Source organism: Acinetobacter sp. TR3 (assembly GCF_027105055.1).
Taxonomy (GTDB): domain Bacteria; phylum Pseudomonadota; class Gammaproteobacteria; order Pseudomonadales; family Moraxellaceae; genus Acinetobacter.
Map to the genome: position 1 here is coordinate 1,268,772 of NZ_CP114264.1, position 922,746 is coordinate 2,191,517.

At 37.9% G+C, this 922,746-nt stretch carries 862 protein-coding genes, 6 tRNA genes, 1 other RNA gene, 38 pseudogenes, 1 CRISPR repeat array, 2 riboswitches and 1 other annotated feature (2 of these 911 running past the window's edge); of the genes and pseudogenes, 463 read left to right on the top strand and 444 right to left on the bottom strand.

Annotation, left to right across the window (positions count from 1 at the left end; genetic code table 11):
* The 6 genes in view from O1449_RS05900 to O1449_RS05925 are tightly spaced (at most 37 nt apart) and all read left to right on the top strand, a layout consistent with a single transcriptional unit that may run on beyond the window.
* A protein-coding gene (locus O1449_RS05900) for an NAD(P)/FAD-dependent oxidoreductase (protein ID WP_269239432.1) crosses the window boundary here: on the top strand, nucleotides 1-1,072 show its 3' portion. Its footprint begins 203 nt before the window's first position; the window shows 1,072 of its 1,275 coding nt (coding positions 204-1,275); its start codon lies off the left edge, out of view; the stop codon is at nucleotides 1,070-1,072.
* Nucleotides 1,073-1,088: 16 nt separating this feature from the next.
* Nucleotides 1,089-1,904, top strand: a complete 816-nt coding sequence (locus O1449_RS05905) for a DUF1365 domain-containing protein (RefSeq protein ID WP_269239433.1) — start codon at nucleotides 1,089-1,091, stop codon at nucleotides 1,902-1,904.
* On the top strand, nucleotides 1,879-3,078 hold the full coding sequence (locus O1449_RS05910) for an SAM-dependent methyltransferase (protein ID WP_269228186.1): 1,200 nt from the start codon (nucleotides 1,879-1,881) through the stop codon (nucleotides 3,076-3,078). Before O1449_RS05905 ends, O1449_RS05910 begins: the two co-directional genes overlap by 26 nt.
* A 37-nt stretch (nucleotides 3,079-3,115) precedes the next feature.
* Nucleotides 3,116-3,895, top strand: a complete 780-nt coding sequence (locus tag O1449_RS05915) for a DUF1295 domain-containing protein (RefSeq protein WP_269239434.1) — start codon at nucleotides 3,116-3,118, stop codon at nucleotides 3,893-3,895.
* Nucleotides 3,896-3,904: 9 nt separating this feature from the next.
* Nucleotides 3,905-4,954, top strand: a complete 1,050-nt coding sequence (locus O1449_RS05920) for an SAM-dependent methyltransferase (RefSeq protein ID WP_269239435.1) — start codon at nucleotides 3,905-3,907, stop codon at nucleotides 4,952-4,954.
* 30 nt (nucleotides 4,955-4,984) lie between these two features.
* The gene (locus tag O1449_RS05925; protein ID WP_269239436.1) at nucleotides 4,985-6,313 is read left to right on the top strand and encodes a sensor histidine kinase; all 1,329 of its coding nucleotides are present in this window, start codon (nucleotides 4,985-4,987) and stop codon (nucleotides 6,311-6,313) included.
* Between the two features lie 5 nt (nucleotides 6,314-6,318).
* Here O1449_RS05925 and O1449_RS05930 read toward each other — a convergent pair whose 3' ends face one another.
* The 8 genes and pseudogenes from O1449_RS05930 to O1449_RS16300 all read right to left on the bottom strand — a co-directional run bounded on the left by O1449_RS05930 (nucleotide 6,319) and on the right by O1449_RS16300 (nucleotide 10,084).
* Nucleotides 6,319-7,005 carry a response regulator transcription factor gene (locus tag O1449_RS05930; RefSeq protein ID WP_005159494.1) on the bottom strand — a complete coding sequence of 229 codons (687 nt, stop codon included), beginning with the start codon at nucleotides 7,003-7,005 and terminating at the stop codon, nucleotides 6,319-6,321.
* 11 nt (nucleotides 7,006-7,016) lie between these two features.
* Nucleotides 7,017-7,517, bottom strand: a complete 501-nt coding sequence (locus tag O1449_RS05935; protein ID WP_269228182.1) for a chalcone isomerase family protein — start codon at nucleotides 7,515-7,517, stop codon at nucleotides 7,017-7,019.
* A 58-nt stretch (nucleotides 7,518-7,575) separates the two neighbouring features.
* Entirely contained in the window at nucleotides 7,576-7,944 is a 369-nt protein-coding gene (locus O1449_RS05940) for a roadblock/LC7 domain-containing protein (protein ID WP_269228181.1), read from the bottom strand.
* 48 nt (nucleotides 7,945-7,992) lie between these two features.
* Nucleotides 7,993-8,559, bottom strand: a complete 567-nt coding sequence (locus tag O1449_RS05945) for a nuclear transport factor 2 family protein (protein WP_269228180.1) — start codon at nucleotides 8,557-8,559, stop codon at nucleotides 7,993-7,995.
* 123 nt (nucleotides 8,560-8,682) lie between these two features.
* Nucleotides 8,683-9,060 (bottom strand): annotated as a pseudogene (locus O1449_RS05950) (IclR family transcriptional regulator domain-containing protein); the annotation flags it as partial.
* 112 nt (nucleotides 9,061-9,172) lie between these two features.
* On the bottom strand, nucleotides 9,173-9,310 hold the full coding sequence (locus tag O1449_RS16290; protein WP_331276181.1) for a hypothetical protein: 138 nt from the start codon (nucleotides 9,308-9,310) through the stop codon (nucleotides 9,173-9,175).
* Nucleotides 9,311-9,477: 167 nt separating this feature from the next.
* A pseudogene (locus O1449_RS16295) lies at nucleotides 9,478-9,920 on the bottom strand (IS5 family transposase).
* Entirely contained in the window at nucleotides 9,905-10,084 is a 180-nt protein-coding gene (locus O1449_RS16300; RefSeq protein WP_331276182.1) for a hypothetical protein, read from the bottom strand. Before O1449_RS16300 ends, O1449_RS16295 begins: the two are co-directional and overlap by 16 nt.
* A gap of 243 nt (nucleotides 10,085-10,327) precedes the next feature.
* On the opposite strand from O1449_RS16300, the gene hutC reads away from it, so the two are divergent.
* From hutC to O1449_RS05995, 8 genes are all read left to right on the top strand, one after another.
* Nucleotides 10,328-11,080 carry a histidine utilization repressor gene (gene hutC / locus O1449_RS05960; protein ID WP_269239437.1) on the top strand — a complete coding sequence of 251 codons (753 nt, stop codon included), beginning with the start codon at nucleotides 10,328-10,330 and terminating at the stop codon, nucleotides 11,078-11,080.
* Nucleotides 11,077-11,658: a HutD/Ves family protein gene (locus O1449_RS05965; RefSeq protein WP_269239438.1), complete on the top strand. Its 582-nt coding sequence runs from the start codon at nucleotides 11,077-11,079 to the stop codon at nucleotides 11,656-11,658. Before hutC ends, O1449_RS05965 begins: the two co-directional genes overlap by 4 nt.
* Nucleotides 11,659-11,906: 248 nt before the next feature.
* A complete protein-coding gene (gene hutU, locus O1449_RS05970) occupies nucleotides 11,907-13,574 on the top strand; it encodes a urocanate hydratase (RefSeq protein WP_100833768.1) in 1,668 nt (555 codons plus the stop codon).
* A gap of 84 nt (nucleotides 13,575-13,658) precedes the next feature.
* On the top strand, nucleotides 13,659-15,197 hold the full coding sequence (gene hutH, locus O1449_RS05975) for a histidine ammonia-lyase (protein WP_269239439.1): 1,539 nt from the start codon (nucleotides 13,659-13,661) through the stop codon (nucleotides 15,195-15,197).
* Between the two features lie 64 nt (nucleotides 15,198-15,261).
* Entirely contained in the window at nucleotides 15,262-16,674 is a 1,413-nt protein-coding gene (locus O1449_RS05980) for an amino acid permease (protein WP_269239440.1), read from the top strand.
* A gap of 51 nt (nucleotides 16,675-16,725) precedes the next feature.
* Nucleotides 16,726-17,931, top strand: coding sequence for an imidazolonepropionase (gene hutI, locus O1449_RS05985; protein WP_269239441.1), 1,206 nt, complete (start codon nucleotides 16,726-16,728; stop codon nucleotides 17,929-17,931).
* Between the two features lie 30 nt (nucleotides 17,932-17,961).
* Nucleotides 17,962-18,882 (top strand): formimidoylglutamase, encoded by a 921-nt coding sequence (hutG, locus tag O1449_RS05990; protein WP_269239442.1) that lies wholly within the window; start codon nucleotides 17,962-17,964, stop codon nucleotides 18,880-18,882.
* Between the two features lie 32 nt (nucleotides 18,883-18,914).
* Entirely contained in the window at nucleotides 18,915-20,189 is a 1,275-nt protein-coding gene (locus O1449_RS05995; protein ID WP_269239443.1) for a Glu/Leu/Phe/Val family dehydrogenase, read from the top strand.
* 70 nt (nucleotides 20,190-20,259) lie between these two features.
* Here the strand turns inward: O1449_RS05995 and O1449_RS06000 are convergent, their stop codons facing one another.
* Entirely contained in the window at nucleotides 20,260-21,087 is an 828-nt protein-coding gene (locus tag O1449_RS06000; protein ID WP_269239444.1) for an SDR family oxidoreductase, read from the bottom strand.
* A 37-nt stretch (nucleotides 21,088-21,124) separates the two neighbouring features.
* Nucleotides 21,125-21,841, bottom strand: a complete 717-nt coding sequence (locus O1449_RS06005; protein ID WP_269239445.1) for an enoyl-CoA hydratase/isomerase family protein — start codon at nucleotides 21,839-21,841, stop codon at nucleotides 21,125-21,127.
* A gap of 118 nt (nucleotides 21,842-21,959) precedes the next feature.
* Here O1449_RS06005 and O1449_RS06010 point away from each other — a divergent pair, with 118 nt between their 5' ends.
* The 3 genes and pseudogenes from O1449_RS06010 to O1449_RS16330 form a co-directional block, all read left to right on the top strand.
* Entirely contained in the window at nucleotides 21,960-23,024 is a 1,065-nt protein-coding gene (locus O1449_RS06010) for an AraC family transcriptional regulator (RefSeq protein ID WP_269239446.1), read from the top strand.
* Nucleotides 23,025-23,238: 214 nt separating this feature from the next.
* Nucleotides 23,239-23,628, top strand: a complete 390-nt coding sequence (locus O1449_RS06015) for a hypothetical protein (protein WP_269239447.1) — start codon at nucleotides 23,239-23,241, stop codon at nucleotides 23,626-23,628.
* 6 nt (nucleotides 23,629-23,634) lie between these two features.
* Nucleotides 23,635-23,719, top strand: a pseudogene (locus tag O1449_RS16330) (helix-turn-helix domain-containing protein); the annotation flags it as partial.
* Here the strand turns inward: O1449_RS16330 and O1449_RS06020 are convergent.
* The 4 genes from O1449_RS06020 to O1449_RS06035 all read right to left on the bottom strand — a co-directional run bounded on the left by O1449_RS06020 (nucleotide 23,716) and on the right by O1449_RS06035 (nucleotide 27,764).
* The gene (locus O1449_RS06020) at nucleotides 23,716-25,128 is read right to left on the bottom strand and encodes an aminotransferase-like domain-containing protein (protein ID WP_269239448.1); all 1,413 of its coding nucleotides are present in this window, start codon (nucleotides 25,126-25,128) and stop codon (nucleotides 23,716-23,718) included. The pseudogene O1449_RS16330 and the gene O1449_RS06020 sit on opposite strands and share 4 nt — an antisense overlap.
* Nucleotides 25,129-25,189: 61 nt before the next feature.
* Entirely contained in the window at nucleotides 25,190-25,312 is a 123-nt protein-coding gene (locus tag O1449_RS06025) for a hypothetical protein (protein WP_269239449.1), read from the bottom strand.
* A 9-nt stretch (nucleotides 25,313-25,321) separates the two neighbouring features.
* Nucleotides 25,322-26,326: a cytochrome d ubiquinol oxidase subunit II gene (cydB, locus tag O1449_RS06030; RefSeq protein WP_269239450.1), complete on the bottom strand. Its 1,005-nt coding sequence runs from the start codon at nucleotides 26,324-26,326 to the stop codon at nucleotides 25,322-25,324.
* Nucleotides 26,319-27,764 carry a cytochrome ubiquinol oxidase subunit I gene (locus O1449_RS06035; RefSeq protein ID WP_269239451.1) on the bottom strand — a complete coding sequence of 482 codons (1,446 nt, stop codon included), beginning with the start codon at nucleotides 27,762-27,764 and terminating at the stop codon, nucleotides 26,319-26,321. The genes cydB (O1449_RS06030) and O1449_RS06035 overlap by 8 nt, the downstream gene beginning before the upstream one ends.
* Nucleotides 27,765-28,124: 360 nt before the next feature.
* On the opposite strand from O1449_RS06035, the pseudogene O1449_RS06040 reads away from it, so the two are divergent.
* Nucleotides 28,125-28,628 (top strand): annotated as a pseudogene (locus tag O1449_RS06040) (hypothetical protein); the annotation flags it as partial.
* 1 nt (nucleotide 28,629) lies between these two features.
* On the opposite strand, the gene O1449_RS06045 reads toward O1449_RS06040, so the two are convergent.
* Nucleotides 28,630-29,431 (bottom strand): IS5 family transposase gene (locus O1449_RS06045; RefSeq protein WP_269238065.1). Its coding sequence is split into 2 segments (ribosomal slippage): nucleotides 28,630-29,166 and nucleotides 29,168-29,431, totalling 801 coding nucleotides; the frame shifts between segments, so codons are not numbered across the junction.
* A 122-nt stretch (nucleotides 29,432-29,553) separates the two neighbouring features.
* Between O1449_RS06045 and O1449_RS06050 the strand changes: the two genes are divergently transcribed.
* The 5 genes and pseudogenes from O1449_RS06050 to fdhD all read left to right on the top strand — a co-directional run bounded on the left by O1449_RS06050 (nucleotide 29,554) and on the right by fdhD (nucleotide 34,276).
* Entirely contained in the window at nucleotides 29,554-30,249 is a 696-nt protein-coding gene (locus O1449_RS06050; protein WP_269238066.1) for an IS1 family transposase, read from the top strand.
* 56 nt (nucleotides 30,250-30,305) lie between these two features.
* Nucleotides 30,306-30,632 (top strand): annotated as a pseudogene (locus O1449_RS06055) (hypothetical protein); the annotation flags it as partial.
* A 45-nt stretch (nucleotides 30,633-30,677) separates the two neighbouring features.
* Entirely contained in the window at nucleotides 30,678-30,860 is a 183-nt protein-coding gene (locus O1449_RS06060) for a hypothetical protein (protein WP_269239452.1), read from the top strand.
* A gap of 171 nt (nucleotides 30,861-31,031) precedes the next feature.
* On the top strand, nucleotides 31,032-33,440 hold the full coding sequence (locus O1449_RS06065) for an FdhF/YdeP family oxidoreductase (protein WP_269239453.1): 2,409 nt from the start codon (nucleotides 31,032-31,034) through the stop codon (nucleotides 33,438-33,440).
* 47 nt (nucleotides 33,441-33,487) lie between these two features.
* Nucleotides 33,488-34,276, top strand: a complete 789-nt coding sequence (gene fdhD, locus O1449_RS06070) for a formate dehydrogenase accessory sulfurtransferase FdhD (RefSeq protein ID WP_269239454.1) — start codon at nucleotides 33,488-33,490, stop codon at nucleotides 34,274-34,276.
* A gap of 226 nt (nucleotides 34,277-34,502) precedes the next feature.
* Here the strand turns inward: fdhD and O1449_RS06075 are convergent, their stop codons facing one another.
* The 4 genes from O1449_RS06075 to O1449_RS06090 all read right to left on the bottom strand — a co-directional run bounded on the left by O1449_RS06075 (nucleotide 34,503) and on the right by O1449_RS06090 (nucleotide 40,725).
* On the bottom strand, nucleotides 34,503-34,898 hold the full coding sequence (locus tag O1449_RS06075; protein WP_269228162.1) for an acyl-CoA thioesterase: 396 nt from the start codon (nucleotides 34,896-34,898) through the stop codon (nucleotides 34,503-34,505).
* A gap of 85 nt (nucleotides 34,899-34,983) precedes the next feature.
* Nucleotides 34,984-36,384, bottom strand: coding sequence for an AdeC/AdeK/OprM family multidrug efflux complex outer membrane factor (gene adeC, locus O1449_RS06080; RefSeq protein WP_269239455.1), 1,401 nt, complete (start codon nucleotides 36,382-36,384; stop codon nucleotides 34,984-34,986).
* A 79-nt stretch (nucleotides 36,385-36,463) separates the two neighbouring features.
* Nucleotides 36,464-39,580, bottom strand: coding sequence for an efflux RND transporter permease subunit (locus O1449_RS06085; protein WP_269239671.1), 3,117 nt, complete (start codon nucleotides 39,578-39,580; stop codon nucleotides 36,464-36,466).
* On the bottom strand, nucleotides 39,580-40,725 hold the full coding sequence (locus tag O1449_RS06090; protein WP_269239456.1) for an efflux RND transporter periplasmic adaptor subunit: 1,146 nt from the start codon (nucleotides 40,723-40,725) through the stop codon (nucleotides 39,580-39,582). The genes O1449_RS06085 and O1449_RS06090 overlap by 1 nt, the downstream gene beginning before the upstream one ends.
* Nucleotides 40,726-40,868: 143 nt before the next feature.
* Between O1449_RS06090 and adeR the strand changes: the two genes are divergently transcribed.
* The 9 genes from adeR (at nucleotide 40,869) to O1449_RS06135 (ending at nucleotide 63,206) form a co-directional block, all read left to right on the top strand.
* The gene (adeR, locus tag O1449_RS06095) at nucleotides 40,869-41,600 is read left to right on the top strand and encodes an efflux system response regulator transcription factor AdeR (protein WP_269239457.1); all 732 of its coding nucleotides are present in this window, start codon (nucleotides 40,869-40,871) and stop codon (nucleotides 41,598-41,600) included.
* A 43-nt stretch (nucleotides 41,601-41,643) separates the two neighbouring features.
* On the top strand, nucleotides 41,644-42,723 hold the full coding sequence (gene adeS / locus O1449_RS06100) for a two-component sensor histidine kinase AdeS (RefSeq protein WP_269228158.1): 1,080 nt from the start codon (nucleotides 41,644-41,646) through the stop codon (nucleotides 42,721-42,723).
* Nucleotides 42,724-43,003: 280 nt separating this feature from the next.
* On the top strand, nucleotides 43,004-45,664 hold the full coding sequence (locus O1449_RS06105) for a COG1470 family protein (protein ID WP_269228157.1): 2,661 nt from the start codon (nucleotides 43,004-43,006) through the stop codon (nucleotides 45,662-45,664).
* 19 nt (nucleotides 45,665-45,683) lie between these two features.
* Nucleotides 45,684-48,371: a hypothetical protein gene (locus O1449_RS06110; RefSeq protein WP_269228156.1), complete on the top strand. Its 2,688-nt coding sequence runs from the start codon at nucleotides 45,684-45,686 to the stop codon at nucleotides 48,369-48,371.
* Complete coding sequence (locus O1449_RS06115) at nucleotides 48,358-52,353, top strand: prealbumin-like fold domain-containing protein (RefSeq protein WP_269239458.1); 3,996 nt, start codon at nucleotides 48,358-48,360, stop codon at nucleotides 52,351-52,353. The genes O1449_RS06110 and O1449_RS06115 overlap by 14 nt, the downstream gene beginning before the upstream one ends.
* Nucleotides 52,354-52,577: 224 nt before the next feature.
* Nucleotides 52,578-53,072 carry a hypothetical protein gene (locus tag O1449_RS06120; protein ID WP_269228154.1) on the top strand — a complete coding sequence of 165 codons (495 nt, stop codon included), beginning with the start codon at nucleotides 52,578-52,580 and terminating at the stop codon, nucleotides 53,070-53,072.
* Between the two features lie 39 nt (nucleotides 53,073-53,111).
* The gene (locus tag O1449_RS06125) at nucleotides 53,112-55,793 is read left to right on the top strand and encodes a beta strand repeat-containing protein (protein ID WP_269239459.1); all 2,682 of its coding nucleotides are present in this window, start codon (nucleotides 53,112-53,114) and stop codon (nucleotides 55,791-55,793) included.
* A gap of 178 nt (nucleotides 55,794-55,971) precedes the next feature.
* Nucleotides 55,972-62,019: an SdrD B-like domain-containing protein gene (locus tag O1449_RS06130; protein ID WP_269239460.1), complete on the top strand. Its 6,048-nt coding sequence runs from the start codon at nucleotides 55,972-55,974 to the stop codon at nucleotides 62,017-62,019.
* A gap of 2 nt (nucleotides 62,020-62,021) precedes the next feature.
* Nucleotides 62,022-63,206: an OmpA family protein gene (locus tag O1449_RS06135; RefSeq protein ID WP_269228151.1), complete on the top strand. Its 1,185-nt coding sequence runs from the start codon at nucleotides 62,022-62,024 to the stop codon at nucleotides 63,204-63,206.
* A gap of 53 nt (nucleotides 63,207-63,259) precedes the next feature.
* On the opposite strand, the gene O1449_RS06140 is transcribed toward O1449_RS06135, so the two are convergent.
* Nucleotides 63,260-63,877: a TetR/AcrR family transcriptional regulator gene (locus O1449_RS06140; RefSeq protein ID WP_005216664.1), complete on the bottom strand. Its 618-nt coding sequence runs from the start codon at nucleotides 63,875-63,877 to the stop codon at nucleotides 63,260-63,262.
* 486 nt (nucleotides 63,878-64,363) lie between these two features.
* Here O1449_RS06140 and O1449_RS06145 point away from each other — a divergent pair, with 486 nt between their 5' ends.
* The 7 genes and pseudogenes from O1449_RS06145 to O1449_RS06175 form a co-directional block, all read left to right on the top strand.
* Nucleotides 64,364-65,323, top strand: coding sequence for a metal-dependent hydrolase (locus O1449_RS06145; RefSeq protein WP_420002233.1), 960 nt, complete (start codon nucleotides 64,364-64,366; stop codon nucleotides 65,321-65,323).
* Nucleotides 65,324-65,626: 303 nt separating this feature from the next.
* On the top strand, nucleotides 65,627-66,601 hold the full coding sequence (locus tag O1449_RS06150) for a metal-dependent hydrolase (RefSeq protein WP_269239461.1): 975 nt from the start codon (nucleotides 65,627-65,629) through the stop codon (nucleotides 66,599-66,601).
* A 38-nt stretch (nucleotides 66,602-66,639) separates the two neighbouring features.
* Nucleotides 66,640-67,464, top strand: a complete 825-nt coding sequence (locus O1449_RS06155; RefSeq protein WP_269228149.1) for an SDR family NAD(P)-dependent oxidoreductase — start codon at nucleotides 66,640-66,642, stop codon at nucleotides 67,462-67,464.
* 83 nt (nucleotides 67,465-67,547) lie between these two features.
* Nucleotides 67,548-69,068: a flavin-containing monooxygenase gene (locus tag O1449_RS06160; RefSeq protein WP_269239462.1), complete on the top strand. Its 1,521-nt coding sequence runs from the start codon at nucleotides 67,548-67,550 to the stop codon at nucleotides 69,066-69,068.
* 94 nt (nucleotides 69,069-69,162) lie between these two features.
* Nucleotides 69,163-70,038 carry a class I SAM-dependent methyltransferase gene (locus tag O1449_RS06165; RefSeq protein ID WP_269239463.1) on the top strand — a complete coding sequence of 292 codons (876 nt, stop codon included), beginning with the start codon at nucleotides 69,163-69,165 and terminating at the stop codon, nucleotides 70,036-70,038.
* A gap of 134 nt (nucleotides 70,039-70,172) precedes the next feature.
* Entirely contained in the window at nucleotides 70,173-70,874 is a 702-nt protein-coding gene (locus O1449_RS06170) for an IS1 family transposase (RefSeq protein ID WP_269239672.1), read from the top strand.
* Between the two features lie 27 nt (nucleotides 70,875-70,901).
* A pseudogene (locus tag O1449_RS06175) lies at nucleotides 70,902-71,359 on the top strand (DDE-type integrase/transposase/recombinase); the annotation flags it as partial.
* Nucleotides 71,360-71,387: 28 nt separating this feature from the next.
* Here O1449_RS06175 and O1449_RS06180 read toward each other — a convergent pair.
* The 8 genes and pseudogenes from O1449_RS06180 to O1449_RS06215 form a co-directional block, all read right to left on the bottom strand.
* Entirely contained in the window at nucleotides 71,388-72,542 is a 1,155-nt protein-coding gene (locus tag O1449_RS06180) for a catalase family protein (RefSeq protein ID WP_269239464.1), read from the bottom strand.
* Between the two features lie 248 nt (nucleotides 72,543-72,790).
* On the bottom strand, nucleotides 72,791-73,906 hold the full coding sequence (locus tag O1449_RS06185; protein ID WP_269239465.1) for a tryptophan 7-halogenase: 1,116 nt from the start codon (nucleotides 73,904-73,906) through the stop codon (nucleotides 72,791-72,793).
* Nucleotide 73,907: 1 nt separating this feature from the next.
* The gene (locus O1449_RS06190) at nucleotides 73,908-76,931 is read right to left on the bottom strand and encodes a LodA/GoxA family CTQ-dependent oxidase (RefSeq protein ID WP_269239466.1); all 3,024 of its coding nucleotides are present in this window, start codon (nucleotides 76,929-76,931) and stop codon (nucleotides 73,908-73,910) included.
* Nucleotides 76,932-77,349: 418 nt separating this feature from the next.
* A complete protein-coding gene (locus O1449_RS06195; protein WP_269239467.1) occupies nucleotides 77,350-77,643 on the bottom strand; it encodes a type 1 fimbrial protein in 294 nt (97 codons plus the stop codon).
* A 259-nt stretch (nucleotides 77,644-77,902) separates the two neighbouring features.
* The gene (locus tag O1449_RS06200) at nucleotides 77,903-78,919 is read right to left on the bottom strand and encodes a fimbrial protein (protein WP_269239468.1); all 1,017 of its coding nucleotides are present in this window, start codon (nucleotides 78,917-78,919) and stop codon (nucleotides 77,903-77,905) included.
* Nucleotides 78,916-81,471 carry a fimbria/pilus outer membrane usher protein gene (locus O1449_RS06205; RefSeq protein ID WP_442865316.1) on the bottom strand — a complete coding sequence of 852 codons (2,556 nt, stop codon included), beginning with the start codon at nucleotides 81,469-81,471 and terminating at the stop codon, nucleotides 78,916-78,918. Before O1449_RS06205 ends, O1449_RS06200 begins: the two co-directional genes overlap by 4 nt.
* Nucleotides 81,472-81,535: 64 nt before the next feature.
* The gene (locus O1449_RS06210) at nucleotides 81,536-82,270 is read right to left on the bottom strand and encodes a fimbrial biogenesis chaperone (RefSeq protein WP_269239469.1); all 735 of its coding nucleotides are present in this window, start codon (nucleotides 82,268-82,270) and stop codon (nucleotides 81,536-81,538) included.
* A gap of 85 nt (nucleotides 82,271-82,355) precedes the next feature.
* Nucleotides 82,356-82,888 (bottom strand): annotated as a pseudogene (locus O1449_RS06215) (fimbrial protein).
* 461 nt (nucleotides 82,889-83,349) lie between these two features.
* Between O1449_RS06215 and O1449_RS06220 the strand changes: the two are divergent.
* Both O1449_RS06220 and O1449_RS06225 read left to right on the top strand, forming a co-directional pair.
* Entirely contained in the window at nucleotides 83,350-83,697 is a 348-nt protein-coding gene (locus O1449_RS06220) for a hypothetical protein (RefSeq protein ID WP_269228139.1), read from the top strand.
* A gap of 129 nt (nucleotides 83,698-83,826) precedes the next feature.
* Nucleotides 83,827-84,039, top strand: coding sequence for a hypothetical protein (locus O1449_RS06225; RefSeq protein ID WP_004661803.1), 213 nt, complete (start codon nucleotides 83,827-83,829; stop codon nucleotides 84,037-84,039).
* A 44-nt stretch (nucleotides 84,040-84,083) separates the two neighbouring features.
* Here O1449_RS06225 and bioB read toward each other — a convergent pair whose 3' ends face one another.
* Together bioB and queG are read right to left on the bottom strand one after the other, a co-directional pair.
* Nucleotides 84,084-85,073 carry a biotin synthase BioB gene (gene bioB, locus O1449_RS06230; RefSeq protein WP_005159575.1) on the bottom strand — a complete coding sequence of 330 codons (990 nt, stop codon included), beginning with the start codon at nucleotides 85,071-85,073 and terminating at the stop codon, nucleotides 84,084-84,086.
* 87 nt (nucleotides 85,074-85,160) lie between these two features.
* A complete protein-coding gene (gene queG, locus O1449_RS06235; RefSeq protein ID WP_269239674.1) occupies nucleotides 85,161-86,276 on the bottom strand; it encodes a tRNA epoxyqueuosine(34) reductase QueG in 1,116 nt (371 codons plus the stop codon).
* Nucleotides 86,277-86,298: 22 nt separating this feature from the next.
* On the opposite strand from queG, the gene O1449_RS06240 reads away from it, so the two are divergent.
* The gene (locus tag O1449_RS06240; protein WP_269239470.1) at nucleotides 86,299-87,849 is read left to right on the top strand and encodes an NAD(P)H-hydrate dehydratase; all 1,551 of its coding nucleotides are present in this window, start codon (nucleotides 86,299-86,301) and stop codon (nucleotides 87,847-87,849) included.
* Between the two features lie 24 nt (nucleotides 87,850-87,873).
* Here the strand turns inward: O1449_RS06240 and O1449_RS06245 are convergent, their stop codons facing one another.
* Together O1449_RS06245 and ruvC are read right to left on the bottom strand one after the other, a co-directional pair.
* Entirely contained in the window at nucleotides 87,874-88,263 is a 390-nt protein-coding gene (locus O1449_RS06245; protein WP_269239471.1) for a hypothetical protein, read from the bottom strand.
* A 77-nt stretch (nucleotides 88,264-88,340) separates the two neighbouring features.
* Nucleotides 88,341-88,886: a crossover junction endodeoxyribonuclease RuvC gene (gene ruvC, locus O1449_RS06250; protein WP_005159580.1), complete on the bottom strand. Its 546-nt coding sequence runs from the start codon at nucleotides 88,884-88,886 to the stop codon at nucleotides 88,341-88,343.
* A 320-nt stretch (nucleotides 88,887-89,206) separates the two neighbouring features.
* Between ruvC and O1449_RS06255 the strand changes: the two genes are divergently transcribed.
* The 5 genes from O1449_RS06255 (at nucleotide 89,207) to O1449_RS06275 (ending at nucleotide 91,336) form a co-directional block, all read left to right on the top strand.
* A tRNA-Met gene (locus tag O1449_RS06255) sits at nucleotides 89,207-89,283 on the top strand.
* Between the two features lie 188 nt (nucleotides 89,284-89,471).
* Nucleotides 89,472-89,705, top strand: coding sequence for a transposase (locus O1449_RS06260; RefSeq protein WP_269239472.1), 234 nt, complete (start codon nucleotides 89,472-89,474; stop codon nucleotides 89,703-89,705).
* Between the two features lie 107 nt (nucleotides 89,706-89,812).
* On the top strand, nucleotides 89,813-90,022 hold the full coding sequence (locus tag O1449_RS06265) for a cold-shock protein (protein WP_004661816.1): 210 nt from the start codon (nucleotides 89,813-89,815) through the stop codon (nucleotides 90,020-90,022).
* 490 nt (nucleotides 90,023-90,512) lie between these two features.
* A complete protein-coding gene (locus tag O1449_RS06270; protein ID WP_004661817.1) occupies nucleotides 90,513-90,722 on the top strand; it encodes a cold-shock protein in 210 nt (69 codons plus the stop codon).
* Between the two features lie 395 nt (nucleotides 90,723-91,117).
* Entirely contained in the window at nucleotides 91,118-91,336 is a 219-nt protein-coding gene (locus O1449_RS06275) for a cold-shock protein (protein WP_004661818.1), read from the top strand.
* Nucleotides 91,337-91,713: 377 nt separating this feature from the next.
* Here O1449_RS06275 and O1449_RS06280 read toward each other — a convergent pair.
* The 3 genes and pseudogenes from O1449_RS06280 to O1449_RS06290 all read right to left on the bottom strand — a co-directional run.
* Nucleotides 91,714-92,042 (bottom strand): annotated as a pseudogene (locus tag O1449_RS06280) (transposase); the annotation flags it as partial.
* Nucleotides 92,043-92,055: 13 nt separating this feature from the next.
* Nucleotides 92,056-92,556: an IS630 family transposase gene (locus tag O1449_RS06285; RefSeq protein ID WP_331276186.1), complete on the bottom strand. Its 501-nt coding sequence runs from the start codon at nucleotides 92,554-92,556 to the stop codon at nucleotides 92,056-92,058.
* Nucleotides 92,537-93,338, bottom strand: a protein-coding gene (locus O1449_RS06290) for an IS5 family transposase (protein ID WP_269238065.1) whose coding sequence is annotated in 2 segments (ribosomal slippage) — nucleotides 92,537-93,073 and nucleotides 93,075-93,338 — 801 coding nt in all. Because the reading frame shifts where the segments join, the coding sequence is not laid out codon by codon here. The genes O1449_RS06285 and O1449_RS06290 overlap by 20 nt, the downstream gene beginning before the upstream one ends.
* 122 nt (nucleotides 93,339-93,460) lie before the next feature.
* Here O1449_RS06290 and O1449_RS06295 point away from each other — a divergent pair.
* Nucleotides 93,461-94,156, top strand: coding sequence for an IS1 family transposase (locus O1449_RS06295; protein WP_269238066.1), 696 nt, complete (start codon nucleotides 93,461-93,463; stop codon nucleotides 94,154-94,156).
* 121 nt (nucleotides 94,157-94,277) lie between these two features.
* On the opposite strand, the gene O1449_RS06300 is transcribed toward O1449_RS06295, so the two are convergent.
* Together O1449_RS06300 and O1449_RS06305 are read right to left on the bottom strand one after the other, a co-directional pair.
* Nucleotides 94,278-94,583, bottom strand: coding sequence for an IS630 transposase-related protein (locus O1449_RS06300; protein WP_269228194.1), 306 nt, complete (start codon nucleotides 94,581-94,583; stop codon nucleotides 94,278-94,280).
* A 90-nt stretch (nucleotides 94,584-94,673) separates the two neighbouring features.
* Nucleotides 94,674-95,480, bottom strand: a pseudogene (locus tag O1449_RS06305) (IS4 family transposase); the annotation flags it as partial.
* 187 nt (nucleotides 95,481-95,667) lie between these two features.
* On the opposite strand from O1449_RS06305, the pseudogene O1449_RS06310 reads away from it, so the two are divergent.
* The 4 genes and pseudogenes from O1449_RS06310 to O1449_RS06325 all read left to right on the top strand — a co-directional run.
* A pseudogene (locus O1449_RS06310) lies at nucleotides 95,668-95,772 on the top strand (helix-turn-helix domain-containing protein); the annotation flags it as partial.
* A gap of 140 nt (nucleotides 95,773-95,912) precedes the next feature.
* On the top strand, nucleotides 95,913-96,671 hold the full coding sequence (locus O1449_RS06315; protein WP_269239473.1) for a LamB/YcsF family protein: 759 nt from the start codon (nucleotides 95,913-95,915) through the stop codon (nucleotides 96,669-96,671).
* Between the two features lie 31 nt (nucleotides 96,672-96,702).
* Nucleotides 96,703-98,286: an urea amidolyase family protein gene (locus tag O1449_RS06320; protein ID WP_269239474.1), complete on the top strand. Its 1,584-nt coding sequence runs from the start codon at nucleotides 96,703-96,705 to the stop codon at nucleotides 98,284-98,286.
* Complete coding sequence (locus O1449_RS06325; RefSeq protein WP_269239475.1) at nucleotides 98,279-100,006, top strand: acetyl/propionyl/methylcrotonyl-CoA carboxylase subunit alpha; 1,728 nt, start codon at nucleotides 98,279-98,281, stop codon at nucleotides 100,004-100,006. Before O1449_RS06320 ends, O1449_RS06325 begins: the two co-directional genes overlap by 8 nt.
* Before the next feature lie 73 nt (nucleotides 100,007-100,079).
* Here O1449_RS06325 and O1449_RS06330 read toward each other — a convergent pair whose 3' ends face one another.
* Both O1449_RS06330 and crp read right to left on the bottom strand, forming a co-directional pair.
* Nucleotides 100,080-100,856 (bottom strand): M48 family metallopeptidase, encoded by a 777-nt coding sequence (locus O1449_RS06330; protein WP_004662605.1) that lies wholly within the window; start codon nucleotides 100,854-100,856, stop codon nucleotides 100,080-100,082.
* Between the two features lie 213 nt (nucleotides 100,857-101,069).
* The gene (gene crp, locus O1449_RS06335; RefSeq protein ID WP_269230142.1) at nucleotides 101,070-101,777 is read right to left on the bottom strand and encodes a cAMP-activated global transcriptional regulator CRP; all 708 of its coding nucleotides are present in this window, start codon (nucleotides 101,775-101,777) and stop codon (nucleotides 101,070-101,072) included.
* A 148-nt stretch (nucleotides 101,778-101,925) separates the two neighbouring features.
* On the opposite strand from crp, the gene O1449_RS06340 reads away from it, so the two are divergent.
* Nucleotides 101,926-102,348, top strand: coding sequence for an OsmC family protein (locus tag O1449_RS06340; RefSeq protein WP_269230143.1), 423 nt, complete (start codon nucleotides 101,926-101,928; stop codon nucleotides 102,346-102,348).
* 70 nt (nucleotides 102,349-102,418) lie between these two features.
* On the opposite strand, the gene O1449_RS06345 is transcribed toward O1449_RS06340, so the two are convergent.
* Nucleotides 102,419-103,219 (bottom strand): peptidoglycan DD-metalloendopeptidase family protein, encoded by an 801-nt coding sequence (locus tag O1449_RS06345; protein WP_442865317.1) that lies wholly within the window; start codon nucleotides 103,217-103,219, stop codon nucleotides 102,419-102,421.
* 262 nt (nucleotides 103,220-103,481) lie between these two features.
* On the opposite strand from O1449_RS06345, the gene clpB reads away from it, so the two are divergent.
* Together clpB and O1449_RS06355 are read left to right on the top strand one after the other, a co-directional pair.
* Nucleotides 103,482-106,061, top strand: coding sequence for an ATP-dependent chaperone ClpB (gene clpB / locus O1449_RS06350; RefSeq protein WP_269239477.1), 2,580 nt, complete (start codon nucleotides 103,482-103,484; stop codon nucleotides 106,059-106,061).
* 167 nt (nucleotides 106,062-106,228) lie between these two features.
* Complete coding sequence (locus O1449_RS06355; protein WP_269239478.1) at nucleotides 106,229-106,648, top strand: hypothetical protein; 420 nt, start codon at nucleotides 106,229-106,231, stop codon at nucleotides 106,646-106,648.
* 16 nt (nucleotides 106,649-106,664) lie between these two features.
* Here O1449_RS06355 and rlmKL read toward each other — a convergent pair whose 3' ends face one another.
* On the bottom strand, nucleotides 106,665-108,869 hold the full coding sequence (gene rlmKL / locus O1449_RS06360; RefSeq protein ID WP_269239479.1) for a bifunctional 23S rRNA (guanine(2069)-N(7))-methyltransferase RlmK/23S rRNA (guanine(2445)-N(2))-methyltransferase RlmL: 2,205 nt from the start codon (nucleotides 108,867-108,869) through the stop codon (nucleotides 106,665-106,667).
* Between the two features lie 439 nt (nucleotides 108,870-109,308).
* Between rlmKL and O1449_RS06365 the strand changes: the two genes are divergently transcribed.
* The 4 genes from O1449_RS06365 (at nucleotide 109,309) to O1449_RS06380 (ending at nucleotide 112,975) form a co-directional block, all read left to right on the top strand.
* Nucleotides 109,309-109,680 (top strand): hypothetical protein, encoded by a 372-nt coding sequence (locus O1449_RS06365; RefSeq protein WP_269230175.1) that lies wholly within the window; start codon nucleotides 109,309-109,311, stop codon nucleotides 109,678-109,680.
* A gap of 119 nt (nucleotides 109,681-109,799) precedes the next feature.
* The gene (locus O1449_RS06370) at nucleotides 109,800-110,816 is read left to right on the top strand and encodes an aspartate carbamoyltransferase catalytic subunit (protein WP_004662590.1); all 1,017 of its coding nucleotides are present in this window, start codon (nucleotides 109,800-109,802) and stop codon (nucleotides 110,814-110,816) included.
* Nucleotides 110,817-110,828: 12 nt separating this feature from the next.
* Nucleotides 110,829-112,061: a dihydroorotase gene (locus O1449_RS06375; protein ID WP_269239480.1), complete on the top strand. Its 1,233-nt coding sequence runs from the start codon at nucleotides 110,829-110,831 to the stop codon at nucleotides 112,059-112,061.
* A 131-nt stretch (nucleotides 112,062-112,192) separates the two neighbouring features.
* Complete coding sequence (locus O1449_RS06380) at nucleotides 112,193-112,975, top strand: Rossmann-like and DUF2520 domain-containing protein (protein ID WP_269239481.1); 783 nt, start codon at nucleotides 112,193-112,195, stop codon at nucleotides 112,973-112,975.
* Between the two features lie 185 nt (nucleotides 112,976-113,160).
* Here O1449_RS06380 and O1449_RS06385 read toward each other — a convergent pair whose 3' ends face one another.
* Nucleotides 113,161-113,520, bottom strand: coding sequence for a hypothetical protein (locus O1449_RS06385; protein WP_046738100.1), 360 nt, complete (start codon nucleotides 113,518-113,520; stop codon nucleotides 113,161-113,163).
* Nucleotides 113,521-113,885: 365 nt separating this feature from the next.
* Nucleotides 113,886-114,602, bottom strand: a complete 717-nt coding sequence (trmB, locus tag O1449_RS06390; protein ID WP_269230178.1) for a tRNA (guanosine(46)-N7)-methyltransferase TrmB — start codon at nucleotides 114,600-114,602, stop codon at nucleotides 113,886-113,888.
* A 184-nt stretch (nucleotides 114,603-114,786) separates the two neighbouring features.
* Between trmB and O1449_RS06395 the strand changes: the two genes are divergently transcribed.
* A complete protein-coding gene (locus O1449_RS06395; protein WP_269239482.1) occupies nucleotides 114,787-117,249 on the top strand; it encodes an ExeM/NucH family extracellular endonuclease in 2,463 nt (820 codons plus the stop codon).
* Between the two features lie 238 nt (nucleotides 117,250-117,487).
* Nucleotides 117,488-118,099 carry a glutathione binding-like protein gene (locus O1449_RS06400; protein ID WP_004662579.1) on the top strand — a complete coding sequence of 204 codons (612 nt, stop codon included), beginning with the start codon at nucleotides 117,488-117,490 and terminating at the stop codon, nucleotides 118,097-118,099.
* Between the two features lie 55 nt (nucleotides 118,100-118,154).
* Here the strand turns inward: O1449_RS06400 and O1449_RS06405 are convergent, their stop codons facing one another.
* Both O1449_RS06405 and ahpF (O1449_RS06410) read right to left on the bottom strand, forming a co-directional pair.
* Complete coding sequence (locus O1449_RS06405) at nucleotides 118,155-118,499, bottom strand: hypothetical protein (RefSeq protein ID WP_269230180.1); 345 nt, start codon at nucleotides 118,497-118,499, stop codon at nucleotides 118,155-118,157.
* Between the two features lie 159 nt (nucleotides 118,500-118,658).
* The gene (gene ahpF / locus O1449_RS06410) at nucleotides 118,659-120,224 is read right to left on the bottom strand and encodes an alkyl hydroperoxide reductase subunit F (RefSeq protein ID WP_269239483.1); all 1,566 of its coding nucleotides are present in this window, start codon (nucleotides 120,222-120,224) and stop codon (nucleotides 118,659-118,661) included.
* Nucleotides 120,225-120,455: 231 nt separating this feature from the next.
* Here ahpF (O1449_RS06410) and O1449_RS06415 point away from each other — a divergent pair, with 231 nt between their 5' ends.
* Complete coding sequence (locus O1449_RS06415) at nucleotides 120,456-120,674, top strand: DUF1653 domain-containing protein (protein ID WP_004662574.1); 219 nt, start codon at nucleotides 120,456-120,458, stop codon at nucleotides 120,672-120,674.
* Nucleotides 120,675-120,712: 38 nt separating this feature from the next.
* Nucleotides 120,713-121,300: an O-methyltransferase gene (locus tag O1449_RS06420; RefSeq protein ID WP_269239484.1), complete on the top strand. Its 588-nt coding sequence runs from the start codon at nucleotides 120,713-120,715 to the stop codon at nucleotides 121,298-121,300.
* Here O1449_RS06420 and O1449_RS06425 read toward each other — a convergent pair.
* Nucleotides 121,277-122,326, bottom strand: coding sequence for a helix-turn-helix domain-containing protein (locus tag O1449_RS06425; RefSeq protein ID WP_269239485.1), 1,050 nt, complete (start codon nucleotides 122,324-122,326; stop codon nucleotides 121,277-121,279). The two genes, O1449_RS06420 and O1449_RS06425, sit on opposite strands and share 24 nt — an antisense overlap.
* 122 nt (nucleotides 122,327-122,448) lie before the next feature.
* Here O1449_RS06425 and O1449_RS06430 point away from each other — a divergent pair, with 122 nt between their 5' ends.
* A complete protein-coding gene (locus tag O1449_RS06430; RefSeq protein ID WP_269239486.1) occupies nucleotides 122,449-123,648 on the top strand; it encodes an alkane 1-monooxygenase in 1,200 nt (399 codons plus the stop codon).
* Nucleotides 123,649-123,682: 34 nt separating this feature from the next.
* Here O1449_RS06430 and O1449_RS06435 read toward each other — a convergent pair whose 3' ends face one another.
* The 3 genes from O1449_RS06435 to ahpC form a co-directional block, all read right to left on the bottom strand.
* Nucleotides 123,683-124,384 (bottom strand): IS1-like element ISPa14 family transposase, encoded by a 702-nt coding sequence (locus tag O1449_RS06435; RefSeq protein ID WP_001223318.1) that lies wholly within the window; start codon nucleotides 124,382-124,384, stop codon nucleotides 123,683-123,685.
* 106 nt (nucleotides 124,385-124,490) lie between these two features.
* Entirely contained in the window at nucleotides 124,491-124,703 is a 213-nt protein-coding gene (locus O1449_RS06440) for a KTSC domain-containing protein (RefSeq protein WP_269230184.1), read from the bottom strand.
* Between the two features lie 253 nt (nucleotides 124,704-124,956).
* Nucleotides 124,957-125,520 (bottom strand): alkyl hydroperoxide reductase subunit C, encoded by a 564-nt coding sequence (gene ahpC, locus O1449_RS06445; protein ID WP_004662563.1) that lies wholly within the window; start codon nucleotides 125,518-125,520, stop codon nucleotides 124,957-124,959.
* A gap of 499 nt (nucleotides 125,521-126,019) precedes the next feature.
* On the opposite strand from ahpC, the gene O1449_RS06450 reads away from it, so the two are divergent.
* The 3 genes from O1449_RS06450 to O1449_RS06460 all read left to right on the top strand — a co-directional run bounded on the left by O1449_RS06450 (nucleotide 126,020) and on the right by O1449_RS06460 (nucleotide 132,301).
* Entirely contained in the window at nucleotides 126,020-127,180 is a 1,161-nt protein-coding gene (locus tag O1449_RS06450; protein ID WP_269230185.1) for a sterol desaturase family protein, read from the top strand.
* A 113-nt stretch (nucleotides 127,181-127,293) separates the two neighbouring features.
* The gene (gene hrpA / locus O1449_RS06455; RefSeq protein WP_269239487.1) at nucleotides 127,294-131,148 is read left to right on the top strand and encodes an ATP-dependent RNA helicase HrpA; all 3,855 of its coding nucleotides are present in this window, start codon (nucleotides 127,294-127,296) and stop codon (nucleotides 131,146-131,148) included.
* A gap of 46 nt (nucleotides 131,149-131,194) precedes the next feature.
* On the top strand, nucleotides 131,195-132,301 hold the full coding sequence (locus O1449_RS06460; protein WP_269239488.1) for a beta-ketoacyl-ACP synthase III: 1,107 nt from the start codon (nucleotides 131,195-131,197) through the stop codon (nucleotides 132,299-132,301).
* A gap of 67 nt (nucleotides 132,302-132,368) precedes the next feature.
* Here O1449_RS06460 and O1449_RS06465 read toward each other — a convergent pair whose 3' ends face one another.
* Together O1449_RS06465 and lipA are read right to left on the bottom strand one after the other, a co-directional pair.
* Nucleotides 132,369-134,072: a DUF4394 domain-containing protein gene (locus O1449_RS06465; protein ID WP_269239489.1), complete on the bottom strand. Its 1,704-nt coding sequence runs from the start codon at nucleotides 134,070-134,072 to the stop codon at nucleotides 132,369-132,371.
* A 381-nt stretch (nucleotides 134,073-134,453) separates the two neighbouring features.
* Nucleotides 134,454-135,467 carry a lipoyl synthase gene (gene lipA / locus O1449_RS06470; protein WP_269230189.1) on the bottom strand — a complete coding sequence of 338 codons (1,014 nt, stop codon included), beginning with the start codon at nucleotides 135,465-135,467 and terminating at the stop codon, nucleotides 134,454-134,456.
* A 191-nt stretch (nucleotides 135,468-135,658) separates the two neighbouring features.
* On the opposite strand from lipA, the gene sthA reads away from it, so the two are divergent.
* Nucleotides 135,659-137,074 carry a Si-specific NAD(P)(+) transhydrogenase gene (gene sthA, locus O1449_RS06475; protein WP_005159656.1) on the top strand — a complete coding sequence of 472 codons (1,416 nt, stop codon included), beginning with the start codon at nucleotides 135,659-135,661 and terminating at the stop codon, nucleotides 137,072-137,074.
* 87 nt (nucleotides 137,075-137,161) lie between these two features.
* A complete protein-coding gene (locus tag O1449_RS06480) occupies nucleotides 137,162-137,644 on the top strand; it encodes a DUF3465 domain-containing protein (RefSeq protein WP_241282447.1) in 483 nt (160 codons plus the stop codon).
* A gap of 40 nt (nucleotides 137,645-137,684) precedes the next feature.
* On the opposite strand, the gene O1449_RS06485 is transcribed toward O1449_RS06480, so the two are convergent.
* From O1449_RS06485 to O1449_RS06525, 9 genes and pseudogenes are all read right to left on the bottom strand, one after another.
* Entirely contained in the window at nucleotides 137,685-138,137 is a 453-nt protein-coding gene (locus tag O1449_RS06485; protein WP_050040117.1) for an Mpo1 family 2-hydroxy fatty acid dioxygenase, read from the bottom strand.
* Between the two features lie 181 nt (nucleotides 138,138-138,318).
* The gene (locus O1449_RS06490) at nucleotides 138,319-138,930 is read right to left on the bottom strand and encodes a septal ring lytic transglycosylase RlpA family protein (protein WP_269239490.1); all 612 of its coding nucleotides are present in this window, start codon (nucleotides 138,928-138,930) and stop codon (nucleotides 138,319-138,321) included.
* A gap of 287 nt (nucleotides 138,931-139,217) precedes the next feature.
* The gene (gene mltB / locus O1449_RS06495; RefSeq protein WP_269239491.1) at nucleotides 139,218-140,219 is read right to left on the bottom strand and encodes a lytic murein transglycosylase B; all 1,002 of its coding nucleotides are present in this window, start codon (nucleotides 140,217-140,219) and stop codon (nucleotides 139,218-139,220) included.
* A 19-nt stretch (nucleotides 140,220-140,238) separates the two neighbouring features.
* On the bottom strand, nucleotides 140,239-141,381 hold the full coding sequence (gene rodA, locus O1449_RS06500; protein ID WP_269230194.1) for a rod shape-determining protein RodA: 1,143 nt from the start codon (nucleotides 141,379-141,381) through the stop codon (nucleotides 140,239-140,241).
* Nucleotides 141,382-141,578: 197 nt separating this feature from the next.
* Nucleotides 141,579-142,238, bottom strand: coding sequence for a hypothetical protein (locus O1449_RS06505; RefSeq protein WP_269230195.1), 660 nt, complete (start codon nucleotides 142,236-142,238; stop codon nucleotides 141,579-141,581).
* Nucleotides 142,239-142,271: 33 nt separating this feature from the next.
* The gene (queF, locus tag O1449_RS06510; RefSeq protein WP_269239492.1) at nucleotides 142,272-143,090 is read right to left on the bottom strand and encodes an NADPH-dependent 7-cyano-7-deazaguanine reductase QueF; all 819 of its coding nucleotides are present in this window, start codon (nucleotides 143,088-143,090) and stop codon (nucleotides 142,272-142,274) included.
* A complete protein-coding gene (locus O1449_RS06515) occupies nucleotides 143,087-143,860 on the bottom strand; it encodes an ABC transporter permease (RefSeq protein ID WP_269239493.1) in 774 nt (257 codons plus the stop codon). Before O1449_RS06515 ends, queF begins: the two co-directional genes overlap by 4 nt.
* Nucleotides 143,857-144,792: an ABC transporter ATP-binding protein gene (locus tag O1449_RS06520; RefSeq protein ID WP_269239494.1), complete on the bottom strand. Its 936-nt coding sequence runs from the start codon at nucleotides 144,790-144,792 to the stop codon at nucleotides 143,857-143,859. The genes O1449_RS06515 and O1449_RS06520 overlap by 4 nt, the downstream gene beginning before the upstream one ends.
* Before the next feature lie 233 nt (nucleotides 144,793-145,025).
* Nucleotides 145,026-145,935: pseudogene (locus O1449_RS06525) on the bottom strand (DDE-type integrase/transposase/recombinase).
* 970 nt (nucleotides 145,936-146,905) lie between these two features.
* Between O1449_RS06525 and O1449_RS06535 the strand changes: the two are divergent.
* Both O1449_RS06535 and O1449_RS06540 read left to right on the top strand, forming a co-directional pair.
* Nucleotides 146,906-147,355, top strand: a complete 450-nt coding sequence (locus tag O1449_RS06535) for a BLUF domain-containing protein (RefSeq protein ID WP_269239496.1) — start codon at nucleotides 146,906-146,908, stop codon at nucleotides 147,353-147,355.
* Nucleotides 147,356-147,392: 37 nt separating this feature from the next.
* A complete protein-coding gene (locus tag O1449_RS06540) occupies nucleotides 147,393-147,860 on the top strand; it encodes a BLUF domain-containing protein (RefSeq protein ID WP_269239497.1) in 468 nt (155 codons plus the stop codon).
* A gap of 42 nt (nucleotides 147,861-147,902) precedes the next feature.
* Here O1449_RS06540 and O1449_RS06545 read toward each other — a convergent pair whose 3' ends face one another.
* The 6 genes and pseudogenes from O1449_RS06545 to O1449_RS06565 all read right to left on the bottom strand — a co-directional run bounded on the left by O1449_RS06545 (nucleotide 147,903) and on the right by O1449_RS06565 (nucleotide 150,747).
* On the bottom strand, nucleotides 147,903-148,391 hold the full coding sequence (locus O1449_RS06545) for a pyridoxamine 5'-phosphate oxidase family protein (RefSeq protein ID WP_269239498.1): 489 nt from the start codon (nucleotides 148,389-148,391) through the stop codon (nucleotides 147,903-147,905).
* Nucleotides 148,392-148,518: 127 nt separating this feature from the next.
* Complete coding sequence (locus tag O1449_RS06550) at nucleotides 148,519-148,779, bottom strand: hypothetical protein (protein ID WP_269239499.1); 261 nt, start codon at nucleotides 148,777-148,779, stop codon at nucleotides 148,519-148,521.
* A 355-nt stretch (nucleotides 148,780-149,134) separates the two neighbouring features.
* A tRNA-Arg gene (locus O1449_RS06555) sits at nucleotides 149,135-149,210 on the bottom strand.
* A gap of 122 nt (nucleotides 149,211-149,332) precedes the next feature.
* Nucleotides 149,333-149,587, bottom strand: a pseudogene (locus O1449_RS16335) (hypothetical protein); the annotation flags it as partial.
* Nucleotides 149,588-149,712: 125 nt separating this feature from the next.
* Nucleotides 149,713-149,914, bottom strand: a pseudogene (locus O1449_RS16340) (hypothetical protein); the annotation flags it as partial.
* A 140-nt stretch (nucleotides 149,915-150,054) separates the two neighbouring features.
* Nucleotides 150,055-150,747: a 3'-5' exonuclease gene (locus tag O1449_RS06565; protein ID WP_269239501.1), complete on the bottom strand. Its 693-nt coding sequence runs from the start codon at nucleotides 150,745-150,747 to the stop codon at nucleotides 150,055-150,057.
* A gap of 266 nt (nucleotides 150,748-151,013) precedes the next feature.
* On the opposite strand from O1449_RS06565, the gene O1449_RS06570 reads away from it, so the two are divergent.
* The 8 genes from O1449_RS06570 (at nucleotide 151,014) to O1449_RS06600 (ending at nucleotide 161,013) form a co-directional block, all read left to right on the top strand.
* Nucleotides 151,014-152,291, top strand: a complete 1,278-nt coding sequence (locus O1449_RS06570; protein ID WP_269239502.1) for an alpha/beta fold hydrolase — start codon at nucleotides 151,014-151,016, stop codon at nucleotides 152,289-152,291.
* A 240-nt stretch (nucleotides 152,292-152,531) separates the two neighbouring features.
* Nucleotides 152,532-153,788: a serine hydroxymethyltransferase gene (glyA, locus tag O1449_RS06575; protein ID WP_241282463.1), complete on the top strand. Its 1,257-nt coding sequence runs from the start codon at nucleotides 152,532-152,534 to the stop codon at nucleotides 153,786-153,788.
* 207 nt (nucleotides 153,789-153,995) lie between these two features.
* Nucleotides 153,996-154,091, top strand: a riboswitch (guanidine-I (ykkC/yxkD leader).
* Nucleotides 154,092-154,138: 47 nt separating this feature from the next.
* Nucleotides 154,139-154,876, top strand: coding sequence for an urea amidolyase associated protein UAAP1 (locus tag O1449_RS06580; protein WP_269239503.1), 738 nt, complete (start codon nucleotides 154,139-154,141; stop codon nucleotides 154,874-154,876).
* Nucleotides 154,877-154,892: 16 nt separating this feature from the next.
* On the top strand, nucleotides 154,893-155,537 hold the full coding sequence (locus tag O1449_RS06585) for an urea amidolyase associated protein UAAP2 (RefSeq protein ID WP_269239504.1): 645 nt from the start codon (nucleotides 154,893-154,895) through the stop codon (nucleotides 155,535-155,537).
* Nucleotides 155,538-155,547: 10 nt separating this feature from the next.
* Nucleotides 155,548-159,150 carry an urea carboxylase gene (uca, locus tag O1449_RS06590; RefSeq protein WP_269239505.1) on the top strand — a complete coding sequence of 1,201 codons (3,603 nt, stop codon included), beginning with the start codon at nucleotides 155,548-155,550 and terminating at the stop codon, nucleotides 159,148-159,150.
* 169 nt (nucleotides 159,151-159,319) lie between these two features.
* Nucleotides 159,320-159,436, top strand: coding sequence for a hypothetical protein (locus tag O1449_RS16345; protein WP_004662521.1), 117 nt, complete (start codon nucleotides 159,320-159,322; stop codon nucleotides 159,434-159,436).
* A 10-nt stretch (nucleotides 159,437-159,446) separates the two neighbouring features.
* On the top strand, nucleotides 159,447-159,884 hold the full coding sequence (locus O1449_RS06595; protein WP_269239506.1) for a CopG family ribbon-helix-helix protein: 438 nt from the start codon (nucleotides 159,447-159,449) through the stop codon (nucleotides 159,882-159,884).
* Between the two features lie 97 nt (nucleotides 159,885-159,981).
* Nucleotides 159,982-161,013 (top strand): ABC transporter substrate-binding protein, encoded by a 1,032-nt coding sequence (locus O1449_RS06600; RefSeq protein WP_269239507.1) that lies wholly within the window; start codon nucleotides 159,982-159,984, stop codon nucleotides 161,011-161,013.
* A 52-nt stretch (nucleotides 161,014-161,065) separates the two neighbouring features.
* Here the strand turns inward: O1449_RS06600 and O1449_RS06605 are convergent, their stop codons facing one another.
* From O1449_RS06605 to O1449_RS06640, 8 genes and pseudogenes are all read right to left on the bottom strand, one after another.
* Nucleotides 161,066-161,395, bottom strand: coding sequence for a DMT family transporter (locus O1449_RS06605; protein WP_269239508.1), 330 nt, complete (start codon nucleotides 161,393-161,395; stop codon nucleotides 161,066-161,068).
* Between the two features lie 17 nt (nucleotides 161,396-161,412).
* Nucleotides 161,413-162,288 carry a hypothetical protein gene (locus O1449_RS06610; RefSeq protein ID WP_269239509.1) on the bottom strand — a complete coding sequence of 292 codons (876 nt, stop codon included), beginning with the start codon at nucleotides 162,286-162,288 and terminating at the stop codon, nucleotides 161,413-161,415.
* The gene (locus tag O1449_RS06615; protein ID WP_269239510.1) at nucleotides 162,285-163,310 is read right to left on the bottom strand and encodes an isopenicillin N synthase family dioxygenase; all 1,026 of its coding nucleotides are present in this window, start codon (nucleotides 163,308-163,310) and stop codon (nucleotides 162,285-162,287) included. The genes O1449_RS06610 and O1449_RS06615 overlap by 4 nt, the downstream gene beginning before the upstream one ends.
* 60 nt (nucleotides 163,311-163,370) lie before the next feature.
* The gene (locus O1449_RS06620) at nucleotides 163,371-164,249 is read right to left on the bottom strand and encodes an ABC transporter ATP-binding protein (protein WP_269239511.1); all 879 of its coding nucleotides are present in this window, start codon (nucleotides 164,247-164,249) and stop codon (nucleotides 163,371-163,373) included.
* A complete protein-coding gene (locus O1449_RS06625) occupies nucleotides 164,246-165,181 on the bottom strand; it encodes an ABC transporter permease (RefSeq protein ID WP_269239512.1) in 936 nt (311 codons plus the stop codon). Before O1449_RS06625 ends, O1449_RS06620 begins: the two co-directional genes overlap by 4 nt.
* Before the next feature lie 160 nt (nucleotides 165,182-165,341).
* Nucleotides 165,342-165,596, bottom strand: coding sequence for a YfhL family 4Fe-4S dicluster ferredoxin (locus O1449_RS06630; protein ID WP_269239513.1), 255 nt, complete (start codon nucleotides 165,594-165,596; stop codon nucleotides 165,342-165,344).
* Between the two features lie 2 nt (nucleotides 165,597-165,598).
* Nucleotides 165,599-166,963: a prephenate-dependent tRNA uridine(34) hydroxylase TrhP gene (trhP, locus tag O1449_RS06635; protein ID WP_269239514.1), complete on the bottom strand. Its 1,365-nt coding sequence runs from the start codon at nucleotides 166,961-166,963 to the stop codon at nucleotides 165,599-165,601.
* Nucleotides 166,964-167,159: 196 nt separating this feature from the next.
* A pseudogene (locus O1449_RS06640) lies at nucleotides 167,160-167,752 on the bottom strand (transposase); the annotation flags it as partial.
* 188 nt (nucleotides 167,753-167,940) lie between these two features.
* On the opposite strand from O1449_RS06640, the gene O1449_RS06645 reads away from it, so the two are divergent.
* Together O1449_RS06645 and O1449_RS06650 are read left to right on the top strand one after the other, a co-directional pair.
* On the top strand, nucleotides 167,941-168,102 hold the full coding sequence (locus tag O1449_RS06645; protein ID WP_269239515.1) for a hypothetical protein: 162 nt from the start codon (nucleotides 167,941-167,943) through the stop codon (nucleotides 168,100-168,102).
* A gap of 24 nt (nucleotides 168,103-168,126) precedes the next feature.
* Nucleotides 168,127-168,402 carry a hypothetical protein gene (locus O1449_RS06650; protein WP_269239516.1) on the top strand — a complete coding sequence of 92 codons (276 nt, stop codon included), beginning with the start codon at nucleotides 168,127-168,129 and terminating at the stop codon, nucleotides 168,400-168,402.
* 69 nt (nucleotides 168,403-168,471) lie between these two features.
* Here O1449_RS06650 and O1449_RS06655 read toward each other — a convergent pair whose 3' ends face one another.
* The gene (locus O1449_RS06655) at nucleotides 168,472-169,167 is read right to left on the bottom strand and encodes an IS1 family transposase (RefSeq protein WP_269238066.1); all 696 of its coding nucleotides are present in this window, start codon (nucleotides 169,165-169,167) and stop codon (nucleotides 168,472-168,474) included.
* 122 nt (nucleotides 169,168-169,289) lie between these two features.
* Between O1449_RS06655 and O1449_RS06660 the strand changes: the two genes are divergently transcribed.
* The 3 genes from O1449_RS06660 to O1449_RS06670 all read left to right on the top strand — a co-directional run bounded on the left by O1449_RS06660 (nucleotide 169,290) and on the right by O1449_RS06670 (nucleotide 171,405).
* A protein-coding gene (locus tag O1449_RS06660; protein WP_269238065.1) for an IS5 family transposase occupies nucleotides 169,290-170,091 on the top strand; the annotation gives its coding sequence in 2 pieces (ribosomal slippage) (nucleotides 169,290-169,553 and nucleotides 169,555-170,091; 801 coding nt in all).
* A 118-nt stretch (nucleotides 170,092-170,209) separates the two neighbouring features.
* A complete protein-coding gene (locus O1449_RS06665) occupies nucleotides 170,210-170,644 on the top strand; it encodes a putative hemolysin (RefSeq protein WP_269239517.1) in 435 nt (144 codons plus the stop codon).
* Between the two features lie 200 nt (nucleotides 170,645-170,844).
* Complete coding sequence (locus O1449_RS06670; RefSeq protein WP_269239518.1) at nucleotides 170,845-171,405, top strand: FxsA family protein; 561 nt, start codon at nucleotides 170,845-170,847, stop codon at nucleotides 171,403-171,405.
* Between the two features lie 45 nt (nucleotides 171,406-171,450).
* On the opposite strand, the gene O1449_RS06675 is transcribed toward O1449_RS06670, so the two are convergent.
* Nucleotides 171,451-171,633, bottom strand: coding sequence for a hypothetical protein (locus tag O1449_RS06675; RefSeq protein WP_269239519.1), 183 nt, complete (start codon nucleotides 171,631-171,633; stop codon nucleotides 171,451-171,453).
* Between the two features lie 244 nt (nucleotides 171,634-171,877).
* On the opposite strand from O1449_RS06675, the gene O1449_RS06680 reads away from it, so the two are divergent.
* The gene (locus O1449_RS06680; protein ID WP_269230207.1) at nucleotides 171,878-172,135 is read left to right on the top strand and encodes a hypothetical protein; all 258 of its coding nucleotides are present in this window, start codon (nucleotides 171,878-171,880) and stop codon (nucleotides 172,133-172,135) included.
* 50 nt (nucleotides 172,136-172,185) lie between these two features.
* Here O1449_RS06680 and metK read toward each other — a convergent pair whose 3' ends face one another.
* Nucleotides 172,186-173,352: a methionine adenosyltransferase gene (metK, locus tag O1449_RS06685; RefSeq protein WP_269239520.1), complete on the bottom strand. Its 1,167-nt coding sequence runs from the start codon at nucleotides 173,350-173,352 to the stop codon at nucleotides 172,186-172,188.
* A gap of 385 nt (nucleotides 173,353-173,737) precedes the next feature.
* Between metK and tkt the strand changes: the two genes are divergently transcribed.
* The 3 genes from tkt to O1449_RS06700 all read left to right on the top strand — a co-directional run bounded on the left by tkt (nucleotide 173,738) and on the right by O1449_RS06700 (nucleotide 176,839).
* On the top strand, nucleotides 173,738-175,726 hold the full coding sequence (tkt, locus tag O1449_RS06690) for a transketolase (protein WP_269239521.1): 1,989 nt from the start codon (nucleotides 173,738-173,740) through the stop codon (nucleotides 175,724-175,726).
* Nucleotides 175,727-175,790: 64 nt separating this feature from the next.
* Entirely contained in the window at nucleotides 175,791-176,324 is a 534-nt protein-coding gene (locus O1449_RS06695; protein ID WP_269239522.1) for a DUF3916 domain-containing protein, read from the top strand.
* A 17-nt stretch (nucleotides 176,325-176,341) separates the two neighbouring features.
* Nucleotides 176,342-176,839: a hypothetical protein gene (locus O1449_RS06700; RefSeq protein WP_269239523.1), complete on the top strand. Its 498-nt coding sequence runs from the start codon at nucleotides 176,342-176,344 to the stop codon at nucleotides 176,837-176,839.
* Nucleotides 176,840-176,852: 13 nt separating this feature from the next.
* Here O1449_RS06700 and O1449_RS06705 read toward each other — a convergent pair whose 3' ends face one another.
* The gene (locus tag O1449_RS06705; protein WP_269230211.1) at nucleotides 176,853-177,263 is read right to left on the bottom strand and encodes an OsmC family protein; all 411 of its coding nucleotides are present in this window, start codon (nucleotides 177,261-177,263) and stop codon (nucleotides 176,853-176,855) included.
* 226 nt (nucleotides 177,264-177,489) lie between these two features.
* Here O1449_RS06705 and O1449_RS06710 point away from each other — a divergent pair, with 226 nt between their 5' ends.
* Nucleotides 177,490-178,068: a YceI family protein gene (locus tag O1449_RS06710; protein WP_269239524.1), complete on the top strand. Its 579-nt coding sequence runs from the start codon at nucleotides 177,490-177,492 to the stop codon at nucleotides 178,066-178,068.
* 99 nt (nucleotides 178,069-178,167) lie between these two features.
* Here O1449_RS06710 and O1449_RS06715 read toward each other — a convergent pair whose 3' ends face one another.
* The 3 genes and pseudogenes from O1449_RS06715 to O1449_RS06725 form a co-directional block, all read right to left on the bottom strand.
* The gene (locus tag O1449_RS06715; RefSeq protein WP_269239525.1) at nucleotides 178,168-178,674 is read right to left on the bottom strand and encodes a GNAT family N-acetyltransferase; all 507 of its coding nucleotides are present in this window, start codon (nucleotides 178,672-178,674) and stop codon (nucleotides 178,168-178,170) included.
* 81 nt (nucleotides 178,675-178,755) lie between these two features.
* Nucleotides 178,756-179,010, bottom strand: a pseudogene (locus O1449_RS06720) (YjhX family toxin).
* 123 nt (nucleotides 179,011-179,133) lie between these two features.
* Nucleotides 179,134-179,676: a lecithin retinol acyltransferase family protein gene (locus O1449_RS06725; protein ID WP_269239676.1), complete on the bottom strand. Its 543-nt coding sequence runs from the start codon at nucleotides 179,674-179,676 to the stop codon at nucleotides 179,134-179,136.
* Nucleotides 179,677-179,847: 171 nt separating this feature from the next.
* On the opposite strand from O1449_RS06725, the gene O1449_RS06730 reads away from it, so the two are divergent.
* Nucleotides 179,848-180,585: a phosphodiester glycosidase family protein gene (locus O1449_RS06730; protein ID WP_269239526.1), complete on the top strand. Its 738-nt coding sequence runs from the start codon at nucleotides 179,848-179,850 to the stop codon at nucleotides 180,583-180,585.
* Nucleotides 180,586-180,631: 46 nt separating this feature from the next.
* On the opposite strand, the gene O1449_RS06735 is transcribed toward O1449_RS06730, so the two are convergent.
* Both O1449_RS06735 and trmA read right to left on the bottom strand, forming a co-directional pair.
* Nucleotides 180,632-180,859: a hypothetical protein gene (locus O1449_RS06735; protein WP_004661846.1), complete on the bottom strand. Its 228-nt coding sequence runs from the start codon at nucleotides 180,857-180,859 to the stop codon at nucleotides 180,632-180,634.
* 249 nt (nucleotides 180,860-181,108) lie between these two features.
* Nucleotides 181,109-182,194: a tRNA (uridine(54)-C5)-methyltransferase TrmA gene (gene trmA / locus O1449_RS06740; RefSeq protein ID WP_269239527.1), complete on the bottom strand. Its 1,086-nt coding sequence runs from the start codon at nucleotides 182,192-182,194 to the stop codon at nucleotides 181,109-181,111.
* 335 nt (nucleotides 182,195-182,529) lie between these two features.
* On the opposite strand from trmA, the gene O1449_RS06745 reads away from it, so the two are divergent.
* Entirely contained in the window at nucleotides 182,530-182,889 is a 360-nt protein-coding gene (locus O1449_RS06745; RefSeq protein WP_269239528.1) for a hypothetical protein, read from the top strand.
* A 55-nt stretch (nucleotides 182,890-182,944) separates the two neighbouring features.
* On the opposite strand, the gene putA is transcribed toward O1449_RS06745, so the two are convergent.
* Entirely contained in the window at nucleotides 182,945-186,706 is a 3,762-nt protein-coding gene (putA, locus tag O1449_RS06750; RefSeq protein ID WP_269239529.1) for a trifunctional transcriptional regulator/proline dehydrogenase/L-glutamate gamma-semialdehyde dehydrogenase, read from the bottom strand.
* Between the two features lie 120 nt (nucleotides 186,707-186,826).
* Here putA and O1449_RS06755 point away from each other — a divergent pair, with 120 nt between their 5' ends.
* Entirely contained in the window at nucleotides 186,827-187,318 is a 492-nt protein-coding gene (locus O1449_RS06755; protein ID WP_004662457.1) for an Lrp/AsnC ligand binding domain-containing protein, read from the top strand.
* Between the two features lie 57 nt (nucleotides 187,319-187,375).
* Here O1449_RS06755 and putP read toward each other — a convergent pair whose 3' ends face one another.
* Entirely contained in the window at nucleotides 187,376-188,872 is a 1,497-nt protein-coding gene (gene putP, locus O1449_RS06760; RefSeq protein WP_269228122.1) for a sodium/proline symporter PutP, read from the bottom strand.
* 482 nt (nucleotides 188,873-189,354) lie between these two features.
* On the opposite strand from putP, the gene aspA reads away from it, so the two are divergent.
* Nucleotides 189,355-190,797, top strand: a complete 1,443-nt coding sequence (gene aspA / locus O1449_RS06765; protein WP_269239530.1) for an aspartate ammonia-lyase — start codon at nucleotides 189,355-189,357, stop codon at nucleotides 190,795-190,797.
* Nucleotides 190,798-190,863: 66 nt separating this feature from the next.
* On the opposite strand, the gene gcvH is transcribed toward aspA, so the two are convergent.
* The 5 genes from gcvH to O1449_RS06790 form a co-directional block, all read right to left on the bottom strand.
* Nucleotides 190,864-191,238, bottom strand: a complete 375-nt coding sequence (gene gcvH, locus O1449_RS06770) for a glycine cleavage system protein GcvH (protein ID WP_269239531.1) — start codon at nucleotides 191,236-191,238, stop codon at nucleotides 190,864-190,866.
* Between the two features lie 97 nt (nucleotides 191,239-191,335).
* On the bottom strand, nucleotides 191,336-192,361 hold the full coding sequence (locus O1449_RS06775) for an AraC family transcriptional regulator (protein WP_269239532.1): 1,026 nt from the start codon (nucleotides 192,359-192,361) through the stop codon (nucleotides 191,336-191,338).
* A gap of 127 nt (nucleotides 192,362-192,488) precedes the next feature.
* Nucleotides 192,489-192,929, bottom strand: a complete 441-nt coding sequence (locus O1449_RS06780) for a MaoC family dehydratase (protein WP_269228118.1) — start codon at nucleotides 192,927-192,929, stop codon at nucleotides 192,489-192,491.
* Entirely contained in the window at nucleotides 192,929-194,779 is a 1,851-nt protein-coding gene (locus O1449_RS06785) for an ABC transporter ATP-binding protein (RefSeq protein WP_269228117.1), read from the bottom strand. Before O1449_RS06785 ends, O1449_RS06780 begins: the two co-directional genes overlap by 1 nt.
* Before the next feature lie 245 nt (nucleotides 194,780-195,024).
* A complete protein-coding gene (locus O1449_RS06790) occupies nucleotides 195,025-195,555 on the bottom strand; it encodes a hypothetical protein (RefSeq protein ID WP_269228116.1) in 531 nt (176 codons plus the stop codon).
* 592 nt (nucleotides 195,556-196,147) lie between these two features.
* Between O1449_RS06790 and O1449_RS06795 the strand changes: the two genes are divergently transcribed.
* Both O1449_RS06795 and O1449_RS06800 read left to right on the top strand, forming a co-directional pair.
* Nucleotides 196,148-196,342 carry a hypothetical protein gene (locus O1449_RS06795; RefSeq protein WP_269239533.1) on the top strand — a complete coding sequence of 65 codons (195 nt, stop codon included), beginning with the start codon at nucleotides 196,148-196,150 and terminating at the stop codon, nucleotides 196,340-196,342.
* Between the two features lie 489 nt (nucleotides 196,343-196,831).
* Nucleotides 196,832-196,955 (top strand): annotated as a pseudogene (locus tag O1449_RS06800) (IS3 family transposase); the annotation flags it as partial.
* A gap of 201 nt (nucleotides 196,956-197,156) precedes the next feature.
* On the opposite strand, the gene O1449_RS06805 reads toward O1449_RS06800, so the two are convergent.
* The 10 genes from O1449_RS06805 to O1449_RS06850 all read right to left on the bottom strand — a co-directional run bounded on the left by O1449_RS06805 (nucleotide 197,157) and on the right by O1449_RS06850 (nucleotide 204,690).
* Nucleotides 197,157-198,407 carry a mechanosensitive ion channel family protein gene (locus O1449_RS06805; protein WP_269228115.1) on the bottom strand — a complete coding sequence of 417 codons (1,251 nt, stop codon included), beginning with the start codon at nucleotides 198,405-198,407 and terminating at the stop codon, nucleotides 197,157-197,159.
* A gap of 117 nt (nucleotides 198,408-198,524) precedes the next feature.
* On the bottom strand, nucleotides 198,525-199,064 hold the full coding sequence (locus O1449_RS06810; protein WP_269239534.1) for a DUF2058 domain-containing protein: 540 nt from the start codon (nucleotides 199,062-199,064) through the stop codon (nucleotides 198,525-198,527).
* A 3-nt stretch (nucleotides 199,065-199,067) separates the two neighbouring features.
* Nucleotides 199,068-199,748: a YoaK family protein gene (locus O1449_RS06815; RefSeq protein WP_004662424.1), complete on the bottom strand. Its 681-nt coding sequence runs from the start codon at nucleotides 199,746-199,748 to the stop codon at nucleotides 199,068-199,070.
* A 9-nt stretch (nucleotides 199,749-199,757) separates the two neighbouring features.
* Nucleotides 199,758-200,957 (bottom strand): serine/threonine transporter SstT, encoded by a 1,200-nt coding sequence (gene sstT, locus O1449_RS06820; protein ID WP_269239535.1) that lies wholly within the window; start codon nucleotides 200,955-200,957, stop codon nucleotides 199,758-199,760.
* A gap of 424 nt (nucleotides 200,958-201,381) precedes the next feature.
* Nucleotides 201,382-202,167, bottom strand: a complete 786-nt coding sequence (locus tag O1449_RS06825) for a thiazole synthase (protein WP_004639328.1) — start codon at nucleotides 202,165-202,167, stop codon at nucleotides 201,382-201,384.
* 23 nt (nucleotides 202,168-202,190) lie between these two features.
* Complete coding sequence (gene thiS, locus O1449_RS06830; RefSeq protein ID WP_005187915.1) at nucleotides 202,191-202,388, bottom strand: sulfur carrier protein ThiS; 198 nt, start codon at nucleotides 202,386-202,388, stop codon at nucleotides 202,191-202,193.
* Nucleotides 202,389-202,397: 9 nt separating this feature from the next.
* Complete coding sequence (locus O1449_RS06835) at nucleotides 202,398-202,763, bottom strand: DUF423 domain-containing protein (protein WP_269228112.1); 366 nt, start codon at nucleotides 202,761-202,763, stop codon at nucleotides 202,398-202,400.
* Nucleotides 202,764-202,858: 95 nt separating this feature from the next.
* On the bottom strand, nucleotides 202,859-203,344 hold the full coding sequence (locus O1449_RS06840) for a hypothetical protein (protein WP_269228111.1): 486 nt from the start codon (nucleotides 203,342-203,344) through the stop codon (nucleotides 202,859-202,861).
* Between the two features lie 105 nt (nucleotides 203,345-203,449).
* On the bottom strand, nucleotides 203,450-204,319 hold the full coding sequence (gene rpoH, locus O1449_RS06845; protein ID WP_004662417.1) for an RNA polymerase sigma factor RpoH: 870 nt from the start codon (nucleotides 204,317-204,319) through the stop codon (nucleotides 203,450-203,452).
* A gap of 131 nt (nucleotides 204,320-204,450) precedes the next feature.
* Nucleotides 204,451-204,690, bottom strand: a complete 240-nt coding sequence (locus tag O1449_RS06850) for a sulfurtransferase TusA family protein (protein WP_269228110.1) — start codon at nucleotides 204,688-204,690, stop codon at nucleotides 204,451-204,453.
* A gap of 646 nt (nucleotides 204,691-205,336) precedes the next feature.
* Between O1449_RS06850 and O1449_RS06855 the strand changes: the two genes are divergently transcribed.
* The 3 genes from O1449_RS06855 (at nucleotide 205,337) to fba (ending at nucleotide 208,039) form a co-directional block, all read left to right on the top strand.
* Nucleotides 205,337-205,549, top strand: a complete 213-nt coding sequence (locus O1449_RS06855) for a cold-shock protein (RefSeq protein ID WP_004653893.1) — start codon at nucleotides 205,337-205,339, stop codon at nucleotides 205,547-205,549.
* A 101-nt stretch (nucleotides 205,550-205,650) separates the two neighbouring features.
* Nucleotides 205,651-206,802, top strand: coding sequence for an ATP-dependent RNA helicase RhlB (rhlB, locus tag O1449_RS06860; RefSeq protein WP_269239536.1), 1,152 nt, complete (start codon nucleotides 205,651-205,653; stop codon nucleotides 206,800-206,802).
* A gap of 199 nt (nucleotides 206,803-207,001) precedes the next feature.
* Entirely contained in the window at nucleotides 207,002-208,039 is a 1,038-nt protein-coding gene (fba, locus tag O1449_RS06865; protein ID WP_004662410.1) for a class II fructose-bisphosphate aldolase, read from the top strand.
* A 236-nt stretch (nucleotides 208,040-208,275) separates the two neighbouring features.
* On the opposite strand, the gene O1449_RS06870 is transcribed toward fba, so the two are convergent.
* The 3 genes from O1449_RS06870 to O1449_RS06880 form a co-directional block, all read right to left on the bottom strand.
* Nucleotides 208,276-209,435 (bottom strand): IS3 family transposase gene (locus tag O1449_RS06870; protein WP_269238047.1). Its coding sequence is split into 2 segments (ribosomal slippage): nucleotides 208,276-209,201 and nucleotides 209,201-209,435, totalling 1,161 coding nucleotides; the frame shifts between segments, so codons are not numbered across the junction.
* A 264-nt stretch (nucleotides 209,436-209,699) separates the two neighbouring features.
* On the bottom strand, nucleotides 209,700-211,013 hold the full coding sequence (locus O1449_RS06875; protein ID WP_269239537.1) for a peptidylprolyl isomerase: 1,314 nt from the start codon (nucleotides 211,011-211,013) through the stop codon (nucleotides 209,700-209,702).
* The gene (locus tag O1449_RS06880) at nucleotides 211,013-213,478 is read right to left on the bottom strand and encodes an LPS-assembly protein LptD (protein ID WP_269239538.1); all 2,466 of its coding nucleotides are present in this window, start codon (nucleotides 213,476-213,478) and stop codon (nucleotides 211,013-211,015) included. The genes O1449_RS06875 and O1449_RS06880 overlap by 1 nt, the downstream gene beginning before the upstream one ends.
* Nucleotides 213,479-213,596: 118 nt before the next feature.
* On the opposite strand from O1449_RS06880, the gene O1449_RS06885 reads away from it, so the two are divergent.
* The 27 genes from O1449_RS06885 to O1449_RS07015 all read left to right on the top strand — a co-directional run bounded on the left by O1449_RS06885 (nucleotide 213,597) and on the right by O1449_RS07015 (nucleotide 234,988).
* On the top strand, nucleotides 213,597-214,610 hold the full coding sequence (locus tag O1449_RS06885) for an aminoglycoside phosphotransferase family protein (RefSeq protein WP_269239539.1): 1,014 nt from the start codon (nucleotides 213,597-213,599) through the stop codon (nucleotides 214,608-214,610).
* Complete coding sequence (gene murU, locus O1449_RS06890; RefSeq protein ID WP_269239540.1) at nucleotides 214,610-215,299, top strand: N-acetylmuramate alpha-1-phosphate uridylyltransferase MurU; 690 nt, start codon at nucleotides 214,610-214,612, stop codon at nucleotides 215,297-215,299. Before O1449_RS06885 ends, murU begins: the two co-directional genes overlap by 1 nt.
* A 175-nt stretch (nucleotides 215,300-215,474) precedes the next feature.
* Nucleotides 215,475-216,110 (top strand): 16S rRNA (guanine(527)-N(7))-methyltransferase RsmG, encoded by a 636-nt coding sequence (rsmG, locus tag O1449_RS06895; RefSeq protein ID WP_269228105.1) that lies wholly within the window; start codon nucleotides 215,475-215,477, stop codon nucleotides 216,108-216,110.
* An 18-nt stretch (nucleotides 216,111-216,128) separates the two neighbouring features.
* Complete coding sequence (locus O1449_RS06900; protein ID WP_005216479.1) at nucleotides 216,129-216,911, top strand: ParA family protein; 783 nt, start codon at nucleotides 216,129-216,131, stop codon at nucleotides 216,909-216,911.
* On the top strand, nucleotides 216,908-217,795 hold the full coding sequence (locus O1449_RS06905) for a ParB/RepB/Spo0J family partition protein (protein ID WP_269239541.1): 888 nt from the start codon (nucleotides 216,908-216,910) through the stop codon (nucleotides 217,793-217,795). The genes O1449_RS06900 and O1449_RS06905 overlap by 4 nt, the downstream gene beginning before the upstream one ends.
* Before the next feature lie 47 nt (nucleotides 217,796-217,842).
* Complete coding sequence (locus tag O1449_RS06910; RefSeq protein WP_050039989.1) at nucleotides 217,843-218,472, top strand: MotA/TolQ/ExbB proton channel family protein; 630 nt, start codon at nucleotides 217,843-217,845, stop codon at nucleotides 218,470-218,472.
* Nucleotides 218,473-218,486: 14 nt separating this feature from the next.
* Complete coding sequence (locus O1449_RS06915; RefSeq protein ID WP_005159883.1) at nucleotides 218,487-218,915, top strand: ExbD/TolR family protein; 429 nt, start codon at nucleotides 218,487-218,489, stop codon at nucleotides 218,913-218,915.
* The gene (msbA, locus tag O1449_RS06920; protein ID WP_269239542.1) at nucleotides 218,912-220,639 is read left to right on the top strand and encodes a lipid A export permease/ATP-binding protein MsbA; all 1,728 of its coding nucleotides are present in this window, start codon (nucleotides 218,912-218,914) and stop codon (nucleotides 220,637-220,639) included. The genes O1449_RS06915 and msbA overlap by 4 nt, the downstream gene beginning before the upstream one ends.
* Before the next feature lie 2 nt (nucleotides 220,640-220,641).
* Nucleotides 220,642-221,649, top strand: coding sequence for a tetraacyldisaccharide 4'-kinase (gene lpxK / locus O1449_RS06925; RefSeq protein WP_269239543.1), 1,008 nt, complete (start codon nucleotides 220,642-220,644; stop codon nucleotides 221,647-221,649).
* A 9-nt stretch (nucleotides 221,650-221,658) separates the two neighbouring features.
* The gene (kdsB, locus tag O1449_RS06930) at nucleotides 221,659-222,420 is read left to right on the top strand and encodes a 3-deoxy-manno-octulosonate cytidylyltransferase (RefSeq protein WP_269239544.1); all 762 of its coding nucleotides are present in this window, start codon (nucleotides 221,659-221,661) and stop codon (nucleotides 222,418-222,420) included.
* A gap of 2 nt (nucleotides 222,421-222,422) precedes the next feature.
* Nucleotides 222,423-223,406 carry a DNA polymerase III subunit delta' gene (locus tag O1449_RS06935; protein ID WP_269239545.1) on the top strand — a complete coding sequence of 328 codons (984 nt, stop codon included), beginning with the start codon at nucleotides 222,423-222,425 and terminating at the stop codon, nucleotides 223,404-223,406.
* 338 nt (nucleotides 223,407-223,744) lie between these two features.
* Nucleotides 223,745-224,089, top strand: coding sequence for a PilZ domain-containing protein (locus O1449_RS06940; RefSeq protein WP_004662384.1), 345 nt, complete (start codon nucleotides 223,745-223,747; stop codon nucleotides 224,087-224,089).
* 16 nt (nucleotides 224,090-224,105) lie between these two features.
* A complete protein-coding gene (locus O1449_RS06945) occupies nucleotides 224,106-224,879 on the top strand; it encodes a TatD family hydrolase (RefSeq protein WP_269239546.1) in 774 nt (257 codons plus the stop codon).
* Between the two features lie 40 nt (nucleotides 224,880-224,919).
* The gene (locus O1449_RS06950) at nucleotides 224,920-225,531 is read left to right on the top strand and encodes a TetR/AcrR family transcriptional regulator (RefSeq protein ID WP_269239677.1); all 612 of its coding nucleotides are present in this window, start codon (nucleotides 224,920-224,922) and stop codon (nucleotides 225,529-225,531) included.
* 8 nt (nucleotides 225,532-225,539) lie between these two features.
* On the top strand, nucleotides 225,540-226,091 hold the full coding sequence (locus O1449_RS06955; protein ID WP_269239547.1) for a prepilin-type N-terminal cleavage/methylation domain-containing protein: 552 nt from the start codon (nucleotides 225,540-225,542) through the stop codon (nucleotides 226,089-226,091).
* On the top strand, nucleotides 226,078-226,464 hold the full coding sequence (gene gspI, locus O1449_RS06960) for a type II secretion system minor pseudopilin GspI (protein WP_004662377.1): 387 nt from the start codon (nucleotides 226,078-226,080) through the stop codon (nucleotides 226,462-226,464). The genes O1449_RS06955 and gspI overlap by 14 nt, the downstream gene beginning before the upstream one ends.
* On the top strand, nucleotides 226,464-227,093 hold the full coding sequence (gene gspJ, locus O1449_RS06965) for a type II secretion system minor pseudopilin GspJ (protein WP_269239678.1): 630 nt from the start codon (nucleotides 226,464-226,466) through the stop codon (nucleotides 227,091-227,093). Before gspI ends, gspJ begins: the two co-directional genes overlap by 1 nt.
* Nucleotides 227,090-228,046, top strand: a complete 957-nt coding sequence (gene gspK / locus O1449_RS06970) for a type II secretion system minor pseudopilin GspK (RefSeq protein ID WP_046738845.1) — start codon at nucleotides 227,090-227,092, stop codon at nucleotides 228,044-228,046. Before gspJ ends, gspK begins: the two co-directional genes overlap by 4 nt.
* A gap of 110 nt (nucleotides 228,047-228,156) precedes the next feature.
* Nucleotides 228,157-228,753, top strand: coding sequence for a 6-pyruvoyl trahydropterin synthase family protein (locus O1449_RS06975; protein ID WP_046738846.1), 597 nt, complete (start codon nucleotides 228,157-228,159; stop codon nucleotides 228,751-228,753).
* A 45-nt stretch (nucleotides 228,754-228,798) separates the two neighbouring features.
* Nucleotides 228,799-229,512, top strand: coding sequence for a uracil-DNA glycosylase (gene ung, locus O1449_RS06980; protein ID WP_046738869.1), 714 nt, complete (start codon nucleotides 228,799-228,801; stop codon nucleotides 229,510-229,512).
* Entirely contained in the window at nucleotides 229,509-230,633 is a 1,125-nt protein-coding gene (locus O1449_RS06985; RefSeq protein ID WP_269239679.1) for an enoyl-CoA hydratase/isomerase family protein, read from the top strand. The genes ung and O1449_RS06985 overlap by 4 nt, the downstream gene beginning before the upstream one ends.
* Before the next feature lie 5 nt (nucleotides 230,634-230,638).
* Nucleotides 230,639-231,163 carry a tRNA adenosine(34) deaminase TadA gene (tadA, locus tag O1449_RS06990; protein WP_269239548.1) on the top strand — a complete coding sequence of 175 codons (525 nt, stop codon included), beginning with the start codon at nucleotides 230,639-230,641 and terminating at the stop codon, nucleotides 231,161-231,163.
* A gap of 66 nt (nucleotides 231,164-231,229) precedes the next feature.
* The gene (locus O1449_RS06995; RefSeq protein WP_269239549.1) at nucleotides 231,230-231,670 is read left to right on the top strand and encodes an SRPBCC family protein; all 441 of its coding nucleotides are present in this window, start codon (nucleotides 231,230-231,232) and stop codon (nucleotides 231,668-231,670) included.
* Between the two features lie 9 nt (nucleotides 231,671-231,679).
* Complete coding sequence (gene cmk, locus O1449_RS07000) at nucleotides 231,680-232,360, top strand: (d)CMP kinase (protein WP_269239550.1); 681 nt, start codon at nucleotides 231,680-231,682, stop codon at nucleotides 232,358-232,360.
* A gap of 114 nt (nucleotides 232,361-232,474) precedes the next feature.
* Complete coding sequence (gene rpsA, locus O1449_RS07005; RefSeq protein ID WP_005159935.1) at nucleotides 232,475-234,157, top strand: 30S ribosomal protein S1; 1,683 nt, start codon at nucleotides 232,475-232,477, stop codon at nucleotides 234,155-234,157.
* A 156-nt stretch (nucleotides 234,158-234,313) separates the two neighbouring features.
* Nucleotides 234,314-234,616: an integration host factor subunit beta gene (locus tag O1449_RS07010; protein ID WP_005216452.1), complete on the top strand. Its 303-nt coding sequence runs from the start codon at nucleotides 234,314-234,316 to the stop codon at nucleotides 234,614-234,616.
* A gap of 18 nt (nucleotides 234,617-234,634) precedes the next feature.
* Nucleotides 234,635-234,988, top strand: coding sequence for a lipopolysaccharide assembly protein LapA domain-containing protein (locus O1449_RS07015; protein WP_269228094.1), 354 nt, complete (start codon nucleotides 234,635-234,637; stop codon nucleotides 234,986-234,988).
* Between the two features lie 293 nt (nucleotides 234,989-235,281).
* Here O1449_RS07015 and O1449_RS07020 read toward each other — a convergent pair whose 3' ends face one another.
* Nucleotides 235,282-235,521, bottom strand: coding sequence for a hypothetical protein (locus tag O1449_RS07020; protein WP_269239551.1), 240 nt, complete (start codon nucleotides 235,519-235,521; stop codon nucleotides 235,282-235,284).
* A 318-nt stretch (nucleotides 235,522-235,839) separates the two neighbouring features.
* On the opposite strand from O1449_RS07020, the gene pyrF reads away from it, so the two are divergent.
* A complete protein-coding gene (gene pyrF / locus O1449_RS07025; protein ID WP_269239552.1) occupies nucleotides 235,840-236,520 on the top strand; it encodes an orotidine-5'-phosphate decarboxylase in 681 nt (226 codons plus the stop codon).
* Between the two features lie 22 nt (nucleotides 236,521-236,542).
* On the opposite strand, the gene O1449_RS07030 is transcribed toward pyrF, so the two are convergent.
* Together O1449_RS07030 and O1449_RS07035 are read right to left on the bottom strand one after the other, a co-directional pair.
* Nucleotides 236,543-237,460: a lysine exporter LysO family protein gene (locus O1449_RS07030; protein ID WP_269239553.1), complete on the bottom strand. Its 918-nt coding sequence runs from the start codon at nucleotides 237,458-237,460 to the stop codon at nucleotides 236,543-236,545.
* Nucleotides 237,461-237,507: 47 nt separating this feature from the next.
* Nucleotides 237,508-239,022 (bottom strand): flavin-containing monooxygenase, encoded by a 1,515-nt coding sequence (locus O1449_RS07035; protein ID WP_269239554.1) that lies wholly within the window; start codon nucleotides 239,020-239,022, stop codon nucleotides 237,508-237,510.
* 155 nt (nucleotides 239,023-239,177) lie between these two features.
* Here O1449_RS07035 and O1449_RS07040 point away from each other — a divergent pair, with 155 nt between their 5' ends.
* The 5 genes from O1449_RS07040 (at nucleotide 239,178) to O1449_RS07060 (ending at nucleotide 245,187) form a co-directional block, all read left to right on the top strand.
* Nucleotides 239,178-240,197, top strand: a complete 1,020-nt coding sequence (locus O1449_RS07040; protein WP_269239555.1) for a helix-turn-helix transcriptional regulator — start codon at nucleotides 239,178-239,180, stop codon at nucleotides 240,195-240,197.
* Nucleotides 240,198-240,316: 119 nt separating this feature from the next.
* Nucleotides 240,317-241,462: a cell division protein ZapE gene (gene zapE / locus O1449_RS07045; protein ID WP_269239556.1), complete on the top strand. Its 1,146-nt coding sequence runs from the start codon at nucleotides 240,317-240,319 to the stop codon at nucleotides 241,460-241,462.
* A gap of 287 nt (nucleotides 241,463-241,749) precedes the next feature.
* Nucleotides 241,750-243,912, top strand: coding sequence for a malate synthase G (locus O1449_RS07050; protein ID WP_269239557.1), 2,163 nt, complete (start codon nucleotides 241,750-241,752; stop codon nucleotides 243,910-243,912).
* A 77-nt stretch (nucleotides 243,913-243,989) separates the two neighbouring features.
* Nucleotides 243,990-244,484: a hypothetical protein gene (locus O1449_RS07055; RefSeq protein ID WP_269239558.1), complete on the top strand. Its 495-nt coding sequence runs from the start codon at nucleotides 243,990-243,992 to the stop codon at nucleotides 244,482-244,484.
* A 34-nt stretch (nucleotides 244,485-244,518) separates the two neighbouring features.
* Nucleotides 244,519-245,187, top strand: coding sequence for an SOS response-associated peptidase (locus O1449_RS07060; protein WP_269239559.1), 669 nt, complete (start codon nucleotides 244,519-244,521; stop codon nucleotides 245,185-245,187).
* 45 nt (nucleotides 245,188-245,232) lie between these two features.
* On the opposite strand, the gene O1449_RS07065 is transcribed toward O1449_RS07060, so the two are convergent.
* Both O1449_RS07065 and O1449_RS07070 read right to left on the bottom strand, forming a co-directional pair.
* On the bottom strand, nucleotides 245,233-245,697 hold the full coding sequence (locus O1449_RS07065; protein WP_269239560.1) for a MarR family winged helix-turn-helix transcriptional regulator: 465 nt from the start codon (nucleotides 245,695-245,697) through the stop codon (nucleotides 245,233-245,235).
* Between the two features lie 700 nt (nucleotides 245,698-246,397).
* Nucleotides 246,398-247,255: an alpha/beta hydrolase family protein gene (locus O1449_RS07070; protein ID WP_269239561.1), complete on the bottom strand. Its 858-nt coding sequence runs from the start codon at nucleotides 247,253-247,255 to the stop codon at nucleotides 246,398-246,400.
* A 133-nt stretch (nucleotides 247,256-247,388) separates the two neighbouring features.
* Here O1449_RS07070 and O1449_RS07075 point away from each other — a divergent pair, with 133 nt between their 5' ends.
* The gene (locus O1449_RS07075) at nucleotides 247,389-247,844 is read left to right on the top strand and encodes a hypothetical protein (protein ID WP_005216430.1); all 456 of its coding nucleotides are present in this window, start codon (nucleotides 247,389-247,391) and stop codon (nucleotides 247,842-247,844) included.
* Between the two features lie 32 nt (nucleotides 247,845-247,876).
* On the opposite strand, the gene O1449_RS07080 is transcribed toward O1449_RS07075, so the two are convergent.
* Together O1449_RS07080 and brnQ are read right to left on the bottom strand one after the other, a co-directional pair.
* The gene (locus tag O1449_RS07080) at nucleotides 247,877-248,119 is read right to left on the bottom strand and encodes a hypothetical protein (RefSeq protein WP_005159983.1); all 243 of its coding nucleotides are present in this window, start codon (nucleotides 248,117-248,119) and stop codon (nucleotides 247,877-247,879) included.
* Nucleotides 248,120-248,521: 402 nt separating this feature from the next.
* Complete coding sequence (gene brnQ / locus O1449_RS07085) at nucleotides 248,522-249,832, bottom strand: branched-chain amino acid transport system II carrier protein (protein WP_269228087.1); 1,311 nt, start codon at nucleotides 249,830-249,832, stop codon at nucleotides 248,522-248,524.
* A 351-nt stretch (nucleotides 249,833-250,183) separates the two neighbouring features.
* On the opposite strand from brnQ, the gene map (O1449_RS07090) reads away from it, so the two are divergent.
* The gene (gene map / locus O1449_RS07090) at nucleotides 250,184-250,978 is read left to right on the top strand and encodes a type I methionyl aminopeptidase (protein WP_005216427.1); all 795 of its coding nucleotides are present in this window, start codon (nucleotides 250,184-250,186) and stop codon (nucleotides 250,976-250,978) included.
* Nucleotides 250,979-251,004: 26 nt separating this feature from the next.
* On the opposite strand, the gene O1449_RS07095 is transcribed toward map (O1449_RS07090), so the two are convergent.
* Both O1449_RS07095 and O1449_RS07100 read right to left on the bottom strand, forming a co-directional pair.
* The gene (locus O1449_RS07095) at nucleotides 251,005-251,922 is read right to left on the bottom strand and encodes a LysR family transcriptional regulator (RefSeq protein WP_269239562.1); all 918 of its coding nucleotides are present in this window, start codon (nucleotides 251,920-251,922) and stop codon (nucleotides 251,005-251,007) included.
* 53 nt (nucleotides 251,923-251,975) lie between these two features.
* The gene (locus tag O1449_RS07100) at nucleotides 251,976-252,401 is read right to left on the bottom strand and encodes a guanosine-3',5'-bis(diphosphate) 3'-pyrophosphohydrolase (RefSeq protein WP_269239563.1); all 426 of its coding nucleotides are present in this window, start codon (nucleotides 252,399-252,401) and stop codon (nucleotides 251,976-251,978) included.
* A gap of 80 nt (nucleotides 252,402-252,481) precedes the next feature.
* Here O1449_RS07100 and O1449_RS07105 point away from each other — a divergent pair, with 80 nt between their 5' ends.
* Nucleotides 252,482-252,805 carry a hypothetical protein gene (locus O1449_RS07105; RefSeq protein WP_004662329.1) on the top strand — a complete coding sequence of 108 codons (324 nt, stop codon included), beginning with the start codon at nucleotides 252,482-252,484 and terminating at the stop codon, nucleotides 252,803-252,805.
* A 51-nt stretch (nucleotides 252,806-252,856) separates the two neighbouring features.
* Here O1449_RS07105 and grxD read toward each other — a convergent pair whose 3' ends face one another.
* Complete coding sequence (gene grxD / locus O1449_RS07110) at nucleotides 252,857-253,198, bottom strand: Grx4 family monothiol glutaredoxin (protein WP_004662328.1); 342 nt, start codon at nucleotides 253,196-253,198, stop codon at nucleotides 252,857-252,859.
* Nucleotides 253,199-253,362: 164 nt separating this feature from the next.
* Between grxD and O1449_RS07115 the strand changes: the two genes are divergently transcribed.
* Complete coding sequence (locus tag O1449_RS07115) at nucleotides 253,363-254,577, top strand: aspartate aminotransferase family protein (RefSeq protein ID WP_269228083.1); 1,215 nt, start codon at nucleotides 253,363-253,365, stop codon at nucleotides 254,575-254,577.
* 58 nt (nucleotides 254,578-254,635) lie between these two features.
* Here the strand turns inward: O1449_RS07115 and O1449_RS07120 are convergent, their stop codons facing one another.
* The 3 genes from O1449_RS07120 to O1449_RS07130 all read right to left on the bottom strand — a co-directional run bounded on the left by O1449_RS07120 (nucleotide 254,636) and on the right by O1449_RS07130 (nucleotide 256,111).
* Nucleotides 254,636-255,067 (bottom strand): CBS domain-containing protein, encoded by a 432-nt coding sequence (locus tag O1449_RS07120; RefSeq protein ID WP_004662324.1) that lies wholly within the window; start codon nucleotides 255,065-255,067, stop codon nucleotides 254,636-254,638.
* Between the two features lie 139 nt (nucleotides 255,068-255,206).
* Nucleotides 255,207-255,578, bottom strand: a complete 372-nt coding sequence (locus O1449_RS07125; protein ID WP_004662322.1) for a DUF2750 domain-containing protein — start codon at nucleotides 255,576-255,578, stop codon at nucleotides 255,207-255,209.
* Nucleotides 255,579-255,877: 299 nt separating this feature from the next.
* Nucleotides 255,878-256,111: a hypothetical protein gene (locus tag O1449_RS07130; protein ID WP_004662320.1), complete on the bottom strand. Its 234-nt coding sequence runs from the start codon at nucleotides 256,109-256,111 to the stop codon at nucleotides 255,878-255,880.
* A gap of 233 nt (nucleotides 256,112-256,344) precedes the next feature.
* Here O1449_RS07130 and O1449_RS07135 point away from each other — a divergent pair, with 233 nt between their 5' ends.
* The 7 genes from O1449_RS07135 to O1449_RS07165 all read left to right on the top strand — a co-directional run bounded on the left by O1449_RS07135 (nucleotide 256,345) and on the right by O1449_RS07165 (nucleotide 261,204).
* Nucleotides 256,345-256,704, top strand: coding sequence for a hypothetical protein (locus tag O1449_RS07135; RefSeq protein ID WP_269239564.1), 360 nt, complete (start codon nucleotides 256,345-256,347; stop codon nucleotides 256,702-256,704).
* A 107-nt stretch (nucleotides 256,705-256,811) separates the two neighbouring features.
* A complete protein-coding gene (locus O1449_RS07140; protein ID WP_269239565.1) occupies nucleotides 256,812-257,141 on the top strand; it encodes a hypothetical protein in 330 nt (109 codons plus the stop codon).
* 120 nt (nucleotides 257,142-257,261) lie between these two features.
* Nucleotides 257,262-258,380, top strand: coding sequence for a signal recognition particle-docking protein FtsY (ftsY, locus tag O1449_RS07145; RefSeq protein WP_269239566.1), 1,119 nt, complete (start codon nucleotides 257,262-257,264; stop codon nucleotides 258,378-258,380).
* A gap of 175 nt (nucleotides 258,381-258,555) precedes the next feature.
* Nucleotides 258,556-259,152, top strand: coding sequence for a nitroreductase family protein (locus tag O1449_RS07150; protein WP_004662314.1), 597 nt, complete (start codon nucleotides 258,556-258,558; stop codon nucleotides 259,150-259,152).
* A gap of 221 nt (nucleotides 259,153-259,373) precedes the next feature.
* Nucleotides 259,374-260,057: a YccT family protein gene (locus tag O1449_RS07155; RefSeq protein WP_269239567.1), complete on the top strand. Its 684-nt coding sequence runs from the start codon at nucleotides 259,374-259,376 to the stop codon at nucleotides 260,055-260,057.
* 64 nt (nucleotides 260,058-260,121) lie between these two features.
* Nucleotides 260,122-260,643 (top strand): GNAT family N-acetyltransferase, encoded by a 522-nt coding sequence (locus O1449_RS07160; protein WP_269239568.1) that lies wholly within the window; start codon nucleotides 260,122-260,124, stop codon nucleotides 260,641-260,643.
* Between the two features lie 144 nt (nucleotides 260,644-260,787).
* On the top strand, nucleotides 260,788-261,204 hold the full coding sequence (locus O1449_RS07165; protein ID WP_269239569.1) for a hypothetical protein: 417 nt from the start codon (nucleotides 260,788-260,790) through the stop codon (nucleotides 261,202-261,204).
* A 127-nt stretch (nucleotides 261,205-261,331) separates the two neighbouring features.
* Here O1449_RS07165 and O1449_RS07170 read toward each other — a convergent pair whose 3' ends face one another.
* The 8 genes from O1449_RS07170 to O1449_RS07205 all read right to left on the bottom strand — a co-directional run bounded on the left by O1449_RS07170 (nucleotide 261,332) and on the right by O1449_RS07205 (nucleotide 267,197).
* Nucleotides 261,332-261,628: a cyd operon YbgE family protein gene (locus O1449_RS07170; protein WP_005160016.1), complete on the bottom strand. Its 297-nt coding sequence runs from the start codon at nucleotides 261,626-261,628 to the stop codon at nucleotides 261,332-261,334.
* A 4-nt stretch (nucleotides 261,629-261,632) separates the two neighbouring features.
* A complete protein-coding gene (gene cydX / locus O1449_RS07175; protein ID WP_002120988.1) occupies nucleotides 261,633-261,734 on the bottom strand; it encodes a cytochrome bd-I oxidase subunit CydX in 102 nt (33 codons plus the stop codon).
* Between the two features lie 14 nt (nucleotides 261,735-261,748).
* Entirely contained in the window at nucleotides 261,749-262,894 is a 1,146-nt protein-coding gene (gene cydB / locus O1449_RS07180) for a cytochrome d ubiquinol oxidase subunit II (RefSeq protein ID WP_269239570.1), read from the bottom strand.
* Nucleotides 262,891-264,468: a cytochrome ubiquinol oxidase subunit I gene (locus O1449_RS07185; protein WP_269239571.1), complete on the bottom strand. Its 1,578-nt coding sequence runs from the start codon at nucleotides 264,466-264,468 to the stop codon at nucleotides 262,891-262,893. Before O1449_RS07185 ends, cydB (O1449_RS07180) begins: the two co-directional genes overlap by 4 nt.
* Nucleotides 264,468-264,659, bottom strand: a complete 192-nt coding sequence (cydP, locus tag O1449_RS07190; RefSeq protein ID WP_269239572.1) for a cytochrome oxidase putative small subunit CydP — start codon at nucleotides 264,657-264,659, stop codon at nucleotides 264,468-264,470. Before cydP ends, O1449_RS07185 begins: the two co-directional genes overlap by 1 nt.
* A 568-nt stretch (nucleotides 264,660-265,227) precedes the next feature.
* Nucleotides 265,228-265,839 carry an OB-fold-containig protein gene (locus tag O1449_RS07195; RefSeq protein ID WP_269239573.1) on the bottom strand — a complete coding sequence of 204 codons (612 nt, stop codon included), beginning with the start codon at nucleotides 265,837-265,839 and terminating at the stop codon, nucleotides 265,228-265,230.
* Between the two features lie 22 nt (nucleotides 265,840-265,861).
* The gene (locus tag O1449_RS07200) at nucleotides 265,862-266,167 is read right to left on the bottom strand and encodes a Rieske (2Fe-2S) protein (protein WP_269239574.1); all 306 of its coding nucleotides are present in this window, start codon (nucleotides 266,165-266,167) and stop codon (nucleotides 265,862-265,864) included.
* A 16-nt stretch (nucleotides 266,168-266,183) separates the two neighbouring features.
* Nucleotides 266,184-267,197, bottom strand: a complete 1,014-nt coding sequence (locus O1449_RS07205; protein WP_269239575.1) for an adenosine kinase — start codon at nucleotides 267,195-267,197, stop codon at nucleotides 266,184-266,186.
* Nucleotides 267,198-267,377: 180 nt separating this feature from the next.
* Between O1449_RS07205 and O1449_RS07210 the strand changes: the two genes are divergently transcribed.
* From O1449_RS07210 to O1449_RS07225, 4 genes are all read left to right on the top strand, one after another.
* Nucleotides 267,378-268,148 carry a COG4705 family protein gene (locus tag O1449_RS07210; RefSeq protein WP_269228071.1) on the top strand — a complete coding sequence of 257 codons (771 nt, stop codon included), beginning with the start codon at nucleotides 267,378-267,380 and terminating at the stop codon, nucleotides 268,146-268,148.
* A 172-nt stretch (nucleotides 268,149-268,320) separates the two neighbouring features.
* Nucleotides 268,321-271,260 carry an insulinase family protein gene (locus tag O1449_RS07215; RefSeq protein ID WP_269239576.1) on the top strand — a complete coding sequence of 980 codons (2,940 nt, stop codon included), beginning with the start codon at nucleotides 268,321-268,323 and terminating at the stop codon, nucleotides 271,258-271,260.
* A gap of 21 nt (nucleotides 271,261-271,281) precedes the next feature.
* Complete coding sequence (locus O1449_RS07220; RefSeq protein WP_269239577.1) at nucleotides 271,282-272,451, top strand: phospholipase A; 1,170 nt, start codon at nucleotides 271,282-271,284, stop codon at nucleotides 272,449-272,451.
* Nucleotides 272,452-272,979 carry a cysteine peptidase family C39 domain-containing protein gene (locus tag O1449_RS07225; RefSeq protein ID WP_269228068.1) on the top strand — a complete coding sequence of 176 codons (528 nt, stop codon included), beginning with the start codon at nucleotides 272,452-272,454 and terminating at the stop codon, nucleotides 272,977-272,979.
* On the opposite strand, the gene O1449_RS07230 is transcribed toward O1449_RS07225, so the two are convergent.
* Together O1449_RS07230 and O1449_RS07235 are read right to left on the bottom strand one after the other, a co-directional pair.
* Entirely contained in the window at nucleotides 272,967-274,304 is a 1,338-nt protein-coding gene (locus tag O1449_RS07230; protein ID WP_269239578.1) for a TrkH family potassium uptake protein, read from the bottom strand. The two genes, O1449_RS07225 and O1449_RS07230, sit on opposite strands and share 13 nt — an antisense overlap.
* A gap of 1 nt (nucleotide 274,305) precedes the next feature.
* Nucleotides 274,306-274,956 carry a potassium channel family protein gene (locus tag O1449_RS07235; RefSeq protein ID WP_269239579.1) on the bottom strand — a complete coding sequence of 217 codons (651 nt, stop codon included), beginning with the start codon at nucleotides 274,954-274,956 and terminating at the stop codon, nucleotides 274,306-274,308.
* A 269-nt stretch (nucleotides 274,957-275,225) separates the two neighbouring features.
* On the opposite strand from O1449_RS07235, the gene O1449_RS07240 reads away from it, so the two are divergent.
* Entirely contained in the window at nucleotides 275,226-275,699 is a 474-nt protein-coding gene (locus O1449_RS07240) for a hypothetical protein (RefSeq protein WP_269239580.1), read from the top strand.
* A 100-nt stretch (nucleotides 275,700-275,799) separates the two neighbouring features.
* Here O1449_RS07240 and O1449_RS16350 read toward each other — a convergent pair.
* The 4 genes and pseudogenes from O1449_RS16350 to ilvA form a co-directional block, all read right to left on the bottom strand.
* A pseudogene (locus O1449_RS16350) lies at nucleotides 275,800-275,886 on the bottom strand (hypothetical protein); the annotation flags it as partial.
* A gap of 90 nt (nucleotides 275,887-275,976) precedes the next feature.
* Nucleotides 275,977-276,381 carry an Imm48 family immunity protein gene (gene imm48 / locus O1449_RS07245; protein ID WP_269239581.1) on the bottom strand — a complete coding sequence of 135 codons (405 nt, stop codon included), beginning with the start codon at nucleotides 276,379-276,381 and terminating at the stop codon, nucleotides 275,977-275,979.
* 5 nt (nucleotides 276,382-276,386) lie between these two features.
* Nucleotides 276,387-276,881 (bottom strand): hypothetical protein, encoded by a 495-nt coding sequence (locus tag O1449_RS07250; RefSeq protein WP_269239582.1) that lies wholly within the window; start codon nucleotides 276,879-276,881, stop codon nucleotides 276,387-276,389.
* Between the two features lie 154 nt (nucleotides 276,882-277,035).
* Nucleotides 277,036-278,580 carry a threonine ammonia-lyase, biosynthetic gene (gene ilvA, locus O1449_RS07255; RefSeq protein ID WP_269239583.1) on the bottom strand — a complete coding sequence of 515 codons (1,545 nt, stop codon included), beginning with the start codon at nucleotides 278,578-278,580 and terminating at the stop codon, nucleotides 277,036-277,038.
* A 98-nt stretch (nucleotides 278,581-278,678) separates the two neighbouring features.
* Between ilvA and rpiA the strand changes: the two genes are divergently transcribed.
* Nucleotides 278,679-279,350 (top strand): ribose-5-phosphate isomerase RpiA, encoded by a 672-nt coding sequence (rpiA, locus tag O1449_RS07260; protein WP_269239584.1) that lies wholly within the window; start codon nucleotides 278,679-278,681, stop codon nucleotides 279,348-279,350.
* Nucleotides 279,350-280,039, top strand: coding sequence for a M48 family metallopeptidase (locus O1449_RS07265; protein WP_269239585.1), 690 nt, complete (start codon nucleotides 279,350-279,352; stop codon nucleotides 280,037-280,039). Before rpiA ends, O1449_RS07265 begins: the two co-directional genes overlap by 1 nt.
* Here O1449_RS07265 and O1449_RS07270 read toward each other — a convergent pair whose 3' ends face one another.
* On the bottom strand, nucleotides 280,040-281,578 hold the full coding sequence (locus O1449_RS07270) for a hypothetical protein (protein WP_269239586.1): 1,539 nt from the start codon (nucleotides 281,576-281,578) through the stop codon (nucleotides 280,040-280,042).
* Between the two features lie 363 nt (nucleotides 281,579-281,941).
* Here O1449_RS07270 and argC point away from each other — a divergent pair, with 363 nt between their 5' ends.
* The 6 genes and pseudogenes from argC to O1449_RS07300 all read left to right on the top strand — a co-directional run bounded on the left by argC (nucleotide 281,942) and on the right by O1449_RS07300 (nucleotide 287,570).
* A complete protein-coding gene (gene argC, locus O1449_RS07275; RefSeq protein ID WP_269239587.1) occupies nucleotides 281,942-282,991 on the top strand; it encodes an N-acetyl-gamma-glutamyl-phosphate reductase in 1,050 nt (349 codons plus the stop codon).
* Nucleotides 282,992-283,072: 81 nt separating this feature from the next.
* Nucleotides 283,073-283,822: a DUF6776 family protein gene (locus O1449_RS07280; protein WP_442865336.1), complete on the top strand. Its 750-nt coding sequence runs from the start codon at nucleotides 283,073-283,075 to the stop codon at nucleotides 283,820-283,822.
* A gap of 19 nt (nucleotides 283,823-283,841) precedes the next feature.
* A complete protein-coding gene (gene clpS / locus O1449_RS07285; protein WP_269228059.1) occupies nucleotides 283,842-284,255 on the top strand; it encodes an ATP-dependent Clp protease adapter ClpS in 414 nt (137 codons plus the stop codon).
* 467 nt (nucleotides 284,256-284,722) lie between these two features.
* A pseudogene (locus tag O1449_RS07290) lies at nucleotides 284,723-284,809 on the top strand (ATP-dependent Clp protease adapter ClpS); the annotation flags it as partial.
* Nucleotides 284,810-284,922: 113 nt separating this feature from the next.
* Nucleotides 284,923-287,208 carry an ATP-dependent Clp protease ATP-binding subunit ClpA gene (gene clpA, locus O1449_RS07295; RefSeq protein ID WP_269239589.1) on the top strand — a complete coding sequence of 762 codons (2,286 nt, stop codon included), beginning with the start codon at nucleotides 284,923-284,925 and terminating at the stop codon, nucleotides 287,206-287,208.
* Nucleotides 287,208-287,570: a YnfA family protein gene (locus tag O1449_RS07300; protein ID WP_269239590.1), complete on the top strand. Its 363-nt coding sequence runs from the start codon at nucleotides 287,208-287,210 to the stop codon at nucleotides 287,568-287,570. The genes clpA and O1449_RS07300 overlap by 1 nt, the downstream gene beginning before the upstream one ends.
* A gap of 54 nt (nucleotides 287,571-287,624) precedes the next feature.
* Here the strand turns inward: O1449_RS07300 and O1449_RS07305 are convergent.
* A pseudogene (locus O1449_RS07305) lies at nucleotides 287,625-289,198 on the bottom strand (ATP-binding cassette domain-containing protein).
* Between the two features lie 618 nt (nucleotides 289,199-289,816).
* On the opposite strand from O1449_RS07305, the gene O1449_RS07310 reads away from it, so the two are divergent.
* Nucleotides 289,817-290,854 carry a 3-deoxy-7-phosphoheptulonate synthase gene (locus O1449_RS07310; RefSeq protein ID WP_269239591.1) on the top strand — a complete coding sequence of 346 codons (1,038 nt, stop codon included), beginning with the start codon at nucleotides 289,817-289,819 and terminating at the stop codon, nucleotides 290,852-290,854.
* A gap of 53 nt (nucleotides 290,855-290,907) precedes the next feature.
* Here O1449_RS07310 and O1449_RS07315 read toward each other — a convergent pair whose 3' ends face one another.
* A complete protein-coding gene (locus O1449_RS07315; RefSeq protein ID WP_269239592.1) occupies nucleotides 290,908-291,828 on the bottom strand; it encodes an alpha/beta fold hydrolase in 921 nt (306 codons plus the stop codon).
* The gene (locus O1449_RS07320) at nucleotides 291,828-292,388 is read right to left on the bottom strand and encodes a PadR family transcriptional regulator (RefSeq protein ID WP_269230445.1); all 561 of its coding nucleotides are present in this window, start codon (nucleotides 292,386-292,388) and stop codon (nucleotides 291,828-291,830) included. The genes O1449_RS07315 and O1449_RS07320 overlap by 1 nt, the downstream gene beginning before the upstream one ends.
* Before the next feature lie 124 nt (nucleotides 292,389-292,512).
* Here O1449_RS07320 and O1449_RS07325 point away from each other — a divergent pair, with 124 nt between their 5' ends.
* The 4 genes from O1449_RS07325 (at nucleotide 292,513) to O1449_RS07340 (ending at nucleotide 296,884) form a co-directional block, all read left to right on the top strand.
* On the top strand, nucleotides 292,513-294,537 hold the full coding sequence (locus O1449_RS07325; RefSeq protein ID WP_269239593.1) for an NADPH-dependent 2,4-dienoyl-CoA reductase: 2,025 nt from the start codon (nucleotides 292,513-292,515) through the stop codon (nucleotides 294,535-294,537).
* Between the two features lie 72 nt (nucleotides 294,538-294,609).
* Nucleotides 294,610-295,026 (top strand): nuclear transport factor 2 family protein, encoded by a 417-nt coding sequence (locus tag O1449_RS07330; RefSeq protein WP_269228052.1) that lies wholly within the window; start codon nucleotides 294,610-294,612, stop codon nucleotides 295,024-295,026.
* A 30-nt stretch (nucleotides 295,027-295,056) separates the two neighbouring features.
* Entirely contained in the window at nucleotides 295,057-295,776 is a 720-nt protein-coding gene (locus O1449_RS07335; RefSeq protein WP_269228051.1) for an SGNH/GDSL hydrolase family protein, read from the top strand.
* A 19-nt stretch (nucleotides 295,777-295,795) separates the two neighbouring features.
* The gene (locus O1449_RS07340) at nucleotides 295,796-296,884 is read left to right on the top strand and encodes a YheT family hydrolase (protein ID WP_269230444.1); all 1,089 of its coding nucleotides are present in this window, start codon (nucleotides 295,796-295,798) and stop codon (nucleotides 296,882-296,884) included.
* 66 nt (nucleotides 296,885-296,950) lie between these two features.
* Here O1449_RS07340 and O1449_RS07345 read toward each other — a convergent pair whose 3' ends face one another.
* Nucleotides 296,951-297,397, bottom strand: coding sequence for an internalin (locus O1449_RS07345; RefSeq protein ID WP_269239594.1), 447 nt, complete (start codon nucleotides 297,395-297,397; stop codon nucleotides 296,951-296,953).
* 371 nt (nucleotides 297,398-297,768) lie between these two features.
* On the opposite strand from O1449_RS07345, the gene O1449_RS07350 reads away from it, so the two are divergent.
* The 10 genes from O1449_RS07350 to O1449_RS07395 all read left to right on the top strand — a co-directional run bounded on the left by O1449_RS07350 (nucleotide 297,769) and on the right by O1449_RS07395 (nucleotide 305,397).
* Nucleotides 297,769-299,400 carry a CTP synthase gene (locus O1449_RS07350; protein WP_005216362.1) on the top strand — a complete coding sequence of 544 codons (1,632 nt, stop codon included), beginning with the start codon at nucleotides 297,769-297,771 and terminating at the stop codon, nucleotides 299,398-299,400.
* Nucleotides 299,401-299,433: 33 nt separating this feature from the next.
* Nucleotides 299,434-300,291, top strand: a complete 858-nt coding sequence (gene kdsA / locus O1449_RS07355; RefSeq protein ID WP_004653722.1) for a 3-deoxy-8-phosphooctulonate synthase — start codon at nucleotides 299,434-299,436, stop codon at nucleotides 300,289-300,291.
* Between the two features lie 44 nt (nucleotides 300,292-300,335).
* Nucleotides 300,336-301,625: a phosphopyruvate hydratase gene (gene eno, locus O1449_RS07360; RefSeq protein WP_269228049.1), complete on the top strand. Its 1,290-nt coding sequence runs from the start codon at nucleotides 300,336-300,338 to the stop codon at nucleotides 301,623-301,625.
* Nucleotides 301,626-301,749: 124 nt separating this feature from the next.
* Nucleotides 301,750-302,121 (top strand): cell division protein FtsB, encoded by a 372-nt coding sequence (ftsB, locus tag O1449_RS07365; protein WP_004662248.1) that lies wholly within the window; start codon nucleotides 301,750-301,752, stop codon nucleotides 302,119-302,121.
* Nucleotides 302,105-302,809, top strand: coding sequence for a 2-C-methyl-D-erythritol 4-phosphate cytidylyltransferase (gene ispD, locus O1449_RS07370; RefSeq protein WP_269239595.1), 705 nt, complete (start codon nucleotides 302,105-302,107; stop codon nucleotides 302,807-302,809). The genes ftsB and ispD overlap by 17 nt, the downstream gene beginning before the upstream one ends.
* A gap of 113 nt (nucleotides 302,810-302,922) precedes the next feature.
* The gene (locus O1449_RS07375) at nucleotides 302,923-303,399 is read left to right on the top strand and encodes a DUF6438 domain-containing protein (RefSeq protein WP_269239596.1); all 477 of its coding nucleotides are present in this window, start codon (nucleotides 302,923-302,925) and stop codon (nucleotides 303,397-303,399) included.
* Nucleotides 303,400-303,477: 78 nt separating this feature from the next.
* Nucleotides 303,478-303,732, top strand: coding sequence for a hypothetical protein (locus O1449_RS07380; protein ID WP_269228046.1), 255 nt, complete (start codon nucleotides 303,478-303,480; stop codon nucleotides 303,730-303,732).
* A 4-nt stretch (nucleotides 303,733-303,736) separates the two neighbouring features.
* The gene (locus tag O1449_RS07385; protein ID WP_269239597.1) at nucleotides 303,737-304,489 is read left to right on the top strand and encodes a zeta toxin family protein; all 753 of its coding nucleotides are present in this window, start codon (nucleotides 303,737-303,739) and stop codon (nucleotides 304,487-304,489) included.
* Between the two features lie 81 nt (nucleotides 304,490-304,570).
* Complete coding sequence (locus tag O1449_RS07390) at nucleotides 304,571-304,990, top strand: YeeE/YedE family protein (protein ID WP_269239598.1); 420 nt, start codon at nucleotides 304,571-304,573, stop codon at nucleotides 304,988-304,990.
* Nucleotides 304,987-305,397 carry a DUF6691 family protein gene (locus O1449_RS07395; protein ID WP_269228043.1) on the top strand — a complete coding sequence of 137 codons (411 nt, stop codon included), beginning with the start codon at nucleotides 304,987-304,989 and terminating at the stop codon, nucleotides 305,395-305,397. The genes O1449_RS07390 and O1449_RS07395 overlap by 4 nt, the downstream gene beginning before the upstream one ends.
* Nucleotides 305,398-305,796: 399 nt before the next feature.
* On the opposite strand, the gene O1449_RS07400 is transcribed toward O1449_RS07395, so the two are convergent.
* Nucleotides 305,797-306,956 (bottom strand): IS3 family transposase gene (locus O1449_RS07400; protein WP_269239599.1). Its coding sequence is split into 2 segments (ribosomal slippage): nucleotides 305,797-306,722 and nucleotides 306,722-306,956, totalling 1,161 coding nucleotides; the frame shifts between segments, so codons are not numbered across the junction.
* A gap of 479 nt (nucleotides 306,957-307,435) precedes the next feature.
* Here O1449_RS07400 and O1449_RS07405 point away from each other — a divergent pair.
* Nucleotides 307,436-308,441: pseudogene (locus O1449_RS07405) on the top strand (helix-turn-helix domain-containing protein).
* A gap of 66 nt (nucleotides 308,442-308,507) precedes the next feature.
* On the opposite strand, the gene O1449_RS07410 reads toward O1449_RS07405, so the two are convergent.
* A complete protein-coding gene (locus O1449_RS07410; protein ID WP_269239600.1) occupies nucleotides 308,508-309,140 on the bottom strand; it encodes a glutathione S-transferase family protein in 633 nt (210 codons plus the stop codon).
* 396 nt (nucleotides 309,141-309,536) lie between these two features.
* Here O1449_RS07410 and O1449_RS07415 point away from each other — a divergent pair, with 396 nt between their 5' ends.
* A complete protein-coding gene (locus O1449_RS07415) occupies nucleotides 309,537-310,127 on the top strand; it encodes a uracil-DNA glycosylase family protein (RefSeq protein WP_269239601.1) in 591 nt (196 codons plus the stop codon).
* A gap of 24 nt (nucleotides 310,128-310,151) precedes the next feature.
* The gene (locus tag O1449_RS07420) at nucleotides 310,152-310,775 is read left to right on the top strand and encodes a class I SAM-dependent methyltransferase (protein ID WP_269239602.1); all 624 of its coding nucleotides are present in this window, start codon (nucleotides 310,152-310,154) and stop codon (nucleotides 310,773-310,775) included.
* Nucleotides 310,776-310,900: 125 nt separating this feature from the next.
* Here the strand turns inward: O1449_RS07420 and O1449_RS07425 are convergent, their stop codons facing one another.
* Nucleotides 310,901-312,412 carry a phospholipase D family protein gene (locus O1449_RS07425; protein WP_269239603.1) on the bottom strand — a complete coding sequence of 504 codons (1,512 nt, stop codon included), beginning with the start codon at nucleotides 312,410-312,412 and terminating at the stop codon, nucleotides 310,901-310,903.
* Nucleotides 312,413-312,578: 166 nt separating this feature from the next.
* On the opposite strand from O1449_RS07425, the gene O1449_RS07430 reads away from it, so the two are divergent.
* The 10 genes from O1449_RS07430 (at nucleotide 312,579) to O1449_RS07475 (ending at nucleotide 325,008) form a co-directional block, all read left to right on the top strand.
* The gene (locus O1449_RS07430; protein ID WP_269228032.1) at nucleotides 312,579-313,688 is read left to right on the top strand and encodes an S-(hydroxymethyl)glutathione dehydrogenase/class III alcohol dehydrogenase; all 1,110 of its coding nucleotides are present in this window, start codon (nucleotides 312,579-312,581) and stop codon (nucleotides 313,686-313,688) included.
* A gap of 59 nt (nucleotides 313,689-313,747) precedes the next feature.
* On the top strand, nucleotides 313,748-314,104 hold the full coding sequence (locus tag O1449_RS07435) for a winged helix-turn-helix domain-containing protein (protein WP_269239604.1): 357 nt from the start codon (nucleotides 313,748-313,750) through the stop codon (nucleotides 314,102-314,104).
* Nucleotides 314,105-314,340: 236 nt separating this feature from the next.
* Nucleotides 314,341-316,167, top strand: a complete 1,827-nt coding sequence (gene atzF, locus O1449_RS07440; protein WP_269239605.1) for an allophanate hydrolase — start codon at nucleotides 314,341-314,343, stop codon at nucleotides 316,165-316,167.
* A gap of 15 nt (nucleotides 316,168-316,182) precedes the next feature.
* Nucleotides 316,183-319,788, top strand: a complete 3,606-nt coding sequence (gene uca / locus O1449_RS07445) for an urea carboxylase (RefSeq protein WP_269239606.1) — start codon at nucleotides 316,183-316,185, stop codon at nucleotides 319,786-319,788.
* A gap of 11 nt (nucleotides 319,789-319,799) precedes the next feature.
* Nucleotides 319,800-320,495: a GntR family transcriptional regulator gene (locus O1449_RS07450; RefSeq protein ID WP_269228028.1), complete on the top strand. Its 696-nt coding sequence runs from the start codon at nucleotides 319,800-319,802 to the stop codon at nucleotides 320,493-320,495.
* Nucleotides 320,496-320,565: 70 nt separating this feature from the next.
* Complete coding sequence (locus O1449_RS07455) at nucleotides 320,566-320,880, top strand: hypothetical protein (protein WP_269239607.1); 315 nt, start codon at nucleotides 320,566-320,568, stop codon at nucleotides 320,878-320,880.
* A 106-nt stretch (nucleotides 320,881-320,986) separates the two neighbouring features.
* Nucleotides 320,987-321,862, top strand: coding sequence for an AraC family transcriptional regulator (locus O1449_RS07460; protein WP_269239608.1), 876 nt, complete (start codon nucleotides 320,987-320,989; stop codon nucleotides 321,860-321,862).
* Nucleotides 321,863-321,869: 7 nt separating this feature from the next.
* A complete protein-coding gene (locus O1449_RS07465; RefSeq protein ID WP_269239609.1) occupies nucleotides 321,870-322,874 on the top strand; it encodes an NAD(P)H-quinone oxidoreductase in 1,005 nt (334 codons plus the stop codon).
* A 106-nt stretch (nucleotides 322,875-322,980) separates the two neighbouring features.
* Entirely contained in the window at nucleotides 322,981-323,859 is an 879-nt protein-coding gene (gene hchA, locus O1449_RS07470) for a glyoxalase III HchA (protein ID WP_269239610.1), read from the top strand.
* 141 nt (nucleotides 323,860-324,000) lie between these two features.
* A complete protein-coding gene (locus O1449_RS07475; protein WP_269239611.1) occupies nucleotides 324,001-325,008 on the top strand; it encodes a 2-dehydropantoate 2-reductase in 1,008 nt (335 codons plus the stop codon).
* Between the two features lie 62 nt (nucleotides 325,009-325,070).
* Here the strand turns inward: O1449_RS07475 and O1449_RS07480 are convergent.
* Nucleotides 325,071-325,286, bottom strand: a pseudogene (locus O1449_RS07480) (bile acid:sodium symporter family protein); the annotation flags it as partial.
* Here O1449_RS07480 and O1449_RS07485 point away from each other — a divergent pair.
* From O1449_RS07485 to O1449_RS07505, 5 genes and pseudogenes are all read left to right on the top strand, one after another.
* A pseudogene (locus O1449_RS07485) lies at nucleotides 325,282-325,659 on the top strand (TolC family protein); the annotation flags it as partial. The pseudogenes O1449_RS07480 and O1449_RS07485 overlap by 5 nt on opposite strands.
* Nucleotides 325,640-326,000: pseudogene (locus O1449_RS07490) on the top strand (hypothetical protein); the annotation flags it as partial. The pseudogenes O1449_RS07485 and O1449_RS07490, both read left to right, overlap by 20 nt.
* 218 nt (nucleotides 326,001-326,218) lie before the next feature.
* The gene (locus tag O1449_RS07495) at nucleotides 326,219-328,423 is read left to right on the top strand and encodes an OsmC domain/YcaO domain-containing protein (RefSeq protein ID WP_269239612.1); all 2,205 of its coding nucleotides are present in this window, start codon (nucleotides 326,219-326,221) and stop codon (nucleotides 328,421-328,423) included.
* Nucleotides 328,424-328,700: 277 nt separating this feature from the next.
* Nucleotides 328,701-329,939, top strand: coding sequence for an NADH:flavin oxidoreductase/NADH oxidase family protein (locus O1449_RS07500; RefSeq protein WP_269239613.1), 1,239 nt, complete (start codon nucleotides 328,701-328,703; stop codon nucleotides 329,937-329,939).
* Between the two features lie 12 nt (nucleotides 329,940-329,951).
* Nucleotides 329,952-331,019 (top strand): saccharopine dehydrogenase family protein, encoded by a 1,068-nt coding sequence (locus tag O1449_RS07505; protein ID WP_269239614.1) that lies wholly within the window; start codon nucleotides 329,952-329,954, stop codon nucleotides 331,017-331,019.
* Between the two features lie 281 nt (nucleotides 331,020-331,300).
* Here the strand turns inward: O1449_RS07505 and O1449_RS07510 are convergent.
* Nucleotides 331,301-332,324, bottom strand: a pseudogene (locus O1449_RS07510) (acetoacetate decarboxylase family protein).
* A gap of 552 nt (nucleotides 332,325-332,876) precedes the next feature.
* Between O1449_RS07510 and O1449_RS07515 the strand changes: the two are divergent.
* Nucleotides 332,877-333,875, top strand: coding sequence for an AraC family transcriptional regulator (locus tag O1449_RS07515; RefSeq protein WP_269239680.1), 999 nt, complete (start codon nucleotides 332,877-332,879; stop codon nucleotides 333,873-333,875).
* Between the two features lie 7 nt (nucleotides 333,876-333,882).
* Here the strand turns inward: O1449_RS07515 and O1449_RS07520 are convergent, their stop codons facing one another.
* The 3 genes from O1449_RS07520 to O1449_RS07530 form a co-directional block, all read right to left on the bottom strand.
* Nucleotides 333,883-334,716: an SDR family NAD(P)-dependent oxidoreductase gene (locus tag O1449_RS07520; RefSeq protein ID WP_269239615.1), complete on the bottom strand. Its 834-nt coding sequence runs from the start codon at nucleotides 334,714-334,716 to the stop codon at nucleotides 333,883-333,885.
* Between the two features lie 13 nt (nucleotides 334,717-334,729).
* Nucleotides 334,730-335,638, bottom strand: a complete 909-nt coding sequence (locus O1449_RS07525; protein ID WP_269239616.1) for an alpha/beta hydrolase — start codon at nucleotides 335,636-335,638, stop codon at nucleotides 334,730-334,732.
* 133 nt (nucleotides 335,639-335,771) lie between these two features.
* Complete coding sequence (locus tag O1449_RS07530) at nucleotides 335,772-336,185, bottom strand: MerR family transcriptional regulator (protein ID WP_269239617.1); 414 nt, start codon at nucleotides 336,183-336,185, stop codon at nucleotides 335,772-335,774.
* Nucleotides 336,186-336,276: 91 nt separating this feature from the next.
* On the opposite strand from O1449_RS07530, the gene O1449_RS07535 reads away from it, so the two are divergent.
* From O1449_RS07535 to O1449_RS07560, 6 genes are all read left to right on the top strand, one after another.
* Entirely contained in the window at nucleotides 336,277-336,969 is a 693-nt protein-coding gene (locus tag O1449_RS07535; protein WP_269239618.1) for a type 1 glutamine amidotransferase domain-containing protein, read from the top strand.
* Nucleotides 336,970-337,153: 184 nt separating this feature from the next.
* Nucleotides 337,154-339,340: a TonB-dependent siderophore receptor gene (locus tag O1449_RS07540; protein WP_269239619.1), complete on the top strand. Its 2,187-nt coding sequence runs from the start codon at nucleotides 337,154-337,156 to the stop codon at nucleotides 339,338-339,340.
* A 477-nt stretch (nucleotides 339,341-339,817) separates the two neighbouring features.
* Nucleotides 339,818-340,810, top strand: a complete 993-nt coding sequence (locus O1449_RS07545; protein WP_269239620.1) for a DUF1852 domain-containing protein — start codon at nucleotides 339,818-339,820, stop codon at nucleotides 340,808-340,810.
* A 30-nt stretch (nucleotides 340,811-340,840) separates the two neighbouring features.
* Complete coding sequence (locus O1449_RS07550) at nucleotides 340,841-341,869, top strand: methionine synthase (protein ID WP_269239621.1); 1,029 nt, start codon at nucleotides 340,841-340,843, stop codon at nucleotides 341,867-341,869.
* Between the two features lie 151 nt (nucleotides 341,870-342,020).
* On the top strand, nucleotides 342,021-342,512 hold the full coding sequence (locus O1449_RS07555; protein ID WP_269239681.1) for a flavin reductase: 492 nt from the start codon (nucleotides 342,021-342,023) through the stop codon (nucleotides 342,510-342,512).
* A 51-nt stretch (nucleotides 342,513-342,563) separates the two neighbouring features.
* Nucleotides 342,564-343,364: a sulfite exporter TauE/SafE family protein gene (locus tag O1449_RS07560; protein WP_269239622.1), complete on the top strand. Its 801-nt coding sequence runs from the start codon at nucleotides 342,564-342,566 to the stop codon at nucleotides 343,362-343,364.
* Nucleotides 343,365-343,461: 97 nt separating this feature from the next.
* On the opposite strand, the gene O1449_RS07565 is transcribed toward O1449_RS07560, so the two are convergent.
* Nucleotides 343,462-344,160: a DUF1826 domain-containing protein gene (locus tag O1449_RS07565; RefSeq protein WP_269239623.1), complete on the bottom strand. Its 699-nt coding sequence runs from the start codon at nucleotides 344,158-344,160 to the stop codon at nucleotides 343,462-343,464.
* A 275-nt stretch (nucleotides 344,161-344,435) separates the two neighbouring features.
* Between O1449_RS07565 and O1449_RS07570 the strand changes: the two genes are divergently transcribed.
* On the top strand, nucleotides 344,436-345,767 hold the full coding sequence (locus O1449_RS07570; protein WP_269239624.1) for a type II toxin-antitoxin system HipA family toxin: 1,332 nt from the start codon (nucleotides 344,436-344,438) through the stop codon (nucleotides 345,765-345,767).
* A complete protein-coding gene (locus O1449_RS07575; protein WP_269239625.1) occupies nucleotides 345,764-346,072 on the top strand; it encodes a helix-turn-helix domain-containing protein in 309 nt (102 codons plus the stop codon). Before O1449_RS07570 ends, O1449_RS07575 begins: the two co-directional genes overlap by 4 nt.
* Before the next feature lie 77 nt (nucleotides 346,073-346,149).
* Here the strand turns inward: O1449_RS07575 and O1449_RS07580 are convergent, their stop codons facing one another.
* Nucleotides 346,150-346,386: a VF530 family protein gene (locus O1449_RS07580; RefSeq protein WP_269239626.1), complete on the bottom strand. Its 237-nt coding sequence runs from the start codon at nucleotides 346,384-346,386 to the stop codon at nucleotides 346,150-346,152.
* Nucleotides 346,387-346,824: 438 nt separating this feature from the next.
* Nucleotides 346,825-347,031, bottom strand: a complete 207-nt coding sequence (locus tag O1449_RS07585; protein ID WP_269239627.1) for a hypothetical protein — start codon at nucleotides 347,029-347,031, stop codon at nucleotides 346,825-346,827.
* A 108-nt stretch (nucleotides 347,032-347,139) separates the two neighbouring features.
* Here O1449_RS07585 and O1449_RS07590 point away from each other — a divergent pair, with 108 nt between their 5' ends.
* From O1449_RS07590 to O1449_RS07625, 8 genes and pseudogenes are all read left to right on the top strand, one after another.
* Entirely contained in the window at nucleotides 347,140-348,360 is a 1,221-nt protein-coding gene (locus O1449_RS07590) for a phage/plasmid replication protein, II/X family (protein WP_269239628.1), read from the top strand.
* Between the two features lie 11 nt (nucleotides 348,361-348,371).
* Nucleotides 348,372-348,728, top strand: a complete 357-nt coding sequence (locus O1449_RS07595; RefSeq protein ID WP_269239629.1) for a hypothetical protein — start codon at nucleotides 348,372-348,374, stop codon at nucleotides 348,726-348,728.
* Nucleotides 348,721-348,921, top strand: coding sequence for a hypothetical protein (locus O1449_RS07600; protein ID WP_269239630.1), 201 nt, complete (start codon nucleotides 348,721-348,723; stop codon nucleotides 348,919-348,921). Before O1449_RS07595 ends, O1449_RS07600 begins: the two co-directional genes overlap by 8 nt.
* Nucleotides 348,922-349,415: 494 nt before the next feature.
* The gene (locus tag O1449_RS07605; RefSeq protein ID WP_269239631.1) at nucleotides 349,416-349,592 is read left to right on the top strand and encodes a hypothetical protein; all 177 of its coding nucleotides are present in this window, start codon (nucleotides 349,416-349,418) and stop codon (nucleotides 349,590-349,592) included.
* Between the two features lie 149 nt (nucleotides 349,593-349,741).
* A complete protein-coding gene (locus O1449_RS07610; protein ID WP_269239632.1) occupies nucleotides 349,742-350,953 on the top strand; it encodes a hypothetical protein in 1,212 nt (403 codons plus the stop codon).
* A 35-nt stretch (nucleotides 350,954-350,988) separates the two neighbouring features.
* Nucleotides 350,989-351,273 carry a DUF2523 family protein gene (locus O1449_RS07615; RefSeq protein ID WP_269239633.1) on the top strand — a complete coding sequence of 95 codons (285 nt, stop codon included), beginning with the start codon at nucleotides 350,989-350,991 and terminating at the stop codon, nucleotides 351,271-351,273.
* 1 nt (nucleotide 351,274) lies between these two features.
* Entirely contained in the window at nucleotides 351,275-352,531 is a 1,257-nt protein-coding gene (locus O1449_RS07620) for a zonular occludens toxin domain-containing protein (RefSeq protein ID WP_269239634.1), read from the top strand.
* A 1,050-nt stretch (nucleotides 352,532-353,581) separates the two neighbouring features.
* Nucleotides 353,582-353,719: pseudogene (locus O1449_RS07625) on the top strand (NAD(P)H-dependent oxidoreductase); the annotation flags it as partial.
* 57 nt (nucleotides 353,720-353,776) lie between these two features.
* Here O1449_RS07625 and O1449_RS07630 read toward each other — a convergent pair.
* Nucleotides 353,777-354,523, bottom strand: coding sequence for a TenA family transcriptional regulator (locus O1449_RS07630; protein ID WP_269239635.1), 747 nt, complete (start codon nucleotides 354,521-354,523; stop codon nucleotides 353,777-353,779).
* A gap of 343 nt (nucleotides 354,524-354,866) precedes the next feature.
* Here O1449_RS07630 and O1449_RS07635 point away from each other — a divergent pair, with 343 nt between their 5' ends.
* Nucleotides 354,867-356,096, top strand: a complete 1,230-nt coding sequence (locus O1449_RS07635) for a GGDEF domain-containing protein (protein WP_269230368.1) — start codon at nucleotides 354,867-354,869, stop codon at nucleotides 356,094-356,096.
* Between the two features lie 67 nt (nucleotides 356,097-356,163).
* Here the strand turns inward: O1449_RS07635 and aroC are convergent, their stop codons facing one another.
* From aroC to O1449_RS07695, 12 genes and pseudogenes are all read right to left on the bottom strand, one after another.
* On the bottom strand, nucleotides 356,164-357,255 hold the full coding sequence (aroC, locus tag O1449_RS07640; protein WP_269239636.1) for a chorismate synthase: 1,092 nt from the start codon (nucleotides 357,253-357,255) through the stop codon (nucleotides 356,164-356,166).
* A 15-nt stretch (nucleotides 357,256-357,270) separates the two neighbouring features.
* Nucleotides 357,271-357,636, bottom strand: a complete 366-nt coding sequence (locus O1449_RS07645) for a hypothetical protein (protein ID WP_269230366.1) — start codon at nucleotides 357,634-357,636, stop codon at nucleotides 357,271-357,273.
* 11 nt (nucleotides 357,637-357,647) lie between these two features.
* Nucleotides 357,648-358,661: a 50S ribosomal protein L3 N(5)-glutamine methyltransferase gene (gene prmB / locus O1449_RS07650; protein ID WP_269239637.1), complete on the bottom strand. Its 1,014-nt coding sequence runs from the start codon at nucleotides 358,659-358,661 to the stop codon at nucleotides 357,648-357,650.
* Between the two features lie 144 nt (nucleotides 358,662-358,805).
* Nucleotides 358,806-358,922: pseudogene (locus tag O1449_RS07655) on the bottom strand (hypothetical protein); the annotation flags it as partial.
* A gap of 36 nt (nucleotides 358,923-358,958) precedes the next feature.
* A complete protein-coding gene (locus O1449_RS07660) occupies nucleotides 358,959-360,146 on the bottom strand; it encodes a vWA domain-containing protein (RefSeq protein WP_269230364.1) in 1,188 nt (395 codons plus the stop codon).
* Between the two features lie 12 nt (nucleotides 360,147-360,158).
* Complete coding sequence (locus O1449_RS07665) at nucleotides 360,159-361,010, bottom strand: AAA family ATPase (protein WP_269230363.1); 852 nt, start codon at nucleotides 361,008-361,010, stop codon at nucleotides 360,159-360,161.
* Between the two features lie 37 nt (nucleotides 361,011-361,047).
* Nucleotides 361,048-361,434 carry a hypothetical protein gene (locus O1449_RS07670; RefSeq protein ID WP_256415531.1) on the bottom strand — a complete coding sequence of 129 codons (387 nt, stop codon included), beginning with the start codon at nucleotides 361,432-361,434 and terminating at the stop codon, nucleotides 361,048-361,050.
* Nucleotides 361,427-361,687 (bottom strand): YcgL domain-containing protein, encoded by a 261-nt coding sequence (locus O1449_RS07675; protein WP_269230442.1) that lies wholly within the window; start codon nucleotides 361,685-361,687, stop codon nucleotides 361,427-361,429. The genes O1449_RS07670 and O1449_RS07675 overlap by 8 nt, the downstream gene beginning before the upstream one ends.
* Before the next feature lie 183 nt (nucleotides 361,688-361,870).
* A complete protein-coding gene (locus tag O1449_RS07680) occupies nucleotides 361,871-363,013 on the bottom strand; it encodes a ribonuclease D (RefSeq protein ID WP_269239638.1) in 1,143 nt (380 codons plus the stop codon).
* Nucleotides 363,014-363,287: 274 nt separating this feature from the next.
* On the bottom strand, nucleotides 363,288-363,884 hold the full coding sequence (recR, locus tag O1449_RS07685) for a recombination mediator RecR (RefSeq protein ID WP_005160191.1): 597 nt from the start codon (nucleotides 363,882-363,884) through the stop codon (nucleotides 363,288-363,290).
* Nucleotides 363,885-363,950: 66 nt separating this feature from the next.
* Entirely contained in the window at nucleotides 363,951-364,280 is a 330-nt protein-coding gene (locus O1449_RS07690) for a YbaB/EbfC family nucleoid-associated protein (RefSeq protein WP_087537101.1), read from the bottom strand.
* A gap of 11 nt (nucleotides 364,281-364,291) precedes the next feature.
* On the bottom strand, nucleotides 364,292-365,479 hold the full coding sequence (locus tag O1449_RS07695; protein ID WP_269239639.1) for an O-succinylhomoserine sulfhydrylase: 1,188 nt from the start codon (nucleotides 365,477-365,479) through the stop codon (nucleotides 364,292-364,294).
* A 134-nt stretch (nucleotides 365,480-365,613) separates the two neighbouring features.
* Between O1449_RS07695 and O1449_RS07700 the strand changes: the two genes are divergently transcribed.
* From O1449_RS07700 to O1449_RS07720, 5 genes are all read left to right on the top strand, one after another.
* Nucleotides 365,614-366,693: an alpha/beta fold hydrolase gene (locus O1449_RS07700; RefSeq protein WP_269239640.1), complete on the top strand. Its 1,080-nt coding sequence runs from the start codon at nucleotides 365,614-365,616 to the stop codon at nucleotides 366,691-366,693.
* A gap of 9 nt (nucleotides 366,694-366,702) precedes the next feature.
* The gene (locus O1449_RS07705; protein WP_269239641.1) at nucleotides 366,703-367,575 is read left to right on the top strand and encodes an NAD(P)-dependent oxidoreductase; all 873 of its coding nucleotides are present in this window, start codon (nucleotides 366,703-366,705) and stop codon (nucleotides 367,573-367,575) included.
* A gap of 685 nt (nucleotides 367,576-368,260) precedes the next feature.
* Nucleotides 368,261-368,530, top strand: coding sequence for a YARHG domain-containing protein (locus O1449_RS07710; protein WP_004662096.1), 270 nt, complete (start codon nucleotides 368,261-368,263; stop codon nucleotides 368,528-368,530).
* Between the two features lie 87 nt (nucleotides 368,531-368,617).
* A complete protein-coding gene (locus tag O1449_RS07715) occupies nucleotides 368,618-369,031 on the top strand; it encodes an HIT family protein (RefSeq protein ID WP_269239642.1) in 414 nt (137 codons plus the stop codon).
* A 251-nt stretch (nucleotides 369,032-369,282) separates the two neighbouring features.
* Nucleotides 369,283-370,449 carry a porin gene (locus O1449_RS07720; RefSeq protein ID WP_269237946.1) on the top strand — a complete coding sequence of 389 codons (1,167 nt, stop codon included), beginning with the start codon at nucleotides 369,283-369,285 and terminating at the stop codon, nucleotides 370,447-370,449.
* A gap of 59 nt (nucleotides 370,450-370,508) precedes the next feature.
* On the opposite strand, the gene O1449_RS07725 is transcribed toward O1449_RS07720, so the two are convergent.
* The gene (locus O1449_RS07725; protein WP_269237947.1) at nucleotides 370,509-371,135 is read right to left on the bottom strand and encodes a YidB family protein; all 627 of its coding nucleotides are present in this window, start codon (nucleotides 371,133-371,135) and stop codon (nucleotides 370,509-370,511) included.
* Nucleotides 371,136-371,293: 158 nt separating this feature from the next.
* Nucleotides 371,294-371,755, bottom strand: a complete 462-nt coding sequence (locus O1449_RS07730) for a DUF6231 family protein (protein ID WP_269237948.1) — start codon at nucleotides 371,753-371,755, stop codon at nucleotides 371,294-371,296.
* Between the two features lie 38 nt (nucleotides 371,756-371,793).
* Here O1449_RS07730 and O1449_RS07735 point away from each other — a divergent pair, with 38 nt between their 5' ends.
* Entirely contained in the window at nucleotides 371,794-372,663 is an 870-nt protein-coding gene (locus O1449_RS07735; protein ID WP_087537094.1) for a DUF2797 domain-containing protein, read from the top strand.
* 37 nt (nucleotides 372,664-372,700) lie between these two features.
* Here O1449_RS07735 and lpxB read toward each other — a convergent pair whose 3' ends face one another.
* Nucleotides 372,701-373,879 (bottom strand): lipid-A-disaccharide synthase, encoded by a 1,179-nt coding sequence (gene lpxB, locus O1449_RS07740; protein ID WP_171295023.1) that lies wholly within the window; start codon nucleotides 373,877-373,879, stop codon nucleotides 372,701-372,703.
* A 247-nt stretch (nucleotides 373,880-374,126) separates the two neighbouring features.
* Between lpxB and O1449_RS07745 the strand changes: the two genes are divergently transcribed.
* The 5 genes from O1449_RS07745 (at nucleotide 374,127) to O1449_RS07765 (ending at nucleotide 378,706) form a co-directional block, all read left to right on the top strand.
* On the top strand, nucleotides 374,127-374,420 hold the full coding sequence (locus tag O1449_RS07745; protein ID WP_269237949.1) for a hypothetical protein: 294 nt from the start codon (nucleotides 374,127-374,129) through the stop codon (nucleotides 374,418-374,420).
* A 2-nt stretch (nucleotides 374,421-374,422) separates the two neighbouring features.
* Entirely contained in the window at nucleotides 374,423-375,979 is a 1,557-nt protein-coding gene (locus tag O1449_RS07750) for a PepSY-associated TM helix domain-containing protein (RefSeq protein WP_269237950.1), read from the top strand.
* Nucleotides 375,976-376,263 (top strand): DUF1634 domain-containing protein, encoded by a 288-nt coding sequence (locus O1449_RS07755; protein WP_269237951.1) that lies wholly within the window; start codon nucleotides 375,976-375,978, stop codon nucleotides 376,261-376,263. Before O1449_RS07750 ends, O1449_RS07755 begins: the two co-directional genes overlap by 4 nt.
* Nucleotides 376,264-376,609: 346 nt before the next feature.
* Entirely contained in the window at nucleotides 376,610-377,497 is an 888-nt protein-coding gene (locus O1449_RS07760; RefSeq protein ID WP_050040232.1) for a sulfite exporter TauE/SafE family protein, read from the top strand.
* A 117-nt stretch (nucleotides 377,498-377,614) separates the two neighbouring features.
* The gene (locus tag O1449_RS07765; RefSeq protein WP_269237952.1) at nucleotides 377,615-378,706 is read left to right on the top strand and encodes a 3-deoxy-7-phosphoheptulonate synthase; all 1,092 of its coding nucleotides are present in this window, start codon (nucleotides 377,615-377,617) and stop codon (nucleotides 378,704-378,706) included.
* Nucleotides 378,707-378,732: 26 nt separating this feature from the next.
* Here O1449_RS07765 and O1449_RS07770 read toward each other — a convergent pair whose 3' ends face one another.
* Entirely contained in the window at nucleotides 378,733-378,933 is a 201-nt protein-coding gene (locus O1449_RS07770; RefSeq protein ID WP_269237953.1) for a hypothetical protein, read from the bottom strand.
* A 198-nt stretch (nucleotides 378,934-379,131) separates the two neighbouring features.
* On the opposite strand from O1449_RS07770, the gene O1449_RS07775 reads away from it, so the two are divergent.
* The 3 genes from O1449_RS07775 (at nucleotide 379,132) to O1449_RS07785 (ending at nucleotide 383,300) form a co-directional block, all read left to right on the top strand.
* Nucleotides 379,132-379,632 carry a hypothetical protein gene (locus O1449_RS07775; RefSeq protein ID WP_269237954.1) on the top strand — a complete coding sequence of 167 codons (501 nt, stop codon included), beginning with the start codon at nucleotides 379,132-379,134 and terminating at the stop codon, nucleotides 379,630-379,632.
* Nucleotides 379,633-379,706: 74 nt separating this feature from the next.
* A complete protein-coding gene (locus O1449_RS07780; protein ID WP_269237955.1) occupies nucleotides 379,707-381,830 on the top strand; it encodes a TonB-dependent receptor in 2,124 nt (707 codons plus the stop codon).
* A 3-nt stretch (nucleotides 381,831-381,833) separates the two neighbouring features.
* Nucleotides 381,834-383,300, top strand: a complete 1,467-nt coding sequence (locus O1449_RS07785; RefSeq protein WP_269237956.1) for a PepSY domain-containing protein — start codon at nucleotides 381,834-381,836, stop codon at nucleotides 383,298-383,300.
* 56 nt (nucleotides 383,301-383,356) lie between these two features.
* Here the strand turns inward: O1449_RS07785 and O1449_RS07790 are convergent, their stop codons facing one another.
* From O1449_RS07790 to ybaK, 16 genes are all read right to left on the bottom strand, one after another.
* Nucleotides 383,357-384,097, bottom strand: a complete 741-nt coding sequence (locus O1449_RS07790) for an adenosylcobinamide-GDP ribazoletransferase (RefSeq protein ID WP_269230345.1) — start codon at nucleotides 384,095-384,097, stop codon at nucleotides 383,357-383,359.
* A 102-nt stretch (nucleotides 384,098-384,199) separates the two neighbouring features.
* Nucleotides 384,200-385,783 (bottom strand): histidine-type phosphatase, encoded by a 1,584-nt coding sequence (locus tag O1449_RS07795; protein ID WP_269237957.1) that lies wholly within the window; start codon nucleotides 385,781-385,783, stop codon nucleotides 384,200-384,202.
* Nucleotides 385,784-385,900: 117 nt separating this feature from the next.
* Nucleotides 385,901-386,500 (bottom strand): histidine phosphatase family protein, encoded by a 600-nt coding sequence (locus O1449_RS07800; protein ID WP_269230440.1) that lies wholly within the window; start codon nucleotides 386,498-386,500, stop codon nucleotides 385,901-385,903.
* Nucleotides 386,490-387,560, bottom strand: a complete 1,071-nt coding sequence (gene cobT, locus O1449_RS07805; RefSeq protein WP_269237958.1) for a nicotinate-nucleotide--dimethylbenzimidazole phosphoribosyltransferase — start codon at nucleotides 387,558-387,560, stop codon at nucleotides 386,490-386,492. The genes O1449_RS07800 and cobT overlap by 11 nt, the downstream gene beginning before the upstream one ends.
* A 1-nt stretch (nucleotide 387,561) precedes the next feature.
* Nucleotides 387,562-388,080 carry a bifunctional adenosylcobinamide kinase/adenosylcobinamide-phosphate guanylyltransferase gene (gene cobU / locus O1449_RS07810; protein WP_269237959.1) on the bottom strand — a complete coding sequence of 173 codons (519 nt, stop codon included), beginning with the start codon at nucleotides 388,078-388,080 and terminating at the stop codon, nucleotides 387,562-387,564.
* Between the two features lie 2 nt (nucleotides 388,081-388,082).
* Nucleotides 388,083-388,706 (bottom strand): 2'-5' RNA ligase family protein, encoded by a 624-nt coding sequence (locus tag O1449_RS07815; RefSeq protein ID WP_269230341.1) that lies wholly within the window; start codon nucleotides 388,704-388,706, stop codon nucleotides 388,083-388,085.
* 79 nt (nucleotides 388,707-388,785) lie between these two features.
* A complete protein-coding gene (gene mtlD, locus O1449_RS07820; protein ID WP_269237960.1) occupies nucleotides 388,786-390,915 on the bottom strand; it encodes a bifunctional mannitol-1-phosphate dehydrogenase/phosphatase in 2,130 nt (709 codons plus the stop codon).
* Between the two features lie 222 nt (nucleotides 390,916-391,137).
* Nucleotides 391,138-392,358, bottom strand: coding sequence for an MFS transporter (locus O1449_RS07825; RefSeq protein WP_269237961.1), 1,221 nt, complete (start codon nucleotides 392,356-392,358; stop codon nucleotides 391,138-391,140).
* 53 nt (nucleotides 392,359-392,411) lie between these two features.
* The gene (locus O1449_RS07830; protein WP_269237962.1) at nucleotides 392,412-394,805 is read right to left on the bottom strand and encodes a TonB-dependent receptor; all 2,394 of its coding nucleotides are present in this window, start codon (nucleotides 394,803-394,805) and stop codon (nucleotides 392,412-392,414) included.
* 9 nt (nucleotides 394,806-394,814) lie between these two features.
* A complete protein-coding gene (locus O1449_RS07835) occupies nucleotides 394,815-396,065 on the bottom strand; it encodes an MFS transporter (RefSeq protein WP_269237963.1) in 1,251 nt (416 codons plus the stop codon).
* A complete protein-coding gene (locus O1449_RS07840; RefSeq protein ID WP_269237964.1) occupies nucleotides 396,062-396,433 on the bottom strand; it encodes a hypothetical protein in 372 nt (123 codons plus the stop codon). The genes O1449_RS07835 and O1449_RS07840 overlap by 4 nt, the downstream gene beginning before the upstream one ends.
* Complete coding sequence (locus O1449_RS07845; RefSeq protein WP_269237965.1) at nucleotides 396,430-397,077, bottom strand: GNAT family N-acetyltransferase; 648 nt, start codon at nucleotides 397,075-397,077, stop codon at nucleotides 396,430-396,432. Before O1449_RS07845 ends, O1449_RS07840 begins: the two co-directional genes overlap by 4 nt.
* 33 nt (nucleotides 397,078-397,110) lie before the next feature.
* On the bottom strand, nucleotides 397,111-398,928 hold the full coding sequence (locus tag O1449_RS07850) for an IucA/IucC family protein (RefSeq protein WP_269237966.1): 1,818 nt from the start codon (nucleotides 398,926-398,928) through the stop codon (nucleotides 397,111-397,113).
* Complete coding sequence (locus O1449_RS07855; protein WP_269237967.1) at nucleotides 398,925-400,406, bottom strand: lysine N(6)-hydroxylase/L-ornithine N(5)-oxygenase family protein; 1,482 nt, start codon at nucleotides 400,404-400,406, stop codon at nucleotides 398,925-398,927. Before O1449_RS07855 ends, O1449_RS07850 begins: the two co-directional genes overlap by 4 nt.
* On the bottom strand, nucleotides 400,399-402,183 hold the full coding sequence (locus tag O1449_RS07860; protein WP_269237968.1) for an IucA/IucC family protein: 1,785 nt from the start codon (nucleotides 402,181-402,183) through the stop codon (nucleotides 400,399-400,401). The genes O1449_RS07855 and O1449_RS07860 overlap by 8 nt, the downstream gene beginning before the upstream one ends.
* 320 nt (nucleotides 402,184-402,503) lie before the next feature.
* Complete coding sequence (gene ybaK, locus O1449_RS07865) at nucleotides 402,504-402,971, bottom strand: Cys-tRNA(Pro) deacylase (RefSeq protein ID WP_269237969.1); 468 nt, start codon at nucleotides 402,969-402,971, stop codon at nucleotides 402,504-402,506.
* A 163-nt stretch (nucleotides 402,972-403,134) separates the two neighbouring features.
* On the opposite strand from ybaK, the gene O1449_RS07870 reads away from it, so the two are divergent.
* The 4 genes from O1449_RS07870 (at nucleotide 403,135) to O1449_RS07885 (ending at nucleotide 407,745) form a co-directional block, all read left to right on the top strand.
* Nucleotides 403,135-403,440: a hypothetical protein gene (locus tag O1449_RS07870; protein WP_050039743.1), complete on the top strand. Its 306-nt coding sequence runs from the start codon at nucleotides 403,135-403,137 to the stop codon at nucleotides 403,438-403,440.
* Nucleotides 403,441-403,633: 193 nt separating this feature from the next.
* Nucleotides 403,634-405,007 carry an ABC1 kinase family protein gene (locus tag O1449_RS07875; RefSeq protein ID WP_269237970.1) on the top strand — a complete coding sequence of 458 codons (1,374 nt, stop codon included), beginning with the start codon at nucleotides 403,634-403,636 and terminating at the stop codon, nucleotides 405,005-405,007.
* A 236-nt stretch (nucleotides 405,008-405,243) separates the two neighbouring features.
* Entirely contained in the window at nucleotides 405,244-406,530 is a 1,287-nt protein-coding gene (locus O1449_RS07880) for an acyl-CoA dehydrogenase family protein (protein ID WP_269239682.1), read from the top strand.
* Nucleotides 406,531-406,545: 15 nt separating this feature from the next.
* On the top strand, nucleotides 406,546-407,745 hold the full coding sequence (locus O1449_RS07885; RefSeq protein WP_269230328.1) for an acyl-CoA dehydrogenase family protein: 1,200 nt from the start codon (nucleotides 406,546-406,548) through the stop codon (nucleotides 407,743-407,745).
* A gap of 66 nt (nucleotides 407,746-407,811) precedes the next feature.
* Here the strand turns inward: O1449_RS07885 and gorA are convergent, their stop codons facing one another.
* A complete protein-coding gene (gene gorA, locus O1449_RS07890) occupies nucleotides 407,812-409,164 on the bottom strand; it encodes a glutathione-disulfide reductase (protein WP_269237971.1) in 1,353 nt (450 codons plus the stop codon).
* A 155-nt stretch (nucleotides 409,165-409,319) separates the two neighbouring features.
* Nucleotides 409,320-410,564, bottom strand: coding sequence for an alkane 1-monooxygenase (locus O1449_RS07895; RefSeq protein WP_269239683.1), 1,245 nt, complete (start codon nucleotides 410,562-410,564; stop codon nucleotides 409,320-409,322).
* 190 nt (nucleotides 410,565-410,754) lie between these two features.
* Between O1449_RS07895 and O1449_RS07900 the strand changes: the two genes are divergently transcribed.
* Complete coding sequence (locus tag O1449_RS07900; protein ID WP_331276174.1) at nucleotides 410,755-411,687, top strand: AraC family transcriptional regulator; 933 nt, start codon at nucleotides 410,755-410,757, stop codon at nucleotides 411,685-411,687.
* Between the two features lie 46 nt (nucleotides 411,688-411,733).
* Here O1449_RS07900 and lpxA read toward each other — a convergent pair whose 3' ends face one another.
* The 12 genes from lpxA to rimO all read right to left on the bottom strand — a co-directional run bounded on the left by lpxA (nucleotide 411,734) and on the right by rimO (nucleotide 424,073).
* Nucleotides 411,734-412,522 (bottom strand): acyl-ACP--UDP-N-acetylglucosamine O-acyltransferase, encoded by a 789-nt coding sequence (gene lpxA / locus O1449_RS07905; protein WP_269230324.1) that lies wholly within the window; start codon nucleotides 412,520-412,522, stop codon nucleotides 411,734-411,736.
* On the bottom strand, nucleotides 412,519-413,004 hold the full coding sequence (gene fabZ, locus O1449_RS07910; protein WP_046739599.1) for a 3-hydroxyacyl-ACP dehydratase FabZ: 486 nt from the start codon (nucleotides 413,002-413,004) through the stop codon (nucleotides 412,519-412,521). The genes lpxA and fabZ overlap by 4 nt, the downstream gene beginning before the upstream one ends.
* Before the next feature lie 6 nt (nucleotides 413,005-413,010).
* Nucleotides 413,011-414,081 carry a UDP-3-O-(3-hydroxymyristoyl)glucosamine N-acyltransferase gene (lpxD, locus tag O1449_RS07915; protein ID WP_269237973.1) on the bottom strand — a complete coding sequence of 357 codons (1,071 nt, stop codon included), beginning with the start codon at nucleotides 414,079-414,081 and terminating at the stop codon, nucleotides 413,011-413,013.
* 3 nt (nucleotides 414,082-414,084) lie between these two features.
* Nucleotides 414,085-414,585, bottom strand: a complete 501-nt coding sequence (locus O1449_RS07920; protein WP_269230322.1) for an OmpH family outer membrane protein — start codon at nucleotides 414,583-414,585, stop codon at nucleotides 414,085-414,087.
* Between the two features lie 40 nt (nucleotides 414,586-414,625).
* Complete coding sequence (gene bamA, locus O1449_RS07925) at nucleotides 414,626-417,139, bottom strand: outer membrane protein assembly factor BamA (RefSeq protein ID WP_269237974.1); 2,514 nt, start codon at nucleotides 417,137-417,139, stop codon at nucleotides 414,626-414,628.
* Nucleotides 417,140-417,175: 36 nt separating this feature from the next.
* Nucleotides 417,176-418,531, bottom strand: coding sequence for an RIP metalloprotease RseP (gene rseP, locus O1449_RS07930; RefSeq protein ID WP_269230320.1), 1,356 nt, complete (start codon nucleotides 418,529-418,531; stop codon nucleotides 417,176-417,178).
* 5 nt (nucleotides 418,532-418,536) lie between these two features.
* Complete coding sequence (ispC, locus tag O1449_RS07935; RefSeq protein ID WP_269230319.1) at nucleotides 418,537-419,733, bottom strand: 1-deoxy-D-xylulose-5-phosphate reductoisomerase; 1,197 nt, start codon at nucleotides 419,731-419,733, stop codon at nucleotides 418,537-418,539.
* Nucleotides 419,734-420,561, bottom strand: coding sequence for a phosphatidate cytidylyltransferase (locus O1449_RS07940; RefSeq protein WP_269237975.1), 828 nt, complete (start codon nucleotides 420,559-420,561; stop codon nucleotides 419,734-419,736). It lies immediately after the preceding gene.
* Nucleotides 420,562-420,563: 2 nt separating this feature from the next.
* The gene (gene uppS, locus O1449_RS07945; RefSeq protein ID WP_269230317.1) at nucleotides 420,564-421,313 is read right to left on the bottom strand and encodes a polyprenyl diphosphate synthase; all 750 of its coding nucleotides are present in this window, start codon (nucleotides 421,311-421,313) and stop codon (nucleotides 420,564-420,566) included.
* Nucleotides 421,314-421,317: 4 nt separating this feature from the next.
* Nucleotides 421,318-421,872 carry a ribosome recycling factor gene (gene frr / locus O1449_RS07950; RefSeq protein WP_004662028.1) on the bottom strand — a complete coding sequence of 185 codons (555 nt, stop codon included), beginning with the start codon at nucleotides 421,870-421,872 and terminating at the stop codon, nucleotides 421,318-421,320.
* A 77-nt stretch (nucleotides 421,873-421,949) separates the two neighbouring features.
* A complete protein-coding gene (gene pyrH, locus O1449_RS07955) occupies nucleotides 421,950-422,678 on the bottom strand; it encodes a UMP kinase (RefSeq protein WP_004662027.1) in 729 nt (242 codons plus the stop codon).
* A 51-nt stretch (nucleotides 422,679-422,729) separates the two neighbouring features.
* A complete protein-coding gene (rimO, locus tag O1449_RS07960; RefSeq protein ID WP_269230316.1) occupies nucleotides 422,730-424,073 on the bottom strand; it encodes a 30S ribosomal protein S12 methylthiotransferase RimO in 1,344 nt (447 codons plus the stop codon).
* A 328-nt stretch (nucleotides 424,074-424,401) separates the two neighbouring features.
* Here rimO and glnL point away from each other — a divergent pair, with 328 nt between their 5' ends.
* The 5 genes from glnL (at nucleotide 424,402) to O1449_RS07985 (ending at nucleotide 429,482) form a co-directional block, all read left to right on the top strand.
* Entirely contained in the window at nucleotides 424,402-425,511 is a 1,110-nt protein-coding gene (gene glnL / locus O1449_RS07965) for a nitrogen regulation protein NR(II) (protein ID WP_269237976.1), read from the top strand.
* Nucleotides 425,498-426,985 carry a nitrogen regulation protein NR(I) gene (gene glnG / locus O1449_RS07970; protein ID WP_005216038.1) on the top strand — a complete coding sequence of 496 codons (1,488 nt, stop codon included), beginning with the start codon at nucleotides 425,498-425,500 and terminating at the stop codon, nucleotides 426,983-426,985. Before glnL ends, glnG begins: the two co-directional genes overlap by 14 nt.
* 147 nt (nucleotides 426,986-427,132) lie before the next feature.
* Complete coding sequence (locus O1449_RS07975) at nucleotides 427,133-427,774, top strand: TetR/AcrR family transcriptional regulator (RefSeq protein ID WP_004662020.1); 642 nt, start codon at nucleotides 427,133-427,135, stop codon at nucleotides 427,772-427,774.
* A 112-nt stretch (nucleotides 427,775-427,886) separates the two neighbouring features.
* The gene (argF, locus tag O1449_RS07980) at nucleotides 427,887-428,807 is read left to right on the top strand and encodes an ornithine carbamoyltransferase (RefSeq protein WP_004662017.1); all 921 of its coding nucleotides are present in this window, start codon (nucleotides 427,887-427,889) and stop codon (nucleotides 428,805-428,807) included.
* A gap of 150 nt (nucleotides 428,808-428,957) precedes the next feature.
* Nucleotides 428,958-429,482, top strand: coding sequence for a protein tyrosine phosphatase family protein (locus O1449_RS07985; RefSeq protein ID WP_004662015.1), 525 nt, complete (start codon nucleotides 428,958-428,960; stop codon nucleotides 429,480-429,482).
* Here the strand turns inward: O1449_RS07985 and ispF are convergent.
* Entirely contained in the window at nucleotides 429,470-429,961 is a 492-nt protein-coding gene (ispF, locus tag O1449_RS07990) for a 2-C-methyl-D-erythritol 2,4-cyclodiphosphate synthase (protein WP_269237977.1), read from the bottom strand. The genes O1449_RS07985 and ispF overlap by 13 nt on opposite strands.
* Nucleotides 429,962-430,059: 98 nt before the next feature.
* Between ispF and O1449_RS07995 the strand changes: the two genes are divergently transcribed.
* Nucleotides 430,060-430,707, top strand: a complete 648-nt coding sequence (locus O1449_RS07995; protein WP_269237978.1) for an A1S_1983 family putative colistin resistance protein — start codon at nucleotides 430,060-430,062, stop codon at nucleotides 430,705-430,707.
* 47 nt (nucleotides 430,708-430,754) lie between these two features.
* Here O1449_RS07995 and O1449_RS08000 read toward each other — a convergent pair whose 3' ends face one another.
* The 4 genes from O1449_RS08000 to galE all read right to left on the bottom strand — a co-directional run bounded on the left by O1449_RS08000 (nucleotide 430,755) and on the right by galE (nucleotide 435,535).
* A complete protein-coding gene (locus O1449_RS08000) occupies nucleotides 430,755-431,999 on the bottom strand; it encodes a D-amino acid dehydrogenase (RefSeq protein WP_269237979.1) in 1,245 nt (414 codons plus the stop codon).
* Nucleotides 432,000-432,180: 181 nt separating this feature from the next.
* Nucleotides 432,181-432,270: riboswitch (glycine riboswitch) on the bottom strand.
* A gap of 140 nt (nucleotides 432,271-432,410) precedes the next feature.
* Nucleotides 432,411-432,902, bottom strand: a complete 492-nt coding sequence (locus tag O1449_RS08005) for a hypothetical protein (protein WP_269230438.1) — start codon at nucleotides 432,900-432,902, stop codon at nucleotides 432,411-432,413.
* A 115-nt stretch (nucleotides 432,903-433,017) separates the two neighbouring features.
* The gene (gene fumC, locus O1449_RS08010; RefSeq protein WP_269237980.1) at nucleotides 433,018-434,412 is read right to left on the bottom strand and encodes a class II fumarate hydratase; all 1,395 of its coding nucleotides are present in this window, start codon (nucleotides 434,410-434,412) and stop codon (nucleotides 433,018-433,020) included.
* 115 nt (nucleotides 434,413-434,527) lie between these two features.
* Entirely contained in the window at nucleotides 434,528-435,535 is a 1,008-nt protein-coding gene (galE, locus tag O1449_RS08015) for a UDP-glucose 4-epimerase GalE (RefSeq protein WP_269237981.1), read from the bottom strand.
* Between the two features lie 64 nt (nucleotides 435,536-435,599).
* Between galE and tusD the strand changes: the two genes are divergently transcribed.
* The 4 genes from tusD to O1449_RS08035 are packed head-to-tail and all read left to right on the top strand — an operon-like array spanning nucleotide 435,600 to nucleotide 436,997.
* Nucleotides 435,600-435,968 (top strand): sulfurtransferase complex subunit TusD, encoded by a 369-nt coding sequence (gene tusD / locus O1449_RS08020; protein ID WP_005160335.1) that lies wholly within the window; start codon nucleotides 435,600-435,602, stop codon nucleotides 435,966-435,968.
* Between the two features lie 43 nt (nucleotides 435,969-436,011).
* Nucleotides 436,012-436,362 (top strand): hypothetical protein, encoded by a 351-nt coding sequence (locus O1449_RS08025; RefSeq protein ID WP_241339273.1) that lies wholly within the window; start codon nucleotides 436,012-436,014, stop codon nucleotides 436,360-436,362.
* Nucleotides 436,363-436,373: 11 nt separating this feature from the next.
* Nucleotides 436,374-436,658: a hypothetical protein gene (locus tag O1449_RS08030; protein WP_269237982.1), complete on the top strand. Its 285-nt coding sequence runs from the start codon at nucleotides 436,374-436,376 to the stop codon at nucleotides 436,656-436,658.
* Between the two features lie 27 nt (nucleotides 436,659-436,685).
* Nucleotides 436,686-436,997 (top strand): TusE/DsrC/DsvC family sulfur relay protein, encoded by a 312-nt coding sequence (locus O1449_RS08035; protein WP_269230307.1) that lies wholly within the window; start codon nucleotides 436,686-436,688, stop codon nucleotides 436,995-436,997.
* Nucleotides 436,998-437,007: 10 nt separating this feature from the next.
* Here O1449_RS08035 and O1449_RS08040 read toward each other — a convergent pair whose 3' ends face one another.
* A complete protein-coding gene (locus O1449_RS08040) occupies nucleotides 437,008-437,871 on the bottom strand; it encodes a DMT family transporter (RefSeq protein ID WP_269237983.1) in 864 nt (287 codons plus the stop codon).
* Nucleotides 437,872-437,992: 121 nt separating this feature from the next.
* Between O1449_RS08040 and O1449_RS08045 the strand changes: the two genes are divergently transcribed.
* Nucleotides 437,993-439,387, top strand: coding sequence for an aminotransferase-like domain-containing protein (locus tag O1449_RS08045; RefSeq protein ID WP_269237984.1), 1,395 nt, complete (start codon nucleotides 437,993-437,995; stop codon nucleotides 439,385-439,387).
* Between the two features lie 5 nt (nucleotides 439,388-439,392).
* Here O1449_RS08045 and O1449_RS08050 read toward each other — a convergent pair whose 3' ends face one another.
* The 13 genes from O1449_RS08050 to O1449_RS08110 all read right to left on the bottom strand — a co-directional run bounded on the left by O1449_RS08050 (nucleotide 439,393) and on the right by O1449_RS08110 (nucleotide 456,846).
* Nucleotides 439,393-439,875 carry a winged helix-turn-helix transcriptional regulator gene (locus O1449_RS08050; RefSeq protein ID WP_004661997.1) on the bottom strand — a complete coding sequence of 161 codons (483 nt, stop codon included), beginning with the start codon at nucleotides 439,873-439,875 and terminating at the stop codon, nucleotides 439,393-439,395.
* 179 nt (nucleotides 439,876-440,054) lie between these two features.
* Nucleotides 440,055-441,281 carry a molybdopterin molybdotransferase MoeA gene (locus O1449_RS08055; RefSeq protein WP_269237985.1) on the bottom strand — a complete coding sequence of 409 codons (1,227 nt, stop codon included), beginning with the start codon at nucleotides 441,279-441,281 and terminating at the stop codon, nucleotides 440,055-440,057.
* Entirely contained in the window at nucleotides 441,281-442,204 is a 924-nt protein-coding gene (gene moaCB / locus O1449_RS08060; RefSeq protein WP_269237986.1) for a bifunctional molybdenum cofactor biosynthesis protein MoaC/MoaB, read from the bottom strand. Before moaCB ends, O1449_RS08055 begins: the two co-directional genes overlap by 1 nt.
* Before the next feature lie 17 nt (nucleotides 442,205-442,221).
* On the bottom strand, nucleotides 442,222-442,740 hold the full coding sequence (locus tag O1449_RS08065; protein WP_269237987.1) for a molybdenum cofactor biosynthesis protein MoaE: 519 nt from the start codon (nucleotides 442,738-442,740) through the stop codon (nucleotides 442,222-442,224).
* A 2-nt stretch (nucleotides 442,741-442,742) separates the two neighbouring features.
* Nucleotides 442,743-442,994 (bottom strand): MoaD/ThiS family protein, encoded by a 252-nt coding sequence (locus O1449_RS08070; RefSeq protein ID WP_087536153.1) that lies wholly within the window; start codon nucleotides 442,992-442,994, stop codon nucleotides 442,743-442,745.
* A gap of 27 nt (nucleotides 442,995-443,021) precedes the next feature.
* Nucleotides 443,022-444,050, bottom strand: coding sequence for a GTP 3',8-cyclase MoaA (moaA, locus tag O1449_RS08075; protein ID WP_269237988.1), 1,029 nt, complete (start codon nucleotides 444,048-444,050; stop codon nucleotides 443,022-443,024).
* A gap of 272 nt (nucleotides 444,051-444,322) precedes the next feature.
* On the bottom strand, nucleotides 444,323-446,620 hold the full coding sequence (locus O1449_RS08080; protein WP_269237989.1) for a molybdopterin-dependent oxidoreductase: 2,298 nt from the start codon (nucleotides 446,618-446,620) through the stop codon (nucleotides 444,323-444,325).
* A gap of 20 nt (nucleotides 446,621-446,640) precedes the next feature.
* Nucleotides 446,641-447,516: a MaoC/PaaZ C-terminal domain-containing protein gene (locus O1449_RS08085; protein ID WP_269237990.1), complete on the bottom strand. Its 876-nt coding sequence runs from the start codon at nucleotides 447,514-447,516 to the stop codon at nucleotides 446,641-446,643.
* A gap of 172 nt (nucleotides 447,517-447,688) precedes the next feature.
* Nucleotides 447,689-448,318, bottom strand: coding sequence for a molybdenum cofactor guanylyltransferase (mobA, locus tag O1449_RS08090; RefSeq protein ID WP_269237991.1), 630 nt, complete (start codon nucleotides 448,316-448,318; stop codon nucleotides 447,689-447,691).
* Nucleotides 448,315-451,095, bottom strand: coding sequence for a nitrate reductase (locus O1449_RS08095; protein WP_269237992.1), 2,781 nt, complete (start codon nucleotides 451,093-451,095; stop codon nucleotides 448,315-448,317). Before O1449_RS08095 ends, mobA begins: the two co-directional genes overlap by 4 nt.
* Nucleotides 451,096-451,287: 192 nt before the next feature.
* On the bottom strand, nucleotides 451,288-452,907 hold the full coding sequence (gene nirD, locus O1449_RS08100) for a nitrite reductase small subunit NirD (protein ID WP_269237993.1): 1,620 nt from the start codon (nucleotides 452,905-452,907) through the stop codon (nucleotides 451,288-451,290).
* Between the two features lie 11 nt (nucleotides 452,908-452,918).
* The gene (nirB, locus tag O1449_RS08105) at nucleotides 452,919-455,465 is read right to left on the bottom strand and encodes a nitrite reductase large subunit NirB (RefSeq protein ID WP_269237994.1); all 2,547 of its coding nucleotides are present in this window, start codon (nucleotides 455,463-455,465) and stop codon (nucleotides 452,919-452,921) included.
* Nucleotides 455,466-455,493: 28 nt separating this feature from the next.
* Complete coding sequence (locus tag O1449_RS08110; protein WP_442865242.1) at nucleotides 455,494-456,846, bottom strand: MFS transporter; 1,353 nt, start codon at nucleotides 456,844-456,846, stop codon at nucleotides 455,494-455,496.
* A gap of 527 nt (nucleotides 456,847-457,373) precedes the next feature.
* Between O1449_RS08110 and O1449_RS08115 the strand changes: the two genes are divergently transcribed.
* From O1449_RS08115 to accC, 5 genes are all read left to right on the top strand, one after another.
* Nucleotides 457,374-457,964, top strand: a complete 591-nt coding sequence (locus O1449_RS08115; protein ID WP_004661975.1) for an ANTAR domain-containing response regulator — start codon at nucleotides 457,374-457,376, stop codon at nucleotides 457,962-457,964.
* On the top strand, nucleotides 457,965-458,975 hold the full coding sequence (locus O1449_RS08120) for an ABC transporter substrate-binding protein (RefSeq protein WP_269237996.1): 1,011 nt from the start codon (nucleotides 457,965-457,967) through the stop codon (nucleotides 458,973-458,975).
* Nucleotides 458,976-459,718: 743 nt separating this feature from the next.
* A complete protein-coding gene (gene aroQ / locus O1449_RS08125; RefSeq protein WP_269230293.1) occupies nucleotides 459,719-460,168 on the top strand; it encodes a type II 3-dehydroquinate dehydratase in 450 nt (149 codons plus the stop codon).
* A 26-nt stretch (nucleotides 460,169-460,194) separates the two neighbouring features.
* Entirely contained in the window at nucleotides 460,195-460,617 is a 423-nt protein-coding gene (gene accB, locus O1449_RS08130) for an acetyl-CoA carboxylase biotin carboxyl carrier protein (RefSeq protein WP_005160413.1), read from the top strand.
* 17 nt (nucleotides 460,618-460,634) lie between these two features.
* A complete protein-coding gene (gene accC, locus O1449_RS08135) occupies nucleotides 460,635-461,999 on the top strand; it encodes an acetyl-CoA carboxylase biotin carboxylase subunit (RefSeq protein WP_269237997.1) in 1,365 nt (454 codons plus the stop codon).
* Between the two features lie 46 nt (nucleotides 462,000-462,045).
* Here the strand turns inward: accC and O1449_RS08140 are convergent, their stop codons facing one another.
* Entirely contained in the window at nucleotides 462,046-462,522 is a 477-nt protein-coding gene (locus O1449_RS08140) for a hypothetical protein (protein ID WP_269237998.1), read from the bottom strand.
* A gap of 204 nt (nucleotides 462,523-462,726) precedes the next feature.
* Here O1449_RS08140 and O1449_RS08145 point away from each other — a divergent pair, with 204 nt between their 5' ends.
* The gene (locus O1449_RS08145) at nucleotides 462,727-464,217 is read left to right on the top strand and encodes an amidase (protein ID WP_269237999.1); all 1,491 of its coding nucleotides are present in this window, start codon (nucleotides 462,727-462,729) and stop codon (nucleotides 464,215-464,217) included.
* Nucleotide 464,218: 1 nt separating this feature from the next.
* Here O1449_RS08145 and O1449_RS08150 read toward each other — a convergent pair whose 3' ends face one another.
* Both O1449_RS08150 and O1449_RS08155 read right to left on the bottom strand, forming a co-directional pair.
* Nucleotides 464,219-465,391, bottom strand: a complete 1,173-nt coding sequence (locus O1449_RS08150) for an MFS transporter (protein WP_269238000.1) — start codon at nucleotides 465,389-465,391, stop codon at nucleotides 464,219-464,221.
* A 208-nt stretch (nucleotides 465,392-465,599) separates the two neighbouring features.
* Nucleotides 465,600-466,988, bottom strand: coding sequence for an amino acid permease (locus O1449_RS08155; protein WP_269238001.1), 1,389 nt, complete (start codon nucleotides 466,986-466,988; stop codon nucleotides 465,600-465,602).
* 355 nt (nucleotides 466,989-467,343) lie between these two features.
* Between O1449_RS08155 and fahA the strand changes: the two genes are divergently transcribed.
* The 6 genes from fahA (at nucleotide 467,344) to O1449_RS08185 (ending at nucleotide 472,245) form a co-directional block, all read left to right on the top strand.
* A complete protein-coding gene (fahA, locus tag O1449_RS08160) occupies nucleotides 467,344-468,651 on the top strand; it encodes a fumarylacetoacetase (RefSeq protein ID WP_269230287.1) in 1,308 nt (435 codons plus the stop codon).
* Entirely contained in the window at nucleotides 468,638-469,270 is a 633-nt protein-coding gene (gene maiA, locus O1449_RS08165) for a maleylacetoacetate isomerase (protein ID WP_269238002.1), read from the top strand. Before fahA ends, maiA begins: the two co-directional genes overlap by 14 nt.
* 16 nt (nucleotides 469,271-469,286) lie before the next feature.
* The gene (locus O1449_RS08170) at nucleotides 469,287-469,835 is read left to right on the top strand and encodes a VOC family protein (protein ID WP_050039682.1); all 549 of its coding nucleotides are present in this window, start codon (nucleotides 469,287-469,289) and stop codon (nucleotides 469,833-469,835) included.
* A 2-nt stretch (nucleotides 469,836-469,837) separates the two neighbouring features.
* The gene (locus O1449_RS08175) at nucleotides 469,838-470,542 is read left to right on the top strand and encodes a CoA transferase subunit A (protein ID WP_250748919.1); all 705 of its coding nucleotides are present in this window, start codon (nucleotides 469,838-469,840) and stop codon (nucleotides 470,540-470,542) included.
* A gap of 10 nt (nucleotides 470,543-470,552) precedes the next feature.
* A complete protein-coding gene (locus O1449_RS08180; protein WP_241307579.1) occupies nucleotides 470,553-471,194 on the top strand; it encodes a 3-oxoacid CoA-transferase subunit B in 642 nt (213 codons plus the stop codon).
* Nucleotides 471,195-471,465: 271 nt separating this feature from the next.
* Nucleotides 471,466-472,245: an IclR family transcriptional regulator gene (locus tag O1449_RS08185; RefSeq protein WP_269230284.1), complete on the top strand. Its 780-nt coding sequence runs from the start codon at nucleotides 471,466-471,468 to the stop codon at nucleotides 472,243-472,245.
* A 58-nt stretch (nucleotides 472,246-472,303) separates the two neighbouring features.
* On the opposite strand, the gene hppD is transcribed toward O1449_RS08185, so the two are convergent.
* A complete protein-coding gene (gene hppD, locus O1449_RS08190; protein ID WP_005215973.1) occupies nucleotides 472,304-473,359 on the bottom strand; it encodes a 4-hydroxyphenylpyruvate dioxygenase in 1,056 nt (351 codons plus the stop codon).
* 500 nt (nucleotides 473,360-473,859) lie between these two features.
* On the opposite strand from hppD, the gene O1449_RS08195 reads away from it, so the two are divergent.
* Nucleotides 473,860-475,530, top strand: a complete 1,671-nt coding sequence (locus O1449_RS08195) for an FMN-binding glutamate synthase family protein (protein WP_269238003.1) — start codon at nucleotides 473,860-473,862, stop codon at nucleotides 475,528-475,530.
* Nucleotides 475,531-475,563: 33 nt separating this feature from the next.
* Here O1449_RS08195 and O1449_RS08200 read toward each other — a convergent pair whose 3' ends face one another.
* The 4 genes from O1449_RS08200 to O1449_RS08215 are packed head-to-tail and all read right to left on the bottom strand — an operon-like array spanning nucleotide 475,564 to nucleotide 479,293.
* Complete coding sequence (locus O1449_RS08200) at nucleotides 475,564-476,592, bottom strand: alpha/beta hydrolase (RefSeq protein ID WP_269238004.1); 1,029 nt, start codon at nucleotides 476,590-476,592, stop codon at nucleotides 475,564-475,566.
* 1 nt (nucleotide 476,593) lies between these two features.
* A complete protein-coding gene (locus O1449_RS08205; RefSeq protein WP_269238005.1) occupies nucleotides 476,594-477,727 on the bottom strand; it encodes a YdcF family protein in 1,134 nt (377 codons plus the stop codon).
* Between the two features lie 8 nt (nucleotides 477,728-477,735).
* A complete protein-coding gene (gene murB, locus O1449_RS08210; protein WP_269238006.1) occupies nucleotides 477,736-478,770 on the bottom strand; it encodes a UDP-N-acetylmuramate dehydrogenase in 1,035 nt (344 codons plus the stop codon).
* 16 nt (nucleotides 478,771-478,786) lie between these two features.
* Nucleotides 478,787-479,293 (bottom strand): low molecular weight protein-tyrosine-phosphatase, encoded by a 507-nt coding sequence (locus O1449_RS08215; protein WP_269238007.1) that lies wholly within the window; start codon nucleotides 479,291-479,293, stop codon nucleotides 478,787-478,789.
* Nucleotides 479,294-479,509: 216 nt separating this feature from the next.
* On the opposite strand from O1449_RS08215, the pseudogene O1449_RS08220 reads away from it, so the two are divergent.
* The 3 genes and pseudogenes from O1449_RS08220 to O1449_RS08230 all read left to right on the top strand — a co-directional run.
* Nucleotides 479,510-479,613: pseudogene (locus tag O1449_RS08220) on the top strand (IS5/IS1182 family transposase); the annotation flags it as partial.
* Between the two features lie 150 nt (nucleotides 479,614-479,763).
* Nucleotides 479,764-480,924 carry an iron-containing alcohol dehydrogenase gene (locus O1449_RS08225; protein ID WP_269238008.1) on the top strand — a complete coding sequence of 387 codons (1,161 nt, stop codon included), beginning with the start codon at nucleotides 479,764-479,766 and terminating at the stop codon, nucleotides 480,922-480,924.
* The gene (locus tag O1449_RS08230; protein ID WP_269230277.1) at nucleotides 480,921-481,364 is read left to right on the top strand and encodes an acyl-CoA thioesterase; all 444 of its coding nucleotides are present in this window, start codon (nucleotides 480,921-480,923) and stop codon (nucleotides 481,362-481,364) included. Before O1449_RS08225 ends, O1449_RS08230 begins: the two co-directional genes overlap by 4 nt.
* A gap of 55 nt (nucleotides 481,365-481,419) precedes the next feature.
* Here the strand turns inward: O1449_RS08230 and O1449_RS08235 are convergent, their stop codons facing one another.
* The 19 genes and pseudogenes from O1449_RS08235 to dnaX all read right to left on the bottom strand — a co-directional run bounded on the left by O1449_RS08235 (nucleotide 481,420) and on the right by dnaX (nucleotide 501,538).
* Complete coding sequence (locus O1449_RS08235; protein ID WP_026315763.1) at nucleotides 481,420-482,001, bottom strand: TerD family protein; 582 nt, start codon at nucleotides 481,999-482,001, stop codon at nucleotides 481,420-481,422.
* Nucleotides 482,002-482,054: 53 nt separating this feature from the next.
* The gene (locus O1449_RS08240) at nucleotides 482,055-482,768 is read right to left on the bottom strand and encodes a TIGR00266 family protein (RefSeq protein ID WP_241336299.1); all 714 of its coding nucleotides are present in this window, start codon (nucleotides 482,766-482,768) and stop codon (nucleotides 482,055-482,057) included.
* 12 nt (nucleotides 482,769-482,780) lie between these two features.
* On the bottom strand, nucleotides 482,781-484,073 hold the full coding sequence (locus O1449_RS08245; protein ID WP_269238009.1) for a VWA domain-containing protein: 1,293 nt from the start codon (nucleotides 484,071-484,073) through the stop codon (nucleotides 482,781-482,783).
* 87 nt (nucleotides 484,074-484,160) lie between these two features.
* Nucleotides 484,161-484,736 carry a TerD family protein gene (locus O1449_RS08250; protein WP_018678204.1) on the bottom strand — a complete coding sequence of 192 codons (576 nt, stop codon included), beginning with the start codon at nucleotides 484,734-484,736 and terminating at the stop codon, nucleotides 484,161-484,163.
* Nucleotides 484,737-484,820: 84 nt separating this feature from the next.
* Nucleotides 484,821-485,903: a DUF475 domain-containing protein gene (locus tag O1449_RS08255; protein ID WP_269238010.1), complete on the bottom strand. Its 1,083-nt coding sequence runs from the start codon at nucleotides 485,901-485,903 to the stop codon at nucleotides 484,821-484,823.
* Between the two features lie 48 nt (nucleotides 485,904-485,951).
* Nucleotides 485,952-486,530: a TerD family protein gene (locus O1449_RS08260; protein ID WP_269238011.1), complete on the bottom strand. Its 579-nt coding sequence runs from the start codon at nucleotides 486,528-486,530 to the stop codon at nucleotides 485,952-485,954.
* A 114-nt stretch (nucleotides 486,531-486,644) separates the two neighbouring features.
* Nucleotides 486,645-487,829 carry a TerD family protein gene (locus O1449_RS08265; RefSeq protein WP_269238012.1) on the bottom strand — a complete coding sequence of 395 codons (1,185 nt, stop codon included), beginning with the start codon at nucleotides 487,827-487,829 and terminating at the stop codon, nucleotides 486,645-486,647.
* Between the two features lie 72 nt (nucleotides 487,830-487,901).
* A complete protein-coding gene (locus O1449_RS08270; protein ID WP_269238013.1) occupies nucleotides 487,902-488,786 on the bottom strand; it encodes an HpcH/HpaI aldolase/citrate lyase family protein in 885 nt (294 codons plus the stop codon).
* 1 nt (nucleotide 488,787) lies between these two features.
* Nucleotides 488,788-489,939: a cysteine protease StiP gene (gene stiP, locus O1449_RS08275; protein WP_269238014.1), complete on the bottom strand. Its 1,152-nt coding sequence runs from the start codon at nucleotides 489,937-489,939 to the stop codon at nucleotides 488,788-488,790.
* Nucleotides 489,923-490,741 (bottom strand): HAD hydrolase family protein, encoded by an 819-nt coding sequence (locus O1449_RS08280; RefSeq protein WP_269238015.1) that lies wholly within the window; start codon nucleotides 490,739-490,741, stop codon nucleotides 489,923-489,925. Before O1449_RS08280 ends, stiP begins: the two co-directional genes overlap by 17 nt.
* 12 nt (nucleotides 490,742-490,753) lie before the next feature.
* The gene (locus O1449_RS08285) at nucleotides 490,754-491,872 is read right to left on the bottom strand and encodes a phosphoribosyltransferase domain-containing protein (RefSeq protein WP_269238016.1); all 1,119 of its coding nucleotides are present in this window, start codon (nucleotides 491,870-491,872) and stop codon (nucleotides 490,754-490,756) included.
* Nucleotides 491,873-491,926: 54 nt separating this feature from the next.
* Nucleotides 491,927-492,988: an ATP-grasp domain-containing protein gene (locus O1449_RS08290; RefSeq protein ID WP_269238017.1), complete on the bottom strand. Its 1,062-nt coding sequence runs from the start codon at nucleotides 492,986-492,988 to the stop codon at nucleotides 491,927-491,929.
* Entirely contained in the window at nucleotides 492,985-494,517 is a 1,533-nt protein-coding gene (locus O1449_RS08295; protein WP_269238018.1) for a helix-hairpin-helix domain-containing protein, read from the bottom strand. Before O1449_RS08295 ends, O1449_RS08290 begins: the two co-directional genes overlap by 4 nt.
* Entirely contained in the window at nucleotides 494,510-496,321 is a 1,812-nt protein-coding gene (locus O1449_RS08300; RefSeq protein WP_269238019.1) for a PP2C family serine/threonine-protein phosphatase, read from the bottom strand. The genes O1449_RS08295 and O1449_RS08300 overlap by 8 nt, the downstream gene beginning before the upstream one ends.
* Before the next feature lie 21 nt (nucleotides 496,322-496,342).
* Complete coding sequence (locus tag O1449_RS08305) at nucleotides 496,343-497,401, bottom strand: TerY-C metal binding domain-containing protein (RefSeq protein ID WP_269238020.1); 1,059 nt, start codon at nucleotides 497,399-497,401, stop codon at nucleotides 496,343-496,345.
* Nucleotides 497,402-497,435: 34 nt separating this feature from the next.
* Nucleotides 497,436-498,071 (bottom strand): vWA domain-containing protein, encoded by a 636-nt coding sequence (locus O1449_RS08310; protein ID WP_269238021.1) that lies wholly within the window; start codon nucleotides 498,069-498,071, stop codon nucleotides 497,436-497,438.
* 37 nt (nucleotides 498,072-498,108) lie between these two features.
* The gene (locus O1449_RS08315; protein WP_269238022.1) at nucleotides 498,109-498,750 is read right to left on the bottom strand and encodes a TerD family protein; all 642 of its coding nucleotides are present in this window, start codon (nucleotides 498,748-498,750) and stop codon (nucleotides 498,109-498,111) included.
* 34 nt (nucleotides 498,751-498,784) lie between these two features.
* Nucleotides 498,785-499,421 (bottom strand): annotated as a pseudogene (locus tag O1449_RS08320) (vWA domain-containing protein).
* A gap of 110 nt (nucleotides 499,422-499,531) precedes the next feature.
* A complete protein-coding gene (gene dnaX, locus O1449_RS08325; protein WP_269238023.1) occupies nucleotides 499,532-501,538 on the bottom strand; it encodes a DNA polymerase III subunit gamma/tau in 2,007 nt (668 codons plus the stop codon).
* 203 nt (nucleotides 501,539-501,741) lie between these two features.
* On the opposite strand from dnaX, the gene O1449_RS08330 reads away from it, so the two are divergent.
* The 5 genes from O1449_RS08330 (at nucleotide 501,742) to O1449_RS08350 (ending at nucleotide 506,418) form a co-directional block, all read left to right on the top strand.
* A complete protein-coding gene (locus tag O1449_RS08330; RefSeq protein ID WP_269238024.1) occupies nucleotides 501,742-502,902 on the top strand; it encodes a cupin domain-containing protein in 1,161 nt (386 codons plus the stop codon).
* Nucleotides 502,903-503,099: 197 nt separating this feature from the next.
* On the top strand, nucleotides 503,100-504,155 hold the full coding sequence (locus O1449_RS08335) for a linear amide C-N hydrolase (RefSeq protein WP_269238025.1): 1,056 nt from the start codon (nucleotides 503,100-503,102) through the stop codon (nucleotides 504,153-504,155).
* 33 nt (nucleotides 504,156-504,188) lie between these two features.
* Nucleotides 504,189-504,695, top strand: a complete 507-nt coding sequence (locus tag O1449_RS08340) for a hypothetical protein (protein ID WP_269238026.1) — start codon at nucleotides 504,189-504,191, stop codon at nucleotides 504,693-504,695.
* A gap of 346 nt (nucleotides 504,696-505,041) precedes the next feature.
* A complete protein-coding gene (locus O1449_RS08345) occupies nucleotides 505,042-505,611 on the top strand; it encodes a TetR/AcrR family transcriptional regulator (RefSeq protein WP_269230258.1) in 570 nt (189 codons plus the stop codon).
* Nucleotides 505,612-506,100: 489 nt separating this feature from the next.
* A complete protein-coding gene (locus O1449_RS08350) occupies nucleotides 506,101-506,418 on the top strand; it encodes an ArsR/SmtB family transcription factor (protein WP_269238027.1) in 318 nt (105 codons plus the stop codon).
* Nucleotides 506,419-507,027: 609 nt separating this feature from the next.
* On the opposite strand, the gene O1449_RS08355 is transcribed toward O1449_RS08350, so the two are convergent.
* From O1449_RS08355 to yaaA, 4 genes are read right to left on the bottom strand one after another with little or no spacing between them, the layout of a single operon-like run.
* Complete coding sequence (locus O1449_RS08355; RefSeq protein WP_269238028.1) at nucleotides 507,028-507,423, bottom strand: hypothetical protein; 396 nt, start codon at nucleotides 507,421-507,423, stop codon at nucleotides 507,028-507,030.
* Nucleotides 507,413-508,036: an HD domain-containing protein gene (locus O1449_RS08360; RefSeq protein ID WP_269238029.1), complete on the bottom strand. Its 624-nt coding sequence runs from the start codon at nucleotides 508,034-508,036 to the stop codon at nucleotides 507,413-507,415. The genes O1449_RS08355 and O1449_RS08360 overlap by 11 nt, the downstream gene beginning before the upstream one ends.
* Nucleotides 508,037-508,045: 9 nt before the next feature.
* Nucleotides 508,046-508,309, bottom strand: a complete 264-nt coding sequence (locus O1449_RS08365; protein ID WP_269238030.1) for a hypothetical protein — start codon at nucleotides 508,307-508,309, stop codon at nucleotides 508,046-508,048.
* Nucleotides 508,310-508,330: 21 nt separating this feature from the next.
* Nucleotides 508,331-509,113 (bottom strand): peroxide stress protein YaaA, encoded by a 783-nt coding sequence (gene yaaA, locus O1449_RS08370; RefSeq protein ID WP_269238031.1) that lies wholly within the window; start codon nucleotides 509,111-509,113, stop codon nucleotides 508,331-508,333.
* 124 nt (nucleotides 509,114-509,237) lie between these two features.
* Between yaaA and O1449_RS08375 the strand changes: the two genes are divergently transcribed.
* On the top strand, nucleotides 509,238-509,867 hold the full coding sequence (locus O1449_RS08375; RefSeq protein ID WP_243484763.1) for an alpha/beta hydrolase: 630 nt from the start codon (nucleotides 509,238-509,240) through the stop codon (nucleotides 509,865-509,867).
* Between the two features lie 91 nt (nucleotides 509,868-509,958).
* Entirely contained in the window at nucleotides 509,959-511,029 is a 1,071-nt protein-coding gene (locus O1449_RS08380) for a DUF2157 domain-containing protein (protein ID WP_269238032.1), read from the top strand.
* Here the strand turns inward: O1449_RS08380 and rtcR are convergent, their stop codons facing one another.
* Nucleotides 511,030-512,631, bottom strand: a complete 1,602-nt coding sequence (gene rtcR / locus O1449_RS08385) for an RNA repair transcriptional activator RtcR (RefSeq protein WP_269238033.1) — start codon at nucleotides 512,629-512,631, stop codon at nucleotides 511,030-511,032.
* 67 nt (nucleotides 512,632-512,698) lie between these two features.
* Here rtcR and O1449_RS08390 point away from each other — a divergent pair, with 67 nt between their 5' ends.
* Complete coding sequence (locus O1449_RS08390; protein ID WP_269238034.1) at nucleotides 512,699-513,664, top strand: ribonuclease Z; 966 nt, start codon at nucleotides 512,699-512,701, stop codon at nucleotides 513,662-513,664.
* Nucleotides 513,665-513,917: 253 nt separating this feature from the next.
* Nucleotides 513,918-515,528, top strand: coding sequence for a TROVE domain-containing protein (locus O1449_RS08395; RefSeq protein ID WP_269238035.1), 1,611 nt, complete (start codon nucleotides 513,918-513,920; stop codon nucleotides 515,526-515,528).
* A 916-nt stretch (nucleotides 515,529-516,444) separates the two neighbouring features.
* Here the strand turns inward: O1449_RS08395 and O1449_RS08400 are convergent.
* Entirely contained in the window at nucleotides 516,445-516,738 is a 294-nt protein-coding gene (locus tag O1449_RS08400; protein ID WP_269238036.1) for a hypothetical protein, read from the bottom strand.
* Between the two features lie 108 nt (nucleotides 516,739-516,846).
* Here O1449_RS08400 and O1449_RS08405 point away from each other — a divergent pair, with 108 nt between their 5' ends.
* The 6 genes from O1449_RS08405 (at nucleotide 516,847) to O1449_RS08430 (ending at nucleotide 521,394) form a co-directional block, all read left to right on the top strand.
* A complete protein-coding gene (locus O1449_RS08405; RefSeq protein ID WP_269238037.1) occupies nucleotides 516,847-517,137 on the top strand; it encodes a hypothetical protein in 291 nt (96 codons plus the stop codon).
* 235 nt (nucleotides 517,138-517,372) lie between these two features.
* On the top strand, nucleotides 517,373-518,647 hold the full coding sequence (locus O1449_RS08410) for an RtcB family protein (RefSeq protein WP_269238038.1): 1,275 nt from the start codon (nucleotides 517,373-517,375) through the stop codon (nucleotides 518,645-518,647).
* 2 nt (nucleotides 518,648-518,649) lie between these two features.
* The gene (locus O1449_RS08415) at nucleotides 518,650-519,033 is read left to right on the top strand and encodes a DUF7684 family protein (protein WP_269238039.1); all 384 of its coding nucleotides are present in this window, start codon (nucleotides 518,650-518,652) and stop codon (nucleotides 519,031-519,033) included.
* Between the two features lie 12 nt (nucleotides 519,034-519,045).
* Entirely contained in the window at nucleotides 519,046-519,504 is a 459-nt protein-coding gene (locus O1449_RS08420; RefSeq protein ID WP_269238040.1) for a DIP1984 family protein, read from the top strand.
* Between the two features lie 258 nt (nucleotides 519,505-519,762).
* The gene (gene rtcA, locus O1449_RS08425) at nucleotides 519,763-520,812 is read left to right on the top strand and encodes an RNA 3'-terminal phosphate cyclase (RefSeq protein WP_269238041.1); all 1,050 of its coding nucleotides are present in this window, start codon (nucleotides 519,763-519,765) and stop codon (nucleotides 520,810-520,812) included.
* Between the two features lie 12 nt (nucleotides 520,813-520,824).
* Entirely contained in the window at nucleotides 520,825-521,394 is a 570-nt protein-coding gene (locus O1449_RS08430) for an RNA 2'-phosphotransferase (RefSeq protein ID WP_269238042.1), read from the top strand.
* 16 nt (nucleotides 521,395-521,410) lie between these two features.
* On the opposite strand, the gene O1449_RS08435 is transcribed toward O1449_RS08430, so the two are convergent.
* The 4 genes from O1449_RS08435 to pheA form a co-directional block, all read right to left on the bottom strand.
* A complete protein-coding gene (locus tag O1449_RS08435; protein WP_269238043.1) occupies nucleotides 521,411-522,871 on the bottom strand; it encodes an aminoacyl-histidine dipeptidase in 1,461 nt (486 codons plus the stop codon).
* Nucleotides 522,872-522,971: 100 nt separating this feature from the next.
* Nucleotides 522,972-523,355 (bottom strand): hypothetical protein, encoded by a 384-nt coding sequence (locus O1449_RS08440; protein WP_005215912.1) that lies wholly within the window; start codon nucleotides 523,353-523,355, stop codon nucleotides 522,972-522,974.
* Between the two features lie 280 nt (nucleotides 523,356-523,635).
* Complete coding sequence (locus O1449_RS08445; protein ID WP_269238044.1) at nucleotides 523,636-525,885, bottom strand: bifunctional prephenate dehydrogenase/3-phosphoshikimate 1-carboxyvinyltransferase; 2,250 nt, start codon at nucleotides 525,883-525,885, stop codon at nucleotides 523,636-523,638.
* A 127-nt stretch (nucleotides 525,886-526,012) separates the two neighbouring features.
* Nucleotides 526,013-527,122: a prephenate dehydratase gene (gene pheA, locus O1449_RS08450; protein ID WP_269230244.1), complete on the bottom strand. Its 1,110-nt coding sequence runs from the start codon at nucleotides 527,120-527,122 to the stop codon at nucleotides 526,013-526,015.
* Between the two features lie 191 nt (nucleotides 527,123-527,313).
* Here pheA and O1449_RS08455 point away from each other — a divergent pair, with 191 nt between their 5' ends.
* Nucleotides 527,314-528,258 carry an alpha/beta hydrolase gene (locus tag O1449_RS08455; RefSeq protein WP_269238045.1) on the top strand — a complete coding sequence of 315 codons (945 nt, stop codon included), beginning with the start codon at nucleotides 527,314-527,316 and terminating at the stop codon, nucleotides 528,256-528,258.
* Between the two features lie 90 nt (nucleotides 528,259-528,348).
* Here the strand turns inward: O1449_RS08455 and O1449_RS08460 are convergent, their stop codons facing one another.
* A complete protein-coding gene (locus O1449_RS08460; RefSeq protein ID WP_269239684.1) occupies nucleotides 528,349-529,494 on the bottom strand; it encodes an acyl-CoA dehydrogenase family protein in 1,146 nt (381 codons plus the stop codon).
* A gap of 248 nt (nucleotides 529,495-529,742) precedes the next feature.
* Here O1449_RS08460 and O1449_RS08465 point away from each other — a divergent pair, with 248 nt between their 5' ends.
* Nucleotides 529,743-530,738: a glycosyl transferase family protein gene (locus O1449_RS08465; protein ID WP_269238046.1), complete on the top strand. Its 996-nt coding sequence runs from the start codon at nucleotides 529,743-529,745 to the stop codon at nucleotides 530,736-530,738.
* Nucleotides 530,739-530,780: 42 nt separating this feature from the next.
* Here the strand turns inward: O1449_RS08465 and O1449_RS08470 are convergent.
* From O1449_RS08470 to O1449_RS08490, 5 genes are all read right to left on the bottom strand, one after another.
* A protein-coding gene (locus O1449_RS08470) for an IS3 family transposase (RefSeq protein WP_269238047.1) occupies nucleotides 530,781-531,940 on the bottom strand; the annotation gives its coding sequence in 2 pieces (ribosomal slippage) (nucleotides 530,781-531,706 and nucleotides 531,706-531,940; 1,161 coding nt in all).
* A 230-nt stretch (nucleotides 531,941-532,170) separates the two neighbouring features.
* Nucleotides 532,171-532,737, bottom strand: coding sequence for an IS630 family transposase (locus O1449_RS08475; RefSeq protein ID WP_331276187.1), 567 nt, complete (start codon nucleotides 532,735-532,737; stop codon nucleotides 532,171-532,173).
* Complete coding sequence (locus O1449_RS08480) at nucleotides 532,706-533,182, bottom strand: helix-turn-helix domain-containing protein (protein WP_269238048.1); 477 nt, start codon at nucleotides 533,180-533,182, stop codon at nucleotides 532,706-532,708. Before O1449_RS08480 ends, O1449_RS08475 begins: the two co-directional genes overlap by 32 nt.
* A 140-nt stretch (nucleotides 533,183-533,322) precedes the next feature.
* On the bottom strand, nucleotides 533,323-533,595 hold the full coding sequence (locus O1449_RS08485; RefSeq protein ID WP_005159772.1) for a YeaC family protein: 273 nt from the start codon (nucleotides 533,593-533,595) through the stop codon (nucleotides 533,323-533,325).
* Nucleotides 533,592-534,500 (bottom strand): NAD(+) kinase, encoded by a 909-nt coding sequence (locus O1449_RS08490; RefSeq protein ID WP_034601775.1) that lies wholly within the window; start codon nucleotides 534,498-534,500, stop codon nucleotides 533,592-533,594. The genes O1449_RS08485 and O1449_RS08490 overlap by 4 nt, the downstream gene beginning before the upstream one ends.
* A 234-nt stretch (nucleotides 534,501-534,734) precedes the next feature.
* Between O1449_RS08490 and mrcB the strand changes: the two genes are divergently transcribed.
* Both mrcB and O1449_RS08500 read left to right on the top strand, forming a co-directional pair.
* Nucleotides 534,735-537,143, top strand: coding sequence for a penicillin-binding protein 1B (gene mrcB / locus O1449_RS08495; RefSeq protein WP_269238049.1), 2,409 nt, complete (start codon nucleotides 534,735-534,737; stop codon nucleotides 537,141-537,143).
* Between the two features lie 19 nt (nucleotides 537,144-537,162).
* Complete coding sequence (locus O1449_RS08500) at nucleotides 537,163-537,735, top strand: tetratricopeptide repeat protein (RefSeq protein WP_269230238.1); 573 nt, start codon at nucleotides 537,163-537,165, stop codon at nucleotides 537,733-537,735.
* 7 nt (nucleotides 537,736-537,742) lie between these two features.
* Here O1449_RS08500 and O1449_RS08505 read toward each other — a convergent pair whose 3' ends face one another.
* Nucleotides 537,743-538,654 (bottom strand): thiamine phosphate synthase, encoded by a 912-nt coding sequence (locus tag O1449_RS08505; RefSeq protein ID WP_269238050.1) that lies wholly within the window; start codon nucleotides 538,652-538,654, stop codon nucleotides 537,743-537,745.
* Nucleotides 538,655-538,830: 176 nt separating this feature from the next.
* Between O1449_RS08505 and hemP the strand changes: the two genes are divergently transcribed.
* Nucleotides 538,831-539,001, top strand: a complete 171-nt coding sequence (gene hemP / locus O1449_RS08510) for a hemin uptake protein HemP (RefSeq protein WP_004661888.1) — start codon at nucleotides 538,831-538,833, stop codon at nucleotides 538,999-539,001.
* Between the two features lie 76 nt (nucleotides 539,002-539,077).
* Here hemP and O1449_RS08515 read toward each other — a convergent pair whose 3' ends face one another.
* The 5 genes from O1449_RS08515 to tsaA all read right to left on the bottom strand — a co-directional run bounded on the left by O1449_RS08515 (nucleotide 539,078) and on the right by tsaA (nucleotide 544,177).
* Complete coding sequence (locus tag O1449_RS08515) at nucleotides 539,078-540,412, bottom strand: sensor histidine kinase (protein ID WP_269230236.1); 1,335 nt, start codon at nucleotides 540,410-540,412, stop codon at nucleotides 539,078-539,080.
* Nucleotides 540,413-540,416: 4 nt separating this feature from the next.
* Nucleotides 540,417-541,076, bottom strand: a complete 660-nt coding sequence (locus O1449_RS08520) for a response regulator transcription factor (RefSeq protein ID WP_269230235.1) — start codon at nucleotides 541,074-541,076, stop codon at nucleotides 540,417-540,419.
* Nucleotides 541,077-541,173: 97 nt separating this feature from the next.
* Nucleotides 541,174-541,536, bottom strand: coding sequence for a NirD/YgiW/YdeI family stress tolerance protein (locus O1449_RS08525; protein WP_269239686.1), 363 nt, complete (start codon nucleotides 541,534-541,536; stop codon nucleotides 541,174-541,176).
* Between the two features lie 83 nt (nucleotides 541,537-541,619).
* Nucleotides 541,620-543,398: a GspE/PulE family protein gene (locus tag O1449_RS08530; RefSeq protein WP_269238051.1), complete on the bottom strand. Its 1,779-nt coding sequence runs from the start codon at nucleotides 543,396-543,398 to the stop codon at nucleotides 541,620-541,622.
* A 44-nt stretch (nucleotides 543,399-543,442) separates the two neighbouring features.
* Nucleotides 543,443-544,177, bottom strand: coding sequence for a tRNA (N6-threonylcarbamoyladenosine(37)-N6)-methyltransferase TrmO (tsaA, locus tag O1449_RS08535; protein ID WP_269238052.1), 735 nt, complete (start codon nucleotides 544,175-544,177; stop codon nucleotides 543,443-543,445).
* A 100-nt stretch (nucleotides 544,178-544,277) separates the two neighbouring features.
* On the opposite strand from tsaA, the gene O1449_RS08540 reads away from it, so the two are divergent.
* A complete protein-coding gene (locus tag O1449_RS08540) occupies nucleotides 544,278-545,057 on the top strand; it encodes a ferredoxin--NADP reductase (protein ID WP_241336150.1) in 780 nt (259 codons plus the stop codon).
* Between the two features lie 125 nt (nucleotides 545,058-545,182).
* Here the strand turns inward: O1449_RS08540 and O1449_RS08545 are convergent, their stop codons facing one another.
* Complete coding sequence (locus O1449_RS08545; protein ID WP_269230232.1) at nucleotides 545,183-545,743, bottom strand: TetR/AcrR family transcriptional regulator; 561 nt, start codon at nucleotides 545,741-545,743, stop codon at nucleotides 545,183-545,185.
* Nucleotides 545,744-546,185: 442 nt separating this feature from the next.
* Here O1449_RS08545 and O1449_RS08550 point away from each other — a divergent pair, with 442 nt between their 5' ends.
* Together O1449_RS08550 and O1449_RS08555 are read left to right on the top strand one after the other, a co-directional pair.
* Nucleotides 546,186-547,043: a hypothetical protein gene (locus O1449_RS08550; protein WP_269238053.1), complete on the top strand. Its 858-nt coding sequence runs from the start codon at nucleotides 546,186-546,188 to the stop codon at nucleotides 547,041-547,043.
* Nucleotides 547,044-547,210: 167 nt separating this feature from the next.
* Nucleotides 547,211-547,666 (top strand): DUF441 domain-containing protein, encoded by a 456-nt coding sequence (locus O1449_RS08555; protein WP_241336153.1) that lies wholly within the window; start codon nucleotides 547,211-547,213, stop codon nucleotides 547,664-547,666.
* 123 nt (nucleotides 547,667-547,789) lie between these two features.
* Here the strand turns inward: O1449_RS08555 and O1449_RS08560 are convergent, their stop codons facing one another.
* Nucleotides 547,790-548,710 (bottom strand): LysR family transcriptional regulator, encoded by a 921-nt coding sequence (locus tag O1449_RS08560; protein WP_269238054.1) that lies wholly within the window; start codon nucleotides 548,708-548,710, stop codon nucleotides 547,790-547,792.
* A 291-nt stretch (nucleotides 548,711-549,001) separates the two neighbouring features.
* Here O1449_RS08560 and O1449_RS08565 point away from each other — a divergent pair, with 291 nt between their 5' ends.
* Together O1449_RS08565 and O1449_RS08570 are read left to right on the top strand one after the other, a co-directional pair.
* On the top strand, nucleotides 549,002-549,241 hold the full coding sequence (locus tag O1449_RS08565) for a demethoxyubiquinone hydroxylase family protein (protein WP_269238055.1): 240 nt from the start codon (nucleotides 549,002-549,004) through the stop codon (nucleotides 549,239-549,241).
* Between the two features lie 11 nt (nucleotides 549,242-549,252).
* Nucleotides 549,253-549,564, top strand: coding sequence for a demethoxyubiquinone hydroxylase family protein (locus tag O1449_RS08570; protein ID WP_269238056.1), 312 nt, complete (start codon nucleotides 549,253-549,255; stop codon nucleotides 549,562-549,564).
* A 51-nt stretch (nucleotides 549,565-549,615) separates the two neighbouring features.
* On the opposite strand, the gene O1449_RS08575 is transcribed toward O1449_RS08570, so the two are convergent.
* On the bottom strand, nucleotides 549,616-550,407 hold the full coding sequence (locus O1449_RS08575; protein WP_269230226.1) for a DUF4198 domain-containing protein: 792 nt from the start codon (nucleotides 550,405-550,407) through the stop codon (nucleotides 549,616-549,618).
* Nucleotides 550,408-550,633: 226 nt separating this feature from the next.
* Here O1449_RS08575 and O1449_RS08580 point away from each other — a divergent pair, with 226 nt between their 5' ends.
* Nucleotides 550,634-551,842: an MFS transporter gene (locus tag O1449_RS08580; RefSeq protein WP_269238057.1), complete on the top strand. Its 1,209-nt coding sequence runs from the start codon at nucleotides 550,634-550,636 to the stop codon at nucleotides 551,840-551,842.
* Between the two features lie 22 nt (nucleotides 551,843-551,864).
* Here O1449_RS08580 and O1449_RS08585 read toward each other — a convergent pair whose 3' ends face one another.
* Nucleotides 551,865-552,479 carry a DUF2238 domain-containing protein gene (locus tag O1449_RS08585; RefSeq protein ID WP_269230224.1) on the bottom strand — a complete coding sequence of 205 codons (615 nt, stop codon included), beginning with the start codon at nucleotides 552,477-552,479 and terminating at the stop codon, nucleotides 551,865-551,867.
* 125 nt (nucleotides 552,480-552,604) lie between these two features.
* On the opposite strand from O1449_RS08585, the pseudogene O1449_RS08590 reads away from it, so the two are divergent.
* Nucleotides 552,605-554,002, top strand: a pseudogene (locus O1449_RS08590) (DASS family sodium-coupled anion symporter).
* Nucleotides 554,003-554,049: 47 nt separating this feature from the next.
* Here O1449_RS08590 and O1449_RS08595 read toward each other — a convergent pair.
* From O1449_RS08595 to O1449_RS08625, 7 genes are all read right to left on the bottom strand, one after another.
* A complete protein-coding gene (locus tag O1449_RS08595) occupies nucleotides 554,050-554,550 on the bottom strand; it encodes a hypothetical protein (RefSeq protein ID WP_269238058.1) in 501 nt (166 codons plus the stop codon).
* 10 nt (nucleotides 554,551-554,560) lie between these two features.
* Nucleotides 554,561-555,142 (bottom strand): hypothetical protein, encoded by a 582-nt coding sequence (locus O1449_RS08600; RefSeq protein ID WP_331276175.1) that lies wholly within the window; start codon nucleotides 555,140-555,142, stop codon nucleotides 554,561-554,563.
* A gap of 116 nt (nucleotides 555,143-555,258) precedes the next feature.
* Entirely contained in the window at nucleotides 555,259-557,898 is a 2,640-nt protein-coding gene (locus tag O1449_RS08605; RefSeq protein ID WP_004661858.1) for a bifunctional aconitate hydratase 2/2-methylisocitrate dehydratase, read from the bottom strand.
* A 259-nt stretch (nucleotides 557,899-558,157) separates the two neighbouring features.
* Entirely contained in the window at nucleotides 558,158-558,517 is a 360-nt protein-coding gene (locus tag O1449_RS08610; protein WP_269230434.1) for a hypothetical protein, read from the bottom strand.
* A 103-nt stretch (nucleotides 558,518-558,620) separates the two neighbouring features.
* A complete protein-coding gene (locus tag O1449_RS08615) occupies nucleotides 558,621-559,103 on the bottom strand; it encodes a DUF4124 domain-containing protein (RefSeq protein ID WP_269230221.1) in 483 nt (160 codons plus the stop codon).
* Nucleotides 559,104-559,234: 131 nt separating this feature from the next.
* Nucleotides 559,235-563,740 (bottom strand): translocation/assembly module TamB domain-containing protein, encoded by a 4,506-nt coding sequence (locus O1449_RS08620; RefSeq protein ID WP_269238060.1) that lies wholly within the window; start codon nucleotides 563,738-563,740, stop codon nucleotides 559,235-559,237.
* Between the two features lie 48 nt (nucleotides 563,741-563,788).
* Nucleotides 563,789-566,515, bottom strand: a complete 2,727-nt coding sequence (locus O1449_RS08625; RefSeq protein ID WP_269238061.1) for an autotransporter assembly complex protein TamA — start codon at nucleotides 566,513-566,515, stop codon at nucleotides 563,789-563,791.
* Nucleotides 566,516-566,678: 163 nt separating this feature from the next.
* On the opposite strand from O1449_RS08625, the gene O1449_RS08630 reads away from it, so the two are divergent.
* A complete protein-coding gene (locus tag O1449_RS08630) occupies nucleotides 566,679-567,998 on the top strand; it encodes an MFS transporter (RefSeq protein ID WP_004661852.1) in 1,320 nt (439 codons plus the stop codon).
* 3 nt (nucleotides 567,999-568,001) lie between these two features.
* Nucleotides 568,002-568,637 (top strand): 2-polyprenyl-3-methyl-6-methoxy-1,4-benzoquinone monooxygenase, encoded by a 636-nt coding sequence (coq7, locus tag O1449_RS08635; RefSeq protein WP_269238062.1) that lies wholly within the window; start codon nucleotides 568,002-568,004, stop codon nucleotides 568,635-568,637.
* 85 nt (nucleotides 568,638-568,722) lie between these two features.
* On the opposite strand, the gene O1449_RS08640 is transcribed toward coq7, so the two are convergent.
* The 8 genes from O1449_RS08640 to O1449_RS08675 all read right to left on the bottom strand — a co-directional run bounded on the left by O1449_RS08640 (nucleotide 568,723) and on the right by O1449_RS08675 (nucleotide 577,719).
* A complete protein-coding gene (locus O1449_RS08640; protein ID WP_269238063.1) occupies nucleotides 568,723-569,274 on the bottom strand; it encodes a DUF2799 domain-containing protein in 552 nt (183 codons plus the stop codon).
* Nucleotides 569,275-569,300: 26 nt separating this feature from the next.
* On the bottom strand, nucleotides 569,301-569,735 hold the full coding sequence (locus tag O1449_RS08645) for a 2-amino-4-hydroxy-6-hydroxymethyldihydropteridine diphosphokinase (RefSeq protein ID WP_269228125.1): 435 nt from the start codon (nucleotides 569,733-569,735) through the stop codon (nucleotides 569,301-569,303).
* The gene (gene folB / locus O1449_RS08650; RefSeq protein ID WP_046738689.1) at nucleotides 569,692-570,072 is read right to left on the bottom strand and encodes a dihydroneopterin aldolase; all 381 of its coding nucleotides are present in this window, start codon (nucleotides 570,070-570,072) and stop codon (nucleotides 569,692-569,694) included. Before folB ends, O1449_RS08645 begins: the two co-directional genes overlap by 44 nt.
* A gap of 26 nt (nucleotides 570,073-570,098) precedes the next feature.
* Nucleotides 570,099-571,397: an ABC1 kinase family protein gene (locus O1449_RS08655; protein ID WP_269238064.1), complete on the bottom strand. Its 1,299-nt coding sequence runs from the start codon at nucleotides 571,395-571,397 to the stop codon at nucleotides 570,099-570,101.
* Between the two features lie 56 nt (nucleotides 571,398-571,453).
* Complete coding sequence (locus O1449_RS08660; RefSeq protein ID WP_442865243.1) at nucleotides 571,454-572,260, bottom strand: HesA/MoeB/ThiF family protein; 807 nt, start codon at nucleotides 572,258-572,260, stop codon at nucleotides 571,454-571,456.
* A gap of 212 nt (nucleotides 572,261-572,472) precedes the next feature.
* Nucleotides 572,473-573,881: direct repeats of the CRISPR family, unit length 28 nt; unit sequence GTTCACTGCCGTATAGGCAGCTTAGAAA.
* Nucleotides 573,882-574,674, bottom strand: a protein-coding gene (locus O1449_RS08665; protein WP_442865337.1) for an IS5 family transposase whose coding sequence is annotated in 2 segments (ribosomal slippage) — nucleotides 573,882-574,412 and nucleotides 574,414-574,674 — 792 coding nt in all. Because the reading frame shifts where the segments join, the coding sequence is not laid out codon by codon here.
* A protein-coding gene (locus tag O1449_RS08670; protein WP_269238047.1) for an IS3 family transposase occupies nucleotides 574,629-575,788 on the bottom strand; the annotation gives its coding sequence in 2 pieces (ribosomal slippage) (nucleotides 574,629-575,554 and nucleotides 575,554-575,788; 1,161 coding nt in all). Before O1449_RS08670 ends, O1449_RS08665 begins: the two co-directional genes overlap by 46 nt.
* Before the next feature lie 1,129 nt (nucleotides 575,789-576,917).
* Nucleotides 576,918-577,719, bottom strand: a protein-coding gene (locus O1449_RS08675) for an IS5 family transposase (RefSeq protein WP_269238065.1) whose coding sequence is annotated in 2 segments (ribosomal slippage) — nucleotides 576,918-577,454 and nucleotides 577,456-577,719 — 801 coding nt in all. Because the reading frame shifts where the segments join, the coding sequence is not laid out codon by codon here.
* A 122-nt stretch (nucleotides 577,720-577,841) separates the two neighbouring features.
* Between O1449_RS08675 and O1449_RS08680 the strand changes: the two genes are divergently transcribed.
* From O1449_RS08680 to O1449_RS08695, 4 genes are all read left to right on the top strand, one after another.
* Entirely contained in the window at nucleotides 577,842-578,537 is a 696-nt protein-coding gene (locus O1449_RS08680; protein ID WP_269238066.1) for an IS1 family transposase, read from the top strand.
* 955 nt (nucleotides 578,538-579,492) lie between these two features.
* Nucleotides 579,493-581,100, top strand: a complete 1,608-nt coding sequence (locus tag O1449_RS08685) for an AAA family ATPase (protein WP_269238067.1) — start codon at nucleotides 579,493-579,495, stop codon at nucleotides 581,098-581,100.
* The gene (locus tag O1449_RS08690; RefSeq protein WP_269238068.1) at nucleotides 581,097-582,092 is read left to right on the top strand and encodes a hypothetical protein; all 996 of its coding nucleotides are present in this window, start codon (nucleotides 581,097-581,099) and stop codon (nucleotides 582,090-582,092) included. Before O1449_RS08685 ends, O1449_RS08690 begins: the two co-directional genes overlap by 4 nt.
* Before the next feature lie 10 nt (nucleotides 582,093-582,102).
* On the top strand, nucleotides 582,103-585,864 hold the full coding sequence (locus tag O1449_RS08695) for a hypothetical protein (protein WP_269238069.1): 3,762 nt from the start codon (nucleotides 582,103-582,105) through the stop codon (nucleotides 585,862-585,864).
* 335 nt (nucleotides 585,865-586,199) lie between these two features.
* On the opposite strand, the gene O1449_RS08700 is transcribed toward O1449_RS08695, so the two are convergent.
* From O1449_RS08700 to O1449_RS08745, 10 genes are all read right to left on the bottom strand, one after another.
* Entirely contained in the window at nucleotides 586,200-588,437 is a 2,238-nt protein-coding gene (locus O1449_RS08700) for a DEAD/DEAH box helicase (protein WP_269238070.1), read from the bottom strand.
* A 60-nt stretch (nucleotides 588,438-588,497) separates the two neighbouring features.
* Nucleotides 588,498-589,694, bottom strand: coding sequence for a site-specific integrase (locus O1449_RS08705; protein WP_269238071.1), 1,197 nt, complete (start codon nucleotides 589,692-589,694; stop codon nucleotides 588,498-588,500).
* 473 nt (nucleotides 589,695-590,167) lie between these two features.
* The gene (locus tag O1449_RS08710) at nucleotides 590,168-590,914 is read right to left on the bottom strand and encodes a hypothetical protein (RefSeq protein WP_269238073.1); all 747 of its coding nucleotides are present in this window, start codon (nucleotides 590,912-590,914) and stop codon (nucleotides 590,168-590,170) included.
* Between the two features lie 458 nt (nucleotides 590,915-591,372).
* Nucleotides 591,373-591,651 carry a hypothetical protein gene (locus O1449_RS08715; RefSeq protein ID WP_269238074.1) on the bottom strand — a complete coding sequence of 93 codons (279 nt, stop codon included), beginning with the start codon at nucleotides 591,649-591,651 and terminating at the stop codon, nucleotides 591,373-591,375.
* A gap of 54 nt (nucleotides 591,652-591,705) precedes the next feature.
* Nucleotides 591,706-592,053, bottom strand: a complete 348-nt coding sequence (locus O1449_RS08720) for a hypothetical protein (protein ID WP_269238075.1) — start codon at nucleotides 592,051-592,053, stop codon at nucleotides 591,706-591,708.
* Nucleotides 592,034-592,534, bottom strand: coding sequence for a hypothetical protein (locus tag O1449_RS08725; protein ID WP_269238076.1), 501 nt, complete (start codon nucleotides 592,532-592,534; stop codon nucleotides 592,034-592,036). The genes O1449_RS08720 and O1449_RS08725 overlap by 20 nt, the downstream gene beginning before the upstream one ends.
* A gap of 70 nt (nucleotides 592,535-592,604) precedes the next feature.
* The gene (locus O1449_RS08730) at nucleotides 592,605-592,772 is read right to left on the bottom strand and encodes a hypothetical protein (protein ID WP_269238077.1); all 168 of its coding nucleotides are present in this window, start codon (nucleotides 592,770-592,772) and stop codon (nucleotides 592,605-592,607) included.
* Nucleotides 592,773-592,857: 85 nt separating this feature from the next.
* Nucleotides 592,858-593,163 carry a hypothetical protein gene (locus tag O1449_RS08735; RefSeq protein WP_269238078.1) on the bottom strand — a complete coding sequence of 102 codons (306 nt, stop codon included), beginning with the start codon at nucleotides 593,161-593,163 and terminating at the stop codon, nucleotides 592,858-592,860.
* 31 nt (nucleotides 593,164-593,194) lie between these two features.
* Nucleotides 593,195-593,647, bottom strand: coding sequence for a hypothetical protein (locus O1449_RS08740; RefSeq protein ID WP_269238079.1), 453 nt, complete (start codon nucleotides 593,645-593,647; stop codon nucleotides 593,195-593,197).
* A gap of 142 nt (nucleotides 593,648-593,789) precedes the next feature.
* Nucleotides 593,790-594,263 carry a hypothetical protein gene (locus O1449_RS08745; protein WP_269238080.1) on the bottom strand — a complete coding sequence of 158 codons (474 nt, stop codon included), beginning with the start codon at nucleotides 594,261-594,263 and terminating at the stop codon, nucleotides 593,790-593,792.
* A gap of 111 nt (nucleotides 594,264-594,374) precedes the next feature.
* Here O1449_RS08745 and O1449_RS08750 point away from each other — a divergent pair, with 111 nt between their 5' ends.
* The gene (locus tag O1449_RS08750) at nucleotides 594,375-594,629 is read left to right on the top strand and encodes a helix-turn-helix domain-containing protein (RefSeq protein ID WP_269238081.1); all 255 of its coding nucleotides are present in this window, start codon (nucleotides 594,375-594,377) and stop codon (nucleotides 594,627-594,629) included.
* Here O1449_RS08750 and O1449_RS08755 read toward each other — a convergent pair.
* The 3 genes from O1449_RS08755 to O1449_RS08765 all read right to left on the bottom strand — a co-directional run bounded on the left by O1449_RS08755 (nucleotide 594,626) and on the right by O1449_RS08765 (nucleotide 595,682).
* Entirely contained in the window at nucleotides 594,626-594,850 is a 225-nt protein-coding gene (locus tag O1449_RS08755) for a helix-turn-helix domain-containing protein (RefSeq protein ID WP_269238082.1), read from the bottom strand. The genes O1449_RS08750 and O1449_RS08755 overlap by 4 nt on opposite strands.
* Before the next feature lie 292 nt (nucleotides 594,851-595,142).
* Nucleotides 595,143-595,421: a glycine zipper domain-containing protein gene (locus O1449_RS08760; RefSeq protein WP_269238083.1), complete on the bottom strand. Its 279-nt coding sequence runs from the start codon at nucleotides 595,419-595,421 to the stop codon at nucleotides 595,143-595,145.
* A gap of 54 nt (nucleotides 595,422-595,475) precedes the next feature.
* The gene (locus O1449_RS08765; protein ID WP_005215797.1) at nucleotides 595,476-595,682 is read right to left on the bottom strand and encodes a hypothetical protein; all 207 of its coding nucleotides are present in this window, start codon (nucleotides 595,680-595,682) and stop codon (nucleotides 595,476-595,478) included.
* Between the two features lie 334 nt (nucleotides 595,683-596,016).
* On the opposite strand from O1449_RS08765, the gene O1449_RS08770 reads away from it, so the two are divergent.
* Entirely contained in the window at nucleotides 596,017-596,916 is a 900-nt protein-coding gene (locus tag O1449_RS08770; protein WP_269238084.1) for a helix-turn-helix transcriptional regulator, read from the top strand.
* A gap of 400 nt (nucleotides 596,917-597,316) precedes the next feature.
* Here O1449_RS08770 and O1449_RS08775 read toward each other — a convergent pair.
* Nucleotides 597,317-597,393, bottom strand: a tRNA-Ile gene (locus tag O1449_RS08775).
* Between the two features lie 279 nt (nucleotides 597,394-597,672).
* Between O1449_RS08775 and O1449_RS08780 the strand changes: the two genes are divergently transcribed.
* Nucleotides 597,673-598,218, top strand: coding sequence for a 1-acyl-sn-glycerol-3-phosphate acyltransferase (locus O1449_RS08780; RefSeq protein WP_269230124.1), 546 nt, complete (start codon nucleotides 597,673-597,675; stop codon nucleotides 598,216-598,218).
* Nucleotides 598,219-598,360: 142 nt separating this feature from the next.
* Nucleotides 598,361-599,110 (top strand): YebC/PmpR family DNA-binding transcriptional regulator, encoded by a 750-nt coding sequence (locus O1449_RS08785; RefSeq protein ID WP_005054547.1) that lies wholly within the window; start codon nucleotides 598,361-598,363, stop codon nucleotides 599,108-599,110.
* Nucleotides 599,111-599,152: 42 nt separating this feature from the next.
* On the opposite strand, the gene O1449_RS08790 is transcribed toward O1449_RS08785, so the two are convergent.
* Both O1449_RS08790 and O1449_RS08795 read right to left on the bottom strand, forming a co-directional pair.
* Nucleotides 599,153-599,623 carry an Lrp/AsnC family transcriptional regulator gene (locus tag O1449_RS08790; protein ID WP_004911804.1) on the bottom strand — a complete coding sequence of 157 codons (471 nt, stop codon included), beginning with the start codon at nucleotides 599,621-599,623 and terminating at the stop codon, nucleotides 599,153-599,155.
* A 445-nt stretch (nucleotides 599,624-600,068) separates the two neighbouring features.
* A complete protein-coding gene (locus O1449_RS08795; protein ID WP_269230123.1) occupies nucleotides 600,069-600,839 on the bottom strand; it encodes a glutathione S-transferase family protein in 771 nt (256 codons plus the stop codon).
* Between the two features lie 358 nt (nucleotides 600,840-601,197).
* Between O1449_RS08795 and O1449_RS08800 the strand changes: the two genes are divergently transcribed.
* The 8 genes from O1449_RS08800 to O1449_RS08835 all read left to right on the top strand — a co-directional run bounded on the left by O1449_RS08800 (nucleotide 601,198) and on the right by O1449_RS08835 (nucleotide 609,696).
* Entirely contained in the window at nucleotides 601,198-602,409 is a 1,212-nt protein-coding gene (locus tag O1449_RS08800; protein ID WP_269238085.1) for an SfnB family sulfur acquisition oxidoreductase, read from the top strand.
* A gap of 13 nt (nucleotides 602,410-602,422) precedes the next feature.
* A complete protein-coding gene (locus O1449_RS08805; RefSeq protein WP_269238086.1) occupies nucleotides 602,423-603,646 on the top strand; it encodes an SfnB family sulfur acquisition oxidoreductase in 1,224 nt (407 codons plus the stop codon).
* Nucleotides 603,646-605,058 (top strand): LLM class flavin-dependent oxidoreductase, encoded by a 1,413-nt coding sequence (locus tag O1449_RS08810; protein WP_269238087.1) that lies wholly within the window; start codon nucleotides 603,646-603,648, stop codon nucleotides 605,056-605,058. The genes O1449_RS08805 and O1449_RS08810 overlap by 1 nt, the downstream gene beginning before the upstream one ends.
* A gap of 27 nt (nucleotides 605,059-605,085) precedes the next feature.
* Nucleotides 605,086-605,916, top strand: a complete 831-nt coding sequence (locus O1449_RS08815) for a MetQ/NlpA family ABC transporter substrate-binding protein (RefSeq protein WP_269238088.1) — start codon at nucleotides 605,086-605,088, stop codon at nucleotides 605,914-605,916.
* Between the two features lie 11 nt (nucleotides 605,917-605,927).
* Nucleotides 605,928-606,998, top strand: coding sequence for a methionine ABC transporter ATP-binding protein (locus O1449_RS08820; protein WP_269238089.1), 1,071 nt, complete (start codon nucleotides 605,928-605,930; stop codon nucleotides 606,996-606,998).
* Nucleotides 606,979-607,638, top strand: a complete 660-nt coding sequence (locus tag O1449_RS08825) for a methionine ABC transporter permease (RefSeq protein WP_269238090.1) — start codon at nucleotides 606,979-606,981, stop codon at nucleotides 607,636-607,638. Before O1449_RS08820 ends, O1449_RS08825 begins: the two co-directional genes overlap by 20 nt.
* A 99-nt stretch (nucleotides 607,639-607,737) precedes the next feature.
* Nucleotides 607,738-608,829 (top strand): redox-regulated ATPase YchF, encoded by a 1,092-nt coding sequence (ychF, locus tag O1449_RS08830; protein ID WP_250748766.1) that lies wholly within the window; start codon nucleotides 607,738-607,740, stop codon nucleotides 608,827-608,829.
* A 21-nt stretch (nucleotides 608,830-608,850) separates the two neighbouring features.
* A complete protein-coding gene (locus O1449_RS08835) occupies nucleotides 608,851-609,696 on the top strand; it encodes a GGDEF domain-containing protein (RefSeq protein WP_269238091.1) in 846 nt (281 codons plus the stop codon).
* Here O1449_RS08835 and O1449_RS08840 read toward each other — a convergent pair.
* Nucleotides 609,689-609,877, bottom strand: coding sequence for a helix-turn-helix domain-containing protein (locus O1449_RS08840; protein ID WP_269230116.1), 189 nt, complete (start codon nucleotides 609,875-609,877; stop codon nucleotides 609,689-609,691). The genes O1449_RS08835 and O1449_RS08840 overlap by 8 nt on opposite strands.
* A gap of 12 nt (nucleotides 609,878-609,889) precedes the next feature.
* Nucleotides 609,890-609,961 (bottom strand): annotated as a pseudogene (locus O1449_RS16355) (hypothetical protein); the annotation flags it as partial.
* Here O1449_RS16355 and O1449_RS08845 point away from each other — a divergent pair.
* Nucleotides 609,939-610,100: an alpha/beta fold hydrolase gene (locus O1449_RS08845; protein ID WP_269238092.1), complete on the top strand. Its 162-nt coding sequence runs from the start codon at nucleotides 609,939-609,941 to the stop codon at nucleotides 610,098-610,100. The pseudogene O1449_RS16355 and the gene O1449_RS08845 overlap by 23 nt on opposite strands.
* A 28-nt stretch (nucleotides 610,101-610,128) precedes the next feature.
* Here O1449_RS08845 and O1449_RS08850 read toward each other — a convergent pair whose 3' ends face one another.
* The gene (locus O1449_RS08850) at nucleotides 610,129-610,704 is read right to left on the bottom strand and encodes a hypothetical protein (RefSeq protein ID WP_269238093.1); all 576 of its coding nucleotides are present in this window, start codon (nucleotides 610,702-610,704) and stop codon (nucleotides 610,129-610,131) included.
* Between the two features lie 134 nt (nucleotides 610,705-610,838).
* The gene (locus tag O1449_RS08855) at nucleotides 610,839-611,372 is read right to left on the bottom strand and encodes an Mpo1 family 2-hydroxy fatty acid dioxygenase (RefSeq protein WP_269230113.1); all 534 of its coding nucleotides are present in this window, start codon (nucleotides 611,370-611,372) and stop codon (nucleotides 610,839-610,841) included.
* Between the two features lie 106 nt (nucleotides 611,373-611,478).
* Between O1449_RS08855 and O1449_RS08860 the strand changes: the two genes are divergently transcribed.
* Both O1449_RS08860 and O1449_RS08865 read left to right on the top strand, forming a co-directional pair.
* Nucleotides 611,479-612,183 (top strand): Crp/Fnr family transcriptional regulator, encoded by a 705-nt coding sequence (locus O1449_RS08860; RefSeq protein ID WP_269238094.1) that lies wholly within the window; start codon nucleotides 611,479-611,481, stop codon nucleotides 612,181-612,183.
* 211 nt (nucleotides 612,184-612,394) lie between these two features.
* The gene (locus tag O1449_RS08865) at nucleotides 612,395-612,679 is read left to right on the top strand and encodes a hypothetical protein (RefSeq protein WP_269238095.1); all 285 of its coding nucleotides are present in this window, start codon (nucleotides 612,395-612,397) and stop codon (nucleotides 612,677-612,679) included.
* A 55-nt stretch (nucleotides 612,680-612,734) separates the two neighbouring features.
* Here the strand turns inward: O1449_RS08865 and O1449_RS08870 are convergent, their stop codons facing one another.
* Nucleotides 612,735-613,199 carry a hypothetical protein gene (locus O1449_RS08870; RefSeq protein ID WP_269238096.1) on the bottom strand — a complete coding sequence of 155 codons (465 nt, stop codon included), beginning with the start codon at nucleotides 613,197-613,199 and terminating at the stop codon, nucleotides 612,735-612,737.
* 194 nt (nucleotides 613,200-613,393) lie between these two features.
* On the opposite strand from O1449_RS08870, the gene O1449_RS08875 reads away from it, so the two are divergent.
* The 4 genes from O1449_RS08875 (at nucleotide 613,394) to dapC (ending at nucleotide 619,060) form a co-directional block, all read left to right on the top strand.
* Entirely contained in the window at nucleotides 613,394-613,783 is a 390-nt protein-coding gene (locus tag O1449_RS08875) for a tautomerase family protein (RefSeq protein ID WP_050039576.1), read from the top strand.
* 120 nt (nucleotides 613,784-613,903) lie between these two features.
* On the top strand, nucleotides 613,904-615,121 hold the full coding sequence (gene purT / locus O1449_RS08880) for a formate-dependent phosphoribosylglycinamide formyltransferase (RefSeq protein ID WP_269239688.1): 1,218 nt from the start codon (nucleotides 613,904-613,906) through the stop codon (nucleotides 615,119-615,121).
* Nucleotides 615,122-615,145: 24 nt separating this feature from the next.
* Nucleotides 615,146-617,809, top strand: coding sequence for a [protein-PII] uridylyltransferase (gene glnD / locus O1449_RS08885; protein ID WP_269238097.1), 2,664 nt, complete (start codon nucleotides 615,146-615,148; stop codon nucleotides 617,807-617,809).
* An 81-nt stretch (nucleotides 617,810-617,890) separates the two neighbouring features.
* Nucleotides 617,891-619,060, top strand: a complete 1,170-nt coding sequence (dapC, locus tag O1449_RS08890; protein ID WP_269238098.1) for a succinyldiaminopimelate transaminase — start codon at nucleotides 617,891-617,893, stop codon at nucleotides 619,058-619,060.
* Nucleotides 619,061-619,110: 50 nt separating this feature from the next.
* Here the strand turns inward: dapC and O1449_RS08895 are convergent, their stop codons facing one another.
* The gene (locus tag O1449_RS08895) at nucleotides 619,111-619,731 is read right to left on the bottom strand and encodes a LysE family translocator (protein WP_269230106.1); all 621 of its coding nucleotides are present in this window, start codon (nucleotides 619,729-619,731) and stop codon (nucleotides 619,111-619,113) included.
* A gap of 134 nt (nucleotides 619,732-619,865) precedes the next feature.
* Between O1449_RS08895 and O1449_RS08900 the strand changes: the two genes are divergently transcribed.
* The 3 genes from O1449_RS08900 to O1449_RS08910 all read left to right on the top strand — a co-directional run bounded on the left by O1449_RS08900 (nucleotide 619,866) and on the right by O1449_RS08910 (nucleotide 624,821).
* Nucleotides 619,866-620,318 (top strand): Lrp/AsnC family transcriptional regulator, encoded by a 453-nt coding sequence (locus tag O1449_RS08900; protein WP_241283461.1) that lies wholly within the window; start codon nucleotides 619,866-619,868, stop codon nucleotides 620,316-620,318.
* 161 nt (nucleotides 620,319-620,479) lie between these two features.
* Nucleotides 620,480-621,670 (top strand): efflux RND transporter periplasmic adaptor subunit, encoded by a 1,191-nt coding sequence (locus O1449_RS08905; RefSeq protein WP_269238099.1) that lies wholly within the window; start codon nucleotides 620,480-620,482, stop codon nucleotides 621,668-621,670.
* A 1-nt stretch (nucleotide 621,671) separates the two neighbouring features.
* On the top strand, nucleotides 621,672-624,821 hold the full coding sequence (locus O1449_RS08910; RefSeq protein WP_269238100.1) for an efflux RND transporter permease subunit: 3,150 nt from the start codon (nucleotides 621,672-621,674) through the stop codon (nucleotides 624,819-624,821).
* Nucleotides 624,822-624,873: 52 nt separating this feature from the next.
* On the opposite strand, the gene O1449_RS08915 is transcribed toward O1449_RS08910, so the two are convergent.
* Both O1449_RS08915 and msrB read right to left on the bottom strand, forming a co-directional pair.
* A complete protein-coding gene (locus O1449_RS08915; RefSeq protein ID WP_087536210.1) occupies nucleotides 624,874-625,362 on the bottom strand; it encodes a glutathione peroxidase in 489 nt (162 codons plus the stop codon).
* Nucleotides 625,359-625,778 (bottom strand): peptide-methionine (R)-S-oxide reductase MsrB, encoded by a 420-nt coding sequence (gene msrB / locus O1449_RS08920; RefSeq protein ID WP_269230103.1) that lies wholly within the window; start codon nucleotides 625,776-625,778, stop codon nucleotides 625,359-625,361. Before msrB ends, O1449_RS08915 begins: the two co-directional genes overlap by 4 nt.
* A 238-nt stretch (nucleotides 625,779-626,016) precedes the next feature.
* On the opposite strand from msrB, the gene O1449_RS08925 reads away from it, so the two are divergent.
* From O1449_RS08925 to O1449_RS08935, 3 genes are all read left to right on the top strand, one after another.
* Nucleotides 626,017-627,447 carry a pyridoxal phosphate-dependent aminotransferase gene (locus tag O1449_RS08925; protein WP_269238101.1) on the top strand — a complete coding sequence of 477 codons (1,431 nt, stop codon included), beginning with the start codon at nucleotides 626,017-626,019 and terminating at the stop codon, nucleotides 627,445-627,447.
* A 120-nt stretch (nucleotides 627,448-627,567) separates the two neighbouring features.
* Nucleotides 627,568-627,873, top strand: coding sequence for an IS630 transposase-related protein (locus O1449_RS08930; RefSeq protein ID WP_269228194.1), 306 nt, complete (start codon nucleotides 627,568-627,570; stop codon nucleotides 627,871-627,873).
* 38 nt (nucleotides 627,874-627,911) lie between these two features.
* On the top strand, nucleotides 627,912-628,406 hold the full coding sequence (locus O1449_RS08935) for an IS630 family transposase (protein ID WP_269239689.1): 495 nt from the start codon (nucleotides 627,912-627,914) through the stop codon (nucleotides 628,404-628,406).
* A gap of 170 nt (nucleotides 628,407-628,576) precedes the next feature.
* On the opposite strand, the gene O1449_RS08940 is transcribed toward O1449_RS08935, so the two are convergent.
* Entirely contained in the window at nucleotides 628,577-629,347 is a 771-nt protein-coding gene (locus tag O1449_RS08940; protein ID WP_269238102.1) for an SDR family NAD(P)-dependent oxidoreductase, read from the bottom strand.
* Nucleotides 629,348-629,490: 143 nt separating this feature from the next.
* On the opposite strand from O1449_RS08940, the gene O1449_RS08945 reads away from it, so the two are divergent.
* Entirely contained in the window at nucleotides 629,491-630,543 is a 1,053-nt protein-coding gene (locus O1449_RS08945) for an AraC family transcriptional regulator (protein WP_269238103.1), read from the top strand.
* 251 nt (nucleotides 630,544-630,794) lie between these two features.
* Here O1449_RS08945 and O1449_RS08950 read toward each other — a convergent pair whose 3' ends face one another.
* Entirely contained in the window at nucleotides 630,795-631,253 is a 459-nt protein-coding gene (locus O1449_RS08950) for a hypothetical protein (RefSeq protein ID WP_269238104.1), read from the bottom strand.
* A 160-nt stretch (nucleotides 631,254-631,413) separates the two neighbouring features.
* On the opposite strand from O1449_RS08950, the gene O1449_RS08955 reads away from it, so the two are divergent.
* Nucleotides 631,414-632,046, top strand: a complete 633-nt coding sequence (locus tag O1449_RS08955; protein WP_269238105.1) for an FMN-binding negative transcriptional regulator — start codon at nucleotides 631,414-631,416, stop codon at nucleotides 632,044-632,046.
* Here the strand turns inward: O1449_RS08955 and prmC are convergent.
* The gene (prmC, locus tag O1449_RS08960; RefSeq protein ID WP_269238106.1) at nucleotides 632,043-632,861 is read right to left on the bottom strand and encodes a peptide chain release factor N(5)-glutamine methyltransferase; all 819 of its coding nucleotides are present in this window, start codon (nucleotides 632,859-632,861) and stop codon (nucleotides 632,043-632,045) included. The genes O1449_RS08955 and prmC overlap by 4 nt on opposite strands.
* On the bottom strand, nucleotides 632,861-633,949 hold the full coding sequence (gene prfA, locus O1449_RS08965) for a peptide chain release factor 1 (protein WP_004662494.1): 1,089 nt from the start codon (nucleotides 633,947-633,949) through the stop codon (nucleotides 632,861-632,863). The genes prmC and prfA overlap by 1 nt, the downstream gene beginning before the upstream one ends.
* A gap of 554 nt (nucleotides 633,950-634,503) precedes the next feature.
* On the opposite strand from prfA, the gene O1449_RS08970 reads away from it, so the two are divergent.
* From O1449_RS08970 to O1449_RS08980, 3 genes and pseudogenes are all read left to right on the top strand, one after another.
* Nucleotides 634,504-635,663, top strand: a protein-coding gene (locus tag O1449_RS08970; protein ID WP_269238047.1) for an IS3 family transposase whose coding sequence is annotated in 2 segments (ribosomal slippage) — nucleotides 634,504-634,738 and nucleotides 634,738-635,663 — 1,161 coding nt in all. Because the reading frame shifts where the segments join, the coding sequence is not laid out codon by codon here.
* Nucleotides 635,664-635,665: 2 nt separating this feature from the next.
* Nucleotides 635,666-636,780, top strand: a pseudogene (locus O1449_RS08975) (IS3 family transposase); the annotation flags it as partial.
* Nucleotides 635,836-635,952 (top strand) — a sequence feature (AL1L pseudoknot). (Overlaps the previous pseudogene by 117 nt.)
* A 29-nt stretch (nucleotides 636,781-636,809) precedes the next feature.
* Nucleotides 636,810-637,073, top strand: a pseudogene (locus tag O1449_RS08980) (IS4 family transposase); the annotation flags it as partial.
* A 295-nt stretch (nucleotides 637,074-637,368) separates the two neighbouring features.
* On the opposite strand, the gene O1449_RS08985 reads toward O1449_RS08980, so the two are convergent.
* The gene (locus O1449_RS08985) at nucleotides 637,369-638,262 is read right to left on the bottom strand and encodes an SEL1-like repeat protein (protein WP_269238107.1); all 894 of its coding nucleotides are present in this window, start codon (nucleotides 638,260-638,262) and stop codon (nucleotides 637,369-637,371) included.
* Nucleotides 638,263-638,477: 215 nt separating this feature from the next.
* On the opposite strand from O1449_RS08985, the gene dnaE reads away from it, so the two are divergent.
* The 5 genes from dnaE to O1449_RS09010 all read left to right on the top strand — a co-directional run bounded on the left by dnaE (nucleotide 638,478) and on the right by O1449_RS09010 (nucleotide 646,866).
* Nucleotides 638,478-642,041 (top strand): DNA polymerase III subunit alpha, encoded by a 3,564-nt coding sequence (gene dnaE / locus O1449_RS08990; protein ID WP_269238109.1) that lies wholly within the window; start codon nucleotides 638,478-638,480, stop codon nucleotides 642,039-642,041.
* Between the two features lie 13 nt (nucleotides 642,042-642,054).
* Nucleotides 642,055-642,909, top strand: a complete 855-nt coding sequence (locus O1449_RS08995; protein WP_269230171.1) for an RNA methyltransferase — start codon at nucleotides 642,055-642,057, stop codon at nucleotides 642,907-642,909.
* On the top strand, nucleotides 642,902-643,714 hold the full coding sequence (gene cysE, locus O1449_RS09000) for a serine O-acetyltransferase (RefSeq protein ID WP_005160644.1): 813 nt from the start codon (nucleotides 642,902-642,904) through the stop codon (nucleotides 643,712-643,714). Before O1449_RS08995 ends, cysE begins: the two co-directional genes overlap by 8 nt.
* A gap of 114 nt (nucleotides 643,715-643,828) precedes the next feature.
* Nucleotides 643,829-644,728: an ABUW_2363 family tetratricopeptide repeat lipoprotein gene (locus tag O1449_RS09005; protein ID WP_269238110.1), complete on the top strand. Its 900-nt coding sequence runs from the start codon at nucleotides 643,829-643,831 to the stop codon at nucleotides 644,726-644,728.
* 119 nt (nucleotides 644,729-644,847) lie between these two features.
* Nucleotides 644,848-646,866 carry an esterase/lipase family protein gene (locus O1449_RS09010; protein ID WP_269230169.1) on the top strand — a complete coding sequence of 673 codons (2,019 nt, stop codon included), beginning with the start codon at nucleotides 644,848-644,850 and terminating at the stop codon, nucleotides 646,864-646,866.
* A gap of 48 nt (nucleotides 646,867-646,914) precedes the next feature.
* On the opposite strand, the gene ahpF (O1449_RS09015) is transcribed toward O1449_RS09010, so the two are convergent.
* The 14 genes from ahpF (O1449_RS09015) to O1449_RS09080 all read right to left on the bottom strand — a co-directional run bounded on the left by ahpF (O1449_RS09015) (nucleotide 646,915) and on the right by O1449_RS09080 (nucleotide 666,892).
* Nucleotides 646,915-648,480: an alkyl hydroperoxide reductase subunit F gene (ahpF, locus tag O1449_RS09015; RefSeq protein ID WP_269238111.1), complete on the bottom strand. Its 1,566-nt coding sequence runs from the start codon at nucleotides 648,478-648,480 to the stop codon at nucleotides 646,915-646,917.
* Between the two features lie 130 nt (nucleotides 648,481-648,610).
* Nucleotides 648,611-649,525, bottom strand: coding sequence for a hypothetical protein (locus O1449_RS09020; protein WP_269230167.1), 915 nt, complete (start codon nucleotides 649,523-649,525; stop codon nucleotides 648,611-648,613).
* Between the two features lie 27 nt (nucleotides 649,526-649,552).
* A complete protein-coding gene (locus O1449_RS09025; protein ID WP_269230166.1) occupies nucleotides 649,553-650,677 on the bottom strand; it encodes a toxic anion resistance protein in 1,125 nt (374 codons plus the stop codon).
* A 12-nt stretch (nucleotides 650,678-650,689) separates the two neighbouring features.
* A complete protein-coding gene (locus O1449_RS09030) occupies nucleotides 650,690-651,466 on the bottom strand; it encodes a tellurium resistance protein (RefSeq protein WP_269230165.1) in 777 nt (258 codons plus the stop codon).
* A gap of 126 nt (nucleotides 651,467-651,592) precedes the next feature.
* A complete protein-coding gene (locus O1449_RS09035; protein WP_269238112.1) occupies nucleotides 651,593-652,006 on the bottom strand; it encodes a PaaI family thioesterase in 414 nt (137 codons plus the stop codon).
* A gap of 62 nt (nucleotides 652,007-652,068) precedes the next feature.
* A complete protein-coding gene (locus tag O1449_RS09040) occupies nucleotides 652,069-653,052 on the bottom strand; it encodes a fatty acid desaturase family protein (RefSeq protein WP_269238113.1) in 984 nt (327 codons plus the stop codon).
* 107 nt (nucleotides 653,053-653,159) lie between these two features.
* Nucleotides 653,160-653,957, bottom strand: coding sequence for a PaaX family transcriptional regulator C-terminal domain-containing protein (locus O1449_RS09045; RefSeq protein WP_269230162.1), 798 nt, complete (start codon nucleotides 653,955-653,957; stop codon nucleotides 653,160-653,162).
* Between the two features lie 105 nt (nucleotides 653,958-654,062).
* Nucleotides 654,063-654,863, bottom strand: a complete 801-nt coding sequence (locus tag O1449_RS09050; RefSeq protein ID WP_269238114.1) for an undecaprenyl-diphosphate phosphatase — start codon at nucleotides 654,861-654,863, stop codon at nucleotides 654,063-654,065.
* A gap of 129 nt (nucleotides 654,864-654,992) precedes the next feature.
* Entirely contained in the window at nucleotides 654,993-656,882 is a 1,890-nt protein-coding gene (locus O1449_RS09055; protein WP_269230160.1) for a M48 family metalloprotease, read from the bottom strand.
* A 103-nt stretch (nucleotides 656,883-656,985) separates the two neighbouring features.
* Complete coding sequence (purF, locus tag O1449_RS09060; RefSeq protein ID WP_269230159.1) at nucleotides 656,986-658,524, bottom strand: amidophosphoribosyltransferase; 1,539 nt, start codon at nucleotides 658,522-658,524, stop codon at nucleotides 656,986-656,988.
* A 40-nt stretch (nucleotides 658,525-658,564) separates the two neighbouring features.
* Nucleotides 658,565-659,158, bottom strand: coding sequence for a CvpA family protein (locus tag O1449_RS09065; RefSeq protein ID WP_005215519.1), 594 nt, complete (start codon nucleotides 659,156-659,158; stop codon nucleotides 658,565-658,567).
* Nucleotide 659,159: 1 nt separating this feature from the next.
* Nucleotides 659,160-660,167 carry a quinone-dependent dihydroorotate dehydrogenase gene (locus O1449_RS09070; RefSeq protein ID WP_269230158.1) on the bottom strand — a complete coding sequence of 336 codons (1,008 nt, stop codon included), beginning with the start codon at nucleotides 660,165-660,167 and terminating at the stop codon, nucleotides 659,160-659,162.
* 259 nt (nucleotides 660,168-660,426) lie between these two features.
* Nucleotides 660,427-666,303, bottom strand: coding sequence for an ESPR-type extended signal peptide-containing protein (locus tag O1449_RS09075; RefSeq protein WP_269238115.1), 5,877 nt, complete (start codon nucleotides 666,301-666,303; stop codon nucleotides 660,427-660,429).
* Nucleotides 666,304-666,658: 355 nt separating this feature from the next.
* Nucleotides 666,659-666,892, bottom strand: a complete 234-nt coding sequence (locus O1449_RS09080) for a helix-turn-helix domain-containing protein (protein ID WP_269238116.1) — start codon at nucleotides 666,890-666,892, stop codon at nucleotides 666,659-666,661.
* An 80-nt stretch (nucleotides 666,893-666,972) separates the two neighbouring features.
* Here O1449_RS09080 and O1449_RS09085 point away from each other — a divergent pair, with 80 nt between their 5' ends.
* The gene (locus tag O1449_RS09085) at nucleotides 666,973-667,458 is read left to right on the top strand and encodes a hypothetical protein (RefSeq protein ID WP_269238117.1); all 486 of its coding nucleotides are present in this window, start codon (nucleotides 666,973-666,975) and stop codon (nucleotides 667,456-667,458) included.
* A gap of 20 nt (nucleotides 667,459-667,478) precedes the next feature.
* Here the strand turns inward: O1449_RS09085 and O1449_RS09090 are convergent, their stop codons facing one another.
* Nucleotides 667,479-667,739, bottom strand: coding sequence for a hypothetical protein (locus O1449_RS09090; protein WP_269238118.1), 261 nt, complete (start codon nucleotides 667,737-667,739; stop codon nucleotides 667,479-667,481).
* Nucleotides 667,740-667,847: 108 nt separating this feature from the next.
* Nucleotides 667,848-669,007, bottom strand: a protein-coding gene (locus O1449_RS09095) for an IS3 family transposase (RefSeq protein ID WP_269238047.1) whose coding sequence is annotated in 2 segments (ribosomal slippage) — nucleotides 667,848-668,773 and nucleotides 668,773-669,007 — 1,161 coding nt in all. Because the reading frame shifts where the segments join, the coding sequence is not laid out codon by codon here.
* 31 nt (nucleotides 669,008-669,038) lie between these two features.
* On the opposite strand from O1449_RS09095, the gene O1449_RS09100 reads away from it, so the two are divergent.
* The 6 genes from O1449_RS09100 to O1449_RS09125 all read left to right on the top strand — a co-directional run bounded on the left by O1449_RS09100 (nucleotide 669,039) and on the right by O1449_RS09125 (nucleotide 673,264).
* Nucleotides 669,039-669,479, top strand: coding sequence for an ATP-binding protein (locus tag O1449_RS09100; RefSeq protein ID WP_269239690.1), 441 nt, complete (start codon nucleotides 669,039-669,041; stop codon nucleotides 669,477-669,479).
* A gap of 42 nt (nucleotides 669,480-669,521) precedes the next feature.
* Nucleotides 669,522-669,881: a LuxR C-terminal-related transcriptional regulator gene (locus O1449_RS09105; RefSeq protein ID WP_269239691.1), complete on the top strand. Its 360-nt coding sequence runs from the start codon at nucleotides 669,522-669,524 to the stop codon at nucleotides 669,879-669,881.
* A 49-nt stretch (nucleotides 669,882-669,930) separates the two neighbouring features.
* Nucleotides 669,931-670,530, top strand: coding sequence for a phage tail protein (locus tag O1449_RS09110; protein ID WP_269230155.1), 600 nt, complete (start codon nucleotides 669,931-669,933; stop codon nucleotides 670,528-670,530).
* A gap of 158 nt (nucleotides 670,531-670,688) precedes the next feature.
* The gene (locus O1449_RS09115) at nucleotides 670,689-671,072 is read left to right on the top strand and encodes a hypothetical protein (RefSeq protein WP_254730747.1); all 384 of its coding nucleotides are present in this window, start codon (nucleotides 670,689-670,691) and stop codon (nucleotides 671,070-671,072) included.
* A gap of 211 nt (nucleotides 671,073-671,283) precedes the next feature.
* Nucleotides 671,284-671,985 carry a response regulator gene (locus O1449_RS09120; RefSeq protein ID WP_269230154.1) on the top strand — a complete coding sequence of 234 codons (702 nt, stop codon included), beginning with the start codon at nucleotides 671,284-671,286 and terminating at the stop codon, nucleotides 671,983-671,985.
* A 682-nt stretch (nucleotides 671,986-672,667) separates the two neighbouring features.
* Nucleotides 672,668-673,264, top strand: a complete 597-nt coding sequence (locus tag O1449_RS09125; RefSeq protein WP_269230153.1) for a sensor histidine kinase — start codon at nucleotides 672,668-672,670, stop codon at nucleotides 673,262-673,264.
* 46 nt (nucleotides 673,265-673,310) lie between these two features.
* On the opposite strand, the gene gspM is transcribed toward O1449_RS09125, so the two are convergent.
* The 5 genes from gspM to O1449_RS09150 are packed head-to-tail and all read right to left on the bottom strand — an operon-like array spanning nucleotide 673,311 to nucleotide 677,180.
* The gene (gene gspM / locus O1449_RS09130) at nucleotides 673,311-673,790 is read right to left on the bottom strand and encodes a type II secretion system protein GspM (protein ID WP_269230152.1); all 480 of its coding nucleotides are present in this window, start codon (nucleotides 673,788-673,790) and stop codon (nucleotides 673,311-673,313) included.
* Nucleotides 673,790-674,929, bottom strand: a complete 1,140-nt coding sequence (gene gspL / locus O1449_RS09135; RefSeq protein ID WP_269238119.1) for a type II secretion system protein GspL — start codon at nucleotides 674,927-674,929, stop codon at nucleotides 673,790-673,792. Before gspL ends, gspM begins: the two co-directional genes overlap by 1 nt.
* Nucleotides 674,930-674,967: 38 nt before the next feature.
* Nucleotides 674,968-675,423 carry a phosphohistidine phosphatase SixA gene (sixA, locus tag O1449_RS09140; RefSeq protein ID WP_004661514.1) on the bottom strand — a complete coding sequence of 152 codons (456 nt, stop codon included), beginning with the start codon at nucleotides 675,421-675,423 and terminating at the stop codon, nucleotides 674,968-674,970.
* Between the two features lie 57 nt (nucleotides 675,424-675,480).
* On the bottom strand, nucleotides 675,481-676,554 hold the full coding sequence (locus tag O1449_RS09145; RefSeq protein WP_004661512.1) for an NAD(P)H-dependent glycerol-3-phosphate dehydrogenase: 1,074 nt from the start codon (nucleotides 676,552-676,554) through the stop codon (nucleotides 675,481-675,483).
* A gap of 47 nt (nucleotides 676,555-676,601) precedes the next feature.
* Complete coding sequence (locus tag O1449_RS09150; RefSeq protein WP_269238120.1) at nucleotides 676,602-677,180, bottom strand: nitroreductase family protein; 579 nt, start codon at nucleotides 677,178-677,180, stop codon at nucleotides 676,602-676,604.
* A gap of 195 nt (nucleotides 677,181-677,375) precedes the next feature.
* On the opposite strand from O1449_RS09150, the gene O1449_RS09155 reads away from it, so the two are divergent.
* On the top strand, nucleotides 677,376-677,759 hold the full coding sequence (locus tag O1449_RS09155; protein WP_269230147.1) for a hypothetical protein: 384 nt from the start codon (nucleotides 677,376-677,378) through the stop codon (nucleotides 677,757-677,759).
* A 49-nt stretch (nucleotides 677,760-677,808) separates the two neighbouring features.
* On the opposite strand, the gene O1449_RS09160 is transcribed toward O1449_RS09155, so the two are convergent.
* Together O1449_RS09160 and O1449_RS09165 are read right to left on the bottom strand one after the other, a co-directional pair.
* Complete coding sequence (locus O1449_RS09160; protein ID WP_269238122.1) at nucleotides 677,809-678,051, bottom strand: hypothetical protein; 243 nt, start codon at nucleotides 678,049-678,051, stop codon at nucleotides 677,809-677,811.
* A 138-nt stretch (nucleotides 678,052-678,189) separates the two neighbouring features.
* Complete coding sequence (locus O1449_RS09165) at nucleotides 678,190-679,377, bottom strand: phosphoglycerate kinase (protein WP_269238123.1); 1,188 nt, start codon at nucleotides 679,375-679,377, stop codon at nucleotides 678,190-678,192.
* Between the two features lie 138 nt (nucleotides 679,378-679,515).
* Here O1449_RS09165 and O1449_RS09170 point away from each other — a divergent pair, with 138 nt between their 5' ends.
* Together O1449_RS09170 and O1449_RS09175 are read left to right on the top strand one after the other, a co-directional pair.
* Entirely contained in the window at nucleotides 679,516-679,899 is a 384-nt protein-coding gene (locus tag O1449_RS09170) for a DUF2237 family protein (RefSeq protein WP_004680899.1), read from the top strand.
* A complete protein-coding gene (locus O1449_RS09175) occupies nucleotides 679,899-680,492 on the top strand; it encodes a Maf family protein (protein WP_269238124.1) in 594 nt (197 codons plus the stop codon). The genes O1449_RS09170 and O1449_RS09175 overlap by 1 nt, the downstream gene beginning before the upstream one ends.
* A gap of 79 nt (nucleotides 680,493-680,571) precedes the next feature.
* Here the strand turns inward: O1449_RS09175 and O1449_RS09180 are convergent, their stop codons facing one another.
* Nucleotides 680,572-680,949, bottom strand: a complete 378-nt coding sequence (locus tag O1449_RS09180; protein ID WP_269238125.1) for a hypothetical protein — start codon at nucleotides 680,947-680,949, stop codon at nucleotides 680,572-680,574.
* Between the two features lie 198 nt (nucleotides 680,950-681,147).
* Nucleotides 681,148-682,638: an MFS transporter gene (locus O1449_RS09185; protein ID WP_269238126.1), complete on the bottom strand. Its 1,491-nt coding sequence runs from the start codon at nucleotides 682,636-682,638 to the stop codon at nucleotides 681,148-681,150.
* Nucleotides 682,639-682,763: 125 nt separating this feature from the next.
* Between O1449_RS09185 and O1449_RS09190 the strand changes: the two genes are divergently transcribed.
* Both O1449_RS09190 and O1449_RS09195 read left to right on the top strand, forming a co-directional pair.
* Nucleotides 682,764-683,354 carry a TetR family transcriptional regulator gene (locus O1449_RS09190; RefSeq protein ID WP_269238127.1) on the top strand — a complete coding sequence of 197 codons (591 nt, stop codon included), beginning with the start codon at nucleotides 682,764-682,766 and terminating at the stop codon, nucleotides 683,352-683,354.
* 160 nt (nucleotides 683,355-683,514) lie between these two features.
* The gene (locus tag O1449_RS09195) at nucleotides 683,515-683,973 is read left to right on the top strand and encodes a GNAT family N-acetyltransferase (protein WP_442865246.1); all 459 of its coding nucleotides are present in this window, start codon (nucleotides 683,515-683,517) and stop codon (nucleotides 683,971-683,973) included.
* Here O1449_RS09195 and O1449_RS09200 read toward each other — a convergent pair.
* The 4 genes from O1449_RS09200 to O1449_RS09215 all read right to left on the bottom strand — a co-directional run bounded on the left by O1449_RS09200 (nucleotide 683,946) and on the right by O1449_RS09215 (nucleotide 688,168).
* On the bottom strand, nucleotides 683,946-684,482 hold the full coding sequence (locus O1449_RS09200) for an SMI1/KNR4 family protein (RefSeq protein WP_269238129.1): 537 nt from the start codon (nucleotides 684,480-684,482) through the stop codon (nucleotides 683,946-683,948). The two genes, O1449_RS09195 and O1449_RS09200, sit on opposite strands and share 28 nt — an antisense overlap.
* A gap of 37 nt (nucleotides 684,483-684,519) precedes the next feature.
* Nucleotides 684,520-685,773 carry a serine hydrolase domain-containing protein gene (locus tag O1449_RS09205; RefSeq protein WP_269238130.1) on the bottom strand — a complete coding sequence of 418 codons (1,254 nt, stop codon included), beginning with the start codon at nucleotides 685,771-685,773 and terminating at the stop codon, nucleotides 684,520-684,522.
* Between the two features lie 82 nt (nucleotides 685,774-685,855).
* Nucleotides 685,856-686,710 (bottom strand): MaoC family dehydratase, encoded by an 855-nt coding sequence (locus O1449_RS09210; RefSeq protein WP_004661494.1) that lies wholly within the window; start codon nucleotides 686,708-686,710, stop codon nucleotides 685,856-685,858.
* Between the two features lie 66 nt (nucleotides 686,711-686,776).
* Nucleotides 686,777-688,168, bottom strand: a complete 1,392-nt coding sequence (locus tag O1449_RS09215; RefSeq protein WP_269230091.1) for a 3-oxoacyl-ACP reductase — start codon at nucleotides 688,166-688,168, stop codon at nucleotides 686,777-686,779.
* Between the two features lie 224 nt (nucleotides 688,169-688,392).
* On the opposite strand from O1449_RS09215, the gene O1449_RS09220 reads away from it, so the two are divergent.
* Entirely contained in the window at nucleotides 688,393-689,919 is a 1,527-nt protein-coding gene (locus tag O1449_RS09220; RefSeq protein WP_269238131.1) for an acetyl-CoA C-acetyltransferase, read from the top strand.
* 82 nt (nucleotides 689,920-690,001) lie between these two features.
* Here the strand turns inward: O1449_RS09220 and O1449_RS09225 are convergent, their stop codons facing one another.
* The 4 genes from O1449_RS09225 to O1449_RS09240 all read right to left on the bottom strand — a co-directional run bounded on the left by O1449_RS09225 (nucleotide 690,002) and on the right by O1449_RS09240 (nucleotide 692,461).
* The gene (locus O1449_RS09225) at nucleotides 690,002-690,355 is read right to left on the bottom strand and encodes a hypothetical protein (protein WP_269238132.1); all 354 of its coding nucleotides are present in this window, start codon (nucleotides 690,353-690,355) and stop codon (nucleotides 690,002-690,004) included.
* 117 nt (nucleotides 690,356-690,472) lie between these two features.
* The gene (locus O1449_RS09230) at nucleotides 690,473-691,258 is read right to left on the bottom strand and encodes a glutathione S-transferase N-terminal domain-containing protein (RefSeq protein ID WP_269238133.1); all 786 of its coding nucleotides are present in this window, start codon (nucleotides 691,256-691,258) and stop codon (nucleotides 690,473-690,475) included.
* An 11-nt stretch (nucleotides 691,259-691,269) separates the two neighbouring features.
* Nucleotides 691,270-691,782 carry a ribonuclease E activity regulator RraA gene (rraA, locus tag O1449_RS09235; RefSeq protein WP_269238134.1) on the bottom strand — a complete coding sequence of 171 codons (513 nt, stop codon included), beginning with the start codon at nucleotides 691,780-691,782 and terminating at the stop codon, nucleotides 691,270-691,272.
* A gap of 13 nt (nucleotides 691,783-691,795) precedes the next feature.
* Nucleotides 691,796-692,461 carry an NAD(P)H-binding protein gene (locus tag O1449_RS09240; protein ID WP_269238135.1) on the bottom strand — a complete coding sequence of 222 codons (666 nt, stop codon included), beginning with the start codon at nucleotides 692,459-692,461 and terminating at the stop codon, nucleotides 691,796-691,798.
* 212 nt (nucleotides 692,462-692,673) lie between these two features.
* Here O1449_RS09240 and rpsT point away from each other — a divergent pair, with 212 nt between their 5' ends.
* A complete protein-coding gene (gene rpsT, locus O1449_RS09245; protein ID WP_004639414.1) occupies nucleotides 692,674-692,940 on the top strand; it encodes a 30S ribosomal protein S20 in 267 nt (88 codons plus the stop codon).
* A 118-nt stretch (nucleotides 692,941-693,058) separates the two neighbouring features.
* On the opposite strand, the gene O1449_RS09250 is transcribed toward rpsT, so the two are convergent.
* Nucleotides 693,059-693,790: a histidine phosphatase family protein gene (locus O1449_RS09250; protein ID WP_004661479.1), complete on the bottom strand. Its 732-nt coding sequence runs from the start codon at nucleotides 693,788-693,790 to the stop codon at nucleotides 693,059-693,061.
* 51 nt (nucleotides 693,791-693,841) lie between these two features.
* On the bottom strand, nucleotides 693,842-694,699 hold the full coding sequence (locus O1449_RS09255) for a 3'(2'),5'-bisphosphate nucleotidase CysQ family protein (protein WP_269238136.1): 858 nt from the start codon (nucleotides 694,697-694,699) through the stop codon (nucleotides 693,842-693,844).
* Between the two features lie 11 nt (nucleotides 694,700-694,710).
* Here O1449_RS09255 and O1449_RS09260 point away from each other — a divergent pair, with 11 nt between their 5' ends.
* The 4 genes from O1449_RS09260 to O1449_RS09275 all read left to right on the top strand — a co-directional run bounded on the left by O1449_RS09260 (nucleotide 694,711) and on the right by O1449_RS09275 (nucleotide 697,562).
* The gene (locus O1449_RS09260; RefSeq protein ID WP_269230084.1) at nucleotides 694,711-695,415 is read left to right on the top strand and encodes an HAD-IA family hydrolase; all 705 of its coding nucleotides are present in this window, start codon (nucleotides 694,711-694,713) and stop codon (nucleotides 695,413-695,415) included.
* Nucleotides 695,399-695,827 (top strand): RNA-binding S4 domain-containing protein, encoded by a 429-nt coding sequence (locus tag O1449_RS09265; protein ID WP_269238137.1) that lies wholly within the window; start codon nucleotides 695,399-695,401, stop codon nucleotides 695,825-695,827. The genes O1449_RS09260 and O1449_RS09265 overlap by 17 nt, the downstream gene beginning before the upstream one ends.
* A 159-nt stretch (nucleotides 695,828-695,986) precedes the next feature.
* Nucleotides 695,987-697,033, top strand: coding sequence for a recombinase RecA (recA, locus tag O1449_RS09270; protein WP_269230082.1), 1,047 nt, complete (start codon nucleotides 695,987-695,989; stop codon nucleotides 697,031-697,033).
* 46 nt (nucleotides 697,034-697,079) lie between these two features.
* The gene (locus O1449_RS09275) at nucleotides 697,080-697,562 is read left to right on the top strand and encodes a regulatory protein RecX (RefSeq protein WP_269238138.1); all 483 of its coding nucleotides are present in this window, start codon (nucleotides 697,080-697,082) and stop codon (nucleotides 697,560-697,562) included.
* A 10-nt stretch (nucleotides 697,563-697,572) separates the two neighbouring features.
* Here the strand turns inward: O1449_RS09275 and ffs are convergent.
* Nucleotides 697,573-697,669, bottom strand: an RNA gene (gene ffs, locus O1449_RS09280) — signal recognition particle sRNA small type.
* Between the two features lie 319 nt (nucleotides 697,670-697,988).
* On the opposite strand from ffs, the gene O1449_RS09285 reads away from it, so the two are divergent.
* Nucleotides 697,989-698,828, top strand: a complete 840-nt coding sequence (locus tag O1449_RS09285) for a YbgF trimerization domain-containing protein (RefSeq protein ID WP_269230080.1) — start codon at nucleotides 697,989-697,991, stop codon at nucleotides 698,826-698,828.
* A 68-nt stretch (nucleotides 698,829-698,896) separates the two neighbouring features.
* On the opposite strand, the gene O1449_RS09290 is transcribed toward O1449_RS09285, so the two are convergent.
* The 3 genes from O1449_RS09290 to O1449_RS09300 form a co-directional block, all read right to left on the bottom strand.
* Nucleotides 698,897-700,768 carry a SurA N-terminal domain-containing protein gene (locus O1449_RS09290; RefSeq protein ID WP_269238139.1) on the bottom strand — a complete coding sequence of 624 codons (1,872 nt, stop codon included), beginning with the start codon at nucleotides 700,766-700,768 and terminating at the stop codon, nucleotides 698,897-698,899.
* 128 nt (nucleotides 700,769-700,896) lie between these two features.
* Nucleotides 700,897-701,169 carry an HU family DNA-binding protein gene (locus O1449_RS09295; RefSeq protein WP_004661469.1) on the bottom strand — a complete coding sequence of 91 codons (273 nt, stop codon included), beginning with the start codon at nucleotides 701,167-701,169 and terminating at the stop codon, nucleotides 700,897-700,899.
* 166 nt (nucleotides 701,170-701,335) lie between these two features.
* Nucleotides 701,336-701,791, bottom strand: coding sequence for a phasin family protein (locus O1449_RS09300; RefSeq protein ID WP_004661467.1), 456 nt, complete (start codon nucleotides 701,789-701,791; stop codon nucleotides 701,336-701,338).
* 210 nt (nucleotides 701,792-702,001) lie between these two features.
* On the opposite strand from O1449_RS09300, the gene O1449_RS09305 reads away from it, so the two are divergent.
* The 8 genes from O1449_RS09305 (at nucleotide 702,002) to fdx (ending at nucleotide 708,133) form a co-directional block, all read left to right on the top strand.
* A complete protein-coding gene (locus O1449_RS09305) occupies nucleotides 702,002-702,649 on the top strand; it encodes a hypothetical protein (protein WP_269230078.1) in 648 nt (215 codons plus the stop codon).
* A gap of 108 nt (nucleotides 702,650-702,757) precedes the next feature.
* Nucleotides 702,758-703,231, top strand: coding sequence for an Rrf2 family transcriptional regulator (locus O1449_RS09310; protein ID WP_004661463.1), 474 nt, complete (start codon nucleotides 702,758-702,760; stop codon nucleotides 703,229-703,231).
* Between the two features lies 1 nt (nucleotide 703,232).
* Nucleotides 703,233-704,450, top strand: coding sequence for an IscS subfamily cysteine desulfurase (locus O1449_RS09315; RefSeq protein WP_005215456.1), 1,218 nt, complete (start codon nucleotides 703,233-703,235; stop codon nucleotides 704,448-704,450).
* 91 nt (nucleotides 704,451-704,541) lie between these two features.
* Nucleotides 704,542-704,931 carry a Fe-S cluster assembly scaffold IscU gene (gene iscU, locus O1449_RS09320; RefSeq protein WP_269238141.1) on the top strand — a complete coding sequence of 130 codons (390 nt, stop codon included), beginning with the start codon at nucleotides 704,542-704,544 and terminating at the stop codon, nucleotides 704,929-704,931.
* 25 nt (nucleotides 704,932-704,956) lie between these two features.
* On the top strand, nucleotides 704,957-705,277 hold the full coding sequence (iscA, locus tag O1449_RS09325) for an iron-sulfur cluster assembly protein IscA (RefSeq protein WP_004661460.1): 321 nt from the start codon (nucleotides 704,957-704,959) through the stop codon (nucleotides 705,275-705,277).
* Between the two features lie 83 nt (nucleotides 705,278-705,360).
* Complete coding sequence (hscB, locus tag O1449_RS09330; protein ID WP_004661458.1) at nucleotides 705,361-705,879, top strand: Fe-S protein assembly co-chaperone HscB; 519 nt, start codon at nucleotides 705,361-705,363, stop codon at nucleotides 705,877-705,879.
* A 38-nt stretch (nucleotides 705,880-705,917) separates the two neighbouring features.
* Entirely contained in the window at nucleotides 705,918-707,777 is a 1,860-nt protein-coding gene (gene hscA, locus O1449_RS09335; RefSeq protein ID WP_269238142.1) for a Fe-S protein assembly chaperone HscA, read from the top strand.
* 17 nt (nucleotides 707,778-707,794) lie between these two features.
* Nucleotides 707,795-708,133, top strand: coding sequence for an ISC system 2Fe-2S type ferredoxin (gene fdx / locus O1449_RS09340; protein WP_004661453.1), 339 nt, complete (start codon nucleotides 707,795-707,797; stop codon nucleotides 708,131-708,133).
* Between the two features lie 52 nt (nucleotides 708,134-708,185).
* On the opposite strand, the gene O1449_RS09345 is transcribed toward fdx, so the two are convergent.
* From O1449_RS09345 to mfd, 4 genes are all read right to left on the bottom strand, one after another.
* Nucleotides 708,186-708,956 (bottom strand): hypothetical protein, encoded by a 771-nt coding sequence (locus O1449_RS09345; RefSeq protein WP_269238143.1) that lies wholly within the window; start codon nucleotides 708,954-708,956, stop codon nucleotides 708,186-708,188.
* Nucleotides 708,957-708,989: 33 nt separating this feature from the next.
* On the bottom strand, nucleotides 708,990-710,426 hold the full coding sequence (locus O1449_RS09350; protein WP_269238144.1) for an adenylate/guanylate cyclase domain-containing protein: 1,437 nt from the start codon (nucleotides 710,424-710,426) through the stop codon (nucleotides 708,990-708,992).
* Between the two features lie 51 nt (nucleotides 710,427-710,477).
* Nucleotides 710,478-710,912: an HIT domain-containing protein gene (locus tag O1449_RS09355; protein WP_018678066.1), complete on the bottom strand. Its 435-nt coding sequence runs from the start codon at nucleotides 710,910-710,912 to the stop codon at nucleotides 710,478-710,480.
* Between the two features lie 196 nt (nucleotides 710,913-711,108).
* Nucleotides 711,109-714,570 carry a transcription-repair coupling factor gene (gene mfd / locus O1449_RS09360; RefSeq protein WP_269238145.1) on the bottom strand — a complete coding sequence of 1,154 codons (3,462 nt, stop codon included), beginning with the start codon at nucleotides 714,568-714,570 and terminating at the stop codon, nucleotides 711,109-711,111.
* A 241-nt stretch (nucleotides 714,571-714,811) separates the two neighbouring features.
* Here mfd and O1449_RS09365 point away from each other — a divergent pair, with 241 nt between their 5' ends.
* A complete protein-coding gene (locus O1449_RS09365) occupies nucleotides 714,812-715,378 on the top strand; it encodes a DUF4291 domain-containing protein (RefSeq protein WP_269238146.1) in 567 nt (188 codons plus the stop codon).
* 81 nt (nucleotides 715,379-715,459) lie between these two features.
* Here O1449_RS09365 and aceI read toward each other — a convergent pair whose 3' ends face one another.
* Nucleotides 715,460-715,888 carry a chlorhexidine efflux PACE transporter AceI gene (gene aceI, locus O1449_RS09370; protein ID WP_269238147.1) on the bottom strand — a complete coding sequence of 143 codons (429 nt, stop codon included), beginning with the start codon at nucleotides 715,886-715,888 and terminating at the stop codon, nucleotides 715,460-715,462.
* A gap of 87 nt (nucleotides 715,889-715,975) precedes the next feature.
* On the opposite strand from aceI, the gene O1449_RS09375 reads away from it, so the two are divergent.
* The 4 genes from O1449_RS09375 (at nucleotide 715,976) to O1449_RS09390 (ending at nucleotide 719,975) form a co-directional block, all read left to right on the top strand.
* Complete coding sequence (locus tag O1449_RS09375) at nucleotides 715,976-716,869, top strand: LysR family transcriptional regulator (protein WP_269238148.1); 894 nt, start codon at nucleotides 715,976-715,978, stop codon at nucleotides 716,867-716,869.
* 107 nt (nucleotides 716,870-716,976) lie between these two features.
* Complete coding sequence (tal, locus tag O1449_RS09380) at nucleotides 716,977-717,966, top strand: transaldolase (protein ID WP_269238149.1); 990 nt, start codon at nucleotides 716,977-716,979, stop codon at nucleotides 717,964-717,966.
* 72 nt (nucleotides 717,967-718,038) lie between these two features.
* Complete coding sequence (leuE, locus tag O1449_RS09385; RefSeq protein WP_269238150.1) at nucleotides 718,039-718,689, top strand: leucine efflux protein LeuE; 651 nt, start codon at nucleotides 718,039-718,041, stop codon at nucleotides 718,687-718,689.
* 107 nt (nucleotides 718,690-718,796) lie between these two features.
* The gene (locus tag O1449_RS09390; RefSeq protein ID WP_269238151.1) at nucleotides 718,797-719,975 is read left to right on the top strand and encodes a benzoate/H(+) symporter BenE family transporter; all 1,179 of its coding nucleotides are present in this window, start codon (nucleotides 718,797-718,799) and stop codon (nucleotides 719,973-719,975) included.
* A gap of 52 nt (nucleotides 719,976-720,027) precedes the next feature.
* Here the strand turns inward: O1449_RS09390 and O1449_RS09395 are convergent, their stop codons facing one another.
* From O1449_RS09395 to pepN, 6 genes and pseudogenes are all read right to left on the bottom strand, one after another.
* Entirely contained in the window at nucleotides 720,028-721,854 is a 1,827-nt protein-coding gene (locus O1449_RS09395; protein WP_269238152.1) for a monovalent cation:proton antiporter-2 (CPA2) family protein, read from the bottom strand.
* A gap of 116 nt (nucleotides 721,855-721,970) precedes the next feature.
* Nucleotides 721,971-722,636, bottom strand: a complete 666-nt coding sequence (locus O1449_RS09400) for an MgtC/SapB family protein (RefSeq protein WP_269239692.1) — start codon at nucleotides 722,634-722,636, stop codon at nucleotides 721,971-721,973.
* Nucleotides 722,632-722,937, bottom strand: a pseudogene (locus O1449_RS09405) (hypothetical protein); the annotation flags it as partial. The pseudogene O1449_RS09405 and the gene O1449_RS09400, both read right to left, overlap by 5 nt.
* 283 nt (nucleotides 722,938-723,220) lie before the next feature.
* Nucleotides 723,221-723,637, bottom strand: coding sequence for an RDD family protein (locus tag O1449_RS09410; RefSeq protein ID WP_269230065.1), 417 nt, complete (start codon nucleotides 723,635-723,637; stop codon nucleotides 723,221-723,223).
* A 67-nt stretch (nucleotides 723,638-723,704) separates the two neighbouring features.
* A complete protein-coding gene (locus O1449_RS09415; RefSeq protein WP_269238154.1) occupies nucleotides 723,705-724,391 on the bottom strand; it encodes a dienelactone hydrolase family protein in 687 nt (228 codons plus the stop codon).
* A 111-nt stretch (nucleotides 724,392-724,502) separates the two neighbouring features.
* Nucleotides 724,503-727,109 carry an aminopeptidase N gene (gene pepN / locus O1449_RS09420; RefSeq protein WP_269238155.1) on the bottom strand — a complete coding sequence of 869 codons (2,607 nt, stop codon included), beginning with the start codon at nucleotides 727,107-727,109 and terminating at the stop codon, nucleotides 724,503-724,505.
* Nucleotides 727,110-727,541: 432 nt separating this feature from the next.
* Between pepN and O1449_RS09425 the strand changes: the two genes are divergently transcribed.
* Nucleotides 727,542-727,799, top strand: a complete 258-nt coding sequence (locus tag O1449_RS09425) for a hypothetical protein (RefSeq protein WP_004652954.1) — start codon at nucleotides 727,542-727,544, stop codon at nucleotides 727,797-727,799.
* Nucleotides 727,800-727,854: 55 nt separating this feature from the next.
* Here the strand turns inward: O1449_RS09425 and O1449_RS09430 are convergent, their stop codons facing one another.
* The 4 genes from O1449_RS09430 to O1449_RS09445 all read right to left on the bottom strand — a co-directional run bounded on the left by O1449_RS09430 (nucleotide 727,855) and on the right by O1449_RS09445 (nucleotide 730,308).
* Nucleotides 727,855-728,328, bottom strand: coding sequence for a DUF2147 domain-containing protein (locus O1449_RS09430; RefSeq protein ID WP_269230062.1), 474 nt, complete (start codon nucleotides 728,326-728,328; stop codon nucleotides 727,855-727,857).
* A gap of 208 nt (nucleotides 728,329-728,536) precedes the next feature.
* The gene (locus O1449_RS09435; RefSeq protein ID WP_269230428.1) at nucleotides 728,537-728,974 is read right to left on the bottom strand and encodes a DUF2147 domain-containing protein; all 438 of its coding nucleotides are present in this window, start codon (nucleotides 728,972-728,974) and stop codon (nucleotides 728,537-728,539) included.
* 240 nt (nucleotides 728,975-729,214) lie between these two features.
* Nucleotides 729,215-729,691, bottom strand: coding sequence for a DUF2147 domain-containing protein (locus tag O1449_RS09440; RefSeq protein WP_269230061.1), 477 nt, complete (start codon nucleotides 729,689-729,691; stop codon nucleotides 729,215-729,217).
* 143 nt (nucleotides 729,692-729,834) lie between these two features.
* On the bottom strand, nucleotides 729,835-730,308 hold the full coding sequence (locus tag O1449_RS09445; RefSeq protein ID WP_269238156.1) for a DUF2147 domain-containing protein: 474 nt from the start codon (nucleotides 730,306-730,308) through the stop codon (nucleotides 729,835-729,837).
* Nucleotides 730,309-730,537: 229 nt separating this feature from the next.
* Between O1449_RS09445 and O1449_RS09450 the strand changes: the two genes are divergently transcribed.
* Together O1449_RS09450 and thiM are read left to right on the top strand one after the other, a co-directional pair.
* The gene (locus O1449_RS09450; protein WP_269238158.1) at nucleotides 730,538-731,698 is read left to right on the top strand and encodes a hypothetical protein; all 1,161 of its coding nucleotides are present in this window, start codon (nucleotides 730,538-730,540) and stop codon (nucleotides 731,696-731,698) included.
* A gap of 34 nt (nucleotides 731,699-731,732) precedes the next feature.
* Entirely contained in the window at nucleotides 731,733-732,548 is an 816-nt protein-coding gene (thiM, locus tag O1449_RS09455; protein WP_269238159.1) for a hydroxyethylthiazole kinase, read from the top strand.
* Nucleotides 732,549-732,579: 31 nt separating this feature from the next.
* Here the strand turns inward: thiM and O1449_RS09460 are convergent, their stop codons facing one another.
* The 3 genes from O1449_RS09460 to O1449_RS09470 all read right to left on the bottom strand — a co-directional run bounded on the left by O1449_RS09460 (nucleotide 732,580) and on the right by O1449_RS09470 (nucleotide 735,604).
* Nucleotides 732,580-733,431 (bottom strand): AraC family transcriptional regulator, encoded by an 852-nt coding sequence (locus tag O1449_RS09460; RefSeq protein WP_269238160.1) that lies wholly within the window; start codon nucleotides 733,429-733,431, stop codon nucleotides 732,580-732,582.
* Nucleotides 733,432-733,518: 87 nt separating this feature from the next.
* Nucleotides 733,519-733,881 (bottom strand): 5-carboxymethyl-2-hydroxymuconate Delta-isomerase, encoded by a 363-nt coding sequence (locus O1449_RS09465; RefSeq protein WP_269230056.1) that lies wholly within the window; start codon nucleotides 733,879-733,881, stop codon nucleotides 733,519-733,521.
* 10 nt (nucleotides 733,882-733,891) lie between these two features.
* Entirely contained in the window at nucleotides 733,892-735,604 is a 1,713-nt protein-coding gene (locus O1449_RS09470; RefSeq protein WP_269238161.1) for an AAA family ATPase, read from the bottom strand.
* Nucleotides 735,605-735,763: 159 nt separating this feature from the next.
* Here O1449_RS09470 and O1449_RS09475 point away from each other — a divergent pair, with 159 nt between their 5' ends.
* Entirely contained in the window at nucleotides 735,764-736,729 is a 966-nt protein-coding gene (locus tag O1449_RS09475) for an alpha/beta hydrolase (RefSeq protein WP_269238162.1), read from the top strand.
* A 31-nt stretch (nucleotides 736,730-736,760) separates the two neighbouring features.
* The gene (locus tag O1449_RS09480; RefSeq protein ID WP_269238163.1) at nucleotides 736,761-737,474 is read left to right on the top strand and encodes a glutamine amidotransferase; all 714 of its coding nucleotides are present in this window, start codon (nucleotides 736,761-736,763) and stop codon (nucleotides 737,472-737,474) included.
* Nucleotides 737,475-737,899: 425 nt separating this feature from the next.
* Here O1449_RS09480 and O1449_RS09485 read toward each other — a convergent pair whose 3' ends face one another.
* Complete coding sequence (locus tag O1449_RS09485) at nucleotides 737,900-739,627, bottom strand: glutamine--tRNA ligase/YqeY domain fusion protein (RefSeq protein WP_269238164.1); 1,728 nt, start codon at nucleotides 739,625-739,627, stop codon at nucleotides 737,900-737,902.
* 168 nt (nucleotides 739,628-739,795) lie between these two features.
* On the opposite strand from O1449_RS09485, the gene O1449_RS09490 reads away from it, so the two are divergent.
* The 3 genes from O1449_RS09490 (at nucleotide 739,796) to nfsB (ending at nucleotide 741,967) form a co-directional block, all read left to right on the top strand.
* Nucleotides 739,796-740,305: a peptidylprolyl isomerase gene (locus O1449_RS09490; protein WP_087547167.1), complete on the top strand. Its 510-nt coding sequence runs from the start codon at nucleotides 739,796-739,798 to the stop codon at nucleotides 740,303-740,305.
* 83 nt (nucleotides 740,306-740,388) lie between these two features.
* Entirely contained in the window at nucleotides 740,389-741,105 is a 717-nt protein-coding gene (locus O1449_RS09495; protein WP_269238165.1) for a UDP-2,3-diacylglucosamine diphosphatase, read from the top strand.
* 208 nt (nucleotides 741,106-741,313) lie between these two features.
* The gene (gene nfsB, locus O1449_RS09500) at nucleotides 741,314-741,967 is read left to right on the top strand and encodes an oxygen-insensitive NAD(P)H nitroreductase (protein ID WP_269238166.1); all 654 of its coding nucleotides are present in this window, start codon (nucleotides 741,314-741,316) and stop codon (nucleotides 741,965-741,967) included.
* A 44-nt stretch (nucleotides 741,968-742,011) separates the two neighbouring features.
* On the opposite strand, the gene O1449_RS09505 is transcribed toward nfsB, so the two are convergent.
* A complete protein-coding gene (locus O1449_RS09505; protein ID WP_269238167.1) occupies nucleotides 742,012-742,872 on the bottom strand; it encodes an EamA family transporter in 861 nt (286 codons plus the stop codon).
* 113 nt (nucleotides 742,873-742,985) lie between these two features.
* Nucleotides 742,986-743,681 (bottom strand): IS1 family transposase, encoded by a 696-nt coding sequence (locus O1449_RS09510; RefSeq protein WP_269238066.1) that lies wholly within the window; start codon nucleotides 743,679-743,681, stop codon nucleotides 742,986-742,988.
* Nucleotides 743,682-743,803: 122 nt separating this feature from the next.
* On the opposite strand from O1449_RS09510, the gene O1449_RS09515 reads away from it, so the two are divergent.
* Nucleotides 743,804-744,605, top strand: a protein-coding gene (locus O1449_RS09515) for an IS5 family transposase (protein WP_269238065.1) whose coding sequence is annotated in 2 segments (ribosomal slippage) — nucleotides 743,804-744,067 and nucleotides 744,069-744,605 — 801 coding nt in all. Because the reading frame shifts where the segments join, the coding sequence is not laid out codon by codon here.
* A 37-nt stretch (nucleotides 744,606-744,642) separates the two neighbouring features.
* On the opposite strand, the gene hfq is transcribed toward O1449_RS09515, so the two are convergent.
* The 4 genes from hfq to tsaE form a co-directional block, all read right to left on the bottom strand.
* Nucleotides 744,643-745,125, bottom strand: a complete 483-nt coding sequence (hfq, locus tag O1449_RS09520; protein WP_269238168.1) for an RNA chaperone Hfq — start codon at nucleotides 745,123-745,125, stop codon at nucleotides 744,643-744,645.
* 91 nt (nucleotides 745,126-745,216) lie between these two features.
* Complete coding sequence (gene miaA, locus O1449_RS09525) at nucleotides 745,217-746,161, bottom strand: tRNA (adenosine(37)-N6)-dimethylallyltransferase MiaA (protein WP_269238169.1); 945 nt, start codon at nucleotides 746,159-746,161, stop codon at nucleotides 745,217-745,219.
* Nucleotides 746,162-746,167: 6 nt separating this feature from the next.
* On the bottom strand, nucleotides 746,168-748,108 hold the full coding sequence (mutL, locus tag O1449_RS09530; RefSeq protein WP_269238170.1) for a DNA mismatch repair endonuclease MutL: 1,941 nt from the start codon (nucleotides 748,106-748,108) through the stop codon (nucleotides 746,168-746,170).
* On the bottom strand, nucleotides 748,098-748,574 hold the full coding sequence (gene tsaE / locus O1449_RS09535) for a tRNA (adenosine(37)-N6)-threonylcarbamoyltransferase complex ATPase subunit type 1 TsaE (protein ID WP_269238172.1): 477 nt from the start codon (nucleotides 748,572-748,574) through the stop codon (nucleotides 748,098-748,100). Before tsaE ends, mutL begins: the two co-directional genes overlap by 11 nt.
* A 114-nt stretch (nucleotides 748,575-748,688) precedes the next feature.
* Here tsaE and O1449_RS09540 point away from each other — a divergent pair, with 114 nt between their 5' ends.
* The 4 genes from O1449_RS09540 to O1449_RS09555 all read left to right on the top strand — a co-directional run bounded on the left by O1449_RS09540 (nucleotide 748,689) and on the right by O1449_RS09555 (nucleotide 751,157).
* Nucleotides 748,689-749,201, top strand: coding sequence for a hypothetical protein (locus O1449_RS09540; RefSeq protein WP_269238173.1), 513 nt, complete (start codon nucleotides 748,689-748,691; stop codon nucleotides 749,199-749,201).
* A 96-nt stretch (nucleotides 749,202-749,297) separates the two neighbouring features.
* Nucleotides 749,298-750,197, top strand: coding sequence for a pseudouridine synthase (locus tag O1449_RS09545; protein ID WP_269238174.1), 900 nt, complete (start codon nucleotides 749,298-749,300; stop codon nucleotides 750,195-750,197).
* Nucleotides 750,198-750,306: 109 nt separating this feature from the next.
* Entirely contained in the window at nucleotides 750,307-750,615 is a 309-nt protein-coding gene (locus tag O1449_RS09550; protein WP_269238175.1) for a type II toxin-antitoxin system RelB/DinJ family antitoxin, read from the top strand.
* A gap of 98 nt (nucleotides 750,616-750,713) precedes the next feature.
* Entirely contained in the window at nucleotides 750,714-751,157 is a 444-nt protein-coding gene (locus O1449_RS09555) for a GNAT family N-acetyltransferase (RefSeq protein ID WP_269238176.1), read from the top strand.
* On the opposite strand, the gene O1449_RS09560 is transcribed toward O1449_RS09555, so the two are convergent.
* Nucleotides 751,158-751,871, bottom strand: a complete 714-nt coding sequence (locus tag O1449_RS09560) for a pseudouridine synthase (protein ID WP_269238177.1) — start codon at nucleotides 751,869-751,871, stop codon at nucleotides 751,158-751,160. It lies immediately after the preceding gene.
* A gap of 246 nt (nucleotides 751,872-752,117) precedes the next feature.
* On the opposite strand from O1449_RS09560, the gene O1449_RS09565 reads away from it, so the two are divergent.
* Complete coding sequence (locus O1449_RS09565; RefSeq protein WP_269230042.1) at nucleotides 752,118-752,633, top strand: glycine zipper domain-containing protein; 516 nt, start codon at nucleotides 752,118-752,120, stop codon at nucleotides 752,631-752,633.
* 144 nt (nucleotides 752,634-752,777) lie between these two features.
* Entirely contained in the window at nucleotides 752,778-753,779 is a 1,002-nt protein-coding gene (locus O1449_RS09570; RefSeq protein ID WP_269238178.1) for an LLM class flavin-dependent oxidoreductase, read from the top strand.
* A 40-nt stretch (nucleotides 753,780-753,819) separates the two neighbouring features.
* Here the strand turns inward: O1449_RS09570 and O1449_RS09575 are convergent, their stop codons facing one another.
* Together O1449_RS09575 and ppsR are read right to left on the bottom strand one after the other, a co-directional pair.
* A complete protein-coding gene (locus tag O1449_RS09575; protein ID WP_269230040.1) occupies nucleotides 753,820-754,536 on the bottom strand; it encodes a hypothetical protein in 717 nt (238 codons plus the stop codon).
* Nucleotides 754,537-754,602: 66 nt separating this feature from the next.
* Entirely contained in the window at nucleotides 754,603-755,439 is an 837-nt protein-coding gene (ppsR, locus tag O1449_RS09580) for a posphoenolpyruvate synthetase regulatory kinase/phosphorylase PpsR (protein ID WP_269230039.1), read from the bottom strand.
* A 158-nt stretch (nucleotides 755,440-755,597) separates the two neighbouring features.
* On the opposite strand from ppsR, the gene ppsA reads away from it, so the two are divergent.
* The 14 genes from ppsA (at nucleotide 755,598) to alr (ending at nucleotide 770,904) form a co-directional block, all read left to right on the top strand.
* Nucleotides 755,598-757,976: a phosphoenolpyruvate synthase gene (gene ppsA, locus O1449_RS09585; protein WP_269230038.1), complete on the top strand. Its 2,379-nt coding sequence runs from the start codon at nucleotides 755,598-755,600 to the stop codon at nucleotides 757,974-757,976.
* A gap of 65 nt (nucleotides 757,977-758,041) precedes the next feature.
* Nucleotides 758,042-758,803, top strand: a complete 762-nt coding sequence (locus tag O1449_RS09590) for an RDD family protein (RefSeq protein ID WP_269238179.1) — start codon at nucleotides 758,042-758,044, stop codon at nucleotides 758,801-758,803.
* Nucleotides 758,804-759,102: 299 nt separating this feature from the next.
* Nucleotides 759,103-760,155: a ubiquinol oxidase subunit II gene (gene cyoA / locus O1449_RS09595; protein ID WP_269230036.1), complete on the top strand. Its 1,053-nt coding sequence runs from the start codon at nucleotides 759,103-759,105 to the stop codon at nucleotides 760,153-760,155.
* Nucleotides 760,156-760,158: 3 nt separating this feature from the next.
* Nucleotides 760,159-762,150: a cytochrome o ubiquinol oxidase subunit I gene (gene cyoB, locus O1449_RS09600; RefSeq protein ID WP_269230035.1), complete on the top strand. Its 1,992-nt coding sequence runs from the start codon at nucleotides 760,159-760,161 to the stop codon at nucleotides 762,148-762,150.
* Nucleotides 762,151-762,154: 4 nt separating this feature from the next.
* On the top strand, nucleotides 762,155-762,775 hold the full coding sequence (cyoC, locus tag O1449_RS09605; protein WP_018678116.1) for a cytochrome o ubiquinol oxidase subunit III: 621 nt from the start codon (nucleotides 762,155-762,157) through the stop codon (nucleotides 762,773-762,775).
* Nucleotides 762,775-763,104, top strand: a complete 330-nt coding sequence (locus tag O1449_RS09610; protein ID WP_004661369.1) for a cytochrome o ubiquinol oxidase subunit IV — start codon at nucleotides 762,775-762,777, stop codon at nucleotides 763,102-763,104. The genes cyoC and O1449_RS09610 overlap by 1 nt, the downstream gene beginning before the upstream one ends.
* Nucleotides 763,105-763,114: 10 nt before the next feature.
* On the top strand, nucleotides 763,115-763,993 hold the full coding sequence (gene cyoE / locus O1449_RS09615) for a heme o synthase (protein ID WP_269238180.1): 879 nt from the start codon (nucleotides 763,115-763,117) through the stop codon (nucleotides 763,991-763,993).
* Nucleotides 763,994-764,080: 87 nt separating this feature from the next.
* The gene (locus O1449_RS09620; RefSeq protein WP_269238181.1) at nucleotides 764,081-766,192 is read left to right on the top strand and encodes a hypothetical protein; all 2,112 of its coding nucleotides are present in this window, start codon (nucleotides 764,081-764,083) and stop codon (nucleotides 766,190-766,192) included.
* Nucleotides 766,193-766,198: 6 nt separating this feature from the next.
* Nucleotides 766,199-766,936 (top strand): DUF3142 domain-containing protein, encoded by a 738-nt coding sequence (locus O1449_RS09625; RefSeq protein ID WP_269238182.1) that lies wholly within the window; start codon nucleotides 766,199-766,201, stop codon nucleotides 766,934-766,936.
* A 128-nt stretch (nucleotides 766,937-767,064) separates the two neighbouring features.
* The gene (gene rpsF, locus O1449_RS09630; RefSeq protein ID WP_167248327.1) at nucleotides 767,065-767,448 is read left to right on the top strand and encodes a 30S ribosomal protein S6; all 384 of its coding nucleotides are present in this window, start codon (nucleotides 767,065-767,067) and stop codon (nucleotides 767,446-767,448) included.
* A gap of 11 nt (nucleotides 767,449-767,459) precedes the next feature.
* A complete protein-coding gene (gene rpsR / locus O1449_RS09635) occupies nucleotides 767,460-767,687 on the top strand; it encodes a 30S ribosomal protein S18 (protein WP_000090661.1) in 228 nt (75 codons plus the stop codon).
* A gap of 12 nt (nucleotides 767,688-767,699) precedes the next feature.
* Complete coding sequence (gene rplI, locus O1449_RS09640; protein WP_004661365.1) at nucleotides 767,700-768,146, top strand: 50S ribosomal protein L9; 447 nt, start codon at nucleotides 767,700-767,702, stop codon at nucleotides 768,144-768,146.
* A 182-nt stretch (nucleotides 768,147-768,328) separates the two neighbouring features.
* A complete protein-coding gene (gene dnaB, locus O1449_RS09645) occupies nucleotides 768,329-769,774 on the top strand; it encodes a replicative DNA helicase (RefSeq protein WP_004661364.1) in 1,446 nt (481 codons plus the stop codon).
* Nucleotides 769,775-769,833: 59 nt separating this feature from the next.
* Complete coding sequence (gene alr, locus O1449_RS09650) at nucleotides 769,834-770,904, top strand: alanine racemase (RefSeq protein WP_269238183.1); 1,071 nt, start codon at nucleotides 769,834-769,836, stop codon at nucleotides 770,902-770,904.
* A gap of 45 nt (nucleotides 770,905-770,949) precedes the next feature.
* On the opposite strand, the gene O1449_RS09655 is transcribed toward alr, so the two are convergent.
* From O1449_RS09655 to O1449_RS09670, 4 genes are all read right to left on the bottom strand, one after another.
* Entirely contained in the window at nucleotides 770,950-771,684 is a 735-nt protein-coding gene (locus O1449_RS09655) for a proteasome-type protease (protein ID WP_087536096.1), read from the bottom strand.
* A gap of 17 nt (nucleotides 771,685-771,701) precedes the next feature.
* Nucleotides 771,702-772,481 (bottom strand): transglutaminase family protein, encoded by a 780-nt coding sequence (locus O1449_RS09660; RefSeq protein ID WP_087536095.1) that lies wholly within the window; start codon nucleotides 772,479-772,481, stop codon nucleotides 771,702-771,704.
* Nucleotides 772,478-773,080, bottom strand: a complete 603-nt coding sequence (locus O1449_RS09665; protein WP_269238184.1) for an alpha-E domain-containing protein — start codon at nucleotides 773,078-773,080, stop codon at nucleotides 772,478-772,480. Before O1449_RS09665 ends, O1449_RS09660 begins: the two co-directional genes overlap by 4 nt.
* Before the next feature lie 85 nt (nucleotides 773,081-773,165).
* Complete coding sequence (locus O1449_RS09670; protein ID WP_269238185.1) at nucleotides 773,166-774,716, bottom strand: circularly permuted type 2 ATP-grasp protein; 1,551 nt, start codon at nucleotides 774,714-774,716, stop codon at nucleotides 773,166-773,168.
* Nucleotides 774,717-774,928: 212 nt separating this feature from the next.
* Here O1449_RS09670 and O1449_RS09675 point away from each other — a divergent pair, with 212 nt between their 5' ends.
* On the top strand, nucleotides 774,929-775,939 hold the full coding sequence (locus tag O1449_RS09675; protein WP_269230027.1) for a helix-turn-helix transcriptional regulator: 1,011 nt from the start codon (nucleotides 774,929-774,931) through the stop codon (nucleotides 775,937-775,939).
* A gap of 372 nt (nucleotides 775,940-776,311) precedes the next feature.
* Here O1449_RS09675 and O1449_RS09680 read toward each other — a convergent pair whose 3' ends face one another.
* From O1449_RS09680 to O1449_RS09700, 5 genes are all read right to left on the bottom strand, one after another.
* The gene (locus tag O1449_RS09680; protein ID WP_004661353.1) at nucleotides 776,312-777,631 is read right to left on the bottom strand and encodes an adenylosuccinate synthase; all 1,320 of its coding nucleotides are present in this window, start codon (nucleotides 777,629-777,631) and stop codon (nucleotides 776,312-776,314) included.
* 58 nt (nucleotides 777,632-777,689) lie between these two features.
* A complete protein-coding gene (locus O1449_RS09685; RefSeq protein WP_269238186.1) occupies nucleotides 777,690-778,856 on the bottom strand; it encodes an ATP phosphoribosyltransferase regulatory subunit in 1,167 nt (388 codons plus the stop codon).
* A gap of 198 nt (nucleotides 778,857-779,054) precedes the next feature.
* Nucleotides 779,055-780,092 (bottom strand): carboxypeptidase regulatory-like domain-containing protein, encoded by a 1,038-nt coding sequence (locus O1449_RS09690; RefSeq protein WP_269238187.1) that lies wholly within the window; start codon nucleotides 780,090-780,092, stop codon nucleotides 779,055-779,057.
* 266 nt (nucleotides 780,093-780,358) lie between these two features.
* Nucleotides 780,359-780,676 (bottom strand): hypothetical protein, encoded by a 318-nt coding sequence (locus tag O1449_RS09695; RefSeq protein WP_269238188.1) that lies wholly within the window; start codon nucleotides 780,674-780,676, stop codon nucleotides 780,359-780,361.
* 39 nt (nucleotides 780,677-780,715) lie between these two features.
* Nucleotides 780,716-781,741, bottom strand: coding sequence for a type I glyceraldehyde-3-phosphate dehydrogenase (locus O1449_RS09700; RefSeq protein ID WP_269238189.1), 1,026 nt, complete (start codon nucleotides 781,739-781,741; stop codon nucleotides 780,716-780,718).
* 182 nt (nucleotides 781,742-781,923) lie between these two features.
* On the opposite strand from O1449_RS09700, the gene alaS reads away from it, so the two are divergent.
* The 3 genes from alaS to csrA all read left to right on the top strand — a co-directional run bounded on the left by alaS (nucleotide 781,924) and on the right by csrA (nucleotide 786,465).
* Nucleotides 781,924-784,614, top strand: coding sequence for an alanine--tRNA ligase (gene alaS / locus O1449_RS09705; RefSeq protein ID WP_269238190.1), 2,691 nt, complete (start codon nucleotides 781,924-781,926; stop codon nucleotides 784,612-784,614).
* A gap of 66 nt (nucleotides 784,615-784,680) precedes the next feature.
* Entirely contained in the window at nucleotides 784,681-785,961 is a 1,281-nt protein-coding gene (locus tag O1449_RS09710; RefSeq protein WP_269230022.1) for an aspartate kinase, read from the top strand.
* A 240-nt stretch (nucleotides 785,962-786,201) separates the two neighbouring features.
* Complete coding sequence (csrA, locus tag O1449_RS09715) at nucleotides 786,202-786,465, top strand: carbon storage regulator CsrA (RefSeq protein ID WP_269238191.1); 264 nt, start codon at nucleotides 786,202-786,204, stop codon at nucleotides 786,463-786,465.
* A gap of 78 nt (nucleotides 786,466-786,543) precedes the next feature.
* Here csrA and rnhB read toward each other — a convergent pair whose 3' ends face one another.
* The 3 genes from rnhB to O1449_RS09730 all read right to left on the bottom strand — a co-directional run bounded on the left by rnhB (nucleotide 786,544) and on the right by O1449_RS09730 (nucleotide 788,058).
* Nucleotides 786,544-787,110 carry a ribonuclease HII gene (gene rnhB / locus O1449_RS09720; protein WP_269239693.1) on the bottom strand — a complete coding sequence of 189 codons (567 nt, stop codon included), beginning with the start codon at nucleotides 787,108-787,110 and terminating at the stop codon, nucleotides 786,544-786,546.
* Between the two features lie 60 nt (nucleotides 787,111-787,170).
* Nucleotides 787,171-787,446: a hypothetical protein gene (locus O1449_RS09725; RefSeq protein WP_269238192.1), complete on the bottom strand. Its 276-nt coding sequence runs from the start codon at nucleotides 787,444-787,446 to the stop codon at nucleotides 787,171-787,173.
* Between the two features lie 237 nt (nucleotides 787,447-787,683).
* The gene (locus O1449_RS09730) at nucleotides 787,684-788,058 is read right to left on the bottom strand and encodes a hypothetical protein (RefSeq protein WP_269230020.1); all 375 of its coding nucleotides are present in this window, start codon (nucleotides 788,056-788,058) and stop codon (nucleotides 787,684-787,686) included.
* Nucleotides 788,059-788,274: 216 nt separating this feature from the next.
* Between O1449_RS09730 and O1449_RS09735 the strand changes: the two genes are divergently transcribed.
* Complete coding sequence (locus O1449_RS09735; RefSeq protein ID WP_269230019.1) at nucleotides 788,275-788,829, top strand: cytochrome b; 555 nt, start codon at nucleotides 788,275-788,277, stop codon at nucleotides 788,827-788,829.
* 43 nt (nucleotides 788,830-788,872) lie between these two features.
* Here the strand turns inward: O1449_RS09735 and O1449_RS09740 are convergent, their stop codons facing one another.
* From O1449_RS09740 to O1449_RS09755, 4 genes are all read right to left on the bottom strand, one after another.
* Complete coding sequence (locus O1449_RS09740) at nucleotides 788,873-789,871, bottom strand: adenosine deaminase (protein ID WP_269238193.1); 999 nt, start codon at nucleotides 789,869-789,871, stop codon at nucleotides 788,873-788,875.
* 81 nt (nucleotides 789,872-789,952) lie between these two features.
* Nucleotides 789,953-791,272 (bottom strand): NCS2 family permease, encoded by a 1,320-nt coding sequence (locus O1449_RS09745; protein ID WP_269230017.1) that lies wholly within the window; start codon nucleotides 791,270-791,272, stop codon nucleotides 789,953-789,955.
* Between the two features lie 330 nt (nucleotides 791,273-791,602).
* A complete protein-coding gene (locus O1449_RS09750; RefSeq protein ID WP_269230016.1) occupies nucleotides 791,603-791,800 on the bottom strand; it encodes a hypothetical protein in 198 nt (65 codons plus the stop codon).
* A gap of 331 nt (nucleotides 791,801-792,131) precedes the next feature.
* On the bottom strand, nucleotides 792,132-794,336 hold the full coding sequence (locus tag O1449_RS09755) for a TonB-dependent receptor (RefSeq protein ID WP_269238194.1): 2,205 nt from the start codon (nucleotides 794,334-794,336) through the stop codon (nucleotides 792,132-792,134).
* Nucleotides 794,337-794,621: 285 nt separating this feature from the next.
* Between O1449_RS09755 and O1449_RS09760 the strand changes: the two genes are divergently transcribed.
* Together O1449_RS09760 and O1449_RS09765 are read left to right on the top strand one after the other, a co-directional pair.
* Complete coding sequence (locus tag O1449_RS09760; RefSeq protein WP_269238195.1) at nucleotides 794,622-796,685, top strand: TonB-dependent receptor plug domain-containing protein; 2,064 nt, start codon at nucleotides 794,622-794,624, stop codon at nucleotides 796,683-796,685.
* A gap of 164 nt (nucleotides 796,686-796,849) precedes the next feature.
* Nucleotides 796,850-797,071 (top strand): DUF6500 family protein, encoded by a 222-nt coding sequence (locus O1449_RS09765; protein WP_269238196.1) that lies wholly within the window; start codon nucleotides 796,850-796,852, stop codon nucleotides 797,069-797,071.
* A gap of 9 nt (nucleotides 797,072-797,080) precedes the next feature.
* Here O1449_RS09765 and O1449_RS09770 read toward each other — a convergent pair whose 3' ends face one another.
* The 3 genes from O1449_RS09770 to O1449_RS09780 are packed head-to-tail and all read right to left on the bottom strand — an operon-like array spanning nucleotide 797,081 to nucleotide 800,765.
* Nucleotides 797,081-798,553 carry a sulfite reductase subunit alpha gene (locus O1449_RS09770; protein WP_269238197.1) on the bottom strand — a complete coding sequence of 491 codons (1,473 nt, stop codon included), beginning with the start codon at nucleotides 798,551-798,553 and terminating at the stop codon, nucleotides 797,081-797,083.
* Nucleotides 798,554-798,562: 9 nt separating this feature from the next.
* A complete protein-coding gene (locus tag O1449_RS09775) occupies nucleotides 798,563-799,153 on the bottom strand; it encodes a PepSY-associated TM helix domain-containing protein (protein ID WP_269230012.1) in 591 nt (196 codons plus the stop codon).
* A 34-nt stretch (nucleotides 799,154-799,187) separates the two neighbouring features.
* Nucleotides 799,188-800,765, bottom strand: coding sequence for a DUF2271 domain-containing protein (locus O1449_RS09780; protein WP_269230011.1), 1,578 nt, complete (start codon nucleotides 800,763-800,765; stop codon nucleotides 799,188-799,190).
* A 322-nt stretch (nucleotides 800,766-801,087) separates the two neighbouring features.
* Here O1449_RS09780 and O1449_RS09785 point away from each other — a divergent pair, with 322 nt between their 5' ends.
* From O1449_RS09785 to O1449_RS09795, 3 genes and pseudogenes are all read left to right on the top strand, one after another.
* On the top strand, nucleotides 801,088-801,978 hold the full coding sequence (locus O1449_RS09785) for a DUF4198 domain-containing protein (RefSeq protein ID WP_269238198.1): 891 nt from the start codon (nucleotides 801,088-801,090) through the stop codon (nucleotides 801,976-801,978).
* A gap of 114 nt (nucleotides 801,979-802,092) precedes the next feature.
* Nucleotides 802,093-802,942 (top strand): annotated as a pseudogene (locus O1449_RS09790) (AraC family transcriptional regulator ligand-binding domain-containing protein); the annotation flags it as partial.
* A pseudogene (locus tag O1449_RS09795) lies at nucleotides 802,942-803,523 on the top strand (hypothetical protein); the annotation flags it as partial. The pseudogenes O1449_RS09790 and O1449_RS09795, both read left to right, overlap by 1 nt.
* A 60-nt stretch (nucleotides 803,524-803,583) precedes the next feature.
* On the opposite strand, the gene O1449_RS09800 reads toward O1449_RS09795, so the two are convergent.
* Together O1449_RS09800 and mnmG are read right to left on the bottom strand one after the other, a co-directional pair.
* Nucleotides 803,584-803,916, bottom strand: a complete 333-nt coding sequence (locus tag O1449_RS09800; protein WP_269230008.1) for a DMT family transporter — start codon at nucleotides 803,914-803,916, stop codon at nucleotides 803,584-803,586.
* Nucleotides 803,917-804,010: 94 nt separating this feature from the next.
* Nucleotides 804,011-805,891 carry a tRNA uridine-5-carboxymethylaminomethyl(34) synthesis enzyme MnmG gene (gene mnmG / locus O1449_RS09805; RefSeq protein WP_269238199.1) on the bottom strand — a complete coding sequence of 627 codons (1,881 nt, stop codon included), beginning with the start codon at nucleotides 805,889-805,891 and terminating at the stop codon, nucleotides 804,011-804,013.
* Nucleotides 805,892-806,142: 251 nt separating this feature from the next.
* Between mnmG and O1449_RS09810 the strand changes: the two genes are divergently transcribed.
* From O1449_RS09810 to O1449_RS09850, 9 genes are all read left to right on the top strand, one after another.
* A complete protein-coding gene (locus O1449_RS09810) occupies nucleotides 806,143-806,457 on the top strand; it encodes a hypothetical protein (RefSeq protein ID WP_269230006.1) in 315 nt (104 codons plus the stop codon).
* A gap of 200 nt (nucleotides 806,458-806,657) precedes the next feature.
* Nucleotides 806,658-807,563, top strand: a complete 906-nt coding sequence (gene prmA, locus O1449_RS09815) for a 50S ribosomal protein L11 methyltransferase (RefSeq protein ID WP_269238200.1) — start codon at nucleotides 806,658-806,660, stop codon at nucleotides 807,561-807,563.
* 14 nt (nucleotides 807,564-807,577) lie between these two features.
* Nucleotides 807,578-808,441 (top strand): DUF3426 domain-containing protein, encoded by an 864-nt coding sequence (locus O1449_RS09820; RefSeq protein WP_269230004.1) that lies wholly within the window; start codon nucleotides 807,578-807,580, stop codon nucleotides 808,439-808,441.
* 375 nt (nucleotides 808,442-808,816) lie between these two features.
* On the top strand, nucleotides 808,817-809,086 hold the full coding sequence (gene fis, locus O1449_RS09825; RefSeq protein ID WP_001086304.1) for a DNA-binding transcriptional regulator Fis: 270 nt from the start codon (nucleotides 808,817-808,819) through the stop codon (nucleotides 809,084-809,086).
* An 81-nt stretch (nucleotides 809,087-809,167) separates the two neighbouring features.
* Entirely contained in the window at nucleotides 809,168-810,742 is a 1,575-nt protein-coding gene (gene purH, locus O1449_RS09830; RefSeq protein WP_269238201.1) for a bifunctional phosphoribosylaminoimidazolecarboxamide formyltransferase/IMP cyclohydrolase, read from the top strand.
* A gap of 184 nt (nucleotides 810,743-810,926) precedes the next feature.
* Nucleotides 810,927-812,213 (top strand): phosphoribosylamine--glycine ligase, encoded by a 1,287-nt coding sequence (gene purD, locus O1449_RS09835; protein WP_269238202.1) that lies wholly within the window; start codon nucleotides 810,927-810,929, stop codon nucleotides 812,211-812,213.
* A 601-nt stretch (nucleotides 812,214-812,814) separates the two neighbouring features.
* Nucleotides 812,815-813,690, top strand: coding sequence for a MetQ/NlpA family ABC transporter substrate-binding protein (locus O1449_RS09840; protein WP_269230001.1), 876 nt, complete (start codon nucleotides 812,815-812,817; stop codon nucleotides 813,688-813,690).
* A 69-nt stretch (nucleotides 813,691-813,759) separates the two neighbouring features.
* Complete coding sequence (locus O1449_RS09845; protein WP_269238203.1) at nucleotides 813,760-814,785, top strand: methionine ABC transporter ATP-binding protein; 1,026 nt, start codon at nucleotides 813,760-813,762, stop codon at nucleotides 814,783-814,785.
* Nucleotides 814,782-815,477, top strand: a complete 696-nt coding sequence (locus O1449_RS09850; RefSeq protein ID WP_269238204.1) for a methionine ABC transporter permease — start codon at nucleotides 814,782-814,784, stop codon at nucleotides 815,475-815,477. The genes O1449_RS09845 and O1449_RS09850 overlap by 4 nt, the downstream gene beginning before the upstream one ends.
* 56 nt (nucleotides 815,478-815,533) lie before the next feature.
* On the opposite strand, the gene O1449_RS09855 is transcribed toward O1449_RS09850, so the two are convergent.
* Both O1449_RS09855 and O1449_RS09860 read right to left on the bottom strand, forming a co-directional pair.
* The gene (locus O1449_RS09855; protein WP_269238205.1) at nucleotides 815,534-816,400 is read right to left on the bottom strand and encodes a histone deacetylase; all 867 of its coding nucleotides are present in this window, start codon (nucleotides 816,398-816,400) and stop codon (nucleotides 815,534-815,536) included.
* Nucleotides 816,394-817,380 carry a hypothetical protein gene (locus O1449_RS09860; protein ID WP_269238206.1) on the bottom strand — a complete coding sequence of 329 codons (987 nt, stop codon included), beginning with the start codon at nucleotides 817,378-817,380 and terminating at the stop codon, nucleotides 816,394-816,396. The genes O1449_RS09855 and O1449_RS09860 overlap by 7 nt, the downstream gene beginning before the upstream one ends.
* A gap of 372 nt (nucleotides 817,381-817,752) precedes the next feature.
* On the opposite strand from O1449_RS09860, the gene gloB reads away from it, so the two are divergent.
* The 8 genes from gloB to O1449_RS09900 all read left to right on the top strand — a co-directional run bounded on the left by gloB (nucleotide 817,753) and on the right by O1449_RS09900 (nucleotide 829,093).
* Nucleotides 817,753-818,484 (top strand): hydroxyacylglutathione hydrolase, encoded by a 732-nt coding sequence (gene gloB, locus O1449_RS09865; protein ID WP_269238207.1) that lies wholly within the window; start codon nucleotides 817,753-817,755, stop codon nucleotides 818,482-818,484.
* Between the two features lie 286 nt (nucleotides 818,485-818,770).
* Complete coding sequence (locus O1449_RS09870; protein WP_004661287.1) at nucleotides 818,771-818,977, top strand: hypothetical protein; 207 nt, start codon at nucleotides 818,771-818,773, stop codon at nucleotides 818,975-818,977.
* A gap of 297 nt (nucleotides 818,978-819,274) precedes the next feature.
* Nucleotides 819,275-820,657 (top strand): adenosylhomocysteinase, encoded by a 1,383-nt coding sequence (gene ahcY / locus O1449_RS09875; protein ID WP_269229995.1) that lies wholly within the window; start codon nucleotides 819,275-819,277, stop codon nucleotides 820,655-820,657.
* Nucleotides 820,658-820,732: 75 nt separating this feature from the next.
* Nucleotides 820,733-821,569 carry a methylenetetrahydrofolate reductase [NAD(P)H] gene (metF, locus tag O1449_RS09880; protein WP_269229994.1) on the top strand — a complete coding sequence of 279 codons (837 nt, stop codon included), beginning with the start codon at nucleotides 820,733-820,735 and terminating at the stop codon, nucleotides 821,567-821,569.
* A gap of 21 nt (nucleotides 821,570-821,590) precedes the next feature.
* Complete coding sequence (locus O1449_RS09885) at nucleotides 821,591-822,313, top strand: 16S rRNA (uracil(1498)-N(3))-methyltransferase (RefSeq protein ID WP_269238208.1); 723 nt, start codon at nucleotides 821,591-821,593, stop codon at nucleotides 822,311-822,313.
* A 116-nt stretch (nucleotides 822,314-822,429) separates the two neighbouring features.
* A complete protein-coding gene (locus O1449_RS09890) occupies nucleotides 822,430-825,306 on the top strand; it encodes an EAL domain-containing protein (protein ID WP_269238209.1) in 2,877 nt (958 codons plus the stop codon).
* A 192-nt stretch (nucleotides 825,307-825,498) separates the two neighbouring features.
* Entirely contained in the window at nucleotides 825,499-827,769 is a 2,271-nt protein-coding gene (locus O1449_RS09895; RefSeq protein WP_269238210.1) for an NADP-dependent malic enzyme, read from the top strand.
* Between the two features lie 97 nt (nucleotides 827,770-827,866).
* Nucleotides 827,867-829,093: a multifunctional CCA addition/repair protein gene (locus tag O1449_RS09900; protein WP_269229990.1), complete on the top strand. Its 1,227-nt coding sequence runs from the start codon at nucleotides 827,867-827,869 to the stop codon at nucleotides 829,091-829,093.
* A gap of 74 nt (nucleotides 829,094-829,167) precedes the next feature.
* Here O1449_RS09900 and tsf read toward each other — a convergent pair whose 3' ends face one another.
* On the bottom strand, nucleotides 829,168-830,049 hold the full coding sequence (gene tsf, locus O1449_RS09905; RefSeq protein ID WP_136457768.1) for a translation elongation factor Ts: 882 nt from the start codon (nucleotides 830,047-830,049) through the stop codon (nucleotides 829,168-829,170).
* 137 nt (nucleotides 830,050-830,186) lie between these two features.
* Entirely contained in the window at nucleotides 830,187-830,939 is a 753-nt protein-coding gene (gene rpsB / locus O1449_RS09910; protein WP_004661273.1) for a 30S ribosomal protein S2, read from the bottom strand.
* Between the two features lie 222 nt (nucleotides 830,940-831,161).
* On the opposite strand from rpsB, the gene map (O1449_RS09915) reads away from it, so the two are divergent.
* From map (O1449_RS09915) to O1449_RS09930, 4 genes are all read left to right on the top strand, one after another.
* A complete protein-coding gene (gene map / locus O1449_RS09915) occupies nucleotides 831,162-831,986 on the top strand; it encodes a type I methionyl aminopeptidase (RefSeq protein WP_269238211.1) in 825 nt (274 codons plus the stop codon).
* 195 nt (nucleotides 831,987-832,181) lie between these two features.
* A complete protein-coding gene (locus O1449_RS09920; protein WP_269229989.1) occupies nucleotides 832,182-833,237 on the top strand; it encodes an OmpW/AlkL family protein in 1,056 nt (351 codons plus the stop codon).
* Between the two features lie 389 nt (nucleotides 833,238-833,626).
* A complete protein-coding gene (locus O1449_RS09925) occupies nucleotides 833,627-834,976 on the top strand; it encodes an MFS transporter (protein ID WP_004661267.1) in 1,350 nt (449 codons plus the stop codon).
* Between the two features lie 88 nt (nucleotides 834,977-835,064).
* Nucleotides 835,065-836,279 carry an alginate export family protein gene (locus tag O1449_RS09930; RefSeq protein ID WP_269238212.1) on the top strand — a complete coding sequence of 405 codons (1,215 nt, stop codon included), beginning with the start codon at nucleotides 835,065-835,067 and terminating at the stop codon, nucleotides 836,277-836,279.
* 195 nt (nucleotides 836,280-836,474) lie between these two features.
* On the opposite strand, the gene O1449_RS09935 is transcribed toward O1449_RS09930, so the two are convergent.
* Nucleotides 836,475-837,659 (bottom strand): S1C family serine protease, encoded by a 1,185-nt coding sequence (locus O1449_RS09935; protein ID WP_269229987.1) that lies wholly within the window; start codon nucleotides 837,657-837,659, stop codon nucleotides 836,475-836,477.
* A 195-nt stretch (nucleotides 837,660-837,854) separates the two neighbouring features.
* Between O1449_RS09935 and O1449_RS09940 the strand changes: the two genes are divergently transcribed.
* The 6 genes from O1449_RS09940 (at nucleotide 837,855) to O1449_RS09965 (ending at nucleotide 840,415) form a co-directional block, all read left to right on the top strand.
* Nucleotides 837,855-838,613 (top strand): Nif3-like dinuclear metal center hexameric protein, encoded by a 759-nt coding sequence (locus tag O1449_RS09940; RefSeq protein WP_269229986.1) that lies wholly within the window; start codon nucleotides 837,855-837,857, stop codon nucleotides 838,611-838,613.
* Between the two features lie 144 nt (nucleotides 838,614-838,757).
* Nucleotides 838,758-839,384, top strand: coding sequence for a superoxide dismutase (locus O1449_RS09945; RefSeq protein WP_004652711.1), 627 nt, complete (start codon nucleotides 838,758-838,760; stop codon nucleotides 839,382-839,384).
* 146 nt (nucleotides 839,385-839,530) lie between these two features.
* A tRNA-Asn gene (locus O1449_RS09950) sits at nucleotides 839,531-839,606 on the top strand.
* 9 nt (nucleotides 839,607-839,615) lie between these two features.
* Nucleotides 839,616-839,691 (top strand) — tRNA-Asn (locus O1449_RS09955).
* A 9-nt stretch (nucleotides 839,692-839,700) separates the two neighbouring features.
* Nucleotides 839,701-839,776, top strand: a tRNA-Asn gene (locus tag O1449_RS09960).
* Between the two features lie 84 nt (nucleotides 839,777-839,860).
* Complete coding sequence (locus tag O1449_RS09965) at nucleotides 839,861-840,415, top strand: peroxiredoxin family protein (protein ID WP_269238213.1); 555 nt, start codon at nucleotides 839,861-839,863, stop codon at nucleotides 840,413-840,415.
* 45 nt (nucleotides 840,416-840,460) lie between these two features.
* Here the strand turns inward: O1449_RS09965 and O1449_RS09970 are convergent, their stop codons facing one another.
* The 11 genes from O1449_RS09970 to O1449_RS10020 all read right to left on the bottom strand — a co-directional run bounded on the left by O1449_RS09970 (nucleotide 840,461) and on the right by O1449_RS10020 (nucleotide 849,784).
* Nucleotides 840,461-841,108, bottom strand: coding sequence for a tRNA-(ms[2]io[6]A)-hydroxylase (locus tag O1449_RS09970; RefSeq protein WP_269238214.1), 648 nt, complete (start codon nucleotides 841,106-841,108; stop codon nucleotides 840,461-840,463).
* 4 nt (nucleotides 841,109-841,112) lie between these two features.
* Entirely contained in the window at nucleotides 841,113-841,841 is a 729-nt protein-coding gene (gene pdxJ, locus O1449_RS09975; protein WP_269238215.1) for a pyridoxine 5'-phosphate synthase, read from the bottom strand.
* 55 nt (nucleotides 841,842-841,896) lie between these two features.
* A complete protein-coding gene (gene recO / locus O1449_RS09980; RefSeq protein WP_269229982.1) occupies nucleotides 841,897-842,604 on the bottom strand; it encodes a DNA repair protein RecO in 708 nt (235 codons plus the stop codon).
* Nucleotides 842,605-842,613: 9 nt separating this feature from the next.
* Entirely contained in the window at nucleotides 842,614-842,811 is a 198-nt protein-coding gene (locus tag O1449_RS09985; RefSeq protein WP_269229981.1) for an NF038104 family lipoprotein, read from the bottom strand.
* 26 nt (nucleotides 842,812-842,837) lie between these two features.
* On the bottom strand, nucleotides 842,838-843,863 hold the full coding sequence (gene era / locus O1449_RS09990; protein WP_269238216.1) for a GTPase Era: 1,026 nt from the start codon (nucleotides 843,861-843,863) through the stop codon (nucleotides 842,838-842,840).
* Nucleotides 843,864-843,867: 4 nt separating this feature from the next.
* Nucleotides 843,868-844,563 carry a ribonuclease III gene (gene rnc, locus O1449_RS09995; RefSeq protein ID WP_249569875.1) on the bottom strand — a complete coding sequence of 232 codons (696 nt, stop codon included), beginning with the start codon at nucleotides 844,561-844,563 and terminating at the stop codon, nucleotides 843,868-843,870.
* Nucleotides 844,532-844,909, bottom strand: coding sequence for a DUF4845 domain-containing protein (locus O1449_RS10000; RefSeq protein ID WP_269238217.1), 378 nt, complete (start codon nucleotides 844,907-844,909; stop codon nucleotides 844,532-844,534). Before O1449_RS10000 ends, rnc begins: the two co-directional genes overlap by 32 nt.
* 25 nt (nucleotides 844,910-844,934) lie before the next feature.
* Nucleotides 844,935-845,798, bottom strand: a complete 864-nt coding sequence (lepB, locus tag O1449_RS10005; RefSeq protein ID WP_004661246.1) for a signal peptidase I — start codon at nucleotides 845,796-845,798, stop codon at nucleotides 844,935-844,937.
* Nucleotides 845,799-845,867: 69 nt separating this feature from the next.
* Nucleotides 845,868-847,685 carry a translation elongation factor 4 gene (gene lepA, locus O1449_RS10010; protein WP_269229977.1) on the bottom strand — a complete coding sequence of 606 codons (1,818 nt, stop codon included), beginning with the start codon at nucleotides 847,683-847,685 and terminating at the stop codon, nucleotides 845,868-845,870.
* 157 nt (nucleotides 847,686-847,842) lie between these two features.
* Nucleotides 847,843-848,292 (bottom strand): acyl-CoA thioesterase, encoded by a 450-nt coding sequence (locus tag O1449_RS10015; RefSeq protein WP_269238218.1) that lies wholly within the window; start codon nucleotides 848,290-848,292, stop codon nucleotides 847,843-847,845.
* A 115-nt stretch (nucleotides 848,293-848,407) separates the two neighbouring features.
* Nucleotides 848,408-849,784, bottom strand: coding sequence for a Do family serine endopeptidase (locus O1449_RS10020; RefSeq protein WP_005215282.1), 1,377 nt, complete (start codon nucleotides 849,782-849,784; stop codon nucleotides 848,408-848,410).
* 372 nt (nucleotides 849,785-850,156) lie between these two features.
* Between O1449_RS10020 and nadB the strand changes: the two genes are divergently transcribed.
* Nucleotides 850,157-851,794 carry an L-aspartate oxidase gene (gene nadB, locus O1449_RS10025; RefSeq protein WP_269239694.1) on the top strand — a complete coding sequence of 546 codons (1,638 nt, stop codon included), beginning with the start codon at nucleotides 850,157-850,159 and terminating at the stop codon, nucleotides 851,792-851,794.
* A gap of 48 nt (nucleotides 851,795-851,842) precedes the next feature.
* Here nadB and O1449_RS10030 read toward each other — a convergent pair whose 3' ends face one another.
* Genes O1449_RS10030 through pabC form a run of 4 tightly spaced genes read right to left on the bottom strand, consistent with a single transcriptional unit; the run spans nucleotide 851,843 to nucleotide 854,624 of the window.
* A complete protein-coding gene (locus O1449_RS10030; protein ID WP_269229975.1) occupies nucleotides 851,843-852,121 on the bottom strand; it encodes a DUF7660 family protein in 279 nt (92 codons plus the stop codon).
* A 10-nt stretch (nucleotides 852,122-852,131) separates the two neighbouring features.
* Complete coding sequence (gene tmk, locus O1449_RS10035) at nucleotides 852,132-852,731, bottom strand: dTMP kinase (protein WP_269239695.1); 600 nt, start codon at nucleotides 852,729-852,731, stop codon at nucleotides 852,132-852,134.
* An 8-nt stretch (nucleotides 852,732-852,739) separates the two neighbouring features.
* Entirely contained in the window at nucleotides 852,740-853,810 is a 1,071-nt protein-coding gene (gene mltG, locus O1449_RS10040) for an endolytic transglycosylase MltG (protein ID WP_269238219.1), read from the bottom strand.
* A 1-nt stretch (nucleotide 853,811) separates the two neighbouring features.
* Entirely contained in the window at nucleotides 853,812-854,624 is an 813-nt protein-coding gene (gene pabC / locus O1449_RS10045) for an aminodeoxychorismate lyase (RefSeq protein WP_269239696.1), read from the bottom strand.
* Between the two features lie 404 nt (nucleotides 854,625-855,028).
* Here pabC and O1449_RS10050 point away from each other — a divergent pair, with 404 nt between their 5' ends.
* The 6 genes from O1449_RS10050 to O1449_RS10075 all read left to right on the top strand — a co-directional run bounded on the left by O1449_RS10050 (nucleotide 855,029) and on the right by O1449_RS10075 (nucleotide 860,630).
* Entirely contained in the window at nucleotides 855,029-856,036 is a 1,008-nt protein-coding gene (locus tag O1449_RS10050) for a sulfate ABC transporter substrate-binding protein (protein WP_269238220.1), read from the top strand.
* 115 nt (nucleotides 856,037-856,151) lie between these two features.
* The gene (locus O1449_RS10055; RefSeq protein WP_269238221.1) at nucleotides 856,152-856,754 is read left to right on the top strand and encodes an RBBP9/YdeN family alpha/beta hydrolase; all 603 of its coding nucleotides are present in this window, start codon (nucleotides 856,152-856,154) and stop codon (nucleotides 856,752-856,754) included.
* A gap of 90 nt (nucleotides 856,755-856,844) precedes the next feature.
* Nucleotides 856,845-857,678, top strand: coding sequence for a sulfate ABC transporter permease subunit CysT (gene cysT, locus O1449_RS10060; protein WP_269238222.1), 834 nt, complete (start codon nucleotides 856,845-856,847; stop codon nucleotides 857,676-857,678).
* A complete protein-coding gene (gene cysW, locus O1449_RS10065; RefSeq protein WP_269238223.1) occupies nucleotides 857,675-858,559 on the top strand; it encodes a sulfate ABC transporter permease subunit CysW in 885 nt (294 codons plus the stop codon). Before cysT ends, cysW begins: the two co-directional genes overlap by 4 nt.
* An 11-nt stretch (nucleotides 858,560-858,570) precedes the next feature.
* Nucleotides 858,571-859,641: a sulfate/molybdate ABC transporter ATP-binding protein gene (locus tag O1449_RS10070; protein ID WP_269238224.1), complete on the top strand. Its 1,071-nt coding sequence runs from the start codon at nucleotides 858,571-858,573 to the stop codon at nucleotides 859,639-859,641.
* Between the two features lie 65 nt (nucleotides 859,642-859,706).
* Nucleotides 859,707-860,630, top strand: coding sequence for a CysB family HTH-type transcriptional regulator (locus tag O1449_RS10075; RefSeq protein WP_269229969.1), 924 nt, complete (start codon nucleotides 859,707-859,709; stop codon nucleotides 860,628-860,630).
* Between the two features lie 104 nt (nucleotides 860,631-860,734).
* Here the strand turns inward: O1449_RS10075 and carO are convergent, their stop codons facing one another.
* Nucleotides 860,735-861,487, bottom strand: coding sequence for an ornithine uptake porin CarO (carO, locus tag O1449_RS10080; protein ID WP_269238225.1), 753 nt, complete (start codon nucleotides 861,485-861,487; stop codon nucleotides 860,735-860,737).
* Nucleotides 861,488-861,776: 289 nt separating this feature from the next.
* Here carO and dapD point away from each other — a divergent pair, with 289 nt between their 5' ends.
* The 8 genes from dapD (at nucleotide 861,777) to O1449_RS10120 (ending at nucleotide 866,956) form a co-directional block, all read left to right on the top strand.
* Nucleotides 861,777-862,598: a 2,3,4,5-tetrahydropyridine-2,6-dicarboxylate N-succinyltransferase gene (gene dapD, locus O1449_RS10085; protein WP_269229967.1), complete on the top strand. Its 822-nt coding sequence runs from the start codon at nucleotides 861,777-861,779 to the stop codon at nucleotides 862,596-862,598.
* Between the two features lie 116 nt (nucleotides 862,599-862,714).
* Nucleotides 862,715-863,425 carry a 7-carboxy-7-deazaguanine synthase QueE gene (queE, locus tag O1449_RS10090; RefSeq protein WP_004661217.1) on the top strand — a complete coding sequence of 237 codons (711 nt, stop codon included), beginning with the start codon at nucleotides 862,715-862,717 and terminating at the stop codon, nucleotides 863,423-863,425.
* Between the two features lie 78 nt (nucleotides 863,426-863,503).
* Entirely contained in the window at nucleotides 863,504-864,172 is a 669-nt protein-coding gene (queC, locus tag O1449_RS10095; RefSeq protein WP_269230425.1) for a 7-cyano-7-deazaguanine synthase QueC, read from the top strand.
* Nucleotides 864,173-864,202: 30 nt separating this feature from the next.
* Nucleotides 864,203-864,628: a hypothetical protein gene (locus O1449_RS10100; RefSeq protein ID WP_269238226.1), complete on the top strand. Its 426-nt coding sequence runs from the start codon at nucleotides 864,203-864,205 to the stop codon at nucleotides 864,626-864,628.
* Between the two features lie 93 nt (nucleotides 864,629-864,721).
* Entirely contained in the window at nucleotides 864,722-865,408 is a 687-nt protein-coding gene (locus tag O1449_RS10105; RefSeq protein WP_269239697.1) for a diphthine--ammonia ligase, read from the top strand.
* A gap of 19 nt (nucleotides 865,409-865,427) precedes the next feature.
* Nucleotides 865,428-865,892, top strand: coding sequence for a peroxiredoxin (locus O1449_RS10110; protein ID WP_269238227.1), 465 nt, complete (start codon nucleotides 865,428-865,430; stop codon nucleotides 865,890-865,892).
* Between the two features lie 113 nt (nucleotides 865,893-866,005).
* On the top strand, nucleotides 866,006-866,581 hold the full coding sequence (locus O1449_RS10115) for a CAP domain-containing protein (protein WP_269238228.1): 576 nt from the start codon (nucleotides 866,006-866,008) through the stop codon (nucleotides 866,579-866,581).
* Nucleotides 866,582-866,593: 12 nt separating this feature from the next.
* Complete coding sequence (locus O1449_RS10120) at nucleotides 866,594-866,956, top strand: glyoxalase superfamily protein (protein ID WP_269238229.1); 363 nt, start codon at nucleotides 866,594-866,596, stop codon at nucleotides 866,954-866,956.
* On the opposite strand, the gene O1449_RS10125 is transcribed toward O1449_RS10120, so the two are convergent.
* On the bottom strand, nucleotides 866,957-867,337 hold the full coding sequence (locus O1449_RS10125) for a nuclear transport factor 2 family protein (RefSeq protein WP_269238230.1): 381 nt from the start codon (nucleotides 867,335-867,337) through the stop codon (nucleotides 866,957-866,959).
* 20 nt (nucleotides 867,338-867,357) lie between these two features.
* On the opposite strand from O1449_RS10125, the pseudogene O1449_RS10130 reads away from it, so the two are divergent.
* Nucleotides 867,358-867,537: pseudogene (locus O1449_RS10130) on the top strand (LysR family transcriptional regulator); the annotation flags it as partial.
* Here the strand turns inward: O1449_RS10130 and O1449_RS10135 are convergent.
* Nucleotides 867,534-868,109 carry a nicotinate-nicotinamide nucleotide adenylyltransferase gene (locus tag O1449_RS10135; RefSeq protein ID WP_269239698.1) on the bottom strand — a complete coding sequence of 192 codons (576 nt, stop codon included), beginning with the start codon at nucleotides 868,107-868,109 and terminating at the stop codon, nucleotides 867,534-867,536. The pseudogene O1449_RS10130 and the gene O1449_RS10135 overlap by 4 nt on opposite strands.
* Nucleotides 868,110-868,216: 107 nt before the next feature.
* On the opposite strand from O1449_RS10135, the gene O1449_RS10140 reads away from it, so the two are divergent.
* Nucleotides 868,217-869,017: an enoyl-CoA hydratase-related protein gene (locus O1449_RS10140; protein WP_241335303.1), complete on the top strand. Its 801-nt coding sequence runs from the start codon at nucleotides 868,217-868,219 to the stop codon at nucleotides 869,015-869,017.
* A gap of 106 nt (nucleotides 869,018-869,123) precedes the next feature.
* On the top strand, nucleotides 869,124-869,885 hold the full coding sequence (locus O1449_RS10145) for a nitroreductase family protein (RefSeq protein ID WP_269229960.1): 762 nt from the start codon (nucleotides 869,124-869,126) through the stop codon (nucleotides 869,883-869,885).
* On the opposite strand, the gene O1449_RS10150 is transcribed toward O1449_RS10145, so the two are convergent.
* Nucleotides 869,886-870,200, bottom strand: coding sequence for an NGG1p interacting factor NIF3 (locus O1449_RS10150; protein WP_269238231.1), 315 nt, complete (start codon nucleotides 870,198-870,200; stop codon nucleotides 869,886-869,888).
* A gap of 96 nt (nucleotides 870,201-870,296) precedes the next feature.
* Here O1449_RS10150 and O1449_RS10155 point away from each other — a divergent pair.
* Nucleotides 870,297-871,118, top strand: a pseudogene (locus tag O1449_RS10155) (IS701 family transposase); the annotation flags it as partial.
* Between the two features lie 46 nt (nucleotides 871,119-871,164).
* On the opposite strand, the gene O1449_RS10160 reads toward O1449_RS10155, so the two are convergent.
* On the bottom strand, nucleotides 871,165-871,725 hold the full coding sequence (locus tag O1449_RS10160; protein WP_269238232.1) for an SMI1/KNR4 family protein: 561 nt from the start codon (nucleotides 871,723-871,725) through the stop codon (nucleotides 871,165-871,167).
* A gap of 83 nt (nucleotides 871,726-871,808) precedes the next feature.
* On the opposite strand from O1449_RS10160, the gene O1449_RS10165 reads away from it, so the two are divergent.
* The gene (locus O1449_RS10165; RefSeq protein WP_269238233.1) at nucleotides 871,809-872,504 is read left to right on the top strand and encodes an IS1 family transposase; all 696 of its coding nucleotides are present in this window, start codon (nucleotides 871,809-871,811) and stop codon (nucleotides 872,502-872,504) included.
* A gap of 97 nt (nucleotides 872,505-872,601) precedes the next feature.
* Here O1449_RS10165 and purL read toward each other — a convergent pair whose 3' ends face one another.
* Both purL and O1449_RS10175 read right to left on the bottom strand, forming a co-directional pair.
* Nucleotides 872,602-876,432, bottom strand: a complete 3,831-nt coding sequence (gene purL, locus O1449_RS10170; RefSeq protein WP_269238234.1) for a phosphoribosylformylglycinamidine synthase — start codon at nucleotides 876,430-876,432, stop codon at nucleotides 872,602-872,604.
* Nucleotides 876,433-876,834: 402 nt separating this feature from the next.
* The gene (locus O1449_RS10175) at nucleotides 876,835-877,056 is read right to left on the bottom strand and encodes a hypothetical protein (RefSeq protein ID WP_269238235.1); all 222 of its coding nucleotides are present in this window, start codon (nucleotides 877,054-877,056) and stop codon (nucleotides 876,835-876,837) included.
* 362 nt (nucleotides 877,057-877,418) lie between these two features.
* Here O1449_RS10175 and O1449_RS10180 point away from each other — a divergent pair, with 362 nt between their 5' ends.
* The 11 genes from O1449_RS10180 (at nucleotide 877,419) to pal (ending at nucleotide 886,366) form a co-directional block, all read left to right on the top strand.
* Nucleotides 877,419-878,759: a deoxyguanosinetriphosphate triphosphohydrolase gene (locus tag O1449_RS10180; RefSeq protein WP_269238236.1), complete on the top strand. Its 1,341-nt coding sequence runs from the start codon at nucleotides 877,419-877,421 to the stop codon at nucleotides 878,757-878,759.
* Nucleotides 878,760-878,820: 61 nt separating this feature from the next.
* Nucleotides 878,821-879,093, top strand: coding sequence for a type II toxin-antitoxin system TacA family antitoxin (locus tag O1449_RS10185; RefSeq protein ID WP_269238237.1), 273 nt, complete (start codon nucleotides 878,821-878,823; stop codon nucleotides 879,091-879,093).
* Nucleotides 879,090-879,587 (top strand): GNAT family N-acetyltransferase, encoded by a 498-nt coding sequence (locus O1449_RS10190; RefSeq protein WP_269229953.1) that lies wholly within the window; start codon nucleotides 879,090-879,092, stop codon nucleotides 879,585-879,587. Before O1449_RS10185 ends, O1449_RS10190 begins: the two co-directional genes overlap by 4 nt.
* Before the next feature lie 34 nt (nucleotides 879,588-879,621).
* A complete protein-coding gene (gene ruvA, locus O1449_RS10195) occupies nucleotides 879,622-880,224 on the top strand; it encodes a Holliday junction branch migration protein RuvA (RefSeq protein WP_269238238.1) in 603 nt (200 codons plus the stop codon).
* Between the two features lie 18 nt (nucleotides 880,225-880,242).
* A complete protein-coding gene (ruvB, locus tag O1449_RS10200) occupies nucleotides 880,243-881,238 on the top strand; it encodes a Holliday junction branch migration DNA helicase RuvB (RefSeq protein WP_269229951.1) in 996 nt (331 codons plus the stop codon).
* A 173-nt stretch (nucleotides 881,239-881,411) separates the two neighbouring features.
* Complete coding sequence (gene ybgC / locus O1449_RS10205) at nucleotides 881,412-881,819, top strand: tol-pal system-associated acyl-CoA thioesterase (RefSeq protein ID WP_004661168.1); 408 nt, start codon at nucleotides 881,412-881,414, stop codon at nucleotides 881,817-881,819.
* Between the two features lie 26 nt (nucleotides 881,820-881,845).
* Nucleotides 881,846-882,544 carry a protein TolQ gene (tolQ, locus tag O1449_RS10210; protein ID WP_269238239.1) on the top strand — a complete coding sequence of 233 codons (699 nt, stop codon included), beginning with the start codon at nucleotides 881,846-881,848 and terminating at the stop codon, nucleotides 882,542-882,544.
* Nucleotides 882,544-882,996, top strand: coding sequence for a protein TolR (tolR, locus tag O1449_RS10215; RefSeq protein ID WP_269229949.1), 453 nt, complete (start codon nucleotides 882,544-882,546; stop codon nucleotides 882,994-882,996). Before tolQ ends, tolR begins: the two co-directional genes overlap by 1 nt.
* Nucleotides 882,997-882,999: 3 nt before the next feature.
* Nucleotides 883,000-884,391, top strand: coding sequence for a cell envelope integrity protein TolA (tolA, locus tag O1449_RS10220; protein WP_269238240.1), 1,392 nt, complete (start codon nucleotides 883,000-883,002; stop codon nucleotides 884,389-884,391).
* Nucleotides 884,392-884,490: 99 nt separating this feature from the next.
* The gene (gene tolB / locus O1449_RS10225) at nucleotides 884,491-885,774 is read left to right on the top strand and encodes a Tol-Pal system beta propeller repeat protein TolB (protein ID WP_269238241.1); all 1,284 of its coding nucleotides are present in this window, start codon (nucleotides 884,491-884,493) and stop codon (nucleotides 885,772-885,774) included.
* Nucleotides 885,775-885,796: 22 nt separating this feature from the next.
* Complete coding sequence (gene pal / locus O1449_RS10230) at nucleotides 885,797-886,366, top strand: peptidoglycan-associated lipoprotein Pal (RefSeq protein WP_269238242.1); 570 nt, start codon at nucleotides 885,797-885,799, stop codon at nucleotides 886,364-886,366.
* 56 nt (nucleotides 886,367-886,422) lie between these two features.
* Here pal and O1449_RS10235 read toward each other — a convergent pair whose 3' ends face one another.
* Nucleotides 886,423-886,608 carry an NF038105 family protein gene (locus O1449_RS10235; protein ID WP_018677181.1) on the bottom strand — a complete coding sequence of 62 codons (186 nt, stop codon included), beginning with the start codon at nucleotides 886,606-886,608 and terminating at the stop codon, nucleotides 886,423-886,425.
* A 177-nt stretch (nucleotides 886,609-886,785) separates the two neighbouring features.
* On the opposite strand from O1449_RS10235, the gene O1449_RS10240 reads away from it, so the two are divergent.
* The 5 genes from O1449_RS10240 (at nucleotide 886,786) to O1449_RS10260 (ending at nucleotide 890,304) form a co-directional block, all read left to right on the top strand.
* Nucleotides 886,786-887,757, top strand: coding sequence for a class 1 fructose-bisphosphatase (locus tag O1449_RS10240; RefSeq protein ID WP_269238243.1), 972 nt, complete (start codon nucleotides 886,786-886,788; stop codon nucleotides 887,755-887,757).
* 306 nt (nucleotides 887,758-888,063) lie between these two features.
* Nucleotides 888,064-888,840 carry a TrmH family RNA methyltransferase gene (locus O1449_RS10245; RefSeq protein WP_241335284.1) on the top strand — a complete coding sequence of 259 codons (777 nt, stop codon included), beginning with the start codon at nucleotides 888,064-888,066 and terminating at the stop codon, nucleotides 888,838-888,840.
* Nucleotides 888,841-888,997: 157 nt separating this feature from the next.
* Nucleotides 888,998-889,609 carry an RNA polymerase sigma factor gene (locus O1449_RS10250; RefSeq protein ID WP_269239699.1) on the top strand — a complete coding sequence of 204 codons (612 nt, stop codon included), beginning with the start codon at nucleotides 888,998-889,000 and terminating at the stop codon, nucleotides 889,607-889,609.
* Nucleotides 889,602-889,925, top strand: a complete 324-nt coding sequence (locus O1449_RS10255; protein WP_004661146.1) for a hypothetical protein — start codon at nucleotides 889,602-889,604, stop codon at nucleotides 889,923-889,925. The genes O1449_RS10250 and O1449_RS10255 overlap by 8 nt, the downstream gene beginning before the upstream one ends.
* The gene (locus O1449_RS10260) at nucleotides 889,915-890,304 is read left to right on the top strand and encodes a DUF3106 domain-containing protein (RefSeq protein WP_269238244.1); all 390 of its coding nucleotides are present in this window, start codon (nucleotides 889,915-889,917) and stop codon (nucleotides 890,302-890,304) included. The genes O1449_RS10255 and O1449_RS10260 overlap by 11 nt, the downstream gene beginning before the upstream one ends.
* Before the next feature lie 95 nt (nucleotides 890,305-890,399).
* On the opposite strand, the gene O1449_RS10265 is transcribed toward O1449_RS10260, so the two are convergent.
* From O1449_RS10265 to cxpE, 4 genes are all read right to left on the bottom strand, one after another.
* The gene (locus O1449_RS10265) at nucleotides 890,400-892,886 is read right to left on the bottom strand and encodes a CSLREA domain-containing protein (RefSeq protein WP_269238245.1); all 2,487 of its coding nucleotides are present in this window, start codon (nucleotides 892,884-892,886) and stop codon (nucleotides 890,400-890,402) included.
* Nucleotides 892,887-892,904: 18 nt separating this feature from the next.
* Entirely contained in the window at nucleotides 892,905-894,752 is a 1,848-nt protein-coding gene (gene rbtA / locus O1449_RS10270; protein ID WP_269238246.1) for a rhombotarget A, read from the bottom strand.
* A 116-nt stretch (nucleotides 894,753-894,868) separates the two neighbouring features.
* A complete protein-coding gene (hda, locus tag O1449_RS10275; RefSeq protein ID WP_004661138.1) occupies nucleotides 894,869-895,564 on the bottom strand; it encodes a DnaA regulatory inactivator Hda in 696 nt (231 codons plus the stop codon).
* A gap of 20 nt (nucleotides 895,565-895,584) precedes the next feature.
* A complete protein-coding gene (gene cxpE / locus O1449_RS10280; RefSeq protein WP_004661136.1) occupies nucleotides 895,585-896,778 on the bottom strand; it encodes a chloramphenicol efflux transporter CxpE in 1,194 nt (397 codons plus the stop codon).
* Nucleotides 896,779-896,912: 134 nt separating this feature from the next.
* On the opposite strand from cxpE, the gene purM reads away from it, so the two are divergent.
* On the top strand, nucleotides 896,913-897,983 hold the full coding sequence (gene purM, locus O1449_RS10285; protein WP_269238247.1) for a phosphoribosylformylglycinamidine cyclo-ligase: 1,071 nt from the start codon (nucleotides 896,913-896,915) through the stop codon (nucleotides 897,981-897,983).
* Nucleotides 897,980-898,609, top strand: a complete 630-nt coding sequence (purN, locus tag O1449_RS10290; protein WP_269239700.1) for a phosphoribosylglycinamide formyltransferase — start codon at nucleotides 897,980-897,982, stop codon at nucleotides 898,607-898,609. Before purM ends, purN begins: the two co-directional genes overlap by 4 nt.
* A 28-nt stretch (nucleotides 898,610-898,637) precedes the next feature.
* Here the strand turns inward: purN and O1449_RS10295 are convergent, their stop codons facing one another.
* The 3 genes from O1449_RS10295 to sppA all read right to left on the bottom strand — a co-directional run bounded on the left by O1449_RS10295 (nucleotide 898,638) and on the right by sppA (nucleotide 901,051).
* Complete coding sequence (locus tag O1449_RS10295; RefSeq protein WP_269229940.1) at nucleotides 898,638-899,030, bottom strand: hypothetical protein; 393 nt, start codon at nucleotides 899,028-899,030, stop codon at nucleotides 898,638-898,640.
* Nucleotides 899,031-899,097: 67 nt separating this feature from the next.
* The gene (locus O1449_RS10300; protein ID WP_269238248.1) at nucleotides 899,098-899,892 is read right to left on the bottom strand and encodes an alpha/beta fold hydrolase; all 795 of its coding nucleotides are present in this window, start codon (nucleotides 899,890-899,892) and stop codon (nucleotides 899,098-899,100) included.
* A 136-nt stretch (nucleotides 899,893-900,028) separates the two neighbouring features.
* Entirely contained in the window at nucleotides 900,029-901,051 is a 1,023-nt protein-coding gene (gene sppA, locus O1449_RS10305; RefSeq protein ID WP_269229938.1) for a signal peptide peptidase SppA, read from the bottom strand.
* A 138-nt stretch (nucleotides 901,052-901,189) separates the two neighbouring features.
* Between sppA and O1449_RS10310 the strand changes: the two genes are divergently transcribed.
* Nucleotides 901,190-902,140 (top strand): lysophospholipid acyltransferase family protein, encoded by a 951-nt coding sequence (locus O1449_RS10310; protein ID WP_269238249.1) that lies wholly within the window; start codon nucleotides 901,190-901,192, stop codon nucleotides 902,138-902,140.
* 41 nt (nucleotides 902,141-902,181) lie between these two features.
* Here the strand turns inward: O1449_RS10310 and O1449_RS10315 are convergent, their stop codons facing one another.
* The 3 genes from O1449_RS10315 to O1449_RS10325 all read right to left on the bottom strand — a co-directional run bounded on the left by O1449_RS10315 (nucleotide 902,182) and on the right by O1449_RS10325 (nucleotide 906,610).
* Nucleotides 902,182-904,608, bottom strand: coding sequence for a DNA internalization-related competence protein ComEC/Rec2 (locus tag O1449_RS10315; protein WP_269238250.1), 2,427 nt, complete (start codon nucleotides 904,606-904,608; stop codon nucleotides 902,182-902,184).
* 87 nt (nucleotides 904,609-904,695) lie between these two features.
* Nucleotides 904,696-905,382 carry a lipoprotein-releasing ABC transporter ATP-binding protein LolD gene (lolD, locus tag O1449_RS10320; protein WP_269229935.1) on the bottom strand — a complete coding sequence of 229 codons (687 nt, stop codon included), beginning with the start codon at nucleotides 905,380-905,382 and terminating at the stop codon, nucleotides 904,696-904,698.
* A complete protein-coding gene (locus tag O1449_RS10325; RefSeq protein WP_256414632.1) occupies nucleotides 905,375-906,610 on the bottom strand; it encodes a lipoprotein-releasing ABC transporter permease subunit in 1,236 nt (411 codons plus the stop codon). Before O1449_RS10325 ends, lolD begins: the two co-directional genes overlap by 8 nt.
* Nucleotides 906,611-906,635: 25 nt before the next feature.
* Here O1449_RS10325 and O1449_RS10330 point away from each other — a divergent pair, with 25 nt between their 5' ends.
* A complete protein-coding gene (locus tag O1449_RS10330) occupies nucleotides 906,636-907,223 on the top strand; it encodes a PilZ domain-containing protein (protein WP_269238251.1) in 588 nt (195 codons plus the stop codon).
* A gap of 17 nt (nucleotides 907,224-907,240) precedes the next feature.
* On the opposite strand, the gene O1449_RS10335 is transcribed toward O1449_RS10330, so the two are convergent.
* From O1449_RS10335 to O1449_RS10345, 3 genes are all read right to left on the bottom strand, one after another.
* Entirely contained in the window at nucleotides 907,241-908,134 is an 894-nt protein-coding gene (locus tag O1449_RS10335) for a DMT family transporter (protein WP_269238252.1), read from the bottom strand.
* 7 nt (nucleotides 908,135-908,141) lie between these two features.
* On the bottom strand, nucleotides 908,142-908,612 hold the full coding sequence (locus O1449_RS10340) for a YaiI/YqxD family protein (RefSeq protein WP_004661117.1): 471 nt from the start codon (nucleotides 908,610-908,612) through the stop codon (nucleotides 908,142-908,144).
* Between the two features lie 95 nt (nucleotides 908,613-908,707).
* A complete protein-coding gene (locus tag O1449_RS10345) occupies nucleotides 908,708-909,136 on the bottom strand; it encodes a hypothetical protein (RefSeq protein WP_269238253.1) in 429 nt (142 codons plus the stop codon).
* Between the two features lie 172 nt (nucleotides 909,137-909,308).
* Here O1449_RS10345 and O1449_RS10350 point away from each other — a divergent pair, with 172 nt between their 5' ends.
* Nucleotides 909,309-910,247, top strand: coding sequence for a hypothetical protein (locus O1449_RS10350; RefSeq protein ID WP_269229932.1), 939 nt, complete (start codon nucleotides 909,309-909,311; stop codon nucleotides 910,245-910,247).
* A 248-nt stretch (nucleotides 910,248-910,495) separates the two neighbouring features.
* Here the strand turns inward: O1449_RS10350 and serC are convergent, their stop codons facing one another.
* The gene (gene serC, locus O1449_RS10355; protein ID WP_269238254.1) at nucleotides 910,496-911,575 is read right to left on the bottom strand and encodes a 3-phosphoserine/phosphohydroxythreonine transaminase; all 1,080 of its coding nucleotides are present in this window, start codon (nucleotides 911,573-911,575) and stop codon (nucleotides 910,496-910,498) included.
* A 325-nt stretch (nucleotides 911,576-911,900) separates the two neighbouring features.
* Between serC and O1449_RS10360 the strand changes: the two genes are divergently transcribed.
* Genes O1449_RS10360 through O1449_RS10375 form a run of 4 tightly spaced genes read left to right on the top strand, consistent with a single transcriptional unit; the run spans nucleotide 911,901 to nucleotide 916,816 of the window.
* Nucleotides 911,901-913,397 carry a TolC family protein gene (locus O1449_RS10360; protein ID WP_269239701.1) on the top strand — a complete coding sequence of 499 codons (1,497 nt, stop codon included), beginning with the start codon at nucleotides 911,901-911,903 and terminating at the stop codon, nucleotides 913,395-913,397.
* Nucleotides 913,398-913,409: 12 nt separating this feature from the next.
* Nucleotides 913,410-914,573 (top strand): HlyD family secretion protein, encoded by a 1,164-nt coding sequence (locus O1449_RS10365; protein ID WP_269238255.1) that lies wholly within the window; start codon nucleotides 913,410-913,412, stop codon nucleotides 914,571-914,573.
* 3 nt (nucleotides 914,574-914,576) lie between these two features.
* Nucleotides 914,577-915,707 carry an ABC transporter permease gene (locus O1449_RS10370; RefSeq protein WP_269238256.1) on the top strand — a complete coding sequence of 377 codons (1,131 nt, stop codon included), beginning with the start codon at nucleotides 914,577-914,579 and terminating at the stop codon, nucleotides 915,705-915,707.
* Nucleotides 915,704-916,816 (top strand): ABC transporter permease, encoded by a 1,113-nt coding sequence (locus O1449_RS10375; RefSeq protein ID WP_269229927.1) that lies wholly within the window; start codon nucleotides 915,704-915,706, stop codon nucleotides 916,814-916,816. Before O1449_RS10370 ends, O1449_RS10375 begins: the two co-directional genes overlap by 4 nt.
* Nucleotides 916,817-916,842: 26 nt before the next feature.
* Here O1449_RS10375 and gyrA read toward each other — a convergent pair whose 3' ends face one another.
* The 5 genes and pseudogenes from gyrA to O1449_RS10400 form a co-directional block, all read right to left on the bottom strand.
* Nucleotides 916,843-919,572 (bottom strand): DNA gyrase subunit A, encoded by a 2,730-nt coding sequence (gene gyrA / locus O1449_RS10380; protein ID WP_269229926.1) that lies wholly within the window; start codon nucleotides 919,570-919,572, stop codon nucleotides 916,843-916,845.
* Between the two features lie 296 nt (nucleotides 919,573-919,868).
* A pseudogene (locus tag O1449_RS16305) lies at nucleotides 919,869-920,315 on the bottom strand (DinB family protein).
* 82 nt (nucleotides 920,316-920,397) lie between these two features.
* Nucleotides 920,398-921,333 (bottom strand): electron transfer flavoprotein subunit alpha/FixB family protein, encoded by a 936-nt coding sequence (locus tag O1449_RS10390; protein ID WP_241335262.1) that lies wholly within the window; start codon nucleotides 921,331-921,333, stop codon nucleotides 920,398-920,400.
* Nucleotides 921,334-921,350: 17 nt separating this feature from the next.
* Nucleotides 921,351-922,100, bottom strand: a complete 750-nt coding sequence (locus O1449_RS10395) for an electron transfer flavoprotein subunit beta/FixA family protein (protein ID WP_004661090.1) — start codon at nucleotides 922,098-922,100, stop codon at nucleotides 921,351-921,353.
* Between the two features lie 472 nt (nucleotides 922,101-922,572).
* Nucleotides 922,573-922,746 carry the final stretch of a phosphohydrolase gene (locus O1449_RS10400; RefSeq protein WP_269238257.1) on the bottom strand. 408 nt of this gene lie beyond the right edge of the window, so 174 of the gene's 582 nt are visible here — the last part of the coding sequence; the start codon falls outside the window, past its right edge; it ends in the stop codon at nucleotides 922,573-922,575.

The window sequence follows — 922,746 nt, forward strand, 5'->3', positions numbered from 1 at the left end:
TGCCATGCTAGCTGCATTAGCTGTAGAAGCACAGAATAGTGACATGAGCTTTTCAGTCAACAACCGAGTGACAGGGCTTCAATATAATCCATCAAAAAAATGGTCACTATTAACGCGACCTCAGAATTTTTTAAATAAGAAATTTCGGATCATGCTGTCCGACTTGATTCGTTTTTATCAAGACAACAAAGATATTCAGTTAGATCAATGCAACGCTGAACTGAGTATCGAAGACTATCTGAATCAAAATGATTATTCAGAGGTATTTCGCCAAGAACATTTATACCCAATGTGTGGTGCATTGTGGTCAAGCCCAGTGGATCAAGTTGGAAATATTCCTTATAAGTTTGTCGTAAGTTTTTTTCAACATCATCGTATGTTGCAATTGGAAGACCGCCCTCAATGGCAGACGGTTAAAGGTGGTTCAGCTTCTTATATACGAGCGATTCAAAAAGCGTGTCCGTCGATTATTTGGAAAAAAGCGCAAGTACAACAAGTGCTACGTGAATCAGATAAGGTCACTGTTGTAACCGATCGAAATGAGGAAGTTTTTGATTGGGTTGTGTTTGCGAGTCATGCTGATGATACGTTAAAGCTGATTCAAGATCCTTCGGCAGCTGAGCGAGACGTATTAGGTTGTTTTGATTATCAAGATAACTTTATGGTGGTACATCATGATACTTCGATTATGCCGAGGCGTCAGTCTCAATGGGCGAGTTGGCATGTACATGTCACTGCTCAAGAGAAACCTCAAAAAAATAGCAAAGCTCATCAAGTACACTATGGATTTACTTACTGGATGAACAGCTTACAGAAGCTACCGTGTAAGACTCAGATCTTTTCTACACTCAATCCGAATATGCCGATCGCAAAAGAAAAGATTTATGTCGAACGTCGTTATCGACATCCTGTTTTTGATAAGAAAGCAATTGAATCACAAGCGCGTTGGGATTTGATCGATGGTCAAAACCGCAGTTCATTCTGTGGAGCATATTGGGGTTGGGGGTTTCATGAAGATGGAGCGAGAAGTGCTCAACGTGTAGTCGATAAACTATTAACATTGAATGACTAAATTTGGAGGTGATCACATGTTTGAAGATTCACTTTCCATAGCCAAAGCTCAGATTAGACATCGGCGCTTTTATCCTAAAGCACACGATTTTCAGTCTAGTTTGAGCTATTTATGTTTTGATCCAGATCGTATTGATCAGAACCTAGATCGTTCATGGCTTTGTTCTACTTCGCGTTGGAATATATTAAATCTCTATGAAAATGATTTTCTAAAAGGCTATACAGGTTCGATCAGAGAACGAATTAAGAAAATCCTTTTGCAGAAAGAAGATACGATTTTGTCGACACAATCAGAAATTCGTGTCCTTGCTTTACCAAGAACTTTAGGATTTAGTTTTAATTCAGTCATCTTTTATTTTGTACTCAATCCTCAAAAACAGCCTCTTTTCATATTGAGTGAAATTACCAATACCCCTTGGAATGAACGTGAAGTTTATGTGCATGACTGCCGTCAAAAATTAAAAGAGCACAGTCATTTTAAAAGTTATGAGTTCGAATTTGAAAAAAGTTTTCATGTTTCACCGTTTATGCCAATGGATATTCAGTACAAATGGCGATTTAACTTTTCAGATGAACAGAATGTGATTCATATGCAGCTTTATCAATCAGATAAATTGATCTTTGATGCAACCATGCATTTCACGTTAACCAGCATCACAGTTCCTTCACAACTGAATCGTTATGCTATTCATCATATCTTTGAACCTTTCAAGATGTTAGCTTCGATATACGTTCAAGCTTTTCATCTATGGCGAAAGAAAGTTCCATTTTATCGGCACCCAAAAAAAGATAAGGATTTAAAACAACATGATGAAAACGCTTATTTTCGGTGAACAAGATTCACTGCCTTTGGTTCTTCGAAGCTTGCTCAAACTTCGTCATGGACAAATTCATTTTCGTGGAGAATGGAATGGTACCGTGGGTGAGGTTTCTGATTTAGAAGCGACGATAGAGATTCATAATAAAGAATTGATCGATCTCATTTTTAAAAATGGTGTACTTGGTGCAGCTGAAGGTTATATTCGAGGCTATTGGAGCAGTAAACACCTCGTTGAGGTCATTCAAATTTTGGCGAGAAACCGTCATGTGCTCGATAAAATTAATCAAAATGTGATTTCTCAAGCCAGCCAACTTGTATTAAAAGCTTGGTATAAAACACGTAAAAATTCATTGTCAGGAAGTCGAAAAAATATTGCAGAGCATTACGACCTGAGCAATGATTTTTTCAAACTTTTTCTTGATTCTTCAATGATGTATTCAAGTGCTGTGTATAAGCACAAAGATATGACTTTGGAAGAAGCATCGGATTATAAAAAAGAACTGATTTGTCAGAAATTACAGCTCAAACCGATGGATCACTTGGTTGAGATCGGTAGTGGTTGGGGCGGATTTGCAATTTACGCTGCTCAGCATTATGGCTGCAAAGTGACCACGATTACCATTTCTCAAGCACAATACGATGAAGCAACTAAACGTATCGCCGATGTAGGTCTTAGTCATCGTGTCAGTGTTCAGCTTAAAGATTACCGATTATTAGAAGGAAAATTCGATAAGTTGGTTTCGATCGAAATGATTGAAGCTGTCGGTGAACAATATTTATCGACTTACTTTAATAAATGCCGATCTTTACTAAAACCGAACGGTTTGGGGTTGATTCAAGCTATCACGATTGAAGATGCACGTTATAAAAAAGCTTTGAATACAGTGGATTATATTAAACGCTATATTTTTCCAGGTAGTTTTATTCCGTGTATCAGCGTTTTAACTCAAGCTGCATCTGAACAACAGTTACGTTTAAAACATCTTGAAGATATTGGCTTGAGCTATGCAGAAACGATTCATCAATGGCGTGAGCGTTTCTTAAATGCTAAAGAACACGTTTTGGCTTTAGGATTTGATGAAAACTTTATTCGGATGTGGGATTTCTATCTCTGTTATTGCGAAGGAGGCTTTAAAGAAGGGGTGATCAGTGATGTGCATCTTCTATTTGAAGCAAGCCCTTATTAAAAAATCCATGATTTTTTAATGCATCAAGGAGGTGGTTATGTTGTGGCAATTATTTTTACTTGATGCCGTAGTAATGACGCTGTGTTGGTTGTGGGCAACCTCTAATCATCGAGCTGGTATTGTAGATGTCGCTTGGAGCTTTTGTATTTTTTTAAATATTGCTCTGACAGCATTACTTATTGATGTTGCACCATTTAGCGTCAGATTGTTTATTGGAATATTCAGTTCGATTTGGTTTTTACGATTGAGCTGGCACTTGTTTCGGCGTTATATGGCTGAACATGAGGAAGATAGACGATATGCCAATATGCGTAGGGCGATGGGAAAATATCAACATTTAGGTTTCTTTGCTTTTTTTATGTTTCAGGCAGGATTAGCCATTTTATTTAGCATTCCGATGTGGAGTTTGCTCAATGTGCCAAGTATGTCTTGGAGCATGGATACCAATGATTATTTGATTATTGCAGGTTTGATTATGTTTGTTGCATTCGTTGGCGAGACGGTTGCAGATCAACAATTATATCGGTTCAAGCAGAATCCCAATAATCATGGTAAAACAATGGATCAAGGTCTATGGAGATATTCACGTCATCCAAACTATTTCTTTGAATGGTTGCATTGGTTTGCTTATCCAACCATTGGGTTAGCAGCAGGATTATATAGCTTGTGGATATATCCAGTGTTGATGTGGTTGTTTTTGTACTACATCACAGGTATTCCATTTAGTGAACAACAAGCCTTAAAAAATCGCGGTCAAAATTATCTCGATTATCAAAAACGAACTTCAATGTTTATTCCGTGGAAACCCAAACAGTAGGTACTGCACATGGACTTTATAATTCAAAAATCTTTAAAACTCGTTGAAAGCGGTTTAGTTCCAGATCAAGCGATTCGTGCAGCCATCCGTGCATTGAGTAAAAAGCGTTTGATTCAAGAAGGGCGTTATGACCCTGAACAAGGTGCTCAGCGCTATATGGATGTGCTTAATATGTTAAAGCATAGCGAGATTGCGATCGAAACGGACAAAGCCAACGAGCAGCATTATGAATTACCTACAGCATTCTTTCAGGCGGTTCTAGGAAAACGTTTAAAATATAGTGCATGTTTCTTTCCCCATGATCGAACAAATTTGGATGAAGCTGAAGAATTTTCACTACAGATATATAGTGATCGCGCTCAATTACATGATGGTCAACAAATTTTAGAGCTAGGCTGTGGGTGGGGATCATTTACCTTATGGATGGCAGAGCGGTATCCAAATGCAAAAATTACTGGAGTGTCTAATTCAGCTACTCAACGCCAACATATTCTTGCAGAAGCTCAAAAGCGTGGTCTAAACAACGTAGAAATCTTAACCTGTGATGTTAATGTGCTTGAGTTAAAAGCAAATACTTTTGATCGTGTGGTTTCGGTTGAAATGTTTGAACATGTTCGAAACTATCAAAAACTTTTTGAGAAAATTCAGTCTTGGCTCAAAGCAGATGCAATGTTGTGGTGTCATATTTTTTGTCATCGTTTTTTACATTATCCATTTGAAATTAAAAGTGAATATGATTGGATGTCACGCTACTTCTTTACAGGTGGTTTGATGCCAGCCAGTTCAACATTTTTACATTTTCAAGAGCATTTAGAACTATCTAAACATTGGCAATGGTCGGGTACTCATTACGAGAAAACAGCGAATGCTTGGTTAGAAAATATGGATCGCAATGTAGAACAATTAAAACCACTTTTTGAACAGGTTTACGCTCAAGATGCAGAAGCATGGTGGCAACGTTGGCGTATTTTCTTTATGGCTTGTGCAGAATTATTTGGGTTTGAACAAGGGCAAGAGTGGGTTGTCGGTCACTTCCTGTTTAAAAAGAAAGCCGTATAATTAAAGATAACTCTGTAAGTAGATCAGCCAATGTTTAGATCGAAACAAAATGACGGAAATAATCATCCACTCGGTGAGATGTTTAATCGCTATTATTGGTTGCAGATCGGGCTGATCGCACTTTCAATTGTTATTGGTATTGCTTGTAGTGCATGGGTGATTAAAGGTTCATTACTCAAAACTGCGCTTGAACAAGAAATGGAACATTATTGGATACGTGTTGATCGAAATCCAAATGCTAATCTTCCAGACACTAAAAATTTATATGGTTATCGATGGTCATCAAACAAGCCTCCGCAACCATTTCGTGATTTGACTTTACAGCAAGGTGTGCATCGTATTTTTGTAGATGGCAAAGATCGTATGACTGTTTATGGCGAGCGAAATGGACAACATGTGTTGTTGGTGTTTGGTGAAAGTAACGTCAATAAAATTGTTTGGATGTTTGGTCTTGCGCCATTAATGTTTAGTTTGATCGTGCTGTATAGTATTTTATGGTGGTCAAATCGCCGTGCGAAACGTTATTTTTCACCGATTACCCGTCTTGCAAATGCGTTAGAACAAATAGACTGGGTTCATCAAAATAAAGAAGCTTCTCCATTTCAAGATATTAGTACCAATGGCAATTTGGAAGCAGAATATCTAAAACAGGCATTAGAAAAGTACCATGAAGTATTGAGTGAGTTTATTCATCGTGAACGCGAGTTTACGGGGGACGTTAGTCACGAATTACGTACGCCTTTGACGATTTTGAAAGGTAATGTCCAAATCTGCCAAGCAAGATATGGTAATGATAAATCATTGAACCGTATAGCAAATACCATTGAAGACATGCAATTACTTGTAGATACTTTACTTGCAATTGCACGTAACACGACCAATACCCTAAATGCCGATCAAACTCGATTATCAGTGATTATTAATGATCTCGTTCACGATTTAGATATGGTGAGCCAAAGCAAAGGGATGGAGATTTTGGTGCAGTATGATGATCCAGAATCAACACGCCTATTATATCCATCGATGACAAAAATGGTGTTGAGCAATATTTTGCGTAATGCGCTAAATTATTCTCAAGGCTCGAGTATTCATATTATTCAACAGAAAAATAGCATCATCATTGCTGATAACGGCATTGGAATTAGCCTACCAGATGAATTAAAAGTCCGAGAATTAAGTCGTACTCAGCTAAAACTCAATCCTAAAGGACATGGCATAGGTCTACAGTTAGTAGAAAAACTATGTATGCAACTGGGCTGGAGAGTTGAGTTGTTCGATCGTCAATATTATTTAAATACACATACTGAACTTGAACTGCCGAATACAACAGGATTAATTGTTGTTGTATATATGAATTAAAGCACTTAATCCTCAAGTGCGATTTTTAAACCAACACCAGAAATCGTATGAATGAGTTTTTGTTGAAAAGGTTTATCCACCATTTTACGTAAATTATAAATATGGCTACGTAAAGCATCGCTTTCAGGCTCTTCATCACCCCAAAGCTCAATAATAATTTCTTGTTTGGTTATTACTCTTGGTGAGTTTCTCATTAAAATTTTAAGTAATTTAAATTGAATCCGTGGTAATTCAATGTGTTGACCTGCACGAATAATGGTTTGTGTGGAGCTATCTAAAATTAAGTCATGAATTTGAATTTTATTTTTGGAAACTTCGCCTAATGAACGTTTAATTAGGGCACGAATACGCATGACTAATTCATTGAAATCAAAAGGTTTAACTAGATAATCATCTGTACCTGCAACAAAACCTTTCAATTTATCATCTAAGGTGTCACGAGCGGTAAGCATAAGCACGGGAATATCCATACCTTGTTCTGTTCTTAACCATTCACATAAATCGTAACCAGAGCCATCAGGTAAATTTATGTCTAATAAAAGCAGATGATAAGCCTGTGTTTTAAGAAAATTACGTGCAGCATCCAAGTTACGCGCATGATCAATTACAAAACCATGTTCCTCTAAAAACTCACATACAGTTGCCGCAAGTTCATAGTGGTCTTCAACCATCAGGATAAATTGATTGCTCATAATAATATCCACTATGGATTAAGTAATTGTTGTTTTAATTTAGCATTAAAAGGTGAATTTCCAAACCAAATTTTAAAATACTGATTTGCTTTTTGATCTGTAATCGCACCGAGAGTCTTCTGATTTAAAGATAATCTGAGTGTATTGCTATTGTGATTGTAGCTGAGGCTATAAAGATCACCTTTTTTTACAGAGTGATATAATTCTGTGATGTTATTCAGTGGTGAGTTATCTGAGAAGTCTGCAATATTTTTCTTAAGGAAATGAGTCGCTGCACGTTTAAATGCCCATTCAGGAATGTTTTGACGATAAGAAAAGTCTAGGCGTATGTTTTGGTTTTCCCAGTTTTTTTTACAGTCATCTGCAAAATATGTCACTGAACCAACAACTTTTCCCGTAACAATCAGTGGGGCATTCTGACAAGTTTGAACACTTGCATGCACTACATGAGTACCTACTATTAAGTTAATGGCACAAAATGAAAATATTTTCTTCATTAAATTTGAATTCATTTTAAGCTCCATTGTACAAAGAAATACTCAATTCAAAGCTTATCTAATAATATATATTTTAATAGGCATAAAAATTAAGATTTTTTTCAATACGTTCAATTTCGTAACGTGCATATGCAGGGTTTGTCAGAGTATGATCTAAAATTGCATATAAAAATAGGTTTTGATTACTTTCAAGAGGAGTAATCATATGATATTGATTGTGTAAACTGATAAATATACCTTCAATATAATCCAGTGGATCAAACTGATGTGTCAGTTTTATTTGCATGTTATATATATTGGTAACTTCAAGTATAGCACTATCTATATTTATATAATGATCTCCTATGGATTTTAATATAGCACCATCATAATTATCTATCACAGCAAGGAAGATTAAACCATCAATATGACTGAATTGATTTAATAAGAAATTATCGTTCATATATATCACCCTTGAATTATTATAAATTTATGATGGTCGAATTTTAAACTATTTTTTGAACGGTAAAATCAAAGAGTAGGCTCTTCCGATATAAGGTAATGAACGATATAAACCATTGGCAGGATCCCAATAGTCTTGTTGAAAAACAATTTGGCTAGAGGAGTTGATTTTGATTTCGCTTATGCCATACGATGCCATAGTTTTACTACGGCCAAACATTTTAAAATCATAAGCCATATACCAATGTATATAGGCTGAATCTTTTTGATAAGTGGCACTAATAAGTTTGACATTTACGTTACTCACATGCTCATTCATACCTGAAAAATGTTTTACCAAATCTTGTTTGTTCGAAAACTGGGATAAGGTGTCATTAATGTATAGGTCATTAGCATAAAGTTGGCTTGCATTTTTAATAAAACTTGGTGTTCCAAGTGTATTGAATGCTGAAGTAAAGCGCTTACCGATTTCAGCCGCTTGTTCTTGCGTCAAAGCAATGCCTGATATTTCTTTACTTGCTTTGGTATAGTCAGATGAATAGCTCGGTATACTTTTACACGAAGCTAAAGAGAATAAGGCTAATGTTGAAACGGCTAAAGTTCTGAGAAATGCCATTTTTTTACACTCATTTGATTTTATATACAGCATAAAAGTAAAAGTGTGAATCTGTTGTGAACTGATTATTAAACCTAATACGTTATTCATAGCCTAAGAAAATAATTTTTTGCTTTATTCTTATCAAATAACTTGACGCAAGTCGCCAGCAGTTTCAAGAAGTAAAGGTAAAATGTGAGTAATTAAATAATCTTTGGTTGTATGCATGGTTGGAGAAACAATATTTAACGCTGCAACAACATCTGCATTTGAGTCTTAAATTACACCTAGTTCATGTTCTTCACATGAGTAGCACCGATCCTGTTCTTTAATTTCATGTAATAGTGAAAGGAAAACTTCACTATCCGTATGCGTATATTTAATTAAACGTTTTAAAGGGTATTTTTCTAATCACTGTTTTTGTTCTTCAGCATTTAGATGTGCCAATAATATTTTACCTGCTGAAGTTGCATGTGCGGGAAGGCGATTACCTAAATGTAATCCATAAGGATTGACTCGATCTGGTCCAAAACATTCTAAAATACTTAAACCTTTAGCGATGCCCGCAATATAGTCTTCATGGGCTTTGTTGCACAAAGGTTTGAAAGACAATGCTACCGTAATTGAGCTAAATTCAAGTCACAACTTGGGTATGAGGTCGACCAAATACTGTGAATTTATTCAAAACTGCTACACGTGCATAAATCTCATTCACCTGACTAGGAAAACTCCTTGCTGTTAATTTATCACCTAATAATTTGATGCAATGCATTTTGGTTTCCACTAAACTTCGATGATGATAACCAGACCATTTTTTCCAAAGTGACCTACCTAGCCGTTTGACTGTTTTTAATAATTCATTCCTCTCTCTAAATATCTCAATTTCTTATCTTTCCAAAGCTTTACATTCTTCCTAGGTGGAATGACTGCATGTGCATCTCAATCTAAAATGACTTGTCGGCAGTGCTTTGTGTCATAAGCACCATCTGTATCGACTGAATCAATTCGTTCATCCAATGGAATTTGATCAAGCAAATCACCAAGCACCTGTGAATCACTCACATTGTTTGTTGTGAGCTGAAATGCTCGTATTTGATATGAAGTTTGCGCCATTGGCGACGATATTCAGTTTGATGTTTCTTACGCTTCCATTCGCCTTCACCTAAAAATTTTAATCCTGTAGAGTCAATAAGTAGGTGTAATCCATCATGACTTTTCTGAGAGCTTATCGCAATATCAATATGCTTTTGTCGTCTACAGAGGGTGGAGTAATCTGGTGCTGTCCAATTCAAACCACGGCGTTTAATCAGACTTTGAGCAAAGCCAGTGACCATACGTAAAGAAAGACGGAATAGAGATTTGATCATTAAACAGCATTGAATCGCTGTATCGGAATAAGTTTGATTTCGTCCATGCTTGCCTTGTGGCTGTGCATACCATTGGTCTTAGGATCAAACCAGATTGAAATATTTCCTCGCTTGATTAAAGCTTGGTTATACGAGGACCAATTGGTTGTACGGTAGATTTTAGGAACAGGCTTCTTCATCTGGAAATTATATTGCTGAAGAAGCCTTCAAGAATAGCTTTGTGCAACAAAGCCTATTTAGTATAATCATTTGATAAATATAAATTAATTTTGCTTATGAATCATTTAAATAATATTTGTTAATAACGATCTTTATATCACTTTATATAAAGTAAAACATGATTCGATTGTATAAGCTTGTATATACAAATTGGCGATAATCTATATACAATAGCTCAAAGTATTGTGTATGAGTTTTAGCCAATGTCAAGAACATCCAAGCAAACCGATTTGGATTTATCACTCGGGGAAGACAGTCCTGTACCTTTGTACTTGCGTGTGAAACAAATGATTTCACAGAAAATCTACGAAGGCACATGGACAGTCAATAAAAAGATTCCATCCGAGAGTGAATTAGTCAACTTGCTTGGTTGCAGTCGTATGACAGTCAACCGCGCTTTGCGTGAGTTGACCAGTGAGGGCTTGCTAGTACGCATACAAGGTGTAGGTTCATTTGTTGCAGAAGGACAAGGACGCACAGCTTTATTTCATGTGAATAATATTGCCGAAGAGATTATCGCTCGAAATCATAAACATCGTGCAGAAGTATTGGTGTTGGAACAAATTCAAGCAAACACAGAACAAAGCCTATTAATGCAGATGCGTGAAGGGCAAAAGCTATTTCATTCGATTATTGTGCATTATGAAAATGATGTGCCTGTACAAATAGAAGATCGTTTAGTTGATCCAGTGTTGATACCTGATTATTTAGCTCAAGACTTTACAGAGATTACGCCAAATGCTTATTTGATGTCAAAGGCACCTGTGACTGAGGGTGAGCATGTGGTTACGGCGATTTTAGCATCGGCTCAAGAATGTAAATGGTTGAAGATTAATAAGACAGAACCCTGCCTATTGATTCGCCGTCGTACATGGTCAAATAAACAACTGATTTCTAGTGCACGTTTGATTTATCCAGGTAGTCGTTATTATTTGGAAGGTAAATTTACGCAATGATTCAGCATCTAAGCTCAGCAGATTATAAATGCATGCTGTGGAAAAATGGTGCAGGCTATACAATTGAACTTGCTCGGAGTGAAGGGAGTAGCCTTGAGTTATTTGATTGGCGTATTTCCATGGCGGACGTCAAAACGTCTGGTTCGTTTTCCAAATTTGATGGTATGCAACGTTATTTGACGGTTTTGGAAGGTCAAGATATTTTGCTGAATATTGATCATCAAGTGAAGCATTTACAATATCTGGAATCGATAAAGTTCAGTGGAGACAGTCAGGTTAGTTGTGAATTGCCCAATGGAAAGATTCGAGACTTTAATCTGATATATGATGCTAAAAAATTTCATGCAGATTATGAATGGATGTTCGAGTCTACTGCTTCTGAATTAAAGAGTTCTGCTGATTTAATTTTTGTTTTTAATCAAAGTTTAGAACCTTTAGAAATTAAAATAAATGAATCTATTTTCTATCTGGAGCATCAAGAAAGTTTAATTATAAAAGATCGGGATTACTTGAAAAGTATTTCTTTTGGTAAGCAGGATAAAAAACAAGTTTGTGCGATTCGACTCACGAAAATTTAAATAATTAACACTTTTTTGAAACCCATACAATTTTTAGTTGTATGGGTTTTTTATGGTCTTAATAAAAATAAATCAATTTATTTCATATGTTTAAAATTTATTTTCATAAATGGAATGAAATGCATCTTTTCAAGATAAAAGATTTGTGTAGTATATAGATGTATATACAAGTTAATACATTGCTATACGTTAAAAGCAGTTTAATTTGCGGTTCAAATCTCAAAGGAAGGAGTCCGATTGTGACTACAATGACAACAAAATTTCGTGACGTAGAAATTCGCGCACCACGTGGTACACAACTGAATGCAAAAAGTTGGTTAACTGAAGCGCCGTTACGCATGCTGATGAATAATCTTGACCCTGATGTGGCAGAAAATCCAAAAGAACTCGTTGTTTATGGTGGGATCGGTCGTGCTGCACGTAACTGGGAATGCTTTGATAAAATTGTTGAAACTTTAAAAAACTTAGAAGCGGATGAAACCTTGTTGGTTCAATCAGGTAAACCTGTTGGTGTATTCAAAACCCATAAAGATGCGCCACGTGTTTTGATTGCAAACTCGAACTTAGTTCCACATTGGGCGAATTGGGAACACTTCAATGAGCTAGATGCAAAAGGTTTGGCAATGTACGGTCAAATGACAGCAGGTTCTTGGATCTACATTGGTAGCCAAGGCATTGTACAAGGTACATATGAAACTTTTGTTGAAGCAGGTCGTCAACATTACAACGGTGATTTAACAGGTCGTTGGGTACTGACTGCTGGCTTAGGTGGTATGGGCGGTGCTCAACCATTAGCAGCAACATTGGCTGGTGCATGTTCATTGAATATCGAATGCCAACAAACCAGTATCGATTTCCGTTTACGCACACGTTATGTTGATGAACAAGCGACTGATTTGGATGATGCATTAGCACGTATTGAAAAATACACCAAAGAAGGTAAAGCAGTTTCGATCGCTTTACATGGTAATGCAGCAGAAATTTTACCTGAATTAGTTCGTCGTGGTGTACGTCCTGATATGGTCACTGACCAAACCAGCGCACATGATCCACTTAATGGTTATTTGCCAGTGGGTTGGACATGGGAAGAATACCGTGAGCGTGCTAAAACTGAACCAGAAGTTGTGGTGAAAGCCGCTAAACAATCTATGGCAAAGCATGTTCAAGCGATGCTTGATTTCCAAAAAATGGGTGTGCCAACATTTGACTATGGCAACAACATTCGTCAAATGGCACAAGAAGAAGGTGTTGCGAACGCTTTTGATTTCCCAGGTTTCGTACCTGCTTATATTCGCCCATTGTTCTGTCGCGGTGTAGGACCATTCCGTTGGGTTGCACTTTCAGGTGATCCAGAAGATATCTATAAAACAGATGCAAAAGTAAAAGAATTAATCCCTGATGATGAACATTTACATCGTTGGTTAGATATGGCACGTGAACGGATTAGCTTCCAAGGCTTACCAGCACGTATTTGTTGGGTCGGTTTAGGTCTACGTGCCAAACTTGGTTTGGCTTTTAATGAAATGGTTCGTAGTGGTGAGCTTTCTGCACCGATTGTCATTGGTCGTGATCATTTAGATTCAGGTTCGGTATCAAGTCCAAATCGTGAAACAGAAGCAATGCAAGATGGTTCAGATGCAGTATCAGATTGGCCATTATTAAATGCGCTCTTGAATACAGCAGGTGGTGCAACTTGGGTTTCTTTACATCACGGTGGTGGTGTTGGTATGGGCTTCTCGCAACACTCAGGTGTCGTGATTGTATGTGATGGTACAGATGAAGCGGCAGCACGTATCGCTCGTGTATTGACCAATGACCCTGCAACAGGGGTGATGCGTCATGCCGATGCGGGCTATGACATTGCGATTGATTGTGCCAAAGAGCAAGGCTTGAACTTGCCGATGATCACACAATAAACAGACAAGGACATTACGATGCTTTTTGCAATTGTGTAAGCGGCATCGTAAGCGAACAATATAGTGCAAAACAGGACGCCAATAATGGAACTTCTAATTCAACCCGGCAAACTTAGCCTAGCAGATCTGCGCCACGCTTATTTAAATCCAATCCAAGTCAAACTCGATGAAAGTGCATCAGCAGGTATTAATGCCAGTGTTGCATGTGTCGAAAAAATAGTAAATGAAGGTCGTACTGCTTACGGGATTAATACAGGTTTTGGTTTGCTCGCTTCAACTAAAATTGCACCAGAAGATTTAGAACAATTACAACGTTCTTTGGTACTTTCACATGCCGCAGGTGTTGGTGAGCCATTAGATGATGCAATGGTGCGTTTAATCATGTTGCTCAAAGCAAACAGCTTGGCGCGTGGCTTCTCTGGTATTCGCCGTAAAGTGATTGATGCCATTCTTGCGTTGATCAACGCAGAAGTCTATCCACATATTCCACTGAAAGGTTCGGTGGGAGCTTCGGGTGACTTGGCACCACTTGCACATATGTCTTTAGTGTTATTGGGTGAAAGTAAAGCACGTTATAAAGGTGAATGGTTGCCAGCAGTAGAGGCGCTTAAAATCGCAGGTTTAGAGCCAATCTCTCTAGCAGCTAAAGAAGGTTTAGCACTGTTAAATGGTACGCAAGTTTCCACTGCATATGCTTTACGTGGTTTATTTGAAGCTGAAGATTTATTCGCTGCTGCAACGGTTTGCGGTGGTTTAAGCGTTGAGGCAATGTTAGGTTCTCGTGCACCATTTGATGCGCGTGTGCATGAAGTTCGTGGTCAACGTGGTCAAATTGATGTGGCTGCTGCATATCGTGACTTACTGACTGATTCAAGTGAAATTGCACATTCACATGAAGATTGCAGCAAGGTTCAAGACCCATACTCACTGCGTTGCCAACCTCAGGTGATGGGTGCTTGCTTGACTCAAATTCGTCAAGCAGCAGAAGTGTTGGAAATCGAATCAAATGCGGTATCCGATAACCCATTGGTATTTGCAGCGGAAGGCGATGTGATTTCAGGTGGTAATTTCCATGCTGAACCTGTTGCGATGGCGGCAGATAATTTGGCACTGGCAATTGCAGAAATCGGTTCACTCTCTGAACGCCGTATTTCGATGATGATGGATCGCCATATGTCACAACTTCCGCCATTTTTAGTTGCCAATGGTGGGGTCAATTCTGGATTTATGATCGCTCAAGTAACTGCCGCAGCTTTGGCAAGTGACAACAAAGCTTTAGCACATCCTGCAAGTATTGACAGTTTACCAACATCAGCAAACCAAGAAGACCATGTTTCTATGGCACCAAATGCGGGTAAGCGTTTGTGGTATATGGCTGATAACGTTCGTGGCATTCTTGCTGTGGAATGGTTAGGAGCATGTCAAGGTCTTGATTTCCGTGAAGGTTTAAAAAGCTCGCCAAAACTTGAACGTGCGCGTAAAGCATTGCGTGACCAAGTGCCGTATTACAGTGAAGATCGTTTCTTCGCTCCTGATATCGAACAAGCCAGTGAATTACTCGCAAGTGGTTGTTTGAATGAATTACTCATTCCAAATCTATTGCCAAGCCTATCTAACGCGTAATCAGGATAACGGTCACATGGAGTGACCGACTCTAACTATATTTCCTCAAGGATTGGAGATAATAATGTCACAACACTCCACTTTACAGCGGGGATTAAACACCCGTCACATCCGTTTCTTAGCATTAGGTTCAGCAATAGGAACGGGACTTTTTTACGGTTCAGCAACAGCCATTAAAATGGCAGGTCCATCAGTTTTGCTCGCATATATTGTTGCAGGGATTGCAATTTATATCGTGATGCGCGCATTAGGTGAGATGGCGGTTCAAAATCCAGTTTCAGGCTCTTTCAGTCACTACGCTTCACAGTACATTGGACCACTTGCTGGTTTTACCACAGGCTGGACCTACGTTTTTGAGATGATCATTGTTGCGTTGGCTGACGTAACTGCTTTTGGAATCTATATGGGATTTTGGTATCCCGATGTTCCTCGATGGATTTGGATTCTGTCACTGATCATGTTCTTAGGTGCAATTAACCTCATTCATGTCAAAGTTTTTGGCGAGCTAGAGTTCTGGCTTTCAATCGTAAAAGTGACCGCGATTGTTGCCATGATTTTGGGTGGCTTAGGGCTGATGATTTATGGTTTCAATGCCGATCAAGCAGGTTTCACAACAGGTATTCAAAACTTATGGATTCATGAAGGTTTTATGCCAAATGGTATTGCAGGTTTGATTGCTTGTTTATCTGTAGTTGTATTTGCTTTCGGTGGTATCGAGATTATCGGGATTACTGCGGGTGAATCTAAAGATCCAAAGACCTCTATTCCGAAGGCAATTAACGCTGTTCCAGTCCGTATTTTGCTCTTCTATGTCTTGACGATCTTTGTATTAATGTCGATTTTTCCTTGGAATCAGATTGGTAGTCAAGGTAGCCCATTTGTACAAATTTTTGAAAATCTAGGTATTGGTTCTGCTGCAACAGTTTTAAATATTGTGGTGATCACTGCGGCAGTTTCTGCGATTAATAGTGATGTATTTGGTGCAGGGCGTATGTTGTTTGGTATGTCGAGCCGTGGACAAGCACCGCAAGTGTTTCAAAAAATCTCTAAAAATGGTGTACCGTGGATGACAGTCGTGGTTATGGCTGGAGTCTTACTTATCGGTGTGGTTCTCAACTATTTAATTCCAGAAAATGTATTCCTTATCATTGCGTCAATTGCAACTTTTGCAACGGTTTGGGTATGGTTGATGATCTTACTTTCACAAGTTGCGATGCGACGTAAGTTGTCTAAAGAACAGATTAAAGCACTTGATTTTCCTGTGATCGGTTGGCCGTATGCTCCTGCATTTGCCATTGCATTCATGCTGTTTATTTTGGCAATGATGGGTTATTTCCCTGACTCAAGACCAGCACTGTATGTTGGTGTTGGATGGCTAGTTTTACTGTGTATTGCATACAATATTTGGGTTAAACCAAAACAAGATGCAATTAAGGTTGATGAGGATTTACCACAAAATTTCAAAATGGAAAGCTAATAACCCAACTGTTCAAGAGCGCATAGCTCTTGGACAGGGAGATGATCTGAAATGAAAAAGCTTTGGAAAAACTGTCATATCGCTACTATGCAGGATGGGAAATACAACAGTATTGAACATGCTGCTTTAGTGACATTTGGACAGCATATTCATTGGATTGGTCGTGAAAGTGATATTCCAAATGATAATTATGCTGAAACCATTGATTTGAATGGGGCATGGTTAACACCCGGTTTGATTGATTGCCATACGCATAGTGTGTTTGGTGGAAATCGTAGTGTTGAGTTTGAGCAACGTTTGCAGGGTGTCAGCTATGCAGAGATTGCAGCAAGTGGTGGCGGGATTGCCAGTACTGTGCGTGCTACCCGTGAAGCGAGTGAAGAACAATTACTCGCATCGGCTTTAAAACGTATTCGTTGTTTGCTTAAAGATGGTGTTACCACCATTGAAATTAAGTCTGGTTATGGTCTGGACTATGTCAATGAACGAAAAATGTTACGTGTGATTCGTCAAATTGCAAATATTTTGCCAATGACTGTACGCAGTACATGCTTAGCAGCGCATGCATTACCTCCTGAATATAAAGGTCAAAATGATGCCTATGTCGATCATATTTGTACAGAAATGTTGCCCAAATTGCATCAGGAAGGGTTAGTGGATGCGGTCGATGCATTTTGTGAGTATTTAGCATTTTCACCTGCGCAAGTTGAACGTATATTTAGAACAGCACATGCACTCAATCTCCCCGTTAAATTGCATGCAGAACAACTGTCTTCTCTAGGTGGTTCTAGTTTGGCTGCACGTTATTACGCTTTATCTGCTGATCATTTAGAATTTATGACTGAAGACGATGTCAAAGCAATGGCTAGCTCAGGAACAGTTGCAGTGTTATTACCTGGTGCATTCTATTTCTTGAGAGAGACTAAATATCCACCATTAGACAGTTTGCATCAACATGGTGTTCGGATTGCGTTGTCGAGTGACTTGAATCCAGGAACTTCTCCAGCATTGTCTTTACGTTTGATGATGAATATGGGAAGTACCTTATTTCGCTTAACACCCGAACAAACATTGGCAGGCGTAACCATTCACGCGGCACATGCTTTAGGGCTACAAGATTCACATGGCAGTTTAGAAGTAGGCAAAGTTGCTGACTTTATTGCTTGGGAAATTGAACATCCATCTGAGATTGTGTATTGGCTCGGTGGAGATTTACCTAAACGTATTATTCAGCATGGCAATGAAATTTTTGTGTAGTGCGAACAGTTTTAATTAGTGATATTGAATATGAATCATTCATTTAAATGGCAAGGGCGACAAGATGGTGAAGGTGAGCAACATCTACGTATCCATCAGGTGGTTAATACCAGTCAACATGCTGCTTTTGCTTTAATCGGTTTTAGTTCCGATGAAGGCGTAAAGCGTAATAAAGGGCGTTTAGGTGCAGCGGATGCACCCGATATGATTCGTGCTCAGTTGGCAAATTTACCTATTCATCAACCGATTTCGATTGCTGATTTGGGTACGGTAGTTTGTGATCATGGAAAATTGGAACAAGCTCAGGCTGAACTAGCAGAACAGGTTGAACGCAGCTTAAAACAAGGCATGAAACCGATTGTTTTAGGTGGCGGGCATGAAGTCGCATTTGGTAGTTTTTCTGGGTTATTTCAATATATCCAAAGCAACGATCTAAACCGTAAAATAGGCATCATTAATTTTGATGCGCATTTTGATCTTCGTGAAGCTGAACAGGTGACTTCAGGAACACCTTTTCTAAATGCAGCGCAATTGTCAGAACAGCATGATCAGGAATTTAATTATCTCTGTATCGGTGTGGCGAAGCATTCAAATACTAAAGTTTTGTTTGAAACAGCGGATCGTTTGAATTGTAGCTATATCTACGACCATCAATTACAACTGACCAATCTTGTAAATTTAATTTCGAAAATTAACGGTTTTATTGAAAAAGTTGACGACTTATACATCACAGTTGATTTGGATGTATTTAGCGCCAGCATCGCACCCGGTGTCAGTGCACCAGCAGTCAAAGGCATTGATTTATCCGTCTTTGACTCATTATTAGACGCCATTAAGAAAACTGGCAAAATTAAAGTTTTTGATGTGGCTGAATGCAACCCACGGTTTGATTTGGATAACAGAACTGCCAAATTAGCCGCTTATATCATTTTTAATTACCTATTTGATTGATGATTCAAACGAACTCATCAAAAGGATAAAACATGTCTAATTTATTATCTTATGTCTCTCAAAATGACGGTCCATGGGCAACTTATCTTAAACAGATTGAGCGTGTTGCTCCATATCTAGATGGTTTAGAAGACTATGTGGACACATTGAAGCGCCCAAAACGTGCTCTGATTGTCGATGTGCCAATTGTGATGGACGATGGCACAATTCGTCATTTTGAAGGTTATCGTGTACAACACAACTTGTCACGTGGTCCGGGTAAGGGCGGTATTCGCTATCACCCAGATGTAGATTTAAATGAAGTAATGGCACTTTCAGCATGGATGACCATTAAAACTGCGGTGGTGAATTTACCATTTGGCGGTGCAAAAGGTGGCATCCGTGTTGACCCGCGTCAACTTTCACCACGTGAATTAGAGCGTTTAACCCGTCGTTATACCAGTGAAATCAGCCATATCATTGGCCCACAAAAAGATATCCCTGCTCCAGACGTGGGTACTAATCCAAACGTGATGGGTTGGATCATGGATACTTATTCATCTGGTCAAGGTCATACAGTGACTGGTGTGGTAACGGGTAAACCGGTACATCTTGGTGGTTCTCTTGGCCGGATTAAAGCGACAGGTCGTGGAGTTTTCATCACAGGTCAACAAGTTGCTGAAAAAATCAAATTACCATTAGACGGCGCAAAAATCGCAGTTCAAGGGTTTGGTAACGTAGGTAGCGAAGCTGCATATTTGTTTGCTGATTCGAAATCGATCATTGTGACGATTCAAGATCACACTGGTACGATTTTCAATCCAGAAGGAATCGATCTTGCTGCATTAAAAACGCACATGGAAACTCATCAAGGTGTGGGTGGCTTTGAGGGCGCTCAAGCGATTAGTGATGAAGAGTTCTGGAATGTAGAGATGGATATTTTGATTCCTGCTGCATTGGAAAGTCAAATCACAGTTGAACGTGCGCAAAAGTTAACTGCGAAGTTAGTACTTGAAGGTGCGAACGGTCCAACATTCCCAGAAGCAGACGATGTATTGGTTCAACGTGGTATTACGGTTGTGCCTGACGTCATCTGTAACGCTGGCGGTGTAACCGTATCTTACTTTGAATGGGTTCAAGATATGTCGAGCTACTTCTGGTCTGAGGAAGAAATTAACGAAAGACTGGATAAGTTGATGATTCAAGCTATCAATGATGTATGGCATAAATCAAGCGAGAAAGAATGTACTTTACGTACAGCAGCCTTCATTTTAGGTTGTGAGCGTATTTTAAAAGCGCGTAAAGAGCGTGGTATTTTCCCTGGTTAATTTTATTTTTTAGCTTAACATTTAAAATGACCTTAAGACTGATGTTTTAAGGTCATTTTTTATGGTTGAATCAATCCAAAAAGAAATCTTTCTGTAGATTGGTATTTCCAGCGACACATGCATATTGAGAAAAGTCAGTGATGCCGACTCTTACTAGAGCTTGTTCATCGGTTAGGTTCTGTCCTGTCAGTTCACCTTTCGCCGTACTATAAATCGCATAAGCTGCATCAGCCATGATTTCAGGTTTACGACTCACATGTAAGGTATTTTCTTCGCCTAGATTCTTAGACACGGCTGCGGTTGCGATATAAGTTTCAGGCCACAAGGTATTACAAGAAATACCATATTGGCGAAATTCTTCTGCCATGCCCAAAGTCAAAATCGTCATACCATATTTAGATAAAGCATAAGGTGAAAGCATCCCGAGCCATTTCGGTGACATGTTTACAGGTGGTGATAAACTCAAAATATGTGGATTTTCAGATTGCTTTAAAAAGGGCAATGCAGCTTGGGCACAAATAAAGGTCGCACGGTGGTTAATGCTTTGGATCAAGTCATATTGTTTTAACGATGTGGATTCCACCCCCATCAATGCGATTGCACCTGCGTTATTAATCAGCACATCAATTCCACCAAATGCTTTGGCAGCTTGCTGAATAGCTGTATGGATTTGTTGTTCATCTCTAACATCAAGTAGTAGAGGCAATGCTTTGCCACCAGCAGCTTCAATTTCTTCGGCGACGCTATAAATCGTACCTGTTAATTTAGTGGTCTCGACTTCGGTTTTTGCTGCAATCACGACATTAGCACCTGCCTGAGCTGCTTTTAAAGCAATCGCTCTGCCAATACCTCGACTGCCGCCAGTGATAAAAACAGTTCTTCCTTGCATATTATTCATTGAGATATCCTAGATTTGAGTTGTTGTAAAAGGTGAACTAGATCATGAAAGGGTGTGCAAATTTTTCAGGATCATAGAGTTGGCGTTGCTTGGCAATCTCTACAATTCGATGGCGGAGCTGACGTTTGATCACGGCATAGGTCATACGGTGCTTTTGTGCCATATCTTCTGCAAATTTAAACACTTCAAAGTTTAATGTTTCGATTGGTTCAATTTGGTGAACGAGTTGGGATTGTAGACATTCAGTGCCTGTCATGGTTTTGCCTGTCAAAGACATTTCCCAAATTGCATGTTGATTGGGAAGTAGTTGTACAATTTCAGCAATGCTATCTGTAAAAGGAATGCCTAGATGGACTTCTGGAAAGCAAAAACGTCCTCGATCCGATCGCATAAATCGGAAGTCACAAGCAGATGCGAGAATTGCACCGCCTGCATAAGCATTACCACCGATTTCAACAACTACAGGTAAGTTGAGTAATGCTAAATGGAGCAACATATTTTCAAGTTGCAGGGTAAAGGCTTTTTTATCTTCCAACGATTGTTGCATTAACCAAGCAAGGTCTAAGCCATTACAAAAGGTTTTAGGATGATCACTTCGAATAATTAAACAGGCATTATTTTTATCACTTTCAATTTCATCAAAAATAGCAAAATATTCTTCTAATACCGCTTTATTTAAAGCATTTTCCTGATTGCCATTGGTTAAATTCAGCACATAGGTCGATTGCTGTTTATCGAGTGTCATGGTTGCCATTTCAGCAATTCCTCATTGTTTTAGTCATCAATCTTGAGGTTATTATTTCGAAGAAAATACTCGCTCAATAGGGGAGACTATGCCATATTAATGATCATTTTAGGACATAGGATGTGTCATGCGAGATCCTTTTGGATTGTTTCAAGAAACCATTTCTGTTTCTTATGCTCATGTATTATTAGAAATTGTCTATGAATATGGTATTGATGCACACGTCGTTTTGCATGGAACGGATTTGATCTTGACCGACATGAAACAAGCCGATGCCAAGATGAGTGCACATCAATGGTCAAAATTGGTGGTGAATGCCTTACGACTGACGAGGAATCCGCGTCTTGGGATTGAATATGGGTTTAGGTTACGTCCAACTTCGCATGGGGCTTTAGGTTTTGCATTTCTGAGTTGTGCGGATGTTGAAACGGCGTTAAGTCTTTGTCAGCAGTATTTTTGTACCCGAATCCAAAATTTTACCCCTGAATGGCATATTGATGAAACGTTTATCTATGTTTATCTAGATGATGTTCACCCAGTGAAATTAGGTGATGCAGAACAATCTGATCAGTTAAGGCATTTTCTGATCGAAAGTTTATTGTTTGGAGCGATTCATTTTCTCACGTTGTTTTCTGACAAAATTGCAGAAAGTTGTGAGGTGTTTGTGGATTGGGCAGATGCTCAGAATTATGACAAAATTGATTTATCCCAGATAAAGATTCATTTTAATCAACCACGTAATGGTTTTCGATTTTCTAAAAAATATTTACATTGTAAGAATTCGAATGCAGATCAAGTCGCGTTCCAGCAGGCTATTTTGTATTGTGAAAATGACAAGCTTAAACTCGTAAAAGAAAGTACTCGGGACTTACAAAAAAGTATTCGCTCTGAGTTGTTGTATCATTCCAGTCATGGTTATCCCTCACTTCGATTGATTGCGCAACGTTTAAATATGTCAGAACGAACGATTAAGCGGCATTTGCAAGCACAGGGCACTACATTTTTGCAAATCTTGGCTGAGGTTCGTTTTAATCAAGCGAAGAAATTACTGCAACAACAGCAATATAGTATTCAGGATATTGCTGGCTTGGTGGGGTATGAAGAAGCCACCAATTTTATTCGTGCCTTTAAAAAGATGTTTGGGGAAACACCAAGTCAATATCGGAAAAGCTATTTGAGCACAATGAATTGATGTTATTTTTGCCTCGTTGGGCCAAATGGTCAGCCATTAGGAAATGGTGAGTGGTCGTAACAAGAATGAAAAATTATCGAATTTCAACATCATGTAAATGGACATTTTTTAAGGATAAAAATGAGTATGAGTTACCTCATTATCATGGCTTAGATGGTGATATTTTAACTTATCTAACTGAATATGATAGAAAAATTGGAAAAAGGTTAATGAAATGACAATTGATAGAACAGAATTATATTGGTCTTCACTATGTAAGTTGATATCTAAATTGATTTGTTGGGTCCATATAGTTCGGAGGCAAGATTTTCAGGATGAGGACGATCGATGGGGACAACTTTTAACAATTTCTATAGAAGGCTATTTGGAAGGACCTGCTGGTTTTGTTTCTTTTAAAGATATAGATGCAGTAGAGATTTCAATATATCGTCTTAAGGGAGGAATGGCAAATCGACCATTGCAGATGATTGATATGAAAACTGAAATCTTAGAAGCTTTACAAGAGACTCAGCTCTGTTGGGAAATACGGGAAAGTACTTGGTCTGTTGATAGGCTTTTCGAAGAGGAGCCTGTAACAGTGATTGCTATTTTAAATCCATTCTGAATAGTTACCAATTTTATTCGTGCCTTTAAAAAAGATGTTTGGGGAAACACCAAGTCAGTATCGCAAGAATAATCTATCCAAACTGAATTAATTTGGTATTTGACGTTGAATCGTCGTGATGAATAACTCTAACGAATGCTGAATCTGTTCTGTCCATTCAAAAGAACAATTCATACGAATAAAATGTTGGTGTGAGGGCAACACATTAAATAAGGGGCTTGGCGCAACACCAATGTGATGCTGAATCAATTGCTCATAGATTTGCATACTGCTGACTTTGTCTGGCAGTTGAATCCATAGAAAATAACCGCTTGGATAGTTATACACCTTACAGTCTTGCGGCAAATGTTGTTTGAGATATTGAAAGAATTGCTTTTTATTCTTTTCTAAGGCACGTCGCAGAGTTCTTAAATGCTTTTCATAATGATGGTGAGAGAGGAATTCCACCAGTGCATTTTGGATCAAGGCGTTGGCAGAAATAGTACTCATCAATTGTAAATGTTGAATATGTTCAGAGAATTTACCTGCATAGACCCAGCCCATACGGAAACTTGAACCTAAGGTTTTAGAAAAAGAAGAGCAGTGTAATACCAGATTTTGCTGGTCAAAATACTTCATTGGCAATGGTTTTTGGCTGCCATAAAACATTTCTTCATAAACATCATCTTCGATTAAATGAATTTGATGTTCATGCAACAATTTAGCGATTTTATATTTGATGTCATCGCTGACAGTAAAGCCAATTGGATTATGCGCATTCAGCATAAACCAGCAAACTTTGATTGGATAATTTTTGATGACTTGTTCAAAAGCCTCGATATCAAAGCCATGCTGTGGATGTTCTGGGATGGTGATGACTTTTAAACCTAAACGTTCAGCAGCCTGCCAAGCGCCATAAAAAATTGTTTGTTGTAATAAAATATAATCACCAGGTTGCGTAATGGCTTGCAGTGAAAGATTTAATGCTTCTAGTCCTCCTGATGTAATGACAATGTCATCCGCATCGGTTGGGATGCCTTGCATACAATAACGCTGCGCAATCAGTTTTCTTAACGCTAAATTGCCGGGAGGTAAATTTGAAGTTTGGTCATAACTATGTCGATTGCGGGAAAGTTGCCCCATGATTTGAATCAACTTTGGGGGATACAACAACTGACTGTCTGGAAAGGCAGAACCTAATGGGCTGACATTGGAAGATTGAATCGACTTGAGATATTTAAAAACGAGTGAGTTAATTTCAATTTTCGGATTTAAAGACACCACTGAATAGGCTTGTGGAATCTGAATATGATTTTGCTCAGCCACAAAATAGCCTGACTTTTCTTTTGAATAAATCAGCCCTTGTGCTTCCAGTTCTTGGTAAGCATTCATCACGGTAATAAGACTGAAACCTGATCGTTGTACTTGCTCACGTAAAGAGGGTAACTTGGTGTGTGGCTGCCAAGAACCATTTTCAATAAGCAGTTTCAAGTTATGTGCTAATTGTTCTGATTTATACATAAAATAAAGTAAATCCGTGTTGATGGAATAGCCCTCATCTAAAAGCTATTCCACCCATTTTTTAATAAGCAAACATCAAGAGTAATCTAAATAGACCTGCAATGATGGTGAGTGCAAAAAATCCGACTAACCATAAGATTATAAACCATTGGGTTGGATTTAAATGCAGCGATTTTATTTTCATACAAAGCTCCTAGTGATAGCCTGCATCACCAATACGAACTTTATCCCGAAATACCCAGTACGACAGGATGGTATAGGCAATAATCACAGGAATTAAAATCACAGCACCGATTAAGGCAAATTTTTGACTTGAGTAGGGTGCTGCTGCTTCCCAAATCGTGACCGATGGCGGAATGATATTCGGCCAAAGGCTGATCACAAAACCTGTAAAGGCTAAAAATACTAAAGCTAAAGTATAGATAAAGGGTTTGAAATCTTGGCGTTGTTTACATGCCTTTAAAATAAGGAATGTAAATAATAAGACCAAGATGGGTACAGGACTAAAATAAAGCAGATTTGGCAAAGCAAACCAACGTGTTGCAATTTCAGGATGGGTAAGCGGCGTGTATAAACTGACACCCGCAAAGACCACAAATAAAACAATCATCAATTTAGGCATCAAATGATACATTTTGTCTTGTAGCTCATGATCTGTTTTCATGATCAACCAACCACAGCCCAAAGCAGCATACATGGCAACCACACCCAGTCCGGTAAATAAGGCGAAAGGTGTGAACCAATCCAAACCTGAACCTGAGAAAATACCATGAGTGGTTTGGATACCCTGAATATAAGCACCTAAAATTACCCCCTGTAGGAAACTAGATAGAATTGAACCCCAGATAAAGGCTTGATCCCACAGGTATTTGGTACGATTGGCTTTAAAGCGAAATTCAAAAGCAACTCCACGGAAAATCAATGCAGTTACCATTAGGATAATCGGCATATATAACGCAGACAGTACGGTTGAATAAACTAAAGGAAAGGCTGCAAATAACCCTGCGCCGCCCAGTACCATCCAAGTTTCATTGCCATCCCACACAGGTGCGACAGTATTCATCATCACATCACGTTCTTCGCTGCTTTTAATGAAGGGGAATAGAATCCCAATCCCGAGATCAAAACCATCCAAAATGACATAGATCAGGACACCAAGGCCGATAATGCCGACCCAAATCAGAGATAAATCAATCATGGTGTTTCTCCTTGTTTGAGTCTTGTTGATCAATGCTTTCATCGACTGCACTTAAAGGACGCATTGGGGTTTTGAAATGCCCATGACCTGCGGGTTCAAGATCAATCGCTTCAATAAATTCAGGACCTTTTTTCAGTAGTTTCAGCATGTAGTAAATACCGCTACCAAACACGATGGCATAGACCACCACGAAAATGATCAGACTGATACCAACTTGATCGGCAGTCACCGTATGCGACAAACCATCTTTGGTATGCATCACCCCATAAATTACCCAAGGTTGACGGCCAACTTCGGTGGTGACCCATCCCGCCAGTAAGGCGATATAGCCTGTAGGTCCCATGATAAAAGCGAATTTATGAAACCAAGATGAACCATAAAGCTTGCCTTTTTTACGCAACCATAAGGCAACGAAAGAGAGCAGCACCATTAACATGCCAAGCCCAACCATGACACGGAAACTCCAAAACACAATGCTAGCATTTGGGCGGTCTTCAGGGGCAAAGTCTTTTAAACCTATGACTTTACCATTCAGTGAATGAGTCAGAATCAAACTGCCAAGATGAGGAATTCCGACTTCATAGAGATTTTCTTCTTTATCCATGTTCGGAATGGCGAACAGCAGGAGTGGCATACCTTCATCGTGATTGGTTTCCCAGTGACCTTCGATCGCTGCTAATTTTGCAGGTTGATGTTTTAAGGTATTTAAACCGTGATGATCACCAATCACCACTTGTAAACATGAAGTGGCGAGTACCATCCAAAGCCCCATTGAAAAGGATTTTTTGATCAGTTCATCACGGCGACCTTTGATCAAATGCCATGCCGCAGTACCCACCACCAATAAGGATGAGACTAAAAATGCGGCAACCGCCATATGCGCAAAGCGATAAGGGAAGGAGGGATTAAATACGATCGCCCACCAATCGGTTGGAATGATAATGCCATTTTCTATGCTAAAGCCTTGAGGTGTCTGCATCCAACTGTTCGAAGATAGAATCCAGAACATGGAAATACAGGTGCCGATTGCAACCATGAGGGTAGCAAAAAAATGCGCTTTGGGGCTGACCCGTCCCCAACCAAAGAGCATGATGCCGAGGAAACCCGCTTCTAAAAAGAATGCACTTAAAACTTCATAGGTGAGTAATGGGCCTGTAACACTTCCTGCAACGCGGGAAAATTCGCTCCAGTTCGTGCCAAACTGGTAACTCATCACCACGCCAGACACGACACCCATTCCAAAGGCAACCGCAAAGATCTTGATCCAGAATTTGAACAGATCTTTATAAATGGGATTTTGAGAACGCAGCCATTTCCATTCTAGCAGAGCGAGGAAACAGGCTAAGCCGATTGAGGTGGCAGGAAAGATAATGTGAAATGAAACAGTAAATGCAAACTGTATTCGAGCTAATTCTAAAGCAGTGAGACCAAGATCCATATATCCTCTCCTATAACAGACGAGCAAAAGCAGTCGCTAGGAAAATGTGAAAGAATGGACTTAAATATTTGAAAATAAAAAGAGTGGCATGGATTGCTCAATCCTTATTTAAAATCTATTTAAGTTTTATTTATCATCCAATCTTCTGTTGTATATAAATAGGTACAATTTCTTCTTGTTTTTTTATAACAGATGAATGGGAATGAAATGATCTGTTATATTTTTTTAACTAAACTCTGTAGCTATGCAGTTCTATATGCTTCATCCAAAATGACAACATGAACTCAGCAGCCTATGCAATCTCAATAAGGCTGGTAGATTGTTCGAAACATAATGATTTTGACTGGATGGCATATGACAATGTTTGTGACCAAAGAACTTAATGCGATGACGCATCTGTTTCAAGACAGAGAGCCATCGCAATCGGTACAAGAACAACTACGTCTTGAGTATGTCAATCTAGAAGCGACTTTATTAAGAGGCAAGGTTTTAAGAGATTTTTCCAAAGATCGTGTTGCTTATATTGCACAGTCTTCGATTGGTGAAAATGATAATAATCTGGGGTATTTATTTGCGCCATTTATTATTGCCAATTTGAATCAGTCAGTGATTTATACAACGCCTGTCGTGTCATCAGTATTAGCAATTCTGAATTCCTATTTTCAGGCAGAAAAAAGTGTCAATCTCAAAATTGAACAAGTGCTGCATAGCCTAAAGCTATATATTGATCTGGTTGATTCCCAAAAGACTGAAGAGGATTTTCTGTTTCGTTGTCTAGTCAAGGCTTTGTGCCGAACTGATATCTTTCATATCTTTTTGGTCACAGATTTACCGATTGATCTGACACAGGTAAAGATCTTAGAACCTATCCAGAATATTTTCTATGCAAAAGTAGCCTTAAAAAGGCTAAATTAATGAACTGAAGGCTCGTATTTAGGTGCTTTTCACAGTTTTTCCAAAGCCTTCTACATTTTTCTAACCAAGCAAATGATCTTTCCACAACCCAGCGTTGTGGTATGACTGCAAATTTATGTAATTCACTTCGTTTAGCAACTTCAACTCGCGCTCTGATTAAATCATTAACAGCCAAAGAAAAGGGTTCGCCTGTATAACCACCATCAACAAGTACAACCTCTACATTTTGTAAGGTGTCTCTATGTAAAGTTATGGCATCTAATGCACCTTGACGATCTGTTTTATCTGCTGTCGTAATAAATATTCCATGAGGCAGACCTTGAGTATCAACAATGATATGTCTTTTAATCCCTGAAACTCTTTTACCAGCGTCATAGCCTTTATTACGTGCGGTATCTGTGTTTTTTACACTTTGTGAATCAATGATGATAAAGCTCGTTTGTTCTTTCCGTCCATTGTTGATACGGGCCTCGCCAACCACATTTTTTTAAAGCTTGCTCAAGTATGCTAGGTTCAGTTTCTGATGGTTTTCTATTCCAAATTGAGAAGTAATAATGCACAGTGCTTTTAGGTGGAAAGTCTCGAGGAAGCATACTCCATTGACATCCACTTTTTAGAATATAGAGCAAGGCGCAAAACACTTCATAGACATCAACGACTCTTGGACGTGTTTGTTTTCTTCCGCTCAATAGTAACGGTTTAATTTCTTTAAAGGCTTCTCGACTAATGTCGCTGGGATATGGTTTTCTCATGGGGGAGAATTTAACAAATTATTTTTCCAATTGCCAAAAAAGAATGAAATTAGGTGGTGTTCTAAAAAGTATGCTCATAAGAAAAGGAGGCAACGAGGAACAATTCAGCTATATTTAAATGTGTGAAAATCGAAATAGAACTTCATTGTCCTCGATGCCAGAGTACAAGTATAAAGAAGAATGGCATTAAACACGATGGTAAGCAAAACTATCGTTGTAAAGAATGTAATAGGCAGTTTGTGGGTGACCATAATTTGACGTATTTAGGCTGTCATTCAAAAGCGGTCAAATTGATTTTGCTTATGCTTGTGCGATGTTGTGGCATTCGGGATATTGCAAAGATTACGAGGTTTAGTATTGGCAAGATACTTAAAACGCTTACACAATCAAATCATGAAGTAATTCCTCAAAGAACTCATTATAAATGCTTGGAAGTTGATGAATTTTGGACATTTGTAGGCAACAAGAAAGATAAGCATTGGCTACAGTACGTCTATGATAGAAGTAGCGGAGAAATAGTGGCTTTTGTATGGGGAGGAAGAGATGCTCATACAGCACAAAGGCTAAAAAACCGTTTAGAAGAACTGGGTATTACTTATGATTGTATATCGAGTGATCATTGGGAAAGTTTCATCAAAATTTTTAAGCCGGACCAAGAAGGGAAATATTATACAGTCGGGATAGAAGGAAACAACTGCCAATTAAGACACCGCATAAGGCGAGCAGTAAGAAGAACATGCTGTTTTTCGAAGAAGGTATTGAATCATGTAAAAGCTTTTAATCTTGGATTCTTTTACATTAACCACAGTTTTGTATAGTGATGTTAAAATGATCAGCATACATTTTGAAACACCACCTGAAATTAATATTGGATAGGTTCTTAGAAGATTATTTTGAAATTAAAATTGATGTGATTCATGCCGATACAGCACCGCAAATGGTTCCTGATGAATTGTTGAATACTAGAAAATTGTTATTTAAAAACAAAGATGAATTACATAAAACGATCTGTACTTTGTTTTCGAATCTCAATGCCAAACTTATTGCACAAATTGGTCAATTTAGCCAAGCGCAAGCTGCGCATCTAATTGAAGATATGTTTTATTCAGAACATATTTTTGAGAAGTTATCGGTCTATGCCGAATACATGCAAACTCGCCTTCAAAATGGCGCGAGCTATAAGGTTTTGTCCACCATATAGAGATGAATGTATTGAGTTTTCATATTTAAAATAGGAGGAGACAGTATGTCTCAACAGCACTCAAAATTTCCGTATCTTGCCGTTGGAATTAGTATTTTATTAGGCTGCTTATTTTTAGGTTTCTTCTTCCTTGCTGTATCTCATCAGCCTGATTATATGCCATCACAACAGAAGCAAAATACAACTCAAATACCACAATCCATTCAGCCTAATCAGTCGTCTGAATAGTTAATTTAAGCATTAGGTTTTAGCTCTCTTACTGGCCATTTGAGCAATTGCCAGTAAGTTTTTTAATTTTAATCATTAGAATTAGACAAATCAAAAATAGAAAAGAATAAAAATTCATGTTAATTGTATCTTAGATTGAAACCAAAATAGCGCAATGATGTAGGCGATTAAATGGATAATTCAGAGCAAAGCAAATTTAAACAAGAAAATATAGGTTATGCCAGAATCGAGCCTTATACCCAACCCGCAGGAGGGTGGGGAGCATTACTGAGTGTTGCACGAAATCTCAAGCGCCAAGATATCTTAAAAAAAGGTTCAATTACTTTACTCAATATTAATCAACCGACAGGTTTTGACTGCCCAGGCTGTGCATGGCCTGAGAAAAAAGATACACATGCCTTTAACTTTTGTGAAAATGGTGCCAAAGCGGTGGCATTTGAAGCAACCAGTAAAACCGTAACACCTGAATTTTTTGCACAACATACGGTGAGTTTGTTGTCGGAACAGAGCGATTTTTATTTAGAAGATTTAGGGCGTTTAACTGACCCGATGCGTTATGACCCTGTGTCAGATAAATATGTCCCGATTTCTTGGGATGACGCTTTTCAGTTGATTGCTAAACATTTACAAGCACTCGATCATCCAGATCAAGCGGCATTTTATACCTCAGGTCGTGCCAGTAATGAGGCGGCGTTTCTCTACCAACTTTTTGTCCGAAGTTTTGGAACCAATAATTTCCCAGATTGTTCCAATATGTGCCATGAAACCACGAGTGTTGGTTTAAAAGATGCGATTGGTTTGGGCAAAGGAACCGTTATTTTAGAGGATTTTGATCAAGCGGATGCCATCTTCAGCTTTGGACATAATCCGGGGACCAATCATCCACGTATGTTGGCGACGCTCAGAGAAGTCTCTCGACGAGGAGGCAATATTGTTGCGATAAATCCAATTAAAGAACGTGGCTTAGAGCGTTTCCAAGACCCACAAGCAGCATTGGAGATGATGACTAATAGTAGTACGCCAATTAGTCGTTATTACTTCCAGCCTAAAATTGGCGGGGATTATGCGTTACTTTTTGGGGTACTAAAGCATTTATCAGAATGGGATAAAAAGGCACTTGCGAAAGGGAAACCAAGCGTTTTTGATCGTAGCTTCATTGAAATGAATACGATTGGCTTCGAGGAGATGTTATCTGAAATTGATCGAACAGATTGGGCGGAAATTCATCAATATACGGGGCTGTCAGCAGAACATTTAGAATCAATTGCACAAATGTTCCTTGATGCCAAAAAGGCAATTTTCTGTTGGGGCATGGGCATTACCCAACATCGTCATGGGACTGCCAATATTCATATGTTGGCTAACTTGATGCTATCACGCGGGCATATTGGTCGTCCGGGTGCAGGTCTATGTCCAGTACGTGGTCATAGTAATGTACAAGGCGACCGAACTATGGGTATTAATGAACACCCAAGTGATAAACTACTAGATAGTATTGATCGGGTATTTGGGATTAAATCGCCACGTAAACATGGATTTGGTGTGGTCGATACCATTAAAGCCATGTATGAACGAGAGGTAAAAGTTTTTATTGGTCTAGGAGGGAATTTTGCAGTCGCAACGCCTGATACTGCATATACCCAAGAAGGGTTACGCCGTTGTGATTTAACGGTACATATCACCACGAAATTGAATCGTAGCCATTTGGTCTGTGGTCAAGATGCTTTGATGCTACCTTGTTTGGGGCGCACTGAAGTTGATATGCAGATGCATGGTGCGCAAGCGATTTCAGTTGAAGATTCGATGAGTAATGTTCATCTTTCAGCAGGGCGTAATCCACCCATTTCAGACAATATTTTGTCCGAACCTGATATTGTCGCTCGTATGGCAGCAGCAGCTTTGCCAGACAGTAATGTGAAATGGCGTTGGTATATCGAAAACTATGATCGTATCCGTGACTCGATTGCTGATGTCTTTGATGAATTTCATGATTTTAATCAACGTGTTTATCAATCAGGTGGTTTCCATCTAGAGCATCCAGCCAATCAACATGTGTGGAATACGCCAAGTGGCAAAGCTCAGTTTTTGATTACACCGTTGGCAGAGGTCTACCAAGATAAAGAAAATCAATACGCAGCAGCATATACTGAGCAGCAGGTGTATACCTTGATGACTACACGCTCGCATGACCAATACAACACCACTTTATATGGTTTGGATGATCGCTACCGTGGTGTATTCGGGCAACGCCGTGTCCTGTTTATGAACCAAGCAGATATTGATGAGGCAGGGTTTGAAGCGGATCAATGGGTTGATATTGAGAGTGTGTTCTCGGATGGAGTTAAACGGGTTGTACACAGTTTCCGTATTGTCCCTTATAACATTCCGAAAGGCAGTTTGGCAGCTTATTATCCTGAAACCAATCCATTAGTTGCCTTAGGTAGTCATGACAAATATGCCAAAATCCCAGCATCAAAAAGTGTTCCTGTGATTCTGCATGCAGGGCAAGCACCTGAACATTTTAATCTTGCAGTTGCAGTCGATCCTGAACATGCCAATGAAAGGGTGAGTCGTACATAGCCTCTCGAAATTCAAAGTTCGATTAGGCAATGTGAATGAGGTAAAGTGTGGATACAAAAATTCGTGGCTATGAAACGGTGCAAGTGCATCGTTTCCATCGGGATATTTCAGAAAATGAGATGGACTATATTGTGCAGGAATATCCTGTTGCACTGATTTATAATGGGATTTCACATGCAGTGATGATGGCAACGCCTTCAGACCTTGAAGTATTTGCCAAAGGCTTTAGTCTGTCTGAAGGGATTTTACATAGTCTAAGTGAGCTATATTCACTTGAGATTCGTCACAATACATTAGGGGTTGAAGTCGATATGACGATTTCCTCTCGTGCATTTATGGCGCTCAAAGAGCATCGCCGTATGATGGTCGGGCGTACAGGTTGTGGCTTATGTGGTGTGGAAAGCCTAAAACAACTCTATGCGAATTTACCTGTCGTAAATACAAGCGTCTCTTCGATCTGGCTAAATCAAATTCCGAATGCGATTGCCCAACTCAAAGTCAGACAAAGAATTAGTGAACTCACTGGTGGCGCACATGCTGCGGCTTGGGTGGTGAAAGGTCAGATCGTGGCGTTATTTGAAGATGTTGGTCGGCACAATGCTTTGGATAAATTAATCGGTTACTTGGCTGAACAGAAAATGAATGTTGCAGAAGGTTTTGTGGTGATGACCAGTCGTGCCAGTTATGAGCTGATTCGCAAATGCGCACAATACAATATTGGACTATTGGCGACAATTTCTGCACCGACCAGTATGGCGATTGAGATGGCAAAACACTTAAATCTAACCTTGGCCAGTTTTTGCCGTGGTGATAGCTTTGTTTTATACACGCAATAATAGTAATAATTTATGATTTGGTTATTTGCACGCCATTACCAAAGACATGCTCGAAAATATATTCCTCAGCAAAGAAAATAAAAAGATAGATCAATAGCTTGATTTTAGTATCGTCGTTTTAGGTCATTTATGCTTTGGCTAACCTCTAATTCTCTCGAAAATTTGACTGAGTAAATCTAAGCAACTGCAAATAAAGACTTCATTTGCGGTTGCTAGAATATTGAGCTTATTGTGCAACCAAGTACTGCTGTAACTGTACGCGGAATTGATCTGGGATACGGCCTGATTTTTGTGTGCTGAAATCAAAATACACTTGAACCGCTTTGCCACGTGCAACGCAATGCTCATTTTGCCAAGCTTCATGTGCCACAATAAAAGAAGAATTGCCAATATGCTCAATCCATGTTTTGATTTCGATATCAGCGCCGTAATAGATTTGGGCAACAAAATCGACTTCCACTCGAGCCAGAATCAAAGGCAGATTTTTGATTTCCATACTTGGGTTAAATAGGCGAAAAACAGGTTCACGTGCTGTTTCAAACCAGCCAGTGATCACCGTATTGTTGATATGTCCAAAAGCATCGGTTTCATAGAATCTTGGTGTAATCGAAAGTGTAAACATGGATTCACTGTTATTTTCTGATTTAAACCTAAACACTATAAGGGCTGAGTCTGTAAAAATCAGCCCAAATAGTCGACTTAAGCGTTTACGAGGCTCGAGATAAACCACCACCGAGCGCTTTATACAATTCGATCTGATTATTTAACTTGCTTTGTTCTAGCATCAGTAAACCTTGCTGTGCCGCATAAGCAGAACGTTGTGCATCCAATACGGTCAGATAACTATCAATACCCGCTCTAAATCGAGCCGTGGATAATTTATAAGTGGTCTCAGTGGCAGAGACTAAACGACGTTGTGCTGCTAAACGCTCATCAATATGTGCATGTGCAGCAAGGGCATCGTTGACTTCACGAAAAGCGGATTGGATGGCTTTCTCATAATTAGAGAGTGCTATGTTCTGATCTATTTTTGAAATTTTAATATTGGCTTTACGTGTACCCCAATCGAAAATGGGGAGGTCGATACTTGGTCCAATTGACCAAGAGAAGCCACCAGATTTGAATAAATCTTTGAGATCTGCCGATGCATATCCTGCTGAACCTGTCAGGCTAATGGTAGGGAACATCCGTGCTTTGGCTGCACCAACATTTGCGCCAGCAGCCTGCAACTGATATTCAGCACCTTTTAAGTCTGGACGGTTATTCAGTAAATCGCTGCTTAATCCAGTTGCAAAGATTTTTTCTTGGGTAATATTCAAGATTGCGTGGTCAGGCAGTAAACTCTTAGGAATCGTTTGCCCCGCCAATAGATCCAGTAAGTTATGTGCTTGTGCCACTTGAGTTTTATAGGCGGCAACATCATTTCGGGCAGTTTCAACCGATATCTGTGCTTGACGCAGCGGAACTTCGCTATCAATTCCAACATCAAAACGTTTTTTATTCAGGTTGTAGAAATCGAGCTGTGCTTTTAAGGTCTGCTCAGCTAGATTTAAATTGGCTTTTGCATAGGCATAATCCAACCATGCTTGCGAAACTTGGCTGACTAAACTGATCTGCATGGCTTCTTGTGCGCTTTGCGTGGCAAAGTAATTATTCAACGCCACATCTTTTAAGCTTTTGACACGTCCCCAAAAATCCAGTTCATAAGCCGTCATTCCTAGACCGACTTGAAAAGTTGAATAAGGATTGTTTGGGTTCGCAGATGGATTCACCTGTCGAACAGCACTGCCATTTGCTCCAATAGTCGGTAACTGATCATTTTTGCTGATTTGATATTGTTGCTGTGCACGTTGGATATTCAGTGTTGCAGTGCGTAAATCACGGTTGCTATTTAAGCTGATTTCAATCACTTGCAATAAACGTGCGTTGGTAAAGAATTGTTGATAACCCTGATTGGCAATCGAAGTCCCAACTCTGGTTTGAGAAAAATTTTGTGGAATATCGGATTTAATCATAGGTTTTGGTGCCTGCATATTCATACACGCTGTCAAGGCAATTGAAAGCGTAGAGACAAGCAGGCCACGAGATAAGACAGCCGTTTTAGACATGGTCTTCTCCAAATAAGATGAGGATAAATACTGAGGAGGAGTCAGAGGAAATCATTTGATTCCCTCTGCTCAATGTCAGTTAAGATGGATTTTTTTGTTTCGAGGAAAACAGTTTTTCAACTGCACCCAGAATGAAAATGAAGAACACTGGAACAAAGAAGATTGCCAGAATCGTCGCTGAAATCATGCCGCCAAATACACCTGTACCTAAGGCATGCTGTGTTTCTGAACTTGCGCCTGAGGCGATAACCAATGGAATCACACCACAGGTAAAGGCTAACGAAGTCATCAGAATAGGGCGTAGACGGAGTTTTGCTGCTGCCACAGTGGCTTCGACTAAACTCATGCCTTCTTCTTTCAACATCTTGGCAAATTCAACAATCAGAATCGCGTTCTTGGCAGATAAACCAATAATGGTAATCAGACCAATTTTAAAGAATACATCGTTCATCAAGCCTCGAGACATAATTGCAACCACTGCACCAAAGATACCCAAAGGCACGACCAGCATCACTGAAAGTGGAATTGCCCAACTTTCATAAAGTGCAGCCAGAACAAGGAATACCACCAGCATAGAAAGGGCAAGTAAGAACGCCATCTGCGATTCTGATTGCTTTTCCTGCAAGGAAATACCTGTCCATTCATAACCGATGCCTTTTGGCAATTTAGCAATCAGGTGTTCCATTTCACGCATAGCATCGCCTGATGAGGTATCAAAGTTCGGGATACCTGCAATACTCAACGATGGACGACCGTTATAGCGATTGTATTGTTGTGGTGCTTTACTCCATTGCGGTGTCACCACTTCAGACAGAGAAACCAACTGCCCATTTGAACCCATCACTTTCAGATTCAAAATATCTTTTAATTGCATACGTGATTTGGCATCGACCTGTACGATCACTTGTTGCATGCGTCCCTGATTTGGGAAATCGTTGATATACATCGAACCCATTGACGTTGAAATGATGTCAGAAACGTCAGAGAATTTCACACCCAGAACATTCAATTTTGCACGATCAATTTTTAAAGAAATATTGTCGCCTTGCGGTAAGCCTTCATTCCAGACCATATAGAATTTTTTGTTCTTGGCAGCCATTTCCATGAGCTGGTCTTGGGCAGCTAAAAGTGCAGGCATACCTAAGTTGGCACGGTCTTGCAAGCGTAAGCTAAAGCCCGAAAATGTACCCAATTCATCAATGGCAGGAGGTAATACCGCCATTGTTGCACCTTCTTTACTGTGCGCCATCGTGGCATTAACCGCATTGGTCATTTCAGTTGCTGTTGCTGTTGAAGTACGGTCTTTAAAGTCAGTTAATGTGGTAAAAGCGACAGCCACGTTTTGACCTGAGCCACTAAAGCCCCAACCCATGATGGTTGTGTTACTTTTAACATTTGGATTGTCTTTTAGACTACTTTCAAATTGATTGATCACACCTCGCGTTCTTTCAGCAGTGGCATCTGATGGCAATTGGAATGAGGTCATAAACCAGCCTTGATCTTCCTCAGGCATAAAGGCTGTAGGCCAATACTTCATACCTGCAAAGGTAAGTCCTGTAATCACTACAAAGATCACCATCATCGGAATGCTATGTTTAATCACTTTAAGCAGGATCAATTCATACTTTTTAGTGACCTTATCGAAGCTGCGATCAAACCATGCAAAAAAGCCTTTCTTCTGATGATGGCCATCAATTGGTTTAAGAATCGTGGCGCACAATGCAGGCGTTAAGATTAATGCCAATAATGCTGAGAATAGAATTGAGACTGACATGGTTAAGGTAAATTGTTGATAGATAATCCCGATCGAACCACTGGCAAATGCCATCGGTAAGAACACCGCTGCCAAGACTAAGGTAATTCCAATAATCGGGCTGGTAATTTCCTTCATTGCCTTGGAAGTTGCTTCTTTTGGAGGAAGTCCTTCAGTCGCCATAATTCGTTCAACATTTTCGACCACCACAATCGCATCATCGACGATAATACCAATCGCAAGCACCATACCAAACATGGTGAGGACATTGATTGAGAAACCTGCCAGTAGCATCACCGCAAAAGTGCCCAGTAATGCAATCGGTGCAACAATCGCTGGAATCAGGGTATAGCGAACATTATGCAAGAATAAATACATGACAATGAAAACCAGTACCATGGCTTCAAGTAAGGTATGAATCACTTTTTCAATCGAAATTTTGACAAAAGGTGCGGTATCATAAGGAATACTAAATTGCATGCCATCAGGTAAATTCAGGTTTAATTCCTCAATTTTTGCTCTGACACCTTCCGCTGTTTTGACAGCATTGGCACCTGGGCTGAGCTGAATCGCAGCAGCCGTTGCAGGTTTGCCATCTTCTAAAATCGCAAAGTTATAGGCCTGTGAACCCATTTCAACTTCAGCCACATCAGAAAGTTTAATCACGCTACCGCTGGTTTTACTTTTGAGGCTGATATTTTTAAATTGTTCAACATCACCTAATTGACCTTGTGCCGATAATGGGATGGTAATCAATTGACCTTTAGGTGCGGGAAGATCACCGAGTCGACCTGGTGCGATCTCGACGTTATTTTCACGGATGGCATTATTAACGTCACTAATTGATAGACCATAAGACACCAATTTATTGGGATCAACCCAAATCCGCATGGCTTTTTCGGCACCGAAGGATTGAACTTTACCCACGCCTTCAACACGTTTCAGTTCTTCGACAACGTTACGGACCAGATAATCACTGAGATCAACTTCGGAATACTGCCCATTGGGTGAATTGATTCCAACCAGCATCAGGAAGCCCGAAGACGATGCCTCAACTTGCAAGCCTTGTTGACGAACCACTTGCGGTAAACGAGCTTCAATAGCTTTGATCTTGTTTTGTACATCGACCTGTGCCATTTCAACATCTGTACCCGGTTTAAACGTTGCAGAAATTTCTGCCGTACCCGAAGTATCCGTAGTTGAGCTGTAATAGAGCAGATTTTTTACACCCGATAATTCTCTTTCAATGAGCGTGACGACGCTATCATTGATAGTTTTTGCCGTCGCACCCGGATAAGTCGCGCTAATATTGACTTGTGGTGGTGCAACACTTGGAAAGCGGGCAATCGGCAGTTTGGGAATGCTCAGTAACCCGAACAAGATAATGAAAATCGCAATCACCCATGCGAAGACAGGACGGCGAATGAAGAATTGTGACATCATCATTGAGCTCCTTGTGTTTCAGGTATTTTCCAGTTGCTAATTTCAAGTTTTTGATTGGGCTGAATACGATCAACACCTTCCACAACGATTTTGTCACCTGTTTTAAGGCCTTTATTGGCAATGTAGAACTGATCATATTGTTGTCCCAGTTCAATCGGGCGAATATCTGCGGAACCTTTGGCATTGATCACATAAACTTGCGGGTCGCCATTGATATTGCGTTGAATTGCTTGGGCAGGGACTAGCAAAGCTTGAGGCACTGAAGCACGGTCGATATTCACTCGCACATACATGCCTGGAAGGAGTTTCCGTTCAGGATTCTGAACTTCGATACGAATGGTGACATCACCTGTTTCAGGGTCAACATTAATGTCTTCAAATAGCATTTTGGCGGTGACGTTATACGCTTGACCATGGCTATTAGAAATACGGACAGTTTTTTCATTATTGGCAGACAATTCACCGCTTTGTAGCGCAGCCTGCAAAGTCTCGTATTCACTAATCGACTGTTTTACATCCACATAAACCTTGTCGATCTGTTGTATGGTTGCCATTTTATTTGTATCGCCTTGGCTGACTAGGGCACCTTCTGTTACGAATGATTGCCCAATACGACCTGAAATTGGGGCGCGAACAGTGGCATATTGCAGATTTAGGTTTTGACGAGCTAATAAGGCTTTCATCTGAGCAACATCCGCCAAAGCCTGACGATACGCAGCTTGAGCATTACTAACTTCTTGCTTACTGATTGCATTACTTGGAAGTAATTGTTCAAAACGTTCCAATTGAATTTTTAAACGGGCGACTTCAGCTTCAGCTTTATTTAGAGAAGCACGATTACTATTCACATCAGCCTGAAAAGTTTCCGCGTTAATTTTATAAAGTGCTTGGCCTGCTTTAACTTCACTGCCTTGTCTGAATAATACCTTTTCAATAATACCGCCGACTTGAGGGCGAATCTCAGCAGTTCGGAAAGCCTGTACCCGTGCTGGTAAGTTTTCACTAAAGTTCACTAATTGCGGCTGAATATTTAAAACGCTCACTTTGGCAGTAGGTGTTTCTGCTGGCTTTGCCTCCTCAGAACCACAGCCTTGTAGCACGAGTCCGATAGATAAAAATAATGGAAGTAATAGATGCTTTTGCATTCTGTCCAAGCCTTGGGAGTTTCTGATGCTGACATTATTTTCCAGCTTTGTGTAACCAATATCGGGGAAGTGTGGAAAAAGTGTGGAGATAATCAGATAAATCAGCGTATGATGAATCGATTGTTTTATTGATCTTGATCGTTATGTTTGAGCATTCCTTTTCTTTCGATTGTCACGATAAACTTATTCTTGTGGTAGAGGATGAGTATGATATTGGAGACATTATCGAGCACTATCTCAAGCGTGAAGGGATGCGTGTCATTCGGGCAATGAATGGCAAACAGGCGATTGAAATCCATGCCGCACAAACAATTGATCTCATTGTGTTGGATATAAAATTGCCTGAACTGAATGGCTGGGACGTGCTGAGCAAAATTCGTCAAAAGGCGCAAACCCCTGTCATTATGCTTACGGCATTGGATCAGGAAATTGATAAGGTCATGGCATTAAGAATTGGTGCGGATGATTTTGTAGTCAAACCCTTTAATCCGAATGAAGTTGTGGCTCGCGTTCAAGCAGTGCTGCGACGAACACAGCAGAGTCAGCCGGTACTTAATAGAAATCTAAGTTATAAGAATATTGAAATTAATACCGAGATTCATAGTGTTTATATTCATCAGCAGCATAAAAAAGTGATGCTAAATTTAACCTTAACTGAATATAAAATCTTACTGCAAATGATTGATCATCCTCATAAAGTATTTACTCGTAGTGAGCTTTTAAATCATTGTCTGCCTGATGGTGATGCATTAGAACGTACAGTAGATAGTCATGTCAGTAAATTAAGAAAAAAATTAGAGGAGCATGGATTGCAGCAGATGTTGATTAACGTGCGTGGGGTCGGTTACCGACTCGATCATCCGCAGGAAATATAGTGTAGTCAAATGATCAACATGCAAGTTATCTGGAAAAAATGTTATGAAAAGTCACTCAGGAATCAGTAAACAGCTCTTTATTGCCTTAAGTATTGTGAACTTAAGTGTGACACTTTTTTCAGTTTTTCTGGGCTATTTCATTTATAACTATGCCATCGATGCGGGATGGATTACTTTAAGTTCATTACAAGAAGATTGGACGGAATTCCATTTTGTCGATTGGATTTGGCTATCTGCGGTGATTTTTTGTGGTGGTATCATTTCTATCATTATTGGAATGCATCTTGCCCAACGTTTTATTAAGCCGATCAATTTCTTGGCGGATGCAGCAAAAAAAATTAGTCAGGGCGATCTATCCGCGCGGGCTGATGACAGTCAAATTCATTCCACTGAAATAGCTGAGTTGATGCATAACTTTAATAGTATGGCGAAACAATTAGAAAGTTCTGTTAAAAAAGCCCAACTTTGGAATGCAGCAATTGCACATGAATTAAGAACACCAATCACAATTTTACAAGGACGTTTACAAGGTGTTTTAGATGGTGTTTTTAAACCTGATGAAATCTTATTTAAAAGTCTACTCAATCAAGTTGAGGGTTTGTCTCATCTTGTTGAAGATCTTCGTACAGTGAGCCTTGTTGAAAATCAACAACTACGATTAAATCATGAATGGGTCGATATTCAGGACAGCGTTGAAAAAGTATTAAAAATATTTGAACAAAGATTCACTACAGCAAATTTAACTGCTCAACTGCAATTAACGACGACTCTTATTTTTTGTGACCGACGACGTATCGAACAAATATTAATTGCTTTATTTGATAATGCTGTTCGATACGCCAATGCAGGGACAATTAGAATTTCTTCAAGTAGCACCGCTAAAGAATGGATTTTAAACATTGAAGATGAAGGGCCGGGCATTTCTCAAGAATATCAACAAGATTTATTCAATCCTTTTTTTAGATTGGAACAGTCAAGGAATAAAGAATTTGGTGATACAGGTTTGGGTTTAGCTGTTGTATATGCGATTGTAATTGCGCATAAAGGTTCAATTGAATATAGTAATCCGAATCAGAATAGTGTGTTTAGCATCAAATTACCGATACAAAAAGATCATATATAAACTTTTTGAAAGTTGAAAATTTAGGTTGTATTTAACTAAAACGTAAGTCTTTATAAATTATCCTTCTTAATTTCGATGGTTTAAATAAGAAATTCTAATTAAAATTTCATTTGCGAATATATTTTTATTCAAATATAACATTAGTAGTTCTACGATAATTCTTGTTGAAATTAAGTATACATATCTCAATTTTGTTAAATTATGTGTTCAATTTGATATTTTTGTAGTATTGTATGCACAGAATTTGAATAAATAACAACTTTTAGTGCAGGTTGAAAATATGATAAGCCGATTCAACAAAAGTGCTGTCTCAAAAACTTCATTTATCGCTTTATTTGGCTTATTTTTGGGATTTCATAGTTCTATTGCATTTGCTCAACCTAAAGCAGGAAGTAGTATCACGAATATTGCAAGTGGTGACTTCTATGATGAACAAGGCAATTTGCAAGTTATTAACTCAAATGCAGTTATTTTAACTGTTCAACCAATCTACTCTTTCGCTTTACAAAGTAATCAGCAAAATATCGGAAATATCGGAAGCAAAGTTAACTTCCCGCATGTTTTAACCAATACTGGTAACATCGTAGACGACTATAAATTAAGCCTTACTCAGTTAACGAATGATCAATTTAATTTAGATAATGTAGCCGTTTACATCGATCGGGATCAAAATGGCGAGCCTGATGATAATAATAATTTACTGAATTCGACGACAAGTTTTCGCTTAGAAGCTGGCGAGTTTGCCTCATTAGTTGTCGTTGGAAGTATTCCAACCAACGTAACTGCAAATAATGTTGCTAATTTTACTTTAACAGCTACAAGCCAGCATGATAATGCAATCGCTATGACCGTAAGTGATACAGTAAAAGTTGTGGATGATGCTGTAATTCAAGTGACGAAATCACAGAATATCAGCACAGGTAAAACTGGCACGGAAATTACTTATACTTTAGCTTATACAAATACGGGTACTGCAGCAGCAAGACTCGTATTAAGAGATATTTTAGCTACAGATGTAACATATAAATCGGGTAGCGGTAGTTGGGGGAATGGTTCAGGATTTTTAACTGATGCTGATGATGTTGAGACGGGTGCAAATGCACCAATAAAATATAAAGTGAGTAATGGGCAAGTAGATGTAGAGCTTGCAAGTGTAGCAGCTTTAAGTAAAGGCACAGTAAGTTTTAAAGTCACTGTGAATGCGAATGCTGCTGAAAAAGTTGCGAATACCGCTGATTATCAACAATACAATGCATCAAATGCTATTCTGAAAAACACGCTAACGAATACTGTAATTTTTAATGTTCAGCAAACCTTAGGTGTTGTACTTAACTATAGCCCAAGTAACGCGAATGATGATGGCGAGCCAAACGGTGGCTTGAATAACTTACAAACCCAAAACAATACTTTTGGGGGCATAGCAAAAGAAATCCAGTTTGATAATTATGTTTGGAATACAGGGCAGGCGACAGATACTTATAATTTAAGCTTCGTTAAAAGTAATGTGCCAAGTTGTGCTGTAGTTCGTTTATATCATGCAGATGGTCGGACATTGCTGACAGATACTAATGGTGATGGTGTCATTGATACAGGCGGATTGGCTTACGGCACTTCAAAAAGAATTAAATTAGGGGTTTATTTCCCATCAAATTGTACGTCTACAAGTACAATGGATTTCGATATTACCGCAACTTCCGTAACAGATACTAGCGTAAAAAATAGTACGCGTGATCGATTAGTTAATACAGTTGCTGTGGGCGAAAGCGATTTGTATAACAGTAACAATTCAGGTGTGGGAGTTGGAAACGTTACTGGTTCAGGTGGGCAAGCCTTATTGGTGAAAAATGCTATAAAAGGTGCAACAGCTGTTTTCCCACTTGTTATTCGAAATAATAGCACTGCCTCAAATAATTATAATTTGTATGCATCGAGTACAGCGATTGACATTAATAGTATCAATACGACATTACCAACAAATTGGGTCGTGAAGTTCTATAATGGTGATGCAACATGTCAAACCTTACAGGCTGAAATTACCAGTACTGGCAACATGGCGGCTGGAACAACTAAACAGTATTGTGCGGTTGTCACTGTTCCTGCGGACACGACTTTGACAAGTTTACCAATTTGGTTTGCTATGAAATCACCGATGAATGCTCAAGGTGACAGTATTAAAGATCAAGTTGATGTAGCTGTACGCAAGTTGACTTTAGCAAATGATCAACAAGGGCGGATTAATGTAGGTGGTACGGTTGTATATCTGCATACATTAAAAAATATGGGTACATTTGTTGAAGGTGATACAAGCGGAAAAGTAAGTCTTAGCGTAGTCCCTCAAAATATTAATGATGGTTTCACTTATACTTTGTATTACGATGCTAATAATAATGGTGTATTAGATACCACAGACCCGATTGCTACCGATTTGTCTATAACTGGTGGATTAAACCCACAAAGTTCAGTTCAGCTAATTTTAAAAGTTCAAGCTCCATTAACAGCAGCAAATGGTATTTCTAGTGCAGCGAATATCGTCGTCTCTGCTACGAATACAATCCAAGGTTTAACGCTGACAACAATTCAAAATACAGATTTAACAACAGTTGATCCTACGCAACTTCGTTTGACCAAAGAGCAGTCTAAAGATGAAGCATGTACACTTATGAATGTTGCCACCGCGACCTATGCGAGCAACCCATTGACGATTAAGCCAAATCAATGCGTTACCTATCGTTTAACAATTAAAAATGATGGTTCAACACTAGCAGCAAATGTCGTGATTAATGATGTTGTACCTGCTTATAGTATTTTGCGAAATGCATTGCCGCCGTCAGTGAGTAAGGGTTCTGTAGCTGTGAGTGGAGATCAAATATCTGGAAATATTGGAGCACTTGCGCCACAGGAGCAAGCAGCGTTGTATTTTTCTATTCAGGTTACACCTTAAGTTAGGCGGATGCTAGAAGATGAATATAATCAATAAATTAGAAAATTTCCGCAATAGCAAGATCACTTTTGGGATTTTGTTGGTTACGTTATTGGGAGTGCATCAGTCTAGCTCTGCTGCTGTTCCTACGCGCCAGATCATTAGTAATATGGCGATCGGTGAGTACACCGAAGAAGGCTCAACCGTTGTTCAAGTCAGCCGTTCTAATTTAGTTCAAACAACGATTCTTCCAGTTTATTCTGTTAATTTGACTGCCAATAATACTAAAAGTGTCGCAGCGGGTCAGACGGTATATTTCAATCATACTTTGACTAACACGGGTAATGAGGTCGACCAGTATACCTTTGTGGTGACAAATAATACTGGAGATAGTTATGACTACAGTAATCTATCTGTATTTTTAGATAAAGATAATGATGGCGTGCCTGATGGCGCAGCGATTACTTCTTATTCCTTAAGTGCAGGTGAGTCAGTTGGTCTTATTGTGGCGGCAAATGTACCGAGTAGTGCAACGGTTAATCAAAATGGATTATTAACATTAACTGTAAATTCTTTAAATAGTGCATCTGGAACAAAGACCAATGTCGATACAGCAACTGTTACCAATCAGTCTGCTTTAGTTGTTCGTAAAAAGTTTTCTCAAACAAGTGTGGCAAATGGAGACGTTGTTACCGTTCGTTTGGATTATGAAAACTTAGGTAGTACAGCGACAGGCTCTGTAACTTTAACAGATACACTCAATTCAAGTTTGGCTTATCAACTAAATGCTGGTGAGAATTGGAATGGTGCAACTGTAAATCCGAGTACTGGGAGTAACGATCCAGTAGGAATCAATTACAGTGTGACATCAAATACTGTAACTGCGGTCATTAGCTCAATACCAGCAAATGCAACTGGCTATATTGAATTTAAAGTTAAAGTAAATAAAGTAACTGCTGGACCAATTAATAATACCGTTAATTTTCAGTATGATCATGATAATAGTGCAGCAACTGCAAATATATCTGATCTCAGTAACATAGCTGTACTTAATGTCGCTTCAATTTATGCTGTCAAAATTAATGGTAGCGCAAGTGATGTAAACAATAGTGCTACGGTTATAGCTTCTGCCGCTTCTCAGGGTGGAGAGCTTACGTTTAATAACTATGTTTGGAATACAGGTAATAATACTGATGTATTTAATGTAACAATGACAGGTAGTACATTTCCTACAGGTAGCCAAATTGAATTTTATCGTGCAGATGGCGTAACACCATTATTAGATAGCAATGGAGATGGTATTCCTGATACAGGTTTATTATCAGCAGGCGTAAATTTACCAATCGTTGTTAAAGTGCGTTTACCTAGTAGTTATGCTGTAACGACTGATACGACATTCGAAGTTTCACCTCAAGCGCAGTCTTTAGGTGATATAAGCAAAACAAGTTTGATTAAAGATCAGGGTAATTTACTTGCCACAACGGTAGCACGTTTAGTTGATTTGACGAATAGTCCTGAAAATAATGGTTTGGGTAATGGAAATGTCGATAATGCTGGTAATCCGTGGAAAACCGTGATTGCATCAACAAGTATCAATCCTGTTGCGGGTGGGCAAGCAATATTTCCATTAAAAGTGAGTCATACTGGTATTGGAACTGAATATTTACTCAGTGCGAACTCAACAAGTGATTTTACAAGCTTAACATTACCTAATGGTGTAAACCGAGTTCGTTTTTATGTTTCTGGAAATGGTTCAAACTGTAGTGTCTTAGGTAGTGAAACAGGTAAAACCATCTATCTGAATAATGGTGAAAGTCAGTTAATCTGTGCTGTTGTTGAAGTGGATCAGTTGAATGGTAGTGTAACTACACCGATCTATTTCCGCGCTCTTTCTACAAGTTTTGTAAGTGGTAATAATAGTAGTAATCCTAGCCAAGATATTATTAAGGATGCGATTACCATTCAAAGTGTCAACTCTGTGGCTGAAGTTGAATTCACGCCAAATTCTCGTGGACAAGTCTCGCCATTAGGTACTGTCATTTATAGTCATCTTTTAACCAATAATACTGATGTTGATTATACAGGGAACTACAGTTTTCTCTCGAATAACGATCAGGTTGAGTTTAACAGCACTCTTTTCTATGACGTAAATGGAAATGGTGTTTTTGATGCTGGGGATTTGGTGATGAGAAGTTTAGCTGACTTGCCAGGTGGAAAATTAGCAGCACATACTCAAGTCAAATTATTGCTTCAGGTTAAAAATCTTGTAGCAAATAATATTGCCCAAGCGAATACCACCACGATTAATTTAACGAATAATGCTAATGGTCAAGTTGTGGCATCAATTACCGATGTAACCACAGTGAATCAGACACAATTGAAGCTGAGTAAGTTGCAAGCACGTGATTTTGATTGTAATGGCACAGCTGATGAGTCATATACAACAAATAGTCTAAATATCGGTAAACAAGCAAATGGCCAAGGTCAGTGTGTTTTGTACAAGGTAATCTTAACCAATACAAGTGCTACTGCTATGAGTAGTGCATTTACCTTTAGAGATATGACGCCTGCATATACAGTTTTATCTCAATCACCTATCTGCACATCGTGTAGTGGTATGACGGCTCCTACAGTTGGTAATGCTGGTGCGGTTTCAGGAACATTAAATAGTGTAGCTGCAAACCAAAGTTATGAATTTAATTTCGGGGTGCGCTATGTGGGTCAGTAAGCAAAAAATGAAAAAGAATATCTCTAATTACAGCATGATGAATCATAAAGTTAGTTATATATATACTTTGGTTTTGTTTATCTTAACTTGTTTGATGTGTAGTCAAGCTGTATTGGCTGCTCCACCAACTCTTGAGATTTATTCAACCTCTGGTACAGGGCAACAAGGACCAACAGCTAATACTACAGCACACACTTTTTTGCTAAATAGAAATAACCCATCTGATAATAATAATGAGACATACGCACCAACAACAACCGTTAGTTATGCGATTACGAATTCTGTTTTTAATGCAACTCCTTATTCTCCAAATAATAATCAGTTTAATAAGCCTAATTTTTTTATTGGCGGAGATATGGATGCTAATAGTGTCGTAATACCTGCAAATGTATTGCGTCCTATGAATGGTTTTGGTAGTCCTACTGACAATATGTTTGCTGCATCTTTACAGAATGCGCCAACAGGCTGTATTAATGGTGCCGCTTGTTTAAGTACAAATGGTGGGATCAGTGCAAGTATTAACCATGGTGTAGCTATGGAGCTTACATTAAGAGGGGTAAATAGCACATCTAACCCAACTAATTCTAGAGTGAAAATGGGGACAGTTGTCATAAGCTTTAACCGTGCAGTTACTAACCCTATATTACAAGCAAGTGCACTTGGTGGAGAATCCACAACAGGTTTAGGTTTTAGTGCTGAATTTACGCTAACGGGTAGTAATGTTCCTGTGGTAATGAGTCGTTTAGCGGGAAGTCAAGAGTTAACCGTTAGTGGAAATAATATTGTAAATAATGCCACTACAATTAGAGCAGCCAGTGGAAATGGTGGTGCGAGTGGAAGTGTTTATGTTAAGGGTAAGGGGATTACGCAGTTAACATTTGATGTATATGTTCGTGGTGATGGTAGGGCTGCTACATGGGGGGCTACTTCATCCGATGCTTTCTTCTTTGGTGTTTCTAGTATGGATGCTGATAGTGCAATTGCCCTTGTCAAGAGTCAACGTGTAGGCAACACAGGAAATTTTGTACAAACACAATTAAATAATGTACCTGTTAATTCATTGATGCAATATCAACTGGAAATTACCAATAATACGCCAACGGGTGCGACATTGGGCGGTACAGTCGTTAATCTGCCTTTTGATGATACATTACCTATAAGTTTAAAAAATGTTTCCGTTGTTTCAACAACACCCACAACACCTACTGGTGCCAACCCAACTACAGCATGTACTCCAACTTTAACAGGTAATAATACCGCAGGCTGGAAAATTTCAGGGTTATTTACGGGAGCAACAACTGCAACCTGTATAATCACGATTCAAGGTACAGCAACCGCGGCAGGTACGTTAACCAATACAGCAACAATAGAGTCAACCTCATCGAATACGCCTGTTAGTAGTTCAGTCAATGCGATCATTGTAGCCCCGACACCTGATCCAGCGGTTAAGGAAGCTCGTTTTACAATTACTCCTGATTTACCCACGATTGTACGAGGACGAGTTGGTACACAAACCATCAATATTAAAAATGAAGGGTCGAACGATGCAACCAATGCCATCGCAACCTATATTGCCGCACCGCAAACTGGTGTGACAGTAACGGGTGTAAGTGTTGTTGGTGGGGGGGTATGTGCCCAAAGTGGTAGCAACTGGACATGCCCTTTAGGGAGCGTGGCGAATGGAGCTATAAAACAATTATCTGTGAGTTACAGCACAACAGCGGCTTCCTCTTTGGGTACTGCTCAGCAAGCGACCGTTAAAGTTTCGAGTGATGAGTTTAACCCGGGTAGCGGCACAGGCGAAACACTGTATAAAGTTTGGGGTAGCAACCAGCAAAATGAGTCAAGAACCAATGGTGCCTTTTGGGTGGGATATACAGGTACAGGTGGAAGTACGCCTGTAGGCAGTAATGTAAATCAGGGAAGTTCACTTGCAGCAGCTTGGCCTCCAAGCCAAGCTAGCCCGACGGGTGCTTATCTTTCCTATGGTGGGCCAGCACTCGGCGACTCAGTTTATTTGGCATCCAGCAGCACCGCTGCACCCATGATCCAACGCATTATTGGCAATATGGGGGCAGCTGCTGAAAGAACGGTATCACTCCCTACAATGCAGACTGCTGATAACCGCCGTGCTTGGGAATTTACCACAGGGATTTATATTCCGAGTTCGCAAACATTAACAGTTTGTACTGGAAATACGAGTGTTGGCGTGGATGATGGCGCATATATTATGGTGGATGGTAATGTCGTGGCGAGCACAAACGGATGGGCAGCAGGTGGTGTAACTGTTACCACAGCTTCCGCCTTCAGTGCTGGTTATCATCGCATTAGCTATCGTATCGTCAATCGTAATACCTACAATTTATCAGGGTCGGATGCAGAAAACTCCGCAGGTGGTTATGGACCAATTGGTTTGTCTTTAAGTGGGAATTGTTCGACTGCAAACTATGACACAGTCACAGGTACAGGTGTTCCTGTCAGTATTAACATTATAGATGGTGCAAAAATTAAAATTGCTAAAAACTCTGTGAATGGGACGGGTACGTTTAACTATATTAATCTTAGCAATCTTGTAAATAGTACAACAGCAGTTACCACGGATTCTGTAACTACAGTCACAGCAGGAACCACAGCAACCTCTGCACAACAGCTTTGGGCGCAAACATTGAATACAGATGTTTCTTTTACAGAAAGTGCTTTAGCAGGATATGTTTTATCAGGTGTTAGCTGTGTAGATGCAAATAGCGGTGTAACAGGGAATACAGGTACTTTTTGGACGCTTGTAAATAATATTGTGACGATTCCCGCTGTTCGCATAAAAGAAGGTGCCAATATTACCTGTACTTTTACAAATACTAAGCTTGTTTACGTTGATATTACTGGACGAGTATTTGTTGATAATAGTGGAACAACGCTAGATGTGAGTAAAGCATATAATGGCATACAGGATGCAGGTGAAGTTGGGATTGCAAATAGTACAATTCGTTTGAATAACTGTAGTACTACACAATTAGCTTCAACAGTGACAAGAGCAAATGGTGATTATGCTTTCTCAATTGAACAAAGCTTATTACCATCATCATTTTGTATTGTTCAGCAGAATTTACCTGAATATATTTCTGTCAGTGGCACAACGGGCTACACTCGTTCAACAGATACTATTGCTTTAACCAAGACAAGTGCGACAAGCTATACAGCAAATAATTTTGGTGATGTGATTGTTAATGTTGTGTTGAATGAAGATGGACAGCATACAGCTATTGCTGGAGATGTCACTGACTATCCTCACCGTTTAAGCACACAAATCCCAGTTCAACTCACTCAGTTATTACAGACTCAGACTCAACAACCAAATGCTAGTGCTGATCAACCTTGGCAGGCATTGGTTTATCGAGATACGAACTGTAATGGTCAGGTAGATATGGGTGAAATTGTATTTAACCCAACTGCTGCAAGTACTGTTCTACTACAGCCAAGTGTTGATATTTGTTTAGTACAGCGAGTTCATGTACCAACTAATGTTACTGCTGGTGCACAACATATTGGAACTCTTCAAGCAAGTTACCAATTTGCTCTGACAAATCCGTCACAAACGATTTTAGGGCAAACGCTTAAACGTCAGGATGTGACACTTATTGGTAGTGCTGGTTTAACACTGACAAAAAAAGTTCGTGCAGTTGCAAGTTGTCCTTCAACATCTTCCGATACAAACGCATTTGTAACGACTAATCAGGCTGCTAAGCAAGATAATTTAGAGTATGAAATCACCTATAAAAATAACAGTACCAAGAAATTACAGAACGTAAAAGTGAAAGATAGTTTACCAATTGGTACTAATTTTGGCAGTATGAGTTGTAGACTTACACCAAGTGGAAATACTTGTAATACAAGCCGTTCTGGTGATTATCTTGAATGGAGCTTGACTGGGTTATTAAATCCTTCAGCTTCAGGCACTCTAAGGTTCTGTGTGTCGCAAAAGTAAATTATAGATAAAGTATGCCGAAAATATTATTGATTTGGCATGCTTTGTACAAGAAGTTGGTATGGAAGTTGCTATTATTTGAATTGATAGGTGAATTTTACAAAAAATGTGATTTTCAGCAACAAAAACACATAAAGTTGTTGTGTTTTACATCGAAGAGAAGTAATTTAGTTGTTAGATTAAACTAAATATAAGTCTATGTAACTCGGTTTGGAATAGATCAAATGCATTTAAAAGATAATTGGAAAAAAGGTTTACTTGGTGCAGCTAGTTTGATTTTGGCGGTTGGCGTTTCTGCTGAAACTAAAGTTGCAAAAGATCCTGTATCTGTAGAATTAAAAACCTATCTCATTAGTGTAAGCACTGATGGGAAGCCAGTAGCTAAGTTAGTGAATAAAGTAAAGCCAAACGATGTAATTGAGTATCGTGCAACGTATACAAATAATACATCTGGAAAAATTAAAAACTTAGCTGCTACGTTACCAATACCAGTTGAAACTTTATTTTTGGCGAAATCTGAGCCAGAAAACGCGCAAGCAAGTACAGATGGTAAAACTTTTGCCCCGATGCCTTTAAAACGCAAAGAGGGTAATCAAATGGTGAATGTTTCACTGAAAGATTATCGTGCATTACGTTGGACGATCGCAGAACTTCCTGCTGGGAAATCTGTAACCGTATCAGCACAAACGCGCATTAACAGTGACAAAACCAAAAATTAAGCAAACTGACATTGAATAATCAACAGGGGTAAGTTCCGAATGTCAAATCAAACTCAACGTTTAAAACTAACGCAATTAGCAGCTTCGATTGCATTTGTTGCAGGTGGTGCAGCTTTCCTTCCTTCAGCACACGCAGCAGCTCCTAGTGCGGGCACGAATATTAGTAACATTGCATCTGCAAGCTATACAGATAGCAACGGTTCTAATAAAACTGTGACATCAAACGTAGTTACTACGACTGTATTGCAAGTAGCAAGTTTCACGTTGATCGCTGATCAAACTAAAACTGCTAATGCGAATGGTCAAGTATCTTTATCTCACACATTAACAAATACAGGTAATGGTAGCGATACCTTTAACGTAGCTGTTGCCAATAATGATACACGTGATAACACAACTGATAATTTCGATTTCAGTGGTTTAAATGTTTATCTTGATGCCAACAAAGATGGTGTTCCAGATAGCCAAACTCCTGTAACAAGCATAACTTTAGCAGCAGGCGAATCTGTTAACTTAATCGTACAAGCAACAACAGCAAGCAACAACGTTACTGCTGGTGATCTTGGTAAGTTAACGGTTTCAGCAATCAGTGGTTTTGATACAAGTGTAACTGCTAAAAATGTTGATACTGTTCGAATTACCAATGGCGCTGTAATTAGTTTATTAAAATCTGCAAGTGTTAGTAATGTAGATGCAACTTTATCAAACCCTGCGGCACGTGAAGTTGAATATGCTTTAGCTTATCAGAACACTGGTAACACGACTGCAACTAACGTTACAATTACAGACGTACTTCCAGCTGGTTTAACCTATGTTGTTGGTTCTGCTACTGTAAATGGTACTGCTGTAAGTGATGCAGCTGATACTGATGGATATAACTTCACTTCAGGAACTGCTACATTAGTTATTCCTACAGTTGCTGCAAACAGTAGCGGTGTATTGAAATTCAAAGTTCGGGTAAACCAAAATACTCCAGCTGGTGTCATTACAAACATCGCTGAAGTGGATCCAGATGGTCCGGGTACAGAAGGCAAAACGCCATCTAACCCGAACGATGTAACAGTGTTAGGTGTTAAAAAAGGTACAATTAACGACAGTACAACTGATGCCTTTGCTGATGGACAAACTTCTACGGCTCCAGCTGATGACGTAATTACTAAGTCAACAACTCAAGGTACTCCAGTTACCTTTGGTGTTACTGCGGGTGGTGGTGAGCCAATCGTTATACATAACACTGGTAACGTTACAGAAGCATTCAACATCACTGTAAATAAAAACTCTTTACCAGCTGGTAGTATTGTTGAATTATTCAAATCTGATGGTGTAACGCCATTAACTGATACGAATGGTGATGGTGTTGCAGACACTGGTCCAATCGCAAGTGGCGCTACATACCAAGTTGTTGCTAAAGTAACTCTGCCTTCTGGTTATTCTTCTACGACGCCAATCAGCACGATCTTAACTTCAACACCTGTTACTAATTCTACTGGTACAGATACAATTACTTTAGTCATTGATAAAGTTGTTGCATCTACAGTTGACTTACACAATGGTGATGCAACAAATAGTACTGGTACTGTTGTTGGCGCGTCAGGTAAAGATACTGGTCAATTTATTGATACTAAATCAACTAAACCTGGTCAAGCAACTAACTTCCCATTAACTATTGATAATAATGGTGCAACTGGAGATAACTATAATTTATCTATATCACCTACATTACCAACAGGTTGGACGGTTCAATATTACTTAGCTGATGGTGCAGGTAATCCAACAGGTGCTCCAATCACGAATACAGGTAATATACCAAGTGGTGGTAGTGTTAAACTTGTTGCAGTTGTAACGCCTCCAGCAAATGCTCCAGCAGGTAACCAAGAAGTTATCTTTACAGTTTCTTCTCCAGCTACTGGCTTAACAGATGTAATGTCTGATCGTGTAACAGTTGAAACTAATCGTATCCTTAGCTTGCAAAATGACCGTACTGGACAAGTTGCACCAGGTGGTACGGTTGTTTACAAACATACCCTAACCAACAACGGTAACATTGTTGAAGGTGCTACAGCGGGTAGCTTACCGTTTACACTTACGAATGACCAAGCTGCAAATGGTTGGGTAACAAGCTTATTTGTTGACATAAACAATGATGGCGTGGCTGATGCAAATGAATTAGTTACAGGTAATGATCTTTCTGCGAAAACTGGAAGCATTGCTCGTGGCGCATCTGTTAACTTACTCATCAAAGTACAAGCTCCAACAAATGCAACTGCTGGAACACCAAGTGCAGTTGTATTGACGATCAAACCAACTGATGTTGGTAATCAGTCTGTTGCTGATCTAGTGAATACTGACTTAACGACTGTTACAAGTGGTCAAGTACGTTTAGTGAAAGAGCAATCTTTAGCAAACTGTTCAACAGGTGTTGCTGGTACTTATACTCAAAATACAGTTTCTGCTAAACCAGGCGAATGTGTGAAGTATAGAATTACTGCAACGAATGAAGGTAATGCTGACGTAACTAATGTTGTAATTAGCGATGCTACGCCTGCATATACAACCTTGAAAGTGATTGCAAGTGCATCTCCAGTAGCTACAAATGCGACATTGAGTACTTCAACTGCTGCATTAACTGATGGTTCAACAGGTACTATCGCTGCTGAGAAAACACCTCTTGTACCTAATACAAGTGCGGTATTAGAGTTTGTAATCAAAGTAAATAATTAATATTCATTAAGCAATTTCGATTGCTCAAAATGAATTGATTAAATATGTGGGCATTTGCGCAAAGCAGGTGTCCACAACAATAATTTTAAAGTTTTTTTATTTAGACTATTTAGTTGAAGGGTAGAGTACCGTGGCGCTACAACAGAAGCAAAATCGTGTAAGTCGAAACATATCTTTCATGTTATCAACGTTGACAATATCTATTCTGTCTGCGCAGTATGGCCACGCGTCGAATATTCCTAAAGTTGGTAGTAAAATCACAAACGTTGCTTACGCAACTTTTATACCAGCAAATGGTAAAGAACAACAATCAGTTTCTAACACAGTCGAAGTTAATGTTTCAGCATTGTATGCTATTACTTTAACTACCCCACCAGTACTCGATGTTGAACCTAGTGTGCGAGTAATATGGGCGAATACTTTATCGAATAATAGTAATGCACCTGTTAATGTTCAGCTAGAAGCATTAACAATTAATGAATTAAATAATATTAAAATTTACATAGATAGCAACAAAGATGGTCAATTTGATACGAATGATCAACAATTAACAACTAATGTGGCTCTACAAATTGGTCAAAGTGTCAATTTGTGGGTTGTTGCTACCACAAGTTCAAATTTAACAGAAGGTCAGCAATTTAATTTACCAATTAAAGCAACAGTTGTTGAAGATACAACAGCAATTGCAACCGCTACAGATAGTGCAATTAGCTATGGTGCAAAATTAGTTGCAACTAAAGACGTGCAACAAAAAACTTTTGAGCCTTCTGCAAGTGCAAATTATGACTTAAATTACACGCTCAACATTAGCAATGAAGGTAAGAAGACAGCCAGACCAACCGATGTCATGGTGGATGGTCAAATACAAAAAATGGTTTTGTTGGTTGATGATTTGCCGCCAAATACAACATTTAAATCTGCTTTAGTAAAGAATACTCAAGCCAAAATTTTATACAAGCTTGCAAATAATAGTTATAGCACTATTGCTCCTAGTGACATTACACAGATCAATCAGCTTGTTGTCGGTTTTCCACAAATTGCTGCAAATACATCTGAGCAAGTTAATCTTGTTGTTAGTATGAACCGCAATATTGCAAAAACCACAGTAAAAAATACTTATAAAGTTTCGTATGCTGTCACTGATACTCAGAAAGATGTGTTATCAAACGTTGCATCTACTTTAGTTAGCGGCTCAGCAGATATTACAAATAATTCAAGTGATTTTAAGAGTATTTTGGCAACTGGTAGTGTAAATAAGCCACTGAATATAGAAGCTAAGAATGCAAGTTGTAATGCGGATCGTTACACTCCTGATCGTGTGAAAATTCGAATTAAATCTACAAAAACAGATGATTTAGAAGAAGTTATTGGTATTGAAACTGGCCCAAATACTGGTGTATTTCGCTATACATTACCAACAACTCTTTCAGATAAAGGCATTCAATATGATGTAGTTTTGCAAACGCTTAAACGTGATAAAGTTGATATCAGTTTAACGGATTGTTTGGATGCTCAAGGTCAATCGACTGGAACGATTACCGACATTAATACAAGTGTGTTAATGGATCCTTATGGTACAGTATTTGATGCTAAAACGGGTTTACCTGTAGCCGGTGCTACAGTTACTTTATTGGATCAAAATGGCCAACCAATTGCTGATAATGTAGCATTTATAATTGATCCTCAAACAGGTAATTTAGTTTCTATACCTGCAAAACAAGTTACGAATAGTGCTGGTGAATTTATCTACCCATTAGTAAAAGCAGGTACATACAGTTTTATTGTAGATACAAACACTATTCCAGGTGAAAAACGTTATACTTTTATTAGTGATCGCAAGGTATATTCAAATTTTCCAGCAGATAAAGCGGTTGATTTAAAGTGGTCTTATGCAGGGCAATTCACATTAAATAATGGTGACCCTGCACTCAATATCGATATTCCAATTGACCCTGTGCTTCCACCTAGTAGTTCTACCTTATTTGTAACGAAAGTTGCCTCGAATAAAACTGCAGAGATTGGCGATTTCGAAGAATATACTGTCAAGGTTGCAAATCGTGGAACTGTAGATTTATCAAATGTTTCGATTACAGATAAACTTCCTCGAGGCTTTATTTATGTTCAAGGCTCAATGCGTGTTGATGGTAAAAAGGTAGAAGATCCATTAGGTGGTAAGGGACCTTATTTAACATTAGGATTAGGTACACTCACTCCAAGTACAGAACTTAAAGTAAATTATCGTGTTTATATTGGACCAAATGCACTGAATGGTGATGGTATCAACCGTGTACGCGCTAAAGATAAAAATGGTGTTGAGTCGAATGAAGCATCAGCAAAAGTAGAAGTTACGCCTGGTATGATGATGTCTGAGGGTTTTATCGTAGGTAAAATCTTCACCGACTGTAATCGGAATGGCATCCAAGATGCTGGTGAAATAGGTGTTCCTGGTGTTCGTATCTACCTTGAAGATGGTAGTTATGTTATTACGGATAGTGAAGGTAAGTATGATTTCTATGGAATTAGTGCAAAAACACATGTTTTAAAAGTCGATCGTACAAGTCTACCGATTGGTTCTGAATTAGTATTAATAAATAATCGTCAAGCAGGTGATCCAAATAGCCGTTTTGTCGATTTAAAACGTGGTGAATTGCATCGTGCCGATTTTGCGATAGCTGAAGGTGTTGGTCAATGTTCAGAATCTTTAATTGAACGTGTGCTAGAGCGTAAAAAGCGTATTGAACAAGATAATACAAATTTAGAGCAAATATTACGTTCTGATTTAACGGCTGATCCAATTTTTTCCAAAGTCACGGATGTTCGTGGACAGCCATCGAGTGGCTGTATTTCAGCCGTTGGAGTTCAGGCGAATTGTAATCTTGATTTTTCAAAAGAACAAATTAAAGAAATCAAGCAAATACAATTTGAACCCGAAAAGTCTGGTGTTCAAGCATCTAGCGCTTTACCAAGTTCTTCAACTCTTGCTCTGCCAAATGAAGAGTCTGTAGATACTGTTAATTCTGCCAAAATGATTAATCTTGAAGCAGCTTTAGAAACAGCTGTGAATAATCAACTAGAAATTTTAAATCTTAAAGATGGGCAAGTATTGCCTTATCCTCAGACCTCGATTCAAGTTAAAGGTGCAGCAGGCACTCAGCTTGAACTCTGGGTAAATGGAACTCGTGTTCCTGAAAAGCGGATTGGTAAACGTGCTGTATTGCCGAACATGCAGGTTTCAGGTTTAGACTTTATTGGTGTTGATTTAAGTACGGGGCAGAACACCATCGAAGTACGTCAAGTAGATATGATGGGCAATACTCGAGACATTAAACGTATTAATGTTATTGCACCTGATCAGTTAGACAAGTTGCAACTTGAGCCGAGTAAAACGATTCCACAGGCAAATGGACGCGATCGTTTTAATGTTAATTTAAAAATTGTCGATCGACATGGTACGCTTGTCTCGAACCGTACACCTATCACCTTAGATAGTTCAATCGGTAAGATTGACTTAGTAGACTTAGATCCAAAACAGCCAGGTATTCAAGTATTCGTTGAAGGTGGAACTTTACTTGTTCCAATTCAAGCGCCAATTGAAGCTGGTGAAGGAACATTATCGGTTGAAAGTGGTATCTTCCACTCAAGCACACCTGTTCGTTTCTTACCTGATTTAAGACCGATTATCGCTGTAGGTATACTTGAAGGTTCTTTTAATTTCAAAAAGTTTGACCCTAAAGAACTGAGTGGTATTAATTCAAATGATGGTTTTGAAGAAGAATTAAATGAGATTTCAGCTTCAAAAGATGGAAAGCGCAATTTAACGGGGCGAGCTGCATTATTTTTGAAAGGTAAGGTAAAAGGTGAATACCTGCTTACACTTGCATATGATTCAGATAAAGATAAAAACCAAAGATTATTCCGTGATATTCGTCCTGATGAATATTACCCAGTTTATGGTGACTCTGCTGCTAAAGGTTTTGATGCTCAATCTACTAGTAAATTGTATGTTCGTGTCGATAAAGGACGTTCATATGCAATGTATGGTGACTACGTAACACGTACTGAAAATGATGAGGGCTTATCTTTAGGTCAATACAATCGTTCATTGACAGGTATTCGTAGTACAGTAGAAGCTGATAAATATAAAGTTACTGCGTTTGCTGCACAGACAAATACACAACAAGTTGTGAATGAACAACGTGCTATGGGTATTTCAGGTCCTTATAGTTTAGGTAATGGTGTTAATGCGCAAGACGTGCGTGAAAACAGTGAAAAAGTAGAGGTTATTACGCGTGACCGTAATAATTCGGGTTTAATTATTGCACGTACAAGTTTGACTCGTTTTACTGATTATGAGATTGATACTTTCAGTAATAGTATTTATTTGAAAGATCCAGTTCCAAGTGTTGATGCTGACCTAAACCCAGTATATTTACGAATTACAGTTGAATCTGATCAAGGTGGTGAAGAATATACGGTTGGTGGTGTGTCTGGTTCTTTAAAAGCCACCGATAAAGTTAAAGTAGGTGGTTCTTATGTGAAGAGTAATAACCCACTAACTCAAGATCAGTTAGCAAGTGTGAATACTGTCGTTAAATTTGCCAATGATAAAGGTAAATTCATTGCTGAGTTTGCTCGTTCAGAGAATATTAATAATGACTTAAATTCATCGACGTCAGGTAATGTGAAACCAGATGCAACTGGTAAGTTATCGGGTGATGCTGCACGAGTTGAATTAAACTATTCTTATAAAGACTTGGAAATGAAAGTTTATCATAACCAAGCTGATAGAGAATTTTATAATACAGCTGCACCTATTACTGCTGGTCGTAAAGAAAGCGGCATTAAGGGACGTGTACAATTAAATAAAATCGGCTTAGCTAAGCTTGAAGCGATTCGCACAGAAGATCAGTTAAATGGCGTAAATCAAGGTGTATCAGCAAGTATTGAACGGGCAATTAACCGTATTTTAGCTGTAGAACTTGGTTTAAAATATTATGATGAGTCATCTAATCCAGCAACGCTAAATACAACACAAGTTGCACCATATCATGGTGTCACAGTTCGCTCTAAATTAATCAGTCAACTACCTTGGCAAGGTTCGAATGTCTTTGCTGAATATGAGCAAGATATTTCTGAAGCGGATCGTCGTATTTTCGCGTTGGGTGCAAATTATCAAATTAATTCCAAACTCCGTGCTTATGCTCGTCACGAATTGGTTTCAAGCATTGGTGGTCTTTATGATCTGAATAGTAATCAACGCCGCAATGTAACGGTATTCGGTCTTGATAGTAAATATAACAATAATGGAACAGCCTTCAGTGAATATCGTGTTCGGGATGGTATTAGTGCGAGAGAGGCTGAGGCAGCAATTGGTTTACGTAATCGTTGGGAAATTGAAAAAGGTTTTTATGCCAATACGAGTTTTGAGCAAACTAAATCATTATCAAATGCCAATAACTCAAATTCTGATAGCACAGCAGCATCTTTAGGTATTGAATATTTAAAGAACCCTAACTGGAAAGCTGTTGCGCGCATTGAAGCACGTTGGACAGATCAATCAGATACGATATTGAACAATTTAGGCGTTGCTTATAAATATTCGGATGATGTGACATTATTGGCAAAAAATGTTGTTAGCCTAACAGATAGCAAAAATGATAGTAGCGGTGATCGTTTAGTGGATCGCTTCCAATTAGGATTGGCTTATCGTGATACAGAACACAATCGTTTTGATGCACTAGCTAAAGTTGAATATCGTTATGATGATAATAAAACTGATTTAAATAATCCGTATCTTAAACATGTTTATATTTTCTCGAACCATTTAAATTATCATCCAACACGTGATTTTACCTTGTCGGGTCAATATGCGGTGAAAAATGTGCAGGCTACATTCTCTGGTTTAGAGTCTACAGGTATGACACACATGTTCAGTGCAAGAGCTATATATGACATCAATGAAAGATGGGATGCAGGAGTACACACAGGTGTATTATGGTCTGATATGAGTTCAGGGCGTCGAATTCTCCTGGGTGGTGAGGTTGGGTATCTCGTTGCAGCAAATTTATGGTTGTCAGGTGGCTATAACTTCTCAGGTTATAAAGATGATGATCTGGTAGATAGTGATACTACAATTCAGGGTGCTTATATTCGTTTTAGATTCAAGTTCGATGAGAATCTATTTGCTGTTAATAACGCTGGAATAAATGCTTCGAGAGAACCATAAACATGAAATATCTTCACAATAATTTATATAAAATGTGTTCTTATTTTTATATCGGGGCTTCTGTTGGTTTACTTGCAGTAAGTACTTGTATATTTGCTGAGTCTGCATCTGAGCAACTTATTGTTGGGGAGCAAACCAGTTCTTTGGTACAAGATGTCAATCAACAGAAACCTTATAATCCTAAAGATAAGCAAGTTGCGGCATTACAAACACGTCTGATACCTTATTTAAAACCATCTGAAAATATTGCATATTATCAAGCGATAAAAGCCTTAACATGGTTAAGTTACGCTGCCCACGAAGGAAGTGAAAAGAGTCTAAGTTCTGCGAGAACTGAAGCACTTCAACAAGCAAAATATATTATTGATGCTTTAGAACAAGGACAAATTGAAAAATTTACGCTGACAACAGCTATTCTTTCTGATTCAAGTGTCATGCGCAGAGACCTTTGGGCAAATGCTGAATTATTAAAGCAAACTGAAGGTTTTTCATGTGCTCAGGCTGAGATTGCTCAAGCAGAAGTGATGTTGGTTTGGGCAGCAGCAGAACATTGTGAACTTGGATGGAGACACTCAAGAGAACTGTTTCTATCCGCTCAAAGTTTAATTGATCAATCAAATCTCAAAGCATCGGCGTGTAAGTCTGCAACAGTATTAGAATTACCTAAAATTAATTATCCATCTTTACAAGAATTGAATGGTGATGCTAAAGGTTGTCATGGAGTGAAAGGCAAGTGGCCAATTTGGTCGCCTGAACAGAAAGTTATCGCTGAACCACCAGTAGCTAAAGTTCCATCAAATGTACCAAATGTAGTTCACTTCGCCTTAGATCAATCAAACTTGTCAAAAGAATCGATTGAAGTATTGAATCAAGTTGTAATGTTCCTAAAAGACAATCCAACCTACACCTTGACTCTGTACGGTTTTACTGATGCTCGTGCAAGCGAACAATATAATTTGAAACTTTCCATGAGACGAGCACAGAGTGTACTTGCATACCTTCAACAACAAGGGATTCATTTAGATCGAGTTGCTGCTGAGGCAAAAGGCAAAAAACAAACAATTAACGATGAAAATCAGAAGTTTGGTCATGCATTAAGTCGTAGAGTCGAATTAGTCTATGTTGATCCAGAAGGTAAAGAGGTATCAACTTTCAAGCAACGTCAGGATATTCAAGTAGAAAAATAACTCTCTATTGAACAATGAAAGTACGTTAAAAAGAGAGCTTTAAAGCTCTCTTTTTAACGTTCAGCTTTAGCTAACTCTGCATCAATATAGCTAATAATCATGGTGCTTAAGCCTTTGACCATTTCATCGAAACTAATTTGTGGATTAGGCAAAATGAGATGTCGTGCCACATTAAAAATACTACTATTGATACTGATATAGGCTGTAACACTCAAATTGCTCACTTTCAAATATTTAGGGTGGCGCATCATGTATTTCATCAGAACTTCCATCAATGCCATTTCAATTTGTCCAATATAGCGTTCATATTTAAGTTCAGTTGCATATCGTAGACAGATGAGATAACGATCATTATCACGGGTAAGTAAGTCACGGAAAGTATAGAAAATCATTTCAAATAATGGTTCTAACTCCATTTCGACAATAATAGGTGTCAGTTCTTTAACCATGTCTAGAACTTCTTTGACAAATGATTTTGCCATTGCATCGTAGATTTCTTCTTTATTTTTAAAATATTCGTATAAAGAGCCGACGCTGACGCCTGCAATATCGGCGATGTGACGTGTTGTGGTTCCACTCGTACCATTTGTTGCAACAGCGATAAAGCCTGCTTCAATAATCGTATCTACTGTTACTTTTGATCGAGTTTGACGTGGTTTTCGAGTAGCCATAAATATTGTTATATAAATCCGAACATGATGTCAGATTAGCATGCTCTACATGGAAGTAAAAGATCAGCCTACATAATCCGAACAAATAAAATTACATACTTTTGAATATCAAGTTATGCAATGTAATAAAAATAATAATTTCTTTTATATTAATAAAAAATATAGATGACTTAAAGTTTTTTAAATCAAATAAATAATTGATATATATTATATTATTTTTAATTTTTCCCATTTGAATTTTTAATTTTAAATAAAAATTTCTAACTTTTTATGTTGATCATTACTTCATTAAATTGATTGTTTTACCCGAATTGAATCCGAACATAAGATCGGTTTACATTGTTTCTAGTAGGAAATTAGGTTCACAAAAATCTCCCGAATGTTTTTTCGTAACTCAAAGAATATGTAGCTATACGAAAAGAGATGAACCTGATTCAAAGAATGTAAAGGGCAAGTGACGCTCAAGTAAAGTAGGTAGGTGTAGCCATGATTAGCAACACATTAATGAAAGGTTTAAGTTTATTTAAATCTAACCCGATAACTGAGCAAATTGATTTTGCAAGTAAAAAAAGTATTCCCATTCGACATTTGGCAATTGGCTTTGAAGGCAAACAGGTCGATTTATCATTTTATATGAACAATCAATTCGCGACTATTTTCTTTGCTACGCTATCTGTATTTTTGACCTATGGTGAAGACTTAGTGATTGAAACTGCACGTCACCATCGTGATTTATTAAAAGATCCTATTTTAAGGCAGCGTGTGACGTCATTGATTGGTCAGGAAGCGATTCACTCAAAACTTCATAATGAGTTTAATGATGCAATTGTTGAGCTTGGCTATCCAGTGAGACTGTATCGTTTCTTGGGCGAGCAATTTTTTGATCATATCTTCTTAAAATTTCCACAACCATTAAAACTTTCTTTAATGGCAGGGATTGAGCATTTTACGGCTGTATTAGCTGAATACATGATGGCACATGAGCAAAACTTCTATTTCTCTGATGACGCTAAAACACGTGCGCTTTGGATGTGGCATATGTTAGAGGAGTCTGAGCATAAAGATGTCGCTTATGATGTTTATCAAACATTAAATGGTAATTATGCACTTCGGATTTCTGGCTTCTTCCTCGCGTATTTTACCATTCTTGGCTTAATTCCATTTGCGACAACATTCGTTCCTGTTTTACGTAAGCCTCAAGAAATGTTGACTGCAAAATTCTGGAAAGATGCAAAGCGTGGAGTCAAACTCGTTTTTAGTCCTAAAGATGGCGTTTTTGGTAGCACTCAAAGCCGTATTTTTGATTATCTACGTACTGATTTTCATCCTAATGACCATGATGCATCTGCGTATTTTGAATATTACGAAAAGAAATTATTGTCTGAAGGTGGTGCATTACATCCTTTCTTTGTTAAGGAATTTACACCTAAAGTTCAAGCTGCTTAATTTTGTTGGATAACTGACTGGTGCACAGCACAATAGTGATGATATGAGTTGGCAAAAAAGCTCAGATTCTTATGAGCGATTTGGTTCTTGTTGCCCATATTTTGCTCGTGCACTATGCAAGCAAGTTTTTCAGGAAATATCAATTTAAAAATTTTCTGAGATAAAAAAAGAGTTTTCATTGAACTTAAGTGTTTAACAATTGAAGTGTTAAATGTTGCAGAAATAATTTTATAGACAACTTTACCGTTTTAATTGCTATGTAACTCTTTGATTTTTATTTACTCTCGTTATGGGGATCACGTTATGGTCGCTCAAGTTATTCGAAGTGTCTTTTCAGACAAACTAAGTACTAAATATCAGGGAATTATTCAGAACTTTGCGAATAAATCACCGATTCCCATTCGCCATTTTGATTTTAAATTTAACCCAAATGAGTTAGATGAAAAATTTTTCTTAAATAAAGAATTGGCTACATCTTATTTTCATGCTTTATCAATTTTTCTAACTTTTGGTGAAGATGTTGTAATTGAAACAGCGCGTCATCACCGTGACTTTATTCATGATCCAATTTTGAAGCAAAGACTTACTTCTTTGATTGGGCAGGAAGCGATTCATTCAAAAATTCATAATCAGTTCAATGATGAAGTTTTGAAAGAGAATGGTTATCCCGTTGAGCTGCTACGTGCAATTGCCGCAAAAGTTTTTGATTATGGTATTTACAAATTACCACAGTCATTACAACTGTCATTGATGGCAGGAATTGAACATTACACGGCAGTGCTTGCTGAATTTATGATGCAGCATGAAGACTATTTACTTGGCTCACAGGATGAAAGACAACGTGCTATGTGGATGTGGCACATGTTGGAAGAATCAGAGCACAAAGATATTGCTTATGACGTATTCCTTGAATTATCGGGGGATTATTGGCTCAGAATTACGGGTTTTCTTTTAGCTAGTTTGACAATTTTAGGTGGCGTATCACTTGGCGGTTATTTGATGCCATTCTTACGTAAGCCAAGCAATTTGTTCAATCCACGCTATATGAAAGATGTATTAGAAAGTACCGCATTATTGTTTGGTAGTGAGCGTGGCGTGTTTGGTAGTAGCTTTATGCATATCTTGGAATACTTACGTCCTAGCTTTCATCCAAATGACCACGATACTACTGCGTATATGGCGTATTACAAAGAGCGGTTACTTAATCCTGAAACGGGATTATTGTCACCATTTTTCCTTAAAGAATTTGTACCACCTGTACGTGCAACTCACGCATAACTTGGGCCAAGTAAATACGAAATTACTGGAAAACAAATATGAAATTATTTGGTAAAAAAGTCAAACCGAGCCAAAAAGCATTTGCTGTAGTGACTGGTGCGGGAAGTGGAATTGGTCGTAGTTTTGCACTTGAATTGGCAAAGCGTGGTGGCACAATTGTGTGTTCAGACATCAATCTTGATGCGGCAAAAGAAACAGTAGCTTTAGTTGAAGCGCTAGGTGCAAAAGCCTTTGCCGTGCAATGTGATGTTGCGAAAGAAGAACAGGTTAATCAATTGGCTGAGCAAGCTGAACAATTGATGCAGAGCCCTGTCACTTTGGTGATTAATAATGCAGGTATTGGTCTTGGTGGTAAGTTCGATGAAATGTCATCAGAAGACTGGAAATGGTGTATGGACATCAACCTATGGGGTGTCATCTATGGTTGTCGTGCTTTTGTACCGAAGTTCAAAAAATTAGGTCATGGTGCAATCATTAATGTTGCTTCAGCAGCATCCTTTACCGCAGCACCAGAGATGACTGTTTATAACGTTTCCAAAGCGGGTGTACGTGCATTATCTGAAACTCTGTCAGCAGAACTTAGAAAGTCGAACATTAAGGTCAATGTACTTTGCCCAACGTTGGTTCCGACCAATATCATCAAAAATGGCAAAGTACCACATAAGGGTCTTTTAGATTATGCCTTGACTAATCTTGCATTTACGACCAGCGATAAAGTCGCAAAGTTGACATTGGATCGTTTAGACAAAGGTGAGCTTTATACCATCCCACAAATTGATGCCAAATTATTTTGGTTGATGAAACGTACTGCACCAAATTTATATGCAAAATTTTTGGGCACATCGTACCGTTTGATGAAATAAACCCAATCGGGTAAAAGATTTTGATGACTGAAATAAGATTGAAGATACATTTATTTCAGCGCAATAGATGAAAGGATATTTAAATGACCGCTCAAGCAAAAAAATTAAATTCTGCTGACAAAAAAGCATTACCTCCACACATTTACGATACTTTTATCGTAGGTGCTGGTATTTCAGGTATTGCAACTGCAATCCGTCTTGATCAAGTGGGTTACACCAACTACAAGATTATTGAAAAAGCGACGCGTGTCGGCGGCACATGGCGTGAAAATACTTATCCTGGTTGTGGTTGTGATGTTCCATCAGCATTATATTCATACTCATTTGCACCAAGCGCTAAATGGAGTCATTTATTTGCTCGTCAGCCTGAGATCTTAAGTTATTTAGAAGAAGTTAGCGAAAAGTTCAATGTAAGTTCAAAAATTGAATTCGGTACTGAACTCACAAATGCTGCTTGGGATAAAGAGCGTAATTTATGGGTGATTGATACGAATAAAGGTCAATTCCTCTCTAAAACAGTTATTTTTGCGACGGGTCCAATCACTGAAGCTCAGATTCCAAAACTTGAAGGTTTAGAAACTTTTAAAGGCGAAATGTTCCACTCAGCAAAATGGAATCATGATTACGATCTTACAGGTAAGCGTATTGCTGTTATTGGTACAGGCGCTTCTGCGATTCAGTTCGTACCCCAGATTCAGCCTTTAGCAAAAGAGTTATATGTATATCAACGTACAGCACCTTGGGTTGTACCAAAACCTGATACTGACTTAGGTGAAGTTAGTAAAGCATTGATTGAAAAATTCCCGTTTATCCAAAAAGCTTGGCGTAAAACGGTAGCACAATCACTCAATGCGATTAATTTTGGTTTACGTAATCCAGCGGTATTAAAGCCTGTGGGTGAGTTGGCGAAACTGATTTTACGTTTCCAAATTGAAGATGCTGAGTTACGTAAAAATGTAACTCCTAACTTTACGATTGGCTGTAAGCGTTTATTGTTCGCTAACAACTATTATCCAGCATTACAACAAGCTAATACTAAACTGATTCCACATGGTTTGGTCAAAGTGGAAGGCAACACTGTTGTATCCGCAAATGGTGAGCGTCAAGAGGTTGATGTGATTATTTGGGGTACTGGTTTTGAAGTTTCACATCCACCTATTGGTAAACGTGTTTCAAATGAGAAAGGTGAATGCCTGAATGATTTATGGAAAAGTAGTTCTCCAGAAGCATATTTAGGTACAAGTATTGAAAATGTACCGAATGCCTTTTTAATTTTGGGTCCGAACGTATTAGTTTATGACTCATTTATTGGTTTAGCTGAAGCGCAATTGGACTATATTGTGGATGGTTTGCTTAAGATCAAAGAAAAAGGTATTAGCAAGCTAAATATCAAACCAGAAGTGATCAAGAAGCATAATGATTTGGTACAGCAACATTTGAAGACGACAGTATTCAATGCTGGTGGCTGTAAGAGTTATTATTTAGATGCAAATGGTCGTAACTTTGCAGCTTGGCCATGGTCATTAAAGCAGTTAAAACAGCGTTTAAAACGTATGGATTTGAACGATTATCAAGTAACTTATCAAACTGAAAAGACAAACTAATCATTAGATAAGTGATAAAAGGGCAGTAAATTTTATCTAAGGATAGAATTTACTGCTTATTTTTTGCATGATAGAAATAAATTAGGAAAGAAATATGAAAGAAGGACAATCTAGCCGAACGGCGGAAGCAGCAGCAGCATTGCGCGCGAATCACTTTCAAAATGCTGAAAATCCAGTATTTTCTGATCCTTATGCCTTTGAATTAACGAGCAAAGGCTGGAAAAAATTATTAACAACGCCTCTGACCGTAAAAGTGATGAATTCCTCTATATTTAATCGAACACTTGGTTTATTAACGGGTCAAGTGGTGGGTCGATCACGTTATGCAGAGGATTTATTGCAGCAGGCTATCGAAGCTGGTATCCAACAATATGTATTGGTTGGGGCAGGGCTAGATTCTTTTACACTGAGACAAGCAAAAAAACATCCTCATTTAAAAATTTTTGAAGTTGATCACCCTGACACTCAAGCAGAGAAACAAAAAAAGTTGACTCAGCTCGATCAGGTTCCAACCAATGTTGAGTTTGTTGCAATTGATTTTGAACAAGAGTCGATTGCTGAAGCATTAGCAAAGAGCAATTTTCAAGTAGAACAACCAGCCTTCTTTTCTTGGTTAGGTACAACCCATTATCTTGAGCCACAAACGACACTTCATACCTTAAAAAGTATTAGCAGTATTGCTGCTGCAAAAAGTGAGGTGGTTATGGATTATTCAATTGATTATCGTGAATTATCTGGCGTAGAACGTTTTGGAAGTATGTTCGTTTCCCAATTCACACGGTTTTTAAAAGAACCCTTAAAAGGGCAATTTAGACCTAGAGCTTTACACCAAGCTGTAAATCAAATGGGCTATCAAGTGGCTGAAGATCTGTCTGGAGATGGTTTAAGCGAACGATATTTTAAAAATCGGGCAGATCATATTCGTCATACCATAGCGACACATATGTTGCATTTACGTTTAAAGGTATAAGTTGGCATCTCAAACTGCTTTAGCATATTTACTAAAGCAGAGTTAGGTTATTGAAATTTGGTGGTGTTTCAAAAATGGTGGTGTTTCAAAAAGTATGCTGAAAAAAACAAGCTGAACTTTGATAAAATAAGGAAATACAAATCACCCTACAAATCAAATGTCCAGCCTGCCTGAGTAACCGTATAAAGAAAAATGGCAAAAAAGTGGATGGCAAACAAAATTACCAATGTAAAGATTGCAAACGTCAATTTATTGGTGACCATGCACTGAGCTATCAAGGTTGTCATTCAGGTATCACGACAAAGATACTCCACTTAATGGTAAGAGGTAGTGGTGTAAGAGATATTGCAGAGGTTGAACGTATCAGCATTGGCAAAGTATTACGTACTTTAAGTCAATCAGAATATCAGCTTCATGCTCAACAAAGTTATTACGAATGTCTTGAAGTAGATGAGTTTTGGACGTTTGTGGGTAATAAGCAAAATAAAGAATGGCTGATTTATGCTTACCATCGCGAATCTGGAGAAATTGTTGCTTATGTTTGGGGTAAGCGGGATTTAGCAATGGTTCAACGTCTTAAAGCTAGACTTAAAAAGCTTGGGGTTCAATATACTCGAATTGTGAGTGATCACAGGGATATTTTTATCACAGCATTTCAATGTTGCAAGCAAGTGATGGGTAAGTTTTTTACCGTCGGTATTGAAGGTAACAATTGTAGAATTCGTCATCGAATCAGGCGTGGATTTAGGAGAAGTTGCAACTTTTCTAAAAAGCTCGAAAATCATTTTAAAGCCTTTGATTTGACTTTCTTTTACATTAATAACGTATTTGTTTAACGCCAGCATACTTTTTGAAACACCACCGATTTATTTAGTCGTCGAATTGTTTGTTGGCAAACCAGCCATCAAATAGACCGTCAATTGGTGTGTGACACATTTAATTATGCGCTTGCACGTCAAGGCTATCCAACGAACATCATGGTTCATTCAGACCAAGGCAGTCAGTACTGTAGTCGTGATTTTAGAGCACTATTATTAACGAATAATTGTATTCAAAGCATGTCACGCAGCCTTGCACAGTACACTGCTCATGCTGGGATAATGCAGTAACAGAAAGTTTTTTTCATACATTAAAAGGACATGTGGTGCATGGGAGTCTGTTTGCTACTCGAAAAGAGGCTAATGCTGTCTTGTTTGACTGTATTGAGATTTATTACAATCGAATCAGAAGGAATTCTGCAAATGGTTGGTTAAGCCCTGAAGCTTTTGAGCAGAAATATTTTAAGAATTTAGAGGGATCGGTTTTTCACAATACTGTCTAGGATCACTAGGATCAAATAAAGCCGATTTCTATTTAGGCTCTTGTCTCTGAGCAGAATTCATTTCATGTCTGACGATACTTATATTTTCGTATATTACTTTACGTAATCTATTTATCGCACCTAATGGTCTATGTTCAGGTAGAGAATGCCAAGGCGTAAATGAAAGGTTTTCACAAAATTTATTCTGATCAGGCGTATTAAAAACCTGTTGAGGAATATGAATGGTTGCAACTTTATAAAAAGGGGCCTTGTCTTCTTTCCATTCATTCATCGAATTTTCTACAAGCATTTTATTTGATGTTCTTGGTTGTATAAGAAATTCCATACATACATCTTTCTTATTTAAGGTATCTTGTAGAGCTGCCCTCAAAAAGTTAGGATCTGATTGGTTAGGCATAGTATTCGCATTTAGGGAGCAAGGTCTTGCCGAATACTTTACTGCTTGACGATTAGCACCTAATCCTAATTGATAGGGAACCATCGACCAATAGCGAGCTTGAACTGGATTCGATATTTTTGAATTGCTTGCTCCTAATGCGTTGAGTGTTCCTTTAAAACCTAATGCGAAAGGGATATGCAATTTTTTTAAAGTACTTTTGCTATTTGTATCTTCTATAAAAGATAAATAACGTAAAGGTTCATCTACGAAAAATACAGGGTGGTTGATCATAATGAAATCTTGAGTCAGCGCTTGCTCATCATTTTCCAAGATTTTTTTACCTGGGACGCCTAACAATTTTATTGCCATACCACGCGCATCTTTTTTATCATCAGCTCTTGTGGCATCACCAGAAGCATTAGAAAAACGAATCCATGCTGAATAGGTTTTATCAGGAACAAAAATTCCTTGAGCTAAGTTTTTGGGTATAGATTTTGATACATGAAACTCTGCACGTACGCAGCCATGCGCTTTGGGGTGTGCATCTCTCAATGCATTGCCAGAGGAGTATTGACTTCGAATTGATTGAACAATTTGCTCTGTAATTTGATTCGCTATGATTTCTTCGTCAGGCTGTAATTTTTCACCGAGTTCTCCTTCAATAGTTGGATAGGGAAGTTGATGCATATTCGTTATGGTTTTTCTTTGCTGAAGATTGTTAGAACAACCGCTTATGTTTATCAAAATAGGAGTCATGGCAAATAACAACAAACTGAAACGTATCGATGGCATATAACTTGACATTTACTTGCTCCTTATCCCATCGCAGCTATTGTTGAGTGCGATGGATCGATACACTTTGTGATAAAAGATGTTGTTATCGGAATTATTGCTATCCTGTATTTTAGTACATCAAAACTTGAGTAAGAATACAAGCTGTTCTTAGTTATTGATTTTATATTTAACTTTTATCGAAATATGGGTGTTTATAGATTATGTTTATGTCTGACTTTTAAAATATGCGCATAAAATCTTCGTTCATAACCACATAATCAAGTTGTTTTTGCTACGGTTTGGTGTGCTTGCCAAAAAGGGTTCTCAGTCCACCTTTGTTCTTGCTTGTATAGGAGGTAACGACGATTTTCATAAGTATTGATAATTTTATTAATTTCAGTGGTGTAGTTTCTGTGATTATTTTCATTATGCTCAGCAGCTAAAATAGCTTCTGCGGCCTTCATACCTGTATAAAGAGCATTGAACAGACCCTGTCCAGCAATAGGATCAAATGCAAGTAATGCATCCCCACAAGCAACCCAACCGTTGCCTATTGGCTGTTCCAACCAACTACTACGTACATCATGAGAGAAAATATCTTTACCAAATTCTAAATTGCCCAATAAATCGTATAAACCAACATTCTTAGAAATCAGATGCTCCCATTGTTTATTGTCATGATGAAATTGAGTAGCTGTTTTGGGGGTTGTATGGTATCCAATGACCCACTGGTGATCATTGATTTTACCTGTGTATACCCATCCATTTTGGCTGGCAGAAATAATGGTTCTGTTCAGTTTTACATTTTTCTGGGGCGTACAGGTACGGTATAAAGCAACCAATGGAACTCCACGGTAACGTTCAACCCCAAGAAGTTTAATCAATTTTGCACTGCGACCTGTTGCATCGACAATCCATTTGGAACGGATTGTTTTTCCATCTTCAAGTCTGATTTTCCATACATCATTATGTTTTTCTAGGGCTACAACATCTGATGGATAGAATCTCGCTCCGCTTAAGAGCGCTTCTTTTCTGAGTAGTTCATCAAAATTTTTACGATTAATTCTTAATCCAAAGCCATAAGGGTCATGGATAGAATCTGTGGTTGATAAGATATTACTTCCCCAAAAAGTCATATTACCGCCAACATGCTCAGAGTAGGTGGTATTGCTAAATTGATTCTCGGTTTTTAATTTTGCGGTTAGAGAAATAAGCCCAAGTTTATTAAGTAGGCGAATTGCTGCACTGGGCAGAGTCTCTCCAAATTTATGTGTTTTGTGTGCAGGTCTATCAATTAGAGTAACTGATAAACCTACTTGCGCAAGCTGTCTGGCCACAATGGTGCCAGCAGGACCACTACCTGCTATGCACACATCGACATCAAAAATTTCCATCTTAACGTTTTTGTACACGAACTGAACGGAATGCCAATAGCTGTTCTTGATCTGCCCATCCAGCTTTTTCTAATTCGGTCAGAGGTCGAGCTATATTTCGCAATAATGTGGTTGCATTTTCTGCCGCAGTTTTGAGTTGTCCCGCGATTAATGTTTCTACATAGATATATTCAGGAAGATCTGGATCATCTTTGATACCAGGACGTACCTCAACAATACCCAACTCATTAAAATGGGCAATCATGCGTAGCATCACTTCTGCTGTATTTGCGTCTTTAATTGCACGAAGCCAATTCAGACGTTGATTAAATGCTGCAATTCGTTCTTCTCTTGGCAAATCTAGGTTCATTACTTTTTGATAATCTTGTTCAGTTAATACATGGTTTGGAACTCGTGCAGCCCAGAAAGTTGGTAAATATGGATCAAAGTCTGGATCATAGCCTGAACGGCAGAATGCAGTATCACCTTGCCATGGAATTGCCATCCATCTTGTTATGCTTCCAGCCGTTTGGGCATATAATGGTCCATCAACCTGTTGTACTTTAATCGGAGTCATGGTCGAACCATAATAAGGCTCTGGTTCTGAACTTGGACGTAATCGAATACGGAAAGGGGCACTGTACATACTCGCATGACGCATTGGCCAAGTCATTTCACAACCTGGGTGGAATGTATCTGCCAAACAATAATGTAAAGCGGCTTGATCGAGCATATTTGGTTGTTGTGCTAATGGTACTTGATCAATTGATGTTGGTACTGTAGGCGTTTCAGTTGTCCAATCATTGATAAATTTACCATTTACCCAATGTTGTAAGATTCCTTGTTGTAGGCCTGTCATGGTGAGCATGTTACCTGTACCATTTTCAGGGAAGCTACCAAAAGCATCACCATAAATCCAAGGCCAAATATGTGGCCACGTCACTGGTTCAGCAACTGACGGTTTTAATGGTCTGAAGCTATGAAGAATCGCACGACGTAATTCGCTATATGGGTCCGGATCAGTAGCTTGTTCAGGTTTAAATGACAACTTGGTTAACAAAGACGGATTAGTGAAATCCATTGGACAACCTTTACCGAAATAAGCTGCAAAGCCTTTGTTTACCCACTGTAAGCCACCTAGACGTTGTAACAGAGGTAAAATGTCTTTAGTAAATGAAGGCATTTCAGGCATACTCATCCAGCCAGCATTAACATAAACATCACACATCAGGTCATACATTGTTCTCCAACTTACAACATCGGGTGCGTAATTGGGTGGAGCTACAACAACCCAAGCGGATTCAACAGGAATACTAATTCCATTAATTGACACCGTTGCTGTTACTGGACCATCTGAAGTGTCATCATACCAGTCATTGGCGTTGTTAAAGCTTGGTGGGTTTTCTGGGTCATATACAGGTGCATCAGTTGGTGAAGCTGCTTTCCCGTGTCCCCCTAAGAAAATTAAACGACCATTTTCATCAGTTTGAATCTCTCCAAGAGGTACCGTAACGGGCTGATCAGCAGCAGCTTGAAACGTACCTGTATCAAAACGATGTTCAGCACCACCTGATACATTACGACCAAAAATACTGCGCGGTCCTGGATCAATTGCTAATTTTTTACGATCTTTTACGGTTGGATTACGTAATGTAAAAGCATTATCTGGAGCATTCACAGCTTCTGGAATATCAAGCGCATATTGGAATTGATACCATTCGGCTTTACGATTCGCAACGTGTACAGTCCAAACAATATCTGCATTATCAGGAGTTAATTCGCGTACCACTTCGCCTGCTGCGTTGTAACCATAAATGCGAAAACGGGCTGCCTGTCTTTTAATTGCACCTGTAGCATCACGATAAGAATTAGGTTGTTGATTTAAATCGGCTGGTGCATCGACAACTTCAGGTCCGATAAAAAACTCGTTTATGCTATCACCAACCCGTGCAATTCCAATAGCAGGATGAATTGCTGCACGAACAATATCCGTATCAACAGCATTTGCAGGTGATATTAATGGACGAGGTGTGTCTGGTTCACCTTGTGGCACACCATTAACATTACGACGTAATTCTGCAGAGGCTGCATAAACCACACGGCGCGCATCAGCAATAGAACCGACAGGAGCATGTTCTGCTGTCACACGCCAGATATTCATTGCTAGATTTTCGCCGTATTCTGCTTGACCACGTGCGCTGGTATCTTGAATAGGAATAATAATATCCGCAACATGGATAGGTGGACTCAGATCTTCCGGCCAGACTACAGTTGCTTCATCTAAAGGCATTCGTTCTGGAACAGTTCTTAGCTGAATCATGAATCGAAAATGAGCTTCTGAATTTTTTAATCTAGTATTCAGGTCCGTGGCGAGATATGAGGGATCATTCGGTGAGTGAGTAGGGGGATCTAAATAGAATGTCGGTTCAATTTTATATTTGACATATTGATCTTCTCCAAAACGGAAAGGTAAACCGCTCCAATAAGGTGATGCCAACACACTTGCGACTGGTTTTGCCATTGCATCAAGCAATTCAGACGTCTTTGGGTGTGCCTTAAGATATGGATCATAATCCCCATCAACAACGCCAGCCTTGGTGAATTCGCACATATCTTTAGCTGTATCAACAAAGAATGCATCAAAGTTTTGTAAGATGAAGTCGAAGGTATCGGCATGAGGATTACCGAGTAATTTTTCCCCATCAACATCAAATAATTTAATCCCGATACCCAGTGTGGATTTATAGTCTGTTCGTGTCGGTGTGGTATCTGATGAAAATCGAATCCATGTTGGATAACTTTTGCCTAAATTTGCAAATAGACCAACACGCAAATTTTCAGGGAGATCACTACGAACAACGAATTCTGCTGCTGCCACACCGTGGGGTTTCAGAAATACAGGACGCATAGCAGGGCATTGACCTTTGGCAATACGTCCAGCTTGTACCATATCTACGAACATTGCTTTTAGAGATTCAATTGGGTCAGTAGAACAGTCTACACAAGGTACATTCTCAGACGTAATTGATTTTATTAGATGGTCCATATTTATCCCTTATTATTTTTAAAATTATTTATAAAGTATATTTCCGATAAGAAATTACAGAAAAGGGTTTATATGGTCAATATATGTCCTATAAAAACAGTTCTGTATTTTTTAAAATATTGTTTTTATTGAAATTATTTATTTTTGATCGTTTTTTTAAATCTGATAAGTTTTATTAAATAAAGAATTGATAATGATAATTGATATTGTTGTTAGCGCTAATAAAATATAGATTTTTAATTGTGGCACTAAATATTTGAGCTAAAATATTTTTTGATTATTTAGATAATTTTAATTAATTATTGGTTTTGTGCTGTTTTCTATAAAATATAATGATGGGTTTAAAATTAATATTTATGAAATAAAAAAATAAAATGCAAATTGGATCACATTTTATTTTTTATTCTGATATTTATTTTTAGTAATAATTAGCAGTTATAACTGTACTTTTTTGGTCAGGTAATTGTTCAATACTAATCTCAGTTGTATAGTTTTTCTGTGATTTGTTCTTTAAATTTTGGATTAAACTTACTATTTCTTCATTTTTCTTGTTTGAAATGTTAGCCAATTCACAGTCTTTGTTACTTTGATTTAAAGAGCATGTATCTTCAACAATACTTCCACTGATTTGAATGGTATTTGCTGAATAAGCCATCGAATTAAATGCAATTAATGATGAACCCAATAGAATTTTATAAATATTTTTATACATGAATATTTCCTTTATATAATGTATTTATTATTAATTAACATGAAATTTATTATTAAGGCAATATTGAAATTAATTATGATAAAAATATTTATTTAAAATGTGATGTATGTTTAATTTTTCTTGGGTAGTGATAATTTTGGCGTGTTTTTAATTGTATATACAGTATCAATATTTTTTATTTAGTGTGATTTATTTCAAATAAATAAAAACCCCAAGGCCATGACTAGATTTGGGGTTGGGTGAATTTGGAATTAAAGTTTTAATCGTACTGAATGGTAACCGTTGCCATCGCTCGTACAGTTCCAGCAGTGACAGTTGTTGCTGTTTGATAGTAACGAGCAGCTAATGGAACATTGTATTGAATGACTTCATTTGATTTAACAGTACCCAGCGCAAGTTTGTCGCCACGAGCAATCACCTTATTGATGTTTTGGTAATTTGAGATCAATTGAACCCCAACACCATTCGCTTTCGTTGCAGTCGGTGCGGTATTGGTTAAAACTTGGTTATTACTGCCATCTTGGGTGTAATCGAAGCTTAAACTAACCTGAGTTTTTTCTTCGTAACCTGTTGGGTTGATACCGCCATTACATAAGATATTCAGATCAAATACTTGTTCACCTTGAGTCGAACCAACACCTTTAAAACCAGATTTCATTACCGTTGGAAGCTGAACTGTTTTATTGATGTTGCCTTGTAGCTCACAGGAAGAAGAAGCAATAGTAATGGCGTTACCATAAACAGTACTGGTTAAAAATGGACGACTGTTTTGTCCAGTCACGTAATAGGTACTATATCTACCCGGAACAAGGGCACCAGATCCAGTTTGTGATGCTGTTTTAACAATCTCAACAACAAAGTAGCCTTGTGCTAAATTGTAAAGTGTTCCTGGTGATAGACTGCGCGAGTAGGGATAATATCCAGAGAAATTGGTTGCATTTTCGGCTTCACGATATAGTCGAATACCGATTCCTGCAATATTGGTTGAATAAATACTATCGCCTAAAGGACTAATTGGATATCTTTGCGATAAATCTGCGTAAATTCGATCAGCACTTGAATTACATCTTAATGTTGAGCCATTGGGATTGATTGGAAACGTTGCTTTACGCAAAATAGTCCCAACAGGATCACTTGGGCGCACAACCACGCGACCTACAGCCATAGAAATATCAACTGTACTGAAGCCTGGGCTGAGTGTACAAAATGCATTGGCCGCCGTATTAAAACCAAAACCTGCCGTAAATAAAGCACCAGTAATTAGAATTTTCTTCATTTACAAATTGCCTCAGTCATGATCATATTTTGTTGATTTTTATCTAATTGAGAACGAACATCATAGCTTATCTGACATTGCTCAGACGCTTCATCACCCCAGTTAACGTAAAGCGTATCTTGAGGTAATTTTGTTCGAACATAAATTAGGCTTCCTTGTGCAACCATGCCCACAGCTTCTTTATCTTTGTTATAGACTTGAGCAGCAAAAGGTAAACTTTCTCCATTTGCCTGTTTGCTTTGGATATAGATTGCATAACCAGTTTTTGTTGAAAAATCTACTTTTGCAATTGCACCTGCAAAGGGGGCAATACGTTGGCTAGTTTCCTCTAGTTCAACATTTGTAGACATGTTTTGAGGGTCAAGGGTAATGTCATTTAAACGATATGGTGTAACATAAGGAATAACAGCATAGCCCGCTTTATTAATACTTAAACCAACGGTATTACCGACTTTTGCACCTGCAGCGTCTGGTGCATAGACTAGAACCATGGTTTGCCCTTGATCTGGTCCAAATAAGATGCCTTGAGAATGTGCAACAATACTACCGCTTAAACTTAACATTGCTTGTTGATAGTCTTCTGCATAACTATAAGATCCGCCGACTGTTGCAAAATTAGTTCTATAACGACTATTGACGTTAAAGCTAGGATCATTGCGATCTTGGTGAGACATACTCGCACCGTAGCTGAAACGATCACCCACCACGCCACTTACACCCACAGTACGATTATTATCTGCAATGGTGGTATTCACGTTCGCAGAGTTTTTCTTAAAGCTTAGCGGGAAGGAGATTGTCGCTAAATATTCAGTATCTTGGTCACTACGATTTGAGCCGTATTCTATTTGGCGATTTACAGCTGAAATACCGTACGTAATACTCTGATAATTATTACTATAACCAATTTGGTACTGCTTAGTCGATTCGCTACGATTCCAATAATCAATCCATGAACCAACAACATAGACATTCCCCCAACCTTCAGGTAGTCCTTGGTTCAGCGTAATTTGGAACTCACTACGTTGTTTACCAACGGCATAAGTATTTTCGCCTTTTTCTTCAAGGTCACGAATTAAAATTGCATCACGAAGGTTGTAATAGTTTTCTGTAGAGTAGCGATATGCTGCAAGAGTTAAATTCGTATCCGTTGGAGCAATTAATTTACTGTAACTTAAGCGAAAACTCTGACCAGATTGGGACTCTTGTTTTTTGAAATCTGCTTGTGAGTGTGTTACGTCTAGAGAAATTGCACCTATTGGTGTAGCAAAAGCAGCTCCGACGAGTGCAGACCCATAATCTTCTGCTAATTGGAAACCAGTATATGCTGTTAAGTAGTTATTAACACCGCGCTGATATTTACCTTGCGTTACCCACGGCGTTAAATCTATATCTCGGTCGCGAAATTCACCTGCTGTGAGCGAGTAACGGCTTAAACCGGGACGTAGCATTTGAACAACTGAGGCATAAGGCACAGCGAATTTTTGAATTTCACCGTTTGATTCAATAACTGAAACTTCGAGTTCGCCGCCAAATCCAGTCGGATATAAGTCATTAATTTCAAAACGTCCAGGAGCTACAGTGGTTTGATAAATCAATTGACCTTGTTGTCGAATCTCAACTTTTGCGTTAGTTTTTGCATTACCACGGATCTGAGGCGCATAACCAGTCATACTGTTTGGCAGCATCCGATCATCACTAGAAAAATCGACACCACGATACCCAAAAGAATCAAAAATTTCGCCGTTAGTAAAACTATCACCTAAAGTGAGAACGCCACGATAATTTGGAAAAGCACGTTGGGCATAGCTACTGACAGCTTCGTAATTTGAGTCTTTTTTTTCTGATTCTTTGTTATCTTGCCACTGCCATTGACCGCTATGTCTAAACTGCCAACCACCGATGTTGGCGCCTGTTGTTAGACCAATAAAAGCATTTGTCGTTTCTTGTTGACCAGAAGATTTGTTAAATGTTTTATAAGCACTTCCGTTATACGACAAAAAGCCAGCATTAATACCTCGATCCCAGACACTCGGATCGACATAACCCTGCGCATTTTTTTGTAATGCGATTTGTGGAATAGAAACATCAATTCGTAGGCGTGAGGTATCAAAATCGTAATAAGCATTTTCTACCCACTCTTCGATTTTATAACACGCATTTGAAACTGTCGTTTCGGTACGATTGACCAAAACTTCTTGTTTTACGCCATATTCAAGTAATGAATTGGCGGTAAAACATGTGTAAGCATTTTGATTTTGTTCAGTAGAGCGAAAAACCATCCGTTTTTTACCAAACCAGTTTCCGTTGATATAAACATCAACGCTATATTCACCTGGTAGAACTGGATTGCCATATTTAAAACGTGAAATATCAACTTTTTTAGCATCACCCATTAAGAAAATAGAGTCAAATTCTGCTTCCATTGGTGCTTGTTCTTTTGTTTGTTCTGCTGAGTAAACAGCCATAGGCATCGTAATTGTAATTATCCCAGAAGTAAGGTAATAACAAATACGACGTTTAAGGAACTTAGCAGAAGCTTTCTTATTTGACATAATTCTTTCGCCTATTCAACGATAGGTATTCAATAATTTATCGCTTGGTAAGTAAATATCTTTGTTATTGAAGCTTAATTTGGTGCTCAATACGACCGCCATAATCATTAATACTAATAAAGCTTAGTTTTTCAGTATTTGCAGTTTTTAACTGCACTTTATCTTCGCTAAAAGGCGATAGCATTAAGCCTTTAGGTAAGAGATCAACTGGCTGAGAACCATTAAGTTGATATACGGCAGTCATCGTAACGTGAAATGGGGTTGGATTTTTGACCGTTAAGGTCTGACCATTTCTAATCCATTGTAGTTTTTCAGCAGCTAAATTAGCGTCTTCTTTAATACCAGCAGGTCGGTAGAAAAATTTAATACGTGAACGGATTGCAAGTTGCAAAAAATTATCTGGAACAGCTTCTTTGCTATTTGCTGTTGGTCTTGGTGGAATATCTAATACATTTAACCAATATACCGTTTCTTTTTTCTGATCTAATTGTGTTGCGCTTGGAAGAGCTGCGATACGAAGAGATTGACTCTTAGTTGGATCGACACGAGAGATAGGAGGGGTAATCATAAATGGAACTTTAGATTGGTCTGGTGTACTTTTAGGGTCACCATCATCAATCCATGCTTGAACAAGCGATGGTTTTGAACCATTGTTACTTACTTGCAAAGTCACTTCACGAGCGTCAGACGGATACACAACGCGAGTACCATGTAAGATAATTTCTGCTTGAGCTGTGCTTACAGCAAAAACGGAAGATATCGCTAAACCAAGCAAAATATTGTAACTGTTCAATGTCATTTATACTTACTCTATTACCGCAATATATTTTTATAACAAACTGCGAATTTCTAAATTTTAGAAATTCGCAGAGATTATCAACAAATTATTGATAAATGATTGTGTACTGAACTGAAGTACTTACTTTACCAGCAGTAGAAGCGCCAGTTGCATAGTATTCAGCATAGTAGTTCAAGTCAGCGCTACCATTGTCTACAACGTCAACCCATTGAGAGTTCGCTTGAGCACCATTTGAACCTGTTGCAAGCACAGGAATAAATTGGTTGTTGCACCTAATAATTGAACTTTAACGTTATTTGCACCACCAACAGCTTGGTTATTTAAACGACCTGTAGAGAAGTCAACAGTTGCACCTGGTTCAAAATAAGTCGCAACTTTACCTTTTGAACATTGGTCAAGTTTGATTTGGAAAGGGGTGCGGCCAGCAACATCACCTGTAGCAGCTAATGTTTGTTTAGAAACTGTTGGAAGAGTAACAGTAAAATCTTTGCCTGCAGGAGTGACAATTTTACAAGTTTGGTCAGTAACTAAACCATTAATAGTAATCGTACCATCAGCGGCTTGAGCGTTAGCAATACCTACAACTGAAAGAGTAGCGATCAAAGCAAGTTTTTTCATAATAATTTCTCTAATACATCAGCTTAAAGTTTGAATTAGATTACTTTTTCAGTTAATGATTGCGCTGAATAAGTAATGTGCGAAATATATCATTTAAATTAAAAAATGCAAACAATATCACATTTTTATGTTTTTGCTTGATGCTAAAAATTTAGAAAAATAACTCATTGTTTATTTTATAGTTCTTTTTTAAAACGATTTTTTTTTGTGAATTTTAGATAAATTACATGAAATTTAGTGTCTTATTTTGTAAGTAATAATGCATTATTTGTTTATTTTTTATTCAAAATAGTCGTTTTTTATATTAATCTTTTATTAAATCTTCAAAATAACGAATGAAAAATGAGCACTAGAATTACATTCTTAACAAAAACGCCAAACTTTCTTTAAGAATTTTTTAAGGTTGAATCCTTAGTTTTTTAGTCATGATTAGATGAAAAATACATCGAAAGGAGCTACTCATGAATATGCTTTATACACATAAACCAAACTACTATTTCTTTGCCCATAAGTTCGTTCTCTTCTTGGAAAGTTATCTAAAAGCGCATCCTTTGGAACAGCAAACGAGTTTTAACTTACATACAATTTACGATTTGTTTAGTCATGATCGTGCATCGAGCACTACGAATTTAGAAGGTATTTTAAATATTGCTGATGAATATGTACTTGAAACTGATGAAGGTTCACAGCCATTGATTCGTAGCTATCATTTGCATTTGGATAATCATGTATTAACACTCGAATTTAATCCTAAAGCGGTTGAAAGCTTAAAGGCAGGTCAAATTATTGTGAGTCCTTTGGCAGCTTAATTAATCTATTATCATTTCCTCTTTTATACACTTAGCTATTAATCTTCTTTGGCTAAGTGTTTTTTACAAGCTGCATAAAAGCTATTGATTGTTTATGATAAATAGATCAAGCAAAGATATTTGAATAGTATGGATAAAGATTTTAAGTCAGAAACTTATAAGGTTGATGAAAGTACGACTGATACCATTTTATGGTTGATGCAGCATCAGGATATTTTTGATTCTTTCCATTTTGATGTACATACTCAAGAGTTGTCAGTCACACATGCAGCAGGTGTGGATATTATTCGTGTAGGAATGTTTTTAAATGCCAAATACGGCATTTTAGTGACATCAATTTAATATGATCGAAAAAAAGCCTTGTCAAATAACAAGGCTTTTTTTGTTTATGCACTCATAGCATCTACGGAGAGTTCAGCAACAGTTGGTTTCGGTTTTTCTGCTGTTAAACCTAATTTAGCAAATAGGATTTGGTCTTTACCTTCTCCAGCATTAGGCGTAGTCAATAACTTATCACCAGAGAAAAGCGAGTTTGCACCTGCCATGAATGCAAGCGCTTGATCTGAATCACTGAGTGATTCGCGTCCTGCCGATAATCGAATATAACTATGAGGCATAATAATGCGAGCAACAGCAATCGTACGAATCCATTCGGTCACATCTAACTTTTCAACTTCAGCAAGCGGTGTACCTTCTATTGGTACAAGCATATTGATTGGCACTGATTCAGGATGTACAGGCATAGTTGCAAGTTCTTGTAATAAACCAATTCGATCATTACGACTTTCACCTAAGCCAACGATACCACCACTACATACTTTCATACCCGCTTGACGTACATGATCTAATGTATCTAAACGATCATCAAAAGTACGCGTACTAATAATATGTGAATAGTATTCACGAGAGGTATCAAGGTTATGGTTGTAATAATCTAAACCAGCATCTTTTAAGCGTTCAGCTTGTGACTGATTGAGCATACCTAAAGTCATACAAGTTTCTAAACCGAGTGCTTTTACTTCACGAACCATTTCTAACACATAAGGCATATCTCGTTCGTGTGGATTGCGCCAAGCAGCGCCCATACAGAAACGTGAAGAACCAGAATCTTTTGCTGTTTGTGCTTCACGAATGACTTTATCTACTGCAATACGCTTTTCTGCTTCTAGTTTTGAGTCATAATGTGCAGATTGAGAACAATACTTACAATCTTCTGGGCATTTACCTGTTTTGATTGAAAGTAGTGTGCTGACTTGAATGGTATTTGGCTGAAAATGCTCACGATGAACACTTTGTGCTTTGAATACTAAGTCTAGAAAAGGTTGATCATATAAAGCTTGGATTTCATCACGAGTCCAGTCATTACGTAAAGTCATTGTTATATCCATGATGATTGATTACAAACATTGAGATTAATCATACAGAAATCGTGCCAAAGCCAAAGGGCAAAAAACATCATTTTTCTATTCAGGTGCGTTTATTTGCTGCAATTGTTGTTGAATTGCCCACTCAATATGTACATTGACAATCTCATCGTGTAGAGCTTTTGCTTCTTGCAATTGGCTCACGATTTCAGCCGAGTATGGAGCATTTCCTAAGCCGATTGCAATATTCCGTTTAAAGGATTGATAGCCTGTGCGACGAATTGGACTACCTTCTGTTTTTGCAAGAAAAGTTGCTTCATCCCATTGCCAGATCTCTAGTAAGCTAATGTTATCTAAACTATGTCTTGGGTCAAAGTCTGGAATTGACGCTGTTTTAGCAAAGCCATTCCACGGGCAAATCAGCTGACAATCATCACAACCGAAAATACGATTACCTATACCTGAACGTAACTCTTCAGGAATGATTCCTTTATATTCAATAGTTAAGTAAGCAATACATTTCCTTGCATCCAACATATAAGGCTCAACAATGGCTTGTGTTGGGCAAATGTCGATGCAAGCAGTACATGAGCCACAATGGGCTGTTGCGGGTTGATCAAAAGGGAGGTCAAGAGAAGTAAATAGCTCACCCAAAACGAAGAAAGAACCTGATTTTTTATGAATGAGTAAGGTATGTTTTCCTGTCCAACCCATACCTGCACTTTCAGCAAGTGATTTTTCAAAAATAGGTGCTGAGTCCGCAAACGGGCGTGATTCGAAATCGCCCACTTTTTCTTTAATACGAGTGGCTAAAGTTTTAAGTCGACCACGCATGACTTTATGATAGTCACGTCCACGCGCGTAGCGTGCAATAATGGCTGAATTTGGTTCAAATGGTACATAACGGGGCTTAGGTGATGCCACAAGATAATTCATTCGCACACAAATAATGCTTTTAGTCCCAGGCACAAGCAATTTTGGATCAGCACGTTTTTCTAAATTCTCTTCCAAATAGTGCATATCAGCATGGTAACCACGTTTTAAATATTCTTTAAAACGTGGCATTTGATCTTGAGCATCAGGTTTGGCAATGACACAATCAGAAAAGCCCAAGTCTAAAGCTTGAGTTTTTATCCATGTTTTAAGTTCTTGAGGATCAAGCTGCTGAAGCTCAATTTTATCAAGTGATTTTCCAGAGGATGTGGTTGAAGCCATAAACCAATAATTAGGGGATAACATGCAACGTTCAGTTTACCATAGCCAAAGCATTCAAGCATGGGAGCAGCGTTGGTTTGCGCAGCAAAATTCATCTTTAGGATTGATGCAACAAGCCGCTTGGACAATCTCACAACAGTTAATTGAACCATTTAATAAAAATAAAATTCAAAAGATCGCAATTTGGTGTGGACAAGGTAATAACGCAGGTGACGGTTACTATATCGCTGCTTTTCTAAAGCAAGCAGATTTTAAAGTCACGGTTTTTTCATCTGAAATGGGGGACTCTGCCGATTTAAAACGAGCTGTACAATATGCTCAAGCGTATCAAGTCGATATTCAACCACTTTTGCACCCCCCTCTAAATCTCCCCCCTGATAGGGAGGAGACTTGCACGTATTCAATACCTGATTTGGTTTGTGCTGTTCCTGTCCTTATTAAGGAGAGGCTAGGAGAGGTTGACTGTCATATTGATGCCCTGTTTGGCATTGGTCTCAATCGAATGCTGGATCAAAAATGGCAAGATATTATTCACTTGTTTAATATGCAAAGAGGTTTAAAAATTTCGATTGATATTCCGAGCGGACTACATGCCAATACTGGGCAAGCTTTACCATGTGCTGTACAAGCTGATCAGACCTTTACAATTTTGGGTTATAAAGCTGGTTTGTTTACAGGTCAAGGCAAGGAATATGTGGGAAAACTACATTTAGTCAGCTTGATCCCAATTGATGCAGAATTAAAGCCACTTGCATATCTATCCTCTGAAAAAATTGTATTACCGAAACGCCAAGCTTTTGGACATAAAGGAAGTTATGGGCATGTGCTTGTCGTTGGTGGTCATGCGGATATGGGCGGAGCGGTGATTATGTCTGCTGAAGCAGCGTTTCATGCTGGAGCAGGAAAAGTCAGTGTGGTCTGTCATGCTAAACATCATCAAGCTATTCTGGCGCGTTCACCGAATATTATGGTGCGAGATATTAATGCTTTAGATCAAAAATCGATCCAACACCTATTAACTCAAATTGATGCCGTCTGTTTCGGAATGGGCTTAGGGCGAGATGAGTGGGCAGAGCAGATTTATCAGCAATGGTTCGATTTACTCAACCAAAATTCGCATTTAGAAGTGGTATTGGATGCAGATGGGCTTTGGTTTTTAGCAAAGCATCCGAAAAAATTGAATCCTCATCTTTATGCAACGCCACATTCAGGTGAAGCAGCGACATTATTGGGTTGTTCAGCAGGTGATATTGAGCAAGATCGTATTGTTGCGATTCAAAATTTACAACAAAAATATGCGGGGCAATGGGTGCTTAAAGGTGCAGGTAGCTTGATTTTAGAAGATGAATTATTTATCTGTACTCAAGGCAATGCGGGTATGGGAACAGGAGGCATGGGTGATGTGTTAGCGGGTATGATTGCCAGTTTAAAAGCTCAATTTCATAGGCAAATTGCATTACATGAAATTGTAAGTTTACATGCGCAAGCAGGAGATTTACTGGCTGAAACTGGTATGAGAGGTTTGCAAGCACATGACATGGGGAAAGTGATTTATAACGTGGTGAATATGTAATACTCAACATTCATTCGCAAATAATTAATCCCATAAATGTTGGTAATAGGTTGAAAACAAGACTAAACCTTCATCAATTTTGATTTCATCTTCTATTGAGTGAGCCCCAGCTAGAACCAATTCGTAGGAGAGAATCATTTTATTTAAATAATCCAACCAAATTTGATTGAGTTGAGTATCAGTAAAATTATCACTATTTCCTTTACTAACCACCCAAGTTGGTAGTGACATATTTTTTCCTTTGAAAACCAACTTTTGATATGATCTCAATATAGGAAGTACTTTGTGCGCAATTTCTTTTTTAGGGTCAGCATAATATGAGGTTGGAATAAAACCATATCCTTTAGCTAAATTCTCTAATTTATCTCTCAAATTAAAATATGGCTCAGCTATTTTGTTGAATAATGTTTGCATAATCATACTATTTAAATATTATCTTATATTATTTGTGTTGCATGCCTTTAGATAATTTAATCTAATTTTTCAATTATTTAACGACGTCTACTACTCGAGCGACTTCGCCCACGAGCCATACCACCGAGCGCATTTAACACCGCCATTTTGCTCATACTGCCTGAAGCATGGGCATGACAGATTGCAGCAGCTAACGCATCGGCTGCATCAGCCTGTGGTTGAATGCTTAGGTTCAATAAACGCATCACCATCATTTGTACTTGCTCTTTTTCAGCAGCGCCGTAACCTACCACTGACTGTTTGATTTGACGAGCAGTATATTCCGCGACTTGTAGGTCTAAATTGACCAACGCCGCAATCGCAGCGCCACGGGCTTGTCCAAGTTTTAACGCAGAATCAGGGTTCTGCGCCATGAAAACTTGTTCAACGGCAGCCTCAGTAGGCCCGTGAAATTTAACAATACGTTCAACACCTGCAAAAATACGTTTTAGTCGTTCAGGCATTGCTTGAGTTTCAGTACGAATAGTTCCCGCATCGACAAAACGTAGTTTATTGCCATCTTTTTCGATAATTCCATAACCTGTTAAGCGTGAACCAGGATCAATACCAATAATTAATGACATGTCGAACTATAAAAATGAAAGATTGTTGATATTGTTACATAGCAGGCTTTTCGATGCATAATATTTTTGTAGGATTTTGAATTATAAAAAAATAGTGGATTTATTAAACAGAGTTAGTTTTATTGAGTACATATTCCAAAATTCGGTCTCTTTTCAACAGATCAACTAATAAGACTCATTTTGATTTGTTTTTGATCAATTTGTGTTTAATTTGAGCGTTAGGCAGTAAATTATGTGATTTTTCTAAAAAAAATTTGCATTGTGGGGGAGATGGGCGTATAAAGCATCTCATTGATCAAACATGTTGATCAAGATGTTGATGCGGGATGGAGCAGTCTGGTAGCTCGTCGGGCTCATAACCCGAAGGTCGTTGGTTCAAATCCAGCTCCCGCTACCACTTTAAAGTTAATTGAATATTAGCTCTGTGATTATTGAGTTGTTGTTATCTGAAAGATTAGACAGCAATTAAGTTAGCTGAAATAACCCTAAAGAAAGCTAAAAATTATTAGATTCTAGAATTGTAGTTTACCTCTCTCCATATATCTAGCGTTATAGTAAATCCAAATCGATCACTTGAGCTCAGAAATGAGTGATTTTGTGTTGAAAATTATTAATGAATGGCGTGTAGCCAAAGCCAGCAATGGCAATGAAATTTGTGTGCAAATTATCCCGATGAAACGTCAACAAAATACGTTGTATGGTTTCAAATGGGTAGAGGTTGGAAAGAAAATCCAGCTAGAGTCGGGTCGAGAAGTCGATTTTAATCTAGATGGGAAAAGCTTCTATACCGATGTTAATCAGCTTTATCGATTAATATAGATAATTTACGCACTTGAAGTATCTATTGGTTAAAGATAGATTGGGTTAAATCAATATTCATAATTTGATTTAATTCATAAATGAACAAAGTTTAAAGGTTTAAAAGTATGTCTGATACAGTTACTGGTACTGTTAAGTGGTTTAACGAAACTAAAGGTTTTGGTTTCATTCAAGCTGATTCTGGCCAAGATGTTTTTGCTCACTTCAGCGAAATCCAAAGCAATGGTTTCAAAGTATTAAACGAAGGCCAACGCGTTTCGTTTGTACTTGGTCAAGGTAAAAAAGGACCACAAGCAACTACAATTAAAGTTATCTAATAAGATTGCTTGAAAAAAAGCTCACTTTATGTGGGCTTTTTTTATATCTAAAAACTATCTTTTGATTTCTAGTTGTGCTTTGCATGAAATTCTAAGCTTTATAGAGGTTGATCTTCTGCCTAAAAGCCGAATTCTGTATAAGAAAGCAATCAGTAAATTTGTATATAAGAAAATCTTAAATGGGAAAGATAAAATATTTTTTATGATCTATTGTGAGTAAATCTTAAGTTTTATAGATTGTGTAACTACACCATCAAGGCTAATTTTTTGATTTAGCAAAGAATGTTGTTTTTATATGATTTGGTTTATTAAAGTTCAACTTCATTCATTCAAGAGATAAAACTTTCAATACTTTCATAGATCCACTATCTCGTATGACTTAAAATTTGCTATGCTTGCAGTATCTGTCAAATAAAGATAGATTAAGTTAAGTCAGAATGAAAATTTTGATTTAATTTATAAATGAACAAATTTTAAAAGGTTTAAAAGTATGTCTGATACAGTTACTGGTACTGTTAAGTGGTTTAACGAAACTAAAGGTTTTGGTTTCATTCAAGCTGATTCTGGCCAAGATGTTTTTGCTCACTTCAGCGAAATCCAAAGCAAGGGTTTTAAAGTATTACAAGAAGGCCAACGCGTTTCTTTCGTACTTGGTCAAGGTAAGAAAGGACCACAAGCAACTCTCATCACTGTTATCTAATTTTTAGACCAGTAAAAAAAGCTCACATATGTGGGCTTTTTTGATGTTTTTTATGTGCGAAAAAGCCATCAAAATAATTTTAAATATAATTATTTGATTGAAATAAATGAAATTTTACAATTTTTTAAATGTTGAAAACGATTGTTTTTTAATAGGATTTTTAAATAATACAACTATTCGATCCCAATTTTTCATCTAGAGTTAGATAATGTTTGTGCCGAAAAAGTAAAGTGGTGTATATTGAATAATAACTAGAAGAATAACACTGTTGATTCAGAAAATCTTTCATCTCGTAGTTTAGATAAACCTTTCGTGTTATCAGATTTAATCTCAGAGTTTATGATTCCAAGTTACTTGCTACTAAGCATTCCAAATATTTCTAATAGGTTAAGTATATGTCTAACACTGTGACTGGTACAGTTAAATGGTTCAATGAAACTAAAGGTTTTGGCTTTATTCATGCGGATTCTGGGCAAGATGTATTTGCTCATTTTAGTGAAATCCAAAGTAACGGTTTTAAGGTTTTACATGAAGGGCAACGTGTTTCATTCACTATTGCTGATGGTAAAAAAGGACCTCAAGCAACTGGTATTACAGTAATTGCTCAAAACTAAACATCTAATTAAAAAAGCTCACTATTGTGAGCTTTTTTAATTTTCGGATGGTATCTGTAAATTTTAATCATCATTATTTCTTGCAATGTACCTATTTTTGTCACAATTTAATCTATTGGTTAAAAAAATGCACTAGCATGTTATTAGACTTTTTGCTAATTTTAACTGGTGGATTATTTAGGCAAATTAACAATTGCCGTACATTAAATGAGCGCAAAGTTATGGAAAACTTAGAGCAATTGACTCAAGGTTTTGAGCAAGAAGTTCATGTACATTGTAAACGATCTATAGGTACGTTGTTGTTTAGTTTCGTAGTTTTGATCGCAACGAGCTTCTAGTGAAAAAAGCACCTTAGGGTCACTGCTGTCCCATAAATATCACAAGAAGAACCTCAGTTGAGGTTCTTCTTGCTTATTCCACTTTTTGTCAGGTAAAACAGAGCCTTCAATGGTTTCCTTTCAAATAAGTTCACCTGAATAATTCTTAATAATCTTTGAACACTCCATCCTTATTGTGCCATATGTTTCGCAAAACTCACCAGTAAATACGCGATTAGTGCAATCCATATTTGTGTTTGTATCGCATTGCGGCTACGACCTAGAAACGATTTCAATTTTAGGTTTTGCTTGATCGCTTTAAAAAATAGTTCTACTTTCCATCGATCTTTATAAATTGCAGCAATGGTAGATGCAGCTAAATGAAAGTTATAGTAAAACCGTTTAATTATTCATACATTTATTGAAAAATAACCGAAATAATTGATCAATTGAATCAACCAACCACTCTTTACGCTTGCGTTTAACCCATGCCCACATCTTTTCTATAGGATTTAAATCAGGACTGTATGCAGGAAGCCAAAGTATCTGATGCCCTTGTTGTTCCAATAACGCCTGAGTATCCGCTCTTTTATGAAATGTTGCATTATCCATAACCACACTACTATTCTTCGGTAATTCAGGGATCAGTAATCGCTCAACCCAAAAATGAAAAACATCAGCATTGATTTTGCAATCAAATAATCCTACTGCAAACAATTTCTGTTGATGAATTGCTCCAATTGCATTGGTCTGATTTTTTAACTGCCAATTATATTGTCCAAAGCATGGTTTTCCTCTTTGCGAATAACCATTAGGTCTATGATCATGTGACTTGAAGCCACTTTCATCAAGGTAGACAATAGGATGACTTTTTTCTAAGAACCTATCCAGAATATTTTCTATGCAAAAGTAGCCTTAAAAAGGCTAAATTAATGAACTGAAGGCTCGTATTTAGGTGCTTTTCACAGTTTTTCCAAAGCCTTCTACATTTTTCTAACCAAGCAAATGATCTTTCCACAACCCAGCGTTGTGGTATGACTGCAAATTTATGTAATTCACTTCGTTTAGCAACTTCAACTCGCGCTCTGATTAAATCATTAACAGCCAAAGAAAAGGGTTCGCCTGTATAACCACCATCAACAAGTACAACCTCTACATTTTGTAAGGTGTCTCTATGTAAAGTTATGGCATCTAATGCACCTTGACGATCTGTTTTATCTGCTGTCGTAATAAATATTCCATGAGGCAGACCTTGAGTATCAACAATGATATGTCTTTTAATCCCTGAAACTCTTTTACCAGCGTCATAGCCTTTATTACGTGCGGTATCTGTGTTTTTTACACTTTGTGAATCAATGATGATAAAGCTCGTTTGTTCTTTCCGTCCATTGTTGATACGGGCCTCGCCAACCACATTTTTTTAAAGCTTGCTCAAGTATGCTAGGTTCAGTTTCTGATGGTTTTCTATTCCAAATTGAGAAGTAATAATGCACAGTGCTTTTAGGTGGAAAGTCTCGAGGAAGCATACTCCATTGACATCCACTTTTTAGAATATAGAGCAAGGCGCAAAACACTTCATAGACATCAACGACTCTTGGACGTGTTTGTTTTCTTCCGCTCAATAGTAACGGTTTAATTTCTTTAAAGGCTTCTCGACTAATGTCGCTGGGATATGGTTTTCTCATGGGGGAGAATTTAACAAATTATTTTTCCAATTGCCAAAAAAGAATGAAATTAGGTGGTGTTCTAAAAAGTATGCTCATAAGAAAAGGAGGCAACGAGGAACAATTCAGCTATATTTAAATGTGTGAAAATCGAAATAGAACTTCATTGTCCTCGATGCCAGAGTACAAGTATAAAGAAGAATGGCATTAAACACGATGGTAAGCAAAACTATCGTTGTAAAGAATGTAATAGGCAGTTTGTGGGTGACCATAATTTGACGTATTTAGGCTGTCATTCAAAAGCGGTCAAATTGATTTTGCTTATGCTTGTGCGATGTTGTGGCATTCGGGATATTGCAAAGATTACGAGGTTTAGTATTGGCAAGATACTTAAAACGCTTACACAATCAAATCATGAAGTAATTCCTCAAAGAACTCATTATAAATGCTTGGAAGTTGATGAATTTTGGACATTTGTAGGCAACAAGAAAGATAAGCATTGGCTACAGTACGTCTATGATAGAAGTAGCGGAGAAATAGTGGCTTTTGTATGGGGAGGAAGAGATGCTCATACAGCACAAAGGCTAAAAAACCGTTTAGAAGAACTGGGTATTACTTATGATTGTATATCGAGTGATCATTGGGAAAGTTTCATCAAAATTTTTAAGCCGGACCAAGAAGGGAAATATTATACAGTCGGGATAGAAGGAAACAACTGCCAATTAAGACACCGCATAAGGCGAGCAGTAAGAAGAACATGCTGTTTTTCGAAGAAGGTATTGAATCATGTAAAAGCTTTTAATCTTGGATTCTTTTACATTAACCACAGTTTTGTATAGTGATGTTAAAATGATCAGCATACATTTTGAAACACCACCTGAAATTAATATTGGATAGGTTCTAATAACTCTATTTGTTCAATAAATCTTTCTCTAAGTTCTGAGTTAGCTTTTGGGTGACTTAGCGTCTTTTTTTTATTGTAATACCTAGGCGTTTTAAAGCATCACCAATAGATGAAGCTCCACATCCAAAACGTGCAGCCCGTTCATATTGATAGTCATCAGGATATTTTTCAACATCAGCACGTAAAGCATCATTATCGATTTTAGAAGGTTTACGTGGACGAGTTCTTTTGATCTCTATACGTTTCTTCCATTGGACAATCGTATTTTTATCAATTTCAAATTGAGCAGCAACAGCTCGAATAGAATATCCTTCTTCAAGCTTAGCTAATACTTTCTTTCTAAAATGTTCTGAATAACTCATTCCATGAGTGTATGCTATTTTTAACAGATTTACTATATTACTTAAAAACTCAAACGTTCTTTTCTTTTTTTCATAATAAAACTTTATACGTCTTAATCGCTTAGGTGCACCACGCTTTTTAGCATAATCACTACTCAACTCAATATATTCATCCGCAAGAATCCCCTTACTGGCTAACACATCTTGTTTTGATTTCACCTCATAAACTGTCTTTGGTCTCAGCCTAGTGACAAAGCTGACTTTTTGGTTGGTCATTTCTGCAAACCATTGATAATCAACATACCCTTTATCAAATACAACGATACTTCCAGACGGGAATTTGAGTCGTCGACCTTGTACCATGTCATTTTCAATACCATCACCAAGCGCAACAAACTCAGGAATAGTGTTGCTATGATTTAACCCAACTGTAAGTTTTATACTGGCTTTGGACTCATGTACTTTTGCCCATTCACACAATGACAGTGAAAGATCAATATGACTCGCATCAAGTGAATATAATGGATTTTTAAATCGAAATTTATGAGCAATCTTGGAATTTTCACAATGTTGAAGTAGTTGGATAAACAATTGTTGATACAAGCTAGCTGGTTGTTCTTCATTAATCCTTGCTAAGGTATTTCGTGCAATTCTTTTGGCACCAAGGTGATAAAGCTTTTCCTGTTGTGATTCGAGATTAGATTCAATGTCTCTTAAGCTTTGACGGTATGATAATTGAGACATCAAAATAACAATAAATTGATCCCATCGTGTTGCAGATCTTAATTTTTGTCCTTGATGGTGTTGTTTTGCAAGACGTTCAAAATCTTGTCTCAAAATGGGCTTGAGTAATTGATGAAATACCGTATTCTGATGTGACAAAATCTGAATCCTTGTAGTTGAAGTGTTTGTTCGCACTTATATTTTAACTACTTTGGACTCAGGTTTTTTATTTAAGTCTAACTATGGGACAGCAGTGCAGCATTCGCCTCTTTTCGAGTATCAAACAGACTCCCATGCACCACATGACCTTTCAATGTATGGGAGAAGCTCTCAGTCACTGCATTCACGAATCCATTTATCTAATGTTGAATAGCCGACGCCTATTGCTGAGCAATGTGGTTATCAATCTCAGTCTCGATTTACGGACCAGTTCAAACTGCTATTTGGCATGACACCAAGAGAACTTCGTAAAACAAAAAATATGTAATTTAAAATCATTTATTCAAGTATAGCTATGTATTAATCGAGAGTTATAAGCTGTTAAATTCGATAAAATATGTGATTTTCTAACCACTTCGAATATATTACTCAATTATCGGATCATAAAAATCAGCATTAGGTTTATATATGCATATTGATTTAAACAGCGACTTAGGCGAAAGCTATGGTGCTTGGAAAATGGGAAATGATGAGCAGATTCTTGCGATTGTGAGTAGTGCCAATATTGCATGTGGTTTTCATGCAGGCGATCCTGTTAATATGTTAAATACCTTAAAACAAGCTGCTGCTCAAAATGTCAGTGTGGGAGCGCATGTCTCATATCCAGATCGGGTTGGTTTTGGTCGCCGTAATATGGATGTATCTTATGATGAATTATACGCAGATGTGCTTTATCAGATCTCAGCTTTACAGGGATTAGCCCAAGTCGCTGGAACGAAAGTAACTTATGTTAAACCACATGGTGCCTTATATAACACCATTGCCACCAATTTAACTCAAGCTCAAGCAGTGATTGATGCAATACAGCATTCAGATAAAAAATTAGTTTTAGTTGCATTGGCGGGTTCACCATTAATTAATTTTGCTCGTGAGCAGGAACTTGGCATTATTTCTGAAGCGTTTGCTGATCGTGCATATCATCGTAATGGTGAACTAGTTTCACGCCGTTTAGAAGGTGCTGTTTTACATGATGCAGAAGTCGTAGCTCAACGTGTACTGAGCATGATTCAGAACGGTGGTATTGAGTCGATTGAAGGAGATTTCACAGCGATTCAGGCTGATACAATTTGTTTACATGGTGATACCTTTGGGGCAGTACAAATGGCAGAAAAGATTCGCCAAGTATTGTTAGAGAATAAAATTGAAGTTCGTGCTTTTTGTGCTTAAGTAAATTTTAAATGTTTTAAACGAGCTATTTATGCGATTTCTATCCGTTAATTTAGATTGTTTTTTGATTGAGCTTGAAAGTTTAGAAGAAACAATGGCGGTTCATTACTGCTTAAAACAAGCACAGCATCCTCATATAAAAGAACTTATTCCTGCGGCACGTAGCATACTGATTTATTTTGATTCATTATTGGTCGAGATGAATATACTGATTCGATGGATTTCAAGCCAAAAAATCAGTCAGGATACTTTGCTTCAAGGGAAGGAAATCGTTATCGGTGTGCGCTATAATGGTATTGATTTAAATAACGTTGCTGAATATTTAGGAATAAGTACTGACCAAGTCATTCGGAAACATACCAACTCTTATTGGCAAGTTGCATTTATTGGCTTTGCTCCCGGCTTTGCTTATCTAACCAATCCTGAGCAAGTATTTGGGAGTATTCCACGCTTAGCATCACCACGTAAAAAAGTTAGTGCAGGGGCTGTTGGTTTAGCAGGCGAATATAGCGGTATTTATCCTCAAGATAGTCCGGGTGGATGGCAGTTGATTGGACAGACTGATGAGATATTGTGGGATATTCATCGACAACAGCCAGCTTTATTAATGCCGAGCGATCATGTCATATTCAAGGATGATAGTCATAATCCAACCCAAATTAGTGTGCCTGCTCAGACATTTTCTCAAGAAAAATTGATTGAAAAACCTGCCGTGTTACGCGTTAAAAATGTTGGCTTACAAGTATTAATCCAAGATGAAGGGCGTAAAAATTTAGCTGAGCTAGGTGTGGGGCGAGCAGGAGCTATGGATCAAAAGGCATTTCGTCAGGCAAACTTAATTGTTGGTAATCCAAAGAATGCAGCCGTCATAGAAGTTTTAAATGGTGGAGTGCGATTACAAGTTTTGGAACCGACGGTTATGGCTGTGACAGGTGCTGAAACGGAAGTCTGGATTACTTATATTGGCGCGGATAAAGTTAAAGTGGCTTTGTATCAGCCGATTGCTTTAGATTATGGCGATGAAATTTATATTGCTGTACCTACCGCAGGCATTCGTAATTATATTGCGCTACGTGGCGGTATCGCCGTTAAGCAAGTACTAGAAAGTGCCAGTTATGACTCTTTGGCTGAATTGGGTACAAAACCAATTCAAGTCGGTGATGAGATTCATTCTGCCCAATTAAAAACGCAGCCTGTTAGCTTAAATGTAATACCGATTAAATTACCTAAACGAGGTGAGATTATTGAGATAGATCTCGTGTTAGGACCGCGTACAGATTGGTTTGCCGAAGAAAGCCTTGATTTATTGTTTAAACAAACTTGGTTAGTGAGTACAGAGACTAATCGAATTGGATTGAAGTTAGTGGGTGATCAGCCTTTAACGCGACAATTCGAGCAAGAATTACCGAGCGAAGGTTGTTGTACAGGTGCTTTGCAAATTCCTCCAAATGGTCAGCCTGTATTATTTATGAATGATCATCCCATTACAGGTGGTTATCCTGTGATCGCAGCAGTTGCCTTATATCATTTGGACTTAATTGCACAGATTCCAGCTGGTTGCCATATTCAATTTCGTAAAATTTCTGATTTCATGGATGTCAAAAAAGATGCATAAGCAACATAAGCTACTGATTGCGAATCGTGGAGAAATTGCTGTACGCATTATTCACGCATGTAAGGATATGGATATTACATCAGTGGCTATTTATGCAGATGATGATATTGCCAGTTTGCATGTTCAACTTGCAGACGAAGCTTGGGCATTATCAGGACAAACAGCACAGCAAACTTATTTAGATATCAATAAAATTATTGATATTGCGTATAAAGCCCAAGTGACCATGATTCATCCTGGTTATGGTTTTTTATCAGAACGTGCCGAATTTGCCCAAGCTGTGATGGATGCAGGGCTGATTTGGGTTGGACCATCTCCTGAAACTATCGACAAACTTGGTGACAAAATACAAGCGCGTAAGATTGCACAGTCGGTAAATGCACCTTTGGTTCATGGTACTGAACAACCACTTCAATCAGCTCAAGAAGCCTTGGATTTTGCGAAACAGTATGGTCTGCCGATTGCGATTAAAGCTGCTTATGGCGGTGGTGGACGTGGTTTAAAAGTTGCTTGGCAATTGAATGAAGTTGCCGATTTATATGAATCGGCTGTGCGAGAAGCATTCGCTGCTTTTGGTCGAGGAGAATGTTTTGTTGAACAATATCTAGATAAGCCTCGGCATTTGGAAGCACAAATTATTGCTGATCAACAGGGACATATTGTCGTGGTAGGAACGAGAGATTGTTCTTTACAACGCCGTAATCAAAAGCTAGTCGAGGAAGCCCCTGCGCCATTTATTAATGAGCATATTGAAGCTCAGTTAGTGCAATCTGCTATTGCAATTTGCCGCGCTGCAGATTACATCGGAGCAGGTACCGTCGAGTATTTACTTAGTCAAAATGGTCAACTTTCATTCTTAGAGGTTAATACACGTCTACAAGTTGAGCACACAGTGACTGAGCAAACTACGGGTCTAGACTTAGTTGTCGAACAAATTCGAATTGCTTTAGGTCAACCACTTTCGATTCAAGAAATGCCAGAACCAATAGGACATGCAATTGAATTCCGAATTAATGCGGAAGATCCAGCACGTGGTTTCATCCCAGCATTTGGACAGCTTACTCGTTTTCACCCACCATCAGGAATTGGTATTCGTCTTGATACAGGGGTCATGACTGGAAGTGTTGTTTCAAGTCATTTTGATTCTTTAATTGCGAAATTAATTGTGACTGGTGCAACTCGCGAGATTGCAATTCAAAGGGCTAAAAGGGCGCTTGCCCATTTTGAAATAGAGGGCATTGCTTCAGTATTGCCATTTCATCGTGCGATCTTGTCAGATGCTGACTTTATTGATGAATTTAAAGTACATACACGTTGGATTGAACAAGATAGTCGACATGATTATCCTCACTATTCACGCAGTAAACTGAGCTATCAAGCTGAATTACAACGTTATCCAATTGAAATAGATGGAAAGTTGCATCAGATTGGCTTACCAAATGAATTTTTTAGTTTATTCGGGACACAACTACCAAATCAGAAACCAAATGATTCTAATCATAACTCAAGTAGTAATAGTGTCTTAGCGCCGATTAGTGGTGTAATCACCATATGGAAAGTTCAAGAAAATGATCATGTAAACCAAGGTGAGGCAATTGCAATTATGGAAGCAATGAAAATGGAAGTCCCTGTTATTGCTCCGCAAACGGGGAAAATTCAAAAGCTGATAGGGATTAATCAGACTGTTGAAACGGATTCAAAAATTGCTGAGATAAATTAGAGTTTTTGTATATCAGACAGCTAAAGGATATGCCATTAAATCTCTAAAATGAGATCTAATGGCTTTGGCTAAATTAACGACGTTTATTATAAACTGCCAGAGCAGCAGGTAAATTTTTGCGCATATCACCAATACGTTGACTATTTGATGGGTGAGTAGATAAGAATGATGCACCACCAGCACCATCTAGACGATCCATTTTTTCCCAAAGACTAATTGCTGCATTTGGATTATATCCTGCTTTCGCCATCAGCATTAATCCACCAAAATCAGCACGACTTTCTAAATTACGAGAATATGGTAAACCAATACCAATTTGACTACCTAAAGCAATTGCCGCATTACCAGCTTCACCAATATTCGCACCCGCATAAGTCGTACCAATACCAATCGCTAAGTTTGTAAGTGCTTGCGCACCAATTTTACTTTTGGCATGTTCTTCTAAGGCATGGGTCATTTCGTGTCCCATAATTGCTGCTATTTCATCATTGGTCAAATTTAGCTTGTTCACAATACCCGTATAGAAAACGACTTTCCCACCTGGCGCTACATAGGCATTTACAGTATCTGATTTTAGTACTGCTAACTGCCAATCAAAACGCTGACCGGTTTGGTTCATTTGGTCAGCATACGGTTTTAAGCGCAAAAATACTGAGTTAATACGTTGATAAGTACTAGAACTCATATCCAATTGATTTTTGGCACGAGCTTCCTGTGTCATCTTTGCAAAGCTTTGAGCTGACTGAGCATTTAAAGTGGCACTGTCAGCACCTGCCATATCTGCAAATGATGCACAACCTGAAATCGTTATTACAGTCATTGCACAAAGGCTTAAAGCCAATTTTTTCATACTTATTTGCTCCAAATCAGTATCTTATAAATATACCCATGATTAACAAGAATTATAAAAAAAGTTCGCAAGGCTTTAAATTCTGATTATCTCTATAATCATAGTAATTATGTAAGCAGAATTAATGAAAAGCTAAATAGTTTAGCTTTATCTGAATAAAATTAAAGCCAGTGGTTTGCACTGGCTTTGAAATTAGCTTAAAGCTAGAGGGGATTAATCCTCATCATCAAATTCATCTTCAGAAAATGCGTTATCATCTAAAGAAGTATCAAAAATTAAAATTGCTTTACCATCAGTTTGAATCATGCCTTGATCTTCAAGTGTTTTTAAAACACGACCAACCATTTCACGTGAACAACCCACAATACGACCAATTTCTTGACGTGTAATACGAATCTGACGACCATTCGGTAGAATCATTGCCTCAGGTTGTGCAGATAAGTCAATTAGACAACGAGCAATACGACCAGATACGTCGATAAATGCTAAGTCAGTGACTTTACGCGTTGTATTCTTCAGGCGGCGAACAAGCTGAGCAAATACAGCATAGCTCAGGTCAGGATATTGCTTGCTGAGTTCGTGGAAATTTTCATATGAGATTTCTGCAATTTCGCAAATATCTCGAGTACGGACTTCAGCAGTACGTTGAGGGTTATTTTCAAACAACCCCATTTCACCAAAGAAATCACCTGGATTGAGGTATGCAACAACAATCTCACGCTCATCGTCTTCACGTAATATGATTGATACTGAACCTTTTAATATTAAGTACAGTGATTTTGATTCTGTTCCAGCGTCAACAATCGTGGTGCGTTTAGGGTATCTATTAATGTGAGCACGTTTTAGCAATGCTTTAACTGATTCAGGTAATTGACCTGGAGACAAAGCATCAGTGCTAAGATGTGAAAAATTTGAAGTCATGCTTAAAATTTCCGAATTTGGATAAAACCGATCGCACAGGCCCCATTAGAGCCTTTTCTACACAGAAGAGATGAAATTCCTTATCAACTCATTTTATGTTAGTGTACAAGAACTAGAGTAAATTTATAACGTTTTTCGGGTAGTTGCAATGCAAACAAGTGTACATTGGTTAGAGAATGTTGCTTTTGAAGCGAAATCAGAAAGTGGCCATAGTGTGGTGATGGATGGTTCTGCTGAGTATGGTGGGGAAAACCGTGGTCCACGTCCTATGGAATTGATTTTAATGGGACTTGGTGGGTGTGCTTCGTTTGATATTGTGACTATTTTAAAGAAATCACGCCAAGATGTGACCAATGTTGTGTGTCAGTTAAAGGCTGAAAGAGCTGATACGATCCCAGCGGTATTTACAAAAATTCACTTACATTTTGTTGTGACGGGAAAATCTGTTAAAGCCAAGCAAGTTGAAAAAGCTGTTGAGCTTTCGGCAGAAAAATATTGTTCAGCAAGCAAAATGTTGTCTGATGGTGGGGTAGAAATCACACATGACTTTGAAATTGTAGAAGCTGAATAATTTTTATTATTAAGTTTAACTAAAAAGTGGTCTAAGTGGTTAGATCACTTTTTTATTGCCTAAATAATTTTCATTTTATAAATAACTGGGGATCTACACGTGCATTATTTAGACTCATTCCCCAATGTAAATGTGGACCTGTCGCGCGACCTGTATTTCCAACTAAACCTAAAAGCTCACCTTGAGTAATGTGTTGTCCCTTTGAAACCTCAATTTTACTGAGATGGCAGAACATACTGATTAAACCTTGACCGTGATCAATCAAAACAGTCTTACCATTGAAAAAATAATCACCAGTTTGAACGACAATGCCATCTGCTGGCGCTACAACTTTTTGGCCAATTGGTGCTGGAATATCTAGACCTGAATGTGGGGCGCGTTCTTCATTATTAAAGAAACGTTTGCGTCCAAATGAGTTACTAAATTTCCCTGCTGTTGGTGGAATAAAAGTTGGAAATTCAGTCCAATCGCTTTGACTGAAAGAATTATAAATCTCATTTTGCTCTTTTGCTTCGGAAGCATATCGATCAAGTTGATTTTGATTCGGATTAACATAGTCTTGGTTTTTTACATTGAGGTGCTGTTCAGCATATTGATATGGCAGTATTTCAATCTGTATGGGCACAGTATTGGTTGATAGGCTTAACGTTCCCAACGGGGTAGAAAGAGGAATTCCAAAAATAGCGTATCGTTGAGTGCCTTCTTGTGCAATTAGAATCGGTTTTTTCTCATAGAAAACTTGGGTAGTCGATGATGAAAGTGGGATGACGGCTATACCACCTGCATGTCGTGAATTCTGTGGTAATTGAGCAATAGCTATCTGAATAGGGAAAAGGCAAATACTAGCTATTACAATTCTTCTTAAATGCATAACGATCATTTTTAAATGAAGTAAAGTCTTAAGTTAAAAGTTTCGCCGTAAAATAACAATATGGATATTGTTTAAATCAGAATAGATAGAAAATTATACAAAATATACTTGAAATAGATTGTTTATATACCCATATTATCACCAAGTTTTATAAAGTTTAATTTAAACAAAATATTGAAAAATATATAAATTTTATTTGAAATTTTAAAAAGTGTTCCCATCTTAGTGGTAAGTTAAAAATTTGTTGTGAGGAATAACAAGAATGCGTTTTGAAAAATTTACGAACCGTCTACAGCAAGCTCTTTCAGATGCACAATCATTGGCAATGGGTAAAGACCATACTTCTATTGCGGGTATTCATATTCTATCGACTTTGTTAGAAGAACCTGCCAATTTAAGTTTGTTGCAGCAATCAGGTGCTCGCTTGCCTGAGTTGAAACAAAAGTTAGAACAAGCGATAAGAAATGCACCGACTTTATCAAATCCAACAGGAGATATTAATCTTAATCCTGAAGCGGTAAAGATCTTAAATTTAGCTGATCGTTATGCGCAAAAAGCAGGCGATGAATTTTTATCAACAGATTGGGTGTTGTTAAGTTTAGCGGAAACAGGTGAAACCAAAACGATATTAAACAGCGTTGGGGTAACACCAGATAGTTTACGCAAAGTAATTGAAAATATTCGAGGAAATGACAAAGTCATGAGCAATAATCATGAAGATCAACGCGATTCATTGAATAAATATACCATTGATTTAACAGAACGTGCTTTGGCAGGTAAGCTTGATCCAGTTATTGGTCGTGATGATGAAATACGTCGCACAATACAGGTTTTATCACGCCGAACTAAAAATAACCCAGTCTTGATTGGTGAACCTGGCGTGGGTAAAACTGCGATTGTTGAAGGTCTAGCGCAACGAATTATTAATGGTGAAGTTCCTGAAAGTCTAAAAAGCAAACGGGTATTGTCTTTGGATCTAGGTTCGTTGCTTGCAGGTGCTAAATATCGCGGTGAGTTTGAGGAACGTTTGAAAGCCGTTCTGAATGATCTTGCAAAACAAGAAGGTGAAGTCATTCTATTTATTGATGAATTACATACACTTGTAGGCGCAGGAAAAGGCGATGGCGCAATGGATGCAGGTAATATGTTGAAACCTGCTTTAGCACGTGGTGAGTTGCGTTGTGTTGGAGCAACAACTTTAGATGAATATCGTCAATATATTGAGAAAGATGCTGCCCTAGAGCGTCGTTTCCAAAAAGTACTCGTTGATGAACCAAGCGTAGAAGATACCATTGCGATTTTGCGTGGTCTAAAGGAAAAATATGCAACGCATCATGGCGTTCAAATTTTAGACTCAGCAATTATTGCAGCTGCAAAAATGTCGCATCGTTATATCACGGATCGTCAATTGCCTGATAAAGCCATTGATTTAATTGATGAAGCTGCTTCACGTATTAAAATGGAGATCGATTCTAAACCAGAAGCTTTAGATAAACTTGATCGCCGTTTAATCCAATTGAAAATGCAATTAGAAGCAGTGAAGAAAGATGAAGATGCTGGCAGTAAAGCTGAAGTGAATCATCTTGAACAGCAAATTGCTGAAAAGCAAAAAGAATATAATGATCTAGAGGAAATTTGGAAAGCCGAGAAGACACTCGTTGAAGGTGATAAGAAAGCTCAGGTTGAATTGGATCAAGCACGTGTTGCTTTAGAAAAAGCAAAACGTGAAGGTGATTTGGCTGAAGCAGCACGCTTACAATATGGCGTGATTCCTGAGTTGCAAAAACGCTTGGAACAAGCGGAAGTCGCTGAGGAAAATGAAGAACCGAAGCTAATTCGTACCAAAGTGACTGAAAATGAAATTGCTGAAGTAGTGAGTGCGGCAACAGGCATTCCTGTGGCGAAAATGCTACAAGGTGAACGTGAAAAACTACTGAATATGGAAGAGTTTTTACATAATCGTGTAGTCGGGCAACATGAAGCTGTGGTTGCAGTTTCCAATGCAGTCCGTCGCTCACGTGCAGGTTTATCTGATCCGAATCGTCCGAGTGGATCATTCTTATTCCTTGGACCGACAGGTGTGGGTAAAACTGAGTTAACTAAAGCATTAGCAAACTTCTTGTTTGATAGTGATGATGCCATGATTCGTATCGATATGTCTGAATTTATGGAAAAGCATTCTGTCAGCCGTTTAGTGGGTGCTCCTCCGGGATATGTCGGTTATGAAGAAGGCGGAGTTTTAACAGAAGCTGTTCGTCGTAAGCCATATAGTGTGGTGTTATTTGACGAAGTGGAAAAAGCCCATCCAGATGTATTCAATATCCTGTTACAGGTATTGGATGATGGTCGCTTAACTGATTCTCAAGGTCGTGTTATCGATTTTAAAAATACGGTCATTGTGATGACATCTAACCTAGGTTCACAAGATGTTCGTGAATTAGGTGAAGGTGCAACTGATGAGGAAGTTCGAACAGTGGTCATGAGTGCTGTAACTCAACATTTCCGTCCTGAGTTCATTAACCGTATTGATGAATTAGTCATTTTCCATTCATTGAAGAAAGCTCAAATTCGTGGTATCGCGGATATTCAATTGAATCGTTTACGTTCACGTCTGAGCGAACGAGATATGGGTTTAACTGTGGATGATAGTGCATTTGATCTATTGATTGATGCTGGTTTTGATTCAATCTACGGTGCACGACCACTAAAACGTGCAATACAGCAACAAGTTGAAAATAACTTGGCTCAGAAAATCTTATCTGGTGAATTCCAGCCCGGAGATAATATTCTGATTAAAGGTGATAGTGGTCAGCTTGTGTTTGATAAAATGAAACTTAGCTAAATCTAATTTGAATGATTGGCTAAAAAGATGGTGATGAAAATCGCCATCTTTTTTTATATCAGTGCAATTTATCTGATTTCCTAAGGAATATTACCAATGACATTGCGATTTTATGAAAAGCTTGATAGTTTCGGAATAAATAAGAAAAAAATTCAGGATGAATTAAAATGGAGAATAAGCAGCATTATTACACTTATATTGGTGTAATTGTGTTCTTGACGGCTTTACCATTAATTGGTTCGGCTGCACAACCGATGACAGAGGGAACTTTAGCCTTGCAAACAGGTATGTTGAACAAGGCGCTGCCTAATATTATTGAGAAAGCACAGCGGGATGCGATGCAGCCGGAAGAGGAGCGTTGGCGTACGCAACGTGTTTTAAGCGATCGTAATTTACGTGAAATAAGAATTAGTATGCTTGGTGAAGGAGCTTTGTCGCCTTACGAAGAACAAAAGAAAACATCTCTAATGGATGTCCGTGAGAAAAAGAAAGTGAATTTGAAGCCCCATACTGAAGCTCCAGATCGTTTTATGATTTATGAATTTGACTCTCCTAATATTAAAAGAGCCAGAATCACTTTCAAATGATGAGATATGCTATTCCTTAGATTGCAGGGTGTTGGATTTTCCAAGCACGATGAATTTTCTGATTACGTTTAAAGTCTAGGCCTATCGTTTCAGAAGTAATTTCTTCAACTTGATACATTGCTTCGATTTCTTCATCTAACTCAAACCCACGATAGTTATTTGAGAAGTACAAAGTACCATCACTAGTTAAACGGTTCATTGCACGTTTAAGCAGAGAAACATGGTCGCGCTGTACATCAAATGTGCCATAAAACTTTTTCGAGTTAGAGAAAGTTGGAGGGTCAATGAAGATGAGATCGTATTGTTCATGGCCTTCTTTTAACCACTCAAAGCAATCGCTCGAAAAGAACATATGTTGTTCATCAGCATGATCTACAGTTAAACCATTCAATACAAAATTTTCTTTTGACCAATTCAAATAAGTATTTGATAGGTCGACACTCGTGGTACTTGCTGCACCGCCAAGTGCTGCATGTAAGCTAGCAGTTGAGGTATAGCTATAAAGATTAAGAAAATGTTTGCCACGTGCTTCTTTGGCAATTCTTAGACGAATTTGACGGTGATCTAAGAATAAACCAGTATCTAAATAGTCTGTTAAATTGACGAGAATTTTAGCTTTGCCTTCCTGCACAATAAAACGTTTAGACGCAGTGCTTTGTTTTTCATATTGATTGGTTCCCGTTTGCTTTGCACGAGTTTTGATAAAAATTGCGTCACGATTTAAGCCTGTTACTGCACGAATGGCAGCTAAACCCAAATTAAAACGTTTTTTTGCTTTTTCAGGATCAATTGTTTTTGGTGGTGCATATTCCTGAACATGCAAACGATCTCCATATAAATCGACGGCAATGTTAAAATCAGGTAGATCGGCATCATACAAACGTAAGCAAAATATATTTTCTTTCACAGCCCATTTCTTTAAGGCTTGCATATTTTTTTGCAAACGATTGGTAAAGTCTTCCGCACCTTCAATTTTTTCAAATTGCTGAGGTTGCCACGTCGCTAAGAATGGTTGAACTACGGCTGCAGGTTTTATTGTGCCGAAACGGATATAAATTGGAAGTTTACCATTCATCAAACGTAAAGTTTGAGGTTCGGTGATGGCTAGTACATCTGCTTGTTCAATTTGTGCTGCAATCACGGCAACAGGTTGATTTGGAAAATTCTTTTGTAATAATCCTGATAGACCTAAATAGAATGATCGACTAGAGGCTTTATCACCTAAACGTTCCCCATAAGGCGGGTTGGTGACAATAAAGGCTTTTTTACCTTCAGCGTGGAAATCATCCCAATCAGCTAAAGTACGTTCCTCAATTTGAATCTGATCGAGGATTTTTTCAAAACCTGCTGCAATGATGTTTTGGCGAGTAGCTTTAACTGCTTCCCAATCCGCATCGTAGGCATAAAACTTAGGCAGAGGTTGCTCTAAAGCCTTCGCATGACGTTCTGCTGCTTCTGCTTTAAGTGATAACCACAGTTCACGATCATGTCCATGCCAACCATTGAAGCCAAAGCGACGTACTAAACCTGGTGCACGATCAGTTAAAATCATTAATGATTCAATAATGAATGTGCCTGAACCACACATTGGGTCAAGAATTAAATCAGGTTGCAGTTGTTGTAGTTTTGCTTTTTGTAAGATTGCCGCTGCAAGGTTTTCTTTAATCGGTGCATCCGTCATAAAGTGACGATAGCCACGTTTATGTAAAGAATCACCTGATAAATCTAGGCAGTAAGTATGCTCGGTTTTACCAGCTAGTACATAAAGTGTAATTTCGGGCTGTTTAATATCAATACTTGGGCGTTTTCCAACCGCTTCCATAAATGAATCAACTACACTATCTTTAACTCGTAGAGTAGCGAATTGTGTATTGACTTTAATTTCGCGTTCTACATGTAGACGAACAGCAAAGGTACTTTGTGGTGCAAAAATTAGAGACCAGTCAAAGCTAATTGCACCTTCATAGAGCTCTTCTGCAACATCACGTGCATCATGCGTAAATTCAAGTTCATGGGTATGAATTGGTAACAACACACGAGAGGCAAGACGTGACCACATACAAACGCGATAGGCATTCTCTAGTGTGCCTTTAAATATTAAACGTCCAGCAAAACGTTGGATATTTTGAATGCCTAAATTCTCAAGTTCTTGTTGTAATAAGGTTTCAAGCCCGTCAGCACAGGTCACCCAATAGTCTGTTAGACGTGGTTTAGCGTTCATTCAAATTTCCAAAACATTTTTAGCAATCGGCTATTTTAACTGATTTTGGAGTATTGATGCGGTTGATATTTGCATCATTGGTAGGAATTTTAAAATTTATTTACATCAAACTGGACTCTCAAACCCCAAAATAAAGTGAATTGTTTTGTATAAATTTTTTAATTATTGCCTTTGTTCACAGAATTGGCAGCCTGCCGATCAATCGGATTAAAACTTTTGTGCTGTATTTGATGTGTCCGATTTTCTTTTCAAAGTGTATTCACAGCATAGGTATTGGATGTGAATCGTGGGAATGTTTATCTATTTTTTCTTATATAGACTCAGAGTATCATGATGTAAAGAAAATAATTTTTTGAATATATTTGAATAGTTGGTATATGTTTTGCTTCTCTCTAAGCGGATGATCAACAAGCACTTCTCCCAACGATGTGAGGACGTTATGAAAGCAAATATGAACCATGAACTTGTACTAAATGCCGAAGCTTTTTCTGTTGCAACTCAAATGTACGTGCGATTAAGACGAGTGTCTGGTCGAGTTATTGATGTTATGTATTTAGTCCACGATAAAGATTATGCAAAGTATGTCGTAGAAATCGCATTAGCAACTGAAGATACAGAGTTAGAACGTTATGCTGCACGCTTAGGTTCTTTAATTGATTTATACCCTGAGCCAATTTTGGCCCTTGATGAAGCTAAAGATGATTCAATCAATACGATGATTGATGATTTGGATACATATTCCTCAGAAGTAACTGATGAGGAAATTTACAAAGCGCAAGTTGCTCATCACTATATTGGTGCATTACGTTAATTCATTATGTTGCAACTCCCTAATTAATTGCAACATAATGGTGAAAAGTTGTTCTGCGAAAGTAGAGAAATTGGGCTACACTATGCAAGTTTTGGTGATTCGACCTATAGGAATCTTTTATGCATATTGCAGCCCTGCATCAACCAAGTCAGGTTCAATTGAATCAACAAGGAAATTTAAAGCACTTCTTAACCATTGAAGGTCTTTCTAAAGAAAGCCTGACCAAGATTTTAGATACCGCACAAAGTTTTTTAGACGACAATAATAATTTGATTAACCGTCCGTTATTAGAAGGGCTGACGGTAATGAATCTTTTCTTCGAAAACTCTACTCGAACTCGCACTACATTTGAGGCAGCTGCAAAACGGTTGTCTGCAAATGTTCTGAATATCGATATTGCACGTTCAAGTACCTCTAAAGGTGAAACTTTACGTGATACGCTTTGGAATTTGGAAGCGATGGCTGCGGATATTTTCGTAGTTCGTCATTCATCTTCTGGGGCAGCACATTTTATTGCTAAAGATGTTTGTCCTAAAGTGGCAATTATCAATGCAGGGGATGGACGCCACGCGCATCCGACTCAAGCAATGCTCGATATGTTGACGATCCGTCGGGAAACCAAAAAGCCATTTGAAGCGCTTAGTGTTGCCATTATTGGTGATATTAAGCATTCACGTGTAGCACGTTCCAATGTGGCTGCTTTACAAACTTTAGGTTGCAAAGATATTCGCGTGATTGCACCAAATACGTTATTACCAGTTGGTTTTAATGAATATGGCGAAAATGTACGCCTGTTTAATAAAATGGATGCAGGCGTGACAGACTGTGATGTGATTATTGCATTGCGAATTCAAAATGAGCGTATTGATTCACCTGCATTATCTTCACAATCTGAATTCTACAAAATGTATGGTCTAAACAAAGAACGCTTGGCGCTCGCTAAACCTGATTGTATCGTTATGCATCCTGGTCCAATGAACCGTGGTGTTGAAATTGATTCAAGTGTTGCGGATGGAGATCAATCGGTTATTTTGAAACAAGTCACCAACGGTATTGCAGTACGAATGGCGGTACTGGCACTTGCAATGCAAGGGCAGTTACAGGAACAAGGTTTAATTGAAGCGATTGCACTTTAAAGGATAGATCACATGAGTATTGTAAAAGTTGAAAATGTCCGTGTGCTCGATCCAATTCAAAAAACTGATCAAGTTCAAACGGTTTATATTAAGAATGGTAAATTGGTCGATAGCGCAGATCAAATTGATGAAACGATTGACGGTCAAGGTAAATGGTTAATGCCAACCATGGTTGACTTGTGTGCACGCTTACGTGAGCCAGGGCAACAACAACATGGGACATTAAAGTCAGAAGGTAAAGCTGCGCGTGCGAATGGTATTTTGCATGTCATTACTCCACCAGACTCAAAGCCAATCGTACAAGATAATGGCGCACTCATTCATGGTCTGATTGAAAAGGCACAACTAGATGGCGGTATTTATCTACATATTATTGGTGCACAAACTCAAGGCTTAAATGGGAAGCAACCAGCGAATATGGCAGGCTTAAAGAAAGGTGGTTGTACTGCCGTTTCCAATGCCAATGCCGCATTTGAAAATGATGATGTTGTGATTCGTACTCTTGAGTATGCTGCTGGTTTGGATTTGACCGTTGTCTTTTATGCCGAAGAGCCACAGCTTGCAAAAGATGGTTGTGCGCACGAAGGTTTTATCGCTTCTCGTCAAGGTTTACCAATGATTCCTGCACTTGCTGAAACAGTTGCCATTGCTAAATACCTTTTGATGATTGAAGCAACAGGTGTGAAAGCACATTTTGGTTTATTGTCTTGTGGTGCGTCAGTTGATTTGATTCGCGCAGCTAAAGCCAAAGGTTTGCCAGTCACTGCGGATGTTGCGATGCACCAATTACATTTGACTGAACAACTCACTGACGGTTTTAACTCACTTGCGCATGTTCGCCCACCATTACGTTCTGAGCAAGATAAAGCATTGTTACGTCAAGGTGTGAAAGAAGGCGTGATAGATGCAATTTGTACTCATCATGAACCATTAAGTAGTTCAGCAAAAATGGCGCCTTTTGCAGAAACGCAACCTGGAATAACGGCTTTTGATACTTATGTCGCTTTGGGTGTGCAACTGATTCAAGAAAGTCTGTTTGGACCATTAGAATGGGTTGAAAAAGTGACTTCAATTCCAGCGCAAGTTGCAAATATGACTGAACGTTGGCAGCAAGAAGCCGGTTGGGTATTGGTTGATCCAGAACTAGAGTGGGTAGTATCAAAAGAGACAATTTTATCTCAAGGTAAAAATACACCTTTGCTAGGCCAGACTTTGAAAGGTAAAGCAGTACAGACATTCATCTAAACTTTGTTGCTGAGCAGAATAGGTTTTGTGACTTATTCTGCTTAACTTTTTAGTAAGCTAATTCATTATTAGAAATTTTCCGTAAATAATTTAATAATGAATAGCTTTGCTTGTATATAGGTCGAATAAAAATGAGAATTACATTTATTGGTGCAGGGCGCGTTGCTTATCATTTAGCAAAAGTACTACATCCTGATCACCAGATTGTACAAGTTTTTAGTCGTGATTTAGAAAAAGCAAATCGTTTAGCATCTTTAGTTGAAGCCACTGGGATTAATCATTTTGATCAATTAAACTCCAATACTGATCTCGTTATTATTGCCATATCAGACCAATCCATACCTGATGTTATTCAGGAAATTAATCATTATTTGCAGCAAGCATTAATTGTTCATACCTCAGGAAGTACCAGTTTAGAGGTGCTTTCAACAGTATATGAGAGATCTGGCGTATTTTATCCCTTACAAACTTTTAGTCATGAGCGTGCGATTGATTGGGCCGAAACACCTATGTTTGTCGAGGCAGTTCGTTACAATGACTTGGAGTTGCTCGCTTCATTAGCGCATAGTCTGACTCCGAAGGTTTATCAATATAGTTCTCAACAACGCCAGACATTACACATGGCTGCTGTTTTTGCATGTAATTTTAGCAATTACTGTTATGATCTTTCTAAACAAATTGTTGATGAGCAACAGGTTGATTTTTCTTTACTTTATCCATTGATTTTAGAAACTGCTCAAAAAGCAACGATCAATAATCCTAAAGAAATGCAAACAGGTCCTGCAATGCGTGGTGATGAAAATATTTTAAAAATGCATCAACAATTATTAGAAAAGAATTCAGGAAGCGATCTTGTTGATGTTTATAAACTTTTAAGTGAAAGTATTATGAAACGACATTTACACGGAAAATAATGATAGGGAAACCATTTCATTTTATTTGTGATGGACAAAATTTGAATGATTTTTAATATCAAGAAATGTTAGAAAAGCATGTATTTGTATTCTAGAAAATCGAGCGATTATCTGTAAATACATTGAGCTGATACAATTTTTTTAAATATCAGCTTAGAAAGAATGTAAATATGCCTTAAGCTTAATCAATTTTTCTGTTTAAAACGATGTTTACATTTGAGGCAAAGATAGTCTTGGAAAATATTCTTGTCGATCGCCACACCTGCTTTTTTCCCAAAAATATTACCTACGATTCCTCCAGTAATACCGACACTAATTGCACCTACAAATGTTCCGATAGTCCCACCCACAATTACGCCTAATGGACCTGCTACAGTACCAATCGTGGCACCAACTGATGCACCTGTTGCAGCTCCACCCACTGTTCCTGCAGTAGTTCCAGCCGCAGTCATTAGAACTCCGCCTGTTGTTTTTAGTAATTTGTTATGATCACGTACTTCGATTTCTGTAGAACCACATTTAGGGCATTGCAGTGTTTTTTCCATAAAACCAACCTATCTTCATCATTGAGTTAAATCATTACAGTGAATAGTACTCATTGTTTATGAAACGATAATTTCTTAAAGGGATGTAAAAATTAACGATTTCTCATTTTAGCTAAATATGGGTAAAAAATATTTATAGATCATGTAAATAGAAGAGCTTAAATTTGATCAGATTTGATTTTATAAAGTGAGTTCGATAATAACGGTTTTAGAGATATCGTTTTTATCGTCTATGGACACCAGAGAGCATTCAGTTTTTTGTTCTTTTAAGATTTGAAAAAACTAATATGAGTAAGCCAATAAGAGATAAATAGCATTAAATAAATAATATTTAATGCTATTTGTATTTGAAATTTTACGAGTCACTACTTAATTTTTTTAAAAATAAAGTCATTGATCTTGTGACCAGATTCAAGTCCACGACGTTCGAATTTAGTTACTGGACGCCATTCAGGGCGAGGGTAGCTATTGCCTTTACCTGCTAGATTTTCTAGATTAGGACGATGATCTAAAACGTCAAGCATCCATTCTGCGTATGGCTCCCAATCAGTAGCAGCATGGAAAGTGCCTCCAAGCTCTAACTTTTGTTCAACCAGTTGCATACGCTCGTGAATCACAAAACGACGTTTAAAGTGACGTTTTTTCTGCCATGGGTCTGGGAAGTACAGTTGCACACAGTTAATGCTATTGTCTGGCATTTCACGTAGTACTTGGATCGCATCTGCATCGAGTACAAACAAGTTCTTTAAACCAGCCATACCGACTTCATACACACATTGTGCGATACCAGGAATATGCACTTCAATCCCGACAAAGTTACGCTCAGGATTTGCCTTTGCCATTAACATTAAAGAACGACCCATACCAAAGCCGATTTCGACTGTTAATGGGCGCTCAGGGTGTTCAAAGTGTTGACGTAAATCACCAACAGGATATTCCAAAATTAAATCACGATAATCTTCTAAAGCAGTACGTTGTGAAGTATTGAGCGGAGCTGAACGACGCATAAACGTCACAATTTCACGGTGCTCTGGCAAATTGTCGAGTTCCGTAATTTGCGTTTCTAACTGATCGTTTGACATGATTCTGGAGATATAAAGATAGAAATGCCGTATTTTAAGTGTTCAGGTGGTCAAGTCAAATGTTTAAATGACTTTATTTAAGGGTTCATTTTTTTGATTGCCTAAAACTTGTAAAAAAATCTTCATATCGTTGTCACACAGATTGAATAGCCTAATGTCGATTTGAACATTAAGTAAAAAATTTATGAAAAACTTTAAATTCCATTCGATTGCAGTTTGTTTAGGATTGTTGGGTGCATCTTCGATATTTTCTGTGGCACATGCGCAGCTTATGTTTAGCCAGTATATTGATGGCAATAGCAATAAAAAGGGATTAGAAATTTATAATCCAGATGCGACATCGGTTAACTTGGCTGATTATGAGATCCAACAGTTTAATAATGGCACGACGTTGAAGCCTTTAGTTTTTCCTTTGAATGGGAACCTGAAAAGTAAGGGGCGCTTTCTAGTTGGACATGCTGCATTACAAACTGAGCTAGGTGATAAGGTTAATCAAGTCGCTGGATTTACGTTTAATGGTGATGATGCAATATTATTAGTTTATAAAGGGAAAGTGATTGATCGTTTTGGACGATTAGGTGAACAACCTACGTCAGGCGGTTGGGGAACAACTACTATCAGTAAAGCGAATAGTTTTACTCGCTTGCAAACGGTCAATCCTGTAACTGAAATTGATCCAACCACAGCATTTGATTTAGATGGTTCATGGCGTACATGGAAGGATCGGAATGATTTTTCAAATATAACAGGTTCAACAACACCTCCTGTCAGTGAAACAGTGAGTTGCTCTAGTACGGACACAGCGATTGCAGATTTAAATAATAAAGCAACTCAAGGGCAAAACTATACGCTCCGCGGTGTGATCACTGCTGATTATCGTTATGAAAATGGTTTTTCTGGCTTCTATATTCAAACTGTTGATAGCAAAGCTAAACCAAACATGAGTAATGCGATTTTTGTTTATATTCCAGCGAGTAGCTCTGTTAAAGGTGGGCAAGTTGGGGATGAAGTGATCTTACGAGGACGTTTGACTGCGTATCAAAACCAATTACAGATTGATCAGTTACAGCAAAATATTTTGACCTGTAATAGCAATATGGCAAGCCAGGTACAGCCAAAAAGTGTTGATTTACCGTTTAATAGTTTGACTGAATTAACTGTAAATTCACCACAACTTTATCAAGGAATGTTGGTAAAACTACCACAAACTTTAACCATCAGTGAAAATTATAATTATGGTCGCTTTGGTGAGCTGTCACTGAGTAAGGAGCGATTATTTATTCCAACAAACTTATATCCACCTTTATCTGCTGAGGCAAAAGCATTAGCACAGAAAAACTTATTATCGAAGATTATTTTAGATGATGGTTATAACAATCAAAACAGAACGCCTTGGTTGCCGCAGAGCTTCAGTGCAACAAATAGTTTGCGCTCTGGTGATCAGCTTAAGAACATTGAAGGGATTTTAGAATATCGTTTTAATTGTTGGCGCATTCAGCCTATTCAGGGGCGTAATCTCCCAGAATTGGTCGCTAAAACACCATCAAGACCAAATGTCACCACTAAAGATACGCAGTTGATTCGTGCAGCAGCATTTAATGTCTTAAATTATGATAATGGTAAAACAGGATTTCCTACTGAGCGTGGTGCATCTAGTCAAGCTGAGTTTGATAAACAACATCGTAAAATTATCAAAGCATTAAAAGCAATTGATGCCGATGTATACGGTTTGATGGAAATTGCAAACAATGGCTATGATAAAAATAGTGCAATTGCATATTTAACCCAAGCTTTAGGCGCTGATTGGAAATATGTAGTTCCTGAAAATCAGGATCGTTTAGGAACAGATGTGATTGCTGTTGCCATTATTTATAACAGCAAACGTATAAAACCTGTGAACAAGCCAGTTGTACTTGATTTAGGTGATAAAAATAGATCGACGATTGCGCAAACTTTTCAACCGCTTTCTGGAAAGCAAATGTTCACGATTATTCCTAATCACTTGAAATCTAAAGGATGTACAGGTGTTGACACGAATACAACAGACGCTGATCAAAAAGATGGGCAAGGTTGTTGGAACCCGACACGTGTGAAAGCTGTTCAACAGCTCGTTCAATGGATGGCAAAAAATCCAACTCAAGTAGAAAAGCCAAACATCTTAGTTTTAGGGGATATGAATAGTTATGCCAAAGAAGATCCGATTCAGGTGTTTGAAAAGGCAAATTACAAAGTTCTATTAAATGACAAAGTTGTAGGGCAAGGTGAGCAGGCTTATAGCTATGTATTTGGTGTATCAAGTAATACGGAAGGCTATGGTGGCGCAGGCAATTTAGATCACGCAATTGCAGATGCAAATTTATATAGTAAAGTAAAAAAAGCATTTACTTGGCATATCAATGCAGATGAACCAACCGTTTTAGATTACAACGAAGAATATAAAACCGATGCACAAAAAGCATTATTTTTCTCAGAAGATGCTTATCGCTCTTCAGATCATGATCCTGTAATTGTTGATCTTGATATGAGTGATGTCGAGAATAAACCTTCACCGTCAAATACTTCATCGGGGAGTTTTGGATGGTTATCGATCTTAGGTCTTTTGGGTCTTGCAAGTTTTTCCAAGCGCTCAAGAAAAGATAAAGTGTGATCTATGCAAAAAGAGGAGGATAGAAGTAATCTATTCTCCTCAAAAAATGATCTATTTGAGCAGGATATATACGATGATAATAAAAAGTTGACATAAGACTACTTGCAAAATCATGTAATTTCACTAATAGTCAGATCATTCAGTATTTTTTACTTTTTTTGACAAATTTGTGGAAACACATTTTGCAAATTAAGGTAAAGCATTTTAGAACATAAGAGTTAGATAACAAGGATCAATTATGAAGTTGTATTATTCGCCTGGTGCTTGCTCATTGGCAGCACATATTATTTTAAATGAAATAAATGTAGATTTTGACTTAGAACGCGTTGACCTAAAAACACATAAAACCTCGAAAGGGGTAGATTATTATGAAATTAACCCGAAAGGTTATGTTCCAGCTTTAGAGATTAATCCTGGTTTAATCTTAACTGAGAATGTTGCCATCTTACCGTTTCTGGCACAACACGATCCTAAACAGGATTTAATTCCACCATCGGGCATGGGGCGTGCCAAAGTCCTTGAATGGTTAGGTTATTTAAATTCTGAGTTGCATGATGCTTATGCAGTTTTCTTTAGTGGTAAGTTAACTGATGATGAAAAAACCAAAGCGTATGCTGAAGTAGATCGTTTACTGAAATATATCGACAATTATTTAGCTGAATCAGAATATGATTATTTAGTGGATGATAATTTTGGTCCAGCAGATGCGTATTTATTTGTACTTACAAATTGGTCAAATCATATTGAACATGACTTAACACCTTATATTCATATTATCGCTTTGCGTAATAAAGTGGCCGAACGTCAGTCGGTACAAATTGCAATGCGTGATGAAGGATTACTCGGTTAGTTTTCTCTGCATTAAAAAAGCCTCTGTGATCAGAGGCTTTTTTATAATCAAAAGATTATTGTTGAGCTTTTTCTTTTACATCAGCAGCGCCGTTTTCAACTGCACCAGCAACTTTAGCAGTTGCATCACGTGCAGCGGCTTCAGTTTTTGCAGCAGCTTCAGCAGTTGCATTCGCAGTATGATCAGCAGCAGCATCAATTTGATCAGCAGCAGTATCTACCGCAGTAGCAACATTGCTCGCAGCAGAATCAGCAGCATTTTTTACATCAGCACTCGCTTGATCAGCGGCATGTTCTAAGTGTTCGCCAGTAGTTGCCCCAGTTTCAGGCGCTTTATCTTTATTACAGCCTACAAGTGCAACAGTAGCAGCGAGACCTAATGCAACAAGTAATTTATTCATTTTCATGTTTCCTTTTCTTTGTGGCATCCAATAGGTATGGATAGCGAAAATATAAACATAAACTGTATGAATAATAAAGTTGAAAATTTGTTGATAACTTGTAAAAACACGCACTTACATTTTTGAAATGTAAATGCGTGCACATGTTTTTAGATTATTTTAAACACCAGAACGGATCATATAATCAAAAGCTGATAGAGAAGCTTTAGCACCTTCACCTGTCGCAATAATGATTTGCTTGTATGGTACGGTGGTACAGTCACCCGCAGCAAATACACCTTTGACATTGGTTTCATTTCGATCATTGATCACAATCTCACCACGATTGCTGAGTTCAACCGCACTGTTCTTCAAGAAATCCGTGTTAGGTAATAAACCAATCTGCACAAAGATTCCTGCAAGCTCAACTGTATGTTCAACATCAGTCGCACGATCTTTATATTTCAACGCAGTGACTTGTGAACCATCACCGACCACTTCAGTACTGAGCGCATTTAAGATTACAGTGGTATTTGACAAGCTATTTAACTTGTCTTGCAACACTTGATCTGCACGAAGCTTGGTATCAAACTCCACCAACGTCACATGCTCAACAATGCCTGCAAGGTCAATCGCTGCTTCTACACCAGAGTTACCACCACCAATCACCGCAACACGCTTGCCTTTGAAGAGTGGGCCATCACAGTGCGGGCAGTACGCCACACCACGAGTACGGTATTCTGCTTCACCCGGTACATTCATTTCTCTCCAACGTGCGCCTGTTGAAAGAATAATGGTTTTAGATTCAAGCTTAGCCCCATTTTCCAATTCAACTTCAACCAGACCATTGGCCGTTTGATCTGCACCTGTGATCTTGCTGACACGTTGCAAATTCATGATGTCCACGCCATATTCACGAACATGCGCTTCCATATCTTGAGCAAACTTCGGACCTACCGTTTTTTGTACTGTCGTGAAGTTCTCAATGTCCATGGTATCCATGACCTGACCACCAAAACGTTCAGCCACGATACCTGTTTTGATGCCTTTACGTGCTGCGTAGATCGCCGCTGTACCACCTGCAGGACCACCACCAATCACCAATACATCAAAAGCCTCTTTCGCATTGAGAAGAGCTGCATCTTTCTCTGCTGAGTTAGTATCTAACTTCGCCACGATTTCTTCCAAAGTCATACGACCTTGTCCAATATGTTCATTGTCTTGGAACAGCATCGGTACAGCCAAGATTTTACGTTCCTCAACTTCTTCTTGGAAAAAACCACCATCAATCATGGTCGCAGTTGCATTCGGGTTATAGATTGCAATTAAATTTAAGGCTTGAACCACATCTGGACAGTTATGGCAGCTTAAAGATACAAACACATCAAAGTTTGATTTTAAGTTTAAACCTTTGATCTGAGTTAATACTTCATCAGAGACTTTAGGGGCATAGCCTGACACTTGTAATAAAGCCAAGATCAAAGAAGTAAACTCATGTCCCATCGGTAAACCAGCAAAGAACACACGTGGTTGTTCACCTGCTTTAGCCACACCGAAACTCGGACGGCGAGCGTTTGAACCGTCAAAACGTGCCGTGACTTGATCAGAAAGTTCTGCAATTTCAGTCACAAGTTCTTTGATCTTTGCGGCTTTGTCTGATTCATCTAAAGCTGCAACTAACTCGATTGGACTTTCTAAACGTTCTAAGTAAGCTTTTAATTGCGTTTTAATATTTTGATCTAACATGTATTTCTCCAAATTCTAAGCAGTTCAAATCAGCTAAATTCATTCAATGAAGCTATAGTACGCAAAATATATAAATAGGTAAAACAGTATGTTTTTATAAATTTAATCGGATTTTTGAATTTTAAAGTATATTTGTGGAACTTTTGTGCGTACATGAGCATAAAAATTTGAATCGAATCGAACTTGTTATATAACTGCAATCATTTCATGGCATATATAAGGAAGCAGAAAATGGTATTACAACGTGGTATTTATCAACACTACAAGGGTCAAATTTATCAGGTATTTAATGTTGCTCGACATAGCGAAACTGAGGAACAACTTGTTGTATATCAGTGTTTATATGGTGATTATTCAATGTGGGTGCGTCCATTATCAATGTTTGTTGAAACAGTTGAACTTGAAGATGGGCAAGTTATTCCACGTTTTAAATTAATACAAGCGACTTAAATTTGACCTTTTGCTTTTGAGCATTACGGAGACAAGACATGACGAGCACCGTTTTTTTACAACGTATTGCTGATTTATATGATGAATTTAAGCAACATGATGCTCGGCAGTCTGATCGTTTAAGACGTTACCGAAATATTGAAGCAGAATCTGCTAAGTTACTTGGGATGTTAGTACGTACTCAGCAATCAAAGCAGATTCTAGAAATTGGAACATCGACAGGATATTCAACCTTATGGTTGGCTGAAGCCGCAAAATCAGTTGGAGGTAAAGTTCAAACCTTAGAGATTAATGCTTTCCGTAGTGCTCAAGCCAAGAAATATGCTGAAGAATTTGGATTAGAGAGTTTTATTGATTTTTGGGTGGGCGATGCCTCAGATTATTTGGCACAAGCAACTGAATCCTATGATCTAATTTTATTAGATGCAGAGCGTGGCTGTTATGTGAGTTATTGGAATGATTTAAAACGTCTATTGCAGTTCTCGGGTAATACTTTAATCGTAGATAATGTGATTTCGCATGCTGCTGAGGTCAAAGATTTTCTTGAGTTGATCAAAGCAGATGAAAACTATATGAGTACCATTTTGCCTGTTGGTGCTGGTCTATGTATGGTCGTCCTGAAGTAAGGGCATCTGATTTTGATATTTTAGGCGATAGCTTTGTGGGCTACAACCAATAATTTTATTAAATGCACGGGTAAAGTTGGCAGGGTTCGAATAGCCTAATTCATAAGCAATATGGGTGATGGTAAACTTGGAATTCTTTAATAAATCAATGGCCCGCTCGGTGCTAATCTGCTGCTTTAAATTTTGAAATTCAACTCCTTGTTGCTGCAAATAACGTTGTAAAGTTTTGGTGGAAATATTTAGAACTTTAGCGCATTCGGTTAATGTTGGAATCTGATTGGCTTGTCTTAACATCATGCTGACCCATTCAACAATTTCACCTTGATGATAAATTTTCTGAATCTGTTCCTGACAACGTTGTTCAACCACTTTTAGGCTATGAGCATCCGCCAAAGGTAATGGCAGTGCCAGTTGTTGCTGATCAATAACAACGCGTATACCTGATATCCATGTGTAATTAAAATGAAAATTTGCTTTAACGAGATGTATATAGCGTTCAGCATAAACAGGCTCGGGTATACTTAAATAAATTTGGTAACGTTGTAATTGTTGTCCTGCAAGTTCTAATAAGCTGTAATAAAATCCAACGGCAATTGCTTCAATATGAAATGCTAAACATTGCTTATTCATTTGCAAGATGGGTTCAAGTAATAACTCAACCTTATGTTGATGAGTTGGAAATTGAATCGATAGCTTAAAGCTTGGCATAATTAGCCGAAAATATTGTGCGATTAATCTCAATGCATGTTCTAAATTTGGACTGGTCATTAATGCATATCCAACCAAACTATGCGAACTGAGTTTTAGATTTTTACCGAGTTCAAAAGCCAAATCTTCTGTATTAGGTAGGCTCAGGCCAAGTGCAATAAATTGTTCAATTTGTTGAATTGATAAAAGCTCAGTTTTAGAAAGTTCGTTATGAAATGCGTTTAATACCTCATTATCATATTGATGAGTACCAATCAGAATTTCGATCAACCGTAAATAATAACGAGACGGAATAACAGGGATTTGCTGTTTTTGCACAATAAAAATCCAGTAAAGTCTTAAAATGATAATATCAAGTCTTAAAATGATAATATAGAGTGGCTGCAAAAGAACACAATCAATTCAAGCAAAACATTTTGTGTTTGATTGAGGAATTTCTAATGAATATGCATACTCAACTGGATGTAGAGCAGGCAACAACAACTTTTAAAGATAAAAAACGTCATTTGTGGTTATTGGGTTTGGCTGTACCGACTATTGCAATGAGTGGTTTAGCGGGTTATCAATTTGGACCGAAAAAAACCAAAAAATTCTTTGCCTCTTTTGGCCCATTATTTATTCATGGTGTTATTCCTGCATTGGATAAGTTAATTGGCGAGGACACAGAAAATCCACCACTTGATGCGATTGCAGATTTAGAAGCTGATCCATATTATTCTCGAATTGTTAAACTTTTTATTCCATTGCAATATGCGACCAATATTTACGGCACTTACTTGGCAAGCCGTAAAGGTACATCACTTGCAGATCAAGCGTTATTGGGTACGTTGGTGGGGATGGTGAATGGTATTGCCATCAATACGGCGCATGAATTGAGCCATAAAGGCGGTCGTCTCGAACATTATTTATCACATTTGGCATTAGCTCCATCGGGCTATAATCATTTCCGTATTGAGCATCCATATGGTCATCACCGCCGTGTTGCGACGCCAGAAGATCCAGCCTCATCTCGACTTGGTGAAACTTTCTGGAAATTTTTACCGCGTACAGTGATTGGTAGTTTCAAATCAGCGATTGAAATTGAGAAAAATCGTTTAGAGCGTAAAAAATTACCATTCTTCTGTAAAGAAAATGAGTTGATTCATGGATGGGCGATGTCTGCCATATACCATGCAGCCATGTTTAGCAAATTTGGAGTGCGTTCAGTACCGTTCCAAGTGACTCAGGCTGCCTATGCGATTACTTTGTTTGAATCGGTAAATTATATTGAGCATTATGGTTTAAAACGTGAAAAGAAAGCCAATGGTCAATATGAGCGTACTTTACCTGAACATAGTTGGAACAATAACAATGTAGTGACTAACTTGTTCTTGTATCAATTACAGCGTCACTCAGATCATCATGCAAATCCAACACGTAGCTTCCAGACTTTACGTCATTTTGAAGATGCACCGCAATTACCAGCAGGTTATGGTGCGATGATTTTGCCAGCCTTTATTCCTTCATGGTGGTCAAAAATTATGGATGATCGAGTTGTAGAGCATTACAAAGGGAATATGGAGAAAATTAATATTCATCCAGACGCAAAAGAAAAAATATTAGAGAAGTATGCTGAACAAGCTGAAGTCGAAGCTGCTTAATAAATTTGGTGGTGTTTCAAAAAGTATGCTGACATTAAATGAAGCCATTATTGATGTAAAAAAAGGTTAAGTCGAAAGCTTTAAAATGGTTTTCAATCTTTTTTGAAAAATTACAACTCCTTCTAAAACCGCGCCTAATTCGATGCCTTATTTTGCAATTATTACCTTCAATACCTACAGTAAAAAATTTACCAATACTTTGCTTGCAGTTTTTAAAAGCAGTTATGAAACTGTCCCAATGATCACTTGCAATTCGGGTGTAGTGAATACCTAATTGTTTAAGCTTTGTCTTCAATCGTTGAACTGTAGCTAAGTCTCTTTTACCCCAAACATAAGCAACAATCTCACCTGTTTCTCGATGGTAGGCGTAAATAAGCCATTGTTTATTATTTTTATTTCCCACAAAAGTCCAAAACTCATCAACTTCAAGAGACTCATAATGACTTTGTTTAGGCTGAATTTGGTAGGTCGATTCGGTTAAAGTACGTAAAACTTTACCGATACTGATTCGCTCAACTTCAGCGATATCTCGTATACCACTACCTCTGACCATCAACTGTAATATTTTTCGAGTAATGCCTGAATTACATCCTAGATAGCTCAGAGCATGGTCACCAATAAACTGACGTTTACAGTCTTTGCACTGATAGTTTTGTTTCCCATCTACTTTGATGCCATTTTTCTTTATACTGTCACTGAGGCAGGTTGGACATTTGATTTCTAGAGTTATTCGCATTTCTCTATTTTATCAAAATTCAACCTGCTTTGTTTCAGCATACTTTTTGAAACACCACCATAAATTTAAATAAAAAAACCAGCCTTAATATAGGCTGGTTTTTTATTTATGAGGCTAAAAGATAAAGTCGTTTAAAGTGAAGATCAAACTCAAGGTATTTATGAACAAATGCGGTCTTATCCGAGGTGCGTAGTAAATTATTATAAATAAACTCTGGAACAGGGTGATAAAGCTCGGCAGTGCCATTGCTATAGAAAATTTTTAAATAACGTGAAGAAATATCATATTTCCAAGAGGTTACAACAACAGTTTTTTCCATATATTTGCCCCCATTTCAGTTTTATCATTTAGTACATACAAAAAACTCTTTATGTTTCATAATTTGACATTACTCCATGTAATGCAGGCTGACAATTGATAAATGAATTTCGCTATAAATTTATAAGTATAAGAATTGTAAAAAATTTAATATTGAATTGAGATCGACGTATCGTAAAAAGTGACCAAATGACAAATAAAAAGAAACCACTCTTTTTAGAGTGGTTTCTTTTCAACATTGTTAAATCTAAAAATTAGATTTTACCAACTAAGTCGATTGATGGAGCAAGCGTTGCTTCACCTTCTTTCCATTTTGCTGGGCAAACTTCGCCTGGGTGGCTTGCTACGAATTGAGCAGCTTTAAGTTTACGTAAAGTTTCTGATACATCACGCGCAATTGCATTGTCATGAATTTCAGCAGTTTTAATCACGCCTTCAGGATTGATGATGAACGTACCACGTAAAGCTAAACCAGCTTCTTCAATATGCACATCAAAAGCACGTGTTAATTGATGCGTAGGGTCGCCAACTAATGGGAATTGAGCTTTACCTACAGCAGGAGAAGTCTCGTGCCATACTTTATGAGAGAAGTGAGTGTCAGTTGTTACGATATAAACTTCTGCACCAGCTTTTTTGAATTCTTCGTAGTTCTCAGCAGCATCTTCAACTTCAGTTGGGCAGTTAAAAGTAAATGCAGCTGGCATGAAAATAAGAACAGACCATTTGCCTTTAAGATCAGCATCAGTTACTTGAATGAATTCACCGTTACGGAATGCATCAGCTTTAAATGGTTTAACTTCAGTATTAATTAAGCTCATCATTGTCTCCATGATTGAGGTTTTATTGAGAGGCTATGCCTTACTTGTTTACGAGGTCAAGAATAAATAATTTTTAGTTATTGGGGAAATAGTATTTTTACATGACTAAAATCGGAAAATTGAATGAATCAATATAAAACGATTTTCACCCTAAGATATAAGCCTATTTGACTCCAACAAGATGAAGCAAATATGACGAATACCTAAAACTAACTTGCATAACAACATGCAGTCGATAGTATTAAAATTCAAGGGTAAAATTGAAAAAATCTAAAAAATATAGAGAAAACCAAGATATAGATTTAAGCACACGATAATTGTAATACGATGTTTTTATCGAACTGAGAGCTTATATTGTTTGTTTTCTGAGCTTGTATTAAATATTTGATCACTTTAGAATCCGCTAAATTTGATGGATGCTCAAATTTTTTTATTTGAGAAAAACGAAAATTTTAGCTCGGAAATTTACATTCTCGGGTATACAGTGAAATCTATAAAAATGACTGATCAATTAAGACAAAAATTCGAAAATTTAGAGTTGAATGCAGGCTTAGGTAAAATTAGTGCTTTTATTTCAATGTCCTTGGGTTTGTTAGCTATTTTTGGGGCTTTGTGTTTTATGTTCCCGTCGGTACTGACTATGCCTGAACTACGTCCTATTTATGCCAAACATTATGATATTTTTTATTTCAGTTTGATGTTTGGTATTACGCTGAGTGCTGGTTTTGGGATTTTTAGTGCGTTATTTCGACAAAATCGTTATGGTTTTTATGGCTTATGTTTTGCTGTTGTGGCAGCAGTTTTAGGCTGTGGATTAATTAAAGCGCCAACCTTACCCAACCTACCTTTTTACGCAGGTATTGATTATTTCATTTTAACCCTAGTGCTCTTGGCTCTTATCTTCATTCCACTTGAGGGGTTCTTTGCTAAAAATCCTGATCAAAAAATCTTAAGGGTAGGTTGGGTGACGGATATGAAATATTTCATGTTGAGTCATATCGGAATTCAATTGTTCACCTTTTTGACAGTGATGCCGATTCAATACTGGATTACCCACTTACCCAATAATCCAATCGTACCTTTTGTGCAAGCTCAGCCAATTTGGTTGCAGTTTATTGAGTTATTGATTGTGGTTGATTTCGTCGTGTACTGGTTGCACCGAGCGATGCATGAAATAGATCTATTATGGCGTTTCCATGCGATACATCATTCCACCGAGTATATGGATTGGTTGGCATCTTCACGACTGCACATCGTAGAAGTACTAATGACGCGCTTTATTGCCACCTTACCTATTTTCCTACTGGGCTTTCATACATCGGCTGTGTTTGCTTATCTTGTTTTTATTTCGTTTCATGCCATTTTTATTCATTCAAATGTACGTTTTCGTTTTCCATATTTGCGTTGGTTAATTGCAACTCCTGAGTTTCATCATTGGCACCATTCTTCAGAGAAGCCTGCGATTGATAAAAACTATGCTGCTTTTATTCCAATCTATGATGTGATCTTTAAAAGTGTTTATATGCCAAATCATCTTGCGAGTGTTTACGGCACAGTTGGTTATAAGATACCGAATAGTTTTGTTAAACAATTCACATGGCCATTTAAAAAGTATATAAAGCGTTTGCGTCAACATTTTGATCATTCATCTAAATCATAAGCATAAAGACACAACTGCATGAATATTCTGAACAGATTGATGCAGTTTCTTTGCATAGCAACGTTTTAAGGCGTAAAATAGCTGATTATTTTTATTGTTAGGAAAGCTGTTCAGTGCAGAGTCATTTAAATGTAGATCAATGGGTTATGGCACGTGACCGTCACCGTTTAAATCGACTGCGCAAAGATAAAAAAACAGAAACAGCGGAAATAGAAAAACTTTTTCAACAGTCAAATGACAAAGTCAAACAACGCTTAGCGCGTATTCCCCAAATTAAGCTCAATCAAGATTTACCTGTTACTCAGTATGCAGATCGTTTGATTGCCGCAATACAAAAACATCAAGTGATTATTGTGGCGGGTGAAACTGGTTCGGGTAAAACCACGCAGTTACCACAAATTGCCATGCTTGCTGGTCGTGGTCTCACTGGGATGATTGGGCATACTCAGCCGCGACGTTTAGCTGCTCGAAGTGTCTCACAACGTATTGCAGAAGAGGTTGGGCAGAAACTGGGCGAGGCGATTGGCTTTAAAATCCGTTTTAATGAGCAGGGGTCACAAGATTCTATCGTGCGTTTGATGACGGATGGTATTTTGCTGGCTGAGCTGACGAACGACCGCTTCCTTTCAAAATACGATACTATCATTATTGATGAAGCCCATGAACGTTCACTGAATATTGATTTCATCATGGGTTATCTCAAACAGTTGTTACCAAAGCGTCCTGATTTAAAAGTAATCGTGACGTCGGCGACTTTAGATGTAAATCGTTTTAGCCAATACTTTAATGATGCACCGATTTTTGAAGTAGAAGGGCGTAGCTTCCCTGTTGAAGTACGTTATCGTCCAATTTCGGAACTCAGTATTATTGGTAGTGATGATGATGAGTTTGATGATTTTGAAGAGAACTTACCACGTGCTGTGGTACAAGCAGTTGAAGAGTGTTTTGCTGATGCAGAGGGTAAAGGGCATCCAGAACATGCGGATATTTTAATTTTTGCCAGCACAGAGCAGGAAATCCGTGAATTACAGGAAACGCTGCAAAAATATGGTCCTCGTCATACTGAAGTGTTGCCTTTGTATGCACGTTTGGCACTCGCCGAGCAGCAAAAGATTTTCAGTCCAAGCGGTAAAGGTCGCCGTATCATTATTGCAACCAACGTTGCTGAAACAGCATTAACCGTTCCTAATATTCGTTATGTGATCGATAGCGGTTTTGCCCGTATTTCACGTTATAACTACCGTTCACGTGTGCAGCGCTTACCGATTGAAGCGATTTCACAGGCAGCAGCCAATCAGCGTAAAGGTCGTTGTGGCCGTATTGCTGCGGGTGTTTGTATTCGTTTATACAGTGAAGAGGATTTTTTAAGTCGTCCTGAGTTTACTGAACCAGAGATCAAACGAACCAACTTAGCTTCTGTCATTTTACAAATGCAAAGTTTGGGTTTAGGTAGTTTAGAAGATTTTGACTTTATTGAGCCGCCTGATTTCCGTTTGGTGAATGATGGGCGCAAGCTTTTGATTGAGTTGGGTGCATTAAGCGAACGTAAAAATGATTTAACTAAAGTGGGTCAAATGATGGCACGCATGCCGATTGATCCACGATTAGCTCGTATGCTGATTGGTGGCGCTCATTTTGGTGTACTGAAAGAAACTTTAATTATTGTCAGTGCCTTGGCGATTCAAGATCCACGAGAACGACCTGCCGATAAACAAATGCAGGCTGATCAGAAGCATGCTTTATTCAAAGAAGCAGATTCAGACTTTTTATTCTATTTAAAACTTTGGAATACGCTGCAAACCAGTCCTGATACGCAGTCTGAAAACAAGCGCCGTCAATTTGCGCGTCAACATTTTTTAAGTTGGTTACGTTTACGGGAATGGAAGCAAACCCATCAACAATTAGTTGAGTTGGCTGAAGGATTAAAGCTGAGCTTTAATGAAAAGGCAGCCAATTATGAAAATTTACATCGTGCTTTGTTAACGGGTTTACTTTCATTTATCGCCAATAAAACCGATGAACGTAATACTTTTATGGCGGTACGTCAGCAGAAAGCCAAGGTATTTCCTGCCAGTACGCTGCATAAGACCAATACTGCTTGGGTAATGGCATTTGAGATGGTGGAAACTTCTCAAGTATACTTACGAACTTTGGCAAAAATTGATCCTGAATGGATTTTATTAGCTGCACGTGACCTATTGAAATATCACTATTTCGAACCACATTGGTCGAAAAAAGCAGGCATTGTGAATGCCTATGCGCAAATTTCATTGTTTGGTTTAATTATTGAACCAAAACGTATGGTGAATTTTGAAAAAGTGGATCAAGCCGCGGCACATGAAATCTTTTTACGGGATGCCTTAACGACTGGTAATTTGGGTATTACGCCACCGTTTTTAAAGCACAATTTATTGAAGCTTGAAGAAGTTGAGCGTGTTGAAGATAAATTGCGTCGTCGTGATTTAGTGGTCGATGAAGAAACTATTTATCAATTTTATGCTGAAAAAGTGCCAGAGGAAATTGCCAGCCGCAGTAGTTTTGAAGATTGGCGTGCAACAGTAGAGCCAGATCATCCGCGTTATCTTTTTGTAGAAGATGATGCCTTATGGATGAATGATCGGCCAACCACACAGCAATTCCCAGATTATTTACATAATGGACAATTGCGTTTAGCTGCGAGCTATCGTTTTGATCCAAGCCATGATGAAGATGGTGCAACGGTTAAAATTCCTGTGCAGGCTTTGCCACAAGTAGATGAAAAGCAATGGTCATGGGGGATTCCTGGGTGGCGTCAGGATTTAATTGAGGCTTTGCTCAAGGCGTTGCCTAAAGACAAACGTCGTAATTTAGTTCCGATTCCAGATACTGCGAAAAAACTGATGCAAGGTGTTGATGCAGTACATTTACGTGAGCACTTATTTAGTTATTTAGCTTTTGCTCTGCGTGGTGAGCAAATTACTGAAAAAGATTTTTCTTTTGAACGAATTGATCAATATCTCGTACCTTTTATTAAAGTTGTGGATGAAAAAGGCAAACTCATTGCGCAAGGACGTGATTTAGATGAACTCAAAGCACGTTGTCGTGTTGAAACTCATCGTCCTGTGAAGCAGCAAAAGGGTGAGTTCCACACTTTCCCTGAAAATTTTGTATTTGAAGCGTCTCAAAAAGTCACGGGTGTGGTCGTAAAGCAATATCAGGCTTTGGTTCCAAGTAAAGTTTTTGCTGAACTTGATGTTAAAGATGAGTCAGGCGTGGTGATTCAAACCTTTAATGATCAAGATGAAGCAATTAAGCAACATCGTGAAGGCGTGATTCGTCTTTTACACATGCAATTGGGGGATTTAATCCGTCAATTGAAAAAACAGATTTCCAAACCATTGGCTTTGGCATATTCACCTTTAGGTGATCGGGCGAAGTTGGAACAAATGCTGGTTTATGCAACCTTACAAGTTTCAATAAAAACCTTGCCTAAAGATACGGCGGAATTTAATCAGCTAATGGCTGATGTAAAAAAGCAATTCTTGGCAGATGGCCAAAAAGTTTTAATTGATATTACTGATATTTTTACTCAATGGCAGCAAATTCGTCGCGAGTTATTGGTTTTAGATCAGGATATCTTTGGTCGAAGTGTAGATGACATAGAAGACCAACTTGATTTAATGTCGTTGGCGAACTTTGTCTACAGTAAACCTGTTGAGATTTGGCAGGAATACCCACGGTTTTTAAAAGCATTACTATTGCGTTTGGATCGTTTGCCAAATAATCTACAACGTGACCTCGCTGCAATTAACGATGTCGATCCATGGATGGACAAAGTATTTAAATTTAAAAATGATCCTAAAATCAAAGAATTGTATTTGATGTTGGAAGAACTTAGAATTTCCTTGTTTTCTCAACCGATGAAAACAAAGATGCCAATTTCACCAACTAGATTGCAAAAACTATGGGATCGATTAGCAATCGGTTAAACTGAGCAATAATGAAAGTTAGAAGCATTCTTTACAGGAGTTTTACATGGGCATTCGTATAACAGGTACAGGGTTATTTCACCCAACCGAATCTATTTCTAATGAAGAGTTGGTTGAAAGTTTAAATGCTTATGTAGAACAATTTAATCAAGAAAATGCTGAGCAAATTGCTGCTGGCGAGATCGAAGCATTACGTGGCTCAAGCCCAGAATTTATTGAAAAAGCGTCTGGTATCCAGCGCCGTTATGTGGTCGAAAAATCGGGTATTCTTGATCCAAAGCGCTTGCGTCCACGTTTACAAGAGCGTAGTAATGATGAACTTTCACTTCAAGCGGAGTGGGGCGTCGTTGCCGCAAAACAAGCGATGGAAAATGCAGGTGTTACCGCAGAAGACATCGATGTTGTCATCTTAGCTTGTTCAAATATGCAACGTGCCTACCCAGCAGTTGCGATTGAAATCCAGTCTGCTTTGGGTATCCAAGGTTATGCTTATGACATGAACGTGGCATGTTCTGCTGCAACATTTGGTTTGAAGCAAGCCTATGATGCCGTGAAATGTGGCGCGCGCCGTGTGTTATTGCTCAATGTTGAAATTACATCGGGTCATTTAGATTACCGTACTCGTGATGCACACTTTATCTTTGGTGATGTTGCGACTGCATCAATTATTGAAGAAACTGAAACAAAATCAGGTTTTGAAATTTTAGATATTCATTTGTTTACTCAATTCTCAAATAATATCCGTAATAACTTCGGTTTCTTAAATCGCAGTGAAGATGCGGTTGTAGATGACAAACTGTTCCGTCAAGACGGTCGTAAAGTATTTAAAGAAGTTTGTCCGCTTGTTGCAAAAATCATTACTGCACAGTTAGAAAAACTTGAATTAACTCCTGAGCAAGTTAAGCGTTTCTGGTTGCATCAAGCCAATGCGAATATGAATGAACTCATTTTAAAACTTGTTGTGGGTAAAGAAGCTGATTTAGAACGTGCACCTATTATTTTAGATGAGTTTGCCAATACGTCTTCTGCGGGTGTAATTATTGCGATGCATCGTACAGGTGAGCAAGTGAATAATGGCGAATATGCTGTGATTTCATCATTTGGTGCGGGTTATTCTGTAGGTTCAATCATCGTACAAAAACATATTGCATAATAATTATCTCTATTTAAATAAAAACACCACAATCAAAGTTGTGGTGTTTTTTTATGTGCTCTAAGTTCTACTTAAATAAAATTGCTAAATCAATCACTTGAGGTGTGCTATTGGTTCCGATTGTAGACGCATTTAGATTAGGTGTTCCATCCACATTAATTGCTAAACGTGCTCTTGGAGTTGTAATTGTAGTATCACTATTTAAATCAATACGATATAACACAGAAGGTCCAGAAGCACCTGAGACTGCTGCTAAAGCTAAGCCATTATCTCCACCCGCAATATCAAAGCCATTATCAGTGCCAAGATTAATACCTAGACTTCCAATTAGGCTCAGGGTGCCGTTATTAGGTGGATTCTGTTTGGTTAATGTCTTATTGGTTTGATCTAGATCAAACAATTCGGTAGCAAGTGTAGCCACAGGAGTTTTAAAACTGTTGGTATAAGCGGCTGCTGTTACTTTTGCACCTGAGGCACCATTAATATCACCATCTTTAATGGTGTCACCTGTATCTACATTAATTCGTAGATTTTGGCCTGTATTACTGATGACACGTAATCGATCCGCAGTTGGATTGAAATCAACAGCAAAGCTGGTTCCATCCAATGCAGTAAAACTACTACCTGCTGCTGGTTTTAATGTGCTTACTAAGCTTGCTAAGCCAGATTCAGGATTAATCGTGTATAAATTCGCTTTATTTGTTAATCCGTAAAGTTTACCCGAATGATCAGTTGCTGTTCTCAAACGATAGTCAATTCCCACAAATCGTTCATCAACGAGCAGACCAGTTAGTGATTTTTCAGAAACTGAGTTTGGATTATTTAAAGCAAAATTTAATAATTTATTATTGGCCGTTAAACCAAAAGCTTGTGCAGTAGAGTCAGAAGCTCTTTTCAGAGCAATTCCACGAATTCCCATCGTATTAAAACTATTATTTAAATCACTAGAAGCAAACACGGCATCATTACTGGTTCCAACATTGGCAAGATTGAGTTGGAAGAATTTATATGCTCCAGAGGTGAGTTTAAGTACTGCGAATCCGACGTTGCTGACAGGATCAATGTCTAGGCCACCACCGCCATTCGTATTGATATCTGCACCTAATGCTGCTGAAGCTCCAAGAGTTCCAGCATTCGCATTTTGGATATAAATTCGATCACTATTTTGATCAATACTATAGAGTTTGGTTGATCCAGTTCCTGCAAATGCATTGGTATATGCACCAGCAACAATAGTAGGGTTGCTTTCTGTTAAATTGATCGCACCATCCGTAATCGTTGCGCCAGTATCCACATTAATTCGAAGGTTTTGCCCCGTATTTGTAATAACCCTCAAACGATCTGCAACTGGATTGAAGTTCACGGTAATCAGATTTGCATCGCCTAAAATCTTAGTAAATGCTGCATTTCCATCAGTCGTATCAGTAGGATCAGCCATTAATTTTTTTATAAAAGTGGCTGAACCGGTTGCAGGATTTAAAGTATAAATATTACCTAATAATCCCACCGCATAAAGTTTTCCATCTTTCGGGCGATAATCGATTCCAACGAGTTCATCATCTGTTTGTAGACCTGTAATTTTAAGATTTGACACGATTTTATTTGGCATCATTCGATCAATTGAACTGATCATACCGTTGTTTGTTAAGATTAAAGTGTCACCTGTATTAGTATTTGTAGTTTCTGTATCGTTGTTAGAGTCATTATTACAACCCAATAATATTAGGCTACTCAGGGTTGCTGCGGTTAAAGTTAATGATCGTTTATTCATAATCGTTTATCCTGATACATATTTAAGTTATAAGAAGCTTTTGAGAAGTATTCCCTGTTATTTATTAACTGCTAGCTTCTTGTTATTGGATTGCTGTAATGAGTCTAGCCTTAGAAAAGATATCGACTTTTATTTTTAAATAAATAATTTAAAAATCTTATATTTACTTTTCTTAGATTATGTAGGGTAAAGTCGAAAGTAAATTAGTATTTTTAAGTGATTTTTGTGTATTTGAGTTTTTATTTGTAATTGTTCACGCCAACTTCACGCTAGCTAAGAAAGTCTAAATTATTAAAGTAATTGTTGTGATAAAAATATAATGTTTAAAATCCCAAAAAATCGAGAGAATTTTAAAAACCCTCTCGATTTCGATATATTTATTTACGCTTCTACAGTTTGAACTGCAATTTTTTTCGCTGGATCGACTTTACGTCGTACTGCTGGGACAGGTTCGCCATGATATTGACGATCTGCGAAATAGCTAGAACGAACCATTGGCGCTGACCAAATATTTCTAAAACCTAATTTTCGACCATGTTCAGCGTAACGCTCAAATTCTTCTGGAGTCACAAAGCGATCAATCGGTGCATGTTGCTTAGAAGGCTGTAGATATTGACCAATGGTCACGTAATCTACGTCGTGCGCACGAAGGTCATCGAGTAAAGCAATCACTTCCTCTTCTGTTTCACCAATCCCAACCATCAAACCACATTTAGTTGGTACGTCAGGACAGTATTCTTTAAACATTTTTAAAAGATTTAAAGAATGTTGATAGTCAGAACCTGGACGCATTGCTTTGTATAAGCGAGGAACTGTCTCGATATTATGATTAAAAACATCGGGTGGACATTCGGTCATGATGCGTAAGGCAATATCCATACGCCCACGGAAATCTGGAACTAAAATTTCTAGTAAAGTTTTTGGACTGAGTGCGCGAGCTTCTTTAATACAATCCACAAAGTGTTGAGCACCACCATCTAATAGATCATCACGGTCTACAGAAGTAATCACTGCATACTTAAGACCTAAGTTGGAAATGGTTTCGGCCATGTGGCGTGGTTCATCTGCGTCGAGTGCATTTGGTCGGCCATGCGCCACGTCACAAAACGGGCAACGGCGAGTACAAATATCACCCATGATCATAAAAGTAGCAGTACCACCACCAAAACACTCAGGGAGGTTAGGACAGGCAGCTTCTTCACAAACAGTATGGAGTTTTTGCGAACGTAGAGTTGTTTTTATACGCTGAACCTCTTCAGGTGCAGTCATTTTGACGCGAATCCAGTCTGGTTTACGAGGCACTTCAACCGTAGGTATAACTTTTACAGGAATTCTTGCGACTTTTTCTGCGCCACGAAGTTTTAAGCCCTGTTCAGGTTTACGGTGTTCAGACATATTATTTTCTACAACCTATTGCTTGAGATATTCGATTATTATAGTCAAATTTATTGGTTTATAGGATGAATTAGGTATTCATTTTGAAAATGTGAATATATAAAATTATATGGTTGAGAAATACATCAAGCCATAGCATATTAGTTATCATATATATAGAAGTAAACAGCGAAGAGACAAAGGAGCTTTGAATGCCACGTAAGAAAGAGGTCGTTGGTGGGAATGTTGTAAAATTTGATGCAGTAATTCTCGGTTCTGGCCCAGCTGGTGAAGGCGCGGCAATGAAGCTAGCTAAAGCAGGTAGACGTGTAGCGATCGTTGATATACGTGATCAACTTGGTGGTAATTGTGCTCATGTAGGAACAATTCCCAGTAAAGCATTACGTCAAACAGTATCAAGTATTATTCGCTATCAACGTGACCCTATGTTTCAAAAAGTCGGTGAGTGGAAACAATTCACCATGAAACAAGTGCTACGTAATGCACATAAGGTAATTCAACAGCAAGTTGATACGCATACACGTTTCTATGATCGCAACAAAATTGATGTGTTTCATGGACGTGCTTATATCCAAGATAAAAATACGGTTTTGATTTTTGGTCAAGACGGAATCAAAGATACGATCATTTGCAAGCAAATAGTGATTGCAACGGGTAGTCGCCCTTATCAACCACAAGGTTTAGATTTCAATCATCCGCGTGTATTTGATTCAGATAAAATTCTTGATTTGGATTATTCAATTCAAAAAATCATTATTTATGGTGCTGGTGTGATCGGTTGCGAATATGCTTCGATTTTCATTGGTTTAGATCATAAAGTTGATTTGATTAATACCCAACAAAAGCTTTTAAGCTACCTTGATGATGAAATCGCAGATGCATTGTCTTATCACTTACGTGAACAAGGCGTATTGATTCGACATAATGAGCAAATTGATCGCTTAGAAACCTTTGATGATCATGTGGTTTTACATTTGCTGAGCGGTAAGAAGATTAAAGCTGATGCCATTTTATGGTGCAACGGTCGTTCTGGTAATACAGATGGTCTTGGTTTGGAAAATGTCGGTTTAACACCGAATAACCGTGGCCAGTTGATGGTCAATGATCAATACCAAACTGAAGTTGATAACATCTATGCTGCAGGGGATGTTATTGGTTGGCCATCACTTGCATCGGCTGCTTATGACCAAGGTCGTTGTGCAGGTGCAAATATGGTTGGTGAGAAAAATGTTAAGCCAATTAAAGATGTGCCAACAGGTATTTATACAATCCCAGAAATTTCTTCAATTGGTAAGAACGAGCAGCAATTAACTGAAGAAAAAGTACCTTATGAAGTAGGTCAGGCTTCATTCCGTCATCTAGCTCGTGCCCAAATTACGGGGGATACGGTTGGTGAATTAAAAATCTTGTTCCATCGCGATACTTTAGAAGTACTGGGTATTCACTGCTTTGGTAATAATGCGGCAGAGATTATTCACATTGGGCAAGTGGTGATGCATAGTCCAAACAATACGTTGAAGTACTTCGTTGAAACGACATTCAACTATCCAACGATGGCAGAAGCATATCGTGTAGCAGCTTTGAATGGTATGAATCGTTTGTTTTAAATGGCGATGGATTTAGTTCGACAAGCACCGAAATGCCAATCAATTTGATTGGCATTTTGTTATCTGGATTTAGTTAGGAAATTTGCGATGAAAACTAAAATAAATAATCTAATTCTTGTAGTAATCATTTTATTGCTTGCAGCCTATTTGGGTTTTGATTTTAAAGAAAAGCAAAATACTAGAATTACTAGCAGTAACACCCAAACTTCAGTTTCAAACACCAATATTTCTGTCGATGATCAAGACAAAATCATGCAGGCTTATCAACAGCAAAGAAGCAATATTCAAGTTCAAGCGCAGGGTATTGTGAAAGCAGTTTTGTCAGATGACAATCAAGGTTCAAAACATCAGAAAATGATTCTTAAACTTGAGAATGGTTTAACGGTTTTGATTGCACATAATATTGATTTAGCCCCAAGAATAGACGGGCTTAAAAAAGGTGATCAGCTTGAGTTTTTTGGTGAATATGAATATAGCCCAAAAGGTGGTGTGATTCATTGGACCCATCATGATCCACAAAGAAAACATATTGACGGATGGTTAAAATATAAAGGGAAAATATATCAATGATATTTTCCCTTTATCACTCATTCTATTTGTATGTTCTCAATCAGCTTGTAAGCGCTAATTTCTGACGAGATTTCCATTTAGGTAGGACTTTAGCTAAATAAGCGTCCATGCACCATACAGGGCCAATGAGGAGGAATTGTAAGTCTTTAAAGAAAGAAGGCTTTTTCCCTTCAACTTTGTGACCATAAAATTGGCCAATCCAAGCAATCACAAAGACACCAATATAGAATCCTACGCCTACAGGTAAAATAATAATGAGCCACGCCATAACGGCTAACAGTGCAGCCATTGCAACAGCTAGAACAATATCCAAACGAGCATAAAATACTAAAGTGAGTACAAGAAGCAAAGCGGTGAGTAGGGTGCTAAAATGAGCTAAAATACCAATAATTGAAAAAAGAATAGCTGGGACACAAACCCAATGAATTTTTTTATTCGTTTGATTTTGATGACTGTCACTATACTCATCAAACCATGCATCAATTGACTTCATATTAATTCCTTTGCTGTATTTATTTTACTTGCTCAATATACCGAATTGAATAAAAAGGGTCAAAATCATTCGCTGATATGATGTTGTTCTAAAAAGTAACTGTATTTTCTAAATTCTTTTGTCTCATAATAAAGAAAGCCATACTAGATGGCTTTTTCTTGGAGAGTGTAAAACTAAGTTATTAAGAACTAGGTCCATCAACTCGTTCGATGCTCACATTACCAGTACCAGAACCAGACATACCAAGTTGCTTTGCAGCACCATAAGATAAATCTAGCACTCGGTTGCCATGGAATGGACCACGATCATTTACTTTTACTACAACACTCTTGCCGTTCTCTTTATTTGTTACACGGATATAACAGTTTAAAGGAAGGCTACGGTGAGCTGCAGTTAATCCATTCATATCGAATGTTTCACCGCTTGCTGTTTTACGACCATGAAATTGACGTCCATACCAAGACGCAACGCCACTTTGGCTGAATTTACGAACTGTGTTCGAAGCAACAGTATTCAGTTTTTCAATCACTGAAGGCTCTTCTTCAGGAATATCGATTTTTGCAGCAATCGTCTGGCGACGGATTTGGTCACCTGAACTCTCAGTGATTGAAAGACTATTAACGTTTGAAAAACGCGAATTAAAATTTTGAGAATCTTTGCTTAGTACGCGGGCAGCTAAATTAGAACCCTCCACATCATTATTCATTGATGTCGATTGTACCATTTCCGCATGTAACGGGCTTAAACTTAAGCCTGCCGTCAGCGCTAGAATATATTTTAGCGAAAACTGCATTGTATAAACTCCTAGAGAACATGCTTTTCTATTTCAAAAAACAACTTTGAAATATAGTGCACATGTCTAATTATTCACTTTTGCAATTACTTTACTTGAGTGGATAATATTCATCGCTTACGAAGTGTGTCTAGTCTTTAACGATAAATAGTTACAAAAAGGGCAAAAACTTACAGTTTGCGGTTAAAAAATAATCAATATTGTAACAGAGTATATTTTTTGCTGAATATGCGATCTTTTTGCTTGATTTTTTTATTGACTTTTCAGAATGTTATAAAAAAGCTAGTCTATCGACTAGCTACTTCGGTGCCCAATAACCATACTGCTGTTGCATACATACGACTTTTATTATAGGTCGTAATCACTTGGAAATTTGGATAAGTAATATAGTAAATTGGACCAAATTGGTCTTGTAATTGAATGACATTCACTAAGTCTAAATCATCAATTTTTACCAAAGGGTCAACAGGGGAAACCCCTAATCTTTTCAATTCTCCATAGGGAATAGGTTGGGTTAAATCCTTGGAAATAATACTATCTGGGTTGTTGCCTAAGTAACGGGCTGGAAACCCAATTGGCCGATCGCGCTGCCAACCATGTTGAGCTAAATAGTTAGCAATAGAGCCAATAGCATCTGTTGCAGAATTTCTTAAATCAATGTGACCATTTCCATCATAATCTACGCCCAACTTTTGAATATTGCTTGGCATGAATTGCGGAAAACCAATAGCACCTGCATATGAACCGACGATACTATTTGTTGGATAACCTTCTTTATATGTCCAAGCGATCAAGGCCGCTAGTTCATCGCTAAAATAATCTGCTCGACGAGGATAACCGAAAGCGAGCGTCGCAAGCGCATCTCTAGTGACGAAAGAGCCCTTATTTGCACCATAACCTGTTTCTACACCTAAAATGCCCAGAATGACTGTTTTAGGTACGCCAAACTGCTGTTCAGCACGATTCAACGCGTCTTGATATTGATTTTTAAAGTTTGCCCCGCGTTGGATAGTGCCATCAACGAGAAACATTGAACGATATTCATACCAAGGTTTACTTTCGCCTGGGCGAGTCATGATATTGAGAATATTAGGTAAATCTTTAGCGCCACTCATGGCTGCATCAATTTGTTCACTCGTTAAATTATAAGTTGACATTGCTTTCTGCTTAAAAGCAAAGTAATTCGGATGTGTATAAAATTCATTTGCTTGAGCCCAATTACTGCTGACAAATAAACTGGCACTCAAACCAAGCAATTTAAAAATTTTATTTAAATTAGGAAGAAACATATGTTTATAAAATTCCTCATTATCGATGTGTATGAATAGACATAACCAGTCCAAAAGTAGACATCAGGGTAATAATTGCCGTCCCACCATAACTCATGAAGGGTAAAGGCACACCAACTACGGGTAAAATACCACTGACCATACCTGCATTTACAAATACATAAACAAAAAATGACAAACCAAATGCGCCTGCAACCAAGCGACCATAGTTATGGAAGCTCTGCAATCCAATTTGGAATGTTCTAAAGATAATTGCACAATAAAGAATAATAAGCAGTGTCACGCCAATTAAGCCAAATTCTTCAGAATAAGCGGCAATAATAAAGTCGGTATGACCTTCAGGTAAGAAATGTAGATGAGATTGGGTACCTTCTAAGAACCCTTTACCAGAGAATCCTCCTGAGCCAATCGCAGTTTTAGACTGAATAATGTTCCAACCTGTGCCTAGAGCATCTGCTTCAGGATCTAATAATGTAAGAACACGCTGACGTTGATAATCATGCAGTAAAAATTCCCAAGCAATTGGAATAATAATTGCAGCTAGACCTGCGGCTGCAGCGATGAGTCGCCAAGATAAACCACTTAAAAACAGTACGAAAATACCACTAGCCAGAATCAGTAGTGATGTACCTAAGTCAGGCTGTTCTGCAATAAGTAGAAAAGGTACGACAATCAACATCAATGACAGTACAACTTGTGAAAGGCTCGGAGGTAATGCTTTTCGTGATAGAAACCAAGCAATCATCATTGGCATGCCAATCTTCATAAATTCACTGGGTTGCACACTGCCGAAGCCTGGTATATCAATCCAACGTTGTGCTCCCATACGGACTTCACCAAAAATGACGACTGCTACTAATGAAAGTACACCAAATACATAAAAATAAGGTGAAAATGCCTGATATACCTTGGGGGGGATTTGAGCCAAACTACACATAACAACAAAGCCAATCCCAAAGCTCATTGCTTGCTTACTGACTAGTCCGACATCTTGGGCCGAAGCACTATATAAAACCGTGAGTCCAAGTAAGGCATTTAGAACCAAAAAAGAACAAAGCCAAGGATCGATATGCAATTGTTGCCAACGAGAGGGCTGTGCAGCTGTACTCAAGCCATCACGAGGTGCTTGACGTAAAAATTTGTATTGTGAGCTTGGAGACATGTGATTCTAAATCAGGTAAATCAAGGCTTCGCGAATGCTAACATAAACGTGATCAGGACCAAAGCAAGGCTTTGTGTATCGTGTAAAAAGCAAAATAATCTTACAATTTATACGGGATAGATTATCTTGCATTTGTTATCTACGCGCATAAAAAAAAGCGATGATTTTGCAATCATCGCTTTCTCGTTATCTCGAACTTATTTTTGTACCAATAACTGATCGAAATGTTTAGTAAACACTTCGAGTTCAACTTGGCTTAAGCTCGGGATTAATTTTTTAATAACGATATGAACAGCTGTCTCTACGCCACTTGTTGCAACGCTTGCAACACCACGTTTTACCATACCAAGACCTAAAGTCTTGTTGTATTCAGTCATAAAGTGATGAATGAGTGCATCAGCAAAAGATTTAAATTGATGTGTTAAAGCATCACGTTGTTCTTTGCCATTTCCAGCAGCGACTTCAGCAAAACTCTTTTTCATTTCAGAAACAAGTGCATCAGGTAGAGCAGTACCAATACGTTGTTTACCTTCATTATCAGTAAACAAGCTTTTTTCCATAAATGCCAATGATTCTAAAACTTGTTCATTAGAAGCTTTGCCTAATAATTGCTTCATTAATGTAGAAACAATACTACGAATCTTTTGTGCGAGTTCTTCAGTTGTATCTCGTTTATCACTTGGTGGAAATTGTTGAACCAAATGAACCAACATGGTGTCAATTAACTCATCAGTAAGCTGTAGAGAAATTTTGTCACGTAAAGGGTACTGTGGCTCTTTACTATCACGGTTGGCTTGTGCAAGTTGAATGTCCTGACTCAACGCTGCAGATGGAAGAATACCGAAATAACTGGTCATTGAAGAACGTCCTCTATATCAAATTTATTCGTTTTATTGTCGTGCCAAGCGAATTGGCTCTGGCATCCATGACAAATCTGATACTCGACATGGGTTAATATCCAAGCCCCCTCGACGAGTATAAGTTGCATAGACCATCAGTTTTTCTGGTTGAAGCAATTGCCAAATATCAGCAAATATTTGCTCGACACATTGCTCATGGAAACCATTGTGCTGACGGTACGAGATAATATAGGCTAATATGCTGCGATAACAAGGTTTTTTACCTTGAAAACGAATAAAAATCGTACCCCAATCTGGTTGTCCTGTGACTGGACAATTACTTCTTAAAAGATGAGAGTAAAGTTCAATTTCAACACTTTCTTCGGTCGTTGCAGGATCTAACTTTAATAGAGTTGAATCTGGATGTTCAGATAGACGCTCAGGGATGAGATCATCAATACAAATCCCTTGCGGTTTAGAAATTTCTAAATCATCAACTTGGAATAATTGTAGTTCAACTTTTCCACCTGCCGCATTGGATAAGTCAAGTTCAACCGTTTCGATAAAAGCTTGTTGAGACTCAAACTGAGTAAAGTTCATGCTATTGAAATAAAGTTTAAGTGACTTTGATTCAATTAGGTTGGGTGAGTTGGCGGGTAAAGTTAAACGACCAATTGCCACTTGTGGTAGCCCAAGACTATTTAACCACGAAATTTCAAAAACATGCCACCAATCTTTACCTTGTGTAATTCCTTCAACATGCAAATACTGTTGACGAGATTCAGCACGGGAAATTGGAAATAAAACATCGGGCTGATATTGAGTAGGGTATTGGGTATCTTTGCCCAATAAAGAATGTTCAACACTCATTCACGCATTCCTGAACCACGAGATAATAAATGATAAGCAACTGTATAGAGAGCAACGCAGCATACGGTAACGATACTCAATGAGAAAGTTACATTGACATCACTGTGTCCTAAAATGCCAAAGCGGAAAGCATTGACCATATATACAATTGGATTGACTAAAGATAAATTTTGCCAAAATGGGCTAAGTGCACTAATCGCATAAAAAACACCGCCTAAATAGGTGAGTGGCGTCAATACAAAAGTTGGGATAATTGAAATATCATCAAATGACTTTGCATAGACCGCATTGATGAAACCACCAAGCGAAAATAATAATGAAGTAATAATGACTGTATATATAGTCACGAAGAAATTATAAATTTCTAAGTGAGTAAAGAATAAACTCATAATGGTTACAATGAGACCAACCAAGACGCCGCGACTAACGCCGCCAATCACATAGCCCCAAAGAATTAGATGTAATGGTACGGGGCTCATAATGAGTTCTTCAATACTTTTCTGGAATTTAGCACTAAAGAAGCTTGAGGATACGTTGGCGTAGCTATTCGTGATCACCGCCATCATAATTAAGCCTGGCACAATAAATTGCATGTAGCTAAAGCCACCCATTTCACCGATACGAGAGCCAACTAAGTTGCCAAAAATCACAAAATATAGGCTCATTGTGATTGCCGGCGGTAACAAAGTTTGTGGCCAAATTCGCATAAAACGACGAATTTCTTTAACAACCAACGTCCAAAGTGCGGTTTTTAATTGACTGAAATTCATTGATTCGCTCCAGCAAGATTCTTCTCGACCATTTTCACGAACAATTCTTCCAAACGATTGGATTTATTACGCATACTGCTGACTTGGATATTTTTCGATTGTAGCAATAAGAACAGGTCATTCATGCTATGCGCTTTGTCCATAGTGATTTCTAAAGTCACAGGATCAATTAAATTAAACTTGAACCCAAGAATATCCAGTTGCAAATTTTCAATGGGTTCAGCGAGGTCACAGATGAATGATTCTTCATTCAGTTGATTAAGAAAGCCTTTCATGGTGGTATCTTCTTTAATCACACCACGATCAATAATCGCGATACGACGGCACAGCATTTCTGCTTCTTCTAAATAGTGAGTCGTTAGAATAATAGACGTACCGTTTTCATTCATTTCGGTGAGAAAATCCCACATTGAACGACGTAACTCAATGTCTACACCCGCAGTCGGCTCATCTAATATAAGCAACTTAGGTTCATGCATCATGGCACGTGCAATCATTAAACGACGCTTCATACCACCTGAAAGCATACGTGATTGAATATTACGTTTTTCCCATAAACCGAGTTTTTCTAAATAATATTCAGCACGTTGTTCAGCAAGTTTTTTGGGAATGCCGTAATAACCTGCTTGTGTCACTAAAATATCGAAAGTTTTTTCGAATTGACCGAAGTTAAACTCTTGAGGAACAACACCAAGACATTGTTTTGCGTGGGATGGATGGGTATCTAAGTTATGCCCAAAGATTTCCACTGTACCCGATGTTTTTTTGGTTAAGGAGCTAATGATACTGATCGTTGTCGATTTACCTGCACCATTAGGGCCTAATAATGCGTAAAATTCACCTTCAGGTACGGTTAAATCAATACCTTTTAACGCCTGAAAACCATTACGATAAGTTTTGGACAAATCGCTCAACACCAAAGCATCAGTCATGAACGTCTCACGTTGTTAAATAGAACGACTATTTTGAGTGATATAAAAAAATAAACCAAGTACAAAAATAGGTTTCTGGCGTTTTAGAAATGGAACGATTAATTCGATAATTTTGTAAAATGATCTACTTTCAAATTGTCAAATATTAAATTTTTTATTTAGTATCAAAATCTTAGAGTTTTAAGTATCGCATCAACTATAGGTAGGGTTATCAAAATAATCGTAAACTGATGCTAGACAGAATTGTAGGCAGTTGATCCATCTAAAGTTCTAAAATATTTTTGCTCAAAAGTTTCTGGACTTTACCAGCCATTTGCAGAGTGTCGCTTCGTTTGATTGTAGTAAATCTCAATATACTCGAAAATTGCCGCATTAGTTTCTTACCGTATAGCAAAGCTGTTGTTATGAATAATATGTCCTTTTAATATGTGAAAAAAGCTTTCGGTTACAGCATTATCCTAACATCAGCAGTGTACTGCGCAATGCTGCGAGACATGCTTTTAATACACTCATTCGTCAATAGTATCACTCTAAAATCACGACTAAAGTACTGCGATCCTTGTTTAGAATGCACCATAACACTCTTTGGGTAACCCTGACGAGCCAACGCATAATTCAACGTGCATCACACACCAATTGACTGTCTATTCTATGGCTAATTTGCCATCCTACCGTACGCTCACTCATACTATAGCCCAGATCATAATATGTCATAAACGAATGACTGTGCACCTAAACGAGCATGACGTTGCCAATACACCGTTTTGAGATCATAGTACTTCTGTTCGGTATGTACTTGTCGGCTGCACCAAGCATGGCAACCAGATGTGCTTACACCAAGACTTTTACAAGCAACAATAATACATGTACCTTTCAAACTTAAGTCCGATATTAACGTGTACTTCTTTTGGCTTGTTCGGCTGTCAGAAAGTAGACGTGTGCCTTTTTTAGAATGTCATTGGCTTCTTTGAGTTGCCTGTTTTCCTTATCGAGTTCAACAATACGTTGTTGTTCTTGCGTAATTTGTCATTTGCTAATACAACCCAGATTCGTTTCGCACATTCATTTGTCAAGCGTTCAATAACCCATACCTAACTTTCTGGCTATGGTCGCTAATGGTTTGTAGTTGGCCACATATCTCACCTATATTCTGTCATTTAAATTTAATGTACATCAAACTAAAAGTGACATTTGTATAGAAAAAATGATAATTCGTTAAGCTACTAAATCATTACTTATTGAGTTTAATTGAATAATTAGACTTTAAGGTCGAATTTTGCAATTTATCTTTCAATTGTGGCATAACTTGTTTAATTATATAGAAAGTACAAAGTGAAATTAAAAGCATTAGTAAAACTTCAAACGATTCACTGAGTGTAAAAAGGAATAGATAGAATGAAAATATGCAGAGTAAGCAATATAATTTTTTTTGAAAATATAGTGTTGTAAAAATTCCATATAACATAGCGGAAAATATTAAATTAAAGCTTTTATTCATTCCTAATTTATCTAAAATAATAATTACGATAGAAATGCATATAATTGAAGCAATGCAAACAAAAATATTTTTAATTAACATCATGTTATTTACTCCAATTTAATTTAAAAATCTTCTCCTTTGGTTTTATTTAAAGGAGAAGGTAAAAAGCACAATTGTTTTATTAGCCTTATATATTTTTCTTATTTTCTAAGAATTAAATTATAGGCTATACATTTTAAATACTCCTCCAGAAAGTATTTTTAAATGTTTGTGCATGAGGAAGTATATATAATGAAAAAATCATGGAAATAATCTTTAGCTTACATCAGTATGAGAAATTTCTTACATTAGGTTGTTTTTTGATCTAATTGTTAATTAATTAAATTAACTTAATACAATTTAATCAATGGTTTAATTTTAATTGATTAAAAATTAACAAAAATAATTAAATAAATTTTACATAAGTAATTATAAAATAACATTTTTTTACATTATAGATTTAACTGGCATTCACAGTCGAATATCTGTATTGTGTGACAAATACAGCTTCTAAGTTGTTAGTTCATAAGGCTTATTGAAAAATACTAAAGAGTTGGCCTTGATCAATTAATATTAATTTTGGATGTATTCACGATGGAATTCGTCAGACTGCTGTACGCAAGTAAAGTTGCTAATACATATCCTGAGCTAAAGCAAGATTTAATTGAAATCTTAAATTCAGCAGTAGATTTTAACTATCGTAATGAAATTACTGGTGTTCTTTACTATGGGCATGGATATTTTGTTCAATGTCTTGAGGGTAGGAGGAGCAAAGTAGATGATCTTTTGTATACTCGAATTTTGAAAGATCCAAGACACAAAAATTGTGAAATTCTATTTTATGAGAAATGTGATGTAGGCCTTTTTAAAAATTGGAACATGAAATTCGCACCAATTAATAAAAGGCTAGGGGATTTCTTTCTAGAAAATCATAGAGATGACTTTAATCCATTTTTACTATCAACTGAAACAATTCCAACTTTTATTGATCTTTTAGCATCGGAATATGCTATAGAACCATATTCATTCGAAATGAATGAATAATCCAAATTTTTACATAGCATTGTTATAGAGTAAAATAATGAATATACGATTATGCTATGCCAGTTCACGTCATGAGCTAATAGATGATTTGATTGAAGACTTAAGTGATATCCTCACAGTTGCAAGAGACTTTAATTCTAAAAATGATATTTTCGGGGTTTTATATTATGCAAATAATGCTTTTTTCCAATGTTTAGAGGGGGAAAAGGTAATTGTTCATGAGCTCTTTGATCGTATTAAAGCCGATTGTAGACACAATTCAATATTAGAATTCAATGTTGTAGAAATTGATAAATTCAGTTTTAAAAATTGGTCTATGAAGTATGTGCAAAAAAGCTCAAATGTCGATATTTTCTTTAATCAAATAGGATTTGGTCAGTTCATTCCAGCAGCTATAAATGAAGAGAATTTAAATCAATTTATAGACGTACTGTTAACTGAAAATCAGACAGAAGTAAAAAGAAAAATTGGTTTAAACAAACGTGGAACTCGTCCATACTTGTAAGACTAAAAAAGACGAGCTCTATTAGCCCGTCTTTTTTAATTCTTAAAGTGCAATACTCTTACTTGTTCCTAAATCTTCGGTTTCACCTGTTACTGCTGCCTTAGTAAGCTTATAGAGTGTGAATAGTGTGCCTGAACCTTTCCAATATTGAGCACCATTGCATACAACTCTAATGAGTTGAATGTCTGAATCGGATTTACCGTGTTGGAAGAAAGCCTCATAGGCAGGGGACCAGATTTCATCAAGTATGACTTCATCAATCACATTTTCTGCAACACCATTAATAGAGACATAATCATTATTTGAGGTATTACTATAACCCAAATTCACCTGAGGATTGATTGATATACTTTTTACTAATTCAGATTTTTTTGAACCTAAGAACCATACAATTCCATTGAATGTATTATTCTGAGTGGTCATAGGAGCAGAATGCAAATGACCTTCTTCAGTGACAAACGTTAACATTGCGAATCTAAAATGCTTAAGTAATTCGGTCAATTCTTCATAATTGCCATTAATATTTTCCATATTTATAATACTCAATTAGTAATTTGAATTAATACTATCTATTAAAAGAATATTAATAGAGGTTTATATTTGTATTCACAATGTTTAATAAAAATAAAAGATGAACGTTAGTGTAATTTTATGGTATTCAAGAGTATCTAACCTGACTATTTTTATTAATTTGTATGACTTTAAAGTAAGTATTTTTATAATGTATTACTTTGTTTAAATAAGCATTATCTAACTCCTCCCATATCTCAAAATTAAAGAACATAGATGATTCGTCATAAATCCACAACCAATTTGAAACATGCATTTTTTTAGCTGAGTCAAAGATTGTATCTTTAACTTTGATAAGCTTATGTAAATTCAATTTTTCGTCCTGAAGGACAATTTCGTCAATTTTCAAAAAAACACCATTAAGAAATTGAGTAGGTAAATCTACGCCTATTTTATTAGATTAGATACGGTTTAAAATTAAAAAAATGTAAAGCTATAAAATTTTTAATTTTTATCAATTGGTTAGACTTTTTATAAATATTGAGTAACATTTCAATTACCTTAAATTTTTTTATACTCATTTCATTTTGTTTTTTAAAAGAGATCTTACGCTTGATTTAGGAGTGTATACAATAATTTATATTTGGATTGCAATTACCATTTTGGTTTTTCAACCTTCCAAGTATTTTTTACTAATTCCGTCAAATTCCTGTCAGATAGACAAGCTTATTAAAATTATTTTAAATTTAACAATATATTATAAGTGGTGCGCTCAGCGGGACTCGAACCCACGCCACAGGCTTCGGAGACCTGTACTCTATCCAGTTGAGCTATGAGCGCATGCGTGCCACATCATAGGCAAAAAAATCATGTAGGTAAATATATACTGTGAAACAAAGATGTTTCTTGTTTATTAAAAGAACAATTTTGATTTAGATTCGGGTATGTTTTAAGCAAATATATTATAAATGTTGTACAGAGTAATTAATTAATTTCAGTGTCTGATTGAGTTGTGCACGAGGAATACGTGATTCTTGTAAGAATGTAATCCATTGCATTTGGCACGCTTTTAATTGCTGCAAGTTTTTGATCATCTGTATCTTTTGTATCAAAGGTCGAGCCATCAAACCACAATAAGTTGTTAGCGTTTGAATCATAACTTGTTGAATCTCGACAAAAGGAAGTTTTTCTAGAGCAATAACTTCAGGTTCAATACTTGGAGATGGCGTAGGAGCAACTTCAATAGGAGTTTCTGGAACTGGAGAGACTTCAATGGGCTGTGATACATTGCTTTCAGGAGGTTGAATGACCTCTTGTACTTCTTCGATTTCTATCGGTTCTAATGGTTGATGAGCTAATAAACCCATATCAATCAGTTGTTGCACTAATTCAGTCGGTGCAATCCTTTCTCTGTAACCATGATCAAGCTCTTGAAAATCTTCATGATCAATCAAAAGCAATAAACGACGCTGCCGTGCAGTTAAAGCACTATCACGTTGTTGCAGGGCATTTTGCCCGAGTTCCGTTTTGAAAAAATTAGACATTTCTTAATCCCCACAAGCACAAGATCTAGCATGAGGATTAAGATAAGGTTAAAAAATGACAATAATGTTAACAATTTATTAAATATCATTGTCTTGATTGGAATGACTGGAAAATAATTTAAAAAATTTTCTAAGAGGGCTTATCTAACTAATTTTGTTTCCAATGCCTTACGTAAATAGAGATCAAGATCGTCTTGGCGTAAAAGCCATTGAATATAATCTGCTGGAAGATCTTGAATCGCAGTACCTTTGTGTTTACCAAAAGTAATACTCTTCGGAATACGAGCTTCTTCTGAAGCTTTATAAAGCTGTTCAATATTTTCAATGTTTAATTGATGAATGATATGCATCAAAATATTAGCCGTTAAAATAATGTCAGCATCAGCTCTATGAGCACCTTTGAGCATTTCTCTAGCTTTATCACTCCCTTTGGAGATGAGATAAATTAAGGCTGAAATATTATGTGCTTCCGCATTTTCCCAAACACGACGCGCAAGTGCTAAGGTGCAAATTGGTTTAATTTTTGATGTATCTACGCCGCACTTTGCAATAGCTGTAATATCGTAATCAACGTTATGACCGATAATATATTGGGTATGTTCAGGCAGTTGAAACTCACTGTAAAAAGGTTGATCGGCTAGATCTGATTCTAATATGTGATGCACCGCCATCGCGGCATAAGAGATAGGTTGACCAACTTGATACAGCTGATCAAAAATCTTTTTCTTATCTAAGCTTAGCTTTCCATGCTCAATTTCAATTGGCGCGTAAGCAATTTCTATAGGCAAACCATTTAATGTATGTGTTTCCGTATCTAAAATAATGGCTTGCATAAAGTTGAACCTAATTGGGTAGGATAGTCTCTCAGACTTTTTATCTTACAAGAAATTTATGATGAGCTGTGCTTAATCATGCTTAAATTGATTGGATTTTAAATAAATTAGTAGTGTATTGCGCAAATAAAAAGCAAATATAAAAGGATATAAAAAAAATACTTGAAACAATTTTGTAATAGGCGTAATTCTTATGGGTGTAGTTGCCTTAGAAAAATAACATCTAAGGATAAAACCAAAAAAGAAGATAGTTAAGGAAAAACTAAATGAAAATTAAACTATTAACGGTTGCAATGCTGAGCACGACTTTGTTTTTGACAGCTTGTGGTGGTGGTGGTAATGGATCGACAGTATTTGTACCTAAACCTGAGATTCCTGAAAATAATATCAAAGACCCTGTTGTTGGAATTCCTAAAAACTTTGAACTGAATGGTATGGCTGCAGCGTCATCTGATAGCGTGATAATGACCTATAAAATGTTGGGAGTTAATGATAAAGAAGTATTGGCAACAGCGCTTGTCTTCACACCGCCGGCTTCAATTTTACCACCAGCAAATGGTTGGCCGATAGTCGTTTGGGCACATGGTACAACCGGGGTTGCGGATAAATGCGCGCCAAGTCTACAAGGTTTAGGAGGAAATGAATTTTTATTAAAAGCTTTGTTAGCATCTGGATATGTCGTTGTTGCTCCTGATTATGAAGGATTAGGTGAGTCAAGTGAAAAAGATGCTCATCCATTCTTAAATGTTAAAAGTGAAGCTTATTCAATTACTGATGCTGTGGTTGCTGCACGCGCTTATTTAACTAGTTTAAATAAGAAAACAAATGGTCAGTGGATGACAGTAGGGCATTCCCAAGGTGGTCAAGCGGCATTAGGTGCAGCTCAATATGCGAGTCGTGCAAAATTAGATTATAAAGGAACGGTTGCAGTTGCGCCGGCATCTAATCTAGCTTTAATTTTAGCTGGTGGAGAAAGTGAGGCAAATAAAGAACCAAATCCAATTAAGAAAATAAACATATTAGCTCCTTTAGATACATTCACTGCCTTAATTACTGCTGGTTTAAGAAATCAGTATCCAAGCTTAAAATTTAGTGATGTCTTTAATTCTCCAACAGATGAAATAGCAGCAACAGCTGAGACCTCTTTTGATAATTCAGTTTGTTATCAGGCATTAGGTCAGAATTTAGGTAATGCAATGGGGATTTATTTAGACAAAAATAAAACTCTTGAGGGTTACCCACGTACAAAAACTAACTTTATGTCAATTCCAAGTGTTACAAGTTTTTTAGCCACAGATTCTCAACCTTTGCAGAAGAAAGTGTCGACTCCAATTATTATTTATCAAGGGACATTAGACAAAACAGTACCTAAACCAGTGACTGATTTTTTGGTTAACTCAGCTAAATCTGTAGGAACTGCAATTCCTAGTTCTAATTACAGAGTCGGAGAATGGGATCATACAACAGCATATTCCACAAATATTGGAAAAATTGTCCAAGACGTTAATATCCTTTTACCATCTAACCAAATCGTCAAACAATAAGTAATAACATACAGCTCAACCCTATTTTTCAGGGTTTGAGCTGTGCGATTCTCAATAGAAATATTAAAATTAGATAAAAGGAATTAATTAACTCTAGGAGAATAAAATTATTAGTGGAATGTGAGTAAAATTCACGAATAATTAAATAAATATCAAGCTCTGTAACAGCAAACTTCATGCTATAATTCGCACCAATCTTTAGCACGGCTTAAAAGCCCTAATTTATAGGACCCTCCGCTAATGTTTGCCAATATCTCTATTGCTGAATTTGATCCAGAATTAGCTCAAGCGATTGCTTCTGAAGGCGACCGCCAAGAAGCTCACATCGAGTTAATTGCTTCTGAAAACTATTGCTCACCAGCTGTAATGGAAGCTCAAGGCTCAAAACTTACTAACAAATATGCAGAAGGCTATCCGGGCAAACGCTATTATGGCGGTTGTGAATATGTTGACGTTATCGAGCAACTTGCAATTGACCGTGCAAAAGAGTTGTTTGGTGCAGATTATGCAAACGTACAACCACATGCAGGCTCACAAGCAAACTCAGCAGTTTACTTAGCACTTCTTAATCCTGGTGATACAGTATTAGGCATGAGCTTGGCTCACGGTGGTCACTTGACTCACGGTGCTAAAGTTAGCTTCTCTGGTAAAACATATAATGCGATCCAGTACGGTTTGAACCCTGAAACAGGTGAAATCGATTATGAAGAAGTTGAGCGTTTAGCTTTAGAACACAAGCCACGTATGATCGTAGCAGGTTTCTCTGCTTATAGCCGTGTTGTAGATTGGCAACGTTTCCGTGATATCGCAGATAAAGTTGGTGCTTACCTTTTTGTTGATATGGCGCATGTTGCTGGTTTAGTTGCTGCTGGTGTGTATCCAAACCCAGTTCAAATTGCTGATGTAACGACAACGACTACACATAAAACACTTCGTGGTCCACGTTCTGGATTAATTCTTGCAAAAGCAAACGAAGAAATCGAGAAGAAACTTCAATCAGCTGTATTCCCAGGCAACCAAGGTGGTCCTTTAATGCACGCAATTGCTGCTAAAGCAATCTGTTTTAAAGAAGCTATGGCACCTGAATATAAAACTTACCAACAGCAAGTTGTTAAGAATGCTCAAGCAATGGCTGAAGTATTCATTGCACGTGGTTATGATGTTGTATCTGGTGGTACTGATAACCATTTATTCTTATTATCTTTAATTAAACAAGAAGATGTAACGGGTAAAGATGCTGATGCATGGTTAGGCGCTGCTCATATCACAGTAAATAAAAACGCTGTTCCAAATGACCCACGTTCTCCGTTCGTGACTTCTGGTATTCGTATTGGTACGCCAGCTGTAACAACTCGTGGTTTTGGTGAAGCTGAAGTTCGCGACCTTGCAGGTTGGATCGCTGACATTATCGATAGCAAAGGTGATGAAAAAGTTATCGCTGATGTTAAAGCTAAAGTTGAAACGGTTTGTGCTAAATTCCCTGTATATGCAAACTAATTTGTATATCTAAAAAAAGCGCCGTCAGGCGCTTTTTTTTATTCAAATTTTCTAAAATTCCGAACAAAGGGCTTTTTGCAAAGCATCATATTGGTGCTAATTCTTATCTATTGTCCTAAATCATCCCTAAAAATGATCAAATAAGTATTACGAATACTAAAAATCGTAATACTTATTTGGCATGTCTTTTGCTTCATCTAAATATAGTTAAAAGTTGTCTAGGGTTCCGATGTTGATCAACATGACTGGTCCGAGAGATAACGGTTCGACAGAACTACACGGAGGGATAAAAGCCCGGGAGATCAGGCATTTTGCCATTACGAGGTTAAATTATCCGCAAGAGGTGTGTTATGAATCAATCGTCTTATCACGACAATAAAATACTTTGGGATGAAAAATTACCGGGCGGACATCATTGGTCTGGTCGCATTCAAAGAGGGACTGTTTTACAAGTTGAAGCACTCAATGAAAATGCCAATCTTGCTTTGTTTTGCGTAAATGCAGCAGAAAAACTAGAACGTTTTAATATGCCAGACAGCTTAAAGGCACAGCACACTGCATTTTTGTCAACGGGACATGTTTTATATTCAGATTTAGGTCGGGTAATGGCATCTATTGTGAAAGATGATCATGGCTGGAATGATGTTTTTTGTGGCCCGAGCACAGCAGCACAGATTGAAAAAAAATATGGGAAGCAAAATTTCCAACAAGCACGTAATGACATGTTTCAAAATGGAGTCGACAGTTTATTGGTTGAGCTGACCAAATTTGGTTTAAGACAAGCTGATTTGACTGCAACAGTTAATCTATTTTCTAAGGTTCAACCTGATGATAATGGAAAATTAACTTATCTCAAAAATGATAATCGTCATCAAATAATAGAGTTACGCTTTGAGATGGATTGTTTGGTCTTTCTTTCTGCGGCACCACATCCTTTAGATCAAACAGAAACTTATCAACCTGCTGCTATTCAGCTTCGATTATTTAAAGCCAATCCTCTAACCGAAATTGATATTTGCAAAGACTCATGTCCGCAAAATCAACGTGGTTTCGCTAACAATAAACGCTATTACGCATTATCAAATTAAGGATTGGAGAACTAAGATGTCAGCATTACAAAAACTCGAAAAAGCAGTCCTTGATGAAGTATGCCCAGCAGGTGAAGCGTGGATGTGCGAGGTTAAAAAAGACCAGTATTTTAGAATTGTAGATTTAGAGGGTAATCAAGCTGTTGATACTTTATTTATCAGCGCAGAAAATCCAGATGAACGATACAGTGCCACAGACACACTAGCGCAAAATCAACAAATTTATCTCGAAAAAGGTACCGTGCTATTTAGTAATTATGCTCGTCCTATTGCAGTTATTGTAGATGATAACTGTGGTAGGCACGACACATTGGGGGGGGCGTGTTCTTGTGAAAGTAATACGGTGCGCTATGCACATGATAAGTATCCAATGCATAGTTGTCGTAATAATTTTATGTATGCCTTAGCTCAGCATCCAATTGCAAAAAAACATCAACTGAACGTCAGTCATATTGGCCCAAACATTAACTTCTTTATGAATGTTCCTGTAACCACCGAAGGACATTTAAAGTTTGAAGACGGCGTATCAGCAGCCGGTAAATATGTAGAGCTTCAGGCAGAGATGGATTTGATTGTTTTAATTTCGAATTGCCCACAATTGAATAATCCATGTAATGCCTACAACCCGACAAAAATTCAATTGATTGTTCGTGAAGCTTGAAGGGCGAATTATGTTTAATAAAGTATTAATTGCCAATCGTGGTGCTATCGCGTGTCGAGTCATCCGTACATTAAAAAAGTTAGGTATTCAATCTGTTGCAGTCTACTCGGAAGCGGATAGAGATTCTTTACATGTCACATTAGCAGATGAAGCGATTTTTATTGGTCCTTCACCTGCGCAAGAAAGCTATTTAAATATTGATAAGATTCTGGCTGCTGCAAAAGCATCAGGTGCTGAAGCCATTCATCCGGGTTATGGTTTTTTATCAGAAAATGCGGCTTTTAGTGAATTATGTGAGAAACATGGAATTGTTTTTATTGGACCAACTGCTCAGCAAATGCTTGATTTTGGTCTTAAACATACCGCTCGTGAATTAGCAATTCAAAATAATGTGCCTTTGTTACCTGGTAGTCAATTATTACTTGATCAAGCGGATGCTATTCAACAAGCAGATTTGATTGGTTATCCCGTCATGCTCAAGAGTACTGCGGGTGGTGGCGGTATTGGGATGCGTTTGGTTTGGAATGAAACCGAATTGAAAGATGCTTATCAAACAGTCTCCTATCTTGCACAAGCCAATTTCAAAGATGCAGGATTGTATTTAGAAAAATTTGTTCAGAATGCTCGTCATATCGAAGTTCAAATATTTGGTGATGGCAAAGGAAATGTCATTGCTCTCGGTGAGCGTGATTGTTCGGTTCAACGTCGTAATCAAAAGGTGATTGAAGAAACGCCAGCACCTCATTTAGATGATCAGCAACGTCAATATATTCAAAATGTTGCCATTCAACTGATGCAATCCGTGCAATATCGTTCAGCGGGTACAGTTGAATTTGTCATGGACACCGATAATCAAGAGTTCTATTTCTTGGAGGTTAATACACGCTTGCAAGTTGAGCATGGTGTAACTGAACAAGTGTATGGCGTTGATTTAGTGGAATGGATGGTGACCTTAGCAAGTGGCGATTGGGAAGCGCCCAAGCAAAAATTGCAATCATCAGGGCATTCTATTCAAGTCAGATTATATGCTGAAGATCCAATTAAAAATTTCCAACCGAGTGCAGGCTTGTTGACGAATGTTGCATTTGATCCAGCCGCTCGTGTGGAAACTTGGGTTGAAACGGGATCAAACGTTTCCTCTTTTTATGATCCAATGATCGCTAAAATTATTGTGACAGCTACAGACCGTGATCACGCAATATCGGCGATGAAAAATAGCCTAAGTATTACTGAGATTGCAGGGATTGAAACAAACCTAGAATACTTACAGGAAATTATTGATTCTGAGACCTTTAAACAAGGCACGCAAACAACACGTTTTTTAAATACTTTTGCGTGGAAAACGCAAAAAATAGAAGTGTTACAGGCAGGTATTCAAACAGCCATCCAAGATGTGACGGGACGATTAGGGTATTGGGATGTAGGTGTTCCACCTTCGGGAGCTATGGATGCATTAAGTTTGAACGTAGCCAATCAACTGCTTGGTAATGCATTTAACACGGCTGGTTTAGAGTGCACATTGCAAGGGCCGACGCTGAAATTTCATTGTAATAGCCAGATTGTATTGACAGGTGGCGACATGGAAGCCAGCTTAGATGGTCAAGCTATTCCAATGTGGTCAACGATTCATGTTTCAAAAGGACAAGTTTTAAAATGTGGTCGTGTCGTTACGGGTTGCCGAAGCTATATTGGAATAAAAGGGGGCTTTAATGTTCCTGAATATTTAGGCAGCTTAGCGACATTTACGTTAGGACAATTTGGAGGTCATGCAGGTAGAAATTTACTTATTGGGGATATGTTGCCAATATTTGCATCGGAGCAGACTGAATCAATCTCCTTAAACGCAGAGCAAATACCGACATTTCAAACAAACTGGGAAATTGCGGTGATGTATGGCCCACATGGGGCACCTGACTTTTTCACCAAAAATGATATTTCTATGTTTTTTGAGCAGGAATGGGAAATCCATTTCAACTCAAGTCGTACAGGCGTTCGCTTAATTGGACCTAAACCCGAATGGGCTCGTATTGATGGTGGAGAGGCAGGATTACATCCTTCGAATATCCATGATAATGCCTATGCAATCGGTGCAATTGATTTTACTGGGGATATGCCGATTATTTTAGGACCTGATGGCCCAAGTTTAGGCGGATTTGTGTGTCCTGCTGTGGTTATAAACTCTGAGTTATGGAAGCTCGGACAGTTAAAAGCAGGAGATAAAGTAAAGTTTATCCCTGTGAGTTACACGCAAGCACAATGCTTAGAACAGCGTTATCAAGCTTCAATGGCGAATGAAACCACAGCAAAGCTCAATTATCAGCCACAAATTGAAGCAGAAGAAATTACATTAGCAAATGCAGTCTTGGCGACCTTAGAGCAAGCTGATGATAAACCTAATGTAACGTATCGACCTGCTGGGAATCATTATTTATTAGTTGAATACGGAGAACTGGTTTTAGACTTAAATCTGAGATTCCGTATTCATGCTTTGATGCAGTGGGTTCAACAACAAAATATAAAAGGCATTATTGATCTGACACCGGGCATTCGATCTTTACAAATTCACTTTGATTCAACAGTTTTAGATCAGCTTGAATTATTGAAATTATTGCAGGCTGCCGAAAGTGAGTTACCTGACATAGAAAACATGCAAGTTGCATCGAGAACGGTATATTTGCCACTCGCTTGGGAAGATTCGCAAACTCAACTTGCCACTGAAAAATATACGCAACTGGTAAGACCTGATGCGCCGTGGTGTCCTGATAATATTGAGTTTATCCGCCGTATTAATGGTCTACAATCGAAGAAGGCAGTCAAAGATGTGGTTTATAACACATCATATCTTGTGATGGGGCTAGGTGATGTTTACCTTGGTGCGCCTGTAGCAACACCATTAGATCCTAGACATCGTTTGGTGACGACAAAATATAATCCAGCACGTACATGGACACCTGAAAATGCAGTCGCGATCGGCGGTGCATATATGTGTGTGTACGGCATGGAAGGACCAGGTGGTTATCAGTTTGTTGGGCGAACGACACAGGTTTGGAGCCGTTATCGCCAAAATCCTAATTTTGAACAAAATAAACCGTGGCTATTACGATTCTTTGATCAGATTCGATTCTATGAAGTATCTGAACAAGAACTGTTAGAAATGCGTGAATCATTTAAAGCGGGTCGTTTACAGTTACGCATTGAAGAAGGTGTTTTGAACCTTAAAGAATACAATGCATTTCTCAAAGAGAATGAACAAAGTATTGGAGCGTTCAAACAAGTTCAGCAATCTAATTTTGAAGCTGAAAGACAAAGATGGCATGAAGCGGGTCTAGCTGAATATGTCTCGGATCAGATCGATATTTTGATTGATGATACTGAAATTAGTATTCCAGATGGTGGGATGCTCGTGGAATCACACATGCCGGGATCAGTTTGGAAAATTGAGTGTTCAGTGGGTGATATCATCGAGGAGGGCGAGACTCTTGCTGTGATTGAAGCTATGAAAATTGAGATTCCAATTATCGCACCTGCAAAAATGAAAGTAGATACCATTTTAATTGATAAAGCACAAACGGTAAAAACAGGACAAGCTTTGTTTACTCTTGCGCCAGCATAAAATCAAAAAAGTATGATGCAGAAAAAGCCCTATGATGAAACTTAGGGCTTTTTTTATGTGCATTTTTTCATCTTTTTTAAATGATTTACCCATCAAAAACAGCGGAAAAACTGGCATGGATACTGCATTTAATATTACGAATCTTTAATTTAGTATTACTGGAGCGGTCATGAAAATCAAAAAAATTCTAGTTCAGTATTTTCACATTGCGACAAAAGTGTTGATTGAGTTGCTTTCTGTGAGAGCAGGTTTGTATGTAAAGCAAAATCAAATTCCTAAAAAATAGTAGCATGAGTATGAATGCAAAACCTAAGCTAACCCGTATTAGCATTACAGTCCCTGAAAAAACGGTTGAAGCTTTAGATCAAAAAATTGTTGAGGAACATTATGAAAGTCGTTCTCAAGCGATTGTTGACATGATCAATAAGCACCTGATCCATCAATACACCACCGAAAATTCAGTGATGGTGGGCACATTGACGCTGCTGTATCAACGTAGCTCAAGCAACATTCGTGTTCAGTTGAGTGATTTGCAACATCAGTTTTTAGAACAAGTGATCAGCTCTTTAAGTATTCAACTCGATCAGCAAAAGATTCTTGAAGTCATGCTTTTACAAGGGAGAAGTAATGATCTCAAACAAATAAGCCAGCAGTTCATTGCACTCAAAGGTGTGATCAAAGGACATTTAGAACTCATGGATGCTGTCATGCCACCTTTACAGCAAAATGAGTAGAAAACTCAATTGGCTACAAGCCAGATGAGTTGATTTGTACACAGATTTATCAATGGAAATTTAAAACTTTTCTGAACGTCAAATAGGGGGTTATACAATGAAGCGTACAATATCTTCTTTATCAGTTTCAATTCTTTTAGCAATGTCTGTGGTGGGATGTGACAATTCTGCCAAGGTACCAACGACAGATAAATCAACTGAAACAAAAAGTTCAAATACAGCCACACCGATTACGATTGGGTATAGTGATTGGCCGGGTTTTGTGGCATGGCAAGTCGCGATTGAAAAAGGTTGGTTAAAAGATGCAGGCTTAAATGTAGAGTTTAAATGGTTTGATTATTCGGCTTCGCTTTCCGCTTTTGCTGCAAATCAACTCGATGCCGTGTTAGTCACCAATGGTGATAATCTTGTCAATGCATCAGGTGGTACCAAAGGCATGATCATTATGGTGACGGATTATTCTGCGGGTAATGATGTGATTATTGCTAAAGAGGGCATTAATAGCATCAATGATTTAAAAGGAAAATCGGTTGCTACTGAAAAGGGTTTGGTTGATCATTTATTATTGGCAACAGCTTTAAATGATGCAAAAATTCCATCAACTGATGTGAAATTAGTAAATTCAGTGACCAATGAGTTACCTCAAGTTTTTGCGAGTAAAGATATAGCAGCAATTGCAGTTTGGCAGCCAGTGGCCAATCAAGCACTTAAAGCTGTCGCAGGTTCAAAAATTATTTATACCTCAAAAGATAAACCTGGTTTGATTTATGACACTTTAGCGGTCAATACCAGTCACTTGTCTATGCATAAAGATGAATGGACGAAACTCATTCAAGTTTGGGATAAAACCGTAAAATATATTCAAGACCCTGCTACACATGATGCTGCTGTAAAAATCATGGCAAATCGCGTTGGTGTTGATCCAAAACAATATGAGCAATTTATTGATGGTACTCATTTATTAGATGTTGCTGCCAATAAAAAGGTGTTTGTAAAAGGTGATGGTTTTGATTCAATTTATGGATCAACTTATTATGTCAATAAATTTAACGTCAGTAATGGTATTTATAAAAGCGAAGTGGATGTTGATGGTTTGATCTATCCTGCGCTGCTCAATGAACTGAAATAATAGATTTCGAAAATGCAAAAACCGTTCAAAAATGAACGGTTTTTTTAAGGTGTTAAATATGGGTGCTGTTGGAGAAAACGTTGATTACAATAATTCCAGCCAGCATCAGCCCAAGCCTAATGATTGCGGCTAAATCCAAATGTTGTTTAAAGAAAATCCAACCAATCGTTGAAATTAGCACAATACCTGCACCAGACCAAATCGCATAAGCGATACCAACAGGTATAGTTTTAAGTGTAAGTGATAAGAAAAATAAGGCGACTGCATAACCTAATATCGTAATTATAGAAGGCATCAACACGCTAAAACCTTGTGAAGCTTTCAAAGCTGAAGTCGCAATTACTTCAGCAATAATTGCAATGGCCAAAAAGAGATAGGACATAGATCGCCTATTTAAAGTTAGAGAACATGAATTGAAGTTTTCAACAAATGATCCTTCTCCTGATCGAACCATTGTTTTGACTCAGAAGTAGTTGAACTTGAGTGACTAAATTCAAAATGTGGTTGATAGACATCAATAGTGAAATAAAGTTGATATTCCTCACCATCAATCACTTTGAGCTGTGAAATGGTATTGCTATCCATTATTTCAAAATGATCCAATGCAATGAGCTGATCAATTTTGTCTGTCTGAGTACTAAAATGAATAGTTGCATTAGTTAAGGCAATTGAGACTTCATAGTTTTCAATGGAGCTGTTTGTATCCTGCAAATCATAGAGCGAAGCTACATTTCCAATCTGCTGCTGATGGTGTGGCAGACGAGATTGCGCATAGGCAATATGTTGATCTGTAATAATTAAACCACCATCCATCGTGATTATTTCTTGGCTTGCTAAATGTTGCATTTGAAATAATCTGAGTCCGAGAAATAAACCTTTTTTAGCTTGTTGACGCCAATCTTCGACATAAGCATTCGAGGGCGAAAATTCTAAAATGCTATTTCCAATCTGATAAAGTTTTGCGGGCTCTGGCCACTGCACATGATTTTGATAATTGTGTTTGATATGCCATGACAAAAGTTCAGTTTTCGCATCCCATATGGTGTCGCCAATCCATCCTTGACGTTGATATATAGAAGTATTGTTGCCATCAACCAGCCTTGAATCGATGCTAAAAGACTTGGACTGAAACCAATAAACAATGGTCTTTTCATCCGTCATCCCATTGAAAAAAGTAATACTTTTTCGTCTAAAACTTCCCATTAAGTATTGAGGTAATTCTATATCGCTTAAAGTAGTGGTTTGTAATTGTTCTAAAAGTTGCTCTAGATTCATTGTGTTTCTCCTTTTTCTTGCATACCGAAGGAGTAGAGTGGACGAGCATTTTCTAAAACAAGTTCACCTGTTTCGATTCTTTTTTTCAGATACATGAATGTTTGAGCAGTTTGATTAAACAAATGTTCACCACCTTTCATGGCGGAGTACTGAGGTGCTTCATTCTCTATGACTGGTTGAATGATGTAGTCGTAATCACATGAGAAGAATAAAGGAAAAGAATAACGTTCTTGTTGAACTCGTTTAACCCGATGTTTTGTTGCTAAATAACGGCCATTCGACAAAATTTCCATCATGTCACCGATATTCATCACCATGGTATTTTCTATCAGTGGAATATCAATCCATTTTCCTTGTTTATTGAGGACTTGCAGTCCTTCAGTAGTCGGAAAGAGCAGGGTGAAGCATTCATAATCTGTGTGTGCACCTATTCCAAATTGATCTTCTGCTGCTGGATTGTAGGGATAATGAATCAGTCTTAATTGGCTTGGCGCATGTTGTGTATGTTGTTCAAAAAAGTCTTCATCTCGCTCTAAGGCTAAAGCGAAAGCCTTAAATAACTGCTGACCTATTGTTCGAATATGCTGATAATAATTTAAAACTATAGCTTTAAACTGAGGGTGGTCAGGCCATAAAGTAGGACCTAATAATGGTCTTCTATCTGATGGATCTGAATAATCATAATTCACATCATAGGATTCTTTTAAATCGTAAACATTTGCCTTGAATTGTTCTTCACCGATAGGAACATAGCCACTATGATTCTTAGAAAGACCAATATAATGGCGCATTTTGGTTTCTTCATCTTGAGCAAAATAACTTTGTGCGATCTGTTTCAATTGATGGAATAATTCAGGTTGAAATTGATCTCCTCGAATATATAAGAAACCAATATCTTTACAGGCTTGATCAAGTGCTGTGACAACTTTGATTCGATCTTGTAAGCGATCACTTGCAAGCAGTGAAATATCAATCAGTGGCAGCGCATAAGCATCATGAGATTGACTCATAAGGTTCACCATAGGCTGGTCGTCCAACAATAAATGAAGCAAGTTGGGTCGTCCCAATTGCTATTTTTATTTCTATGTACTGATTTTGGTCATACGAGGAATTTTTGGCAGATCCTCTAAAGCAGGATCAATGTCTTCTTCTTGCGCATGGACGAGTTGATCTACTTGCTGACGTAATTGTTTAAATTCAGGGGAGTGAATTAAATCTAATGATCGTGGGCGTGGTAAATTCACTTCAATAATTTCTTTGATTTCACCTGGATTTGCTTTTAAAGCCACAATACGATCTGCCAATAAAATAGCTTCATCCATATCGTGTGTGACAAACATAATCGTGATGTCGATGTTTTGCCATAAATCCATCAGATGTGTTTGCATTTTTTGTCTGGTATAAGGGTCTAAAGCACCGAAGGGCTCATCCATTAATAAAATTTTCGGTTCATTGACCAAAGCTCTGGCAATTGCCACACGTTGCTTCATACCCCCAGATAGCTCATGCGGAAACTGATTTTCGTATTTTTCTAAACCAATAATATTGATCCATTCACGCGCCATTTCCTCAGAACGAGTCGGACTCACGCCTTTCATTAAAGGACCAAACATCACATTTTCTTTGACGGTTTTCCATGGGAAAAGGGTATAACCTTGGAACACCATGCCGCGTTCTGAACTCGGTCCTTGAATTTTTTGACCTTCAACCAGTACTTCACCACTGTGAAAATCATCCAAACCCGCTACGACACGACTTAAAGTTGATTTACCGCAACCTGACGGCCCGATGACACAAATAAATTCACGTTTGTGAATGCTTAAATTAATGTTATTTAAAACTACACGTTCAGTTTTTCCATGCTTAAAAATTTGGCTTAAATTTCTGGTTTCAAGCATGACAGGTCGAGCATATATAGTGTCGAAGTAGCTTTTTGAATCAAAAATTTCATCCATATTCATACTCCTTTTTTCCACTTAAATAGACGTGTGCCGAGTTTCATTAAAATCAAATCACAAATGATGCCAATCACCCCAATGATGAGAATTGCTGCATAGACGTTATCAAAGTTTTGATAGCGAGCTTGTTGAGTGATAAACCATGTGATTCCTGAAGTTGCACCAATTAATTCCGATACAATTAAATAAGTCCAAGCCCACCCAAGTAGAACACGCTGATCTCGATATATATCAGGAAGTGCTGCGGGGATAACCACATGGAATAAGCTTTTAACCTTATTGGTACCCAATGTATAACCGGCTTCTATGAGACCTCGATCCACCATTCGCGTTGTATTTGCGATAATTAAGATTTGTTGGAACAACGTACCAATTACGATAATGGCAATTTTAGGTGCATCATTGATACCTAATATAGCAACGGCCAATGCACCAAAGGCAGGTGCGGGTAAATAACGGAAGAACTCGACAAAAGGCTCTGTTAACCTTGAGATAGTCTTTGAAAAACCACATAAAATTCCAAGCGGTACACCCAGCAAAGACGATATAAAGAAAGCCGTAAATACAATTTTAATACTATGCCACAGGCTTTGATGTAACCACGGAGAGTCGGCCTGCTGTGGTGGTGTCGTGAATGAAGTAAACAGTGCTTTTGCGACTTCATGTGGTGCAGGTAAATAGATCGGATTGACTAAGATGCCTGTAGGAGGACTTTTCCCTTGATCAACGATATTTTGCGCTTCAGCATAATAAGCATCTTTTGCTAAGCGAGTTCCCACTTGTAAATAGGACACATCACCTGAATTTGTAATTTGTACTTGAGGATGCCAAATAAAAGGTAAATAACTGACACAGCTCCAAATCAGTAAAGGAATTAAAAAAGATCCTAAACTTAAGAAAAGCGTGTTCTTACTTGAAGCGGATGAATGGTGCATAGGCAAACACCTGTAGTAATACTATTTGTTAAAAACGTAATACTAATTAGCAATTTTAATGCCAGTGTTTTGCCTATGTCCGTAAATATTGCTTTCTTTTTAGAGATGATAATCGATGATTGATATGCGATTGAGTGATTCACTTATATTGTGTAAGCCTCTAATGACCTAATAAATTTAAGCTATTAAATTTAATTTGCAGTTGATCCTTGCTCTCTATATGTAAAGGATCAGGTTTAATACAATCAATAGGGCAAACTGCAATACATGTGGGTGCTTCGTAGAAACCGACACATTCAGTGCAACGTTGTGGGTCAATTTCGTAGATTTTTGCACCTTCATAAATCGCTTGATTAGGACATTCTGGCAAGCACATATCACAGTTGATACATGCTGTGGTAATGAATAGCGCCATATTTAATCTGCCGAATATGCAAGTGCATCAGTTTTTAACTGCGTTTTGGCGTGTGGAAGATTACGGATTAATAAGGCATAATCAATATCGATATCTGCTGAAAGTGGGATTTCCACAATATGTCCAGAACCTTTGGCATTTTCGATCGGATGACCTTTTAAATCACGCATTTCAGTCAGTGTGAAGACAAGATTACCTTTGGGAGTCATGAGCTCAAGTGTATCGCCAACTAAAAACCGATTTTTAACTTCGACTTGAACATAGTCTCCATTGCGCTCAATTATCTCACCACAAAACTGTTGATAGTCGAAATGTGATGAACCATCCTCATAATTTTGATAATCGCTATGCACATGGCGACGTAAAAATCCTTCTGTGTAACCGCGATTTGCCAGACCTTCAAGTTGATCCATTAGACTTGAGTCAAAAGGTTGACCTGAGAGCGCATCATCAATTGCTTTACGATAAATTTGAGCTGTTCGAGCACAGTAAAAATAGGATTTTGTTCGTCCTTCAATTTTAAGTGAGGCAATTCCCATATGAGTCAAACGATCAACATGTTGAATGGCACGTAAGTCCTTAGAGTTCATGAAATAAGTACCATGTTCATCTTCTTCAGCCGCAAACATTTCTTCATCATTACGTTGTACTAAAACACTTTGAACTAGGTCATCTTGAACTTTATTGGAACAGCATTGTTTGGATGATTCTATCTGCTGAACAGGAATCACGTCACCATTGGCATCTTCTTGTGCTTCATGAATTTTATATTCCCAACGACAAGCATTGGTACATGCACCTTGATTAGCATCACGTTTATTCATATATCCAGAAAGTAGGCATCGACCTGAATATGCCATGCATAATGCGCCGTGTACAAAAACTTCGAGTTCAATTTCTGGTACATTTTTCTGTATTTCTTCAATTTCTTCTAATGCGAGTTCACGAGAAAGAATGACTCTGCTTAAACCATAGTCTTTCCAGAATTTTACAGTTGCCCAATTAATCGCATTGGCTTGTACCGAAAGGTGGATAGGCATGTCAGGAAAATGTTCGCGAACCATCATAATTAAGCCTGGATCCGACATAATTAATGCATCAGGTTGCATCGCAATAATTGGCTCAATGTCACGAATAAAATTTTTAAGTTTGCTGTTATGTGGCTGAATATTTGCAACAATATAGAATTTTTTGCCTAATGCATGTGCTTCATCAATTCCAATTTTTAAATTTTCAAGATCAAATTCATTATTACGAACACGGAGACTGTAACGTGGTTGTCCTGCATAAACGGCATCTGAACCATAAGCAAAAGCATAACGCATATTTTTAAGTGAACCAGCAGGAGAGAGTAATTCAGTAATCATGATGCAAAAGGCATATAAAAAATAGGGAATTATTTTAAAAATATAATGACTCAGATTCAACCTAGTATTTTGCTCGGAATTATAGCTGTTTTTCTCTCATATAAAAAATAACTCTAGAATTACTGCAACTTTATAATTTATATTGGCTTTGTTGCACAAAGGTTTGAAAGACAATGCTACCGTAATTGAGCTAAATTCAAGTGACAACTTGGGTATGTGGTCGACCAAATACTGTGAATTTATTCAAAACTGCTACACGTGCATGAATCTGATTCACCTGACTAGGAAAACTCCTTGCTGTTAATTTATCACCTAATAATTTGATGCAATGCATTTTGGTTTCCACTAAACTTCGATGATGATAACCAGACCATTTTTTTCCAAAGAGACCTACCTAGCTGTTTGACTGTTGTTAATAATTCATTCCTCTCTAAAGATCTCAATTTCTTATCTTTCCAAGGCTTTACATTCTTCCTAGGTTGAATGACTGCATGTGCATCTCGATCTAAAATGACTTGTCTGCAGTGCATTGTGTCATAAGCACCTATCGCTGGGATATGGTTTTCTCATGGGGGAGAATTTAACAAATTATTTTTCCAATTGCCAAAAAAGAATGAAATTAATATTGGATAGGTTCTTACGCTTACGTTCGCCTTCACCTAAAAATTTTAACCCTGTAGAGTCGACGAGTAGGTGTAACCCATCACGACTTTTCTGATAGCTTATCGCAATATCAATATGCTTTTGTCGTCTACAGAGGGTGAAGTAATCTGGTGCTGTCCAATTTAAACATTAGTTGTACGGTAGGTTTTAGTCACAGGCTTCTTCATCTAGAAATTATATTGCTGAAGAAGCCTTCAAGAATAGCTTTGTGCAACAAAGCCTTCTGACAGCAATAAAAATGACTATTAAGATTGAGTTTTAAACTATATCTAAATATTCACTCTATGCTAGGCTTAAGAAAAAAGAGTAAGCCTATGGATGCCATTGAAATAAAAGATTTCTCAGCTCTGACTGGGTATACAAATGCCATTTTAGAAATCGATGAGTGGCTTGAACACAAACCTTATTTCTATGTGATTAAGGATCAGTATTTGATTGATGAGGCTATTCGTGTTGAATATATCATTATTCAATAATTTGGAATTTAGGGGAGCTTATAAGTGAAAAAAAATTTAGTTTTAATATTTTTAATGGTGGTTTGTAATACGGTTTTTGCTGGGGAAATTTACAAATGTACGATAAAAGGTGCTGTCACTTATCAAGCAAAACCTTGCAGTGGAACAGGAAGTAAGCTAAATATTCCGCAAGCCTATCGTTCAAATACATCTAAGGAAAGTATACAAGAGAAAACGAGTGATGCGAAAGAATCTGATGCTGCTAAAAAAGCTGGATTGGCGATTGCTCAGGAAGCCTATCAAATGACAAAAAACCGATAGTTTCTTAGAACCTATCCAATATTAATTTCAGGTGGTGTTTCAAAATGTATGCTGATCATTTTAACATCACTATACAAAACTGTGGTTAATGTAAAAGAATCCAAGATTAAAAGCTTTTACATGATTCAATACCTTCTTCGAAAAACAGCATGTTCTTCTTACTGCTCGCCTTATGCGGTGTCTTAATTGGCAGTTGTTTCCTTCTATCCCGACTGTATAATATTTCCCTTCTTGGTCCGGCTTAAAAATTTTGATGAAACTTTCCCAATGATCACTCGATATACAATCATAAGTAATACCCAGTTCTTCTAAACGGTTTTTTAGCCTTTGTGCTGTATGAGCATCTCTTCCTCCCCATACAAAAGCCACTATTTCTCCGCTACTTCTATCATAGACGTACTGTAGCCAATGCTTATCTTTCTTGTTGCCTACAAATGTCCAAAATTCATCAACTTCCAAGCATTTATAATGAGTTCTTTGAGGAATTACTTCATGATTTGATTGTGTAAGCGTTTTAAGTATCTTGCCAATACTAAACCTCGTAATCTTTGCAATATCCCGAATGCCACAACATCGCACAAGCATAAGCAAAATCAATTTGACCGCTTTTGAATGACAGCCTAAATACGTCAAATTATGGTCACCCACAAACTGCCTATTACATTCTTTACAACGATAGTTTTGCTTACCATCGTGTTTAATGCCATTCTTCTTTATACTTGTACTCTGGCATCGAGGACAATGAAGTTCTATTTCGATTTTCACACATTTAAATATAGCTGAATTGTTCCTCGTTGCCTCCTTTTCTTATGAGCATACTTTTTAGAACACCACCTAATTTCATTCTTTTTTGGCAATTGGAAAAATAATTTGTTAAATTCTCCCCCATGAGAAAACCATATCCCAGCGACATTAGTCGAGAAGCCTTTAAAGAAATTAAACCGTTACTATTGAGCGGAAGAAAACAAACACGTCCAAGAGTCGTTGATGTCTATGAAGTGTTTTGCGCCTTGCTCTATATTCTAAAAAGTGGATGTCAATGGAGTATGCTTCCTCGAGACTTTCCACCTAAAAGCACTGTGCATTATTACTTCTCAATTTGGAATAGAAAACCATCAGAAACTGAACCTAGCATACTTGAGCAAGCTTTAAAAAAATGTGGTTGGCGAGGCCCGTATCAACAATGGACGGAAAGAACAAACGAGCTTTATCATCATTGATTCACAAAGTGTAAAAAACACAGATACCGCACGTAATAAAGGCTATGACGCTGGTAAAAGAGTTTCAGGGATTAAAAGACATATCATTGTTGATACTCAAGGTCTGCCTCATGGAATATTTATTACGACAGCAGATAAAACAGATCGTCAAGGTGCATTAGATGCCATAACTTTACATAGAGACACCTTACAAAATGTAGAGGTTGTACTTGTTGATGGTGGTTATACAGGCGAACCCTTTTCTTTGGCTGTTAATGATTTAATCAGAGCGCGAGTTGAAGTTGCTAAACGAAGTGAATTACATAAATTTGCAGTCATACCACAACGCTGGGTTGTGGAAAGATCATTTGCTTGGTTAGAAAAATGTAGAAGGCTTTGGAAAAACTGTGAAAAGCACCTAAATACGAGCCTTCAGTTCATTAATTTAGCCTTTTTAAGGCTACTTTTGCATAGAAAATATTCTGGATAGGTTCTTATAGGCTCATCTATTATTTATTGTTGATCTGAGATTGGGGTTTGTGTTTCAAATAATAGACATAATATTTTGATTTATTTGTTATCTTTAAATTTTTGCAAGATTTCAAATTATGAAAAAAATTCTATTTTTAGCTTTAGCAATTACTTCATTAACAGCCTGTTCTTCAACACCCAGCAAAGATGTTACTCCACCTAAAATTGGTATGGCAAATCCTGCAAGCCAATACTGCGTTGAACAAGGAGGCCAGCTTGAGATTCGTAATGAGGCAAATGGTCAGGCTGGATATTGTAAATTACCTAATGGGCAAGTGATTGAGGAATGGGTATTTTTCCATGCAAATCAAAGTAAATGTGTTGCTGATGAAGCACAAAAACTTGTAGGGCAGACTGGTTTAACCGAACAGCAAATTAAGCAAAAAACCAAGTCCGAAATTGTGCGTAGTGTAGGACCAAATCAGCCAGTAACGATGGATTACCGTGAAAATCGAGTGACGGTAACGATTGATCCGCAATCTAAAAAAATTCTTAGCGCAAATTGTGGTTAATTGATGAAATAAGTTCTTGCTTTCAAGTTGGTATCTACCAATTTGAAAGCTTTTCTCATCTAAATGCAAGATAGGCCTTGATAAATCTACTTTTGTACCCATCAATTATAGTATTGCAGTAATATTCTTCGTTTTGGCTTTGACCAAAAGTATAATCACTGTATTTATTTTCTAATTTTTGAGATAGACGAAACTTTGACATGAATCTACTTCTTATCGTAGTGTTTGGCGCAATTGCTGAGATATTAGTATGGATCGGCGTGGGCGACCTTGTTGGGAGTATGTGGTACGTATTCTTTTGGTTTGTTATAACTTTTTTCGTGGGTTTGAATCTCGTTCGTTCTAGTACATCTAATATCATGCCGCAATTGCAACAAATGCAGATGACAGGCCAACTAGGAGCTGATCCTGCTGTTACTAAGAAATTAGCAATTGCAATGTCGGGTTTCTTATTAATGATTCCTGGTTTAATTTCTGATGTATTGGCTGTATTGGTTTTAATTCCTGCAGTTCAAACAGCGTTTAGAAATATGTTGATGAAAGCGATGGCAAAACGTCAGCAAGCGATGATGAATCAAATGATGGGCGGTATGGGTGGTGATGCCACAGGTCAGAATCCATTTGCTGATCTTATGCGTCAAATGCAAGATATGCAAAACCAACAAGGTGGTGGTCAATATCGTGACTCAACCATTATTGATGGCGAAGCGAGAGAAGTTCAACCTGATCAAAAGAAAATTGAATTCAAAGATGTCAATTAGTCATTGATACGCTTAAAAAGCACATCCTAGTAGGTGTGCTTTTTTTTATGTTTCATTTTTAGCACTTTGCTCTTGTTTAGATTCTGTTTTGTCTAGTGTTTGTTGTTCTTTGCTTTGAGGTTTATAGTGGGTAGAAGGGAGATTTGTTATTTCATTTTCAGATTGTTTATATGAACGACTTCGATTAGCACGTTCACGAAATCCACCTTTATTAATCAATTGAGTCATAATTATGTCATCTATGATTTGAAAAGATATATTTTAACAAATTATGTGAAAGATCAAAATAATACTGAGCGTTAGTTGAATCTAGCTTTGTATATCTCCTTTACAATGTATCTAAGAGAATTGTTAATTTGAATGAATTGTTTTTAAAACTAGATTGAATTCTCATTTTTTTTCTCATAGGATAAAAGTGCAACGAAAGAAATTGTTGTAAAAAGAAAATAAAAAATAGTAAGTGGAAGGAGGAATGATGTTATATCAATATCATTGCGCATGTTGTGACAAGGTAGTCGCTTCAACAGATAAGGAATGCCCTTATTGTGGTTCTCAGCATATTAGAAGTCCTTATGGTTTATGGATGTTCTGTGTGGCTGCGTGTTTTGTAGTTGTACTTGTAATTAAGATGGTACATGTATATTCATTAAATCATGAGGAAGATCAACCAACTCAGACAAGTTCTTTATTTGAAATTTTTAAACAAGACAGTGCTGAATTTAATAAATAATAACAAATAAAAAAGTTCGCAATGTGCGAACTTTTTTATGAGCGATAAACTTATAGTCCCGCAGCATCTTTTAGGATTTCAACTTTATCGGTTTTTTCCCATGTAAATGCAGAATCAGAACCTTCACGACCAAAGTGACCATAAGCAGCAGTCTGCTTATACATCGGTTGAATCAGATTCAACATACGGGTAATGCCGTATGGGCGTAAATCGAAGTGTTCACGAACAAGTTGAATAATCAACTCATCAGATACTTTGCCTGTGTTGAATGTATTAATCGAAATCGAAGTTGGCTCAGCAACACCAATTGCATAACTGACTTGGATTTCACATTTGTCTGCTAAGCCAGCTGCAACAATATTTTTTGCCACATAACGACCAGCGTACGCTGCTGAACGGTCAACTTTCGATGGATCTTTACCAGAGAAAGCACCACCACCGTGACGTGCCATACCACCATATGTATCTACGATGATTTTACGACCAGTTAAACCACAATCACCCACAGGTCCACCAATTACAAACATACCTGTTGGGTTGATGTGGAATTTAGTGCCCGCATGGAACATTTCGGCAGGAATAATCGGTTTTACGATTTCTTCAATGATTGCTTCTTTTAGCTGAGATTGAGAAATTTCAGGATCATGCTGAGTTGATAAAACAACTGCATCTAGACGAACTGGCATACCATTTTCATAAGCAAATGTTACTTGGCTTTTTGCATCAGGGCGCAACCAAGGTAAAGCACCTGAACGGCGTAATTCTGCTTGACGTTCCATTAAGCGATGCGCATAAGAAATAGGAGCAGGCATAAGAACATCGGTTTCACGGCTTGCATAACCGAACATTAAGCCTTGGTCGCCAGCACCTTGATCTTCAGGCTTTTGGCGATCAACACCTTGAGCAATCTCTGGAGATTGTTTACCGATCATATTGATGACGGCACAAGTTGATCCGTCGAAACCTAAATCAGAGTGATGGTAGCCAATACCATTTACGGTTTGACGCACAATTGCTTCAAAGTCGACATTTGCTGTCGTTGTAATTTCACCAGCAAGAACAACCGCACCTGTTTTTACTAATGTTTCACAAGCGACTCGCGCATACGGGTCTTCTTTTAGGATTGCATCTAAAATAGCATCACTAATTTGGTCAGCCATTTTGTCTGGATGACCTTCGCTTACAGATTCTGAAGTAAAAACAGCATACTCGCGCATGAACGTCCTATCATGGTTATTTTCAAAAAGACAGAGTATGTTACATCGACTTGGCGGATAGGACTAGCATAAGCTGACTAAAATGCATGAATTTATTTCATTTTCATTATGTTTTTATTGATATGTGTATCAGTAAAACTAATATTAATGCTTTAATTAATAAAGTTTTTCTGAATTGTAAATTTTTATATTGGAGTGAATGCATTTTAGTGGTTGTTTAGATGGTGAGCATTTATATAAAGAATTGTATTTGAATGATCAAAATATAAGAAATATCGTGTATTAGGCTTTACCCCATGTGTTTTTTTTAAGACAATAGACGCAGTTTTTGAAAGATGATTTCTCATCTTCTCTCATCTTATTTGATTTAATCGGATTCTGACTTATGACAACCCCTTTAAATGAACGTCGTATTGCAAATGCAATTCGTGTCTTGGCTATGGATGCTGTGCAACAAGCAAACTCAGGGCATCCTGGTGCTCCAATGGGGATGGCAGATATCGCTGATGTAGTTTGGCGTGAATTTTTAAATCATAATCCAGCAAACCCACAATGGGCAAACCGCGATCGTTTTGTATTGTCAAATGGTCATGGCTCAATGTTGCAATATGCTTTATTGCATTTGACTGGTTATGAATTATCGATTGAAGATTTAAAACAGTTCCGTCAATTACACTCTAAAACTCCAGGTCATCCAGAATTGGGTTATGCACCTGGTATCGAAACCACAACAGGTCCATTGGGTCAAGGTATTGCCAATGCTGTTGGTTTTGCTTTAGCTGAAAGAACTTTAGCTGCACAATTTAACAAAGATGGTTTAAACGTTGTTGATCACTTCACTTACTGTTTCTTAGGTGATGGCTGCCTGATGGAAGGTATTTCTCACGAAGTATGTTCACTTGCAGGTACTTTAGGTCTTGGTAAGCTGATTGCCTACTACGATGACAATGGCATTTCGATCGACGGTGAAGTAGAAGGTTGGTTCAGTGATGATACTGAACAACGTTTCAAAGCCTATGGTTGGCAAGTACTTCGCGTAGATGGTCATGATGCTGATGCGATTCGTCAAGCAACAGTTGAAGCGAAAGCTGAAAGCAATAAGCCAACAATTATTATCTGTAAAACGATTATTGGTTTAGGTTCACCAAACAAACAAGGTAAAGAAGATTGCCACGGTGCGCCGTTGGGTAAAGACGAAATCGCTTTAACACGTGAAGCATTGGGCTGGAAAGAAGACGCATTTGTTATTCCTGAAGATGTTTATGCAGCTTGGGATGCAAAAACAAAAGGTCAAAGCTCTGAAGCAGCTTGGAATGAATTGTTTGCTCAATACCAAGCAAAATATCCAACTGAAGCAGCTGAATTATTACGTCGTATCAATGGTGATTTACCTGCTGAATTTGCTGCACAAGCAGATGCATTTATTGCTGAAACCAATGCAAAAGCAGAAACGATTGCAACACGTAAAGCAAGCCAAAATACTTTACAGGCATTCGGTCCTTTACTTCCTGAATTATTAGGTGGTTCTGCTGACTTGGCTGGCTCTAACTTAACACTTTGGAAAGGTTGCCAAGGCGTACAAGAAAATCCAGCGGGTAACTACGTGTATTACGGTGTTCGTGAATTCGGTATGACTGCAATTGCCAATGGTGTTGCTTTACACGGTGGTTTTGTTCCTTACGTTGCAACATTCTTAATGTTTATGGAATATGCACGTAATGCTGTACGTATGTCTGCATTGATGAAGCAACGTGTGATTCATGTTTATACACATGATTCAATTGGTTTAGGTGAAGATGGTCCTACGCATCAACCAATCGAACAAATTGCATCGTTACGCGGTACACCAAACTTAAATACTTGGCGTCCATGCGATACAGTTGAAGCTGCAATTTCTTGGAAATCTGCGTTACAACGTAAAGATGGTCCAACCGCATTAATTTTCTCTCGTCAAAACTTGCCATTCCAAGCACGTAATGAAGCTCAAATTCAAAACGCTGCAAAAGGTGGTTATGTACTTGCAGAAGAAAAAGGTGAGTTGAAAGCAATCATTATTGCGACTGGTTCAGAAGTTTCATTGGCGATGGAAGCATATGCACAGCTTGAAGGTGTGCGTGTTGTGTCTATGCCATGTGCTGAAGAGTTTATGAAGCAAGATGCTGCATATCGTGAAGCTGTATTACCTGCACATATCCGTGCGCGTGTAGCGGTTGAAGCGGCTCATGTTGATTACTGGTGGAAGTTTGTTGGTTTAGATGGCAAAGTGATCGGTATGACCACTTATGGCGAATCTGCTCCAGCAAAAGACTTGTTCCAATTCTTCGGTATCACTACTGAAGCAGTTGTAACTGCGGTTAAAGAATTGAATGCTTAATCAAATTAAGTGGTATAAAAAAGCGCTCTGATTAAGGGCGCTTTTTTTTAAATTGGAATAAGAAATGAGAAGATTAGCTTTATCGAATAAGAAAGAACGAGGAATACCAAGGAAATTAAGAAATCTTAGATGCTGGAGTGAAAGTTTTAGAGGATATTTTCCTGATTTAAATGGATATGAAGATCGATACTATAATTGGAAAATACCTGTTCCGATAAACCTTGTTGAGGGTAAGCATGCAAGCCAAGAAATCAAAGCAGAATGTGCTCAATACCTAATCAATGCTTGTAAATATTTAATTGAAGCGAAACCTCAAGGACTAAAATTCTGTAAAGTAGTTTGTATGATTGAACAGCCAAATATGTTTGCTAGCGAGATTTGCTTATATCTAGATGAAGATTATTTTAATGCACATACATTATCAGCAGATAGATATGATTCTCAATATGTGTTGGCAGATGGGTTAAGTTTGGCTAAAAGTTGGAATCTGCAAATTCCTGAAAATATCTATGAACGAGGGATAAAGATTCGGTATATTGATCCAGAAGATGAAGCTGATAGTTATAGAGCTGATCAGTGGTACTTTATTGAAATTTAAGAGATTAAGATGTTGCGATGAAAAGTGAATTCGAACTTAGTGCTTTTGAAAAAATATTAAATAATGTCAAATCTTTATACTTTTTTAATTTGAACGTAGATAAAAGATTTTGGCAACATGCTGAATATGATTTTTTGATTCGTTTTCTCCACGAAAGTTCAAAGATAAAGGAGCATAAAAAGAGTGTTGATAACTATTCTTCTCGATTACATTCCTATTTTGATAAAGTAATTCAAAATAGGCTTAAGCTAGATATAAATAAATCATTATTAAAATTAGAAGGGAAAATTTTAGCTTTCAATGTTCATTTAACCATGTTTGATAGTTTGGGTGAGGGTGAAACAGGTGGCTTTATCGATGGTTGTGATACACCACCACCTGAATTTTGGATTCATTTTGATGGGGAAAATTTATATTCATTTATTCCTGCTGAATTTATCGAAATAGTAAATTCAGCAATAGAAGTTTCTATGGGTGAATCATTAGTATGGTATACAGATTTGATTGAAATTTAGTGTAATAGGTCTCTCATCCGATATTTAATTCACTCTGAATTGAAATATTTGACGTTAATAATTTATGCACAGGACAGCTTTCAGCTACTTTTAACAAGCGTTTATGTTGATCTTCGGTAAATTCACCTTTTAAGATAATTTTACGTTCAATATTGTTTTGACCTGCTTCAGGTTCAGCATTGGGATTTAAGGCTAAATCGACCTGAACATGATCAAGCTTAATTCCTTTATGATTCGCATACATCTCTAAAGTAATGGTTGTACATGCACCTAAAGCAGACAAGAGTAACTGAATTGGATTTGGTGCTGTATCTTGACCACCTTTATCTGCTGGTTCATCTGCATACCAAGTATGACCCGAAGAATCCGTCAACGAAACGCGATAAGGTGTAGATGTACTGAGTGCTTGTGCTGTATGTGTCATGTTTTACCTTGTTATTTATCTTTAAAAACTAGATGAAAATATACCAATTGATCATGTTACTTATAAAATCAATTGTCCACTACCTAATGGTCTTATGATAATTGTGTTTAATATGTGCTGTAACGCTTTTATTGTTGCACGGATGAAACATATCGTTTTATAAAGAATAATGAATAAAAATACTTGATCTATAAACTATTACGTATATCAAATAAGGATACGAAAAATGCAATTTAAAACATTAAGCCTCGGTTTAGCTGCTGCTATCGCAAGTTCTGTAACATTAGCTGCGCCAGTAGACTATAAAATCGATCCAACACATACAGCAACAGTATTTAGCTGGAATCACTTTGGTTTCTCTACACCGAGTGCAAATTTCACTGATATTCAAGGCACAATTAAAGTTGATAATGCAAAACCTGCAAATTCATCTGTAGAAGTGACGATCCCTTTAAGCAGTGTAAATACCAATGTTGTTGCTTTGGATAAAGAATTCCAAGAAGAAGCTTGGTTTAATGCTGCGAAATATCCAAACATTACTTTTAAAAGTACTAAAGTAGAAACTAAAGACAAGAAACACTTCAAAATTACAGGTAATTTAACCGTTAAAGGTGTGACTAAGCCTGTGGTATTGGATGCTATTCTGAATAAACAAGGCGAGCATCCAATGGCGAAAGTACCTGCGATTGGTTTTAATGCAACAACAAGCTTTAACCGCTCAGCATTTGGTATCGGTAATTACGTACCAAACGTAGGGGATAAGATCACTGTGAATATTACAACTGAAGCAACTGCTGCAAAGTAATATATAATAAATCAATTGTTTATTAAAAAATCTCACGCTATCTACGGCGTGAGATTTTAAATTTTTTAGGCGTAAATTAAATACGATTTTCTACAACTATTATGTTGTTGCATTAAATGCATCTGAATAGATGGCATAGCCACTTGGTACGTAGTCGGTAAAAACAAGAATTTGAAAATACTCTGCAGGAACACCTTCTAAGATCAATCTAGTATTAGCCTTAAACCCAAATTTTCCATAATAATTAGGATCACCGAGTAATACGCATCCTTTTGCATTCAATGCCTTGATCCTATTCAAACTTTCTTTCATAAGTTTAGAGCCTATACCTTTTTCTTGATATTCAGGAAGAACGAAAATAGAACCTAAGCCATACCAGTTTGTCGTACCATCGGAAATAGAGACAGGTGAAAATGCAATATGACCAATGACTTCCCCCTGAGTTTCAGCAACTAAAGAGAGATTAAGTTGTTTGGATTCACGAAGCGCATTGACGATAAATTGCTCTGTGTGGCTAGAATGTTCTACATCATTAAAAGCTTTTTGTGTTAAATCAAAAATTGCTTGGATGTCAGTGTTTTGTTCATCACGGATTTGAATATTCATTTTAATTGCCTATATGTTTTTAAATAACTGACGAAGCAAAATTATGTTGTTGCTTCATCAGATGAATGTTAAGGATGTTTATTAATTATCGAGTTGAGGTCGCACGTTTCTAAGCCCATTCAAATTGATTTGATAGGGTTGACCTTCCTATGATTTGATCAATCTTTTCTTTTTAAATTTTCGAAAAACATCGAATGTGCAATCAGATAATACAAAACCTTCACGGCTATAACATTCTACAGCGATGAGTTGTCCTGATTCATTTTTGAGTTTTACGATTTTTCCGCCTTTTGCTAAGACGTGTAAAGTCCTTTGTTCAGACTTGGATAGGTCCATGTTGGAATCCCAGATATAAGTAATCAAAAGCAAAGCTAGGCTTTTAGCCCGAAAATTCGCGTTGATAAATATGAACTATGGACAAAACAACAGATTGATTAAATCTATGAGCAAATTAGAACACTAAATACGCTTATTTTTATTGTATTTATCCTTCAATGATAAATAAGCAGGAACTGATTTTTTTGCCTGCCGACGTAGCATCATTTTGATATATAACACGAGGGCAAAACAAGCCGTCGCAATGGTTAACATGATGCTATTCATATAACTCATGATCGAACTAATATAACCAATCGTTGCTAAACGCCGTTGCATACGCTCAACCTGAATACTCGATTCAATTCCAGTGATTGCCCATGTACATAAATGTTCGCAATTATTGATAATCAAATGGTAATGATTTTCATGCATACGCGAGCGCATACGACGAACGATCGCTTTCGCCTTGTAACGAGGGGAATGATAATTTTTCGTATAAATCGGTTTTCCCCGAGCGAAGCGCTGAATTGAGGTCGTCTCAATTGGATGTTTTTTAAAAATATGTGCAAAACCTGAATAATGGATAACTCGTCCACGACCTGCATAAATACCATGATGACTATAACCAAAGTGTTTAACAATTAGGTGTGCACCGAGAGGGAAATGTCGCTGTGTTTGCTGCATACTCATACAAGACTATTGTATTTACAGATGTATTTTAATCAAAAAATATGAATCTATCGAGTGCATTTAAAGACTCATTTATACGATTATGTGTGGAGATTGTATCTATTCTTTTTATGTTGAAATACATTGTGGGACAATGAGGTTAGTCGATTTGAACAATATTAAATTATGCTAAAAAAATGGTTTATAGCCTCATTGGTCAGTATTTGTATGTCTCATGTTTATGCGATGCAGCATCAAATAATTAAAGTAGACAATATTTCATATGATGTAATTAAAGTAGACCATTTACAGCAACTCAGACTTTTCCTAAAAGATCCAAAGAATGCTCGTTATTATCAAAAAATTGCTCATATCCAAAAAGTGCTTCCAACATGTGAACATCTAAGTTTTGCTATGAATGCAGGTATGTATCACCCGGATTTTCAACCTGTCGGTTTATATGTTGAAGAAGGTAAAGAAATTATTGAACTCAATGAAGCGCAAGGATTTGGTAATTTTTTTATGCAACCAAATGGCGTGCTTGCATGGAATGATAAATATGCTGTAATTAAAACAACGACAGATTATAAATCCATGAGATTTAAGCCACGGTTTGCTACGCAGTCTGGACCAATGTTGGTTTATAAAGGCCAAGTAAATAGCCAATTTGTAGCAGATTCAAATTCTCTAAAAATAAGAAATGGAGTCGGTGTTAGAAATAATCAGTTGTACTTTGTAATTTCACAACAACGAGTCAATTTTTATCAGTTTGCGCAATTCTTTAAGCAAAATTTAAAAATTGATAATGCTTTATATTTGGATGGTTCAATTTCAAGTTTATATTCATCCCAAACTAAACGTCATGACAAGACTTTTAATTTAGGTCCAATCGTTGGTGAAATTGCTCAAGAGAATTGTAATTAATCAACTTCTCATCTTCTATGCATTAGAAGATGAGAAGCACTTATTTTTATTGAATTGGCGTCTTAATAAGTGCAAGAAGCTCTTTGCGGCTATAGCCTCGGGAAATGAGGACTTTCTTTATACCTTTAATCACATCTTCATCTGTCGCTTTGACTAAAGCATCCAGTAGTTGTTCATTTGATTTGCAAGAACAATCATTTTCAACGCAAGAGGTTTGGTTCTTGTGTTCATTATATTGCTGATCTGCATTAAACAATTTTTGCCAAAAACTCATAGAGCCTTCATATACAACCTAACATAGATCGAAATATAGTCACTTTAAAATAAAATACAAGTCATCTTAAGTGATAAAAGCAGCAGTTGAACTTCAGTTTTTTCGATGATTCTTTTTGTTTCTAACGAAATTATGACAGTTGAATGACTTGATCTTTGAAAAACATCATTTTTTTTAGTAAAAACTTTAAATAAAAATAGAGAGTTATGAAAACTCTCTATTTTTAATGGTTACTTTGCAATAATTTGTTTAAATCTTTTCGAGCAATACACCAGATTCCACATGATGAGTAAAAGGGAATTGATCGAACATAGCAAATTTTATAATGCGATGTGTTTGACTGAGTGTTTTTAAATTATCATGTAAGGTATCAGGGTTGCATGAAATATAAAGAATACGCTCAAAACCTTGTAATAATTTAAGTGTTTCGTCATCAATTCCTGCACGTGGCGGATCTACAAAAACCGTGTCAAAGTCGTAGCTTTGAATATCAATTTCTGCTTCTTGGAGTCGTCTAAACGCTCTTTCACCTTGATACGCCTGAGTAAACTCTTCGGCAGATAAACGCGCCACCTGAATATTCTCAATCTGGTTTTGCTCAATGTTCCATTGCGCTGCGTAGACTGAAGATTTAGCAAGTTCAGTTGCAAGGACACGTTTAAATTTCAAAGAGAGTGGTAGAGTAAAGTTACCATTACCACAGTACAATTCTAATAGGTCTTTCTCAGAGCTTTCAGCAGAATCACAAGCCCACTCCAACATATGTTGGCACACTTGTGCATTGGGTTGTGTAAAGCTACTTTCAATTTGTTTGTATTTAAAAGTACGACCATGAACATTGAGTTGTTCAACCACGTAGTCGTCACCAATAATCACTTTTTGGCCACGGCTACGCCCCATAATTTTAATCTTCAGCTTTTCTGCTAAAGCTTTCGCAGCGATTTCCCAATCTGCATCTAAACGGCGATGATAAATTAAAGTCACCAACATTTCTCCGCTCAATGTGGCGAGGAAATCAGCTTCAAAAATACGTTGCGATAAAATAGGAGTTGCTTTTAATTCTTCTAATAAACGTGGCATCAAATCATTGATGCTGCGATCTGCAATTGGAAACTCATCCACACGAATAACTTCTTTTTGTTTACCATCTTCAGCGCGTTCAAACATGGCATAGAACAAATCATCTTCTGTATGCCAGATACGAAACTCTGCGCGCATACGGAAATGTTGGTCAGGTGATTGAAACACTTCTAAAGTTGGGGGATTGAACGGAGCGAATTGTGTGGTAATGCGTTCAACTTTCTCTTGAAGTTGCTGTTGATAAGATACGGTCATAAAAAGAAAGCTACAGCTGAAATCTAAACGGGAATGGTATCAAAAAATAAGATGAGTGTGTGGTTAAAGTCATTATTTAGTGATGTTCAAATTGTGCCGGTAGTAATTATTCTATGCCTCATATAAAAATATGAGTAAATTGAGTTGTTGGATTTAAAAAATCGCTATTCTTTTTGCTAAATAGATGAGTTTTTATAATCTTAAGCAAGTTTTCAGCAATATTCGGACAATGTAATAATGTGCCAAAACTATAGCATTTGAATTAATAATTAGATTGAGCTTATCTATTTTTATACTTTAGATAGGTTTCGAACTTTAAAAGGATAAAGAAGAGTATGTTAATACGAGGTCAATCAACTCTAATAGATGTCGTGGATGATTTTATAGCATCATTAGATGGTCAAAAAATGGATTTATTTATGAGATATATTCCTAATCGTATGTGGATTCAGGTTTTAGATTTTTATGATTATTTAATTTCTCGATATGATTTTTATAACTCGGGTGCATGGATTGCAGAATTAATCTCGGAGAATGATCCAGTAGGAGCAACACTTTGCCAAAAATTCTCATCTAATGGGCAAAATACATTTGAGTGGGAAGCAGGAGTTATTATTGATCTTGCTATGGAAAAGCTTGGTATAACTTATGAATGGCAAAAGGAAAAATATGGGAATCCGAGTGATTCTTTTTAAATAAAAACCCGAACCATGTAAACATGATTCGGGCTGGGAGATTAGAAGACCTAAATTAGTCTTCAGATAAAGTCATTAAACTCGCATTACCACCGGCAGCAGCAGTATTTACGCTAATAGCGCGTTCAATGACTAGACGTTCTAAAGGAACCTGCTCATCTTTCTTGAGATGAGTAATGCCCACGATTGCTCCAGAACGGTTCGCAATTTTAGTTTGTAGTTCAGTCAATTGGTCAACGGAACCATGATGTAAAACAGCATCAAAAGCATCTTTTTCAATGTTTGATATTACTGTGATTGCAGATAAAACATCTTTTGGTAAAGATTTCTGATGTTTGGCGAAGAAAGCATTATCTTTAGTTACAGCAGCAGTACTGCTTACTGCGAAAATTGCAAGTAACTGTTGTAATTGGCTCGCTTCGTTATCTGCGATAGAAAGCACACAATGACGAGGCAAGATAATATATTGATTGCTTTCACCTGTTGGACCTTGCAACTCGTAGAACTTACCAACACCAAATGCTGGAATTGTCGGAACTGCGTGAGGCATATTTTGTTTAGCCCAAGTCAACAAGTTCTGGTAAGCAACATTTGATACAGCATCAAACTGAGAGATTTCAGCTTTAACCGCAAAAGGTGTTGCTAAAACTTTCTCTGAACAATGTTCCATTAAGCGGTACATATACAGTGGACCACCAGCTTTAGGACCAGTACCAGATAGGCCTTCGCCACCAAATGGTTGTACGCCTACAACAGCACCGACGATGTTGCGGTTGATATATAAGTTACCCACCTCAGCACGTTGGATCACTGTATTAATGGTTTCATCGATACGGGTGTGTAAACCCATCGTTAAGCCATAGCCTTTAGCATTGATACGGTCGATCAACTGCTCAAGCTCACCATACTTATAAGTGATGATGTGCAAGACAGGACCAAATACTTCACGCTCTAAATCATCAAGATTTGGTAATTCAATCGCTGTAGGTGGAACAAATGTACCTTGTGCAAGTGCTTGTTGACTTACTGCATCGTTAAACATCAACTGATGAACAGGGTAGCCCTTAGATTTCATCTTTTGAATATGCGTATCAATGGTTCCTTTAGCTTCAGTATCGATTACAGGGCCAATGTCAGTTTTTAAGATTGCAGGGTTGCCTACGATCAACTGTTGCATTGCACCTTTTAACATTTTGATGACTGTTGCAGCGCTATCTTCTTGCACACATAAGATACGAAGTGCAGAACAACGTTGACCCGCACTGTCAAATGCAGAACTGACGACATCGAGAACAACTTGTTCAGTAAGTGCAGAAGAATCGACGATCATCGCATTTTGACCACCCGTTTCCGCGATGAGCGGAATTGGTTGACCATTTGGAGATAAACGTTTTGCCACTGTTTTTTGCAAGATTTTTGCAACTTCAGTTGAACCCGTAAACATAATGCCTTGAATGCGATCATCTTGGCTAAGTTGAGCACCAACAGTTTCACCACGACCCGGAAGAAGTTGAACAACGCCGTGTGGAACACCAGCTTCCCAAAGCATTTGAACGGCTTGCGCTGCAATGAGCGGTGTTTGTTCTGCTGGTTTGGCAATTACACAGTTACCACTGACCAATGCAGCAGCAATTTGACCAGAGAAAATCGCAAGAGGAAAGTTCCATGGGCTAATACATAAGACTGTACCCAATGGTTTTACTTGCGCATTTGCAGGCAAGTTTTCGATTTGTGTCGCGTAGTAACGCAAGAAATCAACGGCTTCACGAACTTCTGCAATGGCATTAGCATAAGTTTTACCACTTTCACGGCAAAGTAATACCATTAATTCTTGGATGCGAGCTTCCATCAAATCTGCAGCACGTTTTAAGCAAGCTGCACGTTCAACTTTATCTGTTGCAGCCCAGCTTTGTTCAGCTTGTACAGCTGCTTCTAATGCCAGTTGTACATCCGCGCTAGTCGCTTCATTCACATGACCGACAATTTCACTATTTTGTGCAGGGTTTGTAATTGCAATCGCATTACTTTGATCGTGAACTGTTGATTCAAAACCAAGTAAAGGTGCACTTTTCCAAATATGGCTACGGAGTTTTTGTGCTGTTGTATCTAATGCAGCTAAAGGCTGATCGTTATTTAAATCAAAACCACTTGAGTTCGGACGTAATGGGTAAAGATCATGCGGAAGTGGAATCGCAGGATGCTTTAAGCCAATCTGACCTTCATCTCTCGCAGCAGTTTGAATATCTTTGATTGGAGACTGAATCAAGTCTTCAACTTTCAAGGTCTTATCAGCAATACGGTTTACGAATGAGGTATTTGCACCATTTTCAAGTAAACGACGAACTAAGTAAGCCAATAAAGTTTCATGGTTACCCACAGGCGCATATACGCGACACGGTACACCAAGTTTATTGTCTGCTTTTGAACCTACAACTTGCTCATACAAAGGTTCGCCCATACCGTGTAAGCATTGGAACTCGTATTGACCTGGATAATATTTGCTTGGGTCTGCAAGTGTATAAATCGTTGCAAGTGATTGTGCATTGTGCGTTGCAAATTGCGGGTACACTTGATCTGGTGCAGCAAGGAGCTTCTTCGCACAAGCAATGTATGACAAATCCGTGTGTACTTTACGGGTAAATACAGGGTAGTCAGTCATGCCGTCAATTTGTGCTTTCTTGATTTCGCTATCCCAATATGCACCTTTCACCAAACGGATCATGAGGCGTTTGTTACTGCGTTTTGCAAGATCAACGATATAATCAACTACGTAGAAGCAACGTTTTTGATAAGCCTGAATAACGAAACCAATGCCTTTCCAATTCGCAAGTTTTGGTTCGAAACATAAACGCTCAAGTAGTTCGAGTGAAATTTCTAAACGTTCAGATTCTTCAGCATCGATGTTTAAGCCGATGTCATATTGTTTTGCTAAGCATGCAAGTTCGAAAACTTTGTTGTAAAGCTCATGATGTACACGATCAATTTGCGCACGTTGGTAACGTGGGTGCAAAGCAGAGAGCTTAATCGAGATACCAGGGCCTTCATAAACACCACGCCCATTTGATGCTTTACCAATGGCATGAATCGCTTGAGTGTAATCGTTATAATAACGCTCAGCATCATGATCGGTTAGCGCAGCTTCACCCAACATATCGTATGAATAGCGGAAACCTTTGTGTTCAAATGGTTTTGCATGCTCAAGTGCTTCTTCGATAGTTTCACCCGTAACGAATTGCTCACCCATCATACGCATCGCGACATCAACCGCTTTACGAATGATGCCACGTCCACTGCGAGCGAGAAGACCTGTTAAAATACTTGATAAACTGGTTTGTTTAGGTGTTTCCATTAACTTGCCAGTAAGCATTAAACCCCAAGCAGCTGCATTTACGAACATTAGGTTACTTTGACCTAAATGCTCTTTCCAGTTGCCTTGGTTGATCTTGTCACGAATTAATAAATCACGTGTTGCTGTATCTGGAATACGAAGTAATGCTTCTGCCAAACACATCAATGCCACACCTTCTTGTGAAGAAAGTGAGAACTCTTGAAGTAAACCTTGAACAATACCTGCTTTTCCAGCCGAGCTTTTACGTTCACGTAAATTATGTGCAAGACTGAATGCTAATTCATAAATTTTTTGATCAAGATCAGGAGAAATATCTGCTGCTTCTGCAAGTTGTTTAACCGCTTCAGGCTCAGCACGTCGCCAAGCTGTATTAATGCGTTGCTCAAACTCACTTTTTTCTTTAAATTCGGTGATATAACCGTCTGTGTGAGCTGTGTCCATTTGTGCGGGAGTATCCAATGTATTCATACTAAATTCCAATAACAATCTCTAGAACTCATTGAGTAGAGAGGTTTAGATAATTTATGATTACAGAATAAAACCCGAGTAACTCACTATAATTTACCTATTTTTTAGAGGAAAATTCAGTTGAATGGCCCTATTTATACATTAGATCGTACCGATCTAAAAATTCTTGATATTCTTCAAACAGATGGAAGAATTTCCAATAGTAAATTGGCAGAATTAGTGAACCTTTCACCGACTGCTGTCATGGCCCGTGTCCAAAAGTTGACGAAGGATGAATTTATCTTGGGATATGAGGCAAAACTCAATCCGAATAAGTTAAATGCCAGTTTTCTTGTGTTTGTTGAGGTGCTTTTAGATAAAACGACCCCAAATGTGCTCGAGGATTTTATTGATGCAGTGACACAATATCCAGAGATCGTCGAGTGCCATATGGTGAGTGGTGGCTTTGACTTTTTGATCAAATTGCGTAGCGCAGGGATGGAGGAGTTTCGTCGTATTGCGGGGCAAATTTTATGGCAACTTCCTGGAGTGAAAGAAACGCGTAGTTATCCTGTGATGCAAGTTGTGAAAGACAGCTCTAAAATAAAAATTAAATCAAGAACCAAATTTTAATAAAAGATCAAATAAAACAAAGGGGCTCGAAAGCCCCCTAAATTTTACTCAGAAATCTTATTTCATTTCTCTCGTATAGATTTCATCTGCTTGTTCAAAACGACCAGTCACAGTTGCGTTAGGTGCTTTACCAAGTAAACTCACCACAACAATACTGATCAAGGCAAAAATGAAACCAGGAATAATTTCATAAATACCAGTACTAGCAAATAAATTTTTCCAAACAATCACTGTAACTGCACCGATCACCATACCCGCTAAAGCGCCGTTTAGCGTCATACGTTTCCAGAACAATGACATGATAATCAATGGACCGAAAGCAGCACCGAAGCCAGCCCAAGCATAAGAAACTAAGCCAAGTACTTTACTATCGGGGTTTTGAGCTAAAGCAAGCGCTAACATTGCAACAGCGAGTACCATTCCTCGACCAATCCAAACTAACTCTTTTTGAGTTGCATTTTTACGGATCAAACCTTTGTATAGATCTTCAGTTAATGCGCTTGAACATACCAATAACTGACAACTTAAGGTACTCATGACTGCTGATAAAATTGCAGCAAGGATCACACCAACAACCCAAGGGTTGAATAAAATTTTAGTGAGTTCCATGAATACTGTTTCAGGGTTAGCTGTCACAACCGCTGCAAATTCAGGATGTTGATGGAAATACGCAATCCCGATAAAACCAGAACCAACTGCACCTGCCAAGCATAAAATCATCCATGTCATACCGATACGACGAGCAGCAGGGATTGACTTAACAGAATCGGCAGCCATAAAACGAACTAGAATATGAGGCTGACCAAAATAACCCAAACCCCAAGCAGCTGCTGAAAGAATACCAACGATACTTAAATTTGAAACAAAATCATAAGCGTGTGGGCGCGCACTCTCAACAATTGCAGTAAATTCTTCGACACCTACACCTAAAGACATGTATGTGACGATAGGTAAAAGCAATAACGCAAAAATCATCAAACCAGCTTGGAATGTATCAGTCCAACTGATTGCCAAGAAGCCACCGATACAAACATATCCGATTGTTGCAAATGCACCAAGCCATAAAGCGGTTTGGTAAGGTAAGTGGAATAATGTTTCAAATAGACGTGCACCAGCTACCATGCCAGAAGCACAATAAATCGCGAAAAAGATGAGAATAATCAGTGCGGAAGTTACACGTAAGATCTTTTTCTGGTCATCAAAACGACCAGTGAAATAATCTGGTAACGTAAGCGCATTATTCTGAACCTCAGTATGAACGCGTAAACGTCCAGCCACAAGATACCAGTTGAGCCATGCACCAATGATTAAGCCAATTGCAATCCATGCTTCAGATAAGCCTGTCAAATAGATTGCCCCAGGTAAACCCATGAGTAGCCAGCCACTCATATCGGATGCACCCGCAGATAAAGCGGTAACGAAACTACCTAGGCTTCGTCCTCCAAGGATATAATCATCAAGGTTTTTGGTAGAAAAATAGGCGTATAAACCGATACCAAGCATGGCGATAATATACACCACGAACACAACAACAGTGGGATTCGAAAAATTCATAATGGATGCCTGTCCTTACTTATCCATAACTGTGCAATCCCATCTGAATAGACAAAAATGATTCACTATTCTAACAAGACTGATAAGGCCACAGATTCAAGCACGAATGATTTTTAAAATACTGTTTGTTTTTGTATTTTATTTGTATATTTTGTGTAATTTAAATTAAGTGTATGAATCTTAATTTTTTAAATCTAAAAAAGCTCACTTTTTTTTAAATAAAAGAAAGATATTTGTGGCTTAAAAATAGGCTATATGTTTCAAATTATTACCAAAGCAAAAAATTGATAGAAATAACAGGCATTTTTGAACATAAAAATAGAGTGAAATGACAACACATGTTGTTACAAAAGCAACAATGCAGAGAAGTTACATTATAAAAAGCTCGTAATGTTAAGCAATTCTGCTAATGAAAATTTATTTGAAATCTTCCATATTATTTCTTTGCACCATTAGGGTGCATTGTCTGAGAGAAATGGAAAGTGGACACGGTTCAAGCAGCAACCATAAGAATAGAGCATGATTTACTTGGCGCAAAAGAAGTGCCAATGGATTGTTATTACGGAATTCATACTTTACGCGCTATTGAAAATTTCAAAATTTCTTCGCAAAAAGTTGGACAAAATAGTCACTTCATTCGTGCGTTAGCACAAGTGAAGAAAGCATCTGCTCAAGCGAATCTAAGTTTTAATAAATTAACAGAAACTCAAAGCTTGGCGATTCAACGCGCTTGTGATGCTTTAATTCATGAAACTGAAAAATGGCAAGGCTCGTTTCCAATTGATGTTTATCAAGGTGGCGCGGGTACATCTATTAATATGAATACCAATGAAGTGATTGCCAATATTGCACTTGAATCATTAGGTCATCAAAAAGGTCAATATGATGTGATTCACCCAAATGATCATGTCAATAAATCACAATCAACGAATGATGTGTATCCTACCGCGATTCGTTTATCGACTTATTGTTCTCTAGATGCGTTATTCACACAAATGGATAAATTGATTACTTCATTTGAGAATAAAGCAATCGAGTTTCGCTATATTTTAAAAATGGGGCGTACTCAACTTCAAGATGCAGTGCCGATGACACTTGGGCAAGAATTTCATGCATTTGCAACTTTATTAAAAGAAGATGTTCGTCTGATTAAACGTACACGCGAGTTGCTGCTTGAAGTCAATTTAGGTGCAACTGCAATTGGTACTGGTGTAAACACACCTAAAGGCTATGCTGTAAAAGTAGTTTCGTGTTTGAAACAAATTACAGGTTTAAATTTAGTTGGCGCTGAAGACTATGTTGAAGCAACAAGTGATTGTGGTGTATTCATTATTTTATCAAGTGCCTTAAAACGTCTTGCATGTAAACTTTCAAAAATTAGTAATGACTTGCGTTTGTTGAGTTCAGGACCGCGGACGGGTTTTGGTGAAATTCAATTACCTGAATTACAAGCTGGCTCATCAATTATGCCTGCAAAAGTAAATCCAGTTATTCCAGAAGTTGTAAATCAGATTGCATTTAAGGTGATTGGTAACGATCTTACGATTACCTTTGCAGCAGAAGCAGGACAGTTACAGTTAAATGTCATGGAGCCTGTGATTGCAATTTCACTCAATGAATCAATTGAGCTATTAACCCATGCGATTCAAAGTTTGGATGAAAAATGTGTACGTGGAATCAAAGCACATGAACAAGCTTGCCATGATGCAGTGATGCGTAGTGTAGGGATTATTACTTTGCTCGATCCTTTATTAGGTCATGCTTTGTGCGATGAAATTGGTAAGCAATGTATTGCTGAAAATAAAACTATTCAAGAAGTGGTTTTAGAGCGTGGTTTACTCACACAGGCGCAACTTGATGAAATTTTCTCTTTTGAGAATTTGGTTTCAGAAGTAGATGGTATTCAGGTTGATTATGTTGCTTAATTAATTAAGCATAAATAAAAAGCCCAGTTCTTGACTGGGCTTTTTAATGTTTGAATTTATTTAAAATTACAAACCTGATTCATATTCACTATGTGAAAGGAGCTTTTCAACATCAGCCATATTGTCAGGTTTGATTTTATAGATCCAACCTTTGCCATACGGTTCTTCATTGACAAAATCAGGATCATCTTCAAGCGCTGCATTCACTTCAACGACAGTACCTGAAATAGGGGCATGGATGTCAGATGCAGTTTTAACAGATTCAACAACACCCGCTTGTTCTGTTGCAGTCACATGACTACCGACTTCTGGTGTTTCAACGTAAACTAAATCACCTAACTCCAACTGAGCATGGTCACTGATTCCAGTAACAACTAAATCACCTTCGATTCTTACCCATTCGTGTGTTCGTGCATATTTTAAATCTGCTGGATGATTCATGACAACTCCTTAAACAATCTGTCGTATCATTTTATTTGGCTTTATACAGGTTTTTTAGTTAAAACAAAAGTGTTTATAAATGAAGCACTTTGCAATATTACAAATAAGGGTCTTTACGCCAGTTACTCGGACTGCGTCCACTCCAGCGCTTAAATGCACGGCTAAAATTCGCTACATCAGAATACCCTAATTCATCAGCAATTTGTTCTAAACTATAATCTGTTCTGGAGAGTAAAGATGTTGCATGACGATAACGAACTTCGTCAACTAGGGTGGAGAAGGAAGTTCCTTCGGCGGCTAATTGACGTTTTAAAGTGCGATCAGACATATGCAAACGATCAGCAACACTTTCAATGCTTAAATAATGTTGTTCCGAATTGGTCAAAATATCACGAACACGCATTGCGAGACGACGACGTTCGCCCAAAGCTGATAATTCAGTTTCACATTGATTAATCGCAATTTGGCTCGCAATCGGATCTGCATTAACCATTTTCAAACCGAGGTATTTTTTATCAAAGCTTGAAATTAAATGTGGCTGATTAAAGCGCACCTTACTGGTTAGTTTGTCGCGGTATTTATCAAATCCAGCGGGCTCAGGAAAATCTAAATCAACTTCACCATTTAAATCTTCAATTCCTGTTAAGGCTTTTGCCATGGTCATAATACCAATCGTTAAACCTAAGATAATTTCAGTACGTAATGGTTCAACTTCAATATCACATTGCAGTTGTAAGGTGGCTTTAGGGCCAAAGGTAGAGAAATAGAGCTGTAGAAAAGGCAAGCGTAATTGAATAAAACGACTTGCAAGTGCAATTGCATCGGTAATGTCATGCGCAGTCATAATGGCATAACCAATAAAACCATGAATAGAAATACGCATTTGCGTACCTAGGTGAAATCCTAATGTACTTTCACCTGTTAAACGCAAAGAATGTTTAACTAATTCATTCGCAATAGGTGTAGGAATTCGATAATTTGGGTCAGCTAATTGCTCACTGGTTAAATGAAAAGGAGCAAATAAGGTTTCATCGCTATATCCCCAGCGAGAAACAACGTCTAATAGTAATAAGCCATAGACGCCTGGTATACCTTGATCTTGACGAGTTGAAGTTGTTTTCATGTGCTTTCCGTGGCGCTCATCAATTTTGCCAATATCTTTTAAACATTTAAGTCTGAAACATCTTTACACGAAATAAAATAATCAATCATAAAAATTGTTGGACAAAAGAGTCACCCAATCTCCAAAATTAAGCTGCTTTTCTAAAGACCATTATTTTGGTTGTTGATATTAATAGCACATCGCCATGTTGGTTCAAAGCTTGAGTAACGTAACTGACAATACCACGATCAGTTTTGGTTTTAGATGGCACAATCGCAGTAATCTCAATTTCGACATGAATTTTATCGCCAACACGAGTAGGGCGAGGCCAACGAAGGCTAGATTCAGAACCCAGTAATCCGCCTGCGATTGGAAAGCACTCTGTCCATAAACGCATGGTTACTGCTGAAGTATGCCAGCCACTTGCTGCTAAACCTTGAAAAATAGGATGTTGTTCAGCTGCGTGTTCATCTAAATGAAAGGGCTGAGGGTCGTATAGGCTCGCGAATTGTTTAACTTCTTCAAGTGTCATTTCATAGTCACGGCTGATGAAACGATCTCCAATATTTAAGTCTTCTAGATACAACATTATTCTGTGTCCTGAGCCACTACTCGCTGCTCAACTAAAAAACCACCTGTTTGGCGTTTCCATAATTGTGCATACAAGCCATCATTTGCAATAAGTTCCTCATGTGTACCTTGTTCTGCAATTTTGCCTTGATCAAGTACAATGAGACGATCCATTTGAGCAATAGTAGATAAACGGTGTGCAATTGCAATGACCGTTTTGCCAACCATTAAGTCATTTAAACTGCTTTGAATCGCGGCTTCAACTTCTGAGTCAAGAGCACTTGTTGCTTCGTCTAAAATAAGAATAGGTGCATCTTTCAAAAAAACTCTAGAAATCGCAATACGTTGACGTTGACCCCCAGAAAGTTTTACGCCACGTTCACCGACATAGGCATCAAATCCAATACGTCCTTTCTGATCAGTCAATTGAGGAATAAATTCTTCTGCTTTGGCTTTTTTGACAGCAAGTTGAATCTCTGCTTCAGTCGCATTAGGGCGACCATATTTGATATTTTCAGCTACCGTACGATGTAATAGAGAGGTATCTTGTGTGACTAGTGCAATATTGGCACGTAAGCTATCTTGTGTGACATCATGGATACTTTGACCATCAATCAAAATGCGACCCTGATTAATATCATAAAAATGTAAAAGTAACTGAATGAGAGTAGATTTACCTGCACCAGAACGACCAACGATACCTATTTTCTCGCCAGGTTTAATCGTAAGATTGAAATGATCAATTACATTTTTTTGATTATAAGCAAAACTAACATCTTCAAAACGAATTTCGCCCTGTTGAACTTTTAGTTCAGTTGCATCTTTTTTGTCTTGAATTTGAATTGGTTTACCTAGGGTTTTCATCCCATCCTGAATCGTACCAACATTTTCGAAAAGCATCGTAATGTGCCACATGATGAATTCGGCTAGGCTATCGAGCTTTAAAACCATCGCCGTGGTTGCTGCGATTACACCAATAGCAGCTTGCCCTTGTGTCCATAACCAAACAGAACTACCAATCACGCCTATAAAGAGAAAAGCACTGAGTAAACGAATGCTGATTTGGTATTTCACACCTAAGCGCATCTGTTTATAAACAGTGACCATAAATTCTTGCATGGACTCTTTTGCATACTGACTTTCACGACCAGCATGTGCAAACAATTTCACGGTTTGAATATTGGTATAAGCATCGGTAACACGTCCAGTCATAACAGCGCGTGCATCTGCCTGTTGTTGTGAAACTTTACCAAGACGAGGAATGAAATAACTGGCAATCGCGATAAATAAGATCAGCCATAAAAGTAGTGGGACGATCAAAACAGGCGAAATAGAACCTAATACAAAGCTAATCGTAATAAAGTAAATCAGTACATAAACCAACATGTCACCAAGGATCATCCAAAATTCACGAACTGCTAATGCAGTTTGCATAACTTTGGCAGACAAGCGACCAGCGAAGTCGGTATGGAAAAAATCTAATGATTGTTGCAATAATAAATTATGGAATAACCAGCGCATACGCATTGGAAAATTACTAAATAACACTTGGTGTTTGACAATAGATTGCAAACTTACGAAGAAAATATTTGCGAATAAAATACTTATGAGAATAGTTAAATTTTGATGATTCGTTTCTAAAAAGGTATTAGGCTGACTTTTAGTGAGCCAATCAACTAGTTTACCAATATAAGAAAAAAATAATGCCTCAAAGCACGCAGCAGCAGCTGTACAAGCAATAAGTAAAAAGAGGAATGGTCTGACTCCTTTCGTTGATTGCCAAACAAAAGCAAAAAAAGTAGTCGGTAATGGTTTGTTTAAATCTTTCGTTGGGTAAGGATCAACTAATTTTTCAAACCAACTCAGCATTACACTTATCCTCTGATGAAATTCTAATTCAGCTAGTTCAGTAGCATATCAGAAAATTAGCTTTATAGATGAAAAGAGCGAATGTGGCTTGGTTCGCAAAAGGATAATTAAATTTCCAATTTAATTTCGAAAATAGTTTGTTTCAAATAATATTTGTTATTAATTTTTTTCTTAACAAATAATATGGTAAATGAAATTTCTAACGAAATATTTCAATAGATCATTAGCAATCCAAGTGATTGATATTAACGAATGGTGTAAATGGTATCGAAGTTAACATCCACTGAACAAATAAGTAAATTACAAATTAAATTATTGTTTAGTAGATTTGAAATTTGATTACTTAGATTCATTTCAAATGCTGTTAATTCTCTCATGATTATTTGGCATGCACTATTAAATTCATGAATATTCCAGTCTTTATTAAATAAAAATTTTATAGCGTTTAAATTGTTTAACTCATACATCAAGGTGTGATGAAGTGAGAATCCTTTATCATCAATTATTTTTGAACTTTGGAAGAGAATTGGTTCCACTTGATTCGCTTTGATGAGCATTAATGAATCAATTATTTTATTTTTAAGCTCATTATTTAAGCTGTTAAAGAAACCAAAAGAAAATGTTGTAATGACCGCAGCATCCATCCAAAGTGTAGATTTATGGCTCATTTTTCCTAAATGAAGTTCTATAAATTCATATTGATTTCCGATATTCTCAGTTTGGGAGAAAAATGAGTAATCTTTTTCATTTTTGAATTTTATTGCTGAATGAGGCATCTTTTAACTCATTATTACATTACTTAACAATCTTGATACATAATGGTTTTTTTTAAATTAAAATTCAACAGATTTTATTAATATTTATTTCCTTTGATTGGTGATTGATCCCAATATGTTTATTTTATCAATCTTTCTATTTAAAAAGTTATAATAAGTTAACTATATTAAATTAATGTGAAAGGTGTTTAATAATATTTAAAACTTAGGGATATTATCTAATTTTTTATAGAAACTGAGAATGATATCTAATTTTTATATTAAAATAACAATCAGTAGGATAGAAAATTTCTGTTTTTTCGCTACAAGTATTTAGGATATAAAACTGATAGACATCTTAGATGTATGTTGGATGAGCTGGTTTTGATACAAAAGATGAGAAATCGAATCGATCAGTGAGCAGGCTACGGGTTGGTAATGGAGAGGAGTGTACTCACTTAAAGTTCTATTTGTCTCATAGGCGAAGAGTAAGACGCTAGACAATTATTTAAAAATTCATTTGAAATACAGCTTTTATAGTGAAAATTCAATGCATGCAACGTGATACAAGGCGTATACTCAAATTAACCATTACAATCACATAGGATTAGAAATGCTTCTTAAATTTGCGATTCGCTTTATGGCTGTCCTCCTTTCAGTACTTATATTGGTTGCTGTCGTTATTCAGTTCTTCTTCTCAAGCAAATTAACCACAGATTTGTGGATTATTGTGGTTCCTGTGATTTTAGGTATTCCAATTCTTACCTCAGTCGTAATTGCTAAAGACGATGAGTTAAGCATTCATTAATACATACATGAATAATTAAAGTCACTATTTAAAAAGCCCATGCCAATGGGCTTTTTTACTATTTTAAACAATCTAAGTCCTATTTGAGAATTTACATTGTTTGATGAACGGTCATAATCAAGCGATGGTTGGTGTTGGTAATAGTTATTAAAAAAATAGATAATTGTGATGAAATTCACAATTTGGATAAGAAATGTTTAAGATCATAGGGAATTTAATAGTTTGTATGCTGTTTATTACTGGTTTGGTATTTTTATTGATTGGAACTTCGTCAACGGATGCGCTTCTGATTGCTGTTTCATTCGCTTTGATGACGGCATCTTATCTACTTGCATCAGAATTTAATATAAATCTGTTGAATTGGAATAGATAAAAAAAATTTAGCTGAAGAATTTTTGTGGAAATTCTTCAGCAATTTGATCCTAGCCAAAATAATGGACAGCATGTCCCTCTAAAGATAATGTTACTCCAATCTTTGGGGGCAAAGAAATGGCTAAACGTTTTAGTCCTGAATTTAAACAGCAAGCAATTGATTATCTACTTTTCAAACTTCCACGAGCTTATAGCTGCAATCGCTCATAAATTGGGTGTGGCTTATTCAACCATAAATAAAGCGCATGTGTACTTTCTGATTCCTTATCTTAGTTTATTGCAAAAATTTTTTAGACACTCAACTGATAAGAATAAAACTGTATTATCTACACATTTTAGGATTTCATAGAAAATTTTGGGAAATTAGGTTTAAAGGTTTTTCTATTTAAATACTTTAAGGCTTTAGTATTAAAAAATGTAAAGCCTTAAAGCTTAGTTCGCATTAGATTTGAAAATCTTTAACAGACAAATAGGTTTTAAAATCATATCCTGATGGTGCTTGATAAATTCTCAAACCAAATTCAGGAATAATTGCAATAAAATGATCGAAGATATCAGATTGAATCGCTTCGTAAGATGCCCATGCTGTCGTATTTGTAAATGCATAAATTTCTAAAGGTAGACCTTCACTAGTGGGTTGTAGTTGACGAACTAAAATAGTTTGATTTTGTGCAATACCTTGATGCTGGCGTAAATAAAACTCTACATAAGCACGGAATGTTCCTACATTGGTTAAACGTCGTTGGTTGTATTCTGATTGATTACTTAGATGATCATTAAACTTATTAATTTCATCTTGCTTTGCATCAAGATAATGGTCTAAAAGTAAAAAATCTTTTAATTTTCGCTGTTCACTATCAGTCATAAAGTGAACACTACTTTGATCAAGAAATATCGAACGTTTAATACGACGGCAGCCAGAATTACTCATACCACGCCAGTTTCTAAATGTATCGGTGACAAGTTTGTTGGTTGGAATGGTGGTTAGTGTTTTATCGAAATTTTGTACAGTCACTGTATGCAGAGACATATCAATCACGTCGCCATCCGCATTTAAAGAGGGCATCTCAATCCAGTCTCCTATACGAACCATATCATAAGAGGCAATTTGTACACTTGCGACTAAAGACAAGATCGTATTTTGGAAGACTAGCATGAGAACTGCTGCCATTGCACCGAAGCCTGCGAGTAAAGTAAAGACATCTTTTTTAAGAAAAGTACCTAAAATCATAAGACCACAGACAACGAATAAAATCAGTTTGATCAGCTGTAAATAACCTTTGATTGGTTTATTTCTCGATTTTGGATTGCGTTGATACACTAAGTTAAAAATATTCAGTGCTTCACTAATTGATAAAGCGAGCGTGAGAAAAATAAATGCCTGTGTTCCCATTTGTATTAATGTAATTACTTTTAATGGAAGATGGGGAACTGCACTGATTCCATTCATGATGACTATCGCAGGAACGATATTTGCAAATCGACGTGTAACGCTGTGTTGGGCAAAAATTGATTGGTGGGGTGACTTAAGCTTAGTAATGATATGGCGGATACCACGGACAATAATTCTTTTGGCAATAAAATTTGCTAAAACCGCTAGAAAAATCAAAATTGCGAATGAAATGAGCATTTCTAACCAAGGGTATTGGCTTAATTCACTTCTAATTTCGCTAATAAAACTTAAATAATTCAAATCAAAACACCTTACAATTTTCACTTTATTAATTGTAAGGCGTTAAAAGTACTTATGATAAGTTGATCACATTTTGAATACGATCTGTAAGGTTGTATTACATTAATGAGGTGTGATTTACCACATTAAATCATCTGGAATGACATAAGCTGCGTATGGATCTTCTTCATCAGTTGCTTGATCATTTTTCTCAGTATTATTGTTAACCAAAATAAATCCTTGCATTTTTTGATCAATTTTTTCTGAAAGAGCTTTGGGGAGATAAGCATATTTATCTTGATCTTTAGCAATAACTAAAGAACCCGTCACTAACGCATTATAAACTTGTTGTGAAAGATAAACCTTTTTAATTTTCCCCTCATCAATGAATTGATAGGTAACATCACCCTCTGTTTGCAAAATTTTATGTTGCTTGATCATTTGAATAATTGAAGCTTTAAGCGCCTTTTCTTCTAAAACCTTTTGTTTTTCTAAATTCAGTGCCTGGTCTTTGGCTAATTTCTCTTGATTCACCCGATCGATTTCAGCTTTTAATGAGGTATCATCATGTTGTCCGGTGCGTTGTTCATGTTGCACCTGTTTGGTTAATTTTTTGGCTTTTTTATTGTCGACCAAACCCGCTTTGAGTAACTGAGCTTGTAATGCATTTTTAACCATAATTCAATCCGAATTCGAGTTTGATGAAGAGCGAAAGTAAATTACCCAGTAAGCTATACTCATAGTCAGACTTAAACTTGCTGGTATTAGGAAAGTTTGTAATTTTAAATAAGGATAAAGCAAACTCGCAATAAGCCCACCTATAAAAAATCCTAGAAAGATGAGCAAGTGTAAAAAAATACGCCTATTTTCAATTTTTAGACCACGAACTTTATAACCTAAGGTTAAACCAATATCCGTTAAAACACCTGATAAATGTGTTGTACGGATAATTGCACCTTTATAGTGACTTACCATCGCATTTTGTACGCCCATGGCGACACATGCCCACAACAAACCATAGCGCGGGAAGTAAGGTAACAAAAGCCAAGTTAAAAATAGAAATGCAGCAACTAAACTAAGTGGGAAACCGTAATGATGGCCAAAAGAGACATTGCTATCTCCAAGAATGAGACCGCTGTAAAACGATCCAATCACGAAGCATAAAACTACTAAACTGAGATAAATAAAATGCTCTGGTTGCCATTCTAGCAAACTCATTGCCAGCATGCTGACGTTGCCGGTCATGTGTGAAACTGATTGATGTAGAACAGTAAATAGCCCTAATACGTTAACCATACCAGCATTTAGTGCGAGTAAAAAAGCACCAAGTTGAATCCAGTTTGGTAAACGCTGTAAGGGCATAACAATCTACTAGTTTTTTCGGTTTCGGAAATCTACAGCAGCAGTAAATAAAACGTCAGTTGACGAGTTCAGCGCAGTTTCAGTCGAATCCTGTAATACACTGATAATCATACCAATCGCAACTACTTGCATCGCAATTTCAGATGATATACCAAATAAACTACAAGCAACAGGGATGAGCAGTAATGACCCACCTGCAACACCAGATGCACCGCATGCTGAAACGGTTGCAACGACTGAAAGAATAATCATTGTGCTTAGATCAACATGAATACCTAATGTATGAACAGTAGCAAGCGTTAATACGGTAATTGTAACCGCTGCACCCGCCATGTTGACTGTTGCTCCAAGAGGAATAGATACACTTGCGGTTGCTTCGTTTACACCTAAGCGTTGCGCTAAATCGAGATTAACAGGAATATTGGCAGCAGAACTACGTGTGAAAAATGCCGTAATTCCACTTTCTTTTAAACACTTAAACACTAATGGGTAAGGGTTTGCTCGCATCGTTAATGCGACTAAAATTGGATTTATCACTAATGCAACAAAAAGCATTGTTCCTATCAGTACAATTAACAAATGTGCATAGCTAGATAAAGTTGCTAAACCTGCATCTGCAAATGTGACTGCGACTAAGCCAAAAATTCCCACAGGGGCAAAACCAATCACGGTGTGAATAATTTGATTTACAGCATCAGCCACATCAGTAAGCACTTGTTTGGTAGTCTCAGAACTATGACGTAATGCTAAACCTAAGCCGATTGCCCAAGCCAAAATACCAATAAAGTTGGCTTCACTAATTGCTTGTACAGGATTGGCAATAAAGCTTAATAATAAGTTTTTTAAAATTTCTGCCAAACTACCAGGCGCTTGAAGAGCTGGTTGAGTTGATAAATTAAGAAATAGCTGACTTGGAAAAGCAATACTTGCTACAACAGCACTAAATGCTGCGAGTAGCATTCCAACCACATACAAAATCATAACAGGTTTTAAGTTTGAGTTTTGCCCAACTTTGAAATTTGCAATCGAAGCAAGCACTAAAACAAAAACAAGAATCGGGGCAACCGACTTTAATGCTTTAATAAACAATTCACCTAATAAACTCAAATAAGGTGTAAAGTTAGGAAAAAGCAAAGCTACGCCAATCCCTAAAAAAATAGCAATAATAATTTTGCTGACTAAGCTCAAGCGAGACAATACATTAAACATATAAAAGCCTTATAAACCTATATGTGGTTTAAGGTTAAACAAGCGCCGTATTCTATACCTAAGCACTGTATTTTTTTAAATTTTTTTGATGAACGAATTACTTTAAAAATACCATAAAAATTAAAATAATGTTTTTAAAAGTATTTTATTTAAAAATACAGAATCTTTTTGTGTAAAAAAAGAGCTTATCTTTATAGTTTTACTAAAAACTATAAGTGAAAAGGCAGTATTCTTCTAGCTGCTGTTTAAAATTTAGATTGATAACTTATTGATAATTCAAGGAACAATAAATCATTTTATCTCAAAAATTATTGTACAAATGAGTAGTTTTTAAAGAATTTGGTCTTATCCATATCATTATTGCATTAAGCAAATAGTGATTAATACAAATATAGAGTAGGGACTTATTAGTCCCTTCTTTCTCTTACTTAAAGAAATATCCAGTTTCTGGTGAACTTGCATTCGCCATACGTTTACGAGGCATACGACCTGCTAAGAATGCTTCACGACCTGCTTCAACCGCTTTTTTCATGGCAGAAGCCATCAAAATTGGATTTTGAGCAGCAGCAATTGCTGTATTCATTAATACGCCGTCACAACCGAGTTCCATTGCAATCGCCGCATCACTGGCAGTACCAACACCTGCATCGACTAACACAGGAACTTTGGCATTTTCTTTGATGATTGAAATGGTATGTGGATTCAAAATGCCAAGGCCAGAACCAATCAAACTACCCAAAGGCATGATCGCAACACAGCCCATACTTTCAAGTTCTTGGGCAACAATTGGGTCATCCGAGGTATAGACCATGATCTCAAAACCATCATCAATCAAGGTTTGCGCGGCTTTAAGCGTCGCGGTCACATTTGGATATAAAGTTTTTTCATCACCAAGTACTTCTAACTTCACCAGATTGTGACCATCAAGCAGTTCACGTGCCAGCATACAGGTACGAATCGCGCTATCGGCATCAAAACAACCTGCGGTATTTGGCAGAATCGTGTATTTCTCAGGTGGAATCACTGAAAGCAGATTTGGTTGATCGGCATGTTGTCCGATATTTACACGACGAATCGCAACAGTGACGATTTCTGCGCCACTGGCTTGAATAGCTAAATCAGTTTCATTGAGATCTTTATATTTACCAGTTCCGACCAATAAACGAGATTGGAAAGTACGTGAACCAATAATTAAAGGGGAATCTTGCATGGGCTTACTCCATTTTTAGCCGATTAGCCGCCACCAACAGCTTGAATAATTTCAATACGATCTTCAGGAGCAATAGCTGTTTGCTCAAGTCTACTTTTCGGAATAATCTGTTGGTTCTTTTCTACAGCGAAGCGTTTGCCTTCAAGCGCCAAGCTTTGAATCAATTGCTGTAGGTTTTCACAAGGCGTGTCGAGTGACTCGCCATTTAAATAGATGTGCATGATCAATCCTTATTTCGCATGCTTGATTGCTTGCCATGCGAGTAACAGCCAGCCCGCTATCATAAACGCACCGCCAATCGGTGTAATCGCACCTAAAATGCGCGGTAGGCCGAGCGCCATAATGTATAACGAACCGCAGAAAAATATGATACCAATTTGCATCAAAATAAAAGGAATTTTTATTGGGAAAGTAGGTGTGGTTTTATGCAGAACACCTAAAATTAGTAAGCCAAGCGCATGATAGAAAAAGTATTGGGTGGCTGTACCCCACCAAGCGAGTTGTTCTAGGGTTGCAAAAGATTTGAGTCCATGAGCACCGAAAGCACCCAACATAACTGCAATAGCAAGATTGATTGCAGCAATTCCAATCCACATGGCATCGTACCTGAATGAAATTAAAAAATTTTTGAAGATTGGAGTGCTATTTTTTCATAGTCGATCATATTATGCAAACTAACTTGGGGGAATGATTAAGTAATTTCTCCCTTGCTGATCCATCTATATTCAATATCGGATGCTTCAATTAACCATCGACTAGATTCATTGAGATCGTACCATTCTATTTCATGAATCAAATGTCCTTGATCATTGATACGCAATTCATCATATCTCCAATCTCTATGACCCTGAATTCCATGGTTGCAGTTAAGTTGATAATTAAATACTTGTGGGTATATCAATTCAATAAAACCATCATGATAAGCTCCAAGCAGTCGAATGGTAATCGTTATATAACGATTTTCTTGTCGATCTCCCGAGTTTCTTTCTTCAATTTTAATATTTTCTAACCAAGCATCATGTGGACAACGCGGGTCATTAAAATTGCCATACCACTCAGAAGTTGCAAGTGAATAGGCTTTTGATGGGAAAATATTTTTGTGCTGAGTTAAGTATGCTTTGTATTGTCCAAAGCATTCAGGATTATCCGATGTTCTTTCATTTGATAAAATAAACATAATTTGCTTTAAACCTTTAGATTGTCTCTGAGGTCTTATATTTTTTATTTAAAAATTTATGTGATCAGGCTCATTATATTTTTAGTCATAATGAGCCTGACTCAATTAACTCGCAGACATTGCTGTTTTGATTTTTTCCATTGCATTTTTTTCAAGCTGTCGAATACGTTCTGCTGAAACGTTATATTCTGCGGCCAATTCATGCAAAGTCGATTTATCATCATCTAACCACCGACGTTGCAAGATATTACGAGATCGATCATCAAGCTGTTCCATTGCCTCGTGTAAGGCAGAACTACTTTGTTCTTCATAATCTTCTTCTTCAATCAACCGAGCTGGGTCGTAGCGATTATCTTCAAGATAAAGTGCAGGAGCTGTATGTGGAGTATCGTCATCATCATCACCTTGAGCTTCAAAAGCAGCATCATAAGCGGTTAGGCGACCTTCCATTTCGAGCACTTGCTCTGGTGTGACATTCAAATCATTGGCAATTGATTTCGCTTCTTCCAACGTAAGTCGTTTGCTTGATTTTTTAAGACTACGTAAGTTAAAGAATAATTTACGTTGTGCTTTTGTCGTTGCGATTTTGACAATACGCCAGTTACGAATCACATATTCATGTATTTCGGCTTTAATCCAGTGCACTGCAAAAGAAACTAAGCGAACACCCATATTTGGATCGAAGCGTTTGACCGCTTTCATTAATCCAAGGTTACCTTCTTGAATAAGATCGCCTTGTGGCAATCCGTAACCTGCATAGCTACGTGCAATATGTACGACAAAACGTAGGTGTGACATTACCAATAGTTTGGCAGCATCAAGATCTTGGTCATAATAATAACGCTCAGCAAGTTCTTTTTCTTGCTCGGCCGTTAGAATTGGAATTTGATTGACAGTACTGATATATGCACCAAGGTTTACGCCTGGCGCAGACAATGACAGGGGCATCAATTGATTGCTGCTGTCAGTAGTCATGGAGTCTCCTTATAGGATGGTATTTAAGTCAACAATTTCATCTTAATGCGAATGTTCTTCATCACTAAGGAAATTTGAGTATAAAAATGTAAAGTTATCTAGTTTATCTTTAGCTAGAGTTTATCAAAGAATTACATAGATTCAATTAAATAGTGAAACTCATTCTCTGAAATTTTTTGTGTCTGGCATTGAAGTTGCTGAATTTGGCAATATCGTGTTACATCAATTTCACTATGAGGATCTGAGGATTTTAATAAATATTGTTTCGAACCTTCAGCTTTCTTTAAAGCACGCTTTAGCATGAGCAGTGGCATAGGACAAGGTTGTCCTAACGCATTAATAATTTCAGGAGAATTCGGTATCTGAGTCATAGTGATTTAAGCAGCTAAATTCAGAATTATTTTAACAAATTCTGTAGAAGGAAGGCTGACTATTATGAATTATTTTAGCTTGAGTGTTCTTAGAGGTGGTTTACTTTAGGGGATTGGTGAGTTAAATGCGAGTAATCTAAGTGTTTGTTAATTCTGGTTGTTCAAGAGTATTTTGGGTAGAGCGTTATAACCGATAATCATTATTATTAAGCTTGTTGTTGAAATGGTTTTAGATGGTATTCTTGGGAAAGGTGATTGCTAACATTGTTTGTTTTTTTGTGCATATTTTGGCTGGTTTTTATTAAAATTTCTGCTCAATTTTTAGATGTAGATTCTCTTATTTTTATAGTAAAAAAAATCATTAAAAAACCGCTAAATTATTGAAAAAAACGGATGAAGTTATTTGAAATAACTGAAAATAAACCTATTAATTATCATAAACCCATGTTAAGCTCGATGCGTTTTAGGATGTATGCTATACGATAAAATCGTTAAAAAACCTATAACAAATGGATGTAACCGGAAATTGTTGATAGTTTTACAGAATGATTACAAGCTTTGAAATTATAAATATTTTAAAACCTTGTTGGCTCTGCTGTTTGCAACACCGGAAGGTCCTTATCTTTCAATATCTGAGGATTGACTTATGACAGCTCGTGAACAAGGCGTAGTAAAGTGGTTTAATGACACTAAAGGCTTTGGTTTTATTCAACGTAATGGCGGTGATGACGTATTCGTTCATTTCCGCGCAATTATGGGTGACGGTCACCGTTCTTTACGTGACGGCCAACGCGTTGAATTCAGCGTAGTTCAAGGACAAAAAGGTTTCCAAGCTGAAAACGTTCAGCCTTTAGACTAATTTGTTGCTTTAACGCAATATAAAAACGCCCCAATGTTATTTGGGGCGTTTTTGTTTATAATGGCCACTTTCTTTTGATCATTGATGGTTCGAGAGCATATATGACATCTGGTTTTGAAACCTTAAATTTACATCCGCAGTTGAAGAAAGCAATTGATGCTTTGGGTTTTACACAAATGACCCCAATTCAACAAAAGGTTTTGAAATATACATTAGCAGGGCATGATGCCATTGGTCGAGCGCAAACTGGTACAGGTAAAACAGCAGCCTTTTTGATTAGTGTGATCAATGATCTATTAAATAATCCGCTACAAGAACAACGGTTTCGTGGCGAACCACGTGCGCTGATTCTGGCTCCTACACGTGAGTTAGCACTACAGATAGAGAGTGATGCTCAAGCTTTAACAAAATTTTCAAACTTACATCTTGTCACTCTACTTGGTGGTGTGGATTTTGATAAGCAAAAGAAAATGTTGGATAGTAATTTTGTTGATATTATCGTTGCAACGCCTGGTCGTTTAATTGATTTTGTCGAGCAAAAAGAAGTTTGGTTGGATAAGATCGAATTCCTTGTGATTGATGAAGCCGATCGTTTATTAGATATGGGTTTTATTCCATCGGTAAAACGGATTGTGCGTTACTCACCCTTCAAAGAACAACGTCAAACTTTAATGTTTTCTGCAACTTTTAGCTATGATGTACTTAATCTTGCTCGTCAGTGGCTATTTGAACCTGTAACGGTTGAGATTGAGCCTGAGCAAAAAACCAATAATGATGTGGAGCAGCGTGTTTATGTGGTTGCGAAACAAGATAAGTACAAATTATTGCAAGAAATTTTGCGTGATGAACCAATTGATAAAGTTATGATTTTCGCAAATCGTCGAGATCAAGTGCGTCGTTTATATGATTACTTAAAGCGTGATGGTTATAAAGTCGGTATGTTATCTGGTGAAATCGCTCAAGATAAACGATTGAAGATGCTCGACCAGTTCAAACAAGGTAAGCATAATATTATGATCGCAACAGACGTTGCTGGTCGTGGTATTCACGTTGACGGCGTGTCACATGTGGTGAATTTTACTTTGCCAGAGCAGTCTGATGATTATGTACATCGAATTGGTCGTACAGGTCGTGCTGGTGCTCAAGGTGTTAGTATTAGTTTCTTATCTGAAGATGATGCTTTCTATTTGCCAGAAATTGAAAAAGCGATTGGTAAAAAGTTACCTTTAACGCGTTTAGATGGATATTGTTAAGACTAAACAAGATTTTCTGATATTTAGATAATATTTAAAAAAGACTAAATTTTTCTTAATTTAGTCTTTTTTTATTTTTAAAGGCTTTCATTTGCTAAATTACACAAAAGATTCATGATTTTTGCGGAAATCCAGTGATTAGTTGCTGAATTGAAGTAAATCAACATGTAGAATATGGCGCATTACCTGGGAGGATATTATGGCACTCATCTCAATGCGCCAGCTCTTGGATCACGCTGCAGAACATAACTACGGCGTACCAGCGTTTAACGTAAACAATTTAGAACAAATGCGTGCAATTATGCTCGCTGCTGATGCAACGAATTCACCTGTTATTGTGCAAGCTTCGGCAGGTGCACGTAAATACGCAGGTGCACCTTTCTTACGTCATCTGATTTTGGCAGCTATTGAAGAATGGCCACATATTCCTGTGGTAATGCACCAAGATCACGGGACGAGTCCTGATGTTTGTCAACGTTCTATTCAATTGGGCTTTAGCTCAGTGATGATGGATGGTTCATTGGGTGCTGATGGTAAGACTCCAACATCATATGACTATAATGTTGATGTTACTCGTCGTGTTGTCGCAATGGCGCATGCGTGTGGTGTTTCAGTTGAAGGTGAGATTGGTTGCTTAGGTAGCCTTGAAACTGGTATGGCTGGTGAAGAAGATGGTGTCGGTGCAGAAGGCGTACTCGATCATTCTCAACTGCTTACTTCTGTTGAAGAAGCGACTCAATTCGTTGCTGATACGAATGTAGATGCTTTGGCGATTGCTGTAGGTACTTCACACGGTGCGTACAAGTTTACGCGTCCACCTACAGGCGATATCTTGGCAATTGACCGTATTAAAGAAATTCATGCTGCGTTACCAAATACGCATCTAGTAATGCATGGTTCAAGCTCTGTACCACAAGAATGGTTGGCAGTGATTAACCAATATGGTGGTGATATTAAAGAAACTTATGGTGTGCCTGTTGAGCAGCTTGTAGAAGCAATCAAACATGGTGTGCGTAAGATTAATATTGATACCGATTTGCGTTTGGCATCTACTGGTGCGATGCGTCGTATGATGGCTGAAAAACCAAGTGAATTTGATCCACGTAAATTCTTTGGTGAAACAGTTGAAGCAATGAAGCAAATCTGTGTAGATCGTTATAATTCATTTGGTACATCAGGTAATGCAGATAAGATCCGCCCAATTTCTTTAGAGAAAATGGTTGATCGTTACAAATAATTAATTTGTGATGAATAAAAAACAGCATCTTTTGATGCTGTTTTTTATTTCTTAGATTTTTGGATAAATTACAATGTAAATTAAAGTGCTTTAGGAGTTTTAAAATGTCTTTCAAAGAAAATTTACAGTTTTTAGCTGATAGGTTGCTTGCAATACATACATATAGTCCTGATCAATATCCAAGTTGGAGATTGGAATATTATAATAATGCCAAAGAAATTTTTGATGAGGTGATCCTAGACAGTATCGTGGACAACCGATCCCTCTAAATTCTTGAAATATTTCTGTTCAAAGGCTTCTGGACTTAACCAGCCATTTGCAGAATGCCTTCTGATTCGATTGTAGTAAACTTCAATATACTCAAACAAGATAGCATTTGCCTCTTTTCTCGTAGAAAATACACTGCCATGTACTACATGCCCCTTCAGGGTATGGAAGAAGCTTTCGGTCACTGCATTGTCCCAACAGTTTCCTCGTCTAGACATGCTTTGAATACAGTTATTCGTCAATAATAGCGCCCTAAAATCACGACTACAGTACTGACTACCTTGATCCGAATGCACCATGACACCCGTTGGATAACCCTGACGAGCCATTGCATAATTAAACGCATCACACACCAATTGGCGGTCTATTCGATGGCTGGTTTGCCAACCCACAATACGACGGCTGAATAGATCTAGCATCACACATAAATACAGCCAGCCTTCTTTAGTTCGGATATAGGTAATATCCGTTGTCCAAACTTTATTAGGCTGAGTAACTGTAAATTGGCGATCCAACAAATTTGATGCTGTAGACAAACGATGGTTTGAATCAGTCGTATGCTTGTATTTACGTGCAATCCTACTACGTAAACCAAGCTTTTTTAGCATCCTTCCAACGGTACGTTCGCTCATGCGATAACCTAAATCACGCATGTCATGTACCAATGACGGTGCACCCAAGCGCGCATGATGCTGCCAATATACAACTTTTAAATCATTGTATTTCTGCGCTGTATTGGTCTGGCGTTTTCGCCAGGCATAATAGCCTGAAGTGCTGACATCTAGGCATTTACAGACAGAAGACACAGTGACTTCATTTATATCCATATCTTGAATTACCGTGTACTTTTCTTGGCATGATCTGTCAGAAAGTACACATGCGCTTTTTTTAAGATGTCATTGGCTTCCTTGAGCTGTTTGACTTCTTTTTCTAATTCCAAGATCCGCTGTTGTTCAGGAGAAAGTTGACGTTTGCTTGAACCTACTGGATTGGCTTCACGAATCCATTTATCTAAGGTTGAATAACCCACACCTAATTTATGGGCGATTGCAGCTATAGGCTCGTGGGAGTTTGAAAGTGCATGATCAATTGCTTGCTGTTTAAATTCCGGACTAAAACGTTTAGCCATTTCTTGGATCTCCAAAGATTGAAGTTACGTTATCTTTAGAGGGACATGCTGTCCATTATTTTGGCTAGGATCAATGGAGTTTGTGGATAGAAAACTAAAAGAAATTCATGCTGCTTTTGAGGATGGTGATGGTGATACAGTAGGGCGCGCTGCTTTTGTAATTTGTGTGGTTGCGGATGTTAAAAATTTACGATAAATATTTCCAATTTTTATTTTTTGAATAAAAAATGCCAGCGATTTCGCTGGCATTTTAATGTAATGGGCTTATTTTTGCTGTGCTTTTGAATCTAAGCTTGTATCTTTAATTTCAACATAAGCATTAGCACGCAGCTCACGCATCCAACTGTCTACTTCGGTATCAAACAAACGTTCACCTAAAATTTGGCGAGCCATACGCTCTTGAACTTCTTTGGTCATATCTTGTTGGCGAGTATCAGTCACTTGTAAAATGTGCCAACCAAACTGACTTTGGAAAGGCTTACTGATTTGCCCAACCGGTGTTTCTTTCATGACTTGTTCAAACTCAGGCACCATAACACCAGGACTTACCCATCCTAAACTGCCACCATCACGTGCTGAACCTGTGTCATTTGAATAGGTTGCAGCTAAAGTTGCAAAATCTTCGCCTGCCTTCGCACGGTTATAAAGACTATCAATCATTTGTTTCGCACGATCTAAGCTGACAACTTCAGATGGTTGAATCAAAATATGTCGAGTTTTATATTGTGATACCAGTGCTTTTTGATCATTTTGTTTGCGTTCTAAAAGTTTTAAAACATGAATGCCATCGCGGACATTGATCAGTTCTGTGGTCTGACCAGTTTGTAATGGTGTTATGCGTGCTGCAAGTTCAGTAGGAATGTCTGATAGTGCTCTGAATCCCATATCAGCACCATCAACCTTGATTGCACTGGTTGCAAGCTTGGCACTAATCGCTTTAGGATCATCACTAGTTGCAAGTGCTTGTTTGACTTCTTGTGCAACTTTTTTAACTTCTTCGTTATTTTCACCAGAGATACGCATGTGAATCACATGGACTTGTGTGCCAAGTGCAGCTTGGCCTTCTGGTGAATTTAAAAAGTTTTCAACATCATGATCACTGATTTTAATACGAGACATGACTTGTTGTTGGCGTAAACGACCAATTGCTAAATCTTCAGCAATCCTATTTCGTAAATTTTCATAAGTATCTGGTGCAATGGTATCCAATTTTTGTTGGAATGCTTCTAGTGTATTAGCACCTGATTGATTTGCAATTTTTAAGACCGCAGCATTTAAACTTTTTTCATCAGCTTTAATGCCAAAACGTTTGACCTGTTCTAATTGGGCCTGACGGATAATGAGCTGATCAAGCACTTGCATTTGTAAATACTGTTGGGGTGGCACAGTTTTATTTTGTGCTTTTAACTGATGTTCTGTTTCTGCAATCCCTTGTTCTAAATCACTTTTAAGAATGACACTACTATCAACTATTGCAACAACCTCATCCGTAGGTTGCGCAAAGCTTTGTATTGAAGAAGAAATAAGTGTAGCGAGAACAGTCGCTTTAAAGATATGTTGGAAAGATTTTATCTTCATTAACGTTGTGTCCAAGATTGATTAATTTTGTTGAAACCTAAAACTCTATTTTCAAGAAGAGAGGCAAGCTTATTGTTGAGTGCACCTAAACCTTTAAGTGTTACCTCAGCCATAACAGTACGTTTTCTATGAACATCTGGTGAGTTTGGATCATCTAAATCATTGTAGTAAGATCTGCCATAAACTGAAATTGCCCAACAGCAGGATTCATAATTCACACCAAGTAAGTATTCTCGCATTAAACTATTATCTAAGTCATATTGAGCGTGACCCATAATACGCCAATTATCTTTTATTGGTTGTATAAACGATGCAACAGCTTGGTCGTATGAACTTTGACGATCTGGAATATTGCTACGATAGAAATAACCTATATTGTATAAGTTGCCTTTTTCTCCAGCATAGTAGGCTTGGAAGTCACGTTGAGCATTGTCGCCATTTGACATCCATGCAGAATTTGCAGCGATGGTAAAGTTTTGATTGAGTTGACTTGAAACACTTACAATTGGACCCGTACGGCGCTGTGTATCGAACTCATCTGGTTGTTGATTTAATGTTACACGTCGGTCACTAAAATAATAGCTTTGCCCAATACTTGCTTTAATACGTTCTAAGCCCTCTGTATCTAGTAGGCTATAAGTTACACCCAGAGACAAGAAGTTATTGTCATCTAAGCGGTCGTGTCCATAGAATCGATAAGGGTTGAAAAGTTGATCGTAATTAATTGATGCAGTGGTGGAATCAAAGTTAGGATGATCATCTTGTTTTTTATAAGGAGAATAGGCATAAAACGCACGAGGGGAAATACTCTGCAAATATTTACCTTCTTTTTCGAAAGTAATGCCTGTTGCAAAACTAAATTGAGGTACGGTAACAGATTTTTCTAAATCATCCGATATAGAAAGACCGCGACCTTCTTTAGAGTCTTGATCATAAAAAGTATTAATGCTTCTAACAGATATTTCTGGAATAGCATAAAACCAAGATGGGGTCAGATAGTTATAGCGAACGGCAAATTGGTTATAAATACGTGTACCACTTGACTCTAAGGCAGAGCCATCAGTGATTGATTTCTTAAAATAAGCAGTGTCATTATTAAACTCATATTGAAAGCCTTGAGGATTCCCGCCTACATAATTTAATAAAAACTGTGGAAGTCGTGCATAAGGCTTATCTGCATCTTTGATACTTTGATCTAGCGTTTGAAAGTCTTCAACCTTTAATTGAGCTTTAAGTCCAGGAATACCATTGCGATAATTAAGTTCCCATGCGCGACGTAAGTTAAGATCTGTTCGCGTGTTTGGGTTGTTGTTGAAGTCTGCGAAGTAATCTTTATCGGAGGCGTAGTTGTACTCTAAGTTGGTTGACCATTGGTTATTGATTTTCCAATCATGAAGAAAATGCAAATCACTTCGATCTTTATCTTCGTAATGGTTGTCGTTTGGTAAATATCCACCCCAAATACGTCCAGAACCAAAATTTTCAGTCATATAACGGAATTCGGCATCTAATTTTGCGCCGCGTTTGCTCATATAACTTGGTGTGAGTGTAAGATCATAATTTGGTGCAAGGTTAAGGTATACGGGTGCCGTCAGTTGGACGCCACCTTCGTTACTATAACCAAAATTTGGACTTAATAAACCAGTGGTACGACGGTCATCAATTGGAAAATTAAAATATGGCACAGCTAAAACAGGCACGTCTTTTACATACAGTTTTGTTCCGCGAGTCACGCCGCGACCAGTTGCTTGGTCAAGTTCAATTTGTTTAGCTTGGATTTTCCAAGCTGGTTTTTGTTCAGGAGGGCAAGCGGTATAACTTGCATCTTTTAAAACAACTAGATTTTCATTCTGTCGTTTAATCTGGCTTGCATGTCCGTGGGCATGTTGCTGTTCAGAAATATAAAAACTATTGTTCAAATCACCTGTTTGAGTTTTTAAATTATAATTTATTGCGTCACTTTGAGTGAGTAGACCTGATTGAGCAAGCTGTACTCGACCTTGAGCAGAGGCGTGCGTCTGGGTTGAATCAATCGTAACTTGATCTGCACGAATTGTGCGACCTTCTTGATCAATCACGACATTGCCTTGTAAAACAGAATCGCCAGTTGGGTTGTAATGCCCATAATCAGCTGTAATCACAGAAGTCGCTGTATTGGAATTGCTTGCCTTTGTTTCGGGATTAATTGGTGTGACCCATGTTCCCTGACAAAAAGAAGAGCTTAAATAACGATTGTCTCGTAATTGTGCTTCTGGTGCAGATTTGTCGACATAATATTGCTGAAAAAATTTTTCACCAGGATAACTGTCTTGATCTTGGTTTTTTTGGATAGTGGCTTTCAGCTGTTTATTGTCAAGCGTAGAGACAGCATCAGCTGGAGCTGCGAAACCTGATTGGATCGAGCCGCCACACAAGAGTGTCAAAATAGCTGTTGCTAAAGGATTAAATTTAAACTGATGTTTCATTGTCTCATTAACCAGTACGCTAATTCACAATTAATTATTGTCGCATCATAGAGAAAAAGTTGATAAGTGGCTACACTTAAGCTTTCAAAATCTCAGCTAGTTTTAGATTTTATTGCAAATGAATACACAACGCGAACAATTGATACAAACTTGGCTTCAAGCTACTCTCCAAACCGATCAATTTGAGATCAATTTTTTGGCTGGAGATGCGAGCTTTCGTCGCTATGCTCGAATTAAGTTACAAAACAAAACATATATGCTCATGGATGCGCCACCTGAAAAAGAAGATTGCGTCCCATTTGTAGAGATTGATGAGTTCTTTGATCAAAATGGTGTGCGTGTACCGCATATTGTTGCCAAAGATTTATCACTCGGTTTGTTGTTGTTGGAAGACTTTGGTGATGTCGTACTTTCAACGTTACTAACAGATGAAACTGTTGACCAATACTATGCACAAAGCTTTGAGCAGTTGATTGAATTACAACAAATCGACGGTTTTGAACAACTGCCTGCATATTCTTATGAAAAATTAATGACAGAGATGCGTTTGCTAACCGAATGGATGTTGCCTTCATTAGATATTCATCCTACAGAGCAACAGTTAGAAACGATTGAACAAGCTTTTGACTTTTTAGCTGTTGAGGCGACACATCAGCCGCAAGTCATTGTGCATCGTGATTTTCATAGTCGTAACTTGATGAAAATAGAAAACGAGCAAGCATTAGGAGTGATCGACTTCCAAGATGCCGTCATTGGTGCAGATACCTATGATCTGATCTCAATTACACGTGATGCTTATGTACAGTGGAATGCTGAGCGTGTCTACGAATGGTTTGAGGTGTTCTATAACTTATTACCAGCTGTAGCGAAAGAAAACCGTAGTTTCGAGCAATTCAAGCGAGATGCAGATTTGATGGCAATTCAACGCCATCTCAAAATTCTAGGTATCTTTGTTCGTCTGTTTGAGCGTGATGGCAAATCGGGCTATTTAAAAGATTTACCACGTGTGATGTGGTACTTACTTGAAGAAAGTCAAGCTTACGATGAGTTGAATGACTTTATGCAGTTTATCCGTGAAGTGGTCATGCCTAAATTTACTGCAAAATATGGCGATTATGAGGTTGCAGCATAATGAAAGCGATGATTCTTGCTGCAGGGCTAGGGAATCGCATGCGTCCTCTAACCTTACATACACCTAAACCTTTGCTTGAAGTGGGTGGAAAGCCACTGATTGTTTGGCATATTGAAAAGTTGCAAAAGATTGGTGTTACAGAGATTGTCATCAATACCGCTTGGTTGGGTGAGAAACTGGCAACTACTTTAGGGGATGGCTCTCAATTCGGCGTGACGATTTTATGGTCGCATGAAGGTGAAGGGCTTGAAACTGCAGGTGGTATTATCAATGCTTTACCATTACTGGGTGATGAGCCCTTTATTTTGGTGAATGGTGATGTTTGGACCACGATGGATTTTTCGTCATTGTTAAATGTCCATTTGGGAGATAAGCAAGCACACTTAGTGTTGGTTGAAAATCCACCTCAGCACCAGAAAGGTGATTTTATCTTGTCTAATAATTTGGCCCATACTTTTGAGCAAGAACAAATAGGTGAAGCCTTAACTTATAGTGGTGTTGCAGTATTATCCCCGCAAATGTTTAGTGGTTTGGAAAATGGTAAAAGACCTCTAGCGCCATTGTTAAAGCAAGCGATGCAACAACAACAAGTGTCAGCTGAAAAATTACAAGGGATTTGGGTGGATGTTGGTACACCTGAACGTTTGGAGCAGCTAGATCAACAAATTAAGCAAAATAAGTTTTCGTAATAGGTTATTTCTTATTTATCTTAAATTTGTCTAAGGAAAGACAAAAAACTGAATAGATTGTGCAGTTTATCATGTTTGAAAATGTTTAACTGCATAATCGTTCAACAAGTCCTACTGTGCCTTGCATCAGAAATCGGTATACTGCACGGCAAGTTTATCGAGATGTCGCACTGTTATGCATCCTTTTTTTCAAGAATTAAAGCAAGGTAGTCAGGCTTTAGGTTTAAACCTAAGTGAGGAAGCGCTAACACTCTTATTGAAATATCAAGATGCTCTCGTGCTATGGAATAAAGCATATAACCTGACAGCGATTCGTGACCCGAAAGAAATGCTGGTTAAACATTTATTAGATAGCTTAAGTATTTTAAATGATTTGCCACAAGGACGTTTATTAGATGTTGGCACGGGTGGTGGAATGCCCGGTATGATCATTGCATTATGCCAACCAGAACGTTCGTGTGTATTGTTAGATTCAAATGGAAAAAAAATTCGTTTTCTTAAGCAATTTATTGCCGATTTAAAATTGAATAATGTTGTTGCAGTTCAAACACGTGTAGAAAATGAAGACACGATTGGTGAACTTGGTCAGTTTGATGTCATTACAAGTCGAGCATTTGCTTCATTAACTGATTTTGTAGATGCGGCGCAACCTTATATGCATGAGCAGAGTATTATTGCGGCAATGAAGGGCTTGATTCCAGTTGATGAAATGGAACAGATGAAAGACCAGTATTCATGCAAAGTAATAGAGCTGCGTGTACCACGATTAGATGAACAACGTCATTTACTTTTACTTCAACGAATTCAATAAAAAATATTAAGGGTAATCATGGCTCAAATTATTGCGATTGCAAACCAAAAAGGTGGCGTGGGAAAAACCACAACAGCCGTTAATCTTGCTGCTTCTTTGGCGATTTTGAAGAAACGTGTCTTATTGGTTGATATGGATTCTCAAGGTAATGCCACTATGGGATCTGGTGTTCAAAAGAATGATTTACTTTACTCGATTACAGATGTGTTGTTGGGTGAGGTGCCAATTGAAACGGCGATTCAAAAAGCTGAAGTTGGTTATAAAGTTCTAGGTGCAAACCGAGAGCTTGCGGGTGTGGAACTTGCAATTGCCGAGCAAGAAGGGCGAGAGTTTATTCTCAAAAATGCGTTACAAGAAGTAGATTCAGCATTTGATTATATTATTGTAGATTGTGCACCAAGCCTGAGTTTGATTACTGTGAATGCTTTGGCTGCGGTCAATGGTGTAATTATTCCAATGCAGTGTGAGTATTATGCTTTGGAAGGTTTGGCAGATTTGACACAAACAATTGATCGTATACAAAAAGCCCTGAATCCAAACTTGGAAATTGTCGGGGTGTTACGTACGATGTATGATGCTCGTAATGCTTTAACTCGTGATGTATCTGCTGAGTTAGAGCAATATTTTGGTAAAAAACTATACGAAACGGTGATCCCTCGGAATATTCGCTTGGCTGAAGCGCCAGCACATGGCTTACCAGTGATTTATTTTGAAAAAAGCTCAAAAGGTGCAGTTGCGTATTTGAATTTAGCTGCAGAAATGTTGAAGAAAAGTAAAGTGAAAAAAGGAAGTGCTGTATGAGCATCAAAAAACGCGGATTGGCTAAAGGTCGTGGTTTAGATGCACTATTGGGTTCAATTCAAAAAGAAAAATTGCAACTTGAAGCACAGGCTTTGGATCATGGTCAACTCAAGCAAATTGATGTCAATTTACTGAAACGTGGTGAATATCAGCCACGCCGTTTTATTCAGGAACAAGATTTACAAGAACTTGCTTCATCAATTGAGAAGCATGGCGTAATGCAACCGATTGTGATTCGTCCAGTGGACGATGAACAACACCCTTATGAAATTATTGCGGGTGAGCGTCGCTGGCGTGCTGCCCAATTAGCAGGTTTGGCTGAAATTCCGGCAATTGTACGTGACTTAAATGACCAAGTCGCAATCGCATTGGCGTTAATTGAAAACATTCAGCGACAAGATCTCAATCCAATTGATCAGGCCGTGGCTTTGCAGCGTTTCCATGATGAATTTGGTTTAAGTCATCAAGAAATTGCGGATACAGTAGGTAAGGCTCGTACTACGGTGAGTAATTTATTGCGGTTATTAAGTTTGGCTGATCCAATTAAAGACTTAATGCAAAAAGGTCAATTGGATATGGGGCATGCTCGTGCCATTCTGACCCTAAAAGCAAAAGAGCAAATGGATGTTGCTAAAATCGTAATTGAAAAAGCGTTGTCAGTGCGTCAGACTGAACAGTTAGTACGTGAGTGGAGTGAACCAAAGCCTGAAAAGGAAAAGGTACAGGTTTCTCCTGATATTGAACAATTGACTCAGAAACTATCGGAACGTTTTGGAGCAAATGTAAAAATTGACCATAACCAAAAAGGTAAAGGAAAAATGGTCATTCATTATCACTCATTGGATGAGTTGGATGGAATTTTAAATATTTGTTTACCTAACTAATATTTAAGGTGCGTCCTTTTATATTTTAAATATTATTGGGGAATAATATGTGGGAACTTGTAAAAGCGGGTGGTTGGTTAATGCTACCGCTTATTCTCTCATCAATTTTTACGGTTGCTATTACAATTGAGCGATATATTCGCTTAAGACGGTCACAAGTTTTACCTCAAGCATTACTGGTTCAAGGCTCAAATGTGGACAATGTTATTTCACATTTAGAGCAAGATGACGTTGTAAAAAGTCCGTTAGGTCGTATTTTAAAAGCTGGTTATGATCATCAAGATCAAGGTGAGCAGTTTGCGCGCGCACAAATGGAAGCAACAGCTTCCCAAGAAATTAGCTATCTAGAAAAAAATATTAACTTTTTAGGTACATTGAGCGCGATTGCACCCTTGCTTGGTTTGTTAGGAACGGTATTGGGTATTATTGAATCGTTTTTAGTGATTGATATCGGTTCTGCTGGAAATGCAAGTATGATGATGCCTGGTATCTCTAAAGCATTGATTACCACGGCTGTAGGTATGCTGATAGCGATTCCAGCAATGATTGCTTATCGTTATTTTCAACGTGTAGTACATGAGTATATTGCTGAGTTAGAACAACAATCAACATTATTCCATGCTGCACTTTTCTACAAAAAAGCACCTCATGTGCAAGAACATCGCCGTGCAAGCTGAGCATAGGTGACATTATGAAATTTAAACGTTCTCAAGTCGAAGATATTCATATCAATTTGACACCAATGATTGACTGTATGTTATTTATTTTGGTGTTTTTATTACTTTCTACGACTTTTAGTCAGCAAAGCCGTATAAATCTTACTTTACCAGATGCTCAAGGTGTCCCACCTAAACAATTCGATCACAAAATTGAAATCATGGTAGACTCCACGGGACATTATTCTGTGAATGGTCAAGCATTATCAACAAAAGATAGTGCAGATTTGAGTACTGCGATTAAACAAGCTGCACAGGATCGTCGTGATTTTATGTTTATTATTGCAGCTGATGCAAAAGCAAAACATGAAGATGTGATTCGTGTAATGGATGTGGCAGGTCAACTTGGCTTTGTTAACGTAAATATTAGCACCAAAGTTCCAACTAGAGGTTTTACTGAGTGAGTCAGGATTTTAAGGTTTATGTACGCCTATTAGGTTATTTAAAATCTTATTGGGGTGTTGCCTTATTTGTATTACTTGGTTTCGGAATCAATGCGGCGACAGAAGTCTCCGTTGCCAAGTTGCTCAAGTATATTATTGATGCGATTCAAAATGGTAGCCGTGAAAATCTTGATTGGTTTCCTGCATTAATTGTCTTGCTAATGTTCTTCCGTGGTCTTGGTTTGTTCTTGGGTGGATATTTTTCAGCGGTTATTTCACGTAGTTTAGTTTTTAGTATCCGTCAGGAAGTCTATGCTAAATTACTACGATTACCTGCGCAATATTATCTGGATAATAGTGCAGGTCATATCAGCGCAAAGTTGATGTATAACGTCGAGCAGTTAACTGCGGCTTCATCTGAATCTTTACAGACCTTGGTTAAAGATGGTTTGATTGTTGTTGGTTTATTGAGTTATTTACTCTATACCAACTGGCGATTAACTCTATGTATCGTGGTTTTTATGCCATTTATTGGGATATTGGTCAGAATCGCATCTAAGAAAATGCGTAAGTTGTCAATTCAAGTGCAAAACACGATGGGCGATGTAAACCATGTGGTACAAGAAACGATTAATGGAAACTCGGTAGTTAAGAGTTTTACGGGTGAGGTTTTTGAACAGCAACGTTTTTATAAATCTTCCGAGGAAAATCTTCGTCGTGGCTTAAAAATGGTTGTGGTGCAAAATATTAATAGCCCGATCATTCAGCTTTTATTATCAATGGCAATGGCTATCATTCTTTGGCTTGCGTTACGTCCACAGGTTTTCGGCGATACCTCCGCGGGTGAGTTTATTTCATTCATTACAGCTGCTGGCTTAATTTCTAAACCTGTAAAGAACTTAACAGATATTAATGAAAAACTTCAGCGTGGTTTGGCTGCAGCACATTCGGTATTTGAACTGCTTGACATGCCAGAAGAAGAAAATAATGGTCAGCTTAAGCCAGTTTTGAAAGGCAATATTAAATTTGATCATGCTAATCTGCGTTATACCGATGGTACGCATGCAATTAAGGACTTTTGTCTAGATATTAAAGCAGGTCAGACCATTGCTTTGGTTGGTCGATCTGGTGCAGGGAAAACCTCATTAGTAAATATGCTGCCGCGTTTTCAAGAATTAAGTGAAGGGCAAATTTATTTTGATGATATTCCTGTACAAGAAATAGAACTTTCTTATCTCCGCTCACAAATTGCGACAGTCAATCAACAGGTTGTGCTATTCAATCGTTCAGTGCGTGACAATATTGCTTATGGTCAGCTTCAAGATTCAAGTGATGAACAGGTAGTTGCGGCTGCCAAAGCTGCTTTTGCGCATGACTTTATTATGAATTTGCCACAGGGTTACGACACAATACTTGGTGCGCAAGGTTTGAACCTTTCAGGCGGTCAGCGTCAGCGTATTGCGATTGCCAGAGCAATCTTAAAAGATTCTCCGATCCTAATTTTAGATGAAGCAACCAGTGCGCTTGATAATGAGTCTGAATACTTCATCCAACAAGCTTTTGATGAAGCGATGCAAGGTCGTACGACCATAGTTATTGCGCACCGTTTATCTACAGTTGAAAATGCAGATCTTATTGTGGTAATGGACAAAGGACAAATTATCGAGCGGGGTACACATACTGAGTTGCTAGATAAACATGGCGTGTATTATCAATTGCATCAACGTAATTTTGAGGAAAATTAATAATGTCTATTGCGCAACACGTACAAGATGCTTGGAATAAAAAAGCGTCGTGGTTGATCGTGTTGCGTCCTTTATCATTATTGTATCGCTTAATTTTTGAAATAAATAAAACCTTATATGCGGTTGGTCTTAAGAAAAAATACACAGCTCCAATTCCTGTGATGATTATTGGTAATATCACGGTTGGAGGAAGTGGGAAAACACCTTTATTAATTCAGCTCGTAAAATATTTACAGCAACAAGGTGTTCGGGTTGGTGTAATTAGTCGAGGGTATGGTGGCAAAGGCCCTTTTCCAGTTTTGGTGGATGCTTTGTCTGAACCAGATTTTGCTGGTGATGAGCCGTGCCTAATCGTTCAATCTACTCATGTACCCATGGCGGTTGGGCCAAATCGTCAAGCATCAATTGAATTATTATTGAAATCTGAAAAACTCGATTTAATTATTAGCGATGATGGTTTGCAGCATTGGGCATTAGCACGTCAAATTGAATGGATTGTTCTAGATCAAAATCGTGGTTTGGGGAATGAAAAGTTGCTGCCTGAAGGGTATCTACGTGAGCCTAAATCACGCTTAAATAGAAGTACGGTCATTGAACATACTAAAATTGCTCAATCACAAAGGAATATGCATTTAGCGATTGGTCAGCCATATCTTTTAAATTTAAATACAGATTTAAATGTATTTGATCCAAACAAGTATTTTAATGTGGTTGTTGGTATTGGCTTCCCACAAAGATTTTATCAAACTCTAAATCAATTGAATGTGAAGCAATATCAAACACATGAGTTTGCTGATCATTATGATTATCAGATCGATGATCTCACCTTTAATAATCAAGATGCAATTATTACCACAGAAAAAGATGCGGTAAAGTTTAAGGTTCTATTGAAACAATACCCAGAATTTAATATTCCGATTTGGGTTGTGCCTGTTGAAGCGGTTTTATCTGCAGATTGTTATGATTTATTGAAACAACAATTGCAACAAGTTGGTATCCAATTTTCTTAGAGTTCTAACATGAAACATATTGTCATTCCTGCTCGTTTTGCGAGTTCGCGTTTACCTGCAAAACCACTTTTGCTTATTCATGGTCGCCCAATGATTTTACGTGTAGTAGATCAAGCGAAGAAAGTTGCAGGTTTTGATGATTTATGTGTTGCGACTGATGACGATCGTATTGCTGAAGTGTGTCGTTCGGAAGGAATTGATGTGGTTTTAACCAGCACTGATCATCCGTCAGGCACAGATCGCTTGAGTGAAGTTGCACGTCTAAAAGGTTGGGCAGAAAATGATATTATTGTCAATGTACAGGGTGATGAACCATTACTTCCTGCTCAATTGGTTCAACAAGTTACTCAGCTTTTAGTTGATCAACCGCATTGCTCAATGTCTACTTTATGCGAGCCTATTCACGCATTAGATGAATTCCAGCGTGACAGTATCGTCAAAGTCGTGATGAGTAATCGTAAAGAAGCATTATATTTTAGTCGAGCAACTATTCCTTATGATCGTGATGGTGCAAAATTACAGCAGCCAAAGTTGCATGATCGTGCTTTTCGTCATCTGGGTTTATATGCATATCGTGTGAAATTGTTGCAAGAATATGTGTCATGGGAACAAGGCGATCTTGAAAAATTAGAAAGTCTTGAACAATTACGCGTATTAGAAAATGGTCATCGTATTGCGATCGATATTGCTGAAGCCAATCTGCCTCCGGGTGTAGATACACAAGCTGATCTAGAGCGTTTAAATGCGCTACCAGTAAGTTTATTTGAATAATTATGATGAGTATGCAGTCAACAACCGTTTATCCTTGGCACAAGCAGACATGGGCGTTGTTGACAACGCGTTTTCCCGATATAGGTCATGGTTTACTTTTTTATGGTAAACATGGTTGCGCGAAACATCAATTTACTGAGCGGTTTGTGGCATGGGTCTTATGTTTAAACAAACAAGCCGAACAAGCTTGTGGTGAATGTACAAGTTGTCTTTGGTTGAAGTCTAATACACACCCTCGATATGTCCATATCACCACAGATGAAGAAAATAAAAAGCAAAATGCCAAGATAAAAATCGAAAAGATTCGTGATTTATTGCCATTTGTTCAGCAGACTGGTGATGGATGGCGAGTCGTTGTGATTGAGCCAGCAGAGGCTTTGAATATGGCATCCGCAAATGCATTGCTAAAGACTTTAGAGGAACCTGGAGAAAGGGTTATTCTGATTCTATTGGCTGATCATTATTTGAAATTACCAGCAACGATTCGAAGCCGTTTGCAGCATTTCGCTTTAGACCGTCTAGATACCCAAGATGCACAAAACTTTATTCAGCAGCAAATACCGAATATTTCAGCTGAACACATTGATTTGTTGCTTAATCTCGCAAATGGCATGCCATTGACTGCCGTTGAAATTAATCAGAGTGACTGGTTGCATAAAAGAGATCTATTCTTGAAAGATTGGTTTAAGTTGGTCGCAGAAAAGAATATGCCTTTAAGTTATTCAAGCAAGTGGTCGAAAGAGTTGAGTTTCTCTGAATTTATGACAATGTTTGAATATTTATTAGCTGATTTAGTCGCTATAAAATTAAATCAATCTTTGAGAAATAAAGACTTAGATTTAACACAGCTTGCACAGCTTTATGACTTGGAAAGCTTATTTCAAATTTATTCTGACCTGCAACAGAAAAAATTGATGGTTGAGCAAAATGTACAAACACAATTGGTACTAGATCAGTTGTTTATTCAATTGATGCATGTGGTTTAGATAGGGTATTAAAATCTTTTATGTTGATTGAATGCTTGATTTTGTAATATCCGAAAAGCATTTGCTTTCGTTATGGTGATCACTTCTGAAATCGTGATTCATCCAACGCTATATTTGTTTAAATAAAAACCATTTTTGTTTGTTTTCGAACAGTTTTCCTCAAACATTATTTGTTGTTTGTCGGATTGTTTCCTATAATCAAAAGAGCAGTAATTATAGTTTTTTAAATTGACGGTAGAAAATATTGAATTTGAGAGGCATGTAAATATGCTTAAAAATTTATTAATGCTATGAAAATATAGATATTTCAAGTTATTTGTATTTGACAGGGGAATGTTATGCAACCACAAATGATGGGCGGAATTATACAGGTCAATATTCCTGATAAAGCAACTTTGCAATCGAGTTATATGCCTTTTGTGCAAGGTGGCGGTCTATTTGTTTCCACGAAACAAGCTGTAAAAATGGGACAGGAAGTTTTTGTTTTAGCGACTTTACCAGAGCAGTCACAAAAAATTCCACTAACGGGTAAGGTGATTTGGATTTCGCATAAACAAACACATTTTAAACCACAAGGTTTTGCAATTCAGCTTGCCGGTGAAAAAGGTGTGTATTACAAAAATGAAGCTGAGAAATTATTGGCTGGTTCAAAAGCGATGGATCGCCCAAGTTTTACAATGTAAGTGATAGGAAATAAGCGTGTTTGTTGATACCCATTGTCATTTAACGATGTTAGATCTGAGTCCCTATAATGGTGATCTAGATCAGGCGCTTGAGCAAGCTCGTCTTGCAGGTGTTTCAAAATTTATGGGGATTTCAGTTGATCTTGACGATCATATTAAATTAGCTGAAATAGCTTCTCGCCATAATGATGTGGGTTATTCTGTAGGTGTTCATCCATGCGAGGATGATCATATTATGGCGCGGGCAACAACAGACTACCTTGTAGAGTTAGCACAGTCTGATAAGGTATGGGCATTAGGGGAAACAGGTTTAGATTATTATCACAGTACAGATTTTATTGCAGAACAGAAACGATGTTTTGCCCGTCATATTCATGCATCAAAAATTGTAAAAAAACCTGTGGTTGTGCATACACGGTCGGCTAAACACGATACCGTCGATATTATAAAAGCAGAGCAGTCCACACATGGTATTTTGCATTGTTTCACCGAAGATTGGGAAACAGCTAAGGCTGTTTTAGATTGTGGTTACTATATTTCTTTTTCTGGTATTGTTTCATTCAAAAATGCACAAGAATTACGTGATGTTGCGAAGCAAGTGCCGCTTGATCGGTTATTAATTGAAACGGATAGCCCATATTTAGCACCTATGCCTTATCGGGGTAAAACCAATGAGCCTAAATATGTACCTTATGTCGCAAAAGCATTGGGTGATGTATATCAAAAGTCAGTTGAAGAAATTGGTATGATTACCACGCAGAATTTTGAGAATCTTCTTCATTTGAAGTAAACGGTTTTGTTGTATTAGGAAAGAGAGTTATCACGTGAAAATGGATCGCCAAGCTCAGTTTAGAGCACGAGAAGCCTTAATTTTTCAGATCGCTGAACAACTCCTATTAGAAAATGGTGAAGCAGGCATGACTTTGGACGCTTTAGCGGCGGAATTAGATCTTGCTAAAGGCACATTGTATAAGCACTTTCAGAGCAAAGATGAATTGTATATGTTGCTGATTATTCGTAATGAACGAATGCTGCTTGAAATGATTCAGGATACAGAGAAAGCTTTCCCTGAGCATTTAGCTTTTTTCATGCTACATCATTTACATCATCCAGAACGTACTGCTTTATTTCATCAAATTGAAGAACGCCTCTCTACGACGGGTCAAGGTATTCAGTTATTATTTAGTGAGTTGTATAAAGTTCGTCGTCAACGTCTGCGTATTATTATTAGAATGACAGAAAGTTATTTACTGGATATTCATAGCACGATGACAACGCGTGATTATTTGGCTTCGATTTGGTCTCTGACTTATGGTGCAGCAGTTATTCTAAATTCGAGCTTTTATCAGCGTTATTTAGGTTCACGTGATAGCTTACGTGTGGCTTATATTGATCAAGCTTTAGGTTTGCCAAAACAAATTGAATATTTAGTGAATGGCTGATAAATAAAATGAAATCACCACATAGATTACAACAAGGTTTTACCCTCATTGAGATCATGGTGGTGATTGTAATCATGACCATTATGACATCTTTGGTTGTTCTGAATATTGGTGGTGTAGATCAACGTCGAGCGATGCAAGCCAGAGAAATGTTTATACTTGATTTAAAAAAGATTAATAAAGAATCAACGGATCAAGCTAAAGTTTTTGCCTTAAATACTCAAAATGCGACTGACGTTGCATCATTTCGCTATAATTTGTTTGAATATCATGATCAGAGCCATGAGCAAATTCAGCAAGCTGATCGGACTTGGCAGCCATATAAAGAGTTTAAACTTCGAGAGCTACCGACTAGCGTGTCTTTTAGTATTCAAACTTTAAATGCTGAAGAATATCGAAAAGCGAGAAATGAGGATTTATTAGGTGGTAAAGCACCGCAACTCATATGGTTTGGCAATGGTGAAGTTAAGCCTGTCCGTATTCAATTTTATTATGAACAGCAGCCAATTGGACATGAGTTTGAAATAGATCATTTGGGTAAAATAAATGAAGAAGATTAAAGCATTTACCCTATTGGAAGTGATGGTTGCATTAGCAATATTTGCTGTCGCTGCAATTGCATTAACAAAAATTGCCATGCAATATACACAATCTACATCGAGTGCGATTTTGCGAACTAAAGCACAGTTCGTTGCAATGAATGAGGTTGCAATGATGGAAATGAATCAAGAATGGTTAGATGGAACGCAATCGAAACAGGTGACTTCTCAAGGTGAGACTTGGCAGATTGATAAAAAAGCACAGGCTACAATTAGTCCAAAAATACAACGTATCGAATTACAAGTAAGTTTATTTAATACTGAGCAAGGTAAAGTTGAAGCGGGCATCACCAATATGGTGTTTTTTAATTATCCAGCAAAAGCTAAAACATGATGAAAATTAAAAAGGGTTTTACCCTTGTTGAATTGCTGGTTGCAATTGCTATTTTTGCCGTACTTTCAATGCTTGGTTGGAAAGTTTTTGATTATTTATTAAAAGTCAAAGATCGTAATGCAGAACATGAAACACATTTATTTGCGCTACAAGATGCCTATCAGCAGATTCTAAGAGATAGTCTCCAAATTATTCCATTAACGGCAAATGATGGTCGACAATTACAGGCCGCTTTGGTGCTAAATGATCGTGGTTTTATGTTTAGCAAAGCAGGAGTGTCCGATCCGTTGAAACAAGGTTTGTCACCTTATGAGCGCATTGAATATCGCTACGATTCAACGCAGAAAAAAGTTTATCGACTCAAATATTCAAATCTAAATATTCCAAATCGAGTACAACCCATCTCAAGTACCTTATTGGAAAATGTAGATCAATTTAAAGTAATCGTGATGAATCCACAGGAACTGACACAATGGCCTGAAAATATTGGTGATCCTAATAATATTAATGAGTTAAAAAAATTACCATTGGGCTTAAAAATACAGCTTAGTGTTGCAGGTACGGATTACGAGTGGATTTTTAGTCTACTGTATGCAAATCAATTGTTGGGAAATAACTCACCACCATGAAAAACTATTCATCTCAGCGTGGCGTAGCTTTATTAACGATTTTAGTCATGGTTGCTTTAGCAACGATTTTGGCTGCAACAATTGCAAAACGACAAACCAATACTGCTGAAAATACGGGCTATTTGATGCGTCAGGATCAATCGTTATTGTATGCAAAAAGTGCAGAAGCTTTTTTTTCAGAGTTACTCATTCAAGATAGCGATAACGGTAGTAGCATTGACCATTTACAGGAAAACTGGGCAAAACCGATGCCACCATTTCCTGTTGAAGATGGTTCTGTCTCAGGAAAACTACTAGATGAGTCAGGAAAGTTTAATCTAAATAATTTGGTTAAGGCTGATGGCAATCAAGTTGATGATTCTGCACGACGTTGGTTTGAAAAGTTATTGCAACGCGTAGGTCTACCTGCTGAACTCAGTCAAGCTGTGATCGATTGGCAAGACACAAATGATGAAGTAACTGGCGCAATGGGTGCGGAGAGTAGCTATTACCAAGGACTAGATCCTGCATATTTAACGCCGAATACCAAGTTTCATAGTATAGAAGAATTAAAACTTGTACGAGGTTTTGAAGGCAAAAACTACGATTTGATCAAACCTTATGTTACGGCATTACCTGAACAGACTAAGGTGAATATGAATACAGCACCTGCATTGCTATTAGCCAGTATTGATCCTAAAGTAGATGTCAAAGCTATTGAACAACAATTGAAAGTCAAGGAAACTGAGTTAACACATTTTAATAATGTAGATGATTTATGGAAATTAAGTGCTTTTTCTGGGATAGATGAACAGAGTAAAACGGATGCTGCATCTTTATTAGATAGTAAGTCAAATTATTTTACGGCTCAAATTGAAGTGGTCCTAAGTGAGCGTAAGCGCCAATTTACGAGCTTAATGATGAGAAAAGATAAACAAGTGATTGTGTATTCAAGAAGTCTTGCACCATTCTAGTCTTTGTATAGATTGGATTATTGAATAGTCACAAGGCTTAAAATCAATCCCACCGATGGTTTTTTTGCTTTATAATAAAATTTGTTTGCAGATATAGATCAGCTTGGTGCATGTTAATTCGTAAATTATTTAAGTTTGAAAATGCTCATATTGTACGTAATTGTACATCAGATCGCTGTAAGCGTTCGATTCACGGGCATAGTTATAAGGTTGAATTACTGTTAAAAGCCTCAAGATTAGATCATGGGCAAATGGTCTATGATTTTGGTTTATTAAAAGGTGTGATTAAAGAGCTTTTTGACAGTTTTGATCACGCAATTTGTTATTGGCAAAAAGATGATCCTGAATATATTCAAGCGTGTAAAACTTTTAGTGCACGTTGGGTTGCCTTGCCAGTTTCACCATCGGCTGAACAGTTTTCAAGGATTTTCTTTTATCTAGCGCAACAGGTGCTCGCTTCAACCACAACACAGAATGGTGAGGGTGATGTCGAGGTCTATTCAGTGATCGTGCATGAAACTGATACAGGTTACGCTCAAAGTTTTTTAGAAGATATTGAAAATGAGCAAATGGGTTTACTTAGCCTAGACCAAATTATTTTTTCAGAGCAAGTACAAATTGAGTGGAGCGATCCTCAAATGTATGAAAATCTGAAAAATGGAATTAAATTCCAAAATCCAAATGTAGAGTTACAAGTTAACATTTAAGTAAGCAAGATTTAAATGTTGGAATCGTTATTTCAAGGAATGTTGATGCAATTTACTGAACAACAGCAGGAAAAACTTAATAAAGTTCAGTTGGATGAGTCATGGAAAATCTCTTTATCAGAATTTCTACTCAGTCAAAAAATGGATCATTTAAGAGAGTTCCTACAGCAACAGATCCTTGCTCAGAAAACAATTTATCCGCCTAGCAAGCAAATTTTCAATGCATTGAATACAACCCCGTTACAGGATGTAAAGGTCGTGATATTGGGTCAAGATCCATATCATGGCCCTAATCAAGCAAATGGTCTAAGCTTTTCTGTACAAAGAGGGGTTGCATTACCACCATCTTTGCGTAATATTTTTCATGAATTACATACTGATCTCACAGTGCCGATTTCCCGTCATGGGGATTTAAGTAAATGGGCTGCTCAAGGGGTATTGCTGTTGAACAGTGTACTCACTGTTGAGGCAGGACAGCCAACTTCTCATCAAAAACAAGGCTGGGAAGAATTTACTGATACTGTAATTGATGTGTTAAATGAACAGCGTGAGCATGTTGTGTTTATCTTATGGGGTGCTTATGCACAACGTAAAGGACAGCGCATTGATCGAAATAAACATCTTGTGTTAACGGCGGCTCATCCATCACCACTTGCTGCAAACAGAGGTGGTTTTTTTGGCTGTAAAGTATTTTCTAAAACAAATCATTATTTGAAACAACATGGCATTGAGCCAATAGACTGGCAACTGGACGCATAATGACTTCTCCCGATTTAAATAGTTATCACCCAGATTTAATTATCGAAAACGCTAAAAATGGTTGGCGTATTGTTCGTTTAAACCGACCAAAATCTTTGCATGCACTTGATGAGTCAATTGTGAGTGCTTTATTGAAAGTATTTGAATATTTTCATGAAGATGACAGTGTTAAAGCAATTTGGTTTGATTCAACCACACCAAAAGCATTTTGCGCGGGTGGTGATGTTCGTAAACTCCGTCAACTTGTCATTAATAATGAAGTAGATACCGCAAACAAGTTCTTTGAACAAGAATATGCGCTTGATTTATTGCTTCATAACTATGCTAAGCCAATCGTGGTTTGGGGTGAAGGTTATGTTATGGGTGGTGGTTTAGGCCTATTCATGGCTGCGCCATTTCGTCTGGTCACACCTTACTCACGTCTTGCAATGCCTGAAATCAATATTGGTCTCTATCCTGATGTAGGAGGAAGTCGTTTCCTTGCAGATCGTGGTCAAATTGGGCTGTTTACAGGTTTAACTGGTTCAATCATGACTGCAGCTGGTGCTTTTAGCATTGGTTGGGCAACTCATATTTGTGAAGCTCAGCGAGATAATGTTCTTCAAAAAGTTTTGAATGTGGATTGGAATCATTATCCTGCGGGTGCTTTCCGTGCAATCGATGATACTTTAAATAGTCTACATCGCCCTGTAGCATCAGGTCCGTTACAAAATTCAATCGATGTGATTCATAGCGTATGTCGTGGTCAAAGTTTTGAGTATGACTATCAAGCGATTATTGGTTTGAGTGATGCAAGTAGTGATTGGTTACGTCAGGCAAGTGAAAATCTGCAAAAAGGTTCCCCAAGTACTGCTGCGATTACATGGTTGCTATGGCAATGGGGTAAGCAAGGGCATGCTTGGGATGAAGTTTTTGCATTAGAATCACAAATCTCTGATTGGAAAATTCGTCATCCAGATTTTGTTGAGGGTGTCCGTGCACGTTTAGTTGATAAAGACTTATCACCAGAATGGAAAGCAGCGGAAAAGATTACATTAAAAGATATTTTATCTGATTGTGCTCCGGTAACTACGATTGATAGTTGGAATGCTTTATTAAGACAATATGGTGTTATTGCTTAAAATCGATGAGTATTGACGTCACAATTTCAGAAAACTTTAATGATGAATATTGGATGCAGCTTGCTTATGAGCAAGCTGCACTAGCTGCTTCGCAGGGAGAAATTCCTGTTGGAGCGGTGATAGTGAGTCAAGAGAAAGTTATTGGTGCTGGTTATAATACGCCAATTAAACAATCTGATCCTACCGCTCACGCTGAAATTCAAGCTTTACGTGCAGCCTGTCAATCATTGAATAACTATCGCTTACCAGACGATGCTGTACTGTATGTGACGCTTGAACCTTGTACGATGTGTGTTGGTGCACTCATTCATGCCCGTATCAAAAAAGTAGTGTTTGCTACAACAGAGCCTAAGGCTGGTTCGTTGGTCAGTGCTCGACAATTATTAGAAAATGGCTATTACAATCATAAATTCGTATTTGAACAAGGTTGTATGCAAGCTGAATGTTCATTGCAACTCAGTGCATTTTTCAAACAAAGACGAGATGAAAAAAAGAAAATTCGTTTATCAAAAACGTCCTTAAATGATTAAAAATGTCACTCTAGTTGTGGCAAACTAAGCCTCCAATGATTTTGGCTAGATCAAAAAGGCAAAGCTATGCGTAATGCAATCACCATAAAAAAAGAGTTTAATGCACCAATTTCTGAAGTTTTTGACTTATTGTCAAAACATGCAACTTATAATAAAGCATTTGCTCCTTTACAAGTTGTACGTGTAAAAGATTCTGCTGATCCTCAGCGTCCAGATGGAATCGGTTCAATTCGCCGTATGGGCTTTGGACCAGTCAAGCCTCTTCAAGAAGAAATTACATTACTAGAAGAGAATAAACGTATTGAATATAAATTGATTAATAATCCTTTGGTGAAACACCATCTCGGACAAATTGATTTTAAAGAAATCACACCGTTTATTACTTTAGTGACTTATAAGATTGAATTTACGGCAAAAGCACCTTTTGTAAGTAAATTAGTTCTTGCACAACTCAAAGCAGCGATTACACTAGGTTTTTCAAAATTAGCGAAGTCAGTTGCTTCATAAGAGATGGGAATGACAGTTCATATTATTACGATTGATGGTCCAAGTGGCTCTGGTAAAGGGACATTGGCAGCTAAAATTGCTGCGCATTATGGTTTTAATTTATTAGACTCAGGTGCTTTATATCGTTTACTTGGACTGTCGCTATTTCAGCGAGATCTACTGAATAAAATTCAAGAACAGTTAGTACAATGTGTTGATTTTGCAACCCATTTGGATATTGAGTTTAAATCAACAGATGTAGGCACGCTTATTTTTCTTGAGGGTGAGGACGTGACCAACACTATTCGTACTGAGCAAGTTGGTGAGTATGCCTCTAAAGTTGCAACTGTTCCTGAATTAAGACAAGCATTATTTGAGCGTCAGCGTGCATTTATTCAAGCACCTGGATTGGTTGCAGATGGTCGTGACATGGCGACAGCGATTTTTCCAGAGGCTCAAGCGAAAATCTACTTAACAGCATCGGCTGAATCTCGTGCAGAGCGACGTGTAAAACAGTTGCAGGGCATAGGTCTTGATGCTAAAATAAGCGACATTTTATCTAACATACAGGCTAGAGATAAAAGAGATATGGAGCGAACAGTTGCTCCGCTCAAGCCCGCTGAAGATGCGTATATCATTGATAGTTCTACAATAGGCATCAATGAAGTGTTTCAGTTGATGGTTGACTATATTAATAGCCGTATAAACTAGATACACAATTTTTTATCAGTTGAAGCATTGCTTGATCAGATCTTTTGGACAATGTAACAACTTAACTAAACCGGCCTTGTCTGATCCAAGACCGCGGACTTTATCAGGTATATCATGACCGAATCTTTTGCAGCCCTCTTTGAAGAAAGTGAATTAAACCTCAACGTTGAAAAGGGTGCAGTCATCCAAGGTACTGTTGTTAGTATCGATTCTGACTGGGTTACTGTTGACACTGGCCTTAAATCTGAAGGTGTTGTTGACCGTGCTGAATTTTTAAATGAACAACGTGAACTTGAAGTTCAAGTTGGCGATACTGTTGACGTAGTTGTTGAAGCGCTTGACAACGGTATGGGTCAAACAGTTTTATCACGTGAAAAAGCAAAACGTGCTGAAACTTGGACTAAACTTGAGAAAATCTTTGAAGACGGCGAAATCGTTACTGGTGTTATCTCTGGTAAGGTTAAAGGCGGTTTCACTGTTGACATCGGTCCTGTACGTGCATTCTTACCAGGTTCTTTAGTTGATACTCGTCCTATTCGTGACACAACTCACCTTGAAGGTAAAGAGTTAGAGTTCAAAGTAATCAAACTTGATGCTAAACGTAACAACGTTGTTGTATCTCGTCGTGCAGTTATGGAAGCTGAATCTTCAGCTGACCGTGAAGCATTACTTGCTCAACTTGAAGAAGGTCAAACAGTTACAGGTACTATCAAGAACCTTACTGATTACGGCGCGTTCGTTGATCTTGGTGGTATTGATGGTCTTCTACATATCACAGATATGGCTTGGAAGCGTATCAAGCATCCTTCAGAAGTTGTTGAAGTTGGTCAAGAAGTTACAGTTAAAGTACTTAAATTTGACCGCGAGCGTAACCGCGTATCTTTAGGTCTTAAGCAATTAGGCGAAGATCCATGGTTAGCGATCATGAGCCGTTACCCTAAAGGTTCTATCGTTAAAGCACGTGTCACTAACTTAACTGACTACGGTTGCTTCGCTGAAATCGCTGAAGGCGTTGAAGGCTTAGTACACGTTTCAGAAATGGACCACACAAACAAAAACATCCACCCATCTAAAGTTGTTCAGATCGGTGACGAAGTTGATGTTATGGTTCTTGAAGTTGACGAAGAACGTCGTCGTATTTCATTGGGTATCAAACAAACTCGTGCTAACCCATGGGAAGAGTTTGCTAAAGCAAATGAAAAAGGCGAAAAAGTTTCTGGTACGATCAAGTCAATCACTGACTTCGGTATCTTCATCGGTTTATCTGGTGGTATCGACGGTTTAGTACATTTATCTGACATTTCTTGGAACGAACAAGGCGAAGAAGCGATTCGTCGTTACAAGAAAGGTGACACAGTTGAAGCAGTTATCTTATCTGTAGACGCTGAAGGTAACCGTATCAGCCTTGGTATCAAGCAATTAAACAGCGATCCATTCAATGATTTCTTAGCTGCGAACGAACGCGGTGCTTTAGTTAAAGGTACTGTGACTGCTGTTGATGCTAAAGGTGCTACAGTTAAATTAGCTGATGACATCGAAGCAACGCTTAAAGCTTCTGAAATCAATCGTGACCGCGTTGAAGATGCGACTAAATTCTTAGAAGTTGGTCAAGAAGTTGAAGCGAAGATCATCAACGTTGATCGTAAATCTCGCTCTATCAACTTGTCTATCAAAGCGAAAGACGAAGCTGAAGAGAAAGAAGCTGTGAACAATGCTCGTCAAGCAGCAGCAGCTCAAGTTTCAGAAGCTAATGGTCCTAAGACTATTGGTGATTTGATTAAAGCTCAAATGAAGTAATTTGTTAAAAGGTACATTTCTTGTAACAGAGATGTACCTTTTTATACAAAAATACTGCAAACGGTAGCGTAGTATCGATGTACTGCGCTACCGTTTTGTATTTAAACAGGTTATTATTAAAATATTGAAAAGTCGCAATAATTAAAGAGGTCATCGATGACTACTGAAGCACTTAACAAATCTGATTTGATTGAACGGATTGCCCTTAAAAACCCTCATTTGGCAGAACCGTTGGTTGAAGATGCTGTTAAAATTATGATTGATCAAATGATTGAAGCACTTTCGAGTGGCGATCGTATTGAGATTCGTGGTTTTGGCAGTTTTGCATTACATCATCGTGAGCCACGTTTAGGGCGTAATCCTAAAACTGGTAAATCAGTTGATGTTGCAGCAAAAGCTGTCCCGCATTTCAAACCGGGTAAAGCACTTCGTGATGCAGTAAACGAGACTGTTGATTAATAAAAAATTGAGGTGTTTATGCGTTATATCTTAATTGCATTACTTTTTGCTCTATTTGGTTATTCGCTTGCCCTAGTTTTACAGAATCCAGCAGAATTAGAAGTGAACCTATTGTTTACTCAAGTTCCTGCTATGCGTTTAGGTTTATTGCTTTTATTGACATTGGCATTAGGTGTCGTTGTCGGTTTGCTTCTAGGTGTTCAAGTATTTCGAGTTTTCCAAACGAATTGGGAAATTAAACGATTACGTAAAGATATTGACCATCTTAGAAAAGAGCAGATCCAACTTGCTCAGCAAGCAGCCGCAGAAGCTGCTGCAAGCGTAAGGCATGAAAAAACTGTTTTAGATGTTTATCCGAATGATAAGATCTAATAGTTGAATTGCTATTTAGTATTGAAAAGGGCTATTTCACAATTGAAGTAGCCCTTTTAGTTTGTGATTAAAAAATACTTCATTAATTTTAATTTCATTTTTCAAGTTCAATTCAAGCTGATCCATAAATTGAGTAAAAGCATTAAAACTTTTTTCTACTACGATCAATGCTGTTTCATTCATTTCTCGCATTATTAGTATATTTTCAAAAACGTTTTCTTCATCGCCTATAGAATGTCCAGTTTCTTGCCTTAAATGTGTTTCACTACATATCTTATAAGTGCCGTCTGATTCTAGACCAAGCCTATTAATTCGTAAGATAGTTTACGGCTAGGTGACATGTCATCACACCAAATAAATCTAAGGGTGTTGGTAAGTTCTTGTTTATTGTTGAGCTCAAGCGTTTCTAGGTCATGCAAATACCAAGGCCAATGATTAGCATCTTCTTTACAGTGAACATTGATTGCTTCTTCATATTCATTCTGCGGAAAATTAAAGGGCAGTACATATTTATTTAAATCCGCAAAGCTCATGATAAAGTGAGCAAGATTGGGCAAGAATTTTAAGCGTTGTTGTATAGGTATTTCTTGATTTTTCAGAATCTTAAAAAATGATGGTGACTAAATTGATGCCTTTTTATGCCTATTGCAGTTTTAATCGTTTTCATTTTAACCTTATTCGTTTTTAATTTATTGTAAGATTAAAATTTAATCATATTTTACTATTTGGTATGTTTTAGTGTTGTTGTTGCAACTTAAATGAGCGAAGTAAAAATGTGTTGAATGAAATCTTACACTTAAATTAAAACCTATTTATAATAGCGACTTTGAATCAACTGGGAAGAAACGCTCTTGAGTATCATTGTTGCACTAGATGCAAAAAGCGAATATGACGCTTTAACGATTGTGGATCAGCTTGATCCTGCTTTATGTCGTGTCAAAGTGGGCAAAGAGCTTTTTACTCATGAAGGTCCAAGTGTTGTTAAAACCTTGCAAGATAAAGGTTTTGAAGTTTTTCTTGATTTAAAATTTCATGATATTCCGAATACAACAGCGCAAGCTGTCTGTGCTGCGGCAGATCTTGGCGTATGGATGGTGAATGTTCATGCTTCAGGTGGTCGTAAAATGATGGAAACTTGTGTTGAAAGACTCAAAGCAGGGAACTATCAGACTCAGCTCATTGCTGTTACTGTATTGACGTCAATGGGACGTGAAGACTTACATGATATCGGTTTGGATATCGAACCTGTAGAGCATGTAAAGCGCTTAGCTAAACTGACACAAGAAAGTGGTTTGGATGGCGTGGTTTGTTCTGCGCAAGAAGCAAAAATTCTTCGTGAAATGTTGAATGCTGATTTTGCATTAGTGACGCCAGGCATTCGTCCAGAAGGTTCAAATGCAGATGACCAAAAACGTATCGTTACGCCTAAACAAGCTATGCTTGATGGTTCGACGCATTTAGTAATTGGTCGTCCTATTACAAAGGCTGAACGTCCAACAGAAATGTTGAAGTCAATTTTGGCGTCTATCTAAGTTTATTTAGTTTATAAATACCTTAGAACTTGAGATTTAAGAATAGGCTGATTAATAAAGGCGCTAGAAGCGATAAAATTAATCCGCTCATCATTGCATGTGGTACGTAATGCGTGCCACATGACTGTTTAACCATCGCAAGGGTGACATCCATTGAGGTTGCTCCAGCACTCGAAATCGCTGAACGTGGAAAACGCCAACCGAGGCAGTACATAAGAAGAATGGCGAAAATTTCTCTGAAGAGGTCGGTTAATAAGGCAATCCCACCAAGTCGTGCTGAATGTAATTCTGTGAATAGAATTCCAGACATTGAGTACCAACCATATCCCTGAGCTAAAGCCATCATTTCATTCAGGGTATAATCATGAGATAGAATGAGATAATTGATGATTGCAGCCAGACAAGAACCGACAAAGGCTGCGGCAGGAACAAGTAGTACTCTCCAACTTAACCAACTACGATCAAATTGCGTAAAAGCAAGCTCAACACCGATTAGAAAGATAAACACGAGCAATAAATACCAACTATTAAATGCAATTTGTAGGTTAGATTGAGTCACTACTATTCCAAGTAAAATCCCTAATCCTAATGCTAGAAATGCTTTAGCGATATTCTTGAGTGCATTGATAAAGAGGTGTAATGAAATTTTTCCTTGTACACTTTGACGATCAATCAGTTTATAAGTAATTAGACAGATAAAGAAAGAACCAACTGATGTAGTAAATGCAATCAATAATGCAGGTGGTAATATTGCTGCTGGATCTGAGATATGATTCAAAGCTTGAGTCAGTTCAAATGCAACACTCATTAATAATAAATAAGAAAAATAGGGTAAGATTTTAAATATAAATTGTTTAATTCGCTGTGATAGTTTTGGGGCGAGAAAATAGCCTAAGCTTATTGAGATAAAAATTTGGAAGATAAGAACAAAAGATTGCATAAAAAAAGCAGGTTACGAATAACCTGCTTATTATGAAGAATTATTGATTAAGCTGCATTGTTTTTTGCATTTGTTGCTGTATGAATAAAATTATAGTCAGCGACATTTACTTTACGTGTTTCTAACCAATATTTCCAAGTATATGTTGGCCATAATGAGAAGTTTTTACCATCAGCTGCTTGATACCAACTGCTACATCCGCCTGCTTGCCAAACTGTTCCTTTGAGTTGTTCCTGCACACGATCATTAAATTGATCTTGTACCTGTTGTTTAATCTCAACAGCTTGAGATCCTGTTTTGTCCACAGTTTGAATCAATTGCAAGATATAGTTTACTTGAGATTCAATCATGAAAATAACAGAGTTATGACCTAAAATCGTATTTGGACCTAAGAGTTGGAATAGGTTAGGGAAGTTTTTCGTACTAATACCATAGTAGCTTTCCGCACCATCTTTCCAAGCTTGCTTAAGTTCGATTCCATTACGACCAACGCAATCGAAATGCTTTAAGTAAATGCGTGGATCGGTAATAAAGCCTGTACCATAAATCAAACAGTCAATCTGACGCTCTTTACCATCTTTGGTGATAATGCCGTTTGCTGTGATTTCTTGAACACCATCGGTAATTAATTCAACATTTTTACGATTGAATGTAGGGAAGTACTTATTTGAAATCAAAATACGCTTACAACCCATGACAAAATCAGGAGTCAGCTTTTTAGCTAATGCTTTGTCTTTCACTTGGAAGCGAATGAACGCTTCAGCAAGTTTTTGACCATATTTCATGATCTGTGGTTGTACGATAGGTACTACACGTGATTCGTTGGTCCAATACAAACGAGTACGATGAATTTGACGATAAATATTAGATGCTTTAAACAAAGACTTGCTTAATTGTGAATATTTACGTTCATCACGTGGAATGACCCATGCTGCGGTACGTTGGAATACATAAAGCTGTTTCACTTCTTGTGCAATCTCGGGGATATATTGAATTGCGCTACCACCCGTACCAATAGAAGCAACGGCTTTGCCTTCTAAGCTGTATTTGTGATCCCATTGTGAAGAATGGAAAACTTTGCCTTTAAATTTTTCAATGCCTTTTAAGTGAGGAATTTGTGGAACGTGTAGGGGACCAGAAGCAAAAATAACAAACTGAGCTTCAATGGATGGTTGATCTTTAAAATCTAATAACCAAACATTACGATTTTCGTCAAACTCAGCATGAGTAACTTCATGATTGAATTTGCAATAATCTTTTAATTTATATTGCTGAGTAATATCTTGAATATATTCAAAAATTTCATCAGCTTCAGCGTAACGTTTTGACCAATCTGTTTTGGGAGCAAACGAAAGTGAATACATGTGTGATTGAACATCGCACGCTGCGCCTGGGTATTGGTTTTCACGCCATGTGCCACCAACGTCATTGGTTTTTTCTAAAATTACAAAATCTTTGATTTGACTTTGTAATAGTCGAATAGACATTGCTAAACCACCAAAACCTGCACCGATAATTGCAACTTTGGTTTTTTGAATAGCATTTTGGGTTACATCACGCATAGTCCATGCCCTATACATCTAAATTTCGTGCAAGTTTAAAGGTTTTATGGAGATTAAATATGATTATATAGACGCAGAACTTGATCATTTCGGCAATTCATTTCTGTGTTTTTTTATAGTACAACATTAAGGTTTTGGGAACTGCATTCAGAATTATGAAGAGATCTATCCTCGGATTGATGTATTTAATTCAGGGCATGCGTCATGTCGGCATAGATGTAGATGCTCGTTTAGCAGATATGGGAATTCTCGCCGATGCTTTAGATCCGAATTCGATCATTGCTGATGAAATTGAATGGGACATCTTACAATATATTAGTCAGGATATTTCCCCAGAACAAGGTTTAGTGATTGGACAGCATTATGCACTTGCAGGGTATGGTCCATTCCTGATGCTACTTGTCACAAGTGATACTTTACATAACGCGCTATTAAATGGTGTGCGATTTCAGCAATTGACACATCTATTTGGTTCATTACAGCTAAATATTAAAAAAGATTACATTCATTTGCATTATCAACCAATTGATTTAAATACGCATTTAGGATTATTTCGTGCTCAATGTGAAATATCTGGTACATATAAATTTCTACAAGATATTTTTAAGATGATGGGGCTTGAAATTCCTGATATTCAAATAGAGCTACCATTTCAAATACCAAGAGAAATGGAATTAATAAAAGCTTATCAGCAATATTATGGCCTAGATGTTAAGTTTGAATGTCAGCAGGCTTCTTTCATTCTAAAAAACACTAAAATTTTAAATATTAAAATTCCATCTGCTGATGCGTTAACTTATCGTGTTTATGAAGAAAAATGCCTACAAGATCTGAATAAATTAGAACGAAGTACCCGTGCAAAGTTGACCATTTTAGAATATGTCGAGGAATATCTTGAAATGCAAAATGGTGTAATACCTACAATGTCTGAAACAGCATGTGCATTAAAGATTCCTGAGAGGACTTTAAGACATAAATTGCAGCAATTACAAACGAGTTATAAAGAAATTCGCGAAAGATTAATTAAGCAGAAGGCATTAAAATTTATTGAAGATAGTGCATATTCGATAGAACAAGTTGCAGAAATGCTCGGTTATTCTGAGCCTGCGGCGTTTAATCATGCTTTTAAACGCTGGTTTGGTCAAAGCCCACGCCAATATAATCGAAATCATTAAATGGTAAAAGAATGGTACATTATGATGTTTAAACTGCATGATAATTAAGCCTAAAATCTAATGTCTTTGGACTCAATGTTCGATATAATTTTCACCAATTAAAATTGTAATAACACCTTATGTCAAATTCTAAACCAGACTCACATAACACTTCATTTATGCCGATCTCACCTGCAGAGCGTTATGCTCAAGCAATTGAATCAGGTCAATTCATGCCAGATGAAGCTCAAGCTCAGGCAGTGCAAGAGTTAGATCGAGTATGGAAAGAGTTACTCACACGTTATAAAGCCTCAAAGAAAGCATTTAGACGTTTCCGTCGTCAAACCTACCCAAAAGGTGTTTATATGTGGGGTGGTGTAGGACGTGGGAAAACATGGTTGATGGATCAATTTTATGACTCAGTTCCATTTCGCCGTAAAACCCGCATGCATTTCCATCATTTTATGCAAAATGTGCATAAAGAATTGAATAAGCTTTCAGGTCAACGTAATCCATTAGATTCTGTTGCTGATCAGATTTATAAAAATGCGGTTGTCATTTGTTTTGATGAATTCTTTGTATCAAATGTCACTGATGCAATGATTATTAGCGATTTATTTCAAAAGTTATTTGAACGTGGCGTCACGTTGATTGCAACGTCTAATATTGCACCAGAAGGTTTATATAAAAATGGTATCCATCGTGACCGTTTTATGCCAACAATTGAATTAGTCCAGAAAAACTGTACGGTTCTGAATGTAGATGCTGGTGTTGATTATCGTTTACGTGTTTTGAAGCAGGCTCAATTATTCAAACATCCATTGAGTCATGATGCGCAATCATGGATGTATGAGCGTTTTCAAGCGCTGACACACACACAAACGCTTTCTAATACCCCAATTATGATTAATAACCGAATTGTAGAAACCTTGGGTCATACTGAAGATGTATTGTGGTGTGAATTTTCTGAGTTATGTTTTAAGCCACGTAGCCCTGCCGACTTTATTGAAATTGCTAATATTTATAATACGGTACTGGTGAGTAACGTACCACATTTAACGGATTTCCTTTCTGAAGGAACACGTCGTTTTATCTATTTAGTCGATGAGTTTTATGATCGTGGTGTGAAGCTGCTTTTAACCTCAGAAGATTCGATTATTGATCTCTATGAAGGTGAAAGATTAGCATTTGAAATTGAACGAACTCGTTCACGTTTATTGGAAATGCAATCGGATGATTATCTGCACTCAGAACATCGCCAAATTCAAGTTTCAAAAACCTCATAAATTTTAAGGGCATTCTAGGGAATGCCTTTTTTATAAATTCAGATAGACAAAGCTTTATTCTTAATTGAATTTTGTTATAACTAGATGAGTTTGAGAAAGCGAGTGTGTCGCAGAAATAGGGCTAGCTAGTACTTCATTTGGTTTTTGATGTTAATAAAAAGTATATTTGTCAATACTTAAACTAAGAAAATGCTTACTATTTAGCAATGTGATATTACTATTCAGGCTAGTATAAATCGGTATACTAGGTTTCTTGTTATAAAAAGTTAGCACCATCAGGAAAGACAATGACTGTACGTATTCAACAAGGCAAGCTAGCAATTGCTAAAGAACTTTACGATTTCATCGAAAATGAAGCTTTACCAGGTTCTGGTCTAGATAGTGAAACTTACTGGAAAAATTTCGAGCAAGTCGTTGTCGATCTTAGCCCAAAGAATAAAGCACTATTAGCGAAGCGTGATGAAATTCAAGCTAAGATTGATGAATGGCATCGTAATAATGAATTTGAGTTAAATGCATATAAAGCATTTTTAACTGAAATTGGTTACTTAGTACCAGAAGTTGCTGATTTCCAAGTAACGACTGAAAATGTAGATGAAGAAATTGCATTATTAGCTGGTCCTCAGCTTGTTGTACCAGTACGTAACGCACGCTATTGCTTAAATGCTGCGAATGCACGTTGGGGGTCATTATACGATGCACTTTACGGTACAGATGTAATTTCTGAAGAAAATGGTGCAGAGAAAGGTAAAGGCTATAATCCAGTCCGTGGCGATAAGGTAATTGCTTTCGCTAAAGATTTCCTTAATCAAACATTCCCACTTGCTCAAGGCTCTCATGCCGATGCAACTAAGTATGCAGTTGATCACAATCGTTTAGTTGTGACTTTAAAGGATGGTTCAACAACCTCTTTGGCTCATGAAGCTCAATTTGTTGGCTTTAATGGCGATGCTGCAAATCCAACTGAAATCGTTTTATTAAATAATGGTTTGCACGTTATTATCGATATCGATGCAAATAGCCCAATCGGTAAAACTGATGCGGCTGGCGTTAAAGATTTAACTCTAGAAGCTGCTATTACAACGATCCAAGATTTAGAAGATTCTGTTGCAGCTGTTGATGCAGAAGAGAAAGTTGAAGGCTATCGTAACTGGTTAGGTTTAATGAAAGGTGACTTGCAAGAGTCAATCGAGAAAAATGGTAAAACTATTACTCGTGCATTAAACAAAGACCGTACAGTTCAGAACTTAATTGGCGGTACTACAACGCTACATGGTCGTTCATTAATGCTTCTTCGTAACGTTGGTCATCTAATGACTAACCCAGCGATCCTTGTAGAAGGTGAAGAAGTATTTGAAGGTATCATGGATGCATTAGTTACTCCATTACTTACAATTACAGATATTCGTGGTGAAAACGAAAATAAGAACTCTCGTAAAGGTTCTATGTATATCGTTAAACCAAAAATGCATGGTCCAGAAGAAGTTGCATTTGCAGTTGAATTATTTGAGCGTGCAGAACAAGCACTTGGTCTACCTGCGAAAACACTCAAAATTGGTATCATGGATGAAGAACGCCGTACTTCAGTTAATTTGAAAAATTGTATCGCTGCTGCAAAAGACCGTACAATTTTCATTAACACAGGCTTCATGGATCGTACGGGTGATGAAATCCATACGTCTATGGAAGCAGCGCCAATGGTACGTAAAGAAGCTGTTAAAGCGCAAAAATGGATTGCTGCTTACGAAAACCGTAACGTTGCAATTGGTTTAGCATGTGGTTTACAAGGTAAAGCGCAAATTGGTAAAGGCATGTGGCCAAAACCAGATAGCATGAAAGATATGTTGGCGACTAAGACAGCTCATCCAAATGCGGGTGCTTCTTGTGCATGGGTTCCATCACCTACAGGCGCTGCACTTCATGCCATGCATTACCACCAAATCAATGTAAAAGCACGTCAAGATGAATTGCTTGCTGAATCAATGTTGTCTTTAGATGACTTGCTAACTCCTCCTTTTGCACCAGAAACAAACTGGACTGCTGAAGAGTTAAATAACGAACTTGAAAATAACTGTCAAGGTATCTTGGGTTATGTTGTACGTTGGGTTGATCTAGGTGTAGGTTGTTCTAAAGTTCCAGACATCAATAACGTTGGTTTAATGGAAGATCGTGCAACTTTACGTATTTCTTCTCAGCATGTTGCAAACTGGTTGCGTCACGGTATCGTAACGAAAGAACAAGTTGAAGAAGTGCTTAAACGTATGGCTGTGATTGTTGATCAGCAAAATGCCAATGATCCACTTTATACACCGATGGCACCAAACTTCGATGGTATCGCATTCCAAGCTGCTGCTGATTTGATCTTCAAAGGCGCTGAGCAACCATCTGGTTATACAGAGCCATTGTTACACGCTGCACGTTTAAAATTAAAAGGTTATACAGGTGACTAATCTCGATTAGTTACTTGAATCTTACAAAGACCTTTCAATTTGAAAGGTTTTTGTTTTTATATAAAAAGGAATGAAACTTGATCAAATTAGAAGTTTTTGAACATAAAGATGGTAGAAAAACTATTTATTATAGAGATGAAGATTATATTGCATTTCGAGTCGCTTATTTTGATTGTCATGGTAAATTGATTGAAGAAGAGCTTTCAGAGTTTACTAAGAAAAAACAAGTATTAACGACAGTTAGGTATTCTGGAGATTCACAAACAGTACTTGGATATAGGCAGTATTATTACTATGAGCAAGAGAGTCCAAATGAAAAAATTGTATTTGAAGACTATAAATTAGTTAATGGTGAATTAAAGAAAGTTTGTAAATTAACCTCTCAGTTGATCGAAGAAGGAGGCATAAAGAATCTAAAATGTACTTGGTATAATGGTAATGATGAATTTCTATATTATCATGTATATGAGGATGAAGATAATGGCGGTGATGTGAATAGGTTTTTATATCATTATGACCAAAATGGTAAAAAAATTGAGTATGGTAGTAGAGAACCTGAACTATATCGTTAAGATATGCCTTAAGCTTCACTAATATTTGATATTCATGTGTGCTAACTACAAACTAATAACATTAGAGCAATTAAAGCAGCTAGAGCTGCCACTTATTCCATTTGACTATATTGATGAGATTTATCCAAGTTATAAAACACCATTATTATTTAAATCTGAACATGGATTGGAGTGGCGAGAAGTATTATTTGGTTTAGTGCCGAAATGGGCAGAGGATATTAACAGCTCTAAACGTGCTTATAATGCTAGACATGAGACCATTTTTGAGAAACCAAGCTTTCAGGAGGCAGCTTATAAATGCAAGTTCGCTATAATTCCAGTCACTGAGTTTTATGAAAGTAAATATATTGAAAATAAACCACAACGATGGGGCGTACGGCGTAAAGATGGCAAAGCATTTTATATTGCAGCACTTTATGAAATTTGCAAAATCGAGAATGAAATTATTCGTTCCGCAGCGATGCTTACGATGGATGCAATAGACCATCCGATGATGAAAGAGTTTCACGAACCTGGTGATGTAAAACGATCAGTTGTCATCATTCCCCATGATCGTCTTGATGATTGGCTGAGTTTAAAACAACCACTTCAAATGATTCAATTTATGCAGGGATTTCCAGTAGAAGAGTTTGAATGTTCACATGTACCTAAGGCAAAAATAGCAAAACAAACACCTCAGTTAAATATGTTTGATCTTTTCTAAATAAAAAAGGTTTCTAACAAGAAACCTTTTTATATATTTTATTAATCAACGAGCAAGATTTTTAAACATATGTTTTAAAATTTCCATCGTCTTTTCGATTTGCAACGGCGTTAATCCATCAAATGATTGCTCTAAGATTACAGAAGTTAAATCATTAATTTTAGTGATCATTTCTTTACCCTTATCAGTAAGATAAACGCGGGTAATACGACCATCTTCTTTACATGAATAAGTTTCAATATATCCCTCATCTTTAAGGCGATATACGATCTTGGTCGTTGTAGACATTTTAGAAATCACCATGTCTGAAAGTTCAGAAACGCTTGCATGTGGCTTGACATTCAATGCAATTAAAATACGACGGCGAGAGTTGTCTAAACCATACTTCTTAAGTACGTTATCGATATTTTGAACGTACTGTGCATTTACTTGAGAAATCCAGAAATAAGGAAAGTCTTCTAAGTTAAATGTTTCTGATGTAGGTAAAAAACGCGCATATTTTTTAGGCATTAAGTTATTTCCTATGCTTGTTACACAGAGTTATTAGATGCAACTCCGAGATTCCATGAAATGTCTACAATTTATACGCTAGAAAAATGATGAAATCTAATTTTTCTAACATTCCGTTTATAACAAATCTTCCTAAAAATGGTTGTATAACCATCTTTGCTTAAGATAGGGGTATCATCATGTAAACTACATAAAACTGTTATTAATGATGGTCTTACCTATCCATTTTACCCCAATTGTATTTCTACAGTGTTGCATTGTAGCTTATTTGTAGAACAAATGTATTGTAGAAAATAAATACAAATTATGACGTGACTTTTTTCTAAAAGATTCTGTCTAAAATGTCATATAATCGTGAAATTATTACATTTGTAAAATAAAATAATTAAAAAAACAAATTAAATACATATATTTGAATTTAAAATTTGGTTAAAAATTAAAATTCATAGTGCTGCTAAAAAAGTTGAATAAATACATTCTTTATCACATTTAATCACTATTAGTTAACTAATCTGCTTAAAAAGAATACAAATGTAGTTTTATTATTTAATTTTATATTGTTAAAAAATAATTCATTGTAAAAAACTTCTACTTAGTTATGTCATTTATGGTTTATGTAAATAATTGTAAATTAAAAAGGCGCATCTCAATAGGATTGCAAATTTAGATGCGCAAAAGGGTAAAACTGTGAGTTTAGGGATTACATTCTCAATTCTTTTTCTAATACTGGCCATAATTTCTGATGTGATTTTTTGAACATCAGCATATGTCCAATTTGTTTGTAACCATATTGTTGTGGTTTCAATTCAATCAAATTGGTTTGAGCATTAGGATAAAGTCTGAGTAAATCTTTAACATTTACCTGTGTTGCGATTTCATCATCACTTGCCCAAATTGATGTAATCTGACAGACAATCTCTTGGTGATAATCAGCAAAAATACTTTTACCAATTGCATTCATGACATAACCAGGTTGACTGCAAAATTCAGCCCATTGTTTTGCTACATTTTTAGGTAAATTTTCACCCATACCAATAAATTGTGTTGCGCCGTATCCTTTAATAGCACTGGATACTGGAAAAATGACATTAAACATTAATGGAGCAAGAAGTTTAGTTTTTCCTTTTAAGCCTTTTACATAACCCGTTGAACCAGCGATTGCGACAACTTTAGCAACTTTTTGATGGTCAGGATTGATTCCAAGTAATTGACCACCAGCACTATGTCCCAAAATAATCACTTGTTTAGCTTGAGCGCGATTCAAGAGGGTTTCGATGGCTGCTGGGATATCTAATAAACCCCAATCATTGATACTGGCATTCGAATTTTTAAGTGGCCCATGTAAAGATTGACCTATTCCTCTAAAGTCAAAACTTAAGACCTTATAGCCTTGTTGATTTAACCATTCAGCAAATGAGTGATAAAAACCTTTGGTAATACCTGTTGCTGGACAAATTAGAATCGGAAATGGTTTAGTGGCATCACTTGCTGGATAATACTGTGCTGCAAGTTGGTAACCATCTTTACAACTGATCCAAAATGATTCAAATGTAGTCATTTGAGCAATACTCTTGTCTAGACATATTTCCAGTCTATACAAGTTCTAAAAAGAAACTCGTTTAAAAAATGACTTAAAAGTCAAATTTTATGTAATATAGCTATTTTGGGAAAAACCATTTGGGGAAAAGGGAATGTTAATTTTAACGAGTGCAACCAAATTGGCGATCATTTTTAGTGGAATATTTCTTTGGGTAGGGATGCTAACTGGCGTTTGGAAGTATTATCAAATTAGAAATACAGAGCTTGCACGCGCACATTATTATGTCGATATTGCACATCGCAGTAGTTTGCTTTATGCCGCTGCAAGTTTAATCTTGGCTGCATTAAGTTATTTTACAAGTTTATCGGATAGTTTGAGTCTATTTTGCGTTGTGGCGAATTTATTCTTTTTCTCAATGTCGATTTTGGTCTATATCATTCATGGAATGTTAAAAGATACAACGAATCAGTTTAAGCAACCGCATAAGTTAGGGCAGTGGTCGATTCCAAGATGGTGTATGACATTTTTAATGTTGAATTTAATAATAGTCGAATTAGGTGCTACAGCAGTATTATTATTAGGAACAATCTTAAAATTTACCAGTTAGAAAAATGGATGATTACTCATCCATTTCTTATATTAAAAATTCTTTTGGCGCTCAGCACTTATCTGTCGAAACTTTCGATCAATAATCCCCCACGTACAAAAGGCTAAAGACACGATTAAAGCGTATGCAAAATATTCAGGTTTTAAGTTACCCTTAATAGTGCCTTGCAATAACAGCGTCGCCATTAAGGCAAATGTCGTAATTGCATATACGATGGAATCATTGGTCTTTAGAGTGTCAATGAAGACTTGCTTGTTGAAATGTAATGAGAACATCTCCATCCCTCCTTGAGTAGTGATGACAAAACCTAATCGTTTTTGTCAGAATTAATATTAAAGTTGTACTTTGATTTTTTCAGTATTTCAATAGCTAATTTGACTATTTTTTAAATAAATTCACGAATGTATTGATTTCTATGTAGATTGAATATTTTTTGGGTGTATTGAGGTTATTTTTATTATGAATAGTAGTGTGATTTTTTTACAATTTGAAAAAGTTGCTGAAAAGATGCTTTTGTGACTCAGATCAAATACAGTGTGAATAATACGGGTAGAGGTAGATACAAATAAGATAAAAAATAATTTGTCGTAAACAAAAAATGTAAGTTGGATAAAAGAACATTTTTTGTATAGCTAAAATTATGTTTGGGTAAAACATCATTTTAACGACAAATCATTTTAATTTTGAGAAGCAGTATTGCTAGAGAATCGATCTACAGCAATTGCGATAACGAGTACAACCAATGAAGGCAATAACCAAGCAAGGTTCTGTTCATTCAACGGTAAATTATTAATGAATTTAGGGAGTTGTTCAGAGAATCCAGCCGCTTTGAGTGCTTCGATAATGCCAAAAAGAAAAGCAACAGCAGTAACAGAGCTCACGACAGTTGAAGGTTTATTCCAATATTTCCAGAAGAAACTCATCATAATCACAACAATCGCTGGTGGATAAATTGCACTTAACACTGGAACAGAGAATGCAATTAGTTTTGTTAAACCTAAATTAGAAATTAATAATGAAAATCCAATTAAGATAAAAACTAATAATTTATACGGTAAGCCTGTTAATTCAGTGAAGTATTCTGCGCATGCACAGGTAAGGCCAATTGCAGTTACCGTACAGGCTAGAAAAATCAAACCAGCTAAAAACAACGAACCTAGATCACCGAAAGCGTGTTGTACATAAGCATGCAGAATCACAGCACCATTCGCCGCATTCGCCGCAACTTCATGGCTACCTAATCCAAGTTTAAATAGGCTGATATATACTAGTGTTAAACCTACGCCAGCAATTAAACTCGCGATAATCGCATATTTGGTGATTAGCTTTGAATCTGTCACTCCACGAGACTGAATCGCTTGAATAATCACAATACCGAAGACTAAAGCACCCAAAGTATCCATAGTTAAATAGCCGTTTACGAAGCCTTCAGAAACAGGACTAGTCACATACTTATGGATTGGTGGAGAAATATAGCCAGTAGGGATAAGGATTGCTGCAATACCAAGAACCGCTAGAGCAGCAATTTTTAAAGGAGCTAAGACGTGACCTACTGTATCTAACAATTTATTCGGATAAAGCGAGATCGCAGTGACAAGTGTAAAATAAATAACACTATAAATCATTAGGCTGCTATTTGATGTACCAAAATATGGAGCAAATCCTATTTCATAAGAAACAGTTGCAGTACGTGGTGTGGCAAATAATGGTCCAACAGACAAATAACAAACAATCGTGAGGAGTAGGCTAAAAAAGCGTCCAAGTGGTGAGCTGATAATCTCAATAGAGCCTTGCATACGAGACAAAGCCATAATGGTAATTACAGGTAGACCGACTGCTGTAATTAAGAATCCAAAAGCAGCGAGCCAAACATGCTCACCTGCTTGTTGTGCAACAATAGGGGGGAAGATAATATTGCCAGCACCGATGAAGAGTGCAAAGGTCATAAAACCAAGGGCAACAATATCTCCTGTACGAAGATGGTTCATAAAAGGGAGGTATAAAATAAAAGTGCGGATTCTAGAACAAAATTGTAGTCATTTGAAACTAATTTTATGTGAAATTTAGTTTATTTTTGTCTAATAAGAACTGATTAAAATCATATGATTAGCATTGGTAAACTTAATTTATTGAAAAGATTTTAAAAGTAAAAAATATAGCCCTTTATACTTTTTTACTATGATGCTGATTGAAATTAAATGTAAAATAATAACAACCGTTCAATCTTAAAACGATTGAAGATTTCTGTACGACAGCGTACAACTGTTGAAATACGAGATGCAGTACAAAAATGAATCTGCATGTTGCATTAACCTATATTTAAATAAGGAAAATCTCGAATGAGAGCTTCTACTGTGACGATTAAATCTGAGCAAGATATTGAGAAATTACGTATCTCAGGACGTTTAGCGGCACAAGTATTAGAAATGATTGGTGATTATATTAAGCCTGGCGTTTCAACTGAATATTTAGACGATATTTGCAACGACTATATCGTAAATACGTTGCAGGTGATTCCAGCCAATGTGGGCTATCACGGTTTTACCAAGACGACATGTATCTCAGTCAATGAAGAAGTGTGTCATGCAATTCCTTCCGCGAAGAAAATTTTGCAAGAAGGCGATATATTAAATATTGATGTTGCTGTAATCAAAGATGGTTATTTTGGGGATACCAGCCGCATGTATTTTGTGGGTGAGCCGAGTCCAGAAGCCAAGAAACTGGTGGAAACGACTTATGAAGCCATGCTTGCAGGGATTCATACGGTGAAACCGGGTGCGACACTCGGTGATATTGGTTATGCAATTCAATCCGTTGCGCAACGTGAAGGTTATAGTATCGTCCGAGAATATTGCGGTCATGGTATTGGTCGTATCTATCATGAACAGCCAAATATTTTGCATTATGGTCAAAAAGGACAAGGCATGACTTTGAAAAAGGGCATGGTATTTACGATTGAACCGATGGTGAATGCTGGTAAACGACATGTGAAAGAACTGAATGACGGATGGACTGTGGTGACACAAGATAAGTCCTTATCAGCGCAATGGGAACATATGGTTGTTGTTACTGATGATGGTTTTGAGTTGTTAACGCCTTGGCCAAATGGAACAGGACACTATCCAGCGGTGTAATGTATTTTAAAAAGAGCTTGAATGATTCAAGCTCTTTTTTTATTCGGTGATTCTGTTAATTGTTCTACTAAATAATCGATAAAGACTCGTACAGCGGGTAATAGCCCTCTACGTGACGGATAAACGGCATGGAAAATACCATGTGGGGCAGTCCATTCAGGTAAAACTTTGACCAATTGCCCTGATTTTGTGAAATCTTGTGCAATACTATCTGGTAATAAAGCAATTCCACAATTTTGACTTGCCAATTCCGCGAGCATCAACAAATTCGAACCCATAATGACAGGATTTACTTTAATTTTCTTTTGTTGATTTTCAGGTCCAAATAATAAAAAGTGTTGATCTAGGTGTTCTTCAGACATACTGATAATACGATGCTCAGATAATTGTTCTGGCGTTGTTAAATGACCGAATTCATTTAAATAAGCTTGACTAGCAAATAGACGTTGCTCAATTGCTGTAAACTGACGCAAAACTAAATTAGGGTCATCGTCTAGCTTAGAGCGAACACGTAAGGCGAGATCAACGCCTTCGTTGATTACATCAATTCTGCGATTGCTTACCATCATTTGAACCCGAACTTCAGGGTACTTCTTTAAAAAGTTCGGTAATATTTTCGCCATTTGATTTTGTGCAATATCAACAGGAACACTGACTTTAATTACACCACGAGGTTCACTACTTAAGTGATTGACAACATCATGTGCAGCTTGAGCAGCATTCATCATCACTTGAGCGTGACGATAAACATCCATACCAATATCAGTAACGGCAAAGTGTCGTGAACTACGTTGAATTAAGCGTACACCCAGCTGTTCTTCGAGATTGTAAACTCTGCGACTTAATTTGGATTTAGGAATATCAGTTGCTCTTTCAGCCGCACTAAAACCACCATGTTCGACAACAAGGGCAAAGCAATAAAAATCATCTAAATCCGTTAGCATTACGCTATAAACTCCAGCTTTGTGATTAGGGTGAATCATTATAAAAGAGATTATTAAACATTTTGGAATAATAAATCTCGAACCTGTTGATATTCTTTCAAACGCTTAAAATCTTTGACTGTTGGTGATTGAATGCGAGATAAGTCCATATTGTCATTGATATCTGCTAATTTAACAACATGTGCGATTGGGTTTTGTCGCGCTCGTTGAGCTGCTTCTAGACGAGTTTCTCCTTGTTTTTTAGTGAGTGCGACGATTGCGTCAATGATATGCGGTTGAAAACCGAATTGGTATAAATCTTCAATCGTTGTTTCTGTATCTTCTAAAATATCATGTAAAACTGCCACAATTTTATGTTCAATTGTAGGAACATTTAACATGACTCTTAATGGATGTAATATATAAGGGGCATTTGCTTTATCTACCTGTCCTTCATGTTGTTTTGCAGCTAATGAAATCGCTTGTTCAAGTGTTGCCATAATTTAAATCCCTGTTATTCGAATGGATTCACAGATCGTATTCTTTTAAACTAAATCCAAATTTTCTATGCTTTAAAATTATGTCATACCAACTTATAAACGTTATCGATGCGACTCAAAACATTGCATGTCCATATTGTCATCAAGCTGTTTTAGATTGGGAACAGGAACAGTATATTCAGCCGTGTGAGCATACATTATTCATGGCGATGGATTTAGGTTTTGAATTTATTGCTGATCGTTTTGAAGAAGTTCTACCACAGTCGGTTGATGAAATTCATGAAGATCCAAGTATGAATATTTATAAGACCATCACTCAGGCGAACTATCCAAATCTACAAATTTACAAAGCCGATTTAGGGGTAGAAGGTATGTTTCGATATGTTGGTTTTAGCTTAAACTAAAACTCATTGTAATAAAAAAGCCAATCATTTGATTGGCTTTCATTTTTTAGCTTATGCTTCAGGAGCAGGGCTATACTGTTCAACTAATGGCTTTAACTCACCATTTTGGAACATTTCAAGCATGATATCGCTACCACCAATGAGCTCGCCGTTTACCCATAATTGTGGGAAAGTAGGCCAGTTAGCAATTTGAGGTAATGTTGTACGAATATCTTGATTTTCCAAGATATTTACATAGGCAAATGGGCGACCAATTTGGCTAAGTGCTTCAACTGCACGCGCAGAAAAACCACATTGCGGAAATTGTGGAGTGCCTTTCATGTAAAGTAAAACAGGGTGTTTCGCAATTTGATCACGAATTAACGCTACTGTATCACGCGCTTGTTCCGTCATAGATAGATCCTCAACTAATCTCCGTAAATTATATACTGAAAAACACTTTTGCGGCTATTGCTAAAGATTTTTCTTATATAAATGTGAGTTTGAGCTTTCAATCTACTCAAGTTTTTGCTTATATAACTTTTTTTCACCACAACTAATGATAGATTGAGTTTGTTATGACTAATATCACTCTTGCTCCTGTGCAACCTGATCAACCATCACATCTTATGGCAACTTATGGTCGCCAAGCGATCAGCTTTGTACGAGGACGAGGGGCGTATTTATATACAGCGGATGGTGCGGAATATTTGGATGCCTTAACAGGTATTGCTGTTTGTGGTTTAGGGCATGCACACCCAGTGATTGCGGAAGCGATTGCTGAGCAAGCTGCAACTTTAGTGCATACCAGTAACTTATTCGAAATTCCTTGGCAAACTGCTGCAGCTCAAAAACTTGCACAAGTTTCTGGAATGCAAGAAATTTTCTTCTCAAACAGTGGCGCTGAGTCAAATGAAGGTGCGATCAAAATTGCACGTAAATTTGGTTCTAAACAAGGCATTAGTAATCCTAAAATTATTGTTGCTGAACAATCTTTTCACGGTCGTACTTTGGCGACCTTATCTGCGACAGGCAATAAAAAAGTTCAAGAAGGTTTTGCGCCTTTGGTTGAAGGCTTTATTCGTGTGCCATTTGGTGATGTTGAAGCGATTCAAGAGGCAGCTATCAATCATCCAGATATCGTTGCAATCCTGATTGAACCAATTCAAGGTGAAGGTGGTGTCAATACAGCACCACAGGGTTTTAGTTACCTTGAGGAAGTTCGTGCTTTATGTAATCAGCATAATTGGTTAATGATGCTTGATGAAATTCAAACAGGGAATGGACGTACCGGTAAATACTTTGCTTATCAACATACCAATATTATTCCTGATGTCATGACCACTGCGAAGGGTTTAGGAAATGGTTTCCCTGTTGGTGCAGTAATGACACAGGGTAAAGCGGTAGGCTTACTCGGTGCAGGCAGCCATGGTTCAACATATGGCGGTACAGTACTTGGTTCACGTGTGGTTTACACTGTACTTGATACGCTTGAAAATGAAAAAGCCGTTGAAAATGCAGCCGTAGTTGGAGCCTATATTGTTGATCAACTACGAGCTCAACTGATTGATCAAAATGTACAGGTGCGTGGCTTTGGTATGATGATTGGTATTCAGTTACCAAAAGATTGTGCTGAACTAGTTGCTATTGCACGAGATGAATATAAGTTGATTATTAATGTAACGGCAGGTTCAGTGGTACGTTTATTGCCACCATTAAACATGACTCAAGCTCAAGCTGATGAATTGTTGAAGCGTCTTGTACCTGCAATTCAAGGCTTCTTAGCAGCCTAATGACGTATTAATCATGCAATAAAAAAAGGGCAATTTGAATTGCCCTTTTTTGCGGCCATTAGCCTGAAATATATTGTTGAAGTTGTTCGATAAGAACGCGTTGATCTTCCATTGCAGCTTTGACTAAGTCACCAATTGAAATAAAACCAACAAGTTTTTCTTTATCTAAAACAGGTAAGTGACGCAAATGGCGATCGGTCATTAATTGCAAGCATTCTTCAACTGTATTGTTTAAACCAACGGTGATGACTTTAGATGTCATAATATCCGACACAGGTGTTGTATTTGATGAACGCTCCATCAACGTCACTTTACGTGTGTAGTCACGTTCAGAGAAAATACCAACTAGCTTTTCATCTTCTGCAACGACTAAAGCTCCCACGCCTTTATCTGCCATAATTTTGATTGCTTCAAGTACAGTCGCATTTGGCGAAATTGTAAAAATTGATTGTACAGCTTTATTTTTGATGACTTGGGCAACGATTGTCATTGTTTATCTACCTCTGTTGTATTGTCATTTTCATTTAACTTAACGGTATTTTTTTTAATTGCAAAGCCCTAAATGTGCAACAATGATAACTTTCTCATGTGAATGTCTAAAAAGTCATCATGATTGGTGGGCAAATTTATTACGCCATAACTGGTTCTGGCATAAAAAAGAAATGCTGCATTTGTTGTGTCGAAAGTTTGAATTTGCGATGCGAAGAATTAAATAGAGCAGGCTCTACTTGTAAACGCGTTAAGGTTGGTAAGAGTGATTCATGAAAATCTTTTGGTGTAATTTTACGTGGTTTATAATTTTTCCAATTTGATTTTGCATAACGGTGTGCTTGTACGCCATTCAACCAAAATGGGAATACATGACCATCGTGATCGGACTTGATTGCCCAACCTTGATGATATAAACCCCAAAGTACGCCACAATACATCATTGTTTTTAGAATTGAAATTTTAATCATCAACTCACGTGATACTGGTTGGAAATTATTAAAACGATACATGTTCGTAAACTAATTTTATTTAAACTCATGTTTAATTATAAGAAATTTATATGGCATTTATGTTTAAACAATTGATCTAAATCGTAAGCAAATATTCTTTTGAGTCAAAATATCATCTTGATTATTCAATCTTTGCATCAGATAAAAGCAATTCAGAAAGACTCTAGAAATATTTTTTATTAAAGTTAACACTACCTGAGAAAATCAAAGCTTTGATGCGGCGCAAGTTAGATCGTGTCAGGGCGTGATGTTGTATGTTTTAAGAAGGTATTAAAAAACGCCACCTGAGTGACGTTTTCTTATGCTTGCATTGTTGCTAACTTTTGCCAATATTGAGCTTTCAAAGAATCACGTTCTACTCGAAAACCTTGATAATACAGTTCCGCTAAAAATAATGCTGCTTTACCGTGACCTGCTTGAGCCACTTGTTCAAGCTCTTTCACTGCATCTAGAAAGTTTTTTTGCGATTGAATTGTATTCACCGCATTTGCATACACATGTTCTAGTTCATGTTGTGTAAAATGTTGAATCATATATAACTCCTTATTCTAATTATGATTACTTCAAATTCTATTCAAAGATACTTTACTTTGAATTTAAGTCACTATAACTCTGAATTATGAAGTTATTATGACAAGATTACTTGAATTGTCAAATATATTGCGTGTCATTATGTTATTTGTAAGCTTACACGATTAAACAGTTTTGCCAAATATTTTTAAGTAAAATCAAAGTGAAAATAATAGAAATAGATAAGGAGAAGAATATGTTAAATGTAATTGATGGTTTCAATTTCGATGTGCCACCAGCAGAAAGCCAAATTATTGCTTTAGCTCATCATCATCGTAAATTACTCGATGAGGCAATCTTTCATCAGGAGATTCACTTAGGTGACTATTGTTTAGCACAGCGCAAAAGGGTTTACGATTTCGCAAGTCATTTAAGCCCTGAACAAAAAGATCGGTTTTATGATATTTACAACGGCGAGTTGAAACGTATTGCTGATGATGATGATTTACATCCAGCTGATGCTGAAAGTGGTGTAGGGATGTTTGCTATATTTTTGACACTTGTGATTATTGCATTCATTTTATATTTCGCCTTTGTCCGTTCGCTTATGAGTTGATTAATACCATATGAGCGTTCAATAAACTTACTGGCGGTGAATTATTGAACGCTACACTTGTCCTAAGCGAGCTAGACACATACACTACATCTAATTCGAGGTAGATTATGCTGTCTATAATTTCTAAACATAAAGTTCTACAATCCAAATTGGGGTTGAAAATTGACCAATTTTATAATGCTTTGGTCAGTATCATTATTTTTTCTATTTTTATCCTTGCATTTTATGCATTGAAACGTCCTGTTAATCCTTTGCAATATCAACAAGTGCTTCAGTTTTCACAGCAGGCCAGTCATCCTAAAACACAACAAATGGCAGTACATATACTGGAAAATTCTCAGATTCGCCGTGAAGATTATTTAAAGCTTTTGAACGCTTATCAATTTGAATCTAGTCGAATCAGAGAGTACCCAGCGATGGCGCAAGAAGATGAATAAGTTTTAATCGACTCATTTCTATTTATAAATGAACAGTTTGCCTTAGTCAGGAAAAAGAAATCAATTTGTGCTAGACTGACCATCTTTTAAAAAAGCTGCTTTTTTTCTCAAGGAATCGACATGCAACAGCAATCGAATATGCAAAATAAATTCTTGATAAATGCCGATATCGGAGATGACGATGTCACATTACCAAGTTTACCTGCTGTCGATGTTCCCATTATTGAGCCAGTAGCAAAAAATACTGTTGAAATGCCATCACCTGTAGTTGTGGAAGAAACATCTGTTCCTGCTATTACAGAAGAAGCTAAGTCAACGGGTTTCTTTGGTCGTATGAAGGATGGTTTGACTAAAACGCGTCGTAGTTTTACGGATGGTATGGTCAATATCTTAATTGGTGGCAAAGAAATTGATGATGAGTTATTAGAGGAAGTTGAAGAACAGCTACTCATCGCCGACATTGGTGTCGATGCGACCAAAACTATTATCGCGAATCTTACTGAAAGAACTGCGCGTGGAGATTTAATTTATTCGCATGCGCTCTACAAAGCATTACAAGAAGAGTTGGTTGCATTACTTGCACCACGTGTCAAACCATTACATATCGATCCAAATAAATCGCCTTATGTGATTTTAATGGTGGGTGTAAATGGCGTAGGTAAAACGACGACTATTGGTAAACTGGCTAAACGTTTACAAGGTGAAGGTAAAAAAGTCATGCTAGCGGCGGGTGATACTTTCCGTGCTGCAGCGACTGAGCAACTACAAATTTGGGGTGAACGTAACGATATTCCAGTTGTCGCTCAGGGGCATGGTGCAGATAGTGCATCGGTTATTTTTGATGCTTTTGAAAGTGCGCGTGCAAAGGGTATTGATGTTCTAATCGCTGACACAGCAGGTCGTTTGCAAAATAAATCAAATCTTATGGAAGAGTTGAAAAAAGTTAAACGTGTGATGCAGAAGATTGATGCAACTGCACCGCATGAAATTATGTTAATTGTAGATGCGGGGACAGGCCAAAATGCAATTAACCAAGTGCAACTGTTTGATGAGGCGGTTGGCTTAACGGGTATTACGATTACTAAACTTGATGGTACAGCGAAAGGTGGTGTGTTATTTAATATCGCGAGTCGTACCCATGTGCCAATTCGTTATATCGGTGTCGGTGAAAAGATTGATGATTTACGCCCATTCTCAGCAAAATCATTTGTTGCGGCATTATTTGAAACTGATAAGTAATTAGTTTATGTTAAAAGTACTCCACTCAATGTGGAGTTTTTTTATAGTTCACAAATAGCATTGTTTCAAAAATAAAACGATCTGTCATATTTTTTAGACTATTCCTAAAAAATGTATCGTTATACACTACATTCAATCCAAGATAACGCCTTAAAGGTATAGTAGGAATAACAACATGAGTAACTTTCTAAATAGCATTAAATCACGTCGTACCATTTATGCAATTGGTAAAAATCTTACAGTTGACCAAGCAACGATTGAAGAAACAATTCGCGAAGCAGTAAAACAAAGCCCATCATCATTCAACTCACAAACTTCACGTGTTGTAACTTTATATGGTGAATCACACCATAAATTTTGGGAAATTGTTCGCGAAACTTTACGAAAAATGGTTCCAGCAGAAGCATTTGCAAATACTAGTGCTAAAATTGATAGTTTCTCAGCAGGTTTTGGTACAGCGTTATTTTATGAAGATCAAGATGTTGTAAAAGGTTTACAAGAGCAATTCGCACTGTATGCGGATAACTTCCCAGTTTGGTCTGAACATTCAAGTGCGATTGCCCAGTTCGCAACATGGACTGCATTATCTGAAATTGGTGTTGGTGCATCATTACAGCACTATAATCCAATCGTGGATGCCGAAGTGGCTGAAACTTTTGATATTCCATCAAACTGGAAATTACGTGCCCAGTTAGTATTCGGTTCTATTGAAGCGGCTGCTGGTGAAAAAACCTATATGGATGATGCTGCACGTTTCAAAACTTTTAACTAAGTAAATATACGTATCACTAAAAAGAGCACTCAATGTGCTCTTTTTTATTTAAGGTTTGTATTCGCCAAAAGAACTATGGCGCTTAGCATTAAAACTAATGTATATATCTTAAAAAAGGCAAATTGTTGGAATAGACAGTTTTGTTTTATGTCATAAAATGGTCATAATCGCAGAGCATAGTGCTTACGATTTAATAAATTGTTTATATCGAGAAGAGTCTAATGTCTTTAAGAGTTGGTGTTGCTGCTTTCGGGTTATTATTAAGTAGTTCAGTTTTTTCAGCAGTCACAATCACTGCACCTGAAGAAATCGTGATTCTTGCGGTAAATGGTCAAGAAGTAAATAATGGTTTAATTCCTTCTAAGAAAAATAACTATCAGGTTGATGCTGGAAATCTAACAGTCAATGTGCGTTATCGTGAATATTTTGATCATTTAAATGGTGAGCATGATATTGTTAAATCAGGTGTTGTAACAATTCAAGCAACGGATCTGAAAGACAATCAAGCGTATAATTTAGCGTTGATAAATGCACCAAAGAACTTTAGTGAAGCAAAAAAATATGCTGAACAACCAACTGTTGCTTTATATGATCAAAACAAGCAGCTTGTTGTGCAGCAAACAGGTGCTAACAATGAAGTACAGCCTTGGTTTACAGGTAGTAGTTTACTTGGGCGTACGCTAGATCTAACGCAAAAAAATAAGAACAATACCGTGAATCAACCTGCACCTGTTTATGCAGGAACAACATCACAAGTAGTTGCAACTGCGCCTGTAGCAGTAACAACAGTAGCGGCAATCGGTACAGCAAAAACCACAGATCAACAATTAGCAGAATTGTGGCAGAAAGCATCTAAAGCTGAGCGCCAAAAATTTATGGCTTGGTTAGCGGGTCAAACCAACTAATTAACTCGCCCATTTTAAAAAACCGATGTTATCATCGGTTTTTTATTGAATGTATAAAATAGAAATGTCTTTAAACATTAAAAATGCAAAAATTTATGATGTAGCGCAATTGGTTGAATTAATCAATTTGGCTTATCGGGCTCAGTCTGGTCGAAGTTGGACGACAGAAAAAGCATTTGTAGATGGAACACGTATTACCAAAGAGCAACTAAATATAGAGCTAAATCAATCAAATTTTGAATTACTTGTTGGTGAAAATGAACAAGGTTCTTTGGTTGGTTGCATTGGATTAAGTTTGAATGATGATTATATCGAGATAGGTACTTTTGCGATTGATCCAACAATTCAAAATTTAGGTTATGGCAGAGAAATGCTTAACTATGTTGAAACTTATATTACTCAGAACTATTCGAGTGTTCGACGCTTAATCATGTATGTTCTAGATGTTCGTATTGAGTTGATGGCATATTATCAACGTCGTGGTTATCAGATCACAGGGCGTACAGAGTCTTATCCTATAGATGCTGATGTTGGTCAACCATTAGTACCAATTCAGCTGATTGAAATGGAAAAAGTGATTGCATAAGAAATTTGTATTCTATTGTGTTTTGTTTTTAGAGCTTTGATGAAGTTTAACAAGTTTTTAGATAACTTCACGATAGTCTAGGATTTTTATCATTTTCTGATTAGGCTAGTTAGGAATGTTAAATAAAAAATAGAGAGTTCAAACATGGGGAATTTGAAAAATAGAAGAAAATATATCGTCATTTTCACTCTTTGTATTTTATTGATCGCTTATTATTTTTTATGGTTGGGTCAAAGAGACGTTTATCAATTAACTGATATGCATGAAGTGGAAAAAGGCTGCTATCAGTATGAATCTGATGAAGGATTAAAAAATATAGCACGTCATGAGATTATTCGTTTGTACGGAACGGATGCCTTAAATGAACAAAGAAAACTTTATGTTTATCATATCAAGTACACAAATGAAATTGGGGTAGGCGGTAGACCATATGGGTTTTTAAAAGCTTTTTATCTTTATTTCTTTGCTAATAATTATCTTACGCCACTGACAGTTATTCTAGTAAATAACCCAGAGAGTATGTGTATATCCATACAATCAGCTTTGTACCAAAAAAACTAAAAAGATGTTCAATAACCAGAATCATAGGAATTTTATTCATAGTTCATCATTACTTTGTAATGACAATGTGCTTATGAAGTAAAAAAGAGGAAGCATAGCTTCCTCTTTCTATTTGATTTGTTAAGGACTAATTACCAATCCAAATATAATAACCTAAGATCATCAGAGGCCATGCAATATAAGGACTAAATAACCATTTCCATAACCAGAATCTTGGTATAAACCCAACACCATGAATAAAACCACCAGAAATTCCGACCATGACGAGCATCAGCATACTGTGGTTATAGTGACCATTAGCATCTAACATCAGTGATGGGTGTACCAATAAAATAGCAGCAAGCGGCAATGCCAACAAAAACGAAACGGTCATTGCAAGCACTTGCGCTTTACTATTCTTCGGTGTTGTCATTGCTTCAGCCATTTTATTATTCCTCATCTAAATCTTGATGGTGTTCGATATACAGCGCACTGAGTACACCTGCGAAGCATGCCATCAAAATGCCTAGAATCCATGCAAAATACCACATTTCACATCTCCTCATTAGTACAAACTATGTGAATTTTCTTCAATGTGTTTGTTAGTGATGACACCCCACATTTTGTAATAAGACCAAGAGGTATAGATCAAAATGAGAGGAACAAAAATACAAGCAGCAACAGTCATTACACCTAGAGTTTTGTGACTAGAAACAGCATCCCACATTGTTAAGCTTGACGTTGGATCTATACTTGATGGTAATAAGAATGGGAATAATGCAAAACCAGCGGTTAAGATTGCACCCACAATCATCAGGCTTGTACCAGTAAAACTCACAGCCGCTTTATGTTTCGCTGCGCTAATGATCACTAGTAATGCACCTAAGATTGCAACAATCGGTGCAGCAATAGTAATTGGATAAGTTGCATAGTTGTTTAACCAACCATGATTGGTATTAGTGACAACTTCTTTTGCAAGTGGATTTAATGCAGCATTAGTATTAACAGCAGTAGCATAACTATAGCCTGAGATATTTCCAAAGAATAACCAAGCGCCAGCCGCTAAGAAACATATAAGGAATACTATTGCCATAATTTGAGTTGCTTTAGCCGAACGGTTATGTAAATCACCATCAGTACGAAGCATTAACCATGCACCGCCGTGAGCAGATAACATTGACAAACTCACGATACCGCAAATCAGCGCAAATGGATTCAATAATGCAAAGAAGCTGCCTGTGTATTGAGAACGTAAGGTATCGTCTAAGCTAAATGGTACGCCCAAAAATAAGTTACCAAATGCAACACCGAATACTAGTGCTGGTACAGCACCACCGATGCACAGACCCCAATCCCAAGAAGTACGCCATTGCGTATTTTCTAATTTAGAACGGTAGTCAAATCCAACAGGTCTGAGGAATAGCGCAAATAGAACGAGTAGTAATGCCCAATACATTCCAGAGAAAGCGACAGCATAAACCATTGGCCATGCGGCAAAAAGTGCACCACCAGCGGTAATAAACCAGACTTGGTTACCATCCCAGTGTGGTGCAATCGTATTGATTGCAGCACGTCTTTCAGAATCAGTTTTACCTACAAATGGCATCAGCGCCATTGAGCCCATATCAAAACCATCAGTGAGGGCAAAGCCAATGAGTAATACACCAACCAATACCCACCAAATAATTTTTAGGAGTTCATATTCGATCATGATTGAGCCTCCCCAGTTTTTGCAGCTAGTTTTTCAAAATGATATTTACCAGTGTGCAACGAACTTGGACCTAAACGAGCAAATTTGATCATTAAGTACATTTCAATAATGAGCAGTACAGTATAGAACGCAGCAAGTGCAATAATTGATCCCCATACATCACCTGTGCTTAAAGAAGATGCAGATAGATGTGTTGGTAAAACTTCACCAATAGACCATGGTTGACGACCACCTTCAGCTACATACCAACCTGTTTGAATTGCAATCCATGGTAGTGGAAGAGCAAATAGAGCAAATTTAAGTAACCATGGTTTTGTTTCGGCATTACGTTTAGCGACTGACCATGCAGCCAGTAGGAAAAGTAATAACATTAATGCACCAGAAGCCACCATCGCACGGAACGAGAAGAACAATGCAGCGACATTTGGAATGGTATCTTTAGTTGCTGCTTTGATATGTTCTTCAGTTGCGTCAACAACATTCGGTGTATATTTCTTTAATAGCAGACCATAGCCTAAGTCTTTTTGATTTTTTTCAAATGATGCAAGTAACTCTGGGGACTGATCGCCTGCACGGAGTTTTGTTAATTCGCTATACGCCACCATACCATTACGAATACGGATTTCATGCTCTTTCATCAAGTCATGTAAGCCAGTAACTTCTTTGTCTGTCGAGCGAGTTGCAATCATCCCCATAACATACGGAATTTTAATTGCATAATCGGTACGCATTTCTTTCTGGTTAGGAATACCAAATAAAGTAAATGCAGCAGGTGCAGGTTCAGTGTGCCATTCAGCTTCGATTGCAGCGAGTTTAGTTTTTTGAACATCGCCTAGCTCATAACCTGATTCGTCACCAAGTAAAATGACGCAGAAAGTTGAAGCTAAACCAAAAATTGCAGCAATCGCGAAAGAGCGACGAGCAAAGGGCATATCACGTTTCTTTAGCATATAATAGCTTGAGATGGCGAGTACAAAAACTGCACCTGTGACATAACCAGCAGAAACGGTATGTACAAATTTTACTTGAGCGACTGGGTTGAAAATCAACGCTCCGAAGTCTACAAGTTCCATACGCATGGTTTCATAGTTAAATGCAGCACCAACAGGGTTTTGCATCCAACCATTGGCGATGAGAATCCACAAGGCTGACATATTAGAGCCAATCGCAACTAGCCAAGTTACACCTAAGTGTTGAACTTTAGAAAGACGATCCCAGCCAAAGAAGAATAGACCGATAAAAGTCGATTCTAGGAAGAAAGCCATTAAGCCTTCAATTGCAAGCGGGGCACCAAAGATGTCGCCTACATAGTGAGAATAATATGCCCAGTTTGTACCGAACTGGAATTCCATGGTTAAACCAGTGGTTACACCTAAGGCAAAGTTAATCCCGAAGAGTTTCCCCCAAAATTTAGTCATGTCTTTATAAATTTCTTTGCCAGAAATCACATAAGTGGTTTCCATGATGGCAAGAATAAAAGCGAGACCTAAAGTTAGAGGGACGAAAAGAAAGTGATACATTGCGGTCATTGCAAATTGGAACCGCGAAAGATCGACCACGCTTTCAGAAATCATCAACGTGTCTCCTGAGTTTTGGACATGTCACCAGCAATACGCTCGGCAACTTCATTGTTAAAATCTTTTGGAATCGTTGGGGCATCAAACCAGATATGTTTAATCACCATGAGAAGCACAACTTTAATAATAAGAATAATCGTAATTTCTCTGATTAATCTCCGATTTGAATCTTGAGAACTCATGTTCATAGAACTTAGCCTCATATTTTAAAAAGATGTAAAACATTATTAAATAAAATTCATTAAAAATAAACCTTTAAGGGTTTTAAAATATTTTATATAAAATAAATGATTAATATCAATATCTTAAGCGTTTTTATTGAAGTAATTAAAAATATTTTGTTTATCCAACTAAAATAATATGAATTGATTTAAAAAGTTGATTAAAACAGTTGTATTTATATTTTTAAATCTGATTAAAATGGTTTGGTTTATAATTAATTCAAGATAAAATAAACCAACTAAAATAGTATGAATATAAAAAATATAATATTTACAATAATTTAAAGAATTGATTACACAATTAAGTGATTTTTATAATGGATTCTGCACAAAACCTAGTGTATTGGTAGAGTTTGGTTTGAAAAATATGTGAAATATCATCCTTCATTTTAGTCTGAAAGTTAGATCAATAAGTTGATAGAAATGGAAGAGGTGATTACACGTTTTTTACTTTTTCTTTATGTAACAAATTGTAACTTTAATGATGAATGAAAAAAATCTAATCGCTTCAATTAGATTTCAACGGATTTTGGGTTCAGTCTGCGGTAAATAGTTTATTTGAAATAGAGATTTTTTTAGCAATATAGTACGAATTAGATTTCTGACTGATCAACAACACTTGGGATTGTAACTCTAATTCACCATATTCTGGCTCTACTTGTACATAATACAGTTGACCGAATTCATTGCGAACACGTGCTTGTGCAGAGAAGCCTGGACGTGCATTTCCCGTAGAAATTGTTGCTAATCGACCCACTAAGTTAATGTGAGTATGTGTGACTTTGGGTCTGATCACTTGGTCTAAGCAATGGATCATAAACACAGTAAAAAAGATGTCGATAATCAAAGCAGGAACAAATAAGTAGTAAGGTGAGATGAAATAATGCTGTAAGGCAAAAAAAGAAAGCTCTAAGAAATAACCTGCAAAACTAAAATTGATGAGTAAAAATACAAAAATGAGGTATTTAGAGAATTTTACATCTAATAGTGGTGAATTTAATAACCACTCTGGTGTCATTTTCTTTACGAGATGACTTGGACGTAACCCAATAAAAATACCAATTGTTTCTGCAATGCTGAGCAAAATCAAAGCCACTACGCTCATGTGAAATGGCATAAGGTAGTAATTTAAAAAAAACTCAGTCATCGCAGAATTCATGATCTAGGTATTAGTCAATATAAATACCACCATCAGAGTGTACTTCCAAATTTACTTTTTCAAGGAATTCACCTAGACATGGTCCTGAAACACATTCACCAGTTTCTACTGAGAATAATGCGCCATGAGTCGAACATTGGATATACTCACGATCCTGATCTAAAAATTGATTTTCTAAATACTCAAGTTCAGTTTGCAAATGTGGGCAAATATTTTGATAAGCGTAAAAGCTACCATCTTTCTGAGTAATAAAGATTGTTGTTCCTTTCATGGTGTCATATGCACGAGACTCACGATCTGGAACTTCCTCAGTCATGCAAATTTTTTCCATTTTAAGCATATTCCTGTTGAGAATTTTTAAATTGTTCAAATAATTTGGCATAGTTTTCAACGGCTAAGCGTGGACCAAATTGCGCAACAACTTCGCTAGAAATTAAAATAGCCAGTTGGGCCGCAGCTTCTAAAGTTAAACCAGCGTTAATGGCATATAAGAATGCACCAGCAAAGGCGTCACCAGCACCGTTAGTATCAACGGCATGAACTTCGCGACCAGCAACGTGGAATTGTTGTTTAGGATCAATGATGATTGCGCCATTTGCACCTTGAGTGATGACAATATGTTGATTCTTTGATTTTAAAACTTCAATAGCTGCATCAAGTGTTTCAGTATTACTGAACATTAGCGCTTCTTGTTCGTTACAGAATAATAAGTCAACGCCGTCATCTAAGAGTTCTTCTAGGCCTTGACGTGCATATTGCACCATTGCAGGATCAGACAGTGAGAGTGCGACTTTAACGCCATGTGCTTTGGCAAGTTCACGTGCTTGTTTTACCGCGACACGAGCAGTATCACTTGTCGATAAATAACCTTCGATGTAGAGCCATTTTGCATTTTTTAATGGTTCAAAGTCGATTTGTTCAGCAGTTAATTCAGCGGTAATGCCTAAATATGTGTGCATGGTACGTTCTGAATCAGGACTGATCAGAACCATACATGTACCTGTTACGCCTTCACTGATAGATTGCGTTGTTGTTTGAATGCCTGCCGCATTTAAGCCATTTAAATAGATTGTACCGAGGTCATCATTACCCACACGGCATCCATAAAAAGCTGTACCACCTAAAGCACCAAAGGCAACCGTTGTATTTGCAGCAGAACCGCCACTTGCTTGACCTTTATAGCTTTGCGTATCTTGTAGTTGTTGATATAAAGCCGCTTGAGTGTCGCCATCGGTCAACTGCATTGTGCCTTTTTGCAACGATTGTTGTGTTAAGAACTCATTTGAGACTTTAAATTCTTGGTCAATCAGCGCATTACCAATTGCAAAAAGATCAACAGTTGCCATGTTTGTCATCACATTAAAAATCAAAAAGCAAAGTTTACACTAATGCTCAGGATTACAGTAGTTTGTTGAAAAAATTAGCGTAGCTCTAAATAGTTAATTGTTGCGTTCATCTGTTTTAATTTTTATTTAAGCGGACCAATCAAGAATAAACATATTTAATGAACAAAGAGCCGAAATTCTATGGCAATACTTCAGGCGACAACTTCCAGTTCACATGAACTTTTGTCAAAAGTTCCACAAGTCACAGCTTTATTCTGGTTGACTAAAATTTTTGCCACAACATTTGGAGAAACGGCTGGAGATGCTGTTTCCATGTCACTTAATCTAGGTTATTTGATTAGCACTTTTATTTTTGCTTTCATTTTTATTGCGTTGGTTATCTGCCAGATTCGTGCAAAAACGTACCAACCATTTCTATACTGGTTCACGATCATTGCGAGTACAACAGTTGGAACGACGTTGGCTGACTTTATGGATCGGTCTTTGGGGATTGGTTATATCGGCGGTAGTTCATTATTATTGTTGTTGGTCTTGTTGTCTTTATGGGTATGGCACACATCTGAAGGTAATATTTCGCCAGATACGATCAATAATGTTCGTACCGAGTGGTTTTACTGGATCACAATCACTTTTTCACAAACACTCGGAACAGCTTTGGGTGATTGGTCTGCTGATACTGCTGGTTTGGGTTATACAGGTGGAATTGCTTTATTTTCTGGATTGATTTTATTGCTTGTTGCTCTGCACTTTTTAACAAGAGTATCAAAAACCTTATTATTCTGGGCTGCTTTTGTATTGACTCGTCCATTGGGCGCTGTAGTTGGAGATTTTTTGGATAAGCCACTCAGTTCTGGAGGGCTGGACTTGAGCCGTTTTACAGCTTCTATAGTATTGTTGGTGGTTATCCTCGGGTGTGTATATTGGTCGAAACATCAGAACACTCGCTTATAATCCAACGTAAATATTTTTATATTCGATGAAATCACAGAGAAAAAATGCGTTGAATTTTGGTTGGCGCATTTTTCTACAAAAACATACCAATTTACATGGATATCCATGTGTATTCTTCGGTAGACTCTCTATATTAAATTAGTGTTATTTAAATAGATAAATTGGAGATCACATGACTGTAGATGTTACTGAAAGCATTACTCAAACTATTCATCCCGCGTTTCAGCTATTACGTCAACACCATGTAGAAGCACTCGATATTCATGTTTCAGAATATAAGCATAAAGTAACTGGTGCAGTTCACTACCATTTAGCTACGAACCATGATGAAAATGTGTTTTTAGTGGCTTTTAGAACGCAACCAATGGACTCAAAAGGCGCTGCGCATATTTTAGAGCATACAGCTTTATGTGGTTCTGAAAAATTTCCTGTACGCGACCCATTCTTTTTAATGATTCGTCGTTCATTAAATACCTTTATGAATGCGTTCACAGCAGCAGATTGGACAGCTTATCCATTTGCGACACAGAATAAAAAAGATTTTCAGAATTTATTGTCAGTGTATTTAGATGCTGCATTCGCTGCAAATTTGAACCCTTTAGATTTTGCTCAAGAAGGCATCCGCATTGAGTTAGAGAATGATCAAGCCGTTTATAAAGGTGTCGTTTTCAATGAAATGAAAGGAGCGATGAGTTCACCGACAGATCAACTTTATCATCAGTTGGCGCATCATTTATTTCCTGAAACGACTTATCATTATAATTCGGGTGGTGATCCAAAAGACATTCCTGATTTAACATATGAACAACTGGTCGATTTTTATAAAACACATTATCACCCAAGTAATGCAGTCTTTATGACCTTTGGTAATCAAACTGCCTATGACCTACAAGAGCAGTTTGAAAAGCTCGCTTTGCATAAGTTTTCTCAGGGTACAACGCTGTATTCAAAACCTGAAAAACGTTTATTAGCACCAATAGAAGTGAATGAAAGCTATGCCGTAGATAGTGAAGAGCTTAAAGATAAAACCTATCATGTGATGTCATGGCTACTCCCTGAAACCAGTGACATTAAATTACGTTTAGGTATGCGTTTGGTTGAAGGAATTCTATTAGAAAATTCGGCTTCACCATTGCGTCATTATTTAGAGACCTGTGGTTATGCACAATCAACTGGCCCATTGATGGGCGTTGATGATAGTAACTTTGAAATGACGTTCTATTGTGGCGTACAAGGCTCGAATGAAGAACATGCTGAAACATTTAAAAATGGTGTTTTAGATATTTTGAAAGAAGCAGCATCAAAACCGATTGATACTGATTTGGTTGATGCGATTTTGCATCAAATTGAATTGCATCAACGTGAAATCAATGGTGATGGTACGCCATATGGTTTAAGCCTTATTTTAAATGGTTTAGGCAGTGCAATTCACCATAATGATCCAATCCATGTCTGGGATGTGGATGCTGCGATTGAGCAAGTTAAAGAAGAACTGAAAGACCCAATGTGGTTGTCTAACTTGATTCAAATTCATTTGTTGGATAATCCACATCGTGTGCAAATGACTTTAGTGCCTGATGCAACTAAATCAGTCAAAGAGCAGCAAGCTGAGCAAGCACGATTGGCTGAGATTACTGCGAATTTAACCGATGCTCAGAAAGTCGAAATTCAGGAAAAAACGGAAGCGCTGAAACAACGTCAAGATACAGCTGATGATCTTGAGTTATTGCCGAAAGTTGGTTTGGAGGATATACCAGCAGATTTACAAATTGTGCAAGGGCAACTTCGTGAAATTATTAGTAATGGTTTAGATACGCCTTTAAACCTTTACCATGCAGGTACGAACGGTATTTATTATCAACAAGTCTTGATTCAAATTCCTGATGAAATCGTGCAATCACCTTACTTCAATTTACTTTCTATTTTGATGGGAGAGGTTGGCGCAGGTGAGCATGATTATTTAGAATTCCAACAAATCCAAACGGCTGTAAGTGGCGGTTTGGGAATGGGAGCATCTTTACGCAGCAAAGTAGATAATAAAGATCGTATCAGTGCTTGGTTGACGTTGACGACTAAATCACTTACGCAAAAGTTAGATTCAATCCAATTGTTGAAACTTGCATTTGAACAGCTCCGTTTTGATGAAAAAGACCGTATCATCGAATTATTGCAGCAACGTAAAACCCGTTGGCAGTCACGTTTGTCTGGTTCTGGACATAGCTATGCGATGCAGGCTGCGTCACGTCAGATGAGTGCTTTGGCTCGCCGTGATTATCACAATACAGGTTTAGGTGCATTGAACTGGTTGAGTGATCTTGTCAATAAGATTGACCAAGATGATGAGGCTTATCAAGCCTTGATTACGGAACTACAGGCGATTCATCGCACGTTATTACAAGCACCTAAACAATTCTTGTTGGTCTGTGAAGAGCATCAATCGGATCGTTTAGTTGAAGAGATTCAAAACGTTTGGGATAAATTGGCTGTCGATAAATCACCTGTAAGCTTAACCCAAGTTGAGCAAATCAATACAGAGAATGATGAAGCTTGGCTCATTCAGACGAATGTTCAATTCTGCTGCTCTGCTTATCAAGCCGTTGATGTTGCACATGCAGATGCAGCACCATTGATGGTATTGGCTGCATATCTGCGTAATGGTTTCTTACATAGCGCGATCCGTGAAAAGGGTGGTGCTTATGGTGGTGGGGCAAGCTACGATGGTAATGCTTGTTCATTCCGTTTTTATAGTTATCGCGATCCACGCTTAGTTGAAACATTTAATGATTTTGAAGCAAGTGTGCAATGGTTATTTAACGTTGAACAGCAACCATATCAACTTGAAGAGGCAATTCTTGGATTAGTCGCAGGTATGGACAAACCTGGTTCACCTGCTGGCGAAGCAATTACTGCTTGTTATGCATTATTGCACGCACGTACGCCAAAATTCCGTAGAGTTTTACGTGAGCGCTTATTAAGTGTGAGTTTGGAAGATTTGCAGCGTGTTGCAAAACAATATTTATTGGAACAAAAACCAGTAAAAGCAGTCGTTGCGCCATTTGCTAAACGTGATGAGCTACAAGCACTTGGATTTAATATTCAGCAAGTTAATTAAAATAAAAAGTTGGAGATATCTATGGCGTTCAAATCTTTTGAGCGGGGTCATTTGGAGCTTGGTGTCGTTATGACACTGAGCGCTTTGGCTAGTTCTATGGTCAATGCGCAGACAACTATACCTGCAGCACCTGCAACAGTAGAGGCTTGTGTTGCATTGGCTTCAAATGCGGATCGTTTGGCTTGTTATGACAGTCTTTTTAAAGCACCAACAGTCATCCCACCACAAGTTCAAGCAGCCGAACCAATCATTGCAGTAGCTGCTCCATCGGTAGAAAACAAAAATGAAAAAGCTGAACCTACAAATTTGCGTGATAAGGTTGTTCAAAAAGTAAGTGATTTGCACATCTTAGGTGCTGCGCCTAAATTTGATCCAAATATTTCATTGTTAGATCGCCGTTGGGAACTTTCTGAAGAAAGTAAACTGGGTGTGTGGAATATTCGTGCTTATCAACCCGTTTATTTGCTGCCTGCATTTTGGACCAGCGATAAGAATGAATTTCCTAGTAGCCCAAATCCTCAAAATACGGTAACAGATAAACAAGAACTAACATCAAGTGAAGCTAAATTTCAACTTTCACTGAAAACTAAAGCGTTGGAAAATATTTTCGGGAATAATGGTGATTTGTGGTTGGGATATACACAATCTTCTAGATGGCAAGTATATAACTCAGAAGAATCACGACCATTTCGTGAAACGAATTATGAGCCTGAAGCAAGTTTGATGTTTAGAACAAACTATGAAATTCTCGGTCTAAATGCGCGTTTACTTGGTGTAACTTTAAATCATCAATCTAATGGTCGTTCTGATCCTTTATCACGTAGTTGGAACCGCGTTATTTTCAATCTAGGCTTTGAAAAAGATAATTTTGCATTGATGTTACGTCCGTGGTATCGAGTAGAAGAAGATGCCAAAGACGATAATAATCCTGATATTAAAGATTATATGGGACGTGGCGATTTAACTGCATTTTATCGTCATAATGCAAATGAATTTTCTCTCATGCTGCGTCATTCATTAAAAGGTGGTGATCGTTCGCATGGTGCTGTTCAATTTGATTGGGCTTTCCCGATTAAAGGCAAATTGCGCGGACATTTGCAGTTGTTTGATGGTTATGGTGAGAGCCTGATTGATTATAACCATCGTGCAACTTACGCTGGTTTAGGTGTGTCTTTGATGAATTGGTATTAAATGAGTTTAAATATTCCAGAGCCATTGTTGCAGCTTGAAGCAAATTGTGGAGTTTTCGCCGTTTGGTTGATTTTAAAGCAATATCAAACAAGTATTGATATTGCTGATCTAATTCGATTGTGTCGACATGATCATCAGGAGGGAACTTTTACAATTGCTTTGGCTGTGGCACTGAAAAAATTAGGCTTTGAAGTGTCATTGTATACTGACCCTGATCCGAATATTGATGAGAAAGAAAAGCAAAGTTATTTGGATGCCCAAGGTCTTCAGATTCCGATTCAGGCTGCTTTGACTTATTCCGAGATTCAACAGGTATTTGAAAATGGTCACTTTGTTATCGTATTTTATGACACCCTACAGGGTGTGGGAAACCAATCTTTGATTTATTCAATTGATGAACAAGAGATTAGTTTCTGTGATCACTTTGAAGTGATGTCAAAAAGTACGTTTGAACAACAACGCCAAGCCGATGGAATTTGTCGGCAGGTGATTGTGGTTGAGCAGCCGTTAGGTGATTATCCAATTTGAATATTAGCATTGGCATGTTTTAAACGACTTTTCTTTGGTGTAGCAATCAAGTAGGCAAGGGTTAATGGTCCAAGACGACCTGTATACATCAATAGACTCAGCACAAATAGGCTACCATCATGTAGTTCGCCTGTTACACCTCGAGATAAACCAACCGTACATGCCGCAGAAACCACTTCAAACATCAGATCTAAGACATCCTGTTTAGGCTCCAAAAGAAAAAGGGTAAAGCAGCCGACAAAAATCAGCATGCCTGTAATTGCTGCGACGGCAAGCGCTTTATAGGTGGTTTCTTGGGAAATAGAGTGATTAAAGATGCGGATTTCTTCATTGCGCCGCAAAAAGGAAATGACGCAGAGCAGTAAGATGACAAATGTACCGACTTTAATACCGCCTGCGGTACTCAGTGAACCGCCACCAATAAACATCAATAGCATCGTGAGAAGTGTTGTACTGTGTTCCATTGCGCCTGTATCAATGGTGTTAAACCCAGATGAACGAGGTACTGTCGCTTGGAACCAAGCATTCATGGCTTGTTCACCAATATTCATTGAACCTAAAGTAAGTGGATTATTGGCTTCTAAAAGCCAAATCAAAATAAAAGCCACAATATTTAGTGTCGCGATTGCACTGAGGATTAGCTTGCTATTCGGTGTAAGTTTACTCCAACGTTTATTTTGTTTTATATCAATTAAAACAAGAAAACCAATTCCACCCAATGTATATAGCGTGCTAATGGTTAAACAGATTAAATAATGACCTTGAAAATTTATTAAGCTGTTATTGAATAGCGAAAACCCTGCATTATTGAATGCAGAGATACTATAAAAAATCGAATAATACAGCCCACGGTCAAAGCCATAGATCGGTATAAAAGATGTACTTAATATAATGACGCCGATGAGTTCAAAGAAAAGCGTATAAATTACTACGCCTTTTGCCACAAAGGTAACTTTGGACAAGCTCGTTTGACCTAAGCTATCTTGCGCCATCATTTGTTGTTTGAGTCCAAGTTTAGGCGCTAGACTTAAGGCTGCCAAAATTGCGAAGGTCATAAAACCTAAACCACCAGACTGAATCAATAATAAGATAATGAATTGACCGAAATGATTAAAAGATTCGTTTAAATTCACTACAGATAAACCTGTAATGGTTACAGCCGATGTTGCTGTAAATAAGGCATCCATCCAGCTCAAATTGCCTTTATTGGCGATGGGGAGTTTGAGTAATAATGTTCCGATGATAATGAAACTCAGAAACCCAATTGCTAATAAAGACGGTGGACTTAGGTTAAAGATCTTTTGTGTATTTATTTTTATAGTCATTTTATACAAAACATCCTGAGAGCTTTCGGAGATGGCTGAGCGAGCCTTCTAAAATAAGCACATCGCCAGCCTGTAGAGTAAAATTCACATCGGTTTCATATAGAATTTGTTGATCACGTTTAAGTAATAAAAGTTTGATATTGGGTTCTTGTTTTAAGATGCCTGATAAATTCACATGATTCAGTTTTTCTTGTACAGGAACTTTGACAATATAATGATCATCATCCAAAGCCATATAACGGCTGACCATTGGATAATTCAGTGCTTGAGCAACACGTACACCCATATCCTCTTCGGGATGAATGATTTTGGTGATATTTAGGTGAGATAAAATTGTATGGTGTGCTTTTGTTTTGGCTTTAACTAATATTTTTTCAACACCTAAATTTTTAAGATTAAGTACACAAAGAATACTTGCTTCAATATCTTCACCAATCGCAACCACGACGGCATCACAATTTTGGATGTTGAGTTCTTCTAAAACATGCTCATCTGTTGCATCTGCTATAACGGCATGAGTAATGCGATCAGCCAAACTTTCTACGTTACGTTTGATGGTATCAATCCCAATCACATCATGATTGAGTTTAGTGAGTTCTAATGCGACAGTTGCACCAAAACTACCTAAACCAATGACTGCAAACTGTGCCATAACTATCCTTAACTAAATGATAAAAATGTCTTTTTATTCATTTTAAGATGGATCAATTGATCTGTTTGTAATGATTTTGTTTGAGTTGGAAGATCTACATTTGTTATTGTTATGACAAAATAAAAATTACAAGGAATTTGGTTAGGAATTTAATTGTATTGAGCAAATATGTTCTAGGTATAAACATATAACCAGTTTGATATTCCACAGCAAAGCGTGGAACGAGATAATGTTAAAAGCTGAAAGGTGTCGTTAAAGTAAGGTGTATTATGCTGTTGAATGAACAAGACTTCATGAAACCAATGAAATTGGTTTATCACGTGAGAGTTAAGATTGAGCAGAATCCTAAACATGTTAAGGCTGTTCAAGCATTGACCTTAAATCAGTCAAGACCGACACATGGGCTTAATGGTACGTATGGTTTATATGGCTCGGCTGAGTGGTTGAATAATCTAGAGTTAGAGGTGATTCCACGCAAAAAAATAACTGGTTTAATTCGGCGTATTTATATCGTTGATATGGATGAGTCTGAAGGACCAGATACTATGGATGTCGTGCTTGATTGTGATGGGAAAACCGTTAGTAAAGGGATTTTCTTTAATGACGAGAATGATTTGCAATTGTTTGAAGTTGGGAAAAGGGTGGAGATTTTATATTATATTGAGGAGATGAAGGCTGTAGATCATTCTACAGGGGAAAGGGTAAAGCATGAATTTGTTCTTGAGATGGCTGTATCTATTTAAAAAGTGATTTATGTTTTGCACGATATAGTCACACAGTATATGGGATGAGCAAATATAAAAATAAAGCCGACATCATGTCAGCTTTATTTCGTTAAATGGATTATTTAAGGAAACGCTTATATCCAATATTGTTGCTAATTTCAGCATATGGATATGTGATTTTCTCTAAAGTCTCGACTAAACCATTTCATTTTAAGATGGATCAGTCGATCTGATTGTAATGATTTTGTTTGAGTTGAAATATCTACGCGCCGTATAGCAGATAGAACAAAAAAGCTTAACCCTTCTTAATCTCACTTAATATATTTCTTATATTCTCTGTCAATGCAATATAATTCCTATTATTCAATTGATAATAACCATTAATACCACAATGTATAATAGCATTCATGAATTTATGTAATTTCTCATCCGAAGCCACATCAACCAAAAAACCTGAAAAATCAGCCGCCTGCTCAACGCTATAGTTAAAAGAATCTTGTAGATTTACGATAGATAATGCATGAATTTGAGCAGGTTCGAACCCTTTTTCCTTACCAGTTGCATATAAAACACCAAATGCAAAACAAGCTAAAACTTGTCTTTCCAATTCACTAGTGTCTGATAAATCTATATTCAGCAATTCTAATATTTCATTTACGATTAATATATTATTTTCACGATATATTAAAAGATCACTCATAACATCTACACCACTATAAAGTTTCCATCAGGATATTTTCCATCCACCCAACCACATGGAAAATGTCCACTTTCATAAATTAGAAACATTTTCTCATAAAAAGGAATAATATCTATATTCAATGAGAGCCGATACTGAGAATATAATACCAAATGTATTATATCCCACCTAATACAATCAATAATATCCTTCGAAAAATTCAAAGAAAAACTTCCAATTAACTCATTTTTAACAAATTCTCGTGCATCACTAGAGTATTGATTCCATAACGAAAATATTTCTCTATTTTTATTTAACACTTCTGCACTCAATTGATTGGCAGCATCTATAGTTACATTTTCCCACTCATTTCCACTTAAGTAATGATCCACCTTATTTATTGTAATACTATCAACGTAAAAGCTAAGAGTATTAACTTTACCCCAAGCACTTAAAAATTCAAGTCTTTTAAATCTTTCTTTAATTGTCTCATCAATTTTTAAAATATTATTTAATTTCATTTCAGACCTGTTTTTTTCGCGCTGCATAGCTAAGTATGTGGTATTTAATTTAAAATTTTATTAAATTCCGTGCACCCAATTGACTGTAAATAAATCAATATTACTTCTATAAAAATAAAGCCGACATCATGTCAGCTTTATTTCGTTAGGTGGATTATTTAAGGAAACGCTTATATCCAATATTGTTGCTGATTTCAGCATATGGATAAGTAATTTTCTCTAAGGTTTCGACTAAACCATCTGGATTTTGTTTGGCATCAGTGGCCTGTAAGCCAACAAGTACACGACCTTCGGCTGCACCATGATTGCGATAATGGAATAGGGTGATGTTATGCGTTGGACCTAGACGCTCCAAGAACATTAATAAAGCACCTGGACGCTCAGGAAATTCAACACGAAATAAACGTTCATTTTCAAGGTTGGCATGACCACCAATCAAATAACGAATATGCAGTTTCGCAACTTCATCATCGGATAAATCATCGACATCATATTGTTGCTTGAGTAATTCATAGATTTCGTGACGTTCAACTTCACCACCTTTCAAACTAATTCCAACGAAAACCTGAGCTTGGCTGTCGTCACTGGCACGATAGTTAAATTCAGTAATGTTACGACCTTGTAGGGCGCGGCAGAAATTAAGAAATGCGCCTTTTTGCTCAGGAATCGTGACTGCATAAATTGCCTCTTTGCGTTCACCCAATTCAGTGCGTTCGGCAATATAGCGAAGACGGTCAAAGTTCATGTTTGCGCCGCAAACGATTGAAACCATGTTCTTTCCAGTGAGCTGATGTTCGGTAACGTATTTTTTAATACCTGCTAAGGCCATCGCCCCTGATGGTTCAACGATACTGCGATTTTCATCATAGGTATCTTTGATTGCGGCACAGATTTCATCTGTATTTACGGTAACAATGTTAGGATCAACGATTGGGCCTGAATTATCTGACTTAGATAAACGGATCATTTCAAAAGGTAATTCACCAATTTGTGCAACTGCTGTGCCATCGGCAAACAAGCCAACATGAGGTAAAATCACACGCTCATTGGATTCAAGAGCAGCTTTTAAACAGGCAGATTCTTCGTATTCAACACCAATGACTTTGACGTGTGGCGCAACTTCACCTAAATAAGCTGCAACACCAGCAATCAAACCACCGCCGCCAACAGCAACAAAAACATATTCCACATCACGCCATTGACGTAATAATTCATTCGCAATTGTGCCTTGTCCAGCAATCACGAGTTCATCGTCATAAGGTGGGATAAAAACTAATCCTTCATTTTCAGCACGTTGTTTTGCATATTTATTGGCAACATCAAAACTATCGCCGTGTAAAACAACTTGACCACCTAAGTTTTTAACAGCTTGCACCTTAATGTCAGGTGTCGTGCTTGGCATGACGATAATGGCTGGAATGCCTAATCTTTTTCCAGATAAAGCAACACCTTGTGCATGGTTACCCGCAGATGCACAAATCACACCACGATCGAGTTGATCTTTAGGAAGTTGGCTAATACGGTTATAAGCACCACGTAGCTTAAAAGAGAAGACAGGTTGTAAATCTTCACGTTTAAATCGAATGTTGTTATTAATTTTTTGACTAATTCGGGGAGCTGCTTCAAGCGGTGTTTCAATCGCAACATCATAAACCGTTGCTTGTAAAATTTGTCGTACCACACGAGACAGCATGTTCATCTTCCCTATAACAGTTTAAAATAGGCGATCATTGTAGCAAACCCCTGTGCATTTGCGCTGTTTTCTTGCAGCAAATGTCAAAATAGTTGAGTGAAGTCATGAGTCTATATGCAACCCAAGATGAGAAAAAACAAGCTGCGGCAAAAGCAGCTTTGAAACATTTGCCTAAAGGCGGCATTTTGGGCGTAGGAACAGGAAGTACTGTTAATTTTTTAATTGATCTATTGCCAGAATTACAATTAGAGGCAGCAGTCGCAAGCTCTACAGCTACGGCTGAACGTCTTAAAAAAATAGGTATCGAAGTGGTTGATATGAACTCAGTTGGTGGTTTAGATGCCTATGTCGATGGTGCTGATGAAATTGATCGCCATATGCATATGATTAAAGGTGGCGGTGCTGCATTAACTCGTGAAAAAATCGTTGCTTCAATTGCTAAGAAGTTTGTATGTATCGTGGATGATTCTAAATGGGTTGAGCAATTAGGGCGTGATTTTCCACTTCCTGTTGAAGTGATTCCAATGGCACGTTCTGCTGTAGCACGTAAAATCGTTGCTTTAGGTGGTGATCCTGTTTATCGCGAAGGTGTTGTGACAGATAACGGTAATGTTATCTTAGATGTTTTTAATTTAAATATTTTGAACGCACTTGAGTTGGAAAAAACCATTAACAATATTCCAGGTGTGGTAACCAATGGAATTTTTGCTTTGAATGCGGCTAGCATTGCGATTGTTGCGACCAATAATGGTATCGAAGAACGTACGGCACAGTAATGCAATCAGTTTCACTTGAAACACAATTGCCTGAAATTAAAGTAGTTCGACATGCAAGGGCGAGAAATTTGCGTTTGCGTGTTGAACCTACAGGTATTCGTTTAACAGTCCCTATATTTTGTACAAAGCGGCAGGTTCAGCAATTTCTGCAACAGTCTGAACAATGGTTATTAGAGACATGGAGCAAGCAACAAAAAGAATTTAATCAGACTATCAATTTTCCTGAACAACTTGTTTTATTTTATCATTTGCAACCATTTCAAATTATTCAGCAACAGCAACGTCATATTTTTAAATTTAACTGGGAACAACATATTTTATTTATTCGAAATGAAAGCCCTGAAATAGCTTTAAAAGCTGCTGTATTAGCATATGCGAAACAGTTTTTACCAGAATATTTAAACTTAATAAGTGAGCAGACGGGCTTGCAATATGGCGAATGCACGGTGAGAAAGCCAAAGACACGTTGGGGAAGTTGTAGTTCAAAACATGACATTATGCTCAATGCAGGATTGGTATTAATGCCGATGCATAATGTACGATCAGTGTGTATACATGAATTAGCACATACTAAGTATTTTGATCATAGTGCTAGATTTTGGAGCGAAGTGGCGAAATATGATGAAAGTTATATCGAAAATCGCAGGCAATTAAAAAGTATTCAATTGCCTGCATGGTGGTATATCTAATTAAATAAAGCTACATTCAAGTTGGGTTGTTTGTAGTTGATCGGGTGCCTTGCGAATATCTAGGCCTGCACTAGCACTTAATACTTGATTCCCATTTAGTTTTATTTGAATAAACTTGTACTTTTGTAAACTAAAGTCGATGTCAGTAGAACTACTATTGAGTAGGTAATTTTGACCTGTATTATTGATGAGTATTAAATTATCAGTACTATCCCCATCAAGCTTAGAAGTGAAGATTTGAGTACCTTTTTGTAGTTCTAAAACGCCGTTTGCTCTGATATTTAGTTTGCAATCGTTAATTTTATCTTCATAACCGCCAATTAGATACTCAATAGACGGTAAATTTGGATTAAAGACAGTATTAATTCCGGTTACTCCTGATTGGCATAAATAATTAGAATCTAGACATTTTGATGTTGGGCTATTAATAGCAAAGCCTACGGCTCTTCTATAGTCACCAGCTCCCGCTACTCTGAAAACATCTGTAGCTTGTATTTTCGGATCAGTGCCTGAGTATATTTTTTGTTCAAGTTGTATATATCCAATTGGATTAGATGTTTGTTGTTCATACTTTGTCGCGAGTTTTAGCACTGCACTTTTTAATAATCCAGCATATTGATCTCTAATGTTTTTTTGATTTTCTGCTATGTGAATTAAAGTGTTTTTATTTGGATCTGTATTTTCAGGGGCTGGGCCAATTAATGAAACAAGTGGACTAGGATCTCCATGTATTTTTTTTCCATCTAAATAACCATCTTTTAAATCGATTGCTAAGTTCTTAGTAAATTCAACAAATGCATTTTCAGGGTTGGAGCTTGACCATTGTTGAATGTAGCCAAAGTTTAAATAGGTATTAATATATTTATTGATGGTAGCAATAGTTAGGTTATTTGATTTGAATATTGTAAGTATTGTGCTTGGGGATAAGTTTGGTAAATCAACATTTGAAAAGCCATTTAGTAAGGCACTATTGACATCATTAGTCGCAAATTGTAGCTGTAATGCACTAACTTGTTTGGAGTTAATGATGTCTGTAGGGAGTTGACCTGATCTTATGATAGCACGTTGATAAATTGCTTCAGAGCTTGGGGTTATATAGATTGGTTGCGTTAAATTGCTGGTATTAACTTCTACTAAAGCATTAAAAGTTAAAGAGAAGCTTTTATATTGACCATTGAGAAAATCATAAATTAGTGAGTTAGGTGTAGTAGATATTTCAATTCTATACAAATGATCGGTATTAAGTACTTTCGGTAAGGTAATATTGAGATTTGAAGTAGTACTAACATTTTGTTCTATGACTAAAGAATCATCAAAATTATCATATACTTTTACTACGACATCACGCATTTCAATCGGAACTTTAATATCGAAGTTTTTAGGTTTGGGAATCACAACCTCTGGAGTAGGTGGCACATATCGTGCCTCGCTTTCACCGCTTCCACAACCTACTAAAAAAGCTGGACTAAGCAATAAAATACTGCTTACGCCTAAACTGATGTATTGGTTTAATCTTTGTTTTGATCTCAAAGAAGGCATTCCAGCTCTCCAAAATTTAGCATCCATGAAATTTATTATTACCGCATGGTTTTTATTCTATGCGAATACTTAGATGATTCAATAGTATTTCTTGACCAGTGGTAAAATTGAATTTATATAAAACAATTTGACAAAACTTTTACACTGTTTTTAATGTTATAGCGACCAGTTAAGTGAAAATAAGTTGTTAAATTTACATTTTTGTATTTAGAAATTTTATATTTTTACTATCTTTAGCTAGATACTAAATCAATTCCTCAAGTTGTAACTTAGAAATGCTATATAACTTATAGGGTTATGGATTGTAGAAATGGCGTCAAACTGCCATACTACAACCACTATTTATAGTTTGAGGTAGAGCACGTGATTTCTGTTGGCATCGTTGGTGGAACTGGATATACAGGCGTTGAATTATTGCGTCTTTTATTAAGACATCCACAAGCCCAAGTACGTGTTTTAACATCTCGAACAGAAGCAGGAAAACGTGTTTCAGATATGTTCCCAAGTCTACGAGGACATACTGATCTTGAATTTTCTGATCTTGATTTGGATGCTCTCAAGCAATGTGATGTTGTATTCTTTGCGACACCGCACGGTGTAGCGATGCAACATGCCGAAGAATTGATTACTGCTGGTACAAAAGTGATTGACCTTGCCGCAGATTTTCGTTTACAGAATCTTACTGAATTTGAAAAATGGTATGGTATGCAGCATAGCTGCCCAAGTGTACTCGCTGATTCTGTTTATGGTTTAACTGAACTAAATCGTGAAAAAATTAGAACAGCTCAAGTGATTGGTAATCCTGGTTGCTACCCAACAACAGTACAGTTGGGTTTAGCTCCTTTACTAAAAGCTTCAGAAAAATTGATCAATTCACAAAGTATTATCATCGATGCAAAGTCTGGTGTTTCGGGCGCAGGTCGCAAAGCTAGTTTAGGCATGATTTACAGTGAAAATGCTGATAATTTTAAAGCTTATGGTGTCGCTGGACATCGTCATCATCCAGAAATTGTTGAAGCTTTAGAAAATATTTCAGGTGAAAAGGGGCAATTTAATCATCTTATTTTTGTTCCACATCTTGTACCGATGATTCGTGGTATGTTGAGTACAATTTATGTCGATTTAACTGAGCAAGCTCAGAATATAGATCTACAAGCATTGTATGAGCGTTTCTATGAGAATGAACGTTTTGTTGATGTAATGCCAGCAAATAGTTCGCCTGAAACACGTAGTGTGCGCGGTGCAAATGAGCTACGTATTGCTTTATATCAACCTCAACCAAATAAATTGATCGTATTAGTTGCGCAAGACAATTTAGTGAAAGGTGCAGCAGGTCAAGCGATTCAAAATATGAATTTAATGTTCAATTTTGATGAGGCTGCTGGTTTAGAAGGTATTGGTTTATTACCATAAAAAACGCTTTTTTACTTCACACACATTTAAATTTGGATTTAAATGTGTGCTTTGATGTAAATCATAACGATAGAGATGATGATGGAAAACGCTGAACCGACTACTTCACCAGAAAGTTCCGTTAAAAAAAATAAATTCCTCAAGACGAATTTGCCTTTAGTGATTGCTGCTACATTACTGATTGGTAGTAGTTTTATGTTGGGATATACTGTTGGGCATCGTCAAGGTTTGACTGTTGTTGGTTATGATGCCGATGCTGAACAACTTGTTGATGTTCTACAAAAGCAAAAAACCACTTTGGATTCTGTTAGTAAGAGTTTAAATTCTGCCGTTCAAGAGCGTGATATGGCGGTTAGTAATGCCGATGAGCTATTTAAAGGTATTAATCAAGCTAATACTGATAAAACTCAGTTTGAAAATATGAATGCCATTTATCGTGAAATTTTAAGACAACGTGGTGGTGTTAGCTTAACTGTACAAAATTTAGCGATTAAATCTTTACCCGAAAATGCTTTTGAATATCAATTAGACTTGGTTCAAGTAAACCCAAATAAACGCCGAGCTGTTGGTAGTGTTGAATTAAGGTTAATTAAAGATACAGAAGTTCTGGTTGTACCATTAGAAGATGCCAATTTTAATTTCGATGATTTTGAACGGTTGACTGGGCGCTGGACCATGCCTAAAGGTTTCACACCTCAGTTTATTGAGGTTCGTTTAGCTGGTTCACCTACACCAGTGATTAAACGCTTTAGTTGGCAACGTGGTCAACCTGTTGATGTGAGTTCTGCTTTTGTATCAGAAATTCCTCAAGCTGAAGCAAATGCTCAATAAAATTTAGTAAGAACTGGATATGCGAAGATATAAACGTCAAATGAATTTAAGTGAAGTGAAAAATGCCTTTCATCAATCTGGATATGTCGATTGGCACTTAAATCCACGTTTAAGTGACTCGCAAGAGGATCATGATGGCGAAGTCATTGTTCAGACAGCACCACCTGAATTAAAAAAACCGCCACTATACGCTGTTGTTTTACTGAATGATGATTACACACCGATGGATTTTGTTATTGAGGTACTACAAAGTTATTTTGGAATGAATCTTGATCAAGCAAGTCAGGTGATGTTGACAGTTCATTATGAAGGCAAAGGAACAGCAGGTATTTATCCGCGTGATATTGCAGAAACAAAAGCGAATCAAGTGAATAACATTGCCCGATCTCAAGGTCATCCATTATTGTGTCAGATCGAACCTGAGCAGCGTTAAAAAAAGCAACGCTTTTTAGCTGCGCAAGACGAGCAACTATGTTGCGAGTAAAAGCGTTAAGAAAAGCAACGCACTTGCGAAATTTCATTCCTCATGCGCAAGACCTTGCGCCATGATATGGCTCATATGCTGTGAGTGAAGACGTTAAGAAAAGCAACGCACTTCCGTAATTTCATTCCACATGTGCGAGACTTTGCGTTATGGTTGGCTCATATGTAGTGGGTAATAGTATTAAGAAAGCAAAGCTATCTTTCTTTTTGTGATTTAAGTGCTAAATCAATACATATATTTTTTTGTTCTAAAAATATGAATCAATATACTGACTATTTTTATATTCAACCTATACATGATTTGTTGGGCTTTAACTAAGATCATAGCATATTAAAATTTTTCATAGATTTAATACGCTTTCATAAATAAAGAATAGATTTGCTGTCTTTTTGAGCGATTAGACGAGTCTTATTCTCTTTGTAATCGAAATTTTACAACAATACTTTGTTTTCAATCTTGACCAAGATACTCAAGTAATGCTAACTGTAGATTATGAAGTAAAGTGTTATTGTAAACGTATACTAGATAACGCTTTATAGCCTCAGACAAACCAAGTTAATACCAGCTTTATTCTATATTATCTTTTTAGATAAAGCACAAAATATAAGGGGGTTACATGCTCAGTCGTCAATTAGAAGTATCGTTACGTTTGGCTGTTAGCATGGCTCGTCAAAAGAGACATGAGTTTCTGACAGTTGAGCACTTGTTGCTTGCTTTACTTGATAATGATTCAGCAGTCAATGCGTTAAAAGCATGTGGTGCTGATATCGTTACCTTGCGTAAAGAATTAGAGGAATATGTAGAGCAACATACCCCAAAACTTGGTGATAATAGTGAACAAGCACCTCATCCAACAGAGAGCTTTGATCGAATTTTACAACGTGCAATTTTCCACGTTCAATCGAGCGGTGGTGATCGTACGGTTGAAGGGGCAGATGTTTTAGTTGCAATGTATTCTGAGCGAGATTCGTTCGCGGTTTATTTACTTAAACGTCATCAAATTAACCGTTTAACTTTGACACAATATTTATCTCATGGAACACGTAAAGATGAGATTCAAGTTGAAGAAGAAGTTGAAGATATTGACGGTGAAAGCGCAGCTTCAGCAAATGCTGGGCCACTTGACCAATATACGCTTAACTTAAACATCGAAGCGCAAAAGGGCAAAACTGATCCTTTAATTGGACGTGAAAAAGAAATTGAGCGAGCGGCTCAGATTTTATGTCGTCGCCGTAAAAATAATCCGTTGCTTGTTGGTGATCCGGGTGTAGGTAAAACCTCAATTGCGGAAGGTTTAGCTTGGCTGATTGTCAACGGCAAGGCACCGAAACCACTTGCGAATGCTGAAGTTTATAGCTTAGACATTGGTGCTTTAGTTGCGGGGACTAAATATCGTGGTGACTTTGAAAAACGTTTAAAACAATTGTTGAATGCTTTGAAAAAGAATCCGAATGCGATTTTATTCATTGACGAAATTCATATGATCATTGGTGCAGGCTCAAGTATGGGCAGCACTATGGATGCATCGAATTTAATTAAGCCTGCATTAGCGAATGGTACTTTGCGTTGTATTGGTTCAACAACTTTCCAAGAGTATCGTCAAGTATTCGAGAAAGATCATGCCTTGTCTCGTCGTTTCCAAAAGATTGATGTGAATGAACCAAGTATAGGCGAAACGATTGAAATTTTACGTGGCTTGAAAAGCAAATTCGAAGATTTCCATCATGTTGAATACGATGATAAAGCTCTCGTCGCTGCTGTCGAGTTATCAGCTAAATTTATCAATGATCGTTTTTTACCAGATAAAGCGATTGACGTGATTGATGAGGCTGGTGCACAACGCCGTTTGAAAGCTGAAGTCGATGGTACAACCATCTCTGTTGAAAATATCGAGGACATTGTTTCTAAGATTGCGCGTATTCCACCGAAAACCGTATCTAAAGATGACAAGTCTGTACTTGAGAATCTGGAGCGTGATCTTAAACGTGTTGTATTTGGTCAAGATGAAGCGATTACAGCACTTGCATCAGCGATCAAATTATCTCGTGCAGGATTGAAAGCACCAGATAAACCAGTGGGAAGTTTTGTCTTTGCTGGCCCAACAGGTGTGGGTAAAACCGAGGTTACGAAACAACTGGCGAAATTGCTCGGTGTCGAATTGGTTCGTTTCGATATGTCTGAATATATGGAGCGCCATGCGGTTTCTCGCTTGATCGGTGCACCTCCAGGCTATGTTGGATATGATCAAGGTGGTTTGCTGACAGATGCGATTCATAAAAATCCGCATTGCGTACTGTTGCTTGATGAAATTGAAAAAGCACATCCTGATGTATTCAACTTGTTGTTACAAGTCATGGATCATGGTGCTTTAACAGATAATAACGGACGTAAGTCTGATTTTAGAAATGTGATCATTGTTCTTACGACCAACATCGGTGCAGAAAGTATTGTTCGCGCAAGTATTGGTTTCACTGAACAAGATCACAGCGCAGACAATCAGGATGCAATGAAACGTGCATTCTCGCCTGAATTCCGTAACCGTTTGGATGGTGTGATTCAATTTAAAGCACTTCCAACTACGATTATCGATTCAGTTGTAGATAAATTCTTAACTGAGTTGCAAGCGCAACTTGATGAGAAACAAGTGGTACTTGATGTTGATCAAAGCGCTCGTGATTGGTTGTCAGCTAATGGTTATGACCGTTTGATGGGTGCTCGTCCAATGCAACGTCTGATTCAAGAACATTTGAAAAAGCCGCTTGCTGAGATGATTTTATTTGGTGAGCTTGCTGAGCATGGTGGTAACGTTGCGGTTTCTGTGAAAACAGAAAATGGCAAAGACGTTGGTTTAAAATTGGAAGTATTTGAAGATCATATTAACCCGAGTGCTGAACCTGCTTAATGTTTGAACTGTCTTTCTCGATAACCCAAGTACTTAAAGTATTTGGGTTATTTTTCTTCACAGCAATAGCTGAAATCTTAGGTTGTTATTTTCCTTATTTAATTTTGAATCAAGGAAAATCGCATTGGTTATGGATTCCTACAGCTTTAAGCTTAGCAGTCTTTGTCTGGTTGCTGACTTTGCATCCTGCGGCATCAGGTCGTATTTATGCAGCCTATGGCGGGATTTATATTTTTACTGCCCTGATGTGGTTGCGTTATGTCGATCAAGTCATGCTAACGCGTTGGGATATTTCAGGTGGGATCATTGTTCTTTGCGGCGCTTGCCTAATTATTTTGCAGCCGCAAAGTTTGGTTCGTTAAACGGAAATCAGCACGGTGCGCCTTGTTGCCATGCTGATCTATAGCAACGAAAGCTTAACTTAATAAATAACTTTCATTGATTCCGCATTCTTTAACAAAATTTTCATCATGCGATACCAATATCACTGTACCATGAAAAGAATGAATGGCTTGGGCGAGTAACTCACGCGATTCAATATCGAGATGATTTTCTGGTTCATCCAAAAGTAATAGCTTAACAGTCTGTTGTTTCAAGGCAAGTAAAGCGACTTTTAAACGTTCGCCACCACTTAAATTGCTTAAAGAGCTCAGCGCCTTATCTCTACGGATTTGTAGGTTTCCTAAACGTGTACGTGCTTGTTGCTCAGTCAGATTTGGATCAATAGCACATAAATATTCAACAGCAGATATATTTTCATCGAGGAATGAAAGATTCTGATCCAGATAAATAGAACTTACTTTGCAATAAATTTCTCCAGCAAGCGGAGAAGTTAAACCTTGAATGGTTTTCAGTAAAGTGGATTTACCCGTACCATTTGCACCGCTTAAATGTAATTTATCTCCCGCTGTTATCGCTAGATCAATAGGTTTAGTTTCTACATAAGCAAGTTTTAATTGCTGGCAACGTAAGATTTCTCCTGATTTAACAGCGGTATGAGTAAACTCAAAAGATTGGGTTTTAAGATGCTCCAGTTGGGTTTGCTTCTGCTGTAATTCACCTTTTGCATCTGAAAGCTGTTTACTCTGTTGTTTGCGTAGGTGAGAAAGAGATTGTTCGGATTGTTCTTTCTTGGCATCTAATAAGATGGGTGCTTGAGAGCCAGAAGCCCTTATTTTTTCACCTACTTGTTTACGTTTTTGCGCTTTCATTTGGCTTTGATGTTGCTGCTCCTTGAGTTGTTTTAGCTCACGTTTCTCTTGTGATACAGCGTGTGATAATGCTTCGACTTGTGCTTGATACTGTTGTTGATACAGCGCGTAGTTACCACCGTAATAATGCATACCGAACTGATTGAGCATAAATATGCCTTGTATATGCGCTAAAAGCTGTCGGTCATGGCTAATGATGAGCCCACCTGTAGGATGTTGAACCATTTGATCGACTAACCATTGTCGCCCTTGGGCATCCAGATGATTGCTTGGTTCATCCAAAAGCAGATAGTGATCTTTCAATAGGAATAAACGACAAAGGGCAAGTTTGGTTTTTGGCCCTCACTCAAATTTTGAGTCGGGGTATCTAGTGCTGTAGGCAAGCCTGCACTTTCTAAAAGTTGCTGCCATTCTGTTGGTAAGTGCCAAAGATGTTCGACTAGATCGTAATCCGTAAATGATGCGCTCCCTTGTTGAATACGTTCAAAGCATAGATATAAATTGTCAATATCGAGGGCTTGAGCAATGGTATTGGCTTGGACTCGCTGGAGTTGAGCAAGATGTTGATGTGGGCATTGCCAAGAGATTTGACCTGTATAGGGCAGTTGTGATGCTGTTTGTTCGTGCAAAAGAGACATCAGTAGTGATTTCCCTTGACCATTACGTCCGATCAGTCCTGTAAACTGATGTAAAGGAATTTGGAAATTCAGATGGTCAAACAATTTCTGCTGGGTTAATTCGAGTGATAAGTGTGAAACAATACATGCCTGTTGAGTCATAAGAAACCTCATAAACAGGATATGCAAAATAGCAAGATCGAGATAAATTTTAGAATGACAATCGCTAAACGATAGATAAGTCTATTTTGCACATCAAAAAGAAAAAAGAACTTTGATGATGGAAATAGAACTTACTTCATTGGCGTAATCTCAATTGGTTTATTTTTCAACTATTCTATGGATGAAAACACGAAAGGTCAAATTTTACTATTTTGAAGTTTTGATTAAAAAAAGATAAAAAGTGCTTGTCAAATGCTGAAATAGTGCGTAATTTAAGGGTTAGGAACAGTTTTTTAGATATTTGAAATAAACATGTTAAAGCATACTGTAAACACAAACGCATACTTTTATTTTTGGCAATATATGTAGTTGCCTGATGCGTTTCGGGCAGCAAAAAAGGGTTGCCCAACCAGTTAATACCTGATCGGCAACACCGATCAGGTTTTTTTATGCTTTAACAATCATGATTTTAGGAGAAATACCATGCATACATTCAATTATTCATATTTTAGCAAGATTTCTTGGTTTTACTTTGCAAAAAAATCAACATCACTTAGATCACACTTGCTCAAATAAATGATAGGACTGCGAAGAAGGTCAGTCCAAAGGAATTGAAAAATGAATGCTTTAAATACTGCTTTGACACAACCACAAACACATACAAAAGAATCAATGCTTAGCTTGCCATCACAACTCAAAGCGCAGTATCCCTTGTCTGCCACTTTAGCGCAGCAAATTTCAAAACATCGTCAAACGATTCAGAATATTTTATCTGGACATGATCATCGCTTAATGGTGATTACTGGTCCTTGCTCGATTCATGATCCTATCGCAGTACTTGAATATGCTGATCGCCTACAACTATTACAAGAACAGGTTAAAGATCAAATATTCTTGGTGATGCGTGCATATATTGAAAAACCGCGTACCACGGTGGGTTGGAAAGGTTTCTTATATGATCCAAATTTAGATGGATCATCAGACTTACAACTCGGTTTAGAAAAGTCTCGTGCGCTATACTTACAACTTATCGAAAAAGGCTTGCCGATTGCCAGCGAAATTTTAAGTCCAATGGCAACAGGCTATTTTGATGATTTATTGGCTTGGGGTGCAATTGGTGCACGTACCAGTGAATCACAAATTCATCGTGAAATTTCTAGTCATATGCCGTATAGCATTGGTTTCAAAAACGGTACTGATGGTTCGATTCAAATTGCATTGGATGCGATTCAATCAGCACTGCATGGTCATCAATTCTTGGGGATGACTCAGCAAGGTTTGCCTGCGATTTTACATAGTGACGGTAATCCATTACCGCATTTAATTTTACGTGGTTCAAATCATGGCACTAATTATGACTTGGCTTCGATTCAAGCGATGCATTTCAAGCATAAGCAATTACCGGCATTGGTGATTGATTGTAGTCATGGTAATAGCGGTAAAGATCCATTATTACAACCTCAGGTTTTACAGCAAATAATTGCAGAGCGTGCTGAATCGAAAGTGCGTGGTGTAATGATTGAAAGTCATCTGGTTGATGGTAATCAAAAAATTTCCTGCGATATGACTTATGGCCAGTCGGTTACGGATGGTTGCCTAGGTTGGGATAAAACAGCACAAGTGTTGTTGGATGTTGCTGAACAAATGAGATTATAAAACGCATAAAAAGCCAATCATCTAGATTGGCTTTTTTGTTGATCTATTATTGATTAGGCTGCTTGAGTGGTTTGTTCCGCAAGAAAGCGTCCTATTTCTTTGCTAAATTTCCTTGGTTCTGTAATCAATGGTGTATGTCCAGAACGTTCAAAATAAATGGCTTTGGCATTCGATAGACTTTGGGCAACGAGCGTTTGTCCAGCTTCTGGATAGAGACTCGATGCACGTCCAATAAAGAATGTGGTTGGGCAATTCAATTGGCTAAGTGCTTGTCTATAATCTTCATCATGATTTAAATAATTTTCTACATACCAAAGCAAATAATCTAAACGTTGGATGGGTAATAAATATTTTTGTAACACTGGACGATTTAATGCAAGTCTAACCACTTTAGGGCTAAAATTATTGCTACCTTGAAACTCAATAAAATCGCTCCATAAACTTACAAGTTTATAACGGATATCATTTGGTAAATCTTCGAGTTTTGCCGCAAATTTATTTTTTAATAATAATGTTTGAATATCGAGTAGTAAATTTTTAAAACGTGATTGTTTTTGTCCAAACAACCCATATTGCCAAGAGTCATCTACAGAAATTTTAGGCGTTTGATCGATATGTAAATAGGCTTTGAGTTTTGACCCTAAATCACCATGTTTCATACCATGCATTGCAGTTGTTGCCCCCATGGAATAACCCATTAGGATAAATTGGTCTAATTTAAGTTGTTGAATAAGTGCATCTATATCATTCCAATGACTCGAAATGGCGTCAGTATTTGGTATAGCACATTCTTTTGAACCACCAAAACCACGCCAATCTGGAATAATAAATTCGTATTTTTTGCGACTCGCAAATAAAAAAGGAAGCCATTGCCAACTTTGCATACCTAGTCCTGAGAGTACGAGTACAGGTTCACCTTCACCCACACGACGTACAAATAATTTTTCTTGGTCAGGCATGGTATAAAACGGCATTATTTTTCTCCAATTTCGTTTGTTTGTTCAAACTTTTTAAGCTCAGGAATCATTTTTTCTAACCATCTTATCCATTCGATTTCTTTAATGATACCGAGTTCCAGAATCATTTTATGAATAAATAAGATACGATTAGTAGGTTCATTATTCTTAAAGTCTTTGTCATGGATTGTTTGATAAAGACTAAGTTTTTCTTTATGAAGCTCTAGATGTCGTTCAAGTTCAGGCAAAATATTATTGCCGCCAAGCTGTGCTTCTGCTCTTAATCTGACCATGAGATCATCACGGAGTTGAGCAGGTTCGCTTTGTTGTTCAATCCATGAAGCGAGTTGTATTCTTCCAAGTTGTTCAACTTGATAAGTTTTTTTACGGCTATTGGCAGCTTGTTCTTCTAATGTAGAAATCCATCCTTTTTTCAGCATTCCATTGAGTTCGCGGTAAATTTGCTGATGAGTCGCGTTCCAAAAGAAGCCCATTGAACGGTCAAAACGACGAGCTAAATCAAAACCTGTACTTGGTTTCTCTAATAAGCTTGTCAATAAAACATGGGCAAGTGACATGATGATCCGTAATAAAAAATGACTCATCAGAATTATGCAATATGTTGCATAAAAATCAAATCTTGTTTATAACTTTATGCAACAAGTTGCATTAGCAAGCAGATTGCTAGCCAAAGGAGAAAACATGTCAGCTTATCCACATTTATTACAACCACTTGACTTGGGTTTTACCACATTAAAGAACCGTGTGCTTATGGGCTCTATGCATATTGGTTTAGAGGAAGCGCCTCAAGGCTATGAACGTATGGCTGCATTTTATGCGGAACGTGCCAAAGGTGGTGTAAGTCTGATTGTAACTGGCGGTGTTTCTCCAAATGATGATGGTGTTGTATTTGCACATGGTACAAAATTAGATACAGTCGAAGAAGCTGAAAAACATAAAGTTGTTACTCAAGCTGTGCATGATGCTGGTGGTAAAATTGCGATGCAAATTTTGCATACAGGGCGTTATTCTTATCAAGCAAATAATGTTGCGCCATCAGCGATTCAAGCACCTATTAATCCGATTAAACCAAAAGCTCTCAGTTCAGCAGAAGTTCAGCAAACGATTGATGATTTTGCAAACTGTGCCAAGCTTGCACAATATGCAGGTTATGATGGCGTTGAAATCATGGGTTCAGAAGGTTACTTGATCAATGAATTCATTGCTGCTCGTACCAACCACCGTGATGACGAATGGGGCGGTAGTTATGAAAATCGTATCCGCTTTCCTATTGAAATCGTTAAACGTACTCGTGACTTAGTTGGCGAAAACTTTATTATTATTTATCGTTTATCGATGCTTGATTTAGTCGAAGGTGGTTCAAGTTTAGAAGAAGTTATTCAACTTGCTAAAGAAATTGAAAAAGCAGGTGCAACAATTATCAATACAGGGATTGGTTGGCACGAAGCGCGTATTCCAACGATTGCAACCAAAGTACCGCGTGCTGCATTTACATGGGTAACTGAAAAGCTAAAAGGCTCAGTTTCAATTCCGTTAATCACATCGAACCGTATCAATACACCTGAAATGGCTGAACATGTACTGGCTTCAGGTCATGCAGATATGATTTCGATGGCTCGCCCAATGTTGGCTGATGCAGATTTTGTATTGAAAGCGAGTGAAGGTCGTAGTGATGAAATCAATACGTGTATTGGTTGTAACCAAGCATGCTTAGATCATATTTTCTCGATGAAAATTGCTACTTGCTTAGTCAATCCACGTGCATGTTATGAAACTGAGCTGATTTTTAAAGAAACAAACGCTGTAAAAAATATTGCAGTAATTGGCGCAGGTCCAGCGGGTCTAAGTTTTGCAACATATGCAGCGAGTCGTGGCCATAAAGTTAAAGTGTTTGATTCAAATAATCAGATTGGTGGTCAGTTTAATATTGCTAAGACCATTCCTGGTAAAGAAGAGTTTTACGAAACTTTACGCTATTTCAAACGTCAGATTGAGTTACAGCCAAATATTGAGCTGGTACTTAATCATACCGTGACTTATGAAGAACTCAGCCAAGCGAATTATGATGAGATTGTTGTTGCAACAGGGGTAACACCGCGTCAATTACAATTTGAAGGTATTGATCATCCAAAAGTATTGAGCTACATCCAAGTATTAAAAGAGCGTGTTCCAGTCGGTAAGCGTGTTGCGATTATTGGTGCTGGTGGTATTGGCTTTGATACAGCGGAGTATTTAACCCATGAAGGTGATAGTGGTAGTTTGAATCCTGAAAAATTCTATGCGGAGTGGGGTATTGATACGAGCTATGCCCATGTAGGTGGTTTAAAGCAACCTGAGCTAGAGAAATCTGAACGTGAGATTTACTTGTTACAACGTAAAACAGCAGCTGTTGGTGCTGGATTAGGTAAAACGACAGGTTGGATTCATCGTACAGGCTTAAAACATCGCGATGTGAAAATGATTGCTGGTGCAAGTTACGACAAAGTGGATGATCAAGGTTTACATATTACTGTAGATGGTCAGACCACAGTTTTAGACGTTGATAATGTTGTGATTTGTGCTGGTCAAGAATCATATACAGCAATGTTCGATCAACTCAAAGCAGATGGTAAGAATGTTCACTTGATCGGTGGTGCGAAGGAAGCTGGTGAATTAGACGCTAAACGTGCGATTCGTCAAGGTGCTGAGTTAGCAGCAGTTCTATAAGTAAAAGATGAGACATTCTCTATGTTAGGAGAATGTCTCAAACTTCATTAGCTAAAATATAAGGAAATTACAATGACAATCGAAACAACTAAGCAAGCGCTAGAAAAATGGCATCAGATGATCAAAACAGGTGACCTTTCAAATTTAAATGAGTTATTAGCTGACGATGTGGTATTTCGTTCACCTGTTGCTTTTAAGCCTTATGAGGGAAAACATGTGGTTTTCTTCATTTTAACGAATGTGATTCAGGTGTTTGAAAACTTTACTTATCACCGTGAGTTCTACACTGAAGATGGTGAAAATGTTGTGTTGGAATTCAGTGCTAATGTAAGTGGAAAATCGCTTAAAGGTATTGATATGGTTCGTTTTAATGCACAGGGAAAAATCATTGATTTTGAAGTGATGATTCGTCCAATGAGTGGTTTGGCTGCTTTAGCAGAAAAAATGGGTGCGCGATTTGCTCAATATCAACCAAACCCATCTCAGTAAAATAGCCTAAGTAGTATTGAGATCATTAATATGTGGTTAAAACTTTCAACTTTTGCATTATTACCTGTACTTGTAATACAGGGGGTGAAGGTTCGTAAAAACACACCACGACTTTTAGAAGCGAGTGGTGATCGTGATGGTCTTATTGGACAAGGACAGCCACTCTCTTTACTGATTTTAGGTGATTCAGCAGCAGCTGGGGTTGGTGTTGAGACGCAGCAAGATGCTTTATCTGGTGCGATTATTTCAGAATTAAACAAGGAATATTTGTTGCACTGGAAATTGCATGCAAAAACTGGTGATACAACAAAACAAGTTTATCAAGCGATCCAGCAATTAGAACCCAAAAAATATGATGTCGTCGTTACGTCAGTTGGTGTTAATGATGTGACTAAATTAATTTCAGCTAAAACCTGGATAAAACAACAAAAACAATTATTTACTCAAATACAAAATCATTTTCAGCCAAAATTGATTATTGTGTCTGGAGTCCCGCCAATGCAGCATTTTCCTGCATTACCCAATCCATTAGCATGGTTATTTGGGCAATATGCAGAACAAATGAATCAAACATTAAAACAGTGGTTAGCCCCACAGCCACAATTTAGATTTATTGAATACGATATTAAAAATTTTCAGACGATGAATTTATCCATGGCAAGTGATGGTTTTCATCCAAGTAAAGAAATCTATGCTATTTGGGGGCAACAGGTCGCGACATTGGTGCGACAAACATTTACTCGTGGTTAGATAGAGGTTTTTATTGAATATGGGTATATCTGCTTTAGACAAAATTAAAGTGTTAGGCTCTGAGCTGCTTGATTCTGTACTTGGTGCTGAGCAACCTAAAATGTATTATGACCCGAAAGGGAAAATTAAAGATGTTTTGGAAAAATTACCTCAGTTAAAGGAAAAGTATCGCCCAACACCGTGGTTGAGTAATACCCATGTCCATCTTCTATATTTTGATGTGATTAAAAAGAAAACGATCAAGCTTGAGTATGATGGTATTGATCAGCTTACGATGCAAGATGGTGGAGTAACAGCGATTGCATGGTATGGCTATGATCTTCCGCCAGAAACGCCAACTATTGTGATCATGCATACGATTACAGGTACGCCAGAAAGTATGCGTGAACTTGTTAAAGACTTACATGCATATACGGGTTGGCGGATTGCACTTTGTTTACGCCGTGGACATGCAGGTTTACCTATGCCAGTACCTCGTATTTCTCTTTTTGGTTTGACTGACGATTTACGAGAGCAACTGAACCATATTCAAACTCTTTTTCCAGAATCCGATTTATATGCAGTAGGTTCGTCAGCAGGAACAGGACTTTTAGTGCGTTATCTTGGCGAGCAAGGCCTCGACACACCATTTAAAGCAGCTTTTGCAATGTGTCCAGGTTATAACACTGAAATTGGCTTTAAAAATGTACATCCTTTTTATAGCAAAATGATGACTAAAAAATTATTCAAATACTTTATTTACCCTTATGAAAATACCTGGAATCAGGTTGCTTCGCTGAAAAAGGTATTAGCAACAACAAACTTAGAAGCCTTTGAGAAAGAATATTTCGAGATGGTAGGTTTTGACGATTATCAAAGTTACTGTAAAGCAATTAATCCAATTTATGTATTGGAGAATATTAAAATTCCATTGATGGTGCTGAATGCAGAAGATGATCCTGTTTGTTCAATTAAAAATTTAGAGCCTTATAAAGAGGTTATTCAGCAAATGGAAAATATTGCTGTAGTTACCACAAAAAAAGGAAGCCACTGTGGTTTTTATGAAAGTTTAGAAGTGAAATCGTGGGCATCACGACTGATGGCAGACTTTTTTAAACACTATTCCTAAGTTCTAAGCTATAAAAAACCACGAGTCGCTCTATAACGACTCATGGCTTTTTGAGAATTAAATAAATTAATTATTTAATGCAGGTGTTGCTGCTGCAATCGCTGCCGCAACTGCATCGTCTTCAGTTTGTGCTGGAGCTGGTTTGACTGCTTTAGATTGTTCAACTTTCGCTGGTTTCTGTTCAGTTTGCGCAGGTTTTGGTTGTTCAGCTTGTGCCGTTGTTGTCTCTTCTGCTGTTTGAGCTGGGCGAGTTTCACGACGAATTTCTGTAGTTGTATTTGGTGTTTCTTCTCTACTCATCTCAATCACTGGAGCTGGCGTTGCTGGTTTATCTACGCTTTCCAAAGGCTGAAATTCTTGGTTTTGTTGTGGTTGAGATGCTGCTTGAGTCGTTTGTTCTTCAGAAGTTTGTTCTGATTGTTCTTCATTTTTTGGCTCTTCTTTTTTGACACAAGCAGTCAGTAATAGACCAGTTGCAAGCGCAGCACAAATTAAAAGTTTTTTATTCGCCATTGTTAAAGCTACATATTGAATGAAAGATGCCAGTGATTATACCAGTAAAATTAAATGAAAAAATCCCTAGGATTTATTGAGTTTGTTGATATTTTATAAATGCTTGCATCAGCGTATCTGTTGAAATTGCGATATGGTCAAAATCTTCGAGTGAATTTATTTCTGATCCAAAGTTGTTTTTAAACATTAAACGTAATTTATGGATGAAATATCCACAAATCCCATAAATTTTTATCGAAAATGCTGATAGAATAGTCAGTTGTTTATAGTTCTTTGAATTGATGCGGTTTGACTTTGCTTTATAGGGGCAGAGTACAGTAAAATTGCCCAACATTGTAGGCCGATTTCGGCTCGATTGTACGAGAAACTCAATGACCCATTTTATTTTTGTCACTGGTGGTGTGGTTTCATCACTAGGTAAAGGTATTTCTGCTGCTTCAGTTGCTGCACTTTTGGAAGCTCGTGGCTTGAAAGTCACTATGGTAAAAATGGATCCATACATTAATGTCGACCCAGGTACCATGAGCCCATTTCAGCACGGTGAAGTTTTCGTCACAGAGGATGGTGCTGAAACTGACTTAGATTTGGGATATTACGAACGTTTCTTACGTCGTGCGAAAATGACCAAACTGAATAACTTTACCAGTGGTCGTGTCTATCAGGACGTTTTGAATAAAGAACGTCGTGGTGATTACTTAGGTGGCACGGTTCAAGTTATTCCACATATTACAGATAATATTAAAGAACGTGTACTTCGCGCAGGTGAAGGTTACGACGTTGCGATCGTTGAGATTGGTGGTACAGTTGGTGATATCGAATCACTTCCTTTTATGGAATCAGTACGTCAGTTGATGGTAGAGCTTGGTCATAAACGTACCATGTTGATGCACTTGACATTATTGCCATATATCAAATCTGCTGCTGAACTTAAAACTAAGCCAACTCAACATTCAGTTAAAGAACTTCTTTCGATCGGTATCCAGCCAGATATCTTAATCTGCCGTACTGAATATGATGTCGATGTTGATACTAAACGTAAAATTGCATTGTTCACCAATGTTGAAGCGCGTGCCGTTGTCGTCTGTAAAGATGCAAAAACAATTTATCAAATTCCACGTACATTCTACGAACAAAATGTTGACGATTTGATCTGTGAGCGTTTTGGTTACAACGATCTTCCAGAAGCAAATCTTGAAGATTGGGATAATGTGGTAGAAGCATTATTGAACCCTGAATACACAGTTCGTGTTGCGATGGTCGGTAAATATGTTGAATTACCAGATGCTTATAAATCTGTAAATGAAGCACTTTTACATGCAGGTATTCAAAATCGCGTTAAAGTTCAGATTGACTATGTCAATGCTGAAGACCTTGAACAGCAAGATATGAGTATTTTGAGCACTGCTGATGCGATTTTAGTACCAGGTGGTTTCGGTGAGCGTGGTACTGAAGGCAAAATGAAAGCCATTCAATACGCACGTGAAAACAAGATTCCATTCCTTGGTATTTGTTTAGGTATGCAGTTAGCTGTGATTGAGTATGCACGCAATGTTGCAGGTATGCCTGAAGCGAGTTCAACTGAATTTAATCGCTCAACTAAGTATCCACTCATTGGTTTAATCACTGAATGGTTAGATGAACGTGGTGAATTACAGCAACGCAGTCTTGAGTCAGATCTTGGCGGTACGATGCGTTTGGGCGCACAAAAGTCTGAATTGGTTGAAGGCACAAAAACGCGTGCAGTCTATGGTAAAGCTGAAATTACAGAGCGTCACCGTCATCGCTATGAAATGAATGATCGTTTCATTCCTACACTTGAACAAGCGGGCATGAAAATTTCAGGTTATTCATCAGTACAACATTTAGTTGAAACTGTAGAAATTCCTGAACATCCTTGGTTTATTGCTGTACAATTCCACCCAGAATTTACAAGCTCGCCACGTGATGGTCATCCATTATTTGCTGGTTTCATTGAAGCTGCAAAAAAACAGCATCAAAAGTAAGTACTAAGTTTTAAATAAACTGGGAAAGTTTGAATGTCACAATTAAAACCACAAGAAGTTGTACGTTTAGGCGATATACAAATGGCAAATCATTTGCCATTTGTATTATTTGGCGGAATGAACGTATTAGAGTCAAAAGATTTAGCATTTGAAATTGCTGAAACTTATGTTGATATTTGCAAACGCTTAGATATCCCTTATGTATTTAAGGCAAGCTTTGATAAAGCAAACCGTTCAAGCCTAAACTCTTATCGTGGACCGGGTTTGGAGAAAGGAATTGAATGGCTCGCGGACATTAAAAAGCATTTTAATGTGCCAATTATTACGGACGTTCATGAACCTTACCAAGCAGCGCCTGTTGCTGAAGTTGCGGACATTATCCAACTCCCAGCTTTCTTAAGTCGCCAGACTGATCTTGTTGAAGCAATGGCAAAAACACAAGCCATTATCAATATCAAAAAAGCACAATTCTTAGCACCACACGAAATGCGCCATATTTTGCATAAGTGTTTGGAAGCTGGAAACGATAAACTCATTCTTTGTGAACGTGGTTCAGCATTTGGCTATAACAACTTAGTTGTAGATATGCTTGGCTTCGACATTATGAAAGAAATGAACGTACCCGTATTCTTTGATGTAACGCATGCATTACAAACGCCTGGTGGACGTGCTGACTCTGCTGGTGGTCGCCGTGCTCAAATCACGACTTTAGCGCGTGCAGGTATGGCAACAGGTTTAGCGGGTCTGTTCTTGGAAGCACATCCAGAACCTGAAATCGCAAAATGTGATGGACCGTGTGCTTTGCGTTTATCTCAGCTTGAGCCATTCTTGGCGCAATTAAAAGAATTGGATACTTTAGTTAAAGGATTCAAAAAGTTAGATACCCATTGATGTAATTGTTTACATCTTATTTTCATTCAACAGAGGAATTGTTCATGAGCCAAATCGTTGACATCCGTGCACGTGAAATTTTGGACTCTCGTGGTAACCCAACCATCGAAGCAGATGTAATTTTAGAATCTGGCGTTGTTGGTCGTGCATGTGCGCCATCTGGTGCTTCGACTGGTTCTCGTGAAGCCTTAGAACTTCGTGATGGTGATAAAGCACGTTACTTAGGTAAAGGTGTTCGTACAGCAGTTAATAACGTAAATACGATTATCCGTGATGCTTTAGTCGGCAAATCAGTATTTGAACAAAAAGACATCGATAACACGATGATCGAACTTGATGGTACTGAAAACAAAGAAAAATTGGGTGCAAATGCAACTTTAGCAGTATCGTTAGCTGCTGCACGTGCTGCTGCTGATGAAAAGAAAATTCCTCTTTTCCAATACATCGCAGACCTACGTGGTCAAACGATTTTGACTATGCCTGTACCAATGATGAACATCATCAATGGTGGTTCGCATGCAGATAACAATGTTGATATTCAAGAGTTTATGATTGAGCCTGTAGGCTTTGGTTCATTCGCTGAAGCATTACGTGCGGGTGCTGAAATCTTCCATTCTCTAAAATCAGTTTTAAACAAAAAGGGTTTAAATACTGCTGTAGGTGATGAAGGTGGTTTTGCACCGAACTTACGTTCAAACGAAGAAGCAATCACTGTTATTCTTGAAGCGATTGGTCAAACGGGTTACAAAGCGGGTTCTGACATTATGTTAGCACTTGACTGTGCATCTTCAGAATTTTACAAAAATGGTCAGTACATCCTTGCAGGTGAAGGCAATAAAGCATTCACAAGCAATCAATTCTCTGATTATTTAGCTGGTCTTGTAAATCAATACCCAATCATCTCGATTGAAGATGGTCTAGATGAATCTGATTGGGAAGGTTGGAGCTACTTAACCTCAATCCTTGGTGACAAAATCCAGTTGGTTGGCGATGATTTGTTCGTAACCAATCCTAAGATTTTACAACGTGGTATCAATGAGAAAGTAGGTAACTCTATTCTCATCAAATATAACCAGATTGGTACATTGACTGAAACTTTAGATGCAATTTACCTTGCTAAAGCGAATGGCTATAGCACTGTAATTTCACACCGTTCTGGTGAAACTGAAGATTCTACAATTGCTGACTTGGCAGTAGGTACAGCGGCAGGTCAAATCAAGACGGGTTCACTATGCCGTTCTGACCGTGTAGCGAAATATAACCAATTACTTCGTATTGAAGAATTAACGAACGCAGCTTACCGCGGTAAAGCTGAATTCAAAGGTCTAAAATAAGGTCAAATAATCTATGTTGAATACTTCTGATCATCGTTCTTTACAAAAGAGAGAAACTCTGCAAATTCATAATCCTATAGAATTTACAGATAATCTTCCTTTAAGAAGGATGTAGGAGTTCTTCATGATAGAAATGTTTCGATCGACCTCGAGTAAATTGATTCTAGTGCTTGTCATCGCTTTGGTGACAAGTTTACAGTATCAATTTTGGCTAGGTGAGGGAGGGTATTTTCCTCATCAAGCCTTGACTCAACAGATTAAACAACAAGCAGAAGTAAATACGGAGCTTAAAGAGCGCAATCGTATTTTAGCAGCCGAAGTTTTCGACTTGAAAAATGGAACGGAAGCGATTGAAGAACATGCACGTTTGGATTTAGGTTTGGTTAAACCTAATGAAACTTTTGTGCAGATGAGCACAATCAGTACCCATTATAAACCGATTTATATTGATCCAAATGCAAAAATAGATGCAGCAACAAATGAAAACCCAGACTAAGCTGTGGGCTGTTGTTCCAGCCGCAGGTTCTGGCAGTCGTTTTTCGAAAACTGAATTAAAACAATATCAATATATTCAAAATCGTACTGTGCTTGAGCATACCGTTAATCGATTAAATACACTGGATTTAGCTGGTTGTGTACTTGCAATCGGTGAGAATGATAATTTTGCTCGAACACTTTCTTTTGATCATAAACAGAAATTACATTTTTGTTTAGGTGGAGTCGAACGAGTAAATTCTGTGCTCAATGCATTAATTTACTTATCTGATATTGCGGATGAAAATGATTGGGTATTGGTGCATGATGCTGCACGTCCATGTGTGACAACAGCATGCTTAGAAAAATTAGTAAAATCGGCAATCGACTCAGATCAAAGTAACATTTTAGCGATACCAGTCCGTGATACGCTTAAACAAGTACTCAATCAAAATCAAATTGAAAAAACAGTAAGTCGTGCGTTGTTATGGCAAGCACAAACACCGCAAATGGCTAAATTAGGTATTTTACGAAAAGCTATTGAAAAATCATTATTGGATAATATTCTAATTACAGATGAAGCAAGCGCTTTGGAATATATAAATGAACCTGTACACGTCGTACAAGGACGTTCAGACAATATTAAAATTACCTATACCGATGATTTAGAATTGGCTCGATTAATTCTTCAATCACAGCAACATACTTAATTTTTAATAGAAATAGCCTAAGTAAATTAATTATATACTTTTACACCAATATAAATGACAAAAAAAATGTGATTTGTTAAATTAAAAGAACATAATTTATAACGGATAAACAAATGAAAAAATTATTACTTTTAAGCTTTTTTACTTTTTCTTTTCTTGGATGTACATCTACACCATCAGAAACTTCAAACACTGTACAGGAAACGATACGTTATTCATCAAGTCCTTGTTTTGGTGCTTGTCCAATTTATTCGGTAGAAATCTCACCTTCTGGAACAGTGAATTTCAATGGTAAGCAATATACTAAAGTGACGGGTACTCAGAGTTTAATAACAGATCCTTCGGTATATAAAAAATTACAACAGGAGTTGAAAACTTATCGTCCAGAAACAGGTGCAAACGTTAAAACAACTGGCTGTCAGCAAACGGCAACTGATCAACCGAGTGCATATTTTGTTTGGATTCGACCAGATGGAACAACAACGAAATTAAGTCACTATACTGGTTGTATTTCACCAGCAAATATAGAATTAAATAAACTGATTGATAAACTACCGAAATTGATCGGTATTGATGATTTAGTACATTAAACTTGCTGTTGCTAAAATAGACAAATTTGGCATTTATGTTAGTATAAGTACAAGCGCAATCATGCGGAGGAGTCATCAATGACAGCTTTTACAATCATGAATATGAGTATCCAAGAAGAGGATCATCTTCCTGATCTTGCTGTACAAGCATTCCGCAATGCTTTCAAACATGCGAGCCAGTCTTCAACTGTGGTATATGCCAAAAATCATCAGCTATTAAAGCAATTACCAACAGGTGAGATTAGTGTGATTAAAGATATATCAACAGCTTATACGTCTATTTCAGCGCAACATCATGTACTAAAACGTAAAAAAAAGCAGGCTATTGTATAAGTTAATGCGACAACTTAAGCCTAGAATTCGTATGTTTGCGGGCCCAAATGGTTCTGGGAAAAGTACGATTAAAGATTATTTATTGCCCCGACATATTGGGGCATATTTAAATGCAGATGAACTCGAAAAAATTCTAAATCAAACCCAAATTTTGGATTTAAATACTTATCATGAGTCCTTGGATCGTATAAAACTGGTTGAATTTTTAAAAACTAAAAATAAGCAAATAGATCAACAGATTCACCCTTTATTAAGCCAAGAACCTGAGTTGCTAGCAGAAAATAAAATTCTTTTTGTAAAAGCAGATGTGGATTCGTACCTTGCAGCACGCATTATTGATTTTCTTCGACTAGAATTTTTAAAATTAAAAATAAGTTTTACTTTTGAGACTGTTATGTCACATATAAGTAAAGTTGAGTTTTTAAAAGCTGCTCGGAAACAAGGTTTTAAAACCTACTTGTATTATGTTTCTACCGTTGACCCTGAAATTAATATTGCAAGAGTTCAATATCGAGTGACTACGGGAGGGCATCCTGTACCTGAGCAAAAAATTCGTGATCGTTACTATCGCAGTATGGATTTACTCATGCAGGCTGTAGAAATGACGGATCGCACTTTTATCTTTGATAATTCTTCTAATGGCGAAAAAGCGGCTTTTCTCGCTGAGATTGAGCAAGCAGAATTGCTAAAACTGAATCCTGTCGTCACAGATTTTCCAATTTGGTTTGTAGAAAAAGTATTAACCGAATTTGAGTGAAAAATAGGAGACAAAAAAGGTTTTAATTATTATATAAAATAATATAATATAAAAATATATAATATATCCTTTGGATGAATCATGTCGAGCATCATCTCAGCTTTGATCGGTGGTGGAATTTTAGGACTTGCCGTTGTTGGCTATTTATATGTCAATGGTCGTATTACAGGCATCAGTGGTCTGCTTGCACAAGTGTTACAACCAAAGCTTTTGGTTCGTAGTTCGGCTTTGTGGTTCTTATTTGGACTATTCGTGACACCGTTCATTTATCAGATCTTTGTAAAACCAGAAATTGTTATTGAATCCTCTCCGATTGGGTTGGTCATCGCAGGTCTTTTGGTTGGCTTTGGTACTCGTTTAGGTTCTGGCTGTACCAGTGGGCATGGAATCTGTGGAATTAGTCGTTTATCCATACGTTCTATGATTGCAACAGTTACATTTATGTTAGCAGGAATAGTAACTGTATATGTTATTCGCCATATCATTGGAGTTACGCCATGAAAAATATACTTGCTTTCATTTTTGGTAGCTTATTTGCATTAGGCTTGCTGGTTTCAGGGATGTCTAATCCTGAGAAAGTTTTGGGTTTCTTAGACATTTTTGGACAATGGGATATAAGTTTAATGTTCGTGATGATGGGTGCAATCATTGTGGCAATTATTCCATTCCAAAAAGCGATTCGAAATCCGAAAACGATCTTTGGAGAAGAAATATCATTACCCATGAATACCCACATTGATAAAAAGTTAATTGTTGGTTCGAGCCTTTTTGGAGTCGGTTGGGGGATTGCAGGAATCTGTCCAGCACCAGCAATTACATTGATTGGATTGGGTTATTCACAAGCTTGGTATTTTATTGGTGCGATGCTATTAGGTATGTTTGTACATCGTTTGTGGGCTAAAAACTAATCGTTTTTTTGATTGTTATTGTATTTGTGTAAATAATATAAGGCACATAAGGTTATGATGTGCCTTGTTTTTATATAATAGGATATTATTTGAAACTATGAAGATATCGTGGTATAGAGCAAGCAATAACAAGTCCAAAAATGAGTAAGCTAAAATATATGAATAGAATCGTAAGAGCGCTTATACAGAAATTGAGTTCTTTGCATGCCCCTTATAATAATGGAATTCTCCATGATAAAATCGAAATAACTGAACTAGACAATAGAAGTCTAAGTTGATTTAAGCTCAGGGATTTGAATAAGTATTGATTGATATTATTTTTTATTAGAGGGAGAATGCGGTGGTGTATCCACCATCCATTAATACTAAGAACAACAACAATAAATAGTTTTTCTGATCCTAGACAGTATCGTGGACAACCGATCCCTCTAAATTCTTGAAATATTTCTGTTCAAAGGCTTCTGGACTTAACCAGCCGTTTGCGGAATGCCTTCTGACCCGATTGTAATAAATCTCAATATAGTCAAACAAGACAGTATTAGCTTCTTTTCGAGTGGCAAACACACTGCCATGGACCACATGACCTTTCAATGTATGAAAGAAGCTTTCGGTCACTGCATTGTCCCAACAGTTTCCTCGTCTAGACATGCTTTGAATACAGTTATTCGTCAATAATAGCGCCCTAAAATCACGACTACAGTACTGTGAGCCTTGGTCAGAATGCACCATGACACCTGTTGGATAACCCTGACGCGCCATTGCATAATTAAATGCATCACATACCAATTGACGATCTATCAGATGGCTGGTTTGCCATCCCACAATACGACGGCTGAATAGATCTAGCATCACACATAAATACAGCCAGCCTTCTTTAGTTCGGATATAGGTAATATCCGTTGTCCAAACTTTATTAGGCTGAGTAACTGTAAATTGGCGATCCAACAAATTTGATGCTGTAGACAAACGATGGTTTGAATCAGTCGTATGCTTGTATTTACGTGCAATCCTACTACGTAAACCAAGCTTTTTTAGCATCCTTCCAACGGTACGTTCGCTCATGCGATAACCTAAATCACGCATGTCATGTACCAATGACGGTGCACCCAAGCGCGCATGATGCTGCCAATATACAACTTTTAAATCATTGTATTTCTGCGCTGTATTGGTCTGGCGTTTTCGCCAGGCATAATAGCCTGAAGTGCTGACATCTAGGCATTTACAGACAGAAGACACAGTGACTTCATTTATATCCATATCTTGAATTACCGTGTACTTTTCTTGGCATGATCTGTCAGAAAGTACACATGCGCTTTTTTTAAGATGTCATTGGCTTCCTTGAGCTGTTTGACTTCTTTTTCTAATTCCAAGATCCGCTGTTGTTCAGGAGAAAGTTGACGTTTGCTTGAACCTACTGGATTGGCTTCACGAATCCATTTATCTAAGGTTGAATAACCCACACCTAATTTATGGGCGATTGCAGCTATAGGCTCGTGGGAGTTTGAAAGTGCATAATCAATTGCTTGCTGTTTAAATTCTGGACTAAAGCGTTTAGCCATTTTTACATCTCCAAAGTTAACTTTACGTTAGCTTTAGAGGGATGCATTGTCCATTATTTTGGCTAGGATCAAATTCTCCAAACAGATCAAGAGGTTTGTTGATGTCTGAGGCAGTTCCAGCAATTGATGAAAGTGAATCTTTAGAAACAACCAAAGGTTATGAAGATACTGAGGTTTTTAGGAAAAACCTGATAATACTATAGTAAATATAGAATATTAGTATTTACTACTCAATACAGATATCTTGTGAAATAAAAGTGATATTTATCAAAAAATACGAAATAAAAATATTGATTTTTGAGTACAAGTTAAGTAGTTTTTTTATGAAGTTAGGTAGGTTTTTCCATCACCTAACGAGGCTAACGACTGACACTCGGAAAGACGAGATGAAGCATAACGCTCACAGCAATGTGAGCGTTTTTAATGCCTTCAAAAATGTAATGTGTGTCTAGAATTTTGGTGACTATTGAAACAATCAAATTATTAAACACAAAGTCGGTCTGCTGAATTTAGCATAAGAACTCCAGAACGTATCCAAAGCTTGTAAAGTCATGGGGATACCTTCTATCGCTATCAAGAACTAGCCAGTACTGGCAATATGGATGCACTCATCAATCAAAGTCGCAGAACTCCAAATTTAAAAAACCGAGTGGATGAGCAAACTGAACAAACTGTTGTTGATTTTGCAATCTAATATCCAGCTTATGGTCAGCATAGGACCAGTAATGAGCTACGTCAGATTGGCATCTTTGTATCTGGCAGCGGTGTACGCTCTATCTGGCTTAGACACAATCTTGAGAATTTCAAAAGGCGATTAAAGGCACTTGAAATAAAAGTTGCTCAAGAAGGTATTCAGTTGAATGATCAGCAGATTTCTGCATTATAACGTAAACATGAAGATGATTTTGCTTGTGGTGAAATTGTAACGCATCATCTAGGATACCTTGGAGCGCAAGATACTTTGTATGTCGGAAATCTAAAAGGCGTTGGTCGTATTTATCAGCAAACTTTTATATACCTATAGCAAAGTGGTCATTGTAAGCTGCACACAACCAATACGCCTATTACAGCCGCAGATTTATTGAATGACCGAGTGTTGCCATTCTATGAGTCCCAAGAATTGCCAGTGCTTCGTATTCTGACTGACAGAGGTACAGAATATTGCGGTAAAGTTGAACATCATGATTATGAGCTTTATTTAGCGCTGAATGATATTGATCACACTAAAACGAAAGCAGCCTCACCACAAACAAATGGAATATGCGAGTGCTTCCATAAGACGATCTTTCAGGAGTTTTATCAGATTACTTTTCGAAAGAAACTTTATAGTTCATTAGAAGAGTTACAGCTTGATCTAGGCGGTTGGCTGAAATTCTATAATACTGAACTAATCCATCAGGGCAAGGTGTGCAATGGCAGAACACCATTTGCAACATTACTTGATGGAAAACGTAGTTGGGCTGAAAGAATTTAGCTCAAATTTAACCTGACAGTTTTAAGCAAATATCGATAACTGTCAGATCAGGTTTGAGCTAATACATTTTTATCTTTTTAGATAACTACACCATTTTGTTCAATTTTTACGGCAGCTTTCCAACTTGGTAGAGAACTCAAATGTTCGACATAGCTTTTGATATGGGGATATCTTTCACCTTGTCTCATATGATGAATTAACCCGTGAAGTGCAAACCCCATCATAAAGTCTGCGCCAGTTAAACGATCGTCTACTAAAAATAATTTATCTTTTAAATAATCATTTAAATAACCAAAAACTTTATCAAACTCGATTTGAGTATAGTTTTCTAGAAATGCTAATTTTGTGCCGTATTTAGTTTCTATTTGATTAAACGTTTTTAATAAAAATGGCACCATTGCTGAGCTTTCTGCGAAGTGAATCCATTGTAGGTAATCTGCATAACTAGCTGCATCTGTATCTGGTGCTAGATGTGGTGCAAGTCTTTGAATTAGTAACTCTACGATAGCCCCTGATTCTGCAATGACTTTACCTTGCCATTCAATCACGGGAGATTTCCCTAGAGGGTGAATATTTTTTAATGACTCAGGTGCCAAATGCGTTTTTTTGTCACGGTAATAGCGTTGCAATTGATACGGTTGTTTGATTTCTTCTAGTAACCACAAAATGCGGAAAGAACGTGATTGGTCTAAGTGATGTAATGTGATCATGATGATTCCTGTCTTAAAAACTTTATGGGAAATTTCCCTAAATTTTACGGTTTACAATATACACTTAAGTCAAATCATATTGCTGTTTATCTACTTATGAATAACAATCCAAATGGTATAGCAAATGTGAAAAATCAGATGTTTTCAATATTTAGAGTGATACATCAATGTAGAAAACCGCTTTAAAGAGTGGTTTTTTATTGCTGCATTGCTCAATCTGTTAATGTTAATTCAGTAAAATCAGAACGAAATCAAAGAAAAAAATATTGAGAATATTTTGCGGAAATTTTGTGAAGATTATTTTTTTGAGCATAAAAAGAGCTAAGCAACAAACTTGAAAATTCTATAAAATAATGAAAAATTTGTACTCAATTTTAAAATTGGTTCTGTATATAAATGACTGATATAGAAATAGAAACTCACCCATTACAACCATTTTTACCACATAATGCCAAACTACTGATGTTAGGGAGTTTTCCACCACCTCAGAGCCGATGGAAAATGGATTTTTACTATCCAAACTACCAAAATGATATGTGGCGTATATTTGGGCTCATTTTTTTCGAAGATAAAGATCACTTCTTAGATTTACCAAATAAGCGTTTTAAAGAACAACAAATTCGTGATTTTCTCACAAAGATTGGAATAGCAATATTTGATACGGCTTATCAAGTGAAACGACTGCAAGGCAATGCTTCTGATAAATTTTTAGAAATTGTTACGGCAACTGATTTATCACAATTGCTTGGGCAAATTCCAATGTGTCATACGATTATGACCACAGGAGATAAAGCAACTGATACTTTGATGCAGCATTTTCCTGAACAAATAAACAAACCCATGATTGGGCAATCAGTACAAGTGAATTATGCCAATCGTGAACTGAATTTGTATCGCTTGCCGTCATCTTCACGGGCCTATCCGTTGGCATTAGACAAAAAAGCGGATGCTTATCAACAATTTTTTCAAGCGATTGGGTTGGTTTAAATATATAAAAAATAGGGGAATTATATGAATGATGTATCTAGTTCAATTGATTTAAGAAACTACGAAGATGCTTTGGAATGGCAAGAGACGGCAAATGTAAAACGCCCATGGCGAAAAGATTTTTTTGATTATTATGTAGAGTTAATAAGAACTTATCATTCTGATCCATGTCACATATTGGAATTAGGTTCTGGTCCAGGTTTTCTAGCTCAACATTTGTTGTCGCAGTTAGATCATATCGAATATACGGCGTTTGATTTTTCTGAAGTCATGCATCAGCTTGCACAAAACAAGTTGAATGTATCAGAACTATCTCGAACAAAATACTTTGTTGGAAATTTTAAAGAATCTAATTGGCAAAATGCTTTAGATCGAAAATATGATTTTATTATCATCCATCAAGCACTGCATGAACTTCGACATAAACAATATGCAGCTAATTTTCATAAGATCGTCAGAACTTTGTTGAATCCTGATGGCATCTATTTAGTTTGTGATCATTTGTGCGCGCCCCATGTAATGCAAAATGATCAACTCTATATGAATAAACAAGAGCACTTGGATGCGCTTAGCCAAGCATCTTTTCAAGAGATCAAGATGCCATTGGAAATAGAGGGAATATGTCTGTTTGAAATGTCTTTAGATTAATTTAGAAATCTTCGTGTTTAGATCAGTTTTAATGAGGTCGATGTGTATAACAGTTAACTGATCAAATAGATTTACTCATTGTGAAAATTGACCTTTAGTTTTTATTCTTTTGTTTTGATTAAATGTTACATCATCCATTCTACTGGGAAATAAGATAAGAAATTCATGGTGAATCTTTGAAAATTTGTACTTTCAGGATCATGGTAATGTTTTACTATTTCGCCATTTTGTTTATGTTCATACCAAACGATATTGCCATTTGAGTCAAGTTTAAGTTGATAAGCAACTTGAAGTAAGTGTTGATCAAGTAATGTCGTAATTTGATTTTGTAGCTGATCGGATTCAACCACTAAACCGACTTCGGTGTTTAAATAAGCTGATCTTGGGTCAAAATTAAATGAACCAATAAAAACCTTACCATCTACATCAAAAAACTTGGCATGTAAACTTGAACGATTTTTACCTTTTACAGAAATCACACTACCAGTTGCAATTTCGTACCATGTTCGCTTTGTTCGTTCAATATTGGGTTTAAATTCGTAAAGTTGAACTCCATTTTGCAAGAGTGGCTTACGATATTTACTATAAAACGAATGAACGACAGCAACATCATTTGCAACTAAACTATTGGTTAGTACACGAACTTTAATCCCATTGTTCGAAAGTTTGCTTAAATATTCTGTTCCACGTTGTGTTGGAACAAAATAAGCAGAAACTAGTTCCATATGTTGTTTAGGTTCTCCCATAATTTTTAACACTTGGGAAAATAAAAGTTGTTGATCTTTAGCTTGTCCCAATGCTTTGTCAGGATGGTCTGCGACAAAATATGCTTTAGCCCATTGGACTGGGTAATTTTGTAGGCGCAATTTTAAATAATCTTGCGCTTCTTCTAATTTGTCTTCCGTAGGCGTGTTAATTTTATCTAAATTTCTATAGGTTATTCTTAATTGTTCAAGTGATTGAGTTGTAGTATGACCAAGTAATTGTTTAGTTGAATAACTAAGTTGATTATTCCAAAACGCTTTAAAGCTTTGTCCTGCATGATCAACCGCGCTGCCATAGAATAAAATATCCATATCACTAAATTGAAAATAATTACTGGCTTCAAAATACTCACTACTAATATTGCGTCCACCTGTAACGGCAATCGCATCATCTGCAATCATGAGTTTATTGTGCATACGATGATTAATTTTGTTTAGTCTGAATAAATAATCTATGACTCTAAGATGTCTAAATTTATAGGGATTAAAAATCCTAATTTCAAAGTTTGGATGCTGTGAGAGTGCTCTCAACGTTTTATCTAGTTTTATGCCATTCTGATCATCAATTAATAATCGAATTTTTACGCCTCTGTCGGCAGCATTCAGCAACTCATGCAACATGAGATTGCCAATCGCATCGTCTTTCCAAATATAATATTGTAAATCAACCTGATATTTTGCATTTCGAATCAAGTGAATACGAGATGCAATACTGAGGAATGCATCATCTAATGCTAAAAAAGCAGTCAAACCTTGTTTAATATTAAGATCAGCTTGGGGATCATTCATCCACTTTGTTTTTATTGGCAAAGGCTCACTCCGATCATGGTTTTGATTAGGCGGCAAAGCACAGGCACTTAAACTCAATACCATAACAATCGATATAGTTTTAAGGTGATATAGATTCTTTATCATTTTTATCGTGAAATGTTGTCTACTTATGTAAAGATAGCATTACATCTACTTGAAGATGTTGAATATCAGCATAAAATCAGTTAACTGTTACACAAACATAAAACATGACTATAAGGATGAAGGTATGAAATCTCGTGCAGCCGTTGCTTTTGCCGCAGGTGAACCATTACAGATCGTAGAGCTTGATGTTGAAGCACCAAAAGCTGGTGAAGTCCTGATTAAAATTACCCATACTGGTGTATGCCATACCGATGCATTTACTTTATCTGGTGATGATCCTGAAGGTGTTTTCCCCGCAGTTCTTGGACATGAAGGGGCTGGTATCGTTGTTCAAGTAGGTGAAGGCGTTACCAGTGTTGCAGTGGGTGATCATGTGATCCCGCTATATACCGCAGAATGTAAAGAATGTTTATTTTGTAAATCGGGTAAAACCAATTTGTGTGTTGCAGTTCGTGCAACTCAGGGCAAAGGCGTAATGCCAGATGGTACAACGCGCTTCTCTTATAATGGTCAACCTGTTTATCACTACATGGGCTGTTCAACTTTTAGTGAATATACCGTTGTTGCTGAAGTATCTTTAGCAAAAATCAATCCCGAAGCAAATCCTGAACAAGTCTGTTTGCTAGGTTGTGGTGTAACGACTGGTATTGGTGCAGTACATAACACGGCGAAAGTTCAAGCGGGTGATAGTGTTGCGGTATTTGGTTTGGGGGGGATTGGTCTTGCTGTGGTACAAGGCGCACGTCAAGCCAAAGCTGGACGTATTATTGTCGTTGATACCAATCCTGAAAAATTTGAATTGGCCAAACAATTTGGTGCAACTGACTTTTTAAATCCAAAAGATTATGAGCAACCGATTCAGCAAGTGATTGTCGAAATGACAGGTTGGGGCGTTGATCATTCCTTTGAATGTATTGGAAATACCAATGTCATGCGCTCAGCATTGGAATGCGCACATCGTGGTTGGGGACAATCAGTGATTATTGGCGTTGCTGGTGCAGGGCAAGAAATTTCAACTCGCCCATTCCAATTAGTAACAGGTCGTAAATGGATGGGAACAGCTTTTGGTGGGGTAAAAGGGCGTACTCAATTACCTAAAATGGTTGAAGATGCAATGAAAGGTGAAATTCAACTTGCGCCATTTGTGACTCATACCATGTCGCTTGAAGAAATTAATGATGCTTTTGATCTAATGCACGAAGGTAAGTCGATCCGTACAGTGATTCATTTTTAATTGTGAATGTTTGGATTTGGTGATGTGTAGCGCATCATCAAATCTTTGAGTATAAGTTGATGTCAAAACCACGTTTAAAATTACATGTCCGAATCTTAGCTGAGGAGCAAATTGCTTTTGGTCCAGGTAAAGCTGAATTACTGGAGGCAATTCAACGTGCAGGTTCAATTTCTCAAGCCGCAAAATCTATGAATATGAGTTATCGTCGAGCTTGGCAACTTGTAGATACCATGAATCAATGTTTTCATTCACATCTTGTTGAAACACAAACTGGTGGTACGCACGGTGGCGGTGCATTAGTAACAGAGCTAGGGCAAGTGGTATTAAAAAAATATAGAGCAATGGAGCAACAAGCTACTCAAACTTTAGCCTCAGAGTTTGAGGAGTTATCCAACTATCTAAAAATAAAACAATAAATTATAAGAATGATAGATTGAATATGGATTTGAGCAACTTTTGATAAACAAAAATGCTATTTGCTAAATCATGGAGCATTTGCATTAAAACAAAGCCTTTTAAGCACCAAGATGAAAATTAGAAACAATAGTATATCTATAAAATAATATAAGCATCTGATTTAGATATATAAAATAAATTGGCATGGATTCTGCATTTTAAAATTCAAACTTGTATACAAGATGGGATTCATAAAATGCATGAGATAAAAACTTTAGGTTGGACAATTTCAGAGTGGCAAACAGCTTATTCGAAAAATGAGATTCAACTTGATACTTTAAAAGATTTAGTTGCATCAATTGATCCTCAAGACAATGCATGGATTTCAATTGCGACGGTAGAACAGATTGAACAGCAAATTCAAGTTATCAATGAATTAAGCAAAGAAGCTGAAAGTTTAGAAAAACAATTTCCACTCTACGGTGTTCCATTTGCTGTAAAAGATAATATTGATGTTGCAGGGTTTGTAACTACTGCAGCTTGTAAAGCTTTAACGACAGTTGCAGTACAAGATGCTGAAACAGTACGTTTATTGAAGCAAGCGGGTGCAATCGTAATTGGCAAAACTAATCTTGATCAGTTTGCAACAGGTTTAGTGGGAACTCGCTCTCCATATGGTTCTGTTGCAAATACTTTTAATTCTGAATATATCAGCGGTGGATCAAGTTCCGGTTCAGCAAGTGTGGTTGCGCGTGGATTTGTCCCATTTGCATTAGGTACAGACACCGCAGGTTCAGGACGTGTGCCCGCAGCGTTTAACAATATTGTGGGGCTAAAACCAACCAAAGGGCGGTTTTCAAATCGTGGTTTATTGCCTGCATGTAAAACTCTAGATTGTATTTCGATCTTTGCTTTAACCGTTGCAGATGCAGACTTGGTTGCAAATATTTTAGAAGCATATGATCCGTTGGATAGTTATTCACGTAAGCATCCAAAGAATGTTCCAGCGCATTTCTCTAGCAAATTAAAATTTGCCATTCCAGAAAAACTAAATTTCTTTGGTGATGAGCAATCAGAAAAAGTTTTTCAGCAAAATGTCCAACTACTTGAATCATTAAATGCTGAAATTACTAAAATTGATTTCGCAGATTTCGAGCAACTGGCAGCGCAACTTTATCAAGGGTCTTGGGTAGCAGAACGTACAGCAGCCGTTGAAGATTTACTCAACAGCAATACTGAAGATTTTGATCCAACGGTATTAGAAATTATTAAAAACGGCGAAAAATATTCAGCGGTGGATGCTTACAATGCAGAATATTTAAAACAGGATTTAGCTCGAAAAATCCAACAAAAATTGGCTGACTTTGATGCCTTAATTGTTCCAACCTCACCCACAATTTATACCATTGCACAGCTTCAACAAAATCCGATTGAATATAACGCTCATTTGGGAACATATACCAATTTTACTAATTTAGCCGATCTGAGTGCTTTGGCATTGCCAGCAGGATTTAGAGCAGATCATTTACCATTTGGTATCACTTTAATTGCGCCAGCTTGGCACGATGCAGCATTAGTTCATTTTGGTAAGGCTTGGCAAAACTATCTTGCACTGAAATTAGGGGCATTGGATAAAACGCTACCTTTAAATTCTGCTACACCTATTTCGCAACATCATATTCGCGTTGCAGTCGTCGGTGCTCATTTAACAGGTATGCCATTAAATTTCCAACTCACCACACGTGATGCCGTACATATCGAAACCACAACGACCTCTAAAAATTATGCACTTTATGCATTGAACGGAACTGTTCCACCGAAACCCGGCTTAGCACGTCAGCAAGATGGACAAAGCATTATTGTTGAACTTTGGGATGTCCCAACTGCTCGATTTGGTGAATTTGTGGCTGAAATTCCGACACCTTTAGGCATGGGTAATGTCGAGTTAGAAGATGGGCGCTGGGTGAAAGGTTTTATCTGTGAGCCTTATGGCATAGATGATGCAGAGAATATTAGTCATTTTGGTGGATGGAGAGCCTATATCCAGCATCGTAACAGTCAAGCAGCAAACACAGCGAATTAATTAGGGGAAATCATCATGTTTAAAACTGTACTTATTGCAAACCGTGGTGAAATTGCTGTTCGAGCGATTCGCACACTTAAAAAATTAGGTGTAACCAGTGTTGCTGTGTATTCGGATAGTGATCGTTATGCACAACATGTTGAAGATGCTGATATTGCAATTGCTTTAGAAGGTTTAAAACCAGCCGATACTTATTTGAGTATCGAAAAATTGATTCAGGCAGCTAAACAAACTGGCGCAGAGGCAATCTTTCCTGGTTATGGCTTTCTTTCTGAAAGTGCTGATTTTTCCCGTGCCTGTGAGGAAAATAACATTGCCTTTATGGGGCCAACGGCCGAGCAAATTTTAGAGTTTGGTTTAAAACATCGTGCTCGTGAATTGGCTGCTGCAGCCAATGTGCCGATGACTTCGGGAACAGGATTGTTGGATAGTTTAGAAGATGCACTGACTGCCGCAGATCGTATTGGCTATCCAATTATGCTGAAAAGCACCGCTGGTGGTGGTGGTATTGGTTTGACCCGTTGTGATTCGCCACAAACCTTGACCGACGCTTACGAAAGTGTAAAACGTTTGGGCGAACAATTCTTTAAGGATGCAGGCGTATTTATTGAATGCTTTATTGATAAAGCACGTCATGTTGAAGTACAAATTTTTGGTGATGGAAAAGGGCAAGTCGTTGCCTTTGGTGAGCGTGATTGTTCTTTGCAACGTCGTAACCAAAAAGTAGTAGAGGAAACGCCTGCCGCAAATTTACCTGAAGCGACACGTAAAAAACTGCATCAGGCAGCGGTAGAACTGGGGAAATCCGTTAATTATCGTAGTGCGGGAACGGTTGAGTTTATTTACGATGCCAATCGAGATGAGTTTTATTTTCTAGAAGTGAATACACGCTTACAAGTTGAGCATCCAGTCACTGAGATGGTTACAGGTTTAGACTTAATTGAATGTATGCTCAAAGTGGCTGCTGGTGATGAACTTGATTGGGCATATCTCAGCAATATTCAGCCTAAAGGTGCAGCGATTGAAGTCCGAGTTTATGCCGAAGACCCTGTGAAAAATTTCCAACCAAGTCCCGGTGTGTTGACTGAAGTCACCTTTCCAGAGGGAACACGTGTTGATACTTGGGTTAAAACAGGCACAGAGATTTCTCAATACTTCGACCCAATGATTGCCAAGATTATTGTACATGCTGATGATCGTGCTAGTGCTATCGAAAAATTAAAGAATGTGTTGGCTGAAACTCGCTTAAATGGCATCAGCACAAACTTGGATTACGCACGTGCCATCGTTTCAGATCAGCGCTTTGAATCTATGCAAATTTGGACAAGAATGTTAGATGATTTCAACTACACGCCAAACGTAATTGAAGTGGTTCAAGCAGGAACATTGAGTTCAATTCAAGATTATCCGGGTCGTACAGGCTATTGGGATATTGGTGTACCACCATCGGGTCCAATGGATGATTATGCATTTCAGCTTGCCAATCGTATTGTTGGAAATGATGCTAAAGCCGCAGGTTTCGAGTTTACCTTAGTTGGTCCGACTTTAAAGTTCCATACAGATACGATTATTGCTTTGGCGGGTGCAAGCTGTACTGCTTTGTTAGATGATCAGGAAATTGATTTTTGGAAACCTATTGAAGTTAAAGCAGGACAAACTCTAAAAATCGGTCAAGTTGAATCAGGTTGCCGTACATATTTAGCAGTACGAAATGGTTTGGATGTTCCAGTATATTTGGGCAGTCGCTCTACCTTTGCGCTTGGTAATTTTGGTGGTCATGCAGGTCGCACCTTACGTGTCGGCGACATGATTAAAATGGTTGATCCAGCATTTGCGAGTGCAGAACTGCCACTTGCTCATGATATGCCTCAAGCATTGTCGACTGACTTGATTCCGGAATACACCAATGAATGGGAAATTGCGGTGTTATATGGTCCGCATGGCGCACCAGATTTCTTTAAACCTGAATATGTAGATGAGTTTTTTGTATCAGAGTGGACGGTGCACTTTAACTCAAATCGTTTAGGTGTACGTTTATCAGGACCAACGCCAAGCTGGGCTAGAGAAAATGGCGGTGAAGCAGGTTTACACCCATCCAATGTCCATGACTGTGAATATGCGATCGGTGCAATTAACTTCACAGGCGATTTCCCTGTGATTCTAGCGAAAGATGGTCCAAGCTTAGGCGGTTTCGTTTGTCCTGTTACGATTGCCAAAGCAGAACTTTGGAAAGTTGGACAGCTAAAAGCTGATGATAAAATTCGCTTTTATCCAATTACGGTTGAACAAGCCAATGAACTTGAACGTCAGCAAATTGAAAATATCCAAAACTTTGCAGAAGCAAGCAAAGTTGTAGAAACGATTGAGCCAGTTCAAGAGGTTGTCAGTACGATTTTGGCACAACGTGAACCAACTGAATTGTCGCCAAAAACAGTGTATCGCCAAGCAGGTGATAGTTATATTCTCTTAGAGTATGGCGAAAATGTTTTAGATTTAGCTTTACGTTTACGTGTGCATCAATTGATTCAAATGATTCGTGATGCAAAAATTGCAGGCGTATTGGAACTGTCACCGGGTGTTCGTTCACTACAGATTAAATACGATGGCTTAGTAATTCCACAGTCACAATTGATTGCTCAATTAATTCAACTCGAAGAAGAGATGGGTGATCTCAGCCAATTAAAAATCCCATCTCGGATCGTACATTTGCCGATGGCATTTGAAGATAGTGCAACTTTAGGAGCTGTAGAACGCTATCAAGAAAGTGTTTGCTCTAAAGCACCGTGGTTGCCAAACAACGTTGATTTTATCCAACGTATTAATGGTTTGGCAGATCGAAATGAAGTTAAAGATATTATTTTTGATGCGAACTATTTAATTCTTGGCTTGGGTGATGTGTATTTAACGGCACCTTGTGCTGTGCCAATCGATCCACGCCATCGTTTACTCAGTTCTAAATATAATCCAGCACGTACCTTTACAGCAGAGGGAACAGTTGGTATTGGTGGTATGTACATGTGTATCTACGGCATGGATTCACCGGGCGGCTATCAATTAATTGGGCGTACACTACCAATCTGGAATAAGTTTAAGAAAAACAAACAATTTGGCGATAAACAATGGTTCTTACAATTCTTTGATCAGATCAAATATTTTGAGGTGACAGAAGAAGAACTCAATCAATGGCGTGCTGACTTTGAAAATGGTCGTGCTGAGATCAAGATTGAAGAAACAGAGTTCGATTATGCGGATTATGTACAATTCTTAGATGATGAAGCTGAGAGTATTGCCGAGTTTAAAGCAAAGCAACAACAAGCATTTGCTTATGAAGTTGATCGTTGGAAAGAGGAGTTCGCGGCTCAACCTGAAGAACAGATTCAAGAAAATAACCATGCTGATTACATTCATTTACCATCGTTAAATGCATCAATGACAGGTAATATCTGGAAAATTTTTGTTGAACATGGTCAAGAGGTTAAAAAAGGTGAAACTGTTGCTATTATTGAAGCAATGAAAATGGAACTTCCTGTTTATGCAGAAGAAGATGGAATTGTAAAAGCCATTATTTGTAGAGCAGGGCAAACTGTACATAGTGGTGAACCACTGGTTTATATGGAATAAGGCAAGGTTGCATGAAAGAAATCAAAATAAAAACAACAAAAAGCTCAGACAATTTGTCTGAGCTGGTTTACCAACGCATCAAGAATGATATCTTTGATTTCAAACTGATGCCGGGTGAACGTTTCACTGAATCTGAAGTTGCAAAAGCCTATGATGTAAGTCGTACCCCAATCCGACAAGCGCTGTATCGTTTGCAACAAGAGGGTTATGTTGATGTGAGTTTCCGTAGCGGTTGGCAAATTCGACCGCTTAATTTTCGTTATTATGAAGAACTTTATGATGTGAGGATCGTATTAGAAAAAGATTCGATTCGTAAACTTTGTCAGATGGATCATCAAAACTCGGTTGAATTATCTGTTTTAAAAGATTTATGGTTGATTGAACCTCATCAATACCTAAAAGACATTAAACAACTGTCACAACAAGATGAAGATTTCCATTGCGCTTTAGTTCGTGCCTCTGGAAATAATGAAATGGCGAGAATTCATCGTGATTTGAGTGAGCGAATCCGCATTATTCGTCGTTTAGATTTCTCTAAAGATTATCGCGTTGAAGCCACTTATCAGGAGCATCAAAAAATACTGGGTTATATTTTTAATCGTAAAGTAGATGAAGCCATTCAGGCGATTGAAGCACATATCATGCAAAGTCGTGATGAAGTGAAAAAAATTACTTTACAAATGTTGGATTCGAGTCAGTTTTATTAGAATCATAGTGTTAGTATTTATATGATGAATCTAAACTAAATTATCGAATAACACAAATAAGGTGTTAATAATGTCGGAATCAATTTGGTCTGAGCAAGGCGATCAAGAAATATTAGCTGTAGAGCTTAATATATATAAATTTTGTGAAGAACAAAAATTGGATCTTTTCGAGTTTTATGAGGAAGGATTAGGAAAAGTTGTGGCAACTCATATCTATGAAGAAAAAGGATTTCCTGTAGTTTTTACAAAATATCTAGATGCACCTTTTTCTTGTGTTAATGTAGCTATTGATGCCTCTTGCAATAACGTAAAAGAATGGGAAGACCGTATAATTAATAAATATTTTAAGAACTGCCAAATATATTTTAAATTATCTGAAAGTTAGACTTCATAAAACTCTCTTTTTTATGCCTAATCCTGCATAAAACTAACAGCTTTTATCTCTTTGCTATTTAATAATAAAAATCACATTTCAAATCATCAGATGAAACATGATGAATGATCAAACACTGACGGCACTTTTTCTAAAACTTGTTGCTAAAGAAGACTTCTTTGCTACGGCGATAGATGGCATCACATTGATGCGTGTAGATCACAACACACCACCATTAGCCGTATTGCAAGAACCGACCTTAGTTTTTGTTTTACAAGGAAGTAAACGTGGTTATATCGGAACTGAAACCTACGCATTTCAGCAAGGTGAATGCCTAATCGTCTCCGTGTCTATGCCATTTGATTGTGATACGGTAGCGAGTCCTGAATTGCCTATGATTGCAGTCAGCATGAAACTAGAGGCGGATACTGTAAATGAGTTGTTGGCAAAAACATATTTTGAAAATGAGCAATTTAAACCACTCACCACAGGCATGAGTGTAATTCAATATGATCAAACAATTTCAAATGTGCTAATAAGACTATTAAAAACTTTAGGTTCAGAACAAGACAGCTTGATTTTAGGTGAACAAATTAAACGAGAGTTATTGTATCGAGTGATTCAACATTCGGGTGCAGATGCTTTAAAAGGATTAGTGGCTCAAGGAAACTTACGACCAATTTATAAAATTTGTGAATATATTCAACATCATTTTACAGAAAAATTAACAGTTGAAATGCTTGCTGAACAAGCCAATATGAGTATTTCGGCATTTCATAAAGCATTCAAACAAGTCACATTACATTCACCTTTGCAGTATCTCAAAGTTACACGGTTGCATAAGGCAAAACAAATGTTGCAAAACGAAAACCAAAGCGTTGCTCAAGCAGCTTATGCTGTTGGTTATCAAAGCTCATCTCAATTTAGTCGAGAGTTTAAAAAGCAGTTTGGTTTTTCTCCTAATCAGACTGAAGTAAATATAGAGAAGGAATGAGTAAGTCATGAATCAAAATAGTAGAGAACAAATGAAATATATTGAAATTACTGAAGCTGGTGGTCCTGAAGTTCTAAAAGTTGTGCACGGTGACAAACCTGAGATTAAAGAAGATGAAGTATTGATTGAAGTCTATGCCACTGGGATCAATCGCCCTGATATTTTGCAACGACAGGGGCTTTATCCAATGCCGAAAGGCGTAACGCAGATTCCAGGATTGGAGGTTGCTGGGATCATTGCACAAATTGGTTCAAAAGTAGAAAAATTTAAAGTCGGTGATAAAGTCTGCGCGCTGACCAATGGTGGAGGATATGCAGAATACTGTACTGTCCCAGCAAATCAAACTTTAGCGATTCCAAAAAATCTGAGCTTTATTGAAGCAGCAGCTATTCCAGAAACTTATTTCACAGTATGGGCAAATCTATTTCAGATCGGGCAGTTGAAAAAGAACGAAAGTGTTCTGATTCACGGAGGAGCGAGTGGAATTGGCTCTACAGCGTTGAGTTTATGTCATGCCATGGGGATTCAAACTTTTTCCACGGTGGGCAGTGACGAGAAAGCTGAAAAATTAAGCTCTATTTCGACAGTTATTAATTATAAGAAGCAAGATTTTGAACAAGAAATTTTGTCACGCACAGATCAGCAAGGTGTTGATGTGATCTTGGATATTATCGGTGCTGCTTACTTTAATCAGAATCTGAGATTGCTAAAAAGAGATGGGCGACTGGTAATTATCGGATTTATGGGCGGTCGAAAAGTAGATGGTTTTGATATTCAAGAACTCATGCTAAAACGCGCTGTGGTGACTGGCTCAACAATGCGTGCCCGAACCAATGATGAAAAAGCAAAAATTACCCAAGAATTGGAACAGTTTGTCTGGCCACTAATCGAAACAGATCAATGTAAACCAATTATTTATAAGACTTTTGCATTTGAAGAGGTTGCAGCAGCGCACCAATGTCTGGAAAGCAGTGAACATATTGGAAAAGTGGTACTCGAAATTAAATCGTAATTTTGCCTGATTGTATTCATTCCATGCCTATTTATACATCAAGCTTGAGAATGATCACCTAGAAAAGCAATATGTAAATCAAACATATCCTACGAGGAATTTGAAGATGACAACAAATATAGATGATCGCAACCCAACCCCAGATTTAGCAGAAGATAATGCTTTTTTTCCATCACCTTATTCTTTAAGTCAGTATACAGCTCCTAAAACGGATTATGATGGAACAACGTATCCGAATCCCTATGAAGGTGATAAAAAGATTCTTATGATTGCTACGGATGAACGCTATATCCTGATGCAAAATAAGAAATTCTTTTCTACAGGAAATCATCCCGTAGAAATGTTGTTACCGATGTTTCATTTGGACAATGCTGGTTTTGCCTTTGATGTTGCAACACTTTCAGGCAACCCAGTCAAACTTGAAATGTGGGCGATGCCAAATGAAGAACAAGTGGTTTTAGATACGTATCATAAGTACGAAAAACAACTGAAATCTCCACTTAAACTGGCTGATATTTTAGATCAAGCTTTAAGTGCTGAATCACCTTATGCTGGTATTTTCATTCCAGGTGGACATGGTGTTTTAGCTAAAATCCCTGAGAGTAAGGAAGTTAAGGCTTTATTAAAATGGGCAGTGGATAATGACAAATATGTGATTACTTTATGTCATGGTCCAGCTTCTTTATTGGCGGCTGCTGTAGATGAAAATCCAAATGACTACATTTTTAAAGGTTATCAAGTTTGTGTTTTCCCAGATTCATTAGATAAAGGTGCCAATATTGATATTGGATATATGCCAGGACAATTGCCGTGGCTCGTCGGTGAAAATTTAGAAAAACTTGGTGTAGAAATCTTAAATAAAGGCATTACTGGGCAAGTACACCAAGATCGAAAACTATTAACGGGTGATAGTCCATTGGCTTCTAATAATTTGGGTAAACTTGCTGCTGAAACTTTATTAGCTGATCCAAGCCTTAACGCATAAGCTATTTTATAAGCTCAAAGCCCAATTTAATATTGGGCTTTTTCTTGAGCAAAATTTAAAATTTGTAAGCTAGCTGACAAGTTTTAAGTTTTGATTATGTTAAGAAAGTGGTAGTGGAAATGAGATGTTTAAGGATTATCGATGAAAATATGTGTTTATGGTGCAGGCAGTATTGGATGCTATCTTGGCGGTAGACTGGTTGCTGCAGGTTATGACATAGATTTTATTGTTCGTCCTAAAATTCAGCAAGAACTTCAAACCTATGGTTTAACTGTTTCAGATTACACAGGACTCAAGCAAACGATTGCTGCAAATAAATTAAAAATGAGCATTGATCCGATTGCTGCTGCTCATGCAGATATTATTTTGGTTTGTGTAAAATCGGCATCTACTGAACAAGTAGCCCTTGAATTAAAAGATATTTTAAAGAAAAAGACCATTATTATTAGTTTTCAAAATGGCTTAAGTAATGTGGGGATTTTAAAACAAATTCTCACTGAACACACTATCCTTGAAGGTATGGTACCTTTTAATGTGGCAGCTTTAGGAAATGGTATATTTCATCAAGGAACGGATGGGGTTTTGTATGTCAAAAGCCATGCTCAATTAGATGAATTTGTGCGTGCATTTAAAAAAGCAAAGTTAGAAATTCAGCTAGAGCAGGATATGCAAGCTGTGCAATGGGCAAAATTATTATTGAACTTAAATAATTCAATCAATGCGCTATCCCAACTTCCACTGAAACAAGAATTATCTATTCTAGAATATCGTCAGTGTTTGGCACTTGCTCAATTAGAAACATTGAATCTATTAAAAATAGCCAAAATTAAACCAGCAAAACTGACTCCACTTCCAGCACAATTTATTCCTAAAATTTTAAAACTCCCCAATCCTATATTTAAGATTATCAGTAAGAAAATGCTTGCCATTGATCCGCTTGCACGTTCTTCCATGGCTGATGATTTAATGGCTGGAAGAAAAACTGAAATTGATTGGATCAATGGTGAGGTTGTTTATTTAGCTAGACAATTGAATCTAACAGCACCAATTAACCAAAAATTAATTGAGTTGGTAAAACGAGCAGAATTACGATCTGAACCAAAAGCATGGTCTGGATCAAAACTTAAAGCACAGTTAACGCAATTGTGATTCGATTATGCATAAAAAAAGCGTATAGCATCTCTATACGCTTTTTTGATAAAAATCTTAGATTAGACTGTTTTTACAGCATCTTGAGGGGCAAATTTCGTAATTAATATGCCGAATATAGTCGCGAAAATATACATAAAAATTGAATACACAGCAGCAGGCATCGCGATGGTGGTACTTGCCATAATAGTGAGAGCAATCGTCATGGCTAAGGTACTGTTATGAATCCCGATCTCAAATGCACATGCACGTGGTTGATATGAATTAATACCAAGTATAACCAAAAGAGAACTTTGACCGACAATGATGCTCACCAGCAAATTAGGGGCTCAACATGAAACAACCAATATCGGTTCTGAAAGTAATAATTATATGGTCGGTGTTCAGTTAAATGTACCGCTATATGATGATGGACTCAATAGAGCAAATATTAATAAAGCTCAAGTCGATATTGAGCTTGCTAATCAGAAAATCAAAAGTCTAGAATTAGATTTGAATCAGCGTATCAGGACGACTTACGCACAACTTCAAACCATTCGTCAAAATAAAGATGCACTGCAAAATGCAATTGATGCAGCTTCAATCGCATTTGTTTATACGCGTAAAGAATTTGAACTGGGTACAAAAACAACATTACAGTGCAGTAATTCATGCACTGAGACCTATTTATAATTTTTGTAAATACGAAAAGTATGCCTCTACCGAAGTTGGGTGACTCAGTGAAATATCATGTATTACACACGTTATTATGTCACCCACAATCGCTTGTCTTACACCATCGTATGCTCGAAGATGCCTACAAACTATCAAGAAAAATAGGTATAGGTGTTGTAAGTTTTACCTTATCTCATAAAGATCCACGCTATCAACTTAACTCATTTTATAAAGGTGAACGTCTAACAGGAATGCATGGTTTTATCAGTTTTGCTAGAAACCGTCGTATAAATTTTGATAATAATTTGATTCCATACTTGGGAGTAGGGCGGATTTAATTGTTCATAAATAGGCTAGAAAAACAGACAAAAGTTATCAATTACATAAAATACTTCTATAATAGCGCCCATTATGACTAGAGTCAGTTTTTGTTCAGATGAATGAATGACTCTAGCTACTCTTTTTAAATCAATTTCTTATCCGCGATTCGGGTTATTGATCAATATTTGAAATTTTATGTGTCTGTGCTGACACATAAGAATATTTAGGTGCCAGCATGGAAATCAAGGTTAATTATCTCGACAATCTTCGACAAGAAGCCAAGTTCGATGATTTTACAGTTATCGCTGACCAACCCATTCGTTATAAAGGTGATGGTTCTGCACCGGGTCCATTTGACTACTTTTTAGCATCATCAGCATTATGTGCAGCTTACTTCGTTAAAGTATATTGTGCAGCTCGTGATATTCCGACTGATAATATTCGTTTGTCACAAAACAATATTGTTGATCCAGAAAACCGTTATAAACAAATTTTCAAAATTCAAGTTGAATTACCTGCTGATATTTCTGAAAAAGACCGTCAAGGCATCTTACGTTCAATTGATCGTTGTACCGTTAAAAAAGTAATTCAAACGGGTCCTGAATTTATCATTGAAGAAGTTGAAAGTATTGATGCGGATGCACAAGCACTGCTGATGCCAAGTCTGACTTCAGAAAGCAGCACTTATATCGCAGGGAAAGATTTACCACTAGAAGAAACCATTGCCAACATGTCTGGTATTTTGGCGAATCTAGGTATGAAGATCGAAATTGCATCTTGGCGTAATATTGTGCCGAATGTCTGGTCTTTACATATCCGTGATGCGCAATCACCAATGTGCTTCACCAATGGTAAAGGTTCTACCAAAGAAAGTGCTTTAGCATCAGCTTTAGGTGAGTTTATTGAACGCTTGAACTGTAACTTTTTCTATAATGATCAGTTTTGGGGCGAAGAAATTGCCAATGCAGAATTTGTCCATTATCCAGACGAAAAGTGGTTCAAACCAGGCCCGAAAGGTAAATTACCCAAAGAAATTTTGGATGAATATTGCCTTGAAATTTACAACCCAGATAATGAACTATTGGGTACGCATTTATATGATACCAACTCAGGCAATACAGAGCGTGGTATTTGTTCATTGCCATTTGTGCGTCAGTCAGATCAGGAAGTTGTGTATTTCCCATCGAATCTGATTGAAAACTTGTACCTAAGTAATGGAATGAGTGCAGGTAATACTTTAGCTGAAGCACAAGTTCAATGTTTATCTGAGATTTTTGAGCGTGCTGTTAAACGTGAAATTTTAGAGGGTGAAATTGCTTTACCTGATGTACCTCAAGAAGTATTAGCAAAATACCCAAGTATTTTGGCGGGCATCCAAGGTTTAGAAGAACAAGGTTTTCCTGTTTTAGTGAAAGATGCTTCTTTGGGCGGTGATTTCCCAGTGATGTGTGTGACACTAATGAACCCACGTACGGGAGGTGTTTTTGCCTCATTCGGTGCACATCCAAGTTTTGAAGTGGCGTTGGAACGTAGTCTAACCGAACTCTTACAAGGACGTAGTTTTGAAGGTTTAAATGATCTTCCTCAACCAACTTTCCAAAGTGAGGCAGTCACTGAGCCAAATAATTTTGTTGAACACTTTATTGACTCAAGTGGCTTAGTTTCATGGCGTTTCTTTAGTGCAAAATCAGACTATGACTTTGTCGAGTGGGATTTCACCAATGACGGTGAAAACTCAAATGAGGAAGAAGCGGCTGAATTGTTTAGCATTTTGGAAGAAATGGGCAAAGAAGTATATATGGCTGTCTATAAGCATTTAGGTGCAACAGCATGTCGTATCTTAGTTCCTGATTATTCTGAAATTTATTTGGTCGAAGATTTAATTTGGGATAACACCAATAAAGCGTTGGCATTCCGTGAAGACATTTTAAATCTGCATCGTTTGGATCAAACTCAACTTGAAGCTTTGGCCGAACGTTTAGAAGAATGTGAATTAGATGACTATACTGAAATCGCGACCTTGATTGGCATTGAATTTGATGACAATACCGTGTGGGGACAGTTGACTATTCTTGAGCTCAAACTATTGATCTATATTGCATTAGAACAGTTTGAAGAAGCCAAAGAACTGGTTGAAACCTTCTTACAATACAATACCAATACTGTTGAACGTGGATTATTCTATCAATGCATGAACGTAGTACTTGAAGTATTGCTCGATGATGAGATGGAATTAGAAGATTATGAAACGAATTTCCGTCGTATGTTTGGTAACGAACGTATGGATGCAGTCATCGGATCTGTAGAAGGAAATGTTCGTTTTTATGGTCTCACACCAACAAGTATGAAACTTGAAGGGCTTGATCGCCATTTACGTTTGATTGATAGCTATAAGAAATTGCATCAAGCGCGTGCAAAGGCTGTCGGAGTAGCTGTGTAAATACAAGCTAAACGTTGAACCCTTAAAAAGTGCATGTTGATCATGCACTTTTTTATTGTAAAAGTATTAAGAATTTGTAATTCAATAAGAAATATTTTAAGAGAAAATAAAAGTTATCTTCAGATATGTGTTAATTGTTTTAAAAAACATCGCTTCATAAGTTAGATCGTCTTTTTTCCTAATCCATAAAAATATGTCAATAAAATGCCTAAAATGGGTTGACATTAAAGTTCACTTTAATCTTAAAGTAAAACCATACAAAATGAGGGCACAAGAAATGAATGTGTTTGAAAGACTGGTTTTCCCAAATGGTTCTCGTATTCCAAACCGCATTGCAAAAGCAGCAATGGAAGAAAATATGGCTGATCTAAACCATGCGCCATCAGAAGCATTAATGCGTTTATATCAAGCATGGGCAGATGGCGGTGTTGGTTTAATCATTACTGGAAATGTGATGGTAGATCGTCGTGCCATGACTGGACCAGGTGGTGTGGTACTAGAAGATGAAAAATATTTAGACACCTTTAAACGTTGGGCACAAATTGGGCGCTCTAAAGGTGCTCAAGTTTGGCTGCAAATCAATCATCCTGGTCGACAAATGCAATCGAATTTGGGACAACAAACTTGGGCACCATCAGCTGTTGCATTAGATCTAGGCAAAATGTCTAATCGCTTCAATCTTCCAATTGAAATGACGCAAGAGATGATTGAGGAGGTGATTCAACGTTTTGCTAATACCGCTCGTTTAGGTGAAAAAGCGGGATTTAATGGCGTGGAAATCCACGCTGCACATGGTTATTTACTTAGTCAGTTTTTATCACCACTAAGCAACAAACGGCAAGACCGATGGGGTGGCTCACTAGAAAATCGTGCGCGGATTTTGATTGAAGTAGTAAAAGCGGTACGTGCCGTCGTGTCAGAAAAATTTACGGTAGCCGTAAAATTGAATTCTGCTGATTTCCAGCGTGGTGGCTTCAGTGCAGAAGATGCTCAAGAAGTGGTGAAAATGTTGAACGAACTACCTGTAGATTTGGTTGAGCTCTCAGGTGGAAGTTATGAAGCACCTGCAATGCAAGGTCAAGCTAGAGATGGACGAACCTTAGCACGAGAAGCCTATTTTTTAGAGTTTGCCCAAGAGATTCGTAAAGTCGCGAAAATGCCAGTGATGGTAACAGGTGGAATTCGTCGTAAACAGATTGCAGAACAAGTGATTGAAAGTGGTGTCGATATGGTTGGAATTGCTACCGCTTTGGCAATCGATCCTAATTTACCAAACCAATGGAAACAAGGTCAAAATATTGCACCAGAGCTAAGACCTATTACTTGGGAAAATAAAACATTGGCTTCTCTAGCCAATATGGCGACAGTAAAATTCCAGTTGCGTAAACTAAGTTTAGGTAAAAAAACCAATTCCAAAGTTTCACCTCTATGGGCATTGATTTTACAGCAAGCTGCGATGGCACGTCGTACTCGCCAATATAAAAACAATATGCGTAATTATGTTGCGTATCAATAACAGAGATTTCATATGACAAATACGAATAATTTAAATTGGATGATATACGGCGCGAATGGTTATACGGGTGAGCTAATTGCCCGAGAGGCTGTGCGACAAGGGCTAAAACCTATCTTGGCAGGACGTAATCAAACGAAAGTAGCTGAATTAGCTCAGGAACTTGGTCTTGAATTCCGTGCCTTTGGGCTAGATGAGGTTACTCAGATCAGCAAACAGTTAGAAGGTTTGCATCTAGTTATGCATTGTGCAGGGCCTTTCTCATCAACGTCAAAGCCGATGATGCAAGCATGTATTAATGCTGGTGCGCACTATTTAGATATTACAGGTGAGATTTCTGTTTTTGAATTGGCACAGTCTTTAGATGCTCAAGCACAGCAAGCAAATATTGTGCTCTGTCCAGGTGTTGGGTTTGACGTTATTCCAACAGATTGTGTCGCAGCTGCACTGAAAGAGGCTTTACCAGATGCAACTCATTTGGCATTGGGTTTTGATTCTAAAACTGGGCTTTCCCCCGGAACTGCAAAAACCAGTACCGAGGGTATGGCTGATGGCGGAAAAATCCGTAAAAATGGAAAAATCATTACAGTACCTTTAGCACACCATGTTCGCCAGATTGATTTTGGTGATGGTCAAAAAAGTGCAATGAGTGTACCTTGGGGCGATGTAGCTACGGCATTTTATACGACAGGAATTGCTAATATCGAGGTGTTTGTACCTGCATCCCCAAAAGTAATTTTTGGTGCAAAAATGTTGAATAGCTTGCGTCCGCTATTAAAACTTCAAGTCATGCAAAAAATGATGAAATCTATAATTGGAAAATCAGTTGTTGGACCTAATGCGGAGCTACGTGCCAAGCTCCCAACCTATGTATGGGGTGAGGCTAGAAATGCTCAAGAACAGGTCAAAACAGCACGAATTCAAACTGAAAATGCTTATAGCTTAACTGTGAATGGTGCGCTGACGGTAGTTCGTTATTTACTTGAACAAAAAGTGAAAGGTGGAACATATACGCCAGCCAAATTAATGGGTTATCAACTCGTAACCCAAATCAAAGGTTCAGGTGCATTAATTATTACTTAAATGAAGTTATTTAATTTCCCAGCCAGAAAAATATTATAAATATGATTCTGGCTTTTTTATTACATTTTTAAGATTAATTTAAAATTTGAAATCATAGGGGTATTTATATATAAATTTTATTTTTAGATAATTTTTTGTATTTAGTAATTGGATTTAATTCAGTATAAAAATAATGAAAATAATAAAGGAATAATTCTTAAATTTTCAGATAAATATTTATGATTAATATAAAAGACATTCTCATCGGAGAATGTCTTTCGTGAAGGATTCATTTTTTAGTCTTATCTTTTTATTTTATCTAAAGATGGCATCGGAATAGGCATATTCAGCGCCAATTGAGCATCTTTGACGACATCTAAACGTAGTACTTTATTTGCACCTAGCTCATCTAGCAATTTGCTCAGAGGACCACCACTACGAACTAGCTCGACATTTTTAGGAAATAACTTTTGACCAAAAGCCAATGTATTTGATTGCACAGAAGTTTGATGCCATTGACCATCGACTTGATTAAACATCGTCTTGGTTTCAATGCGAGATTGAGGTTTGACGTTGTTAATGGTTGGTATTGGTGCAGTTAAACTGAGATCAGGTTTTCCGTCTGTATTATAGATATGAGCCTGAACCTGTTGATGATCAATTTTCATGTCTATTGGCGTCAACCATTTTGGCAACTGATACCCATACACACCACGCACACGTGCAATCTCTGTGTCCACGGGTAAGGCAAGTACATAACCATAATAATTATGCTTTCTCATTGAGCTTAATAATTCAGTTGAATGAAAGTAATGAGCGTTTGGTTGGCGAACAACGATCGCAACAGAAACCTCGTCATAAGGATCAACATCGCCAACCGCATACGAGAAGAAAGTCAGCGAAACTAAACCATAAAGGCTCAAGTGGAGACGGTAGTTTTGCTTTTAATTTATTTATAGGTGCCAACATGAGGAGTTGTACATTACTGGTACGGTAATAAAAATTTGGGGACCAAACTTTTCCCACTCGTGTTTCAACTAGTTTTTTAGGAATAGTTCGAAAGTAATCAATATTTCCCGCAGCTGGGTCTTTTGCAACTTCATCTAAATTAGGATTCATCCGAAAACGATCATAATAACCACCTTTAGGTACATTGACTTTATATGGGCCAAATTCGACGACTGTAGTGGATTGCGTATTATTGCTCATTGTCTGTGCTACCGTGCTAGGGGTTAAATTATTTTCTGCTGCTTGAGTAGAAATACCTAGAAATAGGCTGATTGATATTGCAATGATAGAACGATTTAAATGATTAAGATGAAACATGATCATATGACTCCTATAGATCTCACTGAAATGCTAAGATTAAAGTAAGGTTTAAGGTCAAGTTTATTTTTAATAAAATGAGAAAAATTAAAATTAAAAAATAAAATATTGGACACAATTAATCACAAAAACCAGATTTCGTGAATCTGGTTTTTAAATATCAATATTAAAACTTAATTTAAACTTTTTAATTTTTTCACGACTGCTTCTCTGTTTTGTCGCATGAAGTTGAGACGCTGTTTCAGACGAATATGCATAATTACCTGCAAAAACAAACGTAACAATAGGAATTAACCCTTTACGAATATTCCCAACTTTGAACATGGCAGGTTCCTCATTAATTACCTGAGTCCAATGCTATACTTAAAGTTAGGTTTAAGGTCAAGCTGTTTGTGCATCAAATCATCGTAGCTTTCTAAATTTTAGAATAAGTTCAAAAATATCAAGTGCTATGCTCATGATCTTGACAGCTTTGAATAATCTATTTGATACTTTACGCCACGATAAAATAACAATGAGATCTAAGGGTTGGCTAAACCATTACATCGAAGAATGATTCCAGAAACCTATGTTCATCTACTATTTGAATATCTGGAAGCACAAGGACATGATCCAGAAAAAGTATTAGGTGAGCCTTGGCCTGTTCATGACGAAAATGGTCTCGGTGGCGTTGCAATTGAACATTGGGAAAACCTATTACAAATTGCAAAAGATTATTTAAATGATCCATTGATTGGCTTGCATGTGGGACAAACGATTACTGCGAGACATCTTGGAATCATTGGCGCGGTACTTTCCACTTGTGATAATTTTTTTACAGCCGTACAGCGTTTTGAACGTTATCAGAGGCTTATTTTTGATGTTATGCCTGCAAATATTCAACTACTTGCTGACTGTGTAGAGTTAACTTGGGATGTTAGTGAACATCAAGAAGGTGGTTTAGTCGACGAAACTGGTCGAACGGTGATGGTGCAGTTTGCTCGAAGCTTAATTCGCGGTAAAGAAAGTTTACAAGCGGTTCATTTTATTCATGAACAACCTGAAGATATTAGAGCTTATGAAGAATACTTTGGTTGTCCTGTTCTTTTCGAACAACAGGTTCCATTGATTCGATTCGGGTTAGAAATGTTAAGTTTACCTTTAAAAACCCCTGATACAGCTTTGATGGCCATACTGGATAAACATGCTGATCAACAGCTAGCACGTCTACCACAAGTCGAAGAAATTATAGAACAGGTTCGTAAGCAGATTGCTTATTTACTGCATCAAGGTGAACCAGAGATTGATCAGCTTGCTGAAAGATTACATTTATCGCGTCGAACATTACAAAGGCGATTAATTGAAGTTGACACAAATTTTCGAAAAGAATTAAATCTAGTGCGTTATGAATTAGCAAAATCTTATTTAATCGATTCAAGATTGCAAATTATAGATATTGCTCTGTTACTCGGATACTCTGAACATAGTGCGTTTACCCGAGCCTATAAAGAATGGTCGGGTAAAACACCACAGCAAGAAAGAGAATCTTTCAATATAAATTCAATGAATTGATCTGATTTTAATCCTGCTTTTCTGCCAGCCGCATCGTTTGTTTCAGTTGTTTTTGATTGAATCCGATCAGCTCAATAATGTTACGAAATAATCCCGGAGCATTGGCAACGAATTTATTACTTTTAGGTACAATCACAATATCTTTGCGTTTTTCAATGCCTTCAACCAGTTCTGAGACCACAGTTTCAATGGCTACATATTTCCAGATCCCTGTATTACCATTCCAAACGGCTTTACCTGCTGGGTTTGATTGTACTGCATCCATCATCGGTGTTTGGAAGAAGGTGGGGTGAAAACTGCCCACGTCAATATTCAAATGTTTAAGTTCCAAACGTAGGCTATCGCACAATGCCCAAACACCTGCTTTGCTTGAAGTGTAATGCGTATTTAAAGGGGAATGTACAAATGCTGCTAAGGACGAAATCGCCAATAGATAGCCTTGGGTTTCTTTTACATAAGGTAGCGCAGAACGAAATGTACGAAATACACCTGTTAAATTAATATCAATCGTTCGCTCAAAAGTTTCAGGTGCCATATGTTCCAGTGATGCTGGATTACCAACACCCGCATTGGCAATCACGACATCAATTTTGCCAAAATGCTTTGCAGCACTTGCCATCGCAGTTTCTAAACTTGCTAAAGAGCAAACATCTGCTTGCCATCCTACTGCGACACTGTTTCCGCCTAAATCATTTGCTTGTTGTGTGACTTTATTTAAGTCTAAATCTAGTAATGCTAACTTAGCACCTTTATCGCGTAATGCCTGTGCTGTTGCTTGACCTAAGCCACCCGTTGAACCTGTAATGACGACAACTTTATCTTTTAATTGATATTTACTCATGATTTTTACTCGATTAGATAGCGACTGTACGTTTTAGAAAATTAATTTGATCATTCACTACATGCTCAAATGCATCACCGATATAAATTTCAAAATGACCATAGTGATAGCGTTTAATTTCTTTTTCAGGAGTTTGATTGGCATAACGCAAAGTTGCTTTGGAGGGTGCAACACTGTCAGTTTCACAAACACAATATAATACAGGGGCTTTTATTTTCTTGGCTTGATGCCCGGGATAGTAACGAATGATGTCTAGTGCAAAACGTGCTGCGACATAATTCTTATAATCTGGATCATATTTAGTTAATTCGAGTGAACCTGAATGTGCATCTGCTGCATTCATTAGTGCTGTATTACCAGGTGTTGCGGACAAAGGCACCATTACAGGTTCATTTCCCAGTACAGCACCTATGCGATCACGTAATGCCAAAGCCGTGAGTTTTAACGAAGTCACTGGATTCATGACTAGACTTGACGAAAGTCCATCTGTGAATGGACATTGAGAAATGACCGCACGGATATTTGAATCTTGGGCAGCCGTAGCTAGAACATGTCCTCCAGAAAAAGAGGATCCCCAAAGAATAATTTTTGAATGATCTATTCCTGATAATTGACGTGCATAAGCTATCGCAGCTTTCCAGTCCTCAAGTTGGCGGTTAATGTCTAAAAGTTGTCTTGGTTGACCTTCACTGTCCCCAAAATGCCGATAATCAAAAACAAGGCAGGCATATCCTGCTGCTACAAAACGTTCGGCAAAAGCAGTTAGACGCATTTTTCGAGTGCCACCAAGCCCATGAGCCATGATGATAATTGGGGATGAGGATTTCTGCGCTGGACGATATAAATATGCACTACATTTCAAATCACCAGAATTAAAGTAAATATCGCTTGGTTGTGATCTTTCACTATTTTTGCTGCTCATCGCTATTTCCTAATGATGGGGCGTAGCGCTATTTTTGAGCAAAGTTAAGGTATGATCTTGATAGAAACCGCCATATCACTTGATATTTTACGCCAATTTATTTAACTGCTTTATAACCAAACTTAATAACGTATTAATTCTTATCATTTTCATAATATAGATTGAGTAATCGCTTGGCATTTTCTGCACAAGTAATTTCATCTGGTTTATTGTTGATTGCAAAAATCATCATTTTTAGGTTTTGCTTACTTGTCGCTAGTTTTTGTTCTAATTCCTCAATGTCTTTAATTTTACTTTCTAGAATGTTTATAAGTGTATCATGGTCCCAATTTGCAGCATTTGATGGTAAGAATGCTTTAATTTCTGTAAGTGAAAAACCAACTTGTTGAGCTTGCTGAATTAAAAAAAGCTGTTTGAGGTCATCATCACTATACTCTCGATAACCATTCGCTTTACGTTTTGCTTTAGGCAACAGTTTGATTTGTTCATAATAACGAATCGTCGGTGTAGTTAAACCGCTGTGTTTTGATAATTCGCTAATATTCATTTTACTGATTCCCTCTTGACATTGAAGTTAACTTTAGACTTATAGTGATGCAAAAGCAAGATTAAAAATAATGCTAAAGCAGAGGTAAGATATGTCAAAACGTATATTGCACGTTGTCACTAATGTTGCTCAATATGAAGGAATTGATCAGCCTACAGGTCTATGGTTAGGTGAGCTGACCCATGCATATGATGAGTTTGAAAAACAAAATTATATTCAAGATATTGTTAGCCCTCTGGGAGGTAAGTCTCCAATTGAGCCAAAATCATTAGGACTTTTCGTTGCTGATCAATCCGTTTTGAAAAGAAAAAATGATCAAACATTTATGCAACTACTCGAAAATACTAAAAAACCATCTGAAATCAATTGGGAAGACTATGATGTAATTTATTACACGGGTGGGCACGGCGTGATGTGGGATTTTTTAAATAATGCCGAACTTCAAGAAATGACCAGAAAAATTTATGAAAAAGGTGGCATAGTTTCTAGTGTCTGTCATGGTTACTGTGGGCTATTGAATGTTCGCCTTTCGGATGGTGAATATCTAATAAAAGATAAAAAAATAACTGGCTTTGCATGGACTGAAGAGATTTTAGCAGGTGTGGCAAAAAAAGTTCCCTATAATGCTGAACAGTTAGCGAAACAACATGGGGCAGTTTATTCTAAAAAATTCATTCCTTTTGCACCCTATGTGGTTCGAGATGGCAATTTGATTACAGGTCAAAATCCATTTTCTGCTCGCCCAACGGCTCAAGCAATTATTGAGCGTTTATCAAATCATTAATTTTTCAAAGAGAGCGATTTAAAAACATTTTGATCATATGCTCTGTCTCTACCTACGGTATACAGAGCATTTAAAAATATTAGATAGATGGTGGAAAACGTACTTGTTCAATCATAGAAAATTGTGAATACTCATGCCCGAAAATTTAGACTATAAGATTATCTTTTGGGGTTAGGCAATTACTGTGAAAACATATCCATTTACATTTTCTCGTTTACACAAAGCGTTACTGGCGGTTGGTTCATTTTCATGCCTCGGGCTAAGCTCAGTATTGGTACATGCTGAAGATGGAAATAAGGTATCCCGATTAGAAACAATCACAGTAAACGCCCAAGCAGCAGAAAGCGTATATTTTCAACCAAAGGTGAATTTATCTGGTTTTACGCAACAAAATATCGCTGAGATTCCTGCATCTATTCATACTGTAACGGCTGAGCGAATTGCTGATCAACATGCGAAAACATTAACGGATGTTGTGAAAAATGATGCTGCGGTAGGTGATGGTTACGCCCCAATTGGCTATTACTCAAACTTTATGATGCGTGGTTTCGCGCTGAACCTTGGTTCAAGCTACTTGCTCAATGGTAACTTACTCCGTGGTGAACAAAATGTCGGGCTGGAAAACAAAGAACAAGTCGAGATTTTAAAGGGTATGAGTGCCATTCAAAGTGGCATGTCGACACCTGCGGGTGTGGTTAATTATGTAAGCAAACGTCCTAAAGACATCCGTTCAATGACCGTTGATGCAGATAGTCATGGCGGTAATCGTATCGCAGCGGACTTGGGTGGATTTTTAGGAACTGAGCAACAATTTGGTTATCGAATGAATTTGGCGCATGAGGAAATCCATCCGCATGTAGAACATGCCAATGGTAAACGCTTATTTGGCTCTTTGGCTTTAGATTGGAACATTTCCGATCGTTCAAAACTAGAATTTGATATTGAATCACAGCGTCAACGTCAGCGTTCAGTACCAGGTTATCAATTACTTGATGGTAAAACAGTACCCACTGACGTGGAGTGGGATCGTTTACTTGGCTATCAAAGTTGGAGCCAACCTGTCATCAATCAAAGTCTAAATACGGGCTTAAAATATACGCATCGTCTCAATGATGATTGGACAGCAAACTTATCCGCTTCACAAAGCCGTGTAGTCGTTGATGATTATTCTGCCTTTCCATGGGGCTGTTATAGTGATATTTGTCAAACCAAAGGAAGCTCTTTTGACGAAAATGGCAATTATGATATTTATGACTTCCGCAGTCCTGATGATAGTTATCTGACCAATCAATTTAAAGCAGGATTAAATGGTCAATTCAGTACTGGCACATGGCAACATAAACTGAGTTTAGAATTATCACAGACCTATAAACGACATACACAATATAATTCTATCTTTCAGCTAGCATCGGAAAGTCCTCAATCTACAGGAAATATTTATAATGATCCTGTGACTTATATACCGAGTGAAAAAACTTTAGGAAAACATTACAAATCATTAGCGAGTCAGCAAACTGCATTCAATTTACTTGATCAAGTTAAATTTAATAATACTTGGTCAGCTCTAGTTGGCGGAAAATTACTTCATTTAAATGAAGATGCTTATAATGCTGAGGGAAGCAATATCCGCAAGACCAATTTTAATCGTTTCTTACCGCAATTTGCTGTGATGTATCAACTTTGGGAAACGGCTCATGTCTATGTATCTTATGCCAAAGGTTTAAGTGATGGAGGGCAAGCACCATCATATGCTAATAATCCACTTACTATATTAGCACCTAAACATTCAACTCAATATGAGTGGGGCTTTAAGCAGCAGTGGCAAGATTTACTTTTTACTGCGGCATTATTTGATTTAAAACAAGATAACCAATATACCAATACTTCAAATGATTTCGTAAAAGATGGTGAACAACATAACCTTGGTTTGGAACTTGGTCTGCAAGGACGTCTTGTTCAAAATTTAGATGTGACATCGACTATGGCGCTCACACGTTCACGCTTAAAAGACATACAATCATCTGAATATCAGGGTCATCAAACCCAAAATGTACCGACTGTACGTTTGGCGAGTAATATTTCATATCAAGTCCCTCAAGTAGAAGGATTACGTTTACTTGCTGGTATACAATACAGTAGCAGTAAATATGCGAATAAATCAGCTACAGTAAAAGTGCCGAGCTATACCTTATTTAACGTGGGTTCAGCCTATAACTTCCGTGCTTATGGCTATGAAAACACGTTAAGATTCAATGTAGATAATCTATTTAATAAAAAATATTGGCGAGATGTAGGTAGCTTCTTCGGTGATGATTATTTATTTCTTGGTACACCACGTACAGCACAATTGTCTTGGAGTGTGAATTTTTAATTGCATCAGTTGAATGTGGTAAATAAATTCAGGCATCAAGTACAGCACTAATAATCATATGATGGTAGGGGCTGTGCTTGATACTTCATGTCACATAAAATTAAGTGATATGATTTTAAAATAAAAATAATTAATTAAATTCGAATACTTAGAATATAGTTGTGCTTTGAAATTCCAATTTTCTAGCGTTGTCTTTTAGCTCTTTATTCCATTTTTTATCCCTTTTTAAAGATACAATCAGATCTAATCTAAACTTTTATTTTCAAGAAATTTATGTTGGTTTTACTGACTTAATTTATAAAATCTGATGACTCAGCTTGCTGCCTTTCATTCGCAATGGATACAACAAAAACCTTAACATGAATTTTACTCATCTTGAGGTTAGATTAAATCATTTTTATTCATCTAATGATTGCGGTATAAATCACTCCATAGAGAAATTTAGATTTTATTGCAAAAATTAGGATACCAATCATCATGAGTACAGAGTTTGCATGTTCAATTAAACGCATTCGTTTTGATGAAAACTATCAACCAGCGGATAGCACACGTCTAACGACTAATTTTGCCAACTTAGCACGCGGTGAAAGTCGAGAGCAGAATCTTCGTAATACGCTTCGAATGATTAATAATCGTTTCAATGCTTTAGCACAAACAGATAACCCAAATGGTGACCGTTATTCACTTGAAATTGATATTATTTCTGCAGATTTAGATATTGAAGGTAATGGCATAACTTTTCCAATCATTGAAATGTTGAAAAGCACCATTACCGATCACCATACCAATCAACGTATTGAAGGCATGATTGGCAATAGTTTCTCATCTTATGTACGTGATTATGATTTTAGTGTGGTGCTGAAAGAACACAATAAAGAGAACTCAACTTCGTATGCACCAGAAGGTTTCGGTGATTTACACGGTAAACTTTATCAATATTTAGTAAATTCAGATACTTTTAAGGCTGAATTTAATCAACAACCTGTCATTTGTTTAAGTGTTTCAACGGCAAGGACTTATCAGCGTACTGTTAATGAGCATCCAGTTTTAGGTGTTGAGTATAAACAAGATGCATACTCACGTACTGATGAATATTTCCACAAAATGGGCTTACAGGTTCGCTTCTTCATGCCGAAAGGTAGCGTTGCACCTTTAGCATTCTATTTTTCGGGTGATTTATTACGTGATTACACTGACTTCGAGCTGATCAGTGCAATTAGTACCATGGAAACTTTCCAAAAGATCTACCGTCCTGAAATTTACAATGCAAATTCTTCAGCAGCACAGGTCTATCAAGCAAGTCTAGAGTACCCAGATTACTCCTTAACACGAATTGTTTACGACCGTGTAGAGCGTGGTCAGCTTGCTGTAAAACAAGGTAAATGGACGGAAGAAAACTTTATCAAGCCTTATCAAAATATCCTTGAGCAATGGGCTGCGAATTACACCGTAGACAGTAACGCTGCTTAATTTACCTGAAATAGAGATAGAAGATTTACAATGGCAATTTTATTACCAACATCAACGGCTGGCAGTTTACCAAAACCTTCATGGCTTGCTGAGCCTGAAAAACTTTGGTCACCTTGGAAATTAGAGGGTGAGGCATTAATCGAAGCAAAGCAAGATGCCTTGCGTTTATCTCTGCAAGAACAGATCCATGCAGGGATTGATATTGTCAGCGATGGTGAGCAAACACGCCAACATTTTGTCACAACATTTATTGAACACCTTGATGGTGTGGATTTTGAGAAGCGTGAAACGGTGCGTATCCGTAATCGTTATGATGCAAGTGTTCCATCTGTAGTCGGTGCAGTCTCTCGCCAAAAGCCAGTTTTCGTGGAAGATGCCAAGTTTTTACGTAGCCAAACCACACAACCAATCAAATGGGCACTTCCAGGTCCAATGACCATGATTGACACGTTATATGATGGTCACTATAAAAGCCGTGAAAAACTGGCTTGGGAATTTGCCAAGATTCTTAATCAAGAAGCGCTTGAATTGGAAGCTGCGGGTGTCGACATTATTCAATTTGATGAACCTGCGTTTAATGTGTTCTTTGATGAGGTAAATGATTGGGGTGTTGCCACTTTAGAAAGAGCGCTTGAAGGTCTTAAATGTGAAACAGCCGTACATATCTGCTATGGCTATGGCATCAAAGCCAATACCGATTGGAAAAAGACTTTGGGTTCAGAGTGGCGTCAATACGAAGAAGCTTTTCCTAAGCTACAAAAATCTAAGCTCGATATCATCTCACTCGAATGCCAAAACTCTCGTGTGCCAATGGATCTAATTGAACTGATTCGCGGTAAAAAAGTCATGGTTGGTGCGATTGATGTGGCAACCAATAATATTGAAACAGCGGATGAGGTTGCAGATACGCTACGTAAAGCGCTTCAGTTTGTCGATGCTGATAAACTTTATCCATCTACCAACTGTGGAATGGCGCCTTTATCTCGTCAAGTAGCACGCGGCAAGCTGAATGCCTTGAGTGCAGGTGCAGAAATTATCCGAAAAGAGCTCGCCGTTTAGTATTTAGCAATTTGGAAATATCGAATGGGCTACTTATTAATTTAGTTAGTAGCCCATTCAGTTTGAAATAATTTAGATGTGCAAATGTGACGCAAGTGTGTGTTAGGGCTTAATCTAAAGAAAAGCTACAGTTCAATTTAGGAATAAGATGATGATTGAAGCAACTGACTTTAGAAATGCGATGTCTTTACTGACAAGTGCAGTGAATGTAGTGACTACAGCGGGAGCGTCTGGTCGTCATGGATTTACCGCATCTGCTGTATGTAGCGTTACGGATACACCTCCGACATTATTGGTGTGTATGAATACAGCCTCTAGGTCACATGCACATTTTATTGAAAATGAAACTTTAACTGTGAATGTTTTAGGCGCGCAACATCAGCATATTTCCAATGTATTTTCTTCTAAGTTGACGTCTGAAGAGCGTTTTAAATATGGAACTTGGACTAAATTAAAAACAGGTGCACCTGTTTTAGAGGATGCTCTTGTCAGTTTTGATTGTCAGATTGAACAAATTCAGGAAGTAGGAACACATACTATTTTTATTTGTCGTACAGTTGCGATTCAAAAAGGTCAGCATGAACATAGTCTGGTGTATTTTAATCGCGCTTATCACCAAGTGGGTGAGACTGAAGTTGCTTAAATTAACATTCGCTATTTATCTAATATTAACCTTCAATCAAGTAAGTATGTCGTGGAATTAATCATTTTTTTAGCTATAGGTGCATTAGCGGGATTTGCTGCTGGGCTTTTTGGTGTTGGCGGTGGACTCATCATCGTACCACTTTTATATGTGGTCTTTACGCAAATGGGGTATGATTCTGAAGTTGTGATGCATCTTGCTTTGGGTACTTCATTAGCCACGATTATTGTGACGTCTATCAGCTCATTAATGGCGCATAATAAAAATGGTGCAGTAATTTGGCCTGTATTCAAAAATCTGACTCCTGGTTTAGTCATTGGGTCATTTTTTGGTGCAGGTATTGCGGGATTACTATCAAGGGAACATTTACAACTGATTATTGGTGTTTTTGTGATTTGGGTTGCATATCAGATGTTTACTGGTGCAAAAAAAGTCATTGATCAGAATAAAGCACTTCCTTCAGCAGCTAAACAAGTATTTGCTGGTACTGGAATCGGCGTTGCATCTGCAATTTTTGGGATTGGAGGAGGGAGCTTAACTGTACCTTATCTCAATCATTATGGTGTGGTCATGCAAAGAGCGGTGGGAACATCTGCTGCATGTGGCTTACCTATCGCAATCGCAGGTGCGCTAGGGTTTATGTTATTTGGTATGAAAGAACAAATAAATGTTCAGAACAGCATTGGTTTTGTTCATATTTATGCTTTTCTTGGTATCAGTGCGATGAGCTTTTTCACCGCAAAGCTAGGTGCTAAAGTGGCACATGCTTTATCACCGCAAATGTTAAAAAAATGCTTTGCTGTATTGTTACTTATTGTCGGATGTTTTTTCCTTTTTAAAGGAATACGTTGAAATATAATAGGTTGATTATTCAAAAGCTCATTAGATATGGGCTTTTATAAATTAGAGCTTAATGGATCTATTTTTTAACTCTTTGAGATATAAATAGTTAGCAAATCAAGAGTAGACGATATTCGCCTTCATTTTCAATAGGTGCTCTATGAACACAAGGTAAAACGTGCTGCGTCGGGTGATCAACTGCTAGACGCCAAAGATGTCCTGAACCTAAATTTAAAGGTCTTGCATCAGGGAGCGGCTGGTAATGTAAATCGAAGAAATAATCTTGTAGAAAACTTTCAAATTCAGCTTCTGAGCCATGATGTAATTCTTTAAGTTTCTCTCTAATTTCAGGAATTAAAATCTTTTGCTCAACTTGATCGCTTGGCAAAATCTCACTTGCCGCACCGTGATAAGTACATAAAAAAGTATCAGTTGGGATGGGGGAACGATCAACATGAAATGAATACACATCAGTTGAAATAAAATTTAACTCATCATCACGTTCGTAATTTTGAATTAAGTTAAGGGTAGGTGAAGCGCCGAAATCACTTAATAGCTGCATATCTTTTAAGATGATTTCTCTTGCTAAATGACCTTGTTCGGAAAGTTGCAAAGCCAATAAATCATCAACCGAAACCTCAGTGATATTTTCCTTTAGTTCAAGCTGTTTTACGATTTCTTGAAAATCTCCATTCAGGTTTCTATACCAACAAATCGCATTTCTATCTCCTTGAAAATTAGAACCGACAAGTTCAGAGAAACTAGAAACCACATTAATTTGCTTGTGGTCAGAAAATGCATTCTTCATAAAAAAGTAAATAAATTAGAAAATATGTTTAATGATACACAGTTCAATCACGTTAACAACGATAGGTGGAATAGTATTTTTCAAACATTTATCTTTTCATGCCTTATAACAATGAAATAAAGTATTTTAAATAGATACTGAGAGTGATACTTTCCACAGCTCGTTATGAGCAAATTTATGCTCAAAAAATCATATAAAAAATAATTATGCGCAAATATATTCACAAAAATAAAAAAATAGAGTATTTTTGAGAAAATAATTGCTCATTTATATCAATGAAAAAATTAACAATACAGGCGTTACTTGATCAAAGTTGGTTTGATATTGCTGAACTTACGCTATTAGAACCGAAACTAGGCTCAGCAAGTGCTAGTGAATTAGCTTACGAGTTAGAATACGCAATCCACAATTTGGATAAACGAGATGAGCATGCCTGTAGTCTATCACTACCTGTACAAATACTTATAAAACATGAATCTAAGTCATGGTTTGGTTTTTTAGATGATATTGTTCCATCAGGTGCTGCCCGCCGTTATTGGGTGAATTTTCTAGGCCTGCAAAGACTAACTCATGCAGAGCAAGATAGTATTTTATTAGAAAAAGGTGGCATCGCACCCGTAGGCAATTTGAGAATTAAAGAAGCTCTTCCAGCAATCAATCCTGAATCAACTCTACATCTACGTTATTTTAGTCAAATTGATGTTGCTGATCGAAATGTAGATTTTCTTGAATATGCACAGCAAATGGGGGCAATTAGTGGTGGTGCAACGGGAGCAGGTGGTGAAGCTCCAAAATTACTAATTCGTGCTACCAAAGATCAAAATATTTGGATTGATACTTATCAACAAAACTTTGATCAACCTGATCAACACTATCTAGTTAAATTTCCTCGGAATAATCGTGCTGAGATAGACTGTAATATTCTCAGAGCAGAATACTATTATTATCAAGAACTAAAAGAATTAGGTTTCAAGACCATTGAAACAACAGAAATGAAGCTGATTGAAGGTGAAAAATATCCATCTTTATGGCTGCCGAGGTTTGATGTCGAATGGCACAATCAACAATGGCATCGTCATGGGCTTGAATCCATCTATTCAATATTAAATAAAGCTTCAGGTAGTCATCTCAATCACTTTGAAGTGATTGAAAATCTATGTAAGTTACTTATATCTATTGATTCCGAATTTGATTCAACACAATTCATTTGTGAATGGTTACAAAGGGACTTATTGAATATTATTTTTGGTAATTCTGATAATCATGGACGAAATACTTCATTTCTAAAAAAATCTGGAAAAATTTCGCTTGCTCCAATTTATGATTTCGCTCCAATGAAAGTTGATCCAGAAGTTGTTACAAGGTCAACAACTTGGGGAAGTCCTTATGAGGAAGGAGGAGAATATCAATGGGATAAAATTACCCAAAAACTAGAACATTTATGCGATCCAAATTTATCTCTAACGACATTAAAATCTTTGGCAAGTCATCTTGTTGGCTTAAAACAAAGATTACTTGATAGAGGTGTACCAAAGCAGATTATAGAGATACCAGCGCTTTCATTCGACTACGTTGAAGCTAAATTAGAAAGATGGGAACTATTATGAATATAAAAAATCAGACTCAAGATCGCCAACAAATCCTGATAGATCTATATATGCAATACTTATTGAATGAAATAACATTGGGACAATTATTGGCGTATTTACGCAAAAACATTCTAAGTATGTCTCAAGAACAATATGCAAATTTAGTCGGTGTAAGTCGTAGGACGTTAACTGATATTGAACAGGATAAAGGAAAACTTACTCAATCTGTTTTAGACAAGGTCTTTAAACCACTTGGATTGAAAGCAGGACTTGTACCGACTCATGAGCACATTGTGAAAAAAATTATTAAACCATTAGAATGAGATCAATGGCAAAGTCTAACTCTGTGTACCAAGATTGTGTAACCTAAATTAAAATGCTGGGGCTAGGGTTTTGATAGCTAAGATTTCTGTTTGGCTTTTTGGCGTAAGACATACAAATATAAGCTTTCTACTTTTTCACGTGCCCATGGTGTGGTACGCAAGAATCGCAATGATGATTTAACACTTGGATCTATGCAAAAACATCTAATTTCAATTTTAAGGCTTAAGCCTTCAAAGCCACCGTAGTAATCTAATAATTCATCCAAAATGTCAGCAAGTTTTTTGCCATGTAGAGGGTCATTGGAGGCGTTCATAATAGATCAACCATATTTGGGGAGACGTCATTATAACCTGAGTGAGTTGAAATAGGTCAGCATCACAAGGCTGATGCAATCATGGCTTTAATCCATAAGCCTTTCGCGTAGCGGTCTGATTTCTGCATAACTTATATTACTATCATTAGGATACTCAGTAATGTGATGTATAATCTTAGATTATTACGTTACTAAGCTATGGCAACAAACAGTGTTGTGTAGGCTACAGTCTCGGAGATCTTATTTAACATAAAATTAAGTTATGCGTTATCCGATGTTCATAACAAAAAAATGATGTAAAAAAGGGAACATTAAGTTCCCTTTCTTTTTGAGAAAAATTCGCAACTCGGGGAGTCCACGTCTTCTAATGGTGGACTCTAGTCCCGAATTCGGGAAAAAATAGCGAAACTCACGCTTCGATTTCGCTAAATATAATGATTAGTCTGCTTTTTTTACTTCTTCGATATATTTTGTTACATCTTTGGCTTTTATGTCATTTAAGTGCTTGTAAAGCAAAGCATTAATTATATCTGCTTCCTCAATTCTTTCCTTTGTTTCAATAATGAAATCCAAAGACAAACTTTTAATTTGCTCTGTGAATTCGCCACGAATTCTATAAGTTTTTGATAAATCAGCTTTTTTCATTTCATTGTTCAACATGGTTAAGTGTGATGATATTATTTTATCACAAGTTGTGGCATTACGTGCAATTGTGTTATGTTTACGTTAATTCATTACATGTGATGCTGTTGCATGAACGATCATATTTGCATAAATATTCCATTCGCTGACCAGTACGTTTTATGTGGTCATGATGGTCTGTATGCATTTATTGATTTTGACCCACTTTGTATGGATATTCCTCTAGCATCACGTTCCGTTCACATGAACTTAGACGGTACGTTAAACGCTTCCGCTTTATTTCATCCTTACGAGTCATTACCTACACATTACACGGGGATGGCTTGTAAGGTTTTTTTTGATTCCTCGTACTGGCCGTATGTACAGATTAAGGCTTCGCCTGCAAAACTTTTACAAGGTCACAATGTATTTGCTGACATAACGTTAGAGCAGGGTGCTGCCGAAATGCTTGGTTACTTGCACATGGCTTATCCAGTTCTTTGCGAAAAATTGGATATATCAAAAGCTTGGGTTTCACACATTGATGTCACGTATTCAGCTCGTGTTAAAGATCAGCACACAGCCAAGCAAGTTCTTGAATTTATGAGCCGTGTTTCAAACGGTCAAACACGACTTAGCAATAAACGCTATGACAGCACAACTTACTGGGGCGGTGAATCATCACGCTTAATTAATCACAAGTGCTATCTCAAACATGATGAATATCTCATCCAGTTTGACGCTCAAAAGCAACTTGCGAAAAAGAATGATAAAGCTGCCATGCGTGTAGTTGAAATTATGTCAGATATTCGGTTGTTCAATTGGACAGTCGGGTTATTACGTTTTGAATCACGTATGAAAAAACGATGGTTAGAACGTAACGGTGTACCTACTAACTTGATCGAATTAATCAAATTCGAGAGAGAAAATCCCAACCTTTTGCAAACACTTTGGATAAAAGCCACAAGTAGTATTTTTGATGCCTTGAGGGGTCAAACTATGAAAATTACAGACGATTCTAGTGTTTATCGTGCAATTGAAACTTCGGAAGTAGTTTTAACCAATAGCGGTAAACCATCGCCAACACGGGTACGTAATTTATTTGCTGCCTATTGTCTTATACGTGAAAAGGGTCTCGAAGACCTTAAATCAAATTATTCAAAAACGGCTTTTTATAAGCTTGTTGCTGATTTATGTGAATGCGGTTTCTCGAAAGCGTATCTACAAAACTTGCACGATGACAAGGCTAAAAACATCATTCCGTTCGTGAAGCTCGTTGAGATCGACTTCAATCAACAACTGCCTGAGTGGTATGAACCGCCAGTGTCACAGTTTAACTACCTAATTGCTTAGGAGCATATAGCATGAGCGCAATTGAACAACCAATTTTAACAATCGCAGGCATCCGTAAATCACAGGGTAATTTCCGTTCTGATGATGGTAAATCTGTTGACTACAGCAACACTGTAGTAACTGTTTTACAGCCGTTCAATGAACGTGAGATCGGTGAGGGTGCAATCGGCTTAAAGTCTACAGAGTACAAAATTAAAGGTGCTCAATTCTTCCATGATTATGAGCATGTAGAACTTCCTGCTAAAGCACAGCTTTTATTCAAATTGGACGTATCAGGCAAAGTTCCAGTAGCGCAATTGATCGCACTCAACTTTGAACCGCATAAAGCATCTACAACAACAACAAAGCCTGTTGCTGCAAGTGCGTAATCGTCACCATTACGGAACGGTACATTACAGCCGTTCCATAGGTGTTTTAACTGCAAGTGATTTCAACAAGATCAACGAACATTTAGAAATCACATTGCAGCAATTACAACAAACAGACTGTGCTGATCAAGCCATAACAGATTTAAAACTCTTGATTCAGAAAGTCAGTCATAACGGGGAAATAGCAAGATGAAATTTAATTTTAGAGCTTACGTTCCAAAAGTTACGCCTGTTTTTACTGACTCGTACTGGAACTCTTATACATCTTGCGATTCGTGGTTTTGGTCAGACGAGTATTTCGCATGAGTCACTTATCTTACGAATGCTCTAAATGTGGCAACACATTTTTTTATGAACAGATTTATTTCCTGCACTTCAACAAGTGTAAAGGATAAAGGATTCGAGAATGCAGATTGAAGATTGCACAGCTACAACCGTAATCAATGGGGTCAATTACTGCATTCTCGTCATACATCAAACATCGTGGATGGATGAGTTAAACAGCATAGAGCCTTTAAAAGTTATAGCGCTGCTCACTACCACGATTTTGATTTGGTACACCGCATTCGGTGTTCGAACTGTTGTACACACTTTAGGTTCATCAACAAAAGAGGATTAGACGATGAATAAAAAGCAAGTCGCTGAAAAAGCAAAAAATACTACAACCGTGCTGTTGTAGCAACTGGCGTGACTATCGTAGCAACTTCACCTGCATTCGCAGCAGGTGCTGATGGTTCATTTGATTTAACAACTGGATTAGTAGCTGCATCTGTACTTACTGGTGTAATTGCTGCGGGTACGCTTAAAGCATTACCAACGTTTACGGCTTGGGGCGTACGCAAAGCACTATCAATGCTTCGCTAATCAAAAATAAAAAAGCGGGGAGGAGCGCACAACTGTACGCACCGCACCCCGCTTTTTTTATGGGAGTACATAAGAAATGCAATTCTATTTCATCGTCATCACGCTAGTTGCGTTTTGGATTATCTTTGCACCGTAGTTGAGTATTTCTTATGAGATTCTTTAAATATTTAGCTTTACTCTTTTTAATTTCATTTCAAGTGCATGCAACCATTTATGTTCCCTCTGGTGGTTCAGCTACTGGTCAAGAATTTGAAGATGGCCTTTCAGCTTGTCAAGCTACTGTTCCATCCTTTCCAGACGTATATTATAAAGATCATAGTGATACGGAAGGCGGTTGTTATTCTGAAAAAAATGGCTATCTTGTTCCACTTTCAAAAAAACCAGACCCTATTTGTCCCAAAAAAAATCAACTTTATGTCGCCTGGTTGCCAAAAGGTACGACCTCGATACCGTTAAGAATGTGTATTGATGGTTGTACATATGAGGGTTCAGGACGATTAACAGAATTTCCTAATTCTGTGAATACAATTTTATTTGCAACTGGTGATAATAAAAATTGTTCTAATTTAAATACTGACACACCTCCTCCAAAGTGCGATACAAAAGACCCGTACGGTGAGTGCTTTGTTCCTTCAGATGACAATTGTGTACGTTTAAAAGATGGTTCGATTAATTGTCTAAACAATCAACCACCTCCCATTAAACAGGGTTGTAATAGTGGTGAAACTTATTGTGTTAGACCTCCTAGTGGTTGTGGAACAGGATATGTAACGGGTTCTTTCAACGGGCAACAATTGTGCGTTAAATCATCTCCTAGCTCAGGAACGGGTACAGGTTCAGGAACGGGTACAGGAACTGGTACAGGTTCAGGAACGGGTACAGGAACTGGTACAGGCTCAGGAACTGGTACAGGATCAGGAACTGGTACAGGATCAGGAACTGGTACAGGATCAGGAACTGGTACAGGATCAGGAACTGGTACAGGCTCAGGAACTGGTACAGGCTCAGGAACGGGTGATGATACAGGCTCAGGAACTGGTACAGGCTCAGGTACGGGTGATACTGGTCCATTCTGTGATAAAACAGGTAAAGTTTTATGTGATGCTGTAAAAGCGATTAAAGATTTTTTAACAAAAGAGCCTTCAAAAGATGATATGCAAAATACGCCTTTGCAAGTACAAGAAGAAAAAATAATAGATTATCAAAGACAAGAACACGTTCGTTTTGGTCAGCATTGTCCGTTCCAAGTTACTACCGAGCAAGTTGGATTCATTACACTTCAAAAAGATTTAACGTGGATATGTACATTTGGATATCAAGCTAGACCTTACATTATTGCAATTGGTTATTTGGGTGCATAGATTTATTTACTGATTGGATTAAGGAGTAAAGATTAATGGCTCGTATATTAATTGTTATTGCGGAATGGTTATTAAAAAATGCTATACAAAAAATGTTGATTGGTGCTGGTCTCGGTGTTGTTAGTTATTTAGGAACAATGACTGCTGTCAGAGTTGCATTTGATAGTCAAATTAATTCTTTGAATGGTGTTGCACCTGATTTGCTCGCATTAATGGGCATTTATGGTGTCGATCATGTATTAAGTAGTTTTATCTCAGTTGCAATTTTTTTACTTACGCTCAATTCGGGCAAATTAGCAATTCGTAAAATGGGGGCGTGATATGTCAGGCGTAGGCGGTAAAGTACGGTTAATCACTGGTGAATCTTTCGGCTCAGGCAAGACTTATCTTGCTGTAATGGAAGCTGAAAAGCTTGTTCAAAAAGGGCATAACTATAAGAAGATATATTCAAACATACGTGGTCATGCAGAACTTGCAAAAGGCATTACAGATATGCCAAAAGATTGGCGTGAATGTGATCACTATAGCCTGATCATCATGGATGAGATTCAGTTTAATGAAAAGTTCGGCAAACACTTCTCATCAAGACGAGATTCTGAAATTGTTGATTTTACCCAGTTGAGACATAATCATATTGATGTTTGGTTAATTACTCCGAACACTAAGTTAATTAATACAGACATTAAAGAAATGGTGTCTGAACATTATTATGTTGAAGTTGCTAGTAAAACAGTTTCTAAGTGTTATGTATTTAAACGCGCTCAAACGAATATCACAAAGAATTTAAAAGCGACTGCTTTAGATACATTCACATATAAAATTGAGGAGAAATACTGGAACTTATACAAATCGACAAAAGATGGTGAAGCATCGGATCGTCAAACACACTTTAATATGAATCTAGTCACTTTTGTTGTCGGTGCTGTATTTACGTTATGTATTATTGCTGCGCTATGTTTTTATCTATTCGGTAAGTCTAAAGATGATGTAGATGCAATGACAACCGATAAAAATGGAAATAAAGTTCAACCTAATATCACACCTGAATCCTCCAGTAGTAATAATGATTTGCTTAAACAGATTAAGGATTGTCAAAATCAATTTGGTTGGACTGCTGAAATGTGTCGTGATGCACTTGATAAAAAAGCACATGATCAACGTATAACAGAACTATCAGCTCGCAATCCGAATGATATAAATACGATCACAGCGAAATATAATCCTAACAAACCTTATGATGTACAATTGCCTGAGCAAATGCCTATCACAGTAAACGATATGCCTAGAATTTCAGGTGTTTTAACTGTCAGAGGTGGAAAGTTAATGGCTGTGAATCAATACGGTGATTATATGCCTGAGATCAGTCAGCAAGATTGTAAAAAATACTTGAACGGCTATCGGCCATTTGATTATTCAGGCTCAAAAAAAGCAATATCTAATTCTGATAATTCTATGTCAGCTTCTAATATTACAAACGTTCAACAAGATGAATCACAAAAGCAAGATTTTGTTCAACTAACATCTGAGCAGTACAAAGTCTATCAAGAAATTATTCGTCAAAATCTTCAATTGAATTAGTCTTCAAAGTATGAATTTCTTCTCTCTGATTACAAAATCCAGTCATTCGATGTGACGAGGAATCAACAAAGTAATGTCTTCAGGGGAATTAGACAACAACGTGAAGTTATACAAACCTTGATCATCTATCGAGTTGTCTAAGGCGTAGTCTAGACATTACGCCAAGACAGATAAGTTTTTTAATTTAATTAAGCCTGAAAATTCGTGAAAAGTTTTTTACACGTTCGTAAAAGAAAAATAGTGTAATGAACGAAAGTGTTAATTTATAAAGGAAAAATAGTGTAATGAGTAGAATGAAACAGCAAGGCTCACGAAATTAGCGCGCGCACTTTTCCCAGCAAAATTTCTGAGCGTATGTAGGGATTTGAAGATGCGCTCAAGTGACTTCGCAAACGTCTTCGATGTACCTAAACAACGAAAAACAAAGATTAAAAAACTATGGTTAAGTTCAACAACGAGCTTGTGGATTGAGTTATTTCCTGTGAATTAAACCTGTGGAGAAATCAACGTATAACAGACACACCGTTATGCGGATTTATCCATAGTGTTTATTCACAGATCAGAAATAACGTTGCGAAGCACAATCCACATGCTCGGTTGAACTGCTTTTAATCGTTCGAGTTGTGAGGGTCATAGTTCAGAATCACTAGCATTGAAAAACCAAAAAGAGAAGAAAACAGGAAAAGTGCGCGCGCGCGATTTGGGGAAACCTGTTGATTGGAGCGAATGGAACGGAAAGAGTGTTAAATTATCACTGGAGCGAATGGAACGGAAAGAGTGTCGAACGTTTAAAAAATGGAGAGGCTTTTCTTGACGATATTTTTAAAAAAGAACAAGTATCGCAAACTTGCGCAGACTCTCCAGAGCGCAAGTTGAGAAACGTTCGGATTTCGCATAACTCTATGTTATGTTACTTGCGTATACACTTGACAGCGATTCAGTTCAAGCTGTCAATGTGCGGTGCGATCTGACAGTGATAGAAGCGCACCGCTTTAGATATACCATTTAACATAATATACATTATACGCAATTATTAAAATATAAGTTAGCAACGTTCCATATATCACCAATGAAGAACGAGAAAAAATTCTTACTTGTTTTGAAGAATACATAGTTAATCTAGACAACTTAACGCCACTGGAGCTCCCTAAATTAGAGAATTTCGACGATAAAATGAATCCATTTTAAAATTAAATAAAAACTGCTACTTAGCACCCCAACTAGGTAGCAGCTTATTCGGTATTTTTAATTATTATTTTGTAACTTGTAGCACTCATCTAAAGCTAGCTCATAATAAGCCAAGCCTTCTTTCGCTGCTAAAAAAGCTTTTCTCTGAGAAACCGGATCTTTGTCACATAATCTCTTAATTAGCTCCATCGCTTCATAAGGATGTAGATCATCGTAGTGTGCATGAGCTCTTAACCATGCCAATGATCTTTTATTAATACTTACTTCTGGAGTTTCTGTATAAGCTTGTATTCCTTTATATACATGAATGGTCCAATCCCCTGTAGCCCACTCTATTGCTAAATTTGTTGCAGCAATACTCTCGGCCAAACTTCCCCTAAAATTTACATCCCATAAAAAATGATTGACCGCATTCATTGCTACTGGTGGTCTAACTTCATTCAACATTTCAGTCGTTATGCCAAAACCCTTCGCCCAATCTTGATACCAATGTAAATGTCTTTCTTCAACTTTGATATTTTGAATTAACCAATCTCTAGTCTCAGTTACACCATCTAAAGAAAAAGCCGTCGCTTTAGCTAAAGCACCTGCCATATATGATGGAAAATGAGCAACCAAAGGATAAAAATTTAATAATGCTGACCGAAAGCATTCTAAATTTAGGCTACCGCTTGCCATATCTAAAAATAAAGGGTGTTTGCTTACTCGCTCTTTTGCAGGAACAAGTTCATCCCAAAATTGTTGTGCCCATTCTGAGTGAGGTGTTATTTCTAGTTTTGTTCCATATTGCTTCGTAACAGTCATTTCGATCCATCCTATTTCGTATGACTTATTTCAATCATTTTCCACGATTGCTGCTTATTTTTATAGCTAGATTTGATCGTAATACAATCAATATACAATGATTGTTATTTAATTTGTAACATTTTTTTATCTGTTCAGCATTTTATTAAGTTTAATCATTATATTAGTTGCTAATACATTCATATTACACCCGAAAAATATAGAATACTGGCAATAAAATCTGATTATCATAAAAAATTATTAATTTTATATAATCCAATACACATTTTATTTAATTCAGTGTAACGTAGTTAACAATCCCTATTTACATTTATAAGAACATTGGGGGGCGATGAGAGATAAGATGAAGTTAAAAGCATCCAACTTACTGGGGCAAGAACAAATTGACTTGTTAATTTCTCGCGGACTAAATTTAGTTTGGTTTCCTAAAGAATTAGAAGTCATTTATAAAGATCAGTATAAAAATGAAGCTGCACATGAATTCCGTTACCGTGCACCAATCATTCTATGCCTCTATTTATATTTAAGTTTTGGTACTTATCAGGTTCTACCTACAGAACTACGCACTGCATGGGTCGCGTACTACGGTTGGGTGGGCATGATAATTGTTTTTGCATGGTTACTTGCTTTCATTCCATCGATGAACAGATGGTTTGATTACTATGTTTGCTTAGGCTCTACAGGTGCCGTCGCTCTTACTTTCACGTTAATTAATGTATTGGAACATGGTCAGAATAACGTTCTTTTTCATGCCGCTATGATGTATGCCGTGGTCATTATATATGGCTTTGTTGGTATGCGATTTTATACAGCGATGTTTGCTGGTTGGTGTGGTGGTTTAATTGGTATTGCCATTAGTGTTTGGTTTAATGGATCAATTGATTGGACTTACTTAAATCGGACTTATACTTTTAGTAGCTTTCTAGGAATGGCTTTAGCTTATGCAATAGATCGGCAACATAGAGAGAATTATCTACAAGACTGTATGATCGAACTAAATCGATTAGAGCTTATGCGTCAGGCGCAACAACTTTCAATTTTATCTCAACAAGATGCTTTAACTGGTTTAGCGAACCGTAGATACCTCGATGAAGTGCTTGAAAATGAGTGGAAACGCTCAATCCGTCATGAAGTTCCTATCACAATCATGATGATCGATATCGATTTTTTTAAACTATACAATGATACATTAGGCCATATTCAGGGAGATCAATGTCTTAGACGAATTGCCATTTTGCTCGGTTCAATCTCATCGCGAAGTGGAGATCTTGCTGCACGTTATGGCGGTGAAGAGTTCTTACTTTTATTTTCCATGACGAATAAAGATCAAGCACTTATACAAGTTCAACGTTTAATGGAATTGGTACGAAATATAGAGATTGCACATCCTCGAAGTAATGTCTCTAAATATGTAACGATCAGTGTGGGTGTTGCAACAACAACCCCTCATCTTAATGACAGCCTATCAGAGTTTATCTCTAAAGCAGATCATGCTTTGTATGTAGCAAAAAGTAATGGTCGAAATCAATATCATGTTGCAACGAGTGAAAATGTAATTTCTGAGACTTTATAAGATTAATTTTTTATTATTAAAAAACATACTTGCGCCCAAAGTGTCGCAAGTATGTGAAAAATCAAAATTATGGCTCAATTGGTTGAAATGGAACTACAACATCAGCATTTTGAGCACGATGTCTTAAAAAATGATCCATTAGAACAATCGCTAACATTGCTTCAGCAATTGGAGTCGCTCGAACGCCCACACAAGGATCATGACGACCCTTAGTTAACACATCCGTGTTTTTTCGATCAATTGTAATGGTTTTACCTGGAGTGGTAATACTGGCAGTTGGTTTTAAAGCAATCGCGACACGAATCGTTTGACCACTTGAAATACCACCTAAAATTCCACCAGCATGATTTGCAAGGAAACCATCTGTGGTTAGTTCATCACGAGTTTCGTGACCAAACTGCCCAGCAACTGCAAAACCATCCCCAATCTCAACACCTTTAACCGCATTGATACTCATCATGGCATGAGCAATATCTGCATCTAAGCGATCAAATACAGGTTCACCCCATCCTACTGGTACTTTTTCAGCAACGATTTCAAGTTTTGCACCGCAACTTGTCCCTTGCTCACGTAATGCTGTGACTAATTGCTCGAAGCGAGGAACTGCATCAACATCACCACAGAAAAATGGATTATTTGGCACTTCAGCCCAATCTAACTTTTCTGCAATTTCATTCCCAATCTGTGTTACATGCCCGCGGATATCAATACCAAATTTCTCTGCCAAATACTTTTTAGCGATCGCACCCGCTGCAACACGCATCGCTGTCTCACGTGCACTTGAGCGACCACCACCACGATAATCACGGAAACCATATTTTTGAGTATAGGTATAATCAGCATGACCAGGACGGAATGTTTGGGCAATATTACCGTAGTCTTTTGATTTTTGATCTGTATTACGAATCAATAAACCAATTGATGTACCCGTAGTTTTGCCTTCAAAAACACCAGAAATAATTTCAACTTGATCAGGCTCTTTACGTTGCGTTGCAAACTTAGAAGTACCCGGCTTACGGCGATCCAAATCTTTTTGCAAGTCTGCCTCGCAAATTTCCAGTCCCGGTGGTACGCCATCTACAATTGCCATCAAGCCAGCACCATGTGATTCACCACATGTCGTCACACGGAATAACTGACCAATACTATTTCCTGCCATTTTCTAACCTATCTTTTATTCATCGAAACTGTGGTGCATCTCTTCAAGCATTAATTCATAGATATTCCCTAAAACATCATCATCACATTGCTGACGATAACTCAGGACAATATATTCAATCAGACTTTTATGATCTGAAAGTAAATAAAGACTATGAATCAATGACTCCGCGGCATCAGGATCAAACTCTCCATATCCAAGATTTACAAGGAGTTGATCAAATTGCTGACAAATTTCTTGCTTAAAAACTTCCGAATTAATTGCATCAATCCCACTCTGATTCCATTTGTTTTTTAATGCAATCAAACCATCTTTAAATTGCTGAATTTTAGTTTGATCTAAGTCAGGTTTAGCTACTAATAGAATTGCTGCAATTGGCATCTTGTACGACTCTAGATCTGCTCAACAGATTGTTGAAAGATGTCTTTATAACGGCGGCATTGTTCAGCTGTTAAAGCAAAAATACCAGAACCGCCTTTTTGGAATGTAAGCCAATGGAAATCAACAGTATTAAAGTTTTGACGCATTGCCCATTCTGAATTACCGACTTCGATAACGATTAAACCATCTTCTGTCAAATACTCAGCAGCTTGCGCTAACATTTTACGAACCAAATCTAAACCATCTTGACCAGCAGCAAGTGCAAGCTCAGGCTCGTGTAAGAATTCTTCTGGTAAATCTGCCATATCTTCTGCATCCACATAAGGTGGATTGCATACGATGAGATCATATTGATTTTCAGCAGGAATTTTTGAGAATAAATCAGACTCAAGCAAAGCAACTTGATATTGCTTATCATGGTGTTCGGCATTAATTGATGCAACTTCTAAAGCTTCTTTGGAAATATCAGTTGCATCGACTTCAGAGTCTGGGAATGCATATGCCAAAGCGATTGCAATACAACCAGAACCCGTACACATGTCTAAAATACGTTGTGGCGTTTTCGGATTCGTGTTTTCTGGTAAATTATTTAATGCTTCAAGCATTTGACCATTTTCATTTAAACAATATGGTGCAAAGCGTTGTTCGATCAATTCGGCAATTGGCGAACGCGGAATCAGTACACGTTCATCTACATAGTATGGTTTATTACAGAAATATGCCAAATTTAATAAATATGAGGTTGGAATACGATCATTGATGCGACGTTCTAATAGACTTAAAAATTCTGCTTTCTCAGTTGGGAGTAATTTTGCATCTAATATTTCTGCATCAGCTTTCCATTCTAGAGAAAGTGTTTGCAAAACAAGTGCAGAGCTTTCTGCAAAATAATCTTCAGTACCTTGACCTAAGTGTGCATCATATTGACGAAGTGCGGTTACACCAAAACGAATAAAATCTCGAATTGTTACTAAGTTTTCAGCCGCTTCTTGTAAATGTTCAGGGCTGATTGTAGGTCGCTCCACTTAGGCGTCTCCAAAAGTGCTAATTGCAAAAACTCTTTATTCTAACGGGATTAGCGTCTATTTAACAGAAAAAAAACCGCCTCTATACAGAAGCGGTCATTATTTTGATATTTCAATATCTACGAGTCAGAGTCCAAATTTATCAGCCACATAATCAGCATCCATTGCTTCTTTTAAATGATGAGGAATAAATTGACCACCAAAATTACCAAAGAAACCTACTTCATTTGGTAAAGCAAGCCCATTAATTTGATGTTCCATGATTCCTCCTATTTTTATAAAGTATGCATATAAACGCTAACGAGACAAATAACGGGTCATATCCTCAATGCCTTTTAATGTCATTGGGTACATATGATTTTCAAAAATTTCTTTGATCCAGTTAATGGTCTGGGTGTAATGCCAGTAACCTTCCATTTCAGGATTCAACCAAGCGGTTTTGTCAAAATGCTGACGTAAACGTCTTAACCATACTTCTCCAGCCTCATCATTCATGTATTCAACTGAACCACCTGCCGACTTGAGTTCGTAGGGTGCCATACTGGCATCACCAACAATGATGACACGATAGTCGCGACCGTAAGTATGGAATAAATCCCATGTATTCATACGAGTTGAGCTACGACGGTGGTTATCCTTCCACACATAATCATAAAGACAATTGTGGAAATAGAAGTATTCTAGGGTTTTAAACTCAGACTTCGCAGCACTAAATAATTTTTCACACTCAGCGATATAGGCATCCATTGAACCACCAACATCGAACAGCATAAGTACTTTAATGCGGTTACGGCGTTCAGGCACAAGCTGTACGTCTAAAATACCCTGTTTAGCAGTTTCACGAATAGTACCATCAACATCGAGCTCTTCAGCCGCGCCTTGACGAGCAAACTTACGTAAACGGCGTAAAGCAATTTGCATCTGACGCGTTCCTAAAACTTGATCATCATCAAGATTTTGGTATTTACGCTGCTCCCACACCTTTACAGCCGAACGTTTACGCCCCGGCCCACCGATACGAACACCTTCAGGATGATCGCCAAAAGCACCAAAAGGCGAAGTTCCGCCAGTGCCAACCATTCGATTGCCACCCTGATGCTTTTTATGTTGTTCACGTAAACGTTCTTCCAACATTTTCATCAGTTCTTCCAAAGAACCTGCTTTTTGTAGCTCAGCACGTTGCTCTGGTGTTAGATGTTTTTCTAATAATTCAAGGTCAAACCAATCTTTAGGTAACTTGTGAACTTGTTTAAGTAACTCGTCCAAATCAAAAGTTTCAATGCCATCAAAATAATCTTTCATGGCACGATCGAACTTATCAAAGAAACGTTCATCTTTGACTAAAACTGTTTTAGCCAATTGATAGAACTCTTCCTGATCTGCAAACACAAGTCCTGAAGCAACCGCCTGATTAAGATCAATCAGCTCACGAGTTGTAACAGGTACACCATATTTACGTAAGGTGTAAAACAATCGCACAAACATGTGATTACACTCTTAGCGGCGTGACATAAAAGCTAAACGTTCAAGTAATTGTACATCTTGTTCATTTTTAATCAGCGCACCATACAGTGGCGGGATTGCTTTTGATTTATCATGATTACGCAATACATCTTCAGGCATATCATCTGCCATGAGTAAGCTTAACCAGTCAATTAACTCTGAGGTTGATGGTGGTTTCTTTAAATTGGTGACTTCACGTAATTTAAAGAACACTTGCAATGCTTCACTGACCAAAGTGTTTGAAATATTTGGGAAATGAACTGCGATAATTTCACGCATCGTTGATTCATCAGGAAACTCAATATAATGAAAGAAGCAGCGACGTAAGAATGCATCTGGTAATTCTTTTTCATTATTCGAAGTAATAATCACAATCGGGCGTTGTGTTGCGGTAATGGTTTCACCAGTCTCGTAAACATAAAACGACATTTTATCGAGTTCATGCAATAAGTCATTCGGAAACTCAATATCTGCTTTGTCAATTTCATCAATCAACAATACACAACGTTCTTCACTGGTAAATGCTTCCCACAACTTACCTGGTTTAATATAGTTTTTAATGTCATAAACACGGTCATCACCTAACTGGCTATCACGCAAGCGAGAAACAGCATCATATTCATACAATCCTTGCTGTGCTTTGGTGGTTGATTTGATATGCCAAGTAATTAGTTTTAGACCTAAACTTTCTGCAACTTGTTCCGCAAGTAATGTTTTACCTGTACCTGGCTCACCTTTCACCAATAATGGTTTTTGTAAAGCACGCGCGGCTTTTACCGCAAGTTTCAGGCTGTCAGTTGCAATATATTGATCTGTACCAGTGAAGTGTTGTGTATCAGCAGACATTTGAAAACCTTATTTTTCTTTAACTTTATGTGAATATCTAAACCGAACGTGCAAGTTTATTTGCACTGTATTTTGACCAGCAGAAGCCGATCAATAATCCTGTACCAATGACAAAGAGAATCAAAGATAAATTTGACCAGATTAAAACATGCTCTTTTGTGAGTACGCCAAAAATCAAACCAAAAATAGCAGGTGCTAATTCTGAATTGGGACCTTCAGAAATTGTTGGTGTGGCAAGGATTGCAAAAACGATAATCCAAAGAATTCCTCCTATTGGATTAGGCATACGTGACATCAAACGATACCAACACCATAATGCAATCATTGCACCTGTAACATACACAATAATCGCAACATTCTCTTCAGGAAATTGTTCCAGTAGCGAAAGAATGTGAGACCAAATTGCAGTTATCGTTTCAAGCACCACGCAACCCCTCTGGCGCTACCGCATTTGGATTAATAAGTCCTTCTGGCGGCATTTGAATAAAAAAACCTTTAGTCTGTAATGAGTCTAAGACATGCAATACGTTTACACGTGCAAGTTTCCGCTCACCATGAAGTTCCAAATGCATTACAAAAGTTGCTTTGCCAAATGCTTGCAAAACAGTCTCAGGAACAGATTCAAAAGGATTTTCTTGTTCCGTATCAGCAGAATAATTTGGACGAGCAATATACATATACATTTCGTCTTTTTTGCTTGATCTATAAATATCGCAGTGCATGTTTACTCACAACTCTTATCAATCTTAGAGACTATTGGCCATTTAGATTCCAATAGACTTTAAACAGCATACATGAAAAAAAAACTAGGTACATTAACGAATGTTAACGCAACAGTCGTATTTCACAGCTGAACTATTTTACCTAGCTAACTTCATTTGGGCCGCCAAATACTCAATATCTTGTCGCATTAATGCAACCAATGGCTTGGTCAAGATATCGTAGCGCCAACCTAACAAATAACTCGGCAACTCTTGCTCTTCTAAATGGAATACAACATATTCATAAATTGCATTCAGCCATTTCTTACGTAGCAAGACTTCTTTTGGTATTCCTGTCTCAAATACGACACGGTCAATCAAAGCATCGACCTGAGGTGCAACTTCTTTTGAATTACTTTTAACAGGTCGAGCCATTCTTAATGGCCATTCATCTTCAGGCGGTAAAAATTTTAATAAATCCAATATGGTTTTGCCATGTTCACGCACAATATTTGGACGAATATCTTTAACTTGTGCAAGTTGGAAATTATTACGTGGATTTTTTTCCACTAAATCTAGCATTGTTGTATTTTTGAGGACAAAACTACGCGGTTGATTCATGGCTTTGGTAATTTGCTCACGCCAAATACTGAGCTGCTGTAATTGCATTAACTCACGACGTGAATGACGATAATTACCAATATCGGTATATAGTTCTGTCAATGGAGTTTCTATCGCAATTTCTTTCGTTAAATTCTGACAATCTTCCAAAACATATTGATAAAGCCCTTTACGCTGTAAATCATGTTTTAATGTATCAGCTAGCTTTGTTAAATATAAGACATCATTTGCGGCATAATTAATTTGCTCTTGACTTAAAGGGCGTGCCAACCAATCTGAGCGAGTTTGATCTTTATCAATCTCAATATTTAGGCAGGTTTTTAATGCATTTTGATAGCTTACCTGAAGCCCATGACCAAGAAATGCCATTGCGATCTGCGTATCAAATACATTTTTTAATGGTTTTTGATCTGCATAATGATAAATTAAATCAATATCTTCGCCACAAGCATGAAAGATATTCTGCTGTGCAGTAAAAACCTTCTGCCAAAACTGCTCTAAATCAAGTGCTACTCCATCTAGTAAAGCAATTTGACCATTACAATTAATCTGGCATACCCCAAGTTTTGGATATAAGGTATCAACCTTAATAAACTCAGTATCAAGTGCGTAGGTAGAACATTGTTCCATTTGACTGAGGAGAACAGCAAGGTCTTTTTGCTGTTGAATGAACTGAAACATATTTGCTCAAGTAAAATAATAAAAAACAATAGCAATACGACTGTAAAAATACAGTTTTTGCTGAAACGAAACTAAATCTACAAAGAAAAATTTAATCACTATTCCACATGAAAAACATGAAATTACTCCTATTCTATTCATCAAAAACGAAAATCCTTTTCGTTTGCTTATACTGCCATAAATTACAGCAAATATACCTAAAATAATGTTAGACAAAATGTAAAAGTGAATTATTTGTTTAAATTAATAGCATGAATTTACAATAAATATAAAATTATTTCATCTTCATACGATTATGTACCGCTTGACTTAACGTATGACTATCGACATATTCTAATTCGCCACCTTGTGGCACGCCTTGTGCGATTCTGGTCATGTGAATTGGCAAATGTTTCGTTGCCTCAACTAAGTAATGTGCTGTCGCTTGACCTTCCACGGTGGCATTAGTTGCTAAAATTACTTCTTCAATCTGTCCTTGGCTTAATCGTTGAATCAAATATGGAATACCAATTTCTTCAGGACCTATTCCATCCAATGGAGACAAATGACCACCAAGTACATGATATTTACCTCTAAAGCTTCCACTTTGTTCGATTGCCATGACATCAGCTGGAGATTCAACCACACAAAGCAATTGCTCATCTCTTTCTACAGACGCACAAATGTCACAGATTTCGTTTTCAGTTAATGAATGACAAATATGGCATTCGTGAATATGGCTCGAAGCCTCGTGTAATGCATAAGATAATGCAAAAGCACCTTCACGATTTTTCATCAACAAATGTAATGCCATCCGTTGTGCAGATTTTGGACCAACGCTTGGTAAAATACGCAATGCTTGAACTAGCTGTTCAAATCGTTCACTAAACACAGATCAACTCTATTATTTATAAAAAAGGTTCTCTAAGCCTCACCAAAAGACTTAGAGACTTTTGGCTTAGAATAAACCAGATAAACCTGGTGGTAAGCCCATACCTGAATTCGCACCTTGAAGTTTTTCTTCAGAAATAGCTTCGGCTTGACGTGCTGCATCATTCATCGCAGCAGCAATCAGATCTTCAATCATATCAGCTTCATCTTGTAATAAGTCTGGGCTAATTTCGATACGCTTAACGACATTACGGCAAGTCATAGTTACTTTAACCAAACCACCGCCCGCCTCAGCGTGAACTTCTGTTTTTGCAAGCTCTTCTTTGGCTTTTTTAATATTGGATTCCATATCCTTTTGCATGCGCTGAGCTTGCTGCATGAGCATATTAATGTTCATAAGTTTCTCTCTTAAATTAAATCTAAACCGCGTGATAAGTCGCGAATAATATCATTAATATCTTCTAAACCAACAGAAACACGAATTAAGCCTTCTTCAATTCCTGCAGCCTGTTTGGCTTCAGGCGACATTCTACCATGTGAGGTGGTTGCTGGATGGGTAATTGTTGACTTAACATCGCCTAAATTACTGGTAATCGATAAGAAGCGCGTATTATCAATAACCGTCCACGCACCTTCACGTTCGCCTCTTACGACAAAAGATACAACACCGCCAAAACCTTTTTGCTGTTTTTTGGCTAATTCATGCCCAGGATGGTCAGGCAAACCTGCGTAATACACTTTTTCAACCTTTTCATGTTGGTGTAACCACTCCGCAAGTATTTGTGCATTTTCACAGTGCGCTTTCATACGGATACTGAGTGTTTCCAAGCCCTTGAGGAAAATCCATGCATTGAATGGACTCATTGAATTACCCAAAGTACGGATTACACCATTAACTTCTTCAAGTAAATCGTTTTTACCAACAACTGCACCACCTAATGCACGCCCCTGACCATCAATATATTTTGTTGCTGAATAAAGAACCAAATCAGCACCAAACTTAATCGGTTGTTGCAATACTGGTGTACAAAAACAGTTATCTACAGCAAATAATGTGCCATTGGCATGGGCAATATCTGCAATTGCTTGCATATCACCAACCTGTGCCAAAGGATTCGAGGGTGTTTCAATAAAGAGAATACGTGTATTTGGACGAATCGCTTGTTTCCAGCCTTCAAGATCATCCAAATCGACAAAAGTCACTTCTACAGCAAATTTAGCAACATATTTTTCAAATAAAGCAATGATTGAACCAAATACTGCGCGAGAACAAATCACATGATCGCCAGCTTTTAAATATGCCATACACATCGCATGTACAGCAGCCATACCAGAACTGGTCGCAACTGCACGCTCTGCACCATCTAATATTGCTAAACGTTTTTCAAAAGCTTGCACTGTTGGATTGGTATAACGTGAGTATGTATTTCCTGCGATTTGCCCAGAAAATTTTGCAGCAGCATCTGCGGCACTTTCGCAAACAAACGAAGATGTTAAAAAGATAGGTTCACTATGTTCCCCTTCAAAGGTACGATCATGCCCTGTGCGAATAGCCAGTGTTTCAAGTTGGTATTCTAAATCATCGCTTGGATTCATCGTTTTGTATGCCTTATGATCAGGTGTTTAAATATGCCAACATTTTGAGCGCCTAACGTATTTAAGGTCAAGGCATAAGATGAAATTATCGCTTAGACTTCGTGCAATCTTGACTCATGATGAGACTTTCAAAGATGAAATCACTTGTAGAACAGCAAAAAATAAATTTTAAACATCTGGCTATGCGTGTCTTCGATGCAGATAAGCTTGTATTGTCACAATCGACAGCTTATCAAGTGATTGCTGAATTTAAACAAACTCGTGTTCGTTTTTATGCTTCTGAGAACAAACGTTACAAAGAGCCATTGGTATTTACAGCTCCTCTTGCCATCAACATGGATATTTATGATCTATATCCATACCGCTCTTTGATTAAACATTTTCAAGAAAGTGGTTTTGATGTTTATCTAATTGACTGGGGTAAGTTGACTTACAAAAACTACCAAGTGAATTTTTTATCATTTATAGATAAATTTATTCCACGTTGTATTGAGGCGATTCAAAAGCATTCTAAATCTGAAAAAATCTCTTTGCATGGTTGGAGTATGGCTGGAATTTTTGTCACACTTTACACTGCTCGACACAAGCCAAATGCGGTTAAAAATTTAATTGTTTTAGGTAGCCCGATTGATAGTTATGCATCGGGTTATATCGGAAAATTATATAAAACACTGGCATATATTACGACGCGTAACCGAACCATCAAAGATTATATCTATAACCGTTTACCTAAGTTGATGATTCATTCACCTGGTTTTTTAAACTCATTAGGTTTTAAATTGTTAGATCCTAAGGGTTGGATTGATGGCAATATTCAATTGCTCAAAAATCTTGATAATCTCAAGCTGGTTCAGGAAGATGCCACACTCAGCCATTTCCTGAATAACATGATTGACTATCCAGGTGGTATCAATCAGGACATGCTGTTTAATGTATGGCTACAAAATCCATTGAAGCATGGCGCAATCAAACTCAAGAATGAGACGATTGAACTGAAGAACATCAATTGTTCTTTATTGGTAGGTGCAGGTAAAAGCGATCAACTTGTTACTTCTGAGGCTGCTTTTCCTTTAACACAGTTGACAAATAGTCAAGATGTCACGTTTACTTTGATACCTGGCGGGCACTTAGGTTTAATGTCTAGTCAAAATAGTTCAATTGAGTTCTGGCCAACACTGACAACTTGGTTATCAGAACGCTCAACTCCAATATAAAGGTAAACTATGACTCAATCTGTTGCATTCATCGGTTTAGGTGCTATGGGCTATCGTATGGCAGCCCATCTACCCAAGCATTTCGAAAAAGTTTACGTTTGGAATCGAAACTTTAGTAAGGCTGAACAACATGCAACAGAATATGGAACCACGGCGGTTGAACTAGCTCAGGCAGTACAGGCAGATGTTATATTTTCATGTCTGCCAACCAGTGCAGATGTTGAAGCCTTGATTGATGGTGCTGAGATTAAATCGGGAGCAATCTGGATTGACTGCACCAGTGGTGTTCCTGAGGCAGCGCGCCGTCTAGCAGAGCGATTAAAAATACAAAATATCGATTTTCTCGATGCACCTGTTAGCGGACAAACCATTGGTGCAGAAAATGCAACACTTACGGTTATGGTAGGTGGCGACATTAATGCTTTTGAACGTGCCTATCCTGCAATGGCAGCCGTTGGAAAATTGATTCAGCATGTCGGCAATTCAGGTGCAGGCTTTGCAGTAAAAGCCATCAACAATATGTTGCTTGCTGTCAATTTATGGTCAGTTGCCGAGGGATTTACCACATTAAAGGCGCATGGTGTAAACCTAGATGCAGCTTTGAATTGTATTAATGCTTCTAGTGGCAAAAGTCTCGTGACGGAAAATATCTTCCCTCAACGTGTGTTGAGTCGTGAATTTCCATGCACCTTTGCCTTGCCCTTATTGGCAAAAGATACAGGGATTGCCTTAGACTTAGTACATGATGCAAAGCTTCCAGCGCCTATCCTCGCCTTAACCCAGAGTTTGATTCAAGCAGCAAACCTTACTGCAGAACCGAATAGTGACTTTTCTTCTGCTGTCAAAATTTATGAAGAGTGGACGAAAATTATACTAAAGTAAAAAGCTCAAGGTATAGGTGAGTTGGAATGGGAGAACAGGTTGTTATATTATAGTAGCCCTATTCTCCTATCTTAATCTAACTTTAGTTAGCGATTTTCCAAAATAACACTTCTAATTTAAATTCTGATTTCACTAGAAATGCACACATAAACAATGATATACCAATTACAATAATCATATTGTCTTTAAATGTAATCCCAAAACCGAATATTATGATGGATACGACAAGAATTGCATAAAAAGCGATTGCAGCAACTTTTTCATTCAATCTCACAGTCACCACCCCAAAAAGAAGAATCATTCTCAGTAATTGCAATAAGCATACAATAATATACTTAAATTTATATGACAATTTAGAAATTCTTTGGATGATTTTTGCCGTTATTAGATTCTATTTTAAAACACTGATTCTTTGTACTATAGCTATTTTCTCTAACTTATGAAAAAGTAAGATTAAAATCTCTATAATTAGTTTTTAATGACTTTTAATATAAACTATTGATATATAAGATATTTATGTGTTGTGTGAATGAATTATGGATAAAAATTACACTCCAATAATACAGTTTCATTGAAATTTCATTGATAAACCGTATATTAGTAGTTGAACTTAAGTCAAATCGTGAAAATAGACATATTTTCTTAATTTCTTTGAGTTCATGCCTTTTAACTAGAGGAATACCTCATGAATAAGTTTGCGGTTGCAGTTTTTGCTGGATTGGTAAGCCTTACAGGTTTTAACCTTCAAGCAGCTACACCAGAACAAGAATGTAAAAAGTTGCAAGATGACTATAATCTCATCTATGCATCTAAAGGATTTTGTTTTAAAGATGCAGATGCCAAGGCTAAATATGGTAATGAAAACTGCCATACAACAAAGCCTAAATTTTCTGACAGAGAGCAACAACGCTTAGATGAAATTAAAGAGCGTCAAAAAGAATTAAATTGCAAATAAAAGCCTTATTTTTAAGTCTTAGCAGTTTATTTTCTATTATTGTCTGAAAAGCAAAATTTCTCATCTCATTATATTAAAGGACTAATCATGGCGTACGATGACCAAAATATTTTTGCAAGAATCTTAAGAGGCGAACTACCTGCAATCAAAATCTATGAAGATGATCAGGTTCTCGCTTTTATGGATATTATGCCTCAAGCAGATGGTCATGCTTTAGTTATTCCTAAAACACCTGCTGTTACTTTGATGGATTTACCTGCTGATGCAGCAGCCTATACGATTCAAATTGTTCAAAAGATAGCTAAAGCAATTGAAACCGCTTTAGATGCTAAAGGGATCGTACTAATGCAACTTTCAGGAGCTGCAGCTGGGCAAACAGTTCCACATGTGCACTTTCATTTGATTCCTAGCTCAGTTCATGAACTTGGTCGTCATGCAGCACAAATGGGTGATCAGGAAATGATTAAAGCCTTTGCTGAAAAGATTAAAGCAGTGCTGTAAGCAAAAAATTATCTAAATGATGGGGCTTTTCGCCCCATTTTTATTTATTAAATATATAAAAATCAAGAACAAATATAATTATTACTAAATATGAATCGTCATCAAACTGTCATTTTTCTTTCACTTATCTGTCACAAAGTTTGCCGATACTGCATACAAGTCAGTGAGCTGTGTAACTTTATGTACACAAGCAAGCTTATAACAGTAACTAAGGCATCAGCCATTTACAAAAAGTGTTTGGAGAAATCTCAATGAAAAAATTGCTTCTTGCTGCTACTGTAGCAACTTTAGCCATGAATGCAGCGCAAGCAGCACCTACATTGTATGGTAAGCTCAATGTGACTTTAGATCAAATCGACAAAAATGGCTTTAAAGATGAAAGCGTAACAAAAATTAACTCAAATGCTTCTCGTCTTGGTGTGAAAGGTGATGAAAAATTAACGAATGATTTATCAGCAGTTTATTTAGCTGAATGGCAAGTAAATACTGACGGTGATGGTACAGATCTTGGTATGCGTAACCGTTACATTGGCCTTAAAGCTGATGGTATTGCAACGTTGAAAGTTGGTCGTTTTGATTCTTACTTAAAAACTGCTGCTGGAAATAACCAAGATATTTTCAACGATCACAACGAACTAGATATGACTGCTATTTTAGCTGGTGAAGATCGTTTAAATAACGTAATCGGTTTTGAAACTGATAAGAAATTACTTGGTGGTTTAGCATTTAACATCATGTTCCAGCAAGGTGAAAATGCAGCAACATCTGCAACTACAAAAACATCTACAACTTCAACAGCTGGCGTTACTAAAGAAATAACTGTAGTTACAAACTATGGTTTAAAAGATGCGCGTGATGGTTTTGGTGATGGTGTTTCAGCATCTTTAACGTATGAAAATAAAGATGTCGGTTTAGCTGCGGCAGTTGCTGCAAACCGTGCTGTAGCAACTAAATTTAGTGCACATAACTTAACTGGCGTTTATGCTGATGCCGTTCGTGTTACAGGCTCTTTAGACTTTACCCCAATTGGTGTTGATGGTTTGGTATTTGGCGCATTATGGCAAACAGCTAAGCCTACAGATGATGTTGTGGCTGTCATCACAACGACTAAAGAAACTGGGAAACCAGACACAGTCACTAATAATTCATTTAAAGGCTTAAAAGAAAATGCTTTTGGTGTAACGGCTGCATATATCATCCCTTCTACACCAGTGAAGTTAAAAGCAGAATATATCTCTGCGAAAACTGAAGCTGATGGTCGTGATGATCGTAAACAAGATCTTTATGGTTTAGGTGCAGATTACCAGATGAATAAACAAGCTCGTTTCTACGGTGTTGTTGCTCAACAAAAAATTGACTGGCAGAAAGACAACAACAAGAAAACTGTTATTGGTTTAGGTATGGAATATAACTTCTAATCAGAAGTTTATTTCAAATGTTAAATAAAAGGGCGTTTCGCCCTTTTATTTTTCTATACTTATCTTTTAAAAAAACCACTCACCAAATTCAATACTTGTTGAATATCTTGATTTGCTTCTTGGGGATTGGTATTACTTCCTTGCGGAGTCAAAGAATCAATCACTTGAGGTAATACAGACGCAATCGCACTGTAAATTTCTTGCTTTGGCGCTTGTGCTTGTTGAGCAACCTGTTCGATATCTTGATCATCAAATAAGCTTTGAATATTTTGGGTTGGAACATCTTGAGCATTTACTTGTTGAGGATCGACCCAGCTCTGTACCTGATTGGATAAACCTGTACTTTTTAGCTTATCTAATGCCCCTTGTAAGCCCCCCTGTTTTTGAATCCAAGCAAGAACCAACGGCAATACGGCTATTAATAATGTTTGGGCTGTGTTCCCACTAGTATTACTATTTGTCTGAGATGTATTGTTATTCGTACTACCTAACTGACCCAAAACTGAACCTAGGATTCCACCTAAACCACTTTGCGGCTGATTTTGATTATTTTGTTGTTGACCACTAAGTTGCCCTAAAACAGAGCCTAAAATTCCACCTAAACCACCACTATTTTGCCCAGATTGTTGCTGACCGCCTAAAGCCTGTTTCGCTAAAATCTCTACGATATTTGTCAAATCTGTCATGGTTTTTATATTCCAGTTAGAATTATTTATTCGAAAAGCATACGCTGCTTTTCAACATGAAAACAAAGTTAAAGTGTTAAAATTTGCAAGAACATTTCATCAGTTTATTATTATTTTATAACTGCGGCTTATTCAGAGCCGCAGTAAACTCTAAGAAATCACCAACGAAATTTATTCCAATTTTCTGGATTTGCCCAAAATTTAGAGTTAAACCAATCAGGAACATGTTTGTAAGTTAAAATATTGAATTGCCATAGAGCAAAATCACTATCATGAGTAGTTTTATCAATAAGTTGAGTAAAACCTAGTGAACGCAATAGCTTTTCATCGTTTCGTTTACTAACAACAACAATCCTTTTTGCCATTAAGTCGCGTAACTTCACTAAAAGCTGCGCTTTATGTGTTTCAGTGATGTTTTGCATTTGCTCTGTATCAAATAATACAAAACCTAAATCATAACGTTGTGTAAATGGCAGATTTAAAAAGTCAGTTACGTTAAAATGATGCCATTGAATTTCAGCATTTTGATCAATTTGCTGACCGATACAAAGTGCAGTATGAATGGGCTGTTCTTTAGATAAATCTTCTAGCATAGAAGTGATGACATTTTGTTCAGCCATAACTGCAACCCTTGATTGAGAAAGATGAGAGTTTATTGATGGAACTACAAGGCATTTGTCACAAAATGCACGCAGCGCTCAAAACGCATAGTGTAACTGATCAACCAACCAGCAAGGCAAATGTTGAATATAAATTTATATTAGATCGTTCAGAAACTGATCTACCCTTCGTATTAGGTCAAGAATTAGAAATTGAATGGACTGGAAATATTTTTTGTACTTCGTGTGGTGCAAAGACTCCAAAATCATATTCCCAAGGTCACTGTTTCAAGTGCTTCAAGACCAAAGCTGAATGTGATCTTTGTATTATGAAACCTGAGACTTGCCATTATCATCTTGGAACTTGTCGTGAAGATGAATTTGCACACAAGGTTTGTTTCCAACCCCATATTGTGTATCTAGCCAATTCAAGTGCACTAAAAATTGGAATTACTCGTATCGTTAATATGCCAACTCGATGGTTAGATCAAGGTGCAACCCAAGCTTTACCCATTTTAAAAGTTGGTTCACGCCGTTTATCTGGTCATTTAGAAACTTTATTTGGTACACAAATTGCCGATAAGACGGATTGGCGTAAGCTTCTTAAAGGTGAGGCTGAACCATTGAATTTAATTGAGCAACGTGACCAGATTTTGGAAGAATTTGCACCAAAAATTCAAACGATTCGAGATGAGTTTAGCCAAAACTTAGAATTCAATGAAGAACTTGAATTTTTAGAACATGAATTGCCTAAAGAATTTATTTACCCAGTTGAACAATATCCAGAAAAAATTAAGTCCTTAAATTTAGATAAAACACCCAAAATTCGTGGTGTTTTACATGGCATTAAGGGGCAATATTTATTACTCGATATTGGTGTCATCAATATTCGTAAATACACAGGCTATGAAATGATTCTACGAGCGTAAATGATAAGGTGGCATTTGAAATGCCACCTTTTTTAACTTAATTTGTTTTTAAACAATTCAGAATTGCATCAACAGGATTTTCAGTATCTCCTGAGATTAATTGTTTGTGCATACTTAGATGTTGCATCATCTGAATATGTGCTGTTTCATTATCCATTAATTTTTCAATTTCAGAAGCAAGGTGTTCTGGTGTTGCATCAGCTTGAATTAATTCTTGGATGACTTTTTTACCTGCAATGATATTAGGTAAAGAGTAGTATGGAATCTTAACGAGAAACTTAGCAATCATATAAGTTAACCAATGCAACTTATAAAAAGTCACCATTGGGCGATGCAATAACATCGCTTCAAGCGTCGCAGTTCCTGATGCTAGTGCAACAATATCACTCGCGTTCATGACCATACGACCTATTTTAGATTCAGCATCGGTATTTTCTAAAATATAAATTTTTGATTTTAAAGTTACATCTAAATTTTGAATACCATGTTCAATTTGTTGTCTTCGAGCATCATTAATTGCTGGAATCAGAAACTCTAGTTCAGGATATTTCTTATGTAGTATTTCCGCAGCCCCAATTAACAAAGGCAATAGCCTGTCAATTTCACCTCTCCGGCTACCTGGTAATAAAGCAACATGCATTTCATGTGCAGATAAGCCAAGCTGATGCTTTGCTTCTACAATTGGATTTTTTAAAGGTAATTGTTTGGCTAGTGGATGCCCAACAAAAGCTGCTGGAACATCGTAATTTTCATAAAATGTTTTTTCAAATGGGAATAAACACAACACTAAATCAATACTACGTTTAATGCCATGTACACGTCCTTGACGCCATGCCCAAACAGATGGACTTACATATTGAACTGTTTTAATTGGTAAATTCTTTTCTTTTATTGTTTTAGAAAGACGTAAATTGAAATCAGGTGCATCAATTCCAATAAAAATATCCACTGGATGTTCAGTCCAACGTTCAACTAGACCATCACGTACAGCAAATAACTTCTTTATATCTTTCAAAACCTCCACAATGCCCATTACTGATAAAATTTCCATTGGATAATAACTATGGAAACCCTCAGCAATCATTTGTGGACCACCAATACCTTCAAATTCAGCATCAATTCCTTGTTCGCGAAAACTGCGCATGAGTTTCACTCCTAGAGTATCTCCAGAAACTTCTCCCACCACGATACCAATTTTTAGTTTTTGCTTTAACAAGACCAATGCCCCACTGAAATATTTGAATGATTCTAACAAAATGATTTTACATCGAATCATAATAAGCTATCCAATTTGTTCAAGATTGGTGAATATGATTTTTAATCTAAAATTGCATTAATTATTAAAAAAATAATCTTAATTAACGATAGTTAAATGATTGCGAGTTTACTGCCAATTTATTATTATTAACAATAATCATTTTCATTTGATATTTATTCTCCTATTGGCTAATTAAAAATCATTTATGGCAAAATCAACATCACTTACGCTCATCTATCGCCTAAGTATTTTTTACCGCTTTACCTTGAGTTTTAGTGTTGGTTACGTCTGCATGATGTATTTGAGCTTATGTCTGACTGCATTATTTCTTCATTCATTCGCTAAAGCTGAAGCCATTTATTTGGCTGCCTTTATTTCAATAATTTTTTATTTACTATTCATCATTGTTAGTTTCTGCACGAATTCTTTGTTAAAACTTACTTGGATTAGCTTGATTTTGGCAGGTACTTTATTCGGCTTATCTGTAGGTTTAAGTTAATAATGCAAAACAAAAGTGTACGCCAATCTATGGCATGGCTACATGCATGGACGGGTTTAATTTTTGGATGGCTTTTATTTGCCATTTTTCTGATGGGAACGAGTGCCTATTATCGTCATCAGATTAATTTATGGATGCAGCCTCAACTATCGCATTATCAAATTAATCAAGTAACTGCTATTCAAACAGCAACAGAGTATTTAGAAAAAAATGCAGCTGATGCTAAATCTTGGTATATCAAAGTTGCAAATAAAGAAGAACCTGTCAATAAAATTTATTGGGAAAAAAGCATAGGTGGCTATGAAAGCCGAGACTTGGATGCAAATACTGGTCAAGAACTTAAACTTTCTGCAACACAAGGTGGTGACTTTTTTTATAATTTCCACTTTCAGCTGTACGGATTACCTGTCCTTATTGGACGCCTAATCGTTTGTATCGCAGCTTTTATTATGTTGGTTGCATTGGTTTCGGGCATTATTACCCATAAAAAAATCTTTACAGATTTCTTTACATTAAGAACTTTTAAATCACAACGCTCTTGGCTCGATTTTCATAATGTTTGCTCTGTACTTGCTCTTCCCTTTTTCTTGACGATTACTTTTACTGGTTTAGCTATTTTCTTTTACTTATATTTACCGTGGGGTATGAAACAATTATATCCTGAAAAGCCATTTCAATATTTCACGGAGATCAGAACGATCTCTCAAACAACCGATATCGACTCTCCCCCAAGCCCAGCAGATATGCAGCCAATCACTGTGTTATTAGAGAAATTACCACAGCAATGGGAAAACAAAGAATTTGCAACGATTGAGGTTAAAAATCCAAATACCAATCAAGCAAAAATCACTTTCAAACAATTAGAAGATCATTCCATTACCTTAAATCAAACACAAATTACCTTAAATGGTGCTGGAAAAATTTTAGGCAACACAAGAAATAATAGTCCAGTAGCAACCTTAAATGCAGGCGTTTATGGTCTACATATGGCTACATTTGCGCAACCACTACTACGATTTGCTTTCTTTTGTTCAGGAATACTAGGTTGTTTGATGATTGCGTCAGGACTATTACTATGGAGTCTCAAGCGCCAAATCCAAAATAAATCTGAGAAGTTTCACCTTGGTTTTTATTTGGTGGATCGTTTGAATGTTGCGACGTTTATTGGCTTACCAATCGCCATGTTAGGTTATCTTTTTGCAAACAGATTGATACATATTACTGCAACCACCCCGAATTATGAAATTTATACTTTTTTTAGTGTGTGGATGCTGAGCTTAATTATAGCCCTACTCACTCCTAAACAATATTTATGGAAATCACAAGTTTTCTTTTTCGGTTTGATTGCAGTTGTTTTACCAATATATAACTTAGTGTATCTCAATAATCATCGATTAATTTCGGACCTTTCAAGTTATTGGTTATTTCTGCGTGTTGATTTATTCCTGCTCATTTGCGCCGTATTCGCTATTTTTATTTTTAGAAATATTCAACCTATTCAGGAAAAGTCCATACAAAAAATTAAAACAAAATTAGCGCAAAATAAGGTGAAGGCATGATTTTTTTGAGTCTAATTTTGATACTGATTGGAATGACCTTTTTATATAAATGTAGTTCTAAGCAAATCAGCAAAACGGAGCAAATATATCTCATTCGCTATAAAACTTTCTTCAAAATTTTTGCTTACCTCTGCTTTTTAATTTCGGGAAGCCTACTCTGTCTTGAATATGGAAGCGCTATAGGATTTGTAAGTTGGTGGTTATTTGCGACACCGATTACATTTCTACTTGTGTTATGGGTTAATGAATTAAAACCTAACAAAAATAAAATTTTAGCAAAGTAGAGAATGTTTAAATTACTAGACCTCTTGCAAAAGTCAAAAAACAATCAGATGTAAGTATTGATTTTATTAAGTTTGATCAATTCTAAAATCATTGAAAATAGCACTTACGCAAGAGGTCTACTCTACTTTTCAATTAATTATTTACGTCACTTTGATCAAGCTAAGATTTACTCGATGATTACATGGGGCAAATTAATGAAACATGGCTGTGTAATTCAGTCAGTTTTTATACCTTAATCGACATTCTTTAGCTTTTTTTTGCATAAGTAAATCACTATTCATCACAACGAGTTATCTAAAAAAAGCATAAGATATGCTGGTTTTTGCATATTTAGGCATATTGATTATGTTTGGTCCTGTTGAATTTATTCTAGCTGGGGTGTTGGTTGGTTTCTGTGTAGGAATCACTGGTGTTGGTGGTGGCTCATTAATGACCCCTATTTTGATTAGTTTATTCAAAATTGAACCTCACATTGCAATCGGTACAGACCTGTTATATGCCTCTATTTCTAAATTTTGCGGTTCAATGGTACATGCTAAAAAACTAAATATTGTATGGCCAATTGTACTTTGGCTTGCACTTGGAAGTATTCCTGCATCTTTTGCCACATCTTGGGTTTTAGAACATTATTTGAGCCAATCAACGCATTATAAAGCTGTGCTGACTATGGTCTTAGGCTTTATGTTGACCTTGACAGGTATCTCGATTGTATTTCGTAGCCAAATTGAAAAGTTCTTTGATCGTTTCCGTAATCGTGAACAAGCAAATATGGAAAGTGAACAACATGCCCTCCAGCATAAACGCTTATATATCGTCATCATGGGCATGGTTTTAGGTATTTTCGTTACCCTATCTTCTGTAGGCGCTGGTGCATTTGGGATTATGGCGCTCGTAATTATGTTCCCTAACTTACCGATGATTCGTATTATTGGTTCAGATGTCGTACATGCTGTCTTATTAACAGCTGTTGCTGGTTTGAGTCATATGTCTTCAGGTAATGTCGACTTTCATTTATTAATGTGGTTACTTGTTGGTTCTATTCCTGCAATCATTGTCGGAACTTTGATTAGTTCGCGTATGCCAGAAAGACTTATTCGTAGAATCTTAGGTATTACGTTATTTGCCCTTGGTGTTAACTTTATGGTTAATCCAGTTAAGGCAAAACCTAAACCAGTTGAAACCCATAAAGTTGCTGTTGTTCAACAAACAAGCCATTCATCTAGTATGGTTTAATTCTGAAAAAGCCGATTGTTTTCCGCAATTTTTGCGAATCGATAGTTAATCAATCGGCTTTTCATGCTATATTCGTAGACAAAATAACCTCTTCTTTCGATTGAATTTGTGACAGCAATGAATACTCTACAGTCAAATCCAGTTTCTCAGCCAGATATCGACGACGTTAATATTAAAAGCATTCAAACCTTAATTACCCCTGCGGAACTGAAAGCTGATCTTCCTTTATCTGAAGCTGCATCTCAAACTGTGTTACAAGGACGTGCAACTGTACGTAATATTTTAGACGGCAATGACAAACGTTTGTTTGTGGTGATTGGACCTTGTTCAATCCATGATGTTAAAGCTGCAAATGAATATGCTGATCGCTTAAAAGAATTAAGTGAAAAAGTAAAAGATACTTTATACCTTGTGATGCGTGTATATTTTGAAAAACCACGTACGACAGTCGGTTGGAAAGGTCTAATCAACGATCCAGATATGAATGACTCTTTCAATATTGAAAAAGGTTTACATATTGGTCGTGGGCTTTTACTTGAATTAAATGAAAAAGGTTTGCCATGTGCGACCGAAGCACTTGATCCAAATTCTCCACAATATTATCAAGATTTGATTTCTTGGTCTGCGATTGGCGCACGTACTACAGAAAGCCAAACACACCGTGAAATGTCTTCTGGTTTATCATCTCCTGTTGGGTTTAAAAACGGTACAGATGGTGGTTTAACGGTTGCGACCAATGCTATGCAATCGGTTAAGCACGGTCATAGCTTCCTCGGCTTAAATGAAAATGGTCAGGTTGCAATTATCAATACCAATGGTAATCCTTATGCGCACGTTGTTTTACGTGGTGGTAATGGTAAACCAAACTATGATGCTTCATCGGTTGCTGAGGCAGAGGCTGCTTTAGCTAAAGCAAAAGTAAGTAACAAAATCATGATTGATACCAGTCATGCGAACTCAAATAAAGACCCATACTTACAACCATTGGTTCTCAAAAACATCACAGAGCAAATTCTTGATGGTAATAAATCAATCGTCGGTATCATGGTTGAAAGTCATCTTAAAGGCGGTCGTCAGGATATTCCTGAAAACCTTTGTGATCTGGTATATGGTCAATCTGTGACTGATGGCTGTATCGATTGGGATACAACAGAAAAAGCATTGTTAGAAATGCATGAAGCATTAAAAGATGTTTTGCCAAATCGTTAATCTTTAAGTAGATGTAAAGCAGGCTCTCATGAGCCTGTTTTTATTTTTAAATTTTCCATTAAAGTTTCATGACTCACTAGATCTAAAATTACTTTTTCAATATTCGCCCTATTTACGTTTGGGATTACAATTAAATTTTGTTCTATAAAATATTGACTGGAATGCAAATCATCATTTATGGTTTGCATCAAACGAACAGGGTCATAGAAAACTAATTCATAATTCATAATTCTTATTTCTATACGTTAATACTAAAATAATCCATCCTTTAGATTCAAACACTGATTCTTCGTCACCGAAAAAATCTTGAAAATTTATGCGGTATTCTGCCATATATTTGTGTTCTTAAATATCGGATTTGTTTTGAACTGTAACATTTTTTTAATTATACTGCTGCCATATTTCCCCTACGTCGTATCGCTGATATGAAGTCCAGTTTTCGTCAACACTTGCTAAAGTGGCGTGCCTCATTCGGTGCGATTACTTTGCTTTGTTTACTCTGGCATATCTTCTTACCAACGATGGTACATACTGGCGTCGTACCTGCACTCTATGCAATGCCTACACATTGCCAAGTTACAGAGATTAAAAATAGTTTGATGTTGTCTGAATCTCATTCAAGTCACCATCACGCTATGCATGAAATGCATCATCAACAGCATTTACAATCGACTGCGCATGATCAACTGAGTGACTATGCAAAAGAGGTTTTTGCCCTTGCTAGTCAAATCATGAAGCATTGTCCTTTATGTACACATGGTTTAGATGCTGTTGCAATTATTCCTTTAATTGCATTTATTTTAATCTTTGTACTGGCTTGGTTTAGTCGTGTGCGATGTCTATGTTATACGTGGTCAGAAGATCTGCATATTCCACGTATCTTCTATATTTTCCCGATTAAACAAGCTCCTCCACTTGCTCTATAAAATGCTTTTTTAACATTTCGTATCCAGTGAATCACTGCGGTACAGCCTCGTTTATTGCTTTTATAGAGTTAAATATGAATACTCAATTTCGTTTGTCAGTATTAACGGCTGCATGTCTATCGATTACCTACAGCTCAATCACTCTTGCTGAAACAGCTTCTGAAAATGAAACAAAAACCCTAGCTACAATCGTAGTCACAGCAAGTCGTGAAGGAGAATCTATAAATAATACTCCTGCTGCGATTAGCAAAATTAGTAGCCAAGATATAGATGATAAACATGCCACATTCATTGGTCAGTTAGTTAATCAAACTCCAGGTGTCTTAATGAACAACTTGGGCAACGAACAACATATGATGTCGATTCGTCAACCCATCACCACTTCTGCTGTTTATCAATATTTGGAAGATGGCATTTCGATCCGCCCAGTCGGTGTGTTTAACCACAATGCTTTATATGAAGTAAATCTAGCTGGAATTGATAGCATTGAAATTTTGCGTGGCCCAGCAAGTAGCTTGTATGGAAGTAACGCAATTGGTGGCACGATTAATTTCCTCACCAAAGCACCGAGTTTAACCCCAACTGCTGATTTAGGTGTGAGTGCAAGCTCTGAAGGTTATCGCCGTTTAGACTTAGGTGCATCCAATACGTTTGATACAGAGTATGGTGAACATGGTTTAAGACTGTCTGCCTATGCCAGTGATCGTGGTGATAGCTGGCAAGATCATGCTGAAAGTAATAAGCAAAGTGTGACCTTAAGACATGATTGGCGCATATCAGATGCCACTCAAATCAAAAATATTTTCAGCTACAACCATTTAAAAACCGATATGACGGGTAGCCTTAATGCAAATGATTTTAGCAAACGTCCAGGTTATAGCTATCAAACATTTACATATCGAGAAGTAGACTCAACCCGTCTTTCATCACAGATTAACCATCAATGGGATGATCAGCAACAAAGTCAATTGACCGTCTATTATCGCGATAATACAACCGATCAAAATCCAAGTTATAACATTCGTACGGATGCTGATAAGAATGGTATACCAACAGGAACTTATAGTGGTCAAACCACTTATAATGCTTTTCAATCTTATGGCTTAAATTTACAGCATTCCATTAATTTGGATCAGGTGAAATTGATCATCGGAGCAATGGCAGATCATTCGCCGAACCAAGCTCAAACCAATGATATTGAAGTCTTTCGCGATCCAAAAACGCTAGTTTATACGGGTTTCAAACAACGTCAGTTATTACGTGATTTCAACGTTGATGTCAATAACCAAGCATTGTATACACAAGCAAATTGGCAAGCTTTGCCGAATCTAAATTTGGTTGGTGGTGCACGCTATGATTGGATCGGTTATGACTTTGATAACAAGCTTGTTCCCTCTAAAGTTACAGGTGCGCCAGATGAAAAACGTAGTTTTCACAAGGCAAGCCCTCAACTTGGTTTTGTATGGAATATCTCACCTGAATTAGATCTGTATAGCAATTGGTCACAAGGTTTTGTGCCACCAGAGGTTAGTGGTTTATATGGCGCAAATCTGGTCACACCAAACTTAAAAGAAGCTACATTTAATAATATTGATGCGGGTTTACGTTTCAAAGTTTTAGATGACCGACTGGATGGAGAAATTACCTTATATCGTTTACAAGGTAAGGATGAAATAATTAGTTATACAAAAATTGAAAATACACGTGAAATACGTGAACCTCGCAATGCAGGCAAAACCTTACATCAAGGCATCGAAATTGGTGGGACTTGGAAAATCAGTGAACTGTATGACCAGCGTTTGAAGCTATCTGGAAGTTTTGCAGAACATAAGTACAAAGAATGGCAGCCATCTTCAACACTTAATTATAGTGATAATACGATGGCAAACTCTCCAAAAAGTTTTGGCACGATTGAGTATCAAATCAAACCTATTCCAGCATTATTACTTTCGGCTGAAGGTGTTTATGTCGGTTCATATTGGATTGATGATGCTAATACTGAAAAATATGATGGGCATACCATTCTAAATTTACGTGCCAATTATCGTAAAAATGCTTATGAGGTTTATGGACAAATTCTTAATGTAGCTGATGTCCATTATGCGGAAAGTACTTCATATAGCAGTAATCAAGCTAGTTATACGCCTGCAGCACCACGAACCTATTTATTAGGTTTACGTTATCATTTTGGAAAATAAATAATGAATGCCAATCAACTTAAGAAGTTACTGAAATTTCATCGTAGCTTTGGAATGGTTCTTGGCATTCTCGTTTTGATGTGGTCTTTAACAGGTGTGTTGCATCCAATTATGAGTGCAACACAACCTCAACCCGTCAAAAGAATGCCTCCACCTCAGCAACTGAATTTAACAAATGCTTTGCCTGCACCTTTGGTTTTACAGCAGTATAAAATTGAAAAATTTTCAGCACTACAAACCATTCAATTACAACCTGAACTTGTGGCTTATCGAGTTTTACAACCAAATCAAACCATTGCGGAGTATTTTGATAGTCAATCGGGTCAACTCATTGAGTATGCCGAGCAACAAGATGCAAAACGTCTTGCGATTTGGTATACAGGTTTAGCCAAACAACAGATCGTTTCGACTGAACTGATCACTGAGTTTAGTGATGATTATCCAAGCGTGAATCGTTTATTGCCTGTTTGGCGTGTAAGCTTTGATAATGGTTTAAGAGCTTATGTCGATCCATCACAATCTCGATTAGCCACACTATCCAATGACCAAAAAATGTGGATGGCGAAAATATTTCGTTTAGGTCATACATGGACCTGGAACGATCAACCGTGGACAGGACAAAGTATACTGATGCAAATTGCCTTAATTGGCATTTTAGTGCTGACTTGTATGGGTATTGGATTATTTTTTAGGATTCGTAATCGTCAAAACCATCGTTTAGCTCACAAGCCGATTCGCTTTTTACATCGCTATTTGGGCATCAGTTTAAGTGTATTTATCTTGCTATGGGTATTCAGTGGTTTCTATCATGTTTGGCATAAAAAATCTGAGATTGTGAACATTCAGCCGATGTTTTATACACAGGATTTAAGTGCTGTCGCATGGAAAACGGCTGTTCAACAGCCAATACAACGCCTTAACCTTGTACCGATCTCCTTTGGTCAAGATCATGCTCAAGCAGGTTGGATAGTTCAATTGACAGGCAAACCACAGCTACAAGGCAGCATGACCGCAGCCAAAGAACATGATCATAATCATCATGCCAAAAGTGCTGCCCCTGCAATTGAATTGATTGATGCGAATACCGCGACAAAATTAAATACGCTTGAGCAAAGTAAGCAGTTGGCTGCCGACTATTTACATTTACCAGTGGGTCACTTTACTCAAAGCTCTTGGGTCACCAGTTTTGGTGGTGAATATGGTTTTATCAATAAGCGTTTACCCGTAGTAAAAGTTGAAAGCAATTTAAGTGATCAACTCAGGCTATATATTGAACCAAGTAGCGGTGTGATTGCCGCGCAAGTCACTCAACAAGATGCTTTAGAAGGTTTTAGTTTTGCTTATCTACATAAATGGACATGGCTACCACTAGATAAAACACTCAGGGATATCTTGTTAGGTAGTATTGCTGGACTTATCGCTTTATTGGTGATCTTAGGTTGTAGATTAGCAGCCCGAAAAGCATCCTAAGTTCTGTGTTGATCCTTCTTAATTTAAGGAGGATCAATTTTTTAGAATTAAACCCATCAAATATAAAATGAAGCCATCACAAAACTTAGCATTAATCCTGTCTCAATCAGCTCAATTGCAGCACCAACAGTATCACCAGTAATCCCACCAATTCTTTTGATAAATAAAGCTCTTAAATAAAATAATACAGTAATAAAGCAGATAAAAGTCACCAACCCCAACCATTTAAACATACAAAGTAATGAAATTGTAATGACAAAAACAGCCCATGTAAGTTTCTTTGGAATAAAATCAGTAATTGAACGTCCTAGCCCTTTATCACGAACATAAGCTGAGGTTAAAAATAAAAATAATGGAACACTACGCCCAAGCATTGGAACTAGAATCAAAAAAGTATTGAGATGCTGCTCAAGCAGCACATACAGCGTAGCAAATTTAAGTAAACAAACAGCAACCAGACTCAGCACACCGATTGGACCGCAGCTTGGATCTTTCATAATTTTGAGTGTACGTTCAGGATCACCAAAACCACCCACCCAAGCATCTGCTGTATCGGCTAAACCATCAAGGTGAAGCCCACCTGTAAGCCATATCCATAACACTAAAATGATACTGGCAATCAATAAAATTGGCAGTTTGACTAAAATCACAGAGACACCAAATAGAATAAGTCCGATCAACAAACCCACAAATGGATAAAACAAAATCGCTTGACCATTTTGCTTTGCACTTGGCATTGTTTTTAATTCAATGGGCAAAACCGTTAAAAATTGCAAAGCAATCCAAAAAGCCGTCATGCAAGAAATCTCAGTCAAACAATATTGATGATTTACAGATTATGAAGAAACAAAAATGGGAATAGAACCCTATTCCCAAATTAAAATGATGAATCAACTAGATTATTGAATTTGATAACATTGTTTTAGTTTCAAATAATCATAATAGAAACTGTTGGTACTATATTGTGCATATTTACATGATGGTTTAAACAAGGTCTCTTTTTCATTGTAGAGCATTTTTACCAAAGTTGTGCCTTGAGCATTTTGGTAAATATCCCACTGTAAATTCGCAGCCATTGGTGATACCACTTCACCTCTCCACGTACTATTGCTGTAGTTATAGGTTTGACGTAAAGGTAAAGGCTGCATCATGTTGTCATGTAACTCCAAACTGGTCGCCAGTGGAATAATGATTTCTGCATGTGCGAAGCTTAACACAGCACGGTGGGACTGTTGTTTATCGACAATTGCATCTACTTGCTTAAACAAATCTTGTTTTAGACCTTGAGCAATGTTACTGGTGACAGCATTTGATTCTTGAAAGCTTGGCCCTTTTTCATAAAAATCATTTGCATCGTTAAATTCAGCATAGAATTTTGCTGCATCTACAGGCATATATTGATCAAAATTCATACCCTTTAATTCAAGCTGCATACCACCAGAAATTGAATACAACTCATAAAGATAAGCTGCTGCATCCACAGCACTTGCAATGGTATTTTTTCCTTTCCCTTTTTCTGTAATGGTCTCACCTTTTGGCGATGTCACGGTATAAGTGCCGCTATTACTGAAAGTATAACCAGTCGTACCTAATTTTTTGATAAAGTCAGGCTTAAAAATTGGGTTAAGCACGCTCAGTGCAATTTGCTGTGCGCGTGTATCTTTTGCCAAATCATTTAACTTATTTTTTAGATATACATCTTCAGCTTCAAATTTTTGATAGGCTTGACTTGCATCATAGATTGCTTGTTGTTGTGTTGATAATGGTTTAAGCAAATCTTGATCTTTATTCAAGCTATGGAAATAAAGTTTAAAACGATCTACGCCGCCATCCTCAATAGATGGGATACTCGTACTGGTTAAACTGGTATATGAAACAGGTGTAACTTGATTTTTCAATTGGGGTTGCTGTTGAATCAATTCAGCAGTAAAGAACTTGGCACTATCCACCGCACGATCTACGCCTGAGCTTTGAACTAAAATAGATTCAGGTTGTGTCGCTGCTGTTTTAAATAGCTCAGGTAAACGCTGTAAAAGACGGTCTGCGATGCCACGATGTTCTTGAATACCGAGCATCGTTTCATTGCCATATCCATACTGACGGATTCCGTCCACCCCATAACCAAGCAGGATATTGGCTTTCATCATACTTTCTAAATCGGCACCTAGTTTCTCACCTAAAGGCGTTAAAGCATTCTCAGCCTTGGCTTGTTTCCATAAATTATAAAGTGCCAAGTCATATTTAATACTCGATAATCCTCTTGAGCCATGACGTGCCACTAACTCAGTGAAAACAGGTTTAAAACCTTGTGGAATTGCTTCGTATTTTTTAAGGTCTTGTTGAGGTTGATATGGTGTTTTGGTTTGATAATATTTTGATGAGGTATTTTGTTCAGGGCTAGACTGTGATTGTTGCTCATTATTATCACATGCTGCCAATAAGATACTTGCACATAACAGACTGCTTTTAAATAAAATATTCATGAATAGACATTACTTATCGTTTAAGAAATGCCCTGTATCATAGGCAGTGACAATGACAGTCCGATTACAGTTTTATGGCAGTGTGTGATGATCGAAAAATCTCTTATTACTTATTTATCAATGTTTTTCTTCAAAATACATCTTATCTAATCTTTTAGAGCATTCAAGTTGATAGAGCTTGCCCAGTTCGGCAGGCATTTTTAATAAATCATCTAGGTTTTGTTTTTGCGCTAAACAGGTAAGTAATTTGATCACCCCACCATGTGTGACTACTAAAGCCTTGTTCCAATCCTGTCGTTGCATTTGCTCGTAAATTTCATCAAACCCACACATGACTCGCTGCTTGAATTGAATCAAAGACTCACCATTTGGCGCATGATATTGCGTAGGAAATTGCCAAAAATTTGCTAATCGCTCAGGTTCGGCTTCATAAATGGCTTGGGTTGAAATACCCTCCCAATCACCAAAATACATTTCTTTGATATGCTCATTGACCCACATTGGCAATCCGAGTTGATCTGCCAAATGCTCTGCAAAGCGACGACAACGCCGCAAAGGTGAACTGATAATCACATCCCAATCCACTGGAGTAGTCATGTACTGCTGAATGGTTGATTGCATTTGCAACCAACCCTGTTCAGTCAAATCATCATCCAAGTGCCCACGTAGCGTATGGCTTAAAGTCGTTTCACCATGTCGCAGTAAATCAATCTGCAACTTTGTCACCTGTTACTGCCGCTTCCGCAAAAGTTGCCATTTGATTATGCAATACACAAGCAAGTTGGATCATAGATAATGCCGCACCAGCACCACTGCCTTCCCCTAAACGTAAATTCATTTTGAGGATTGGCTGTGCTGCAAGTTCTTTTAAGATACGTTGATGACCATATTCTGCTGATTGATGTCCAAATAACATCCATTCACGACTCTGTGGTTGAATACGCACCGCACATAAAGCTGCAACTGAACTGATAAAACCATCCACCACAATCGGCAAACCAATTTGCGCACAACGTAAATAAGCCCCTGTCATCGCTGCTATTTCTAAGCCACCAACAGCGGCTAGAATTTTCAAAGCATCATTCGCAACATGAGGTCTATGGAGCTTGACCGCTTGATCAATGACTTTAATTTTATGTTGTAATTGTTCAATATTGATTCCAGTGCCTAAGCCTGTAAGCTGCTGCGCTGATTCATTCAGTAACAAACAGGCAAGTGCTGAAGCTGAACAGGTATTGCCAATGCCCATTTCACCTGCAACAAAAATATCGCTTCCCTGCGCTTTTGCGAGATCAGCACTATTTTTACCCAGTTCAAGCGCGGCAAGGCATTCTTGCTCAGTCATGGCTGTTTGTTGTGCAAAATTAGCTGTACCAGCTCGAATACAATGACGCTCAACACCCACATAATCATAGGCATCACCCACAGTACCGCAATCAATAACTTGTAAATGTGCTTGATGATGTTTGGCAATCACACTTATTGCTGCACCACCCGATGCAAAATTTTGCAACATTTGACGAGTTACTGCTTGAGGATGGGCTGAAATATTTTCTGCCACAACACCATGATCACCAGCAAAAATAGTAATCCAAGGTTTATTAATTTTAGGGAAAACCGTTTTTTGTAAAGCAGATAAATTAATCGCAATTTGCTCTAAATCACCCAATGCACCTGTTGGCTTGGTCAATTGAAGTTGACGTTGCTCAGCTTGTTGTTTTACATCTAGATCAGGTTGTTGTACTGCGGCTAAAAACCATTGCGCTTGTTCAGTCATATTATTTCTCATCTTTTAAAATAATTGGAAAACCTGCCACACAGAACACCACTTTATTTGCCAACTGCCCTAAAGCTTGATGTAAACGTCCTGCTTCATCCACAAATCGACGGCTAATTTCCCCCATAGGAACGACACCCAGTCCAGTTTCGTTACTCACTAAAATAATATGTGATTTGAGTTGGGGTAATAGGTTTAAAAATTTCTCTGTTTGCTGCTGTTGTAATTCAGCATGATCGGATAACAATAAATTGGTGAGCCATAAGGTCAAACAATCCACCAAGATCACTTGATTCTCTTGATCTAATTGCAACAGTTGATCCGCAAGAAAAATAGGTTCTTCACACAATTGCCAATCATCAGGACGTTGTTGTTGATGATGCGCAATACGCTGCTGCATTTCTGTATCTAAGGACTGCGCCGTTGCAATATAAATGACAGATAAACCTGTCTCTTTGGCTGTTTGTTCTGCCAAACGACTTTTACTTGAGCGCGCCCCACCTAAAATCAGTTGCAACATATCTAACCTAGTTCAATTTGCTGATAAGGATACAGGAATCCTTGTAAAATCTGTGCCTTATAATAGCCAAAAGTCAGTTTTTTGACCTCAATATTTATAGTTTTTATCGAATGCTGTTGTATCCGTTCAAGTACAATATCACTCAGCCAAGCTTCACGATACAAGCCTAAAGTAATATGCGGACAATATTCGAGTGCCGCAATTTCTCCAGATAGTTGAGCAAATTGTTGACGAATTTGAGCCAGTACATGATCTTTATCTTTGATATGCAAGAATAAAGCACTGCTAAAACTATCAATCTGGGTGATTTCTAGTTCAAATGGCTTTAACTGCAATTGTTTAACCAAGTCGATCTGTCGATTTAATTGTGCAATTTGGAAATCATCATCATATTTCTTAACATCTGCTGTCAAAAAACCGCAAACAAACAAGGTAATGTGATATTGGCGCTGATTTGATGGGATGAGAAGATTTGAAAATGGTGTTCTGACCTGATCTAGATACCGAATCAATTCAGGTTGATCAATTTCGATATACCACAGTCCGTAGTCTGAACGACCATGATGCCATTCAGGATAATCTCGCAGTTCAGTTGCAATCAGTTGAGTAGATGCTTGTAATAACACAACGTCGACAACATGTTTAAAGTTGTACTATTCAAACACAAATCAATTAAAACATTAAAGTTCTTTTCAATATTTCATTTCAAACAGACTCCGACTTGGTTTCCCCAAACGTCGCGTTAAACGCTAAATCGACATCGGCTAATTCATGTTGAATACCTTGATAAAGCTGATCTAACAACTGTTTCTTTTGAGTTTCGGTCACATCCATGTAGGCGATATTTTTTTGAATGTGTTGAACAATCAATATTTCGTCTAATTCAAGTATCTTCAAAGCATAGGCATATCCATAAATTGCCCCATTTAAGAGATTTTGATCAGGCAACTGTTGTTGAATATGGTTCTCTAAACTTCCTAAAACACGCTCATTAAAATTAAGCTTTTTTAACGGCTCTCTTGCAACACGTTCACACGGATCTTTATAAGCAGATCGACATGAGTTTAAAAAACTTTCAGCCATTCGATCCAATTGCTTTTTTTGATTTGGGATTAAATTAGCTAAACCTAATTTAACTTCATCAACCAGTCTTTCAGCATATTGTCGAACTGCTAAATCAGCCATTGCAATACCAATCGTCTCATGCCCATTTAAACTGGCATACCAAGCAAGCATGGCATGACAACCATTCCACAAACGATTTTTAATGATTTGAATATCCGCAATCTGATCAACCAGAATCATTTGACGCATTTTATGAAGTAATGGACTGCGATTCTCTACATAAATTGGCATATCCGTTTCGCTATGAAACAAAATTAAGTCCATATTCTGTAGGAACTGACCGGCCTGGAATTGCCCTTTCATATCGTCTAAGCATGAACTCAGGTGCTGTTCTTGTTGTTCAGTTAAAGCCGTTTCATCTGAGAGTTCAATGCTATCTTCATTTAAATCAGACTGATATTGTTTAAATAATTGGTGTTTGATATTCAGTTGGCGATACAATGCCTGATCTGTAAGTTTAGAAGCCATCCTGTTTACGACCGTATCACAGAAATAATGTTCAGTTAAAATATGCTCAGCAATATCTTCATCTGTTATTTCAAGCAAAGCCTCACGGAGGTGCTTCAGTACCAAATATTTTGCACAAACTTTATTCAACACAATTAATAAAGTAATTGGCTCATCATTTTGTATCTCTTGTGACATAAAACGTGCGAGCAAGCCTTTTGCAATTATTTTTGCTTCAGATGGAATCGCCTGTTCTGGTAAACACAGCGCAATCAAACTCGATTGCATATACATGTCTAACATTTGCTGCTGATCATCCGCATCAATCACTGTTAGATTTTCGATACGTTCGTCATAAGAACACTGGCTATAGCGAATACTATAGCTTGCAAAACTATTTACAGATTCAAGATATAAATGATTTCTGGTTGATGCCAATATCCGCTGAGGTCGAGTAAAACCATCCCAATGTGATAATACTTGTGCAAGGTATCCACCACCCATCGCACCAAAACCATGAATCCCAACGGTTAATTGATTCAAACTTTGTGGAAAAGATTCTTGCAACTGCGGCATGCTCATTTCAGGAATATATTGATCTAAAGCATTCAGACATTCATTCATGTCCTGATAATAGAACTTTGTTTGAGCCAACATCTGATCATTCGGCTCTTTGATATCTTTAAGTAAAATTGTGATTCCACCTGCTTCAGATGCAGAATTAATTCCATTCTCTGAATCTTCAAACATAAGGCAATGTTGCGGTTGTAAATTTAGTCTTTGTGCCGCTGTGATAAAAATTTCAGGGTGTGGCTTCCCTTGTTCGACTTCATCACCACAGACCAATAAGTCAAAAAATTTATAGACATTGGCATTAATTAGATATTCTTCTGCAATCGCACGACGACTCGATGTTGCAACTGCCATTCTTAAACCTGACTTACGCAGACGCTCTAAAACTTGGATTAAGCCCTTTTTAATGGGAACACCATTTTGACGAACAAACGCCAGTTCAATTTCATCTGCCCGTTTGCGAATAGCAGTATAAGGAACATCTGTACCATAAAACTTTTGTGCCAGTTGTTCAGATGCTTTTGCACTTAATCCTAGACACTGCATTAAATATTCATCTGAGAACTCCTGTCCAATGAACTCATTGGAGGCCTGTTTCAATGTTTGAAAGCGTAAACGCTCAGTATCAAACATTGTTCCATCCATATCAAAAAGTGCCCCTTGGACAGGATAATCATGAAAAATTAACATTTTTACTCCTTTGCTATGAACCAGACTTTTCTTAGGTTAACTAAAAAAGTGCATCAAAATCCAAGGCGTAAATAAATGAAATAAATCTGATCAAAAAACACACCAAAATGGTTATTTTTTGATTCAAGAGCCGCTCATTCTGTTAATAATTTGCATTATTCCAAAAAATATGCTTGTTTTTTTAAGCAAAAACGGCAAATGTTTGTGCTTATAGACTCGAATCTAAATCACGAGCTTAGTCGATATTTTGTTTTGTAGCATTAAGATCCAAGCCAAATACAAACCCACACTGAGCATTAACACACTGAGTAAATAAAAAGGTAAATTGATCGCATAGTGATATAAAAATGTACTGAGCAAAGGTGCAACAATTAAACCAAGCGCCTGAATTGCAGTACATAAACTGGCCATTTTAATTTGTGCATTTTGGCTCACTGATTGTGCCGCACCTGTCGTAAATGCAGGAAGCAGGCTTGCAACCCCTATTCCATATAAAATATAGCTGGCTTGGAAAAAGATGATTTGATCTGCGTTTAACGACAATAATAAACCAGCAAGCATTGCCGTAATCCCTAAGCCTACCAAGGCTTGTAAGCTTAATTTAACAATTTTCACGATAATAATCTGAGTCAGAACCAAACTAAAACCAACAATTAACATACACTGAGAAAAGTAGCTTGCACTCTGCTGTATGTTGAGTTGAAAGCGATCCTGAATATAAAATCCTGCTGTCATATTCAAAGTCACGATTGCCATATAAGTACTAAAACCAAGGATTAACCACGGTAAAGCAGGCTTGATTGAAAACGCTGTTGATTCATCTTTTAAGCTTTGTTGTTGTGTTGAATTGATCTGAGTAATCGTGTCTTTATGAAAAAATACGGTCAGTAAAACACTAAAGATCATCAGTACAATAACAGCCACCCACATTGACAATAAAATCCCACCTAGCAATAAAATAGAAGTTACAAATGGCCCAATGATCATCCCTAAACTGTTCATTGCACCGTACATTGCCATTTTCTGACTTCGTTGTTCTGTATCAGTGACATGCTGCATCACATAACTTTGTAAACCAATTTGTGGCATTGCCATGAATGCCCCTGTACTTGCACGGCTGAGTATAAGAAGTATAAAAATTGCGATAGGAGCTAAACTTTGATTGATGCCAAAATAAAGGATGATTGTAAAAATCGCCCATGTAATGGTCATCCCCCAAAAACCATAATTCATCAATTGATATGGTGTTTGTATTTTCTGATGCTTAGCAATAAAGATTGAAGCAATTGCCATACAAATCGCACCCGCGGATACAATTATGCCCCCCTGAAGCTCGGTTAAGTGTAACTGCCGAATTAAAGGTGCAAGCAAAGGCAAAATCATGGAAAAACAAGTGCCGTTGGCTAAAGTTGCCCAAGCCAATAATTTAAAATTTCTTTGCATAATGAATGTCATAAAAAGAAAAGGCATCTAAAAAAGATGCCTTTTTGATTAGATTAGTATTTGAGGGTATAGCTCAAACCATAAGTACGACCTTGTGCAGGTAAACTAGACATCGCACTATATACAGCTTCAGCAGCTTGGCTAAATACAGTTTTGTACTCCGTATTCCAAACATTGTAGACACCAAAACCAACTGTTCCAGGGCCTGCTTTTGCATTGGCAATCACATCCATCACAGCATAACCTTTGATTTCGCTCGGCAGTTTTATATCTTTGCGCCCCTTTGTATCTACATTCTTATAATCTTGCATTTCTTGTTTCGCTTTATCAGTTCCACTCACAGCAAGTGCTTGAACACGGAGACCAAAGCCGTCTGTAAATTGCCAATCCGTATACAGTGTACCTTTTAAAGGAGAAATACGGGTGCTATCCAACTCTTGCCATTTTCCATCTGAATTTTTAAATTGCCCACGTGTATAAGCGACTGTACCTCCTAATGACATATTATCTGTTAATGGATAATTAACATTTGCTTCAGCACCATAAATACGTTCATCTGTATCAATCACATCAATGTTATATGCGGGCGCACTATTAAAACGTACAACTTTGTCAGAGGTATTATAAAAAGCAGTTACACTAGTATTAAGACCACTATCACCTTGCAAACGCCAACCTAATTCATAGTTATTGACCTTGATTGGATCAATATTATTACTATTCACAACAAAATTAGCAGGTACATCGCGCAACATACGTTGTACATCAGGAATACTAAAACCTTGTGAAAAATTAGCAAATATCTGTTGTACATCTGTCAAATGATAGACTGCACCTAAATTAAATAAAGTTGCATTATGTTTAACCTTACCGCCATTTAATTTTTTTGCTGTATAAGGATATTTTAAATCATTCGTTAAAATATCAGCGGGAATAGATTCACGATATGGCGTTGAATCAGAAACTTTACTATCTATCCTTTCATGACGCATACCAGCTTGAATATTTAAGCGATCTGATATTTCATAATGCCCCTGTAAAAATACACCTAACTTTTTAATTTCTGTATCTGGTCCAAATTGATAAATTTTTTCTGGGGTAAAATCAAGTCCATTGCTTGCGTAAAAGTTGTCAAAATTAAATCTACGAGCAGATGCCTTGTCTGTTTCATTTTCATAATCTAACCCATAAATCAGACCTATGTTACGATCGGAAATCTTAAAATCTTTCTGTAAAGCTGTACGTACCCCCCATACATCAATTTCTGTTTCTGATTGTAGAACGGCATATCCTAAACGAACTGCTTTTAAAAAATCAGGAGACCGCGGATTAGCATAATTTGGATAAAGTTGTGCTAATTCAAAATTTAAAGTTCCATGACCCAGAGGAGAAACTGTTGGAAACCAACGTCCTTTTTCTTTACGGTAGAAGGCTTCCGTATTTAGTTTTTGACCTAATAAATCTTGATTTTCGTATTGAACATTAACCGCATACCGTTCAGTTTTTGGTTGAGTATTTAGTTTCAGCCCTGAAACAGCTTTTAAGCTTGGTTTGACTCGAGTTGGAAATAATAGATTTGCAGCATTGTAACCAGAGAGATTACCGTAATCCGCACCATAATCACTATCCTGCTCATCATTATAATACTGTGCACCAAGGCTTAACTTTTGCTTGTCTGTTAATTGCCAACCTAAACGACCATTTACATCGACTGTCTCAGTGTCTTGACGATCAGTTTGTGCGATTTCAGGTCCAATGCGATGACCATGACTGTCTTGGATTTCCCCACGTTTGGTATAGCCTGCACCTAAGAAACCATTCCAATCCCCTTGATTAAAGGCAACCGATTGATAAGCCTCATAAGCAAGTGCATCATTTTTAAAATTATCACCAGAGGTCACACCAACTTTTGATTCAAAGCTTAAACCTTCCTCAGTACCTTTTTTGGTAATAATATTAATAATACCGCCTGTTGCCCCTGAACCATAAATGCTACTCGCACCTGAAACCACTTCAATTTTTTCAATTGAATCTGGGCTAATACTATTCAATTGACGAGAACTGTCACGAGAACCTGTTTGTGGAACACCATCAATCATATATTGTACTGTTCGCCCACGCATGGTCATACCATAATTACTGGTTGTACCAGAGCTTGGGGTTAATGATGGAACTAATAAGCCTAGAATATCAGCAGTACTCTTACCTGCAGCCGCTTGTTTAGCAATATCCTCTTTATTGATGCTATAAACTGTCCCTGCAATTTCCGCAATACTTTGAGCTGAACGAGTCGCTGTCACCACAATCGGTGCAAGTTGTGCTATTTTTTGACTTTCTACAACAACTGCTTGAGTAGATGGTGCTGTTTCAACAGTTTGAGCATAAAGCTGTGTACTTATGGCTAAGCTCAACAGTGTGAATGATGTCGAAAGTGAACGAACTTTCATAAATTACCCCTAGGTATGTTGTTGCGTTTGTTTTGCTTTGTGAACTAGAACTTGACTGAGCAAGATGCTCAGTACAGATGCGGCTGCAAGAATGAGATAGAAATTTCCATAGCCAAATGCCTTAGCCAAGAAACCTGACATTGCTCCGCCAATGAAATAAACCAGCAGCTCAAAACAGACTAAAATCGTAAAGTCTGTTCCTGCTTGCTCTTTAGAACTGGTTTGCATGAAATGAGCATATAAAGCGGTCATCGCGACGTAACGAATAGCTAAAATGACCACGACAAATACACCAAGTAACATTTGCCATTGATCAAACCAACTCAATAAGACAGCAGCCCCAAGCAAGGCATAAATCAAAGTTCGTGCCCAACCTGCCCAAATCAATAATTGAGTCGCTGCTAATTTTTTTAATAAAAATGCTGCGGATACTGCTGCCAATAAACCGACACCAGCTCCGACTACAGACATCAGTATGCCAATGTGTGCCAATGACCATTTTTGATCAATCAACATGGGATTGAGCATTGCCATCGCGGGGGCTTCAACCACGCGATAACAGACAATCAAGGCCAAAGCCCATAACATTTCAGGGCGTTTAAACGCTCGGATCAGGCTCGGTGCTTGCTTGGCAATTTTTTCTGTATTCGATCTTTCTTTGATTTGGAAAATAGCCAACATTGTGAATGCTGTCATTGCAGCTAAAGCAATCAGTGCCGTTTGCCAACCATAGAGTTGATACAACCATAAAGTAGCAGCACCCCCCACCATACTGCCTAAAGCAACGCCAATACTTTGCGCCATACTTCCTAATCGGTATTCAGACTCGGAAAATGTTTCAACGGTATAACCATCAATCGCAATATCTTGGGTTGCAGCAAAAGTCGAAATCCATAAACCCACAATCACAAAGACACTTAAACCATAGTCAAACTGTGTCAATGCCAAAGCCACCACGCCCAAGACCAATGCAATCTGAGTAAATAACAGCCAAGTTTTGCGTTTACCCAATGATTTCAAATAAAAGCGATCAAGCAATGGTGCCCAAAAAAACTTAAATGCCCACGGGATATACAGTAGCGACAACATCCCAATCCAACGCAAATCCACGCCTTGATGACGTAAAATCGTAGGTAAAGCCACATTGTAAAAATACAATGGCAAAGCATGTGCTAGGTACAGTACCACCACAACCGATAGGCTCAGTGTGGATACTGTTTTGATTGGAAAGGCATTGTCATGATTCAATTGTTGATTCATAACCACCTCTGCACAGCCCATTGCACAGCATCGGCTTGGTTCAAACTGACGAAATAAGGCACATGCCACGCTTTTTGCAGTGCTGGTGTATCTAATCGAATCCGATCTGCTTCATCTTGGGCAATACGAGCAAAACCTAGGCAATATTGATAAAAGTCTGGTTTATATTGCTTATACCATTTCGCTTGAATTGCCCGATATTCTTCGGGAAATTCGGTATTCAGCTCAGTTTGCATAATCAACACAAAATTTCTTTTTTGTTCGAAATATTGTTGGATATGCGCTAACCATTGTTCAAATTCTGCCACCGAGACATGCGCGGCAAAGCGCATATCTAAGATGTGCATCTCATTGATTGATAAACTCATGTAACACTCAGGAATTTGGCTGGCTGATCTGCGAGCTGTTGTTGTAATTGCTGTGATGTTTGGAGCGATTGACCAAACTTGTTATAAAAAGTTTCTCTAAAGCAGTAGTACAACATGGCGGTTTTCTCAGCCATTGGAATGAGACGCTGGCTTTCATAGCAAAGCTCCTCGACCACTGCCGCATAAGGCTTAACTGTATGGTCGGGTTCTCCCACAATTTTTTTGGCTTGGGAGTTTTCAAAAATATAAAAACTCAATAAGCGAACAGTTGGACGTAAAAAGCCTTTGCCAAACACAGATTTATCGCCAAAAAGTAGATGCCAACCTAGATCATGGTCATCACCGTCGTAATAACGACCTAAACGATCCCGTTTACCTTCATAGATTTCGGTATAACCCACATCTTTACCATCCACGCCCACAATCAATAATCGCTGATGGTCATCTGCAAGCATCTTGTCGAAATACACCTGCAAATCCAGTTCAGATTTATTCAATTGCCATTGTGGAATCACATGTGGCTCATGCATCCATTGATGCAATAAAGGAATATCTTGTGGATATTGCACTTGTCTTAAATAATATTGCGTACCATTCTCATGGTATTCATAGTAATCAGGGAGTCGCTGAGAGATTGTGTTCATATCAGACCTTTATTTATTCAATCTTAGAAATATTTAGCCAGCTTTAGATTTAGCTTGTTGAGTGCCCCATTCCGCCAATGTCTCTGGACTCACTGGGTTTGCAATTGGATCAAGGAAAACAGGCACAGGACGTTCTGCTTCATCGTTATAACTTGTGGTAAATAAACGAACACGGTTCAAACAAATCTTGGTGTAAGTTGGTCGTAACATGGCAAATTTTTCAGCACGTTCAGCCAATTCAGGATGCTGTTGGTTAAACTCAACGATAACGTTGGAAATGGTTTGCCAGAAATCAAGTTCTGAATATTCAGGATAATCTTGCAAGAACACATTACAGATATAACGGTAATGCACCATGAACAGACCTGTGAAAATGAAATGACTTAAATCGGTTGCTTCATGACGTAATAACAAATTAGCTTCAGATGGCAGTTGACCTAATTCAGGGAAATCTTCATCCACCAAATTGATATCATCAATAAAGTCTTTTAAGACCAATGCTTTTGGCACACCATTTTCATGCACCAACATGGTGTTTTCGCCGTGTGGTGAGAATGCTAAACCGTAGCGATACAAACAGAGTAATAACGGACTTAAACAGACTTGCGCAAATTGCGCTAACCAAGCCAAAGGATTTAAACCAGATGCTTGAATCAGTACACTAAGGATGGATTGACCTGAAATATCTCGATGTAATAAGGCAGCTTGAGAAAGTACTTGTTGCGATGGGTCAACGTAGCGATCAACACTTTCACGCCATAAGCAGCCAAAGAGTTCTTTAAATTGATAAGGCGCACCTTCAATTTGGTCAAAACACGGTTGATGAATGGTTAAGGTCGCCACTTCACCCAAGAAAATCACACCTGTTTCTTGCAAGTCTTGATCTTGTTGATGAATTTGCTTTAACCATGCAGTAACAGCAGGCGCTGCAAGATTACGTTTTGAAGGTAATCCACGATAAACAGCCGTGTTAAAAATACTCACTGGCAGTTTAATGTAATGACGTTGTAAGTTGGATGTATTACATAAAGTCCGAATTGACTGCATCGGTACATAGCTGTCTTGGCTAATGTTCAACTCAATGATTTTCTGATCGACAATTTCATTGGCATAGGTTGGAACCAGCCATTGATGCCATTGCCAAGCATGCACAGGAATCAAGAAATAATCTTGTGGATTCAACGCTTTGGTTTGTAGAATGTTTTGAAATTGTTGAAGTTCATTGGCATCAAACTCATGTTGATACAAAGCACAAGCATCCCATTGTTCAGTGCTACGATATTCCGCTAAATCACGATGTACAGCTAACCATAATACTTTGACTTCTGGTGAGAGTTCAGGTGCAGCACTTAAATAATCATCATAACCAAAGCCCATACGTCCCTTACTCATGATCAGCCAAGGATGACCGCGTAACATGCCTTCAACTTTATAATGCGATTCAGTTAAAACCGCAGCACTTGGCAAACGCGTTTCATTGAACAAATGTGCTTCTGCCAGCCAAGTATTGTTCATTTCCTTAATCAAATACGCTTTGGTGAATGGCTTGACATTCGAGCTGTCAGACATTGCGACAATAAACTCATGTAAATTCCAAGCAGGCTGATCACTGTGCTGACCATTGCTTACATCACGTACCGAGCCTTCCTGAATATTCCAGTGTCCAAGTAAATATTGATGTCCTTGAAATTCATACTGACGATTGCCTAAATCTAACTGATAACGTCCTACTGATAAGGCTTTAACTTCAATAATTTCTTCGTAGAGAAACTCTGCAATCGCCATTTCAATGAGACGTTGCCCTGCGGCACGCCATTGCTGCTGATTAATTTTTAAAGTTGCAAAGTTCATATCAATTTCTCATAAGTTGAATACACAGCAGCAGTTTGTGTTCGTGTGCCTACACCACGACTGGTTGAAGGTGTCGTTATCGTGTTCTGTTCTGCTGTCTTTAAAATCGAAAGGTTTTTACTCGCTGTCTTTTCACAAAGACAATCTTCTAAAACGGCTTTTTTATCTGCCATACAAATTTTAGGATTTTGAGAGAGGTTAAAGTGCTGGAAAGTCTGTACCTGTTGCCCAAGCTCATAAATCTGACGCTCAGCCAATTGATTAATAATCGTAGCTGCACGATAAGCGCCAAGACCTAAGTCTGGTGTACCAACCCCATGACTATGCATTTCTTGATTTTGAACAAAAATATGACCATTCAGATGATGTACAACTCGATAGTCCTCGGTAATTTGCCAACGCTGTTTATGATCAAATTCAATATAAGGTTTCAGCAACTGCATAAAACCAAAGTCAGGCGTAAAGTAACCTGTTGCTGCCACAAGGAAATCACAATCGAGATGGAAGCTTTGCGCCGTGGCACGATGCTGAAAATGCAGTCGAATCTTTTGAGTATCTAATACTTCAGCATCTTTTAAATCGCACTGACTATGTAAATGTGTTTGTAAACTTTGACCCGCGATGCTGCGGTGATAAAGTTTTTGATAGATTTCACGAATGGTTTTTGCACTGATCCCCTTGTATAACAAGGCTTGCTGCTGCAATTGCTGTTCTTTTTTCTCGACTGGCAAATCATAAAAATGCTGCGCATAGTCAGGGCTAAAGTGCTCCAGTCCCAATGGTGCATATTCCATCGGGAAAAAACCTTGAGAACGGGTAAACCAATGCAAATCAAATGGATGATTTGCCTCATCTTGCTGTTCATCAAACAGATCAATAAAGACTTCAGCCGCAGATTGCCCTGAACCAAGCACCACCACATCGCCATGTAAATCCGTATCAGCATGCGTCATATATTGAGCTGAATGCAGACATTTTTGTGGTTGCTGTTGCTGAACTTTTGCCAGACATTCAGGCAAATAAGGCACATTGCCGCTTCCAATCAATAAATGACGGCATAAATAACTGTGCTGAATCCCTTCTGACTCAACTAGTACCTTAAAACCGATGGTTTGAGGTTCAATCATCAAAACACGAGATTGGTATTCAATACAGTCAAGCTGTTCTGCAACCCATTGGCAATAATGGTTATATTCACAACGTGGAATATGTGGTTGCTCTAAGAAATAGAATTTATACAAACGTTGATGATGACGCAGATAATTCAAGAAACTGAATGGACTGGTTGGATCAACCATCGACACCAAATCCGCCATAAATGGCACTTGTAATACCGTATTCGGTAACTGCATTCCTGCATGCCAATCGAATTGAGCTTTTTGCTCGAAAAATGCATAGTTCAATGCACTTTTATTCTGTAGCAGACTGGCAAGACTTAAGTTAAAAGGCCCTAAACCAATTCCAATAAAATCAAGCATAACTGACATCCTTTTCTGTCATAAACAGTGGATTTGGCAGTTGTACATAAACGGATTGATTTTCGACGGGTGCTATCAGTTCATCTAATTCATGCAAACGGGTCAGTAAATTACCCTTATAAGGTAAAGTTGGATTCAACAATAACCCCTGCAATAATGTGCTATCAGGGTATTGCTGTAATTGCACCTGTAAGAAAGTTTTTAAATGTTCAAGCAATTCATCTTCGGTGATATAGCCTGTTGCACCAATCGCATTGATCATGCCAAACAAGGTATTTCCAAAGAAATAATAACTAAAACGTTCATCCACGAAATCTTTAGGCCCAACGGCAAATGCCTTTTCTTTCAGCTCAGGTAAAGCTTGCAGAATTTCAGTGGCAAATTCTTCAATGTAATAGAAACCTTGGTTATCACGTAGCCACAAGGTTTTTGGGAAATGATTTTCTAACTCCAATAACACATTCTGCTGATGTGATTCAAAAGCCATACCATAACGATGGTAGACATACATTAAAGGCTGCAAGCTGACTTCAAGGAAACGATTAAACCAATCCAAAGCAATGTCTGAAAAATCGGTTTCATGGTGCGTTTTTGCTATTTTTGCAAATAAAGCATTAAAACGATTGAGCGGTTTACTTGGATGATCCTGACATAAAGAAGCAATACAGGTAACTTGCTGTTGAGGATGGAATGGCTGATCACGGAAAATACAGATACTTTCATTGACCACTTCATCATCAATTTTTAAAGCAATCCACGCTGGATCATTCACCGCTTTTAAGCTTGGGCACTGTTTTAAAATGTTTTGACCCAATTCACTGTGCCATAAACGATGCGTCAGCTCACCACGATGGCATTCTTTGGCTAAATTGACGCGAATAGAATTGGTGATCATCACTGAAAGTGAGGGTTTCACCATCCAAGTTGCATTAAAACTCGCCAAGGTTCGGATTGAAGTGGTTGGAGAAAATTGCCAGCCTCGTAAGCCTAAATCAATTAACTGTCCCGTTTGTTTAAGACGTTCAAACCACGGTTTACTTTGTAAGTAACGTGCTTGCCATGGATGCAAAGGCAGTAATTTATATTCGGTATGGGTTTTTAATAGATTGATATCTTGTTCAGATAAATACCACTGTAAAGCAGTTTTTAATTGAGCTGAAATACTTTCATCAGTAGCACTACCCTCAGAAATATAGTCTTGATGAACCAACCAATAATACAGTTGTGTCTTGCCTTTATGTTCAGGAGAGAACTTTAACCAATCTTCATGCACAAATCCTGTTCTACTTTTTGGTGCTGGGTGCATACTATGCCCCAGAATGAGCGCCTGCTCTGTTTCAATAAAACTCTGACCTGCTTTGACCAAATCATCAAAATCGCTCTCACGTTGTACTAAAAACTGTTGCAGTGCATCACGACTTTGAATCCACTTCTCTACTAAAGATGCAGCATCTAATGGAATAGATGATTCAAAAACCAGTTCTTCAAGCAGGAGACCTACAATTGTAATAGGGCTTAAAGTTTTGATTTGTCCATGGATAATAACTTGTGGAACATCTGCTACACGATGTCGCCCGACTCGGCTGACATAAGATAAAGGAAAATTACATTGAGCTTGAATAGAATGGATAGGGATTGATAACAGCGTTAAACCTTGGCTAAACGCTTGTTGTTGCGGACTTTGCTGATTTCTATTAAGCAAGTGACCTTTGCCAGTTTCTTGCGTATATGCGTTGACGAAGTGTTGTATCGCCAACCGATTGGCAAGTGATTGCATCTGTCGGTATCCTCTTATAAAGAGAGAGTTAATTTTTTTTCGAATGTTTTGAGCTCTAAACAAACCTTATTACAATGTTATTCACCGTAAATAAGATATTATTAATGATAATTATTATCATTAATAATATCAATTATAAATTTAAGCTAAACCTCTGCACTTAATACTTTGTTTTTTAATATGAAAAATTAATTTAGATCAAGAAAAATACAAAAAATTATAATTCCAATTATCAATAATTTCAATTATAATTTAATCTCTTATTGTTTTTATGAATCAAATAAAAAAGACTTTCTGCTTTAAAGTCTTTTTTAAATATATTAACAATCTAAAACATCTGAAAACGTCGCTTCCAGTAACTTAGCTAGATCAACTGGGTTAAGACCAATGTCCAAACCTCTTTTTCCACCACTTACATAAATCTTGTTTAATGACTTGGCTGTCTCATCGATTACAGTTTTGAGTCGTTTTTTCTGTCCTAAGGGACTAATTCCACCGACTAAATAACCAGTTAAACGTTCAGCATCTTTTGGATTGGCCATTTGTAGCTTCTTGCACCCTACTGCTGATGCAACTTTTTTTAAATTTAAGTGATAATTCACTGGCAAAACTGCGATGAAATAATTTTTTTCATCGGTGACCATTAGCGTTTTGAATACTTCATCTACATTTAGATTGAGTTTTTCTGCGGCTTCTAAGCCAAAACTTTTTGCATTTACATCATGTTCATATTCATGAACTGTGAATGCTATTTTATTTTTTTCTAATAACTTACAAGCTGGAGTCATTTCTTTTCAGTTCTTCGATTTAGTCATTAAAGTAGTATAAGTGTAGCATTTAAAAATTAAGGATTAAATTTGCTTAGGCTATTTTGAGATAAATCTATTCTTGATAAAAATTCAATTAACCTCATATATTTACTAACAGTAAACAGAATGAGCTCAAGCAACGATGAGTTATAAACATAATAATTTGATGGCAATGCGTCAGAATTATTGGGATGATGAGTCATCTCCTACTGTGCAAGAAGAGAAAATTTTTCTTCGGAATACTTTGATTGAAGAAGGTATTTTTAAAGATGCGACTTTAGACGACACCAAGTATTTTTTCTTTACATTACCCAGTATCATTATTGTGAAAGCTCATGCTTTAGGCTTTCATCATAGTCATGTAAAGCGTATGTTGATTGCTCATATTCATACTAATCGTGCAGCTTTAATGAGAAAATCTACTCTAAAAATTCAGTTTAGGATTTAGGACATCTGTATAGTAAAGCCAAATTTGAAATTTAAATTTTACTTAGGCTATTCTGATTTATTGACCTAATTCACAAATTTAGACTGATAATTCAAGAGATTGAACTATTTTAATACGTTCAAAAGCTGTAATATCCGCTACAATTTAAGTCTCGGCTTTCAACCCTCCGATTTCAGCATAGGATTTTTCTTTCATGTCAGATCAGAACGATAAGCTTAAGAATCTAAAAACCTCCTCTGTAGATCGTCGCTTATCTATTGCAAAAGCCTCTTTACTCGCTGGAACACGTTGGGCGACTGCTAGCGCTACTTCAATTTTTTCTAGTGAAGAAGAAAAAGAGAAAAAGCGTAAAAAAGCCATGGCTGAACAAGCTCATTATTTAGTTTCTGAAATAGGAAAACTAAAAGGATCTATCGTAAAGATTGGTCAAATGATGGCTTTATACGGCGAACATTTCTTACCTGAAGAAATTACACAAGCATTAAATACATTGAACAATCAAACTGTCGCACTTGCTTGGCCTGCAATCAAAGCGCATTTGCAAGAACAGTTAGGTTCAAAATTAGATGAACTCACGATTGATCATGAACCAATTGGTACAGCTTCACTTGCCCAAGTTCATCGTGCGACACGTAAATCAGATGGTTTAGAACTGGTTCTTAAAATTCAATACCCTGGTGTGGCGGAAGCAATTGATTCTGATATGAATCTATTTAAGAACATGCTTAAACTCACACGTATGGTGCCACAAACTCGTGAATTTGATCAGTGGTTTGATGAAGTTCGTGAAATGATGCATCGAGAAGTCGACTATGGCATCGAAGCCGCAACGACGCGTCGATTTGCTGATCGTTTAAAGAATGATCCACGCTATGTGGTACCAGAAATCGTAAATGAATTTTGCTCTAATAAAGTGTTGTGCATGACTTTCGAGCGCGGTGTACCAATCAATAGTCCGGTAATGCTTTCCCTCCCCCAAGAACGTCGTAACAAATTAGGCGAAGCTTCTCTGGAAATTGCAGTACGTGAATTATTTGAATGGGGTGAAATGCAAACTGATCCGAACTTTGGTAATTACCTTGTTCGTTTGGGTAACGGCGATGATGTAAAGGATAAAATCGTTTTACTTGATTTCGGGGCGATCCGTCAATTTGATGATAACTTACTTGCTGTAGCACGGAATCTTATTCATGCAGGTTATGACCATGATAAAACTGCAATGGTTAAAGCCATGACTGGTTATGAGTTTTTTGATGCAATGCCAGAAAGTATAAAACCAGGTATGGCAGACGTGTTCTTGATTGCAACGGAGGCTTTTAGTTGCCCAAGTAATAATCCGAATATGCCAGCTGGTATAATGGATGACCAAGACCGCTACGATTGGAAAAAAAGCCAACTCCATAGTCGTGTAATGCAACAAGCAGCACAATCAATGGCATCTCGTTATTTCTCTGTTCCACCAAAAGAATTTATGTTTATTAGCCGTAAGTTTATTGGTGCATATACGTTTATGACTGTGATCGAAGCAAAGACAAATGTACGAAAAATGATTCGTCAGTTTGCATAAGCGCTATACCTAAAGTCATTTTGACCAATCTGATTTGTCAGTTTGGTCAATTTTTTTAAAATTTATTTTTCTGATATTTCTTTTATTCATTTAAAAACAATAATATAAAATCCATGTACGAACCATTTTACCCTTTATCTTTCTTAATTTAGCACGTCAAACAAGACATAGTTTTTTTGACTAGAGCATGTCAGCATAATTTTACAACCATCCTCTAGGATAAAATCATGTCGAATATGATGAATAAAGCTCAAGGCTTTGGGCTATCTTTGATCACTAAAATCGCAGGAAGCGAAGTATTAGATCAACTCAAATTAAGAAAATTTGTAGAGAAATCATTATATCAAGGATCAAAAACAGGTTTTAAAGTACTGAATAAGACACAAAAAGCTTTTAAACCGCAAGCAATTGATAAGCAACGCCTCCCGAATCAAGTTAATAAAAATTTGTTTGATCTCAGCCTTACTGAAGAACAGCAAATGACTGTCGATGCAATGTCTCAATTCGCTGAAGAAGTTTTATATGCTTTAGCGCATGACGCTGATCATCAAGCACAATTCCCAGAACAACTTTGGCAACATTTGGTCGACTTAGGTTTGAACTACTATGCTTTACCTGAAGCATTAGGTGGTGTTGCCGCTGAACAAAATATTGTGAGTAATATATTAATCGCAGAAAGTTTAGCTAAAGGTGATTTCAGTTTAACAGCAGGTCTACTCAGCACATTTAGCGTTATTAATGCAATTACACGTTGGGGTTCAACACAAGTTCAATCGATGTATTTGCCTGTATTTGCTGAAGATACTGATGTTACCGCAACATTTGCATTTCAAGAAGCAACTCCTGCATTTAATCCATATCAGTTAAAAACAACTGCAACTGAAGCAAACGGTCAATTCTACATTACAGGTGAAAAAACCTTAGTTATCCTCGGTGACACTGCGGATGTATTCCTTGTAAGTGCTGAGTTTAATGGTCAACCTGATATTTTTGTTGTGCAGTCAAATCAAACTATTGCAATCAAAGCTAATCCAGCAATGGGATTAAAAGCAACTGAAACAGCAACACTTCAATTCAACCAAACTCCTGCTTTGCGTTTAGGCGATGCTGACTTTGATTACACTGCATTTGTCGATCTTGGAAACTTAATGTGGTGTGCCATGGCGATTGGTACAGGAGAAGCAATCAAAGCTTATTGTATTAAATATGCCAATGAACGCACTGCTTTTGGTGAACCTATCTCTCATCGTCAAAGTGTTGCTTTCATGATTGCCGATATGGCCATTGAAATTGATGCTATGCGTATGTTGGTTTTAAATGCGGCAAGCTTGGCTGAAGCAGGTAAACCTTTTCATCGTGAGGCCTATCTTGCTCGCTTACTTTGTGCCGAAAAATCAATGAAAATTGGTACAGATGGCGTACAAATCTTAGGTGGTCATGGTTTTACTAAAGAGCATCCTGTTGAACGTTGGTATCGTGATTTACGCGCGACCGCTATCTTACATTCTGGCTTACATGCGTAATTTTGGAGAAGAAGAATGAACTTACAAAATCCGAAAAAATTTAAAATGTTGGTTGATCAGGCGCATGAAACAGCATTGAATGTATTACGCCCTATTTCACGTAAATATGACAAAGCAGAACATGCATACCCTAAAGAACTCGATATGCTCGCTGCGCTATTAGATGGCATGAATGAAAGTGGCGAAGGTGTCGGTGCAGCCAATGCGAGTAAACGAGGGACAGCTAACCCAGATGCCATTGTGAATGGCGGTAACATGTCTGCGGCACTTGGTATTATTGAAATGTGTTATGGTGATACAGGCTTACTGCTCAGTATGCCACGTCAAGGCTTAGGCAACTCTGCCATTGCAGCAGTTGCGAATGATGAGCAACTTGAACGTTTCAAAGGTACTTGGGCTGCTATGGCAATTACCGAACCAGGATGTGGTTCAGACTCAGCAGCTATTCGTACAACCGCAACCAAAGATGGCGATGATTATATCCTTAATGGTGAAAAGATTTATGTCACTTCTGGTGATCGTGCAGACTCAGTTGTGGTTTGGGCAACACTAGATAAAAAACTTGGTCGTGCTGCTATTAAATCCTTTGTTGTACCTAAAGGTACGCAGGGTATGAAAGTTGAACGCTTAGAGCACAAACTGGGAATCAAAGCTTCTGACACAGCTGCTATAAGTTTTATTGACTGTCGTGTACCAGCAGCTAATTTATTAGGTAATCCAGAAATTGATGTTGCTAAAGGTTTTGCTGGTGTTATGGAAACTTTTGATAACACTCGTCCACTTGTTGCAGCCATGGCAATCGGTTGTGCAAAGGCATCTTTAGAACGTATTAAAGAAATTTTTAAAGATCAGCTTGATCCGGACTACAAAACGCCTTATTTGCAAACTTCGAATTTGGCTGCTCAAATCTATCGTATGGAAGCTGAGTGGGAAGCTGCTCGCCTACTTATGATTAAAGCCACATGGATGGCTGACAATAAAAAGCCTAATTCTAAAGAAGCTTCTATTGCTAAAGCAAAAGCTGGGCGTGTAGGTAATGAAATTACACTCAAATGCGTCGAATTAGCTGCAAGCGTGGGCTATGGTGAAGATGAGTTATTAGAAAAATGGGCACGTGACTCAAAAATTTTGGATATTTTTGAAGGTACACAACAGATTCAACAGCTCATTATTGCTCGTCGTGAATTGGGTAAATCTTCAAGTGAATTGAAATAAATACCCATTTAAACAAAAAATTTAAAAAGGACGTTATTTACGTCCTTTTTATTTTCATATCGCGCGCTATCGCATCGTCACAAACTCTTCTGCTGAAGTAGGATGAATTGCAACAGTATTATCAAAGTCTTTTTTCGTCGCTCCCATTTTTAAAGCAACCGCAAAACCTTGCAGAATCTCATCCATGCCAAAACCGATACCGTGGATACCGACAATTTTTTCATTTTCACCCACACAGACTAGCTTCATTTTGGTCGGCTGACGATGTTGCGTAATGGCGCTATACATCGCAGTAAATGATGAATTATAAACTTTCACAGCTTGCTGACCATATTTCTCAATCGCTTCTTGCTCAGTTATCCCTACTGTTCCAATCGGCGGATGGCTGAAAACAACCGTTGGTATATTATCGTAATCTAAATGCTCATCTGGCTTATGATTGAATAATCGCTCAGACAATTTACGACCCGCTACAACTGCGACAGGTGTAAGCTCCATTTTCCCTGTAATATCTCCTACCGCATAGATACCTTGTTGAGAGGTATTTTGGAACTTATCGACTTTGATGTAACCTCGATCATCGAGCTGTATATTGGCTTTTTCTAAATTCAAGCTCGCCGTATTTGGCTCTCTACCCGTTGCCCAAATCAAGCAATCGACCGTATGACTTTCGCCATTTTCTAAATGTAATATGACAGAGCCATCGGTATTCTTGGTGATTTCTTTAGGAACAGCTTGTGTATGTATAGTAATTCCATCTGTTTGCATCACTTCAACCAAAGTTTCACTCAAGAAAGAATCAAAACGTCGAACAGGTAAATCTTTACGAATAAATAATCCAACTTGTGAACCTAAAGCATTGAGTACCCCTGCCAACTCAACTGCAATATAACCAGAACCAATCACGGCAGTAGTTTTAGGTAAAGCCGTTAGTTCAAAGAAACCATTCGAATCAATGCCATATTCAACACCATCAATATTAGGTAATAATGGCTGTGTCCCTGTTGCAATCAAGATATGGTCTGCTGTGAATTTCTCACCGTTGACTTCGATAGTATTTTTATCAATAAAATGAGCCGCACCATGAATAAGATCAATCTTATTATTACTTAGGCTATTTTGATAAGATAGATGAATTCGTTCTATATAAGCTTGACGATTTTTGACCAGTGTTTGCCAATCGAAAGATTCAACTTTACTGTTAAAGCCATAATCAGGTCCATATTTTTGAATTGATTCAGCAATATGTGCTGCATACCACATGACTTTTTTAGGCACACAGCCGACATTGACACAGGTGCCACCTATTTCAGCTTTCTCAATGAGAGCACATTTTTTTCCATACATTGCAGCACGGTTAACTGATGCAATTCCACCACTACCACCACCAATTGCAATATAATCATAATGTTTTGTCATTACTGCCTCATAGAATCAATTACAAAATTATTTTATAAGTATTAGATATACAGCAACAAAGTTCTGAATCCTTATTTTGTTAAAGTTTTAATACAAGAAAATAAAAAAGCACTGAGGATAAATCATCAGTGCTCTACTTTTGGGAAAGTTTTAAGCTATTCGGCTGCCACAGCTTCTACTGAAGTTTCAACTAAAGATTGATCCACTACACCAAATTTCTTAAACAGTTTTGCACGACGTTTTGGATAGATATTGGCTTTATTCAAATCACCTTTGTAATGATCAAATACACGCTTATCCATCATTTTTGACCATAGTGGTGGAATTAATGCTGGTAATAACATGGTTGCATAACCACTAGGTAATTCTGGTGCTTCATCAAAATTGCGCAGTGCTTGGAATGGACGTGTTGGATAAGCATGATGATCTGAATGACGCTGTAATTGATACAAGAATAAGTTGGTCACAATATTGTTATTGTTCCAGCTATGCTCTGGCATCGTACGTTCATATTTACCATTTTTATCTTTTTGACGTTTTAAACCATAATGTTCAATATAATTAATAATTTCAAACAAGCTAATACCGTAAAAAGCTTGAGTCGCTAAATACGGAATTACACCTTTACCAAATAATCCAATCATTGAACCATGAAAAGCAGCACTCATTCCCCAGCCTTGCAATAATTCATTTTCAGTTGACCAGAATTCTTTACCTTTACGTTTCAAACGATTAGTTTCAATTTCAATAGCAGATTTGAAAGAACCAATTACTGTACGTGGCCAGAACTCATAGAATGTTTCTCCCATTTGTGAAGATGCTGGATCTTCAGGTGTTGCAGCGCGTTTATGGTGTCCATACGGATGTTCTACACGGAAGTGATTATATCCTGTAGGTACAAGAGCAAGATGAGAAAGAATATGATCTATACGATCATGTTTATGGCTAAGTTCATGTGCAGTATTGATTGCGATACCATTGATCGCACCCATTGAAATACCCAATAGGATTTTATCGATAAACGAAGTTTCTTTACGACTACATAAATAACATGCGTAAAAATTAGCTGCATATTGTAATGGAAGAAAGCTTTTTACTAAGCGTGAATAATAGGGATCTTTTTCAAGTAGTTTAATATCTTCATCAGTTGGGTTATTTGCATCTTTTCCAATCAATGTGTCAATTGCTGGAATAACGATATGCAAAACAATTGGTCCACCTAATGCAAAGATTTTTTTTAATGGACGAGGTGCAAATTGATAACCTGCTAAAATACCAATGCCAATTGCAGGTAAAGCTGGGCTAATTGCCCATAAATAACGTTTACGATCCAATTCAGTTTTCGATTTTGGAATGCTTATTGGCGTACGTTCTTGCTCTACATTTACTGGTGCATTCATCATCTTATCCATGTCTTTGTATATATATGTATATTTTGATGAATTATGAGTTTCATGACAGTTGCAAGCGTCCAAAAAACCTATGTGAAAGTCTTTGGCATAATCTTCCATGTTTTTGTCCTAAAAACACATATTGAGTTATTGGGAGAGCTCTCTATAATTTACAATGAATACATAATTTAAAAATCATATGGATGCTTTAAGTAAAATATTTGCTGATATTCATTTAAACCATACGGAATATATCTACTTGAAAACTCAAGGAGAATGGAGTTTTACGTGCCAAGATCAAACAGCACTTATCGTATACATTGTTTTACTTGGTTCTGTTTTCATTCAAATTGATTCACAAAATAGTTTAACTGCTCATGCTGGTGAAATTGTCCTAATTCCTTCTGGAACAGCACATACGGGTGCAGATAACTCCATCACAAAGCTTGTGAATGCAGTCAATATTTCAAAATTGTTTGATGGACATAAAGAGGATGCTATTGAATTCGGTACAGATTCGTCAGAGAAAAATCTTATTTTAACTGTTCGTTGTCAGATTGACACCATCATGGCACGCCCTTTTATTCAAGCATTACCTTCAATCATTCATATTCAACACGGAGAAAATACAGCACCTGAATGGTTACAAATTGGTTTGCACTTTTTAGCATTAGAGACACAAAATATTCAGGCAGGTAGAGATATTATTATTGATCATCTTGTAAATATTTTATTGATCAAATGTATAAGAGATCATATTCAACAGATCTCAAATCAACATGGATGGCTAAGCGCTTTAAATCATCCTGAGCTCAGCAATAGCCTTGCTGCAATTCATAACCATCCTGAAGATGCATGGACAGTTGAAACCCTTGCAGAACAATGCTGTATGTCACGTTCAAAATTTGCAAGTTTATTTCATGAGGTGATCGGAGAATCCCCCTTGGCTTATCTACAACAACATCGTATGCGCTTAGCGAGCCAGTATTTACGTAAAAGTAATTATTCCATTCATCTGATTGCAAACAAAGTGGGCTACTCTTCCGAAACAGCTTTTAGTCAAGCATTTAAACGGACTTTTGAGTTATCACCCAAACAATACCGACAGCAATTTATCGAAGCAGAAAATTAGAAAATAAAAAAAGACACCTAAGTGTCTTTTTTTATTTTTGTAAATTTTAACGGACAATACCGCGTGTAGACTTTTCGAGTGAATCAATAAACAATTGTGCTTCAGGCGTCTTCGTCAGTATGTCGCTACGAATCTGCTCAATGGCTTGCTCAGTGGTTAAACCAGCCTTATAAATCAGCTTGTATGCTTCTCTTAAACCTTGAATCGTATCTCGAGTCCAACCTTTACGTCGCATGCCTTCAATATTCATACCGTAAGCATGTGCAGGATTACCAGACGCCATCACGTAAGCAGGAACGTCCTTAAGAATTAAAGATGCTCCACCAATCATGCTATATGAATCAATACGGCAGAACTGATGAATACCCGCATTACCACCTACAATAACATGATTACCTACATGGACATGACCCGCAACGCCCACATTATTGGCAAAAATATTGTGATCACCAATTACACAATCATGCGCAATATGAGTATTCACCATGAATAAGTTATGACTGCCAATTTTTGTTATTGCATTATCCTGAACCGTACCTCTATGCAAAGTACAATGTTCACGAATAAAGTTATTATCCCCAATTTCTAGCCATGTCTCTTCACCTTGATACTTTAAATCTTGGCAAATTTCACCGACACTCGAAAACTGAAAAATATCATTATTTTTTCCAATTTTCGTAAAACCGCCAATTACCACATGTGAACGTAATTTAGTCCCAGCATCAATCGTTACATTCGGACCAACAATACAATAAGGTCCAATTTGTACATCAGATGCAATTTCTGCAGATGGGTCAATAATTGCGGTTGTGTGAATTAGGTTTTGACTACTCATGTCTGCTCAATTTTTTGGTGGGAAATAATGATCTCTGCTGTTGCAGCGACAATACCGTCGACACTAGCCTTACAATTGTACTTGTAAATGCCACGTTTTTGCATCACTAGTTCTGATTTTAAGACAAGCTGGTCACCAGCAACAACTTGTTTCTTAAATCTTACTTTTTCTGCGCCAGCAAATAAGAACAATGATCCTTCTTTTGGCTTTTGATTGGTCAATACAAAGCCTAATATTCCTGAGACCTGTGCGAGAGCTTCAATAATCAACACACCCGGCATAATCGGGTATGTCGGGAAATGCCCTTGCAAAAACTCTTCATTAATAGAGACATTTTTATAGCCGACAATACTATTCTCAGTTATTTCTGTAACTCTATCAACAAGTAAAAAAGGATAACGATGCGGTAAATATTCACGAATCGTCAGAATATCCATGGGTAATTCAGGCATTGTAAATGCTGGAGATGTAGACTCAGTCATAATAAATTATTTACGTAACTTAAAGGTTGATTCAAGGGACTCTAATTGAGCTTGCATATGATCAAGCCTTTTAGTGATTTGGGTCAATGGCACATCTGCTAATTGTCTAAGGCGTACAACAGTTCTTTTCCAGTGACTATTTTCAAATAGTCCAATTCCCGAAGAAAAGGTTCCCGCTTCAGAAATACTTTTTGTGACCATTGACATTCCAGTAAGCGTCACATTATTCGCAATATTTAAATGCCCTGCAACTGCACTGCCACCACCGATAATACAGTTTTTGCCAATTCGGACACTTCCAGCAATTGCCGTGTTTGCAGCGATGGCTGTATGTTGATCAATTTGAACATTGTGGGCAATTTGCACAAGGTTATCAATAATGACGCCATCTGCTAAAATTGTGTCATCTAATGCGCCACGATCAATACTACAATTTGAGCCAATACGGACATCATTACCGATTCTTACCGAACCGAGTTGAGCAATACGGTGCCATTTTCCTTGATAAGGTGCAAAACCAAAACCTTCTGATCCAATCACAGTATTCGCATGAATACGAACCCGATCTTTTAACTTTGCACCGCCCGTGATCGTGACATGCGCATCAATGAAACAGTCATTACCAATTTCAACTTCATCATCAATAAAAGCATGTGCTTGGATAATTGTATTATGTCCAATAACACAATGTTCACCAATGACAGCATAGTGCCCTATATAAGCATTATCAGCCACAATTGCAGAAGGATGAATTTGAGCAGTACTTTCGATACCTTTTCGAGAAATTTTCTTCTCAAATAAATGTGTAAGAGTTGCAAAAGCGAGATAAGGATTTTCTACAACGATAAAATTTTGCTTCAATGATAATTGTTGTTTTAATGCAGTTGTCACAATATAAACACCTGCTTCGCTTGCTTCAGCTTGTGCTAAATATTTTTCACCATTTACAAAACAAATGTGATGATTTTGTGCCTGTTCCAAACTAGACAAATTAGAAATTTTAAAATCTTTATCACCAAAAAGCTCACCTTTTACAAGATGAGCTATTTCTTCTAAACGATAGCTACGTCTATTCATTGATTATTTCAGTGCGTTAACCTTTTGGATCATTTTATCAGTTAAATCATACTGAGCGTCAGAGGCAATTGTTGAATTTTTATTCAAAATAAGATCTAAATTATTTTCTTTTCTTAATTGCTCAGCTGCTTGCTTCACTTTTCCTTCAAATGCAGTGTTCATTGACTGCAATGAAGACTGTACTTTAGTCTGTAAGCCCTGTTGGGTTGTATTGAACTCATTTAACTTAGCTTGATACAGCGCAGTCATTTTCTGAATATCCGCTTGATTCATCTTAGGACCATCAGTTTGCGCTTTTTGCTGCATAGTTTCTAATTCTTTGCCTAATTGTTCTAATCTCGTCGATGTTGGTTTAACTGATTGACCAAGAGCAGCATTTTGTTGTTTAAGATATGTGCTACTTTCAACTACGCGAGTTAGATCAACAACACCTATACCAGCAGCATTCGTCATAGCAGAAACCGTTAAACCTAAGCCTAACATCAACATCGTTAATTTTTTCATTATTTCGTCCTTTTATATTTTAAGAGTTTAAGGGCCGTACTTAGAAAGTACGACCAATTTCGAATTGAATAGATTTGGTATTATCACCACTCTTATCATTAAGCGGATAAGCATAACTTAATGATAATGGACCAATCATCGTAATCCACGTAAAACCAGCGCCAACGCTATAACGCATATTGCCAAAATCGAACTTGTAGTTATCATTACAATATTGTTTGATATCAACAGTACTAGCACCTACTAATATATTACCCTTTGGTACATTACATTGCGTATCAAATACCTGAGCACCCTCGGCAAAAAGTACAGGTCGAACTTGACGTGTCCAATCTCCTTTGAATGGTAAAGGTAATGCTAACTCTGTTCCAAATTGAACCAAGGCATTCCCACCAACTTCTTCTGGGCTCGGGTCATTTTTACCAGTTGCTTGGAAGATAACACTTGGGTATTTAGGTCCCAGTGAGCTATTGTCATAACCACGAACAGATCCATAACCACCCGCATAGAAGTTTTTATAGAATGGTAGGTCATTACCATAACCTAACTTACCATAGCCTCTAAGTACAAATCCCATCGGCAATGATTTGAATGCCTGAGCATCATAAGTCATTTTTTGGTAGTCAACGTCACTACCTGGAAGCCCTACCTCTAGACCCACACGATGAGACATACCTGAAGTTGGGAAAAGTGGTCTGTTCAAGGTGTTATAAGACCAACCTAAATTCAAAGTATAAGTTAGGAAACTACCTTCGAAAGCACTATTATAAGTAATCTCGCCACCCGGTTTACATTTACCTGTATAGTTACCATCTAAATCTTTATCTAATTGGTCTTCAGGACAATAAGTGTTCTGTGCTGTTGCTTTACCACCATTTGCCAATAAATAATCACGAATATAAGTAGAAACACTTGGACCAGTTCTTACTTTAGTTTGATCAATACCTAAAGATGCACTCACACTTTGGTTTTCATCAATCGGATAGCCGAAACTTAAACTACCACCAACGCTATCAGTAACATAGTTATTAACGTTATAGTTCTCACTTAACTTCGTTTTTCGATAATAAACGTTGTAACCACGACTAACACCATCAATAGTAAAATATGGGTCCGTCACACTTAAGTTATAATAGTCTTGTGTTTCGGAACGGGATAAATCAATCGCAACACGGTTCCCAGTACCCATAAAGTTGGTTTGACTTAAACCTGCTTGGAAAGTAATACCACCATTCTGAGAATAACCTACTGCTAATGTCGTTGTGCCAGAATGTTGCTCTTCAACATCTACATTTAAATCAACTTGGTCTGGAGAATTAGGTACGCGAACAGGTTTTACATCAACAGTTTTAAAGAAACCTGTGCGTTCTAAACGTACTTTCGACAAATCAATTTTTTCATTACTTGCTAAAGCACCTTCCATTTGGCGCATTTCACGACGTAATACCTCATCCGCTGTTTTACTATTTCCAGTAAAGTTAATACGACGAACAGTGACTTGCTGACCAGGATTAATATAATAATTTAGATTTACAATGCCTGTTTGATTATTAATTTCAGGTACAACATTCACTTCTGCATAGTAATAACCTGCATTACCATATTTGCGAAGTAGCAACTGCTTAACAGCATTTACTTTTTCTTGTGAATAAGTTTCACCATCTTTATATAGTTTGAGTGCTTTTAATTCTTCAGGTTTATAGAGTGCATCGCCTAAGAATTTGGTTTCACCAAACTTAAACTGACCGCCTTCATCAACTGAGACCTCAATGAAAATGTGTTTTTTATCTTCACTGATGTTGAGTTGTGAATTGATAATATTAAAGTTGATATAACCTTTATTCAGATATAAAGCACGTAATGCTTCTAAGCTTGCTGCCATTTTTTCACGTGCATAGCGATCATTACGTGTAACAATCGAAGCCCAACCGCTTTCTTTAACTGCAAAAGCCTGCTTAATGTCACTATCACTAAATACAGTATTACCAATGATATTAATATCAAAAACTTTTGCAGCCGTACCTTCATTAAAATTAAGCTTGAGCTCAACACGGTTATTTGGACGAGCAATGGTATCAACCGTTACATCAGCATCATAACGACCTTGTTGAGTATATTGCTGCTCAAGTTCAGTCTCAATGATCTGCAATGCCGACTTCTTAAAGACTTCGCCCTCTGAAATCCCCATTTTCTTTAAGCCTTGCTCTAAGGCTTCTTTAGGAATCAGCTTATTACCTTTAAACTCCAATTTAGAAATAATTGGACGCTCAACAACTTTAAAAACCAATACGTTTTTTTCTTTATAGGCTTTAATGTCATCAAATAGACCTGAAGCATATAAAGTACGGATCGCCTCAGCAATCACAGGATCACTTACTCTATCGCCACTATTTATTGGTAACATAGAATAGATACTTGCAGGTGTTAAACGCACGAGGCCATCAATTCGTATATCTTGTGCAAGAAACTCATCTGCTGCGTATGCTTGTTGTACCACTGCCATCGCACTAACCAGTGCCAAAGGCATTAATAAATGTGTGTGACGCATGCCCATATATTTTCCAGTAAGTTAAATTCCGTTTGCGTTTTTTTATAAACGCATGAAGTCGTTAAATAAAGCCAAAAGCATCATGCTACCGAGCAGTACCATACCAACTTTTAGACCAAACATTTGTATTTGTTCGGAAACAGGTTTACCACGAATTGCTTCGATAAAGTAATAAACTAAGTGACCACCATCAAGCATTGGAATTGGTAATAAATTTAGGATACCCAGACTTACACTCATCAACGCCATAAAAGAAATAAAGGTTTGCCACCCCATTTCAGCACTCTGTCCTGCAACTTTTGCAATCGTAATAGGACCTGATAAGTTATCCAATCCAATTAGTCCACGTACCATTTTAGTAATCGAACTAAAAATCATACCTGACAATTGTGTTGTTTTTTCAACAGCGACACCTAATGCTTCAACAGGTGAATACTGAATGGTTTGTTTGTATTCATTGGGAATCGTGATTTTACCCGCATCACTTTTCACTCCAAGAACACCACTCATATTACCCATATTGTCACGTTGACCTTGCGGCATCACCTGTAAATGTACAAGTTGACCTTGACGTATTACATCAATATTCAAAAGTTTTTCAGGTGAATTTTGCACAACATTCACAACATCAAACCAATCTTTCATTGCAACACTATCAATTGCGACGATGCGATCACCCACTTTCATACCTTGGCGTATTGCAGCACCATCTGGGCTCAATTCCTTTACAGTCGCTGATATAAATGGACGATAAGGTAAGAAACCTAATACATCTAATGGAGATTGGCTTTGATCTTTTAAAAAGTCTTTAATTGGCAAATTGTATTGTTTTTCAGTTCCCGCACGATCAACAACAATCGAAACTTGACCAGTCTCTCCAACGCGATTAACCAAAGCGTAATTCAGTTTTTCCCATGTTGCAGTTGTTTGACCATCCACCATCACCACTTTATCGCCAACATGTAAATCGACTTGGGCAGCAGGTGTATTTGGCATGATTTTGCCAATACGGGTATTGAGCTGTTCTTGGGCTGGTAAAAACAAAATCCAAAACAATAAAACTGCAAAAATAAGATTAATCAACGGTCCAGCAGCAACAATTGCGATACGCTTCCAAGGAGATTGTCGGTTGAATGCATAAGGTAAATCTTGCTCAGCAACATTACCTTCACGTTCATCCAGCATTTTAACGTAACCACCAAGCGGCAATGCTGAAAGCTGGTATTGTATACCTGATTTTTTCGATTGCCATTTAAGCAAAGTCGGTCCAAAGCCAATAGAATAAACTAAAACCTTAACGCCTAATTTACGCGCGACCCAATAATGGCCAAACTCATGAATCGCAATCAGAGGGCCTAATAATAAAATCGCTGCAACAATCATAAATAGTGCGCTCATACGATTTAACCCCCTATACCTACGATGTACTTCTCTGCGATACCTCTTGCGATCATATCAGTCTGCAAGATGATGTCTATGCTTTCTGCTTTAGCATTTTGTACAACTTGTAAAGTATGCTCGACCACTTGCGTAATGTCAGTAAATCGAATTTGCTCTTTTAAAAATCCAGCAACCGCAATTTCATTGGCAGCATTCAAAATTGTAGGTGCTAATCCACCCGCACGCATGGCTTGACGAGCTAAATTTAAAGCTGGGAATTTAATATTATCAGGTGCCTGAAAATTTAATTGAGCTGTTTCGAACAGATTTAAAGCAGGAACATCCGTCATTAAACGTTGCGGCCATGCTAATGCGTGCGCAATTGGCGTACACATGTCTGGGTTACCCATTTGTGCCAAAGTTGATCCATCCACATATTGCACCATGGAATGAATAATACTTTGTGGATGAACAACAACTGTAACAAAATGTTCTGATATTGAAAACAAATGACACGCTTCGATCAATTCCAAACCTTTATTCATCAAAGTCGCTGAATCTACCGAAATTTTTTGCCCCATAGACCAATTTGGATGCTTACAAGCCTGTTGAGGCGTTACATCATGTAATTGTTCTAAAGAATGATTAAGAAATGGACCACCAGAAGCTGTCAATAAAACCTGAGACACGCCAAGTTGTGGCTCACCTGTTCTCTCAATCTGTAAATAATTGTGTGGTAATGACTGAAAGATCGCATTATGCTCTGAATCGACAGGAAGCAATAAAGCATTATGATCACGTGCTGCCTGCATCATGATGTCACCTGACATCACCAAGGCTTCCTTGTTTGCAAGTAACACACGTTTGCCTGCTTTGACTGCGGCAAGTGTTGGTAATAAGCCAGCAGCACCGACGATTGCAGCCATAACAATATCAACTGCATCATGTTCAGCAATGGCTATCAAACCCGCTTCATCTGTTAAAATTTCAATATTTTTTAGATTTTCTTGATTTAAACGTTGTTCTAGTTCTAATGCTTTTATTTTCGGAACAACCACTATTTTAGGGCTGTATTTTTTACATATTTCTACCAGTTCATCTAAACGACTATATGCAGAAACCGCATAAACAGAGTATTGGTCTGGGTGTCGTGCCAATACTTTTAAGGTACTTTGCCCAATTGAACCCGTAACACCCAATATACAAACAGCTTGTGTCATTTATAGATCTACACCAATAAGTTTTACTAATACATACATACCAGTTGCAAAAATAGGCGCGGCAGCAAGAAGTGAATCAATTCGATCTAGTACTCCACCATGCCCTGGAAGTACACGCCCTGAGTCTTTAATGCCTGCACGACGTTTGATCATCGACTCAAATAAGTCACCTAATACAGATGCAAAAACAGTAATAATGGAAAGAATTAAGAACAAAATAAGCTGGATTGTCGTTAAATTTAAATAGAAGTATTGTATAACCAACATAATCACAACTGTTGTTGCAATACCACCATACAATCCTTCAACTGATTTATTCGGGCTTACTGTAGGAGCAAGTTTTCTTTTACCAAATTTACGACCAACAAAATATGCGCCACTATCTGCCCCCCAAACTAACAAGAACAAATACATCAGCCACCAAGGTGAGCTATGCCAAACCGCATAAAGCGCAGTCACTGCTGCAGAAATTAGAATAAAACCAATAACATACAATGATACATTGTACCAACTATCTGATTCTGGAAAGCTTTTAACCCAGTAAATACTCCCTAGCCACGTAAGAATAGATGCTGCCCATAACAACAATGCAACATCATTAAAAAATAAAGCGAGTATTGAAACCGATGCTACACATATACCATATATCCAAGCCTTAGGTTTTGAAACAATAGCTTCTTTATGAGGCATAAGCTTAAACCACTCATAGCCTGCAACCCCAGCTGCTAAAATCATAAGCACAAACATTGGATAATGTGATTGCGTCGCAAACATGCAACTTAAAACAACAGCAACTAACACCAATGCGGTAATAATCCGCTCTAACATTATTAATTCTCTATTTTCGCTTGTTGAATCTGTTCTGTCGTCTTACCGAAACGTCGTTCACGTCCTGAAAAAACACGAAATGCGTAATCCAATTCTTCGACCTTAAACTCTGGCCATAAAGTTTCTGTAAAGTACAATTCTGCATACGCAGCTTGCCACAATAAGAAATTTGAAAGGCGATAATCCCCCCCTGTACGAATTAATAAATCCACAGCAGGTAGATCATTTAGACTGACATATTTATCAAATAAATCAACATTTATATGATTTGTTTGAACTTTTCCAGCAAGAACATCTTGAGCAATACATTTTGCAGCATTCGCCATGTCCCACATACCACCATAGCTAATCGCAATACTTAAGGTCATGGAATCAAAGGCGGCTGTTTTTTGTTCTGCATATCGCATTAAATCACTTAAATGATCTGAGAGGCGCGATCGGTCACCAATAAAACGTAGAGCAATATTAAACTTTTCCATACGAGGAAGCTGCTCATGAATCGTATCTTCTAACAACTTCATGAGTAAATCGACTTCATATTGTGGTCGATTCCAGTTTTCACTTGAAAATGCAAAAACCGTTAATGCTTTTACGCCGACACTTTTACAATGCTCGACAATCGGATCCAAGACATTTTTGCCTTCACGATGCCCATCACCTTTTTGCATTTGCATCTTTTTGGCAAAGCGATTGTTGCCATCCATAATGATGGCAACATGCTGAGGAAGAAGTTGATCTTCTTGCAAGGTCATAAAGTTAGACCTTCATTAATTCAGCTTCTTTCGCAGCCAAGCGCTTTTCTACTTCAGCAACGAATTTATCCGTAATTTTCTGAATATCCTCTGATGCACGGCGATCATCATCTTCAGAAATTTCTTTTTCTTTCAACAATGCTTTGATATCACCTAATACATCACGACGAATGTTTCGAATTGCAACTTTTGCATTCTCAGCTTCAGTACGTGCAACTTTTTGCATATCGCGACGCGTTTCTTCAGTCAATGCAGCCATCGGTACACGAATTGCGTCTGCTGTAATAGGGTTCAATCCTAAACCAGCTTCACGAATTGCTTTATCAATTGCTGAAACCATTGAACGCTCAAATGGTTGTACTAAGAGTGTACGTGAGTCTTCAAGTCCTACGTTTGCAACTTGGTTTAATGGAACATCAGAACCATAGTAAGGAACCATCACACCATTTAAAATAGATGGATGCGCACGTCCAGTACGAACTTTTGCAAAACCTTGCTCCAAAGAGTCAAGTGTTTTATTCATACGCAATTCGCTATCTTTTTTGAGATCGTTAATCATATGATCTTCCTTACTTATTCATTAGGTATTACAAAATATTTAGACATTAGTATAAAGCGCTTTATGGCTCACGTACATTAATTCGTAACGTGAGTACCCTCTTTTTCACCCATTACAACAGAAAGTAAAGCACCCGATTTATTCATATCGAATACTTGTAATGGAACATTATGATCACGGCATAAGCAAATTGCTGTAAGATCCATTACACCCAACTTTTCATCAAGTACTTGATCGAAAGTTAAATTATCATACTTAACTGCATCATCATATTTACTTGGATCTTTATTATAAACACCATCAACTTTAGTTGCTTTTAAGATGAGGTTTGCTTCAATTTCAATACCACGTAAGCAAGCAGCTGTATCTGTGGTAAAGAATGGATTACCTGTACCCGCAACAAATACACAAACTTCACCTTGGCTTAGGTGGCGAATTGCATCACGACTTGAGTAAGATTCAACAACCGTGCCAATTGGAAGTGCAGACATTAAACGTGTTTTGATATTACGGCGCACTAATGCATCACGCATTGCCAAACCATTCATTACAGTTGCCAACATCCCCATTTGGTCACCTGTTACGCGACCTACAAGACCATCTTTTTGTAACTGACTACCACGATATAAGTTACCGCCACCAACAACGATACCAACCTGCACACCTAAACCAACCAAGTGCGCAATTGAAAGTGACATCTGATCTAATACTTGGGCATCGATACCCATATCTTTATTGCCTGCTAAAGCTTCACCAGAAAGCTTTAGCAAGATTCGTGCATAACGTGGATTTTTAGAAGCTGACATACCTTTACTCCAAACCGACTAATCTCAAAATTTCTTCAATTTAATTCAATATCAAGCTGATTTAATCTGAATCAACTTAGCAAATAAATCATATTCATCTGCATCCGTGATTTCGACTTCGAGTAAATCACCCGCTTTAATCACACTCTTATCAATATCTTCAACAAATACGTTGCCATCGATTTCTGGTGCATCTGCATATGAACGCGCAACAGCAACTGGAAATTCTTCTTCCAAGCTATCAACCAATACTGTCATCGTCTGACCAATACGCTTTTGTAGTTTTGCAGCAGAAATCGCTTGCTGAACTTCCATGAAACGCTCATAACGATCTTGCTTGATCTCCTCTGGCACATGGTCAGGAAGATCATTCGCTGTCGCACCCTCTACTGGTGAATAAGTAAAACAGCCCACGCGATCTAATTGGGCTTCTTTTAACCATTCCAATAGAGTTTGGAAATCTTCTTCAGTTTCACCAGGGAAACCCACAACAAAAGTTGAGCGAATCACCAATTCAGGGCATTTTTCACGCCACAATTTCAGACGCTCTAATGTATTTTCACTATGAGCTGGTCGCTTCATCAATTTTAAGATGCGCGGACTGGCATGCTGAAAAGGAATATCTAAATATGGCAGGATTTTTCCTTGTGCCATTAGGTCAATGACTGCATCGACATGTGGGTAAGGATAGACATAATGTAAACGCACCCAAATACCAAGCTGACCAAGTGCTTCACACATATCATAGAACTTAGTTTTTACAGGTTGACCATTCCAAAAGTCCAACTTGTATTTGGTATCGACACCATAAGCAGAAGTATCTTGAGAAATAACCAATACTTCTTTTACACCAGCGCGTTTTAATGCTGCTGCTTCATCTAACACACTACCTACAGGACGAGAAACTAAATCACCACGCATACTTGGAATAATGCAGAAAGTACAACGATGGTTACAGCCTTCTGATATTTTTAAATAAGCATAATGTTTTGGTGTTAAACGCACACCTTGTTCTGGGACTAGATCAATAAATGGGTTATGTTTTGGAGGAGCTGGTACATATTCATGTACAGCTTCCATTACATCTTGATAAGCTGCCGCCCCTGTAACTTTAAGCACATTTGGGTGCATTTGACGAATTTTATCTTCATCTTTACCTAAGCAACCTGTAACGATCACACGACCGTTCTCGCTCATGGCTTCGCCAATGGCATCTAAAGACTCTTGCACTGCAGATTCAATAAAACCACAAGTATTAACAACAACCAAATCTGCACCGTCATAATCTGATGCAACTTGATAACCTTCAGTCTTTAACTGAGTTAAAATTCGTTCAGAATCTACCAATGCCTTAGGACAACCTAAAGATACAAAACCGACTTTGGGGGTCTTCATGAATCTGCGCTCCACTTGAATCGGCGTATTGTATGACTTTTCTTTGCTGCCGCATAGCTACAAAGCCATCTCTTTGTGTAATGCACCAAAATACAACCAAAATTTTAAACAAACCCTAACAACGCACCATTTTAAAGCATGATAAAATATTGAAATAACTCAATCTATGTGAAAAATACAGCATAAATTCATTATTTATGAATTAAGTTATTGAATATTAGCCAATACAAAGTTGGCTTGCATTTTGCATTAAATACATTTCAGAAGTTAATGGCTATTCATCTACATTGATATTTATTGCGCCATTTTAAAACAGGACGATTCACAAATGGATCAACATAACACTATCGACTATCGACTGCTCGTAGATAATCTGACCACTGCCATATTATTGGTCGATAGTAAACTTAATATTTTTTATTTAAATTCGGCTTGTGAAGCATTATTTGATGTCAGCCTGTTACGCGCATCAGGTCAACCTGTATTAAATTTACTGCATGCCCATGATGATACCTTTAATACCCACGAGGCTTTATTACATACACTAGAAAGTGGACAGCATTACACACGCCGTGAAGCGGTGATTAACGTAAACTTTAAAGCCATTCATGTGGACTATACCGTTTCACAGCTCAATGCAGGAAAAAGCGACCATCCCCTGTTATTGATTGAGCTGAATCCAATTGATCGGATGTTGAAAATTTCTAAAGAAGAAAATTTAGTACAACAACATCAAGTCGCGCGCCAATTGGTCCGTGGCGTGGCACATGAAATTAAAAATCCTTTAGCGGGCATTCGTGGTGCAACACAATTACTTGCTCGCAGCTTAAATGATGAAAGCTATCGTGAGTTTACCGACATTATTATTAGTGAAGTCGATCGCCTAACCAATCTAGCAGATACCATGCTTGGTTCACGTCAATTACCAAGCTACGAGCTGGTTAATGTTCATGAACCTTTAGAGCGCGTTCGTTCACTTATTGTGAATCAAACGAAGAAAAAAATTAAGATTACCCGCGATTACGACCTATCTTTACCTGATGTGATGGCTGACCGTGATCAACTGATTCAAGTTATGCTCAATATCAGCGTAAATGCTGTGCAAGCAATGACTGAAAATAAAGATTTTTTTGTCGATTCAGAACCAGAGCTGATTTTAAGAACGCGCATTCAACGCTTAGTGACAATTAACGGTGTTCTGAATCGCTCATCGATAAGAATTGATATTGAAGACAATGGACCAGGTGTTCCAGAAAGCATATTAGAGTCTGTATTTTACCCGCTTGTTACTGGACGAGCAAAAGGTACAGGACTTGGCCTCAGTATCGCGCAAAACATTATGCATCAACACAACGGAATGATCGAATGTCAGTCCGTTCCAGGAAAAACCATATTTAGCTTATATTTACCTTGGGAGTTAGACCGTGTCACGAAATAAAATTTGGGTAATAGATGATGATCGTGCCATGCGTTGGGTACTCGAAAAAACTTTTAAAGAAGAAGGTTTTGACGTCACCAACTTTGAAGAAGCACAAACAGCGCTAGAACGTTTGCATGATGCTGCACCCGATGTCATTTTGACAGATATTCGCATGCCTGGAATTGATGGCTTAACTTTCTTGTCTAAAGTTAAAAACACGCATCCAGATCTACCTGTCATCATCATGACAGCACATTCTGATTTAGAATCTGCTGTCTCGAGTTACCAAACTGGTGCATTTGAGTATTTACCAAAACCATTTGATATCGATGAAGCTTTAGCATTAGTGAATCGTGCTATTTTGCACATCAATAAATTGCAACAACAAGAAGCAACCAAAGCCACGACGCCTTTACAATCAACCGAAATCATTGGTGAATCACCTGCAATGCAGGAAGTATTCCGTGCAATTGGACGTTTATCTCAATCCCATATCACTGTATTGATTAATGGTGAATCTGGTACAGGTAAAGAACTTGTTGCACATGCACTACATAAGCACTCACCACGTCGTGCCAAACCTTTTATTGCACTCAATATGGCTGCAATTCCAAAAGATTTAATCGAAACCGAGTTATTCGGGCATGAAAAAGGTGCTTTTACAGGTGCCAACACTCAACATCAAGGTCGCTTTGAGCAAGCCAACGGCGGTACATTATTTCTTGATGAAATTGGTGATATGCCTTTTGAAACTCAAACACGCTTACTTCGCGTCCTTGCTGATGGCGAGTTCTACCGTGTTGGGGGACACATTCCAGTTAAAGTTGATGTACGAATTGTAGCCGCAACTCACCAAGACTTAGAGAAGTTGGTGAATGAAGGTCGTTTCCGTGAGGACTTGTACCATCGCCTTAATGTCATTCGCATTCATATTCCGAAACTTGCTCATCGTAGCGAAGATATTCCTATGCTTGCGCAACATTTCTTGGCGCGTGCAGGTAAAGAATTAGGTGTTAGTCCTAAAATCTTACGTACAGAAACAACTGACTATATGCAGCAACTCCCTTGGCCAGGTAACGTTCGTCAATTAGAAAATACTTGTCGTTGGTTAACAGTAATGATTACTGGACGTGAAGTCTATCCAGAAGATCTACCTGCTGAGCTAAAACAAGTTGCTATACAAAAGTCGACAAATGACGCATCAGCTACAAGCCCAGCTTTAGTTGAAAGAATTGCTGTACATCATTGGGATGAGCTACTAGCTCAATGGGCAATTCAAAAGTTAAAAAATGGTGAAATGAAAATTTTAGATATCGCTACGCCAATGTTTGAGCGCACTTTGATTAATGCAGCCCTACAACAAACACGTGGTCGCAAACGTCATGCAGCTGAACTTTTAGGTTGGGGCCGTAACACGCTTACACGCAAACTTAAAGAGCTTGGCATGGATTCAACAGACGATGATGAAGACGATGAAGTGCGTTCAGCATAAATCATAAATAGTCCATAAAAGCGAGTAATGATCACATTACTCGCTTTTTTACATTGAGATGTTTAGATACATGATCCAATGCCATAGCCATACAATACATATGGTTTTTGCTATAATAAAATATTCCCTCAACGCTCATTGAATATAATGACTGATATTTGTTACCCAAGTTGCGAACAACCTCAAACTCGTCGTGGTCAAGAACGTCGCCTTGCCTTATTACTATGTGCAACCGATTTATTTCTTGAAAAAGGTTATGATGCGGTTTCCTTGGATGATATTGTCAATCATGCAGGTGGCTCAAAAGCTTCTATTTATAAATATTTTGGCAACAAAGAAGGTCTTTTTACTGCGATTTGTGATTATCGTCGTGAGGTGTTTTTTAAAGGTGTTTGTTTTCCATACACTTCGGAACAAAATAATTTAAGAACATACCTTGTACAAACATTACAACGCTTTTATCAACATATTATTCAACCTGAAAATATTGCCTTTATGCGTATGTTCACAGAGCAAACTCAAAAAGATATACAATTAGCTCACTATTTTTATGACCAATGTGCTTTAAATATACAGAATACGATTGCATTTGCTTTAGGTCAGGCACACGACCTCAATGAAATATACTGCTCAAACCCTCATTTCTCTGCCATGATGTATTTCGGAATTCTACGTGATGTTGAGTGGCGACTTTTAATGGGTTTAGAAGTATCAGCAAATGACGCTGAAATAACTGATTATATTAACTATTCCGTTGATTTATTCTTAAAAGCTCATCAAAAAGTCTAATTCTTTTGCATTTTTTAGGTGGTGTAGTATAGTAGTCAATTCCTTTTTTATCATCACCCATTAAATAACAATTAATTATTGTTTTTATTCAATAATTATTGTGGGAGTAACTATGGCGCTTCGGCATTTCCTGACTTTACGAGACCTTTCAACTTTAGAGTTGCAACGTATTTTAGACCGTGCTCAAGAATTGAAACGCATGCAACATGCAAATACGGTTTTTCAACCATTTGTAGGTAAAGTCTTAGGAATGATTTTTGAGAAATCGAGTACACGTACACGTATTTCTTTTGAAGCTGGCATTTGCCAATTTGGCGGTAACGCGATTTTCCTTTCTCCACGAGATACTCAATTAGGTCGTGGTGAGCCAATTGAGGATTCAGCACGTGTCATTTCAAGCATGCTTGATATCGTGATGATTCGTACTTTTGGCCATGATATTGTTGAACGTTTTGCTTCTTATTCGAAAGTTCCTGTCATTAATGGATTAACGGATGACCACCATCCATGTCAATTACTTGCTGACTTACAAACCTTTCAAGAACACCGTGGAAGCATCAAAGGTAAAACGGTTGCTTGGATTGGCGATGGCAACAATATGTGTAATTCATACATTGAAGCAGCACATATGATGGGTTTTAAACTCAAAATTGCTGCACCTGAAGGTTACGAACCAAAACCTGAGTTTTTAACTGAATTTGCCGATTGTGTAGAAGTGTTCAATAAAGCTGAGGATGCTGCGGTTAATGCTGACTTGATCGTAACTGATGTATGGGCAAGCATGGGGCAAGAAGAAGAACAAAAACTTCGTGAAAAAGCATTTGCTGATTTCCAAGTGAATGAAAAATTAATGGATCTGGCTCATCCAGATTGTTTATTTATGCATTGCTTACCCGCACACCGTGGCGAAGAAATTTCTGAACACATGCTGGATCATAAAAATGCTGTTGTTTGGGATGAAGCAGAGAATCGCTTACATGCTCAAAAGGCATTAATGGAATTCTTATTAAATGAGAATTTGAAAAAAGACTAAATAGCTAAAGAAAACAGCATCATCATGATGCTGTTTTTATTTTTGCGATCTAAATTGAACACTTAAATAAAAACACTTATAGTAGAAAATCTTTTATTAGAAGAAGTTTCTCCTCTTGGTTGAAACTTTGATAACTACAAAGCGAACATTATGACTTCACTCGAACAAGCACTGTCTGAAATTCCTAGTTTTTCTTTGGTGCACGAGCATCTATTTAGTTCTGCTCAGCCAAGCGCTGAACAATTATTGCAAATTAAAGAATATGGCTGTAGTACAGTAATCAATCTTGCGACAAGCAAATCAGAAAATCATTTAGCGAAACAAGACCAAATCTGCTTGGATTTAGGCTTAAACTACATTCATATTCCTATTGATTGGGATCTTCCTTGTGCAGAACAATGCTTATTCGTTTTAGATTTAATTGCTCATCTTGTTCAAAATGAAATTGTTTGGCTGCATTGTGCCAAAAACATGCGTGTAAGTAGTTTGATGTATTTATATCGTCAATTTTATATGGATATGGATATGCCCACAGCTCAAGCATTACTTCATGAGATTTGGGAACCGAATGAGACTTGGACTGGTTTAATTCATAGTATTACTTTACAACTGCAAGGTCGTAAAGCAACACTTGAACTTGAACAATCATTAATGGATGTAGATCATCTTGCTTGATGTGAAATTAAGACAGTTGCTGTTGCCAAAATGCCTTCTTGACGACCTGTAAATCCTAGTTGTTCCGTTGTTGTAGCTTTGATACTAATTTGAGTGATATCGACTTCAAGTACATCGGCAATACTTTGGCGCATTTCTAAATTATGTTTTGCGAGCTTTGGACGTTCACACGCAACTGTGATATCAGCATTATTTAAATGATAACCACGATCTAAAATTAATTGATATACATGTTTCAATAACATCCGGCTATCAGCCCCTTTATACTCAGGATCAGTATCTGGGAAATGTTGCCCAATATCTCCCAATGCTAATGCACCAAGTAAAGCATCACTCAATGCATGCAAGACCACATCACCATCTGAATGCGCTTTTAAACCATGCGTATGCGGAATTTTAATCCCAGCTAAAGTAACGAAATTGCCTTCTTCAAAAGCATGTACATCAATCCCTTGTCCAATACGAATTTGAGCAACCATATGATTTTCCTTTTACAATATACTGAACAAATCTTGTATTCAGGCTTTCTATTTCGCTATAGTACAGTGAGCAAATTAGGCTGAACATATAAGTGATTATGCTGTTGAACACCTTAATAAATCAATTAAAGAAATCTGGTTATATCATCACATTGAGTTGTTTTTGCTCATCATTTGTATTTGCCGCGTCAATTAACTGTACAACACAGAATGCTGAGCAAAAAAAAATTTGTTCTAAGCAGTATCAAGACCAACGAACTAAGCTGAATAATAAGTTTTTAACCGCTTATCTTGTGACTGATGCTCCAATTCAACTACTACATGACACACAAAAGCTTTGGCTTAATCAAATCCAGCAGTGCAAATCTAAAAATTGTTATCAGCAACAATTTGATATTCGTTTAGATGATTTAAACTTTTATACTTCTATGAATCAGACGCTTACACAACACTATTTAAAATTTGAACATGGTGATTTAGCCAAACAACCTGTTCACATCCAGATTCATCAACTGGATAAAGATAAGTTAAAAATCGAAGGAATTGCTTATCGTAATCCCAATAATCGTGTAGAGACTCAAACTTTATCTTTACTTGCCTACACGACTCCCGAACAAAAGAATCTTATTATTGATAATGAGAAAAAGTGCCAGTACCAATTTGACTTTAAAAAAGCCTTATTAATTATAAAAAGTGAGCAAAAAGGTTGTGAACGTTTTACAGGAATTTATCGTTTGTATGATTAATTAATAAATGCAATATAAGCCGATGTTTTCACATCGGCTTTTTAGCTTTAGCTTGGGAATTTTTGTGCAATTTCCTCGCTAATCAATACCGCTGTTGCGGCAGATAAAGTCCAGCCTAAATGCCCATGCCCAGTATTGTAAAATACTCGCGCATGTTTCCCCTGTTTCACTACAGGCAACATATTTGGCATCATCGGACGTAAGCCCGCCCATGGTACAGCGTGCTCAGTTGAAATATCAAAATTTTGGTTCACCCAGTTAATTAAAGGTTGGATTCGATCTGCGCGAATATCACGATTATAGCCATTAAACTCGGCTGTGCCTGCGACACGGAAGCGATCAGCACCTAAACGAGAAGTAACAATTTTTGCGCTTTCATCAAGCAGACTCACCCACGGTGCATTTTTTACACTTCGCTCATCTTTAAGCTGGACTGTAATTGAATATCCTTTTACAGGATAGATATTGACTGTATCCCCCAACAAATCTGCAAGCTGATAACTTCCAACACCACCGCACACTAAAATAATATCAGCTTCAATTTGAGTCAGTTGATTATTATCAGGGTGCATATTCTCTGAACTATTTTTGCAATCTACTACAACTCTATCCTGCAAACATTTAACATCAAGAACATCCAAACCAAAGCGATATTTCACACCATATTGTTTTGTTTTTTCGGCAAGACCAACAGAATACTTATGAATATCTCCTGTTGCATCCGCAGCAGTGTAATATCCACCATAATAATCACCAGTTAAATTTGGCTCAATAGATTTCATTTCTTCAGGTGTTATTGCATAACGCTCAAGTTTACCCTCGACTAAAACATCATTCACTTTTTTGGCAATATCGAAGTCTTGTTTAGTATGGTACATGTGCAAAATACCGCGCTTTTCTAAATCAAAAGCAATATCCTCTTTTTCTGCAATTTCAAATAATCGTTGTCTTGCTAACAACGCTAAACGAACTGTTTCAATTGTATTTACCTTATAGTCCTTAATGTGAGTCAAAAACTCGACTAGCCAGCGATATTTATGCACACTAAAAGACGGATTGAGCAATAAAGGCGCATCTTTCTTACTCATCCATTTAATCCCTTTCAACACTGTTGCCTTCTGATTCCAGACCTCAGCGTTACAAGCAGACAACTGCCCACCATTGGCAAATGAAGTTTCCATTGCTGGAAATAAATGACGATCAATCACTGTGACTTCATAACCCAATTTAATTAATTCATAAGCAGACGTTACACCCGTAATCCCCGCACCAATAACAACAACATGTGGCATAGCAAACTCCTTGAAATGCATAACATTTCATAATGTTTAGCCCCATCTGTCATGGTACCTGAGAGTTTTGGCAGATGATTACCAATTAATCATTAAGCCTTCCCCTTCGGTGAGTGTTAATCGTAGAAGAAACTTTTCTCTTATAATTCTTCAAATCGAACACTGCTCTCCAGATTGTATTTATATCATTACAGTCCTTCTGCCTGAGAGTTTCCGGGGTCGTTGCTCCTTCGGCGAGTTCATTGAAGAACTTCTCTCCCGCAATAATATTTATATCCCTATAAGCAATATATATGCCGACCAAAAATACCAACACTAAATTCTTGTAATTCTTTGTAGATCAAGTATCTCTTTCAGCGCTAATCAAAATAAATCAATAAAAAAGCAGACTTTAACGTCTGCTTTTGAAGATTAAAATTTGCACTGCAAAATTTGATCTGAAAACTGTCCTTTCCATAGTTCTCGTAACGTTGGTAAATAGAATTTCTCACCAATCATCACTAATTCAGCATCAATCAGTGCATGAATCTCATGCATCAACACATAATCCAATGCAATCAAGGAAAGCTGTGCTTGTTTCTGAGAAATCTGCTTACGTTTAACTTGCGCTTTTTTGACTAACTCGTTGGCAAAATTTTTATCTTTATAAGCGGTAATAGCACTTAAACGTAATTCAATGATTCCCCAACCTTCCAATAATTTCTTAAATACTTCGAAATCTTTAGAAGTTGCTTCCCAAGTCACATTCTCTAAATCATTGTCTTCTGGTAATACAGGCAACAACAAATCAGCCGTACTTGGAAAAATTTTCTTTAAATTCAATACAAATTTAACAGGATTTTCATTTGGAAGATCAGAAAACTGGATATTGGTTTTGGTATCTGTCAAATAAATATTGAGCATAATGAAGCAACAATCAGGTAAATCAAAAGCATATTGTACGCAGATCGATTTATAAAAACTACTCATAAAAAATCCCCCTAGGTTAAAGAAGGATTTTTTAAACTACCAATACGACTTACTTACTATTCGGAGAAACCATATTTTCAGGTCTAACCACTTCATCGAACTGCTCTGCTGTGACTAGACCTAATTCAATAGCAACTTGTTTTAAGGTTTTATTTTCCTTATAAGCGGTTTTGGCAACTTTGGCAGAATTTTCGTAACCAATCACAGGATTGAGTGCAGTGACTAACATTAAAGAGTTATGCAAGAAATAATCAATCTTCTCACGATTTGGCTCAATACCTACCGCACAATGATCATTAAAGCTATTACAAGCATCTCCTAATAACTGAATAGATTGCAATAAGTTATAAGCAATCACTGGCATAAATACATTCAGCTCAAAGTTACCTGATGCACCCGCCACATTGATGGTAGTGTCATTACCTAGAACCTGAGCAACAACCATGGTCATCGCTTCACTTTGTGTAGGATTGACTTTACCAGGCATGATACTTGAACCAGGTTCATTTTCTGGAATACGAATCTCACCAAAACCACAACGAGGACCACTCGCTAACCATCGAATATCATTGGCAATCTTATTTAAGCTTGCAGCCAATGTTTTTAAAGCGCCTGAAGCAAATACTGCTGCGTCTCGCCCTGCCAAAGCTTCAAACTTATTCGGTGCAGTCACAAATGGTAAACCTGTAAGTTCAGCCAATTGTTCAGCTGCTTTCACAGCATAATCAGGATGTGCATTTAATCCCGTGCCCACTGCCGTACCACCTAATGGTAACTCATATAAACCCTCAAGCGCTTGATCTAAACGTTTTAGGCCATGCTCAAGTTGTGACACATAACCACTAAATTCTTGCCCCAAAGTCAGAGGCGTTGCATCCTGTAAATGGGTACGTCCGATTTTGACAATATCGTTAAATTCTTCAGATTTGCGCTGTAAAGTTGCTTTTAACTCTGCAACCGCAGGGATCAGTAATTCATTGATTTGAATACTTGCAGCCACATGGATTGCGGTTGGGAAAGAATCATTGGTCGATTGGGCGCGATTGACATGATCATTTGGATGAACAGGTTTTTGTGCACCTAATACTTGCCCTAACTTTTGATTGGCAATATTTGCAATCACTTCATTGCAGTTCATATTACTTTGCGTACCCGAACCCGTTTGCCAAACCACCAATGGAAATTGTGAGTCCCATTGACCAGCAATCACTTCTTCAGCAGCATCAACGATATATTGACTTAAATCTTCAGGTAGTTGTTTTAACTCAGCATTGGTTATTGCAGCCGCTTTTTTCACCAAACCCATTGCTCGGATCATGGCACGCGGTAAACGTTCTTGACCGATTTTAAAGTTCTGTAAACTTCTCTGCGTTTGCGCACCCCACAAGGCTTCATTAGGAACCTCAATTTCACCCATCGTATCGTGTTCAATTCGCATTTGCATAAACAACCTCTGCTCTATTTGGTTAAAATTTTCACGGGCTGGAGCAAGTCGTTGCTTTGGCTAGTGATCAATATCCTAATCAAACCAACCAAATATGTAAATAAGAATCATTATCTTAATTACCTTTCAAAGTATTCAGATAAAAGCGCCATTCGTCTTCAATCATTTGTGATAGAGAACGTTTAGGAACCCAATTTAATATTTTTTTTGCTTTATCAATATTTGCACCCAATTGCGCTAACTCTTGGTTTTGATATACAGCAGGTTGCACTTGAATTTCGGTCTGAGTAACTCTCGCAACTTCATCAATTAAATTTTGTATAGATGTGAGTTGATGATGTGCAATATTGAATGCTTCCAAACAACTTGTTTGTGTTTTTAACCAATTTAATGCGATCAAAACTGCATCACAAGCATCCAAAACATGTAAAAAGCTTCTTTCAACCGTTCCATCTTCTGTCTCTGCTTGATTCTGCAATTCGATACAATCTCGCTGCATCGCTGCAACTTGTAAAGCTAAAGGCACAATATTTTTAGGGAGTTGAGTTACGTATTCCCCTAAAACTCCATGTTCAAAAGCACCAACAATATTGGAGAACCTGAGATTGATAATTTTCCATTCATGATCGACTTTATAGGTATCTGCAATAATATCCTCAACCATTTGCTGAGATCGAATGTATGGATTTGGGTAGCGATAATTCAACTCAGTTTCTTCAACCAGACTTGGATTAGATTGCCCATATACGGCCAAACTAGAAATATTGATTAACTCTCTAACCCCCATCCGCTGCATTGCTCTCAATAAGCTCATAATACTGCTGACATTATCGTTGTAGTATTCCAGTGGCTTTAAAACAGATTCTTCAAGCGATTTAAAACTGGCTGTATGAATAACCGTATCAATTGAATATTGTTCAAATACTTTATTTAAGGCTGGCGTATTTCTCACATCTACTTTAACAAATGGAATATACATTCCTGAGATGTATTCTAAGCGTTCCAAGGTTTGTAAAGTCGAATTGGCCAAATTATCAACAATAACAATTTCTTGCCCACGTGCTAATAAACTCAAAGCAATATGTGAACCGATAAAGCCTAAACCACCTGTCACCAAAATCATTGTATACTTACCTTCTTTTTTAATCTGTCCATCATTTTGCTTACATGACCATAGTGAATGTTCAATGAGTACACTACTGTTAATAACTTCTGCACCTACTTCAATTATGGCTTGGCATGCTTTTGGTTTAGCTCAAGCATTAGGAAATAAGTCCGAAGATTTTCGTGTCTTCTTTTACCAAGATGGTGTTCAGGTTGCGAATGATTTACAGTGGTTTCCTGATGATCAACGCAATCTAAAACAAGAATGGCAAAAGCTTGGCATTCGACTCCCTGTCTGTGTCAGTGCTGCCCTTGCTCGGGGAATCACTGATGCAAGCAATGCCCAACGTCATTCACTTCAACAACACAATTTAGCGCAAGGTTTTGAGCTAGTTGGGCTTGGAGAGCTAGCTGATGCTGTGCAAAGCTGTTCTCGTTTAATTCAATTTTAGTTTAAGTTCATTAATAGAGTGTTGCTTTTAAAAGGTAAATTGTGTGAAATCTGTACTCGTCATCCTAACGCAATCCAATTTAACTAGTTTGCAGATCAACGAAAGCGTGTCTGCAACTATGGTTTTAGCAACCTTTGGCATTTCTGTCAAAGTATTATTAAAAGATGCTGCACTGAGCTTATTGAACAATAAATTAGAGTTCGATCAATTCAAACAAGCTTTCAAAGTTGCTGCCAATATGGTGGACAGTTTTGAATTCTATGATTTAACCCCGATTTTAGTTGAAACTAAAAATCAACACTTGGCGATTGTGCAAGATAGTGATCAAGAAATCGAGTTTGTTGAGATTCAACCTGAATTTATTCAATCTTTCGATCATATTTTGTATTGGTAGAGCTCAGAAACATGGAAAATTCAACTTTATTTTTGATTCAATCCCCTTACTACAACACAGATAAAATCTGGATTGAGTTAGCTCAAATGGCACATGTGAATGATACGGTTGTAGTCATGGGGGATGGACTTTTAGTGCTAACTAAAAAGATTGTAGATCTTTATTCAAATCTTTACTGCTTAAGTAATGAGCAAAGTTTACTTAGAGATGAAATAAAATCTGAGGTCAAAGTTATAGAATACGCTGAATTCGCTGATTTAGTTCTGCAATTCAAACGATGTATTTCTTTAAAATAAATTATTTTTAGTTAATTAGGTTATTTCATGCAATTAGAGTTAGATCAAGACGGTCATTTGGTCGATTATACAATTTGGAATCCTGAAGTTGCCCAGCAACTTGCTCAATCTCTTGATCTAGAACTGACCGCTTGGCATTTCGAAATTCTCCACGCCGTACGTCAATTTTATCAACAATTTGGACATTCCCCAGCAACTCGTCCACTGATTAAATTTTTGATGAAGACGGTTAGTGCTGAAATCAATAATGCTGAATTACAGCAAAGATTTAACACAGGTTTAGTAGCACGTCATCTAAGTCGTTTAGCTGGTGTTCCCAAACCTGCCAATTGTTTATAACTGCTATAAATTATGCAAATTTTTTGGCGCATGCAACACAGGCTATCACAGCGATGGTAACAGCAAACATCGCAACACTTACTTGCTCGTGAAGCAAAACAGCTGCAATCATTAGTCCAAATATGGGTTGCAATAATTGTAATTGTCCTACTGCTGCGATACCTCCTTGTGCTAAACCTTTGTACCAAAAAAAGAAACCTATCAACATGCTAAATAGAGAAACATAAGCTAACCCCAATTTCGCAGCATTTGAAATCTGCGCGAAGTCCGCAGGCATGTAGAGATATGAAATCAACAGCATAACTGGCAAAGTTATTAACAGCGCCCAACAAATAACCTGCCATCCTCCTAAGCGCTTTGATAATTTTCCACCCTCAGCATAACCAAAGCCACACAGTAAGATTGCAAGTAACATAAAAATATCGCCATAGCCAAATCGCCATGTATCACTTTGAATGATCATGTAAGTAAAAATGATCAAAGCACCTAAAATGGCAAATAACCAAAAATTTACATTTGGCCTTTCTCCACCCCGTAATACACCAAAAATAGCAGTCGATAAAGGAAGTAAACCAACAAAAACAATCGTATGTGCAGCACTCACATATTGCAAAGCGAGCGCAGTAAATAACGGAAATCCTATCACCACACCGATTGCCACATAAGATAATGCAAGCCAATCCTTTTTAACAGGAAACTGTTGTTTTAATAGCAAAAGTAAGAATAAACCTAATAAACCAGCAATTGCAGCCCGAGCAGCAGTTAAAAAAGTAGGACTGAAATCCATGACGGCGACACGTGTTGCCGGCAAAGAACCCGCAAAAATAATCACGCCGATTAGTCCATTTAACCAACCCTGATTCGCAACTTTCATTTATTTTCTCCAAATCTATTTGGAGAATTTAATCTGTAATATGTTATATTCCCACATACGATACAGTACAATTTCAAAGAACTGTATTGGTATTTTTACCAACACAGTGCGAATAAATGATATGAAAATAACAAAAATTGATTTAGTCATACAGCACATTAATCAACAAATCAACAATCGTTCATTAATGCCTGGTTCTCGACTACCTTCCGTTCGTGCGTTAGCGAGACAATTAAACTTATCTATTTCAACCATTGTCGAAGGCTACGAACGTCTTGTGGCAAAAGGTATAATTGAAGCAAAAACAGGTTCAGGCTTCTTTGTAGCTGGGCCACTTGTACCTCTATCGATTTCTGAAATTCACCCTAAAATCGATCGAAATATTGACCCTTTGTGGATATCAAGACAAGCTTTAGAAGCAAAAGCTGATGTACTAAAGCCTGGCTGTGGCTGGCTACCCAATGAGTGGATGCCACATGAGCATATTCGTAAGGCAATCCGTAAAGTTTCTAAAACCAATTCAAATATTCTGACAGATTACTCCACCCCACTTGGGCTTCCTGCCTTACGTGAATTGTTAGCTCGTAGAATGCAAAGCAAAGGAATTGAAGGGATTGCAAATCAGATTTTATTGACTGATTCTGGTACGCAAGCGATTGATCTGATATGCCGTTATTTTTTAAAACCAAATGATGTGGTATTGGTGGATGACCCTTGCTATTTTAACTTCCATGCCCTGCTAAAAGTTCATCAAGTTCAAATCATTGGCATTCCCTATACCAAAAATGGACCTGACTTAGCCGCATTTGCAACTGCTATTCAAGACTTCAACCCAAGGCTATACATTACTAACTCTGGAATTCATAATCCAACTGGTGCTGTATTAAATGCAGCAACAGCTTATCAAGTTCTCAAACTGGTAGAACATTCAAATTTGATTGTCATTGAAGATGATATTTTTGCAGATTTAGAATTACACACTGCTTCACGACTTGCCGCACTTGATGGTTTATCACGAGTAATTCATATTGGGAGTTTTTCTAAAACCCTATCAGGTTCAGTCCGTACAGGCTATATTGCCACTAAACCAGAATGGATTGAAGATTTAACAGATATCAAGATTGCAACAAGTTTTGGCGGTAATCAATTGTCTGCTGAAATTCTGTATGCAGCATTAACGGATGGGAATTATCGTAAGTATTTAGAAGAACTAAAAATCAACTTAGCAAAAGCAATGGATTTAACCATCAAAAAATTAGAGAAACTAAATATAACACCTTGGTTTAAGCCACAAGCAGGATTATTTTTATGGTGTGAACTACCTAAACATTTAGATATTGCGTCTATTGCACAAACTTGTTTGGAAAATGGTGTGATTTTAGCGCCGGGGAATGCATTCAGCCAAAGTCAAAATTTTAAGAATTTTATCCGTTTTAATGTCGCACAATGCAGCAACTCGAAGGTTTTTGCCGTTCTATCTCATGCTATTCAACAAGAGCAAGAACGGCAGCATTGATAAAATTATGCAGTTTTTTGTTTTTGTTCAATAAAAGCAAAATATCCTGGACCAGCTGATACACGGACATCTTTTACATTCAGCGGTTCATCACATTCTGAGCAAACCACCCTTGGATTCATTTTCTTACCACAACCTTTGTGTGTAAACTCAATCGGTTTTCCAAGTCCCATATCCATCCACTTATCAGCCCACTGCACCATCGCTAAAATAAGAGGATAAAGATCCAAACCTTTATCAGTAAGTTGGTATTCAAACCGTTCTTGACGTTCTACATAAGGTACTTTGGTTAAAATACCATGCTCGACTAAACGCTTAAGACGCTCTGAAAGTACGTGGCGGGTCAATCCCAAACTACGTTGGAAGTCATCAAAACGACGTATTCCCATGAAAGCGTTACGTAAAATTAGCATTGTCCAACGATCACCGAGTACAGAAAGCGTTCTCGCAACTGAACATGGCTGATCGCCAATTTCTTCCCATTTCATTATTATCACCTGATCATTTTTTAGAACTTTAAAGACATCTCATCGATGCCTTGAACCGTCATATTTAGAAACTAAACACTATAAAATATACACTAAACTACCTGATCAATCAGATGCAATATTGGCACTCAGTTAAATATCAAAAAAACAGATCATTTCATCTAAATTCATTCGATAACTTAGCGATTAATAAAAACACCTGAAAGTTCTTGTCCAGCATCTAACTGAATATTTGCAGGAATACGCACTAAACAATTGGCATGCATTAAATTACTCAACATATGTGATTGTTGTTTCGCAAGGCTTTGTAACTTGAGCTGTCCCTGATCAAAATAAGCATGCATTCTTAAAAATCGCTCACGTGCATCAGATTTCAGTCCATGGGTGAGTACTCCACTAAACCATTGCATAGGCTCACGTTGATTTTGCAAAGTATCTAATAAAGCGCTGCCATAAATCTGCATACACACATAAACCGCCGCTGGATTACCCGGTAAACCTAATAAATAGCAATGATGGTCAGGATTTTCATATTTTGCAAAAAATAATGGCTTACCCGGTTTTTGTTTGACTTTCCAAAATATCTGTTCAAATCCAGCCTCAAAAGCACATGGACGAACGAAGTCATAATCACCCACTGAAACGCCGCCAGTCGTAATAATCACATCGTATGTATGCTTTAATCGCTCAAAGCATGCCGTGACCTGTTCAGCTTCATCTGCAATATGTAGGATTTCAACATCTATGCCATAATCTTTGAACCAAGCTTTCAGTAACGGCCCATTGGCATCAAAAACTTTACCAGCGTGTAAATCTTCAGGGTGCTCAGCAACCTCATCACCTGTAATAACCACAGCAATCTTAGGCTGTTGAAATACCTCGACAGTTTGCACACCTGCCATACTTAAAGCAGCAAGTGCACCGATATTGATATTCTGACCAACGTCCGCAAGCTGTTGACCTTGTTGTACTTCTTCGCCTGTAAATCGAATATCAGCATGTGGCTTGATCTGTTCAAGCAATCGAATTTTGTCAGACTCAACCTGAATGATCTCTTGTCGAGCAACATGTGTGGTGCCTTCAGGAATTTTGCCACCTGTAAAAATACGAATGGCTTGCCCATCAAGCAATTGATATTCGAGTTGACTACCCGCTTTAATCTCACCAATTACATCAAAACAAACATCTTGAAGCTGTGTAAGTGAACTATTAATCGCATAACCATCTACCGCACTTTGAGAAAAGCTAGGTAGATTGACCTCGGAATAGATTGCTTTAGCGAGATAACGATTCAAACCTTGGGCTAAAGCCAAGACCTCAGTCGTCAATGTTTTGGGCTGGGTTCGAATGAGTTCAAGTGCCTCATCGATACTGATTAAACCCTTTTCAGCACCACATCCTGACATTATTCATATCCCCCCGGATGTGGTAAATCTCGGCAAACATCAAAAATATGAACCAGAGCTGGCAGAATAGCTGCCATTGATTCACTCGCACCACCACGGCTACCCGGCAGCGTTACCACTAAGGAACGATCAATAAAACCTGCTACACCACGAGACATCGCAGCATACGGTGTGCGTTTTTGACCAAAAGCACGTGCTGCTTCCATTAAACCATCGAGTTTTCGTTCTAGAAGTGGCTCAAGCGTATCTACTGTAATATCTCGTTTACCAATACCTGTACCACCAACAGTCATGATACATGCATAAGACTTTGTCAATTCTAGTACCAATTCTTTCAATTGATCTGATTCATCTGGCAAAATTTGATAATGAATTGGATCAAAACCTGCTTCAGTTAAGGTCTCAACCACTGATTTCCCTGCGGTATCAGGTTTACGTCCTGCTGCAACGGTATCCGAGAGTACAATCACTGCCGCTGAAACAGGCTGACGAAGAGTCCTTTTAAAATGGGACTTACCCCCTTTTTTCTTAAGCAATTTACATTGGTCTAAACATAATTCATCAGGTTCACAATGCGGCTTCAACATGTCATAAATGGTTAACCCTGCCAAACTCGCAGCAGTCAAGGCTTCCATCTCAACCCCTGTAGGCCCAATGGTTTCAACAGTCGTCAGAATCACAACATGATCATGTTGTAAATCATATTCAACATCAGCACGATAAATCGGTAAAGGATGACAAAGTGGAATCAGTTCATCTGTGCGTTTTGCTGCCAAAATACCTGCAATACGTGCCGTTTTTAAGGCATCACCTTTTTCGGTATTTCCATCACGCAATAGCTGAATACAATGTGGTGGTGCGTACAAAATCGCTTGTGCTTCTGCAACACGATAACTTTCGGGTTTCATCCCAACATTTTTCATTTTAACTTCCTAAGACTTTATTCGTGTGTATGCTCATGTGCACAATTTTCATGTTCGTTGTGATGGTGATGCTCATGTTTATGGACATGAATTTCAGTTTCGGCATCTTTACGAATACAGCAACCTTCTACATATTGACTGGTACCATCCATAAAGAACTCTTCTTTCCAAATTGGTACTTCATGTTTTACACGCTCAACGGCTTCTTCACAGGCTTGAAAAGCTTCACGGCGGTGGGCAGCATACGCAATTGCAATAATCGCCGTTTCACTGACATCTAAATATCCAATTCGATGCATCACACGCACATAAGAGACTTGATACTTATCTTTAATTTCCTGTTCGATTTCACGAATCATTTTTTCAGCAACAGGCGTATACGAGGTGTATTTTAAAGCCTTCACCGCTTTGCCTTCATGATGATTGCGGACTGTACCAATAAAAATATCAATACCACCGCATTCAGGAAAAGATTGTATCGGATCAAAACAATCTAGGCTTAAAGCCTGATCTTGAACTCTCGCAAATTCACGCATACTTATCCTCCAGCGACAGGTGATAACAATACCAAAGTACATGAAGTATTTAATGCTGTTTGACGTAGCACAATATCTTCACCTATCGCACACGCACATTTATCCATCGCTTTTGTTGCTTCTGGGTAAAGCATCACAATGTGACTTAGTACTTCTTCAACCGTTTGATTTTCTGCAAACTCAAATGCAAGCTCTTTTGGCAATAACCGTTCAATAGCACCAAAAGCTTCTATTTTTATGTCAATAGTTTGCATATTCTCTCCAGACCACTTTTTTCCAAACTAACCACCCAACATATGCATACTAATTTTGCGTACTTGTTGGTGTTTTATCGCATGATAACCTTTCGCTTTGTGCCAAATATAAGGTTTAATTTGCTGATCAAGCTCTTCATAATTGATCTCTTGAGCTAGTTGTTTCTGTTTAATCACAGCTTGTAAATACGGCTTTATATTCAGCCCCTGTTGTGCAAATAAACAATTATATAATTCACCTTGTGCTGTTAATCGAATTCGATCACAATCACTGCAAAATGAATGAGTTATCGTAGAAATAATACCAATACAATATTGCCCGTCTAACTGATACTGACGTGCGGGCTCATGCTGCTGTTGCAAAACTTGAATCTGATAAAAAGGCTGAAGTTTCTCTAAAATTTCAGCTTCACTCACAACTGTCTGATCTGTCCAATGCTGATCGCCATCTAGAGGCATAAATTCAATAAAACGTAATGGAATGTTATGTTGCTTCGCCCACTTTACCATTGGCAGAATCTGATCATCATTTTGACCTTTCATCAACACACAATTGATTTTGAAAGCAAGCCCAGCTTTTTTTGCCGCCTCTATCCCATTTAATACGGGAGTGAGTTCTTTTTTAGTCAGTTGCTTGAATTGATCTGGGTCTAAACTATCTAGGCTGATATTAAGATCATCTAATCCAGCTTGTTTTAGGGACTCCGCATATTTAGCCAAATAATGTGCATTGGTAGTGATCGAGATTCGTTTTAAGCCCAAAACTCGTAAGTTCTGCAAGTCACGAATAAAATGAACAACACCCTGACGCATTAAAGGTTCGCCCCCAGTAATACGAATATTTTCAATCCCTTGCCTCACCATATATTGGCAAAATACCAGCAACGCTTCAAAACTGAGTAAATCTTGTTTTTTCATCCATTCTGGATGTTCAGGCATACAATAGGTGCATTTGAAATTGCAACGATCTGTCACGGAAATCCGTAACTTACGTTTAATACGACCATACTGATCTTGCAAGATCGGAATGTTCGTAGATATATCATGCTTCATCATTTGCACTCATATTGTGAAACTTCTTACTACTTTCAGCACAAGTTCTGTGCATCTTTGCTATCGAGTTTACAGCGAATTAATTTTAATACAGCAATATTTATTCCAATATGAAATCTATTTACTTGCAATACTTATTATTCACTCAAATAGGCAATCATCTTAATTTGTAAACAACAATTAAAATAAGGTAAACCTTTCTAATAAAAAACATTGCACCAATTTTTCCCATTTTCCGCTAAAAATGAAAGAATTTGGTGCATTTCTTGTAAAAGCTAATCCGCAATAACGGATACATCTAAACGTTCCAATCTTACGGGTACATACTTATGATAGGGTGTCTTCGATAATGGATCACAATGTTGAGTAGACGTTAAACGATTCAACTCAGGTCCGATGGGTTCACCACCACGATAGCGTAAGCCATAACCATGCGGTAATGATACAACGCCTTTACGCATCCCCTCATCAACTTCAACAACAACAGATATTTCCCCATGCTCAGAGACACATCGCAAACTCTGACCTGTTTCAATAGCAAATTGAGATGCATCTTCTGGATTTATTTTTAATCGACCTTCTGCATCAACCTTACGCCAAGCCGGATCACGATAAATTTGATTTGCATTGTAACTACGACGTTCGCCAGCAAGTAAAATAAATGGATAATCATCTGTTAATAGAAGATTTTTTTGTTTGAGTTGGGCTAATTCAATAAACATTTCTGGAATAGCTAAACGTATTTTTTTATCTTTATAGGCAATCAAACTCCACACATCAGCATAGTCATGTTGTGATAAAACCACACCTGAACGTTGCTGCAAAATAGCTTGAAATAGTTTAACACCAAGATTTAAACGATTGCCCTCATAGCCTGCTTGTTTAACTGCCTGATAATGCTGAGCGGCATATTGCATACATAATGGTAATAACAAGGCAGCCGCAGCCGCATCATTCGGCAAAGTCTTACCTAATGTGCGATATACAATTGATGCAGCAAAAGGAATCAACTTTTTATTTTTAGCAAAACTTGCAGCTAATGCACCAAAGTAAGGAAGATAGGCTGTTTTAGCTGAATCTTTTTCTGCAATTTTACTGAGTATTGGAAATTGTTGAGGTATCATCTTCATCGCTTCAAGCAAGCGAGTATAGATCTCTGCCTCAGGCAAAGAATCACGTTGTGCGGTAAACAACGGATGACGTAAATGGAATCCATTTTTTGGAAATTCTAAATTAAAGCCTGTAAATTCCCATTTTTCGAACTGACTACGTGCAGGCAAAATATAGTCTGCAAAGCGAGCAGTCTCAGTCATTGCAACATCTACTACAACCAATAAGTCTAAAGCTTTAAACGCTTGCTCATAAGCAGTGGTATCAGGGTACGTAAGTAAAGGATTACAACTATCGACGAATACAGCCCGAATACGCTTATCACCTGCTTTTAGAATTTCATCTGGCAAAATGTTTGGCGGAAAGAACCCAGAAATTGGAAACATTTTATGATGTACTGTACGGCGATATTTAGGATTTCGCTCATCAGTATTGGTCAAAATCGGAATAAACATGGTATGTAAATTATTCGTACCTTGTTTACCAAAATGCCCTGTCAATAAATATAAAAGTTTTTCTAAATAACCATTCAGTGTCGTATTTAGCGTATGTTGAATGCCTAAATCAATTCGAACGCATCCACGTTTAGCTTTAGAAAAATCGCGAACAATTTGATAAATCTGTGCGACTGAAACATCTGCTTTTTGAATATATTCCTCTATCGGAAGAGCAAGAAATGCCTGTTTTACCTCTTCAAAACCATGTGTATGCTTTTGAATAAAATCTTGATCATAAAGATTTTCACGTAACATAATTGCAATCATAGCAGACATTAAATAAGCATCTGTTCCGGGCTTGAGTTGCACATGAATATCAGCCTGTTTCGCAGTTTCTGTCACACGTGGGTCAAAAACGACCATAGTACGATTTGGATCTTTCTTTATATGTTTTAAGGTATCGCGCGCGTTTGGGATACCATGCGCTTGAAATGGGTTTGTTCCAATAAACAAAACATAATCCGCATGCTCAACGTCTTCTGTCGTGTGACAAGCCTGACTGCCAAACAAACGACCATTCACCCAAAAGTCACCTGTCTTTTCTTGGGCTAAAGAGTTATATGCATAAAAGCTTTTCATCGCGTATAGCAGCTGGCGCCCATAAGCCGCACCCAGATGGTTTCCTTGTCCACCTCCACCCACAGAGGCAAAAGCAGTTCCACCAAAAGTATCGCGAATATGCACGAGTTGATCCGCTATTTCTTGAATAGCCTGATCCCAACTAATTTCTTGGAATGAGCCATCTGGCTGACGTTTTAGGGGTGTGGTCAATCGATCTGCGTGTTTTTGATAGTGTTGCAGGCGAGCTGCCTTTTGACAAATATACCCTTGCGAGAAAGGATGCTGATCATCACCCTTAATTTTTTTAAACTGATTATCTTCAATTTCAACGCTTAAACCACAATTACGAGAACATAAAATACACGCTGTCACGTCTTGCTTCGATGCAGATACTGTTGTTGTCATTTTCCATCATCCTGTCTTTATTATTTAAATTGCCCCATTAAACAAACTTGTCCAGCAGAACCTACAACTCGAATATACTTTTCGCTCTGTTCAGTACATGTTTCAACTTGATTATGCTGTGATGGTAACTTTACTGGCTTTAAGAATCGAACATCAATTTGTTTAACTTCTTCTGGGAGTAACTCAAAACTTTTTGCAAATACCCCAAAGCCATGCAGTACTTTTTGACCAAAATTCGAAAACTTTGCCAACAAACCTACCCAATGAATCGGGTTGAAATCACCTGTAAGAAGTGCAAATTTAAAACCATCATCTGATTGAACAGACCATTCTCCTTGTGCCGTCCAATTTTTATGCTCTTGTGTTTCTGTGCGTTTAACTTTTTTGAAAGTTGGCAAAATAAACACCATATGCAATATGGTTTCAACCAAATCAGGCTGAGAAATCGTTCCAGTCGTGATTTGAACAGAAACCCGAGCTAAGCCATTGCGTTCATCAACTTGTGCAATTTTTGCCTGAATCATTAATTTTTCATTTCGTGGAATCTTGCCATTTATTTTCAGACTGACGCCCTGATTAATTACTTGACTCAGTGGATAATGGGTTTGTAATAACAAACGTGTCGCAAATGACAACCCCCATTGAGAAACCATATGTGGAGGAATTGAGTCTCGATATTTGTTGATTTTTGAACCCGTCCATTTCACATAATGCTCGATCAGATCGTTACTTGGAGGATCAATCACCTCGATAATCGGAGCAACAACTTGCCAATCAAACGCTCTTGGTGTGGTCTTTTTTAAAGTACGAAGTCCAATCTGTCCGAGACTAGCCAGAGTTGACTGATGCTCTAACAAAAAATGTAACGGAATCTGCTGATAACGAATTGTGAACATCTGAAGCCCCTTTCCTTTTATTTTTCTAATATTCCTTTAGCTACAGAATATTAGTTCACATCTGTTAAAAATATTTCGATGTAAAATTAAACAAGTTCTAAAATAGAACTTGTTTAAACAAAGGTCAAGAATTCTTATCTAAAACTTTATATTTTATGGAAGCTAAAAGAAGCTAGTGCGCTGTAAACATCTGATGAAAAGCTTTCATCTGTTTGTACTGCTGTAACTCATCTAAAGAATTAATACTATGGCAAAACAGGCTTTGCTTTTTAAATGAAACACTTTGTGCATGCAATTGCTTAAAACAATCTCTTAAACTTAATTTATTGGTAGTAATTTGCTGTTGTAAAATTGGCAGGCTTTCTTTTTTTAATAAACAAAATGGATATAAAGCATCTCCATTAATTGCAACATAAGCCACTAGTGCTTGTGGATTTTTTTGTAGTGCGCGATGTAACTTAATTAAAACTTGATTGGGTATATACGTAACATCGCACGGAATAAATAAAGCATAGTCTGATTGCAGATGGGACCACGCACTTTTCATCCCCATTAATGGACCTAAAAAACCTGTTTGATCATCTGAATAACAATAGATATTCGGTTCAATCTGCTTGTAAATCGAACTATCTCGATGACTGTTTACCCAAATGCTTTGCACTTCTGATTTAAATTTCTGACAAATTTTAGATAGTTGAATTTGATCATCAAATTGTTGAAGTAATTTATTCATGCCATTCATACGGCGTGCTTGTCCTCCCGCCAAGATCACGAGATCTGTAGCGGGAATTTGTATAGTCATGCTTCTGCCTCCAACTGACAAGTCTTAATCAAACCACGAATTTCTGGTAAACATGAACCACAGTTACCACCCGCTTTTAAACATGCCGTGACTTGCTTTTCATGCGTGATATTTTGAGTTTTGATCGCTTCAATAATCTTGTTTTTTCCTACTTTGAAACAACTACATACCAATGGACCATCGTTATTAGCAGCAGACATTGGCATACCTGCCAACAATGCTTTACGGTGCAAAGCACTTAATCGCTCACGTTTAAATAAACTTGCAACCCAATCACGATCTGGTAATAACTCAGCAGGTGCAATATAAAGACTTGCGATTAAAATCCCATCTTTGAGTACAATACTATGACTAAGTTGTGATGAAATATCCTCAATACTTAACCATTCATATGTTTCATCGACAAAAGGCAAAAAGGTTTTTAAGTTTTTTTGAGTTTGATCAATACTGTGTCGATCGGCAAGCTCATAACGCATTGCTTTTGCAGTTTTGATTTTTGTCCACCAAGCACAAGTCTGTAAAGATGCTTTGATTTGATGTTCGAACCCTTCTCGAACATATAAAACGCCTTGCCAAGTCGTATGGAAAGGCTGTATCGATACTGGCGTATGCTTAAACTCAGGTTCACCTGAAATTGCATCCACAACAGGGTTAACTACTTTACCAACCCGAGCATCTGAAGCGACTTGTTCTGTCCAATGAATCGGGGCAAAGATTTGTCCACGGCGAACACCTTGAGCCAATGTCACGCGTAATACACAACTTCCCCATGCCGAACGAATCTCGACCAATCCTTTATCACGAATACCAAATTTAAGCGCATCGTTTGGATGAATCTCACAAAATGGCTCAGCACGATGTGTGGTCAAATTTGCCGATAAACCTGTACGTGTCATGGTATGCCATTGATCCCGAATACGTCCCGTATTCAGAATTAACGGATAATCTTCAGAAATTGAGTGTACGGGATCGATTGCGATCGTTGGAATAAGTTTTGCTTTACGAGAAGCATAACTAAACTCACCTTGACCAAAAAGTTGCTTAACCGATGTCGTCTGACCTTTTTCCCACACAGGCCATTGCGTTGGTTTTAACTCATTATATTCTTCAAGACTTAGATTGGTTAAACCTTTTAAATTAAAATAACGAAAATTTTCTACCTGATCACGTTCAGCTAAACTTGCATTTTGATATGCAGACAATGCAGCATGCTCATTAAAGATGTCACACGCATTGCTAAAATCAAAACCAGAAAAACCAAGTTTTTTTGCAACTTCAGCAACAGCCCACCAATCTGCTTTGGCTTGTTTTGGTGAAGCTAAAAATGCGCGTTGACGTGAAATTCGACGTTCTGAATTAGTTACCGTTCCATCTTTTTCACCCCAACCCAAGGCTGGTAGCAAAATATCAGCATAAGCCGTGGTATCGGTATCGGAACAAATATCTGAGACGACAACAAATTCACATTTATCCAATGCTCGTTTCACCTGATCGGCATCAGGAAGACTGACCACAGGATTGGTTGCCATAATCCAGATTGCTTTAATTTTTCCACTTTCAACCGCTTGAAACAAATCAACTGCTTTAAGTCCAGCTTGTGTCGCAATGGTTGGGCTATTCCAAAAACTTTGCACTAAATTTTGATGCGTTGGATTATCAATATCTAAGTGTGCTGCCAACATATTGGCAAGCCCACCAACCTCACGACCACCCATCGCGTTGGGTTGTCCAGTCATTGAAAATGGAGCAGCACCCAGCTTACCAATTTTACCCGTCAGTAAATGACAGTTGATAATACTATTGGCTTTATTCACCCCTTGAGATGATTGATTAACTCCCATTGAAAAAAGAGTTACTACTTTTTCAGTTGTGGCAAATTTATCAAAAAACAGTTGTAATTTTTCTTCTGAAATCCCTGTGCGTTTTGCAACAGCTTTAAAATCTTGTTCCGTTCGATTCGCTTCTAAAAGTGCTTGAAGCCCCTCTGTGTAAGATTCAACAAACTCATGATCGGCATAACCATGTTGATATAAATATTGTAATAATCCTTTAAACAAGGCCACATCTTGACCTGGCAAGATTGGCAAATGTAAATCTGCTTGCTCACAAGTGCTCGTAAATCGTGGATCGACGACAACCACAAATAAATTAGGATTTTGACTCTTCGCTTGCATAATCCGTTGATACAAAACTGGATGACACCATGCTGTATTTGAACCAACCAATACCACCATATCAGCATGTTCAAAGTCTTCATAACTTGCAGGTACAATATCTTCACCAAAGCTACGTTTATGCGCAGCAACTGCTGAAGACATACATAGACGTGAATTGGTATCAATATTGGCTGTGCCTAAATAACCCTTTACGAATTTATTCACCACATAATAATCTTCAGTTAATAACTGCCCCGAAACATAAAATGCCACACTTTCAGGTCCATATTGCTCAATACATGCCTGAAATTGAGTTGCAATTTTGTCAATTGCAACATCCCATGTTGTCACATTACGGTGATTTTTGCGTCCCAACATCGGATTTAAAACACGGGTTTCCAACCCTAAAGTATCTGCTAAATTGCTCCCTTTAATACAGAGTCGTCCAAAATTTGCAGGGTGTTCTGTGTCTCCTGAAACTTTAATATTTGAACCTTGTGTTTTATGTTGAACTTCAACATTAACACCACATCCAACGCCACAATATGGACAAGTTGTTTTTGTAATGAGTGTTTGTGCATGATCGGAGCGACTGTGTTCTAAATTTTGAATACTGTTCATGACTGCTCCTTTACCTATTCCATCTTTGCCCTAACTAAAGTTTCGATTGCTTAAAATTGTATGATCCGTGATCAATAGCCAATTTATAATCTACGCCTTAACTTTTATTGTGAATCTTTGGTTGACTACCATAAAGTAGTTAAGTGACTGAGTTTTTGGTTTAGGAGAAATTTCTCCTAAACCAAAGTAAGATTAACCTGCTTTTTTCAATGCAAAATCTTTACCAAATAACAATTTATTTCTAAATGTCGAAACAGGTGTTTGATCCGCAATTAACTCGGCATACCACATACCATCCTCGGTATCACCGAATAAAACAGCGCCAATCACTTTATCTTTTTGGATAATAATACGCTTGTAAATATGGCGTTTTTCGTCATTTAGAATGATGTCTTCATAATCTTCTTTAGGCTCAAAATTACCTGCTGAGAAGACATCGACACCACTAACTTTAAGCTGAGTTGGTACAGTTGGAGACTTAAACGTTAAGCTACCATGTTCAGCCAAATGGGTTGCACAGATAAATGCTTGCCCCCAAAGTGGCTCCACCAATCCAAAGGTTTGATTACGATGTTCAATACATTCACCAACAGCATAAATACTTGGATCAAAGGTTTGCATGGTGTCATTCACTAAAATGCCGCGATTACAACGTAATCCAGCGCTTTGCGCCAAAGCAATATTTGGACGAATACCTACAGCAAAGACCACCAAATCAGCATCTAATAAAGTACCATCTTTTAAACGGATCTGACTGACATGACCATTTTTACCAATTAAAGCTTCGGTATTGGCTTCAGTAATAATCTTGATGCCTTTCTCTTCAATGCTATGACGTAGCATACGGCTTGCTCGACCATCTAATTGACGCTCCATGATACGATCCATTAGATGCAGCACCGTTACATTCATGCCACGTTGCTTCAAGCCATACGCTGCTTCTAGACCAAGTAAACCACCGCCAATCACGACTGCATTTTTTTTAGTTTCACAATATTTAATCATGGTATTCACATCATAAATATCACGGAAACTAATCACACCTTTCAAGTCAACACCTTGTACTGGTGGAATAAACGGCTTAGAACCTGTGGCAATAATTAAGCGGTCATAATCAACACTTTCACCGTTTTGCGTATGTACCACTTTACGAGTACGGTCAATTTTCACAGCTGGATCGTCGGCAATAAACTTAATCCCTTTATCGCTATACCATGCATGTGGGTGCAACATGATGTCATCAATGGTTTTCTCACCAGAAAGCACTGGTGAGAGCATGATACGGTTATAGTTACCCCAAGGCTCTTCACCAATGACTGTCACATCATAACGATCAGGCGCCATATCAAGCAAATCTTCTAGGCAACGCATCCCAGCCAAACCATTACCAATCAGAACAAGCTTTAACTTCTCTTGTGAAATTCCATTGTTGGTAATATAAGTTTTTTGTGGTACAGCTCCGACCCAGACACGACCATTTTCAATTTTAGTCGGGAAAACCAATAGTTTTTGATCTTTATCTTCTAGGCATCGACCTGTTGCTAGACTGAAGTGTTGTTTGTAAATCGGTGAGGCAATAACACGCTCACCTTGCAAATCACCAATAATACCGCGCGCCATCACATTCGCTTGGCTGAATGGATCTTTATTGCTTAATGCATAAATACGTTTTTCGTTCCCTACGCGAAATAAAGCAACTGATTGTCCTGCAATAAGTGCACCTGCGCCAGTATTTGGTGTGATGTCATCAAGGTTACATACATCGACCCATTGATTTTCTGGAAGCATACTCATGTCTTTTAAATTTGTCATTTTGATTCTCCTTATGCTTCTACCATCGGGATACGATCAACTGAACGTTCAGCTTCATTTAATGGACGGATTTGATCACGAACTTCGGTAAATTGAATATATGGATCAGCTTGCTCTTCTGCGCTTGCATTGATGTAAGTTTGGAAGCGTTTACGAATTTCAGGATTCTCTACCGCAGTACGCCATTCATCTTGATAAGTTCCAATCACATGCGCCATACGATTTTCAAGTTCTTCTGCAAGGCCAAGCGAATCATCGACAATCACAGCTTTGAGATAATCTAAACCACCTTCCATGTTGTCACGCCATACACTGGTACGTTGTAAACGATCAGCGGTTTGGATATAGAACATAAAGAAGCGGTCGATATAACGAATCAAAGTTTCGGTATCAAGATCAGAAGCTAAAAGCTCTGCATGACGCGGCTTCATTCCACCATTACCACATACATAGAGGTTCCAGCCTTTTTCTGTCGCAATGACACCGACATCTTTACCTTGTGCTTCAGCGCACTCACGGGTACAACCTGACACCGCCATTTTTAGTTTGTGCGGTGAGCGTAAGCCTTTGTAGCGGTTTTCTAGTTCGATTGCTAAACCAACAGAATCATCCACACCATAGCGGCACCAAGTGCTACCCACACATGATTTCACTGTACGTAATGATTTACCGTAAGCATGCCCTGACTCGAAGCCTGCTGCATTCAACTCTTCCCAAATAAATGGTAGCTCGTGCAGTTGTGCACCAAATAAGTCAACACGTTGACCACCTGTAATTTTGGTATACAGGTTATATTTTTTAGCAATTTGACCTACAGCAATCAAACCATCTGGAGTGACTTCACCACCTGCCATACGCGGTACAACTGAGTATGAACCATCCTTTTGGATATTTCCTAAATAGTAGTCATTACTGTCTTGTAGACCAGCGTGCGTTGGTTCCAATACAAAGTCATTCCAGCACGATGCCAAAATGTTCGCTGTCATTGGTTTACAGATATCACAACCTAAACCATGACCATGTTGTTGAATCAAATCATCAAATGTTTTGATTTCATTGATACGTACCAAGTGATAGATCTCTTGACGTGAGTATGGGAAGTGCTCACAAACATGGTTATTAACCGTTACACCTTGACGTTGTAACTCAGACTTTAAAACTTGAGTAACTAATGGCGCACAACCACCACATGCCGTTGCTGCTTTGGTACATTTCTTTAAAGCACCTAAAGAGGTGGAACCATCACAAATGGCTTGGCAAATATCTGCTTTCGACACGTTGTTACATGAACAAATCGTTGCGCTGTCTGGAAGTAAATCAACACCACTGCCACCCGCCTTCGCACCAGAATCAGCAAAGCCTGGCATGATTAAGCTTTCAGGTGTTTCTGGCAATGCGATACCATTCAACATCATTTGTAGAAGATCGTTATATTCTTTTGCATCACCAACAAGTACTGCACCCAGTAATTTGGTTTTGTCTGCATCTACAACGATTTTCTTATAAACCAATGCATCCTCATCAGCATAGAAATAGCTAAGCGAATTCGGTGTCATGCCATGTGCATCACCCACCGATGCCACATCTACACCCATTAATTTCAACTTAGTGCTCATATCAGCACCAGCGAAACAATGTGTTTCTTCAGCTAAGATATGCTTGGCTGCAATACGCGCCATGTCATAGCCCGGCGCAACGAGACCATAGATTTTATTGTCCCAAAGCGCACATTCACCAATTGCGTAAATATTTTCATCAGAGGTTTGGCAGTAATCATTGATCTTGATACCACCACGCTCCCCAAGTGCTAAACCGCTTGAACGTGCTAATTCATCACGTGGGCGAATACCTGCTGAGAATAAAATAATATCTGTTTCAAGCTCGCTACCATCCGCAAACTTCATCACATGCGTTGCGCTTTCTCCCGCTTCAATAGATGAAGTTGCTTTTTGAGTATGAACTTTTACACCAAGGTTCTCGATTTTACGGCGTAAAACTTTACCGCCTAAGTCATCAATTTGAACCGCCATTAAGCGTGGTGCAAATTCAACAACGTGCGTTTCTAGGTTTAAATCACGTAAAGCTTTTGCAGCCTCCAAACCTAATAAACCACCACCAATCACTACACCCGATTTTGAATTTAAGCTTGCAGCGCGAATTGAATCTAAATCTTCAATGGTTCGATAAACAAAACAGTTCTCACGATCATTGCCTGAAATTGGTGGAACAAACGCATATGAACCTGTTGCCAATACCAATTTGTCGTAACTAATCACATCACCAAAACTTGTTGTCACTGTTTTTTCTACAGTATCGATTGCAATTGCTTTGGTATCCAAGCGTAAGTCAATACCATGTGCATCTGCGAAATCAAAACGTGCAAGTGATAGGTCTTTTGCTGATTTTCCTGAAAAATATTCAGTTAAATGAACACGATCATATGCAATGCGTGGTTCTTCAGCAAGAATCGTTATTTCTAATTCATCATCAGCTTTCTCTAAGATGGCTTCGATGAATTTATGACCCACCATACCGTGACCAATCATCACTAATTTCATTGTGTTTCTCCTAAAATCTAATCTGAGATTAAGCTGCGCTGTTTTGTTCTGAGCCGCGTTCTAAAATCGCTTGTTCAAACAAGCGTTGTTCTTTTTCTTTATGCTCTACCGAAAATCGGATCAGCATGACCGAACTCGCAGCAATGACCACCAAGCCACCTAAAACCATTAAACAAGTTTGAATATCCAACATACCTTTCAATAAGAAACCTGCTGCTACTGCACCAACGTTTCCACCAGCACCGATGATGCCTGCAACACCACCTAGCGCTTCACGATCAATGAATGGAACAAGCGCATAAGTCGCACCACATGCCATATGAGTAAATAGTGCGAACACAGTCATCACTAGAATTGCCAACACAGGACTATTCATTTGTGAGAACAACATTAAGAAAAGCCCTTCGCCAAGAATTAAAGCAAATAGCACTTTAGTACGACCATCTAAGCCTTTTTTGAGTGCAACTTTGTCTGAAAGAATCCCACCCAATGCACGGGCAAATAATGCAAGCAAACCAAAAATACCTGCTGCTAAACCAGCTTCTTTTAATCCAAAACTGAAGTGCTCGACGTAGTACATCGCGATGATGTTATGAATAAAGATTTCGATACCGAAACATGCTGCATACGAGAAGAATAGAACCCATACGCGATAGTTACGTGCAGCATGCATTAAGATTGCAAGGCCACCTTTTTTATCACTACCAACCGCTATACCTTGTTCACGGAGCTCTTTAAAATTGCCTTGAGGACAATCTTGTGTCAATTTCCAGTAAAGGAAACCTACAATCACCATCATGACACCCGGTACAATCAGTGCAATTCTCCACCCCATTGTTTGCTCAACGCCAAACATAACTAAAGCAGCAAGCAGTAATGGCATGAGTGCTTGAGTTGCCCCACCGCCTGCATTTCCCCAACCTGCTGAAGCAGCATTTGCAGTACCTACGACATTCGGAGCAAACATGGTGCTGGTGTGGTATTGCGTGATCACAAAACTTGCACCAATCGCACCGATAAGGAGGCGAAAGAAAAGGAACGATTCATAGCTATTTGCTGAAGCCACACCAAATACAGGTATGCTGCCAATAATCAACAAGGCGGTATAGGTCTTGCGTGGCCCGTATTTATCGCATAAAGGACCAACAATCAAACGAACTAAGATGGTGATTGCAACTGCGGCAATATTAATATTTGCGATTTGATCTTTGGTTAAATGAAACTCACCTGCAATGACAGGCATCAATGGTGCGCAGGCAAACCAAGCAAAGAAGCAAACAAAGAAAGCAAGCCAACTCATGTGGAATGCTCGCATCGCTGGCGCTGAGAAGTTAAATAACTTAATTGATGTGGCTTTTTTCGCCGATAAATCTAAAGACATTGCCATCTCCTATACTGAACGTATACTGCTTTGTTGACACATACCGCTGTGTAAACAAACCGATCAGATCGGACATCGTTGGCCGTCTTACAATTTTTAAAAAGTCTTCATTGACTCCATAAAGACAATGCAAGTGTTATGCCAATTAATAAAATAAAAATTAAAAAAATAATACTAACCATTATTTAATAACGATTTTTTATAAAATAAATAGAGTTTTAAATATCTTTTAAATGATTGAATAAATCCCGAATACATCAATGAACTGTTTTAAAGCACAATTAAAGATGCTTCAAAATAATTCCTTTTATGCACCAACAATGAACATTAATTATTTTTAATAAAGATCATATCCATTTTTTATTTGTTTCCCTTAGCTGCAACGATACAATAAAGCGCACAAAATCGAGGCTAAAGTAATGCCTGCACTGAATAGATCATTCCTCATGGCATTAATTTTGCTTCAAAAAAATACTTAAAGCGCATTATGCTAAATGTGCATTGACTTATAATTTGACTTTATATTTATGCCGAAACTCAAAATCGCACTCATAGATGATGATCAGGCCCGAGCTGAATACATTAAAACATGTTTAATTCAACATGACTTTGATGTCGTTGCTAGTTTGACTTTAGATCACCTCAATGTTTTTAAATTAGAACATCTTCAAGCAGATGTTATTTTGCTTGATATGGATCACCCTCATCGTGATGTAATTGAGAGTTGCGTAAGCAATTTTGACTTACCAACGGTATTATTTACCAAGAACACTGACCGAGATATGATTAAACAGGCGATTGATGCAGGGATTACCGCCTATATCGTTGATGGTATCGATCCAAGTCGATTACATACCATTTTAGATATTTCGATTCAACAATATAAAAAACATAAAAAGTTAGAAGGTGATCTCAAAGATGCAAAAACCAAACTAGCGGATCGTAAAGATGTTGAGAAAGCTAAAGTCCTACTGATGCAATTACACGGATTAACCGAAGACAAAGCATTCCAACTCCTTAGAAAAAATGCCATGAGCCATCGTATGACTATTGGTGAAATGTCACGACGCTTGCTCGATGCACAACAGCTTTTGAACAACCAATTAAAGGATGAATAAATGAGCAGTTTAGAAAAAAGTGAATTGCAACTTGGCTACATCCCTTTGCTTGATTGTATTGCCTTATTATGGGCAAAACAGCGTGGTTTGTTTGAAGCAGTAGGTCTAAACGTTACTTTAACCAAAGAAGCTTCTTGGGCAAGCCTACGTGATCGACTGGCTTTTGGTCTTTTAGATGCTGCACATTGTTTATCTGCCATGTTACCTGCAGCCGCAATAGGTGCTGATCAAATTGGTATTGCATTACAAACGCCGCTCGTTCTCAGTGAAAATCGAGCTTTTATAAGTTTAAGTCAAAAACTGTGTTATCAGTTAGATATAAAGAAATATGAAGCTGTAGAGCTATCAGCTAAAAAATTAGTAGAACACATGAAAAAAAATCATGTGGTCTCTTTAGGACATGTTTTCCAGCATTCCATCCATCATTATTGCTTAAGAGAATGGTTAGCATTAGCAGATCCTGAACTTGCACATTCAATACAAGTCAAAACCTTACCACCTCCATATATGGTAGAAGCATTAAACAACCATTTAATTGATGGTTTTTGTGTTGGCGAGCCATGGAATACTCAAGCAGAGCTGGCAGGATTAGGACAAATTGTTGGCTCGAGTCAAGACATCATTCCAAATGTTGCAGATAAAGTTCTAGCTGTAACCCAAGAGTGGGCTCAACAGCATCCAAATACACTAATTGCCTTAACTCGCGCAATCTTGCAAGCTCAACAAGAGTTACGTGTGTTAGAAGATTTTGAACCTGTATGGCAACTTTTAATTGATTTTGATGTCATCCAGTTTGAATGTTCGCCAAGCATTCATGTTGAAAAATACTATACGATCCAAGATATAATTCGGAACTTCGTTAAAAGTAGCGCTATACCTAAAAGTACAGATTTTGAATGGTTGTTTCAGCAAATGCAAAAATGGAACAATTTGCCTGTAGGTTCTATAGATTACGAAAATAAAGCACAAAGTTTTCTACTATTAGATACTTATTTAGCAGCATCAAAATAAGAGAACTCATGATAAAAAAAGCTGTCTTGTAAAAAGACAGCTTTGAAAAGACCCATAAGAGATTCTGCCAATCGAGAGCTATCTCTTATGTAATAACTATATTATCTATATTCAATTTATCTTTTTCGGACATTTTCATGTCATTAGCCGCCATACAAAACTTCACAATTCATCTTTTTTGCCAATAAGCCAGTTTCGTCGATTTAATCAATCCCTACCCACAAGCTTGAACCCAATGTCAAATTGAAGCTAATGCTTATTATCAATCTAAACTGGCATATTTTTTATAAATCAGTATCACTACGCTTCATCCACTGCTCTCTTTAGAAGTATATTTATACTATTTTTGAAAAACCTATTAGAATAAAAAAAATAATTTTCATGAACTTAGACTAAAAAATTATTCATGGCTTGAAATAAACACATGAACTAATTAGAACTCAATTTAAGTTTCAAAAAAGCAAATCACTAAATTACATGACCTTCGAGTTACACAAATTACATGAACGAAATAAGGTAATTCAGTTTAAAATAGTGAAAAATAAATAAGCCTGAAATTTGTCATATTTTAACATTGCCATTTCCTTGCAAAGTTTTCATTATATGCACCATGCTTGGTATGCAAATTTCTTCATCCATTAAAAGAAATTATAAGAAAAAATGCAGAATTTTGTGCCATAATAAGCAAACTTTGCAGACATCTTGCAAAAAACATTTGCAGATTTAGAACTGGAGCAGGCTGAATGAGCTCAACCATTTTGGTAATTCATGGACCGAATTTGAACTTGCTAGGAAAACGCGAACCAGAGGTTTATGGTTATCTCACCTTAGATGATATTAACCAGCAACTCACCACTCAGGCTCATCAAGCATCATTTACACTAGATACATTTCAAAGCAACTGGGAAGGTGCGATTGTCGATCGCATTCATCAAGCACGAACTGAAGGGGTTAAATTTATCATTATTAATCCTGCAGCCTTGACTCATACATCAGTTGCTCTACGCGATGCCCTCCTTGGCGTTGCGATTCCATTTATTGAGGTTCATTTGTCAAATGTTCACGCCCGTGAATCATTCCGTCATCACTCATATTTATCAGACAAAGCCGTTGGTGTTATTTGTGGCTTAGGTGCGAAGGGTTACGCCTTTGCTCTCGATTTTGCAATCGAAAAAATTCAATCTTCTAACTAATTTATACATTTCAGGAATGCTCACTCATGGATATCCGTAAAATCAAGAAACTCATCGATTTGATGATTGAATCTGACTTACAAGCGATTGAAGTTAAGGAAGGTGATCAATCCATCTCATTAACTCGCCCTACTCCAGTTTACGCAGCGGCACCTTTGGCAGCAGCACCTAGTGCTTCTGCTCCTGCGGCTCCAGCAGCAAAAACACCTCGTGGCGCTGTAGAAACGTCACCGATGGTTGGTGTGTTCTATTCTGCACCAAGCCCAGGCGAAGGCCCATTCGTAAATGTAGGTCAAACAGTTTCTGCAGGTGAAACACTGGGTATCATCGAAGCGATGAAAATTATGAACCCAATTGAGGCAACTAAAAGCGGCGTGATTGAAGAAATTTTAGTGAAAAATGGTGAAGTGATCCAATTCGGTCAACCACTTTTCCGCTACCGCGCCTAATCAGTTTGGGGATTCCAATGTTGCAAAAAGTATTGATTGCAAACCGCGGTGAAATCGCTTTACGAATTACGCGAGCTTGTAAAACGCTTGGCATTAAAACAGTTGGTATTTATTCTGATGCTGACAAAGACTTAATGCATTTACGCTTCGTTGATGAAGCTGTCTGTATTGGGCCGGGTACCACAAGTGAAAGTTATTTAAATATTCCTGCAATTATTACTGCTGCAGAAATTACAGGTGCGGATGCAATCCATCCTGGATATGGCTTTTTGTCTGAAAATGCTGAATTTGCTGAAATTGTAGAAAGCTCAGGTTTTATTTTTATTGGTCCTCGCCCTGAACACATTCGTCTTATGGGTAACAAGGTATCCGCGATTATTGCCATGAAAAAGGCTGGCGTACCTACCGTGCCTGGATGTGACCATGCTGTAACGATTAACAATGCACTCGCTGAAGCAAAAGAAATTGGCTTCCCGTTGATCGTCAAAGCTGCATCAGGCGGCGGCGGTCGTGGTATGCGTATCGTTGAACGTGTCGACACACTACTTGAATCAGTTCAAGCTGCACAACGTGATGCTGAGATGTGGTTTGGTGATGATACTGTATACATGGAGCGCTTCTTACAGAAACCTCGCCATGTAGAAGTACAAGTGCTAGGTGATGGTAACGGTCATGCAATCCATTTATATGACCGAGACTGTTCTTTACAACGTCGTCATCAAAAGGTTTTAGAAGAAGCACCTGCTCCAAATCTACCAGAACAAGCACGTGCTGATATTTTAGAAGCATGTGTCAATGCTTGTAAGTTAATACAATACCGTGGTGCTGGAACTTTTGAGTTTTTATTTGAAGAAGGAGAATTCTTCTTTATCGAAATGAATACTCGCGTTCAAGTTGAGCATCCTGTAACTGAAATGGTTACTGGCATTGATATTATTGAACAACAACTGCGGATTGCGGCTGGTTTAGGTTTAAATATTGAACAGCATGAAGTCGAAGTAAAAGGTCATGCGATTGAATGCCGTATCAATGCTGAGGATCCGACTAACTTCTTACCTTCTCCTGGTAAAATAGAAAACTTCTATGCACCCGGCGGCGCAGGTATTCGTTTAGATTCTCATATTTATCAAGGCTATAGTATTCCGCCGTATTATGATTCGATGATTGCAAAACTCATCGCTCATGGTAAAGATCGCAGAACATCTTTAGCTCGTATGCGTCAAGCTTTAGATGAAATGATTTTGACTGGAATTAAAACCAATATTCCATTGCACAAAGATCTTATTTTGCAGGACAAAAACTTCTGTGAACAAGCTATGGATATTCATTATCTAGAAAAGCATCTGCTAAAACAGCTTGAACCGAAAGCTGAAAAAGCATAAATAAAAAAGCCTCTAAGTTAAGAGGCTTTTTTATTATTCAATCTTTCTAAGGTAGGACACGGCGTAATGTCGCAAAACATTTTTCGCCTTTTTCATTGGCGCAAAAATTAATGGTGTGATCATTTTCCCACTTCACAAAATATTGCGAAACCTCACCAGTTTGGTCTAGTACTTGACCTGAGCAATCCATCTGATTATTGTCATACTTAATCTGTAAAACTAATGCTGGTAAACGCTCTTTATGATCTTCTGAAGGTTGATAATCATATAAACCATAAGACCACTCTTGGTTACTCTTAATCACGACTTCATTCATTCCACGAAAATTATAGTATTCGACACACTTCTTATTATTAGGAATTTCCATTGCCCATAGCCCCATGATTTCAGGACGAGTTATCACCCGAATCGCATTTGCTTTAGCCAATTGTTGTGCTGTTACTGCTTTTTCATTTACGACCGTGTCTGCCATAGTCCATGTTGAGCAAGCCCATAATAATCCAATAATATAAATATTTTTCATAGATTTAATTAAGTCGTAATCTAAACGGTGCAAGGCTTTAAATTAGCATATTTTTTGAGAAAAACATGCATTCATAACCATATAAACACAATATTTTTAGCTTGAGCTTTAGTTGATTGTTATGGCATTTTTTCAGGTATGCTAGTTCTAGATTTACAGTAATTTTATTTACATTATAAAGATTTAGCTTTAAGGATAAAAGCCATGAAATTTTCTGAATACGTGCAATATGATGGTTTAGGATTAGCAAAACTGGTCAAAAGCAAACAAGTTCATCCTTCAGAATTATTAAAAATTGCATTAGAACGAACAGATAAAGTCAATCCAAAGCTAAACGCCATTATTATTCCAATGTATGAGCAAGCGAAGCAGCGCACACAGCAAGAATCCTCTGGGTTATTTGCAGGCGTTCCATTTCTAGTCAAAGACTTATTCCAAGAATATCAAGGTATTCCAACCTCTTATGGTAGCCAAGCGCTAAAAAAAATTAATTATACCCCTGATTTTAATGCTGAAATCGTAAACCGCTGGGAACAAACAGGGATTATTACTTTTGGTCGTACAAACACGCCTGAGTTTGGTATCAAAGGAATTACTGAACCCGATGCTTGGGGCACTTGCCACAATCCGTGGAATTTAAAACACAATAGTGGTGGTTCTTCTGGTGGATCAGGCTCTGCAGTTGCAGGTGGAATCGTCCCAGTTGCAGGCGCAGGTGACGGTGGCGGATCAATTCGTATCCCCGCTTCTTATTGTGGTTTATTTGGATTAAAGCCGAGTCGTGGTCGTACACCTTGGGGGCCACAATACAGTGAAGCAATGCATGGTGCTGCCATGCAACATGTTCTCTGCAAAACAGTTCGCGATAGTGCTGCCATGCTCGATGCAGTTCAAGGTCCAGAACAAACTTCACTTTTTAGAATAGAAGCACCTGAAAAGAAATATTTAGATATCATTCAACAGGCTCCAAGAAAACTCAAAATTGCTTTTAATACTCAATCACCAATTGGAACGAAGGTTTCTAAAGATGCGATTCAAGCTGTTCAACAAACTGCTAAGTTACTGGAGTCTTTAGGGCATATTGTTGTAGAAGATCGTCCAAAAATAGATGGTTTGGCATTAGGAAAAGACTTTGTAACGACTTGGTTTAGTCAATTCGCATATATGCAGACACAAATTAAACAAATGGCAGGTGCAACTGATCATGATTTCGAATTAGATTCTATTGCCCTCGCTGCTTTTGGGGCCAAAACAACCGCAACAGAATATATTCATACACTTAATAATTGGGGTCTTTATAGCACTCAAATGAATATTTTCTTTGAAAAATATGACCTTTATTTAACCCCAACAACAGCATCAATCGCACCAAAAAATGGGGAAGTTGCCACACCTAATTGGCAAAAACCAATCTTGAAAGGACTATTAAAATTAGGAAAAGCGCACTATCTCGCACAAGGGAAATTAGTTGAAAAAATGTTACAGGATAATTTAAGTTGGGTACCTTTTACGCAGTTAGCAAATGTTACAGGTCTACCCGCCATGTCAGTCCCATTATATTGGAACAAAAATGGCTTACCTTTAGGCAGCCAGTTTATTGCACCTTTTGGACGTGAAGATCGTTTATTGCAACTTGCAGCACAATTAGAACAGACACAACCATGGATGTCTCAATATCAGAATATTCAACTCTAATCTAAGTTTTAGCTGCCGTGTCCAATTGATTCGGCAGCCAAAATACTAAAAACAAACCAACCAGTACGATACCACTTGCATATAAGAAAATTGTTGCGCCTGAAAATACTTGCCAATAATGCCCAGCTAATAGACTTCCAGATGCGACCCCTAACCCCCACATGGTGCTGTAAAGTGCTTGTCCTCGCCCTTGTTGCTCAGCTGAAAAATTTTGAAAAATCACTTTCATTGCAATTAAGTGAAATAATCCAAAACTAAAGGCATGTAAACATTGAGCAAATAACTGACCCCAAAAATTTGTGTTCAATATACTAACCAGAAACCAGCGTAAACTGGTCAAAATCAAACATACTGCAACTAGTGTCCGCCAAGAGAAACGAGTAAAGAAAACTTTTTGCGCTACGGAAAACATTATAATTTCTGCAATTACGCCTGTTGCCCACAGCGTTCCAATTTGTGTTGTGCTAAACCCAATCTCTTTTAAAAAATTACTATAAAAACTATAAAATGGCGCTTGTGAAAATAATAAAACAAATTCAATTGCAAAAAATGCGGCCACAGTAGGTCGTTTTAAAATGGGTATTATAGATTCTAGTTTTTTTTGCGAGCTTGGCGCATGTTCAGGTTCTTTAATGGTAAATGACCACAAAAAAGCTAAAAAAGAAACCGCTAGAAGTAAAATGGGTAGCATGGAAATTTGAATAATTTCTAATAAAGCACCAATAATGAATACACCCAATATGAAGCCAACAGATCCCCATTTTCTAACTTTTCCATAAAGCTCTGCGCGTTTATCCCCCAACCAGAATAAAGTAACACCTTCAAATTGCGCCAAAATTGCATTTTGAAAGAAACTAAAGATCAGCATGAGTAGTGCAACAGATTGAAAACTATTCGGAATGATGAAGATGGCAAACCAGATACAGGCTTCCATCCATGTTGCAATACGCACTAGCAACATTCGTTTGCCTGACTTATCAGCAACCCATCCCCAAATCAAAGGTGCAAAAAAACGAGTAATAATCGCAATTGAAGACAAAATACCAATTTCTTGATAATTGAAACCTTGATCTTGTAGATACAAGTTCCAATAAGGCATGAATGTACCCACTATGGAATAGTAAAACAAATAGAAACCGCCCAATCGGGTTTGGATACTTAGAGATTGAAACAATTCACGCGCCTTTTACATGGATCAACATCTATCATTCACAACAAGATGTATTGCCTTTCGATAAACATAAATTTTAGCGGATTTAGATCTTTAATTCGTCCTTTTATTTATGATGAATATCCACCTCAGTAACTTTTATTTTTCATTCAACAATAATAAAGGGGCTGAAATATTCAGCCCCTTTATTAATTTAGATATACTTCAGCCGTTATATATCCGTATGAAAAGCCACACTTGGTTGAGAATTTCTTAACTTTCGCTGTTTAAGAAAATACGCAAACATTAAGCAAAGAATCCATGCTGGAATCATCATAACGGCAATACGCATATCCGGCGTTAAAGACATCACCACCAAAATGCTAAGCATAAAAACGATACATAGATAATTGCTGAATGGATACGCGATACTAGGGAATTTACTTATTACTCCCTGTGCTTGCATCGTCTTACGAAACTTTAGATGTGTCCAAGAAATAACAACCCAGTTAATCACAATCGCTGCAACAACGAGCATCATCAATAAGCCAAAAGCTTTTTCTGGGAAAGCATAATTTAGTAAAACACACAATACTGTTACAAATGCAGAAATCAGTACAGCATTTGTAGGAATACCATTTTTGTTAATTTTCTTCAGGAACTGAGGTGCATTACCCTGCTGCGCCAAGCCCAATAACATACGGCTGCTACAATAGCTTGTTCCGTTATAAACTGAAACCGCCGCCGTTAAAATTACAAAGTTCAACATGGTCGCAACACCTTGGCTGTCTAATGATGCAAACACCATCACAAATGGACTACCACCATTTGCCATTTGATTCCAAGGAAACAAAGCAAATAAGATAAAAAGTGTCGCAATATAGAAAATTAAAATACGGTAAATAATTTGGTTTACCGCTTTAGGTAAGGTTTTATCTGGATCACGCGCTTCCGCAGCCGTAATACCAAATAATTCAATTCCACCGAATGCGAAGATAATTACAGCCATAGCCATAACTAAACCTTTTATGCCATACGGAAAGAAACCACCTAGTGCCCAAAGGTTACTAATACTAGCTTGCGGGCCAGCAGTGCCTGTAGCAAGTAAATAAGAACCAAAAGCAATCATTGCTAAAATCGCCAAAATTTTGATGATTGAGAACCAAAACTCCATTTCACCAAACAATTTTACATGCAATAAATTGATACCGTTGATTAATAGGAAAAAGGCTAATGCTGAAGCCCATGTCGGAATTTCAGGCCACCAGTATTGGATATATAGACCAATTGCACTCAGCTCCGCCATACAAACTAAAATATTTAGTACCCAATAGTTCCAACCTGACATAAAGCCAGCGAATGGGCCCCAGTACTTATAAGCAAAGTGACTGAAAGAACCACTCACAGGCTCTTGTACAACCATTTCACCTAACTGTCGCATCATTAGAAAAGCGATAAACCCAGCGATTGCATACCCCAGGATGACTGATGGTCCTGCAAGCTTGATTGATTGAGAAATACCGAGAAACAATCCAGTACCAATTGCACCACCTAGTGCAATAAGTTGGATATGCCGATTGCTTAAACCGTGTTTCAGGTTTCCTTGCTGTTGGTTTGACATATGATTATTCTCATCCTTGTCACGTAATTTTATTATTCAAAATTACGTATATCATAAATTAATCAGAAATGCCTAGTATTGATTGAAAAATAATTAAGTTACTTTTCTCGTAACTGCGCATATAAGCAGAAATTTCAATAAATAACAATAATTATGAATTATGTAATTAAATTATGTATTGCGTAATTAATTTAATTGCGTATTATAGAATAAATAAGACACCACCTTTCTTGCTTAATCGAAGTAAATAAGCGATATGAAATAAAAATATTTTATTAAATTTCATATTATTAGGCTCAGAAAGATAAACAACCCAAATAGTTTTTGACAAAATTTGAGACAAGGAAAGCAAATTATGACGCAACTTTTAACATCTTTTCTTGAAATAGATCCCCATTCAGATTTCACAATACATAATTTACCTTATGGTATTTTCAGTGAAGTGCCTAATGGTCATAAGCGCGTTGGTGTTGCAATTGGTGAATGGGTACTTGACTTAGCCTTATTAGAGTCAGAAGGCTTATTAAATATTGATGGAAATATAAATTTTTTCAATCAACCTACACTCAATAAATTTATTGAGTCAGGTAAACATAATTGGAATAACGTGCGCAAAATGCTGCAAAGTTTACTTTCAATTGATAATCCAATACTTCGCAATAATCATGATTTGATTTCTCAAGCTTTATTGAAAAGAGATAGCATTACGCTACATTTACCAATTCATATTCCTGGCTATACCGATTTCTACTCATCAAAAGAACATGCCACTAACGTTGGTACGATGTTTAGAGATCCTAAAAATGCTTTACTTCCGAACTGGAGTGAGCTTCCAGTTGGCTACAATGGGCGTGCAAGTTCAGTCGTGGTCAGTGGCACAAATATCGTTCGCCCATCAGGTCAGATCAAACTACCAAATGTTGACCGTCCTATTTTCTCTGCTACCCGTAAACTAGACTTTGAGTTAGAAACTGCGTTCGTTGTTGGTAAATCGACTGAACTAGGACAGCCTATTTCTATCGATAATGCATGGGATCATATTTTTGGTATGGTGCTATTGAACGATTGGTCCGCACGCGATATTCAACAATGGGAATATGTTCCTTTAGGACCATTTAATGCAAAAACTTTTGCAAGCGCCATTTCTCCGTGGGTTGTTACCATGGAAGCTCTTGAACCATTTAAAGTAAAAGGTCCAGAGCAAGATCCAAAACCACTAGATTATTTACAAGAAAATATTACTAATAGCTACGACATTCATCTTAGCGTTGAGATACAAAGCCCTCAATCACAATCAACGGATGTCATTTGCCAAACAAACTTTAAATATATGTATTGGTCGATGGCACAACAACTCACTCATCACACCATTGCAGGTTGTAATGTCCAAGTTGGTGATCTTATGGGCTCGGGTACGATTTCTGGTTCAAAAATTGACTCTTATGGAAGTTTGTTAGAATTAACTTGGAATACGACCAAACCTATTACCCTATCTAATGGGGAAAAACGCGGTTTCTTAGAAGATGGAGATCGCGTCATCATGAAAGGTTATTGTGAAAAAGATGGTATTCGTATCGGATTCGGTCAAGTCGAAAATACCATTCTTGCAGCGCATACATTTAACTTCGATAAAAAAGAGGTTGATCAGTATGAAACTGTATAGTTATTTTCGTAGCTCTGCTGCCTATCGTGTCCGTATTGCACTTAACCTAAAAGAACTTAGCTACGAAACTGAAAGCATTCATTTAGTTAAAAATGAACAACAAATGGATCGCTATAAAAATTTAAATCCTAGCCAATTGGTGCCTACGCTCATTGATGAAGATCACGTTTTCTTACAATCGATGAATATTTTAGAGTATTTGGAAGAACAATATCCAACCAAAGCTCTATTACCTAAAAATCTGGTTGAGCGTGCCAAAGTTCGTGCTTTTTCCCAAGCAATTGCTTGTGATATTCATCCTTTAAATAATTTAAGGGTATTGAAATATCTCAATCATGAACTTGCTATCACTGATCAGCAAAAAAATGATTGGTACACACATTGGGTAATCGAAGGCTTTAAAAGTCTAGAGCATCAACTTCAGCACTCAAATGGACAATTCTGTTTTGGAACTGAACCAACATTTGCAGACTGTTGTTTAATCCCCCAAGTCTATAACGCAAAACGTTTCAAAATTGATTTAAGTGCTTTCCCAAAAATTGAAAGTATTTATCTGCACTGTCTAACTCTCCCAGCATTTCTACATGCCTCACCAGAACAACAACCAGATTGGGAATAATGAAAAGGAATTTGATATGAGTTTTGCAATTAAAAAAATTCACCACGTTGCCTATCGCTGTAAAGATGCCAAAGAAACAGTGGAATGGTATAAAAAAATGCTGAATATGGATTTTATCCTAGCGTTTGCTGAAGACCATGTTCCTTCAACTAAAGCTTTTGATCCTTATATGCATTTGTTCTTGGATGCTGGGCAAGGAAATGTATTGGCTTTTTTTGAACTTCCAACACAGCCTGAAATGGGACGTGATGAAAATACACCTCAATGGGTACAACATATTGCTTTCGAAGTTGAGAATCAGGAAGCACTACTAGATGCAAAAGCACATTTAGAGCAACACGGTGTAAAAGTCTTAGGTGTAACTAATCACGGTATTTTCCATTCTATTTATTTCTTTGATCCTAATGGACATCGCCTAGAGCTCACTTATAACGATAGTCATGCTGATGCCAAAATTGCTCGTATCACAGAAGAGATGAAACTTGAAATGTTAGATGAATGGAGCCGTACCAAACGAGCACCTCAACACACACATTTCTTGCATGAAGAAGAATTAGGAGCATAGACATGGTCAACAAAGTCTCTGTAAATGCCGAAACAGCACTTCAAGGTATCGTCAAAGATGGTCAAACCATTGCTGTTGGTGGTTTTGGATTATGTGGTATCCCAGAAGCGTTGATTCAAGCTTTAAAACAAAGTGGTGTTAAACAACTTACTTGTATTAGTAATAACGCTGGCGTAGATGACTATGGGCTTGGTTTATTGCTACAAACCAAACAGATTAAAAAAATGATTTCATCTTATGTCGGTGAAAATAAAGAATTCGAACGCCAATTTTTAAACGGCGAATTAGAAGTTGAACTCACTCCTCAAGGGACACTCGCCGAAAAACTTCGTGCTGGAGGTGCAGGTATTCCTGCATTTTATACCGCGACTGGTGTCGGAACAAGCATCGCTGAAGGTAAAGAGGTTCGAGAGTTTCAAGGTAAGTCTTATTTACTCGAATCATCATTAACCGCTGATGTTGCTTTAATCAAAGCTTATAAAGCAGATAAAGCAGGAAATTTAGTTTTCAGAAAAACTGCGCGTAATTTTAATCCTGAATGTGCAATGGCGGGTCGCTATACCATCGTTGAGGTCGAGCAAATTGTTGAGCTGGGCGAAATCGATCCAGACGATATTCACTTAGCAGGTATCTATGTGAATGCAGTCGTTTTGAATGCTAATCCAGAGAAACGTATTGAACAACGTACATTAAAAGTTGCTGTATAAGGAGTGAGTCATGGCATGGACTAAACAACAAATGGCACAACGTGCAGCCCAAGAATTACAAGATGGCTTTTATGTAAATTTGGGTATTGGTTTACCAACCTTAGTAGCAAACTATATTCCTACTGGTATAGATGTTTGGTTACAGTCTGAAAATGGATTATTGGGTATTGATGAATTTCCGACTGAAGAACATGTCGATGCAGATCTAATCAATGCTGGTAAACAAACCGTAACTGTAAAAAATGGTGGCGCATTCTTTTCAAGTTCTGAATCATTTGCGATGATCCGTGGTGGACGTGTTAACTTGGCCATCTTAGGTGCAATGGAAGTATCAGAACAAGGTGATCTTGCCAACTGGATGATTCCAGGAAAGAAAGTTAAAGGCATGGGTGGTGCAATGGATTTGGTTGCTGGAGTACAGAAAGTTGTCGTCTTGATGGAGCACTCCACCAAAGATGGTCAACCCAAAATCCTAAAGAACTGTACTTTGCCTCTAACAGGTAGTCAGGTTGTGAATCGTATTATCAGTGATTTAGGTGTACTGGATATCACAGAACACGGTGTGGAACTTGTTGAATTAGCAGAGCAAGTGAGCTTTGATGAAATACAAGCAGCAACTGGTATTGAAATTCGAAATACACTTGCAGCATAAGTTTCTATCGGTATTGAAGAAATATAGCTTTAATACCGATTTTTTATTGCCTAAATTTCATCGAAGTCGCATCCTTAAGTTTATTTTTAATATGATAAGGTGGAGTGTAAGAATACAAATCATCAGAATATGCTTATACAATTCACCTATTTAAGTCATTTAAAAAGATGATTTTTATTTTATCCATTACTCAGGCATTATGTGCTGAGTTGATGTTGTAAAAATGATCCATAGAACACCACTAAAGAGAATCTAGATTAAGGGCTATTGAATGATTGAAGAAAAGTTATCTGGTGGGGTTCAATCTCTTGAGGTAGGTTTAACCGTACTCAATGCACTTTTAGAACACAATAAACCAATTATTTTGAAAGATCTGTCTCATAAGCTAGATATGCATCCTGCCAAAGTACATCGTTATTTGGTTAGCCTAATTCGTATGAATTACGCCAAACAATTAGATGATGGGCAATATACTTTAGGAGATCAAGCTTGGCGTTTAGGTCTGAGCTGTATTCAACATACTGATGTTTTACAACTGGTTCAGCATCTAATTTATGAATTACAGAATAAGATCGGTTGTGGCATCCAGATTAGCAAATGGTCACCTCAAGGTCCTTTGGTTGTTCAGTCAATCGAATCAAATCACCCGATTTCAATTGTGACCAAAGTAGGTTCAATTATGCCTTTGGTCAACTCTGCTGCAGGTCGTGTGTTTGCCTCATATTTACCTGAAGCAGTTATTAAGCCCCTTATGCAGGCTGAATGGGATAAAGCGACTCGTAATCATTATCCGATCAAGCCGAACGATTGGAATGAGTTCATCGCCTTAAAAGAGAAAACATTAGAATCTGGTATGGCGATTGCCCAAGGAGATTTACTCGTTGGAATCAATGCTGTCGGTATTCCAATCTTCAATGCTCACCGCTCGATGGAATTTTGTATTGTTGCTTTAGATAGCGAAATGTTTTTACCTGTACATCAAGACAGTGAAAAACTCGAATTTTTTAAACGCGAAGTCGCTGCAATCAATCAATTTATTCAAACACGATAAATATTTGCAAATAAAAAAGCCAAGAAATAAATTTCTTGGCTTTCTCTTTTTAAAGTTTTTATTTTGCTTCTAATACACCGCGGCGGATTTGATCACGTTCAATTGATTCAAATAGTGCTTTGAAGTTCCCTTCACCAAAACCATCATCGTCCTTTCGTTGAATAAACTCAAAGAACACTGGTCCAAGCATATTTTGAGAAAAAATCTGCAACAGCAACTTTTTCTGACCATCTTTGGTATTACCATCGAGCAAAATACCACGCTTTTGTAATTCTTCAGTAGGTTCACCATGTGCTGGTAAACGATCCTTCAACATTTCGTAATAGGTCTCTGGTGGTGGTGTCATAAACTCCAAACCTAACCCTTTTAACTTATCCCATGTTGAAAGCAAATCATCAGTAATAAAAGCAATATGCTGAATGCCTTCACCATTAAAATCTGCTAAAAATTCAGCAATTTGACCATTACCTTTATCTGAATCTTCATTTAATGGGATACGGATCATGCCATCTGGTGCAGTCAAAGCTTTTGAAGTCAGACCAGTATATTCACCTTTAATATCAAAATAACGAATTTCTTGGAAATTAAAAATCTTCTCGTAGAAATTTGCCCAATAATCCATACGCCCTTTATAGACATTATGAGTTAAATGATCAATTTCGTTTAAACCAGCGCCTTTGGGATTTTTATCTACGTCATCAAAGAAGACAAAGTCATTAGAATAAATATCACGGTCAACAAGGAAAATTGGCATTCCGCCAATTCCTTTAATCGCAGGAATATTGAGTTCCATCGGTCCAGCTTGTGTGTACATCGGCTCAGCACCAAGCTCAACAGCATTTTTAAAGGCTTTAGCTGCATCGCGGGTTCTAAACCCCATTGCACATGCAGATGGGCCGTGTTCTTTGAAGAAGAATGAAGCATAAGATTCAGGCTGATAATTCAAAATGATATTGATATTACCTTGGCGCCATAAATAAACTTTTTTAGATTTATGTTTTGCGACTTTAGAAAAACCGATTGTTTCAAAAATTTGATCTAAGCCATTTTCCGTCGAAACAAACTCAATAAAAGCAAAACCACATAGTTCTAATGGGTTATCTAAAATGTCCATCTAGTTTCCCTTATTTAGATAAATTCATCCGTTTGAATACTAAACACATGCTTATGTATAACAATCAATAGCATCTGCTTAACTTACTAGAAAAGGTAACAAGTGTTTTTATAAGTGTCTCAAAAACATCCTGATTGAAACCTTTCCTGTCCTTACTGCAACCAATACATCTTTTAGAAAACCTATTCTCAGTATTGGTTTTAATCCATAAAACCATGCTACAAGAAAGATTAAATTTATGCAATACATAATTTAATTATGAATAGTGTAATTTAATGAGATTTCAATCTCACCAAAATTAGGTGAATTTTCACTAGAATAAAATTTAAAAAACAAGCACGCCATATCAAAATCTGACATTCTTAAAAATCGAGTAAATAAATCCCGATGTGTTACAAGTCAATTAAAAATAATTATCAAATCTAACAATTCGTTACTTGTAGATTGCATAGGTTCAGGGCATGGTTTGACTACTGCTGAATTATAGGAAATTGTTGCCTATGGCTAGCCCTGCTCAAGCAATAAGACATAAATTACTTAATACTTTCTTTTCAAGACACTCAGTTTGGTTTCTTTGTATTTTTACTGCTTTAACCATTACTTGGTTTAGAACGATTTATACACCACATACCATTTATTATTTTATTTCAGATACGTTATTAAATACGCTATGGCTTGTCACCAGCTTACTAAGCCTCTTGGGTCTACATGATTTATTGCAAAAAAAGCATGCAATACTCAGAAACTATCCGATTTTAGGGCATTTCCGTTTTATCTTTGAAGATGTTCGACCTGAGATCAGACAATACTTTATAGAGTCAGATCAAGATGCATTACCCTTTTCAAGAATGCAACGTAGTCTTGTTTATCAACGTGCAAAAAATGAAAATGCAGACAAACCATTTGGTTCAATTATTGATGTTTATGAACCAAACTATCGCTTTATCGTTCATTCAATTTCTCCATGCCCGCCTGCCGACCCAAGCACTTTTCGCGTAAAGATTGGCAATAGCCAATGTAGTCAACCCTACAGTGCATCCATAATGAATATTTCTGCCATGAGTTTTGGAAGTTTAAGTGCGAATGCAATTCGTGCACTCAACAAAGGCGCTCATCTAGGAAATTTCTATCATGATACAGGCGAAGGTAGCTTGAGCCCTTATCATCTGGAAAATGGTGGTGACATCGTATGGCAAATTGCAAGTGGCTATTTTGGATGTCGTACTGTTGATGGATTATTTGATCCTGAGAAATTTAGACAACAAGCACAAAATCCAAAAATTAAGATGATTGAGCTCAAACTCTCTCAAGGCGCGAAACCCGGACATGGTGGAATATTACCAAAACACAAAATTACGCAGGAAATTGCAGAAATACGAGGTGTTTCTAGAGACCAAGATTGTATTTCTCCTGCAAAACATCCAAGTTTTAACACACCTATCGAAATGATGTTCTTTATTCAAAAACTTAGAGAGCTATCTGGTGGAAAGCCCGTGGGTTTTAAACTGTGTATTGGTCAACCTTGGCAATTTATGAGTATTGTCAAAGCGATGCTTGAAACCAAAATCATCCCTGACTTTATCGTCGTTGATGGCTCTGAAGGGGGGACAGGTGCAGCACCAATTGAATTTAGTGATTATATCGGCACTCCCTTAAGAGAAGGCTTACGCTTTGTACATAACACTTTAATAGGTGCAGGCTTACGACAACAAATCAAAATTGGTGCCAGTGGAAAAATGATTAGTGCTTTTGATATTGCGAGCAGCTTTGCTTTGGGCGCTGATTGGGTTAATTCAGCACGAGGCTTTATGTTTGCTGTGGGATGTATTCAAGCGCAAAGTTGTCATACGAACCAATGTCCTGTTGGAGTTGCAACGCAAGATCAAGATCGTCAAAAAGCGATAGATGTCCCGACTAAAGCAGAACGTGTATTTAATTTTCATAAAAATACATTATATGCATTATCAGAAATGATTGCAGCTGCAGGCTTAAAGCATCCATCTGATATTAAAGCCCATCATCTTGCCCAGCGTATGAATGATCGTGAAATCAAAAATTATGCACAAATTCATTTTTTTCTCAAAGAAAATGAATTACTGCAAAATGATCTGAACGATGAGGAAAATTTCTACTATAGAATGTGGAAATTAGCAGATGCTAATACATTCTAATTCTAGTAATGCTTAAGCTATAAAAAATCACCACTAGTAATAGTGGTGATTTGGTTTTGCATGTAAAAATGCTGGAATCAATCCAGTCAAAGCAGCTCGAATATCTGCACGCTCATTAATCAATTGATGTGAACCCTCTTCCAGCATCAACAAGGTCTGTAATCTAAATTTTCGGCGAATATATTCAATGTTGTAACGCCAATCTACTGTTTGATCGAGTGCACCTTGAGCAAGCCATACAGGAATACGACATGCAGGTCGATGTTCCATTTCTAACATCCATTTAGACATTGCTAAAATCCAATCCATCCCCATCATTCGAGGCTGTAATGGATCAGTTAGGCGAATAAATCTTAAAAATTCAGGATTATGATTATTACGACGGAAATGTCGTGGTACTTGGCTCTTTATACGACGAATAATTCCTAAGCCAACAGAGTTATGCCACCAAGCTGTTTTTGCGGGTCGAATCAATGGCGATAAGAGCAATACTCGATTAACGATCGGATCTTCTCTACGCTCAGCAAATTCAAGTAAATGATGCATCCAAATCGCACCACCAGTACTTTGCCCTATTCCTAACCATGGTTTTGGTAATTGTATAGCACTACGAACAACATCATAAACTGCATGCAACACTTGCTGGTAATGATCAAAATTCTGAATACTTGCTGATGAGCCATTACTTAATCCGTGACCGGGCAGATCGTATGTAATAACACTGAATCCTTGATCAAGAATTTCTTTTATAATTGGTTGATAAATACCACTATGCTCTAAGTATCCATGTAATAAGCATACAGTACCTAAAATCTTTTCGCGTTGAGGCTGAAATACTTGTACATGTAAACGAAATAATGGCATTTCAACATAACCTTGCCAGTGTTCGCATTCAAGTGAATCTAAACCATAAAGCTTTCTATAGGCTTGTAGTGCTTTTGAAGGTTCTATTATTTTTGATAAATCAAGCGGCTCTAAAAGCTGAGGCGTTGTTTCTCTATTGGGGATAGGTAAATCCAATTGTTTAAGTATTGTCGGATTTAAAAATGGAATATTGGACATATTATGGTATCTCTCGACAATCACTTGAGCCAAAAAGCGTATCACGAATCGTTGCTAGCAATTCATAGTTAGCACGACGACTGTGATCATAGTTTTGTTCACTTGGTCGCCAGTCTGTCAATGTGGTTGGCATCGGTGCGATCACAGGAACAGTTTCAATTCCATTGAGTGCAAATAAACGTCTTGTTCGTGGCATATGATATTCATCTGTGATGAGAATGACTGTCGGTGCGCCACCTTTCTTTTGCAGTAATAATGAACTAAATCGGGAGTTTTCACAGGTATTCATACTTCTATTTTCTAGAAGCTTCGCTTCTATACCGCGTTCTTTCAGCCAAGCTTGCATATAAGGTGCTTCAACACCACTTAAAACAATAGGAAGAGGATACTGCTTTTCGACTTGCAAAGTTTTTTCCAATCGAAGACGTGTATAGTTATTTACAACAATATCTTTACCATTTGCACCAAGTGTCAAGCCACCACCTAAAACAACAATTGCATATGGCTGAGACAATCCTTGCGACTCGTTCATTCCATCCTTGTTCTTCTTCAGCTCAACTAAATCTTTATTTGTCTCCTCTTTTTCATCTGGATAAACAGGTAATTCAACAGGATATGTTTCTAAAAAAGCAATATATTTCCCCATTAAAGCCTGATTATCAGGCGTATTCCACTGTAAAAAATCCATTGGCGTACTTGCTGCTACAGCAGAACTTTCTTGTTCCTGTTCTGACTTTTCCGTCATTAATGGAATATTCGTTTGCTGATTTTCTTCTACATTTTCGCGTTCTTGCTCTTCGATGATCAATTGTTGTAATAATTTATAACGTGCTTGAATTAATCTCAAATCTTCAGGTTTTTCAGACTGAAATGTTTTTTCCATTAACTTGAGATAAGCTTGGCGCGCAATCCACAAATTAGACCCCGGCTCCAAAGTTTCATGCTCGCTTAACGCAGCTGGTTTCTGACTTTGTGCGGCAACTTCATTCACATCAACAGGCACAAATCGGTTTAGCCCCTTTACAACCAATTGCGAATAAAATGGCGAATATAAAAAAAGTACAAAGCAGCCTAATAGCACGAAAAATATAGTTATGATTCGTACTAAGCCAATCATCCAATGTACTTTATCCATAAAATTCCTTATACATGATGCGCTTGGATTAAGCCTTGCTCACTATACAACACTGGTTCAGGTTCTAATTGAATATTAAACTTCTGTTTTACATCACTTTGTACTGTTTGATAGGTATTTTTAACATCAGCTAATGTCGCATCTGCATAATTCACTAACACCAATGCCTGTTTATCAAACATTCCAACCGAACCAAGTTGTTTACCTTTCCAACCTGTTTGATCAATCAACCAACCCGCCGCAACTTTAACATTGCTATGTGCTTGAGGATAATGGGGAATATTTGGAAAATGCTGAGCAATTTTACCAAATTCAGCTTCAGTCAAAATTGGATTCTTAAAAAAGCTTCCAACATTTGGAAATTCTTTTGGATCAGGCAATTTACTTTGACGAATATGAATCACCTGATTTTGTAAATTTTCAGCGGTCAGTTCATCTCCAACTGCTTGTTTAAGATCACCATAGTTCAACTTCAAATCGACCTTTTTTAGTAATTTGAAAGTAACACTCACGATGATGTAGCGATTTGGATAATCTTTGAAAATACTATGGCGATAAGCAAAGTGACAGTCTGAACCTGAAATACAGTCAAACATTTTTAGTTGACGATCATAGACTTGAACAGAATCGATAAACTCGCCAACTTCAACACCATAGGCACCAATATTCTGCACAGGTGATGCACCCACTAAACCAGGAATGAGTGCGAGGTTTTGCAAACCAAACCATTGTTGTTGAGTGCTGTACAACACAAAGTCATGCCATACTTGCCCAGCACCTACTTTAACTGTGATGGTATTTTCATCTTCAGCGAGAACATTTATCCCTTGTATATTTAAATGCAACACCAAAGCTTGAATCTGTTGGGGTAATAACACATTACTTCCACCAGATAAAATCAAAGCATTTAAATTGTGTTGCTCAGCAAAGTTCAATGCCTCGATCACATCATCAGGATGATTGATTTGAACATAATGCGAAGCAATAGCATTCAAATTTAATGTATTTAAGTTTTTAAGCTGAACTTGTGCTTGTACCTGCATATTAAATTAAATCCTATTACTCTACTTTCATTTGCTTTTTAAAAACGTTAACCCATGCTTGGCTGCTAGATTCACATTGATCAAGTACTCGATCAAATCCATCCGATCCACCGTAGTAAGGGTCAGGAACAGCTTGTTGCATAAAATGAGGGTCATGCTCACTCATCAATGCGATCTTGGCTCGAATTCGATCAGCACCGAATTGTTTTACCGCTTTTGATATTAATGCCTGAATATCATCAAAATTTTCATGATCCATCGCAAGAATAAGATCAAACTCCACAAAGTCTGCTAAAACAATTTGTCTTGCTCTTAATGTCGATAAATCATATCCACGTTGTATGGCATGTTTTTGACTACGTAAATCAGGGGCTTTGTTTGGATGATAATTACTGGTTCCCGCGGAATCGACCACCACATTTAAACCATGAGTCTCACAATAATGTCTGAGAATTGCTTCTGCTGTAGGAGAACGACAAATATTCCCTAAACAAACGCATAGAACCCTATATGGTGTTTCCATTAAAAAAACATTCCAAGATTTTGTTTTTTAAAAAAATATAAATATTGCATACAAAATTCCTGCAAACTGCTTAAATGTGATCATACGTGAATTGACCATTGTGACATCAGGTATTTTGTCAAAAATTGCTTTGATTTGAAAGGAAATAGTAACGATGAATATGGCTTTGTTGCACAAAGCTATTCTTGAAGGCTTCTTCAGCAATATAATTTCTAGATGAAGAAACCTGCACCTAAAATCTACCGTACACCAATTGGTCCTCGTATAACCAAGCTTTAATCAAGCGAGAAAATATTTCAATCTGGTTTGATCCCAAGACCCACAGACATCACCATAACAGTTTCAAAATGGCAGAATCGCTTCAAAGCTACACTTTTTAACAGCATCTTATGCTAATTTATTTGGACAGTGAAACTTATACTCACTTGATATAAAAATGATGTATTTATGATGAAAATAAGGATGTATGTATGAACCCGTTTCAATTTCAAACTGTTCCCAACATTATCTCGGGGCTAGGTTCGATACAAGAACTTAAAAATGTGCTTACTCAACAAAATTATCAAAAAGCATTCATTGTGACCGATGCAGGGATGATACAGCATCAATTGCATCAGCCCATTTTAGAAATCCTGACTCAGATTGGTCTTGAGTATATTATTTATTCCGATATCCAAGCAGATCCACCAGAGCATATTGTATTAGAAGCTGTTGATTTTGCGACACAAGAGCAAATTGATGTGATCATCGGTTTTGGTGGTGGTAGTTCCATGGACGTGGCTAAAATCATTGCCTTGCTCGCACACCCTAAACAACAGCAAAAACTGAGTGAAATCTATGGGGTAAACCAAGCTAAAGCACCGCGTTTACCACTCATTCTTATTCCAACAACAGCAGGAACAGGTTCGGAAGTCACCCCGATCTCGATCGTAACCACTGGCGCAACCACAAAAATGGGCGTGGTTTCTCCAATTCTATATGCAGATGTCGCAATTTTAGATGCAACATTTACGCAAGGGTTACCTGCTCATATCACAGCGGCAACAGGTATTGACGCGATGGTACATGCAATTGAAGCCTACACTTCAAATGTTAAAAAGAACTTCTATGCAGATATGTTAACCAGAAATGCACTGAAATTATTAAATCATAATTTAGCTAAGGTATTGAAAAATGGTGCTGATCTAGAAGCTCGCCAGAATATGTTGGTCGGTTCAATGCTTGCTGGTCAAGCATTTGCTAATGCCCCAGTCGCAGCAGTCCATGCCCTCGCTTATCCATTGGGCGGACATTTCCATCTTTCACACGGACATACCAATGCCTTAGTTTTAGTTGAAGTGCTAAAGTTTAATGCACCTAAAGCTAAGCAACAGTATGCAGAACTCACGCAATTGTTAGATCCACGTAGTACAGGTTGTACCGATGGTTTATGTGATCTATTTATTGATCATATGGAGAATCATTTGGACCAAAGTGGATTAACATTGAAATTAAAAGATTTAGACATTCCTGAGGCGAAGTTACCTCAGTTAGCAAAAGATGCAATGCTACAAACCAGACTGTTGCAAAACAATCCAAGGGAAATGACCGAGCAAGACGCATTACAGATCTATCAGGCGATTTATGCATGACCAAACCTATTTTAAAAACACGAGAGCAATTTAAGTTTTTCTTCCCGATCCAAACTCGTTGGGCTGATAATGATATTTATGGTCATGTGAACAATGTGACCTACTATAGTTATTTTGATACCGCTGCCAATTCTTTACTGATTCAAAAAACAGGATTTGACATTCACAACAGTGAAATTATTGGCTTAGTGGTTGACTCTGCCTGTAGTTTTTTGCAAGAGCTTTCCTTTCCAGAAGTCGTTGAGGTTGGTGTTGCGATTGGAAAAATCGGCAACTCCTCGCTTAGATATGAACTGGCAATTTTTAAACAAGATCAATTTGAAGCGGCAGCACAAGGACATTTCGTGCATGTATTTGTAGATCGTGAAAATCGAAAAAGTACAGCAATTCCTAAAAACATGCGAAATATTTTACAAGAATATCTTTTATCTATTTCTTAAATAAACCTGCCGACATGATTGCTATAACCATGTCGGCAGGTTTTAACATTACTTTTTAGATATGTGGCAATACATATGGCACGATATCTTGGAAAGTACGACCATGTACATTCTCACCAATCGCATGCATTTTCCACGCGTCATTATGGCGATAGATTTTCGCAATAATTAGACCTGTATGACCGCCTTGTGAAGACAATTTGTAACTCGCAATTTGTTGATTGCTTGCTTGATCAACCAAACGACAGAATGCATTTTCTACTTTTTCAAAAGTTTGACCACGGAAACTACTCACCGTAAAAACCAATGATTTCACTTGACTTGGCACTTGCGTCAGATTCACACGAATAACTTCATCATCGCCATCACCCGCACCTGTGAGATTATCGCCAGAATGGGTAATACTGCCATCCTTACTGCGTAATTGCCCAAAATAAACAACATCGACAACTTGTTTATTCTCATCAAACAAAATCACTGAGGCATCAAGGTCAATATCTGCACTACCACCACCAAAACCTAAAAAGCCTTTACTCTTGGCAACATCCCAACCAACACCAAGAAAAATTTGTTGTAAGCTGCTACCATCTGCTTTTTGCAAATTGATTTTTTGCCCTTTTTCTAAATTAATCGCCATCATTAAGCCCTCTTTGTTAAATAAATGTTTTAAATGATTTTTCGTTGTAAAAATTACTGATTTGAACGTGGACTCAATTTACTCTGTAACCATGCAAGAAGGTTTTGGCGATTACGTGAACAAATGACAACTTTGCCCTTACCTGAAAAACGTAACACCATGCCCTCACCACTCATGACACTATTCATCAAATTACCTAAGAGTCCACTACTCTGTGAGGTAGAAACAGATAAACTGTAATTTAGGCGTGAATCCCAACATACGACATGACCATTATCAATTACAATCTCTTTATTTGGCTCAACCTCAATTTCAAATAATGTACCGCAACCTGCAACAACCACCTGACCTTGTCCACTGGTTTCCATAACGAGAAAACCACCCGTATTTCCAAAGAAAGCACCACCAAGACTACTATTTAGACGTGCTTTGATCTCCACCGAATTATGTGCTGCTACGAAGGCACCATCACTTAATATATATTGCGTTGCGCCAACATCAAGAATTTGCATATCACCATCTAATGCTGCGGAAAGTAAACAATCCCCATCTCCGCGCACTGCTTCTATATGTTGTTGAAATAATGATTCATCGTTAGCAAAACGGCGCAATAAGGACTGCATTAAACCACCTTGCAAACGCCCTTTGAGTTCCAATGGGTCTTCCATCATCACCATTGCATTACTTTCGCAATAAATCTTATCGCCACGGCGCATCGCAACATGTAAGAATGGTTCTGGTGAACCGACTAAACTAAATTGAGCCATATTATCTAACCCTTAATTCTCAATAATTTGATGTTGTTTTGCAGCTTTCAACCAATCAGGAAATTCTTCTAACAGCAATTCATATAAACGATCATCAGAAACGCTGTCTATTCGATCTAAACTAAAAAAATTACAGTTATCAACCACTCGCCCTTTTAGATCATCTAATTTTTCTAATGCCCCATAATCTCGCCCACCAATGCCAACAAACTGCCAGAAAATTGGCAATTTTGCAGCTTGGGTTAAGATTTTTTGCATTTCTCTTCGGCTGCCTACACCACCATCCGAAACAAAGAGTACAAAAGTGGGAATCTTATCTGTGAATTTTTGATAATAATTAATGACTGCCTCAATGGCTGGAATCTCTTGATTGAAACGAGCGCCAACTTGCCAATTTTTCCAGCCTCGTTGGGTCGTATTAATAAAGTCATTTACATTGCTTAGTGTGACTTCATCTAGCTGTGCTGTTTTAGCTGCAAATGCCCAACACTCAAAACTTCCATCATTATCAAAGTGAATCGCTAAAGGCATTAAACGATTCACCACTTTCTGAACATCACCACGACGATATTGTCCATCCATCGAACCAGATGCATCTAAAACGAGGGCAACACGAGCCGTTATTCCAAGTAAATTTTTCTTTTCTAACTGAACCAATGATTTTTTGGTCAAGTCAATAATCGAAGCATTGCCTGTTTTTTCTGCTTTTTCTAAAGACAATTTTTTCTTTAAATCAATACTGGTTAATGGTGGTACGGTGACTTGAGGAGCAGCTTCTTCTGCCACTTCACCACCAAAATGTTGAATCAATGCAGCTAAACCCGCACTAAAACCCTGTCCATTGGCAGCTAATCGCCAAACATTATCTTTGCGATAAATTTCGATTAGCATTGCAGCACGTTCCTGATCAAACATATGACCATCAAGCCTAAACTCAGCAATGACTTGCTGCTGTAAATTCAGAACTTGAACTAAGATATGTTGTGTCTGTGACATCACTGCCTGACCATCAATAGCAATGGTCATCACTAAATGCTGAATCGTCGGCGGTAATTTTGTTAAATCAATCGAAAAACGACTAGACTGAGCTTGATTATCCGTTAGTTGCACTGCTTGGCATGGTGTTTTAGGCTGATTATAGAACGTCATATAACGTTCATCGCTTAATTTATATGCTGGATCTAATCCAAAACTAGCGATATCTAAAGCGAAATTGGCTTGATATTCAATGTGAATATAAAAAGAACTTTGTCCTTGTAAAAGATCATCTAATTTAATTTTTTGCCCACGAATTAAACTCAGCATATGACACAATTGCCTATTTTTTCATTTATATTTTATAGTAATGATCAGAAGACAATACCGAAGTATCATCCTCTGATATGGGATCAATTATACAGCTACACCAAAAGATGCTGCTAAAGGTCCTAAACCACCTGCAAAACCTTGACCAATGGCACGGAATTTCCATTCGCTACCATTTTTATACAGTTCACCAAAAATCATTGCTGTTTCTGTGCTGCTATCTTCAGATAAGTCATAACGTGCGATTTCACTACCGCCTGCGTCATTACAAACACGGATATAAGCATTTGCAACTTGACCAAAGTTTTGGTTACGCCCTTGACCATCATAAATAGTCACTGCAAAAATCACTTTAGCAACATCCGCTGGGACTTTACTTAAATCAACGCTCAGTGTCTCATCATCGCCTGCGCCTTCGCCAGTACGGTTGTCACCATTGTGTACGACTGAACCATCAGATGATTTTAAGTTATTAAAGAAAATAAAATCATTATCAGCACGTACTTTACCGCTTTCAGTGACAAGAAATGCAATCGCATCTAAGTCAAATGCTTGACCATCAGTTACACGAGGATTCCAACCCAAACCTACTGTCGTTTTGGTAATTCCAGGGGCTTCTTTTGTTAAGCTAACATTTCCGCCTTTGGTTAGACTAATTGCCATTGAAGTGTACTCCTTATTCTACTGTTCAAATAAATATTGATTCTCATTTGATATAACAGATTTTCTCTACTATATCTATATATTTTATAAAGATTTTGCTTGTCGTTTCTCATAAGCAATCGATGAAAAAATTGCCCAGATAATGAAAGCGACACCAATCAATCCTGTCACAACTTCAGGAACATGACCACCTGTACCTGTATAAAGCATAATTGCAGCAAGAATACCAATCGCATACATTGCGCCATGCTCTAAAAATACAAATGCTTCTAATGTGCCTTTCTCAACCAAATAAATCGTCATCGAACGGACAAACATTGCTCCAATTGCCAAACCAAGCATAATCACCACAACATCAGTAGTAATTGCGAATGCACCAATAACACCATCAAAACTAAATGATGCATCAAGCACTTCTAAGTAAAGAAATCCACCAATACCTGCTTTTACAATCGTACTAGATGCGCCTGATGCTTTTGATTCATCCTGACTTTCATCACTTTCTTCTGTCTGACTACTTTCAAGTAAATGTCCTAGTGCCTGAACACCGACATATACCACAATCCCCCAAATACCGGCTAAAGTCACCACCAGTTTAGTTTCCATATCCACTAAACTCACCATAATCAGCAATGCAATCATGGCAACAAATACAGACATTGCTGGAACATTGGCAAGATTCGCTAGTCGTGATTCCAACCAGTGAAACCAGTGCGTATCCTTTCCATCGTCAAACAAGAAATTCAAGAAAACAAGCAATAAGAACATGCCACCAAAAGCTGCAATTTCAGCATGGTGCGCAAGCAGTTTTTCTGAATAATGGACTGGGTCATTGAGCGCCATTTTAACAACATCAACCATTCCCATATCTGCTGTGATTGCAACAATCACAATTGGGAAAATCAAACGCATCCCAAATACAGCAATCAGAATGCCGACCGTTAAAAATATCTTTTTCCAGAACTCATCCCAATGACGTAAGATCGAAGCATTCACCACTGCATTATCAAAAGATAGAGAAACCTCCATCACTGCTAAAATGGCAGTAATTAATAAAACGCGAAGCATGGTTTGAATACCTGCCTCTGGTCCATGGCTGAAACCCCACCAAGCGGATAACGCTAAGCAGATTACCGTGAAAATAATTGAGAAACGAAAATGTTTCATTGTGCCCCTTTTTGATAAAATCTTATCGTCATAATTTAAAAATTAAACTTAACCGACTTGAATACCATATTGTTGGCACATTGCTGCAAGTCCGCCAGCATAGCCTTGACCCACAGCCTTGAACTTCCACTCACCGTTATGGCGATAAACTTCGCCAAAAACCATTGCTGTTTCAGTTGAATAGTCTTCTGCTAAATCAAAACGAACCACTTCAACATTGGTGTCTTGGTTCACAATACGAATAAAAGCATTCGCAATCTGACCAAAGTTTTGTCCACGTGCTTGTGCATCATGAATCGTTACGGTAATGGCAACTTTTTCAATCTCAGGTGACACTTTCGATAAATCAACCAATAATGTTTCATCATCACCATCCCCTTGACCAGAACGGTTATCACCTGTGTGTTCAACCGAATGATCTTGTGATTTAAGTTGATTATAAAAAATAAAGTCATGATCACCACGAACCTTACCCGTTGCAGTTAATAAGAATGCACTTGCATCCAAATCGAATGCTGCTCCATCCGTTGCACGCTCGTCCCAACCCAAGCCAATTAAAATACGAACTAAGTTAGGATCTGTTTTACTAAGGGAAAGATTTCCCCCTTTATTTAAACTAATTGCCATTTTGTATGTTCTCCTCGATAAAATTTATAATTAATGTCTTCAATACTTAAAAATAGATATAAAATTAATTTCTATAAAAATATTTTCATCTAATCTTCAAGTTAGATCTTACTTTTATTTACTGCCAGCAACCCAGCGCAATCCAAAACTAAATGCCCGATCAAGTTCTTTATGTCCTTTAACATATTGAACATGGCGTCGCACTTCAATATTACCTTTTTGATTCACTAATTCAACAATTCCACACATGCCGAATGGTTGCCCTTCAATCAAACGAATCTCAATCGGTGGTTGTTCAGGTACATAAATGGTCACAACAGCATCTGTTTCAGCCCAATTTGGAACACCTTGATAAATAAATGCGAAAATCACAACCCGATGAATCTGATCCCAGTTTTTCCCATTGATTCTCAACCATTCGCCACCTTGCAATGCTCCTGTACGATCATCACCAGACAATTCAATGAATGGAAAGGTATGGAAGTTTCCAAAACAGTCTCCTAAAGCCTGTATCACTGACCTCGTTCCATCTTGCATCTCAAAGAGACAACCCAAATCTAGATCAACACTTTTGCCATGATTGAGCATTTTGTCAAAAAAGCTATTTTGTTTTGTCGCTGTTTTTTGATTCCAATTCAGATTAATTTTAATTTCACCAAAAGCCTGATCTTTTTTTGTTAGATTAATTTTATTGTTTTGTTTATCTAAACTAATCTTACTTAAACTTAACTTCTCAGGTTTTGGCGGTACTGGAGCAGTTTGAACAGTAGGCGGTGTATCACTAATCTCCACACCAAAGTATTCTGACAATGGTTTTAATCCACCATTAAAACCTTGATTCACAAAACGGAATTTCCACAATTCTTTATAGCGATAAACTTCTGCCAAGATTAAGGCTTTCTCCGTTTTTTCTGCACTTTTAATCATTGCAGTGGCAGACAACTGACCATTTTCCCACAACTCAATCTGAATATCCTGAACTGCATTGATCGTCAGGTTGCCATCAATTGCAGCACAAAATGAAACTTTGCTGATTTCAGCTTCCAACAATTGGGTATTGACATTAAATTGGGCTAAGTAAGGCGTCTTATGCGTGGATTCTAGTAATTCCACACTACGATTTGGCGTTTGCTTTTGTCCATAAAAAATCATGTCCGCATCGCCGCGCACCTTAGCTTGGGCATTAAGAATATATGCACTCATATCCAAACTTATTTGTTCGGGCATCGCTGTCTTTATTTTTATTTGAAACTGGGGCTGTGTTAAAGCTAAATTCGCTCCAGTAATGAGTTGTTGCATTGCGATACCCTCGTTTATATTATTTGGATTTGTTTTAAATGAAATTTAATTATTTTTACATCATAGCGACAATTAGATTTTTAAACCAAAAACTTTAGCTCGCTCTAAAATTCGCTCTGCCCAATGTTTATGTGTCGCAGGTTCAAGCATAGAACCATGACATGCAAAAACGGCCTGTGCATCTTGATTTAAAATATCTTGTGCTTGTTTCAATTCAATTTCATTGACTTGAAAAGCTTGATGCACAATCGGAATCTGTGCTGGATGAATAATGGTTTTACCAGATAAACCATGTTGAATATCTAAGTACAATTCATCTTGCAATAATTTAACTTGGCTAAAGTGTTCACAGACTGGCGCACTTAAAGAAAAGCCATACGGCAAAAACTGCCCAGCTAAATTCGATATTAAAGCCCCGATTGGCGTTTGATATAGAGTCATATCATTTGGGCGACGTAATGCCAAACAATTTAATAAATCATTACCGCCTATCCGCAAGACCAATACGGGATGAAACTGTTGTTGTAAAGCTTGCCTTAATTCCTTCATCGCTCCCATATCAAAGGTATCAGGCGTTTCTAAGGTCGGCATCAGTTTTAAATCAGATGATAAAATAGAATGCCATTGATTCAAATTAGATAAGCCAAATTTAGGTAAAACCATACCATCTAATAACGGAATCTCTGCCCATTGCATCAGTTCTTCTGCCATCTCCAAATGACGAGGACGAATAAATAACTGTGGATGCTGTGAGTTTCTTTGATTCTGTTGTAAATGTTGTAATAATTTTTTTAAATTCTCTTTCGCAAATTCAACATCATGCTCGACCACGGCATCTTCTAAACATAATACAACTGAACGTAATTCAGGATATTTTTCACCGTTGACCACTTGCCACAAATCTGGTCGCGTGGCTGGCATATATAACGTTGCCCCCAATGACAATGCAGATAACATATTAGTTTTTCCCTAATTTTTGAATTAATGTAATGGCACGATAGGGTGCAATTTGATCACCAACGACTTTGGTTGGTGTCTGGGTAATATCCGTAAGATGGCGTAATAAAGCAGTATCCGCATCATCGGCATCTCGTAATAACACCAAATCAGGCACACGGCGCAAAATTGCACGTGTTGCTTCTGCAATACTCGACTTAATTCGATTTAAGTTGGTGATCTGATATTGCTGTGCCAAGTCTTGAATCACTTGCTGGCTTTGTTGCTGTTGTTTTTGCCGTTGTGTTTCTGTCCAAACTGCATTCGGTTGAACTGCACATTGACGGCGGATTTGGTTAATTTTTTCAATAAATTGTTGTGATTGATCAAATTTTTCTAGCTGAGTATATTCAATACAACTATGCCATTGGTCAATATTTTGCGCATTAATCTCTTCGGCTTTCAGTGGTTCACCCTCACAAATCGTTCGCGAAATTAAACCTGAAATTGTTGAACCCAACACTCCTGACGGAATCAACCAATCATCACCACTTGCAGCCAACCATGCACAGCCCCCAATATCAGACAATACAACCAAAGGCAGTGGTCGATTGGCAAAACGAGGGTCACCTCCCAAACTACGCTGTAATTCTTGTCGAATTGCACCTTTGCCTGTCCAACCATCTACAAACACAATGGATTGATGTCCATGCTTGGCAATAATGGTTTCTAATGCTGCAAAATCAATTCCTCGATCACGAAGAATACTTACCCCATAATGGATACAAGGACGACCCAAATCTTGTAAAGCATGATAAAGCAACACACCTAAAGGCACACCTGCACGAACAAAACTGACTAATACAATTGGCTCAACAAATTCTGTTACCAATGTTTGAGCCAACTGTTGTACATTCTCCGCCAAACGTTGCTGCCCTTGTTGCAAAGCATTTTCATACAATACTAAATGACGTTCAGAAGGTGCATGTTCCTGACTAATCATCTGAGAATAGTGCTTTTGCCCAGACTGAATTAAATGCTCTTTCTCTACGGTATCCGTCGCCTGAATATGAGTGCGGCGCAATAAAAAGATCACTTGTTCAGGTAAATAACTGCCACTAAACCCTTGTTTTGAAATCAGTGCATCGGCTTGTTGCTTATTGATAATCGCCATAATACCCTTCTTTTACATATTGTTGCGCCAAGTTATGTTTGACCCAACGATTCAATTGGCTATGATTTGGCATGCCCCACCAATCGCATAAATTTAAAAATTCAACATCAGACAAACTATCACCAAAACCTAAAATTGGGCGTTGTTGAGACGCAAACTGTTGCAATAAAAAACGGGCTGCATTAGCTTTACTGACAGGTTTTGGGATAAACGCCAAATTATTACCATTCAAATGAAAATAAAACCCATCTAATAATTCGTCACTCAAACTATTCAATAATTCAGGTAAAAAATTCGGCGCATATGGATTGTCATTTTCAGTATTTTGCTTGGCAACAAGATATAAACCCAAACCTTGTTCTTCAACGATCCATGTCCGAATTGAGCCGAAGTCAACTGCTTGTTGTATCACTTGCATCAAAGCCTGCAACCGCGCTTTATAAGGCAGTAAAACCTGTTGCATCTGTGAATGCCAATCTTGGTTAATTGACAGATCAGCATTTAAAACAGTTCCACCATGAGAACATACCGCGCCATACTGAAATGGCAAATGGACACGAGACAGTGCTTCCGCACTACGTGCAGTCACTGGAATCACATGCGTACTTTGTAATAACCATTGCACAAAATGTTGTTGTACAGGGTTCATATACGCCAAAGCTTGCCCTTGTTTATCGGTCGTTGCCATTTTGAAGTCAGGTTGAGGCGTAATTCGTCGATGTGTTTGAAATAAAGTATCATCCAAATCAACTAACATAATTGGAGCTAAAACGGGAGTTGAACTTAATAAAAAATCAGTCATAAAAACATACAATTAAGAAATATGGTGAGGGTAATCTACAGCACTAATTACTTCGGCATTTGGTAACGCAGCTAATAATTCGGTCGCCACTGAATCTTTCGTCGTTTCAACCGTAATAAGGATACGATCATACGCTACTGGATTGATATTATAGACAAAATTTTGAATACCTAGACCATAGTTATCTGAAAATGCCAATCCCGACTGAATCGCATGTCCCTCTGCGATAGGAGAACGTGTAATCGCACTGAATTTCACATCTGCACCTTGTTGCTGTAAATGTTCCGCCAATAAAAAAGAAGACCAAACATATTCACCACTGCCTAAAACCAAGATTCTTTCTTGTGCTTGAGCAGAGAGTCGAATATGTGCAGTTGTATCCTTTACGGGTAAGCGTCCCCATGTCGGTTGCGCTAAAGCTTCAAATTCACCAAATGCAATCGTATCGACTTTTGGCATCTCAATTTTTTTAGGATTTTCAGCATCTTGCCATTGCCATGTGCCTGTCATCAACGCCACAGATTGACACTCTAGACCTGAAATATGAATCCCTGATGACCAATCCGCTAAAGTTGCAGTCACCACATGCGAAATCTCATTTAAACCTGCATTCTGCAAAGCTGAGATCAGATTAATAAAGGTTTTCCCTGTCGAAGCTTCATCATCAACCATAACAATACTTTTACTCGCTAAGATCTGAGCATGAATTTCTGGATCAGCAGAGCTATATAACAGTTGATCTTGCGCATGACTGTGTTCTTCTAAAAAACGAACGAGTAATGGCGCGTCTGCCACAGGATGTCGAGTCGTTGTGACATACAAAGCATCAGGATACTGTCGTTGTAACACCTGATGCACACCTGCTCCCAAACCAACGGCGGTTTCTGCCATCCCAATCACCAAAACAGGTTCAGGTAAATTTGCAGGAACTTGTTGTGCTAAATCAGTAAAAGCTTGGCGAATAATCACAGGACTCACTGGAATATGCCGCCCCAATACTTTTGATACAAATAAAAAAGCACGTTTTGGGTTAATACGTTCGGCAAAACCTAATAAATCTTGCCATTGCCATACATTATCTTTGCTAGGCTGTAAGGTTAATGTGCCGCGCTGCAATTCAATCTTAATCATAAATTTTTATCATTCAAATCAGTAAAAAGTATATTTAGTGATCAAATCTGGAAGTTAAACTTGCAGACTTTGACTAATATTTCGAACTGTTATATTGCTAGACAAAACTTCCGCTTGGTACTCATGCTCAAGAAACTCTGAAATAAGAGCAACCACTAAATTAACACCACTATGGAAGGTATGACTAATTCCACCTGAAGGTCGTGGATTGACTTCTAAAATATAGAGTTCACCGACATGGTTATAACGCGCCTGCATATTCACTAAACCATCACAATGAAATAAACGTGCTACGCGTCGCCCAAGATCAATTGCAGGATCATCTAAGGTTAAGGTTTGATAATCACCACGATGTTTATAACGAGCCACGGCATAACGCACTTCACCATGAACACAGAACATATCAACAGAACATTCATGCCCAGATAAAAATGGCATCACCAAATAGGCAGGGGTTTGTGTAAGCTGACGATAACTTTCAATAAAGGTCTGTGGATGAGCTTTAAAATTTTGGCTGTTATGAAACATATCGAACGGTGTAGCATTTGGGTCTAAACGCCAAAATCCAGAAGCAAATACCCCTGTCACAGGCTTTACACAGACATCACCTTGCGCTGACCATTCATCATAAGCAGTTTGTAATTGATCCGCTGTTTCAACAGTCGTTGCAGGCACAACAGGAATATCATGCTCTGTACAAATTTGTGTAAATGCTGATTTATCATGTAGCTGCCCTACATTTTCTGCGGTATCACAGCCTGCCATTAGACGAATACCAAGCGCATCAAAACGATGCTTTTGCTCTAAATAAATACGTCCAAATCGTCCAGCAACAATCAATTTAACCTGTAAGCGCTGTGCTTGCTCTAACACCCATTCTACTCGTTCTGACAGAATAGGCTCTTGTAAGGCGATATCCGCAGCAGATGTAATTTCAGGGCGCAAATCCTGATGAGATGCGATGATATGAATCGGAAAATCTGAACGCATCTGCTTTGCAGCTAAGACCAAATCTCTTTGACAAGAATGCGCTTGTGTAAACCAAATTCCAATTGAATGCGGAGAAATAACCTTTGTTTCATCAATTTGTGGAGCATTTAAATTTAACTTTATCATGAAGAACACACTACCATCTGAACCACCACTAAACGCCCGCCATCCTGACGGGATAATAAAATTTGCTTGCCATCTGTTAATTCAATTTTTGTACCAATCGGCACGACTGTCTTCGTTGCTACATCCATCAAATCAGGTAAATTTTCATTGACCAACCACCATTGCCCTTGATGAAAAATAAAATAACCCACACGTTTAGTTTGCTCAGCAGTCAGACGCTCATTCGGCGCAATCAGATTATTGGCATGCCACGGGTAAAGCGATTGTCCAGTCCAAACCATTAAACGATGATTATCGGGTCTAAAACTGCCTTCTTGCCGTGCCGAATAGAGGTTCAGTACAGGTAGCTTGCCTTTAAAGGCTGTGCCACAAAATGGACATTCTGGTTTTGTTGTATTATCAAATATATACCATTTTTGACCACAATCACTATTTAAGCATGGCTGAATCAAATCCACAGTTTTAACCAAAGCAGTTTCCCAATCATTGGCAGAAGGTCGCTGTTGTGGTTGGTGCAAACCTGTCACAAAGCTTTGTAAAAACAGTTCTTTTAAATAAGGACCTGTCACATCAAAAGGAATTTTTTCTGGATCAGCCCAAGGTAAAGCACTCGGACGAACTTGACTTACTTTGACTCGATTACGATGATCCGTTGGATGTTCAATAAATAAAGCTTGTTCACCCATTGCGAGATTTTCATCTCGTTGAGGATCATTGAGATCATGCACTAACCCACCACGCAATGGATGCCGATACAGCAAATACATATAGATCAATACTGCCAAAGCATGGCGATCAGTCATGATATTCGGAAGATTCCGCTGTAGGTCATCTCTTTTTAAATGATTGGTTTTCACCACTTCAGGTGCAATAAAATCAGGCGTTCCGACCACATCAGGTGGATATTTTCCAGGCACGACCAAACCATCAACATCAATTACACAGGCACGGCCAGTTACAGGATCAATCAAAATATTCTTGTAGGATAAATCTGAATGCGCCAAACCTGCTGCATGCATACGACGCACAGCACGGGCAATTAAAATACAAATTTTTAAATAATTCAGCCATGTACCTTTTTCTCGTTCGTCAAGGAAGCGATTTTGGTTATTAGCACTGGCAAACCATTTCCCTTCTTTTTCCTTACCCTTGATACCTAAAAAGTCATTATTTTTAGAACCATATTCAAAGAAAAATGCCTGTTGATAGGTCGGAGCTGTGATTCCAAGCAAACCATTATATTCCACTAGACCATCAGGCCAACAAAACACATTCTTCCAATAATCACCACCAGCACTATTAAAAATTCCTTGCCATTTATTGCCGACAATTTCTTTTAAACGATCTTTTTGGCGCTCTAATTCTGCTTGTGATTGATAAAAACTGTTTTTCTCTTTCGTAAAAAAACACACTACATAAGATTTATCAGGAGAAAAATAGACATCTTTCATTGCTCCTGAGCCAATGACTTCATCAACGAATGCAACTGGCCGACCATCTAAAGTTTGACACTGGATAATCTTAGTCATGGGCAAGACCCTCCACATCCACACTCACAGGCTTATTCCATAAAATCGCCAAAGTACGATCATCATGATGTCCAGCACTAAAGAACTTTGACCATTCCAATAAAGCTTGATCTGGGTGTGTCTGCTGTAACTGTGGTTCAAGTTCTTGCCATAATGCCTGCCATTTTTCGTGGTTCGCAAGCCCAGCATCCGTTTCAAAACGCGGATCGGAAATACCATCTGTCATTAAAATCACAGCTTCACAATCACCGTAATAGCCAATATTGACGCGACTACCAAACTGTTGTGCAAAACTGCGATCTAAGAAACGGGTTTGCCCAGCAAACTCTCCACCATCAGGTTTACCCATTAAGCGCACTTTATCTTTGGCATATACAGCGATCGCACCATCGCCCATCCAGAAGGTACTAATAAAAGTTTTTTGCTCACATTGTTTAACCACAGCCACCAACAAAGTCGTGGCATAAGCCTTGGCTGCAACCTGCTTTAACTCGGCTTCCTGCTCAATGGCTTCAATCGCCACTTGGGCTGTTTTATAGAAGGTATCGTGAAAATCTTTATAAATCTGCTGTGCAACAGACCTGGTTATTTCATCATCACTGCCAACTTGCCATTGCTGCAATAAGCGATCCAGATGTGGATGATGCTGTTCGAGGTAATCTGTCAACGTTTTGGCTGTGCTTTGCACCGCAAGTAAAGAGCCTTGTCGAGAGTAACTGGCACTGCCAGCACCGTCCGCAACAATTAATATCGACCAATCGGTCTCAGCTACACGAGCAATCAGAAAGTCATCGTCGCGGAACGTCCCCGCATGTTCATGTGAGCGTCCACGCTGGCTACAGGCCGCGAGGTTAAAATACTCAGTCTGAATCAGTTGATGGTCACTATGTGCTTTCTGATAAGGCGCATTGATATCAGGTTCATTAACTTGCCACAAACTACGTGGATCAGCAGTAATAATAAAGGTCACTTCACCCGAAGACCATGCTTGTGTGGCTTCGTTATTTTTATACTGAAATGCCAGTTTAAATTCACCTGCTTGCAACGGAATACCCTGTAATTGTTGAGCTTGATCATCAAATACGATGCCTAAGTCTTCTGGAATCTTGATTGATTCAGAACAAATCAGCACGTCCCCTTTGATCGGATATTGCATTTGAATACGCGCTTGATAGTCTTGCCCAACACGTGCATTGGGTATCTGAAAATGAGGCATTTTTTTCACCATTTTCACCTCATGATTTTGTTTTCCTGAGGCATTATTCTGATTGTGGTCTATCTTATTTGAGTCGATATTTGCGGTCGAATTAACTGACAATAACGAGGTTGTCGGAAGTGACATCACAGTGGAGCGATCATTTATAAGAGACGCTTCAGTTTCTGCATCAACTGGATGAGACAAGTAAAGCTCATCTAGAAAATCAAGTTGATCAATTGACTCCAATGCATCAGCCTCAGTGATTGGAGTCAGTGCCATTTGGGTATGATCGAATAGCGGTTGGTTTGATTCAGCGCTATTGATATTTTCAGCTTTAGAGATGTAAACCGGCAAGCGTCCCTGCTCCAAGATGCTCTGTAATAAAGAATGCTGAAACGCTGTTGACTGTTCTAATTGAAAGCCCATTAGCTCATAAATCTGTTCAGCCAAATCATGATAGGCATTATAAATTTTTTTATTTTTCAGTAATTGATCAACAGAATCGCCATCCAGTAACAGAGGGTTCTGTTGAGTTTGATCTTGTAATAACTGCTCCAATGTATTCAAAAAGGCAGTCTGAACGTCAGGAGTTAATGTTTGCGACATGGCTTTTCCTAGATCCAATTTTTAACCACGTCCTCGTTGCACATCGAAGCCGTCCATTCCACCATATCCAAAACTGACTTGGCGACGGCACCATGGGCAAGTCACGTCCTCGCTAAAACCGTCATAACACATCAATTGGCCACAACCACACATCGCAAAAGCCGTTTCAGCCAAACAATGTGGACACTCTGGGGTGCCTTGTAACAGCGTGGTATTGACCTGCTGCTGATGCTGGGTTTGATCAGACCAAGTGAAATAGTCCTCATCAATTTTGCAGCATTCAGTCAATTGAAAATGATATAAATTCAGGTTGATATTTAGATCTTGGGGCGCTTGATACTGAATTTCACGTTCAAATTTCATTAAATAGGGTCGATTCAGCTTGCCACAGCGCCCAACAAAAGTGACACAGTTTTCATCTACCAAGGTTTTCTTGGCTAGCAAATCCTTGACCAGACGCATATAGCGCTCATCAATTGGCGGTAAATGATCTTGCTGCTGCCCATCCCCAATACTTTTACTTTGTGCAACCACAGAAGCACTAATCCACTGGAAAAACTTTTTAAAGTCTTGTTCATTCAACTCATCAAAAGCAATACAGTGTTCTGTTAATTGCTTGAGCGTTGCATAATCGACGTTTTTACCCATTCCTAAGGCAATCAGCGTACAGCGTCGTGCATATTTCTTTTGCCAGCGATATATCGCATCTTTACATTCATCGGTCGGACGGCCATCTGTAAACAAATATACGATTGGCTTCCAATCTCCTTTGGTTTCTTCTGTTGTTTTAATCAAATGACGATCAAATTCATTCATCAAATGTTCTAAGGCTTTGCCTAAATGTGTTCCGCCACCCAAAGGTAATTTCGCAGGATAATAAGCAAATACTTCCACTAACGGAACTAAGGTTCGGACAATCCCTGCAAAGGCAATAACAGAAACATACACGGTTTCCAAGGCATATGGATCTTGACGTAATTGCTGCATAATCAACTGGATGCCTTGTTGCATCTGTTGAATATTTTTCCCCGCCATCGACTCAGAACAATCCAATACGAAAAAAACAGGTAAACGGCGCATCTTCTGATTATCCTTAATATATTCTTTATTTTATTTACAACACCAATTGCACTTCGGGTGGCGGTGGCGGCAATGAAACAGAGCCTGAAATCCCCACACTACTGCTTCCCACCACGACACTGGCAGACACCCACTTAAAGAATCCTGCAAAAGAGGCCGCATCCATAGTATCCAATACCACGACTTTATCGGTCAGTTGTAGGAGATGTTCCTGTTTGGCTTTTGGCCCAGCGGCACAGGCAACGATACTGGCAAAGTTTAACTGTTTTATGACAGGAATCGCTTGCTGGTAAGCATAGACATCTGAAGGTGAGCCGTCAGTCATCACAAATAATAGCGGACGCCAATCCCCTTTGACCTCATCAGTGCTTTTCTGTAATTGCTGACTCACTTGTTCTGCCAGTAATTCTAACGCAGCTCCCATAAAAGTTGCGCCTGCACTTGGAACATCGATATCGGCAAGTTGCACTTGATCCAAAGGCGTTAAAGGCAAATAAACCTTCGCTTCCAGATCAAAGGTAATAATACTTAAATGCACACTCTCCAATGCATAAGGATCTTGCCGTAATGCACTCAACATGGACTGCAAGCCGACGTTCACCGAATGAATTGGCTCACCTCGCATTGATCCAGAGGTATCTAATAAAATATAAACGGGTAAACGGCGCATGTTGTTCTAAACCTTTCTTTAGCCGAAAATCAAATTTTTAAGCGTATTGTTTTAACCATTCCACAAATGAATCAGATTGGGAAGCCTGTCCGACTGCATTAAATTTCCATCCTGCCGATTCACGGACAAGTTCAGCAAACAGTAATGAACGCTGTTGATCATATTGTCCCATGCCCGACAAATCGAAACGAACCATTTCCTTGCCCGTGGTATCTACTGCACGGATAAATGCATTTTTGACTTGACCAAAATGTTGGTTATTTTCTGCGGCTTTATAGATTTGCACCACAAAAACCACTTTTTGGTATTGTTGATTCAGGTCATTGAGCTTCACGATAATTTGTTCATCATCGCCATCACCCGCACCTGTACGGTTATCACCTGTTAACCAAATATGCCCTGAAGAATGTTTTTGATTATTAAAAAAGATAACATCACTATTTTCTAAGGTGACATTCCCCTGCGCATCTCGCCCCAGATTATTAACCTTGCCATTACTCCCAACCAGAAAGGCAATCACATCCAGATCATATTCAGCGCTATTGCCACCAAATAATCCGCCAAGAAAGCCTTTTTTCTGTTCCTGAATATCCCAACCTAAACCAATCGTTACTTGAGACAAATTATTTTCAGTTTTATTTAAACTTATGCCTTGACCTTTATTTAAACTCACAGCCATAGTTTTACCCTCTTATTTAATCTTTAATTTGCTTTTATAGTACGATGTTGACTTCAGGCGGTGGAGGTGGCAAATCGCCCAAGCCTGTGACTTCTTTTTGTCCTGCATCCACTTTCTGGCTGCCGGTTGAAATACTGGCAGAAACCCATTTAAAGAATGCTTTAATCGTATTTGAATCTGCCGTTGCCAATTCAACAACAACTTCTGTGATTTGTTTTAAAACTGAAGTATCAGCGCCATGTCCCGCTGCGCAGGCCACGATTACCCCTGTTTTGACTTGTTGTAAACGTTGCAACTTTACGCCAATCATCTGTTGGCACACCATCAGTCATAATGAAAATCAATGGTTTCCAGTCACCTTTGACCTCTGCTGTGGTTTTTGCCACTTCTTGTTCAATTTTAACGGCTAATAGCGCTAAAGCATTGCCCAAGGCTGTGGTTTTTGTGACCTGCAAATCTGGCGCTTGGATAACAGCCAATTCAGTTAAAGGCACTAACTGTTTGGCTTGGCTGTCGAAACTGATTAAAGATAAATAGGCCGTTTCCAGCGCATAAGGATCTTGACGTAAAGTCGAAAGTAAAATTTGCACCCCATTTTTTACGGCTTCTATAGGCTCACCGTGCATAGAGCCTAAGGTATCAAGTAATAAATAAACTGGTAAACGACGCATTATTTTTTACCCTTATTTTGTTATGATTTAAATTTTAAACATAGATTACACTGTTGACCTATGTAAATCATTACAAAGTAAAAAAATAAATACTCTTCTGTCTATTCCACCTAAGGTTTGAGCTGAATATTGACCAATTCTGCATCAAAAGTATCAACCAAATTCTTAATTGTCGGCTCTTGGTTTAATAGCTCGACTGCACGACGATAAGCTCTTTCTTTACGTTCATTCTGTATTATTAAAGGCGTATTAGAATTCACAGCACCATATTGCACACTGAACAACGTTTGTGGCCATTGTTCTTTTAATGCATCTTCTAAGCCATGCTGCAATTGCGACAACATACCTTCATATTCTTGAGGAATATGGAAAATAGAAGTACCGTTGATCTGTCCTTGCATCACACCATGTTGGGCTAACTCTTGTACAGCAGGTGAAAGCTGGCTGGTTCTAAACCAGTATTCCCACTTCTCCAAATTCCACTCACCTTCCAAAACCTGCTCACGCAATTTTAAAATATCTTGAGGCGTCAGATCAGTTTGTCTGTGATCTTTCTGTTGTCTTACAGGTGCTACTGGTTTGTGTGCGACAACAATCGGTTCCGAAACAACAGCTTCAAGCACTTGCTCTGCGATGAGATCAAGTGCCTGTTCAGCTTGAGGTTGCTCTAGCTGTACTTGAGGATTTTGCTCAACAGGAAAAACCAATACATCATCCACTTCAACGATATTCGACTGAATCGTGTGTTGTTGCGCTGATATATCCAATCCAATCAACTGCCCATCTTCTGCATCAAAAACTATTAAGCTGCTATCTGGATTTTGCGCAACAGGTTCAGGTTCAGGTTCAGGTTCAGGTTCAGGTTCAGGTTCAGGTTCAGGTTCAGGTTCAGGTTCAGGTTCAGGTTCAACGCTAACCGTTTCTTGTTGAACTGCAAGCTGATTTTCTATCCTTAAATCTTGTACTGGCTGCTGCGCTTCAGGCGCTGTAATTTGCGTAACAGGCGTTGCCGTAACCATGACTTCATTCAAAGTCAACGGTCTAAACGCAAGTAAACGCAACACCGTCATTTCAAAGCCTTGCTCTTGCGTCACCGCAAGTTGCAACTCAGCGCGACCTTTACATGCAATTTGATAATACAACTGCAAATCTTGAGCAGAAATGAGTTTAGACAGTTGCAAAATTTTCTGATTAATTTCTTCACTATATTTCAAAGCAAGATCAGGCAAATATTGCAGTAATGCCAATTCATGCAAGGTAGAAACCAATTGGTCTAAAACTAACGACACATCTAAAGCTTGCTGTCTGAATTGTAGAAGTAACTGACTTACTCTTGCTTGCTGATTTTGATGGATTGCCAAAATCAAATCATAAATAATGGTTCGGTCAATCAAACCGAGCATATCTTTAACATCTTGATGATGGACTGCACCTTGACCATAGGCAATTGCTTGGTCTGTTAAAGACAATGCATCACGTAATGATCCTTGTGCAGATTCTGCAATTTGCCAAATTGCATCTTGATCGGCTTCGATATGCTCTTTATTTAAAATCGCTGTCAAATGCTCTGTGATTTCATCGACAGCCAAAGGACGCAAGGTAAATTGCAAACAGCGCGAGATGACAGTAATTGGTAATTTTTGTGGATCTGTCGTTGCAAAGAGGAACTTCACATGCTCAGGTGGTTCTTCCAGTGTCTTGAGCAAGGCATTGAACGAATGCGTTGAAAGCATATGCACTTCATCGATCAGGTAAACTTTGAAGCGACCCTGCGTCGGCGCATAAGGTACATTGTCAAGTAACTCGCGAGTATCTTCAACCTTGGTCCGTGATGCTGCATCGATTTCAATTAAATCAATAAAACGACCTTCATTGACCGCTTTACAGGTTGCACAAACTTCACACGGCGTTGACGTCACGCCTGTCTCGCAGTTCAAACATTTGGCTAAAATACGGGCAATCGTGGTTTTACCGACACCGCGCGTTCCTGTAAACAAATAAGCATGATGCAAACGCCCACGTTCTAATGCGCTGGTTAAAGCACGAGAAACATGGTTTTGCCCAACTAACTCATTGAAATTACGAGGACGGTATTTTCTTGCCAGTACTTGATACATGTATGCTCCTTTCTGCATCTTAAGCATACTGTTTTTTTGAAAGGCTGTGAACGAGTCCATTTCTAATTGATCAAGATTAAATACTTTCTGGAGCTTTTAAACCGAATTTCTTATAGATTTACTTACAATCATCACAAGACTTGCACCGATATTCAACTCAATAGAGAATACACCATAATTTTTAAGTTGCTGGTCTATTTGACATGTCTGAATCCTTAGCGGTACTCGGCGGTATTACCGCAGAACAATTCCTGAATGAATATTGGCAAAAAAAACCATTGTTAGTTCGCAATGCAATGCCTGAAATTATGGGTTTATTAGAACCTGAGGATGTCAAAGAACTGGCGCTAGAAGAAGATGTCAGTGCTCGCTTGATTCGTCAAAAAAATAAAAATCCAAATGAATGGCATGTAAAATCATCACCACTCACTAAAGGTGATTTCCAAAAGTTACCGAATCTTTGGACGATCCTAGTTCAAGCGGTGGACCATTATTCTTTTGATATTGCTGAGCTCTGGAAAAAATTTCCATTTATCCCTCAATGGCGCCGCGATGACATCATGGTCTCTTATGCACCTAAAGGTGGCTCTGTTGGTAAGCACTTCGATTTCTATGATGTATTCCTTGTACAAGGGCATGGTCATCGCCGTTGGCAACTCGGTCAAATGTGTGATGAATCAACAGAGTTTGTTGCAGATCAACCATTAAAACTCCTTTCTCAAATCAATGTAGATTTTGATGAGGTACTTGCACCTGGCGATCTATTGTATGTACCACCTGGTCTTGCTCATTATGGCGTTGCTGAGGATGATTGTTTAACTTTCTCTTTTGGCTTCCGTATGCCAAATTTAGCTGAAATGACAGATCGACTCAGTGAACAATTCGCAAAAAACTCAGTCTTAACAAATCCTCTCGCGGATATTACTCGTATAAAAACAAATGCTATTGGAGAGATAAATAATTCCGAGTTTTCTTATCTCAAGACTCAATTACTTGATTATCTTACCCAAGCACCAGAATTTGATGCGGCGATCATGGCATACATGAGTGAGTCTAAATATCCCAATAGTATTCCTGAGCCAGAAGAAATTGTGGTAGATGATTTACTTGAAGTTATCAATGGCGGCTATCAAGTTATTCTGGAACCTGCATCAAGATTGCTCTATAGACAACAAAATCAATTATTAGACTTTTGGGCAAATGGGGAAAATATCTGTATTTCTCAATCTTTCCAAGCACAACTGAAACAAATTGCAGATGGTGCAAGCTTAGCATTTGATGAAGAATTTAATCATACGGATATTTTAGAAGATATCGTATTGTTACTGAATCAAGCAGTTATTATGTTGCTACCACCTCATTAAGCCTGATACATCCTCTAATTAAAGTAGAAGTAGTTTCGACTATTTCTACTTTTATAATTTGACATAAAAAATTAAAAATTTTTTATAATGATTACATTTTAAGTATTGAAAAATATAATATTTTTCATAAACTCACTAATAACAACTTAAAACATAAATTATATCTAAATTATTCTTTACTATAACGGAGAATCAATATGTTTAAAAAAACACTATTTTGTTCATTAATTGCATCTTCATTCGTACTTCAAACAGCCCAAGCTTGTACTCGAGCAGTTTATCTAGGCAATGACAATCACATCATTACAGCACGATCAATGGATTGGAAAGTAGATGTCGGAACTAACCTATGGATCATGCCGAGTGGTGTAAATCGCGATAGTAATGCAGGTCCTAAATCACTTAAATGGAAATCGAAATATGGCAGTGTCATCGCTTCAGGCTATGATATATCAAGCACGGATGGCATGAATGAAGCTGGTCTAATGGCAAATGTGTTATGGCTAGTTGAATCAGAATATCCAAATGCAAAACAATCAAATAAGCCACAATTAAGTATTTCTGCTTGGGCACAATATGTGCTTGATAACTATGCAACTGTGTCGGAAGCAGTGACAGCCTTAGAAAAAGAACCATTTATACTAATTACAGACAGTGTTCCTGATGAACAAAGGCTAGCAACACTTCATTTATCAATTTCAGACAAAACTGGTGATAGTGCAATCATTGAATACATTAATGGAAAACAAGTCATCCATCATAATAAGAAATATCAGGTGATGACCAACTCCCCTACCTTCGATCAACAATTGGCTTTAAATACCTACTGGAAGCAAATTGGTGGCACTGTAATGCTACCAGGAACGAATAGAGCATCCGATAGATTTGCCCGAGCATCATTTTATATCAACGCTATCCCTAAAAATGATAATTCAAAAGAAGCGATTGCCTCTGTCTTTAGTGTTATACGTAATGCATCGGTTCCTTTTGGCTTAAATACAGAGGAAGAGCCCAATATTTCTTCAACACGTTGGCGGACAGTTGCAGATCACAAACAACTACTCTACTTTTTTGAATCTGCTGTATCTCCTAATGTTTTCTGGGTGGACTTAAAGAAAATTAACTTTAAAGATGGTGTCACGCGTAAATTAGATGTTGGTAAAGACCAACAAAATACTTTTGCTGGCGATGCGACTGATCAATTTAAAATTGCAAAACCATTTGAATTTCTTGGTCCAGAGTTACATCATTAACACCTGAATAGAAATAAACTCGAGAAGTTAAATATGAAAAAAGTACTTGTTTGTCTTAGCCTGTGTATCGCAATAAGTGGTTGTAGTAACCTAACAAATCCAACATCAGATGCTACAAATATAAGTCAACTCGCAACAGCAGGTTCATTAAGTTGCAAGGCAAATGAACTTTGTCCAAATGTTGTCGTGGAATGGGATAAGCAGCAAAAAGATCGCCTACAAATTGATGTGGCATTGAGTAGTACTTATGAATATTATGACATTACAGGTATGACATTCAGCGTTGATAATAAATTATTCAGTTATGAACCTGTTGGAAAAACCCAGCAGAAATACATCAATCGTCTCATTCCTAAACGCTCATCAAATACTTTTGTTATCCCGAGTTTATTTCTTAATGAACTTAGAAATGCAGAAAATGTCGATTTAATGATCCAAACCAATAAAGGCACAATTAAACGCCCTGTATATACACCCTCTCAACAATCAACGCTCTATCAAAATTTTGTGCGTTTAATTGAAACTTTAGCAAGAAGCTAATTTTTAATAAAATATATAAAAGTCAGTTATTTATCTTAAAAATTTAATAACTGACTTTTATTATTCAATTATCATAATTTTAAATAAATGTGAATTAGTTTAAATTCATATTATAGAGTTATAAATCACCTTATAATTACTCTGTTTTATTTAAATTAGTTTAATTAATTCATATATTTAACTAAAAAATAACTAATAAACTGTAAATTTAAGAATCAATTAAATAAATAATGTTATTTTTTTCTATGATATTTCTTTAATACCATGTAAAATTCGTGCCAAAATTGCATGATGGAATGCAAATAATGCTCAGCTCATATTAGTAGAGAGCGAATTCGAGGTTTGTATGTCAAAAAAAGAAGATATTATTAACACAGCATTAAAACTTTTTAACTCGCATAGCTACAATTCGATTGGGGTTGATCGAATTATTAGTGAGTCAGGCGTTGCAAAAATGACATTCTATAAATATTTCCCATCGAAGGAAAAGCTTATTGAGGAATGTTTACTTCAACGTAATATTAACCTTCAAACCTCATTGAATGAAACATTAGCTCAATGTGATCAATCAAATTATTTAGAGCAAATTGAATCGATATTCAAATGGTACAATGCTTGGTTCCAAAGCGAAGACTTTAACGGCTGTATGTTCCAAAAAGCACTTGAAGAAGTGATTAAAATTTACCCTTCAACCCTTGAACCTGCGATACAATATAAAATATGGCTAACAGCCTTGATCCAAAACTTACTGACTCATTTAGATATTCGAAGCCCGACACACTTGGCTACATTAATCGTAAGTATTTTAGATGGAATGACCATCCAAGCGCATGTAAATAAAAACTCTGTTGAAATGAGTGAGTATTGGACTCGCGTAGAACATTTAATTAATTTTGAAAAGCAAATGGCATCATAAAATTCTCAGAAAACTGAGTGAAAAAAATAATATGAAATTGAAAATATAAAAAATAAAGCGTGATTTATAGTTATTATTGTGGCTCACGCTTGCGTCTGAGTTGTAAAAAGAATAATAAAAATATTACCCTCTGGCGGTCGTACAAATTGCACATCCCGATCCTTCTTATGAAGACAGATCATTCTGTCTTGTTTTTCATTATATACGCTTTTCCTACAAGCACAAAGAAAATTTTTAAAATTTTTATATTTATTAATTAAATTAATTACATAATTTTATTGTTTAGAAAATTTTAACAATTACTAATGTTTCTAACATTGCTAAAAATATCTAAACTACCAAATTTTAAAGCCTAATAGTTATGAATGAAAAATATAAGTTTCACTGATATAGATATTCACAAAAAACCATTGTATTTTTCAAGTTTTAATACATTTTTATGTTTTTCTCACCTTATACTAAGTTCGGCTTGAATGTAGTGAGAAAAGTATGCAAAAGGATATAGAGATCAACGTGATGAGAGAGTCTGCAAGCTCTATTGTCAATGTACTTAAGTCTTTGGCAAACACAGATCGCTTAATTATTTTATGTCATTTAGCCAAACAAGAATTAAATGTGTCTCAAATTGAAGAAGCTACCCATATCTTACAACCTACCCTGTCACAGCAGCTTATGATGTTAAGAAAAAGTAATGTAGTTTCTACACGTCGGGATGGAAAGCAAATCTTTTATTCAATTAGTGACCCTAAGTTACAGGTTGTTTTAACAACGCTTTATGAAAATTATTGTCCAGATATAAGTTCTTGAATCGATCTCTTATTTATAATCTATTCTAAAGGATTTCAGAAACTAACATCAGCACTTAAAACAGTATTTGAATTCTTTAGAATATTCAACTACAAAAGCCCATTTTAGTTCAACCATAATTTTATCGTGACTCCAAATTGACAAAATGAACAAGACTCTCTCTAGAGAATAAAGCAAGATTCTGTAAAACATCTGGTTTCAGATATTTAATGTTGTTTTTTGACATTCATGAAATCACTTGTGCTTCAATCATATGATCCAGATAACAAGCTTTTGTTGGATATAAGCTTTATAAATATAAAAAAATTCGTGAAAATGCTTTGCTACGATATAGTCATAAAAAATTCAACAAGTGCGAAAAGTACAAGTGAATTAAAATATTCCCCCCTGTTCCCTCCAATATTTCTAGCTGAATTCCTTCTAAGGTAGTTTCTGAAAGCTTTAATCGACCATCTACTAAAAAATACGTTCATCTGGAAATGTAGAAACTAAAATCTGATTTCATATTCTATCCAAGCAACCACGTGGATGATATTGAGCGTTCCCTTAGCCCTTAGCTATCTCTAATCTTAAATCTTTAATTTACTTACTTCACTAAATATCAATACGCTATAAATGATATTGATCTCTCAGCTTTCTAATAAAAGGCGTTATTCTCCAACTATTCTCAAATGACTCTACGCCATTTGCCCAATAAAGAACAGTTTGTGTGTGCAAATCAAGATTATTTTCAACAAGAGATAGTGTCCGATGCCAACGAAAGTCTTTCTCTAAATCATTCACTTCTTCAAAAGACTGAAAAAGCATTTCAATCAACAGAAATCGCTCATCTTCTGTAATATCGTTTAGATCGTAAGCATTAAAAAAATCATCTATGAGAACTGCGTCAGCAACTTCATATTCCCAATCTTGCATATTATCGTGATAAGGTAAGTTCAACCGCTTTCCTAATGCTACCCTAGCATTAGTGTTAGGGAACTTAGGAATCTTTAAACTATTTTCCATCTAATATTCCCCTCAAATTCCCTTTCGACCTTTGCTCGAAATTCTGTTGAAAATATTCCGTTTGATACAGCGGTTCAGTCTGATAAAAATGCGCTAGAACTTGTTTTCTTTTAATCAAATAAATATCTGGATATACCCAAGCATATTCCTGCTGAATCTGCTGTTCATATTCCGCAAAACGCTCTGGCGAAGCCGCTAGAATCGCTAAGTCAATATCCAGTAAAAATTGTAAATCCAACTCATCAGTCAATGCGTGCTTATGTGTGGCAAGAATCCATCGCTTTATCTTTTGAACGATATCAATTGATAGATCTTGAATCAAATACTGCTCAAATAATTCAGCACTTTTTAACTCATTATCTTTTACTTGCGGATCATAAACCGCATCATGAAACCAAAGTGCTAACTCAACTGCATGTGCATCAATTAAATCAGCTTGAATCGATTTAAGCAGGACCAAACATTCATACAAATGTTGCAGTGTATGATAAGCCCGCTGCTTTTCACTATAAGCAGCAATCAACTTATTAAAAACTTTCTGCGGTTCAGAAAAATGGTAGTGATGATGCAGCTCAAACCATGATTTTTCTAATACAGTTAAATATTGCTGCATCGCCCATCCTTATTGGATTTCCTTATTAAGCCACTTTGCTAATGACTCTGCATCCTTACGCTCAAGAAAGAGCTGATACAAAGTGCAGGATCCAAACTCATGTTTTAGTTCCTGCTGACGCACAGGGTGATTACCAAATCGAAAGCGTCGAGTACCATCACGATCTAAAGGCAGTGCATACACGCCATAACTCCGAGGTTCTGTCAGATGCCCTTTGATTCGGACTTGATCAAGCGATATAGCATTTTTCAACAAATGTTCTTTGGCTAACATCCCATCCTGCCCAAGGCAAATCTAAGCTGCGTGCTGTTCATCTCGCTTAAAGACCAACTCTTTATCCGATGAACTTTCAGCATCAAAGTAATACCCTTCACTATCAAATGCTTTTAATTGTTCTACTTGGCTTAATTTATTTTCAATCAAGTATCTTGCCATTAGACCACGCGCTTTTTTCGCATAGAAACTAATGACTTTATATTTCCCGTTCTTCTGATCCAAGAATACAGGCTTGATAATTTCAGCCCGAATTTTCTTTTCATTCACAGATTTATAATATTCGTCAGAGGCTAAATTTACCAATAATTTTGCATCAATTTCAGCTAAATCTTGGTTAATTTGATCAGTGATAATGCTGCCCCAAAACTCATATAAATTATTTCCACGGCTATTCTTTAATTTAGTACCCATTTCTAAACGATACGGCATCATCAAATCCAATGGGCGTAACAAACCATAAAGACCAGACAACATGCGCAAATGCTGTTGGGCAAAATCAATATCATGATCTTTTAAGTGATAAGCATCTAGACCTGTATACACGTCACCTTTAAATGCAAATAAAGCTTGGCGTGCATTAGAAAAATCAAATTCCGCATTCCAATCACGAAAACGCTCTACATTTAAATTGGCGATTTTTTCACTCACGGTCATTAACGATGCAATTTCTGTTGCTGAAAGTTTGCGACATACATCTATCAATTGTTGTGATTGCTCTAATAAACGAGGCAGTGTATATGTGTCAGTCGGTAAAGCAGTTTCATAATCTAGTGTTTTCGCTGGAGAAATTAAAGCAAGCATAATCAATCAGAATAAATTTATCTTGGTGAAACTATATCAGTTGATAATTTTTAATGCCAATTCGTGTTCTCGTTCAGTTTTATCGGTAAAATAGTGGATTCTTCCATTATCCATTGCATATCTTATGTCTGAGCAAGTATTCATCCAAGGTCCTGTTGGTCAAATTGAAATGTTTGTAGATCAACCCCAAGGTGAAATCACAGGTTTTGCTGTCGTCTGCCATCCACATCCTTTGCAAGGTGGTACACCACATCATAAAGTCCCTGTTTTACTGGCTCAGATTTTTAATGAAATGGGTTGTGTCGTTTATCGCCCTAGCTTCCGTGGTTTGGCTGGCAGTGAAGGTGTTCATGATCAAGGTCATGGCGAAACTGATGATATTATGGCTGTGATTGAATATGCCCGTGCAAAACATGCTGGTTTAACTTTTTATGCTGGTGGTTTTAGTTTCGGTTCTCATGTATTAGCTAAATGCCAAGCACAACTCAGTGAAGAGTTACGTCCCAAACAATTAGTGCTCTGCGGTCTACCAACAGGCTCAGTGGTGGATTTACGTCATTATAAAACCCCTGCAATTGATGGCGATATTTTATTCGTACACGGCGAACAAGATGACATCACCCTGCTCTCTGATATGATCGCGTGGGCAAAACCACAAAAGCATCCAATCACGATTCTGCCAGGTGCCAATCATTTCTTTACTGGTTATCTAAAACAGTTGCGTCAAATTATCACTCGTTTTTTAAAACTTTAGACTTAACAACAAATTACTAAAAAAATATACGCCTTTTGAATCCAATGTCTGTTATATCAATATAGATGTACAGACATTAGGTTCTTTAATAATGAAATTAAATAAAAAACAGGGACTTTTTTTAAAGCAAACCATTGAGCATTGGCACCAACAAGGCACGATTACGCCTGATGTTGCCAATGAATTAAATCAGAGTTTTTCAATTCGGCCTTTTGACTGGGAAAGACTCGCAAAATATTCATTTTGGATATCAATGATTTGTACAGTGATCGCAATAGCCGCTATCACACTTGATGATTACTTGATGAGGTTGATTGAAAAAATCTTTATAGATTCCAAAATCATTCCTTGTCTGTTTTTCGCTGCTGTTGCTCTAGCTTTTTATGGCTTTGCCTATCGTCGACGTAAAACCAAACCCTTACATCAATTTAGCAATGAAGCGATTATTTTTGCAGGCGTGCTTTCTACAGCAGCATCCGTCGCTTATTTCGGTCAAGTGATTGATACTGGTAGCGGTCATTTCTCTTTGTTATTCCTGCTCTCTACCATTATTTATGCAGCACTTGCCTTCTGGTTCCCTTCAAAACTGATCTGGATATTTTCCTTACTTTCACTCGGGACATGGTTTGGGACGGAAACTGGCTATATATCGGGTTGGGGGGCCTATTACCTAGGCATGAACTTCCCTTTACGTTTTGTCTTTTTTGGCGGCGTATTGATTGGTTTAAGCTTGCTGTTTAAACGCTACGCGCATTTTAGAGACTTCACCCATTCAACTTATGTCATGGGACTGCTTTATCTATTTATTGCCCTATGGATTCTCTCAATCTTTGGCAATTATGGTGATTTGAATAGCTGGTATAACGTTAAACAATATGAACTCTTGCATTGGGGTGTGCTTTTCGCATTTATTTCTATCATTGCAATTGTCTATGGTTTAAAACATGATGATGCTACATCACGTGGTTTTGGTATCACCTTCTTATTTATTAATCTCTACACCAAGTATTTTGAGTTCTTTTGGAATAGCATGCACAAAGCTATTTTCTTTATCTTGCTCGCTGCATCTTTCTGGTGGATTGGCCGACACGCCGAAAAACTTTGGAATTTAGAGTTTCTACCAGCTCAATCACAAATAAAGAAAGATCATCCCGTTGAATAATTACTGAAAATCACTCCAACTCAAGCCAAACCGAGCCAAATACTTTTTGACTCGGTCGCTGTCATTTGTGGTGTTCCGTTGCTGGCGTGAAGCAGCAAATAGCTGACGTCCAGCATCAGCCATCGACTTGGCATTTTCACAAACTTGGAGTACGCCACGCAGCTGAATCTGATCAAACTCATCAATCTCACTCAACCGTGTTTGATCTAAATATTTAAGGAGAATATCTACATCTTTAGAATGATTTTGTTTGGCTTGAATCGACCACAACTGTTTTAAACGCTGAATCTCTTTTTCTACCGTTTCCGAACGAATCAACTCACCACTGGATAATGTCGCTAACCGCGTCACACTAGCGGTTAAATCACGGAAGTTCCCCTGCCATGATGCCTCTTTAGACTTGGCAAATTTCAAATATGTATCAAGTGCATCACGTTGAAACCGTAATTGACGCTGATGATTTACAGCAAAACATTGCAACTCAAATTCAATATTCGGGGCAATATCTTCTATTCGATCTTTAAGATTGGGTAAAAAGAATGTCCATGTATTCAAACGCGCCCATAAATCCTCACGGAAACGCCCTGCTTGCACTTCAACTCTTAAATCTCGATTCGTTCCTGCAATCAACTGAAAATCAGCCTGTACTTCCTTATCACTCCCAACTGGGAAGAAAGATTTATCTTCGAGTGCTTTCAGCAACATCGCTTGCTCATCTAGCCCAAGCTCGCCAATCTCATCCAAAAATAAAATGCCCTGATCTGCACTTTTTAATAAACCTGTACGAGAAGCCGCTGCGCCTGTAAATGCACCTTTGATATGACCAAATAAGCTCGACATAGCACTATCACCACGCAAAGTTGCGCAATTCACATCAATAAAACGTCCACTCAAATGAAATTTATCTTTCTTTAACTGAAAAATTTGTTTAGCTAAATGCGATTTTCCAACCCCAGTTGCTCCCATAATCAAAATCGGCGCACTAGAGCGTGTTGCAACCATTTCAACTTCAGTAATCAACTGATTAAAATCATGATTATAAGTTGAAATATTGGCTTTAAGTTGTTGCCAGTTTTGTTGCTGCTCATCCTCAAAACGTTGTTTTAAAACATCATATCGAGATAAATCCAAATCAATAACTCGATATTCGCCCTGTGGTGTTTTTTGTTGATTCGGGGCACTTTGAAGCAGCTTGGCAGGTAAATAATTCGCATCGACCAACAGATACCAACAAATTTGGGCAACATGCGTTCCCGTCGTAATATGCAGAAGATAATTATTTTTCGCAGTATCAAAGGAGTAGGTTTTTACAAAATCATAAAGTGCGCCATATACCTCAGCAAAATCCCAAGGGTCACGAATACTAATTTTATATCCTGAAACTGTGGTTTGAGGAGAAACTTCGACTGCATCTTCTCGAATAAAATCGACCAAATTACGGTGCTGTCGATCATGCAATAAAACCAGCTCATCCACGATAAAGTCTTCATGCATGAGTAGACTCAGCGTTGGACGCCAACGCTGCCAACGTTCAGGACGTTTTCCTTGATCTAAGGTAGAACCCACAAAGCCAATAACGACAGTTTTTTTTGCATTCGCCATGATTTCTATAATATTTTATAAATGCCTATAATATACAATACGCATTTCAGTGAAAAATTCCAACAATATGCTTCATTTTACTTTTTTAGGCACATCTTCTGGTGTGCCCACATTGACTCGGAATGTTTCGGGATTAGCAATCCGTAACAGCAAGAATAAAGATTGGATATTGGTCGATGCTGGTGAAGGCACTCAACATCGGATTCAACAGGCCAAACTTTCATTACAAAGCTTAGTTGCCATCTGCATTACTCATGTTCATGGTGATCATTGTTATGGGCTCGTCGGTTTATTGGCAAGCGCAGGCATGAATGCACGAACTGCGCCCTTAACCATTATTGCACCCAAGCAAATTCAACAATGGATTGAAATAACTGCACAACTGACGGATCTGCATTTACCCTATCCACTGAAATTCATTGATGTGAATGAAGCCACTCAAATACAACAGTTGACTGATGAGCTTTCGATTCAAGCCCACCTACTCAGTCATCGAGTACCGAGTTTTGCCTTTAGTATTATTGCGCAATACACCCAAAAGAAATTAGATACACAGGCTTTAATTCAACTCGGCGTACCAAAAGGCAAGGCTTGGGGTGATTTACAACAAGGCAAAGATATTCAATTCAATGAAAAACCGTTGAAAGCAAGTGATTTTATTCAAATACAAACGCAGCGCATGCATGCCATTGTTGGTGGTGATAATGATCAGCCTGAATTATTAGCTGATGCCTGTAAAGATGCTCAACTTCTGATTCATGAATCAACGTATACCCAAGTGATTTTGGATAAAGTGGGTAAAGGCCCAATGCATAGTTCCGCTAAAATGGTGGCTAAATTTGCGCAACAGCAGAATTTAAGCAATCTCATCCTGACTCATTTTAGCCCTCGTCATCAGGATAATATTGGACAACAAGCGATTGCTGAGGAAGTTCGTGAATTTTATCAAGGCAATTTCTATTTAGCCGATGATTTTGATCAATTTAGCTTAAATGAAACAGGTCAACTTTTAAAAATCGTTGCATCATCATAGTTTTTCCTCCTATGTGATCTATCAATGAAAACTACATATAGATCACATATCTTTTTTAATACTTTCATATCTATTTAGATAGGTTTTATTCATAAAAATCTATTCGCATTTTCTCATAAAAAATATTTATTATTTTATTTATTATAAATATCAATTACTTAAAAATAAAATAAATTTAAAACAAGAGAATTGGCACACCCTATGCAATAACACAACCAAGATAAAACAATTTAAAATATATGGAGGATGCGTCATGGCAAACCAGACATTTTTTGCCTCTCAGGCAACCAAAAACAAATTAATCAGCAATCAAGCTGGTGGACGTGCTTTTCAATTAGATCATCGTCAAGCTTTGGCACAACTTGCAGCTACAGGCACGCTGAATCATACCTTTTACCAAAATGCGCAAGCACAACTTGAACAAGTCTTAGCACTTACACAAAATATAGATGCAACTTTTATTGCTAAAACGGCAGTCTATACCCGTAAAAACAATCACATGAAAGATATGCCTGTCTTACTGTTGGCAATTTTATCGCAACTTGAGCAAAACTTATTTAAAGCTGTATTCCCATTGGTAATTGATAATGGCAAACAGTTGCGTAACTTTGTACAAATCATGCGTTCAGGTGCGATACAACGCAAATCTTTAGGTAGCTTACCAAAGAAAATGATCAATCAATGGTTAATTAATGCCAGCGACAATCAGTTGCTTTCTGCCAACATTGGTAATCAACCCTCTTTGGCAGATGTGTTAAAAATGACCCATCCAAAGCCTAAAGATTCAAACCAAGATGCTTTCTTTGCCTATATCTTGGGTAAAAAATATGAGCTTGAGCAATTACCTACCAAAGTTCAGGCATTGGAAAAATTCCGTCAAGGTTTAACCCAGGATGCACCTGATTTACCAATGCAGTTGCTGACCAATTTATCACTTTCAGCACAACAATGGGCAGAGATTGCTAAAAATGGTGGCTGGCAAATGCTCAGAATGAACTTGAATACTTTTGCCCGACACGGCGTATTTCAGATTGAAGGCATGGACAATGTCATTGCAAACAAATTACAAGATCAGGACATGATCCGTAAAAGTCGAGTCTTGCCTTATCAATTGATGGCAACTTGGGCAGCTTTAGATGATGCAGTACCTCAAATTGTACGACAAGCATTAGAACAAGTGATGCAAGCTGCTTTAGAAAATGTGCCTCGTTTAACAGGTCGTGTGGTGGTTGCCGTGGATGTATCGGGCTCAATGGCAAGCCCAGTGACGGGTTATCGTAAAGGTGCAACTTCAAAATTGCGTTGCGTAGATGTCGCATCATTATTTGCTTGTGCTTTAAAGCAGGTCAATCCTGAGATTGAAATTATGCCGTTTGATACGCAATTGCATTCACTCAACATCGTGCAACATGAATCGGATGTAAACCTATTAGGTCGATTAAAACAGGTTTTCTCTGGCAACAAAACACGCTCTATTTTTGAGGTTGCCAAACAATTTGCTGCACTTGGTGGTGGTGGAACGAATTGCAGCATTCCATTAAAGCGACTTAATCGAGATCAGACAGCTGTCGATTTGATGATTTATTTTTCAGACAATGAATCTTGGGCTGACCAATTACGCACACAACACAAAACAGGCATGTTATATGAATGGGATATTTTAAAAAAACGCTGCCCTCATGCAAAATTGGTCTGCGTAGATTTACAACCATATACACATACACAAGTCCCTGAACGAACTGATACCATTAATATTGGTGGGTTTAGCGATGAAGTCTTTCGTTTAATAGATCTGTTTGCACAAGGTAAGATGCACAGCGATCACTGGGTTAATGAAATTGAAAAAATCGAATTACCGACTTGATTCGTCAGGTCAGTAAAGTGTGGCAAATGCTTTAGGAACTACATCTTTTAAATGTCATGTTTCTAATTTCACTTTGTTGCCATACAATAAAACTGCACAAATGCAGATGGAACTACATCACTATCCTTCCACGATAGCTCAGCACAAGCTGACTCGATGTTTCACACCTTTGTTGTGCAGATTTATGATTATCACAAATGCTGATTGGATTACATTGCATAGGGCGAATACCCTAGTTCAAAAAAATCTAATCACTGACTTGTTGTGATAGTCATAGCCAGTAAAATGCCAATAGGACTACATTTGTTGAGGGTTCAAGTCCCTTCAAATTGATGCAAATCAGTTTGTAGCTCAATTGGATAGAGCCATGTATAAAAGGTCTTATCATTTTTGTTTACTGGTCACAGACCAAATGCTGTTAGGACTACATAAAAGGCTTCAGCGTCAGTAATGACTTGATGGTTCGACTCCATCTTGATTGACTTCAATCAATGGCGGAAAGGAAAACGCACTGAAATGATTGTCTTAATACTCTTTGTTGGTCTATTTTTTTGGTACGGCATAAAATGCATTAAGGACTACATTCCTACCATTAATGTGAGTAGCCACTCTCACCTGTATGCAAGTACAGTCGTCTAATTAAGGCAATGGTCTCAAATCTTTAATTTTTTTGTTTATGTCGCATCATCACAAATGCCAATGGGACTACATGGTGAATGCGTAAGCACGGGGTTCAAATCCCTATTCCTTTTTAGGAAAAGTCTCATCATTTTTGTTGTGATGATTACTTTTAATCTCAATCAAATGCAATAAGCACTACATAGCAAAATCATGCGTAGCTGTATATCTATTTATGGATATGGCAGTTAAGGAAAAAAGTGTTTACCCAACTTGTTGATTGAGATTAATTTATTATTTATGGAATAATATCTGGAGATGAAGAGTCGAATATTCCTCGCAATAACCGAAATGGTAAAGTAACGATCCAATAAACAACTTCAACCGTAATATCGATCACATCCACCCAGTCCCACGTATCATTTCTACGATCATGGTTTTCTCGTTTTGGTTTTACCCAATAAGCAAGCAGAAAACAGACCAAACTTACTGCTAGAAATACAAAGTTAAAACCATCTACTAAAAAACGTATAAGGCATAACACCCCAGTAATAAATAAAAGAATCGTGAGTAAATAACGAAGAATATCCATGAGGCTTGGCAATTTATTTGTCTTTTGTTATGTTTATAACATGCCTTTATACAAAGACATATCCTTACTCTTAATAAAAGACAGGTGTCAGTCTTTAAAACGCAAAATATGTCCATTACAGTCTATCTTCAAGACGATCAAGACATTGATCAAGCCTTACACTTGCTCAATCAAAAACATTACTATCTTGAAGCCACTCGTTGGTACAAAAAACGATATGGCTATTTTGAAAAGCACTCAGTATTAAAGCGTAAGCGAAAAAAGATGAAACTCAACCTTAGTCAAAGAAACCGAGCATTGTATTATTGTTACCATGAACATCCTCAACATACTTTATGGTTAAAAATTAAAAAAAAGCAACAATTCGCTCGAACAGGTAAAAATGCGATGGGCTATTAAATATAATTTAGGATATAAAAATATATATTTTTATATCCAACCTCTTATAAAATTCCATTTCAAAAAATATTGAAATTAAATATATAAATAAATATCAATATCTTAAAATTAATTTCATCTGTTACCAACAAGTTGGCACACTCACTGCAATAGTATATATACAACATCATTGGGATCTTGTGTATATCACCTGTCTGCAACCGCTTGGTAGGCAGGCTTTGAAAGGAAAGTGAAAATGTCAGTTATTGAAGCAGTTAAGCAACAAGCTCAAATTGAACAAGAGCAACAAAAACGTGCCTATCAAGTTTTACAGAACGAAAAAAGCATGCCTGTAAAAATGTGGACAAATGGCGTAATTGTTGATGACAACTCAAAACAACAACTATTACAAACAGCACAAATGCCATTTATCTATAAATGGATGGCAGTGATGCCAGACGTACACTTTGGCTTAGGTGCAACCATTGGAAGTGTGATTCCAACCAAAAGTGCGATTATTCCTGCGGCTGTGGGTGTCGATATTGGTTGTGGAATGATGGCAACTCGCACCAGTCTAACGGCTTCAGATTTACCTGATAATTTACATGGATTAAGAACCGAGCTTGAACGTTTGATTCCACATGGTATGACTAAAACACGTGGTCGCCGTGATCAAGGTTCTTGGGAAACACCACCTGAAATGGTCGATCAAGCATGGGCTGATTTAGTTGCAGATTTTGAGTTAATTTGCGCTAAGCACCCTCGCCTAAAAAATACCAACAATCGCAAGCAACTGGGAACTTTAGGAACAGGAAATCACTTTGTCGAAATCTGTTTGGATGAACATGATCACGTTTGGATTATGTTGCACTCAGGTTCACGCGGTGTTGGTAATGCCATCGGTAATCATTTTATTGAGCTGGCGCGTAAAGATATGCAAAAGCACTTTATTAATTTACCCAACAAAGATTTGGCATATTTAGTTGAAGGAACTGAACATTTTGATGATTATTGGTTTGCTGTCGGTTGGGCACAACGTTTTGCCATGAAAAACCGTGAAATCATGATGCAATCAGCAATTAAAGCTTTAGCAACCATTATTCCAAAGCCGTTTAATGCCAAATTGGAAGCGGTGAATTGCCACCATAATTACGTGGAAAAGGAACAACACTACGGCGAAGAAGTCATGGTAACACGTAAAGGTGCTGTAAGTGCCAAACTTGGACAATATGGAATTATTCCTGGTTCAATGGGTGCTAAATCTTTCATCGTTCGCGGGCTTGGAAATCAAGAGTCGTTCTGCTCATGTTCGCATGGCGCAGGTCGTGTGATGAGCCGTGCGGAAGCAAAACGTCGCTTTACCGTAGAAGATCAAATTGCGCAGACTGAAGGTGTGGAATGCCGTAAAGATGCTGCTGTGATTGATGAAATCCCATCGGCATATAAACCGATTGAAGATGTAATGAATGCACAAAAAGATTTGGTTGAAGTGGTGTATACCTTACGACAAGTGGTTTGTGTGAAGGGATAATCATGGAAAAGAATTGTTTAGATATTGAAACCTATAAAATTAGGTTGAATGAAAGAACTGATCTAGTTCTACCTGAACAATCCTATTACATCATCTTAGTTGTGAATACTAATCCGGTTTTACCTGAATGGCGTAATCAGCTGTGTGAACAGATTGTCCATTCAAGACTATGTATTCAAGCAATGGTTACAGGACATGAATGTTCCATTTGGGACGATGTTTTAGACGAGACTTATGTGGCTTTTTATAACAATGAACCGCCAATTGATACTTGTTTTATGACCACTTGGCATGAGAATGAAAGTTTAGATGAAGTTATTGAATTTGCAAAAATTGGTATGCAATTGGAAAGTATTTCAAAATTAGTCATTGTACAGATTGAATAAAAGGTAAAAAGAATGAAACTTGCAGAAGCACTTTTACTTCGAAGCGATCAACAAAAAAAGCTCGCTTCATTAAAACAACGGATCAATGCCAATGTATTGGTACAAGATGGTGATGAACCGAGTGAAGATCCAAATGAATTGATCAAACAAGTATTTGCTTTAACCCAAGAAAGCAATCAATTGATTTGTCGTATTCATTTGACCAATGCGCAAGCAAACTTAGAGGATGGAAAAATTCTGCTGTCCCTATTAAGCTTGCGTGATAGTTATGCTGAACGACATAAGATTCTCGTTGATGCGATTGCCAATACCCATCGTGAGCCTGATCGTTATAGCTCACGTGAGATCAAATGGCAGAAAGTCATCCCCGTTTCTAGCTTGCAAAAACAGGCGGATGATATCAGTGCAAAATTGCGTGACTTAAATATCAAAATTCAAGCTGTCAATTGGCAGATTGATTTAGTTGAATAGACAACAGATTTTGTGGATTTATTTCACAATACCAGTTTGAACATACTGGGCGAGTACAAGATCCCGCTTTACTCCGATCTGAGGGATTGAAAATAATTCAGGCGGCTATGGCAGCATGTGAGCCGTGCATCAATCTTCACTGATTAGGCTCAGCACCATGTACCTAGCAAACCTTTGCCAAAAGCAAAGTCACGCGTTACTTCGCATTACCATGTACTGACAGTATGTTCATTAAATTAGAAAACAAGGAAAATAGACGTGAATAAAGCTTTGGCAAATATGCCAGCAACCATTCAAATTGATGGTTCACAAGGTGAAGGTGGCGGACAGATTTTAAGAACCACCCTTGCCCTTTCAATGATTACAGGTCAAGCGTTTGAACTAATTAATATTCGGGCTGGACGTAAAAAATCAGGTCTGATGCGTCAGCATTTGGTCTGTGTACAGGCATCTCAACAGATCAGCCAAGCTTATATTGAAGGTGCTGAACTACATAGCCAACGTTTGTACTTTGCGCCACAACATGTACAAAGTGGAAAATACCAATTTCAAATCGGTTCGGCAGGAAGCACAACTCTCGTTTTGCAAACATTACTGCCTGCTTTACTATTACAAAATGAAGCCAGTGAACTCACCATCTCTGGTGGTACACATAATCCACTTGCGCCAACGGCGGATTTTATTGAGCATTGCTTTTTGCCTTGCCTAAAAAAGCTAGGAATTGGTGTCGATTTCACATTAAACAAAGCAGGTTTCTTTCCAATTGGCGCGGGAGAAATTCAAATCAAGATTCAGCCATGGCTACATCGAAACAAGTTAAATCTATTAGATCGTGGCGCTTTACAAAGTACTGAGGCTTTTGCAGCGGTATTGAATCTTTCAGAAGAAGCGCAAATCGCAGAACGAGAATTAGCGACTTTAAATAAAAGATTAGCCCTCAATTCTCAGCAGCACTTTCATTTAAAGGGAATCAGCCAAGGCAATACCGTTTATGTCAAAGTTGAACATCAGCATCACACCCAACTGTTTACAGCCTTAGGTGAAATGCGTAAAAGTGCAGAACAAATTGCAAACAGTTTAGCTGAAGACGTCAAATATTATCTAAACTCAAAAGCAGCCGTTGATGAGTATTTAGCAGATCAACTCTTGTTACCTTTAGCATTAGGTCAAGGCGGTCGTTTTACTGCTCAATGCATCAGTGAACATACTCGCACCCAAGCAGCGATGATTGAAAAATTTATTGATTGTAATATTGAGTTTATCGAGTTGGATAAAACGCTATTTCAGGTCAATGTACACGTTAAATAATGAAGATTAGAAATGAAAACACATACACAAATCAGTAAATTTTTAAGTTTAATCCTAAGACATAAACCTGAGCAAATCGGGCTTCAACTCGATCAAGAGGGTTGGGCAAAGATTGATGAACTCATTGAAGCAGCACAGCAACACAATACATTTTTGGATGATGAATTAATTAGAACGATTGTGGCGCAATGTGACAAGAAGCGCTTTCAAATTTCAGACGATGGTTTAAATATTCGTGCAGTACAAGGTCATTCAACCCCTACAGTACAAAGAGAGATGATTGCACTAAAACCACCACAATATTTATATCATGGCACAGCGAGTCGATTTATAGATTCAATTCAGACGCAAGGCCTAATTGCAGGACAGCGTCACTATGTGCATCTAAGTGAAAATAAAGAAACGGCACTCAATGTAGGTCAACGTTATGGAAAGCCCATTTTATTCCTGATCGACACGGTACAAATGTATAAAGACGGCTTTACGTTTCATCAAGCAGAAAATGGTGTATGGCTCATAACACATGTACCAACTCAATATTTATCACTGATTGATCAGACCAAGACAGGATCATTGGTCTGATCTCAGGATTAATTCGTTATTTCACACTTTCCAATGCAGTCACCAGTAACTTCCAGCATTTATCTACAGTATCTACTTTAACTCGCTCACCTGGTGCATGCGCCCCTTGAATATCAGGGCCAAACGACACCATCTGCAAATCAGGATAATGTTCCGCAATAATGCCACACTCCAAACCTGCATGAATGACTTTTAGATTGGGTTCAATCTCAAATGCAGATTGATAAGCCTGTTGCAAACATTTCAATGCAGCCGAATCGGGATTTGGTGTCCAGCCCGACACTAACGGCGTTAATTCGGATTGAATCTCAAAACTGGCAAAGTGCTGTTGAATATTCTGTGCAAAGGCTAACGCCTGCTGATTTACCATCGAACGAACCATGATCAAGGTTTTTGCTTCTTCTTTAGTGAGTTTGACTACACCAATATTATTCGAGGTTTCAACCACATCGGGTAAAGTACTACTCCATTGTGCAATACCATAAGGACATGTTGTCAATGCTTTTAACCAAGCTTGTTGTTGATGCAGCGCAACCACTTCATTAATCTGGTTGGCATTTTGCTGTACGCTGATCTGTAGCTGGTCATCAATACCTTGCAGTTTCTGCTGCCATTCAGCTTGTATTGCTGCAACTGCTTGTTCTAAGTCAGCCAGTTGTTCAGTTTCAATTGCAATCGTCGCCACTGCTTCACGCGGGATAGCATTACGCGCTGTTCCACCGACAAATTCAACCAGTCGACCATTGGATTGTGTCAAATAATCATTGAGGAAATTAGCTAGAATGACATTGGCATTGCCACGACCTAAATGAATATCAACACCTGAATGACCACCTTTCAAGCCTGATACCTGTAAATCTACAAAGATTAAATCACTTGGTGCTATTTCATATTCAAGTGACTGTCCCACTTCTAGGTCAATACTGCCTGCACAGCCAAGATACAGCTCACCCCATTCTTCGGTATCAATATTGAAAAGCCACTGTCCAGTTAACACGCCTGACTCGAGCAAACGAGCACCACTCATTCCTGCTTCTTCATCAATGGTTAGCAGAACTTCGATCGGCCCATGCTCGATATCACTGGATTCTAATACCGCCAGTGCAAGTGCAACGCCAATCCCATTATCTGCACCCAAGGTGGTATTTTCAGCAATCAACCAGCCGTCTTTTAAGACTGGTTGAATTGGGTCTTTAAAAAAATCATGCTGGGTACCACGATTGGCTTGTGTCACCATATCCAGATGACCTTGCAAAATCACACCTGCGACTTGTTCTTTACCCTTAGTTGCCGCTTTTCGAATAATTAGGTTACCAATCTCATCGACATAGGTTTCCAAATTGCGCTGTTCTGCCCAATCTTTTAAATGCTGTCTTAACCGTTGTTCATGTTTAGATGGTCGAGGAATTGTACATAAGGTCTCAAAATGCCACCAAACTACTTGTGGAGATAATTTAGAAAAATCGACCTGTATCATGTACCAATACTCTCAAATAAGGTGTTTAAACAAATATACACCATACGCCTAAATGGCGATGCTTAAATCACTTTATTTAAGATTTATTGGCTAAATCGTCTTAGCTTTTCCATACAAATTGAGAAAAGCTATGCTCTGCTTTTAAGCTATTTTCTACGGCTTGAGCCAACTGTCGGATAATACTTTGCGTTTCTATTCGTTCAAACCAAGCTTGTTCTTGCTGTGGATTGGCAGAGATTTCACAGAGAATATGACCTTCTGTTTCTTGTTGAGAGCATAAGATTGACAGAGGTAGTTGATGATTATCGATGCGTACTTCAATTTTTTCATGCTCATGACGAATATGTTCTGCATCAAAACCATAATGTTCTAATTGTTTATAGAGTAGCGCTGCAACATATTCTTGCGTGATATAGCATTCATTTGGTGGATGATCAATTACCCCATGTTTAGGGCAATCTGCTATAAATTGCAATGTTTTCATGGTATTCCCTCTATTTTTATGTTTTTAGCTGGATCGCAGCATAAAACCGACTCGTACGGTAAGAATGATTATATATACAATTGTCTTTAATTGATTAGCCGATTGTCTTACTTATTTTACTAAATTGATAAATTTAGACCTAATTAGATATGTACATGGCCAAACTCATCATTTTCATTATTTATAAGTTTTATATTTGCACCTAACAACTTATTTTTATGTATAAACAAATAAAAAATGCAGCATTTAGCTATTCTAAATACTGCATTTTTCGATTCGTTTACTGATTTACGACTTGTAAATCTAAACCTGCTGAGTTTGCTAGCTCAGTAAAAGTTGGAAAACTAGTTGCGACAGTTTCTGTACCATGAATGGTAATTTCACCGGAAGTACGCAAACCTGCGATACTAAAACTCATGGCAATACGATGGTCATGGTGAGATTCAATTTCCCCGCCAGCAAAGATTGCCGACCAGTCACCTGACTTGCCTTTACCTTCAATGATAATACCATCTTCGGTTGGGGTACAGTCGATGCCCATGATTTTCAAGCCATCAGCCATGACTTGAATACGGTCAGACTCTTTGACACGCAGCTCAGCCGCACCCGTTAATACCGTTTGACCTTCTGCACATGCAGCCGCAATAAATAATGCTGGGAATTCATCAATTGCTAACGGTACTTGATCTTCAGGCATATGAATGCCCTTCAATGTTCTTGAACCTTTGATATGAATATCTGCAATCGGTTCACCGCCTGCAATACGTTCATTCTCAACCGTCAGATCAGCGCCCATTTGCTTGAGAATTTCGATCACGCCTGTACGGGTTGGGTTGATGCCCACTGCTTCAAGGACAACATCTGCACCTTCTGTAATAGCCGCACCCACCATAAAGAATGCAGCAGATGAAATATCCGAAGGCACTTGAATATCTGTACCAACTAATTTACCACCACCCACAAGTGAGATTTTATTTCCTTCAGTTTTCACATCATAACCGAAAGCACGCAGCATACGTTCAGTGTGATCACGGGTCGGTTCAGGTTCCGTCACTGAAGTTTCACCAGCAGCCCATAAGCCTGCCAATAAAATGCCTGATTTCACTTGAGCAGAAGCCATCGGTAAATCGTATTGAATCCCTTTAAGGGCTTGACTACCCGTGATACTCACTGGGGGCGTACCTTTCTCACCTGTGGTTTGGATTTGTGCACCCATTTCACGAAGTGGCTTAGCAATACGCTCCATTGGACGTTTCGACAATGACGCATCACCCGTCATCACTGAATCAAATTTTTGTGCAGACAACATACCTGATAGCAAACGCATACTAGTACCAGAGTTACCCATATACAAGGCGCTCGCTGGTGCTTTTAAGCCTTGCATACCCACGCCATGAATCGTGACTTCACCATTCTTAGGCCCTTCGATGCTCACACCCATATCACGGAAAGCCTGTAAAGTTGCGAGTGCATCTTCACCTTCCAAAAAGCCTGTCACATGGGTTGTGCCTTCTGCAATCGCACCAAACATGATTGAGCGATGTGACACAGACTTATCACCTGGTACGGTGAATTTACCTGTAAATGTTTTCTTTCCGGGCAAAATGGTAAATTGCTGTGTCACCTTGTTTTTCTCCATCAAAGGTTTTTTGGCTAACATATGATTAAAATGTTGGCGTGCGGCTTGCGCGTGTCCAAGTAGACCCATCAATGCTTGCGAGTCTTCCTGTTCAATCAATTTCTTTAAAACTGACAATTGCTGTTCAAAGCCATCAACAGCGTTCAGAATTGCAGTTTTATTGGCAAAGAAAATATCATGCCACATCTGTGGATCACTGGCTGCAATACGCGAGAAGTCACGAAAACCGCCCGCAGCATAACGGAAAATATCTAAATTATCTTCACGATTTGCCAGTTGCTCAACTAAATTAAATGCCATCAAATGTGGTAAATGACTGGTATGGGCAAGCACTTCATCATGCTTGGTGACATCCATACAAATCACTTCTGCTTTCGCCGCTGACCAAAGCTGAATCAACTTTGCAACCGCCCAATCCGCACTACTTGGAAGTGGTGTCAAAATCACTTTATGATTGGCAAATAAATCAACTTTACCCGCATGTACACCAGTATGTTCTGCACCAGCAATCGGATGACCGGGTACAAAACCGATTGGTAAATTTTCACCAAATACTGCTTTTGCAGCTGCAACCACATTGCCTTTGGTACTGCCCACATCGGTAATAATGACATTGTCTGCAAGATAAGGCTTGATCTGTTCAAGCACTTTTTGCGTTGCACGAACAGGTAAGGCTAAAACAATTAAATCAGCATCCTGAACTGCTTCTTCTGGCGTTGCATAACCGTGTTGAATAAGACCGAGTGCCTTGGCATCTTCTAATGTTTTTTTTGAGCGTGTTGAAGCCACAATTTGAGATGCAAGTTGTTCTACCACAATCACACGGGCAAGACTCGACCCAATCAGCCCAAGCCCAATAAATGCAACTTTCTTAAATAATGGTTGAGACATAAAACATATTTGCCTATGTAAAAATCTCCCCTGAGAAGCACCCCGCTTCGTAAGCTCTTTAAAAAGAGGGGAAACTCCTCCCTTTTTAAAGGGAGGCTGGGAGGGATTCAAAATACAATAAATAGACCTATAAAACAGCGATTGGATATGAGCCGAGGACACGTAACTCTTTCACCATTGGACGGATTTCTTCCAATGCCGCCGCAACATTTTCCTGACCGATATGTCCTTCTAAATCGATAAAGAACACATAAGCCCATTTTTCAGGTAAGGCTGGACGTGTTTCAATACTGGTCAAACTGATTTTATGCTTGGCAAATGGCGCAAGAATCTCCAACAAAGCACCTGCACGGTCATGGGCAGAGATCAACAGAGAGGTTTTATCATTACCACTTTGAGGAATCTTCTCACGACCAATCACAAGGAAACGAGTGGTATTTTCAGGATTATCTTCGATATTGCTGTGTAAAATCTCAAGATTGTACATGCTTGCTGCAATATCAGATGCAATCGCAGCAGAATGCCATTCATTACGAATACGGCGCGCCGCTTCTGCATTTGAATTCAACGCGACACGCTCAACCCCTGGATAATGAGCATCTAACCATTTACGGCATTGTGCCAAGGTTTGCTGATGTGCATAAATCTGCTTAATGCTGTCTTTACGTGTATTTTCAGATACAAGGAATTGATGATGAATACGCAGTTCAACTTCACCAATCACATTCACTGTCGATGATTTAAAGCAATCGAGGGTATGGTTCACAATCCCTTCTGATGAATTCTCTACGGGAACGACACCATAATGTGCGCTGCCTGCTTCAACTTCACGGAACACTTCATCAATAGTTGGCAATGGACGTACAACGGCATCTTTACCAAAATGCTTTAACACAGCTGAATGGGTATAAGTGCCTTCAGGTCCGAGGAATGCAATGCTTTGTGGTGCTTCAAGTGCCAAACATGCTGACATAATCTCACGAAATAAACGTGCCATGGTTGCATCAGATAAAGGACCTTGATTGCGCTCCATGACTTTACGCAATACTTGAGCTTCGCGTTCAGGGCGATAAAATAATGGATTGTCTTCAGCTGCAAACTTAGCCTTCGCTACAGCTTCAGCTAAAGAAGCTCGACGGTTTAATAATTCTTGAATTTGTTGATCAACACTATCAATATCATCGCGAATTTGTTCTAAATTAAGTGAAGTCGATGTGTTTTGTCCATCGTTTACCATTGAATGCAGCCTCAGCAAAATCATCTATAAGAATGGATTACAATTCATCTGTGAATTGATTATCCGAGCTAGTATAACAACACTTTAAGCTATTAAACACGCTGAGTTTTAACTCTTTTTATTACCAAACTTTATTGATAATGATTTTCATTATATATTGCTAATAAAATTTTAATGCTTCCGAATAAATCATGATTAAACAATTTGGTATTTTGACTTTTTCTCTGCTCATTGGCACACCATTGTCTTTTGCACAACCAACGAGTACCAGTACAAACAAGCCGCCGTTAAAAGCACAAACCAATATTCAGCAAAGCTTTGAAATAAGCTCAAAATATACCCAACATGATTATTTGATTCAGACCTTTGTTCCTGCTGGCGAAGTTCCAAGTGAAGGTTTCCCAGTGCTTTATGTACTCGATGGTAATGCCACATTTGATAGCGCTGCCAATATTACTAAGTCACTAGGTGGCGGTGCCAATCGTCTTGGCTTAAGTCCTGTCGCCATTGTGGCGATTGGATATCCAAAACAAAGTACTTTTGACGTAGAAAAGCGAGCTTTAGACTACACGCCTAAAGCATCAGCCGAATTTCAAAAACAAGCCAAGTACAGTTATGGTGGTGCAGACCAATTTATTCAATTTATAGAGAAAGAACTCAAGCCTGCCATTCAGACCAAAATTCAAATCAATACACGGCAACAAAGCTTATTTGGTCATTCTTTTGGTGGGCTATTCGTTTTGCATACCTTTATGACACATCCAGAAACTTTTCAGCGTTATATCGCCGCTAGTCCTTCGCTTTGGTTTGATAATTATGCATTGCTCAATCGGCAGGCAGATTGGTTAAATAACAAAGCCAATAAAATGCAAAATACAATGCTTATGGCAACAGTTGGGACACATGAGCGACGTAAAGAAACGCAATCAAATGAAGACTCAACACAAATGCAGTATGATTTTTATCAAAATTTTAAGAAACAACGTTCAGAAAAATTTTTATTTTGGAAGTTTCAACATCCAGCAGAGCAGCATTTAACTAATCTCTATGCCAGTTTACCCAAAGCGATTATGTTGGCAGGTTGTATAGATCATAAAAGTTGTTCCGCATTATTTGATGAGCCAGTCACCCCTTGATCTTAAAAACATCACTACAAATAAAAAGACTGAATCAAATTTCTTGATTCAGTCTGAAAATCATTTGCTAAATAGAGATGTTTTTTGTGCTTAAGCTTTACCAATCAATCCACGTGCAACAATTTCTTTCATAATTTCATTCGTTCCACCATAAATACGTTGGATACGCGCATCAACAAAGAAACGTGAGATCGGATATTCAGTCATATAACCATAACCACCGAATAATTGAAGTAAATTATCCGATACTTTCATTTGCATATCGGTACTAAAGCTCTTTAATGCCGCTGCGGTTTCTACATCCAACTTACCTTCATTATACAAAGCAACGTTTTGGTTATAAAAAGCTGCTGTTGCTAATTCATCAATTTTTGCTTGAGCCAATACAAAACGTGTATTTTGAAATTGAGCAATTGCTTGACCAAATGCTTGGCGTTCTTTTACATAAGCAGTTGCTAAATCAATTGCACCACGGATTGCACCTAGAGCAGTTGAAGCAATTGCAGTACGTTCACGCGGTAATTCTTGCATTAAATAAGCAAAGCCAGAACCCGCATTCCCCAATAATTGGTCTTTAGGTACTTTAACATTATCAAAGAACAATTCAGATGTATCTTGTGAATGTAGGCCAATCTTATCGAGGTTAGTTCCCTTCTTGAAACCATCCAAATGTGTGTCAACTAACATCAAAGACACACCTTTTGCACGTGCTTGAGGATCAGTTTTAACTGCTAGAACGACAACATCCGCATGTTGACCATTTGAAATAAAGGTTTTTGAACCGTTTAACACATAATGATCATCTTGCAAAATTGCATTAGTACGCATTGCCTGTAAATCAGAACCAGCACCTGGCTCAGTCATACCAATCGCACCAACAACTTCGCCAGAAACCATTTTTGGTAACCAGTACTGCTTTTGTTCTTCAGTTCCGATATGTTGAATATACGGTGCCGCAATTTCAGAATGACAAGAAATCGCTGTTGATAATGCGCAATAACCAGCACGTGCAGATTCTTCAACTAACATTAATGAATAATGGGTTGGTACACCATAACCACCATATTCTTCTGGTACATCTACACAGAGAAAGCCATTTTCACCCAATGAAGACCAAACTGAACGTGGCATAATGCCTTCGCGTTCCCACTGATCATAATGAGGTGCAATTTGCTCGCTCATAAAACGTTTAAAGTTATCACGGAAGAGTTCCAAATCTGCATCGTAAGCTAACATCATTATTTCCTTTCGCTTTCATTGTTTTTAAAAATTCGATTTGCAGCCATGCTAATGATTTTTAGATTGGATGTCATGTTCCGTTTACATCAAATCACTAGACTGATTCGGTCAATAATTTTATTTGCACTCTGCATAAGCAAACGCTAATTGTTTATTGATTAGACAGCTCCTCATATTTTTTACGCTAAATAAGTCACTTTTATGTCATATTGCTTTTATTGTTGGCGAAGACTTCTCATACGATCATGAATACAAAACGAAATATCTATAAAACTGTAGAACACCCCTTTGCTCAGTATGTTCGTATCTTGGGTAAAGGGAAAACAGGTTCTCGTTCGCTCAGTTATGAAGAAGCCTATCAAGCATTTAGCATGATTTTAAAAGATGAAGTTTTGGATGTTCAGTTGGGTGCATTCTTAATGCTTTTACGTGTTAAGGAAGAATCTGTCGATGAATTGGCTGGTTTTGTTCAAGCCACACGTGATCAACTCAATTTTCAGCCACTTGATGTCGATCTTGATTGGTCATCTTATGCAGGCAAACGTAAACATTATCCTTGGTTCTTATTGGCGGCATTAACACTAGCGCATCATGGCTATAGAATTGTGATGCATGGCGCATCGGGTCATACGATTAACCGTGTCTATACCGAACAAGTGCTTCAATACTTAGGCTATTCTATTTGTAAAAATGAGCAAGATGTTCGTGAACAACTTGATCAACATAATTTTGCATTTCTTCCGCTTGAAGCCATTTCACCAATTCTGAGTGAATTGATTTCACTCCGCAATGTGATGGGTTTACGTTCTCCAATTCATACCCTTGCTCGTTTGATTAATCCATTTAATGCGAAAGCGACCTTACAAGCAATTTTCCACCCTGCTTACCGTACTTCTCATCAACAAACAGCTTTTCGATTGGGCTATCAAAATAGTGCGGTAATTAAAGGTGAAGGTGGTGAGTTTGAACGTAATCCTGATGCCAAGACTTTAATTTGTGGCATTAAAAATGGTGAGTTGTACGAACACGAACTACCAAAGTTAACACCTGACCGTAGTCCAATCGAAGAAGAACTAGATCTTGCAGTATTTAAAGCTGTTTGGTTGGGCGAACAATCTCACGAATATGGTGAAATGGCTGTGACTGAAACGATGGGAATTGCTTTATACACGATGGGTGCTGTAGAAAGTTACGAGGAAGCGATGAATAAAGCGAAAGCGCTTTGGGAAAGTCGATTCTAATCGATATTTTCTGTTTTTCACTGCATTCTATTAAGAGTGATCCTAGACAGTATCGTGGACAACCGATCCCTCTAAATTCTTGAAATATTTCTGTTCAAAGGCTTCTGGACTTAACCAGCCATTTGCAGAATGCCTTCTGATTCGATTGTAGTAAACTTCAATATACTCAAACAAGATAGCATTTGCCTCTTTTCTCGTAGAAAATACACTGCCATGTACTACATGCCCCTTCAGGGTATGGAAGAAGCTTTCGGTCACTGCATTGTCCCAACAGTTTCCTCGTCTAGACATGCTTTGAATACAGTTATTCGTCAATAATAGCGCCCTAAAATCACGACTACAGTACTGACTACCTTGATCCGAATGCACCATGACACCCGTTGGATAACCCTGACGAGCCATTGCATAATTAAACGCATCACACACCAATTGGCGGTCTATTCGATGGCTGGTTTGCCAACCCACAATACGACGGCTGAATAGATCTAGCATCACACATAAATACAGCCAGCCTTCTTTAGTTCGGATATAGGTAATATCCGTTGTCCAAACTTTATTAGGCTGAGTAACTGTAAATTGGCGATCCAACAAATTTGATGCTGTAGACAAACGATGGTTTGAATCAGTCGTATGCTTGTATTTACGTGCAATCCTACTACGTAAACCAAGCTTTTTTAGCATCCTTCCAACGGTACGTTCGCTCATGCGATAACCTAAATCACGCATGTCATGTACCAATGACGGTGCACCCAAGCGCGCATGATGCTGCCAATATACAACTTTTAAATCATTGTATTTCTGCGCTGTATTGGTCTGGCGTTTTCGCCAGGCATAATAGCCTGAAGTGCTGACATCTAGGCATTTACAGACAGAAGACACAGTGACTTCATTTATATCCATATCTTGAATTACCGTGTACTTTTCTTGGCATGATCTGTCAGAAAGTACACATGCGCTTTTTTTAAGATGTCATTGGCTTCCTTGAGCTGTTTGACTTCTTTTTCTAATTCCAAGATCCGCTGTTGTTCAGGAGAAAGTTGACGTTTGCTTGAACCTACTGGATTGGCTTCACGAATCCATTTATCTAAGGTTGAATAACCCACACCTAATTTATGGGCGATTGCAGCTATAGGCTCGTGGGAGTTTGAAAGTGCATGATCAATTGCTTGCTGTTTAAATTCCGGACTAAAACGTTTAGCCATTTCTTGGATCTCCAAAGATTGAAGTTACGTTATCTTTAGAGGGACATGCTGTCCATTATTTTGGCTAGGATCAGAACCCCAACTAAACGTTTAAATTCTTCATCATTAAATCGTGTTAAATTTTCATATCTCATAGAAAATAGTATAAACGATTTTATACTTTCGCAAGAGGTCTATTGTGAATACAAATATAAACCTCTATTAATATTCTTTTAATAGATAAGTTTCCATTAGAAAGTAAACATGTATTTACCCCCAAACTCTCTTGAGATTTGATAAACCCAATTCTGTATTTGATCGGTGGTCATCACTTGAAAATCACGCCAATGATACTTCATCTGCCGCCATACCATTTCAATTCGATTTAACTCAGGGCTGTATGCAGGAATAAAATACAGGCTGGCTGAATATTCATCTTTAAGCAACTCACGCCAAGCCGACATTTTTTTGCTTCGATGAATAGATGCATTATCAACAATCAATACTAACGTTATACCATAAGTGTGCTTGATTCGTTCCGCAACGCCTGTTAAATATGCATAAAACCATTCACTAGTCACAGATTCTTGCAAGCAACTCGTGATCAATTGACCCGTAGACAGCACGCATCCCATGACATTTACACGTTTTGATCTTACAGCCTCAACCTGATGAACCTCTCCTTGCCTTACCCAAGCATATCGATTGTCTGCACTAGCCGAAAAGCCAGTTTCATCAACATAACCCAGTACAATTTCACCTCGTGATGCTTGTTCGCGTAATGATTCAATCTCTAGCTGAGATTGCCCAAATGCGATCTGATCCCTTTTTTTTCAAGCTATGTCGAGTACGTTTATAGACCATACCTGACTGTCTTAGAAATTTACGAATACTCACGATATTTGCAGATAGTCCAAACTCTTCATATAACCGTACACGGATTTGTTCTGCATTCAAAGGACTGCTATTGACCCACTCTATAATGTGTTGTTGATATTCATCTGTAAGTAGATTGGGGCGCCCTGAACGATAGCCTTCGTGAATAGAATCAAACTGATAGAGTTCCCACTTGCGACGTTGTAAACGGATGGTTTCTGGTATTCGATTTTGAAATTTAGCGACTTGTGCGACGGTTTTACCTTCGGATAACCATAATATGGTTTGTGCGCGTTGCCTTTCTCTCCAATGTGCTGCATGCTTAGTCAGGTGAATAAGTTGTTCTTGTTCTTCTGGGCTGAGAGGCACGGTAACTATGCGTGGCATATTTAAATCACCAATGATCAAATCTTAGTTTTTGCATGTTTAGTTTAAACTGTCAACTTATTGAATTAGATATAACTCTGAAAGCAAAAAGCGATGATTTTATTAAAATCATCGCTTTAAATACTACTTGTAGAAATTAATTAAACAAACCGAATCGGCTTAAACTCAGGCTCATTTTTGTGATGATCATCATCACACTCTTCACCTTCTTCTTTCGTACCACGGTCGATATAACCACTGCGCTGTTCTTTTGGTAAATTTTCCATTTCCCACGCATACACGGCTTGCATACAAATCTCGCGCTGTTCTTTAGTCAATGCAATACCGTTTGGCCATTTACCAATTTCAACAGCAGTTTTCAGACGCTCAACAATTTCAGGATTTAAAATAGCGAGCATTTGTTCAATATTCATGAGTCATCCTGTTGAAAAGATTCAAAATCTTGATTCCACCCCAATTTGGTACGACATGCCATATAAAAATCATAACCAGGTGGATGTAGTAGGCTTAGTTTAAACGGATGTTTACGAATATGCACCGTATCACCTACATTTAATGCAACACTATGTTGTCCATCCGCACTCACCATCGGCAAGACACGATTTTCACGAATTGTAATCTTAATCTCACTCTGTCCACCAACTACGATTGGACGAGATGACAAAGTATGTGGGTGCATTGGTACAAGTGCAATCGCATCCATACTTGGGTGTAGGATTGGTCCACCACCCGAAAGCGAATAAGCGGTCGAGCCTGTTGGTGTTGACACAATTAAACCATCACTGTGCTGACGATAGACATATTGCCCATCAATACTCAGTTCGAAATCGATCATATGAACCGATTTACCTGAGTGTAACACCACATCATTTAGGGCAATTGCATCATAAATGGTTTCGTTATTGGTACGAACTTCCATTTCGAGCAAGAAACGTCGATCTAGTTGAAATTGACCTTGTAGTACCTGATCCAGTTTAAAAATTGCTTCTGCCGGCTTAATATCAGTTAAGAATCCGAGTCGACCACGGTTAATCCCAATAACTGGTGTATTGTATCTGACTAAAGCACGTGCCGCATGAAGTAAAGAACCGTCTCCACCCACAACGATCACCAAATCGACTACTTCACCTAATAAATTACGGCTCACGGTCTGACCATAACTATAAGGTACAAGTTTGGCTGTTTCCTGATCAAAAACGGGATTTAAGCCTAAAGTGATCAAATGATCATGAATTAAACATAACGTTTCTACTACAGAATTCTTATCTGGTCGCCCAATTAGACCAATATTTCGAAAGGATTTATGTGAAATTTGCACGAATAACTCAGCTCCACCGCGACTATTGACTATCATATCATTAACAATCAAATTTTCGTTGATGATTGATTAAAAAGTATAAAAATGTCTATTCGTTGTTTTTTTATACGATTAATATCAACACCTTCTGAAAGTTTTTATTGCATGTTGCTATTTATTCACAGTTTTATGATTGCAAAATGACAATAAGCTATCGCATCATTACTCACATTGTTTCGGTTTTAACGCAAGTCTATGAAGTGTGAACGTGGTATTGGTTTTCTAGCACTAATTTTTTCAATTTTAGTGATTGGTGTGTTTATTGCCTTTAGTATCTATCTGATCCGTTTGGATAATATTATTCGCAATAAATTTGAAGGTCAGCGTTGGGATATTCCTGCCAAGGTATTTGCTCGTCCATTAGAAATCTATGCGAATGCACCGATTACTCAAGAAAATTTTGTCCAAGAATTAAAATTATTGGGCTATAAAAATACCGCGAACTATGAAAAATCAGGAAGTTACATCATTCAAGGTAACCAAATGTATGTTCATACACGTGGTTTTGACTATGGTGATAGTAATGAACCTGAACAGGTGCTTGAGATTGCTTTCAATCAAGGTCAAGTCGGTGAAATTCGTTCCACTAAACCCTCTAGTACAGGCATTGCTCGTTTAGAACCCCTATTAATTGGTGGTATCTATCCACAACATAATGAAGACCGTGTCCTCATTAAGCTAAATAAAGTACCAAAAACACTAATTGAAGCCTTAATTTCAACAGAAGACCGAAATTTTTATCACCATCATGGTATTTCTATTCGAGGTACAGCACGTGCCTTAGTCAGTAATGCAACAGGCGGTAGACGTCAAGGCGGCTCGACATTAACCCAACAGTTAGTTAAAAATTTCTATCTTTCACCAGAAAAAACGCTCAAACGTAAAGTCAATGAAGCTCTTATGGCGTTGTTGATTGAGCTGCATTACAGTAAAGATGAAATTCTAGAAGCCTATTTAAATGAAGTAAATTTAGGTCAAAATGGCAATTACTCAATTAACGGTTATGGCTTAGCTTCACAATTCTATTTTGGTTTACCTCTGAGTGAATTAAATATTTCCCAACAAGCCTTTTTGGTTGGCTTAGTACAAGGTCCAACTTTATATAATCCTTGGCGCAATCCTGAAGCTGCAAAAAAACGCCGTGATATTGTACTGAACAATATGATGGTGATGGGCTATTTAAGTGAAGCGGAATATCAGGATGAAATCGCACGTCCTTTAAATATCGTGAGTAAACCAACTTTAGGGCCTGCAAAATTCCCAGATTTCCTTGATGTCGTACGCCGTCAATTACGCACAGAATATCAAGAAAGTGATATTACCAATCAAGGTTTAAAAATCTTTACGACACTTGACCCGATTGCACAAACTCAAGTTCAAAATGCTTTTAAAGATTCTGTTGAACGTTTGGCAAAAGCAAATCCAGCGCGCCTGAAAAATTTACAAGGTGCTGTACTGGTTGCCCACCCTGAAAATGGCGAGCTTGTTGCTGCTGTGGGTTCAACTCAGGATTTTACAGGTTTCAACCGTGCTTTGGATGCTAAACGCCAAGTGGGTTCATTATTGAAACCTATCATTTATTTAAATGCAATTGAGTCTGGGCGTTATACTTGGGCAAGCCCGATTGAAGATAGTGCGGTAAATATTCCTGTTGAGGGTGATAAGAGCTGGACACCAAAAAATTATAGTGGTGGCGAACACGGTGTTGTTCCTATGCAACAAGCCTTGGCAAACTCATACAACCTTTCTGCTGTTCGCCTAGGCAATGAATTTGGTTTATCAGCATTTTCCAATAAATTAAAACAATTTGGTGTCAGTTCAAATATTCCTGCTTATCCATCTATTTATTTGGGTGCAGTGAATATGTCCCCAATGGAAGTGCTTGGTATATATGGCAACTTTGCAACAGGTGGTTTCAAGTATCCTCCTCGTTCTATTCGTACTGTTGTTGATGCAAAAGGACATTTGCTTGAACGTTATAGCTTAAATGTTCAACAAACGATTGATCCTGCTGCTGCCTATATTTTAAATTATGGTTTGCAACAAGTTATGCGTTCAGGTACTGGACGATCAGCTTATGACAGCTTACCTGAAAATTTGAATTTGGCAGGTAAATCAGGCACAACTAACGATACACGTGACTCATGGTTTGCTGGTTACTCAGGTAATCATGTCGCCGTTGTGTGGTTAGGTCTCGATGACAACAAAGTGACTGGGCTAACAGGTTCTTCGGGTGCATTACCTGTATGGACCAATGTGATGAAACAACTACGCCAACAACCTGTTAATCTGCGTCAAACAGACAATGTGGAATGGCAATGGATTGACAGTGCAACTGGTGATCTATCTGCTCAAGGTTGTGATGGCGCGATGTACATCCCTCTACTTCGACAAACTGTACCTCGTCGTGTGACAACATGTGGTCAATCACATTATGGGGTTGAGCCTACCAATATCCCATCAGCGGAAGATATGCCAAACGACAGCAACAATGATGGTAACACCAATTATATTAGAGAAAGTGAAAACCAAATGGATGCAGATTTATCTAATCATAACCCAACACGCGTAATTTCCAGCGGTAGTTATAGCGGTGAAAATTAAGTTACAAGGATGATTGGACATGATTAAGAAAGTAACGATGGTAGTTGGGGTATTGCTGCTCGTAGGTTGTACTTCTGCTCCTCCGCCAAAAAATAAAAAAGTGGTCATCAAATTAGGTGAGCCACCAACTACGACGAACACGCAGAAAAAGAAAACTGCACCACCAGCGTCGAATGTAAAAATTACGCCGTATGAGCAGAAAGAAATAAAGCGTCAAAACGTACAAGTGGTTGTGCCTGAACAAAAAGTTCAGCAAAAGTTCAATGATGGCAGCCAACTTCCTGCTTTTAGAACGTTGATGCAAAAAACCCAAGTTGCTTATAAGCAACAACAGCTTGCGGAAGCAGAACGTTATGCGCTTCAAGCTCAACGTATTGCTCCACAAGCCACAGAAACTTACTTGTATTTAGCATTGATTGCAGACCAACGCAAACAATATGCAAATGCGGAAGCGTTAGCACGCCGTGGTTTAAGCTATGCACAAAGCAACTCGATGAAAAAACAGCTTTGGTTAATTGTAATGCGTGCAAGCGAAGCTCGTAATCATCCAGTAAAAGCCCAAGAAGCTAAAAAAGCCATTCAGGCACTGTAAAACTAAATCAATCAATTGAACTAAATTGACGGATTCCTGCAAGCCCATAAGCATGATGTTTTTGGGCTTGTTCTAAATTTTCAGGTGCAACACCACCTAAAGCAAAGACTGGAATATCACTATCCTTTGCTAACTCAGCAAAATCATCCCATCCTAAAACTTTTGCATTAGGATGCGTTTCAGTCGCATTGACAGGGCTTAAAAATACCGCATCACAGCCAATATGATGTGCATGTTGTAGTGAAACCGCATCATGGCATGCTGCAATAAAACGTTTCCCGATGACTAACTCACCTTTGTTCAACCCCATCAATTGGGACTGTTTAAGATGAATCGTATCAATTTTGGCTTGTAATGCTGTATTCAGCTCTCGCCAAAGATCAATATTGAGTATCAATTTTTGTCGCTGAGCATCATTTAAAGTCCTCAACTGCTGTTCAATTTTCTCGATTTCACCTGTTTGCATACGCCAATACAATTGGGCATTACTTTGAGGTAAAGCATCAATTTGATCATTAATCTTGATCAAATGAGACCAGATTAAACGTTGCAAAATCACAGCATTCGCCTTAGGAAAATTTAAGCTAGCGAGTTGATCACGATGATACCAAGCCCAAGGTTGATGAATTTGATTAAGCAATTCATCAGGCACATAGGCATGAAATAAATGCAAATTGACAATGATGTCATCATATTCATGCTGAATCATGTCAAACATGTGCCAATCTTTTAGACCAATACCAACTTCTTCATAAATTTCTCTACGGCAGGCTTGTTCAGGTGTTTCACCCTGCTCAACTTTCCCCCCTGGAAATTCATGTTTATTGCCTTGATGTTGATTTGCTTGTCGCCAACCCACCAATACTTTGGACTTGTGTAATAAAATTGCGATTGCAACATCAACTATAGCTTTTGCCATAACAGTCTAAAATCCCACATCTTTTCATAACAATTCTAAGTAATTTGCCAACTAATTCACATGACAAAAACAAAATTAATAAATGATTTTGTAAATTCTTAAAATTTACGTTGACAGGCCTATTCGATAATGATTATCATTTAAAACATTAAAAAACACACCACGGAGCATAACAAATGAACGCACCATTTAACTTATTTACTCGTAGTACAGACGCAGCTCAATCGTTACCAATGCTGCATTCCAACAACCTTTTTGCTTTAGGTCGTGAAATCCGCATTATGCATGCTGGCGAAGAATATCGCCTACGCCTAACTCGTAATAATCGCCTGATTTTAACGAAGTAATATAATAACAACCGCATAATAATAAACGTGGGAATAGCAGTATGTCAGCGCATACTGCTTTTTTTATTTTCTCAAATTAAGTCAATGCCAGTCGAATCCTCACACTTAAACCACCGTACTGAGATTGTGCAAACTTGATTTCCCCATGATGCAATTCGATGATTTTTGTACAAATCGACAGCCCTAAACCTGAACCTTGTGTCTTTGTACCTAAAGCACGATAAAAACGTTCACCCAGCCGCTCAAACACTGCTTCATTTAACCCATGCCCTTCATTTTCAATGATAAGCTCCAAGTCCTGTTGCTGCTTTAAGATGATATACACATGCCCATGTTCTGGCGTATAACGAATTGCATTATCAACAATATTTCGAATGCAGGTAAAGAGTAACTGTTGATTGGCAATAATCGTGTGATTTTCATCTGTCATAGACTGTAGATGGAATTGAATCGACTTTTGATTTGCAAATAAATGCAAAGCCTGTACAGCTTCATCAAGCACAACATGCAAATTAACCTGTGTTTTGGGTAAATTTTCAGCATGCTCTGGGTCTAAACGTGCCAATAAAAGTAAGTTTTCTAGTATCTGAATCCCTCGACTCACATCTTGCTGCATTTGCGTAAAATCTGCTGCATGCTCAGGGTATTTACGCTGTAAAAGCTGTAAGCGCATTTGAATCGCAGACAAAGGAGAACGTAGCTCATGTGAAGCATCAGCCGTAAAGCGTTGCTCCGCTTGTAAAGATTGATCTAAACGATGCAATAAATGATTGAGCTGCCCTAGCATCGGTTGTAACTCTTTCAGCTCAACCTCACTCGATTGAATGGGGCTCAGATCATCTGCACTTTTTGCTGATATTTTTGCTGCTAGTTGATGAATTACTTTAAATTGACGCTTAATCAAGAAATGTACAATGATCCACTGTAATAGCCAGACCATCAATAGGATAAATAAATAGCTCAGAAAACTATGCATTAACTCATCAAATCGCTCATCCAATGGTTGCAATAGCATGACTTGCAATTGTGAATCTGCCTCATCGGTTGTATAACTTCGCCATAATTTATGATCCTGCCAAATCAAGCCATAATGATCAGTAGTTTTAAAGATGAGCTGGTAATACGATTGATCAAGCTGAAAATTTTCTGACTGCGTTAATATCTGTTGTTGGTTACTTAAACGATATCGAATATCAAACTGATCACTTAATTCATCTATCTGGTGCCCAGATGTTTTGCTTAAGTCGGCGATCAGCAACATATCAGAAATCTCATCCATGATTTCATCTTGTACTTGCATGGTTTGATATATTGAAATCAGCACGAATAAAAGTAATGCAATACAACCTGCAACGATTGAACTCAGCAACGAAGTCTTTACCAATTTGCTCTGTAATGACACGACTTTCATGCTGTTATTCCTGATGCATTCGATAACCTAAACCACGAATCGTTTTGATGTATTGTCCACCAATTTTTTTGCGAATTTGATAGATAAAAACTTCAATCGCATTGCTTTCAATTTCATCGCCCCACGCATACAGCGACTCTTCAAGTTGTTCTCTTGTCAAAATATGATCGGGCTTTTGCATCAGTTTATGTAAAATCTGAAACTCTTTGGCAGTGAGGTTGATCAACTGCCCTGCTTTGGTCAGGGTTTTCGCTTGTGGATCGAGTTGTAAATCTGAAAAACTCAAATACTGCCCAGCTTGTGCTTGATGCTGACGTAACTGTGAACGAACTCGTGCCGATAATTCTTCTAAGTTAAATGGCTTCACCAAATAATCATTTGCACCTAAGTCCAAACCTTCAACTCGGTCATGGATATGATCTTTAGCCGTAATAAAAATGACAGGAGTTTGGGTATTCTGACGACGAACTATTTTAAGGATTTCATCACCAGAGGTATGGGGTAAACCACGATCTAACAAGATACAATCATACTGGTGCTGTTCTACTGCTAAAATCGCATGATCGCCACGCTCAACCCAATCAACACTATAACCATCCATTTCTAGCCAGTCTTTAAGACTCTCTGCCTGAGAAACATCATCTTCCGCCAATAAAATCCGCATAAAATAATCCTCTCATTTGAGCATTCAAGTTTACCTTTAAATACCCTACACGTAAAAAACCACATGTTGTTCATGTGGTTTTGTAAAAAATTACGACTTAGAACTGTACTTGATCTACATCAACTTCGACACGTTTGGTTGGTTTATAGTCAATATCAATTTCACCGATAATCGTCACGGGTGTTTTCGCTGATACAGGTTTACCTTGCCATAAATCATCATCAATATCGACCGTGATCATGCCTGTTTGATCACTAAACTGATATTTTTCATCACCAACTGCTTTTACGACATAGCCTTTAAGTTTAACGGGCGTATCATCTCTTAAAGTCAAAGCTTGTTTTACTGTCGTCATGGACGGTGCTAAGGCTTGTTGATTTACTGCACCAGTATTAGCCACAGCAAAAGTGGTTGCACTAATCAAACTCGCAATTACTGCAACTTTAGAAAAAGTATTCATATTCATGCCCTCATCATCAATTCACTATTTCAATATAGTCATTAAAACAAATGAAGATGAGGTGAATCTGAAGATCTATCATTTTAACTTAACGGCACTACACGGAGTACCTCTTCTAACGTCGTCGCACCTTCAATGACTTTACGCGCACCCGCAATACGCAATGGCTCAACACCTTCTTTCTTTGCTTGAGCCTTTAAATCATTTAACGTGCCATGCGCACTAATAATCGATTTTAACTCTAGGCTGACAGGCATAAATTCATAGATACCCACACGACCTTTATAGCCCGTATGACGGCATGCTTCGCATCCTACAGCCTTATACATTGTGGTTGGCATATCCATCATATAATCAAAAGTAAGATGTCCCCATTCTTGTTCGTTAATTGCTGTTTCTTGCTTACAAAGTGGACAAAGTCGACGCACCAACCGTTGCGCTAAAACACCTAAAATCGTCGCTGCTGTCAAAAAGGGCTGTACACCCAAATCATGTAATCGAGTAAGACTCGAAGGTGCATCATTGGTATGTAAAGTCGAGAGAACCAAATGCCCCGTTAAAGCAGCCTGAATTGCCATATTTGCGGTGTCGTGATCACGAATCTCACCCACCATAATAATGTCAGGATCTTGACGCATCAGCGCGCGTACACCATCAGCAAAACCAAGTTCAATATTTGGGTTGACCTGCATCTGGTTAAAGCTCGGCTCCAACATTTCAATCGGATCCTCAATGGTACAGACATTGACTTGCTCTGTTGCTAATTGCTTTAAAGACGAATATAGCGTTGTGGTTTTACCTGAACCTGTTGGCCCCGTCACCAAGATAATACCGTGGCTATGCTGCGTCAGTTGCTGCCAACTTTGTAATAAGTGCCCTTCAAATCCTAATTGCTGAAAACTACGCACTAATACTTCAGGATCAAAAATACGCATGACCAACTTTTCGCCAAAGGCAGTTGGCAGTGTAGAAAGACGTAATTCTGTTTCTTGACCTTTAGGTGTACGTGTTTTTAAACGTCCATCTTGAGGCTTACGCTTTTCCGCAACATTCATACGACCTAAGATTTTAATACGGGAAATCACCGCCGTAAGAGTATTGGCTGGCATGTTATAAATAGTATGTAACACACCATCAATACGGAAACGCACCTTACCCTTGTCTTTACGAGGCTCTAAATGAATATCACTCGCGCCTTGTTCAAAGGCAAATTGCAACACCCAATCCACCAGTTTTACAATATGCTGATCATTCGCATCAGGATTTTGTGTATCACCTAATTGTAATAAGGCTTCAACGCCCTTATTTTCACGATCATATACACTCGCATTTTGCGATGAGCTTACTGCACGGCTGACTTGATAATATTCGGCTAAATAGCGTTGTAATTGCTCAGGATTTAATAAAACTCTTTCAATCTTTTTAGGTGCTAAACTACGTTCTAAGTTATTTTGCCACTCTGTGATAAATGGCTGATCCGTACCAATCAAAATACGGTCAACACTAACTTCAACAGCCAATATACGGTTTCTGACCGCAAATTCCTGCGACATCACACTGGTCAATGCCGTCACATCTGCTTTTAAAGGGTCGATGACAAATAATGGGACTTCAGCTTTCTCAGCCAACCATTGGCATAAACGATTTACAGTTAAGGTCGAAGCAAGATTCAATTGATCTTTTAAATTGAAATGACCAACCCACTGCAACGGATGCCATTTCAACTGATCTTTTTGACGATGTGTTGTTTGAATTAACAACTTATCTCGTTCTGTAATACGACCATCTTTTAATAATTGTTCTAAACACCAAGTCACATCAACCGTAAAAGAAAAGTTTGCAAATTTTGTCTGAGCTTGCATAACCGTCAGTTCCCCCAATTCATTGCGAATTTATATTTCTTAGATTATTGATTCGACTCTACAGCAATAACCGTGATGTTGTTTTCATCCACTGTAAAACGAATATTTAATTCCGCAAAACACATACCATAGACTCGCTCAATATCATTTTGATAGGCAGGTCGAGGGTCTAAAGATAACACTTGTTCAAGTTCATCTAATATCTTTTTATTCAAAATTCCAAGCTTTAGAAGATACTGTTGCTGTAATTGTGCAGTTTCCATCCAGATCACCATTTTGCGTATGGGTTCATCTTGAGCATAGCCACTCACAGAATCCGCAATTGCATCTGAATATTGGATGTAGGGTTTAATATCTAAAATTGGTGTCCCATTTAATAAGTCACTGCCTGTGACATATAAACGAACCGATTTCCCATGCTTCTCAACCCGAACAAAACGAACCACGGATAAACCGATTGGAGATGGGCGATACATGCTTCTTGTTGCAAAAACACCGACTTTTTGGTTTCCGCCCAAGCGTGGTGGACGCACCTGTGAACGAAATTTAGGCTCTTGATTCAATGTGTTGGTATTATTTTTATTATCATGAAACTGCCACAACAACCATAAATGACTAAAATCTTCAATTCCCTCAAATGCCAAAACATCGTTATAAGGTTCGACCATCTCTATATAAGACTCGACTTGCACCAAATTTGGCTGCCTTGGAATACCAAATTTTTCACGATAAGGAGAAGACATATAACCGATGATCGGCATGACGACAGAGCTATTCATCACTTTTTCTTATAAACACAATTAAATATACTCAGTTTATAGGGAATGATTTTAGATTAGAATAGCAACCTGTTTCTTTTAACTGTGATCGAGACCTTTAATGGCTGCTTTTAACGTTGAACGCATTACTCATGTTCACCACTGGAATGACACGCTTTTCAGTTTTAAAACGACACGCGATACGAGCTTACGTTTTAAAAATGGTCAGTTTGTGATGATCGGGCTTGAAGTGAATGGTAAGCCTTTAATGCGTGCTTATTCGATTGCGAGTGCGAATTATGAAGAAGAACTCGAATTCTTCTCGATTAAAGTACAAGATGGTCCACTCACTTCTATCTTACAAAAAGTACAAGTGGGCGACGAAATCCTTATTTCTAAAAAACCTACAGGTACTCTTGTACACGATGATTTATTACCAGGTAAAAACTTATATCTTTTATCTTCTGGTACAGGATTAGCACCATTCCTTTCTTTACTTCGTGACCCAGAAACTTACGAAAAGTTTGAAAAGGTCATTATGGTTCACGGTACACGTTATGTATCTGAACTTGCTTATCAAGACTTGATTCTGAATGAACTTCCAAGCAATGAATTTTTCGAAGAATTAGGAATTAAAGATAAGCTTGTTTATTACCCAACCGTAACACGTGAGCCTTTCCACACTCAAGGTCGTGTAACAACGGCAATCGAATCAGGTGAACTATTTGAAAAAATAGGTTTACCTCGTTTCAATCGTGAAACTGACCGTGCAATGCTTTGTGGTAGTCCTGCTTTCCTAAAAGACGTGGCTGCTTTACTTGACCAACATGGTTTAGTTGAATCTCCTCGTATGGGCGTAATGGGTGATTATGTTATTGAACGTGCATTTGTTGAAAAATAAACGTCAATAACGATATAAAAGAAACCGAGGTAATCCCTCGGTTTCTTTTTATCTATTTAAAATCGTTATTTAATTTCTAAATAATTTATTTTAAATAAATCATTTAGAAAACCTAAAAATAATAATTATGCAGCATCTAAATTGATTAACCTCTCAATATAATACCAACACTCTTCTATTTGTGTATGATCTTTGTTTACTTTTGCATAAGCAGTCATACCATCTAAAATATTAATATACATTGCTGTCAGCACATGTGGTTGAAATACTTTTGCTTTCTCAAACAACCCTTCAAGTAATTGCATCAACCATTCTCTATATCCCATGATTGGTCGAATAATGGACGGATATTGCTGTAATACTTCAAGTGATGCTTTCTGAAACATACAGCCATGAAAATCATCAGAGTTAAACCAAGCTAAGTGCCAAAAATATACTGCTTTAATTTTTCCTAGATAATCATCGTCTTTCTGTAGACTAATTTCTTGTTGAATTGCAGCTTGAATACTTTGATTACGACGAGATAAACACTCCTCTATCAGGTTCTCTTTTGAAGGAAAGTACTTATAAAAGGTCATCTTTGCAACACCAGACTCACTAATGATTCGATCCACTCCGACTGAGCTATAGTTATAGCGGTTAAAGAGATTTAGAGCCGTTATAATAATATCTTCTTTTTTTGACATTTTATTATCCTTTTAGAATTTTATCAAAGAATTTAATTAATTATTTAGACATAGTTAAATGCTGGATAATTTCTGGCACCCATACTTATTTATATAAAGCGTATTATAAAAAATTAAAATCTTTTGTTATATGCCCTCCATTATAAATTAAGCAAAAACCATTTCAGAAACAAGTTTATTTGTAAAAAAAAATTTCTATTTTTAAAAAATCAGAATATACCGTGAAGTATATCACTTTTTTACTAACGTTAAGTTAATTAATAATCTCTATCATGATTTTTTAGCTTGTTTAATAAATTGATTTCACAAAAAATTCATTTTATATTTATGCAATCCAATAAAAAGATATTTGGTTGAACTAATAGTTATTCAAAAGCAGCCAAAGAAACTCGAAATTATATAATTGGAAAAGCTATAATATTAATTCATTGAGTAGAAGACTATGCCAAAAAAATTCGAATGTTTTAACAGCCCTAGACAGAAAGCTATAGACGGAATGAAGAATAGTATTTCTGAAGAATTATGGAACAAGAACCTGAACTTTCTGAAAGAGTTGCGAGCAGAAATTTCCAACCATCCTGTTTCAACTCATCCAGCAATTCAGATGCTAAATGATGGTGTAATTGATAAAGAAACCTTGAAGCATATTCATCTAGAATACCGCCATGCAATTGTTCAGGTATTTACGGATGCATTGCTCATGGCACAGTTCCAAACAAAGCAATTAGAGCCACGTTTACTATCTGGTTCTAAGATGTATCCTCGCTTCTTACTTAATCTTAATATCTTAGATGAGTTTGGTTTCCGTCCAGGACTTGATCAAGACGGCTATTATTCTGGAAATCCAGAGTATGCACATTATCCACTCTTTGAAGATGTACTTGATGATTTTGAGTTGAGCCAATCTGAACGTAATGACTATCAACCTTCGATCATTGCTCAGCAAGTACGTAATTATTTAGAAGAATCTTTCGATCGTTATCAAGTCGTTTCTGCTTTACTTGCGGTTGCGGAAGAAGAAGTCATTTTATTTAGCCCAGCACTTCGTCAAGCAACCAATGCTGTTGGATTTGATGTAGATAGTGGATATTACTACGTTCACGGTGTATCACATGATGAAACAGCCGAAGCTGCTGATGATGATCATGAAGATGATTTATGGTTCGTGCTTGCTCAAGCTTGCGTTGAATCAGATTACAGTGCAATTCGCAAAACCTGCTTAGAATACTGTGATCTATGGCAGCAATTTTGGGATGAACAAATTGCTTACCAATATGAAACATATAAAAAACGAGCTTAATTTCTCCAAAAAAGCCATCTCGAAGTTTCAACTGGAGATGGCTTTTTTATTTACAGATTAAAAGGTTGCTTATATTTTTAATTCCCCTAATGCTCTAAACTAAAGAATCTCTTGCCCAAAGCTATTTACGATATAATTCAACTTTATTTTCCTACATACCCCACTTCATGTTTTCTCAGTTTGATCTCAACTTATTGGTTCTTCTCATTTTATTAAGCTGTGGTATTTTTAGTCAAAACACAGCTATCACAATTGCGGCTGCAAGTTTGATACTGGTAAAACTCACACCATTAAATCAGTTTTTCCCTTATATTCAGGACTATGGACTAAATATTGGTATTATTATTTTAACCATTGGCGTATTGGCACCGATTGCAAGCGGTAAAATTAGCGGTCACAGTATTCTCAAGTCTTTTATCAGTATTAAATCATTGCTTGCGATTGCCGTTGGCTTAGCCGTGGCATGGTTAGGTGGTCGCGGTGTAAAACTAATGAGTAATCAACCTGATATTGTGGCAGGATTATTAATTGGGACGGTCGCTGGTGTTGCACTCTTACGTGGTGTTCCTGTTGGCCCACTGATTGCTGCTGGTATTTTATCGCTTTTGATTGGAAAATCTTAATAGGTTGAAGCCAATGCTTATGGATTGGCATCTTGGTTAATCATTCTATATATGCAAATAAGAGTATATAAGCCGTTCAAGCAGAATGTGTATCTCCCTTTACGACCTAGATAACAAAGTTAATCAATCTTCATAATACATCGCACGCTTCTTTGAAAATTTCTCAAGTTGCTTCAGAAAACCTTCAAAATAATTTTTGTCTTTATCTTCAACTCTATAACCTGCATATAATGTTCGTCTCAATCCTTGCGGCGACACGCAGTCTAAACGACGACTGACAACCCATCCCTTTTGTTCATATTCATTAACGACCCAGTCAGGTAAAGACGCAATACCACGCCCACTTGCAACCAACTGAATTAACATCTGCGTTAAATCAGTTGTCCGAATGTGCTTAGGATGAATATTCGCGGGAATAAACAAATGCGCCATAATGTCTAAACGGTGCTTATCGACAGGATAAGTAATCAACGTTTGTTCAGCTAAATCTTGTATTGAAATTTGTTCAGCACGAGCCAAAGGATGTGTATTGGACAAAACCAAACGTGATTCATATTCAAAGATTGGGAAATATTCAATTCCTTTTAAAGCAATTGGGTCAGCCGTGATCAATAAATCAAATTCAGCATTCTGCAATAGATCATGTGGATTTGCCTCAAAACCTGCTGCAAAGTCTAAATCTACATCTGGATATTGCTGGCGATATTGATTTAATAACGGCATGAGCCAATCAAAGCAACTATGACATTCGGATGAAAAAATAATTCTCCCCGTTTGTCCATGCACGATACGAGTAATATCTGTTTGTGCTATCTGAACCTGAGGCAACACATCATCTGCTAGTCGAAGCAAACGCTCGCCGACATTAGAAAAACTTACTGGACGACTACGGCGATTAACAACCTCTACGCCATACCAATGATCAAGTTCTTTTAATTGATGAGAAATTGCTGAAGGAGTTAGGCATAAATCTGTCGCAGCCGCAACCAATGAACCATGCTCTCTTAAGGCAATTAAAGTTTTTAAATGACGCAGTTCTAACACAACGATCACCACAATTGAATTTAATTCATCCTATCATGTTACTCATGAGTGTGTCTCACTATGAATTTTATTTTATTATTTTTTAACAAGATGAAATTTACTCACAATTAGAATCATGACTATATTGATTTAAGCTTATGTTCTTATTTATAAAAATAAGGAAAGCGAATTACGTAATACAAATATGATCTAATCTTAAAAGCTTTTTATAAGATAATTCAATTATTTAATTACCCATACTCACCCAAGAACTGTATATTTTCCAAACAATAATAATGATGAAGATAAACCATGAGCATGTACAAAGAAATTCAAACCCAACTAAGAATCATTCATGCGTGTGAAAAAGGAGCAACTGGGGTTTACTACGGTCATAGGCTCATTGCAAAACTATTTTTTAAAGACATGGTTAAAACGCTAGATGAAATGCATCAGCATGAAACTGAACATTTCAACTTTTTTGGATATTTTTTGCTCAATATAAAAATACTGTTGTCTTACCCTCTATACTTTGGTGCGCAGGCGGAATAATTTATGGATTATTGATTGGATTACTAGGTAGAAATGCAATTTGGATCAGTACTGCAAGCATTGAAAATATTGTAAACAAAGAACTTGATGAAGCTGCAATTTTCTTCAAAGAAAAAGATATGGAGATTCATCATGCAGTATTAGATATTCAAAAAGATGAAATTCATCATCAGAAGATTGCTTCTGAATATGCAGACTTTAACTATCCCATAGCAAAAATGATTGCTAAATTTGCCCAACAATGTGCCTATCTTGCAAAATTTCTCGCCATACACCTTAAAATATCTTTGCCATCAAAAAAGAATTCGCCTCTTACAGATTAAAACCCTCAAAATCTAGAAGGCTAATCTTATCTCGATCAGCCTTCGTATTGCTTAATTTACAGAGACACTAATAATGCTATAAAACTGATTACTTGGCTTCTGCTTCATATCCCCTGTTTCGCTCACTTCAATCAGATACTCACCTGCTTTGGCAAATAGTAAATCAGCACTGCCATCAATTGTCGTTTTTAAGCTGATGCCTTGCTTATCAGTCGCTCCTTTCGCGCGAATCACGACATCGGCATTTGCTAATGCTTTATTGGCCTTAGATACTTTAATTTTTACGGCTTGATTCGCTTTTAGTTCACTTGGATGTGTTAAAAAACCAACTTGAATTGGTGCTGTACTTACCTGAACAGGTGTGTTCTTGTCTTTAGATACATAAGTCAATAATGTCCATTCACGAGTAATTTCAACAGGCGTAATTTTTTTAGCTTTTAAATCCGCAGGAATCACAAAATCACGTTCAGATTTGGCAGGTGCTTTGTCTGCTGGCATATCAAAGAACATTTTCCATTCTTTTTGATCTTGTACATATTTCAAAGGGTAACTCGCGCTGGTTTGAACACTATAAGTACCAACTTCTGGTAACTTCAAATCAAAAACTGTAGCCGAACCTAATTTAGAATCTGCTTCAATTGTGGTCTTGGTATTATTTGGACTCGTGATTTCAAATTTTGCATTTTTTAATGCATATTCACTTTGTAAAGCTTCTTCAGCATAACCAGAAATGATTGTTACTTGTGTTTGTTCCGTTGTATAGGCAATCGGAGCAACATAGGGTTCATGCGCAAAGCTATAACCTGAAACTAAAAGAAATGATGCAATTAATAATTTGTTCACTCGTTCTTCCCACCTTTAATAATCCAACATGACTCTCATCACATTAAATTGTTTAATAAAATGCTATGTTGAGCATTATACATAAATGCAAATAATTATCATTAATTTTAACTTTATATCTATCAATTGGAGAAATTCAGCAAATCAACATAAAAATTACGTTCTCTTTCACCTTTCTCAAATTCACTTGAATATAATGCTTGGGTGTTATTATTTTTGAAATATTATGCCTGTTCTCAGTTCTCCTACTGCCAAAAATTACTCCTTATTCTTAGTTATTTTCTCTCTTGCCATAGGAAGTTTTTGCATTGGTACAACCGAATTTGTGGCAATGGGATTGATTCAAGAAATCGCTACTGATTTAAATGTCAGTGTTCCATATGCAGGCTATTTCATTAGCGCTTATGCACTCGGTGTCATGGTTGGTGCACCCATTATTGCAATCTTGGGTGCAAAAGTTCCACGTAAGACCTTATTGCTCAGCCTAATGCTATTTTACGGCTTAGCCAATGCAGCAACAGCCTTTGCAACAACATCAGAAGCAATGCTAGTGTCACGTTTTATCGCTGGTTTTCCTCACGGTGCTTACTTCGGCGTCGCTGGTTTAGTCGCCGCTGAACTTGCAGATAAACAACGTAGAGCGACCGCGATTGCCCAAGTCATGATGGGCTTAACCATTGCCAATGTGATTGGTGTGCCTATTGCTACATGGCTAGGTCAAAAATTCGGTTGGAAAGCAGGTTTTGAGTTTTCTGCAGTCATCGCATTCATTACCCTAATTGGCGTTGGCTTATTTGTTCCCAATATTCCACTGCAAAAAACAGCCAGTATCAAAGCTGAATTGGAAGGTTTAAAAAATATCAATATGTGGCTAACACTTGCAGTGGGTGCAGTTGGTTTTGGCGGCATGTTCTCTGTCTATAGCTATGTTTCACCCATCTTGACCGAATATACACATGCCAATATTGAAATTGTTCCGATTGCTCTAGCCATTTGGGGCATTGGCATGGTGATCGGTGGATTAGTAACAGGCTGGTTAGCTGATAAGAGCCTATTTAAAACGATGATTGGAATTTTGGTGAGTTCTGCACTCGCCTTTGTACTTGCAAGTTTTATGATGTCTAATCTTTATACTGCGATTACAGCCTTATTTATGATTGGTTTCACTGTGATAGGATTAGGTGGTGCATTACAAACACATTTAATGGACATCGCAGGCGATGCACAAACATTAGCAGCATCCTTAAATCATTCTGCATTTAATTTAGCGAATGCCTTAGGCGCATTTCTTGGAGGATGGGTACTTAGCCATAATATGGGCTGGTTAGCACCGATCTGGGTTGGGTTTGTGCTGAGTTTAGGGGGATTGGCAATCTTATTAATTGCTCTGGCTTATGCTAAATACACTCACAAAAATCAATCTGCCGTAATTTAACGGCAGATTAATCAATTTATCGCTATGAACTGATCAATTTATTGAGTTGTTGGTTATGCCATTTAGATAAGAATAGCAAGGCTGCAATTGCTCCAATTAAGGCAAAGAACATATCAGATTGAGTATCCCACTCATATCCTTGTGTACCAAGAAACTCTTGCGCACCTTGTCCAAGTGCTAATGCAGCTGCCCATTCAATCAATTCATAAGTCGCACTAATGGCTAGTACAATACAGATCACAATAAAACTAAGCATTTTCCCCTTGGCTAAAATCTGATGTCTAATCAAAACTTCCCGTGCAGCGATGGCAGGCACAAAACCCTGCATAAAATGTCCAATCTTGTCATAAGGATTTCGATCTAAACTGAACCATTGAGCGATCTCAAAACCTAAAGGTACACGTGCATAGGTATATGCCCCACCGACGATTAATACAATTGCATGCAAAAAAATTAGGCTATACAAGAGATTAGTTAGTGAAAATCTGGAATAAGTTGCAAATAAGATAGGTAAAACAACGAGGACAGGAACAACTTCCATTAACCATGTCGCTCTATCATACGGCTGTAAGCCAGATAAAAGTAGCAACAAAATTAAAATAATAGCTGCTAAAAATAGAATCTTCGGTTGATTCATATCAAACTCTCAAATTAATTTTATTTTTAATTACTTAGATTAGCATTTGAAGTGCAACACCATGCTCTTGAAATAATACCTGACTCGGACGTCTAAAACCGAATTTTTTTCTTGGACGATGGTTCATTATTCCAGTTCCTTCTGGTGTCGATCCGAATGCATGGCATTTGTTGGCCATGTTTGTCGGTGTCATTGCCGCGACTATTGGTAAAGCCATGCCGATTGGTGTAATTGCCATTATTGCGATTATCTTAGTTGCCGTGACGGGTGTCACCAATGATAGTCCCAGCGGAGCTATCCAAGATGCACTGAGTAGTTTTGCTAACCCGCTAATTTGGTTGATTGGTATTTCGATCATGATCTCCAAAGGTTTGCAAAAAACGGGATTGGGTGCACGCTTAGGCTATTTATTTATCGCGGTTTGGGGCAAGAAAACCACTGGTATCGGTTATAGCATGGTACTGTCTGAACTGATTCTTGCACCTGTTACCCCAAGTAATACGGCTCGTGGTGGCGGAATTATTCACCCGATTGTCCGTGCAATTTCCACCTGCTATGACTCTGACCCTGCCAAAAGCACCGAAGGTCGTATGGGGAAGTATTTAGCTTGGGTCAACTACCAAGCCAATCCAATTACTTCTGCCATGTTTATTACCGCAACCGCCCCTAACCCGTTGGTGGTTGATCTGGTCGCGAAAGCAACCCATAGTGAAATTTCATTGAGTTAGAGTATATGGGCAATCGCAATGTTAGCGCCTGGTTTAATTGCCTTAATCATCATGCCATTGATTATGTACTGGATGTATCCACCCGAAGTTAAAGAAACGCCTAACGCCGCTCAGTTTGCCAAAACTAAGTTAAAGGAAATGGGTTCAGTCAGTCGAAATGAAATCATTATGCTCGGCGTATTCGGTATTTTATTGGTGCTATGGGCAGGTATTCCTGCCATGATCTTTGGTTCGACTTGGGCGGTTGATCCAACCACAACAGCCTTTATAGGTTTGGCTTTGCTGTTGCTCACGGGTGTACTGACTTGGGACGATATCCTGACGCAAAAAAGTGCATGGGATACCATCACTTGGTTCGCAGCTTTGGTAATGATGGCAACTTATTTAAATAAGCTCGGTTTAATCACGTGGTTCTCAGGCGTACTAGAAACAGGTATTGGTCATTTAGGTTTAAGCTGGATGCCAGCCTGTTTGTTATTGATGCTCGCCTATCTGTATGCACATTATATGTTTGCCAGTACCACGGCACATATCACTGCGATGTTTGCTGCATTCTATACGGCGGGACTGGCGTTGGGCGCACCACCAATGTTGTTTGCTTTAATGATGGCAGCAGCTTCGAGCATTATGATGACCTTAACCCATTATGCAACAGGTACATCGCCTGTGGTTTTTGGCTCAGGCTACACTACACTGGGTGAATGGTGGAAAGCTGGCTTTGTCATGAGTGTGGTTAATATCTTTATCTTTGTGGTGATTGGCGGACTTTGGTGGAAAGTGTTGGGTTATTGGTGATTTGAATATGAGGAACATACTGTACGAATAGAAATGTTCCTCTAAATTTAAATACCAAAATGTAAAACATACAAATGACCATCTGAATCAATGATCTTTTGCATAAGCCCTGCCAATGTTTCAAATTGTCCTATCACTTCACTCTTTTGCATAATAATTTTTTCATAGCCTGCTGTTTCTCGTAAAATACGATCAACATTTTCATTTGGGTCAGTCACATCATCATATGCGTGAACAAAAGTATATGCGCCTGTTAACTTTAAAACATTTGGCGATAACTTTAGAATATTAACTAGACTAGAAAACAATTGAAATGCTTCTTTAGCTCCATCTCCATCAATCACTGTTACACCATAATAATTTAAACCAGTATGCCTAACTTTTAAACTTGGATTATAGGTAGGCATCCATTTTAAAAAATCATTAAAATAAATAATAAGATCATCATGGATTGAAACATCATAAGAAACCTTACCGACTAGCTCGCAGCAATCATCATAAGAGAATTCATTTTCATTCAATAAAACAAAATCATGTAGTAATGCCATAAATAGAACCTCAGTTTAAATGGTAGTTTTCTCTATCTATCAAAGCTTTCCACTCTTCATGGCTATAAAGTTTAAGATTCTTCAGTTGAGTACCTACTAATAAAAAGCGATCGTCCCATGTTAATACTTCTCTACTGTCGTCTAATTTTTTATTTGAAAAACAAGGAAATAAAATTGGATTAAAATATATTAATCCAATTTCAAGTAAATGCTTAATCTCTTTCGGGTTCTCAGGAATAGAGTGAAGTACGGGTATATTTTTTATTAATTTGCAAGCAATTTCATGAGGTTCAGAATCTAAATCATCCAAATACCATTTTTGGTCATCACACCTCCATAAATAAGCAGTAAAACCATTTTGCTCAATCAGTAATGTCTCTGTAATTGCATTTGGTTCCTCATACCAAACAGAAAATGCTAAAGTTTTTGTCGGAATAATTGAAAATTTTGGCGGTTTTAAATAAGGATAATCCTTTAACATTAAAGAAACTAAATCTTTAATTGCTATTTCTAGATCCTCAACATTCTGCTTTTTATGGATAATGTTAACTAGTTCAGAAATATTATCTTTTATCGTCAAAATACTTTTCATTTTATAAAAAATAAGGGCTGATTACTCAGCCCTTATTTTAGCTTTTTGCTCAAACAAAGCATAGCTTTGTTCTTGCGCTAGGGAAAAGCCTTTCGGCTTTTCTTGATCCTAGCTCATTAAGTCAATTGAGCAGCTTGGATCTTCTTAGTATCAACTTGATCAGCTTCTTTAGTATATTCGCCCATCTTGTCGAAGTTTAAGTATTTGTAGATGTCAGCAGCAGCACTGTCGATTTGCGACGCGTACTGTTGATATTCTTCTGGGCTTGGTAATTTACCAAGAACAGCAGCGACAGATGCAAGCTCAGCAGAAGCTAAGTAAACGTTTGCACCTTGACCTAAACGGTTCGGGAAGTTACGAGTAGAAGTAGATACACATGTAGTGTTCGGTGCTACACGTGCTTGGTTACCCATACATAATGAACAACCCGGCATCTCTGTACGCGCACCAGCACGACCATAGATGTTATATAAACCTTCTTCCATCAATTGATGCTCGTCCATACGTGTTGGTGGAGCCAACCATAAACGAGTAGACAATGAACCACTTGGTACTTTGTCAAGTAACTGACCCGCAGCACGGAAGTGACCAATGTTGGTCATACAAGAACCGATGAATACTTCATCAATTTTGTCGCCTTGAACATCAGAAAGAAGTTTCGCGTCATCTGGATCGTTCGGGCAGCAAAGAATTGGTTCTTTAATGTCAGCAAGATCGATTTCGTAAACTTTTAAGTATTCTGCATCAGCATCCGCTTTTAACAAGCTTGGGTTGTCTAACCACTTCTGCATGTTTTCAGCACGGCGCGCCATTGTACGAGCATCGCCATAACCTTCTGCGATCATCCACTTCAACATGGTGATGTTAGAACGTAAGTATTCAGCAACTTTCTCTTCAGAAAGTGTAATTGAACAGCCAGCAGCAGAACGCTCAGCAGATGCGTCAGAAAGTTCAAATGCTTGCTCAACAGTCAAGTCATTTTCCATTTCTGATAAATCGATCTCAAGGATGTTACCAGAGAAGATGTTTTTCTTACCTTTCTTCTCTACAGTTAAGTCACCAGCTTTGATCGCATAGTAAGGAATCGCATGTACAAGGTCACGTAAAGTGATACCAGGCTGCATTTTACCTTTGAACTTAACAAGTACAGATTCAGGCATATCAAGTGGCATAACACCAGTTGCAGCTGCGAACGCAACAAGACCAGAACCCGCTGGGAATGAAATACCGATTGGGAAACGAGTATGTGAGTCACCACCAGTACCAACAGTATCTGGAAGTAACATACGGTTTAACCAAGAGTGGATAATACCGTCACCCGGACGTAAAGATACACCACCACGGTTCATGATGAAGTCTGGTAATGTATGGTGAGTTGTTACGTCAACTGGTTTTGGATACGCAGCAGTGTGACAGAAAGACTGCATCACTAAGTCAGCTGAGAAGCCCAAGCACGCTAAGTCTTTTAACTCGTCACGAGTCATAGGACCAGTTGTATCTTGAGAACCAACAGTTGTCATCTTAGGTTCACAGTAAGTACCAGGACGTATACCTTGACCTTCAGCTAAACCACATGCACGACCAACCATCTTCTGAGCTTGTGTAAAGCCTTTACCAGTGTCAGCAGGTTGTACTGGCGTACGGAATAAAGTAGAAGGTGCAAGACCTAATTCTTCACGTGCTTTCGCAGTTAAACCACGACCAATGATCAAGTTAATACGACCACCAGCACGTACTTCGTCTAAAAGTACAGGCGTTTTAAGCTCAGCTTCTGCAATTTGTGCACCGTCTTTGAATGCAGTAACTTTTGCAGCAGTATGATCAATTTTCAATACAACTTCGTCGCCCATGTTCATATTAGCAACGTCAATTTCTACAGGTAATGCACCTGCATCTTCCATTGTATTGAAGAAAATTGGAGCGATCTTAGAACCTAAGCACACACCACCATCTTTTTTGTTTGGAATGTGTGGAAGTTCGTCACCGAAGAACCAAAGTACAGAGTTAGTTGCAGATTTACGGCTTGAACCCGTACCAACAACGTCACCCACGTAAGCAACTTGGTTGCCTTTCGCGATCAATTCTTTGATTTGGTTTAATGGACCAACTTCACCTGGTTTTTCAGGGTTGATACCGTCACGCTCGTTTTTCAACATTGCATTTGCGTGTAATGGGATATCTGGACGGCTCCAAGCGTCTTGAGCTGGAGACAAGTCATCAGTATTCGTCTCACCTGTTACTTTAAACACAGTGATTTTGATTTCTTCTGGAACGTCAGCACGGCTCGTGAACCATTCTGCTTCAGCCCAAGATTGTAAAACAGCTTTAGCCGCAGCATTGCCTGCTTTTGCTTTGTCTGCTACGTCATGGAATGCATCAAATACAAGAAGAGTTTTCTTCAATGCTTCTGCAGCTAATTCAGCAAGCTCAGCATTGTCAAGAAGTTCAACTAAAGGAGCAACGTTATAACCACCAAGCATCGTACCTAGTAAGTAAACTGCACGCTCTTTAGTTACAAGTGGAGAAGTTGCTTCGCCTTTTGCTAGAGCAGCCAAGAAAGCAGCTTTAACATACGCAGCTTGGTCAACACCTGCTGGAACACGGTTTTCAAGCAAATCTACTAAAAATGCTTCTTCGCCTGCTGGTGGATTTTTTAATAAAGTTACAAGTTCAGCAGTTTGAGCATCATCAAGCGGCTTCGGTGGGACTCCGAGTGCGGCACGTTCTTCAACGTGTTGGCGGTAAGCTTCTAGCACAGTGTTATTCCTCTTTTTTAAAAAATTACTTGTAAGTTCCAGCTTGCTACAAGCTTTACAAGTAATATGGACAGCAAAATTTTACTAGACTTCGCGTTAAAAGTTAATGCAACTACCGTATTTCTACGTGATGCCCATTATTTTATAGCGAAATGTTCATCTCTTTTGAATACCGCTTTGGTCTTAGATCAAAGCCCAATAAAACAACAGATTAGATCTATAAAAAAAGACAACACGTGTTGTCTTTTCTGTGAATCCATTAAAATGATTTATACTTTGGTAGCTTATCATGTGGTGTTGCTAAGCATTGCGCTGTAAATTTTTGCTTCAACTGTTCACGTTCTGCATCAGGATTTGCCTTGAGCTGGTCAACAGGTAACGCATATACCGTCTCAATAATTTCAAAAATAAATTTACGTGTTGTTTCATCTTCAATTTTAGTCGCATGTTCTATTGCTTGCTTGTGTTCAATTCCATTTTGGCGATCTAAAGTAATTGAACGTGCTGCATTCCCCACACTGACACAATAACCATGCCACTGTTCTGCCGGAGTTAATGGTTTTTTATCTGCACAAGCAACGAGAACCAAACCTATTGCAATCAATAAAACTTTCTTCATCATCATACTGCGACTAATTTGATGCACACATCATACTGAAAGTTGTCCATTTTGCAAAAAAGAAGCGTTTAAATCGGTATGAGCTGCAATAAAATAATACAAATCATTTACTGCATCGCATGCTATTACCCATTTTCTGACATTTACCGCCTATAGAAGAAAGATACGTTGTGCCTGCAACTAAATTATAAGGTTTACCTTTCGCATCCCAACATCTTACACCATTGCAATTCTTCACAGGGATCAGTGCTTCACTCGCGGCTGTAATGGTTACATTTGAGGTTGCAGTAGTTGTACCTGTTGATTTCGCAGTTTGTGTCGTTACCGTTGGAACATTTTTTTGTTCTTTGTTATTGGCCACAGAAACATTTATCGCACTGGGAGTTGTCACCGTTGTATTTATATTTTTTTTAGTTGGATCAAGTTGAGGATCTTGCTTCTGAGTGGGCGGTGGTGTTGCAGAATAAGTCGTTACCCCTTTCGAATCGACCCATTTATAATACTCTTTTGCATGTGCTTGGAATGTAAAGCTGAGCAATATTAAGCCTATAGTTGCCAAAAGTTGACTTAAAGTGACAGGTTTCATTCACTATCTCCAAAAAATGTCATTAATCTATATATTTTTCAATAACTTATTTTTATTTTAACATATTTTTAAAAATATCTAGCATAAAAAAACCTGCTTTATTTTCATAAAACAGGTTTTCTAAAAAAGCTTTAAAAGCGCCAGTTATAGAATACGTCAATGGCTCGCTCTAAAGATTGACTTGCTTCTAAGTATAAACGGCGATTCATTTGATAACGCAAGGTCAATTTATTTACAGGTGTAAACACGCCTATACCATAACGAATAAACAGGTCTGGCGTGATATAGCCCGTTAAACTCACTTGGGTGTCATCACCTGTACCCTGTGCATCAAGTGCTAAACCACTGAGACCAAATGTTCGACCGATCTGATTCGTTAACGCGCGCGTTCCTCCTAAGCCCATACTGATGCCTGCGGCTGCAATGGTATTATTTACATCAGATTTAAAGCCTTCTGTATTACTTAGGCCGCTACTTCCTTCATTGATACGACCTGTAACTAGCGCATTCAATGCTTCTTGTTCAGATAAACCTGCATCATTATAAATTTGAACATTTGGAACGGTTGCTGTCCCAGTAACACGCAAACCAACCATACTACCTTGGACTGATTTATTCGCATCAATATCAAGTGTTGGATTCGCAAGTGGACCATTAAAACGTGCGATTGCTCGGTTCAAATCTAAGCTTTGACCATAAGCTTCAATCTTCACTTTCTGACTTACACCAATTGCACCATTTGCTCGCATTGCAGTTTCTAAACCACGTTGTGATAAATGCAAGCGACCAACCAATGGAATATTACTTTCAAAACCTTGGAAGATCACTTGATTGCCCAATGTCAGTGTCATATCCGCACGAATATCCCACGGTTTAGCTGCTTTCAATGTCGCAAGCAAATCTTGTCCTTGCTGTACGACTCGTACATCTGGTGAAATATTTACAACTGGTGCAGTAGTCTCTGGCATTGAAATACGAGCACGTGGTACATCAATCGTTCCTCTTAAACTCAATTGTTGTTTAAATGGGTAAACATCCAAATTTAAATCTGGTTGCACGATTGCGGTAATCATCGGCGCTTGTCGAATTAAAAGATTATCGCCTTTCAAGCTAAGTGCGAGATGAGGATCTTCTTTCCAATCAAAGCTACCTTTTAATCGTCCAACCCCTTGTCCACTGTTGAACGCACCATCAATACTTGCTGAATCTTGTCGAATAGACGAATAAAGCTGAATGTTGTTTAGATTTACAGGCAGTGAAATCATACTAATTGCACCATTTTTTAAGCGCATTTCACCTGTAAATTGTGGTTGAGTCAGTGTGCCATTAATTTTTCCAGCCAGTGCTAATGTGCCCGCCATTGAACGTACATCTTTAATAAATGGCTTGAATACTTTGAGTTGTACATCATCAAAAGCAACTTCACCACGCATTGGCATTCCATTTTGAAATGGATTCACGATCACGTTAGCGTAACCTGTACCAATGTCTGGTGTTTTCATATCCACACGGAATAACAAGCCATCATTGACACTTTTCGCAATTAAGCTCAATTCATCATAGGTAACTGTGGTCGCAATATCTTGAGGATCATCAGGTGCAAGGCCCAATGCCCCTTTGCGTGTGACTAAACTTGCATCTAGTTTTGGGCGACTACCTTTAGCCCACGAAGCTCGAGCATAACCATTCAGTTGACCAGTAACTGCTAAACCTTCTGGCATAAATACCGCAAAATCATTTAAATCTAGATCTTTTGTAACAACTGAAAAATTACCTTTATTTTGGCTAATACGTGCCGATTGATCTAAACAAACCTGACTATGCAGACTTTGCCAACAATGCTGTCCAATATAAAGTTCAGATTGGGCTGTAGAATAAATGATCGCTGCGCTTTGATTTTGTACTAAATCAATACGGCGTGATTTAAAGTGACCTTTTTGTAATTGTCCTAACCATTCATTGTTCTGATTGAAACCACCTGCAAGCTGTACATAAAAATTAGATTGGCGATTATTACTTTCAACTTTTAATACATGTGCTTTGCGCGTACCACCTAAGTTAATCGTTGCATTTTCTATTTCACGATTACCACTACGTAAATGATCAACTTTGGCAACTAATAATGTAGGTGTTGCTTCAGAAGTAGGCAATTCACCTTGAATACGTAAAGATCGAATACTCGCCAATTCATTAAATGCAAAATTATCCACGGCAATATTGGCTGTTGCTTTTAAACGTGGTTGTGATTGAACGTTTAAAACGCCGTAGGCACGACCTTGCAAACCCGGATAAAGTTCATACAAGGCTGGAGCATTCAGTTTCACTCTTAAACTTTGTGCATTGCCTGTGGCTTGTAACTGGTTTTGAGCATAGGCAAAAAATAAGTTATTGGCTTCAAACTGTTGCGGTAAAAAACCTTTCTGATTGGAGTCTAACAATAAAGTAAGATTGCCACGACCACGAACAGGTTTATTATTGAGAAAACCTGCCGCGTTTAAATCCCGAATATCAATGCGCTTAAGCTTTTCAGACCAAACACCTTGTGTTTTAACATGCCCTGAGAGTTCACCTTTAAGAGTTGAAACAAAATACTGTGGTTTGAAGCGTACTAAAGATGCATTGATATCCCAACCAAGTTTATCTTTTAGATTCACAGCACCTGTAGCAAAAATCTTACCTGCCACACCATCATGTTTTAACTCATTAATTTTTATATATTCTGGTGTTCCTGCCACGTTGATTTTCAACAATCCATTGCCTTGATTTAATGCATTTAATGAACCATCGTAGTCAACAGCAAAACTTTTAAAACCTCCACCAGACTTCTGATCATTAAACATTAAAGCGGCTGTACTTTTGCCTTTTAATGCAACGGTTTCTATACGATCTGACTGAACAATTTGACCTTTTAAATCAATACGATCAAGTTGAATGATTTGTTGATTCGGTTTTGCAAAACCAGTTGCTTTAATATCGCCATTTAATAGATTAACAGGTGCAGTAGCAACGACTGTTTGTGGATTGAAATTCTCGGCTTTAAGCTGAGCCTGCCACGCTAACTGTTGCTTTTCAGTAGGTAATTTAACTTTTGCTTGCCCCGACAAACTCCCTTTCGCAGCCTGATAACGAAAGTTTTCAACATTCAGCAGATTTGATTTTATATCAAGACGGGCATCATATTTACCTGTTGGTAATAATGCTTTCTCATGAGGTTTCACTGTTGTAGAAACATAGATATCTTGTTGACCTTGTTTTAAGGCGATGTCGGTATGACCGTCTTCGCTACTCAACCAACCAATATAAGGGACTGCCCGATCTATATTTTTCCATGCCACATTTAGCAGCATCGGCTGCGGTTTGTGATCTTTCGATGCAGCTTGATTGAGTTTAACAGCCCAAGTTTCATATTTATCAAAAGCAAGCTGTGCACTTAAAGCCAAACCTTTTTCCATAGACCCTGATGAACTTAAATTAGCATCTAAATTAGGCGGTAAAAAATCCTGTGCGATTTGCGGAACAGTTTTATCTTTAGGGTTTAAATGATCCAAACGACCTTTAATATCCCATGAAACATGTTCATGCCAATTGACTAAACCTTTGAGCGCAATAGATCCACCCATTAATTGACCATTAAAGTCTTGAATATTCAATTGATTCTTTAGATCTGTCTCCATTAAAGCATTGTATTTACCTTCGGGGATTTGCTCACCTGTCAAATCGGTATCTAGATTTAGGAACAATTTTTGAATATCACCGCTAAATCTTGCCACACCATCTTTGGCAAATAATTTCTGTTCTTGCAACAAAGGTAAATGATAATTTTTAAAAAGCAGTTCGCCTTGCATCGGTACGTGATCACGCACTGGATGTATAACAGCCCAACCCGTTAATAAATCTGGAGTCTGTGTTGCGATACCTGCTTTTAATGTATCTAAAGATCCCGCTGCAACAACTTTAATAGTATGAATATTTAAAGTTTTTAACGATGGAATAATTAGATCTGCTTTCGCATTAATTGGATATTTACCACTAAAATCCATTTTCCCTGTAGCATGTTGCACTGCCAAATACCCCATATCCATTTTTGAGTCTTTAAACTCTAATTTGGTTCCAGACCATAGGGCATCTTTCAAGTAAATATCATTAAAACCAACTTTCGATGTTTGAGTTTTAATCTCAAGATGGTCAAGAGTTGCTTCATCTACACGCAATACGAATGGAAGTTTGATTGCATCAAAGGCAAATGGTTTACCTGAAGGCGGTTTTTTGTTGATCACTCTCAGATTACGTACATCAGCATGACTTAAATGTATTTCTTTATTTAAGATTGCGCGCCAACCAAGAGAAACATCAGCACGATCCAAAGTAACATCTACAGCTTTTAATTGAACTAAAACATTCTTAAGGATGATTCCTCTGAGTAAATTTCCACCCTCATATTCATAACGAATCATTTTTTGGCTTTGCAGTACCCGATCTAATAAAAAACGACTGCCTTTGTCGGTAGAAATCATAACGATTAAAGAGCTAACCAATAACAAAAGTATGATCGACAAAATTAACGCAACACTTCTCATGATGCGTCGTTCTGATCTTGGTCCAACTGGTGGCGTTAGTTGCGGTTCTACTTCCGTCATAATCAACCTAAAATTGTTTGAGCTTTTCTAAAGGATGTTTTTAAATTATTAAAGCTGTGAGCCGATGAAAAAATGTAATCGGATCGGGTTATTGTCATTGGAAATACCAGATGCCACATCAAGCCGTATTGGTCCTATTGGTGATCTCCAACGGATACCCACTCCAATACTATATTCGGTTGGATTACTAAACTGTTTGTCATAGGCATTACCAAAATCAGAGAAAATTGCTGCTCGCCAACCATCTTTAAACTGATAATTGTACTCTAAAGATCCTACACCTAAAGCTTGTCCACCGATTTTAAAACCGTTCTCCTCTGGTGAAAGACTTTTGTAATCGAAACCGCGTAAAGACTGGTCTCCACCTGTAAAGAAACGGAGGTTATAAGGCACTTTTTTAAAATCATCTGTGAAAATATAACTAGTGTCAGCTCGACCTACAAATTGGTGATTTTCATTTTCACCCAATGAATAAATAAAACGCCAGCCGCCTGTCAAAATTGCCATATTTGCATTTGAGAATAATGACTCTGTCCCTAATTCAAGCTTGTAGGTTTGCTTAAAGCCTTTAGTTGGATTCAAGCGAGAATTACTATTGGTCTTAGAAAGTTCATATCCAAATAACAAGGACTCTTGTTCCGAATCAATCCCTGATACTTTAAAAGCATCAGGTAATTCATTGATATCAATATCACCTTTTTTAGTTAGACGATCTAAACGGTAACGTAAACCAATGATATGTTGCCAATCACCCAAAGGATTTTTAATAACACGTTCACCACCTAAAACAGCGGACTCAACCAATAAATTAATATCTGGGCCAATGTCATTGCGCTCTTCGCGCTCGTAACCACCCACAAGGTTAAAGTAATCGTTGAGTGGATGTTTATAAGGGATGCTGTATCGCCCATCTATAGATTGACGAATTTGTGACACCTCAATATTGGCATCAAATGCATGGCCATATTTATTCACAATTGCTCGTCTGTATTGACTACGCACACGAGCACCCGTGTCTGTACCGTAACCAATACCAGTTTCTAAACTATTCAAACGATCTGCATTAAGCGTGACTACGACTGGAATTTTTTTCTCAATTCTCGTTTGCTCTTCTAATTTATGGCGTTCATCTTCGTCATCATCATGTTCATGTGATAAGGGCATAGAGCGTGCTAGAGCATAGGCTTGAGGGGGTTGACCTCCAGAGAATTGTGTTTCATCAACGACATTTTGCGTCACTTCTTGGGCAGAAGTTACTTTTTGTCTTGCCAATTCTGCTTTCTGTTGACTATTTAGCAATTGGGATTGTTGGATTTTCTGTTGATCGACTAAAGCTTGAAGATCTGGCGCTAACTCTATAGTAGGCTGAACTGGGTCAGGTTTAATCGTATCTACCAATGTGTAATTAAAGTAACGTGTATTCGTTAAGTTATTTGCTAAGGCATTTACACGCCAAAATGCATAGTCATCACCCTCTTTCCAAGGTGCCAAACTATCTAAAACTTTTTGAGTTAAAGGCAATGGCTTAGTTGGATCGCTCATACGATACTCAACTTGTTTAAGTTTATATCGCTCACCCGTCTCATATTTTAGATTAATTTCAGCTACTTTTTCTGGCTGGCTAATTTTGACATCATGCAAACGCCAATAACTATCAAAAAAACCGTTATCTGATGCGGCATTCACTATCTTTGTTTTTGTTGTTTCATATTTACCGTGATTAAAAATGTCCCCTTTGTCTTGTTCTGGGATCAAACGTAAAACTTGGAATTGAGGCAAGTTTTCACCCGCACCAGAAAATTCAATATTTTGCTCTTTAATACGGACGGGTTCATTCGGTGTCACAATGACTTTAACTTTATTATCACTTACCCGTTCAAATTTATACGTGGCATTATAATAGCCTACAGCTTGTGCAGCCTGATTGGTCAACACTCTTAACTGAGGTAAAGCGACGTTAAAGTCTTCAAAAGATTCTTGAGTAAAACTTGATAATTTTGCTTTTATATTTGCAGCCAACGCAGGGGGAGCACCAGTTACATCAGCGGTAATACGCGGAATTTTCTCTGCACCCATCAAGTTATCTGGGTGAAAACGATTCCATATTTTTCGGAAGAACCCGACTTTTTCTTTAGGCTGATCACTTTGTGTTTGAAACTCTGGTAATGTCCGACCCGTTTCATTTGCTTCAACGACAATCTTACTGTCGGTTTGAATGTCTTGCATCAGCCGATTAATATCCACTGGAGCCTTAGTAATTTCTATCAGTTCAGGCTGTGAAATGTCATTAACAACTGTTGGCGGATTTTTTGACGTACTTTCTCGATAAGCTTGGGCCTCATTTTTTGCACTCTCAGCCTCACGAAAAATTTCATTTGCCATTGTTTGATCAACAGGGATAACTGGCAAATTTTCTAAATTATCATCAAGCTGAATCGGTTTTAATTCATTAATCTGATTATTAGACTGCTCTTGCTGTTTCAATGCCAACAAGCTGTCTTGTTCGGCTTGATTAACAAGAGACTGATTTGTACTGCTTGATAAAACAGTTGATGTGTCCTCAGTATTTTGATCAGATTTAACTTGATTCAAAGACTGTTGGTCTACGGTTTTATTATTTGATGTATCTGTTAATTGTTCTTGCGCACAAGCAGTTGATATACAAGAAGTAATTAAAAAAGTGCTACAAATAAGTTTAGGAAAGCTCTGCATTTTAAATATTAAATGCATAGAATGAACCAACGTTAACTGTTTAAAATTAGCTTTAGATGACATGTAGAACTCTAAACTTATTTTTAATTTATCATTTGTGACTGGTGAAAATACTTCAAATCTTTGATTTTCATCCAATCAAAGATTTGAAGTATCATACATGCATTTTGTAGCATTTTTACAGTACGTCACATTTTTTTATAAAACACAATGAAGTGAACACACGATGAAACAAGATGAGCGCTTAATGACATCACGTCGGTTTGCACCGATGTTTTTCACTCAGTTTTTTGGAGCCTTAAATGACAATGTTTTTAAGCAAGCTCTACTTTTAGTGATCACTTATGGTTGGATCCAGCAACAAAGTGCTCCGGTCAGTACACTCAATAATCTAGCTGCCTTATTATTTATCTTGCCTTACTTTTTCTTTTCTGCAACTGCTGGGCAAATTGCTGATAAATATGAAAGATCTCAACTCATTCGCTTTATAAAAATATTAGAAATTATCATTATGTTGATTGGAACCGCAGGGTTCTTGCTTGGAAATTTATGGTTACTACTTTTTGCATTATTTCTGATGGGGACACACTCAACTTGTTTTGGTCCAATCAAATATGCAATTTTACCAGAAATTCTAAAACAAGAAGAATTGATGTCTGGTAATGCACTTTTCCAATCAGGTACATCGATCGCAATATTATTAGGAATGATTCTTGGAGGTGCAGTCATTGCATCATCGGAAGGAAACTTATTGTGGATTAGTGTCACTGTTGTCATCATAGCTTGCTTAGGCTATTTATGTAGCCGATTTATTTTACCTCAAAAGGTTGCAGCGCCAGATTTACAAATTGACTGGAATTTTTTTCGTACAAGTTTTCAAACTTTAAAATATGCTAAAAGCCTTCCAATCATATTTATTGTTTTGCTCGGTAATTCTTGGTATTGGTTTTATGGCGCAACCTATTTAACTCAAATTCCTCAATTGACCCAACAAAACCTACATGCTTCTGAAAACGTTGTCAGCCTACTCCTCACCTTTTTCTCTGTTGGTATTGGTGTAGGTTCTTTGCTGTGCAGACGTATCGGTGGTACAGAGATCAATATTAAAATGGTACCTTATGGTGCGATTGGGTTAACGATCTTTGCTTTGTATTTAGCAGCGAGTCTCTCTTTTGTTCCTGAACGAACTGGCGATTTACTGAGTTTAAAAGATATTTTTACCCAAGGTGCCGTGTACTATCATGTCATGCTTGCCGTGACTTTATTAGGTATTAGTGGTGGATTTTATATTGTGCCGCTATATGCAATGATGCAAGCTTACTCACCACGTTCTCACCGTGCGCGTGTGGTGGCCGCAAATAATATTCTAAATGCTGTCTTTATGGTTTCTTCTGCAGTTTTCTCAATTTTAATCTTAAGCATTTTAAAAATTGATATTAAAATATTATTTACGATTACTGCAGTTTTAAGTGCAATTTTCTCATTTTGGTTATTAAAGCGTTTAAAACCGTTGTTAGAAAATGCACCCAATACTTTAGAGGATTAATATATGCGTCATTTTACAGGTATCGATAAACTTATTAATTCTTTTGATCAGGCTCTGCGTAGCTTAGTACCAGGGGCAACTGCTGCTCAACGATCTAATCCAGCAAATACAGAACCCTCACAATTATGTGTTAGCGATGCTCGCCATGTAGCAGGTTTAATGCGTGTCAATCATAGTGGCGAAGTCTGTGCGCAAGCGCTTTATCACGGTCAGGCGCTCACTGCAAAGCTGCCTCATGTTAGAGAAGAAATGCAACAAGCTGCGATAGAAGAACAAGATCATCTCGCTTGGTGTGAAGATCGTTTAAAGGAATTAGACAGTCATACGAGCGTGCTCAATCCAATTTGGTATAGTCTATCTTATGGTATGGGTGCAATAGCAGGTATTGCTGGCGATAAATATAGCTTAGGGTTTGTCGCTGAAACGGAACGTCAAGTCAGCCAACATCTACAGGAACATATTCAACAACTTCCATCTCATGATGATCGTTCACGTAAAATTTTAGAACAAATGAATGAAGATGAATTACACCACCGCGAAACAGCCTTAAAGGCTGGAGGTGTTGATTTACCCGTACCTGTGCGTATTACCATGACAGCTATATCAAAATTAATGACTAAAACTAGTTATTATTTATAAATAACAAAAAGTGGGAATTATAATTTCATAATTCCCACTTTTTTATTACTTCAATCAATATAATTTAAACAATTCTACTTAAAAATTAACGCAATCCACGTTCAGCTTTAAAACGTTCCAAAGTTCGAACTGCATCTTGGTAACGTGATTGAACTCTGCTGCTATTGATGCGCAAATCATATAAACGTTTTTTATAATCATCACGATCCTTAACAGATAAGTCTTTACGCTCTAACTCTTTTAAATAATAGTTAATGTCATTTTGTGAGCGATCAAATTCAGAATTTGCTTGATAGTAGTCATTTGCAACTTGATAATATATTCGCAATGATTCACGTTTGTCTAACGGACAAATACGAAAATCACCACGCCCTTCTAATGCTTCATTGAAAATGGTTTCTGGTCGACAGTAATAGCCCAAACCTTTTTGGTAACCTTGTTCATAAAGCTTTTGATTTGGCACGATATTGGCTTTTTGGCAAGAAGAATAATATTTATCTAATCGAGATTCCTGTCCTGCTGCACCGTCTTTTTCTCCAACATTAAACCAATTTGCAGTTTTACATTGTTCAACACTCATGGCAGCACAGCCTGAAAGTAAAATTGTAAAACCTACTAACAATGAAATTTTCTTCATGGAATATTGTTCCTATTATTATAGTGTTACATAGAAATAACGGGATAAGAATTTTTCCTATCGTAATCTAAATCTGGAACCTGCCACAAATCATAAAGTGGAATTTTAACATCTAAGGCTAATGGTAACTTTTTTGGATTAAATTGCATATCGTTTAAAGTCTCTCCCCAAGCAATCACATCAATATCTAAGCTAATATTATGTGATGGGCGAACTCGACCAGATTGTGCTTCTAAATTTTTCAGGGTTTCAGTGATCTCATCAACATTCAGTCGACTTTTTAATAAACAAGCTGAATTCCAATAATCGGCACCAACACGATCCCGACATGGGATTCTATAAATAGAAGAAAATTCCACTACACCTAAGCTTAATATCTGTTGATAAGCAAATGTGAAATTTTGTTTTTGTTTGAGGTTACTCGCCAATGCGAGCGCAAAAATTGTTTCTGTTGCGTTCAAGGCGAATTCCTACTGCATTGGCTTGTGCAATGATGGCGGGTTTACGAATAGTGATAACGATCGATTCAATTGAAGAAAATGTCGTAAATAGACATTCAAGCACCAATTGTGCAGCATGCTCAATCAATTTGGGTTTGGCTTTTTGAATCACCTGAGCTGCAAGTTCGCAGATTTGTGCATAGTTCAGCGTATCTTCTAGCTCATCTGATTGCGCAGCTTGAGTTAGATCATTATGAATGGTGAGATCTAGCATCAAAGGTTGAATAATTTGGCGTTCCCAGTTGAAACAACCAACCACAGTATCCACCTTCAACCCTTCAATTATAATGGCATCCATAATGACCTAATGAACCGATAAATAAATTAATGCTTTAAAAACGAAGCAGGTTCAATATTGTGAACCATTTTCAAACGTTGGTCAGCATAAATATCAGTATATGGTGCAAGAACACGCATGAAACGATCAAAATATAACATTTGCTTAAATAATAATGCGAAGTCACGTGGGAATTTAATGCCATGACGTTCACCCACGCCAATCATATCCATCATGATATCATTGAGATCAGCAGGATTAGAACTCAGAATTTCTTGAGGATCTGCCAATAGAACACCACTAAACAAACGCTCTAAATCATCAGCAAGCACTTGAGTATCAATTTTCTGATGGGTCATCCCCATCTTAAGCATGTTCTCAGCCATAGCAGTGTAATTGGTATGCTGTAATGCATCCATAAATGCCATACATGCTGTCCAAACCTCAGGATTCAGTTGTCCAACAATCCCAAAATCAATAAAACCAATACGACCATCTTCAAGTAACATCAGATTTCCAGCATGTAAATCGGCATGGAAACTCTTACATAACATGAGACTACCAAACCAAGTGTTCATCGCAGTAATCAGAACTTGTGTTGGATCTTTGGCATATTTTTTAACAACATCAAAATCAGTTAATGACACCCCGTACAAGCGCTGCATAGTAAGTACACGGCGTGTTGAAAATTGATGATAAACTTTTGGTGCAGTGGCAGCCTGATTCCCAGAAACATTCAAGTATTGAATAAAGTCATCCAGATTCTGTGCTTCTTCAATAAAATCAACTTCACGTACCATACGTGTTTTGATCTCATCCACAATTTCAGAAAGCGATACAAACTTGATTTTTGGCACAGCTTTTTCTAAAAGTTTTGTCGCCCAATGCACCACATTTAAATCAGTATATAAAATCGTCTCTACACCAGGTTTTTGCACCTTTAATACCACATCTTCACCCGTAACTAGTCGAGCTGCGTGGACTTGTGCAATTGAAGCTGAAGCTAGTGGCTTTTCATCGATAAAACCAAAAATTTCATTCAGATTACGGCCTTCAAATTCTTCAGCTAATACTTGTTGGATATAGCTAAATGGTAAGGTTGGCGTTTGATCTAAACAGCCTTGGAATTCCTGAACATATTCACGAGGGAATAAAGACGGCGTACTGGCAATAAATTGACCCAGTTTGATATAAGTCGACCCAAGTGACTCAAAGGTCTCACGCATGAGTTTTGCATTACTTGGTTTCTCAGTTGCATATTTCACACCTGCTTGTGCTGCAACCACCACTGTTTCACCAATACGTGCAACAGATCGTAATCCATCGAATAAAATATTTCTTTTCATAATCTTTCTTGCCTCACAGATGGCATTAGTTTAGCAAATTTTGCTCAATTTACCGATCAAGTTGCCTGACAAACTGGACAATTTACATCTTTTTCAAATTTAAGAATGCGTTGCGATAGATTTAAACCATTCCAAAGCAATAGTTTTTGCTTTAATGGTGTCAGACCAAGTCCTAAAAACAGCAAAGTGTGATGCGCTTGTAATGACGCTATCATTACAGGAGTGGTAGCTAATACACCTGACTCCGCACAACGTAACCCTTCATTGTCATGATCTTCTTTCGGAAACAGGCATTCATAACAAGCTGAATCAGCATCCACCATAAACAGTTGCCCTTCAAAACCAATGGCTGATGCACTGATGAGTGGTACTTGATGTTTTCTACACACCGCATTCACCAGATAACGAGTCGTAAAATTATCACAACCATCCAAGACTACATCTTGATGCTGTACAAGTTCATCAGCATTCGTTTCATCGAATCGTATATTTTGATAGCTAACTTGTATATGCGGATTAATATCTTTTAGATGCTTTGCCAGTATTTCGGCTTTGTATCGACCTAAATCTTTTGTCGTAAAGGCAATTTGTCTTTGCAGATTACTCATTTCAATTGTATCGGCATCGACAATGGTAATTTTACCTACACCCGCACGTGCCAACAGCTCGGCACTGGTACAACCGATACCACCTGCGCCGATTATTAGCACATTGGCGAGTTTTAGTTTTTCTTGTGCTTCGATATCCCAACCATCTAATAAAATCTGACGACTATAGAGAAGCATTTCCTCATTACTTAGCTCAAATTCGTTTTCCAAATGGTCTGACACGGGACTTACTTCTTTATCATCAAGAGTATTCATGATTTTAAGTCGATGTAGGTTCTGAGGAAAGCAATAAATTAGAACGAACACTGTTTTCTTTTGACAAAAAGCTATTTTTACCCCAATATTTTTCTTACTCTTTAACAGCTTAATAAAATCAATAAGTTACAATTTGGATCAAAACTTTGGGTATTTACTCAATTTTCTTGATAAACCTATGTTTTAACTTGTTTTATTTACTCTATTTTACTGTTCACTGCCGTATAGGCAGCTTAGAAATTGGTAAGAATGAGAAGTTTTGGGCACAAACAGTTCACTGCCGTATAGGCAGCTTAGAAATTCAAAAATTGGGATTTCATCGAATTGAAAATGTTCACTGCCGTATAGGCAGCTTAGAAAAAACATTTGCAGGACATAGATATGCTTGCAGAGTTCACTGCCGTATAGGCAGCTTAGAAAAGCTGAAATTGCTGGTGAGATTGCCTCAATGCGTTCACTGCCGTATAGGCAGCTTAGAAAACCCACAGTCATATAACGATCTTTACCTGTATGTTCACTGCCGTATAGGCAGCTTAGAAATGTGAGTCGTATGCATCAATTTTTATTTTCTCGTTCACTGCCGTATAGGCAGCTTAGAAAAATCAAATGCAGCAACGCCGAAATCCGACACAGTTCACTGCCGTATAGGCAGCTTAGAAAATCAGGTGAGCGGTAGCGATATGAAGTGGTTTGTTCACTGCCGTATAGGCAGCTTAGAAATCGCGCCTGTTAACAAATGTTAATGTTAGAAAGTTCACTGCCGTATAGGCAGCTTAGAAACCCGAAATTCTGCAACATCAAATACAACTACAGTTCACTGCCGTATAGGCAGCTTAGAAAATCACGCCCACGTACTAAATATAAATTCCTCGGTTCACTGCCGTATAGGCAGCTTAGAAAGCCATAGAATTTTCGAGTGTCCGATTAAGCGCGTTCACTGCCGTATAGGCAGCTTAGAAAAATCGAAAAAGGATCGTTTGCCTCATACAATAGTTCACTGCCGTATAGGCAGCTTAGAAATCAAGATCAACGCCTTTTTCTTTAGCTACAGTGTTCACTGCCGTATAGGCAGCTTAGAAATAAAGCCTCCGATCTCAAAGAATCAGGTCAGAGTTCACTGCCGTATAGGCAGCTTAGAAATTTTCAAATGTAAACACTCCGTCTACATTAAAGTTCACTGCCGTATAGGCAGCTTAGAAAACGTGGAATCGAAGCGGGTAAAATGCAGGGTCGTTCACTGCCGTATAGGCAGCTTAGAAATTTTGAAGATTGGTTAAGTACCAAAGATCATCGTTCACTGCCGTATAGGCAGCTTAGAAAACGTGGAATTGAAGCGGGTAAAATGCAAGGCCGTTCACTGCCGTATAGGCAGCTTAGAAAATGCGCCCAATTTCTTTAACCACCCTAGAATAGTTCACTGCCGTATAGGCAGCTTAGAAAAAACCAAAAGCATTATCAACTTGGAAGCCTTGGTTCACTGCCGTATAGGCAGCTTAGAAATTTAAATAGCATTCAAACGATTGCATACAATCGTTCACTGCCGTATAGGCAGCTTAGAAATATAAGATCATGCTAGGGATTTAACCTTTTTCAGTTCACTGCCGTATAGGCAGCTTAGAACCTATCCAGAATATTTTCTATGCAAAAGTAGCCTTAAAAAGGCTAAGTTAATGAACTGAAGGCTCGTATTTAGGTGCTTTTCACAGTTTTTCCAAAGCCTTCTACATTTTTCTAACCAAGCAAATGATCTTTCCACAACCCAGCGTTGTGGTATGACTGCAAATTTATGTAATTCACTTCGTTTAGCAACTTCAACTCGCGCTCTGATTAAATCATTAACAGCCAAAGAAAAGGGTTCGCCTGTATAACCACCATCAACAAGTACAACCTCTACATTTTGTAAGGTGTCTCTATGTAAAGTTATGGCATCTAATGCACCTTGACGATCTGTTTTATCTGCTGTCGTAATAAATATTCCATGAGGCAGACCTTGAGTATCAACAATGATATGTCTTTTAATCCCTGAAACTCTTTTACCAGCGTCATAGCCTTTATTACGTGCGGTATCTGTGTTTTTTACACTTTGTGAATCAATGATGATAAAGCTCGTTTGTTCTTTCCGTCCATTGTTGATACGGGCCTCGCCAACCACATTTTTTTAAAGCCTGCTCAAGTATGCTAGGTTCAGTTTCTGATGGTTTTCTATTCCAAATCGAGAAGTAATAATGCACAGTGCTTTTAGGTGGAAAGTCTCGAGGAAGCATACTCCATTGACATCCACTTTTTAGAATATAGAGCAAGGCGCAAAACACTTCATAGACATCAACGACTCTTGGACGTGTTTGTTTTCTTCCGCTCAATAGTGATCCTAGACAGTATCGTGGACAACCGATCCCTCTAAATTCTTGAAATATTTCTGTTCAAAGGCTTCTGGACTTAACCAGCCATTTGCAGAATGCCTTCTGATTCGATTGTAGTAAACTTCAATATACTCAAACAAGATAGCATTTGCCTCTTTTCTCGTAGAAAATACACTGCCATGTACTACATGCCCCTTCAGGGTATGGAAGAAGCTTTCGGTCACTGCATTGTCCCAACAGTTTCCTCGTCTAGACATGCTTTGAATACAGTTATTCGTCAATAATAGCGCCCTAAAATCACGACTACAGTACTGACTACCTTGATCCGAATGCACCATGACACCCGTTGGATAACCCTGACGAGCCATTGCATAATTAAACGCATCACACACCAATTGGCGGTCTATTCGATGGCTGGTTTGCCAACCCACAATACGACGGCTGAATAGATCTAGCATCACACATAAATACAGCCAGCCTTCTTTAGTTCGGATATAGGTAATATCCGTTGTCCAAACTTTATTAGGCTGAGTAACTGTAAATTGGCGATCCAACAAATTTGATGCTGTAGACAAACGATGGTTTGAATCAGTCGTATGCTTGTATTTACGTGCAATCCTACTACGTAAACCAAGCTTTTTTAGCATCCTTCCAACGGTACGTTCGCTCATGCGATAACCTAAATCACGCATGTCATGTACCAATGACGGTGCACCCAAGCGCGCATGATGCTGCCAATATACAACTTTTAAATCATTGTATTTCTGCGCTGTATTGGTCTGGCGTTTTCGCCAGGCATAATAGCCTGAAGTGCTGACATCTAGGCATTTACAGACAGAAGACACAGTGACTTCATTTATATCCATATCTTGAATTACCGTGTACTTTTCTTGGCATGATCTGTCAGAAAGTACACATGCGCTTTTTTTAAGATGTCATTGGCTTCCTTGAGCTGTTTGACTTCTTTTTCTAATTCCAAGATCCGCTGTTGTTCAGGAGAAAGTTGACGTTTGCTTGAACCTACTGGATTGGCTTCACGAATCCATTTATCTAAGGTTGAATAACCCACACCTAATTTATGGGCGATTGCAGCTATAGGCTCGTGGGAGTTTGAAAGTGCATGATCAATTGCTTGCTGTTTAAATTCCGGACTAAAACGTTTAGCCATTTCTTGGATCTCCAAAGATTGAAGTTACGTTATCTTTAGAGGGACATGCTGTCCATTATTTTGGCTAGGATCAATATCATACTCTGCCAGCGATTGTGCAGACTTCATTTGCTTAGGATTATCTGGGAATATCCCATCTCATTATTCTCTAACGCATTTTGCCCAACCACACCAGCCAACTGAGCATTGTAGCTGCAATCTCCTGTAGCCTCACAAATCCCTGCCGTTAAATCGTGGTATCACCTTTACCCCACCAACTAGCTAATCTGCTCTGCATTGAGTGTCGTGTTATTATGTGTTTGTTTTGTGGTTACTGCCTTTGCCATAACCTGCATCTGCTTTAGGTGATAGGCTGAAAAGGCCGCCAACACATAAAGTGTCCCGCCTACAAGAATTACTACCACACTGCCGGAAAGCTAACCCCCATTAAAAAATAGCTATGAGGTTCAGCGCACGCTTACGAAACTTGTAATAAACTGATCTAAAATTCGATCATATACTTCATATCTCAAAGTATTGACTTAAATTATGATTAAGCCATGCCAGAATTAGATCACCCCCATACCCAAGTCGTCACTTGAATTTGAGTAACTACAGGAAATTCTATCTTTAAAGTCTTTATGCAACAAAACCAATTAAAAATAATGTTGATTTCATTTGCTTACCAGAATCTAAAAACAAAAAACCACTTACGATTAGTACACGTAAGTGGTTGTTTTATATGGTGGGCCCAGACAGACTTGAACTGTCGACCAACGGATTATGAGCGGAGACAATTATTCATAATTTTATTAATAAAAACAATGTGTTGATTCATAGTATATTTCAAAAAATCAACCTTTACAATATGACCGCAATCAATTTCTTAAGTTGAAGAAAAGTAAAGTTTTTAGTCAGTTCGTGATGAACTTGAGCGAATTAGCTGCTTTGATAGACTCAAGAAAAATAAGCTATTTTTTGTTCAAAAAACTCACAAAAACCGCAAAAAGCCCGCTGTCCACTGCGGTCACGCAAAAATAGACCGCAGAAATGTAATGAGTTTTTATAGACCGCAAAGACCATGCTTGCTTTGTGTACAAAGTAGTTGACCGCAAAACTGGGCCATCAAATAGATATTATGTCTAAGAACCTATCCAGAATATTTTCTATGCAAAAGTAGCCTTAAAAAGGCTAAATTAATGAACTGAAGGCTCGTATTTAGGTGCTTTTCACAGTTTTTCCAAAGCCTTCTACATTTTTCTAACCAAGCAAATGATCTTTCCACAACCCAGCGTTGTGGTATGACTGCAAATTTATGTAATTCACTTCGTTTAGCAACTTCAACTCGCGCTCTGATTAAATCATTAACAGCCAAAGAAAAGGGTTCGCCTGTATAACCACCATCAACAAGTACAACCTCTACATTTTGTAAGGTGTCTCTATGTAAAGTTATGGCATCTAATGCACCTTGACGATCTGTTTTATCTGCTGTCGTAATAAATATTCCATGAGGCAGACCTTGAGTATCAACAATGATATGTCTTTTAATCCCTGAAACTCTTTTACCAGCGTCATAGCCTTTATTACGTGCGGTATCTGTGTTTTTTACACTTTGTGAATCAATGATGATAAAGCTCGTTTGTTCTTTCCGTCCATTGTTGATACGGGCCTCGCCAACCACATTTTTTTAAAGCTTGCTCAAGTATGCTAGGTTCAGTTTCTGATGGTTTTCTATTCCAAATTGAGAAGTAATAATGCACAGTGCTTTTAGGTGGAAAGTCTCGAGGAAGCATACTCCATTGACATCCACTTTTTAGAATATAGAGCAAGGCGCAAAACACTTCATAGACATCAACGACTCTTGGACGTGTTTGTTTTCTTCCGCTCAATAGTAACGGTTTAATTTCTTTAAAGGCTTCTCGACTAATGTCGCTGGGATATGGTTTTCTCATGGGGGAGAATTTAACAAATTATTTTTCCAATTGCCAAAAAAGAATGAAATTAGGTGGTGTTCTAAAAAGTATGCTCATAAGAAAAGGAGGCAACGAGGAACAATTCAGCTATATTTAAATGTGTGAAAATCGAAATAGAACTTCATTGTCCTCGATGCCAGAGTACAAGTATAAAGAAGAATGGCATTAAACACGATGGTAAGCAAAACTATCGTTGTAAAGAATGTAATAGGCAGTTTGTGGGTGACCATAATTTGACGTATTTAGGCTGTCATTCAAAAGCGGTCAAATTGATTTTGCTTATGCTTGTGCGATGTTGTGGCATTCGGGATATTGCAAAGATTACGAGGTTTAGTATTGGCAAGATACTTAAAACGCTTACACAATCAAATCATGAAGTAATTCCTCAAAGAACTCATTATAAATGCTTGGAAGTTGATGAATTTTGGACATTTGTAGGCAACAAGAAAGATAAGCATTGGCTACAGTACGTCTATGATAGAAGTAGCGGAGAAATAGTGGCTTTTGTATGGGGAGGAAGAGATGCTCATACAGCACAAAGGCTAAAAAACCGTTTAGAAGAACTGGGTATTACTTATGATTGTATATCGAGTGATCATTGGGAAAGTTTCATCAAAATTTTTAAGCCGGACCAAGAAGGGAAATATTATACAGTCGGGATAGAAGGAAACAACTGCCAATTAAGACACCGCATAAGGCGAGCAGTAAGAAGAACATGCTGTTTTTCGAAGAAGGTATTGAATCATGTAAAAGCTTTTAATCTTGGATTCTTTTACATTAACCACAGTTTTGTATAGTGATGTTAAAATGATCAGCATACATTTTGAAACACCACCTGAAATTAATATTGGATAGGTTCTAAAATATTTTTGTAGCTATTTCATACTGTAACTCAAATAATTATGAAGTCTAGTATAATAGGTTCACCATGCACACAAACTATTAATGACATCCGTAAATAGAAAAATGATAAAGAAACTCCCCCTACACTCTTCACAACAATCTGATGCTGCGTAATACAACTACCAAATTTTTCTCCTCACCTAGAAAAATCCCCTACAAAAATTCTGCAATATCGTGCAGAAATCCGTTACTTTAAGGTTGAGCTTCTATTGAAAACACGAAAGATGAATGTAACGGATTTGTGGACATTAGCGATGTGATTAAATATTTTTGACCACCTTAGTCAGTTAACACGTCTTCAAGCTTAGCCTTACACATAGAAGTCATAACGGAGCAAGAAAAAATGAGATTTTAGTTTTAAAATAGGAGGATATCGATTTCAAATGGAAAACCATTAATTTAAAAGACAAAGTTGAGAATACAAAACGTCTAATATCCTTAACAGATTATATCGAAACTAAACTAAAGAAATTACGTAAATAGTCTGACGCTGTTTTTGTGTTTTCAAGTCATCTTTCAGAAAATGATCAAATAGTCAATCCATACAAAGACTTTTATAAAGCTTGAGATAATCTACAAATTGATATCACTATACATGGGTTAAGGAAATCATTTGAGATACTTTCTGGATGGATTAAGCTCCCCTAAAGGCATTACTCATCAAATTAGTGGCCATAAGGCAGATTTAATTAATGAAAAACACTACACGGTCAGGCCTATGGATATGCTTCGTATGCATATGCAGAGTTTTGAAAACTGGATTCTTGAAGAAGCTAAATTACTATGTGAGTGAAAAATAATGAAATATGCTATTCTAGTATACACTAATATAATATTCTGGAGATCTTAATGGGCTTATTTGGGACACCAAGCATACTGCATGGTGAAATGCCTTTAATGTTATTTCATTTCAAGACTCCAGAAGACAGCCGAAACTTTGTAGATATAATCGTTCCTGATTGTAAATATTATATTATTTTAGAAGCTTCCTATTGGGATGATTTTGGTTATAAAACAATTTTTGATATCACAATTAAAAACAACTCAAGTCAAGAAACATACAAATTAGGATCATGTAAAATTGGCTACTTTTTTCAAGGCGGTATTGGAGAAAAAGCGTATTCAACCATCGAAAACCCTAAGATAAAGGGAAAAATTTTAGAAAATATAGATAATGATTTTTTTTCTATGGGAATAGATCATGAATATTATGAAAATATTAATGAAATATTTCACAATAATCATAAACTAATTTTTCATTACTACGACTCCTTAAATGATGTCGCGAAAAATAGACATATCCTCCATAAAGCATTAGAACATGACGTTTTTGTACGGTCTTTTTTAAGATCAACATCGTATGAAAACATAACAGATCAATTTTCTGCCATTATAGAAAGAAAAAAGATAAATGATGTAATGGGAATCACATTAAAGTTTTATGATCGTGATGATTTGGATTTTTATATTTCTGAGCGAACAAAATTTAAAAATAACATAAAGGTACTCATTGGTAGTAATGGATCTGGTAAATCAGAATTACTTAACAAAATTGTTAACGACTATGTTAACGGACACGCTGAAACTAATGACATTAAAAATATAGTTTTAGTATCATTTAGTCCTTTCGATAAACTAGAAGGATATAAAGGTTATTTAAAAAATAAAAATCCTCTAAAAAGTGTAAGACTAATAAGTTTAAAGAATGAAAGAGACATTACTAGAGGTATTGATTTAAAAAATGAATTTATTGAGAGCCTAGGAAATTGCTTATTTAGTACTGCAAAAAAAGAGCTGTTGATAAAATTATTAGATATAATTTCTAGTGATTATATTTTATATGATTTTAAATTTAAACAATTGATAATTGAATTAGATATAAAAAATGTAAATCAACGAGAGCTAAGTAGAGTAAAAATTGTTAAATTATTTGATATTCTAAGTTCAGGCCATAAAATGGTAATTTATACATTGTTTAAATTAGTCGATCTTGTTGATAGAAATACTTTAGTTCTTTATGACGAGCCAGAATTATATTTACACCCTCCTCTGTTGTCAGCATATATTAGAGCATTCGCAGATCTTATGATTTATACTAATGCTATGGCTATTATTACGACACATTCCCCAGTTGTATTACAAGAAGTACCGAAAAAAGATATAAAAATTATAAAACGAATAAATGATATTCAAACTTATGAAGATGTGGAATTAAATACATTTGGAGAAAGAGTAGATATTCTCACTAATGAGATTTTTAAACTCGAAGTATATGAATCTGGGTACTATAAATTATTATTTGATTTTTTTCAGAAAAATAAAAATCAGATATATAGTATAGATGATGGTTATCGAATATTTATAGAGGAATTTGATAATGAATTAGGCTCAGAAGCAATTAATGTAATTTTATCAATATTAGAAACTTACTTCAAAAACAACAATGGATTTCAATGATGCGTTATCTTGATGAGCCAAAATTATATAACCCATCAATAAAATATCAACCAAAGCTATGTAGTGATATAGGTTTATTTGAATATTGTGTTAATCGAAGTGGTAGCAAAAATTTATTATATCAAATTTACACTAATGATATTTATACCGATTTAAAAATATTTAGTTTTAAATATAGATTAATGGCTTCAGCAGGAACACTATATTACTCAAGGATTAAAAAACACCACTATTTTAAAGAATTTTACAATATTAATAAAAGCGATTTTCTTGAACTTTATTCAAAAAATAGAAGTAAGATACACAGAAATCATCCAATTCAACAGTTAATGGATTTATGCAAGGATAATAACAATAATCAATGTTATTATTGTGGTGCTAAAGATTTTGAAAATATCGATCATTTTTTACCAGAAGGAAATATTGATTCTAATTTTGACCTGTTTTTTCCACAATTATGTGTAATGTCATACAATTTAGTACCTAGTTGTGGAACATGTAATCGAAAAAAATTAAAACATGTAGGAAAATATGTTACTGAAACATTTATACACCCATATTTCAGTAGCTTTTTAAATGATAATTTTCTAAATTGTGAAACATCTTTTCGTTATAATAATGAGCCCACTTTTTCGTACACTGTTAGTTATCCAAATAACTGGCTACTCAGTCAAAAAAAACGTGTCGAATGGCAATTAGATAGATTAGATATTTTAAATCGATATTCACTTAAAGCATCCAGTAACTTAAAAAAAAATCTGCTTGAATATCAAGAAATTTTGAAAATTGACGGTATTCATGCACTAAAGATACATTTAGATCGTCGAGCTAGGTCAATAGCTGGATATTTAGGACTAAATAATTGGGAAAGATTAATGTATCTTTCTCTATCTAACAACATTCATAGATTCTCAATTTACTTGAGAAACACAGCAAATGCTCCAACTAAAGCTTATTTAAATCCTTTAGATATTAATAAACTTAGAAATTAGGTAAACTTAAATGATCAAACCAAATTGGGATACATTTTCTTCAAAATTCTCAACAGACAAAGAATCAACCTTCGAATGGTTTGCGTACTTACTTTTCTGTCGAGAGTTTAATCTACCTAAAGGTTGGTTTGGTTACAAGAATCAGTCAGGTATTGAAAAGAACCCTATTTCACATAATGGTGAGGTTATTGGATTCCAAGCAAAATTTTACTCAACGTCACTTTCAGATCATAAAAAAGATTTTATTGAGATGTTGGAAAGATCAAAAAGAGATTATGAGGATATATCCAAAATTTTGATTTATACCAATCAACTGTGGGGACAGGGCCAGATAGAAGTTGATGGTTCAAAAAAAATGACAATGCCTAAAACCTTAACTGAGATAACGAACAAATCTACTGAGCTAGGTATAACTCTAATTTGGAGAGAAGCATCATTTTTTGAATCAGAGTTTGTTGCTTTAGAACATGATGATTTATCTAGATACTTCTTTACAAAAGAACAACTTCTTGGTTGGCAACGTTTTGATGATTGGTCAAATACAAAAGCAAGTATAGAAGAGCCTTACTTTGTTGATGATGATATAAAGGTTATTACTCCACAAAATAGGAATAATAGTGAACTTAATGTTGTAAGTGGTATCAATGCGATTCGAGATAAACTTTCAACTGCTAGTACTTCTGTAAGACTAGTAGGTTTATCTGGTGTAGGAAAAACACGTTTCGCACAAGCGTTATTCGATGATCGAATTAGTGAAAATAACTTAGATGTTAGAGATGTCTGGTATTGTGATATCGGTGACTCACCAAATCCACTTCCTGAGCATTTTATTGAAGAATTAAAATTAAAAAAGAAGCCCTTTATTCTAATTGTTGATAATTGTGGACAAGATACTCACTCAAATTTAACGAAGAAAATTCAGAATACTGAAATTTCACTTTTAACTATTGAATATGATGTAAAAGATGATCTACCAGAAAGAACTGATGTCTATAAGCTTCAACCAAACAGTACAGATATTATTCAAAAAGTAATTGAACGACATTATCCTGATGTCAATGATATAAACAGACATAAAATTGCTGATTTTTCTGGTGGAAATTATCGATTGGCATTAGCTATAGCTTCAAATATTGAGAAAACTGATAACCTAGCAATACTTACTGATAGTGAATTATTTGAGCGACTATTTTGGCAAAAAGGTCGACAAAATGAGGAGTTATTTAAAATTGCGAAGAGTTTTGCTCTCGTCTATTCCTTTAATATCGAAGATAGCGGTGAAGAAAACTCTGAATTGGATTTTTTATCTAACTTTGCAAGAGTAGACACATATAGTGCGATCGAAGCAATAGAGATGTTAAAAAGTAAAGATATCGTTCAACAACGTGGCGTATGGCGAGCTATTTTACCTCATGCACTGGCAAATCATTTAGCTAAAGAGTTAATTGCTATAAAGTTAGTTAATCAACTAGATAAACTAACTAAGTCAATGCCTGAACGTTTACAGCGATCTTTTATTAAACGTCTGAGTTATTTTCATGATCTTCCAAAAATTAAGGATTTAGTCACTTTATGGTTCTCTAATGAAGGCTTCCTTGGAGAAAAAATTCTAACTGGAAATTATGATGCTCAAGACTTAGTAAAAATAAGATTATTATCACAAATATCTGAAGACCAACTTCTTAACTTATTTGAAAAAAAACATGATTTAGATCCAAATTTTTTAACACGTGATAATCCATATTTTGTAGAAATTTCTCAGTTAATTAGAGATTTAGCTTATCAAGAGCATAACTTTGCAAAAGCATTTCATTTGCTTGTTTATTTTGCTAAGGATGAAAAAGAGAATGAACGCAATAATTCTATTATGGATTTATTAACATCTTTATTTAGACTGCGTACATCTGAGACTTTAGCCAATTTAGAACTAAAAAAAGATGTTCTTACTACATTGCATACCAATGAACAAAATTTGCCAATCTTATTATGTTGTCTATCAAAAGCCTTAAACTTCCGTGAGTATGGCTATCTTATTCGTGGGTCTAATGAAAGTGGAAAATCATCTGATTATGGCTATCAACCAAAAACTTATGGTGAAATTTGGTCATGGACTGAGTTTTTACTTGAAATATTAAATAAGTTGGATCAGCAAGGTGTTGCGCAAGCCCGAAAAATTTTTGTAAATAATATTAAAGATATTATATGGACATGTGGTAAGGTTGATTTCGTAAAAGCATATTTAGAAAAGTTCAGTAAAAGAAGTTACTTCTCAGAGGCGCATACTAAAATTTTAAATATCCTTAAATTTAATGAAGAAGAATTGAATACTAATGCTCCAGAATTATTATCAGATTTGGAAAATCTAGAACGGTCTTTGAGACCTACAAAGGATAATTTAACTGAATTAATCAAATCATATATTTTAGTATCTGATCATGATTTATATAAAATGACTAAAAAAAATGATGATAAATATGCAATACAAATACCAGATTTTGATAACTATGAAGATCTAGTAAGTCATATTAGTAATGAATTAACGAATGTAGAGAAACTAATAGAAAATCTTGATCTACTAATTAAAGCGAATGCTGGATGGATGCAAAATAATTATCTAATAAAGTTAGGAGAAGCTAGCTCAAAAACATTTTTTGATATAAATCAGTGCATCATTTCTTTAAAAGATATTAATATTGATAAATCAATGCGTTCTTCTGAGTTTTTATTAGGTCTGTTAGTCGGTTTTAAGAATAATTCATTAGATGATTTTTATGTCTTAATAGAATTTATGAGGCAGAATGATAGCTTTAAAAATACTATTTGCTTATTGTTGATTCAAGCATGTCAAAATGATGATGATTTCCAATACTTTAGTCAGTTAATCATTGATAAAAAAATTGATGTTCTGAATTTCCCAAGATTGTCAGCAAATAAATATCATAATAAAATTAGTAATAGTCAATTTGAAATCTTACTCGATGCATTGATTTTTGTAGGAGCAACTGATCAAATTAGATATGAACTTGTAGAAGAATGTTTTTTTCAAAAAAAATTAAATAGTAAATATGTAGGTATTCTCTTAAGTGAAATTAAGACAATACTCAAAAATGATAATTTGTACGATCATAGTGAAGATGCTTTAGAATACTTATTTACTTTTGATGAACCGCATAGAATTAAAATTCTTGAAGCAGTAAAAAGCTTGTTTAATGATGAGAAATATATTTCTATACATCGAAACTCAAAAAACTTTAAGTTATTAAAAATTTGTGTTGAAAAGTGTACAAATTTATTTATTTCTCTTCTTTTACAAGATCAAGAATTTTTGAATAAGTTTTGGAGTAATGATCTAAGAAAAGTTCTCGTTTATGCAAATCAGCAAAGTGTTTTAAATTGGATCGATCATGATCGAGATAGATTACAATTTTGGATAGAAAATTCTAACTTATTTACTATTCAAGATAATGGTCAAATCTTTTGGTTAGATTTACTGTTGCACTTACTAGACTTAAGTGATTCTGCTCAAAATACTTTAGATCAAATTATTGAAACAAATATTTTCACTTTACGTTCAGCTTCGGGAAGTTGGTCAGAGGAAATGAAACGAAGATTACCATCTATTACCGCCTTAAAAGATAAACTAAAGATATCACACTTAACTCTCTTGCCATTTATTGACTCAAAAGAAAAAGAATGGTTAAAACGTATAGAAGTTCAATCAGCAATAGATGATCAAAATACTAAATTAAAAAATGAGAGCTTTGAGTGGTGATATGAAGGCTAGATCCTAAATATGGATATAGCCTTTGTTTTTCAGAGCATTTACCCTATATTAGTTGTACTAATTGAAATTGTATGATTCATAATAATAACCTTATACATACGATTATAAAAATAGAAAAACTCCCCCTACACTCCTCACCATAATCTGATGCTGCGTAATACAACTACCAAATTTCTCCCACACCTCGAAAAATCCCCCCACAAAAATTCTGCAATATCGTGCAGAAATCCGTTACTTTCAGATTGAGCTTCCATTGAAAGCACGAAAGATGAATGTAACGGATTTGTGGACATTGGCGATGCGACTAAGTATTTTTGGCTACCTTAGTCAGTAAACACGTCTTCAAGCTTAGCCTTACGTATAGAAGCCTTACCAGTATAGGCATCGTAGGTTCTACCATCGATCATAAGTGGCTCTTTAAGCGTAATGTATTGCCCCTGCCATGCTTTTAGATGCAGATACTCAAACCCACCAATAGCAATACCCTCAAATTCAAGGTAACGTCTCTCTGGCTTATTCTTGTTACGGTCTTTGACTTCAAAATATGTGGCAATAAAGTTAAGTGCTTTGCCGTTATCAATTACATATGATTCTGACTCATAATCATAACGCATCCCCTTGATGAGATTAGCCTGAATAATAGACTTCATAGGCAGTTGCGTCTGTTTCTGTACCGCCTTGATGGTGCTGCATAAGAGTTTACTTGCTTGTAAACCATTCAGGCGATGTCGATTCTCTAGGTACTTTTCTGGACTATAAGTATAAAACTGCTTCACAAGATGTCGAACAAATTCATTTTTTGCATAGCCATCTGCTACTTTTGCAACGACATTGAATTTTTTCTGTATAAGAATTGCTTGTATATCATGTAGATTCCCAATATTTTGGGCTAAATACACGATTTCATTTAGAATTTTAGCCACCTTATCAGGGTAAGCGACCTTACCACCAGTAAAAAGCGCCAAATCATCGATATAGTCTTCATCTTTCTGTTTGTGCTCAACAAACTTAACTGCTATTTCTTTGAGTGATTTAGGCTTATATAGACCATTCTGAAAATGCTCCAAAAATATTTTGAGCGCAGGATTAATGCTTTCCAAATAGGCTTTGTCCGCATTTACCTTTTGTTCATCAAAAAATTCCTTGATGTAGTGTGGCGTAGCAGTTGTATCCTCAATAAATGTAATTTTACTATTAGGCAAAAACTGTTTGATACGCCATGCCATATATTCAAAACTACTATAAAAGTAACCTGTATCCATCAAATATAACGCTGAAACAAGACTGGCAATATTTTGTATAGATTTGCTTTTATATACAGTAAAAAGCTTACAATCAAACCAGTCTAGAAAGCTTTCATTCATTCGACTCACTTTGTCATAAATATTTGCATTCTCGTTATCTTGTAAATCGAATTTATAATCTGCTGCAAGGCTCGCCAAAGCTTCTGCAATCTTATTGACACGAGTAATAAAGTCATTCAGCTTTTTTAGATGCTTCTGATGAGTTTGTTCGGGCTTCACATTTGACTGAGGAATCCCAGTGTGCAATAGAATATGACAAGGAACATTTGCAAGCCTTAGTCTGCCGATGAATTGAACCAATTCTTCTACATGAGCCTGTTTGCCAAGAATAAATACTGAATCTATTTCAATCTCAGGATTATTCAGATTAACAGCCTCATCCATAATCGATGTTGTAAATACAATATCTACTCCTGTCGGAATTTTCTGAGTTTCGAAAATCTCCTGAACATCTTTATTACCTTTAGTTTTACTATGAACTACAATGCACTTAAGCTTGTATCGCTGCTCAAAATAACGTTTAAAATTTTCGCACTTTTCTCTTGAATTCACCCTGACAATCATCGTTTTACAACACTTTTTATCGGGTAAATGTGCTGATGCCTTTAGCAGTTGATTCACTCTCTTTTCAATCACAGCGATCGCAGTGTATTGGTCTCCGTTACATAAAGAGGTCACTTTAATATGACGACTAGGAGGATTTTCATGAGAAATCACATACTCATGATCTACTCCAATATTGAGTTGAGAAAATAGAGCATCTGTTTTGGTTGCGGTTAACAACAGGATAGATGGGATTGAACGTTTTTGTAGATGCCAAATAATAGGGTTCAAAGCCTCATCCCGAAATGCACCTGCCGCATAAATCTTGTGTGATTCATCAATAACCAGCAAAGCACTTTTCTTTTGAGATTCTGACAAGAGGTTGATAATTTTTTCAAACTTATCGTAAGTTGCAACGATGACACCATTAAATTTACGAATGTTCTCGTCAGGATTTTCATTTGCACAAAAAAATAAATATTCAGATTTTAATGAGCCTTTGACTGAATATTCATTTTGTAACTCCATGACTTTTGCCTGAGTCGGAACAAGAATAATGACGAGTTTGTATTGAGCTTTTAACTCCTCCATCGTATATGTCGTTTTACCTGCACCTGTTGGGGCAACCAAAAAAGTCGATTGATTCTGAATAATTTTCATTTCCAAATCAGACAAATATTGATCTTTCTTCAATTTGAATACTTTTTTAGACATGAGAAATCCTTAGGGTATATCGCAAAGCGGTATACCCTGATAAATAATAAAAGTTAGGAGTTAGCGGTTTGGACGAGCGCTGTTGATACGTTCAGCAAGCATTTCAGAAGCGTTACGTAACGTATCCTGACGTAGGTGTGCATAACGCTGAGTCGTTGTTGGTGAAGCATGACCTAATAAATGCTGTACCACATAAATGTCACAACCATTGTTTACAGCCATACTGGCAAAGTTATGGCGTAAGTCATGAATACGAAAGTTTGTAATCTGGGCTGCATCCAGAATCTTCTGGAATGTTTTCCGTATATCATTGAAAGGCAATCCTGTTTTGGGATTAGCAAATACATACGGATATTTGCGTGACATTCTTCGGATGATCTGCTGTGCTTCGCTGTTCAACTGAATAATACGTGGCTTTCCAGACTTATTCTCATTAAGCCTCCAAAGATGATTGCTTTCATCAAGATCATCCCATTTGAGATGAATCACTTCGCCTTTACGAGCGCCTGTGAGCAATAGCATTTCCACAATACAAACGATAATTTGATTATCGATGCCGTAAGCCATTGGATTGGCGAGCACTGGCATAAATCGCTTTAGCTCTTCATCATCAAGATAGCGTTCAATTTGGTTTCGCTCGATCAGCTTTTTTACACGGCTCATTGGGGATTGATCAATAAGCTCACGCTCAAAGGCAGCGTTAAACATACTGCTTAACAGTGCCCTTGAGCGATTTACTGTTGCATTGGAACGATTTTCTCCTTTAATTTCAAGCATCAAATCATTCAGCATCGCAGCAGTAATATTATTTAATTGCTTATTTCCCAAAAAAGGTTCTATATGATTCTTGAATCGAGAAACATCATCTTTCCAAGATTTTTTATTCAACTTCGCTATAGGTAAATAAATCTTGTAAAAGAAAACGCTAAGTGTGGGAATATTTTCAATTCGAGCCTTTTCCTCTAATGGATTGATACCCTTTCTAAGTTGATCTCGAAAAGTTAATGCAATATTTATCGCTTGCTGCAACGAAACTTCAGGATATTTACCTACTACTGTACTGATCTTTTTACCGTTATGTACTCCTCGAAATAAAAAGGTTTTGCTTGCTTTTGACACAATAACTTTTAATCCTTGTGCGGCAGGAACGGAAAATTCAACTTTGGCTTTTCCTTCTGGCAGCATTAACTGATCAATATTAAACGGCTGTACCATACCTAAAGGTATATTCATACCCATTGAAAACGGTTTATTCATAACTTTTCCTCATGAAAAAAGGCACGCCTATCCCTGATCGCAAAACCATATAAGGGGCAATTGGGGGGATAGGTGTGTCGAAGAATTAAATTTTTAAGTTGAATATTTCAACTATTTTTAAGTGATGTTGATATTTTAGTCATATTCCTTACCATTGCTAATTAACAATCAAAAAAATAATATGTGTAGAAATAAAAATTAAATACGTCAAAATGTATAATAAAATTAAAAACCCATATACACTCAAACCAAAAAAATCCCACCACAAAAACAAACAATTTACAGATGCCATGCCAATATAACATCTGTAAATCTAATCTAATCTAATCTAATCTAATCTAATCTAATCTAATCTAATCTAATCTAATCTAATCTAATCTAATCTAATCTAATCTAATCTAATCTAATCTAATCTAATCTAATCTAATCTAATCTAATCTAATCTAATCTAATCTAATCTAATCTAATCTAATCTAATTATCGCGAGAACAACCATAAAAATCAATTAAATGTGAATATTTAAATTCAAAATAATCTTCAGACAACTCCCCCATAAAAAGCATGATATCCATCATTCCAGAATCTCTTACTAAATCCCAAGCCTTATTATCATAGTTCTCAAAAACACTATCATGATCAACAATAATAATGACTTTTGAAATTATATTATTAAGCTCATCTAGCATATAGTAGCCATTAGATGAAAGTCCATCTGATGTTTTAATGGTATTAAAAACAACCTTATTTGGTTTTTTCTTCAATATACATTCAACCAATGAGTTCATTGTAATGCCACTAACTTTCTCGACTTCACCATTTTTTGACCACTCTCCTTCTTCTGAAAGTTGATCTCGACTACAGAATAAACTCCCGACTCTAAAACAAGCATGTGCAACATGAATACGAAAATCCATATCAAAATACTTCATTAATTTAAGGGATTCTTCATCATACAATTTAATCCCCTCTAATATACACGATGAATTTAAAGAAACTTCTTTATTTGAACAAGTAGAATCTTCATGCATCAAATATACTGACTCATCAATAATACAATCATTTAAAACACTAAAAGATCCTCCAGAAAAAATTGTTTTTGGAGCCGTTTTATAAGATGAAACAGCTTTTTCCAACTTATTAGTTCTTTCCTCATTAACATCCTGAACAACATTTTCATGGATATCAGAATTACAACCAAACAAAACACTTTCTACTAACATAATACATCTCCGAATTTAATAAATTAATAAATAAGAAAATTAATTCTTAGATATTACGCCAAGAAGGATATATTAATAATTCCTGATTAGTAAATAGAAAACTAATGAGAAAATTCTCAAATAAAAACCAAATGGTAAAAAACAAACCAAACGGTAAAAACAACCGAATAGTAAAAAATCATTTCTCCCTAGGACGTCCTATGGAGAAATGATTTTTCTTAATCCAAAACAAATTAAAATGGCAGATTCAGTAACAGGAAAATGACTTTGTAACAAAATGTGACTAAATTTAAAATCTTCAACTCCCCCTTGCTAGACCATCGGACTACTAGAACGTAGGCCACTCTATTTTGAAAATCCATCACGTCATGCCTGACCTTGCTATCAAAAAAGAAACCGTAAAGCCAAAACAGCTTTACGGTCTATTTTGAGGTAAGACAGTGGTCTGACAGGATGACTCAGTAATCAATCGATAATAAGATAGTCGTAACACTTCGATCAGCTTCAGTAATGATCCAAATTTTGTCGGCTTCATATTGATAGCTAGAAAAGATACGTCCACCCATGATAAGTGCCTCTTCATTACTGTCTTTGTCCTCAGAACATAGATTTCCCCAATCACCTGTATGATGACGTTGCAACAAGCCAAGTAAGTCTATCTGATGCTGATTGGCAAACGTTGAGACATTTACAGTCGCTACCACTTGACCAAGTTTAAATAAAGGTTTCTTTGACATTTTTCCGTCCTTGATGCTATGTGCTAAAACGCCAAGCTGTAACTTACTCAGCGTTCAGTTCGGTATCATGGGTAAAGAATGTTGAGGAAGTAATGTTCGTGGAATGAAGACCAGAACACCTTCATTGTCATTGAGTAAAATATAGATTTCATACCAATCCGATAACTCCTCTATATATTCAGCCTCACCATTTTTGATCTTTTCATAAAGACTGAAAGACAGATCTGGTAAGGGCTGAAATAACTCTTTGCCTTGTTCACATACAATAAACCACCCATGTTGGGTGGCTTGATAGGCTTCTTCATACTGTGTTTCCAGTCGAGATATCGTACTGGATATTGTCGAAGCGATTTCACGGTTGATTACATATTTGATGTCCTCCTTATGCTTGATGTATTTCATGTTCGATCTCCTTTTCAGGGCGTTTTTTACTGGTTTTGGTTGGGGGCATCTCTTTGTCCATTGATACAAGGCTTTCCAATTGGTTCACCCACAATTCAAAATGAACATCAACTTCCAGTAACCTTTCGGTCATGGGGTGCGGTTGGACAAGCTTCTGATCTACGAATACCGCTGCAAGAAAGCAATGATTATTTGCCGATTTCCCTGAGAATAGAGGCTTGAATGCCGTTGCATGAAATGGCTTTTCAGTGGCTTTGAGATCTGCCAAACATTGTAAGATGTCTGTGACTTGAATGAGTTCAGCACTAAAGCCACCGCTTGATTCATTTTTGCAAAGCGAGATACCAAAAGACTTATCTTCTTGATGCTGCCAAATTTGATAATGCAGTTTCCCTTCGGCACGTTCAGAAAGCTTATTACAGATCAAAGTCTCGACAAGGCAATAACCTACTTTGTCATGGATACGAGGTTGTGGTTGCATGATGATGCTCCATAAATACAAAACCCCCAATGCACATTACTGCATTGGGGGCTATTAATAAGGTCAAGATTTAAAGAAATTGTAAGGCTGCAATCAGTACAGCAGCAGCTTTTTCCTGATGACTGGCATCAATGCTATTACAGGCACGAATACTATTCGCCAAGTTTTGACACTTAGGATGAGGAATGTTGTCCATAACCTCACATACTTTTTCAAGTTCTGGATAATGTTTTTTCATGGTGTTTGCTCCTTGATTGAATCACCATGAAAATAATATCTATGCCAAATGAGGACGATTACAATTTATGTATGCAGCATTAGGTTTATTTACACTTTACTGTTTTTGCAGACTCAAATTCCATAATGGTTATTACACCCTCAGATTTTTCTAAAGTCTGATCTTTAGCTTTGATTTGAACACAGTTACCTTTTTTCAAGGTATTCAGATCATTCGCCTGTTTCTTGGTTAACTCCAGAGCATAAATGGAAATGAGTCCTTTATCAGTTGCTAATTGAGCTGATTCTTCTCCCCACTGAGTATTTTTCTTCACTTTTACATTTAATGTCGCAGCGTATGCAGAAGACATAGAGAGTATAGAAATTACAGTGAGTAGGTTTAGAAATTTCATAATTGAATCCTTTGATTTTAATTGAAATGATTTACCATTTTGCTTTGCAAGACGAGATATTTTTCGCAACGTTTTTAATGCTGCTCGCAACTGGAATAAAAGTAGTCATCTTTTTATTATTGACGAATACTTCTATTTTCTTGGCTTTGGCAATACCATGAGAAAACTCATACCAAGCATTTGCACCATTGCGCCAATTGGTCGTTCCTGATGGTGCAACTTCAGTTTTGCCATCTAATAGAAAAGTGAGTGGATAGTTAGAGTCAGTATTTTCATAACTCTTGGTCTTTGTCTCGAATCGTGCAGAATGATCATATTCATCTCCTGCACCCTCATTACAGACAACCCATAATCTTTGCCCTTTGGCATCCTGAATTGAATATTCAGCAAGACCTTGTCCATATCCCATTTGCCATACATTCGGTACTGCATGAACTGCTGTAGCACATATTGATAGCAATGGAATTAAAAGAAACTTTTTCATATATACCCCTGTGATCAAGATTTAAAATTGGATGAATTAATTTGAATTATTCATCATTCACATTTCTACTGTTGTGATCTACAGACTAACAGGTCAAGTAGACAGGTGATGTCGTTATCCATTTTGTATGACAGCAACATTTCTAACGAATCTTCCAATCATTTTTAGATGCCCATTTCAGCTCGTTTTTGGTATCGGCATCGAGCTTCTGTATAAAATTTACTGCCACAGGATTGGCACATTCCTGACTCACTGCATTGCCGCATTGCGCCAAAATGACCTGTGGAAGTTTAAATTGTATAGCCATGTCTCTGATATTTTTCCTATGATTGACCCAAAGATTTTGCTTATATTCAGTGGTTTGCATATATGCAAGACGTTCTTGCTCTGCTCGTTGTTTTTCAGCTTCGGCTTTTTGACGAGCCTCTTCTGCCTGTTGCTCCTCAATGCGTTTAGCCTCTTCTGCGGCTGCAATCTGCTGTTTTTCATTATCCGTATAGCCAATAGTGGCAACACGTAAATTATTTAATGATTCTGCTGATTGCTGTATTTCAGGATCACTTGAATTAGCTGCAATTGAAAGCACACTTGCGGCTAGGTTGTTCATAAACCCCATGACATTTTCTCCTACATAGCGGTTGGTTAGAATTGTTTAGGATTAGTACCTAATTTAGGTACTTTTTGTATCTATTTTGGGTACATTATTTAATGTATTCAAAATAGGTACATGACAAATAGTATTTATACTGACGAGATGCGAACTCTGATCCATTGGCTCAAGAGTGAACGCAAATTACACCATCTTTCTATGCGTAGCTTGGCTGAACGCATGGATAAGCCTCATTCGTACATACAAAAAGTCGAACAAGGTGAAAGACGTTTGGATATTGTGGAATATGTTTGGTATTGCAATACGCTTGGAATCAATCCCCAAACTGGATTGGATTTAATTCAGGAAGAAATCAACAAAGCAAAGGGCTAAGATTGTTTTTGCAATTCATCTTGAATAACCTCAATAGCGATATTGTGATCAACATCCAAAGCATGGCAATATCGTAAAAATTCAACGATCTCTAAAATATGTTGTCCCTGCTCAATGTCGTGTATATATGAAACAGGTTTATTCAGATTTTGTGCGAGCTGTTGAATCGTTAATTTCCTTTTTTCACGCTGCTCTATCAGCCATTGCTGTAAAACTTCCATATATCTATTCCCCCTTATTGGATAAATAAAGAGTTGGAAAAATATGGAATCTTTTCTACAAACCTGTCTACGATTTTATAAATGATCTTCGCAATGGGCTTATAGAATGGATTTAATTGCACACTAGGAAAATCCGAAATCATACGAAATACTAAGCAAAATTTTTTCATGGTCACTCCCTTGGTTATAGACCATGAAAATAATATGTGAGCAAAACTTCCTTAATTACACAAGTGATTGTCAGAATGAGAAGAAATCATATCTCGACCCATTCTGGCTATTTGATGCAATATTACTCATTATTATTCTGATGAGATTTATCACTTTTATCTGATGGTCCAAAAATACCACCTATTAGTCCCCCAACAACTCCACCTATTGCTGTGCCAACAACAGGAATCATTGAACCTACGGCCATACCTGCTATTGCACCTTTAATAGCTCCACCTTTACTTGGTTCTACTTCAGTTGTTGTCGTTGTACTTCCATCTGAATTCTTCTGTGTCGTTCTTGTGACTAATCCTGATGTCAGATCTGTTGATGCTTTTACAACTTTTTCCAAGTTACTCATAAAATTACCCCTTTTCTAAATAATAATTTGACGTATTCATTGTAAATTCTTGGATTATTTCCAAGTTTTACCTGCATGTTGTTTGGCTTTGGCTTCATTCTCTTTTTGACTTTGATAATGGGCTTGAGCTTGCGCCATCAACTGGTTGTATTGATCTTTGTTACTTGTTTGCTTTGCTTGAGCATAGAAACGATCTCCATTCTTTTTGCAGCTTTCAGCTCTTTTCATAAACATGTCAGATTGGTCTTCATAATGTGCCATTGTTTTCTCCTTGTATAATGATGGATTGACTCTCCAACCAAACTAGGTAGTTGTATTTTTAGTCATAAAAATCATAACAACTTGTACCTAATAAAGGTACAATTATTTTCTACTTTATGGATGAAATTTGGTATTCATAAAGTCATCTTGTTACTGATATTTAAAGCTTAACAGGAGGGGTAGACAGGTGATGTCGTTGCAAATAGAACAATGGAAAAAAGAATCAAATAATAGCTTTCATTGGGATATGGCATGATTTTTATGGATAACGACATCACCTGTCTATCTATACAGATACCATAGATATAGGAAAATTTACTTTTGGAAAGAACGAATGGCAGATAACGAAAATGAACACGTCAAACTAGCACAACGGATCACCGATATGCTGTGTCAGCTTAACGAAGGCAAAGCACTCGATACCAAACAACTTGCAGAACACTATGGCGTAAGTAAACGCACCATCCAACGTGATATTAATGAGCGTTTAATGGTGGCATTGCCCATGCTTGGACTGAATGAGAAAGGACTTTATGCCCTCCCCGATAATTATTTAGGGCAGTTGAATGATGATGACATTCGTCATTTTTCCATGCTTTCAGGTGTTTCTGATTTATTCCCAAATATGGATAGACAATTCCTACGCCGTATCTTGAATGAAAATGCAAAATCTGTGTATGAAAGCAAAGGACAATTTAATGAAGATGGTACAAAGTTCAAAGCCTTGTTTGAACGGCTTGAACCTGCAATTCTAAATCGTCACAAAATCACACTGTATTATAAAGGTGGTTATCATCTACTTGAACCATACAAACTGATTAATCATCGTAGCTGTTGGTATTTGGCAGCAGTCAAAGATGAGAAGTTGAAAGCCTACCGTCTGAGCTTTGCCAAAGACGTTGTTGTTCACAGCGATCAACCCATGTTCCAACATAGCAAAGAAATATTGACTCAATTAGAAGCAGAAGAAAGTATCTGGTTTGGACAGGACAAACAGGAAGCAATTCTAACCATCAGTCCACAAGTTGCAGATCATTTTAGACAACGAAGTCTGTTACCGCTCCAACAGATTGTCAAAGAAATGGATAATGGTGCTTTGCTCATCAGTAGTCAGTATGTCAGTTCACTACAGCTTCTTTCACTAATTCGTTACTGGATGCCACATATTCATGTGGTCAGTCCTGACAGCTTGCAAAGCGAATTGATGGATGGGCTAAAGGCATATATCAACTAATACAAGACTGAATGGCAAAGCTGGCAGATATGTTCTCTACAAGCAAAACTCCCCCACGCCATTCAGCAATTTCCCCTAGAACTCCTGCCCCAAACGAGGAATCCAAGCAATCTCACAATTCCCCCATACACATCATGTTTTCCCATGCGTTTTACGATGCGATGACATCAAAAGCATGGATTCATCGACACGCCTAAATCGCATGGCAAGACAAAATGCTTGGAAAACGATCTGGGGGTAAATCATAGAATATATGTAGGCACTGTGTAGGCAATCAGACAGATAGACCATCGGATTATCGAACCGATAGACCACATTGCGGTCTATAAAAAGCAGTGAGAAACACAATCAATAGGCACTAAAAAACCTCATAACTCAAATAGTTACGAGGTTTGATATATGGTGGGCCCAGACAGACTTGAACTGTCGACCAACGGATTATGAGTCCGCTGCTCTAACCAACTGAGCTATAGGCCCTAAACTTTGATCATATACTCGATATGAAAAATGCGACTAGATCTTAGTTAAATTTAACTTAAATTACAAGCAGATGATTTTATCAAATTACTAAAATAATGTTAAAAATCATAAACTGAGCTGATTCTATATGATCTTTACGGCTTGAGTAAAGATCATATAGCACTATTTTGATCATTAATAAGACATCTAAATTTATTTTGATCTGGTATTTTCGGATATGTATTTTCCTGAAAAGTCGTATTACACTGCTGCGACTCAAAACCTACGATGATAAACATGAGAAAAATTTTAGGAAAATCTATTTTTAAAGCAACGGGTTGGGAATACAAGGTTGATCCAACCATTTTAGAAAAGAAACAAGTCATTATTGGATTTGAGCATACCTCAAACCTAGATACCATCCTTTCTCTGGCTTTATTTGAAATTTTAGAATTAAAAATACATACACTGATAAAAAAAGAACTATTCAAAGGTCCTCTCAAGCCTATTTTAGAAAAACTTGGTGGTATTCCTGTCGATCGTAAAGCAAATAAAGATATCGTGACTCAAATGGTTGATCTATTTAATCAAAATGACCATTTTAATCTGGTGATTGCACCCGAAGCCACACGCGCTAAAGATGGTGAAGCACGCAAACCAATTCGCACTGGTTTTTGGCATATTGCAAAAGCAGCCAATGTACCCATCATCTTGATGTATGCAAATGCCAGAACCAAACAAGGCGGCATTTTAGGTAAAATTTACCCTACTGATCTGCAACAGGATTTAGAAAAAATCAAAGCACTATATGCCGAATATGATATTGATGTAAAAATTAACTAAATCGTCTGAACTATATGATCATTTTTTGATGCTTAATCAAAATTTTAAATTTTGAATATGAGCTATGGCAGTTTTCAAGAAAACTATCGCTATGCTAATATTCACGCACTTTTTTGAGTTTTAATTTTTTGGAGTTACTTCCATGGCGGGTCATTCTAAATGGGCCAATATTAAGCATCGTAAAGCTAAACAAGATGCAAGTCGCGGTAAAGTTTTTACCAAATATATCCGTGAAATCGTAACCGCTTCTAGATTGGGCGGCCCAGATGCGGCGAGTAACCCTCGTTTACGTGCTGTTGTTGAAAAAGCACTTTCAGTAAATATGACACGTGACACGATTAATCGTGCAATTCAACGTGGTGCTGGCGGTGATGATAACGATGATTTAAAAGAAGTAACCTATGAAGGTTATGGTGTGGGTGGTGTTGCGGTTATCGTTGAAACCATGACAGATAACTTAAACCGTACTGTTCCAGATGTTCGCCATTGTTTTTCTAAAACCAATGGTAACTTGGGAACCAACGGTTCGGTGGCTTACCTGTTCACAAAACGTGGTGAAATTTCTTTTGAAGATGTCTCTTTAGAAGACAAAATCATGGAAGTCGCTTTAGAGGCAGGTGCTGATGACATCGAGATCGATGAAGATAGTATCTTAGTCATTACTAGCCCAGAAAGCTTTGGTGATGTTCAAGATGCACTAACCGCAGCAGGTTTAAAATCTGATAATGCTGAAGTTGTGATGAGCCCATCGACTAAAGCTGAAATCAATGATATTGATCAAGCTAAACAAATCATGAAAATGATTGATATGCTCGAAGATCTTGATGATGTTCAAAACGTTTATACAAACGTGGAGTTTACTGAAGAAGTTTTAGCTCAACTTGATGCTTAATTCATTCAGATCAGTAAAAATGCATCTTTTTAGATGCATTTTTTATAGCTTATTTAAAAGTTTATAGCAGTTAAATACATTATATTCTTTAATCACAAAACTTGAATGTAGAGCCACCACGCTGTCAATCTTACCAATACGGCGTAGTAAGATTTCACTATAATCATCCATATTTCTCGCAACTAACTCTAAAATAAAATCGGCGCTCTGCCCTGTCACTAGAAATGCATTGGTCACCTCTGGAATATCTTCAATTTCTTCTAAAAACTTATCAAAGGTTTCACTGTCATGTTTACTCAAAGAAACCTGCAAAAGAATATGCAAACTAAAACCGAGTTTATTAAAATTAATTTCTCGTTTGAGCTGCCCCATTACTTGGGATTCAATCAGGTTTTTAATGCGGCGATGCACCGAACTCACTGAGAGATTAATACGCTCTGAAAGCTCATTTAGATTGACATCTTCATGGGTCAAAATTTCAAGAATTTGTTTATCAAAACGATCCAATTCCATTCTACAGTTCTCACTCTGAATTTATGCTTCTATCGGAACTGCTCACTCAGTAATTTTTAAGGGTCAAGGGAAAACATTCGTTTAACTTTTGACGATGCTGCACGGATAACGCAAAAACTTTTGGTTTATCTTTGTCTCAAAGCCGAAACAAGACCTTTTGAGCAACTGTTCAACTCATCTCCCAATAGTGAACAACTTGTTTCGATCCCCATCACACCCTGAAACATAAGATAGCAAAGCCTTTTTATAATTATTTCCCTCTTTTCAGTTTTTTTAAAGTAAATTTGGCAATAATTTCTAATATTTTCTGCTTAAAACGAATTTTCTTTTAATTATTAATTTTATTCCCTAATTATTTTTTGATTTATCAACAATTTTTCAATTTTCTTTCTCATAAAAAAAGCCCCGATTTTATTCATCAGGGCTTTTCGACTCAAAATTTGATTTACAAACCGCGCCAATCAACCCTTGCATTACGTTCAGTCGCATAAATACGTTGCACATATTGTCCAATTGGCAAATCTAATAGATAGTCATGATATTCCTTCAATTCACCCGTGAATTGTTCAATATCATCATTTTCCAATTCCCACGGCGTACCTTTAATCACGAGTAAAGGCGCAAGAATTGAACAAACTGCTATATCTGCTAAACCAAGACGATCGCCAACCAAATAACGCCCTTGATTATCAATCAGGCGCTGATTGAGATCGGTAATCAACTCGGTCATTCTCAATTTAGATTTTGCGACTTTCTGAGGATTTAACTTATAGTTTGAAGAAACTAAACTCTTTAAAATTGGTTTAGAAATTTTTTCAAACTGGCGTAAATAGCCTTGCTCACCCATCATAATTTCAAGTGGATGATCGCCAACAGATAACGCTTGCGCCAATGACCAACGTCGGACATGCACACCCAGCTCACCCGATAATTTATCAATTTCTAGAGCTTGCTCGCGTAACTGTTCATCACGTCTCAATAATGCATGTTCAGGATAAGTACTATCAAGATATAAAGCGATTTGTGTTGAATCAGCAACCCAGCGTTTATCATCTTTCAACATCGGCAATAGATATTGCCCAGATTTGAGATAGGTAAATGCTCGGTGAAAACCAGGAATTAAATTATGTGCCACATAATCCAATTCCTTATGATCTAACAACCAGCGAGCTTTTTCACAATAATGAGACAAAGGAAATTGGTATAAAACCCGCATAAATTCTCCAAATTTATTTTTCTACTCGATCAAACCTAAGGTTTGCTCTACTTTAGAAGTAAAAGCTAATCAATACAATGTCCTTTTTGCTCGATCATTTTTAATTTTGGCAAAGTTTCTTTATGAATATTCGTGGTGAGAATATTCGTTTCTTTCATAGAAAAGAGCTTTTCATACTCATTAATAAAGTTTAAATCTACATAAACTATTGTTTTATATTTGGATTGTATATGAATTTTTTTGTTATTTTTCTCATAAAAAATGCTTAGGAATTATTGTGATATACAAGGCATAACTACTAGTTTAATGGAAAAGTAAAATTTTTATAAAGTATTTCTTAGCTATTAGAGGTACTCACATGTCCAGTAAACCATCAGCCATTAGAACTCAAGTACAACTGATTTCAAATGATCAGCAGGCGATTAATGCTGCCTATCAAGTTGCTGACTTTGCATTAGAAGATCGAAATAAACGAGACCAAAATCGTATTTTACCCACCGAACAAATTATTCAGTTCAGTCAAAAAGGCTTAGGCGGTATTCGTATTCCAAAACAATATGGCGGTGCTTTTGTCTCCAATAAGACCTTGGTCCATGTATTTCGTATTTTAACTAAAGGCGATGCGAATGTGGGACAAATTCCACAAAACCAATTCGGCCTTTTAAATTTTATGAATATCACTGGTTCAGATGTACAAAAGCAGTTTATCTACGCTGAAATTCTGGCAGGTAAACGCATTGCCAATGGTGGGCCTGAGAAAAACTCAAGAGACACCAAAGCCATTCAAACCACTTTAAGCTTGGAAAATGGTCAATACTTTTTAAATGGAGAAAAGTTTTACTCGACTGGAACCAGCTTTGCAGATTGGTTAGCGATTCGTGCCTTACATCCAGATGGCTATACGGTATTGGCGATCGTTGATCGACATGCCGCTGGTGTTGAAGTGATTAATGACTGGAATGGCTTTGGTCAACGCACCACAGCCAGTGGAACAGTAAAACTACACAACGTCATCACCGATCCTGCATTATTTTTTGATGAACGCATTATTGCCGACACTCCAAATGTGCGTGGTGCGTATTCACAACTGTTGCAAGTCGCGATTGATGTTGGCATTGCCGAAGCAGCTTTTGACGACACCTTATCCAGCATTCGTAAAGCACGTCCCATTATTGATGCAGGTGTAGAAAAAGCCAGTGAAGAGCACTACACCTTACAAGAAGTTGGCAAACTCAATATCCTGCTCGATGCTGCCATTTTATTACTGGACGATGCTGCCGAATATCTAGATGAACTGGATCAAGTCACTGAGGTTTCTGCCGAGCAAGCCGCTCGCGCCTCTATTTTAGTGGCAGAAGCAAAGATCTATGCCAATGATGCTGCGCTGCATATCTCAGAAAAATTACTCGAACTTGGTGGCAGCCGTGCCAGCCTGAGCCAACATAATCTTGATCAACACTGGCGTAATGCCCGTGTACATACCTTACATGATCCTGTGCGTTGGAAATTCCATGCCATTGGTGATTATTACCTCAACGGTACATACCCTGCCCGCCATGCTTGGATTTAAGGAGTAAATCGTCATGACTTCATATCAAGAATTACAAGGTTTTGCCAAAACCAATTTTAAAGCAGCCCATATTATCCAAAGTGATGTTGAAGCCCTAGAAATTGCAACTCAACTCAGTCAACAGTTTAAACAAGCGGCGGTTGAACGTGATGCCAATCGAAACTTGCCGTTTACCGAAATCGAAGCCTATAGCCAGTCAGGTTTATGGGCGATTACCGTACCTAAGCAATATGGTGGTGCAGAAGTTTCCAGCCTCACCGTCGCTAAAGTGATTGCGCTGTTTAGTGGTGCGGATGGTTCAATCGGTCAGATTCCACAAAACCATTTTTATGCATTGGAAGTATTGCGCAATACTGGTACGGAAGCACAAAAGAAACGCCTCTATCAAGAAGTGTTACAAGGTGCACGCTTTGGTAATGCGCTGGCGGAATTTAAAACCCGCACTTCTGCACATAAACAAAGCACCTTAATCCCAAGCGAAAACGGTTATCTGATTCAAGGAGAAAAGTTTTACTGCACGGGTAGCCTATTCGCCCATCGTATTCCAACCCTGGTGGTTGATGAAACAGGTAATGAATTTTTGGCTTTTGTACAAAGAGACAGCCAAGGTTTAGAACTGATTGATGACTGGTCTGGCTTTGGGCAACGGACTACAGGCAGCGGTACAGTCAAATTTAATCAGGTCTTTGTTGCCAAAGAGGATGTGATTCCTTTTGATACCGCCTTTAAGCAACTGTCTTTGGTTGGCCCCTTTGCTCAAATCATGCATGCCGCCATTGAAGTCGGGATTGCTCGTGCTGCTTTTGAAGAAACAATGCAGCGTGTGCGTGTCGCCCGCCCTTGGATTGATGCCAATATTGATTCCGCCACTCAAGACCCCTTAACCCTATCTGAGCTGGGTCGTGTGGCAACCGATGTCAAAGCCAGTGAACTTTTACTTAAACAGGCCGCCAAGTCTGTAGATGCCGCCAAACAGAATCTCAACGCTGAAAGCTTAGCCAAGGCTTCAATTGATGTGGCAAAAGTACGTGCGCATAGTACTGAAACTGCATTAAAGGCATCATCGAAATTGATTGAGTTGGCGGGTAGTCGTGGCAGTCAACGTGCTGATGGTCTTGATCGTCATTGGCGTAATGCACGTGTACATACCTTGCATGATGCTGCACGCTGGAAATATTACTTTATCGGTAATTATGTGTTGAATGGCATTCTGCCTCCACGTCGGGGGACTTTGTAATGAGTCAAACGATTGCTAAAAAAATCTTGTTAAATGCCTTTGATATGAACTGTGTCGGTCATATCAATCATGGTTTATGGACACATCCCCGTGATCAATCACATCGCTTTAATGAATTGAGCTATTGGACTGAACTGGCACAAACCTTGGAACAAGGTTTGTTTGATGGTTTATTCCTTGCAGATATTACAGGTGTTTATGATGTCTATCAAAATGGCATCGATCTCACCCTGAAAGAGTCGATTCAGTTACCAAGTCATGATCCCTCTACCCTAATTTCGGCGATGGCTTTGGTCACGCAGAATTTAAGCTTTGGTGTTACCGTTAATTTGAGCTATGAACAGCCCTACCAATTTGCACGGCGTTTTGCCAGTCTGGATCATTTAACCCAAGGTCGTTTGGGCTGGAATATTGTCACAGGTTATCTGGACAGTGCCGAACGCTTAATTGGGCAAAAAGGTTTAAAAGATCATGATGCCCGTTATGATCAGGCCGAAGAATTTCTACAGCTTTGCTATAAATATTGGGAAGGCTCTTGGGAAAATGATGCCTTAAAAAAAGATAAACAACAGCGCGTTTTTACTGACCCCAATAAAGTCCACTCCATCAATCATCAAGGGCAATATTACCAAAGCCAAGGTGTGTTTCAGGTTGCGCCTTCGATTCAACGTACACCAACTCTATTCCAAGCAGGTGCATCACCGAAAGGTCTACAGTTTGCTACGCGTCATGCAGAATGTATTTTTATTGGTGGTGATCAGCCTGAAAAAATTCGTCAGCAAGTTAATAAGATACGACTACAAGCACAGCAACAAGGTCGTGATGAAGATGCGATTAAAATCTTTGTTGGCATTACCGTCGTTGTGGCTGAAACACATGAACTTGCCCAGCAAAAACTGGCTGAATATCGCCAATATGCCAGTCCTGAAGCAGGTTTAGCACATTACGCCAGTTCAGTCGGCATTGATCTTGCCACGTTTGCAGATGATGAAGCGATCCCTTATCAAAAGAGCAATAGCATTGCTTCCGTCAATGAGAAGTTTAAAGAACAGCGCATCAGCAAGAATGACTTAAAAGCCCAACATATTCTGGGTGGACGTTATCCACTCATTGTTGGCAGTGGTGCTGAGGTTGCTGAATACCTGATTGAACTACTCGATCAAACTGGCATTGATGGTTTCAACCTGACTCGCACGGTTGCCCCTGAATCACACCATGATTTCATTCGACTGGTGATCCCTGAGTTACAGCAACGTGGACGTTATAAAACTGAATATGCAACGGGCTCACTGCGGAACAAACTGTTTGCTCAAGGCGATCATTTAACTGCAAGCCATCCTGCTGATCAGTTCCGATGTAGACCACATAACAACGCAGATGACCTAAAAATAATTGAAGAAATTAGTGCTTAACATTTAAGAAAAGAATTGGAGAAATATATGGCTCAAACAGCCTCTAAAAAATGGTTGGGTATTGGCCTTGTCGTTGTTGTCGCAATTATTGCCTTATTGATTTGGAATAAACAAAGACAGAACCATAGCAGTGAACTGGTGATTGGGATCAGTCCTTCTTTTGCCCATCCATTGCAAGTTGCAGTGGATGAAGCCAAACAGCAAGGTTTGAATGTCAAATTGGTCGAGTTTTCCGATTGGAATACGCCTAACATCACTTTGAATCATGGTGATATCGATGCGAACTTTTTCCAGCATCAGCCCTTTTTAGATAATGCCATTAAAGAAACTGGCTTTAAATTAAAATCCTTTGCTGCAGGTGCAGCTTCACATGTTGGACTGTATTCAAAAAAATATAAAAGTTTTGATGAACTCCCGAATGGTGCAACGGTGGCTATTCCAAATGACCCCGTTAATCAAGGGCGTGCTTTATTACTATTACAACAAGCCAAGTTGATTGAATTGAAAGACAGTAATAATCACCTTTCAGCACTGAAAGACATCACCGCAAATCCGAAGAACCTGAAATTTACCGAAGTTGAAGGCCCACAAACTGCACGTGCCATTGATGATGTTGATCTCGCTTTTGGCTATCCACATTACTTACGTTTAGCTAAGACGGCTGATCCTGAAAGTGCCTTATTGTTTGATGACAATACCAACAAGCGTTATGCGATTTTATTTGTGGTTCGTGATGATTATCAGGACAAAGACAACAAGCTACAGAAATTTGTCGAGATTTATCAAAACTCAGCAAAAGTTAAAGCAGCCTTGGATAGCGATTTCGGTCCAACGTTGTGGTTCCCAGGTTGGAAATAAGGAGAACAATCATGGTGAGTTTTGGTTCACAGGTCGATTTTTCAGTCCCGCATCTGAAAATACGCGGTTTAAATAAGTTTTATGATGTACAGGGCCAACGCTTACATGCTTTAAAAGACATTAATATTGATATTCCCAAAGCACAGATTGTTGGGATTATCGGGAAAAGTGGCGCTGGTAAATCATCCCTACTCCGCACCTTAAATGGCTTAGAGTCGATTGATACTGGCAGCATCCTGATTCATCAACAAAATATTGCTGAACTCAACCATGCCGAATTGATCAAGACCCGGCAGAAAATTGGCATGATTTTTCAGCATTTTAATTTGATGTCTGCCAAAACGGTGTGGGAAAACGTGGCTTTACCACTCCGTGTTGCGGGTTATGACAAGGCTGAGATTGAACAACGGGTCGGTGATGTACTGACATTGGTTGGCTTAGAAGCAAAGCGAAATGATTACCCTGCTCAACTCTCAGGTGGACAGAAACAACGTGTTGGGATCGCACGGGCCTTGGTTTCTCAACCCGAGATCCTGCTCTGTGATGAAGCCACCTCAGCACTGGACCCTGAAAGTACCGCCAATATTCTATCCTTATTAAAACAGATTAACCGAGACCTCGGTTTAACCATCGTCTTGATCACCCATGAAATGCAGGTCATTCAGGAGATTTGCGATCAGGTGATTGTAATTGATCAGGGTGAAATTGTTGAAGCTGGGCAAGTCTGGTCGGTATTTTCCAATCCGCAACAACAGATCACGCAGGAATTACTCAACTTTGAACAGGTAAATTTACCCTTTAAGCTGAGCCCAACTATTCTGCCTCAAAGCACACATCAGATTTTAAAATTGAAATATGTCAGTGAATCGAAATCGGTGCCTGATTTATATGAACTATTGGATGGTTTTAATAGCCCCGTTCAGGTCTATCATAGTCAGATAGATAACATTCAGCAGCGTAGCATCGGCTCACTGATCATCGGGATTCGCAATCTCGACTTTGATCTGAACAGGGCCCAATTTGCAAAACATCCTGCAATAACACAACTTGAGGTGATCGGTTATGTACAATCAACTCATTGATCTGCTACTGACAGGTACGACCGATACTTTAATCATGGTCGGTGTTTCTGCGATTCTCGCCTTTTTGATTGGTCTGCCGATTGCCTTGATTCTTGTCAGTACAGCAGATTTTGGGATTTATCCTTCCAAGAAAATCAATCAGTCTTTGGGCTGGGTGATTAACATCACTCGATCCGTACCCTTTCTAATTTTAATGGTGGCATTGATTCCATTTACCCGTTGGATCGTTGGCACCAGTTATGGGGTCTTGGCTGCGATTGTGCCCTTAACCATCGCCGCTATTCCATTCTTCGCCCGTATTGCCGAAGTCAGCCTACGTGAAGTTGATCAAGGTTTGATTGAAGCCGCTCAAGCGATGGGCTGTAACCGTAAGCAGATTCTTTGGCATGTACTCCTTCCTGAAGCTTTGCCGGGGATTGTTGCAGGTTTTACTGTGACCATTGTGACCATGATCAGTTCATCTGCTATTGCAGGTGCGATTGGTGCCGGTGGGCTCGGTGATATTGCCTATCGCTATGGTTATCAGCGTTTTGATATGCAAGTCATGCTGGCAGTGATTGTGGTACTGATTATTTTAGTCATGCTGGTTCAAAGCACCGGCGATAATATTGCCAAACAGCTAGATAAACGCAAAGTTTAAGCTCGAAATAAAAATCCGCACTCGCCATGACCTGACTTTGTCATGGCTTTCATGTAAAATCAGCAGCAATTTTTAAATAACACATTTGTGAGTGGTTTCATGGGTTTTAATTGCGGTATTGTTGGTCTGCCAAACGTAGGTAAATCTACATTGTTTAATGCATTAACAAAGGCAGCGATTGCAGCTGAAAACTTTCCGTTCTGTACCATTGAACCCAATACAGGCATTGTCCCTGTTCCAGATCCACGTTTAGACAAACTTACAGCGATTGTTAAACCGCAACGTGTTATTCCAACTACTATGGAATTCGTTGATATCGCAGGTTTGGTTGCTGGTGCATCAAAAGGTGAAGGTTTGGGTAACCAATTCCTTGCCAACATCCGTGAAACAGATGCAATTGCACACGTAGTACGTTGTTTTGAAGATGAAAACGTGATTCACGTAAATGGTAAAATTGATCCATTAGATGACATCGCAACTATTAACACTGAACTTGCTCTTGCTGATCTTGATACCGTTGCAAAAGCATTACTACGCTTAACTAAAGCAGCTAAAGGTGGCGATAAAGATGCGATTGCCACTAAAGCAGCATTAGAAAAAATCCAACCTTTGCTTGACGAAGGTAAACCAGCGCGTGCCGCTGACCTTTCTGATGACGAACGCAAAGCTGTTCGTGGTTTTGGTTTAATGACACTAAAACCGACCATGTATATTGCCAACGTTGCAGAAGATGGTTTTGAAAACAACCCACATCTTGAAGCAGTAAAAAAACTTGCTGCTGAAGAAAATGCAATCGTTGTACCGCTTTGCAACCAAATCGAAGCTGAAATTTCATTACTTGAAGATGAAGATCGCGCTGAATTCCTTGAAGCGATGGGTATGGAAGAACCTGGTCTAAACGTGGTAATTCGTGCAGGTTATAGCTTACTTGGCTTACAAACTTACTTCACTGCAGGTGTACAAGAAGTTCGTGCTTGGACAGTTAAAGTCGGTGCGACTGCGCCACAAGCGGCTGGTGTGATTCATACTGACTTCGAAAAAGGCTTTATCCGTGCTGAATGTGTTGCTTATGATGACTTTATTCAATACAACGGTGAAAGCGGTGCCAAAGAAGCAGGTAAATGGCGTCTAGAAGGTAAAACTTACGTCGTTCAAGACGGCGATGTATTACACTTCCGTTTTAACGTGTAATTATTTCAATATAAAGGCACTATGGAAAAAACCCTAGGACGATTATTCGCGCATAATCCAATGAAACGGCGGTTGTTGATTCTGCTCATCACTGCTGTACTTGGTATGATTGACTTGGCGACAGGTTATGAGTATTCGTTCTCGGTGTTCTATTTACTGCCTGTTTCAATTGCAGCATGGTACGACCATGCTAAAGTTACCGTAGTTACAATTTTAATATCAGCAATTACATGGTTATTTGCTGATATTAATGCAGGTCATCTGTATTCAAACCCTATCATTCCCTTTTGGAATACAATCGTTCGTCTAGGCTTGTTCTCAATCGTTGCTTTCTTGCTCATAAATGTTAGAAGAAACTGGCAAGAAATGAAAAATTTAGCAATGAAAGATCAGCTCACCTCTCTCGATAATAGCCGTGCTCTCGATATTGAATATCGTATTTTGCGTAAATTAAATTTTCGTAAACAGTCGTTATTCGCCGTTGGAATTATTGATCTCGATGGTTTTAAAGCAGTGAATGATACTCATGGACATCATCGTGGTGACGAAGTTTTATTGCAATTTTCACAAGTTCTAAAAAAATCATGTCGTTCTTCAGACATTGTTGCCCGTTTAGGCGGTGATGAATTCGCAATTATTTTATTAGATATTGATGAAACCCAAGCATATCTTTGTGATCATCACTTACGAACATCATTTGCAGAAAGTGGCTTAAATCAAAAATATGGCGTCGATTTTAGTATGGGTTTAGCCATTTTATCTGAATTGCCAGAAAACCTAGAAGATGCAACCAAGACAGCAGATCAGCTCATGTATCAATCAAAATCTTTAGGTAAATCACAAACCACGATTCAATCATTTATTTGACCCATTGCGTCGGTGTACAAGCTGTGATCTTTTTAAATATTCGAATAAAGAAACTCACATTTTCATAGCCCACTTCATAAGCAATTTGCTGAATAGTCATATCTGTGATTAATAATAACTTCTTGGCTTTATCAACTCTCACCTGTTGCAAATATTGATTGAGAGAAATCTGCGTCGCCAATTGAAAACGCCGTTTTAAATTCCGCTCACTAAAATTAAATTGCTGGGCCAGATCGGCAATCTTGTTTTCCGCAGCACATGGCAGCTTAGCGCAACCTGAACGATTAGCCCAATATGCGGATGCAGAATTACATTTGATTGAAGCATGTGGGCATGTTCCCCATCGAGAAAAACCTCAACTGATTGTTCAAACCATCAAGGAATTTGTTGCAATCTACACATAAAATGACATTAAAAATCGGTCATCCCATCTTACTGATTTTTTAATAATTTCTGTAATTGTTTGGTCACATGCGCTCTTGCCTTCTTCTGTTTAAAAATCGTCGGGATATGCAACAAAAAGAAAGAGTGGCGATATTTTTTATGATCACGTAAATCTTCTTTTAAATAATCATAGAGATCTATCGCCGCTTCACGATGAAATGCCCATAGCGCTTGTTGTCTATACATCACCACATAATAGGCATCATTTGGCCAATTCAGTTCATGTTTTTGACGACAACCACAAGATTCACACATCACTCCGCCTTTATTCATTGCAGAGTAAGGCACAGACCATTTTTGTAGATCATAGGTCTCAGGTAAATCGCGAATCTGCTGCAAATCAACTGATAAATTGGGATAGTAAAAAGCAGCATTCCAATAACCACCACAGCTATCCTGAAAACGCTGATATTCAAAATCTAAATGTTGCTGAAAATACTCGATATCTTTTTTGAGTTGAATCTTGGCTAATCGAGCAAATTCAAAACTCGCTTTGCGCTGACATGATGGACATTTAATGCTTAACTTGTGCGGTAATGACCAATATTCGTAAAGTCCTGTCATTTGCTTTTAAATATAAATCTTGGGTTAAAGGCCATTCAGCATAACAAGCCGATCGCACATTTTAAATGATCTATTTATTGCAATAAAAAAACCGAAATCTAAATGATCTCGGCTCTTTTAAAATCATCTAGGGCTTAAGATGCAGTTTGGACTTTCATATCCATCGCGGCACGTTTGCTTTCAGCTTCTTTCAAAATACGCTGATGTAATGGTTTACGGAAACCCAGTAAGAATACGAACTCAGCTAAAACGAACAATGGACCAATTGCCAAACCAATCAGATCATCAACAAATGCAGGTTTTTTCTTTTCAAAATAATGCCCCACAAACTGAAAGACCCAGCCTACAACAAAAATACCAATGCTAGCACCTAACCAACTCCACATAGATAAAGCTGCAATTTTTACTGAAAAAGGATAAGCCAATACCAACAAAAGCAGCATTAAAGTGCCAAATAGCTTATCGAGTGTAAGATAATAAATACTACTTAAAACAATGAGCAGCATTGCCAATGTCATAGGAAAACCTGATATCTCGATGCCTGCTCGCGCAGTTAAACATAAGATAGAGAAAACGATTAAAGGAATCCCCACAAAATGAGTCATAATATTATTTCGGTCTAAATGGTAAGCAGCATACTGACTGAGTTGTCGTTCCAAATTTGTCATTGCTCATTCCTCATATATTTAGTTTATGCTGTTAATCTATAAGAAATGAGTATGTGAAATTGTCATGTAGCTGACAAATGGATTTATTTTTAACAAAGGAAATGTTGTGTTAGATGCAATTTATATTAAACATTTACATCAAAATGCTTGGTTCAGCCACCTAGATTTACCATTTCAAAACTTCATCATCAAGCATGGAAAAAAATATAACATAGAAAAAAATGCTGCCGTATTTCATGCTCAAGACCCTTTTGATGGTGTTTATGGTGTGCTTGAAGGATCGATTAGTTTGGGATACATCGATGTGAATGGGAATGAGGCGATTGCTGCAATTGCTGAACCCATCATGTGGTTTGGAGAAATTTCTCTTATTGACCAGCAACCACGCTCTCATGATGCTATTGCACTCAAGAAAAGTGTCGTTTTACAAATTCCAGCACAACCACTTAAAGCATTTCTACTGCAAAATCCCTATTACTGGTATTACTTTGCTTTGCTTACCAGTCAAAAACTCCGTTATGTCTTTTTAGAACAAATTGCAATTCAGACTCAAAGTATTAGCCAGCGTCTTGCACAACGCTTGTTATTTATACTTGAAGGCTATGGCAACCGTTCTTCTATTCAAGATTTCAATATTCAAATTTCACAAGATCAACTTGCTAATATGCTAACAATCTCAAGACAAACTGTTAATCAAGAATTAAATCTATTTGAAAAACAAGGAATCATACAACTTGGTTTTAAAAAAATTGAGGTGATTGATATTGAAAAGTTAAAGAAAGTCGCTGCTGTCGGTTATCTAAAGCAATAAAGTCTTAAGGCGATAGTATGATCTTATTTAGAAAATTAGATCATCTATTATGCAATATCCGCTTAATCTTAAACATAAATTAAAAGATAAACTCTCGCTATAAAACACTACGCTTCCATTTAAATTATTCACAAAATCATTCTGCTTTGTTGTTAAAAACTCGTCTAAATTAATCATAAGCACTATCGCTTACCTGATTCAGATGACAATTATGAAAAAAGTCGCAACAATTCTAACAGCAGGCTTATTCACCGTATTAAGCGCAAGTGCATTTGCCTGCCCGAAAGGAACTCAATTACAGGGTGGCACAGGACCAAATCATAAAGGTGGCAAATGCGTAGCAGCAAATGTCGTAAAAACTAAAAAAGAAACCACGAAAGCAAAAGATACAATGAAACATGACACCATGAAAATGTCATCGGATACTAAAAAAGCAGCAACGACATCAACCACACAAATCAAGCAGGAAGCCACAAAAACAGGAAAAACGTCATAACCCCAAACCCATGATAGCTTTAACCAACTGAAGCGAGATGGATCATCTCGCTTTTTTATTTAGGTGAGGTATTGCCTAAAGCTGGATTATCAATTGCATCTTTACACTGTGCCTTGTCTCGTTCGTAGTCAGCTTGCTTTTGCGTTGACGAACTCTCATTATCTTTAACATCTCTTGCCCAAGTATCAAGACTGGTCAATGCTTTACGGCATAGCGCATATTTTCCTTCAGTTACAGAATCCGTCATTTTGACATTAATTCGCCAATCGGTACTGAGTTGTCGTAATGGTTTTCTAACTTTGTCTTCGATCTCAGCAGATTGTTTATTGTAGACAATTGGATCAATTTCATTAATGAGCTTCCAAGCAGCTTGTGCGTAACTTGTTGCATCATTATTAAGTTTGGGTGCTGCTTTAATTTCCACTTTTTTTTCTGGCTGATTGCTTGAATGATCACATGCAGTCAATAAAAGGCTGCTAAACAACATTATTGTCGCTACATGAGTTTTTGTATTAAACATATCAAATCGCCAATGGAACATTTGCGCATTATGCTAGTCAATTCAGCAACAATACTCAATCGTTGTTACTTATTTATCCCATAGAACAATCTACGTTCTAAAGAATTGATTTAATGCCAATATCATTTAAAGTGGTGAAATAAAAATATCATGTGAATCAAAATTTCTAATCTTAATTTTGGAATAACTTATTTATGTCTCAAATCAAAATTTATGCACTACATCAAACGATTCAACAATTTAGAACTCAATTGTCAGATGCTATTCATCAAGCACTGGTCACAAGCTTAGATTATCCTGTAGAAAAAAAATTTCAGCGCTTTATTGCTTTAGCTCCGGAAGATTTTATATATCCAAATGATCGCAGTGAACAATATTTGATTATTGAAATTTCAATGTTTGAAGGGCGAACAACTTCGGCAAAAAAACAATTTATTCAATCAATTTTTTCTAATATTCAGCAGCAATGCGGTATTTCCCCACAAGATATTGAAATTACAATTTTTGAAACCCCAAAATCAAATTGGGGAATCCGTGGTCAAAATGCAGATGACTTACGACTTAACTATCAAGTCAATGTCTAAACAGATCAACACGATGATAAGTCATATTTTTTGTCTAACAAAACCTTGTTTTTTTGTATCAGGCAAGCTTAATTCATCAAAAAGTTCTGCTATGCTTAACCACAAATTACTCAGGATAGGATTACACGCATGAGCGTCACTCTTGGAACTCCACTTCAATCTTCTGCATTTAAGGTTTTACTGTTAGGTTCTGGGGAGCTAGGTAAAGAAGTTGTGATTTCTTTACAACGCTTAGGTGTCGAAGTTCATGCCGCAGATCGTTATGATCATGCACCAGCCATGCAAGTTGCACATTTTTCTTATACCTTGAATATGGCTGATCCAACTGAATTAAAACAACTCATTGAAAAAATTCAACCCAATTTGATTGTTCCTGAAATTGAAGCGATTGCAACTGAAGTGCTTGTAGAAATTGAACAAAGCCAAACAGCAACCGTTATTCCTTCAGCTAAAGCAGTCAATCTCACAATGAACCGCGAAGGAATTCGTCGTTTAGCTGCTGAAGAACTCGGCCTACCAACATCAGCTTATCGCTTTGCCAGTACTTTAGAAAGTTTCCGCGCGGCATGTGATGACATCGGTTATCCAAACTTTGTAAAACCTGTGATGTCATCATCAGGTAAAGGTCAGTCTCGCGTTAAAAGCTTTGATGAAGTTGATGCCGCTTGGGAATATGCGATGCAAGGCGGTCGTGTTAACCAAGGTACAGTGATTATCGAATCACAAATTGATTTTGATTTTGAAATCACGTTGTTAACAGTTCGTGCAAAAAATCCTAAGACTGGCGAAATCGAAACCCATTTCTGTGATCCGATTGGACACCGTCAAGATGCGGGTGACTATGTCGAAAGCTGGCAACCTCAACCAATGACTGCTGCTGCCTTACAAGAAGCTAAACGTATCGCACACAAAGCAACAACTGCATTAGGTGGCTGTGGTATCTTTGGTGTAGAACTATTTATCAAAGGCGATAAAGTTTGGTTCAGCGAAGTTTCCCCTCGCCCACATGATACGGGTCTCGTAACTTTAGCTTCTCAATTCCAAAGCGAATTTGAATTGCATGCGCGTGCTATTTTGGGTTTACCTGTTAATACAGCTCGCCATAGTACTGCTGCAAGTGCCGTGATTTATGCAGGTGTAGATGCGAATAACCTCAACTTTGATGGCTTGAATCTTGCTTTAGCCAATCCGAATACTGACTTACGTTTATTTGGTAAACCTGAAGGTTTTAAACGTCGCCGTATGGGAGTTGCAACAGCACGCGCTGAAACAACAGACCAAGCACGTGAATTAGCGCAACAAGCTGCTGACCAAGTGAGCGTACACACAAACTCTTAACTTAAATTGAGTAGACCCATTTTCATGATCAATACATCTCCTTTGTTGAACTATGTCACCAGTCATCATGATATTAAAGCCATTAATCAATGGCGAACAGATGTAGAAAAGCAATTACAAGAGAGTTATGAAAATGGGCAAGCTATTCGTGAAGTGATTAAGGCTCGTTCCAACTCGATTGATGAGGCCTTAGTCTTTTTATGGAATCATGCTGAATTAAATAAAACTGAATTAGGTTTATTTGCGGTCGGAGGATATGGCCGTCGCGAAATGCTGCCATATTCCGATACCGACATTATGATTTTATCTGAAGATGAAATCAGCGAAGAACAAGAAAAACTGATCTCAACTTTTATTTCATCCTTATGGGATGTTGGTAATTTTAAACCTGGTATTAGCGTTCGTACGATTCAAAACTGTGTTGAACAAGCAGCAAATGATTTAACTGTTGCTTCAACTTTAATCGAGGCACGTTTAATTACAGGCAATGAACAACTGGCTAAATGGCCACGTCGTATTGTCGCCCAAACATGGACAGATAAAACGTTCTATGATGCCAAAATGGTGGAACAGACCAAGCGCTACGCTCAACACAATAATACTGAAAGCAATTTAGAACCAGATATCAAAAATGCACCTGGCGGTATTCGTGATATTAATCAGATTGGTTGGATTGCCAAACGTCACTTCCGTGTCAATCGTATTTATGATTTAGTCCACTTAGGCTTTATTACTGAATTTGAATTAGGCGTACTGGAAGAAGCTGAAAGTTTCTTATGGGAGATTAGAACCCATTTGCATCGTATCGCTAAACGAGATGAAAACCGCTTATTATTTGAATATCAAAGAGATATAGCAGCAAAATTTGGTTATGTTCGCGAAGAAGGTCAACCTGTGAACTTTGCAGTTGAACAATTCATGAAACGTTATTATCGAACAGCTCAACAAGTTTCAACGCTGAATGAGATGTTACTTGCCTATTTCAATGAATCAGTCATTACTCCTCGTCTGCCTGATTATGAACGCCAAATTATCGACATTAATGACCGCTTTAAAATTGTAGACGGCAAACTCGCTGTTCAGCATCACAAAGTATTTTCTGAAGAGCCGAGTGCAATTTTAGAACTATTCTATCTGTTAGCCAATCGACCAGAAATTACAGGCATACGTGCCCGTACCTTGCGTCTTCTTGTGCTCGCAGCAAAACGGATTGACCAACGTTTCAGGGACAATCCAGAACATCAAGCATTATTCATGTCAATTATTCGCTCACCGCACTTATATGACACGATGGTGGCGATGAAACGTTATGGCGTACTAGGGAACTACATTCCTTCGTTTGGACAGATTACAGGATTAATGCAGTACGATCTGTTCCATATCTACACTGTAGATGCACACACCTTATTATTGCTCAGAAACTTAAGTCGCTTTAAAGAACCTGAATTCGCTAAAGAATTTCCTGTGGTGAGTTCAGTATTCCAACGTATTGCGCGTCACGATATTGTCTATATGGCAGCAATTTTCCATGATATTGCGAAAGGTCGTGGCGGTGATCATAGTGAATTAGGGGCATTAGATGCCATCGAGTTCTGTCGCACGCATGGTTTTACTGAACGTGAATGTAAACTTGTAGCATGGTTGATTAACAATCATCTACTCATGTCCCTTACTGCACAGAAAAAAGATATTTCTGATCCAGATGAAGTCAAAGAATTTGCCGAAAAAGTCGGTGACATGGAACATTTGGACTATCTATACACTTTAACGGTCGCTGATATTAATGCCACCAATCCTAAACTTTGGAATACGTGGCGTGCTTCCCTTATGCGCCAGTTGTATACCTATGCGCGAGATGTCATTCGTTCAGGCTTAGGTCGTCCTGTTGACTATCAAATGTTAATTGAAGACACCAAATTTGCTGCCAGTGAATTATTGGTCAATGACTTCTCTCTCGCGGAAGTCGAAAAAGTTTGGCAAGAGCTTGGTGATGAATACTTCGTTAAAGAATCAGCCAATGAAATTGCATGGCATACTCAAGCGATTTTACAGCATGGCGATAACCCAGAGCCTTTGGTTTTATTACGCGCACATCGAAATGCTGCTGATGACGCCGTTCAAATCTTTATTTATACCCGTGATCAACCGAACTTATTTGCGACCACGGTTGCTGTCTTAGATCGCATGAATCTTGATGTTCAAGATGCAAGAATTATTACTGCAACCACCTCATTTAGTTTAGACACCTACTTAGTCCTTGATCGTTTTGGCACATTACTCACCGACCCTGATCGTGAACGTAAAGTGAAAGCTGCGCTTGTAGATGCACTGAGCCATTCAGATCAATATCCGGGTATTATGCAACGCCGCATTCCACGTCATTTACGTCATTTCGATGTACAAAATACCGTGGATATCGTACTGAATCCGACGTTACAACAACATATGGTTGAAATCTCAACACTCGATCAACCGGGTCTCTTAGCTCGGATTGGGGCATTGTTTATGCTCCAAGGTTTGGATATTCACTCAGCAAGAATTGCAACACTAGGTGAAAGAGCCGAAGATATTTTCTTTGTGACCAAGAAAAACGGTATATTACTCACCCATGAAGAGGTGAAAGCTTTTGCGGAAACGTTGAAAGCAGCTTTAGATGAAGCATCGAATCAAATTTGTAATCCATCTTAAAATCCCCTGAATCCCCCTTGGGTATGATGATCATGTCGTATCTTTGGGGACTTATAACGCTTATTTTGGGTAATTGTTTAAATGAACTCCAGCTTGTCTTTATTGCATCCCTATCCTTTTGAAAAGTTAAATCAACTTTTTAAAGATGTGCAACCTGCCAATTTACCATTGATTCCATTATCAATTGGTGAACCAAAACATCCTGCACCAGAGTTCGTTAAACAAGCAATCATTGATAATTTTGCACATTTGTCGACTTATCCTAATAGTAAAGGGCAACCTGAACTGCGCCAAAGTATTGCACAATGGCTTAGTAATCGTTTCAAACTGAATCATATTAGTGCAGAAGAACATATTTTGCCTGTTTCTGGTACACGTGAAGGTATCTTTTCTTTTGTGCAAGCCTTAATTAAACGCGAAGATGCACCGTACATCGTGATGCCAAATCCGTTCTATCAAATTTATGAAGGTGCTGCATTATTGGCAGGTGCAAAGCCTTACTTTATCAACTGCACCGAGGAAAATGGTTATTTAGGCGACTTTGATGCCGTTCCTGCGGAAGTCTGGGAAAACACAGCATTATTATTCGTTTGCACACCGGGTAATCCGACAGGGACAGTACTATCAAAAGAGCAATTCAAAAAGTTGATTGCGCTGTCTGATCAATATGGTTTTGTGATTGCTTCTGATGAATGTTATTCAGAGTTATGGTTTGATGAAGCACCGATTGGGCTTTTAGAAGTTTGTGCTGAAATAGGACGTGATGATTATAAAAATTGTATCGTATTCCATTCCCTTTCTAAACGTTCAAACCTCCCGGGTATGCGTTCTGGTTTCGTTGCAGGTGATGCGGCACTCTTAAAACCTTATTTGCAATATCGTACCTATCACGGCGCTGCGATGCCTGTTCAACATCAATTGGCTTCGATTGCGGCATGGAATGATGAGTCACATGTAGAAGAAAATCGTCAACAATACCGTGCTAAATTTGATTTATTCCAAACAGAGTTAGGACATTTACTACCTTTACAAAAACCTGATGCAGGTTTTTATTATTGGTTAAAAGTTGATAATGATGAAACTTTTGCGAAAATGTTGATGGAAAAAGCCCATATTAAGGTGTTACCTGGTCGCTATTTATCTCGTGATACCGAACAAGGTAATCCGGGCGAAGGACACGTTCGGATGGCATTAGTCGCAGATTTAGCACAGTGTGAAGAAGTGGTACAACGACTAAAAGCAATTCTTTAATCAATAAAATATCTGAAGAATCTATGTCAAAGCATGGATTCTTCAGCAACTTATGAAAGCTGTCCAATCATCAATATGGTGGCAATCAAAATCATTAAGCTCCCCGAAATACGACTGACTATTTTTACAGCTTGAGGTCGTGTACTTAATAATTTCTTCGCTGCGATTCCAACCAAAATATAAACTACAGCACAACTTAGCAAATGAATCATTCCTAACACAATAATTTGTGCTGTTGGGGAAAGTGCGACTTTGGGATGGATAAATGGAGGTAATAAAGCGAAGAATAACAACAGCACTTTAGGGTTTAATCCACTAATCCCCACTCCCTTAATTAGCCATGATTGAGCAGATTCAAGTGACTGATTTTGTTTAGTCTCATTTGAAATCACCACGGGGCGAATCAATAGACTTATACCCATCCAAAATAAGTAACAAGCACCTGCAATCGTCATGGTACTTAAAAGAATAGGATAATGGTTAAGCAAAGTGCCAACACCAGCTGCAACACATAAAATAGCGATTAAGTGACCCAACACCAAGCCAATCACCGCTGTCATAACAAACTGCCCCTTTATGCCAGCTAGAATCGCATAAGCCCAATCTGCACCCGGTGTTAAAACAAATAAAATTGAAACACACCAAAAAGCAAAAATTACACTTAGATCCATATCAGACACCTACTCGTCATCATTATTATTTTTCACCATTTGGTGAAAATAGATTTGAGAGAATAGGCTTTAATGCTTAAAATGTTATTCCAAATGTTTGCTTGTTTTTAAACCCAAAAGGTAGATTATTCCAAATGGATCGTATTGATAAGAAAATTATTGCTGAACTACAAGTAAATGGACGATTATCTATCACCGAATTAGCTGAAAGAATAGGCTTAAGTCTATCCCCTTGCCATCGCCGAGTGAAAGCTTTAGAAGAATCTGGGGTCATTAAGGGCTATCATGCCGACCTTGAAGCGTCTCAAATTGGCTTTAATTTTGCGGCAATTATTTTTGTGACTTTAAAAGATGGTGATAAGCGGGCTTTGTCTAGCTTTGAAGAAAAGGTCAGTGAAATTGCAAATGTGATTCAAGCACAGCGACTGTTTGGCAATCCTGATTATTTGTTGCATGTGGTGACCAAAGATCTGGCAAGTTTTCAAAAACTTTATGACGACAGTCTATCTGCTTTACCGAATGTACAGCGCCTTACCTCCACGATTGTAATGAAAAGCGTGGTGACTAATCGCTTACTTCCTTTATAGCAATCTGAAATTATAGCGAGTGATCACTTTATAAGCCGTATCCTATTATATTGTGTTGAAACTCGCCCTTTATTAATTTTTTCATCTGTCAGTTTACTATTGACCATCTGTTGAAATCTTCGTCTATACTTAGGTCATCAATATTTGGCGATTATGGAAAGATGGCTTCTCAAACTCCCCAGAAAACTAAGAAAAAAATTTGGTTTATTTTAGCGATCATTGTTGTTTTTTTAATTATTGCAGTCATGTTTTGGCAAACAAATAAAGCCAAAAGCTCAGCAAATATGGAAAAACGCAAAGGGGCAAATTCAGTAGAACAAAAAGCAGCTCTGACGGTGACTGTTGTTCAACCTGAACAGCAAAATTGGAAACAAAGCTTTACCGCAAATGGAAATATTGCAGCGTGGCAAGAAGTTGTCATTGGGAGCGAGCTATCAGGTCAACGGCTTACTCGCGTCAATGTGAATGTTGGTGATGAGGTAAAACGCGGTCAAGTTTTAGCTGAAATTAACAGTGAAACAATACGTGCTGACCTCGCAGCAGCTCAGGCAAGTTATGCCGAAGCACAAGCTGTTTTAGCTGATGCGATTACCAATAACAAACGTATTCAACAGCTTAAAAATACGGGTGCAATTTCTGCTCAAGAATCCACACAATATCAAACCTCTCAAGCAACTGCACAAGCTCGTCTTGACGCAGCCAAAGCTCAAATTGAAAGTAATCAATTACGCTTAGCTCAAACTCAAGTGGTTTCACCTGATAATGGTGTTATTTCAGCAAGAACTGCCACGGTTGGATCTCTAGCACAAACAGGACAAGAATTATTCCGTTTGATTCGCGACCATCGACTCGAATGGCGTGCCGAAGTCACTTCTTCTGATTTATATAAACTTAAACAAGGGATGACTGCACGCATCATTTCTCCTGATCCAGCCCAAGCGACAGTTACAGGCAAGGTTCGAATGATAGCACCTGTGATTGACCCACAAACTCGTTACGGTCTGGTTTATGTCGATATTCCAACGACTCAAGCTGTTCGTATGGGAATGTTTGTGAAAGGTGAATTTGATTTAGGTGAGAAACCAGCATTAACGATTCCACAAACGGCATTATTACTGCGGGATGGTTTTTCTTATGTGTTTATTGTTGATCACAATAATCGTGTAACACAGCAAAAAGTCACTGTAGGTCGCCGTTTGGGTGATCGCGTTGAGATTATGGATTTACCAACACAAGTAAAATTGGTTTCTTCAGGAACTGGTTTCTTAACGGATGGGGATTTGGTCACTGTTGCTAAAGATATTCCTGACACACCTCTCAGCAAACAGCTTGTGACCACACAGGAGAAATAAGATGAATTTCTCTGCTTGGTCAATCCGCAATCCAATTCCGGGCATTTTATTGTTTATCATGCTTGGTTTGGCAGGATTGTTATGTTTTCACTGGATGAAAATACAACAATTCCCAGATATTGAACTTCCGATGGTCACCGTAAGCGCAGCGCTACCGGGTGCTGCCCCACCACAACTGGAAACAGAAGTTGCACGTAAAATTGAAAACTCGATTGCCTCTTTGCAAGGTTTGAGAAATCAATACACCAATATTCAAGATGGTGTTGTTACGGTTACAGCAGAATTTCAACTCGAAAAACCACTCCAAGAAGCGGTTGATGATGTTCGAAATGCAGTGTCTCAAGTTCGTTCTGATTTACCTGCCGATTTACGCGATCCGATTGTCAGTAAAATCAATTTGTCAGGCTCGCCAATTCTTACCTACACCATTCAATCACCGAAAATGGATGAAGAAGCACTGTCATGGTTCGTTGACTATGATATTGCACGTGCCATGTTACAAGTGAAAGGTGTCGGTGCGGTTGCCCGTGTAGGTGGTGTGACTCGTCAAGTTGACGTTGAACTCGACCCTGAAAAATTACTGGCATTAAATGCAACTGCTACAGATATTACCCGTCAATTACGCTTGATTCAGCAAGACGCCTCAGGCGGTCAAACCAAAATTGGGGGCAGCGAACAGTCAATTCGTACTATTGCAACCGTCAAAACGGCTGCAGAGATTGGTGCAATGGATCTTGCGCTCAGTGATGGTCGCCATATTCGCCTTGATCAAGTTGCATCTATTCGTGATGGAATTGCAGAACGACGCTCTGCTGCGCTATTGAATGGTAAACCTGTGATTGGTTTTGAAATTACTCGCAGCAAAGGTGCCAGTGAAGTCGATGTTGAAAAAGGTGTAGCTCAAGCATTAGAGAAACTAAAAGCCTCACATCCTGATATTAAAATTACAGAAGCTTTTAACTTTGTTAAACCAGTTGCAGATAACTACAAAGGTTCGATGTCGCTTCTTTATGAAGGGGCAATTTTAGCAATCTTGGTGGTTTGGCTATTTTTACGGGACTGGCGTGCAACCATCATTGCTGCAACTGCCCTGCCACTGTCTATTTTACCTGCCTTGATTGGGATGTATTACTTCGGATTTACCCTAAATACCGTGACCTTACTCGCCATGTCATTGGTTGTAGGTATCTTAGTCGATGATGCAATTGTTGAAATTGAAAATATTATTCGGCATCTGCGAATGGGAAAAACACCTTATGAAGCCGCTATGGAAGCTGCCGATGAAATTGGTCTAGCGGTCATTGCAACCACCTTCACCTTAATTGCAGTATTTTTACCAACAGCGTTTATGAGTGGAATTGCAGGTAAGTTCTTTGTTCAATTCGGTTGGACGGCTGCATTGGCAATTTTTGCTTCTTTATTAGTTGCACGTCTGCTTACACCAATGATGTCGGCTTACATTTTAAAACCGTGGATTGGTCAAATTGACAAGCAAGATGAAACTGTAGACAACCAAGCAAAATTAGATCATGGCACAACAAAATTAGCCAGAGACCGCGCCAACGATGGACGTGTCATGCGTGGCTATATGCGTTTAGTCACATGGTGTTTAAATCACCGTTGGGTCACTTTATTTGGAGCGATTGCTTTTTTTGTCGGCTCAGTGATGCTGATTCCTCTACTACCTACGGGTTTCGTTCCACCACCAGATACAGGGCAAACCCAAGTTCGTCTAGAACTCGCACCCGGTTCACAATTTGTTGATACCTTAAAAACAGCAGAATATGCACGCAATCTGATTAAAGATCATCATGAAATCAAGAGTATTTATACAACCATTGGTGGTGGTGCAGCAGGAACAGATCCTTTTTCAGGGGGAGCTTCGAGCGAACCAAGAAAAGCTACATTAACCATTCAAATTACTGAGCGCTCTGATCGAAGTGCAAGTTTACAAGAGATTGAAAATCAGATTCGTCAACGATTAGCTCCACTGCCGGGTGCTCGAATACAAGTGGGTCTAGCTGGAAATAATAGTCAGTACCAACTTGCTCTTTCAGGCGATGATCCAGAAGCTTTGATGTCGACTGCACGCCAACTTGAACGTGAATTACGAACGATTCCAAATATCGGAGGTATTACCTCAAGTGCAGCATTGATTCGTCCTGAACTGGTGATTCGCCCTGATTTTGCCAAAGCCGCAGATTTAGGTGTGACCACCTATGATATTGCTGAAACTTTGCGTATCGCCACCGCAGGTGATTTTGATCAGAATCTAGCAAAATTAAACTTATCTCAACGTCAAGTTCCCGTTGTCATTAAACTTCCTTTGGCTGCTCGCCAAGATCAGGAGTTAATGAAACGCTTAATGATTAAAGGCAGTCACGGCCCTGTGATGTTAGGAACGATTGCAGATGTCAATATTGAAAGTGGGCCATCGCAAATTGATCGCTTCAATCGTTTGCGTAATATCAACTTTAATATCGAACTGAATAATCAACCATTAGGGGATATTGCCACTAAAGTCGATCAACTTCCAACCATGAAAAATCTACCGCCAACAGTTAAACGTACCAATATTGGTGATGCTGAAGTCATGCAAGAGTTATTCTCAAGCTTTGGTTTAGCAATGTTGACAGGTGTATTGTGTATCTACGTTGTTCTTGTTCTTTTATTCAAAGACTTCCTACAACCGATCACAATTCTGGTCGCTTTACCTTTATCTCTTGGCGGTGCATTCGTATTATTGCTTTTAGCAAAAAGTAGCTTTTCGATGCCAAGTCTCATTGGTTTGATTATGTTGATGGGGATTGCAAGTAAGAACTCGATTCTACTGGTTGATTACGCCATTATCGCAAGAAAGGAAAAAGATTATTCTCGATTGAATGCGTTGTTGGATGCCTGCCATAAGCGAGCACGCCCAATTATCATGACGACTCTAGCAATGGGCGCAGGTATGTTACCGATTGCGTTGGGTATTGGAACAGATCCGAGTTTCCGTGCACCAATGGCAATTTCTGTTATTGGTGGGTTGATTACCAGTACCTTCTTATCGTTATTGGTTATTCCTGTAGTCTATACCTTCATTGATGATATCAACCGTAAATTACACAGCTTTAGAAAAACAAAGCCCACATCAATTGAACAGTCTTAAGCAATATTCAACAAAAAAGACGGTCAAATGACCGTCTTTTTGTTGCTCAATATTATTTTTTTGCTAATGCATTTTCAATATCTGCTTCTAAGGCATCTGGTTTAGTCGTTGGAGCATAACGCCCTAAAACTTCGCCATTACGCCCAACAAGAAACTTGGTGAAGTTCCATTTGATATTGCGACTACCTAAAATGCCTTTCGCTTCACGCGTTAGAAATCGAAAAATAACATGTGCTTCAGGACCTTTTACATCGACCTTTGCAAACATTGGAAAACTTACACCATAATTTCTTTGACAGAATGCGCCAATTTCTTTGTTCGTGCCGGGATCCTGACCACCAAATTGGTTACAAGGGAACCCTAAAACTTCTAAGCCTTGAGCTTTATATTTTTCATGCAACTTTTCAAGTCCTGCAAATTGTGGCGTAAAACCACACTTACTTGCAGTATTTACAATTAGCATGACCTTGCCTTTATAATCAGCGAGCGCTTTTGTTTCTCCCTCTAACAATTCAGCTTCAAACTGATAAATGTTACTCATGGATAGGTTTCCTCATCATTCTTTTCTTCTGTTTTAAGTTGTAATGATGCCGAATTCACGCAATAACGCAGTCCTGTCGGCTGTGGGCCATCCTCAAACACATGACCCAAATGTGCATCGCAATCATGGCAGACAATTTCCGTTCTGACCATACCATGCGATAAATCTTCATGTTCTTCTATCGCCACACTATCAATTGCTCTATAAAAGCTCGGCCACCCACAACCGCTATCGTATTTCGTTTCAGATGAAAATAGTTCTGCACCACAACATCGGCAGACATAAATACCATGCTGTTTGTTATTCCAATATTGTCCTGTAAATGCTGGTTCTGTACCTTTCTGACGAGTAATGCGATATTCTTCTGATGATAGTTCTCTTTGCCATTCCCGGTCTGTTTTATTGACTTTTCCCATAACCTACACCTTTTATTCTGATGTTAAAAATATATCGATGATCAGGTTTTATATTTACGCCATTCATAACAAAAACTCTAGTCTCATAACGTACAATTTAGTGAAATTTAAGCATTAATTTTCAATAGCAAAAAGAAAGCAATTTAAAATTAAGAGGTAAGCAAATTTTAACAAAACTATCTTTCTCGTAAGCAAAGATAGTGTTATTCTTGTTGGGCACGGTTGTATAGGACAAAAAATGTCTCAGAAAAAAAGTGTGGTTTTTCAAAAACTCTTACCAACAATTAAACAATATCAACAATCAGGTTTTACCTATGAAAAAATTGTTGAATTACTTAGAGATCAACATGATCTTGATTTGGTAAGTGTCGAAACCTTTAAAAGTTATTTATACCGATATGCAAAAGTGAATCCTGCTATGTCTAAAAATACTGTTACATCCCACTCCGCTCAATCAAGTCGTGAAATCAAGAAATCATCGAAACTTGAGCATGTTTGCTATGACATTCGTGGACCAGTATTACGCGCCGCCAATGAAATGGAGGAGCAAGGACACAAGATCATCAAGCTCAATATCGGCAACCCTGCACCTTTTGGTTTTGAAGCTCCACAAGAAATTATCAATGATGTTGCATTAAACCTACCGAATGCGATTGGTTATACAGACTCCAAAGGGATTTTCCCTGCACGTAAAGCCATTTGCCAGTATTATCAGCAAAAAGGCGTTTTTGATATGCACGTTAATGATGTGTATGTTGGAAATGGCGTGTCGGAACTGATTGTGATGGCAATGCAAGGTTTATTGAACGACGGCGATGAAATGCTCGTTCCTATGCCTGACTATCCATTATGGACGGCAGCAGTCAATCTTTCTGGTGGTAAAGCTGTTCATTATAAATGTGATGAAGAAAACTATTGGTATCCTGATCTTGCGGATATGGAAAGCAAAATCACAGCAAATACACGTGGTATTGTTATCATCAATCCAAATAACCCAACAGGTTCAGTTTATCCACGTCATGTATTAGAGCAAATTGTTGCTTTAGCTAAAAAGCATGACTTAATTTTGTTTGCAGATGAAATCTACGACAAAATCATTTATGACGGCATTGAGCATGTTGCAGTTGCAGCTTTAGCTGGCAATCAACTTTGCATTTCATTTAATGGTTTATCAAAAGCCTATCGTATTGCTGGTTATCGTGCAGGTTGGATGGCGATCACAGGTGATAAATCACGTGCAGCAGACTATATTGAAGGTTTAGACATGCTTGCTTCAATGCGTTTGTGTGCAAATCATCAAGCACAATATGCAATTCAAACTGCACTCGGTGGTTATCAGTCTATTAATGATTTAATTCGTCCGGGCGGTCGTCTGTATGAACAACGTAATATTGCGTGGGAAATGTTGAATGAGATTCCTGGCGTAAGTTGTGTTAAGCCTGAGGGTGCAATGTACTGTTTCCCAAAACTAGACCCTGAGATCTATCCAATTGAAGACGATGAAAAACTGATGTTGGATTTATTAAAGGCTGAAAAAGTTTTGTTAGTTCAAGGCACAGGTTTTAATTGGCCAACACCAGATCATTTCCGTGTAGTGTTCTTACCTGCTGAAAATGAGCTACGTGAAGCAATTAATCGTTTAAGCCGTTTCTTGGCAAAGATGCGTTAAACAAAATTGGCAATAAAAAAGGAAGCAAATCGCTTCCTTTTTTAAGATGAATACTAAAAACCCCACAAAACCAATTCATACTCTATAGTAAATCTGTTAAAAATAGCATACACTCATGGAATGAGTTATTCAGAACATTTTAGAAAGAAAGTATTAGCTAAGCTTGAAGAAGGATATTCTATTCGAGCTGTTGCTGCTCAATTTGAAATTGATAAAAATACGATTGTCCAATGGAAGAAACGTATAGAGATCAAAAGAACTCGTCCACGTAAACCTTCTAAAATCGATAATGATGCTTTACGTGCTGATGTTGAAAAATATCCTGATGACTATCAATATGAACGGGCTGCACGTTTTGGATGTGGAGCTTCATCTATTGGTGATGCTTTAAAACGCCTAGGTATTACAATAAAAAAAAGACGCTAAGTCACCCAAAAGCTAACTCAGAACTTAGAGAAAGATTTATTGAACAAATAGAGTTATTAGAAAAAATTCATCCTATTGTCTACCTTGATGAAAGTGGCTTCAAGTCACATGATCATAGACCTAATGGTTATTCGCAAAGAGGAAAACCATGCTTTGGACAATATAATTGGCAGTTAAAAAATCAGACCAATGCAATTGGAGCAATTCATCAACAGAAATTGTTTGCAGTAGGATTATTTGATTGCAAAATCAATGCTGATGTTTTTCATTTTTGGGTTGAGCGATTACTGATCCCTGAATTACCGAAGAATAGTAGTGTGGTTATGGATAATGCAACATTTCATAAAAGAGCGGATACTCAGGCGTTATTGGAACAACAAGGGCATCAGATACTTTGGCTTCCTGCATACAGTCCTGATTTAAATCCTATAGAAAAGATGTGGGCATGGGTTAAACGCAAGCGTAAAGAGTGGTTGGTTGATTCAATTGATCAATTATTTCGGTTGTTTTTCAATAAATGTATGAATAATTAAACGGTTTTACTATATTGAGTGAATGAATGATTTGCAAAATTGCACAGAAACCAGCAGCAATGACTAAAACTCAAACTTAGTTTATGAATAAACCATATAAAAACAAAAACAGTTGTAAATTCTCATTCACAACTGTTTTATAAATTAATCTATAAATGATTTAAATAAATTTATTTCGCAGCCATACGAATACCGCCATCTAAGCGGATCACTTCACCATTTAAATATGAATTTTCAGCAATATGCGCAACCAAACGACCAAATTCTTCAGGACGTCCCAAACGTGATGGATAAGGCACCATTTGCCCTAAGGCATCTTGTACATTTTGAGGTAAGCCTTTCAGCATTGGAGTTTCCATAATCCCTGGTGCAATGGTTAAAACACGAATTTGATGACGTGCTAACTCTCGCGCAATTGGAAGCGTCATCGCAACTACAGCACCTTTTGATGCCGAATAAGCCGCTTGTCCAATTTGCCCATCAAAAGCAGCAACAGAAGCCGTATTTACAATCACCCCACGATCTTCATCACCTTCAGCAACAATATTTTTACTCATTGCATCTGCTGCGAAACGCAACATGTTAAATGTACCCGTCACGTTGATATGTAAGGTTTTTGAGAACATAGCTAAATCATGTACAGATTCTTTGCCCACAACTTTTGCTGAGGGTCCAATCCCTGCACAGTTGATTAGCCCATATACCGCACCATGTTTTGCAACAACATCTTTAAAGAATTGCTCTGCAGCTTGCTCATCAGTTACATCTAATTTTACAAATTCAGCCTGCGCACCTAATACCTGTACCTGCTGTTCACCCGCTTCAGTGTTCATATCGACTAAGGTAACTGTCGCACCTCGTTTTATTAGAACTTCTGCTGTTGCAGCCCCTAAACCAGAGCCACCACCAGTAATAACAAAATGTTTTCCTTGAATTTTCATGTCCATTTCCTCGTAAATTAAAGATATAAATTTTTACAAGCGAGAGTAAAGCCAAGTTTTTTCCGATACAATTCCTAAAAGTAGCAAAAATGATGCGACTTTTGAGCATTCAACCTATTTACTCTCCTATATTTCATTCCTGTATGAGCAAAAGCACCGATCTCGATCTTAATTCCGCTAAGGATACAATTTCAATTGCTTTGATTCGTGAAGCATTCAGTGTTGCTGCAAGTCGAGGTTTAGATATTGTAAATATTGCCAATCAAGCGGGCATTTCAGTCGAACTTCTCAGCTCAACTAAAGCCCGTGTTCCAGTGACGCAATGTGCGCAATTGTGGATTGAACTGGCTGAACAAATGAATGATGAGTTTTTGGGGATGGATCGCCACCCAATGCGTCGAGGGAGCTATAGCCTATTAGCAAAATTAGCATTCAGTGCCGAAACCTTAGAACAAGCTATTCAAGAAATCTTAAAGTTTCTGAGTTTAGTGTTAGATGACATTCAAGGTGAATTGATTCAACAAGGTGCAAAAGCATACTTAATTCTGCATGATCGTGAACATCCTAAACGAATGTTTACCTATTCGACCTATTTGATGTTAGTCCATAGTTTAATGTGTTGGCTGAGTGACCAGCGCATCTCTTTTCAGAAAATGACCTTTAAATGTCATCAACCTGTCGAAATACAGGATTATCGTGTTCGTTTTTGCGAAGATATTCAATTTAATGCTGATCAAAATCTCATTGAGTTTGATGCAAATTACCTCAAACACAAAATCAAAAAAGATAAACAAGCTTTAAATGACTTTCTCAGACAAACGCCTTATAACCTAATTGTTCGCTTTAAAAATGAAAATTCTTTAAGCTTGCAAATACGTCGTCAACTGCTTTTACAGCCACCTTCAGAGTGGGATGAACTCAAAGAAGTTGCCCAACAACTGAATATGTCAACGGCAACGATTCAACGCCGCCTCAAACAAGAAGGCGTCAGTTATCAGCAACTTAAAAATGATATTCGCTGTGATATTGCAATTGAACGGCTCAGTAAAAGCAATGATTCAATTCAGAACATCAGTGATGATTTGCATTTCCATGATCCGAGTGCATTTCATCGTGCTTTTAAAAAATGGACAGGCGTCAGTCCAGGTGCTTACCGCGCAAATACACTAAAACACACGCCCAATACTTCTTTATAAAATCAAACTACTGCTAGATTTTATCAATTCGGAAGGATTCTAACCAAAAGCATCTCTAAACCTAAATTGAAAATTTCATCATAATGTTCAGTTGTCCAATATGGTAAAGTTTGTGCTAACTACCCGCATAACGCGCAAGTACCCACAACAAAATCTAAAACTGAGATTACCTCAGAACCATAAAAAATTACACAATAATCGGCTGGGTACTTGTCGCAGTTGATGCGAAAGTTAGGCAGTCACAGCAAGTCCTACTCATCATCACAACTTAGCCACATACCAACTTTATTATTATCAATTACACATAGAAAGCTATCACGACTATGACCTGTGACGGGTTGCCATCCATTTTCAGTAAAATTACTAAAATACTTAGGGCTTGAAAACTCGTCTATAAAGGCATCATGAATATTCATCAACTCAATATCATCTAGTCTGTTCCCTGAACCATATCTGATAGCATCTTTCGCCATCCTCATAAAGCAAGCAGAAAACTCATTACGATTAATCTCATTAAGACCATTTTGAGGTAAGGTTATAGCATTAGTTTCGCTGAGCCAAGGGTAAAACTCATATTCATTATTTTTTGCAATTACAAGCTCAATACCCTGATAGTCAACAGTATTAGATATATTGGGGGTATAAACATATCCAAAATAGCAATCTTGCCATAATTCCATATGTTGATTGAATATATGTTTAATATCCATTTTACATGCCTAACAAGGGTTATTGATCATCTAGTACTTTAATATCTAAGACAGAATGTCCCTATCACAGTATGATGACTTCTGCTTCCATAATTAAGGTGTATTGCCAACATTGTGAAATTGAGGCAGCGTTCTATTTACTTCTCAAAGGTTCGTATAAATGTATTTACCTGAAATTTTTGAAGAAAAAAATCTTAAAAAATTATACCAACTGATCCAAGACTACCCTTTTGCGACATTAATTAGTCGTAATGCAGAAGGTTTGGAAGCCAATCATTTACCCTTTCATTTATTATTTGATGAAAACAATCAAACCGCAACTTTAGTTGCCCATATTGCGAAGAATAATCCTCTGCATACTCAAATTGAAGACGGTGCAGAAGTTTTAATTATCTTTCAAAGTGAGCAAGGCTATATTTCACCAAACTGGTATCCAAGTAAACAGCAGCACCATCAACATGTACCAACTTGGAACTATCAAGTGGTTCACGTTAAAGGAACGATAACCTTCTTAACAGATGAAAAAGTATTACGTGGTATTTTGGCTAAACTCACCCGCACCCATGAAGCTAAACAAGAAACACCATGGAAAATGTCGGATGCACCAAGTGAATACATTGCTCAAGAGCTAAAAAACATCGTCGGGATTGAAATTCAGATTTCACACATTACAGGCAAATTTAAACTGAGCCAAAATCGAGAAAAAATAGATGCTTTAGGTGTTATCGACGGACTGCAAAAACAAGGTAATCACCATTTAGCAAATGCCGTAGAGCAATATATTGAGGATTAAGCCTGCTTTTGCCCTAGACTGACACGATCATTGCCACCATAATCTTTGATAGTCTGAATCTGCTTAAAACCTTGTTGCTCAAACATATTTCGCACTGCTTGCCCTTGATCATAACCATGTTCAAGCACAATCCAGCCATTCGGTTTGAGCCAGTCTTTCCCTTGACTAATAATGGTTTCAATATCAGCCATCCCCTGCTTATCTGCAATCAATGCGCGCTCAGGTTCAGACTTGAGCTTTTGCATATGTACATCTTCAGGGTCAATATACGGCGGATTCGAGACAATCAGATCAAATTGTTGTTGCTCTAAAGCTTCAAACCAAGCCCCACAAGCGAACTTCACTTGCATCAGCCCGTGTCGAACTGCATTGTCCTGCGCCACGTCTAAAGTTGGTGCGTATATATCAGTTGCAGTGACTTGCCATTGCGGACGCTCACTTGCGAGCGCCAAAGCAATTGCGCCTGTTCCTGTGCCTAAATCCACAATATTCGCGTGTTGATCGAGCGGCAGTTTGAGCACCATTTCTACCAAAATTTCGGTATCTGGACGTGGCACTAAAGTGTCATGTGTCACTTTTAAATCGAGCGTCCAAAACGGTTGTGAACCAGTGACATAAGCCAATGGTTCGCCCTGTTCAATACGCGCAAGCCCTTCTAAAAAAGCCTGTTTCTGTATTTCAGTCAACTCTTGCTTAAGTCTTAATTTGAGTTCTAAAGCATTGATACCTAGAAGGTGTTCAAGTAGCCATACCGCTTCTTGACGTTCGTAGCTATCAATTTCACCTTTGATTTCTAAGGCTTGAGCAATATTCATTAGCCGCCATTTTCCTGTGCAAGCATCGCCAACTGATCAGCTTGATATTCACGATGTAGGCTATCTAATAACTCTGTTAAATCACCTTCCATAATCGCATCTAACTTATATAGAGTCAGGTTGATACGGTGATCGGTCATACGACCTTGCGGATAGTTATAGGTACGAATACGCTCTGAACGGTCACCCGAACCAACCAAGTCACGGCGCATTTCTGAGGTTGCAGCATCAGCAGCGGCACGTTTAGCATTTTCTAAACGTGAGACTAACAATGCCATCGCTTTGGCTTTGTTTTTATGCTGTGAACGCTCTTCTTGACATTCCACCACCACACCCGATGGAATATGGGTAATACGCACCGCAGAATCGGTTTTGTTAATATGCTGACCACCTGCACCTGATGCGCGATAGGTATCAATGCGCAGATCGGCGGGATTAATTTCGACTGTAGTATCTACATCCACTTCTGGCAGAATCGCAACGGTACACGCTGAGGTGTGTACACGACCTTGAGATTCAGTCGCAGGTACACGTTGAACACGGTGTGCACCACTCTCAAATTTCAAACGACCATAGACGCCTTCACCATCAATACGGCAAATGATTTCTTTATAACCACCATGCTCGCCTTCATTTTCAGAAAGCACTTCAATACGCCAACTTTGTGTTTCAGCATATTTGCTATACATACGGAATAAATCACCCGAAAAGATCGCTGCTTCATCACCACCTGTTCCAGCACGAATTTCAAGGTAGGCTGCATTGGCATCATTTGGATCTTTCGGAATCATTAGAACATTTAATTGTTCTTCGAGATCAACTAGAAGCGCTTTATTTTCTTTAATTTCTTCTTCAGCCATATCTTTGAAATCGGGATCTGATTTCATTGTTTCAGCCGTTTCAATATCTTCTTCCGCTTGACGATATTTGCTCCAAACCTCAGTGATTTCTGTTAAATCATTATGTTCACGAGACAATTTACGAAAACGTTTATTGTCCGAAATTACTTCTACATCAGCGAGCAATGCAGTCAGCTCTTCGTGACGATCACAAAGTTGATCCAGTCTTAAACGGAGTGATGCTTTCATGGGCGGAATATCTCAAAACTAAAGACTCAGTGCCAATCAAAATAATGAAGCACGAGCAAAATCAAAAAATTGCGCATAGTTTACAGATTCTAGGGCTTAAAAGACATAGAGAAACTAGGTAACTTACCAATCCCCTATTATTTCATGACAATTTCATCGTTTTTTAGTATGTATAGGTTGTTCTATTACCTGAGCTTCGATATAAATAATCAAAGATAAATTAGAATGATAAAACAATAGGATAAACCATGAATAATTTAATAAACCGCCCAACACTCGCATTCGCAGCCGCAAGCTAGTTTGCTGTCTTTATTGGTGTTTGAACCGTACCGAGATTGTCGGAGACAACTTTTCTTGAGAAGATATTCCGATGACAAATTTGAAATATACACCTGAAATCAAAGAACGAGCAGTACGCTTACTCCTCGAATCTGAAAAAGACTATCCCTCGACTTGGGCAGCAATCACAGCAATTGCACCTTGATCCTAGCCAAAATAATGGACAGCATGTCCCTCTAAAGATAACGTAACTTCAATCTTTGGAGATCCAAGAAATGGCTAAACGTTTTAGTCCGGAATTTAAACAGCAAGCAATTGATCATGCACTTTCAAACTCCCACGAGCCTATAGCTGCAATCGCCCATAAATTAGGTGTGGGTTATTCAACCTTAGATAAATGGATTCGTGAAGCCAATCCAGTAGGTTCAAGCAAACGTCAACTTTCTCCTGAACAACAGCGGATCTTGGAATTAGAAAAAGAAGTCAAACAGCTCAAGGAAGCCAATGACATCTTAAAAAAAGCGCATGTGTACTTTCTGACAGATCATGCCAAGAAAAGTACACGGTAATTCAAGATATGGATATAAATGAAGTCACTGTGTCTTCTGTCTGTAAATGCCTAGATGTCAGCACTTCAGGCTATTATGCCTGGCGAAAACGCCAGACCAATACAGCGCAGAAATACAATGATTTAAAAGTTGTATATTGGCAGCATCATGCGCGCTTGGGTGCACCGTCATTGGTACATGACATGCGTGATTTAGGTTATCGCATGAGCGAACGTACCGTTGGAAGGATGCTAAAAAAGCTTGGTTTACGTAGTAGGATTGCACGTAAATACAAGCATACGACTGATTCAAACCATCGTTTGTCTACAGCATCAAATTTGTTGGATCGCCAATTTACAGTTACTCAGCCTAATAAAGTTTGGACAACGGATATTACCTATATCCGAACTAAAGAAGGCTGGCTGTATTTATGTGTGATGCTAGATCTATTCAGCCGTCGTATTGTGGGTTGGCAAACCAGCCATCGAATAGACCGCCAATTGGTGTGTGATGCGTTTAATTATGCAATGGCTCGTCAGGGTTATCCAACGGGTGTCATGGTGCATTCGGATCAAGGTAGTCAGTACTGTAGTCGTGATTTTAGGGCGCTATTATTGACGAATAACTGTATTCAAAGCATGTCTAGACGAGGAAACTGTTGGGACAATGCAGTGACCGAAAGCTTCTTCCATACCCTGAAGGGGCATGTAGTACATGGCAGTGTATTTTCTACGAGAAAAGAGGCAAATGCTATCTTGTTTGAGTATATTGAAGTTTACTACAATCGAATCAGAAGGCATTCTGCAAATGGCTGGTTAAGTCCAGAAGCCTTTGAACAGAAATATTTCAAGAATTTAGAGGGATCGGTTGTCCACGATACTGTCTAGGATCACCTAAAATTGGTTGTACCCCTGAAACACTTCGTAGTTGGCATAAGAAGTTTCTTGACCTTCAAAATCCTGTTCAAGTTCAACTCCTATCAGATCAGCAACGAATCAAACAACTTGAACGCGAAAATAAAGAACTCCAACGGGCGAATGAAATACTTCGTAAAGCTGCTGCTTTTTTCGCCCAGGCGGAACTCGACCGCCCACACAAGTAATGGTTGATTTTATTCGTAAACATCAAATTCACTATGGTGTTGAAGTGATGTGCAGCATATTGCCAATCGCATCATCTAGGTACTATCGCCAACTTAACCTTGCTGAAAACCCTGAAAAACGTTCAAAGCGAGATTTACATGACCAACATTATGCAGAGCAAATCAAACGAATTTGGCAGGAAAGTTCAGGTCGTTATTGTGTACGCAAAGTATGGAAACAGTTGAAACAATAAGGTTATTCTGTGGCACGCTGTACAGTTAATCGATTAATGAAGCAGCTTGATATACAAGGTGTTTGGCGTGGTAAGAATAAACGTACGACACGACATCATGAAGATCAAAAGTGAGCTGATGATTTGGTAAAGCGTAACTTTAATGCAAAGCATCCGAATCATCTTTGGGTCGCTGACTTCACCTATATTCAAACTGTATCAGGTTGGGTATATACCGCTTTTATTATTGATGTATTTTCAAGGGCGATTGTGGGTTGGAAGGTATCGACAAGAATGAATACTGACATGGTGCTCGATGCTCTGGAGCAAGCACTACATGATCGAGGTATGCCTGAAGATGTCATTCACCATAGTGATCGAGGCGCACAATATCTTTCAATTCGGTATACAAATCGCTTGGCAACTGCAAATTTAAGAGCATCCGTTGGTACAACTGGAGACTCATATGATAATGCGTTGGCTGAGACAGTGAATGGTTTATATAAAACAGAGGTGATTGAATATTTAAAATCAGGTTGGTCGGGCTTGGCTGATGTTGAATTGGCAACATTGGATTGGGTTGATTGGTTCAACAAAAAACGACTACACAGCGCAATTGGCTATGTTTCACCTTTTCAGTTTGAAGCAATGTACTCTCATAGAATGAATGTGTTAGGTTTCGTGACCTAACATAAATAAACTCTCTCCGATATAGTCGGTACGATTCAATCAAGCAAAACCTAAAATTGAAATCGTTTCTAGGCCGTAGCCGCAATGCGATACAAACACAAATATGGATTGCACTAATCGCGTATTTACTGGTAAGTTTTGCGAAAAATATGGCACAAGAAGGATGGAGTGTTCAAAGATTATTAAGAATTATTCAGGTGAACTTATTTGAAAGGAAACCATTGAAGGCTCTGTTTTTACCTGACAAAAAGTGGAATAAACAAGAAGAACCTCAACTGAGGTTCTTCTTGTGATATTTGTGGGACAGCAGTGAGTCACCATACTTTTTAATATGCTTAACTTCCTAAGCCCCAACGTAAATTATGAAAATACTGTTGCTTTAGCTTGCATATACACTTGGTTGCCATTATAAAATGTCAACAGACCCTACTTAAAACCAACCGAATTATCATAGAAAAGTCTGTCTATAACAATGTCTTGATAGGTGAAATAAATTGTCAATTTTTCCATATTTTAACAAATAAAAAGCAAATCGTATCACTCTTTTCTTTTTATCCCACCTTCCAAGATTAAAATCCGAGATGAAATTTATTCAGTTTTTTGCAGCCCATCCCACTGCGCTTCATACTCTTTCGACTTCTTTAAATTCTTAGCTAAGCCAAAACCGCCATTTTCATATAAACGCGCCAAATCCAACAATGCTTCATTTTCACCCTGCTCTACCGCGAGTGAATAATATTCGGCTGCTTTTTTATAATTTTTTTCAACGCCCTTACCTTCTTCATAAATATAAGCAATATTAGACGAACCTAAGCCATTTTCAGCTTTAGAGGCTAACGTAAACAGACGTAAAGCTTCTTTATAATCTTGCTTTAAACCTGCTTTGCCTTCCAAATAGAAAATACCAAGATTGTTAATTGCTGAAGATTCATCTTGCTTTACAGCTAACTGATAGTAATGTAATGCTTTTTTAAGGTCCTGAGCGACTTCATCATTCCCATCACTATACAAATGACCTAATTCAGCTTGTGCAAGATCCAATCCCGCATCAGCAGATTTGGTCATCCATTCCAAGCCTTTTTTAGTATTAATACTAACGCCGTCATCGCCATAGAGGTATAAAAAACCTAAATAATACTGAGCGTATAATTGCCCTTTTTGTGCCGCCTGTGTATACCACTTTAACGCTGTGGGATTATCTTCTTCAGCCCCTTCGCCATAATCATACATATACCCTACGGAAAAAAGTGCATCAGCATTTCCCTTTGCAGCCGCCTTTTTGAACCATTCTAATGCTTTACCAAAATCTTGATCGACATCATTTCCATAATAATAAGCATCTCCAAGATTATTTTGGGCAATCGCATCACCGTTTTTTGCTTGTTGAACGAGTTCTTGACTAAAAGATACATCCTCAGCTTGAGCTAAAGAAATTGCGCTCATACTTAATAATATTGAAAATACGATATTCTTTAATTTCATTCTTGAACCTGCTTTGGTACATTTTTATGCAGATACATTCTAGCGATTAAACAACTTAAGTAAATGTATATTTATATTTCCATATAAATCAAAAGTTAATTTTTATTAATTTATAAAAAGCACAGAACAAATAGACAGTTTGCCAAAATATTAAGCATGCCATTTTCGGTTTGCATGCTAAACTATGCATTGCTTTGAAAAAGGATAGTCCTTCTATGCGGTTTGTTCATCTCGGTATCCATACAGAATTTTCGATTACGGAATCGATTGTTCGCATACCTGATTTGGTCAAAGCTGCCGTTAAAGATGACATGCCTGCGCTTGCATTAACAGACTTATCCAACTTGCACGCTGCGGTGAAATTTTATGAAGCTTGTTTAAAAAAAGGCATTAAACCTGTTTTAGGCAGTGTCATTCGACTGAATGACGCAGAGCATCGCGCAACCTTATTAGCTATGAGCAGTAAAGGTTGGCGAAATCTAACCGAAATCGTATCTCGGGGCTTTATTGAAGGACAACAACTTAGTATTCCATGCGTACAAAAAGAATGGATACTTGAACAATCAGAAGATTTAATTGTCTTGCTTGGACAGCATAGTGATGTCGGCAAAATGCTTTGTTCATCCAATCCACAAAAAGCAGAACCTTTATTAGAAGCATGGATTGAAAAGTTTGGTAATCGTGTTTATTTAGCATTAACACGTACTGAACGTGTTGGTGAAGAAGATTTTATTCAACAAGCCGTTAAACTCGCTGCTAAATATCAAATTGGTGTCGTTGCACATAATGATGTCCACTTTGTTGAACAAGATGATTTTGAAGCACATGAAGCGCGTGTGTGTATCGCTGATGGTTATGTACTTGGTGACGATAAACGTCCTAAGAATTATAGCTCTGAACAGTATTTTAAAACTGGTGAGCAAATGTCTGAACTATTTTCAGACATCCCAAGTGCGATTGAAAATACTTACCAGATCGCAAAACGTTGTAATGTTGCCTTACAACTCGGGACTTATTTTTTACCTGATTTCCCGATCCCAGATGGCTATACCATCGACACCTATTTCGAACATTTATCTCGTACAGGTTTAGAGGAACGCTTAAATCACCTTTATCCTATTGCTGAACGTGATGAAGATTGGGCTGAGATTCGTCAGCCCTATGATGATCGTATCAAGTACGAAGTTGATATTATTTTAAAAATGGGTTTCCCCGGTTACTTCCTGATTGTCATGGACTTTATTCAATGGGCAAAAAATAATGGTGTACCTGTGGGGCCAGGACGTGGTTCAGGTGCAGGCTCACTGGTTGCTTATAGTTTAAAAATTACTGATCTTGACCCACTGCGTTACGATCTACTTTTCGAACGTTTCTTAAATCCTGAACGTGTTTCGATGCCCGATTTTGACGTCGACTTCTGTATTGCAGGTCGAGACCGAGTGATCGAATATGTCGCACAAAACTACGGTCGTGAAGCCGTTTCACAGATCGCGACTTTTGGTACGATGGCTGCAAAAGGTGCCATCCGAGACGTTGCACGAGTTCTAGGTAAATCTTACGGTTTGGCTGACCGTATTTCCAAAATGATTCCGACCAAGCCGCTTGGTGTTGATCTAGTCACTGCGATAGACATGGAACCACAGCTCAAAGATATCGTGACCAATCCATCAAATCCAGATAATGATGATGCTGCTGAAATTTGGGAAATGGCACTTAAGCTCGAAGGCATTACACGAAACACAGGCAAACACGCAGGTGGTGTAGTCATTGCACCCGGTAAAATTACCGATTATTCAGCGGTACTGTGTGAAGCAGATGGAACAAGTCGTGTTGCTCAATATGATAAGGATGATGTTGAAGCTGCAGGTCTGGTTAAATTTGACTTCTTAGGTCTGCGTAACCTCACAGTTATTGAAGACGCAGTTCAAAATATTAATAAAAGAATTAAATCTGAGATTCCACTCGAAATTGCCAATGTTCCGTTGGATGACAAAGATGCCTATTTAGTCTTTGCGGATGCGAATACAACTGCGGTATTCCAGTTTGAATCCGTCGGCATGAAAAAGATGCTCAAGGAAGCAAGACCGAGTAAATTTGAAGAAATTATTGCCTTCGTTTCTTTATACCGCCCCGGTCCAATGGATCTAATTCCAGACTTTATCCATCGTATGCATGGTGGTGAGTTCGAATATCTACATCCATTGCTAGAAGGCGTATTGGAACCTACCTATGGGATTATGGTTTACCAAGAACAGGTGATGCAAGCAGCACAGTTCTGCGCAGGCTATACGCTTGGTGGTGCAGATTTACTGCGCCGCGCCATGGGTAAAAAGAAACCTGAAGAAATGGTTAAACAGCGCCAAATCTTTATTGAAGGTGCTGCAAAAAAAGAGATTGATGAAGCAACAGCAAACCATATCTTCGACTATATGGAAAAGTTCGCAGGTTATGGATTTAACAAATCACATGCCGCAGCCTATGCCCTTGTTGCCTATCACACTGCATGGCTAAAAGCACATTATCCATCAGAATTTATGGCAGCCGTTTTATCATCAGAAATGCAGAATACGGACAGTATCGTATTCTTAATTGATGACTGCCGTAATAATAAATTAGAAGTGCTACCGCCTTCCGTAAATATGTCTTTGTATCATTTCCACGCCAGTGATGAGAAAACCATTGTTTATGGTCTCGGTGCAATTAAAGGTGTCGGCGAACAAGCGATGCAGTCGGTCATCGACTCACGCATCAATGAAGGTCCATACAAAGATTTATTCGATTTCTGTCATCGAATCGACCTGAAAAAGATCAATAAACGTACCTTAGAAGCCTTAATTCGTGCGGGTGCGTTGGATTGTTTAGGCATTGAACGTTCAAGCTTAATGGCTCAATTGCCTGAAGCTGTTCAAGCAGCCGACCAAGCACGAACTAACCGTGAAACGGGTATCATGGATTTATTTGGTGAAGTTGAAGAAGTTCAACGCAAACCTGCTAAACCTGTGAAACCGTGGTCAGACGAAGTTCGCCTTAAAGGTGAAAAAGATACGCTTGGATTGTATCTCACTGGTCATCCGATTGATGTCTATCGCCCAGAATTAAAGTCATTTATTCCAGCGAAATTAAATGAACTCACCCCGACACGTCGTGGTGTAACGACCGTCTTTGCTGGTTTAGTCGTTGATATTGCCAACTTCCCGAACCGTATCATGATTACACTAGATGATGGCACTGCTCGTGTTGAAATCAGCTGCAATCATGAACGTTTCCAACGTTATAAAGAAATCGTTCGTCTAGAACATGTAATTGTTATCGAAGGCGAAATCTACGAACGTGAAGGCTTTGACCGCCCGATGGCACGTTTAAGTAAAGCTTTTAATTTAAATGAAATCCGCCAAAAGCGTGCTCAAAGTATTCAAATTCGTCTCCCTCAAGATTTAATGACCAAATCTTTAACCAAAGATCTACAGGCAATTTTATTACCTTATTGTAATGTCGATATGTGTCAGCATATTGCTTTACAAATCCAACTTGAACAAAGCTTTGCGACAGCAGAATTGCATCTAGGCCCGCAATGGAAAGTCGCACCTTTAGATGAATTGCTAGGCAAGCTACGTGATTATTTTGGTAAGGACGCGATTTTTATTGAATATCAAGTGAAGTCAAAAGCTGCAAAAGTAGCAGAAGCGCCTAAAGTAACGACAGTTGCACCACCACCTGAAAACATGTCTATGGATGAAGCGCTTGATCTATATCAAGCTGAAATCTCTCAATACTCTTAATTTTGGATGATATATGAACCTGTTTGACTCAAACCCTGTTACCCAAAACAAGGTGTCCAAACACTTGGATCATGTGCGTATTGTTATGGTCAATACCACCCTACCAGCCAATATTGGTAGTGCCTTACGCGCAATGAAAACGATGGGTTTATCTCAACTCGTTTTAGTTGCTCCTAAAACCTATCCACACCCAGATATTGATGCTTTAGCAGCGGGTGCACAGGATTTAATTGAAAAAATTGAGATCGTTGATACTTTAGAGCAAGCTATTCAAGACTGTCATCTCGTGTTTGGAACCAGCGCACGTAGCCGTACCATTCCATGGCCGTTACTGGACGTACGTCCTGCTGCAAAGGAAGCTTTACAAGGCGCGAGCCAACAGCAAAATATCGCTATTGTTTTTGGTCGTGAAGACCGTGGTCTCACCAATGAAGAACTTGCTTTAGCCAATTATCACTTAACCATCCCAGTTAATCCTGAGTATGGTGTTTTAAATGTCGCACAAGCGATTCAAGTGGTTTGTTACGAGTTGAGAATGGCAGCACTTGAACAAAATTCACAAGTGACAGCAACACCAGATGATCACATGCAACTGAAACAACAGCAAAGCATGGAATGGGATGAGCCATTAGTAACACAAAAACAAATGGAAGAATTCTATCCTCATCTTGAAAAAATGCTGACTGAAATCGAATTTTTAGATCCAAATAATCCTCGTTTACTTCCATTACGCTTGCGTCGCCTGTTCGGAAGGATACAATTAGATCGTATGGAATATCATTTATTGCGCGGAATTTTCAGCCGTGTACAGGCTTTAGCCAAAGGCTCATGGAAACAAACCAATTCGGAGGATCATACCAATGATTAAACAGCTTAAAGAAGATATCGAGGCTGTATTTGCACGTGATCCTGCTGCCCGAAATACACTCGAAGTTCTGACGACCTATCCAGGTATTCATGCTTTGATCATGCATCGTATGGCACATGAGCTTTGGAAAAAAGAATACAAAGGTACAGCACGTTTACTCTCGTCATTTAGCCGCTTTGCAACAGGAATTGAAATTCATCCTGGCGCAAAAATTGGTAAACGCTTTTTTATCGATCATGGCATGGGTGTTGTCATTGGTGAAACAGCTGAAATTGGTGATGATGTCACGCTTTATCATGGTGTGACCCTAGGTGGCACAACATGGAATAAAGGAAAACGTCACCCAACCCTCGAAGATGGGGTCGTTGTTGGGGCTGGAGCAAAGATTCTAGGACCATTTACCGTACATAAAGGTGCAAAAGTTGGCTCAAATGCAGTCATCACCAAAGAGGTTCCTGAGGGTGTAACGGCTGTTGGCAACCCTGCACGATACATTTTCAAGGATAAAACCCAGATTGAGCAGGATGAAGCACGCCGCCGTGATTATGCTGAAAGCATCGGTTTCCAGCCTTATGCCACCACGCAGGATCAGTCAGACCCAATTTTAGAAGGTATTCGTGTTTTACTGGATCGGATGCAGCAAAATGAAAAGCGCATGAATACCCTTTGCCAGCGCCTCTCGCTACTGGACCCAACATTTAACGGTCAAAAACAGAAGACCCAGCCATTTAGTAAAGAAGAACTTAAAATTATTGAAGAAGTTAGACGTGAATGTGAAGCTCAGAGCAAAACTTCTTCGAACTAATCCAATTTATAAAAAATGTAACAAGCTTCTCGTTGCAAGTTGGTTTTGCTTTTCCTAGACTGGTAAAACCAACGACCGACCTAGTTAATTCACTAAAATTAATGGATGTAAAGCATGAATTTTAAGCCTTTGGCACTTCTTGTACTTTCAACTTCTTTTTTAACAGCTTGTGGTACTACGCCAGTAAAAAAAGAAAAAGCTGCTGAACCTTTTGTATTCAAAGAACCTGATCCAACTCCCCCATTTTACGCTTTAAATCCAGTTAAATATGATGCTCCACCAAGCTTTGAAGTTGCAATTAAAGATGCATCGGCTCAACCTGTAACAAAAATGGTTGTTTCACTTCAAGGTGACCCATCAAAATCAACCACCCTTGAGGTGAATAAATTAATCGTCCCTACGACTGATCAAAAGCAACGTAATATGAAATATGCGGTGCTTGCTGGTGATAATGAAGTAGATGTCACTGAAATTGATGATTTTCTTCAATTGGTTGAAGGTAAAGCACGTCACTACCCACCACGTTTTACGGAACGCCAAGAACGCAAAGGTTATGAGGCAAAACTTCGTGAAATTACGCAGAAACTCGATGCTTTAGCAGAAAAACCAAATGCTTCTCTGGATGTACTTACTCGTGCATTTAAAGCAAGCGTTATGGCACGTAATATGGACTTAGGTACAGCCTATACAACCAAATCACTCAACTACGCACAGCGTATTCTTGCGATTAGCCCAAATGACCCTGAAACTAATTTCTGGTTTGGTTTTGGTCTATCTGAAGGTGGCGGTCAACGTGAAGCGATTCCATATCTAGATAAAGCGATTAAAGGCGGTGTACAAGAAGCTTATCTTTCTGCTGCAAATAACTATCTCTGGTTAGAGCAAAAGAAAAATGCGATTCAAACACTCAAAAATTATAAAATTAATTATCCAGATGAAGCCGAAGTTGCAGATCAACTTATCAAAGAAGTTGAATCTGGAAAACGCTGGAATGTTTGGCAAGTACTCAATTAAAGATTTGTGATTTTGTAAAAATAGACTGTTCAGAACGGTCTATTTTTTCAAGTTGATTGAAAAAACATCTTTTTTTCGTATTATAGCTAGAATCTTCCAGCTAAATTTGCTCCTTGATAATGCAAGCATCTAATTCAAACAAATATCTATTTGCCTTTACGCTGTTATCAACTATTGCTTTAAATGGCTGTCAGGTCGTTAGCCTCAAGCAACAAGCGGTTGATGTCACCATAGCCAATGAACGTAATAGCATACTAACTCAGAAAAAGTTAAGTGAAGCGAGCCTGAACGTCTTATCGATGTCAGGTAAAGAAGCAAAAATTTGTATGCAATCCCCGAATGAATGCATTGCAGATCTACATAAAATTCCTCAGATTCAAGACGAACAATTATTGTCGACAGCCAGTGAACTATATCTTGCTAAAGCCATGTCACTGTCGGACTCCTCAGAATGTAAAATCAGTAAATTGCCTAAACACAAACCCGCTGATGAACAAAAGCTCATTCAGCAAAATTATGAAAGTTGTTTAGATCAGAAGCTTGAAGCTTTGGATAAAAGTATTCGTTATAGTTATGCGTATTTATTCAAAACATCACGTCAGCCACAAGAACGACTTTTTGATAACCGCCAAGTACAAATTCGAGATTTCTACAATCAGGCACTTACTCAATTGGTGAATGGTCATAGTTTAAGGAATCCATCGACCAATCTTACCCCAACGATTAAAATTGGAAAAAGTACTTATACAATTGATATTCAAGCATATCAACGCCTACAAAATATGAAACTGGAAAAATTTATTTCCAGTTACAACATGAATTTTTCTGGATTAAGAGCGATTAACCGCCGTGATGGTTTCGGTTCTGATTTTGTCGCAGTCTTTCCATCGACCGACTCATCATCACAAGAAAATAAATATATTCTTAATCCTTTAACTCATGATTATCCTAAAGGGATAAATCCGAATATCCATAAAGCACGCTATTTAGCAGCCACAATTATTGCTCAACCTAAAAAATCGAATGCAACGATAGAAGATGTTTTAACAAACCCGAATTTTGAAATTAAGGTTTATGATCCTTATAGCGTTGAGAAAGTAGAGATTGCAGGTAAACCATATTCATTAGCAGCAAATTTTTCTGCACCCTATGGTTTATGGCTAGCAGAAAATAATTTAGGTGCGGCTGCGTATTTGACCTTAATTGACCGCGATCAGCATTTGGCAATGCCGCATCTCTATATGTTGGAACCCTATAACCCAAATAAGAAAATCATTGTATTAGTACATGGTCTAGCAAGTAGCCCTGAAGCATGGATTGCGGTAACTAATGACATTATGGGTGATGCAATATTAAGAGAACATTATCAAGTTTGGCAAATTTTTTACTCTACCAATATGCCAATTTTAGAAAGCCGTTTTCAAATTTATGCTTTATTAAAACAAGCATTTGGTTCACTTAATCCCAAAGATGCGGCGGCTCAAGATGCAGTTTTAATTGGGCATAGTATGGGTGGAATTATTAGTCGACTTTTAGTGAGTGATGCAGATATTTCTAAACAAGCTTTAGAATTGATGAATAATCGCCAACAAACACGTCTAAGAAAACACCCTGTCATTGGTGAAAGACTCAAAATGAAACCAATTGAAAATTTTGATCGAGCTATTTTTCTCGCAGCACCACACCGAGGGACAGACTACGCAGACCGTTGGTTTACTCTAGCAGCAAGAAAAATTATTAAACTTCCTGCAACTTTCTTAACGACCCTTGCAGATACGCTGACCAGTGATGATGTTGATTTAAAAGATTTTGTCAAAACACTGACTAATGATGTCATTCAAAATGGACCAAGTGATCTAAGTAAAAAATCTAAATTTATGGAACTGACAGCGAGTATCCCACCCGAAAAAGGCTTGGTTTTCCATTCTATTATGGGCAATATTACTAAAAGTGATGATCCGAATGTGATTACAGATGGCATCGTTCCATATAAGAGTGCACATTTAGATGGAGCAGTTTCTGAGAAAATTTTTACGGGTGGTCACTCTATTCAAGAAACGCCCGAAGCTGTGTTAGAACTTCGTCGCATCTTACGCCAACATTTAGTTGATCATGGTTTATATAAACCGAAGAATTAAGCACAATAAAAAAGCCCCAAACAATTGGGGCTTTTTTAATCAAATCATTTAAACATCAGAGCGAATCATATAGTCAAAAGCTGATAGAGAAGCTTTCGCACCTTCACCTGTCGCAATAATGATTTGCTTGTACGGCACGGTGGTACAGTCCCCCGCAGCAAACACACCTTTGACATTGGTTTCATTTCGATCATTGATCACAATCTCACCACGATTGCTGAGTTCAACCGCACTGTTCTTCAAGAAATCGGTGTTTGGTAATAAACCAATTTGTACAAAGATTCCTGCAAGTTCGACCGTATGCTCAACATCAGTCGCGCGATCTTTATATTTCAACGCCGTCACTTGTGAACCATCACCGACAACTTCAGTACTAAGCGCATTCAAAATCACAGTAGTATTTGGCAAGCTGTTTAACTTGTCTTGCAACACTTGGTCTGCACGAAGCTTGGTATCAAACTCCACCAACGTCACATGCTCTACAATGCCTGCAAGGTCAATCGCTGCTTCTACACCAGAGTTACCACCACCAATCACCGCAACACGCTTGCCTTTGAAGAGTGGGCCATCACAGTGGGGGCAGTACGCCACACCACGGGTACGGTATTCTGCTTCACCCGGTACATTCATTTCTCTCCAACGTGCGCCTGTAGACAGAATAATGGTTTTCGATTCAAGCTTTGCTCCATTTTCCAATTCAACTTCAACCAAACCATTGGCGGTTTGATCTGCACCTGTGATTTTACTCACGCGTTGCAAGTTCATTATGTCCACACCGTACTCACGAACATGCGCTTCCATATCTTGAGCAAACTTCGGACCTACCGTTTTTTGTACTGTGGTGAAGTTCTCAATGTCCATGGTATCCATGACCTGACCACCAAAACGTTCAGCCACGATACCTGTTTTGATGCCTTTACGTGCTGCGTAGATCGCTGCTGTACCACCTGCAGGACCACCACCAATCACCAATACATCAAAAGCCTCTTTCGCATTGAGTGCTGCGGCATCTTTCTCAGCAGAATCAGTGTCTAGCTTCGCCACGATTTCTTCCAAAGTCATACGACCTTGTCCAATATGTTCATTGTCTTGGAACAGCATTGGCACAGCCAAGATTTTACGTTCCTCAACTTCTTCTTGGAAAAAACCACCATCAATCATGGTCGCAGTTGCATTCGGGTTATAGATTGCAATTAAATTTAAGGCTTGAACCACATCTGGACAGTTATGGCAGCTTAAAGATACAAACACATCAAAGTTTGATTTTAAATTTAAACCTTTGATCTGAGTTAATACTTCATCAGAGACTTTAGGGGCATAGCCTGACACTTGTAATAAAGCCAAGATCAAAGAAGTAAACTCATGTCCCATCGGTAAACCAGCAAAGAACACACGTGGTTGTTCACCTGCTTTAGCCACACCGAAACTCGGACGGCGAGCGTTTGAACCATCAAAACGCGCCGTAACTTGGTCAGAAAGTTCTGCAATTTCAGTCACGAGTTCTTTGATTTTTGCGGCTTTGTCTGATTCATCTAAAGCAGCAACCAACTCGATTGGACTTTCTAAACGTTCTAAGTAAGTTTTTAATTGAGTTTTAATATTTTGATCTAACATGTATTTCTCCAAATTCTAAGCAGTTCAAATCAGCTAAATTCATTCAATGAAGCTATAGTACGCAAAATGTATAAATAGGTAAAACAGTATGTTTTTATAAATTTAATCGGATAAACCGAACGATAATTTATCAAGCATCCAATTTTTGGATAATTCGAACACGACGATTTTTAAAGTTTTTGGCAAGCACATATAAAACCGTACTTAAAGCGACAGCCAATACAATCAATCCCCATAAAATTAGCTTCACAATCTGAGAAATACGCTCAGCTTGTTGCGCACGGATATCTAAAGGTTGTGTAATTGAGGTGATACTTTTACCGTAGAGCTGTTGCTGCATGACCCATAACTGTTCAGACTTAAAATCATATTGTTTAAACTGAATCGGGTTATTCTTCTCAGCGACAATCAATTGATTCACATAGACATTGGCAGTTTTACGATCGACAGGTTGATGCAATAAAGCCACTTGTGCCAACACATAGGCTTTTTCAGTCGATGAAATGTTGGACTGCTGTAAATCTTGAGCAATTTGACTTTCAACAATATTATTTTGATAGCTCATCCATTGTTGATACGCCTGCTTGGTTTCATCTTTCCAATCATATTGAATGTAGCTCAGACCAGACCAAAGCAAAATAAAGGCAATAATCCAAGCCAAAACTCGTTGTGTCCATGCTTGGAAACGTTGCTGAAAAAACTTAAATTTCTTCATCCAACTGAGCAGTAAAAATGCCCCAATAAACGAAACCAAAATTTTTAGAAACAACCAACCAAACCATGATAATAAATTAAAAAAATAATCGACTGGTTGTTTAAATGGCACCAATTCTTGAACATGATAAGGCAAATCTAATGCCTGAACATGCGTGGAAAGATCAAAGAACCGATAGATAAATTCTTTTTGGAAAAATAACGATGCAACTGTAATAACGACCAATGTACAGGCTAAAATAAACCAGATCATTAAGTGACGTTGACGTTTTTTTAATGCATCTAAACGTTGGTCAATCGGTTGTACACTAAAATCGTTTATGGGTGACAATGATCTTTCCTTCAAAAATTAACAATATCAAGATTTTGGTGGCTGGCTATGCTCAAGCACTAAATGATTTAAATTCTCTTGCAAAGCACGTAAACGTGTTGTTGCTTCCGCACGCTTTTGCATCCCTTCTTTCTGGATCTGAATCACATCATTTACAGTTTTAATGAGGGTGTTTTGCACATGTTCAAGTGTTTCCACATCAATCACTGAACGTTGATTCGCTTTCGCAGTATCGACTGAATTTTGATGTAATAATTCAGCATTGCGACGTAATAATTCATTCGTTGTGTCATCAATAGCCTTGGCAAGCTGGACACTATTCTTTTGCTCTTGTAATGAGATCGCCAAACTAATCTGATTTTTCCATGCTGGTAGCGTAATATTTTTAATGGCATAGAACTTATCTACCAACATTAAATTATTCGATTGGATGATCCGAATCATTGGCAAAGTCTGCATTGCAGACTGTTGTAAAACCTGCAAATCACTGACTCTTTTCTCAAGATTATTCGCCAAATGATTAAGATCATAAATCTGTTGCGTCGTTTGTCGATCCTGCTCTTGTGATGTGAGCATTGAGATCTGTTGCTGAATATCCTGCTGTTTTAATTGCCCTGCAGCAATATAAACACCAAGCTGTTTATATTCATCCTGTACCGCATCAAACATTTTATCTAAGGTTCCAACCCGAGCTTTCAACCCCGATTGAGAACTTTCAATTTCTTGAACCAATACATCAATCTGCTCTTTAGTGGTATTAAAATGCTGATCAAAATTTTGTTTAGCACTTTTAAACTTACTCAGTAACCCGCCAAAAAACCCAGAGCTTTTTGATTTATTCAAAATACTTGAAGTATTCAATTGCTGTGCGACTTGCACTACCTCATTAAGTTTTTGTCCAGTCGTGTCCAAATCTTTATTCTGAACAAGATTTAACAGTTCATCGGTATAAGTTGAAGTTTTATTCGCAATATTTTTGCCATATTCCGCCACCACTGTGGTGCTGATATCTGCCAGTTCTTTATGTGCATCCATTACTTCTGCAAGATCATGTGGTTGCAATCCTAAATCTTTTAAATTCAACTGTTCAAAACGTTGCTCAGGCTTCACTTCAAGCTGATGAGATAATTTGCTAATTTCTGAATCTGACATCTTTTTTCCCTCTTATTTCTGTAATGATTTTTTCAAATTTTTAATTAAATCTTCTCGACTTTTATCAAGCTGATCAAGTGTATTTGTTGAAGTCGATGCTGTACTTTGTTTAACGTGATATTGCCATGCAGGAATCAAAACCTGTTGTGCTTCTTTAAATCGATCTAGCAAGCCAAAAGATAACTCTTGTGATAACTGCATTTGTTTCATCGCAATATCATTACTCGCTTGTAAGGTTTGTAAGGTATTTATTTTTTTCGAGAGCCGTTCAACAAAATGGTCAAGCTTTTGCTGTTGCGTAAACTGAGGATATTCTATTAAAAACTCATCAGCGGCGCGGATATAAGTGGCCATCTGTTCTCTTAAACCTAAAGCTTGCTGTAGTCGTGATTGAGATTTTTGGATTTCGATCTGTAATCGCTGACTTAAATGATTTGCTTCATTGATTAAACGCTCAAGATCTTTGACAAACTTTACTTGTCCAGCATCATATTCAACATCTATACCTAACCATTTTTGCAACGCGTTAAAACGACGGCCACCTAAATGTTTTTTGGAAATTGAAAGTTGCTGAATAATCTGGGTAATCACTTCACTCAATTGCTGATTCAATCTAGGGTCAACACCATTCAGTAATACACTTTGAGCTTGAACTAAATGATCTGCATAATGATTCAAACGATGTGGATCATTGAGTAGAGGAAGTAAATCATTACGTTTAATCGCTAAAACATGTTCTTGATTTGATTCAATTTGCGATAAGGGTATGAAGTCGAACGATTGCGTCATATTAGCCGAGTATAGTAAGAACAAATAAATTTGAACATAATTAGTTTTAGCATGTTCTTACTCTTTCGCATACTTAAATGTTGTTATGATTTTTAAGTGTTTTTCTCAATAAATTTTCAAAACTTATCACTTTTGTGGTAATGCATAAGTCCCAATCACATGTGCTACAGGCTCATCATCATCCAAAGAATATAACCACACTTCACCTGTCACCAATGTTTTACCAACTTTGATTAATTTACACTCAGCTTTAATATCTTGATTTCCATTCGGTTTACGGAAAAAGTTAATCGTCATATTGGTGGTCACAGCCATAGCAATTAGACCTAAATGCCCCATAATCGCAACATATAACGCGAAATCAGCCACCAACATCAAGGTTGGACCTGATACGGTTTGACCTGGGCGTAAATCGTTCTGATCGATTTTATAAAGTAACTGTGCACCTTTAGGACTAATCTCTTCGATAGTTGTTTTTTCGAGTGCTTGAGGAAATTCCTGTGCCAAAAAATGAGTAATTTCATGCTTACTAAGCGCCATAACAATACATCCCAAATGAATTAGATTATTTTTAAATTATGCCTAAAACTATAAACAAACATTTAATCAGCTTGATCTGAAAGTTCATTTAAGACTTGCCAATAACTAGGAGGCTCAGGCACATGCCCACGCTCTAATAACATCTGGTGCATTCTAGGTAACTTAAAATATGGAACTGTTGCCATCAAATGATGCTCTTTATGGTAATTGACATGGATAGGCGCAACTAAAGCACGGGCAAGATAACCAGCCTTTGTGGTACGTGTATTGGTTAAAGCACTATGACTAGTTGGCATACCCGCATGTTCAGCCATAGAACGAATACGTAATAACAATGGAAAAGGCGTTAAATATGCCAATACCCAAAGTGCATACAGTTTAGGATGACCCGCTGCCCACAATACTGAAAATAAAGCAGCATTCGTTGCAATCGCACCACCACTATTTTTTAAGAATGTTTTGGGATAATCTGTCCAATGACGCCCCTCTTGAGAAATCCAACGACGGTCATTTGACACCGTCCATTCCATTTTCTCAACATCCATTAGTACACGTCCAAGTGCAAATTTTAAGCCCGTTACCCCTGAAACATCACGAAAAAATTTACGCATCAACGATTTTTTTGAGGTTGGAAAACCTTCAACAAGCGACAAATCAGGATCATCCACAGTAGAAGTCTTACTATGATGACGTAAGTGATGCGCACGATATTTGTTTAAATCATTCCAAATCGGGCGAGCACAAAGCCAATCTGTGGCAATATCATTCAGCCATTTGGTTTTAAATAAGCTTTGGTGTGAAGCGTCATGCATAATAATTGCAAGCGCAAGTTGACGACCCGCTAATATTACCAATGCAGCTATACACATCAGTAATTTGCCCCAGACAGGTAAATACTCCCATGTACTGGCAAGCGCAGCGAAGGTTCCACCAATGACTGCCCAAGTTGATAAAACAGCCCAACTACCGTGTAAATCTGACTTTGTTGTCAATTCTGTGATTTCTTCTCGTGTGAACAAATCACTTATTGATGTCCGTGTATTCATATCCCTACCCTACAATTTTTCTATTTCTATAGATACGTAAATATGATTTTTATTTTAAATTAAGTAATATTTCTGTCAATATATTAAAATTAATTATTTAGTAATATTTATACTAAACTGATTTCATAGAATCGTTGCCACAATTCCAGTCCAGTCTGATCCAATTGCTGAACACTTAATGCAAATTGATCACGTAAATGAACATCAACAAAATCCTCAGGTAATAATGGATCATTCATCAGCAAAGAAATGGTCTGCCGACCAAGCAATAGCGATTCTTTAGCAGCAATATCTAAGCTTAATTGCTCAACTGTCTCCAACCACTTTTGAATCATTTGACTATATTTTTTATAGTTTTGGTTAAGCGTTTGAGTGGGCCAAAGCTTCGGAATTTTATTTAATGTTGTGGTGTCGAAATGATTGATTTGGCAAATTTTGGCGCTTTTTTCTAAGCCAGAAGCTTGTAATCCCCCAAATACCTCTTTAAAAGAAATGGCTAAATTATCAGGGCGAATATAAATACCTTGTTCTAACTCTTTAAAACCGAAGTGCTTTAATGCGCGTTCTCGGCGGTTTAAAGCTGTACGATCAACCCGCCCTAATTCACCCGTAAAGACAGCTAAGTATTGATGATCCCATTGTTTTGTTTGCTTAATTCCGTTTTTACGGTTCAACATCACATCGGCCCATTCGTGTGATTTAGCCGTAAATTGATATATACCGCGCTCAATCGCCTCAATCACCCCATCACTAGATAATCGGGTTACTGCGACACGAATACTATTTTCGCTAATCTCAAAAAGCTTCGCTGCGATAATAATTTGTTTAATCGAGATCTCACGACCTTGTAGCCCTAAAAGTAAATCAATGATTAAATCTCGGGCATTCATTTTAGCTATTGTCATCTTACAATCGAACCAGTTCTAAACATGAAAAAAGAAATAAAGAATAAGAATTTTAACTTAGAATCCCTCCCTTTTAGTAATTTTTCTAAAAGGGAGATTTTATTTTTATAGAAAAACAAATAATAAAATTATACCCAGTACAATCCGATACCAAGCAAATACGCGTAAAGTGTGGCGTTCAACAAATTTAACTAATGCGCTCACCACCAATAATGCCGAAATAAAAGCAGCAACAAAACCGACCCCAATATTCAACATATTATCTTGTGTCAATACATCCGCATTACGAATAAGATCAAAAGTTGCAGCCCCCAACATCGTTGGCATTGCGAGAAAGAAAGAAAATTCTGTTGCCGCTTTACGAGACAAACCTGAGAACATTCCTCCCACAATGGTAGCACCAGAACGAGAAGTCCCTGGAATCATCGCAACGCATTGTGCACAACCGACTAAAAAAGCTTGCTTGTAAGTAATTTTTGTCGCTTCAGTTGTTTTATGATCAAAATTCTTGGATTCAACCCAGAAAATAATCAGACCACCAACAATCAGTGCGATTGCGACCACAAGTGGACTAAATAAGACACTTTTAATAAAATCGACTGCAAAAATACCAATCACGACAGCAGGAAAAAAAGCAATTAAAACGCTAAAAGCAAAATGACGCGCTTCTGAATCGCCACTAAAAAAACCTTTAATCAAATCAAAAATCTTTTGTCGGTATAACCAACAGACAGCTAAAATTGCACCAAGCTGAATGACAACTTCAAATACACGCCCATCGTCAGAATGGAAGTCGATCATGTGACCAAATAAAATTAAATGACCTGTACTTGAAATCGGTAAAAATTCGGTCAAACCCTCAATAAACCCTAAAAATAAAGCCTTTAAAATTTCAATATGTTGCATAACTTACTCAAAAAATGCGTAATTCAAGATTAAAATAAAGGGCAAGCTTACCTTGAAATTAAATCATTTTATGTGATTGTCACGTAACGTTTTAAGCTTGATCTTTCTCGCTCTAATACGAGTTTATTATTAAATAATCATCAAACTATTTTTCTTTTGCATTTGTTCAACAACTTCATGTGTATCGAATCCTAAACGCCAATAAAGCAATTCTAAAACATCTAATTCATCCTGCGTGATGATACGATCGCTCCATAAACATCGCTCTGCAATTGCTAAAATATTGAGACGATCACGTAATAACAAGCCTGAAACATCATTTAAAATTTCTGCTAAATCAAGTGGTTCATCAGAAATATCTGCGTAAATCTGCATTTCTTCGGGTGCTAAAATCTGTTGCAGAATTCGTTCACGCACCTCAAGCTGATTTGGACTATTAATTTGTTGTACATGCAATAAAGCATCAATTAAATGCACAATTTGTGCTTTCACATCTTCAAATGACGTTGGTAAATGTGCAGGCATAAGATTGAGTTCACGCTTCACCCGCTCCAATAACAAAGCATCAAGCAAACCCACCTCACCATCTTCTTGAATAATACAAGCCAATTTAGTCAAAAATTGACGAGCAATACTTGTCGGCATATGCCCAATATTCTTACAGGCATCATGGAAGATTTGAACATGAATACGACCATCTAAATTCAATAAAGAATCTACGATTGCATGACTTACAGCGGCTTCTTGAGGAATGAATTCACGATATTGACGAATCATCAAAATCGCAACCATCACTTCCCTTGAACCTGTCGCCGTTTGCATCGCTCTTTGTATCAATTCTGGGCGCTTTTTATTCTTCCGCATTTCAGAATTTAAAGGCTTAATTGCATCATTCAAAGCGAAACTGATCGGCGATAAACGCAATAAAGGTAAAGGCTGTGGAGAACTCCAAGGTAAGGTCATATCTGCCATTTCTTCTTCCAAAGAACGAAACAGACTAAATAAAGGACGATTGCGTAGCTTTTTTAAATTTTCTAATTGCAAATCCTGTAACAAAGTAGGATTTAGTTCATAAATTCGATCTTTGATACTTGGATGAATATTCATCCAGCTTTGTGGGCTAAGTGAATTTGCGAAACACATATGTGAAATCGATTCTGAATACGCACTATGAATTTGCGAACCTGAATGGTGCACATAGATACGTAACAAGGTTTGAATATTGGCATTATTATTCATCAAACGCATAGTTTTCAGGTCATTACGAAAGGTTCGACCACTCAAAGTTAAATATTTAATCAACCGTGTAATCAGAATACCTAAGCTACCTGCCAACCAGATAACACCACCAATCGCAACAAAAATAGTTTCGAATTTGTTTCGATAAGACGTTGCATAAGGATTGTATCCAGCTTGTGCTAATTTACTCCCCCATTGGCTAAAAGTGGTTAAACCACTGTACAAGATTTTTAATTTGGTGTTTTCTACAGCCTCACCCGATAAAATTTGATTAAATTCATAGCTCAATAAACCATAAAGCTCTAATTCATCCAAATTTTGTAAAGCACCCCACGTTAAAATAATTACGATGTCTTGAGATCTGAAGCCTGCTGTTAAAGCATTGACGCCCACTTCATTTGGAAGTACATAAACAGCAGGTGTATCTATCATAAAACTTTGAGCAACTTGCTCTACGACTTTTAATGCTGTGCTTTCTTCGGGCGTACTCTCATCAAAAACAAGGCGTCTTGCTTTAAGTTGTTTTGCGAGTGAATGACCACCTTCACGTAAGACATACAGTTCAGCACCAACCGACCAAACCATAACGAAGAATAAAAGAAAGATGAAATATGGACTAAGAACATGCCACCAAATGGCTTGAGTGTAGTCAAAGAAATGAACGACTAAACCCAAAATCAAATTGAGAATAAAAACTGTCGACAACATAGCGAGCAAGCAAAAACTTACCGACCATGCAATATTTTTATTTTCAATTAAATAATGGCTCATTTCTTTCAATGTAAATTTTCCTGATTACATTGTTGATCTTAGAGGCTTCGAAACCTTAAGTATCATAAAATAAAAAAGCGGGAATTTCCCGCTTTTCTATAGATTTAAATGATTACTCTTCTTTAATACCTGTTAAATCAACAGAAGAAGCATCGATATTTACATCAATATAACCATCTGCTTTCTTTTTTGCTGAATCATTACGTTTCTGCTCAAGATTTATCAGATAGTCATTATCAATCCCACCAGCCACATAGATCCCGTCAAATACTGAACAATCAAATTCTCTTAAATCAGGTACTTTGCTGGTACGAACTGCGTTCTTTAAATCTTCCAAATCTTGGAAAACTAAACGATCTGCACCAATAATCTCACGAATTTCTTCAACTGTACGATCTGAAGCAATTAATTCAGATTTTGCTGGCATATCAATACCATACACGTTTGGATATTTCACCATAGGTGCAGCCGAAGCAAAGAATACTTTCTTCGCGCCAGAATCACGTGCCATTTGAATAATTTCATTACAGGTTGTACCACGTACAATCGAGTCATCCACTAACAGTACATTTTTATCTTTAAATTCAAGCTCAACTGGGTTTAGCTTTTGACGAACTGATTTTTTGCGCTGCTGTTGACCTGGCATAATGAAGGTACGTCCGATGTAACGGTTTTTCATAAAACCTTCACGGAATTTCACACCTAAAATATTAGCCAATTCTAATGCTGAAGTACGGCTAGTATCTGGAATTGGAATGACCACATCAATATCGTGCTCCTCACCCCATTCCTTCAAAATTTTATACGCCAGTTTTTCACCCATTTTTAAACGAGCTTTGTAAACTGAGATACCATCAATTGTTGCATCTGGACGAGCAAAGTACACATATTCAAAAATACATGGACGATATTCTGGATTTACTGCACATTGTTTGGTAAATAATTCGCCATTTGAATTAATGAAAATTGCCTCACCTGGTGCAATATCACGCTCAACTTTAAAACCTAGCGCTGTAATCGCAACGGATTCAGAGGCAATGATATATTCAGTGCCTTGCTCAGTTTCACGAGAGCCATAAACTAAAGGACGAATTCCGTTTGGATCGCGAAAACCAACAAGCCCATGACCTGTGATCATCGCAACAACCCCGTAAGCACCTTTACAACGCTCATGAACACGAGATACGGTGTGGAAGATATCTTCTGGCGTTGGGTTGAGTGTACCGATCTTCTGTAACTCATGTGCAAACACGTTGAGTAAAACTTCAGAATCAGAATCAGTATTCATGTGACGTAAATCTGTTTTAAACAGATCATCATGAATTTCTGCGGCGTTGGTCAAGTTACCATTGTGTGCAAGGGTAATACCATATGGAGAGTTTACATAAAACGGCTGTGCTTCAGCACTACTTGATGAACCTGCTGTTGGATAACGAACATGTCCTATCCCATAGTTACCAAGCAAAGCACGCATGTGACGGGTATGGAATACATCACGCACCATACCATTATCTTTGCGGAGGAATAAACGCCCTTGATGGCAAGTTACAATCCCTGCTGCATCTTGTCCTCGATGTTGTAACATCGTCAAGGCATCAAATAACATTTGGTTTACTGGCGATTTACCGGCAATCCCAACAACTCCACACATAGCAACCTCGCGACAAGCTAGGAACGGGGTTTAACCCCAATTAATAAAAAGGATTTTTCGTGGAATGATCAGAACGTTGATCTACTGAAGCGCGTTCTGACTCCTCCATTTCAGTCGAAGGGCGATGTAATAACGCACCTTCAGATGTCATTTGATGTATCGCTTCATTTGCAGCATCTTTTGATATTTCGGTCGCTAATGGCGCGTATGGCAATAAAATCTGTACAAATTTTGATTGCTTCCAATGCGGTGAACTATTCACCCAAGGACCGACACCCTGCATCGCAATCAAGACAATCAATAAACCTTTTAGTGAACCAAATGCACCGCCTGCTAGACGATTTAATGGGCCCAATTTTAAACTTTTCAAGAGCCCATTCAGGAATGCGGTAATAACCCACGTGCAAATCACGATGGCTAATACAATAAAAGCAAAAGCAGCAATTTTTTGTACAACTGGGTCTTGGCTTAGACTGCTCATCGCAGGTGCCCAAATGACCGCGTATTTAGCCCCAATGACCAATGCGAATATCCACCCGATCAAGTTCGCAAAGGCTTTAATAAATCCTTGACGCAAACCGTTTAGCCCTCCAATGAGCAAGATGATCAGGATGATGATATCAAGTGTGTTCATGTCACACAGTCATCGCGTTAACACAATCTTTTACTAGTGTTGGACCTGTATAAATAAGGCCACTGTATACTTGAACGAGACTCGCGCCCGCCTCTTGTTTTGCTACGGCCTGCTCACCTGAAACAATTCCCCCGACACCAATTAAAGGAATTTTTCCATCTAAAACATCGGCGAACTGACGTAAACATTCGGTGCTTTTTTCAAAAACGGGTGCGCCCGACAAACCACCAGCTTCATTACCATTTGGCAGATTTTCAACACCGTCTCGCCCTAATGTTGTATTGGTAACAATCAAACCATCAATCTTAAATTTCAATAATTGTTTAGCGATAAATGTAATATCTTCAGACGTTAAATCTGGCGCTACTTTGAGTACTAAAGGAACATAATGATTATTTTCTTTAGCAAGTTCTAGTTGACGTTGTTTCAAAGTTTGTAATAGCTCTGTAAGTGCATCGCCACTTTGTAAACTACGTAAATTCTTTGTATTCGGTGAGGAAATATTAACTGTAATATATGATGCGTAATTATAAACTTTTTCTAAACAAATCAAATAATCAGAAACCGCATCTTCAACGGCAGTATCTGCATTTTTACCAATATTAATTCCTAAAACGCCTTTAAACTTAGCAGCTTTAACATTTTCAATCAGTTGATCAACACCGTCATTATTGAATCCCATGCGATTGATGATTGCTTTCGCTTCTGGAATACGAAATAAACGTGGTTGAGGATTACCTGCTTGTGGACGTGGTGTAATGGTACCAATTTCAATAAAACCGAAACCTAATGCAGCTAGAGCATCAATGTGCGCACCATTTTTATCTAAACCGGCAGCAAGACCAACAGGGTTTGGAAACTCGATACCCATACAGCTCACTGGTTTATGTGCAGTTTTCTGATGCATCAATCCAAATTTATGCGCTGTATCGAGCATAGAAAGTGTGAGTTCATGTGCACGCTCTGGTGCCAAAGTAAACAACAAAGGGCGAGCCAATGAATATAACATACCAATCACAGTCTACTGATTTTTCAAGTAGCCGTATTATAGGCATAGGCTCAACAAAACACCATGCTTGACATATGCTTATTTTGTAGAGTCTTTGCTTTAGTGCTTCTTGATTAAACAATTTTCTGGTTTTATTCAGGTTTTTAATCTTGGTCAGGTCATTTGCAATTGATTCAAATTCACATTTCGCAGTTCAATAAAAAAAGGAACTAAGCTCGTTTAAAGCTTAGTTCCTTTCACTAAATTGTAGAAATGTTACTTATTTCCAAGAATAAGACACACCAGCACCTACAGCAGTTGTATTACCATTATTAAAGCCTGTTGAGAATGCTCCCTTGATTGCAACACCATTATCGAAGTAATGACTTGCTCCCACAGCGATAGCAGACTGACTATCATAATACCCCATACCCATACCAACAGTAGAAGCCCCTTGTTCAGCTGGCATTGGAATATTTGTCATCGCAGTAATACCAGCAATACCTTGCGCGGCAATTTCTCGGTTTTTACGAACATCTTGATTGGTTTGATCCACACGGCTAGATACATCTCTAAAGTTATTTTCTAGATCCATAACTTTGGTATCAGTATAAGCTTTCGAATCAGAAAGCACTTTTGCATCAGCAGTTTTATATTCTTGACGCATTACCACTTCACGACTATCTGTATATCCTTTTGCACTTGTTAATGTTGCCTGATCACCTGCATCTGCATAAGTTTTAGCATCAGTTAAAGTTTTGGTATTCGCATCTTTCATCTGCTTAACATTTACAGCATCAGTATCTTGCACACCAGCTGCAACATGAATAATCTGACGTTCCTTACCAGCAGCACCAACTGAAACAGTATTATCTCTGTCTGAAGCTGAATCATTACCCAAAACAACAGCATTTTTGGCAGCAGTATTTACGTTATTGCCAACAACAAAACTGTTATCACCAGTGACCGTATTATCATTACCAACAGCATAACTTCCATTTGCTTGAATGACATTTGGATCACCAAAGGCACCTGAACGCTCACCTTCAACTTTATTGCCTTTACCGACTACAGTATTTGATTTTCCTTTTGCTGAAGCTCCAGAACCCACCACCGTATTATTTTCACCATCGGCAACAGCACCATCTCCAAGAGCAGTAGCTCCAGAGCCTGTAGCTTTAGCTCCAGAGCTCGTTACATTTGGATTCGCATCAAAGTAAGGATTGTTACCACCACCTTGAGATGCAAGCCACTCTTGTTCTGTACCTGAATAACCATTGTCAACAGCTATTTCAAATGCACTTTTACCATTTGCTCCCGTATCTCCTTTCGGTCCTTTAGCTCCAGTCGCGCCCGTAGCACCTACATCACCTTTATCGCCTTTAGCTCCAGTTGCGCCAGTCGCGCCGATATCACCTTTATTGCCCTTGTCACCTTTAGCTCCAGTTGCACCCGTAGCACCGACATCACCTTTATCGCCTTTGTCACCTTGAGCACCTGTGGCTCCAGTCGCGCCGATATCACCTTTGTCGCCTTTAGCTCCTGTTGCACCCGTAGCACCTACGTCACCTTTATCGCCCTTGTCACCTTGAGCTCCTGTTGCACCCGTAGCACCGACGTCACCTTTATCGCCCTTGTCACCTTGAGCGCCTGTTGTGCCCGTAGCACCGACATCACCTTTATCGCCCTTGTCACCTTGAGCGCCTGTTGCACCCGTAGCACCTACGTCACCTTTATCACCTTTATCGCCCTTGTCACCTTGAGCTCCAGTTGCACCCGTAGCACCGACATCACCTTTGTCGCCCTTGTCACCTTGAGCACCTGTGGCACCAGTCGCGCCCGTAGCACCTACATCACCTTTATCGCCTTTAGCTCCAGTTGCGCCAGTCGCGCCGATATCACCTTTGTCGCCCTTGTCACCTTGAGCACCTGTGGCACCAGTCGCGCCCGTAGCACCTACATCACCTTTATCGCCTTTAGCTCCAGTTGCGCCAGTCGCGCCGATATCACCTTTGTCGCCCTTGTCACCTTGAGCACCTGTAGCGCCTGTTGCGCCCGTAGCACCTACGTCACCTTTATCACCTTTATCGCCCTTGTCACCTTGAGCACCAGTGGCTCCAGTTGCACCCGTAGCACCGACATCACCTTTATCGCCCTTGTCACCTTGAGCACCTGTAGCGCCTGTTGCACCCGTAGCACCTACGTCACCTTTATCGCCCTTGTCACCTTGAGCTCCAGTTGCACCCGTAGCACCGACATCACCTTTATCACCTTTATCGCCTTTAGCTCCTGTTGCACCCGTAGCACCTACGTCACCTTTATCACCCTTGTCACCTTGAGCTCCTGTTGCACCAGTAGCACCTACGTCGCCTTTAGCTCCAGTTGCGCCCGTAGCACCTACGTCACCTTTATCGCCTTTATCGCCCTTGTCACCTTGAGCTCCTGTTGCGCCCGTAGCACCTACGTCACCTTTATCACCTTTATCGCCCTTGTCACCTTGAGCTCCTGTTGCACCCGTAGCACCTACGTCACCTTTATCGCCCTTGTCACCTTGAGCTCCAGTTGCACCCGTAGCACCTACGTCACCTTTATCGCCCTTGTCACCTTGAGCGCCTGTTGTGCCCGTAGCACCTACGTCACCTTTATCGCCCTTGTCACCTTGAGCACCAGTGGCTCCAGTTGCACCGACATCACCTTTATCGCCCTTGTCACCTTGAGCACCTGTAGCGCCTGTTGCACCCGTAGCACCTACGTCACCTTTATCGCCCTTGTCACCTTGAGCTCCAGTTGCACCCGTAGCACCGACATCACCTTTGTCGCCCTTGTCACCTTGAGCACCTGTGGCACCAGTCGCACCGACATCACCTTTATCGCCTTTAGCTCCAGTTGCGCCAGTCGCGCCGATATCACCTTTGTCGCCTTTAGCTCCAGTTGCGCCAGTCGCGCCGATATCACCTTTGTCGCCCTTGTCACCTTGAGCACCTGTAGCTCCAGTTGCACCGACATCACCTTTATCGCCCTTGTCACCCTGAGCTCCTGTAGCTCCTATTGCACCAGTTGCGCCGACATCACCTTTATCACCTTTATCGCCTTTAGCTCCTGTTGCACCCGTAGCACCTACGTCACCTTTATCGCCCTTGTCACCTTGAGCTCCTGTGGCACCAGTCGCACCCGTAGCACCGACATCACCTTTATCGCCTTTAGCTCCAGTTGCGCCCGTAGCACCTACGTCACCTTTATCGCCCTTGTCACCTTGAGCTCCTGTAGCTCCAGTTGCGCCGATATCACCTTTGTCGCCCTTGTCACCTTGAGCACCTGTAGCTCCAGTTGCGCCCGTAGCACCTACGTCACCTTTATCGCCTTTATCGCCCTTGTCACCTTGAGCTCCTGTTGCGCCCGTAGCACCTACGTCACCTTTATCACCTTTATCGCCCTTGTCACCCTGAGCTCCTGTAGCTCCTATTGCACCAGTTGCGCCGACATCACCTTTATCACCTTTATCGCCTTTAGCTCCTGTTGCACCCGTAGCACCGACATCACCTTTATCGCCTTTAGCTCCAGTTGCGCCAGTCGCGCCGATATCACCTTTGTCGCCTTTAGCTCCTGTTGCACCCGTAGCACCGACATCACCTTTGTCGCCCTTGTCACCTTGAGCACCTGTAGCTCCAGTTGCACCGACATCACCTTTATCGCCCTTGTCACCCTGAGCTCCTGTAGCTCCTATTGCACCAGTTGCGCCGACATCACCTTTATCACCTTTATCGCCTTTAGCTCCTGTTGCACCCGTAGCACCGACATCACCTTTATCGCCTTTAGCTCCAGTTGCGCCCGTAGCACCTACGTCACCTTTATCACCTTTATCGCCCTTGTCACCCTGAGCTCCTGTAGCTCCTATTGCACCAGTTGCGCCGACATCACCTTTATCACCTTTATCGCCTTTAGCTCCTGTTGCACCAGTTGCGCCGACATCACCTTTATCACCTTTATCGCCTTTAGCTCCTGTTGCACCCGTAGCACCTACGTCACCTTTATCGCCCTTGTCACCTTGAGCTCCTGTGGCACCAGTCGCACCCGTAGCACCGACATCACCTTTATCGCCTTTAGCTCCAGTTGCGCCCGTAGCACCTACGTCACCTTTATCGCCCTTGTCACCTTGAGCTCCTGTAGCTCCAGTTGCGCCGATATCACCTTTGTCGCCCTTGTCACCTTGAGCACCTGTAGCTCCAGTTGCGCCCGTAGCACCTACGTCACCTTTATCGCCTTTATCGCCCTTGTCACCTTGAGCTCCTGTTGCGCCCGTAGCACCTACGTCACCTTTATCACCTTTATCGCCCTTGTCACCCTGAGCTCCTGTAGCTCCTATTGCACCAGTTGCGCCGACATCACCTTTATCACCTTTATCGCCTTTAGCTCCTGTTGCACCCGTAGCACCGACATCACCTTTATCGCCTTTAGCTCCAGTTGCGCCAGTCGCGCCGATATCACCTTTGTCGCCTTTAGCTCCTGTTGCACCCGTAGCACCGACATCACCTTTGTCGCCCTTGTCACCTTGAGCACCTGTAGCTCCAGTTGCACCGACATCACCTTTATCGCCCTTGTCACCCTGAGCTCCTGTAGCTCCTATTGCACCAGTTGCGCCGACATCACCTTTATCACCTTTATCGCCTTTAGCTCCTGTTGCACCCGTAGCACCGACATCACCTTTATCGCCTTTAGCTCCAGTTGCGCCCGTAGCACCTACGTCACCTTTATCGCCTTTAGCTCCAGTTGCGCCCGTAGCACCTACGTCACCTTTATCGCCCTTGTCACCTTGAGCTCCTGTAGCTCCAGTTGCGCCGATATCACCTTTGTCGCCCTTGTCACCTTGAGCACCTGTAGCTCCAGTTGCGCCCGTAGCACCTACGTCACCTTTATCGCCTTTATCGCCCTTGTCACCTTGAGCTCCTGTTGCGCCCGTAGCACCTACGTCACCTTTATCACCTTTATCGCCCTTGTCACCTTGAGCACCAGTGGCTCCAGTTGCACCCGTAGCACCGACATCACCTTTGTCGCCCTTGTCACCTTGAGCACCTACGTCACCTTTATCACCTTTATCGCCCTTGTCACCTTGAGCTCCTGTGGCTCCAGTTGCACCCGTAGCACCTACATCACCTTTATCGCCTTTGTCACCTTGAGCTCCTGTGGCTCCAGTCGCACCCGTAGCACCTACATCACCTTTATCGCCCTTGTCACCCTGAGCTCCAGTTGCGCCCGTAGCACCTACGTCACCTTTGTCGCCCTTAGCTCCAGTCGCGCCTGTAGCACCTACATCACCTTTATCGCCCTTGTCGCCTTTGTCACCTTTTAAAGAGGCTAGCCACTGCGTTTGTGTACCAACATATCCACCTACAACTGCAAGTTCATAAGCACTTTTACCGTCAGCTCCACCGCCTGTTGGTAAACCATCAATTTGGCTTTGTAAACTCGTTAATTTAGTATTTACAGCAGTAAAAGCACTTCCTATATTTGTATAATTTGACCCTTGTATGACATAAGTTGGGCCAGTAAATACGCCTCCGCTAAAACCAGCGCCACCGCCAAAAACGTTGGCTAATGAATTTAATTGTCCAAAATTAACTGCGTCATTTGTAGATGTACCATTAGCAAGGTTGGTGATTTTATTATTATTAAAAGAAATGGTTCCGTTACCAGCTGAACCACTTAATGAACCTTTAGAGGTAATTCCTCCTGCACCCACTTTTAAAGTGTCTGCATTAATAGTGACATCGAAATCATCATTTGCGATTTTGCTATCTGAAATTGGTGCATTGTTATAACAATTGATCGCTCCCCAATATTGTTGGCTCACAATCGTATTGCCATGAGTTGTGGCTGCAATACCTGGATTTGTATTTGAATCTTTTGCGCCACAGGTTATCACTTGCTCGGCAAAAACTTGTTGAGTCGCTAAAGTAACGGTTGATAATCCTAAAGCGATAACGAGCGGTTTTAACCGTAATTTATTTTGAGTACTGAAAGACCCAAATTCATTAAAAAAAGTATTCGTCTCAACAATACCACCTGTCTTATTCGTCTTCACTTCGCTTTTAGCATTCTCGGATACAACAACTACACGCCCTAGAGATCTACTCCAAATTTTTTTAAAGATACGATTCATGTTATTCCCTTCTTTTTGTGAATATAAACACATAAATTAGAGAGTATTTTTAGTAATAAAGAATCATTGAAATTTGGTAGAAAAATAAAAAAAATATCGATAAAAAAACTGTTTGGAATAACAAATTTCAATGATGCACACGCTAAGTAATTTATCTCTAATAAATCCACATAAAAATTTTAATTTTTAATTCAATACAAAGGATAAAAATGGATACTTTAAAAGTGCTAAGTAAACGTGAGCATCAAATTTTTTTAAATGTTAGTACATGGTGTATATATCATTGATCTTAGTCCACCCTTTCCATTTATCGGTAGTCCACTAATTTCACTTCAAAACTTGCCACTAAAAAATCTTACTGCTCAAAACAGCATACTAAAAAATCATTAATAGATTTATCTAAAGCTGATAGCCAATCATGCAATTCTAATATATCAATTCTTCTGTCTAGGTTTTCAACTTTAGCTATGTATGATTGTGGCTTTTTTAAGGATGTAGCGAGTTCTACCTGAGTAATATTTTTCAACTCACGTATTTTAATTAATTCTTTGATCAGGTTTTTGTATCGAGGGTCATGTATTGAGCTCATAGCCCAAGATGTTGTACTATTAATGAAATTATCCCAAAATAGGATAATTTCATGTTCAATTGTCTATTCGGTATATCTATATGTCTACAAATCATCAGCTTAAAAACTGTTTGTTTGATTTTTTATCAAATAGAACATTCTCAGGCTATGAGTTTAAAGACTTAAGAACGCTTTTCATCAGTCAGTATCCTGAATTTAGTGCTAAAAAATATTATGCGAAGATTTATCAGACAATTAGAGAGCTAGCTTCAATAAATCTAATATCAATCGATAGCCGAACATGTACTTATAAGTACTCTTCAAATTATGACCGTATAGATATATTGGATTTAATTACCATTAATGCATTCAATTGCGATATCAAAACTGATCTTGCAGTTGAAAATGATAGAGTCATCAGTGAAATTAAGAAGATTAATAATGAAATTTCTATTTATCAAAGTTATCTTCAACGATTTCCGACACTTTCCGAAATAATTCGAAATTTAGTTAAAATAAAAGAAAAAGAAATTGGTTTGCTAAAGTGTGAGTTGACTGCAATAAAGAATATGATAGAAGCCTGTTAGGCTTCTATCATAAATATAAGTTATAAATTTTGATTTTCAACTTGATCTAGGATACAGATTAAACGTCTCAAAGTTGTTGTATCTGCTTCAGATTTAAGTTTATCAAAATCACTTGAGAAAAATTTTTCTCTCAATAAATCACAGCTTTCTTTAGAAGGGTGTTCTATTAGCCAAAGTGCTAAAAAATCCAGCTTCTTATTCAGAGAACACTCAATTTCTCCAATTTTCTCTATAAGAAGAATTTCATCAAGTGACCAATTTTTTTCAAATTGTTTACTCACAGAAGGAGGAATTTTCTTTTTATAGTGTTCTAAATCAAAGCCTATTAAATCTCTTAACGTTTGTTGAATATCTGATTGATCTTTATAGGTTGGATTTGATCTTTGATCCTAGACAGTATCGTGGACAACCGATCCCTCTAAATTCTTGAAATATTTCTGTTCAAAGGCTTCTGGACTTAACCAGCCATTTGCAGAATGCCTTCTGATTCGATTGTAGTAAACTTCAATATACTCAAACAAGATAGCATTTGCCTCTTTTCTCGTAGAAAATACACTGCCATGTACTACATGCCCCTTCAGGGTATGGAAGAAGCTTTCGGTCACTGCATTGTCCCAACAGTTTCCTCGTCTAGACATGCTTTGAATACAGTTATTCGTCAATAATAGCGCCCTAAAATCACGACTACAGTACTGACTACCTTGATCCGAATGCACCATGACACCCGTTGGATAACCCTGACGAGCCATTGCATAATTAAACGCATCACACACCAATTGGCGGTCTATTCGATGGCTGGTTTGCCAACCCACAATACGACGGCTGAATAGATCTAGCATCACACATAAATACAGCCAGCCTTCTTTAGTTCGGATATAGGTAATATCCGTTGTCCAAACTTTATTAGGCTGAGTAACTGTAAATTGGCGATCCAACAAATTTGATGCTGTAGACAAACGATGGTTTGAATCAGTCGTATGCTTGTATTTACGTGCAATCCTACTACGTAAACCAAGCTTTTTTAGCATCCTTCCAACGGTACGTTCGCTCATGCGATAACCTAAATCACGCATGTCATGTACCAATGACGGTGCACCCAAGCGCGCATGATGCTGCCAATATACAACTTTTAAATCATTGTATTTCTGCGCTGTATTGGTCTGGCGTTTTCGCCAGGCATAATAGCCTGAAGTGCTGACATCTAGGCATTTACAGACAGAAGACACAGTGACTTCATTTATATCCATATCTTGAATTACCGTGTACTTTTCTTGGCATGATCTGTCAGAAAGTACACATGCGCTTTTTTTAAGATGTCATTGGCTTCCTTGAGCTGTTTGACTTCTTTTTCTAATTCCAAGATCCGCTGTTGTTCAGGAGAAAGTTGACGTTTGCTTGAACCTACTGGATTGGCTTCACGAATCCATTTATCTAAGGTTGAATAACCCACACCTAATTTATGGGCGATTGCAGCTATAGGCTCGTGGGAGTTTGAAAGTGCATGATCAATTGCTTGCTGTTTAAATTCCGGACTAAAACGTTTAGCCATTTCTTGGATCTCCAAAGATTGAAGTTACGTTATCTTTAGAGGGACATGCTGTCCATTATTTTGGCTAGGATCATTTGCTACCAAAGCATGCTTAGAAGGTTACAAAACCAAGTTTTTCAAATATGCAGATTTTATAGATTTACTAGAACAAGCTATAGATAATTCAAATGAAAAGCCTTTAATAAAAAAGTTAATTAAATTTGATCTCATAGTGTTAGATGATTTTGGGCTTAATCATACTCCTGCAAAAATTGAAAGTTTCCTATTGGATTTCATTGATAGTTTCTCAATGCATGGAAGTTTACTTATCACTAGTCAATTTTCTTATGAATTATGGCATGAAAAATTTAATGACCCTACGATAGCAGATGCAATCTTAGATCGCATTATTCACAACTCGTATACGTTTGAAATAAGTGGCGACTCGATGAGGAAAATTAGTTCTTCTAATAATGAAATAACCACTCTTTAAGAGTGGTTGGTTTTCACGTGAAACGGGTGGCTGATTTTGGGTGTGATATTCATACATGGTTATCGAGTTAAAGAGATCTCCTTAAAACTTCATATTAGTGAAAGAACTGTTACTACCCACCAAGAAAACATTTATCAAAAACTCGACATTCATCACAGATCTTTCCTGCTGCAATTTTCATCATATTATTCTGAATTTTTAAACCTACTCACACCTCGAGAATTAATGATCGTCGAGCTTTTATCTAAAGACTTGAGTAGCTCCAACATATCTATCCAATTAAATCTCAGCATTGAAACTGTCTATAGTTATCGGAAATCAATTAATCGAAAACTCAAAACCATTCAATCAAAATACGATGTTTTGGGGATATTGGCTCATGAAGAAATTTCAGTAAATTAACAAACACAAAAACATCAACAATATTACTGAAAATTAAAAGGTAAAAATTATGAGCGCAGATCCATACCTAGGTGAAATCATGCTAATTCCATACAACTTCGTTCCAAAAGGTTGGGCGGCATGCAATGGACAATTATTATCAATCGCACAAAACCAAGCACTTTTCAGCTTACTTGGTACCATTTATGGTGGTGATGGGAAAACTACTTTCGCACTACCAAATTTAGGTGGACGCTTCGCACTAGGAGTAAACAATAATTTTCCAATTGGACAAGCCGCAGGAAGTCAAAGTACGACTCTCACAATCAATAACTTACCAGCACATACACATGTCGTTGCTAGTCAAACCATCAATGCTTCAGTTTCATTAACACCACAAGCAAGCTCAGCCGGTGGTAATACAAGTAGCCCTGCTAATGCAGCATGGGCAAATGCAAATGATCCTAACACAGGCAGTGTATATGACGTGTTTACTCAAGATACAAGTCAATTAGTCAATATGAAACAGTTAAATGCCACCACGCAAGTCGTTGTTCCTGTGCAAAACACAGGAATATCTGGAGGCAGCCAGCCCGTCAATATCACAAACCCGTATTTAGCTCTTTACTATGTGATCAGCTTAGAAGGTATATACCCTTCACGCTCATAAGAATTCAAATCAATAGAATTAAGTCTTAAAACGATCTTCATCGCTTGTCTTAAGACTTATTGTGGATGCAAGAAACCACTACAAAAAATGGGGCGATATTCGGAAAAGCCATAAGAGTACGAACTATAACTTTTATAAATATTAAAGGAAGTAAAATAATGAGCGGATGTCAATGTGATCCACAAGTCGTTCCAGACTACACAAAAGTAGGTTTTAATGGTGAAAATAGTAATGCTTTACAATCTAGTGTAAAAACAACAAATACAATTGAATCTGTACAAAATCAGTTGAGTAGTACCAATGTACAAGCTTTAAGTCTAAGTGCTTGTGTAGGTGCTTCTTATCGAAACGGCGATGTTTGTTTTGACTTCCCTGTTTTCGGAAATGTTTGTGTAAATGTTCCAATCGGCATCCCTGCAAATGCAAATTTACGCGTATGTGGTGATGTTTGCACAACTTGGGGAATTCCAACAGGGCTTAAAATCACGTTGTATGTCAATGATCAAGCACTTTGGAGTGGTACAGTGGTTGGTAGTTGCTAATTAACTATGGTCATTTTTTGCTTACAGCAAGCTTAGTAATTTCTAAGCTTGTTGATATTAACCAAACATATAAAGATTTATTCAAACAACTATTAATTATATTATAAAAATTAATTTAAATTTTATAAACAATTTAAATTAATTTAAAAAAATATAGCAAATACAGAACCGATGATTATAATAAAAAATATACGTATATTTGATAATCATCATGATAGAACAAATAAAAGATAGATTAAGTTTTTTTGATCAAAATTTACTTAGCTCTGCTTTACCAAAACCAGTTCTGGTTGTTGATGACGACTATATAATTCAAAATAGATTAAAAAAAATTTTAATCGACCTTAACTATAGCAATAACGATTTAATATTTTCTGAAAACTTATCTCAATCTATGCTTGAGGTAAAACAACATAATATTGCATTTGCCTTAGTCGATTTAGGCTTGCCTGATGGCAATGGTACAAAATTAATTCGTAGTTTGAGACAAAAAAATTCTACCATTCCAATTCTTGTTATTTCAGCTTGGAGTACCAGAGATGCAATTTTTAAAGCAATACAAGCTGGTGCAACTGGTTATCTATTGAAAGAACGTGATGATTATGAAGTCACTATTTCAATTAAACAAATATTACAAGGTGGTATTCCAATCGACCCTTTTCTTGCTCAGATTATTTTAACAAATATGGTCAAAAAGCCACAAAAGATTAAAAATTCACCAGAAAATTTATCTGCAAGAGAATTAGAAATTCTAGATTACGTTACTCAGGGATTTAACAATCAAGATATCGCAAATGAATTAGGATTATCGCGTTATACCGTAGAAGCTCATTTACGCAATATATATAGTAAGCTTGCGGTAGATAGTCGTTCTAAAGCAATAAAAATTGCATATTCATTGGGTTTATTCTGAAAATTGGGAAAGAAATTATAAATAAATGTCGATTATTCAAAATTCATTTAACCTATTAATTCCTATTTTCATCATGGCATTTGGTGCTATTTTACTAACCACAACTTTAAAAAAATATTTACCTCCTTCTATTTCTTGGTTATCAATTTTTCTAATGATGACAGGATCTAGTTTATTAATTCTGCATTTAGCTCCTGTTCAAAAAACACCTCATTGGTATTTCTTTTTCAGCTTAATTTATTTAGGTGTTTTTTTCTCATTTGCTCAAGCAGTTTTATATAAATTCAATCAATCTTTTTCTTTCAAACTGATTTTTATTCTGGTTAGTATTTTTATTCCTATATTATTTTATTTCGCTTATCTAAATTCAAAATTAGAACTTACTTTACTTATTTCTTTCCTTTTTTCGGCGTGTATTGTTGGATTAAAATTTCCAAAAATCTTCGCTGTAAATAGCTATAGTATGATAGACAAAATGATCAAAATTATTTTTCTATCATCAGGTTTAATTTTTATAGCCCCTCTCATCGATCAGAAAATTATTTTTCAAACAGTGCACACAGATCATGATTGGTTTCAAATACAATTGTGCTTTTTATTTGGGCTGCTGATTTTTTCAACATTATTAATTATCAGTAATATCAAAGATATTTTAAATATTCATCAAACAGAATTAGAGAGAATGAGACGTCAGGAGCGACTACAATTTTCTCATGATTTACATGATATTTTAGGCAGCTCTTTAGTTCGTTCTATTGGTGTGATTAGCCAAAGCAAAGAAAATTTTGATAACCAACAGTTCTTATCTATTCTGAAACTGCTACGTGATGATCTCAGAGAAGTCATCGATAGTGGATCAAGTATCTCAGGTGAAGTTCCGAAAACACCTATTTTATGGGGAGCACCTGTTAGACATCGATTTAGTCAAATTTTCAATGAGTTAAGTATTCAATCTGTTTGGGATTTTGCAGAAGTTTGGCATTCACAACCTAGTGCATTGGAATGTTTGACATTATTGCGGATTACAGAAGAAGCACTTACCAACGTCATCAAACATAGTTACGCCCAAAAAGTCATTGTTCGTTTGTATTTTTCTGACCTTAAACAAATTATTTTAGAGATTGAAGATGATGGTATCGGCTTTAATGTCGATGAAGTGAATAGTGCAAATGTCAATATTGGTTTACGCAGCATGAAAATTCGCCTTGAGAAAATTCATTCTGTCATGGATGTTCAGTCCAAGCGTGGTCAAACCATCATTCGAGTCATTCAGAGTTAATTATGATGAATTTATAAATATAAAGGAGCTACAAGCTCCTTTATATTTATTGCACGGTCGCAGTTAACTTGATTTGATTGTTATTTGAAACCATGTCCATTTTTTGGATGCTCAACCCCATTTGAGAGAGTTGCATTAAAAAGTTTGCAAGAACAGCATAATTTTGATGTTCGGCGACAATTTGAATTTGCTCACCATTTTGCTGTGAAGAAACTGATAAGCCTTGTTGTTGTGCCGTACGTTGAATTTTATCTGCCGCTGAGAGCTCCAGATCATTTGCTGGTTTCATTGTTGCTGCATTACTTTGCATCCAAACCGTTAAATCTTTTAATTCATTTAAACGTTTTTGCTGTTGCTCGGCTGATGCATGCATTTTCCATAATGCAAAACCAATAATCACAACAACTAAAAAAACTGTTGTGAAAATTACCATCACGCGTTCACGTACAGATAAGCTCTGTAAATATTGATTTAAGGTTTCAATTTTTTGATCGAAACTATTTTGTAGACCTGTTAATGCTTTCATTATTTTACTTTTACCACCCCAATCGCACCAATCGAATCTGCTTGAACGTTACCCAATTCAGCTTGGAAACCTTGTTGGTTTAATTGTTGAGTTAATCCTTGTAAGTCATCTGCAGATTTAGCTTTTAATGACATTGCTAAAGTCGAAGCATCATAATTGACTTGCTGAGCAATGATCTGTTTCTGCATTAAAATCGGTCCTACTCTACTCAACAACGAAAGTGCTTGTGTATCACCTAGCTGACTCATACGTAATTGACTTTCAAACTGACTTTTAATGTTTTGCTCAGTAACGCGACTATTTTCACCAAACCAGAATTTATATTGATCTATCGCCTGAGCCGATGTCTGATCAGCCACTTTTTTTAGTTTAGACCAACGCAAAGCATCATAACCCAATTGAACAAAAATGACTGCAACCAAAACCAATGCTGAAGCTTTCCAATAACCTGACCATTGAACTTCTGCATTCTTTGATTTTGGCAAAACATTAAATGGATGCTGTTTTGCTTTTGCCAAGGGCTGACATTGGTAACTAAATTCAGTGTATTGATCATGGCTTAAAGCAGCCATAACAGTTGCTAATTCAGTTGAATTAAGATTTGCCAGCTTATAGTTCGTTTCAGGTGTTTGAAACTCAAGGAATAATCCCAAGTCATCCACTGAATTACCAGACCATTCCGATTCTCTTACCAATAAGTGATCATACAGGTTTGCAATCACCACTTGGTTTTCTTCTGGTGTTGGTAAGATTAAAAAGTCAGGTAGGAACGCTGCAATTTGAATTGGCAAAAGACTAAGTGCGTGTTGCCATGTCTCAACTGTGGAATGAGCCACACCCATCACATTAAGCTGATCATTTTGAAAATGATGAACCACCTTCATTTGATCGATTGGCAAAGTCACATATTCTTCTAATAAGTATTTAAGCCCTTCTTGCCCTAACTGCTTGTAGTGCATTTTTGTCATAGGTTGTTGCAAGATTTGCGCATTACGACTTGGAAAATAGACCACCGCCTCTTTTCCATTATGCACTTGTAAGTCCTGAATCAACTGCTCAAGACTATTTGCCTGTAACCAATTTTCCCCTGCCGACCAATACCATGTTCCATTGGTTTCGGGCATCCATATATACAGCATCGGTGTTCAGTACCCTTATCCTATCGCGGATATATAAATTATAGTGTTGGTATAAAACGATTCTTTTGTGTTGATAAACCATTGGCAATCACAGCTTGATCATAAATACGTGCTTCTGCTAATGCAAACGGATTAAAATTCTCATGGGTCAATTGCTCTGCGATATGTGCAACTACATTCATATGACAGACCACAGCAATGGATTCATAGGGTAATTTAGATAACCATTCAATTGCATCTTTAGCATCATCATCAGGTTTAATTTTATCGCAAATTAAAACAGGAATACCGTGAAAATGAGCCTTGATGTGTGCCAAAGTTTCTTGGGCACGTAATAGCGGACTAACAATAAAAATTTCAGGCTGAATGACATCTTTTAAAAAATGTCCTGTTTGCTCTGCTTGTTGATGTCCACGCACTGTTAATGGGCGTTGCGTATCATTACCGTTGATTGCTGGAGATGCTTCACCGTGACGTACTAAAGTTAACTGCATATAACGACCTTATTATTTATACCTATATATTAACAATGATTGATGACAGTTTTCTGATTAAACTTCATGATGTGGTAAAACAAATTCTACATCACTACGATGACCATTCTTCATCAATGATAAAGCGATCGTCATTGGTGGCGCATTTTCAAAAATAACTTCATATAAAGCATTGGTAATCGGCATGTAAACATCCAGTTCTTGTGCTTTAGCACGTACTTGGACAATGGTATTAATCCCTTCGGCTGTTTGACCTAATTCTTTGGTTGCTTGATCAAGTGTTTTACCCGAACCGAGCGCAAAACCAATTTGATAGTTACGACTTAATGGACTATTACAAGTTGCAAATAAATCACCTACACCAGAAAGCCCTAAAAAAGTTAAAGGATTTGCACCCTGCTTAACTGCAAAACGACTCATTTCCGCCAAAGCACGGGTTAAAATCATACTTTTGGTATTTTCACCAATGTTATAAGCAGCACCCATACCCATAGCAACTGCATAGATATTTTTTAATGCTCCACCCAGTTCTACACCGTGTACATCATCGCTACCAAACACACGGAATAAGGCACTATGCAAAGCATGTTGTACCGCATAACGGACCAATTCCGATTCACTTGCAATCACTGTTCCTGATGGCATACCTGCCATAATTTCTTTTGCTAGATTTGGACCTGATAAAACGCCGTAAGGAACTTCTGGTAATTCTGCGCGAATAATCTCACTCATGAAACTAAAGGTTTTTGCTTCAATACCTTTGGTTAATGAAACTACGGCTTGGGCTGTAATAAACGGCGCAATTTGTTTTAAAACATCACGAAATGAATGACTAGGAATAGCGACCAGAATAATATCTCGATCTCTTACTGCTAATTCTAAATCAGCAACAGCGCGCAAAGCTGGCTCTAACGGATAATCAGGTAAATAACGTTTATTAATATGTGTTTGATTAATTTCTTCTGCTACAGCCGCATCACGAATCCAAATCATGGTATCGCAACCATTGCGTACAGCTAAATTCGCCATTGCTGTACCAAAACTACCACCGCCCAATACCGTAATTCTTAATGCTGTTTTTTGATCTACTGCCACAGGCTCAACTAAATCACTAAATTTTAACTCTGTCATTTTTTTTCCTGAAACCAATTTCTTTCTTTAATCATTCATCAATAGGATTAAACTTGTTGCCATACTTTTAAAAAATCTTGACTCTCTATTTCTGCACGAGGTGCAATCGTTTTAGCGGCTGTTCCAATATAAATAATACCAGAAATCAAATCTTGCTCTTTTAAGCCAAATTGTTGCTTAAGCCAATTGGATTCTACAACTGCACCAGAACGCCACATACTCGCAAAACCTTGTGCTTGTAATGAGAGTAAGAAGTTTTGAACAGCAGCACCCGTACTTAAAATTTGTTCGAAGTGCGGAACCTTTGGGTGATCTTGGATCGTGGTTAAGGCTAAAACAAGTAAAGGCGCGCGAAATGGATGGTGCTTCACTCTTTCTAATTGTGCAGGATCATTTTCGCCCATATCAGCTAAAGCATTTGCTAAAAACTCACCAAAAGCCGCTCGTTGCTCAGGTGTTACAACCACAAAACGTGTTGGTTTTAAACGATGATGATCAGGTGCAGTCAACGCAGCTTGTACTGCTTTTTCGAGTTGTTGTAAATTTGGCGCTGGTTCAACAAGCTGACCTACAGATTGACGTTGATGAATATTTTGATGAATTGTCTCTATATTTGAGTCCGTCATTGACATGAATCTAACTAACACAAGGATTTGTTTAGATTAGCATAATCTAGCCAATTTCCACCACGTTTAATCCTTGCTTAATCATCAATTTGAGAAATTTAACAGAGCGCTACTACAAACTGTACATAACCTGCAAAAGCAATTTAAAATAATATGTTCAAATAATCCAATTAGATAACTACTTGAGAACAAGCAATGAAAAAAACGTTAATCATGAGTTTATTAGGCGGATTGGTACTTGGGCTCACCGCATGTGCATCAACTCCAACCAACACCTTAGCGATCCAAAAAGAAAATAATCAATATGAAGTGACGGGAATTGGTAAAACCAATTTGATCGCTAAGAATAATGCCATTAGTGCCGCTCAAAAAACTTGTACCCGAAATACATCACCAGTCGTGGTTGATGAGAAAACTGCATATCAAGGCGTTTTAAAAGGTGTAGTCGATGAACAAACAGGCAAATTGGTTGAAGCTGCTGCGGGTGTAATCGGCACACTTACTGGGAAAAATGCTTCTCTAGCCAAAGATGATGATTACCAAACGACATTGACCTTCTACTGCAAACCTAATGCTTAAATAAAAAAAGCCGATGTGATCACATCGGCTTTTCTCATTGTGGAGGAGCTTACTGAGCTTCGCTCGCCGCCTCTTCCGAAGCTGAGTTTACTGCTTCAGCATTTTTCTTATCTTGTAATTCTGGCTTATCAATGGCATCAATGGCAGCTTGTTGCTCTGGAGTAGTCGGTGCTGATACTTCTGAAGCTACTTGTTCTTGCTGTTCAACATTTTTTGCTTCTTCTTTCTTTCCACATGCAGTTAACATGATTGGAGCAATAATTAAAGCGGCAAGGGTTAATTTCATTTTCATCACGGCTTTCCACAGTTACTTGGTTAAGTTGATGACAATCATATTGCAAATATATGACAATTTGATGACAAAATAAAAGAGCCGATTTGCATCGACTCCTTTTTTATCTTTCGTTATATATCAAAGGGTAAATCTTTATTAAGCACGCTCAAGCAGTACAGCGACCGCAGGTAATGTTTTGCCTTCTACAAATTCTAAGAATGCACCACCACCCGTTGAAATATAACCGATTTGATCTGCAACTTCATATTTATCAATTGCTGCGAGAGTATCACCACCTCCTGCAATTGAGAAACCAGCTGACTCAGCAATTGCCAATGAAAGTGCTTTCGTCCCTTCACCAAATTGATCAACTTCAAATACGCCTACTGGACCATTCCAAAGAATCGTTTTTGATGTTTTTAAGATTTCTGCAAAAGCTTGTGCTGTTTCTGGACCAACATCTAAAATCATGTCGGTGTCAGTCACATCTGCAACTTTTTTCACAACAGCTTGTGCATTTGCCAAAGAACCTAAGAAGTCACTGAAGTCGATTTGAGTTGCATCAGCAACAACGACATCAGTTGGTAATGGAACACTTACTTTTGCAGCAATTTGTTTTGCAGTGTCAATTAAATCAGCTTCGTAGAGAGATTTACCAACATTGAAACCAGCAGCAGCAAGGAATGTATTAGCAATACCACCACCCACAATCAATTGATCACAAATAGTAGAGAGTGAATTTAATACATCGAGTTTTGTTGATACTTTAGAACCTGCAACAATTGCTACCATTGGTTTTTCAGGTGTTTGCATTGCTCGACCTAGCGCATCTAATTCAGCGGCTAATAACGGACCAGCAGCAGCAACTTTTGCAAAACGTGCTACGCCTTCTGTTGACGCTTCTGCACGATGAGCAGTACCAAATGCATCCATAACAAATACATCACAAAGTGCTGCATATTTTTGCGCAAGCTCTTCTTTGTTTTTCTTTTCACCATGATTGAAACGTACATTTTCAAGTAATACCACTTGACCCGCTTCAACCTCAACGCCATCTAAATAATCAGTAAATAATTTAACATCCTGACCCAAAGCAGTGCTTAAATAAGCTGCAACTGGTGCAAGTGATTGCTCTGGCTTTGGCTCACCCTCTACAGGACGACCAAGATGAGAAAATACCATTACCGCAGCGCCTTTATCTAACGCAGCTTTGATTGTTGGTAATGCAGCACGTAAACGTGCATCGCTGGTAATTTCCCCATTTTTTACAGGAACGTTTAAGTCTTCACGAATAAGAACACGTTTACCTGCTAAATCAAGGTCAGTCATGCGCTGAAAATTCATGGATGGCTCTCTAGTTGATTTTAAAAACGGCACAATTTTAAATGATTCTCTGAAATAAAGGTGAGTTTTTTGCAGAAAAGCTGTCTAAAATTTCACTTTTGATTATCATAATCATCGTTATTAAATCTTTGTATTCTTATGTCTATTCATCCTGATCCAAAAATTAATCGTTTAAATGTTCTTGGCGAACCTTTATCTAGTTGTTGCTTTGACCCAATCACGGGCTATTTTCGTAATGGTTTTTGCCATACGGCGGTCACGGACTTAGGTCAGCACACCATGTGCGCGCAAATGACTTCAGATTTCTTAAATTTCTCACAAAAAGTTGGGAATGATTTAATTACGCCTTTACCAGAAGTGGGTTTCCCAGGATTAAAACCAGGTGATTTTTGGTGTATTTGCGTTACACGTTGGGTTGAAGCATACGAAGCAGGTCATGCCCCACCAATTAAATTGAATGCTTGTCATAATGCTGTTTTACATTATGTACCACTGAATATTCTCGTGGAATATGCGGTCTAATGAATCAGTTTGAATTGATTTTGGCATCGAGCAGCCAAACCCGTAAAGACTTGATGGATCGTTTAAGGCTCGATTATCATTGCATTTCACCCGATATTGATGAATCTGCAATGGGTGAATTGCATGCAGATGATTTAGCTAAACGTCTCGCTTTTCAGAAAGCGCAAGTTATTGCACAACAACATCCAAATGCGATTGTGATTGGTTCTGATCAAGTCGCTTGGCGTGAACACGCACCATATGATTTTATTGGTAAGCCTCTAAGTGTTGAAAATGCCATTCAACAATTACAAGAAAACTCAGGGAAAATCGTATTTTTTAGCACCGCTCTCAGTGTTCAGCACTTGCAATCAGGGTTTGAAACAACACTGGTTGAGCATTACCAAGTGAAATTTCGCCAACTTACTCTCGCTGAGATTGAGCGTTATATCGAAATTGATCAGCCCTTGCATTGTGCGGGTAGTTTTAAATGTGAAAGCTTGGGGATTAGCTTATTTGAAAAAATGGTTGGTGATGATCAAACTACGTTGATGGGTCTACCCATGATTCAGTTATGCAAGATCTTACGTGCTTTTGAGCTTAAGGTTCCTTAGAAAACCTTATCTAAGCTTATTGAGACAAGGTGTTTTTTCAGATCAATTAAGTTAGATACAGCTCTGATCCCTTTTTTCACTATAAACACGTATAGCCACTATCCTGAAGGCCTTGTTTAATAACCTTTGCATTCTCTTCAGGCATTGTTTCTTTTAATTGTTCGATTGATTTCTGAAAATATGGATGAACTTTAGATTGATTAGCTATATAAGTAATCCTTTCCGCTGCCTGTACCGCATCACAAACAGTTTTTTTATCTTTTATTTTATTCAAATCAAAATCATTATCTATTAAAACTTCAAATCCATTCATTAATGCAGGCATATCGCTATAAATAATTTTTAATAAAGCATAAAATTCCTTCATATCTTTTTTTGTTGGCTCTGCTTCATAAGCCTGTGTTGAGGTTGATCCCATCAAAACGATTAATGCAAGAAATAGCGAAACCTTTTTCATTTTATAAGTTATTGCAAAATATATGAAAAATTAGTATAGCATTTCATTATTAGCACTGAAAACTACATTTATGAACCTTTATTACAGCATAACAAATTATTAATATGCGATTTTGCTTTAACGCTATCAAATTTTAATGCTAACCGCTTATTTTAGCCACACCCTTACCCAAACCCAATTTGGATAAGGGTAAACCAACTATTCTTCAACTGAAGAAACTCTTTTCGGCAATGCAAACCAAATAAAAATCGACAAGATCAAGAACAAGAGCGCAGCCACGTTCAGCACTGAACGATGCGATTGGCTAAAAGCCTGTTTTGCAGCTTCAATCACATGCTCAGCAATCACTGGCTGTAATTGCTTGGCAGCTTGAACCGCCTCACCAATCGAACTGCTTACCTGTTCAATGATGTTATGTGGCACATCGGTTGGCACCACAATCGAGTTTGCATAAAACCATGACAACATCAAACCGAAAAAGGCAATTCCCAGACCCGCCCCCAGTTCATAAGCCATCCCTTCAATTGCCCCTGCTGCTGTGGCTTTACTTGGTGGAACTGAGGACATAATTGCAGAAGTTGAAGCCAATAATGCAATTTCAACATTCAGACCCAATACCACCATCCAACTCCAGACCTGTATCTTCGCCTGTATAAAGTCGGTATTTGCCAAGCCCCATAAACTTAAAGCACTCATCAACATACCAAGCGATGCAACTGAGCGCAGACCGAAACGGTTGACCAGCATACTAGCGACTGGGCCTCCTAAACTGATCGCAATCATAAAGGGTAGAATAAATGCCCCTGCTGCCAATGGTGAAAGCTGATAAACAAATTGCAGTTCCTGAGAAATCAGCAACTCAAAGCCAACCAAAGCCATCATTGATACAATCGCCATCACGACACCTGTCGCAATCACAGGATGTTTGAATAATTGAATATCAATCATTGGAGAGGTTGATGTGAGCTGTGTACGAATAAAGCCAATCAACAAACTAAAACCCACTGCAAAGATCAAAACTGACCAGATGCTAAAGCCGTGCATCACAGTCTTGATCGCATAGATCATACTTAGGATGGCAATCACTAAAACAATAGCTTGTAATAAATTGAGATGTTGTTTGGGTTGCCCCGTCTGTTTCGGAATGACAAATATAGTAAAAATAATGACAGCAAGCATAATCGGAACATTAATCAAGAAGACTGAACCCCAATGAAAATGCTCCAATAGAAAACCACCCAGTAATGGGCCAAAGGCTGCACCACCACCGCCGACTGTCGCCCAAATGCCTAGAGCAAAATTACGTTGTTTTTCATCAAGAAAAGTATTACGAACCGCAGATAAAGTGGCAGGCAAAATCATGGCTGCACCAACAGCCAATAAAGCACGAGAACCAATCAGTGCATATGCGGTAAAAGAAAAGGCAGCGGCCAATGATGCTAGACCAAATAAAATCCCACCAATCACCATGAGCTTTTTAAAGCCAATACGATCTCCCAATGCCCCCATCGGCAAAATAAGACCTGCCATGACCAAAGAATAAATATCAATAATCCACAGCAACTCATTTGCCGATAATGAAAGTGACTCACTCAACGTCGGTGTTGCGACATGGAGGACAGTTGCATCAATTGATACAGGGAGGTAGATCAATACAACGATTGCAAGAATTAACCACTTGCTAGACATAAATTTCTCTAAATTGGACACGCGTTCAAATTGGCGTTATTATAGTCAAAATTGGACACTTGTCCAATTTCAAAATATACGTTATTTTGTTCGTGTTTGTGACTATCGCCTAAGGCGCTGAAAGTATGGCTTATTTAAATAAAGAACAACGTCGTGAAATGATTCTACAAGCAGCCATGCAGGTTGCCTTGAACGAAGGTTTCTCTGCAATGACCGTTCGCCGTATTGCAACTGAAGCTCAAACCTCCACAGGACAAGTCCATCATCATTTTGCTTCTAACTCGCATTTAAAAGCAGAAGCATTTATTAAGCTTATGCAGCAACTTGATGAGATTGAAAGCCAAGTGAATACAACAAATTATTTACAACGTCTTTCACTTCTACTTGGATGTGAAAATATTGAACAAATTCAACCCTACTTACGACTGTGGAATGAAGCTGAAGTTTTAATTGATCAGGATCAAGAAATTAAATTTGCCTATAATATTGCAATGCAAGATTGGCATCTTTCGATTGTACGCATGATTGATGAAGGTCAAGCCCAAGGAGAGTTTCACTTTGACACCAATAGCCACGATATCGCATGGCGACTGATTGCTTTCGTCTGTGGTCTAGAGGGTATTTATAAGTTAGGTTTGACGGGTTTAAATGAGGTAGATTTTAAAAGACATACTGACGCGATTATTCAAGCAGAACTATTCGAAAACAAAACCTAAATAAGTGAAATAAAAATGAAAGTATAGTCAAACCACTTTATTATCCATACATGATTCGAAAAAAACTCGAAATAACTCATCGACTGAGTTGTATTAGTTTTATAATGATTTGACTATACCATTTTTACAAAGTCCAAGACTCGATTTGTTTCTATTTCAAATGGATGATCTTGCCGACATCTATCCTTACGTAACAACAACTTTAACCCGTTATATGATTTGGGAACCTGCACAAAGCTTTAAAGAGTTGGAGCAAATCGGTCAAAAATGGCTCATTGCTGAAACAAAGTATACCGACCGTCATTTTGTTTTACGTGATAAAGAAACCCATCTTTTTATGGGCTTGATTGGTGTTCATCATTTACACACTTCGACACCAGAATTTGGCTTATGGATTCGTGAAGATTGCCACAATCAAGGTTTTGCCAAAGAAGCAATTTATGAAGTATTTCGTTGGGCTTCTAGCCATCCAGTTCAATATTTTTTATATCCAGTTGCAGTCGAAAATCAACCTAGTCGAAAACTAGCAGAGTTTTTAGGTGGAACTATTGCTGGATACAAGACGGAAAGAAAATATGAGTCGGTGATTTATCATATTCCACCGTTTGATATAGGGTAAATTAAGTCAATCTCAGCTTCAGAAGATACTAGCTGAATTAGCCAATTTTCAAAAGTAGACCAATGTTCTGTATCATCCAACCAAGTTTCAGGATCATCTTCATGGGAAAATATAGACATTTTATCCGATATTGCTTCTCTTAAATCAAAACCTATAACATCCCCTCTACCAGTATTTGAAGCGAACAAAAATAATTGAGGAAATGGATTTTCCATCTCTAAAAAAACGTCAGAGGAAAAATTATATATTTCATCCAAAGGTATAAAATCAAAACCCAAACCAAAATTATCAACATAAAGCTGAGAAGCCCCAACCTCTGATAAAAAATACTTAAAACTATCAGGAAGTATGAGATTAAATTTTAATTCAAAAGAGGTGATTTCTTGAAGAGTATATAATTTGATTAGATGAAACTCATAAACTACTCCTGATGGAAATTCTATGGGTTTGCCCTGACTAGCATTCAATAACACTTTTAACTGAATGCAAGCATCAACAAATTTACTCATCTAAGTACCTAATTATATTTCACTGATTTATCTTAAATTAAAACCACCCTTTCTTTCCATTTAAAATAGCATCTGCACAACGCAAGGTCTCTTGGCTTAAACCCCACAAACGATAATCACCCGTTGCAGAGGTAATATTAAAATTATGCGTATAAGCAAAACTCAGTTCACGATCTGGATCACACCATGCCCCTGAGCCATTAAAACCAACATGTCCAAAACCATGTGGCGCACGTTTGCCCATCGTCAAAATACGGTGATAACCCAAACGCCAATGCATTGGAATTGGCATCACTCGATCACGTGCTTTAGATTGTACGGTGCTTAACTGCTTAAACACTTCAGGACGAATCAATTGTTGACCATTCCACTGCCCTTGATTTGCAAGCATCGCATAGACTTTTGCCAAACTATCTGCGGTAAAGACTCCATTTGCCGCTGGAATAACAGCTTGTAAACCAGCATCACTATAGAAGCTAAAATTACGCATGCCTTTTGGAATCATGGCATCTTGGAAATCTTGAGGGCTTTGTCCTGAAAGTTCTAAGAATTTTTCTGACAATGAGGCTGCACGTGGTTGATCTGTTTTTTTAACTTGTGGCTTAGGTGTAGATGGCTTTTTAGGTTTTTCAAGTAACCGTGCTACTCGCTGCAATTCAGAAGTTGGTGTCCCAAAATATGCACCATCCAATTCAAGTGGTTGCACCAGATAACGCTGCATTAACCAACTTAAAGGCTGTTTTGCTGCTTTTTCAATAAGCCCACCCACGAGCCAACCATAAGTCAACGGTTGATAAGCAAAGCTTTGTCCTGCTGCAAAACGTGGTGTAGCAGCCGCCATTACTTCTAACATATGCGACCAATCCAACATTTCTGTTGCTGTCTCAATCGTATTGCGGATATCGAATAAACCACTTTGATGCGATAAAACATGACGCAATGTCATATTGGCTTTACCATTTTGGGCAAACTCAGGCCAATAATGTGCAATAGGCTGATCATAATCCAGTAAGCCTTCGCTCACTAAAATATGTGCAAGCGTTGCTAAAATTCCTTTGCCTGTGGAATAGCACATTGCCAAAGTATCAGATTGCCAATCTTGTTCTTGAGATTTTTTACCTGTAAAAATATCGACAACTTTCTGACCTTTGAAATAAACCACCAACGCAGCACCACCCTGATGGCTTCGTGCATCTTGCAAACGGCTGAATTGGGTTGCTAAGTCAATAAAACGCTCATCAACCTTGCCATGATAATTATGCGTATCGGCAAATAAAATCTCTTTAATCAATGCACACATCCTTATGATATTTATATTTTTTAGAATAACCCTCTTGCGAACAAAAGGGCTGACTCAATAATACTATTCAGTATTAAAGTGCTTTTACTGTTCCCGCAACATGCGGCTTTTTAGATTTAACGTTACGAATCAAGAAATCAGTTTGTTTTGATTCAGCAGCTGTTAAAAACTCAACAGTTGATGGTAAATACATTGGCAATTTAAACCAAACATCTGCTTCATAAGCCGCAGGTAACTCAATGCTTGCTAACGCTTTCGCCTTACTCCACATGCCATGTGCAATCGCTTGTTTAAAACCAAAGGCTTTAGCTGTGACAGCATGAATATGAATCAAGTTAAAATCACCTGAAATCAAAGCGTAACGGCGACCAGTATTCTCAGAAATATTCCATTCTGCTTTTGGCTGATATGCAGGCTCTTTAGATTCTTTCGATTTTTCAGAAGCTTTTTTCTCAGTTTTTTGACGTGATAAATAAGTCGTTAAACTTTCCATCACCACTTCACCGCCCACTTTGGCAGTTGTAATGAAATCGAATTGTAAGCCTTTATCATGTGGCTGAAGTTCGCCAAATTTACATGACAACGTAATTTGCTCATTTACAGCGATTTTACGTGTTTGTTTGATTTGGTTACGAATATGTACCAAACCTAAAATTGCGAATGGAAATGCTTCGCTGGTCATCATGTGCATTTGCAAGCTTTGAGACAACACAGCTAGATAAATTGCAGGAACAAAACCATCATTTTTAAAACCACAAATTTCGTTATAGCTTTCTAAATGTTTTGCATCAATGTTAAGTGTATCTACCACATATTCAACTTGTGGTAATACTTTTTCGCCTTTTGGCTTTTTAAAAATTAAACCTTGAATAACTTTCGGATAAGCTAAGTAAGGCTTTGGTAATTGACTAAAATGGCGTGTATTCATAATGAACCTTTCTATATTTTTATAAAAAAGGGATGCACAAGCACCCCTCTTCAAAACTTTTAACGCTTAAGCGCCCAACAAGCTTTGACCGCATACGCGAACAACGTTGCCTGTCACACCTGTTGAACCAGTAGAAGCATACCAAGCAATTGCTTCAGCAACATCTACAGGTAAACCACCTTGGTTCATTGAGTTCATACGGCGACCTGCTTCACGAATCGCAAATGGAATCGCGGCAGTCATTTGAGTTTCAATGAAGCCTGGTGCAACCGCGTTGATCGTAATACCATTCTTCAATGTTGGTGCAGTAAATTTAACCAAACCAATTACGCCTGCTTTAGACACTGCATAGTTGGTTTGACCCAAGTTACCCGCGATACCACTGATTGATGATACACAAACGATACGACCATTTGCATTTAAACCATCATTAGAAAGTAAGTAATCGTTAACACGTTCAATTGCAGACAAGTTAATGTTGATGACTAGATCCCAAAGCTCTGGCTTCATGTTTGCCAAAGTTTTGTCACGAGTAATACCAGCATTGTGTACGATTACATCCAAACCGCCTTGTTTAGCAGCAGCAGTTTTGATTTTTTCGCCAGCGTCAGCAGCAGTAATATCGATTGCCAATACTGAACCACCAATTGAACCCGCAACACGCTCAAGATCAGCTTGTTGTTGAGGAACATCTAAGCAAATCACATGTGCGCCGTCACGTGCCAATACTTGTGCAATTGCTTCACCAATACCACGGCTTGCACCTGTTACGAGTGCAGTTTTACCCGCAAGTGGCTTAGCCCAATCTAATTTCACTGTTTCTGCTTTAGAAATACGGATCACTTGACCAGAAACATAAGCTGAACGTGGTGAAATTAAGAAACGTAGCGTTGATTCCAAGTTTGCTTCTGCACCTTGGTCTACATAAACCACTTGAGCAGTAATACCTTTTTTGAATTCTTTACCAGCAGACTTCACAAAACCTTCAAGCGCACGTTGTGCAATTGCTTGTTTTACAGTCTTTGCTGTTTCAGGTGTTGTACCAATGACAATCACACGACCTGAACTTGAAATTTGGCGAGCGATTGGATTAAAAAAGTTATACAACGCTTTTAATTGTTCTGAATCTTGGATACCAGATGCATCAAACACCACTGCTTTAAATTTAGACTCTTTATCATCCGCATTTAAAGGACGAAGATTTAAACCTACTTTTGCAGCCGTTTGTTGTAATTCAACATTATTGCCGACATAACTATCTGCATGGATATTGCTAAGAACTTGTGCAATAGAAGCAGAAATAGTGCTTGAAGGTGCTGCGCCAAGCAATACGGCACCATTTACAACAGGTTGGGCACTTTCAAAACGATCTAAGCTAACTGGTGATGGTAAACCTAAATTTTTTACAACAAATTTACCCAAAGGTGATTGTGTAAATGCTTGGTATTGATCGGTCATGATTATTATCTCTCATACAAATGAATTTTTTACAAACATCTAAACCATGTCAGCAAAATAACATGAAACCAATGTTTGATTGACTCACAATAAATCATACTTGACTTCATGTCTGGATGTCTTGACCTGAATGTGGTCTAAAGCGTCATTCTAGTCAATACAGCAGTATTGGAAATATGCTATGGTTATAGCAAGAATATCGCAATTATGCTTGGAAAAGCCTTATGAGCAAAACAACTCAAGAAAATCCAGCAGTCGAGAATTCTGCTCAAGAGACTGTGTCAAATACATCAAAAGCAACTTCTACTCCAAGTAAAAGTTCTGACGCAACTCCTAAAGCAGCAAGTACGACAACTAAAACGACTCGTCCTCGTTCTAACAGTCGTAGTACAAAAAGCACTGCTTCTTCTACATCTACAAAAGTAGCACCAGCTAAAACAACCAAACCTTCTGTTCAACAGGATAAAATCATGAGCCAAAACACTGTTCGCCGTGTTGCCATTATTGGCGGTAACCGTATTCCTTTCGCACGTTCTAACGGCGCTTATTTTACAGCTTCTAACATCGACATGTTTACAGCTGCATTAAACGGTTTGGTTGAGCGTTTCAACCTACAAGGTCAACGTTTAGGTGAAGTGGTTGCTGGTGCAGTATTAAAACACAGCCGTGACTTTAACATGACACGTGAGTGTGTTTTAAATACTCAACTTGCTCCTGAAACTCCAGCTTGCGATCTTCAACAAGCTTGCGGTACTGGTTTACAAGCTGCATTCCAAGTTGCAAACAAAATTGCTTTAGGCCAAATCGAAGTAGGTATCGCTGGTGGTGTTGATACTACATCTGACGCTCCGATCGCTTTCGGTGATGGTTTACGTAAAGCTTTGCTTGAGCTCAACATCGCTAAAACAGGTAAAGATCGTTTAAAAGCTTTATCTAAAATCAACGTTAAAGATCTTATGGATGCACCTAAAAATGGTGAACCACGTACTGGTTTATCTATGGGTGATCACCAAGCAATTACTGCCCTTGAATGGGGTATTGCTCGTGAAGATCAAGACGCTTTAGCTGCTTCTTCTCACCAAAAAATGGCGAAAGCATACGAAGAAGGTTTCTTCGATGACTTAATCACGCCGTTCTTAGGTTTAAGCCGTGACAACAACTTACGTGCTGACTCAACTGCTGAGAAATTAGCAAAATTAAAACCAGTATTTGGTAAAGGCGAAGCTGCAACAATGACAGCGGGTAACTCTACTCCACTTACTGATGGTGCTTCATGTGTACTTTTAGCTTCTGAAGAATGGGCTAAAGCAAATGGTCACGAAGTTCTAGCTTACTTAACTTTCTCTGAAACAGCTGCAGTTGATTTCGTTGGTAAAAAAGAAGGCCTATTGATGGCTCCTGCTTATGCAGTTCCACGTATGCTTGAGCGTGCTGGCCTTAAACTTCAAGATTTCGACTACTACGAAATCCACGAAGCGTTTGCATCACAAGTACTTTCTACTTTGAAAGCTTGGGAAGATGAGAAATTCTGTAAAGAGCGTTTAGGTTTAGATGCACCTTTAGGTTCAATTGATCGTAGCAAATTAAACGTTAAAGGTTCTTCTTTAGCTGCGGGTCACCCATTCGCTGCAACTGGCGGTCGTATCATCGCGACTGCTGCGAAAATCTTAAACCAAAAAGGTTCAGGTCGTATCTTAGTTTCGATCTGTGCTGCTGGCGGTCAAGGTGTAACAGCAATTATTGAAAAATAATCGTTAGCTTGCATACTAAAAAGCTGAATCAAATGATTCAGCTTTTTTATTTAGATATTAAAACTCATAAAAATATTTATACTTATCTTGGTCTTTGAAACTTCACATAATAATCATTTAAAACTTTAATGATCTGCTTTAACTCTTTAAGGTTTTCTTCTGTATTTCCTAAGCGCTCAACAAAACGTTGTGAATGCAATTCCAAATCAATCTTTTCATTAATTTGCGGTGCAATCCTAAACAGCTTCTCTAGATCATCAAATCGATCTAATTTTCGGTTTGAGAAATATTCCAAACGAAAGCCCAACTCATTCAGCACCACACCATGCAGAATCGCACCTTTCTCTACATCAAATGATAAAGCATGTTCTTTTAAAAATAACTGCTCAGGTGTCTCTTTGGTGCTTTTGAATAAGTTAGTCAGTTGGCTTAACATTTATAAATCACATCACTATATTTCGATTGTATTAAACAGCTAAATACATCAGAGAAGCAACAAGCTACGGCGCTGATAAAAAAAAGCATCTTCTAAAAGATGCTTTTCTGTAATTCATTAACCATACTGCTTTTTCAAGTAATCGACAATTTTCGCTGACTCAAACATCTTCACGCCTGTATTTGGATCAATCAAATATGGTACTTGAATATCTCGTCCCATCACCTCAACAACCTTTTCGCGCTTTCCATTCGGTAATGGAATGTATTGACCAGGTTTTAAACGCAAGATTGCTGGCCCCATATCTTGCCAACGCTCTTTGGCAACATTATGCAAAATATATGGAATTTCCAGCTCAGTCAGAACTTCACGAACCAATCGTGTATAAGGGCTTGCCTCAAAACTCCACAATTCGATCAATTGTGCTGGTGCTGCTCGATTAACAATTTTCTTGTTAATCCATACACCACGAGCTGCATTGGCAACCGATGCTAAAGCTGAAACATAAGGAAGTTTTGGATAATGGCTAAATTTTTTCGGCGTTTTCCCAGTTTTACCATAGTGTTTGAATAGATGATGAATGATCTCTTGTGACTCATAGAGTTGATCACCAGTATTTTCATCAATCAAAAATGGAAACTGTCTTTTACCACCTTTTTCTTTAACGATTTGGCGATATTTTTGACCACCTTTCGGACATGGATAAATTTCCACATCTAAATTTAATAACGTAACAACTTCACGGACACGGCGACAAAAGGGTGAACCTTCAAACTCATAAAGTTTTAATGGTTTTGAAGGCTGATTCGGTTGTGGTGTTCCCATCACACCTCTTCCACCTTCAATTAAAGTTGCAACAACAGATTGTAAAACCTTGAATTGATGATTCGCCATTTTGAGCATATTGCTATCCTTTAGCAGTCAACTAGTTTTTCTTTCGCGATTACGATGCCATTATTATCGGCATAGATATAATCGCCAGAATTGATCGTCACACCACCAAAATACAGTGTAATATCAACTTCACCTATGCCCTTACGATTACTTTTTTGTGGAATTGCAGCCAATGCATGCACACCTAAATCAAGTTCGGCAATTGCATCAACATCACGCACACAACCGTAAATCACAACACCATTCCAATGATTCTTCACAGCTGATTCAGCAATCAAATCGCCCATCAAAGCACAGCGCATAGATGCACCGCCATCAACAACCAAGACTTTTCCTACACCCTCTGTTGCTAAAAGCTCTTTTACGCGTGAGTTATCTTCAAAACACTTAACTGTTACAACCTGCCCACCAAAGCTCTTGCGTGCACCATAACTCTTAAAAAACTTACCGTCTAAAGATGGTGTTACGACCTGTAAATCTTTCTCAGGATTATCATCTAACAAGTCGCAAGTTACAAAAGGAATCGTAGTCACTGAAAAATCTCCATTATTGGGTTTGTTGTATCATCAAATTATCGTACAGTTTGAATGCTGCTGTCTGAGTTTGAGCTGCATTTAGCATAGTATGCGCCAATTGTTCTGCGGTTACAGGCTTATATTTAAACGGCTTGGTCCAAGTTTTTTCAACCAATTTAAATAGCGTTTGTGCCACACCTTCTAAAACTCGTACTTCACTACGCTTACCAATTAAGAGTGACGGTTGAAAAATTGAGAGCTTATACATCGACAAGCTTTTTAAGTAGTTTTCCAACTCACCTTTAACTTTATTATAGAAAACTGGTGAATTAGCATTCGCTCCTAAGGCACTGACCACCAATAAATGAATATTTTTATCTTGGATTAAATCAGCAAAATGAGCGTTAATTTCATAGTCAATTGCATAAAATGCGTCTTTCGATCCCGCTTGTTTGATCGTACTACCCAAGCAACTAAATGCATGTGTATGAGCACTGACATCTTCATCATTCAAAAGCAAAAAATCTTCTAGAATAAGTTGGGTAACTTTACTATAAGATTTTAATTTATCTGAATTTTTCCTTACTACAACAGTCACAGAACTAAAATCATTTGACTGTTCTAATTCAGCCACTAGCGCTTCACCCACTAGCCCGGTAGCACCAATAACAATTGCCTTTTTGTCACCTATTCTCATTTTTATTTATTCCGACTCATAACTAAGCCTAATGTAACGTTTTCTTGCAAGATTATCACCTGTTAAATGTACTTAAAAGTATCACAAGGCTTGACTTCGGGGCTTAGTTTCCTCAAAATATGGCACTTGTTTACGGGCTGGTGAATGTTGCCAAGATTTTTTGGTTTTAACTTCAGCCCGCCCAGACCAACTTATTTTCAAGGAGTGCACGAGTGGCAAACTCTGCTCAAGCTAAAAAACGTGCTCGTCAAAACGTTAAAGCACGTAAACACAACGCAAGCTTGCGTTCTATGGTTCGTACTTACATCAAACGTACTGTAAATGCGATCGCTGCTGGTGACTATGCTGTTGCTTCAGAAGCTTATAAAACAGCTGTACCTGTAATCGACCGTATGGCTGATAAGGGCATCATCCACAAAAATAAAGCTGCTCGTCACAAGAGCCGCTTAAACGCTCAAATTAAAGCTTTAGCTAACTAATTTGATGCATGTAAAAAAGCCCGATTTTCGGGCTTTTTTATTGTCTTCAACTTAGTAATGCAACGTTAGTAGTTTCTTAATTTTAAATTGCACAATTAAATCATACTTTTCCAAAATCTTATTTATTCTGAAAATCCTTAATGACCAGTTCATGCTTTTGACCACGCCAAATCCATTTTAGCTTACTATTGCTAAAATCCTCACCTTCAAACCACACAAATAAGCCCTCCATCATCTCAGGCCAATCCGACTTATCAATTTGTGTTTGACCTGAAATCACTGCAACGATCGCAGCAATAATGGTGTCGTGACTAACAGCCAAGCTTAAACCTTGATGTTGCGTCGGATGGGTGTGATATAACAGCTCCAAAACATCAAAAACGCCTGTTATAGGATGTTTCATACCAGGCAAAGCATTGTTCACAAAACTATTAATAAACCCTAATGCACCTTGTTTACGAAAGTAAGGGGCTGCTTGCTGAATATCTAGCACAAAGCTTCCGGGTTCTACCAACAATCGCTGCTCAACAATTTCAATTGTATGCGTATTTATTGCCTCATGAATCCCATCTGCACCTTGAATCATTAATGCAGCCGTATCAACACAACGCTGAATTGGACTAGAGATACAATGCTGAATTGCTCGATCCGTATTTTTAATAAGATATTGACCCCATGCATAAGCCAAATCTCGACCTTGCTCCGTTAATTGCAAGTCATAACCAGCCAATCCCTGCCCATTCACCAACTCACGTAAAGAGTGACGAGTAAACAACGTGACAGGAGTTGAAGCATCTGGCAGTAAATCAATTGCTTCAAACATACTTTTAGGCAATAAATGCAGGGCCATATTCACATACAAACTTAAATTTAGCTCACTATACCACGCACGCTAGAAGACTCAATCTAAAATGCCCGAATGCGCCAATGCCCCGTAAGCAATTTTTTTGCAATATTGATCTCTAAACGCGATAAAACCACCATTCAAAACAGTCTCACGCTGATTATATTGAAATGGTTTTCCATCCAAAGTCATCAATCCACCACCGATACTTTCAAGTAAAGCTTGTCCTGAACTCGTATCCCACTCTGAGGTTGGATGAAATCTTGGGTAAATATCAATTTCACCTTCTAACATCATGCAGAACTTATAGGCACTCCCTGCCTCACGTCTTTCTACAGCACGATCTCGCAAAATTGGTTCGATAAAATTTTTATATTTGGGGTTTTTACTGCTATGACTTAAACCAATTTGAAGTGGCGCTGCCAAATCATGTTCTTCGATCTGGTATTGAAACCATTCTTGACGGCTAAAACTATACTTATAAGGTAAGTGTGACTGATAACCAATATACATGACCTGTTCACAGGGTACGGCAATAATCGCAAAAGTCGTTTCATTACCCTCGATCAAGCTTAAATTAATCGTAAATTCATCACGCTCATGAATAAACTCTTTCGTACCATCCAAAGGATCGAGCATCCAGCAACGTGACCAAGCAGATCGAGCAGAATAATCACTCTCCTCTGACAACACTGGTAACTCTGGCGTAATTTCCGCTAACTGCTTTAATAAAAAACGATTTACTTTCAAATCTGCCTGAGTCACAGGCGAATCATCACTTTTTTCCTGAATATTAAACTCACCACCCGCACAATAATTTTGATATTCTTCCAATAATATTTGACTTGCCTGCGCCATGATTGGCACAAGTTTCAGAATAAATTGATCTTGTGGGGCAAGCGTTTTAATAAACATAGATCAGCCTTATGTCATATTTAGATTTACAGCAGCAGCCTATCGCCATGTTCGACATGGATGGCACATTACTCGATTTAGCCTTCGATGATTTCATTTGGAACCATTGTTTACCTGAACGTCATGCCCAAACACATCAATGCAGTTTAGAGCAAAGTAAACAAACACTATTCCAATTTTACCAACAACATAAGCATACACTATCTTGGTATTCTTCGGCGTATTGGACTGCTAAAGTTGGCGTAGATGTTTTACAACTACAATATGAACACCGTGAAAAAATTCGCGCACGTAAAGGTTGTCATGAATTATTAGAACAACTCAAAGCTCAAGGCTATCGCTGTTGGTTACTGACCAATGCCGATCGAGCAGGCTTAAAACTGAAGCTTGAAAATGTCGAACTTAGCCCTTATTTTGAAGTCATGATCAGTAGCGAAGAGCTTGGGCATGCCAAAGAAGAAGTCGCTTTTTGGCAAAAGTTACAACAAATACATCCATTTGATCCAGCTCAAGCAATATTTATTGATGATACGGTTGCGGTACTCCAAGGCGCTGAACGTTTTGGTATTAACCAATTGTTTAGCATTTTACAACCGTCTAGCGCTAAACCAGCTCGACTCGCCACGGAAATAGCGTACCCATCTCTTGATCATTTAACCAATCTCTTTGATTATCTTGACACCAACTTACAGGTAACAGATGCCAAAACAGCATGAATCAGACAGCATGGATGCCATGCGCATTGATAAATGGCTTTGGGCTGCACGTTTTTTTAAAACACGCTCTATTGCCAAAGCAGCAATTGAAGGTGGTAAAGTCCATCACAACAATGACCGCGTTAAAGTTTCTAGAGACGTCCGTATTGGAATGGAACTCACCATCCAACAAGGCTTTGAGAAAAAGACCGTTTTTGTGAAAGCGCTATCGGCTGTTCGAGGTGGTGCCCCCATGGCTCAACTTCTTTATGAAGAAACACCCGAAAGTATTGAGCGTAGAGAGTTGCATGCATCACAGCGAAAATTGCATAATCTAGCCCGACCTGATCACCGACCAAGTAAAAAAGATCGTCGTGATATCAATCGTTTTAAACAAGAAAATGTACAATCATGGTCATATCATGATGAATAAAATTTTCTAATTTGGACGCGTCATCTTGTGTCGTATTGGCACAGATCAGATGTGGAATATACAACTAGAATCTGCCACTATACTCAAGTCCCAACAAGTTGAGATTCAATACATCCACTTGGGTTAGTCGTTAAGAAGATAAAGTTTTGAGGTTTTGAGATGGATGATAATAAAAGCAAGGCGTTACAAGCAGCCTTAAGCCAAATTGAAAAGCAGTTTGGTAAAAATACCGTGATGCGCTTAGGTGATAATACTGTACAAGCTGTTGAAGCGGTTTCTACAGGTTCTTTAACTCTCGATATCGCGTTAGGGATTGGCGGATTACCTAAAGGTCGTATTATCGAAATTTATGGTCCTGAATCTTCAGGTAAAACTACTATGACATTACAAGCGATTGCTCAATGTCAAAAAAATGGCGGTACCTGTGCATTTATCGATGCAGAACATGCATTAGATCCAGAATATGCACGTAAGCTTGGCGTAGATATTGATAATCTATTGGTTTCACAACCTGACCACGGTGAGCAAGCGCTCGAAATCGCCGATATGTTGGTGCGTTCTGGTGCAATCGATTTAATCGTTGTCGACTCTGTAGCAGCATTAACCCCTAAAGCCGAAATTGAAGGCGAAATGGGTGACTCACACATGGGCTTACAAGCACGCTTAATGAGTCAGGCCCTACGTAAAATTACAGGTAATGCGAAACGCTCTAACTGTATGGTGATCTTCATTAACCAAATCCGTATGAAGATTGGTGTGATGTTTGGTAGCCCAGAAACCACTACAGGTGGTAATGCACTTAAATTCTACGCTTCTGTACGCTTAGACATCCGTCGTATTGGTCAAGTGAAAGAAGGTGACGAGATCACAGGTAACGAAACGCGTGTTAAAGTTGTGAAAAACAAAATGGCGCCTCCGTTCAAAGAAGCTGTGTTCCAAATCATGTATGGCAAAGGCACTAATCAGTTAGGCGAATTGGTTGATCTTGCCGTTCAACAAGACATCGTACAAAAAGCGGGTGCATGGTATTCATATCAAGGCAATAAAATTGGCCAAGGTAAAAACAATGTGATTCGTCATTTTGAAGAAAATACAGCAATGGCTCAAGAAATTGAAAAGGTTATTCGTGAACAACTTCTTACTAAGAACAACAAAGAAGCAGCTCAAACCGAAGATGAAGATGAACCAGATTTTTTAGAAAGCTAAGCTGAAACGCCCTTCGGGGCGTTTTTCTTTCAAGAGGATATAAAACTTGTTTAATTCTGAAAAAATAGAAAAGCCCAAAACACTGACAGGTGCAAGATTACGCTCTTATGCATTCGCCCTTCTTACACGTCGGGATTATTCCAAAGCAGATCTCGAAGCAAAATTAAATCAATATGCGATCAATCCAGAAGAAGTTGCAAATCTAGTTGATGAGTTAGCACAACAAAATTACCAAAGCGACCAACGTGTTGCAGAGCTTACATTGGCCAGTCAACTTAGAAAAGGTAAAGGATTACAAAGAATTAAACAGGCTTTAAAAGCAAAACAACTCGATACAGAACTTATTACAGAAGAACTTTCAGAGGTTGATTGGCTAGATCAAGCTTATCAACTCAAAATAAAGAAATTTGGGATAGATGTAGAGACAGATCCAAAACTAAAAGCAAGACAAATTAGATTCTTACAATACCGAGGATTTGATATGGGAATAATTATGAAAGCAATTGCTCGAACGAGCGATGAAGAATAAATGGTGGCAGCCCCACTAGCATTACTTCGGCACATCATAGATCTATTACCGTTGCTACCTTCCGGTCCTGGCGGGGTTCATAGAGTACAATTGCGAAGCTACCAGCAGGGCTACCATTGCCTGACAAAGTATAGAGATTTTTGCCTGAGTTGCAAGACTTGTATCTGTTTTTAAGTGACTTTTTGATTCAATTGCTTATTTCATCAGCAGAATCCATCTCTATATTATCTATTTAATTTAAAAGTGTATAAACATTAAACAATAGATAATTTCTTTATTCGAAAAATGCTTGAAGATTGTAAATGCTTATTGCATTTAAATGAGTTGCTGCTTTAATGACTAAATCAAAAACATAGATCTAGTGTGCCACAAGTAAACATGAGGACTTGTTCGCTCACGGCTTTTTAACTTTATGGATGAATTTTTATGCTAAAAAAGTATTCCGTACTTTTTACTGCCTTACTCGCTAGCGCACATTTATATGCAAATGTTCCCATTGAATCTCGTGCACTCAGCCAGACGATTGCAGATAATACAAATATGTCTAATACTGGCTCAAACCTAAATTGGGATCTCATTCAAAAGAACCAAAAACTAGAAGAAGAAGTACGCAAATTACGTGGTCAATTAGAAGAGCATGACAATTCAATTGAGCAACTGAAAAAAGAACTAGCAAATCGCTATACAGATTTAGATCAACGTTTAGAATTACTCTCTCAAAAAATTGATCCACCAGAAGAAAACACAGAAACAGAGAATACAACTACAACTGAAGCACCCAAAGCAGAAACAACAACACCCCCTGCAGCACCAGCTAAACAAGATTCAACAATCCAAGCACCAATTGTACAACCGAAGTCAAATACTGCTACCACGAGCAATACCAACAACCAAATTGAGCTAGAAAAAGCAGCATACACGGTTGCACTAGATGCCTACAAACAAGGTGGGGCAAAAAAAGCCATTCAACCAATGCAAAATTTCATTAAGAACCACCCAAATGGAATTTATGTTGGCAATGCTTACTTTTGGCTGGCTGAGTTTTATTTAGCGGTTGAACCTGTCGACTATAAAGCAGCCAAGCAAAACTATAATATCGTAGTAACACGCTATCCCAATTCAGCAAAAGCATCTCGAGCGGTTTATCAACTTTATAGCATTGCAAAAGAAGTCGATAAAAACACTGCTCTTGCCAACCAGTATAAAACGAAGTTGCTTAACCAATATCCACAATCCGAAGAAGCTAAATTTATTCAGAAAAAATAATGCTTATAATGCACAAAAAAGCCAGTTCATAAGAACTGGCTTTTTAAATTTTAAAGCTTAGACCAAACTTATTTGATCTTCGCCTTTGATTTTAAATAATCAGTATAGTCTTCTAATAGCTGCTGTCCACGGAACTGCTGATACAACTTAGTTAACTCAGTAATTTGCTCTGGCGGTAACTCATTTGCAGCATTAGTATTCACGTTTGAAACTGCAACGATAACCAACTCATTAGGTAATTTTGCTGTCGTAGCAGACCACATACCTTCTTTAGTTGGCGCTGGAATGCTGAAAGCAGCACGCTCAATTGCACGCTTTAAACCTTGAGAACGTGTAAATGTGCCTGCATCTTCAAAAATGACTTGTGATTCTGCAACAACTTGTGCAGCAGGTAACGCTTTAAAATCAGCTAAAATCTTTGCAATTTTTGCTTGAGCAGCTTTATACGCCTTTGCTTCAATGACTTTTGCTTTTACTTCAGCAGTCGCTTGATCTAATGGTTTAACGCCCGCTGCATGGTAATTACGAACTTTAATCCAAATCGTATCACCATTCGCTAACTGAATATTAGAAGATGCATTACGATCACCGTTTTTCACATCATCATTAAACAGTTTTGCTTTAACATTTAAATCGCTCAAATAAGGGTTTTGAGTGGTTAAAGTCACCCCATTTAAAGATTCAACACGAGCACCCTTCACTTCTTGAGCAACTGCTTCTAAAGAGTCATTACCCACAACCATTTCATTTAAGCTATTTACAGTATCGCTAAATAAATTTGCAGTTTTTGCCTTCTGTACTTCAGCTGTTAAGCGAGCTTTCTCAGTCTCAAATGAAGGAATATTTGCAACTGGTGCATTTGCTTCAATGATATGGTAGCCATATTGTGTTTTAACAGGCTTAGAAACTTCACCATTCTTTAAGGCATTAACAGCATTATCAAAGTCAGCTGAGAAAATACCTGGTACATAAGCATCAACTAAACCACCCTGTGCTTTTGAAGTTGGATCTTCAGAGAATTGTGCAGCCGCTTGAGCAAATGACATTCCACCCTGAATCTTGGCATAAACATCATTCGCAATTTTTTGAGCTGCTGCCGCATCACGTGCATCAGTTGTAATTAAAATATGTTTAACTTCACGTTTTGCATCTTTCTGCTGCTTTTCAACAAAAGCCTTATAAGCCTGTTGTAAATCAGCCTCCGTAATATTTAAATTAGTTTGAGGCAATAACGCTGGGCTTAAAACCACATAATCAACATCAACACTCGCAACTTGCTTAAATTCATTTTTATGCTTGTTGTAGTAATCTGTTATTTCTTGAGTTGACGCAGTCAAACCTTTTTTATAATCGTCCAACTTAATACTTGCTAAATGCAAAGTACGCTGTTCTGTTTGCAAACTCGCAAGCTGATGTAAATCAGATTTACTCACCAATGCATAATCTAACAAAGTCGATGAAATCATTTTTAGTGCATGATCTTGACGCAAGCTAGCAATTAGAGCTTGGTTAGTCATTCCGACTGAACGTAAATAATTTTCATACAACTTTTGAGAAAACTTTCCATTTTCTTGGAAACTTGGTTGTTGTGCCAACATTTGCTCTAGCTGAGTATCGCTTAAAGAAATACCTAACTTTTCCGCCTGTTGTTGCAATAAAGAGCGTGCAATCAGCGCATCTAAAGCTTTTTGCTGAATAACTGGCTGATTTAAAAGAGACTCATCACCTTTTACCATTGATAAATATTGATCTTTATAATTTTTAGTCGCACTTTCCAAGTCTTTATTAGAAATATCTTGTCCGTTAACAGATTTCGCAACGTCTGCTTTATTACTGCCGCTAAAATATCCTTCAATACCTACAAGCGCTAAAGGGGTCAAAAACAAAACTAATAGGACTTTGCCAAGCCAACCCTTAATGACTGTACGAAATGATTCCATAAGTATTCCAATATTTTATTTCGGGGCAATTTTAACTGAAAAACCAAAGCGAATGAATGCTGAATAAAGTATTTCATTCAATAAATAAAAAACGCACCCAAAATGGTGCGTTTTTTGATTTAAAAAGATTACGCAACTGAATCTTTTAAACCCTTACCTGGTTTAAAACTAGGTACTTTGCTTGCTTTAATTTGAAGCTCTTCACCTGTTTTAGGATTACGACCAGTACGTGCAGCACGTTCTTTAACGCTAAATGTACCAAAACCAACTAAAGTAACCGTATCACCGCTTTTAAGTGCTTCAGTGATTGACGCAATCGTTGCATCGAGTGCCTTACCAGCATCCGACTTAGATACTCCCCCTTTTTCAGCAATCGCATCAATTAATTCTGATTTATTCATGATACAAAATATCCTCTTAATATCGTTTGTTAAGATCCAAGGCTATAGTTTAAAAGGCCATGCCGCCTTTATAGCAATGCTTTAGGGGAGAACGCAATACTAGAAAGGCTTTTTAGTAAAAATAAATACTCAAAAACCACATAAACAGACGAGTGCCTATATTTTTTTACTTTTTATTCAATTTACTCTTTAATTGATTATTTTCTTCAATCAATGCATCTACTTTAATATGTAGCTGAACTAAAAGTTGCTCGATATGTTGGAGATCTTTTGGAGTGACTAGACCAATACGATTCAACGAATGATTCACACCTGTGTCTAAAATTTTTTCAACTTTATCTTTAGTATCCGTCACTGATTCTTTGGCTTTTTCAGTCACTTTTCCAACAGTGTTATCAGCAAAATCTACAGTCTTGGATTCTAGCTCTTCACCCACCTTGACTAAAGAGTCAAATAATTTATTTCCCTCTTCTTCTGCGCGTGAAAAAGCACCTAATCCAGCCAGCCAAATCTGTTGCGTATACTTTTTGAAATCAAGGGCAGATTTTTTAGAACTCTTTGATTTTAGCTTAGTTTTTACCTCTGCCTCATCAGTTGGGTGTTCTACATTTGAGTTGTCCATTAACCATTACTCCCAAACACTTTACAAACAGTATGTCGTATTTAACCATAAAAATGTTTTTATAATATCAAAGTTAAGACTTGATCGTTTTAAAAAACTGTTCTACAAAGCAATAAAGTCATGTAAATTATTTTTAATAATTGAGTATGGATACTCAGATTTACGTGCTTTATGAAATTTATAGTGTGATTGGCAAGGATAAAGAGACCTATGAGTGATACGCAACAAAGACATAAACACCCCCATTTGTTGCTAAACATTGTCATCATTGTTTTAGAAACTTTTTTTTCATTCATTCTCACCCATGATGCAACTTTACGCTTGCAAGCGAAAAAGCTTATCGATGAAAAAGTTACCATTCGAATTAACAGCTATATTCCTTTTTTTGACTTTTATGTCCAATTTACCGAAAAAGGAATTTTATTTGATATCAAAGCCCTAGATCGAAAAGTTGACCTAGAAATAAATAGCACACTCATCGATTTGATTAAAATTTTCGTATTTAATAATCAGCGCAGTATCTACAATATGCGTATTTTAGGTGATGCAAGACTTCAAGAAGATGTGATGGATTTAATCCCTCACCTCACACTCACAAGTATATTCGCAAATTGGAAACAATGGTTCAATGCATTTGATAGTGATGCAGAAGCTATTGCGTCTCAGCAGCGAATTGCGCCATTGCTTGATAAAATCGATCAGCAACGCTCTGAGATCAACTCATTATTGGTTGAAGTTAAACAATATCAAAACCGCATTCATCGCATGCAAAAACGCCAACGTTGGATTAATATCTCATTCGCTGTATTCAGCTTTATTTTAATAGGCTTTTTCGTTTATAATATGTGGATACAATAATTCCAACATATTTCACTTTTCACACGCATTTTGGCAATTAAAAAACTTGACTATTTTAGTCGGAATTCATAAAATTTAGACATCTAGTCTAACCATGTGTACCGAATCATGCGTCTTACAACTCGCGGTCGTTACGCAGTGACTGCTCTACTTGATTTAGCTTTGCAGCCAACTGAACAAACGATCACGCTTGCCGAAATAGCAGCACGCCAATCCATATCAGTCGCCTATTTAGAACAGTTATTCGCAAAACTTAAACGACATGGGTTAGTTTCGAGTGTTCGTGGTGCTAATGGTGGATATCATCTTGCACGAAATGCAACTGAAATTACCGTGCTAGAAATTATCGAAGCTGTAAATGAAACCGTCGATGCAACACGTTGCGATCATAAAGGCAATTGTCAAAATGGTGCAATGTGCTTAACACATGACTTATGGCAAGAACTCTCCCACCATATTGCCGATTATCTCGCAAAAATCTCTCTTGCAGACCTGATTGCACGCGACAACGTTCAAACTGTTGCACTTCGCCAAAACTCAGCAAGTTTAGATTCAGCCCTCCTATCGGTTACAGGTATTTGACATGAAACGTCCAATTTATCTTGATTATGCAGCAACAACACCAGTACTTCCTGAAGTTGCAGAACGCATGATGGAATGTTTAACCTTCGAAGGGACTTTTGGTAATCCTGCATCACGCTCGCATGCCTATGGTTGGCAAGCTGAAGAAAAAGCTGAATATGCACGTGAACAAGTTGCAAACCTAGTTAAAGCAGATCCACGTGAGATCGTTTGGACTTCTGGTGCAACCGAATCTGACAACTTAGCACTAAAAGGTATTGCTCAGTTTTACGGCTCAAAAGGCAAGCACATCATTACTAGTAAAATCGAACACAAAGCTGTGTTAGATACTTGCCGTGAGCTAGAAGAACAAGGTTTTGAAATTACTTATTTAGAACCTGAACCACGTACAGGTTTAATTACGCCTGAAATGGTTAAAGCAGCTTTACGTCCAGATACCATTCTTGTTTCACTGATGATGGTGAACAATGAAATCGGTACGATTACTGACGTAGCAGCTATTGGCGAGTTAACACGTGCGAATAAAACATTCTTACACGTTGATGCTGCACAAGCCGCTGGTAAAGTTGAAATCGATCTTTCAACCATGAAAATTGATTTAATGAGCTTCTCTGGTCATAAAATTTATGGCCCTAAAGGAATTGGTGCTCTATTTGTCCGCCGTAGCCCACGTGTTCGCTTAAAAGCACAAATGCATGGTGGTGGTCATGAGCGCGGTATGCGTTCTGGTACTTTAGCAACTCATCAAATTGTAGGTATGGGGGAAGCTTTTGAAATTGCTGGTAAAACTATGCAGGCAGAACAAGAGCGTCTTCGCCACCTACGTGACAAACTTTGGAATGGCTTCCAAGACCTTGAGCAAGTGTTCTTGAATGGTCATCCGACTGAGAACGTTGCAAACTATCTTAATGTCAGCTTTAACTTCGTTGAAGGTGAATCATTGATGATGGCATTAAAAGATCTTGCAGTATCAAGTGGTTCAGCATGTACTTCTGCAACATTAGAGCCTTCATATGTATTACGTGCTTTAGGTTTATCTGATGAATTAGCACATAGTTCGATTCGTTTCAGTTTTGGTAAATATACAACTGAAGCTGATATTGATCATGTGTTAACAATTACCAAAGCTGCTGTTGAGAAATTACGTGAACTTTCTCCGCTTTGGGATATGTATAAAGAAGGTATCGACCTTTCAACAGTTGAATGGGCTGAACACTAATTCATTGTAGTTTGAATTGAACTCTTCATTGAAAACAGTGTTTTAACCCTCATATTAATATTAGGCTGACCCCGAGGTTTGGAGAAGCGAAATGGCTTATAGCGAAAAGGTAATTGATCATTACGAAAACCCTCGTAATGTTGGTGTATTAGACAAAAATGCAGAAAACGTAGGTACAGGTATGGTCGGTGCACCTGCTTGTGGTGATGTAATGCGTTTACAAATCCAAGTTGATGACAATGGCGTAATTGAAGAAGCTCGCTTCAAAACTTACGGTTGTGGTTCTGCAATTGCATCAAGTTCGCTTGTCACCGAATGGTTAAAAGGCAAGACACTTGATGAAGCTCAATCAATCAAAAACATTGATATTGCAACCGAGCTTGCACTTCCACCAGTAAAAGTACACTGTTCTGTATTGGCTGAAGATGCAATTAAAGCTGCGATTGAAGACTATCGTGGTAAGAAAGCGAAAGCTGTGTAATTACTGAAAAATTATTGGAGTTTTCATGATCCATTTAACTGAAAATGCTGCGACTCACATCAGCAATTACCTGCAAAATCGCGGTAAGGGTGAAGGCATTCGTATTGGTGTGAAAACTTCGGGTTGTTCTGGATTGGCTTATGTACTTGAGTTTGTCGATGATATCGACACACATGACCAAGTATTTGAACAACTCGGCGTTAAAGTCTTCGTTGACCCTAAAAGCTTGGTTTATCTCAATGGTTTAGAGATGGATTATGTTAAAAATGGTCTCAATGAAGGCTTTGAGTTTAACAATCCAAATCAAAAAGGTGAATGTGGTTGCGGTGAATCATTTACCGTCTAACTAGCAACACCCTCTTTCTTTTCGTCAAAACAGTGTGTTCCGCACTGTTTTAACGTATTTATTAATAGCGGAATTCATCTCCCATGAATCATTTTGAGTTGTTCCAATTACCAGAAGCACTCGATATAGATTTAGCAGCTTTAAAAAAACAATTTTTAAGTTTGCAACAGCAATATCATCCCGATAAAGCCACTGACAAAGATCAAGCATTGATCAAGTCGAGTGAAATCAATCAAGCGTATAAAGTGCTCTCACAAGTTGATAGTCGTGCGGCGTATTTACTTGGCTTAAAAAAACAAGATCATCACTTGGATCAGTCCATTAGCGATTTTGAATTTTTACAATCTGCACTCGAAATGCGTGAACAGCTTGATGAGGCCACCTCTACCGAGCAACTTAGTACCTTAAAAGTTGAAGTTCAGCAATGGATTGACGGTTTAGTTCGTGAATTTAAAATCGATTTTGCTGAAGAAGATTGGGCTGAGGCTCGTGATACTGTTCGTAAACTACGTTTTTTTCAACGTGTAATGAATGATATTGATAAAGCTGAAGATCGTATGTTGGACGAAGAAGATAGCTTCGATCTCGATGATGATTTTTAATCCGCTGTTACCAAATATTTTCAAGGGATACCTCACGCATGGCACTTTTGCAAATTGCTGAACCAGGTCAATCTACTGCTCCGCATCAACATCGTATTGCGATCGGCATTGACTTAGGGACAACCCACTCTTTAGTGGCGACAGTGCTATCGGGAAAACCGAAAGTTCTACAAGATGACAAAGATCGTGTATTACTGCCGTCGATTGTTCATTACGCAAAAGATTCAACGACGTTTGGTTATGAAGCCAAGCCGTTTATGATGACTGATCCCAAAAATACTGTTGTTTCAGTGAAACGCTTTATGGGTCGCTCACAAGCAGATATCAAGTTTCAACACCCATACACACTTGTTGGCGCAGAAAATGAAATGCCGGCATTTGAAACTGCTGCTGGTCGTAAAACACCTGTTGAAATTTCGGCTGAAATCCTAAAACAATTGAAAGATCGTGCAGAAGCTAGTCTAAATAACCCTGTAAATGGTGCAGTGATTACTGTTCCTGCTTATTTTGATGAAGCACAGCGTCAAGCGACACGTGATGCAGCGCAACTTGCAGGCTTAAATGTTCTACGTCTATTGAATGAACCAACTGCCGCAGCCGTTGCTTATGGACTAGATCAAGAAACCAACCTCAGCACAGATCGTAACTACGTGATTTACGACCTAGGTGGCGGTACATTTGACGTTTCTATTTTACGTTTCTCACAAGGTGTTTTTGAAGTTCTTGCGACTGGTGGACATACCGCGCTTGGTGGTGATGACCTTGATCGTTTAATCGTAAAATGGGCAAAAAAACAGCTTAATATCGAAACTTTAAGCGATGAAGAATATGCTGTTTTTGTTGTCGCTGCACGTCAAGCCAAAGAATATTTAACTGACCATGACACTGCTGAATTAACGTTATTGGATGATCGTCTCACTTTAGACCGTCCAACATTTGAATCAATTATTCAAGTTGCACTCGATAAAACCATGAGTGTATGTAAACGTGTACTGCGTGATGCTAAACTTGAACTCGATGAAATCGAACATGTGGTTTTAGTAGGTGGTTCAACACGTTCATATGCCGTACAAAAAGCTGTACGCGAATTATTTGAACGTGAACCACTCTGTACGATCAATCCTGATGAAGTCGTTGCAATTGGCGCATCTATTACCGCCAACCAGCTCATTGGCAACAGTCAAGATGGTTCATTATTACTTGATGTCACGCCACTTTCTCTTGGTCTAGAAACCATGGGAGGATTGGTTGAACGGTTGATTTCAAGAAATACCGCAATTCCAGTCGCACGCCGTCAAGAATTCACCACTTATCAAGATGGCCAAACAGCGATGTTGATTCATGTGGTACAAGGTGAACGTGATTTAGTCGAGCATTGTCGTTCATTGGGTCGCTTTGTTTTACATGGCATCCCACCAATGACTGCTGGTCAAGCACGCATTGAAGTGACATTTCAAGTTGATGCGGATGGCTTACTGACAGTATCTGCGAAAGAAACAACTTCTGGTGTTCAAGCGCAAATTGATATCAAACCATCTTATGGTCTATCTGCAGCGGATACTGAACGCCTCTTGATTGAAGGTTTCCAACATGCGGAAGAAGACAAACAATTGCGCCATCTCCAAGAAACAAAAGTGGAAGCACAACGTGAGTTAGAAGCTTTAGAACAAGCGTTAAAAGCAGATACCGATTTACTCTCTCAGCAACAGGCCCGCGACTTAATTCTTGCTGCTGAAGCGTTAAAAGCTCGTCTGAAGACCGATGAGCTTGCGGCGATTGAACATGCTGTTCAAAAACTTAAAATTCACAGCGATGCGTTTGCAGCACTTCGTATGAATCGACATATTGACCATGCCTTAAAAGGTACAAAACTTGAAGATTGGTCAAACTCAAACTAAAGGTATAGGTGATCAATATGCCACGTATTAAAGTTCTTCCTCATGCACTCATTTGCCCTGAAGGTGCAGAATTTGAAGTCGAACAAAACGCCAATTTATGCCAAAGCTTATTGAAACAAGGCATTAAAATTGAACATGCTTGCGACATGTCTGCGGCATGTACAACTTGCCACGTGATTGTTCGTAAAGGTTTTGACAGCCTTGAGGAAATGAATGACGTTGAAGCTGACTTGCTTGACCGCGCATGGGGCTTAGAGCCAGACTCGCGCCTGTCATGTCAAGTTGAGATCGTTGATGAAGATTTAGAAATTGAAATTCCGAAATATACGATTAATCATGCTTCGGAAAATCACTAAGCTTTATCCATAAAAAAACTCCTCTTTATTAGAGGAGTTTTTTTATCCAAGTTTATTGATCAACATCACAATCATCAAAATATTGCCAAATAGACTCCACATGATCTCTATAAGCACCTTTATCTATAGGTAGATCATATAATATTTGCAAATCTGGATTATATTTGAGTAATTGTGCCATATTGGTCAATTGAATATTCTGCTCAAAATCCAAACTATTTTCAGAAAAATCATGTGCATCCACATGACAATACATTTGCCAGTCTCCGCCTGCGTGAGATACCCAACGTATTGGCAATTTTCCATCAATAACACAAGAACAGGCAATAACCCCTAAATATTGTGGGAATGCTTTGTATGCTTGCGGATTAAAATCTCTGGTGAAAGGCGTCGCATCCATCACTTCCTGATAGCCTGTAAATGCAATTCCACGTTTTGCAAAGAAATTTTCAATATCACCATCTTGACGTTTTGCATTATTCAACCAAATCACTTGCCACTCAGTTAAACGTTCTCCACGATCAGCAGTAAATACGCCTGTTTGAGGCTCGTTAATCCAACAGCTTTGACGTATCAAAACCAAAGGATGTTCCGCTCCAGCTGTTTCTTCGGAAAACTGTTGGGCATCTTCATAACTGGAAAATGCACAATAATAATCTTGCCCCTCATATTCATCTAGCGCACCACGTTCTGGGTGACACCAAACTCGATATTCAAGAACATCATCATAAAAATAACCCGCACCTGACTTTACTAAAGCAGGATACTCACCCACCATGCTCTCATCAATAGCCAATGGATACTGTGAAACGAATGCAGACATTATTTCAACTCTATCAATAATTATTGGATATTTTTATCTTACTTCATCATCCAAAGTCAGTTTTGGAATACCCTGAGCATTGGTAATTTTTTGTTGTGTTTTGATACGCTGAACCATATTCTCCAAAATTTCAACCAATTCTGGATATTCATAATTCTGCACTTCCTCTAAGTTCAAAACTAGATGGAAGCCTTTATAATCAAAATCAAACCATTTTTGTGTATCGGATTTCTTACCTGTGAATTTTTCCATTACCTGCCAAGTTTTAACAGGTCCTTGAATCCCTTTTAAATAAATTGGCACTTTCGGTACGCACAAAAACTCACCTTTGATCAGTTGGTGAGTGTCATCAGCAATTAAGATTTCATCAACTTCAGCAGCAGACTGCAAACGTGCTGCTAAATTTACATCACGACCAACAATGGTATAAGCCATACGATGTGAAGCCCCGTAGTTGCCTACGTGACAATAACCCGTACTAATACCCATTCGAATGTGCAACGCTGGATAGCCCATTTTCTTCCAACGCTCACGTAACAATTTCATTTGCTGACGCATTGCGATCGCCATTTCTACACAAGACTTCGCATCTTGTTCAACACCCTGAGAATTTGGATCACCGAAGAAGATGAGAATCGCATCGCCCATAAACTTATCAACGGTTGCTTCATACTGTTTTGCTATTTCAGTCATATGACTTAAATAATCATTAAGTAAAAAAGCTAAATCATCAGGAATAAGGCTTTCTGAAAGCTCAGTAAACCCTTGAATATCAGAGAAGAAAATAGTTAATTTTTTACGTTTATATTCAATTTTAGCTTCAGCTTCCCCACGCATGATCGACTGCCATAACTGTAATGGTGCATAACGACTGAGCTGATTTGCAAAGGCAATATAACGTGTCATTTGGTTATGATAGTGCTGACGTTGTTGTCCTAAAATATTGATTCTTCTATGTTGATAATAGTTACCAATCACAATAAACATCATTAAACCAAATAGGCTAACAACTGTTAGTTCTGGATTGGTCGGTTCAAAATATTCCTCTGCACCAAAGATAAAAAAAGTACAGAAGTAAAAAGAAAGAATACCTATTAACCCAATTAAACATGATGCAGGTAAAGTAATTTTATTATTTAAACCGACATACAGCAAAGCAAATAAAATGGTAAATGTAGGAACTAAACTTAAATGTAAACCCGCCAAAACAATCGCAACAATAATGGATTCACATCCAAAAAGTACATTTTTTTCAGTATTCTTATCAAATTTGTACTGCAGCGATTTTTCTAATTTGGGGCAAATAAGAAAATGGATCAATAAAAAAGGAAGGATATAAAGCTGATAGTTAGCACTGGGAGAGGTAAACGTATAAATTACCAGAATAAGCGACAATATCGAATATCCCATCAAACGATGAAAATAAGCGAACTGTCTAGGTTCTTTATCTATTAACCTGTCTAGTGACACCCTACCCTCCTTCCTTGTTATAGAAGACTGTTTTTTATTCTATTTTCTAAATCAGTCCATACGCCAGTCAAACGGCATATCGCCTTGACCACGTAATGCAAGCATTAATGTCTGACGCATATGTGCAAGTACATCATTGCTATAAGGTACGGCTGGCGTTCCCCAAACTGGTTTAGGCCATGCAACATCATTTTGATAACGAACAACATGATGGAAATGCAGTTGTGGCACAACGTTACCGAGTGCTGCAACATTCATTTTGTCTGCACGGAATACGCGTGCCAATTGGCTAGATAACCAGCTTGATTCACGTAAGAACTGTTCCTGATCAGCTTGGCTAAGCTCATATAACTCGGTGATTCCTGGTACACGTGGTATAAGAATCAACCATGGAAATTGCATATCATTCATTAAACGACATGTTGAAAGCGGAAAGTCGCCTACAAAAAATGTATCTTGAGCAAGTTGTGGATGCAAACTAAACATATCTTTATAAATGATGCATAATAATGATGATCAATACTATCACATCAGTTTTGATGTGAATATTATTAGTCGCCTGTTTGATTACAAATAACAATGATTTTCCTTATTTATTACATCGACATCCGACAAAAAGCAAATTCTTTGCTTAAAGGGAATCCAAGCTGTTCAATTCGTCAGCAAAAAATATACTTTTCAACTAACTATGCAGCTCATTTAGCAATTTATTTAACAAATCAACAATAAACTGAATCCGCTTATCGTACTCAGCCAATTGCACTGTGACCTTCAAACGCTGTCCTCCTTCCATACGATAATAGGTTGGATTTTTTTGCATTAACTGAATAATGCTGATCGCTTGTACAGGAGTATCTGGTGAAAAGTCGATATAGCCACCATTAGTGTTCACATCAATTTTGGTAATCCCGAGTTGTTCTGCTCTCAAACGTAATTGATGTACGCTAAACAATTGTTTGACCGACTGTGGTGGAATGCCAAAGCGATCAATGAGTTCCATCCGAATATTATCAAGCTTCTCTTGTGTATCCGTATTACTAATGCGCTTATAGAACAACAAACGCTGATGCACATCACCCAAATAATCATCTGGAATCAATGCTGGCATATGTAGGTTAATTTCAGCAGTTAATGACAAAGGTGCATCAAAGTTTGGCGTTTTGCCTTTTTGGATGGCTTTGGTCGCTTTCTCTAACATTTCCATATACAAGCTATAACCAATTGCTTGCATCGAACCACTTTGCTGCTCACCAAGTAATTCACCCGCACCCCGAATCTCCAAGTCTTCAGTTGCAAGCATGAATCCTGCGCCCAGTGTTGAAGCACGTTGAATAGCATCAAGACGCTTTTCTGCATCGCCTTTGAGATGTTTTAGCGATGGAACGAGTAAATAAGCATACGCTTGGTGATGTGAACGACCGACTCGACCACGTAATTGATGTAGTTGTGCTAAGCCCAACTTGTCGGCTCTTTCAATGATAATCGTATTGGCATTCGGTACATCAATACCCGTTTCGATAATGGTTGAACATACAAGAACATTATATTCTTTGTGATAGAACTGCTGCATGACCTGCTCAAGTTCACGTTCACGCATTTGTCCATGCGCAACTGCAACACGTGCCTCTGGGACTAACGTGCGAATCGTTTCGGCAGCACGTTCAATCGTATCAACCTCATTATGTAATAAGTAGACCTGACCACCACGTAACAACTCACGCAGAATCGCTTCTTTAATTGAGTCATCCGTATGTTCTTGAACAAAAGTTTTGACAGCTAAACGGCGGGCGGGCGGCGTTGCAATAATCGAAAGATCTCGCATCCCAGAGAATGCCATATTCAGAGTTCGTGGAATTGGCGTCGCCGTTAGCGTCAGCATATCCACATCGGCACGTAAGGCTTTAATCCGTTCTTTATCACGAACACCAAAACGATGTTCCTCATCAACAATCATTAATCCAAGATTCTTGAATTGAATGTTTTCTTGCAGGATTTTATGTGTTCCCACCACAATATCAACTTTGCCTTCAGCTAAGTCTTCAATCGTTTTCAGATGTGTTTTATTGCTACCAAAACGAGACAGCACTTCAATACGCACCGCTGTATCAGCAAAACGATCTTTAAAGGACTCATAATGCTGCTGTGCCAATAGCGTAGTAGGAACTAATACCGCAACTTGCTTGTTGTTTTGGACTGCAACAAAAGCTGCTCGCATCGCCACTTCGGTTTTACCAAAACCAACATCACCACAGACCAAACGATCCATTGGTTTGGCAAGTTGCATATCATGGAGGGTTGCTTCAATCGCATTGGCTTGGTCTAAAGTCTCTTCATAGGCAAAGCCACTAGAGAATTGCATATATCCCGTATGGTCCAATTCAAAGGCAAAACCCGGTTTCGATTGACGGCGTGCCTGAATATGTAACAACTCAGCCGCAACATCATGGATTTGCTCTAAAGCTTTCCGCTTGGCTTTACTCCATGTATCTGTACCTAATTTATGCAAAGGCGCTAAGTCTGGATCGCCACCACTATAACGACTGATCAGGTGTAAATTGGTGACAGGCACATAAACTTTTGCACCATCCGCATAATCGAGCTGTAAAAACTCATGATCCTGTTGATCAATTTCTAAGGTAATTAAGCCTGCATAACGCCCAACACCATGATCGATATGTACTACAGGCGCACCAATACTGAGTTCAGTTAAACTCCGAACAAGAAATTCTTCAGAAACTTCTTGCTGACGCTTACGACGTCGTTGCACTACCCGATGTTCATAGAGTTGATTTTCAGAAATGACTGAGAGTTGATTGCTTAGCACGAGTCCGCGATCTAATGGCGCGCTTGTGATTGCAACTTGTAATTTGTCTTTCTGGAATTGGACAAAACTTTCAACTGTTGTGATTTCACCTAGAACTGAACGCAATGCATCTTTTAAAGTCTCACGCCGACCTGCACTTTCCGCGACCAATAACACAGGATGTTTAACTTGGTCGATATAATGTTTGACTGCTTCAAATGGTTGTTCTTTTTTAGGATCAACTGCAAGCTTAGGCGGTTGTTCTGCTGAAAGATTCAGAACCCCAGCTTTTTCATCAAATACTTCAGCAGAAGCCAAAATTCTTGGAAATTGATTTAATGCCTGTAACACATGATTTGGCATTAAAAAAAGCTCTTCAGGTGGAAGAATTGGTTGGTCGATGTTATGACGGCGATCTTCATAACGACGAACCACTTCTTTCCAAAAATTGATTAATTCGTCTTCAACTTCGTTATTTGTAATGACAACGCAATTCTTTGGTAAGTATGTCATAAGCATACTTTGCGCTTCCATCACCTTTTTCTCAAAGAATAAAGGTAAATAGAACTCTAATCCCGGTGTTGCAATTCCTTCAAGTACATCTTGATAAATTGGGTTTTTCTTAGGATTCGCAGTTGGAAAACTTTCTGCGTAACGATCTCTAAAGGTAGAACGTCCCTCTTTTAAAGGAAATTCTTTTGCTGGTAAAACGGTGAAGTTTTTTAAAGATTCAGTGGTTCTTTGCGTTTCTGGATCAAAAAATTTTAAGCTTTCAATTTCATCATCAAATAAATCAATTCGAATCGGTTGATCTTGTCCAGATGCATAAATGTCCATGATACTACCACGAACAGCAAACTCCCCATGATCATAAACAGTATCGACCAAACGATAACCTGCCTGCACCAGTTGCTTTTTCTGCACTTCCAAATTAAGTCGTTGTCCAACTTTAATATCAAAGTGTTCACCCACCACCCATGAATATGGTGCAACACGTTGAGCCAAAGTACTTGCAGAAACCAGCAGAATACCCTTTTGTGGCATATTCGATAAAATCGCCAAACGTTCAGACACAATATCTTGATGCGGAGACAAACGATCGTAAGGCAAGATTTCCCAATCAGGAAAAATCGTTGGTTTTATCCCGTAAAATTCGAGTTCACTTTCGAGCTGAGCAAGATGCTGATTATTTCTCGCAACAATCACATATAGATTTGAACTTTGCGTGGCAATTTCTTTGAATAATAATGCTGCTGACGATCCAAGTAAGGAACCAATCCAGCGTTTTTCGCCTGCTTTGAATTGTTTTAAGTTTAATTGAGAAATTTCTTGTTGAAACATAGAGAAAATCATGTAATCGAAAAGACAATGCGCTTAGTTTAGCATGGAGTTTTTTACTTGAAGAATAAATTCGACTGATCACCCAAACGATTTAAGTTTACTTAGGCTATTTTATTCCCTATCCTATCAACATCATTTAACGTGAATAAACCAATTGGTTACTCAATAAGATTTGACTTATAAACCATATATTTAAAATTATTTTTTCAATAAAACTAAGAGAGAAATTTAATCCACACCCATGATAACCAATATTCCCACCCAGCAAATCCGAGCTGTTTATAACGATCAGACGATTCGTGTTTATCAAGCTTATTCTGATGCTATTGCAAATGCCGCCCTTCTTAATCAAACGTTTGTTTCACCACCATTTAAAATGGAAAGAATGACATGGATTAAACCCTCATTCCTTTGGATGATGTATCGTGCTGGCTGGGGATTTAAAGATGATGGGCAAAATCGCATTTTAGCTATAGACATCACCCTTGAAGGTTTTGAATGGGCATTGGCACATAGCTGCCTCAGTCATCGTGATCCGTCATTAAGCGAAGAAAAATGGCAACAACGCAAAGATCATTCACCTGTACGAATTCAATGGGATCCTGAACGTGATCTATTATTACAACCACTTGAGCATAGAGCGATACAAATCGGACTGAGTAAAGAAGCTGTTCAACGCTATGTCAATCAATGGATTGTTTCGATTACAGACATTACACCACTTGCACATCAGATTCATGGATTAATCCAACAAAATAAAATGCAAGCAGCAAGTCTGCTACTGCCAAAAGAAACGGTTTATATTTGATAAAATAAGCTACGGAATAATCTTTAACAGACCCTATTCCGTAGCTTAAATTTTCTTGAGATTTATAAATCTCACTCTTGTTTAAGATGCAAATTTTACATTCGGGAAAAACCGCTCTTCGATCAAGTCATAACCCCATTGGAAGATAAAGGTATATACCAAAATACACATCGTTAAACCAAAATCTAAAATTAATGCATCAATAAAACTCATCTTCATCATATAGGCAATAATTGGAATGGTCACAAGCATCAAACCACCCTCAAAGCCAACCGCATGTAAAATACGCACAGGAATCGTTCGTTTCCATTGATGTTTATGTTCAATTTTTTCAAAATAATGGTTAAAAATCATGTTCCAAATCACCGAAATGACAGCCATGATTACACCTAAAACACCTGTTACTTCGAGTGGCATACTAAAAATAAAACTTAACGCAATTGCGATGATGACCAATAAGATCACTTCATAGCTAATTGCATGAATGAGTCTTCTTCTGGAAATCAACATTTTATAACACTCTTTTGTTTGGATATGCACCATTTTATTTTTATAATTTTGATTAATCCAATTAGGTTCTTTCAGTTTTTTTGACAGATGAATATTAATCAAGAACAACTTCTGATGTTTCAAACTGTCATTGAGACAGGCTCATTTTCGGCGGCCGCGCGGAAACTCGGCAAAGTCCCTTCGGCAGTGAGCATGTCAATTGCCAACTTAGAAATTGATCTCAATCTCAATTTATTTGAGCGACTTGGACGTGAGCCGAAACCAACTTCTGCGGCAATGGTTTTATATGAGAAAACCCAACAGCTTTTGATTGAAATCAATCAATGGAAACAGCACGCTCATGCGCTCAGCACTGGGCTAGAGTCAACCTTAAACATTGTCGTGGTCTCTGAATTACTGCATACCAATTGGACAGATTACATTACGTTGCTTGAACAACATTTTCCGAATCTGACGATTAATATTTTTTCTGCTCCTCAAGAAGATGCTTTACAGATGTTGCTCGATCAATCTGCACAACTTGCACTCATGTTTGAACGAGAACAATTAGATAGTCGTGAACAATTTGTTGAATTAAAACGAGAAGCTCTTGTTCCAGTGATTGCTCAAGGTCATGCTTTAGCTCAATTTGAGCAAATTTCCTTTGAGCAAATGGTGCAGACGCGCCAAATCGTGGTGGCTAGCCGTAACCATAGCATCAAGCCAGAACTACTATTTTCTAAAGATTATTGGCGCACAGATAATCATCATTCTGCGTGTATGATGATTATTCGGAATTTAGGTTGGGGAGTTTTACCCTTAGAAATGTTTAATGAGAATCCCGAACTAAAGAAAAAACTAAAAGTTTTGGAACTTTATGATTTCACCCCAAAGTTTGAATACTACGTCGATCTAGTCTGGAGTCGAGAAAGCGAGTTAGGTATTGCTGCTAGATTTTTGATTGAACACATTCGACAACTACGTCAGCAACCGAGAAAATAGAGTAAATCACTCAAGTTTAAATGTATTGAAAGCGATGCTTTGCTTTCCTGTAGATTGTGCTATAAAGAAGTTATCCATAATTTTGTTTAAGTAAGAACGCTATATCAATGACTCAGACTGCATTACACCAATTAAAAAATTTAACAACCGTTGTTGCCGATAGTAGTGATCTAGAAGCGATTGAAAAATTTCGTCCATTAGATGCAACAACCAATCCATCACTCATTACAGCAGCGGCTGAACAACCTGAAAGTAAACAACTGATTGAAGATGCTTATACACAAGCAAAACAAGAAGGCTATCAAAGTGATGAACTGATTGAACGCACCATTGATATTTTGACAGTGAAGTTTGGTGTTGAAATTTTAAAATTGATTGATGGGCGTGTTTCAACTGAAGTCGATGCTTCTCTTTCTTATGATACTGATGCGACGATTGCCAAAGCGCGTGAACTTTCTAAACTTTACCAAGGCTATGGTATTGAGCAATCTCGTATCTTAATCAAGATCGCGTCAACGTGGGAAGGTATTCAAGCAGCTAAAGTTTTAGAGGCTGAAGGGATTCCATGTAACTTAACATTATTATTTGGTTTGCATCAGGCTCAAGCTTGTGCAGATGCAAAAGTTACCCTGATCTCTCCTTTTGTCGGTCGTATTTTAGACTGGTATAAAAAAGCGGAAGGCGTTGAGCAATATCCAATCGAAAACGATCCAGGTGTTCTTTCAGTCAAGAAAATTTATAACTATTACAAACAACACGGCATTGCGACACAGGTCATGGGAGCAAGTTTCCGTAGCACAGCACAAGTCCTTGGTTTAGCAGGTTGTGACTTACTCACAATTGCACCAAATCTATTGGCTCAACTTGAACAAGATCAACAGGTTGTTGAAGCTCAACTTAGCCCAACTTCGGCGCAACAAGCTGAGAAAATTGAACGTACAGCTCAAACCAAAGAAAGTTTTAAAGCTGAACTTGAGCAAGATTTAATGGCTTTCCAATTACTACAAGGTGGTATTGATGGCTTTATCAAAGCACGAAATCAACTCAGTACATTGCTGCGTCAGTCTTTTGGTATTGATGCCGAGATCCAAGCATAATTAGTTTATTTTTCACCTATAAAAACCGATTTTTGTTATATTAATGAAAATCGGTTTTTTAATGAGTAGGTTGTGTTCGGTGTAACAGATTTAACGACATTTATTATTGGTACAATCTTAATTGTGTTATTGCCTGGCCCAAACTCTTTATATGTGATGTCGGTCGCTTCACGCTATGGTATTCGTACAGGTTATGCTGCGGCATGTGGTGTATTTACAGGTGATTCGATTTTAATCCTGTGTACGGTTCTAGGTGCAGCATCATTATTAAAAGCCTTTCCGATTTTATTTATCGTTCTCAAGTTAACAGGTGCTTGTTATCTCGCCTATCTAGGCTTCAAACTATTACAAAGTGCCTATCAGACATGGAATAAGCCTCCACACCCTACAGAAATGGCTAATTTACCTCGTTTAGATCAAATTCATCCCTATCGTACTGCACTCAGTATCAGTTTACTCAATCCTAAAGCGATTCTGTTTTTCCTGTCTTTTTTCGTGCAATTTGTTCAACCCAATTATGCTTATCCAGCACTCAGCTTTCTAACCTTAGCCATCATTGTGCAACTGGTCAGTTTTACCTATCTGACTGCTTTGATTTTTTCAGGTGTTAAATTAGCAGACTTTTTCAAACATAATTACAAACTTGCCGCAGGAGGTGTTTGTAGCGTAGGCATTTTATTCTTTATATTTGGATTACGACTAGCAACCTCTACCCTTGCATAACTCTGTTTTGATCATATGGTCAACTCATTCAATCATTTTAAAACTACGATTTTCGCCGAATTAACGATATACTTTTCAACAAATTTTAATCAAGTATAGATGCATTGATGCAACGTCTAATTCAAGATTTTTCGATTCCTGCCGTTTTTGCTGGCTTTATTACCTTTTTGATTGGAATAAGTGTTTCTGCGGTACTGGTCATTCAAGGGGCGCAATCTCTCGGTGCAAATACAGCACAAATCAGCTCTTGGTTTTGGGCATTAGGTTTAGCGATTGGATTATCAGGACTCATCTTATCTTGGAAATATAAATACCCTGTTGCTACCGCATGGTCGACTCCGGGCATTGCACTGATCATTGCATCGACTGGTCATTATGATTTGTATGAAGCGATTGGTGCTTTCTTAATTTGTGGCGTCGCAATCGCAATCGTTGGATTTTCAGGTATTTTCCAAAAGTTACTGACTCATATTCCTCAAAGCCTCACGTGCGCCATGCTTGCAGGAATTTTATTAAAATTTGGGATTCAAATTTTTAGCAGCTTAGAAAGTCAGCTCGGTTTTATCTTGAGCATGTTGGCAATTTATCTTGTTTCAAAACGCTTATTACCTCGTTATAGCATTGTGCTGACAGTGATTTTAGGTGCAATCATTTGTCCTCTATTTATTGATTTTCAATTACATTCAATCACTTGGTCTTTTACTCAACCTGTATGGATGCAACCCTCATTTTCATGGTCTGCATTACTGGGTCTAGCCTTACCGTTGTTTGTCATCAATATGACTTCGCAAAATTTGCCTGGTATCGCCATGATCAAAAGTTATGGTTATCACCCACACGTCAATCAATTAGTGGGTTGGACAGGTATTGCACATACGATTTTCGCCCCTTTTGGTTGTTTCTCGATAAATTTAGCCGCGATTAGTGCAGCGGTCAGCTTAGATGATCAAGTACATCCTGATCCAAGCAAACGCTATATTGCAGGTATAAGCTGTGGTTTGTTTTATATTTTAATGGGGCTTTTTGCTGCAACCTTAGTCAGTTTGCTCATGTCATTTCCGCCTATTTTTATTGTTGCACTTGCAGGTATTGCCCTATTTGCCACGATTAGCCATAACATTGCAGTGGCTTTTGCAAACGTAGAAGAACGAGAAGCAGCATTACTCACCTTTTTATGTAGTGCATCAGGAGTTCAATTTTGGGGAATTGGTTCTGCATTTTGGGGACTTCTATTGGGCATTTTTGTTTTAGTTTTATTCAAATTTAAATTAAAAAATAAGTCTTAGTACCAAAACCAAGACTTATTTAAATCTATTTTAGTCGAGATTCTCGTTACTTCTACTCTCCATCCTTTTCAGTTTCTTCACCATTTAAAATTCGTCCTGCTTGTTTAGGTCGAATCAATGGTGCTGTAGGTCGAGGATGGGAATGTGAGTATTGTAAACCCACCCCTGCATAGACATCATCCGCAGCAATTTCTGTTTCAAAACGCTCATTATCACGTTCTCGAATTTCATTTGAGATCATACGAACCTCATCTTCATCGACACCCAGTTGTTCTAAAATCACTTCACCGAATTTAATCGCAGATTCAAAGGTTTCACGAATCATATAATCGACTTGTTGTTTGACTAAATGTAGTGAATGCTCCCGATCATAAGAACGAACCAAGACTTTGGCTAATGGAAATTCATGTGTCACCAATTCCACAATTCGATTGGTTGTTTGTTTACTGTCGACACAGATGACGATTGCTTCTGCCGTCGAAGCACCTGAAGCATGCAAAATATCGAGACGACAACCATCGCCGTAGTAGATTTTAAAACCAAATTTTTCTGCGTTTTGAATCATGTCGATGTCATTATCAATAATCGTGACATCAACTCCTCTTGCCAAAAGCAATTGACTGGTTACCTGACCAAAACGACCAAAACCAATCATTAGAATACTGCCGCTTAGACCTTCAGCAATATCGACATTATCAAGAGAAACTGAATCTTTGGTTTCGGTAAATCGTTTAAAAAGAATGCCTAAGATTGGGGTCAGTACCATAGACAGTACAATAATTGCTGTTAGATTCGACTTAACTGTATTATCAATCACTTGAGCAGTGACCGCCGCGGAAAACAGAACAAAGGCAAACTCACCACCTTGAGCCATCAATAAAGCACGATCCAAAGCTTCGGTATGCCGACTTTTGGTCACGCGCGCAACAATATAAATCATGAGTGATTTAGCAAACATCATTGCAATAACGCCACTCACAATCAGTTGCCAATTTTGCTTCACGACCGATAAATCTAGTGACATTCCAACACCAAGGAAAAATAACCCCAATAAAATTCCTCGAAATGGTTCAATATCGGCTTCAATTTGGTGTCTAAAAGTTGATTCTGATAGCAACACGCCTGCAAGAAATGCCCCCATTGCCATAGATAAGCCACTGACTTGCATCAATAAAGCAGCACCCAACACCACTAAAAGTGCAGCAGCCGTCATCACTTCTCGTGCTTTTGCCGCAGCGAGTAATCTAAATAAAGGATTGAGTAACCAATAACCTGCGGCGATTAAACCTGCAATTGCAATCAACCCAATACCTATATTTTCTAAACGTGCTGAGGTACTTTCCACCACATGATTCGGTGCCATAAAAGCAACAATTGCCAGTAAAGGAACAATCAATAAGTCTTCAAATAATAAAATTGCGACAATCTTTTGACCTTGTGGCTGTGCAATATCACCACGATCACCCAAGAGTTGCATCACAATTGCGGTAGACGTCAGTACAAAACCTGCTGCACCAATAAATGCAACTTGCCATTTAAATCCAAATAAGAGCCCAACACCTGTTAATGCCAAAGCACAAGCAATAATTTGCAAAGTTCCTAAGCCAAAAATCTCACGCCTTAGACTCCATAAATGTGAGGGCTGCATTTCCAGCCCAATCACAAATAAGTACATGACAATACCAAGCTCTGCAATATGTAGAATCGAAGCAGAATCATGAAAAAATGCGAATCCAAATGGGCCAATAACTAAGCCAGCAATTAAATAACCAAGAACTGAGCCTAAGCCAATTCGTTTAAAAATAGGAACGGCTATTACAGCCGCAGCCAATAAAACGACAGGCGCGATTAAACTGATTGAGTGTACTTCTGAACTCATACTGTTCTCATTTTTATTTATCTGATTTTATTGTATGTGAAACAATAAAAGACTTATATATCAATTACGAGATAGTTATTCTCAATAGAACTATTTAAAATATTGATATACATAACTTAGTTAATTGCATTTTTATCCCAGAAAGCTTGACGAATTTGTGGCATCGCGTTCAGATGATTAATAATATGCAGCGCATCTTCAGCCTCAATTGAACTCGCAATCAGTGTCGCTTCGATCTCAACCTCTTTTTCACCAAACGGCGTTACATCAATATCTTTGGCAGGATAGTTATGATGTTTCAAAGTTAGATTCAGCTCGTCCATGACTACCTTACTCTGAGTACGATCACAAATAATATAGATGACATGTAAGACTTCTGCCTCATCATCTAATGGGCGGCGATCTATGGCATGAACAATAGGTCTTAACAAAGTATTCGCAGCTAAGATAAAACCTGTTGCCAAAACTGCTTCAACAATCAAATCAGCGCCTGCCGAAGCACCGATAGCAGCAGAACACCATAATGTCGCAGCCGTATTTAAACCATGAATGTTGCCTTCTTGGCGCATAATCACACCTGCACCTAAGAAACCAATTCCTGAAACAACATAAGCAATCACCCGAACTGCTCCATCAGCTTCAGTCAAATTAATTGCAATATCTACAAAAATCGCCGCTCCCACAGCAACTAAAACATTTGTTCTAAGTCCTGCTGTACGTTGTCGATATTGACGTTCAAATCCAATCAATGCACCGAGAATAAAAGCAACGGACAGGCTGATAACCTAGATTGGTATCCAATGCTAAACGTTGATCTAAGAGTTGAAAACTGACAGGAACATTCAAAAACCAGTTTAAATCCCCATGATGAGCAACATCATCACGGGATAGCTGTAAACTACTGGCAACACCCCAATCATTCTCCATTGGCCTTAAAATGCTTTTTGCTTGAACTGAAAAGCCATGAATCTGATCTTGATCTTTACTTGAGTGATAGCCTAAAGATACTTCTAAATTTTGATTGAGATTACAGGCAGGTACGACTTGATAAGACCAAGTGCCGTCTTTTTTAGGTGAGAAACTAAACAGGATGCAGTCAATACAATAAATTTTGCGGATACAGCAAAATTTTATAGGAGGGTTTAGAATATTTTAACAAAGCTATCTCATTGCAAGAAGATAGCCGACCTAAATAGCTCACTTGCTCAGTATTCGCTTTGGCTTAATCCTTTATTAAACCCGAACCTCGAACAACTTCCCATTTAGGATCTCCGTGAATAAACTCAATGGCATTATAGGACATGCGAATTGATCCACAAGCCCTATCGTATGAATTTTTCATTACATGAGAGAATTTCACTCTAAATTAAAGTTCTCTAACGACTACTGTTTTTGCCATTTTGTCGTGCCAGCCTTGCTTCTTAGAATCAAAAGCCACCCAAATCAAACCAATAAATAGAACTAATATTGCTGGAAAATAACCGATATAACGAATAATCCCTTGACCAACTGTGACATTTTCTCCAGTCCTTTCATCTAAGACTTTCAAACGCAACAAACGTTTACCTGGAGTTCCAGCAAATTTAACCCAACAGAATACACAGAAAGCGGCCATTAAAATTTGCCAAAGCAAATCTGCGGTTGAGGTCATCTCAGATGAATACATAGAGTTCCAACCCATCAACATTCCAATCGGCACTAATGCAACCATAATAATAATATTATCAATAATAGATGCACCTAAACGTATCCAAAAACCTGCATATTCATATTTATGTGACATTTTCCCCTCACTTTTCTATTTCTATAGACATAAATGCTTATAAATAATCGCTTTATTAGCATAGCATTTATACAATATTTTGTTTTAACTCGCGCTCAAAAAAATCAATGGTACGTTGCCAAACCATTTTCGCCTCAGGCAGTCCTCGACTGACACTACGAAAGCCATGTGGCATGTTATAGGTATAAGCTTCAACCCGATCACCCAATTGCTGGATCAGTTTATTGCGTTTGGTCGCTGGGCAAAATGGATCAACCGTAGACCAATGTCCCTGTAGAATGCGAACTTCATCCAGAGACTCGTTGTTTGGAACACCAGCACCTTGAATCCCCAGAGAATGATGATAAACCACAGGTGCTAACATATCTTCGCGCTTTGCCATTTGAATGACGTAACCACCTGTTAAACATTGACCTAACATACCCAAGCGACCATTAGATCTTGGGTCTGCCTTTAATGCATCGAGTAATACATGAATTTCTTGATTAACTTCACTGTCCGCTGAATTGATACGTCCTGCCTTACTCACCATAGCACGAATACAATATTTGACTGCACCACCACTAAATAAATTAGGCACGTAAACCAAATAACCTCGATCAGCCAAGTCTTGTGCATCTTCTCTATAAACATCGAGGATACCAAATAACTCGTGTAGCAATAAAATCGCAGGCGTTTTTTCAGAGTTTTGTGCAGGTGCATACACTTCAACTTCAATTTGACGTGTCGGTAATGTGATTGTTTTTATTTCCATTGCAGTCATCCGTTACATTCGAATGATTTCCATAGTATTTCTGACAATATTAATTGTCAAATAAAAAAGGATGTCTGACGACATCCTGTTCCTATTCATTCAATCAGTAAATTAAATACTGAGTAAACTGTTCAATGTTTCTGCTACATTTTTCGATTTTACTTTAGGCTGCAACGCCTTAAGCGCCTGTTGCACCTGACTACGTTGTGGTTCAGCCAAGGTGTACCAACGTGACAGTACTTGTAATAAACGCGAACCTAAAATTGGGTTTTTCTCATCCAAATAAGCGGCAAGCTCAATAAAATGATCGACACCAAAGCTCCACGTATTCACTGGATTTGCAGCAAGTCCCCCACTCACTGCACGGATACGGTTCGGTGTTCCCAAATCATAATCGGCGTGCTTAGTCAGATACTCAATCGTTTCCGCTGTCGCACATGGATTCGATGCTTGGATGCTAAACCATTGATCTAAAGACAAGGCTTCATCTTTAAAACGGTTATAGAAATCTGCAAGTGCAGCCTGCGCTTGTGGCGCATCATTCCAGACTAAAACACGCAATGCGCCTAAACGTTCGGACATATTGCCTGTTTGTTGATATTGCGCATAAGCCAAATCAAATACAGACTCATCGCCTTGACGCGCCAACATATTCAGAGTGATATTCTTTAATGAACGCACGCCCATTGCTAAAGAAAACTCTTTTTGCTGGTCTGGATCTAAGGCCAAATAAGTCTCTTTCCAGAATGAACCTAAATCACGTGCTAAACGATCTAGCACAGCTTCACGCTTCTCACGAATCAGTTCAGGCTCATAGTCTTGATCAATACGACTGCCTAAATAGTTTTCACTTGGCACATCAAATAAACGCGATGCCAATAACGGATCTTTATTCACTAGGTCTGGCAAGGTATTTTTAATTGCCTGAATATAGGTATCCACCTTATGGTCTTCTAAAAGAATACGTTCCAATAAAGTTTGTGTCGCTTGCCATTGATTAAAGCCATTGGTTTCGTGCTGAATCAAAAATGCAAGATCATCATTGGAATAATCAAACACCAAATTGACAGGTGCAGAGAAATTACGTAATAACGAAGCCACAGGTTGCTCAGTCACGCCTGTAAATTCAATACTCGCTTGGTCTTGATCAAATAAATACACACCATCTTTAACCTCATTCACAAACAGATCAGCGCTGTGCAAGGTATATTGCTCACCAGTTTTGGCATTAAATAAGGCGAGAGCCACAGGAATTGGCACTGCTTTGAGATTTGGATATTTTGGATGTGCTTTCAAGCTTTGTTTGAAACTTAAACGATAAATCTGTGCAGCAGCATCATATTCACCTTTCGCTTCTAACTTTGGCGTACCTGGTTGGTTATACCATGTAAGGAAGTTAGATAGATCAACCCCTGAACCTGCGCTCAATGCAGCAACCCAGTCCTCAACTGTGACTGCTTGCCCATCATGACGCAGAAAATATTCATCAGTCCCTTGACGGTATTTTTCTCTACCCAATAAAGTGGCCATCATGCGGTTGATTTCAGCACCCTTCTCATACACTGTCGCGGTATAGAAGTTGTTGATTTCGACAAAATGATCTGGACGTGGCGGATGCGATAATGGGCCAGCATCTTCTGGGAATTGATGTGATTTCAATACCGCTACATCATCAATTCGTTGTACGGCCGCTGATTGTAAATCCTCAGAGAAAGACTGATCACGGAAAACTGTTAAGCCCTCTTTTAAACACAATTGGAACCAGTCACGACAGGTGATTCGGTTGCCTGTCCAGTTATGGAAATATTCATGTGCAATGACTGACTGAACTCGCATAATCGCAGCATCAGTGGTGTATTCCTCATCGGCAAGCACACATGAGGTATTAAAGATATTCAAACCTTTATTTTCCATTGCACCCATGTTGAACTGGCTCACTGCGACAATCATATAATTGTCGAGATCATAAGGACGACCATAGTGCTCTTCATCCCAACGCATAGAGTGCTTTAACGCTTCCATTGCAATGTGACATTTTGGAATATCTTTCTCAATTGCATAAATTTCTAAGGCAACGTCACGCCCCTCAGAGGTGGTATAACGGTCTGTCAAAACAGCTAAATCACCAATGACACAGGCAAATAAATAGCTTGGCTTTTTGGTTGGATCTTGCCAAATTGCAAAATGACGACCTTCCCCAACTTCACCCGTTTCCAACAAGTTACCATTGGCAAGTAAAACTGGATATTTCTTATCTGCTTCTACCCGTGTCGTAAACTCAGCAAGCACATCTGGACGATCTGGATAGAAGGTAATTTTACGGAAACCTTCAGGTTCATTTTGGGTAACGAATAAATCACCCGCCTTGTATAAACCTTCAAGCTGCGTATTTGACTCAGGATGAATAATGACTTGGATTTTTAAAATGACCTCATCTGGTGCATCTGTGATCAACAATTGCTCATCGTCTAAATCATATTGCGCTGCACTCAGGATTTGCCCATTCAATTGAATCGACTTTAATTCAAGATCACGCCCCAAAAGCACCAAAGCACCAGTCGTTTGACGTTTCATCACTAAGGTTGAGTCAACAATCGTATGATCATCATAGACTTGAATATCTAAGTTAATTGATTCAACCAAGAAAGATGGTTTTTGATAATCTTTGAGGTAAATGGTTTGATCTACTTGTACGGGAGGTTGTGCCGCAATATTCATCAGTATTCCTTATCTTTCATCATGTCGTTTAGATGGTCTTGTTGGCAAGACTTCTTGATTAAAGTCATTCGGTTGCACAAATCATGCCTTATTTCACCTAAATTTTTGTGACAAATCACTTTTGTCAGAAGTATCGGTGAAACTCTATCAGATCATACGCCAACTTATAAAACCTGTCTTTACGGCTCAGTATCAGTTTTAATAATTTTATTGGGTTTACTATTCAGGTTTTCAAATTTGATCTGCAAATTGCCCGATCATTTAGACAAAATTACAACATCGTTTTCCAATCTTAAATAAAAAATACAGAACCAATTGCGTTCTATCGCGCAACTTACATTTTTTTCCTGAGTTTTACATTTTGTGCACGGTTATTGCTTAAGTTTATATGCCAATGTAGGTAATACAATAAATCAAGCGAGGGTTAAGACGATGGAATTAAAAGCACACTTATATCGTTTAGAAAATATTAAAGCGATCCATGATCTTGCAAAAGCTGGCGTCGATCATCATGTAATTTCCGTTTTTTTAACAGCAGAAGGAATTGAACTGACAACATTAGAAGTGACCAACATTGTGAACACTTATGATGCACTTGGCAAAGAAAAATTGCCGAGTAAAAAAGTACAAGCACTTATTGCAGCCAAAAAAATCGGTCAGGAGGACGAAAACTTACCATGCCCTGTTTAACTTTTACATTTAATAAAAAACCTCGAAATATTTTCGAGGTTTTTTATTACACTAATTAAGGATTTGCACTATCTGTTCGTAACCAGACGACTGTACGACCTAAGGCAGAAACGCCCATATAACCGCGCATACGTAAACGTTTACCTTCACCCGTTACGACCGCTTTACCTTTATAAACTTTACCACTTGTTGCTTCTAATACTCGACCATCAATATATGAATCTGGCTTATCTGGATCTTCTCTAAAACCTGATAAAATTTCTAAGCCAAGAATTGGCTTATTGGTATTTGGAGCTGCGCACTTGGTACAGTTCGCAAGGGAAAAACCACGAGCATTAGGATAACGATAAACAATTTTCCCATGAAAGCGACCATCTGATCCTTTACGGATTTCAACAATCGAAAGTTGCTCACCTGTACGTTCTTCAATACTTTTCCAATAACCTTCAATCGAAGCTGAAAAAGCAGTCATGCTTAAAAAAGCAATAGAAACTCCCATGATTCCTTTCAGAAACATTTGATTTAGCATACTAACCCCGTCTTTTTAAAAGCCAACCCATTCATATTTATAGGTTTAATTATTGAAACTTACCATATTTTCAGATAAGTTTCACGCTACCAATTAGTCCTTTTGCTTAAAAAACAACTGATCCAACTGGTAAAATTCATGTAATGAATAACATTATTTTAAAATAAATAAAATCAAATTCTTTGACCTGATATATCACAGTTTTATTTTAAGGGCTTGCACGATCTGTTCTCAACCAGACCACTGTTCGACCTAATGCTGAAATTCCCATATAACCACGCATACGTAAACGTTTTCCATCACTCGTTACAAGTGCCTTACCCTTGTAGATCCGGCCACTGGTTGGTTCCATTATTCTACCATCAATATACGCATCTGGATTATCAGGGTTATCTTTAAGCTTTGATAAGATTTCTAAGCCAAGGATTGGATGATTAGTATATGGCTCAGGGCATTTAACACAATTGGCTAACTTAATACCGTGTGCATTAGGGTAACGATAGACAATCTTGCCATGATAATAACCGTCAGTGCCTTTTCTAATTTCGACAATTGAAAGCTGCTCCCCCGTACGATCATCTATACTTTTCCAGTAACCCTCGATTGAACTTGCATAACTACCAACACTTGTAATAACCAATGCCATTCCGATTAGGCATTTCTTTAATGAATTTTTATACATACAAGCCTCAACATTTTGAATACGGAAAATGTTTTTTATGCTCGATCTCTTAGGATAGAGCATAAAAAAACCTCTTTGATTCAATATCAAAGCATTGAAACTGATCTAAATAGATGAATTCATAAAATGGCTAAAATATAATTAGACATAAATTCATTAAGACATAAACCCTGATATTGAACCAAATTTATTTGTTCAACAGGGTTAAGGATTGGCACTGTCAGTCCTAATCCAAACTTGGGTACGACCTAAAGCAGAAATCCCCATATATCCACGCATACGTAAACGTTTACCATCAGCACTTAACTGAGCTTTGCCTTTATAAAGATTGCCCGTTTTAGGTTCGAGTATTTTTCCGTCAATAAAATGGTTTGGATTTTTAGGATCTTCTCGCAAACCTGATGCGATCTGAAGTCCTAAAATAGGTTTGTTTTTGAAAGGCTCAGGGCATTTCACACAATTGGTTAATACCGTGCCACCACCCGGTACTGGGTAACGATATACGATTGTGCCAGTATAAGTATTATCAGGTTTCTTTTTAATTTCTACGATTGAAAGCTGTTCACCCGTACGGTCATCAATACTTTTCCAAAAGCCTTCAGGTGTCATCGCGAAATTAGCAGTTGCGAATAGGGCAAATGAAATTCCCACGATTCCTTTCATGAGTGAATGTTTTTGCATAATATGCTCTCCCTAAGTGCAAAGTAGATCCATCTAATATATTTTTATTCCAATGTTCTTAGACAGTCAACAAGACGAGTGGATATTTAACTGCTTAAAATCACAATAAATTTTAAGCATTTCACATATTTTAAAATTAATGCCTAAGGGTTTGCATTATCTGTGCGTATCCATACTGCGGTACGCCCTAAAGCTGAAATTCCGACATAACCGCGCATATTTAAATGCTTACCATCTGCATTTAATCGTGCCTTGCCTTTATATACTTTTCCTGTTTTGCTCTCGACAATAAGTCCATTAATAAAATTATTTGGTCGTTTAGGGTCTTCAATTAAACCTGTCAACACTTCCAAGCCTAAACGTGCTTTTCCTGTGTAAGGCGGTGGACAATTTACGCAATGTGTAACAACAACACCATGTGCATTTGGATAGATATAAACAATCTTTCCTCGATAGGTATTATCTGGTGCTTTCCTGATTTCAATGATGGTCAGTTGTTCGCCTGTCCGATCATCAATACTGCGCCAATAGCCTTCAATTGAACTTGCATATGAGAGAATACTTGTAAAACAAGCAATTAATGCAATAGAGCATTTCAACAATATTTGATTATTCATCCTTATCTCTTTCTACTTCTATAAACAAAGTTAATAACATCTTTTAATATGGGGCAAAAATTTACCATACTTTAAAAAATAGATCAGCCACCTGCTTAGCTTTTATATAAAATTCAGTGGATTAAATCTCAATACAAAACTACTTTTTCAGTGCAAATAATCTTTTTCTCACTCCGAGCACGAGCAATGTATAATCCTTTCATTTCGTGGTTATATAGGTTTATTGTCAATGGATTTACAGATTCTGCAAAAGCAGTTAGATGAAAGTAGCCATTGTCCATTGTGCCAAGCATCCATGTTCTGGATTGAAGCTGAGCAATACTCACAAGAATTCCAATTTCATGAATGTAGTCATTGCCAACATCGTGTATTTAAAAGTGACAGCAAACTGAATTGCCATTGTGCTCAATGCACCGCTCAGCGCAAAAAACAAACTCAACAAACCATTTTACAAGAACAACGTAAATACAAAGTCAAAGATGAAGTGATTTATAGCCTGAATCAACTCAGCTTTATGCATAAATTATTTTTACTAAGTTTGTTGGACAGTTATGCTCGTGAAGATGTACAGCATGATGAATTCATCCACTGGAAGAACATTAAATATCATGATTTCACCCCCAATTATTTATTTCAAAATCAACTCGTTCAAGAGTTACTCAAATTAGGCATATTTAAATCACAAGATTCGAGCCTAGAAACAGAACATTTTTATCTTAATCTTCGGCTTGATGGTTATTCTGATCCGAGTTTATTTAGTGTAACCCAACAATTGCGCCATTGGTTTTATGAGAATCTAAGTTTAGGTATTCCCTTCAAAACGACAGATGAAGTTAAAGATGCTTTGTATTTGATTCTTTATCAAGAAATCGTCCAGTTCATGCAATTTTATTGTAGAACTTGGGGCATTCAAATCGCTGGCAATCGCTCATTTCAAGCCTTTTGCTATCGTCTGATGGAAGGGCTCGCAGTGGGTCAAATTTTTTACTTAATTCAAACTGCGTTAGAGTACCTCTATAAGCAAAAAGCATTGCAGCCAAGAAACGATAAATTTATTAATACCAACTTACTCAAAAAGACATTAGAACAATATCGTGAACGCGCTTTGGCTGAACGTTGGGAAACCACGACATTACCTCGCCCATATACCATTCCATTTAGTAAAATGAGCGAAGTATTATTATTTAAATTTTTGGGTTATGACGAGAGTATTTTTATTCAGCCTGTCTGGAAATCTTGGCGCAAGATCGAACCTCGTTTAAATTTTTATGCAGTAAAGCGTTGCATGTATTGCGGTTCAAATGATCTTGTAGTCGATTATGATGCTACAGACTATGTATCATTGATTTGTCGTCGATGTAAGCATCAAGACCACTACTTTACGCGTTAAACTATTATTTTTTAAAATTTTTAAGGGGTGATGAATGTCACAAAAACAACAACTCATTGAGCAAGTGATTGAAGCTTGGCAAGCTCTTCAGCAACAAGCCCCATTGGTACAATGTATTACCAATAGTGTCGCCAATAATTACGTCGCAAATATCTTACTTGCAGCTGGTGCATCGCCCGCAATGATCGACAATCCATTTGAAGCAGCAGATTTTACAAAAATTTGTGCAGCTTTAAGCATCAACATTGGTACACCTACGACTGAACAAACTCAAGCGATGCTGATTTCAGCCAAAACGGCACAACAGCAACAAAGACCATGGGTACTCGATCCTGTTGGCTATGGAGCAATCCTGAAATGGCGTAGTGAAACTGTTGATCAATTACTCAAGTTTCAACCTACCATTATCCGCGGCAATGCCTCTGAAATTAGTACTTTAGCGGGCAGTCAAGTTCAATCTAAAGGTGTTGATAGCACATTAAATAGCCATGATGTTTATGCTCAAGCAAAAAGCTTGTTACAGCATACTGAGTGTGTTGCGATTTCTGGTGAATCTGACTATATCATTTCCAAACAATTCGATATGGTAATCAAAGTAAATGGTGGTTGCCATTTACAGCCTAAAATTACTGCAACAGGATGCGCTCTAGGTGCATTAACCGCTGCTTATCATGCAGTAACGAATTCAACCATTGCGGCGCTTGCTTCACACATTCATTTTGCGATTGCAGGCAAACTGGCTTATGAACATGCACAAACAGTTGGAAGCTTTAATGTCGCTTTTTTAGATTACATACACATGCTCGATGACAATTTAATTCAGCAATATGTAGATATTGAAATTTTATAATTCAGCTCTGCTAATAAGCAGAGCTTAATCGCTATTTCAGTAATAAATAAATGTCTGTGATCAAATCGCATTCATCTACATCATGAACAAAGTTGTGGTAGTGAAAAAAGACGGGAAAATCCCCTACTTCACGTGCTGATTGTGGTAACCAGTCCCGATATAGATAGTAAATACTGTCTTTAATATGATCGTGACTGCCCAAATGCCGAATAACGGCATAGCTGCCTTTGGGAAGAGTACCTGTGCTTACACCGTATGTATTTTCAGGTATATCCGCCGTGATTGTTCCAGCAATATCAAAACGGAATTCATCACTTAAAGTCTGTTCAGGGTCAGAAAATGGAATACCGTAGGTGCGGCTTTTTGCTATAGGAGATAATCCCGTTTCTTTGCGCCACTGAATAAATTGTGCTGTCGTTTCAAATACACGTTTTGGTGCACCGTGATGAGAAATAAATGCGATTTTCTCTTCTGCTCTTTCTACAATATTAACGTTCATCATGATTTCTCTCGGAGGTAAATAAAAAATAAACCTTTCATGCCAAGATAGCCAATGGGGCTGTTCTCTAAAAGCACTTGGGGTTTGATCAAATGAACGTTTAAAAGCGCGGCTAAATGCTTCAGGGCTATCAAAACCAGACTGTAAAGCAATATCAATAATTTTGGTGTCTGTACAAAATGCAAGTTGAAATGAGGCTCGTTTTAAACGACACAACTGAATAAACTTCATCAGATTCACACCTGTATTCGCTACAAAAATGCGATGAAAATGAAATTTAGATAGTGATGCAACTTGACTCAACGTATTCAAATCTAGCTCATCATCTAGATGTTGCTGAATGTACTCACATACACGTTGCAACTTCTGATCATATAGCGTCATACATTTAACTCAATTCATTTGATGAAAGCTAATTTGCAAGATTCATATCCTGTAAACTTGATCAGAATTGCGGATTTTCAAATCAAATTAAATCGTCGCCTTAAAATAATTCTCTTTTGGCATATCAATCACTTCAACACATAATTGAATTGAATATTCAGCCTCATTTTTTAGATAACCTTTTTGTTCTAACAATCGGAGTAATGCCTCACCTGCTGCTTGCTTCTGAACTTGGGTTCGTCCACTCAAAATATAAAGTTTTAGATGAACATAACCTTCTTGATGATCCTCCAACCCAATTAAAAATACCTCATCTTTAAAAACACGAGACTTAATATCATTTACGCTAAACAGCTCAGTTTTAAGCAACACTGTATTTAGGTCTTTGAGCAATTCTAGCGGATCTAACGCTGTTAAATTTGCTGAATAGTGAACAATCATATGAGGCATTTGATTCGCCCTATTCAACAAACAATAAAGCTAAACGGACTTGATCATAAGCCATACGTGGACTTGTAGCTTCCACAATTGGACGTAACTTAATTGAACCATCATCGGTAAAATGCTCAGGATTTTTACGTTTGTGCAAACGTTTATAAATCTTACGAACTTCTTCAATGACTTCATCACCAGGGTTGGCAATAGAAATATCTAATCCTTGTTCTTTATGCAAGCGCGCGAGATGGTTAATAATCGTTGCAGGCGTTAGCCCTCGCTCATGGGCAATATCTTCAATTTCATATCCATCTTCAAATAAAGCACGCGTTTCCTCTAAAGTCGCTGCTGCATAATTTTGTTTTTCGCCTTTCGAAAGTTTTTTCTCATTACGTGTAATTTCAGTTGCATTCAACGTACCGCCACAATGACGAATAAAGGCATTATGCTGTGGGGTTAGATCAATATTTTCAAAATTGACTTCTGCTTCAGTCGATAATTCCTGAAAACGGCGATCTGCTTTAATTGCTAAACTATCCAACTCAAGTGCTTGTTCATTAAACCCAAGCAATTTCAGTCCAGTCAGTGACTTCAATCGAGATAAAGCCACATAGCCCTGACCTTTTTCAAAAGTATGCGTTAAATTAATTTCTGCGGCTTCCAACGTCATACCCTGACTTTTATGAATGGTAATTGCCCACGCCAAACGTAGAGGAATTTGCTGAAAACTTGCAATCACCTTGCCTGCTTCATTTTCAATTGACCATGTTTCTGGCTCAACAAGTAATGTCGTTCCATCTGTCAATTTCACCTTTGGTAAAATCCCTTGTTTATCATCTTCCTCAAAACCAATCACTTCACCTAAACTGCCATTGATATAACCCATATCGAAGTTATTTTTGACAAACATTACTTTGGCATGCTTTTTAAGGGTCAATTCTTCAGGTGCGCGTATTGAAGATTTTAAGGTTTCGATTAATTTGTCGTTGCCATCGACAACCGCATTGAATTGGTGGCTTTCATTCTCAATTTCGTTGAGATGCTGATAATTGATGTTATCCACATCCATATTATGTGTGTATAAACGGGTAAAGGTTTCACCAATATCGTGCTGACGAGATTGCTGTAATGCGAAAATATGATTCTGCTGAATGCTCTGTGCTCGAATCGCATTTAATATCTGATTTAAAATTTCATCATCCTGACGATGCTGTTCCGTTAAATAGCAAACACGGAATTTTGCTTCAACCCATGCCTCAGACATAAAGCAAAATTTATCCCGATTGCTTTCATCTTTTCTACCCACAGGTGGTAACTGGAAAAAATCACCCGCAACAATGACTTGAATCCCACCAAAAGCCTCATCACTTTCTTTAAAGTATTTAAGCACCTGATTAACCAAATTGAGTTGTTTGGCATGCAACATTGAAATTTCATCAATAATTAAGACTTGGGCATTTTCTAAATGCTCTTTTAAATATTTACGCTCTTTCATTCGTTTGAGGTCATCATCACTCAAACGATCTTTAATCCCAATCCCTGCCCATGTATGAATGGTCATTCCATTCATATGCGTAGCCGCGATCCCTGTAGAAGCCGTAATCGCAACGGGGACTTTTCGCGCTTTAAGATAGTGAATATATTGATTAAGCGTATAGGTTTTTCCTGCACCCGCGGAACCTGTTAAAAAAACATTTTCCCCAGCTTTAAGTAACTTCAGTGCAGTCTCTTGTTTCATAATTTCGTCAGTCAAAAACAACAGCACATAGCTTAACGATTTTTTTGTAAAAGTAAAAACTCAAACTGATTTTGAGAACTGTTTGTATCTCACTTTTACATTGACATCCAAACATTTTCATTTAATGTGTTTCTTAATTAATTCAGATTAGATATAAAAATGAACAGTTTAAATTCATATAAATATCAAAAAGATATATTAGGAGAAGATTATCAGCAACTCACTTTAAATTTTGCTGATGATTATGATGGGAAAGTCGTTGCAACATTAGTTCGCAAGAAAGCAGTTCAAGCCACCAAGAAAGCAGTTCTATATATTCATGGTTTTTCTGACTACTTTTTCCAAACAGAAATGGCAGAACAATTTAACCAGCATGGTTATGATTTTTATGCACTTGACCTCAGAAAATACGGACGCTCAAAATTACCGCATCAGAAGTTTTATTATATTCTAGACCTTCGTGAATATGATGCTGAGATCAGTAAAGCACTCGAAATTATTGGTCAAGAAAATCACAATCAAGTTTTACTTGCTGGGCACTCAACGGGCGGCTTAATTACAACGCTCTACGCCGCACATTACCCAGATCATCGCCTGATTAAAGCACTATGGACCAATAGTCCTTTTTATGATTTTTATAAAAGTGTCGTCGAAAAAAAAATGGGAATCCCTTTACTCGGTAGGGTTGGCAAACGTTTACCAAATGCAAAATTCCCAAGTGGCTTAAATCAATGGTATACACCAAGCCTACATAAAGATTTCTATGGTGAATGGGATTTCAACTTAAATTGGAAACCCAAATCACTCCCTTTTGTTCATTTATGTTTTGTACGTGCGATCCACAAAGCACAAAAAGAAATCCATCGCGGTATTAGTTTAAATATTCCAACCTTGATTATGCATTCACACCAATCCAAATATCCAAAAAAATGGGGTGTTGATGCACAGCAAAGTGATGTGATTTTAGATGTCAAAGATATGACACACAATGCAAAGAAAATGAAAGGTGATGTACAAACCTTAGCAATCAAAAATGGCTTACATGATTTGGTCTTGTCTGCACCGCCTGTGCGAGAGAAAGTCTATCAAGATTTATTTTCTTGGCTCGAACAAAAAATGCCTTAATTAAGCTCTATTTATAGTGATTACTCAGATTATGGATACTTCAATTTCTTTACCTAAAACAGTTTATGCAATTCAGCATCTTGCCTTTGAAGATTTAGGTTCATTAGAAGATATTTTTTATCAACTCGGTTTTCGTGTTCGTTATTTCGAAGCAGGTGTAGATGATCTTAAACCCGCTTTAAATTATGAAGGTATTACCATTATTCTTGGTGGACCAATTGGTGTTTATGAAACTGAAGACTACCCTTTTCTTATAGAAGAGATTGAAGGCCTCAAGCAACGCTTGAATGCGAATAAACCAACTATTGGTATTTGTTTAGGTGCACAATTAATCGCACACGCATTAGGTGCAAAAGTTTACGCAGGTCATCAAAAAGAAATTGGTTGGAGTCAGTTGGAAATCAAAGCCGTTGAGCATAATCCCTTATCTGCACTTGAAAACACTGAAGTTCTGCATTGGCACGGCGATACATTTGATTTACCACCTCATGCGACATTACTTGCAAGCTCGGCAATTTATCCCAATCAGGCATTTTCTATCGGGAATAACATCTTAGCTTTACAATTTCATCTTGAGATAAACCAACACAGTTTTGAGAAATGGCTCATTGGGCATACGTGTGAAATACGGCATGCAGGCTTATCAATTCCTCAGTTACGACAAGATAATTTAAATTATGCAGCGCAATTGGAAAGGCAATGCCGAACAATTGTCCAAACATTTTTAGATAAAATAAATAATTAAATCCATATAACCACTCAAATTGCATATGCTTGTCACAGCCGATAATTATATCAATTGAGTGGTTTTAAGCAAAAAATACACTGAAAATATTACACTTTTCAAACTTTCCTTACATAATCACACATTAAGACCAATAACAGACGACATTACAATCAAGCTATTTTTGGATAAGACAATAGAATATGAGCATTCATCTTATTTTAGCTGGACTATAGAATATGCTTAAGCTGATAAAGAGTTTTCACTCTATCAATACCTATTTATTCATATCTGTTCTTCTACTTATTTCAATGGTAATTTATTTTTATCACATCAATCCATAAATGATTCATCTAAAAAACCCAACTTCTAAAGCTGGGTTTTTAGATGAATACTATTATAAAATTTATAAATATTAAGAACGAATATAAATCCCTGATTGAAACTTACTTCTTCTCAGCCTTAAAACTATCTTTAAGATCAAGAATACGGTTAAACACAGGTCTTTCAACTTGATGATCATGTTGATCTGCAACAAAATAACCTTCACGCTCAAACTGGAAACGATCTTCTGGCTTCGCTTGTGCTAATGCAGGTTCAATCACAGCCTGTACCACGTTTAATGATTCAGGATTTAGATTTGCCAAGAAATCATCCGTCGCATCTGGTGCTGCTTCAGTAAATAAACGATCGTAAATACGAATTTCAGCAGGTATACCTTTCGTTGCAGAGACCCAATGAATGACCCCTTTGACTTTACGACCTTCAGGGTTTTTGCCTAACGTTTCAGGATCAATTGAACATTTAAGCTCAATTACTTCACCATTGGCATCTTTGATTACTTCATCACACTTGATCACATAAGCATGGCGTAAACGCACTTCGCCTTCTGGAATCAAACGTTTAAAGCCTTTTGGTGCAACCTCTTCAAAGTCTTTACGATCAATATAGATTTCACGTGTTAACGGTATAACGCGTTCACCCATATCAACATTTGGATGACGTGAATGAGTTAAATCTAATTCTTCAGGTAAATTAGTCAAGGTTACTTTTAATGGATTCAATACAGCCATACCACGTGCTGCTGCATTTTCCAAAGACTGACGAATACAGAACTCAAGCATTGCCACATCCACAATACCATCTGTTTTCGATACACCCACACGCTTACAGAAATCTCGTAAACCTTCTGGGGTAAAACCACGGCGACGCATTCCCACTACAGTTGGCATACGCGGATCATCCCAACCCTGTACATGGTTACCCTCAACCAATTTACGCAATTTACGTTTAGAGGTAATCGTATAATCTATATTTAAACGTGATGACTCATATTGACGCGGTACAGCAGGAGAATGAACTTTCTCCACAACCCAATCATAGAATGGACGGTGATCTTGGAACTCTAAAGTACAGAGTGAATGGGTAATCCCTTCAATTGCATCTGACAATGGATGAGCATAGTCATACATTGGATACATTTTCCACTTATCACCTGTTTGATGATGCTCTGAATGCAATACGCGGTAAAGAATCGGGTCACGCATATGTACATTCGGGCTTGCCATATCAATTTTGGCACGTAAAACAGCACCACCTTCTTGGATTTCACCATTACGCATTTGTTCGAAACGCGCTAAGTTTTCCTCAACTGTAGCATCACGATATGGCGAGTTTTTACCTAACTCAATGAAACTACCACGATTCAACTTAATTTCTTCAGGTGTTTGCAAGTCCACATAGGCATCCCCCTGTTCAATTAATTGAACAGCCCACGTGTAAAGTTGATCGAAATAACTTGATGCATAGCGAGGCTCACCATTCCAGTTAAAACCTAACCACTTCACATCATTGGCAATACCATCAACATATTCTTGTTCTTCGGCATCTGGGTTTGTATCATCAAAACGTAAATTACATAAACCGTCGAATTCTTCAGCAATACCAAAGTTGAGACAAATCGCTTTGACATGACCAATATGTAGATAACCATTTGGCTCAGGTGGAAAACGAGTCACAACTTTTTGAGTACGACCTTGATTTAAGTCATCTGTAATCACTTGACGTACAAAATCCAAGCCTGCCTGTTGTTCTTGCTGCGCGGCGTCGACAGTGGTTTGAGTATTCGGTGTCGGGGTCTTTGGCAGTTCTGAAACAACATCATTTGGCTTCATAGGGTGTAAATCACTTCTTACAGTTAAAAAAAATAGGAAATAAAACGCAATCTTTGCTTTTTCTGAAAGATTTTAACGTTTTTTACTTGCCTTGTAGTTTACAGTTTGCTTATGCTTCTCTCAACCAAAAACCCATGGTCACAAGCCCATGTTTAGGAGATTAATGTAATGAGTTTTCCTCAAGTCGAATTAAATACCAACAAAGGTCGTATTGTTCTTGAGCTTAACGCTGAAAAAGCACCAAAAACGGTTGCAAATTTCTTAGAATATGTACGCGACGGTTTCTATGACGGCGTAATTTTCCACCGTGTGATTGATGGTTTTATGATCCAAGGTGGTGGCATGGACGAAAACTTCAAAGAAAAAGCAACACGTGACTCAATCGAAAATGAAGCTGACAACGGCTTAAGCAACGATGAAGGCACAATTGCTATGGCACGTACGCAAGCTCCTCATTCTGCATCAGCTCAATTCTTTATCAACGTAAAAAATAACTCTTTCTTAAACCACACAGCACCAACTGCACAAGGCTGGGGTTATGCGGTATTTGGTAAAGTTGTAGAAGGTATGGATGTTGTAGCTGCAATTAAAGGTGTGCGTACTGGTAACCGTGGTTACCATGCAGATGTTCCTTTAGAGAACGTTGTGATTGAATCAGCTAAAATTATTGCTGAGTAATAATCCCTCCTAACCTCCTTTTATAAAGGGAGGAAAGTCCCTCTTTTTAAAGAGGGATTTAGGGAGATTAAAAGGAAAAAAGTGTGACCTACCTGTTTATTTCAGATCTACACTTGTCACCTGATCACCCTCGACTCGTTCGAGGGTTTTTGGCTTTATTGAAAGAGTATCAAAATAAAAATACCCAACTTTATATTCTAGGTGATTGGTTTAATGCTTGGATTGGTGATGATTACACTGCGCCATGGTTAGATGAAATTGTCAGCGCTTTACAAGTATTCGCTGAAGCAGGAAATCAAGTGTATTTCCAAGTGGGTAATCGAGATTTTGCCTTAGGTCAAAAATTCTTAAAGCAATTTAACGGTATTCTATTACCTGATGTTTATATACTCGAAATTGATCACAAAAAATTTCGACTCGAACACGGTGATGCCTTATGCACAGACGATATTGCCTATCAACGTTTTCGCAAAGTAATTCGCAACCCCATTTTACTCGGTTTCTTAAAACGCACTCCTTTGAGTTTTAGACAAAAACTTGCTAATGGTTTCCGTAAGAAAAGTAGTGAAACTAAGCAAATGAAAAGCTACGATATTATGGATGTGAATACACAAGCAGTAGAATCAGTCATCACACAAGTCGATTATTTAATTCATGGTCATACTCATCGCCCTGAAATTCATCAAGTATTGAATAAACAACGTATTGTTTTAGGTGATTGGCGAGAAGATTCCGCTTGGATTTTAGAACTCAATAAGCAAGAAAATTATCAATTAGATTTTAAACAGTGGTTCTATTGATCATTATTGAATAGTCGTACTCATCTGTTTCTTCATCTTTAACCATTTTATAAAACATTTGTTATTACTTCGCTAAACCTTCAGTCGGTTTAGTGATCATAGCTCACTTACATGCGACTTAAATCTATATAGAAATCACATTTAGCTACTTTTCGTGAAATTTAGATCAAGTAAAATAAATTAAAATTTTAAATCGAGTTAGTGACGGATGGATACTTTAGCTACAGCAAAAACACGTTATGCGACAAAAGCTTATAATGCAGAGAAAAAAATTCCTCATGCACAATTTGAAAAACTACTGGAAATTCTACGCTTCAGCCCATCTTCGGTTAATATTCAACCTTGGCATTTTTTAATTGCTGAAACAGATGAGGCCAAACAACGTATCGCATCAGCTTTAACAGGCAATTACATCTATAACGCGGCTAAAGTTCTAAACTCTTCCCACACCTTAGTATTTTGCACGCGTACTGATATTTCTGCTGAATACTTAGAACAATTATTACAGCAAGATGAGTTAAGTGGTCGTTTTAAAGATGAAACTGCCAAACAAGGTCAACGTGACACACGCCAAGGCTATGTTGAATTTTATCGTAATGAATTGAAAAATCTTCCTGCATGGATGGAAAATCAAACCTATCTAGCACTTGGGCAACTGCTTTTTGCTGCAGGACTAGAAGGAATCGACGCAACACCAATGGAAGGATTTGACAGAGAGTTAATCAATAAAGAATTCGAGTTAACTGAAAAAGGCTTAAAAGCATCTGTTATTGTTTCACTCGGCTATCGTAGCGAAAATGACTTTAATGCCAAATTACCTAAATCACGACTATCTGATGAGGTTGTTTTTACACGTTTATAATAATCCCTCATCCAATGGGAGTGACTCAATTTACTCCCATTGTTTTAATTCATCATTGCTTTGGCTAAACACATTACTGCAACTACACCACTAATTAGTCCAATCCAGGTATAAGCTTTTAAGCGTTCTTTAAATAACACTACGCCACTAAGCACGCCAAGTACCACGACAAGAATATTCATCCCAGCAAAGACAATGGCTGGGTTTTCTTTGAAAATCATATGTGCTTTAACATACAAAGCAATATTTGCAAAATTCAGTACACCCAAACATAATCCCATAAAAATGTTTTTAGGTTGCCAATTCGGTTGAGTGATGGCGATATAAATGATAGATAAAATAAAGGCTGTAATAAAAGTTAAATTTAGCGTGACCGCAAACTGTAAACCTAAACTACTGCTATATTTTAGTAATACATCAATAGCTGCATAACCCGCCCAAACACTAAACAAAAATAAGGCTGATTTTAAGCTCATGCCTTTACTTGCCTGCTCGGTGGCCTGTCCGATAATGATCGCTAAAATTGCAATAATTCCAAAAACGACCCCAATTAATTTTAATTGGCTAAATTGCTCACCAAAAACAAAATAAGCTGCTAATAACGACAATATCACCGCTAAACGTTGGGCAATTTCAGTTTTTAAGATACCAGCAAATTGTAGGGACTTGGCTAAGCATAAAAATATACTTGGTAATAATAGACCTAAAACAAGAATTAACCACCAAGGCGTATTATTGAGAGAAATATGAGTAATATCGGTTTTAAACCAATAAAAGCATAAAAGACTGGCACTCAAATAATTCCATGCAATGATTTGAAAAACATCAAAACCTTTTGCTTTTAGATATTTTAAAAGAATCGAGACCAATACACTACAACATGCAGCTGCAACAATCATTTCCATAGTTTTTTCTAGCTATCTAAAAACACACAAAAAAAAGCCAGTCTATTATTAGAACCTATCCAATATTAATTTCAGGTGGTGTTTCAAAATGTATGCTGATCATTTTAACATCACTATACAAAACTGTGGTTAATGTAAAAGAATCCAAGATTAAAAGCTTTTACATGATTCAATACCTTCTTCGAAAAACAGCATGTTCTTCTTACTGCTCGCCTTATGCGGTGTCTTAATTGGCAGTTGTTTCCTTCTATCCCGACTGTATAATATTTCCCTTCTTGGTCCGGCTTAAAAATTTTGATGAAACTTTCCCAATGATCACTCGATATACAATCATAAGTAATACCCAGTTCTTCTAAACGGTTTTTTAGCCTTTGTGCTGTATGAGCATCTCTTCCTCCCCATACAAAAGCCACTATTTCTCCGCTACTTCTATCATAGACGTACTGTAGCCAATGCTTATCTTTCTTGTTGCCTACAAATGTCCAAAATTCATCAACTTCCAAGCATTTATAATGAGTTCTTTGAGGAATTACTTCATGATTTGATTGTGTAAGCGTTTTAAGTATCTTGCCAATACTAAACCTCGTAATCTTTGCAATATCCCGAATGCCACAACATCGCACAAGCATAAGCAAAATCAATTTGACCGCTTTTGAATGACAGCCTAAATACGTCAAATTATGGTCACCCACAAACTGCCTATTACATTCTTTACAACGATAGTTTTGCTTACCATCGTGTTTAATGCCATTCTTCTTTATACTTGTACTCTGGCATCGAGGACAATGAAGTTCTATTTCGATTTTCACACATTTAAATATAGCTGAATTGTTCCTCGTTGCCTCCTTTTCTTATGAGCATACTTTTTAGAACACCACCTAATTTCATTCTTTTTTGGCAATTGGAAAAATAATTTGTTAAATTCTCCCCCATGAGAAAACCATATCCCAGCGACATTAGTCGAGAAGCCTTTAAAGAAATTAAACCGTTACTATTGAGCGGAAGAAAACAAACACGTCCAAGAGTCGTTGATGTCTATGAAGTGTTTTGCGCCTTGCTCTATATTCTAAAAAGTGGATGTCAATGGAGTATGCTTCCTCGAGACTTTCCACCTAAAAGCACTGTGCATTATTACTTCTCAATTTGGAATAGAAAACCATCAGAAACTGAACCTAGCATACTTGAGCAAGCTTTAAAAAAATGTGGTTGGCGAGGCCCGTATCAACAATGGACGGAAAGAACAAACGAGCTTTATCATCATTGATTCACAAAGTGTAAAAAACACAGATACCGCACGTAATAAAGGCTATGACGCTGGTAAAAGAGTTTCAGGGATTAAAAGACATATCATTGTTGATACTCAAGGTCTGCCTCATGGAATATTTATTACGACAGCAGATAAAACAGATCGTCAAGGTGCATTAGATGCCATAACTTTACATAGAGACACCTTACAAAATGTAGAGGTTGTACTTGTTGATGGTGGTTATACAGGCGAACCCTTTTCTTTGGCTGTTAATGATTTAATCAGAGCGCGAGTTGAAGTTGCTAAACGAAGTGAATTACATAAATTTGCAGTCATACCACAACGCTGGGTTGTGGAAAGATCATTTGCTTGGTTAGAAAAATGTAGAAGGCTTTGGAAAAACTGTGAAAAGCACCTAAATACGAGCCTTCAGTTCATTAATTTAGCCTTTTTAAGGCTACTTTTGCATAGAAAATATTCTGGATAGGTTCTTAGACTGGCTTTTTTAAAAGATCATAGATCAATTAACGATTATTTTCGTCTTCTTGACCATCTTCAAATTTAGTTTCGCTATCGAAGCCACCTTGATGACCAAAGCCACCTTGACCGCCAAAGCCACCTTGACCACCGAAGCCACCTTGACCACCGAAGCCGCCTTGACCACCGAAGCCACCTTGACCACCGAAGCCACCTTGACCGCCGAAGCCACCACCTTGACCGCCAAATCCACCTTGACCGCCAAATCCGCCAGTAGAACCTTGACCACCGAAGCCACCAGTAGCACCTTGAGCACCAGCTGGACGTGGATTACGTGCAGGAACAACTGTAGAAATCGCGTGTTTATAAACCATTTGGCTTACAGTATTTTTTAATAAAACTACATATTGGTCAAACGACTCGATATGCCCCTGTAATTTAATACCGTTCACGAGGAAAATAGAAACTGGAATACGTTCTTTACGGAGAGAATTTAAGAACGGATCTTGTAAAGTTTGACCTTTAGACATTTTTAACTCCAAAAAAATTTTAAATCAGCGCAAAAAAACTATCTTTATTTTTCAGCTAAAAATTATAAAAAGACAGCCTGCGAATTTTGCTTTATCCAAAGAAGTTTCGCAAGTCTTCTTTCGCCTGCTTTATCGTGATGTAAGTTTTAAAATCGTGTATTTCTTGCAAAGAACGTAACCAAGTGTATTGACGTTTGGCAAGTTGCCGTGTCGCAAATAATGCTTTGTTCTCCATTTCTACTTTATTTTTGAGACTTAGGTCACTTTTTAATAAAAAATCTAAAGCTTGACGATAACCCACAGACCGCATGGATGGTAAATTATCATTTAAATCGTATTTTTTAATTAATTCCTCTACTTCATTTAAAAATCCAATACTCCACATTTTGCTTAAACGTTGCTCAATGCGTTGATGTAATTCTACCCGATCTGGCATCAATGCGTAATTATGAAATTTGTAACGATATGGTTGATTTTTAGGCTGCTCTGCCTGTAGTTTTGTTATTGGTTCACCTGTAATTCGGTAAACTTCTAATGCCCTAATTATTCTTTGTTTATCTGAAACTTTGAACTTTTGTCCGGCAATTGGATCAACAGAAGCCAATTCATCATAAACAGACTGCCAGCCTTCAAGATCAGCTTTAGCAAGAATCGCATCACGAATACTTTGATCCGCATTTGGCAGATTATCAGCTAATCCTTCAAGTAGCGATTTAAAATATAGCATTGTGCCGCCCACTAAAATTGGTGTTTTGCCACGCGAATGCATGTCATCAATTAATGGGCAAACATCTTCAACAAATTGTGCTGCTGAGTATACGTCCAATGGAGTAATAATATCGATTAAGTGATGCGGATATTGTTGTTGCTCTTCTTTTGTGGGTTTAGCAGTCCCAATATCCATATCTTTATAAACTAAAGCTGAATCCACAGAAATCAATTCGAAATTACCGCGTTCATAGAGTTCGCATGCCAATGCTGTTTTACCACTTGCGGTAGGCCCCATTAGATTGATGACGGGCAATTGATTTGACATGTAAAACTACTCTCCTCGAGCAAATAATTTATCTAATTGATGTAATGGAAATGCGCGCCAAGTTGGACGCCCATGATTACATTGACTGGCAAATTCAGTTTGTTCCATTTGACGTAATAAAGCATTCATTTCCGAAAGACTGAGTTGTCGGTGTGCTCTTACAGCACCATGACATGCCATACCAGCAAGAAGCTCATCACGTTTTTGTAATAGCCCCCTGGCTTCATCATTTGGATCAAGATCATTTAGTAATTCTGGAATTAAATTACTAAAGTCAGCTTTATGCAAAATGGCAGGCACACCACGCACAATCACCTGATCATCGCCGTATTGATCAATTTCCAAACCCAAACGTTCTAATTGTGGTTGTAAATCTTCAACACGTGTGGCTTGCATACGAGTAATGGAAACAACTTTAGGAATCAGCAGTTGTTGCGAAGTCCAAAACTCAGGTTTATCCCATGCCGACTTCATCTGCTGCAGCAAGATACGTTCATGTGCCGCATGCATATCCACAATGATCAGGCCTTCAGTATTTTGCGCCAAAATATAGATGCCATGCAGTTGTGCGATTGCAATTCCCAAAGGAAACTCATCTACACGTGATGGGCCTTGATCATTTCCATCTTCTGTTTCTTCACGTAAAGGCGCTAAATAGCTTTTTAGTGCATTATTTAACTGTGCAGAGCCATTATAACGTGGTTCTTGAGGTGTTGAATTGTACTGTACTGCCTGTGGACGGCTTTGATTAAACTCAGTGAGTAAATCTGTCGAAACAACAACCTGCTGATTGGCTTGTCGTTCAGGCTCAGCTACTGCTCGATGTAAATTGAATTGTTCTTGATATTTTGGCTGAGGCTGATAATTAAAATTTTCTGCATCAGCTTCATCTTTCTTCATCGCTTCTGCTAAATCAGCAGTTGCGGTTTGAAATTGAGACAAGGTTGCTTTGGCATAATGCCGTACAAACTCATGTACTTCACGCTGGTTCAGAAAACGAATTTCATGCTTTGTTGGATGCACATTCACATCAATATTTTCAGGGTCAACTTCTAAAAACAATAAATAAGATGAATGTTGATGACCATGTAATATTCCCTCATAAGCCATACGCAATGCATGTGAAATGGTTTTATCTTTGACAATACGACCATTTACATAGACATATTGCATATCAGCCTGTGCTCTTGCGTCGGAAGGATGCCCCAACCAACCAGACAAACGCATATTAATACTTTCAGCATCAATCCAATATGCATTTTGAATAAACTGTTGACCTAACAACTGCTGGACACGCTGATAACGTAATTCACCACTATCAGCAATCGGCAAATTTAAACGAATATTATCGTTATGTTCGAGTACAAAACGAATTTCAAAATGAGTCAAAGCCAAACGGCGGACTATTTCTTCGATATGACCAAATTCTGTACTTGGTTTTTTTAAAAACTTTCGGCGCGCAGGCACATTGAAAAATAAATCTTGTACACGAATATGTGTACCTTTTTGTGCTGCGACAGCCTGTATTTGTTGATGATCAAATGCTGTTCCATTCACTTCAACCTGATAACCCACACCTTGTTCATCTTGGCTACTGGTCAAAGTCAAACGTGATACCGCAGCAATAGAAGCTAATGCCTCTCCACGAAAGCCTAAACTAACAATTGCATGCAAGTCTTCCGATGTTTTAATTTTACTTGTCGCATGCCGCATCACCGCTAATGGTAAATCTTCAGGATGAATTCCATGACCATTATCAATGATTTCAATCAAAGTCGAACCACCTTGCGCCACCCGAATAATAAGTTCGGTTGCGCCAGCATCGATTGCATTTTCTAATAATTCTTTAACAACTGATGATGGACGTTCAATCACCTCACCCGCAGCAATCTGGTTGGCTAAGGCAGCATCAAGGGTATGAATACGACGAGTTGAATCATGCGCCATTCAATTGTTCCTGCAAAGTTTGAGATAAAGATTCGGATTCAGTGGTTAGCGTGACAAACCGAGTCAATTCATCATCCGATTTTTGAATATCAATCACTACATCAGCTTTTGGAATTTCATCTCCACCTTTTGAAGGCCATTCAAATAAGAATAAAGCATCTGGTGTTTCTAAATAATCACGAATTCCCATCAGTTCTAATTCATAGGGATCATCTAAACGATATAAGTCGAAATGGAAAATTTCTTTGCCTTGAATGGTATAGGGTTCAACCAAGGTATAAGTTGGACTTTTTACTGAACCTTGATGTCCAAGATTCTGGATAAAATAACGCGTAAATGTCGTTTTCCCAGCGCCTAAATCACCAATCAAATATATAACGCCTGAATGTACTTGTTCTGAGAGCACCTGCGCAAATTTTTGAGTGTCTTGTTCATGATTTAAAGTAAATTTCACTGAATATGACATGGCAAATAGAATAAAATTGGGATAGCAGCTATGATAACATTGCCCTGAGGTAAAGCCTAATCTAAAGCCATAGACTATTGAAATCCAATAACCCAACTAGAGTTATAAACACAAATGACATATCAAAATATAGAAGGTGAATGGCATCTTGTTGCAAGCACCTCTATCCAAGCAGAATCAGATCTAGAGTTTCTTGAGAATAGTCCAGATCATAGTGGCATTTCTAACTGGTTAAATGGCTTTGATGATAAACTTATAGAAGAAGCTCAAGAAACTTCAGGTTTAGTTTTATGTATAAAACAAGATGGCAGTTTTACTGAAGAAGTGACCGGAAACCCTAATGTTTATTGGTTTAATGACGAAGGTTGCTTAGTAGATGTCACTCCTTTTAATGGTGTTCTAGTAGATACAGAACAAGGGGTGTATATCAAACCTACAAATATCAATAAATGGGCAATTCCAATTGAAGGTGCCTATGGTGCTTGTGTACTCCGTTATGACGATGGAGATACAAAAATCACAGATCATCTAAGACTTGTAGAAAAATATCTAGTTAGAACCGTAAATGTCGTTACTGATGAAGCGTATCTTGACCGTGTTCTTATAAAGTATAAACGAAATAGTTAATTTATTCTTCTTTTGACACACTCAAATTAGCACTTGAATCCAAACCAAAATTTAAGTGCTTTAACAACTCTATTTTTATATAAAAAACGCAATCTGATGGAAATTTTCTCTCCTCCAATGATCAATGGTGTTAGTGCCAGTAAAGTCTATTTACCTCAAAATATTTCGGCACACACCATTTTTGAATATCTTTGCCAACATTTTCCCCATATTCAAGTCGGCGAATGGCAGCAGCGCTTTGCTGATCAGTTAATTTATGCGGCTGATGGTGACATCTTAAACATAGAAAGCCACTATACGCCTAATAGCCATATTTTTTATTATCGTTTTCTTGCTCATGAAGTTTCTGTCCCATTTCAGCATGAGATTTTATTTGAAAATGAAAATTTACTCGTTGTTGATAAACCCCACTTTCTAACAATGACACCGACAGGACAATACGTTCAAGAAACATTACTCGTCCGCTTAAAGAAACAAACAGGCTATGAAGCACTGACGCCAATCCACAGATTAGATCGAGAAACAGCAGGTGTCGTTTTATTCTGCAAAAAGCCAGAGCAAAGAGGAATATACCAACAGCTTTTTGCAGATCGAAAAGTACAAAAAATCTATCACGCGATTGCAGCTTATCGAGCTGAATTACATTTCCCGCAAATATTACAGCTCCATTTAGAAAAAGGTCAGCCGTTTTATACGATGCAAATTAATTCTGAAAAACCTCAGAATTCTGAAACTTTGATAGAGCTTCTGGAACACAATCAACATTACGCAAAATATCTGCTTAAACCCAAGACGGGGAAACAACATCAATTGCGTGTACATCTCAATTACTTAGGCATTCCAATTTTAAATGATCCATTTTACCCAGTTGTCGCACATAAAGCTGATGATGACTTTGAACAACCGCTCCAGTTGTTAGCAAAAAAGATTTATTTTATAGATCCCATTTTAAATCAAGAAATGCATTTTAATTCTAAATTTGAATTGACACTGTAAATACAACGTAATGACAAAATTTCTATTTTTTCACTTCAAAAATATTGAAATTACATTGCAATGGTTTAGAATACATGACGATAATTAAAAATATTTGGTCGTATTCTGTATGCGAAAAACAGAAGTTTATCAAGTTCGCCTTGATTCACAGGAAAAGAAACAAGCTTTTGCTGTTTTTAAGCAGCTCGGTATATCCCCTGCTCAAGCCGTTCGTCTTTTCTTTAAGCAAGTCGTTCTGACGAAGTCGATCCCGTTTGCAATTGAAAACCAAAACATCAATATGGAGCAGTTACTTAAGCTTCGTAAATCTAAAAATGCCACAGCAAACGAAAATCCATCCGCAATTGATATAGAAGATGATCACGAAGATTTATTTGAAGAGCTGAATGCACTTTTAGGTGAAAGTGACAAAACTTAACAATGTTGCATTTATAAACAAGTTTTTATTTTTTAAGCTGAATTTTTTTCGTTATCCTGACAGTTCAAATAAAATTATAAATGTAAGGATAGACTGGAATGATTGTTAAACGAGCGACGAAAGAAGATCTTCATCAACTTGCTGTCTTGTTTGACGAATACCGTCAATTCTATGGTGCGTCATCGAATGTTGAACAATCCTATCAATTTCTAAAACATCGTTTCGAAAATAAAGATAGTGTCATTTTCATTCATCTTAAAGACGATGATTTCACTGGTTTTGTTTTACTTTATCTCGCATTTTCCTCTGTTGCTTGTGAAACGTATTACATTTTGGATGATGTTTATGTAACCCCATCTTATCGAAAACAAGGATCGGCTAAGCAATTAATTGACACTGCTATCCTTTTTGCTCGCCATGAAAATGCACAAAGAATTAGTCTTGAAACACAAAAAAATAATTATGAGTCCCGCCGTCTTTATGAACAAATGGGATTTATTCAAGATGATGAATTCAAAACCTTTCATTGCTTTTTAAAGTAATCATTCATCCAAAGCAATATTTTGACTCAGCTGTTTTTGTGAAGGTGTTAAATAGATCCACTCACCTTCTTTTAATTCAGGAAGTTCTAGTAAACCGATTTGATGTCGATGCAAAACTTCAACCTTATTACCGACCGCAGCCAACATACGTTTGACTTGATGATAAACGCCTTGATGAATCGTCATCGCCAATTGATGTGTTGAAAATAGTTGAACATTGGTGGCAGCATAGATACCTTTTTCATTACGTAATTCAACCCCTTGTTCTAAAGCCATTAATTGCTCAGCTGAAATCGGATCGGCAGTCGTTACATGATAAACTTTTGGCACATGCTTACGCGGATTGGTTAAGGCTTGTAAATATTGACCATCATCAGTCAACAACAATAATCCTGTGGTATCTTGATCTAGCCTTCCCACGCATTGGATACCCCGATGGATCAAAATTTCAGGTAGTAAGCTAAATACACTTTTGTGGTGCGTTGCCTGATGTGAACATTCATAACCCTTCGGTTTATTTAAAACAATGTAGAGATGTTCTCGATATTGGTATTCTTCGCCAAATACTTGAAAGCAAAGCTGATCCGTATTTATATTCTGTTTAGGGTTTTCACAAACTTGTCCTTCAATCTGCACAGAACCATTTTTAATTAACTGTTGGCAATACTTTCTTGAACCAAAGCCTTGCGATTGCAAAATTTTTTCCAACAGCATAAATACATCCTCATCTCAAACTGAGTCTATTGTACTCGATTCAGCTAGGCATCGTTGCTTACAGCATACTCATTCTTATTTTTTATAATTTATTCACAATCTGTTCATTTGTAATAGAACATATACAAAACTCTCGCCAAACTCTCTCAATCATCCTATTGCGCTCCATATTTTCACTTAAAAGTCTTGTTACATTTGTCTCAAGCAAAAGAATACTGTCCAAAAGAATGGATAAGGAGTTTCACCATGAAATCGAATATGTGGTTATGTAGCGTCATCTTGGCAACCTCTTCAATGATGACTGTTGCACATGCAGATAATACAGCACGTGTTGCAGCAACTTCAGCACTCGGTAGTATTGTTGGTACAGCAGTTGGTAAACAACTTGGCGGTAATACGGGTGCCATGATTGGTTCCGCAATTGGTGGTGCTGGTGGTGCTGCGGCATCAAGCAATAAACGTGATCGCACTGAAGCCGCGATTGGTGGTGGACTAGGTGGTGTTGGTGGTTACACCGTTGGACGTAATGTCGGTGGAACGAATGGCGGCTATATTGGCGCTGGTTTGGGTGCAGCAGGTGGTGCGGCTTTAGGTCAAAAAGTTGGTCAAGATCGTGAAGAAGACCGTCGCTACGAAAATCGTCGTTCTTACGATGAGCGCCGTTATGACAGCCGTCGTTCTTATGATGATCGTAGATACTATAAATCTCGTCATCATTACCGTCATGATAATGGCTATCACCGTGGTTGGTATAAAGATTAATCATCAAATCCTAACACTTTCTCTATTGGCGCCTTCGGGCGCTTTTTTTATTTTATCCAATTCGCAACAAATATCGACAATATTCGATATACAAAAACAATCTAATATCGTATTATTTCGATATATGATTTTGAGAGTCAAAAAATGACGTCACTACAAGAGATTAAATTTTCAATTTTGGAGTTAGCTCCTGTCAGAGACGATAAAAGTATTGAATTTTCACTTCGTCATGCACTAGAACTTGCTCAACATGCTGAAAAGCTTGGTTATGAACGTTTCTGGTTAGCTGAACATCACAATATGGATGGAATTGCGAGTTCCGCAACGGCAGTTTTACTAGGATTCATCGCAGCAAATACACACAAAATTCGCTTAGGTTCTGGTGGCATCATGTTACCTAATCACGCACCATTAGTTGTTGCAGAACAATTCGGGACTTTAGCAACACTTTATCCAAATCGTTTTGAACTTGGTTTGGGGCGTGCTCCAGGAACTGATCAAATGACGATGCGTGCATTACGACGCGGGCGTCAAGAAACTGAAGATCAATTTCCTCAAGATGTAATGGAAATTTTGCAATATTTCAAAGTACCACAACCAAATCAAAAAATAATTGCAACGCCAGGTCAAAATACCCATGTCCCTGTTTGGTTACTTGGCTCAAGTTTATTTAGTGCACAATTGGCCGCAAAGCTCGGACTTCCCTATTCTTTTGCATCACATTTTGCCCCACGTATGTTAGGTCAAGCAATCGAAATTTACCGTGAGAATTTTCAAGCATCTGAATATCTTAATAAACCTTATGTTTCAATGGGTGTACCAACTGTCGTTGCGGCAAATGATGATGAAGCACAATATTTAGCAACTAGTTCTTATCAAAGAATTTTAAATCTGATTCGTGGCAATAGTCTAAAGTTAAAACCACCAATTGATTCAATCGAAGGATTGGCTTCAGCTTCAGAACAGATGGCGATTCAAAATTTTTATGCGATGGCACAAATTGGTTCAAAAGAAACTGTGAAAGCTGGATTAAATGAGATTGCTAGTCAATACGATGTTGATGAATTCATTTTTACATGTGATATTTATGATACTGAAAAACGATTAGAAAACTTTAGTTTGTTGATGGATCTTAAAAACAAATAATTTCTCATTTTCAAGTAAGCATTATTCACAACAATAATGCTTACTCCACCACACCGACATATTGATAAACAGTATTGTTTTTACTGTAACGTAAATATTTTCCTTGTGGTTTATAATTTTTATCTAACAACATAATATCAATATTATTCAAATTCTTATCCATTCGAATATAATCAGGTATATCACTCGGTCCTTCGTGATTTTTACAGTCAAAATCGACTTTGATGTGATCAAATTTTGCTGTCTTTGTCTGAAAAATTTTTATCGGCTGAATTCTCCCTGTCTTAATAGGTTGAAACGCATGAATTGCATAAGCTCCGATACAACTACTCCCTTTATAATAGTTTTCAACCAAATAAATAGGTTGTTTAACGAAATCAGATTGTTTTACATCTAAGATAAAGCCCGTATCGATAGGCATTAAAGTAAATTTCCGTTCATTTTGAGTTTGCACATAAGAAGAATATTCCCCCATAGTACCTCCACTTCCCACATCGAAAGTATAAAACTTTAAACGTTTATCAGGTGAATAATGAATACGTAGATTATATTGGTCTTGAAATATAGGAAAAGTATAATTAAAACTTCTAGAATCACTTTCTATTTTTGCGACTACTTCTGACTCAATCGTTTGATTCACTTCGTAGAAGTCTTTTTGTGTATAGTGTTGAATTAATTTTTCCTCAAATTCAGCTAACGTTTCCGCGTGTGTTTCTGAAATTAAAATTAGCGATAATAAAAAGACAATTTTTTTCATTATTATTTCCTGTGGATTGGATTCTTCAAAAAGCGTAGACAATTCTACGCTTTTTGAATGGCACAATTATCCAATACGACGCTTTAAACCAGTCAACTGTAAAATACGCGTTGAAATTTCTTCAATCGACATTTCAGTGACGTTCAAATACTTAATACCTTCAGAAATATAAATACCCTCTATGGCACGTAATTCCATTTGGCATTGACTGAAACTTGCATAACGACTATTGGCTTTTCTTTCGCTACGAATAGCGACCAACCGCTCAGCATCAATCATTAAACCAAAGAGCTTATTTTTGTGTGCTCGTAGCACAGCAGGTAGACGATTATCATCTAAATCTTCTTCGGTTAAAGGGTAGTTCGCAACACGAATTCCAAACTGTAATGATAAATAAATCGAGGTCGGCGTTTTCCCAGATCGAGAAACGCCAACTAAAATCAAGTCAGCTTTATCATAATGACGAGTTCGAGCACCATCATCATTGTCTAATGCAAAATGTACTGCATCAATACGAGCCTTATAAGATTCAGAATCTGTTACAGCATGGGTCTGTCCAACTAAAGTTGTCGGTGGTGTCCCCAACTCTTGCTCAAGTTTACTAATCAATCCCTCGAAAACATCCAAATTTACGGCTTTAGCTGTATTAATAATTTCACGGACATTGGGGTCTACCAATGTGTCAAAAACAAGTGGTAAACATCCATCTCTTGATTGGCATCCATTGATGTCAACAACCACATTCATTGCAGCTTCTTCAGTGGTAATATAAGGCATAATATGAATATCAAAATCGACATTCGGAAATTGCGCAAGTAGTGAATGTCCAAGGGTTTCTGCGGTAATTGCAGTACCATCCGAAATAAAAAATACACTCCGTTTAATTTGTTTACTTTCAGGCATCAAAATTCTCCTTAAACATTTGTCTTAGTGCTCTATAATCTTTATAGTAAACTCATCTAACATGACTGTCGCTTAGTAAAATACTAAATCTAAGCACATTCGTATAATTTCATACCAATGATGGTCATTCATACTGCAAAAAAAGTGGAGTAAATACTTTGGAAGCGCGCGTAATCGGTCTGGAAAAATTAGGGAAACACGATGTCGAACTCGTAGGTGGGAAAAACTCATCTTTGGGTGAAATGATCAGCCATTTATCCAATGCTGGTGTATCGGTACCTGGTGGTTTTGCAACAACTGCAGCTGCCTATCGTGAGTTCTTGGATCAAAGCGGCTTAAATGCTCGAATTCAGGCTGAACTTGAGCAGCTAAATGTTGATGATGTAAGCGCACTTATAGAGACAGGTGCTAAAATCCGTAAATGGATCGTTGATACCCCACTTACTGCTAATTTAGAACAAGAAATTCGTGACGCGTTTACAGCACTTTCAAACGGTAATCCAGACATCGCTGTTGCTGTACGTTCTTCTGCGACTGCAGAAGATTTACCTGATGCTTCTTTTGCAGGACAACAAGAAACTTTTTTAAATATTCGCGGAATTGATAACGTTCTTATCGCAATTAAAGAAGTTTTTGCTTCGCTTTATAATGACCGTGCCATCGCTTACCGTGTACATCAAGGTTTTGAACACAGTGTTGTTGCCCTATCTGCAGGTGTACAACGTATGGTTCGTTCAGAGACTGGTGCTGCAGGTGTAATGTTTACGCTAGACACAGAATCAGGTTTCCGTGATGTGGTATTTATTACTGCATCATACGGTTTGGGTGAAATGGTTGTTCAGGGAGCTGTTAACCCTGACGAATTCTATCTATCTAAACCACTTTTAAATGCAGGTAAACATTCAGTTTTACGCCGCAACCTCGGTTCTAAACACCAAAAAATGATTTATGGTGAAGAAGGCGCAGCAGGTAAATCCGTTGTTGTCGTTGATGTTGAAAAACCAGAACGTCAACAGTTTGCATTAAATGATCACGAATTGCATGAACTTGCTAAACAAGCATTGATTATTGAACAACATTACGGCTCGCCAATGGACATCGAATGGGCGAAAGATGGTGATGATGGTCAAATCTACATCGTTCAAGCACGTCCTGAAACTGTTAAAAGCCGTCAAAATGTCGGCACAATGGAACGTTACCTATTAAAACAACGTGGCACTGTCATCTGTGAAGGTCGTTCAATTGGTCAACGCATTGGTTCTGGTAAAGTTCGTGTTGTAACCTCGATTAAAGAGATGGATAAAGTACAAGACGGTGATGTACTTGTATCAGACATGACTGACCCAGATTGGGAGCCAGTAATGAAACGCGCCGCAGCGATTGTGACCAATCGTGGTGGCCGTACTTGTCACGCTGCAATCATTGCACGTGAGTTAGGTGTACCTGCAATCGTGGGTTGTGGTAATGCAACAGAAGTATTAACCGATGGTCAAGAAGTCACTGTTTCATGTGCTGAAGGTGATACAGGCTTTATCTATGAAGGCGCATTAGATTTTGAGGTGCAACGTAACTCAATTCACTCAATGCCAAAACTTCCATTTAAGATTATGATGAATGTTGGTAATCCAGACCGTGCATTCGACTTTGCTCAAATTCCAAATGAAGGGATTGGTCTTGCACGTCTTGAATTCATCATTAACCGTATGATCGGTGTACATCCTAAAGCGCTTCTCAATATTGACAGCCTACCACGTGAAACGCGTGCTGCTGTAATGACACGTACATCAGGTTATTCTTCGCCAATCGAATTCTATGTAGAAAAGTTAGTTGAAGGTATTTCAACACTTGCAGCTGCATTTGCTGAAAAACCAGTCATCGTTCGTATGTCTGACTTTAAGTCAAATGAATATGCAAACTTAATCGGCGGTAAATTATACGAGCCAGAAGAAGAAAACCCGATGTTGGGTTTCCGAGGTGCAAGTCGTTACGTATCTGACAACTTCCGTGACTGTTTTGAGCTTGAGTGCCGTGCTTTGAAGAAAGCCCGTGATGAAATGGGTTTAACCAATATTCAAATCATGATTCCATTCGTGCGTACAGTGTCTGAAGCAAAACGTGTGATTGAGTTGCTTGCTCAAAATGGTTTAAAACGTGGTGAAAATGGCCTCAAAATCATTATGATGTGTGAGCTTCCAACCAATGCTTTATTGGCTGAACAGTTCCTTGAACATTTTGATGGTTTCTCAATTGGTTCAAATGACTTAACACAATTAACACTTGGTCTTGACCGTGATTCTGGTATCGTATCTCATTTATTTGATGAGCGTGATCCAGCGGTTAAAGCCCTTCTTTCTATGGCAATTCATGCATGCCGTAAAGCAGGAAAATACGTTGGTATTTGTGGTCAAGGTCCTTCAGACCACCCTGACCTTGCTAAATGGCTCATGGAACAAGGTATTGAATCTGTGTCACTTAACCCTGACTCAGTGCTTGATACTTGGTTCTTCCTTGCTGAAGAACAAATCAAGAAAGCCTAGTCTTTTTAAAAAAAGGCCCTTTCGTAGGGTCTTTTTTCATCTTTAGTCATTGAGAATTTTTAATTATGCAAATTTACTTGGCTCGTAATAACCAACAAGCTGGACCTTATAGTTTAGACCAACTGAACCAAATGCTTTCTAGCCAACAAGTATTACTTACAGACTTGGTTTGGCACGAAGGTATGAGTGAATGGAAAACTCTTGGCGAACTCACTCAAGGAAAACTTGTCTACGAACCTGTAGGTTATTCATCATTCAATCATCAAATTAACAATAAAACTGAGCAGTCAGCTTTTAAAATCAAAGTTGAACAAAAACCGACTGAACTTGCTTCTTTTCACTCACGTTTACTTGCCAAAGTAATTGATTTAACACTTTGGTTGCCCATGGCAGCGATCCCATCTTTCTTCTTCAATGAAAGTCAATATGCTGAACTATTCGAGATTCAGAAACAATTACAAGCTGCTCAAGTCGCATCAAGCAAAGCTGTTGAATTACAACAGCAACTTATGCAGCTTATTCCAAATGAAGCATGGATGAGTATTTTTGTTTATTTGATCCTTATGCTGATGCTACAAGCTTTTTTAATTGCAAAATCAGGACAAAGCATTGGTAAAAAAATAACCAAAATTAAAATCGTAGATGCTGAAACACATGCGTCAGTCAATACGATTAGAGCTTTTTGGTTGAGAAGTGCTTTATTTATCATTCTGAATTTATTGTTTATGCCATTTATTACCATTATCGACTATGCTTTCTTTGCATTTAATAAAAATCGTCAAACTTTGCATGATAAATTGGCAAAAACTAAGGTCGTAAAGCAATAATTTTTAATTAACTAAGCAAAAGAGGATTTATTCCTCTTTTCTTACATAGAAAATTGATATTTATAGAAAAGATATACAATTAAATAACAATTCCTACAAAATAAATCGGGTTTTAAAACAAGTATTTCTGACCGTGTTAGATATAGCTTAGTTTTTCAATATGAGGCATAATGCCCAACAACGTAGCGGTGTCGCATGATTGCTAAGCATTTCACAAAAAATTCTTATCAATCATGCGACACTTTAATCGCTATCCCATAATTTAATTAGGGAATGGGACTCTTCACCGAGGTTGTAAAATGAGACAAACGATTTTAGCTGTATTGTCTTTATCAACGATGGCTGCACTCTTAACTGGGTGTGGTGGTGATATGGTACTTCTAAACAATAAAGGTCCAGTTGGTCAAGGTCAAAGTAGCCTGATGATGACTGCGATCTATCTAATGCTATTGGTGGTAATTCCATCAATCGTAATGGCATTATGGTTTGGTTGGCAATATCGCGCATCGAATAAAGATGCAGACTATAAACCTACTTGGGCACACTCTACGACAATTGAGATCGTTGTTTGGGGTGTTCCTGTCATTATTATTGGTATTTTAGCTTGGTTAACTTGGTGGGGTTCCCACAAGTACGACCCTTACCGTCCGTTAGAATCAGATAAAGCACCATTAACTATTCAAGCTGTCGCTGAACAGTTTAAATGGATTTTTATCTATCCTGAGCAAAATATTGCAACGGTAAACGAAGTACGCTTCCCAGAAAAAACGCCTGTAAGCTTTAAGATTACGTCTAACTTTACGATGAACTCGTTCTTCATCCCACAGTTAGGTGGTCAGATCTATGCAATGGCGGGTATGCAAACTCACCTTCACTTGTTAGCAGATGAACCAGGTGTATTCCGTGGTTTCTCAGCAAACTATTCAGGTTACGGTTTCTCTCAAATGCGCTTTAAAGCACACAGCGTAACTGAAGCTGAATTTGCAAAATGGGTAGAAGCTGTTAAAGCTGGTAATGGTACAAGTATCAATGCTGAAGCGATTCAAAAAGGTACACTTGACCAAGCTGAGTTAGCAACGCTTAAAGATGGTGATCGTTCTAAGCATCAGATCGAGCATTTAGTGAATCGTGCTAAAGCTGCTGGTGATGAAGAAGCAGTTGCTAAAGCTGAAGCAATGAAACCGTTCCCGACTAAGCCACACCCTGTGACTTATTACTCTTCTGTTGAGCCTAAGTTGTTTGAAACAATCATCAACCGCTATATGAGTAACTATCACGGTGCTGACCACTCTGCTGGACATGCAACAGCAGAAACTCATGCTGCAGCTGAACACGCTGCTCAAGGGGAATAAGACATGGATATGATTTTTGGTAAACTGGGTTGGGACTCTATCCCAACAGAGCCAATTGTACTTGTCACCATGGTCCTTATGGCACTTGGTGGAATTGCAGTTCTTGGCGGTATTACCTATTTCAAAAAATGGGGATACTTATGGAATGAATGGTTTACATCAGTAGACCATAAGAAAATCGGTATCATGTATATCATCGTATCTGTGGTCATGCTTTTGCGTGGTTTCGCCGATGCGATCATGATGCGTTTACAACTTTTCCTCGCGAAAGGCGGCGGTGAAGGTTACCTACATCCTGACCATTACGATCAGATCTTTACGGCACACGGCGTAATCATGATCTTCTTCGTAGCAATGGGTCTTGTTGTTGGTATGATGAACATCTCTGTACCTTTACAGATTGGTGCACGTGACGTTGCTTTCCCATTATTAAACTCTTTAAGCTTCTGGTTATTCGCTGGTGCTGCTGGTTTGATGATGGTTTCATTAGTATTGGGTGAATTTGCTGCGACTGGTTGGATGGCTTACCCTCCTCTATCTGGCATTCAATATTCTCCTGGTGTTGGTGTTGACTACTACATCTGGGCTCTTCAGGTTTCTGGTCTTGGTACACTTTTATCTGGTGTTAACTTCTTTGTTACCATCATTAAAATGCGTGCGCCTGGCATGAAATTGATGGATATGCCAATCTTTACGTGGACTTCACTTTGTACGGCTGTATTAATCATTGCATCATTCCCTGTATTAACAGGTACGCTTGCAATGTTGACGCTAGACCGTTACTTCGGCTTCCACTTCTTCACCAATGAGCTTGGCGGTAGTCCAATGCTTTATGTGAACTTGATTTGGACATGGGGTCACCCTGAAGTATATATCTTGGTATTACCAGCATTTGGTCTATACTCAGAAATCGTTGCAACCTTCTCTCGTAAAGCGTTGTTCGGTTACAAGTCTATGGTGTATGCAACGATTGCGATTACTGTACTTGCGTTCGTTGTATGGCTTCACCACTTCTTCACCATGGGTGCTGGTGCGAACGTTAACGCGTTCTTCGGTATCATGACCATGGTTATTGCGATTCCTACAGGTGTGAAAATCTTCTCTTGGTTATTCACAATGTATAAAGGTCGCATCACCTTTACTACTCCAATGTTATGGACGCTTGGCTTCCTAATCACATTTGGTATCGGTGGTTTAACTGGTGTATTAATGGCGGTTCCACCTGCGGACTTCCTCGTACACAACTCACTCTTCTTGATCGCTCACTTCCATAACGTAATTATCGGTGGTGTGGTGTTTGGTATGTTTGCCGGCATCATCTTCTATTGGCCGAAAATGTTTGGTTGGAAGCTCAACGAAGCATGGGGTAAAGCTGCGTTCTGGTTCTGGTTCTTCGGTTTCTATTTTGCATTCATGCCGCTTTATATCCTTGGTTTCATGGGTATGACTCGTCGTTTGAATACATATGACAACCCAGAATGGGACCCATACTTAGCAATCGCATTGTTTGGTGCTGTTCTTGTTGCAATCGGTATTGCATGTTTCTTAATGCAAATCATCGTTGGTTTCTTACAACGTAAAGACAACATGGATTACACAGGTGATCCATGGGATAGCCGTACCATTGAATGGGCAACGTCATCTCCTGCTCCATTCTATAACTTTGCACATGTACCAGATGCTAGCGGTATTGACCGTTTCTGGACTGACAAAGAAAATGGTGTAGCATACGCACGTGATACTAAATATGAAGACATCCACATGCCGACTGATCGTGCTGCTGGTTTTGTCATTGCAATGTTCATTACTGTATTGGGCTTTGCACTCATTTGGCATATTTGGTGGCTAGTCGTTGTTTCATTCGTTGCTGCAGTTGTTAGCTTGATCGTAAGCTCATTCACAAAGAATGTTGATTACTATGTTCCCGCTGCTGAAGTTGAGCGTATTGAAAACGAACGCTATGCTTTACTTGAAAAACACTTGAAGAAGGACTAAGGAAATGGCTGAAGTACTTCATCACGACAACCACGGTCATGACGGTCATCACGAACATGATGATACAGACTTAACGGTCTTTGGTTTCTGGACTTATTTGATGAGTGACTTGATTCTTTTCGGATCACTCTTCATTGCGTTCGCTGTATTAAGCAGTCATATTCCACCAGGTACTCCAAGTGCAAAAGACTTATTCAGTGAATCATTGGGTTATGTATTAGGTGAAACCTTTGCCCTTTTGATCTCTTCTGTAACGTTTGGCTTTGCAGTGCTTGCATCTTATAAAAAGAATGTGAATCAAGTGATTACTTGGTTATTTATCACATTCCTTTTCGGTGCAACCTTCATCGGTATGGAAATCAATGAGTTCCATCACCTTGTACATGAAGGTCATGGTCCAACGCATAGTGCATTCTTATCATCATTCTTTACTTTGGTTGGTACACACGGTATTCACGTAACCTCTGGTTTAGTGTGGATGTTGGTATTGATGTATCAAATCAAAAAGAATGGTTTGACATTAGCGAATACACGTCGTCTTGCTTGCTTAAGCTTGTTCTGGCACTTCCTTGACATCGTTTGGATCTGTGTATTCAGCGTCGTTTACTTACTGGGAGTTCTCTAATGAGTGGTCATGACCATAATGCTGCAGGTGCGTCGCACGGTAACTTTAAGCAATACACTGTTGGGTTTATCCTATCTGTTATCCTCACCATCATCCCATTCGGGATGGTGATGGCGGGCGGATTTAGCCGTGGCATCTTAGTTACTGTTATTGCAATCGCTGCTGTTGCTCAGGTAATTGTACAACTTGTGTATTTCTTACACATGAATACATCATCTGAACAACGTTGGAACCTTATTGCATTTATCTACACAATTTTATGTATCGCTGTACTTCTAGTCGGCTCTGTGTGGATTATGAATTACCTACACTACAACATGATGATCTAAACTGATTGTCATGTGGAAAAAGTACTTATTCCTGACTAAACCAGGAATTCTCTTCGGTAATTTTATTACCACCTTGGGCGGCTTCTTTTTAGCCGCTCAAGGCTCTATAGACATCCTCTTATTACTACTTACATTAATTGGAACAACTTTTGTTGTTGCTTCTGGTTGTGTAGTGAATAATGTAATTGATCAAGACATCGATCAAAAAATGCAACGCACCATGAACCGTGCTCTTGTTAAGAAAACGATCTCCCCTACGATTGCGATGTGCTATGCATTTGTATTAGGTGCGATTGGTTTTAGTATGCTTTGGTTCTATGTCAATGCCTATGCATTTTTGTTTGCTGTGATTGGTTTTGTTGTCTATGTCGGTTTTTATAGTTTGTGGACGAAACGTACCACGATCCATCAAACCGTGATTGGTAGTATTTCTGGAGCGAGTCCACCTGTTATTGGTTATACGGCTGTAAGTCATCATTTCGATATGGCTGCTCTTCTCATTTTTATTGCATATGCCTTATGGCAAATGCCGCATTCATGGGCAATTGCGATTTATCGTTTTGAAGATTACAAAAATGCAGGCGTGCCTATTTTACCTGTTGCACGTTCTATTCATAGAACTAAAATCGAATCGCTGATCTATGTGGTTTTATTCACTGTTGCGATGAATGCTTTGTATATATATGGATATACCAATATTATTTTCTTGGTCATCTGTAATGCACTTTGTATTTACTGGTTTTACATTGGTATTTTAGGATTTAAAGCTGAAGATGATCAGCTTTGGGCAAAACGCTTTTTCCTTTTTTCAGTAATCTTAATTACTGTGATTAGTTTGAGCTTTAGCTTTACATTTAAAAGCCCTGCACCCTTCCTCCCTATTTTTTAAAAAGATAGAGACATCTCTGTCTTTTTATTCCCCGCTTCACTTGTTATCATTTCGTGCAATAAAAACATTTCACCCTTTATTGCCTAAATGAAACTACAAAACAAATTTATATTCAAATCAATTGTCTATTCTTCGCTTTCACTGGCAATTTACTATAGCCCAATCACCTATGCTGGTGTAGAGCAATTTTGCGAGCCAAACCTTGCCATAAATGACAAAAATTTAAATGGTTGCAGCAATCTTCCTGTGTTATATCCAGCAAATGATAGTCAAACAAATATGACGTTACTACTCAGCGACTTAGGGCTTGCAACAATTAAGCCAATGACAGCTGATGCCAATTTATGGGATGCGGTATATGGAACGGTACCTTTTGATGCAGCGAATCTGTCATCTCTGACTCAGAATAAAATGCCAAATCAAAGAAAACTATTAGAAAGAAATGACACCGTTTTTGACGAACGTTGCACGAGCTTTGATTCAGGTAATCAAGCTTTTAATACACAAGTGCAAAATAATAAAGTAATTCCAAATCTAGAAAAGCAAATTTTGATTTCTGAACGCAAGAAAATGAATCAGTGTGGTGACAAAATTGAATTGATTGCGATTAATCCCAATTGGTCAATCACAACACGTCAATATGCTTCTTATTTAAATGCGAGTATTCTGTTTTATAATAGCAATTATTCAGCAGCGACTAAAATTTATACCGTCTTAACCACCATTGAAGATACGTGGTTAAAAGAAACATCACAATATATGTTAATTCGGACATCGCTGAATTCAGCCTATGCAACTGGTGTAGATAAATATGGTGATGTCTATTTAGACAATATTAACCAAAATTTACTCAAACAATTTTTGGATAATATCACCACTTACCTCAAAGCCTATCCAAATGGACAATATATCGCGAGTGCGCGTGGTTTTATGCGTCGTGGTTTTTGGCTTTCAAAACGCCAAGATTTATTGGTTAATGAAATTGTCTGGCAACTCAAAAACCCAACATCAAAATTTTATAATTTGGAAATGAGTGAACTTCCCGCCGAAATTGATCGCCGAGTGTTCGATAGCTCAGCTTTTAATGTTAACAATCTAAAAGACCCTTTCTTTTTGGCAGTATATGATTTGATGCATATGCGTGAATCGAGTTCAGAGAATTATCGTCCGATTTCTTGGGCACAACTGAATGCACAAAAAGATTTTTTCAAAACCCAACCTGAACTATTTCAATATTTACAAGCTGTTCACTTATTTTTTGTTCAAAATAAAGCTCAAGAAGCTCAAAATTACTTAGCTAAAGCAAATGCTAAAAATAGTAGTTATTTGCAGTTAAGCCAAACTTTTTTGAGAGGACAAATTTTAGAAAAAATTGGACAACCTCAAAATGCTGAAGAATATTGGCGTCAGCAACTTGCACAGGCCAAAGACAGCTATCAACGCGGTTTATTTGAAACAGCATTATCCAATCATTTGGCAATAAAACAGGACTATTCAGCATTTATAGGAAAAAAAGCTCAAATTACTCAGCCGAACCTACAGAGAAATTTTATTACCCAAATCGCAGATACAAACAGTTTGCAAAAATTAATTCAATCTGATCCAAGTAACATAGATCAAAAACAAGCTGCGATCTACACCCTTCTGAGTAAAAGCTTAGTACATCAACAATTCGAATTGTTTAAACAAAGCTATGCTTTTATGCCCAAAAATGCCATGCAATACAAAGGTTATAACAGTGATAATGAACAATTAAAAAACAAACCAGATTTTTCTAATTTCATTTGGAATGGAGCGAATATTACACCGCAACTAAAATGCTCAAATTTAGAGACTTTAGTTAATCAATTGGCTCAAACACCTAAAGATCCATTATTAAATGTTTGCTTAGGAGAATATTTCCGTAGTGAACAAGGATATTCGTTGCAGCAACTTTCTTATAATGAAAAACAAACATCAAATTTTTCAGGAAAAATTTTTGCTCGTGGTCAGATTTATCAAGATCTCATCAAATCATCAAGCAAAAGTGATTTACAAGCTTACGCCCTTTATCGCGCAATACAATGTTATGCGCCAAGTGGTATTAATGATTGTGGTGGTAATGAAGTAAACAAATCTGTCCGCAAACAATGGTTTGATCAAATCAAAACAGATTATCCAAATACCATTTGGGCAAAATCACTGAAATATTATTGGTAATTGACGATGTTGAAGTGGCTGAAAGCAATCATTTTCACTTTTTTTATTTTTAACTTATTTGCTTGCCAACCTGCACAATCCGCAACATCAACAATTGATGCAAATCATTTCGACTCATTTTGGATTTGGGGAAACATTCAATCTGCGCCTTACTTAAGTAAGGCAAAAGAACTGTATATTTTGCAAGGAGAAATTCGATATTCAAAACAAAAACACAGCTCTATATTGATCCCACAAGGTGTTTCTATCTTAAAATTACCACATCAGAAAATTTGGTTAGTTTTTCGAACACATCATCTGGTTTGGAACGAACAAAACTATCAAACTGTTTTCAAACGTTTAGAACATTGGAGGAATCAAGGGAATCAAGTTCAGGGAATTCAAATTGATTTCGACAGTCAAACCCATGATTTAAAAGAATATGCCCTTTTTCTAGAAAATTTCAGAAAAAGACTTCCTCCCTATTATCAACTTAGCATTACAGGATTACTTGACTGGACAAATTTTAAGGATCAGAAAACTTTAACTATTTTGAAAAATAATATCAGTGAACTGGTGATCCAAACCTATCAAGGTACAACCACCATTCCCAATTACCCACAATATTTAAAACGTATCTCTGCAATACAACTGCCTTACAAAATCGGTTTTGTACAAAATGGGTTACGTCAAAATAACTCAAACAATCTTAATGACCCTCATTTTAAAGGCTATGTCATCTTTTTACTTCGATCTAAAACATGAATTTACTTGCGATTTAAATGAAATGTGTCTAAAATCCCAGCTTCGCAATTTGCGACATAACTTTTTAGTTATGACTCCTTGCTTCTAACTTTTTAGTTAGGGGCTGCTTAAACCGTAAGGAGCTGACAATGCGTCACTACGAAATCGTACTACTGGTACACCCAGACCAAAGCGATCAAGTTGTAGGTATGGTTGAACGCTATATCTCTCAGATCAAAGAAGCTGAAGGTCAAATTCACCGTTTAGAAGATTGGGGCCGTCGCCAATTGGCTTACCCAATCAACAAGATTCACAAAGCACACTACATTCTTATGAATGTTGAATGTGGTCAAACGACTCTTGATGAATTAGAAGAATTGTTCCGTTATAACGATGCAATCATTCGTAACATCATTATCCGTCGTGAAAACGCAATTACTGAAGAATCTTTACTTGCTAAGAGTGCTGAAGAAAAACGTGCGCGTAAAGCTCAACGTGAAGAAGCACAACAAGCAATTCAAGAAGCTGAATAAGGAGAACCTCAATGGCACGTTTTTACCGTCGTCGCAAGTTCTGCCGCTTTACAGCTGAGAATGTTGCGTACATCGACTACAAAGATATCGACACTTTAAAACAGTACATCACTGAAAACGGCAAGATTGTTCCTAGCCGTATTACAGGTACTAAAGCTCGTTATCAACGTCAATTAGCGTTAGCTATTAAACAAGCTCGCTATTTGTCTTTGATTCCGTACACTGACAACCATAAGTAAGTGAGGTGAGCTGTGGACGTTATCTTATTACAACGCATTAAGAATCTTGGTAAATTAGGCGACAAAGTATCAGTTAAAGCTGGTTACGGTCGTAACTTCTTGATTCCTCAAGGTAAAGCAGTCGCTGCTACTGAAGCAAACACTTCTGCTTTTGAAGCACGTCGTGCTGAACTTGAAAGACAAGAAGCTGAAGTATTAGCTGCTGCGAATGCACGTGCTGAACAATTGAACGAAGTTAACATTGTAATCACTGCGAAAGCTGGTGACGAAGGTAAACTTTTCGGTTCTATCGGTACTCGTGACATCGCTGATGCTTTAACTAATGCTGGTCTTGTTGTTGACCGTGCAGAAGTTCGTTTACCAAACGGTGCGCTTCGTCACACTGGTGAATTCAACATCGCAATCCAATTGCACCATGATGTTGTTGCTGAAGTTCTCGTTACTATCGTATCTGAGTAATTTCTGCAAAGAAAAGAGCATGTTTTTACATGCTCTTTTTTTTATGTCTAAAATTTTATATTTTAGTACACTCTACTTTTCCACCAATTAAACAATTTTCTTCCAATTAAATTCTCCTGTCTGCATCCATTTGGATTAAGATAGTCAGTCGTTACAGTTTCATCTTTTTATTAGGTCTTGTTATGTCACAGGCGAATGCCAATTTTACGAAAAATTCTCCAAACACAGAGAGTAAAGTGAGTGACTCAGGTCAATTAAAAGAATTTCGTACACCACCGCACAATCTCGCAATTGAACAAGCTGTATTAGCGGCGTTAATGACAGTTGCCGAATCATTTGAACAAGTCAGCGATTTGCTTAAAGAAAATGATTTTTATGCGACACGTCATAAATATATTTATCGTGCCATCGAAAAACTAGCACAAGAAAACTCGCCTTATGATGCGGTATTGGTCAATGATTGGTTACTCAAACAGAACCTGCTTGATGCAATTGGCGGTGAAGAATATTTAATGCAATTGATGGCAGATTCACCTTCAAGCTTTTACAATCTTGAAATCTATGCCAATAAAATTAAAGAATTTTCAACACTACGTGCAATGATTAAAGTCAGTAGTGATATTTTGCAAAATGCTTATGACACCAAAGGTCGCCCTGTCAGTGAAATCCTAGATTTAGCGGAAACCAGTATTTTTTCTTTGGCCGAACAGCATAACAACAACAAGAAAGATTCAGGGCCAAAATCGATTAGCTCTGTCACTGCTGATGTGATTTCTAAACTCGATGAACTTTCCAAATTAGATGGCAATATTACAGGTTTAACCACAGGTTTCTTAGAGTTAGATAATAAAACCTCAGGTATGCAAGCTGGGGATTTGATTATTGTTGCAGCCCGTCCTTCGATGGGTAAAACTACCTTTGCCATGAACTTAGTTGAAAGTGTACTGCAATACAACCGCTTACCTGCTCTCGTATTCTCAATGGAGATGCCAGCAGATTCGATTGCTATGCGTTTGATCTCAGCAATGGGTAAAGTCCATCAGGGGCATCTACGTTCAGGTAATCTTGATGCAGACGAATGGACCAAAGTCACAGGCACTATTCTTCAATTACAAGAAATGCACCTCTATATCGATGATTCCTCTGCTCTGCCGCCAACCGAACTTCGTGCGCGTGCGCGACGTATTGCCAAAATGCATGATGGAAAAATCGGCTGTATCATGGTCGACTACTTACAGTTGATGAAAGTGCCGGGCATGGGCGATAACCGTGTGGGTGAGATTTCCGAAATTTCTCGAAGCTTAAAAGCATTGGCCAAAGAAATGCAATGCCCTGTCATTGCACTGTCTCAGTTGAACCGTAGTTTGGAGAACAGACCAAATAAACGGCCTGTAATGTCAGATTTACGTGAATCAGGCGCAATCGAGCAAGATGCCGACTTGATCATGTTTATCTATCGTGATGAAGTCTATAACAAAGAGTCTAAAGAAGCTGGTACAGCCGAAATTATTATCGGTAAACAACGTAATGGTCCAATTGGTTCAGTGCGTCTTGCCTTTGAAGGTCAATACACTCGCTTTAGTAACCTTTCACCTGAGTTCTATGCTCAATACGATGACGAGGAATAGTCCCTCAGTTATTGATCTGCCTTAAATACTTTCCATGTCGACCCAAAGGAGAAATCAGGGTGCGCCAAGCAACAGTTTATATTGATAGTGATGCACTACAATATAATTTAAATCGTGTTAAACAACTTGCTCCACATTCAAAAATTGTCAGTATGGTCAAAGCCAATGCCTATGGACATGGAGTTAAAGACTGTTTAGCCGCCTTGGATGCAACAGATGCCTTTGGTGTCGCCTGTTTAGAAGAAGCTTTAGAGATCAGGCAACTCGGATATACTCAGCCAATCACCTTGATTGAGGGTGTATTTTCAGAAGATGAAATGCAACAAGTAATTGAGCACAAACTCGAATGCCTGATTCATCAAAGTCAGCAAGTTGAATGGTTGATTCAGCATAAGCAAGCTTATAATGCTTTGGGCTTAAAAGTTTGGGTCAAGCTAAATAGCGGAATGAACCGTTTAGGCTTTAAAGTGACTGAAATTATCGATGTCATCCAACGTTTAAAATCGGAAGGCTTTAGCTGTGTCCTCACCATGCATTTTGCCAATGCAGATGCCGATCACCCTTTAAATGAACAACAAAAGCAGCAATTTCTCCATGTCAAAGAAGCATGCGCCCCTATCTTAGCATCATGCTGTAACTCTGCTGCGATCTATAAATATCCTGAATTGCATTTCGATTTCGTTCGCCCAGGTATCATGCTTTATGGCGCAAGTCCATTTGCTGACAAAAATATATATGAACTTGATTTAAAGCCTGTAATGACCTTTAGTGCAGAAATCATTGCGCTTAATCAAATTCAACAAGGTGAATTTGTAGGATATGGTTCTAGCTTTACGGCTTCATGCCCATCAAATATTGCCATTGTTTCCATTGGATATGGTGATGGTTACCCACGTGCTTATTTAAAACCAAATTTCGTTGCGATTGATCAACAACTTGTTCCTGTTATTGGTCGTGTCAGCATGGACATGATTGCGATTGACGTTACTCAGGTTAAAGCTGAATTAGGTGCTAAAGTAGAACTATGGGGCAAACATCGACTCGTCGATGATGTCGCTGCGGCAAATGGCACGATTGGTTACGAATTATTATGTCGGTTAAGTAATAGACCCATTCGAAAAGTGATTTAAAACAGATAAAAAATCCAAGCCTTTGCTTGGATTTTTCTTAGATGATTACAAACCATAATCAGTCGTAGGCTTTGGTAACTCTTGAAGTCCACGGCGCAAGGTATCAGACCACTGTTTACTAATTTGGGTAAAGTAAGGATCATCTTCTCGGATGCGTTTCCCTTCAGGAATTTTAAAACTATCTTTATGATAAACCAACGCGTCTAAAGGCAATCCAACAGAAACATTAGACCTTAATGTTGAATCAAAAGAGATCAAACTGCAACGTAACGCATCATCTAATGGCATCGTATAGTGCAGTGCACGATCTAAAATTGGCTTTCCATACTTACTTTCACCAATCTGGAAATATGGGGTATCGGTAGTCGCACAGATAAAATTACCTTGTGGATAGACATTATACAGTTGCATTTCCTCACCCTGTATCTGCCCACACACCAAAATACTACACGAGTAGTTCATCTGTTCCTGAGTATCGGTCGTAACATCCTCGAGTACCTTACGCAAAGTCTTTCCAATTAATTCAGCAACTTCAAACATGGTATTTGCGCTATATAAATTTGGCTCTTGATGTAATGCTAAAGCATTTTGTAAATGACCAATAACAGCTTGTGTTGTTGCTAAATTACCTGCTGTTTGCAATGCAATAAAACGCTCACCTTCAACACCAAAGGTATGTAATTTACGAAATACAGAAATATGATCGACCCCTGCATTAGTTCGAGTATCACTAATCAATACCAAACCTTGCTCTAATCTTAATGCACAACAATAGGTCATCTCTTCTTCTCTTACCTTCAACAAGCCAAAACTTGAACCGTAGATATCATACTTTCCATCCCACCTTGCTCACGGATACCTCGAATTGGTGCAACATCTAGATAATCACGACCAACTGCGACATAAATATGATTTTTTGGGGTAAATATCTGGTTACTTACATCGAAACAATACCACTCATTTTCTACAAAAACCTCAGCCCATGCATGACTGGCTAGGTGCGGTTGATTTGCATCATATATATAGCCAGACACATAACGAGCTGGTAAATGTAATCCACGGCACATTGCAATTAAAATATGTGCATGATCTTGACATACACCTTGTCTTGCATGAAATGCATCAATTGCAGCAGTCGTCACTGAGGTGGTCTCAGGCTGGTACTGAACTTGTTGTAAAATTTTCTCAGATAAAAGTATTAAATGCTTACGATCTTTTACTTTGACCACCGCCTGAGCAAAATCAAGCATACTTAGATCGCAACACGTCATCATGGTACGCTGCAAAAAAAGCATTGGAGAAACATCCGTTTCTACATAGCCGAGTTCTGTTGCATATAAATCAACGACACCTTGTGCCATAATGGTCAAGTAGCGATATTCATGCCTCTGAGTTGCAGTAATCCATAAATTATTAAATGCGTCTCTTTGACATGAATATTGTCCCGGCACACTAATATGCCAGTTTTCTATGCTTTGGTGCATAGAACTCTGTGGCATCATTTTAATCGATTGCACACTATTTCGAGCAACTTGCGTATAACGATAGTGCGTTTGATGATTCACCATGAGTTTCATGAGAATGCCTCAAATTGATTTTCTAACTTATAGGTAAAGGCATAAAACTGATTTAAATAAGGTTGCTCTTTTAGAATCTGCCAATTTGGCTGCAAGTCATCCCAACCTAGTTCAAATAACTGTTCAATAATCGGATCAATCGAAGCTATAACATCCTGAATATTATGTTGAAAACGGAAATGCGTATCAATTTTTTCAATACATTGTCCAACATGAAAGAATAAGAAAACATCGTTTTGTTCTGTTTTTAAAAGAGCACAACACTTCCCTACGACGGCTTGAATCTCTTCACCATCTGATACTGCATTTTTAATTATATGATTCAGCTCAGCATAGGTTTGAGCTGACAGTAAACCACGTAATTCTTGAATATTATCTCGAGCAATCTCAAGCTGGCTCAATAAAGAATAGGGTTGTTGATGATCTAGCATAAAATTATTCAGATTCTCAGCATCATCGATATGTAAACAAAGTGCTTGAGCAAAATCTGCTGCTTGTTCATCATCACAAAATGGCAAATGGCTAGCAACATGACCAATTCTAAATAAATAACGACCTAACCAATAAATATGATGAGCGCTTGAGCTAAGTAAAAGCATAAATTTCCTCCCTTATATATGATCAAAATCCCCAAAGTACGGCACTAGGCTATAGACTTTGGACTAAAACTCTTAAGGAAAGCGTTCAAGAATGCAATGTTTCTACAACCCATGTATCTTTGATACCACCGCCTTGAGAGGAATTAACCACTAAAGAACCCGCTTGCATTGCAACTCGAGTCAGACCTCCTGGCACAATCTCAGTACGATAAGGCGAACTCAAAACGAATGGACGTAAATCAATATGTCGCTCAGCAACCCCTTCAGACGTTAATGTTGGTGCTACAGAAAGTGCCAGAGTTGGTTGTGCAATATACAAATGTGGTGTTTCAATAATTTTTTGTCTAAATAGTTCAATTTGTTGTTGATCTGCTTGTGGTCCAATCAACATCCCGTATCCACCCGAACCTTGTGCCTCTTTCACAACCAATTTTTCTAAATTATTAAGTACATAATCCAAGTGTTCTTGATCACGACATTGATATGTCGGAACATTATTTAAAATTGCTGTTTCACCCAAATAAAATTGAATCATTTTATCAACATAAGGATAAATTGATTTATCGTCAGCAACACCTGTACCCGGTGCATTTGCAATCACAACATTTTTTTGCAAATAAGCCGACATCAGCCCTGCGACTCCTAATGTGCTATCAGGTCTAAAAGTCAACGGATCAAGGAAATCATCATCGACACGGCGATAAATCACATCAACTTGCTGACGACCACGGATTGTTTTAACAAACACTCGATCATTTTCAACAAATAAATCTCGACTCGTGACTAATGGCACATCCATTTCTCGTGCTAAAAATGAATGCTCATAATAAGCACTGTTAAAACGACCCGGTGTTAATACCACAATAAGTGGCTTATCCACATAAGCGTTCTCTTCTAAAATTGCTCTTAATAAAGTTGGATATTGTTCTATACCTTGCAAATTGTTACTGATACATAAGTCAGGCATTAGTTTTTGACTAATCTTACGACTCTCAATCATATAAGATACGCCAGACGGTGTTCTTAAGTTATCTTCAAGTACGAAGAAATCACCCTGACCATCACGAATAATATCAATACCGCTAATTTGTGAATAAACCTTCCCTTTAAGATGATGATTTAACATATGTGGCTGAAATGCTTCATGCGCAATCACTTGATCAGCAGGAATAAGCCCCTCTTTTAAAATATGTTGTCCATGATAAATATCATCTAAAAATGAATTGAGTGCTTTCACACGTTGTGCGCAACCTGATGAAATTTTTTCCCATTGTTTCTTTTCAATCACTCTTGGAATCAAATCATAAGGAATGGTTCGCTCAGCACCCTCTTGATCGCCGTAAACATTGAATGTGATTCCCTGATAAAGGAAATGTTGCTTCGCTTGACTACCAAGTGTTCGTAACTCATCGAGACTACGAATACTCAACCATTGTTCAATTTTTTTCGAAGCTTCCGCATTAAAACTTTTGTCATCAAGCATCTCATTAAAAAACTCAGATTTAAGCTGCTCAAACAAGTTTGTACTGACACTAAGTTGTGGGATAAATGTAGACGAATGGACTGATACCGCTGCCGTTTGCTCTTGAGTATAATAATCCGCACTGACATGTAGGCTGTGTTCTTGTTCTGACATAGAAACCTCGTCTCATCATTTATTTATATCTTAAATAAGCAATTTCAATGCCATTTAAATAAAGCGATTATTTTTTCATCAGACTTAAGATCATTCAATAAATCGACAGTTGTTTCAGTCGTAAATACGTAATCTCAAGATCATGGGCTTGCTAAATAGTGCTAGTTTTTTTATTGTGTCTGCTTTAGACCATTAAATTACGTATTACGCTTATGTCATCCGTACAAGAAAAAGAAACTTCCAATAGCCTTTATCGCCAATGGCAGATATTGTCTCGTCTTTCTACAGGGAAATGGATGGGGACACGTGAATTACAAGAAACATTACAACGTGAAGGAATCGAAATTAGTCTGCGAACCATTCAGCGGGATTTAAATCAGATTGCTCAACGCTTTCCCATTGAAAGCAATAAGACTGTACCGCAAGGTTGGCGTTGGCGTTCAGATGCACCAATCCAAAGCTTGCCACATATGACCAGCTCTCAAGCTGTAACTTTTATGATGGTAGAAGAGCATTTAAGACACTTACTTCCGCCAAGTTTACTTGAGGAAATGACACCTTGGTTTGATCTGGCAAAACGTAGTTTGTCTACACAAAACAATGTCAGACAATGGATCAATCGCGTTCGTATTGTTCCTGCTTCGCAACCATTAATCCCTCCGATGGTTGATAAACAAGCTCAACAAGCAATTTATGAAGGCTTGCTACAAGATAAACAAATTGAATGTGTATATAAAGCACGAACCAATTCAGGCGAAGATAAGTCCTATATTTTAAATCCTTTAGCTTTGGTTCAAAAAGGTGCAGTAATTTATTTAATCTGTACCAGAAATGATAAAACTGAAGTACAAACTTTTGCCTTGCACCGCTTTAAAGCAGCAACTGTACTTGATAGCCGTGCTTTACATCCCGTAAATTTTGATATTGATAACTATATTGAATCTGGTGCGCTTGGTTTCCGTGTAGATTACAACAAACCAACTGAACAGATTCAACTCAAATTGACGATGACAGAAAATACAGCAAAAAGTTTTTATGAAAGTCAGTTAAGTAAAGACCAAAAGATTACGCCGTTAGAAGAAAATATTGTTGAGGTTAGTGCAACAGTTCCTTTTACTTCTCAACTGGTTTGGTGGCTCAGAAGCTTTGGCAAAAAACTACTAAATATTGAACCTACTGCTGCTTATAATGCAGTGAAAGAGGTTGAGGAAAATACTGAATAAAAAAGAGAACCTTTCAGTTCTCTTAAATCTTTTATCAGTCTTATGTTTAAGCTTAAGGTTTGTTCTTATTATATTAAACATGTTCAAACCAATTTCGCTCCCCGCCCGATCAAAATTGGTTTGTACCTCATTCATCACCTTGGATTGAATTAACATTGGCATGCTAATTCATATCCATTGTAACGGATTCTCTTTTTCGTCATCATTAAAGCCCTCTTTGTTTGAATGTATCGTTAATATAACGAGGATTTTTTAAGCTGTGAAATAATAAAGATTGAAATCAAAAGCTGATTTTTTGCTAGGCCGTTTGAATAACTAAATCTATAAAATAAAAAAGCTCCCATACGGGAGCTTTTCAATCCTCACATCAGCTTATGCTGAAAATGGATGACGTAACACGATTGTTTCTGCACGGTCTGGACCTGTTGAAACGATGTCAATTGGGCATTCAATTAACTGCTCAAGACGTTTCACATAAGCCAATGCATTTGCAGGAAGTTGATCAATTTGAGTCAAACCAACAGTTGATTCACTCCAACCTGGCATTGTTTCATAGATTGGTTTTAAGCTTTCAAATGAAATTGCATCAGAAGAACCTGCACAGCCTGAATCAACATCTTCATAACCTACACAGATTTTGATTTCTTCTAAACCATCTAATACATCAAGTTTAGTCAAGCAAATACCAGATAATGAGTTTACTTCAACTGAACGACGTAGAATTTCAGCATCGAACCAGCCACAACGACGTTGACGACCAGTAGATGCACCAAATTCGTGACCTACAGTACCTAAATGACGACCAATCGCATCACCCGTATCTGTAGCAGCATCGTAGTGCAACTCGGTTGGGAATGGACCTGCACCTACGCGCGTTGTATATGCTTTAGTAATACCTAATACATAATCTAAATGTAATGGCCCCATACCAGAACCAGAACTTACGCCACCTGCGGTTGTATTAGAACTTGTTACAAACGGGTAAGTACCATGATCGATGTCAAGTAACGAACCTTGAGCACCTTCAAACATAATTGACTTACCTTCTTTGCGGTAATCATGTAACACTTTGGTCACGTCAATCACTAATGGTGCAAGCACTTCACGCCATTGATTACAAAGCTCGAGTACATCTTCAAATTTAACTTCATCAACGCCATAGAATTGAGAAAGTTGGAAGTTATGAAGCTCTAGCATTTCCTTAAGTTTTTCTTCAAGTAATGCGCCACCACGAATTAAATCAGCTACACGTACAGCACGACGTGCAACTTTATCTTCATAAGCTGGACCAATGCCACGACCTGTTGTACCAATTTTGGCATTACCACGTTTTTTCTCACGTGCTTGGTCTAGTGCAATATGGTTTGGCAAAATTAAAGGACAGTTTGGTGAAATACGTAAACGCTCTTTAACAGGTACGCCTTCCGCTTCCAGAATTGCCATTTCTTTGATTAATGCTTCAGGAGAAAGAACAACACCATTCCCGATTAAGCACAATACGTTTTCACGTAAAATACCTGATGGAATGAGGTGTAATACAGTCTTCTTACCACCGACGACAAGTGTGTGACCTGCATTGTGTCCACCTTGATAGCGTACGACCGCAGCCGCCTGATCTGTGAGCAGGTCGACGATCTTACCTTTACCCTCGTCGCCCCATTGGGTACCCAGTACCACAACATTTTTGCCCATAATAGCCTCATTACATCATGCTGTTAAAATTGGAAGCTAAGCTTTTTAAACTTAGCAATTAAATTTTTTCAATTACCCATTGCCCATTTTGCAACACCATTTGATGCGTCGCATAAGGTACAGAGCTTAAATCATCATTACCTAACAATTGCACTACACTTAAACCTTGAGTACGTGCATCAGCAATTGCATTCCATAGATCTTGTTGATTGCCTTTAGGAGCGACAACTGTTTCAATTTCAGCAAATTGTGTAGCGCCTAAAGCATATAAATCACAACTAAAACCTGTTGCTGGACGAGCACGACCAAAGTGCTCACCAATACCATCATAACGCCCACCCTGAGCAAGTGGCGCAGCGCGATTAGGCGCATAAATGGCATACATCAAACCCGTATGATAGTGGTAACTACGCAGTTCAATGACATCTATACCAATATCAAGACTAGACCAGCGAGATCTTATTTCTGCAAAAGTTGTTCTCAATGCATCAAACGCATTTTTAAAATCAACATCATTTAAAACATCTGGACTTAAATGTGCTTGCAAAGCTTCTAGATCGCTCGCATAACGACCTAGAGCATAAAAATCAGTACCCATTGGCAAGTCTTGAGTAAATTCTTCTAATTCTGGTAAAGCCTTACGCTGATATAAATCAGACAGCTGATTTTCAGTATTTTTATTTAAACCAGCACGCTTAACCAGACTACGGAATAAACCAACATGACCTAAGTCTAGGTGAACACCTTGTAAACTATCTGTTTTTTCCAACAAACCAAGCATAACATCAATCATTTCGACATCAGCTTCGATGCTGTCATGACCATATAGCTCCGCACCCAACTGGAGTGGAGCGCGTGTTGCATTAAAGTTTTGCGGTTTTGTATGAAGGACTGTACCTGCATAGCAATAACGAGCTACACCTTCAATTGGTCGAACATGCGCATCAATACGTGCAACTTGCGGTGTCATATCCGCTCGGACACCAAGCAAACGACCTGAAAGTTGATCAATAACTTTAAATGTAACCAAATCTAAGTCTTGATTTGATTCTGAAAGTGAAGATAACGATTCGATGTATTCAATAAATGGTGTATATACCAATTGATAACCGCGAACTGCAAGAAAATCTAATGCTTGTCTACGCAAAGCTTCAACAACTTGCGCTTGTTCGGGCAATACATCTGCTACCCCATCAGGGAGCAACCATGTCTCTGAAATGGTCATGTTCAAACCTAAAATCTGTTCAATGTGGAGGCATCCACACAAAAAGCAACCACATAAAAAAATCGGGTGAATGCCCGATTCAGCGTAGTGTAGCACGAAGATTTATATGATGCACCTGAGAATTTTAGGAAATTGAGTCTTTTAAACATAGGTATCTAGTGTGGATACCTATGAAAATACCAAAGATTTTAGAGTTAGTTACGCTGCACTGTATTCATATTTAACATCGTAAGTAACGCTATATCCATTCGCATTTACTGTCGCATTGATATTTCCTACAGATCCATTAAAACTACAACTATTAATCTTGAATTGACCTTGTGGTAATTGCGCAGTTACATCATTAGAACCACAGAATTCAGATTGATTAGTAGGTTTTGGTACATTATTTATCGTTACAGATGCACCTTGCCCCATTACTGAAGTTGTCACTTTTAAATTATAATTTCCTGAAGGGATACTTGGATTATTACTTAGATCAACAACAATATTTAAACCAGTCGTATTGACACTATAGTTCCATTCAAACGGTTGACCATTGACGACATATTGCACATTACAATTATATGTACTACCAATACCGGTACAGACACTATTTAAACCATTGATTTTAACTTGATCTAAAACTTTATCTAAGCCTGTTGAATTTGCAGTAAATGCTGTTTTAAAAATATTCGGATAACCCGTTGTTGCACTAAAGCCATTTGCTTCAAACACTGTTTTTAAATTCGCAACAACTTCTTTAGCCGATTGTTCAATCGCAGTATTGATTTCTTCTATTGTACTATCTTTAGCTAATGTCGCCCAATGGTTATAAATATCTGCTAATGAATTATAATCGCGATTTTCAGGTTTTTGATTAATTGCTAAAATCGCTTGACTCGTCAATTGCGTGACATTGACATTACCAGCCCCACCCGCATAAGAATATAAAGTCACATCACCCTTTGTTGCTTTTAATAGATATGGTGCACCTTTTTCAACATCAATACTAAACTTGCCATCCATCCCCACAACAACGGATTTTTTTACACCATTTTTATTAACAACTTCCAAATTAGCGCCAGCCAAAGCTGCCCCTGTTGCAACAGTCCCTGTCAATTTTTCAGTCGTTGTTTGCTGTTGCCCACCATTATTGTTATTTGAACTATTATCATCATTACAACCTGTGACCATTACAATCGCACTAAATAAAGCTGAGCAGATTGCTGTACGTTTTAAAACTATTTTTTTCATTATTAATTATCCTTATGTGTTTAGTGGTCAATGCTTTGTGAAGCACGATTTATAATAAGCAACAGCCAAAACACACTTCAAGTTAGTTTTCAGTCAAAATAATAATTAAAAAATATTTAACCATCTAACAAAAATTAATCATTGTTTTGCATAAGTTTTACAATTCTATATAGAGTCTTTTCTAGTTTTAAATTTGTATCAAAATATTTTTAAAAACAAATATTTAATTAAAAAAATTATCAATTCCCCATTTGAGGAATACCCATTTATGACACATTCTCCCCACCTTTAACCATAATTTCCAAAACATTCACCAACTCAGCATTTTGTTTCTCCAATGCTGCGATATTTGCCACAGTTCTATCTAAAACTTCTTGTTGTACATGCATCTTCTTTGCTAAATCTTGCATAATTTCCAAACTCTTTTTTAGATGCAACTCTAGATGTACAACTTTTCCCTCAAGTTGTAAAACGTGTGTATCTTGGTTTGGTACTATTGTTGATGTCTTAAACTGAAACCAAAATAAAAAAGCAACAGCCACCAATAAAACAATCAGGAAGCCCCAAATCAACATCAATGTCATAATTTTATCCTCAAATTTTATTTCTAATATATGATCTATTTAACGACAAAAAGATTCACACAAATCAAGTAAACGATTCGCATATCCCCATTCATTATCATACCACGCAAACACTTTGGCTTGATGACCCACCACCATGGTTTGAGTTAAATCGACGATTAAAGAATAGGGCGAATGATTAAAATCACTTGAAACCAAATCTTCATCTGTCACTTGCATAATCTGCGCATAATCAAGTTGTGCCGCTTTGCTCAATACTTGATTAATTTTATGCACTGTAATGGCTGAATGCGAGACAAAACTCAAATCAATTGCTGCGACATTAATGGTTGGAACACGAATAGAATAACCATCAATTCGGCCTTCCATTTTTGGCATCACTTGTTTTAATGCCCCTAATGCACTCGAAGTTGTTGGAATAATATTTTGTCCTGAAGCACGGGCACGACGTAAATCTCGGTGTGCGTGATCTAATACCGATTGATCTGCTGTAACCGCATGGATTTCTGTCATTAATGCCGTATCAATACCAAAAGCATCATCAATAATTTTAACTAATGGTACTAATGCCTGTGTGGTACATGAAACACTGGAAATAATTTGATCAGTTGCTTTCACATCATTGTGATTGACACCATAGACAATTGCAGCATCGACCGAATCAAAAGGCGCAGCACCAATAATGACCCGCTTTGCCCCTGCTTCGACATGGCGAGTTGCATCAGCACGTGAACGGAATAGACCTGTACATTCCAATACCACATCTATTTTTAAATCTGCCCAAGAGAGCAATTCAGGTTGTGCTTGCTTAAAGACTTGTAATTTTAACTGTCGTTGATTGGACTGAATATTTAAAAATATCTGCTCATTTTCAATCTGAATTTCAACTTGACCTGCAAAACGTCCATGCGTGGTGTCATACTTAAACAAGTGCACCAAGGTCTGCACATCGGCAATGTCGTTGATGGCAACGATATCAAATTGAAATTTTTTTGGACTCTCAAACCACGCACGTAATACATTTCGACCAATTCGACCAAATCCATTAATAGCGATACGTTGCATGCAGAGCCCTTATTCATCAAAACATCATCTTTTCTATGCTATATGGTAAAACATGAACAGCGCTATTGAATATAGATTTTTAGCTTAAACACAGTTTTATATGATATTGCTTGTAAAATCGTTGGTTGGACTGGTATTTTCCGTTATAATTTAGCACTTTTTAAAATTATGGACGCTTGGTTGTGAGTACTCGTTTTATGACATCCGCTGAAATCCGTGAAGCATTTTTGCGTTACTTCGAATCGCAAGGGCATACACGTGTTGCTTCGAGTTCTCTCGTTCCTGCCAACGACCCAACTTTGCTATTTACCAATGCTGGTATGAACCAGTTTAAAGACTGTTTCTTAGGTTTAGAAAAGCGCGACTATGTTCGTGCTGTTTCATCACAAAAATGTGTGCGTGCAGGCGGTAAACACAATGACCTCGACAACGTAGGTTATACCGCACGTCATCATACTTTCTTTGAAATGTTAGGTAACTTCTCTTTCGGTGATTATTTCAAACAAAATGCACTGAAATTTGCTTGGGAATTTTTGACCAGCGAACAATGGTTAGGTTTACCGAAAGATCGTTTATATGTCACGGTTTATCACACTGATGATGAAGCATTTGATATTTGGAACAAAGAAATCGGTATTGATGCTGAGCGTATTATCCGTATTGGTGACAATAAAGGCGGTTTATACGCTTCTGATAACTTCTGGGCAATGGGTGATACAGGTCCATGTGGTCCATGTTCAGAAATCTTCTATGATCATGGCGATCATATCTGGGGTGGCTTACCTGGCTCACCTGAGGAAGATGGCGACCGTTTCATCGAAATTTGGAACAATGTATTCATGCAGTTCAACCGTACTGCGGATGGTGTAATGCACCCTCTTCCAGCACCTTCTGTAGATACAGGTATGGGCTTGGAGCGTATTTCTGCGGTTCTGCAACATGTCAATTCAAACTACGAAATTGACCTGTTCCAGCACTTATTAAAAGCAGCAGCTGAAATCATTGGTTTAGATACCACTGCAATTGAAGCTGAAGCGAAAGCTCAAAATAAACCAGTTGAATATCCAGCATCATTAAAAGTCATTGCAGATCATGCACGTTCATGCTCATTCTTGATTGCTGACGGTGTTAATCCTTCAAATGAAGGTCGTGGTTATGTGTTGCGTCGTATCATTCGCCGTGCAGTGCGTCATGGTAATAAGTTAGGTGCAACAGGTTCTTTCTTCTACAAGATGTTGCAACCTTTAATTGAAGTGATGGGTGAAGCTTACCCTGAGCTTGCTGCACAACAAGCACGCATCGAAGCACAATTGCTTAAAGAAGAAGAGCAATTTGCTAAAACACTTGAGCAAGGCTTGAAGTTGTTAGAAGGTGAATTGGCTCAACTGAAAGGCAATGTGATTGCAGGCGAAACTGTATTCAAACTTTATGATACTTACGGTTTCCCGACTGACTTAACTGCCGATATCGCACGTGAGCGTGATCTGACAATTGATGAAGCTGGTTTTGAAGTTGAAATGGCTGCACAACGCCAACGTGCGCGTGATGCAGGTAAATTCGCAGTTGACTATAACAGCATTGTTAAAGTTGAAGGCGAAACTCAATTTGATGGTTATGATGCAACTCAAGGTCAAGGTCAAATTGTTGCGATCTATAAAGATGGCGTTCAAGTTGATGAGATCAATGAAGGTGATGAAGCCCTTATCGTTTTGAACCAAACTCCTTTCTATGCTGAAAGCGGTGGTCAAATTGGTGACACAGGTATCTTCAAAAATGATACAGGTATTTTCGAAGTTCAAGATACCAAAAAATCTGGTGGTGCTTTTGTACACCAAGGTCTCGTGACCATGGGTAGCCTCAAAGCAACTCAAAACGTTGAAGCAACCGTTAAAGCGGATATTCGTGCAGCAACTGCGCGTAATCACTCTGCCACTCACCTTCTCCATGCAGCTTTACGTCAGATTCTTGGTGAGCATGTACAACAAAAAGGTTCTTTGGTTGCAAGCGATATTTTACGTTTTGACTTTGCCAACGACCAACCTGTTTCTTTCGAACAATTGCAACAGATTGAACGTTTAGTCAATGCCGAAGTGATTGCCAACACTCCTGTAACAACTGAACTGCTCGATATTGAATCAGCTAAAACGAAAGGCGCGATGATGCTGTTCGGTGAAAAGTATGGTGAAGAAGTTCGCGTACTGTCTATGGGTTCTATGATTGAAGAGCAAAACTTCTCAATCGAACTGTGTGGTGGGATTCACGTTAAACGTACGGGTGATATTGGTTTATTCAAAATCACTTCTGAAGGTGGTGTCGCTGCGGGCGTTCGCCGTATTGAAGCCGTGACGGGTACGAAAGCACTTGAAACAGTTCAAAAAGCAGAAACAGATATCCAAATCATTAACGGTTTATTGAAAGCGCAAAAAGACCAAACTGTAGAAAAAGTTGAAGCGATTGTTGAAACAGCATCAAGTCTACAAAAGCAAATTGAACAATTAAATCAAAAATTAGCTAGCTTCCAAGCAGCTGATTTATTAGATCAAGTGAAAGAAATTGCTGGTCGTCAAACGCTTATCACATCAGTAAAAGGTTTAGATGCCAAATCATTACGCAATCTACATGACAGCGTAAAATCAAAATTGGAAGATGCAGTCATTATTTTAGCTGGTGTTGAAGGTGATAAAGTGAGTTTAATCGCATCCGTCGCTAAACAATACGCTGCAACTCTAAAAGCAGGTGACATCATCAAACATTTAGCTCAAGAGCTTGGTGGCAAAGGTGGTGGTAAACCTGACTTAGCACAAGGTGGCGCGCCACTTAACGAGAAGTTTGATCAAGTGATTGCAGCATTGCCTGCTTGGCTTGAGCAATAATAACAACTTCACTTTTGTGTAACTGACCCTGATGCCTCTCAGGGTCATGGCTTATATGGAACAACTATGGCATTAATCGTTCAAAAATATGGCGGTACCTCTATGGGTACTCCTGAGCGCATTTTAAATGTTGCTCATCGTGTCAAGCGTTGGCATGATCATGGTCACAAAGTGGTCGTGGTTGTATCGGCAATGAGTGGTGAAACCAACCGCTTACTTGCGCTTGCTAAAGCCATTACTAGCACCCCTAACCCACGTGAACTTGATCAAATGGTGTCTACGGGTGAACAAGTAACGATTTCCATGTTAGCTATGGCACTGAATTCAATTGGTGTAGAAGCTAAATCATACACTGGACGTCAAGTTGGGATTAAAACTGACAGCGCGTTTACCAAAGCACGTATCGAATCAATTGATACTGATGTAATGACCAATGATTTAGATGCAGGTCGTGTCATTGTTGTCGCTGGTTTCCAAGGCTTTGATGCTGAAGGAAATATTACAACATTAGGTCGTGGCGGTTCAGATACCTCTGGTGTAGCACTTGCAGCCGCTTTAAAAGCAGATGAATGCCAAATTTATACAGATGTGGATGGTGTTTATACCACTGATCCTCGTGTAGCACCTAAAGCGAAAAAAGTTGACCGTATCTCTTTTGAAGAAATGCTTGAAATGGCATCTTTAGGTTCAAAAGTTTTACAAATTCGTTCGGTTGAATTCGCAGGCAAATATCAGGTTCCATTACGTGTATTATCAAGCTTTGATAATGACAATGACGGCGCATTTGATGAAGATTTCAAACAAAACGTAGGCACACTAATCACGACTGAGGCAGAAGACGACATGGAACAACCAATTATTGCAGGCATTGCATTTAACCGTGACGAAGCAAAATTAACGATTTTGGGTGTTCCAGATGAACCGGGCATTGCCTCTAAAATCTTATCACCGATTAGTGATGCCAACATTGAAGTGGATATGATTATCCAAAATGTTGAAGAAGATGGTACTACTGATTTTACCTTTACTGTAAATCGCAATGATCTTGCTAAAGCTAAAGCAATCTTAGACCAAACAGCAAGCAGCATTGAAGGCTGTGAAGTTGTCACTCGCGATGACATCGTAAAAGTGTCTATTGTTGGTGTAGGTATGCGCTCACATGCTGGTGTAGCAAGCAAAATGTTTACAGCTCTTGCAGATGAAAGCATTAATATTCTCATGATTTCTACTTCAGAAATTAAGATTTCTGTCATCATTGAAGAAAACTACCTAGAGCTTGCTGTACGTTGCCTACATACCGCTTTTGGTTTAGACCGTGAACATGGCGAAAGCAGCGCACGTGCTTAATTCATAGCACAATAAGCATATTTACTTTCAAGTAAATAGTAAAAAATACAGAGCCACTATAGTTTTTATTACAGTGGCTCTGTTATATTAAGTTGTGAGGTTTTTCAGAAGAACTTGGCAGAACTTACGAAAAAAAGCTGTTTTTTACATATTTCTGTTAGAATTTTCTGTATATTAAGGCTGTGCTTTCAAACAATGAATTCCCTGTCGCAAGTTTAAGCGTTTAGCAAGGAGATAAACATGCTGATTCTGACCCGTCGTGTCGGAGAAACATTAATGATTGGGGATCAAGTCAGTGTTACTGTGCTTGGCGTAAAAGGTAATCAGGTGCGTATTGGTGTAAATGCTCCAAAAGAAGTTTCCGTGCATCGTGAGGAAATTTACCAACGTATCCAACATGAACGTGCTATGCATGAGCATTTACAACATCTTGATCAAGATTATCAACTTTCTTTTGAAGAAGATAATAACGATTTCACTCGAAATAATAACTTCAATCGTTAATGTACAGAATTCTTCTCTAACAATTAAAGCGACTAATCTTTAGTCGCTTTAATTGTTTATGGAGACTCAATTATATATTTATAAACCCAGCGCTTTTTTTACTGGCGCATAACTACGACGATGTTGATCAATCACGCCATACGCTGCAATTGCTTCAAAATGTGCTTTAGTTGGATAGCCTTTATGTTTTGCAAAACCATAATTAGGGTATTGCTGATCTAGTTCATGCATTTGACGGTCACGTGTTACTTTAGCCAAGATACTTGCTGCACTAATCTCAGCATGGCTTGCATCCCCACCAACAATCGCTTCACACGATATTTCAATTCCTTTCGGAATTTGGTTGCCATCAACAATCACTTTTTCAGGCTGAATGTTTAAAGCATCTACAGCACGACGCATGGCTAAAAAAGTTGCCTGTAAAATATTAATTTCGTCAATTTCTGCGTGAGAAGCTTCTGCAATTGACCAAGCTAAGGCTTTCTCTTGAATTTCTAAGAAAAGTTTTTCACGTTTCTTTTCAGTTAATTTTTTAGAATCATTTAAACCCTCAATCGGATTATTGGGATCTAAAATTACCGCAGCAGCAACAACTGAACCTACCAAAGGCCCACGCCCTGCTTCATCTACACCAGCAACAAACATGATATTACTCACAAAGATCAGCTGCTTCAGAGCAACTAATTATAACTTATTTAAACTGTTCTATTTTATCACTTCTGATACACAAGCGTTCATCGTTTTTGCGACAGCAACGCCTGTTAATGCTGTTCTAGCTTTTGAATCCACTGCCGCTAAAGCAAGCTCTGATGGAGATAATACAGTAGGTGCATTTTTACCAACACATTTACAAATTTGCTTTTTTTTCTGTTGTTTTTGGTTCTTGGTCATTAATTTACTCGCAACTTTCCAATCCGCGGAATCATCAAGATCATGTTTACATTTTGTTTGGGCAGCAACTTGAATGGCTGAATTTACCATGTGGGAACTATGTTGCTCGGCATTTTGCGCTACACATAATGATGAGATAAAAGTCAAAACTAAAGCAAAAAAAATTTATGGTTATACATGCACTCACCTTATTGTATTATTTATAATGAGTTTTAAATCTTATTCTACATTTCAGATAACATAATTAAAGTTTACAAAATAAACATAACCTTATTGCGATCAATTGAAATAAGACCAATGTAATCACCAGTCTTATCTCTAAACTCATTATTTTCTCAACACCTCTGCGACACAGGCATTTACTGTTTTAGAAACAACTTGATTCACAATCGTTGCACGTGCCGTAGGATCAATCGCAGCTGTTGCCAATTCAATCGTCGTTACACTATTTGGTGCTTTTTCACTAACACAGCCACATACATTCGTCTGAATGTTTTCACGTTGCTCAGATGTCATTAAACGAGTTGCTGTTTTCCATGCGGGTAATGTATGTATTTCATTAATACATTTCGCATTCACTGCAATTTTTAATGCCGTCACACCCAACTGCTGAGATGTTGTTGCAGTGGAATTATTAGTATTTGGCGCAACACAACCATTTAAAGCAAATAACATAGGCACAATAAAAAATAATTTTTTCACGAACTCAAACCTGTATCCAAAATTTTAGCACGCGTATTGTGCCTAAAGGATCACTTGAAAGAAATGACTGTGTAGATTCTTTACATAATATAACAATGACGTTGTATTCCACTTACTGTTCCAAGCATAAAACGCTCTGTTACATATACGCTGTATATGAAGAAAAATGAGCTATTTAAAATTGTAAAACTCATATCTCACCGCTAGGATGTTGCGATGTCAACCTCAGCACAATATTACACACGCACAGCGCAAATTTTACACTGGCTGATGGCGGTTATTTTTATCACTGCTTGGCTGATCGGCTTTTATAGTGGCAATTTTCTCAGCTATGACGTTGATGGAAGCTTTAAAGGGAATGTTATTACACTACATAAAAATATAGCGACCACCATTATCTTTCTGGTTGTGATTCGAATTTTTTGGCGTTATACCCACCCTGCACCACAGCTACCTGACACAATGTCTCCGACCATGAAAATATTGGCACATGTTGGGCATTTCTTATTATATCTCATGCTACTCGCACTACCCATTACAGGCTGTTTATTTAGTTGGAGTGCTGGACATCCAGCTCCTGTTTTATATTTATTTGAAATTCCTCGCTTAGTTCAAGACAATCCTGACCTGCTTGAAATCGTGAAACCATTACACATTTATCTTTCTTGGTTTGCAGGTTTACTTATTGTTGGTCATGCTTTAGCAGCAATAAAACATCACATCATTGATAAAGATAATGTCTTATTGAGTATGTTGCGCCAACCTAAATAAATCCTGACACATAAAAAAACCGCTTAACGCGGTTTTTTTACATTTAAATCTTTTTCACTTCCGCAATCCATTTCTGTTTCTCGTCATCAGAAATAAAAGATGCCTCAAAAGAGTTAATTGCGAGTTGCTTAAGCTCATCATTCGATAAATCTAAAGCCTGCTGAATTGCTACAAAGTTATCATTCATATAACCACCGAAATATGAAGGATCATCCGAGTTTACAGTAACATGCACACCCTTTTGTAATAAACGGCGAATGTTGTGCTCACCCATGTCTTTTACAACACAAAGCTTTAAGTTACTTAAAGGACAAACTGTTAAAGGCATTTTCTCAGCGATTAAACGCGCCATTAAGCGCTCATCTTCTTCAGAACGCACACCATGATCAATACGGTTTACTTTTAACAAGTCTAAAGCTTCCCAGATATATTCTGGTGGGCCTTCTTCACCCGCATGTGCCACGATCAAGAAACCAGCTTCACGGGCTTTAGCAAATACACGCTCAAATTTTGCTGGAGGATGTCCAACTTCACTCGAATCTAAACCAATTGCAATAATGTCATCTTTAAATGGCAAGGCTTGCTCAAGTGTTTCAAATGCTTTTTCTTCACTTAAATGACGCAAGAAGCACATGATCAATTGAGAACTAATCCCTAATTTTTCCTGAGCATCTTTACAAGCACGCTTTAAACCTGCAAGCACTGTTGCAAATTCAACCCCACGCTCAGTATGTGTTTGTGGATCGAAGAACATCTCTGTATGCACGACACGATCTTCAGCACATTTCTCAAAATATGCCCAAGCCAGATCATAAAAATCTTGTTCATACACCAGCACGTTCGCACCAGCATAATAAATATCTAAAAAAGATTGAAGATTATGAAAGTTATACGCTTGCTTTACTTCTTCAACCGATTGATAAGGAATCTGAATCTGATTACGCTGTGCAATTGCAAACATCAGTTCTGGTTCAAAAGTCCCTTCAATATGCACATGCAATTCGGCTTTGGGTAAAGCACGAATCAGCTCGACTTGATTCATATTAACTCCACGTCTAAATAAAAAAGGGTGTTGCCTGTTCGGTACACCCTCTAAAGGTTTTATCAATAACTTTTAAATGGCTTAGCCGCCAAATGCAATAAATTTAAATACCCACAGTGCAGCAATAATCCAAACCATGTAAGGAACGGTCTTTGCCTTGCCCGTAAATAACTTAACCAATGCATAACTGATAAAGCCCATTGCAATACCATCCGCAATTGAATACGTAAATGGCATAAATACAATCGTTAAAAATGCAGGCACTGCTTCTGTAATATCATCCCAATCAATATGTGTGATTCCTTGAATCATCAACACACCGATAAATAATAATGCAGGAGCTGTTGCAAAACTTGGAACAGATTGAGCTAACGGTGCCAAGAATAAGCAGCCAATAAATAAGAATGCAACGACAACAGCAGTCAAACCCGTACGACCACCCGCAGCAACACCCGATGCAGATTCAATATAAGGCGTGGTTGAAGATGTACCTAATGCTGCGCCTGCAACAATTGCTGTTGAATCAGCGAACAACGCTTTCTTCAAACGAGGTAACTTACCATCTTGTAGTAAACCTGCACGGTGCGATACACCAACTAAAGTCCCTGTACTATCAAATAAATCGACAATAAAGAAGACAAAAATCACCCCAACCATACTTGCAGTAAATAGACCTTCAAAATCCATTTGCATAAAGGTGGGTGCAATCGATGGAATCTGTCCAACAACACCTTTAAATTCATTTAAGCCTAAAGCTGTCGCTATTCCAGTCACAGCAAGAATACTAATGATGATCGCACCACGAACTTTTAACTGGTGTAAAACCACAATCATTAAAAAGCCAAATAAAGCCAGTAAAACCGTAGGTTGCTTAATATTTCCCAGACCAACTAAAGTCGCTGGATTGTCTACAATGATGCCTGCATTTTTAAGCGCAATGAGGGCAAGGAATAAACCAATACCGCCACCAATCGCAAATTTAAGCGACATAGGAATGGCATTGACAATTGCTTCACGAATTTTAAAAAAGCTGATTGCCAAAAAGACTAAACCTGAAACAAAAACAGCCGCAAGCGCCGTCTGCCAAGGTACACCCATGCCTAAACAGACCGAATAGGTAAAATACGCATTTAGGCCCATCCCCGGTGCAAGTGCGATTGGATAATTGGCAACAATCCCCATTACCAAGCAACCAATAGCAGCAGCTAAACAGGTTGCAACAAACACAGCACCATGATCCATTCCAGTTTCGGAAAGAATAAGTGGGTTTACAATAATGATGTAACACATCGTCAAAAATGTAGTTACACCCGCTAGAACTTCTGTTCTGAAGTTGGTTTTGTTCTCACTTAATTTAAATAAGCGTTCTAAAACACCAACCGAAGCATTAGGCGTTGTCATAACATAGCACCTGTTAAAATCTGAGATCTTAGGAATTGAAATCTATACACTTGCATTTCAATCTTTTTTGAATTTGCGAAATGGCATACACAACGATAAAGCAATCTCTATGCCAGCCGAATGCTTGTGACACCGACAAGATGTATAAATCTGACCCGCTATCAAAATGTAAAAAGCTGCATAACGAGATGCAGCTTTTTATTCAATGGTAAATATTTTAACAGATTCTAAGCAAAACTTGATGGCTTCAAATCAAAAAAAGCCTAGTTATCATACATCCTAGAAAGACACATACACTGAATTGCAATAATTATTGATTAATATCAATGACTATTGATTGTTCTTATACGATGACAAATGTGTATGCTTGGTATAATTAGGATTATTCTGGATCATATGCAAACTGTGTTCCGCATCATTTACAATTTTCGTAAGCTCTTGGCGTCTTTTATCTTGGGCATCTACATATGCAGCATAACCCAAAACAACAATCGAACAAACAACAAGCAATGGAAGGAATATCTTCATTATTATTATCTCTATTGTATGCTTTTCTTGAATATTAACAATAATAAACAAAAATGAGAATTAATTAACATTAAATAATCACAAATTAGAAATAATTCACAATTATATGATTGTTTATAAATTGATTTTGTACATTTTTCACCCAAATAGATCTTAAATTATTTATATTCTTAAAGCAATTCCATTTTATATAATTCAATAAGATAGATCGAAATTTAAGTATTTTTATAACATTTGTTAAAATTAAAGATGGATTATTATCAAAAATCAAATAAAAAAGCATCTTTAGTTTAACTAAAGATGCTTTTACTCATATGCGATCTAAACAAGTTTAAAACTGATAATTCAATCGAACTAGAACATTACGTGGTGTTCCAGGCATTGACTCTGAGCGCCAATAGTCTTTATTGGTTAGGTTATTTACAGCAATAGTCACATTCCATGGATCAGCACTATAGCCAATTGCAGCATCTAAACGCGTGAATCCTTGAAAATCGATAGGCTTATTATCTAAACTGCCATTTGAATATATCTTCGCATCACCGACATAAGTTGCTCCGATTTCACCATAGATTTTATCTGTAGGTAAATAACGCACGAATACGTTGCCTGTATGACGTGGTGTATTGTTCAACACCTTACCAATATTTGCGGTCTTATTGTCTTTTGTCACCTCAGTGTCCATATAGCTATAGCCTCCCCGTACAAACAAGTTATCTAAAGCACGTCCAATAAAGCTAAACTCTATCCCTTTAGACTGATGCTGTCCCCCAACAACCCATTCTTCTGGTTTGTTTACTGGATCAGGCTGGTAACGAATATTATTTTTACGGATATCATAGACCGAAAGCTGGGTATTCAATCGATCATTAAGCCAATCACTTTTTACCCCAATTTCATATTGTTCGTTATATTGTGGTTTGGCATCAAAAGCATTTAACTTGCTATCTCCAGAGACCACATTAACACTGACACGCCCACCAAAAGGTGCGAAGCTTTTGCTATAGGAAGCATAAAAACTTTGGCTCTCTATCGGTTGCCAAATAAAACCAACATTCGGACTAAAGCTTTCGCCATCGATACTACGATGATAATCCAAAGCATCACTAGTCTTCAGACGATTGGTTGTTTCGGATTGAAAATAGTCATAACGACCACCCAACATGATTTTAAAATAATCATTGAAACTTATTAAGTCCTGAACAAATAGACCATAAGCTTCATTCTGATAGTAATTATGGGTTCTAATATTTAAATCACCTGTCCCTCTAGAACTGGTTCGATCTCCTGTTAACGGGTTTACATAGCCGTATATGGCAGAACCATTTTTATTTTGGTTTGCTAAAAGTGGTTCTCGTTGCTCGTATGTCCAGTCAGCACCAACCAATACGTTGTGTTTGAGAGCACCTGTATCAAACTCTCCACGTATATCAAAAGTGTTACTGGTGGTTTTGTTATTGGTTTGCTGCCAATAATAAATTTGCGAAATTTCACCAACATGCCCCTTACATGAACCCGCATTTGCAATCACGGTATTTTCAGTAGTGCAAAGTCCTCCCAAGTAGAAATGATCAAAGTTTTGTTGAGCCTCTCGGTAGCTCACAGCCCAGTGAAAATTCCATTTTGGCGCAAATTCATAATTCAAATCAGAACGAGCAACCTGTAAAATATCATTTACATAATCGCCCTCTTGTGCGAAACCTGTTTTGATGGAAGTGCCTTGAGGAAGGGCAGAAAATGATGGACCACGATCAGGCACTCGATGTAACTTATCGTAGGTATATTGCATTGTCCAAGTGAGACCTTCATCATTTTTATAGGTAAAGCTTGGTGACAACATTTCAATTTTATTTTCAATTCCTGAACGAAAACTATCTGATTCGCCATACTCTCCTGTCAAACGTAATGCGAGGTTATCCGTTACAACTTGATTCAAATCAACAGTCGTACCATAGTTATCGTACGAACCCGTATAAATACCAACTGAGCTTTTAGAGTCAAAGTTGGCAAATTTACTGACCATATTGATCACCCCACCGCCTGAACTACGTCCATAAAGCACAGAAGATGGTCCCTTCAATATTTCAATACGCTCAATATTTGCAGTACTACGGCGAACTTGACCACTTTCACGAATACCATCACGATAGATATCGCCAGTATCTGCATTAAATCCCCGAAGATTAATACCATCTCCACGCATGTCATAACTTGTTGATACACCAGGTGTTCCCTGCAACATGACACTTAAATCATTTGCACCATAGATTTTATATTTCTGAACATCAATGGTATCAATCGTTTGAGGAATATCTTTTTTCTTTAGTCCATTTCGAGTCACACTGGCTTGATCATAATCAATGTAACTTTTGATTGGATCAAGCTCACTCATCGCTTCAATTTTAATGGTTGGCATAACCGCAGCCTGAGTATTGTTCACGTTGGCAAATAAGTACTGCGCTTGTAAGAGCATTAAGCTTAATGCACTAAATCTAAAAATAGGCTTGTGAGAGAGCGTAACATATCGAGATGTCATAAAAATTCCAAACAAAAAACAGACAAATATTAAGAAAAACTTAAAATATAAAAAACAATACAATATTAATGAAAATAATTCTTATTTTCATCATATTTTACATAAATTCTTTGCCTCAGCTTATTTAGCAGTCAATTTTTATGAAATCATGCTCTTTAATAGCGCATAACTGATTAAAAAATATTTTTTAAATCTGAGGCTTATTTAAGCTAAATTCCATTTTTCTACACAATTTTACATTAGGCTACATGCAAAATAATTTGATTCTTTTTTGGGGTATTTAAAATGAAACATCCTCTCTACTATGGAAAATTAAGCGCACTCAGTTCGGCATTACTCAGTATAAGTTCTTCAATTTTTGCTGCCGATACCAACACAACGCCTCCATCTGCCGAACCAGTAGTTCAAACTTTACCTACTCTTTCTTTTAAAGCGTCTGCAGAGCCACAAAAACAAAAAGATGATGACATCAGTGCAGTTCCAAAGACAGTGATTACCCGAGATGAAATGCTGCAATATGGCGATCAATCCGTCATGGATGCTTTACGCCGTGCGGCAGGTTTTCAACTTCCAACGCCTGGACAAGGTCCTCGCGGTGGTAGCGGTGCTTCTGGAATGCGTTTTCGTGGTGGTGCTGGCCCGATATTCTTAATCAATGGTGAACCAGTACAAGGTGGTCCTCGTGGTGGGATGTCTATTATTGACACCATTACCCCTGAAATGATTGAACGTATTGAGATTGTTAAACAACCAAGTGTTGCTCAAGCTTCAGTTGCATCATCGGCAGTGATCAATATTATTTTAAAAGAACCACTGGATAATCGTATAAGTGGTTCAGTAAAAGTAGGTTACGGTCTACGCAATAGTAATCAGCAAGAATCTGAAAATAAACAAATTAATATTCAAGCTGATGGTCGTGACAATGCATGGTCATATAGTGTATCTGCAAATCAAATGTGGATTGATAATACGTCACTCACTAAAACTGAGACGGCAACTGGAATACGTGAACAAGCACGTACTGTCAATCGCACCATGCAAATGTTTGCCCCTCGCTTGCAATATGATCTTGATGATCAACAAAAGTTAAGCGCTGAATTATTCTATCGCAATATTAAAATGGATGGGTACTCAGCAAATCAAACTCAAGATGATAAAAATGATAGCATCCGTTTAAATACACGCTATGAACGCAAAGACAAAGATCTCAGCGATAAAATCAAATTATCTGTTGAACGCCAAACAGAAACTCAACTGACACATTCACCTCAAAATACCATTTACACGGATGAAACCATTAATGAATATGGTTTAGCTTATGATGGTATGCGTAAATTAGACCCAGATCGTCAAATTAAATTTGGGGCTGATCTACGTAGTAATAATCTAGATAGTAATGTAAGCGAAAGTTTAGACGAACAACGCTATGCTTTATATGCTGAAGGAAGCTGGCATTTTACAGATCGACAAACGATTACCTTAGGTGCGCGCCAAGAATGGTTAAATCGCTCAGGTCTAGTCGATTATCAAGATCAGCATTTGAGTCCAGTACTGGCTTATCGTTTTGATCTGACCGAACAATGGTCAATTCAAACAAATCTCAGCCAAGCATTTAACACACCAAAAACCGAACGTCTCATTTCTAATGTGACTGTTTCTACAGATAGTGATGCTGGTTCATTAAACAATCCAGATCGTGGTGGAAATCCAAACTTAAAACCAGAAAAAACCCGTGCTGCTGAATCAACACTGGCATATGACTCAGCGAATGGTGGTATGAGTTTAACTGCATATCATCGCGAAATTAAAGATTACATCGAAAAGGTGATTGCCCTTGAAGGCTCTCGCTATGTTGAACGCCCACAAAACCAAAATGAAGCAACAACTTACGGCGTTGAGCTTTCTGGGCGTTATGCGTTAAAACAAACAGATGCGGGTCATTCATTTATGCTGAATGGTCAAGTATCAACCATCCGTGCCAAAGTTGAAGATGAACAACACAATCAACGTTTAGTGAGTGATGTTGCACCCTATAATGCAAGCGCAGGTTTATCTTATAACTTTAAGCCTTGGCAACTTTCTACCAGTATCAATGTGAGCTATACCCCTGAATTCACTCGCGGCTTAGATAATCAACCTTATGATCGAACCACCAATGAACGCTTTGGTGTAGATCTGAGTGCAACTAAACGCTTTACTCATGGTTGGGCAGCAAGTTTGAATCTGAACAATGTATTAAGCACGGATTATAAAGAACGATTGACCAATCAGTCTGATGGTAGTTTATATCAAGCAAGAACAAACCAAGGCATGCCTAGTTTCCAATTTTCTCTAGAGAAAAAATTCTAACTTTTCTGCCTAGACTAAGTTGATTCATGATTAACAAAAGCCAGCTATGAAAATAGCTGGTTTTTTAGATTTCAAAATAGATATTAAAAATCTAACTATGAGAATTTTCGATATTGGGAATGCTATGATCTGCATATTATTTTCTTTAATGAATAAAGGATAATATGAGAGCCGAACTCAAAGCCAAAATCCTGCAGGTCTGCGATGAAAAAATTGCAAAAAAAGGCAGTAACGTCGGACTTTCTTTTTATGCTTTCTTTGCCAATAAAAATGATGATCCTGAATGCTTAATGGAAGCTGCCCGTTGGTGGATCATTGAACATCGACTTGATCATTTTGAAAAAGCTGACAAGATTAAAGCACTGGTCTTAGCCCAATCTGATTAATCCAAAGATTTAATACACATCACGTTGATAACGCTGTTGCTGCTTAAGCAGTTCTACCTGTTCATGCCCTAGAATCTCTTTTAGTGCTTGATCAACACCGCTCGCCATGCCTTGTAAACTACCACAGACATATATCGCTGCGCCTTGTGCAATCCATGCTTGTAATTGAACCGATTGTTTTCTTAGACAATCTTGAACATAGACTTTTTCAGCTTGATCACGTGAAAAAGCATAATCCACCTGATCCAGAAAACCATGCTGCTGCCAATACCGAATCTCTGTTTGGTATAAATGATCAAACTGCTGCTGTCTTTCACCAAAAATCAGCCAATTGTTTTTATATCCCCAATGCTCACGTTGACGTAAATGTGCAACTAGACCTGCGATTCCCGTACCATTACCGATTAAAATCAGTGGTCGCTCATCATGAGCTAAATGGAAACTTGGATTATGGCGTATATTGGCTTGCAGCAATTGGTCTTGCTCTAACCCCACCGTCAACCAACCTGAACCTAGTCCTAAACCTGATTCAGTCTGTTGCTGCCTCACCACCAATTCGATTAAACCATTTTCAGGTAAGCTCGCAATCGAATACTCACGTTGAGCTAATGATTCAAACTGTGCAATCCATTCTGCGAATGAAAGCGAAGCTCTAGGCGGTAATTTTCTTAAATTTAAGCGGCGTAGTTGAGGGATGAAATCCACTGCATCTTTTTGCTGTTGTGCTGCTAAAAAATCGTGAATATCAGCCGTATTATTTTCACATTGAATTTCTAAAATATCACCTGATGACCAAACCAAATCTTGTTCAGGAATCAATTGGATTTTATAAATTGCTTCCCCAATACTGCCTCTATTCAAACATTGGCGATGAGCAAATCTTAATTCCACATGCTCTTTTTCAAGAGATAGCGCTGAAAATTGAGTGGTGGTTAATTGCTCCAGACCAAGCAACCATTGTTCTAAATCACGACTATTAAGCTGATCGACACAAACAGTCGAAAATAGAGCCTGAGCTTGCTGCTTCAATAACCATTGTTCTAGTGTTTTTCCAAACTGACAAAAATTCGCATAGCGTTGATCACCCAATGCAAGCACTGCAAAGGATAAATGCGATAAATCTAAAGATTGGGACAATATTTTATGGACAAATGACTGGGCGGCATCAGGTGCATCCCCTTCGCCATAAGTACTCACCACCCATAAAATATGTTGATGTTGGGTTAAATCAGCAATACTCAGTTCTTGAATATTTCGAATTGCAGTGTGATGATCAATTAAACGCAATTGTTCAGCCGTATGCTTTGCCCAAGATTCAGCATGACCTGATTGACTTGCATACACCACTAAATAAGCAGGATGATCTTGATTGGCTTTTTGCTTCGCATGACGTTGTTGCCATAACAACCAAACGATTATAAAAAGATGTAGACTCAATAATATTGCCAATATCACAATAATCGTCAGTACAGCTTGAGTCATCCTTTCACCTTAAATAGCAGACCAAATGAGCAGAATAATTGCCGATAAACTACATGCTGTTAAAAGCAGATGTGTCACTAAACGGGTTTTAATAGTCAGAAACAGGATATAACCTGCCAACGACAATAAAATAATGATGATTGCACTGATATCAATTAACCAATGCCAAGCTGTTCCAACGTTTTTGCCACGATGTAGATCATTTAATAGTGAAACAGGAGTAGCTGATTTTTGTGTAATTTCAACATCACCATTATCGAGCAACACCCACAAGTCGGTTGAACCTGCGGGGCTTTCGAGACGAATCATGACTTCACCATCCATCACTTCGCTACTTTTATAACGACCAATCAAAGGTTGTTTTGTACGAACATATTCCACAATACTTTGGCTTGGATTCTCTTGTTTTTGCAGAGACGCAACCAAGGTTGGCGGTAAAGTGAATGTGGTCGTTTGCTCTGCATTTTTTGATTTAAACCAATCAGGATTATTGAGAAATAAACCTGTAGCAGCAAAGAAGATCAAAACGATAAAGGCAAAGGCAGAAAGCCAACCATGCACATAACGTGCATGGCGGTAAAAATCACGGCGCTGATACAAGGGACTAGCCTCATAGATGGAGTGATGCTAAAGCTTAAGCACCACGTTGGAAATTCAATTTAACTGTACCAATTTCTGCTTGAGCAGGCAGCGTTTGTGTTGCAGCTTTTGGTGTGACATTCAACTCAATGGTTTGATAAGAATGATCACCATGCTCACGCGAAGTTTCAATATGGATAATATATTTACCTGCATTCACTATTTTACCCGCTTCATCTTTACCATCCCAAGCCAACTTATACTGTCCTGGTTGACGTGAAGGTTTTGCAACAGCATCTAAGTTTGGCATTTGACGACCATATCGACGCCACCAAACATAGTTAGAGTTAATCCACTTCTCATCTTTACCCCAGACAGCCAGTGTACGCACAATCTTTTTATCACTATCTGTTACCCAAACCGAGACATAAGGCGCACGGTAGTTGTCTACTGCGATCTTTGGAATATTCACTTCTAACTGAGCTTGATAGCCTTTTGGCCAAGCTGTTGCTGCACCATTCGCTGCAACATGACGCATCATTCCAGGTTGATTGGCATCCATTAAAGATGACCATCCTGAACTTTGATAACGTGTGCCATCAGTTGCAACAAGTTGAGCCTCATAACCGACGAGTTGTTCAATCAGTTGCATCCCCTCATGTGCAGGCATTGCAGTTAATGCGGTTGCTAATGCATCTGAATCAGCAGCACACTGTCCAACCACAACACATTGTTCAACGTTTTGAATCGGTTGTCCTGTATGTGGATTTAACAAATGCGATTGATTTGCGAGTCCACGATAGCCTTGACCACTAAAAGCCACAGCTTGATCTTTAAGGTTGAGTACTTGAGTTGGTGCAACATTATCAAAACGTTCATTCGGGTCTTGTACACCAACTTTCCAACCCGCTTGTTGAGGTGATTGCCCCCAAACACGCATATCACCGCCAATATCAATCAGAATCCCTTGTAAATGTGGTACAGCTTGTTTTGCTGCCAACAAAGCACGGTCAATCACATAACCTTTGGCATAAGCATCAGGTGCAATTTTAACTGCTGAAGGTGTTTTAATTTGTTTCGTTTCAGGATTCAGTTCAATACTTTGCGTTTGTAACTGACGCAGTAATGATTCTTGAGTATTGTCATCCAAGCGTTGGACTTGATTGCTTTGTTCCCACAACTGAATCAACTGCCCTAAACGCGCATCAAAACCACCACATGTTGCACTGCGCCATTGCTCACAAGCCGCAACAACCTCATAAAGTTCAGATGAAGCAGAAATTTGGTGTTCACGATTTAATTGGCTAATTTCACTATCAGCACGCCAAACTGAAAGAATTTGATCAAGTCGAGCAATTTCTGTCTGAATCGCTTGTAATGCCTTTTCTGCATCTTGTTGCTGAGATGTAGTGACCACAACATCTAAAGATGTACCTAGCACATGATCTTGATGAAAACGATAACTTGGTGCTTGAGCTGACTCAGATAACTGTTGTATTGCATTTTCACTGAGACTCGGCTCATTTGCTTGAGTCGCCGTGATTGGTGACATGAATACAGCCAACGCTGCCATCAACGGTGATAAACGAAAGAGTATCTGTACTGGACGAGAAAGTTGTTGAGTTGATGACATACTAGGGTTCCATTCTCCAAGATTTACCTAAAATCTATTGATCAATAGATTCAAAATAATGCTCTTAACTTTATCTTAATGCTCATCTTGTTTTCAGCAAAATTTTGGCAGAATGAATGACTATATTACTAAATAAAATCAATGACATTAATCAAAATTAGGCTTCACATAAGCGAGGGAAATATTCTTTTAATTGCCAATCCAAGTGTTTCAGCTTGACGATTAAAAATTTATCGAAATAATATTGCAATTGATACTCGTTATCAAGTAGATTGTCACAAATCTTGTGCGTTTTGCTTATTTATCTTTTAAGGAATTCTTCATGCGTCATTTGGTTACGATTGCATTACTTTCTGCATTACCAACATTAAGTTTTGCCCATACTGCTAGCCCTTTTTTATTGCCAGAAGTATTTGATAGTAAGTCAGACAATGTTAGTTTCCAAAGTAGTATCACTGTAGAAAAATTCTTTGTTCCAAGCAGAAACTTTAAAACGAGTTACCAAGTTACAAGCCCTGATGGAAAGACGACATCACTTAATGCAGCAGCAGAACTGAAAAAGTTTAATATTGCTGAATTCACTTTAGCCAATGAAGGAACCTACCGTATCCGAACCAAAGATGCTGTAGGTAATCCAACCAAATATGCTTTAGTGGATGGTCATTGGTTACGTGTACGCGCACCACGCCCTGCAAATGCATCACCAATGCAACAACCCCAAGCAAATGCTGAACAAAAAGCACCTCAACAAGCGCCTGCGAATCAACCACCTCGTTTTGTTGCTGAAGACCAAGTTCCAGCCAATGCAAAAACAATACAAACCACCAATTATTATATTGCCGAAAGTTTTGTAACGAAAGGCAAACCAAGCCCAACTCCACAAGTTGAAAATAAAGGTTTTGAGTTTAAATTTTTAACACATCCAAATGAATTATATGTTGGTGAATCACTTAAAGCACAAGTTTTAATGGATGGCAAAGCTGTTCCTAACTTAGAAGTTGATGTCTTTAAAGGTGCAAGTAGCTATCAACCAAATGCAAAACGTGAACAACCCCATGTGAAAACCAATGCAAAAGGTGAAGTTGAAGTTAAATTTAATGAAGCTGGTATTTATTTAATTACAGCCGTTTATCCTGAAGCAAACACTGATAATACCAAACAACCTGTGACTCAAACCTATACTTATAGTGTTACTGTAGAAGTGACTGAATAAGTCGATTAGGCACTTACTTGCTGTAAGTGCCTTTCTTTCACCTTGTTATAAAATACAATTCATTTTGATCATAAAAATAGTATTTTGTTTTAAAACGAATACTTACCCTGTTTTATGACTTCAAAAAAAACCAGTGATGCAGGCATCTTTTTATGGATGGTTTATCAAACCATGTAAAAGATGAATCTAGACGCAGCAGCCATTTTTGCCAGTGTACATTTACCCGATCAAGCTCCTGATAAATTTGTCCGCCGTGATAATTCAACTCAATCACGTTTTTGGCATGCAGCAGCAGAAATCAGTCGAGATCAAAATGTTGGTTTGCATATTGCATCAATGTTCCCGCCTTTCGTGGGCAAGTAATTGAATATCTTTTTCTCAGTAGCCCAACCTTTGGCGAAGGTCTAAAAAGAACGATTCGCTATCAAGCATTATTGACAGACGCAATGTCATTTAAGCTTTTATTCAAAAATGAAACGACTACAATTATTTCTGGTCTTAATCATCCAATTCGACATTATTTAGAATGTGAGATTGGAATTTTACTCAATTTTTTAAAATATATGAGTGAAAATACTTTTGTACCGATTGAAATTGGTTTGCCTTATCAAGAAGGTGCAACACAAGAAGAATATTTTAAAGTATGGGGCTGTCCTGTCAAACTCGGACAAACAGATGGTTATATTTGCTTTGATCAACAACTATTAAATATTCCCTCACCTGCATATGAACCTGAATTATTAAAAATCCACGAGCATCATGCAGAATCTCAACTTGAACGCCTTAACAAACATCAACTCATCCAGCAGATAGAAAGAATTCTAGCCAACGGTTTACTAGAATCAGGCGAATTTGACCAAAACATAGTCGCATAACATTTAAATCGTAGCGCTCGCAGCTTAAGGGCTGATTTACATTTACTTAATACTAAGTGATTGCGGGTTATCTTGAACGTTTAGCTAGGAATGGTATTTTCGTAAAGTCTGGTTGCATGAATTTCCAAGCAAAAATAGAAACAGGCCATTTTTCACGCATATTGCTCACCACAAACGCGCACGCCTAAATAGCTTTCATGATGAAGGTTATGCAGAATCCATGTTAAAAAACGCTGAAATGTATAATGAAAAATCAGCACTTATCGGTCTAGCAGCGGCATCAACAATTTTCCTGCCCGTTGCGCCTTTTTTTACTGCTGGTTTGTATTATGGTATTTGGAATTATTGGAAAGTTCATGCCAAATCACACTTAGACCCTGAATACGCCAAGCAACGAATTCCGTGGCATTATGACCACCACATGACCAGTAACCAAAATGCCAACTGGTGTATAACCAAGCCTTGGTTTGACTATATTATGGGAACACGTGTTTTAACTGATGTATCGCATACGGAAACAAACCCTCTAGCCATCAAAATGCCATTATGGTTAGAAAAAAAAGTGAATCGTGTTGCTCGCCGTGTATTACCTAAAGCCTATGCAAAAATTGATGCGAATACTCAACTAGATCAGCACAATTTGCGTCAAGGGATTGAAATCGCTTTGTAAATGATAAAGTGAACATGATTTTAATCTGCCGAGCAAATATCAGCTCGGTTTTTTATTTGATTAATGAGAACTCGTTTTCGACAATAAGTTTAAGATCAGTACACCACTCATAATCAGTACAATCCCAATAATTCCCCAAACATCTAACTTCTGATCAAATACAAACCATGCCACTGTGGTAATCAAAACAATTCCAACACCCGACCATACCGCATAAGCAATACCAACGGGAATTGTTTTCAATGTGAGAGATAAACAATAAAATGCAATCATATAACCGAGTACAACAACAATAGATGCAATCGGCTTAGTGAACCCTTCACTACTTTTTAAAGCAGAAGTAGCAATCACTTCAGCAACAATTGCGATAAATAAAATGAGCCAATTCTTCATTCAATTTCCCATAGATAAATGGTTAAGAACAAAATTAAAAAAAATACCCTCTTATAAAAAGAGGGTATTTTTAACACGTAACTTTATACAAGAATTATGCTGATTTCTTCGCCATATTATTTTTGCGAATGGTGATCATCAATAATTGTACTGCAGCAGGCGTTACACCTGGGATACGACTAGCTTGTGCCAAAGTTTCTGGACGAACTGTTTTTAACTTCAAGGTGATTTCACGTGACAAACCTGAAATCCCATCATATTCAAAATCAGCAGGAATTCGGGTTTCTTCTAGACGTTTCAATTGTGCAACATCTTCATGCTGACGATGAATATAGCCTTCGTATTTCACCGCGATTTCAATCTGCTCACCCACTTGCTCTGAAACTTCAGAACCCGTTAACTCTGCAATTTGACTGAAATTGATATTTGGACGTTTCAGCAAATCGATCGCACTACATTCTTTACTAAGATCTGCACCCGTCATTTCAACGAATTTTTTACCCATTGGGTTATTCGGTGCCGCCCACAAATGTTGTAAACGAGAAGTTTCACGCTCAACCGCTTCCATTTTTTCGCTATATGCAGCCCAACGCTCATCATCCACTAAGCCAAGCTCACGACCAATAGATGTTAGACGTTGATCAGCATTGTCTTCACGCAACATCAAACGATATTCCGCACGCGAGGTAAACATACGGTACGGCTCTTTGGTGCCAAGTGTAATCAAATCGTCAACCAATACGCCCATGTAAGCTTGATCACGTTTTGGTGTCCACTCTTCTTGTTCCCACGCACGGCGTGCAGCATTCAAACCAGCAAGCAAACCCTGTGCCCCCGCTTCTTCATAACCTGTGGTACCGTTGATTTGACCAGCAAAGTACAGATTTTGAATCGCTTTGGTTTCAAGTGTAAATTTCAATGCTTGTGGATTGAAATAGTCATATTCAATCGCATAGCCTGGGCGCAAGATATGCGCATTTTCCATACCACGGATCGAACGAACTAAATTGAACTGTACGTCAAATGGTAATGATGTTGAAATCCCGTTTGGATAAAGTTCATGCGTATCCAAGCCTTCTGGCTCTAAGAACACTTGATGTGAATCTTTATCAGCAAAACGGTGAATCTTATCTTCAATTGATGGGCAATAGCGTGGCCCCACACCTTCGATCACCCCTGTATACATGGGTGAACGATCTAAACCACCACGAATAATCTCGTGAGTTTTTTCACTCGTATGTGTGATATAGCAATTCACCTGTTCAGGATGCATGGATGCATCACCCATAAATGACATTACAGGCGATGGGAAATCACCTGGCTGTGGCGTCATCACAGAGAAATCAACCGTACGCGCATCAATACGTGGTGGTGTACCTGTTTTTAAACGACCTACTGGCAATTTAAGTTCACGCAAACGATGAGCTAATGCAATTGACGGTGGATCGCCCGCACGACCACCACTTGAGTTTTGTAGACCAATATGAATCACACCACCCAAGAATGTACCTGTCGTCAATACCACAGTTTTGGTATCAAAACGGATGCCCATTTGAGTCACAACACCCTTAACGGTATCGCCTTCTACAATAAGATCATCTGCCGCTTGTTGGAAAATATCCAAGTTGGCTTGGTTTTCTAAGGTATGACGAATTGCAGCTTTAAAACGTACACGGTCAGCTTGCGCACGCGTTGCACGAACCGCAGCACCTTTACGAGAGTTTAAAATACGGAATTGAATACCACCTTTATCCGCAGCAAGTGCCATTGCACCACCTAAGGCATCAATCTCACGAACAAGATGTGATTTACCAATACCACCAATCGCAGGGTTACAGCTCATCTGTCCCAAAGTTTCAATATTATGCGTCAACAATAATGTTTGTCTTCCCATACGTGCTGCAGCAAGTGCCGCTTCCGTACCAGCGTGACCGCCACCAATTACGATAACGTCGTAAACTTTAGGATAGTGCATAGTGGTAAATGTGTATTCAAAAAATGACAGAGTATTATACAGGATTTTTCATATTAAGTTGACAAAAACCGTCAATATTCTTATTCACTAGAAATCAATAATCTGCATACAAAACACACAAAAAGAAACCTTCTGTTGCATTTTTCTTCTATGGTTAACAAAGCGCCACACAATCATTAACCTGATCGCCACTGTTTTACTGAATGAATTTCTTATTCTAATTAATGCATAAAATACTTTAGGAAAATGATATGAACAAAAAGTTTTTAATTTCATCGTTTCTTTGTAGCCTATGTTTAGCTCTAACTGCACAAGTAAATGCTAAATCGACTGTTGATGCTCAAGCTCAAAAGTATCAACAAGTTTGTAAAAGCAAAAAACAAGGTGATATAGTTTCTTTTGCTTATAAAGGTGTTGTTTATAATGGCACATGTGAACCGAATGAAGCTGGAAAACTAGCATTACTGCCACCGATGCCTGCTAACAACGCGACACCTGAAACTCAAAGCAAAATTTCAGAAACTCAGTCCGCACCTCGTCCAGTAAGTTCAGTACAAACACCATAGATTTGTGCAAATAGGAAAGTTATAAATATTTAAAATGATAAAAGAATGTGACCTAAGCGCATTCTTTTATCATATTTGATGTGATCAACACACTAAATTCAAAAAAAAGATCTTAAAATTGTAATCTGCCTATTTTATAATCCCTTTAGGCAAGCTGAATCTATTACAATACCCCCAAATACATTTACTTAGGTTTTCCTGTGAACTGGCTACAAATTCATATTACCGTTGATCAAGATCAAGTTGAGCTTACTGAAACACTGCTTCTCTCTCTAGGTGCTGTGAGTGTGACTTTGGATGATGCTGAAGATCAGGCACTTCTTGAACCATTACCGGGTGAAACGCCACTATGGAATAAAGTTATTGTTACTGGAATTTATCAACAAGAAGAAGATGATCCTATTGATGTTGATACCTTAGAGGCTTTCCTCAAAGTGCAACTCCCTAACGTTCCGATGCGTCATGAATATTTAGAAAATCAAGTATGGGAACGCGCATGGATGGACTATTACGAGCCAATCCAAATTGGCGAGAAATACTGGATCGTACCAGAGTGGTTAGAGCCACCTGAAGCTGATGCAACAAATATTAAACTTGATCCAGGTCTTGCTTTTGGTACGGGAAATCACGCAAGTACGTTCCTATGCTTACAATGGTTAGGCAAAACCGATGTAAAAGATAAAATCGTCATTGACTACGGCTGTGGTTCAGGCATTTTAGGCGTTGCAGCTTTACTGCTTGGTGCTAAAAAAGTTTATGCCACTGATATCGATCCTCAAGCAGTATTGGCTACAAAACAAAATGCAGAATTAAATGGTGTACTTGAGCGTCTTTATGTAGGATTACCTGAAGAGTTTGAGCAAGAATTCAAACAACAACAAGCGGACATACTTGTCGCGAATATTTTAGCGGCACCGCTAATGGCACTTGCGCCTGAATTCTCAACTTTATTGAAAAATGAGGGTGAATTCGCACTTGCTGGTGTAATCGAAGAGCAAGTTGCTGATGTTTCTAGTGTTTACTCTGAATTTTTTGATGTATTACAGATCGAAAAACGTGAAGAGAACTGGTGTCGCATCTCAGGAAAACGTAAAACAACAATTTGAGAAATTTGTTCCTTATGAGTGAAAAACAAACCCGCTGCCCTAAATGCTCAACCGTGTATAAAGTAACCCTTTCACAACTTAGCGTTGCACAGGGCATGGTTTGTTGCCCAAAATGTATCATTAATTTTAATGCATTAACGAATCTAATCGATTCTGAAACGGCTGATACAACCCCAACACCACCAAATCGTTCATTATTTTCTTCGATTCAACCCGATAGTTCTTTTGCTGAGAAGCAAATGCAAATTTTGAGTATTTTTGATCAGAAAATTGAGAACTCAAATATTGATTTATTGACTTATTTAAATAATTTAAATTACTTTAATACTGAACCCGTTACAGCATTGCCTAATTTGAACTTATCAGAAGATAACTTATTAATTGACCATGAACAAAATCATAAACAACATGGCTGGCTTTATTACACATTGTGGGGATTAGGCAATATTGCATTAATTCTAGTTTTTGCTTTTCAGATTTTATGGTTCAATCCAAAACTCATGCATGATAGTCCAGCATTGAATCGCATCTTTAACTATGCCTGCAATGTAGTAACGTGCAAAATAAAAAATGAACAATATAAATTTCTTAGTTTTGAAAAAGTAAAAATTAAACGTGTAGGCAAAGATGAAACAAGCTTCACGGGTGTATTAGTAAACCGTCACAAAGATAGTCTTGTGATCCCCTCTATTAAAGTGATTCTAAAAGAAAATGGAGAAGTCATCACCGATATCACGCTAAAGCCACAAGATTATTTAGTGGATAGTTTAAAAAGCATCCAAAGAATCCCAACGAATAGCCCTTTTCGATTCGAATTTACAGTACCAAAGAGTAAAAAAAGCTTCGATGATTATAGTTTAGAAATTGTACAACCTTAAAAGCGTAAAAAAATGACAAAAAAATAAAAAAAAGTGCAGTTAATTTGCTCACTTTTTCGCAGACAGTGGTATGATACGCGCCACGAATGCTTAACCCACTTACTCCTCGTTATTTATAGACAATAAAATCGTTAAACGAACTGTGCTTCTAACACATAAGCGCATTGTTGGTTTTTTTGTTTTTGAAAGTAGGCTGTAACAAATATTTAACTATTGTTACGCTTATTTTTTACACAAATCGAGGATTTGTGGCAAGCTAATAGTCCCTTTGTTTTAGAGTCACTGTTTTAGGATCTAAAACAGGACTCAGTAATTTAGACCACATTTACATATCACTTTATCCAAGTGATATTTTGATTTTTCGGATTAACACGCATGAATAGCAAATCTCCTATTTTTACGGCTCAATCTGATGTCGCTCTTCGCATCCATGTAGATCGCGCAGTTCGTCATTATTTTGCACAATTGCAAGGTGAGCAACCATCTCAAGTTTATGACATGGTTTTAGCAGAAATGGAGAAACCTCTTTTATCTGTGGTCTTAGAATACACTCGTGGCAATCAAACGCGCGCTGCTGAGATTTTAGGCCTTAACCGCGGAACTTTACGTAAAAAGTTAAAAGCTCACGGTTTAATGAGTGAATAATTGATAAAGTGCTCACGTTCTCGTGGGCATTTTTTTTGCCTTTGTTTTTAATCTGTAGACTTCAAACTGTTGACTAGAATCATGACTATCAAACGTGCTTTAATCTCTGTTTCCGACAAAACTGGAATCGTTGAATTTGCTCAAAACCTTGCTGGATTAGGGGTAGAAATCTTATCTACGGGCGGTACATACAAGTTGCTTAAAGACAACAATATCGCTGTAGTAGAAGTTTCTGAACATACAGGTTTTCCAGAAATGATGGATGGTCGTGTTAAGACACTACATCCAAAAATTCATGGTGGTATCTTGGCGCGTCGCGGTCTAGACGAAGCTGTGATGCAAGAACACAATATCGATGCAATTGATCTTGTCGTAGTAAACCTTTATCCATTTGCTGCAACAGTTGCTAAACCAAACTGCTCACTCGCTGATGCGATTGAAAACATCGACATTGGTGGTCCAACAATGGTGCGTGCAGCAGCGAAGAACCATGCTTCTGTGGGTATCATTGTAAATGCTTCTGACTATGATTTAGTCGTTGCTGAATTAAAAGATAATGGTGCACTTTCTTACGAGACTCGTTTCGACTTAGCGGTAAAAGCGTTTGAGCACACAGCACAATATGATGGCATGATTGCATCTTATCTTGGTGCTCGTGTTGGCAAAGCTGAGGGTGAAGCAGATTTATTCCCTCGTACGTTCAATACCCAACTGAATAAAGCTCAAGATTTGCGTTATGGTGAGAACCCTCATCAAAATGCAGCATTCTATGTTGAAGCAAATGCTAAAGAAGCATCAGTTTCAACTGCGAAACAATTACAAGGCAAAGAATTGTCTTATAACAATATTGCAGATACAGATGCGGCACTTGAGTGTGTTAAATCATTTGCAAAACCTGCTTGTGTCATCGTTAAACATGCAAACCCATGTGGTGTTGCAGTTTCATTAGATGGTATCCAAGCGGCTTATGATCTTGCTTATGCAACTGATCCTGAATCTGCGTTTGGTGGCATCATTGCATTCAACCGTGAATTAGACGTTGCAACTGCACAGGCCATTGTGGATCGACAATTTGTTGAAGTGATTATTGCACCAAGTATTGCTGAAGGCGTACTTGAAGTTACTGCCGCGAAAAAGAATGTACGCGTGTTAGTGTGTGGTGAACTTCCTGCGATTGATGCTCGTGCTGCGCAACTTGACTATAAACGCGTGAATGGTGGTTTGTTAGTTCAAGATCAAGACTTAGGTATGATCACCAAAGATGATCTTAAAGTAGTAACTAAACGCGCACCAACTGAACAAGAAATTGATGATCTTATCTTTGCTTGGAAAGTAGCAAAATATGTGAAATCAAATGCGATTGTTTATGCTAAAAATCGTCAAACGATTGGTGTAGGCGCAGGTCAAATGAGCCGCGTAAATTCTGCTCGTATTGCTGCAATCAAAGCTGAACATGCTGGCTTAGTGGTTGAAGGTGCGGTCATGGCATCTGATGCATTCTTCCCATTCCGTGATGGTATTGATAATGCGGCTAAAGCTGGCATTAAATGTATTATCCAACCGGGTGGTTCTATGCGCGATGAAGAAACAATTGCAGCCGCTGATGAAGCTGGTATTGCAATGGTGTTCACGGGTATGCGTCACTTCCGTCACTAAATAATTTGAGTCTCTAGCACAAATCCCCCTAAATCCCCCTTTATAAAAGGGGGACTTACTTTTTATCTAAACTAAAAAGCATGTTCCCCTCCTTCTCAAAGAGGGGTTTGAGGGAGATTCAAAGGGGACTTTTTTATTCTGAACAGGTATATTCTTAAATACGGAAAAAGGAAATAACTTAATAATGAATATTTTAGTTTTGGGTAGCGGTGGCCGTGAACATGCACTTGCATGGAAAATCGCACAAGATTCAAAGGTAACACAAGTTTTTGTTGCGCCAGGTAATGCAGGCACAGCAACCGAAGATAAGTGTCAAAACATTGACATCGATATTTTAAATAATCCTGCCATTATCGAATTTGCAAAAGCAAATGATGTGGCATTGGTGATTGTTGGTCCTGAAGCTCCTTTAGTGAATGGCGTAGTTGATGCAGCACGTGAAGCAGGTTTAAAAATCTGGGGACCGACTCAGTACGCTGCACAGCTTGAAGGTTCTAAAGCATTTGCTAAACATTTCTTAAAACGTCATAACATCCCAACAGCATTTTATGATGTATTTACTGAAGTTGATGCTGCAAAAGCTTATATCGAACAGCATGGCGCACCAATCGTGATCAAAGCGGATGGCTTAGCGGCAGGTAAAGGTGTCATCGTAGCAATGACCAACGAAGAAGCTTTTGCTGCGATTGACGATATGCTTGCAGGTAACAAGTTCGGTGATGCAGGTTCACGTGTTGTGATTGAACAGTTCCTTGCAGGTGAAGAAGCAAGTTTCATTTGTATGATCGATGGCAACAACATCTTACCTATGGCAACTTCACAAGACCATAAACGTATTTTTGAAGGTGACCAAGGCCCAAATACTGGTGGTATGGGTGCTTACTCTCCTGCTCCAGTTGTTACACCAGAAGTATTTGAACGTGTAATGAATGAAGTCATGCGCCCTACAGTTGATGGTATGGCAGCTGATGGTCATGTTTACACAGGTTTCTTATATGCTGGTTTAATGATTGATGAACAAGGTCAACCACGCGTTATTGAATTTAACTGTCGTTTCGGTGATCCAGAAACACAACCGATTATGATGCGCTTAAAATCATCTTTGGTTGATTTGGTTGAAGCGGGTATTGCGGGCAATCTTCCAAAAGAAGCTGAGTGGGATGAACGTAAATCAATCGGTATTGTACTTGCAGCTGGAGGATACCCTGACACTGTACGTAAAGGTGATGTGATTTCTGGTATTGGACAATCTCCTGAAGATACTAAGATCTTCCATGCAGGTACGGCAACGACAGAAGATGGCCATATCATCACAGCTGGTGGTCGCGTTCTTTGTGTAACAGCATTAGGTGATACTGTACTTGAAGCACAGATCAATGCTTTAGAAGTATGTGGTCAAGTAACATTTACAGGTATGCAATATCGTAGTGATATTGGTTACCGTGCGATTGCACGTGAACAAGCTGAATAAGCCTTATCACGATGAAAGAAAGCCTTCTCTGGAAGGCTTTTTTATTCACAAATAGTGCATAAATCAAGCATCTATATTCATTATATAAATAACAAATTCAGAAAAATATATATCCAATTTAAAGTAAACCATTTGCTATCTGTATTCAGAAAAATTTATAAAACTATCATTCATTTATATTTACTTAGAACATAATTTTCCTTAAATAATCATACCGTTAGATTGTGAAGTATCTAGCACAACTACTATAACAAGATCTAAATTATTGGTATGATTGGTAAATTAATAGATGAATTGTTAACTATAGTTAAGATTCTTTTTAATCACTATCATATATTTAGAATATTAATTTTAAATTGTGACATTTCATCTACTTCAAGATTTAGCGTAAGAATAATTTGGTTGGCTCTTCTTCTTAATCTAGTAGCACTAGAGTAGGACAAGAACAATCATCTATTTTTCAATGTTGTAAAACGTCTTAGATTCAAAATCTAAAATAATTTTGGATGATGATGCCAATTTACAACATACAAAACCATTGCGATTCCTGATGCTAGAGGAATGAAGATTTTCTCGGCATTGTTCCGACTAGGATTTATACATGAAAAAGCTGATTAGCCTTTTTTTAAGTGTATCAGTGTTATTACTTGCAGCATGCAGTAAACAGCCTGATACCGCATCTACTGAGCAGAAAGCAAATGCTGGTGGATTACAAACTGTTGTTATGGCATCTACTGGCTCAGATGCTGATATTTGGCGTTATATTGCAACTTTACCTGAAACTAAAGCCGCAGGTATTAAACTTGAAGTCAAAAACTTCACTGACTATGTTGCCATGAATACAGCTGTTGCTAATAAAGAAGTTGATATTAATGCCTTCCAATCTTACGCTTACCTTGTTGCTTTTAATGCGGCAAATAAAGATAAGATTGCACCTGTTTCTACGACTTATTTAGAACCGATGGGTATTTACTCAAGCAAAGTCAAAAAAGTTGAAGAATTTGCTCAAGGCGCAACCATTGCAATCCCAAATGACGGCGCAAATGAATCACGTGCATTGTTACTTTTACAAAGCGCAGGTTTAATCAAATTAAAAGCTGATTTCGATCCTGTGAAAGGCACGCCTGCTGACATTATCGAAAATAGTAAAAAAATCGTAATCAAGCCAATTCAAATGGCGACAGCTGTACGTGTAAAAGACGAAGTTGATGCGATTTTATTAGGTAATACCTTGGCTTTAGAAGGTGGTTTGAACGTTCTTAAAGATGCAATCTATTACGAACCAATTGATCAAAGTACTAAATTGAATGTCAATGTTTTAGCAACTGCTGAATCTCGTAAAGACGATGCAGTACTACAAAAAGTTGGTGCACTTTATCATACAGAAGCTGTGAAAAAATATGTGCAAGAACATTTTGCAGGTACAAAAGTTGATGTAAACAAACCGACAAGCTATCTCAGTGAAGCAAAATCGTAATATAATATTTTCAATGAAACAGGCAAAGATATTTGCCTGTTTTTTCTTTTTTGCTTAGTACTGACGAACATGATCCAATTTAAAAACATTTCGAAACACTATCAATTGAAAGGTCAAACGATCAACGCACTGGATCAAATTAATTTAGAGATCCCAGAAGGCAGCATCTTCGGCATTATTGGTTATAGTGGTGCAGGTAAAAGTACGTTGATTCGTTTGATTAATTTGCTTGAACGCCCAACGCAGGGACAGGTAATTATCAATCAGAAAGACTTTACTGCAATGGATGCGCGTACGCTTCGTCAAGAACGTGCAAATATCGGCATGATCTTTCAACATTTCAATTTACTGCAAACTAAAACAGTATCTGAAAATATTGAAATGCCACTCAAATTATTGGGACATAGCAAAGCTGAGCGCGAAAAGCGTCTAGCGGAGCTATTAGAGTTCATCGATCTCAAACATAAAAAAGATGCCTATCCCGATGAACTTTCAGGCGGACAAAAGCAACGCGTGGGTATCGCACGTGCGCTTGCAAACCATCCTAAAATTTTACTTTGTGATGAAGCGACCTCTGCACTTGACCCTCAGACCACACAATCCGTTTTAGCACTGTTAAAAAAGATTAATAAAGAACAAAATATCACCATTGTGATGGTCACGCATGAAATGGACGTAATTGAATCTGTTTGTGATTATGTTGCAGTGATGGAGGCAGGCCATGTGATTGAAACAGGCCCTACCCTCAATATTTTTAGTCAACCTCAGCATTCGACTACAAAGACTTTCATTCAAACTGTTTTACAACAACAGTTACCAATTAATATCCTCAATACCCTTGAACATAAGCATCACAATAGTATTTATAGTCTGCAATTCTTGGGGACGTCTGCTCAAGAAACAGTAATTCAAGCTGTGATTAAGCAATTTGATTTGAGCCTAAATATTCTTTTTGCCAACATGACTGAAATCAATGGTACGGTGATTGGACAGATGTTTATTCAACTCTTAGGTGATCCCCTCATTATCCAAGAAGCAATCCAATTCTTAGAGTTTCAGGGCGTTAAAGTTGAACAGTCTGGAGTCAGCCAATGAGAGATTTAATTGTACAATGGTTGACGGAAGCTTCTGCACCATTCTGGCAAAGTTCCCTTTCAATTGATCAGTTCGTCACAGCCCTACAAGAAACCTTCCAAATGGTTTTTTTCTCATTGCTTTTTGGTTGTATTTGGGGATTGATTCAAGGGGTAACTTTAGTTGTCACTCGTACAGGTGGTATTTTACAGAACAGAGTGATTTATTACTTCCTCAACCCGATTGTCAATGCCCTGCGCTCTTTACCCTTTATCATTTTATTGATTGCCGTTATTCCCCTGACTAAAATGCTCGTTGGTACATCTATTGGGACGTGGGCTGCAATTGTCCCTCTCACAATTTATGTAGGTCCATATCTAGGGCGTTTAATTGAAACCTCATTACTTGAAGTGAATGAAGGTATTATTGAATCCGCTCAAGCAATGGGAGCTTCACCTTGGCAGATCATTTTTAAATTTATTATCCCCGAAGCACGTAGCTCATTAATTTTGAATCTGACCACAGGGACGATTTCCTTAATTGGTGCAACTGCAATGGCTGGCGCAGTTGGTGCAGGAGGTATCGGTGATTTAGCTATTTCCTATGGTTATCAACGTTTTGATACCAGTGTTGTTATTTTAACCGTGATTGTACTGCTAATTTTAGTTCAACTGGTTCAATCATTTGGTGATTGGTTAGCAAAATTACGCTAATCACAGCATAAGACGAAGCTCTCATTTTGAGGGCTTTTTTGTATCTTTCTACTATTTCAAGGAAAGTAAATTTCATTTGCAGCTTTGAATGTATTGACGTGCAAAGGCACTAAATCATCCAGTTCTTGATACCCACCCGCCAATACAAACAGTAATGGAATTTTCATTTTTTTTGCCATCTCAAAAACTAAACGATCACGCTCAAACAACAATTCTGTGGTAAACCATTTCGAACCGTATTTATCATGTTGATGACAATCCATCCCTGCCTGATAAATGATTAAATCAGCATCCCAACGGGAAGCATATTGAAATGCTTCAAAAATTGCTTCACGATACAAATCAAAATTACCCTGTTTAGGATGAATATAGCGAGTCAAACTACGTTCACCAGCCTTACAACCGAAACGAACTCCAAAAATACTAAAATTAATCAAATTGGTCATTCGATTGGTAAATATTGCTGTGCCATCGCCTCCATGTTGATCACAATCTAAAATAAAAATCCGTTTTTCAGGATATTGTTTGGCAACCAATGCCAAGCCATTAAAAGTACAATATGCTGCACCAGATTCATAACTCGCATGATGAAAACCTTGTGCAATATTTGCAGCAACCCCTTCTTTCAATGCGATCTCAGCTCCTAAAAGCTGCCCCGCTTGCACCGACAGGATGGCATCCCGTAATTGCTCATTCCAAGGTTTAAAACCCTGAATAGTAGCAAATGCAGATTCTCCCGATAAAAAGGCTTCCACATATTCTGGGTTATGTAGTTTTTTTAATATCTCAGTATCAATTAAACCTGGATCAATTAAATCAACCATTCGACGAGTGCGCAGCACTTCAGCGACGGCTGTCAGTTTTTCCATACTATTGGTATGTGTTCTTGCAAAATAGCGTCGTGCGTAACAAGCTTTTAGCATGGATGCCCTACATAAATTTGATCTTTTGCAATCTCAATCAGTTGACTTAGTTCCGTCGTATCAGGTCTAAATAATCCATTATCTACCTGTTGTTTAAAATGATACCCAAACGCACGCGCACGGTTTTTTGGCGAAACAGCCAGTGTCGTTAATCGTAAAAACCAAAAACCATTCATTTGAGCAATTGGGATCACATATCCTTTATATTGTTTATTAGGCTTCTTTTCCAGTGCATCGACTTCATAACTTGCAGAGAAAAGACTTCCTGCTGGTAAGCGCACCCCATTCATCATCAATGGCACGAGACTTATACAGGAGTGATTATCCCCCATATTCAGTTTCTCCATCATGATGGGTAAACCTTTATCATCCACAAAAATATTAATTTCACCTTGTCGCAATAAACGATGATGTGCAATTCGCAAGAAAAATTTTTCTGCCATCGGACATGAGCCAACCTTCGGCTTTTCCTCTAGTGAATGACACTCAATCATTTCAATTTGATCAATTGTTTGTGGAAGAATAATATCTGCAAGTAATTGGCAAATTAAAATGCTTTCTTCAAGCTCTGCATATTGATGGATTTTTCTAAGCTTCGCTTGAAAATCAACTTCTTGTTGCAAATTCTGAGTAAATGTATCTTGTGAATTAGAACGTTCTAAATATTGTTGCACATCAATATTAATATCCAAATTACGCCAAGTTTCCAACACTAAACCATATGAAGAACTTTGATTTAAAATGTTTTTCAATCCTTTAACCTCGTAGTCTTCAAAAATACGAAAATCTTGGAATCCCAACATATCACGTGGCTGTGAAACAAATTCAGCAATCACACGAGTGGCTTGAGTATAACCACAACCACGACGTTCAGTTTGATGGCTAAAATGCTCATTCAACATTTCTGTGAGTTTGGAAGACAAAGGATATAAATATTTTTTGAAGATAACGACAATCTCATGATCTACCAAATCAGTCATAATGCTCTCACTTTATTCTTATGATTTATTTTTCATTTCATCTTTAAATGTTTTACTTCGTTAAATATTGTTAAATCTAATTTTTAAACTATGTTAGCTTTAATTAAGTATTTTCACACCACCAAAGATGAATATAAATCATTAATTTATCAAAATTTTATATCATATTTATAGAAAAAGTATAACTTGTCAACCTGAAAAATACTTGATGATTGAAGCTGTCATAATATGCCCCAAAAAGTCAGCATTCTGTATCAATTCTTACGCAAGCTTTTGCACTCTTATACATTTACACTTAAACTAATTGTGATTTGATTATTCAAATACTCTATTCATCAATAACCACATAAATCAGAGATTTAGGATTCGGCCATGCATTATAAAATTCATGCAATTGACGTAAAAAATGCCTTAAAAAACTATATTTGGTTATTAGAAGATACTCGTACGCAAGAAGTCGTAGCAATTGACCCTACAAAAGCAGCACTTGTTACCGATTTTTGCGAACACCATCAACTTGAGTTGAAACAAATCTGGTTAACACATTGGCATCGCGATCATACTGATGGTGTACAAGGTCTATTGGCTGAGCAAAATTTACCAGTTTTCGGTCCACGTGATGAACTCAGTAAAATTTCATTTATATCGAATCCACTTCAACATAACGACCATTTCAACTTTAATGATTTAAAAGTTGAAATTATCTCCACACCAGGACATACACTAGGTCATATTGTTTATTTTATTGAAGAAATAGACACGCTTTTCTCTGGTGACACATTATTTGCAATGGGCTGTGGACGCTTATTTGAGGGTTCCGCTGAACAAATGTACCACTCATTAAATCGCTTAGCAGCATTGCCAATACAAACCAAAGTTTATTGTACACATGAATATACGCTTGCAAATGCTGAGTTTGCATTAACAATTGAACCTCATAATTTTGCACTACAAGAACGCATAAAGGAAGTCAAAGCATTGAGAGATGCTGGACAAATTACTCTGCCAAGTACAATTGAATTAGAGCTAGAAACAAATCCGTTCTTGCGCACAGAAAGTGTCGAAGATTTCGCACGGATCAGAGCGCTTAAAGATCAGTTCTAATTTTAAAGTTCTACTTTTTAAAGGCTAAACTTTAGTTTTTAAAAAGTAGAAAGTGAAATCATTTTTTACATTTATTTTGGATCAAAACCCAATTCTAGAAAAAACAATACAAGTAAATTAAATCAATTATTTAAATAATTTTATCAGATAAAACTTAAGATTAATTTCAGTTTCAATTAATCTAATTTTACATTAGTTACATGAAGAAAAATAAATATATGCAATCCCCCTTTAAAAATTTTTAGGTCACCCTTATTAATAAATACAGGTTAAAAGGAGTTCTGGAATGAAAAACAGAGTTGTGAAAGCAAAAAATTTATTGGCTTTTCGTATTTGGTTAGAAAAATTAGGATATTCAGTAAAAAGTTTAGCCGACAATAAAGGTTTTACCTTTAGTTTTAAAAAAGAATACGGTTTGGTCACGTGTGACTTATCTGGAAATGCCTTAGCCATGCAGCTTGGCGAAGAATTTGAAGATCATTTAAAAGCTTAATGTGACTCTTTTGTGCATACATAAGGATTTCAAAAGGATTTGGAATCCTTGATCGTTCATTCAAAAAATTTAATCACTTATCCCAGTCTAAGTCTTCATTTTATAGTCATGTCAAACAAAATAACATTGGAACTAAAGTCATTTCCAAGTATTATAATGCTCAGTCGAGGGATGCTGCGACGATTGATTAGCACTAAAAATCAATTTGCCAGGCTCGACGATCGGTTACACACTCGTGTTAACCAACAACGGCATCCGCGAACAGAATGATCCATACTATTTTTCTAGGAGATCCTGATGAACGCGGTTACTGCTTCATTCACAGATTATAAAGTCGCTGATATTTCACTTGCTGATTATGGCCGTAAAGAAATCAAACTTGCTGAAGCAGAAATGCCAGCTTTGATTGGTTTACGTAAGCGTTATTCAGCAACTAAACCACTTGCTGGCGCAAAAATTTTGGGTTGTATTCATATGACAATCCAAACTGCAGTTTTAATCGAAACACTCGTAGAACTAGGCGCCGAAGTTCGTTGGACATCATGTAACATCTTCTCTACTCAAGATCACGCTGCTGCTGCTATCGCTGCTGCGGGTATTCCTGTGTTTGCTTGGAAAGGCGAAACTGAAGAAGAATACATGTGGTGTCTTGAACAACAAATCAATGTAAATGGCACACCTTGGGATGCCAACATGATTCTTGATGATGGTGGTGATTTAACACTACTTGTTCATGAAAAATACCCTGAAGTGATTGCAAAAATCCACGGTGTAACAGAAGAAACAACAACAGGTGTTCAACGTCTATATGAAATGTTACGTGATGGTACGTTAAAAGTTCCTGCAATCAACGTAAATGATTCCGTAACGAAATCTAAAAACGACAACAAATATGGTTGCCGCCATTCTCTAAATGATGCGATCAAACGTGGTACAGATATGTTGTTATCTGGTCGTCGTGCACTTGTAATCGGTTACGGTGACGTAGGTAAAGGTTCTGCACAATCACTTCGTCAAGAAGGCATGATTGTACGTGTCACTGAAGTAGATCCAATCTGTGCAATGCAAGCATGCATGGACGGTTACGAAGTTGTATCTCCATACAAAAATGGCGTTCAAACAGGAAAGAAAGAAGACATCAATCTTGACCTTCTTCAAAATACTGACCTTATCGTAACGACAACGGGTAACTACCATGTTTGTGATTCGGCAATGCTTGATTCATTAAAAGCAGGTGCGGTAGTGTGTAACATCGGTCACTTTGATACTGAAATCGATACAGCTTACCTCCGTGGTTACAAATGGGTTGAAGTTAAGCCTCAAGTTCACCAAGTGTATCGTTCAGAAAATGAAAATGATTACTTAATCCTTCTTTCTGAAGGGCGTTTAGTGAACCTTGGTAATGCAACAGGTCACCCATCACGTATTATGGATGGTTCTTTTGCTAATCAGGTATTGGGTCAAATGCATTTATTTGCTGAGAAATTTGCCGATCTTCCTGAAGATCAAAAAGCTGCGAAAATCCGTGTAGAACTGATTCCTAAGAAATTAGATGAAGAAGTAGCTGCGGCAATGGTTCTTGGCTTTGGCGGCGTGTTAACCCAGTTAACGCAAGTACAAGCCGATTACCTTGGTGTGCCTGTAGAAGGTCCATTCAAATCTGACGCTTATAAATACTAAGAAAACTAGGGCAGACGTTTGACGGACTGCCCTTTTTTCTAAAATAATGTCTAAGCGATTAAAAAAGGATTTGAAATGACGAAACGTGTTCCTATTTCTTTTGAATTTTTCCCGCCAAAAACTGATGCTGGCGCTGAAAAGTTACGTATCGTTCACCAAGAACTACAGCGATTAAACCCAGAGTTTTTCTCAATTACCTATGGTGCTGGTGGTTCTACTCGTGAACGTACTTTAGCAGCCATAAATGATTTTAATGGCAAAGGCACGCCCGTCGCCCCTCACCTTTCTTGTATTGGTGATGATAAAGCGCGTATTGCCGAGCTCTTAGATTTATATAAATCACAAGGGATTGACCGCATCGTAGCATTGCGTGGCGATTTGCCTTCAGGTCAAGTTGGCCTTGGCGAATTACCTTATGCTCAAGATCTTGTTCGCTTTATCCGTGAACATTCAGGTGATCATTTCCATATTGAAGTTGCTGCTTATCCAGAAATGCATCCGCAGGCTGATAGCTTTGATGCTGATATTAAGCGCTTTGTAGAGAAAGTGAATGCAGGCGCGAACGCAGGGATTACCCAATTTTTCTTTAATCCAGATGCTTACTTCTATTTTATAGAAAGATTGGAAAAAGAAGGTATCAATATTCCCGTTGCACCTGGCATCATGCCAATTACCAATGCAAGCAATTTAATTCGCTTTGCCGATGGAACTGGTGCAGAAATTCCGCGTTGGATTCGCAAACAACTTGCTGCTTATGGTGATGATAGCGAAAGTATTAAAGCCTTCGGCCATGAAGTGATTGTTAAACTTTGCGAACGTTTAATTGCTGGCGGAGCACCGACCTTACACTTTTACTCAATGAACCAAACAGAGCCAACTCGACAACTCGTTGTTGATCTTGGTTTAAACTAATTTGTACGAGCCTTACCCAGCATGAATCGTTTTTATATCGAAACAGAATTAAATACCGGCAATACGATTGAATTAACAGAATCGGTATTTCATCACTGGGTACGAGTGCTTCGTGCAAAAGAGCTAGATCAAGCCATCTTTTTCAATGGAAAAGGTGGTGAATATATCGTAACACTTACTGAAATTAATAAGAAAAATGCTTTTGTTTCTATTGATCAATTCAACCCTATAGATCGAACAGCACCTGTTAAAGTAATTTTAGGCCAAGTCATGAGCAAAGGCGATCGTATGGATTATGCGATTCAAAAAGCCACTGAACTTGGTGTCACAACTATTCAATTATTGACTAGTGAACGTTGCGAAATGCGGTTAAGATATGAACGTGATCAAAAGAAATTAGATCATTGGCAGTCAATTGCGATTGCTGCGTGTGAACAATGTGGAATGAACAAAGTTCCAAATGTACTAGCACCAATTAGTTTAACCGATTGGGTAAAATCGGCACAGCTACCACAATCACGTTTTGTGTTAGCGCCAAACAAAGGCCAAGAAAACGTAGTACTAAATAGCCAGCCTGATTTAGCCCTATTGATTGGTCCAGAAGGTGGTTTAAGTGAAGCAGAAATTGATGCTGCTAACCAAAATCATTTTCAAAACTGGTGTATTGGAGATCGTGTTTTAAGGACTGAAACCGCTCCAGTTGTAGCTTTATCAATTTTAAATTATCACTTTTCAACCAAATAAAGTATTTGCATTGCTTTCCATCTGGTTTAACGGTAATTTAAAATAAAATTATATCGTGCTTACAAAAAAATAATGATTGTACGCGTAGATAAATAATGAAAAGGACTATTCTTTGTATGCTCGGGGTTCATGAAAAAAATTTGCCACCATTTGTTGATACGGATCAAATTAACTATACGAATCATGTACGTCTATTTATATTGAGTGTGTTTTTCATTTCTCTCTTAGATTATGTTTTATTTGGATTTTTTTATTCTTTTAGTATAAATATTTTTACGACTTGGATGAGTATTTGCCTGAGCATTTTATTTTGCTTTTATTGTATTTGTCATTTTTCGATAAAACATTATTCATCTGTTAGGTTTGCACATAAGACACGTATCGCTTTTCAAATTATTTGCTTTTTCACAGGATTATTACTGGGTATCAGTACGATTATCATCAATTATTTTTTGATCAAAGATGTACCAAATTTATCTGGTTCCCATATTTTAACTTTAACAGCACTACTACTTACCTCCTCACATATTATTGCTCTGACCTTTCTTACCCAGCATGTTAAATATTTCTTTTTATTTTTTATTCCAAGTATTACCCCATTAGTTTTTTCTCAAATTTTACATCGTGACCAAGAACATACGCTTTTTTATCTTGCTTATTATTCATCTTTCTTTGCGACATTTTTATGTGCGCAAGCAACTTTTAAAATTCACCAACGTTTATACCAAGTTTTAGAAAAAAATAAACAATTGGTCGATGTAGCTGAACAACACAATCAATGGACCGAAGAACTTTGCCAACAATTACAACGTGAAGTGAATAAATCGAAAGATATTGAAGCTCAATTACAATTTAACAATCATTTATTAGAACAAAAAGTTCGCGAGCGCACTTTTGATTTAACAGAAATAAATAATAGTTTGCAGGAACATCGTCAAAATTTGGCTTTTGCACATGAAACTGCGGGTATTCGACCTTGGGAATGGAATTTAGAAAATAACACTGTTGGGATTACCAATTCTCATTGTAAAGAAGTAACACGTGATTCTGAGAATCACTATTCGTTGCTGCATAAAATCGTACATCCTGATGATGTTGAACGTGTTAAAAATACACTTTACAAACACCTATGCGGCCAAACTAAACGTTACGAAGAAACTTTCCGCATTAAACGACCGAGTGGTGAATGGGTTTGGATTCATGATGTTGGTCAAGTCATTTTAAGAAATCCTAAAGATGAGACCCCCCTACGCATGGTCGGTATTCATCGTGATATTAACCAAGAAAAGAAAGACCAAGAACGATTAAAATTAGCAGCGAGTGTATTCGAACAAGCTTCAGAAGGTATCTTTATTCTAGATGATAGCTTCCACTATCTTGAAGTTAATCCTAAATATGAACAATTAACGGGTTTAGATAAACAGTTCATATTAGAAAAACAACTTTTTGAGATTACTAAACAAAATAAACAACATCATCATAATTTTCATCTTTCTATCCTTGCTACTTTGCAAGAAGAACATGAGTACGAAGGTGAGTTTCAGGAAACTTATCTTTCTGAAAAATCATGTTTCCTTTGGATCCATATGAACGCTGTAAAAGATGAATCAGATCGTGTGATTAATTATATCGGGATTGTCTCTGACCAAACTGAGCGTAAACATCAAGAGCAACGTTTATCATATTTAACCAATTATGACACCCTGACCGATCTACCTAATCGCTTCTATTATCACCAGCAACTGCATCAATATTTGGTTAATGAGGCTTCAATACAAAATTTAGCAGTTATCCGACTCAATATTGACCGTTTCCGTGCCTTGAATGAATTACTCAGCAATCAAGCGGGTAATGAACTTTTGAAGCAAGTGGCACAACGTTTGCGTATCAGTAATATTGATGCACTTTTAGTCTCACATTTAAGTGCAGACGATTTTGTAATCATTTATGAAATGTCACCGTTACATCCGCCAATTAATCAGTTATGCAGTAATATTGTTGAAGCTTTTAGCAAACCCTTTTATATCGCTAATCAAGAGTATGTGGTCAGTATTTCGATTGGAGTTGCGATTTACCCTGAACACGGTCGTCAAGTTGACAACTTAAATACCCATGCAGAGCAAGCCTTAACAGAAGCCAAACGCTTAGGTGGAAATACAATCCGCTATTATTCTAGTGAGCGAACTAACTTCGTCGTTAAACATACTGATTTAGAGCTTGACTTGAGAAAGGCGATTCAAAACAATGAACTCGTTGTATATTACCAGCCAAAGATCACTGCTCAGAATTGTCAAATTAATGGATTTGAAGCACTCATTCGTTGGAAACATCCAACGAAAGGTCTAATCATGCCCGATATTTTCATTCCTTTAGCAGAAAGTACCAGTCTAATTTCTGATATTGGACGATTTGTCTTGTATGAGGCAGCGAAACAGTTACAAGAATGGCAAAAACTAGGTTTTACGAACATCCACATTGCTGTAAACATTGTTGCTCAACAAATTTTGCGTGGTCAGTTATTGCATGATATTGATGCCGTACTCGATCAATACTCTATTACAGGTGAAAATTTAGAGTTAGAAATTACCGAGTCAGCATTTTTAGAAAATACTGAGAGTGTTAAAACAATTTTGTGTGCATTGAAAGAACGTAATATTTCAATTGCACTGGATGACTTTGGCACAGGCTATTCTTCTCTGGCTTATTTAACTGAATATCCAATTGATATTTTAAAGATTGATCGTGCATTTATTTCGAAAATTGGTAATCCAAAACAAGATGCGATTGTTAATGCCATGATTGCCATGGGTAAAACAATTGGCTTAAAAGTTGTCGCTGAAGGCGTTGAAACAGAACAGCAATGTGAATATTTGAAACGACAAAACTGTGACATATTACAGGGTTACTTATTTGCCAAACCCTTAACTGCCGTACATGCAACTGAATACTTACAGCAACATATGCGTCTAGCAATTGCAAGATATTCCAGTTAAAACCATATTTTGAGCTTTTTGGCAGTTTAATTTACACCCAATATAAATTGTCAATAAGCCTATACGTTCAGTGAAAATAAGCTTTTTTGACTGGGCGAAAACATGAACTAGTGCTATATTCTTGTGCACTTATCTTAATATAATCATCAGCCATGTATATGCCTGATTATTATCGGAACAATCGAGACTCAGATGGACGATCAATCTTTAAAAGAAGCCGCTTTGTATTACCATGAATTTCCTACACCTGGAAAAATCAGCGTGACACCGAGTAAGCAACTCGTAAACCAACGAGACTTAGCGCTTGCGTATTCTCCTGGTGTTGCTGCTCCGTGTCTAGAAATTGAACGTGACCCTTCTGCTGCTGCAAAATATACAGCACGTGGAAATTTGGTTGCCGTCGTGAGTAATGGTACAGCCGTGCTTGGTTTAGGAAACATTGGTCCTCTTGCTTCTAAGCCTGTTATGGAAGGTAAAGGTGTTCTATTCAAGAAGTTTGCTGGTGTTGACGTATTTGATATTGAAATTGCGGAAAATGATCCAGACAAAATCGTTGATATTGTTGCTTCATTAGAACCAACTTTTGGTGGTATCAATCTAGAAGATATCAAAGCACCAGAATGTTTCTATATCGAGAAGAAACTTCGTGAACGCATGAAAATTCCTGTGTTCCATGATGACCAACATGGTACAAGTATTATCGTAGGTTCAGCGTTATTGAATGCTTTACAACTCGTTAATAAAAAAATTGATGAAATTAAAATCGTTGCATCAGGTGCTGGTGCTGCTGCATTGTCATGTTTAGATTTACTTTGTGCATTAGGCGTAAATAAATCGAATATTATTGTAGCTGATTCTCGTGGGCTTTTAACAACTTCACGTGAAGGACTTGATGAATCGAAAAAACGTTACGTTCAAGATATTTCTGCGACTCAATTACATGAAGTAATGGCTGGCGCAGATATGTTCTTGGGTCTTTCTGCAGCGGGAATTTTAACCAAAGAAATGGTTAAAGAAATGGCTGAAAACCCAATTATTTTTGCACTTGCAAACCCAGACCCAGAAATCTTACCTGAACATGCGCACGAAGTTCGCCCAGATGTGATTATGGCAACTGGTCGTTCAGACTATCCAAACCAAGTAAACAATGCACTTTGTTTCCCATATATTTTCCGTGGTGCACTCGATGTCGGTGCTACAACGATCAACGAAGATATGAAAATTGCTTGTGTACATGCGATTGCACGTATGGCACATATTGAAGCAGATGCTGCGACTTACGGTGAAAAATCTGCATCATTTGGTCGTGAGTACTTGATTCCTCGTCCTTTAGATCAACGCTTGATTTTAGAAATCGCACCTGCGGTTGCTAAAGCTGCAATGGATTCTGGTGTTGCGACACGTCCAATTGAAGATTTCTCTGTATATCGTCAAAGACTTTCTGAGTTTGTATATAACTCAGCATTCTTAATGAAACCAATTTTCTCGCAAGCAAAAACTGACCCTAAACGTATTGCATATGCCGAAGGTGAAGATCAACGTGTATTACGTGCAGTTCAAATCGTAGTTGATGAAGGTTTAGCTAAGCCAGTCTTGATTGGTCGTACTGCTGTGATCGAAGACAACATCAAAAAGCTTGGTTTACGTTTACAACATGGCGTGAACATTGAGATTGTCGATCAAGAAAACAATCCTTTATATGATGATTTCTGGAAAGATTATCACCAGATTATGCAACGCAAAGGTGTAACTGTTGAATACGCACAACGTGAGGCACGTCGTCGTTCAACCTTAATCGCCGCATTGCTAGTTAAGTTTGGCAAAGCTGATGGTATGCTATGTGGTACTTATGCGAGCTACGATATCCATTTAGATTTCGTTAAAAACGTGATCGGTTTAAAAGATGGTCGTAGTACATTCTTTACACTCAATGCATTAATGCTTGAAGATCGCAACTTGTTTATTGCCGACACTTATGTAAATACCAATCCAACTGCTGAACAACTTGCAGAGATGACTATTTTAGCAGCCGAAGAAGTGCGTCGTTTTGGTATGACCCCTCGTGTCGCTTTACTGTCTCACTCAAGTTTTGGAAGCGATCAAGTTGATCCAAGTGCTCAGAAAATGCGTGAAGTTTATCGTTTACTTTCTGAACAAGCTCCAGAACTTGAAGTTGAAGGTGAAATGCATGGTGATGCTGCATTAGATGATAATATTCGTCATTTTGCATTCCCAAACTCACGCTTTAAAGGTTCAGCAAACTTGTTGATTATGCCGAATTTAGATTCTGCAAATATTTCATTCAACTTATTAAAAGCAACATCTGGTAATAATGTAACAATCGGCCCTATTCTTTTAGGTGCTGCAAAACCAGTACATATTTTAACACCGACTGCGACAACTCGCCGTTTAGTGAATATGACAGCTTTAACTGTTGCTGAAATTCAGCAAAGCCAAAACTGATACAATTTAAGCATAGCTTTTAACATTAAAAGCTATGCTTAGTGCTTGAGAAAACCTCTATTCTGTAGCATGATTGTGTGAAGAATAGAGGTTTTTTATGCAAGTTTATTTAGTAGGCGGTGCTGTTCGAGATCATTTACTCGGTCGCCCCTATCATGAAAAAGATTATGTTGTGGTTGGAGCAACACCTGAACAATTATTATCTGAAGGCTACCAACCCGTTGGAAAGGATTTTCCTGTATTTCTTCATCCAAAAACAAAAGAAGAATATGCACTAGCACGTACTGAAAGAAAATCAGGCATTGGTTATCACGGATTCCAATTTTTTACTGATACCACTGTTAAATTAGAAGAAGATTTAATTCGCCGTGACTTAACGATTAATGCAATGGCAATGGATGAAACTGGACAAGTTTATGATCCATATGGTGGTCAAAAAGATCTTGATCAGAAAATCCTACGCCATGTTTCAGATGCATTTACAGAAGATCCCTTACGTGTGCTACGTGTTGCTCGCTTCGCTGCTCGTTATGCTAGTTATGGATTTGAAATTGCAGAAGAAACTTTGCAATTAATGAAAAGGATTGCCAATTCAGGGGAACTGAATGCTTTAACACCTGAACGTGTATGGAAAGAGACTTCTCGTGCATTGATGGAAGATCATGCAGATGTCTATTTTCAAACGTTAAGAGATTGCGATGCGCTAAAAGTACTGTTTCCTGAGATAGATGCGTTATTCGGTATTCCACAACGCCCAGAGTACCACCCTGAAATAGACTGCGGTATTCATACATTAATGGCGCTAAAACAAGCTTGTCAAGCCAACTATGGACTAGATGTACGTTTTGCTGTCTTGGTGCATGATTTAGGGAAAGCACTTACCCCAACTGAGGAATTACCACGGCATATCATGCATGAGGAACGTGGATTAGAACCCGTTACAAACGTTTGTGAACGCTTGAAAGTTCCCACATATCTTAAAAATTTAGCTTTGATTGTTTGCAAAGAACATCTGAAATGCCATCAAATCAAAAATTTGAAACCTGGTACTGTATGGCGTTTACTACAGCGCTTGGATGTTTTACGAAAACCAGAAAAAGTCATTGCTTTTGTGCAAGCTTGTGAATGTGATGCTAAAGGTCGATTAGGTTTAGAAGATCGTCCTTACCCACAAGCACAGTATATTTTGGATGCCATGGAGATTGTTCGGAATATTAGAGCACAGGATTTACCTGAACATATTCAAGGTGCAGAAATTGGTGAAATGCTGATTCAGTATCGAATTGAAGCCTTAGCAAAATTTAAAGCACAGTATGGCGAATAGTTTTAAAAAATTAACATAAATAAAAACCCAGTCGTAATGACTGGGTTTTTTAACTTTTACTGATTCAATATAAATTATTGAGCAGCAGCAGCAGCTTGAGCAGCAGCAACTTCGTCAGCAAAGCTCATTTCAGCTTTCTTCTCAATACCTTCACCTACTTCGAAGCGAACGAATTGAGCTACAACTGTACCAGTTGCTTTTAATACATCAGCAACTTTCTTGTCGTTATCGATAACATACATTTGACGATCAAGCGCAACTTCGTTCAAGTATTTCTCAACCGAACCAGTTACCATTTTCTCAACGATGTTTGCAGGCTTGCCTGATTCTAATGCTTTCGCTTCAGCAATTTCTTTCTCTTTAGCGATCAAGTCAGCAGAAACAGATTCAGCATTTACTGCAACTGGATTGAACGCAGCAACGTGCATTGCAATACCTTTACCAGTGTCAGCATCACCTGTGTAAGAAACAACAACACCGATTTTTAAACCGTGCTTATAAACAGCCAAGTTTTCGCCTTCAACGATTTGAGCACGACGAACTTGAATGTTTTCACCAATTTTTTGAACAAGTGCAACACGAGCTTCTTCTACAGTTGCGCCATCTTCAAGCTTAAGTTCAGCAATTTTTGCAGCATCAGTTTCATTTGCAGCAAGTGCAGCAGCAGCAACTTTATCAGAGAAGTTTTTGAAGTTTTCGTCTTTAGCAACGAAGTCAGTTTGACAGTTAACTTCAACAAGAATTGCTTTATTACCGTTTTGGATGATAGTGATCGCACCATCAGCAGCAATGTTACCTGCTTTTTTAGCAGCTTTTGCTTGACCTGATTTACGAAGGTTATCAATCGCAAGTTCAATGTCACCGCCTGCTTCTGTTAATGCTTTTTTGCATTCCATCATTGCAAGACCAGTACGGTCACGTAATTCTTTTACCATGCTTGCAGTAATTGCAGTCATGTTGATCTCCTAAAATCGGTAGAAAATAAATCTGTTCAACAAAAACGGCCCAAAGAAACTCTGGACCGTTTGCAATCTCGACGCTTAATTTGCCACCATTACATGTCGCAAAAATGACAAGCTTGCGTCAAACCGCATTAAGCCTCAGAAGCGTCTTTTGCAGCGTCATCGCCTTTAGCTTGTGCATTCGCTTGTGATTGAGCATATTCTTTACCAGCAAGAATTGCATTTGCCATAGCTGATGCATATAAAGTTACTGCACGGATCGCATCGTCATTACCAGGAATAACATAATCAACGTTATCTGGGTTAGAGTTTGTATCAACGATACCGATTACAGGAATACCTAAGTTTTTCGCTTCTTTGATTGCAATCGCTTCGTGATCAACGTCGATTACAAATAATGCGTCAGGTAAACCACCCATGTTTTTAACGCCGCCTAAAGCACGTTCAAGTTTTTCCATCTCACGAGTACGCTCTAAAGCTTCACGTTTAGTAAGCTTAGCAAAAGTACCATCTTGAGATTGAGTTTGAAGATCTTTTAAACGGTTGATAGATTGGCGAAGTGTTTTCCAGTTCGTCAACATACCACCTAACCAACGGTGATCTACATAAGGTTGACCAGCACGTTGAGCTTGTTCACGGATGATGTTAGAAGCAGCACGTTTAGTACCAACGAACAATACTTTGTTCTTTTTGCTTGCAAGATTGTTAACAAAGTTCAAAGCATCATTTAACGCAGGAACAGTGTGCTCAAGGTTGATGATGTGAATTTTGTTACGCGCGCCGAAAATATATTGACGCATTTTTGGGTTCCAAAAACGAGTTTGGTGACCAAAGTGTGCGCCTGCTTGAAGAAGGTCGCGCATGCTTACGTTGTAATCTGCCATTTTCTTTACCTTAAAGTTTGGGTTAGGCCTCCATATATCCGCATTCTCCACCTATTGCTAGGCACCCAGAGTAATGTGTCGATATATGTGCGGATTTTTGATAACTATTCATCAGTTTTTCGCACAACTTTTATAAGCAAAATTGTCACGAAAAGCATTTGATAAAATAGGCGGCTATTTATACCATAGACGCTTGTAAATTACCAAAAGTTTTTAGAGATCATGAACACGACTTATACAGCTCCTCGTCGATTAATCAAAACGCCCGAAGAAATTGAAAAGATGCGTGTTGCAGGAAAACTGGCGGCTGAAATTTTAGACATGATTAAGCCGTATATTAAAGCAGGCGTAAATACCCTAGAACTTGATACAATTTGTCGTAATTACATTGAAAATGTACAACAAGCAATTCCTGCATGTGTTGGTTATGGCGCTGCACCTGGTCGCCCAGCATTTCAACATTCGATTTGTACTTCGGTTAACCATGTCGTTTGTCATGGTATTCCCTCTGAAAGTAAAGTTTTAAAAAATGGTGATATTCTCAATATTGATGTAACAGTCATTAAAGATGGTTATCACGGCGATACCAACATGATGTATATCGTTGGTGGAGAGACTTCTATTCTTGCGAATCGTCTCTGCCAAGTTGCACAAGAAGCCATGTATCGTGGTATGGCTACGGTTAAAGACGGCTCTTATCTTGGCGATATTGGACATGCAATCCAACAATATGTTGAGTCTGAACGTTTTAGTGTTGTGCGTGAATATTGTGGTCATGGTATTGGCAATGTCTTCCATGATGAACCACAAGTTTTACACTATGGTCAGAAAGGTACGGGTATGCGCTTAGAAGCAGGCATGACCTTTACCATTGAGCCAATGGTCAATGCAGGGGTTTGGCAAACAAAACTTTTAGGTGACAAATGGACTGTCGTTACTAAAGACCACAAGCTTTCAGCTCAGTATGAACATACCATTTTGGTAACAGAAACAGGCATCGAAGTACTTACTGCTCGCCCTGAAGAAGATTTATCTCGTTTTATGTAATTTATTTCGTTAAATAAAAGCTACTTCGGTAGCTTTTTTTCATATTCATAATTTCTTCATCAATTCATCTAAATCAAACAAAAGTCTTCATAAGCATAACAATTATAAATTTTAACTAAACAAACCATTTAGTAAAAATGGTTTATTTTGAGTGGAATAAAAAGTTCCTTATAAATCGGACATGGAGTCCTCACTATGAAAAAACACATCCTTTGTGTTGCTATAGGTATTGCTGCAACCCTACCCACTATGAGCTTTGCGGAGTCACCTTATTTTAGTTTAAAAGATGGTGATGGTTTCAAACGTTTCTCTCTTTCGGCTGGTTGGTTACATGCCATGCCACAAGGTTCTGCAAATCCTATTAATATCAATACGACTGTAGCTGAGGGAACACAATCTAAAGTAGGTGATGTGTCTAAACAAGCCGTACTAGATGCAGCAGTCAAAGATTCCAATCCAATCGTTTACGACGCGATTAATTTATGGCCAACCGATACTGTATCGGGTCTTGCAACAGGTACAGCTACCATTAAAGGATTATCCAACTGGCAAAGCCAAGGTACAGGTTTAGAAGCGGACAATGTAGATACCGTCGGTATTATGGCGAATTATCACTTTACTGATAATTTATCTCTAGAAATTAAGGCAGGAATTCCTCCAAAAGTTGATATTAAAGGGAAAGGTGACATATATGCACCATTGAGTGGATCAGCAAGTACTATTTTAGGTGATATTGACTTAAAACAGGATCTTCACATCACAGATCTGACCCAAGGAGGCAAAGCAGCAACTGCACGTGCTTGGCTACCTGCGGTAGAACTCCATTACCAGTTTGGTAAATCAGGCGTGAATAAATTCCGACCTTACGTTGGCGCAGGTGTAATGTATGCTTATTTTAATGATCTTAAAATGAACTCAGGCATAGAATCTGATTTAGTAAAAGCTGGCCACATGATCCAAAATATCCATGACGGCAAAGCAGGAGCTGCCTTAGATGGTAAGACATCATCAGCAGATCCTATTGTCAAATTGGAAGCGACTGATACTTTTGCTCCGATTGTCACAGTAGGCGCAACTTATGATTTCAATCCGAATTGGTTTGCCGTTGGATCAGTTTCTTATTCAAAAATGAATAATGAAGCAAAAATCTATGTGACTGACCGCAATACAGGTAAAGAGTTGATCCAAGCAAATACTAAAATTGATATAGATCCACTCATTACTTATTTAGGCGTTGGCTATCGTTTTTAGACAAAACTTTTAAAAAAACAGCTTCGGCTGTTTTTTTTATTTATCGCCACCTTTTAAATCATCATGCATAAAAAACATGCACCAATTGCAATCATTTTCGAAATAATGAAGAAACATGAATATCAATAAAGCATATGAGATTCATTGATAAATAGCATCCATCAATACAAATAATATTGTAAATATAATTATATATTAATAATTATAGAGTTAATTTTAAATTTTGATCAAATTTACTCTTTGGCACACTCCTTGCTTTTAAAAATCATCATGAATCAACGACGATTCATAAAAATTTGCTGGCGGCCAATGAAGTCCGTTCTGTTCGGTTTGTGTATGCAGAAATATTGCATAGCAAAAATATATTTCGTTCAGTTCAGGGGAAGGTTATGTCTTCAAAAATGAATCTAAATGCGAAGAAAGCAACTGAAATAAAATTATTTAGCTTTTCAACGCCTGCCATGCGTGCTTTTCATATGACTTGGCTCGCATTCTTTGTATGTTTCTTCGCTTGGTTTGCTTGTGCACCATTAATGCCAGTCATCAAAGGTGAATTTAATCTAACCAAAGACCAAATCGCAAACATCAATATCGCTGCGGTTGCAATCACAATTCTGATCCGTCTGATTGTTGGTCCACTCTGTGACAAATATGGACCACGCAAAACCTATACTGCTCTTCTCATTGTTGGCAGTATCCCTGTTTTCGGTGTTGCTGCTGCAAATACCTACGAATCTTTCCTATTCTTCCGTCTCTTAATCGGTGCAATTGGTGCGAGCTTTGTCATCACCCAATATCACACCAGTGTAATGTTTGCACCGAATGTCGTCGGCACAGCCAATGCTGCTTCTGCAGGTTGGGGAAATGCGGGTGGAGGTGCAACACAAGCAATCATGCCATTAATTCTCGGTGCAATTGTGATGTTTGGCGTTGAACAAGCAATGGGTTGGAGAATTGCGCTGCTTGTACCAGGCATTATGATGGTAATTGTTGGTGTACTTTATTGGAAACTTACACAAGACTGTCCACAAGGTGATTTCAAAGAATTACGCGCAAATGGCGTTGAAGTTGGTAGTGGCAAAAAAGGTGGTGTTGCTATCTTGATGCAAGCTGCTCGTAACTATCGTGTTTGGATTCTATTTGTTTCTTACGCAGCATGTTTCGGTATCGAAATCTTCATTCATAACATTGCGGCAATGTACTATGTCGACCACTTCAACATGGGTTTAAAAGAAGCAGGTTTAACTGCGGGTATCTTTGGTCTACTTGCCTTATTCGCTCGTGCTTTAGGTGGAATTGTTTCAGATAAAGTTGCGATTTCAAAAGGTTTAGATGGTCGTACAAAAGTATTATTTATTCTTATCTTATGTGAAGGCTTGTTCCTCATTCTCTTCTCACAAATGAATACTGTAGCTCTTGCTATTATCAGTATGACTGTCTTCGCGCTATTCACGCATATGTCTTGCGGAGCAACTTATGCTTTAGTTCCTTTCATTGACCGTAATGCACTTGGTGGTGTGGCGGGCATTATTGGTGCTGGTGGTAATGTTGGTGCGGTTGCAGCAGGCTTCTTACTCAAAGGCTTACTAGATGTTCAAACTTGCCTCATGATTTTAGGTGGTCTTGTAACTGTGGCTGCCTTCGGTGTCATTCTCATCCGCTTCTCTGTAGAACATAAAACGAAAGAACAACAACTGTTTGACCAAGCTGTGCTTGAACGCAACTCTGTCACCTCTTAATCATCATTCACTTAGTGCGGGGAAACTTACCTTTCCCCTACACAATCTAAATTAAATCTAGAAATTATAATCTCTCAGGGGTCTCAATATGAAATTGAATCTTCTTAGCTTTGCTATGCTCAGTGTTTTAACAACTACGACATTTGCCGCAGATAACTTTTTAAGCCAAACTAAATTTTCTCTCGATAGTCGCCTACGTTATGAGCTGGTTGACCAAGATAACCAACTAAAAAATGCTGATGCTTGGACTTTGAGACTACGCCCTTCACTGGAAACTGGCTCTTGGCATGGCTTAAGTGCATTTGTACAAGGAGAAGGCACTGTCGAAATTAATGATCATTTCAATAGTACACGTAATGCTGAAACAAACTACAGTACAGTCCCTGATCCTCAAAACCTACAATTGAATCAAGCTTATTTAAAATATGCTTATAGTCCAAAGTTTGATTTAAGTATTGGTCGTCAAGCTATTAATTTAGATAATCAGCGCTTTGTAGGCTCCGTAGCTTGGCGTCAAAATGATCAAACCTTTGATGCGATTAGTTTAAATATTAAACCTTGCAAAGAGTTTGGTTTGTATTATGCCTATATTGATCAGGTCAATACTATTTTTGGTAGTGAAGATGCAAAACCTAAATTTGTAGCAGCCCAAGATGGTAAACAAAACAGTCAAATTCATTTAATTCAAACTAAAATGAATTACAACCCATTGTTAAACGCAACAATATATGGGTATTTGATGGATTTCGAGGATTTAAGTGCTTGGTCAAATCAAACCTATGGCTTACGCTTAACAGGTAAGAAAAACAATTTTAGATACGTTGCTGAATATGCCAAACAAAGTGAATATGCTGAGCAACCTATAAATTATGATGCAGATTATTATGCATTAGAATTAGGTTATAGCATCACGGATAAAGGCTCAGCACTGGGTGAAATCGCACTTGGCTATGAAGTGCTTGGTAGTGATGATGGAAAAATTGCATTTCAAACCCCATTGGCGACTAAACATAAGTTTAACGGATGGGCTGACTTATTCTTGACAACGCCTGTGAATGGTTTGACTGATTTGTACATTTCATCAAGTTTTAATGTATTTGGTAAAGGTAAATTAGGCACTGAACTACATCAATATCGTAGTGATGAAAAAAATATGGATTATGGTCAAGAATTCTCTATTTCTTATTCTCATGCTTTGCCTATTAAAGGTTTGTCTGCCCTAGCAAAATTCTCAGATTATCAAGCGGAAGAGTTTTCTGTAGATACTCAAAAGTTATGGCTGCAAATGGATTATAAATACTGATATTGAGTCGTTGTAATTTAATTATAAAAAAACTGTCATCAAATCATCAAATTTCGATGATGTAATGAAAAATAAAAAACTCCAAAATTTGCAAAAAGCTTGCTGATCGACCTTTATCAGCAAGCTTTTTTCTTTTCATAAATAAAAAGGCTACCTGTGTAGCCTTTCATATTCACATTAAATCATAAGATCATATTAGTCTTGAGGCTTAGGCAATGGGATATATTGCGACTGCGCATTTAGTTGGGTTTTTCTCTCTCCAACTTTTACTTGCATGCTCTGTTGCTTACCATCTCGTTCAATCACCAGATCAATTACACTTTGTGGTGCTTGCAGTGCAACATAGTTGATTAAATGTGAGGCTGAAGTAATTTGCTCATTATTGACTTGAATAATTTTATCGCCGCGTTTTACACCTGCCGCATCTGCTGGACCATCACGCAAGACATCAGCAACAACGACTCCAACAGGTTTCGCAGTCAATACGTCCTCATCCATCGTATTAGGAATTAAGCTAATACCTAACCAACCACGAACAACACGACCATCTTTCAAAATTGAATTTAATACTTGCTGACAAATTTTCGCTGGAATTGCAAAACCAATCCCTAATGAACCGCCTGATTGAGAGAAAATCGCAGTGTTTACGCCGATTAAATTCCCCGCAACATCAATTAATGCACCGCCTGAATTACCAGGATTAATCGCCGCATCAGTTTGAATAAAGTCTTCATAGGTATTGATACCTAAATCTGAACGACCTGTCGCCGAAATAATCCCTTGCGTCACTGTTTGTCCCACGCCAAATGGATTACCAATTGCAAGTACAACATCGCCAACTTCATTACCACTGAGTTTAAACGGTAGAACAGGAAGCTTGTCTAACTCAATTTTAATCACAGCTAAATCAGTATCAGGATCTGTACCAATGACTTTCGCTTCAGCACGACGACCATCATGCAATGCCACCACAATATGCTCTGCCTGAGCAATCACATGGTTATTCGTTAGAATATAACCATCTGCACGAACGATAACACCTGAACCTAAACTATTTTCATTTTGAGGCTGTTGAGGGGCTTGATTACCAAAAAATTCACGAAATACAGGATCACTCAACAAAGGATGATTCATCTGTTTCACTTTCTGAGTGGTAAAGATATTCACCACAGCAGGCGCAGCAACTTTTACGGCAGCACTATACGAAACCACCCCACCTGTTCGAGTTGTATCAATCAGAGGTTCAACCTTTTCAGCAGGCATTTTGACGCCATCAGCAGCGACTGTTGGTTTCGGCTGATGTGATTTCTGCCAAGCCAGAAAACTAAATATAACAACAACGAGTAAAACCCAAGGTAACCATGTAAATGCACGGCGCACGTTTATTATCCTCTAGGCAAAATTATGTTATGGACAAGTTTATTTATTGAAGAAGAACAACAACTTTCAGTTATTGTAAAGTAAATTGATTTAAAGCAATGTAAAAGTTAAAAAAGTTTTGTCTAGCTTTAGTTACATTTAAAAATATGCTTTTATTAAGCTGAATCTATAAATGTCATCCAGTTGAGGAATCGTATGGCAAATTTGCATGATATTGTGCAATGGTGTAATCAAACTTTAAAAGTTAGTGAGTTTAAAGATTACGCACCCAATGGCTTACAAATTGAAGGCACGCCTGAGGTAAATAAAATAGTCTGTGCTGTTACAGCCTCAGAAGATGCAATTAATGCAGCTATTGCGCAGCAAGCAGATGTCTTACTTGTCCATCATGGTTACTTTTGGAAAGGTGAAGCCTACCCTATTACAGGTATGCGTGGTAATCGAATCAAAAAATTAATTCAGAACAATATCTCTTTGATCGCCTACCATTTACCTTTAGATGCACACCCAGTACTCGGAAATAATGCAGCGATTGCTGATTTAATCGGTTTAAAAAACTTAGAAGCATTAGATTCATCTGAAAAACATCCGATTGGAAACATTGCTTATTTAGAGCATGCACTTAGACCTGAACAATTCAAAGCAAAGTTACAGGCTATTTTTGATTTTAATGTGATTCATTTGCCGAGTGAGAAAACTCAAATCCAAAAAGTAGGATTTTGCACAGGCGGCGCTCAAGATTTTATCAATAAAGCAGCAGAAAAAGATTGTGATGCTTATATTTCTGGCGAAGTCAGTGAGCGTACTTTTTATGAAGCCAAAGAATTAGGGGTTCATTATTTTGCCTGTGGTCATCATGCAACTGAACGATATGGCGTACAACGCCTTGCTCAAGCAATTACAAATCAGTTTGCTGTAGAAACTATCTATTTCGAACTAAATAATCCGATTTAATAGAATTGACGAATCCGATTTTATTTATCGTTTTTAATTGAACCTTTATTGTATATCGTTCTTTAAAAGACTGCCCTATTATCTTTGGAATCATTTACAATAGAGCCACTTAACGTAAAACCCAGCAATTGCAAGGATTGGAACATGACAACCATTACTTTACCTGCACTTCCGTATGGCTATGATGACTTAGCGCCACACATCACTCGCGAAACTTTAGAATACCATCACGATAAACATCACAATACTTATGTTGTTAACTTAAACAACCTAATCAAAGGCACTGACCTTGAAGGTAAAACTTTAGAAGAAATCATCAAAGCTTCTGCTGGTGATGCTTCTAAAGCAGGTATCTTTAATAATGCTGCACAAGTATGGAACCACACATTCTATTGGAACAGCATGAAGCCAAATGGTGGTGGTAAACCAACTGGCGCAATCGCAGCTAAAATCGAAGAAGCTTTTGGTAGCTATGAAAAATTTGCTGAAGAATTTACTGCTGCTGCAACAACTCAATTTGGCTCAGGTTGGGCTTGGTTAGTTGCTGATGAAGTAAATGGTAAATTATCAATTACTAAAACTGCAAACGCAGATACTCCGCTTGCTCATGGTCAAGTTGCAGTATTAACAATCGACGTTTGGGAACATGCTTACTACATCGACTTCCGTAACTTACGTCCAAAATACATCGCAACTTTCCTAGAAAGCCTAGTGAACTGGGACTATGCAAATGCAAAACTTGCTGGTCAACCAGCAGGTGTTGAGAAATAATTTTTATTTCTTGAATAAAAACTGCCCACTTCGGGCAGTTTTTTTATAATTAAAAATTAAAAAGCATATTTATCAAGCAAACGATTCATTTTATTTATTATTCTTATTGACGCATCTGAAATTCACCCCTAAAATGCGCATCAGATTCTCCAATAGCTCAGTCGGTAGAGCGACGGACTGTTAATCCGCAGGTCCCTGGTTCGAGCCCAGGTTGGAGAGCCAATCTACTATTCTTCCATAGCTCAGTCGGTAGAGCGACGGACTGTTAATCCGCAGGTCCCTGGTTCGAGCCCAGGTTGGAGAGCCAATCTACTATTCTTCCATAGCTCAGTCGGTAGAGCGACGGACTGTTAATCCGCAGGTCCCTGGTTCGAGCCCAGGTGGAAGAGCCAAGATTCTAAAAACCCATATCATTGATATGGGTTTTTTTATATTAAACACAATGCATACCTTTAAAAATATATGGTCTTATCATAATGCGTCTTATATCGCCAGAAACTGCACCAAAATTTCAACTTATAGATAGCCATGGCAGAGTAGTTCGACTAGACTCAGGTAAACGCACTTTACTTGCATTTTTTCGTGATACAAACTGTCCTTTTTGTAATTTTAGAATTTTCCAATTAACACAACATTATAAAAAACTTTCGGATGAAGGCTTAGAAATCATTGCATTTTTTTCATCAACACATGAAGAAGTCAATGAATTTGTAAGAAAACGCCCTCGCCCTTTTACGATCGTCGCCGATCCTGAAAATATCGCCTATCAAGCTTATGGTATTGAACGATCAATGGCACGCTCTGCTTATAGCGTTTTTCGACATTTCGTCTCATGGGTTTTAGGCATCAAAATAATTGGGGCTGAGGGTTTAAAAAAGAATCTACAAAATCCAAGTGATATTATGCCAGCAGATTTTTTAATTGATGAGCAAGGTTATATTATTGAAACATATTACGGTTCTGATGCTAGCGACCACATTCCATTTGAAAATATTTATAAATTTTTAAATGCTGATCAGAACCCTAAGTAGTCTACAACACCTCGTGTTTAATTGATTTATGCAAAAATGGCGTGTTTAGCGACTAGGCACACCGCTATGGAAACGGAACGTATCATCTGGCGTTAAAATTAGATTCTTTTCCACTGCACGAATATGCTCAATCCGTTGCTGGATCGTCTCTTCTGGATCTTTAAGTTTCGCCGTTTTTGCAACATCTAAAGCTAAAGCCAAATAGTCCTCAAAATGACGAGATTCAGACTTAAGTAAGTAGCGGTAGTAACGCCCCAGCTCATCGTCTACAACAGGTGCCAGCGCATAGAAGCGCTCACATGAGCGTGCTTCGACAAATGCGCCAATAATCATGACATCAATCAATGCTTCAGGCTCATAGGTACGGATTTCTTTACGCAATCCACCTGCATAGCGCCCTGCACTCAAACCCTTCCACTCTTGGCCACGTTTGTTCATGAATTCCAAAACCTGCTCATAATGCAGCATTTCTTCACGCACCAATTGCGCCAATTTCACTTGCAGATCTGTAAAAAAGCTATAGCGGAACATCAAATTCATGGCAGTACTTGCCGCTTTTTTCTCACAGTTAGCATGATCTTGCATTAATACATCAAGATTATTAACAGCTTCATCCAACCATGCTTGAGGAGTACTACAACCCAAAAACTCGATTACAGGCTGCATCAACTCATCATAATTTACACTACTCATCAACTTATCTCGCAGCAGCCTGAATCGCTGCTTTCATATCTGTTACTGCTTGAGCCAGACCAACGAATACACTATCAGCAATAATCGAATGACCAATGTTGAGTTCATAAATTTCTGGAATTGCTGCAATTGCTGCCACATTATCCAAATTCAAACCATGCCCAGCATTGACAACCAAACCTTTAGCTGCTGCATATTCAGCACCTTTGATAATACGAGCTAATTCAGCTTGTTGCTGCTCATCTGTCTCGGCATCAGCATAAGCACCCGTATGGATTTCAATGGTGGGTGCACCACATGCGACAGCTGCGTCAATTTGTGCCAAATCTGCATCGATAAACAAAGACACATCACTGCCAATCGCTTTCAGTGCTTCAGTTGCCGCCTTCACTTTTTCAAAATGCCCAATCACATCCAATCCACCTTCGGTGGTCACTTCTTGACGACGCTCAGGTACAAAGCAAACATGCTGAGGTTGAATCTCTTTGGCAAACGCAACCATTTCATCAGTTACCGCCAATTCCAAATTCATACGTGTTTTTAATAATGGACGCATACGACGTACATCATCATCTTGTATATGACGGCGATCTTCACGCAAATGTAAAGTAATCCCCTCAGCACCAGCCTGTTCACACAACAAAGCAGCCTGAACTGGATCAGGGTAAGTTGTACCACGTGCTTGTCTTAATGTCGCAACATGATCAATGTTTACACCTAAGATTGCAGCCATAAAAAATATCCTATCGGTTTAGCCCTGAATCATTATTTTCAATACATCAGGAATATCAAGTTTGTGTACTTTGAATCCAAAGTTGACGGCTTTTGAGCGGTCGATCACCCAACAAGGAGCTAATCATTTGACGGTATAGTTTACCCAATAATTGCAATTGTTCGTGAGAAAAATCCTGCCCATCTTCATAACTTTGCATTGAAGCAATCAACATACCATCAAGTGTTGAACGCGAGGCTTGTGAAACTGGCAGAAAGCCATCATTGAGCTGAAATTGATAATGCTGGTTGACCTGAATGTCTTGTTGACTCGCATCTGTTGAGAAATCAATAGCGTAGCCAAGTTCCACCAATAATACATGCTCAAATTGACGCAAAATCTGCCGAAGAAATACAGCAGCTTGTTCGTGTGTCGCCAATTGCTGTAATAGCACTAAAATCAACTGATATTGTTCAAATGTTTGCGGCATCATCTCTTCTAAGGGACATAGTCGCAATAGAATTTCATTTAAATAAAAACCGGCAAAAAATGCATCACCATGAAAAAATACAGGTTGATTCAGAATTTCCAGTTTTGTAAAGTTTTTTAGTTCAGATTTGCCTGTGGCTTGCAGACGAATAGGCTGATATTGCGGCGGTGGGGTCTGTCTTAGAATCCCATCCACCCGCCCATATTCTTGTGTAAATAAATGCACAATATGGCTTTTTTCACGATATTTACGATGATGAATCAAATAACCATGTAGGACTTCATTGCGCATCATAGTACGAGACTAGTCCTTCTTTTTCTCATCCTTTTCTTCATCATCGCCATCGGGAATCACTGCGCCAACAACCGCAGCAGTTCCTTTAACAACACCTTTAGTGGTCTTATAAGCAACTTTAACAGGTACAGTCACAAGCTTGTGAATACAGCCTTGTAACATGAATACACATGTCACAATCGCGAATATACGAATTGTTGTTTTCATACCTGTTTCCGTTATCTTAAATGCGATTAAATATCGCTATAACCCAAGCTTTTGAGTGCACGCTCATCATCAGACCAACCACCTTTGACTTTCACCCAAAGCGTTAGCATAATTTTTTGCTCAAACATTTTTTCCATGTCTGTACGTGCATCCATGCCAATGCTTTTCAACTTCGCACCCTTGTCGCCAATCACAATTGCTTTTTGCCCTTGGCGTTCTACAAAAATGGTCGCATCAATATATGTACATGGCGGCTTTAAACGACCTGTTTTTTCATTTACGGCTTCTTCTTCAGTTTTAAATGATTCAATTTGAACCGTTAAATCATATGGCAGTTCTTCACCTAACTGACGCATAATTTTCTCACGAATGATTTCACTCGCAAGGAAACGCTCAGAACGATCAGTAATCTGATCTAATGAATACAAAGGTGGTTGATACGGCAGATATTTTTCAATCGTGTCACGTAAATGATCTAAATTCGCACCACGCAATGCTGAAACTGGAACAATTTCAGCAAAATTCATGAGCTTGGCACGCTCTCGAATCAGCGGTAAAGCTTCATTTTTATTTTCGAAAGTATCTAGCTTATTGATCACGAGGATCACAGGCATCTCTGCATTTTTAAGCTTTTCCAAAACCAATTCATCATTTTGAGTCCACTTTTGTGCATCAACCACAAATAAAACCAAGTTCACATCACGCAATGCAGAATGTGCGGCACGGTTCATCATCTTATTGATGGCACGTACTTCTTTCTTATGCATCCCAGGCGTATCTACAAATACCGCCTGTGATTTCTCACGTGAATCAATCCCCACGATCTTATGACGTGTGGTTTGTGGTTTACGTGAAGTAATCGATAGTTTTTGACCTAGGATATGATTCATCAAAGTTGACTTACCCACGTTTGGGCGACCAACAATTGCAACAAAACCGCTTTTAAAATCTGAAGGAATTGTTGTTCCTTGAGAACTAAAAAATTGATCAATTAGATTATTGCCATCTTGCTGTTCAGTTGCTTCTGGCTTATTTTCTTCTGAATGAGACATCAGGTTATTGCTCCAATAATTTTAAAATCTCTGCCGCTGCCGTTTGTTCGGCAAAACGACGACTTGAGCCCTCGCCTATAATTTTTGGCAATCCCGCTACATCACATTCCACTTTGAAATGTTGATTAGGGGCATCACCCTGAATATCTACAACCTCGTAAACTGGGAGAGGTTTTTTACGTGCTTGTAAATACTCTTGCAAACGTGATTTAGGGTCTTTCAGTTGATCTGTCGGTTCGATATGATCAAGATATGGCTCATACCATTTTAACACAATGCGTTCGAGCAAGTTGAGATCATTACTGTCTAAATAAATAGCACCAATAATGGCTTCAACCGTATCAGCCAAAATCGATTCACGGTGATGTCCACCTGATTTTAACTCGCCAGTGCTTAAAATTAATGACCGACTGAGTTGCAAATCATTTGCGATTTTTCCTAATGCTTCCTGTCGAACCAAAGTCGCACGCATTCGCGTTAAACGACCTTCATTTTCCAACGGATAGGTATTGTACAAATAATTTGCAACGATCATTCCTAATAATGCATCGCCTAGAAATTCTAGGCGTTCATAATTATGTTTATGGCTGACCGAGCGATGGGTCAAAGCCAGTTTTAACAATTCAAACTGTTTAAACTGGTAACCTATTCGACCTTGCAGCCGTGTATCATTGAGTTTGGTTTGCAGATTTTTGGTCAAAAGTCTTCTCAAAATTCATCACTAAACTAATATTCAGCATGAAAGGCTTCCGCACTTCATACTTTTTCATTACAACTAAATCATCTTTATAAGTAACTTCAGCAATATCCTTGAAATGTATATCACGAATATTATTCATCTCTAAACGTTGATCCATCTGAGTATAAAATTTACTTGGTGTAATATTTCCAGGACTTTCTTTCAACAAAGCTATTATCTGATTATCAATAATTTTGTCATCCCAATAGGCAGGCCAAATTGCAATGACTGCTTTAACGGTAATAGCAAAAAAAATCACTCCGAATAATATCGCGATATAGGATGCCCCTTGTTGAGATTTACGCATCTTTATACTTCCTATGTATTTTTATTTAGTTAATCTTACCATTACGATTGAAACTTGGCAGGTTAAAACCAGGTTCTTTATGCATCCAAACATAAAAAGCACGACCTGTTAAATTTGCTTCAGGGACAAATCCCCAAAAACGACTGTCCGCACTTTGATCTCGATTATCACCCATTGCAAAATACTGTCCTTTTGGCACAGTTACTTCCCAATCCTGCCCATTACTTTGAATAAAAACATTATTTTCTTTGGCAACAAATGGAACGAGTGCATCAGCTCCACGTAACTTTGCAAATTGAAATTGTTCTGCTAAAGGATTACGACCATCTAAATAACGAATTAAATGCTGGTGTTCACCTAATGTTTCTTTAAAGTAATAAACTGTAGGAGTTTCTAATTGATCTTTATCACGTTTAAATTCAGTTGCTACTTTAGCAATTTGCTTTCCGTTAATAATTAATTGACCAGCCTTAAACTGAATGTGATCGCCTGGCAAACCCACTACGCGCTTAATATAGCTAATGGTTGGTTGGGGTGGATAACGAAATACGATGACTTCACCACGTTTTGGCTCACCTACATCAATTACTTTTGCATTTACAATCGGTAAGCGCACACCATAATCAAATTTATTTACTAAAATAAAATCACCTGTTTCCAAGGTGGGCACCATAGAATCAGATGGAATATTAAATGGTTCATATAAGAAAGAACGAAGGATTAAGACTACTGCTAACACGGGCCAAAAATCATATGCCCACGTTATAACAAAATTTTCCTGATCACGCCCTTTATTTGCACGTTGTTTTAGTACAAATTTATCGAGTAGCCACACTAAAAAAAAAATCAGTGTAACTGGTACCAGAATCAAATTAAAATCAAAATCCACACGCCCTCTCCCGCAGCCTAGCTGCTCGTTTTGCAGCTAGGTAAATTTATTTACCTAGCCTCTCTCTTTTTATCTATCCACTTTCAATACAGCTAAGAACGCTTCCTGAGGAATTTCAACACTTCCTACTTGTTTCATACGTTTCTTACCTTCTTTTTGTTTCGCAAGAAGTTTCTTCTTACGCGAAACGTCACCACCATAACATTTTGCCAATACGTTCTTACGCATGGCTTTTACGGTAGAGCGTGCAATAATTTGTGCACCAATTGCTGCTTGAATTGCAACATCATACATTTGGCGTGGAATCAAATCTTTCATCTTCTCAACCAACGCAATACCACGATGACGCGCATCTTGACGGTGACAAATCATAGCTAAGGCATCGACCTTTTCACTATTAATTAACACGTCAACCTTAACTAATGATGAACTCTCAAAACGTACGAAGTTGTAATCTAAAGATGCAAAACCACGTGAACAAGATTTCAACTTATCAAAGAAATCCATGACCACTTCTGCCATAGGAATTTCAAAAGTGATTGAAACTTGATTACCCAAAAATTTCATATCTTTTTGAACACCACGACGTTCAATACACAAGGTCATGACATTACCTAAATATTCTTGTGGCACAAGAATATGACACTCTGCGATCGGTTCACGTAAATCTTCAACTGTTGAACCATCTGGCATTTTCGACGGGCTGTCGATATAAATGATGTCACCTTTTTTGGTGAGCGCTTCATAGATTACTGTCGGTGCAGAGCTAATCAAATCAAGATCATACTCACGCTCTAAACGCTCTTGTACGATTTCCATATGTAGCATGCCCAAGAATCCACAACGGAAACCGAAGCCTAAAGCATCTGAACTTTCTGGTTCAAAGAATAATGCTGAATCGTTAATTTGTAATTTTTGTAGTGCTTCACGGAATGGTTCGAAGTCACTTGAATCAATTGGGAAAAGACCCGCATAGACCTGTGGTTTAACCTTTTTAAAACCTGGTAAAATAGCAACATCTGGTGTGTTTGACAAAGTAATCGTGTCACCTACAGGCGCACCAAAAATATCTTTAATCCCAGCAATAACGAAGCCAACTTCACCAGCTTCCAAAATATCGGTTTCAGTATGTTTAGGGTTGAATACACCCACAGACGTTACAGGATGAGCTTGCCCTGTAGACTTCACCAACATTTTATCGCCCTTACGGATACGACCTTGCTTGATACGCACGAGAGAAACAACGCCAAGGTAATTATCAAACCATGAATCGATAATTAACGCTTGTAATGGCGCATCACGATCACCTTCTGGTGCAGGAATGACATCGACTAAACGCTCTAATACACCTTCAACACCTAAACCTGTTTTCGCTGAACACGTCGGTGCATCTGTTGCTTCAATCCCGATAATTTCTTCAATTTCGTGAATGACACGCTCAGGTTCAGCTTGAGGTAAATCAATCTTATTTAAGATCGGTAAAACTTCTAGACCTTGCTCGATCGCCGTATAGCAGTTCGCTACAGATTGTGCTTCAACACCTTGCGCGGCATCGACGACTAAAAGCGCACCTTCACATGCCGCCAAAGAACGTGACACTTCATAAGAAAAGTCGACGTGCCCTGGAGTATCAATAAAGTTTAATTGATACTCTTGACCATTTGGATGCGTGTAATACAAAGTAACGGATGCCGCTTTAATGGTAATCCCTCGCTCACGCTCAATCTCCATAGAGTCTAATACTTGAGCTTGCATCTCACGATCTTGTAAGCCACCGCACATTTGAATAAATCGATCTGCCAAGGTTGATTTACCATGGTCAATGTGAGCAATAATCGAGAAATTACGTATATTTTTGATATCTACGGATTTTTTAGCTTGCGCCATGGGTTACCTTAACAAAATAGAATGCTCGAAACTTATGACAAGTCATGAGCCAAAGCGGTTTAACAAAATTGTTGGGGATTATAGCAGAACAGCATTTCAAAGTATTCAAAATAATTACCCCATCAAAGCCTCTAGATGGTGATTTCAGCCCTTCGATTTACTCATATAAAGTTGAAAAATTCATCGGATTTAGATCCGATCCAATCGGTTGGTAGGCATGAGTAAAACTCGGTGACATACGCTTTGGACGACCTGTTGTAATTTCAATACACGCCCATTTGGTATTGCCTACGAATAAAATACTTTGATCCTTTGGGCGGTAAAATGCGTACTGACGAAAGGAATAGAGCGCATTAATATCATCTAACCATGTCCGCAAGATAACTTCTTCACCTTCAAGTGCTGCTTTCCGATACTGAACATGATGCTCTACCGCCACCATTGCATGTTTGAGTTCTAAATATTGAGCTAGACCTAAACCTAATCTTTCGATATGGGCTGCTGCGACATCTTGCATCCACTGAATATACATGACGTTATTGACATGACCTAAAACATCAATATGTTCAGGTTGTACAGTTATTCTCAAATCAAAAATAGTACTCATAAACCTACTTATTTCGTCAATCCAAGCTCAGTCGCATACACTAATCTAAACACTTATACATTACAAAATAAAAACCACCCTATTTCAGGGTGGTTTTAAAAAAACTAACAATAACTTAAGGCAAACGTAAACCTAAAATTGCACGCTGACCTTGGCGAATAATAGCTACTCGAGCAACACTATTTTTTGGTAGAGCTGCCATTGTTTTTACAAACATTTGACTATTTAAAATAGGTGTACCATTAACTTGAAGGATAACATCACCTGCAACAATGTTTGATAATGATGCCAAGCTACCGCGTTTAACATCCTGCACCAATATCCCACCACGGACATCCAATTTCGCTTGCTCTTCAGGCGTTAAATTACGAATGCTCATTCCTAGACCACTGGTTGGATTGTTTTTATCCTCAGCGGCTGGCGTATCATCTGGTGCAGTACCTAAAGTTGCTGAAATAGTGCGGACTTTATCGTCACGTAATACTTCTAATTGAACAGTCTGACTAGGTGCTACGCGATTTAATACATTTAACAAATCGCTAGTACGGGAAATAGAAGAACCATTAATTTTTAAAATCACATCACCCGATTTTAAACCTGCTTTTTCAGCAGGAGACTTTGGCGTAACTTGATTGATTAGTGAACCTTCTGGTTTTGGCAGTTTGTACGCTTCTGCAAGGTTGCGATCAATATCTTGCAACATCACACCAAGATAAGAACGAGTCACTTTACCATTGGTTTTCAGCTGTTGGACTACATCCATCGCGACATCAATCGGAATCGAGAATGACAAACCCATATAACCGCCAGTACCGCTAAAGATACGCGAGTTCACACCAACCACTTCACCACGTTGGTTAAATAACGGACCACCTGAGTTACCAGGGTTTAATGCAGCATCTGTTTGAATGAACGGTACTGACGTTTCACCACTCATATTTCGAGATTTAGCGCTCACAATCCCTGCTGAAGCAGAATAGTCAAAGCCAAAAGGCGAACCAATTGCTAAAACAGGCTCACCAACTTTTAACTGGTTTACATTACCAATTTTTAATTCTGGGAAATTTGCACCATTTACTTTAAGCACAGCAACATCAGTGCGCTCATCACTCCCCACCAAAGTTGCATCAAGTTCACGTCGATCGTTTAAAGTAATACTGATACGAGACGCATTTTCAATCACATGGTGGTTTGTAACGAGATAACCATCTTTACTAATAAAAAACGCACTACCGTATGCAGTTTTTTCTTGTGGCCCTTGTTGTTGAGGAATAATGACTTGATTACCAAAAAAACGTCGTAAAATTTCAGGCACTTGTTGCTGCAACAACTCTTCCTGAGTCATCTTTTTTACAACATTGACACTCACAACAGCAGGACTCACCTGCTCTACGAGATTCGAAAAATCTACTGGTGAGGCTGCGTTAACTTGTACAGCAGCAACCGTAAATACCGCAGCATACATTCCTTGTTGTAAATAGCGACTTTTCATGAAGTGAGAACCTACGTACTAATGATCTATAGAATATTAAGATTATGTTTGTATCATAACCCAACTGTAATCTTCGTAAAAATATGTTGATATTTTCAATGCATACAACGATGTAGCATATTGAAATGTGAATAAATTATGGAGAAAGTCTCCATGATTTATAAGCTTATTAACGTTTTATCGTGGGCAGCTTAATATTAGATTAAAATGATGTATTGAATACTTATCCTTGTTAGACTTTAAGGTGATTGACAATTCATATCAGTAAAAATTGTTTACATTCGCTAAAAAATCGTTCAATTCTAGGCAGATTGGCACTTGCCTTTTTTGTTAAAAAGCGTTGTCATTAGCGAACGTTTAAAACTGAAGCAGATCGACATGCCTGATTTAAAAACAATTCACCATTTTGACGTGATAATTGTGGGCAGTGGCGGTGCAGGTTTAAGTCTTGCACTCTCTTTACCGAGTCATTACAACATTGCCATTTTAGCAAAAGCTGAGCTCACAGAAGCCAGTACTTTTTATGCTCAAGGTGGTGTTGCTGCGGTCTTAGACGAGACTGATTCAATTCAACAACATATTAATGACACTATGATTGCAGGCGGACATCTTTGTGAGTTGGACGCCGTGAAACATACAGTCGAAGGTGGCAAGCCTTCTGTTGATTTCTTATTGAAGCAAGGTGTTCAATTCACTTTAGATGATGATGAGCAATTACACCTCACTCGTGAAGGTGGTCATTCACAACGCCGTATCATTCATTCTGCTGATGCAACAGGTAAAGCAATTTCAACCACGCTTGTTGAACGTGCTAAAGAACGAAAAAATATTACAATTTTTGAAAATTATATTGCGATTGACCTCATCACATTACATAAGCTTGGTCATCAAGACAAAAATAATCGTGCGATTGGTTTATATGCATTAAATGAAAAAACAGAACAAGTTCATACATTCTTAGCCCCTTTCACAGCTTTGGCCTGTGGTGGTGCAATGAAAGCTTATCTCTATACTTCTAACCCGGACATTGCAACCGGTGATGGTATCGCGATGGCTTATCGAGCTGGTTGTCGTGTTGCCAATATGGAATTTAACCAATTCCATCCAACTTGCTTATACCATCCCCAAGCTCGTTCCTTCTTGATTACAGAAGCCATGCGTGGTGAAGGTGCTTATTTACGTTTGCCTGATGGTGAACGTTTTATGTTACGTCTTGACGAACGTGCTGAACTTGCGCCACGTGATATTGTTGCACGTGCGATTGACTATGAAATCAAACGTCTTGGTATTCGCCATGTTTGGTTAGACATCACACATAAATCACCTGAATTTATCACTGAGCACTTCCCTACGCTTTACGCACGCTTACTCGAACTTGGCATTGATATTACCAAAGATATGATTCCTGTTGTTCCAGCAGCCCACTATACCTGTGGTGGTGTCGTTGTAAATGAGCATAGCCAAACTGACTTAGACGGTTTATATGCCATTGGTGAAACATCTTATACAGGTTTACACGGTGCAAACCGTATGGCGAGCAATTCACTTCTCGAATGTTTCGTGTATGGCATGAGTGCAGCAGAAGATATTCAAAGCAAGCATAATATTAGCTTTGAATTTCCAGATGTACCTTCTTGGGATGAATCCCAAGTGACTGATGCCGATGAAGATGTTGTCATCTTACAAAACTGGGATGAATTGCGTTCAACTATGTGGAACTATGTGGGTATTGTTCGCACCACTAAACGTTTACAACGTGCCTTACACCGCATCGAAATGCTGAAACGTGAAATTAACGAATACTATCAAGGCTACCGTGTCAGTAAAAACCTGATTGAGTTGCGTAACCTAGTTCTAGTTTCTGAAATGATTGTACGTTGTGCGATGGAGCGTAAGGAATCTCGTGGTTTGCATTACACGCTGGATTATCCAGAACTCTCAAACGAGATTCGCAAGACAGTGCTAACACCACCAAACTTTAAGGTGGAACAACCATTGGTGAATGAATGATAAAATTAAGGCTAAAGATGCTTACTTATACATCTTTAGCCTCCAAAATTATTCATAAATTCGAGCAGCCATAAGCATTTCTGCAAAGGTTTTCCAATCAGGTTGAGCTAAACGGTCAACCTGATCTGTATTTTTATAATATCCGTCCATATCTTCAGTCCATGAAGCTAAAGCATCAAGAAAATCAGACAGATTAATATTCTCCCAATTGTTTGGATCATCTATAAAGTTCTGACGTAATTTCTTAATAAAAATCGCGAGTTCAGTATGACTAGATATCGCATCAATTGCCTTATCTAAATGATAGCTATCATGATCTTTATTCATTAGAACTGGCCTATTTCAAATATTGCAAAGCATCTTCAAACACAACATCCGCATTCTGTGTTGCATCCAAACGCTTCATCCGTTCAGGTTCTGCTTGCCACAAAGTCTCATAACCCTCACGAACTTTAGCAAAGAAACTTAATTTCTCTTGCTCAAAACGATCCAATGCCCCACGCTCTCTCGCACGCGTCATGCCCAGCTCAATCGGGGCATCTAGCCAAAAGGTAATATTCGGCATTTTCGCGACAAAAGTTTGATTTAACAATTGCAACTTTTCCTGACTTAAACCACGTCCAGAACATTGATAAGCAAAGCTGGCATCGGTAAAACGATCACTCAACACAATCTTCCCTGCCGCTAATGCAGGTAAGATCACTTGTTGTAAATGTTGCGCACGTGCTGCATAAATCAATAACAACTCAGTATCATGACTCATTTGTTCTTCGTGATTCACTGCTAATAATAAAGAGCGAATCTGTTCAGCTAATGGCGTTCCACCCGGTTCACGGGTCAAAACGACTTCTTTACCTTGCTGTTCAAAGTACTGATGAATTTTACGAATAAGCGTCGTTTTCCCTACACCTTCCGTACCTTCAAAACTAATAAACATCATTCATCCTACTTTTGCTTTGCACGTAACGCAGTTAAATATTCTTGAACTGCACGATTATGATCTTCTAAAGAAGCTGTAAATTTATGCCCACCATTACCTGTCGCAACAAAGTAAATATTTTTAGCGTCATCTGGATGCATCGCTGCTTCAATTGCTTTTTTACTTGGTAATGCAATCGGAGTTGGCGGCAAACCATTGATCGTATATGTATTATAAGGCGTTGGTGTCCGTAAATCATTGCGAGTGATATTCCCCTTATAATTATCCCCCATACCATAAATTACAGTTGGATCAGTTTGTAAGCGCATACCGATTTTTAAACGACGTACAAACACACCTGAAACTTGTTCTAGTTCGCTATCTAAACTGGTTTCTTTTTCAATAATCGAAGCCATGATTAAAGCTTGATATTTATCGTTATATGGTAAGTTCGGTGCTTTTTTTGCCCAAGCTTCATCTAATGATTTCATTTGGCGACGATATAAATCCGTTAAGATTTTCTTATCTGTTTCGCCCTTGGCAAAGAAATAAGTATCTGGTGCAAATAAACCTTCAGGATGTAAATAAGGAATATCTAAAGCTTTTAATAATTGGTCTTGTGGTAGATCTAAAATAGTCTTGCTAACATTCGGATCTTTCTTTAAATTCTGTAGTAATTGTTTAAAGGTTGTCCCTTCAATCACCAAAATACGATTCATCTGTGCATTTTCAGCGTCAGACAACATATCAAGCACTTGACGAACACTCATCCCTTTATTGATTTCATACACACCAGCTTTCAAACTGTCATGAATCATAAATTTTTGATAAATCTTTAAAATAATAGGGAAATTAACTTTGTTTTCTTTGGCTAGATGATCAATAAATTTTGAGTAAGTATCCCCCGAAGAAATGACCAGAACCTGCTTTTTCCCTTCGACTGGATAGTTCTTAAATAAGCTTGCCCAAAGCATACCGAATACGAGCAAAAGAAAGACAACGATTACAATCAATAAGGCTTTGATAGAAAACTTAGACTTCGGTTGAGCTTTTGGCTTTTTCTTTGTTTTGGCTGGGGTCATTGGTGGCTTTGGCATATTAATCAATCTGGCTAAGTTTCAATGTTTCAAATAAATCAAGGTAGGGTTGCTGCTCAAAAGCCCGACCATTAAATCGAATAACCGCTTTCATCGGATGTAAAGCGTTGCAGAAAAATAGACTTTGAATACGTTCAATATCATTAATCTCTACACAACCTTGCTCACACTCAATGTTGTATTGTTGCATTCGAGACAAAATCTTGGCGCGCATGACGCCGTGGACGCCATTATAACGAAGTTCTGGTGTAATCCATCGATCATTTATACGAATAAAACAATTACTGCTCACCCCTTCTACAATATAACCTTGTACATCGGTTACCAATGCTTCAAGCCACTCCAGGTGGTCAGCTTCCTGCTTTAATAACACTTGTTCTAAACGGTTTAATGTTTTTAGACCCACTAAATGGGGCATGTTTAAACCTAGAGCATGGTTTAACACCCCACTCTCAATCCACTCTGGTTGAAAAACTTGCATGACTTTAGGGTAATACCAAACATAAACATCAGCAGCATGTAGCGGCAGACTGTATCCTCGATCTCCCTCGCCCCGACTAATCACGATTTTTAAAGTGCCATTCAAGGTAAAATGCTGTTGTTGTAGTTGTGCTAAGGATCTATCTATGACCGATAAATCCACATCAAGACTTAATCTTTGGCAAGCCAATGCCAAACGAGCAAAGTGTAATTGTTTGAGTTCAAAACGATCTTGAAAAATTCGTGCAGTGGTAAAACAACCATCTCCATAATGGAAGGCTCGATCTAACAATGGGATCGAATCAATCAATTGTCCATTTTTATAACACTGCATGATCAAAAATTCAGTCTCAAACACATCGTCATCATACCTTGAAACATAATCTTCGGAAAAGCCAGATCACAGAAACCTAGCCAGATTTATCATGATTGAGAATCTGATGGTTTATAAACAACTCAAATAAGCAGAGGTATGCAAAACAACTCCCACCAATCGACCTCAACTAATTTTTTAAATAAACATTCAAAACTAAATGCTTTTAACATAATGATTTTCTAGCTATAAACCAATCTATTATCAAAAAATCAGCATAACTTATCTCTTTTTTATATTTCTTTTTTATTCATATTAAATTCGATTTTAATTATTTTTTTTGCAAAAAAACTGACGTTATGCTGCATCCATATTCCAAACAATGATTGAAGGTTTGTTGATACAGACCAATTTAAGGGGTTCTCATGCGTTTATCTCAAATTAAAGTCGGTGTTATTGCCGCATTACTCTCAGTTTCTTCATTTGCAGCACAAGAATTTTTAAATGTGTCTTATGATCCAACTCGCGAACTGTATACAGATTTCAATAAACAGTTCGGCGCTTTTTGGAAACAGCGTACAGGACAGGATATTGAATTTAAACAATCTCATGGTGGTTCAGGCAAACAAGCTCGTGCAGTCATTGATGGTTTAAATGCTGATGTCGTAACACTAGCACTTGCTGCGGATATTGATGAAATTGCAGAAAATGCAAAATTGCTTCCAGCAGATTGGCAGAAGAAATTACCAAATAACTCTACCCCTTACACCTCAACGATTGTTTTCCTTGTGCGTAAAGGCAATCCAAAACAAATCAAAGACTGGGGTGATTTAGTTAAACCAGGTGTAGAAATTATTACGCCAAACCCGAAAACATCGGGTGGCGCACGTTGGAACTATTTAGGTGCTTGGGCATGGGCAAAACACCAAAAAGGTGGTAACGATGCTAAGGCACAAGAATTTGTTCGCCAAATTTACAAACAAACCAAAGTACTTGATTCAGGTGCACGTGGCGCAACCACTACATTTGCTGAACGCGGCATCGGTGATGTGTTACTGGCTTGGGAAAATGAAGCATTCCTCGCAGTACGTGAACAACCAGGTAAATTTGAGATCGTTACACCTTCGCTTTCAATTCTCGCTGAGCCACCCGTTGCAGTGGTAGAAAAAAATGCTGAGAAAAAAGGTAATTTACAAATCGCTCGTGGCTATTTGAACTACTTATATTCTCCAGCGGGTCAAGAAATTGCAGCACGTAACTTCTATCGTCCTCGTAATGCAGCTGTTTTAAAGAAATACAGCACCACATTTAAACCTCTTAAGCTTGTCACGATCGATAAAGAGTTTGGTGGTTGGACAAAAGTACAAAAAACTCATTTTGATAATGGCGGTATTTTCGATCAAATCGTCAAGATCAACAGCACAGGCAAATAGAATCCCTCCCAACCTCCCTTTTTTAAAGGGAGGAGCTTCATAAATCAAATGACATATTTAAGATTTATGAAGTCCCCTCCATTGGGGTTAGGTAGAGATTATCAGGAGAATAGACATGATTCATACCGTAATTGTTCCCGGTGTTGGCGGTAGCGAAGCACAGCATTGGCAGTCTTGGTTACAACAACAACTCGTGTCTAGCTCTCGCGTTCAACAGAAAAACTGGGATCGTCCAGTATTAAGTGAATGGGTTGCCCAATTTGTCAAAACCGTTGCAGCTGTTAAAGCACCCATACAAATTGTTGCTCATAGCTTTGGCTGTTTAACCAGTGTTGCTGCACTTGCAGAACATCCAGAATTAAGCGAAAAAGTAAAGAACTTAGTTTTGGTTGCACCTGCAAATCCTGCACGATTTGGCGAAGCGGGCTTTGCTCGTCACAGCTTGACTGATTACAAACAGTATTTCCATCAGCTCAATATTGATGTGCCAACCACTTTATTGATTAGTGAAAATGATCCTTGGTTAGCTTATGTCGACGCACTACAACTGGCACAAGCTTGGAAACTGACACCCATCAATTTGGGGCAAGTAGGTCACATTAATGTGGCATCTGGATTTGGCCCTTTTCCAGACATCCTTAATTACATGTTGCCTGAAAAAAAACTGCAACCTGTAACTCGAATGCGTCAGACAAATTTTAATTTGAAATTTGCCTGACTGGTCATTGAATTGGCGACTCTCCTTATTTTTAGTTTTAGCGTTATTTATTTGCTTGCTTTAGCAAACATTTCTCTTTGAGGAAATATCATGTCGCAGCGTTCCCGAGTGCTGCCTGGGTTTGGTCTCTCTTTGGGCTTCACCCTCGCTTATGTGTCTTTTATCGTACTTATTCCTTTATCAGCTGTATTTATCAAATCTTTAGGGATTGGATGGGATGGATTATGGGAAATTTTAACATCAGAACGAATTTTAAAATCGTTACAACTCAGCTTTAGTGCCGCATTGATTGCGTCTTTAGTCAATGTAATCTTTGGCATACTACTGGCTTGGTGCTTGGTTCGTTATAATTTTCCAGGTAAAAGAATTGTCGATGCTTTAGTCGACCTACCTTTTGCTTTGCCCACTGCTGTCGCAGGGATTGCATTAACTTCGTTATATGCGCCTACAGGTTGGATCGGTCAATATCTTGAACCTCTAGGAATTCAAGTGGCTTACACCCCTATTGGGATTACGCTTGCCTTAATCTTCATTGGTTTACCGTTTGTGGTACGTACCGTACAACCTGTTTTGAGCGACATTGAAACTGAATTAGAAGAAGCAGCTTCTGCACTTGGTGCAAATCGCTGGCAGACCATTACCAAAATCATTTTACCCATCCTATTCCCCGCACTATTAACAGGTTTTGCTTTGGCATTTGCTCGTGGTGTCGGTGAATATGGCTCCGTTATTTTTATTGCAGGCAACCAACCCTATAAGACTGAAATTGCCCCCCTCATGATCATCTCTCGTTTAGAAGAATATGATTATGCTGGAGCGACAACGATTGCTGTCGTGATGCTTGTTCTCTCTTTTGCCATCTTATTCTTAATTAATTTAGTACAAGCATGGGCAAGCCATCGTACGGGGAGAACTGCACAATGAGTTTAAATAACAATAGCAATGCTTTAGCCGTGAAGTTGCAGTCTCGCGATTCAACCCGTGAACCAACATGGGTCCGTTATACCTTAATTAGCATTGCACTGATTTTCTTCCTAAGTTGCTTGATACTGCCACTCATTTTGGTTTTTGTTGAAGCATTTAAACAAGGTCTTTCAGTTTACATCAATGCCTTAACTGATTCTGACACCCTGTCGGCAGTCAAACTAACCTTATTGACAGCAGCGATTGCTGTGCCGATTAATGTGATTTTTGGTGTAGCGGCTGCTTGGGCTGTGGCTAAATTTCAATTCCGTGGTAAAGCCATCTTAACCACCATTATTGACATGCCATTCTCAGTCTCCCCTGTAATTGCAGGTTTAATGTTGGTTCTGATTTTTGGTTCACAAGGTTGGGTTGGCGGTTGGTTAATGGATCACGATGTTAAAATCCTGTATGCCGTACCTGCCATTGTCTTAGCCACTATTTTTATTACGGTTCCTTTTGTTGCTCGTGAATTAATTCCACTCATGGAAGCACAAGGGACCGAAGAAGAAGAAGCTGCGATTGTACTCGGTGCTTCAGGTTGGCAAACCTTTTGGAAAGTGACCCTACCAAATATTAAATGGGGTTTGATTTACGGCGTCATTCTATGTAATGCCCGTGCAATGGGTGAGTTTGGTGCGGTGTCTGTGGTTTCAGGACACATCCGTGGTGAAACCAATACCCTGCCGTTACACGTCGAGATTCTTTATAACGAATATACCTTTAGTGCTGCATTTGCTGTGTCTTCGTTACTGGCATTTTTAGCGATCATTACTTTGATCTTGAAAACTTGGTTAGAAATACGCCAAGACCAAGCAAATGAACATCAACCGAATCACTAAGGAATGAACACATGAGTATTCAAGTTAAAAATATTGAAAAACACTTCGGTGCATTCCATGCACTCAAAAATATCTCTTTAGACTTTCCTGAAGGTGAATTAGTTGCTTTGCTTGGACCTTCAGGCTGTGGAAAAACAACATTATTACGCATCATTGCGGGTTTAGAATCTGCTGATCATGGTCAGGTTCTTCTTGAAGGTGAAGATGCGACCAATATCCATGTTCGTGAACGTCAAGTCGGTTTTGTATTTCAGCACTATGCATTATTTCGCCATATGACTGTGTTTGATAATATTGCTTTTGGTTTACGCGTTCGCCCACGTGCAACTCGTCCATCAGAAGCCGAAATTAAAAAACGTGTCACGCGCTTATTAGATTTGGTTCAACTGGGTTTCTTAGCTGATCGTTACCCTGCTCAACTTTCAGGTGGACAACGTCAACGTATTGCACTAGCACGCGCCCTTGCCGTAGAACCACGTGTTTTATTACTCGATGAACCGTTTGGTGCACTTGATGCCAAAGTTCGTAAAGAACTACGTCGTTGGTTACGAACCTTACATGATGAACTACACATCACATCAATTTTTGTTACCCATGACCAAGAAGAAGCCTTAGAAGTTGCGGATCAAATCATCGTCATGAACAAAGGTGATGTTGAACAAATCGGTTCACCTCGTGAAGTGTATGAAAAACCTGCAACCCCCTTTGTTTTTGATTTCTTAGGTCAAGCAAATCGTTTTGAAGGTGAACATACAGGCGGTATTATCCGTATCGGTGATGATCGCATTCAATTACCGACATCATTGGAAGCACCGCAAGGAAAAGTGATTGCATTTGCACGACCAAATGAATTACATATTCATACCCGACCTCAAGAGAATACGATTGAGGCAACGTTTATACGTGAGGTCTGGATTGCGGGCAAAGTCATTGCGGAATTACAAGATCGCAGTGGGCGTACCATTGAGATTTTACTTAGTGTAGAAGAAGCAAATTTACATCAATTTAGACCAAATCAAACCGTCTGGATTAGTGCGGCTCAACTTCATTTATTTGCAGACCAAACGACTCAAGTTGCTTAGAATAATATCTTGAGGGCGGTTAAATAAATTTGATCGTTCCTCATCTTTTATGTGGAAAAATTATTATGAACTTTCAACAACTCAGAATTATTCGAGAAACTGTTCGCCAAAACTTTAATTTAACTGAAGCTTCTGCGGCACTTTATACCTCCCAATCTGGTGTCAGTAAGCACATTAAAGATTTAGAAGATGAATTGGGTGTACAGCTCTTTGTACGCAAAGGTAAACGTTTACTTGGTTTGACTGAACCCGGTCAATCCTTATTAAGTATTGTGGAACGTATGTTGGTCGATGCTGACAATATTAAACGTCTAGCTGATGACTTTAATAAAGTTGATGAAGGTACATTAACGATTGCAACCACGCATACCCAAGCACGGTATGTTCTTCCACCGATTGTGAATCAATTTAAAAAATTATTTCCAAAAGTACATTTGGTTTTACAACAAGCGAGTCCTGTTGAAATCGCAGAAATGCTACTCCAAGGTGAAGCAGATATTGGTATCGCAACTGAATCTTTGACAACGGAAGAGAACTTAGCAAGCGTACCTTATTATGAATGGCACCATAGTATCATTACACCGAAAGACCACCCTTTGACTAAGTTAGATAAAATTAGTTTAGATGTATTAGCCGAATATCCATTAATCACATATCACGGTGGTTTTACAGGACGTTCAAAAATTGATAAAGCCTTTGAAGATGCACATTTACATGCAGACATCGTAATGTCTGCCCTCGATGCCGATGTGATTAAAACCTATGTTGAATTGAATATGGGGGTCGGTATTGTCAATGATGTCGCCTATGACAATGATAAAGACTACCGTTTAGAACAATTAAAAACTGATGTTTTTGGAGTGAATACAACATGGATTGCTGTGCGTAAAGGACATCTTTTACGTGGCTATGGTTATGAGTTTATTTCTTTATGTTCGCCAAAAACAAACATAAAAGAACTTAAAAAAGTGGCTTATCCAGAAGAATAAATCAAACAAAATGAATGGCTTTACTATTGACCATTTATTTTGACCTTAAATCTGAGCATAAAAAAACGAGCTTTAAGCTCGTTTTTTTATGTAGAGTTGGTGGATTAGAACTTAAAGCTCACACCCACTTTAGCCACTGGCATCCACTCATATTTACTTTTGTTAGCAATTTTGTCTTGCTCATCAGCAACCGCCTGATCAATCGGCTTAGCTCCAGTAACACCTTTTAAGTTGTAAGCATCAAGTTTTACATCAGGGTTACCTGTGTAGTAGGCACCAACCTCACCAAACAAACCAATATTTTTATACACTGGTGCATTCAAACCTAAACCGACATAAGGCGCGATGTTATTTTTATATGACATTTTGCCACGTACACCACCCTCTTGCCCAGCATTAACAACTTCATAATCATTGTTGTCAATTGTTAAAGTACGACCTGATGATGTACGTTTCTGAAGATCATAATCATTATCAAGATACCCCACACCTGCTGCTACATAAAGCGAACGAGCGAACGCATTTTGACTCGCACCCCATGGATAAAGTTCAGCATTTAAATATGTGTTGTTATTCTCCATATCAAGATCATATTTGGTGCCATCAATTTTGACATCATCAGACCATGAAATATCACCACCATTATAACCAAGACTTAAACCTACATAAGGATTAACACGGTAAGAAATTGCACCACCGTAACCTGTTGTACCGACCTCAGCACGAACTGAAACTGGATTTAAATAAGAAGGGAATGCATAAACCGATTCCTTCACAACTTGCTCATCAGCTGCAAATGTAGAACCTGCAATTACTGTTAAAACACTCGCTGCTAACACAACACGCAAAGCTTTCATTGATGTCTCCTCAAAAATGCTCTTATTAAATATAATTGTTTCTGTATACGCATCATAAAAGATCGACAGATAACTTTTTATACAGAAACTGATTACTTTTTGTTATTTTTTGATACAAATTAAGGATAATTGTATAATTAAAAATTATAGATAAAAAACAACACACTCCAAGTTTATTACAATCTTATTGCTTATATTTAAAACAATTTATTGTAACGACTTTTTTCAAAGATTCTTGTGTCAAATTAGTGTAAAATCTCGGAAATTTATTTTTGGAAGAATGAAGATCATGTCTCAGCTTTCTACAATCATCGAGCAAGCCTTTGAAGACCGTGCAAACTATAGTGCAGCAGATTGCCCTACTGAAATTCGTCAAGCTGTTGAACAAGCATTAACGGGTTTAGACAATGGTACACTTCGTGTCGCTGAAAAAATCGATGGTGAGTGGGTTGTTCACCAATGGCTAAAAAAAGCTGTTTTACTTTCATTCAAACTGAATGACAACCAGCCAATCGAAGCATGTGATCTACAGTTTTATGACAAGGTTGCAACAAAATATTCAGGTTGGACTGAAGAACAATTTAAAGCTGCTGGTGTACGTGTTGTACCACCTGCTGTTGCTCGTCGTGGTAGCTTCCAAGCGAAAAATGTCGTATTGATGCCATCGTATGTCAATATTGGTGCTTATGTAGATGAAGGTACCATGGTTGATACATGGGCAACTGTGGGTTCATGTGCTCAAATCGGTAAAAACGTTCATTTATCTGGTGGCGTTGGTATCGGTGGCGTACTCGAACCATTACAAGCAAATCCAACGATTATTGAAGACAACTGCTTCATCGGTGCTCGTTCAGAAATCGTTGAAGGTGTGATTGTTGAAGAAGGTTCAGTGATTTCAATGGGTGTCTTCATTGGTCAATCAACTAAAATCTTTGATCGTGAAACTGGTGAAATCCACTATGGTCGCGTACCAGCAGGTTCAGTCGTTGTTGCAGGTAGCCTTCCATCAAAATGTGGTACTTACAGCCTTTACGCTGCAATTATCGTGAAAAAAGTTGATGCGAAAACACGTGCAAAAACTAGCTTGAACGATTTATTACGCGCAGACTAATTTATAACGTTTCTCGGAGTCTCATCGCTCCTCGTCTCTACGATCAGCTATGGTCGTAGAGATTTTGTTTTTTATGTACTTGCTGCTTATGTAGCAACTGTTTGTGGTAACTATTTATGGCTTCCTTACGCTCTTCTGCAATTCCTGTGTCTGATCCTGCGGCTGGTTTACGTATTACCGAGATCTTCTATTCTTTGCAAGGCGAAGCGAATACTTTTGGTTTACCGACCGTTTTTATTCGTTTAACGGGTTGTCCTTTACGTTGTAGTTATTGTGATACGACTTATTCATTTGAAGGTGGCGAACGTTTATCCCTTGAACAGATTATCGAAACAGCAAGCCAGCATAAAACACCTTATATCTGTGTGACAGGTGGCGAACCGCTTGCACAACCAAACTGTCTGATTTTATTACAACGTCTTTGTGATCTTGGATTTGAAGTTTCACTTGAAACCAGTGGTGCTTTAGATGTATCGAAAGTTGACCCTCGTGTTTCCAAAGTGTTGGATTTAAAAACACCAACGTCAAAAGAAGACCATCGTAATTTATATAGTAATCTTGACCATCTCACCCCACATGACCAGATTAAATTTGTGATTTGTAATCGTGCTGACTATGAGTGGTCAAAACAGCAACTTGAACAATTTCAGTTGCAAGATAAAGTAAGTACGGTATGGTTCTCACCAGCCTTTGCTATCGAAAAAGGTGCTGTCGGATTGCCTGCTTTGGCTCGCGATTTAGCACAGTGGATTTTAGATGACCATCTCCCTGTTCGCTTTCAATTACAGTTGCATAAACTGTTATGGAATGATGAATCTGGTCGTTAAAATACTAAACATATCCGTTCTGCAAAATAGATCGGCTTTTATCAAATTTATTTTTTAGGTTGAATCATGGAAAATAATATGCGTTCTCGTGCCATCGTATTATTGTCTGGCGGCTTAGACTCAACAACGTGTCTTGCTTGGGCACAAGCAAATTATGATTGTATTGCATTAAGCTTTATGTATGGGCAACGCTCAACGACCGAACTTGATGCAGCCAAAGCACTTGCACAACGTGCAGGTGTAGAACATCGTGTGATTAATATTGATTTAGGCAATTTAGGCGGCTCTGCGCTTACAGATCATAACATTGATGTACCTGAACAATTACAAGAAGGGATTCCTGTAACTTATGTTCCAGCGCGTAACACCATTTTCCTTTCATATGCCCTTGCAGCAGCAGAAGTTTTTGACGCTCAAGCCATTGTGATTGGTGTCAATGCTGTTGATTATTCAGGATATCCAGATTGTCGCCCAGAATTTATTGACGCTTTTGCCAATCTTGCACGTTTGGCAACAAAGGCAGGTGTGGAAGGAAAACCCCTTAAAATTGAAACACCTTTGTTACATTTATCCAAAGCGAATATTATACGCTTAGGTATCGAACATGGCGTAGACTATAGCCAAACAGTATCCTGCTATCAGGCAGATGCTCAAGGACGTGCCTGTGGCAAATGCGACAGTTGCCGTTTACGCCAACAAGGTTTCATCGAAGCAGGTATTACGGACCCTACACGTTATACTGAATAAACGATATAGGGCAATCATTAGGTACAATATATGAAGTTTTTAAAATCAAATCTTATTCTTTCTACAATGATGTCAGCGACTGCTTTATTTGCAATGGCAACTCACGCAGCTGATAATCCATTACAAGCAGCATATAAAAGTACCAATGTAAAATCTGCATTGATTAACGTCTGTAAGGAACAAACCACTAAAGGTGGCAAGTTATCAGCTGCGGAAGTGAGTAAATTTTGTGGTTGCCAAATTGATGCTCAAGGAAAAGTAACTGAGGCTCAAAAATGGGAAATTCAAAGCGCAATCAATGCGAAGAAAAGCCCAAGTTCTTTAGCATTTGTTCAGCAACAAAATAAAGAATTACAAGCTTGCTTAGGTGCACCACTGGTCTCTAAGCTTGAAAAGTTAACTGAAGAAGCGATGAAAGCAGCTCAACAACAGCAGCAACAAGCACCGAAAAAATAAGCGAATATTGTTAAAAATGAAGCCTGCATTTATGCAGGCTTTTTTATGAGTTCTGTTAAAATTTCTTTTATCTTGAATAAGTTGAATTACACCATGCAGGATCAATGGAAGACCAATACCCATCAACGACAATGTATTGTTTCATTTAGTGGGGGGAAAGACAGTTCACTTGCCCTGTACCATACCATGCAAACAGGCAAAGCGACTGGATTGATTGTCATGCTAGAAGAACAAGGTCAACGCTCTCGTTCACACGCGATGCCACTCGATATTATTCAAGCACAAGCAGATGCGATTGGTTTACCTGTATTTATGACTTCTTCAAGTTGGGCTGATTACGAAAGTAAATTTATTGAGCTTTTACAACAAGCTAAACAACAAGGTGCAGAAGTACTGGTCACAGGCGATCTAGATATGCCTAAATATGGTTGTTGGCATGATCGTGTAACTCAACACGTTGGGCTTAAATTGGGTATGCCCCTTTGGTTACGTCCTCACCGTGAAGTAGTTGAGGAGTTTATTCGCTTAGGATTTCGCAGTATCGTCGTGACCGTTAATCTTAAACTAGGCATGAAAGTAGAAGATCTGGGTAAAATTCTCACTCTCGACTATATTCAAGAATTAGAAAATCGCGGGATAGACCCATGTGGAGAAGGTGGTGAATTTCATACTACTGTTATAGATGGGCCAATTTTTAACAAAGCAATTCCTGTAAGACACAGAGATATTGTTTATCATGAAGAATATGCTTTTTTACCACTTGAACTAGACCAACTTTAGTTTTATTGAAGGAATCGAAATGTCTGAGAATATTGAATTACCGAATCATACTTTTCCAACAACACAAGGTGAAGTGAATCTAGCTGAACTCACCAATGAATGGTTAGTACTCTATTTTTACCCAAAAGATTCAACACCAGGCTGTACGACTCAAGCGATCGGCTTTTCATGCTTAAAAGATCAATTTGAAGGATTACATTGTCAAATTTTTGGAGTGTCTAGAGATTCTGTCAAAGCACATCAAAATTTTACTGAAAAACAAGCACTCACAATTGATTTAATTAGTGATAAAGAAGAAGTGTTATGCAAACATTTTGATGTGATTAAAGAAAAAAATATGTATGGCAAACAAGTGATGGGCATCGAACGTTCAACTTTTATTTTTCACAACAAACAGTTAGTGAAAAGCTATCGAAAAGTCAAAGCTGCTGGGCATGCTGAACAAGTATTGGAAGATCTAAAAGCATTGCAAGGTACTTCATAATGTTGAGTAACAAAAAAGCGAGTATGGAACTCGCTTTTTTGTTATGGGTAAATTGCCCACTGCTTACACCTTAACGTATGATAAAAAGATTAAAATAATTAAAGATATTTACAATGAATTATCGCAGCCTAGTTTATTTGTTTCCTTTATTTTTTATACTCTCAGGTTGTAATGCTAATGCGCCACAAACCGCAATGACTGAAGAAAACTTAGTCTCTGTACCACAAATTCAAATCGAAACAACAGAAATCCATTGCCAAGATTTACAAAACCCTGCCTATCAGCAAGTGATTATCCATGCCATCAATGAAATTCGTCAGCATCCACGCCAATGTGGTCAGCAACATTTCGCTGCTGCTGCACCCTTAAGATGGAATCAGCACTTATATCAAAGTGCTTTTGCTCATGCCGAAGATATGGCAAGTCACAACATGCTTGGACATATCAGCAGCACTGGATTAGATTTAAAAGCACGTCTAAAACAATCTGAATTTAAAGGTCGAGGTGGCGGTGAAAATGTTGCAAGAGGACAAAAAAATTTAAATGAAGTGATGTCAGTATGGCTTACGAGCCCAGTACATTGTAGTAATCTAATGCATCCTAAATTTACAGACTACGCTATTGCCTGTACATCTGACCAATCCACCAAACAAAAGAGCTACTGGACGCAACAATTTGGTGTTCGCTAGCAAGGACGAATAATGCAATCTGGTTCAATCACCCCTATTTTCCGTATTTTTGATATTGAACTCGCACAATCATTTTATCTTGACTACTTAGGCTTTCAAATCGACTGGCAACACACATTTGGAGATAACTTCCCTGTTTATCTACAAATTTCCAAAGATGATTGCATCATCCACCTAACAGAACATTTTGGTGATGCGAGTCCACATAGCGCAATTCGTATTTACTGGGAAAATCTTACTTTGTTACATACTGAACTTGAGGCAAAGCACTATCAATTTGCTAAACCTCAAATCGAAAAAACAGACTGGGAAACATTAGAACTCAGTATGACTGATCCTTTTTCAAATCGACTGATCTTTTGGGAAGATGCTTAATTAGTTCGCTAAAAGTTGATAATAAAAGACTTTAGAAATAATTTTCCACTCACCCTGCTTTTGTACCCATGTTAGTGCATCATAAAAATATTTAGGTTCAATCACACATTCAACATGTACCATCGCTAACTGATCATGAATCAAATTGATCGCAATAACCTTATCTTGTCTTAATTGGTTTTGAGATGCGGGTGAAATACGCTTTTCCACAATAAAGAAATAAGCATCCATATCTAACTTAAGCATAGGCTCATCCGTTATATTGATATAAGTAGCATCGGAATGAAATACATTCTTCAATTTATCTACATCACAAAAGTACAGACCATCAAAGTACTTTTCGAGTTGCTGTTGAATCTCAGTTATCGAATTATTTTGCATTTTATGTACCTATTATTTGTCTATTACAAACCTATCGTTTTATTGTAGAAAAAGAGCTTAAAAATGGAGATTTTATTGAAGTCCTTACGGAATTTTCAGGTAGTTCACGCCCATTTTCTTTACTTTATCCATCAAAAAAACACGAATCATTCCATATTCGTGTTTTCATCGATTTTCTGATTAAAGAACTAAAATCTTAAAAACACTCATTTAAATTACTTTTATCACTCGCAAGATATTTACGCTGCAATTCCGCATAGACTTTTGTATTTTTAAATTCAGTCAGAAATTCAATCGTACCTTTTGGGAAAAATTCGGTTTGAATCTCTCCCCGATAATAGGCTTCTCGCATAGGCGTAGCTGAAATCGAATCTTTTAAACTATCCAACTCAACCATTTCCCATTCTGGAAATAAAGCTAAATAATACGAAGATTCATCTTTGAAATGACCGATCAAACCTACTTTTGCATTTGGCTGAACCACTTGATTGACCAATGTTTTGACTTGTTTGACCCATTTTTCATCGTTATAAACATCAATCACATGCACAAAATGGATGCGCTTTTGATCCGCCTCAGAAAAATTGGACAGAATCATTTGCTCACGTTCAGTGGCTAAAAATGGATTTTTGATATTCCGTTCTGATTGCGCAGAACCCAATGCTAAGACTACATGTTGACTCTGTTGTAACGCAATTTCAATCGTTTGTAGATGCGCTAAATGAAAGGGCTGAAAGCGTCCAATAAAAACAAGATAGTCAAATGTGTACATAGGCGTAATTTCACTTTTTGTGAACTCATCAGTTGTGCCATTCAAGAAAATATGCGACATAATGAGGACACTTAAAAATCAATCTGGATTAAAGCAAGGATAGTACGATGACGCTTAGCTGTATTCAACAACCTCATCAACATTTGCAAGCAAATTTAGAAGATGGCGTACTCACCTTAGCCATTAACCGCTCAGAAGCAAAAAATGCACTTTATGGTGAACTTTACCTCTGGATCGCACAAGCTTTTGATGAAGCTGACGCGAGTAAAGATGTTCGTGTCGTCATTTTCCGTGGTGCAGAACAAGACTTTACTGCGGGTAATGACATGAAAGACTTCATGAGCTTCATCCAAAAGCCACATGAAGGCAAAGCAGGTGATCAACCACCATTTGTATTATTAAAAGCAGCAGCACGTTTTTCTAAGCCATTAATTATTGCGGTGAAAGGTGTTGCGATTGGTATCGGTGTGACCATCTTATTACATGCTGATATCGTATTTTCAGACAATACTGCCCTGTTCCAAATTCCATTCGTAAGCCTTGGTCTTTCTCCAGAAGGCGCTGCAAGTCGCTTACTGGTGAAACAAGCAGGCTATCAAAAAGCAGCTGAATTGTTATTCACAGCGAAAAAATTTGATGCAGAAACTGCTGTCAAAGCAAACTTAGTCAATGAAATTGTTGAAGACGTTTATGCAACAGCCCAAAAAACAGCTCAACACTTAGCAGCTTTACCACTCGCATCAATCAAGCAAACCAAAGCACTGATGAAACAAGATTTAGCTGAAATCATCGCTTGTGTAGATGATGAAGCTGAGATCTTTATGCAACGTGTACGCTCGCCTGAAATGATGGAAGCGGTACAAGCATTCATGCAAAAGCGCAAACCTGATTTTTCTCAGTTCAATTAATCAGGTCTTAACGCACTCATAAAAACCACTTAGTTTAAAAAACTAGGTGGTTTTTTTATTTTGCATCCCAATATGGATATAAACACTTAAGGAAAATACATCGCTCATAACAGATCAAACAAAAACCGAAAAGAATCGTTATTACGAAGCTGCCCCACAAGATATTGATGTGGCTAACTTTCGCAAAGTGATTGAAAGTCGCCGTTCCGTGCGTAAATTTACCGATAAAGCGATTCCAACTGAAATTTTAGATGATTGCTTAGATTTGGCATTACTTGCGCCCAACTCATCAAATTTACAGCCTTGGACTTTTTATGTGGTGCAAAATCCAAGCAAGAAAAAGCAACTGGTTAAAGCTTGCCTAGGGCAACTTGCGGCTAAAACCGCTGCTGAATTAATTGTATGTGTAGCACGTACAGATCGTATTGATGAAATGGCAAAACGAAATATTAGCGAATTTCCATTTCCTGAAGCTCCTGCGATGGTACAAAAATATTATCGTTTTATTCCATACAATTATAAAACAGGTTACTTTAATGCATTAGGTAACTTTAAAAAAGTTGCATTTAAAGTAGTGCGTACCTTAGATAAACAATTACCTGTAACCGCTTTTAACCCTGCTGACACCCAACTTTGGGCGACAAAAACCACTGCATTAGCCTGTGAAAATCTAGTATTGGCTTTACGTGCCTATGGTTTTGACAGCTGTATGATGGAAGGCTTTGATGAACCTTTAGTTCGTAAAATTTTAAAATTAAATGGTCAACAGTATCCTGTCATGGTGATTGGTGCAGGTGAACGGGCTACAGATGGTGTGTTCTTCCCGCAATATCGTTTTGATCGTGATTTATTTATTCAAAAAGTATAATTATTCAATATCTAATATTTGAATAAACTCAAAGGCAGGCTCTTCATAAGGATGGCTTGCCTTTAATGCCTTTGCTACAGCACTAGCTTTATCTTCAGGCACAATGGTTTCTACACGCCACTCTTCAAGTTGCTCTAGTTCGTCTAATTGTCCTAAAAATGGATTTGCACCGTTAACTGGCTTAAATTGCCCTATTCCTTTCACTTGCCAAGCACAATGTTCATAATTACCAATACCACCAGCTCCTGCTTCAAACACAGCAAGTTTGGTTGACTCTAGATGAGAGTCTGGAACGTAATAAATAAGTTTAAGCACTTCAGTTTACTAACTTAGGACTTACGCATTGACAGAATAAAAAAATGATAAATAAGCTGTATAACATCAAAGTGATCAGACAAACCCGGTACGGTTCATAAACTTATTGTCAGTGTAGATGATACCGTATTAGATAAACCTTATAGTCAACATATGGATTTAGTTGGTTTTTTCTGGTCTGGTAAACATCATCGTTCAGTGAAAGGCATCAATCTCATTACACTGTATGCGACAGATTTGCAGGGTAAAAATGTGCCGATCAATTTTAGGCTCTATGATAAATCTGAAAATAAGACTAAAAATGACTACTTTCTCGACATGTTGAATGATGTTCTTCAATAGGGCGCAGACATTTCTTATGTCACAGGCGATAGTTGGTATGCTTCAACTTCAAATCTAAAAACCATAAGAAATCATGGTATTCGATTTATGTTTGGTATCGACAGTAATCGAAAGGTATCCCTTGAAAAAGGGAATTGGCATCAGATTAGGCAACTACCTGCATTTGAAAATGGTCAAACAGTGTGGCTCAAAGACTTTGGATTTGTACAATTATTTAAGACTCAGCTCAAAGAACAGCAGAGGTTTTATATTGTTTATGCTCCTAATGAGTATTTAACATTAGATCGGTTTCAAGATTTACATGCAAGTCATTGGAAGATTGAGCAATATCACCGAGTCATTAAACAGGTATGTCATATTGAAAAATTTCAGGTTAGGCGAATGAAGCTCATTCACAATCATATTTTTGCATCATTAATGGCTTATGTGCAGGTACAACAAATACAATGGAATGATATTTTTATGAATATTTATCAGTGGCAGAAGAGTTTATTTAGACCAATCATCAAGAGCTTCATTGATGGTTTTATTTTAGACAAGAATTATCTGCTGCCACAAAAGTTGGAAAATTTATAGTGCGTAAGTCCTATATAAATAAAACTTTTATTTCCAAACCGATGATTTAGTCTAACAATCTTCCCGTAATATATTGTTTATCCTGTTCAAAGTTGACCGATTTGTCTCCAAACCGCGCTTGTTTAGTCTCATATTCTACTAACCATTTTAAATATTCTAAAAGTGTAGATCCAGTACAACTAAATTCAGATTCTGGTTGTCCATCATCCCATAACCAAACATAATCATTTTTTAAAGCAGTCGCCAGATATGCAAACTGATTGCCTTCATTTTCATTTGTTAATGGGAAGAGTTTATTTTCAACTGCACTAATCCACCCATTAGGTTTATTTATTTCATCTTCATCATCTAAAACTTTTTGATAATCTGTATAAGCCTCCTTATTCCATGAATATCTGAACATAGATACAGTGCCCCACAACAAACCGCCTGAGCACCTTCCCATTTGCGATAAAAACTCTCGGAACTGCCCATGAATCTCTAGATTATAAATTTCAGCAATCTGATCAATTTCTTGCTCTGTATAGCCGTTAATATGTTCTGGATAAAAAGGCAAATGCGTATCTTCATGTCGACAACTTATCAACTCAGAAACAAAATCAACCATATATAAAAATCTCGGTGGTGTTCTAAAAAGTATGCTCATAAGAAAAGGAGGCAAGGAGGAACAATTCAGCTATATTTAAATGTGTGAAAATCGAAATAGAACTTCATTGTCCTCGATGCCAGAGTACAAGTATAAAGAAGAATGGCATTAAACACGATGGTAAGCAAAACTATCGTTGTAAAGAATGTAATAGGCAGTTTGTGGGTGACCATAATTTGACGTATTTAGGCTGTCATTCAAAAGCGGTCAAATTGATTTTGCTTATGCTTGTGCGATGTTGTGGCATTCGGGATATTGCAAAGATTACGAGGTTTAGTATTGGCAAGATACTTAAAACGCTTACACAATCAAATCATGAAGTAATTCCTCAAAGAACTCATTATAAATGCTTGGAAGTTGATGAATTTTGGACATTTGTAGGCAACAAGAAAGATAAGCATTGGCTACAGTACGTCTATGATAGAAGTAGCGGAGAAATAGTGGCTTTTGTATGGGGAGGAAGAGATGCTCATACAGCACAAAGGCTAAAAAACCGTTTAGAAGAACTGGGTATTACTTATGATTGTATATCGAGTGATCATTGGGAAAGTTTCATCAAAATTTTTAAGCCGGACCAAGAAGGGAAATATTATACAGTCGGGATAGAAGGAAACAACTGCCGATTAAGACACCGCATAAAGCGAGCAGTAAGAAGAACATGCTGTTTTTCGAAGAAGGTATTGAATCATGTAAAAGCTTTTAATCTTGGATTCTTTTACATTAACCACGGTTTTGTATAGTGATGTTAAAATGATCAGCATACATTTTGAAACACCACCTCATTTTTATACTTTAATGAAATAAGCCACTTTACAGTGGCTTATTTTTTATTTGATATTAACCAATAAATTTACGTGCATTACGGAACATACGTAACCAAGCACCATCTTCCGCCCAATCTTCAGGCTTCCACGAATGCTGTAAGGCACGGAAGTTACGTTCAGGATGCGGCATCATCACTGTTGCACGACCATCTTTAGAAGTTTGACCTGTAATCGCTTCAGGTGAACCATTCGGGTTCAATGGATAGTGTTGAGTTGGATTACCCAAGCTATCTACATAACGCAAGATCACTTGATTTTCAGCATTTAAAGCTGCAAGTTGTTGTTCTGTTGCAACTAAACGACCTTCACCATGCGCAACAGCGATTGGTAAAATCGAACCTTGCATATCTTCGAGCAATACAGAAACAGATTTTTCTACACGAACGTTCACGGCACGCGCTTCAAATACTTCTGAAGTATTACGGTGGAAACGGCCCCAATGCTCTGCACCTGGAATCAATGGTGCAAGTTGTGACATCATTTGACAGCCATTACATACGCCTAAGCTGAAAGTGCTCTCACGATGGAAGAACTGTTCGAACTGATCACGTAATTTCGGGTTGAACAATACTGATTTCGCCCAGCCACCACCAGCACCCATTACGTCACCGTATGAGAAGCCGCCACAAGCCACTAAACCTTCGAAGTCGCTTAAACTCACACGACCTGCAAGCAAATCACTCATGTGTACGTCGATGGTATTGAAACCAACTTTATCAAAGGCAGCGGCCATTTCAACATGACCATTGACACCTTGCTCACGCAAGATTGCCATATTAGGACGACGTGTATTGATAAACGGCGCTTCAACAGGTTCATTTAAATCATAAGTTGCTTGAGCAATTAAACCTTTGTGGTTTTTATCTGCAATTAAAGCAAATTCTTGATCAGCTGTTTCGACGTTATCACGTAACCGTTGGATCTGATGCGATACTTCAGCCCAAGCTTGTTGTAGTTCAGCACGTTCTAAAGTCAAACCATTGACAGCCAATTGATCGGTTGTATTGACACGGCCCACAACTGCAATTGCATCTTTCAGGCTAGATGCTGCAACTTCAACTTCTAACTGAGCCCAATCCGCCGCTGTGATTTGAAGTACAGCACCAATTTCTTCAGCGAATAAACTTTCAGTACTTTGATTTTCTAAAGCAACACCTAAGCGTGAAGCAAACATCATTTCCGCAACAGTCGCCAATAAACCGCCATCACCGATATCATGGTAAGCCTTGATTAGGCCACGATTGTTCCAGTCTTGAATCAAAGCAAAGAATGCTTTGAAGTCATCAAAACTATCCACATCAGGTGTAACAGAACCAATCGCTTTATATACTTGTGCAAGGATTGAACCACCTAAACGGAATTGACCTTTAGATAGATCAATACGAACTAATACTGAATCTGCTAAATTCTTAAGTTCAGGTGTTAATGTTTTACGTACATCTAAAACTGGTGCAAATGCAGTGATCACGCCTGTCATTGGAGAAGTAACGGCTTTATCCTCACCATCATTCCAAGTGGTGCGCATTGAAAGTGAATCTTTACCCACTGGAATTGCGATGCCTAATGCAGGACACATTTCCATACCAATCGCTTTTACACCTTCAAACAAGGCTTGATCTTCACCTTTTTGACCTGCCGCTGCCATCCAGTTTGCTGAAAGTTTGATATCACTGATTTGTTCAATGTTGGCACATGCAATATTGGTAATCGCTTCAGCAACTGCTAAACGCGCAGATGCAGCCGGATTTAACAATGCAACAGGTGGACGTTCACCCATTGCCATTGCTTCACCTGTGAAGCCTTGCAAGCTTGTCGTCGTTACCGCTGCATCTGCAACAGGAACCTGCCAACGGCCAACCATTTGATCACGTGCAACCATACCTGTAATCGAACGGTCACCAATGGTGATCAAGAATGATTTAGACGCAACTGTTGGATTTTTCAATACGCGGAAGATCGCATCTTTCAAATCAACTTTTGCAGCATCAAAGTCATTGCCTGTACGCTCAATCGTTTCATACGAACGTTGCATACGCGGTGTACCGCCTAAGATCACCTGCATTGGGATATCAACAGGCTTGTTCTCAAACAAAGGATCTTCAACAGTTAAGTGGCGCGCTTCAGTCGCCTCACCAAGTACTGCAAACGGACAACGTTCACGTGCACAAATTTCTTCAAATTGTTCTAAAGACTCTGGACGAATGGCAAGCACATAACGCTCTTGCGCTTCATTTGACCAGATTTCCATCGGGCTCATACCTGGCTCTAATGATGGAATTTTACGCAGGTTAAGCACTGCACCCAACTCATGATCATTCACAAGTTCTGGCATAGCATTAGATACACCACCTGCACCCACATCATGTACAGACACAATTGGGTTAAAGTCTTCTAAGCGCCAACACGTATCAATCACTTCTTGGCAACGGCGTTCCATTTCTGGGTTTTCACGTTGTACAGAAGCAAAGTCTAAACTCTCGCCCATGGTACCGCTGTCTACAGAAGACGCTGCGCCACCGCCAAGACCGATCAACATTGCAGGACCGCCCAATACAATGAGCAAGTCACCCGGTTGGATCGCATCTTTTTCAACATGGTCAGGACGGATGTTACCGTAACCACCAGCAATCATGATTGGCTTATGGAAGCCTTTCACGTCACCATTGACATTTTGTTCAAAAGTACGGAAATAACCATTCAATGCAGGGCGACCGAATTCGTTGTTAAACGCAGCACCGCCGAGTGGACCTTCAATCATGATTTGTAATGGCGATGCCATACGTGAAGGTTTACCGTAATTATCTTCCCAAGGTTGTTCAAAACCAGGGATATTTAAGTTTGAAACCGTAAAGCCTGTTAGACCTGCTTTTGGTTTACCACCACGACCTGTTGCACCTTCATCACGGATTTCACCGCCCGAACCTGTTGCAGCACCTGCAAATGGAGCGATTGCAGTTGGATGGTTGTGTGTTTCAACTTTCATTAAAATATGAGCAGCTTGGCTCTTATATTTATAAACGAAATGACCATTTTCATCCGCTTTTGGATAAAAACGCATGGTGTCATAACCCACGATCACAGATGCGTTATCTTTATATGCTGATAACACATCCGTTGGTGATTCTTTATAGGTATTTTTAATCATTTGGAACAATGATAATGGCTGTTTTTCACCATCAATTGTCCATTCAGAACCAAAGATTTTATGACGACAGTGTTCAGAGTTTGCTTGTGCAAACATCATCAATTCGATGTCGTTTGGATTACGACCGAGTTTGGTAAATGCTGCAACTAAATAATCAATTTCTTCGTCAGAAAGTGCAAAACCAAATTCATTATTCGCTTTTACTAACGCTTCTTTACCTTGGCTCAAAATATCAATTGAGTTCAATGGCTTCGGCGCTGTTTCTAAGAATAAAGCTTTTGCATCATCAATCTGAGCAAAAACACTCTCTGTCATACGGTCATGTAATGCCAATTTCACTTCGTTCGAAATCTCTTTCACACCTTTCAGTGTAAATAACAGACCACGCTCTAAACGGTGAATGGGTGTATTACAGTTTTGGAAAATATCCGTTGCTTTAGATGACCACGGAGAAATTGTGCCCACACGTGGTGTCACTAAAATTTGGATTTCATCACTTGCAGCTTGGCGAAGTTCGAAAGATTGACCATCGTTTAAAAGTTGTAATGCCGATTGATGTTGCTGCTCGTTGAGCGCTTGATCAAACAAATAAACCCACTGGCTGTCAAAAGATTGAACAGAACTCATTGACGCTAAACGGTTTAAGAGTTGAGCTTTCTTAAAAGAAGAATGTGCTGATGCACCGGCCACGATAAACATGTTGACTTTGGCTCCACGGGCGGGTCTAAAGAACCTACCACAATGTGACTTATGAGAGAGCGCATATTCTACTGTGAAAGCCTTCTTTCAGCTAGACATATCCATCTTAAAAATCAGTGTTTTCTATCTCAACTCACTTAATTTATTGTAGCTTTATAGGTTTTACGATATTCGTAACAATTCATTTAGTTTGATAAATTCCACTTTCAACTGAATAACAGTAAAGTGAGACAAACTGATTTATAAGTGAGTTGAACAAATTTTAGTGAGAATCATATCGTTAACTAGTTTGCCATTACGTCCTACATGATTTGTACCTTTTCAGCGTGAGGCAGATCAGCAAGCGTGCAACGAGGCACTTGAGAGCATAGATGGAATTACCTTGATATTTTAGCAACTAAATTAGCTAAGTTTAATAATCCTAACCCCCATCTCCTTAAGCCGCTTTATAACCGCAGCAGCTAGCTCATCATCACAAATTGGAAGATCAAACTCACGCCCCTCTGAATTGCGATAACATAACATTTCAGAAACAGGAGTCTGCTCAATAAAATAATTATCTAGGTTTTGACCTCTACCAAATAAAAAGTCTTCAACTATTATAACTAATGCGGTATTTTCCATATTTTCTTACTCCTATGGTTTCGGATACTTACCAAAACTAGGATAAAAATTGTGTTATCTGTATCTCTAGACCCAAAAAATTCGTGTTGGAGTTGGTTTAGCTTGACTATTAATTTTAACTCTAGGAGATATCGCGCGTTGATTGTCTCGTTCCACTCCTTGCGAAGTATACTTCTCAGGTTGAATCCCAAACTAGTTTACCTTTAACAAATTTATCATTTTCACTTCAACACATATATTTGCTACACAACAATCCTAACTCAGACGCAAAGTATTTTAAACGCCAAACCATGTCGCCCTGCACTAGTGCTTTAATCTTTTTTTTGGCATGATGAAAATGAACTCATAGTGAATAATGATGAATGGAACAAATGCGTTGGTTGGAATTGCTGTCTGCAATTCGTTTAGGCAGTAAAAAAAGCAGTACCGAATTGGCTCGAAGCCCCTTCCACAAAGATTATGACAGAATTATATTTTCCCAAAGTTTTCGTCAACTCAATAGAAAAACACAGGTTCATCCACTTACACAACATGACGGCATTCATACTCGACTGACTCATTCGCTAGAAGTTTCTTGTATTGGTCGTTCGCTAGGCATGCTTGCTGCTGAAAAAATCAAAGATGAATTACCAATGTGGATTTCACCAGCAGACGTTGGCGCAATCATTCAAGCTGCTTGCTTAGCGCATGATATTGGGAATCCACCTTTTGGTCATGCAGGTGAATATGCAATTCGTGAATGGTTTGATGATGCATCACATCGTGACTTTCTCAGCCAATTAACGCCCGAAGAATCCGCTGATGTACGTCAATTCGAAGGTAATGCCCAAGGACTTCGCTTGCTTAGTCGGATTGATTACCATCCTGATGATGGTGGTATGCGTTTGACCTGTGCCACACTCGGTGCTTATTTAAAATACCCATGGTTATCTAAAACCATTGAAGAACAAGGCGATACACCCTCGCACCAAAGAGCAAAATTTGGTTGCTATCAATCTGAAAAAGAAATTTTAAAACAGTTAGCAGAGCAACTCGGTCTCATTCAGCTCGGTGACTATCATTATTGTCGTCATCCACTCACCTATTTATTAGAAGCTGCAGATGATATTTGCTACGCACTCATTGATTTAGAAGATGGCATTATTCTGAACATGTTGCACTATGCCGAAGTTGAGCCAATCTTTCTGAATCTAATTGCGGATTATGGTTATCCAGAAGAATTACATTTACCGCATACCACATGGCAGCAAAAAATCGCAGCTTTACGTGGGCGAGTGATGAAACGTCTAGTCGATGAAGTCACCACTGCTTTTGCCAAGCATCATTATGAAATTATCACAGGTCAACTCAAAGGCAGCCTTTTACAATATTGCTCACCCGATATTGAAACTGGCATTCAAACGGCGAAGAATCTTGCCAGAGATCGAATTTTTGAACATCCTCAAAAATCAGGTTTAGAAATTATCGCACACCAGAGTTTACAAACGATTTTGGATGCTTTTATCCCATTAACCATGCCACATAAGACCTTGAGCTTTAAAGAACAACGTTTGATGTCTATTTTGCAACATTCAGGCGTAAATCTACAAAACAACCACTATAATAATATTATGCAAGTCCTCGATATTATTAGTAAGTTCTCAGACCACCAAGCCTATAGCTTGGCGCAAGAGTTACAGGGAAATAAAGTAGGTTTTTTTTAAATTAACAAATCACTATTCGTGTGCCATAATGGCACATAAAGTTCAATTTAGTAGGTGAATCATGTCAGCCTATCATCCCCGAATTACAGCTCGTGTTGATGAGCAAACACAAGCGTTATTGCTGCAAGCTGCCAATTTATTGGGTATGCCAAGTTTGAATGCATTTGTGCTCAGTGCCGCAATTGAAAAGGCGAAACAAGTTCTGATTCAAGAGAAAAGCTTACAACTCAATGAAAAAGATGCATTGGCATTAATAACAGCATTGGATCAACCTATTCAAGTTCATTCAAAACTCAAACAAGCGGCTCAACATTATCATCAAACACAAGAATGAATATTATTTTACTGGATAAACAACAGCATGATCGGCAACGTTTTGACTGCAAAAATCAGGTGTTGAATCAGTATTTAAATCAAATCGCTAGCCAAGAAGCAAAAAAAGACAATGCCCGAACCTATGTCCTCATTGATCCCGTCAACCCTGCATGGATTATGGGATTTTATACATTAACCATGACCTCATTAGACCTGTCATCGTTGCCACAAAGCTTGCAAAAAAAACATGCTTCTGTGCATTCAGCAGGTTTAATTGCACGTTTGGCAGTGGATCATCGTTATCAGAAGCAAGGTCTAGGGGCAATTTTATTATTAGATGCCTTACACCGCCTATATCAAGCGAGTGCAATTGTGGCATTTCCACTGGTATTAGTTGATGCAAAAGATGGAATTGCTGAATTTTATCAACAATACGGATTTCAGGCATTGAGCCAATATCCAAACAAACTGTTTATGACAATGAAAGACATTGCTCATAACATTTCAACCTAATTTTTTAAATCATTTTACTTTAGAAGATAATTTCATGATCGGATGTTTAATTGGCGAAGTGTTTGCCCTAGAAGCCCCAACCGTATTGCTGAATGTAAACGGCGTTGGTTATGAAATAGATACGCCGCTTTCAACATTTTGCCAATTACAAAAAGGACAAAAAGTCACTTTATGGACACATTTGGTGGTTCGAGAAGATGCGCAACAACTGTATGGTTTTAGTGATACGCAAGAGAAAATTATTTTCCGTACTTTACTCAAGGTCAATGGTGTCGGCCCTAAAATGGCGCTCGGTATTCTTTCAACATTGAGCGTGGATATGCTCATCCATACAGTCGAACATGGTGATGTAAAAACACTGGTTAAAGTACCTGGTGTTGGTGCGAAAACAGCAGAACGTTTAATGATAGAACTGCGTGATCGTTTTAAAGCATTCTCAAGTACGACCGTTTCAAATAATTCAACATCAACCCAAATACAGTTCACTGGAAACTCTGCTGTTGCAGAAGCAGAAGCCGCTTTACAATCGCTTGGCTATAAACCACTTGAAGCACAAAAACTAATTCAAGCTGTTAAAGCTGACTTTACTGAAGCAAGCGATATTATCCGAGCTGCACTTAAATCATTGAATAAATAAAGATAGACCGAACTCATTATGCAAGACCGTTTAATCAGTGGTTCTGAAAAACCAGAAGATCATTTTGATCGTGCGATTCGCCCAACCTCTCTTGAAGACTATATTGGTCAGCCAGTGGTACGTGAGCAAATGGAAATCTTTATTGGTGCTGCACGAGGTCGGGGTGAAGCACTCGACCATACCTTGATTTTTGGTCCACCGGGTTTAGGTAAAACCACATTAGCGAATATTATCGCGCGCGAAATGGGCGGCAATTTAAAATCTACCTCAGGACCTGTGCTGGAACGAGCTGGTGATTTAGCCGCGATGCTGACCAATTTGGAAGAAGGCGATGTCCTCTTTATTGACGAAATCCATCGTCTATCTCCTGTCATTGAAGAGATTCTTTATCCAGCAATGGAAGATTATCAACTCGATATTATGATTGGCGAGGGTCCAGCTGCTCGTTCAATTAAACTTGATTTACCTGCATTTACCTTAGTTGCTGCAACAACTCGTGCAGGGCTACTCACCTCGCCTTTACGTGACCGTTTCGGCATCGTGCAACGTTTAGAATTCTATTCTGTTGAGGATTTAACCCATATTGTCACTCGTTCGGCAAATCTTATGGATGTTCCGATTACTAAGGAAGGTTCAACTGAAATCGCTAGACGTGCACGTGGTACACCACGTATTGCCAATCGTTTATTACGTCGTGTTCGAGATTATGCGCAAGTGAAAGGCACGGGTGAAGTGACACAAGAGATGGCTCAACGTGCATTGGACATGCTGAATGTAGATAAAGATGGTTTAGATACTTTAGACCGCCGTTATCTCAGTATGTTACTTGAGCGTTTTGAGGGTCGACCGACTGGTGTGGAAGCACTAGCCGCCGCGATGGCAGAAGACAGTGGAACGCTTGAAGATGTGATCGAACCTTATTTGATCCAACAAGGTTATGTCATGCGAACAGCACGTGGTCGTATTGCAACCAATATGGCGTATTTACAGTTTGGTATGACACCGCCTGAATGAAATTATTAGGTTTCTTTTATAAATCCTTTATTTTCTCATTAATAGAAGAAAATAAAGAGAGTCTAAACAATTATGAAAGAAGTCTAATATGTTATTTATTACTATTCCCATCCTCAGACTGACGCAATATCATTCCCTCAATTGCTTGCAGTATGCAGAAATAGGTTAAGGATATGGCTAATCATTTTGAATTTAATATTCGTGTATATATCGAAGATACAGATGCAGGCGGTATTGTTTACCATGCCAATCACATTCGTTTTATGGAACGCACGCGCACTGAATGGTTACGTGCAGCAGGCGTCGATCATTACTGGCATCAACAAGACTACAACTTCGTTGTACATCAAATTCAGGTGAAATATGTACGCCCAATATTAATGGATGACTTAATTACCGTTACAGCACGTGTTATTTCGTGTAAAGCCGCATCTTTTGTGTTGCAACAAAATATTTATCGTGGTGAAATCTTGCTGGCTTCAGGTGAGGTTACGTTGGCGTGTTTAAACAAAGAACTTATGCCGCGTAGACTTCCTGAGGAAATACGTGATCTGATTCAAAAAGAATTAGCACAGGACTAAAAATAAACTTTTCGGCACAGTGACTTATGGCAACTAATTTAGAATCTTCTCTACATATTTCTGACCTGATTTTACAAGCCAGCCCAGTCGTGCAATTGGTCATGCTAATCCTATTACTGGCATCAATTTTTAGCTGGTATTTGATTGCCAAATTACAGATGGGCTTTAAAAAAGCAAGTCAAAATGATGAGCATTTTCAAAAAATGTTCTGGTCAGGTGCCGAATTAAATACGCTCTATAACAACGCTCAGTTAAATTCCAAACGTAACGGCTTAGAAGACATCTTCTATCAGGGTTTGGGTGAGTTTTTTAAACTACAGAAACGCAAAGCAGATACCAATCAAACCATCGAAGGTACTGAACGTATTCTTCGTGTCGGTTTAAGTCGTGATCAAGGTGGTTTAGAACAAGGTTTGGGGGCACTTGCAAGTATCGGCTCTGTTGCGCCTTATATCGGCTTATTCGGCACGGTTTGGGGCATTATGAATGCCTTTATCGGTCTTGCCGCCGTTGATCAAGTGACATTGGCAACCGTAGCACCAGGTATTGCTGAAGCACTTATTGCAACAGCAATCGGTTTATTTGCAGCGATTCCTGCTGTGCTTGCTTTTAACCACTTCACTGCAAAAAGCGAATCAATTTATTCAGATCGTGCATTATTTGCAGAAGAAATGGTCGCTCTTTTACAGCGTCAAGCGATTGGATCGTCACAGGAAGATGCATAATGGCAATTCAACGATCTGGACGTTTTGAACGTATCAAAAAACCACTGAAAAGTGATATGAACGTTGTACCCTATATTGACGTCATGTTGGTACTTTTAGTCATTTTCATGGTCACTGCGCCTATGATTACCAGCGGTATCAAAGTTGATCTGCCCCAAGCCAATAATAATCCTATTGAATCGAAAGATATGCCTGCAATGGTAACGATTGGCAAAGATGGCAATATTTATTTGCAATACCAAGACCACAAAGATAGTGAGCCTCTTTCACTTGAACAGCTTGAAACTATTTTGAGTGATGCTCAAAAGCAAGCAGAACAAGAAAATAAACAACTCACTGTATTGGTCAATGGTGATAAATCTCGTCCTTATGGTGAAGTTGTATCACTCATGGCAAGTTTACAAGAAGCAGGTTTAACTCAAGTTGGTTTACTGACAGATCCATTAAAATAAGTTATGAAAAAATTTCAAGAGCCACCTTTTAAACAAAATGCAATTGCGCTAGGTTTTACCCTTGGGGTACATGCAATTGCGATTGTTGGCTTGCTTTTCTTAGGTCTAAGTAAACCGCCTGAGCAACCTAAAAAACTGACCACAATTTTAGTTAAACCAGAAGATTTGCCACCGCCGATGGCTAAACCAGTGGAACAGGAAACGACAGCTGAAAATCAAGCGGAAGAAATATTAAGCCCTGTTGTAGATAACACTCAACCTGAAAATCTTCCGATCACCCCTCCAACGCCGACTGCACAACAACTCGCTGATGCTAAACAAAAAGCTGAGCAGCAAAAACAAGCTCAATTAGCAGAACAAAAACAGAAAGCTGAAGAAGCAGCAGCTCAAGCAAAACAAGCAGAAGAACATCAAAAACAGGCAGAAGCTCAAGCTCAGAAACAACGTGCTGATGAGGACGTAAAACGCAAAACAGAGCAAGCCGCCAAAGACAAAGCTGCTGCTGATAAAGCGTCAAAGGACAAAGCTGCTGCTGATAAAGCAGCTAAAGACAAGGCCGCTGCCGATAAAGCCGCCAAAGATAAAGCTGCTACTGATAAAGCTGTAAAAGACAAGGCTGCTGCTGATAAAGCTTCTAAAGACAAAGCTGCTGCTGATAAAGCTGCAAAAGACAAGGCTGCTGCTGATAAAGCTGCAAAAGACAAAGCCGCTGCTGATAAAGCTGCAAAAGACAAAGCCGCTGCCGATAAAGCTGCAAAAGACAAGGCCGCTGCCGATAAAGCTGCAAAAGACAAGGCCGCTGCTGATAAAGCTGCAAAAGACAAAGCCGCTGCTGATAAAGCAGCTAAAGACAAGGCTGCTGCTGATAAAGCTGCAAAAGACAAGGCTGCTGCTGATAAAGCTGCAAAAGACAAGGCTGCTGCTGATAAAGCAGCTAAAGACAAGGCCGCTGCTGATAAAGCAGCTAAAGACAAAGCTGCTGCGGATAAAGCAGCTAAAGACAAGGCCGCTGCTGATAAAGCAGCTAAAGACAAAGCGGATGCCGAAAGAGCCGAAGCAGATGCAAAAGCGGCTGCTGCAAAAAAGGCAGAGCAAGAAGCTGCTCAGAAAAAGGCGGATGCGAAAAAAATCGCTTCAACTGCTAAACGTGATTTTGAAAATAAAATTAAGCGTGCTTGGGATATGCCCGCAAACTCATCGGGGCAAAAAGCAACTGCCCGTGTAACACTTAGTGATAGCGGTGCTGTTTTATCTGTGATTGTGAATTCTAGTGATCCTGATGTAAAAGCAAGTGTAGAAGCCGCTGTTCGCGCTGCTGCCCCTTACCCTATGCCAGATGATCCTGATGCACGTCGCGAAGCAAGAAGCTTTACTTCAAGTTTTACTGCAAAATAGTAATAAATAGTTAACGTTACATGCTTTTAATAGAACAAAGCATGTAACTATGTTAAATAATCAACAGCCACAAAAATACGAACACAAGTAATTGTAACTATGGACAAGACCCGTAAACATCTCATCTCCTTAGCAGTTTTTACTGCGATCAGCGCAATTGTTCCGACAGCAGCTTTTGCACAATTACACCTTGAAATTGCAAAAGCGCCTGAACAAGCGCCTAAAATTGCAATTATCCCTTTTACAAATGACAGCTCGCTTTACCCAATTATTGAGAATGACTTAAATCGTTCAGGTCGATTCACAAGCGCATCTCAAAACTTACCTGCAACTGCAAGCATCAACCAAATCCAAGCTGGTGATTGGCAAAATGCAGGTGTGCCCTATGTGGTAGTTGGTCAAATTAAAACCATCGATGCGAACACATTTGAAATCCATTACCAACTCTATGATGTACAAAAACAACAATATTTATTAAATGAAGTGCTGACTGTACCAAGCTCTCGTGTTCGCCAAGCTGGGCATATGATCAGTGATGCGATATACCAAGCACTAACTGGTATTGCGGGTGATTTCAGCGGTCGTATTGCGTATGTATTACGTAATCCAGAAACCCCTGCTCAACGTTATACATTACAAATTGCCGATACGGATGGCGAACAACCTAAAACTGTACTGTCATCACGAGATCCAATCCTCTCCCCAACATGGACACCTGACGCTAAAAAAATTGCTTACGTCTCTTTCGAAACTAAACGCCCTGCAATTTATATTCAAGATTTAGCAACAGGTCAACGTGAGGTTTTGGCGAGCTTTAAAGGCTTAAATGGTGCACCAAGCTTCTCACCTGATGGGCAATCCATGCTTTTCACTGCCTCTATGCATGGTAATCCTGAAATTTATCAGATGAATTTAAATACGCGCCAACTACAACGTATGACCAATGACTCAGCGATTGATACTGAAGCACGTTATGCACCTGATGGAAAATCATTTATTTTCACCTCAGATCGTGGCGGTTCTCCACAAATTTATCGCTATAGTTTTGATGATAGTTCAGTCAAACGTCTAACCTTCAAAGGTGCATTTAATGCACGTGGTACTTTAAGCGCTGATGGTAAAAAGATTGCTTTAGTTCATCGACCAAGTGGTAGTAACTACAAAGTCGCACTGCAAGATATTAGTACAGGGATTACTAATATATTGACACCAACCAGTCTGGATGAGTCACCAAGTTTCTCTCCGAATGGACAAATGGTTGTTTATGCAACACGTGAAGGTAACCGTGGCTTACTCTCTATTATGTCTACAGATGGTCGTTTCCGTATGAATTTACCAAGCGAACAAGGTGAAGTCCGTGAACCTGCCTGGGCACCAAAATAAATTTGATCAATTGGAGAATCACATGAATATTAAATACCTGACACTTCCATTGTTGGCGGCGACAATTGCATTCACAGGTTGTGCAAGCCGTAAACCTGCTGCTGAAATCACAGCGGGCAATACAGCACCAAATACCTCAACCACGGTAAGCACTGACGGACTAAGTGAAGATGCTGCATTAAATGCACAAAACTTGGCTGGCGCTTCATCAAAAGGGGTAACTGCCGCGAACAAAGCATTTTTAGCGAAACGTGTCGTTCACTTTGATTACGATAGCAGCGATCTATCAAATGATGACTATCAAACACTTCAAGCACATGCTCAATTTCTGATTGCAAATGCCAATTCTCGTGTCGCATTAACAGGTCATACTGATGAACGTGGTACGCGTGAATACAATATGGCCTTGGGCGAGCGTCGTGCGAAAGCTGTTGAAAGTTATTTAATTACCAATGGTGTAAATCCTCAGCAACTCGAAGCTGTGAGCTATGGTAAAGAAGCACCTGTAAATACAGGACATGATGAAGCGGCTTGGAAAGAAAATCGTCGTGTAGAAATTAACTACGAAGCCGTACCACCATTATTAAAATAATGTTTGGATTTGCAATAAAAATGCTCACAATGTGAGCATTTTTATTATCACTTTAATTATGATGAAGACTCTGGCTTCGGCTGAGGTTGCATCGACTCAATCATATCGTGTTTATTAAACTCTTTATATTCAGGCTTTGCTTCATACTCTTTCCAAGCATCTTGGACATTTTCTTTCGAAATCGTATCTAAGCTAATTGATTCGCTTGGCGTGGGGGTAGCTTCAAATTTTTTGGTTGACATCGTTCCTCTCCAAACTTCCTGTTTAGTATCCGACCAACATAGCATGTAATAGAATACTTGTAATCATAAAAGCAACATAAATAAAGTAAGATAATTTCTATTTTTGAGCGATCTCATCTAGAATAGCCACATTCTTTTTCTCAATTCTTTGACGCGGCTAAATCGGAGCGATTCAATATGTCAAACCTTACATTGTCCCAATATTTAGAACAACAAAATGGGAATTTGACACCAGAGTTGGCACAAGTCATCGAAACAATTGCTGCAACATGCCAAACGATTGACCAAGCACTACAAAAAGGTGCTTTGGCTGGCATCTTAGGTAGTGCTGGCAATGAAAATGTACAAGGTGAAACTCAAAAGAAATTAGATGTTATTTCTAATGATTATCTTATTGATGCATTAAAAGCACATCCACAAGTAGGTGGATTAGCTTCTGAAGAGTTAGATGACTTCACACCTGCTCAAGAAAATGGCAAATATTTAGTGTTATTCGATCCACTCGATGGTTCAAGCAATATCGACATCAACATGTGTGTGGGTACAATTTTCTCAATCCTTCCTGCTCAAAATTCAGTGACTCAATCGGCTGACTTTATGCAGGCAGGTACAGAACAAGTCGCTGCTGGTTATGTGCTTTATGGCCCATCAACAATGCTCGCACTTACTGTTGGTGCTGGTGTTGCATTCTTTACATTTGATCCAACGTCTCAAACATTTCTACTTACAACTGAACAAGTACAAGTTTCAGCAGATACACAAGAATTTGCAATCAACTCATCAAATCAACGTCATTGGGAAAATCCAGTGAAACGTTATATTGATGAACTACTGGCTGGAAAAACATCAGTCCGTGAAAAAGACTTTAACATGCGTTGGGTCGCATGTATGGTCGGTGATATCCACCGTATCTTATGTCGTGGTGGTATCTTCCTTTACCCTTATGATTTAAAAGATCCTAAAAAAGCAGGTCGTTTGCGCTTAATGTATGAAGCAAATCCAATGAGCATGTTAATTGAACAAGCTGGCGGTGCTTCTACGACAGGTCGTGTTCGTATTATGGAAATCCAACCGACAGAATTACACCAACGTGTCCCTGTTATTATTGGTTCTAAAAATGAAGTTGAACGCGTAACGAGCTATCATTAATCGGCTAGAATTTATTTTGAAGTTTTAATCGTTAGAAGCATCATTACTCACAACTTGAGTAAACCAAAGCAACTCAGGCTTTGGTAAAAATAAAGATGATTTAGGTTTTACTGAGCTTGCGCTACGTTATTCATAGCGCAAGTTTTGCTGAATTTCTCTAACAGAAAAATAGGCAAAACCCGTATCAAGTTGAAATATATCAACTGAAATATCAGACACAGTACCCCCTCAAACAAGATGAGAACTCGGCATAACACCTCATCGTCATCACATTCGTTAAAGTCTTATTTTATTGAGTATATTTTCATGGCAGTCATTTTTTTAGAATCAAAAGACAATGCGAAAATTAAACATTTGCGTGGATTAATTGAACTCAACAGCGCTCGAAAAAAACATCAACAAACCGTTCTAGAAGGCACACATCTCTGCTTAGCATGGCTACAACAACAAAAAAAACTTTTTTCTTTATTCACAACAGAACAAGCACTAGAACATGCTGATCTACAAAAAGTAATCGAATTGCACCAAGGCCATGTATTTGTGATTAGTGAAGTGCTCTATAAAGATTTGAGTACTTTAGGCACAACACTACCTTGTTTAGCGATTGTTGATCTCCCTAAAACATCATTAACAATTGATTTTAAAGCTGATACTTTAATCTTAGAAAATGTTCAAGACCCTGGAAATGTTGGTACGCTATTGCGTTCGGCTGCCGCAGCCAATATTAAGCAAGTGATTTGCACACAAGGCTCTGCTTCACTTTGGTCACCACGAGTTCTCAGAGCAGGTATGGGCGCTCACTTTAGCCTGCATTGTTTTGAAAACTTTCAATTAACAGATATTCTTCCTAAATTTCAAATCCCTGTGTTTGTTACAAGCTCACATCAGTCTACAAATTTATACACAAAGGATTTAACACAAACATGTGTTTGGATTTTAGGCAATGAAGGACAAGGTGCGAGCGATTATGCTTTAGAACATGCCCAAGCTGTTGCTATCCCCCAACCTGGTGGACAAGAGTCTCTCAATGTTGCGATTGCAGGTTCAATTTGCTTTTTTGAAATGGTTCGCCAACGTCAATAAAAACGTTAAATTATTTTAAATACGATTTTTTTAATGAAAAAATCCATTACACTCATAAAATAATTGCTTAAGTTGTCAACGCATCCACCATTTTCAACGTTATATGATTAATGAATTGAAATAATGGTGGGTATCCATGACAGGATTTTCCATCTCTATGGATTTAGCACCGAAACAGGCTCGAACTGAAAATGGTACTGATTGTAGTACGGTTGAACAACGTCTGCGTTTTTTTATGCAAGACGTTACAGGTCGTGCACTTGTGATGATGGAAAGTGCAACTCAGGGACAACAAGGCATTGCGATGGATTTAGTACAAGAAGCCTTTATTTCATTGCATAAATCATATTCAGATAAAAGTATTGAAGAATGGTATCCATTGTTTTATACCATTTTAAATAACAAATTACAGGATTGGAGGCGCAAAGAAGCGCGTCGAGCGACTCCTTTCTCATTATTCAAAAAAATTAGCTTAGACGATGATGATGAAATTATTGATGTCGTAGATGAGTCTACCCCCAATCCATTTGAATTTCTTAATCAAGAAGTCACAATGGATGAAATCCAAACAGCAATTAACCAATTACCAGTACGTCAGCAACAAGCATTTATGTTAAGAGCCTGGGAAGGTTTTGATACGGCAACCACCGCTCAAATTATGAATTGCAGTGAAGGTAGTGTAAAAACCCATTATCATCGTGCAATCCAAGGGCTTAGAACTGCTTTAGAGCATTTAAATCCACATACGGGAGGGTCATCAAATGAATAAAGATGAGTTCACTAAATCAGTGACTTCCAAACTCGATCAACTAGCAAAAGAGCAACATCACAAAAAAATGTTAGTGATGAACCATGTTCTAGACACTGTTCAAAAGAAACCAACCTCTTATTATAGTCTGTGGAAAATGGGAGGCTTTGCTTTAGCAGCAGCTCTTACTGGCATCGTTGTATTACCAAGCTCTCTACAACTAACCGATAAACCACAAAGTCAGGTCGTCGTAAATCCAAAACTTTCACCACAAATGGTTGAAGATATGGAAATGTTGATGGTACTTGGTGAGGATAAAGTTCCACATGGCAGCTAAGAAAATAGCAATTGTTGTGTGTACACTCAGCTTACTTCAAACAAGTTTTGCTGGCTCTGAGCGTTTTTGGGTGTTCTCAAAATCAAATAAACCAACCGCAGAAGAAGCTTGGGATGATTTATCTCCAGAAGAACAACGTGTTCTCATTAAACGTTACCAAAGCCTAAAAGAAATTCCAACAGACCAAAGTTCTCAGCTAAAACAACGAATGGAGTGGTTTACCCAGCTTCCAGAAGATGAAAAACAAAAAATGCGTGATGTTTGGCAAAAACTGGGAACTCAAGAGCGTAATACTTTGCGTAAACGTATGCAAAATGCCACTGCCGAAGAAAAAGTAAACATCCGTGAAGAATATTTAAGCAAATACTCTGAACACTAATTACTTTTAAATATTACTCTTTTGCTGTATGCATTTAATTTATAATTTGAAAGTATAAAAAAGAGCGCTTTTAAAGCGCTCTTTTTTATTCAATCTTACTTTTTATAACGACGATATGCTAGTAAACCCAACAAACTTAATGCAGAGAAGATACCCATACTCCCTCCGCCGCTTTTCGCAGGTCGAGTATCATCTGAGGTGGTTGCAGTGCTAATAACTTTCACGGTTGCTAAATTTGACAGTTTTGGTGTCTCATCATTATCATAAACTTGATAATTAAACGAATAATTAAATGGATTAAAAGTATTTACTTCTTGAATATAAATATTTCCGCCATAACACGTTTCTTTTTGATCCGGAGCAGGACATTTACCTTTACGATCAGCAGTAACTATTAGATTTTTTGTTGGGACATTCGATAATCTTATCGGTAATTCTACCCCATCTTCATTTATCCAAAAGTCTGACTTATTAGGCTTTGTTTCAGGACCTTTACCACCTGGACCTGTATCACCTGAATCATTAGCTAATTCTAAAAGATTCAATTTTGCGATTTCTTTTTGCTGATACTTTAATGTCACAGATGTATCTTTAGCTTCAGGTGCTTGATTCGTAAATGAGGCTTTAATTAAGCCTTTAGTCTGAATTGTATGATCAGCTTTATATTTGATGGTGTAACTACATAAAGCTTGCTCACCATCCTGTGTAATTGCATCATCTTTTCTATATACAATAATTTGTTGAATTTCAGGCACCCAACTACAAACTAAATTTTCGTCTTTGCGAAAATTTAGTTTCCCCTCAATAGTACTACCGACGCCTATTGTTTCCACCTCAATATCATACAATTCCGGACTAAAAAAATCTAATCGGTGACTTTCATCAGATAAAGCAACCTCATGTGGTAATGGAAGTTTAAATGATTGTAAATCGATATAAACAGCTCGATATTTAAAATTTTCTTTTTTATCGTAATATTCAACTAATTTTTTATATTGCGCTAAGCGATATTTATAGTAAGTAAGATATTCCTGATCATTCGGATTCTTAACTAGATTATCAAAATAATCATTTTGAGTCTTATAATCACTTATTAATTGACTTAACGATCCATTAGTAATGCTATTAATATCACCAGCTGTTAGTCGCATCAACTCTACGGAACCAATATCACAAGTATTTTTTGCATCAGGTTGATAAAATAATGCTCTATCAGCAAATCTAGCTAATCCACGTTGATCATAATCACTACAACCCGCAACACCCTCAGCAGTTACATTCACTAAATCTTTCTTATCAGTACCTGTTTGAGCTACCCTCTTCGGATAATAAATAGGTAAAAACGCTGTATACTGGGAAGCTGGAACTTGATGACTTAATATTGTATCCATAGGGATATTAGTTAAATCAATATTTGTCTTATTATCCTTTAAAATCAGATCTGGTAAAGCACATTTACCATTATTGGCCAACGGAAATGCATTATATATTGCACCTATCCCTACATTTTCCTCTTTTGCAGCGTCACCTAATAAATAACGACAAGAGTAAGCACCTTGATTATAAGCAAGAACATTAAAGAGTAGGGTTTTTAATCCAATTTTATCATATAAAAAAGTTGTAAATGCTTTATTTTCAACAATAGTATTGCTTGTTAATGATAATACACTACCATTACTTAATATACTTGAATCATTTTGATTTTCTGTTCCAGCTTTTGTATCACCCGTGAATTTTATTAAATTACCTTTACTAGAGTTAGCAATATTTTGAGCAATTGTATTTGCTTTTAATTCTGTTTTAGGCAATAGACCACAAAATTCAAACATACTTAATGAATTTTCTGATCCATTTTTTATCAAACTACTTGCTGTAAAACTAATATTCCGCTCTAAATAAGTATTATCACTCTTACAAGCCATTGCAATAACACTTCCTACGAAAGCATCATTACCCTCAAATAAACTATTAGAAATTGTAGCAGAAGCATTCAATCCAGCTAAATAAATTGCACCACCTGCGCCAGTAGATGCTTTAGAGTTTAAAATTCGAGTACTTTGTAAGGTGATATTTCCACCAGCATAGATAGCACCACCATTTCCCTGATTAGGTGCAATACCATTAGTAAGTATTAAATTTGTTAATGCTAAAGGATTTTTTCCACCCGTAGTATTAAAAATTCGAGAGTTTTCAGCTTTGATAGTAGTTTTAAGTTCAACTTGTGCAGGGTATTGATTCGCAACATCATTAATCAAAACATTCTTTTCATTCCAATTAGCTGGAGCTGCCCCCCAAATTCTCACCTCTGAATCAGGTATTAGTTCACTTTTTAATGTGTACTCACCGGCTTCTAATTGTATATCCTGCGTATTGGAATAAATATCGGCAACAACACAACCGTGTGCAGATACACGAGTTTTTGCAACTTTCAAGGCTTCTCTGATTGAACAAAGCGAATCTTCTTCATTATCATCATTAAAAGTAGTCACTTTAATTGGTGCTGTTGCACCATTTGTAGCAGCTAATAATGGCATAGCAGAAATAACCATCAATGCTAATAAGGTTTTCTTATAATTTTGCATCTCATCCATCATCCTTGATTATGATTTAAAACGTCTGAATCCAATCAAACCGAATATTATGAAAATCCATCCAAAGTCTATACTACCAACATTTACAGTTTTACTTTGAAAATTATTTGGTGGGTCTTGGACAATCGTCGTAGGAATATCAATATAGTAATTTGAAGGGTCATTAAGCCTAGTGATCGTAGTGATTACACGGATATTAAATTTATCTGCACCATGCCAATTACTATAGGGAACATAAACAATATTACCTTTTAAATCAATGGTCAATTTACCTTTAGACTTTGTTTCAGTTTGTTCAATTTCAAGACAGCCTGGTTGCCATGGTAACCCATTAGAATCTGTGTCTCTCTTAAAGATTATTTTACATGCATCAGGAGCAACCAACTCCCCATCCAACAAACTATTTGCAATACTGAACTTAGCGAGTTGACCATATAAAATATCTTGACCAGCAATTTCTACATCATTACGATTTACGACTAATTCAATTGCACCCAAATCGCATAATTCACTATAAATACTTCGTGCCTTACCTCGCTGATCTGAAGTTTCACAACTAATCGCTCCTTTATTTGTTCCATCACTAAAAATACGTCCTTTATTGATGATTAAAGACTCAGATAATGAATTATAAGAAGTCAATAGTCTTGGTTGAAAAAAACCTAGCATTTGATCTTTAGGAATTGCATATGGGCACAACAATCCTTTATCCTGAGGTAAATCACAATCTCCTTCCATTTGACTACCAGCAAGCAAATCAGTATTTAATAAAAAATTTGGTAGTCCAGCTGGAGCATTACGATCACAATCTATTTCTGTTAAATTACTTTGAATAACTGAAGAGTCATTAGTATCTGCAACACAGTTTTGATTATTTTTAGCTATGATACTGTTTGAAATAAATGCACTATTCTCTAATTTAGCTTGTGTTGTATCAGTGGCAGGGGTTGAAATCCATTTTGGAGCTTGCAAATATAATCCTGAATCATTATAGATCATCGTAATATTATTGATGACCATTCCACCTCGAATATTTGCTACATAACCTCCCTTATTATTAAAAATGGTGGAATTCCTAATTCCAAATGCTCTTAATGTTAAGGCGTTCGAAATCGCAGTATCACTATAAGCATTTTGAACATACAAAATGCTTCCATTTGCTTTAACCTCATTATTACGTATAACTGATTGTGTAATAATATAACGAGGAACTTCACTATAAATAACCCCACCTTGATCAGCCTTATTATCTTCAAAAATAGTATTATTTACACTAACAATTCCTGCAGTTTTTTTATCAGAAAGTAAACCTTTATTATATATAGCCCCCCCCAACTTTGCATTTCCGCCCATCAATCGAGAGTATTGAATTGTTAATATCTCTCGATTTGAAATCAAACCGCCTTCAATTACTTTTTGTGATGATCCTTTTAAATTTAATTCATTCAAGTTAACTACTAATGGGTCTTTTTCAACATCATTATCATCAACAATAAGTAAGCTTTCGGTACCTACCATTTTAATAGTAGCGTTATTTAAACCCTTTTTTGTATCATTAAAGCTTGTGCTAGCAGCGGTTTTAACTGTCATTGCGGCTTTAACTTCAAGTGTTTTACTCAAAGCATATTCTTTATCACGTTCTAGGATAATAATCGATGAAGCATCTTTATTACCGCAACCATGATAACCATTTTCAAATTCTTTTTGGGTACGATTATTTAAGAATGTTACAGCTTCACGTAATGAACAAACGGTATCATCTTTGTCTTCATCAACTAATGTTGTAACTTGAATATCCGCAGAATATACATGTCCAGTAATCGCAAATAAAGCGCAGGCAAGCGTCCGTTTGAGCATACCGTTCTCCTTCTATTTTTCATTTTTCTTAGTATTGCAAACTACAAATTTGCAACGACATTCCTTTGTGCGTACTTTGTCATAGCTGTCAAAATTACTCAAGAAATTTTATGCGATTAGTGATATTCATCAATCAGAGCAAAAATTTGCTTAATCGTTGTATTTGAGAGCTTTGTTTTCTCACCTTTCAACATCTTTTCAAGTTGGGCTAATGTCTGTAATAAAATAGAAGCTTGATGTGGCCCATTACTCAACAAATAATCAATAATTTGTTGGTCAAAATGAATTCCTCGCCTCGTCATAACAGAGTGTAATAAAGCCTGTCGATCCGTATATGAGCTTCCATTTGGTACTTTGACACTCACCGCTTGAGTCAGTCTCGACTGTAAGTCAGGTAATTCTAATTTTAATTCTATCGGCGCTACACGAGATGAAAAGACCAGTTGTCCCTCATGATTATTCATTAAATGAAAAACAGCTTTTTGCCAATGAGGTACACCACTAATTGCATCAATATCATCTAATGCCACTAAATCATAAAATTCTAATGAAGTAATCGCTTCAATGGGTGCATCTAATAATTCTAATAATGAGACTTTTATTGCTCGACGACCTAATTCTAAATATGAATCACAAATTGCAGAGAGTAAATGACTTTTACCTGTACCAGCACCACCATAAACATAAAAGCGATTTACCAGCCCAGTATGTAACTGTCGTATCGCATCAACTACATGACCCCACCCTGGCCCCGAGAAATCGCTAATTCGCGCATCGAGCTGTGGTTCTATATCTAGTTGTAGTTGACGCATATCGTTAATTTGTTCCTCAATTACTTTAGATCATTTGAATGTGAAGTTTCGCTATCTTGAGAGTTTTTAATCTCAATATCAAGTTCTACATCACCAGCATCAACATTTATACGTTGAATTTCACCATGTGGAATACTGACCTCTATTGGAGATCCGTAAAACCGGCTTTTTTCGTAATTATCTCTTGCGTGTTTAAGTAACACGACGATAACAGCCGCTACAGGCAAAGCAATCAGCATCCCTAAAAAACCACCCAGTTGAGCACCAGCTAGTACCGCAAATACAACGGCAACAGGAGATAGACCAATTTTGTCACCAAGTAAGAAAGGCTGCAAAATATATCCTTCGACCATTTGCCCAATCATAAATACAATACCCACTAAAAGTAACTGCATCCAATCAAGACCAAACTGGAATAATGAAGCAATCACGGCCGCGATAATACCAACACCAAAGCCTAGATAAGGGATAATACTGGCCAAACCAGCAATCATTCCAATAATTAAACCAACTTCCAAACCAATAATTTGCAGGCCAACGGCATACACTATTCCTAATAGCAGCATTACGAGGAACTGACCTTTAACAAACGCTCCAAGCACACTATGACATTCACGAACAATCACTAAGGTTGATTCTTCATATGGACGAGGTATTAAACGACGCATACTTTGCAACATTCTTTCCCAATCAAGTAAGAAATAGAATGAAATGATAGGAATCAAAATAAATACGCCACCTAATTGAATAAAATTCAAACCAGATTGTGCTAAACGTAAAGCCATGACTTGAATACTATCTGCACTGTAATTCGTTTGAATGTATTCCATAATTGCTTTAGAAATCTGTTCTGTATCCAACTCCATTGGGACAACATTAAAAGTATGGGATACCCAAGGTAGAAATGTCGCATTTACCCAATGTATACCAGCTGGAATACTATCTCGCGCATAGATTAATTGCTTCCAAACCAATGGAACAAGGAACCATAAAACAACTGTTAAGGTTACGCCAATCCCAACAAAGACGAGACTGATCGCCAACCAACGAGGTAATTTAATTTTTACAAGGACATCTACAAGGGGACTAAAGAGATAGGCAATAAAAAAAGCGCCAACAAATGGTAATACAACTGGTTTTAATAGATACAACACCCAAAGTAGTAATGCGAGTCCTGCGAGGATAAAGATACGACGTAGTACCTGATCTTGCATAAAATCTAGCCTTTTTTCGTGTAATCGTTATAAATGGAAAAAAAATTTAATTAAAGATAGCATTTTCGAGCATAAATAACATAAGAGTTTCGTATATTCAGGTTATAATCTGCCGCCAATGCGGAGACTTCACTATGAGCAACTCAACTTCTACCCCAAATACTGGTTTAAGCTATAAAGATGCGGGCGTCGACATTGAAGCGGGCGACGCACTGGTCGATCGTATCAAATCAGTCGCAAAACGCACTACTCGTCCTGAAGTAATGGGCGGTCTTGGTGGTTTCGGTGCACTATGCAAAATCCCAAAAGGCTATGAAGAACCTGTATTGGTTTCTGGTACAGATGGTGTAGGTACAAAATTACGTTTAGCGTTAAACCTAAATCGCCATGACACAATTGGTCAAGACCTTGTGGCAATGTGTGTAAACGATTTACTCGTTTGTGGTGCTGAACCATTATTTTTCCTAGACTACTATGCAACAGGTCATTTGAATGTTGATGTTGCAGCAAATGTCGTTACGGGTATTGGTAAAGGTTGCGAACTTGCTGGCTGTGCACTTGTTGGTGGTGAAACTGCTGAAATGCCAGGTATGTATGAAGGCGAAGATTACGATCTTGCTGGTTTCGCTGTTGGTGTAGTTGAGCATAGTAAAATTATTGATGGCACTAAAGTAAAATCTGGTGATGTACTGATCGGTGTTGCATCAAGTGGTGCTCACTCTAATGGTTACTCATTACTACGTAAAATTTTAGATGTTAAGAACGTTGATTTAACTCAAATCGTTGATGGTCGTCCACTTGCAGATGTTGCAATGGAACCAACACGTATTTATGTAAAACCAGTACTTGAACTTTGCAAACAAGTTGATGTGCATGCAATGGCACACATTACTGGCGGTGGTTTACCAGGTAACTTACCTCGCGTTCTTCCAAACGGCGCACAAGCTGTCATTGATGAATCAAGCTGGGAATGGTCAGAACTATTCCAACTGTTACAACGTGAAGGTAACGTAGAACGTTTTGAAATGTATCGCACATTTAACTGTGGCGTTGGTATGGTAATCGCTGTTGATGCGAGCGAAGCTGATAAAGCAATTGACCTATTAAATACTCTAGGCGAAAAAGCATGGAAAATTGGTCATATCCAAGAAAATGCTGAATCAGTTGAAGGTGCAGACGAAAAAATTCGCGTGATCTTTGCATAATGAGAATTGCTGTACTTGTCTCAGGCAATGGTAGCAACTTACAAGCCCTGATAGATGCAAATCTATCGGGGCAAATCATTGGTGTACTCTCAAATAAAGCTAATGCCTATGCATTGCAGCGTGCTGAGAAAGCCAATATTGCAACCGCTGTTATTTCACATAAAGATTATCCAAATCGAGAAAGCTTTGACGATGCGATGCATCAGCAATTGCTTGCTTGGGAAATTGACTTAGTCATTCTTGCAGGTTTTATGCGTATTTTAACACCAAACTTTGTCAGCAAATGGCAAGGTAAAATGTTAAATATCCATCCCTCTCTCCTCCCTGTTTATAAAGGGATTAATACACATCAACGCGTATTAAATACTGGAGATCGCCTGCATGGTTGCACCGTTCATTTTGTCACTGCTGAACTTGATGCTGGACAAAGTATTGCGCAATCTGCAATTCAAGTAAGTTTGCATGATACTGTAGACAGCCTATCGCAACGTGTACATAAGTTGGAACATTTTATCTACCCTCAAGTTGCAGAGTGGTTATGTAACGGTCAACTCACTTGGACAAACGGTCAAGCCTATTTCAATAAAAAACCTTTAGAACGACCAATTCAGTTTGCTCAATTCTAAAAATAAAACGCATCTTCGGGTGCGTTTTTTACGTTCTGATATGCTGCTGTGAATTTAGCATACCGACAGTCAATAGATTGAAAAGTATCCAGTTAAATGGCAGCCCAACCTCCCAAAAATAAAATAAATCTACAGGAATAATGAGAAAAAATACAAACCATCTAAAATATTTTTTATATTGCGTTTGATTGCATAAAAATGCAAATAAAACAGGAAATATATCAACAATAAAAAATAACCAAATGAATGGATGTTGTACCAAGCGTCCTGCGACTGTATTTAAACTTAACCACAATAATTCTTGTGTTTGTTGATAATAAAAATACTGCACACCATAGAAAAATAGAATAAGCACCGCATATGCGCCTAAAGCATAAACTTTCCATTTCTTTTCTTTGCAAATTATTTGAATAAATCGCATTTCTTATTTTCCATTTATTCAACCAAGTCTTTTTATAATGCACTTGGTTGAATTTACTATTTTTAGCTTATTTATTAATCAAACTTCTAACTTTTTCCACAGTTTCAATCGGATGCTCTAATGGGAACATATGTCCACCATTAACAACTGAAAAAGGAATACCCAATTTCCGTTTAGCAACTTGAGGAAGTTTTTCTTTTAAGAACACACTATCACGACCAACAACCAAATGAACAGGTACTCTAGGTTTTGGCATAGGTAACCACCACATCGATGGTGTCGTTCTAAACATTGCAACCTCATCCACTTTCGGAATGGTTAAAGTCACTCCACCCTTCAATGGATCATTGCTCAAAGCATGCTGAATATAAGCTTGAAAGCAATCTGCATCAAAGTGTAGATAAAATCCTCTTGAACTCAACAGCTCTGCGGCTTGTTCACGAGACTCCCAATGATCACGGCGACGTACTGATAGACCTGCTGGCGTAATTTTATCGACCAATTTAGGTTTAAACACTTTAGCAAGATGAAAAGCAAATGATGCTTTACCAATAATAAATGGTGGATCCAGCATAATCACTTGAGAAAATAATTCAGGACGACGATAAGCCGCCATCAATGTCAATACAGAACCTAACGAGTGTCCCAAGCCAATTACTTTTCGACCTTGTGATTGCTGCACAATACTATCAATGATTTGATCAACTAAATGCCGCCACCCATGCGTAATTGGATAACGTTTATCAGTGCCAATCTCTGCAACATAAATAATGTCATATTGATCTTTTAACTGCTCAAATAGCTTCTGATAAACTTTAGAAGGAACACCATTGGCATGTGCAAAATGAATCAAAGGTTTCATAAGCTTGTCTTTTAATTTATGTATTGATGGGTCGATTATCTCGCGCTGCAAATGCTTTGCAATTTAAAAGGGAGAACTGCCCAGTTACGTTTAAAAATAAAAAAGGCTGTGAATGATCACAGCCTAGTCTTAATGATTATTGTATTTTTGCGTTTTGTTGGGTTTCTAATTGTGCTGTAAGAGAACTGCTAATCCCCTCACCAATTTTCGTACCCATACGCCCTAAAATAGACTCTAATGGATTACGTTGAACGGTATAATCCACTTTTTGATCTACTTTAAGATCACGCATCAACGTAGTAATACTACCACTACGATCTGCAATCCCAAGTGCAATCGCTTGCTCACCTGTCCAAAATAAACCAGAGAAAATTGCAGGATCATTCGATTTCAAACGTTTACCACGACCTTCTTTGACTGCATTAATAAAGTGTGTATGCACATTATCTAAAACCGCTTGTACATGTGCTTGCTGTGCAGGATTGATTGGTTTCGTCATGCTCAGAATATCTTTATTATTCCCAGAAGTTAAAGTACGGTCTTCAACACCTAGTTTTTGTGCTAAACCACTCAAACCATAATTCGGCATAATCACACCGATTGAACCAACCAAACTTGATGGGTTCACAATGATCTCATCTGCCGCAGAAGCAATATAGTAAGCACCTGATGCACCCATATCACCAATCACAGCATAGACTTTTTTATCTGGATGTTGTTTTTTAAGGTAGCGAATCTCTTGCCAAATCTCATCAGATTGCACTGGTGAACCACCAGGAGAGTTAATATTTAGAACAACAGCTTTGCTTCCATTCGCCTCAAATGCACGATTTAATGCCTTATTGGTATCTTCGCTATTGACTGTAGATTGACTGCTTGACGAGTCAATTGTTCCAACAATATCAACAACAGCTAAATGGTCACTGCTAACATCCGTGGTTGATTTCTCTGCTGAGGTCGAACACCCTTTAGTCATTGCAATCAATACGATAAGTAAATATGCAAAACCTAAGCATTTAAAAAAGATGCTCCAACGGCGGCTACGACGTTGTTCTTCGACAGAAGCCAAAACAGCTTTTTCTAAAATCTGCCATTCTTTGCCTGTCACATTATTGCTATTTGTAGGTTCATTTTGTGGTTTTGGTGGCCAATCGGACATAAGATTCCAATCCAATGTATTGTAAAGTGAATTTATTATATACGCTGATTTATAGAAAACTGTTTAAATAACTTGTTTTAACTTATAATTATTTTATACGTTATACTCTCCTCTTGTAATTTTTTTAATGTTTGATATATGGCACACCCCAAATCAACAAATAGTAATTACCGTCTCATACAATTTCTGAGTCATCAACCACTTCAATTAGGTCGTTTTATCGCAGGTTTTGTTGCGCGATTGCTCAATAGTTTCCAGCTTTCTAAACTCTCAAAAATTATACAATTGAATTTACAGATCGCATTCCCTGAAGCATCACAACAAGAAATAAATCAATTAAAAAAACAAGCAATTAAAAATGAATTAACCTCTTATTTTGAATTTGTGAGCATTTGGGGAGCTTCAAATGAGAAAAATATTCGGCGCATTCACAAAATTCATAATGAGCATTATTTTCACGAAGCCCTCGCAGAGAAAAAAGGACTTGTCCTGATTATGCCTCATTTGGGTACTTGGGAAGTGATGAATGCATGGCTATCCAAACATACTCAAATGACCATCCTTTATAAGCCTGTGAAAAATCCTGATGCTGATCGTTTTGTTCGTGATGCACGTAGCCGTAATCAAGCGAATTTAGTACCCACTGATGAAAGTGGAGTTCGTCAGATTTTTAAAGCATTAAAACAAGGTGGTACAACTGTTATTTTACCTGATCACACCCCTGATCACGGTGGTGAAATGATTAAGTATTTTGGTATTCCATTGGCATCGAGTAGTTTAAGCGCAAAGTTAATTCAAAAAACAAAAGCACGAACTTTATTCCTTTATGCCTTGAGGAATGACCAAGGTGGATTCGACATGCATATCGAGCGTATCAATCCTCAAATTTATGAAGGTAATGCCGAAGATGGTACGCTTATTATTCATCAAACTTTGGAAAATTTAATCCAACGCCTTCCAATGCATTATCACTGGAGTTATAAACGATTCAGTGCAAACCCTAGCCTACACAAAATTTATGATATTGATGTCAACGAAGCTTTAGCAAAAGTTGCTGAAGTTCGTAAGCAAGAAAATATTCAGCTTTAATCCTATAAATATTGTGATATGAAAATATTACAATATTTAAGTTATTTTCTTTCCAACCATTTAATTTGTTGTCTTTGCTGCCTTAGCTCAACCTGACCATTTTCAAAAACAAAACGAATTGTCCCTGCTTCAGCCGTAGTTAACAATGGAATGCGTAGTGCCTGTAGACGATTTTTCAACTCTTGACTGGGATGACCATAACGATTATCAAACCCTGCCGAGGCAATCGCAAGCTTAGGTTTTAAAGTCGCTAAAAAATCATAAGCAGAACTATGTTTACTCCCGTGATGTCCCAAGATCAAAACATCTACTTTTAAATCGGGATATTGTTGCATTAATTTATATTCAGCCTCCCAACCTGCATCTCCCATGATTAAGAAATTTTGATAAGGCTGGACATTTAAAAACTGCAAATACACCACACAGGAATACTCATTTTGCTGATCCTTTGCATGAATAAGCTCATCTGATTTAGGGGATAGAATTTCAACTTTTAGATTTTGATAGGACCAATGCTGACCTTGCTGACAAAATGAGAAATTATTTTTGAACTGCATTTTTTGGTCATATTCATTTGACTGTACTTGAGATATTTCAAAGTTTTTTTGAATAATAGGAAAAGCACCACTATGGTCTTGATCAAGATGAGATAAGATTAAATGGTCGATATGGCGTACACCTTGTTGCCGTATAAATGGAATAACAACCCGCTCTCCTAAACTAAATTTATTTTCATTGTAAGAGCCCCCTGTATCAATCATAAAGATTTGTTCGGGATGTTGTAAAAATACAGCTTGCCCTTGTCCAACATCTAAAATATTTAAAACCGTAGGTTGAGTCTTTACACCTATACATATAGGTAAAAAACAAATCAATGCCCAAGATTTAGGAATCGTCCCCCTCGGCATAAATAAAATAAGCATACCAAGGGTTAGAGATACCATCATTAAGGGTGTATAACTTACCCCATATAAATGCGGTGCAATATGTTGCAAGATGTCTAAAATTGACATCAATATAGATAATAAAAAATCATTAATTTGAAATAAAAACTGTCCTAATGCAGGAATGATGAGCCAAATACATGCAGCCAAAATATCCAATGGCACAACGACGCCACCAAGTAAAGGAATTGCAATTAAGTTACTGACAGGTGCAATCCAAGAAACTTGCTGAAAGAAAATCAAGACTAATGGTAATAAGGCGATAAAGATCTTAGATTGCGATTCAACCAAAACTTTAGCAGCTAAAAATATTTTTTGAGTCCACGTAATAGGCTGATCTTGCGGTAATTGTGCAATGGTTTGATAAACTCTAAGTAGAATAAAACACGCACCATATGACAGCCAAAAACCAGCGGATAGAATACTAAAAGGATCAAAAAACAATAATATACTGGCACTATAGATCAATAAGCTAAATGGACGAATCGATTGACGAAAGAAGAGAAAAATACTTGCAAGCAAAGCAGTCAATAAAGTTCTGATTGCTGGAATCTCAAAACCAACAAATGCCACATACACCAGAACACTGAGTAAAAATGGCAATAATAATAAAATTTGTCTAGGCTGCCATAAGTATAAATGTGGACAGTAATGCTGTATGAGACGTTGTATCAACCAAGACAACATTAATGCAAAAATCAACACATGTGGACCAGAAATCGCTAACAAATGCGAAATTCCAAGCTGTTGAAATTGTTGTTTCAATGTATTGGATAACAGGCTTTCATCACCTGTTAGCAAGGCTAAAAGTAAACCTTTGTGCTGAAGCTTAGATGCTTGTAACATTTGCCGAAATTCTAAACGTTTCATCTCAACGCTTAATAAAAATTTAGCAGAAAAGCTTTGCTGTTGCTTTAAGTGACCTTGATAACCCAAACGGTAAATTTCATCAAAGCTTAAAGGTTGAATAAATTGCACTGAAAATGCAGACATTATATTTTGCTGCAAAAACCATTTTTCCTGATCAAATGCACCCACAACAGCATAACTATGCGCTGGTTTAATTTGACCATGAACTCGATAATAATGACCTAACTTTAAGCTTTGTTTCTGATTAAACTGATATTTGTCTTGTTTTAAATAAAGTAACCAGTTAACAGGTTGCTTATGTCGATTAAGTACTTCAGCAATTTGTTTATGACCATCATCACTCAATTCATCTATGCTTTTAATATAAACAATTGCTTCATAGGATTTTGATTGAAACTCTTTTAATTGCAATCTTTGTTCTAATTCGGAATCTGCAAAATGATATCCTGTTGTAAACAATCCCCAGCTTGCACTGAGTAAAATAAGTGCTTTATAAAAAGGTCGATAAAAATAGGATTCTTTCTTGTATATGCAAAAGCTAAAGATCAGGATTGCAATAGCCAACCAAATCCACCATGTCAGCTCGATAAAATCAAGATGAAATCCCATGACTGCAATACCAGCAATCCAGCCCAATAAAATAATTTTTAACATGTAATTTTTTAATTAAGTTTTTGATTTTTCTGAACGCAAAATTAAAGCCCGTTTTCAGGGCTTTAACAAGAGATTAAACAAAATAAATTATTTTGGATCAATCCATAAACCATCTTGCATATGCAAAATCGAATCTGCTGATTGAGCCAATTGCTCATCATGAGTCACGATTAACATCGCCATATTCAGCTCTTTTTTGAGATCAGTCAGCAATTCAAAAATACTCAATGCTGTTTTACGATCTAAATTACCAGTTGGTTCATCTGCTAATACAACTGCAGGTTTCGTCACTAATGCACGCGCCAAAGCCACACGTTGACGCTCACCGCCCGATAATTCACCGGGTTTATGATCTAAACGATGCGATAAACCGACACGATCAAGTAGATATTCTGCTTGTCTTTTAACATCCTTATAACTACTTTCACTACGTAGCATCAAAGGCATGGCTACATTTTCTAAAGCAGAAAACTCAGGCAACAAATGGTGAAATTGATAAACGAAACCTAAATATTGATTACGCTTATAACCACGCTCTGCTTCGCCTAAATTATCAAAACGCTGCCCTTGTAAAAAAACTTGACCTTGCGATGGTTGCTCTAGGCCACCAAGCGCATGTAATAACGTACTTTTACCTGAACCACTAGAACCGACAATCGAAACAAACTCGCCTGCTTTTACTTGAAGTGATAAACCTTTAATCACTTCAACTTTGCTTTTACCATCATCAAAATGTTTATAAATATCTTTGGCTTCTAAGACGATCTTACTCATAACGTAATGCCTCAGCAGGTTGAACTTTGGCTGCACGTAATGCAGGATAAATTGTCGCCAAAAAGCTCATCAATAATGAAACAGTGACAATTACCGTAACATCTTGCCATCTGAGATATGAAGGCAGATAGTGAACAAAATAGGCATCAAACAAGTTCAAACCTAGAGCAGTATTGAACCAAGAAATAATATCACTAATGGTCAATGCTAAAGTTACACCTAACACTGTTCCTGCAATCGTTCCAATGACACCAATCACCGTGCCTTGTACCATAAAAATTTTAGTGATCATGGACGGTGAAGCACCGAGAGTCCGCAGAATCGCAATATCAGATTTTTTATCTGTTACGACCATTACTAAAGATGAAACGATATTAAATGCAGCAACCACAATAATCAGAACAAGAAGTAAACCCACTAAGGTTTTTTCCATCTGAATTGCATTGAAAAGATTGCCGTGCGTATACGTCCAATTCGATGCGTAGAAATTACTTGGTAATTGTTTCACGATATCATCTGCAACAGATGGTGCGGCAAAAATATCATCTAACTTTAATCGCACGCCTTGCGCACCATCAGGCAAACGCAATAATGTTGATGCATCATTTAAGGCGATATAACCCACCATCGAATCAACTTCTGCACCTACACTAAAAATTCCAACCACTTTAAAACGTTTAAAGCGTGGTACAACACCTGCTGGTGATGGTGTTGCTTCAGGCAGAACTAAGGTGACATTGTCATTTAAACCAAGACCAAGTGCATCGGTCATATCCTTGCCTAGAACAATACCGAACTCGCCTTTCTTCAAAGCATTTAAATCACCTGAGACCATATGGTTTTGGATAATTGAAACTTTCTTTTCATATTTAGGCTCAATTCCGGTCACCATAATCCCTGCAACTTGCCCTTGAGCGGTTAACATCCCTTGCAATTGAGTAAATGGTGCAACACCTGTCACATGCGGATGGTGTTCAACTCTTTTTACAAGCTCAGGCCAATCTGTTAGTATCTGAGTAGAAGAAACTGTGGCTTGTGGAACCATTCCAAGAACACGATTTTTTAATTCACGGTCAAAACCGTTCATAACAGACAGTACTGTAATAAGGACAGCAACGCCAAGGGTTAAACCAATCATGGAAACCAAGGCAATAAAAGAAATAAAATGATTACTTCGCCGAGCACGAGTGTATCTCAACCCTATATACAGCGAAATTGGCTTAAACATACCATTTAGTCCGAGGTGATTTATTATGGAAAATTCACAACATCAGCTTGTTGAAGACAACTCTGAACGTCGAGTGATGTCTCGTATTGATGCTGTGTTAAGAATCAACTATCAAGTCATTCCTGACGACGTTGCGCTGAATGATCCTTATGATTCTCACTTTGTATTGCCACGCTATTTTCTACTACTTGCTGAATTAGATCAATTTGATCATGCATTTCGCTACGAATTAGAACAATTAAATGAAAAAGATCAACAAATTGCTCGCATATTATCCCTTTTCAATCAAAAATTAAATCTGATTACTGGTTCTTTTTACGACAATATCGTGCAATCCCTACTGCCAGTCCCTGAACAAGTTAACTTTTCCGAGAACGGTTTGAGCTTCTTTAGCTCACAAGATATTAATGAAGGAACCTACATTCATATTACGTTGAGTCATCCTGAAAACTACTTTCATATCGCAGCAACTGCTCAAGTTGCTTACAGCTCAGCAGATGAACAAGGTAAATTCCGTATTGGTGCTTACTTCATTACCCTTAATCCACAAGATCGTGCCAAATTAGTGGAAAGTATTCAAGAATCACGACAAACTGAAATCAACCCAAATTAAATATGAAAATGTCGTTTTCATATTTTCAAACGGCGATAGGTATTAAAATCTTTATAAAAATAAAGACACAAACCTAATAGAATGATGCTTGCCCCAACAAAAACTTGTGCAGATAATTGTTCATGATTGAGGTAGGCACCTATGAGTATTGCCAACATTGGGGTCATCACCGTCGTCAGTGACAAGGTGGTGGCTTTCAAATTTTGTACCAACTTAAAATAACAAAACATCGCAATTAATGAAGCCATTACAACGGTATAAGTCAATGCTAACAATGATTTCGTCGAAGGAAAGTGCGTTGGTGCATGTTGCCAAATCCAAGGGAGTAATAATATGGCTAAGATTGTTGAAACCAAAATTGAACCGGTTGCTTGAGCCATCGGTTGGACATCAGCATTGATTTTTTTCACCAGAAAAATAGAAAGCGAATATGCAAAAACACTCATCAGCATGAAAACAATACCTATCGGCTGCACATGCTTTTGACTTCCACTCAGACAAATCATCGCTAACCCAATAATTGAGGTTCCCATCCCCAACCACTGCAAACTCGCTAACTTTTGTTGAAAACCAAATCTTCCAATCAGCCCAGCCATGATCGGAGCTAAGCCAAACATCAATGCAATCAACCCAGAACTTAAATAAGGTGTTGCTGCATAAGTAAAAATTTGGGAACCGATCAAGCTTAAAGAACCTGCGATATAACTCAATAACGCGACTCTATGTCTTGGAAATTCGATTTTTAACAGTAGCAATACAAGCACTGCCAAAGGCAAAGCGATAAAGAAGCGTAAAACCAATGCCCACATTGGGTGTAGATCGGCCACACTCCACACAATTGCTAAAGGTGTGGTCGCCCAAATAAACACAAGCAAACCATAAGTGAGCATTAAATTAATACGTGATGGCATATTCAGCTCAAGAAGCAGTTTTGCGCTTTTGCTTGAAAATCGTTTGATCTAAAGAACTCGAAAACTCACGTTTATCTCGTTCTGAAATAGGCGGTGGTCCTCCTGTTTGGACACCTGCTCCACGCAAAGTATCCATAAAGTCACGTAAATGCAGACGTGCTTTAACATTTGCAACCGTATAAATTTCACCTCTAGGATGAATTGCGATTCCACCTTTTTCAATCACTTGTGCAGCAAGTGGAATATCTTGTGTAATGACAATATCATTTTCATGCATACGCTCAATGATTTCTTTGTCTGCTTGATCTGCCCCACTCATTACCTGAATCGAATTAATCCGTAGAGATGGCGTAATCCCAACATTCTGATTAGCGACAAAGGTAACTTCTAACTGATAACGATCAGACGCACGTAAAATCACTTCACGTAAAATTTTAGGTAAAGCATCCGCATCTACCCATAATTTAAATGGCAGCACGTTGGCACAAGCTCATAAAAATAAAAATATAGTGTAGCAGATTAAGATATAAAGCTTTGTTTATTTATCCATGACACTCTTTTATATCAAAAAACTTATACTTTAATTTTTGTTTCTAAAAATTCCAAATACTTAGCATCATCTTCCATAAAAATATCAAGTCCACCGCCCATATATGCTCTTGTTAACTCATCTGCCGCCTTGTCTAAATCATTTTGCTCAAAATAAAGCTGTCCTAATCTCAAATGTATAAAAGGGTTACCTAAACCATCTGGACATTGCACTGCATTGTAAAAACATCTAAATGCTCTTTCGTAATTATTTAGATAAAAGTGCGTATCTCCTATTGCAACATATATCCAAGTTGAAGCTTCCCACTCTTGATGGTCATCAGGCAATAGTCTCAGCGCTTCAACATATAAAGCTTTAGCTTCTACAAACTTTTGATGAGCAAATAACTTATTACCTTGCTCACACAACTGTAAAATTTCTTGATGAATCCTACTAGGTAATTCTTTGCTCATTACTTAAATAACCAATACATTTTAAAATTTACATACCCAAAATATAGCATGTAACTTATAGAAAGCTAGGTAAGCACTAATTATTTCTAGTGAAATTACACATCCAGACTTGAAAAATGGATGTTATCCTCGATTTAATAGAATAAGTTCAATCTTTTTAGCATCATGCTTTATGAAAAATCAAAACAGTCCAGAAACCATTAAAATTCAAGATCAAAATTTCGGTAATCATGTTGAGCATTGGAACTTACTGACAGATACACCTGAAACTGATGTTCCCAAATGGTTAGGATTGGCACTTGATGCACCTGTCATGCCGATGGGCCTATGTGAAGATGAACAAGAGATGGATCAAGCATTTTGGTTGATTCAGGGACCCAGTGGTCAAGCAATATCTATTAATCAAATTATTGCGGTTGAAAATCAAAAACCACGCGCATTAAAAACAGCCTTCCCAAGTTTTGAAAGTCCTTATAAATATGAGGCAAATATTGAGCGCATTATTACCTGTAATTCGGCTACCCAAGCCGTATTACGTCTAAGCTTAAATAAAAATACGGTTATTTACGCATTTGATAATTTATTCAGTGTAAATAATGCTCAATATGATCAAAATCAAACTTATCAAGTTCAATTTAATGCTTGGGCATATGAATTAGAAACTGTTGCTGAAAATGAGAAAATCATTGTTGATGACCCTGCATCGATTAAACATCATCGTGCTTTAAATGCTATTTTGGCTGAACATAATGGTGTTGCACCAGAAAACTTACAAGAGCTGATTAACGACTGGCAACCACAAACACCTGAAGATCACGAACCTGTAACCGTTGATTTTTCTAAAATGGTGGCATATTTGTATGGTGAAACATTAGGTCAAGAAGATGAAGCTTGGTTCCAAGGTAATATCGTTGGCAAAACAACCATGCAATTTATGCAAGATGAATATACACTGTATGATGTGACCTTAGTTTTAGAAGATGATTTACCTGCAATTTTAATTCGAATTGCAACAAAAAATGATTTGTATAAAAACTTTAACATTGGCGAATATATTCGCGGCAACCTATGGATTCAGGCGAATATTTATGCTAAAACTGGTATAAAGTGACAAAAAATCACATAAATTGCATTTCTAGGCGTTCTAATGAAAATTATACCAGAACAAACGACCACCAGTCTGCTTCATGCAAGTGATCACGGGCTTAAACTTGATGTTGGCGCATTTTGCTTTTTTTTGTTAGGTATGTTTCTAGCTGCGCTCATTTTTCATCATATAGGCTTATTCTGATTATTAGACCAAGATTATATGTATAAAAAAAGCTCTCAATGATGAGAGCTTTTTTTATACTTTATTGCTTAACCATGACGTTTCGCGAACTCATCCATAAAGTTAACTAATGCCTGTACACCTTCTAATGGTACAGCATTGTAAATACTGGCACGCATACCACCCACAGAGCGATGACCTGCTAAGTTAAGTAAATGGCTTTGCTCAGCTTCTTTTAAGAAAAGTTTCTCAAGTGCTTCATCTGCAAGCGTGAATGGCACATTCATCATTGAACGATTCGAAATCGCGATTGGGTTGTTATAAAAATCACTAGAATCAATATAACCATAGAGTAATTTTGCTTTTTCTTGGTTGACTTGATACATGGCATCTACCCCACCCTGTTCAAGTAACCATTCAAATACGAGACCTGATAAGTACCATGCATAAGTCGCAGGTGTATTCACCATTGAATCATTCTTGGCTTGGTCTGAATATTTCAAGATACTTGGAATTTCAGGTTTTGCTTGATCTAATAAATCATCACGCACAATAACGATCGTTAAACCTGCTGGGCCAATATTCTTTTGTGCTCCAGCATAAATTAAACCAAATTTGCTGACATCTAATGGCGCAGACAAAATGCTTGAAGAAAAGTCACATACCAACGGCGTATTAACGTCTGGTACACCTGCAAATTGTAGACCACCAATCGTTTCATTATCCGCATAGTGCACATAAGCAGCATCATTTGAAAGATTCCAAATGCTTTGCTCAGTAATGGCATGTTTTCCATCAATGAGCGTACCCGCTTCAATTACATTGATGTCCCCATAACGTTTTGCTTCTTTCAACGCTTTTTCAGACCAAATACCAGTATGAATATAATCAGCTTTCGCATTCTTGCCGAGCAAGTTTAAAGGAATTGCTGAAAATTGAAGCGATGCTCCACCTTGTAAGAACAATACTTTATAGTTCTCAGGAATGTTCATGAGCTTACGCAAATCCGCTTCAGCTTTTTCCGCGACAGCAACATAGTCACTACTACGATGACTCATTTCCATGATCGACAAACCTTTACCTTGCCAATCCAACATTTCTTGTTGAGCTTTCTCTAAAACGGCAGTAGGTAATGCAGCAGGACCAGCGCAGAAATTATAAGCACGCATGAGTTTTCCCTTGTCAAAGTGAAACAAATTGAAATGGGGATTTAATCATAGATTAGCGAAGGTTGCAGCAGCTTATCGAGTAAATATTTAAATTTTAGTGCAAAAAACATATAAATTTTTTAATCTGCTTTTGATTATTTTGATGCATTTTATTCACTGATCACAGTTTAAATCCCATTCTTCTTTATAGATTAAAAACTCTATTTTTTACAAATTCAATACACCAATTGAAGTGATATAACTATTTAATTAAAAACATAATATTTCAATTTTATAAAAATAATTTAGACTATCCGAGGATATTATTAAATTGCGACATGCTCTTATGTTGAAACGACATGATCGACCGAGCCTTCAGCTCAAACGGTTTCCAAAACAGCTCAGCCTATGTATGAGCCTGATTAGTTGTACCCTATTTTCATTACCATCATTTGCTCAGACCTTCAGTTATAGCCAAGCTGAACAATATGTCGTGCAAAATGCTTATAGTGCTCAAGCGCAACAAGCCTTACAGCAAGCATCGCAATTAGAAATGGAAGCTGTTAAAAATTTAGGCTTACCAAGAATTGATTTAAATGCTCGAGCCTATGCATTTCATAGTGAAACGAGCGTGCCTCTTGAATCAAGTAAACGTCGTTTAGAAAACTCATTAACAAATGGTTTTGATGAAAAATTATCTCAATGGCAAAATGTATTACCTCCCGAAGCCATCGATCAGGTCAGCCAAGGTTTTGATCAAGTTGTTAGCGATGGTTTAAATAAAGTTCCAAATAACTTAGATGTCACTGTTGAAGATCATGATGTTCGTACTTCAGTTTCAATGGTTATGCCGCTATATACAGGTGGAAAAATTAATAGCGCTAAACAAATCGCCACCATTCAAGCAAAACGCTCAAATATTAGTGAAAAACAACAGCAAGATACACAACGTTTCGAAATGATTCAGGCTTATTTCAATGTGCAATTACAACAACAATTAGCCAAGTCAGCACTATTTAATTTGAATGCCATGCAAGAACATTATAACAATGCGCTAAAACTTGAAAAACAAGGTTTTATTAACAAGGGACAGCGTATGCAATTTGAAGTTGCACGCAATAATGCTGAACGTACTTACCAAAATGCACAGTCTAATTTAAAAGCGAGCGAATTTAGTTTACAGAATCTATTACAAACCAAAGAAAGTGTCAGTCTAAGTACCCCACTTTTTGTGAATTTAACTCAGAATCATTCTTTGGATAAATTGCTTGCAAATTATGATCAGAACTCAAGTTTGATTAAAAAACTACAAATAGATACTGAATTAGCCAATGAAAATGTGAAAGTTCAACAAGCCTCTAAAAAACCAAGTGTTTTTGCTTTTGGAGAATACGGCTTAGATAGCAAAGAAAATTGGATTGTTGGTGTGATGGCAAAATACAATTTATTCTCAGGTATAGACAATAATAAAAATATCCGTGCAGCAGAGCTCAAAAAATATGCAGCAGAGCTTATGACTGAACGGACAAAACAAGAAGTCGAAAATGTACTGTATAAATCCTATAGTGAATTAAGTTCTTCGCAAAATAGTCATCAATTACTCTCGCAGAATACCAAAGCAGCACAAGAGAATTTACGCATTCAACAACTCTCATTTAAAGAAGGTATGGGCACTGCAACGCAAGTGATTGATGCACAAAATGCTTTGAGTGCTTTAAAAACTGAAATGGCACTTAACTCATATAAATATATTTTATCTTTAGCTACCTTATTACAAAGCTATGGTTCTATTGATGAATTTAAGCTTTACGTTAATCAACCACGTACTGACTATATCCGCTAATTGGAGAAATTTATGAGCCAGAATCCATCATCATCCAATTCAGAACGTGATACAGATCAAGTCAACCAAACAACAAATGCTCAAACAAAAGAAGCAGCATCTGAGCCTGTTTCTCTAATTGAACATACAGAAAAAGTAGAAGCTGAAACAGCACCTTTGGATAAAAAAATTCCACCGAATAAATCATCTAAAAATGGAAAATTCAAACTTATTGGGTTAATTATCCTTATTTTATTATTCGGTTTAATTGCATATGGTCTATGGAAAGCTTATCAACCTCAGACCATTGAATTACAAGGTCGTGTTGAAGCAGAAACAGTACATATCAGCACCAAAGTTCCAAGCCGTATTGAAGAATTTTACGTCACTGATGGACAACCCGTTAAAAAAGGACAGGCTTTGGTGCGTTTTGTTAGTCCCGAGTTAGAAGCAAAGAAAGAGCAAGCACAAGCAGCGTTACAAAGTGCTACAGCATTTCATTCAACCGTATATCGTGGTGCTCAGCAAGAGAATATCGAAACCTTATACGCTAACTGGCAAGCAATGAAAACCCAAGCTGATTTGGCAGCAACCACTTATAAACGTGGTGAAAATCTATTTCAACAAGGTGTCATTTCTCGTCAACGCCGTGATGAAATGTTAGCCGCCCAAACTTCGGCACGTGAAACTGCAGAAGCAGCTTATCAACAATACGCACGCGCTCAACGAGGCAGTACGGAGCAACAAAAATCAACTGCTGATGCACAAGTGGCTATGGCTCAAGCAGCGGTAAAAGAAGCCAATGCTTTAACCGAAGAGACCAAACTATATTCACCGACTGATGGCACTGTTTCTAAAACTTACGGTAAACCAACTGAGTTGGTCGCAACAGGCATCCCTGTAGTAAGCATTCTTGAAGACCATGATTTATGGGTAAGTTTGAATGTCCGTGAAGACATGTATAGCTCAATTTATAAAACTAAAACTCTGGAAGGTTTTATTCCTGCACTCAACCGTAAAGCAAATTTTAAAGTGAAAAAAATTGATGCCGAAGGTGATTTTGCAACGATTAAGACAACAAGACAAACTGGCGGTTATGATATTCGTAGTTTCAAATTTCATTTAGTACCAGAACAAACCATTCCAGACCTAAAAGTCGGTATGAGTGTTTTATTTAACATTGCAGAGGCAAAATAACCGATGTTTGCAGTAATGCTTCGGGAGTTGTGCTATTTAAAACGCCATAAAGCTGATTTTTTTATGGCGATCATTGCCCCTTTGTTGGTGATTCTTCTTTTTGGCAATATGTTTGCATCGGGTAAAGCTGAGCATTTACCTATCGTTGTGATTGATCAAGATCAAAGTGAAATGAGCCGTAAAGTCATTCATGCACTGAGTATCAATCATACTTTACAAGTAAAAACCATCACCACTAACCAAGATGACGCCGAACAGCTTATTAATAAAACTGAAGCATGGGGATTCGTTTTAATCCCCGATGGCGCAGAACAAAGATTAGTACAAGCACAAGATGCAAAAATTAGTATTGCCTACAATCAATCTTTTTTTAGTATTGGGAATACCATTTCTTCTGCGATGTTGATGAGTACATTAAACGGTATGGCAGATTATATGGGAGAGAGTTACTTATCAAATGTAATCCCCTACTTGGATGTTCCGACTCCTCATATCAAAATTTCTACACTATATAATCCTAATATGAGCTATGAACTGTTCCTTGAGCCGTTCATGGTACCCGCAGTTTTGCATTTACTGCTTTGCTGTTGTGTGGCTTTTGCGATCGGACAGGAATTTAAAAGGAAAACCTTAACTGAATGGGTAAATTCAAAACAAATTATTTCTAGCCTGTTGGGCAAAATTTTGGTCTATGTATTCATTTTTTGTGCGTGGACATGGTGCTGGATGTTTTGGTTAGCGCATATTCGTGGCTACTTTATTGCAGGTTCACTCAGCCTGATTTTGCTTGCACAATTTTTACTTTATTTTTCTTATGCTGTCATCAGTAGCACAGTGGTTTTAGCCACCAAAGATCTACCTAAAACCTTTGGTTTTATTGCACTTTATGGCGGATCATCACCAAGCTTTTCAGGAATTACCCTACCCCTGAATAATGCTCCAGCATTTACTCAATTTTGGTCAATGATTATTCCGTATACGCCTTATGCGAAACTACAAACAGAGCAATGGGTCATTGGTAGTGATATTTCCGTATCTCTCATTCCTTTTGGCATTTTAGTTATTTTCTCTGCTCTTTATCTAGGTTTAAGTATTCGTTTATTGAAGAAAAATATTCAGGAGCAAAATCAATGAAATCATTTTGCTTCTATTACATCCAAACGTTTAAAAATATTGTTGCAAATAGTTCTGTATTTACCACATTGATTGCAGCTGTAATCATGTATAGTTTTTTCTACCCTACTGCTTATAAAGCTCAGTCGGCAGCAGATATACCAATTGTGATTGTTGACCAAGAGCAAAGTATTTTAACTTCAAAAATTATTAGTCAAGCTGCTAATAGTCCACATATTCGAATCACAACAGTTACCGATGACTTCTTAGAGGCTGAGAAACTCGTAAAAAATCAAAAAGCTGAAGGTATTCTATTATTACCAGACAATCTCACCAATAGCTTAAAACGTGGTGAAATGGGCGGAATCGGACTTTACCTAAGTACAGCCTATTTCATTCGAACCAAAGAAGTGGGAATTGGTCTAGCGACTTCAATTGAAGCGAGTTTACAAGAATATTTAGAAAAATTTGGGCATGCTTCTTCATTCCCCCCTGAGATTTCAATTCATCAAATTCCTTTATTTAATACATTATCTGGCTATGGCAGCTATATTTTTCCTGCTGTGTCCAGTCTTATCATTCATCAAACCATATTACTTGGGCTTGCCATGTTGATTGCCAGTTATCGAGAAAAAGGTTGGGTGGCGAAGCGATCAGAATTTTTTGCGATTTTTGCCGCAATATTAACCATCGGATGTTTAGGCTGTCTCTATTTATTTGGCTTTACATTTTGGTTATATGAATATCCGCATGGGGGTAATTTTGGGGGAATGCTATTCGCTGTTCCGATTTATGTGAGTTGTATTATTGGTTTAGCGATGCTAGTTGGTTCTCTGGTCGATATGCCCGAACGTGTTGGACATTTGATTGTTGTGACCTCTGTGCCTCTATTTTTGTTAACAGGTACAGCTTGGGCACATTCCGCTATGCCTGAATGGATGCAATGGTTGGCATGGTTACTTCCTTCTACGCACGGCGTGCAAATGTTTGTGCAATTAAATCAAATGGGTGTCGCAACATCTATTGTTGTTCCTAAACTTATTTATCTTGCGACGGTAGCTGCAATTTTATTAGCATGTTCTTACTATCGCCTTGTGATGATGAAACCAATAAAAAAGGAAGCTGATTAGCTTCCTTTTTTATGATCTTAGATGACTTACGCTTCAGGCGTATCATCTTTCGGCTCAGCGACAACTTCTTCAGAAGTTGCTGCTTGAAGCTCAATACTTTCAACAACGTCGATAGCTTCTAACTCTTCGTCATCTTCTACAGCTTCAATCGAAACCACACCGACTAAGATTTCAGCATCGCTTAAGCGAATTAAACGAACGCCTTGTGCATTACGACCTGTGGTTGCAACTTCAGCAGCACGCGTACGCACTAATGTACCACCATCAGAAATCAACATCAGTTCTTTGCTTTCATCAATTGATACCGCACCGACTAACTCACCATTACGTTCGCTAGTTTTGATTGCAATCACGCCCTTACCACCACGTTTCTTGGTTGGGAAGTCATCCACTGGTGTACGTTTACCATAACCGTTTGCACAAGCACACAGTACTTCACCCGTTTCAGGTACAACCACAAGTGAAACAATGCGACTGACAACAGTTGAATCTGATGAATCATCATTATCATCGCTGTCATCATTTTCAACATCAGCATCTTCAACGTCGATCGTACTGCTTGCCAATTTGACCCGCATACCACGAACACCTTTGGCCGTACGTCCCATCGCACGAACATCTGTTTCAGCAAAACGAATTGCCTTCCCTTCGTTCGAGAACAACATGATCTGCTGATTACCGTCAGTGATTGCAACGCCGATTAAAGTATCTTCTTCGTTCAACTCAATCGCACGTAAACCATTTGAACGAACATTGCTAAATTGTGCTAATTCAACACGTTTAACCGTACCTGATGCCGTTGCCATGAATACATAGTGATTTTCAGGGAATTCAGTCAATGGCAAGATTGCCGTCACAGTCTCATTCGCATCCAATGGAAGCAAATTAATAATTGGACGACCTTTCGCACCACGTGAAGCCTGCGGAACTTCAAACACTCTTAAGCGATACACTTTACCAACATTGGTAAAACATAAAACTGTTGCATGGTTGGATGCCACAATTAAATGTTGAATAATATCATCATCTTTCATCGAGGTTGCAGACTTACCACGACCGCCACGACGTTGTGCTTGATAGTCAGAAAGTGGTTGAGTTTTCGCATAACCTGTTTGAGAAACAGTCAGTACCACTTGTTCTTCTGGGATCAAATCTTCACGGCAGAAATCAACGCCTGATTCAACAATTTCAGTACGACGCCCGTCACCATATTGCTGCAAGATCAAAGCAAGTTCTTCACGAATCACATTCATCAATAGATTAAAATCATTGAGAATTGCTGTTAATTCAGCAATTTGACCTAAGATTTCAGAATATTCTGCATGTAATTTATCTTGTTCTAAACCTGTTAAACGGTGTAAACGTAATTCTAAAATTGCTGCCACTTGCGTTGGTGACAAGCGATAAATCTCACCTGACAAACCAAATGGGCGAGTTGGGTCTTCGCCTTCAATTTCATCTGGACGAACAGAAATCGCACCCGCTTTTTCAAGCAATGCGACCACACCGCCGCCTGCCCACTCACCTGCTTGTAAACGCTCACGTGCTTCAGCGGGGTTAGCAGAAGTTTTAATGGTTTCAATAATGGCATCAATATTTGCCAAAGCAACCGTTAAACCCTCTAAGATATGTCCACGTTCACGTGCTTTGCGCAATTCAAACATGGTACGACGCGTCACAACTTCTTGGCGATGACGAATAAATGCCGCAATAATATCTTTTAGGTTCATCAACTTTGGTTGACCATTGTCTAGACAAACCATGTTGATACTGAACGAGTTTTGAAGTTGGGTATGCAAGAATAAATTATTCACTGCAACTTCTGCATTCTCACCTCGTTTCAAGTCGATTGCGATACGCATACCATCTTTATCAGACTCATCACGAAGCTCAGAAATACCTTCTAATTTCTTCTCTTTGACTAACTCAGCAATACGCTCAATGGTTTTTGCCTTGTTAACTTGGTAAGGAATCTCAGTAAAGACAATCGTAGTACGACCCGTTTTTTGATCTTCTTCGAAGTGATATTTACCACGAATATGCAAACGGCCTTTACCCGTGCGGTAAGCATCCACAATCCCTGATTTACCGTAAATAATACCGCCTGTAGGGAAATCTGGACCCGTAATGTGTTCCATCAAGCCTTCAATCGAAATATTCGGGTTATTGGCGTAGGCTAAACATGCATTCACGACTTCTGTCATGTTATGTGGCGCCATATTAGTCGCCATACCTACCGCAATACCTGTCGTACCATTAATCAAAAGATTTGGAATACGTGTCGGCATGACTTGAGGAATACGCTCAGAACCGTCGTAGTTATCTTCCCAATCAACAGTATCTTTTTCTAAGTCTGCTAAGATTTCATGAGTCAACTTTTGCATACGAACTTCGGTATAACGCATTGCTGCTGCGCTATCCCCATCGACCGAACCGAAGTTACCCTGACCATCAACTAACATGTAACGCAAACTGAAGTCTTGCGCCATACGAACGATTGTTTCATATACTGCGATGTCACCATGAGGGTGATATTTACCGATCACGTCCCCGACAACACGAGCAGACTTTTTGTATGCTTTGTTATAATCATTGCCCAATTCATGCATTGCAAACAACACACGACGGTGAACAGGTTTAAGACCGTCTCTCACATCTGGCAATGCACGAGATACAATTACGCTCATCGCGTAATCTAGATATGAATGCTTGAGTTCGTCCTCAATGGCAATCGGTCTAATTTCCGATACGCTCATGCATACTCCTTGTTTACAAGTAGATGGCTCTACTTGTTTTTATGTATTCAATCTTGCAAAAAATTAGTTCAGAAAATTGAACTAAAATTAAAAAATATAGCGAAAAATTATAGCATAAATGACAGGTTAACTGGGAGTTTGCTAATCTGAAAATAGCATTTTTTTACAATAAAAAATTTATTAGAATTAATAAGTTAAAAATCTAGTTTTCCATTTTTTAGTGAACAGAATAAAAGGTTACTTTTTAATCAAAATAAAGGCATTTTTAATTAAATATTCAATCCAGTTTTTTAAAATCAGCGGTATAAATAGGCACATTCTCTTTGAAAGAAAATTAAGTCTAGCTCCAAGGACTTTGCTGTTAGCTCAAAGATCATGCTGTGCATTTGACCTCGACGGACATAACTAATGGTTTGATGGAATAAAACTTCATCATGTTCATGAATAAAATTTATCAGACTTTGATCATGTTCAATTCAAGCATTCTCTAATTGGGCGAGTTGATTATAAAGAATTTCATCCAAAGTATACGTTGATGCAACAACACCTTTGATACGCTCAAACCAAAGTATCTCTCCTACCAACACATGATTTGCCGTTCGCATAAGGGATTTAAAATAAACTTTACAATCTTGATTTAATTGCTCCTCTGTTAAGCCGATGAGCGTACAAAATAACTTTTGATTTGCCCACTGATTATAATGAGCCAGCATCAGAAAATAGGTCTTAAAAGTACAATTCATCGGCAATGCTCTCATTTATTTATTCTTATTTTTAACATAAAAAAACGCCCCTTTCGGAGCGTTTCAAACTTAATTCAGAGAATTAAAGTTTAGATACCAATTCTGGTACAACAGTGTTCAAATCACCAACTAACCAGTAGTCAGCAACGCTGTTGATTGGCGCTTCTTCGTCTTTGTTGATTGCAACAATAACTTTAGAATCTTTCATACCCGCTAAGTGCTGAATCGCACCAGAGATACCGATTGCTAAATAAAGATCAGGCGCAACGATTTTACCAGTTTGACCAACTTGGAAGTCGTTTGGTACAAAGCCTGCATCTACAGCAGCACGTGAAGCACCTTGAGCAGCACCAAGCTTGTCAGCTAATGGGTCAAGTACTTTGTGATAGTTTTCACCAGAACCTACACCACGACCACCAGAAACAACGATACGCGCAGCAGTTAATTCTGGACGATCAAGTTTCACGATTTCTTCGCTTACAAACGTAGAAATACCAGCATCTTTCGCTTCAGCAACAGCTTCAACCGCAGCAGAACCGCCTTCAGCAGCTACAGCATCAAATGCTGTACCACGAACTGTACCAACGATAATTGCTTCGTCAGATTGAACAGTTGCGATTGCGTTACCTGCATAGATAGGACGCTTGAAAGTATTTGCAGATTCAACAGCAATGATGTCTGAAATCATGCTTACGTCAAGAAGTGCAGCAACACGTGGAAGAATGTTCTTACCCGTTGTTGTAGATGCAGCTAATACGTATTTGTAACCGCCTTTCGCGATGTCAGCAACTAAACCGGCAACGTTTTCAGCCAATTGGTTCGCATAAGCAGCATTGTCAGCAAGTAATACTTTGCTTACACCAGCAACTTTAGCAGCAGCATCAGCAACTGCTTGAGCGCCAGAACCAGCTACTAATACAGTAATATCACCACCGATTTTTTGAGCTGCCGCAACAACGTTTAAAGTTGCACCGTTAAGTGACTGGTTGTTGTGATCAGCGATAACTAAAATACTCATGATTTTATCCTTCTGTATTAGATCACTTTCGCTTCATTTTTCAATTTTTCAACAAGTTCGTCTACAGACTTAACTTGTACGCCAGCTTTACGTTCAGCAGGTGCTTCAACTTTAACTGTTTTAAGTTTAGTACCAGTTGCAACGCCATAGTCAGCAGGAGACTTAGTATCAAGCGGTTTTTTACGCGCTTTCATGATGTTTGGAAGAGCAGCATAACGTGGCTCATTCAAACGTAAGTCAGTGGTGATGATTGCTGGAAGACCAAGCTCAACAGTTTGTAAACCGCCATCAACTTCACGAGTAACTTGTACTTTACCGCCGTCAACTTTAACTTCAGATGCAAAAGTACCTTGACCAGCACCAAGTAAAGCACCAAGCATTTGACCTACTTGGTTAGAGTCATCATCAATTGCTTGTTTACCAAGAAGAATAAGTTCTGGTTTTTCAGCATCAACAACGCCTTTTAAAATTTTAGCAACTTCTAAAGCGCCAATTTCATCAGCAGTTTCAACTAAGATACCACGGTCAGCGCCTAAAGCCATTGCAGAACGAATTTGTTCTTGCGCGTCTTTAGAACCCACTGAAACAACAACGATTTCTGAAATCGTTCCTTTTTCTTTTAAGCGAACCGCTTCTTCCACTGCGATTTCACAGAATGGGTTAATTGACATCTTAACGTTAGTAAGGTCAACCCCAGTATTGTCCGGCTTAACACGAACTTTAACGTTGGCATCAACCACACGTTTTACAGCGACAAGAGCCTTCATGTAATCCTCGGCTGTTCTAAGCAAGTAAATGTAGTGAAGAGCATTCTAACTCTTCGATCGAAACTTTTTAGGTGCCCTATCTTGCAATGTATTTGGCATTTCGGTCAAGTCACAATTTTCGCTATGACTGGAAAAAAGATGAAATGCTCAGTTCACTAATTTTGATGAGTTATTCAGCATATAAATATTGTTATACTTTCAGCACTTATATTAGGCTTTGATTTAGCTAATATTTTATATAATTCAACCACCTAAATTGGCTATATAAAAACACGTACAAAAGATCTGTAACCGATCATTTCTGATAAATCTTAATCCAATTTACATTTTGCAAAAACTTGGCAATAAAGTAAGAATGTCTGTTCAATAAATTGCAACTACAAATAAAAAAAACAGTCGGTTATTAAACATTCAACTTTGCAACATCATGTATCTTTTATGATCTAATTTTACTCAAAAAAGAATACCGCAATTACCATTTAAACATTGGCAATGGACTCCAAGGCTTATGCAAAAAACGTTTAAACCCAAGAAACATTAAATTCTTATGAAAACCACAATTCGGATATTGTTGCATTAAATATTTAAAAGTTTGAAAGGGAATATTTGAACGCAATAATCCTAATGAAAAATCGGCATAATCAGC

Bases quoted from the DNA above. Each gene is read 5' to 3' on its own strand.
- O1449_RS05905 (WP_269239433.1), top strand. From the start codon at position 1,089: ATGTTTGAAGATTCACTTTCCATAGCCAAAGCTCAGATTAGACATCGG.
- O1449_RS05910 (WP_269228186.1), top strand. From the start codon at position 1,879: ATGATGAAAACGCTTATTTTCGGTGAACAAGATTCACTGCCTTTGGTT.
- O1449_RS05915 (WP_269239434.1), top strand. From the start codon at position 3,116: ATGTTGTGGCAATTATTTTTACTTGATGCCGTAGTAATGACGCTGTGT.
- O1449_RS05920 (WP_269239435.1), top strand. From the start codon at position 3,905: ATGGACTTTATAATTCAAAAATCTTTAAAACTCGTTGAAAGCGGTTTA.
- O1449_RS05925 (WP_269239436.1), top strand. From the start codon at position 4,985: ATGTTTAGATCGAAACAAAATGACGGAAATAATCATCCACTCGGTGAG.
- O1449_RS05930 (WP_005159494.1), bottom strand. From the start codon at position 7,005: ATGAGCAATCAATTTATCCTGATGGTTGAAGACCACTATGAACTTGCG.
- O1449_RS05935 (WP_269228182.1), bottom strand. From the start codon at position 7,517: ATGAATTCAAATTTAATGAAGAAAATATTTTCATTTTGTGCCATTAAC.
- O1449_RS05940 (WP_269228181.1), bottom strand. From the start codon at position 7,944: ATGAACGATAATTTCTTATTAAATCAATTCAGTCATATTGATGGTTTA.
- O1449_RS05945 (WP_269228180.1), bottom strand. From the start codon at position 8,559: ATGGCATTTCTCAGAACTTTAGCCGTTTCAACATTAGCCTTATTCTCT.
- O1449_RS16290 (WP_331276181.1), bottom strand. From the start codon at position 9,310: ATGCATTGCATCAAATTATTAGGTGATAAATTAACAGCAAGGAGTTTT.
- O1449_RS16300 (WP_331276182.1), bottom strand. From the start codon at position 10,084: ATGAAGAAGCCTGTTCCTAAAATCTACCGTACAACCAATTGGTCCTCG.
- hutC (WP_269239437.1), top strand. From the start codon at position 10,328: ATGTCAAGAACATCCAAGCAAACCGATTTGGATTTATCACTCGGGGAA.
- O1449_RS05965 (WP_269239438.1), top strand. From the start codon at position 11,077: ATGATTCAGCATCTAAGCTCAGCAGATTATAAATGCATGCTGTGGAAA.
- hutU (WP_100833768.1), top strand. From the start codon at position 11,907: ATGACAACAAAATTTCGTGACGTAGAAATTCGCGCACCACGTGGTACA.
- hutH (WP_269239439.1), top strand. From the start codon at position 13,659: ATGGAACTTCTAATTCAACCCGGCAAACTTAGCCTAGCAGATCTGCGC.
- O1449_RS05980 (WP_269239440.1), top strand. From the start codon at position 15,262: ATGTCACAACACTCCACTTTACAGCGGGGATTAAACACCCGTCACATC.
- hutI (WP_269239441.1), top strand. From the start codon at position 16,726: ATGAAAAAGCTTTGGAAAAACTGTCATATCGCTACTATGCAGGATGGG.
- hutG (WP_269239442.1), top strand. From the start codon at position 17,962: ATGAATCATTCATTTAAATGGCAAGGGCGACAAGATGGTGAAGGTGAG.
- O1449_RS05995 (WP_269239443.1), top strand. From the start codon at position 18,915: ATGTCTAATTTATTATCTTATGTCTCTCAAAATGACGGTCCATGGGCA.
- O1449_RS06000 (WP_269239444.1), bottom strand. From the start codon at position 21,087: ATGAATAATATGCAAGGAAGAACTGTTTTTATCACTGGCGGCAGTCGA.
- O1449_RS06005 (WP_269239445.1), bottom strand. From the start codon at position 21,841: ATGGCAACCATGACACTCGATAAACAGCAATCGACCTATGTGCTGAAT.
- O1449_RS06010 (WP_269239446.1), top strand. From the start codon at position 21,960: ATGCGAGATCCTTTTGGATTGTTTCAAGAAACCATTTCTGTTTCTTAT.
- O1449_RS06015 (WP_269239447.1), top strand. From the start codon at position 23,239: ATGACAATTGATAGAACAGAATTATATTGGTCTTCACTATGTAAGTTG.
- O1449_RS06020 (WP_269239448.1), bottom strand. From the start codon at position 25,128: ATGTATAAATCAGAACAATTAGCACATAACTTGAAACTGCTTATTGAA.
- O1449_RS06025 (WP_269239449.1), bottom strand. From the start codon at position 25,312: ATGAAAATAAAATCGCTGCATTTAAATCCAACCCAATGGTTTATAATC.
- cydB (WP_269239450.1), bottom strand. From the start codon at position 26,326: ATGATTGATTTATCTCTGATTTGGGTCGGCATTATCGGCCTTGGTGTC.
- O1449_RS06035 (WP_269239451.1), bottom strand. From the start codon at position 27,764: ATGGATCTTGGTCTCACTGCTTTAGAATTAGCTCGAATACAGTTTGCA.
- O1449_RS06060 (WP_269239452.1), top strand. From the start codon at position 30,678: ATGTCTCAACAGCACTCAAAATTTCCGTATCTTGCCGTTGGAATTAGT.
- O1449_RS06065 (WP_269239453.1), top strand. From the start codon at position 31,032: ATGGATAATTCAGAGCAAAGCAAATTTAAACAAGAAAATATAGGTTAT.
- O1449_RS06075 (WP_269228162.1), bottom strand. From the start codon at position 34,898: ATGTTTACACTTTCGATTACACCAAGATTCTATGAAACCGATGCTTTT.
- adeC (WP_269239455.1), bottom strand. From the start codon at position 36,384: ATGTCTAAAACGGCTGTCTTATCTCGTGGCCTGCTTGTCTCTACGCTT.
- O1449_RS06085 (WP_269239671.1), bottom strand. From the start codon at position 39,580: ATGATGTCACAATTCTTCATTCGCCGTCCTGTCTTCGCATGGGTGATT.
- O1449_RS06090 (WP_269239456.1), bottom strand. From the start codon at position 40,725: ATGCAAAAGCATCTATTACTTCCATTATTTTTATCTATCGGACTCGTG.
- adeR (WP_269239457.1), top strand. From the start codon at position 40,869: ATGTTTGAGCATTCCTTTTCTTTCGATTGTCACGATAAACTTATTCTT.
- adeS (WP_269228158.1), top strand. From the start codon at position 41,644: ATGAAAAGTCACTCAGGAATCAGTAAACAGCTCTTTATTGCCTTAAGT.
- O1449_RS06105 (WP_269228157.1), top strand. From the start codon at position 43,004: ATGATAAGCCGATTCAACAAAAGTGCTGTCTCAAAAACTTCATTTATC.
- O1449_RS06110 (WP_269228156.1), top strand. From the start codon at position 45,684: ATGAATATAATCAATAAATTAGAAAATTTCCGCAATAGCAAGATCACT.
- O1449_RS06115 (WP_269239458.1), top strand. From the start codon at position 48,358: ATGTGGGTCAGTAAGCAAAAAATGAAAAAGAATATCTCTAATTACAGC.
- O1449_RS06120 (WP_269228154.1), top strand. From the start codon at position 52,578: ATGCATTTAAAAGATAATTGGAAAAAAGGTTTACTTGGTGCAGCTAGT.
- O1449_RS06125 (WP_269239459.1), top strand. From the start codon at position 53,112: ATGTCAAATCAAACTCAACGTTTAAAACTAACGCAATTAGCAGCTTCG.
- O1449_RS06130 (WP_269239460.1), top strand. From the start codon at position 55,972: ATGTTATCAACGTTGACAATATCTATTCTGTCTGCGCAGTATGGCCAC.
- O1449_RS06135 (WP_269228151.1), top strand. From the start codon at position 62,022: ATGAAATATCTTCACAATAATTTATATAAAATGTGTTCTTATTTTTAT.
- O1449_RS06140 (WP_005216664.1), bottom strand. From the start codon at position 63,877: ATGGCTACTCGAAAACCACGTCAAACTCGATCAAAAGTAACAGTAGAT.
- O1449_RS06145 (WP_420002233.1), top strand. From the start codon at position 64,364: ATGATTAGCAACACATTAATGAAAGGTTTAAGTTTATTTAAATCTAAC.
- O1449_RS06150 (WP_269239461.1), top strand. From the start codon at position 65,627: ATGGTCGCTCAAGTTATTCGAAGTGTCTTTTCAGACAAACTAAGTACT.
- O1449_RS06155 (WP_269228149.1), top strand. From the start codon at position 66,640: ATGAAATTATTTGGTAAAAAAGTCAAACCGAGCCAAAAAGCATTTGCT.
- O1449_RS06160 (WP_269239462.1), top strand. From the start codon at position 67,548: ATGACCGCTCAAGCAAAAAAATTAAATTCTGCTGACAAAAAAGCATTA.
- O1449_RS06165 (WP_269239463.1), top strand. From the start codon at position 69,163: ATGAAAGAAGGACAATCTAGCCGAACGGCGGAAGCAGCAGCAGCATTG.
- O1449_RS06180 (WP_269239464.1), bottom strand. From the start codon at position 72,542: ATGTCAAGTTATATGCCATCGATACGTTTCAGTTTGTTGTTATTTGCC.
- O1449_RS06185 (WP_269239465.1), bottom strand. From the start codon at position 73,906: ATGGAAATTTTTGATGTCGATGTGTGCATAGCAGGTAGTGGTCCTGCT.
- O1449_RS06190 (WP_269239466.1), bottom strand. From the start codon at position 76,931: ATGGACCATCTAATAAAATCAATTACGTCTGAGAATGTACCTTGTGTA.
- O1449_RS06195 (WP_269239467.1), bottom strand. From the start codon at position 77,643: ATGTATAAAAATATTTATAAAATTCTATTGGGTTCATCATTAATTGCA.
- O1449_RS06200 (WP_269239468.1), bottom strand. From the start codon at position 78,919: ATGAAGAAAATTCTAATTACTGGTGCTTTATTTACGGCAGGTTTTGGT.
- O1449_RS06205 (WP_442865316.1), bottom strand. From the start codon at position 81,471: ATGTCAAATAAGAAAGCTTCTGCTAAGTTCCTTAAACGTCGTATTTGT.
- O1449_RS06210 (WP_269239469.1), bottom strand. From the start codon at position 82,270: ATGACATTGAACAGTTACAATATTTTGCTTGGTTTAGCGATATCTTCC.
- O1449_RS06220 (WP_269228139.1), top strand. From the start codon at position 83,350: ATGAATATGCTTTATACACATAAACCAAACTACTATTTCTTTGCCCAT.
- O1449_RS06225 (WP_004661803.1), top strand. From the start codon at position 83,827: ATGGATAAAGATTTTAAGTCAGAAACTTATAAGGTTGATGAAAGTACG.
- bioB (WP_005159575.1), bottom strand. From the start codon at position 85,073: ATGACTTTACGTAATGACTGGACTCGTGATGAAATCCAAGCTTTATAT.
- queG (WP_269239674.1), bottom strand. From the start codon at position 86,276: ATGGCTTCAACCACATCCTCTGGAAAATCACTTGATAAAATTGAGCTT.
- O1449_RS06240 (WP_269239470.1), top strand. From the start codon at position 86,299: ATGCAACGTTCAGTTTACCATAGCCAAAGCATTCAAGCATGGGAGCAG.
- O1449_RS06245 (WP_269239471.1), bottom strand. From the start codon at position 88,263: ATGCAAACATTATTCAACAAAATAGCTGAGCCATATTTTAATTTGAGA.
- ruvC (WP_005159580.1), bottom strand. From the start codon at position 88,886: ATGTCATTAATTATTGGTATTGATCCTGGTTCACGCTTAACAGGTTAT.
- O1449_RS06260 (WP_269239472.1), top strand. From the start codon at position 89,472: ATGAGTGATTTTGTGTTGAAAATTATTAATGAATGGCGTGTAGCCAAA.
- O1449_RS06265 (WP_004661816.1), top strand. From the start codon at position 89,813: ATGTCTGATACAGTTACTGGTACTGTTAAGTGGTTTAACGAAACTAAA.
- O1449_RS06270 (WP_004661817.1), top strand. From the start codon at position 90,513: ATGTCTGATACAGTTACTGGTACTGTTAAGTGGTTTAACGAAACTAAA.
- O1449_RS06275 (WP_004661818.1), top strand. From the start codon at position 91,118: ATGTCTAACACTGTGACTGGTACAGTTAAATGGTTCAATGAAACTAAA.
- O1449_RS06300 (WP_269228194.1), bottom strand. From the start codon at position 94,583: ATGAGTTATTCAGAACATTTTAGAAAGAAAGTATTAGCTAAGCTTGAA.
- O1449_RS06315 (WP_269239473.1), top strand. From the start codon at position 95,913: ATGCATATTGATTTAAACAGCGACTTAGGCGAAAGCTATGGTGCTTGG.
- O1449_RS06320 (WP_269239474.1), top strand. From the start codon at position 96,703: ATGCGATTTCTATCCGTTAATTTAGATTGTTTTTTGATTGAGCTTGAA.
- O1449_RS06325 (WP_269239475.1), top strand. From the start codon at position 98,279: ATGCATAAGCAACATAAGCTACTGATTGCGAATCGTGGAGAAATTGCT.
- O1449_RS06330 (WP_004662605.1), bottom strand. From the start codon at position 100,856: ATGAAAAAATTGGCTTTAAGCCTTTGTGCAATGACTGTAATAACGATT.
- crp (WP_269230142.1), bottom strand. From the start codon at position 101,777: ATGACTTCAAATTTTTCACATCTTAGCACTGATGCTTTGTCTCCAGGT.
- O1449_RS06340 (WP_269230143.1), top strand. From the start codon at position 101,926: ATGCAAACAAGTGTACATTGGTTAGAGAATGTTGCTTTTGAAGCGAAA.
- O1449_RS06345 (WP_442865317.1), bottom strand. From the start codon at position 103,219: ATGCATTTAAGAAGAATTGTAATAGCTAGTATTTGCCTTTTCCCTATT.
- clpB (WP_269239477.1), top strand. From the start codon at position 103,482: ATGCGTTTTGAAAAATTTACGAACCGTCTACAGCAAGCTCTTTCAGAT.
- O1449_RS06355 (WP_269239478.1), top strand. From the start codon at position 106,229: ATGGAGAATAAGCAGCATTATTACACTTATATTGGTGTAATTGTGTTC.
- rlmKL (WP_269239479.1), bottom strand. From the start codon at position 108,869: ATGAACGCTAAACCACGTCTAACAGACTATTGGGTGACCTGTGCTGAC.
- O1449_RS06365 (WP_269230175.1), top strand. From the start codon at position 109,309: ATGAAAGCAAATATGAACCATGAACTTGTACTAAATGCCGAAGCTTTT.
- O1449_RS06370 (WP_004662590.1), top strand. From the start codon at position 109,800: ATGCATATTGCAGCCCTGCATCAACCAAGTCAGGTTCAATTGAATCAA.
- O1449_RS06375 (WP_269239480.1), top strand. From the start codon at position 110,829: ATGAGTATTGTAAAAGTTGAAAATGTCCGTGTGCTCGATCCAATTCAA.
- O1449_RS06380 (WP_269239481.1), top strand. From the start codon at position 112,193: ATGAGAATTACATTTATTGGTGCAGGGCGCGTTGCTTATCATTTAGCA.
- O1449_RS06385 (WP_046738100.1), bottom strand. From the start codon at position 113,520: ATGGAAAAAACACTGCAATGCCCTAAATGTGGTTCTACAGAAATCGAA.
- trmB (WP_269230178.1), bottom strand. From the start codon at position 114,602: ATGTCAAACGATCAGTTAGAAACGCAAATTACGGAACTCGACAATTTG.
- O1449_RS06395 (WP_269239482.1), top strand. From the start codon at position 114,787: ATGAAAAACTTTAAATTCCATTCGATTGCAGTTTGTTTAGGATTGTTG.
- O1449_RS06400 (WP_004662579.1), top strand. From the start codon at position 117,488: ATGAAGTTGTATTATTCGCCTGGTGCTTGCTCATTGGCAGCACATATT.
- O1449_RS06405 (WP_269230180.1), bottom strand. From the start codon at position 118,499: ATGAATAAATTACTTGTTGCATTAGGTCTCGCTGCTACTGTTGCACTT.
- ahpF (WP_269239483.1), bottom strand. From the start codon at position 120,224: ATGTTAGATCAAAATATTAAAACGCAATTAAAAGCTTACTTAGAACGT.
- O1449_RS06415 (WP_004662574.1), top strand. From the start codon at position 120,456: ATGGTATTACAACGTGGTATTTATCAACACTACAAGGGTCAAATTTAT.
- O1449_RS06420 (WP_269239484.1), top strand. From the start codon at position 120,713: ATGACGAGCACCGTTTTTTTACAACGTATTGCTGATTTATATGATGAA.
- O1449_RS06430 (WP_269239486.1), top strand. From the start codon at position 122,449: ATGAATATGCATACTCAACTGGATGTAGAGCAGGCAACAACAACTTTT.
- O1449_RS06435 (WP_001223318.1), bottom strand. From the start codon at position 124,384: ATGCGAATAACTCTAGAAATCAAATGTCCAACCTGCCTCAGTGACAGT.
- O1449_RS06440 (WP_269230184.1), bottom strand. From the start codon at position 124,703: ATGGAAAAAACTGTTGTTGTAACCTCTTGGAAATATGATATTTCTTCA.
- ahpC (WP_004662563.1), bottom strand. From the start codon at position 125,520: ATGAGCTTAATTAATACTGAAGTTAAACCATTTAAAGCTGATGCATTC.
- O1449_RS06450 (WP_269230185.1), top strand. From the start codon at position 126,020: ATGACTGATCAATTAAGACAAAAATTCGAAAATTTAGAGTTGAATGCA.
- O1449_RS06460 (WP_269239488.1), top strand. From the start codon at position 131,195: ATGGGCATTCGTATAACAGGTACAGGGTTATTTCACCCAACCGAATCT.
- O1449_RS06465 (WP_269239489.1), bottom strand. From the start codon at position 134,072: ATGAATAAACGATCATTAACTTTAACCGCAGCAACCCTGAGTAGCCTA.
- lipA (WP_269230189.1), bottom strand. From the start codon at position 135,467: ATGTCTGAACACCGTAAACCTGAACAGGGCTTAAAACTTCGTGGCGCA.
- sthA (WP_005159656.1), top strand. From the start codon at position 135,659: ATGCCACGTAAGAAAGAGGTCGTTGGTGGGAATGTTGTAAAATTTGAT.
- O1449_RS06480 (WP_241282447.1), top strand. From the start codon at position 137,162: ATGAAAACTAAAATAAATAATCTAATTCTTGTAGTAATCATTTTATTG.
- O1449_RS06485 (WP_050040117.1), bottom strand. From the start codon at position 138,137: ATGAAGTCAATTGATGCATGGTTTGATGAGTATAGTGACAGTCATCAA.
- O1449_RS06490 (WP_269239490.1), bottom strand. From the start codon at position 138,930: ATGCAGTTTTCGCTAAAATATATTCTAGCGCTGACGGCAGGCTTAAGT.
- mltB (WP_269239491.1), bottom strand. From the start codon at position 140,219: ATGTTTCTTCCTAATTTAAATAAAATTTTTAAATTGCTTGGTTTGAGT.
- rodA (WP_269230194.1), bottom strand. From the start codon at position 141,381: ATGTCTCCAAGCTCACAATACAAATTTTTACGTCAAGCACCTCGTGAT.
- O1449_RS06505 (WP_269230195.1), bottom strand. From the start codon at position 142,238: ATGACCAGTTATTTCGGTATTCTTCCATCTGCAGCGTTGAGTCAGGAC.
- queF (WP_269239492.1), bottom strand. From the start codon at position 143,090: ATGAGTGTTGAACATTCTTTATTGGGCAAAGATACCCAATACCCTACT.
- O1449_RS06515 (WP_269239493.1), bottom strand. From the start codon at position 143,860: ATGAATTTCAGTCAATTAAAAACCGCACTTTGGACGTTGGTTGTTAAA.
- O1449_RS06520 (WP_269239494.1), bottom strand. From the start codon at position 144,792: ATGACTGATGCTTTGGTGTTGAGCGATTTGTCCAAAACTTATCGTAAT.
- O1449_RS06535 (WP_269239496.1), top strand. From the start codon at position 146,906: ATGGAATTCGTCAGACTGCTGTACGCAAGTAAAGTTGCTAATACATAT.
- O1449_RS06540 (WP_269239497.1), top strand. From the start codon at position 147,393: ATGAATATACGATTATGCTATGCCAGTTCACGTCATGAGCTAATAGAT.
- O1449_RS06545 (WP_269239498.1), bottom strand. From the start codon at position 148,391: ATGGAAAATATTAATGGCAATTATGAAGAATTGACCGAATTACTTAAG.
- O1449_RS06565 (WP_269239501.1), bottom strand. From the start codon at position 150,747: ATGCAAGCCATTATTTTAGATACGGAAACACATACATTAAATGGTTTG.
- O1449_RS06570 (WP_269239502.1), top strand. From the start codon at position 151,014: ATGAAAATTAAACTATTAACGGTTGCAATGCTGAGCACGACTTTGTTT.
- glyA (WP_241282463.1), top strand. From the start codon at position 152,532: ATGTTTGCCAATATCTCTATTGCTGAATTTGATCCAGAATTAGCTCAA.
- O1449_RS06580 (WP_269239503.1), top strand. From the start codon at position 154,139: ATGAATCAATCGTCTTATCACGACAATAAAATACTTTGGGATGAAAAA.
- O1449_RS06585 (WP_269239504.1), top strand. From the start codon at position 154,893: ATGTCAGCATTACAAAAACTCGAAAAAGCAGTCCTTGATGAAGTATGC.
- uca (WP_269239505.1), top strand. From the start codon at position 155,548: ATGTTTAATAAAGTATTAATTGCCAATCGTGGTGCTATCGCGTGTCGA.
- O1449_RS16345 (WP_004662521.1), top strand. From the start codon at position 159,320: ATGAAAATCAAAAAAATTCTAGTTCAGTATTTTCACATTGCGACAAAA.
- O1449_RS06595 (WP_269239506.1), top strand. From the start codon at position 159,447: ATGAATGCAAAACCTAAGCTAACCCGTATTAGCATTACAGTCCCTGAA.
- O1449_RS06600 (WP_269239507.1), top strand. From the start codon at position 159,982: ATGAAGCGTACAATATCTTCTTTATCAGTTTCAATTCTTTTAGCAATG.
- O1449_RS06605 (WP_269239508.1), bottom strand. From the start codon at position 161,395: ATGTCCTATCTCTTTTTGGCCATTGCAATTATTGCTGAAGTAATTGCG.
- O1449_RS06610 (WP_269239509.1), bottom strand. From the start codon at position 162,288: ATGAATCTAGAGCAACTTTTAGAACAATTACAAACCACTACTTTAAGC.
- O1449_RS06615 (WP_269239510.1), bottom strand. From the start codon at position 163,310: ATGGTGAACCTTATGAGTCAATCTCATGATGCTTATGCGCTGCCACTG.
- O1449_RS06620 (WP_269239511.1), bottom strand. From the start codon at position 164,249: ATGAATATGGATGAAATTTTTGATTCAAAAAGCTACTTCGACACTATA.
- O1449_RS06625 (WP_269239512.1), bottom strand. From the start codon at position 165,181: ATGCACCATTCATCCGCTTCAAGTAAGAACACGCTTTTCTTAAGTTTA.
- O1449_RS06630 (WP_269239513.1), bottom strand. From the start codon at position 165,596: ATGGCGCTATTCATTACCACAGCATGTATCAACTGTGATATGTGCTTG.
- trhP (WP_269239514.1), bottom strand. From the start codon at position 166,963: ATGATTACTGAATTACTCTCTCCTGCTGGTTCACTTAAAAATATGCGT.
- O1449_RS06645 (WP_269239515.1), top strand. From the start codon at position 167,941: ATGGATGCCATTGAAATAAAAGATTTCTCAGCTCTGACTGGGTATACA.
- O1449_RS06665 (WP_269239517.1), top strand. From the start codon at position 170,210: ATGAAAAAAATTCTATTTTTAGCTTTAGCAATTACTTCATTAACAGCC.
- O1449_RS06670 (WP_269239518.1), top strand. From the start codon at position 170,845: ATGAATCTACTTCTTATCGTAGTGTTTGGCGCAATTGCTGAGATATTA.
- O1449_RS06675 (WP_269239519.1), bottom strand. From the start codon at position 171,633: ATGACTCAATTGATTAATAAAGGTGGATTTCGTGAACGTGCTAATCGA.
- O1449_RS06680 (WP_269230207.1), top strand. From the start codon at position 171,878: ATGATGTTATATCAATATCATTGCGCATGTTGTGACAAGGTAGTCGCT.
- metK (WP_269239520.1), bottom strand. From the start codon at position 173,352: ATGCGCGAGTATGCTGTTTTTACTTCAGAATCTGTAAGCGAAGGTCAT.
- tkt (WP_269239521.1), top strand. From the start codon at position 173,738: ATGACAACCCCTTTAAATGAACGTCGTATTGCAAATGCAATTCGTGTC.
- O1449_RS06695 (WP_269239522.1), top strand. From the start codon at position 175,791: ATGAGAAGATTAGCTTTATCGAATAAGAAAGAACGAGGAATACCAAGG.
- O1449_RS06700 (WP_269239523.1), top strand. From the start codon at position 176,342: ATGAAAAGTGAATTCGAACTTAGTGCTTTTGAAAAAATATTAAATAAT.
- O1449_RS06705 (WP_269230211.1), bottom strand. From the start codon at position 177,263: ATGACACATACAGCACAAGCACTCAGTACATCTACACCTTATCGCGTT.
- O1449_RS06710 (WP_269239524.1), top strand. From the start codon at position 177,490: ATGCAATTTAAAACATTAAGCCTCGGTTTAGCTGCTGCTATCGCAAGT.
- O1449_RS06715 (WP_269239525.1), bottom strand. From the start codon at position 178,674: ATGAATATTCAAATCCGTGATGAACAAAACACTGACATCCAAGCAATT.
- O1449_RS06725 (WP_269239676.1), bottom strand. From the start codon at position 179,676: ATGCAGCAAACACAGCGACATTTCCCTCTCGGTGCACACCTAATTGTT.
- O1449_RS06730 (WP_269239526.1), top strand. From the start codon at position 179,848: ATGCTAAAAAAATGGTTTATAGCCTCATTGGTCAGTATTTGTATGTCT.
- O1449_RS06735 (WP_004661846.1), bottom strand. From the start codon at position 180,859: ATGAGTTTTTGGCAAAAATTGTTTAATGCAGATCAGCAATATAATGAA.
- trmA (WP_269239527.1), bottom strand. From the start codon at position 182,194: ATGACCGTATCTTATCAACAGCAACTTCAAGAGAAAGTTGAACGCATT.
- O1449_RS06745 (WP_269239528.1), top strand. From the start codon at position 182,530: ATGTTAATACGAGGTCAATCAACTCTAATAGATGTCGTGGATGATTTT.
- putA (WP_269239529.1), bottom strand. From the start codon at position 186,706: ATGAATACATTGGATACTCCCGCACAAATGGACACAGCTCACACAGAC.
- putP (WP_269228122.1), bottom strand. From the start codon at position 188,872: ATGAATTTTTCGAATCCCACTGTTGTTGTGTTCGTGGTGTATATTATC.
- gcvH (WP_269239531.1), bottom strand. From the start codon at position 191,238: ATGAATCATCCAGCAGATTTAAAATATGCACGAACACACGAATGGGTA.
- O1449_RS06775 (WP_269239532.1), bottom strand. From the start codon at position 192,361: ATGAAAACAACTTCAACTCGTCAAGATCAAGGTATACCAGGCGTCTAT.
- O1449_RS06780 (WP_269228118.1), bottom strand. From the start codon at position 192,929: ATGTTGTATCTAGAAGACTTAAATATTGGAGATCGTTTCATCAGCCGT.
- O1449_RS06785 (WP_269228117.1), bottom strand. From the start codon at position 194,779: ATGCTGAGTTGGTTTGAAAAATTAGTTGATCCTTACCCAACGAAAGAT.
- O1449_RS06790 (WP_269228116.1), bottom strand. From the start codon at position 195,555: ATGCCTCATTCAGCAATAAAATTCAAAAATGAAAAAGATTACTCATTT.
- O1449_RS06795 (WP_269239533.1), top strand. From the start codon at position 196,148: ATGCTTCTTAAATTTGCGATTCGCTTTATGGCTGTCCTCCTTTCAGTA.
- O1449_RS06810 (WP_269239534.1), bottom strand. From the start codon at position 199,064: ATGGTTAAAAATGCATTACAAGCTCAGTTACTCAAAGCGGGTTTGGTC.
- O1449_RS06815 (WP_004662424.1), bottom strand. From the start codon at position 199,748: ATGCCCTTACAGCGTTTACCAAACTGGATTCAACTTGGTGCTTTTTTA.
- sstT (WP_269239535.1), bottom strand. From the start codon at position 200,957: ATGTTTAATGTATTGTCTCGCTTGAGCTTAGTCAGCAAAATTATTATT.
- O1449_RS06825 (WP_004639328.1), bottom strand. From the start codon at position 202,167: ATGCAAGATTCCCCTTTAATTATTGGTTCACGTACTTTCCAATCTCGT.
- thiS (WP_005187915.1), bottom strand. From the start codon at position 202,388: ATGCACATCTATTTAAATGGCGAGTCACTCGACACGCCTTGTGAAAAC.
- O1449_RS06835 (WP_269228112.1), bottom strand. From the start codon at position 202,763: ATGTGGATTGGAATTGCTGCAATCAATCTTGCTATTGCAGTTATGTTG.
- O1449_RS06840 (WP_269228111.1), bottom strand. From the start codon at position 203,344: ATGTTTATTTTATCAAATGAAAGAACATCGGATAATCCTGAATGCTTT.
- rpoH (WP_004662417.1), bottom strand. From the start codon at position 204,319: ATGACTACTGACAGCAGCAATCAATTGATGCCCCTGTCATTGTCTGCG.
- O1449_RS06850 (WP_269228110.1), bottom strand. From the start codon at position 204,690: ATGACTCAGATACCGAATTCTCCTGAAATTATTAATGCGTTAGGACAA.
- O1449_RS06855 (WP_004653893.1), top strand. From the start codon at position 205,337: ATGACAGCTCGTGAACAAGGCGTAGTAAAGTGGTTTAATGACACTAAA.
- rhlB (WP_269239536.1), top strand. From the start codon at position 205,651: ATGACATCTGGTTTTGAAACCTTAAATTTACATCCGCAGTTGAAGAAA.
- fba (WP_004662410.1), top strand. From the start codon at position 207,002: ATGGCACTCATCTCAATGCGCCAGCTCTTGGATCACGCTGCAGAACAT.
- O1449_RS06875 (WP_269239537.1), bottom strand. From the start codon at position 211,013: ATGAAGATAAAATCTTTCCAACATATCTTTAAAGCGACTGTTCTCGCT.
- O1449_RS06880 (WP_269239538.1), bottom strand. From the start codon at position 213,478: ATGAAACATCAGTTTAAATTTAATCCTTTAGCAACAGCTATTTTGACA.
- O1449_RS06885 (WP_269239539.1), top strand. From the start codon at position 213,597: ATGAATACACAACGCGAACAATTGATACAAACTTGGCTTCAAGCTACT.
- murU (WP_269239540.1), top strand. From the start codon at position 214,610: ATGAAAGCGATGATTCTTGCTGCAGGGCTAGGGAATCGCATGCGTCCT.
- rsmG (WP_269228105.1), top strand. From the start codon at position 215,475: ATGCATCCTTTTTTTCAAGAATTAAAGCAAGGTAGTCAGGCTTTAGGT.
- O1449_RS06900 (WP_005216479.1), top strand. From the start codon at position 216,129: ATGGCTCAAATTATTGCGATTGCAAACCAAAAAGGTGGCGTGGGAAAA.
- O1449_RS06905 (WP_269239541.1), top strand. From the start codon at position 216,908: ATGAGCATCAAAAAACGCGGATTGGCTAAAGGTCGTGGTTTAGATGCA.
- O1449_RS06910 (WP_050039989.1), top strand. From the start codon at position 217,843: ATGTGGGAACTTGTAAAAGCGGGTGGTTGGTTAATGCTACCGCTTATT.
- O1449_RS06915 (WP_005159883.1), top strand. From the start codon at position 218,487: ATGAAATTTAAACGTTCTCAAGTCGAAGATATTCATATCAATTTGACA.
- lpxK (WP_269239543.1), top strand. From the start codon at position 220,642: ATGTCTATTGCGCAACACGTACAAGATGCTTGGAATAAAAAAGCGTCG.
- kdsB (WP_269239544.1), top strand. From the start codon at position 221,659: ATGAAACATATTGTCATTCCTGCTCGTTTTGCGAGTTCGCGTTTACCT.
- O1449_RS06935 (WP_269239545.1), top strand. From the start codon at position 222,423: ATGATGAGTATGCAGTCAACAACCGTTTATCCTTGGCACAAGCAGACA.
- O1449_RS06940 (WP_004662384.1), top strand. From the start codon at position 223,745: ATGCAACCACAAATGATGGGCGGAATTATACAGGTCAATATTCCTGAT.
- O1449_RS06950 (WP_269239677.1), top strand. From the start codon at position 224,920: ATGGATCGCCAAGCTCAGTTTAGAGCACGAGAAGCCTTAATTTTTCAG.
- O1449_RS06955 (WP_269239547.1), top strand. From the start codon at position 225,540: ATGAAATCACCACATAGATTACAACAAGGTTTTACCCTCATTGAGATC.
- gspI (WP_004662377.1), top strand. From the start codon at position 226,078: ATGAAGAAGATTAAAGCATTTACCCTATTGGAAGTGATGGTTGCATTA.
- gspJ (WP_269239678.1), top strand. From the start codon at position 226,464: ATGAAAATTAAAAAGGGTTTTACCCTTGTTGAATTGCTGGTTGCAATT.
- gspK (WP_046738845.1), top strand. From the start codon at position 227,090: ATGAAAAACTATTCATCTCAGCGTGGCGTAGCTTTATTAACGATTTTA.
- O1449_RS06975 (WP_046738846.1), top strand. From the start codon at position 228,157: ATGTTAATTCGTAAATTATTTAAGTTTGAAAATGCTCATATTGTACGT.
- ung (WP_046738869.1), top strand. From the start codon at position 228,799: ATGCAATTTACTGAACAACAGCAGGAAAAACTTAATAAAGTTCAGTTG.
- tadA (WP_269239548.1), top strand. From the start codon at position 230,639: ATGAGTATTGACGTCACAATTTCAGAAAACTTTAATGATGAATATTGG.
- O1449_RS06995 (WP_269239549.1), top strand. From the start codon at position 231,230: ATGCGTAATGCAATCACCATAAAAAAAGAGTTTAATGCACCAATTTCT.
- cmk (WP_269239550.1), top strand. From the start codon at position 231,680: ATGACAGTTCATATTATTACGATTGATGGTCCAAGTGGCTCTGGTAAA.
- rpsA (WP_005159935.1), top strand. From the start codon at position 232,475: ATGACCGAATCTTTTGCAGCCCTCTTTGAAGAAAGTGAATTAAACCTC.
- O1449_RS07010 (WP_005216452.1), top strand. From the start codon at position 234,314: ATGACTACTGAAGCACTTAACAAATCTGATTTGATTGAACGGATTGCC.
- O1449_RS07015 (WP_269228094.1), top strand. From the start codon at position 234,635: ATGCGTTATATCTTAATTGCATTACTTTTTGCTCTATTTGGTTATTCG.
- O1449_RS07020 (WP_269239551.1), bottom strand. From the start codon at position 235,521: ATGAGCTTTGCGGATTTAAATAAATATGTACTGCCCTTTAATTTTCCG.
- O1449_RS07030 (WP_269239553.1), bottom strand. From the start codon at position 237,460: ATGCAATCTTTTGTTCTTATCTTCCAAATTTTTATCTCAATAAGCTTA.
- O1449_RS07035 (WP_269239554.1), bottom strand. From the start codon at position 239,022: ATGCGTGATGTAACCCAAAATGCTATTCAAAAAACCAAAGTTGCAATT.
- O1449_RS07040 (WP_269239555.1), top strand. From the start codon at position 239,178: ATGAAGAGATCTATCCTCGGATTGATGTATTTAATTCAGGGCATGCGT.
- zapE (WP_269239556.1), top strand. From the start codon at position 240,317: ATGTCAAATTCTAAACCAGACTCACATAACACTTCATTTATGCCGATC.
- O1449_RS07050 (WP_269239557.1), top strand. From the start codon at position 241,750: ATGACTGTACGTATTCAACAAGGCAAGCTAGCAATTGCTAAAGAACTT.
- O1449_RS07060 (WP_269239559.1), top strand. From the start codon at position 244,519: ATGTGTGCTAACTACAAACTAATAACATTAGAGCAATTAAAGCAGCTA.
- O1449_RS07065 (WP_269239560.1), bottom strand. From the start codon at position 245,697: ATGCCTAAAAAATATGCGCGTTTTTTACCTACATCAGAAACATTTAAC.
- O1449_RS07070 (WP_269239561.1), bottom strand. From the start codon at position 247,255: ATGACTACATTTGAATCATTTTGGATCAGTTGTAAAGATGGTTACCAA.
- O1449_RS07075 (WP_005216430.1), top strand. From the start codon at position 247,389: ATGTTAATTTTAACGAGTGCAACCAAATTGGCGATCATTTTTAGTGGA.
- O1449_RS07080 (WP_005159983.1), bottom strand. From the start codon at position 248,119: ATGTTCTCATTACATTTCAACAAGCAAGTCTTCATTGACACTCTAAAG.
- brnQ (WP_269228087.1), bottom strand. From the start codon at position 249,832: ATGAACCATCTTCGTACAGGAGATATTGTTGCCCTTGGTTTTATGACC.
- map (WP_005216427.1), top strand. From the start codon at position 250,184: ATGAGAGCTTCTACTGTGACGATTAAATCTGAGCAAGATATTGAGAAA.
- O1449_RS07095 (WP_269239562.1), bottom strand. From the start codon at position 251,922: ATGCTAACGGATTTAGATGATTTTTATTGCTTTGCCCTTGTTGTCGAA.
- O1449_RS07100 (WP_269239563.1), bottom strand. From the start codon at position 252,401: ATGGCAACACTTGAACAAGCGATTTCATTAGCTGCAAAACAACATGAA.
- O1449_RS07105 (WP_004662329.1), top strand. From the start codon at position 252,482: ATGTCATACCAACTTATAAACGTTATCGATGCGACTCAAAACATTGCA.
- grxD (WP_004662328.1), bottom strand. From the start codon at position 253,198: ATGACGGAACAAGCGCGTGATACAGTAGCGTTAATTCGTGATCAAATT.
- O1449_RS07115 (WP_269228083.1), top strand. From the start codon at position 253,363: ATGACTAATATCACTCTTGCTCCTGTGCAACCTGATCAACCATCACAT.
- O1449_RS07120 (WP_004662324.1), bottom strand. From the start codon at position 255,067: ATGACAATCGTTGCCCAAGTCATCAAAAATAAAGCTGTACAATCAATT.
- O1449_RS07125 (WP_004662322.1), bottom strand. From the start codon at position 255,578: ATGTATCGTTTTAATAATTTCCAACCAGTATCACGTGAGTTGATGATT.
- O1449_RS07130 (WP_004662320.1), bottom strand. From the start codon at position 256,111: ATGATTCAACATTTTACACAACATGAACTAGAACATGTGTATGCAAAT.
- O1449_RS07135 (WP_269239564.1), top strand. From the start codon at position 256,345: ATGTTAAATGTAATTGATGGTTTCAATTTCGATGTGCCACCAGCAGAA.
- O1449_RS07140 (WP_269239565.1), top strand. From the start codon at position 256,812: ATGCTGTCTATAATTTCTAAACATAAAGTTCTACAATCCAAATTGGGG.
- ftsY (WP_269239566.1), top strand. From the start codon at position 257,262: ATGCAACAGCAATCGAATATGCAAAATAAATTCTTGATAAATGCCGAT.
- O1449_RS07150 (WP_004662314.1), top strand. From the start codon at position 258,556: ATGAGTAACTTTCTAAATAGCATTAAATCACGTCGTACCATTTATGCA.
- O1449_RS07155 (WP_269239567.1), top strand. From the start codon at position 259,374: ATGTCTTTAAGAGTTGGTGTTGCTGCTTTCGGGTTATTATTAAGTAGT.
- O1449_RS07160 (WP_269239568.1), top strand. From the start codon at position 260,122: ATGTCTTTAAACATTAAAAATGCAAAAATTTATGATGTAGCGCAATTG.
- O1449_RS07165 (WP_269239569.1), top strand. From the start codon at position 260,788: ATGGGGAATTTGAAAAATAGAAGAAAATATATCGTCATTTTCACTCTT.
- O1449_RS07170 (WP_005160016.1), bottom strand. From the start codon at position 261,628: ATGGCTGAAGCAATGACAACACCGAAGAATAGTAAAGCGCAAGTGCTT.
- cydX (WP_002120988.1), bottom strand. From the start codon at position 261,734: ATGTGGTATTTTGCATGGATTCTAGGCATTTTGATGGCATGCTTCGCA.
- cydB (WP_269239570.1), bottom strand. From the start codon at position 262,894: ATGATCGAATATGAACTCCTAAAAATTATTTGGTGGGTATTGGTTGGT.
- O1449_RS07185 (WP_269239571.1), bottom strand. From the start codon at position 264,468: ATGATTTCTGAAAGCGTGGTCGATCTTTCGCGGTTCCAATTTGCAATG.
- cydP (WP_269239572.1), bottom strand. From the start codon at position 264,659: ATGAACATGAGTTCTCAAGATTCAAATCGGAGATTAATCAGAGAAATT.
- O1449_RS07195 (WP_269239573.1), bottom strand. From the start codon at position 265,839: ATGACTGAGTTTTTTTTAAATTACTACCTTATGCCATTTCACATGAGC.
- O1449_RS07200 (WP_269239574.1), bottom strand. From the start codon at position 266,167: ATGACTGAGGAAGTTCCAGATCGTGAGTCTCGTGCATATGACACCATG.
- O1449_RS07205 (WP_269239575.1), bottom strand. From the start codon at position 267,197: ATGGCAACTGTTGATCTTTTTGCAATTGGTAATGCGCTGATTGACCAA.
- O1449_RS07210 (WP_269228071.1), top strand. From the start codon at position 267,378: ATGGCAATACTTCAGGCGACAACTTCCAGTTCACATGAACTTTTGTCA.
- O1449_RS07215 (WP_269239576.1), top strand. From the start codon at position 268,321: ATGACTGTAGATGTTACTGAAAGCATTACTCAAACTATTCATCCCGCG.
- O1449_RS07220 (WP_269239577.1), top strand. From the start codon at position 271,282: ATGGCGTTCAAATCTTTTGAGCGGGGTCATTTGGAGCTTGGTGTCGTT.
- O1449_RS07225 (WP_269228068.1), top strand. From the start codon at position 272,452: ATGAGTTTAAATATTCCAGAGCCATTGTTGCAGCTTGAAGCAAATTGT.
- O1449_RS07230 (WP_269239578.1), bottom strand. From the start codon at position 274,304: ATGACTATAAAAATAAATACACAAAAGATCTTTAACCTAAGTCCACCG.
- O1449_RS07235 (WP_269239579.1), bottom strand. From the start codon at position 274,956: ATGGCACAGTTTGCAGTCATTGGTTTAGGTAGTTTTGGTGCAACTGTC.
- O1449_RS07240 (WP_269239580.1), top strand. From the start codon at position 275,226: ATGCTGTTGAATGAACAAGACTTCATGAAACCAATGAAATTGGTTTAT.
- imm48 (WP_269239581.1), bottom strand. From the start codon at position 276,381: ATGAGTGATCTTTTAATATATCGTGAAAATAATATATTAATCGTAAAT.
- O1449_RS07250 (WP_269239582.1), bottom strand. From the start codon at position 276,881: ATGAAATTAAATAATATTTTAAAAATTGATGAGACAATTAAAGAAAGA.
- ilvA (WP_269239583.1), bottom strand. From the start codon at position 278,580: ATGAACATGCTGTCTCGTGTGGTACGACAAATTTTACAAGCAACGGTT.
- rpiA (WP_269239584.1), top strand. From the start codon at position 278,679: ATGAGTCTATATGCAACCCAAGATGAGAAAAAACAAGCTGCGGCAAAA.
- O1449_RS07265 (WP_269239585.1), top strand. From the start codon at position 279,350: ATGCAATCAGTTTCACTTGAAACACAATTGCCTGAAATTAAAGTAGTT.
- O1449_RS07270 (WP_269239586.1), bottom strand. From the start codon at position 281,578: ATGCCTTCTTTGAGATCAAAACAAAGATTAAACCAATACATCAGTTTA.
- O1449_RS07280 (WP_442865336.1), top strand. From the start codon at position 283,073: ATGGAAAACGCTGAACCGACTACTTCACCAGAAAGTTCCGTTAAAAAA.
- clpS (WP_269228059.1), top strand. From the start codon at position 283,842: ATGCGAAGATATAAACGTCAAATGAATTTAAGTGAAGTGAAAAATGCC.
- clpA (WP_269239589.1), top strand. From the start codon at position 284,923: ATGCTCAGTCGTCAATTAGAAGTATCGTTACGTTTGGCTGTTAGCATG.
- O1449_RS07300 (WP_269239590.1), top strand. From the start codon at position 287,208: ATGTTTGAACTGTCTTTCTCGATAACCCAAGTACTTAAAGTATTTGGG.
- O1449_RS07310 (WP_269239591.1), top strand. From the start codon at position 289,817: ATGAATGCTTTAAATACTGCTTTGACACAACCACAAACACATACAAAA.
- O1449_RS07315 (WP_269239592.1), bottom strand. From the start codon at position 291,828: ATGCCGTTTTATACCATGCCTGACCAAGAAAAATTATTTGTACGTCGT.
- O1449_RS07320 (WP_269230445.1), bottom strand. From the start codon at position 292,388: ATGTCACTTGCCCATGTTTTATTGACAAGCTTATTAGAGAAACCAAGT.
- O1449_RS07325 (WP_269239593.1), top strand. From the start codon at position 292,513: ATGTCAGCTTATCCACATTTATTACAACCACTTGACTTGGGTTTTACC.
- O1449_RS07330 (WP_269228052.1), top strand. From the start codon at position 294,610: ATGACAATCGAAACAACTAAGCAAGCGCTAGAAAAATGGCATCAGATG.
- O1449_RS07335 (WP_269228051.1), top strand. From the start codon at position 295,057: ATGTGGTTAAAACTTTCAACTTTTGCATTATTACCTGTACTTGTAATA.
- O1449_RS07340 (WP_269230444.1), top strand. From the start codon at position 295,796: ATGGGTATATCTGCTTTAGACAAAATTAAAGTGTTAGGCTCTGAGCTG.
- O1449_RS07345 (WP_269239594.1), bottom strand. From the start codon at position 297,397: ATGGCGAATAAAAAACTTTTAATTTGTGCTGCGCTTGCAACTGGTCTA.
- O1449_RS07350 (WP_005216362.1), top strand. From the start codon at position 297,769: ATGACCCATTTTATTTTTGTCACTGGTGGTGTGGTTTCATCACTAGGT.
- kdsA (WP_004653722.1), top strand. From the start codon at position 299,434: ATGTCACAATTAAAACCACAAGAAGTTGTACGTTTAGGCGATATACAA.
- eno (WP_269228049.1), top strand. From the start codon at position 300,336: ATGAGCCAAATCGTTGACATCCGTGCACGTGAAATTTTGGACTCTCGT.
- ftsB (WP_004662248.1), top strand. From the start codon at position 301,750: ATGATAGAAATGTTTCGATCGACCTCGAGTAAATTGATTCTAGTGCTT.
- ispD (WP_269239595.1), top strand. From the start codon at position 302,105: ATGAAAACCCAGACTAAGCTGTGGGCTGTTGTTCCAGCCGCAGGTTCT.
- O1449_RS07375 (WP_269239596.1), top strand. From the start codon at position 302,923: ATGAAAAAATTATTACTTTTAAGCTTTTTTACTTTTTCTTTTCTTGGA.
- O1449_RS07380 (WP_269228046.1), top strand. From the start codon at position 303,478: ATGACAGCTTTTACAATCATGAATATGAGTATCCAAGAAGAGGATCAT.
- O1449_RS07385 (WP_269239597.1), top strand. From the start codon at position 303,737: ATGCGACAACTTAAGCCTAGAATTCGTATGTTTGCGGGCCCAAATGGT.
- O1449_RS07390 (WP_269239598.1), top strand. From the start codon at position 304,571: ATGTCGAGCATCATCTCAGCTTTGATCGGTGGTGGAATTTTAGGACTT.
- O1449_RS07395 (WP_269228043.1), top strand. From the start codon at position 304,987: ATGAAAAATATACTTGCTTTCATTTTTGGTAGCTTATTTGCATTAGGC.
- O1449_RS07410 (WP_269239600.1), bottom strand. From the start codon at position 309,140: ATGATCACATTACATCACTTAGACCAATCACGTTCTTTCCGCATTTTG.
- O1449_RS07415 (WP_269239601.1), top strand. From the start codon at position 309,537: ATGACTGATATAGAAATAGAAACTCACCCATTACAACCATTTTTACCA.
- O1449_RS07420 (WP_269239602.1), top strand. From the start codon at position 310,152: ATGAATGATGTATCTAGTTCAATTGATTTAAGAAACTACGAAGATGCT.
- O1449_RS07425 (WP_269239603.1), bottom strand. From the start codon at position 312,412: ATGGTATTGAGTTTAAGTGCCTGTGCTTTGCCGCCTAATCAAAACCAT.
- O1449_RS07430 (WP_269228032.1), top strand. From the start codon at position 312,579: ATGAAATCTCGTGCAGCCGTTGCTTTTGCCGCAGGTGAACCATTACAG.
- O1449_RS07435 (WP_269239604.1), top strand. From the start codon at position 313,748: ATGTCAAAACCACGTTTAAAATTACATGTCCGAATCTTAGCTGAGGAG.
- atzF (WP_269239605.1), top strand. From the start codon at position 314,341: ATGCATGAGATAAAAACTTTAGGTTGGACAATTTCAGAGTGGCAAACA.
- uca (WP_269239606.1), top strand. From the start codon at position 316,183: ATGTTTAAAACTGTACTTATTGCAAACCGTGGTGAAATTGCTGTTCGA.
- O1449_RS07450 (WP_269228028.1), top strand. From the start codon at position 319,800: ATGAAAGAAATCAAAATAAAAACAACAAAAAGCTCAGACAATTTGTCT.
- O1449_RS07455 (WP_269239607.1), top strand. From the start codon at position 320,566: ATGTCGGAATCAATTTGGTCTGAGCAAGGCGATCAAGAAATATTAGCT.
- O1449_RS07460 (WP_269239608.1), top strand. From the start codon at position 320,987: ATGATGAATGATCAAACACTGACGGCACTTTTTCTAAAACTTGTTGCT.
- O1449_RS07465 (WP_269239609.1), top strand. From the start codon at position 321,870: ATGAATCAAAATAGTAGAGAACAAATGAAATATATTGAAATTACTGAA.
- hchA (WP_269239610.1), top strand. From the start codon at position 322,981: ATGACAACAAATATAGATGATCGCAACCCAACCCCAGATTTAGCAGAA.
- O1449_RS07475 (WP_269239611.1), top strand. From the start codon at position 324,001: ATGAAAATATGTGTTTATGGTGCAGGCAGTATTGGATGCTATCTTGGC.
- O1449_RS07495 (WP_269239612.1), top strand. From the start codon at position 326,219: ATGGAAATCAAGGTTAATTATCTCGACAATCTTCGACAAGAAGCCAAG.
- O1449_RS07500 (WP_269239613.1), top strand. From the start codon at position 328,701: ATGAATGTGTTTGAAAGACTGGTTTTCCCAAATGGTTCTCGTATTCCA.
- O1449_RS07505 (WP_269239614.1), top strand. From the start codon at position 329,952: ATGACAAATACGAATAATTTAAATTGGATGATATACGGCGCGAATGGT.
- O1449_RS07515 (WP_269239680.1), top strand. From the start codon at position 332,877: ATGATTCCAGAAACCTATGTTCATCTACTATTTGAATATCTGGAAGCA.
- O1449_RS07520 (WP_269239615.1), bottom strand. From the start codon at position 334,716: ATGAGTAAATATCAATTAAAAGATAAAGTTGTCGTCATTACAGGTTCA.
- O1449_RS07525 (WP_269239616.1), bottom strand. From the start codon at position 335,638: ATGAGCAGCAAAAATAGTGAAAGATCACAACCAAGCGATATTTACTTT.
- O1449_RS07530 (WP_269239617.1), bottom strand. From the start codon at position 336,185: ATGAATATTAGCGAATTATCAAAACACAGCGGTTTAACTACACCGACG.
- O1449_RS07535 (WP_269239618.1), top strand. From the start codon at position 336,277: ATGTCAAAACGTATATTGCACGTTGTCACTAATGTTGCTCAATATGAA.
- O1449_RS07545 (WP_269239620.1), top strand. From the start codon at position 339,818: ATGAGTACAGAGTTTGCATGTTCAATTAAACGCATTCGTTTTGATGAA.
- O1449_RS07550 (WP_269239621.1), top strand. From the start codon at position 340,841: ATGGCAATTTTATTACCAACATCAACGGCTGGCAGTTTACCAAAACCT.
- O1449_RS07555 (WP_269239681.1), top strand. From the start codon at position 342,021: ATGATTGAAGCAACTGACTTTAGAAATGCGATGTCTTTACTGACAAGT.
- O1449_RS07565 (WP_269239623.1), bottom strand. From the start codon at position 344,160: ATGAAGAATGCATTTTCTGACCACAAGCAAATTAATGTGGTTTCTAGT.
- O1449_RS07570 (WP_269239624.1), top strand. From the start codon at position 344,436: ATGAAAAAATTAACAATACAGGCGTTACTTGATCAAAGTTGGTTTGAT.
- O1449_RS07575 (WP_269239625.1), top strand. From the start codon at position 345,764: ATGAATATAAAAAATCAGACTCAAGATCGCCAACAAATCCTGATAGAT.
- O1449_RS07580 (WP_269239626.1), bottom strand. From the start codon at position 346,386: ATGAACGCCTCCAATGACCCTCTACATGGCAAAAAACTTGCTGACATT.
- O1449_RS07585 (WP_269239627.1), bottom strand. From the start codon at position 347,031: ATGAAAAAAGCTGATTTATCAAAAACTTATAGAATTCGTGGCGAATTC.
- O1449_RS07590 (WP_269239628.1), top strand. From the start codon at position 347,140: ATGAACGATCATATTTGCATAAATATTCCATTCGCTGACCAGTACGTT.
- O1449_RS07595 (WP_269239629.1), top strand. From the start codon at position 348,372: ATGAGCGCAATTGAACAACCAATTTTAACAATCGCAGGCATCCGTAAA.
- O1449_RS07610 (WP_269239632.1), top strand. From the start codon at position 349,742: ATGAGATTCTTTAAATATTTAGCTTTACTCTTTTTAATTTCATTTCAA.
- O1449_RS07615 (WP_269239633.1), top strand. From the start codon at position 350,989: ATGGCTCGTATATTAATTGTTATTGCGGAATGGTTATTAAAAAATGCT.
- O1449_RS07620 (WP_269239634.1), top strand. From the start codon at position 351,275: ATGTCAGGCGTAGGCGGTAAAGTACGGTTAATCACTGGTGAATCTTTC.
- O1449_RS07630 (WP_269239635.1), bottom strand. From the start codon at position 354,523: ATGACTGTTACGAAGCAATATGGAACAAAACTAGAAATAACACCTCAC.
- O1449_RS07635 (WP_269230368.1), top strand. From the start codon at position 354,867: ATGAAGTTAAAAGCATCCAACTTACTGGGGCAAGAACAAATTGACTTG.
- aroC (WP_269239636.1), bottom strand. From the start codon at position 357,255: ATGGCAGGAAATAGTATTGGTCAGTTATTCCGTGTGACGACATGTGGT.
- O1449_RS07645 (WP_269230366.1), bottom strand. From the start codon at position 357,636: ATGCCAATTGCAGCAATTCTATTAGTAGCTAAACCTGACTTAGATCAA.
- O1449_RS07660 (WP_269230364.1), bottom strand. From the start codon at position 360,146: ATGTTTGTGCGATTGTTTTACACCTTACGTAAATATGGTGTACCTGTT.
- O1449_RS07665 (WP_269230363.1), bottom strand. From the start codon at position 361,010: ATGTCTGCTGATACACAACACTTCACTGGTACAGATCAATATATTGCA.
- O1449_RS07675 (WP_269230442.1), bottom strand. From the start codon at position 361,687: ATGTATATTGCTCGTCCAAATTATTCTGCTGATACGGAACAAGAAAAT.
- O1449_RS07680 (WP_269239638.1), bottom strand. From the start codon at position 363,013: ATGTTTCAGTTCATTCAACAGCAAAAAGACCTTGCTGTTCTCCTCAGT.
- O1449_RS07690 (WP_087537101.1), bottom strand. From the start codon at position 364,280: ATGAACATTAATATGCTCATGCAGCAAGCTCAGCGCATGCAAAAGGAT.
- O1449_RS07695 (WP_269239639.1), bottom strand. From the start codon at position 365,479: ATGAATCCAAGCGATGATTTAGAATACCAACTTGAAACACTGGCTATT.
- O1449_RS07700 (WP_269239640.1), top strand. From the start codon at position 365,614: ATGAAATCACTTGTAGAACAGCAAAAAATAAATTTTAAACATCTGGCT.
- O1449_RS07705 (WP_269239641.1), top strand. From the start codon at position 366,703: ATGACTCAATCTGTTGCATTCATCGGTTTAGGTGCTATGGGCTATCGT.
- O1449_RS07710 (WP_004662096.1), top strand. From the start codon at position 368,261: ATGAATAAGTTTGCGGTTGCAGTTTTTGCTGGATTGGTAAGCCTTACA.
- O1449_RS07715 (WP_269239642.1), top strand. From the start codon at position 368,618: ATGGCGTACGATGACCAAAATATTTTTGCAAGAATCTTAAGAGGCGAA.
- O1449_RS07720 (WP_269237946.1), top strand. From the start codon at position 369,283: ATGAAAAAATTGCTTCTTGCTGCTACTGTAGCAACTTTAGCCATGAAT.
- O1449_RS07725 (WP_269237947.1), bottom strand. From the start codon at position 371,135: ATGACAGATTTGACAAATATCGTAGAGATTTTAGCGAAACAGGCTTTA.
- O1449_RS07730 (WP_269237948.1), bottom strand. From the start codon at position 371,755: ATGGCTGAACAAAATGTCATCACTTCTATGCTAGAAGATTTATCTAAA.
- O1449_RS07735 (WP_087537094.1), top strand. From the start codon at position 371,794: ATGGAACTACAAGGCATTTGTCACAAAATGCACGCAGCGCTCAAAACG.
- O1449_RS07745 (WP_269237949.1), top strand. From the start codon at position 374,127: ATGGCAAAATCAACATCACTTACGCTCATCTATCGCCTAAGTATTTTT.
- O1449_RS07750 (WP_269237950.1), top strand. From the start codon at position 374,423: ATGCAAAACAAAAGTGTACGCCAATCTATGGCATGGCTACATGCATGG.
- O1449_RS07755 (WP_269237951.1), top strand. From the start codon at position 375,976: ATGATTTTTTTGAGTCTAATTTTGATACTGATTGGAATGACCTTTTTA.
- O1449_RS07760 (WP_050040232.1), top strand. From the start codon at position 376,610: ATGTTTGGTCCTGTTGAATTTATTCTAGCTGGGGTGTTGGTTGGTTTC.
- O1449_RS07765 (WP_269237952.1), top strand. From the start codon at position 377,615: ATGAATACTCTACAGTCAAATCCAGTTTCTCAGCCAGATATCGACGAC.
- O1449_RS07770 (WP_269237953.1), bottom strand. From the start codon at position 378,933: ATGAATTATGAATTAGTTTTCTATGACCCTGTTCGTTTGATGCAAACC.
- O1449_RS07775 (WP_269237954.1), top strand. From the start codon at position 379,132: ATGAAGTCCAGTTTTCGTCAACACTTGCTAAAGTGGCGTGCCTCATTC.
- O1449_RS07780 (WP_269237955.1), top strand. From the start codon at position 379,707: ATGAATACTCAATTTCGTTTGTCAGTATTAACGGCTGCATGTCTATCG.
- O1449_RS07785 (WP_269237956.1), top strand. From the start codon at position 381,834: ATGAATGCCAATCAACTTAAGAAGTTACTGAAATTTCATCGTAGCTTT.
- O1449_RS07790 (WP_269230345.1), bottom strand. From the start codon at position 384,097: ATGACGGCTTTTTGGATTGCTTTGCAATTTTTAACGGTTTTGCCCATT.
- O1449_RS07795 (WP_269237957.1), bottom strand. From the start codon at position 385,783: ATGAATATTTTATTTAAAAGCAGTCTGTTATGTGCAAGTATCTTATTG.
- cobT (WP_269237958.1), bottom strand. From the start codon at position 387,560: ATGACTGAACAAGCGCAATGGTTTTTAGCCGCAGTACAACAACCTGAT.
- cobU (WP_269237959.1), bottom strand. From the start codon at position 388,080: ATGTTGCAACTGATTTTAGGTGGGGCGCGCTCAAGTAAAAGTCGTTTG.
- mtlD (WP_269237960.1), bottom strand. From the start codon at position 390,915: ATGTTAATTTTTCATGATTATCCTGTCCAAGGGGCACTTTTTGATATG.
- O1449_RS07825 (WP_269237961.1), bottom strand. From the start codon at position 392,358: ATGCAAAGAAATTTTAAATTATTGGCTTGGGCAACTTTAGCCAACGGC.
- O1449_RS07830 (WP_269237962.1), bottom strand. From the start codon at position 394,805: ATGAAAGTTCGTTCACTTTCGACATCATTCACACTGTTGAGCTTAGCC.
- O1449_RS07835 (WP_269237963.1), bottom strand. From the start codon at position 396,065: ATGAATCAACAATTGAATCATGACAATGCCTTTCCAATCAAAACAGTA.
- O1449_RS07840 (WP_269237964.1), bottom strand. From the start codon at position 396,433: ATGAGTTTATCAATCAATGAGATGCACATCTTAGATATGCGCTTTGCC.
- O1449_RS07845 (WP_269237965.1), bottom strand. From the start codon at position 397,077: ATGAACACAATCTCTCAGCGACTCCCTGATTACTATGAATACCATGAG.
- O1449_RS07850 (WP_269237966.1), bottom strand. From the start codon at position 398,928: ATGAACTTTGCAACTTTAAAAATTAATCAGCAGCAATGGCGTGCCGCA.
- O1449_RS07855 (WP_269237967.1), bottom strand. From the start codon at position 400,406: ATGCTTGATTTTATTGGAATTGGTTTAGGGCCTTTTAACTTAAGTCTT.
- O1449_RS07860 (WP_269237968.1), bottom strand. From the start codon at position 402,183: ATGCAATCACTTGCCAATCGGTTGGCGATACAACACTTCGTCAACGCA.
- ybaK (WP_269237969.1), bottom strand. From the start codon at position 402,971: ATGACTCCAGCTTGTAAGTTATTAGAAAAAAATAAAATAGCATTCACA.
- O1449_RS07870 (WP_050039743.1), top strand. From the start codon at position 403,135: ATGAGTTATAAACATAATAATTTGATGGCAATGCGTCAGAATTATTGG.
- O1449_RS07875 (WP_269237970.1), top strand. From the start codon at position 403,634: ATGTCAGATCAGAACGATAAGCTTAAGAATCTAAAAACCTCCTCTGTA.
- O1449_RS07880 (WP_269239682.1), top strand. From the start codon at position 405,244: ATGATGAATAAAGCTCAAGGCTTTGGGCTATCTTTGATCACTAAAATC.
- O1449_RS07885 (WP_269230328.1), top strand. From the start codon at position 406,546: ATGAACTTACAAAATCCGAAAAAATTTAAAATGTTGGTTGATCAGGCG.
- gorA (WP_269237971.1), bottom strand. From the start codon at position 409,164: ATGACAAAACATTATGATTATATTGCAATTGGTGGTGGTAGTGGTGGA.
- O1449_RS07895 (WP_269239683.1), bottom strand. From the start codon at position 410,564: ATGAATGCACCAGTAAATGTAGAGCAAGAACGTACGCCAATAAGCATT.
- O1449_RS07900 (WP_331276174.1), top strand. From the start codon at position 410,755: ATGGATGCTTTAAGTAAAATATTTGCTGATATTCATTTAAACCATACG.
- lpxA (WP_269230324.1), bottom strand. From the start codon at position 412,522: ATGAGTAGTCAAAACCTAATTCACACAACCGCAATTATTGACCCATCT.
- fabZ (WP_046739599.1), bottom strand. From the start codon at position 413,004: ATGACTGAGTCTACATCTCCAGCATTTACAATGCCTGAATTACCCATG.
- lpxD (WP_269237973.1), bottom strand. From the start codon at position 414,081: ATGAATAGACGTAGCTATCGTTTAGAAGAAATAGCTCATCTTGTAAAA.
- O1449_RS07920 (WP_269230322.1), bottom strand. From the start codon at position 414,585: ATGAAAAAATTAACGATGTTGATGTTAGGCTTAGGTTTAACGGTTTCT.
- bamA (WP_269237974.1), bottom strand. From the start codon at position 417,139: ATGGGCATGCGTCACACACATTTATTAATGCCTTTGGCACTGGTTAGT.
- rseP (WP_269230320.1), bottom strand. From the start codon at position 418,531: ATGAGCGCACTATTTATGATTGTTGCAGCGATTTTATTATTAGGCCCT.
- ispC (WP_269230319.1), bottom strand. From the start codon at position 419,733: ATGACACAAGCTGTTTGTATATTGGGTGTTACGGGTTCAATTGGGCAA.
- O1449_RS07940 (WP_269237975.1), bottom strand. From the start codon at position 420,561: ATGTTAGAGCGGATTATTACCGCATTGGTGTTAGTTGCTGTTGTTTTA.
- uppS (WP_269230317.1), bottom strand. From the start codon at position 421,313: ATGACCTTGCAAGAAGATCAACTTCTTCCTCAGCATGTTGCCATCATT.
- frr (WP_004662028.1), bottom strand. From the start codon at position 421,872: ATGATTAACGATCTCAAAAAAGATAGCGAATTGCGTATGAATAAAACA.
- pyrH (WP_004662027.1), bottom strand. From the start codon at position 422,678: ATGTCAGCTTCTAAAAATCCACGTTATGCACGAATCTTGCTAAAGCTT.
- rimO (WP_269230316.1), bottom strand. From the start codon at position 424,073: ATGAAGACCCCCAAAGTCGGTTTTGTATCTTTAGGTTGTCCTAAGGCA.
- glnL (WP_269237976.1), top strand. From the start codon at position 424,402: ATGGATCAACATAACACTATCGACTATCGACTGCTCGTAGATAATCTG.
- O1449_RS07975 (WP_004662020.1), top strand. From the start codon at position 427,133: ATGACTGATATTTGTTACCCAAGTTGCGAACAACCTCAAACTCGTCGT.
- argF (WP_004662017.1), top strand. From the start codon at position 427,887: ATGGCGCTTCGGCATTTCCTGACTTTACGAGACCTTTCAACTTTAGAG.
- O1449_RS07985 (WP_004662015.1), top strand. From the start codon at position 428,958: ATGACTTCACTCGAACAAGCACTGTCTGAAATTCCTAGTTTTTCTTTG.
- ispF (WP_269237977.1), bottom strand. From the start codon at position 429,961: ATGGTTGCTCAAATTCGTATTGGACAAGGGATTGATGTACATGCTTTT.
- O1449_RS07995 (WP_269237978.1), top strand. From the start codon at position 430,060: ATGCTGTTGAACACCTTAATAAATCAATTAAAGAAATCTGGTTATATC.
- O1449_RS08000 (WP_269237979.1), bottom strand. From the start codon at position 431,999: ATGCCACATGTTGTTGTTATTGGTGCGGGGATTACGGGTGTAACGTCT.
- O1449_RS08005 (WP_269230438.1), bottom strand. From the start codon at position 432,902: ATGCTCAATATTTATTTGACAGATACCAAAACCAATATCCAGTTTTCT.
- fumC (WP_269237980.1), bottom strand. From the start codon at position 434,412: ATGCAAATGCGAATTGAACACGATACGATGGGTGAAATTGAGGTTCCT.
- galE (WP_269237981.1), bottom strand. From the start codon at position 435,535: ATGATTTTGGTGACAGGTGGTTTAGGCTTTATCGGTTCACATATTGCT.
- tusD (WP_005160335.1), top strand. From the start codon at position 435,600: ATGAGTACACTACTGTTAATAACTTCTGCACCTACTTCAATTATGGCT.
- O1449_RS08030 (WP_269237982.1), top strand. From the start codon at position 436,374: ATGGAAAATTCAACTTTATTTTTGATTCAATCCCCTTACTACAACACA.
- O1449_RS08035 (WP_269230307.1), top strand. From the start codon at position 436,686: ATGCAATTAGAGTTAGATCAAGACGGTCATTTGGTCGATTATACAATT.
- O1449_RS08040 (WP_269237983.1), bottom strand. From the start codon at position 437,871: ATGAAAGTTGCGAATCAGGGTTGGTTAAATGGACTAATCGGCGTGATT.
- O1449_RS08045 (WP_269237984.1), top strand. From the start codon at position 437,993: ATGAAAATAACAAAAATTGATTTAGTCATACAGCACATTAATCAACAA.
- O1449_RS08050 (WP_004661997.1), bottom strand. From the start codon at position 439,875: ATGAAATGGGAAGAAATTGGCGATCAGCCATGTTCAGTTGCGAGAACG.
- O1449_RS08055 (WP_269237985.1), bottom strand. From the start codon at position 441,281: ATGTCAGGATGTGGTGCTGAAAAGGGTTTAATCAGTATCGATGAGGCA.
- moaCB (WP_269237986.1), bottom strand. From the start codon at position 442,204: ATGAAAAATGTTGGGATGAAACCCGAAAGTTATCGTGTTGCAGAAGCA.
- O1449_RS08065 (WP_269237987.1), bottom strand. From the start codon at position 442,740: ATGCGTGAATTTGCGAGAGTTCAAGATCAGGCTTTAAGCCTAGATTGT.
- O1449_RS08070 (WP_087536153.1), bottom strand. From the start codon at position 442,994: ATGCAAACTATTGACATAAAAATAGAAGCTTTTGGTGCTATTGAACGG.
- moaA (WP_269237988.1), bottom strand. From the start codon at position 444,050: ATGATGAAGCATGATATATCTACGAACATTCCGATCTTGCAAGATCAG.
- O1449_RS08080 (WP_269237989.1), bottom strand. From the start codon at position 446,620: ATGACAACAACAGTATCTGCATCGAAGCAAGACGTGACAGCGTGTATT.
- O1449_RS08085 (WP_269237990.1), bottom strand. From the start codon at position 447,516: ATGTTCACAATTCGTTATCAGCAGATTCCGTTACATTTTTTGTTAGAG.
- mobA (WP_269237991.1), bottom strand. From the start codon at position 448,318: ATGACTATACAAATTCCCGCTACAGATCTCGTGATCTTGGCGGGAGGA.
- O1449_RS08095 (WP_269237992.1), bottom strand. From the start codon at position 451,095: ATGAACAGTATTCAAAATTTAGAACACAGTCGCTCCGATCATGCACAA.
- nirD (WP_269237993.1), bottom strand. From the start codon at position 452,907: ATGACAAATTTAAAAGACATGAGTATGCTTCCAGAAAATCAATGGGTC.
- nirB (WP_269237994.1), bottom strand. From the start codon at position 455,465: ATGAAATTAGTGATGATTGGTCACGGTATGGTGGGTCATAAATTCATC.
- O1449_RS08110 (WP_442865242.1), bottom strand. From the start codon at position 456,846: ATGTCTTTAGATTTATCGGCGAAAAAAGCCACATCAATTAAGTTATTT.
- O1449_RS08115 (WP_004661975.1), top strand. From the start codon at position 457,374: ATGCCGAAACTCAAAATCGCACTCATAGATGATGATCAGGCCCGAGCT.
- O1449_RS08120 (WP_269237996.1), top strand. From the start codon at position 457,965: ATGAGCAGTTTAGAAAAAAGTGAATTGCAACTTGGCTACATCCCTTTG.
- aroQ (WP_269230293.1), top strand. From the start codon at position 459,719: ATGAGCTCAACCATTTTGGTAATTCATGGACCGAATTTGAACTTGCTA.
- accB (WP_005160413.1), top strand. From the start codon at position 460,195: ATGGATATCCGTAAAATCAAGAAACTCATCGATTTGATGATTGAATCT.
- accC (WP_269237997.1), top strand. From the start codon at position 460,635: ATGTTGCAAAAAGTATTGATTGCAAACCGCGGTGAAATCGCTTTACGA.
- O1449_RS08140 (WP_269237998.1), bottom strand. From the start codon at position 462,522: ATGAAAAATATTTATATTATTGGATTATTATGGGCTTGCTCAACATGG.
- O1449_RS08145 (WP_269237999.1), top strand. From the start codon at position 462,727: ATGAAATTTTCTGAATACGTGCAATATGATGGTTTAGGATTAGCAAAA.
- O1449_RS08155 (WP_269238001.1), bottom strand. From the start codon at position 466,988: ATGTCAAACCAACAGCAAGGAAACCTGAAACACGGTTTAAGCAATCGG.
- fahA (WP_269230287.1), top strand. From the start codon at position 467,344: ATGACGCAACTTTTAACATCTTTTCTTGAAATAGATCCCCATTCAGAT.
- maiA (WP_269238002.1), top strand. From the start codon at position 468,638: ATGAAACTGTATAGTTATTTTCGTAGCTCTGCTGCCTATCGTGTCCGT.
- O1449_RS08170 (WP_050039682.1), top strand. From the start codon at position 469,287: ATGAGTTTTGCAATTAAAAAAATTCACCACGTTGCCTATCGCTGTAAA.
- O1449_RS08175 (WP_250748919.1), top strand. From the start codon at position 469,838: ATGGTCAACAAAGTCTCTGTAAATGCCGAAACAGCACTTCAAGGTATC.
- O1449_RS08180 (WP_241307579.1), top strand. From the start codon at position 470,553: ATGGCATGGACTAAACAACAAATGGCACAACGTGCAGCCCAAGAATTA.
- O1449_RS08185 (WP_269230284.1), top strand. From the start codon at position 471,466: ATGATTGAAGAAAAGTTATCTGGTGGGGTTCAATCTCTTGAGGTAGGT.
- hppD (WP_005215973.1), bottom strand. From the start codon at position 473,359: ATGGACATTTTAGATAACCCATTAGAACTATGTGGTTTTGCTTTTATT.
- O1449_RS08195 (WP_269238003.1), top strand. From the start codon at position 473,860: ATGGCTAGCCCTGCTCAAGCAATAAGACATAAATTACTTAATACTTTC.
- O1449_RS08200 (WP_269238004.1), bottom strand. From the start codon at position 476,592: ATGTCCAATATTCCATTTTTAAATCCGACAATACTTAAACAATTGGAT.
- O1449_RS08205 (WP_269238005.1), bottom strand. From the start codon at position 477,727: ATGGATAAAGTACATTGGATGATTGGCTTAGTACGAATCATAACTATA.
- murB (WP_269238006.1), bottom strand. From the start codon at position 478,770: ATGCAGGTACAAGCACAAGTTCAGCTTAAAAACTTAAATACATTAAAT.
- O1449_RS08215 (WP_269238007.1), bottom strand. From the start codon at position 479,293: ATGGAAACACCATATAGGGTTCTATGCGTTTGTTTAGGGAATATTTGT.
- O1449_RS08225 (WP_269238008.1), top strand. From the start codon at position 479,764: ATGAACCCGTTTCAATTTCAAACTGTTCCCAACATTATCTCGGGGCTA.
- O1449_RS08230 (WP_269230277.1), top strand. From the start codon at position 480,921: ATGACCAAACCTATTTTAAAAACACGAGAGCAATTTAAGTTTTTCTTC.
- O1449_RS08235 (WP_026315763.1), bottom strand. From the start codon at position 482,001: ATGGCGATTAATTTAGAAAAAGGGCAAAAAATCAATTTGCAAAAAGCA.
- O1449_RS08240 (WP_241336299.1), bottom strand. From the start codon at position 482,768: ATGGCTCAATTTAGTTTAGTCGGTTCACCAGAACCATTCTTACATGTT.
- O1449_RS08245 (WP_269238009.1), bottom strand. From the start codon at position 484,073: ATGCTGAGTTTAATTCGTGGGCAAAAAATTAAATTAGATGATCTTTTA.
- O1449_RS08250 (WP_018678204.1), bottom strand. From the start codon at position 484,736: ATGGCAATTAGTCTAACCAAAGGCGGAAATGTTAGCTTAACAAAAGAA.
- O1449_RS08255 (WP_269238010.1), bottom strand. From the start codon at position 485,903: ATGAAACATTTTCGTTTCTCAATTATTTTCACGGTAATCTGCTTAGCG.
- O1449_RS08260 (WP_269238011.1), bottom strand. From the start codon at position 486,530: ATGGCAATTAGTTTAAATAAAGGGGGAAATCTTTCCCTTAGTAAAACA.
- O1449_RS08265 (WP_269238012.1), bottom strand. From the start codon at position 487,829: ATGCAACAACTCATTACTGGAGCGAATTTAGCTTTAACACAGCCCCAG.
- O1449_RS08270 (WP_269238013.1), bottom strand. From the start codon at position 488,786: ATGTTATCTGCATTGTCATTGGGGGCAACGTTATATATGCCAGCCACG.
- stiP (WP_269238014.1), bottom strand. From the start codon at position 489,939: ATGGCGATTATCAATAAGCAACAAGCCGATGCACTGATTTCAAAACAA.
- O1449_RS08280 (WP_269238015.1), bottom strand. From the start codon at position 490,741: ATGACTGATTTTTTATTAAGTTCAACTCCCGTTTTAGCTCCAATTATG.
- O1449_RS08285 (WP_269238016.1), bottom strand. From the start codon at position 491,872: ATGATTAAGATTGAATTGCAGCGCGGCACATTAACCTTACAGCCTAGC.
- O1449_RS08290 (WP_269238017.1), bottom strand. From the start codon at position 492,988: ATGATAAAGTTAAATTTAAATGCTCCACAAATTGATGAAACAAAGGTT.
- O1449_RS08295 (WP_269238018.1), bottom strand. From the start codon at position 494,517: ATGACTAAGATTATCCAGTGTCAAACTTTAGATGGTCGGCCAGTTGCA.
- O1449_RS08300 (WP_269238019.1), bottom strand. From the start codon at position 496,321: ATGTCGCAAACATTAACTCCTGACGTTCAGACTGCCTTTTTGAATACA.
- O1449_RS08305 (WP_269238020.1), bottom strand. From the start codon at position 497,401: ATGCGCCGTTTACCTGTTTTTTTCGTATTGGATTGTTCTGAGTCGATG.
- O1449_RS08310 (WP_269238021.1), bottom strand. From the start codon at position 498,071: ATGCGCCGTTTACCCGTTTATATTTTATTAGATACCTCTGGATCAATG.
- O1449_RS08315 (WP_269238022.1), bottom strand. From the start codon at position 498,750: ATGGCTGTGAGTTTAAATAAAGGTCAAGGCATAAGTTTAAATAAAACT.
- dnaX (WP_269238023.1), bottom strand. From the start codon at position 501,538: ATGTATCAAGTACTGGCAAGAAAATACCGTCCTCGTAATTTCAATGAG.
- O1449_RS08330 (WP_269238024.1), top strand. From the start codon at position 501,742: ATGTCTGAATCCTTAGCGGTACTCGGCGGTATTACCGCAGAACAATTC.
- O1449_RS08335 (WP_269238025.1), top strand. From the start codon at position 503,100: ATGTTTAAAAAAACACTATTTTGTTCATTAATTGCATCTTCATTCGTA.
- O1449_RS08340 (WP_269238026.1), top strand. From the start codon at position 504,189: ATGAAAAAAGTACTTGTTTGTCTTAGCCTGTGTATCGCAATAAGTGGT.
- O1449_RS08345 (WP_269230258.1), top strand. From the start codon at position 505,042: ATGTCAAAAAAAGAAGATATTATTAACACAGCATTAAAACTTTTTAAC.
- O1449_RS08350 (WP_269238027.1), top strand. From the start codon at position 506,101: ATGCAAAAGGATATAGAGATCAACGTGATGAGAGAGTCTGCAAGCTCT.
- O1449_RS08355 (WP_269238028.1), bottom strand. From the start codon at position 507,423: ATGGAAAATAGTTTAAAGATTCCTAAGTTCCCTAACACTAATGCTAGG.
- O1449_RS08360 (WP_269238029.1), bottom strand. From the start codon at position 508,036: ATGCAGCAATATTTAACTGTATTAGAAAAATCATGGTTTGAGCTGCAT.
- O1449_RS08365 (WP_269238030.1), bottom strand. From the start codon at position 508,309: ATGTTAGCCAAAGAACATTTGTTGAAAAATGCTATATCGCTTGATCAA.
- yaaA (WP_269238031.1), bottom strand. From the start codon at position 509,113: ATGCTTGCTTTAATTTCTCCAGCGAAAACACTAGATTATGAAACTGCT.
- O1449_RS08375 (WP_243484763.1), top strand. From the start codon at position 509,238: ATGTCTGAGCAAGTATTCATCCAAGGTCCTGTTGGTCAAATTGAAATG.
- O1449_RS08380 (WP_269238032.1), top strand. From the start codon at position 509,959: ATGAAATTAAATAAAAAACAGGGACTTTTTTTAAAGCAAACCATTGAG.
- rtcR (WP_269238033.1), bottom strand. From the start codon at position 512,631: ATGGCGAATGCAAAAAAAACTGTCGTTATTGGCTTTGTGGGTTCTACC.
- O1449_RS08390 (WP_269238034.1), top strand. From the start codon at position 512,699: ATGCTTCATTTTACTTTTTTAGGCACATCTTCTGGTGTGCCCACATTG.
- O1449_RS08395 (WP_269238035.1), top strand. From the start codon at position 513,918: ATGGCAAACCAGACATTTTTTGCCTCTCAGGCAACCAAAAACAAATTA.
- O1449_RS08400 (WP_269238036.1), bottom strand. From the start codon at position 516,738: ATGGATATTCTTCGTTATTTACTCACGATTCTTTTATTTATTACTGGG.
- O1449_RS08405 (WP_269238037.1), top strand. From the start codon at position 516,847: ATGTCCATTACAGTCTATCTTCAAGACGATCAAGACATTGATCAAGCC.
- O1449_RS08410 (WP_269238038.1), top strand. From the start codon at position 517,373: ATGTCAGTTATTGAAGCAGTTAAGCAACAAGCTCAAATTGAACAAGAG.
- O1449_RS08415 (WP_269238039.1), top strand. From the start codon at position 518,650: ATGGAAAAGAATTGTTTAGATATTGAAACCTATAAAATTAGGTTGAAT.
- O1449_RS08420 (WP_269238040.1), top strand. From the start codon at position 519,046: ATGAAACTTGCAGAAGCACTTTTACTTCGAAGCGATCAACAAAAAAAG.
- O1449_RS08430 (WP_269238042.1), top strand. From the start codon at position 520,825: ATGAAAACACATACACAAATCAGTAAATTTTTAAGTTTAATCCTAAGA.
- O1449_RS08435 (WP_269238043.1), bottom strand. From the start codon at position 522,871: ATGATACAGGTCGATTTTTCTAAATTATCTCCACAAGTAGTTTGGTGG.
- O1449_RS08440 (WP_005215912.1), bottom strand. From the start codon at position 523,355: ATGAAAACATTGCAATTTATAGCAGATTGCCCTAAACATGGGGTAATT.
- O1449_RS08445 (WP_269238044.1), bottom strand. From the start codon at position 525,885: ATGTCTCAACCATTATTTAAGAAAGTTGCATTTATTGGGCTTGGGCTG.
- pheA (WP_269230244.1), bottom strand. From the start codon at position 527,122: ATGGTAAACGATGGACAAAACACATCGACTTCACTTAATTTAGAACAA.
- O1449_RS08455 (WP_269238045.1), top strand. From the start codon at position 527,314: ATGATTAAACAATTTGGTATTTTGACTTTTTCTCTGCTCATTGGCACA.
- O1449_RS08460 (WP_269239684.1), bottom strand. From the start codon at position 529,494: ATGTTAGCTTACGATGCAGATTTGGAACTCTTCCGTGATAACTTTAAA.
- O1449_RS08465 (WP_269238046.1), top strand. From the start codon at position 529,743: ATGAATACAAAACGAAATATCTATAAAACTGTAGAACACCCCTTTGCT.
- O1449_RS08480 (WP_269238048.1), bottom strand. From the start codon at position 533,182: ATGCCACGCATAGTTACCGTGCCTCTCAGCCCAGAAGAACAAGAACAA.
- O1449_RS08485 (WP_005159772.1), bottom strand. From the start codon at position 533,595: ATGAATATTGAACAAATGCTCGCTATTTTAAATCCTGAAATTGTTGAG.
- mrcB (WP_269238049.1), top strand. From the start codon at position 534,735: ATGAAGTGTGAACGTGGTATTGGTTTTCTAGCACTAATTTTTTCAATT.
- O1449_RS08500 (WP_269230238.1), top strand. From the start codon at position 537,163: ATGATTAAGAAAGTAACGATGGTAGTTGGGGTATTGCTGCTCGTAGGT.
- O1449_RS08505 (WP_269238050.1), bottom strand. From the start codon at position 538,654: ATGGCAAAAGCTATAGTTGATGTTGCAATCGCAATTTTATTACACAAG.
- hemP (WP_004661888.1), top strand. From the start codon at position 538,831: ATGAACGCACCATTTAACTTATTTACTCGTAGTACAGACGCAGCTCAA.
- O1449_RS08515 (WP_269230236.1), bottom strand. From the start codon at position 540,412: ATGAAAGTCGTGTCATTACAGAGCAAATTGGTAAAGACTTCGTTGCTG.
- O1449_RS08520 (WP_269230235.1), bottom strand. From the start codon at position 541,076: ATGCGGATTTTATTGGCGGAAGATGATGTTTCTCAGGCAGAGAGTCTT.
- O1449_RS08525 (WP_269239686.1), bottom strand. From the start codon at position 541,536: ATGAATACTTTTTCTAAAGTTGCAGTAATTGCGAGTTTGATTAGTGCA.
- O1449_RS08530 (WP_269238051.1), bottom strand. From the start codon at position 543,398: ATGCAAGCTCAGACAAAATTTGCAAACTTTTCTTTTACGGTTGATGTG.
- tsaA (WP_269238052.1), bottom strand. From the start codon at position 544,177: ATGAATAGCTCTGTCGTCATGCCGATCATCGGTTATATGTCTTCTCCT.
- O1449_RS08540 (WP_241336150.1), top strand. From the start codon at position 544,278: ATGGCTGCTTTTAACGTTGAACGCATTACTCATGTTCACCACTGGAAT.
- O1449_RS08545 (WP_269230232.1), bottom strand. From the start codon at position 545,743: ATGTCAAAAAAAGAAGATATTATTATAACGGCTCTAAATCTCTTTAAC.
- O1449_RS08550 (WP_269238053.1), top strand. From the start codon at position 546,186: ATGCCAAAAAAATTCGAATGTTTTAACAGCCCTAGACAGAAAGCTATA.
- O1449_RS08555 (WP_241336153.1), top strand. From the start codon at position 547,211: ATGTTTTCTCAGTTTGATCTCAACTTATTGGTTCTTCTCATTTTATTA.
- O1449_RS08565 (WP_269238055.1), top strand. From the start codon at position 549,002: ATGAGCATGTACAAAGAAATTCAAACCCAACTAAGAATCATTCATGCG.
- O1449_RS08580 (WP_269238057.1), top strand. From the start codon at position 550,634: ATGCCTGTTCTCAGTTCTCCTACTGCCAAAAATTACTCCTTATTCTTA.
- O1449_RS08585 (WP_269230224.1), bottom strand. From the start codon at position 552,479: ATGAATCAACCGAAGATTCTATTTTTAGCAGCTATTATTTTAATTTTG.
- O1449_RS08595 (WP_269238058.1), bottom strand. From the start codon at position 554,550: ATGGCATTACTACATGATTTTGTTTTATTGAATGAAAATGAATTCTCT.
- O1449_RS08600 (WP_331276175.1), bottom strand. From the start codon at position 555,142: ATGAAAAGTATTTTGACGATAAAAGATAATATTTCTGAACTAGTTAAC.
- O1449_RS08610 (WP_269230434.1), bottom strand. From the start codon at position 558,517: ATGAAGAAAGTTTTATTGATTGCAATAGGTTTGGTTCTCGTTGCTTGT.
- O1449_RS08615 (WP_269230221.1), bottom strand. From the start codon at position 559,103: ATGAAACCTGTCACTTTAAGTCAACTTTTGGCAACTATAGGCTTAATA.
- O1449_RS08620 (WP_269238060.1), bottom strand. From the start codon at position 563,740: ATGACGGAAGTAGAACCGCAACTAACGCCACCAGTTGGACCAAGATCA.
- O1449_RS08625 (WP_269238061.1), bottom strand. From the start codon at position 566,515: ATGTCATCTAAAGCTAATTTTAAACAGTTAACGTTGGTTCATTCTATG.
- O1449_RS08630 (WP_004661852.1), top strand. From the start codon at position 566,679: ATGAAACAAGATGAGCGCTTAATGACATCACGTCGGTTTGCACCGATG.
- coq7 (WP_269238062.1), top strand. From the start codon at position 568,002: ATGCGTCATTTTACAGGTATCGATAAACTTATTAATTCTTTTGATCAG.
- O1449_RS08640 (WP_269238063.1), bottom strand. From the start codon at position 569,274: ATGAAGAAAATTTCATTGTTAGTAGGTTTTACAATTTTACTTTCAGGC.
- folB (WP_046738689.1), bottom strand. From the start codon at position 570,072: ATGGATGCCATTATAATTGAAGGGTTGAAGGTGGATACTGTGGTTGGT.
- O1449_RS08655 (WP_269238064.1), bottom strand. From the start codon at position 571,397: ATGAAAAGAAATATTTTATTCGATGGATTACGATCTGTTGCACGTATT.
- O1449_RS08660 (WP_442865243.1), bottom strand. From the start codon at position 572,260: ATGAATACTCTTGATGATAAAGAAGTAAGTCCCGTGTCAGACCATTTG.
- O1449_RS08685 (WP_269238067.1), top strand. From the start codon at position 579,493: ATGGGCTTATTTGGGACACCAAGCATACTGCATGGTGAAATGCCTTTA.
- O1449_RS08690 (WP_269238068.1), top strand. From the start codon at position 581,097: ATGATGCGTTATCTTGATGAGCCAAAATTATATAACCCATCAATAAAA.
- O1449_RS08695 (WP_269238069.1), top strand. From the start codon at position 582,103: ATGATCAAACCAAATTGGGATACATTTTCTTCAAAATTCTCAACAGAC.
- O1449_RS08700 (WP_269238070.1), bottom strand. From the start codon at position 588,437: ATGTCTAAAAAAGTATTCAAATTGAAGAAAGATCAATATTTGTCTGAT.
- O1449_RS08705 (WP_269238071.1), bottom strand. From the start codon at position 589,694: ATGAATAAACCGTTTTCAATGGGTATGAATATACCTTTAGGTATGGTA.
- O1449_RS08710 (WP_269238073.1), bottom strand. From the start codon at position 590,914: ATGTTAGTAGAAAGTGTTTTGTTTGGTTGTAATTCTGATATCCATGAA.
- O1449_RS08715 (WP_269238074.1), bottom strand. From the start codon at position 591,651: ATGTCAAAGAAACCTTTATTTAAACTTGGTCAAGTGGTAGCGACTGTA.
- O1449_RS08720 (WP_269238075.1), bottom strand. From the start codon at position 592,053: ATGAAATACATCAAGCATAAGGAGGACATCAAATATGTAATCAACCGT.
- O1449_RS08725 (WP_269238076.1), bottom strand. From the start codon at position 592,534: ATGCAACCACAACCTCGTATCCATGACAAAGTAGGTTATTGCCTTGTC.
- O1449_RS08730 (WP_269238077.1), bottom strand. From the start codon at position 592,772: ATGAAAAAACATTATCCAGAACTTGAAAAAGTATGTGAGGTTATGGAC.
- O1449_RS08735 (WP_269238078.1), bottom strand. From the start codon at position 593,163: ATGAAATTTCTAAACCTACTCACTGTAATTTCTATACTCTCTATGTCT.
- O1449_RS08740 (WP_269238079.1), bottom strand. From the start codon at position 593,647: ATGAAAAAGTTTCTTTTAATTCCATTGCTATCAATATGTGCTACAGCA.
- O1449_RS08745 (WP_269238080.1), bottom strand. From the start codon at position 594,263: ATGGGGTTTATGAACAACCTAGCCGCAAGTGTGCTTTCAATTGCAGCT.
- O1449_RS08750 (WP_269238081.1), top strand. From the start codon at position 594,375: ATGACAAATAGTATTTATACTGACGAGATGCGAACTCTGATCCATTGG.
- O1449_RS08755 (WP_269238082.1), bottom strand. From the start codon at position 594,850: ATGGAAGTTTTACAGCAATGGCTGATAGAGCAGCGTGAAAAAAGGAAA.
- O1449_RS08760 (WP_269238083.1), bottom strand. From the start codon at position 595,421: ATGAGTAACTTGGAAAAAGTTGTAAAAGCATCAACAGATCTGACATCA.
- O1449_RS08765 (WP_005215797.1), bottom strand. From the start codon at position 595,682: ATGGCACATTATGAAGACCAATCTGACATGTTTATGAAAAGAGCTGAA.
- O1449_RS08770 (WP_269238084.1), top strand. From the start codon at position 596,017: ATGGCAGATAACGAAAATGAACACGTCAAACTAGCACAACGGATCACC.
- O1449_RS08780 (WP_269230124.1), top strand. From the start codon at position 597,673: ATGAGAAAAATTTTAGGAAAATCTATTTTTAAAGCAACGGGTTGGGAA.
- O1449_RS08785 (WP_005054547.1), top strand. From the start codon at position 598,361: ATGGCGGGTCATTCTAAATGGGCCAATATTAAGCATCGTAAAGCTAAA.
- O1449_RS08790 (WP_004911804.1), bottom strand. From the start codon at position 599,623: ATGGAATTGGATCGTTTTGATAAACAAATTCTTGAAATTTTGACCCAT.
- O1449_RS08795 (WP_269230123.1), bottom strand. From the start codon at position 600,839: ATGCGGGTTTTATACCAATTTCCTTTGTCTCATTATTGTGAAAAAGCT.
- O1449_RS08800 (WP_269238085.1), top strand. From the start codon at position 601,198: ATGTCCAGTAAACCATCAGCCATTAGAACTCAAGTACAACTGATTTCA.
- O1449_RS08805 (WP_269238086.1), top strand. From the start codon at position 602,423: ATGACTTCATATCAAGAATTACAAGGTTTTGCCAAAACCAATTTTAAA.
- O1449_RS08810 (WP_269238087.1), top strand. From the start codon at position 603,646: ATGAGTCAAACGATTGCTAAAAAAATCTTGTTAAATGCCTTTGATATG.
- O1449_RS08815 (WP_269238088.1), top strand. From the start codon at position 605,086: ATGGCTCAAACAGCCTCTAAAAAATGGTTGGGTATTGGCCTTGTCGTT.
- O1449_RS08820 (WP_269238089.1), top strand. From the start codon at position 605,928: ATGGTGAGTTTTGGTTCACAGGTCGATTTTTCAGTCCCGCATCTGAAA.
- O1449_RS08825 (WP_269238090.1), top strand. From the start codon at position 606,979: ATGTACAATCAACTCATTGATCTGCTACTGACAGGTACGACCGATACT.
- ychF (WP_250748766.1), top strand. From the start codon at position 607,738: ATGGGTTTTAATTGCGGTATTGTTGGTCTGCCAAACGTAGGTAAATCT.
- O1449_RS08835 (WP_269238091.1), top strand. From the start codon at position 608,851: ATGGAAAAAACCCTAGGACGATTATTCGCGCATAATCCAATGAAACGG.
- O1449_RS08850 (WP_269238093.1), bottom strand. From the start codon at position 610,704: ATGACAGGACTTTACGAATATTGGTCATTACCGCACAAGTTAAGCATT.
- O1449_RS08855 (WP_269230113.1), bottom strand. From the start codon at position 611,372: ATGACAAATTTGGAACGACAACTCAGTCAGTATGCTGCTTACCATTTA.
- O1449_RS08865 (WP_269238095.1), top strand. From the start codon at position 612,395: ATGAAAAAAGTCGCAACAATTCTAACAGCAGGCTTATTCACCGTATTA.
- O1449_RS08870 (WP_269238096.1), bottom strand. From the start codon at position 613,199: ATGTTTAATACAAAAACTCATGTAGCGACAATAATGTTGTTTAGCAGC.
- O1449_RS08875 (WP_050039576.1), top strand. From the start codon at position 613,394: ATGTCTCAAATCAAAATTTATGCACTACATCAAACGATTCAACAATTT.
- glnD (WP_269238097.1), top strand. From the start codon at position 615,146: ATGATCAATACATCTCCTTTGTTGAACTATGTCACCAGTCATCATGAT.
- dapC (WP_269238098.1), top strand. From the start codon at position 617,891: ATGAACTCCAGCTTGTCTTTATTGCATCCCTATCCTTTTGAAAAGTTA.
- O1449_RS08895 (WP_269230106.1), bottom strand. From the start codon at position 619,731: ATGGATCTAAGTGTAATTTTTGCTTTTTGGTGTGTTTCAATTTTATTT.
- O1449_RS08900 (WP_241283461.1), top strand. From the start codon at position 619,866: ATGGATCGTATTGATAAGAAAATTATTGCTGAACTACAAGTAAATGGA.
- O1449_RS08905 (WP_269238099.1), top strand. From the start codon at position 620,480: ATGGCTTCTCAAACTCCCCAGAAAACTAAGAAAAAAATTTGGTTTATT.
- O1449_RS08910 (WP_269238100.1), top strand. From the start codon at position 621,672: ATGAATTTCTCTGCTTGGTCAATCCGCAATCCAATTCCGGGCATTTTA.
- O1449_RS08915 (WP_087536210.1), bottom strand. From the start codon at position 625,362: ATGAGTAACATTTATCAGTTTGAAGCTGAATTGTTAGAGGGAGAAACA.
- msrB (WP_269230103.1), bottom strand. From the start codon at position 625,778: ATGGGAAAAGTCAATAAAACAGACCGGGAATGGCAAAGAGAACTATCA.
- O1449_RS08925 (WP_269238101.1), top strand. From the start codon at position 626,017: ATGTCTCAGAAAAAAAGTGTGGTTTTTCAAAAACTCTTACCAACAATT.
- O1449_RS08930 (WP_269228194.1), top strand. From the start codon at position 627,568: ATGAGTTATTCAGAACATTTTAGAAAGAAAGTATTAGCTAAGCTTGAA.
- O1449_RS08940 (WP_269238102.1), bottom strand. From the start codon at position 629,347: ATGAAAATTCAAGGAAAACATTTTGTTATTACTGGTGGTGGCTCTGGT.
- O1449_RS08945 (WP_269238103.1), top strand. From the start codon at position 629,491: ATGAGCAAAAGCACCGATCTCGATCTTAATTCCGCTAAGGATACAATT.
- O1449_RS08950 (WP_269238104.1), bottom strand. From the start codon at position 631,253: ATGGATATTAAACATATATTCAATCAACATATGGAATTATGGCAAGAT.
- O1449_RS08955 (WP_269238105.1), top strand. From the start codon at position 631,414: ATGTATTTACCTGAAATTTTTGAAGAAAAAAATCTTAAAAAATTATAC.
- prmC (WP_269238106.1), bottom strand. From the start codon at position 632,861: ATGAATATTGCTCAAGCCTTAGAAATCAAAGGTGAAATTGATAGCTAC.
- prfA (WP_004662494.1), bottom strand. From the start codon at position 633,949: ATGAAAGCATCACTCCGTTTAAGACTGGATCAACTTTGTGATCGTCAC.
- O1449_RS08985 (WP_269238107.1), bottom strand. From the start codon at position 638,262: ATGAAATTAAAGAATATCGTATTTTCAATATTATTAAGTATGAGCGCA.
- dnaE (WP_269238109.1), top strand. From the start codon at position 638,478: ATGCGGTTTGTTCATCTCGGTATCCATACAGAATTTTCGATTACGGAA.
- O1449_RS08995 (WP_269230171.1), top strand. From the start codon at position 642,055: ATGAACCTGTTTGACTCAAACCCTGTTACCCAAAACAAGGTGTCCAAA.
- cysE (WP_005160644.1), top strand. From the start codon at position 642,902: ATGATTAAACAGCTTAAAGAAGATATCGAGGCTGTATTTGCACGTGAT.
- O1449_RS09005 (WP_269238110.1), top strand. From the start codon at position 643,829: ATGAATTTTAAGCCTTTGGCACTTCTTGTACTTTCAACTTCTTTTTTA.
- O1449_RS09010 (WP_269230169.1), top strand. From the start codon at position 644,848: ATGCAAGCATCTAATTCAAACAAATATCTATTTGCCTTTACGCTGTTA.
- ahpF (WP_269238111.1), bottom strand. From the start codon at position 648,480: ATGTTAGATCAAAATATTAAAACTCAATTAAAAACTTACTTAGAACGT.
- O1449_RS09025 (WP_269230166.1), bottom strand. From the start codon at position 650,677: ATGTCAGATTCAGAAATTAGCAAATTATCTCATCAGCTTGAAGTGAAG.
- O1449_RS09030 (WP_269230165.1), bottom strand. From the start codon at position 651,466: ATGACGCAATCGTTCGACTTCATACCCTTATCGCAAATTGAATCAAAT.
- O1449_RS09035 (WP_269238112.1), bottom strand. From the start codon at position 652,006: ATGGCGCTTAGTAAGCATGAAATTACTCATTTTTTGGCACAGGAATTT.
- O1449_RS09040 (WP_269238113.1), bottom strand. From the start codon at position 653,052: ATGAATACACGGACATCAATAAGTGATTTGTTCACACGAGAAGAAATC.
- O1449_RS09045 (WP_269230162.1), bottom strand. From the start codon at position 653,957: ATGACAATAGCTAAAATGAATGCCCGAGATTTAATCATTGATTTACTT.
- O1449_RS09050 (WP_269238114.1), bottom strand. From the start codon at position 654,863: ATGCAACATATTGAAATTTTAAAGGCTTTATTTTTAGGGTTTATTGAG.
- purF (WP_269230159.1), bottom strand. From the start codon at position 658,524: ATGTGTGGAGTTGTTGGGATTGCCGGTAAATCGCCAGTAAACCAAATG.
- O1449_RS09065 (WP_005215519.1), bottom strand. From the start codon at position 659,158: ATGAACACACTTGATATCATCATCCTGATCATCTTGCTCATTGGAGGG.
- O1449_RS09070 (WP_269230158.1), bottom strand. From the start codon at position 660,167: ATGTTATATTCATTGGCTCGCCCTTTGTTGTTTACTTTGGCACCAGAG.
- O1449_RS09075 (WP_269238115.1), bottom strand. From the start codon at position 666,303: ATGAATCGTATCTTTAAAAAAATTTGGAGTAGATCTCTAGGGCGTGTA.
- O1449_RS09080 (WP_269238116.1), bottom strand. From the start codon at position 666,892: ATGAGCTCAATACATGACCCTCGATACAAAAACCTGATCAAAGAATTA.
- O1449_RS09085 (WP_269238117.1), top strand. From the start codon at position 666,973: ATGTCTACAAATCATCAGCTTAAAAACTGTTTGTTTGATTTTTTATCA.
- O1449_RS09110 (WP_269230155.1), top strand. From the start codon at position 669,931: ATGAGCGCAGATCCATACCTAGGTGAAATCATGCTAATTCCATACAAC.
- O1449_RS09115 (WP_254730747.1), top strand. From the start codon at position 670,689: ATGAGCGGATGTCAATGTGATCCACAAGTCGTTCCAGACTACACAAAA.
- O1449_RS09120 (WP_269230154.1), top strand. From the start codon at position 671,284: ATGATAGAACAAATAAAAGATAGATTAAGTTTTTTTGATCAAAATTTA.
- O1449_RS09125 (WP_269230153.1), top strand. From the start codon at position 672,668: ATGAGACGTCAGGAGCGACTACAATTTTCTCATGATTTACATGATATT.
- gspM (WP_269230152.1), bottom strand. From the start codon at position 673,790: ATGAAAGCATTAACAGGTCTACAAAATAGTTTCGATCAAAAAATTGAA.
- gspL (WP_269238119.1), bottom strand. From the start codon at position 674,929: ATGCTGTATATATGGATGCCCGAAACCAATGGAACATGGTATTGGTCG.
- sixA (WP_004661514.1), bottom strand. From the start codon at position 675,423: ATGCAGTTAACTTTAGTACGTCACGGTGAAGCATCTCCAGCAATCAAC.
- O1449_RS09145 (WP_004661512.1), bottom strand. From the start codon at position 676,554: ATGACAGAGTTAAAATTTAGTGATTTAGTTGAGCCTGTGGCAGTAGAT.
- O1449_RS09150 (WP_269238120.1), bottom strand. From the start codon at position 677,180: ATGACGGACTCAAATATAGAGACAATTCATCAAAATATTCATCAACGT.
- O1449_RS09155 (WP_269230147.1), top strand. From the start codon at position 677,376: ATGAAAAAAACGTTAATCATGAGTTTATTAGGCGGATTGGTACTTGGG.
- O1449_RS09160 (WP_269238122.1), bottom strand. From the start codon at position 678,051: ATGAAAATGAAATTAACCCTTGCCGCTTTAATTATTGCTCCAATCATG.
- O1449_RS09165 (WP_269238123.1), bottom strand. From the start codon at position 679,377: ATGAATTTTCAGCGCATGACTGACCTTGATTTAGCAGGTAAACGTGTT.
- O1449_RS09170 (WP_004680899.1), top strand. From the start codon at position 679,516: ATGTCTATTCATCCTGATCCAAAAATTAATCGTTTAAATGTTCTTGGC.
- O1449_RS09175 (WP_269238124.1), top strand. From the start codon at position 679,899: ATGAATCAGTTTGAATTGATTTTGGCATCGAGCAGCCAAACCCGTAAA.
- O1449_RS09180 (WP_269238125.1), bottom strand. From the start codon at position 680,949: ATGAAAAAGGTTTCGCTATTTCTTGCATTAATCGTTTTGATGGGATCA.
- O1449_RS09185 (WP_269238126.1), bottom strand. From the start codon at position 682,638: ATGTCTAGCAAGTGGTTAATTCTTGCAATCGTTGTATTGATCTACCTC.
- O1449_RS09190 (WP_269238127.1), top strand. From the start codon at position 682,764: ATGGCTTATTTAAATAAAGAACAACGTCGTGAAATGATTCTACAAGCA.
- O1449_RS09195 (WP_442865246.1), top strand. From the start codon at position 683,515: ATGGATGATCTTGCCGACATCTATCCTTACGTAACAACAACTTTAACC.
- O1449_RS09200 (WP_269238129.1), bottom strand. From the start codon at position 684,482: ATGAGTAAATTTGTTGATGCTTGCATTCAGTTAAAAGTGTTATTGAAT.
- O1449_RS09210 (WP_004661494.1), bottom strand. From the start codon at position 686,710: ATGAATACACGCCATTTTAGTCAATTACCAAAGCCTTACTTAGCTTAT.
- O1449_RS09215 (WP_269230091.1), bottom strand. From the start codon at position 688,168: ATGACCGATCAATACCAAGCATTTACACAATCACCTTTGGGTAAATTT.
- O1449_RS09220 (WP_269238131.1), top strand. From the start codon at position 688,393: ATGAGCAAAACAACTCAAGAAAATCCAGCAGTCGAGAATTCTGCTCAA.
- O1449_RS09225 (WP_269238132.1), bottom strand. From the start codon at position 690,355: ATGTTAAGCCAACTGACTAACTTATTCAAAAGCACCAAAGAGACACCT.
- O1449_RS09230 (WP_269238133.1), bottom strand. From the start codon at position 691,258: ATGCTCAAAATGGCGAATCATCAATTCAAGGTTTTACAATCTGTTGTT.
- O1449_RS09240 (WP_269238135.1), bottom strand. From the start codon at position 692,461: ATGAGAATAGGTGACAAAAAGGCAATTGTTATTGGTGCTACCGGGCTA.
- O1449_RS09250 (WP_004661479.1), bottom strand. From the start codon at position 693,790: ATGGCCCTGCATTTATTGCCTAAAAGTATGTTTGAAGCAATTGATTTA.
- O1449_RS09255 (WP_269238136.1), bottom strand. From the start codon at position 694,699: ATGTTTATTAAAACGCTTGCCCCACAAGATCAATTTATTCTGAAACTT.
- O1449_RS09260 (WP_269230084.1), top strand. From the start codon at position 694,711: ATGTCATATTTAGATTTACAGCAGCAGCCTATCGCCATGTTCGACATG.
- O1449_RS09265 (WP_269238137.1), top strand. From the start codon at position 695,399: ATGCCAAAACAGCATGAATCAGACAGCATGGATGCCATGCGCATTGAT.
- recA (WP_269230082.1), top strand. From the start codon at position 695,987: ATGGATGATAATAAAAGCAAGGCGTTACAAGCAGCCTTAAGCCAAATT.
- O1449_RS09285 (WP_269230080.1), top strand. From the start codon at position 697,989: ATGCTAAAAAAGTATTCCGTACTTTTTACTGCCTTACTCGCTAGCGCA.
- O1449_RS09290 (WP_269238139.1), bottom strand. From the start codon at position 700,768: ATGGAATCATTTCGTACAGTCATTAAGGGTTGGCTTGGCAAAGTCCTA.
- O1449_RS09295 (WP_004661469.1), bottom strand. From the start codon at position 701,169: ATGAATAAATCAGAATTAATTGATGCGATTGCTGAAAAAGGGGGAGTA.
- O1449_RS09300 (WP_004661467.1), bottom strand. From the start codon at position 701,791: ATGGACAACTCAAATGTAGAACACCCAACTGATGAGGCAGAGGTAAAA.
- O1449_RS09305 (WP_269230078.1), top strand. From the start codon at position 702,002: ATGAGTGATACGCAACAAAGACATAAACACCCCCATTTGTTGCTAAAC.
- O1449_RS09310 (WP_004661463.1), top strand. From the start codon at position 702,758: ATGCGTCTTACAACTCGCGGTCGTTACGCAGTGACTGCTCTACTTGAT.
- O1449_RS09315 (WP_005215456.1), top strand. From the start codon at position 703,233: ATGAAACGTCCAATTTATCTTGATTATGCAGCAACAACACCAGTACTT.
- iscU (WP_269238141.1), top strand. From the start codon at position 704,542: ATGGCTTATAGCGAAAAGGTAATTGATCATTACGAAAACCCTCGTAAT.
- iscA (WP_004661460.1), top strand. From the start codon at position 704,957: ATGATCCATTTAACTGAAAATGCTGCGACTCACATCAGCAATTACCTG.
- hscB (WP_004661458.1), top strand. From the start codon at position 705,361: ATGAATCATTTTGAGTTGTTCCAATTACCAGAAGCACTCGATATAGAT.
- hscA (WP_269238142.1), top strand. From the start codon at position 705,918: ATGGCACTTTTGCAAATTGCTGAACCAGGTCAATCTACTGCTCCGCAT.
- fdx (WP_004661453.1), top strand. From the start codon at position 707,795: ATGCCACGTATTAAAGTTCTTCCTCATGCACTCATTTGCCCTGAAGGT.
- O1449_RS09345 (WP_269238143.1), bottom strand. From the start codon at position 708,956: ATGTCTGCATTCGTTTCACAGTATCCATTGGCTATTGATGAGAGCATG.
- O1449_RS09355 (WP_018678066.1), bottom strand. From the start codon at position 710,912: ATGTTTAGTTTGCATCCACAACTTGCTCAAGATACATTTTTTGTAGGC.
- mfd (WP_269238145.1), bottom strand. From the start codon at position 714,570: ATGTTTCAACAAGAAATTTCTCAATTAAACTTAAAACAATTCAAAGCA.
- O1449_RS09365 (WP_269238146.1), top strand. From the start codon at position 714,812: ATGATAACCAATATTCCCACCCAGCAAATCCGAGCTGTTTATAACGAT.
- aceI (WP_269238147.1), bottom strand. From the start codon at position 715,888: ATGTTGATTTCCAGAAGAAGACTCATTCATGCAATTAGCTATGAAGTG.
- O1449_RS09375 (WP_269238148.1), top strand. From the start codon at position 715,976: ATGAATATTAATCAAGAACAACTTCTGATGTTTCAAACTGTCATTGAG.
- tal (WP_269238149.1), top strand. From the start codon at position 716,977: ATGACTCAGACTGCATTACACCAATTAAAAAATTTAACAACCGTTGTT.
- O1449_RS09390 (WP_269238151.1), top strand. From the start codon at position 718,797: ATGCAACGTCTAATTCAAGATTTTTCGATTCCTGCCGTTTTTGCTGGC.
- O1449_RS09395 (WP_269238152.1), bottom strand. From the start codon at position 721,854: ATGAGTTCAGAAGTACACTCAATCAGTTTAATCGCGCCTGTCGTTTTA.
- O1449_RS09410 (WP_269230065.1), bottom strand. From the start codon at position 723,637: ATGTCACATAAATATGAATATGCAGGTTTTTGGATACGTTTAGGTGCA.
- O1449_RS09415 (WP_269238154.1), bottom strand. From the start codon at position 724,391: ATGGAAATAAAAACAATCACATTACCGACACGTCAAATTGAAGTTGAA.
- pepN (WP_269238155.1), bottom strand. From the start codon at position 727,109: ATGAATATTGCGGCACAACCTCCCGTACAAGTAGATCAAACCATTTAC.
- O1449_RS09425 (WP_004652954.1), top strand. From the start codon at position 727,542: ATGGAATTAAAAGCACACTTATATCGTTTAGAAAATATTAAAGCGATC.
- O1449_RS09430 (WP_269230062.1), bottom strand. From the start codon at position 728,328: ATGCTAAATCAAATGTTTCTGAAAGGAATCATGGGAGTTTCTATTGCT.
- O1449_RS09435 (WP_269230428.1), bottom strand. From the start codon at position 728,974: ATGGCATTGGTTATTACAAGTGTTGGTAGTTATGCAAGTTCAATCGAG.
- O1449_RS09440 (WP_269230061.1), bottom strand. From the start codon at position 729,691: ATGCAAAAACATTCACTCATGAAAGGAATCGTGGGAATTTCATTTGCC.
- O1449_RS09445 (WP_269238156.1), bottom strand. From the start codon at position 730,308: ATGAATAATCAAATATTGTTGAAATGCTCTATTGCATTAATTGCTTGT.
- O1449_RS09450 (WP_269238158.1), top strand. From the start codon at position 730,538: ATGGATTTACAGATTCTGCAAAAGCAGTTAGATGAAAGTAGCCATTGT.
- thiM (WP_269238159.1), top strand. From the start codon at position 731,733: ATGTCACAAAAACAACAACTCATTGAGCAAGTGATTGAAGCTTGGCAA.
- O1449_RS09460 (WP_269238160.1), bottom strand. From the start codon at position 733,431: ATGACGCTATATGATCAGAAGTTGCAACGTGTATGTGAGTACATTCAG.
- O1449_RS09465 (WP_269230056.1), bottom strand. From the start codon at position 733,881: ATGCCTCATATGATTGTTCACTATTCAGCAAATTTAACAGCGTTAGAT.
- O1449_RS09470 (WP_269238161.1), bottom strand. From the start codon at position 735,604: ATGAAACAAGAGACTGCACTGAAGTTACTTAAAGCTGGGGAAAATGTT.
- O1449_RS09475 (WP_269238162.1), top strand. From the start codon at position 735,764: ATGAACAGTTTAAATTCATATAAATATCAAAAAGATATATTAGGAGAA.
- O1449_RS09480 (WP_269238163.1), top strand. From the start codon at position 736,761: ATGGATACTTCAATTTCTTTACCTAAAACAGTTTATGCAATTCAGCAT.
- O1449_RS09485 (WP_269238164.1), bottom strand. From the start codon at position 739,627: ATGAAGCCAAATGATGTTGTTTCAGAACTGCCAAAGACCCCGACACCG.
- O1449_RS09490 (WP_087547167.1), top strand. From the start codon at position 739,796: ATGAGTTTTCCTCAAGTCGAATTAAATACCAACAAAGGTCGTATTGTT.
- nfsB (WP_269238166.1), top strand. From the start codon at position 741,314: ATGGATACTTTAGCTACAGCAAAAACACGTTATGCGACAAAAGCTTAT.
- O1449_RS09505 (WP_269238167.1), bottom strand. From the start codon at position 742,872: ATGGAAATGATTGTTGCAGCTGCATGTTGTAGTGTATTGGTCTCGATT.
- hfq (WP_269238168.1), bottom strand. From the start codon at position 745,125: ATGTCTAAAGGTCAAACTTTACAAGATCCGTTCTTAAATTCTCTCCGT.
- miaA (WP_269238169.1), bottom strand. From the start codon at position 746,161: ATGTCAAATCAATTGCCCGTCATCAATCTAATGGGGCCTACCGCAAGT.
- mutL (WP_269238170.1), bottom strand. From the start codon at position 748,108: ATGGCGCATGATTCAACTCGTCGTATTCATACCCTTGATGCTGCCTTA.
- tsaE (WP_269238172.1), bottom strand. From the start codon at position 748,574: ATGTCATATTCAGTGAAATTTACTTTAAATCATGAACAAGACACTCAA.
- O1449_RS09540 (WP_269238173.1), top strand. From the start codon at position 748,689: ATGACATATCAAAATATAGAAGGTGAATGGCATCTTGTTGCAAGCACC.
- O1449_RS09545 (WP_269238174.1), top strand. From the start codon at position 749,298: ATGGAAATTTTCTCTCCTCCAATGATCAATGGTGTTAGTGCCAGTAAA.
- O1449_RS09550 (WP_269238175.1), top strand. From the start codon at position 750,307: ATGCGAAAAACAGAAGTTTATCAAGTTCGCCTTGATTCACAGGAAAAG.
- O1449_RS09555 (WP_269238176.1), top strand. From the start codon at position 750,714: ATGATTGTTAAACGAGCGACGAAAGAAGATCTTCATCAACTTGCTGTC.
- O1449_RS09560 (WP_269238177.1), bottom strand. From the start codon at position 751,871: ATGCTGTTGGAAAAAATTTTGCAATCGCAAGGCTTTGGTTCAAGAAAG.
- O1449_RS09565 (WP_269230042.1), top strand. From the start codon at position 752,118: ATGAAATCGAATATGTGGTTATGTAGCGTCATCTTGGCAACCTCTTCA.
- O1449_RS09570 (WP_269238178.1), top strand. From the start codon at position 752,778: ATGACGTCACTACAAGAGATTAAATTTTCAATTTTGGAGTTAGCTCCT.
- O1449_RS09575 (WP_269230040.1), bottom strand. From the start codon at position 754,536: ATGAAAAAAATTGTCTTTTTATTATCGCTAATTTTAATTTCAGAAACA.
- ppsR (WP_269230039.1), bottom strand. From the start codon at position 755,439: ATGCCTGAAAGTAAACAAATTAAACGGAGTGTATTTTTTATTTCGGAT.
- O1449_RS09590 (WP_269238179.1), top strand. From the start codon at position 758,042: ATGCAAATTTACTTGGCTCGTAATAACCAACAAGCTGGACCTTATAGT.
- cyoA (WP_269230036.1), top strand. From the start codon at position 759,103: ATGAGACAAACGATTTTAGCTGTATTGTCTTTATCAACGATGGCTGCA.
- cyoB (WP_269230035.1), top strand. From the start codon at position 760,159: ATGGATATGATTTTTGGTAAACTGGGTTGGGACTCTATCCCAACAGAG.
- cyoC (WP_018678116.1), top strand. From the start codon at position 762,155: ATGGCTGAAGTACTTCATCACGACAACCACGGTCATGACGGTCATCAC.
- O1449_RS09610 (WP_004661369.1), top strand. From the start codon at position 762,775: ATGAGTGGTCATGACCATAATGCTGCAGGTGCGTCGCACGGTAACTTT.
- cyoE (WP_269238180.1), top strand. From the start codon at position 763,115: ATGTGGAAAAAGTACTTATTCCTGACTAAACCAGGAATTCTCTTCGGT.
- O1449_RS09620 (WP_269238181.1), top strand. From the start codon at position 764,081: ATGAAACTACAAAACAAATTTATATTCAAATCAATTGTCTATTCTTCG.
- O1449_RS09625 (WP_269238182.1), top strand. From the start codon at position 766,199: ATGTTGAAGTGGCTGAAAGCAATCATTTTCACTTTTTTTATTTTTAAC.
- rpsF (WP_167248327.1), top strand. From the start codon at position 767,065: ATGCGTCACTACGAAATCGTACTACTGGTACACCCAGACCAAAGCGAT.
- rpsR (WP_000090661.1), top strand. From the start codon at position 767,460: ATGGCACGTTTTTACCGTCGTCGCAAGTTCTGCCGCTTTACAGCTGAG.
- dnaB (WP_004661364.1), top strand. From the start codon at position 768,329: ATGTCACAGGCGAATGCCAATTTTACGAAAAATTCTCCAAACACAGAG.
- O1449_RS09655 (WP_087536096.1), bottom strand. From the start codon at position 771,684: ATGACCTATTGTTGTGCATTAAGATTAGAGCAAGGTTTGGTATTGATT.
- O1449_RS09660 (WP_087536095.1), bottom strand. From the start codon at position 772,481: ATGAAACTCATGGTGAATCATCAAACGCACTATCGTTATACGCAAGTT.
- O1449_RS09665 (WP_269238184.1), bottom strand. From the start codon at position 773,080: ATGCTTTTACTTAGCTCAAGCGCTCATCATATTTATTGGTTAGGTCGT.
- O1449_RS09670 (WP_269238185.1), bottom strand. From the start codon at position 774,716: ATGTCAGAACAAGAACACAGCCTACATGTCAGTGCGGATTATTATACT.
- O1449_RS09675 (WP_269230027.1), top strand. From the start codon at position 774,929: ATGTCATCCGTACAAGAAAAAGAAACTTCCAATAGCCTTTATCGCCAA.
- O1449_RS09680 (WP_004661353.1), bottom strand. From the start codon at position 777,631: ATGGGCAAAAATGTTGTGGTACTGGGTACCCAATGGGGCGACGAGGGT.
- O1449_RS09685 (WP_269238186.1), bottom strand. From the start codon at position 778,856: ATGACCATTTCAGAGACATGGTTGCTCCCTGATGGGGTAGCAGATGTA.
- O1449_RS09690 (WP_269238187.1), bottom strand. From the start codon at position 780,092: ATGAAAAAAATAGTTTTAAAACGTACAGCAATCTGCTCAGCTTTATTT.
- O1449_RS09695 (WP_269238188.1), bottom strand. From the start codon at position 780,676: ATGACATTGATGTTGATTTGGGGCTTCCTGATTGTTTTATTGGTGGCT.
- O1449_RS09700 (WP_269238189.1), bottom strand. From the start codon at position 781,741: ATGCAACGTATCGCTATTAATGGATTTGGTCGAATTGGTCGAAATGTA.
- O1449_RS09710 (WP_269230022.1), top strand. From the start codon at position 784,681: ATGGCATTAATCGTTCAAAAATATGGCGGTACCTCTATGGGTACTCCT.
- csrA (WP_269238191.1), top strand. From the start codon at position 786,202: ATGCTGATTCTGACCCGTCGTGTCGGAGAAACATTAATGATTGGGGAT.
- rnhB (WP_269239693.1), bottom strand. From the start codon at position 787,110: ATGTTTGTTGCTGGTGTAGATGAAGCAGGGCGTGGGCCTTTGGTAGGT.
- O1449_RS09725 (WP_269238192.1), bottom strand. From the start codon at position 787,446: ATGGTAAATTCAGCCATTCAAGTTGCTGCCCAAACAAAATGTAAACAT.
- O1449_RS09735 (WP_269230019.1), top strand. From the start codon at position 788,275: ATGTCAACCTCAGCACAATATTACACACGCACAGCGCAAATTTTACAC.
- O1449_RS09740 (WP_269238193.1), bottom strand. From the start codon at position 789,871: ATGAATCAAGTCGAGCTGATTCGTGCTTTACCCAAAGCCGAATTGCAT.
- O1449_RS09745 (WP_269230017.1), bottom strand. From the start codon at position 791,272: ATGACAACGCCTAATGCTTCGGTTGGTGTTTTAGAACGCTTATTTAAA.
- O1449_RS09750 (WP_269230016.1), bottom strand. From the start codon at position 791,800: ATGAAGATATTCCTTCCATTGCTTGTTGTTTGTTCGATTGTTGTTTTG.
- O1449_RS09755 (WP_269238194.1), bottom strand. From the start codon at position 794,336: ATGACATCTCGATATGTTACGCTCTCTCACAAGCCTATTTTTAGATTT.
- O1449_RS09760 (WP_269238195.1), top strand. From the start codon at position 794,622: ATGAAACATCCTCTCTACTATGGAAAATTAAGCGCACTCAGTTCGGCA.
- O1449_RS09765 (WP_269238196.1), top strand. From the start codon at position 796,850: ATGAGAGCCGAACTCAAAGCCAAAATCCTGCAGGTCTGCGATGAAAAA.
- O1449_RS09770 (WP_269238197.1), bottom strand. From the start codon at position 798,553: ATGACTCAAGCTGTACTGACGATTATTGTGATATTGGCAATATTATTG.
- O1449_RS09780 (WP_269230011.1), bottom strand. From the start codon at position 800,765: ATGTCATCAACTCAACAACTTTCTCGTCCAGTACAGATACTCTTTCGT.
- O1449_RS09785 (WP_269238198.1), top strand. From the start codon at position 801,088: ATGCGTCATTTGGTTACGATTGCATTACTTTCTGCATTACCAACATTA.
- O1449_RS09800 (WP_269230008.1), bottom strand. From the start codon at position 803,916: ATGAAGAATTGGCTCATTTTATTTATCGCAATTGTTGCTGAAGTGATT.
- mnmG (WP_269238199.1), bottom strand. From the start codon at position 805,891: ATGCACTATCCTAAAGTTTACGACGTTATCGTAATTGGTGGCGGTCAC.
- O1449_RS09810 (WP_269230006.1), top strand. From the start codon at position 806,143: ATGAACAAAAAGTTTTTAATTTCATCGTTTCTTTGTAGCCTATGTTTA.
- O1449_RS09820 (WP_269230004.1), top strand. From the start codon at position 807,578: ATGAGTGAAAAACAAACCCGCTGCCCTAAATGCTCAACCGTGTATAAA.
- fis (WP_001086304.1), top strand. From the start codon at position 808,817: ATGAATAGCAAATCTCCTATTTTTACGGCTCAATCTGATGTCGCTCTT.
- purH (WP_269238201.1), top strand. From the start codon at position 809,168: ATGACTATCAAACGTGCTTTAATCTCTGTTTCCGACAAAACTGGAATC.
- purD (WP_269238202.1), top strand. From the start codon at position 810,927: ATGAATATTTTAGTTTTGGGTAGCGGTGGCCGTGAACATGCACTTGCA.
- O1449_RS09840 (WP_269230001.1), top strand. From the start codon at position 812,815: ATGAAAAAGCTGATTAGCCTTTTTTTAAGTGTATCAGTGTTATTACTT.
- O1449_RS09845 (WP_269238203.1), top strand. From the start codon at position 813,760: ATGATCCAATTTAAAAACATTTCGAAACACTATCAATTGAAAGGTCAA.
- O1449_RS09850 (WP_269238204.1), top strand. From the start codon at position 814,782: ATGAGAGATTTAATTGTACAATGGTTGACGGAAGCTTCTGCACCATTC.
- O1449_RS09855 (WP_269238205.1), bottom strand. From the start codon at position 816,400: ATGCTAAAAGCTTGTTACGCACGACGCTATTTTGCAAGAACACATACC.
- O1449_RS09860 (WP_269238206.1), bottom strand. From the start codon at position 817,380: ATGACTGATTTGGTAGATCATGAGATTGTCGTTATCTTCAAAAAATAT.
- gloB (WP_269238207.1), top strand. From the start codon at position 817,753: ATGCATTATAAAATTCATGCAATTGACGTAAAAAATGCCTTAAAAAAC.
- O1449_RS09870 (WP_004661287.1), top strand. From the start codon at position 818,771: ATGAAAAACAGAGTTGTGAAAGCAAAAAATTTATTGGCTTTTCGTATT.
- ahcY (WP_269229995.1), top strand. From the start codon at position 819,275: ATGAACGCGGTTACTGCTTCATTCACAGATTATAAAGTCGCTGATATT.
- metF (WP_269229994.1), top strand. From the start codon at position 820,733: ATGACGAAACGTGTTCCTATTTCTTTTGAATTTTTCCCGCCAAAAACT.
- O1449_RS09885 (WP_269238208.1), top strand. From the start codon at position 821,591: ATGAATCGTTTTTATATCGAAACAGAATTAAATACCGGCAATACGATT.
- O1449_RS09890 (WP_269238209.1), top strand. From the start codon at position 822,430: ATGCTCGGGGTTCATGAAAAAAATTTGCCACCATTTGTTGATACGGAT.
- O1449_RS09895 (WP_269238210.1), top strand. From the start codon at position 825,499: ATGGACGATCAATCTTTAAAAGAAGCCGCTTTGTATTACCATGAATTT.
- O1449_RS09900 (WP_269229990.1), top strand. From the start codon at position 827,867: ATGCAAGTTTATTTAGTAGGCGGTGCTGTTCGAGATCATTTACTCGGT.
- tsf (WP_136457768.1), bottom strand. From the start codon at position 830,049: ATGACTGCAATTACTGCAAGCATGGTAAAAGAATTACGTGACCGTACT.
- rpsB (WP_004661273.1), bottom strand. From the start codon at position 830,939: ATGGCAGATTACAACGTAAGCATGCGCGACCTTCTTCAAGCAGGCGCA.
- map (WP_269238211.1), top strand. From the start codon at position 831,162: ATGAACACGACTTATACAGCTCCTCGTCGATTAATCAAAACGCCCGAA.
- O1449_RS09920 (WP_269229989.1), top strand. From the start codon at position 832,182: ATGAAAAAACACATCCTTTGTGTTGCTATAGGTATTGCTGCAACCCTA.
- O1449_RS09925 (WP_004661267.1), top strand. From the start codon at position 833,627: ATGTCTTCAAAAATGAATCTAAATGCGAAGAAAGCAACTGAAATAAAA.
- O1449_RS09930 (WP_269238212.1), top strand. From the start codon at position 835,065: ATGAAATTGAATCTTCTTAGCTTTGCTATGCTCAGTGTTTTAACAACT.
- O1449_RS09940 (WP_269229986.1), top strand. From the start codon at position 837,855: ATGGCAAATTTGCATGATATTGTGCAATGGTGTAATCAAACTTTAAAA.
- O1449_RS09945 (WP_004652711.1), top strand. From the start codon at position 838,758: ATGACAACCATTACTTTACCTGCACTTCCGTATGGCTATGATGACTTA.
- O1449_RS09965 (WP_269238213.1), top strand. From the start codon at position 839,861: ATGCGTCTTATATCGCCAGAAACTGCACCAAAATTTCAACTTATAGAT.
- O1449_RS09970 (WP_269238214.1), bottom strand. From the start codon at position 841,108: ATGAGTAGTGTAAATTATGATGAGTTGATGCAGCCTGTAATCGAGTTT.
- pdxJ (WP_269238215.1), bottom strand. From the start codon at position 841,841: ATGGCTGCAATCTTAGGTGTAAACATTGATCATGTTGCGACATTAAGA.
- recO (WP_269229982.1), bottom strand. From the start codon at position 842,604: ATGATGCGCAATGAAGTCCTACATGGTTATTTGATTCATCATCGTAAA.
- O1449_RS09985 (WP_269229981.1), bottom strand. From the start codon at position 842,811: ATGAAAACAACAATTCGTATATTCGCGATTGTGACATGTGTATTCATG.
- era (WP_269238216.1), bottom strand. From the start codon at position 843,863: ATGTCTCATTCAGAAGAAAATAAGCCAGAAGCAACTGAACAGCAAGAT.
- O1449_RS10000 (WP_269238217.1), bottom strand. From the start codon at position 844,909: ATGCGTAAATCTCAACAAGGGGCATCCTATATCGCGATATTATTCGGA.
- lepA (WP_269229977.1), bottom strand. From the start codon at position 847,685: ATGGCGCAAGCTAAAAAATCCGTAGATATCAAAAATATACGTAATTTC.
- O1449_RS10015 (WP_269238218.1), bottom strand. From the start codon at position 848,292: ATGAGTACTATTTTTGATTTGAGAATAACTGTACAACCTGAACATATT.
- O1449_RS10020 (WP_005215282.1), bottom strand. From the start codon at position 849,784: ATGAAAAGTCGCTATTTACAACAAGGAATGTATGCTGCGGTATTTACG.
- O1449_RS10030 (WP_269229975.1), bottom strand. From the start codon at position 852,121: ATGAATAAAGATCATGATAGCTATCATTTAGATAAGGCAATTGATGCG.
- tmk (WP_269239695.1), bottom strand. From the start codon at position 852,731: ATGTTTATTAGTTTTGAAGGTACGGAAGGTGTAGGGAAAACGACGCTT.
- mltG (WP_269238219.1), bottom strand. From the start codon at position 853,810: ATGCCAAAGCCACCAATGACCCCAGCCAAAACAAAGAAAAAGCCAAAA.
- pabC (WP_269239696.1), bottom strand. From the start codon at position 854,624: ATGCAGTGTTATAAAAATGGACAATTGATTGATTCGATCCCATTGTTA.
- O1449_RS10050 (WP_269238220.1), top strand. From the start codon at position 855,029: ATGCGTTTATCTCAAATTAAAGTCGGTGTTATTGCCGCATTACTCTCA.
- O1449_RS10055 (WP_269238221.1), top strand. From the start codon at position 856,152: ATGATTCATACCGTAATTGTTCCCGGTGTTGGCGGTAGCGAAGCACAG.
- cysT (WP_269238222.1), top strand. From the start codon at position 856,845: ATGTCGCAGCGTTCCCGAGTGCTGCCTGGGTTTGGTCTCTCTTTGGGC.
- cysW (WP_269238223.1), top strand. From the start codon at position 857,675: ATGAGTTTAAATAACAATAGCAATGCTTTAGCCGTGAAGTTGCAGTCT.
- O1449_RS10070 (WP_269238224.1), top strand. From the start codon at position 858,571: ATGAGTATTCAAGTTAAAAATATTGAAAAACACTTCGGTGCATTCCAT.
- O1449_RS10075 (WP_269229969.1), top strand. From the start codon at position 859,707: ATGAACTTTCAACAACTCAGAATTATTCGAGAAACTGTTCGCCAAAAC.
- carO (WP_269238225.1), bottom strand. From the start codon at position 861,487: ATGAAAGCTTTGCGTGTTGTGTTAGCAGCGAGTGTTTTAACAGTAATT.
- dapD (WP_269229967.1), top strand. From the start codon at position 861,777: ATGTCTCAGCTTTCTACAATCATCGAGCAAGCCTTTGAAGACCGTGCA.
- queE (WP_004661217.1), top strand. From the start codon at position 862,715: ATGGCTTCCTTACGCTCTTCTGCAATTCCTGTGTCTGATCCTGCGGCT.
- queC (WP_269230425.1), top strand. From the start codon at position 863,504: ATGCGTTCTCGTGCCATCGTATTATTGTCTGGCGGCTTAGACTCAACA.
- O1449_RS10100 (WP_269238226.1), top strand. From the start codon at position 864,203: ATGAAGTTTTTAAAATCAAATCTTATTCTTTCTACAATGATGTCAGCG.
- O1449_RS10105 (WP_269239697.1), top strand. From the start codon at position 864,722: ATGCAGGATCAATGGAAGACCAATACCCATCAACGACAATGTATTGTT.
- O1449_RS10110 (WP_269238227.1), top strand. From the start codon at position 865,428: ATGTCTGAGAATATTGAATTACCGAATCATACTTTTCCAACAACACAA.
- O1449_RS10115 (WP_269238228.1), top strand. From the start codon at position 866,006: ATGAATTATCGCAGCCTAGTTTATTTGTTTCCTTTATTTTTTATACTC.
- O1449_RS10120 (WP_269238229.1), top strand. From the start codon at position 866,594: ATGCAATCTGGTTCAATCACCCCTATTTTCCGTATTTTTGATATTGAA.
- O1449_RS10125 (WP_269238230.1), bottom strand. From the start codon at position 867,337: ATGCAAAATAATTCGATAACTGAGATTCAACAGCAACTCGAAAAGTAC.
- O1449_RS10135 (WP_269239698.1), bottom strand. From the start codon at position 868,109: ATGTACACATTTGACTATCTTGTTTTTATTGGACGCTTTCAGCCCTTT.
- O1449_RS10140 (WP_241335303.1), top strand. From the start codon at position 868,217: ATGACGCTTAGCTGTATTCAACAACCTCATCAACATTTGCAAGCAAAT.
- O1449_RS10160 (WP_269238232.1), bottom strand. From the start codon at position 871,725: ATGGTTGATTTTGTTTCTGAGTTGATAAGTTGTCGACATGAAGATACG.
- purL (WP_269238234.1), bottom strand. From the start codon at position 876,432: ATGTTTATCGTGGCCGGTGCATCAGCACATTCTTCTTTTAAGAAAGCT.
- O1449_RS10175 (WP_269238235.1), bottom strand. From the start codon at position 877,056: ATGGAAAATACCGCATTAGTTATAATAGTTGAAGACTTTTTATTTGGT.
- O1449_RS10180 (WP_269238236.1), top strand. From the start codon at position 877,419: ATGGAACAAATGCGTTGGTTGGAATTGCTGTCTGCAATTCGTTTAGGC.
- O1449_RS10185 (WP_269238237.1), top strand. From the start codon at position 878,821: ATGTCAGCCTATCATCCCCGAATTACAGCTCGTGTTGATGAGCAAACA.
- O1449_RS10190 (WP_269229953.1), top strand. From the start codon at position 879,090: ATGAATATTATTTTACTGGATAAACAACAGCATGATCGGCAACGTTTT.
- ruvA (WP_269238238.1), top strand. From the start codon at position 879,622: ATGATCGGATGTTTAATTGGCGAAGTGTTTGCCCTAGAAGCCCCAACC.
- ruvB (WP_269229951.1), top strand. From the start codon at position 880,243: ATGCAAGACCGTTTAATCAGTGGTTCTGAAAAACCAGAAGATCATTTT.
- ybgC (WP_004661168.1), top strand. From the start codon at position 881,412: ATGGCTAATCATTTTGAATTTAATATTCGTGTATATATCGAAGATACA.
- tolQ (WP_269238239.1), top strand. From the start codon at position 881,846: ATGGCAACTAATTTAGAATCTTCTCTACATATTTCTGACCTGATTTTA.
- tolR (WP_269229949.1), top strand. From the start codon at position 882,544: ATGGCAATTCAACGATCTGGACGTTTTGAACGTATCAAAAAACCACTG.
- tolA (WP_269238240.1), top strand. From the start codon at position 883,000: ATGAAAAAATTTCAAGAGCCACCTTTTAAACAAAATGCAATTGCGCTA.
- tolB (WP_269238241.1), top strand. From the start codon at position 884,491: ATGGACAAGACCCGTAAACATCTCATCTCCTTAGCAGTTTTTACTGCG.
- pal (WP_269238242.1), top strand. From the start codon at position 885,797: ATGAATATTAAATACCTGACACTTCCATTGTTGGCGGCGACAATTGCA.
- O1449_RS10235 (WP_018677181.1), bottom strand. From the start codon at position 886,608: ATGTCAACCAAAAAATTTGAAGCTACCCCCACGCCAAGCGAATCAATT.
- O1449_RS10240 (WP_269238243.1), top strand. From the start codon at position 886,786: ATGTCAAACCTTACATTGTCCCAATATTTAGAACAACAAAATGGGAAT.
- O1449_RS10245 (WP_241335284.1), top strand. From the start codon at position 888,064: ATGGCAGTCATTTTTTTAGAATCAAAAGACAATGCGAAAATTAAACAT.
- O1449_RS10250 (WP_269239699.1), top strand. From the start codon at position 888,998: ATGGATTTAGCACCGAAACAGGCTCGAACTGAAAATGGTACTGATTGT.
- O1449_RS10255 (WP_004661146.1), top strand. From the start codon at position 889,602: ATGAATAAAGATGAGTTCACTAAATCAGTGACTTCCAAACTCGATCAA.
- O1449_RS10260 (WP_269238244.1), top strand. From the start codon at position 889,915: ATGGCAGCTAAGAAAATAGCAATTGTTGTGTGTACACTCAGCTTACTT.
- O1449_RS10265 (WP_269238245.1), bottom strand. From the start codon at position 892,886: ATGCAAAATTATAAGAAAACCTTATTAGCATTGATGGTTATTTCTGCT.
- rbtA (WP_269238246.1), bottom strand. From the start codon at position 894,752: ATGCTCAAACGGACGCTTGCCTGCGCTTTATTTGCGATTACTGGACAT.
- hda (WP_004661138.1), bottom strand. From the start codon at position 895,564: ATGCGTCAACTACAACTAGATATAGAACCACAGCTCGATGCGCGAATT.
- cxpE (WP_004661136.1), bottom strand. From the start codon at position 896,778: ATGCAAGATCAGGTACTACGTCGTATCTTTATCCTCGCAGGACTCGCA.
- purM (WP_269238247.1), top strand. From the start codon at position 896,913: ATGAGCAACTCAACTTCTACCCCAAATACTGGTTTAAGCTATAAAGAT.
- O1449_RS10295 (WP_269229940.1), bottom strand. From the start codon at position 899,030: ATGCGATTTATTCAAATAATTTGCAAAGAAAAGAAATGGAAAGTTTAT.
- O1449_RS10300 (WP_269238248.1), bottom strand. From the start codon at position 899,892: ATGAAACCTTTGATTCATTTTGCACATGCCAATGGTGTTCCTTCTAAA.
- sppA (WP_269229938.1), bottom strand. From the start codon at position 901,051: ATGTCCGATTGGCCACCAAAACCACAAAATGAACCTACAAATAGCAAT.
- O1449_RS10310 (WP_269238249.1), top strand. From the start codon at position 901,190: ATGGCACACCCCAAATCAACAAATAGTAATTACCGTCTCATACAATTT.
- O1449_RS10315 (WP_269238250.1), bottom strand. From the start codon at position 904,608: ATGTTAAAAATTATTTTATTGGGCTGGATTGCTGGTATTGCAGTCATG.
- lolD (WP_269229935.1), bottom strand. From the start codon at position 905,382: ATGAGTAAGATCGTCTTAGAAGCCAAAGATATTTATAAACATTTTGAT.
- O1449_RS10325 (WP_256414632.1), bottom strand. From the start codon at position 906,610: ATGTTTAAGCCAATTTCGCTGTATATAGGGTTGAGATACACTCGTGCT.
- O1449_RS10330 (WP_269238251.1), top strand. From the start codon at position 906,636: ATGGAAAATTCACAACATCAGCTTGTTGAAGACAACTCTGAACGTCGA.
- O1449_RS10335 (WP_269238252.1), bottom strand. From the start codon at position 908,134: ATGCCATCACGTATTAATTTAATGCTCACTTATGGTTTGCTTGTGTTT.
- O1449_RS10345 (WP_269238253.1), bottom strand. From the start codon at position 909,136: ATGAGCAAAGAATTACCTAGTAGGATTCATCAAGAAATTTTACAGTTG.
- O1449_RS10350 (WP_269229932.1), top strand. From the start codon at position 909,309: ATGAAAAATCAAAACAGTCCAGAAACCATTAAAATTCAAGATCAAAAT.
- serC (WP_269238254.1), bottom strand. From the start codon at position 911,575: ATGCGTGCTTATAATTTCTGCGCTGGTCCTGCTGCATTACCTACTGCC.
- O1449_RS10360 (WP_269239701.1), top strand. From the start codon at position 911,901: ATGTTGAAACGACATGATCGACCGAGCCTTCAGCTCAAACGGTTTCCA.
- O1449_RS10365 (WP_269238255.1), top strand. From the start codon at position 913,410: ATGAGCCAGAATCCATCATCATCCAATTCAGAACGTGATACAGATCAA.
- O1449_RS10370 (WP_269238256.1), top strand. From the start codon at position 914,577: ATGTTTGCAGTAATGCTTCGGGAGTTGTGCTATTTAAAACGCCATAAA.
- O1449_RS10375 (WP_269229927.1), top strand. From the start codon at position 915,704: ATGAAATCATTTTGCTTCTATTACATCCAAACGTTTAAAAATATTGTT.
- gyrA (WP_269229926.1), bottom strand. From the start codon at position 919,572: ATGAGCGTATCGGAAATTAGACCGATTGCCATTGAGGACGAACTCAAG.
- O1449_RS10390 (WP_241335262.1), bottom strand. From the start codon at position 921,333: ATGAGTATTTTAGTTATCGCTGATCACAACAACCAGTCACTTAACGGT.
- O1449_RS10395 (WP_004661090.1), bottom strand. From the start codon at position 922,100: ATGAAGGCTCTTGTCGCTGTAAAACGTGTGGTTGATGCCAACGTTAAA.